Annotated in this window: 601 protein-coding genes, 20 tRNA genes, 3 rRNA genes, 9 pseudogenes and 1 riboswitch; of the genes and pseudogenes, 347 read left to right on the forward strand and 286 right to left on the reverse strand. The window is 63.3% G+C overall.

The annotated features are described in order from the left end of the window. The 3 genes and pseudogenes from BI347_RS24650 to BI347_RS25030 form a co-directional block, all read right to left on the reverse strand. Positions 1-202: hypothetical protein (locus tag BI347_RS24650; RefSeq protein WP_239690922.1), on the reverse strand; the 202-nt coding region annotated here is incomplete at its 3' end. Between the two features lie 68 nt (positions 203-270). Continuing rightward, a pseudogene (locus BI347_RS25025) lies at positions 271-378 on the reverse strand (hypothetical protein); the annotation flags it as partial. Beyond that, a complete protein-coding gene (locus tag BI347_RS25030) occupies positions 336-539 on the reverse strand; it encodes a transaldolase family protein (protein ID WP_158020807.1) in 204 nt (67 codons plus the stop codon). The pseudogene BI347_RS25025 and the gene BI347_RS25030, both read right to left, overlap by 43 nt. A 453-nt stretch (positions 540-992) precedes the next feature. On the opposite strand from BI347_RS25030, the gene BI347_RS24660 reads away from it, so the two are divergent. The 6 genes from BI347_RS24660 to BI347_RS23655 all read left to right on the forward strand — a co-directional run bounded on the left by BI347_RS24660 (position 993) and on the right by BI347_RS23655 (position 18361). Next, positions 993-1667, forward strand: a complete 675-nt coding sequence (locus BI347_RS24660) for a DUF6531 domain-containing protein (RefSeq protein ID WP_071116446.1) — start codon at positions 993-995, stop codon at positions 1665-1667. Then, positions 1564-16209, forward strand: coding sequence for a LysM peptidoglycan-binding domain-containing protein (locus tag BI347_RS24670; RefSeq protein ID WP_275638634.1), 14646 nt, complete (start codon positions 1564-1566; stop codon positions 16207-16209). Before BI347_RS24660 ends, BI347_RS24670 begins: the two co-directional genes overlap by 104 nt. Before the next feature lie 14 nt (positions 16210-16223). Further along, a complete protein-coding gene (locus BI347_RS23640) occupies positions 16224-16526 on the forward strand; it encodes a hypothetical protein (RefSeq protein ID WP_139167242.1) in 303 nt (100 codons plus the stop codon). A 492-nt stretch (positions 16527-17018) separates the two neighbouring features. Continuing rightward, a complete protein-coding gene (locus BI347_RS23645; protein WP_139167243.1) occupies positions 17019-17414 on the forward strand; it encodes an SMI1/KNR4 family protein in 396 nt (131 codons plus the stop codon). A gap of 43 nt (positions 17415-17457) precedes the next feature. Then, on the forward strand, positions 17458-17853 hold the full coding sequence (locus BI347_RS23650; protein ID WP_139167244.1) for a hypothetical protein: 396 nt from the start codon (positions 17458-17460) through the stop codon (positions 17851-17853). Between the two features lie 22 nt (positions 17854-17875). Next, complete coding sequence (locus BI347_RS23655) at positions 17876-18361, forward strand: hypothetical protein (RefSeq protein WP_139167245.1); 486 nt, start codon at positions 17876-17878, stop codon at positions 18359-18361. 28 nt (positions 18362-18389) lie between these two features. Here the strand turns inward: BI347_RS23655 and BI347_RS22985 are convergent, their stop codons facing one another. The 4 genes from BI347_RS22985 to dsbD form a co-directional block, all read right to left on the reverse strand. Further along, on the reverse strand, positions 18390-19037 hold the full coding sequence (locus BI347_RS22985; RefSeq protein WP_239690924.1) for a DUF4291 domain-containing protein: 648 nt from the start codon (positions 19035-19037) through the stop codon (positions 18390-18392). A 110-nt stretch (positions 19038-19147) separates the two neighbouring features. Beyond that, entirely contained in the window at positions 19148-19906 is a 759-nt protein-coding gene (gene dsbG, locus BI347_RS15905) for a thiol:disulfide interchange protein DsbG (RefSeq protein WP_071116448.1), read from the reverse strand. Further along, positions 19903-20733, reverse strand: a complete 831-nt coding sequence (locus tag BI347_RS15910; protein ID WP_071116449.1) for a TlpA disulfide reductase family protein — start codon at positions 20731-20733, stop codon at positions 19903-19905. Before BI347_RS15910 ends, dsbG (BI347_RS15905) begins: the two co-directional genes overlap by 4 nt. Before the next feature lie 2 nt (positions 20734-20735). After that, a complete protein-coding gene (gene dsbD, locus BI347_RS15915) occupies positions 20736-22496 on the reverse strand; it encodes a protein-disulfide reductase DsbD (protein WP_083338986.1) in 1761 nt (586 codons plus the stop codon). 109 nt (positions 22497-22605) lie between these two features. On the opposite strand from dsbD, the gene BI347_RS15920 reads away from it, so the two are divergent. Together BI347_RS15920 and BI347_RS15925 are read left to right on the forward strand one after the other, a co-directional pair. Further along, entirely contained in the window at positions 22606-23271 is a 666-nt protein-coding gene (locus tag BI347_RS15920; protein WP_071116450.1) for a response regulator, read from the forward strand. Further along, a complete protein-coding gene (locus BI347_RS15925; RefSeq protein ID WP_071116451.1) occupies positions 23268-24578 on the forward strand; it encodes a sensor histidine kinase in 1311 nt (436 codons plus the stop codon). Before BI347_RS15920 ends, BI347_RS15925 begins: the two co-directional genes overlap by 4 nt. Before the next feature lie 208 nt (positions 24579-24786). Here the strand turns inward: BI347_RS15925 and BI347_RS15930 are convergent, their stop codons facing one another. Both BI347_RS15930 and BI347_RS15935 read right to left on the reverse strand, forming a co-directional pair. Continuing rightward, positions 24787-25503 (reverse strand): SDR family oxidoreductase, encoded by a 717-nt coding sequence (locus BI347_RS15930; protein WP_071116452.1) that lies wholly within the window; start codon positions 25501-25503, stop codon positions 24787-24789. A 442-nt stretch (positions 25504-25945) separates the two neighbouring features. Next, positions 25946-26413 (reverse strand): glutathione peroxidase, encoded by a 468-nt coding sequence (locus BI347_RS15935; protein ID WP_101686148.1) that lies wholly within the window; start codon positions 26411-26413, stop codon positions 25946-25948. Positions 26414-26708: 295 nt separating this feature from the next. Here BI347_RS15935 and BI347_RS23660 point away from each other — a divergent pair, with 295 nt between their 5' ends. After that, positions 26709-27236 (forward strand): hypothetical protein, encoded by a 528-nt coding sequence (locus BI347_RS23660; protein WP_139167246.1) that lies wholly within the window; start codon positions 26709-26711, stop codon positions 27234-27236. Between the two features lie 227 nt (positions 27237-27463). Next, positions 27464-28243, forward strand: coding sequence for an HAD-IIA family hydrolase (locus BI347_RS15945; RefSeq protein ID WP_071113376.1), 780 nt, complete (start codon positions 27464-27466; stop codon positions 28241-28243). A 77-nt stretch (positions 28244-28320) separates the two neighbouring features. Here the strand turns inward: BI347_RS15945 and BI347_RS15950 are convergent, their stop codons facing one another. The 5 genes from BI347_RS15950 to BI347_RS15970 form a co-directional block, all read right to left on the reverse strand. Further along, the gene (locus BI347_RS15950) at positions 28321-29370 is read right to left on the reverse strand and encodes an HD-GYP domain-containing protein (protein WP_071116455.1); all 1050 of its coding nucleotides are present in this window, start codon (positions 29368-29370) and stop codon (positions 28321-28323) included. A 59-nt stretch (positions 29371-29429) separates the two neighbouring features. Further along, complete coding sequence (locus BI347_RS15955) at positions 29430-32741, reverse strand: response regulator (RefSeq protein ID WP_071116456.1); 3312 nt, start codon at positions 32739-32741, stop codon at positions 29430-29432. Continuing rightward, positions 32742-33242: a hypothetical protein gene (locus BI347_RS15960; RefSeq protein WP_071116457.1), complete on the reverse strand. Its 501-nt coding sequence runs from the start codon at positions 33240-33242 to the stop codon at positions 32742-32744. Between the two features lie 6 nt (positions 33243-33248). Then, the gene (locus BI347_RS15965) at positions 33249-33626 is read right to left on the reverse strand and encodes a hypothetical protein (protein ID WP_139167247.1); all 378 of its coding nucleotides are present in this window, start codon (positions 33624-33626) and stop codon (positions 33249-33251) included. Between the two features lie 235 nt (positions 33627-33861). After that, on the reverse strand, positions 33862-34659 hold the full coding sequence (locus BI347_RS15970; protein ID WP_275638319.1) for a LysR substrate-binding domain-containing protein: 798 nt from the start codon (positions 34657-34659) through the stop codon (positions 33862-33864). Between BI347_RS15970 and BI347_RS23665 the strand changes: the two genes are divergently transcribed. Continuing rightward, entirely contained in the window at positions 34584-35288 is a 705-nt protein-coding gene (locus BI347_RS23665) for a Rossmann-fold NAD(P)-binding domain-containing protein (RefSeq protein ID WP_071116460.1), read from the forward strand. The genes BI347_RS15970 and BI347_RS23665 overlap by 76 nt on opposite strands. A 65-nt stretch (positions 35289-35353) precedes the next feature. Here BI347_RS23665 and BI347_RS15980 read toward each other — a convergent pair whose 3' ends face one another. Then, the gene (locus BI347_RS15980) at positions 35354-35557 is read right to left on the reverse strand and encodes a cold-shock protein (protein WP_071113382.1); all 204 of its coding nucleotides are present in this window, start codon (positions 35555-35557) and stop codon (positions 35354-35356) included. 1027 nt (positions 35558-36584) lie between these two features. Here BI347_RS15980 and BI347_RS15990 point away from each other — a divergent pair. The 10 genes from BI347_RS15990 to BI347_RS16030 all read left to right on the forward strand — a co-directional run bounded on the left by BI347_RS15990 (position 36585) and on the right by BI347_RS16030 (position 60690). Continuing rightward, complete coding sequence (locus BI347_RS15990; protein ID WP_071113384.1) at positions 36585-37016, forward strand: TraR/DksA family transcriptional regulator; 432 nt, start codon at positions 36585-36587, stop codon at positions 37014-37016. A gap of 330 nt (positions 37017-37346) precedes the next feature. Further along, positions 37347-38243, forward strand: coding sequence for a slipin family protein (locus tag BI347_RS15995; RefSeq protein ID WP_071113385.1), 897 nt, complete (start codon positions 37347-37349; stop codon positions 38241-38243). Between the two features lie 91 nt (positions 38244-38334). Further along, on the forward strand, positions 38335-39135 hold the full coding sequence (locus BI347_RS16000; protein ID WP_083338988.1) for a DesA family fatty acid desaturase: 801 nt from the start codon (positions 38335-38337) through the stop codon (positions 39133-39135). Positions 39136-39323: 188 nt separating this feature from the next. Next, complete coding sequence (locus tag BI347_RS16005) at positions 39324-47285, forward strand: SpvB/TcaC N-terminal domain-containing protein (RefSeq protein ID WP_071116462.1); 7962 nt, start codon at positions 39324-39326, stop codon at positions 47283-47285. 85 nt (positions 47286-47370) lie between these two features. Continuing rightward, the gene (locus BI347_RS16010) at positions 47371-57474 is read left to right on the forward strand and encodes a Tc toxin subunit A-related protein (protein WP_071116463.1); all 10104 of its coding nucleotides are present in this window, start codon (positions 47371-47373) and stop codon (positions 57472-57474) included. Between the two features lie 236 nt (positions 57475-57710). Further along, positions 57711-57935 (forward strand): hypothetical protein, encoded by a 225-nt coding sequence (locus BI347_RS16015; protein ID WP_139167019.1) that lies wholly within the window; start codon positions 57711-57713, stop codon positions 57933-57935. 198 nt (positions 57936-58133) lie between these two features. Next, positions 58134-58967 carry a BON domain-containing protein gene (locus BI347_RS16020; RefSeq protein WP_071113390.1) on the forward strand — a complete coding sequence of 278 codons (834 nt, stop codon included), beginning with the start codon at positions 58134-58136 and terminating at the stop codon, positions 58965-58967. Between the two features lie 189 nt (positions 58968-59156). Further along, positions 59157-59303, forward strand: a complete 147-nt coding sequence (locus tag BI347_RS23670; protein WP_139167020.1) for a lmo0937 family membrane protein — start codon at positions 59157-59159, stop codon at positions 59301-59303. Between the two features lie 106 nt (positions 59304-59409). After that, the gene (locus tag BI347_RS16025; RefSeq protein ID WP_071116464.1) at positions 59410-60348 is read left to right on the forward strand and encodes a DnaJ C-terminal domain-containing protein; all 939 of its coding nucleotides are present in this window, start codon (positions 59410-59412) and stop codon (positions 60346-60348) included. A 6-nt stretch (positions 60349-60354) separates the two neighbouring features. Then, positions 60355-60690 (forward strand): chaperone modulator CbpM, encoded by a 336-nt coding sequence (locus BI347_RS16030; protein WP_071113392.1) that lies wholly within the window; start codon positions 60355-60357, stop codon positions 60688-60690. On the opposite strand, the gene BI347_RS16035 is transcribed toward BI347_RS16030, so the two are convergent. The 3 genes from BI347_RS16035 to BI347_RS16045 form a co-directional block, all read right to left on the reverse strand. Beyond that, a complete protein-coding gene (locus BI347_RS16035) occupies positions 60687-61988 on the reverse strand; it encodes an NRAMP family divalent metal transporter (protein ID WP_071113393.1) in 1302 nt (433 codons plus the stop codon). The genes BI347_RS16030 and BI347_RS16035 overlap by 4 nt on opposite strands. Before the next feature lie 186 nt (positions 61989-62174). Then, positions 62175-62345: a CsbD family protein gene (locus BI347_RS16040; protein ID WP_071113394.1), complete on the reverse strand. Its 171-nt coding sequence runs from the start codon at positions 62343-62345 to the stop codon at positions 62175-62177. Positions 62346-62593: 248 nt separating this feature from the next. Next, positions 62594-63355, reverse strand: coding sequence for a Crp/Fnr family transcriptional regulator (locus tag BI347_RS16045; RefSeq protein ID WP_071116465.1), 762 nt, complete (start codon positions 63353-63355; stop codon positions 62594-62596). A gap of 190 nt (positions 63356-63545) precedes the next feature. Here BI347_RS16045 and BI347_RS23675 point away from each other — a divergent pair, with 190 nt between their 5' ends. Beyond that, the gene (locus tag BI347_RS23675) at positions 63546-63692 is read left to right on the forward strand and encodes a lmo0937 family membrane protein (RefSeq protein ID WP_139167248.1); all 147 of its coding nucleotides are present in this window, start codon (positions 63546-63548) and stop codon (positions 63690-63692) included. Between the two features lie 214 nt (positions 63693-63906). On the opposite strand, the gene BI347_RS16050 is transcribed toward BI347_RS23675, so the two are convergent. Continuing rightward, positions 63907-64542, reverse strand: a complete 636-nt coding sequence (locus tag BI347_RS16050; RefSeq protein ID WP_071116466.1) for a sterol desaturase family protein — start codon at positions 64540-64542, stop codon at positions 63907-63909. Positions 64543-64960: 418 nt separating this feature from the next. On the opposite strand from BI347_RS16050, the gene BI347_RS16055 reads away from it, so the two are divergent. Further along, positions 64961-65692, forward strand: a complete 732-nt coding sequence (locus BI347_RS16055; protein ID WP_101686149.1) for a Crp/Fnr family transcriptional regulator — start codon at positions 64961-64963, stop codon at positions 65690-65692. Between the two features lie 80 nt (positions 65693-65772). Here the strand turns inward: BI347_RS16055 and BI347_RS16060 are convergent, their stop codons facing one another. After that, positions 65773-66336, reverse strand: coding sequence for a lipid-binding SYLF domain-containing protein (locus BI347_RS16060; RefSeq protein WP_071113790.1), 564 nt, complete (start codon positions 66334-66336; stop codon positions 65773-65775). A 347-nt stretch (positions 66337-66683) separates the two neighbouring features. Here BI347_RS16060 and BI347_RS16065 point away from each other — a divergent pair, with 347 nt between their 5' ends. From BI347_RS16065 to BI347_RS16075, 3 genes are all read left to right on the forward strand, one after another. After that, complete coding sequence (locus BI347_RS16065) at positions 66684-66899, forward strand: glycine zipper 2TM domain-containing protein (RefSeq protein WP_071113791.1); 216 nt, start codon at positions 66684-66686, stop codon at positions 66897-66899. A gap of 224 nt (positions 66900-67123) precedes the next feature. Further along, positions 67124-68425: a cation:proton antiporter gene (locus tag BI347_RS16070; RefSeq protein WP_071116467.1), complete on the forward strand. Its 1302-nt coding sequence runs from the start codon at positions 67124-67126 to the stop codon at positions 68423-68425. A gap of 219 nt (positions 68426-68644) precedes the next feature. Then, positions 68645-69844 (forward strand): SAM-dependent methyltransferase, encoded by a 1200-nt coding sequence (locus BI347_RS16075; protein ID WP_071113793.1) that lies wholly within the window; start codon positions 68645-68647, stop codon positions 69842-69844. Between the two features lie 58 nt (positions 69845-69902). Here BI347_RS16075 and BI347_RS16080 read toward each other — a convergent pair whose 3' ends face one another. Both BI347_RS16080 and BI347_RS16085 read right to left on the reverse strand, forming a co-directional pair. Next, a complete protein-coding gene (locus tag BI347_RS16080; protein ID WP_083338989.1) occupies positions 69903-70340 on the reverse strand; it encodes a BON domain-containing protein in 438 nt (145 codons plus the stop codon). 215 nt (positions 70341-70555) lie between these two features. Continuing rightward, complete coding sequence (locus tag BI347_RS16085; RefSeq protein ID WP_071113794.1) at positions 70556-71275, reverse strand: Crp/Fnr family transcriptional regulator; 720 nt, start codon at positions 71273-71275, stop codon at positions 70556-70558. A gap of 335 nt (positions 71276-71610) precedes the next feature. Here BI347_RS16085 and BI347_RS16090 point away from each other — a divergent pair, with 335 nt between their 5' ends. Together BI347_RS16090 and BI347_RS16095 are read left to right on the forward strand one after the other, a co-directional pair. Next, complete coding sequence (locus BI347_RS16090) at positions 71611-72264, forward strand: BON domain-containing protein (RefSeq protein WP_071113795.1); 654 nt, start codon at positions 71611-71613, stop codon at positions 72262-72264. A 51-nt stretch (positions 72265-72315) separates the two neighbouring features. Continuing rightward, on the forward strand, positions 72316-72819 hold the full coding sequence (locus tag BI347_RS16095; protein ID WP_071113796.1) for a DUF1269 domain-containing protein: 504 nt from the start codon (positions 72316-72318) through the stop codon (positions 72817-72819). Positions 72820-72968: 149 nt separating this feature from the next. Here BI347_RS16095 and BI347_RS16100 read toward each other — a convergent pair whose 3' ends face one another. The 7 genes from BI347_RS16100 to BI347_RS16135 all read right to left on the reverse strand — a co-directional run bounded on the left by BI347_RS16100 (position 72969) and on the right by BI347_RS16135 (position 79542). Beyond that, positions 72969-73793 (reverse strand): BON domain-containing protein, encoded by an 825-nt coding sequence (locus BI347_RS16100; protein ID WP_071116468.1) that lies wholly within the window; start codon positions 73791-73793, stop codon positions 72969-72971. A 210-nt stretch (positions 73794-74003) separates the two neighbouring features. Next, positions 74004-74243, reverse strand: coding sequence for a hypothetical protein (locus BI347_RS16105; RefSeq protein ID WP_071116469.1), 240 nt, complete (start codon positions 74241-74243; stop codon positions 74004-74006). Between the two features lie 151 nt (positions 74244-74394). Beyond that, positions 74395-74700, reverse strand: a complete 306-nt coding sequence (locus BI347_RS16110) for a hypothetical protein (RefSeq protein ID WP_071116470.1) — start codon at positions 74698-74700, stop codon at positions 74395-74397. 287 nt (positions 74701-74987) lie between these two features. Further along, entirely contained in the window at positions 74988-76517 is a 1530-nt protein-coding gene (locus BI347_RS16115; RefSeq protein WP_071116471.1) for a tyrosinase family protein, read from the reverse strand. Positions 76518-77300: 783 nt separating this feature from the next. After that, positions 77301-78110, reverse strand: coding sequence for a copper chaperone (locus BI347_RS22995; RefSeq protein ID WP_083338990.1), 810 nt, complete (start codon positions 78108-78110; stop codon positions 77301-77303). Positions 78111-78122: 12 nt separating this feature from the next. Then, positions 78123-78599 (reverse strand): DUF7868 domain-containing protein, encoded by a 477-nt coding sequence (locus BI347_RS16130; protein ID WP_071116473.1) that lies wholly within the window; start codon positions 78597-78599, stop codon positions 78123-78125. A gap of 4 nt (positions 78600-78603) precedes the next feature. Then, the gene (locus BI347_RS16135) at positions 78604-79542 is read right to left on the reverse strand and encodes a tyrosinase family protein (protein ID WP_071116474.1); all 939 of its coding nucleotides are present in this window, start codon (positions 79540-79542) and stop codon (positions 78604-78606) included. 143 nt (positions 79543-79685) lie between these two features. Between BI347_RS16135 and BI347_RS23685 the strand changes: the two genes are divergently transcribed. Together BI347_RS23685 and BI347_RS24845 are read left to right on the forward strand one after the other, a co-directional pair. After that, positions 79686-80174 carry a hypothetical protein gene (locus BI347_RS23685; protein ID WP_139167249.1) on the forward strand — a complete coding sequence of 163 codons (489 nt, stop codon included), beginning with the start codon at positions 79686-79688 and terminating at the stop codon, positions 80172-80174. A gap of 433 nt (positions 80175-80607) precedes the next feature. After that, positions 80608-81381 (forward strand): annotated as a pseudogene (locus BI347_RS24845) (IS5 family transposase). A gap of 155 nt (positions 81382-81536) precedes the next feature. Here BI347_RS24845 and groL read toward each other — a convergent pair. The 14 genes from groL to BI347_RS16210 form a co-directional block, all read right to left on the reverse strand. Then, on the reverse strand, positions 81537-83153 hold the full coding sequence (gene groL / locus BI347_RS16150) for a chaperonin GroEL (RefSeq protein ID WP_071116476.1): 1617 nt from the start codon (positions 83151-83153) through the stop codon (positions 81537-81539). A 29-nt stretch (positions 83154-83182) separates the two neighbouring features. Beyond that, entirely contained in the window at positions 83183-83500 is a 318-nt protein-coding gene (locus tag BI347_RS16155) for a co-chaperone GroES (protein ID WP_071113805.1), read from the reverse strand. Between the two features lie 168 nt (positions 83501-83668). After that, positions 83669-84295: a diguanylate cyclase gene (locus tag BI347_RS16160; protein WP_071116477.1), complete on the reverse strand. Its 627-nt coding sequence runs from the start codon at positions 84293-84295 to the stop codon at positions 83669-83671. Between the two features lie 97 nt (positions 84296-84392). After that, entirely contained in the window at positions 84393-84620 is a 228-nt protein-coding gene (locus BI347_RS16165) for a TIGR02450 family Trp-rich protein (protein ID WP_071113807.1), read from the reverse strand. After that, on the reverse strand, positions 84607-85143 hold the full coding sequence (locus BI347_RS16170; RefSeq protein ID WP_071116478.1) for a lipocalin family protein: 537 nt from the start codon (positions 85141-85143) through the stop codon (positions 84607-84609). Before BI347_RS16170 ends, BI347_RS16165 begins: the two co-directional genes overlap by 14 nt. Before the next feature lie 7 nt (positions 85144-85150). Further along, complete coding sequence (locus BI347_RS16175) at positions 85151-86680, reverse strand: cryptochrome/photolyase family protein (RefSeq protein ID WP_193431059.1); 1530 nt, start codon at positions 86678-86680, stop codon at positions 85151-85153. Next, entirely contained in the window at positions 86677-87948 is a 1272-nt protein-coding gene (locus BI347_RS16180; protein WP_071116480.1) for a DASH family cryptochrome, read from the reverse strand. Before BI347_RS16180 ends, BI347_RS16175 begins: the two co-directional genes overlap by 4 nt. Continuing rightward, complete coding sequence (locus BI347_RS24850) at positions 87945-88106, reverse strand: DUF2256 domain-containing protein (RefSeq protein ID WP_071113811.1); 162 nt, start codon at positions 88104-88106, stop codon at positions 87945-87947. Before BI347_RS24850 ends, BI347_RS16180 begins: the two co-directional genes overlap by 4 nt. Continuing rightward, positions 88106-88540, reverse strand: a complete 435-nt coding sequence (locus tag BI347_RS16185; protein ID WP_071113812.1) for a nuclear transport factor 2 family protein — start codon at positions 88538-88540, stop codon at positions 88106-88108. The genes BI347_RS24850 and BI347_RS16185 overlap by 1 nt, the downstream gene beginning before the upstream one ends. After that, a complete protein-coding gene (locus BI347_RS16190) occupies positions 88537-89313 on the reverse strand; it encodes an SDR family NAD(P)-dependent oxidoreductase (protein WP_071113813.1) in 777 nt (258 codons plus the stop codon). Before BI347_RS16190 ends, BI347_RS16185 begins: the two co-directional genes overlap by 4 nt. After that, on the reverse strand, positions 89310-89843 hold the full coding sequence (locus BI347_RS16195; RefSeq protein ID WP_071113814.1) for a DUF3833 domain-containing protein: 534 nt from the start codon (positions 89841-89843) through the stop codon (positions 89310-89312). The genes BI347_RS16190 and BI347_RS16195 overlap by 4 nt, the downstream gene beginning before the upstream one ends. Positions 89844-89845: 2 nt before the next feature. Next, positions 89846-91048 (reverse strand): SAM-dependent methyltransferase, encoded by a 1203-nt coding sequence (locus BI347_RS16200; protein WP_071113815.1) that lies wholly within the window; start codon positions 91046-91048, stop codon positions 89846-89848. Next, the gene (locus BI347_RS16205) at positions 91045-91821 is read right to left on the reverse strand and encodes a DUF1365 domain-containing protein (protein WP_071113816.1); all 777 of its coding nucleotides are present in this window, start codon (positions 91819-91821) and stop codon (positions 91045-91047) included. Before BI347_RS16205 ends, BI347_RS16200 begins: the two co-directional genes overlap by 4 nt. Further along, on the reverse strand, positions 91818-93104 hold the full coding sequence (locus BI347_RS16210) for an NAD(P)/FAD-dependent oxidoreductase (protein WP_071116481.1): 1287 nt from the start codon (positions 93102-93104) through the stop codon (positions 91818-91820). Before BI347_RS16210 ends, BI347_RS16205 begins: the two co-directional genes overlap by 4 nt. 231 nt (positions 93105-93335) lie before the next feature. Here BI347_RS16210 and BI347_RS24690 point away from each other — a divergent pair, with 231 nt between their 5' ends. Then, the gene (locus BI347_RS24690; protein WP_239690955.1) at positions 93336-93569 is read left to right on the forward strand and encodes a TetR family transcriptional regulator; all 234 of its coding nucleotides are present in this window, start codon (positions 93336-93338) and stop codon (positions 93567-93569) included. Between the two features lie 256 nt (positions 93570-93825). On the opposite strand, the gene BI347_RS16215 is transcribed toward BI347_RS24690, so the two are convergent. After that, positions 93826-94728: a LysR family transcriptional regulator gene (locus tag BI347_RS16215; RefSeq protein ID WP_071113818.1), complete on the reverse strand. Its 903-nt coding sequence runs from the start codon at positions 94726-94728 to the stop codon at positions 93826-93828. Positions 94729-94823: 95 nt separating this feature from the next. Between BI347_RS16215 and BI347_RS16220 the strand changes: the two genes are divergently transcribed. The 5 genes and pseudogenes from BI347_RS16220 to BI347_RS16240 form a co-directional block, all read left to right on the forward strand. After that, positions 94824-96323: an NADH-quinone oxidoreductase subunit L gene (locus tag BI347_RS16220; protein ID WP_071116482.1), complete on the forward strand. Its 1500-nt coding sequence runs from the start codon at positions 94824-94826 to the stop codon at positions 96321-96323. Further along, positions 96316-98691: a YbcC family protein gene (locus BI347_RS16225; protein ID WP_071116483.1), complete on the forward strand. Its 2376-nt coding sequence runs from the start codon at positions 96316-96318 to the stop codon at positions 98689-98691. The genes BI347_RS16220 and BI347_RS16225 overlap by 8 nt, the downstream gene beginning before the upstream one ends. Beyond that, positions 98684-99496: a DUF6671 family protein gene (locus BI347_RS16230; RefSeq protein WP_083338991.1), complete on the forward strand. Its 813-nt coding sequence runs from the start codon at positions 98684-98686 to the stop codon at positions 99494-99496. The genes BI347_RS16225 and BI347_RS16230 overlap by 8 nt, the downstream gene beginning before the upstream one ends. Before the next feature lie 13 nt (positions 99497-99509). Continuing rightward, the gene (locus BI347_RS16235; protein ID WP_071116485.1) at positions 99510-100511 is read left to right on the forward strand and encodes an L-threonylcarbamoyladenylate synthase; all 1002 of its coding nucleotides are present in this window, start codon (positions 99510-99512) and stop codon (positions 100509-100511) included. A gap of 43 nt (positions 100512-100554) precedes the next feature. Continuing rightward, positions 100555-101283, forward strand: a pseudogene (locus tag BI347_RS16240) (IS256 family transposase); the annotation flags it as partial. Between the two features lie 126 nt (positions 101284-101409). On the opposite strand, the pseudogene BI347_RS16245 reads toward BI347_RS16240, so the two are convergent. Further along, positions 101410-102372, reverse strand: a pseudogene (locus BI347_RS16245) (IS5 family transposase). A 720-nt stretch (positions 102373-103092) separates the two neighbouring features. Between BI347_RS16245 and BI347_RS24855 the strand changes: the two are divergent. From BI347_RS24855 to BI347_RS16285, 8 genes are all read left to right on the forward strand, one after another. Next, positions 103093-103614, forward strand: a complete 522-nt coding sequence (locus BI347_RS24855) for a sugar O-acetyltransferase (protein WP_071116486.1) — start codon at positions 103093-103095, stop codon at positions 103612-103614. Between the two features lies 1 nt (position 103615). Next, on the forward strand, positions 103616-104854 hold the full coding sequence (locus BI347_RS16255) for an aminotransferase class III-fold pyridoxal phosphate-dependent enzyme (RefSeq protein ID WP_071116487.1): 1239 nt from the start codon (positions 103616-103618) through the stop codon (positions 104852-104854). Next, positions 104832-106598, forward strand: a complete 1767-nt coding sequence (locus BI347_RS16260; RefSeq protein ID WP_083338992.1) for a 1-deoxy-D-xylulose-5-phosphate synthase N-terminal domain-containing protein — start codon at positions 104832-104834, stop codon at positions 106596-106598. The genes BI347_RS16255 and BI347_RS16260 overlap by 23 nt, the downstream gene beginning before the upstream one ends. 96 nt (positions 106599-106694) lie before the next feature. Then, positions 106695-107540, forward strand: a complete 846-nt coding sequence (locus BI347_RS16265; RefSeq protein ID WP_071116489.1) for an SDR family NAD(P)-dependent oxidoreductase — start codon at positions 106695-106697, stop codon at positions 107538-107540. Beyond that, positions 107533-108153, forward strand: a complete 621-nt coding sequence (locus tag BI347_RS16270; RefSeq protein ID WP_239690925.1) for a DUF1349 domain-containing protein — start codon at positions 107533-107535, stop codon at positions 108151-108153. Before BI347_RS16265 ends, BI347_RS16270 begins: the two co-directional genes overlap by 8 nt. Before the next feature lie 4 nt (positions 108154-108157). Beyond that, positions 108158-108943, forward strand: a complete 786-nt coding sequence (locus BI347_RS16275; protein ID WP_071116490.1) for an HAD family hydrolase — start codon at positions 108158-108160, stop codon at positions 108941-108943. Positions 108944-108955: 12 nt separating this feature from the next. Then, positions 108956-109987 carry a methyltransferase gene (locus tag BI347_RS16280; RefSeq protein WP_071116491.1) on the forward strand — a complete coding sequence of 344 codons (1032 nt, stop codon included), beginning with the start codon at positions 108956-108958 and terminating at the stop codon, positions 109985-109987. Positions 109988-110087: 100 nt separating this feature from the next. Continuing rightward, positions 110088-111284 carry an MFS transporter gene (locus BI347_RS16285; protein WP_167359419.1) on the forward strand — a complete coding sequence of 399 codons (1197 nt, stop codon included), beginning with the start codon at positions 110088-110090 and terminating at the stop codon, positions 111282-111284. A 495-nt stretch (positions 111285-111779) separates the two neighbouring features. On the opposite strand, the gene msrB is transcribed toward BI347_RS16285, so the two are convergent. The 4 genes from msrB to BI347_RS16305 form a co-directional block, all read right to left on the reverse strand. Further along, positions 111780-112178, reverse strand: coding sequence for a peptide-methionine (R)-S-oxide reductase MsrB (msrB, locus tag BI347_RS16290; RefSeq protein WP_071114679.1), 399 nt, complete (start codon positions 112176-112178; stop codon positions 111780-111782). 96 nt (positions 112179-112274) lie between these two features. Then, a complete protein-coding gene (locus BI347_RS16295; RefSeq protein ID WP_071114678.1) occupies positions 112275-112919 on the reverse strand; it encodes a histidine phosphatase family protein in 645 nt (214 codons plus the stop codon). A 19-nt stretch (positions 112920-112938) separates the two neighbouring features. Beyond that, on the reverse strand, positions 112939-114288 hold the full coding sequence (locus BI347_RS16300; protein WP_071114677.1) for a deoxyguanosinetriphosphate triphosphohydrolase: 1350 nt from the start codon (positions 114286-114288) through the stop codon (positions 112939-112941). 109 nt (positions 114289-114397) lie between these two features. Then, positions 114398-114625 (reverse strand): glycine zipper 2TM domain-containing protein, encoded by a 228-nt coding sequence (locus tag BI347_RS16305; RefSeq protein WP_071114676.1) that lies wholly within the window; start codon positions 114623-114625, stop codon positions 114398-114400. 309 nt (positions 114626-114934) lie between these two features. On the opposite strand from BI347_RS16305, the gene BI347_RS16310 reads away from it, so the two are divergent. Beyond that, positions 114935-115504 carry a lysophospholipid acyltransferase family protein gene (locus BI347_RS16310; protein ID WP_071114675.1) on the forward strand — a complete coding sequence of 190 codons (570 nt, stop codon included), beginning with the start codon at positions 114935-114937 and terminating at the stop codon, positions 115502-115504. A 66-nt stretch (positions 115505-115570) separates the two neighbouring features. On the opposite strand, the gene BI347_RS16315 is transcribed toward BI347_RS16310, so the two are convergent. Next, positions 115571-116125, reverse strand: a complete 555-nt coding sequence (locus tag BI347_RS16315) for a DUF1415 domain-containing protein (RefSeq protein ID WP_071114674.1) — start codon at positions 116123-116125, stop codon at positions 115571-115573. 99 nt (positions 116126-116224) lie between these two features. Further along, the gene (locus tag BI347_RS16320) at positions 116225-116428 is read right to left on the reverse strand and encodes a cold-shock protein (protein ID WP_043626664.1); all 204 of its coding nucleotides are present in this window, start codon (positions 116426-116428) and stop codon (positions 116225-116227) included. Between the two features lie 298 nt (positions 116429-116726). Here BI347_RS16320 and BI347_RS16325 point away from each other — a divergent pair, with 298 nt between their 5' ends. Beyond that, complete coding sequence (locus BI347_RS16325; protein ID WP_071114673.1) at positions 116727-117839, forward strand: HD domain-containing phosphohydrolase; 1113 nt, start codon at positions 116727-116729, stop codon at positions 117837-117839. 10 nt (positions 117840-117849) lie between these two features. Here the strand turns inward: BI347_RS16325 and BI347_RS16330 are convergent, their stop codons facing one another. After that, positions 117850-118695, reverse strand: coding sequence for a dienelactone hydrolase family protein (locus BI347_RS16330; protein WP_071114672.1), 846 nt, complete (start codon positions 118693-118695; stop codon positions 117850-117852). A gap of 207 nt (positions 118696-118902) precedes the next feature. Between BI347_RS16330 and BI347_RS16335 the strand changes: the two genes are divergently transcribed. After that, positions 118903-119997: an HD-GYP domain-containing protein gene (locus tag BI347_RS16335; protein WP_239690926.1), complete on the forward strand. Its 1095-nt coding sequence runs from the start codon at positions 118903-118905 to the stop codon at positions 119995-119997. A 7-nt stretch (positions 119998-120004) separates the two neighbouring features. On the opposite strand, the gene BI347_RS16340 is transcribed toward BI347_RS16335, so the two are convergent. The 5 genes from BI347_RS16340 to yjgA all read right to left on the reverse strand — a co-directional run bounded on the left by BI347_RS16340 (position 120005) and on the right by yjgA (position 123272). Then, positions 120005-120568: a hypothetical protein gene (locus tag BI347_RS16340; RefSeq protein ID WP_071114670.1), complete on the reverse strand. Its 564-nt coding sequence runs from the start codon at positions 120566-120568 to the stop codon at positions 120005-120007. 26 nt (positions 120569-120594) lie between these two features. Then, positions 120595-121110 carry a PaaI family thioesterase gene (locus tag BI347_RS16345; protein WP_071116492.1) on the reverse strand — a complete coding sequence of 172 codons (516 nt, stop codon included), beginning with the start codon at positions 121108-121110 and terminating at the stop codon, positions 120595-120597. An 82-nt stretch (positions 121111-121192) separates the two neighbouring features. Further along, the gene (locus tag BI347_RS16350) at positions 121193-122143 is read right to left on the reverse strand and encodes a YheT family hydrolase (protein ID WP_071114668.1); all 951 of its coding nucleotides are present in this window, start codon (positions 122141-122143) and stop codon (positions 121193-121195) included. Continuing rightward, a complete protein-coding gene (mog, locus tag BI347_RS16355) occupies positions 122140-122718 on the reverse strand; it encodes a molybdopterin adenylyltransferase (protein WP_071114667.1) in 579 nt (192 codons plus the stop codon). Before mog ends, BI347_RS16350 begins: the two co-directional genes overlap by 4 nt. Further along, positions 122718-123272 (reverse strand): ribosome biogenesis factor YjgA, encoded by a 555-nt coding sequence (yjgA, locus tag BI347_RS16360; protein ID WP_071116493.1) that lies wholly within the window; start codon positions 123270-123272, stop codon positions 122718-122720. The genes mog and yjgA overlap by 1 nt, the downstream gene beginning before the upstream one ends. 83 nt (positions 123273-123355) lie before the next feature. Here yjgA and pmbA point away from each other — a divergent pair, with 83 nt between their 5' ends. From pmbA to BI347_RS16385, 5 genes are all read left to right on the forward strand, one after another. Continuing rightward, the gene (pmbA, locus tag BI347_RS16365) at positions 123356-124699 is read left to right on the forward strand and encodes a metalloprotease PmbA (RefSeq protein WP_071116494.1); all 1344 of its coding nucleotides are present in this window, start codon (positions 123356-123358) and stop codon (positions 124697-124699) included. Next, positions 124696-125343, forward strand: a complete 648-nt coding sequence (alkB, locus tag BI347_RS16370; protein WP_071116495.1) for a DNA oxidative demethylase AlkB — start codon at positions 124696-124698, stop codon at positions 125341-125343. The genes pmbA and alkB overlap by 4 nt, the downstream gene beginning before the upstream one ends. Further along, a complete protein-coding gene (locus BI347_RS16375; protein WP_071114081.1) occupies positions 125343-126242 on the forward strand; it encodes a DNA-3-methyladenine glycosylase family protein in 900 nt (299 codons plus the stop codon). The genes alkB and BI347_RS16375 overlap by 1 nt, the downstream gene beginning before the upstream one ends. A gap of 83 nt (positions 126243-126325) precedes the next feature. Then, positions 126326-127465, forward strand: coding sequence for a patatin-like phospholipase family protein (locus BI347_RS16380; protein ID WP_071114080.1), 1140 nt, complete (start codon positions 126326-126328; stop codon positions 127463-127465). A gap of 101 nt (positions 127466-127566) precedes the next feature. Next, entirely contained in the window at positions 127567-128049 is a 483-nt protein-coding gene (locus BI347_RS16385) for a disulfide bond formation protein B (RefSeq protein ID WP_239690927.1), read from the forward strand. A gap of 72 nt (positions 128050-128121) precedes the next feature. Here BI347_RS16385 and BI347_RS16390 read toward each other — a convergent pair whose 3' ends face one another. From BI347_RS16390 to BI347_RS16455, 14 genes are all read right to left on the reverse strand, one after another. Continuing rightward, the gene (locus BI347_RS16390; RefSeq protein ID WP_071116497.1) at positions 128122-129774 is read right to left on the reverse strand and encodes a CHASE2 domain-containing protein; all 1653 of its coding nucleotides are present in this window, start codon (positions 129772-129774) and stop codon (positions 128122-128124) included. Between the two features lie 75 nt (positions 129775-129849). After that, on the reverse strand, positions 129850-131394 hold the full coding sequence (locus BI347_RS16395) for a FecR family protein (protein ID WP_071116498.1): 1545 nt from the start codon (positions 131392-131394) through the stop codon (positions 129850-129852). A 174-nt stretch (positions 131395-131568) separates the two neighbouring features. Further along, positions 131569-131645, reverse strand: a tRNA-Asp gene (locus tag BI347_RS16400). A gap of 11 nt (positions 131646-131656) precedes the next feature. Then, positions 131657-131732: transfer RNA gene (locus BI347_RS16405), tRNA-Val, on the reverse strand. Between the two features lie 27 nt (positions 131733-131759). After that, a tRNA-Asp gene (locus BI347_RS16410) sits at positions 131760-131836 on the reverse strand. Positions 131837-131847: 11 nt separating this feature from the next. Further along, a tRNA-Val gene (locus tag BI347_RS16415) sits at positions 131848-131923 on the reverse strand. A 27-nt stretch (positions 131924-131950) separates the two neighbouring features. Next, positions 131951-132027, reverse strand: a tRNA-Asp gene (locus BI347_RS16420). A gap of 11 nt (positions 132028-132038) precedes the next feature. Further along, positions 132039-132114 (reverse strand) — tRNA-Val (locus BI347_RS16425). Between the two features lie 27 nt (positions 132115-132141). After that, positions 132142-132218: transfer RNA gene (locus BI347_RS16430), tRNA-Asp, on the reverse strand. Positions 132219-132228: 10 nt separating this feature from the next. Then, positions 132229-132304: transfer RNA gene (locus BI347_RS16435), tRNA-Val, on the reverse strand. Positions 132305-132331: 27 nt separating this feature from the next. After that, positions 132332-132408, reverse strand: a tRNA-Asp gene (locus BI347_RS16440). Between the two features lie 10 nt (positions 132409-132418). Continuing rightward, positions 132419-132494 (reverse strand) — tRNA-Val (locus tag BI347_RS16445). Positions 132495-132521: 27 nt separating this feature from the next. Continuing rightward, positions 132522-132598, reverse strand: a tRNA-Asp gene (locus tag BI347_RS16450). Positions 132599-132608: 10 nt separating this feature from the next. Continuing rightward, positions 132609-132684, reverse strand: a tRNA-Val gene (locus tag BI347_RS16455). 212 nt (positions 132685-132896) lie between these two features. On the opposite strand from BI347_RS16455, the gene BI347_RS16460 reads away from it, so the two are divergent. Both BI347_RS16460 and tilS read left to right on the forward strand, forming a co-directional pair. Then, on the forward strand, positions 132897-133862 hold the full coding sequence (locus BI347_RS16460; RefSeq protein ID WP_071114076.1) for an acetyl-CoA carboxylase carboxyltransferase subunit alpha: 966 nt from the start codon (positions 132897-132899) through the stop codon (positions 133860-133862). After that, a complete protein-coding gene (gene tilS, locus BI347_RS16465; RefSeq protein ID WP_239690928.1) occupies positions 133852-135183 on the forward strand; it encodes a tRNA lysidine(34) synthetase TilS in 1332 nt (443 codons plus the stop codon). Before BI347_RS16460 ends, tilS begins: the two co-directional genes overlap by 11 nt. Before the next feature lie 324 nt (positions 135184-135507). Here the strand turns inward: tilS and BI347_RS16470 are convergent, their stop codons facing one another. The 5 genes from BI347_RS16470 to BI347_RS16490 form a co-directional block, all read right to left on the reverse strand. Further along, positions 135508-138864, reverse strand: a complete 3357-nt coding sequence (locus BI347_RS16470) for a S41 family peptidase (protein WP_083338994.1) — start codon at positions 138862-138864, stop codon at positions 135508-135510. A 213-nt stretch (positions 138865-139077) separates the two neighbouring features. Continuing rightward, complete coding sequence (locus BI347_RS16475; protein ID WP_071116499.1) at positions 139078-141429, reverse strand: TonB-dependent receptor; 2352 nt, start codon at positions 141427-141429, stop codon at positions 139078-139080. A 799-nt stretch (positions 141430-142228) separates the two neighbouring features. Continuing rightward, a complete protein-coding gene (locus BI347_RS16480) occupies positions 142229-142954 on the reverse strand; it encodes a UDP-2,3-diacylglucosamine diphosphatase (RefSeq protein ID WP_071114073.1) in 726 nt (241 codons plus the stop codon). A 69-nt stretch (positions 142955-143023) separates the two neighbouring features. Continuing rightward, positions 143024-143515 carry a peptidylprolyl isomerase gene (locus BI347_RS16485; RefSeq protein ID WP_071114072.1) on the reverse strand — a complete coding sequence of 164 codons (492 nt, stop codon included), beginning with the start codon at positions 143513-143515 and terminating at the stop codon, positions 143024-143026. A gap of 36 nt (positions 143516-143551) precedes the next feature. Next, the gene (locus BI347_RS16490) at positions 143552-144109 is read right to left on the reverse strand and encodes a peptidylprolyl isomerase (protein ID WP_071114071.1); all 558 of its coding nucleotides are present in this window, start codon (positions 144107-144109) and stop codon (positions 143552-143554) included. A 280-nt stretch (positions 144110-144389) separates the two neighbouring features. Here BI347_RS16490 and BI347_RS16495 point away from each other — a divergent pair, with 280 nt between their 5' ends. Further along, positions 144390-145754 (forward strand): OmpP1/FadL family transporter, encoded by a 1365-nt coding sequence (locus tag BI347_RS16495; protein ID WP_071116500.1) that lies wholly within the window; start codon positions 144390-144392, stop codon positions 145752-145754. A gap of 65 nt (positions 145755-145819) precedes the next feature. Here the strand turns inward: BI347_RS16495 and BI347_RS16500 are convergent, their stop codons facing one another. After that, positions 145820-146383, reverse strand: a complete 564-nt coding sequence (locus tag BI347_RS16500; protein WP_071116501.1) for a cysteine dioxygenase — start codon at positions 146381-146383, stop codon at positions 145820-145822. Positions 146384-146552: 169 nt separating this feature from the next. Continuing rightward, positions 146553-147032, reverse strand: a complete 480-nt coding sequence (locus tag BI347_RS16505) for an Lrp/AsnC family transcriptional regulator (RefSeq protein WP_071114067.1) — start codon at positions 147030-147032, stop codon at positions 146553-146555. A 130-nt stretch (positions 147033-147162) separates the two neighbouring features. Here BI347_RS16505 and phhA point away from each other — a divergent pair, with 130 nt between their 5' ends. The 3 genes from phhA to BI347_RS16520 all read left to right on the forward strand — a co-directional run bounded on the left by phhA (position 147163) and on the right by BI347_RS16520 (position 151206). Further along, positions 147163-148056 (forward strand): phenylalanine 4-monooxygenase, encoded by an 894-nt coding sequence (gene phhA / locus BI347_RS16510; RefSeq protein ID WP_071116502.1) that lies wholly within the window; start codon positions 147163-147165, stop codon positions 148054-148056. A gap of 362 nt (positions 148057-148418) precedes the next feature. Next, positions 148419-149945, forward strand: a complete 1527-nt coding sequence (locus tag BI347_RS16515) for a mannose-1-phosphate guanylyltransferase/mannose-6-phosphate isomerase (protein WP_239690929.1) — start codon at positions 148419-148421, stop codon at positions 149943-149945. 85 nt (positions 149946-150030) lie between these two features. Then, positions 150031-151206: a glycosyltransferase gene (locus BI347_RS16520; RefSeq protein ID WP_071116503.1), complete on the forward strand. Its 1176-nt coding sequence runs from the start codon at positions 150031-150033 to the stop codon at positions 151204-151206. A 63-nt stretch (positions 151207-151269) separates the two neighbouring features. Here BI347_RS16520 and pcp read toward each other — a convergent pair whose 3' ends face one another. The 6 genes from pcp to pxpB are packed head-to-tail and all read right to left on the reverse strand — an operon-like array spanning position 151270 to position 155963. Beyond that, positions 151270-151902 (reverse strand): pyroglutamyl-peptidase I, encoded by a 633-nt coding sequence (gene pcp, locus BI347_RS16525; protein WP_071114063.1) that lies wholly within the window; start codon positions 151900-151902, stop codon positions 151270-151272. A 12-nt stretch (positions 151903-151914) separates the two neighbouring features. Continuing rightward, positions 151915-152871 carry a DUF979 domain-containing protein gene (locus BI347_RS16530; protein ID WP_071116504.1) on the reverse strand — a complete coding sequence of 319 codons (957 nt, stop codon included), beginning with the start codon at positions 152869-152871 and terminating at the stop codon, positions 151915-151917. Beyond that, positions 152868-153584, reverse strand: a complete 717-nt coding sequence (locus BI347_RS16535) for a DUF969 domain-containing protein (protein ID WP_071116505.1) — start codon at positions 153582-153584, stop codon at positions 152868-152870. The genes BI347_RS16530 and BI347_RS16535 overlap by 4 nt, the downstream gene beginning before the upstream one ends. A gap of 57 nt (positions 153585-153641) precedes the next feature. After that, complete coding sequence (gene pxpA, locus BI347_RS16540; RefSeq protein WP_071116506.1) at positions 153642-154382, reverse strand: 5-oxoprolinase subunit PxpA; 741 nt, start codon at positions 154380-154382, stop codon at positions 153642-153644. Further along, positions 154372-155298 carry a 5-oxoprolinase subunit C family protein gene (locus BI347_RS16545; RefSeq protein ID WP_071114059.1) on the reverse strand — a complete coding sequence of 309 codons (927 nt, stop codon included), beginning with the start codon at positions 155296-155298 and terminating at the stop codon, positions 154372-154374. Before BI347_RS16545 ends, pxpA begins: the two co-directional genes overlap by 11 nt. Beyond that, positions 155286-155963 (reverse strand): 5-oxoprolinase subunit PxpB, encoded by a 678-nt coding sequence (gene pxpB / locus BI347_RS16550; protein WP_071116507.1) that lies wholly within the window; start codon positions 155961-155963, stop codon positions 155286-155288. Before pxpB ends, BI347_RS16545 begins: the two co-directional genes overlap by 13 nt. Before the next feature lie 171 nt (positions 155964-156134). Between pxpB and BI347_RS16555 the strand changes: the two genes are divergently transcribed. After that, entirely contained in the window at positions 156135-156623 is a 489-nt protein-coding gene (locus tag BI347_RS16555) for a winged helix DNA-binding protein (RefSeq protein ID WP_239690930.1), read from the forward strand. A 19-nt stretch (positions 156624-156642) separates the two neighbouring features. On the opposite strand, the gene BI347_RS16560 is transcribed toward BI347_RS16555, so the two are convergent. Further along, entirely contained in the window at positions 156643-157473 is an 831-nt protein-coding gene (locus BI347_RS16560) for a hypothetical protein (protein WP_071116509.1), read from the reverse strand. 156 nt (positions 157474-157629) lie between these two features. On the opposite strand from BI347_RS16560, the gene BI347_RS16565 reads away from it, so the two are divergent. Continuing rightward, entirely contained in the window at positions 157630-158415 is a 786-nt protein-coding gene (locus BI347_RS16565; protein ID WP_158020808.1) for a substrate-binding periplasmic protein, read from the forward strand. A gap of 19 nt (positions 158416-158434) precedes the next feature. On the opposite strand, the gene BI347_RS16570 is transcribed toward BI347_RS16565, so the two are convergent. Next, positions 158435-159613 (reverse strand): DUF1501 domain-containing protein, encoded by a 1179-nt coding sequence (locus BI347_RS16570; protein WP_071116511.1) that lies wholly within the window; start codon positions 159611-159613, stop codon positions 158435-158437. A gap of 10 nt (positions 159614-159623) precedes the next feature. Further along, a complete protein-coding gene (locus BI347_RS16575; protein WP_071116512.1) occupies positions 159624-161069 on the reverse strand; it encodes a DUF1800 domain-containing protein in 1446 nt (481 codons plus the stop codon). Between the two features lie 123 nt (positions 161070-161192). Further along, positions 161193-161287, forward strand: a riboswitch (TPP riboswitch). A 49-nt stretch (positions 161288-161336) separates the two neighbouring features. Here BI347_RS16575 and BI347_RS16580 point away from each other — a divergent pair. The 4 genes from BI347_RS16580 to BI347_RS16595 are packed head-to-tail and all read left to right on the forward strand — an operon-like array spanning position 161337 to position 165450. Next, entirely contained in the window at positions 161337-162353 is a 1017-nt protein-coding gene (locus BI347_RS16580; RefSeq protein WP_071116513.1) for a thiamine ABC transporter substrate-binding protein, read from the forward strand. A gap of 52 nt (positions 162354-162405) precedes the next feature. Beyond that, positions 162406-162960: a GNAT family N-acetyltransferase gene (locus tag BI347_RS16585; protein WP_083338997.1), complete on the forward strand. Its 555-nt coding sequence runs from the start codon at positions 162406-162408 to the stop codon at positions 162958-162960. Next, entirely contained in the window at positions 162957-164528 is a 1572-nt protein-coding gene (locus BI347_RS16590) for an ABC transporter permease (RefSeq protein ID WP_071116514.1), read from the forward strand. Before BI347_RS16585 ends, BI347_RS16590 begins: the two co-directional genes overlap by 4 nt. Next, positions 164503-165450 carry an ABC transporter ATP-binding protein gene (locus tag BI347_RS16595; RefSeq protein ID WP_071114050.1) on the forward strand — a complete coding sequence of 316 codons (948 nt, stop codon included), beginning with the start codon at positions 164503-164505 and terminating at the stop codon, positions 165448-165450. The genes BI347_RS16590 and BI347_RS16595 overlap by 26 nt, the downstream gene beginning before the upstream one ends. A 75-nt stretch (positions 165451-165525) precedes the next feature. On the opposite strand, the gene BI347_RS16600 is transcribed toward BI347_RS16595, so the two are convergent. Next, entirely contained in the window at positions 165526-166068 is a 543-nt protein-coding gene (locus BI347_RS16600) for a MarR family winged helix-turn-helix transcriptional regulator (RefSeq protein ID WP_071114049.1), read from the reverse strand. 134 nt (positions 166069-166202) lie between these two features. Here BI347_RS16600 and BI347_RS16605 point away from each other — a divergent pair, with 134 nt between their 5' ends. Beyond that, positions 166203-166616, forward strand: coding sequence for a VOC family protein (locus BI347_RS16605; RefSeq protein ID WP_071116515.1), 414 nt, complete (start codon positions 166203-166205; stop codon positions 166614-166616). Positions 166617-166801: 185 nt separating this feature from the next. Here the strand turns inward: BI347_RS16605 and BI347_RS16610 are convergent, their stop codons facing one another. From BI347_RS16610 to BI347_RS16620, 3 genes are all read right to left on the reverse strand, one after another. Then, a complete protein-coding gene (locus BI347_RS16610; protein ID WP_071116516.1) occupies positions 166802-167542 on the reverse strand; it encodes a helix-turn-helix transcriptional regulator in 741 nt (246 codons plus the stop codon). Positions 167543-167549: 7 nt separating this feature from the next. Beyond that, complete coding sequence (locus BI347_RS16615) at positions 167550-168095, reverse strand: kinase inhibitor (protein WP_071114047.1); 546 nt, start codon at positions 168093-168095, stop codon at positions 167550-167552. A gap of 748 nt (positions 168096-168843) precedes the next feature. Next, on the reverse strand, positions 168844-169341 hold the full coding sequence (locus BI347_RS16620) for a GNAT family N-acetyltransferase (RefSeq protein WP_071116517.1): 498 nt from the start codon (positions 169339-169341) through the stop codon (positions 168844-168846). 109 nt (positions 169342-169450) lie between these two features. Here BI347_RS16620 and BI347_RS16625 point away from each other — a divergent pair, with 109 nt between their 5' ends. Continuing rightward, on the forward strand, positions 169451-170386 hold the full coding sequence (locus BI347_RS16625) for a LysR family transcriptional regulator (RefSeq protein WP_071116518.1): 936 nt from the start codon (positions 169451-169453) through the stop codon (positions 170384-170386). A gap of 43 nt (positions 170387-170429) precedes the next feature. Here BI347_RS16625 and BI347_RS16630 read toward each other — a convergent pair whose 3' ends face one another. Beyond that, a complete protein-coding gene (locus BI347_RS16630) occupies positions 170430-171299 on the reverse strand; it encodes a serine hydrolase (protein ID WP_071116519.1) in 870 nt (289 codons plus the stop codon). A gap of 297 nt (positions 171300-171596) precedes the next feature. Between BI347_RS16630 and uvrB the strand changes: the two genes are divergently transcribed. Then, entirely contained in the window at positions 171597-173609 is a 2013-nt protein-coding gene (gene uvrB / locus BI347_RS16635) for an excinuclease ABC subunit UvrB (RefSeq protein ID WP_071114089.1), read from the forward strand. 30 nt (positions 173610-173639) lie between these two features. Here uvrB and BI347_RS16640 read toward each other — a convergent pair whose 3' ends face one another. Then, positions 173640-174632 (reverse strand): bile acid:sodium symporter family protein, encoded by a 993-nt coding sequence (locus tag BI347_RS16640; RefSeq protein WP_095210846.1) that lies wholly within the window; start codon positions 174630-174632, stop codon positions 173640-173642. A gap of 94 nt (positions 174633-174726) precedes the next feature. On the opposite strand from BI347_RS16640, the gene BI347_RS16645 reads away from it, so the two are divergent. Beyond that, positions 174727-175695: a LysR family transcriptional regulator gene (locus tag BI347_RS16645; RefSeq protein ID WP_083338999.1), complete on the forward strand. Its 969-nt coding sequence runs from the start codon at positions 174727-174729 to the stop codon at positions 175693-175695. On the opposite strand, the gene BI347_RS16650 is transcribed toward BI347_RS16645, so the two are convergent. Continuing rightward, positions 175664-176581 carry a SphA family protein gene (locus BI347_RS16650; protein WP_158020809.1) on the reverse strand — a complete coding sequence of 306 codons (918 nt, stop codon included), beginning with the start codon at positions 176579-176581 and terminating at the stop codon, positions 175664-175666. The genes BI347_RS16645 and BI347_RS16650 overlap by 32 nt on opposite strands. A 351-nt stretch (positions 176582-176932) precedes the next feature. Between BI347_RS16650 and BI347_RS16655 the strand changes: the two genes are divergently transcribed. Further along, the gene (locus BI347_RS16655) at positions 176933-177196 is read left to right on the forward strand and encodes a hypothetical protein (RefSeq protein ID WP_071114041.1); all 264 of its coding nucleotides are present in this window, start codon (positions 176933-176935) and stop codon (positions 177194-177196) included. 273 nt (positions 177197-177469) lie between these two features. Here the strand turns inward: BI347_RS16655 and BI347_RS23690 are convergent, their stop codons facing one another. The 6 genes from BI347_RS23690 to BI347_RS23695 all read right to left on the reverse strand — a co-directional run bounded on the left by BI347_RS23690 (position 177470) and on the right by BI347_RS23695 (position 182094). After that, complete coding sequence (locus BI347_RS23690) at positions 177470-177961, reverse strand: CsbD family protein (RefSeq protein ID WP_139167064.1); 492 nt, start codon at positions 177959-177961, stop codon at positions 177470-177472. 350 nt (positions 177962-178311) lie between these two features. Next, complete coding sequence (locus BI347_RS23010) at positions 178312-178773, reverse strand: CsbD family protein (protein ID WP_083339001.1); 462 nt, start codon at positions 178771-178773, stop codon at positions 178312-178314. 127 nt (positions 178774-178900) lie between these two features. After that, positions 178901-179176, reverse strand: coding sequence for a hypothetical protein (locus tag BI347_RS16670; RefSeq protein WP_139167250.1), 276 nt, complete (start codon positions 179174-179176; stop codon positions 178901-178903). A 332-nt stretch (positions 179177-179508) separates the two neighbouring features. Beyond that, entirely contained in the window at positions 179509-179865 is a 357-nt protein-coding gene (locus tag BI347_RS25035) for a transposase (protein ID WP_083339002.1), read from the reverse strand. Positions 179866-180229: 364 nt separating this feature from the next. Then, on the reverse strand, positions 180230-181480 hold the full coding sequence (locus BI347_RS16675; protein WP_083339003.1) for a hypothetical protein: 1251 nt from the start codon (positions 181478-181480) through the stop codon (positions 180230-180232). A 386-nt stretch (positions 181481-181866) separates the two neighbouring features. Further along, complete coding sequence (locus BI347_RS23695) at positions 181867-182094, reverse strand: PAAR domain-containing protein (protein ID WP_139167062.1); 228 nt, start codon at positions 182092-182094, stop codon at positions 181867-181869. A gap of 174 nt (positions 182095-182268) precedes the next feature. Between BI347_RS23695 and BI347_RS16680 the strand changes: the two genes are divergently transcribed. The 25 genes from BI347_RS16680 to BI347_RS16800 all read left to right on the forward strand — a co-directional run bounded on the left by BI347_RS16680 (position 182269) and on the right by BI347_RS16800 (position 202988). Then, complete coding sequence (locus tag BI347_RS16680; RefSeq protein ID WP_071116522.1) at positions 182269-182781, forward strand: low molecular weight protein-tyrosine-phosphatase; 513 nt, start codon at positions 182269-182271, stop codon at positions 182779-182781. A 92-nt stretch (positions 182782-182873) separates the two neighbouring features. Continuing rightward, on the forward strand, positions 182874-183569 hold the full coding sequence (locus BI347_RS16685; protein WP_071114036.1) for a chemotaxis protein CheB: 696 nt from the start codon (positions 182874-182876) through the stop codon (positions 183567-183569). A 17-nt stretch (positions 183570-183586) separates the two neighbouring features. Continuing rightward, a complete protein-coding gene (locus BI347_RS16690; protein ID WP_071114035.1) occupies positions 183587-184963 on the forward strand; it encodes a sigma-54-dependent transcriptional regulator in 1377 nt (458 codons plus the stop codon). A 2-nt stretch (positions 184964-184965) separates the two neighbouring features. Continuing rightward, a complete protein-coding gene (gene fliE, locus BI347_RS16695) occupies positions 184966-185289 on the forward strand; it encodes a flagellar hook-basal body complex protein FliE (protein WP_071114034.1) in 324 nt (107 codons plus the stop codon). Between the two features lie 101 nt (positions 185290-185390). After that, positions 185391-187097 carry a flagellar basal-body MS-ring/collar protein FliF gene (gene fliF / locus BI347_RS16700; protein WP_239690931.1) on the forward strand — a complete coding sequence of 569 codons (1707 nt, stop codon included), beginning with the start codon at positions 185391-185393 and terminating at the stop codon, positions 187095-187097. Next, entirely contained in the window at positions 187090-188088 is a 999-nt protein-coding gene (fliG, locus tag BI347_RS16705) for a flagellar motor switch protein FliG (RefSeq protein WP_071114032.1), read from the forward strand. Before fliF (BI347_RS16700) ends, fliG begins: the two co-directional genes overlap by 8 nt. Beyond that, positions 188069-188920 carry a flagellar assembly protein FliH gene (locus tag BI347_RS16710; RefSeq protein ID WP_071116524.1) on the forward strand — a complete coding sequence of 284 codons (852 nt, stop codon included), beginning with the start codon at positions 188069-188071 and terminating at the stop codon, positions 188918-188920. The genes fliG and BI347_RS16710 overlap by 20 nt, the downstream gene beginning before the upstream one ends. Beyond that, positions 188901-190295, forward strand: coding sequence for a flagellar protein export ATPase FliI (gene fliI, locus BI347_RS16715; protein ID WP_071116525.1), 1395 nt, complete (start codon positions 188901-188903; stop codon positions 190293-190295). The genes BI347_RS16710 and fliI (BI347_RS16715) overlap by 20 nt, the downstream gene beginning before the upstream one ends. Before the next feature lie 11 nt (positions 190296-190306). Next, positions 190307-190756 (forward strand): flagellar export protein FliJ, encoded by a 450-nt coding sequence (fliJ, locus tag BI347_RS16720; RefSeq protein WP_071116526.1) that lies wholly within the window; start codon positions 190307-190309, stop codon positions 190754-190756. Positions 190757-190809: 53 nt separating this feature from the next. Further along, positions 190810-191748 (forward strand): flagellar hook-length control protein FliK, encoded by a 939-nt coding sequence (locus tag BI347_RS16725; protein WP_071114028.1) that lies wholly within the window; start codon positions 190810-190812, stop codon positions 191746-191748. A 170-nt stretch (positions 191749-191918) separates the two neighbouring features. Further along, a complete protein-coding gene (locus BI347_RS16730; RefSeq protein WP_239690932.1) occupies positions 191919-192377 on the forward strand; it encodes a flagellar basal body-associated FliL family protein in 459 nt (152 codons plus the stop codon). 5 nt (positions 192378-192382) lie between these two features. Beyond that, positions 192383-193387 carry a flagellar motor switch protein FliM gene (gene fliM / locus BI347_RS16735; RefSeq protein WP_071114026.1) on the forward strand — a complete coding sequence of 335 codons (1005 nt, stop codon included), beginning with the start codon at positions 192383-192385 and terminating at the stop codon, positions 193385-193387. Beyond that, the gene (gene fliN, locus BI347_RS16740; protein WP_071114025.1) at positions 193384-193827 is read left to right on the forward strand and encodes a flagellar motor switch protein FliN; all 444 of its coding nucleotides are present in this window, start codon (positions 193384-193386) and stop codon (positions 193825-193827) included. The genes fliM and fliN (BI347_RS16740) overlap by 4 nt, the downstream gene beginning before the upstream one ends. Before the next feature lie 5 nt (positions 193828-193832). After that, positions 193833-194291 (forward strand): flagellar biosynthetic protein FliO, encoded by a 459-nt coding sequence (gene fliO, locus BI347_RS16745; RefSeq protein WP_239690933.1) that lies wholly within the window; start codon positions 193833-193835, stop codon positions 194289-194291. Beyond that, positions 194291-195043, forward strand: a complete 753-nt coding sequence (fliP, locus tag BI347_RS16750) for a flagellar type III secretion system pore protein FliP (protein ID WP_071114024.1) — start codon at positions 194291-194293, stop codon at positions 195041-195043. Before fliO ends, fliP (BI347_RS16750) begins: the two co-directional genes overlap by 1 nt. Before the next feature lie 17 nt (positions 195044-195060). Continuing rightward, on the forward strand, positions 195061-195552 hold the full coding sequence (locus tag BI347_RS16755; protein ID WP_239690934.1) for a GNAT family N-acetyltransferase: 492 nt from the start codon (positions 195061-195063) through the stop codon (positions 195550-195552). Further along, a complete protein-coding gene (fliQ, locus tag BI347_RS16760; RefSeq protein ID WP_071114022.1) occupies positions 195549-195818 on the forward strand; it encodes a flagellar biosynthesis protein FliQ in 270 nt (89 codons plus the stop codon). Before BI347_RS16755 ends, fliQ (BI347_RS16760) begins: the two co-directional genes overlap by 4 nt. Next, positions 195818-196594: a flagellar biosynthetic protein FliR gene (gene fliR / locus BI347_RS16765; protein ID WP_071116527.1), complete on the forward strand. Its 777-nt coding sequence runs from the start codon at positions 195818-195820 to the stop codon at positions 196592-196594. The genes fliQ (BI347_RS16760) and fliR (BI347_RS16765) overlap by 1 nt, the downstream gene beginning before the upstream one ends. Before the next feature lie 98 nt (positions 196595-196692). Continuing rightward, complete coding sequence (locus BI347_RS16770) at positions 196693-197418, forward strand: YebC/PmpR family DNA-binding transcriptional regulator (protein ID WP_071114020.1); 726 nt, start codon at positions 196693-196695, stop codon at positions 197416-197418. Between the two features lie 169 nt (positions 197419-197587). Further along, positions 197588-198883, forward strand: coding sequence for a Xaa-Pro aminopeptidase (gene pepP, locus BI347_RS16775; RefSeq protein WP_071114019.1), 1296 nt, complete (start codon positions 197588-197590; stop codon positions 198881-198883). 4 nt (positions 198884-198887) lie between these two features. Further along, entirely contained in the window at positions 198888-200057 is a 1170-nt protein-coding gene (locus BI347_RS16780) for an FAD-dependent oxidoreductase (RefSeq protein WP_071116528.1), read from the forward strand. Between the two features lie 4 nt (positions 200058-200061). Then, the gene (locus BI347_RS16785; protein WP_071116529.1) at positions 200062-201213 is read left to right on the forward strand and encodes a UbiH/UbiF family hydroxylase; all 1152 of its coding nucleotides are present in this window, start codon (positions 200062-200064) and stop codon (positions 201211-201213) included. A gap of 17 nt (positions 201214-201230) precedes the next feature. After that, positions 201231-201965 (forward strand): DsbC family protein, encoded by a 735-nt coding sequence (locus tag BI347_RS16790; RefSeq protein WP_071114016.1) that lies wholly within the window; start codon positions 201231-201233, stop codon positions 201963-201965. Between the two features lie 67 nt (positions 201966-202032). Further along, entirely contained in the window at positions 202033-202626 is a 594-nt protein-coding gene (locus tag BI347_RS16795; RefSeq protein ID WP_139167061.1) for a hypothetical protein, read from the forward strand. A 101-nt stretch (positions 202627-202727) separates the two neighbouring features. Then, positions 202728-202988, forward strand: coding sequence for an acyl-CoA-binding protein (locus tag BI347_RS16800; protein WP_071114014.1), 261 nt, complete (start codon positions 202728-202730; stop codon positions 202986-202988). Between the two features lie 86 nt (positions 202989-203074). Here the strand turns inward: BI347_RS16800 and BI347_RS16805 are convergent, their stop codons facing one another. From BI347_RS16805 to nhaR, 7 genes are all read right to left on the reverse strand, one after another. Next, on the reverse strand, positions 203075-203509 hold the full coding sequence (locus BI347_RS16805) for a type IV pilin protein (RefSeq protein WP_071114013.1): 435 nt from the start codon (positions 203507-203509) through the stop codon (positions 203075-203077). Positions 203510-203532: 23 nt separating this feature from the next. After that, the gene (locus BI347_RS16810) at positions 203533-206814 is read right to left on the reverse strand and encodes a pilus assembly protein (protein WP_071116530.1); all 3282 of its coding nucleotides are present in this window, start codon (positions 206812-206814) and stop codon (positions 203533-203535) included. 2 nt (positions 206815-206816) lie between these two features. Then, a complete protein-coding gene (locus tag BI347_RS16815) occupies positions 206817-207371 on the reverse strand; it encodes a pilus assembly PilX family protein (protein WP_071116531.1) in 555 nt (184 codons plus the stop codon). Then, positions 207368-208051: a PilW family protein gene (locus BI347_RS16820; RefSeq protein ID WP_071116532.1), complete on the reverse strand. Its 684-nt coding sequence runs from the start codon at positions 208049-208051 to the stop codon at positions 207368-207370. The genes BI347_RS16815 and BI347_RS16820 overlap by 4 nt, the downstream gene beginning before the upstream one ends. Continuing rightward, on the reverse strand, positions 208048-208581 hold the full coding sequence (gene pilV, locus BI347_RS16825) for a type IV pilus modification protein PilV (RefSeq protein ID WP_071116533.1): 534 nt from the start codon (positions 208579-208581) through the stop codon (positions 208048-208050). The genes BI347_RS16820 and pilV overlap by 4 nt, the downstream gene beginning before the upstream one ends. After that, a complete protein-coding gene (locus BI347_RS16830) occupies positions 208572-209153 on the reverse strand; it encodes a GspH/FimT family pseudopilin (RefSeq protein WP_071116534.1) in 582 nt (193 codons plus the stop codon). The genes pilV and BI347_RS16830 overlap by 10 nt, the downstream gene beginning before the upstream one ends. A gap of 130 nt (positions 209154-209283) precedes the next feature. Then, on the reverse strand, positions 209284-210165 hold the full coding sequence (gene nhaR, locus BI347_RS16835) for a transcriptional activator NhaR (protein WP_193431060.1): 882 nt from the start codon (positions 210163-210165) through the stop codon (positions 209284-209286). A gap of 132 nt (positions 210166-210297) precedes the next feature. Between nhaR and htpX the strand changes: the two genes are divergently transcribed. From htpX to BI347_RS16865, 6 genes are all read left to right on the forward strand, one after another. Continuing rightward, entirely contained in the window at positions 210298-211179 is an 882-nt protein-coding gene (gene htpX, locus BI347_RS16840; RefSeq protein WP_071114006.1) for a protease HtpX, read from the forward strand. A gap of 56 nt (positions 211180-211235) precedes the next feature. Further along, complete coding sequence (locus tag BI347_RS16845; RefSeq protein ID WP_071114086.1) at positions 211236-212225, forward strand: TerC family protein; 990 nt, start codon at positions 211236-211238, stop codon at positions 212223-212225. A gap of 152 nt (positions 212226-212377) precedes the next feature. Then, entirely contained in the window at positions 212378-213094 is a 717-nt protein-coding gene (locus BI347_RS16850; RefSeq protein ID WP_071114005.1) for a response regulator, read from the forward strand. Continuing rightward, positions 213091-214551 (forward strand): ATP-binding protein, encoded by a 1461-nt coding sequence (locus tag BI347_RS16855; protein WP_071114004.1) that lies wholly within the window; start codon positions 213091-213093, stop codon positions 214549-214551. The genes BI347_RS16850 and BI347_RS16855 overlap by 4 nt, the downstream gene beginning before the upstream one ends. A 362-nt stretch (positions 214552-214913) precedes the next feature. Further along, on the forward strand, positions 214914-216002 hold the full coding sequence (locus BI347_RS16860) for a porin (protein WP_071114003.1): 1089 nt from the start codon (positions 214914-214916) through the stop codon (positions 216000-216002). A 168-nt stretch (positions 216003-216170) separates the two neighbouring features. Beyond that, complete coding sequence (locus tag BI347_RS16865) at positions 216171-216788, forward strand: LbetaH domain-containing protein (RefSeq protein ID WP_071116536.1); 618 nt, start codon at positions 216171-216173, stop codon at positions 216786-216788. Positions 216789-216843: 55 nt separating this feature from the next. On the opposite strand, the gene BI347_RS16870 is transcribed toward BI347_RS16865, so the two are convergent. The 9 genes from BI347_RS16870 to BI347_RS16910 all read right to left on the reverse strand — a co-directional run bounded on the left by BI347_RS16870 (position 216844) and on the right by BI347_RS16910 (position 228609). Beyond that, a complete protein-coding gene (locus BI347_RS16870; RefSeq protein ID WP_071114001.1) occupies positions 216844-218469 on the reverse strand; it encodes a flavin monoamine oxidase family protein in 1626 nt (541 codons plus the stop codon). A 30-nt stretch (positions 218470-218499) separates the two neighbouring features. Further along, the gene (locus BI347_RS16875) at positions 218500-220407 is read right to left on the reverse strand and encodes a thiamine pyrophosphate-binding protein (protein WP_239690936.1); all 1908 of its coding nucleotides are present in this window, start codon (positions 220405-220407) and stop codon (positions 218500-218502) included. Between the two features lie 344 nt (positions 220408-220751). Beyond that, positions 220752-223493 (reverse strand): magnesium-translocating P-type ATPase, encoded by a 2742-nt coding sequence (mgtA, locus tag BI347_RS16880; protein ID WP_071116538.1) that lies wholly within the window; start codon positions 223491-223493, stop codon positions 220752-220754. 212 nt (positions 223494-223705) lie between these two features. After that, entirely contained in the window at positions 223706-224050 is a 345-nt protein-coding gene (locus BI347_RS16885) for a hypothetical protein (RefSeq protein ID WP_071113999.1), read from the reverse strand. A 260-nt stretch (positions 224051-224310) separates the two neighbouring features. Then, entirely contained in the window at positions 224311-224688 is a 378-nt protein-coding gene (locus BI347_RS16890; protein ID WP_071113998.1) for a hypothetical protein, read from the reverse strand. A gap of 849 nt (positions 224689-225537) precedes the next feature. Further along, a complete protein-coding gene (gene lipA / locus BI347_RS16895) occupies positions 225538-226485 on the reverse strand; it encodes a lipoyl synthase (RefSeq protein WP_071116539.1) in 948 nt (315 codons plus the stop codon). Further along, positions 226482-227105, reverse strand: coding sequence for a lipoyl(octanoyl) transferase LipB (gene lipB / locus BI347_RS16900; protein WP_071113996.1), 624 nt, complete (start codon positions 227103-227105; stop codon positions 226482-226484). Before lipB ends, lipA begins: the two co-directional genes overlap by 4 nt. A gap of 13 nt (positions 227106-227118) precedes the next feature. Then, complete coding sequence (locus BI347_RS16905) at positions 227119-227388, reverse strand: YbeD family protein (protein WP_071113995.1); 270 nt, start codon at positions 227386-227388, stop codon at positions 227119-227121. Positions 227389-227463: 75 nt separating this feature from the next. After that, the gene (locus BI347_RS16910; protein ID WP_071116540.1) at positions 227464-228609 is read right to left on the reverse strand and encodes a D-alanyl-D-alanine carboxypeptidase family protein; all 1146 of its coding nucleotides are present in this window, start codon (positions 228607-228609) and stop codon (positions 227464-227466) included. 199 nt (positions 228610-228808) lie between these two features. Here BI347_RS16910 and ilvA point away from each other — a divergent pair, with 199 nt between their 5' ends. From ilvA to BI347_RS16950, 8 genes are all read left to right on the forward strand, one after another. After that, positions 228809-230338 carry a threonine ammonia-lyase, biosynthetic gene (gene ilvA, locus BI347_RS16915; RefSeq protein ID WP_071113993.1) on the forward strand — a complete coding sequence of 510 codons (1530 nt, stop codon included), beginning with the start codon at positions 228809-228811 and terminating at the stop codon, positions 230336-230338. 42 nt (positions 230339-230380) lie between these two features. After that, positions 230381-231028, forward strand: a complete 648-nt coding sequence (locus tag BI347_RS16920) for an HAD family hydrolase (protein WP_071116541.1) — start codon at positions 230381-230383, stop codon at positions 231026-231028. Between the two features lie 438 nt (positions 231029-231466). Then, a 16S ribosomal RNA gene (locus BI347_RS16925) occupies positions 231467-233002 on the forward strand. 90 nt (positions 233003-233092) lie between these two features. Further along, positions 233093-233169, forward strand: a tRNA-Ile gene (locus tag BI347_RS16930). 3 nt (positions 233170-233172) lie between these two features. After that, a tRNA-Ala gene (locus BI347_RS16935) sits at positions 233173-233248 on the forward strand. A 256-nt stretch (positions 233249-233504) separates the two neighbouring features. After that, positions 233505-236400, forward strand: a 23S ribosomal RNA gene (locus tag BI347_RS16940). Positions 236401-236530: 130 nt separating this feature from the next. Next, positions 236531-236645 (forward strand): 5S ribosomal RNA (gene rrf / locus BI347_RS16945). The 16S, 23S and 5S rRNA genes sit together here with 2 tRNA genes alongside, the layout of an rRNA operon. 421 nt (positions 236646-237066) lie before the next feature. After that, entirely contained in the window at positions 237067-239265 is a 2199-nt protein-coding gene (locus tag BI347_RS16950) for an ATP-binding protein (RefSeq protein WP_239690937.1), read from the forward strand. Between the two features lie 42 nt (positions 239266-239307). On the opposite strand, the gene BI347_RS16955 is transcribed toward BI347_RS16950, so the two are convergent. The 4 genes from BI347_RS16955 to BI347_RS16970 all read right to left on the reverse strand — a co-directional run bounded on the left by BI347_RS16955 (position 239308) and on the right by BI347_RS16970 (position 242706). Then, positions 239308-240306: a GlxA family transcriptional regulator gene (locus BI347_RS16955; RefSeq protein ID WP_071113990.1), complete on the reverse strand. Its 999-nt coding sequence runs from the start codon at positions 240304-240306 to the stop codon at positions 239308-239310. Between the two features lie 140 nt (positions 240307-240446). Beyond that, positions 240447-241178: an ABC transporter permease gene (locus BI347_RS16960; RefSeq protein WP_071113989.1), complete on the reverse strand. Its 732-nt coding sequence runs from the start codon at positions 241176-241178 to the stop codon at positions 240447-240449. Beyond that, positions 241175-241864, reverse strand: a complete 690-nt coding sequence (locus BI347_RS16965; RefSeq protein WP_071113988.1) for an ABC transporter permease — start codon at positions 241862-241864, stop codon at positions 241175-241177. The genes BI347_RS16960 and BI347_RS16965 overlap by 4 nt, the downstream gene beginning before the upstream one ends. A gap of 77 nt (positions 241865-241941) precedes the next feature. Further along, positions 241942-242706: an ABC transporter substrate-binding protein gene (locus BI347_RS16970; protein ID WP_071116542.1), complete on the reverse strand. Its 765-nt coding sequence runs from the start codon at positions 242704-242706 to the stop codon at positions 241942-241944. 477 nt (positions 242707-243183) lie between these two features. On the opposite strand from BI347_RS16970, the gene BI347_RS16975 reads away from it, so the two are divergent. Continuing rightward, on the forward strand, positions 243184-247995 hold the full coding sequence (locus BI347_RS16975) for an NAD-glutamate dehydrogenase (RefSeq protein WP_071116543.1): 4812 nt from the start codon (positions 243184-243186) through the stop codon (positions 247993-247995). Positions 247996-248096: 101 nt separating this feature from the next. Here the strand turns inward: BI347_RS16975 and BI347_RS24705 are convergent, their stop codons facing one another. After that, positions 248097-248372: a hypothetical protein gene (locus BI347_RS24705; protein WP_239690938.1), complete on the reverse strand. Its 276-nt coding sequence runs from the start codon at positions 248370-248372 to the stop codon at positions 248097-248099. On the opposite strand from BI347_RS24705, the gene BI347_RS16980 reads away from it, so the two are divergent. Beyond that, the gene (locus tag BI347_RS16980) at positions 248362-249936 is read left to right on the forward strand and encodes a bifunctional metallophosphatase/5'-nucleotidase (protein WP_239690939.1); all 1575 of its coding nucleotides are present in this window, start codon (positions 248362-248364) and stop codon (positions 249934-249936) included. The genes BI347_RS24705 and BI347_RS16980 overlap by 11 nt on opposite strands. Positions 249937-249943: 7 nt before the next feature. Here BI347_RS16980 and BI347_RS16985 read toward each other — a convergent pair whose 3' ends face one another. From BI347_RS16985 to coaBC, 3 genes are all read right to left on the reverse strand, one after another. Next, positions 249944-250960: a GGDEF domain-containing protein gene (locus BI347_RS16985; protein ID WP_071113984.1), complete on the reverse strand. Its 1017-nt coding sequence runs from the start codon at positions 250958-250960 to the stop codon at positions 249944-249946. A gap of 102 nt (positions 250961-251062) precedes the next feature. Further along, positions 251063-251515, reverse strand: coding sequence for a dUTP diphosphatase (dut, locus tag BI347_RS16990; RefSeq protein ID WP_071113983.1), 453 nt, complete (start codon positions 251513-251515; stop codon positions 251063-251065). Between the two features lie 48 nt (positions 251516-251563). Beyond that, positions 251564-252745, reverse strand: a complete 1182-nt coding sequence (gene coaBC, locus BI347_RS16995) for a bifunctional phosphopantothenoylcysteine decarboxylase/phosphopantothenate--cysteine ligase CoaBC (RefSeq protein WP_071116544.1) — start codon at positions 252743-252745, stop codon at positions 251564-251566. A 161-nt stretch (positions 252746-252906) separates the two neighbouring features. Here coaBC and radC point away from each other — a divergent pair, with 161 nt between their 5' ends. The 7 genes from radC to BI347_RS17030 all read left to right on the forward strand — a co-directional run bounded on the left by radC (position 252907) and on the right by BI347_RS17030 (position 257458). Next, entirely contained in the window at positions 252907-253581 is a 675-nt protein-coding gene (radC, locus tag BI347_RS17000) for a RadC family protein (RefSeq protein ID WP_071113981.1), read from the forward strand. Between the two features lie 112 nt (positions 253582-253693). Further along, positions 253694-253945: a hypothetical protein gene (locus BI347_RS17005; protein ID WP_071113980.1), complete on the forward strand. Its 252-nt coding sequence runs from the start codon at positions 253694-253696 to the stop codon at positions 253943-253945. Between the two features lie 150 nt (positions 253946-254095). Beyond that, positions 254096-254470: an oxidoreductase gene (locus tag BI347_RS17010; RefSeq protein WP_071113979.1), complete on the forward strand. Its 375-nt coding sequence runs from the start codon at positions 254096-254098 to the stop codon at positions 254468-254470. Between the two features lie 210 nt (positions 254471-254680). After that, positions 254681-255130 carry a DUF2844 domain-containing protein gene (locus tag BI347_RS17015; protein ID WP_071116545.1) on the forward strand — a complete coding sequence of 150 codons (450 nt, stop codon included), beginning with the start codon at positions 254681-254683 and terminating at the stop codon, positions 255128-255130. 8 nt (positions 255131-255138) lie between these two features. Beyond that, positions 255139-256365, forward strand: coding sequence for a DUF3443 domain-containing protein (locus BI347_RS17020; RefSeq protein ID WP_071113977.1), 1227 nt, complete (start codon positions 255139-255141; stop codon positions 256363-256365). A 208-nt stretch (positions 256366-256573) separates the two neighbouring features. Next, a complete protein-coding gene (locus BI347_RS17025; RefSeq protein ID WP_071116546.1) occupies positions 256574-256861 on the forward strand; it encodes a hypothetical protein in 288 nt (95 codons plus the stop codon). A gap of 42 nt (positions 256862-256903) precedes the next feature. Beyond that, entirely contained in the window at positions 256904-257458 is a 555-nt protein-coding gene (locus tag BI347_RS17030) for a flavin reductase family protein (RefSeq protein ID WP_071116547.1), read from the forward strand. Between the two features lie 61 nt (positions 257459-257519). Here BI347_RS17030 and tyrS read toward each other — a convergent pair whose 3' ends face one another. After that, positions 257520-258794, reverse strand: a complete 1275-nt coding sequence (gene tyrS, locus BI347_RS17035) for a tyrosine--tRNA ligase (protein WP_071116548.1) — start codon at positions 258792-258794, stop codon at positions 257520-257522. A 227-nt stretch (positions 258795-259021) separates the two neighbouring features. Here tyrS and BI347_RS17040 point away from each other — a divergent pair, with 227 nt between their 5' ends. Further along, a complete protein-coding gene (locus BI347_RS17040) occupies positions 259022-259681 on the forward strand; it encodes a cytochrome b/b6 domain-containing protein (RefSeq protein WP_239690940.1) in 660 nt (219 codons plus the stop codon). 61 nt (positions 259682-259742) lie between these two features. Here BI347_RS17040 and BI347_RS17045 read toward each other — a convergent pair whose 3' ends face one another. Continuing rightward, positions 259743-260180: a c-type cytochrome gene (locus BI347_RS17045; RefSeq protein ID WP_193431061.1), complete on the reverse strand. Its 438-nt coding sequence runs from the start codon at positions 260178-260180 to the stop codon at positions 259743-259745. A gap of 112 nt (positions 260181-260292) precedes the next feature. Continuing rightward, on the reverse strand, positions 260293-260721 hold the full coding sequence (locus tag BI347_RS17050) for a c-type cytochrome (protein WP_071116550.1): 429 nt from the start codon (positions 260719-260721) through the stop codon (positions 260293-260295). A gap of 156 nt (positions 260722-260877) precedes the next feature. Between BI347_RS17050 and BI347_RS17055 the strand changes: the two genes are divergently transcribed. From BI347_RS17055 to BI347_RS17080, 6 genes are read left to right on the forward strand one after another with little or no spacing between them, the layout of a single operon-like run. Beyond that, positions 260878-261312, forward strand: coding sequence for a Fur family transcriptional regulator (locus BI347_RS17055; protein WP_083339048.1), 435 nt, complete (start codon positions 260878-260880; stop codon positions 261310-261312). Positions 261313-261326: 14 nt separating this feature from the next. Beyond that, complete coding sequence (locus BI347_RS17060) at positions 261327-262244, forward strand: CobW family GTP-binding protein (RefSeq protein ID WP_071113972.1); 918 nt, start codon at positions 261327-261329, stop codon at positions 262242-262244. Continuing rightward, positions 262241-262438 carry a hypothetical protein gene (locus BI347_RS17065; protein ID WP_071113971.1) on the forward strand — a complete coding sequence of 66 codons (198 nt, stop codon included), beginning with the start codon at positions 262241-262243 and terminating at the stop codon, positions 262436-262438. Before BI347_RS17060 ends, BI347_RS17065 begins: the two co-directional genes overlap by 4 nt. Further along, complete coding sequence (locus BI347_RS17070; RefSeq protein ID WP_071113970.1) at positions 262435-263178, forward strand: metal ABC transporter ATP-binding protein; 744 nt, start codon at positions 262435-262437, stop codon at positions 263176-263178. Before BI347_RS17065 ends, BI347_RS17070 begins: the two co-directional genes overlap by 4 nt. Continuing rightward, the gene (locus tag BI347_RS17075) at positions 263178-264053 is read left to right on the forward strand and encodes a metal ABC transporter permease (protein ID WP_071113969.1); all 876 of its coding nucleotides are present in this window, start codon (positions 263178-263180) and stop codon (positions 264051-264053) included. The genes BI347_RS17070 and BI347_RS17075 overlap by 1 nt, the downstream gene beginning before the upstream one ends. 16 nt (positions 264054-264069) lie before the next feature. Beyond that, on the forward strand, positions 264070-264966 hold the full coding sequence (locus BI347_RS17080) for a metal ABC transporter substrate-binding protein (protein WP_071116551.1): 897 nt from the start codon (positions 264070-264072) through the stop codon (positions 264964-264966). Here the strand turns inward: BI347_RS17080 and BI347_RS17085 are convergent. Continuing rightward, positions 264959-265624, reverse strand: coding sequence for a sulfite exporter TauE/SafE family protein (locus BI347_RS17085; protein ID WP_071113967.1), 666 nt, complete (start codon positions 265622-265624; stop codon positions 264959-264961). The genes BI347_RS17080 and BI347_RS17085 overlap by 8 nt on opposite strands. Before the next feature lie 348 nt (positions 265625-265972). On the opposite strand from BI347_RS17085, the gene BI347_RS17090 reads away from it, so the two are divergent. From BI347_RS17090 to BI347_RS17125, 8 genes are all read left to right on the forward strand, one after another. Then, positions 265973-266758 carry an enoyl-CoA hydratase gene (locus BI347_RS17090; protein ID WP_071116552.1) on the forward strand — a complete coding sequence of 262 codons (786 nt, stop codon included), beginning with the start codon at positions 265973-265975 and terminating at the stop codon, positions 266756-266758. Positions 266759-266929: 171 nt separating this feature from the next. Next, entirely contained in the window at positions 266930-267829 is a 900-nt protein-coding gene (locus BI347_RS17095; RefSeq protein ID WP_071113965.1) for a LysR family transcriptional regulator, read from the forward strand. Between the two features lie 33 nt (positions 267830-267862). Next, positions 267863-268324: a hypothetical protein gene (locus tag BI347_RS17100; protein WP_071113964.1), complete on the forward strand. Its 462-nt coding sequence runs from the start codon at positions 267863-267865 to the stop codon at positions 268322-268324. Positions 268325-268399: 75 nt separating this feature from the next. Then, positions 268400-268717: a hypothetical protein gene (locus tag BI347_RS17105; protein ID WP_071113963.1), complete on the forward strand. Its 318-nt coding sequence runs from the start codon at positions 268400-268402 to the stop codon at positions 268715-268717. A 100-nt stretch (positions 268718-268817) separates the two neighbouring features. Beyond that, on the forward strand, positions 268818-269237 hold the full coding sequence (locus BI347_RS17110) for a GFA family protein (RefSeq protein ID WP_071116553.1): 420 nt from the start codon (positions 268818-268820) through the stop codon (positions 269235-269237). A gap of 29 nt (positions 269238-269266) precedes the next feature. Then, positions 269267-269788 carry a GNAT family N-acetyltransferase gene (locus tag BI347_RS17115; protein ID WP_083339007.1) on the forward strand — a complete coding sequence of 174 codons (522 nt, stop codon included), beginning with the start codon at positions 269267-269269 and terminating at the stop codon, positions 269786-269788. Positions 269789-269813: 25 nt separating this feature from the next. After that, complete coding sequence (locus tag BI347_RS17120) at positions 269814-270449, forward strand: glutathione S-transferase (protein WP_071116554.1); 636 nt, start codon at positions 269814-269816, stop codon at positions 270447-270449. Between the two features lie 158 nt (positions 270450-270607). After that, positions 270608-271255, forward strand: a complete 648-nt coding sequence (locus BI347_RS17125; RefSeq protein ID WP_139167060.1) for a hypothetical protein — start codon at positions 270608-270610, stop codon at positions 271253-271255. 98 nt (positions 271256-271353) lie between these two features. Here BI347_RS17125 and BI347_RS17130 read toward each other — a convergent pair whose 3' ends face one another. The 5 genes from BI347_RS17130 to ptsP all read right to left on the reverse strand — a co-directional run bounded on the left by BI347_RS17130 (position 271354) and on the right by ptsP (position 279788). After that, entirely contained in the window at positions 271354-272583 is a 1230-nt protein-coding gene (locus BI347_RS17130; protein ID WP_071113959.1) for a c-type cytochrome, read from the reverse strand. 17 nt (positions 272584-272600) lie between these two features. Next, positions 272601-274478: an NAD(P)-binding protein gene (locus tag BI347_RS17135; protein WP_071116556.1), complete on the reverse strand. Its 1878-nt coding sequence runs from the start codon at positions 274476-274478 to the stop codon at positions 272601-272603. 153 nt (positions 274479-274631) lie between these two features. Then, positions 274632-276299 carry a PTS fructose transporter subunit IIC gene (locus BI347_RS17140; RefSeq protein WP_071116557.1) on the reverse strand — a complete coding sequence of 556 codons (1668 nt, stop codon included), beginning with the start codon at positions 276297-276299 and terminating at the stop codon, positions 274632-274634. 34 nt (positions 276300-276333) lie between these two features. After that, positions 276334-277290: a 1-phosphofructokinase gene (pfkB, locus tag BI347_RS17145; protein ID WP_071116558.1), complete on the reverse strand. Its 957-nt coding sequence runs from the start codon at positions 277288-277290 to the stop codon at positions 276334-276336. Continuing rightward, positions 277287-279788, reverse strand: coding sequence for a phosphoenolpyruvate--protein phosphotransferase (gene ptsP / locus BI347_RS17150; protein ID WP_071116559.1), 2502 nt, complete (start codon positions 279786-279788; stop codon positions 277287-277289). The genes pfkB and ptsP overlap by 4 nt, the downstream gene beginning before the upstream one ends. A gap of 183 nt (positions 279789-279971) precedes the next feature. Here ptsP and BI347_RS17155 point away from each other — a divergent pair, with 183 nt between their 5' ends. Beyond that, the gene (locus BI347_RS17155) at positions 279972-280964 is read left to right on the forward strand and encodes a LacI family DNA-binding transcriptional regulator (RefSeq protein WP_071116560.1); all 993 of its coding nucleotides are present in this window, start codon (positions 279972-279974) and stop codon (positions 280962-280964) included. Here BI347_RS17155 and BI347_RS17160 read toward each other — a convergent pair. From BI347_RS17160 to aroA, 3 genes are all read right to left on the reverse strand, one after another. Then, positions 280956-281501, reverse strand: a complete 546-nt coding sequence (locus BI347_RS17160) for a cytochrome b (RefSeq protein WP_071112157.1) — start codon at positions 281499-281501, stop codon at positions 280956-280958. The genes BI347_RS17155 and BI347_RS17160 overlap by 9 nt on opposite strands. Before the next feature lie 66 nt (positions 281502-281567). Further along, positions 281568-282023 carry a pyrophosphohydrolase domain-containing protein gene (locus tag BI347_RS17165; protein WP_071112156.1) on the reverse strand — a complete coding sequence of 152 codons (456 nt, stop codon included), beginning with the start codon at positions 282021-282023 and terminating at the stop codon, positions 281568-281570. Positions 282024-282088: 65 nt separating this feature from the next. Continuing rightward, the gene (gene aroA / locus BI347_RS17170; protein ID WP_071116561.1) at positions 282089-283375 is read right to left on the reverse strand and encodes a 3-phosphoshikimate 1-carboxyvinyltransferase; all 1287 of its coding nucleotides are present in this window, start codon (positions 283373-283375) and stop codon (positions 282089-282091) included. Between the two features lie 216 nt (positions 283376-283591). On the opposite strand from aroA, the gene cmk reads away from it, so the two are divergent. The 10 genes from cmk to rfaD all read left to right on the forward strand — a co-directional run bounded on the left by cmk (position 283592) and on the right by rfaD (position 292816). Further along, positions 283592-284260: a (d)CMP kinase gene (gene cmk / locus BI347_RS17175; protein ID WP_071112154.1), complete on the forward strand. Its 669-nt coding sequence runs from the start codon at positions 283592-283594 to the stop codon at positions 284258-284260. 97 nt (positions 284261-284357) lie between these two features. Beyond that, positions 284358-286052, forward strand: coding sequence for a 30S ribosomal protein S1 (rpsA, locus tag BI347_RS17180; RefSeq protein WP_095210789.1), 1695 nt, complete (start codon positions 284358-284360; stop codon positions 286050-286052). Between the two features lie 7 nt (positions 286053-286059). After that, on the forward strand, positions 286060-286374 hold the full coding sequence (locus tag BI347_RS17185) for an integration host factor subunit beta (RefSeq protein ID WP_071112152.1): 315 nt from the start codon (positions 286060-286062) through the stop codon (positions 286372-286374). A gap of 137 nt (positions 286375-286511) precedes the next feature. After that, complete coding sequence (locus BI347_RS17190) at positions 286512-286805, forward strand: LapA family protein (RefSeq protein ID WP_071112151.1); 294 nt, start codon at positions 286512-286514, stop codon at positions 286803-286805. 63 nt (positions 286806-286868) lie between these two features. Then, positions 286869-288026: a lipopolysaccharide assembly protein LapB gene (lapB, locus tag BI347_RS17195; RefSeq protein WP_071112150.1), complete on the forward strand. Its 1158-nt coding sequence runs from the start codon at positions 286869-286871 to the stop codon at positions 288024-288026. 77 nt (positions 288027-288103) lie between these two features. Further along, entirely contained in the window at positions 288104-288847 is a 744-nt protein-coding gene (gene pyrF, locus BI347_RS17200) for an orotidine-5'-phosphate decarboxylase (protein WP_071116562.1), read from the forward strand. Continuing rightward, entirely contained in the window at positions 288844-290163 is a 1320-nt protein-coding gene (locus BI347_RS17205) for a UDP-glucose dehydrogenase family protein (RefSeq protein WP_071116563.1), read from the forward strand. Before pyrF ends, BI347_RS17205 begins: the two co-directional genes overlap by 4 nt. Before the next feature lie 11 nt (positions 290164-290174). Beyond that, a complete protein-coding gene (gene rfaE1, locus BI347_RS17210) occupies positions 290175-291137 on the forward strand; it encodes a D-glycero-beta-D-manno-heptose-7-phosphate kinase (RefSeq protein WP_071112147.1) in 963 nt (320 codons plus the stop codon). 43 nt (positions 291138-291180) lie between these two features. Continuing rightward, positions 291181-291771 carry a DUF924 family protein gene (locus BI347_RS17215; protein WP_071116564.1) on the forward strand — a complete coding sequence of 197 codons (591 nt, stop codon included), beginning with the start codon at positions 291181-291183 and terminating at the stop codon, positions 291769-291771. 49 nt (positions 291772-291820) lie between these two features. Further along, positions 291821-292816, forward strand: coding sequence for an ADP-glyceromanno-heptose 6-epimerase (gene rfaD / locus BI347_RS17220; protein WP_071116565.1), 996 nt, complete (start codon positions 291821-291823; stop codon positions 292814-292816). A 58-nt stretch (positions 292817-292874) separates the two neighbouring features. Here rfaD and BI347_RS17225 read toward each other — a convergent pair whose 3' ends face one another. Continuing rightward, positions 292875-293645 carry an FCD domain-containing protein gene (locus tag BI347_RS17225; RefSeq protein ID WP_071112144.1) on the reverse strand — a complete coding sequence of 257 codons (771 nt, stop codon included), beginning with the start codon at positions 293643-293645 and terminating at the stop codon, positions 292875-292877. Between the two features lie 352 nt (positions 293646-293997). Here BI347_RS17225 and BI347_RS17235 point away from each other — a divergent pair. The 6 genes from BI347_RS17235 (at position 293998) to BI347_RS17260 (ending at position 301339) form a co-directional block, all read left to right on the forward strand. Beyond that, positions 293998-295133 (forward strand): IS3 family transposase gene (locus BI347_RS17235; protein ID WP_204378093.1). Its coding sequence is split into 2 segments (ribosomal slippage): positions 293998-294250 and positions 294250-295133, totalling 1137 coding nucleotides; the frame shifts between segments, so codons are not numbered across the junction. 119 nt (positions 295134-295252) lie between these two features. Then, positions 295253-295996 (forward strand): (Fe-S)-binding protein, encoded by a 744-nt coding sequence (locus BI347_RS17240; RefSeq protein WP_071112143.1) that lies wholly within the window; start codon positions 295253-295255, stop codon positions 295994-295996. Next, positions 295993-296691: a LutC/YkgG family protein gene (locus tag BI347_RS17245; RefSeq protein WP_071112142.1), complete on the forward strand. Its 699-nt coding sequence runs from the start codon at positions 295993-295995 to the stop codon at positions 296689-296691. The genes BI347_RS17240 and BI347_RS17245 overlap by 4 nt, the downstream gene beginning before the upstream one ends. Beyond that, positions 296688-298145: a LutB/LldF family L-lactate oxidation iron-sulfur protein gene (locus BI347_RS17250; protein WP_071116567.1), complete on the forward strand. Its 1458-nt coding sequence runs from the start codon at positions 296688-296690 to the stop codon at positions 298143-298145. Before BI347_RS17245 ends, BI347_RS17250 begins: the two co-directional genes overlap by 4 nt. Further along, the gene (locus BI347_RS17255; protein WP_239690941.1) at positions 298142-300964 is read left to right on the forward strand and encodes an FAD-binding and (Fe-S)-binding domain-containing protein; all 2823 of its coding nucleotides are present in this window, start codon (positions 298142-298144) and stop codon (positions 300962-300964) included. Before BI347_RS17250 ends, BI347_RS17255 begins: the two co-directional genes overlap by 4 nt. A 186-nt stretch (positions 300965-301150) precedes the next feature. Beyond that, positions 301151-301339, forward strand: coding sequence for a hypothetical protein (locus BI347_RS17260; protein WP_139166902.1), 189 nt, complete (start codon positions 301151-301153; stop codon positions 301337-301339). A gap of 68 nt (positions 301340-301407) precedes the next feature. On the opposite strand, the gene BI347_RS17265 is transcribed toward BI347_RS17260, so the two are convergent. Continuing rightward, a protein-coding gene (locus BI347_RS17265) for an IS3 family transposase (protein WP_204378093.1) occupies positions 301408-302543 on the reverse strand; the annotation gives its coding sequence in 2 pieces (ribosomal slippage) (positions 301408-302291 and positions 302291-302543; 1137 coding nt in all). A gap of 352 nt (positions 302544-302895) precedes the next feature. Here BI347_RS17265 and cysM point away from each other — a divergent pair. The 4 genes from cysM to zapE all read left to right on the forward strand — a co-directional run bounded on the left by cysM (position 302896) and on the right by zapE (position 306547). Continuing rightward, a complete protein-coding gene (cysM, locus tag BI347_RS17275; RefSeq protein ID WP_071112138.1) occupies positions 302896-303786 on the forward strand; it encodes a cysteine synthase CysM in 891 nt (296 codons plus the stop codon). An 81-nt stretch (positions 303787-303867) separates the two neighbouring features. Next, positions 303868-304479 carry a glutathione transferase gene (gene yfcF, locus BI347_RS17280; protein ID WP_083339010.1) on the forward strand — a complete coding sequence of 204 codons (612 nt, stop codon included), beginning with the start codon at positions 303868-303870 and terminating at the stop codon, positions 304477-304479. 49 nt (positions 304480-304528) lie between these two features. Next, positions 304529-305293 (forward strand): substrate-binding periplasmic protein, encoded by a 765-nt coding sequence (locus BI347_RS17285; RefSeq protein WP_083339011.1) that lies wholly within the window; start codon positions 304529-304531, stop codon positions 305291-305293. A 90-nt stretch (positions 305294-305383) separates the two neighbouring features. Then, a complete protein-coding gene (gene zapE, locus BI347_RS17290; RefSeq protein ID WP_071112135.1) occupies positions 305384-306547 on the forward strand; it encodes a cell division protein ZapE in 1164 nt (387 codons plus the stop codon). Positions 306548-306551: 4 nt separating this feature from the next. Here the strand turns inward: zapE and BI347_RS17295 are convergent, their stop codons facing one another. Continuing rightward, positions 306552-307301, reverse strand: a complete 750-nt coding sequence (locus BI347_RS17295) for an MgtC/SapB family protein (protein ID WP_083339012.1) — start codon at positions 307299-307301, stop codon at positions 306552-306554. 286 nt (positions 307302-307587) lie between these two features. Between BI347_RS17295 and BI347_RS17300 the strand changes: the two genes are divergently transcribed. The 6 genes from BI347_RS17300 (at position 307588) to BI347_RS17325 (ending at position 313446) form a co-directional block, all read left to right on the forward strand. Continuing rightward, complete coding sequence (locus BI347_RS17300; RefSeq protein ID WP_071116571.1) at positions 307588-308478, forward strand: ribokinase; 891 nt, start codon at positions 307588-307590, stop codon at positions 308476-308478. Continuing rightward, a complete protein-coding gene (gene rbsD, locus BI347_RS17305) occupies positions 308475-308873 on the forward strand; it encodes a D-ribose pyranase (protein ID WP_071112133.1) in 399 nt (132 codons plus the stop codon). Before BI347_RS17300 ends, rbsD begins: the two co-directional genes overlap by 4 nt. A 10-nt stretch (positions 308874-308883) precedes the next feature. Then, positions 308884-310368: a sugar ABC transporter ATP-binding protein gene (locus BI347_RS17310; RefSeq protein WP_071116572.1), complete on the forward strand. Its 1485-nt coding sequence runs from the start codon at positions 308884-308886 to the stop codon at positions 310366-310368. Between the two features lie 35 nt (positions 310369-310403). Beyond that, positions 310404-311345, forward strand: coding sequence for an ABC transporter permease (locus tag BI347_RS17315; RefSeq protein WP_338032398.1), 942 nt, complete (start codon positions 310404-310406; stop codon positions 311343-311345). Positions 311346-311405: 60 nt separating this feature from the next. Continuing rightward, positions 311406-312332, forward strand: coding sequence for a ribose ABC transporter substrate-binding protein RbsB (gene rbsB / locus BI347_RS17320; protein ID WP_071112131.1), 927 nt, complete (start codon positions 311406-311408; stop codon positions 312330-312332). A 97-nt stretch (positions 312333-312429) separates the two neighbouring features. Further along, positions 312430-313446, forward strand: a complete 1017-nt coding sequence (locus BI347_RS17325) for a LacI family DNA-binding transcriptional regulator (protein WP_071112130.1) — start codon at positions 312430-312432, stop codon at positions 313444-313446. A 68-nt stretch (positions 313447-313514) separates the two neighbouring features. Here BI347_RS17325 and BI347_RS17330 read toward each other — a convergent pair whose 3' ends face one another. Beyond that, entirely contained in the window at positions 313515-314798 is a 1284-nt protein-coding gene (locus BI347_RS17330; RefSeq protein ID WP_071116573.1) for a S10 family serine carboxypeptidase-like protein, read from the reverse strand. A gap of 211 nt (positions 314799-315009) precedes the next feature. Between BI347_RS17330 and BI347_RS17335 the strand changes: the two genes are divergently transcribed. The 3 genes from BI347_RS17335 (at position 315010) to BI347_RS17345 (ending at position 318285) form a co-directional block, all read left to right on the forward strand. Next, positions 315010-315876, forward strand: coding sequence for a flagellin N-terminal helical domain-containing protein (locus BI347_RS17335; protein ID WP_071112160.1), 867 nt, complete (start codon positions 315010-315012; stop codon positions 315874-315876). A 190-nt stretch (positions 315877-316066) separates the two neighbouring features. Beyond that, on the forward strand, positions 316067-316555 hold the full coding sequence (locus BI347_RS17340) for a putative pterin-binding protein (RefSeq protein ID WP_139166901.1): 489 nt from the start codon (positions 316067-316069) through the stop codon (positions 316553-316555). Next, entirely contained in the window at positions 316552-318285 is a 1734-nt protein-coding gene (locus BI347_RS17345) for an ATP-binding response regulator (RefSeq protein WP_071112127.1), read from the forward strand. Before BI347_RS17340 ends, BI347_RS17345 begins: the two co-directional genes overlap by 4 nt. A gap of 70 nt (positions 318286-318355) precedes the next feature. Here the strand turns inward: BI347_RS17345 and BI347_RS17350 are convergent, their stop codons facing one another. From BI347_RS17350 to BI347_RS17385, 8 genes are all read right to left on the reverse strand, one after another. Beyond that, positions 318356-319219, reverse strand: coding sequence for a helix-turn-helix domain-containing protein (locus tag BI347_RS17350; protein WP_071112126.1), 864 nt, complete (start codon positions 319217-319219; stop codon positions 318356-318358). Positions 319220-319499: 280 nt separating this feature from the next. Continuing rightward, the gene (locus tag BI347_RS17355; RefSeq protein ID WP_071116574.1) at positions 319500-321590 is read right to left on the reverse strand and encodes a flagellar biosynthesis protein FlhA; all 2091 of its coding nucleotides are present in this window, start codon (positions 321588-321590) and stop codon (positions 319500-319502) included. Next, entirely contained in the window at positions 321587-322726 is a 1140-nt protein-coding gene (gene flhB / locus BI347_RS17360) for a flagellar type III secretion system protein FlhB (protein WP_071116575.1), read from the reverse strand. The genes BI347_RS17355 and flhB overlap by 4 nt, the downstream gene beginning before the upstream one ends. After that, positions 322719-323501 (reverse strand): flagellar biosynthetic protein FliR, encoded by a 783-nt coding sequence (gene fliR, locus BI347_RS17365; protein WP_071112123.1) that lies wholly within the window; start codon positions 323499-323501, stop codon positions 322719-322721. Before fliR (BI347_RS17365) ends, flhB begins: the two co-directional genes overlap by 8 nt. A gap of 3 nt (positions 323502-323504) precedes the next feature. Further along, entirely contained in the window at positions 323505-323777 is a 273-nt protein-coding gene (gene fliQ, locus BI347_RS17370; RefSeq protein WP_011136551.1) for a flagellar biosynthesis protein FliQ, read from the reverse strand. A 25-nt stretch (positions 323778-323802) separates the two neighbouring features. Then, complete coding sequence (gene fliP, locus BI347_RS17375; protein WP_071112122.1) at positions 323803-324549, reverse strand: flagellar type III secretion system pore protein FliP; 747 nt, start codon at positions 324547-324549, stop codon at positions 323803-323805. Further along, on the reverse strand, positions 324549-324890 hold the full coding sequence (gene fliN / locus BI347_RS17380; protein ID WP_071112121.1) for a flagellar motor switch protein FliN: 342 nt from the start codon (positions 324888-324890) through the stop codon (positions 324549-324551). The genes fliP (BI347_RS17375) and fliN (BI347_RS17380) overlap by 1 nt, the downstream gene beginning before the upstream one ends. A 26-nt stretch (positions 324891-324916) precedes the next feature. Continuing rightward, entirely contained in the window at positions 324917-325759 is an 843-nt protein-coding gene (locus BI347_RS17385) for a FliM/FliN family flagellar motor switch protein (protein ID WP_071112120.1), read from the reverse strand. Positions 325760-325997: 238 nt separating this feature from the next. On the opposite strand from BI347_RS17385, the gene fliE (BI347_RS17390) reads away from it, so the two are divergent. The 18 genes from fliE (BI347_RS17390) to flgJ (BI347_RS17475) all read left to right on the forward strand — a co-directional run bounded on the left by fliE (BI347_RS17390) (position 325998) and on the right by flgJ (BI347_RS17475) (position 340051). Beyond that, complete coding sequence (gene fliE / locus BI347_RS17390; RefSeq protein ID WP_071112119.1) at positions 325998-326339, forward strand: flagellar hook-basal body complex protein FliE; 342 nt, start codon at positions 325998-326000, stop codon at positions 326337-326339. Between the two features lie 13 nt (positions 326340-326352). Beyond that, a complete protein-coding gene (gene fliF, locus BI347_RS17395) occupies positions 326353-328032 on the forward strand; it encodes a flagellar basal-body MS-ring/collar protein FliF (RefSeq protein ID WP_239690942.1) in 1680 nt (559 codons plus the stop codon). After that, positions 328016-329065 carry a flagellar motor switch protein FliG gene (locus BI347_RS17400; protein WP_071116576.1) on the forward strand — a complete coding sequence of 350 codons (1050 nt, stop codon included), beginning with the start codon at positions 328016-328018 and terminating at the stop codon, positions 329063-329065. Before fliF (BI347_RS17395) ends, BI347_RS17400 begins: the two co-directional genes overlap by 17 nt. Beyond that, positions 329062-329748, forward strand: coding sequence for a flagellar assembly protein FliH (gene fliH / locus BI347_RS17405; protein ID WP_071112117.1), 687 nt, complete (start codon positions 329062-329064; stop codon positions 329746-329748). Before BI347_RS17400 ends, fliH begins: the two co-directional genes overlap by 4 nt. Before the next feature lie 3 nt (positions 329749-329751). Beyond that, positions 329752-331065: a flagellar protein export ATPase FliI gene (fliI, locus tag BI347_RS17410; protein ID WP_071112116.1), complete on the forward strand. Its 1314-nt coding sequence runs from the start codon at positions 329752-329754 to the stop codon at positions 331063-331065. Further along, positions 331062-331499, forward strand: coding sequence for a flagellar export protein FliJ (fliJ, locus tag BI347_RS17415; RefSeq protein WP_071116577.1), 438 nt, complete (start codon positions 331062-331064; stop codon positions 331497-331499). Before fliI (BI347_RS17410) ends, fliJ (BI347_RS17415) begins: the two co-directional genes overlap by 4 nt. A 79-nt stretch (positions 331500-331578) precedes the next feature. Continuing rightward, a complete protein-coding gene (gene fliD, locus BI347_RS17420; RefSeq protein WP_071112114.1) occupies positions 331579-332928 on the forward strand; it encodes a flagellar filament capping protein FliD in 1350 nt (449 codons plus the stop codon). Between the two features lie 22 nt (positions 332929-332950). Beyond that, positions 332951-333343, forward strand: coding sequence for a flagellar export chaperone FliS (gene fliS, locus BI347_RS17425; RefSeq protein WP_071112113.1), 393 nt, complete (start codon positions 332951-332953; stop codon positions 333341-333343). Further along, positions 333330-333617 carry a hypothetical protein gene (locus BI347_RS17430; RefSeq protein WP_071112112.1) on the forward strand — a complete coding sequence of 96 codons (288 nt, stop codon included), beginning with the start codon at positions 333330-333332 and terminating at the stop codon, positions 333615-333617. Before fliS ends, BI347_RS17430 begins: the two co-directional genes overlap by 14 nt. Beyond that, entirely contained in the window at positions 333614-334609 is a 996-nt protein-coding gene (locus BI347_RS17435; protein WP_083339014.1) for a flagellar hook-length control protein FliK, read from the forward strand. Before BI347_RS17430 ends, BI347_RS17435 begins: the two co-directional genes overlap by 4 nt. Positions 334610-334632: 23 nt before the next feature. Continuing rightward, the gene (locus BI347_RS17440) at positions 334633-335070 is read left to right on the forward strand and encodes a flagellar basal body-associated FliL family protein (RefSeq protein WP_071116578.1); all 438 of its coding nucleotides are present in this window, start codon (positions 334633-334635) and stop codon (positions 335068-335070) included. A gap of 4 nt (positions 335071-335074) precedes the next feature. Continuing rightward, positions 335075-335767, forward strand: coding sequence for an RNA polymerase sigma factor FliA (locus BI347_RS17445; protein WP_071116579.1), 693 nt, complete (start codon positions 335075-335077; stop codon positions 335765-335767). Between the two features lie 16 nt (positions 335768-335783). Continuing rightward, entirely contained in the window at positions 335784-336650 is an 867-nt protein-coding gene (motA, locus tag BI347_RS17450; RefSeq protein ID WP_071112108.1) for a flagellar motor stator protein MotA, read from the forward strand. A gap of 3 nt (positions 336651-336653) precedes the next feature. Further along, positions 336654-337643 carry a flagellar motor protein MotB gene (locus BI347_RS17455; RefSeq protein WP_071116580.1) on the forward strand — a complete coding sequence of 330 codons (990 nt, stop codon included), beginning with the start codon at positions 336654-336656 and terminating at the stop codon, positions 337641-337643. A 225-nt stretch (positions 337644-337868) separates the two neighbouring features. Then, positions 337869-338555, forward strand: a complete 687-nt coding sequence (locus BI347_RS17460; RefSeq protein WP_071112106.1) for a Crp/Fnr family transcriptional regulator — start codon at positions 337869-337871, stop codon at positions 338553-338555. A 122-nt stretch (positions 338556-338677) separates the two neighbouring features. Next, positions 338678-338935, forward strand: a complete 258-nt coding sequence (flgM, locus tag BI347_RS17465) for a flagellar biosynthesis anti-sigma factor FlgM (RefSeq protein WP_071112105.1) — start codon at positions 338678-338680, stop codon at positions 338933-338935. Next, entirely contained in the window at positions 338935-339360 is a 426-nt protein-coding gene (gene flgN, locus BI347_RS17470) for a flagellar export chaperone FlgN (protein ID WP_071116581.1), read from the forward strand. The genes flgM and flgN overlap by 1 nt, the downstream gene beginning before the upstream one ends. Further along, a complete protein-coding gene (gene flgJ, locus BI347_RS17475) occupies positions 339341-340051 on the forward strand; it encodes a flagellar assembly peptidoglycan hydrolase FlgJ (protein WP_071112103.1) in 711 nt (236 codons plus the stop codon). The genes flgN and flgJ (BI347_RS17475) overlap by 20 nt, the downstream gene beginning before the upstream one ends. 112 nt (positions 340052-340163) lie before the next feature. Here the strand turns inward: flgJ (BI347_RS17475) and BI347_RS17480 are convergent. The 3 genes from BI347_RS17480 to BI347_RS17490 all read right to left on the reverse strand — a co-directional run bounded on the left by BI347_RS17480 (position 340164) and on the right by BI347_RS17490 (position 340407). Further along, a tRNA-Ala gene (locus tag BI347_RS17480) sits at positions 340164-340239 on the reverse strand. Positions 340240-340247: 8 nt separating this feature from the next. Beyond that, a tRNA-Glu gene (locus BI347_RS17485) sits at positions 340248-340323 on the reverse strand. A gap of 8 nt (positions 340324-340331) precedes the next feature. Further along, positions 340332-340407 (reverse strand) — tRNA-Ala (locus BI347_RS17490). 301 nt (positions 340408-340708) lie between these two features. Here BI347_RS17490 and BI347_RS17495 point away from each other — a divergent pair. Genes BI347_RS17495 through BI347_RS17505 form a run of 3 tightly spaced genes read left to right on the forward strand, consistent with a single transcriptional unit; the run spans position 340709 to position 342935 of the window. Next, a complete protein-coding gene (locus BI347_RS17495; protein ID WP_071112102.1) occupies positions 340709-341473 on the forward strand; it encodes an amino acid ABC transporter substrate-binding protein in 765 nt (254 codons plus the stop codon). 8 nt (positions 341474-341481) lie between these two features. Beyond that, a complete protein-coding gene (locus BI347_RS17500; RefSeq protein WP_420837179.1) occupies positions 341482-342168 on the forward strand; it encodes an amino acid ABC transporter permease in 687 nt (228 codons plus the stop codon). Further along, positions 342165-342935 (forward strand): amino acid ABC transporter ATP-binding protein, encoded by a 771-nt coding sequence (locus BI347_RS17505; RefSeq protein ID WP_071112100.1) that lies wholly within the window; start codon positions 342165-342167, stop codon positions 342933-342935. The genes BI347_RS17500 and BI347_RS17505 overlap by 4 nt, the downstream gene beginning before the upstream one ends. A 7-nt stretch (positions 342936-342942) precedes the next feature. Here BI347_RS17505 and BI347_RS17510 read toward each other — a convergent pair whose 3' ends face one another. From BI347_RS17510 to BI347_RS17520, 3 genes are all read right to left on the reverse strand, one after another. After that, positions 342943-343884 carry a diguanylate cyclase domain-containing protein gene (locus BI347_RS17510; protein WP_071116582.1) on the reverse strand — a complete coding sequence of 314 codons (942 nt, stop codon included), beginning with the start codon at positions 343882-343884 and terminating at the stop codon, positions 342943-342945. Next, positions 343885-348720 (reverse strand): PAS domain-containing hybrid sensor histidine kinase/response regulator, encoded by a 4836-nt coding sequence (locus BI347_RS17515; RefSeq protein WP_071116583.1) that lies wholly within the window; start codon positions 348718-348720, stop codon positions 343885-343887. Between the two features lie 239 nt (positions 348721-348959). Then, positions 348960-349035 (reverse strand) — tRNA-Ala (locus BI347_RS17520). 207 nt (positions 349036-349242) lie between these two features. Between BI347_RS17520 and hpnC the strand changes: the two genes are divergently transcribed. The 9 genes from hpnC (at position 349243) to rlmF (ending at position 356958) form a co-directional block, all read left to right on the forward strand. Then, positions 349243-350055: a squalene synthase HpnC gene (gene hpnC, locus BI347_RS17525; protein WP_071116584.1), complete on the forward strand. Its 813-nt coding sequence runs from the start codon at positions 349243-349245 to the stop codon at positions 350053-350055. A 70-nt stretch (positions 350056-350125) separates the two neighbouring features. Continuing rightward, on the forward strand, positions 350126-350971 hold the full coding sequence (gene hpnD / locus BI347_RS17530; protein WP_071116585.1) for a presqualene diphosphate synthase HpnD: 846 nt from the start codon (positions 350126-350128) through the stop codon (positions 350969-350971). Beyond that, positions 350968-352239 carry a hydroxysqualene dehydroxylase HpnE gene (gene hpnE, locus BI347_RS17535; protein WP_239690943.1) on the forward strand — a complete coding sequence of 424 codons (1272 nt, stop codon included), beginning with the start codon at positions 350968-350970 and terminating at the stop codon, positions 352237-352239. Before hpnD ends, hpnE begins: the two co-directional genes overlap by 4 nt. Positions 352240-352241: 2 nt before the next feature. Beyond that, positions 352242-352997: an SDR family oxidoreductase gene (locus BI347_RS17540; protein WP_071112094.1), complete on the forward strand. Its 756-nt coding sequence runs from the start codon at positions 352242-352244 to the stop codon at positions 352995-352997. Positions 352998-353013: 16 nt separating this feature from the next. After that, positions 353014-353583, forward strand: coding sequence for a hypothetical protein (locus tag BI347_RS17545; RefSeq protein ID WP_071112093.1), 570 nt, complete (start codon positions 353014-353016; stop codon positions 353581-353583). A 74-nt stretch (positions 353584-353657) separates the two neighbouring features. Next, positions 353658-355019 carry a DNA repair protein RadA gene (radA, locus tag BI347_RS17550; protein ID WP_071116587.1) on the forward strand — a complete coding sequence of 454 codons (1362 nt, stop codon included), beginning with the start codon at positions 353658-353660 and terminating at the stop codon, positions 355017-355019. A gap of 6 nt (positions 355020-355025) precedes the next feature. Further along, the gene (locus BI347_RS17555; RefSeq protein WP_071116588.1) at positions 355026-355586 is read left to right on the forward strand and encodes a sigma-70 family RNA polymerase sigma factor; all 561 of its coding nucleotides are present in this window, start codon (positions 355026-355028) and stop codon (positions 355584-355586) included. Continuing rightward, positions 355583-355762 (forward strand): zf-HC2 domain-containing protein, encoded by a 180-nt coding sequence (locus BI347_RS17560; RefSeq protein WP_071114452.1) that lies wholly within the window; start codon positions 355583-355585, stop codon positions 355760-355762. The genes BI347_RS17555 and BI347_RS17560 overlap by 4 nt, the downstream gene beginning before the upstream one ends. Before the next feature lie 206 nt (positions 355763-355968). Next, positions 355969-356958 (forward strand): 23S rRNA (adenine(1618)-N(6))-methyltransferase RlmF, encoded by a 990-nt coding sequence (rlmF, locus tag BI347_RS17565; RefSeq protein ID WP_071116589.1) that lies wholly within the window; start codon positions 355969-355971, stop codon positions 356956-356958. A 79-nt stretch (positions 356959-357037) separates the two neighbouring features. On the opposite strand, the gene BI347_RS17570 is transcribed toward rlmF, so the two are convergent. Beyond that, a complete protein-coding gene (locus tag BI347_RS17570) occupies positions 357038-357388 on the reverse strand; it encodes a DUF2325 domain-containing protein (protein ID WP_071114450.1) in 351 nt (116 codons plus the stop codon). A gap of 275 nt (positions 357389-357663) precedes the next feature. On the opposite strand from BI347_RS17570, the gene BI347_RS17575 reads away from it, so the two are divergent. Beyond that, positions 357664-358455, forward strand: coding sequence for a transporter substrate-binding domain-containing protein (locus BI347_RS17575; protein WP_071114449.1), 792 nt, complete (start codon positions 357664-357666; stop codon positions 358453-358455). Positions 358456-358461: 6 nt separating this feature from the next. Here the strand turns inward: BI347_RS17575 and BI347_RS17580 are convergent, their stop codons facing one another. Together BI347_RS17580 and BI347_RS17585 are read right to left on the reverse strand one after the other, a co-directional pair. Continuing rightward, complete coding sequence (locus BI347_RS17580; RefSeq protein ID WP_071116590.1) at positions 358462-359421, reverse strand: hypothetical protein; 960 nt, start codon at positions 359419-359421, stop codon at positions 358462-358464. 107 nt (positions 359422-359528) lie between these two features. Beyond that, positions 359529-361148 (reverse strand): ABC1 kinase family protein, encoded by a 1620-nt coding sequence (locus tag BI347_RS17585; RefSeq protein ID WP_239690944.1) that lies wholly within the window; start codon positions 361146-361148, stop codon positions 359529-359531. 123 nt (positions 361149-361271) lie between these two features. Here BI347_RS17585 and BI347_RS17590 point away from each other — a divergent pair, with 123 nt between their 5' ends. Genes BI347_RS17590 through nudB form a run of 7 tightly spaced genes read left to right on the forward strand, consistent with a single transcriptional unit; the run spans position 361272 to position 366656 of the window. Next, positions 361272-362009 carry a C40 family peptidase gene (locus BI347_RS17590; RefSeq protein ID WP_083339015.1) on the forward strand — a complete coding sequence of 246 codons (738 nt, stop codon included), beginning with the start codon at positions 361272-361274 and terminating at the stop codon, positions 362007-362009. A gap of 60 nt (positions 362010-362069) precedes the next feature. Beyond that, complete coding sequence (locus BI347_RS17595; RefSeq protein ID WP_420837180.1) at positions 362070-362291, forward strand: hypothetical protein; 222 nt, start codon at positions 362070-362072, stop codon at positions 362289-362291. 10 nt (positions 362292-362301) lie between these two features. Continuing rightward, positions 362302-363543, forward strand: coding sequence for a lipoprotein-releasing ABC transporter permease subunit (locus BI347_RS17600; protein ID WP_204378094.1), 1242 nt, complete (start codon positions 362302-362304; stop codon positions 363541-363543). Continuing rightward, entirely contained in the window at positions 363536-364228 is a 693-nt protein-coding gene (gene lolD / locus BI347_RS17605; RefSeq protein ID WP_071116591.1) for a lipoprotein-releasing ABC transporter ATP-binding protein LolD, read from the forward strand. The genes BI347_RS17600 and lolD overlap by 8 nt, the downstream gene beginning before the upstream one ends. 52 nt (positions 364229-364280) lie before the next feature. Next, positions 364281-365567, forward strand: coding sequence for a mechanosensitive ion channel family protein (locus BI347_RS17610; protein ID WP_083339016.1), 1287 nt, complete (start codon positions 364281-364283; stop codon positions 365565-365567). A gap of 16 nt (positions 365568-365583) precedes the next feature. Next, complete coding sequence (locus BI347_RS17615; RefSeq protein ID WP_071116592.1) at positions 365584-366204, forward strand: response regulator transcription factor; 621 nt, start codon at positions 365584-365586, stop codon at positions 366202-366204. Next, entirely contained in the window at positions 366204-366656 is a 453-nt protein-coding gene (gene nudB, locus BI347_RS17620; protein WP_071116593.1) for a dihydroneopterin triphosphate diphosphatase, read from the forward strand. Before BI347_RS17615 ends, nudB begins: the two co-directional genes overlap by 1 nt. Positions 366657-366733: 77 nt before the next feature. On the opposite strand, the gene BI347_RS17625 is transcribed toward nudB, so the two are convergent. The 7 genes from BI347_RS17625 to gntR form a co-directional block, all read right to left on the reverse strand. Beyond that, positions 366734-367072 carry a cupredoxin domain-containing protein gene (locus BI347_RS17625; protein ID WP_071116749.1) on the reverse strand — a complete coding sequence of 113 codons (339 nt, stop codon included), beginning with the start codon at positions 367070-367072 and terminating at the stop codon, positions 366734-366736. Between the two features lie 27 nt (positions 367073-367099). After that, on the reverse strand, positions 367100-368074 hold the full coding sequence (locus tag BI347_RS17630; protein WP_071116594.1) for a metallophosphoesterase family protein: 975 nt from the start codon (positions 368072-368074) through the stop codon (positions 367100-367102). 225 nt (positions 368075-368299) lie between these two features. Next, the gene (locus BI347_RS17635) at positions 368300-369307 is read right to left on the reverse strand and encodes an extracellular catalytic domain type 1 short-chain-length polyhydroxyalkanoate depolymerase (RefSeq protein ID WP_071116595.1); all 1008 of its coding nucleotides are present in this window, start codon (positions 369305-369307) and stop codon (positions 368300-368302) included. Positions 369308-369522: 215 nt separating this feature from the next. Beyond that, complete coding sequence (locus BI347_RS17640; RefSeq protein WP_071116596.1) at positions 369523-369966, reverse strand: PRC-barrel domain-containing protein; 444 nt, start codon at positions 369964-369966, stop codon at positions 369523-369525. A gap of 204 nt (positions 369967-370170) precedes the next feature. Beyond that, positions 370171-371478, reverse strand: a complete 1308-nt coding sequence (locus tag BI347_RS17645) for an MFS transporter (RefSeq protein WP_071116597.1) — start codon at positions 371476-371478, stop codon at positions 370171-370173. Between the two features lie 49 nt (positions 371479-371527). Continuing rightward, on the reverse strand, positions 371528-372028 hold the full coding sequence (locus BI347_RS17650; RefSeq protein ID WP_071114422.1) for a gluconokinase: 501 nt from the start codon (positions 372026-372028) through the stop codon (positions 371528-371530). A 186-nt stretch (positions 372029-372214) separates the two neighbouring features. Beyond that, positions 372215-373234, reverse strand: a complete 1020-nt coding sequence (gene gntR, locus BI347_RS17655; protein ID WP_071116598.1) for an HTH-type transcriptional regulator GntR — start codon at positions 373232-373234, stop codon at positions 372215-372217. A gap of 130 nt (positions 373235-373364) precedes the next feature. Between gntR and BI347_RS17660 the strand changes: the two genes are divergently transcribed. Beyond that, complete coding sequence (locus tag BI347_RS17660) at positions 373365-373994, forward strand: FMN-binding negative transcriptional regulator (protein ID WP_071114424.1); 630 nt, start codon at positions 373365-373367, stop codon at positions 373992-373994. Here the strand turns inward: BI347_RS17660 and BI347_RS17665 are convergent. Next, the gene (locus BI347_RS17665) at positions 373991-374815 is read right to left on the reverse strand and encodes a hypothetical protein (protein WP_071114425.1); all 825 of its coding nucleotides are present in this window, start codon (positions 374813-374815) and stop codon (positions 373991-373993) included. The genes BI347_RS17660 and BI347_RS17665 overlap by 4 nt on opposite strands. 285 nt (positions 374816-375100) lie before the next feature. On the opposite strand from BI347_RS17665, the gene BI347_RS17670 reads away from it, so the two are divergent. From BI347_RS17670 to BI347_RS17685, 4 genes are all read left to right on the forward strand, one after another. Next, positions 375101-379291 carry a sensor domain-containing protein gene (locus tag BI347_RS17670; protein ID WP_158020810.1) on the forward strand — a complete coding sequence of 1397 codons (4191 nt, stop codon included), beginning with the start codon at positions 375101-375103 and terminating at the stop codon, positions 379289-379291. 229 nt (positions 379292-379520) lie between these two features. Continuing rightward, complete coding sequence (locus BI347_RS17675) at positions 379521-380390, forward strand: AraC family transcriptional regulator (RefSeq protein WP_071116600.1); 870 nt, start codon at positions 379521-379523, stop codon at positions 380388-380390. Between the two features lie 261 nt (positions 380391-380651). Then, complete coding sequence (locus BI347_RS17680) at positions 380652-381107, forward strand: GNAT family N-acetyltransferase (protein ID WP_071116601.1); 456 nt, start codon at positions 380652-380654, stop codon at positions 381105-381107. A gap of 39 nt (positions 381108-381146) precedes the next feature. Continuing rightward, positions 381147-381668: a GNAT family N-acetyltransferase gene (locus BI347_RS17685; protein ID WP_239690945.1), complete on the forward strand. Its 522-nt coding sequence runs from the start codon at positions 381147-381149 to the stop codon at positions 381666-381668. On the opposite strand, the gene BI347_RS17690 is transcribed toward BI347_RS17685, so the two are convergent. Continuing rightward, positions 381669-382337 (reverse strand): DUF3313 domain-containing protein, encoded by a 669-nt coding sequence (locus BI347_RS17690; RefSeq protein WP_071116602.1) that lies wholly within the window; start codon positions 382335-382337, stop codon positions 381669-381671. 89 nt (positions 382338-382426) lie between these two features. Beyond that, a complete protein-coding gene (locus tag BI347_RS24035) occupies positions 382427-382612 on the reverse strand; it encodes a hypothetical protein (RefSeq protein ID WP_158020811.1) in 186 nt (61 codons plus the stop codon). A gap of 426 nt (positions 382613-383038) precedes the next feature. Here BI347_RS24035 and BI347_RS17695 point away from each other — a divergent pair, with 426 nt between their 5' ends. Then, on the forward strand, positions 383039-383758 hold the full coding sequence (locus BI347_RS17695) for an amino acid ABC transporter substrate-binding protein (protein ID WP_139167079.1): 720 nt from the start codon (positions 383039-383041) through the stop codon (positions 383756-383758). Between the two features lie 72 nt (positions 383759-383830). On the opposite strand, the gene BI347_RS17700 is transcribed toward BI347_RS17695, so the two are convergent. After that, positions 383831-384499, reverse strand: a complete 669-nt coding sequence (locus BI347_RS17700; RefSeq protein ID WP_071114431.1) for a hypothetical protein — start codon at positions 384497-384499, stop codon at positions 383831-383833. Positions 384500-384984: 485 nt separating this feature from the next. Between BI347_RS17700 and BI347_RS17705 the strand changes: the two genes are divergently transcribed. The 4 genes from BI347_RS17705 to BI347_RS17720 all read left to right on the forward strand — a co-directional run bounded on the left by BI347_RS17705 (position 384985) and on the right by BI347_RS17720 (position 388348). Next, entirely contained in the window at positions 384985-385215 is a 231-nt protein-coding gene (locus BI347_RS17705) for a hypothetical protein (RefSeq protein ID WP_071114432.1), read from the forward strand. Between the two features lie 190 nt (positions 385216-385405). Then, entirely contained in the window at positions 385406-386149 is a 744-nt protein-coding gene (locus BI347_RS17710) for a hypothetical protein (RefSeq protein ID WP_071114433.1), read from the forward strand. 4 nt (positions 386150-386153) lie between these two features. Further along, positions 386154-387842: an IucA/IucC family C-terminal-domain containing protein gene (locus BI347_RS17715; protein ID WP_071116603.1), complete on the forward strand. Its 1689-nt coding sequence runs from the start codon at positions 386154-386156 to the stop codon at positions 387840-387842. A 14-nt stretch (positions 387843-387856) separates the two neighbouring features. After that, a complete protein-coding gene (locus tag BI347_RS17720; RefSeq protein ID WP_071114435.1) occupies positions 387857-388348 on the forward strand; it encodes a GNAT family N-acetyltransferase in 492 nt (163 codons plus the stop codon). Positions 388349-388373: 25 nt separating this feature from the next. Here BI347_RS17720 and BI347_RS17725 read toward each other — a convergent pair whose 3' ends face one another. The 4 genes from BI347_RS17725 to BI347_RS17740 form a co-directional block, all read right to left on the reverse strand. Further along, a complete protein-coding gene (locus BI347_RS17725) occupies positions 388374-388982 on the reverse strand; it encodes a 3'-5' exonuclease (protein ID WP_071116604.1) in 609 nt (202 codons plus the stop codon). Next, on the reverse strand, positions 388982-390787 hold the full coding sequence (locus BI347_RS17730) for a putative nucleotidyltransferase substrate binding domain-containing protein (RefSeq protein WP_071116605.1): 1806 nt from the start codon (positions 390785-390787) through the stop codon (positions 388982-388984). Before BI347_RS17730 ends, BI347_RS17725 begins: the two co-directional genes overlap by 1 nt. Before the next feature lie 61 nt (positions 390788-390848). Continuing rightward, entirely contained in the window at positions 390849-391631 is a 783-nt protein-coding gene (locus BI347_RS17735; RefSeq protein WP_071114438.1) for a class II glutamine amidotransferase, read from the reverse strand. 196 nt (positions 391632-391827) lie between these two features. Further along, on the reverse strand, positions 391828-392739 hold the full coding sequence (locus tag BI347_RS17740; protein WP_071114439.1) for a LysR family transcriptional regulator: 912 nt from the start codon (positions 392737-392739) through the stop codon (positions 391828-391830). A 141-nt stretch (positions 392740-392880) separates the two neighbouring features. On the opposite strand from BI347_RS17740, the gene BI347_RS17745 reads away from it, so the two are divergent. Together BI347_RS17745 and BI347_RS17750 are read left to right on the forward strand one after the other, a co-directional pair. After that, a complete protein-coding gene (locus BI347_RS17745; protein ID WP_071114440.1) occupies positions 392881-393741 on the forward strand; it encodes an MBL fold metallo-hydrolase in 861 nt (286 codons plus the stop codon). A 5-nt stretch (positions 393742-393746) separates the two neighbouring features. Continuing rightward, entirely contained in the window at positions 393747-394430 is a 684-nt protein-coding gene (locus BI347_RS17750; RefSeq protein ID WP_071116606.1) for a DsbA family protein, read from the forward strand. Between the two features lie 49 nt (positions 394431-394479). On the opposite strand, the gene BI347_RS17755 is transcribed toward BI347_RS17750, so the two are convergent. Then, entirely contained in the window at positions 394480-395949 is a 1470-nt protein-coding gene (locus BI347_RS17755; RefSeq protein WP_071116607.1) for a S41 family peptidase, read from the reverse strand. Positions 395950-396221: 272 nt separating this feature from the next. Between BI347_RS17755 and BI347_RS17760 the strand changes: the two genes are divergently transcribed. Next, entirely contained in the window at positions 396222-397541 is a 1320-nt protein-coding gene (locus BI347_RS17760) for a chitinase (protein WP_071116608.1), read from the forward strand. Between the two features lie 18 nt (positions 397542-397559). Here the strand turns inward: BI347_RS17760 and BI347_RS17765 are convergent, their stop codons facing one another. From BI347_RS17765 to BI347_RS24860, 9 genes are all read right to left on the reverse strand, one after another. Beyond that, the gene (locus BI347_RS17765; RefSeq protein ID WP_071113283.1) at positions 397560-398288 is read right to left on the reverse strand and encodes a peptidylprolyl isomerase; all 729 of its coding nucleotides are present in this window, start codon (positions 398286-398288) and stop codon (positions 397560-397562) included. A 214-nt stretch (positions 398289-398502) separates the two neighbouring features. Next, positions 398503-399285: a peptidylprolyl isomerase gene (locus tag BI347_RS17770; protein ID WP_071113282.1), complete on the reverse strand. Its 783-nt coding sequence runs from the start codon at positions 399283-399285 to the stop codon at positions 398503-398505. Positions 399286-399317: 32 nt separating this feature from the next. After that, positions 399318-400112 (reverse strand): peptidylprolyl isomerase, encoded by a 795-nt coding sequence (locus tag BI347_RS17775; protein WP_071113281.1) that lies wholly within the window; start codon positions 400110-400112, stop codon positions 399318-399320. 20 nt (positions 400113-400132) lie between these two features. Then, the gene (locus BI347_RS17780) at positions 400133-400399 is read right to left on the reverse strand and encodes a BolA family protein (protein ID WP_071113280.1); all 267 of its coding nucleotides are present in this window, start codon (positions 400397-400399) and stop codon (positions 400133-400135) included. Next, positions 400396-400698, reverse strand: coding sequence for a YciI family protein (locus BI347_RS17785; protein WP_071113279.1), 303 nt, complete (start codon positions 400696-400698; stop codon positions 400396-400398). The genes BI347_RS17780 and BI347_RS17785 overlap by 4 nt, the downstream gene beginning before the upstream one ends. Continuing rightward, positions 400698-401231 carry a septation protein A gene (locus BI347_RS17790; protein WP_071113278.1) on the reverse strand — a complete coding sequence of 178 codons (534 nt, stop codon included), beginning with the start codon at positions 401229-401231 and terminating at the stop codon, positions 400698-400700. Before BI347_RS17790 ends, BI347_RS17785 begins: the two co-directional genes overlap by 1 nt. 61 nt (positions 401232-401292) lie before the next feature. Next, on the reverse strand, positions 401293-402234 hold the full coding sequence (locus BI347_RS17795; protein WP_071113277.1) for an SPFH domain-containing protein: 942 nt from the start codon (positions 402232-402234) through the stop codon (positions 401293-401295). A gap of 7 nt (positions 402235-402241) precedes the next feature. Further along, a complete protein-coding gene (locus tag BI347_RS17800; protein ID WP_071113276.1) occupies positions 402242-402667 on the reverse strand; it encodes an NfeD family protein in 426 nt (141 codons plus the stop codon). Positions 402668-402772: 105 nt separating this feature from the next. Beyond that, positions 402773-402904 carry a hypothetical protein gene (locus BI347_RS24860; RefSeq protein ID WP_275638517.1) on the reverse strand — a complete coding sequence of 44 codons (132 nt, stop codon included), beginning with the start codon at positions 402902-402904 and terminating at the stop codon, positions 402773-402775. Positions 402905-403027: 123 nt separating this feature from the next. Between BI347_RS24860 and BI347_RS17805 the strand changes: the two genes are divergently transcribed. Then, positions 403028-403615: an IMPACT family protein gene (locus BI347_RS17805; protein ID WP_071113275.1), complete on the forward strand. Its 588-nt coding sequence runs from the start codon at positions 403028-403030 to the stop codon at positions 403613-403615. 31 nt (positions 403616-403646) lie between these two features. After that, complete coding sequence (locus BI347_RS17810) at positions 403647-404579, forward strand: exopolyphosphatase (protein ID WP_071113274.1); 933 nt, start codon at positions 403647-403649, stop codon at positions 404577-404579. A gap of 4 nt (positions 404580-404583) precedes the next feature. Here BI347_RS17810 and BI347_RS17815 read toward each other — a convergent pair whose 3' ends face one another. Further along, positions 404584-405243 carry an HAD family hydrolase gene (locus BI347_RS17815; protein WP_071113273.1) on the reverse strand — a complete coding sequence of 220 codons (660 nt, stop codon included), beginning with the start codon at positions 405241-405243 and terminating at the stop codon, positions 404584-404586. Positions 405244-405390: 147 nt separating this feature from the next. Here BI347_RS17815 and BI347_RS17820 point away from each other — a divergent pair, with 147 nt between their 5' ends. After that, on the forward strand, positions 405391-406038 hold the full coding sequence (locus tag BI347_RS17820; RefSeq protein ID WP_071113272.1) for a ParA family protein: 648 nt from the start codon (positions 405391-405393) through the stop codon (positions 406036-406038). Between the two features lie 178 nt (positions 406039-406216). Next, entirely contained in the window at positions 406217-407167 is a 951-nt protein-coding gene (locus BI347_RS17825; RefSeq protein WP_071116609.1) for a GMP reductase, read from the forward strand. Between the two features lie 148 nt (positions 407168-407315). On the opposite strand, the gene BI347_RS17830 is transcribed toward BI347_RS17825, so the two are convergent. From BI347_RS17830 to lptF, 7 genes are all read right to left on the reverse strand, one after another. After that, positions 407316-407804 carry a MaoC family dehydratase gene (locus tag BI347_RS17830; protein ID WP_071113270.1) on the reverse strand — a complete coding sequence of 163 codons (489 nt, stop codon included), beginning with the start codon at positions 407802-407804 and terminating at the stop codon, positions 407316-407318. Between the two features lie 133 nt (positions 407805-407937). Next, a complete protein-coding gene (locus BI347_RS24395; protein WP_204378095.1) occupies positions 407938-408432 on the reverse strand; it encodes an alpha/beta fold hydrolase in 495 nt (164 codons plus the stop codon). Between the two features lie 51 nt (positions 408433-408483). After that, positions 408484-408699: an alpha/beta fold hydrolase gene (locus BI347_RS24400; RefSeq protein ID WP_204378096.1), complete on the reverse strand. Its 216-nt coding sequence runs from the start codon at positions 408697-408699 to the stop codon at positions 408484-408486. Positions 408700-408715: 16 nt separating this feature from the next. Continuing rightward, positions 408716-409282 carry a GNAT family N-acetyltransferase gene (locus tag BI347_RS17840; protein WP_071116610.1) on the reverse strand — a complete coding sequence of 189 codons (567 nt, stop codon included), beginning with the start codon at positions 409280-409282 and terminating at the stop codon, positions 408716-408718. Positions 409283-409347: 65 nt separating this feature from the next. Next, complete coding sequence (locus BI347_RS17845; protein ID WP_071116611.1) at positions 409348-411918, reverse strand: [protein-PII] uridylyltransferase; 2571 nt, start codon at positions 411916-411918, stop codon at positions 409348-409350. A 1-nt stretch (position 411919) separates the two neighbouring features. Beyond that, positions 411920-412996, reverse strand: coding sequence for an LPS export ABC transporter permease LptG (gene lptG / locus BI347_RS17850; RefSeq protein ID WP_071113267.1), 1077 nt, complete (start codon positions 412994-412996; stop codon positions 411920-411922). A 12-nt stretch (positions 412997-413008) separates the two neighbouring features. After that, complete coding sequence (gene lptF / locus BI347_RS17855) at positions 413009-414109, reverse strand: LPS export ABC transporter permease LptF (protein ID WP_071113266.1); 1101 nt, start codon at positions 414107-414109, stop codon at positions 413009-413011. 197 nt (positions 414110-414306) lie between these two features. Here lptF and BI347_RS17860 point away from each other — a divergent pair, with 197 nt between their 5' ends. From BI347_RS17860 to BI347_RS24040, 5 genes are all read left to right on the forward strand, one after another. After that, the gene (locus tag BI347_RS17860; RefSeq protein WP_071113265.1) at positions 414307-415872 is read left to right on the forward strand and encodes a leucyl aminopeptidase; all 1566 of its coding nucleotides are present in this window, start codon (positions 414307-414309) and stop codon (positions 415870-415872) included. Continuing rightward, positions 415859-416287 carry a DNA polymerase III subunit chi gene (locus tag BI347_RS17865; protein ID WP_071116612.1) on the forward strand — a complete coding sequence of 143 codons (429 nt, stop codon included), beginning with the start codon at positions 415859-415861 and terminating at the stop codon, positions 416285-416287. Before BI347_RS17860 ends, BI347_RS17865 begins: the two co-directional genes overlap by 14 nt. Beyond that, entirely contained in the window at positions 416284-418437 is a 2154-nt protein-coding gene (locus tag BI347_RS17870; protein WP_071116613.1) for a hypothetical protein, read from the forward strand. Before BI347_RS17865 ends, BI347_RS17870 begins: the two co-directional genes overlap by 4 nt. After that, positions 418430-418981, forward strand: coding sequence for a cob(I)yrinic acid a,c-diamide adenosyltransferase (locus BI347_RS17875; RefSeq protein ID WP_071113286.1), 552 nt, complete (start codon positions 418430-418432; stop codon positions 418979-418981). The genes BI347_RS17870 and BI347_RS17875 overlap by 8 nt, the downstream gene beginning before the upstream one ends. 125 nt (positions 418982-419106) lie before the next feature. Next, on the forward strand, positions 419107-419262 hold the full coding sequence (locus tag BI347_RS24040) for a hypothetical protein (RefSeq protein WP_158020812.1): 156 nt from the start codon (positions 419107-419109) through the stop codon (positions 419260-419262). A gap of 457 nt (positions 419263-419719) precedes the next feature. Here the strand turns inward: BI347_RS24040 and BI347_RS17880 are convergent, their stop codons facing one another. Then, positions 419720-420274: a hypothetical protein gene (locus tag BI347_RS17880; protein ID WP_139167252.1), complete on the reverse strand. Its 555-nt coding sequence runs from the start codon at positions 420272-420274 to the stop codon at positions 419720-419722. Between the two features lie 153 nt (positions 420275-420427). Here BI347_RS17880 and BI347_RS23020 point away from each other — a divergent pair. Continuing rightward, positions 420428-421230, forward strand: a protein-coding gene (locus BI347_RS23020) for an IS5 family transposase (protein WP_101686151.1) whose coding sequence is annotated in 2 segments (ribosomal slippage) — positions 420428-420755 and positions 420755-421230 — 804 coding nt in all. Because the reading frame shifts where the segments join, the coding sequence is not laid out codon by codon here. A 254-nt stretch (positions 421231-421484) separates the two neighbouring features. Next, positions 421485-421976: a hypothetical protein gene (locus tag BI347_RS23700; protein WP_139167253.1), complete on the forward strand. Its 492-nt coding sequence runs from the start codon at positions 421485-421487 to the stop codon at positions 421974-421976. A 246-nt stretch (positions 421977-422222) separates the two neighbouring features. Here BI347_RS23700 and BI347_RS17885 read toward each other — a convergent pair whose 3' ends face one another. Next, positions 422223-423569, reverse strand: a complete 1347-nt coding sequence (locus BI347_RS17885) for a tyrosine-type recombinase/integrase (protein WP_071116615.1) — start codon at positions 423567-423569, stop codon at positions 422223-422225. Between the two features lie 381 nt (positions 423570-423950). On the opposite strand from BI347_RS17885, the gene BI347_RS17890 reads away from it, so the two are divergent. Continuing rightward, positions 423951-425225, forward strand: coding sequence for a tyrosine-type recombinase/integrase (locus BI347_RS17890; RefSeq protein ID WP_083339024.1), 1275 nt, complete (start codon positions 423951-423953; stop codon positions 425223-425225). A 230-nt stretch (positions 425226-425455) separates the two neighbouring features. Here BI347_RS17890 and BI347_RS24865 read toward each other — a convergent pair whose 3' ends face one another. Further along, the gene (locus tag BI347_RS24865; protein ID WP_083339025.1) at positions 425456-426925 is read right to left on the reverse strand and encodes a transposase; all 1470 of its coding nucleotides are present in this window, start codon (positions 426923-426925) and stop codon (positions 425456-425458) included. Between the two features lie 336 nt (positions 426926-427261). Between BI347_RS24865 and BI347_RS17895 the strand changes: the two genes are divergently transcribed. The 5 genes and pseudogenes from BI347_RS17895 to BI347_RS23320 form a co-directional block, all read left to right on the forward strand. Beyond that, a complete protein-coding gene (locus tag BI347_RS17895; protein ID WP_071116617.1) occupies positions 427262-427465 on the forward strand; it encodes a MerR family transcriptional regulator in 204 nt (67 codons plus the stop codon). After that, the gene (locus BI347_RS17900) at positions 427462-428994 is read left to right on the forward strand and encodes a YfjI family protein (protein ID WP_071116618.1); all 1533 of its coding nucleotides are present in this window, start codon (positions 427462-427464) and stop codon (positions 428992-428994) included. Before BI347_RS17895 ends, BI347_RS17900 begins: the two co-directional genes overlap by 4 nt. A 213-nt stretch (positions 428995-429207) precedes the next feature. Continuing rightward, a complete protein-coding gene (locus BI347_RS24405) occupies positions 429208-429429 on the forward strand; it encodes a hypothetical protein (protein ID WP_204378097.1) in 222 nt (73 codons plus the stop codon). A gap of 699 nt (positions 429430-430128) precedes the next feature. Continuing rightward, positions 430129-430716: a YagK/YfjJ domain-containing protein gene (locus BI347_RS17905; RefSeq protein WP_071116619.1), complete on the forward strand. Its 588-nt coding sequence runs from the start codon at positions 430129-430131 to the stop codon at positions 430714-430716. A gap of 92 nt (positions 430717-430808) precedes the next feature. Beyond that, a pseudogene (locus BI347_RS23320) lies at positions 430809-430901 on the forward strand (IS5/IS1182 family transposase); the annotation flags it as partial. A gap of 82 nt (positions 430902-430983) precedes the next feature. Here the strand turns inward: BI347_RS23320 and BI347_RS17910 are convergent. Then, positions 430984-431613: an OmpA/MotB family protein gene (locus BI347_RS17910; protein WP_071116620.1), complete on the reverse strand. Its 630-nt coding sequence runs from the start codon at positions 431611-431613 to the stop codon at positions 430984-430986. Beyond that, the gene (locus BI347_RS24410; RefSeq protein WP_204378098.1) at positions 431610-432785 is read right to left on the reverse strand and encodes an AAA family ATPase; all 1176 of its coding nucleotides are present in this window, start codon (positions 432783-432785) and stop codon (positions 431610-431612) included. The genes BI347_RS17910 and BI347_RS24410 overlap by 4 nt, the downstream gene beginning before the upstream one ends. A 95-nt stretch (positions 432786-432880) precedes the next feature. Between BI347_RS24410 and BI347_RS17925 the strand changes: the two are divergent. From BI347_RS17925 to BI347_RS17935, 3 genes and pseudogenes are all read left to right on the forward strand, one after another. Continuing rightward, positions 432881-434051 (forward strand): annotated as a pseudogene (locus tag BI347_RS17925) (IS3 family transposase). Positions 434052-434160: 109 nt separating this feature from the next. Next, positions 434161-437625, forward strand: a complete 3465-nt coding sequence (locus BI347_RS17930; RefSeq protein ID WP_139167254.1) for an STY4851/ECs_5259 family protein — start codon at positions 434161-434163, stop codon at positions 437623-437625. Continuing rightward, a complete protein-coding gene (locus BI347_RS17935; protein ID WP_071116623.1) occupies positions 437625-443813 on the forward strand; it encodes a DEAD/DEAH box helicase in 6189 nt (2062 codons plus the stop codon). Before BI347_RS17930 ends, BI347_RS17935 begins: the two co-directional genes overlap by 1 nt. A 511-nt stretch (positions 443814-444324) precedes the next feature. On the opposite strand, the gene BI347_RS17940 is transcribed toward BI347_RS17935, so the two are convergent. The 3 genes from BI347_RS17940 to BI347_RS17950 form a co-directional block, all read right to left on the reverse strand. Beyond that, on the reverse strand, positions 444325-446214 hold the full coding sequence (locus BI347_RS17940) for a DUF2357 domain-containing protein (RefSeq protein ID WP_071116624.1): 1890 nt from the start codon (positions 446212-446214) through the stop codon (positions 444325-444327). 12 nt (positions 446215-446226) lie between these two features. Continuing rightward, the gene (locus tag BI347_RS17945; protein ID WP_071116625.1) at positions 446227-447975 is read right to left on the reverse strand and encodes an McrB family protein; all 1749 of its coding nucleotides are present in this window, start codon (positions 447973-447975) and stop codon (positions 446227-446229) included. Between the two features lie 61 nt (positions 447976-448036). Next, the gene (locus BI347_RS17950; RefSeq protein WP_204378099.1) at positions 448037-449266 is read right to left on the reverse strand and encodes a DNA adenine methylase; all 1230 of its coding nucleotides are present in this window, start codon (positions 449264-449266) and stop codon (positions 448037-448039) included. 891 nt (positions 449267-450157) lie between these two features. Between BI347_RS17950 and BI347_RS17955 the strand changes: the two genes are divergently transcribed. The 3 genes from BI347_RS17955 to BI347_RS17965 all read left to right on the forward strand — a co-directional run bounded on the left by BI347_RS17955 (position 450158) and on the right by BI347_RS17965 (position 452239). Next, entirely contained in the window at positions 450158-451111 is a 954-nt protein-coding gene (locus tag BI347_RS17955) for a DUF932 domain-containing protein (protein ID WP_071116626.1), read from the forward strand. An 82-nt stretch (positions 451112-451193) separates the two neighbouring features. After that, a complete protein-coding gene (locus BI347_RS17960; RefSeq protein WP_204378100.1) occupies positions 451194-451688 on the forward strand; it encodes a DUF3768 domain-containing protein in 495 nt (164 codons plus the stop codon). Then, the gene (locus BI347_RS17965; protein ID WP_071116627.1) at positions 451688-452239 is read left to right on the forward strand and encodes a DUF5983 family protein; all 552 of its coding nucleotides are present in this window, start codon (positions 451688-451690) and stop codon (positions 452237-452239) included. Before BI347_RS17960 ends, BI347_RS17965 begins: the two co-directional genes overlap by 1 nt. Here BI347_RS17965 and BI347_RS17970 read toward each other — a convergent pair. After that, entirely contained in the window at positions 452236-452598 is a 363-nt protein-coding gene (locus BI347_RS17970; protein ID WP_071116628.1) for a helix-turn-helix domain-containing protein, read from the reverse strand. The two genes, BI347_RS17965 and BI347_RS17970, sit on opposite strands and share 4 nt — an antisense overlap. Positions 452599-452764: 166 nt before the next feature. Between BI347_RS17970 and BI347_RS17975 the strand changes: the two genes are divergently transcribed. The 3 genes from BI347_RS17975 (at position 452765) to BI347_RS17985 (ending at position 456666) form a co-directional block, all read left to right on the forward strand. Further along, a complete protein-coding gene (locus BI347_RS17975) occupies positions 452765-454627 on the forward strand; it encodes a hypothetical protein (RefSeq protein ID WP_139167255.1) in 1863 nt (620 codons plus the stop codon). A 78-nt stretch (positions 454628-454705) separates the two neighbouring features. Further along, positions 454706-455689 (forward strand): toxin-antitoxin system YwqK family antitoxin, encoded by a 984-nt coding sequence (locus tag BI347_RS17980; RefSeq protein WP_071116630.1) that lies wholly within the window; start codon positions 454706-454708, stop codon positions 455687-455689. A 95-nt stretch (positions 455690-455784) separates the two neighbouring features. Then, positions 455785-456666, forward strand: a complete 882-nt coding sequence (locus tag BI347_RS17985) for a GTPase family protein (RefSeq protein WP_071116631.1) — start codon at positions 455785-455787, stop codon at positions 456664-456666. A gap of 162 nt (positions 456667-456828) precedes the next feature. Here BI347_RS17985 and BI347_RS17990 read toward each other — a convergent pair. After that, positions 456829-456904, reverse strand: a tRNA-Thr gene (locus tag BI347_RS17990). Between the two features lie 46 nt (positions 456905-456950). After that, the gene (locus tag BI347_RS17995) at positions 456951-457385 is read right to left on the reverse strand and encodes a hypothetical protein (RefSeq protein ID WP_071116632.1); all 435 of its coding nucleotides are present in this window, start codon (positions 457383-457385) and stop codon (positions 456951-456953) included. Between the two features lie 186 nt (positions 457386-457571). Here BI347_RS17995 and BI347_RS18000 point away from each other — a divergent pair, with 186 nt between their 5' ends. Next, entirely contained in the window at positions 457572-459179 is a 1608-nt protein-coding gene (locus BI347_RS18000) for a methyl-accepting chemotaxis protein (RefSeq protein WP_071116633.1), read from the forward strand. Between the two features lie 185 nt (positions 459180-459364). On the opposite strand, the gene BI347_RS18005 is transcribed toward BI347_RS18000, so the two are convergent. The 5 genes from BI347_RS18005 to BI347_RS18025 form a co-directional block, all read right to left on the reverse strand. After that, complete coding sequence (locus BI347_RS18005; protein ID WP_071116634.1) at positions 459365-460612, reverse strand: hypothetical protein; 1248 nt, start codon at positions 460610-460612, stop codon at positions 459365-459367. Between the two features lie 187 nt (positions 460613-460799). Continuing rightward, entirely contained in the window at positions 460800-462056 is a 1257-nt protein-coding gene (locus BI347_RS18010; protein WP_139167256.1) for a hypothetical protein, read from the reverse strand. A gap of 140 nt (positions 462057-462196) precedes the next feature. Further along, positions 462197-462985, reverse strand: a complete 789-nt coding sequence (nudC, locus tag BI347_RS18015) for an NAD(+) diphosphatase (RefSeq protein WP_071113257.1) — start codon at positions 462983-462985, stop codon at positions 462197-462199. Positions 462986-463011: 26 nt separating this feature from the next. Then, the gene (locus tag BI347_RS18020) at positions 463012-464145 is read right to left on the reverse strand and encodes a YbdK family carboxylate-amine ligase (protein ID WP_071113256.1); all 1134 of its coding nucleotides are present in this window, start codon (positions 464143-464145) and stop codon (positions 463012-463014) included. Then, positions 464138-465343 (reverse strand): cation:proton antiporter, encoded by a 1206-nt coding sequence (locus BI347_RS18025; protein ID WP_071113255.1) that lies wholly within the window; start codon positions 465341-465343, stop codon positions 464138-464140. Before BI347_RS18025 ends, BI347_RS18020 begins: the two co-directional genes overlap by 8 nt. A 64-nt stretch (positions 465344-465407) precedes the next feature. Here BI347_RS18025 and BI347_RS18030 point away from each other — a divergent pair, with 64 nt between their 5' ends. Further along, positions 465408-466247 (forward strand): M90 family metallopeptidase, encoded by an 840-nt coding sequence (locus BI347_RS18030; protein WP_083339029.1) that lies wholly within the window; start codon positions 465408-465410, stop codon positions 466245-466247. Here the strand turns inward: BI347_RS18030 and BI347_RS18035 are convergent. The 5 genes from BI347_RS18035 to BI347_RS18055 all read right to left on the reverse strand — a co-directional run bounded on the left by BI347_RS18035 (position 466241) and on the right by BI347_RS18055 (position 471622). Next, positions 466241-467554, reverse strand: a complete 1314-nt coding sequence (locus BI347_RS18035) for an MFS transporter (protein ID WP_071116636.1) — start codon at positions 467552-467554, stop codon at positions 466241-466243. The two genes, BI347_RS18030 and BI347_RS18035, sit on opposite strands and share 7 nt — an antisense overlap. Before the next feature lie 112 nt (positions 467555-467666). Continuing rightward, positions 467667-468515, reverse strand: a complete 849-nt coding sequence (locus tag BI347_RS18040; RefSeq protein ID WP_071113253.1) for a carbohydrate ABC transporter permease — start codon at positions 468513-468515, stop codon at positions 467667-467669. 7 nt (positions 468516-468522) lie between these two features. Then, positions 468523-469389 (reverse strand): carbohydrate ABC transporter permease, encoded by an 867-nt coding sequence (locus BI347_RS18045; RefSeq protein WP_071116637.1) that lies wholly within the window; start codon positions 469387-469389, stop codon positions 468523-468525. A gap of 81 nt (positions 469390-469470) precedes the next feature. Then, positions 469471-470733 carry an ABC transporter substrate-binding protein gene (locus BI347_RS18050; RefSeq protein ID WP_071116638.1) on the reverse strand — a complete coding sequence of 421 codons (1263 nt, stop codon included), beginning with the start codon at positions 470731-470733 and terminating at the stop codon, positions 469471-469473. 22 nt (positions 470734-470755) lie between these two features. Further along, positions 470756-471622, reverse strand: a complete 867-nt coding sequence (locus tag BI347_RS18055) for a glucosamine kinase nucleotide-binding domain-containing protein (protein ID WP_071116639.1) — start codon at positions 471620-471622, stop codon at positions 470756-470758. 158 nt (positions 471623-471780) lie between these two features. On the opposite strand from BI347_RS18055, the gene BI347_RS18060 reads away from it, so the two are divergent. Together BI347_RS18060 and BI347_RS18065 are read left to right on the forward strand one after the other, a co-directional pair. Then, positions 471781-472992: an ROK family protein gene (locus BI347_RS18060; protein WP_083339031.1), complete on the forward strand. Its 1212-nt coding sequence runs from the start codon at positions 471781-471783 to the stop codon at positions 472990-472992. Positions 472993-473040: 48 nt separating this feature from the next. After that, positions 473041-474714, forward strand: a complete 1674-nt coding sequence (locus tag BI347_RS18065; protein ID WP_239690946.1) for a glycoside hydrolase family 9 protein — start codon at positions 473041-473043, stop codon at positions 474712-474714. 147 nt (positions 474715-474861) lie between these two features. On the opposite strand, the gene BI347_RS18070 is transcribed toward BI347_RS18065, so the two are convergent. Continuing rightward, positions 474862-476169 (reverse strand): DEAD/DEAH box helicase, encoded by a 1308-nt coding sequence (locus tag BI347_RS18070; protein WP_071115018.1) that lies wholly within the window; start codon positions 476167-476169, stop codon positions 474862-474864. A 563-nt stretch (positions 476170-476732) separates the two neighbouring features. Here BI347_RS18070 and BI347_RS24715 point away from each other — a divergent pair. Then, entirely contained in the window at positions 476733-478328 is a 1596-nt protein-coding gene (locus BI347_RS24715) for an EAL domain-containing protein (RefSeq protein ID WP_239690947.1), read from the forward strand. Positions 478329-478409: 81 nt separating this feature from the next. Then, the gene (locus tag BI347_RS18080) at positions 478410-479237 is read left to right on the forward strand and encodes a hypothetical protein (RefSeq protein WP_071115020.1); all 828 of its coding nucleotides are present in this window, start codon (positions 478410-478412) and stop codon (positions 479235-479237) included. 3 nt (positions 479238-479240) lie between these two features. Here the strand turns inward: BI347_RS18080 and BI347_RS18085 are convergent, their stop codons facing one another. Continuing rightward, positions 479241-480038, reverse strand: a complete 798-nt coding sequence (locus tag BI347_RS18085) for a response regulator (RefSeq protein WP_071115021.1) — start codon at positions 480036-480038, stop codon at positions 479241-479243. Positions 480039-480300: 262 nt separating this feature from the next. Here BI347_RS18085 and flgB point away from each other — a divergent pair, with 262 nt between their 5' ends. Genes flgB through flgL form a run of 11 tightly spaced genes read left to right on the forward strand, consistent with a single transcriptional unit; the run spans position 480301 to position 490405 of the window. After that, positions 480301-480711 carry a flagellar basal body rod protein FlgB gene (gene flgB / locus BI347_RS18090; protein WP_071115023.1) on the forward strand — a complete coding sequence of 137 codons (411 nt, stop codon included), beginning with the start codon at positions 480301-480303 and terminating at the stop codon, positions 480709-480711. 6 nt (positions 480712-480717) lie between these two features. After that, positions 480718-481128 (forward strand): flagellar basal body rod protein FlgC, encoded by a 411-nt coding sequence (gene flgC, locus BI347_RS18095; RefSeq protein WP_071116641.1) that lies wholly within the window; start codon positions 480718-480720, stop codon positions 481126-481128. A gap of 21 nt (positions 481129-481149) precedes the next feature. After that, positions 481150-481881: a flagellar hook assembly protein FlgD gene (locus BI347_RS18100; protein WP_158020813.1), complete on the forward strand. Its 732-nt coding sequence runs from the start codon at positions 481150-481152 to the stop codon at positions 481879-481881. Between the two features lie 40 nt (positions 481882-481921). After that, positions 481922-483160 carry a flagellar hook protein FlgE gene (gene flgE, locus BI347_RS18105; RefSeq protein WP_071116642.1) on the forward strand — a complete coding sequence of 413 codons (1239 nt, stop codon included), beginning with the start codon at positions 481922-481924 and terminating at the stop codon, positions 483158-483160. Between the two features lie 21 nt (positions 483161-483181). After that, on the forward strand, positions 483182-483925 hold the full coding sequence (locus BI347_RS18110) for a flagellar basal body rod protein FlgF (protein WP_071116643.1): 744 nt from the start codon (positions 483182-483184) through the stop codon (positions 483923-483925). A 31-nt stretch (positions 483926-483956) separates the two neighbouring features. Further along, positions 483957-484739, forward strand: coding sequence for a flagellar basal-body rod protein FlgG (gene flgG / locus BI347_RS18115; RefSeq protein ID WP_071116644.1), 783 nt, complete (start codon positions 483957-483959; stop codon positions 484737-484739). Between the two features lie 46 nt (positions 484740-484785). Next, positions 484786-485466: a flagellar basal body L-ring protein FlgH gene (locus BI347_RS18120; protein ID WP_071112375.1), complete on the forward strand. Its 681-nt coding sequence runs from the start codon at positions 484786-484788 to the stop codon at positions 485464-485466. 26 nt (positions 485467-485492) lie between these two features. After that, positions 485493-486590 (forward strand): flagellar basal body P-ring protein FlgI, encoded by a 1098-nt coding sequence (locus tag BI347_RS18125; protein ID WP_071112376.1) that lies wholly within the window; start codon positions 485493-485495, stop codon positions 486588-486590. Positions 486591-486647: 57 nt separating this feature from the next. Further along, a complete protein-coding gene (flgJ, locus tag BI347_RS18130) occupies positions 486648-487607 on the forward strand; it encodes a flagellar assembly peptidoglycan hydrolase FlgJ (RefSeq protein WP_071112377.1) in 960 nt (319 codons plus the stop codon). A gap of 51 nt (positions 487608-487658) precedes the next feature. After that, on the forward strand, positions 487659-489455 hold the full coding sequence (flgK, locus tag BI347_RS18135) for a flagellar hook-associated protein FlgK (RefSeq protein WP_071116645.1): 1797 nt from the start codon (positions 487659-487661) through the stop codon (positions 489453-489455). 23 nt (positions 489456-489478) lie between these two features. Further along, positions 489479-490405 (forward strand): flagellar hook-associated protein FlgL, encoded by a 927-nt coding sequence (gene flgL, locus BI347_RS18140; RefSeq protein ID WP_071112378.1) that lies wholly within the window; start codon positions 489479-489481, stop codon positions 490403-490405. 57 nt (positions 490406-490462) lie between these two features. Here the strand turns inward: flgL and astE are convergent, their stop codons facing one another. Next, positions 490463-491458 carry a succinylglutamate desuccinylase gene (gene astE / locus BI347_RS18145; RefSeq protein WP_071116646.1) on the reverse strand — a complete coding sequence of 332 codons (996 nt, stop codon included), beginning with the start codon at positions 491456-491458 and terminating at the stop codon, positions 490463-490465. A 465-nt stretch (positions 491459-491923) separates the two neighbouring features. Here astE and speA point away from each other — a divergent pair, with 465 nt between their 5' ends. Continuing rightward, positions 491924-493804: an arginine decarboxylase gene (gene speA / locus BI347_RS18150; protein ID WP_071112380.1), complete on the forward strand. Its 1881-nt coding sequence runs from the start codon at positions 491924-491926 to the stop codon at positions 493802-493804. A gap of 301 nt (positions 493805-494105) precedes the next feature. Further along, complete coding sequence (locus BI347_RS23705) at positions 494106-494528, forward strand: hypothetical protein (RefSeq protein ID WP_139167257.1); 423 nt, start codon at positions 494106-494108, stop codon at positions 494526-494528. A gap of 103 nt (positions 494529-494631) precedes the next feature. Here the strand turns inward: BI347_RS23705 and BI347_RS18155 are convergent, their stop codons facing one another. From BI347_RS18155 to BI347_RS18165, 3 genes are all read right to left on the reverse strand, one after another. Beyond that, the gene (locus BI347_RS18155) at positions 494632-495165 is read right to left on the reverse strand and encodes a GNAT family N-acetyltransferase (protein WP_239690948.1); all 534 of its coding nucleotides are present in this window, start codon (positions 495163-495165) and stop codon (positions 494632-494634) included. A gap of 119 nt (positions 495166-495284) precedes the next feature. Continuing rightward, on the reverse strand, positions 495285-496685 hold the full coding sequence (locus BI347_RS18160; RefSeq protein ID WP_071116647.1) for an L-serine ammonia-lyase: 1401 nt from the start codon (positions 496683-496685) through the stop codon (positions 495285-495287). A 300-nt stretch (positions 496686-496985) separates the two neighbouring features. Next, positions 496986-498023, reverse strand: coding sequence for an LLM class flavin-dependent oxidoreductase (locus BI347_RS18165; protein ID WP_071116648.1), 1038 nt, complete (start codon positions 498021-498023; stop codon positions 496986-496988). Between the two features lie 216 nt (positions 498024-498239). On the opposite strand from BI347_RS18165, the gene BI347_RS18170 reads away from it, so the two are divergent. Further along, positions 498240-498638, forward strand: a complete 399-nt coding sequence (locus BI347_RS18170) for a nuclear transport factor 2 family protein (RefSeq protein ID WP_071112383.1) — start codon at positions 498240-498242, stop codon at positions 498636-498638. A 71-nt stretch (positions 498639-498709) separates the two neighbouring features. On the opposite strand, the gene BI347_RS18175 is transcribed toward BI347_RS18170, so the two are convergent. Next, positions 498710-499375, reverse strand: coding sequence for a 7-cyano-7-deazaguanine/7-aminomethyl-7-deazaguanine transporter (locus BI347_RS18175; protein WP_071116649.1), 666 nt, complete (start codon positions 499373-499375; stop codon positions 498710-498712). 295 nt (positions 499376-499670) lie between these two features. Here BI347_RS18175 and BI347_RS18180 point away from each other — a divergent pair, with 295 nt between their 5' ends. The 5 genes from BI347_RS18180 (at position 499671) to tauD (ending at position 504927) form a co-directional block, all read left to right on the forward strand. Beyond that, the gene (locus BI347_RS18180) at positions 499671-501287 is read left to right on the forward strand and encodes a methyl-accepting chemotaxis protein (protein ID WP_071116650.1); all 1617 of its coding nucleotides are present in this window, start codon (positions 499671-499673) and stop codon (positions 501285-501287) included. 170 nt (positions 501288-501457) lie between these two features. Continuing rightward, on the forward strand, positions 501458-502444 hold the full coding sequence (gene tauA, locus BI347_RS18185; protein WP_071112386.1) for a taurine ABC transporter substrate-binding protein: 987 nt from the start codon (positions 501458-501460) through the stop codon (positions 502442-502444). A gap of 3 nt (positions 502445-502447) precedes the next feature. Next, entirely contained in the window at positions 502448-503233 is a 786-nt protein-coding gene (gene tauB / locus BI347_RS18190; protein WP_071112387.1) for a taurine ABC transporter ATP-binding subunit, read from the forward strand. Further along, positions 503230-504081 (forward strand): taurine ABC transporter permease TauC, encoded by an 852-nt coding sequence (gene tauC, locus BI347_RS18195; RefSeq protein ID WP_083339034.1) that lies wholly within the window; start codon positions 503230-503232, stop codon positions 504079-504081. The genes tauB and tauC overlap by 4 nt, the downstream gene beginning before the upstream one ends. A 12-nt stretch (positions 504082-504093) precedes the next feature. Continuing rightward, the gene (gene tauD / locus BI347_RS18200) at positions 504094-504927 is read left to right on the forward strand and encodes a taurine dioxygenase (RefSeq protein WP_071116651.1); all 834 of its coding nucleotides are present in this window, start codon (positions 504094-504096) and stop codon (positions 504925-504927) included. 66 nt (positions 504928-504993) lie between these two features. Here tauD and dbpA read toward each other — a convergent pair whose 3' ends face one another. Together dbpA and BI347_RS18210 are read right to left on the reverse strand one after the other, a co-directional pair. Beyond that, positions 504994-506376, reverse strand: coding sequence for an ATP-dependent RNA helicase DbpA (gene dbpA, locus BI347_RS18205; protein WP_071116652.1), 1383 nt, complete (start codon positions 506374-506376; stop codon positions 504994-504996). 162 nt (positions 506377-506538) lie between these two features. Further along, complete coding sequence (locus BI347_RS18210) at positions 506539-508167, reverse strand: methyl-accepting chemotaxis protein (protein WP_071116653.1); 1629 nt, start codon at positions 508165-508167, stop codon at positions 506539-506541. Between the two features lie 288 nt (positions 508168-508455). On the opposite strand from BI347_RS18210, the gene BI347_RS18215 reads away from it, so the two are divergent. Together BI347_RS18215 and BI347_RS18220 are read left to right on the forward strand one after the other, a co-directional pair. Beyond that, positions 508456-509721, forward strand: a complete 1266-nt coding sequence (locus tag BI347_RS18215; RefSeq protein WP_071112407.1) for a TIGR03862 family flavoprotein — start codon at positions 508456-508458, stop codon at positions 509719-509721. A 69-nt stretch (positions 509722-509790) separates the two neighbouring features. After that, entirely contained in the window at positions 509791-510135 is a 345-nt protein-coding gene (locus BI347_RS18220) for a YkgJ family cysteine cluster protein (protein WP_239690949.1), read from the forward strand. Positions 510136-510176: 41 nt separating this feature from the next. On the opposite strand, the gene BI347_RS18225 is transcribed toward BI347_RS18220, so the two are convergent. The 6 genes from BI347_RS18225 to BI347_RS18250 all read right to left on the reverse strand — a co-directional run bounded on the left by BI347_RS18225 (position 510177) and on the right by BI347_RS18250 (position 516645). Beyond that, entirely contained in the window at positions 510177-510872 is a 696-nt protein-coding gene (locus BI347_RS18225) for a response regulator (RefSeq protein WP_071116654.1), read from the reverse strand. Positions 510873-510976: 104 nt separating this feature from the next. Next, a complete protein-coding gene (locus BI347_RS18230; RefSeq protein ID WP_071116655.1) occupies positions 510977-511483 on the reverse strand; it encodes a CS1 type fimbrial major subunit in 507 nt (168 codons plus the stop codon). 9 nt (positions 511484-511492) lie between these two features. Beyond that, on the reverse strand, positions 511493-512713 hold the full coding sequence (locus BI347_RS23710) for a hypothetical protein (protein WP_139166923.1): 1221 nt from the start codon (positions 512711-512713) through the stop codon (positions 511493-511495). Positions 512714-512844: 131 nt separating this feature from the next. Further along, positions 512845-515283, reverse strand: coding sequence for a CS1-pili formation C-terminal domain-containing protein (locus BI347_RS18240; protein WP_071116656.1), 2439 nt, complete (start codon positions 515281-515283; stop codon positions 512845-512847). A 71-nt stretch (positions 515284-515354) separates the two neighbouring features. After that, complete coding sequence (locus BI347_RS18245) at positions 515355-515858, reverse strand: CS1 type fimbrial major subunit (protein WP_071116657.1); 504 nt, start codon at positions 515856-515858, stop codon at positions 515355-515357. A gap of 46 nt (positions 515859-515904) precedes the next feature. Continuing rightward, positions 515905-516645 (reverse strand): pilus assembly protein, encoded by a 741-nt coding sequence (locus tag BI347_RS18250; protein ID WP_071112396.1) that lies wholly within the window; start codon positions 516643-516645, stop codon positions 515905-515907. Positions 516646-516894: 249 nt separating this feature from the next. Between BI347_RS18250 and BI347_RS18255 the strand changes: the two genes are divergently transcribed. From BI347_RS18255 to BI347_RS24420, 5 genes and pseudogenes are all read left to right on the forward strand, one after another. Beyond that, positions 516895-519276, forward strand: coding sequence for an ATP-binding protein (locus BI347_RS18255; RefSeq protein ID WP_158020814.1), 2382 nt, complete (start codon positions 516895-516897; stop codon positions 519274-519276). A 154-nt stretch (positions 519277-519430) separates the two neighbouring features. Continuing rightward, positions 519431-520060, forward strand: coding sequence for an ATP-binding cassette domain-containing protein (locus BI347_RS23035; RefSeq protein WP_204378101.1), 630 nt, complete (start codon positions 519431-519433; stop codon positions 520058-520060). Then, positions 520048-520185 carry a hypothetical protein gene (locus BI347_RS24415; protein ID WP_204378102.1) on the forward strand — a complete coding sequence of 46 codons (138 nt, stop codon included), beginning with the start codon at positions 520048-520050 and terminating at the stop codon, positions 520183-520185. Before BI347_RS23035 ends, BI347_RS24415 begins: the two co-directional genes overlap by 13 nt. 10 nt (positions 520186-520195) lie before the next feature. Further along, positions 520196-520285, forward strand: a pseudogene (locus tag BI347_RS25040) (hypothetical protein); the annotation flags it as partial. A gap of 77 nt (positions 520286-520362) precedes the next feature. After that, complete coding sequence (locus BI347_RS24420; protein ID WP_071112399.1) at positions 520363-520743, forward strand: metal ABC transporter permease; 381 nt, start codon at positions 520363-520365, stop codon at positions 520741-520743. 281 nt (positions 520744-521024) lie between these two features. On the opposite strand, the gene BI347_RS18270 is transcribed toward BI347_RS24420, so the two are convergent. The 3 genes from BI347_RS18270 to BI347_RS18285 form a co-directional block, all read right to left on the reverse strand. Further along, the gene (locus BI347_RS18270; protein ID WP_071112400.1) at positions 521025-521228 is read right to left on the reverse strand and encodes a cold-shock protein; all 204 of its coding nucleotides are present in this window, start codon (positions 521226-521228) and stop codon (positions 521025-521027) included. 319 nt (positions 521229-521547) lie between these two features. Next, positions 521548-521985: a GlcG/HbpS family heme-binding protein gene (locus tag BI347_RS18275; RefSeq protein ID WP_239690950.1), complete on the reverse strand. Its 438-nt coding sequence runs from the start codon at positions 521983-521985 to the stop codon at positions 521548-521550. A gap of 430 nt (positions 521986-522415) precedes the next feature. Continuing rightward, positions 522416-523675 carry a DEAD/DEAH box helicase gene (locus BI347_RS18285; protein ID WP_193430966.1) on the reverse strand — a complete coding sequence of 420 codons (1260 nt, stop codon included), beginning with the start codon at positions 523673-523675 and terminating at the stop codon, positions 522416-522418. Positions 523676-523848: 173 nt separating this feature from the next. Between BI347_RS18285 and hflX the strand changes: the two genes are divergently transcribed. Then, the gene (gene hflX / locus BI347_RS18290; protein WP_071116659.1) at positions 523849-525237 is read left to right on the forward strand and encodes a GTPase HflX; all 1389 of its coding nucleotides are present in this window, start codon (positions 523849-523851) and stop codon (positions 525235-525237) included. Positions 525238-525384: 147 nt separating this feature from the next. Here hflX and BI347_RS18295 read toward each other — a convergent pair whose 3' ends face one another. Continuing rightward, positions 525385-525897 carry a DinB family protein gene (locus BI347_RS18295; protein ID WP_071116660.1) on the reverse strand — a complete coding sequence of 171 codons (513 nt, stop codon included), beginning with the start codon at positions 525895-525897 and terminating at the stop codon, positions 525385-525387. Between the two features lie 71 nt (positions 525898-525968). After that, positions 525969-527018 carry an MDR family NADP-dependent oxidoreductase gene (locus tag BI347_RS18300; protein WP_071116661.1) on the reverse strand — a complete coding sequence of 350 codons (1050 nt, stop codon included), beginning with the start codon at positions 527016-527018 and terminating at the stop codon, positions 525969-525971. A 126-nt stretch (positions 527019-527144) separates the two neighbouring features. On the opposite strand from BI347_RS18300, the gene BI347_RS18305 reads away from it, so the two are divergent. Then, the gene (locus BI347_RS18305) at positions 527145-527795 is read left to right on the forward strand and encodes a TetR/AcrR family transcriptional regulator (protein ID WP_083339036.1); all 651 of its coding nucleotides are present in this window, start codon (positions 527145-527147) and stop codon (positions 527793-527795) included. Between the two features lie 454 nt (positions 527796-528249). Here BI347_RS18305 and BI347_RS25045 read toward each other — a convergent pair whose 3' ends face one another. Continuing rightward, positions 528250-528417 (reverse strand): IS3 family transposase, encoded by a 168-nt coding sequence (locus tag BI347_RS25045; protein ID WP_158020815.1) that lies wholly within the window; start codon positions 528415-528417, stop codon positions 528250-528252. A gap of 1011 nt (positions 528418-529428) precedes the next feature. Between BI347_RS25045 and BI347_RS18310 the strand changes: the two genes are divergently transcribed. The 15 genes from BI347_RS18310 (at position 529429) to BI347_RS18380 (ending at position 572452) form a co-directional block, all read left to right on the forward strand. Then, positions 529429-529680 carry an acyl carrier protein gene (locus BI347_RS18310; protein ID WP_071114929.1) on the forward strand — a complete coding sequence of 84 codons (252 nt, stop codon included), beginning with the start codon at positions 529429-529431 and terminating at the stop codon, positions 529678-529680. Further along, positions 529673-530836, forward strand: coding sequence for an acyl-CoA dehydrogenase family protein (locus BI347_RS18315; RefSeq protein WP_071116663.1), 1164 nt, complete (start codon positions 529673-529675; stop codon positions 530834-530836). The genes BI347_RS18310 and BI347_RS18315 overlap by 8 nt, the downstream gene beginning before the upstream one ends. Before the next feature lie 156 nt (positions 530837-530992). Then, positions 530993-532558 (forward strand): amino acid adenylation domain-containing protein, encoded by a 1566-nt coding sequence (locus BI347_RS18320; RefSeq protein ID WP_071114931.1) that lies wholly within the window; start codon positions 530993-530995, stop codon positions 532556-532558. 3 nt (positions 532559-532561) lie between these two features. Further along, the gene (locus tag BI347_RS18325) at positions 532562-537013 is read left to right on the forward strand and encodes an AMP-binding protein (protein WP_071116664.1); all 4452 of its coding nucleotides are present in this window, start codon (positions 532562-532564) and stop codon (positions 537011-537013) included. Then, a complete protein-coding gene (locus tag BI347_RS18330) occupies positions 537010-538248 on the forward strand; it encodes an ACP S-malonyltransferase (protein WP_071116665.1) in 1239 nt (412 codons plus the stop codon). Before BI347_RS18325 ends, BI347_RS18330 begins: the two co-directional genes overlap by 4 nt. A gap of 2 nt (positions 538249-538250) precedes the next feature. Then, positions 538251-541532, forward strand: coding sequence for an AMP-binding protein (locus BI347_RS18335; RefSeq protein WP_071116666.1), 3282 nt, complete (start codon positions 538251-538253; stop codon positions 541530-541532). Then, a complete protein-coding gene (locus BI347_RS18340) occupies positions 541529-547975 on the forward strand; it encodes a type I polyketide synthase (RefSeq protein ID WP_071116667.1) in 6447 nt (2148 codons plus the stop codon). Before BI347_RS18335 ends, BI347_RS18340 begins: the two co-directional genes overlap by 4 nt. Beyond that, the gene (locus BI347_RS18345; RefSeq protein ID WP_071116668.1) at positions 547968-551102 is read left to right on the forward strand and encodes a serine hydrolase; all 3135 of its coding nucleotides are present in this window, start codon (positions 547968-547970) and stop codon (positions 551100-551102) included. Before BI347_RS18340 ends, BI347_RS18345 begins: the two co-directional genes overlap by 8 nt. After that, a complete protein-coding gene (locus BI347_RS18350; protein ID WP_071116669.1) occupies positions 551092-557514 on the forward strand; it encodes a non-ribosomal peptide synthetase in 6423 nt (2140 codons plus the stop codon). Before BI347_RS18345 ends, BI347_RS18350 begins: the two co-directional genes overlap by 11 nt. 23 nt (positions 557515-557537) lie before the next feature. After that, positions 557538-563903: an AMP-binding protein gene (locus BI347_RS18355; protein WP_204378103.1), complete on the forward strand. Its 6366-nt coding sequence runs from the start codon at positions 557538-557540 to the stop codon at positions 563901-563903. Between the two features lie 65 nt (positions 563904-563968). After that, the gene (locus BI347_RS18360; RefSeq protein WP_071116671.1) at positions 563969-568882 is read left to right on the forward strand and encodes a beta-ketoacyl synthase N-terminal-like domain-containing protein; all 4914 of its coding nucleotides are present in this window, start codon (positions 563969-563971) and stop codon (positions 568880-568882) included. Positions 568883-568895: 13 nt separating this feature from the next. Next, on the forward strand, positions 568896-569996 hold the full coding sequence (locus BI347_RS18365; RefSeq protein ID WP_071116672.1) for a cupin-like domain-containing protein: 1101 nt from the start codon (positions 568896-568898) through the stop codon (positions 569994-569996). Continuing rightward, entirely contained in the window at positions 569989-570813 is an 825-nt protein-coding gene (locus BI347_RS18370; RefSeq protein ID WP_083339037.1) for a thioesterase II family protein, read from the forward strand. Before BI347_RS18365 ends, BI347_RS18370 begins: the two co-directional genes overlap by 8 nt. Positions 570814-570874: 61 nt before the next feature. Further along, complete coding sequence (locus BI347_RS18375; RefSeq protein ID WP_204378104.1) at positions 570875-571555, forward strand: GNAT family N-acetyltransferase; 681 nt, start codon at positions 570875-570877, stop codon at positions 571553-571555. Between the two features lie 45 nt (positions 571556-571600). Then, positions 571601-572452: a 3-hydroxyacyl-CoA dehydrogenase family protein gene (locus tag BI347_RS18380; RefSeq protein ID WP_071113400.1), complete on the forward strand. Its 852-nt coding sequence runs from the start codon at positions 571601-571603 to the stop codon at positions 572450-572452. A gap of 574 nt (positions 572453-573026) precedes the next feature. On the opposite strand, the gene BI347_RS18385 is transcribed toward BI347_RS18380, so the two are convergent. Further along, a complete protein-coding gene (locus BI347_RS18385; protein ID WP_083339038.1) occupies positions 573027-573644 on the reverse strand; it encodes a LysE family translocator in 618 nt (205 codons plus the stop codon). 124 nt (positions 573645-573768) lie between these two features. Here BI347_RS18385 and BI347_RS18390 point away from each other — a divergent pair, with 124 nt between their 5' ends. The 5 genes and pseudogenes from BI347_RS18390 to BI347_RS18410 all read left to right on the forward strand — a co-directional run. Then, positions 573769-574257 (forward strand): Lrp/AsnC family transcriptional regulator, encoded by a 489-nt coding sequence (locus tag BI347_RS18390; RefSeq protein WP_071116674.1) that lies wholly within the window; start codon positions 573769-573771, stop codon positions 574255-574257. 267 nt (positions 574258-574524) lie between these two features. After that, a complete protein-coding gene (locus BI347_RS18395; protein WP_071116675.1) occupies positions 574525-576192 on the forward strand; it encodes an ABC-F family ATP-binding cassette domain-containing protein in 1668 nt (555 codons plus the stop codon). Positions 576193-576494: 302 nt separating this feature from the next. Then, positions 576495-576710 carry a sigma factor-like helix-turn-helix DNA-binding protein gene (locus tag BI347_RS18400; RefSeq protein ID WP_071113403.1) on the forward strand — a complete coding sequence of 72 codons (216 nt, stop codon included), beginning with the start codon at positions 576495-576497 and terminating at the stop codon, positions 576708-576710. Between the two features lie 218 nt (positions 576711-576928). Continuing rightward, positions 576929-577789, forward strand: a complete 861-nt coding sequence (locus BI347_RS18405; RefSeq protein ID WP_071113404.1) for a methionyl-tRNA formyltransferase — start codon at positions 576929-576931, stop codon at positions 577787-577789. Positions 577790-577882: 93 nt separating this feature from the next. Then, a pseudogene (locus BI347_RS18410) lies at positions 577883-578176 on the forward strand (type I secretion system permease/ATPase); the annotation flags it as partial. 285 nt (positions 578177-578461) lie between these two features. Here BI347_RS18410 and BI347_RS18415 read toward each other — a convergent pair. From BI347_RS18415 to trxB, 4 genes are all read right to left on the reverse strand, one after another. Continuing rightward, positions 578462-579865 (reverse strand): PhoH family protein, encoded by a 1404-nt coding sequence (locus tag BI347_RS18415; protein WP_071113406.1) that lies wholly within the window; start codon positions 579863-579865, stop codon positions 578462-578464. A 56-nt stretch (positions 579866-579921) separates the two neighbouring features. Continuing rightward, positions 579922-580374: a peroxiredoxin gene (locus BI347_RS18420; RefSeq protein WP_071116677.1), complete on the reverse strand. Its 453-nt coding sequence runs from the start codon at positions 580372-580374 to the stop codon at positions 579922-579924. 77 nt (positions 580375-580451) lie between these two features. Next, on the reverse strand, positions 580452-581087 hold the full coding sequence (locus BI347_RS18425; protein WP_071113408.1) for a Smr/MutS family protein: 636 nt from the start codon (positions 581085-581087) through the stop codon (positions 580452-580454). Between the two features lie 16 nt (positions 581088-581103). Then, positions 581104-582057: a thioredoxin-disulfide reductase gene (gene trxB, locus BI347_RS18430; protein ID WP_071113409.1), complete on the reverse strand. Its 954-nt coding sequence runs from the start codon at positions 582055-582057 to the stop codon at positions 581104-581106. Between the two features lie 125 nt (positions 582058-582182). On the opposite strand from trxB, the gene BI347_RS18435 reads away from it, so the two are divergent. After that, positions 582183-582368 (forward strand): putative motility protein, encoded by a 186-nt coding sequence (locus BI347_RS18435; protein WP_071113410.1) that lies wholly within the window; start codon positions 582183-582185, stop codon positions 582366-582368. Between the two features lie 280 nt (positions 582369-582648). On the opposite strand, the gene BI347_RS18440 is transcribed toward BI347_RS18435, so the two are convergent. Continuing rightward, entirely contained in the window at positions 582649-583017 is a 369-nt protein-coding gene (locus BI347_RS18440) for a LecA/PA-IL family lectin (RefSeq protein WP_071113411.1), read from the reverse strand. 361 nt (positions 583018-583378) lie between these two features. Here BI347_RS18440 and BI347_RS18445 point away from each other — a divergent pair, with 361 nt between their 5' ends. From BI347_RS18445 to BI347_RS18455, 3 genes are read left to right on the forward strand one after another with little or no spacing between them, the layout of a single operon-like run. Beyond that, the gene (locus BI347_RS18445; RefSeq protein WP_071116678.1) at positions 583379-583906 is read left to right on the forward strand and encodes an ester cyclase; all 528 of its coding nucleotides are present in this window, start codon (positions 583379-583381) and stop codon (positions 583904-583906) included. Next, positions 583903-584610, forward strand: a complete 708-nt coding sequence (locus BI347_RS18450; RefSeq protein WP_071113413.1) for an SDR family oxidoreductase — start codon at positions 583903-583905, stop codon at positions 584608-584610. The genes BI347_RS18445 and BI347_RS18450 overlap by 4 nt, the downstream gene beginning before the upstream one ends. Before the next feature lie 12 nt (positions 584611-584622). Then, on the forward strand, positions 584623-585597 hold the full coding sequence (locus BI347_RS18455) for a polysaccharide deacetylase family protein (RefSeq protein ID WP_071116679.1): 975 nt from the start codon (positions 584623-584625) through the stop codon (positions 585595-585597). A gap of 1 nt (position 585598) precedes the next feature. Here the strand turns inward: BI347_RS18455 and ampH are convergent, their stop codons facing one another. From ampH to BI347_RS18475, 4 genes are all read right to left on the reverse strand, one after another. Continuing rightward, positions 585599-586870 carry a D-alanyl-D-alanine-carboxypeptidase/endopeptidase AmpH gene (gene ampH / locus BI347_RS18460; RefSeq protein ID WP_071116680.1) on the reverse strand — a complete coding sequence of 424 codons (1272 nt, stop codon included), beginning with the start codon at positions 586868-586870 and terminating at the stop codon, positions 585599-585601. A 435-nt stretch (positions 586871-587305) separates the two neighbouring features. Beyond that, positions 587306-587608, reverse strand: a complete 303-nt coding sequence (locus BI347_RS18465; RefSeq protein ID WP_139167024.1) for a hypothetical protein — start codon at positions 587606-587608, stop codon at positions 587306-587308. A gap of 57 nt (positions 587609-587665) precedes the next feature. Next, positions 587666-588571, reverse strand: coding sequence for a LysR family transcriptional regulator (locus tag BI347_RS18470; protein ID WP_071113417.1), 906 nt, complete (start codon positions 588569-588571; stop codon positions 587666-587668). Positions 588572-588640: 69 nt separating this feature from the next. Beyond that, positions 588641-590428, reverse strand: coding sequence for an aminopeptidase P family protein (locus BI347_RS18475; protein WP_204378115.1), 1788 nt, complete (start codon positions 590426-590428; stop codon positions 588641-588643). A gap of 273 nt (positions 590429-590701) precedes the next feature. Here BI347_RS18475 and BI347_RS23720 point away from each other — a divergent pair, with 273 nt between their 5' ends. Next, positions 590702-591034, forward strand: a complete 333-nt coding sequence (locus BI347_RS23720; protein WP_139167259.1) for a hypothetical protein — start codon at positions 590702-590704, stop codon at positions 591032-591034. Positions 591035-591196: 162 nt separating this feature from the next. On the opposite strand, the gene BI347_RS18480 is transcribed toward BI347_RS23720, so the two are convergent. Together BI347_RS18480 and BI347_RS18485 are read right to left on the reverse strand one after the other, a co-directional pair. Then, positions 591197-591616, reverse strand: coding sequence for a VOC family protein (locus BI347_RS18480; protein ID WP_071113419.1), 420 nt, complete (start codon positions 591614-591616; stop codon positions 591197-591199). Continuing rightward, positions 591613-592194 carry a flavodoxin family protein gene (locus BI347_RS18485; RefSeq protein WP_071116682.1) on the reverse strand — a complete coding sequence of 194 codons (582 nt, stop codon included), beginning with the start codon at positions 592192-592194 and terminating at the stop codon, positions 591613-591615. The genes BI347_RS18480 and BI347_RS18485 overlap by 4 nt, the downstream gene beginning before the upstream one ends. A 76-nt stretch (positions 592195-592270) precedes the next feature. Between BI347_RS18485 and soxR the strand changes: the two genes are divergently transcribed. The 5 genes from soxR (at position 592271) to rfbC (ending at position 596448) form a co-directional block, all read left to right on the forward strand. After that, the gene (soxR, locus tag BI347_RS18490) at positions 592271-592729 is read left to right on the forward strand and encodes a redox-sensitive transcriptional activator SoxR (protein ID WP_071113420.1); all 459 of its coding nucleotides are present in this window, start codon (positions 592271-592273) and stop codon (positions 592727-592729) included. A 160-nt stretch (positions 592730-592889) separates the two neighbouring features. Next, a complete protein-coding gene (gene rfbB / locus BI347_RS18495) occupies positions 592890-593957 on the forward strand; it encodes a dTDP-glucose 4,6-dehydratase (RefSeq protein WP_071113421.1) in 1068 nt (355 codons plus the stop codon). Beyond that, positions 593954-594868 (forward strand): dTDP-4-dehydrorhamnose reductase, encoded by a 915-nt coding sequence (rfbD, locus tag BI347_RS18500; RefSeq protein ID WP_071116683.1) that lies wholly within the window; start codon positions 593954-593956, stop codon positions 594866-594868. Before rfbB ends, rfbD begins: the two co-directional genes overlap by 4 nt. A 75-nt stretch (positions 594869-594943) precedes the next feature. Then, a complete protein-coding gene (rfbA, locus tag BI347_RS18505; RefSeq protein ID WP_071113423.1) occupies positions 594944-595831 on the forward strand; it encodes a glucose-1-phosphate thymidylyltransferase RfbA in 888 nt (295 codons plus the stop codon). 71 nt (positions 595832-595902) lie between these two features. After that, on the forward strand, positions 595903-596448 hold the full coding sequence (gene rfbC / locus BI347_RS18510) for a dTDP-4-dehydrorhamnose 3,5-epimerase (RefSeq protein WP_071116684.1): 546 nt from the start codon (positions 595903-595905) through the stop codon (positions 596446-596448). 73 nt (positions 596449-596521) lie between these two features. Here the strand turns inward: rfbC and BI347_RS18515 are convergent, their stop codons facing one another. Both BI347_RS18515 and BI347_RS18520 read right to left on the reverse strand, forming a co-directional pair. After that, a complete protein-coding gene (locus tag BI347_RS18515; protein WP_071116685.1) occupies positions 596522-597700 on the reverse strand; it encodes an acetyl-CoA C-acetyltransferase in 1179 nt (392 codons plus the stop codon). Between the two features lie 74 nt (positions 597701-597774). Next, positions 597775-599469 (reverse strand): class I poly(R)-hydroxyalkanoic acid synthase, encoded by a 1695-nt coding sequence (locus BI347_RS18520; RefSeq protein ID WP_101686161.1) that lies wholly within the window; start codon positions 599467-599469, stop codon positions 597775-597777. 340 nt (positions 599470-599809) lie between these two features. Between BI347_RS18520 and BI347_RS18525 the strand changes: the two genes are divergently transcribed. From BI347_RS18525 to BI347_RS18540, 4 genes are all read left to right on the forward strand, one after another. After that, positions 599810-600460, forward strand: coding sequence for a fumarylacetoacetate hydrolase family protein (locus tag BI347_RS18525; protein ID WP_071116687.1), 651 nt, complete (start codon positions 599810-599812; stop codon positions 600458-600460). Then, the gene (locus BI347_RS18530) at positions 600460-600864 is read left to right on the forward strand and encodes an RNA-binding S4 domain-containing protein (RefSeq protein ID WP_071113428.1); all 405 of its coding nucleotides are present in this window, start codon (positions 600460-600462) and stop codon (positions 600862-600864) included. Before BI347_RS18525 ends, BI347_RS18530 begins: the two co-directional genes overlap by 1 nt. 61 nt (positions 600865-600925) lie before the next feature. Next, positions 600926-602074, forward strand: coding sequence for an MFS transporter (locus tag BI347_RS18535; protein ID WP_071116688.1), 1149 nt, complete (start codon positions 600926-600928; stop codon positions 602072-602074). Continuing rightward, positions 602071-602454 (forward strand): nuclear transport factor 2 family protein, encoded by a 384-nt coding sequence (locus BI347_RS18540; protein ID WP_158020816.1) that lies wholly within the window; start codon positions 602071-602073, stop codon positions 602452-602454. Before BI347_RS18535 ends, BI347_RS18540 begins: the two co-directional genes overlap by 4 nt. Here BI347_RS18540 and BI347_RS18545 read toward each other — a convergent pair. Further along, positions 602449-603225 carry a helix-turn-helix transcriptional regulator gene (locus tag BI347_RS18545; RefSeq protein WP_071116690.1) on the reverse strand — a complete coding sequence of 259 codons (777 nt, stop codon included), beginning with the start codon at positions 603223-603225 and terminating at the stop codon, positions 602449-602451. The two genes, BI347_RS18540 and BI347_RS18545, sit on opposite strands and share 6 nt — an antisense overlap. Before the next feature lie 111 nt (positions 603226-603336). Between BI347_RS18545 and leuC the strand changes: the two genes are divergently transcribed. The 6 genes from leuC to leuB all read left to right on the forward strand — a co-directional run bounded on the left by leuC (position 603337) and on the right by leuB (position 607939). Beyond that, a complete protein-coding gene (gene leuC, locus BI347_RS18550; protein WP_071116691.1) occupies positions 603337-604752 on the forward strand; it encodes a 3-isopropylmalate dehydratase large subunit in 1416 nt (471 codons plus the stop codon). 144 nt (positions 604753-604896) lie between these two features. Further along, entirely contained in the window at positions 604897-605082 is a 186-nt protein-coding gene (locus BI347_RS18555; RefSeq protein WP_052878044.1) for a lipoprotein, read from the forward strand. A 32-nt stretch (positions 605083-605114) separates the two neighbouring features. Further along, positions 605115-605753 carry a 3-isopropylmalate dehydratase small subunit gene (gene leuD, locus BI347_RS18560; protein ID WP_071116692.1) on the forward strand — a complete coding sequence of 213 codons (639 nt, stop codon included), beginning with the start codon at positions 605115-605117 and terminating at the stop codon, positions 605751-605753. Positions 605754-605789: 36 nt separating this feature from the next. After that, complete coding sequence (locus BI347_RS18565) at positions 605790-606554, forward strand: class I SAM-dependent methyltransferase (protein ID WP_071116693.1); 765 nt, start codon at positions 605790-605792, stop codon at positions 606552-606554. Beyond that, on the forward strand, positions 606551-606856 hold the full coding sequence (locus BI347_RS18570; RefSeq protein ID WP_139167026.1) for a hypothetical protein: 306 nt from the start codon (positions 606551-606553) through the stop codon (positions 606854-606856). The genes BI347_RS18565 and BI347_RS18570 overlap by 4 nt, the downstream gene beginning before the upstream one ends. A gap of 12 nt (positions 606857-606868) precedes the next feature. Beyond that, complete coding sequence (gene leuB, locus BI347_RS18575) at positions 606869-607939, forward strand: 3-isopropylmalate dehydrogenase (RefSeq protein WP_071116694.1); 1071 nt, start codon at positions 606869-606871, stop codon at positions 607937-607939. A 72-nt stretch (positions 607940-608011) separates the two neighbouring features. Here leuB and BI347_RS18580 read toward each other — a convergent pair whose 3' ends face one another. After that, positions 608012-608740, reverse strand: a complete 729-nt coding sequence (locus tag BI347_RS18580) for an ice-binding family protein (RefSeq protein WP_071116695.1) — start codon at positions 608738-608740, stop codon at positions 608012-608014. A gap of 219 nt (positions 608741-608959) precedes the next feature. Here BI347_RS18580 and BI347_RS18585 point away from each other — a divergent pair, with 219 nt between their 5' ends. From BI347_RS18585 to accD, 10 genes are all read left to right on the forward strand, one after another. After that, on the forward strand, positions 608960-609457 hold the full coding sequence (locus tag BI347_RS18585) for a GNAT family N-acetyltransferase (RefSeq protein ID WP_071116696.1): 498 nt from the start codon (positions 608960-608962) through the stop codon (positions 609455-609457). Between the two features lie 441 nt (positions 609458-609898). Then, positions 609899-611011 carry an aspartate-semialdehyde dehydrogenase gene (gene asd, locus BI347_RS18590; protein ID WP_071116697.1) on the forward strand — a complete coding sequence of 371 codons (1113 nt, stop codon included), beginning with the start codon at positions 609899-609901 and terminating at the stop codon, positions 611009-611011. Positions 611012-611146: 135 nt separating this feature from the next. Beyond that, complete coding sequence (locus BI347_RS18595; RefSeq protein WP_071116698.1) at positions 611147-612157, forward strand: aspartate-semialdehyde dehydrogenase; 1011 nt, start codon at positions 611147-611149, stop codon at positions 612155-612157. A gap of 147 nt (positions 612158-612304) precedes the next feature. Next, on the forward strand, positions 612305-614545 hold the full coding sequence (locus BI347_RS18600; protein WP_071116699.1) for a motility hub landmark protein FimV: 2241 nt from the start codon (positions 612305-612307) through the stop codon (positions 614543-614545). 534 nt (positions 614546-615079) lie between these two features. Beyond that, on the forward strand, positions 615080-617515 hold the full coding sequence (locus tag BI347_RS18605) for a FimV/HubP-related protein (protein ID WP_071116700.1): 2436 nt from the start codon (positions 615080-615082) through the stop codon (positions 617513-617515). Positions 617516-617691: 176 nt separating this feature from the next. Further along, positions 617692-618480, forward strand: a complete 789-nt coding sequence (gene truA, locus BI347_RS18610) for a tRNA pseudouridine(38-40) synthase TruA (protein ID WP_071116701.1) — start codon at positions 617692-617694, stop codon at positions 618478-618480. A gap of 33 nt (positions 618481-618513) precedes the next feature. Continuing rightward, the gene (locus BI347_RS18615; RefSeq protein ID WP_071116702.1) at positions 618514-619134 is read left to right on the forward strand and encodes a phosphoribosylanthranilate isomerase; all 621 of its coding nucleotides are present in this window, start codon (positions 618514-618516) and stop codon (positions 619132-619134) included. Next, positions 619121-620323 carry a tryptophan synthase subunit beta gene (gene trpB, locus BI347_RS18620; protein ID WP_071113446.1) on the forward strand — a complete coding sequence of 401 codons (1203 nt, stop codon included), beginning with the start codon at positions 619121-619123 and terminating at the stop codon, positions 620321-620323. Before BI347_RS18615 ends, trpB begins: the two co-directional genes overlap by 14 nt. A 9-nt stretch (positions 620324-620332) precedes the next feature. After that, positions 620333-621121, forward strand: coding sequence for a tryptophan synthase subunit alpha (trpA, locus tag BI347_RS18625; protein ID WP_071116703.1), 789 nt, complete (start codon positions 620333-620335; stop codon positions 621119-621121). Positions 621122-621197: 76 nt separating this feature from the next. After that, positions 621198-622067, forward strand: a complete 870-nt coding sequence (gene accD / locus BI347_RS18630; RefSeq protein ID WP_071116704.1) for an acetyl-CoA carboxylase, carboxyltransferase subunit beta — start codon at positions 621198-621200, stop codon at positions 622065-622067. Between the two features lie 50 nt (positions 622068-622117). Here the strand turns inward: accD and BI347_RS18635 are convergent, their stop codons facing one another. From BI347_RS18635 to BI347_RS18700, 14 genes are all read right to left on the reverse strand, one after another. After that, on the reverse strand, positions 622118-622831 hold the full coding sequence (locus BI347_RS18635) for a substrate-binding periplasmic protein (protein WP_071116705.1): 714 nt from the start codon (positions 622829-622831) through the stop codon (positions 622118-622120). A 719-nt stretch (positions 622832-623550) separates the two neighbouring features. Beyond that, entirely contained in the window at positions 623551-625569 is a 2019-nt protein-coding gene (locus BI347_RS18640) for a hypothetical protein (RefSeq protein WP_071116706.1), read from the reverse strand. Further along, positions 625570-625902 carry a DUF2304 domain-containing protein gene (locus BI347_RS18645; RefSeq protein WP_071116707.1) on the reverse strand — a complete coding sequence of 111 codons (333 nt, stop codon included), beginning with the start codon at positions 625900-625902 and terminating at the stop codon, positions 625570-625572. Next, positions 625899-626588, reverse strand: a complete 690-nt coding sequence (locus BI347_RS18650; RefSeq protein ID WP_071116708.1) for a glycosyltransferase family 2 protein — start codon at positions 626586-626588, stop codon at positions 625899-625901. The genes BI347_RS18645 and BI347_RS18650 overlap by 4 nt, the downstream gene beginning before the upstream one ends. 3 nt (positions 626589-626591) lie before the next feature. Then, positions 626592-626957 carry an EamA family transporter gene (locus BI347_RS18655; RefSeq protein WP_139167261.1) on the reverse strand — a complete coding sequence of 122 codons (366 nt, stop codon included), beginning with the start codon at positions 626955-626957 and terminating at the stop codon, positions 626592-626594. Positions 626958-627335: 378 nt separating this feature from the next. Continuing rightward, positions 627336-627423 (reverse strand) — tRNA-Ser (locus tag BI347_RS18660). 103 nt (positions 627424-627526) lie between these two features. After that, on the reverse strand, positions 627527-629197 hold the full coding sequence (gene recN / locus BI347_RS18665) for a DNA repair protein RecN (protein WP_071116710.1): 1671 nt from the start codon (positions 629195-629197) through the stop codon (positions 627527-627529). Between the two features lie 19 nt (positions 629198-629216). Continuing rightward, positions 629217-630092 carry an NAD kinase gene (locus BI347_RS18670; protein WP_071116711.1) on the reverse strand — a complete coding sequence of 292 codons (876 nt, stop codon included), beginning with the start codon at positions 630090-630092 and terminating at the stop codon, positions 629217-629219. A 9-nt stretch (positions 630093-630101) separates the two neighbouring features. Next, positions 630102-630770: a response regulator transcription factor gene (locus BI347_RS18675; RefSeq protein ID WP_071116712.1), complete on the reverse strand. Its 669-nt coding sequence runs from the start codon at positions 630768-630770 to the stop codon at positions 630102-630104. After that, on the reverse strand, positions 630770-633058 hold the full coding sequence (locus BI347_RS18680; RefSeq protein ID WP_071116713.1) for an ATP-binding protein: 2289 nt from the start codon (positions 633056-633058) through the stop codon (positions 630770-630772). The genes BI347_RS18675 and BI347_RS18680 overlap by 1 nt, the downstream gene beginning before the upstream one ends. Positions 633059-633145: 87 nt before the next feature. Then, positions 633146-633676, reverse strand: a complete 531-nt coding sequence (msrA, locus tag BI347_RS18685) for a peptide-methionine (S)-S-oxide reductase MsrA (RefSeq protein WP_071116714.1) — start codon at positions 633674-633676, stop codon at positions 633146-633148. A gap of 9 nt (positions 633677-633685) precedes the next feature. Then, positions 633686-634612: a histone deacetylase family protein gene (locus tag BI347_RS18690; RefSeq protein WP_071116715.1), complete on the reverse strand. Its 927-nt coding sequence runs from the start codon at positions 634610-634612 to the stop codon at positions 633686-633688. A 7-nt stretch (positions 634613-634619) separates the two neighbouring features. Further along, on the reverse strand, positions 634620-634835 hold the full coding sequence (locus tag BI347_RS18695) for a DUF1653 domain-containing protein (protein ID WP_071114960.1): 216 nt from the start codon (positions 634833-634835) through the stop codon (positions 634620-634622). Positions 634836-634893: 58 nt separating this feature from the next. Next, a complete protein-coding gene (locus BI347_RS18700; RefSeq protein ID WP_071114959.1) occupies positions 634894-635349 on the reverse strand; it encodes a GNAT family N-acetyltransferase in 456 nt (151 codons plus the stop codon). A 67-nt stretch (positions 635350-635416) separates the two neighbouring features. On the opposite strand from BI347_RS18700, the gene BI347_RS18705 reads away from it, so the two are divergent. After that, entirely contained in the window at positions 635417-636364 is a 948-nt protein-coding gene (locus BI347_RS18705) for a tRNA dihydrouridine synthase (protein ID WP_071116716.1), read from the forward strand. A 203-nt stretch (positions 636365-636567) separates the two neighbouring features. Next, complete coding sequence (locus BI347_RS18710; protein WP_071114957.1) at positions 636568-638100, forward strand: mechanosensitive ion channel family protein; 1533 nt, start codon at positions 636568-636570, stop codon at positions 638098-638100. Between the two features lie 55 nt (positions 638101-638155). On the opposite strand, the gene BI347_RS24225 is transcribed toward BI347_RS18710, so the two are convergent. Continuing rightward, the gene (locus BI347_RS24225; RefSeq protein WP_167359420.1) at positions 638156-638302 is read right to left on the reverse strand and encodes a hypothetical protein; all 147 of its coding nucleotides are present in this window, start codon (positions 638300-638302) and stop codon (positions 638156-638158) included. Between the two features lie 16 nt (positions 638303-638318). Beyond that, positions 638319-638915, reverse strand: a complete 597-nt coding sequence (locus BI347_RS18715; RefSeq protein ID WP_071116717.1) for a LexA family protein — start codon at positions 638913-638915, stop codon at positions 638319-638321. Positions 638916-639172: 257 nt separating this feature from the next. Between BI347_RS18715 and BI347_RS18720 the strand changes: the two genes are divergently transcribed. Genes BI347_RS18720 through BI347_RS18730 form a run of 3 tightly spaced genes read left to right on the forward strand, consistent with a single transcriptional unit; the run spans position 639173 to position 640884 of the window. Beyond that, on the forward strand, positions 639173-639400 hold the full coding sequence (locus tag BI347_RS18720; protein ID WP_071114955.1) for a ParD-like family protein: 228 nt from the start codon (positions 639173-639175) through the stop codon (positions 639398-639400). Then, positions 639397-640188: a type I methionyl aminopeptidase gene (gene map / locus BI347_RS18725; protein WP_071114954.1), complete on the forward strand. Its 792-nt coding sequence runs from the start codon at positions 639397-639399 to the stop codon at positions 640186-640188. The genes BI347_RS18720 and map overlap by 4 nt, the downstream gene beginning before the upstream one ends. Positions 640189-640191: 3 nt before the next feature. Next, positions 640192-640884, forward strand: a complete 693-nt coding sequence (locus BI347_RS18730; RefSeq protein WP_071116718.1) for a helix-turn-helix transcriptional regulator — start codon at positions 640192-640194, stop codon at positions 640882-640884. 71 nt (positions 640885-640955) lie between these two features. On the opposite strand, the gene BI347_RS18735 is transcribed toward BI347_RS18730, so the two are convergent. The 4 genes and pseudogenes from BI347_RS18735 to BI347_RS18745 form a co-directional block, all read right to left on the reverse strand. Next, positions 640956-641528, reverse strand: coding sequence for a type 1 glutamine amidotransferase family protein (locus BI347_RS18735; protein WP_071116719.1), 573 nt, complete (start codon positions 641526-641528; stop codon positions 640956-640958). 142 nt (positions 641529-641670) lie between these two features. Then, positions 641671-641970, reverse strand: coding sequence for a hypothetical protein (locus tag BI347_RS18740; RefSeq protein WP_071116720.1), 300 nt, complete (start codon positions 641968-641970; stop codon positions 641671-641673). Between the two features lie 43 nt (positions 641971-642013). Next, positions 642014-642265 (reverse strand): annotated as a pseudogene (locus tag BI347_RS25050) (TMEM175 family protein); the annotation flags it as partial. An 82-nt stretch (positions 642266-642347) separates the two neighbouring features. Continuing rightward, entirely contained in the window at positions 642348-643262 is a 915-nt protein-coding gene (locus BI347_RS18745; RefSeq protein ID WP_071116721.1) for an alpha/beta hydrolase, read from the reverse strand. A 140-nt stretch (positions 643263-643402) separates the two neighbouring features. Between BI347_RS18745 and BI347_RS18750 the strand changes: the two genes are divergently transcribed. Then, entirely contained in the window at positions 643403-643849 is a 447-nt protein-coding gene (locus tag BI347_RS18750) for a helix-turn-helix domain-containing protein (protein WP_071116722.1), read from the forward strand. On the opposite strand, the gene BI347_RS25055 is transcribed toward BI347_RS18750, so the two are convergent. The 5 genes from BI347_RS25055 to BI347_RS18770 form a co-directional block, all read right to left on the reverse strand. Further along, entirely contained in the window at positions 643767-644129 is a 363-nt protein-coding gene (locus tag BI347_RS25055; RefSeq protein ID WP_204378105.1) for a GrpB family protein, read from the reverse strand. The two genes, BI347_RS18750 and BI347_RS25055, sit on opposite strands and share 83 nt — an antisense overlap. Further along, on the reverse strand, positions 644033-644446 hold the full coding sequence (locus tag BI347_RS23725; RefSeq protein WP_071114948.1) for a GrpB family protein: 414 nt from the start codon (positions 644444-644446) through the stop codon (positions 644033-644035). Before BI347_RS23725 ends, BI347_RS25055 begins: the two co-directional genes overlap by 97 nt. 8 nt (positions 644447-644454) lie before the next feature. Further along, positions 644455-644874 (reverse strand): GNAT family N-acetyltransferase, encoded by a 420-nt coding sequence (locus BI347_RS18760; RefSeq protein ID WP_071114947.1) that lies wholly within the window; start codon positions 644872-644874, stop codon positions 644455-644457. Between the two features lie 252 nt (positions 644875-645126). Then, on the reverse strand, positions 645127-645375 hold the full coding sequence (locus BI347_RS18765; protein WP_139167118.1) for a hypothetical protein: 249 nt from the start codon (positions 645373-645375) through the stop codon (positions 645127-645129). A gap of 441 nt (positions 645376-645816) precedes the next feature. After that, a complete protein-coding gene (locus tag BI347_RS18770; RefSeq protein ID WP_071114945.1) occupies positions 645817-646929 on the reverse strand; it encodes a nickel/cobalt efflux protein RcnA in 1113 nt (370 codons plus the stop codon). A gap of 99 nt (positions 646930-647028) precedes the next feature. Between BI347_RS18770 and BI347_RS18775 the strand changes: the two genes are divergently transcribed. Continuing rightward, the gene (locus BI347_RS18775) at positions 647029-647304 is read left to right on the forward strand and encodes a metal/formaldehyde-sensitive transcriptional repressor (RefSeq protein WP_071114944.1); all 276 of its coding nucleotides are present in this window, start codon (positions 647029-647031) and stop codon (positions 647302-647304) included. 99 nt (positions 647305-647403) lie between these two features. On the opposite strand, the gene BI347_RS18780 is transcribed toward BI347_RS18775, so the two are convergent. Genes BI347_RS18780 through BI347_RS24720 form a run of 3 tightly spaced genes read right to left on the reverse strand, consistent with a single transcriptional unit; the run spans position 647404 to position 649046 of the window. Beyond that, positions 647404-647742 carry a MarR family winged helix-turn-helix transcriptional regulator gene (locus tag BI347_RS18780; RefSeq protein ID WP_071114943.1) on the reverse strand — a complete coding sequence of 113 codons (339 nt, stop codon included), beginning with the start codon at positions 647740-647742 and terminating at the stop codon, positions 647404-647406. A 19-nt stretch (positions 647743-647761) separates the two neighbouring features. Next, a complete protein-coding gene (gene dsbG, locus BI347_RS18785) occupies positions 647762-648490 on the reverse strand; it encodes a thiol:disulfide interchange protein DsbG (RefSeq protein WP_239690960.1) in 729 nt (242 codons plus the stop codon). Then, positions 648399-649046 (reverse strand): SDR family NAD(P)-dependent oxidoreductase, encoded by a 648-nt coding sequence (locus BI347_RS24720; protein WP_101686163.1) that lies wholly within the window; start codon positions 649044-649046, stop codon positions 648399-648401. The genes dsbG (BI347_RS18785) and BI347_RS24720 overlap by 92 nt, the downstream gene beginning before the upstream one ends. 114 nt (positions 649047-649160) lie before the next feature. Here BI347_RS24720 and BI347_RS18795 point away from each other — a divergent pair, with 114 nt between their 5' ends. Next, complete coding sequence (locus BI347_RS18795; protein WP_071114997.1) at positions 649161-649529, forward strand: VOC family protein; 369 nt, start codon at positions 649161-649163, stop codon at positions 649527-649529. Positions 649530-649559: 30 nt separating this feature from the next. Here BI347_RS18795 and BI347_RS18800 read toward each other — a convergent pair whose 3' ends face one another. After that, positions 649560-650117, reverse strand: coding sequence for a thymidine kinase (locus tag BI347_RS18800; RefSeq protein ID WP_071114996.1), 558 nt, complete (start codon positions 650115-650117; stop codon positions 649560-649562). A 309-nt stretch (positions 650118-650426) separates the two neighbouring features. On the opposite strand from BI347_RS18800, the gene BI347_RS18805 reads away from it, so the two are divergent. Then, positions 650427-651455 carry a dienelactone hydrolase family protein gene (locus BI347_RS18805; protein ID WP_071116724.1) on the forward strand — a complete coding sequence of 343 codons (1029 nt, stop codon included), beginning with the start codon at positions 650427-650429 and terminating at the stop codon, positions 651453-651455. Between the two features lie 145 nt (positions 651456-651600). On the opposite strand, the gene BI347_RS18810 is transcribed toward BI347_RS18805, so the two are convergent. From BI347_RS18810 to BI347_RS18820, 3 genes are all read right to left on the reverse strand, one after another. Continuing rightward, on the reverse strand, positions 651601-652290 hold the full coding sequence (locus tag BI347_RS18810) for a nitroreductase family protein (RefSeq protein WP_071116725.1): 690 nt from the start codon (positions 652288-652290) through the stop codon (positions 651601-651603). Positions 652291-652589: 299 nt separating this feature from the next. Then, entirely contained in the window at positions 652590-653438 is an 849-nt protein-coding gene (locus BI347_RS18815) for a 23S rRNA (adenine(2030)-N(6))-methyltransferase RlmJ (RefSeq protein WP_071116726.1), read from the reverse strand. 12 nt (positions 653439-653450) lie between these two features. Beyond that, the gene (locus tag BI347_RS18820; protein ID WP_071116727.1) at positions 653451-654200 is read right to left on the reverse strand and encodes a tRNA pseudouridine(65) synthase TruC; all 750 of its coding nucleotides are present in this window, start codon (positions 654198-654200) and stop codon (positions 653451-653453) included. Between the two features lie 469 nt (positions 654201-654669). Between BI347_RS18820 and BI347_RS18825 the strand changes: the two genes are divergently transcribed. The 6 genes from BI347_RS18825 (at position 654670) to BI347_RS18850 (ending at position 661037) form a co-directional block, all read left to right on the forward strand. Further along, positions 654670-655674, forward strand: a complete 1005-nt coding sequence (locus BI347_RS18825) for a BMP family lipoprotein (RefSeq protein WP_167359421.1) — start codon at positions 654670-654672, stop codon at positions 655672-655674. Positions 655675-655793: 119 nt separating this feature from the next. After that, complete coding sequence (locus tag BI347_RS18830) at positions 655794-657323, forward strand: ABC transporter ATP-binding protein (protein ID WP_071116759.1); 1530 nt, start codon at positions 655794-655796, stop codon at positions 657321-657323. After that, the gene (locus BI347_RS18835) at positions 657320-658414 is read left to right on the forward strand and encodes an ABC transporter permease (protein ID WP_167359422.1); all 1095 of its coding nucleotides are present in this window, start codon (positions 657320-657322) and stop codon (positions 658412-658414) included. Before BI347_RS18830 ends, BI347_RS18835 begins: the two co-directional genes overlap by 4 nt. Then, positions 658414-659379, forward strand: a complete 966-nt coding sequence (locus BI347_RS18840; RefSeq protein ID WP_071116729.1) for an ABC transporter permease — start codon at positions 658414-658416, stop codon at positions 659377-659379. Before BI347_RS18835 ends, BI347_RS18840 begins: the two co-directional genes overlap by 1 nt. Before the next feature lie 129 nt (positions 659380-659508). Continuing rightward, complete coding sequence (locus tag BI347_RS18845; protein WP_071116730.1) at positions 659509-660702, forward strand: molybdopterin molybdotransferase MoeA; 1194 nt, start codon at positions 659509-659511, stop codon at positions 660700-660702. Then, on the forward strand, positions 660699-661037 hold the full coding sequence (locus BI347_RS18850) for a 2Fe-2S iron-sulfur cluster-binding protein (protein ID WP_071114123.1): 339 nt from the start codon (positions 660699-660701) through the stop codon (positions 661035-661037). The genes BI347_RS18845 and BI347_RS18850 overlap by 4 nt, the downstream gene beginning before the upstream one ends. An 83-nt stretch (positions 661038-661120) precedes the next feature. Here BI347_RS18850 and BI347_RS18855 read toward each other — a convergent pair whose 3' ends face one another. Together BI347_RS18855 and BI347_RS18860 are read right to left on the reverse strand one after the other, a co-directional pair. Further along, positions 661121-662212, reverse strand: coding sequence for an AI-2E family transporter (locus BI347_RS18855; protein WP_071114122.1), 1092 nt, complete (start codon positions 662210-662212; stop codon positions 661121-661123). A 64-nt stretch (positions 662213-662276) separates the two neighbouring features. Continuing rightward, positions 662277-664070 (reverse strand): protein-disulfide reductase DsbD, encoded by a 1794-nt coding sequence (locus BI347_RS18860; RefSeq protein ID WP_071116731.1) that lies wholly within the window; start codon positions 664068-664070, stop codon positions 662277-662279. A gap of 211 nt (positions 664071-664281) precedes the next feature. Between BI347_RS18860 and BI347_RS18865 the strand changes: the two genes are divergently transcribed. Further along, a complete protein-coding gene (locus BI347_RS18865; protein ID WP_071116732.1) occupies positions 664282-665109 on the forward strand; it encodes an alpha/beta fold hydrolase in 828 nt (275 codons plus the stop codon). A 367-nt stretch (positions 665110-665476) separates the two neighbouring features. Here the strand turns inward: BI347_RS18865 and BI347_RS18870 are convergent, their stop codons facing one another. From BI347_RS18870 to BI347_RS18885, 4 genes are read right to left on the reverse strand one after another with little or no spacing between them, the layout of a single operon-like run. Then, positions 665477-666619, reverse strand: a complete 1143-nt coding sequence (locus BI347_RS18870; protein ID WP_071116733.1) for an ABC transporter permease — start codon at positions 666617-666619, stop codon at positions 665477-665479. Further along, positions 666616-668115, reverse strand: a complete 1500-nt coding sequence (locus BI347_RS18875) for an efflux transporter outer membrane subunit (protein WP_071116734.1) — start codon at positions 668113-668115, stop codon at positions 666616-666618. Before BI347_RS18875 ends, BI347_RS18870 begins: the two co-directional genes overlap by 4 nt. Further along, positions 668115-669200, reverse strand: a complete 1086-nt coding sequence (locus tag BI347_RS18880) for an HlyD family secretion protein (protein ID WP_071116735.1) — start codon at positions 669198-669200, stop codon at positions 668115-668117. The genes BI347_RS18875 and BI347_RS18880 overlap by 1 nt, the downstream gene beginning before the upstream one ends. Further along, entirely contained in the window at positions 669197-669829 is a 633-nt protein-coding gene (locus BI347_RS18885; protein ID WP_239690951.1) for an ABC transporter ATP-binding protein, read from the reverse strand. Before BI347_RS18885 ends, BI347_RS18880 begins: the two co-directional genes overlap by 4 nt. A 1175-nt stretch (positions 669830-671004) precedes the next feature. Between BI347_RS18885 and pheA the strand changes: the two genes are divergently transcribed. From pheA to BI347_RS18930, 8 genes are all read left to right on the forward strand, one after another. Continuing rightward, entirely contained in the window at positions 671005-672078 is a 1074-nt protein-coding gene (gene pheA, locus BI347_RS18895; protein ID WP_071114114.1) for a prephenate dehydratase, read from the forward strand. Between the two features lie 61 nt (positions 672079-672139). Next, entirely contained in the window at positions 672140-672730 is a 591-nt protein-coding gene (locus BI347_RS18900) for an LOG family protein (RefSeq protein WP_071114113.1), read from the forward strand. An 8-nt stretch (positions 672731-672738) separates the two neighbouring features. Further along, positions 672739-673350 (forward strand): hypothetical protein, encoded by a 612-nt coding sequence (locus BI347_RS18905; RefSeq protein ID WP_071116738.1) that lies wholly within the window; start codon positions 672739-672741, stop codon positions 673348-673350. Further along, positions 673347-674288, forward strand: a complete 942-nt coding sequence (locus BI347_RS18910; RefSeq protein ID WP_071116739.1) for a hypothetical protein — start codon at positions 673347-673349, stop codon at positions 674286-674288. The genes BI347_RS18905 and BI347_RS18910 overlap by 4 nt, the downstream gene beginning before the upstream one ends. A gap of 206 nt (positions 674289-674494) precedes the next feature. Continuing rightward, positions 674495-675766: a nitronate monooxygenase gene (locus BI347_RS18915; RefSeq protein WP_071116740.1), complete on the forward strand. Its 1272-nt coding sequence runs from the start codon at positions 674495-674497 to the stop codon at positions 675764-675766. Between the two features lie 388 nt (positions 675767-676154). Further along, positions 676155-676856: a GTP cyclohydrolase I gene (gene folE / locus BI347_RS18920; protein WP_071114496.1), complete on the forward strand. Its 702-nt coding sequence runs from the start codon at positions 676155-676157 to the stop codon at positions 676854-676856. 13 nt (positions 676857-676869) lie between these two features. Next, positions 676870-677292 carry a BLUF domain-containing protein gene (locus BI347_RS18925; RefSeq protein WP_071114502.1) on the forward strand — a complete coding sequence of 141 codons (423 nt, stop codon included), beginning with the start codon at positions 676870-676872 and terminating at the stop codon, positions 677290-677292. A gap of 69 nt (positions 677293-677361) precedes the next feature. Then, positions 677362-677769 carry an FKBP-type peptidyl-prolyl cis-trans isomerase gene (locus BI347_RS18930; protein WP_071114497.1) on the forward strand — a complete coding sequence of 136 codons (408 nt, stop codon included), beginning with the start codon at positions 677362-677364 and terminating at the stop codon, positions 677767-677769. The last annotated feature ends 8 nt before the right edge of the window (positions 677770-677777 follow it).

Consider the following 677777-nt stretch of genomic DNA (forward strand, 5'->3'; position numbering starts at 1 on the left):
CGCGCGCCGCCAAACCGCCGGCAATCGCGGTGGTGGGATGCATCCCCGGGCGGCGATGGCTTATGCCGTGAACAGGCTGGATTGCGCGGTGAATGCGTTGGAGCGCCACGCCCGTTTCAAATCGCAGCAGACTGTCGTCGATGTCCTGGCTGGACGCGAACAGGCCTTGATAGACGGACGGCGGCAATGTGATGGCGCCCACCCGATCTGCGCGCATCGCAGGAATTGATCGGTGGACTTGATCGCGGCGGCCATGATGGCGGTCCGGTAGCGGTGTTTTTCCAGGATGGCTTGCGATTCTTGCAGCAGGGCGAAGGCGTTGCCGGTCGAGGCCTCTATCCGGTTGACGTAAGGGGCGGCGTAGCTCGCGCCCGCCATAGCCGCCAGCACGATCTGCCGGGTTTCGAAGATGGTCGTCGCAGGGTGGCGACGCCTTCTTTCTCCAATATCGATATCGCCTTGAAGCCGTCGTTTATCGCCGGGATCTTGACCACCATCCTGGGGCTGATGGCCGCCAGCGCGCGTGCCTGCCGCAGCATGCCGGCATCTCGTTGCTGATGACCTGAACCGCCACCTGGCCGTGCTGGATCTCCAGCAGCGTCGCGATGATGTCTTCCACGCAGCTTGCGGCTGCGCCCAGTATCGATGGATTGGTGGTCACGCCGCCAGAATTCCAAGCGCCTGGGCGTCCTTGATGGCGTCGAAATCGATGGTGTCCAGCCAGATTTTCATTTTGCTTATTGTCCTTTTTCTATCGCGGCGGTGTCTGGAAGGGGCTTGATGCTAGCAGCTGGCCGGGCATGCTCGGCCAGCTGCGGAGGCCTATGTGCGAGGCTGCCTTGCTGTTGATCATGTTTTTTTCACGATTTAGCTAAACTTTTTCTGAAATCCCGGGATAAGACTCCGCAGATGAACGGATTCTTGGTGAGGGATAGCATGGTTGCAATAGTAGCAGGCGCGGGCTTGGGGCTTCGGAACGGTTCGCTGGCGGCATGGGCGAACAGGGGCAGCTGGGAGGCGCGCAGTTGGGCCGCGGCGGTGAACGGGTGTTCGTCAACGCCGGCAACGGCAACCTGGTGCTGCAGCACCGCGACGAATTCCTGGCCGCTAACGGCCTGCCGCTCAACCTGCTGCGCACCTACAACAGCCAAGGCCAGAGCGGCGACAGCGGCAACTGGCGCCTGGGCTACAGCCGCCAGATCCGCGGCCTCTCGGGCGCCGCCAACGCCGCCGGCAGCACGGTGCACCGCATCGCCGAAGACGGCAGCGACACCCTGTACGCGTTCGACGCCGGCAGCGGCCGCTACCTGTCGCAACACAGCGCCGGCGTCGACGACAGCCTGGCCTTCGACGGCCAGCGCTGGACCTGGACCGCCGGCGACAGCGGCCAGCAAGAAAGCTACGACGCCAACGGCCGCCTGCTGCAAGCGCGCGACCCGCGACGGCCTGGCCATCGACCTCGGCTACAACGGCGCCGGCCAACTGGTCAGCCTCAACAGCGCCAGCGGCGAGACGCTGTTCATCGACTACGACGCCGCCGGCAACCTCAGCCAGTTGCGCACCGTGTACCAGGACGGCCCGAACCGCCGCACCCTGACCCGCACCCGCTACGGCTACGACAGCGCCAATCGTCTGATCAGCGTCAGCACCGACCTCACGCCCACTGACAACAGCATCGCCGACGGCCAGGCCTACACCACCCGCTATCGCTACGACGGCGCCAGCCAGCGCCTCGCCAGCATCCAGCAGGACGACGGCAGCCGGCTCGATTTCGGCTACGTGCTGGTCGGCAGCGATTACCGCATCCAGACTGTCAGCGACGTGCGCGCCGATGGCGCGACGCTGACTACCCGCTTCGACTACGATGCGGTCAACCATCTCACCACGATCACCGACGCCGCCCGGCAAACCACCCTGCTGAGCTACGACGCGGCTGGCCAATTGCTGAGCCTGAACGCCGGCGGCCTGACACAAAGCTTCAGCTACGATGGCCATGGCCGCGTCAGCGACGTCAGCGATGCGCGCGGCCAGACCACCCATTACGAATACGACGCCAACGGCAACCGCGTCTTGCAGCGCGACGCGCTGGGCCACAGCGTCAGCCGCCGCTACAACGTGCAGAACCAGCTGCTGAGCGAAACGGTCGACAGCGGCCATGGCATGGAAACCAGCCGCTACGTCTACGACGCCGGCGGCCGCCATCTGCGCTTCAGCCTCAGCGCCGAGGGCCGGGTGGTGGAACACCGCTACGACGCCCAGGGCCGCGAAACCAGCCGTCTGGCCTACCAGGGCGGCGTATACGCCAATGCGGCCGACGCCACCGGCGAAGCCGAGCTGCAAGCGTGGGCGGCGCAGCAGGATCCGGCGCGGATCGAACGCCTCGACACCGCTTACGACCTGCGCGGCCTGGTGGCCAGCACCACCCGCTACGCCACGCTGGACGCGCAGGGCAACGGCGTGGCCGACGGCAAGCAAACCGTGGCGCGCTACGTCTACGACCAGGCGGGCAATCTGCTGCAGAAGCTGGACGGCGTCAGCGGCGCGGTGCTTTCCTCCTATCTGTACGATGGCCTCAACCGCGTAGTCAGCACCCGGGACGCGCGCGGCGCGGTCACCACCACCGTCTACGGCGACGCGCAGCGGCAGACCGCGGTCACCCTGGCCAACGGCCTGACCACCATCACCCGCTACGACGCCGCCGGCCTGGCGCTCAGCGTCAGCCAGCAAGACGCCGGCGGCCCGCTGGGCGCCGCCACCACCCAGTACAACGCCGACGGCCAGCCGGTGAAGCTGACCGACGCCAACGGCGCCGTCCGCTACCTGCTGTACGACGGGCTGGGCCGCAAGGTCGGCCAGATCGACGCCGAACTCGGCCTCACTGAATGGCTGTACAACGGCAACGGCCAAATGGTCCGCAGCCAGCGCTACGCCAACCGCGTCGACGCCGCCAAGCTGCAGGGCGACCCGGCCGGCTGGCAAGTGGCCAGCCTGCGGCCGGCGCCGGACGACGGCAACGACCGCTTCGAGTACCAGCTGTACGACAGCCTGGGGCGGCTGGCGCAGACCATCGACGCCGAAGGCGGGGTCGTGCGCAACCAGTACGACGCCGCCGGCCGGCTGACGCGCAGCGTGCGCTACGCCACCCGGCTGAGCGCCGAACGGCTGGCGCGGCTGCCGGCGCTGAGCAGCCAGGGTGAACTCGACCCCAACGACGCCGCCAACCAGCCGGCGGCCGACGCCGCCAACGACCGCGTCAGCCGCCAGCTGTACGACTGCGACGGCCTGCTGGTCGGCAGCGTCGACGGCGAAGGCTACCTGACCGAAATGCGCTACGACGGCGCGGGCCACGCGGTAGACACCATCCGCTACGCCACGCGCGCCGCCGCGGGCGACACGCTGGACGCCATTCGCCCGCAGGCGGACGCCCAAGACCAGCGCGTGCGCCGCCTGTACGACGGCGAAGGCCGCCTGGTCGGCCAGATCGACGCCGAAGGCTACCTGGACGAAACCGTCTACGACGCGGGCGGGCGGGTGGCGCAGACGATACGCTACGCCAACCGCGCGAATGCCGCCGGCGCCACGCTGGCGCAACTGCGGCCGGCCGCCAGCGGCCAGGACCGCGGCCTGCTGTACCAATACGATGACGCCGACCAACTGATCCGCCAGCAAAGCCAGCCCGACGGCCTGGTCACCCTCAATTTCTACGACGAGCAAGGCCATCTGGTCCGCAGCGTGCGCGATGCCGGCAATGGCGACGTGCGCAGCCAGCTCAAGCGCTACGACAGCCAGGGCCGGCTGAGCGGCGAACTGGGCGGCGAAGGCGCGCAAGCGCTGGCGGCGCTGGGCGCCACCCCCAGCCAGGCGCAAGCCGACGCCATCTGGCGCCGCTACGGCACCACTTACCAATACAACGCCGGCGGCCAGCGCATCGCCGCGTTCAGCCCCAACGGCGAAGGCGGCAGCGGCGGCCGAACCCTGTACTACTACGACGGCGAAGGCCGGCTCAGCCACACCCTCAACAGCCTGGGCGAAATCCGCGAAATCCGCTACAACGCCTTCGGCGAAGCGGTGGAAACCCGCAGCTACGCCACCCGGCTGAACCCCGAACAACTGGCGCAACTGAACGGCGGGCCGCGCGGCAGCCTGGGCACCCTGGCCAGCGCGCTGCAACGGGCCGGCTTCGACAGCCTGAGCCAAATCGGCTACAACCGGCTCGGCCAGCGCGTCAGCCAAAGCGACGCCGTCAACGCCAATCGCGACAACTGGGACTACAACGCCTTCGGCGAAGCCATCGGCCAGCGCCAGCGCCTCGACGCCGGCCATCGCGCGCTGCAGCAGAGCCGCTACGACCGGCGCGGCCAGCGAGTCGGCCAGACGGCCGACGCCGAAGGACTGGCGCTGCAGAGCAGCGCCCGCTACGACGCCTTCGGCCGTCTGACCGACAGCGTCGACGCCAACGGCAACGCCAGCCACCGCGACTACGACAAGCTGGGGCGGCAGATCGCCACCCAGGACGCGCGACATGGCGGCCAAAGCGCCGTCTACGACGCCTTCGGCCGCGAACTGAGCCACACCGACGCGCTGGGCCACACCACCACCACCGTCTACGACGACGCTAGCGGCACCGTCACCGTCACCCAGCCGGGCAACCTCCAGACCGTCAGCCAGAAGAATGCCTACGGCGAAACGGTGAAACTGATCGACGCGCTCGGCCACGCCACCACCTACCAATACAACCGCGACGGCCAACTGCAGTCCACCACCACCGCGGCCGGGACGAGCAGCAGCGCTTACGACAGCGCCGGCCAGCTCATCACCGCCACCGACGCGCGCGGCATCAAGACCCGCTACAGCTACGACGCCGCCGGCCGGGTGCTCAGCCGCACGGTGGATCCGGACGGCCTGAAACTGACGACACAAACGTGCTATGACGCCCAAGGCCGCATCCTGCGGCAAACCGACCCCAGCGGCCGGGTGACCGAAACCCGCTACGACGCCGCCGGCCAAGTCAAGCAAGTGGTGGTGGACCCGGACGGGCTGAAGCTGACCACCGCCTACGACTACGACAGCCAGGGGCAACAGCTCCGGGTGACCGAAGCGGCGGGCACCGCGCAAGCCAAGGTCACCGCGTACGAATACGATGGCGCCGGTCGGCGGATCCGCGAAACGGTGGACCCGGACGGGCTGAAGCTGGCGACGCAGTACCAGTACAACGGCAACGGCAACGTGGTGGCCAAGACCGACGCCGCCGGCAACATGACCCGTTATGTGTACGACGGGGGCGACCGGCTGCGCTACACCATCGACCCGCTGGGCCAGGTGACGCGCAACGACTACAACGCCGCCGGCCAGCTGACTGCGAGCACCCGTTACGCGACGGCGGTGCAACTGGCCAATCTGGGCGACAAGCGGCAGTTGAGCGAAGCGGACCTTGCCGGGCGGCTGCAGGCCAGCGCGGCGGACCAGAGCAGCCGCACGGTGTACGACGCCGCCGGCCGTCCGGCCTTCAGCATCGACGCGCTGGGCTACGTCACCGAACGGAAATACGATGCCGCCGGCAACGTCACGGCCACAATGCGCTACGCCAAGGCGCAGTCGGGCGCGGCGGGGCTGGACGACGCCGGCCTGCGCAAGATCTTGCAGACCGACGCCGCCGATCAGACCACGCGCACCGTTTACGACGCCGCCGGCCGTCCGGCCTTCAGCGTCGACGCCGCCAGCTACGTTACCGAGCGCCAATACGATGCGGCCGGCAACGTTACCGCGACCATCCGCTACGCCAAGGCGCAACCGGGCGCGGCGGGGCTGGACGACGCCGGCCTGCGCAAGATCTTGCAGACCGACGCCACCGACCAGGCCACGCGCAGCATTTACGACGCGGCGGGCCGGGCGACCTTCAGCGTCGACGCCGCCGGCTACGTCACCGAGCGCCGATACGACGCCGCCGGCAATGTCACCGACAGCATCCGCTATGCCAAATCGCTGGCCAGCAACCTGGTGAGCGGCGCCAACGCCATCGACCAAAGCTGGCGCACCGACGGCCGCACGGTCAATGCGGCCGATGCCGGGTTCGCCAGCGGCGGCAGCGCCATCTTGCTGGTCAATCGCGACAGCTTGGCCAGCAACGGTTTCGCGGTAAAAGAAAACGAAGAATACACGTTCGCGCTGGATACCATTCGGGGCGGCACCGCCGATGGCCGCACGCCGGCGCCGGTCGGAATCGGCTTCACTTATTCGACGGACGGCGTCAACTGGACGCAATGGAGCCGGGCGGCAGCCAGCGATCCGGCCCAGGCCGGGCTGCAGCACCTGAGCGGCATATTGAAAATCCCGGCCGGGGTGAAGTATGCCCGGGTGTGGCTGCAGATCGACGCGCCGCGCGACCAGACCAATAGCTGGGCGGTGCGCAATATCGAAGCGCGCCGGGTGGGCGACGGCGGCAACGCGCTCAACATGCTGACCGCGTTCAATCCGCTGGACCAGGGGCTGAGCGAGGCGGAACTGCGCGCGCGATTGGTGAGCGGCAGCGCCGATCAGACCACCCACACCGCCTATGACGCCGCCGGCCGGCCGACTTTCAGCGTCGATGCCGCCGGCTACGTCACCGAGCAGCGTTACGATGTGCTCGGCCACGTCACCGACAGCGTGCGCTACGCCAATGCGGTGGGTAGCGCGCTGGGTCTGGGAGAGGCGGAACTGCGAGCCAAGCTAAGGCCGAGCGACAAGGATCAGGCGACGCATGCCGCTTATGATGCCGCCGGCAGGCTGACTTTCAGCGTGGACGCTGTTGGCGCCGTCACCGAACAGCGTTACGACGCGGCGGGCAATGTCACCGACACCCTCCGCTATGCTCGGCCGCTGCAGGCCAACCTGGTGGCCAGTCCCAACGCGCTGGACGCCAGCTGGCAGGCCGAAGGCCGCACCGTCAACGCCAGCGACGCCGGCTTCGGCGTGGCCGGCAACGCCATCCGTCTGACCAACCGCGACAGCAATGCCAGCGCCGCCTTCGCGGTGAAGGCGGGCGAACAGTACCACTTCGCCGTCGACGCCATCCGCGACGAAGGCTCGGAACGGGGGCCGGTGGCGCTGCGCATTGGTCTGTCCTACTCGGCGGACGGCGTCAACTGGACGCAATGGGTGGCGGCGGCCAGCGCCGACCCGGGCAAGGCCGGCTTGCAGGCGTTGGCCGGCGACCTGACCATTCCGGCGGGCATCGGCTACGCCCGGGTCTGGCTGCAGATCGACGCGCCGTACAACCAGACCAACCGCTGGTACGTGCATAACGTGCAGGCAGCTCGAGTAGGCGATGGCTTGAGTCAAGCGGGTCTGGATGACGCCGGCCTGCGTGCGCGATTGCTCACCGCGACCACCGACCAGGTAACCCACAACGACTACGACGCCGCCGGTCGCCTGTTGGCGGTTAGCCACGGCGACGGCGTCAAGACGGCCACCACCGCCCGCTACCAGCTGGACGCCTTCGGCCACCGGGTCAAGGAATGGGACGGCAACAACCATCTCACCACCCGCGCGTTCGACGCGCTGGGCCGCGTCCACAGCGAAACCCACGGCGAGGGCGACGCCACCGTCACCGACTACGACGCCTTCGGCAACGCCGTCAAGATCACCGACCCGCGCGGCAACGCCGGCTATTTCTATTTCGACGCGCTGGGTCGCCGCACCCTGCAACTGGACCCGGAAGGCGACGCCACCGGCACCGACTACGACGCCTTCGGCAACGCCAGCCGCATCACCCGCTACGCCACCCGCGTCGATCCGGCAACCTTGCAGACCGGTACCCCGCCAGCCATCGCCGCCGACGCCAAGCGCGACGCGGTGACGCGGATCGAGCACGACGCGCTGGGCCGGCAGACCCAGATCACCGACGCCGAAGGCGGCGTCGAAACCATGGCCTACGACGCCTTCGGCAACAAGGTGCAGTACACCAACCAGCTGGGCGGTGGCTACGACTACAGCTACGACGCCGCCGGCCATGTGCTGACGGAAACCGCGCCGCCGGACAACGCCGGCCTGCGTAGCGTCAAGCGCTTCGAATACGACGCCTACGGCAACCGCACGCTGCAAGTGGAAGCGGCGGGCCTGCCGGAACAGCGGACCACCCGCTACGAATACGACAGCCAGAACCGGCTGGTGAAGCAGAGCGGCGACGCGGTGAAGATCTTCACGCTGGCCGGCGGCGAAGCCACCGTCAGTCCGACCGAAACCCGGCGCTACGACGCGGCGGGCAACCTGGTGGAGTTCATCGACGCGGGTGGCAATGTCACCCGCACCCGCTACGACAGCCAGAACCGCAAGGTGGCGGAACGCAACGGCGACGGCGTGTTGACGCAGTGGGACTACGACGGCGCCGGCAACATCATCGAGCAACGGGTGTACGCCACCGCGGTGGGCCTGCCTGCCGATGGCGGCGTGCCGCAGCCGGCGGACGGCAACTGCCGCGTCACCAAGTTTGAGTACGACAACAACAACCGGCTCAAGCGCACCATCGTGCCCAATCAGCAGGTGATCGCGCTGCACCGCCAGCCAGGCGACGACAACGGCGCCAAGAGCAACTACGACATCCTGACCAGCGACCTGGTCACCAGCCGCGACTACGACGCCAACGGCAACGTGATCCGCGAGACCGACGCCAACGGCAACCTGGCGCAGGCGCGCGACAAGACTGGCCGCAGCGTGCGCCGCTATTTCGACAAGGCTGGCCGCAAGCTGCTGGAAGTGGACGCCGCCGGCTATGCGGTGGCCTGGGACTATAACAGCGCCGGCAAGCCGATCCGCGAAACCCGCTACGCCGCCGCCATCGGCGTGCCGGCCGACGGCGACACGCTGGACGCGGTCAAAACCAAGCTCAAGACCGACGCCCAGGACCGGATCAGCGAGTTCGACTACGACCTGCTGGGCCGGGTGAAGGAAGAGCGCCGCCTCAACGTCGCCTACTACAACCAGGCCGACTTCAACGGCGCGGCCAAGGACGACGCCATCCAGCAGACGTTGCAGACCGGCGTAGTGCGCACCCAATACCACTACAACGCGCTGGGCCTGGTGGACCGCAAGAGCGACGCCAAGAATGGCGTTACCGACATTGGCTACGACAAGCTGGGCCGCGAGATCCATCGCGAAGAAGCCGCCTTCGCCAATCAAGCCGGCCAGATGGTGCGGCCGACCACCGACACCGCCTACAACGGCCTCGGCCAGGCGACGCAGGTGCGCCGGGCCGGCGTCGATGGCGTGTTCAGCGAAACCCACTACGGAACCGGCGGCCGCGCCGACTGGACGAAGGACGCCGAAGGCAACGTCACCTGGTACGACTACGACGCCGTCGGCAATGTCAGCCGCACCCGTCGCGACCGCAAGGAAGCAGCCGGCGGCCAGGACGTCACGCTCTACGCCTACACCGCCGCCAAGCAGCAGAGCGTCAAGCAGGACGCCGGCAGCGGCTTGATCAGCGAAACCCGCTACAACGCCTGGGGCCAGGTGACCAACAAGCGCACCAGCCTCAACCGCCAGGGCGACTGGCAAGAGTTCAGCGAATACGACGGCGCCGGCCGACTGACCCGCGGCAACGCCGGCGGGGTGACCAAGCTGTACGGCTATGACGCCAACGGCAACGCGACGATGACGGTGGAGTCCGGCGCCGACAGCCAGGACCTGCTGCGCAGCCAGGACTTGCAGACGGTGCTGAACCGGCTGTCCGACACCCAGGGCGCCAACTACCAGCAATACCTGAATGATTACCGGCTGAAGCTGGACGACTACGACGCGCGCAACCAGCACGTGGCGACCTACCAGCCGCGCATCGCCAACGCGACCGACTCGCAATCGGTGCAGGTCAAGGCCTGGGAAGTGGCCAAGCCGCTGACGAGCAATGGCGATGTGGTGACGGTGGGGAAGGTGCCGGTGCGGAAGGGGGGGGCGGCGAATCCGGCATCTTTGGATCGTATTTCGATTGGTAAGGCTGTAGGAGCAGCTTCAGTTTTGGAGGCTTCTTTTTTTGGGGTGCGCGATATTTTTGATGGAATGGGATCGCAAAGAGTTGCCCAGGGAATTCATCTGAAAATCAAACTGCCAGACTCATTCAAGGAACTTGGTGATGGAGGGTATCGGGCTCATGCGGTTGCGCATGAAGATAGTTTGACTATCACTCCGATTGGAGATCACCCAGTTGGGGGCTGGAATTTATTTCGTTATGGCGATGGTGTTGCAAGCTCGGACGGGTCTGATTTGTCGATTTTTATTAACATCGATGATGCAAAGCGCTTGAGGCCTACTGACCCATTGCTTGCACAGTATTTTGATGAGAATGCTCCTATTGATAAAAAGTTTGCATTGGATACGGTGGGGTTTATAGATATACCGAGTTTGTATTTTGTTACGATTGACTTGTATAAAAGAACAGAGTATGGGGATGTTTTTGTTGCTCAGTTGAAAAGCAATACTAGAGTGTATAATGAGACCCCTGCTATGAGGGGGCAGAATTATGGTGGGGTGGATATCACTAGATCAACGTGGAGTGAAGGGAATGTTAGTGCTAAGAAAATTCATTTCCAACGCCAACCTACAGAGGCGAGCCACCTATTATTGTTAACCCGCCCGGTGGGAAGTACGGCTGGCTGGCAAATCGCCAACGTTCCGCCTATGCAGATCAACGGCCAAAACGCCGCCGGCTGGTTCGCCTACGACTGGTCAGGCATGGCGCGCGGCAATTACGAGTACCGCTATCTGGCGCTGGATGCCGCCGGCAACGTAAAGAACAGCGGCCAGGGGCAGATGGCGCTGAATGACGGCGCGCCGACTATCACCCCGACCAAGGATGGCCAGGGCCAGCCGCTGGCCGCCGAGCGGGCCTTTCTCACCGCTGACGGCCTGCTCAACGTCACGGGCTTGGGCGGCAACGCTACGCATGGCCTGGTGCGTTTCCGCTCGCCGCCGGGCAGCGGCGCCTGGACCCAGGCTTACAACGTCAGCGTGGCGGCGCCGGCCGGCATCGCCAACGGTTGGTTCACCATCAATGGCCAAGGCGTGGGGCTGAAGCCCGGCACCCGCTACGAATACGACCTGCAAGGCCTGGACGCCAGCGGCAATGAGACCGGCCGCGTAGTGGGCAGCTTCGTGCCCGGCGAGGCCAGCACTTTGGGCCAGCCGACGCCATGGAGCAGCCAGACGCAGATCGTCCACCTGAGCAACCAGTCGCCGCTGGCGGCCAGCGGCGTGGTGCGCTACCGCCTGGCCGGCAGCCAGGGCGATTACCTCACCAAGGCGCTGACCAAGAGCGGCGACGGCCCGGGCCGCTTCGACTGGGACACCGGCGAGAACGGCGCGCCGGCCGGCAACTACGAATTCGAGTACCAGATCTTCGACGCCGGCGGCGCGTTGATCAACCGCCTGCTCGGCCAAATGGCGCTGGGATCTAACCAAGACGTCAAGCTGGATCGAAACTCCGGCCTGATCCTGCCGCTGGGCGTCCAGTTCGACCCCAAGCAGCCCAGCGCCGCGCGGCTGGACCTGAGCTACCGCGTCAAGGGCGGCAACGGCGATTGGCTGCAGACCCAGATACCGCGCAATGCCGCCGGCACCTTCCTGCTCAACGTCGATAACTGGAAAGAAGGCGACTACGAATACCGCTTCATCCTGCGCGACGCCGCCGGCGCGGTGATCAACGGCGCCGACGGCTCGGCGCTGGAAACCAGCGGCTACATCCACCGCGGCAGCAACAGCAGCCAGGTCAACGGCCAGTCGCTGCAATGGGTGGTGGACAAATCGCTGTACAACGCCACCGTGGTGCGCCGCCAGGCCTACAACGCCTTCGGCGAAGTGGTCAGCGAAACCGACGGCGTCGGCAACGCCACCGTTTCCGACTACAACGCCGCCGGCAAGCTGGTGGCCAAGCGCGAGGCGCGGCTGCGCCTGCGCGACGACGACGGCAATGCGCTGAAGAACGCCGACGGCAGCGACAAGCTGGGCGACGAAGCCGTCACCCGCTACGGCTACGACGCGATGGGCAATCTGGTGTCCACCGTTGACGCCAACCAGCACGAGAACAAGCAGCGCTGGCTGGCCGGCAGCCAGGACGGCCAGGGCAAGGTGCTGCGCGAGCGCCACGCCGATGGCAGCAGCAAGGAGATGGGCTATGACCAGCTGGGCAATCTGCGCACGCAAACCGTCAACGGCCAGCGCCAGCAGGACTACGCCTACGACAAGCTGGGCCGCTTGAAACGGCTGGACCGCGCGCCGGGCGCCAACGGCAAGCGCGGTTACGACGAGTACGACTACGACAGCGCCGGCCAGCGCATCGCCCACCGCACCACCAGCAACGGCAGCGACGTGCTGACCGACACCACCCGCTACGACAGCCTGGGCCGAGTGTTGGACACCGTCAGCGCGGCGACTCGCCATACCAGTTACAGCTATGTTTGGGACGCCCAACTGAAGGGCGCCGGCGGCATTGTGGTGGGTGGTTGGCGCATGACCACCACCAACGCCAACCAGATGACGATGCAGGACGCCACCAGTCTGTTCGGCCTCAAGGCCGAGCACCGCGACCTGGGCGGCCGGGTGACGCAATACCAGTACAACAACGCCGGCCAACTGGCGACGCAGTCGTCCAGCAACGGCCAGAACATCGTCTACACCTACTACGGCAACGGCAATCTGCAGGGCATCGAAGACCGCGCGGCGCACCAGTACACGCTGTACGGCTACGATGACGACGGCCGCAAGACCTATGAAGCCTATGCCAACGGCCCGAACCGCAATAGCCTGACCTTCTACCAGCAATCGACGCTGCGCTACGACGAGCGCGGGCGGGTGATCGAAATCAAAGATCCGCGCTTCCTCAGCCGTTACCAGTACGACGCCGTCGGCAACCGCCAGCGCGTCTACAGCGTGTACCAGGACGGCAAGGACGGCAGCCGCCAGGTGCAGGACAACTGGTACGACTACGACGCGATGAACCGCTTCACGCTGAGCCAGGGCAGCCGCGACGCATCCGGCAATCTGGCGCGCGGCAGCCGCGGCGTCAGTGTCGAGTACGACGGTTTCGGCCAGCGCGCCAAAGTCACCAATGGCAGCGACGGCACCGTGGAAACCTACAGCTACACCGCCGACGGCTATCTGGTCGACACCCAGATCAACGGCAAAACCGCCTTCCACCGCGACAACGACCTGCTGGGCCGCGTCACCGACTCTGCCAGCTACGATTGGAAAAACGGCGACGGCGGCACGAAGGCCAGCCAGACCCACACCGACTACGACGGCGACGGCAAGATCGCGCGCCAGGTGGTGGATGGCGCCACCACGACCTACGACCTGATGAACGATGGCACGGTCAAAACCACCACCCAGGTCAGCAAGGGCACCACCACCACCTACTACGGCTACGAATGGTGGGACGACGCCAAGCAGTCCACCATCACCGCCCAGCCGTACAACAAGGACGCGCCGGGCTGGCAGCCGGGCATCTCGCACTTGACCTATGACGTCAATGGCCATCTGAAGGAGGCCATCGACGAGAAAGGCCAGCGCAGCCTGCGCTACGTCAACGACGCCCAGGGCGTGGTGATCCGGCGCGAGGAAATCGACAAGCAAAGCGTTTACAAGAAGCAGGACTACTACTACGTCGACGGCAAGCAAGTGGGCGCGGTCGGCAACGACGGCCCCAGCCGGGTCGACTTCGCCCAGGCGCTGGCGCAAACCAGCCTGGGCAACAAGAAAGACCAATACCGCTTTGGCGTGGCGGTGAGCAGCGCCGACTTTGACCAGAACTACGAGCCGATCGGCCCCAACTACCCGGGACAGACGCCGGGATCTATCACGGTGCGGGATGGCGACACCCTGCAAGTGATCGCCGCCAATCTGTGGGGCGATCGCGCGCTGTGGTATCTGCTGGCCGACGCCAACGGCCTGCAAGGCACGGAAGCGCTGAAGGCCGGCCAAGTGCTGCGGGTACCGAACAAGGTCACCAACTTCCACAACAACAGCAGTACCTACCGGGTATACAGCCCGGGCGAAGCGATAGGCGATGTGACCCCGACTCTGCCGGAACCGCCTCCGCCCCCGCCACCGCCGGGAGGCGGTGGTTGCGGCGGGATCGGGATGGTTCTGGTTGCCATCGTGGCGGTGGTGGCGGTGGTGATGACGGCAGGGGCTGCGGCCGTGGCTATGGGTGCTATGGCGAGTGGCGCAAGTTTTGGCGCAGCCATGGGCGCTGTTGCTAGCGCGGGGTTTGCCGGTGTGGCTACAGCCGGTGCGGCGGTGATGACTGGGGCGATGGCTGGTGGGCTTGGTTTGGCTGCTGCTGCTATTGGCGGAGCCGTGGGTTCTATCGTCAGCCAAGGTGTAGCGATGGCGATGGGCATGCAGGACAAGTTCTCCTGGGGCCAGGTAGGCTTGTCGGCCTTTGCTACCGCGGCCACGGCTGGATTGGCGGGGGGCGGTGGCGCCCTTTCCGGCAATACCGCCTCGCAAACTGCGATGCGCGCTATGGTGGTGAATACTGCGACCCAAGGCGTAGCAATGGCGACGGGCCTGCAAAAGTCGTTCAGCTGGACCTCGGTGGCGGCTTCCGGTGCGGCGGCATGGGCGACATCTGGGATTGCGCCGGATAACAACAAGGACGTTTTCGCCAATATTGGCTACGGCACCGTGCGCGGCATGGCGGGTGGTACTATCCAGTCAGTGTTGGGAGAGGACCACCGACCCAACTGGAGTAACCTGGCGGCCAATTCGTTTGGCAGTGCGCTGGGAGATCAGGTAGTAGGCAGCTTGCAGGCCGCTGAGCAAGTCAAATTAAGTCAGGCACGAGTTGCGATCAATGCAATTGAGCGTTGGAATATCGATTACCAGAGAGCCACTTTGGAAGGTTTGCAGTCACTGAGCCCAACTTCGAGTTCATCGTCATTGGATGAGTTGGATGGGGATGTTGTCACAGAGCCAAAGAGGGCGAATGGGCATCGATCTATGATGCCCCAAAAAGCTCAGGCGGCACATAGTGTAGCCATGGATAGTGGATTTATTGGTAGCACGGGAACACCATATATAGTACTGCCGCCCGTTATTGTGTCTGCTCCGGATTTCAATCCAGCAAAATCCATGATGTATGGCAATGGGCACGGTTCTTCTGTCTGGGCTACAGATGGGGCTAATGGTGACTCCTTGGTCTACTATGCTGATGGGGTGGCGGTTACGCATCCTGATGGCACGACAAGTTTTGAGGCGCGTGATAATGATAAGCTGTTGATAAATGATAGGGCGATGGGACATGTCCTAAAACGGATATCCTATTTAAATGAGAAGGATGGTTGGGTTGTAGGTAGTATCAAGTCTGCATTAGGGATGCCTCACGATACGATTTCTTGGGCTGAAAGTAATGAGTTGTGGGGTCTACAAAGTTTGTATAGATTTAATCAGATTGAACGATGGGAAGAGCCGGATCGTCAGTTTGCTACGCTAGATGCAGTGAGGAATGGCCCACTAGGTACTTTGGGTTATTTTGTTGGTGGAGATCGAGGTGCACAGCTAGGCAGTATCGGCGATGGCATGACGACGGGGTTGATATTCCGGTCAGGAAATATGCCTAGTGTTCGTAGTGCCCAGGCTGAGGTGGGCTTATATCAAGAGAGTAGTCTGTCGGTACGTAGGAGTGACCCGTATGGGATTCGGCAGGTTCCAAACACGGCGGCTGCAACTTTGGCAAATATCGAGGGAAGATTTGCAGGCTCCTCTCGTGAGGTTGGTTTCATTGTTGATAGTCAAAGTGGTCAGATACTCGGTGTAAGGCGTGCAGGCTTGGCCAATGGAGCCGAAATACGACTAAATGCGGCTAGGGACTATCCGTTAATGGAGGGTAATAAATTTACCCATAATCATCCCTTGGGCGGAAATCTCTCGCCTGGTGATGTGGCAACTGCGCTTGGCTCTGGAGTTACGGAATTTAGGGCTGTCTCCCCTGCAAGGACGGCGTCAATCATGTTCGATAACCCACCACCACATGTATTTGGCGATCCGGTCAATTCCGTGCTTTTCATTGATAGGGAGAAAGCAGCAATCGGTGCGTCCTACAGGGCTGGTATTGCTGACGGTTCTCTGTTGCCACCGGTTGATTTGGCGGCAAAGAAAATTTGGATGAGTGATTATTTCATGGAGCAGCTTTCTTCACGAAACTCATGGATTAACTATTCACTTACTCATCATCCGTAAATGGAGATAAATATATGAGTGCCGAAATAAGAACATTGGCAGGAGTCGTTGCTGAGTTTGTGACTTCCCTTGCGCCTGAGGAGTTGCAGGCATTGAGAAGGCTTGTGCTTAATCATCAGGTAGAAGAAAGTTGGCCATGGTATGCAATTGTGTTGTCTCAATATCTAGAGGGGGATGGTTCGTCTGAGTTAATAAAAGAAATTGACGAGCTTTTTCCGGATGAAAGTGCTTTGAATCTAATTGAATCTGCTTCGAATGACCCAATTTTTGAAGCAAAAGTAATATTGAGAGAAGCGCAGAAGTGGGCTAGTCAATGATCTGTGCTTGGGGCGTCAGGTAACCGAAGTTTGACGTTCCAGACAGCATAGTTGGATGGACACAGCTTTCAAGTCGTAGCCGTGCTTACGTTAGGGATATTGAGGCTCAGACAGGCACTCCTCTAACTAATATGCAACGGAGTCTTCTAGCTGATGATATTCGTGTTAATGAATATAGCCGACTGTCTCCGGCAGAGTCTGCAAGACATAGAACTGAGTTTAATCGTCTGAAAAATGACCTGATTTCTGAGTGGGAATCTAATACGGGTCAAGCTTGGCCAACTTATACGGATCCAGTTTTTTCAAAAAATGGAACGACACTTAGGCGTGTAGGTCAACCATATGACGCACATCATGTGATTGAGAGCAGCTATGGTGGGCCAAATAAATGGTGGAATATTCACCCTGCTCGCTTCCCTGATCAGCATCAAGGGGGTGTGCATCGTGCAGGAAGTCCATTGAGAGATATCTTCGAGCGCTGAGAGAGATAAAATGGGATTTTACGATGACTTACTGAGCCTGAAAGGGACAGGAACTCCATTTGATAAGCTTGATCTGCTTCCGATTGGAAGAGTGCCGGCTCTATCATCAGGCGTTAGCCTTCCTCAGGATTACACTTCATTCTTGGTTGAGATAGGTTTCGGTGAATTAGGGGCTACAGCTTACATGCTTTATGATGGGCTTGTCGCACCAGAAGATATTTATGGGGAGGTGCCTGATGGGTTGGAAGGCATTCTTTTATTTGGTGATGATTTTCAGGGATTCAATGCAGGATTTAAAGTATGTGACTGGAGCGTGGTAGAAGTGGATCCTAGTAACATGACTATTAATGTCGTGGCCAAAAATTTCCAAGATTTTATCAGGAATAAAATAGTTGAGTTAACGTAAGACAAGCCCCGCAGATGCGGGGCTTATTGTTCCAAACAGAGTGATGTTGCCAGGTGAGACGGATTTTGTAGGCCCAACTTTGCAAGGCCGAAAAGTCACGGTTTATCGTGTTGAAGGTTCGCCGGTGGAAAATCATCGGATTAATGTTGCTTACGATGGTACGGTTTCTTTGGTTCCAGATAGCAATAAGGTTATCTGGTTGAACTTTGGCGATGAGGCTCGGGCTGATAGTTATTTCCTTCGAAAATTGGATGCAGGTTTGCCGGATGTGCAGCGCAAATCTTTTGACGCAGATGCTGAATTTTTAGTGCGTGTACGTCAGGATGCCGTTCCTGAAAAATATGCGCGGCAAAATCCAGATAGGCCAATCATTAGTCGAGATCCATATCCGGATCAGTATGGAATTCCGAAGTCTTACTTCGATGATTTGCTGAATTAAATTAACCAGGGGACGGGTAAGAATGGCCCATAAGTTGAAATTAAATCGGATTAATTGCAATAATTCCTTAGAGATATTGCCAGTCAATCCATGGAGCTTTGAGGTTGATCTTGGCGAGCAGCCAGAGGTGTCAATTGAGCGCTTATTAGAAATTGTTAGAGAGGTTTCAATTCGGAATTCTGAGGAGTGGCCCTCTGATGATGATTGGCGCGCAATATTGCCCGTGTGGTTGAAGACGGCCATTCCAGAGTTGTCAAAGGAGGAAACTGACCGGTTGTTGGAGAAAACCCCGAAGGAAAAGTGGGATTCTCTTCCTTGGGAATTTCTGTCTTGGCTTGATGCGCTACGTGATCGAGGATGGGAGTGGTGGGGTTATAAGATGATTGAAAATTCAGCCGCAACGATTGTGTTGCACATTGCTCGAGTGCCTGAACGGATAGATTCTTTTAGAGAACTCCTTCGAGCCTGTGGTATTGAAATATTATCGGAAAGTTATATGGATTTTTGATTTGTAAAGTAGTGTTTGTGGCTATCGGCTATCGGCTATCGTCTTGTGGATAGGGGCGCTCTTTGGGTAGGAGCATCGTTGCATTTTCAAAGTGGTGGTGTGAAATTTCTTGATGGATCTCGTGTGCAAGTGATGTGATATCGGAAATTTTTTGTATCCATTGATGTACGTATAACCCTACTGCGGCCTTGCTTAGACCAATCTGAATTGCTCGATACGGTAAAGGCTGTAGTAATAAATTGCGGTCGGGATCCCACTGGATGCGCACGGGGGCACTGTTCTTCAGGTGCTCCCATTCTTCTTTGTTCATTTTCGGATCTGCATGGCTCATGCAGCTGTGCGCCAAAGCCCATTCAAAACCTTGTCGTGTAATATCGATGGCTAGAATGCGGCTCTGGCCAGTGTCTTTAAATCCCCAGCCAGAGCGATACATCATCCACAAAAACGATGGTTTTATCCACGTCATCCGTTCCATCTTGAATGGCGGCGACACAAATGTTCCATGTGCCAAGGCACTATCGGCAATCTCATTGGAGTATGCCTGATAAACACGGATGGTTTTGTCATCGTAAACGGCGCGAATTTGGTGAAAATCTAGGGATGGTGTTGTAAGTTTTGGTTGGGAGTGCATGTTCAAGGATAATGATGTTGAGGGAAGAATGTTAATATTGATCATCTAGAGCATTTCGACAAGTGCTGGTTACCCACATCTTATGCAGGTTGCCGTGTCATTCCACAATATCCAAGCCGTGAAAGTTTGGCGGCAGGAAAAGGCCTGCCGGCTGCTTACTTCCCTCCCATGATCCGCGCCAGGCTGGCTGCGGGCGGCGCGCCTTGCACTTTCTGCACGGCGCCGCCGGCGTCGCGGTAGAAGGTGGTGGGCGTGGCGAACGCGCCGAAGCGTTCCATCAGCTGGTGGTTGGCGGCCAGTTTGGCGGCGACCGCCTGCGGCGGCTGCGCCATGGGTTTGACGCCGCCGCTGGCGTGTTGCAGCTCGTGGCGGTTCAGCGCCACCGCCGGGTTGGAGTCGGCCAGGATGGCGGCGGCCTTGCCGGGGCTGTCGGGCTTGATGATGCCGACCAGGATATGGCGGATCTGCACCTTGCCGGCCCGCACCCAGGGGCGGGCGTCGTTCCAGAACCTGTTGCAGTACGGGCAGTTGGGGTCGGTGAAAGTGTAGATCACGCGCGGCGCGCGGCTGTCGCCGTCGGCTATCCAGGCGCTGGCTTCCAGCTGCCGCCATAGCGCCGCGCCGAACTGCCGGTCCAGCCCGGCCTGGTTCCACTTCTGTCCGCGCGCGTCGGTCATGGCTCCGACTATCGCCTGCTTGCCGTCGGGCGTCAGGTACAGGGTTTGCGGCTGGCTCAGATACAGCGCGGCGTAGCCTGTCATGCCGCCCGGCGCCTTGAAGCTGTCCAGGATTTCATAGCCCTGCTGTTCCAGCGCCCGGATCGGGGCGGGAAGGGGCTGGGCCGGCGCGGCTAGCGCCGGCAGGCTAAGCGATAGGGCCAGCAGCGTCAGGCTGTGCTTGAGTCTTGCGTTCATCGGGTGTTTTCCTGGTGAGCGGGAGAGGGGCGCAGCGCCTGCAGCTTGCCGGCGAGCGAGGCGGCGGACAGCTCGCCCAGATGGCTGGCCGTCAGCCGGCCCTGCGCGTTGAAAAACAGGGTAGTGGGCAGCGCGGCGGAGCCGTATTCGCGGCCCAATGCGCCGGCGGGGTCCAGCAGCACATGGTCCAGCCGCAAGCCTTCGGCTTGCAGATAGCGGGCTACCGCGTCCTGGCTCTCGCCCTGGTTGACGAAAACGAAGCGGATGCCGTCTTCGCGCCGCTGGGCGTCTTGCAGCACCGGCATTTCGCGGCGGCAGGGCGGGCACCAGCTGGCCCATAGATTGACCACCAGCGGGCGGCCTTGCGCCAGCGCCGGCAGCGTGGCGGCTGCGCCGGACAAGGCGGCCAGCGGCTGCGTAGACAGCCCGGGCGCCTGTTTGCCGGCCAGCCAGGCTTGGCCGGCGCTCCAGCCCAGCATGCCCGCCAGCGCGGCGATGGCCAGCGGACGGCGGATGGCCGGTTGCCGCCAGCCGCGCCACAGCGCCAGCAGCAGCGCGCCGCCGACGCCGGCCCACAGGCTGAAGCCGCCGTCGCGGATGTTCAGCATGCTCCATGGCTGTGGCCGGTATTGTTCGAACCAGATGGCGACGAAGCCCAGCCGGGCCGCCAAGAGGCCCCACAGCAGCATGTCGTTCAGATGATGGGCCACGCCGACGCCCTGGCTGCGGCCGGCTAGCCGGCCGCAGCCGTGGGCGAGCAGCAGTGCCGCGCCCAGCAGCGCGGCGTCGATGGGAATGGGCAAGGGGCCCAGATTGAAGCTCAGCATGGTCATTCCTGTCGTTGCGCCTGCCGCAGGCGGGCGAGAAAGGCGTCGGCGCTCAGCGCGCCGACCACGCGCGCGGCGCGGCGCTCCTGGCCGTCCGGGCCGATGAATAGCAGGGTGGGCGGGCCCAGCACCTGATGCGCGGCCAGCAGTTGGCGGCTGTCGTCGCCGGCGGCGGTGACGTCGGGCCGCAGCAGGCGCATGCCGGCCAGGGCCTGCTGCACCCGCGCGTCGCCGAATACCTGGTGCTCCATCTCCTTGCAGGCCACGCACCAGTCGGCATAGTAATCCACCAGCGTCCACTTGCCTTGGCCGGCGGCGGCGTCTATCTCGCGCTGCAGCGTGGCGGCGCTGCGCACGGTGGCGAAGCCGTCCATGAAGGACGCAGCCTGGCCGGCGGATGCCTTGTTCGCGGCGGCGAAGGCCAGCGGCTGCAGAGGGTTGCTCTGGCCGGCGGCGGCGCCGATCAACATGGCCGCCGCCCACAACGCCAGCAGGCTGGCCATGCCGCGCAGCGTCCATTTGGCCTGGCCGGCGGCACAGCCCTGGCTCATGGCAAGCAGGCCGACGGCGGCGGCCAGCAGCCAGGCTCCCCACAGCGCCAGCGTGGCGGCAGGCGGCAGCACGCGGCCGAGGAACCATGCCGCCAGCGCCAGCAGCATATAGCCGAACGCCGCCTTGACCCGGTTCATCCACAGGCCGGGGCGCGGCAGCAGCCTGGCGCCCAGCGCGCCGACCAGCAGCAGCGGCGCGCCCATGCCCAGGCCCATCGCCAGCAGCGCCAGGCCGCCCTTGAGCACGTCGCCGCTGTCGCTGATGTAAAGCAGGGCGCCGGCCAGCGGCGCGGTCATGCACGGGCCCACCAGCGCCGCCGACAGCACGCCCATCGCCGCCGCGCCGCCCAGCGTGCCGCCTTGCTGGCGCTGGCTGGCGCGGCTCAGCCGGTTGCGCAGGAAGGCCGGCAGCTGCAGCTCGTAAGCGCCGAACATCGCCAGCGCCAGCAGCGCGAACAGCGCCGCGAACAGGCCCAGCGCCCACGGCGTCTGCAGCATGGCCTGCAGGTTAGCTCCCATGGTCGCGGCGGCGGCTCCCAGCGCGGCGTAGCTCAGCGCCATCGGCAGCACGAAAGCCAGCGCCAGCGCGAAGCCGCGCCGGGCGGACGCGCTGCTGCCGATGACCAGGCTGCTGAGTATCGGCAGCATCGGCAGCACGCAGGGGGTGAAGGCCATCAGCAAGCCCAGGCCGAAGAACACCAGCAGCATCCAGGCGGTGCCGGCCTGAGCCAACTGCGCGGCCAGGGTCTGGTCCTCGCCCTGCGCCTGGGTTTGTCCGCCCGGCATCGCCTCCCGCGTCTGCGGTCCGCCGCCTGCCAGCGTCACGACGCGGCTTTGCGGCGGGTAGCACAGGCCGGCTTCGGCGCAGCCCTGCCAGCCTATGCGCAGCTGCCGCGCCTGGCCGGTCTCCACTTGCAGCTCCAGCCGCTGGAAATAGACCTCGGATTCGCCGAAGAATTCGTCGGCAATGGTTTTGCCGGCCGGCATGGCCGGCGCCGGCGCGCTGCCGGCGGGCAAGGCTTCGACCGTGATGTGTTTGCGGTACAGGTAATAGCCGTCGCTGATATCCCAGCGCAGCCGCAGCCGGCCGTCGTCCTGCGGCTCCGCGCTGAGCCGGAACGCCTGTTCCGGCGGCAGAAAACCGGCTTGCGCGCCGGCCGGCGCCGCCCACAGCAGCGCAAGCAGCAGCAGGCTCCAGATTGAGCGCAACATTGGCGTCTCCTTTGGTTTGCGATGCCGTGCAGCCTGGCGGCGCGGGATTAAGCGGGCGTTAACTATGGGATAATCCGCCGCGTGCAGGCTGAGGTCGGGAGGCAAAAACATGCGGATACTGCTGGTGGAAGACAATGAACTGATCGCGCTGGGCATCCTGGCCGGACTGCGCGCGCATGGCTTCGTGGCGGACGGCGTCGGCACCGCGGCGCAGGCCGAGGCGGCGCTGGCCACGCTGGACGCCGACGCGATGATCCTGGACCTGGGCCTGCCCGACGAAGACGGCATGCGGCTGCTGGCCAGGCTGCGCGCCGCCGGCTGCGCGTTGCCCATCCTGGTTCTGACCGCGCGCGACGCGGTGGCCGACCGGGTGGCCGGCCTGCAAGCCGGCGCCGACGATTATCTGCTCAAACCCTTCGACCTGGCCGAGCTGGCGGCGCGGCTGCGCGCGCTGGGGCGCCGCGCCGGCGGCCGCGGCGTGGATGCGATGGAGGATGGCCCGCTGCGGCTGGATCCGGCGCGCGGCGAAGCCTGGCTGCATGGCCGGCCGCTGTCCCTGGCGCGGCGCGAACTGGCGCTGCTGGCGGCGTTGATGCAGGCGCGCGACCGCATTCTCAGCGCCGAGCAGCTGAAAGACCGGCTGTACGACTACAGCGAAGAGATAGAAAGCAACGCGCTCAATGTCCACATCCACCATCTGCGGCGCAAGCTGGGGCCGGACATCGTGGAGACGGTGCGAGGCCTGGGCTACCGCTACGGCAGGGCCGCGCCATGAGCCTGCGCCTGCGTTTGCTGCTGCTGATAGGCGTGTCGCTGAGCTTGCTGTGGGGCGGCGTGGCGGCCTGGATGCTCAGCGACCTCGACCAGCAGCTGCGCCGCACGCTGGACCAGCGGCTGGCGATGTCGGCGCAGATGGTGGCCGGGCTGATGGCGCAGCTGCCGCCTGGGCCGCCGCAGGCGCTGACGTCGCTGCCCGGCATCCACACCGGCATCGCCTGCCAGATCGTATCGGTGCGCGGCGAAATCCTGGCGCGCACGCCGGGCGCGCCGATGGCGGCGCAGGCCTTGCCGGCGCCGGGTTATGCCGACCAACTGATCCATGGCGAACAGTGGCGCAGCTACACGGTGGAGGCCAACGGCCTGCGGGTGACCACGGCGGATCGGCTGACCGAGCGCCGCGCGCTGCTGTCCCAGGTGCGCTGGGCGGCCGCGCTGCCTTTTGCCGCGGCGCTGGCAGGCAGCCTGTTGGCGTTGTGGTTTGGCGTGCGCCAGGGCCTGAGGCCGCTGGAGCGGCTGCGCCAGGCCTTGCTGCGGCGCCGGTCCGACAGCCTGGAGCCGGTGGGCGTGCGCTCGCTGCCGGCCGATCTGCAGCCGCTGGCCGGCAGCCTGGACCAGTTGCTGCAGCGGATGGGGCAGGCGCTGGCGCGCGAGCGGCGGCTCACCAGCGACGCCGCCCACGAGCTGCGCACCCCGCTGACCGCGATCAAGACCCATCTGCAGGTGGCGCGCATCACCCGCGGCGAGGACGCCGCCGCCGCGCTGGCGAACGCGGAGGAGGGGGCGGACCGGCTGCAGAGCACCCTGAGCCAATTGCTGCTGCTGGCCCGGGTGGAGGGGCCGTTCGATTGGGACGACGGCGCGCCGGCATGGTCGGACGAAGTGCTGCGGCTGGCGGCGCGCGACGCCGCGCCGCAAAGGCCGCAACGGATAGAAATAGACGAGCCGGCGAGATTGCCGCTGGCTTTGCCGCAGGCGCTGGCGGTGGCCGCGCTGCGCAATCTGCTGGACAACGCGCTGCGCTACGCGCCGCAAGATACGCCGGTGCGGGCGCAGGCGCTGGCGGACGGCAAGGGGGTGCGCTTTTGCGTCAGCGACCGCGGGCCCGGCCTGTCGCCGGAAGGACTGGAGCGGGCGACGCAGCGTTTCTGGCGCGGCCAGGAAGCCAGCGGCGGCGGCAGCGGGCTGGGGCTGGCGATCGTGGCGGCGATCGCCTCCCGTTTTGGCGGCGAGCTGCGCCTGCGGGACAATCCCGGCGGCGGCCTGCAAGCCAGCCTGACGCTGCCGCGCCGGCCAAAGGTCTAGAGCCGCCTCGCCCGGCTGGGCGGCATGCTGCCCAGGCCGCTTGCCGGCAATGGCGCTGGGCTGGCTGTTGCAGGTGGGCCGGGGACGATTGGCGGACGACTTGGGGCCGCCGCGGGTCCAGGCGATCAGGAGGGCAGTGCCGGCTGGCGCCGTCCACCCCAAAGGGGATGGACGGCAATGGGTCAGGACATCTTGACGGCCGGGCGGCTCAGGAGGGGATGTGGGTTCTGACCAGGCGGAACAGCAGCTTGGGGAAGAAGCGCCGCAGATACACGGCGGTGCGCTCCTTGGCGCGGCTGACGACGACTTCCGGTTCGCGGCGCGCCACCGCGCGCAGAATGACGCGCGCGCATTCCTGCACCGGCATGCCATGGTGCAGCACGCCCTCAAGCTTGCCGTAGCGCCCGCCGTCGCCGGTATAGGCCTTGCTGCCGATTTCGGTGTCTATGTAGCCGGGGCAGACGATGGTGACCGAGATGCCATCCTGGTAGACCTCGGCGCGCAGGCAGTCGAAATAGCCCAGCAGCGCGTGTTTGGACGCCGAATAGCTGGAGCGCAGCGGCGTGCCTATCTTGCCGGCCACGCTGCTCACCACCACCAGTTGGCCCTGCTTGCGCGCCAGCATGGACGGCAGCACCGCGCGGGTGAGCTCCACCGTGCCGAAATAGTTGATCTCCATGATGGCGCGGTCCACTTCGGAAATGGTGTCGCGCGCCAGCGCGCGCTGGCTGACGCCGGCACAATGGATCAGGATGTCGATGGGACCGTGGCGCTCCAGGCATTCGGCCTGCACCTTGTGCAGCTCGTCTTCGCGGCGGGCGCTGAGCAGCAGGTGAGCGCCTTGGGCCGCCAGTTCGCGGGCCAGGCCGGCGCCTATGCCGGACGATGCCCCGGTGATCCAGACTTTTTTGCCAAGAAAGCTCATTGCAGTGACTCCTCCTGATGGTGATGGGGGTCTAGCAGCGTTTGCGCCCTAGGACCGGCGCAGGACGATTGATGCCGGAGTTGCGGAAGGCCTGGCGGATGGGATCGCGCTTGCCGGCGGCGGCAGATGAAATCTAGATTGACGCGGCAGGCATTGGATTTTGCCGGCGGGCATCTTCCTGAGCATTTCACATTTTATGCGTGCGGCAGGGAAGGGCGTGCCTGATGCGGCAATAAGTACAGGATGGCCGGCATTTGTCGGCATCGCCGCTGTGGCGGCTGCGCCGAATTTGCCAACCATGCCATGGCGGGGTGGGCGAAACCGCGGCCTTGCAGGCACAGGAGCATTGGCCGTGAGGCATCGCCATCGCGCCACTGCCGTTTTCGCCCAACCCGGCGGCCCAACCCAAGCGGATGGGATTGGCCGCCGGGCCGGGACGGGGTCAGCTCCGCAAGGCCCGGTCGATGGCGTCCTGCAGCGCGGGAGCGTCCGGCTCGGTGGCCGAATCAAAGCGCGCCACGACCTGGCCTTTGCGGTCGAGCAGGAATTTTTCGAAATTCCACTGCACATCCTGGCCGCCGCCCACCGGGCTGTTGATCAGCGAGGCGTAAAGTTCGGATTGGCTTGCGCCTTTCACATCCTGCTTTTGCAGCATGGGGAAGGTGATGCGGTATTTCAGATCGCAAAACTGGGCGATTTCCTGCGGGGTGCCGGGCTCCTGCGCGCCAAACTGGTTGCAGGGAACGCCGATGACGACCAAGCCCTGGTCGCTTCTCTCGTCGTGAAGGCGCTGCAGCCCGCTGTATTGCCCGGTGAAGCCGCAATGGCTGGCCACATTGACGATCAGGCGTGCCCGGCCCTGGAATTGCTCTTCCGGCACAACGGTGCCGTCAAGAAAAAGTAATGACATATTGCTTTCTGCTGTTTCGAAGTTGAAAAACGCCGGCCAGTATACTCCTGTCATGCCGCGGCGATGCGGCGTCTTGTGCGCGGCATCGATCCTGACCGGGCTATCGCCATGGCTTGCGCTGCTGGGCTGGCGTCCGGCGGTTTCTTTGCAGGGAAGCGACGGCGATCCCGCCCGTGGCGCGCTCGGGATTTTCCGCCGTCTCGCTTGCTGCCGGCTTGTTTATCTTTAACCGGCGAAATTTTGCCTTTTCTTTATGCGAAACCCTGTTTACTGCGGATATGGCGGTTCCTGCTGATTGCCGGCTCGGCCGGCGGAGCAGGCGGCCAAGCCGCCGCTACGAGAAGATAAATCGCGAACCGCGACGGATGTCGTCGATTTCAGGGCGCAATGCCTGTCTGCCGGATTGCCGGGCGCTTGTCCATGCCGCATGACGGGGCAGGCAGGCGCCGATTCGCTTCATCCGCTGGCTGGCTTAATGGGGGTGGGTATGGGCATCGCAACTTTTTTGCAGTTGTTTGCTTTGCATGGCAAGAGCGCAGCGCGCGATTCGGCGGCGCCGTGCTGGAAATTGACCTTGGTTTGCGCGCAGCCGGCGTTGACTTCCTTGCGCAAAAGCGTGCAGCTGGAACTGCGCAGCCGCGGACTCAGTGCTTCGCGCATGGTCAGCATGCCCATCTATAAAAACGACCAGGCCTGCCTGGAACTGGTGTTGAACGGCTCCGCGCAAGGGAAAAAAGCCTGCGGCGAGCTGGCCATGAGCATCAGCCAATTGCCGGGGGTGGAGAAAATCCACTGGGGCCGCGCCACGATAATGTTGCATTAGGCAGTCGGCCGGCGGTTTCGCCCGGCTGCGCCAGGAGGCGGACAGGCCGGAGCCGGCTTGCCGCGAGTCGTCGAGCGGCTGACGGGCGCGCGCCGAGCGGCCGAGGCTCCGCGGGATATCGCAATAATGACGATCTTTGTCCATGCTATGCTGTGGCGTTTGCGGCGGCGTAGCCGCAGCCCGCGGCCGTGCCCGCGCAGTTGGCACTCGTGTTCTGGATACACCGCATGAGCAAGAGCATCATTTCCGATATGGACGGCGTGATCTATCGGGGCAAGCAGTTGATCCCCGGCGCGCGCGAATTCATCAACCGCCTGGTGGAAAACCGCACGCCCTTCCTGTTTCTCACCAATAATGCGGAGCAGACCCCGCTGGATCTGCGGCTGAAACTGGAAGGCTTGGGCATCAGCGGCCTCACCGAAGACAATTTCATTACCAGTGCCATGGCGACGGCGATGTTCCTGAAGAGCCAGACCCGCAAAGAGATGCCTACCGCCTACGTGGTGGGCGGGGCGGGGCTGATCAACGAGCTGTACAAGGTGGGCTTTTCCATATCCGAATCCCATCCCGACTACGTGGTGGTGGCCAAATCGCAAACCTTCAGCTTCGAGCAGATCAAGAAGGCGGTGCGCTTCATCGATCAGGGCGCCAAGTTCATCGGCACCAATCCGGACATGATCGACCCGATAGAGGGCGGCGGCTACGAGCCGGCGGCCGGCACCCTGCTGGCCGCCATCGAGGCCGCCACCGGCAAGAAGCCTTACATCGTCGGCAAGCCCAACTCGCTGATGATGATGCTGGCCACCCGCAAGCTGGGGGTGCATCCGGAAGAGGCGGTGATGATAGGCGACCGCATGGACACCGACATCGTCGGCGGCCTGGAGGCCGGCATGAGCACTGCGCTGGTGTTGTCCGGCGTGTCCACCCGCGCCTCGATGGAGCAATTCCCCTATCAGCCGGACTATGTGTTCGACAGCGTGGCGGATATCGATCCCGAAGCCTTGTAAGCTAAATAGGAGGCCGGGAGGGGCAGTGGCCTGTCGGCTCTCCGCTTCTGCGCCTCTCCCCTCCAGGCAATCGGCCTTTACGGCGCTTTCACATTCAGCGGTTCGCTCTCGGCGTATTTGGCCATGACCTGGAAAATATCGGGCAAGACCTCGAAGAACGCGTTGACTAGCCGGGGGTCGAAATGCTTTCCCGCGTCGGCGCGGATGTGCTCCAGCGCGCGCGCGGTTTCCCAGGCCGGCTTGTAGGGGCGCCTGGTGGTGAGCGCGTCGAAGACGTCGGCGATGGCCACGATGCGCGCCCAGCGCGAGATATCCTCGCCCCGCAGGCGCCTGGGGTAGCCGGAGCCGTCCCACTTTTCGTGATGGGAGTAGGCAATGGTGTGCGCCGCGCGCAGCAGCTCGTTTTGCTGATCTCCTATGATCACCGCGCCGATGTGGGGGTGTTTGCGGATCACCTGCCATTCCCGCTCGTCCAGCGGGCCGGGCTTGAGCAGGATATGGTCGGGAATGCCGATCTTGCCGACATCGTGCATCGGCGCCGCCTGCAGCAGCAGTTCCGCTTCGTCGGTCGACAGCCCGGCGCCCAAGGCGATCAGATGGCTGTAGTGGCTCATGCGCAGCACATGCAGGCCGGTTTCGTTGTCGCGGTATTCTGCCGCCCGTCCCAGACGGCGGATGATTTCCAGCCGGGTTTCGTTCAACTCCCGCGTGCGTTCCTGCACCAGGCTTTCCAGATGCCGCTTCTGATCCTGCAGTGCGAGGTGGGTCTTGACGCGCGCCAGCACCACCGGCGGGCTGACCGGCTTGGCGATGTAGTCGACCGCTCCCAGTTCGAAACCCAGGGTTTCGTCCTGGATTTCATCCTTGGCGGTCACGAAGATCACTGGAATCCTGGCGGTTCGGGGGGCGGCCTTCAGTTGGCGGCAAACGGTGAAGCCGTCCATGTCAGGCATCATCACGTCCAGCAGGATCAGGTCCGGCGGGGCTTGCGCCGCGGCGATGCGCAAGGCTTTCTCGCCATTGCGGGCGACTTTGACCTGATACTCGGCGTCGAGAATGCCCACCAGGATATCTATGTTTTCCCGAATGTCGTCGACGACCAGGATGGCCGCTTTGCTGCTTGTCATTTCAATGCCCAGCCCTGAGTAAATGCTTTGCGCGGCATGGTTCCTGCCATGCCGCCTGCTCAATCCGGCGCCAGCGCCACGCCCACCTCCCGGCAGGCCATCTGCAAGGATTGCAACGCGGCCTCAAACTCGTAGTCCAGCACGGCCTTGTGCAGCGCGCTCCAGGCCTCGGAAGGCGGCGGCGAGCCGATTTTCGGCTGCAGGGCTTCCAGGCAGGCAATGGCCTGGCTGTCGTCGGCGGCCAGCAGGCGCGCCAGCTGTTGCAGCTCCGGCGCCAGCGCTGGCCAATCGGCTTCTGCGCCGGGCGCCGGGTCTTGCGGGGCAGCTTGCAGAAAATGCCTCAAACTGCCAAGCAGGGCTTCCAACAAGGCGAAGGCCCGGTGTTGAGTTTGCGGATCGGGTTGCCGGTTTTGCTTTGCGCTGGTTTCCAGGCCGGCCGCCGCATTCGCCAATGCCTCGTTGCCTATGCTGGCCGACAGGCTTTTCAGCGTGTGGGCCAGGCGCCCGGCCAAGGCGTAGTCTTGCGCCGAGAACGCGGTCTTGAGGTCGTGAGCCGCCGTGGCGTTGCTGTCCAGATACCGGCCAAGCACTTTGAGGTATAGCGAAAGATTCTCGCCGGTGCGCCGCAGTCCCAGTTCGGCGTCCAGGTTCTCTATATCGGGCAACCGCGCGGTTGAAGGCTCGCTTGGCGGCAACCGCATGCCGGCGATGGCGGAGGGGGAGGCCTCCACTCCCGCCAGCCAGCGCAACAACAGGCGGTACAGCTCATCCACATCCACCGGCTTGGCGATGTGATCGTTCATGCCGGCGGCCAGGCAGCGCTCGCGGTCGCCGCTCATGGCGTTGGCGGTCATGGCGATGATGGGGAGCGCGGCGAATGCCGGCTGCGCGCGAATCCGGCGCGTGGCCTCCAGGCCATCCATCACCGGCATTTGCAGGTCCATCAATATCAGCTCCACCGGGGGGCCGGACGCCAACTGTTGCAGCGCCTCCTGGCCATGATTGGCTATCTCCACCATGATGCCCGCCTGGGAGAGGAGAGCGGTGGCCACTTCCTGATTGATCTCGTTGTCCTCGACCAATAACACGCGTCGCCCGGTCAGCCGGCGCAGGTCCGATGGGGCGGCTTTCTCCACGCTCGTCCGCTGCACCCTGGATTTGCCGAACACCTCCAGGATCACGTCGCACAGCGTCGAGGCGTTGACCGGCTTGTGCAGAAAGTGGCGCACGCCTACCGCCTGGGCAAGACGGGTTTCCTCTTCGCGGGCAAAGGCAGACAGCATGATCACCGCCGGCATCGGATTGGCGCGGCGTTGCAGTTGCCGCATGACTTCCAGGCCATTCATGTCCGGCATTTTCCAATCGAGCAGGATCAGGTCGAAGGCCTCGCGCTCCAGCATTGCCAGCGCCTGCGCGCCGGATTCGGCGGCGCGGGCCTGGTAGGTGAAGGTGGACAGGATATGTTGCAGAATTTCCCGCGCGCTGGGGTTGTCGTCCACCACCAGCACGTTGAGTCCGCTCAGGTCCTGCACCAGCTCGCGCAACTCCGCCGCGCGCTGTTCCGGCCAGGAGAAGCGGGCGGTGAAGCTGAAAGCGGCGCCGGCGCCGGGGGAACTGGCAACGCTGATTTCTCCATCCATCAATTCTACCAGCCGCTTGCTGATGGCCAGGCCAAGGCCGGTGCCGCCGTATTGGCGGGTGATGGAGCTGTCGGCCTGGCTGAACGCCTGGAACAGCTTGGCGCATTGCTCTGGGCTCAGGCCTATGCCGCTGTCCCGCACCTCAAACCGCAGCAGGCAGCCTTGCGCCGATTCCGACACCTGTGTGGCCGCGATCACCACGGTGCCGTTACGGGTGAACTTGACGGCGTTGCCGATCAGATTGATCAGCACCTGTCCCAGCCGCAGCGGATCGCCGCGCAAATGCATAGGGATATCGGCGCCGATGTCGAACAGCAGCTCGACGCCGTTCTCTTCCGCCTTGAGTTCGAACAGGTCGGACATCGATTCGATCACCCGATCCAGGTAGAAATCCACCTGTTCGATCTGCAGCTTGCCGGCTTCTATTTTCGAGAAATCGAGGATGTCGTCGATGATGCGCAGCAATGCCTTGGCGGAGTTGTGTATCTTTTCCAGGTAATTGCTTTGCCGCGGCGTCAGTTCGGTCTGCAGCAGCAGTTGGCTCAGGCCTATCACCGCGTTCATCGGGGTGCGGACCTCGTGGCTCATATTGGCGAGGAAGTCCGACTTTGCCTTGCTGGCTTCCTCGGCGGCGGTCTTGGCGGTGCGCAGCGCGGCTTCGGTGTCCTTGAGGTCGGTAATGTCCAGAAAGGACACGACGATTTCCTTGAGCGTTCCATCCGCGGCGCGGACCGCCATGCTGTCGGCCGATCCCCAGCAATGCGAGCCGCGCGCGGTCCGCAAGCGGATTTCGCGGCTTTTTTCGGGGTTGCCGCCGGCAAGGTGCAGGGCCAGCAGTTCTGCTATGGCGGCCTGATCCTGCGCCGCCACCCACTGCTGGATGTCGCTGCCTACCAACTGCTCGGCGCTGCGGCCCAGATAGCCGCACAGCCGGTCATTGACCATCACGATGCGGCCGATGGCGGTGAGGCTGCAAAAACCGACCCCGGAGTTGTGGAATACCGCGCGGAAATAGTGCTCGCGCTCCGCCAGGCTTTCGGCTTGCTGCCGGGTTTGTCGCAGCAGCAGCGCGCTGTGCCGCTCATGCCGCTGGACCTTGGCGTTGAGGGTGATGATGGGTTGCAGCTCGTTGAGCGCGCTCCGCTCGGCTTCGGTCAGCGCCGCCGGCGTTTCCAGCTCCAGGCACGCTATGGTTTCGCCATCGCTGATCATGGGCAGGGTGTAGCGATGCAACTGGCCGTCGTCGGCCTGGCCGGATGCCTCGCAGAGGCTCGCCACCCGCAGCAGCTGCGCGGCGCCGTCATCGCGGAAGTCGAAATGCAACTTGCGCGCGGCCAGCATCTCCGCCACGGTATGCAGCAGGCACAAGCCCATCTCCTCGATGCTCCTGGCCTGCTGCATGGCGAGGTTCAGGGTGATCCGCCGCTGGGAACGGGTCAGGATCGCGGCCAGGGACAAGGTCACCTGGTTGAAGGCGGCGGCGATGTCTTGCAGCTCGTCGCGGGTGGATAGCTCCACCCGGCCGTCCAGCTCGCCGCTGGCGATGCGTCCGGCCATGGCGGAGAAGTCGGAAATGTTGGATATCATCGCGTAGTACGCGCTGCAGAACAGATAGGCTAGCAGCAGCAGGATCAATAGCGCGCCGGCCAGCGTCAGCCACAGCTGCTGGCGGCTATGCCGTATCCGCTGCTCGAGTATGTTTCTCGCCGTAGGCAGGATGATGCTGAACAACTACTGGTAGCCGACATCGATCAGGCGGGTGGTGCGGTCGAAGAAATGTTCCGGCGTGGTGGCGAAGTGGCGGTCCAGCACATCGCGGAGCAAGGCGTCGTGCAATACCCGTATGCCGGCGTTGGTCTGATCGAGGGCGTTTTGCATCTCCGCGGCGATGGCGGGATTGAAACGGGCCGCGGTGGCGATATTGTTCTGCAGGTGGCGGCGGGCTTCCGCCACCACGGCCAAGCGGGCTTGTATTTCTCCTGTCTGTTGCGGAGTCAGGCTGCGCGCAGATAGCGCGCCGGTTCCCATGCCGCGCAACTGGGCAAGCTGTTCCAGCAGATCGGGGTATTTGTTTACCGCCGTTTCCAGCAGATAGTAGCTATCCACCACCGGGTCCAGCGTCATCGCATATTCATCGGCCAAGGTCACGCTGTAGCGCTGCAGCTGGTCGATCAGGCGGCTGTGCCGGTTGAAGTCCTCCGCGGGGGGCAGGCGTCCGCATTGCGGCTTCAAATCGCGCTAGGCGTCCTGCAGCCGCTGCCACGGCGCCGGATTGTCGCCGCTGTTCCGCAATTGCCGGTTGACGGCCGCCAGCGCCATGTCGACCTGGAGTGCGCTCTGCCGCAGGCGTTGCCTCAGCGCGATGCTGCCGCCGTTGCTGCCGGCGCACAGGCCGCGATGCAACTGGATTTGCTGCAGCGCCCGCTGCGCCGAGGCGAACAGCTCGGTTCCGGCGATCTCCCGCTGCTCGATGGTGATCTGGCGGTTCAGGATCGCGTAGATGCCGAACAGCGCCGCAGCCACCGCCAGCGCGGCAACCAGGCCGATCAGGGCAAATTTCTGCGGGTAGCGCAAGCGGTTCATTAGCCTGACGGCAGGCACAAACAGTCTGTTCATGGCGAAAACCCTGTTGCCGAGGTTGTCACGTATCAATTTGGGACGCCGGACCGGCGCGGCTCTTGGCGGGCGGATGGCTGGCGGGATGCCGGAAAGGCGGAACGGTCAGGCCTGCGATAGTTTCATCTTGGATGGGGGGCGGCGCAGATGCAAAGCGCGATGGCCGGATTGGCCTCCTGGGGCTTGCCGGGATGCAAGGTTGTTGAAAAGCCATCCTTTCAGGGGCAGGCTTTTTTCAGTTGCCTGCGGGGGCGATCATGGCGTCGCCGTGCCCGTCAGCACGCGCACTCGCAGCCAGCGCATCAAACGTCGTCTTGCACGAAGGGTTATGGCGCAGGCCCTCATGCATGGCGATCCAGGTATCAAGCTGGAGAGCGAATTGATCCGGCAGAACCCGGATGAGCGGTCTGGCCGCGCGCCTTGCGATGGGCGCCTGACAAATGCCAATGCCGGCGCCGAAACGGATCAGGGCGAGTTGCGCCAGGTCGCTATCGGTTCGGATCGCGAAGCGCTCGCGGTCGAATCCCCGTACGGATTTGGCCGCGCCGCGAATGAATGGGGTGGCGTGATCGAAACCGATCAGCGCATGTTCGGCGAGTTGGCCGGTGCTGTCTGGCGTGCCGCGCTTGTCGAGGTACTCGGGCGTCGCATGCAAACCGAGTTCAATCCGGCCGATATGCCGCGCGATGAGTTGCTCTTGCTCCGGGCGCGCCATGCGCACCGCAATATCGGCTTCGCGCCGCAGCAAGTCTTGCATCCGATTGCTCAGCGCCAGCTCGACCTTTAGTCCCGGGTGCTGATCGCGCAAGGCTGCAATGATCGGCGGCAGCACCTCCACGCCAATGACCTCGCTGGCGGTCACGCGCACGACGCCAGTGATGCCGTCTCCCTGCTTGGCGGCAGTCCGCGCCAGCGTCGCCGCGACGCTTTCCTCTCCTCCGCGTGCAGGCGTAACGCATGTGCGGCATCGGTTGGCATCAGCCCTGTTCGGGTGCGCGTAAACAACACCAGTCCCAGCCCTATCCGCCGACAAAAAAGGGCCGGATACGGGTTGAGCTGGAATGCCGCCTGCGGTCGCTCGCCAAGCAGGGCGGCCGGGCGCTGATTGTGCGGGCGGGGGATTTCTTCGGTCCACAGGTCGGGAACAACTGGTTTGCCCAGGGCTTGATCAAGCCGCGCCAAGCCGTGGACAGGATCCGTTACCCAGGGAGAAAGTCCATAGGCCATCAATGGTCCTACATCCCCGATGTGGCGCGGGGGATGGTTGCGCTGATTGAAACACGGGACGCATCGCAGCCTTTTGAGACCTTTCACATGGCAGGACATTGGGATCGCGATGGTCGGCAGATGGTGCTGGCGATATGCCGCGTTGCGGCGCGGCATGGCGGCGCGGCGCCTGAAGTTTCGGCTTTCCCGTGGTGGTTGCTGAAATTAGCCTCCCCTTTCAACACCACGTTCAAGGAACTGCAGGAGATGCGCTATCTGTGGCGGCAGCCCATCCGGATGGAAAGCGCCAAATTGAGGGCGCGTCTTGGCCATGAGCCGCTGCCCCCTGGGACGAGGCGGTTGAGGCCACCTTGCTCGGACAGCCCTGCTGTGGCGCCTAACGTCTCTTCCTTGCCGCGAGAATGGCAGGCGGCCAGCCCTTATGCCGGCGACTGACGCCGGGCAAAATATCCATGGCGAAAAAAAACCGGCGATCGCCGGTTTTTTTAATCGCTGCCGGTTTACTGGGGCAGGATGTTCGAGGCCTGTTTGCCTTTGGGGCCTGACACCACGTCAAAGCTCACCCGCTGGCCTTCCTTCAGCGACTTGAAGCCGCTGGAGTTGATTGCGGAGAAGTGAGCGAACAAGTCTTCGCCGCCTTCATCCGGAGTGATGAAGCCAAACCCTTTTGCGTCGTTGAACCACTTAACGGTACCGGTTGCCATTGCGTATCCATCCTATCCATGTAACGGGCGAGTGCCCAGCGAGCATCATATTCGGCGTTGGTGCGGAGCTCAAACCTTCTAGGCCCGGAATTCACTGATCGTTAGGACAGCGATTACGTTTTAGCAGCGCGAAGCGTCGCCAGTCATGCCTTTCGGAACGGTCTTTCCCATTTGTGCAAGCGGCTTAAAATCCAGTCAGATCATGGGTTTAAATCAGATGCGGCAGGAAAGTATTCCCGGTGTCGCATTTTGTGGATTAAGCGCAAGCGCCTTGGGCGCATCTGGTGAAAACGGAATCAGATGCTATCCCTATGTGCATATCAATAATATGACAATCCATGTTAAGAGCAATGGTCGAGCGCCGTTATGGTGTTTATACGTAGAAGCTGGCGCCAGATGAAAACCTCCGCTTATGGTTCGCAATTTCCGGGGATTCCAATGCGCTCCGCCGGCCGAAACTTATCGCGGGAGTGCCTTGATGAAAAACTGCAAATCCCGCAAGACCAGATCCATGGCGTTTGCCGTGGCTTGCGACTTGGGATGCGGCCTAATTCTTGCTGTTTGGTCAAAACGGTTATTTGATGGGCGAATGAAAAATGGCCGCTTGCCGACCGTAATCATTCCCGTGCGGCAAAGCGCATGGCGCCGTACTTTAATTTGACATTGTCATATGCGCGCAATCGAACAGACGATTTGATTGGGCGCCTATTAAGTTTGCCCATGATCGGATGGACTCCTGCGGGTAGCCATCTATTCGCGCAGACCTGCAAGGCCTGATCAGAGCAAGGAGCAATTCATGCGCAGATACCATATTGAATGCGTGCGCAACGCGGCCGGGTATTTCGTCGGCTGGTCGGTCCAAACTGGCCAGCCATCGCCGTCATGCCGGATTTATCCCCTTTACGAGATGGCGGAAACCGAGGCGTTGAGGATGGAGACTGAAACCAGTCAGCAAGAGGCTCGCACGGAGAGGCGTTCTAACGCCGCCGACCAGCCGTCCCTTTCCCTATAAGCAGGAGGTGCCGCCATGCGGGACACCACGTTTTTAGGCGCATCCACTGCCGATGCGGAAGCTGCCCGGCTTGACGCCGACCTGTCGCCGCAGCAACTGGCTCTGCTGCATCAGCAACTGCTCCAGGCGCGCGATGCGTTGTTGCGTTCGCGGCAGGAAACGGAAAACCATCTGCGGGAGTTCCTCGGAGATTCGGATGGCAGCGCCAGCGACCGCGTCCAGCACGAGGAAGGGTATTTGCTGAATTTAACCGTGCGTCGCCGGGAAGAATGGCAGCTGCAGCGGCTGAACGAGGCATTGCAACGCATCCGCAACGGCTGTTACGGCAGATGCGAGGAAACCGGCGAGCCTATCGGCATGGAGCGCCTATTGGCCTGCCCCACCGCAACGCTGTCCCGCGCCGCGCAGGAACAGCAGGAAAACCGGCAAAGGCAGCTGGGCGGTTAAATTCCTCCTGGCTGAGGGGCAGCAAGCGCCGATGCCTTGCCCGCGGTCCGCCGCATGAGCAAGCTCTTTGCTTCCATCCATGGCTATCGAGAACGATGAGGCGGTTGGTTGAGCGGCCGATCAGGCCTGCAAGCCGACATCGCTTTGGCTATCTCCTTTGCGGCGGCGGCAGGTCATATCCAAGGCGTCCGGGCCCGGCGGCGGCCGCGAGAACAAGGTCAGCGCGCACATGATGTTGTGTGCGCCAGCGTACAGATGGGTGGCGGCAAAAGCGCCGATGCTGGGAAACAGGGATACCGTCTACCCCGGGCCACAGGAAAGGAACGCGGCATGAACGCCATTACCTTATTCATCGTCACCATCATCATCGCGCTGGGCATACTGGCCAATTTAGCCGGTTATCTGGCGCTGGCCATCGTCTGCTGGTGCCTTGCGGCCATCGTGTACCAAGCCTTGCGCATGGCCAACACCTGGCAAAAATGCGTGGTGCTGCGCGCAGGCAAGCTGCGCGGCGTGCGCGGGCCGGGGCTGTTCCTGATCATCCCGGTGATAGACAGCGTGGTGGCGACCATCGATGAGAGAATCCAGACCACCGCCTTCAATGCCGAGCAGGCGCTGACGCGCGATACCGTGCCGGTGAATGTCGACGCCATCATCTTCTGGCACGTGCATGATGCGCAGAAGGCGGCGTTGGCCATCACCGATTACCGCCAGGCGATAGACCGGGTGGCGCAGACCTCGCTGCGCGAAATGATAGGCTCGTCGATGCTGGGCGTGCTGTTGAGCGATCGCCAGAGCACCGACCAGGCGCTGTGCCAGAAGATAGGCGCCAAAACCGCCGAATGGGGCATCACGGTGCGTTCGGTGGAAATCCGCGATGTCGCCATCCCGGAAGCGCTGCAGGATTCGATGTCGCGCCAGGCGCAGGCCGAGCGGGAAAAGCAGGCCCGCATCATTCTGGGTTCGGCCGAGGCCGAGATCGCCCACAAGTTCGTCGAAGCCGCCAATGTCTATGCCAGGCATCCGGCGGCGCTGCAGCTCCGGGCGATGAACATCATCTATGAAACCACCAAGGAGCGAGGCACCACCATCCTGATTCCCAGCTCCATGGTGGACAGCATGAATCCGCTGGCCGCCGTTGCGGCCAGAAGCCGGTCGGCCAACCGGTCGCAGCCGGCGGCAAAGGCCAACCACGCCCAAGGCGCGGCGGCGCCCACGCAGATATGAGGCGGCGGCGCGCGGCAGGCCGTGATCGGCTGCGTCTGCCGGCGGGCAAGCGTTGCCAGTCGCCGCATGATGCGGCGAAGGAGGAATGTCCATGCTACAAGGCCTGCTGAATCTGCCATGGTGGGGAAACGCGCTGGCGGCGCTTGGATTGACCCACATCACCATCGCCGCCGTCACCATCTTCCTGCACCGGCATCAAGCCCACAGGTCATTGCAGCTGCATCCGCTGGCCAGCCACTTCTTCCGTTTCTGGCTATGGCTGACCACCGGCATGGTGACCCGGGAGTGGACCGCGATCCATCGCAAGCACCATGCGACAACCGATACTGCGGCCGATCCGCACAGTCCGCGCCGCTTTGGCGTCTGGACGGTGCTGTTGGAGGGAGCCGAGCTGTACCGGCGGGAAAGCCGTAACGCCCTCACGCTCGGCAAATATGGCGCAGGCACGCCGGATGACTGGCTGGAGCGCCGCGTGTACGCGCGCCACTCGCAGCTGGGCGTCGGCCTGATGCTGCTGGCCGATCTGCTGCTGTTCGGCCCGATCGGGCTGAGCATATGGGCAGTGCAGATGTTGTGGATTCCGGTGTTTGCCGCCGGGGTGGTGAATGGTGCCGGGCATTATTGGGGCTATCGCCGCTTCGCCACCGATGACTATTCGAGAAACATCGTTCCCTGGGGCGTGCTGATAGGAGGAGAAGAGCTGCACAATAATCACCACGCCTATGCCGCATCGGCCAAATTGTCCATCCAGTGGTGGGAATTTGATATCGGCTGGATGTATATCCGCCTGTTGGAAGGCTGCCGCCTGGCCTCGGTGCGCAAGGCGGCGCCCGCATCGCTGGCAAGCGCCGCCATTCCAGAGGCGATGCGGTCGCACTGGAGGCCGCGATGATTACCGTTAATTGGGCGGTTTCGCTTGGGCCGGCCTCATTTGCGAGAAGAGATAACGATGGTGAATGAATAATGATCGTCCTGCGGCAGGGAATGCGGATTGCGCCGTAAGGATGATTTCGTCATTGAGGGGTGAAACCTGTCCATGAAGCGCGGCATGTCAAGGCATGCCGGCTTGCAGGAGGGTATATGCCGGAATCGTTTCCTGTTGCGCCAGACGCTTCCCCTGGGGAAGACGATGGCTTTTTGGTCCGCGCGCCAGGCTTGGACCTGCCCAAGGGCGGCGGCGCGATGCGCGGCATCGGCGAGACGTTCGCGACCAATCCGGTGAGCGGCACCGGCACGCTGACCTTGCCCCTTCCGATCTCCCCCGGCCGCGGCGGCGTCAGTCCGCAATTGTCGCTATCTTATGATTCCGGCGGCGGCAACGGCCCCTTCGGCATCGGCTGGCAATTGTCCTTGCCGATGATTTCCCGCCGCACCGACAAAGGCCTGCCGCGCTACCTCGACGCGGAGGATTCGGACAGTTTCCTGCTGTCCGGAGCGGAGGACCTGGTGCCGACGCTGCCGCCGCAAGGCGGGCTGGACGAGGCCATCCGCGATGGCTACCGGATCCGGCGCTACCGGCCACGCATCGAGGGCCTGTTCTCGCGGATAGAGCGCTGGACGCGGTTGAGCGACGGCGATGTCCACTGGCGCAGCATCAGCCGCGACAATGTGATGACCTGGTACGGCATCGACGCGCACAGCCGGATCGCCGATCCGGCCGATCCGCGGCGCATCTTCAGCTGGTTGATCTGCCATAGCGTGGATGGCAAGGGCAATGCCATGGTTTACCGCTATGCGGCGGAAAACGCCGACAACGTCGATCCGGCGCAGGCCAATGAGCGTAATCGCGAGCGCGGCGCCAACCGCTATCTCAAGTCGGTCCGCTATGGCAACCGCCAGCCGCTGATGCTGGACCCCGGCGCGCCGGATTTTCGCGCCGCGCGGTTGCCGCTGGACGCGTTTGCCGCCGCCGACTGGATGTTCGAAGTGCTGTTCGACTACGGCGAAGAGCGCTATCAGGAGCAGGGCCAGCCGGACGGCGACTGCCACGCCGCGCTGCAGCCCGGCGCGGACGCCGGCCGGGGGTGGCCGGCGCGGGCCGATCCATTCTCGGTTTACCGCGCAGGCTTTGAAGTGCGCAGCTACCGGCTGTGCCGCCGGGTGTTGATGCTGCATCATTTCGCCGAAGAACTGGCCACGCCCGACTATCTGGCGCGCAGCGCCGACTTCCGTTACCGAGAGACGCCGCGCGGCTCCTTCCTCATCGGCGCGACGCAGTCCGGTTTTGCCATCAGACCCGGCGGCGCCTATCTGAAACGCTCGCTGCCGGAACTGGAGCTGGATTATTCCCGCAGTCCGCTGGACGATGCGCGGCAGGAGGTGTTGCCGGTGCGGGCGGTGGACGCCGCTAGCCTGGACCATCTGCCGGCCGGCGTCGACCCGTCGCGCTATCGCTGGGTGGATCTGGACGGCGAAGGCATCGCCGGAGTGCTGACCGAGCAGGGCGGCGGCTGGTTCTACAAGCCCAATCTGGGCGATGGCCGGCTGGGGGCCGCGCGCCTGGTATCGCCGCGGCCGTCGCTGGCCAGGCTGAACGCCGGACGCCAGCAGTTGCTGGATTTGTACCGCGACGGCAATCTGGAGCTGGTGGAATTCGATGCGCCGCAGCCAGGCTTCTATCCCAGAACTCGCGCAGCGGGCTGGGAGCCGTACCGCACGTTTCCCTCCTTGCCCGACCTGGACTGGCGCGACGCCAACTTGCGCTTCATCGACCTGACCGGCGACGGCCATCCCGACATTCTGATCACCCGCGACGTCGCGTTGAACCTGTGGCACCCGTCGCTGGGGCCGGACGGCTTCGGCGCGGAGTTGCGCGAGCATCCGCCATGGGACGAGGAGCGCGGCCCACGGGTGGTGTTTGCCGACGGCAGCCAGTCGGTGTTCCTGGCCGATATGAGCGGCGACGGGCTGACGGACCTGGTGCGCATCCGCAATGGCGAAGTCTGTTACTGGCCCAATATCGGCTACGGCCGTTTCGGCGCCAAGGTAGAAATGGACCAGGCACCGTGGTTTGACGACAGCGCCGGCTTCGATCAGCGGCGCATCTTGCTGGCCGACACCGAGGGTTACGGCGCCACCGACATCCTGTATCGCGGCCGCGAGGGTGTCAGCGTCTATCTGAACCAGCACGGCAACAGCCTGTCGGCGCCCCGTCTGCTGACGCAGATGCCGCCCTGCGATAGCGCCAGCTCGGTGACGGTGGCGGATTTCCTGGGGAAGGGCACCGCCTGTCTGCTGTGGTCGTCGCCGCTGCCGGCGCACAGCCGCCGCCCCTTGTGGTATTTGGACCTGATGGACGGGGTCAAGCCGCATCTGCTGGTGTCGGTGCGCAACAATCTGGGCGCGGAAACTCGGGTGGAATACACGGCGTCCACGGAATTCTATCTGGCGGACCAAGCCGCCGGCGCGCCATGGCTGACCCGGCTGCCGTTTCCGGTGCAGGTGGTGTCCCGGGTGGAAACCCGCGACCTGATCAGCGGCAACCGCTTTGTCAGTCGCTACAGCTACCATCACGGCTATTACGACGGATTGGAGCGCGAATTCCGCGGCTTCGCCCGTGTGGACCAGTGCGACACCGAGGCCTATGCGGCAGGCGGGGCGGAAGGGCCGCCCGCTAATTTCAATCCCGCCTTCCTGTCGCCGCCGGTGCTGATCCGGACCTGGTACCACACCGGCGCGCAGGATCCTGGCGGGCGGGTGTCGCGCCAGCTGGAGCGCGAGTTCTACCGCGAACCGGGTTTGTCGCCGGCGGAGGAGGCCGCCATCCTGTTGGACGATACCGTGCTGCCGCCCGGCCTGTCGCCGCAGGACATTCGCGAAGCCATCCGCTCGCTGAAGGGCGCCAGGCTGCGGCAGGAGGTCTATGCGCAGGACGGTCTGCCGGAATCGGCGCGGCCGTATTCGGTGGCCGAATCCAACTTCACCATCGTGCCGGTGCAGCCGCGCGGCCCCAACCGCTACGCGGTGTTCTTCACCCATGCGCGCGAGGCGCTGGAGTTCCATTACGAGCGCAAGCTGTTCGCGGTGCGGGGCGGCGAGACAGTCGAGCCGGCCGCGGCCGGCTGCGCCGCCGGCGTCCGCTGGCTGGCCGACCCCCGTGTTTCTCATGCGATGACCTTGCAGGTGGACGGCTACGGCAATATCCGGCAATCGCTGGCGCTGGCCTACGGCCGCCGTTTCCGCGACGGCAGCGCCCATCTGAGCGAAACCGACCGCGCCCGCCAGCGGCAGCTGCAGGCGACCCTGGTCAATGCCGACTACACCCATGCGCTGGACGAGGCTGACGCCTACCGCGCGCCCTTGCCGGCTTCTTCGCTCAGCTATGAGTTGATTCACCTGGCAGAGGCCTGCGCCGCCGGCCCTGTCCGGCCGGAGGTCGCCGGACTGCTGCGCTTCGATACGGTACGCCAGTTGCTGTCCCGGCCTGACAACGGCGCAGTCGAGCTGCCGTACGAGGATGTCTTCGCCGCTGGCGCGGTGCTGCCGGTGCTGTACCGGCGTCTGGTCAACAGCATCCGCACCCTTTACCGCAGCAATGACCTCAGCCGGCTGCTGCCGTGGCGGTGTCTGGAGTCGCTGGCGCTGCCCGGCGAGAGCTACAAGCTGGCGTTCACTGCCGGATTGCTGGCCAGCGTTTATGAGTCCGGCGGCGCGCAGCGCCTGCCGGATCCCGGCCAGGTATTGGCTGGGGCTGGCGCCGACCTCGGCGGCTATGTCGAGCTGGACGGGCCGGGCCGCTGGTGGATGCCGTCAGGCCGCAGCTTCTATCATCCGGAGCCGGCCGCCACGCCGGCCCGGGAACTGGCGGAGGCGCTGGCGCACTTCTTCCTGCCGCGCCGCTTGCGCAACGCTTTCGGCGCCGACGCCTTCATCGACTATCAGTACGATCTGCTGCCGCTGCGCACCCGCGACGCGCTCGGCAACGCCGTCAGCGTCGCATACGATTACCGCGTGCTCAAGCCGCGCCTGATGGTGGACCCCAACGGCAACCGCAGCTTCGCCGCCTTCGATGCGCTGGGCCAGACGGTGGCGACCGCGTTGCGCGGCAAGGAAGGGGAGAGGCTGGGCGATACGCTGGACGGCTTCGGCGCGCGCGACGCCGACCCGCCGCTGGCGCGGCTGCAGGCTTTCGCCGCCACCCCGCGCGCCGAGGCTGTCGCCATGCTCAAGGGGGCCACCACGCGGTTTGTCTACGATTTGCACCGCTACCGCCGCTGCGGCGAGCCGCCTTTCGCCGCCACGCTGGCGCGGGAAACCCATGTCAGCGATCTGCAACCGGGGCTGGCGCTGAAAATCCAGGTGGTGTTCGCCTACTCCGACGGCTTCGGCCGGGAAATCCAGTCCAAGATTCCGGCTGAGGGCGGAGACGCGCCGTTGCGCGAGCCCATGCGTCTGCTGCCGGACGGCGATGCGGTGCCGGCCGCGCTGCTGCTGGACGGCGAAGGCCAGCCCTTGCTCGGGCCGGCGCGTTTGCGCTGGGTGGGCAAGGGCCGCACCGTGTTCAACAACAAGGGCAAGCCGGTCAAGCAGTACCAGTCCTTTTTCAGCAGCACCCATTTGTTCGAGCCGGAGCGGCAGCTGCGCGAGACCGGCTTCGCCTCGATTCTGCTTTACGATCCGCCTGGCCGGCTGGTGGCCACGCTACATCCCGACCACAGCTACGAGAAAGCGGTGTTCGACCCCTGGTCGCTGCAGAAATGGGACGCGAACGACACGGTCACCCGGCTGGATCCGCGCGCCGACCCGGATGTCGGCGGCTACTTCAGGTTGCTGCCGGAAACCGACTATCTGCCCAGCTGGTATGCGCAGCGCAGCGATGGCCGGCTGGGCGAGGACGAGCGCAACGCGGCAAGGCGGGCGGCTGCCCACGCCGACACCCCCGAACTGAGCTATATGGACGCTCTGGGACGCACCGTGCTCGCCATCGCCGACAACGGCGCCATGGGCAAATACCCGACGCGCACCGTGCTGGATATCGAGGGCAACCAGCGCTCGGTGCGCGATGCGCTGGGCCGGACGGTGATCCGCTACGACTACGACATGCTGGGCCACCGCATCCATCAGGCCAGCATGGATGCCGGCGAGCGCTGGATGCTGCACGATGCCGGCGACAAACCCATCCGCGCCTGGGACAGCCGTGGCCATGCCTTCCGCATTGCCTACGATTCGCTGCGGCGTCCCCTGCGGCATTACGTGTCTGGCAGCGGCCCGGCGGCGGATGCGCGCACGCTGGCGGGGGAGGCGTTGTTCGAGCAGACGGAATATGGCGAAGGCCAGCCCGACGCCGCCGCGCGCAATCTGCTCACCCGGGTCTACCGGCAATACGATGCGGCGGGCATCGTCACCAGCGAGCGCTACGATTTCAAGGGAAACGTGCCGGACACCGCGCGCCAGCTGCTGCTGGACGACCAGGCCTTGCCGGATTGGAGCCGCGGCGGCGAAGTCTTCCGCAGCCGCACGGTATTCGATGCCTTCAACCGTCCGGTCCAGATGCTGGCGCCGCATGGCGAACAGGCGGGGGACGTGTTCAATGTCATCCGTCCGGATTACAACGAAGCCAACCTGCTCAGCCGGATCGATACCTGGCTGTCGCTGCCGACGGCGCCGGCCGGCCTGCTGGAGCCGCAGTCGGCCAGCGAGCGTCTGGTCGCCCATATCGAGTACGACGCCCAGGGCCAGCGCACGCGAATCGCGCTGGGCAACGGCGCGGAGACCGATTACGCCTACGACCCCGTCACCCTGCGCTTGCTGCGGCTGAGCACCAGCAAGGGCGGCGCGCGCTTCCAGGACCTGGCCTACGTCTACGATGCGGTGGGCAATATCACCCGCATCAGCGACCGTGCGCAGCAAACGCTGTATTTCGACGGCGGCGCGGCGCAGCCGGGACACGACTATGTCTACGATCCCATCTACCGGCTGATCGCCGCCGACGGGCGGGAGTTTTTCCTGGCCAATCACGGCCCGCAGCCTTCCAGCGCAAGCGACCGGCCGCGGGTCGGCCAGAGCTGGCCGGGGAATCCCCAGGCTGTCCGCGGTTGGAGCGAGGAATACCTGTACGACGCAGTGGGCAATATCCTGCAACTGCTGCATCGCCATGGCAGCCTGGCGGGCAGTCCGGGCGAGCCGCTGTGGGCGCGCGACTACCATTACGCGCAGCGCAGCCAGCTGGAGCCGGAGAAAACCGGCAATCGCCTCAGCCACAGCAGAGTAGGGCAGGACGAGGAACGCTACGGCTACGACATCCATGGCAATGCCGTCCATCTGCCGCAACTGTCGGCGCTGGAGTGGGACTTCAAGGATCAATTGCGTCGTTCGGCGCGGCAGCGGGTGGCGGATGGCGAAGACGGGCGGCAGGCTGAAACCACCTGCTATGTCTACGACGCCGGCGGCGACAGGGTGCGCAAGGTGACCCGGCGCCAGAACGGCAGCCGGCTGAGCGAGCGGATCTATCTGGGCGGCTTCGAAATCTATCGCGAGTACGACGCCGACGGCCAGCGGATATTGCTGCAGCGGGAAACCCTGCACCTGATGGCCGGCAAGCAGCGGCTGGCGCTGGTGGAGGCCAAGACGCTCTCGAGCCGGCCCGATCCGTCTCCGGCGCGGCTGATCCGCTACCAGTTCACCGACCACCTCGGCTCCAGCAGCCTGGAGCTGGACGATCGCGCGCGGATCATCGGCTACGAGGAGTACTACCCCTACGGCAGCACCGCCTATCAGGCGGCCAACCGGCAAATCCGGGCGGCGGCCAAACGCTACCGCTACACCGGGATGGAGCGGGACGAAGAAAGCGGACTCAACTACAACCGCGCCCGCTACTACCTGCCGTGGCTGGGGCGCTGGCTGAGCTGCGACCCGGTGGGTCTGCAGGGCGGCATCAATCTGTACGCCTACGCTGCCGGCAACCCGGTGGCCCACACCGACTCGCGCGGCACCGCCTGCGACCCGACCGTCGCCACCTGCATGGATTTCGAAGGCCAGGAGATCAACTTCACCGCCGGCAATTTCCGCGAGGTGCCGTTTGCGCTGCATGTCGACGAAATCGACGCGGTGCGCGGCAATCTGGCTGGCGGCGTCGCCGGGTCGCCGTCCGACCCCGCCAACAAGCAGATGCTGGATCGCAATACCAACAGCCTGAGCAAGAGCAATTTCATCATGGCCGCGCCGCCGCCCAACCGCCCCAGCGTGTCCATCGCCACCGACCCGGACGAAGCGGCCAACCGCTTTCTCACCGGCCGGCTGTCGGAGATCGATGAAATCAAGGCATTGGCCGACGACGCCACCAGCAACACCGCGCCGGGGGTGCGCACCAACGCCGGCCTGCGCTACCGGATGGCCAGAGACCCGGTTGTCAGGGGATTCGTCGCCTCGTTGGGGATAGATCCGGACAACTTGACGGTGCAGACGCCGTCAGGCGTGGCGCAGCGTCCGACCGGCAGTTCGGTCAACTTCACGCCGCGCGATGCGGATGTCAATCCGCAAACCGGGCAGGTGGTGCCGGGGCCCAATACGGCGGCGGCGATGCTCCGGAGGACTGCCGCCCAGGTGGCGGCGGCCGAGGCGGAGCTTGAGGGCGGCAGCTCTGTGGCGCCGCCGTTGATGACGCCGTCCGCGCCGCCTGCCGGCAGCACGCTGGGGCGGCTTGGCAACGCGGCGGCGGATACCGGGGTAAGGGTGTTGCCCGGCGCCGGCGAGGGGGTGATCGTGACAGAAGCGCTGGGCTATTCGGCCTTGCGCATGGGTTTGACCCGGGTGGGGGCGGCAGCGCTCTCCGGCGTCGAGGCCGGCGCGCCGCCTGCCTTGGCCGGCGCCGTGATCGGCGTTCCCGCCGGCAATGCCTTTGAAGGCGCGGCGCGCGATGCCGGCCTGGGCAGCACCGCCTCGGTCGGAGTGGGAACCGTGGGCGCGGTGGCGTACGGCGCGATGGCCGGGGCAGCGGTGGTGCTGGCGCTGGCCACCGCGCCGGTTTCGGTGCCGGTGCTGGCCGGCGCGGCCATCGTCGGCGGCTTGTCGGCGGGCTTCGCCTACTTGATGTCGCATATGTGACGGGGGATGGCCGCGGCGCGCCCGGCTTTGCCGCCGGGCGCGCCGCCGGATTCATGATTCGCGGCTTGCAAGGAGTCACAACGCCATGTCTGCACTCATCGTCATTCGCCTGACACCCGCCGCGCCCGTTGACGCCGGCACTTTCGCCACGTATCTCGACGGTTTGCAGATCCAGGCATTCGATCTGACCTTCGGCAGCGTTCCACAGGGCGTGTCGGCGGGGCCGGCGGCGCGTTTCATCGCGCCGACTTCCAGCCCGATCGCGCCGCTGCCGGCGCCGCCGGAATATGCGGCGCCGCCGACCTACAACCCGGCCACCGGCATCGTCCAGCATATTGAAGTCGAAATCGGTCCGGTGTACGCCGCAGCCGCGGTCGCCACCGCGGTGATCCCGGTGAGCGCATCCACGGCGCTGGAAAACCTGCGCGTCGTGATGACGCGCGGCGGCATCGGTCTGCCGGTGAGCGAGGCGTTCTACAATGTGCAGATGGATGCCGGCACGCCGACGCCGGACCAGTTTCAGGGTTTGGCCGTCACCAGCTGCTATCTCACGCTGCCAGCGGTTTCCAGCAATGGCATCGCGATCGGCCTGCCTGCCGATGGCTCGCCGCCAGTCTTCGACACCCTGGTCGGCGCCATCGCCGCAGTGCTGGGCATGGATCCCGGCGGAGCCATGCCGGCGTTGGCCAGCCTGACGCCGGAGCAATGCGGCCATATCGCCCATGAAATCGCCTGGAGTGCGCCCGGCCCCTTGCCCGGCCCGCCGGATGTCCTGGAAAACCTGTACACCAATCCCCCCGATTCCGGTCTGCTGACCGATCCTGAAGAACAGAAACTATTGCAATTCCAGGGGGCGCTATCGTCGTATTACGCGCCCAAGGACGCCAACGCCCAGTTGTTGACCACTTTCGTCTACGCGGCGGCGGCGGCGTTCGCCTGCCAGCAGCTGTCGTTGCAGGCCAGCCAGGCGCTGTTCGAGCTGCCGGTGGATGCCGGCGTCAGCAGCGGCGGACCGCTGGGCTCCACCGAAGTGCTGCTGCTCAACCCCGCGGGCGGCGTCTTACCGGTGAGTTTCGGCGTGCCGGCGGCGTATTTCTATGCCTTGTCCGCCAATATGCCGCCGCAGGTCAGCGTTCCGCAGCGCTTTACGATGGCGACCGGCGAGCAGGCGGCGCGGCTGTTGTCGCAACTGGCCCAGGCGGTGAGCGACGGTACTGTCACCGATCACGAGCAAATCAACGGCACCGGGGCGCAGATCAATCCGGCTCAGGCGGCGCGCCGTCTGAACGCGTTGGGCGTGGAGGGCAGCAACTCGCGGCCGCGGTGCCCGGTGGACGCGGATATCGCCACCGTGCTTGACGACTGGCTGGCCTACGGCCTGGACTGGCCGGACGCCGCCGCCCATCCGATCAACGAGTTCTGGATCACGGCCAGCCCTGCCGGCGGCGAGGCCGTCAGCCATCCGGTTGAATATCTGGATTTCGTGTTGGCGGCGTTGACGCAAGGCTATGTGCCGCCAGGGGGTGTGCAGTCATTGACGCAACTGGTGCTGGCGGGGTTGAGAATCACCCCGGCCGGCGGCGCGCTGCCCGCTACCGTGGCGCAGCTGGCCGAGGCGCAAAGCACCGATTGGCGGACTTTCTTCATCTCCAGTCCCGGCTGGCCCGGCAACCAGTGGTTGCCGCCGTTTACCGGCGGAGGCAGCGCCGAAGCCCGGCTGGCGGCCTTCATCATCTATATCCAGCAGTTTTTCTCCGCCGCGCCGCCGGCGCAGCCTACCAGCTACGCCGCGGCCAATCCGGCCGCGCCGCCGCTGCTGGCCGCGCCATACACCGACTGGATAGGCCAGGCGCTGTCTGCCTATCCGTCCGGCCCCATCGTTCTTGGCAACGGTTTTGATCCCGTATTGATGGCGGCGGCGATAGGGCAACTGCTGCGGGATGATGACGATGCCCAGGCCTGGCTGCTGCAGGCCTTGACCGCGCTGGACGCGCTGGCGGCGCTGGTCAAGCCGCTGGGACTCGACCCCGGACTGGGGTTTTCCGTGATGGAGGCCCTGTATGCCCGCGGCCTCACCGCCGCGGCCGACATCCTGCCGCTGTCGCCGGCCGAATTCGAAACCTCGCTGATCGGCAGCGTGGCCTATGACTATGCGGCGGCCATTTTCAGCAATGTCGGCGGCAATGCCAACCCGCCGCCGGGGCCGGGGCCGTTTGCGCCGGTCAATCCCGGCAATCTGGTCAATTGCCTGCCGGCGCCTTGCCGTTCGCCGCTGGGCCGGATCGCATATCTGCACGAACTGCTGCAATTGTCGCCCAGCGCGACTTGCGCCAATCCTCAAGCTGCGCCGGCCAAGGGCCAGACCACCCTGGCCGACGCGCTGGCCGGCCGGCGCGGGCCGTTGGCGCAATTATTGGCCAGTTGCGCCAATCTGGATATCCCCTTGCCCTTGATCGACATCGTCAATGAAAACCTGGAGAGCCTGGTCGCCACCGTTCCGGCCCAGTCGCAGGGCGTGGTGTACAACACCGCCGGCGACCAGCTGGACGACTATCCGCTGTGCGCAACCCAGTGCTGCCCGCCTGCTCACGCCGAGGGCGATCCGGCCTGCCATGACCCGGCCACCCTTTACGCAGCGTTGCCCGCGTACTCCAGTCCGGCGACGCCGGTCGCGGCACCGGCGGCCTATGCCGCGCTGGCGAACGACTTTTCCGCGCCGGACCTGCCGTACTCGCAGCCGTTGGACGTCAACCGCTCCTACCTGCGCCACCTGGGCACCTCGCGCTTTGCCGCCATGCGCCGCTTCTGTCGCGACATCACCGAGTTTGTCCACGACAGCGCGCTGGCACCGCCCGTGTTCCAGGCGCACTTGTGGCGCTACCCGCTGAGCCTGGATCTGGCCCTGGAATATCTGTGCCTGGCGCCGGGCGATCTGCCCGGCGGGCAGGGCGAGGACCGCGGCAGCGATGGCTGGCGATGGTATGGCTTCAGCGCCGCGACCAGCAACAAGGTGCCGTGGACGCGCGCGTTGTCGCAGCCGGGGGCGTTCCTGTCCCGAACCGGCCTGAGTTGGTGCCAGTTGGTGGAGCTGCAGCAATGCGGGGTGGCGCCGTTCAGTTTCAGCGCGAGCAAGGACGGCAAGCTGCCCGAGTGCGAACCCTGCTATCCCAACCAGTACGCGCTGGTTTTCGGCAGCGCCGCCGCCGCCCAGGCCGGGCTGGGCTTGCTGGGCGTGTTCATCCGGTTATGGCGCAAATTGCAGTGCTGCGGCACTACCCGCCTGAGCATGAATGACCTGGCCGACATCTACGCGGTACTGTCGCCGATCGCCAGTTGGGCGGACTTTGTACGCCAGTTGGCCGCCATCCTGCTGTTGCACGAGGCCTTCCACGTCGAGCTGCGCGACCGCGGCGACGACGGAGCCGGCAGCGGCGCCGACCGGCTGCACATCCTGGCGCTGTGGTCGGGACCCGGCGCGCGCAAGTGGGACTGGGCCGTGCGGCAGCTGCTGCATGGCGTGGGTCCGGCGGCGAGGCGCCATCACGCCTGCGGCGAGCGGCCGCCGCAGTTCATCAAGCTGCTGGCGCGCAATCTGGACCCGTTGTCGCGGCTGGCCGGCTTCGATCCCGCCGGCGCCGGCCTGGAGTGGCACGCCCGTCCCGCCGCCACGCTGCGGTTTGCCGAGGTGCTGGGCAAGTTGTACGCCTCGTCGTTCGAGGTCGGCGAGCTGCTGTATCTATTCACTGCCGACAGCCAACTGGATGGCGGCGAAGCTTTTCCGCTGCAGACCGCCAACGAAGCGCTGGATCAGCCGTTTGGCTTGCCGGACGACGAGGCGGAGGCATCGCTATGGCGGCTGCGGCGCGCCTTGCTGGCAGCGGAGGCGGCTGCGGACGCCGCCGCGCATTGGAGCTGGAGCCGCATGAGCGCCAGCTTGCGCGAGGATTTCGCTTATCAGCCGCTGGCCGGGGTCGATCCGTGGCTGGCGCTGGGCCAGCATTTCTTCCCGGATATGCTGGGCGCGGCAGCCGGGCAGCGACAGTTCCGCGCCGCGCTGGCCAGCACCAATCCCCTGATGTGGAACACGCCGCTGGACGGGCCGTTCCAGTACGATGCCGCTACGCACGAGCTGTGGGCGCAGCTGCCGCTGCGCGACGAGGCGGTCATCGCCAAGCTGGCCAGCCTGAGCCCGCTGGCCACGCCTCAGGAGCGGCAGGCGGTGGAGAACGTCTATTTCCTGCCGCGGCTGGCGCTGGCGCCGTTCGCTTTTTTGTTCGACGACTACGCCGCCGCCGAGCGCGCGCTGATTGAAACCGCCGACGAGGCCGAGCGCTGGGTATTCTTCCAGCGCCAGTTCGCCCTGGCGCATGTCCGTTGCCGCTGCATCGCCGAGCATCTGGCGCGCCATGTCGGTTGTGCGGCCGGCATCGAGCATGCTTGCCCCGAGGCGGCGTGGATGGTGATCCGCAATCTGTACGGCGATGAGAACGCTGGCCTGGCGCCCTGGGAGAGCGATGCCGGCGCCGAGCCGCCGGTCGCCTGGAAACCCAGGCCCAACGGTTGCGGCTTTGCCGCGCTGCTGGGCCTGGCCGGCACCGGCCTGCTGGGCGAGTACGCCAGCGGCGGCGACGCGGCGATATGGCGCGAGCTGCGCGGGCCGCTGAGCGCGTTCGACGCGGCGCGCAACCGCCGCAACAGCCCGCAGCCGCTGTTGATTCCGGCGCTGGACGCCACTCTGTCGACGCGTCAGCTGCAGCAGCTGACGCTACGCAACGGTTTTGCGCTGGCGGACGGCAGCGGCAGCCTGTTGGGCGGAGTGCAGGGGTTCACAGTGCGCTGGAGCGGCGTACTGCTGATCGAGGAGGCCGGCGATTACCGCTTCTTGGCCGGCGCGCCCACCGCTGAAGGCGAAGCGCCGGATTTCGAGCGGGCCGAGGCTTGCCGTTGGCGCGTCACCCTGCAGCGCGGCCAGCGCAGCTGGCAGGTGTTGAACCACCAGTGTGAAGACCAGCAGGAGCATGCCCGGTCCGAGCTGGGCCTGCAGCGCGGCGCTTACCAGCTGAGCATAGAATTCATCCAGCCGGCGCCGGAGCTGGACGATTGCGGCTGCGCGGCCGAACCGTTCCACACCGGCTTCCAGCTCAAGTACCGCGGGCCGGACAGCTGCGATTGTTGGGTCGCCTTGCCGCTGTGCCGGCTGTATCAGCAGCAGAAGACCGCGCCGCTCAGCCACGGCATCCGGCTGCCGGAGGACAGCGCGCTGGGCAGATATCTGGACGCGCGTTACAGCAGCTCGCTGCGCGACATCCGCCGCACCTATCAGCGCGCGTTCAAGGCCATGCTGTTCGCCAGCCGCTTTGGGCTGTCGGCCGAGCCTGCCAGCGACGACGGGCAGTCCGAACTGGGTTTCATGCTGGCCAATCCAGCCAATTTCGCCGGTCGGTCCTATTACCTGTCCGCTGGCGGCTATGCCAGCCATGAGGCCGGCTTCGACTTCAACTTTCTGCCCTTGTTGGACAACTACCTGCCGCCGGCGGCCAGTGTGGACGACCGGGTGGCGCCTTCGCCGCAGCGGGTGCAGGCGCTGTTCGACTGGTGGGAGCGGATATTCGACTACGCGCGGATGCGCGACGCCACCCGCGCCGCGCGCGCGCGGCCGGCGTGGCTGCTGTTCCACGATGCGCAGCAGCAGCAGCCGGCGGATCCGGCCTATCTCACCCGCCACATCGGCGTCGATCTGGACTATGCGGAGGCGATGCTGCGGCGTTTCGACCAGAGCGCGGGCGCGGTCTACAGCATAGACAGCGCCGATTTGCAGGACGACCGCTGGGCGGTGCGGGTATGGCATGCCGACGGCTGGATGCGCGAACTGCTGCATGACTTCGCCGCGCAAGACCCCGGCGCGGCGCGGCCCTGCCTATGGGCTTGCAACGATCCGGGCAGCGCGCTGGCCGGCCAGACCGACAGCGGCAATGCCAATCTGGCGGGCTTCGCGCAGCGCGGCGAGTTCGCCAACGGCAAGCCGCAGCGCTATCTGGCGCTGCGCCGGCTCAACGATTGCCTGCGCGAGCGCGCCCGCGCCGCGCTGCTGTCCTATCTGGTCAACAATAACCGCGTGCCGCTGCCATGGAGCGGCTTCGCCACCGCGCCGGACGATCTGTCGGCCTTGCTGCTGCTGGATGTGGACAGCGGCGTCTGCGAAAGCGCCAGCCGTATCGAAGAGGCCATCAGCGCCGCGCAGAACTTCATCCGCCGCGCCCGGCTGGGGCTGGAGGCGGGCTGGCCGGTGAGCGGCGAGTTCGCCCGCTTGTGGGACCGGCAGTTTACCAGCTTCCAGACCTGGCGGCGCTGCAAGGAGCGCAGGATATATCGGGAAAACTGGATGGAATGGTCGGAGCAGGCGAGGGCCGGCGAGGTGGAGGCCTATCGCTTGCTGAGCAGCGAACTGCGCCGCAGCACGCTGTCCGTCGCGGTTCCCGGCGGGCTGGAGTGGTGGCCGGATCAGGCCCCGCCCAGTCATGATGGGCTGACGGTTTTGCAGAGGCGCGAGCCCTCCGGGCTGCACCGGTTTCCGCCGCGCCAAGGACTGGGGCTGCAGGGTTTGCCGGACCGCGATGGCCGGCTTTCCTGGCTTGCGCCTTTGGCTGGCGCCCCGCCCGGCCAGGGCGGCGATACCCGCAACCCCGCTGGCGTGGCCGCGGTGGCGGGCAACGCTGCGCTGGCGGTGGCGGCCAGCCAGGCGGCGGGTCCCGCCTTGCCATTCTGGCTGGAGGCCGCAGTGAAGATGGGCCGGCGTTTCTACCGGATAGCGGCCGGCGGCGAGCCGATGGCCGGCCACGCTTTCGCGCCGCAAGCGGACGCGCCGGCCGACGGCTGCTGCCGGTGCTGCGGCGAGACGCATCCGCCGCTGAGCGACGAATACTATTTCTGGCTGGAGCCGGCGGAGACATTCAACGAGCCCGCGCCGACAGCCGGGGCGGACGTGGAGCCGCACAACTTCCAGTATGGCTTTCAGGATGATCTGTACGCCGCGGCGCAGCAGGAGGCCACCTTGTGGCAAAGCCCGGCGCAGCTGCCGCAGCTCTTGGCCTGGCCGGCGGCGCCGGTGGTGGCGCTGGCCTGGACCCGTTTGCACAACGGCCAGTTCCTGCCGCCGCGGCGCTCCGGGCAAGGCGTGCCGGTGAGCGATGCGGCCGGCGCCGATTTTGTGTTCCTGGGCCGCCATGACGACTCGCTGACCTTCTCGGTCAGCGGCGCGCTGCCGCCGCCTCCCGGCTACAACGATCCCAGCGCCCCCGGCTTCCGCTACGATCTTGCCAGCGACAGCGCGGCGGTTCTGCCGCTGGTCGCCGCGGCCGCATCCAGCGGCATCGCCTATCCGGGCGGGCTGCCGGCGTATCCGTTCTTCTTGTACGCGGACCGTGGCGCGCCGCTGTTTCCCGGCAGCCTGTACGCGCCGGCGCTGGCGGTGGCCTGCGTGCTGCGCGAGCATTGCCGGTTCGAGTCGGCGGTAAAATGGCTGCAGCTGGCTTTCGATCCGTTGCATCGGGATAACACCTGGATGCGTTGCAAGCAGACCGCGGAGCCGCTCGACGAAGCCGACGACAGCGTCCATGTCGGGGCGACGGACAACGGCCAGGGATGCTGCAACAGCGCCGGCATCAACGACACGGTGGCACGCAATCGCTCCATCCTGCTGCAGTTGCTGGATACGCTGCTGCAGTGGGCGGATGCGCTGCTGCGCAAGGCCACGCCTGAGGCCTTCCAGCAGGCGCGGCTGCTGATGGACACCGCCGCCGGCATACTCGGGCCATTGCCGCCGACAGCGGAGAAGGCGGCGTTGGCCGATGGCATGACGGTGGGCGATTTCGCGGCGGATTTCCCGCCGCTCAATCCCAGATTGCTGGCGTTGTACGACAGGGTGGCGGACCGGCGGGCGCGAATCCATCGCTGCGAAAACAGCCGCCGCTTGCGCAATGGCAGGGAGGATCGCGACGTGAGGTACTTTGGCGAGCCCGGCCTCGGCGATGGTTGCTGTCCGGCGCTGACGCCGTGCCCGGAGCCCTGGGGCAACTGCCAGATCTTCAGCCCTTACCGTTTCGAGTTTCTGCTGGGCAAGGCGCAGCAGTTCGCCGCCAAGGCGCGCGAGCTGGGCGGCGCGCTCTTGTCGGCCTACGAAAAGGGCGATGCCGAATATCTGGCCGCGCTGCACGCCCGCTTCGAGAACGAGCTGTCGGAGTTGACGCTGAGCGTGCGGCAAGACCAGTGGCGCGACGCCGACTGGCAGATCGAGGCGCTGCAGAAGACCAAGTCCGCCAGCCAGGCCAATCTGCTGTATTACACCAATCTGCTGAATAATGGCCTGATCCCCGACGAGCTGCAATACCAGGACCTGACCAGCAGCGCGATGGTCACCCGCGCGGCCGGCAACACCATCGAGGCGATAGGGGAGGCGATCAAGCTGATTCCCGACGTGTTCGTCGGCACTTCCGACTACGTGCAGCTGCCGGTGGGCACCAAACTGGCGGGGATGTTCGAGTCCATCGCCCGCATCATCAATGTGGTGGCTGACATCGAAAGCGCCACCGCCGGTCTGGACCTGACCAATGCCGGCTGGGAGCGGCGCGCCGACGAATGGCTGCACCAGACTCAGGTGCTGCCGATAGAAATCCAGCAGATCGAACGCCAGATCCTGGGCGCGCAGCGGCGGCGCGACCAGGCGTTGCGCGAGCTGAATGTCCAGCAGCGGCAGATCGAACAGGGCCGGGAGGCGCTGGACTTCCTGCGCGACAAGTTCAGTTCCGACGCGCTGTACCTCTACCTGCAGAAAGAAACCACCGGCCTGTACTGGCAGGCCTACGAGCTGGCGCTGCAGGCGGCGCATCAGGCGCAGCGCGCTTTTCACCTGGAGCGCGGCGACGACTGGCGCCGTTTCATTCCCACCGAGGGCTGGGACTCGCTGCGGGAAGGGCTGTTGGCGGGAGATCGGCTGGATCTGGCGCTGGCGCGGATGGAGAAGACCTATCGCGACGAGAACCTGCGCGAATACGAGTTGACCAAGCATTTTTCGCTGCGGCTGCATTTCCCGCTGGCCTACCTGCGATTGCGCGCCACCGGCCATTGCGAGATCGAACTGCCCGAATGGATGTTCGACGCCGACTATCCTGGCATGTATATGCGCCGCATCCGCAACATCAGCCTGACTTTGCCCTGCGTCGCCGGACCGTACACCGGTGTGCATTGCCGACTCACTCTGCTGAGCAGCGTCACCCGCGTCGATCCCAGCGCCCGGCCGCCGGCGCACCATTGCTGCGGCGACGTCCACGACGGCTGCGACTACGAGGCCTGCTGCTGCGACGATCCGCGGCTGTTGCGCCAGTATGCAGCGCGCGAGGCGATAGCCACTTCCGGCGGCCAGAACGACAGCGGGTTGTTCGAGCTGAACTTCCGCGACGAACGCTATCTGCCGTTCGAGTTCCACGGCGCGGTCAGCCGTTGGCGGCTGGAGCTGCCGCCGGAGAACAATCTGTTCGACTTCAATACCCTCAGCGACCTGATCCTGCATTTGAACTACACCGCGCGCGAAGGCGGCGAGGCGCTGCATTGCGAGGCGCAACGCTGCGCCAGGCGGCACCTGCCGGGCGACGGCTGGAGCCTGCTGGAAATCCGCCACGAGTTTCCTTCGGCCTGGGCGCGCTTCCAGCAGGATGGATGCGGGAAGGAAGGGAGGGATCTGGACATCGAGCTGCAGCGGCGCCAGTTCCCGTATCTGCCTGGCGGGCCGGACATCGTCATCGGCGAGTTTGCGCTGCTGTTCGAGACCCGCGGCTGCGATCCGCGGGGGGAGTACTGCGTGCAGGCCGCCTGGTTGCGGCCGGCTTGCGACGGCGACGAGACGGCGTGCCGCGACATCCGCTGCTTCGCCAGCGCCGAGTGGCCCTGCCTGTACCACGGTCTGCAGGCGTTGCCGCGGCGCTGCCTGGGCGAGGCTGACGGGCAGCCGTTGCGGCTGCGCTTCCGGGTGCGGGAGACGGTGGTCGCGCGGATGTTCCTGCTGTGCCGCTACCGGGCGCAGCAGCCCGCCGAGCATTGCCGGCAGCCTGATCCGCAGCCATGCGCCGATCCGCATTGCCTGTGCTGCGGCGGCATTGGGAAGGAGGCAGGCCAGCGCGCGGCTGACCGCCACTGAAAGCCGGAGCGTGGCGGTTTGTGCGCCCGTTCTCTTGACGGTTGCTCATCGATCCGGAGCCGTCGATGAAGTCGCGGCTCGCCATGATTCATTGGCCGGGTGACGCGTTGCCGCGAAATCTGTCCAAAGAAACGGTTTGGTTGGATGGCGCACCGACATGTCCCGGCGCTTCCGGCACCGTATTGGCACCGACGTCTTGCAATGTCGCGGGAGGCCGGACTCATCGGAGCATGATCATGGACCAACTCAATCAACAGGATACCGACAGCGACCTTTCCAGAAAGGCCGAACAGGATAAGAAGCCCTTTTCCGGCCAATCCTCCCCGGAGGGCGAAACGACGCCGCATCCTCAGGAGCATCGCTATTTCGACCCGGTGGTGTGCGATCCGGCCGATGAGCCGATAGAGCATGATTTGAAGGCCTACGGGGCCTCCAACGACGATCAGTCGGAAATTGACTGAGTCGGCAGTCTGAGCGGATGTCCGGCCCCGCGACAGGCCGCGCGCCTGGCCGGGACATGGCGGCGCGATGGCCGGAAGCGCCAGATTTCAATGGTACTGCAAGGCGGAGGCTGATCGTTTCGCCGATGCTAAACGATCATGGCCCCGCGCACGACCCGGCTGTCAATCCGGCTGAGTCGCGCCACCGTGGAGAAGCACATGAAACTCTCTTCCAGAAATCTTGTTTTGACCGCCGCCATTCCCTTGGCCCTGATCGCCGGATGCGGCGAGGCGATCGCCAATCCCCGTTCCCAAGAAGTCATCGACGCGCGGCAAGAGGCCCAGATCGCGACGACTTATGCCTTGAATCCCTATCTGCGCTACAACAATCTCAAGGTGACCGTGTCGCAAGGCACCGCCACCTTGTCCGGCAGCGTGGAGGATGATGTCAACCGGGATTTGGCCAAGGAGATCGCGCTTGGCGTCAGCGGTGTGGGCAAGGTGGATAACAATATCGTGATCCAGAGCAATCAGGATCCGCAAACATCGGCCTATGCCGGAGAAGCGATCGACGACAGCACCATCACCGCCTCCATCAAGTCCAAGCTGTTCTGGAGCCAGCGCACGGAACGGCTGCCGATCACGGTCAAGGCCGACCGGGGCCATGTGGTTCTGCGCGGAACGGTTGACAGCCAGGCGTCCAGGAATTTTGCCGGCCGTCTGGCCCTGAGCACGCGCGGCGTGGTGTCGGTGGAGAATCAGCTGCAGATCAATGGCAAGCTGCCGGTAGCCGCCACCTATGGCGCGCAGGAGGGGGTCAAGGCCGAATTGTCCGATAGCTGGATCACGACGAAGGTCAAGTCTACTTTCCTGTATTCCAGTAATGTTTCCGGCTCCAATATCGCGGTCAGCACGCTGCACGGGGTGGTGACCTTGAGAGGCATGGTGGACACCGGCGCGGAGCGGGCGTTGGCCATCGAACTGGCGCAGAACGTGCGCGGAGTGAAAACAGTCAAAGCGGCCAACTTGGCCTTCAGCGCGCCGGCGCAATAGCCTGGCGCGCGTGTTGGTCGCGCATTGTGCGGACATGGGCGGCTGGCCGCCGCCGCGCCGGTCCTGGCGTTGCGCGATGCCGAACGATCCTGATGATGGCGCGCGTTCCTACGCACCGACCCGGCCAGGGCTTCGCGTCCTGGCCGTTGCGATGTCGACCGTTGTCGGGACGTCCGCCGGGAGAATGCCATGTTTGAAACCATCATTGTGTTGCTGCTGGTTCTGTGGGCGTTGGGCTTGTTGACCGCCTTTACGATGGGCGGACTGATCCATATCCTTTTGCTGCTGGCTGTGGTGGCGATACTGGTGCGTTTTATCCAGGGGCGGCCGCTGTAGCCATGGCAAGGCCGCGCGCGACGGGACGGGCCATATTGCATGGAAGCTTGCCGAGGCTGGCCAAGGTGGCCCGATTTGAGCAAGGCCATGCCTGGAGTCTGCCGCCATGAAGTTCCATGACTTTTACGAAACGCTGGGCGTCCCGCGCGATGCCCCGCAGGAAGAGGTCAAGCGAGCCTATCGCAAGCTGGCGCGCAAATTCCATCCCGATGTCAGCAAAGTGCCGGAGGCGGAGGCGCGCTTCAAGGAGCTCGGCGAAGCTTACGCGGTGTTGAAGGACCCGGAGAAGCGGGCGGCCTACGATTTGATGGGCAGCGGGTTGAAGGCCGGACAGGATTTTCAGCCGCCGCCTGGCTGGGATGCCGGCTTTGAATTCAGCGGGGACGGTTTCCGTCCGGAGACCGGCGCCGATCAGGATGATTTTTTCGAGGCCCTGTTTGGCAGGCGCACGCGCGGCGCGGCGCGCAGCCACGCTCATGGCGCCGGGCAGGATCACCACGCCAAGGTGTTGATCGATCTGGAGGACGCTTACCGCGGCTGCGAGCGCAGCGTGGCGTTGCGCATGCCGATGCAGGATGCTCAAGGGCATGTCGTTCTACAGGCGCGCACGCTGATGGTGGCCATTCCCAAGGGCATACGCGCGGGCCAGCATCTGCGTCTGGCGGGACAGGGCGGTCCGGGCGCGGGCGGCGGTCAGCCGGGAGACCTGTATCTGGAGATTGAATTCAGGCCTCATCCGCTATTTCGCGTTGACGGCCGGGATGTATTTCTGGAGCTGCCATTGGCGCCATGGGAGGCGGCTCTGGGCGCTACGGTGGAGGCGCCGACGCCCGATGGCCCGGTCCAGCTCAAGGTTCCGCCGGGCTCGGCGGCGGGCAGGCAGTTGCGGATGAAAGGCCGCGGGATTCCTGGGGCGACGCCTGGCGATTTATACGTGGCGCTGAAAATCTCCTTGCCGCCGGTTGCCAACGAGCGGGACCGCGCAGCCTATCTGGCGATGGCGGATGCCTTCGACTTCAATCCGCGCGGCGCGCAGAAAGGATAAGCCATCATGGATCATGACGGGACGGCACCGATTCAGGGCTTTGTGGTGGAAGAACAACTGGAGCTGACGCTTGTTGAACTATGCCAGGCCTGTCATGCGGACGAGGCGTTCGTAGTCCGCTGGGTATGGGAAGGGGTATTGGAACCGTCGGGAGACACTCCGCAGAACTGGCGCTTTCGCGGCGATGCGCTGCGGCGCGCGCGGATGGCTTGGCGTTTGTCGCGTGACCTGGAGATCGACTCGGCAGGCGTGGCGCTGGCGCTGGATCTGCTCGATGAGCTGGCGGCCCTGCGGGCCCGCCTGGAGCGCGCCGGGGGCGACCATGGTCCGGCGGCGCGCTAGCTGGGCATCAGCATTCGCGCCACTGCGGCGCCCATTACCACGGTTGCGATCCAGGCCAGGATGATCAGATACCTGCCTGCGGTGAAGGCGCCCATCACCGATTTTTTGGAAACCAGCATGATGATCACCACCATCAGCGGCACCGCCACCACGCCGTTGATCACCGCGCTCCAGAACAACGCCCGCATCGGGCTGATCGGCGAGTACTGGATGCCCAAACCCAGCAGCATGCTGACGGCGATAATGCTGTAAAAGCCGCGAGCATCGCGCACTTTGCGCTCCAGTCCTTCCTTCCAGCCCATCACTTCGGACACCGCGTACGCGCCTGAACCAGCCAGGACGGGAACGCCGATCAGGCCTACGCCGAGAATGCCAAGCGCAAACAGCAGGTAGGCGGAATCGCCAGCCAGCGGCCGCAGCGCGCTGGCGGCCTGGCTTGCGGTATCGATATGGGCGATGCCCGCCGTGTGCAGCGTGACGGCTGTCGCCAACATGATGAAGTAGGCGGTGAGGTCGGAGTAGAGCATGCCACTCCAGGTATCCCAGCGGATGCGGCGCAATTCCGGCGCTGCGGACCGTTGGTCGCGGACCAGCGCGATGCTGCCCTTGACGGCGAGCATGTCTTCGACCTCTTCCGACGCCTGCCAGAAAAACAGGTAGGGGCTGATGGTGGTGCCGAACACCGCTACCACCACCGCCGCGGCATTGGCGTCGGGAGTGAACCGTGGCCAGACTGTGCGCAACGCAACCTCTTCCCACGGCACGTGGACGGTGAACAGAACAGCGGTATAGGCCAGCAGCGAGAGGGTAAGCCACTTGAGGAAGAACACGTAGCGGTGATAGGGAATAAACATCTGTTGCAGCAGGATGCCGAATACGAAGCAGGCGGTCATCAGGTGGCGGTTGAGGCCGGTGATCAGTTCGGAGACCTCTCCCATCGCGGCGACGTCGGCGGCGATGTTGAGAATATTGGCGATCAGCAACAGCAATACCACCGTCCGCAGCACCGCAGGTGGGAAGGCATCCTTGATATTGGCCGCGAGCCCCTTGCCGGTGACGCGGCCGATGTCGGCGCACATCGATTGCACGGCGGCCATCAAGGGGAAGGCCAGCGGCATGGTCCAGAGCATGTTGAGGCCGAATTGCGCGCCGGCCTGGGAGTAGGTGGCGATGCCGCTTGGATCGTCGTCCGCTACGCCGGTGATCAGCCCCGGACCGATCCGCGCCAGCGGATGCGCCTTGATCCGGCGCCAGAGCCGCCGCCAGGGTCTTGCCAGCGCCGCTTTCCTGGCTGTCATGGGCATCTCCCGCTCAATTGGCAGCGAGTATCGCAATCTTGGCCGAAAGACCCGGCGCCGCCTATGGACGCCGCGCCTCTCATCAGCAAGTCATTTCATGCGGCATGGCTGGGGGATGGCGGCGACCCTCGCTTCCGGGCTGCTTGCGCTCGTCCAGGAGGGCCGCAAAGGACGGCATGACGCCCTTTATTTCTTGAGGTCTTCTTGCAACTTGCCCACATTGGCCTGGGTCTCGCCAAGGATTTTCTCCTGGCGTCCCCTTTCTTCCAGCTCCTTGTTGCGCACCACCTTCCCGGTAGCTTCCTTGACGGTGCCGGCGACTTCCTTGAGCTTTCCCTTTACCTGATTCTTGTTCATGCTTTTCTCCCGTTGATTGAGTGCGATTGCATACCCGCGCGCCGAGGGCGCGTTCCTGCAATACGCTAGGACAGTAAGCCGTAATCGGGAAAGGGTATGTGCGACAACGCACAGTTACCGGAGAAAAGAGAAAAGGCGCTGACGCATGTGTGCCGCGATCAGCCAAGCTCCAGCCTGCAGCATGATCAAGCCACGGCCAAGGCCAATGGAATCCCATCGGGAGGGCTTGTTCCATGGCGAAGCCGCTTTCAGCGGGATTGGCATCCTGATCGTTTGTTTTTGTTTTTCGCAATATAGGGCAGCAGACGGTCGGTTTCCTTTTTCACCACGGCATAGCATTCGCAGCTCATCTGCTCCAGCCTGGGGCGGTCGAGCACTGTGATATGGCCGCGGTTGTACGCGATCACGCCCAGCTTCTGCAATTTTCCTGCAGCTTCGGTCACGCCTTCCCGGCGAACTCCCAGCATGTTGGCGATCAACTCCTGCGTCATGGTCAGATGGTTGCTGGGCAAGCGGTCCAGCGACAGCAGCAGCCAGCGGCACAATTGCTGGTCAATGGTGTGGTGCCGATTGCAAACCGCCGTTTGGGCCATCTGCGTGATCAGGGCCTGGGTGTAGCGCAGCATCAGTTGCAGCAGCTCGGTGTGTCGATTGACTTCTTCCTTGAAGCGCGTGCCGGACAGGCGATAAGCATGCCCGCAGCTCTGCACGATAGCGCGGCTGGGGGTGCTTTCCCCGCCCATGAACAGCGCCATGCCGACCATGCCCTCGTTGCCCACCACCGCTATTTCCGCCGAGGCGCCGCTTTCCATCACGTACAGCAGGGATACGATGGCATCTGTCGGGAAGTAGACATTGCGCAGGGTGTCGCCCGATTCGTAGATCACCTTGCCAAGCGGCAAGGGCACTTTTTCCATATGCGGGTTCAGCCGGACGAGAGCGTCGCTGGGCAAGGCCGCCAGAATATGGTTCTGCTGCAATGATGCGCGTTCTGGCACGGTGATTTCCATACGGACTCCTTGTGCCGGACTGCATTGGAGCGGCACTGAATATGAGCATCATCTCGGAAGGCTACTGGACATCCAGCCGACTCAGCCGATGGCAGGTTTGTGTCGCCACGCACAGACATGGTTGCGGCTTTGCGTTCAATCTGCCAATGGGCAGAAATGGTTTTGCCAAACCGCAGCTGGAGATAATGTCATGTTTGAAATAATCATCATTTTGCTATTGCTCCTATGGACAGTTGGTATGCTGACCGCTTTCACTATGGGAGGACTTATCCATATCCTTTTGGCGGTGGCGCTGGCCATTTTGCTGGTGCGCTTGATTCAACGCCGCCCAATTTGATTCGGCGGCGGAAAATCAGATTGGCCGGCTTGCGGCAAAGTGATCAAGCTAATCATCAAGGCCAGCGGATAGATCGCCATGGTAACGCGGTAATTCCATGCTGTTTTTCCATAAAGCAGCCAACCAAACCCAAGCAGGGCTGCCGTCGCTAGGCATGCCGGAGTTTTGTCGGTGGTCCGGAGTATTTCCGGCATTACTTGCCGCGCCGGCCTGATCAATGGGGCCGGCGCCTTAATTTCCTGAATCCGTTTGAGCGCAAGCATGGCGGCTCATGGCCGTGAGCTGGAACTGCAGTGCGTGGACGACGCCGATCTTTGCTGAACAATTGATCCCAAAAAGCGGTGGTTACTCCATAGTATCCCGATGGCTCGGCTTGCTGGTGATGCAGCGCATGCCAGAGTTTCCGGCGCCGCCACCAGTTATTTTTCGCATGCCAGTGATGAATTGCATGATGCGTAATCGAATATGCCAGATATCCTGCCATGATTCCGACAGTCAAAGCGCCCGCGCGCCACGCTCCGGCCACTGCCATGGCAGGAAGAAATATCAGCATGACGATCAATGTCAGGCTTATGATGGTTGGCGTGAAGATCAATGCCTGGGGCCGAGTATGGTGCGCCGCATGCCAGCCTTTGAATGGCTGGAAACCATGCAGGACAAAGCGATGCAACAAGTATTCGATCAGGCTCCAGCTAATCAGGCCCATTAAGGGCAGGGCTATCATTTCCAGCCCCGGCACATGCGTCCAGGCGGTGGAAAGCGTCAGCAGCAATAAGGCCAGCAATATGCCATAAATGACATGGTCGGCCATGTAGGCCGCTTTGCCGTGCTCCAGCGCGAAGATTCCCATTCTCTTCCTTTCCAGTCTGGCCCCTAGCTTCATCGCAAGTCTGTATTTCAGTCATTGCGGAACTTTAGCGGTGTTATGTGGAAATTGTCTGTACGGCACCGAACAGAATGAAAATATTTCAACAGCTTGTGGCGAATTTATTGTGCGATGCAAAATATGATTGAATGTATTTCAGCTTGCTCGTTTTTTCAATCATTTTCGTTTTTAAATTTTTGTATTTTTTGGAAAAATCATTTTTTTGAAAGTGATTGGCCGTAGCGTCAGGGATGGGCGGGGCGCGGTACGCACATGGAAATCCAGACCATTTTCGCCCGCGCGGCATCAGGCGGATTTTAATTTTTGTACGCTAGCAAACAGTCGTGATCCGCGATGTTCGGTAATTTGGATATTCCGTATGCGGTGCTAATGGAGCGTCATCTTGCCTATCATCGAGAATCATCTGCTCAGATTGCTGCCCATTGATGACCGGAACCGTCTTTTGTCCCGATGCCAGCAGGTGGAGCTGGTTCCGGCGGAAACCCTTTGTCAGCACGATAGCATCGCGAAGCATGTTTACTTTCCGCAGCGCGGCCTGATTTCTCTGATCGCCCAGGACAGGGACCATCATCAGCTTGAAGTCGGGATGATTGGAGCCGAAGGGGCGTTGGGCGCGCAGCTGGCTTTGAGCGTGCCGATGGAACCCTTGCACGCATTGGTGCAGGCGCCTGGGTCCGCTTGGCGCATCGGCGCGGCGCCTTTTCTGGGCGAACTCTCGCACAGCAAGGCATTGCAGTCGGCATTGCACCATTATCTTTACGTATTGATGACGCAATATGCCACCACTGCGGTATGTCTGCAGTTCCATCTGCTGGATGAGCGTTTGGCGTGCCGGTTGCTGATGCATCAGGATAGGGCACGTTCCGGCAATTTTTATGTCACGCATGAGACGCTCGCGCAAATGCTTGGCGTGCGCCGCGTCAGCATCACAGTGGCTGCCGGAGAACTGCAGCGTAGCGGCTTGATCGAATACCGCCGCGGCTGGCTCACCATACTGGACCGTCCAAGGCTGGAAGCCTGCGCCTGCAGCTGTTATGCCGTCAATAGGCGGATTTACTCCGAGATGCTGGGGGCGGGAGAGGCGCTGCCGATAGGACAGGCCGCCGGACATTGACGATGCCCGGCCATTGGCCGGGCTGCGGGAACAAGGCATGCAAAAGCGGACAGGCGGCAAGGCCTGTCCTTTTGTTCCGCTTAACGCTTGATGCGTGAAATCTTGGTGCCTTCGATGCTGAGGCTGGCCATCAGGCCCTGTTGGTCGAAGATGAAGGCATAGGCATCGCCGCGCAAAGTCGTGGTCGTCAGGTTTTTCGCCTCCCCGGCATCCACCACGACAATGCTGGGGCCGGTGCCGATTTCCCAGCCTTTCGACTGCTTCAGATAGCGCAAAGCCTTGTGATTCATCAGGAAGACCGCATAGCCGAAAGACTCCGCTCCCGCCTGCCATCCCCAGGACCCGGTGACCGAGTTGTAATAGCCATTCGGGCGTCCGCTTTCCAGCAGCACGCCCTCGCCATAAGCGCCGCCGAAGATCAGCCCGGCCTTGATGATTTTGGGAAACACCAGAATGGCGGTTGCCTTTTTCGAGAGATTTTCAGCCAGTGGGCTCTTCTGGTACAGCATTTGCAGGGATTGCGCGGCTCCTTCGTCCAGGTCTTGCGCGGACTCGGCCCGTGCCGGATTACTGGCGAACCCCAGTGCGAGGAGGGTGGCTGCCAGTAACCATGCTTTTTGCCAGCTGCGTAGGGAATGGATCATCGCGGTATACCTTTCAAGTGGATGGGAAACCCATCTTACATGCCATGGCATGAAAGCCTGGAGCCTCCCGTGACGACAAATGGCTGGGTGAATTTCATGGTATAGCTTATCCGGGTACTCCGCGTGGGACGGTTCGCTATCGAACATAACGGGTGGTCTCCGCCGCTTTATCCTTCGCCTATGCTCGCTAGCGAGCAGACTTCGCCGCGCCCGGTCGTCATAGTGGCCATGCTTGTCCGTCCTCCTGCCGCGGTTGTTGAAAGCGGGCGGTTTGACGGGCGTGATGAAGTCGCGTGGCGCGGCAATGGATGCCGTCAGGCCCGCGCTTGCCTGAAGGAGGCTATCTGATGAAAACGTTTCGGGAATATGCGGCAAGCGCCGCCATGGCTGCCATGCTGTGCGGCCTGTGCGGCTGTGCCGGGATGTCGCAGCGCGGGCAGAATACCGCCATCGGCGCCGGCGTGGGCGGCGTAGCCGGCTCGGTGCTCACCGGAGGCAGCGCTCTGGGCACGCTGGGCGGGGCCGCGGTGGGCGGCGTCATCGGGCATGAGATCAAGAAGTGAAGCCATGTTGACGGGCAGCTCGTCTCCAACTGGGCGCTAGCCCGCATTGCAGGCGTCGTCGGCGGATTTCCTGTCCGCCATAGAGCAACCGTTCTTTCAAGCGGGTTCAAGCGTCGCGCGAGCTTGGGCCCTGCCAGTCATGGCCTGGGCAAGTTGCTGCCGCCGGCCGCAGTCCCGGTTCATCAAACCAGGAGCGTGCGACTCCCATCGCATGACCAAGCGCCATGTCGCTTCCTTACGAATCCTTGTTACTGGGCGTATTGCTGATCACGATGGTGCTGGCCGGGACCTTGCTGCCGCGGCTATTGCTCAGCAGTGCCATGATCTATCTCGGGGTGGGTTATGCGCTTGGCCCGGGAGTGCTGGGGGTGGTCGCACCGGATCCCTTTCGGCATGCCGATGCGTTGGAGTGGGTGGCCGAAGTGGCGTTGCTGGTTTCGTTGTTCAGCGTCGGGCTGAAGATGGGGTGCGTGTCCTTGCGGGATCGCCGCTGGGTTTTACCCTTGCGGCTGTCGCTCATCTCCATGACGCTCACGGTTGGGTTCATCGCCGCCGTCGGACATTGGCTATTGGACTTGTCTTTGGGCGCGGCGGTATTGCTGGGTGGAATCCTGGCGCCTACCGATCCGGTGCTGGCCGCCGGGGTGCAGACTGAAAACGGCCCGTTGCCCGACCGGCTGTATTTCAGCCTCTCCGGCGAGGGCGGCTTGAATGACGGCACGGCCTCGCCTTTTGTGATGCTGGGTCTGGGCCTGCTGGGCTGGCGCGAGTTGGGGGCCGGGCAATGGCGCTGGTGGCTGGTGGATGTGCTGTGGTCGATGGGGGGAGGGCTATTGATAGGCGCGGTCTTGGGCAGCCTGATCGGCGGATTCGTCGTCCATTTGCGCACCCGCCATCAGCAGGCGGTGGGTTTGGACGAGTTTCTGTCGCTAGGCCTGGTGGCAATCGCCTACGGGACCGCGCAGCTATGCCTGGCATCGGGTTTTCTGGCGGTGCTGGCCGCCGGCCTGGCATTGCGGCGCGTGCAGGAGCGGCCGCGCGAGGGAACCACGTCGCTCGGGTTGGAGCCTTCGATCGGGCACACTTATGGCGAATTGTCCACGCACTCCCATCATGCGAGCGAGGCAATGTCGCATGCCGTGCTGGGATTCAACGAGCAATTGGAAAAGCTGGCCGAGCTGGCGATTGTTTTGCTGGTCGGCGCCATGCTGCCGTATGCTGCGCCATGGGCAAGCTTGTGGTGCCTGGTTCCAGTGCTGTTTATCCTGTTGCGTCCGCTTTCGGTGTGGCTGGGTTGTTTGGGCGAGCCTATGGATAAGTGCCAGCGGGCGATGATTTCCTGGTTTGGCATTCGCGGCATCGGTTCCGTGTTTTATCTGATGTTCGCGATTGGCCACGGCGTGGCCGGGCAACTGGCGCGGCAATTGCTCACGCTTACGCTGCTGACTGTGGCGGCATCCATTGTGGCGCATGGCATATCGGTCCGGCCATTGATGAGGTGGTATGCCAGGCAGGGACAGCGCTGACCTGCACGGATTGGCATTGAGTCCGGGCGGTTATTTGGATCTTTAGCGCTTCTGTGCGCAGGCGCACATACCGATATGCCCCCGCCGGATTATTTTGCCAAACATCATGCCTCCTGTTTTCCACCGAGCAAGCGGGACGATGGGTTCATGGCCGATACCGACGCGCGGTAGCTGTCTGTTTCCTTGCAGTCTGGCTTTCTTCGGAGAGGAGACCAAACCATGGCTTGGCACAGCGATATCGAACAATGGGCAAACCATATCCGGCAGCGCAATCCCTTCGCGGCAAGACTGGTGTGGGATGGGCGGCAGGTTGACTTCGGCGCTTTCGAGACGCCGTTGGTCACGATGTATGTGCGTGAGGCGTCGGCGCTGCGATATTTGCTTTCTCCCAGCCTGGACGGCCTGGGCGAGGCCTATGTCCGCGGCGTTTTCGATGTCGAAGGCGCGCTGGACGATGTCATCGACTTGGCTTATGCGCTGTCTGGCGGCGGAGAGAACAAGCGCTTCAAGGCGATTGCCGGTTATTTCCGGCACTCCCGCAAGGCGGACAGGCAGGCCATCCAGTATCACTATGATGTGTCGGACGCCTTCTACGCCTTATGGCTGGACCCGGAGATGGTGTATTCCTGCGCTTATTTCGAGACCGGGCTGGAGAGTCTGGAGGAGGCGCAGCTCAAGAAGATCGATCATATCCTGACCAAGCTCAAGCTGGCTCCCGGGCAGTCATTGCTGGATATAGGCTGTGGTTGGGGGGGCTTGGTGATGCGCGCGGCGCAACGGTTTGGCGTACGCTGTCTGGGGATTACCCTTTCCCGGAATCAATATGAGGCGGCCACGCGGAAAGTGCGCGCGGCGGGCCTGCAGGACCGGATCGAGATCAGGCTGCAGGATTATCGGGATGTGAACGAGCAATTCGACCGCATTGCCAGTGTTGGCATGTGTGAACATGTGGGCATCAAAGGCCTGCCGGCCTATTTCAGGCGCATCAACGACATGCTTTACGATGATGGCATGGCGTTGAATCACGGCATTACCATGGTCAACGCCGATAGCCGGGAGGCGCCGTTTGGCGCGGGCAGGTTCATGGAGAAGTATGTGTTTCCCGGCGGAGAGCTGCCGCATGTGGGGGAGGTTTTGCGCACCATGCAGCAGGGCGGGCTCGAAGTGCTGGATGTGGAGAGTCTGCGCCGGCACTACGCAAAAACGTTGGCGGCCTGGTCGCGGAATTTCGAGACAAACAGCGAGGCGATCCGCCTGGAGGTGGGGGAAGAGAAATTCCGGATCTGGCGGGTTTACCTCTCTGGTTGCGCCTATGCGTTCCGGCATGACGTAGTGAGCATTTATCAGGTGCTTTGCCACAAGGCCGGGCGGGATGCCGATAGTCTGGATTGGTCGAGAAGGTATATGTATGCCAAATGATTGATGTCTTGTCTTTTCCCCGACCACGCCCTTGCGGGTAGAGCCGGGGACGTGGATTTTACGGGCCATCCTGCTGGACTTGCTGGATATCCTTGATTTGCATGTAGTTGATGACAACCCGGACTTCCTTGACTGCCAGAGCCAGATCGCTGGCGCGATCTATTTCCGCCTGGGTGCCGACCCGGCCATTCAATATGACTTTGCCGTCATTGGTTTCCACCTGAATCTCGGACGATGTTAATTCCGGGTCATGAAATATGGCGGCCTTGACTTTGCTGGTAATGAACGCATCGCTTACGTAGTTGGCGGCCTCTGTCGAGCTGGCGTCGGCATCGCTGGAAATCGTGATCGGCGCGGAATCATAACTGGCCGCCAGCGAACTGCGCGCCGGGCCTTCCTTTCCATTGGCATAGCCATTGCCGGCAATTGCGCTCAGCGCGATATAGCCAATCAGCCAGGCAATGCTCGTTGTGCATCGGTTGAATGAAATACGCATGATCAACTCCTTTTAATAAGGCAATGCCGCTGCCATTGCAAGGCTGCGCCGAGGCATGGCCTTGAATGGATTGCTTGTGTTGCCTAAAGAGTATCGCGGCTACGCGCGCTGTGATCTGTGCGACAAAACACATATTGCGGACTGTTTCAGTAGAAAATAGCGAAGGATTGGCCCAGCCTGGTTTTGTCGCTGGCCGCTTTTTTTTCAGGCCAGGCTCACTTGGCTGTGCTTGATGGCAGAAGCTGCTCATACTCGGTCTTTATTGCGGAGTAGCATCCACATGCGCGTTCCCCCAGGCTGTTTCTTTTCAGTATGGTGAGATGGCCGCCAAGGTAGCGGATCAAGCCATTGCGTTGCAGGCTCATGACGGCATTGATGACTTCCTGCCGGTTTGCGCCCAGGATGTCGCTGATCAGATCCTCGCTCAGTTCCAGCTCATTTCCCTGCTGGCGATCCAGGCTTGTCAGTATCCAGCGGCATAGCCGCTGTTCAAGCGAGTGGTCGATATTGCATGTCGTGGTTTGCGCCATCTGCGTAATCAGCGCCCGCGTATAACGCAAGAGCAGAAGCATGAACTGGCCGGAATGATTGAGCTCAGCTTTCAGCGCCGAGGAGGTCAGCTTGAAGCCATAGCCTGCGCGTTGCACGACCGCTCTGCCGGGAATGGTTTCGCCGCCCATCGAGAATGAAATCCCGACAATGCCCTCATTGCCGACTACGGCTATCTCCGCGGTGTTGCCATTTTTGATGATGTGAAGCAGGGAAACGATTGCGGTGCAGGGAAAATAGATACAGCTGGACTCTGGGGCCGCTTCGTATAAGGCCTCGCCCGCAGGCATTTCAACCAGATCCAGATGGGGAGCGATGCGATTCCATTCAGCGGAGGGAAGCGCAGCCAAAATACTGTTGCGATGCGATTCGATCAGTGTGGTCATGTTTTCGTTCCAGATGCCTGATAGTTGCTGAAACTATACTTTAGGACAGGGAATCATCGCGGTATGTACGCTAACGCACATTGATTTATTTCAATTGAATTATCTGTATTGATTGATGGGCCTGGATGCGACGGCAATAACATCCGGCAGGGCGTTATGCTGAACGGTAAATATCAGCTGATATATGTAAATTAGCACAACTCATGACTATCGCTATGACACATTTGGGGGCGAATGGTTTCCAGCGTGCTGAGCTTCGTTCGATAGCGCACAGACCATTTTCTGGCCTGACACCACGATATGGCTTCCTACGGCCATTCTGGGAGGAGTACGCCATGAAAACAGATATTCAATTGCAACAGGATGTGATTGCCGAGCTTAGCTGGGACCCTTCGATCAATGCCACGCATGTCGGAGTTTCAGTTAGCGATGGCGTGGTGATGCTGTCGGGACATGTCAGCAGCTATGTCGAAAAATGGAGCGCGGAACGGGCGGCTTTGCGCGTGGCGGGAGTCAAGGCGCTGGCGATTGAAATGGATGTCGAGCTGCCTAATGCCGACAGGCGCGAGGATTCCGATATTTCCCGCTCGGTGGCCAATGTATTGCAGCAAATGACCCAGATGCCTAAAGACGGCGTGCAGGTCATGGTGGAAAATGGCTGGGTTACTTTGTCGGGCGAGGTGGAGTGGGAATATCAGCGGCAGGCGGCTACGCGGATTGTGCGCCATTTGCTGGGCGTTACCGGGGTTAGCGACAATATCGCAATCAAGCCCAAGCTCTTGATGGATGCGGTGAAGGCGGGAGTGGAAAATGCCTTGCGGCGCCGCGCGATAAGCGATATGGACAGCATTTCAGTCTCCATCCACGATGCGGATGTGATCTTGAGCGGGTCCGTGCATAGCTGGTCCGAGCGCGAACTGGCAAACCATGCCGCATGGAGCATGCCTGGCGTGCACCAGGTGATCAATAAGATCAAAGTCCTTATTTGAAACCCGTTCTCCAAACGAGCTTCAAAACAGCCCACTTCCAAAGGAAAAGCCATGGAACATGCCAATCTGGCAGTTTATGTTTATAACACTCATGTCGAAGCGGAGGATGCCATCCGTTTTCTGAGCAAGGCCGGCTTTGACGTGAAAAAGCTGTCGGTAATCGGCAAGGGTTACCATAGCGAGGAGCATCCTGTCGGGTTTTATACCTTGGGCGACAAAATGAAAGCCTGGGGCAGCGTTGGCGCATTCTGGGGTGGCTTGTGGGGCTTGCTGATTGCGCCCGCGGTATTTTTTCTGCCGGGGCTGGGCTTGGTCGCCATGGCTGGCCCGGTGGTTTCGGCGCTGGTCGGCGCGCTGGAGGGCGCGGTTGTCGTGGGTGGATTGTCTGCGCTGGGGGCGGCTTTGACCAAGGTCGGGGTGAGCGCCGAACAGGCAATCAAATATGAAACCGCTCTGAAGGCGGATAAATATGTGCTGGTGGTTCATGGCGGCATGGAAGACGTTGCCAGGGCGCATTCCATTCTGGATGTCTCGTCCGGATGGAAAAGCGCCTGACGTATGCTGGCGCGCTGTCCCTCTGGGCCGGCATGTCCAGGCCGCGGCGGCAAGGGCAGGCGGCTCTGCAGGCTTGAATGCCGCGCCCGGTCTGCCGGACGATCTGGCAGACAGGCTCCATAGCGTTGCAGCGCTTCGTGAGCCCGGTCTTAAAATGTCAATTTTTCAGAATCAACGCTCCTGACGCCGCGGATATCCTTGGCCAGCCCAATGGCGAGCGCCCGCTCCGCCGGCGTGCGCACTTTTCCGCTCAAGGTGACGGCGCCGTCCTGAGTGCTGACTTCGATGTTGTCGTCGAAAATGTCGACGGAGTACAGGAAGGCGGCTTTGACCCGCGAGCTGATCCAGCTGTCGGACAACATGGCGTTGATGCCGCCTTGCGGTTCGGTTTTGTATGCGCCAACAACCGCCGCCCTTCCGTTGGCGAGCAAGCGATTGTCCACCGACACCACGCCGCGGGTGCTGATCGCCAGACCCCCGGCATGACTTCTGGTGGCCGCCGTGTCGACGCTGCCTCTGAGGATCACCCGGCCTTGATTCGTTTCCACGGCAATGGGCAGGCCATCGGTTGTCCGGCTCCAATACAGCTTGGACCTGATCGTGAGGGTGATGGTGGCATCGTCTATTGCCGCTCCGGCATGGGGTGAATGTTTCGCATCGGGTCTGTTCCGGATCACGATGCTGTTTTCCACGATATTGATCCCGTTTACGCCGCGCGCGATATCCAGCGCCAGATCGCGGTTGATATCGTCTTCCGCGCTGCCGGAGATTCTAGCGGCGCCCCGCGATACCGACACCTTGAGCTTGCAGAAGCGCAGATAGGGGCTGGCGGCGTAAGTCGCGGCGATTTGGCTTTCCTGCCGCGCGTCGAGCGCCGCCTGTGAGAGCGGGGCCGCGACGGCGCCTGGGTTTCCTGGCATCAAGGCCAGCAGGATGCCGACGATGGGAAGGCAATGTCTGCAATAGCGTTTCATCGACGTCTACCGGTGGGCAAAGGCGGCGTGTTACGAAGCGCGGTCGCGATGGCGGAGGGCGGCGGAGATGGATAAAGCGACCGCCCATGCAGTCACGGGACGGCCGCTCTGTCGATCTCGCGGTCACTGCGTCAGGCGCTGTTGGCGCCGGTCATGCAACGCTATGTCTGCTTTTGGCGCTCGCCCGGCCAAGCGCAGTTTGGCGCAGGCTCAATACCTTGGCGGCTTGTAGCCGGTGCTGCTTTCATGGGCCGATGTTTCATGCGCTGCCGGCGTCTTGGCGGGATCCTTGGCCGGATCGTAAGCCGGGGTACCCGGCTTGTGCGGCTGCCCTTGATTCGGCGTAGGGGTTTCGCAGCCGGTTTTCGGCGTTTCTACCGCCGGCTTTTGGTCCGGGGTGGCTTGCTTGGGAGCGCCGGGGGCGGCGTTCGATTGGTTGGGCTTGTTCATGGTAAACCTCTGAGGTATCCGGCTCTCCGCGAAGTTGCAGGTAGTCGGTATGCCTACTTTGCCGATTTTGACTATGGGTGTCGGTGCGTTAGCGAGCGGATGCTTGTATCGTTCCCGTTTACCCGCACACCGGCAGGGCGGCGCAATCGGGTCAATCTCCCCAGAGCTCGATACTGTCTATCGAGGGCGCGCTGTTGGGGGCGATGGCATGCGCCGGGACTAGGGTGATGTTGGCGACGCATTCGCCATCGGGGGATATGGCGGGGGCCGGGTGGCCTGGAGTCAATTCAAAACTGACGTCGCGTTGCATGCCGGGTCCGATGCCGTAGAAATTGAACTCGCCAACCATGATTTGGCCAGGCGGTTCGCCGGCTTTCCTGGCCGAGTCCTGCAGGTAGACCCGGTAGGCGCTTTGCGGATCGGCGCCGGCGCGGATGCCGCGCAGATGCAGGGTCATGCGTCTGCTGCCGGAGCTGGCCTTGCAGGCACCGCCACGCCAGGGGAGCGCAATCCTGACAACCGGCGGGCCGATGTCGATAACGCCTCCTACTATTTGGTACTTTCCAAGAAGATGTAGCGTGGATGCGCATCCCAATAGAAACATCATGGCGGGAAGAAGGGGGGCGATGCGCAGCGCTGGACTCATCCTCATCGGCCCCTCCCTGGGCACCGCGCCATGCTGGCGGGCGCGAGTAAAAAGGATCCAGCAGTCAGAGGAGTCCCGGCAAGGCTCCCCTGGCCGTTTCAGGACGCCACCAGCGCGATCTTGTCGATCGACGGCAAGGCGTCGGCATTGCCGGTGCCGGTCGGCACCAGGGTCACCCTGGGAACATCGGTATTGCTTTGCGCCAGCAAGGCGCGGGTTTCCGCGCTGAGCAGGAAGCTGAAAGCCTTCTTGTCGGGATTGTTGCCTTCGCCGCCTGTCGCGTCATCATGCTGGTGCGTGCCGGCCGCGCTGAAGAAGTTGATCTGTCCGACAAAGGCGGGGCCGCGCGTGTCCTGGCTTGGCGCATCGTTGGCATGCACATAGACGTTGTATACGCCATTGACCACGCCATGGGCCGAAAGTCCTTCCAGGCGCAGAAACAGGTTGGCCTGCTTCTTCAGGCTGCGCAGCTTGGCGGAAAACAGCTGGTTGCGTTGCGTCGCTTCGGCGGCGGGCGCGGGATTGGCCAGGTCTACCGTGACGGGCGCGTTGCCCAGCCGGACGGGAGCGGATTTCTCCGTCGCGACGTTTTCCATCTGCAAGGCGAACTGGGGCGACAGCAGAACCGGCATCCGCTTGGGGAACGGCAGGCTACCCGCCGGACGCTGCGCGTAGTGATCGTATGCGGTTTTGGGTACCGCCAGGAAGTCTTTCACCGTGCCAACGACTGCGCCGCCGGTGGGGCCGGCGAAGACGAATTGAGTGTTGAGGAAGGCCGGGTCGGCTGGGTTTTTGCCGCCGGCGAAATTCCAGCTGGCCCAGATGCGGTCGATGTTGCAGTGGTGCAGCCAGAATATCGGATCATTCGCCGCCCAGGGAACCGAGGCCATGCCGACATTATTGCCGACATCCACGTGCAGCGCGCCGTGCGGGTTCATGTCCAGGTTGGCGCAGAAGCCGGCGTCTCCGCCCGAGGTTCCGGAGTACAGGTTCGACTTCATGGCGTTCAGGTTCAGGTCGGCGCCGCCCGGTCCCTGGGTGATGTTCTGTCCGGCGTTGGTCTGGGGCCAACGGCTGGCGCGGTACAGCGAGTTCCATACCGGATCGCCCTGCTTTCTGAAGTCTACCGGCAGTATCTGTTGCACGGGATCGGTGTAATCCCAGTAGGGCAGCGTGAAATTGGGCTTGCTCGACACTTGCCGGATGATCTCCTCGAAGTAGCCGATGAACATCCGATGCCACGGCAGGAAAAAGTCTTCGCGTTGGCCGCTGCTGTGCGCCTGGCAGGTGTCCCACACCTTGGTGGCCAGGACCTTGTTAGGGTCGTTCACCGGGTAGACCCGGGCCAGTTCCTGTTGCTTTGTCTTGTCGGCGCGAACGAAGTGGGTGTACCACTGGAATATCCAGTTCAGCGGGTTGCCCTCTGGGTACTGCGCCGGATCCATCATCTTCTTCACCGCGCTGGCATAAATCGCCAGCATGGCTTGGCCTTCGGCGCTGGCAACGCTGTAGCGGGTATGCAGCTGGCGTCGGGGGATAAGCAGTGGTTTGGCCGATACGGGCAGCGCAAGGCTGCCGAATACAATAGCGCCTCCCAGTAGCAGCTGACGACGATTGAATTCGGACATATTTCCTCCTGGACGGGTATATGGTTTTGTCTGAACAGGTCTTGCAGCGCTCCCGCTTGTAGCCAACCAATGCAATGCTCAAAAAAGTGTTTTGCAGGGCATTTTCAGGATCGGCGATAAATGGCAATGGAGAGACAGACCAAACTTTTATGCGTTGTTGGCGACTCTCTCCCGATGAGCGACCAGATAACTGAAATGGCAACCAGCCAGTCATAGTGGTGGCATCAGTTTTTTGTGGTTTCTAGGATGGATGTTCAATTGTTTATTTGTTTGTCCATCCTTATTTTGATTAGATGTATTGTGGGTGGGTTGCAATCCGGATTATTACCTACTTTTGATGAAATCAGGCAGTAACGGCTTGGTTGGTCCGGATGGCGGTTTGGGGGCGTGGTTTGTTATCGTTGCGCCATATTTCAGCTTCGGTTTAAAAGAATTTGCATGGCGGCTATTTGTAAATCAACCCGCGGGATGCAATGAGATGCGCAGGTTTTGTCTGATGTTGCAATTGACCCTTGTCCCGTTCATATTGTTTTTCCAGTTTTTAGATCAAGGCGCAAGCCAATGCCGCGCGATTTGAATTGTGTCTGGAGTTTTTGAATAGGCGGAATGCAGGAATCCTGGTGGATCCCTTGCTGGGGGCCTCAGGTTGAATGCAAGGCAGGCATGAGCGTCTATATATTAAAAACCCCTAGCTTTTGGCTAGAGATTCTTTCACGCGAGCCTTCTGTTCTTCACCGGGGTGGTCGTGCGTGCCGCATTCGGCCTGGCTGGCGCCCGTCGACGTCATCCTGCCGTCGAGCGTTGTAAAGCCAGCAAGCCAAGCAGTGCAAGAACGGAGGGCCGGGCGGCCAGCCGGCGGTAGCGCTCCGCCCAGGCGATTCCGGTTGCGCCGAGCATGATCGCGGCGCCGTGGCCGGTGAGGGAGGCAAGCAGCATCAGCGCCCAGCAGCTGCGGATGCAGGCGGCGGCGTGCTGCATGCCGTAGAGCAGGCAGTCCCGGTCAGCTTGCCAACCGCTTGGCGCCAATGCGCGCGTCTGGTGGCATTCGGCCAGCGCGCGGGCTTTGCAAGGGGTGAGTTGCCATATCATCGCGGTCATAAAGCCCAGGATCGCAACCGAGCCTGCGGCGGCTTGAGAGGCCGCCGCACCAGATAGGCCCTGCAGGACAATCGCCGCGGCAAGCCAGCAGCCCAGATAGCCGGCCAGAAACCCGCCAATCGCGCGATGGCGGCGGCGCCACAGGCTGAGAAACGCAGCTTGCCGAATGCTGGCGGCAGCCAGCGGCATCATCATCGCCAGCGTCATGCCAATCCATGCCGATATCCGCGCCGGGTCGCCGAGATTCAGCACCGCCTGCCATGGCGCCAAAGGCGCGGCCACCCGGCAAAGCGCGCCCGGCCACGGCGGGGAGCGGGGGGAGAGCCAGACCAGCCACGCCGCTGCGCTGATTGTCAGCGACCACCATTCGGGGTGGCGTTGGAACCAGGGCAGCTCACGCCGCCAAAAGCGCCGATGACGGTCGAGCCGCGGGACGCCGACAAGGCCGCCGCCGATTGCTATGCGCTGTTTCGCCGCCGTTTTCCACGTAGCCATCGCCGCACCCGCTCATTCGTAATACAGGCTCACCCTGCCGATTTTCACTTCCGCCGCGCGAGTCTGCTGGCGTCTGGGCACGAAAGTCACGCGCAGGTCTTTTGGGTTCCATCCGGTTTGATGCTCAAGCTTTGCGATCAGGTCGGTAACTTTGTAGACATAGTGCAAACCAGTGCCGGCATGGCCGCGTCCGGGTTTTGACGCTTTTTCCAGCCCGAACAAAGGCAGAAGCCCGGCGCACAGCTCCTCATGTTGCTGTGGGTCGCTTTCATTGGGCGAGTGCAGATAGACTTCATAGCCAACCGGCATCCCGCTGCCGGTGATTTTTTCAAGGCGCAGATAAGCCTGCCGCGCTTTGCCTGCGGCTTGCGCCTGCAGCGCCGGGCCGGTTGGCGCTTCAATCGACAGGCTGACGGTGGTATTGGAGGCGGACAAGGGAAAAGACTTCCCGGTGGCAGCCACCATTTCCGATTGTTGTGCGATCGACATGGTCTTATCCCCCAGTGGCTAGCGTAGTCTTGTCCGCTGCGGCGGCCGGCGTCTCTCCGGTTCTGTCGTATTGATAATGCCAGGGGCTGGCGATGGTATCGACGACATCCTGCGGAGAATAGGTAACCGGTTGGCCGGCGGCATTGTGGAAAAAGAATTTCACTCCGGTCAGCCAGGATGGATCGGTTGGGTTGCTGTTGCCCTGATGGCGCCAGACCTCCCACAGCCGGTCGATATTGGCGTGGTGCAGCCAGAAGATGGGATCGAGCGCGGCGGTGTCGGGGTCGCCCATCAATCCGCCGATATCGCTGTGGATCACGTCGTGCGGCACCATTTCAAGCTGGCCCTGATCGTTGTCGCCCGAGTGGTTGAAGCCCCTTGACGGCCCGCCAAACCCCGAATCGCCCCCCGGTGTGGAACGCCCGGTGAAAATCTTGTGTTTGAGGCTGTTCAGACTCACCGCCTTGGAGTCGAGGAAGGCGGCGCCGTCGTTGCCCTGATCCCGCTCCACCCGCAACGGATTCTTCTCTGGCACGCCAAACTCGGCGGCGGTGAAGGCGGCGGGAAGTTTTCTGGCGTTGGGATTGGTGGCGTCGCTGTAATCCCAATAGGGCAAGGCCCAATCTTGCGGGCCGCCCAGCTTGGCGACGGTGGCCGCAACGATCTGTTCGAATATCCCGAGGAACATGCGATGCCAGGGCAGGAACAGCCAAGTGGCGTGCTGGCATTGTCCCCATGCTTTTTGCTGATCGGCATTGAAGGATGACGGATCGGCGTTCGTGCCATGCACGGCAGCCTGGTATTCCCAGCTGGTCGTATTGCTGAGGGGGCGCTGCCGCATGGCGTCGACGGCCCGGGCGTACCATAGCAGCGTCGGGTCATCGGCCGCCAGCCGCCATGCATCCTTGCGCACCCGGATCGGGCTGCCAGTGGTGTTTGCCATCGCGGACTCTCCTTTGCGGACTCAAGTTTGTCGACATGCTTGCTGCAGACATGTGAAGCAAGAACGCCGGGTAGCCAAGATAAAACAAACATGATGCGCCTAAGTTGGGTATTAGAGCATGCCGCGGAGATTGCAAAACTATTATGTGGTTTTATCTGCGCCTATTGAGAGTGTTTCTTTTCCACAATTCAGATTCAAGTCGAATCTGGATGCGATGGCAATGGTTTTTCAATCGCGGTTGGTGTATTTTTGCCAGCAGATACTTTAATTTTTGTGTGCGGTGGCGCACAGACAAACGCCATATCGTGAAATTATTTTCCCCATTACCTGATGGTTTGCCATTTGGTGCCACAGGACTAACGGGAGCAATGGCGATGAGCGAGTTTACTCAACATATTCAAGCCGGGACTGCCAGCCAGGTGATGCCCCGCGCGCAGGCTGATCAAGATGGATCTTCCGGACAGGAAATGACCTATCCGGATACTTACGAGCCAGGAAACGATGAGCCAGAGTATCTGCTGGTTCAATATGTCGGCACGAGCTGGTTGGGCGATAGGCTGAAAGCCGACGAGGCTGATCCCGAGTTTGGCGGGCCTCTGGACAATTTGATGGAATTGGATTTTGACGATTGATCTGCATATTGCGGCTTCGCGAGTTTCTATACAGTAAAATTTCAATGTGGAGGTCGCACAGGCTATTCTTGTGCCGTTATTGACTCTTTGCCTAGCGCGGCTTGTCATTTTACGCTGTCAGCCTCAAAGGATAATGCTGCGGAAGTTCGGACAGCCAAGATAAGAGGGGAGGCTGGGTCGGGGATGCTCGCGTTGCTTTAACCCTTATTGGGCGAATTGTCGCAAAACAAACAGCCAGGCAAGCCGCAAGGCCTGCCTGGCTGTTGTTTGCCTACAAGATATGGCTGATCCGGCTCCAGCTTTACAGCATCTTGCTGAAGCGGGGGCTTTGTTGCACAACCCCGTGTTCGTAAGGGCTTGGTCAGCTAGCCGTATGATCAAGCCCGCTTCGAAACAGTAACGAACCACCAACTGGAAAGCCTACAACCAAGCCCTGACCCAGCGTGGCCCTTGTCCATCTGGCTGGACACGAGCATGGCATGGCAGGCAAGACCGCAGGCGAAGCGAGGCCGGGCACAGACCTACAGCGATGCGGCCATTCCATTCTGTTTGACCATCAAGAACCTGTTCGGCCTGGTGTTGCGACAGACCATCGGTTTCATCCAAAGCCTGTTCAAGCTGACGGGCCTGGGCTGAACCGTCCCGGACTTACAGTGCACGGCGTCGGCATCAGCTGACGCTGCAGGTCAAGATTCCCTATCAGAAACGCTTAGGCGCGCTGCATCTGCTGGTCGATAGCACTGGCATCAAAATGCCGGGCAAAGGCGAATGGAAAACTAAAAAGCATGGTGCCGAATACCGCCGGCAATCGCGCAAGGTTCATCTGGGCATCGATGCGGAAACCCTGCCAATCCGGACCATTAAAGGTGACGGACAATCGCCAGGTCGATGCGCCAATGTTGCCTTCGTTGTTGGTGGAGATCCCACCAGATGAGTCGATAGCCTGAGCGGGCAAGGAGGCTCACTGGGCGCGCCGGCTCGAAACGAGATTCTGCGCGCCACCAAGCGACTTGGCCGGTTGGCTGGGCGACCTGGAAACGCTGGAGCGGCTACCATCGCCGCAGCTTGGTGGAGACCAAGATGCACGGCTTCAAACTGTTAGGCGAAAGGGTGATGGCCTGACGCTTCGATGGCCAGGTGACTGCATGCGGCCATCTTGAACCGCTTCAACATGCTGGGCCTTCCGTGCACGGTGGCGGTGGCATAGGCCTGCCGGAGGAAAGGGGAAACTCACTCTGCTCCGGACTTATGCAACAGAGCCCCGGTTACACAAAAATTCGGACACCTTCATTTCTGGACGAAAAAAAGCCCGCGCTTAAGCGCGGGCCAATGATGAAAGAGGACCAGACTGGCGGTGGCGGATTAGAAATCCAGCTCCGCCGGGGCTTTGGCCTTGCTGTCCTGGGCCGCCTCAGCCACGGTGGCGTCGGTGGTCAGGATCAGGCTGGCGATGGAGGCCGCGTTTTGCAGCGCTGTGCGCGTCACCTTGGTCGGGTCGATCACACCCATTTCCACCAGGTCGCCGAACTGGCCGCTGGCAGCGTTGTAGCCGTGGCTGCCTTTGCCCTCCAGCACCTTGTTGACGATGACCGACGGCTCGTCGCCGGCGTTGGCGGCGATGGTGCGCAGCGGCGCCTCCAGCGCGCGCAGCACGATCTGGATGCCGGCGTCCTGATCGGCGTTGTCGCCCTTCAGCTCGCCGATGTGGGAGCGGGCGCGCAGCAGAGCGACGCCGCCGCCGGCGACGATGCCTTCCTCCACCGCGGCGCGGGTGGCGTGCAGCGCGTCGTCCACGCGGTCTTTCTTCTCTTTCATTTCGACTTCGGTGGCCGCGCCGATGCGGATCACCGCCACGCCACCGGATAGCTTGGCCACCCGTTCCTGGAGTTTTTCGCGATCATAGTCGCTAGTAGCCGCATCGATCTGCGCCCGGATGGTCTGTACGCGCGCGTCGATCTTGGCCTTGTCGCCGGCGCCGTCGATGACGGTGGTGTTTTCCTTGCCGATTTCCACGCGCTTGGCGCTGCCTAGTTCGGCCAGGCCGGCTTTTTCCAGAGTGAGGCCGGTTTCCTCGGAAATGACGGTGCCGCCGGTGAGGATGGCGATGTCTTCCAGCATGGCCTTGCGGCGATCACCGAAGCCCGGGGCCTTAACGGCGGCCACCTTCAGGATGCCGCGCATGCTGTTCACCACCAGGGTGGCCAGCGCTTCGCCTTCCACGTCTTCGGCGATGATCATCAGCGGTTTGCCGGCCTTGGCCACTTGCTCCAGCACTGGCAGTAGATCGCGGATATTGCTGATCTTCTTGTCGTAGAGCAGCACCAGCGGGTCTTCCAGCACGGCGGTCTGCTTTTCCGGATCGGTGATGAAGTAGGGCGACAGGTAGCCGCGGTCGAACTGCATGCCCTCGACGACGGCCAGCTCGTTGTCCAGCGACTTGCCGTCCTCGACGGTGATTACGCCTTCCTTGCCCACCTTGTCCATCGCGTCGGCAATGATCTTGCCGATGTCCTCGTCCGAGTTGGCGGACAGCGCGGCCACCTGGGCGGTTTCCTTGCTGTTGGTCACCGGTTTGGACAGCGCTTGCAGCTCTTTGATTACGGCATGGACCGCCTTGTCGATGCCGCGCTTCAGGTCCATCGGATTCATGCCGGAGGCGACGTACTTCATGCCTTCCTGCACGATGGCCTGCGCCAGCACGGTGGCGGTGGTGGTGCCGTCGCCCGCCACGTCGGCGGTCTTGGACGCCACTTCCTTCACCATCTGCGCGCCCATGTTCTCGAACGGGTCTTTCAGTTCGATTTCCTTGGCGACCGACACGCCGTCCTTGGTGATGTGGGGCGCGCCGAAGCTGCGCGCCAGCAGCACGTTGCGGCCTTTCGGGCCCAGGGTGACTTTCACGGCATTAGCCAGCACATTGACGCCGTTGACTATGCGTTCACGGGCGTTGTCGTGGAAGCGGACTTCTTTCGCAGCCATGGTTTAACTCCTGTGATAAATGGGGAAAATCAAGCAGCCTTGCGGCTGGGCTCGGATGCGCCTTCGATCACGCCGAAGATGTCCTCTTCGCGCAGCACCAGGTATTCCTGGTCGTCAAGCTTGACGGTCTGGCCGCCGTATTTGCCGAACAGCACCAAGTCGCCTACCTGTACTTGCATCGGCAGCAAGGTGCCGTCAGGCAAGCGTTTGCCGGGACCGACCGCGATGACTTCGCCTTGCTCGGGCTTTTCCGCGGCGCTATCGGGAATGACGATGCCGGATGCTGTCTGGCGGACCTTTTCGACCCGCTTGACGATAATCCGGTCGTGCAGAGGACGGATTTGCATATCAATCTCCTGTGCGATTCAGATCGTTGGGAACGGTAGGTAAGACCGGCTGGCCGCAGGCGCGAAAATGCCCGCGCTTGCCGGTCACACTCAGCCAGGGAGGCTGACGAATGACGAAATAAGGGCGGGCAAAAAACTTTTCAAGAGGTTTTTTTCAGAAAAATGCGACTAAAAAATGACGCGCTCAACGTAGCCGAAACGGTATTCGGTCCGGGCCGCCTTGCCGCCGCGGCAGGCGCGTGGCGCGAGCGGGCAAGGGGGCTGGCGCAGTCCCGTCTCGCCCAGCGTGTCGTCTTCGGCCAGTTCGCGCCACAGTCCGCCATGCACCGGCCTGAACTGCCAGGAAACATAGCCGCGGTGGGCCGCCAGCCGCATCAGTTCCAGGCCGTCGGGCGCTTCGGCCACTACGCTTTCCTGGCCGTCGATCGCCGGCAAATCGCCAAAAGCCTGGCGGCAGGCCAGCTCCTCGCCGGCGGCGGCGCCCATGGTGTTGCAGCCGCGCCGCTCGTCGCGCAGCAGGCTCCAGGCGCCCAGCTGCCAGGCCGCGTCCAGAATCTCTTCCTCCAGCAGCGACAGCGCGCTCCATCTGCGCGTCAGCTGCAAGACCGACGCCGGCACTTGCCGCAGCGAGGTTTGGCCCGTCGGCGCGCGGCCGGCGGCGGCTTTGCGGAACCCATGCCAATGCAGCATCAACAATAGCGGGGTATCGGGAAAGGGAACGGCGCTGAGGCTGACCGCGAACAGCGGCAGGCGCATATGGCGGATCTGGGTGGACAAGGTATCGAACAACTCCATGGCGACACTCCATGACGATGGATGGGAAGACATGCTTAAACGATAAAAACAATGCCGGCGCGAGGCAAGTGCATACCTTGCAGTTATGACCAGACGTTTATTTCCATCCCTGCAGCCATTGGCTTTTGTCGCGCAGCGACTGCCACGGCACAACTTGCTGACGTCTGGTATATACCGCCTCCAGCGTTACCGTCTCGACCGGGCCATCGGGCGCGGGCCGTCCCAGTTTCACCACCAAGAAGTGCTTCTCCTGGTTTCGCGGGCTGGCGGCGGTCCATTTGCTCAGCAGCAATTTTTCCGGATTGAGCCGCCTAGTTGTCGCCACGGTCCTGCCTCACCCAGATCAGCTTGTCCGCCGGCACGCCCAGCCTGGCAGCCACCGACAACAGGGCGGGCTTGGCGTCGGCGGCGGGCTGTTTGTCGCGCGACAGCAGCCACAGATAGTCCTTGTCCGGTCCCACCACCACCGCCCAGCGGTAGCCGGGGTCCAGCGCTGCCACATGGTAGCCGCCGTAGAACGGGCCGAAGAACGACACTTTCAGCGAGGCGACATCCGCGGGGCCGTTGAACCAGGCCTTGCCGACTGCTTCGCGCCAGCTGGAAGTGGTGGCGTCAAAGCCGCGGTTGACCACGCGGATGCTGCCGTCGGCGTTGCGACTATAGTCGGCGCTCACCGCCTGCAGGCCGCGTTCGAAGCGGTGGTCCAGGCGGGCTATTTCATACCAGCGGCCCTGGTAGCGTTCCAGTTGAAAACCCTGTACCGGAGCGATCTCGGGCGGCGGCGCGGTGTCGCAGCCGGTCAGCGGCAACAAGGCGAGGGCGAAGAGGGCGAGCGGTATTTTCAGCATGGTGGTCTCACAGTGCGTCGAGATTGGCTTGCAGCGCGGCGGCGCGCGCGGTGATGGCGGCGCGTTCGGCTTCCGGCAGCTTGTCCAGCTGGCGGTAGACCAAGGCCAGCCGAGGATTGGCGGCCAGCCGCGCGCGGTGGCGTCGGAAAAAATCCCAGTACAAGGCATTGAACGGGCAGGCGTCGGCGCCGACGCGCTGTTTGGGCCGGTAGCGGCAGCCGGCGCAGTAGTCGCTCATGCGGCCGATATAGGCCGCGCTGCCGGCGTAAGGCTTGCTGCCGAGCAGCCCGCCGTCGGCGAACTGGCTCATGCCCAGGGTGTTCGGCAGCTCCACCCACTCGAAGGCGTCGATGTAGACGCCCAGATACCACTCATGCAGCGCCTGCGGCGACAGGCCGGCGATCAGCCCGAAATTGCCGATCACCATCAGCCGCTGGATGTGGTGGGCGTAGGCGTCCTCCAGCGATTGGCCGATGGCGCGCGCGAGACACTGCATGCCGGTATCGCCGTTCCAGAACCAGCGCGGAAGCGGCAAGCTGTGTTCCAGCGCGTTGCAGTCGCGGTAGCCGGGCATCCTGGCCCAATACACGCCGCGCACGTATTCGCGCCAGCCCAGTACCTGCCGCACAAAGCCTTCCACCGCAGCCAGCGGCGCGCGGCCTGCGCGCCACGCGGCGGCGGCGGCGTCCACCGTCTCGCGCGGATTGAGCATTTTCACATTGAGCGCGAAGGACAGCAGCGAATGAAACAGCCGCCGCGCGCGCAGGCTCATCGCGTCCTGGTAAGCGCCGAAATGCGGCAGCGCGTGTTCGATGAAGGCTTGCAGCTGGGAGAGCGCCTCGGCGCGGTTGAGCGGCCAGCGCAGCGCATCCGCCTGCGGCTGGCCGAAGCTGCCCACTCCGGCGTCGGTGATGGTTTGCCACAGCAGGCTGTGGTCATGCGCCGGCCGCGGGTCCAGCGGTTCGGGCGGATCTCCGCGCCAGCGCTGGCGGTTGTCGGCGTCGAAATTCCAGCGCCCGCCGGCCGGCTCGCCGTTGTCGTCCATCAAGATGCCGTGCTGGCGCCGCAACTGGCGATACAAGGTTTCCTGGCGCCATTGCCGCCGCGGGCCGAAAAACGCCGCCGCCTCGCCGCGCGCGGTATAGAAGTGTTCGTTGTCCGTCATCTGGCAGGGAATGGACAGGCCGGCGGCCCAGTCGGCCAGTTGGCGGTCCAGCCGCCATTCGTCCGGCGCCTGGTATGCCGCCGTCGTCGCGCCGTAATGGCGGATCAGCGCATCCAGATTGCCGGTCAGCGACTGGCGGTTGCTCGGGTCGTCGATGGCTACGTAGCGGACGCGATGGCCTTGCGATTTCAGCTGGGCGGCGAAATCGCGCATCGCGGCGAAGACGGCCAGGATCTTTTGCGCGTGGTGGCGCACGTAATCGGTTTCCTGGCGGATTTCCATCATCACATGCACCACGTTGGGATCGGGCGCGGCGAACCAGCTATGGCAGGGATTGAGCTGGTCGCCCAGGATCAGTCGCAATGTCGTCATGCCGCGCCCCATAGCGCGCGGTAGCGGCCTTGCGGGTCGTGCTCGTCGGCCTGGCGCTGCGGGTTGAAGCGCCGTCCGCCGCGCGGGTCGGTACCGCGACCGGCGATATACAGCCAGTTGCCCTGGTTGCTGTAGACGTCGTAGTCGAGCAGTTGCGCCTCGAACCAGGCCGCGCCGGCGCGCCAATCGCCGCCGCGTTCGTAAATCAGGTAGCTGGCCGCCACCTGGCGCAAACGGTTGGACAGATAGCCGCTGGCCGCCAGTTCGCGCATCGCCGCGTCCACCAGCGGCTGGCCGGTCTCGCCGTCGCGCCAGCGCTGGAATGCTGTGGCGTCGTGCCCGGGCGCCGGCTGGCAGGATAGACCCGACGCGTGAAACAGCCTGGCGCCGTGGCGCAGCAGCAGGAAGCGGAAATAATCGCGCCACAGCAGCTCGAAGCCTATCCAGTAGCTGCCGTCGCTGGCGCCATATTCGGCCTCGAAATCCTTCAGCGCTTGCCAGACGCGGCGCGGCGACAGGGCGCCGCAGGCCAGCCACGGCGCAAGCTTGGTGGAAAAGTCTGCGCCGTACAGCCGGTCGCGCGTCGTTTTGTAGCGGTGCGGCAGGCCGCGCGCCAGGTATTGCGCCAGATGCGCGCGCGCCGCTTCTTCGCCGCCGTGGAACGGCGGCAGATGATAGGGAAAGGACGAACGAGGCTCGATGGCCGGCGGCACGCGCGCCGGTGGGGCATCGTCCGGCCAGCCGTCAGGCGCGGGCGGCAGCGCGTTCGGCGCGTCCAGCGGCGCGGCTGGCGTCAGCGATGCCTGTTCGATTTCGCCGCGGAACGGCGTAAACGCCATAGGCAAGCGATCCAGCGCGAACGGCAGCTGCAGCGGCGCATACAGGCTGGATTGCCAGATGGGGTCCACCTGCAGGCCGGCGCGGCGCAAGGCGGTGACTTCGGCTTCCTCCTCCGGCGCGGCGATGTGCTCGCATACCACTCGGTCGGCATCCAGTTGCCGTGCCAACCGAGGCAATATTTCCGCCGGCGCGCCCGCCAGCTCGCACAGCGCGCTGCCGCGCGCTTTCAGCGCCCGCCGCAGTCCGTCCAGCGCTTGGCCGACAAAGGCCTGGCGGTGGCGGTCGCTGCGCGCGAAACCCCAGCCGCTGTCCTGTGTCGGCGCATGGCAGTACACCGGCAGCAGCCGCTCGCCGCCGCAGGCCGCCAGCAGCGCCGCGTTGTCGTCCAGCCGCAGATCCTGGCGCAACCAGTAGATGACCGTGCTCATGCGCTTTGCCTTTTGCCGCGGCGGCAGCGCTCTGAACAATACTGAGCCGCGTCCCAATTAGCGCGCCACTTCTTGCGCCAGCTCATGGTTCTGCCGCAGGCGGCGCAGGGCTTGGACGGCAGCGCCGCCTTATTGCCCTTGAATGTGTTGGCCGCCATCACGCGGCCTTGAGCTTCTTGCGCAGCCAAGCCACCGGCAGGCCTAACAGCGGAATCTTCTCGAACAGCTCCTCCGCCGCATCCCAGTAGTCCCGGTGCAGCGTGATCTTGCCGTCGGCGTCGAACTGCAGATGGCTGCCTCCGTGGATTCCCAGTTTGCGGCCGGCGTAGATAAAGTCGAAATCCCAGGTGATGAAGGCCTGGTCGCCATCGCGCAGCGCATGGATGACGGTGAAGCGCGGTTGGTCCAATGTTTTGAACATGTGGCGGAATACCGCTTGAATGTTTGCCAGGCCGCGCGCGTCGTTGAACGGATCTTTGAAGCGGGCTGCATCGGTGTAAAAGCGGCCGATGTCCGGCAGCGTGTCCGGCGTCAGCGTCTGGTACCAGTCGAGCAGGGCCTGCCAATCGGCCTGGGAGAGCGTGCGTTTCATGATCGTGCCAACCTCGCGAGCAAAGGCAGCCGCAGCCGGTAGGGCAGCAGCCGCAACAGTTTGAGCCATATGGTGAAGCGGAACGGGAAGTGGATTTCAAACGCGCCGCGCGCGAAGCCGCGCATGATGTCCCGTGCCGCCTGGCGCGGCGTGAGCAGCGCCGGCATGGAGAAGTCGTTCTTGGCGGTGAGCGGCGTGGCGACGAAGCCGGGGTTGATCAGGTAAACCGCCACCCCGCGCGGCTTGAGCTCGGTATAGAGGATTTCCGCCAGATTGATCAGAGCGGCCTTGCCTGGGCCGTACACCGCAGCGCCGGGCAGACCGGCGTAACCGGCCACGCTCGCGATCAGCGCCACCCCGCCGCCCTGCCGTGCCAGCGTCGGCAGAATGACTTCCAGCCCGTAGTAAATGCCGAGCAGGTTGGTGTCGAGCAGGCGGCGGGTTTCCTCTGCGCGCAGGTCCAGGCAGGTTTGCGGCCGGTAGTCTGCCGCGCAGAACACCACCAGGTTGGGCCGCGCGTTTGCCGTTTCCAGCTGCGACCACACGCGCAGCCAGGCGGCCGGGTCGGTTACATCCAGCGTTTCCACCCGCGCGCGGCTGCGGCCGGCGGCCAGCGCGCGCATCGGTTCGGCGCGGCGGGCGGACAGAATCACTTCCGCGCCGGCGTCCAGCAGTTCGGCGGCCAGCGCGGCGCCGATGCCGCTGGACGCGCCGATCACCCACACCCGGAGCGCGCGCCAGTCGGCGATGGCGGGATTAAGCCGCAGCGTCATGGCCTGGGCTCCGGCTTGCGGAAAAACAGCGTCACTTCGCCCAGATGGAAGCCGTACTTGCTCATCGCCGCGCGGTTGAGCATGCTGCGCTCGTCCTGCAGGAACATCCAGTCGTCGAACTGCACCTGATATTCCTTGCCGTCCACCGGCAGCCTCAATGTGTAGCGCCAGCGCAGCGCGTTGCCGGCGGTTTCGCCAGCGGCTTCGCCCACCACGTCGTCGGCCAGGCCGCGCCAGCGGCCCGCGCCAGTCGGCTTGAGCCGCCACACGCGTTGTTGACGGCTGCCGTCGCTGTAATGGAAGCGTTCGGTCAGCACCAGCTCGTCGCCCAGGCGCTCGCCGTCCATGTCCACGGTGAAGCGTTTGACCAGCCGGCCTTGCCGGTCCTGGAACATGCCCCAGGCCTCGGTTTTTCCCAGGAAAAACTGGCCTGGGTCGAACAGCGGCCGGTTGGCGGCGTAATCGCCGACCGCCGGGCCGGCGCAGCCGGCGAGCAGGGCCAAAGCGGCAAGACAGGCGGGGCGGCGCATGATCACAGCCTTTGCAACAGAAACTGCGACACGCCGATGCGGCCGGCGTCGAACCCTGCCTCGCAGTAGCACAGATAAAGCCGCCACAGCCGGATGAAGGCTTCATCGAAGCCCTGGCCGCGGATGGCGTCCAGATTGGCCTCGAAAGCCATGCGCCAGCGGCGCAGCGTTTCGGCGTAATCCGCGCCGAAATCCAGCCGGTTGCGGCAGCTCAGTTGGCTGTGATGCGCCGCGCGCTCAAAACGCTCGCGGCTGGGCAGCATGCCGCCGGGAAAGATGAAGGTCTGAATGAAATCCGCCTCAGCGCGGTAAGTCTCGAAGCGCGACTCCTCTATGGTGATGCTTTGCGCCAGCGCTTTGCCGCCCGGCTTCAGGCAGCGGCGCAGCGTGTCGAAATAGCCGGACCAGTAGCGCTCGCCCACCGCCTCGAACATTTCGATCGACACGATGGCGTCGTATTGGCCGGAAAGATCGCGATAGTCGCGGTGTTCCAGCTTGACCAGCGGCTCGCTGGCCAGGCGGCGGCGCGCGAAGTCCAGCTGGGCATCGGAGATGGTGATGCCGTGCACCGCCACGCCAAGGCGGGCGGCGTGCTCGGCGAAGCCGCCCCAACCGCAGCCGATTTCCAGCACGCGCATGCCGGGGCGCAGCTGCAACTGCTGGCAGATGCGCTGGTATTTGCGGGTTTGCGCATCAGCCAAGGGCAGGGCGTAGTCGCCGTCGAACCAGGCGCTGGAATAAGTCCAGCTGGGGTCCAGCCACAGCCGGTAGAAATCGTTGCCGATATCGTAATGGGCGTGGATGTTGCGGCGGCTGCCGCGTCGGCTGTTGACGCGCAACAGGTGGCGCAGCCGGTGCCATAGGCGGGCGGCCCAGCGGCCCAGCTCGCCCAGTTGCAAAGCGTTTTCGTTGCGCAGCGCCAGCCGCAACAGGACGGCGAGGTCTGGGCAATCCAGCCAGCCGTCGCGGTAGGCCTCGGCAAAGCCGATGTCGCCGCCGGCCAGAATGCGGCCGCATGCGCGCCAGTCGCGCAGCGCCAGCTCGGCGTCGGCCTGGGCATGGGGCGCGCCGAACCACAGCGTCTCGCCATCCGGCGTGACAACTTTGAGGCTGCCGTGGCGCAGCCTGGACAACAAAGCCAGCAGCGCCCGCCCGGCGGCGGGGATATCGGGGCGGGACAGGATGATGGGTTGGCTCGCGCTCATGATTTCAGCTCCAGGCCGCGGCTGAGCTCGGCGGCGGGGGGATGCGGTTTGCGGAAGAAGGGCACGCGTTTGAGCCATAGCTTCAGCGCCTGCCAGTGAATGCGGGCGATGACGCCCAGTGTGAGCAGAGGCTGGCGCAGCAAGGCGGTTGCCGCGGTTTTTGGCGTCAAGGCTTGCAGGCGGCCGGATAGGGCGGTGTGCAGCACAGCGCCCGCGCCATCGTGATAGTCGATGCGCGCCAGCGCCAGATCGCCGCTTTGGTGGAAGCGGAACCGGTAGTGGCCCTCGACGCGGCAGAACGGCGAGACATGCAGCAGTTTGCGGCAGCTCAGCTGGCTGGCGGCGGTGATTTCGCGGCCGTGGGCGGGGCTGAGCAGATAGCTGTGGTGCTCGCCGAAGGTGTTGTTCACCTCCGCCAATACCGCGATCAGTCTGCCGGCCGCATCGTGGCAAAACCAGAAACTGACCGGGTTGAAGGCATAGCCGAACACGCGCGGGAAAGTCTGCAGCCAGACTTCGCCGTCGGCGGGCAGGCCGGCCTCCGCCAGCCGCGCGCGTATCCACGGCAGCAGCGCCGAACCGTCGCGCGGACCGTAGTCGCGCGTGCGCAGCGACAGCGGCCGCCAGCAGTCCACGCCAAACCACAAGCCGCGCATCGTCTCCAGCGCGGACACCTTCAGCCGCAGGCAGAACACTGGATAGACAAAGCGGTTGGCAGCCGGCCGCAGGCGGCGGTGCATCACATGCCCGGTCAGAAGATAAGCCGCGCTCATGATTCCAGCCTCGCCCAGTCTGGCGCCAGCCCAAAAGCCTGCGCCACCCGCAGCGCCGATTTCAGCCCGTCCTCATGAAAGCCGTAGCCGGTCCAGGCCCCGGCAAACCAGCAAGCGCGGCGGCCCTGAATGCTGGGCAAAGCCGTTTGCGCGGCGATGGCGGCGGCGTCGAACAACGGGTGCTCGTAGTGGAAACGGCGCAATACCTTGGCGGGATCGGGCGGGCGCGGCGGGTTCAAGGTCACAGCAACCGGCGTGGCCACCGGCAACGGCTGCAGCTGGTTGAGCAGATAGCTGACGCCCACCGCGCGGCCGTCGTCTTGCTCATCCGACAGGAAGTTCCAGGCTGACCAGGCGGCTTCGCGGCGCGGCAGCAGCGCGGCATCGGTGTGCAGCACCGCCTCATTGGCTTGATACCGCACCGCGGACAATATCTCGCGCTCCATCTCATCCGCGTCGGCAAGCAGGTTCAGCGTTTGCGGCGCATGGGTGGCGAACACCGCGGCGTCGAAGGTTTCTTCGCTGCTGGAGGTGAGCAGACGCACGCGTCCATCGACGCGGCTTGCGCGCAGCACCGGAGTGGACAGCCGGACATCGGCCAGGCCGGCAGCGATTTTATCGACATATTGCCGCGCGCCGCCCGGCACGGTACGCCATTGCGGACGGTCGCGCAGCTGCAGCAGGCCATGGTTCAGGCAGAAGCGCAGAAAAGTTTCGGCCGGGAAGGACAGAATGTCGCTGCAGGGGCTGGACCAGATCGCCGCCGCCATCGGCAGCAGATAATGGTTGCGAAAGCGTGCGCCGTATCCATCCGCATCCAGCAAGCGTCCCAGGCTCTGCGGCGCTTCCATCGCGCGGCGCAGATTGCGTCCCGCCTCGCGGTTGAAGCGCAGAATATCGGACAGCATGCCCCAAAAACCCGGCGACAGCAGATTGCCGCGCTGGGTGAAAACGCTGTCCAGATCGCGGCCAGCCCATTCCAGCCGGCCCTGGCCGATGGAGACGCTGAACGACATCTCGCTGGGATGGCTGGGGATATCCAGCTCGCTGAACAAGGCGATGAGGTTGGGGTAAGTGCGGTCATTGAAAACCAGAAAGCCGGTATCCACCGCAAAGTCGTATCCATCGACCGTGATATCGACAGTGTGGGTATGGCCGCCCAGATAGTCGGCCGACTCAAACAGCGTCACCGAGTGCTTTCTGGAAAGAAAATGCGCCGTAGCAAGGCCGGCGATGCCGCTGCCTATCACAGCGATGCGTTGTGGCGATGAGGCGTTCACCATGTCGTCCTGTCGCGAGGGAGAAAATCCACCGGCTTGGAGGGGGGGGGCCGGGGCTGCTTTGTATTCAGGATAAAACCGATTTGAAAAAAATGCTACTTATCAGTAAAAGGTGTTACTAATTGGTATTCTCGGAAGGCTCAGCTTCAAGGACCAAGCATTCAAGCTGCGCGAACAGCCGTGCTGGACGCCACCACGCGGATGCTGGCGAGCAAGGGCTTTGATCTGATGATCATGGACGACGTGGCGAGCGAAGCGGGGATTTCCAGACCCAGCCTTTACAAGCATTTCAAAATCCAAGGACAAACTGGCGACCGAAGTGATGATCCGCTTGCTGGACGATGCGCAGGACTATCTGGCCAAGCAGGAGCCGGAATGGAGTCCGCCTGCGCGACCTGCCGGCCTGGGCGCTGCGGTGAGGCTTGCCCTTTCTGCCTTCCTCCAGCCCGCAAGTACGCGGCATGCTGACCCGCAGCCTGCAGCCGTGCGATCACGCTGCACAAGACACTGCAGGACATCGTCGAGCAAGCGAAAAAGGAAGGCGAATTGAAAGCCGAGATGCCGACGGACGTGATTCTGTATAGCTACTATTCCCGCGGCTGCGACCGGGCGGTGCAGTGCTTGCGCGTGTACGGCAAATACGAGAATGAAGACATCATCAGGCATATGCTTCAGGTCTGTTTTGACGACATGTCGGCTGGACGTCAAATCGTAAACGTGCAGATCAGGGGGAACTCAGACTTATCGCCTGATCAGCTATCGCCATGCGCAGCAAACCTTGCAGCAGCGGCGGCAGATACTGGCGCTGCACGGTGATGGCGTAGAAGGTCTCCTCGACGCGCGGCACCACGCAGTATTGTTGCAGCAAGCCTTTGCCAAGCTCGTCGCGCACTACGATGGCCGGCAGCAGCGCCACGCAGCCTGCATCGCGCGCCAACAGGCGCAGCATGGCCATATCGTCCACTTCGGCGCGGATGACCGGCTGTAGCGCCAGTTCCTCGCACAGCAGGTCGAAGCGCAAGCGAATCTCGCTCTTGCGGCTGGGCACCAGTAGCGGCAGCGCCGGCAAATCGCGTTCGAATTGGAACGTTTGCCCCTCCGACCGCGGCGGCCCCACCAGCACCACCGGCTGACGCGCCAGCGTGCGGCAGCGCCAGGATTGCTTGTCGTCGCCCAGGGCAGGGCGATTGGACAGCACCACGTCCAGTTCGTGCGCCTTGAGCCGCTGCAGCAGCTCGTCCAGGCTGCCCGACTCCAGCACCAGGCGTACATCGGTTTCTTTCAGCACCGGCTGCAAAAACCACTCCTGGAAATTGCGCGATAGCGTGGCCACGCTGCCTATGCGCAAGGTGCCGCGTCCTTGGCCGGAGGCGGCGGTGGCCAGCAGTTCGTTGCCCAGCGCGAAAATCTCCTCGGCATAGCGCATCACCACCACGCCCAGTTCGGTCAGCTGCAGCTTGCGGCCTTCGCGCAGAAACAATGGCTGGCCCAGTTGCTCCTCCAACTGGCGGATTTGCGCCGATAAGGCTGATTGCGATACATGCAGCCTTTCGGCCGCGCGCGTCAGGTGGCCCTCGCTGGCGACAGCCCAGAAATAATACAGATGGTGATAGTTGAGCCGGTTCATCGTTCTTAAATAAAGAATAAAAACTAATATTTAATCTATTTTACTGAACATGTTCGATCAGGCAAAGTTCAAGCGGGAAAACAACGGAGCCCATCATGCCCCAAACCCTGCTTGCCGTGCTGCCATGCACCATCGCGCTGGCCTGGTTGCTGCCCGCCCTGTGGCCTGGCCGTGTTCTGTCGCGTCACTGGCAGGCAGCCGAAATCGCCGCCCTGACTGGCGGCCTGCTACTGCTTCCTCTGATCTTCATGCCGATGCCTGCGCGGTGGTCCGCCGCCGCGTGGCTGATGCAGGCGCTGATCCAGCTGCTGGGCTGGATGGTCCTGCGCTACTCGCGCCGCTATATGCAAGGCGAGCAGGGTCAGGCTCGCTTTTTGCGCGCTATCGGCTGTCTGCTGATGGCAGTGACGGTGGTGGTGCAAGCCAGCCATCTCTTGCTGATGGCGTTGGCCTGGATCGCTTGCAGCCTGGCCTTGCAGACGCTGCTAACCTTTTACCCCGGCCGACCGGCCGCGCAACTGGCCGCGCGCCGCGAATGGCGCGCCAGCCGTCTGGCCGAACTCTTGCTGCTGGGCGCTCTGCTGCTGTGGGCCTTGGCCGGCGGCAGCCTCAGCCTGCTGCCTGGCGCGCCATCCGCGCTGGCCAATGGCGCGCAGGGCTACGCCATGGCGGCCGGTGTGTTGCTGGCGGCGGCGGTGGCGATCAAGACTGCCCAACTGCCCTTTCACGGCTGGCTGACCCAGGTGATGGAAGCGCCTACGCCGATTTCCGCGTTGCTGCATGCCGGGGTGGTCAATCTGGGCGGCATGGTGCTGATCAAGGCGGCGCTGCTGCTGCAAGCAGCGCCGCCAGCCAACACTCTGCTGATGCTGTGGGGCGGGGCCAGCGCGCTGCTGTGCTGCGTGGTGATGCTCACGCGCATCAGCATCAAGCTGCGTCTGGCCTGGTCCACTTGCGCGCAGATGGGCTTCATGCTGCTGGAAATCGGCATGGGCTGGTATTCACTGGCCTTGCTGCATCTGCTGGCCCACTCGTTCTACAAGGCTCATGCCTTCCTGCTGGCCGGCGAAACGGCGCGCGACAGCGCGGCGCGGCGCATGTTGGGCAGGGAAATGGTCGATAGCGCGCTTTCTCATCTGGCGCGCGGTCTGATCGCAGCCGCGCTGCTGGCTGTCTCGCAATGGCTGTGGCAGCGCTGGATCCCCGCAGCGGCCTTGCCGCCGCTGTTCTGGCTGGCGATGGGCCTGGGCATGGGCGCGCTGCTGCGCGGCTGGGCAGGCTGGCTGGCCGCGCTGGCCTTGAGCCAGTCCTATCTGCTACTGCACGCCTTGGCGGCGCAGATCCTGCCGTTGCATGGCCCTATGCCGCCGGAGTGGGCGCAAGCCTTGCTGGCCGCGATGTTCCTTTTCGTCTTTCTGCTGCAAGGCTGGCTGCTGCGCCATCCGCAAGGCGCGCTGGCGCGCCTGATCTATCCGCATGCCTTCGCCGGCTTCCACCTTGACGAATGGTGGTGCATGCTGGGCCGCCGCCGCCCGCGGCCGGCCGCTCCCCTTGCCCTGAAATGGCTTCAACTGCAGGAGAGCCGCCGTGACTGATCATAAAGCCAGATGGCGGCAAGCCATAGACCACGCCCTGGCCGCTGTCGCACCCGCCTGGCCGCTGGACAGCCTGGTGGCCAGCTCACCCTACTGGGGTCTGCGCGACCAGCCCTTCAGTCATGCCGCCGACACGCTGCGCCAAGTGGCGGATAGCTCGCTGCATCTGCCGCGCAGCGAGTATCTGGATGCCTGGCAGCGCGGCGAAATCAGCGCCGACGCGCTGGAAGCCGCGCTCTTGGAAGCCGGCTGGACCGACGGTGCGCAAGCCTGGCTGGCCACCGAGCCGCGCAATGCCGATCATCCCCCGTCGCCACGCCCGCTGGCCGCCTACCATCGCGAAGCGGCGGGCCCGCTCAGCGCGCAAAGCTGGACCGATGTCGTCATCCAGCAAATCAGCCAGTATTGCGCGGCTTGGTTCGACCGCGACCAAGCCAACTGGCACCTCGACCATGAACGCGGCTTTTACGCGGCCTGGCTGGAGCAGATGCGCCATCCTTACGGTCTGAGCGTCTTGCCCGAGCGGCGGGAGCAGATCCGCCTGCGGGCCGAACAGTTGCCCGGCGACGCGGAGGCCATGTTGGCCGCCGGGCTGGAGCAGCTGCAAGCGGGGCAGGCGTGGCTGACGCCCTGGCTGCAGGCCCTGCTGATGCGCAATAACGGCTGGGCGGCCTGGTGCGCTTATCTTGGCTGGCAAGCCGGGCTGAAAAGCGAAACGGACGGGCACCTGCGCCAGCTGTTGGCTATCCAGCTTGCCTGGGAATGCATGCTCGACGACGGCGCGCGCGGCCCGGACAGCGCCTGGTCGGCCTGGCGGCGCGATTGGGAGCCGCACCGGCATGGCCGAGCCGACGCGCGCGCGCTGATCTGGCAACGTGCGCACGAGCTCTCGCTGCATGGCCCGCTCACCCAGGCGTTGTGCCGAGAACCTGCCGCGGAAGACGTCATGCGTCCCACCCTGCAAGCCGTGTTCTGCATCGACGTGCGTTCCGAACCGCTGCGCCGGGCGCTGGAGGAAACGGTTCCGGACTGCCGCACTTACGGTTTCGCCGGCTTTTTCGGCCTGCCGCTGGCTTACCGCGTACCGGGCAGCGACGCCGCTCAACCGCGTCTGCCGGTGCTGCTGGCGCCGGGCTGGGAGGCGCATACGCCGCTTGAGACCAAGCCCGCGGCGGCATGGCGCGGCTGGCGTGCCTTCCTGCGCTCGCCGCTCTCTGGCTTCGCCTTGGTGGAAAGCGCCGGCCTGGGCAAACTGGCGGCGCTGGCCCGGCGCAGCAAGGCGCGCGGTTATCAGGCAGCCCTGCCGCAGCTAGACCCCTGGCTGACACCGCGCAGCGCCAAACTTGTGCCGCAAGAGGGACTGGGCCTGGAGAAACGGATGGAAATCGTTTCCGGCCTGTTGCCGGCCATGGGTCTTTCCGGTTCGATGGCACCCTGGGTGCTGCTGGTCGGCCATGCCAGCCATGCCAGCAACAATCCTCAGGCGGCGGCGCTGCAATGCGGGGCCTGCGGCGGTCATGGCGGCCACCAGCATGTCCGGCTTCTGGCCAACTGGTTCAATGATCCGGCGCTACGCGAGCGGCTGGCGGCGCTGGGCCGCCCCATTCCCGCCGATACGGTGTTCCTGCCCGCGCTGCATCTGACTCACAGCGACGAAATCCTGTTGCTGGACGCCGAAACGCTGCAAGCGGACGCGCGTGCTCGCTTGCCCGGCCTGCAGGCGGAATTGCAGGCAGCATCGGCGCTGGCCCGTAAGCGCCGCGCGCCACAAGTGGGCCTCGCGCCGGAGGCGAATGACGCCATATTGCTGAAGAAAATGCGGCAAAAGGGAGATGACTGGGCGGAAACGCGGCCCGAATGGGCGCTGGCCGGTAATGCGTTTTTCATCGCCGCGCCACGCTCCAAGACGCGCAGGCTGGACCTGGGTGGCCGCGCCTTCCTGCATGAATACGACTGGCGAGCCGATGCCGACGGCTCCCGGCTGCAGACGATTCTGGCCGCGCCCATGGTGGTGGCGCACTGGATCAATATGCAGTATTTCGCCTCCACGGTAGACCCGCGCCGCTTCGGCAGCGGCAACAAGCTGCTGCACAATGTGGTGGGCGGCCGCATCGGCGTGTTCGAAGGCAATAGCGGCGATTTGCGCATTGGCCTGGCATGGCAGTCGGTGCATGACGGCCAACGCCTGCGTCACGCGCCGCTGCGGCTGGCTGTCTGCATAGACGCGCCGCCGGAGAAACTGGCCGCCGCGCTGGCGGCGCAGCCCATTCCGCGCCAGCTGGCGGAAAACGGCTGGCTGCACCTGTATTGCGTGCACGGCGAAACGCCGCTGCGCTGGCATGCCGAGGGAGGGTGGAAACATGACTGAGCGCCGCGCCGCTTTGCTGACCCGCCATGGCAAGCATGCTGCTATCGCTCCCGCGCTGGCCGGCATCGGCTGGGACTTGACGCTGGTGGACAGCTTCGATACCGACAGCCTGGGTACTTTCACCGGCGAAGTCGCGCGCGCCTGCAGCCATCGAGACGCCGCGCTGACCAAGGCCAAGCTGGCTTGCGAGCTCAGCGGTTTGCGCTACGGCATCGGCAGCGAAGGCAGCTTCGGCGCCGACCCGTGGCTGGGCAGCTGCGGCTGGGCCACCGAACTGTTGCTGTGCTGGGACGCGGAACGCCAATACGCGGTGGAAGCCTGGATGCGCGGACCGGAAACCAATTTCCGCCACTGGACGCTTCACGATCTGGCTACCCTGCCGGACATTATGCTCCAGGCAGGTTTTCCAACGCACGGCCTGATTGTCGGCCGGCCCGGCGAGGCGGCTTTTCACAAGGCGCTGACCGACGAAGCCGCGCTGCGCGCGCATCTGGCGCGGCATCTGGCTGGCGGCCCGCTGCATTTGGAGTGCGATATGCGCGCCCACCGCAACCCAACGCGCATGGCGATGATCGCGCGGGCCTCTGCCGCGCTGGCGGAGCGGCTGGCTAGCGTCTGTCCGGGCTGCGGCGCGTCCGGTTTTGGCGAGATCGCGCCGCTGGCAGGCGCGCCGTGCCAAGACTGCGGCGCGCCCACGCGCCAAGCCTGCGTGCGCCGCTGGCAATGCCCGTGCTGCCAGGCCACGCGTGAACAGCCCTTGCGGGCGGTCGCATCGCCGCAATACTGCGATTACTGCAATCCCTGAACTTTAGAGAACTATGAAGTCACTTAGCCCCACCCCCGAAGGATTGGATCAGGCAGCCGCGCTGTTGCGCGCCGGCGAGCTGGTCGCTGTTCCCACCGAAACCGTTTACGGGCTGGCGGCCGACGCCACCCAGCCCGATGCCGTGGCCGCCATTTTCCGCGCCAAGAACCGGCCGGCGGATCACCCGCTGATCGTGCATTTGCCGGGCCTTGAGCAACTGAACGAATGGGCGGCGCGCGTCCCCGACTGTGCCTGGCCGGTGATCGAACGCTTCTGGCCCGGCCCGCTGACCCTGGTGGTGCCGGCGAGCCCGAAGGTGCCGGCCATCGTCAACGCTGGACAAAACACGGTGGCGCTGCGCTGGTCCAGCCATCCGCTGCTGCAAGCGCTGCTGGACCGGCTGCAACGCCCGGTGGCGGCGCCTTCGGCCAATCCGTTCTGCCGCATTAGTCCCACCACCGCCGACCACGTGCGCGCCCATATGGAGGGCCGCATCGCCGCCGTGGTGGATGGCGGCCCGTGCGCGGTGGGCATCGAGTCCACCATTCTCGATCTCAGCGGCGCGCGGCCGGCCATCCTGCGTCCCGGCGCCATCACCGCCGCCATGCTGGCACCTTACCTCGATCTGGCGGAAGCCGCCGCGCCCGACGCGCCGCGCGTGCCCGGCAATCTGGCTTCGCACTACGCGCCGCGCCAGCCGTGCTACCGGCTGGAGGCCGCGGAGGCGGCGGCGGCGGCGGCGGCGGCGGAGAGCGCGCACGAAGCCGGCTGGCAGCATGCCGCTGTGCTGGCCATCGAACCGCCGGCCGCGCGCTGCGGCTGGTTCAAACGCATGCCGCCTACGCCGGAAGGCTACGCGCAGACGCTGTATTCCGCGCTGCACGAGGCCGACGTCAGCGGATGCCTGACCGTTTGGATCGTGCTGCCGCCCGATGAAGTCGCTTGGCGAGCTGTGCGTGATCGCTTGCAGCGCGCCGCGCAGCCCTTAGATGGGCATGTACTGAATTTTGTGTAAACGGACTATTTGGCAGGAAACTGCCGTCTTGTCTGGAGACACAATGAGCTCGAAGAAACACGACGTATCTGACGCACTTCTGGACAGTTTGCTGGCCGATTACCAGAAGTCCGAAGACCTCATCGGTGAGAGCGGCCCACTGAAGAAACTGACCAAGCGGCCGCCCGATAAAGCGCTGGAGGCAGAGAAGGCCGCGCACCTTGGCCATAGCAGACACGAGCCGGTCCTCAATCCCGCCGGCAACACCCGGAACGGCAAGAGCCGCAAGACCCTAAAGGGCGAGTTCGGATACTTACCCGTCGAGGTGCCACGTGACCGCAAGGGAACCTTTGAGCCTCAACTCATCCTCAAGCACCAGACCAGTTGGACCGTATTCGACGACAAAGACATCACACTTTACGCCCGCGGCATGACTGTTCGGGAAATGCAGGCCCATGTGGAGGAAATGTACGGAACCGGGGTCTCGCCCAGTCTGATCTCCTCCATCACCGATGCTGTCACCGAAGAGGTCAAGGCTTGGCAGGCTCGCCGTCTCGATACGGTCTATCCGATCATCTACCTCGACGGTATCCACGTTAAGGTGCGCGAGGTGGCTGTGCGGGTGAAAGCCGTCTATCTCGCCATCGGCATTACCCTGGCGGGAGAGAAGGAGGTGCAGGGGAGGTGGCAGGCTCAGACGGAGGGAGCCAAGTTCTGGCTTCAGGTCGTGACCGAGCTGCGTAATCGGGGCGTACAGAACATCTTTGACTCGCTTTACCATTCAGTTCGAGGAACGCATTCCACAGGCGTAAGCCAAACTCCGTTACACAAAAATTCGGACAGGCCCAAAACATACCCTTCAGCAGGCTTTGTTGCATAACCCCAGCTAAGAGCGAGCCTCCCTTTTCCCAAGGCGGATTTAGCCCATCGCCGCTACCGCCACGGTCTTCGGGCAGCCAAGGGCGGTAAAGCGGTTCAATAGCGCCGCACGCACTTGCAGTTCCGCCACCTGTCGATCAAAGGTGCGCGCCATCACTCGGCTACCCAGTCGCGTGAAACAGTGCATCTTCGTTTCCGCCAGACTGCGGCGGTGATATCCGCTCCAGCGTTTCCAGATTCGACATCCCAAGCGCTTGCATGCCGCGATCGCTGCATTGCCCACCTCGCTGCCAGTGATTTTCGACTTCCACGGCTTGGCGTTTTTGCGCGGCGGGATCACCGGCATGATTCCTAGGCCAAACAGCGCTGCGCAACAACCCTGAGTGTCATAAGCGCCATCCAGCGTCGCCGTGGCAACGGGCTCATCCGCCAGCTGCATTCACAACTCCGGCAGTATCGATGCGTCTCCCACACCCTTGCCAGTCACCTCGATAGCTCGGATTTCCAATGTTTCGGCGTCAATGCCCAGGTGTGCCTTGCGCCACTGACGACGATATTCGGCACCGTGCTTTTTGCGTTTCCCACTCGCCTTCGCCGAGAAACGGGATGCCGGTGCTATCGATCAGCAGATGCAGCGGACCCTTAGCTGCGGCGATAGCCGATCCGGACCTGCAAGGTGCGCTGGCGACGGCATGCGGTGGAGTGATCCGGCACCAGCCAGTCGAGCCCAGCTAATTGCAGCAGACTTTGCACCATACCCAGAGCCTGCCGCAACGGCAGATTGAACAGGCATTTAATGCTGAGACAGAACTGGATGGCAGCGTCGGTGTATGTGGCTGATCGGCCGTTGTTGCCGGTTGGCAGGGAGGGTCAGCCATTGCATGTCTTTATCGAGCCAGACCAGCAGCGATCCGCGTGCGGTCAGGGCCGCGTCGTACTCATGCCAGTTGGTGGTTGCGTAGCGTTGCTTGGGCTTCTTGCTCTGGGGTGCTGCGGTGTTCATTGACTTAGCATGCCGCAGCTGGCGGCGGGGTTATGCAACAAAGGCTTTGTCATGAGATAAATGCCGGATGTCTATTCTAATGTGGATAGTCTTTTTTATGGTTGGCAGCGTGGCGGATCTTTCATGTGAGGGCTCAGTTTTCCTCAAGTGATGCTGCGATTTATTGATTGAATGAAACAATGTGCCAGTAAGTCATTAGTTCTTGAACGACTGCGATGAGACTAAATGGTCAATGTTTTTGTCTTTTAAAAAGATCGATTTTATGGTGAGGGGGTGTTGCTCGCATTGATTGTTTTTTCACCGATTTTTATGAATTGAATAGGTTTTGATTAGGGATTTTTCTTGATCGTTGATGGAGCTTTCATCTTAAATCAATTGTTTCAAATTTGCTTATTTCTTAATGGTTTTTGTTTAAGGATGTGAGTGGAAATTCAAATAATGGTATGTATTGATTAGTAGTTTTACATCTTTGTCGCGCACCTTTATTCATACGAATGTTTGGAGTAAGTAAGTTTTCACGTTTACCTGTTCTTTTTGTCATCTTTTAAATGTGAAAAGTATCATTGAATCCGATTTCTTTTTGAATATAGGCTCATCGCCATCTCGCATCAGGAGTTGGCGGTTGATTTCTCTGGTTTGAGATGAACTCTGTTTTTTATTTTGCATTTGAAATGTTTCTTGGTCGATTGGCCAAAGTCCTAAGGGGGAAAGGTGGGCGACATGAGGATCTTTAATGCGGCGGAGCCGGAGCTGATTGAGAGAAGGAATGTCGCCAGGGGATTATGCCATGCCATCAATGTCGCGCAGGGCAACCGCGATGAACTGTATCGCGCGTTGTTTGGAGCCGTTGGCGAAGGGTTCGAGTTGTGGGGAGGGGTGTTCTGCGAGTTCGGCTGGAACATCAAAATAGGAAATAAGGTATTCATCAACGTTAATGGCGTGTTTCTGGATGCGTTTGAAATCAGCATTGGGAATCATGTGTTCATCGGTCCCAATGTGGGAATTTATACCTCCAATCATGACAAGCACCCGCAGCGCAGGCGCGAGTATGTCGAGTCCGGCGCGCCAGTGGCGATTGAAGATGATGTTTGGATTGGCGGCGGGGCCATTATTTTACCGGGAGTTAGAATCGGCAAGGGTTCCATTATCGGCGCGGGCGCCGTAGTCGCGCGATCGGTTCCGGCGTACAGCAAGGTTTTGGGCGCGCGCTCTCAGGTTTATCCTCTTAACATAGAAGGTTGACATGTATCTTTATCAGTCTCGATTGAAAGACCAGATCATCCATTCGGTCAAAGATGTTTATGTGCATGCGGAACAGGGTGTGTATACGGATGCCATTTCCGGCATGTTCAATGTTCCATTTGGATATTCGTGCGACGCCATCAAACAACGCATTGCGCAGACGCTGAATGATTTGCCCTTCCATCCCAAAGACCACTTTTATTCCCAAGAGTGGTTTGAAGCGTCGGCCATGCTGCTAGGGCGGGCGAAGATGGACGATGGCGCGTTGCTATACGTGAACAGCGGCTCCGAGGCGATAGAGTCCTCCATCGCCATGGCTCTGGAGTATCACCAGCGCAAGGGCAATCCCGTGAAGCGCAAGGTGATATGCCGCAAGCACTCCTATCATGGCGCCACGCTGGGCGCGCACAGCATAACCGGCCGCAATGATTTCCAGGAACTGAGAAACAGCGGCTATGACACGATACGCATACACCCGCCGTTTGCCGTGACCCACCAAGGCAAGCTGCTGGAACCGCACAGCGTGGCCGACGTGGAGAACATCATTCTGCAAAGCGGCCCGGAGCAGATAGCCTGCATCATTTTCGAACCGGTCAATCATTTGAAGGGCATGCGGCAAAGCGGTGGCGAGTATCTAGCGGGCATCCGGAAGCTGTGCGATCGTTACGATATCGTGATGATCACCGATGAAATCGTCACCGGCGCCTCTCGCACAGGCGATTTCCTCAATACGCATCGTTTCGGCGTGACCCCCGACATCGTGGCGCTGGGCAAAGGCATCAGCGGCGGTTATTACCCCGCGTCGGCCATGGCGACGTCCGCCAAGATCGCTTCGGTCTTCGAGAAGCGAGGGCCCTGGATTCCCTATTCGTACTCCCACACTTATGCCAGCAATCCAGTGTCGATCGCGTCCATTCATGCGTCGCTGCAGGTGTTGGAACAGGTGGAGTCATCCGGCCGGCTGAGCCGCTTGATCGGCAAGACGGCGGCGTTGACTAGCGAGCTGGCATCCAACGAACGCATCACCAGGATCGAGGCCAGCGGACTGTTGATCGGCCTGACGCTGGATGAGCGCCTGGGCGCGGCGGCGGGGAAAAAGCTTGAGCAGCTGTGTTTCGAACGAAAGCTGATCATTCGCGGCGAGGAGAACTGGGCATGCCTGGCTCCCGCTTACGTGATGTCGGAAGACACGCTGACGGAAGCGTTCGAGGTGCTGAATGAATCGATCAATCATCTATAGGCCCGGCATGGAGAGCCTGTCGGCGCAATTGCTTGGCATCGAGGCTTGCCTGAGCGGACGCCGCGCCTTTCTGGACGGCGCAGAGCAGGCCCGGGCGCAGCAGGAAATCGAGACCGGTCTGACGCTGGCTGAGTCGTGCGACAGCATCAATGCGCTGGCTGTCGCCATCGCTGGCCGCTTCGAGCCCTTCTATCGAAACGCGGGTGAGTGCTTGGAACGCATTCACGAAATAGCCGGCTATGGCACGCTGGCGTCCTGCCTGTCGTCGTTGGACATCGCCGAAGCGCTTTTCGACGCCGGGCTTTGCGACGCGTCCGGCGTGGCGTCGGCGAACCTGGTGATAGGCCGGGGCCATATCGCCCCCTTGTTTTACGCTTGCCGGCACCTGAGGCGAGGCATGCCGCTCGCGTTTCTCGCCGCGGTGCACGACAGGGTGCCGTCCGTGGTCAACAAGGCCTATGGTTTCGCCTATGGCATGCGCCATAGTTTGGGCGAGGGCGTGGGCATCGCGCTCGGCAGGGCTCAGACCGACCGCGATCAGCGCGTGGTGTGCGTCGCCGGCGACGGGGAGCTGAACGAGGGTGTGTCCTACGAGGCCATACGGCTGGTTGGCGAACTGGAAACGCGCAACCTGACGCTGATCGTCGACAGCAACGGAAAGGGCATCGACCCTTTGCCGGGCAAGCTCAGGCCAGCCTATCTGGCCGCCTATTTCGACCGGGTGTACGAGGTGGACGGCCACGACGCGGCGGCGATATGCGAGCGCATGCGCGACGCGGAGCGCGAGGGCGTGTCCGCCGCCATCGTCTGCCATACCCGGAAGGGTTCCCACTCGTTCAAGCGCGCGGGCGCGAAGCCTGCCGCCTCGGCTTCTGCCGTGACTCCCAAGGCCAGCAGCTGCAGCCTGACGGGAAATTTAATCGAGGAGATTCGGGACGGCGCGCCAGCGCATATCTTCACGGCGGACCTCGCCGCGCGCTTTGGACTCCAGCCATCCCACGGTTACTGCAATCTTGGCCTTGCCGAGTCCGCTCTGCTGACCGCCGCCATGGGCTGCCCGGAAGACGAGCTCAAATTCGTTTTGACCGACGATAAATATTATCTGAATGCGGTCGATGTCCTGCATTCGGCCTTGATCGGCAGCCGCAACCTGCATGTGGTCGCCGCGCGCAAAAACGGCGTATGGGGCGGTCCTACCTATGTTTCCACCATCTTCGGCTTGCTTGAGGACACGGTGTACGAGCTGACGGACCCCAGGGACTTGGAGGCTTGCATAAGACGGCGCCGGGCATCGGGAAGCAATGGCCTGTATTTATTGCACGATCAGCCTATGGAGCGGGTGCTGGCGATGCGGGAAATGTATCGCAGGCTGTCCGACGAACTGTACGCGCATCAGCTGGAGCATGCCGCGGGCACGGTGGTCCTGTCTTCGGAGTCGATGGCTTACGAGGCCTTCCAGGCGGTGGACGGCAAGCGCTGCGCGCATATTCGGACGCTGTCCACTCGGCCCGACCTGGAGCGCGTGCGCAAGCTGCTGTGCGCCGCGGAGGAGGTCGTGGTGGTGGAGCACAACGGTTCCCGCTTCAATCTGGCGGAGTACGTCGAGGCCACGCTGCTCATCAGGGTCAAGAAAATCTATAGCGACGCCTATGAATGGCCCCGGATAGAGACTTTTCAGGCCGCGGCCGCGCCGCGCAAGCTCGAGGCCTTGCTGGCTGAGCCTTCTTGCGCGCTGGCGGGATAGCCGCCGCGCCGCAACCATCCATTTCCCATTTTCATTGTTTTTCCGAATCCCGAACGGGCTTCGGCAACCCCTGTATTGCCCAAGGAGTGAGAAATCATGACGCAGGAAAACGCAAAACACGACAAGTTGGCAGGCAAGACCATGATCGTGGCCGGCGGCGCCAGAGGCATAGGCGCAGCCATCGCCGAGGCGCTGGCCCGGCAGCAGGTCAAGGTTTGCATCTTCGACACCGACCGCGCGCCGACAGCCACCAATCATTATCAGAGCCGGGACATCAGCGGCTATCAGGCCGCTTGCGAGCTGGCCGAGACGTTGACGGCGCAAGGCTTGTCGGTCAAGGCCATGGCGGTGGACGCCACGGCTGAGGCGCAGGTGGTGGAGGCCGTTGGCAATGTGGCCCACGCGGCGGAAGATTTTTACGGACTGGTGAACGCCATCGGCAGCAGCCATGTGGCCAACGCGGTGGACTCGTCGCTAAGCGAGTTCGAGGCCATTCTGCAGACCAACTTGACCGCGCCCTATCTGACCTCCCGCGAGGCGGGACGCGCGCTGATCCGGCAAGGCAAGGGCGGCGCCATTCTGAACATTAGTTCCATCGCCGCGAAGGCCGCTTTCCCCGGCATTTCCGCTTATTGCGCGGCCAAGGCCGGCCTGCAGGGTTTTTCCGGCTCGCTGGCGCTGGAGCTGGCGCCCCACAACATCCGGGTCAACTGCGTGTGCCCTGGCATCGTCAAGACCAATATGTGGAAGTACCTGGAAAACCAGCTGATGACGCCGGAGGAAAACCTGGCGCAATTGTGGGCGAGGATGGAAGGCTTGATTCCGCTGGGACGCACCCAGACCGCGGAGAACATCGCGCGCTTCTGCGTGGCGATACTCGAAAACGAGGACATCACCGCCCAGTCGCTGTCGGTGGACGGCGGGATGAATTTGCATGGCTGATGACCCGCTAGGGGTCGAGATGGCGCGGCGTCCTGCAACGGCGCCGCGCATCTGCGGCCTATCATTCGAGGCCCGGCGCTGCGCGAGCCTCCAGTACCGCGACGGCGCGCTGTCTTTAGGCAGCGAGCCCGGCAGCGACGGCTTCAACATTCCGGGGCTGCACCAGGCGGACAGGCTGGGGACAGCGCTTGCGCCGATGGCGGGGCCATTCACCCTGGCCGCTGATGTCAGCGTGGCCAGCCAAGGCAAGTTCGACGCCGCCGGATTGTTCATCGAGGCGGCCGGCCACAGGCTGAAATTCGGGGTGGAGGAATACGGCGCGGGCAAGAAGCTGGTATCCGTCCATTCCGCGCCTTACAGCGACGAGGCCAATGGCATCGATGTCGGCGACGCCCCCGTCAGGCTGTTTGTGACGCGTAGCGCGAATGTCTTTTCCTGCTATTCAAGGGCAAGCGATGGAAGGATCGCTTTCCATCGGGCGTTCTACGTGGAGGCTTGCCCGGATGAGGTGAGGATTGGCTTCTGCGTGCAGTCGCCGTTTTCGGAAGGGGCGGAGGGGCGCTTCGCCGACATCTCGATTTCGGACGCGGGCATGGAGCCTATCAGGGAGTGAGAGGATGAAGCACCAAGACAGCTGGCTGATCGTTTCCGATTTCGACGAAACCTTCATGCCGGCGATGCAATCCTGCGAGCCGGACGCCGGCATCGAAAGGCTGCAAAACCGTCTGGCCGAGCTCAAACGCAGCCATCAGCTGCTGTTCGGCTGGGCCACCGGCAACAGCCGGCGCGCGGTGATGGAGAAGATGCGACGCTATCCCGACTTTCCATGGGATTTCGCCTTGACCAGCCTGGGCACGGAGCTGTACTGGCGACGGCCGGACGGCGTGGTAGAGGACGAGGAGTGGCCCATCGGGGCCGGCGCGGCGTTCGAACCGAGGATGGCGATGCTGATCGAGCTGTTCGAGCGGCACGGCCTGGCTTTGCGGGCTCAGCCGGACGCCTTCCAGCAGAAGCGCATTCGCGGCTATTACCTGCCAGCAGACGGCCGGGAGGGCGAGTCGATCGAGCGGATTCACCGCCTTTGCGCGCAAGCGGGGCTGGCGGCGTCCATTACCCATGCCAGCCCGGCGGCGGGCGATCCCGAAGGCGTTTACGATGTGGCGATCTTGCCGCCAGGCTGCGGCAAGAAGCAGGGCGTGGACTTCATCGCCGGGCTGCGCGAGGTGGATCCCCGCCGGGTGATCGTGTTCGGCGACAGCTGCAACGACATCGAAATGCTGCGCGGCTACGAGCACGGCTACCTGGTGGGGAATGCCCTGGATGAAGCCAGACGGGCGTTTGGCCGGGTGGTGGAGGGGGTTTACTGCCATGGCATCGTCGATGGCTTGGAACAACATTTCTGACAAGGGGCCTTCATGGAAATCGAAAGCGCGGCGCGGCTGGCGCGCCACAGCGACAAGCAGATATTCGACATATATTTCGGTTTTCTTCATAGCTATGCCTTGCTGTTCGCCGATGAGGTCCGGCTGTTCGACCTGCTGCGCAGCGAGGCATTGACTCTGGATCAAATCTCGGCGGCGACGTCGCTGCCGTCTCGTTCGGCCCAGGCGCTAGCTTCCCTGTGCTCGGGCCTGGGCCTGCTGGAAAAACGGGGAGAGACGTTTACGCTCTCTTCCCTGGCGGAAGCCTTCCTCACCCGGGAGGCGGAAACGTCCTTTTGCGGGGTGCTGGCCTCGGCAAGAAGCCAGGCGTCGGCTTTCTCCTACGACTTCTTCAAGGCTTCGTTGCTAAAGGGCGAGTCGCAGCTGTTCGGCGGGACGGATCTATTCGACAACAATGCCCAGGATGCGGAGCACTGCGAAGTCTTCACCCGCGCGATGCACAGCAAGAGCAAGGGACCGGCCCAGGCCTGGGTGGAGAAGATCGACCTGTCGAGCCATGCCTGCCTGCTGGACGTGGGCGGCGGCTCCGGGGTGCACGCGCTCAGCGCGCTGGCGCGTTGGCCGCAACTGCAGGCGGTGGTGTTCGACCTGCCCCCGGTGTGCGCGGTCGCCGACACCTTCATTGAGCAATACCAGATGCAGGAGAGGGCGCGGACTTGCGGCGGGAGTATCTGGGAAGCGGCCTATCCGGCCGCCGACGCGCATTTCTACAGCGACATCTTTCATGACTGGCCGCTGGAGAAATGCCTGTTCCTGGCGCGGAAGAGTTTTGCCGCCTTGCCGAGCGGCGGCCGCATCCTGTTGCACGAGATGCTGTTCAACGCCCAAAAGACGGGGCCGGGCAATGTCGCGGCATACAACGCCAACATGCTGCTCTGGACCCAGGGCCAGCAGCTGTCGGCGCCGGAAGCGATGGGTTTGCTGCGGGCCGCGGGCTTCGCCGACATCGCGACACTTTCGACAGGGTATGGGGACTGGAGCCTGGTGACGGGCGTCAAGCCCTAGGGCGACGCGGGGAGGGCGCCGGTCTGGCGGCTCTCCCGGCGCAAGAATGTCTCCGCGGATACGCTCCGCCTTCCGTTGGGCCTTGTTGGGAAGCCGATACATGATTCCAACCCGCTATCGTATTTTGTGCATCTACTCCGCCATGCTGGCGATGACGCAATTCCAGTGGATGCGTTTCGCCCCCATTACCGACCTAGTGGCGTCCAGTTACGGCATTAGCTATCGCCAGGTGGCCGCGTTGTCGCTGGCTGTCACCGCGCTGGCCTTGCCCTTGGCCTTACCCGGCGGCGGCATGGTGGACCGGTTGTCGGTGCGCGCCTGCTTGAGAATGACTGCCGCCGCCATGCTGTCGGCGGCGTTTATCCGCGTGGCGCAGCCGCAGTACGCGTTTTTGCTGGCTGGCCAGCTGCTGTTCGGCTTTGTCCAGCCTTTGACCATGTCTTTGCTGGTCAAACTGATGCTGGTCTGGTTTCCACCCAGCGAGCGCGACAGAGTGTCCGCCTTGTCCAGCATGGTCATTTTTCTGGGAATCGGCGCAGCTTTCGTGCTGGTGCCATTGACGGAGCCGGGGAATGTGGGCGGTTCTTTGTGGCTGGATGTCGTTTTGTTCGGGGCGATAGCCATCCTGACTTTCGCGTATGTGCCGCATGACCATTTGCCTGCCGGCCTGGATGCCGGGCATGAGCCGATTGGCCGCTCCTTGTGGACGGATAGCCTGGCTCTCATCCGCACGCCGTCCTTCATGGCGGTATTGATGATGATTTTTCTGACCAATGGCTATTTTTCCGCCATCACCACCTGGTTGGAGCCGATTTTGGCGCGGCGAGGCGTGGATGCGCAGACATCGGGACTGGTGGTGGTCTTCATGCTGGCTGGCGGAATGGGGGGCGCGGCGCTGATCATGGCCTTGATTCGAGCCGGAGCCACTGCCGGGCGCGTGCTTTCGGCAGCCGCGCTGGCTGCCGGATTTGGCACGTTGTGCCTGTTTTACAGCGGCTGGTTTCCATTGCTGGCGTTTGCCGGGCTGATCATCGGAGCGGCGTTGCTGTCGCCGCTGCCTTTGCTGCTTGGGAGGGTGGCTTGCATCGCTGGGCGGCGGCGCTCCGGCATGGCGACAGCCATTTTCTGGCTGATGGGCAATATTGGCGCGACGCTGATGATAGCGGCTCTGGGCGGCGCGGCGAATGATGGCGACTGGCAAAACGCCGCCGTGTTGCTGTGTCTGCTGTTGCTGGCGCAGATCGCGACTTCCCTGTTGGGGTTTCGGCCGATGCTGGCGGGTCCCGAGCGGGCATGATCGTCCCGCCAGTCTGTCCGGGCGTGTCGGCATGAGAGATGTGTTGTTGAAAAAACACGCCCATCGCCATTTTTTTGGCATTTTCCATCAGGGCTGACGGGCCGGGCGCAGTGGCGAAGGCAATCAGCAATGCGGAATAAATGCCAATGGATTTCGCGGGGCGCGTTTCGACAGCGACATCTTTGTTTGCAAAAGGAGCTGTCGCAGCGCATGCGTTTCCGCGGAATGGTCGCTTGGCAGGGGCATTGTCGGCGCGGGTGTTTACATGAAGGGAAAATCCTTCCGCATTGCGCGGCTGGCTGGGGCGTATTTCTTTTTTTCGATCCGGTTCTCGTCTGGAAAAGATGAAGCCGGCTCAGCGCGGCGCGTTGGTGGACAGCGCGGAGAATAGGGCGACAAATAAGCAAGGGCATAACCAGTAAAGGTTATGCCCTATGTTGGTGCAATTTCAACTATGTGCACAGAGTTTTCAATAACTCTGAAAACCTACAAAACCTACACCTTGCCGCCCTCCTTGAACGTCATGCACACGGAATTGATGCAATAACGCTCGCCGGTTGGCTCCGGTCCGTCGGGAAACACGTGGCCCAGGTGGGCGTCGCAATGGGAGCAGCGCACTTCCACGCGCACCATGCCGTGGCTGGTGTCGGTGATGCGGCGGATGTTGGCGCCGGCGGCTTCGGCGTAGAAGCTGGGCCAGCCGCAGCCGGCGTCGAACTTGGCGTCGCTGTGGAACAGCAGCGTGCCGCAGCAGAGACAGTGGTAGTCGCCGGGCTTGTTGTGGCGGTAGTGTTCGCCGCTGAATGGCCGTTCGGTGCCGGCCTGGCGGGCCACGCGGTATTGTTCTGGCGTGAGCTGTTCGCGCCATTGCTGGTCGGTTTTCTGGATGGTCATGCTGTTTTCCCTTGATGTCTGCCGCCGCTGGCGGCGGTTCCGGCCCGGATGCGGGTCGGGCTGGCGTATGGTTTGGTCGGGCGCGGCGCGGCTTTCTTACTGGATTTCGTCCAGCGCGCCGGATAGGTGCGATTCATCGGCCCAGCGCTGCAGCGTCCATTGTCCATCCCGGTAGTCCAGCCAGTTCAGCGCGGCGTTGGGGATGGGGAAGTCGCGTTTGTCCCGCAGCGGCTTGGCGGTGGCGGCGCGGTACAGGATGTCCAGCACGCCGCCATGGGTGACCGCCAGCACGCTCTGGCCGGGGTGCATGGCGGCGATGCTGGCGAAGCCGTCCAGAATGCGGCGGCTGAAGCGGTTGAGGCTTTCGCCGCCGGCCAGGTCGTAGTCCGGATCGCGCGCCTGCTGGCGCTGGTAGATGTCCGGGATGCGCTCCGCCGCCTCGGCATAGGTGAGGCCCTGCAGCGCGCCCATGTGGCGCTCGCGCAGCTGCGGTGTGTAATGGGGGGAGAGCTGAAGCTTGTTTGCCAGTGGCGCGGCGGTCTGGCGGGTGCGGGTGAGATCGCTGACGTAGAGCGCGTCGAAGCGGTGGCGGCCGGGCCAAAAGGCTTGGGCCAGCTGGGCGGCCTGTTCCAGGCCGGTGTCGTTGAGCGGGATGTCGGTATGGCCTTGCAGCCGGTATTCGCGGTTCCAGTCGGTTTCGCCGTGGCGAACCAGGCAGAAGCGGGTGACGGGCTGAGTCATCTTTGCCTTTCGTTGATGTTTACAGGATGCCGACGCCGGACAGTTCGCGCGCCAGGTTGGCGGCGTAGTTGTCGGTCATCGCGCCGACGAAGTCCAATACCTTCATATAGGCCTGGTAGAGGCTGTCGCCTGTTTGAATATGGCCGTCCAGCAGGCCTATCGCCAGGTGTTCGCGCGGGGTCAGGTCCTTGCCCTGGCGGCTGATGGTGGCGTGCACCGCCGGCACCAGCACGTCCAGGATGGTGGCGATGCAGGGGTAGGAGGCCAGCTCGGTCACCAGCTTGGTGCGGTGGCGGTACACCTTGGTGCTGGCCAGGTCCTTGGCCTGCAACAGCGCCTCCTGCACCGATTTGTCGCACATATTGATCAGGTCTTTGGCCGGGAATTCGCCGTGCAGCAGCGAGCGGTGGTGCAGCATGAATTTTTCTGCCACCTCGGTGACGCAGCGGCCTATCGCCACGCCGCGCAGGGTGCCGCACTTCTGGCGGATGTCGTGGATGCCCCATACCCGCTCGTGCTCGGAGAAGCTGGAGAACAGCGTCTCGAACTCCTTGAAGTCCAGGATGCCAATCTCCACCGCGTCTTCCAGATCCAGTATCGCGTAGCAGATGTCGTCGGCCGCTTCCATCAGGTAGGACAGCGGGTGGCGGCTCCATTGCAGCGGACCGTGTCGGAGCAGGCCCAGTTCGTCCGCCACCCGTTCGAAATAGGGCAGTTCGGTGCGGTAGAGGTTGAACTTGTCGCGTTCGCGGGCCGGCGGCGCGTCGGATGTCCACGGATATTTGATCAGGGTGCCCAGCGCGGCGGCGGTGAGGCGCATGCCGCCTTCTCCGGCGTACATTTCCAGCGAAGCCAGCATGCGCAGGCCGTGGGCGTTGCCTTCGTAGGTTTGCACGTCGCGGATTTCTTCCGCGGACAGGCCGACCAGCCAGTGGGCGTTGCGCTCGGCGCGGAACCAGTCGCGCAAGGCGTCTTCGCCGGTATGGCCAAACGGCGGGTTGCCGATGTCGTGCGCCAGGCAGGCCACCTGCACCACCGCGCCGATGTCGTGCGGGGTGTAGCCGGCCGGCAGCAGGCCGTCGTGCTCCAGCATCACGCCGACGCGGTTGCCCAGGCTGCGGCCGACGCTGGCCACCTCCACGCTATGGGTGAGGCGGTTGTGGGTGTGGTCGTGGCGGGCCAGCGGGTGCACCTGGGTTTTGCGGCCCAGGCGGCGGAAGGCGCTGGAGAACACCACGCGGTCGTGGTCGATATGGAAGTCGGTGCGCAGTCCGGAGCCGCCTTCCAGCGTGGCAGGAGTGCGGGTTTCCTTCACTTCGCCCTGAATGATCTTGAAGCGGCGGGTGGAGAGCAGTTGCTCCCAGTTCATGCTTGGATTCATGGCGTGGCCCAGGTTGGATATTCCCTGCCGATGATATGGGCTAAGGCCGTAAAACAAAAGAGCCAGCGGGGCGCTGGCTCTGTTCGGGGGCTTGGTCTTAATGCCGGCCGGTCTGGTGGCCGATCACGCCGCCGATGGCGGCGCCGCCCAGTGTGCCCACGGTGCCGCCGCCGGTCAGCACCGATCCCAATACTGCGCCGGCCGCCGCGCCGATGGCGGTGTTCTGCTGGCGATGGGACATATTGGCGCAGCCGGAGAGCAGGCTGATGGCGATGAGCGCGGTGGCGGCCAGTTTGGCGCTGGATTTGCTAAGGGTGGTGTTCATGTTGTCCTGCCGTCAAGTGAGTGACATATAGCACTTTGGCAGAGCGTGATCGCTACAGTTCCGGCATCTGTGTTACCGATTGTTATGCGGCGCGGCGCGCGGTTTTCCGGCTTGCGGCTAGGCTTTGGCAAGCCGGCGTGGAAATTTGCCGGCCAAAGGCGGGAATCGGGTCGATACTGCCTTTACCGTCATAGTTTTATTTAGTACAGTTCAGCGTTTTTCCACGTGTTTGGCGCTTGCTCCGACGCTGGGGCTGCGCTTGCCACGCGGGTTCTTGCGCGCTGGGCGGTGCCGCTGCTCAGGGCTGCCATGCATTTCACCATTTTCGATACTCCCATCGTCCGCGACGTGTTCCGCGTGCTGTCCATCCTGTTGCTCAAGCTCAGCGGCTGGAAGCTGAAGGGCGAGTTCCCGCTGCTGGACAAGTACGTGATGATAGGCGCGCCGCATACCAGCAACTGGGACTTCCCCATCACGCTGGGCTTGTGCTTCGCCTCGCGCGCCAAAATCTACTGGATGGGTAAGCACACCTTGTTCAAGGGGCCGATGGGGCCGGTGATGCGCTGGCTGGGCGGCATTCCGGTGACGCGCCATCAGAACAATTCGCTGGTGCAGCAGATGGTGGACGTCTACGGCCGCAGCAGCCGGCTGGTGGTGGCGATCCCGCCCGAGGGCACGCGCCGGGCGGTGAAGGAGTGGAAGACCGGTTTTTATCATATCGCCCACGGCGCCAGGGTGCCGATTGCGTTGGCCTATCTGGACTACAGCCGAAAGGAAGGCGGCTTTGGGCCGATGTTCATGCCCAGCGGCGATGTCGAGCGCGACATGCCGCTCATTCGCGCTTTTTATGCCGACAAGGTGGGGCGTTATCCCGGCTGAAAAACGAATGAGAGTGGCAAAACGGCGCGGTCCCGGGACGGCGCCGTTTTGCATGGCCGGGCGGATTCAGTCGGCCTTGGGATCGAACAATGCCTTCCAGCCGGCCACGCCGAGCTGTTGCACGGTTTCGATATTGCGCTCGTAGATGTCTTCCGCGTTGGGGAAGGCCGCCACCGCGCGGTCCAGGCTTTCCTCGCGGATCAGGTGCAGCGTGGGATAGGGAGAACGGTTGGTGTAGTTCTCGACATCGTTTATGCCGGTGCCCTCAAACTGGAATTTGGGATGGAAGCTGGCCACTTGCAGCACGCCTTCCAGTTGCAGCTCGCCGACGATGGCGTCGGTGATGTCGAAGAAGTCGTTGAAGTCGAGGAAGCGTTGCAGCGTCTTGGGATGCACCAGCAGCGTGGTGTCGATTTCCTCGGGATCGGCCTGGGCCAGCAGCTGCAGCTCCTCGGCCAGCTCCTCGGCCAGTTGCTGGGGATTGGCGGCCTCGCTCACCTTGATGCGCACCTGGTTCTTCACGTACACGGCTTTGGCGAAGGGGCAGAGGTTGAGGCCGATCACGGCTTTCTCCAGCCATTCTCGGGTGGCTGCGATCACGGTTTCATGGTTGGCGGACATGGATGGCTCCGGTGGCGGATGGCGCGGCAGTGGGCCGCAAACGCAAAAAACCCGGATTAAATCCGGGTTTTCATCAGGCTGATGATCTCGCTAGGGAGATTACACCGGCTGGATGTTGGAGGCTTGCTTGCCCTTGGGGCCGTCGACGATGTCGAAGCTTACGCGCTGGTTTTCAGCCAGGGTGCGGAAGCCTTTGGCATTGATCTGGGAGAAGTGAGCGAACACGTCGTCGCCGCCTTCGTCCGGGGTGATGAAGCCAAAACCTTTGGAGTCGTTAAACCACTTAACGGTACCAGTTGCCATTTTGTTAAATCCTCAAAACGAGCAGTTGAATAAAATGCACGAAGATCAAGGGAAATGGCGACTGAGGTACGGCCTATGCCACTACGACAACTACACATCCACAACTTGAGCATCCTGCGGGTGGGATAGTGCCTCTTGTTGCCGCCCATGGCAAGCATTTTCTTCAGGAATCGCCTGTTTTTACGAATATTTAATATGTTGTACGCAGACGTTTACATTTTCTTGGCCGGGCTGCGCCGAGCGTGCGGCGCGGCGTGAGTTGCATATACTGAATAAATCAAGAGCGGGTGGGGGAGCCATGATGGCCAAGCAATCGGTGGTGCCTGAAATTGTCGATCCGATGGGTTTCCAGGACTTCCGCGACGCGGTGTCGGATTATGCGCCGCAGCTGGAGCAACTGGTGTGGAGGATGAGCGATGGCGACGACAATGAAGAACGGATCGCCCAATTGTTCCGCATCCTGCACAGCATCAAGGGTGATGCCAGCCTGTGCCAAGTGTACTTCATCGAACCCTACCTGCATGCGCTGGAAAGCCTGCTCGGCCGGGTGAGGCAGGGCGAGCTGCCTTATCTGGAGGTGATAGGCGACATGCTGATGCTGGTGCTGGACCGGCTGGTGCTGGCGCTGGACGCGGTGGCCCACGGCGAATCGCTGGACGATCTGCATCTGCCCACCATCCTGGCGGTGCTGGAGAAGTTGCCGGTGCTGGGCGTGACGGAAGTGCCGCAGGCCTGCGCCAAGCTGGTGGCCAATATGATGGGTACGGCGGGAGGCGCGTCGGACAGCGGCGAAGTGGCGATGACCGGCAGCCGTTCCGAGCGACGTCTGGCCGATCTGCAGTTTTTCCGCACCCTGGCCTTGCAGCTGGAGCAGCGGCTACCGCCGTTCTCGGGCCGTACCGAGCGCAACCTGGCGCTGGCGCTGGAAGCCAACAACCTGTCCAGCCAGCCCCTGAACATGGAGCAGCTGGCGGCGGCGGTGTACATGCACGATATCGGCATGATGCTGTTGCCGGAGGCGCTGTGGCTGAAAGTGGGCCGCATGAGCGATGAGGAGCGGCAGCAGATGTCGGCCCACCCGGGCTGGGCTGCGGGTTTGCTCGAGCGGATGCCGGGTTGGGAGGACGCCGCCAAGATGGTGCGCCAGCACCACGAGACGCCGGATGGCAAGGGTTATCCCAATGGCCTGTCCGGCGGCGACATCTGCGAGGGTGCCCGCCTGTTGGCCCTGGTGGACGCGTTCGAGTCGGTGATGCTTAAACACGCGCTGCAGGGCCAGCGCCGCTCCATGCTGCGGGCGGTGGCCGAGCTCAATGCCTCGGAGAGGCAGTTCGACCCCGCATGGCTGCAGTTGTTCAATCAGGTGATCCGTGCCCGGCTGGAAGTGCGCCATGCTGTGGGCGGACGCTGATCGGCGCCGCTCAGCGCGCGCCGTGGCGGGCGAACCAGTCCAGCATTTTCTGCCAACCGTCCTGAGCGTCTTTCGGATTGTAGCCGGGGCGGTAGTCGGCGTTGAAGCCGTGGCCGGCATCCGGGTAGATCACGATGTCGCTGTCCTTGCCAGCCAGCTTCAGCGCGGCGCGCATCTTCTCCACCGAGGCAACCGGAATGCTCTGGTCCTGGGCGCCGTACAGGCCCAGCACCGGCACTTTCAGATCCGCCACTATGTCCAAGGGATGGCGCGGCATGTTGTCGGTGACCGGTCCCTCCAGCTTGCCGTACCAGGCTGCGGCGGCCTTCAGCGCCGGGTTGCGCGCGGCGTACAGCCAGCTCTGGCGCCCGCCCCAGCAAAAGCCGGTGACGGCGGCGCGCTGCAGATCGGCGCCGTGCGTGCCGGCCCAGCGCCAGGTGGCGTCCAGGTCGCTCTGCACTTCGCCGTCCGGCACCTTGGCGACGATGTCGCGCAGCAGGGTGTCGGTGTCAGGCGCCTGCGCCGGATTGCCGTGGCGGAAGTACAATTCCGGCGCCACGGCAAGGTAGCCATGCTTGGCGAGCCGGCGACACAAGTCCTTGATGTGCTCGTGCACGCCGAAGATTTCCTGAATCACGATCACCAGCGGCAGCGGGCCGCCGGTCTGCGCCGGCCGGGCGTAATAGCCGGCCATCGTTCCGCTGCCGGTATCGATCGCCGGGACGCCGGTCTGCAGCGACTGGCTGTCGGTCATGATGGTGCTGGCGGCGATGGGCTGCACCGCCAGCGCGAAGCCCAGGGTGCCGGCGCCGGCCAGGAAGCTGCGGCGGGGGAGGGCGTGGTCCTTGTCGCTCATGTGTTGGTTCTCCTGATGGGGGCGCAGCCGGATCGCGATGGGATGCCGCGCGCAAAGCTTGAATAAGGCGCTATTGGCTGCGATAAGCAATATTGAAAGCTCCCGCCGGTATTCCACCGGCGCAACCTTAGCAAGTGGAATATGACGGATTCGTCTCCAAAGGTAAAACTTCCACGCAACTTTTTGCGTGCGGGCCAGCAGACGCCAGTGGACGTGTACGCCAAGAATGGCGTGCTGCTGCTGAAGCGTGGCTATTACGTGCTGACCGAGGAGCAGCGCGACCGCCTTGCCAGGCTGGGCCATGGCGAAAGCGATGAGGTCGAGGCCAGGCTGGAGCGCGAGCGGCTGGAACGCGTTGCAATGCGGGAGAAAGAGGCCGAGCAGCTGCGCAACAGCGCGAATCCCTTGCAGGAGATGGCTTTCCTGCTGCGCCGGGCCGAGGGGGTGCTGCAGCATGGCCTGGCGGTGCGCGATCTGGCCGGCAGCCTGCTGGACATGGCGGAGGGGCTGCTGAACATCAGCCGGCGCCATCCGGACGGCGTCCTGGCCAGTGTGTTCCTGCTGCCTTACCAGGACATAGGCAGCGCGCAGAGCGTGCACGTGGCGGCGATACTGGTGGTCCTGGGCCGGCGCCTGGGCCTGTCCGACGCGGAGCTGCGCCCGATGTTGTGCGCCGCGCTCAGCATGAATCTGGCCATTACCGGCCTGCTCAACCAACTTGCCAGGCAGATGGAGCCGATGAGCGCCGAGCAGCAGGAATTGATGTTCGCCCATCCCGCGCTGGGGTCGGCCATGCTGCGCGAGGCAGGGGTGGTGGATGAGTGTTGGCACCTGCTGGTGCAGCAGCACCACGAGCAGCTGGACGGCGACGGGTATCCACAAGGCTTGGCGGGCCAGGAGATCGAACCGGACGCCATCCTGCTGCAGATGGTGGATCTGGTGTGCGGCTGCGTGCACCAGCCGCAGCCGCAGCTGCCGGCCCTGGTGCTGGGTAGCCTGTTCCGCGGCGAGCTGGGCGTGTTTCCGCCGCAGCATGTGTCGCTGTTGGTGAAGGAGTTGGGCATTTATCCGCCTGGCAGCTTCGTGCTGCTGGCGAGCAATGAAGTGGCCATCGTCACCCACCGCGGCGACAAGGCCAATACTCCCAGGGTGGCGGCGCTGCGCAAGCTGGATGGCCCGCCCTACGCCGACCCGCTGCTGCGCGACAGCCGCCAGCCGGCCTACCAGGTGCTGGAGCCAGTGGCGGCGGCCAGCGCGGCCACCAAGCCGGCGTATCTGTACAAGCTGTGGTACAAGCCCTGAACGATGCCTACTTGCCCGGTTCGGCCAGCGGCCGCGCCGCCACCTGGCTCAGGTCCGGTATCTTCCATACCCGGCGCATGTGGCCGAAGTCGCGTTTGCGCTCGTCGCTCAGCTTGACCTCGGGCAGAAAGGACATTTCCAGCTGCACCTGGCCCAGGTAGACGGTTTCCCCGGCATTCAGATGGAAGGGCGCGTTCAGCTTGAACTGCCTGATTTTCAGATCGGAGCCGAAGACGCCGTCCTCTGCCCAGTGGCCCCAGACGCCGGCCAGCGTGTAATCGCCCGGCGGCAGGGTGAGCAGCACCAGCTTGCCCTCCACCGGCGACATGCCTTCCTCGCCGAACACCGTGTCGGTGATCAGGCTGGCGATGTCCTCCGCGACTACGCGGCCTTGCTGGTCGCGGACGCTCAGGCCGACGCTGGCGCTGTCCGGGTTGAAGGCTTTGCCGGTGAGGGACAGGATGGCGTAGGCCTGGCCCGGCGGCGGCGTCAGCGAGCCGTTCAGCCGAGTAGCCATCGAGGTGCAGCCTGCCAGCAGAACGATGCAGATTCCCAGCAGCAGTCGGCGCATAGGATGGCTCCTTTTTCTAGGGGATGTCAGCGCGCTGGCGCGTCGAAAATCATGCAGGTGGTGGTGGTGTGCGCGTATAGCTTGCCGCTTTCGTCAAGCAGCTTGCCTTCGGCGGTGGCCATGCGGCCGCCGGAATGGATGATGGTGCCGTGGCAGCGCATCCGGCCGCTTGCGAGCGTAACCGCGCGGACGAAATTCACCTTTAATTCCAGCGTAGTGTAGCCCTTGCCCAGCGGTAGCAGCGATTGCACGCTGCAGCCCATCGCCGAATCCAGCAGCGTGCTGATCACGCCCCCATGCACGGTGCCGATGGGGTTGTAGTGCGATTCGTGCGGCAGGAAGGCGAACTCCACCGCGCCGGGCGTGGCGCGCACAAATTCGAAGCCCATCATTTCCATCACCGGCGGCGGCGGTATCCGTTGCTCCTGCATGGCGAGCAGATAGTCCAGGCCGCTGAGGCCTCTGGCGGCGTCGGCGCCAATGTGCGGGTCCTGCCAGCTGAAGGTGCGGCTGCGTTGCGTTTCCGGAGATGATTTGGTCATGATGGCCTCTTGGGGGGGGCAGGCCCAACCTTGCCGCCATCGCCGCCGGATTGTCAATGTCATTGACATGGGTGGCCGGCGGTCATGTTTTCAGATGCGGGCCGATGAAGCCTAGTATCCGCTGCGGCAGCCAGTCTATCCGGCCGGGGAAGGGGCCGGTGGCGAAGCCGACGTGGCCGCCGTCCCGCGGAAAGTCCAGGGTGACGCAGTCGGCCACCTGTTCCGCCGCCGGCAGCGCGCTTTCCGGCAGGAAGGGATCGTTGCGGGCGTTGAGCAGCAGGGTAGGGCGGGTGATCTGGCGTAGCCTGGGCTTGCTGCTGGCCTGCTGCCAGTAGTTGAGCGCGGTGCCGAAGCCGTGCAGCGGCGCGGTGATCAGGTTGTCGAATTCGATGAAGGTGCGGGCGCGGCGCAGCTGGCCGGCATCGAACAGGCCGGGATGGCGCTGCAGCGAGGCCATCGCCTTGGGCTTGAGGGTGTCCATGAACATGCGGGTGTAAAGCAGCTTGCCCAGGCCCTGGTCCAGCCGGCTGCTGGCGGCCACTAAGTCCAGCGGGGCGGAGACGGCGGCGGCGGCGCAGGGCAGCGCGGCGTCGCCTTCTTCGGCCAAGTAGTTGAGCAGCATGCTGCCGCCCAGCGAAACGCCCACCGCGGCCAGCTGGGCAAAGCTTAGCGCCAGCCGTTGCAGTATCCAGCGCACTTCGGCAGCGTCGCCGGCGTGATAGCCGCGCGGCAAGGCATTGTCCACGCCGCCGCAGCCGCGGAAATGCGACACCACGCCGTGCCAGCCGCGCTTGGCCACTGCTTGCATCAGCGCCTTGGCGTAATGGCTGGCGCTGCTGCCTTCCAGGCCGTGGAACAACACCACCAGCGGCGCGCCGGCTTCGCCGTCGACGAAATCCAGCGCGATGCGGCCGCCGTCCGGCGTGTCCCACAGCTCGCGCCGGTAGCGCGGCGGCTCCACCTTCACCGCCAGCGCCGGCCAGATGGTCTGGGCATGGCCGCCGCGCAGCCAGCGTGGGGCGTGATAGCTCATGGCGCCGGCTTGACGGCGGATTTGGGGCGGAAGGCCTTCACCACCGCTTCATGGGTTTCGATCCAGGGCGCGCCGATCAGGTCCAGGCAGTAGGGCACGGCGGCGAAGATGCCGGGCACCTCCACGCTGCCGTCCTGGCGGCGCAGGCCTTCCAGCGTTTCCTGGATCGCCTTGGGCTGGCCGGGCAGGTTGAGGATCAGGCTCTGCTTGCGGATCACCCCTGTCTGGCGCGACAGGATGGCGGTGGGCACGAACTTCAGGCTGATCTGGCGCATTTGTTCGCCGAAGCCGGGCATTTCGCGGTCGGCCACCGCCAGCGTGGCGTCCGGCGTGACGTCGCGCGGCGCCGGGCCGGTGCCGCCGGTGGTGAGCACCAACTGGCAGCCTTCGTCGTCCACCAGCGCCTTGAGCGCGGCTTCGATGCCGGGCTGCTCGTCGGGTATCAGCCGGCAGACGGTTTCAAACGGCGTGGCCAGCGCGCGCGCCAGCCAGTCCTGCAGGGCCGGCAGGCCCTTGTCCTGGTAGACGCCCTGGCTTGCGCGGTCGGAAATGGAAACCAGGCCTATCTTTAGCATCACTCGTCGTCCTTTTCCTCGTCCTTTTGCCAGATGCGCGGCTTGCCCGGCTCGGGGATCTGTTCCTTGATCAGCTGGTACAACTGGCGGTAGGACTTGGGCGGCTTGTTATCCTGCTTTTCCTTGCGCGACTGGCGCACCAGCGAATGCAGCTGCTTGGGGTCGGTCTCGGGAAAGCTTTGCAGGAACAGCGGCTGGTTGGCGTCGTCGGCCATCAGCTTGTCGCGCCAGCGCTCCAGCAGTTTTTGCCAGGAGATGTGTTCGGACGATTCGCCCTTGAGGATCTGCAGGTATTGCTGGATCGGTTCGGGATCGACATTGCGCATCAGCTTGCCGATGTATTGCAGCTGGCGGCGGATGGCGCCATGGGCGGTCAGGCGCTTGTGCTCCAGCAGCGCGGAGAGCAAATCCTCCGGCAGCGCCATTTTCTTCAGCGTATCCTTGGACAGCTCGACCAGTTCGCTACCCAGATCCTGCAGCGCGTCCATATCGCGCTTGCGCTGGGATTTGCTGACAAAGCCGTCATCCTGGCCGTCGTTCTGGTAGTCGCTCATTGTTGCTAGGTCTCACTCGGTTTTCAAGGCTGGTATGATACCGGAAAAGGCTGCGGGCCGTTTCCACCATTCCGAAAGATACTATGGCAGATAAGACATTCAGTTTCAGTTCCGACACGCTGAACGGCATTGCCGCCCGCGTTCTCGAACTGGCGCGCCAGCATGGCGCCAGCGCCGCAGAAGCCGATGTTTCCGAAGGCGTCGGCCAGTCGGTCAGCGTGCGTCTGGCCGAAGTGGAGACCATAGAATACAACCAGGATAAAGGTGTCAGCGTCACCGTTTATCTGGGACAGAAAAAGGGCCACGCCAACACCTCCGACTTTTCCGAACAGGCGCTGGCCGACACCGTGCGCGCGGCGCTGGACATCGCCCGCTACACGGCGAAGGACGATTGCTCCGGCCTGGCCGATCCGCAGCTGCTGGCGGACGATTTGTCCGATCTGGACCTGTTCCATCCATGGCAGCTGCCGGTGGAGCAGGCGATAGAGCTGGCGCGCCGCTGCGAGGACAGCGCCCGCGCGGTGGACGCGCGCATCAGCAACTCAGAAGGCGCCAGCGTGTCGGTGCAGGCCAGCCAGTTCGTCTACGCCAACAGCCATGGCTTCCGCGGCGGTTTTGCCAGCAGCCGCCACAGCCTGTCGGCGGCGGTGGTGGCCGAAGAGGGCGGCGTGATGCAGCGCGACTATTGGTACTCCTCCGCCCGCCACCGCGACGATCTGGCGCCGGTGGAGGAGATCGGCCGCATCGCTGGCGAGCGCGCGGTGCGCCGCCTGGGCGGCCGCCGGGTGAAGACCGGCCAGTATCCGGTGCTGTTCGAGGCGCCGGTGGCGATGTCGCTGATCGGCCACCTGACCGCCGCCATCAGCGGCGGCAGCCTGTACCGCAAATCGTCCTTCCTGCTGGACTCCCTCGGCAAGCCGGTGATGTCGAAGCAGGTGGTGATTGACGAAGACCCGTTCCTGCTGCGCGGCCTGGCCAGCAGTTCGTTCGACAATGAAGGCGTGGCGACGCAGTCGCGCCGATTGGTGGACGAGGGCGTGCTGCAGGGTTATCTGCTCTCCAGCTATTCGGCGCGCAAATTGGGAATGCAGACCACCGGCAACGCCGGCGGCGCCCACAACCTGATCGTCCACTCCACTGGCGAAAGCTTCCAGGAGTTGCTGTCGCAGATGGGTAGCGGCCTGCTGGTGACCGAGCTGCTGGGTCAGGGCGTCAACACCGTTACCGGCGACTATTCGCGCGGCGCAGCCGGCTTCTGGGTGGAGAACGGCGTGATCGCCTACCCGGTGGAGGAAATCACCATTGCCGGCCACCTGGGCGAGATGTTCCAGCGCATCGAGGCGATCGGCACCGACGTGCTGGACCGCGGCGGCCGCCGCATGGGCTCGGTGCTGATCGGCAGCATGATGGTGGCTGGCGAGGAGTGAGCGGCGACCTGTTCGCGCCGGACGACGGCGCTTGGGTGGAGCGGCTGGCACCCGGCACTGTTTTGCTGCATGGCTGGGCCTGTGCGCAGGATGCCGATTTGTGCGCCGCAATTGGCGAAATCATCCGCCTGGCGCCGCTGCGCGGCATGGCGACGCCCGGCGGCCAGAACATGTCGGTGCAGACCAGTAGCTGTGGCGACTGGGGCTGGGTGTCCGACCGCCATGGTTACCGCTATGCCGCAGCGGATCCGCAAAACGGCCAGCCCTGGCCGCGCATGCCGGAGCGGTTCCGGCAATTGGCGCAGGGCGCCGCCGCGGCTGCCGGATTTCCCGGCTTCCTGCCCGATGCCTGCCTGATCAACTGCTACCTGCCCGGCGCCCGCATGGGCCTGCACCAGGACAAGGACGAGCGCGATTTCGCAGCGCCCATCGTGTCGGTGTCATTGGGCCTGCCGGCGGTGTTTTTGCTGGGCGGCCTGCGCCGCGCCGACCGCGCGTTGAAGATTGCGCTGCATCATGGCGACGTGCTGGTATGGGGGGCGGAGGACCGCATGCGTTTCCACGGCGTGCAGCCGGTCAAGCCCGGTATCCACCCGCTGTTGGGCGAACGCCGCGTCAATCTCACTTTCCGCAAGGCGCGCTGATGTCCGTTTCCCGCTGTGACATTCCTCTGCCGGAGAACTTCCGTCCGGAAGATATTCTGGCCTTCCACCGCCGCGACGGCGAGCGGCTGGCCGAACAGGTGGACGATCACGGCCTGAAGAAGGGGCTGCTGTGGCGGGGCTTGCCGTCCTGTCTCGAACTGCGCTTCCAGCCAGGGGCGGCTCGGCTGTCGCTGGCCATCGACGGCGCTGCCGCGGCGGACGACGCCGGGCGGCTGGCCAGCCTGGGCCGGCGCATGCTGGGCCTGGACCAGCCGGTGGAGGCGTTTGAGCGGCAGTATGGCGCGCACCCGCAACTGGGCCGGCTGATCGCCGCGCGGCCGGGCTTGCGGGTGCCGCAGACGGCCTTTCCGTTCGAGGCGCTGGCATGGGCGATCACCGGCCAGCAGATCAGCGTGCAGGCGGCGGTGAGCATACGCCGGCGCATGCTGCAATTATGCGATTGCCGCCATTCCTCCGGCCTGCTGTGCCACCCGGACGCCGCGCGGCTGGCCGGACTGGACGCCGACCAACTGGGACAGGCCGGCTTTTCCCACGCCAAGAGCCGCGCCATCCTGGCCTTGAGCCGGGATGCGGCGGCGGGCGCGCTGCCGCTGGATGCCTGGCTGGATGGCGTGCCGGTTGAGGAGATATCCGAGCGCTTGCTCGCGGTGCCGGGAATCGGGCCGTGGACGGTCAGCTACGCCTTGCTGCGCGGTTATGGCTGGCTGGATGGCTCATTGCATGGCGATGTGGCGGTGCGGCGGGCGATGCAGATGACGCTGGGTCTGCCGGACAAGGTGTCGCAGCCGCAGGCGCAGCGCTGGCTGCAGGACTTTTCGCCGTGGCGGGCGCTGGTGGCCGCGCATTTGTGGGCGTTGCTGCAGGCCGGGGGTTTCTGATTCTGCCGATGTGCGGCTTGCTGCTGCGCTGCGTTTTTGACTATCTCTAATAGAACAAATAAGACGCGCGGAAAGAGGCTGTCATGCACAGGCCGAGCAGAATCGGTTTGGTATTGTCGGGAGGGGGCGCTCGCGCGGCTTACCAGGTGGGTGTCCTGCTGGGCATCTCCAAGCTGCTGCCTGATCCGGCCAAGAATCCCTTCCCCATCATCTGCGGCACTTCGGCCGGCGCCATCAACGCGGTGGCGCTGGCTTCCGGCGCCGCCAACTACCAGCTCGCCGTGGCCACGCTGGCCAAGGTGTGGAAGCAGCTGCACATCCAGGATGTGTACGATGCCAGCGCCGGCTATTTCTTCAAGACCTTCCTGCATTTCGGCATTTCGCTGATGAGCGCCGGCCATGCCTGGCCCAATCCGCAAAGCTTCCTCGACAATGCCCCACTGCGGGAGATGCTGGCCCGCACCATGCAGTTCGGCGGCATCGAGCATTCAATCGACAACGGCTGCCTGCAGGCGCTGGCGCTGACCGCATCCTGTTACACCACCGGCATGTCGGTGACGTTTTTCCAGGGGCTGGAAACGCTGGAGGAGTGGACGCGCTACCAGCGGCTGGGCATACGCGAGAGGATAGGGCTGGACCACCTGATGGCTACCGCCGCCATCCCGTTGATCTTCCCTTCGGTGCGGATAGGCGAGAAGTTTTATTGCGATGGCGCGGTGCGGCAGTTGTCGCCGTTGTCGCCGGCCCTGCATCTGGGGGCGGAGAAGCTGTTCGTGGTGGGGCTGGCCAGCCAGCGGCCGGACATCATCGAGCGGCGCAACAGCGGCGCGTATCCGATGCCGGCGCAGATTTTCGGCCACCTGCTCAACAGCGTGTTCATCGACAGCATGGCGGTGGACATGGAACGGCTGACGCGGGTCAACCACACGGTTTCCCTGTTGCAAAGCAACGAGGCGCTGGCTAGCCAGACCCAGCTGAAACGAGTGGAGATATTCCAGCTCAATCCCAGCAAGTCGCTGGAGGGCATCGTCTACCGCCATACCCACCTGTTTCCACCCATCCTGCGCTTCATCATGAAAGGCACCGGCGCCACCCGCCAGCGTGGCACGGCGCTGGCCACCTACCTGTTGTTCGAGCCGGGCTACTGCCGCGAGCTGATCGCGCTGGGCTACCGCGATACCCTGCAGCAGAAAGAGGCGATCAGCCAGTTTCTGGAACTTTAGCCGCGCGGAACTTTGCGAGGCTGTCAAAATCTCAGCTTTTCCGTTTACACTGCGTTAACGCGGTAGACATACAAGGAAAGGCTGAGGGGATGGGTTTGAATATGACGAACAGGCAGGGCTTTCTGCTGGTGGCGGCGGCCTGCGCCGGCGCGATGGCGTTTGCCCTGTATGCGCAATATCAGTTGGGGGAGGAGCCGTGCCCACTGTGCATCCTGCAGCGCATCGGCGTGATGGCGGCGGGCACGCTGGCCTTGCTGGCGGCTTTGCATAATCCGCGGCGCGCCGGCGCCAAGGTGTGGGGCGGGCTGGTGGTGCTGGCGGCGTTGGCCGGCAGCGGCGTGTCGTTGCGCCAGCTGTGGCTGCAGAGCCTGCCGGCGGACCAGGTGCCGCAATGCGGGCCTGGGCTGGAATTCCTGATGGAGTCCTTCCCCTTGTGGCAGGTATTGTCCAAGGTGCTCAAAGGCAGCGGTGAATGCGCCACGATACAGGGTACCTTCCTGGGCATGAGCATGCCGTTCTGGGTGGCGGTGTTTTTCGTCGGCGTCATCGTCTGGACGCTGCGCCTGGTGTGGCGCCGCCGCTGAGCGCTGCGCGATTGCCGTTTCGATGCCGCCCGTTTGGGCGGCATTTTCCTTATGGGCGCCGCTGAGCGGCCGTCAGGGCGGGGAGGCTTGCGCGGCGGCTTGGTCCGGGCGGGCCAGGCGCACCCGGTTGCGGCCTTCGCCCTTGGCCAGGTACAGCGCTTGGTCGGCGTCTTCAAACAGGCTGCGAGTGGTGTCCTCGGCCGGATGGCGCGCGGTCAGGCCTATGCTGCAGGTGACCGTTCCCTGCGGGCTGGCGGCATGCGGCATGGCGAGGCCTTCCAGATGGCGGCAGAAGCGCTCCGCGGCGGCAAGCGCCTGTTCCGGCTGGCGGCGTTCCAGCAGGATGCCGAACTCCTCGCCGCCCAGCCGCGCCACCGTCTCGTCGTTGCGGCGGAAGCATTTGCGCAGCGCGCGGGCGGTTTGTTGCAGCACTTCGTCGCCGGCGTAATGGCCGTAGTGATCGTTGTAACCCTTGAAGTTGTCCAGGTCGACGATCAGCAGCGCCAGCGGCCAGTTGCGGCGCTGGTGTTCCGCCAGCGCCGCGGCGAAGGTCGCGTCGAAGTGGCGGCGGTTGTGCAAGCCGGTCAGGCTGTCGGTCATCGCCAGCGTATGCAGCCGCGACAGGCTGGCGACGAAGCGCAGGATGCCGGCTAGCAGCAGCAGCAGCGCGGCTACGCTGCCTCCCAGCCAGATCCGCCCCAGATACAGCGCCATGGCGGAACCGCACAGGATGGCCAGCGCCGCCAGCGCGTAGCTGGCCAGCAGGCGGCGCGGCGAACTTTGCCGCGCCAGCCGCCAGTCGGCCAGCAGCAGGATCAACGCGCTCAGCAGGGCTTTCCAGCCAGGATCCAGCGGCGTGACCGGCGGATGCTCCATCAGGCCGTGCAGCATGAAGGCGTTGATCTCCACGCCGGACAGGCCGCGGTTGTTGGCCGACAGCGGCGTCAGGTGGCTGTCGCCCAGCCCGGTGGCGGTGGCGCCGATCAATACGATGCGGTTGGCGAAACTGTCCGCGGGCAGCCGGTTGAGCGCGTCCGAATAGGAAACCGTCTGGTAGGGGCGCGCGCCGTTGCTGAACGGCACCATCACCGCCTGCGCGCGGTACCAGGCAAGGCCGGAGAGCGCAGGCGGCGGCGGAGCCGGAGCCGGAGCCGGCCGAATGCCGCGGGCCAGTTGGCTGACCGCGCCGGCAAAGCTGGGATGGCGCGGGCTGCCCAGGCCGGCCTGCAGATAGGCGCGCCGTATGATTCCGTCTTCGTCCTGCTCGTAGTCGGTATGGCCCAGGCCGGCCATGGCGCTGGCCAGCAGCGGCAGCGGCCGGGTTTCCACCAGCCGGTGGCCCTGCATCTCCGGAAAAACCGGACCGATGACCTTGCCGTTGCGGCGGATGGCGTCGGCCAGGTGCTGGTCGGCTTCGGGCTGGGTCGAGGGTTCGACGATGGCGATGTCCAGTCCAATCGCGCGGGCATGCAGCAGCTTGTCCAGCAACTGGGCATGGTAGGCGCGCGGCCAGGGCCAGCGGCCCAGTTCGGCCAGGCTTTTTTCATCGATGGCGATGACGGTGATGCCGCTGTGGTCGTCATGTTTGAGCTGGCTGCGGATGAGGCCGTCGTACAGCCAGAAGTCCAGCCGGTTCAGCAACTGGCTGCCTATCAGCAGCAAACCCAGAATGGCCAGCAGCAGCGGCGCCAGCCGGGCTAGCCTGGGAAGGGTGGGGGCGTGCATTCATCTTTTCCGGATCGGACCCGTGCTCGGCGCGCGGGCATGGCTGCAGCCGGATGGCCTTGGCAGGCGCCGGCTTCACGGCAGGTCGAGCGATGGGTATTGCTCTTCGGCATGGTAGCCATTGTTGTCGTCAATGTGGATGGTGACGGCAAAACGGCCGCGCGGCAAGTCGCGCAACGGCCAGAGCGGCTGGTCCGAAGTGAGTTGCAGCAGCGGCGCTCCGGCCTGGCCCGCGCGGCGCAATGATAGCGTGTAGCGGGCGTCGGGCAGCGGGTAGCGCCGGGTGGCGAGCGCGTCGGGCCGGATGTCGGGCAGAACCAGCCAGCCCGTCACCACCAGGGTCTGGGCATCGCTGTAGGGGCCGAGCGCGCCGTCGTCGGCGATGGAGGCCGCGCGCCAGTGCCAGGCGCCCTGGGCCGGCAGTTTCAGCGTCAGGCTGGGTTGGGCGACGCGGCCGTCGAACAGCAATTGCTGAAAGCCGGGATCCCGCGCCACCTGCAGCCAGGCCGGATGGCTGGCGTCGGCGCTGCTGCGCAGCGTGAACGATTGGCCGCGTTGTTGCTGCGGCCCGAGGCTGGCGACCAGCAAGGGCGGCAGCGGGTGGGCGCGCAAGGTGAATTCGCGCTGGCTGTCGAAGCCTTGCAGGCCGGCGGCATTGATGGCGCGCGCGGTCAGGCGATACTTGCCGTTTTGCGCAAGCGGCGGGAAGAAAGCGGCGGATGCGCTGTCGCGCTCCAGCAGCAAGGCCTGGCTGCTGGAGCTTTGATTGATGGATAGGTGATAGCCGGTTTCTCCGGCCGCCGCCTGCCAGCGCAGCGGCGGAGGGTTGAATTCCGAGCTTTGCGGCAAGCCGTTCAGCGCCGGGGCGACGGGCAGGGCGACCGGTTGGCCGTTGCCGGATGTGCCGCGGCTGCCGAAGCCGGCGGGCACGTCGACTTCGCCTTGCTGGCCGAGGACATTCACCTTGCCGCGCAGCACTTCGGCGGCGGTGTCTTCGCGGCTTTCGCTGCGCACGCGAAATTCGGTGCCGCGCACGGTGGTGACGGCGGACGGCGTCTGGATGCGGTAGCGGCTGGGCATCAGCAGATTCGGTATCACCGAGCTGCCGGTGCTGCCCTGGTCCAGCTGACTCTGCGACTGAATGGCGCCGGTGCTGGGGTAATAGGCTTGGTTTTCCAGCGTCAGCGTGGTGTTGGCGTTGAGCACCAGGGTGGAGCCGTCCTGGAATTTCAGCCGCAGCATCGCGTCGCTGCCGGTGGAAAAACGGGTGCCGCTGGGATAGTGCTGGCCGCGCACCAGGTTCAGGGTGGCGCCGTTGCGTCCCTGTGCGCCGACCTTGCCGGACATATCGTCCAGCACCGCATCGGCGACATCCTGCTTGACCCAGGCGTAGGGGATGTTGAGCACGCTGCCTGGCGGCAGCTTGTAGGGATTGGCGATGTGGTTCTGCGCCTGCAGCATGGGAACGTAGCTGGGGGAGAGCAGGTGTTGGGATGCCAGCGACCAGAGCGTATCGCCGGCTTGCACCCGGTACTGCCAGATGGCGGTGTCGGCGGTCGTGCTGGCGATGGCGGTGGTACAGGGCAGGCAGAGCGCCAGCAGGATTGCCTTGCTTGTCATGTAATCTCTTGATGTTAAATGTGTAAAGTCAGACAGTATTACCGCCGCGGAGAGGTTTGGCAACCCGACTTTCCATGCCTATGGAATTATTTTCGCGGCAGGGGGGGAGGGCGAAAAGCGGTACTCGTTGGTGGAAACGCAAAAAAGCAGCCCGTAGGCTGCTTTTCTTATTTTTGGCGGAGTGGACGGGACTCGAACCCGCGACCCCCGGCGTGACAGGCCGGTATTCTAACCAACTGAACTACCACTCCAACCGTAAACCTGGTGGGCGTTGACGGAGTCGAACCGCCGACATTCTGCTTGTAAGGCAGACGCTCTACCAACTGAGCTAAACGCCCGAAAACGTGTACATCACTTGTAACTGTTGGCGGAGTGGACGGGACTCGAACCCGCGACCCCCGGCGTGACAGGCCGGTATTCTAACCAACTGAACTACCACTCCAACCGTAAACCTGGTGGGCGTTGACGGAGTCGAACCGCCGACATTCTGCTTGTAAGGCAGACGCTCTACCAACTGAGCTAAACGCCCGAAAACGTGTACATCACTTGTAACTGTTGGCGGAGTGGACGGGACTCGAACCCGCGACCCCCGGCGTGACAGGCCGGTATTCTAACCAACTGAACTACCACTCCAACCGTAAACCTGGTGGGCGTTGACGGAGTCGAACCGCCGACATTCTGCTTGTAAGGCAGACGCTCTACCAACTGAGCTAAACGCCCGAAAACGTGTACATCACTTGTAACTGTTGGCGGAGTGGACGGGACTCGAACCCGCGACCCCCGGCGTGACAGGCCGGTATTCTAACCAACTGAACTACCACTCCAACCGCAAACTGGTGGGCGTTGACGGAGTCGAACCGCCGACATTCTGCTTGTAAGGCAGACGCTCTACCAACTGAGCTAAACGCCCGAAAACGTGTACATCACTTGTAACTGTTGGCGGAGTGGACGGGACTCGAACCCGCGACCCCCGGCGTGACAGGCCGGTATTCTAACCAACTGAACTACCACTCCAACCGCAAACTGGTGGGCGTTGACGGAGTCGAACCGCCGACATTCTGCTTGTAAGGCAGACGCTCTACCAACTGAGCTAAACGCCCGAAAACGTGTACATCACTTGTAACTGTTGGCGGAGTGGACGGGACTCGAACCCGCGACCCCCGGCGTGACAGGCCGGTATTCTAACCAACTGAACTACCACTCCAACCGCAAACTGGTGGGCGTTGACGGAGTCGAACCGCCGACATTCTGCTTGTAAGGCAGACGCTCTACCAACTGAGCTAAACGCCCTGAATTCGTTTCGCCGTGTGTGTTTCGGCGAGGAGGCGAATTAAAGCACAGGGTTTAAGCTCGCGCAAGTGTCTTGGCTGGGTTTTTTTCCAAAACCGGCCCATTTTGAATAATTGCTCCAATTTTCTGCCGTTTTGCCGGTGTAACGGGTGACGGCGACTTTGCGCCTCATGTATCATGCCGCGATTAGGTTTGACCGGATGATGTGAAGAATGAAGCCGACCTTTCTCGATTTTGAGCAGCCGATCGCCGAGCTTGAGAACAAAATAGAAGAACTGCGTTTTGTTCAAGACGACTCGGTGCTGGACATTTCCGAGGAAATCGCTCGCCTGCAGAAGAAGAGCATGGAGCTTACCAAGGCGCTGTACGCCAAGCTGACCCCGTCGCAGATCGCGATGGTGGCCCGCCACCCGCAGCGTCCTTATACCCTGGACTATATCCAGGCCATTTTTACCGATTTTGAAGAACTGCACGGCGATCGCGCCTTTGCTGACGATGCCGCCATCGTGGGCGGACTGGCCCGCTTCAATGGCCAGTCCGTCATGGTGATAGGCCAGCAGAAGGGCCGCGATACCAAGGAAAAAATTCGCCGAAATTTCGGCATGCCGCACCCGGAAGGCTATCGCAAGGCATTGCGCCTGATGAAGCTGGCGGAGAAGTTCGGCATTCCGGTGATGACTTTCGTCGACACCACCGGCGCGTGGCCCGGCATCGGCGCGGAAGAGCGCGGCCAGTCGGAAGCCATTGGCCGAAATCTGTACGAGATGACCCGCCTGCGCGTGCCCATCATCGTTACCGTGATCGGCGAGGGCGGTTCCGGCGGCGCGTTGGCGATCGCTGTCGGCGATCAGGTCAATATGCTGCAATACGCTACATATTCGGTGATTTCGCCGGAGGGATGCGCCTCCATTTTGTGGAAGACTGCCGAGCGCGCGTCCGAGGCGGCCGAGGCGCTGGGCATCACCGCGCCGCGTCTGAAGACGCTGGGCCTGATCGACCGGGTGGTCAACGAACCGGTGGGCGGCGCCCACCGCGAGCACGCGCAGATGATGACCACCATGAAGCGCGTGCTGCAGGAAGAATTGAAGGAAGTTCAGTCCAAGCCGCTGGACGAGCTGCTGAAGCAGCGCTTCGACCGGCTGATGAGCTATGGCCGCTACAAGGAAGATGCAGCCTGATCTGATCGGGCGCCTCATCAAGCATTGGCCGGACGAATTGTCCGGCCAATGTGCGTTTGAGGTGGGCCTTTCCGGCGGTTTGGACTCGGTGGCGCTATTGTCGCTGCTGTGCCGCATCCGCGAACAGCGGCCGCAATTGCGGCTGTCCGCGGTGCATGTCCATCATGGCTTGAGTCCGAACGCCGATGCCTGGGCGGAGCATTGCCGGCGATTGTGCGGGGCCCTGCAAGTGCCGTTGCGCGTCGAGCGCGTGGCGTTGCAGCTGGCCGGCGGCGACAGCCTGGAAGCGGTGGCGCGCGAGGCGCGTTACGCGGTGTACCGGGAGTCGGCCGCCGAAGTGGTGGCGCTGGCCCATCATCTGGACGATCAGGCGGAAACCGTGTTGCTGCAACTGCTGCGGGGCGGCGGGGTGAGGGCGCTGGCGGCGATGCCGGCGTTGCGCCCACTGGCCGATGGCAAGCTGCTGTGGCGGCCCTTGCTGGGCCTGACCCGCCTCCAACTGGAACAGTATGTCCGGCGGCAGGGCCTGAGCTGGGTAGAGGACGAAAGCAATCAGGACACCCGCTACCGCCGCAATCTGCTGCGGCGGGACATCCTGCCGCGGATAGCGCAGGGCATTCCCGATTACCGGCAGCATCTGGCGCGCGCCGCCGCTTTGCAGGCGGATGCGGCCGCCATCTTGCAGGAAGTGGCTTTGGTGGATCTGCAGGCCTGCCGCGTGGCCGCAGGCCTGGACTTTCTGGCGGTGGCTGCTTTGTCGGCCCCGCGCCAGCGGCAGCTGCTGCTGGCATGGCTGCAAGAGTTGGGCTGGGCCGCGCCGGAGCCGGGAGCGCTGCAGGAATTTCTGCGGCAGGCGCAACAGGCCGCGGCTGCCAGTTGTCCGCAGCTGGCGTTGCCCTCCGGCCATGTGTTGCGTTTTGCCGATACCCTGCAGGCCTGGCCTAAAGTCCAGCTCGATCAAGCGTCAGAAGTGTTGCCGGATTGCCGCGGCGGACCCGCTCTCGTGTTGCCGCGATGGGGCGGCGAGCTGAGCTGGGAGTGGCGCGAGCATGGTCTGCCGGATGATTTGCTGGCCGCCGGTTTGCGGCTTGGCTTGCGTCAGGGCGGGGAGAAGTTGTCCGCCAGGACGGGCCGCCGCGAAGTGAAGGACTTGCTGCGCGAGGCCGGCTTGCCTCCTCTGCTGCGCCAGCGCTGGCCCTTGCTGTATGGCGCCGACGGGCAGCTGTTGGCGCTGCCGGGCATCGCGGTTGCTTTCGCCCATTCCGCCGGACCGGGCTGGTGGCCGCAGTGGACGCCGGCCCGGTCCGGCCGCAGCCGTTGAAGCGCTGCGCGCTTATTTTGATTTATTCAAACCAGCCGGCAGAGCTGGATGGCGATTGGCGATTCCATTGAAGATCGGGCCGCCGATGCCTTGCCGCCGCAGGCGCGGGATGCGCTGAGCTTGGCGCGGCGGTCATCGGGCCTGCCATCCGCGCCGCCCAGTCGAGGACGCCGAATATGGCGCCTGCCGGTCTTGTTTCTGCGCCGGGCGTTGTTCCGATGTGCGCTATGGTTTTGGGCCGGCCATGGTTTGCTCTCCGGCGCCATATGTCTGGAGTGGGGGAAGGGCAGCGCGCCAGCCGCGGGCCGGCGCGCCGGGCGGGTGTCAGAAACCCTGGTAATGCGAGCCTTGCGCGCCGCCGTCAGGGGCTTGCGGTTTGCTGGCCGGCTGCGCCGGCAGGCCTTGCTTCAGGTAGCGGATGGCGGCCTCCAGTTGGGCGTCTTGTCCCTGGAAGCTGGCCCAGGGCGGGTTATCCACTTCGATGTCCGGCGTCACGCCGCGGCCCTCCACCACCCAGCGCCGGCTGCCATCGGCATTCACCACGAATTGCGGCGAGCTGGCGGCGCGGGCGATGCCCTTGTCGCGGCTCAAGTTGTTGTCGCTCAGCCACATGCCGGCGCCGGCGGTGCGTTTTCCTATCAGGGTGGCGATGCCCAGGCGCTGCAGCCCCAGGGAGAAGGTTTCGCCGTCGGAATAGGTGTCGCCGTCTATCAAGGCCACCACCTTGCCGCGGAAGGCGTGCGGCGGATTCGGGCTGGCGATGGTTTGATTGCCGTCCTGCCACCACACCCAGACGCGGCGCAGCAGTTTTTCCAATAGCCATTGGTCGATATTGCCGCCGTTGTTGTGGCGCAGATCGAGGATCAGGCCTTCGCGCTCGAATACCGGATAGTATTCGCGCGCCCAGCGCGCGGCGTCCTCCTTGCCCATCGCCTGCAGGTGCAGGTAGCCGATGCGGCCGCCCGACTCCCGCTCCACCCGCAGCTTGCGCTGGTTCTCCCAGCCCAGGTAGCGCAGCTCGCGGTCGCGGCCCAGGTTGACCGGTCGCACGATGACGTCGCGCGGCGTGTTCTCCGCCCGCTGGACCTTGAGCAGCACCTGTTTGCCGACCTGGCCGCGCAGCGCGCTGGCGAGCGCGTATTCGCTCTGCAGCGGCTGGCCGTTGATCTCGCGGATGACGTCGCCGACGCGGATGCCGGCTTCGGGTTGCGCCAGCGGCGAGCGTTCTTCCAGCAGCTCGGGGTCGCCGTTCCAGATGGCGCCCACCCGCAGGCCGCCGGGCGCGCGCCTGAAGTCGGCGGCCAATTGGCCGACATCCACATCGCTGTTGGCGGGGGCGGCGTCGCGGATGCCGACTTGGCTATGCTGGATGCCGACCTGAGCGATCATCTGGGCGATGACGTCGTTCAGTTCCTGCCGGTTGGTCACCTTGTCCAGCAGCGGTTCGAAGCGGCGGCGCGCGGTTTGCCAGTCCACCGCCTGGATGGTGGCGGTATGCACCTTGTCGCGGTGCATGCGCCAGGTGTCGTTGAAGATCTGACGCCATTCGGCGCGCGGGTCCAGCGGCAGCGACCATGCGCGCAGGTTCACCGTGTACTTGTCCAGCTCCTTGGGCGCCTGGGCCGCGGCCGGCACCACCAGCAGGCTGGCTTGCTTGTTGACTTCTTTCACCAGCAGCAGCTGCTTGCGGTCGGTGGACAGGCGGAACTCCTTGATGCCTTCGCTGAAGGTTTCCGGTTTGGGCGGAGTCGGGTTCGGCGCTTCTATGGCCAGGCTCAACAGTTGTTTGAGTTCGGCTTCCGGGGTGTCGCTGCGGGTGAAGTACAGCCGTTTGGCGTCCGCCTGCAGGTTGTCGTAATTGCCTGGCTCCAGCGGCACTTCGTACAGCCGCTGGCTGACTCCGGCATCTATTTTCACCGGCTTGGCGGCATCGGATTTTCCCTTGGCTTCGTCCCGGTCTTTCTCGCCAGCGTCGCCGTCGCCCTTGCCGGCCAGTTCATCCTTGGGCTGGAACGGCCAGCGGCTGGCCGCGTCCAGCATCAGGCCGTAGATTTTGGTCTGCTTGTTGAAATAGGGTCCCGGATCGCGCTGGCCCCAGGGGCTGGAAACCTGGGAGTCCAGATTGCGGTCGCTGAGGAAATACAGCGTCTTGCCGTCCGGCGCAAATACCGCGCTGCGGGCGTGGTAGCGGTCGCTTGACAGCGGCTGCTCGCGTCCTTGCTGGCCGTCGTACAGCCACAGCTGGCTGAATTCGTTGGCGGCATCGGCCCGGTATACCAGGAAGCGGCTGTCCGGCGACCAGCTGAAATCGCCAAGATCGCCTTGCTCCAGCTGGCGGATCAGCTCCTTTTCCCGGCTATCCAGATTTAGCAGCCACAGGCGCCGGCGGCCGTCGGCATAGGCCAGCTTGCGGCCGTCGGGCGAGGGGGTGGGCTGGTATATCGGCGAGTCGCTGCCGCGGGTCAACTGTTGCGCGGCGTCGCCGCCGCGGGCGGCGACGCGCCAGAATTCCTGTTCGCCGTCCTTGTCGCTGGCCAGCAGCAGCGATTTGCCGTCGGCGCTGAAGCTCAGTTCGCGCGCGCGCTGGCTACTGTCGATCAGCACGTCGACGCGGCGGCCTGAGCCCACTGGGAAGATGGAGACGTAGCCGCGCGCCTGCACCGCCACGCGGTCGCCGTTCGGCGACAGCGCCAGCGCCGACAGGTAGTTGACCGGATTGCTGATCATCCTGGCGCGCAACTGGTCGAAATCGAAATTCAACTGGATGGAAAGGGTCTGGTCCAGGCCGGTGCGCGGATCGAGCACGTGAAGCTGGCCGGCGCGGGTGAAGACGATGCGGCTGCCGGCGGCGGTGCGCGCCAGGCTGGCGCCGCGCACTTCAAAATCCTGATAGCGGGTGAGCGGCCGGCTGTCCGCCAGTACGCCGTCGGCGCCCAGCCGGGCCTGCCACAGATTGAGCCGGCCGCCTTTGTCGCTGATGAAATAGGCCTGATCGCCGTCGCACAACGGCTGGCGGCTGGTGCCGGGGTGGTCCGGGAAAGCCGGCTTCGCCTCATGTCCTGGCTGCCAGCTCCACAGTTGCTGGCGTTGGCCGCCGACGTAGCCGATGACATTGTCGGTCGGCTGAGGTTCGCGGGCGAACAGAATGGGCAGGTTTTGATCGCTCAGGCAGGCTTCGGCGGCTTCGGCCAGCGGCAAGGGCGCGCGCTCGCCGCTGTCCGGATGGATCAGGTACAGGCGGGTGTCCGGCTTGCCGCTGTAGCGGCTGCTGGAGACCAGCACCCTGCCGTCGCGGCTCCAGCCTTCCACCCTGATGCCGCGGTCGCCGTCCACAGTCAGCCGCCGGGTGGCGCCGCCCTGGGCCGGCATGACATAGACTTCCGGCGCGCCGTCGTAGCGGCCGACAAAGGCCAGCCAGCGTCCGTCGGCGGAAATGGCCGGATTGGCGGCGTCCGCCGGACTGCTGGTCAGGCGCCGGGCCGCGCCGCCGCTGTACGGCACGCTCCACAAATCGCCCTCGGCGACAAAGACGATGCCGTCGGGGCCGGCGGCGGCCTGGCGGTAATAACCCAGTCCCTGGCTGTCCACCGCCAGCGGACCGGCGGGGAGGGCAGCCATGGCTGGGGCGGCGAAAGCCAGTCCCAGCGCCAGAATGGCGGGGCGCAGGGCAAGGCGTGACATGGAACGACTTGGCAAAGGACTCTCCAAACCATGAGAAACGGTAGACGGCGATGATGCGGGAAAGTCCTGATAATGACAATGGGGTTGAGGTTGTCGGGCGAGGGGAGAGGAATGGGATGGGCCGACGCAAGGCAGCCTGACCGCTAGCCAGGCGGGATGGGGGGGCTTCGCCCCCCCCCATTGCCGCCGGGGCAAGCCCCGGCGGTTGCGCGTTTACAGATCCACCGACAGCGAGACCGCCACGCTGCGCGGCGCGCCCAGGTAGTAGCGGACGCCGCCGCCATCCGTGGAGTTGGCCTTCATGCCGGCTGGAATGCGGTAGCTGGTGTTGAAGATGTTGCCGACGTTCAGCTTCAGCGTCGGGTTCTTGAAGATGGAGGTATTGCCGAAGCGATAGCCGGCATCCAGGTCCACCAGCGTGTATTCCGGCACCGCCTCGTCATTGACCAGGGTGGCGTACTGCTTGCCGGTGTGCTTGACGTCGGAGCGGACATACCAGGCGCCCGGCGAGTACTGCAGCGACAGCGCCGCCATCCATTGCGGAGTCATCGGGAAGTCCTTGCCCTGGGTGGCCAGCACGCTGTCCTTCTGCCAGTTGATGTTGTTCTTCATTTCGCTGTGGTTGGTGGTGAACGAGGCGTAGGCGCTCCAGCCCTTGACCGGAACTGTGCCCAGCTCCAATTCGGCGCCCCAGGTGTGGACGCTGCCGGCGTTGGCGTTGACCGATTTCAGGGTCACCGGGTCATAGGTGTTGGCCTGGCGATTGCTGTAGTCGACATTGAACAGCGAGCCGCTCAGCGTCACGTAGTCCGACTGCAGGCGGTAGCCCAGATCGGTGTTGATCGCGGTTTCCGGCACGATATCGCTCACCAGCTGCACCTGGCCGTTCACCACCTGCACATTGCCGTTGGTGCTGCTGTACACGTAGTTGGGCGGCGCGCGGTAGTTCTTGGTGACGTTGACGAATACCTGCTGCTTGGGCGTCAGGTAGTAGCGCGCGCCGATGCTGGGCAGGGTTTCGTGGTAGGTGCGGGAAATGTTGTAGTCATAGGCGGCGGGACAATTGGCGGTTGCGCCGCAGCCTTCGTTGGCGTGATTGGTGAAGTCGCGCTTGATCGACGGCGTGCGCACGCCGGCGGTGATGCCCAGCTTGTCGTCCAGGAAGTTGAAGGTACCCATCGCGAACAGCTGGGTGGCGGTGCTGATGGTGTCCCAGTCGCGGTATTGGTACAGGCTACCGTCCGGCCGGGTGATGTAGTTGGAGTTCAGCCAGACGCTGCTGGAAGTGCCGTCGTTGTTGACCGGCACGCCGGGGCTGGTCTGGACGTGCTCGGCGCGCTCGTACCACAGGCCGGCCTGCAGCAGGTGGTTGCCCAGGCTTTGCTCCATGGTGACGGTCACGCCGGGGCGGCGGGTGCGGGTGACGGAGCTGGAGGCGATCAGAATCTTGTCCAGCGTGTCGCCGTCGCCGTTCAGGTCTTTGGCGGCGGTGTCGCTATGGGTGGCGCGGTTGAGGAAGCCGCTTTCCGACTGCAGCTGTTGCTGGCTGCCGCCGGTGCCGTAGCCGTACCAGTAATAGGGCTCGATCTTGACCCGGGTGTCCGGCCCCAGCTTGAGCACCGCGTCTACCTTGGCGATCACGTTCTGGAACGGGCTCATCGCCAGCTGGTAGTAGGCCGGGCTGGGGCCGGTCTCGATCTGGGCGGTGCCGTATTTTGGCGGCAGGTGGCCCGGGGTGAAGCGGGACGAATAGTCGTAGTTGTAGCCGTTCTTTTGCAGCTCGGTCAGGGTGGGGCTGTAGATGGCGTTGGCGACCTGGCGGTTGTAAAGGATGGAGGCGTTGATGTAGCTGCCGGAATTGAAGTCGTAGCGGAAGCCGGTGTCGATGTGATCGCGCCTGACTTCGCCCGCCCCCTTCCACTTGTCGGACTCGGTATGAGAATAGCTGATGAAGGCGCGCGCCTTGTCGTCGTCGAACAGGCCGGTGTCGCCGCGCAGATAGGTGCGGTGCAGATGGTTGCCTCCCATGGTCTGGGAGATGCGGAAGCGGCGGGTCTTTTCTGGATCGCAGGTGACGAAGCCGAGGTTGCCGCCGCTGGCGCCGATGTGCGGCGAGTCGGTGTCGCTGGAACCCTGGGTGACGAAGGCCTGACACAGGTTTTCATTGTCGATGAATTCCTGCGGGTAGACGGCGTAGCTGCCGGAGTCGTTGACCGGCACGCCGTTGATGGTGATGCCCAATTGGTCGGAGTTGAAGCCGCGTATCGTCAGCGCGCCGCCGAACAGGCCGGAGGCGTCCTGGCTGGAGGCGTTGACGCCGGGCAGCATATTGATGCCCTGGTAGATGTTGGATGTCGGGCTTTGCTTTTCCAGCGCGGCCTTGCTGACGTCGCTGCGGGCGCGCACGCCTTCCTGCTGTTGCAGCATGCCGACGCCCAGTTTGTCGCCGGCACCGGTGATGGTGACGGTTTCCAGCTGGGTGCTGTCGGCCAGGGCGGCCTGGCTGCCTAGCGCGGCCAGGACTGCGAGCGCCACCGGACGCAGATAATAATTCTGGTGTTTCATTCTATTTTCCTATTGTGAGCCAGAAACGTCGTTTAATGCTTTTGTCGTTCATGGGGCGGCCGCTCTGTCAGCCTTGCGCTCCAGGCGTGGCGGCTTGGTTCGCCTAAGCGAAAATCGGCGGTTTGGCGGCTGGATCGCCAACGCCGGCGGGGCATGCAGGCATGTCGGGCGGTGTGGCGCGGGTCTGTGCGGACAGGGGAGGTGCGGGCGCGCGGCGCACGCCTGCCGATGCGAATCCAGGAAGTTGCGGTTCTGGCTGGATGAACATATTTTGTCTTGAAAATAATTTCGGAAGCCGCAAATCTAGTTGAATGTCATTTCATTTTCAAGAAATGAGCATTGCAAAAATAATAAATAAATATGTCTTTGAATTGAGATTTGCCGTGATTTCAGGTTTGTGTGTGAACGGTTTTCCGCGATTTAACAATTTCATGGAAATGCTGCGATGCAGAAATTTTTATATCCATCAGGCATTTAAATTTTATTCAGTTGGATTTTTCGATGGATTTGAAAAGCGAGGGCCGCTGCGGAAGGCGCCGGGATCGGGAGCCGCAGCCGCTCCGGCAAGGTGTGGCAATGTCGTCTGTTTCTGTATGGACAGTAGTCGAGGCGAAGGCCTGGGGAGGGGGCGGCGGAGGGCCGGATGTTGAATGCAGAGCTTGGCGCGTGTCGGTTGCCGTTGGTCCTGAGGGCCGCGCGCTTGAAGGCCAGCGTCATGCTGGATGGCGCTGGCCAAGCGTGGGAGCTTTGCTGGGGTCTGAGTCTGTAGCCGGGCCGGTGGCTTGTCGGCCAAGCAGGCTCAGCGGCCCAGTTGCAAGGCGCTGACGCCGGCTTCGTCCAACCGCAGGTAGCCGCCATGCTCGCCGTGCCAATCCTGGATCACCCAGCGGCTGGCGCCGCGGTCTTCCGCCAGGTGCCGGTGATGCGCTGGACGGTGAGTGTGGCCGTGGATCAGCGTGGGCCAGTCATGCGCGGCCAGCAGCGTCTGCACCGCGGCTTCGGTGACATCGGAAATGGCGGAGAGGCCGGTTTCCTGCTTGTTCATTTCGCTTTGCGCGCGGGCGTGGCGGGCGATGGCGTGGCGCTCGGCCAACGGGCGGGCCAGCATCGCCTGCTGCCATTGCGGCTGGCGGCTGACGGCGCGGAATTGCTGGTAGGCGGCGTCGTCAGCGCACAGCGCGTCGCCGTGGCTCAGCAGGATGCGCAGACCATGAGCTTCCAGCATGGTCGGATCGGCCAGCAGCTTCGCGCCGCTGCGCCGCTCGAAGCCTTCTCCCATCAGGAAGTCGCGGTTGCCGTGCATCACATAGAGCGGGGTGTGGCGGGCGAACCCGCGCATCGCCGCCAGCGGCGCGTCGAGATAGGCGGAGTCGTCGTCGTCGCCCACCCAGTATTCGAACAGGTCGCCCAGAATGTAGAGCGCGTCTATCCGGCCCTGCCATTCGGCCAGCGTGTCCAGGAACAGCTGGTTGAGCGCGGGGGTGTCGTCGGCGAGGTGCAGGTCGGAGATGAAGTGGATGGCCATGGTTGCGGATCAGTGTGAGGCAATGAAAAGCCGGGGCTTGGCCCCGGCTGGTTTCTGACGCTTGGCGGTTTAGACGATTTCCGCCTTTTCCAGCACCACCGGTTCTACCGGCACGTCCTGATGCATGCCGCTGCGGCCGGTGCGCACGGTCCTGATGCGGTCGACGATGTCCTGGCCGGCCACGACCTGGCCGAACACCGCGTAGCCCCAGCCCTGCGAGCTTTCCGACTTGAAGTCGAGGAAGTCGTTGTCAGACACGTTGATGAAGAACTGCGCCGAGGCGGAGTGCGGGTCCGAGGTGCGGGCCATCGCCACGGTGTAGGTCTTGTTGGACAGGCCGTTGTTGGCTTCGTTCTGGATCGGATCTAGGGTCGGCTTCTGCTTCATATCGGCGTCAAAACCGCCGCCCTGGATCATGAAGCCGTTGATCACGCGGTGGAAGATGGTGCCGTCGTAGTGGCCGCTCTTCACGTATTGCTCGAAGTTGGCGGCGGTTTGCGGAGCCTTCTCGTGGAACAGTTCCAGTGTGATTTCGCCGAAGTTGGTCGTCAATTTGATCATGATGCTTTCCTTTTCGCTGAGGCCGGCTGCGCGGCCTTAGGGTTTGATGGTGACTTTTTGGATGACGATGGGTTCGAACGGAACGTCATCCATGCCGTTCATATTGCCGGTGCGGGTCTTGGAGATGCGGTTCACCACATCCATCCCCTTGCTCACCTTGCCGAACACGGCGTAGCCGGCGCCTTGCGGGCTGGGCGACTTGTAATTGAGCGAGTCGTTGTTGACCAGATTGATGAAGAACTGCGCGGTGGCGGAGTTCGGATCATTGGTGCGGGCCATCGCGATGGTGCCCATATCGTTCTTCAGGCCGTTGCTCGCCTCGTTGACGATGGGCGCGCGCGTCGGTTTCTGGTTCAGCTTGGCGTCGAAGCCGCCGCCTTGGATCATGAAGCCGTCGATCACGCGGTGGAATACCGTGCCGTTATAGTGGCCGGCTTTGGCGTAGGCAACGAAATTCGCCACGGTCTTCGGCGCCTTGGCCGAGTCCAGCGTGATTTCGATATTGCCCTTGTTGGTGACCATTTCGACCACCGGGGCGGCGAAGGCCAGCGCGGGCAGAGCGGCCAGAGCCAGGCTGCAGATCAGTTTCTTCATGATTGAACGGTTGCCGACGTGGAAGTTGGGGCTGTGATTCTAACACAGCCGGAGATGGGGATTGCCAGCCCGCTTGCGCCGGGAGCGGACCGGCGGACGTTAATATAAGTTCAGGAAGATGTGTTTTTCTCTTGCGGCGGCTGGGATTCGAGTTTAGACTCCACGCCCTAAAAAAGATGCAAGCGCTATCTACTTATCATGCTTGCTTCCGCGATAAGCCCGGGCCGGCCCCTTGACGGCCATGCGGCGTAATGAAGAACACGTCAGGAACATAACCATAATGCAATCTGCTGTCTCGCACCGCTCGCCGCGTCTGCTTTCCTTGGTCATCGCCAGTTTGTGCGCCGCATCCCCCGCCGCTCATGCAGCCGGTTTCCAGTTGACTGAACAGAGCGTGGCCGGCATGGGCCGCGCCCACGCCGGCGCCGGCATGGCCGGCGACGACCTGTCGGCGGTGTTCTACAACCCGGCCGGCATGACTCTGCTGCAAGGCAGCCGCGTGCAAGGCGGTTTGACCTACGCCGAAGTCGATGCGCCGTTCAGCGGCAGCAATGCCACCACCAGTGTCAACCCGATCACCAAACAGGTGATGAGTGTGCATACGGCGGATGCCTCGGACAATGGCCGCGCTCCGGGCGTGGCCATCCCCAACGCCTACTTTACCCACCAGATCAGCGACAAGCTGTACGCCGGGGTGGGCTTGACCACGCCGTTCGGCCTGGGCGCGCGTTACAGCGACAGCTGGGGGGGGCGCGACAGCGGCATCTCCAGCTCCATCATGACGTTGGACATCAATCCTTCGCTGGCCTACAAGTTTGACGAGCATTGGAGCTTCGGCGCCGGCGTTTCCGCCCAGTACGCCAAGGCCCATCTGAAAAAGGGCGCTTATCTGCCCGGCGCCACCGGCGAGATCAAGGCCGACAGCTGGGGCTTCGGCTACGATCTGGGCGTGATGTACAGCTATAGCGCCGACACCCGCGTCGGCCTGTCCTACCGTTCCAAGATCGACCACCATGCCAAGGGCGACTACACCAACAATGGTTTTGCCAACAATAGTCCGTTGCTGGCGCAACTGGACGGCACCTACGCCGGTTCGGCGGACGTCAGCACCCCTGAGTCGCTGCTGCTGAGCGGCTACAGCAAGTTGAATAGCAAGTTTGCGGTTGGCGCCACCGCGCGCTGGACGCGCTGGAGCCGTTTCGACCAGTTGGTGATCAAGGGTAGTCCGACTTTCACTTATCCGGCGATCGTGCCCGGACTTGGCGGCCGATCGGTCGATACCACCACCACCATCGACAACCACTGGAAGAACAGCTGGATGTTCTCGGTGGGCGGCGACTACTTCTACAGCGACGCGTTGACGCTGCGCAGCGGCCTGGGTTATGAAACCACTCCGGTGGCCAACGCCCAGCACCGCAATCCGCTGATCCCGGACGCCGACCGCATCTGGCTGAGCCTGGGCGCCGGCTATAAGATCAGCAAGCAGGCTACGGTGGACATCAGCTACGCCTACCTGCGCGCGGTGGGCGACAGGAAGATCGACAACGTCTCCAAGAGCCCGTTCGGCACCCAGAGCCATCTGCAGGGCCAATACGGCTCCATCACCGGCCATCTGCTGGGCATGCAGATGCGATACCGCTTCTGATCGCTTGATGCGAAATGAAAACAGGCACGGCATTGCGCCGTGCCTTTTTTGCGTTCCGCGAGAGCTTATATCTGGTATTCCAGGCAATCGTCGCCATGCCTCAGCCTGTGTTGCTGCGGTTCCAGTCCGAACAACTCCATCCGCCGCAACGGCGGCGAGTACAGGTGCAGGGTGACCAGATCTTCGCCGTCCGGCTGCTGGTTGGCCACCTGGTGGATGTCGAGATGACCGTTGACCACCAGGCTGCCGGCAGCCAGCTCGCGGGTTTCGCGCGAGGCCACCAAGCCGGACGGCGTTTGCTCGAATACGGTTTCGACGGCGACGCCCTGCAATACCCGCACGCCACACAGGCTGCCCCGGTGGTTGTGGATCTGGCTGCGCTGGCCGCTGCGCCAGCACAGCAACAATAGTTCGCAGAAATCGTTGGCGTAAATGCGGTTGCGGCGATACTGGCGGTCGCCGAAGCGCCAGAACGGCGCGAGGTCGGCGCGGGAGAGCCGCAACGCATGATGGAAGAGGCGGATTTCCTCCAGGCCGAGACTGGCGCGGCATTGCTCCAGCAGGCTCAGGCATGACAGCAGGCCGGCGCTCATGTCATCCGGCGACAATGGCGGGCTGGGCGCTTCCATCGGCTTCTCCTTCCGGTCCGGGCGTGAGGTTGGCGCATTGCGGCGATGTCTCGTCTCGACAGCTTGATGGAATATCGCTGGGGACGGCTTGATGTGCTTATCAGCGAATTCAGCTGGCGGCACGGTTGCGGTATAGCCGCTGCGGCGTGGAAAGTGGATGGCAGAAATGTCAGGGCAAGGATGACAGCGGCAGTTTCATCGTCTGTTTGATGGCGTTGAGCACGATGGTGGATTTCACGCTGCGCACCAGCGACAACTGCATCAGCTTGTTCATCACGAAGGTGGACAGCGAGGGCAGGTCCGGCACCACGATACGCAGCAGGTAGTCGGCTTCGCCGGCGGCGGCGTAGCATTCCAGCACTTCCGGCAAAGCGTGGATGGATTGGGCGAAGTCCAGCAGCGCGCTTTCGTTATGCCGCTCCAGGCTGACATTGGCGAAAGCCATCACGGAGAGGCCCACCTGCTCCGGATCCAGCGCCACTTGATAACCCTGGATGATGCCGCTTTGCTCCATGCGCTGGATGCGGCGGCCGATCTGCGAAGCGGACAGGGGTATTTCCTGCGCCAGCTTCTGGTGGGTGGCGCGGGCATCCTGTTGCAGTTGCTGCAGGATCTGCAGGTCGAAGCGGTCTAGCTCTATTTTGCGCATAATTTGCACTATATGACATTTAATGCGGCAAGTATGCAAAATTTATGGAATTTAGGCAAATAATGCGGTCTTCCCGCATGTTCAAGGGGCTAAACTAGAGTAAATAACCCACAGTTCCAGGAGCCCCGCAATGAACGACCGCGCCGACTTTGTCGTGCCCGACATCACCACCCGCAAGAATGTGGGGCTGAGTCACGACGCCAGCGATTACACGCTGCCGCAGCCGCTGGATCGTTACAGCGCGGAAGACCACGACACCTGGGCCACGCTTTACCAGCGCCAGTGCGCGCTGTTGCCGGGCCGCGCCTGCGACGAGTTCCTGCAGGGTCTGGAGCAATTGGGCGTGGACGCCGATAGGGTGCCGAACTTCGACAAGCTCAACCGGCAGCTGATGGCCGCCACCGGCTGGAAGATTGTCGCGGTGCCGGGGCTGATTCCCGACGACGTGTTCTTCGAGCACCTGGCTAACCGCCGCTTCCCCGTCACCTGGTGGCTGCGGGAGCCGCACCAGCTGGATTACCTGCAGGAGCCGGACGTGTTCCACGACCTGTTCGGCCATGTGCCGCTACTGATCAACCCGGTGTTCGCCGACTATCTGGAGGCCTACGGCAAGGGCGGCATGAAGGCCAAGAGCCTGGGCGCGTTGCCGATGCTGGCGCGCCTGTACTGGTACACGGTGGAGTTCGGCCTGATCGATACGCCGCAGGGCACGCGCATCTACGGCGCCGGCATCCTGTCCAGCAAGTCGGAGTCGATCTATTGCCTTGACAGCGCCAGCCCCAACCGGGTGGGTTTCGATCTGTTGCGCATCATGAATACCCGCTACCGGATAGACACCTTCCAGAAAACCTATTTCGTCATCGACAGCTTCAAGCAATTATTCGACGCCACCGCGCCCGACTTCACGCCGCTTTACCAGCAGTTGGCGGACGCGCAGCCGTGGGGCGCCGGCGATATCGCTCCAGACGACAAGGTGGTCAATCGCGGCGACCGGCAAGGTTGGGCCGACAGCGACGACGTCTAGACGGCTTTCCTGCAGATGGCCGGGCCTGCATTGCGCGGGCTTTTTTCATGTTTGCTGGCTGGGCTACAGCCATAGAAACAAGAAATAATTCAGAAACGCGGATACACCATCCCCTTAAACCTGCTAACTCCCGCATGGCAGGAGCCTATGGACGGACTGCGGCCGCTTGATCACTGCATGCACATTCTGTTTGCTGCATGGATGCCGGCCCGTCTGTTCATGTGTTTATGTCTGCATTCGCCATGACGCGCGTAGCTGATTCAGGCGGGATGTTCAGATCAACGGTGATCAAGCGAAGCCTATACACTAGTTATGATAACGGGTCGGGTCTGACCTGGAGCGCATAGAGGAAACTGGCCAGCGTGGTTCGACAGATGCATCGTGCTGCGCGCGATGCTCAACGGGGAACCGGGCGACCTATCGAGATGGCGAACATGCAAACGACAGAGCTGATTCCCTGCATCATATCCGGCGGAGCCGGTACCCGTTTATGGCCGGTTTCGCGTCAGGAGCTTCCCAAGCCTTTCATCCGGATGGCCGACAAGCAGAGCTTGCTGCAAAAGACTTTTCTGCGCGCGGCACGGCTGCCTGGCGTTCGGCGGATGATGGTGATCACCAGCCAGCAAGTGATGTTCCATACCTTGGCGGAGTACGGGGAGGTCAATGAACGGGGCCTGGATCTGGAAATGTTGTTGGAGCCGGTGGGCCGAAATACCGCTCCCGCCATCGCCGCCGCTGTCTTGGATGTGCTGTCGCGTGGCGATGGACGCCGCGTGATGTTGTTGGTGTTGCCAGCTGATCATCTGCTGGAGGACGAGGTGGCTTTTGCCGAGGCGGTGGCCCGCGCCCAAGCGTTGGCTGAGCAAGGCCGTCTTGTCACCTTTGGCTTGAAACCCAGCAGGCCGGAAACAGGTTTCGGCTATATCGAACAGGGAGAGGCCGTTTCCCAGCTGGGTTGCCGGGTGGCGCGCTTCATCGAAAAGCCGGATGCCGCCACCGCCGCCAGCTATCTGGCCGATGGCCGTTTCTTGTGGAATAGCGGCATGTTCTGTTTTGCCGCTGAAACCATGCGCGCTGAACTGGCCAGGCATGCGCCGGATGTGCTTGCCAGCGTCGCCGCGTGCCTGGAGGTCAGTCCGGACCTGGTTGGCGCCGGTCGTCGCCAGCGCGAACTGGATCGGGACAGTTTCAGCCGCTGTGCCGATATTTCCATTGATTATGCCGTGATGGAAAGATCGAGCGAAGTGGCGGTGGTGCCGTGTGAGTTGGGATGGAGCGATATTGGCAGCTGGGACAGCTTAGCCAAAGAATACCCGCAAGACGAAAACGGCAATGCCAGTTGCGGCGAGACGCTGCTTCACGATACCCATAATTCTTTCGTGCAAAGCTGCGGTCGGCTGGTGGCGACGCTGGGAGTGGACAATCTGTTGGTGATCGATACGCCGGACGCGTTGCTGGTAGCCGACCGCACCCGCAGCCAGGAGGTGAGAAACATCGCTGCGGAGTTAAAGCGACGCGGCCACCCGGCCTATTTGTTGCATCGCACCTCGCAACGTCCCTGGGGCCAGTACACGGTGCTGGAGGACAGCCCGCATTACAAGATCAAGCGTATTGTGGTCAGAGCAGGGGCTTCATTGTCGTTGCAATTGCATCACCATCGCAGCGAGCACTGGATCGTGGTCAGTGGCACCGCTCTGGTAATCAACGGCGAGGACGAGAAGCTGGTTCACACTAATCAATCCACCTTCATCCCTGCAGGGAAAAGGCATCGTCTGGCCAATCCGGGCGTGATCGAGCTGGTGATGATAGAAGTGCAGAGCGGCGATTACCTTGGCGAGGACGATATCGTCCGTTTCGACGACCACTATGGCCGAGGTCCGGCCGGATGACGCGCGCGGCGCCGGTGGCAACGGGCGGTCCGTATACTCCTAGCCGTATCCTGGCGCAACCCGCCAGTTTGACGAGGGCATTCTGATGCGCATTGCACTGCTGGCGCCGCTGCCGCCGGAGCAAAACGATATTGCCGATTACGCCGAGGCCTGGAGCCAAGCGATGCGCGTAGGCGGCGTCGATGTGTCGACTCCGCTGCGCGGCCAGACGCTGTCGCCCTATCCATTGCTGCTGGCCCGGCAAATGCAGAAAGTGGATTGGGGAGCGGTGGATTTGGTGCACGCCGAACTGGGCGGCGGCAACGAGTTCCTGGCGCTGGAATGGCTGGCCGAGAACCATCCCGATCTGCCGCTGACCGCCACCGCGCACGATCCCGAGCGGCTGGTGTGGCGACCGATGCGCTTGCCGGGGCCGCTGGCGCTGGCCGAACGCTTGCCGCGCCCTCTGTACCTGATGGCCGCGTTGCTGGCAGATCCTTTGTTGTTGGCGCGCGAGCGCAGCTTGGCTGCCAGATTGTCACGGTTGGTGTCCCTGACTGCTGGCGGGGCGCAGTGTCTGGCGCAAAAGATGCGGCTGCCGTCGGGGCGGGTGCTGCATATTGCGCATGGCAATCAGCCATTGCCGGCGGAGCCGTTGCCGCCAGTCCACCCATTGAAGCTGTTGTATTTCGGTTTTATCTCCCGCGGCAAAGGCATAGAGGATCTATTGCGCGCGCTGGCGATTCTAGGCAGAACGCGGCCCAGGCTGCCTGTGGAGCTGAAGTTGACCCTGGCGGGCGGGGCCGTGCTTGGCCGCGCCGGCAGCGATCTGGAGCGGCTGAAGGAGCATGCCCGGCGGTTGGGCCTGAGCGAGTCGATGCTGGAATGGCGGTTGAATGTGCCGATAGGCCAGGTTCCCAGGCTGGTCCAGTCGCATCACGCGCTGGCGCTGCCTTGCCGCGCATCGCCGAAATCAGCTTGGCTGGGTCGGCGCAGGGGGGGGCACGGCGTGTTGTCCTGGGCCGCCGCCTGTGGGCGCAGCGTGGTCAGCTCGGATGCCTTCGTCCAGGCCGAGGAGGTGTCGCGCGGCTACGGCGCGGTGTATCCGCAGGGGGATTGCCAGGCCTTGGCGCGCGAACTGGGGCGTTTGCTGGATGAGCCGCAGTTGCTGGCCGAACGCGGAGAGCGGGCTGCGGACCTGGGACGGGAGCGTGCCTGGCCGCGCATCGCCGAGCAGTTCCGGCAGGTGTTCGAGCCGTTGCGGCGCAGCAGGGCGGAATGAGCTTCTGGCCAGGCGGGCGATGCCGGAAGCCTGTTGCGGCTCGAACCGCCATCGCCGATGGCGCTAGTGGGTGGCGCCGCCCTCCACGGCCAGATCCTGGCGGTGGGCCAGCGCCAGCTCCACCGCCAGTTTGAGCGCCGCCACGCAGTCGTCCAGGCTCATGCTGGGGGCGCCGGGATGCTGGGCCGCCTGCTCGGGCAGGTAGGGAATATGGATGAAGCCGGCGCGCGGCCCGCGGCGGTGCAGCAGGCCGTACATCACATGGTTGCAGACGAAAGTGCCGGCGGTTTGCGATACCGAGGCCGGGATGCCTCGGGCGCGCAAGCCGGCGACGATGGCCTTGATCGGCAGCGTGGAGAAGTAGGCGGCCGGACCGTCCACGGCGATGGACCTGTCTATCGGTTGCTGGCCGGCGTTGTCGGCGATGCGGGCGTCGTCGATATTGATCGCCACCCGTTCCACGCTGATATCCGCCCGGCCGCCGGCCTGGCCGACGGCGATGACCATGGCCGGCCGCAATTCGGCCAGATGGCCGTCCAGCGCCGCAAGCGCCGCGCCGAATACGCAGGGCAACTGGCGCGCGACGATGCGCGCGCCGCCCAGTTGCACGCCATCCAGCCGGCGGGCGGCCTCCCAGGACGGATTGACGGTTTCGCCGCCAAATGGCTCGAAGCCGGTCAGCAGTACGGTTTTCATCTTGTGTTCTCCTCAGCGGAACATCAGCCAGTTCATCAGCGCGGCGTTGACCGCCAGCAGCAGCAGCGCGGTGGGCACCTGGGCCTTGATCACGGCGTTCTTGTCCGGCAGCTCCAGCAAGGCGACCGGCACGATGTTGAAATTGGCCGCCATCGGCGTCATCAGCGTGCCGCAGTAGCCGGAGAACATGCCTATCGCCGCCATTACCGCCGCGTCGCCATGATGCATTCCCAGCAGGAAGGGAATGCCGATGCCGGCGGTCATCACCGGGAAGGCGGCGAAGGCATTGCCCATGATCATGGTGAGCAGCGCCATCCCCAGCACGTAGGCCAGCACCGCCACCCAGCGGGTGTCCAGCGCTAGATAGCCGGTGGCCATATGCGCCACCGCCTTGCCGGCGCCGGCATCGGCAAACAGCAGGCCCAGCACCGCCAGCATCTGCGGCAGCAGCACGGCCCAGCCCATGCAGTCCAGCAAGCGGCGGGTTTCGCGCATGCCCTGGGCGGGCGTTTCCCGGGTCAGGCGGCAGGCCAGCGCGAAAGAGGCCAGGCAGGAAACGCCCAGTGCCAGCAGGGTGACGTTCTTGGGGTCGAACAGCGGCGCGCCGGCCAGTTTCATATCCTTGACCGCCAGGCTGAGCGCCACGGTCAGCAATGGCACCAGCAGCGAGGGCAGAAACACCTTGCGGCCCAGCTTCTGCAGGCTGTCCTGTAAACGGAGCGCCGGCAAGGCGACATGGTGGCCGCTGCCGAGACGGCCCAGGCCGGCCAGCAGCACGATGGCCAGCACGATGATGCCGGAGAGTTCGGCCGGCAGCCAGTCGCCGGCCAGGAACAGCAGGCCGAACAGTCCCCAGAAGGCGGCGCTGCCGTAGCGGCGCGGGTGGGTGGTGTCGGCCAGCGTGTAGGCGGCCACCAGCAGTAGCGCCGCGCCGGCCAGCCAGTACAGGTAATCGACATGCAGGATCATGCGTGCTGCTCCTTCAGCCTGGGCGCCGCGCCGGAACGGCGCAGCAACTGGTGCTCCAGCCGCATCAGCCGCGCGGCGTGGATGATGAAGGCGAACAACGCGGTGGGAATGCCCCATAGCGCGATGTGCAGCGGCTCGGCGGCGACGCCGTTCTCTTGCAGGAAGGTGTGCATCAGGATCACCGCGCCGAAGGCGACGAAGATGTCTTCGCCGAAGAACAGGCCGACATTGTCGGTGGCGGCGCACATGGCGCGCAGCTGCTGCTGTTGCGCCGGATTGAGCTCGCCGTGCTGTTTTTCCCAGGCGCCTTCGGTCATCGGCGCCAGGATGGGACGCACCATCTGCGGGTGGCCGCCCAGGCCGGTGAGGCCGAGCGCGGCGGACAACTCGCGCACCAGCAGGTAGGCGATCAGCAGACGACTGGCGGTGGCGTTGCGTATGCCCTGTATCCAGTCGCGGGCCTGTTCGCGCAGGCCATGCCTTTCCATCAGTCCGGCCACCGGCAGCACCAGCAGTAGGATCAGGGTGAGATTGCGGGTTTTCATGAAGCCCTGGCCCAGCTTGGCGAGGATGGCCAGCGGCATCATGCCGGCGGCCAGGCCAGTGACGATGCCGGCGGCGCATACCACCAACAGCGGATTGAAGCGCAGCAGGAAGCCTGCGACGACCACCGCTATGCCTAGCAGCGGCCACAGATTGACAGCTTGATCCATGGTGTCTCCTTGGGTTGGGCCGCGTCGCGGTCTTGCCGCCGCCTGGCGCGGCGCTTGCTATTTGCCTGCGCTCACCTTGACGCCTTGCGCGGCGAGGTGCTGGCGCAGGCGGTCGGCGAATTCCGCCGCGCAGGGACCGTCGCCGTGCAGGCAGATGGTGTCGGCGCGCAGCGGCACGCTTTCGCCGTTGACCGCGAGCACCCGCTGCCGTCGCACCAGGTCGTCGACCTGGGCCAGCATCGCCTCGGCGTTGTCCAGCAGGTCGCCTGGCGTGCCGCGCGGCACCAGGCTGCCGTCGGGGCGGTAGCCGCGGTCGGCGAAAGCCTCCTGCCACACGGCCAGCCCCTCGGTGCGGCAGGCGGAGAGGAAGCGGCTACCGGCCAGGCCCACCACCCGCAGGGCGGGGTTGAAGTCGCGGATGGCGCGGGCCAGGACGGCGGCCAGCGCGGGGTCGCGCGCAGCCTGGTTGTACAGCGCGCCGTGTGGTTTGACGTGGCGCATCGCGCCGCCCTCGGCGCGGACGATGGCGTCAAGCGCGCCCAGTTGATACAGGAAGCCGGCGCGGATGGTTTCAGGCGACAACTGCATTTCGCTGCGGCCGAAGTTGTCGCGGTCGGGAAAGCTGGGGTGGGCGCCGATGGCGACGCCGCGTTGCAGCGCCATGCGCACTACCTGCAGCATGGTTTCCGCGCTGCCGGCATGCCAGCCGCAGGCGATGTTGGCCGAGCTGATGTGCTCGAGCAGCGCGGCGTCGTCGCCGCAGTCTTCTCCCAGGTCGGCGTTGAGGTCAATTTGCATGCAGCAGCCTTTCGATGCGGTTCTGATAGCGCAGCAATTGCTGGCGGGCCTGGCGGGCGCTGTCCTGATCCGCCGGGATGAAATGCAGCTCGCTGCCCAGCGCGGCCTGCCCCAGCTGCCACAGGTCCGACTCTACCACCATGCCCAGCCGGGGATAGCCGCCGGTGGCCTGGGCGTCGGCCATCAGCACGATGGGCTGGCCGTCCGGCGGCAACTGGATCAGCCCGGGCAGCACGCCGTGGGACAGCATGCTGCCGCCTTCCCCGGAGGGCAGCGGCGGGCCGGCCAGCCGATAGCCCATGCGGTTGCTGTGCGGCGTCACCCGCCAGCGCGTATGCCAGAAGCGCTCGCGCGCCGGCTTGGGCAGCAAGTGGAACTCCGGTCCGGGGCAGACCCGGATCTGGTTGCCGGGACGGGGCAGCCAGACGCCGATCCTCGGTCCGGGCGGCTGGGGCTCGCCCAGCGGCAGCCGGTCGCCGTCGCGCAGCGCGCGCCCGTCCAGGCCGCCGAAGCCGGCCATCAGGTCGGTGCTGGCCGAGCCCATCGGGCGCGCCGCCACGATGCCGCCGTCCAGCGCCAGGTAGGCGCGCATGCCGAAGCGCGGCGCTTGCAGCTGCAGCACCTGCCCGGCATGAAAGCGGGTGCGCCAGCCTGGCCATACCGGCGCGCCGTCGAGCAGGGCCAGACAGTCGGCTCCGGCCAGCGCCAGCTGGCCGTCGCGCAGCAGGCGAAAGCTGGCCGGCGGCAGCGTGATCTCCAGCGCGGCGGTATTGGCGTGATTGCCCACCAGGCGGTTGGCGATGCCCAGCGCCAGCGTGTCCATGGCGCCGGCGCGGCAGACGCCGAGATGCCGGACGCCGAAGCGTCCCAGATCTTGCACCGTGGTTTGCGGTCCGGCCTTGATCACTTCCAGCATGCGGGCTCCTCGATGGCGACGAAGCGGACGATGTCGCCCGGCTGCAGGCTGCAGGGCGGCTGGCGGTTGGGATCGAACAATACGACGTCGCTGTGGCCTATGATTTGCCAGCCGCCGGGTGAGGCGGCCGGATAGATGCCGGTCTGGCTGCCGCCTATCGCCACCGAGCCGGCCGGTACTTTGGTTCTGGGCGCGGCGCGGCGCGGCGTGGCCAGCCGGGACGCCAGGCCGCCCAGGTAGGCGAAGCCGGGCTGAAAGCCGAGGAAGAAAACCGTGTAGTCGCTTGCGCAATGCATGTCCACCACCTGGCGCGAGCTAAGTCCGCAGTGACGCGCCACTTCGTCCAGATCCGGGCCGTGCCGGCCGCCGTAGCAAACCGGAATTTCCACCCGCCGCTGCGGGATGTCGGCCTGTCCGGCTTGCTGCCACAGCTTGCGCAGCCGGGCCGGCAACGCGGCTGCGAGCGGCGAATCCGCGTGCAGCTCCACGGTGAGGTTGTTCATGCCCGGCACGATTTCGCGTATGCCGTCGCCGCCTTGCAGCTGCTGGGACAGCCACCAGATGCGGCGCTGGCAATCCAGGGTGGCGGGCGGGGGCATTTCCAGCGTCAGCGCCTGGCTGCCCAGCCAGTGTATCGAGGGGGAGGAGGGAAGGGCTGTAGGCATCGGGTTTTGAAGAAATGCGGTTTGGGAATATAGTTATGATTATGGGTTAATTGAATGTAATGATGCAATGTTAATAATTTCTCGTCAATTTATTAGAATAAAGGGATGGGAAGGCCTTGGATTTCGAGAAACCGGAGACGAATGTCAATGACGAATGATTTGCCGAAGATCGTGTCTTCACAGCATCTGGTGTCGGAGCGCAGCCCTGAGTTGTCGGAGTTCGAATTCAGCCTGACAGTGGTGAACAATGCCTTCCACCGCTGGATGGTGCGTTGCATGGCCGCCGCCGGGGAAAAGGACATGACGCCGACCGAGGTGCTGCTGGTGCATCACGTCAATCATCGCGGCCGGCAGAAGAAGCTGGCTGACATTTGCTTCGTGCTGAACATGGAGGATACCCATGTGGTGGCCTATGCCTTGAAGAAGCTGGTGAAGATGGGGTATGTGCACAGCGAGAAGAACGGCAAGGAAGTGCTGTTTTCCACCACCGACAGCGGGCGCGAGCTGTGCGAGCGCTACCGCCAGGTACGCGAGCAATGTCTGATGCCGACGCTGAGCGATGGCGGCATCGCCAACCCGGCCATCGGGGAGGTGGCCCAGCTGATGCGCGCGCTGGCCGGGGTGTACGATCAGGCGGCGCGGGCCGGCGCCTCGTTCTGAAGCTTGGCCGGGCTGAGGTCTACAGCACGGCCCACAGCGCCAGGATGGCCACCAGCACCAGCACCCCGGTCAGGATCTGCGAAGTGCTTTTTTCTTTTTGCAGCGCGCGCTTGATGCTGTCGTGCGCGCCTTCCAGCTGGTCTATCCTCTGCTGCATCGACGCCCTGGTCTCGTCCTGGCTGGCCAGCGTCTTCAGCATGTCTTCGCCGCCGAACTCCTTGATCGCGTCCTTGTTCCAGACGCCCAGCAGCTTGTTCACCTTGTCCTTGAAGTACAGCGCGCTGCGTTGGGCCGGGTCCTGCCATTCGAACTGGAAGCCCTGGGTGGCGAAGAAGGCATGCCGCTGCAGCCGCTCTTCCTCGGAGTTGCTCTGACCCATGGTGACCAGGCCGGGGGTGATCGCGTAGTCGGGATAGATGCCCTTGGCCCAGGCGATGATGTTGGCGAACAGATAGGTTTCCAGATTGCTGCCCACCAGGCCCGGGCTGCAGCTCACCCCGCTCTTGGGGCCGAAGGTGACGGTCTTGCTCGGCCGATCCACTCGTATCCAGGCGACGTTGTACACGGTGTGGAAGCGGTTGTCGTCCCCCTCCAACATCTGCCAGTGCTGGCCGTCGGCGCGGGCGTAGCCGCGGAATTGCAGGCGGAAATAGTCGGATTGCGCGGTCATCGCCCGGCTGCGCTGCAAGATGCCGTAGATGGGGCCGCCTTCCATATTCAGCGTGAGGATGGTTTCGCCCAGAGGCATGGCCAGATTGGCCAGGTTGATCTCGTTTTCCGGCGGCGGCAGCGGAATGTCTTCCGCCTGATGGGTAGGAGGATTGTTTTGCGCGCTGGCGGGAGTGGTCATCTGCGATTGCGTTCTTTAAGCGGACTATATTTTCGGGACGAGCGCGGCCTGGCCGTCAGGCGTCGGCCATTTGATTCTATCCTACATTCTAGAGAACTACCGGCTAAGCCACAAACCGGTTCCGGCAGCCGCGCCGGCATCGCGAGGGGAGGGGCATTGAAAATCCGCCATGAGATCTGGCTATGCGTTTTGTGCGCGCCCGCGATGGCGGCCGGACTGTGTCCGCGGCCGCTGAGCGTGGGTTGGGATCAGTGGCCGCCATTCCACTACCGCACCACCCAGGGTCGGATGGCCGGCTATGCGGTGGAGGTGCTCAACGCCGCGGCGCAAAGACTGGGCTGCACCTTGGAATACCGCCAGACGCCTTGGCCGCGCACGTTGCAGCAATTGCAGACCGGTCAGCTGGATATCGCGATGCAGGCGCTGAAAACCCCCGCGCGCGAACGGTTCGCCTGGTTCGCCTCCGGCTACAGCCCCACCTTCATCCGCTTCTGGGCCCGGGCCGAGCGTGTCGACCGCTGGAAGGTGCGCAGGCTGGAGGATATCGGCAGGTTGGGGCCGTTGACGCTGGGGGTGACGCGCGGCGACAGCTTCGGCCCGCAGCTGGACGCCTGGCTGCGGGCGCCGCCGGCCAATGTCAGGGTGGAGGTGGGCGGGGAACTGGAGGGCAATCTGCGCAAGCTGCAGCTGGGGCGGGTGGATCTGCTGCTGGCGTCAGGCAACGCGGCGCGCGGCATCTTGAGCGGTTTGCCGGCCAAGCCGGCGGTCGCGCCGCTGGCGCTGTCCTGGTATGTCGGCGACGCCTATTTCGTTTTCAGCCGCGGCAGCGTGCCGGAGCCGCTGTTCCGCGCGTTTGACGGCGCGCTGCGGGAAATGAAGCGCGACGGCACCTTGCCGGCCATCTACCGCCGCAACTTCGCCGAGGCCTATCCCGTCGATTGAGGCGGCGCGCTGGGGCGGCTCAGGCCTTGAGTATCGGCAGCGGGCGGAAACGTCCGCCCAGCACATTGCGGCTGTCCTTGCCCCACCAGCTGTCTATCGCGGTGGCGTAGACCTGGCGGAAATCTATCGCGTGCTGCAGATTGCCGTCGCTGACGCCGGCCAGCTGCAGCGTCTGGCCGTATAGCCCGCCATGCACCCGCCCGCCGGCGGCGAAGTGGACGCTGGCGGTGCCGTGGTCGGTGCCGCGGTTACCGTTCTCGCGCGGGCGGCGGCCGAATTCGGCATAGCTGAGAACCAGGGTATCGTCCCAGCGGCCTTGCTGGCTCAGCTCGCTGCGCAACTGGGCCAGGCCGTCGGCCAGTTCGGCCAGCAGCCGCGCCTGCACCGGCTGCTGGTTGCCGTGGGTGTCGAAGCCGGTGAGGGTGATGCGGGCGACGGCGATGTCTACGCCGCGCGACAGGGTGTCGGAGAGCGTGCGCACCGCTTGGCCGAAGCCGCCGTTCGGTTTGGGTCCGGCCATCGGCGATTCGCTGGCGGCAGTGCGCGGCAGCGGGGCCAGGCTGGCCGCGGCCTGGCGGATGTCGCCTTCCACTTTCAGGATGTGCTCCAGCGCCGAGCCGGCGTGGCCGGGCTGCTGGTCGGCCACCAGCTTGGCCTGGCGCGCGAAATCCTGCGGATTGGACAGCACCACCGCGCGCGAGCCGCCGTCCAGCGGCCCCAGCACTTGGCTGGACAGCACCACGCCGTCGGCGGCGAAGTTTTTCGGCGTCGGCTGCTCGCGGAACAGCCGGGTCAGCCAGCCTTCGCTCAGGTATTGCTGGCTGGCGGAGGCGGTATCCCAGATTTCTATCGAGCGGAAGTGCGATAGATTGGGCTCGGGGTAACCGACGCCCTGCAATAGCGCCAGCTGCTGGTCCTGCCACAGCGGCATCAGCGGCGACAGCGCTGGATTCAGGCCGACCTCGCCGTTCAGCTGCAACACCTGCTCGCGGGCGATGGCGATGCCGGGGCGCAGCCGGTAGTAATCGGCGCTGGCGTAGGGCACCACGGTGTTGAGGCCGTCGTTGCCGCCTTTCAACTCCACCAGCACCAGCAGCCGTTGATAGCCGGCAGGCGCCAGCGCCCAACTGAGGTTGGGCAGCACCGACACCATCAGTCCGGCGCCCATGGTCTTGAGAAATTCGCGTCGCTTGAACATGGCGGTTTCCTTACTCAACCTGGTAGGCCGGGTCCAGCAGCAGCTGGGCGATGGCTTTGGCGCCGCTGGTATCCGGCGGCAGGGGATTGGCGGGCGGCAGCGCCAGCAACAGGCGGGCGCTGTCGGTGGCGCTGCGCGCATGATAGATGGCCGCCCATTCGTCGGGCTGCAGCTTCATCGAGTTGAGGCCGTTGGCGGCAAAACGGCGGATGCGTGCCTCGCGGCCGGCCATTTCGCTCATGTCGCCGTCGGCCTGGGCGAAGGCGTCGCGCGCGGGGGCGGCGTCGTGAGCGATGCGGTCGAGGAACTGCTTGCGGGTGAGCAGGGTGGCGCTGTTGATCCAGGCTTCGCCGCCGGGCCAGCCCTTGACGTTGGGCGGAGCGAACAGGTCCTGGCCCAACTGGCGGTTGAGGCCGGCTATCACCCTCCAGTCGGCCGGCATCAGGTCGAAGGTGACCAGGGTGCCGACGGTCAGTTCCACCGGCGATTTCACCAACTGGCCCTGGCTGCGCCAGAACTGCGGCGTCAGCAGCATGGCCCGCAGCAGCGGCTTGATCTGGTAATGGCTGCGGCGGAACTGCTCGGCCAGCCGGCCCACTGTCGCCGGGTCGGGCGTCGGCGACACGAAGTTGCGCCACAGCTTGTTGGTGACGAAGACCGCGGTGGCAGGCTGTTGCAGCAGCAGGTCGATCACGTCGTTGCCGTCGAAATTGCCGCGCTGGCCGAAGATCGTCTTCTCGCCGGTATCGCGCAGCCGCGGTCGCACGATGAACTGGTCATCATGGTCCAGCCCCCAGCCGGTGAAGGCGCGCGCCGCCTCGCGGATGTCCTGTTCGCTGTAATGGCCCTCGCCCAGCGTGAACAGCTCCATCACCTCGCGGGCGAAGTTCTCGTTGGGTTGTTCCTTGCGGTTGTTGGCGGTGTCCAGGTAGCGCATCATCGCCGGGTCGCGCGCCACCGCGTGCAAGAGCTGGCCGAAGTCGCCCAGCGCGTAATGGCGCAGCAGCAGGTTCTGCTGGTACATCATTTGCGGCGACCTCACCTTGTCCAGCGCCGAGACAAAGTGGTTGTGCCAGAACAGGGTCATCTTCTCGGTCAGCGGCGACGGCGTGTTGCGCATCTCGGTCAGCCACCAGCTGCGCAGTTCCACCGCATGTTGGTTGCGCTCCTGCTGCAGCGTCTTTTTCTGCTCTTCGGTGAGGCCGGGCTGGCCGGGACGCTCGAAGGGGTCGTTGGCCCAGCCGGGCGGCGGGGTGACGGCCTGGGTGGCGGTGGCCGCCAGCACCTTGTCCACCGCCGCCTCCCGGCTGAGCGGCGCGTACACGGCGATCTGCGCCGGATTGGCGCCGAAGCCGGTGCGCAGCAGCAGATGGCGGGCGCCGTCTATGCCTATGTCGGCCATGGCCAGTATGGGCAGGCTGCACAGGGAGGCGCCCAGCAGGATGTTTTTGATCATTGTTTTCACCACGGATAGCCAAAAGCGGGTTCGTTTCTCAGCTTAGCCATTTGTTCTAATACCGGTGTTAAGCGGTGGGGCCAGAGTGTTAAGTTGTATGGCCGCATCTGCGCTATACTGTCGCCCTGTCACCGGGGGTGCCCTGCAAACGGGCTGAGAGACACCCTGAGAACCTGATCTGGATCATGCCAGCGGAGGGAGCGTGATGTGCGGGATATCGCCCGCCTTGCCTGCTTGCTCCGTGGTTTCACCGCACGGAGATTGTCCATGAAGTTGTTCCCCAAACTCGCCATCATCGTTTTGAGCCTGGCCTGCCTGTCTGTTCAGGCGGCGGAATTGCGCGTGCTGGCCCACAGTTCGTTCAGCGTAGACAAGCCGCTGTTGGCGGCGTTCGAAAAGCAATACGGTGCCAAGGTGTCCATCATCAAGGCCGGCGACGCCGGCGAGATGGCCAATAAGCTGATCCTGACTAAGTCCAACCCGATCGCCGACGTGGTGTTCGGCCTGGACAACAGCCTGATCGGCAAGGCGCAGCAGGCTGGCGTGCTGGCGCCGCTGCCGGCGGAACTGGCGCGCGGCGGCAAGGTGAGTTTGCCCGGCGCGGTCGCCATCGACTACGGCTACGTCACCCTCAACTACGACAAGGCCTGGTTCGCCAAGCGCAAGCTGGCGCTGCCCAGGTCGTTGGACGATCTGACCCAGCCGGCCTACAGGGACCTGCTGGTGGTGGAGAATCCCGCCACCTCCAGCCCGGGCCTGGCCTTCCTGGCGTCCACCATCCATGCGCTGGGCGAGGACAAGGCCTTCGCCTTGTGGGGCAAGCTGCGCGACAACGGCGTGAAGGTGAGCAAGGGTTGGACCGAGGCTTATTACACCGATTTCTCCAAGAACGGCGGCGGCCGCCCCATCGTGGTGAGCTACGCCACCAGCCCGGCGGCGGAGGTGTTCTACAGCAAGGAGAAGCCTGCCGAAGCGCCTACCGCCAACCTGTTGCTGCCGGGCACGGTGTTCCGTCAGGTGGAGGGCGCGGCGCTGGTCAAGGGCGGCAAGGAACCGCAACTGGCGCAGCAGTTCATCGCTTTCCTGCGTTCCGACGCGGTACAGAAAGACATCCCCACCCGGATGTGGATGTACCCGGCGGCGGACAATATCGCGCTGGATCCGGTATTCAAGCACTCGTTGCTGCCGGTTTCGCACGACACGCCGGATGCCGCCACCCTGGCCGCCAAGCAGCGCGGCTGGATCAGCCGCTGGACGCGGGTGGTGTTGAAGTCGGCTGGCTAGTCCGGCTTGACGGGTCGATAATGCCGGTTTGTCTGAAACTGAGCGAAACGTCATGATGATCGAGGATATTGTCGCCCCTCGTCTGATCCTGCGCCATATGAGCGCAGACTTCCTGCAAGCCTGCCTGCGCGGCGATATCGACGCCGCGGCGGCGGCGCTGGGTTGCCAGCCGGACGCCGGCTGGCTGGCGGAGGGTGAACTGATGGCGATGCGGCTGGACGACATGGCGCAACAGCCGGAGTATGCGCCGTGGTCGGTGCGCGCCATGCTGCGCCGCGACGATCTGGCGATGGTGGGGCATATCAATTTTCACACCCTGCCGGGCCATCCCTATCTGCGGGGCCACGGCGACGTCGAGCTGGGATACGCCGTCTACCCGGCTTTCCGCCGCCTGGGCTATGCGCGCGAGGCGCTGCTGGCGATGGCGGGCTGGGCGGCTGGGCAGGGCGGAGTGCAGCGGCTGGTGCTGTCGATAGCGCCGGACAACCTGCCGTCGCAGCGGCTGGCGGCGCAGCTGGGCTTCGCCAAGGTGGCCCAGGTGCGCGACGACGAGGGTTGCGAAGAGGTGTTGACGGCCGATTGGCCGTTGTCTGGAGCAAGTATTTGAAGCAGTTTGACGCGCGGCGGCTGGCGCTGGCCGGCCTGCCCTTGTTGTTCTTGTCCGCGCTGGCGCTGGCGCCGCTGGCGCGGCTGCTGGCGGAAGGCGGGCTGAGGATCAGTCCCGGCCTGTTTGCCGACGGCTATCTGCGCTGGCGGCTGGGCTGGTCCTTGCTGCAGGCGGCGGTCAGCTGCCTGCTGTGCCTGTTTATCGGCGTGCCCCTGGCCTGGCTGTTGGCGCGCTACCGTTTTCCCGGCCGCGGCTTGCTGCTGCGGCTGTTGATACTGCCTTTCGTGATGCCCACCCTGGTGGCGGCGATGGGGGTGCTGGCGCTGTTCGGCCCGCAGGGCGCGGCCGGCGTCAATCTGCAGGACACGCCGTGGCTGCTGCTGTACGGCAACCTGTTCTTCAATCTGCCGCTGGTGGTGCGCGCCGCCTGCGACGGCTTCTCACAGGTGCCGGCCAGCCGGCTTGCCGCCGCCCGCACGCTGGGGGCGACGCGCTGGCGCGCCTTCTGGCGGGTGGAATGGCCGGCGGCGCTGCCCTGGCTGATGTCCAGCCTGTGCCTGGTCTTCCTCTACTGTTTCTCCGGCTTTGGCCTGGCCCTGATTCTGGGCGGGCAGCGCTACGCCACGCTGGAAGTGGAAATCTACACCCTGGTGGCTTACGAACTGAATCTGGCCGACGCCGGCGCGCTGGCCCTGCTGGTGCTGCTGGTGTGCGGGACCATCGCCGCCGTCTACGCCGCGCTGGCGCGCAGGCTGGCCACCAGCGCCAAAGTGGAGCCCTTGCCCTTGCAGCCGGTGCGAAATTGGCGCGAGAGGCTGGCTCTGCTGGCGGGTTTGGCGGTGTTGCTGTTGTTCGCCGGCCTGCCGCTGCTGGCGGTGCTGTGGCGCGGCCTTGCCGCCGCCGGCAGCTGGCTGGCCTTGTGGGATGAGGATACCCGGCTGGCGCTGTTCAACAGCGCCCGCTTCACCGCGCTGACGGTGCTGGCCGCCGGCGCGCTGGGCCTGTGCCACGCTTTGGCCGCCGGCCGCAGCCTGGCGCTGCGGGCCCTGATTTTCCTGCCTTTCGTCGCCTCGCCGGTGTGCGTGGCTTTCGGCCTCTTGCTGCTGTACCCGCAGTGGAGCGCGGCGTTGGCCCTGCTGTTGGCGGCTTATGCGCTGCTGGCCTACCCCTTCGTGTCCAAGGCCTTGCTCTCGGCGCTGGACGGCCAGCCGCCGCATTGGGCCCAGGCGGCGCGCAGCCTGGGGGCCGGCCCGTGGCGGGTGTTCCGCCGCGTGCAGTGGCCGCTGCTGCAGCCGGCGCTGCGGCGCGGCCTGGCTTTCGCCGCGGCGACGGCGGTGGGAGAGTTCGCGGTGACGCTGTTCCTGTCGCGGCCGGAATGGCTGACGCTGACCACGCTGATCTACCAGCGGCTGGGCCGGCCCGGCGCGGCCAATATGGATGCGGCGATGCAACTGTCCTGCCTGTTGATGCTGCTGGCGCTGCTGGCGTTCTGGATAATCGAGTCGAGCGGCGGCGCGCCGGCTGGACATAAGGAGGGTGGCCATGCTGGCGCTGCAAAATCTGAGTAAGCGTTTCGGCCAGCGCCGGGTGGCGGACGACATCTCGCTAAACGTGGCCGCTGGCGAGACGCTGGCCTTGCTGGGGCCATCCGGCTGCGGCAAGAGCACGCTGCTGAAGATGATCGCCGGTTTGGCGCGGCCGGATAGCGGCGAGCTGCGCTTTGACGGAACCGACCTGGCAGCCTTGCCGCCGGAGCGGCGCGGCTTCGCGCTGATGTTCCAGGATTTCGCGCTGTTTCCGCATCTGGACGCGCTGGGCAATGTGATGTTCGGCCTGATCGAGCAGGGCTGCGCCCGGCGCCAGGCGGCGGTCCAGGCTGGGGCGATGCTGGCCAGGGTGGGCCTGGCCGAGCATGGCGCGCGCAAGGTATGGACGCTGTCCGGCGGCGAGCAGCAGCGGGTGGCGCTGGCGCGTGCGCTGGCGACGCAGCCGCGGCTGTTGCTGCTGGACGAGCCTTTTTCCAGCTTGGACGCGGATCTGCGCAGCCAACTGCAAAGGGAGTTTCGCGCCTTGCTGCGCGAGGCCGGCATGCCGGCCATCATCGTCACCCATGACCGCGACGAAGCCTTCGCGCTGGCGGACCGGGTGGCGGTGCTGAAAGATGGCCGCCTGCTGCAATGCGCGGCGCCGGAAAAATTGCTGGCGCAGCCGGCGGATGCCTGGCTGGCGCGTTTTATCGGTTACGACAACGTGACCGAGCAGGCGGCGATCCCTCCAGCCGCCATTCTGCTGGGAGAGGATCAGCCCGCCGCGACGGTAATCGAGCTGATTCCGCTGGCCGAGGGCGCGAGAGTCAAAGTGGCGGCGGCGCAGGGAGAACTGGTGCTGACCTTGTCCGCCAGGGAGGCGGCGCGCTGGGGCGCAGCGCTGTTCGTAGGCGGCGAAATCGGCGTGGGGGTGGACGAGACCGCGCTGCTGCGTTTTCACTGACTCAGGCGGCGAGTCCGCGTGGCAGACCGGGTGGTGTTGGCTCAGGCTTCCGGATTGCGGGCGGCTCAAGCCATGTTACCGGGCTTGCGTCGCGTTCCACATCTTGGCCAGCAGCGTCAGCAGCTGGCTTTTTTCTTGCGCGTCCAGCGCGTCGGTGAGCGCCGAGCAGCTGCGCCAGAATCCAGGCAGCGCATCTCCCAGCACGGTTCTGGCCTGGTCCGTCAGCTTGAGCTGCAGGCTGCGCCGATCGGTGGGGTGGGGCGTTCGGGCGATCAGTCCGCGTTTTTCCAGCCAGTCCAACAAGCCGGTGGCGGAGGCGCGGGTGATGCCGCAGTAATTGGCGATACTGGATGGAGTCGGCGTGTCATCGCCGAAGCAGCCCTTCTCCTGCAGCAAGAACAGCATGAGCACTTGCAGCTTGTTTTCTGACAAGCCGTGCTCCGCCAGCCTTTCATTGACCAGCTTGAGTGCGTCATCGCCCAGCCATAGCAGCAGCAAACCCGCCGTCGCGCCATCTTCCGCGTTATCCGCAGGCAAGGTTTCCCGCATCAGTAGCAGATGGGGGGCTTGGAGTCCGGCGGATTCTTCACGCCAGGAGGGTGTGTCTGCGGTATTCATGGTCCATCGATCGCTAGGAGAGCTGCACGGATGCTAGCGGAAAAGCGACAAAGCGTCGATCTCTTGAAATAATTAGGTTGACTAATTATATGTCTGACGTACTATTTGAGCTCATTCTGTCAAAAGGAGCTGTCATGACGATTTCGATTCAAGCGCTTCACCATGTCGGTTTCGCCGTCCCGCCCGGTAAAGTGGAAGCGATGCGGGATTTCTATCAACAGGTGTTCGGCCTTGAGACCGATCCGACGCGCTGGGACATTCCCGGCGTGCCCGGCTGCTTTCTCGATCTGCCGGACGCGCGGCAGTTGCACGTGATGGGCAATGCCGGCGAGTCGCGTTACGCCCAGGGGCCGGGCCGGGATCCGGTGGCCAATCATGTCGCCCTCACCGTGGACAGTTTGGCTCATGCCGCCGAGGCGCTGAGCGGCTTGGGGCTAGACTTTTTCAGCCAGCGCAATGTGGCGGCGGATCGCTTGACTCAACTATTCCTGCGCGATCCAGCGGGCAACCTGCTGGAGTTGCGGCAGGCGGAGACGTCCGCTGCTTGATGGGGGCGGCAGCTTCGAAGGCGGGCAGCGACAACAAGGAGGGCCGCGGACGGGAGTGAAGTCATGCGCATGGCTGGCGCGAAGGCATGCTACGTGATGCCGCGCCAGCCGGAAAGCGCGGCAGTGTTTGGCCATGGCTTGGGAGATCGCTACGCGGCCTGGGACTTTGCAGAGAAACGCCAGGGTCAGCGCGTGCGCCTCAGCTCCATCGGCGTCAGGCCGTAGCGTTGGCGGAAACGGGCGCTGAAGCGCGAGGCGGAGGCGTAGCCGCTGCTGGCCGCGATGTCGGCGATGGCGCGCTCGCCGTTCTGCACCTGTTGCAAGGCCAAGCCCATGCGCACGTTTTCCAGAATGCCGCGAAAGCTGCTGTCCTCTTCGGCCAGATGGCGGCGCAGGGTGGATGCGCCTTGATTAAGCCGCCGCGCCGCCATGTCCACGCTCCAACCGGCGGCGGGGTCGAGCAGAAGCAAGTGCCGCACCTGCTCGGTGACGGTGCCGACGGCGGGGCGCAGCAGCGGTTCGACCTGTCCCGCCAAGGCCAGGGCCAGCAGCGCGCCGAAGGCGTGGTGAGTGGACATTTCCGGCGCGTCATCCGCGCGCAGGCTGTTTAGCAGGACGTTCCAGGCGAACTCGGCGCACGGGTCCAGCCGCGGGCACAGTTCGAATCCTGGCCGTTGCTTCAGCAACAGGGGGCCGTGGCGCTGGCGGAAATCTTCCAGCAACTCGGGCGGCAAGCTGACGATGTCGGCGAGATAGCCGTCCGGCCCGGCCGACATTTCCCGCTCGCCCAGCCAGATGCGTTTGAGGCCTAGGCGGACGCGGCATAGCGCCGGCACGAACACGGGAACCCGCTTGATGTTCTGCGGCAGACGGGCGCGGATCTCTCCGGCCTCGATGCGGCTGAGGCGGTGACGCGGAGCGGACATCAAGCGTTCAGCGGCCGTAAGTGGCGGTAAGAGTGGCTTTACCCAGCGCATTGGCATTGAGCATGAAGCCCACCAGCGCGCCGCTGGCATTGGCGTCTACCGGCAGCTTGTCCACCTTCAGCGCCCAGACGGTGAACTGGTAGCGGTGAGGTTTGTCGCCCACCGGCGGGCAGGCGCCACCGAAGCGCGATTCGCCGTAGTCGGTCCGGCCCTGCACCGCGCCGGCGGGGAGCTTGCCGTTTGCGCTACCGGCGCCTTCTGGCAACGCATTCACGCTGACCGGCAGATTGACCACGGTCCAGTGCCACCAGCCGCTGCCGGTGGGCGCGTCCGGGTCGTAGGCCGTGATGGCGAAGCTCTTGGCGCCAACTGGCGCGCCGCTCCAAGACAACTGCGGCGAGATGTTGCTTCCCTCACAGCCGAAGCCCTGATAGACCTGGCGCAGGGTTAGCGGCTTGCCGTCGGCGATGCTGCTGCTGGACAACTTGAAACCATCGGCATGGGCGGCCAGCGGCAGGGCCAGCAGGCTCGCGATCAGCAGGGTATTGCGCATATCGATTCTCCTGTGGAATGAGGCAAGACGGATGATAGGTGGGCGCGTAGGGTGGCGTTGTGCCGTGACGCTCGATTGATGTGCCGAGGCGCTCGCATCCTGCCTGCCGGACTTCTAGCTTAAGCTTAAAGCCTGTTCAACGTCTCTTTCCGCGCAGCGCTGGCTTGAGCCGCAGCCAGATGCGCGGAGGAGAGCACAGGCTTGGGTCAGCCCAAAGCCAAGCCCGACAACAAGGCCGGTTGCTGCCGACGTGCCGTTTTCCGCGTGGCCCATCCGGCAGAAAGCGACCGTTGACGAAAAGGACTTTGAACAGGCTCTTAGGGATGGCGGGTTGATATGATGTGTTGATTTATCCCATACATCAACCACGCTGAAGGTTTTCGCTCTTGAACGGATTCGACGGTATCAATGGCATCTATCGCCGCGCAAGTCTTTGTTTGCGCCCATCGCCGGGTGAGCGGGCGGGCCGGATGCTTGGGCTTGGCGCATCGGGCGATCCGCCGCCACGAGTTGCGGCGCCGCGGCTGGATGGCTCGGGAGGGTCTGTTGCGCTGTGTCCGGTAACCAGCATGCCGGCCCGCCGTCTACGGCAGGCCGGCTATTGCGAGCCGCCATGTGCTTCCGATTATCTGGCCCCGACGCATTGCCACGGGGCCGAGGATGTGGCTTGCGAGACCGCCCAGAGCCTGGCGAATTGCTGGCCCGAGTGGTGGGGCGCCGCCGCAAGCAGCGGCATTAGGCGGAACGGTCAGGCGGTGGCGGCATCCTCGCCGTAAGCGAAATGCCGCAAATCCGCGCCGGCCAGTCGGTAGCGCACCCACTCCGACTGCGGCGCCGCGCCTATCGACTGGTAGAAGTCTATCGCCGGCTGGTTCCAGTCCAGCACGCTCCATTCGAAGCGGCCGCAATTCTGCTCGCAGGCCAGTTGCGCCAGATGGCGCAGCAGCGCCTTGCCGGCGCCGGCGCCGCGGATCTGCGGCGTCACGTACAGATCCTCAAGGTACAGCCCGTTCTTGCCCAGCCAGGTGGAGTAGCTGAAGAAGTAGACGGCGAAGCCGGCCAACTGGCCGTCGACATGGCATAGCAGCGCCTGTGCCTTGGCGTCGGGGCCGAATAGCGTGGCTTCGATGTCGGCGACGCTGGCCTTTACCTCATGTTCGGCGCGTTCGTAGATGGCCAGTTCGGTGATGAAATGGTGGATCGATGCCGCGTCCTGCGGCTGGGCGGGGTGAATCTGGATGTTCATTGCGACTCCTTGGATGGCTGGGCCCTGGCATGATGTTGCAGGGGAAAACATTGAGCGCAATCTTATGTCAGCCAGTAAGATGAATACAGTGCATTGTTTTCAGTAAAAAATGAAAAATATTCATCCTGTACTGCGGCGGCTGGACCTCAACCTGCTGCTGCTGTTTGACGCGCTGTTCCGCCGGCGCTCGGTGCTGGCTGCCGCCGACGAGCTGGTCATCAGCGCCTCGGCCTGCAGCCATGCGCTGGCGCGTCTGCGCCAGGCGCTGGCCGATGACTTGTTCATTCGGGTGGGCGCCGAGATGCGTCCGACGCAAAGAGCGGAAGCCATGGCGCCGGCGGTGGCGGCCGCCCTGGCGCTGTTGTCCGACGGCCTGACGCAGGGAGCGGATTTCGATCCGGTCGACAGCGACCGCGTCTTCGTGTTCGCCGCCACCGACTACACCACTTTCGCGATACTGCCGCAATTCCTGCGCCGGATGCAGCAACTGGCGCCGCGCTTGCGTTTCCGCGTGGTGCAGACCGGGCAGAAGGTGCCGCTGGAGGAGCTGCTGGCGGGCAGCATAGACTTTGCGCTGGGCTATTCGGAAGAGCAGGGGAGCCTGCCGCCGGGCATTGATGATTTCGACTGGTTCAGCGATGACTACGTCGCCATCGCCAGCAAGAACCATCCCACCATCCGCGAGCGGCTGACGCTGCGGCAATACCTGCAGGCGCGGCATGTGGTGGTGACGCCGTGGAACGAGGCGCGCGGCGTGGTGGACCACGTGCTGGACACGCTGGGCCTGGCGCGCGAGGTGGCGGTGCAGGTGCCGTCAGTGTTGGCCGCGCCTTTCATCATTGCCGATACCGATCTGGTCATGACGCTGCCGCAACTGGCGGTGAAAACCCTGGCGGCGGCTGTGCAGGTCAATATTTTCCCCGCGCCTTTCGCCATTCCACCCTATCGGCTCAAGGTGTATTGCCACGCCCGGCACGCTCGCGCCACGGCTCACGATTGGGTGCGGCGGCAGCTGTTGGCCTGCAAGCAGGGGGAGGTGAAATGAAAAAGGGCCGGATATTCCGGCCCTTGGCGTGGGAAGAGCGGTTTCAGCCGGCCAGCCAGCTGCCGGGATGGGCCTCCAGCCAAATCTTGATGTTTCTCGCGTCGTTGACGCGGGCGGAGCTGGCGCCGGCGTCGAGCAGCACGATGACCAGCGGCTGCGAGCCGACCACGGCCTGCAGCACCATGCAGCGGCCGGCTTCCTGGATGTAGCCGGTTTTCTGGACCGCGATGTCCCAGTCGCCCTCGCGCACCAGCGCATTGCTGTTCTTGTACTGCAGCACGCGGTTGCGCACCGATACGATTTGGTGCTTCTCGGTGGTGGTGAATTCGCGGATCAGCGGGTATTTCTGCGCCGCCATCACCATCTTGGCCAGGTCGGAGGCGGTGGAGGTGTTGCGCACGTCCAGGCCGGTGGGGTCGTGGAACACGGTTTCGGTCATGCCCAGGCTGCGCGCCTTGCGGTTCATCCGCTCGACGAAGGCGGCGGTGCCGCCAGGCAGCGTGGTGCGGGCCAGCGTGGCGGCGGCCCGGTTTTCCGACGACATCAGCGCCAACAGCAGCATTTCCTTGCGGCTGAGCGTGGTGCCGACGGCCAGGCGCGAGGTGGTGTGTTTGACGCGGTCTATCTCCGCATTCGACACCGTCACCTGCTCGTCGAGTGGCACGCCGGAATCCAGCAGCACCATCGCCGTCATCAGCTTGCTGATCGACGCGATCGGCATCCTTTGATGGGTGTTCTTTTCGTAGAGGGTTTCGCCGGTGCTGCCGTTGAGCACCAGCACCGAGTGGGAATTGAGCCTGGGGGCGCTGTAGCCGGACATCTCGCTGGCCACCATCACGCCCTTGGGCGAAGCCGCCAGCACCGGCATGGACAACGCCGCCGACACCAGCAAACTTGCGATTTTCTTGATCATGCGTCACTCCATCATGAGCGCTTATTTTGGAGAGGATTGGACGGTATTCCTTCGGCATTTGCGCCTAAATTCTGCCAAGTTGCAGTCATCGTTTGCCACAATGGCCAATGGCGTCCTGCTTGCATTTTAAACAATGTTCCGCTGCTGTGTAGTGCAAAAAAACATTTTCCGACCGCGGTCATTTTCGCCCGATATCCCCGCGGGCGGCGCGGGCTGGAGGCGCGGCGCACACGGGGGATGAGATTGGACGGCGATGAGCGTAAAATCAACGGTTTCGCCACCTCCGTGCACCCGCCCATGCTGCTGACCTTTCCCGATAGCCCGTTTCAGCTGAACCAGCCGTTCGCCCCGGCCGGCGACCAGCCCGCCGCCATCGCCCAACTGGTGGAGGGCCTGTCCGACGGCCTGTCCTACCAGACCCTGCTGGGCGTCACCGGTTCCGGCAAGACCTATACCATGGCCAACGTCATCGCCCAGACCGGCCGGCCGGCGATCATCATGGCGCACAACAAGACGCTGGCGGCGCAGCTGTACAGCGAGATGCGCGAGTTTTTCCCGAACAGCGCGGTCGAGTATTTCGTCTCCTACTACGATTATTACCAGCCGGAGGCCTACGTCCCCAGCCGCGACTTGTTCATCGAGAAAGACTCCAGCATCAACGAGCACATCGAGCAGATGCGGCTGTCGGCCACCAAATCCATCCTGGAGCGGCCGGACTGCATCATCGTGGCGACGGTGTCGGCGATCTATGGCATCGGCGATCCGTCCGACTACCACCAGATGATCCTGCACCTGAAGGAAGGCGAAACCACCCCGCAGCGCGAGATGATCAGCCGCCTCACCACCATGCAGTACAGCCGCAACGACCTGGACTTCAGCCGCGGCACTTTCCGCGTGCGCGGCGACGTGATCGACATCTACCCGGCGGAAAGCAGCGACACCGCGCTGCGTGTCAGCCTGTTCGACGACGAGGTGGAAACGCTGACGCTGTTCGATCCCTTGACCGGGGTCACCAAGCAGCGCGTCGGCCGTTTCACCGTGTTCCCGTCCAGCCACTACGTGACGCCGCGCGACACCGTGCTGCGCGCCTGCGAAGAGATCAAGGAGGAGCTGGCCCGCCGCGTCGAGTGGTATCTGAAGGAAGGCAAGCTGGTGGAGGCGCAGCGCATCGAGCAGCGCACCCGCTTCGATCTGGAAATGCTGTACGAGATGGGTTTCTGCAAGGGCATCGAAAACTATTCGCGCCACTTCTCCGGGCGCGGTCCAGGCGATCCGCCGCCGACGCTGATCGACTACCTGCCTAAAAACGCGCTGATGTTCATAGACGAAAGCCATGTCACGGTGCCGCAGGTGGGGGCGATGTACAAGGGCGACGCCGCGCGCAAGGCCAACCTGGTGGAGTACGGCTTCCGGTTGCCTTCTGCCGCCGACAATCGGCCGCTGAAATTCCATGAGTTCGAGCAACTGATGCCGCAGACCATATTCGTCTCCGCCACGCCGGCGGTGTACGAGAAGGATCACGCCGGCCAGGTGGTGGAGCAGGTGGTGCGCCCCACCGGTCTGGTGGATCCGGAGATCGAAATCCGCCCGGTGGCCACCCAGGTGGACGACCTGTTGTCGGAAATCCGCCTGCGGATGGAGCGCGGCGAGCGGGTGCTGGTCACCACACTGACCAAGCGCATGGCGGAGCAATTGGCCGACTACTACACCGAGCACGGCATCAAGGTGCGCTATCTGCACAGCGATATCGACACGGTGGAGCGGGTGGAGATCCTCCGCGATCTGCGCCTCGGCGTGTTCGACGTGCTGATCGGCATCAACCTGCTGCGCGAAGGCCTGGACATCCCGGAAGTGAGCCTGGTGGCCATCCTGGACGCCGACAAGGAAGGCTTCCTGCGCTCCGAGCGCAGTCTGATCCAGACCATAGGGCGCGCGGCGCGCAACCTGCACGGCCGCGCGCTCTTGTACGCCGACCGCATCACCGATTCGATGCGGCGGGCGATGGACGAGACCGAGCGCCGCCGCCACAAGCAGATCGCCTTCAACACCGAGCACGGCATCGTGCCCAGGGGGGTGGAGAAGAAGATCAAGGACATCATCGACGGCGTCTACAGCGTGGAGGACGAGCGCAAAAAGCTGGTGGACGAAGCCCGCGTGGCGATGATGGACGAAAAGTCGCTGGCCAAGGAGATCAAGCGGCTGGAGAAGGAGATGATGGAGGCCGCGCGCAATCTGGAGTTCGAAAGGGCGGCGCGGGTGCGCGATGAACTGAAGCAACTGAAGGAAAAGGCCTGGCTCAGCGATCTGTAAGCCAGGCTTTCCGCCATCCTCTATCCCCGCTCAGGCCAGCGGGGATTTTTCTTGCATCCGGCTCTGCCGAAGATGCTGGCGGCGGAAGCGCTGCGCCAGCATCGCGCACACCATCAGCTGGATCTGATGGAACAGCATCAGCGGCAGCACGATGGCGCCGATGGCGTGGCCGGCGAACAGCACCTTGGCCATCGGCACGCCGCTGGCCAGGCTCTTCTTGGAGCCGCAAAACAGGATGGTGATCTGGTCTTCGCGGTTGAAGCCCAGCTTGCGCCCGGCCAGCGTGGTGATCGCCAGCAGCAGGCCCAGCAGGATGCCGTTCACCACCAGCAGGCCCAGCAGCGCGCTGACTGGCGTCTGCCGCCACAGGCCGCCGATCACCGCGGCGCTGAAGGCGGTGTACACCACCAACAGGATGGAGCCCTGGTCCACGTACTTCAGCAGGGCCTTGCGCTTGTCCACCCAGAGCCCTATCCAGCGCCGCGCGATCTGGCCGGCGATGAAGGGCAGCAGCAGCTGGTAGACGATGTCCAGCGCCGAGCCCATGCCCTGTGCCGCGCCGCCATGGCTGACCACCAGCCAGCCCACCAGCAGCGGCGTGATGAAGATGCCCAGCAGATTGGACGCGGTGGCGCTGCAGATGGCCGCCGGCACATTGCCTTGCGCCATCGAGGTGAAGGCGATCGACGACTGAACGGTGGACGGCAGCATGCACAGGTAGAGGATACCCAGATACAGCTCGGGCGTGACCAGCGGCGTCAACAGCGGCCGCAGCAGTACGCCCAGCAGCGGAAACAGCGCGAAGGTGCAGGCCAGCACGGTGAGGTGCAGCCGCCAGTGGCCGGCGCCGGCGATCACCGCCTCGCGCGACAGCTTGGCGCCGTGCAGGAAGAACAGCAGCCCTATCGCCAGATTGGTGATCAGGTTGAAGGCCTGCGCGGTTGCGCCGGAGCAGGGCAGCAGGCTGGCTAGCGCGACGGTGGAGAGCAGGGCCAGGGTGAAGGAATCAAGCAGTTTGGGCATGGCGGTCATTCTGTGAAACAGCGATGCGAGTATTGAAGCGCAGCCGGATTCAGAATACAAATGTATTTATCTGATCAATTGATGATTATTTTTTATGAATGTCACGCTACGTCAACTGAAGGTATTCCGCCGGGTGGCGGAACTGGCCAGCTTCAGCCGGGCCGGGGACGAGCTGGGCCTGAGCCAGCCGGCGGTCAGCCGCGCGGTGCGCGAACTGGAGCAGGCGCTGGAGTTGCGGCTGCTGGACCGCACCACCCGCGAAGTGGTGCTGACGGATGCCGGCCAGCGCTTGCTGTCCAAGCTTGCACGCGCGCTGAATGAACTGGACGAAGTGTTGCGGAGCGCGCGCAAGGAAGGTGGACAGGCGATGGGCAGCGTGCATGTCGCCAGCAGCCCCACCGTGTCCGCCAGCTTGATGCCGGCCATCATCGCCGCTTGCCGCCAGCGCTATCCGCAGCTGACGCTGCATCTGCAGGACCAGGTGCAGCGGCTCAACGTGGCGGCGGTGCGCGGCGGCGCGGCCGACTTCGGCCTGGTGGTGGAGCCGGAGCCTTGCGACGATCTGTGGCAGGAAGAGGTGCTGGCTGACGATTTCTGGCTGGTGTGCCGCAGCGACCACCGGCTGGCCGCCGCCGCCGGGGTGGAGTGGCGGCAGCTGGACGGCGAGGCGCTGGTGCTGCTGGACGGCAGCTCCGGCAGCCGGCCGCTGATAGACCAGCTATTGCGGGGATACGGCCTGGATTGCCCGGTGGCGCAGGAGCTGGGGCATTCCCATTCGGTGTTCCGCATGGTGGCGGCCGGCATAGGGGTCAGCATCTGCCCGGGCCTGGCCATGCCCTTGCCGGCCGGCTGCGATCTGCTGGCGAAACCCTTGTCGCCGCGCGCCAGCCGCCGCATCGTGCTGATCCGCCGCCGCAACCGCACTTTGTCGCCGGCGGCGGAGAGCCTGTGGCGGCTGGTGCTGGACATGCGCGAACCCTTGCAGCTGCTGGCGCGCGCGGCCTGCGGCAGCGAAGAGGGCCGGCCGTCTGCTACTGGAAGGGGAAGCTCAGCCGCAGATTGAAGGAATTGCCGCCGACATCGCTGCTGGTGTGGAAGCCGTAGTTGTAGATCGCCATCAGCTTCACTTTGCCAAACTGATAACCAAGCAGCGGGCCGATGCCGTAGTTGCTGGCGCGGCAGCCTCCGGTCTGAGCGCAGGCCGCGGCGCCGCTGCCGGAGTCGTTGCCCAGCTGGTTTTCCTGGTAGCCGCCCAGGCCTATCGTCCATTTGCCTATGGTTTTGGCGGCGGTGTAGTCGATGGCCAGCTGCTGGCCGGACTGGTACTGGGTGTCCGGGTTGCGGAAATTGTAGGCGTAGGTGGCGTCCATGCTCAGGTTCCAGCCGTTGTGCAGCCAGCTCAGCGCCAAACCGGGCTGCAGCGTCCAGAAGCCGTTGGCGGCGCCTAGATAGGTGCCGTTCGGCAGCCGGCCCGGCGATGAACTGCCGGTAGGCAGATAGACCGCCAGGCTGGTCTTGAGGTGGAGGTTGTTAGGCAACGCCCAGGACAGCTGTCCTGGAACCAGAATGGTGTTGAAGGTGCCCCAACGGCCATTGGGTGGCAGGCCGCCGCCGCTGAGCGTGGTGTAGTCGACTGGTTGGGCGATGGCCACGGCGTAGTCGGCGCCGAGCACCTTAAGCCCGGTCGACCACAGCACTTCCGGCAGTTCGATCAGCGCTCTTACCCGCAGGCCGGTCTTGTCGCCGTTGTGGTCGTATTTGTCCACCCAGGTCCAGTAGTTGTTCAGCACGCCATAGACGCCTTCCGGCGGCAGCACGCCTGCGGCCAGTCCTTCGTTGATGCCGCGCAGATGAGGGTCCCACAGTTCCTGCCCATTGGCGCTGGAGTGCGGCAATAGGCAGGCGATGGCGACAGACGCGGCCTGCACGATCATTTTTGATGGTTTCATCCTGAAAGTGTCCCTGTTAGGTTGCGCTTTGTGGTCGGTGGCATGCGAGGCGATTGTATGCAGGCCTGGCGCTAGGCAAGCTGAGTATAGGCCGATCATTCCAAAGAGGTGCTGTCTGCTCGCCAGCCATGATCATGGATTGCGTGTGCCAGGCGGTCTGGAAGGCATGCATGGACTGGATGCCTCCCCGGCATGCGGTGGAGAGCAGATTTGCCGGCGTTGGCGGATCGGAAAATGCCGGCAAAAGGAATATCATGTGCCGGAATGCGAGTGCGCATGAAAAACGTTGCGGCAGGGAGCCCGGCCCCTTGCAGGGGGCGGTTGGATGAGTAAACCATTGGAAGCATTTTGATGAGGGACGCAGGGATGGAGCAGCCATTGAAGGCTTATCAGGTTGGCGGCAACGATATCGTCGCCGCCGGTTCCCGGGAAGAGGCTTTGGCCGTGCTGGAGGAGCTGGCAGGCCAGACGGATCTGACTGTCGGGGATGTCGCTCCGATTGCGGAGGATGAACTCGATGTGCCCGTTGTGGACGAGGAGGGCAACCCCTGTCCCTCCATCCGCCAGATGTTGGCCGAGTTGAGCGAGCCGGCCTATCTTTTTGGCTGGGACTGACTGCGAATGCTGCTCTGATTAACAGCCATGGCTCATGGCTGGATAGGGATGCAGAAGGAGTGTCGGCAATACCAACACAACAGGAAGCGGCTTTCGGCTGACTCCAGCAGCCTTGCATGCAAGGCTGCTGGCTGCAGCGGTGCCCTTTCATCGAGCTGGAACTCTAAAAGCCAGACGCTACTGATGAAGAGTGAGCGTCGTTAGTAAAATAAAGGCCCTCACTAATGCCGAGGGCCTTTTTTGCGATTGCGTCGCTTTATTTGCAGCTGAAAATTATAGGCATTGATCAAGAACGGTTTTGACCTGCTTTTCTGCAGCTTCGTGAGTGATGCCATATCGTCGCTGTACGATGATGGTAAGCTTCAGCAAATCACCTTCTGTTTGCAATAGCTCTGCTTCAGTCAGTTGATTCAAAGCTTGTTTGGCTTTGCTGATATGCTCTTTCCACGCATGCTTGGACTGGTCTGGCGTAGACCCGCAGTGGTCTGCATGAGCTTGGGTTTGACCGGCGCCTTCGGCATGGCCGACCGGCTTGTCTTCGCAGTCGGCGGCCTGATGGGCGGGGGCTTGCTCAAGCGCGCTATGGCAGATTGGCTTGTCTTGGTCGATTGGTGTGGGCGCCGCGGTGCTTTGGCTGCCTGAATGACCGGGGTAGCCTATAGTCTTTTTGGAAGCTTCAGTATTGCTTGCCGACTTGTCGGGGGCGGTCGGATTTTGGTTCGTTGTCTGGCCGGTAGTGCTGGATTTGTTAAGGGTTTCGCTCATGATCATTACTCCTTTAGCCTAGTGCTGCCAAATGGCAAACCGCTAGGTAAACTAGAGGGTAAATGCCAATTCATATCTAGTCAGTCTGTTATCGTACCCTGCGATTGTTAGTTAATATCTTCATGAAAAACTTGTAGGATACTATTTGCCTATTTGCTTGGTGAGTGCTAAATGAAGCGATTCGCCAAGGTAGGTAGTATGATTCTACGCATAGGAGCGATAGGTTGAAGCTTCCCCATGGTTGATGTCGGTGGTATGTTTTTGAGAAATTCCTTTTGCAAAATCGGAGCAAGTTAGATGTGGAGGACAGAGAGGCACGCTTTCAAGCAAGGCTGCGAATGCAATGAGAGTTATGTGTTTTTTTGGTACATTTTTTGTAGTTGGAAAATTAATATGGACTGATCGAGAATGGACCTGACTTGTCTTTCAGCAACTTGATGCGTAATGTCATAGCGCTGTTGCACTAATTCAGTAAGCTTTAGCAGATCGCCCTCGGTTTCCAATAGTTCATTTTCAGTCAATAGGTCCCAGAATTTCTGTGAGTTTCCAATGTATTGCTCCCATGCGGCTTGGATTTGATTGGCTGCGATCATATCGTAGGCGGAAAAGTTGGTTGATGATTCAGCTTGCGACATGGTCTGATCGGCGCTGTCGGCATGAAGGCTGAGTTGATTTTTTGCACCTGAAATGGAGGGCTTTCCGCTTGTCTTGTCAGTGCCCGTTTTTCCTGCGATCTTTTCAGAGTGGCTGGTTGGCCGGGGGAGGGGCAGGCCCATGCTGCTGGACTGAGTATGCGAAATGAAGTTCACCATGGCTATTGCTCCTTAATTCCATGCTGGGGAATAACGACTGTCGGAATGGCTAAAGAGTAAGTCTGGATGTTGAAATGGTCTGTACGCTATCGTGCCCAGCATGTGTTTTCAAAGTAGGCAGGGGAGCCTAGTCGTCAAAATCCAATTCCATGGCATTGTCCATTGGGCTGAAAAATTCGGGATCGGCTTCGTCCACTTGTAGTCTATCCATCCAGTAGCGGCTGCCCTTATGTTCTGTTGGAAAGCCATCTGTTCCATCATCACCAAACTTATAGGTGTCTAGGTAAGGCATCTCATGACCCGCTGCGCCATCATGGCTGGGCGAGTCATCGTAACGGCCTCCTATTTGAGATGTTGGCTGGATGGTGGTTTCTGATTGAATCTGTCCAATGACTTTGCTCATATTCATTACTCCGTGGCGAGTCTGTGCCGCGATATGGCGGCTGCAAGAAATTAAAATGATGATTATCATTACTTTGATTATCTGTGTGCTGCCTAGCGGTGCGTGCGCATGGCGCTAGCGGTTCCGGTTCTTCGGGGCGGTGACATTTTGGGAAACCTAAATGCAAGATCATCAAACTTGCCTCGCTGCCGACCAGCCTGAGTGGCGCGCAAGTCAATCAACTGTTTTGTCGAACGCCGACTGTGGGCGAGCAGAGGCCGGCCAAGCGCATTGCTGCCGGCGATGCAGACCATCTTGGTGGCTTGCTCGCCGAGATGCGGGCGCTGTCCGTATCAGAATGAGTGCATTGGCTGGCTTAGACGGACTGCGCGACGACCGCCGGCGGCGAGCGGGAGTGCTTGCCGCAAATGCGCTGGGCGCCGGCGTGAGTATTTTGCGCGAATGCTTTGGTCGGGCTGTATTGCATAAATCTGTGAAAGGATGAAAGCGCTTGCAACTCTGCTTGGCCATCGAAGCGCCGCGCTATCGCTCTTTTCCCCAGCAATGTGAAACAACGCATCCTGGCTTCCACCGAGCTGCCGCGACTCCAGGCCGAACAGGCATCTCGTGGTCAGGCACAGCAGGATGGCTGCATCGTTAGAGGTCTGCGCCCGTCCACGTTTGGCGCGCGGCGTTGCCCGCCATGCCATGTCGTTGTCCAGTCAGATGGACAAAGAGCCGCGTTGACGTAGGGCCTGGCTACAGGTTTGCCAGTTGGTGGTCCGGCACTGCTTAGGAGCGGCTTGGCCAAGCAGCTAGGCCGCCAAACCGCGGCACAGGCTGATTTGCAAGGCCATGCGGAGGCGTCAAGAGGAAAAGCGACAGACCTGCCTGCCGGAGGAGATTCAATCTGTGCGCGATGCCGGATGTGGTCGCGGCGGGGGCGCCCGTCCGGTTGTTTTTGTCAGGCTACATCGCATAGCGCGGTTTTCTGCGGGTGTCGCCACCCCGATCGAGACTGGAGTGGCGTGGCCGGATTCCTCAATGATGAAAACGAGCGGCAGGCAGGGGTTATTACAGCTGCGCACCCCAGCCCAAGGCCATCTGCACTTCCCCGGCGGCGCATTCGAACGCCTGATCGATGCGCTCGCGATCATCCCCCGCCATCTGCAAGTCGGCCTTCAGTCGTTCGCCGATCCCGGACAAGGTTCCCGCCACGTCCGCGCCGCGGTTATTGAAGCGCTCCAGAAGTTTGTGCAGAGGGTAGTGCTTTCTGGATATCGCCGAGTCCTTGCCGGCCAGATAATTGCGTCCCACTGTTTCCGCCAGGGAGCAACCCTGCCGATCGAACAGGTAGTCGATGTCGTTGAAGCGGTCAGCTTCGAACTCCGCTGCGCCGAACTTGGCGCGGCCGAAGTCGATGGCCTTCAGGAATACGGCGCCGTCCTCCTTGCGTTCGTGCACCAGCAGGTTCTGCATGTGTAAATCGCGGTGGGACAGCTGATTGCAATAAAAGGCCCTGGCCATGTCCACCAGTTGGGTCGCCATGCTTCTGGCCTGGTCCAGCGACAGCGCGGGCAACGCCACATCGAGCTCGCGGCTGGCGATGAGCGCCGGGTCGTACAGCGGTACTTGGGCGTAGGCGAATTTGTCGCTGACGCCCGGCGGCGTGGCGATCTGCTGCTGGGTGGAGATGTAGTGCTGCAGATCCGGGTGGGATTCCGCGTACTCCTGCAGGCGGTTTTCGCGGACAAAGTCCTCGCGGCCGACATCATCGCGGGCCTGCAGCACCCCGGTGCCGGTGTGGAAGCGCTTGTGCACGCCGCCGGCGCCAAAGTCGCTGTCCTTGAGCTGGTTCAGTTGATCCGCGGAGATGTCCCGCCGGTAATCCTCCAGCGATAAAGCTTGCGTTTGCGCGTGCTCCGCGCTGGGCGGCAGGCCCAGGCGCGCCAGAATCATGTCCCGCGCTTCCAGCGACACTTGCTCCGTTTTCACCGCGTGGCCGCTAATGCAATAACTGATTTTGTAGCCGGTCTGATCCGGCGACACCGCGATAGTGAACAGCGTGCGGTTGTTCGTCGTGGCCATCTGGGCCAGCTGGTTGAAAGCGTAAAACGAGTGGGAGGGGCCCCGCCAGGTGTTCGTCAGTTCGAACAGCGTATTCAACGCGTCCTGTTTTTTCTCGGCGCGGAACAAGTCCTTGAACTTGTCCCACAGGCCCATATGAGTAGCGGTTTGCTTGTCGCCGCTCATCATGCGGGCCGCTCGTTCGTTGCTCAGGGAGAACGCTGTTTGGCGGGTATTGACGTGGATGGAGGTAGACATCGTATTTTGGCCTGTGCAGATAACAAAAAAAGCGGAGACAAGTTGCCTTGCCAGGCTGGTATGGAGCGCTGGCTGTTTGCCTGCAGGAGCGGCAGGTTGCCGAAGCCATGGTTGCGCGCGAAGCGACGCCCGGTTCGTTGCCGTTCGATCTGCCTATTCCTGATGTCGAGAGTGTCAGAGCAGGGGAGGCGAGGCTTTCAAAAAGCGATCACCTGATTTGGCGTCAGGTGGTTCGGCGTCATTGGCCGGACGTCTGCGGTCGGCAAGGTGTGGTTAACGACAGATGAGCCGACTGCCTGCTTGTTGGTCCTTCATGAAGATTTACCTTGAGCGCCGCAGCTGGCTTTATGGCCATTCAGAGTCACGTCTTCGCCGCCGACTGCCCACTATGGATCGCCTTCGACAGTCGCGCAGTTTACGTGGCTTTGCTTCGGGTAACTGACGGAGTTGCCAGCCGGCGCGGCGGCCTTGCCAAATATTGCGTTTGTGCTGCTGGCGCTGGTGATGTTTCCGCAGTGGTCGGTCGGGTCGACTAAGCGGATGATTCTTTTAAAATCTGTATTTAATTTTCCTGGACTGGTTTTTGCCTTAGATGTTATTTGCGGGCTAGGCATGGGCGGCGAAGAGGGTTACTAATCAAACTTTATATCTTCTGTTGAGGATGGTTGTAAGGCTGATTTCGTGTCAATATTTAAGCTCTCGATATATATATATGCGCAGATGCGCAAATTTGGGGCCGTGGCCGCGTATTGAATTCGCTGTGTTTTCTTAGTGGTCATTTGTTTTTAATGGAAAAACTATCAATCTTGTTCGTCTGCCACGGCAATATCTGCCGCTCTCCTACTGCCGAGGCCGTCATGCGGCGCCGGGCGACGGAGGCGGGCTTGGCGCAGGCGCTTCGCGTCGACTCCGCCGGCACGCACGGCTATCACGCGGGCGAAGCGCCGGACGCGCGCAGCATCCGGGCTGCGGCCCGGCGCGGCTATGATCTGGCGCCGTTGCGCGCCCGCAAGGTGGACGATGCCGATTTTGCCGCGTTCGACCTGATTCTGGCCGCCGACAACCATAATCTGGCCGGTCTGCGGCAGCGGTGCCCGGTCGCCCTGCAAGGGCAGTTGCGCCTGATGTTGGAGCCGCTGGGCGAAGGATGCGAGGTGCCGGACCCTTATTATGGCGGCAGTCAAGGGTTTGAAACCGTGCTGGATTTGCTGGAGGCGGCCTGCGATGGTTGGCTGGCGCGGCTTGGGCTGGTGCAGCGCCGAGCGGACGACGGGCTGCCGGAGCGGGGCAAGTCCTGCTAAGCTACCTGAATAACCTATCAAGCCCGCGAAAGGCTGGTGATGCAAAAGAGGCTATCGCCGGCGCGGGCGGACCATGTCAGCAAGGTAAATCCATGGCCCTGACTTCGCACGAGAGAGCGAACAAGACCCCGCTGGAAATTGTCCCCAGCCATAGCGCGGATGTCATCCTGCCACGCCAGCCGGGCAAGACGCCGCTGGCCAGTCAGACCGTAATCGTCATCGGCTCCTCCACCGGCGGCACCGAGGCGCTGCGCACGCTGCTGACCGCGTTGCCGGCGGCTATGCCACCCATCCTGGTGGCCCAGCACATGCCGGAAATGTTCACCCATTCTTTTGCCCAGCGGCTGGATTCGCTGTGCCGTTTGCGGGTGAAGGAGGCGGAGGACAATGAAAGGCTGCAAGCCGGGACAGTGTATATCGCCCCCGGCCATTCCCATTTATTGATCAAGAGCGCGCCAACCATAGGCTACAGCACCTCCTTGAACAACGGCCCGGCGGTCAACCGCCACAAGCCTTCGGTGGACGTGCTGTTCCGCTCTGCCGCCAATCTGGTCGGCAAGAACAGCATAGGCGTCATTCTGACCGGCATGGGGCGGGACGGCGCCAGCGGCATGCTGGAGATGAAGCAGGCCGGCAGCTGGAACATCGCCCAGGACGAGGCCAGCTGCGTGGTGTTCGGCATGCCCAAGGAGGCGATAGCCATGGGCGGCGCCCACGAGGTGCTGGCGTTGACCAGCATCGCCCAGCGCCTGGTCGCGCTGGCGCATCAGCGCCAACCTTCCGCATAGACAAAGCATTGGATTCCATGAAGTTTCTACCCATTCTGGTGGTCGAGGACGACGCAGACCTGCGCGAGGCCATCATCGATACCCTGTCCCTGTCCGGTTATCCCACGCTGGAGGCCGGCGACGGCACCCAGGCTTTGCAAAAGCTGAAGCAGGAGCCGGTGGGCCTGATCATTTCCGACGCCCAGATGGCGCCGATGGATGGCTACACGCTGTTCGAGGAGGTGAAGAAGCAGTATCCGGGCATCCCCTTCATCTTGATGACCGCCTATGGCGTGATCGAGCGCGCGATCGAGCTGCTGCGCGCCGGCGCCACCCATTACCTGCTCAAGCCATTCGAGCCGCCCAGTCTGCTGGCGGAAGTGGAAAAGCACCTATTGCGGATGCCGGGGGACGAAACCGGCGAAGTGGTGGCGGAGTCGGCGGCGATGCGTCAGCTGTTCGCATTGGCGGGGCGGGTGGCGCAAAGCGACGCCAGCGTGATGGTCAGCGGCCCCAGCGGCACCGGCAAGGAAGTGCTGGCGCGCTACATCCACCGCTACTCCCGCCGCAAGGATGGGCCCTTTGTGGCGGTGAACTGCGCGGCGATACCGGACAATCTGCTGGAGTCCACGCTGTTCGGCCACGAGCGCGGCGCCTTCACCGGGGCGGCCCAGGCCTTGCCGGGCAAGTTCGAGCAGGCGCAGGGCGGCACCATCCTGCTGGATGAGGTGACGGAGATGCCGTTGACGCTGCAGGCCAAACTGCTGCGGGTGCTGCAGGAGAGGGAGGTGGAGCGCATCGGCAGCACCCGCACCATCAAGCTGGACATCCGGGTGCTGGCGACTTCCAACCGCGATCTGCAAGCTGAAGTGGAGGGCGGAAAATTCCGCGAAGACCTGTATTTCCGCCTGAATGTTTTCCCCTTGCGCATCCCGGCGCTGGCCGACCGGACGGACGATATCCTGCCACTGGCACGATTCCTGCTTAAGAAACATATGGAGGCCGCCGGGCGGGGGTCCCTGGTGTTTTCCAGGGATGCGGAACGTCATTTGACGGCCTATAGTTGGGAGGGTAACATCCGCGAACTGGATAATGTCGTGCAGCGGGCGGTGATTCTTGCCGCCGGGGCGGAAATTCTTGCCGCCGATCTTTTGCTGGGCGATATCGCAGGCGTGGGGCAGTTTACCCGGGCAGTGTCTGATTCAGACAGTTCGGTGTCGGATGAAACCGACATGAAAACCCTTGAAAAACGCCATATTCTGGAAACATTGGCAGTCGTCGGCGGCGTGAAGAAGCTGGCGGCCGAAAAACTGGGCATCAGCGAGCGCACCTTGCGTTACAAATTGCAGCGATACCGTGATGAAGACGCTGCAGGTTCTGGCCTGGATGTTCCGGAAGGAAATGGCACGGAGTAGCCATGTCAGTCAATAATATCGACCAGTTGCTGGGCGAACTGAGAAGCGCGGCGGCCTTGGCCGCCGGCAAGCAGGCCCCTGCGGCACAGGAAACGTCGCAGGTCGATTTTTCCGATGTGCTCAAGTCGACCATAGAGCAGGTGAATTCGGCGCAGCAGACTTCGGAGGAGATGCAGAAGCAGTTCCAGTTGGGTGACAACAAGGAGGTGAATCTGCAGGATGTGATGGTGTCACTGCAGAAAGCCAGCTTGTCGTTCCAGACCATGGTTCAGGCGCGCAACAAACTGGTGAGCGCCTATCAGGAAATCATGAATACCCAAGTCTAGCGCTGACCGGCTTCACGGACGGGCAGCGGTGGACCTAAACCAAAAACCACCGTATGGCTGATCTGGCAGAAGAAAACGCAACTCCGGTTTGGCGGGCTCGATTGAACGAAGCGGGCGATCGTTTCAAGGCCTTCCCGAACAACAAAAAAATCCTCTTTCTAACCGCGATCGCCGCGCTTTTCGCCGTGATCGTCGGTGCCGTCGCGCTCAACCGCACGCCTTCTTATAAAGTCTTGTTCTCCAATTTGGCCGACCGCGACGGCGGCCAAGTGACGGCTGCGCTGCAGCAAATGAACATTCCTTACCAGCTTACTGATGGCGGTGTGATTTCGGTGCCCTCGGACAAGGTGTACGACGTGCGCCTCAAGCTGGCGGCCCAGGGCTTGCCCAAGGCCAGCGGCGTCGGCTTCGAGCTGATGGACAACCAGAAGTTCGGCATCAGCCAGTTCGCCGAGCAGGTCAATTATCAACGCTCCATCGAAGGCGAGCTGGCGCGCACCATCGAGTCGGTATCGTCGGTGCAGAGCGCCCGGGTGCATATCGCCACGCCCAAGCAGAGCGTATTCGTCCGCGACCAGCAGGCACCCACCGCCTCGGTGATGCTGCAGCTGTATCCCGGCCGGCTGCTGGATGGCGGCCAGGTGGCCGGCATCCTGCATCTGGTGTCCAGCTCGGTGCCCAACTTGCCGGTGAAGAACGTTACCATCGTCGATCAGGACGGCAATCTGCTGTCCAAACAGATGGGCCCCGACGAGAATTCCGGGTTGGATCAGCGCCAGCTCGGCTTCGTGCGCCAGATTGAGGATGGCTATGTCAAGCGGATCGAGGACATCCTCGAGCCTATCTTTGGCCACGGCAACGCCCGCGCGCAGGTGACGGCCAATGTCGACTTCTCCGAGACTGAGCAGACTTCCGAGACCTACCGTCCCAACTCCAGTCCCAATCCCTCGGCCACCCGCAGCCAACAGATCAGCGAGAAGCTGGCCAATGGCGCGGCCCAGCCTTCCGGGGTGCCGGGCGCGCTGTCCAACCAACCGCCGTCGGCCGCCTCCGCCCCCATTACATTGCCGCCGGCCGCGGCGCCGGGCACGGCCAACCTGTCCGGCCAGAGCGTCAGTCCGAGCGGCACGCTGCAGCGCGACATCACCACCAATTACGAGGTAGACAAGACCATCCAGCACACCAAGGTGCCGACCGGCGTGGTGAAGCGCTTGTCGGCTGCCGTGGTGGTGAACTATCGCCGCATGCCGGACAAAAGCGGGGAGATGAAGCCGACGCCCCTGACGCCGCAGGAGGTGCAGCAGATCAACAATCTGGTCAAGGAGGCGATGGGCTACAACGCTCCGCGCGGCGACACGCTGAACGTGGTGAACGCGGCCTTCGCCGACAATGCCCAGCCGGTGACGATGCAGGACCGGGTGGTGGATTACGTGTCGGACAACGGCACCAATCTGGTCAAGTATGGCCTGTTGGCCATCGCTGTGCTGTACCTGCTGTTCGGCGTGGTCCGTCCTATCATGCGCGATCTGGTCAAGCCGGCGTCTGCCGCTGGTGGCGGGATGGAGGGCGCGGCCGGTGCCGCGGCCGGCGGCAGGCTGCTGGGCGTGGCCGGGGAAGAGGGCGAAATGGGCGCGGCTGGCGCCGGCGCCAGCGCCGGTTCCGGCTCGGTTCCCGGTTCCTCCGACGATCCGCGCGAAGTGCAGCGGCGCCAATACAGTAGTAATCTGGAAGCGGTGCGCGAATTGGTGAAATCCGATCCGCGCATGGCCGCCCAGATCATCAAGGAATGGATAACCGCCGATGAGTGAAAACGGAGTGCGCAAGAGCGCGGTGCTGCTGTTCAGTCTCGGCCAGAATGAAGCGGTCGAGGTGTTCAAGTATCTGGGGCCCAAGGAGGTGCAGAAGATCTCCCTGGCGATGGCGGCGATCAACAACCTCAGTTATGAGCAGATCGACGATGTGGTGGCGGATTTCCGCAATGAATGCAACGCCCGCGCCAGCATCGGCGCCTCGGACGAATACCTGCGCAACGTGCTGATCGAGGCGCTGGGTCCGGACAAGGCGGCCAACCTGCTGGACAAGATCATGCAGGGCAACGATCACAGCGGCATCGAGAGCCTGAAGTGGATGGACCCGTCGTCCGCCGCCGACCTGATCCGCCACGAGCACCCGCAGATCATCGCCACCATCCTGGTGCATCTGGAGCCGGACCTGTCCAGTTCCATCCTGTCGTTTTTCCCGGAGCGGATGCGCAACGAGGTGCTGATCCGCACCGCCACGCTGGAGGGGGTGCAGCCGCAGGCGCTGCGCGAGCTGAACGACGTGCTGACCCAGCTGTTGTCCGGCTCCGACCGCATCAAGAAGAGCGCGTCCGGCGGCGTGGGCCTGACCGCCGAAATCCTCAATTTCATGGGCGGCAATGTCGAGGCTTCGGCCCTCAGTTTCATCCGCGAATACGATCCGGAATTGGCGCAGCGCATTCAGGACAAGATGTTCGTGTTCGAGAACATCCTCGATATCGACGACCGCTCGATCCAGACCATCCTGCGCGAAGTGCAGTCCGACTCGCTGGTGATTGCGCTCAAGGGCACCAGCACCGATCTGAAGGAAAAGATCTTCCGCAATATGTCGCAGCGCGCGGCGGAAATGCTGCGCGACGATCTGGAGTCCAAGGGGCCGGTCAAGCTGTCCGAAGTGGAGGCCGAGCAGAAGGAAATCCTCAAGGTGGTGCGCAAGCTAGCCGACGACGGCCAGATCGTGCTAGGCAGCAAGGGCGGAGATGAAGGCCTCATCGAGTAACAATCCCATCATTCCCGGCGAAGAGCTGGAAAGCTGGACTAGCTGGAGTCCCGAGTCCCTCGACGGCTTCACCCAGGTGCTGTCGCCGGCGCAGTTGGTGTCGATGAGCCAGTTGCGCCGCCCCGGCGTCAGCCTGGCGGAGAAAGTGGCTCAGGCTGAAGCGGAGGCGGCTCAACCGCTGGCCGAGGTGGTCTCGGCGGATGCGCCGGCGGAAGAGGAGGACATTCCCGGTTTGGGGTATCCGACCGCCGCCGAACTGGAGGCCATCCACCAGGAGGCCTGGCAGACCGGCCACGACGCCGGCTTGGAGGCGGGCCGCGCCGAAGGCTTCGAGCAAGGGTTGCAGGCAGGGCGCGAACAGGGCATGGCCGAGGTGCGGGCCGAGCAATTGCCTAGGCTGGAAGAAGCCTGGCGGGCGCTTGACCACATGGGCGGCGAGTTTGCCGGCGAACTGAAGCGGGTGGAGCGGGAGCTGGCCGGGGACGTGTTGCAGCTGGCCTGGCAGCTGGCGCAAAAACTGCTGCAGCAGCGCTTGCAGCGGGACGACCAGGCGCTGCTGCCATTGTTGCAGTCCGTGTTGGCCGAGTTGCCGTCCACGCTGGGCAATGCCCGTCTGCGGGTCAATCCCGCCGACCTGGCCGCCGCGCGCGAATTCCTGCAGCAGGAAACCCCGGAAACCGCGTGGCAGTGGATGGAAGACCCGAACATGGCCCGTGGCGGCTGCATCATCGATACCGCGTCGGTCCGCCTGGACATGACGCTTCCCACGCGCCTGGCGGCCTTGAGCCGGGCGTTGGGCCTGGAGGCGGGCGATGAGCGGCAGCCTGATTGAGCGCCAGCGCGGCTGGCTGGCGGCCTGCGCCGAGTCGGCGGCATCCGCCTCGCTGTGGCAGCCTTGCGGCAAGTTGGTGCGCGTCACTGGCATGGTCATGGAGGCGGTCGGCATCAAGCTGCCGGTTGGCAGCGCCTGCCAGGTGGCGTTGTCCGGCGATGAGGTGGTGGAGGCGGAAGTGGTGGGTTTTTCCGGCGACAAGGTGTTCCTGATGCCGCTTACCAATGTACATGGCCTGTTGTCCGGCACGCCGGTTTCTCCTCTGTCCACCGCCACCCCTCCCGAGTACGGCTACCATGGCGGCCAGGTGCGCGCCAATGGCGCCATCGGACGGCAGGTGCCGGTGGGGCTAGGTTTGCTGGGGCGGGTGTTGGATTCGCTGGGGCGTCCGCTGGATGGCCTGGGCCCGGTCCATCCCGATGCCTGGTTCCCCTTGTACAGCCAGCCCATCAATCCCCTTGACCGCACTCCGGTGCACGATGTGCTGGACGTAGGCGTGCGCGCGATCAACGGTCTGTTGACGGTGGGTCGCGGCCAGCGCCTGGGCCTGTTCGCCGGCTCCGGCGTCGGCAAGTCGGTCCTGCTCGGCATGATGGCGCGCTTCACCAAGGCCGATGTGGTGGTGGTGGGACTGATAGGCGAACGGGGCCGCGAGGTGAAGGACTTCATCGAGAACATCCTGGGGGAGGAGGGCCGCGCCCGTTCGGTAGTGGTGGCGGCGCCGGCCGACATGCCGCCGCTGATGCGTCTGCATGGCGCGGCCTATGCCACGGCGCTGGCCGAGTACTTCCGCGCCCAGGGCAAGGATGTGCTGTTGCTGATGGACTCGGTCACCCGTTACGCGATGGCGCAGCGCGAGATCGCGCTGGCCATCGGCGAGCCGCCGGTGACCAAGGGCTATCCGCCATCGGTGTTCGCCCGCTTGCCGCAATTGATAGAGCGCGCCGGCAATGGCGAGGAGGGCGGCGGCTCGATTACCGGCTTCTATACCGTGCTGTCCGAGGGCGATGACCAGCAGGATCCGATCGCCGACTCGGCGCGCGCGATTCTCGACGGCCACTTCGTGCTGTCGCGCGATCTGGCCGAATCCGGCCACTACCCAGCCATCGACATCGAGCAATCCATCAGCCGGGTAATGGTGGATGTGGTGCCGCAGCAGCAGATGGACCTGGCGCGCCACTTCAAGCAACTGTACTCCCGCTATCAGCGCAATCGCGATCTGATCAGCGTCGGCGCCTATGTCGCCGGCTCCGACCCGGTGCTGGACGACGCGATGCGCCGCCAGCTGCCGATGGTCAGCTTCCTGACCCAGCCTATGCACGAATCGCACGACTACGCGTCCTGCTGCGCGCAGCTGGCGAGCGTGCTGGCTTGAGGCGCTAAGCCATGTCCGGCAAGTACCAGCTGCTGATTCATCTGGCCGATGAGCGCCAGCAGGCGGCGGTGGAGCGGATGAGCCTGGCGCAGAGCCGGTTGAACGAGTCGCAGGCGCGGCTTGAGCAACTGGACGCCTTCCGCAACGAATACCGCCAGCGTTTGCTGGGGGGCGGCGGCAAGGGCATGTCCATCATCCAGTATCAGGACTTCCAGCGTTTCTTGTCCCGGCTGGACGAGGCGATGCTTCAGCAGCAGCTGGATCTGGATCGCAGCACCCAGCGCTTCGTCATGGAGCGTCAGGCCTGGCAGATGGAGTACAAAAAATTCAAGGCCTATGAAAAGCTGTTGCAGCGCGAGCAGGAGCGCGAGGCGCAAACGGAAGCCCGGCGGCAGCAGAAGCAGACCGATGAATTCGCCACCCGCCAATTCTGGGACCGCACCCACGACGAAGACGCCTGAGTTGGCACGCTACTTGCTTTTATAGCGACGTTACACTCAGTCGAGGCCTCATCATGACCATCACGGTAAACACGCCAGTGACCAATGCCGCATCCGCGGCCTCCCCCGGCGCGGGCGGCGGCGCGACCGGAAGCGCCGGCAGCGGAGCGGGCAGCGATCTGTTCGCCAGCCTGCTGGGCATCCAGATGACTGCGATTGGGTCGATGTTGCCCGGCACGGGAGATGGCGGAGACGCCAAACCCGTCAGCGACAAGCCTGCCGCCAAGGACGATGATGCCGGCGGCGACGCCCAGGCCGCGGCGGCGATGCCTCTGCTGGCCGCCATGCAGGCCAGCCTGCAGCAGCAACCGCAGCCGGTCGATCCGAAGACGCCCAGCCAGGACCTGTTGGCGCAACAGGTGTCCAGCAAGCCCGATCTGAGCGCCATGGTGCAGGCCAAGCCGCTGTTCAACTGGCAAAGCAACCAGCAAAAATTGCCGGACCCCGATCCGAACGCCGTGCAATTCTTGCCGCTGCAGCAGTTGCAACAGCAGCAGCCGGCCAATGCGCAGTCCAGCGCCAATATGCCGGTGCTGACCCTGCCGCAGACGCTGAATGACCCTGCCTGGGGCAAGGCGCTGGGCGAGCAGATGCTGACCATGGTCAACATGAAGGCCGACAAGGCCCAGATCCAGCTGAACCCGCCGCAGATGGGGCCGATCGAGATCACGCTCAAGATGAATGGCACCGACCAGGCTCAGGTATTGTTCACCGCCGCCGTGCCGGCCACGCGCGAGGCGCTGGAAAACAATATGCACCAGCTGCGTTCGATGCTGTCGTCCAGCGGCATCCAGTTGACCGATTCGCAGGTTTCTAGCGGCCAATCCGGCCAGCAACAGCAGGCTTATCAGCAGAAAAAAGGCCGGTCGGAGCCGGTGGTGGGAGAGGTGGACGGCGTGGACGCGCTGAGCGCCATCAAGGCCGCGCGCGGCATACTCAGCATATTTGCCTGACCTGATTTGATATTGACCCTGTTCAGCCGGTCGAGAAAACTGGAAAATATGGCGAGGAAATCGTTTAAGATTTCACTAGGCACTCCATAAAGAACAGGTCATAACTTATGTCGGATGATAAAAAGGCGGAAAAGGCGGAAAAAAAACCAGGCGGAGGCGGCAACAAGCTGATGATGATAGTCATTGTGCTGCTGATTCTGGTTTTGGCCGCGGTGGGCGCTTTGGCTGCCTATATGTTCACCAGCATGAGCAAGGCGCCGGCCGGCGCCCAGGCCGAACAGGTCAAGGAAAAGCCGAAGAAGAAGCATGAAGGTCCGCCTATTTTCGAGAAGATGGATACCTTCGTGGTGAATCTGGCCGGCAACGACGGCAGCCTGCTGCAGGTCGACATGCAGGCCGAGCTGGCCGACGAGGACGCCAAGAAGAAATTCACCGATTACGGCCCCAAGATCCGCAGCGCCGTCATCCTGCTGCTGTCCTCCAAGAGTGCGACCGAGGTCAGCACTGCCGAAGGCAAGGTCAAGCTGAAGGCCCAGGTCAAGCAGATCATCAACGAGTCCATGGATTCGGGTGACGAACCCGTCGTGGATAGCGTACTCTTCACTTCCTTCATCATTCAGAAGCAATAAGCGCCATGGGCGACGATATCCTGTCCCAGGAAGAGGTAGACGCGCTATTACGAGGCGTCTCCGGGGAGGACGAAGATGATGATGGCGGCCAGGATGCCCAGGGTGTCCGAGGCTATGATATTGGTCGGCAGGAGCGCATCGTCCGCGGACGGATGCCGACCCTTGAGATCATCAACGAGCGTTTTGCGCGCAATCTGCGCATCGGCCTGTTCAATTTCCTGCGCCGCAACGCCGAAATTTCGGTGGGGCCGGTGCGGGTGCAGAAGTACAGCGAATTCATCCGCAACCTGGTGGTTCCCACCAACCTCAACCTGGTGCATGTCAAGCCATTGCGCGGCACCGGCCTGCTGATTTTCGATCCCGATCTGGTTTTCCTGATCGTGGATAATTTGTTCGGCAGCGACGGCCGCTATCATGTGCGGGTGGAGGGGCGCGATTTCACGCCCACAGAGCAGCGCATCATTCATCGGCTGCTGGAGGTGGTGTTCACCGAATGCCAGAAGGCCTGGGAGCCGGTGCATCCGATCGAGTTCGTCTATCTGCGCTCGGAGATGAACACCCAGTTCGCCAACATCGCCACCCCTACCGAAGTGGTGGTGGCGATGACCTTCCATATCGAGCTGGGCGCGGGCGGCGGCGATTTCCACATCTGCCTGCCGTATTCGATGGTGGAGCCGATCCGCGACCTGCTGTCCAGCACCATGCAGGCCGACCGCACCGAAGTCGACAACCGCTGGGTCAACCTGATGACCCATCAAGTGCAGGCGGCGGAGGTGGAGCTGGTGGCCAGCCTGGCGCATACCAAGGTGACGCTGGGGCAGATCCTGAATTTGAAGAACGGCGATGTGGTGATGATAGAAATCCCCGAACTGGTGGAGGCCGATGTGTCCGGCATTCCGGTGTTCGAGGCCAGCTATGGTACCGTGCAGGGCCGTTATGCGTTGAAAGTGGAAAAGATACTGGCGGGCGCCAATGAGTTCATGGAGTCGCCGGGGGATAAAGAGCAATGAGCGAAGAAGAACAGCAGGCCGGCGCCGCGGGCGCGGAAGAAGAAGTCTCGATGGACGACTGGGCGGCGGCGATGGCCGAGCAGGAGGTCGCCGACGCGCCGCCTCCGGCCGAGGAGGCCGTGCCGGCGCAGAACCTGTTCCAGGAGATAGGCGCGGGCGTGGCCATCGCCGGCGGGCCGCCCAATCTGGACATGATCCTGGACATCCCGGTACAGCTGACGGTGGAGCTGGGCCGGACCAAGATCGCCATCCGCAACCTGCTGCAGCTGGCCCAGGGGTCGGTGGTGGAGCTGGACGGCATGGCCGGCGAGCCGATGGACGTGCTGGTCAACGGCTGCCTGATCGCCCAGGGCGAAGTAGTGGTGGTCAACGACAAGTTCGGCATCCGCCTGACCGACATCATCACCCCGGCCGAGCGCATCCGCCGTTTGCAGAAATAATGGACATGGCACAAGCATCGAAAGTGCGCCTGGCGCTGCGGGGCGCATTTTGTTTTCTGGCATCGGCGCCGCTGATGGCGGCGCCGGCCGTCGCGCCGGCGGCCGCTCCCTCCCCCTTTGTCAGCCTGGTGCAGGTGATCCTGGGCCTGGCGGTGGTGCTGGGCGCCATCGTCGGCGTCGCCTGGCTGTTCAAGCGGCTGTCCGGCGGCGTGATGGGAGCCGCGGGGCGTCTGCGGGTGGTGGGCGGAACCATGGTCGGGCAGAAGGAGAGGGTGGTCATCGTCGAGCTGGAGGGCGAGTGGCTGGTGCTGGGCGTGACGCCCAGCCAGGTCAACCTGTTGAGCAAGATGCCGCGGCCTGAAGGGGCGGATCAGCCGCCTGCCGAGCCGGCCGACCCATTCGCCCGCTGGCTGAAGGCGGCGCTGGAGAAAGGCCGTCCGCTGCGGGGGCGGCAGGACACGTGATGAAAAAAGCTACCGTTATCGCCCTGTTGTCCAGCGGGGCTTTGCTGTTTCCCTTGCTGGCGGATGCCGCCATCGGCTTGCCGCTGATGACCAGCACGCCGGGCGAGGGCGGCGGGCAGAATTACTCGCTCAGCCTGCAGATGCTGTTGTTCATGACGGCGCTGGGCTTTATTCCGGCGATGCTGCTGATGATGACAGCCTTCACCCGCATCGTGATCGTGCTGTCGCTGCTGCGCCAGGCGCTGGGCACCACTCAGTCGCCGCCCAACCAGGTCATCGTTGGCCTGGCGCTGTTCCTGACGCTATTCGTGATGGGTCCCACTTTCGATCAGGTCTACGCCAAGGCCTGGGTGCCGTTCTCCGACGACAAGATCAGCATGAACCAGGCGCTGGACGAAGCCAGCAAGCCGATGAAGGCCTTCATGCTGCGGCAGACGCGGGAAAAGGACCTGGCCTTCTTCATAGAGATTTCGCAATCGCCGAAGCCGCAGACCAAGGAAGAGGTGTCGATGAAGACGCTGGTGCCGGCCTTCGCCATCAGCGAACTGAAAACCGCTTTCCAGATCGGCTTCATGATCTTCATCCCCTTCATGATCATCGACCTGGTGGTCGCCAGCATATTGATGGCGATGGGCATGATGATGGTGTCCCCAGTCACCATTTCGCTGCCGTTCAAGATGATGCTGTTTGTGCTGGTGGACGGTTGGACGCTGCTGATGGGCTCGCTGGTGCAGAGCTTCTACACGGGGTAGCGATGGACTTGCGACAATTGACCCCAGCCGATTTGCCCGCTTGCTACCATCTGTTCGGCGCCAGCGTGCATGGCCTGGCCGGCGCATGCTATACGGCGGAGCAGTGCCGCGCCTGGGTGCCGCTTGAGCGATGGACCGACGAGCGGGAGCAGAGCTGGGCGCGCCGGCTGGGCGGCTCCTGGGCCTGCAAGGCCGTGGCCGGCGATGGCCGGCTGGCGGGCTTCGCCTGGTTGAGTTTCGATGGCCAATTCGACATGCTGTTCGTCGCCCCCTGGGCCGGGCGGCAGGGCGTGGCCGGCCGCATGCTGGCCGAACTGGAATCGAAGGCCGCGGCACACGGCGTGACGGCCCTCCATGCCTGGGCCAGCCATGCTGCGCGGCCGGTGTTCGAGCGGGCGGGCTACCAGCTGCTGCGCGCGAATCGCATCGATCGCCAGGGCGTGGCGCTGGATAATTGGCTGCTGGCCAAAGGCGGCTGGCGCGAGCCGGAACAGGAGGAAACGACATGACGCCGGAACTCATCATCAGCATCGTGCAGAACGCCTTGTACATCCTGATCATCGTGTCGGCGCCGGTGCTGCTGACATCCTTGCTGGTGGGCCTGCTGGTCAGCATCCTGCAGGCGGCCACCCAGATCAACGAGATGACGCTCACCTTCATCCCCAAGCTATTGTCGATGTTCCTGGTGCTGGTGCTGGCCGGGCCGTGGATGCTCAATACGCTGATCGAATACACCACCCGCCTGTTTCAGAGCATACCCAACGTGATCGGCTGATGCTGACGATAAGCGATGTGCAGATCAACGCGCTGGTGGGGGCTTTCGTCTGGCCCTTCGCCCGCATCATCGGCCTGTTCCTGGCCGAGCCGCTGTTCGCCTACCGCGGCGTGCCGCGCAGCTTCAAAGTCGGTTTTGCGCTGATTCTGACCGTGATGATCGCGCCGCTGCTGCCGCCGTTGCCGACGGTGCCGCTGGTTTCCGCCGCCGGCATCGCCATCCTGTTGCAACAGCTGTTGATCGGCTTGGCGATGGGTTTCGTGATGCGCATCGTGATCAGTGCGGTGGAGCTGACGGGATTCATCATCGGCGCGCAGACCGGCCTGGGTTTCGCGATGTTCTTCGACCCGGTCCACGCGGCCCAGGTGCCGGTGCTGTCGCAGATGCTGTCGCTGTTCACCTTTTTCCTGTTCCTGTCCTTCGATGGCCATCATGTGGTGCTGCAGACGCTGGTGGAAAGCTTCCGCGTGCTGCCGATAGGCATGTCGATGCCGGCGGTCGGGATCAAGGCGCTGGCGCTGTGGGGAACGCACCTGGTGGAGTGGGGCGTGTGGCTGGCGATGCCGGTGATAGGGGCGTTGCTGATCACCAACCTGGCCATCGGGGTGATGACGCGGGCGGCGCCGCAGTTCAACATCTTCTCTTTCGGCTTTCCCCTGACCATCATGGTGGGCTTCGGCGCTTTCTACCTGACGCTGCCGATGATGGTGCCGGCGATCGAGCAGATGTACCGCGCCGGTTTCGAGATGATGCTGAAAATGCTGCAGGCGAAGTAGCGGCGCCGATATTCGTAGACGGCGCCGGCTTTCTGCTAAAATACCGCGATTTTTGGACGATTGGGTTCGTCGGAACCAGATAACAGACAGAGGCAAATATGGCAGGTCACAGTAAATGGGCTAACATCCAGCACCGCAAGGGTCGCCAGGATGCCAAACGTGGCAAGATCTTCACCCGCCTGATCAAGGAAATCACCGTTGCCGCCAAGATGGGCGGCGGCGATGTCAACATGAACCCGCGCTTGCGCCTGGCGGTGGAAAAGGCCAAGGCCGAGTCCATGCCCAAGGACAATATCGAGAACGCGGTCAAACGCGGCACCGGCCAGCTGGAAGGCGTCGATTACGTCGAGTGCCGCTACGAAGGCTACGGCATCGCCGGCGCGGCGGTGATGGTGGATTGCCTGACCGACAACAAGACCCGCACCGTCGCCGACGTGCGCCACGCCTTCTCCAAGTACGGCGGCAATATGGGCACCGACGGTTGCGTGTCCTTCCAGTTCAAGCATTGCGGCTACCTGGTGTTCGCGCCGGGGGTGGACGAAGACGCGCTGATGGAAGCGGCGCTGGAAGCCGGCGCCGACGATGTGGTCGGCAGCGACGACGGTTCCATCGAAGTGATCACCGGGCCGTACGAATTCACCGACATCAAGGCGACGCTGGAGGCCAAGGGCTTCAAGGCCGAAATGGGCGAGGTGACCATGCGCGCCGAGAACGACACCGAGCTCTCCGGCGAAGACGCGGCCCGCATGCAGAAGCTGCTGGACGCGCTGGAGGATCTGGACGACGTGCAGGATGTCTACACTTCCGCGGTGCTGGACGAATAAGCGCGCCATCGCGCAGCCATCCGGCGCAGGCACCCCAAACCCGGCCAAGCCGGGTTTTTTCATGCCGTCGTCCTTGCGCATTGGCGCGGCAGGCTTGGGGGCTTGCCTGCCAGGGTGTAAACTGGCGTTTTTGCCACTGCCGCGCAAGGTCCGCCGGGGAAAGCCGAACATGTATCAGCCGCACGCAGAGCGCCGCAACCGCCTGTTGTCCATCATGGGCGACGGTGTGGCGCTGCTGTCCACCGCGCCGGAAGCGGTGCGCAATGCCGACAGCCACTATCCTTACCGCGCCGACAGCTACTTCCTCTACCTGACCGGTTTCATCGAGCCGGAAGCGGTGCTGCTGCTGGATGGCCGCAGCGGCAAGTCGGTCCTGTTCTGCCGCGCCAAGAATCCCGCTATGGAAATCTGGGACGGCTTCCGCCACGGGCCGGATGGCGCGCGCGAGGCGTTCGGTTTCGACGAGGCTTATCCGCTGGACGAGATGGCCGAGCGGATTCCGGACCTGCTGGCCGACAGCAATCAGCTGTGGTGGCCGTTGGGCCACGACGAGGCCTTCGACCGCCGCGTCAATCGCTGGCTGGACAGCGTGCGCCAGCGTTCCCGCAGCGGCGCGCGCGCGCCTGCGCATTATGGGGACTTGCGCGCCTTGCTGGACGAGATGCGCATGGTCAAGGACGAAGCCGAGATCGCCTTGTTGCGCCGTGCCGGGGACATCTCCGCCGTCGGCCACATCAAGGCGATGCAGGCGGTCCGGCCCGGCATGTTCGAATACGAGGTGGAGGCGGAGATTCTGCGCGCCTTCATCCGCCGCGGCGCGCGCTATCCGGCCTATGAGAGCATCGTCGCCGGCGGCGCCAATGCCTGTACCTTGCATTACGCCGCCAACAACGCTCGCCTCAACGATGGCGAGCTGCTGCTGATAGACGCCGGCTGCGAGCTGGAAGGCTACGCCGGCGACATCACCCGAACCTTCCCGGTGGGCGGCCGCTTCAGCGCGGCGCAGCGCGACGTCTACCAGGTGGTGCTGGCGGCGGAGTTGGCCGGCATCGCCGCGGTGCGTCCCGGCGCGTTGTGGAACGCGCCAGGCGAGGCGGCGCTCAAGGTGCTGGCGCAGGGCATGCTGGACCTGGGCTTGCTGAGTGGCAGCGTGGACGGCGTGATCGAATCCGGCAGCTACCGCCAGTTCTACATGCACGGCATCGGCCACATGATAGGGCTGGACGTGCACGACGTCGGCCAGCGCAAGCTGCACGGCCAGTGGCGCGGCTACCAGCCCGGAATGTGCACCACGGTGGAGCCGGGCCTGTACATCCGCCCGGCGCCCGGCGTGCCGGAGGCCTTCCACAACATCGGCATCCGCATCGAGGACGATGTGCTGGTGACGGCGGATGGCAATGAAGTGTATACCGCAGCAGTGCCTAAACAGATCGACGAGATCGAGGCGCTGATGCGCGGAGATTGAGAATATGCAAGCGAGAACGAGCGAACACGCCGATGTGTTGATCGTCGGCGGCGGCCCGGTTGGCGCGCTGGCGGCGCTGCGGCTGGCGCGGCAGGGCCGCAGTGTGCTGCTGGTGGAGGCGCGCGCGCGCGACGCCGCGGTGCGCGACGCCCGCGCGCTGGCGCTGTCCTGGCACAGCCGCGAGCAACTGGCCGAAGCCGGCGCCTGGCCGGACGCGCTGCCGGTAACGGTGATCGACACGGTGCACGTGTCGCAGCAGGGCAGCTGCGGCCGCACCCGGCTGGACAAGGAGGATCTGCAGCTGCCGCATCTGGGCGTGGTGGTGGACTACCCGGCGCTGGTGGCAAGCCTGGCCGAGGTGCTGGACCGGGCCGGGGTGCAGGTGCTGTGGCAAAGTCGGGTGACATCGGTGAAGAGCCTGAGCGAATACGCCTGCGCCGAAGTGGAGACGCCGGACGGCGCGCGGCTGTTGACCGGCCGGCTGCTGGTGCTGGCCGAAGGCGGCGCGCTGGCGGAAACGCTGCCCGGCGTCCGCCGCCTGGAGCATGATTACCACCAGTGCGCGGTACTGGCCGAGATAGAGACCGAGCTGCCGGCCAAGGGCGTGGCCTATGAGCGCTTCGCCGACAGCGGACCATTCGCATTGCTGCCGCACGGCGAGGGCTACATGCTGGTATGGACGCGCAGCCAGGGCGATGCGGCAAAGCTGGTGGGCGGCGACGAGGCCGGATTGCGCGCTGAATTGCAGCAAGCCTTCGGCGAGCGCCAAGGCCGCATATTGGGCATCGGTCCGCGCGCCAGTTTTCCGCTGGCGCTGCGGCAGCTCAACAAGGTGGCCAGCGGCCGGGTGGTGCTGATAGGCAACGCCGCCCAGACCATGCACCCGGTTGCGGCGCAAGGCCTGAACCTGGGGCTGCGCGACGCCGTGGGCCTCGCACGCGCGCTGGAGGGCGCGGCCGACGCCGGCGATCCGGCGGCGCTGAAGCGTTACGCCGCCGCCCGCAAGCTGGACAGCCACGTGGTGGTGGGCTTCACCCATGGCCTGATCAAGCTGTTTGACGGCCACCATCCCTTGCTGAACACCTTGCGCGGCCTGGGCATGACCGCGCTGGACGTGATACCGCCGCTGCGCCGCGCATTTGCCGGCCATCTGGTGTTCGGCGTGCAAGGATAAACGGATGCGAGACAGTCAATACCACGCAATCATAGTCGGCGGCGGCCTGGTGGGCGCCAGCCTGGCGCTGGCCTTGTCGCGCGCCGGCAAGCGGGTGGCTCTGCTGGAGCCGCGCCCGGCGCAATGTAACGAATTGGAGCAGGGCTGGGACGCGCGCATTTATGCGGTGAGTCCGGCCAACCGCCGTTTCCTGGAAGGCATGGGTGCCTGGCCCGGCATGGAACGGATAGGCATCATCGCCGTGATGGATGTCTGCGGCGACGCCGGCGGACGAATCGAATTTTCCGCGCGCGACGCCGATGCCGACGCGCTGGCCTGGATCGTGGAAAACCGTTGGTTGCAGGCGGCGCTGTGGCGGCAACTGGCCGACAGCGAAGTCGATTGCATCGGCGACTGCCAGGCGCAATCGTTGAGCACCACCGCTTCCGAGGCGCGGCTGGTCTTGGACGATGGCCGGCTGCTGAGCGCCGAGCTGCTGGTGGGCGCCGACGGCGCCAACTCCTGGGTGCGCGGCCAGCTGGGCCTTGCCGCCAGCGTCAAGCCATACGGCCAGAGCGGAGTGGTGGCCAACTTCGCCTGCGAGAAGCCGCATGGCCAGGTGGCGCGGCAATGGTTCACCGGCGACAGTATTCTGGCCTGGCTGCCGATGGCGGGGAACCGAATCTCCATGGTCTGGTCCACATCTGATCCGCAATCTTTGCTGGAGCTGCCGCCCGAAGCGCTGGCCGACAAGGTAGCCGCCGCCGGCGGCCATCAGTTGGGCGCGTTCGCCACCCTGACGGCTGCCGCGGCCTTTCCGCTGCGGCTGGTCCAGCCCGAAGCCGTGGTGGCGGAAAGAGTGGCACTGGTGGGCGATGCCGCCCATACCGTCCATCCGCTGGCCGGCCAGGGGGTCAACCTGGGCTTTCAGGATGCGGCGCAGCTGGCGGCCCTGCTGCAAGCGGCGCCCGACTGCGGCGACTGGATGCTGCTGCGCCGCTACCAGCGCCAACGCCGCGAAGCGGTCACTACGATGCAAATCGGCTGTGACAGCCTGTACCGGCTGTTCCATGCCAAACTGCCCGGCCTGCCATGGCTGCGCAATACCGGCCTGTCCCTGACCAACTGCTGTTCGCCACTGAAGCGGCGGTTCGCCAGGCAGGCGATTGGATACTGATCCTCAAAGGACACTTGATGAAGACAAGATTGAAGTCGCTGGCGCTGGCCAGCGCGATGCTGATGTCGCTGGCCGCCTGCTCTCAGGCCGCCGGCGGCAACCTCGACGACGTGAAGAAGGCCTTCGCGGAACACTTTCCGGGCAAGCAGGTGAAGAGTGTCAGCGCCACGCCGGTCAAGGGCATCTACGAGCTGGTGGTGGACGGCAAGCAGGTGGTGTACACCAACAGCGACGCCAGCTACCTGTTCGTCGGCGACCTGATCGACACCAAGACCAAGGAAAGCCTGACCGAGAAGAGGATGGCCGAACTGTCCAAGGTGGACTTCAATTCGCTGCCGTTCCAGTACGCGTTCAAGGACGTGCGCGGCAAGGGCGAGCGCAAGATGGCGGTCTTCACCGATCCGGATTGCCCGTACTGCAAGAAGCTTGAGCGCGAAAGCCTGAAGGACATCGACAACGTCACCATCTACACCTTCCTCTATCCGCTGACCCAGTTGCACCCGGACGCGATGCGCAAGTCCAAGCAGATCTGGTGTTCCAGCGACAAGCCAGCGGTCTGGACCGCCTTCATGCGCGACGGCAAGCCGCTGACCGGCGCGGATAATTGCGATACCAGCGCGCTGGACAAGATCCAGGCGCTGGGCGAGAAGCTGGGCGTCACAGGCACGCCGGCGCTGGTGTTCGCCAACGGCAGGCTGGTGCCGGGCGCGATCGACGGCAGCGACATCGAAGAGCTGCTGAAAGCCAAGTAAGCGGAAGTCGGGACAGGAGGAACCTGGCCCGATTTTTTTGCCTGGCCGCGCCCAAGGGGATCGCTTGATGAAACTCCGGCCCTGGACCGTGACGGAGCGCTGGCTGTTGGCCTTGTGGCTGTCCTTGCTGCTGCATGGCGCTTTGTGGTGGCTGCCCTTGCGGCCGGGACAGCCGGCTGGCGAAGCGGGCGGCTTGACGGTGCGTCTGTCCATTGCGTCGGAGCCGGCACCCCCGCCCACGGCGGCGGTTGCCGCCGGGATTCCGGGCGGGAGCGCGGCGGCCTCCGCGCCGGTCGACGCTCCGCCGCAGCCGGATGCCGGCGACCGGATGCGCCTGGGGGCGGATATCTATTATCCTGCCCGCGAGCTTGACCGCCTGGCGCAGGAGCGCAGCGCCATCGTGCTGCCGGATGTCGAGCTGGACGGCCATCCGCCGGCGTCGGTGCTGGTGCTGGTGTTCATCAGCGAAACCGGCCGGGTGGATGGCGTGCGTTTCGAGGGCGCGGCGCCTGCCCGGCTGGCCGACGCCATCGGTCCGGTGTTCGGCGCCGCCAGCTACCAGCCGGCCTTGAAGGACGGCGTGCCGGTTAAGAGCTACAAGCGGATACGGATAGAGCCGCAGCCTGAGCCCGCTGCGCTGTCGCCGGCACTGTCGCATTGAGGGCGCTTCGTGATAAATTGGCGGTCGTTCCGGCGCATGCCGGGGGGGCTAACATCATCAGGGGTGGACAACCATCCCGGTTTTCAACAAAGGATACAGTCATGTCTGATCTGCAGACGCTTTTCACCCAAGCTCAGGCCGATGTCAAAACCCTGTCCGAGCGCCCGGACAACCAGACCCTGCTGCAGCTGTACGCGCTGTTCAAGCAGGCGACCGAAGGCGACGCCAGCGGCGAGCGCCCGGGCATGATGGATTTCATCAACCGCGCCAAGTTCGACGCCTGGGAAAAGCTGAAGGGCCAATCCGCCGATGACGCGATGCAAGGCTATGTCGACGTGGTCAAGCGCCTGCTGGCTGACTAAGTCTGCGACAGACGGCTGCCGCGCGGCAGCCGGCTGAATGAAAAAGCGCCCCTTGGGCGCTTTTTCCGTTTCGGGGCGGGCGCGCGCTACCAGCAACCGCTGATGCCGAGTATGCCGCCGCTGGCGCTTAGATTGGTCTGGTTGCCCAGATTGTCCAGCTGGTAGGTCTGGCAGCTGTCCTGCGCCTGCTGGCCCTGGGGCGTGGCGGTGAGGACGAAGGCGGTGGAGCTGGCGCTGGAGATGGCCAGCGCGTAGTAATTGCTGCCGTTGCCCGGCACGTAGACGGTGCCGCTGCCGTAACCCAGCGTGATCAGCTGGCTGGCGTAGGTGTTCTGCAGCGAATAGTAGCTTTCCTCGCGCGTGGCCAGATCCTGCAGCGCGGTCTTGGCCGAGGTGCGGTTGGACTGCAGGATGAAGGTGCGGTAGGACGGCAAGGCGATGGCCACCAGGATGGACAATACCGCCAGCGCGATCACCAGTTCCAGCATGGTGAAGCCGTTTGCTTTGCGACTGCTATGCATCGTGATGTTTTCCTTGGCGCTTGTCAGCGCAGTTCTATCCAGTTCAGCCGGGTGTGCAGGTCGAAGGCGGCCGGGTTGATCTGCGGCGGCGTGGCGATGGGGCCGCCGTTGGTGCTGCTGCCGATGGCGAAAAAGTTGTTTTGGTAGCTGACCACATTGGGGCTGCCCGCCATATTGATGGCAATGCCGTTGATCACGCTGCCGCTGATGCCGCTGAAGTTGCCCTGGTCGTTGGCGTAGAACGACGATGCGGTGGCGCCGCCGGTTTTCATGTTGAGCGACATCGAGAAGCTGGTGGCGGAGGCCACGGTGCAGGACGAGGCATTGTTGTTGGGCGGAATCGAGGTGTTGACGGTGAAGGTGCCCAGTTCGTTGACCGGGTTGTACACCACCTGCTCGCCGCTGGACGGCAAGTTGAGCTTCCAGCCGTAGCTGTTGTTGGTGCCGCAGGCGCTGTTGCCCTGCCAGCAGACGGTGTTGCTGGACAGCGAGCGGTAGCCCTGCACGCTGCTGAGCGTGGAGTTGTAGGAGGCGGTGACGGTCTGGGCGGTCAGATTGCTCGGGCGCAGCGTCTTGCCGCCGGAGGGCGCGGCCTGGCTGTAGTAGGCCGACTGGCCGACCAGGGTGTTCCAGCCGGACAGGTCCCAGTCCCAGACACCGTAAAGGCTTTGGGTGCCGCCGGCGTAGATGTCGGCGGACGAGGTAGTGAAGGGGATTTTCTGGCCGGTGCCGAAGGCCACCAGCACGCGCGGGCTGGCGTTGCCGGTGGGAATGGCCGACACCAGCATCTTGCTGGTGATCGGCTGCAGGCTGCGGGTACAGGTGCCGTTGTTGACCTGGGTGTTGGTGCAGTAGGTGTACTGGCTGGTGAACAGCGGCGCTGCGGCGCCGCTGCCGTATTGGGAAACGCTCCAGTTGCCGGGGGTGTTGCTGGTGAGGTCGAAGCGCCAGACGTTGCCGAACAGGTCGCCGGCATAGACGTAGTCGGCGGTGCCGTCGCCGTCGAGATCCACCGTGGTGGCGTAGTAGATGCCGTTCTTGTTGCCGCCGCCCGATGGGTCGTTGGACTGTCCGCTGCCGGTGTCCAGCTCGTAGAAGCTGGGCGTGCCGCTGCTGCCCGCCAGCATGATGAAGAGCGCCGCATGGCCGTTGCTGCTGTTGTAGCCGTTGCCGAAGACGGCGCCCCATTGGCCGTTGTGGAAGCGGGTGATCACCGGCGTGCCGAAGGTGTAGCCCAGATCGTTGCCGCAAGTGCTCTTGTTGACGCAGCTGAGCGTGGCATTGCTGATTTCCTTGATCACCAGGCTGGCGGCGTTGGTTTCGGCGAAGTTGGCCGGATTGCTGATGTCCAGCATGAACAGCGCTTGGCCGCCGGCTCCCAGTCCGCCTATCAGCCAGGTGTGCCAGGCGTTGTTGTAGAACAGGTCGTCGGCGGCCGGGGTGGCGTCGACGAAGTACTGGTGGGCATAGGTGGGGTTGCTGTACTGCAGGGTGTTGGCTTGCGCGGCGGCGGGCACATAGGCGATGACCTCCTGGCCGTCGTTGGGGGTGGCGGCGGTGGAGTAATTGCCGCTGGAGTCGTTGGCGCCGCTGCGGTAGCCGTGCAGCATGCCGTCGTTGCTGCCGTTGTAGATGATGTCGGCGCGGGTCTGGTTGCCGGATTTGTAATTGCTGTAGGCCTGGGCGCCGCTGGCGTTTTCCGCCGGAGAGCTGCCGGGGTACAACTTGTCGCTCCAGACGTCGGCATAGCTGTTCTGCGGCGCGCCCACCCAGATCGGGCTGCTGTTGACCACGTCGCCCAGCACGCTGTCGCGGTCGCGGAACAGGCCGGTGCCCAGAGTGGTGACTTCATTGCTGCGCGCGCCCCTGAGATAGGACACCCGCGCCGAGCCATTGCCGTCGGCGTTCAGCACGGTTTGCTGGGTCGACGACAGGCTGGCCCATTGGAAGGGAATGCCCTGGCTGCCGTTCCAGCTGAGGATGGCGCGACTGGTCTGCGCGCTCATATTGCTGGCGCCGGTGGCGCTGCAGCTGCCGCCGGTCAGTACGCAGGATGCGTCCCAGGTCGCGGTGGCGGAGACGGTCACCTGGCCGGTGCCGCTGTTGCCCAGCAGCGCGTAGGACGCCACCTCGCCCCACCAGTTGTCGGAGTGGTAGCTGGCGACGTACTGCTGGGTGCCGGTCTTGATCAGGCTGGTCTGCTGGCTGTTGAGGCCGCTGGAGCTGGCCGACTGGGTGGATGGCTGCACCTGGAAGCATGTCAGCTCGTGCACATTGCGGCTGCCGCCAGTGGAGCCGGCGAAGCCGAAGGTGATCTGGCTGGGTAGCGGGCCGCTGACCGCGGTGTTGTTGATGTCGTAGTTGTTGATCACCGGCACGTAGGCGCCGTTGTTGTAGCTGTACCAAAGGCTGAGCAGATTACCGGTGGTGATCTTCAGCTTGTAGCTGATGGGCACCGCCTGGCCGCGGGTGGCGGCCGACTCCGCCGCCATCGGCTGAGTGCTCGGCAACTGGTAGACGCCGCTGCTGGTGCCGGGGATGTTGATGAACTGGTAGTTCATCACGCTGTGTCCACCGTAGCTGCCGTTGCGGCACACGTTTTGCACCGCCGACGCGCTGAAGCTGCCGCCGAACTGGCTGGCCAGCGTGCTGGCCGCCACCGAACCGGCGCCGCGCAGCGAGATGTTCTGTGGCTTGGCTCCGGGGCCAGAGGATGTGTTGTCGTTGGAGTAGCCGCCGTTGGGGAAGTTGCCGTACTCGTCCATGCCCAAGCCAAGATAGCCGCCGATGATGCCGTTGTACGGCGAGTTGACGTTGGAGCAGCTGTAGCCCAGGCTGCCGCCGAACGAGCCGACGGCGCTGGGAATGGCGGTGAGCAGAAAGAAGCTCATGCCGTCGGCGCCGTCGCCCGCCGAGCCGCCGGAGTCGCCGGCATAGGTGTAGCTGGTGAAGGTGGCCTGCAGGCCGCTGTTGGATGGGAACAGGCTGTTGTAGATGATGGCGCCGGACTGGCTGCCGGCGCTGTTGGTCAGCCGCAGCGCGCCGTTGCCTGAAGCGTCGGGCAGGGAGCCGCCGTAGCCGCCGATCTGAGTGTTGCCGCTGGGGTCCTTGCTGCCGCAGGCCGGGATGCTGCCGGCGCCGTTGCCCGCCGTCATGCAGGCGCCGCCGAACACCAGCCAGTTCAGCTGCGCGCTGCCGCCGGTGAAGTTGTCGCCCACCGTCACCGCCTGTCCAATAGCTGGCCAGAGAGCCGCCATCAGCCAGACGGCGAGCGGGGGGGGCGATGCGCGGAAGGGAGTTTTCATGGTCATTTCCCCAGATTGGAGACGCCGGAATACAAGGTGTACGTGCTTTGCAGTACCACTACGGAATAGGCGTTGCCGCCATAACCCAGCGTGGTGAGCTGGTAAATGGCACCATTGCCGGTGGCGTTGAGGCCCAGATACTGGATGTAAAGCTGCGGTGCCTGGTAGAAGGTTTGGCTGCCGCCGGAGACGCCGTTGACCGGCAGGGTCAGGTATGGCGGGGTATAACTGTAGCCGGTGCTCCATGGCAGCGTGGTCGGCGCGGCCAGCGCATTGCTGCAGATCTGCGGCGAATTGATCGCGCCGCTGCAACTGACCACGGTTTGGGTGCCGGCATTGCCCTGCAGCCACCACTCGGCGTATTGCAGCGCCGATTGCGCGGCTTCGAAGGCGCGGCCCTTCTCGCGCATATTGCCGGCCATCCGTCCCTGCAGGCCGACGCTGCGCATCATCGACAGTCCGATGATGGTGATGACGATCAGTATCATCAGCGCGGCTATCAGCGTGAAGCCGGACTGTCCGTTTCTGGCCGTGGCGGGATGGGCGGCGGGGTTCATAGCTGGTTCATCAGTCCTATCAGCCAGGACATGGTCACGCTGGCCGGCTGGCCGGGCTTGGCGGCCAGCGGATTGACCATGGTCAGCGTCACCCTGACCGAGCGCACGGTCGCGCCCGCCGGCAGCCCGGCGGCGTTGTAGTAATGGTTGACCGAACCGTTGCCGCTGCCGTCCACACCGTACAGCACGCTGATGTTGCTCACGCCGTCCACCAGCACTTGCGCGCTGCCGCCGTTGACCGAGCAGGTGAGCTGATTGCCGCTGTTGATGGCGAACAGATTGACATACACCTGGTTGGCGCTGCCGCTGTTGCCGTTGCCGTTGCAATTGAGCACGCCGTCGTTGGGCGCGGTGGCGAAGCGTATGCTCAGCGTGTCCGGCGGGCCGGCGGTGCCGGCTATCGACTGGCCGGCGGCGAAGACGCCTGCCGCCGGCAGCGCGGCGGCGGCGGTCTGCGACTGCGGGCTGGGGTAATAGCCGGCGGACTGGACGATGGAGTTGATGATGGTCATCGCCGTGCGCTGGTTGTCCTGTAGCTGCGCCAGGCCGTTTTCATTGTTTTCCGTCAGTTCGGTGGAGCTGAAGATGATGATCAGCATGCTCAGCAGAAACAGGCCGATGGTGATCGCCACCATCACCTCTATCAGTCCGCTGCCTGCTTGCCGCGCCGGCCGTTTCACGGCTCCACCACCATCTGGTAGTTCTGGCTGACGGTGCCGGACGCGACCGAGGCGGCATTGACCGCGCTCTTCTTTTCCAGCCATGAAACCGTGATGGTGCAGGCGATCGGCGCTGTGGAGGTGCAGGCGATCTGGCCGCTGCCGCCAGGAAGCGCCGCCAGCGTGCCGCTGCCCCACTGGGTGGTGTCGTAGCTGGCGAGGTTGGCGGAGTTGCAACTGGTGCCTGACGCCGAACAGTCCACGGTCTGGCTCAGGCTGGGCGAACCGCTGACGCCGCTGGCGTTGACCGACCAAGTGTTGCTGGCGGCGTTGGAGAGCGCGCCCCAGTAAGCGGTGTTGGCGTGCATCGCGGCGGCCATGCTTTCGGCGGCGATGGAGCCCAGGCTGCGGGTGCGCGCGATCGAGGTGTTGTTGATGGCGGCGGCTTGCATGCCGGCGACGCCGAGCAGGCCTAGCGAAATCACCATCAGCGCCACCAGCACTTCCAGCATGCTGAAGCCGGTTTGGCGGGGTGCGCGGCTCAAGGGCATGAGTATTGTCCGGTGGTGTCGGTCTGCCCGCTGGACAGTATCTGCGGATGGCCGACCGCCGCCAGCACCACGCAGCGGCGGTTGGCGGCGATATTGCCGGGGGTGTTGAAGCTGACCATGCCGACATTGCCGGATGGCACGTAGCCCATGCGGTTGAAGCACAGCGTGGTGTTGCCGGCATTGCTGTAGCTGGCGCTGTCGCCGCTGGTGAAGGCCTTTTGCTGGCGCAGGATGGTGCCGGTGCTGTCGCCGCAGCTGTTGTTGGCCGCCACCAGCGCCAGCCAGCCGGTGGCCCAGTTGGTGTTGTTGCTGACCGAGGTATTGCAGCTGTTGCCGTTGCTGGACGGGCAGAGCAGCACCACCTGGCCGCGCTTGATCGCCTCGTTGCGGATGAACAGGATGTCGCCGTAAAGATTGTTGCTTTCCGACAGGATGGAATTGGTGGCGATGGTGCTCTGATAGGCGGGCACCGCCAGCGCCAGCACGACGGCCAGCAAGGTCATGACGATCAGCAACTCCAGCAGGGTGAAGCCGTTTTGGTGGTCTGTGACGCTTGATCGCTTGCCTGGCATGTCTTCGCCTGCTCGTCTGTATTCGAACCATTATCGGATAAGTGCCAGGCAGATTAAATTGCCAATCGCTCCGCCGGTCCGGCCCGGGCCGCCGTCTGTCGTTTGCCGCGGCTTTCGCGGCGGGGAAGGCTCAGTTCCAGGCCTGCAGGATGGCTTGCAGCGCGGGATGTTGCAGCTTGCGGCGGCTGGCCACCGCGTAGTATTGCTCCCATACGCCATCCAGGCATCCCACCAGCTCCAGCCCCGGCAGATTTTGCGCGATGTCGGGCAGCGCCGGCGAGGGAAACAGGCCCAGCCCCTGGCGGGCGAAGGTTTCCATCAGCGCGCCGTCGTCGAATTCCCCCACCACGTCCGGACGCAGCCGCTGCGCTTCGAACCAGTGCTCCAGCTGGCGGCGCAGCACATTGTCGCGGCTGGGCAGCAGCAGCGGCGCCTGGTCCAGGCTGGCAGGAAAGCCAGCGCCGTATTGTCGGGCCAGCTCGGGGCTGGCGTACAGCAGCACCGGGCAGCGCAGCAACTGCCAGGATTGGAACAGCTGCTGCTCGCTGCTGGCCACCGGCCGGTCGGCCAGGATCAGGTCCAGCCTATGGCGGCCCAGCTCGCCCAGCAACTCGTCGAAATCGCCTTCGCCGCAGCTCAGCCGCAGCTTGCGCCCCATTTGCAGCGCCGGTTGCAGCAGATGGCTGGCGATGCGTTTGGGCAGCACGTCGGAGACCCCCGCCGCCAGCCGGATCACCTGATCCAGCTGCGCGTCCGCCAGCGCTTCGCCCAGCGCCTCTCCCAACATGAAGATATTGTCGGCGTAGCCCAGCGCCACCCGTCCGGCTTCGGTCAACGCCAGTCCGCGGCCTTGCTGGCGGAACAGCGCGCAGCCCAGCTGTTGCTCCAGCTTGGACACTTGGCCGCTGATAGTCTGCATGCTGATGCCCAGTTGCTCGGCCGCCTGGGTGACGCTGCCGGTGCGGGCCACGGTCCAGAAATAGTGCAGATGCTTGTAGTTGAGCTTGTCCATGATTTAATTCGAAAAAATCGTAATAATAATCAGATTTTAATTTATTTTTTCGATGCGTGTGATTGCATACACTGCAGTGTGGCCATTGCTGTGCCGTGGCTGCTCAAATGAATGACTATTGGGAGATGAATAATGAAACGGGTGATCTTGCTGATTGCCACCAACATCGCGGTGATGCTGGTATTGAGCGTGAGCGTGCGCCTTTTGGGCCTGGACCGCTTTATCACCGCCGGCGGGCTGAACCTGGGGATGCTGCTGATGTTTTCCGCGGTGCTGGGCTTTGGCGGCGCCTTCATTTCGCTGGCCCTGTCCAAGACCATGGCCAAGTGGAGCACCGGGGCGCGGGTGATTACCCAGCCCAATGGCCAGACTGAAGCCTGGCTGCTGGCCACCGTGCGCCGGCTGGCCGACCGCGCCGGCCTGGCCATGCCGGAAGTGGCGGTATATGAAGGCGAGCCCAACGCCTTCGCCACCGGTCCCAGCCGCTCCAATTCCCTGGTGGCGGTGTCGACCGGCCTGCTGTCCAGCATGACCGAGGAGGAGGTGGAGGCGGTGCTGGCGCACGAGATTGCCCACATCCGCAACGGCGACATGGTGACGCTGACGCTGATCCAGGGTGTGGTTAACACCTTCGTGTTCTTCCTGGCGCGGGTGGTGGGTTATCTGGTGGACAGCTGGCTCAAGCGCGATGAGGAGAATACTTCGGCCGGCACCGGCATCGGCTATTTCATCACGGTGATCGTTTGCGAGATCGCCTTCGGCATCCTGGCCTCGGTGGTGGTGATGTATTTCTCGCGCCAGCGCGAATTCCGCGCCGACGCCGGCGCCGCCGAGCTGCTCGGTTCCACCCGGCCTATGGCCAACGCCTTGCGCCGCCTGGGCGGCATCGAGGCCGACGGTTTGCCGCAAGGACTGGCCGCTTCCGGCATCGCCGGCGGCCGCGGCTTGCTGGGCCTGTTCGCCACCCACCCCAGCCTGGACGAGCGCATCGCCAGGCTGGAAGGCCGCGGCTGACGCGGGGGCGGCGGCATGGGCCGCCGCCGAAAAACCATTGATGGAGCGATGAATTGATCGAATTTTTGATGTCCCCGGCGCTGGGATACCCGCTGTGGGTCTGGCTGATGTTCCTGCTGGGCGTGCTGGCGCTGCTGGCTTTCGACCTGGGCGTGTTGCAGAAGGATGGCCGCGAGATCGGCGTGAAAGACAGCCTGAGGTTGTCGGCCTTTTATATCGGCATCGGCCTGCTGTTCGGCGGCTGGGTGTGGTGGTATCGCGGCGCGGACGCCGGCGTGCAGTATTTCACCGGCTATTTGCTGGAAAAGTCGCTGTCGCTGGACAATGTGTTCGTGATCTCGCTGATCTTCTCCAGCATGGCGGTGCCGCGCGTCTACCAGCATCGAGTGCTGTTCTGGGGAATTCTGGGCGCCATTGCGATGCGGGCGCTGATGATAGGCGCCGGCGCGGCGCTGGTGGCGCAGTTCCAGTGGGTGCTGCTGCTGTTCGGCGTTTTCTTGCTGGCCGCCGGCCTGAAAATGCTGCTGTCGGCGGATGACGAAGCCAAGCCGCTGTCCGAGCAGCGCTTCTATCAGTGGCTGCGCCGCCACATGCGCCTGACGCCGGCCCTGCACGGCAACGCCTTCCTGCTGCGCGGCGAGACGCATGGCATGGCGCGCGGCTGGTGGGCGACGCCGCTGTTGCTGACGCTGATCCTGGTCGAGTCGGCCGATCTGGTGTTCGCGGTGGACAGCATCCCGGCGATCTTCGCGGTGACGCAGGACCCGTTCCTGGTCTACACCTCCAACATCTTCGCCATTCTCGGCCTGCGCGCGTTGTACTTCGCGCTGTCGGCGATGGTGCACCGCTTCCATTATTTGAAGTACGCGTTGGCGCTGGTGCTGGTGCTGATCGGCGTGAAAGTGGGGCTGGTGTATCTGCATGATGCCGGCCTGGTGGCGTTCAAGATTCCCACCCTGTTGTCCTTGCTGCTGACCGTGCTGCTGCTGAGCGGCGGCATCGCCTACTCCTGGCATAAAACCCGGCGGGTGCCGCCTGGCTCCTGAGCGCGGAAGGAGCGGCGATGGAACCAATCGCCGCCTTTGCGGCTCAAACAGGCGGAGCGTCTCCTGACATGCGTGTCCGGGCAGCGGCGCCCCGCCGTTTTCATCATGGACGGCGCGATTATTTTTCAATCCAAAATTCTAGGAATAGTCCGATGTCCCAAGCGTCCCGATTGCTTATCGTTGATGATGATCCCGATCTGCGCGATCTGCTGAGCGATTATCTGAGCCGCCAGGGCATGGTTGTGGCCGCGGTAGGAGATGGCGACGCGATGAACCGCATTCTGGCCGAGCAGTCCTTCGACATCCTGATCCTGGACCTGATGCTGCCCGGCACCGACGGCCTGACCCTGTGCCGCGATTTGCGTTCGCGCTCCAGCATGCCCATCCTGATGCTCACCGCGCGCGGCGACGAGCTGGACCGCATCATCGGCCTGGAGATGGGCGCCGACGACTACCTGCCCAAGCCGTTCAATCCGCGCGAGCTGCTGGCGCGGGTGCGCAGCATCCTGCGCCGGGTGGAGGAGAGGCGCAGCAGCCACAGCGCGCTGCGCAGCCTGCAGTTCTCCGACTGGCGGCTCGAGCTGGGCGCGCAGCATCTGGTGGACAGCGGCGGCGTGGTGACGCCATTGTCCGGCGGCGAGTTCAAGCTGATGCAGGCGCTGGCGGAAAACCCGCAGCGGGTGATGTCGCGCGACCAGTTGATGGAGGCGATGAACGGCAAGGAAGCCGGTCCGTTCGACCGCACCGTCGACGTGATGATAGGCCGGCTGCGCCGCCGGCTGGGCGATGACGCCCGCGAACCGCTGCTGATCAAGACCATACGCAGCGGCGGCTATATGCTGGCATGCGAGGTAGTCTCGGTGCGATGAGGCATTTGCCGCGCACCCTGTACGGCCAGTTGCTGCTGACCCTGCTGACCAGCGTGCTGCTGGCCAACGTGATCGGCATCGGGCTGGTGCTGACCGACCGCGAGCGGCTGACCCGCACGTTGCGCGCCGAATATGTCGCCCAGCATCTGGCCGACATGATCAACCTGTTGGACGAGACCGCCGCGGCCAATCGGCCCAAGCTGGCCAGCGCATTGTCCTCGCCGTCCGCCCAGGTGTTGCTGGACCATCCCTGGGTGGAGCGCAATAGCGGCTGGCCCGAGGCCAGCAAGCTGTGCCAACTGATCCGCACCGATCTCAATTTCCCCTATCGCATGCAGGTGCTGTCCTTCCGCGAGGATACGCCGGATGCGGTGGAAGACCTGCTGCGGCCGTTCCTGGCGCCGGGTCAGCACGTGTTCACGCCGGGCAAGCAGTTTTGGGTGCAGGCGCTGCCCAGCAAGCTGGGCGAGGGCGAGGCGGAGTTCAAGATTCAGATGGCCACCGTGCAGGTGCGGCTGCGCGACGGCATGGTGGCGACTTTCCGCATCGGCCAGATCGCCTCCGCGGTGGAGACGCCGTGGCGGGTGACCGCCTGGCTGCTGCTGGTGGCGCTGGTGGTGGCGGCGGTGTCGGCCTGGGCGGTGCGCCGGCTGACCAGGCCGCTGGCGGTGTTTTCCCAGGCGGCCACCGGGCTGGCGGCCAATCTGGATCAGCCGCCCTTGCCGGAGACCGGCACTCAGGAAGTGGTGAATTCCACCCGGGCCTTCAACCGGATGCAGAAGGAGCTGCAGCGCTATCTGCAGACTCGCAGCCAGATGCTGGCCGGCGTGTCGCACGATCTGCGCCTGCCCATCACCCGCATCCGGCTGCGGCTGGAGCAACTGGGCGAGTCGCCCGCCCGCCAGGCGATAGAGCGGGATCTGGAGGAGATGGACCAGTTGATCGGCGACACGCTGGCGTATCTGCGGATGGGGCAGCGCAGCGAGAGCTGCGTGCTGCTCAATGTGGACGCGATGCTGGAGGGCGTGATCGAGGATGTCGAGGCTTTGGGGGCGGAGGTCGTCTACCGTTCCGAGCCGGTGAAGCCGCTGTGCGCCAGGCCCCAGGCCTTGCGGCGCTGTATCGCCAACCTGCTGGAAAATGCCCGCCGTTACGGCAGCGGGCCGATAGAAGTGCGGTTGCGCGAGCGGGAAGGGCGGCTGGAGATCCAGGTGCGCGACCACGGTCCGGGCATTGCCGAAAAGGATCTGGACCGGGTGTTCGAGCCTTATGTCAGGCTGGAGGACTCCCGGGCGCGCCATACCGGCGGCAGCGGGCTGGGGCTGGCCATCGCCCGCGCCATCGCCCGCGAGCACCATGGCGACATCCAGTTGTTCAATCATCCGATGGGCGGGCTTTGCGCCGAGATGGGATTCCCGGTGGAGCGGAGCAAGTGCGTGCCGCTTAACACTATTTGACAATCCGTAGTCCATGCACTGTTGACCTTAAGATTGCAAGCAAATACACTCTAATTGTGAGTTTATTGAACCGAGTTTCTTCTGGTTCAACAGATCTCCGGTCAAGTCTATCCTTGTAAGGCCCGCCAATGAGTGGGCCTTTTTTTTCTTATTTTTCTTTTTATTAACTTAACAGCTTTGTAAATTTTCATTAAGCAACAAAAATACATAAATTTGTTGTCGTAAGACATGATTTGTTAGTGTTGTATATATGCACAAAGTGTGTCTTTTTTACTACAAAAAAAAGAGTGTATGCTTGCGTATGTTGGTTTTGGAAATTAGTATTTGATCGCTTTCTAAGACAACCTAACAGGATGTGCCAAATGAAAAAGACTCTGATCGCCCTGGCAGTAGCCACTCTGCCGGCAGCCGCTTTCGCCGATGTAACCATCTACGGCCAAATCAAGGCCGGTGTTGAAAATGTTGATGCCGGCGGCATGAACAAGACCAATATCGATGACCTGGGCTCCCGCATCGGCTTCAAGGGCAGCGAAGATCTGGGCAACGGCCTGAAGGCTATCTGGCAGGTTGAGAGCGGTCTGGACATCGACGGCTCCAACCGCCAAGGCTATGGCAGCTTCGCCAGCCGCGAATCCTTTGTCGGCCTGGATACCGGTTTCGGCAAGGTGCGTCTGGGTAACATCTCCACCTTCAGCGACTCCAACATGAGCGTCGTGAACCCGTGGGAAAGCGCCAGCAACGCGCTGCAACTGAACGCCTTCACCCGCGATGACGAACGCGTGAAGAACGCCATCCGCTTCGACACCGCTAACTACAACGGCTTCCAGGCTGCCTTCCTGTACGGCACCAAGGAAGACAAGACCAGCGCGTTCGCGGACTCCGCAGCTGTTTCCGACAGCTCGCGCGAACTGTACAACCTGGGGCTGTCCTACGAGAACAGCGGCTTCTTCGGCAAGTACCAGTTCATCCACCAAACTCCGGTGAATGTCGCTGGCACGCGCACCCAGTCCAACGACAGCCATCGCCTGGAAGCCGGCTACAACGCCAACAACCTGCTGCTGGCCTTCGGCTACCGCAACGACCGAGGCGATGTCACCGTGACCCCGCTGAGCTTCCTGCAGAGCAAGGTGAATACCCCGGCAACGCTGGATGGCAGCAAGTACAAGTCGCAGGAATACGCGCTGACCGCCGCCTACACCCTGGGCGCCTTCACTCCGAAGGTCACCTACGCGCAAGCCAAAGACTATGACAAGGACGGCGTACGCCAGGACAACACCGGCTACAAGCAGTTCCTGGTGGGCGTTGACTACCAAATGTCCAAGCGCACCGTGGTTGGCCTGCAGTATGGCGAAGTCAAGGCTGATCAAGCCATCTTCAACAACAGCGGCGATACCTCCATCAGCGGCAACAAGCTGCGTGGCGTTGGCCTGAACATGGTTCACTCCTTCTAATACCGGAAACGGTATGCAGAATGGCTGCCTGCCGATGGGCTGACATCGGCTTAGGCAACAAAACCGCCGCTCTCCGCAAGGAGGCGGCGGTTTTGTTTTATATCCGGCCGGCTTGCCCGCCGGCGCGCGATGGCATTAACACAGGGTTTTTCATCAGGAGAGTGGCCGATGTCCGAATTTCAGCGCTTGTTTCAAGCAATGGCTGCGGATCTGCCGTGGCCGGCGGCCGAATGCGAACCATGGCAATGGCTGCAACAGTTGCCGCGGCGTTTATCGCAATGCCTTGACCGCTTGCCTGCCGACGAATGGCGCGTGGAGGGCGAGGCGGCCATCCACCGCAGCGCGCAGCTGGACCCCGGCGTGGTTCTCAAGGGGCCCGCGTGGATAGGACCGAACTGCCGTATTGCCGCTCACGCCTATCTGCGCGGCGGAGTGGTTTTGTGCCGGGGGGCGGCGGTGGGGCCCGGCTGCGAGATCAAGACCTCGATCATCGGACCCGGCAGCCGGCTGGCCCATTTCAACTTCGTCGGCGATTCGGTGCTGGGGCGGGATGTGAATCTGGAGGCCGGCGCCATTCTGGCCAACCACTGGAATGAGCGCGCCGACAAGGCCATCCGGCTGCATTTTGCCGGCCGGACCGTTGAGCCGGGCCTGGAAAAGCTGGGCGCGTTGCTGGGAGACCATGTGCGGGTGGGCGCCAACGCCGTGCTGTCGCCGGGCACGGTGCTGGCCCCGCGCGCGGTGGTGGCGCGATTGGCTCTGGTAGAGCAGGATGGCGCCGGCTGAATGAAAACCGCCCCTGCGCGGTAACCCAGGGGCGGCAAGATGGCGCTGGCGCGGCCTAGTGAGGAAGTGGCGCCACGCCGAACTTGGCCAGCAGATAGCCGGCGGTCTGCAACGCGCCTTCCACCCAGCCCTGGGCGTCGGAGTAAGCTTCGCCGCAGATGAACAGCGGCAAATCGGTCGGCTGCACGATGCGGTGCTTCACCTCCCAGCTTTTCACGCCTATGTTCCAGCTGTTCCAGCCGCCGCCGTAGGGATCATCGCCCCAGTCGCGGTAGGCGGCGTTGCGCACTTTGGGGGTGTAGGACAGGCTGTGCATCAGGGTGAGCTGTCGGGTGACCTCCTCGGTCATCATCCGCGGCGCTTTGTACTGGTGCCAGGTCAACTCGTTGCGTTGCACATTGTCGTCTTCGCCGATGAAGGGGTCCGCCAGCGGCGCCGCATCCAGTCCAGGCGCGCGCGGCTGGCGGCGCCTGGCGCGCAAGCCGTCCCAGAAGCCGGTGTTGTCGCCGTCGTCGTAGCTGGCCAGCAGCATGGCGTGGCCCTGGGTGGCGGCCTCGCCGTTGCTTTGGGGCCAGTAATAGGTCTGGCGCACCGGCAGATCGGTCACCGAACGGCCGGCCTGCACCGGCACGTAGACCGCTTGATCTTTGCCATCCTTGTCCGTGACCGTAATGGTGATGCCAGTGTTGCGCCACCATGGGCTGTTGTAGGTGGTGAACAGCTTGAACAGCGGCCGCGGCGTGACGGTGCCGATCAACGGCTGGATTTCCTGCAGCACCGGGCTGGTGGCCGCCAGGATTTCCAGCGCGCGGCGTGGCATCGCCAGGATCAGCGACTTGGCGGCGATGGTCCGGCCCTGAGACTGAAATTCAAAGCCGCCGGCCTTGCTGACGATATTGGACACATTGGACTCCAGCCGCACTTCGCCGCCCAGCTGCTGGAAAAACTGCGCCAGGGTCAACGGTACCTGCTGGAAGCCGTTGCTGAAACCTTTGTATACCGGGCTGACGCCGAAGTCGGAAAGATACCAGGGGATGGCGTCGGCGGCGTTCCAATTGCACATCGTGGAGTCGTAGCCGCCGACATCCTCGGCGTACTGATAGGCCTCGCCGGTGATGACCCGCAGCAGCACGTTCCAGAAGCCCTGCTTGTACAGCGGCACGCCGCCGAACTCGGCCTGCTGCGCCATTTCGCGCCGTTCTTCCTCGCTGAGGTTGGAATTGGTGATGCCGGGCACGATCTGCTCGATCGCGTTGACGATTACGCTGCCGGCGCTCTGGCCCTGATCGAGAAAGTTCAGCTGGTAGGGTACTTTGTCCGGATTGGCGGTGAAGTCGGCCAGGCGCAAGTAGACGCCGCGCAGATAGGCGATGTTCTGCGGTTCGTCCACCGGGAAGTCGTATAGCTCGATTTGCTGGTCCTTGGGCAGTTCCTGGTTCAGTTCCGCGATCAGGTCGGTGATCAGCGGCTGCACCGCCGGCAGGATGCGCATGCCGCCCAGCTCCGCCACCATGTCGGGGATGTCCGGCGGGCGCACTGACAGCAGCCGGCCGCCGATGTGGTTGCTGGCCTCGAAGACGGCGATCTTGTCATTGGGTTTTTCCTGTTTCAGGCGCCAGGCGCAGTAGACGCCGGATACGCCGCCGCCGATGATGGCGATGTCAAGGTTTTCGTCAGCCATGGTGCATTCCTCTACTGGAGATTGGAAGGGTTAGAAGATCACCGGCACGTTGCCGGGTTGGCCCGGGCCGTTGCTCAGCAGCCCGGTTTCCGGACGGAAGTGGAAGCAGTCCAGCGGCGGCTGCTTCTCGTAGCGGGCGTTGGATGCCTGCAGGTCGGGGGTGGGCTGGTCCAGTCCTACGGTATGCATGTCCAGCACATAGGCCTGGCCGCTCAACACGTGGTCGATGCCGCGCCGCACCGCCGCGCGTACGTCTTCCGGATGGCGAACGATCTCTCCCTCCATGCCGCCGAAGGATTTGGCCAGGGTGACGAAGTCCGGCTTGGGGCGGTGGATGCGCAGGTACTCCGGGTCCTGTGTCTTGGCGGTCCATTCGTAGCCTTCCGCCTCGCCGTACATGCTTTCCACCTGGGTCAAGCCCATTTGCAGCGTGTGGTATTCGTGGTTGTTGGTGATGATGTAGAGCACGCCCAGCTTGCGGTGTTGCGCGGTCCACCAGGTTTGCGGGTAGAACAGCGAGGAGCCGTCTCCGGTGGCGGCCACCACGAAGCGGGTGTCTATGCTCTGGCAGCCGTCCTGTTCCAGCTTGATGCCCAGCGTGGCTGGCATCGACCAGCCCAGCGAGCCGCCGCCGACGCAGTAGTAGCTGATCGGCGCCGCCGCCTGGTCAGTGAACGGCAGCAGGTACTGGAACGGCGCCGGGTCGGATACCGCCTCATGCACATAGACGAACTGCTTTTCCAGCTTGCGCTCGGCTATCTCCTTGCGCAGCGCGTCGGCGATCACCACCGCCCAGATTTCGTTCTGATGCGTCGCTTCGCGCAGATAGACTTCCCAGTCGGCGGCGCGCTTGGCGGCGAACTCCTTCAGCTTCTGGTTGCGCGCGGCGGCGGCGGGAGAGGGCTGATTGCCTATCAGCTGGTTGATCAAGGGCAAGGTGGCCTTCAGGTCGCCGAACAGCGCCGCCTCGCCGTAGTAGTTCTTGCCTATGTCCCAAGTGTTGTTGCTGAGGTAGACCTGGGTGACGTGCGGCGGGATCAGCGGGCCGTCGCTGTACTTGTAGACGGTGATCTGCGCCTGGTTGCTGAAGCCGCACAGGAACGCCACGTCATGGTCCTTGAACACCTGCTGAACGCCGGTCTGGCTGCCGGGTAGTTCGCCTTGCCAGTGGTAGTCGTTGTTGGGGAAGTTGGCCAGGCTGCTGAAGGTTTGTTGCAGCACCGGCGCGCCCAGCAGTTCCGCCATCTGCTGCAGTTCCGGCCAGGCCTGCGCGTAGCCGGCCGCGTCGCCGGCGACGATGATGGGATTCTTCGCCTCGCGCAGCAGTTTGGCGGCCTGTTCTATTGCCTGCCGGTCGGCGGTGAAGTGGGGAGAAATCTGGGTCACGCCCTTGATGCGGTCGTCGTCGCCGATGCGGCGCATGGTGAATTCCCATGGAATGGCGACGAATACCGGCCCATTTGGCGGTGCCATCGCTTCCTTGAAGGCGCGCTGCAGCACCATGGGAAATTCCTGCTCGGTGCGGACTTCGTGCGCCCATTTGGTGTACTGGCGTGCCAGGTCCACCAGATTGGACGCCAGCAACGGCTCCTGGGTGACCAGTTCATTCTGCTGTTGGCAGCACAGGATCACCAGCGGCGCCTGAGAACGCCAGGCGTTGAACAGATTGCCGATGCTGTGGGCGATGCCGGGGGTGACGTGCACCACCAGCACGCCGGGCTTGCCCGTCATCCGCGCCGAACCCATGGCGGCGCCGATGGCGATGTTTTCATGCAGACATTCGATGTACTCCACTCGATTTTCCGGGTAGGAAGTGCCATCGATGATGGGAATCTCGTTGGTGCCCGGCACGCCGAAAATCCGGTGTATGCCCAACTGGCTCAGGATATCGAACACATAGTCCCGGGCCCAGCGCTTCTGCCCGCTTGGCGCATCCATGCTCATGTTTTTCCTCCCACGTGAAAGTGCGAACCGATACGTGAGTGGTAATGCAGCAGGGGGCGGATTGAAACGAACGGAGTCTTGTCGGATAAATGCCAACAACGACGGTTTTAGTGTTGGTGTTTACTTTAGGTTGATGATTTTTAATGAAGTTTTTGATTTCAGGGCAAGTGGGGTAAGTGTGAATACGACCAGGTATTAAGGACAGTATCAACGTTTTTGATCGACTGACATTGTTGATATTGCGGCTTGCTGAACTAAAGGCGGGCTGGCGAAGCGCAAAGAGGCCGGCCTGCCGGCCGGCCCCTGTTTCAGGTGGAAAAGATCAGCGCGTCAGCGGCTTAGAACCACTGGCCGTAGCGCTTGATGTAGATGGTTTTCACGGTCTGCGTCAGCGCCAGGTAGCCGGCCATGGTCAGCAGCAGCCACCAGAAGTAGCTGGTGTCCAGCTGGATAAAACCCAGCGAGGAGGCGAGCGGCGAATATGGCAGGTAGCAGGCGATGGCGATGGCCACGCTGGTGGACAGCAGTATCGGCAAGGACGCAGTGCTTTGCAGGAAGGGGATCTTGCGGGTGCGCAACATGTGCACCACCAGCGTCTGCGACACCAGGCCCTCGATGAACCAGCCGGAGTTCATGATCAACTGGCCGCCGTCGCCGCCGTGCAGATGGTAGGCCGCGCCGGCTCCGAACACCGTCCACAACAGGATGTAGGTGGTGATGTCGAACACCGAGGATGTCGGTCCCAGCCACAGCATGAAGCGCTTGATGTTGCCGGCTTCCCACTTGCGCGGCTTTTTCAGGAAGTCCGGGTCCATCTTGTCCCAGGGCAGGAACATCTGCGACAGGTCGTACACCAGGTTCTGCAGCAGCAGCTGCATCGCCAGCATCGGCTCCCACGGCAGCCAGGCCGAGGCCACCAGCACCGAGAACACATTGCCGAAGTTGGAGCTGGCGGTCATGTTCAGGTACTTGAGGATGTTGCCGAAGGTCTCGCGGCCGGTGATCACGCCTTCTTCCAGCACCATCAGGCTCTTTTCCAAAAGGATGATGTCTGCTGTTTCCTTGGCGATGTCGGCGCCGCTGTCCACCGAGATGCCGACGTCGGCGTCGCGCAGCGCCGGCGCGTCGTTGATGCCGTCGCCCAGAAAGCCGACGGTGTGGCCGTTGGCCTGCAGGGCTTTCACCACCCGCGACTTCTGCAGCGGCGTGAGCTTGGCGAAAATGGTGGTGTGCTTGACCGCGGTGCATAGCGCCACGTCGTCCATCGCCTCGATTTCCTTGCCCACCAGCGGCAGACCGGGGCTGAGGCCGACGTCGCGGCATACCTTAGCGGTGACGATGGGGTTGTCGCCGGTCAGCACCTTCACCGCCACGCCGTATTCCTTCAGCGCGCGGATGGCTGGAGCGGCGGAGTCCTTGGGCGGATCGAAGAAGGTGAGGAAGCCGCGCACCACCAGGCCGGCCTCGTCGGAGGTCTTGTAGCTGCGCTTCTGTTCGGCGGCGGGAATGTCGCGGGTGGCCACTACCAGCACGCGGTAGCCCTCGGCATTGTATTCCTGGCTGCGCCGCAGCAGGTTGGCGCGCTCTGCCTGATCCAGCGGCTTGACGACGTCGCCGTCTTGCACGTGGCTGCAGACGGCCAGCATTTCCTCCACGGCGCCCTTGGATACCATCAGTTGCTGTCCGCCATCTTCCACTATCACCGACAGGCGGCGGCGCTCGAAGTCGAACGGCAGCTCGTCCACCTTGGCGTATTGCTGCAGCTTGACGCGTTCGCCCAGTTCGTTGGCGTGCTCCACCACGGCGATATCCATCAGGTTTTTCATGCCGCTCTGGTGGAAGCTGTTGAGCCAGGCCAGTTGCAGGATGGTTTCGTCCTTCAGGCCATGGATGTTGTAATGGTGCTCCAGGATGATCTTGTCCTGGGTCAGGGTGCCGGTCTTGTCGGTGCACAGCACGTCCATTGCGCCGAAGTTCTGCACCGAGTTCAGCCGCTTCACCACTACCTTGCGCCGCGCCATCGCCACCGCGCCCTTGGCCAAGTTGGCCGAGACTATCATCGGCAGCATTTCCGGCGTCAGTCCCACCGCCACCGCCAGCGCGAAGGTCAGCGCCGACATCCAGTCGCCTTTTGTGACGCCGTTGATCATGAACACGATGGGCACCATCACCAGCATGAAGCGGATCAGCAGCCAGGACACGCTGTTGACGCCCTTGTCGAAGCTGGTTTCGATGCGCTTGCGGCTGACCACGTTGCGCGCCAGCGAGCCGAAGTAGGTATCGGTGCCGGTGGCCACCACCAGCGCGCGGGCGGTGCCGGACACCACGTTGGTGCCCATGAAGCAGGCATTGGGCAGATCCAGCAGATCGCTTGCGCCGTCCGCATCCTGATCGGCGGATTTGGCGGCCACCGCGCCCAGGGTGTCGTATTTCTCCACCGGCAGCGCCTCGCCGGTGAGCACCGCCTGGCTGATGAACAGGTCGCGCGATTCCAGCAGGCGGATGTCGGCCGGGATCATGTCGCCGGCTTGCAGGTGGATGATGTCGCCCACCACCAGCTCGGCCATCGGCACCTCCATGCGCACCGGCGCATTGGGGGCGGAGGGCCGGCGCTGCACGGTGGCGGTATTGCGTACCAGAGACTTGAGTTTTTCCGCCGCCTTGGCCGAACGGAACTCCTGCCAGAAACGCAGCAGGCCGCTGATGGAGATCATTGTGGCCAGAATGATGACCTTGGTCCAGTCCTGGTCTTCGGGCGGCGCCATCGCGATGTCCATCACGTAGCTGATGATGCCCAGTACGATCAGCACCATCACGAAGGGATTCTTGAACGCCTGGAGCAGCTGGATCAGCGGGTGCGGCGGCTTGTCGTGCGCCACTTCGTTGGGGCCGTCCTGCTGCAGGCGGTGCGCGGCTTCCATCGCGGAGAGGCCATCAGGCTGGCTGCGCAGCCGCTTGAAGGTCTCTTCCAGCGGCAATTGCGCCTCGTTGGCCAGGCGGAAGGCGGTTTTGCCTTCATGCTTGCCCGGGGTGGCGATGAAGCCGCGGTTTTTGCTGCGTTGGGTATTGTGTTTGGTCATGGGTATCTCCAGGCGCTGACAACGGGCGTGACCATCCCTGCCGTGAGGCATCAGCGCCGACAATGTGTCGACTCGGAATCGAGAGAACATTGCCGCCCGTTGGGGTGCTCTATGCGAACGCCCCAGCGGATGGCATCTCAATCAGCGGGTTGCGTGTTTATGGCATGCCTTCTCCTGTGGACAATGATGGCGCCGCGGCTGGGCGGCTGAGCTTAGACGCTGGCGGGGCGTTGCAAGCCGCTTGGCGGCAGCGACAGGCAATCCAGCTTGACCCGGGTCAGCGGCATGGTGGCCAGCCGCTGGGCGATGCCTTGCAGGAAGTGCATACAGGCTTCCGAGCCGCAACGGAAGTCGGCGCAGATCAGCCAGGGCGTCAGCGTGTTGCGGCTTTCGCGGGCCGCCGGTTGCGGTTGCTCCTGCCACTGCTGGATGCGCAGGCCGTGCTTTTGCGCCAGGGTGCGGATTTCCCGCCGGGCAGTGCCCAGCGACATCGACGGGCAGATGATGGACAGTTGATAGAGTTGCGGATTGCGAGGGTTGGCGAATGGGTTTTGCATCGTAAGCTCCGGTGGGGTGGCGCGTGTGGTTTCACATGGCGACAGGCAGGCTTTTCCCATGGCGTGCCGGGGCCAGGGAAGGCGTGATGGAGGGCGCCGCGGTGGCACCGTCCAACGCTTACGGGAAGGGGAGGGTCAGTGCGATGCCGGTGGCGAAGGCCTTGCTGTCAGCGGTTCGGGTTCTTCGGGCATGGCTTGGGCCTTATATTGCGCGATGGGCTGCCGGCGGCGCATTGCCGCCGGCATGGACAAAGTTGGGTTCAGGCGGCGATGCGGGGGCGGCTGCTGAACAGGGAGCGATGATGCGACGGCGCGCTATGCAGGCGGCGTCCCCAGTGCACGCGGTGGATCTCCGGCAGCTGGCTCAGGCGCAGCGCCATCTCGTCCAGTTCCTGGCGTCGCATCAGCGGGCAGTTGAGCACCACCGACAGCTTGCACTGGTTTTCATGGCTGTCCGGGCCGATGGTGACTTGCGAGGCGCGCAGACCCAGATCGTGCATTTCCCAGAACAGTCGTTTGCGCAGGGTGGTGATGACGGTTTTATCGCAAACGATATTCAGGCGGAAGTCGGCCGCTTGTGCGGACTTGTTATTGCGGGTAAAGAATTTCAGCAGCTGGAACAGTTTCAGGGCTTGCATATTGAATCCCCCATTTGATTGCAACAGGTAATAGCCATCCCTTTCCGGTTTGAATAACCGTATGCGGGGATGTGGTCCGATATTGAATAGGCGGAGTATGGCGCGGCTGCTGAACCGGCTATTGCCGCCATATTGCGGAATCAGCCGGACACGCAGGTACGCAGCGCATACGTTCGCGGTTCTGGTTCTTCCGGCATGGAATCTCCTTTGGCGTACGCAGCTAGCGCAAACAATTCGGTCGGGTACTGAGTCGGTCTGATGCTTGGGGGTGTGGTTGCAATCCGTCTGCCACAATGACGCGCGGCGCATGCAAAAACACGGCTACTGCACGGCGGCATCAAGATGGAACTGTGTGGATTGCGTTTAGTGCGCAGCCCGGTCCGGGCTGGTGCAGACGCCACATCCTGGCTTTGCAGGATATGGCAGATGGAAGGAGTTCGGTCTGCTTAAATCCTGCAAGGCGATACTGCGATCGAAGATCGACTGGAACCGTCGTTGTCCACGGTTTGCCTTTGCAAAATTAATAACAATCCGACTATAAGCGAAACTGCCTATTAAATCAAACTCTATTGGTTTTCTAGGTGTAAATCGTGGCAAACATGCCATTCTCAGATCGAAACCCAATGGCCGCTGGCAGAATGGGATTGATTATTGAGTTTTCCAGTATCCCATTTCGCATGCGATGGACGAGCGATCTTGCGGGGGCGGGCGGCTGTTTCGTGTCGCCTATGGTTTTAGGGCGCATGACGGTGCCGCGGATTCTGTCTGCCAATTGGCAGGGGGCGCTCTGGATGTAAAAACGGCATCCTCGCTTGGCGGGGATGCCGTTCTGGCCTGTCGTCGTGTTGCTTACACGCCCGCCTCATGCGCCTGTATGTCGGCGTGGTAGCTGGAGCGCACCATGGCGCCTACCGCGGCGTGGACAAAGCCCATTTCATAGGCTTTTCCCTCGAACATCTTGAACACGTCCGGATGCACGTAGCGCAGCACCGGCAGGTGACCGTCGGATGGTTGCAGGTACTGGCCGATGGTCAGCATGTCCACATTGTGCGCGCGCAGGTCGCGCATCACTTCCAGGATCTCCTCGTCGGTCTCGCCCAGGCCCACCATCAGGCCGGACTTGGTGCGGACGTCAGGGTTCTTGGCCTTGTAGTCTTTCAGCAGCTGCAGCGAGTGCGCGTAGTCGGCGCCCGGGCGGGCCTGCTTGTAGAGGCGCGGCACGGTTTCCAGGTTGTGGTTCATCACATCCGGCGCGGTGCCGCTGAGGATGTCGATGGCGATGTCCAGGCGGCCGCGGAAGTCTGGAACCAGGGTTTCGATCTGGGTACCGGGCGAGGCTTCGCGCACCGCGTTGATGCAGTCGGCGAAGTGCTGGGCTCCGCCGTCGCGCAGGTCGTCGCGGTCGACCGAAGTTACCACCACGTACTTCAGGCGCATGGCGGCCACGCTGTCGGCCAGGTGCTTGGGCTCGTTCGCATCCAGCGGGTTGGGGCGGCCGTGGCCGACGTCGCAGAACGGGCAGCGGCGGGTGCAAATGTCGCCCATGATCATGAAGGTGGCGGTGCCCTTGCTGAAGCATTCGCCGATATTGGGGCAGGATGCTTCCTCGCAGACGGTGTGCAGCTTCTGCTCGCGCAGAATCTGCTTGATTTCATGGAAGCGCTGGCTGTTTGGCAGCTTGGCGCGGATCCATTCCGGTTTTCTCAGCTTTTCGTCCAGCGGGACGATCTTGATCGGGATGCGGGCGGTCTTGGCTGCGCCCTTGTGCTTCACCCCGGCCTGGTTATCCGGCTTCATGCTGTCTCCTTGCTTGTGCTCAGGTGGCGTTCCAGGTGCGGCAGCAGCTTGTCGGCGGCTTCGGCGACCGTGAGGTTCACGCCCAGATTCTTCAATTGTGTCACCTTGAGGTTGGCGTAGCCGCAAGGGTTGATCCAGCCAAACGGGGCCAGGTCCATGTCAACATTCAGGCTCAGGCCGTGGTAAGTGGCGCCGTTCTTGATGCGCAGGCCGAGCGAGGCGATCTTGGCGCCATCCACGTACACGCCGGGGGCGTCGACATCGCCATTGGCGGCGATGCCCTGCTCGGCCAGCATGTCTATGATGGCCTGTTCGATGTTGCGCACCAGCTCGCGCACGCCGACATGCATGCGCTTGAAGTCCACCAGCAGGTAGACCACCAGCTGGCCGGGGCCGTGGTAGGTGATCTGGCCGCCGCGGTCGGTCTTCACCACCGGCACGTCGTTCTGCTGCAGCAGGTGTTCCGGCTTGCCGGCCAGGCCCTGGGTGAATACCGGCGGGTGTTCCACCACCCACAGCTCATCCCGGGTGTCGGCGTTGCGCTGGTCGGTGAGTTCCTGCATGGCGCGCCAGGTCGGCTCGTAGTCGACCAAGCCCAAATGTTTGATGATGCGTTGCACCTGAGCTCCCTGGTCAGAGGACCATCTTCACCATAGGGTGGCCGGTCAGCGACAGGTAGATGTTGTCCAGTTGCTGGCGCGAGGTCGCGGTGACGGTGATGGTCAGCGCATAGAAGCGGCCGCCGGAGCTTTCGCGCAGCACCACGTCCACCTCGGCGAGGTCGGGAGCGTGGATGCGCACCACTTCGGTGATGGTGGCGACGAATTCGTCGTGCCGCTCGCCCATGATCTTGAGCGGGAAGCGACAGGGGAACTCCATCAATTCCTGTTTTTCATCAGACATGTCAGATCTACTCTTGCCAATTGCGAAACCGGCGAGCCGCGGCGACGCCTGGGCCCGCCCTTGCTGCGAATGCCTTTATTTCCAGCCCAGCATCAGCTTGAGGCTGTCCCACAAGCGGCTGAAGAAGTTGCCTTCCTCCACCGCCTTCAATGCTACCACCGGACGCTCCAGCAGCGGCTTGCCATCCAGCGACACCGTCAGCTTGCCCACCACCTGGCCGGCCTTGATCGGGGCGATCAGGGGCTGCATGGTGGTGAGGTCGGCTTTCAGCTTGGCCGCCTGGCCTTTGGCCACGGTGGAGTAGACATCGCTGCCGAACCCTACCGGCACCAGTTTGTCGCTGCCTTTATACACGGATACGTCGGACACCCGGGTGTTCGCTGCATAAAGTTTGGGCGTATCGAAAAACTGCAAGCCGTAATTGAGCAGCTTGGAGCTTTCCACCGCGCGCGCCTCCGGGCTGGCGGTGCCGACCACCACGGAAATCACGCGGCGGCCGTCGCGGTGGCTCGACGTTACCATATTGTAACCAGCGCTGTCGGTGTAGCCGGTCTTCATTCCGTCCACATTGGGGTCGCGGTACAACAGCAGGTTGCGGTTGGGCTGCTTGATGTTGTTGTAGGTGAACGACTTCATCGAGTAGATCGGGTAGAACTCCGGGTAGTCGCGGATCAGCGCGGCGGCCAGGATGCCCAGGTCGTGCACCGTGGTGTAGTGGTCGGCGTGCGGCAGGCCGGTGGCGTTCTTGAACTGGGTGTTCTTCATGCCCAGCTTCTGCGCCTGTTGGGTCATCATCTGCGCGAACACGTCTTCGCTGCCGGCGATGGCTTCGGCCAGCGTCACGCAGGCGTCGTTGCCGGACTGCACGATCATGCCCTTGATCAGGTCGTCCACCTTGGCCGGGACTTTCGGATCCAGGAACATCCGCGAGCCTTCGGTCTTCCAGCCTCGCTGCGACACGGTCAGCGTCTGCTCCAGGCTCAGGCGTTTCTCCTTCAGCGCCTTGAAGGTCAGGTAGGCGGTCATCAGCTTGGTCAGCGAGGCCGGCTCGATGCGGGAGTCCGGGTCGCGCGCGGCCAGCACCTGGGCGCTGTTGTAGTCCAGCAGATAGTAGGCCTTGCCGGCGATTTCCGGCGCGGGCGGGGTGAATGCGGTATTGGCAAAACCAAGGGACGGCAGCGCCAGGGCGGCGGCCACCAGGGCAGTGGTGAGTTTTTTCATTTTGGAGAGGACTTGCTAGGGGTCACAAACAGTAGCCGCTGATTATACACGCTGTGGCCACCACCGTTACCGGAAAAACCCGCTGACCGCCTGGATGTTGCAATGCAACGGCCGATGCGCGGCGGGCCTCCCGCTTGCTTGGAGTTCCTGATACTCTGACAGTTCAAATACAAGAAATTACAGGGACGAAGGCATCACTATGAGCGGCAAGCAAGACTATCTGGAACGCATCCTGACGTCACGGGTTTACGATGTGGCGGTGGAGACGCCGCTGGAGCGGGCGCCGAACCTGTCGCGCCGTTACGGCAACAATATCCTGCTCAAGCGCGAAGACCTGCAGCCGGTGTTTTCCTTCAAGCTGCGCGGCGCTTACAACAAGATGGCCAAGCTGAGCGCCGAGCAGCGGGCGAGGGGGGTGATTACCGCCAGCGCCGGCAATCATGCGCAGGGCGTCGCCCTGTCCGCCAGCAAGCTGGGCTGCGAGGCGGTGATCGTGATGCCGGTGACCACGCCGCAGATCAAGATCGACGCGGTGAAGCAGCGCGGCAGCCAGGTGGTGCTGTTCGGCGACTCCTTCAATGAGGCGTACCTGCACGCGGTGCAGCTGGCCGAGCAAAGCGGCAGGACCTATATCCCGCCCTTCGACGATCCGGATGTGATCGCCGGTCAGGGAACGGTGGGGATGGAAATCCTGCGCCAGCACCCGGACGGGCTGGATGCGGTGTTTGTCGCCATCGGCGGCGGCGGCCTGGCGGCCGGGGTGGCCAGCTTCATCAAGCGCCTGAAGCCGGAGATCAAGATCATCGGCGTGCAGCCGGTGGATTCCGACGCCATGCGCCAGTCCATCGAAAAAGGCGAGCGGGTGGAGTTGAAGGACGTGGGCCTGTTCGCCGACGGCGTGGCGGTGAAGCTGGTGGGTGAGGAAACATTCCGCATCTGCCGCGAGCTGCTGGACGAGATCATCCTGGTGGATTCCGATGCCATCTGCGCGGCGATCAAGGACATCTTCGAGGACACACGTTCCATCGTCGAGCCGGCGGGGGCCCTGGCGGTGGCCGGCGCCAAAGCCTATATAGAGCGCGAAGGCTGCCGCGAGCAGACGCTGGTGGCGATCTCCTGCGGCGCCAACATGAATTTCGACCGCCTGCGCCATGTGTCGGAGCGTTCCGAGCTGGGCGAGCGGCGTGAGGCCATCATCGCCGTCACCATTCCGGAGAAGCCGGGCAGCTTCAAGCGCTTCTGTTCGGTGATAGGCGGCCGCAACATCACCGAGTTCAACTACCGCTTCGCCGACCCCAGCGTCGCCCATGTGTTCGTCGGCGTGCAGATCAGCGGCCGCGAAGATGTGGAGCGCTTGTTGCAGGACCTGCGCGCGGCGGAGTTGGACGGCATGGATCTCACTGACAACGAGCTGGCCAAACTGCATATCCGCCATCTGGTGGGCGGCCATGCGCCGCAACTGAAGGACGAGCGGGTGCTGCGCTTCGAGTTTCCGGACCGGCCGGGCGCCTTGATGCGCTTCCTGGAGTCCATGCGCACCGACTGGAACATCAGCTTGTTTCATTACCGCAACCACGGCGCCGATTACGGCCGGGTGCTGGTCGGCATCCAGGTGCCGTCCGGCGACGCCCAGCCCTTCCAGCGGTTCTTGGATGTTCTGGGTTATCCGTGTGTGGAAGAGACCGGCAACCCGGCTTACCGTTTGTTTCTTGGCAAGACCATCCGTTGATGGTGGAATGGCGAACTATATATAACGTTTGAAGTTGAGATCATGATCAAGGCAGTGTTATTCGATCTGGACGGCACGCTGGCGGACACCGCCCGCGACCTGGGGGCTGCGCTCAACCGCCTGCTGGCGGAGGAGGGCTTGCCGCCGCAGCCGTACGAGGCGATCCGTCCACTGGCCAGCCATGGCGCGCGCGGACTGGTGAGGCTGGGCTTCGGCAAGGATATCGGCGCGGACAGGCTGGAGGCGCTCAGGTTGCGTTTTCTCGATCATTACGAAGCCAGCTTCGCCGACGAGACCTGCTTGTTCGAAGGCGTCAATACGCTGATCGATGCTTTGGATGGTCGTGGGCTGGTGTGGGGCATCATCACCAACAAGCCGATGCGCTTCACCGACCGGTTGGTGCCGGCTTTGCCATTTTCCAGCGCGCCGGCAGTGACGGTCAGCGGCGATACCGTGGGTGTGGCCAAGCCTGACCCGAGGCCGATGTTGCACGCCGCGCAGCAGATCGGCATCGCGCCGGAACATTGCATATATGTTGGCGATGCCGAGCGTGACATCATGGCTGGCCGCCGCGTGGGCATGAAGACAGTGCTGGCCAACTGGGGTTACATCTCGGACGAGGATCGCCCGGACGAGTGGGGGGCGGATGCCGATATCGACTACCCCCTGCAACTGCTTGACCATATATAGGCATAGCCCTGGGGGAGAGCCGACGGGCCGGCGGCAACGCCGGCCTGTTTTTCATGGCGCGGGCGGCAAGGTTTTGCACCGGCGCGGGGTTGTTGTGGCCGGGTTGTAAAACACCCCGTCTTCATATCTTCTTTTTCATCAGTTGCTTGCGTGGTCTTGGCGGCTGGTCGGCCCGCCGTTGCTCGCTTTTTTGCGAAAAGGTGTTGACGAGGATAGGGCGCGGCGGTATAGTTCGCCTCCTCAGCTGACGCAGCGAACGAAACAAGCCGAACGAAACAGGTTCCGGCGGTGTTCGAAGCGGCCGGCACTGCTCTTTAACAGAACGAATAACCGATAGGTGTAAGTGCTTGGCGAAAGCCAAAAACTTGCACTGCAAGAGATAAGAAATACTTGTTTTATTTCTTTGAACTTGCGTGCCAGAAAATTTGCTATGAGATTGAACTGAAGAGTTTGATCCTGGCTCAGATTGAACGCTGGCGGCATGCTTTACACATGCAAGTCGAACGGTAACAGGGAGCTTGCTCCGCTGACGAGTGGCGAACGGGTGAGTAACGCATCGGAATGTACCGTGTAATGGGGGATAGCTCGGCGAAAGCCGGATTAATACCGCATACGCCCTGAGGGGGAAAGTGGGGGACCGTAAGGCCTCACGTTATACGAGCAGCCGATGTCTGATTAGCTAGTTGGTGAGGTAAGAGCTCACCAAGGCGACGATCAGTAGCGGGTCTGAGAGGATGATCCGCCACACTGGGACTGAGACACGGCCCAGACTCCTACGGGAGGCAGCAGTGGGGAATTTTGGACAATGGGCGCAAGCCTGATCCAGCCATGCCGCGTGTCTGAAGAAGGCCTTCGGGTTGTAAAGGACTTTTGTTCGGGAGGAAATCCCGCTGGTTAATACCTGGCGGGGATGACAGTACCGGAAGAATAAGCACCGGCTAACTACGTGCCAGCAGCCGCGGTAATACGTAGGGTGCAAGCGTTAATCGGAATTACTGGGCGTAAAGCGTGCGCAGGCGGTTTTGCAAGTCTGATGTGAAAGCCCCGGGCTCAACCTGGGAACGGCATTGGAGACTGCAAGACTAGAGTGCGTCAGAGGGGGGTAGAATTCCGCGTGTAGCAGTGAAATGCGTAGAGATGCGGAGGAATACCGATGGCGAAGGCAGCCCCCTGGGATGACACTGACGCTCATGCACGAAAGCGTGGGGAGCAAACAGGATTAGATACCCTGGTAGTCCACGCCCTAAACGATGTCAATTAGCTGTTGGGGGTTTGAATCCTTGGTAGCGTAGCTAACGCGTGAAATTGACCGCCTGGGGAGTACGGCCGCAAGGTTAAAACTCAAAGGAATTGACGGGGACCCGCACAAGCGGTGGATGATGTGGATTAATTCGATGCAACGCGAAAAACCTTACCTGCTCTTGACATGTACGGAACTTGCCAGAGATGGCTTGGTGCCCGAAAGGGAGCCGTAACACAGGTGCTGCATGGCTGTCGTCAGCTCGTGTCGTGAGATGTTGGGTTAAGTCCCGCAACGAGCGCAACCCTTGTCATTAGTTGCCATCATTAAGTTGGGCACTCTAATGAGACTGCCGGTGACAAACCGGAGGAAGGTGGGGATGACGTCAAGTCCTCATGGCCCTTATGAGCAGGGCTTCACACGTCATACAATGGTCGGTACAGAGGGTCGCTAAGCCGCGAGGTGGTGCCAATCTCATAAAACCGATCGTAGTCCGGATCGCACTCTGCAACTCGAGTGCGTGAAGTCGGAATCGCTAGTAATCGCAGATCAGCATGCTGCGGTGAATACGTTCCCGGGTCTTGTACACACCGCCCGTCACACCATGGGAGTGAGTTTCACCAGAAGTGGGTAGGCTAACCGTAAGGAGGCCGCTTACCACGGTGGGATTCATGACTGGGGTGAAGTCGTAACAAGGTAGCCGTAGGGGAACCTGCGGCTGGATCACCTCCTTTCTAGAGAAGGCGATCGTCAAGTACTTACAGCCTATCGGTTATTCTGTTAAGGGCAGCCAGCTCCTTGTGGGGCTGGCGTAGAAGTTTACTGGGTTTGTAGCTCAGCTGGTTAGAGCACTGTGTTGATAACGCAGGGGTCGTAGGTTCGAGTCCTACCAGACCCACCAGTTGGGGGATTAGCTCAGTTGGGAGAGCACCTGCTTTGCAAGCAGGGGGTCGTCGGTTCGATCCCGTCATCCTCCACCACAACTCAAACACAAGCGAACTCGGAAGAGTTTGGTTCTGTTTGCGTTGTAATTTTAACGCCCGATCTTTAACAAACTGAAGAAGCCGAATATATAAGACGGCGAAATGAAAGCGTAGAGTTAATTCTGTACGCGGACAAATCGTCATCTTGGGTATTTGATTGTATCTAAGGCTGCGTCGCCATATCAAAAGGGGCGGTGCAGTCGTCGCACAAACACGCTCTGTCATGAAGTGACGTAGGTTACTGAAATGATAGGGTCAAGCGACTAAGTGCATCTGGTGGATGCCTTGGCGATCACAGGCGATGAAGGACGTGTAAGCCTGCGAAAAGCGTGGGGGAGCTGGCAATAGAGCTTTGATCCCACGATATCCGAATGGGGAAACCCGGCCCTTAGGGGTCATCCCGTGCTGAATACATAGGCACGAGGAAGCGAACTCAGCGAACTGAAACATCTAAGTAGCTGAAGGAAAAGAAATCAACCGAGATTCCGTAAGTAGTGGCGAGCGAACGCGGAACAGCCTGTATGTGATAGAGATTGCGTTAGTGGAAGGTTCATGGAAAGGACCGCCATAGTGGGTGATAGCCCCGTACACGAAAACGCATTCTTGGTACTAAGCATACGAAAAGTAGGGCGGGACACGCGAAATCCTGTTTGAAGATGGGGGGACCATCCTCCAAGGCTAAATACTCGTGATCGACCGATAGTGAACCAGTACCGTGAGGGAAAGGCGAAAAGAACCCCGGGAGGGGAGTGAAATAGAACCTGAAACCGGATGCATACAAACAGTGGGAGCGGACTTGTTCCGTGACTGCGTACCTTTTGTATAATGGGTCAGCGACTTACATTCAGTGGCAAGCTTAACCGAATAGGGGAGGCGTAGGGAAACCGAGTCCGAATAGGGCGAATCAGTCGCTGGGTGTAGACCCGAAACCGAGTGATCTATCCATGGCCAGGATGAAGGTGCGGTAACACGCACTGGAGGTCCGAACCCACTAGTGTTGCAAAACTAGGGGATGAGCTGTGGATAGGGGTGAAAGGCTAAACAAACTCGGAGATAGCTGGTTCTCCCCGAAAACTATTTAGGTAGTGCCTCATGTATCACTTCCGGGGGTAAAGCACTGTTATGGCTAGGGGGTCATTGCGATTTACCAAACCATGGCAAACTCTGAATACCGGAAAGTGCCAGCATGGGAGACAGACAGTGGGTGCTAACGTCCATTGTCAAGAGGGAAACAACCCAGACCGCCAGCTAAGGTCCCAAATGATCAGTTAAGTGGTAAACGAAGTGGGAAGGCATAGACAGCCAGGATGTTGGCTTAGAAGCAGCCATCATTTAAAGAAAGCGTAATAGCTCACTGGTCGAGTCGTCCTGCGCGGAAGATGTAACGGGGCTCAAACTGATAACCGAAGCTGCGGATGGGCACAGTCAAATGTGTCCGTGGTAGGGGAGCGTTCTGTAGGTCTGTGAAGGTGTGTCGAGAGGCATGCTGGAGATATCAGAAGTGCGAATGCTGACATGAGTAGCGATAAAGCGGGTGAAAAGCCCGCTCGCCGAAAGCCCAAGGTTTCCTACGCAACGTTCATCGGCGTAGGGTGAGTCGGCCCCTAAGGCGAGGCTGAAAAGCGTAGTCGATGGGAAACGGGTTAAAATTCCCGTACTTTTGTGTAGTGCGATGTGGGGACGGAGAAGGTTAGGTCAGCAGACTGTTGGAATAGTCTGTTCAAGCCGGTAGGTGTGAAGAGTAGGCAAATCCGCTCTTCTTTAACACCGAGACGTGATAACGAGGGTCTACGGACCTGAAGTGACTGATACCACGCTTCCAGGAAAAGCCACTAAGCTTCAGCTACACAAGAACCGTACCGCAAACCGACACAGGTGGGCAGGATGAGAATTCTAAGGCGCTTGAGAGAACTCAGGAGAAGGAACTCGGCAAATTGATACCGTAACTTCGGGAGAAGGTATGCCTGTTGTGGTGTAAGACTTCGCGTCTGAAGCTATGACAGGTCGCAGAGAATCGGTGGCTGCGACTGTTTAACAAAAACACAGCACTGTGCCAACACGAAAGTGGACGTATACGGTGTGACGCCTGCCCGGTGCCGGAAGGTTAAGTGATGGGGTGCAAGCTCTTGATCGAAGCCCCGGTAAACGGCGGCCGTAACTATAACGGTCCTAAGGTAGCGAAATTCCTTGTCGGGTAAGTTCCGACCCGCACGAATGGCGTAACGATGGCCACACTGTCTCCTCCTGAGACTCAGCGAAGTTGAAGTGTTTGTGAAGATGCAATCTACCCGCTGCTAGACGGAAAGACCCCGTGAACCTTTACTGTAGCTTTGCATTGGACTTTGAAGTGGTTTGTGTAGGATAGGTGGGAGGCTATGAAGCCTGGACGCTAGTTCAGGTGGAGCCAACCTTGAAATACCACCCTGACCCCTTTGAGGTTCTAACCTTGGTCCGTGATCCGGATTGGGGACAGTGCATGGTAGGCAGTTTGACTGGGGCGGTCTCCTCCCAAAGTGTAACGGAGGAGTTCGAAGGTTACCTAGGTACGGTCGGAAATCGTGCTGATAGTGCAATGGCAAAAGGTAGCTTAACTGCGAGACCGACAAGTCGAGCAGGTGCGAAAGCAGGACATAGTGATCCGGTGGTTCTGTATGGAAGGGCCATCGCTCAACGGATAAAAGGTACTCCGGGGATAACAGGCTGATACCGCCCAAGAGTTCACATCGACGGCGGTGTTTGGCACCTCGATGTCGGCTCATCACATCCTGGGGCTGTAGCCGGTCCCAAGGGTATGGCTGTTCGCCATTTAAAGTGGTACGTGAGCTGGGTTCAAAACGTCGTGAGACAGTTTGGTCCCTATCTGCAGTGGGCGTTGGAAGTTTGACGGGGGCTGCTCCTAGTACGAGAGGACCGGAGTGGACGAACCTCTGGTGTACCGGTTGTCACGCCAGTGGCATCGCCGGGTAGCTAAGTTCGGAAGAGATAACCGCTGAAAGCATCTAAGCGGGAAACTCGCCTGAAGATGAGACTTCCCTGGAGGCTAGACCTCCCTGAAGAGTCGTTCGAGACCAGGACGTTGATAGGTCGGGTGTGGAAGCGCTGTGAGGCGTGAAGCTAACCGATACTAATTGCTCGTGAGGCTTGATCCTATCATTTGAGTGGCTTGGGAAACTGAGTGACGAAGATGGAGTGTGAGTGCGACACAATTGAGTACCCGAAAAAATATTCAGAACGCGTTGAGAGACGAGTTCAGGCTTCTTGAGTTTGTACCAGTTTATGTCTGGTGGCCATAGCGAGGTGGTCCCACGCCTTCCCATCCCGAACAGGACCGTGAAACGCCTTAGCGCCGATGATAGTGTGGCATTCGCCATGTGAAAGTAGGACACCGCCAGACGCCCGATAGCGGAACCCCAGCTCAATGAGCTGGGGTTTTTGCGTTTGGCGCGCCGGATGAATTTGTTGAAACCCCATGGACCGATTCCATGGGGTTTCTGCGTTTGGGGCTGATCGCCCGCCCGCGCCCGTCGTGCCGGCTTCTCCCCAAGACTGTCAGGATTCTCGCCAGTTTGCACTGTTTCTATCTGGATGCGAAAGGGCGGCTTGCAAGCCCTCCCGTTGGCTTTGCCTGAGCGAGTACCGTACTCGAACCGGGTCACCTGGCGGCGCTCGGGCTTGGCGACCATCGGCGAGGCGGCTGCGGGTAGGCTGATGCCGCAATCATTGCTACCGTGGGCGATTTTTGCAAAAATGCGCGGCAGACGTTTTATGCAATGCATATTATTTGAAATGTCAGATAAATTCCTGAGGCGGGAGTCTTGAGTAAATTCAAAGGTGGCGAGTGGCTGCTGTTTGGTGCTATCTGGCTGATTTGCGCCCTTCTGGTGCTGAGCCAGTGGGGCATGGGGGAGTACCGCAGGCTGCAGGATGGTTTTGAGTTGGCTGCGCATCAGGCTTATGCCGGCGTGGCGCGCAGGCTGGACCAGAACGAGTCGGTGCTGTCGGCGATCGATGCCTTGCTGCTGTCGAGGGAGCCTTTCGATGCTCCCGCATTGAGCGCATTTTCACGGGAAATGCTGCCACGCTACCAGCAGTTGTACGCTATAGAGTTCTTCCGCAATGTGACTGCCGAAAATCGCGCGTCCTTCCTGCGCGAGATGGAAACCCGTTTCGGCGAAACCTTCTATATCCGCGATTTCGACGTGATGGGCAAGCGTAGCTGGCAGCCGGCGCCGGTGCGCCAGCAATCGCTGGTGGTGTCGATGATAGAGCCGGATTTGCCTGCGGCCAGCCCGGTGTTCGGCTACGACGTGCTAGGCGATCCCCATTTTGCCCCGGCGCTGCGCAAGGTCCTGCTGAGCGGGCAAAAGGTATCGTCCCGTCCGTTTGATTTGTATGACGGTGGCGGGCGCGCCTACATGCTGATGCAACCGCTGTTTCGCCAATCGGCCGCCGAATCCAGAAGGACGTCCGTTAAGCGGGAGCTGGCCGGAGTGGTCGCGCTGGTGGTGTTTTGCGACAAGCTGTTGCAGCTGCCGGTGGATCAAAGCCTGCCGGGCAGCCTGGATCTGTCCCTGCTGCCGAAGGAGGGCGATGGCAGCGAACCGTTGTACGAGCGCTTGCACCGCTTCGCCGAGCACGATTGGTGGCCGGTGGTGACGCGGCTGGAATTGCGCCTGCCTTTGAACAGCGAAGCTCAGCCCTTCGTGTTGGGTGTGGCGCAGGATGTGCGCCTGAATGATCTGGCCCTGCTGCCGCTCTTGCTGAGAGAGCTGTTCATCACCTTGTTGCTGGCGGCCGGCGGCCTGATCTATAAGCAGCGCATGGCTCTGCGGCGCGAGCGCAGCCAGGCTGACGAAGAGCTGTTTTTGCAGAGCGAGCGGGCATCGGTAACGCTCAGCGCCATTCATGACGGCGTGTTGATCTTGCGGCAGGACCGCTGCATAGAAATGGCGAATCCCATGGCCTTGCAGCTGGTGGAAATGCCGAGCGAGGAAGTGTTGGGGCAACCCTGCCACGAGGTGTTCCGTCTGCTGGGGGAACTGGCGTCGGAGTTTGCCGAGGACCCGATCAGTGAGTGCTTCCGCACCGGCCTGTCGGTGGAATTGCCGGAACGCATGCAGTTGACCACCGCGCGCGGCAAAGTGCATTTTGTCGAGGGCGGGGTGGCACCCTTGTTGTCGCGCGATGGCGTATTGATAGGCGTGGTGTGCGCCTTGCGCGACATGGGGCCGTTGCGCCAGCGCACGGCGGAGGCGCTCGAAGCCAGTGAAACCCGTGTGAAGGAGCATCTGGAAAAGCTGTCTCATGTGGCGCGCCTGCATACCATGGGCGAGATGGCGTCCGGCATCGCGCATGAGCTGAATCAGCCGCTGACCGCGATTTCAAACTATTGCCAGGCGGCGATGCAGTTGCTGGACGGCGTTGAAGACGTGCCTCCGCAAGTGAATTCAGCGCTCAAGCTGGCTGTGGCCCAGGCGGGCAGGGCGGGGGAAATCATCAAGCGGCTGCGGGCATTGGTCAGCAAGCGGGCGATCGAGACTCGGCTGATCGACGTGAACCAGGTGGTGGGCAATTGCATGTTCCTAGTGGAGTACGATCTGCGCGAGCGCGGCATCGAAGTGGTGCAGTTGTTGTCCGGCTATTCGATTCCGGTGATGGCCGACAGCATCCAGCTGGAGCAGGTGGTGCTGAATCTGTTGTCCAATGCGATGGATGCGTTGAAGGACGAGCCGGCGATGAAGCGGCATGTGATCGTGCATACCCGGCGCGAGGGCAAAAAAGGAATACTGGAGGTGCGCGATACCGGCCGCGGCATCACGCCGGATCTACTGGAAGTGCTGTTCCATCCCTTCTTCTCCACCAAGCCTCATGGAATGGGCCTGGGACTGTCGATCTGCCAAACCATCGTCGAGCAGTACGGCGGGTTGATTTCGGCGGAGAACATTCCAGCCAGCGGCGCCTGCTTCCACATCGAGCTGCCGCTGGCACTGCAGGCCGAGCGCCAACTGACTTAGCGGATCCCGGCAAGGCGGTGCGCCTTGCCGATGGCGGGCTGGCTAGACCGGCTGGCGTTGCAGCGCGCTGGTCTGGGTCCGTTGCGCGCGCTCTTCGCGCGGGGTGATGTTGAAGTGGTTGCGGTAGGTGCTGGAGAAGTGCGGGCCGCTGGAAAAGCCGCAGGCCAGGCCGATCTGCACGATGGACTTGCTGGTTTGCTGCAGCAGTTGCCGCGCCCGGCTCAAGCGCAACTCCAGATAGTATTTTGATGGCACCGTGCCCAGGTATTGCTTGAACAGCCTTTCCAATTGGCGTCGGGAGACGCCTACATAATAGGCGATGTCGTCGGTCGACAGCGGTTCCTCGATATTGGCTTCCATCAGGCTGACCGCCTCGGTCAGCTTGGGCTGGCTGCCGCCGATGCGGGTGGCCAGCGGGATGCGCTGTCTTTCGTTGCCGGGGCGTATCCGCTCCATGCTGAACAGTTCGGATAGCTGGGCGATGAATTCGTGGCCTTGCTGTTTGCCAACCAGATCCAGCATGAAGTCGAAAGTGGCGGCGCCGCCTGCGCAGCTCAGGTAGCGGCCTTCGCTTTCGTACAAATTGGACGTGACGATCACATCGGGAAATTCTTCGGTCAGCCGCGAGATTTCGCGCCAGTGTATGGTGGCGCGCTGCCCTGCCAGCAGGCCGGCGCGGGCCAGCCAGTAGCTGCCGCAACCCAGGCCGCCCAGCGTGAGCTTGTCGGTGTTGCAGGCCGAGATGCCCTTGCTCAGCTCTTCGAGCGCAAACTCGTTGCCTATCTCGTCGGCCAGGATCAGCAGGTAGTCCAGCTTGGGGGCGTAGGACAAGGGCAGGTCCACCGCCAGCTTGACGCCGTTGGATAGCTGCACCTGGCTGCCGTCCAGCGACAGCAGCAGGGTTTCGTACAGGCGTTTCTCGGCCAGCAGATTGGCGTGGGCGAGCACCTCGGACGCGGCGGCGAAGTCGGCCATCGAGGCGTGGGGCAGAAGCAGGAAGCCAAAGCGCAGGGCTTTGCCGGTTTGGGGCGGGTGACCCATGGTGTGATTGTCTGTACTCGGGTGGCAAAAAGACCGCCATGCCGGGAGACCTGGCATGGCGGCGTATCTTGCCGTGCATTGTACGATTTATTTCCGTTGGCAGGCAGAAGAATTGCTGCCGGTCGCTATCGTTTACTGCCTTATTGCTTTCTGGGAGCGAGGAAAGCCAGGTAACGCCGCTCGGCCCGCTTCATCAGCCAGACCAAGGCGAAGGTCAGACCCAGGTAGATGACAGCCGCGGTGAGAAAAGGCTCGAACGGCATGTAGCTTTCGCTGTAGATGCGGCGCGCCACGCCGGTGAGGTCGGCCAGCGTCACCAGGCCGGCGATGGCGGTGCTCTGCAGCATCATGATCACCTCGTTGCTGTAGGCCGGCAGCGCGCGGCGCAGCGCGGACGGCAGCACGATGCGGCGCAGCATCAGCCACTGGCTCATGCCCATGGCGCGGGCGGCTTCTATCTCTCCCCAGTGGGTATTGCGTAGCTGGCCTGCGATGATCTCGGTGGTGTAGGCGGCGGTGTTTAGCGTGAAGGCCAGGATGGCGCAGACATAAGCGTTCTGCAGATACTGCCAGGCCCAGCTGTCGCGCACCCAGTCGAATTGCGCCAGGCCGTAGTAGATGATGAACAGCTGCACCAGTAGCGGCGTGCCGCGGAAGACGTAGCCGAACAACCAGACGCCGCCGGACAACAGGCGGTTTTGCGCCACGCGCGCGATGGCGAGAGGGATAGCCAGCGCCAGCCCCAGCAGCAGCGACACGCTCAACAGCTGCAGGGTGAGGATCAGGCCGTCGCTGCTGGCCAGCATCGGGCCGCCGTCATGGGCTCCGAAGAACTCCGGGAGCCGTTCGATAATAAGCTTCGGGTCGATCATAGACCGCTCTCCTTGGTGCCCATCGAATAGCGCCTTTCCATCCAGGCCAGCAGCAGATTGGAGAGGCCGGTGACGATCAGGAACAGCAGGCCGACGATGATGTAGACGTCGAAGGGTTGCTGGGTGGCCGATTTGGCGGCGTCGGCGCGGTACATCACGTCATTGAGGCCGATGACGGAGACCAGTGCGGTGGACTTGACCAGCACCAGCCAGTTGTTGGAGAAGCTGGGCAGCGCGAAGCGCACCATCTGCGGCAGGGTGATGCGGAAGAATACCCGCAGCGGACTCATGCCGTATGCCAGTCCGGCCTCCATCTGCCCCTTGTTCACCGCCATCATCGCGCCGCGGAAGGTTTCGGTCATGTAGGCGCCGAAGATGAAGCCCAGCGTCAGCACGCCGGCGACGAAAGGGTCGATGTCGGGGCTTCGCCAGCCCAGATAGCCGCAGACGTCGTTGAGCAGCATCTGCGCGCCGAAGAACAACAAGAACATCCATACCAGGTCGGGAATGCCGCGCACCACGGTGGAGTAGACCTCGGCCAGCAGCGTCAGCAGCCGCGACTGGGCGGATTTGAACAGCGCGCCTACCAGACCGAGCGCGATGGCAACCGCCAGTGCCGAGCCGGCCAGTTTCAGGGTGAGCACCGCACCTTCGAGGATGCTGGGTAAGTAGCCTTGCAGAAACATGAAGCAATCTCGAAAGAGGGGATTGCAGGCGCAGGCGCGCCAGGATGACAGCGCCTGCCCGAGATGGGGTGCCGGTATCAGCCGCCGTATACGTCGAAGCTGAAGTACTTGTCCTGAACCTTCTTGTAGCCGCCGTCCTTGCGCACTTGGTCTATAGCCTTGTTCAGGCGGTCGGCCAGCGCCTTGTTGCCTTTCTTGACGGCGATGCCGGCGCCCAGGCCGAAGTATTTGACCTCGGAGTAGTTGGGGCCGACAAAGGCGTAGCCCTTGCCCTGCGGCGTCTTGAGGAATTCGCCCTCGCCGACGGCGCCGTCGACGAACACCGCGTCGACGCGGCCGGATTTCAGGTCGAGGAAGGATTCAGGCGACTTGGCGTAGGAGACGACGCTGGCGCCGTTCTTGCCCCAGAAGTCCTTGGCGAACTTTTCCTGGGTGGAGGCGCGCAGCACGCCGATCTTCTTGCCCTTGAAGCTGGCGGCGTCTACCTTGGTGCCTTCCTTGGCTACCAGGCGGCTGGCGATATTGTAGTACTTGTGGGTGAAGTCCACCGCCTTCTGGCGTTCCGGCGTGATCTGCATCGACGAGATGATGGCGTCGAACTTGTTGGCGTTGAGCGCCGGGATCAGGCCATCCCAGTCCTGCGGCACGATCTGGCAGGTGACCTTCATCTCCTTGCACAGCGCATTGGCCATGTCGATGTCGAAGCCCTGCGGCTTGCCGTCGGCGCCTTGCTTGGAGAAGGGCGGGTAGTTGAGGTCGATGCCGAAGCGCAGGGTTTCGGCCTGGGCGGACAGGGAGGCAACCAGGGCAAAGCTGGCGCTTGCGATCAGTGCTTTTTTCATGATGTTGCTTCTGCTTCTCTATTTTCGGCTGGCTGCGCGACGCGCGCGGCTGCCGGCTTGTAAACCCCGCACCGGAGGCAGCGTTATTGTTCCGATCCGGGCCGTCTTGTGTTTATTGGCGGCCAAGGGACGCCACTTTCTGCAACATCAAGTGGCGGAATTGGTCAATCCCCATAAGCAAGTGCGCACATTCTACCTTACTTTGATATGAAAATGGAAATATCATAAAAAACAGCAAGTTACGCATGGTTTGTTGGATTGTCTACAATGTCCTCTGCAATGGTCTTTGTGTAACTGCTCGTCGCTTTGCTGTAAGGTATCGCGTGGATTCCGGGCCGGCTTATGCTTGTGGCGTACCCTGTTTGGAATGGGGTCAATCTGTTTTATGTAAGACTATGTCGCATTAAGGAAATCCCGGGCGGGTAGTGCTATCTACAATGCCCCGACAACCTCCCTGCTCACAACAAGAGAAGCTAAATGTCGCTTACCAACAAGACCGAACTGGCAAGCCTGATCGCAGATATTCAGGCTGTAGCCGAGAGCAAGCTTTCTTCCAAGGAGACCCAAACACTCGCCGCCTTCTTCCCGATCTACTTCGAAGAGACCGAACACGCCGACCTCAGGCAGTTCTCCTCGCTCGATCTGTTCGGCGCAGCCATGGCGCATTACGAGTTTGCCGGCAAGCGCAGCGCCGGCCAGGTCAAGTGCCGCATCTACAATCCCGATTTCGAGCGTGACGGTTGGCAAAGCACCCACACCGTGATCGAAGTGGTCAACGACGACATGCCGTTCCTGATCGATTCGATCACCATGCTGCTGTCGCGCTACAACCTCAATTTGCACCTGTTGGTGCACCCGGTGCTGTCGGTTGGCCGCGACAAGAGCGGGGCGCTGCAGGCAATCAAGCGCACCGAAGATCGCAGCCTGCCGCTGGAATCGCTGATCCATGTCCAGATCGACCGCATCAGCGACGCGGCATTGCTGCAGCAGCTGGAAACCGAACTCAAGCGCGTGATGGCCGACATCCGCCTGGTGGTCAGCGACGAGCCGAAAATGCGCGAAGTGCTGGCCGACATCGGCAAGGACCTGGCCAAGCTCAAGGGCGAGCGCGCCGCGGAAGCCAAGGAAGCCGTGGCCTTCCTGGAGTGGATGGCGGCCCGCAACTTCCTGTTCATGGGCTATTGCGACTACGATCTGGTCCGCCGCGACGGCAAGGACAGCTTGAAGATCGTCAAGCATTCCGGCCTGGGCATCCTGCAGGACCAGGGCGACAAGGAATACTCCGCCAGCTTCGAGCAGCTGCCGCAGGAGTTGCGCGAACTGGCGCATCTGCCGCAGCTGATCATCCTCAACAAGTCGCAGACCCGTTCCATCATCCATCGCCCGGCCTATGTCGACTTCGTCGGCATCAAGCGCTTCAATGACAAGGGCGAAGTGCTGGGCGAGCGCCGCTTCCTGGGCCTCTACACCGCCAGCGCCTACCAGATGTCGCCGAAGGATGTGCCCATCCTGCGCCAGAAGGTAGCCACCGTAGTCAAGAACTGCGATTTTGTCGACGACAGCTACAAGTCCAAGACCCTGGGCTTCGTGCTGGAAAGCTACCCGCGCGACGAGTTGTTTGAAATTCCGGCCGAGGTGCTGGGGCCGATCTCTGAAGGCATCGTCAGCCTGCAGGAGCGCCCGCGCGTGCGCCTGTTCGTGCGCAGCGACCGTTACCACCGCTATGTGAGCAGCCTGGTCTACGTGCCGCGCGACAGCTTCAGCACCGAAGTGCGCCTGAAAATAGAAAAAGTGCTGATGAACGCCTTCAACGGCAGCAGCGCCGAATTCAGCGTGCAGATCGGCGACGGCACCCTGGCCCGCGTGCACTACATCATCCGCACCAACGCGCCCAAACTGCCTGACTTCCACGAAGCCGACATCGAGGCCGAAATCGCCCGCTTGGTGCGCGGCTGGTCGGAAGAGCTGCATCAGCAACTGGTGGAGTCGCACGGCGAAGAGCGCGGCAACGCGCTGTTCAACCGCTACAAGGACGGCTTCCCGGTGGCTTACCGCGAAGAGTTCGCGGTGCGCAACGCGGTGCTGGACGTGCTGCATCTGGAAGGCATCAACGCCGGCGAGCCGCTGGCGATGAAGCTGTACCGCCCCTTCCATCGCGGCGGCGCGGCGTTCAACCTCAAGCTGTTCCGCGAAAGCGAGCCGATGGGCCTGTCCGCCAGCCTGCCCATCCTGGAAAACATGGGCGTCAAGGTGCGCGACGAGCATCCGTATTGCGTCAAGCGCGCCGACGGCACCCAGGTGTGGATCAGCGACTTCGGCCTGGACGTGGGCAGCTTCGGCGAGCAGATGGCCCGGGACCAGGTTCAACAAGACTTCCAGGAACTGCTGTCGCAAGTGTTCGCCAAGCGTTGCGAAAACGACGGCTTCAACCGCCTGGCGTTGGTGGCCGGCCTGGATTGGCGCGAAATCTCGCTGGTGCGCGCGCTGGCCAAGTATCTGCGCCAGGGCGGCCTGACCTTCAGCCAGGCTTACCTCGAGCAGTGCGTGGCCAACTATCCGGCCATCACCCGCAGCCTGGTGGAGCTGTTCTTCGCCCGCCTCGATCCGCAAGCGCATGACGACGAAAAGGCCGAGCTGCTGCTGGCAGCGGTGCGCGGCATGCTGGACGGCGTGGCCAATCTGGACGAGGACCGCATCCTCAATGGCTTCCTGACCGTGATCCTGGCCACCCGCCGCACCAATTTCTGGCAGAAGGGCACCGATGGCGAGTTCAAGTCCTACATCTCGTTCAAGTTGGAAAGCAACCAGATCGCCTTCCTGCCGCAGCCGCGGCCGATGTTCGAGATCTGGGTGTACAGCCCGCGCGTCGAAGGCGTGCACCTGCGCGGCTCCAAGGTGGCCCGCGGCGGCCTGCGCTGGTCCGACCGGATGGAAGACTTCCGCACCGAAGTGCTGGGACTGGTGAAGGCCCAGATGGTAAAGAACTCGGTGATCGTGCCGATGGGCTCCAAGGGCGGCTTCGTCGGCAAGCAGCTGCCGGCGCCGTCCGACCGCGAGGCCTTCCTGGCCGAAGGCATCGCCTGCTACAAGATCTTCATCTCGGCCCTGCTGGACGTGACGGACAACCTGGTGGCAGGCCAGATCATTCCGCCCAAGGACGTGCGCCGCCTGGACCCGGATGATCCGTACCTGGTGGTGGCCGCCGACAAGGGCACCGCGACTTTCTCCGACATCGCCAATGGCATTTCCGAATCCTACGGCTTCTGGCTGGGCGACGCTTTCGCCTCCGGCGGCTCTGCCGGCTACGACCACAAGGGCATGGGCATCACCGCCCGCGGCGCCTGGGAGTCGGTGAAGCGCCACTTCCGCCATCTGGGCATCAACACCCAGGAGCAGGATTTCAGCGTGATCGGCATCGGCGACATGGCCGGCGACGTGTTCGGCAACGGCATGCTGCTGTCCGAGCACATCTGCCTGAAGGCGGCGTTCAACCACCTGCACATCTTCCTCGATCCGACCCCGGACGCGAAGAAGAGCTTCGCCGAGCGCGCGCGCCTGTTCAACCTGCCGCGCTCCAGCTGGACCGACTACAACCGCGAGCTGATTTCCAAGGGCGGCGGCATCTTCGAGCGCTCGGCCAAGTCCATCCCGTTGTCGCCGGAAGTGAAGGCGTGGCTGGAGACCGACAAGGACCACATGGCGCCGAACGAGCTGATCCATGAAATCCTCAAGGCCAAGATCGACCTCTTGTACAACGGCGGCATCGGCACCTACGTCAAGGCGTCGACGCAGAGCCACGCCGACGCCCGCGACCGCGCCTGCGATCCGGTGCGCGTCAACGGCAACCAGCTGCAGGCGCGGGTGGTGGCCGAAGGCGGCAACCTGACCTGCACCCAGCTGGGCCGCGTCGAGTTCGCGCTGGCCGGCGGCCGCATCGCCACCGACGCCATCGACAACTCGGCAGGCGTGGATTGCTCCGACCACGAGGTCAACATCAAGATTCTGCTGGGCGCGGTGATGCAGGCCGGCGACATGACGCTGAAGCAGCGCAACGAGCTCTTGGCCGAGATGACCGACGAAGTGGGCCATCTGGTGCTGCGCAACAACGTGCTGCAGACGCAAATTCTGGCGATCAAGCGCCAGGAGGCGCCGGCGATGCTAACCACCCATGCGCGCATGATCGCCCACATGGAAAAGACCGGCGAGCTGAACCGCGAGATCGAATACCTGCCGTCGGAAACCCAGATCAACGAGCGCCGCCTGGCGCGCCAGGGTCTGACCGTGCCGGAAATCGCGGTGCTGCTGGCCTATAGCAAGATCTCGCTGGACCAGGCCATCCTGGCCACCGACCTGCCGGACGACAGGGACTTCCTGCCGGTGCTGGTCAACTACTTCCCGAAACCGCTGCAACAGCGCTTCGGCAAGCAGATGGAACAGCACCAGCTGCGCCGCGAGATCATCTCCAACCAGCTGGCCAACCAGATCATCAACCGCATGGGCACGACGTTCGTGTTCCGCATGCAGGAAGAGTCGCCGTTCTCCGCGGCCGATATCTCCCGCGCATGGTGGATCGCCAGCCGCGTGTTCAACGCGGAAAGCCTGTGGGGCCAGATCGAGGCGCTGGACAACAAGGTGCCGGCCGACCAGCAGATGCAGCTGATGGTGCTGGTGCGCACGCTGGTGGAGCGCGTCACCCGCTGGGTGCTGCGCAACAAGCGTCCGTTCGGTTCGGTCAACGCGGTGATCGAGCAGTACGCCGCCAAGGTGCAAGGCCTGCTGGCGCAGTTGCCCAAGCTGGTGCCGTCGGCAAGCTACCCGGCGGTGGCCGCGCTGGAGCAGCGCATCGCCCACGCCAATCTGCCGCAGGCGCTGACTCAGGTGCTGGCGCGCCTGGAGTTCGCGGTGCCGCTGATGGACATCATCGAAATCAGCGAAGGCAGCAAGCTGACGCTGGAGCAGATTGCCGCCAACTATTTCCAGCTGGGCAGCGCCTTGCAGCTGGACTGGCTGCGCGACGCCATCACCAGCCTGCCGCGCGACAACCGCTGGCAGTCGCTGGCGCGCTCGGCGCTGCGCGACGACCTGTACCGCGTGCATTGCAACCTGGCTCGCCAGGCGCTGCTGGACGGTGAGGCAACCGAAGCCTTCGCCGTGAAATGGCTCGAAACGCGCCATGCCGCGGTGGAAGTGTGCGGCCAGATGTTCGCCGAGCTGCAGTCGTTCAGCGCGCTGGATCTGGCGATGCTGTCCGCCGGCATGCGCGAGTTGAACAACCATCTGCTGGCATGATCTTGCAGCGGTGATGTCCCGGCTGCGGTGTCGGGATGACAAAACGCCACGAGCTTGCTCGTGGCGTTTTTTATTGCGGCTACTTGTTGCGAAATTGCAAGTTATTGGAATTTAATTTTATTAAAAATCAGTTTTTTGTTTTTAAATGTCATTTTTCTTGTGTATGTTGGCGGATTGCGATGTTTGGCTGTGGCAGCGGCCGGCAGCGGACTGTCAACATAACAATGGAGCAAGTCAATGAAACTGATTCCGCTGAGCCTTTGCTTGAGCGTTACGCTGGCGCTGGCCGCCTGCATGTCCGATTCTTCTTCCGTGGCATCCAATCGCGGCGAAAATAATGACCAACAGGTGCCGAGCGGCGCGCCAGTGGCAGTCAAGCTGATCGCCTTCAATGATTTCCATGGCAATCTGGAGTCTCCCGGTATGCTGACGGTGCCGGACCCTGCCAATCCGGGCAAGACCATCAAGGTGAATGCCGGCGGCGTCGATTATCTGGCGGCCTGGGTGAAGTCGCTGCGCGACAAGTCGCCCAACACCGTGGTGGTGTCCGCCGGTGACCTGATAGGCGCCAGCCCGCTGGTATCCGGCTTATTCCATGACGAGCCGACGATAGAGGCGATGAATCTGCTGGGTCTGGACATCAACGCGGTGGGTAATCACGAATTCGACGACGGCCAAGCTGAATTGCTGCGGATGCAGAACGGCGGCTGCAAACCGGGCTCAGCCACCACTTGCCAGAACGGCGGCAAGTTTGTCGGCGCGAAATTCAAGTTCCTGGCCGCCAATGTGCAAAAGCCGGATGGCGGCACGCTGTTCCCGGCCTACGAAATCAAGAAGTACGGCAATATTCCGGTGGCTTTCATCGGCATGACCTTGAAAGGCACGCCGGAAATCGTCTCTCCCACTGGCCTCCAGGGCCTGAACTTCAAGGATGAAGCCGATACCGTCAATCAGTTGATACCCAAGCTGAAGCAGCAGGGTGTGGCGGCGGTGGTGGTGGTGGTGCACGAGGGCGGTTATCAGTCAGGCAGCTTCAACGATTGCAATGGAGTCTCCGGTCCCATCGTCGACATCGTGGGCAAGCTGGACAAGGCGGTGGGGCTAGTGGTCACCGGCCATACCCATCAGGCCTACAACTGCGTGATAGACGGCCGCCGGGTGACCAGCGCCAAGAATTACGGCCAGTTGTTCACCGAGATAGATTTCAAGCTGGATCCCGCGACCAAAGGCTTTGTGCCGGGATCGATTCAGGCAGCCAACCGGCTGGTAGGCCAGGACATCGCGCCGCGCGCTGAAGTGACCAGCCTGATCAAAATCTATCAGTCTCTGGTGGCTTCCATCGCCAACCGGGTGGTGGGGCAGGCGGCAGGCGCCTTGACTCGCGGGGTTAACGCGGCTGGCGAATCGACGCTGGGCGATGTGATTGCGGATTCCCAGCTGGCGGCTGGCCGGGAGCAGGGCGCGGTGGCTGCCTTCATGAATCCGGGCGGCATCCGCGCCGACATCGCGCCGGCGGCTGGCGGCGGCGTCAGCTACCAGCAGATCTATACCGTCCAGCCTTTCGGCAACACCATGATGACCATGACGCTCACCGGCCAGCAAATCGACCAATTGCTGGAGCAGCAGTGGAGCAATCCGACCCAGCCCAAGATCCTGCAGGTGTCGGCCGGCTTCAGCTATGAGTGGAGCCAATCGGCCCCCGCAGGCAACAAGGTGGATATTTCCAGCATCAAGATCAATGGCGTGGCGATTGATCCGCAGGCGGCCTACCGGGTGCAGGTCAACAACTTCATCGCTGGCGGCGGCGATGGTTTCACTGTATTGACCAAGGGGGGCAACCGGGTGGGTGGCGTGGTGGATGTGAATGCGCTGGAGGACTATTTCCAGACAAGGCCGATGGTGGCGGTGCCGCAGTTGAACCGCATCATCCAGCGGCCCTGAGCGCCGCTCAGAAGAAGTCGATCTGCCCGCTCAACTGCTGAATTTCCAGCGCGCCGTCGGCCACCAGTTTCTCGTAGCCGCAGACCTGGTTGCGGCCATGGCTCTTGGCGTAGTAGAGCGCGCGGTCGGCCTGTTCCACCAGTTGGCCGGGCAGCAGGGCGGGGTGGATACGGGTGTAGCCTATGCTGATGGTGACGTTCTGGACCTGGGGAAAGGCGTGGCGCGCCACCTTGATACGGAAGCGCTCCAGCGCCATTTCCGCCTGCTCGATGTCCGAACCCCGCAGCAGCAGCGCGAACTCCTCGCCACCGTAGCGGAACAGCCCGTCCTCTTCGCCGAAGCTTTGCTGCATCAACTGGGCCAGCAACAGCAGCACCTCGTCGCCCACCATGTGGCCGAAGCGGTCGTTCACGCGCTTGAACATGTCCACGTCCAACAGTGCAAGGATGTAGGGGTTCTGCGGGGTCTGCGGATGTTGCAGCGAGGCGATCAGGCTGTAGAAGCGCTGGTCGAACTTGCGGCGGTTGTGCAGCGCGGTCAGCATGTCGCGGTCGGCTTCGAACAGCAGGCGCAGGAAGTTCTCGTGTATCCGCGCCATCGCTCTGAGCATGGCGTGATTGGCCTGGAATTGTGAAGTATGGATGATCAGCAGCGAGGCGATGCTGCCCATGCAGCGCAGCGGCATGCAGATTCGGCCGGGGGGATGGTGGAGGCTGTCGTCGCCTGCCGGCTGGTCGAGCAGGTCGTGGAGGACGGTGGGCGGCTGCTGCCAGCCATCGTCGGATGTTTCGCTGATGACGGGTTTGCCGGGGCTGGCACTGGCTTCCAGCCGCCGGCGGATGTAGGGCGTGTTGTTGACCCAACGGCAGGCGAACAGCTCTACTCGTTCGACGTGCATGACCTCTATCAGGGTTGAAAGCAGGCTGGACTCCAGCATTTCCTGCTCGCGCTGCGATGTCAGCTCGACTAGGTTGTCGAGAATCAGCTTGCTTTCATTCTGATCGGGAAGCGGTGTCTGCATCATAGGGAGACTCCTGGACGGGCGGCGCTTGGTTTGGCGGCGCCATCGCATTCCCGATTATAGGCAAGCGCCCACCCCTGTGGGGAGGGGCGAATGCCGGTCGGCTCAGCCGCGTCCGGTGCTGCCGAAACCGCCGCTGCCGCGCTCGGATTGTTCGAAATCGTCAACCAGCTTAAAGCCCACCTGCACCACCGGCACGATCACCATCTGGGCGATGCGCTCCATCGGCACCAGGCGGAACGGCTCGCAGCCGCGGTTCCAGATGGAAACGAATACCTGGCCTTGGTAGTCGGAGTCGATCAGGCCGACCAGATTGCCCAGCACGATGCCGTGCTTGTGGCCCAGGCCGGAGCGGGGCAGCAGCATGGCGGCGAGGCCCGGATTGTCCAGGTGGATGGAGAGGCCGGTGGGGATCAGGTGGGTTTCGCCCGGGGCGATGGTCAGGTCCTGATCGATGGCGGCGCGCAGATCCAGGCCGGCCGAGCCGGAAGTGGCGTAGGCCGGCAGGTTTTCGCGCAGGCGCGCGTCCAGGATCTTGACGTCGATAACGGGTTGCATGGTGTGTCCTCAAGTCGTTGGCGGCCAGCAGGCCGCCGGGATGGGTATTCAGCGGCTGGGGAGCAGGCGCGCCAGATGGCGGACGATGGCGCGCGCCACTTCGTCTTTGGGCATTTGCGGCAGAGGGTGCTGGCCGGCATTGTCCAGCAGTACCACCTGGTTGTCGTCGGCGCCCATCGCCTGTTGCGCCAGGTTGGCCACCAGCAGCGGCAGCTTCTTGCGCCGGCGTTTGGCCTCGGCGAACTCCAGCAGGTTCTGGCTCTCGGCGGCGAAGCCGACGCAGAACGGCGCGGCGGGCAGGCCGGCGACGGTGGCCAGGATGTCGGGATTTTCTTCCAGCTCGATGGTCGGGGCGACGGCGCCTTTCTTGATCTTGTGCTCGCTGCGGTTTTTCACCTTGTAGTCGGCCACGGCCGCCACCGAAATGAACACATTGGTGCTGCCCACTTCCGTCAGCACCGCCTGCTGCATGTCGGCGGCGCTGGCGACATCGACGCGGCGGATGTCCTGCGGTGCCGGCATGCCGGTGGGGCCGGACACCAGGGTGACTTCGGCGCCGGCGTCGCGGCAGGCACGCGCCAGCGCGTAGCCCATCTTGCCGGAGCTGATGTTGGTGATGCCGCGCACGGCGTCTATCGCCTCGTAGGTCGGGCCGGCGGTGAGCAGCACCTTTTTGCCGGCCAGCAGTTTGTCGGCAAAGAAGCCGTTCAGCAGCTCGACAATTTCGTGCGGTTCCAGCATGCGGCCGTCACCGGTTTCACCGCAGGCCTGGGAGCCGTTGCCGGGTCCGAACACGGTTACGCCGTCGGCGCGCAGCTGCGCCAGATTGCGCTGGTTGGGCGGGTTCTGCCACATCTGCAGGTTCATCGCCGGGGCGACGATCAGCGGGCAGGTGCGGGCGGCCGCCAGCGTGGAGATCAGGTCGTCGCAGGCGCCGTGCGCCAGCTTGAACAGCAGGTTGGCTGTGGCGGGCGCGATCAGGAACGCGTCGGCCCGGCGCGACAGCTCGATGTGCGCCATCGCGTTGCTGGGGCGCGGGTCCCACAGGTCGGTGTAGACCGTGTTGCCGGACAGCGCCTGGAAGGTGGCGGGCGTCACGAAGCGGGTGGCGGATTCGGTCATCACCACTTCCACCTGATGGCCGGCCTTGATCAGCTGCCGGGTCAGTTCCGCCGATTTATAGGCGGCGATGCCGCCGCTGATGCCGAGAAGAATGCGTTTGGCAGTCATCGTTATGTCTTCGCAAAGCAGCCGTAAACTGGCCATTTTAGCGGATTTGGCCGCGTGGTGGTTCTGGCGTCGGCAGATTGTTGCATGTTAATGTCATTGCTTGTTGCTATCTTGTTGGCCAGTAGACACAAACAATGCTATAGCCAGAGGGAGGATGCGCAATGTCGATTGCCAGTTGGCCCGAGTCGGAGCGCCCGCGCGAGAAGTTGTTGCAGCAGGGAGCCGCTTCCCTCAACGATTCCGAGTTGCTGGCGATCTTCCTGCGCACCGGCATCAAGGGCGTCAATGCGGTGGAGCTGGCGCGGCGCCTGTTGCAGGATTTCGGTTCCTTGTCGCGGCTGCTGACCGCGACGCTACCGGAGTTCAAGTCCAGGCCGGGGCTGGGCGAAGCCAAGTACGCGCAGCTGATGGCTTGCACCGAGCTTGCGCGGCGGGCGCTGTCCGAGTCCATGCAGCTGGGCGACGCGCTGTCCAGTCCGCAGCAGGTGCGGGATTACCTGCGGCTGAGCATAGGCCGGCGCGAAGTTGAAATATTTGTTGTGATATTTTTGACGGCACAAAACCGCTTGATCGAGGTCGAAGAAGTGTTCAAGGGAACGTTGACCGAAACCAGGGTGTATCCGCGCGAGGTGTTGCGCCGCGCCTTGCGGCATAATGCGGCGGCGGTGATCGTGGCTCACAATCATCCTTCCGGGGTGAGCGAGCCATCCGCCGCGGACAGGGCGCTGACCGATACGCTCAAGAGCGCGCTGGCGCTGGTTGACGTCAAATTGCTGGATCATTTCGTGGTGACTGGCGGACACGCGGAATCGTTTGCCGAACGTGGTTGGCTGTAGATGCAGGTTTCGATGCGATGGCGGTTCGACAGTGCCGCTGTCTGATTACGGGGTTTGCGAAACGTAACTGTCCGTTTGACCTTGTTCCCCACCGCATCAAGAGGAGGCCATCATGAACATTCTGCGTTTGCTGAATGAGTCCGACTACATTCAGGTCAACAACCAGTTCGTCAAGCCGGACTTCCATACGGTTTCCGAAGAGTTCTCCGATGACGACGACGTGGTGCTGGAAGCCAATCTGGATGGCCAGGAACTGGTGTTGACCGTGGCCGATCTGACCGATGCCACGCCGCTGGCCGATGGTGGCTTCTGGCTGGAGGGCCTGGGCTACCTGCGTTTCCTGTCGCAGCAGAATCTGCATTGAACGGCGTCATGCCTGCAACGGGATGGCCCGGCTCGCGCCGGGCCATGTCATTTGACGGTCGGGGTTTGACCTACCTCAAGTCGGTTTTGCAATCAATGATCTACAGTGATGGCGCTTATACGCTAGGCATAAATGGACAGGTGGGGATATATGCAAAAATTCAGAATCGGCATGGTTGGCGTGGGAGAGACCGGAACGCCTTTGCTGAAGCAGCTGCTGGATGCGCCATTTGTGGAGATGGTGGGGGTGGCGGATCTGGATCTGCAACTGCCGGGGGTGCTGCTGGCCAAGGAGCGGGGCGTGGCGGTCACTGCCAATTTCATCGAGATCGCAGAACAGGGCGAGCGGGTGGACATCATCATCGACGTCACCGGCTCGCGCAAGGTGAGGGAGGATCTGCGGCGCTACATGCAGTTTTCCGGCAACACCCATACCGTGATCGTGCATGAGCGCGTGGCCTTGCTGATGCTGTCGCTCGGGGCGGGGCAGTGGGTGGATACCCGGCATGACGAGTTAACTTACTGATGTGAAAGGACAACGCGGCGCGGCGGTTTTGGTGTGGCCGGGCGGCTGGAAGAGGGAAAGCGGGAGGCCTTGGCCTCCCGTTTTTTATTAACAAGTTGGAGCGGGTCGCCAAGCTGGCAATCTTGTATGCTGAAGGTGTTAAGTGGTTGAAATCATGCCGTTGTGATGGCGTGGCATCGCAGTCTTGGCTAAACGCAAGAGGAAAACAAAATGATGAAGGCATCTTCGAATGTTTTGTTGTTGTTGCTCGCCGTGCCTGCCCTGGCCTGCGCCGAGCTTGGGCAGAGACTGGACTCCGCGCCGACGGCAACTGGCTCCGGCAGACAGATGGCCGCGCTCAGTCCGACTGGCGGGGCTTTCAGCGTGCAGCAGAGCCAGGATGCGGCCGGGCGGCTGATCAAGCAGTATGCCGCGTCCAACGGCACGGTATTCGCTGTGGCCTGGAGCGGCAGCAGCCAGCCTGATCTGCAGCAATTGCTGGGCAGTTATTTTCCCGCCTACCGTCAGGCCCAGCAAAGCAACCGCAATGGCTTGAATGTGATGCAGGGGCAGGTTGGTAGCTTCATCGTGCGCTCGCACGGCCGCATGGGGGCATTCAAGGGCTTTGCCTACGACAGCGCGCTGATGCCGGTTGGTGTCACGCCGGATCAACTTAAATAGGGGGCGACATGAAAAAGATTCTGTTTGGCTTGTTCGTGTTGATCCTGGCTCTGGCGGGTTGCGGAGGCGGCGGCGGTGGCGGGGATGGCGCTTCGATTTCCAACGGCAACAATGGCAGCAGCACTGCCAATAATGTAACCATGACGGTGGACAATGGTCCCAGCGGTGCTCTGGGGCAGTTGAATATTCCCTATGTGTCGGTGACCTTATGCGCGCCGGGCAGCACCAGCAACTGTCAGACCATAGATCATGTGCTGGTGGATACCGGCTCCAGCGGCCTGCGGGTGCTGTCGTCGGTACTGGGGAGTTCAGTGCGGAATGCTCTGGGCAGCCAGCTGGTAAACGGCAGGCAAGTGGTGGAGTGCGCGCAGTTCGCCGATGGCTATACCTGGGGCGCGGTCAATGTGGCGGATGTGCGGATGGCGGGGGAGGTGGCTAGTTCGGTGCCGATCCAGGTGATTTCGGACCCGGTTTACACCACCGTGCCCTCCGCTTGCGCGAATACCGGCTCCAACGAGGGGAATCTGGCTGGATTGGGGGCCAACGGCATCATAGGCGTCGGTCTCAACAAACAGGATTGCGGCAGTAGTTGCGCCAATACGGTCGTGAGCGGTTTCTATTATCAGTGCCCGACCGCATTGACTTGCCAGCCTGGCACCGTGCCGCTGGCGCAACAGGTGTCCAATCCGGTGGCGAGCTTCGCCGCCGACAATAACGGCGTGCTGTTGCAATTGCCCAGCATACCGATAACAGGCCAGGCGACGGTGCAGGGCAGCCTGACCTTTGGCATCGGTACCCAGTCCAACAACGCGATTGCCTCTTCGGCCAAGGCCTATCGGGTTTCCAGCGATGGCTTCACCATCACCGGCATTTACAAGGGACAGACTTACCCCAGCTTCATCGACAGCGGCTCCAACATTCTGTATTTCACCGACAACAGCATCACCACTTGCCAAGTAGCCGGCAGCACCTGGTATTGCCCGGGTTCGCAGCTTAATTTGAGCGCCACCCTGTCCAGCGGCAGCAGCAGCAGTACGGTCAATTTCAATCTGATCGACGCGCAAGTGCTCAACAACAGCAGTTATGCGGCTTTTCCCAGCATCGGGGCGCCGATGACGGGCAGCCTTTCCGGCGATTTCGACTGGGGCCTGCCATTTTTCTATGGCCGCAGCGTGTATATAGGTTTTGCCGGCAGCAGCAATCCCTTGGGCAGCGGCGCCATGTATATTTTCTGATGCGCTTGATCTTGCAGTGCAGCAATATCTTGTCTATAACGCAACTGTCATCACGATGACATCTCCTCTGTCTTTGTGCTTGAGGATAATGGCAAACTGGCCCGGCGAACCCCGGGCCTTTTTTTGTTATATGGCCGGCACGAAAAGTCAGTTACGAAAATATTTATTCCATGCTAAATTTTTATGTCATTTTGAGCGTGGAATATGTGTGAACGCAGCAAAGAAGATACGCCTGTTGCTGGAACAGAGCGTGGATCGACAACAGACCGAGGTATTGTTGCAACTGGTCGCGAATCTGCAATTGGGCGTGCCTTTCGATCTGCGGCGCCTGTTCCAGATTGAGCCACAGTATTTCGAGCTGGGCATGGCCTTGCTTAGGGACTGGCGCTTCGATCACCACATCGCCGCGCGCAGCAAGCTGTTCGAGGAGATCCTGGCGCGTGACGCGCAGCTGCAGCGCCAGCTGTGCCATTTGGAATTGCCGGCGCTGCATTGATTTGCTGCTGCTAGAAAGGTGGTTTTGCGCAAGGAGACGGCGATGCTGGCGGATGTGGAACTGGCCAAGGCCTACCGGTTGCTGAACCACGGCCCCACCGTGCTGGTGAGCAGCGCGGCGGGCGGGCGGCAAAACGTGATGGCGGCGGCCTGGGCGATGCCGCTGGATTTCGACCCGCCCAAGGTGCTGGTGGTGATCGACAAATCCACCTATAGCCGCGAGCTGATCGAGGTCTCCGGCGAGTTTATCCTCAATATTCCCTGCCGCGCGCAGGCCGGGCAGGTGCTGAGCGCGGGCTCGGACAGCGGGCGTGAGCGGAACAAGTTTTCCGTCAGCGGTTTACAGCCGCAGCCGGCGCAGCGGGTCGGAGCGCCGCGCGTGGCGGATTGCCTGGCCTACCTGGAATGCAAGGTGGTGCCGGAGCCGCACAACCAGCAGCGCTACGACCTGTTCATCGGCGAAGTGGTGGCCGCGCAGGCCGACGACGGGGTGTTCCGCGACGGCCGCTGGCACTTTTCCGACGATGTCCGGCGCAGCCTGCATTACATCGCCGGCGGGGCGTTCTTCGCCACCGGGGAAGCCTTCAGCGTGGTCTAGCCGGCGGTCTGGCGCAAAAAAGCCCGTCAATCGACGGGCTTTTGGGTTTGCCGCGGCAGGCTTACTGCCAGTCCACCAGCGCGTACAGCTTCTTGCCGCGCTTGAGCAGCGTGTACTGGCCGAACAGGCGCTCTTCTGCGCGGATGGCATGATCCAGACTTTCCGCTTTGACGCCGTTGATGCTGACCGCGCCGCTCTGGATGAAGGTGCGCGCCTCGGTCTTGGACTTGGCGAGGCTTGCCGCGGCCAGCGCGTCCACCAGGCCGCTGTGGGCCGCTTCCAGCTTGACGCAGGGCAGGCCGTCTTGTGCCAGTTGGGCAAAGTCCTCCGCCGTGAGGCTGGACAGATCGTTGCTGAACAGGCTGTGGGTGATGCGCTGCGCCGCTTCCAGCGCGGCCTGGCCGTGCACCAGCGCGGTCACCTGTTCCGCCAGGATGCGCTGGCCTTCCGGCTTGCCTTCGCGGTTCTTGTCCGCTTCTTCGATGGCGGCGATTTCCGCTACCGACAGGAAGGAGAAGTAGCGCAGGAACTTGTAGACGTCGGCATCGGCGGTGGCCAGCCAGAACTGGTAGAAGGCATAGGGAGAAGTCTTCTTGGCGTCCAGCCAGATGGTGCCGGATTCGGTCTTGCCGAACTTGGTGCCGTCGGACTTGGTCACCAGCGGCATGGTCAGGCCGAAGACCTGGGTCTGGTTCAGACGGCGGGTAAGGTCGGTGCCGGCGGTGATGTTGCCCCACTGGTCGGAGCCACCGATCTGCAGTTGGCAGCCCAGGCGGCGGTTCAGTTCCGAGAAATCGTAGCCTTGCAGCAGGCTGTAGGAGAACTCGGTGTAGGAGATGCCCTGGTCTTCGCGGGCGATGCGCTGCTGCACCGCTTCTTTCTTGATCATGGCGTTGACCGAGAAGTGCTTGCCGATGTCGCGCAGGAACTCCAGCGCGCCCATGCCGCCAAACCAGTCGTAGTTGTTGGCCATCACCGCGGCGTTGTCGCCTTCGAAGCTGAGGAAGGGCGCCACCTGGGCGCGGATCTTCGCCACCCAGCTTTCGATGATGTCCGGAGTGTTCAGCTTGCGCTCGCTGGCCTTGAAGCTGGGGTCGCCTATCATGCCGGTGGCGCCGCCCACCAGCGCCACCGGGCGGTGGCCCGCCTGCTGGAAGCGCTTGAGCATCAGGATGGGCACCAGGCTGCCGATGTGCAGGCTGTCGGCGGTGGGGTCGAAGCCGCAATAAAGCGTAACCGTTTCCTTGTTCAGAAGGTCTTGCAGCGCAGCCATATCGGTAGTTTGCGCGATCAGGCCACGGGCCTCTAGATCCTGAAGAAGGGCGGTTTGCGTCATTTGACTGGGTCTCCAACACGGTAGAAAACAACGGCCCACTCAGGGCCGTCGCGGAAAACAGGTCCGGCCGCGCCAAGCGCGCAGCCGGAGAAACAACAATCTTAACCGAAAATGAGCGGAAATTGCGCTGGGTTGACCACATTGTTGAGGTGGATTGCGGGTGCGCGGTATGCCTGGCCGCCGCGATGCGGCAAAATAGCGGGATGCCGGATCAGGAAGGGAAGTCGATGATGTCGCAGCAGGTCAAGGTATGGGATATGCCCACCCGATTGTTTCACTGGACGCTGGTGGCGCTGTTCGCCGCCATGTGGTTCTGCGCTGAGCGGGGCGGCGAGTGGCTGCAGTATCACATCTATGGCGGGGTGGCGATGGCGTCGCTGCTGCTGTTCCGTCTGATCTGGGGCGTGGCGGGTAGCCAGACCGCGCGTTTCTCCAGCTTCGTCAGGGGGCCGCGCGCCATCCTGCGCTATCTGAGGGGCGAATTGCCGGAGCACGAGGCGCCCGGCCATAACCCGCTGGGCGGCTGGATGGTGGTGGCGATGTTGTTGGCGCTGGCATTCCAGGTGCTGACCGGCTTGTTTGCCGCAGATGTGGACAGCTATCTGTTCGATGGTCCGCTGGCCAGGCATGTCGACAGTTCGCTGGCCGAGTCGCTGACCAGCGTGCACAAGCTGTTGTTCAACGGCTTGCTGGGTTTGGTGGCGCTGCATGTGGCGGCCATCGTTCTGTATCGGGTGGTGAAGAAGCAGAATCTGTTGCTGCCGATGCTGACCGGCTACAAGCGCATGGCTGGCCGCAAGCCGCAATTGCATTTCGCCCATGGCGCGCTGGCTTTGCTGGCATTGCTGCTGTCGGCGGGGGGCTTGTACTTCGCCTTGCTGCAATAGCGGCAGGGTTTGTTTCGGCAAAAAAACCGGCGTGCGCCGGCTTTTCTGCGTGATCGCAGGCTTACTTTTCCGGTCCGCGGAAGCTGTCGTGACAGGTTTTGCAGTTTTGCGCCACTTGGCCGTAGCCCTTTTTGACCGCTGCCAGGTCGCCGTTCTTAGCGATGGCGGCCAGATCCCCCACCGACTTCAGGAAGGCGTCGCGGTCGGCCTCGAACTTGGCCGGCTGGCTCCAGATTTCCGGTTTGGCGCGGCTGCTGCCGCTGATGCTGCCGGCGGGGAAGTGCTTGAACGGCTCGGCGGCCAGCTGTTTCAGCGTTTCCGCCTGCTGCTGGAACTGCGCCTTGTTGTAGGGCGCGCGGTCGCGCGCCACCATGCCCAGCGGCTCGAAAGTCAGCAGCATCTTCTTGAAGGCTTTGGTGCGGATTTCCGCCGGGGTGTCGGCGTGGGCGGCGGGGACGGCGATCGCTGCCAATAGCAGCGCGGTCAGTATCTTTTTCATGGTCACTCTACTGTGGGTAGGCAAACTGGCGCGCGACGATTTGCGGGCCGGTGGCCATTATATCGGCAGTAAAGCGGCAGAGGGGGGCAATGGGGCCGGACGGCCCCGGAGATCAATCCTTGCGGAAGTCCTTGTGACAGGCCTTGCAGGTCTGCTGGGTGTCGGCAAAAGCCTTCTTGACCGCGGCCAGGTCGCCGGCCTGGGCCACTTGTTTCAGATTGGCGGTGGCGGCTTGGTGGTTGTCGATGGCCTTTTGCCAGTCCGCCGGCTTGCTCCAGATTTCCGGGCGGGCATCGGTCTTGCCGACGCCGCTGCCTGCCGGAAAGTACTGCCACGGTTTTTGCGACAGCGCTTCCAACTGGCTGGCCAGCTTGGCGAACTCGTCCTTGTTGTACGGCGTGTCGCCTTTCACCATTTTTCCCATCGCGCCGATGACCGGCTTGTACTGCTTGAGCGCGTCCTTGCGCTGGCTGATCGGATCGGCGGCAATGGTTTGGCTGGCGATCAGCGTCGCTGCCATGCCGAGCAACATCTTTTTCATGAATATCCCTTTGGAAGTGGTGGAAAATGCCGCTGGTCAGCGTATCACAGCGTCGGGACTGTCAAAACCCGCAATATGTAAAGGGTTGCCGCTTCGTGATGTTATATAGTAACATTTGCAACATCTACTGATCCGGTTTCCTTCCCAATGGCTTCCATGGACCAATCTTCTTATCTTGCCGCCGCCGAGCGGCATTGCGCCGGGCGCGGCAGCAAGCTCACCGCCTTGCGCCGCCAGGTGCTGGAGCTGGTGTTGAAGCGCAGCGGCGTGGTCAAGGCCTACCAGGTGCTGGCCGATTTGCAGCAGGAGCGCGGCGCGGCCGCGCCTCCCACGGTCTACCGCGCGCTCGACTTTCTGGTGGAGCACGGCCTGCTGCACAAGGTGGATGCGCTCAACGGCTTCATCGTCTGCGACCATTTCGATTGCCAGCATGAAAGCCTGATTCTGGTGTGCGAGCAATGCGGCCGCGTCAATGAGGTGGACGCCGCCAGCGGCCTCGCCACCTTGCGCGAAATGGCGCAGGCGGCAGGCTTCGCCCTCAGCCCGCAGAACCTGGTGCTGGCTGGCCGTTGCCAGTCCTGTGCCATTTGAATCGCCAAACAATCATGAACAAGACCAAAGTCAATCTGTTTACCGGCTTTCTGGGCGTGGGCAAGACCACCGCGCTGCGACATCTGATCTCCCATCGTCCCGCGCATGAAAAGTGGGCGGTGATCGTCAACGAATTCGGCGAGGTGGGCATAGACGGCGCCGCGCTGCTGAACGACGAGCTGGCGGTGGCGGAGATCGCCGGCGGCTGCCTGTGCTGCGTGGCCGGTCCGCAAATGACCGCCACCGTCGCGACATTGCTGCGGCGCGAGAAGCCCGACCGCTTGCTGGTCGAAGCCAGCGGCCTGGCCCACGCCGCCGGCGTCATCGACGAGCTGCGCGCCAAGCCGCTGGGCGACGCGCTGGAGGTGGCGGCGGTGCTGACGCTGGTGGACCCGCGTCAGTTCATCCAGCCCGACTACCATCGCCAGCCGCTGTACCGCGACCAGATATCGATCGCCGACGTGCTGGTGGCCAATAAGATAGACACCGCCGACATCCCGACCATGGACGCCTTCCGCCAGCAGGCGGCGGCGCTGTTTCCGCCCAAATCGCTTGTGGGTGAGGTGCGCAACGGCGAATTGGACGTGGCCTGGCTGGACGCCGAGCTGGCGGCCAAGCCGCGCTACCGGCCTGCGGTGCTACCGGACATCGCCAGCGAATGGCAGTCGGCCGGCTGGACCTTCGAGCCGGAACTGAATTTCGACGGCGAGCGTCTGACGCGGCTGTTCGACGATTTGCCTAAGAAGGTGCCGGGTCTCGTGCGCGCCAAGGGCGTGTTCCGCGTGCTGGACAGCTGGGTGTGGCTGAACTGGGCGGCCGGGCAGTGGGGCGCCGCCCAGGTGTCCTGGCGCCGCGACAGCCGCTTCGAGCTGATTGCGCCGCAATTCGACGCTGCCCAGATGGAGCAATGGCTGAAGGAGTGCCTGGAATGAGCGAATCGTCAGGCGGCCATTCGCATGGCCACGCCCCCCACCGCCCGCATAGCCATCAACATCTGACCCCGGCCACGCTGCGCGCGCCGCTCAGCCTGCTGGCGATGTCTGCCGGCCAGCGCCTGGCGCTGGCGTTGCTGCCGCTCGCCGCCCTGTGGCTGCTGGTGTGGTGGGCATTGCAGGAGCTGGCATGAGCATCGTCCTGAACAATCTCACGGTGTCTTACCAGCGCCACCCCGCGGTGCATCACATCAGCGGCCGCTTCGCCGAAGGCGACGCCACCGCCATCTGCGGGCCGAACGGCGCCGGCAAGAGCACGCTGCTGAAGGCGATGATAGGCGCGCTGACGCCGGATTCCGGCAATGTGGACCTGAACGGCTATCGCCGCGCCGACATCGCCTATCTGCCGCAGCAGGCCGAAATCGACCGCAGCATGCCGGTGAGCGTGTTGGAGCTGGTGGGCACCGGCCTGTGGCACAAGAGCGGGCCGTTCGGCAAGGTGGGGCGCGCCGGCGTGGAGCGCTCGCTGGCGGCGCTGGAGCAGGTGGGGCTGGCGGATTTCGCCTTGCGGCCCATCGCCGCGCTGTCCAGCGGCCAGTTTCAGCGTGTGCTGTTCGCCCGCATCCTGGTGCAGGACGCCAGGCTGATCCTGCTGGACGAGCCTTTCAACGCGGTGGACGCCAAGACCACCGAAGACCTGCTGCGGCTGGTGGCGCAGTGGCGCAAGGAGGGCCGCACCGTGATCGCGGTGCTGCACGACGCGCTGCAGGTCAGGACCCATTTCCCGCACACGCTGCTGATGGCGCGCGAGGTGATCGCCTGGGGCGACAGCGCCGCGGTGCTGAGCGAGGACAATCTGCGGCGCGCGGTGGAAACCGCCGCCCATTGGCAGGCGCAAGCGCCGGTCTGCGGCCTGGACGGAGCGAGAGCCTGATGCAACATCTGTACGATCTACTGATTTCGCCCTTCGTCGAATTCGCCTTCATGCGCCGCGCGCTGGCCGGCTGCCTGGCGTTGGCGCTGGGCTCCGGACCGATAGGGCTGTTCCTGGTGATGCGGCGCATGAGCCTGATGGGCGACGCGATGAGCCACGCGGTGCTGCCCGGCGCCGCCGTCGGCTTCATGTTCGCCGGCCTCAGCTTGCCGGCGATGAGCCTGGGCGGCTTTGTCGCCGGCGTGCTGGTGGCGTTGCTGGCCGGCCTGGCCACCCGCTTCACCAGCATCAAGGAGGACGCCAGCTTCGCCGCTTTCTACCTGCTGTCCCTGTCATTGGGGGTGCTGCTGGTGTCGCGCGGCGGCAGCAATGTCGATCTGATGCATATCCTGTTCGGCTCGGTGCTGGCGGTGGACAACGCCGCGCTGTACCTGGTGTCCGGCGTGGCCAGCGTTACTTTGCTGACCCTGGCGCTGATCTACCGGCCGCTGCTGCTGGAAAGCCTGGACCCGGTCTACCTGCGCGCGGTGGGCGCGCGCGGCGCCTGGTGGCATCTGCTGTTCCTGATGCTGGTGGTGCTGAACCTGGTGGCCGGCTTCCAGTCGCTGGGCACGCTGATGGCGGTGGGGCTGATGATGCTGCCGGCGATCACCTCGCGGCTGTGGACCGAACGCATCGAGGCGATGCTGGCGCTGTCCGTCGGCATCGCCTTCGCCAGCGGCCTGGGCGGCCTGCTGCTGTCCTACCACTTCGAGCTGCCGTCCGGTCCGGCCATCATCCTGCTGGCCGGCGTGGTCTACCTGTTGTCTTTGCTGTTTGCGCCGGTGGGCGGGGCTTTGCCGCGCTATATCCGCGCGCGCCATCTTGAATCGTAAGAGTGAGGAAAACCGCATGAAGAAGACTTTAGCCGCCTTGCTGCTGCTGGGCATGCCGGCGCTGGCGCTGGCCAAGCTGCCGGTGGTGGCCAGTTTCAGCATCATCGCCGACATGACCCGCGAAATCGGCGGCGACCGCGTCGAGGTGGTGTCGCTGGTGGGGCCGGACCAGGACGCCCACGTGTTCCAGCCAGCGCCAGCCGACATCAAGAAAGTGTCCGCCGCCAAGGTGCTGGTGTTGAACGGCTTGGGTCTGGAGGGCTGGATGTCGAGGCTGGACAAGGCGGCCAGCTTCCGAGGCGTGACCGTGGTGGCCGCCAAGGGCATCAAGACCCGCCAGGCGCCGGAGGAGGAGCATGCCGCCGACGAGCATGGCCATGATCACGGCGAGCTGGACCCCCACGCCTGGCACGATCCGTCGCGGGTGCAGATCTATATCAAGAATATCAGTGCCGGCCTGATTCAGGCCGACCCGGCCGGCAAGGCCGAATACCAGCGTCGCGCCGCCGACTACGCCGCCAAGGTGCGGGCGCTGGACGACTGGGCGAAGAAGCAGTTCGCCGCGGTGCCGGCAGCCAGGCGCAAGATGCTGACCTCGCACGACGCCTTCGGCTACATGGGCGAGCATTACCAGTTGAAGGTGCTGGCGATACAGGGCGTGAGCACCGAGGCCGAGGCGTCGGCCAAGGGCGTGGCGCAACTGGTGCGCCAGGTGCGCCAGGAAAAGGTCACTGCCGTGTTCATGGAGAATATGAGCGACAAGCGCCTGTTGCAGCAGTTGTCGAATGAAGCCAAGGTGAAGATCGGCGGACAATTGTACGCCGACGCGTTGTCCGGCCCCCAGGGCCCGGCGCCCAGCTATCTGCGATTGGTGCGCTACAACGTCGAAACCATCATGAAATCGTTCAGATAAGCAGCTGGATCAGGCGATACGCGCCCAGTCCCGCCACGCCCAGTCCGGCCGCCAGCCGCACTGGGCGTTGTTGCATCCAGCGCCGCAATCCGTCGGCGAACACCCCCATCAGCAGCAGATTGGGCAGCGTGCCCAGGCCGAAAGCCAGCATCAGCCCTGCGCCATGCCATGCCGAGCCGCTGGCCAGCGCCGAGATCGACGCGCTGTAGACCAGGCCGCAGGGCAGCCAGCCCCATACCGCGCCCACCGCCACCGCGCCGCCGGCGCCGCGTATCGGCAGCATGCGGCCCGCCAGTGGCTGCAAGCGCCGCCATACCGGCTGGCCGAGTTTCTCCAGCGAGCCTATCGCGGCCGACCAGCCGGCCAGGTACAGGCCCATCGCCACCAGCATCAGGTTGGCCAGCGCCAGCAGCGCCAGCTGGTAGGGATGGGCGGCGGCGAGGCCGAGGCCGCTGGCGGCCAGCGCCCCCAGCAGCGCGCCGATCAGCGCATAGCTGGCGATGCGGCCAAGATTGTAGCCGGCCAGGATGCGCCAGCGGGCAGTTCCGGCCGGATGGTGCAGGGTGAGCGCGGCGACGATGCCGCCGCACATGCCCACGCAGTGGCCGCCGCCCAGCAGTCCGGCCAAGAACAAAATCCAGAAATTCGTTTCAATCATGCCGCAAGCTGCCGACGAAAGCTCTATGGTAACAGAGGACCATGACGAAGTTGCATACTGCGGCGCGTGGACTTGCCGTGGGGATGACAGCCGTTTTGTCTGATTCTTTTTGGCATTGTTGAAACAAGCATTCTACAAAAAAGGTTGGATATAATTGTTTTGCCTACTGGCTAAAAGTACAGTTTGCAAAGAGAATGTCCGCCTGGACGCAAGACGCTGCAACGCAATGACGCGGTGGATGGCCCCAGCCCCGGGCCGGAAATGGGAGCGATGCCATGCTGTAGAGGCGGGGTCGATCCGGGCCGGGAGGCTAACGAAGATAGATGGGGATACAGTGAGGAACACAATATGGCTAGGTATCTGACACTTGAACGGCTGGGCAAATCAGCCATCATCACGCTTTCCAACCTGCCGGCGAATCTGCTGACGACGGAAAGCCTGAACGAGCTGACCGCCACGCTGCAGGCGTTGAATGCCGATGATTCCGTCCGCTCGGTGGTGATTACCGGAGCGGGCGACGCTTTCTTCTCCGCCGGAGCGGACCTGAAGCAGTTCGCCGCCGGCGACAAGGCCGCAGCCGATGTGCTGTTGCAAGCCTTCGCCGATGCGCTGCAGGCGATACGCGGCTACCGCGGGGTGACCGTGGCGGCGGTGAACGGCTACGCCTTGGGCGGCGGCCTGGAGTGCGCGCTGGTGTGCGACTACATCATCGCCGAACGCGGCTCCAAGCTGGGCCTGCCGGAGGCCAAGGTGGGCCTGATTCCGGCCGCCGGCGGCACCAAGACCCTGGCCGACAAGGTGGGGGTGTCCTGGGCCAAGCGCATCATTCTGGGCGGCGAGGTGGTGAATGCGGAAAAGGCGTTGAGCATAGGCCTGATTGAGGAAGTGGTGGATCAGGGCTTCGCGAAGATCGTGGCGGTGAGTCTGGCCAACAAGGTCGCCGCGCAGGGGCCGGACGCGGTGGCCGTGGCGCGCAAACTGATCGAAGACAGCCCCAACCTGACTCTGGAACAGCACTTGGCGCGCGAACGCGCCGCCACGCTGGGCCTGGTGGGGAGCGCCGAGCAAGTGGAAGGCGTGGCCGCCTTCATGGCCAAGCGCGCGCCCGGCTGGGTGCAGGAGGACGACGACTGATGCGATGCGCAATGCGCGCGTCGTGAGTCAACCGCCTGCCAGCAACCGAAGTGGCAGGCGGTTTGTTTTTGAGCGGACGGGCAACCCTGTGCTAGCCTAGGCGACATTTGGCATATACTGGCCCGGCGGACAGCCATGCCGGGCCTCTGTGATCGAACTGCAGGGAAGAGCATGGAAATCTACCAGTTGCGGACCTTTGTCACCGTGGCGCAGCAGGGCCACCTGACGCAGGCGGCCGAACTGTTGCATCTGTCGCAACCGGCGGTGACTGCCCAGATCAAGGCGCTGGAAGAGGAGGTCGGCATGCAGTTGTTCGAGCGCAACGCCGGCGGCGTGAGCCTCACCCGGGCCGGGCAGGAGCTGTTGCCGGAAGCGCAGGGCGTGCTGGGGGCGGCGCGCGACATCATCAATCATGCGCGCAAGCTGAAAGGCCAGCTGGCTGGCCAGGCCAGGATAGGCGTCACCCTGATGCCGGACATCCTCAAGCTGGGGCCATGGGTGGCGGCGCTGGTGGCGGCGTACCCGCTGCTGGAGGTGCAACTGAACCACGGGGTGTCGGTGGATGTGCTCAACCTGGTGCGCAAGAAAGAGCTGGACGCCGGCTTCTATCTTGGCCGCAACCCTTATATGAATGTCAGTACCGTGCCGCTGCAGACGTTGTCGTTCCGGGTGGCGCTGCCCGTGTCCTGGGCGGAGCAACTGGAGGGCGGCAAGCTCAAGGAACTGGGCAAGTTGCCATGGGTGGGCATCTCGCAGTTTTCCAGCCTGTCGAAAATCACCGCGGAATTGTGGCGCGAGTTGAACATCTCGCCGAAGAAGGTTGCGGAGAGCGACCATCTGTCGGTGATTCTGGAACTGGTGGCCGCCGGCGTCGGCGTGGCGCTGGTGCGCGAGGAGGATGCGCTGGCCTGGCAGGCCGACGGCCGCGTCTGGCTGGTGCCGGAATTGCGCAAGAGCGCGGATTTGCAGTTTGTCTATCCGGCGGACCGGGCGGGTGATCCGGTGCTGGAGACCCTGTTGCGGGAGCTGTTGGCGGTGTGGAAACTGCCGTGCCCGCAATCTGTTGCCTGAGACGCGGCTTGCGTCTATCGATGAGGAGGCCATATGGCCAGCTGGATCGTCGGAGCGATGGAAACGTATTGCGGTGCGATGGAGAGGGGGCAGCGGCGCTGGCTTGAGGTGCAGGAGGACGTCTGTAGCACCTGGCTGTCGTCGTTGTCGCCCAGCTTTCCCTTGTCCGAATGCGAGATGGAAAAAAGGATAGACGGCGGCCTGCTGGTCGGGGCCGCGCTGTGGCAGGCGCAGGCCGATACCCAGCGCGAGCTGATGCTGGTCGCGGAAAGGCTGATGGCCGACGTGGGGCGCTGCTTGCGGCAGCAGCTGCCGGACAACGATGCCGCGCCGATAGCGGTGATGCGCCAGGCGCTGGAAGTGGGCTACGCCTCGGGCGCAGCGATGTCCCAGGCGTCGCGCCAGGCGGGGCATTTCGCCGCCACCAATTTTTCCGCCACGCCATTGAAGGCGGCGCGGGACGTGCGCCGGGTGCTGCATCAGCGCAAAGGGTGAGGCGTCTGTTGTTTTCACGCGCGCCAGGGCAGGGCGTTCTGACTGATGAAGAAAGTCAACCCTGGGAGAGTGAAGATGAGCGTTCCGTTGATCGCATATTGCGCTTGCGCGCTGCTGGCTTCCACCGCGCAGGCGCGCATCGTTTTCGAGAGTGGCTGGGATTCGCCCGCCAATAGCAATGCGCAGGCCTATACCCAGGCCGGCGCAAGCGCCTATCTGGCCGGCTACAGCAGCGATCTGAAGCAGATGATAGACAAGAGCGCCTGCAAGCTGACCGTGGTCAAAGGCTGCCATCAGCCCAATGACAGGCATTTCACGGTCAAGGGTGCCGGGTCGGGCAAGTCCTGCGTCAATCTGTACGCCGGATCGAACAGCGTGCATATTCCGTGCTGATGCCGGGCTTGCGCGGATGCGACGGCTCGCGCAAGCGGGCCGTTCTCTTTGGCGGGCGGGATGCTCTGCGCAACGGCGTTCCATTACAAGGGATGAATGGATGAGAATCGATGGCGCTTGCCATTGCGGCAATATCTCGTTCGACCTGAACTGGTTGCCGGGGCCGGCTGAGATTCCAGCCCGGCGTTGCGCCTGCAGCTTCTGCCGCAAGCATGGCGGGGTGTGGACCTCTTGCCGCGATGGCAGTTTGCGGGTGAGCGTCCGCGAGCCGGGGCGGGTGTCGTGCTGCCGTTCCGGCGCCGGCACCGCCGAATTCCATGTCTGCGCCGCATGCGGCGTGGCGCCGCTGGTGAGCAGCCGGATTGCTGGCAATGTATACGCGGTGGTCAACGTCAATGCGTTTGAAGCGCTGTCCATTCCGGAGGGCTGCGATGAGCCGGTTTCGTTTGACGGCGAGGGCGAGGCTGATCGCCTGGCCCGCCGCGCCCGCAACTGGATCGGGGACGTCCGTTTCCTTTAATCTTTTCCAACGTTCCAGCGCGAGGCGTAATGCAGATATTTCTTGAGCCGATTGCGGCAGGCGAACTGGTCGATCTCGAACAGGCGTTGACGCCGCGCCGCTTGTCGGGCCGGGCGGTAGATGGGGCGATGCCGCCGCCGCGGGTGGCGACGCGGGCGCTGGAGCGTCTGCGAGCCGGCGATCCCGAGCGCTGGTGTCTGCCGTTTTACATGCGCGACGCCGAGCGGCGCATTGTCGGAGCCTGCGGCTTCAAGGGAAGCCCATGCGCAGGCCGGGTGGAGATAGGCTATTCGGTCGCTCCCGCCTGCCGGGGGCTGGGCGCGGCGGCAATGGCGGTGCGCCTGCTGCTGGAGCGCGCGCGGGACAGCGGCGAAGTGCTGGAGGTCCTGGCGCAGATCAATGCGGACAATCTGGCTTCGACCCGGGTGGCGCAGAAGCTGGGCTTCTTGCGCGGCGGGGTGGTGGTGGATCAGGACGACGAGTCTTTGTTACAGTGGCTGTACCCGGTTCATCGCGTTCCGGGCGATGGAGAGGAGCGGTCCGGCCGCTGATTCCCAACTGTGATAAGGAGCGCTTGTGAAGCTGATTGGCATGCTGGATTCCCCCTATGTCCGTCGCGTCGCGATTTCCCTGCAATTACTGGACATTCCTTTTGAGCACCAGCCCTTATCGGTGTTCAGCACCTTTGACCACTTCCGCGCCGTCAATCCGGTGGTGAAGGCTCCGACCTTGATTTGCGACGACGGCTCGGCGCTGATGGACTCCACACTGATCCTGCAGTATGCCGAATCGATTGCAGGGGCGCGCAGCCTGCTGCCGTCCGAGCCGCGCCAGCTGCTGCGCGGCCTGCGGCTTACGGGGCTGGCCCTGGCCGCCTGCGAGAAGAGCGTGCAGATTGTCTATGAACGCAAGCTGCGGCCGGAGCAGATGCTGTACCAGCCCTGGCTGGAGCGGATAAGCGGCCAGTTGCTGGCCGCTTATGACGAGCTGGAGCGGGAGTTCGCTCCGGGTTTGCCGGAGATTCGCAGCGAATCGATGGATCAAGCGTTGTTGACCGCCGCGGTAGCCTGGAATTTCAGCCGGCAGATGATTGCCGACATCGTGCCCATCGGGCCTTATCCCGCACTGAGCGCCTTGTCTGCCCAAGCGGAGGCGCTGGCGGAATTCAGGGCCGCGCCGTATGGCGATGCGACGTATCGGTCCAGCCGCTGATGTTTTGCGCCAGGGGAGCGATTTTCTGGCGCGCTTTCATTCAAAACATGCTTTTGGCAATGTTTGCGCGCTGATATTATCCATTCTTTGTTTCCGGCGGCCGTTGCGGATGAGCCGGCGGCCGCCGGTAGACCGCACAGCGATGGAGCGCGCATTTGATGAAAAAACTCTTGTTATTGGCCGCGTCCTGCGGCTTTGCCGCGGCGGGGCAGGCAGCCGTGGTGCCCGTGGTCAATCTGGAAGGCGCCAGCGTGATCGCCAACGGCAATACCGTCAGCCTGTATCGGGTGCCTAGCCAGGATGCGGCAGGCAAAATCCATTATTCCGACATCACCCTGACCCTGCCAGTGGACAAGAATGGCGCGATAGGCAAGCCGGCCCAGACCATCAAGCCGTCGGCCAGCCCGCAGGGGTTGCAGTTCGTCGCCGGCAGCTATGTGGGCAGCAGCGGCGCGGTGTGCGCGTTCACCACCTCCGCCTTGGCGGATGGCCGCCAGCAGGGCGCGCTCAGCTGCCGGCCTTCGGTGGGCGGCTTCGCCACCGGGCTGGCGGTGAACTGGGCGAGCGGGCCGCTGGCGGGCCATCCTTACGAGGTCGATCTCGCCAAGGCCGGCATCGACAAGATCGCCGGCCGCGGCGTCTATTCCTGGGGCGTGATCAACGACCGCAGCGGCGCCTGGTACAACTGCTTCAATACCGGCGACATCGTCAGCGCGGTGCAATCGGGGCGGCAGATCTCCCTCAGCGTCTACGGCCGCGGCAATACCGTCCAGTGCGGCGATGTGTTCACGCTGAACGCGCCCTGATCGCTGACGGGCCCGTCCCGTCAGCCCGCCTGGGGAGGCAAGGACAAACGCCGCCGCATCATATTAAAGATGCGGCGGCGTTCTTGCGTCCCTGGCGCTTATTGCGCCTGGCTGGTCTTGGCGATGGCGCCGCGCACTTCGGCCACCTGGTCCGCGTCGACCGGACTGGCGGCGTTGCCCCAGCTCTGGCGCATATAGCTCAGCACGTCGGCGACTTCCTGGTTGGACAGCTGCTGCGCGTAGCCGGGCATGCTGTATTCCCACGGCAGATGGCTGGTGCGGGTGTTGACGCCGCCCTCCAGCACCACGCGGATCAGCGAGGTGGCGTCGCGGGCCATCACCGCCGAGCTGCCGGCCAGCGCCGGTACCACGTTGTCGTGGCCCTGGCCGTTGGCCTGGTGGCAGGTGGCGCAGTTTTCAAAGAACAGCGCGGAGCCGGTGCGCACCGGCTTCACATCGGCGGCGCCGGCGCCCGGCAGGCTCTTGAGGTAGACCGCCATCGCCGTCAGATCGTCGTGGCTGACGTGCTGGGTGCTGTAATGCACCACTTCGGCCATCGGGCCGAAGGCGGCGGTGTAGCGGTTGCGGCCTTTCTGCAGGTATTCCACCAGTTCTTCCGCCGACCAGCCCCCCAGGCCTTCGCGCGCGTCGCCGGTGAGGTTGCCGGCGTACCAGCCGGCCAGCTGCGAGCCGGTGAGGTAGCCCGGCTTCTTGTCGGTGAGCGCCGTTTCCTGGAAGGCCGCGCCGCGCGGGGTGTGACAGGTGCCGCAGTGAGCCATGCCCTGCACCAAGTAGGCGCCGCGGTTCCATTGCGCGCTCTGGCCGGCGGTCGGCTGGTAGGCGCTGTCGTCATGGAAGAACCAGCGCCACAACGCCAGCGGCCAGCGCATCGACAGCGGCCACGGGATGTCGCTGTCGCGGTTGTCCTGCGCCACCGGCGCCACGCCGCGCATGAAGTAGGCGTAGAGGTCGCGCATGTCGGCGTCGTTGATGCGGGCGAAGGAGGTATAGGGCATGGCCGGATACAGCGAATGGCCGTCCTTGGCCACGCCCTGGCGCAGCGCGCGGGCGAAGTCCTCGTAGCTGTAGTCGCCGATGCCGGTTTCCTTGTCCGGCGTGATGTTGGTGGAGTAGATCTTGCCGACTGGGGTGTCCATGGCCAGGCCGCCGGCATTGGGTTTGCCGCCTGGCGCGCTGTGGCAGGCGATGCAGTCGGATACGCGCGCGAGGTAGGCGCCGCGGCGCACGCTGTCGGTGTCGGCGGTGGCCAACGTCGTCTGCGCGGCGGCCAGCAGGGCGAAAAGGCCCAAGGTATTCATCAGTTTCATCACGGTATTCCTGTGGTTCAGCTCAGCTCGTTGACGGCGCGCCATGCCTGGTCGATGGCGGCGTGGGTGTACGGGTTCCAGTCGGAGTCGGAGTTGGCGATCACCACATTGCCTGCCGGGCGGCGGGCGGTGGCGATGATGCGCTTGGACTCTTCTTCGTCGTCGTACATCGAGTTGAGGAAGTAGGAGTAGCCGTGCGACCAGCGGTTGACGGTGATGGCGGCGATGTCGCGCTGATGATCGAAGCCGGCGGGGCCGAGGATGCGCTGCAGCTGCTCGCGCACCATGGTCTCCATCTCGGCGAACGGCATGGCCAGCAGCTTGGCGCGGCCCATCCGCCATTGGGTGCGCGGGTCCAGGCCGGAACCGGCGATGGTGGGCACGTACACCATGTGCAGGCACATCGGTTCGGACGGTTTGCGCGGATGCTGGTAGCCGCCTATATCCACCGGATAGTCCAGCTTGATGCGGCTGTAGGGCATGGACGGGCAGTACAGCTCGTGCACGCCCAGCTTCATGAAGCTGTCCCAGTTTTTCAGCACCACCTTGGTGTAGACCAGTGGGGCCTTGACGTTTTGCGCCAGCGCTTGCTTTTGGTCGTCGGCCAGGCTGGGCATGATGTGCGGGATCATCATGTTGTAGCAGGCCATCACGGTGTGGCGCGCCTGCACGCGGCGCAGCTTGCCGGACGAGTCCAGGTAGCCGATGTCCACCGCGCCCTTGCCGTTCTCCACCCGCACCACGGTGCTGCTCAGCCGCAGCCGCACCGGGCGGCCGGCCACGTCCAGCTGGCTGTAGTCGAAGCGGGCCAGCACGATGTCGTTCATGTCCTTGCCCGGCGCGACTTGCGGGATCAGCTTGCGCACCAGGAGGCGGGCGATGGAGGCGTTGCCGTCCGGGAAGTGGTAGATGTACGGGTCGCGCAGTTCGGCTTCCGCCTCGGCGCTGATCTTGCCCAGGCCGGCCACGCCGTGGAAGCCTGGCAGGTCCAGGTTGCGCGCGTCCAGAGCCGGCAGGCCGTCTATGCCCACCGCCTGGAAGTCGTTGCTGCGCGACTGGAAGAAGCGCACCGCGGTGGCGCTGAGGCCGACGTGGCGGGTGAGGTAGGTGCTGTAGCTGATCTTGGCCAGGTAGGCCTCGCGCTTGTTTTTGGGCATGTCACCCAGGTAGTCGCGGCGGCTGGTGTGCAGGTCGATCAGCGCGTCGCGGTCCTTTTTCGACATCGGGAAATCGTTGATGAAGTCGCGGATCGGACGCGCGTTCAGGCGCTTGGGATCGATATCGTCCGCCACCTGCAGGTAAGGGTCGCCGCCTACCACCTTGTCGGCGCCGAAGTCTTCGCGGTTGAAGAACACGCCGCGCGACAGCTTGAGGTCGGGATAGAAATTGCGGTGGAAGTGGCTGGCCAGGCCATCGATGTCGACGGTCAGCTCCTTCATCAGCGCCAGCGCTTCCTTGCTGAACACATGCTTGGGCGATTGCAGCGATTCGGTGCCGCCGTAGCCCAGCACCAGGCGGTTGCCCACCTTGAACTCGTTGCGCTTGGCGTGGCCGCCGAAGTCGTCGTGGTTGTCCAGGATCAGCACCTTGGCTTGCGGGTGCTTCTTGCGGTAGTAGTAGGCGGCGGACAGGCCGCTGATGCCGCCTCCGACCACCACCAGGTCGTAATGCTCTTCCACCTTGGCGCCGGACAGGTTGTAGGCGTGGTGGGCGCGTCCCAGCTTGTGGGCATTTTCGAACGAGCCATCGTGATTGCCGCGCAATCCGGTGAGCGAAGGCGGGTAGTAGCTGGCGCTGATCTGACGGGGTGCGGCACGGAGAATTTCCAGCGGGGTGAGCCCGGCAGCCACAGTCAGCGCGAAACCGTTGAGGAAGTCGCGGCGGGTAATGGACATGGCTTTTCCTGATTGTTGTTTGTCATGAAGCAGCGGCATCTGTGTGCCGTCTGTGACGCCATTATAACAAATTAATTATTAATGTTTTCTAATGTAAACAGGCATGCGCAGAGTGCTTATCGCATGCCTGTTCATGGCGGATGGACTGCGGGGTCAGTTGGCGGCGGGGATTTTCTTCTTCAGCAGGCCAAGCAGCAGCGCGGTGGCGATGGTGCCGGCCAGCAGCGCCGCGAGGTAGCTGCCCAGGTGTTGCACCGCGTTGGGAATGGGCAGCACGAACACGCCGCCGTGCGGCACTTTCAGCGCTACACCCATGCCCATCGAGATGGCGCCGGCGAGCGCCGAGCCGGCCATCAGCGCCGGGATCACCGGCAGCGGATCGCGCGCGGCGAAGGGGATTGCCCCCTCGCTGATGAAGGCCAGGCCCAGCACACCGGCGGCCTTGCCGGCCTCGTATTCGTCCGGGGTGAAGCGGTCGCGGAACAGTCGGGTGGCCAGGGCCAGCCCTAGCGGCGGCGTCATGCCGGCCGCCATCACCGCCGCCATCGGCGTGTATACCTGGCTGGCGATCAGGCCGGTGGCGAAGGCGTAGGCCGCCTTGTTGACCGGGCCGCCCATGTCGAAGGCCATCATCGCGCCCAGCAGGGCGCCCAGAGCCAGCGCGCTGCTGCCCTGCATGCCTTGCAGCGCCTGGGTGAGGGCCGCCAGCAGCGCAGCCACCGGCGCGCCCACCACGTAGATCATCAGCAGGCCGGTCAGCAAGGAACCCAGCACCGGCAGGATCAGCACCGGCTTGAGGCCGTCCAGATGCTGGCCCAGGCGGATATGCCGGTTCAGCCAGCGCGTGCCGTAGCCGGCGATGAAGCCGGCGGCGATGCCGCCGAGAAAGCCGGCCCCCAGGCTGGCGGCCAGCATGCCGCCCACCATGCCGGGGGCGATGCCGGGGCGGTCGGCGACGGAGTAGGAAATGTAGCCGGCCAGTATCGGCACCATCAGCGCGAACGCCGATTTGGCGCCGATCTGGAACAGCGACCAGGCCAGCGTGCCCTTGTGGGCGTCGTCGAAGGCATAGATGCCGCCCAGCGCGAAGGCCAGCGCGATCAGGATGCCGCCGGCGGTGACGAAGGGCAGCATGAAGGATACGCCGGTCATCAGGTGCTTGTAGGGGCCGTCCTGCGTTTTTTGAGCCGGTTCGGCCCGCGCGTCCGCCGCGCCGGCCGGCTGGCAAGGCGAGGCTTCGGCGATGGCGCGGCGCAGCAGCGCCTGGCCGTCGCCTATCGCCGCCTTGGTGCCGCTCTGGAACAGCCGCTTGCCGCGGAAGCGCTCCAGCGCCACCTGGGTGTCGGCGGCGATCACCACCAGGTCGGCGTCGCGGATCTCGCCCGGGCTGAGTGCGTCCTGCGCGCCGACCGAGCCCTGGGTTTCCACGCGGATGGCGTGGCCCAGCGCCTTGGCCGCCTGCAGCAGTCCTTCCGCCGCCATGAAGGTGTGGGCGATGCCGGTGGGACAGCCGGTGATGGCGACGATGCGCAGCGGGCGCTCGGCGGCGGCCGCCGGCTGCAGCTGGGCTGCCGGGTCGGCCAGCACCGCGTCCAGCGTGGCGCGGCGGCCGGGGCGTTGTCCGAGGCGGGCGTCGTCGGCCTCGCCCACCAGCAGGATGTGCCCGGCGGCGGCCAGTTGGCCGGCGCTGAGCGCCGGCTGGCCGTCTATTTCTATGTCTATCTGCAGGCCCTGCTGCCTGGCGGCCTGGCGCAGCGCCTCGGCGGCCAGCAGCGCCTGGGTGCTGCGCTCGCCGGCGCGGATGATGGCGACGATGCTCATGAATATCCCCTGTCTGGAAAGGTAGGCGCCGGTTTCAGGCCGCGGCCAGGGTTTGCAGGCGGACTTCGCCCGCCAGCCGGCGTATCAGTTGCGGCTCCGGCAGATGCGGGCCGACGCATTGCAGCTTGGCGGCGGCGAAGGCCACCGCCAGCCTGAGGCTGTCGTCGCCGCTCAAGCGTTGTTGGCGGGCGGCCATCAGCCCCGCCACCAGCGCGTCGCCGGCGCCGACGGTGCTCAGCGGCCGTTGCGGCGGCAGGCTGGCCAGCCGCGCGCCGTCGCTGTCCGCCAGCAATGCGCCTTGCTCGCCCAGCGACACCACCACGCGGGCAATGCCTTGCCGCTGCAGGTCCTGGGCGCAATGCGCGATCTCCGTCAGCGTGGCCAGCGGACGGCCCGCCCATTGCTCAAGCTCCTCGCGGTTGGGCTTGACGCAGTCCGGCAGCGCCGCCGGCGGATTGGCCAGCGCGGCGGCCAGCGCCGGGCCGCTGCTGTCCAGCAATACCCAGGCGCCCTGCCGTTTCAGCTGGCTGCACAGGCGGGCCAGGCTGTCCGGCGGCAGGCCGGGCGGCAGGCTGCCGGCCAGCGCCACGCAGTCGCTAGCGCCGAGGCCGGCCAGGCTGGCGGCCAGCGCCCGCAGGTCGGTTTCCGCGGCCTGCAGGCCGGGTAGGTTGATGTCGGTGGTGAGGCCGGATTTGAGATCGGCCAGCTTGATGTTGACCCGGTTGTCGCCGGGCAGCCGCAGCATGCGGTCGGGAAGGCGCTTGGCGGCGAACAGCTGCTCGAAGGGGCGGCTGTTGGCTTGTCCCAGCAGGCCGTGGACGGTGGCGGGGTGGCCCCAGTCGGCCAGGCAGCTGGCCACGTTGACGCCCTTGCCGCCGGCGTTGAGCTGGGCGGCGCGCGCCAGGTTGACGCCGCCCGCGCGCAACTCGTCCAGCGTGACGGTCTGGTCCAGCGCCGGATTCAGCGTCACGGTGTGGAGGGCGGCGTTCATGCGAGCACCTCCAGCAACTGGCGCACTTCCTCGGCGCTGTCGCAGGCCAGCGCCTGTTCGGCCAGGCCCTGCAGCCGCGCGTAGTCGTGGCGACGCAGCATGGCCTTCACCGCGGCGATGTCGCGCGGGCTCATCGACAGCTCGTCCACTCCCAGGCCGGCTAGGATGGCGGCGCCCAGCGGGTCGCCGGCGATGCCGCCGCATACTCCGACCCAGCGCCGGTGCTCCGCCGCGCCGCGCACGGTGTGGCGGATCAGCCGCAGCACCGCCGGGTGCAGGCTGTCGGCTTCGGCGGCCAGTTCCGGGTGCTGGCGGTCTATAGCCAGCGCGTATTGGGTGAGGTCGTTGGTGCCGATGGAGAAAAAGTCGACATAGGGCGCTAGCTGGTCGGCCAGCAGCGCCGCCGCCGGCACTTCCACCATGATGCCTATCGGCACCGTCGGGGCGTCCAGCTCCTTGCGTATGCCTTCGCACCAGCCCTTGAGCCGGGTGATCTCCTTCAGCGAACTGATCATCGGGAACATGATGGACAGCGGCTTGCCGCTGTTGGCGGCGCGGTACAGCGCGCGCAGCTGCGGCTCCAGCAGTTCGCGGCGGCGCAGCAAGAGCCGGGCGCCGCGCATGCCCAGGAAGGGATTGTCCTCGCGCGGCAGCTTGAGATAGGGCACCTGCTTGTCGCCGCCGATGTCCAGCGCGCGCACGATCAGCGGCCGGCCCTGCAGCGCCTGCTGCATCGCCAGATAAGTCCGATGCTGCTCGTCCTCGTCCGGCGCGGTTTCGCGCTCCAGGAACAGGAATTCGGTGCGCATCAGGCCCACGCCTTCGGCGCCGCCCTCCAGCGCGCCGGCCACCTGTTCCGGCCGGTTGAGGTTGGCGGCGATCTCGATGCGGCGGCCGTCGGCGGTCTGGCCGGGCTCCTGGCGCTCGTTTTGCTGCCGCAGCCGCTCTTCGTTCTGCCGCTGCTGCCAGCCGCGGGCGGAGGCGAGGTCCTGCTCGCTTGGGTCCAGGTACAACCGGCCGCTGTCGCCGTCCAGAATGGCCGGGCTGCCGTCGGCCACGTCGAGCAGCGCGTTACCCGCAGCCACCAGCGCCGGCAGGCCCAGCGTGCGAGCCAGGATGGCGGTGTGCGAGGTGGGGCCGCCGTGGGCGGTGGCCAGGCCCTTGATGCGGGCGGGGTCCAGGCTGGCGGTGTCGGACGGCGCCAGGTCGGCGGCCAGCAGGATGGTGTCGGCGCCGAATTCTGCCGGCGCGCGGCTTTGCAATGAGGGGTCCAGCTGGAACAGCACGCGCCGGCCGGCGTCGCGCAGGTCGGCGGCGCGCGCCGCCAAGAGCGGGTTGCCCAGCGCGGAGAGCTTTTCCGCCAGACGCTCCACCGCCTGGTGCCACGACCATTCCACGCCGTGGCCGGCCACCATCAGCTGGCAGCTGAGGGTGATCAGGTCGGTGTCGTTCAATAGCTCGGCCTGGGCGCGGAAGATGTCGGCTTCGGCGGCGCCCAGCGCGGCCTGGGTGGCGTCTGCCAGCTGCGACAATTGGCGGCGGGTGGCGGCCAGCGCCTCGTGCAGGCGGTCGCCGCCTTCGGTCAGGCTGACGGGACGGTCGGCCACATTCAGCTGCGCCGCCGCCAGGATGCGCACGGTGCCGATGGCGAGGCCCGGGCTGGCGCTGATGCCCGGCAGCGACACCGCCCGGCCCGATGGTTGCCAGAGCGCGCGCTTGCGCTGGCCGGCCGCGCGTTGCGCCGCGATGGCGGCGGCGGTCTGCTCGGCCAGGCTGGCTTCGCGCATCGCCTGCAGCAGTTGCCTCAGCCCTTCGGCAGCCTGCGGGCCGCGCGCCGACACCGTGAGCAGCGCGCCCTGGCGCAGGGCCAGCTGCAGCAGGGAGATCAGGTTCTTGGCGTCGGCGGCCAGGTTGCCGTGGCGCACCTGCAATTGCGCCGGACTGCGGCGCGCCGCCTCCACCCACAGGGCGGCGGGACGGGCGTGCAGACCGTTGGGGTAATCCAGCCGCCATTCCTCGCAGAGGTCCAGGTCGTGCGCTTCGGCGTCCGGCGGCAGCGCTTCGGCTGGCTGGGCCAGCGCGGCGATCAGCTCGCCGGGATCGGCGGTGGAGAGCAGCGGCAGCAGCCGGGCTTCGTCCTGCAGCAGCCGGGTCAGCTGGCGCAGCATCACCAGGTGGTCGTCGGAACGGGCGGCGATGGCGCACAAGAGATGGGTGCGCTGGCCCGGGTTCCATTCCAGTCCATCCGGTATTTGCAGGATGGCGATGCCGGTGCGCAGCACTTGCGCCCGGTCTTCCGCCATGCCGTGCGGAATGGCGATGCCGTTGCCCAGATAGGTGTTGGCCACCGCCTCGCGCCGCAGCAGGCTGGCTATGTAGTCCGGCGCGATGCAGCCGGCGGCGGCAAGCAGCGCGCCGGCCTCGCGGATGGCGGCCTCCTTGTCGGCGGGCCGGCAGCCCAGGCGTATCAGTTGGGGAGTGAGCAGGGCGTCGGACACGGCGTACCTCGTCGGTGAGATCGTATGCTGGCGATTGAAAACGATTACATTTTCTCTGTCAATCCATCGCGGGCAATAAAGTATTGATATTGCATCGCAGCGAAGGGCTGGCCACTATTTTGCGCTTGCTCCTGTGATTGACTGAATGCAACATGGCGCAAATAAACTGAAAACGATTTCAACATGACAACCAGCATCAAGGATGTCGCGCGACTGGCAGGCGTATCGGTGGCCACGGTTTCCCGCGTTTTGGGCAACGGTCCGGTCAGCCCGGAGCTGCGGGCCAGGGTGGAGGCGGCCATCGCCGGCAGCGGCTATCGGCCCAATCTGTCGGCGCGCCGGCTGCGTTCGCAGTCCAGCCGTACCGTGGGATTGATCGTGTCCGATATCTGCAACCCGTTTTTCACCGCGGTGAGCCGGGAGGTGGAGGACGTCGCCTATCGCGAGGGCATGCGGGTGATCCTGTGCAATACCGACGAAAATCCGGACAAGGAGGCGATATATCTTAGGCTGATGCAGGAGGAGCGGGTGAGCGGGGTGATCTTCGCCGCCACGCGCGAAACCGCGGCGCGGCTGGACGTGTCGGCGCTGGGTTTTCCCGTGGTGATGATAGACCGCGCCGGTCCCGCCAGCGCCTGCGACGCGGTGCTGCTGGACAATGCCGCCGCCGCCGCCCAACTGGTGGAGCATCTGCTGGCGCAGGGCTATCGGAGCATCGGGGGCTTGTTCGGCAATACCAGCAGCACCGGCGCCGAGCGCCACGCCGGCTTTGTCGCGGCGCTGAGCCAGGCCGGCTTGCCGGTGGAGGCGCGCTTTGTCGCGCCCAGCGCGGCGGCGGCGGAGCGGGAGGTGGCCAACTGGCTGCGGCAGCCGGATGCGCCGCGCGCCTTGATCGCCAGCAATGGGCTGCTGCTGCTGGGCGCGGTGAAGGCGGTGCGGGGCGCCGGCGTGGTGGTGCCGGAGCAACTGGCGCTGGCCGGTTTCGACAACGACAGCTGGACCGAGTTGACCGAACCCGGTATGACGGTGGTGGAGCAGCCGGTGGCGGAGATCGGCCAGGCGGCGATGGGCATGCTGCTGGAACGCTTGCGGCAGCCGGAGCGGCCGGTGCGCAAGGTGGTGCTGGCCGGCCGACTGGTGCCGCGTGGCTCCAGCCGGCGCGCCGGTTCAGCGTAAGGGGCCGATCAGCCGCGTCAGGGTGTCGTCTTTCAGCAAGCGGTGATGCCAGACTGCGGCTGCGGCATGCAGGATGCTCAGCCACAACAGCACATTGCCCAGCAGCTCGTGGACATCCTTCAGTTGCTTGCCCAGCGCGGGGGCGGGGGACAGCAGCGCGGGCAGGGTCAGGCCGAAGAAAGACACTTCGCGGCCATTGGCTTGGATGAAGGCGATGCCGAGGATGGGTAGCGCCAGCATCAGCCCGTATAGCGCCCAGTGGCCGGCATGGGCCAGCAGCGCGGCGGCGCGGCCCGGGCGCGGAGTGATGGCCGGCGGCGGATTGCCCAGCCGCCAGCCCAAGCGCGGCAGCGCAAGCAGCAGCACAATCAAGCCGGCCTGGATGTGGGCGTAGCTCAGGCCGCCGCGCACGGCGCTGCCCTTGGGAAAGTTGCCTTTGATTTCGATGAAGACTAGCGCGGCTATCACCGCCAGCGCGCACAGCCAGTGCAGCGCGCGGGCGATTCGTCCGTAGCTTTGCGAGGAATTGCGCAGCATTTCGGCTCCCGGTCGTGAGTTTGCGAATGTTCAAGCTTAGCCGGGATAATTTAAGGGCGTCTTAATTCAAGGCAAAGCTTGTGACGTATTGTTGGCTTCCGCCGGCGGCAGAGCCCGCCGTATCACGCCGACCTTATCCGCCGGCCGCCATCCTTCCGGCTTCAACACCTTGCCGTCGGCGCGGCGCAGCACCTTGCCGTCGACGCATTTGCGCAGGTTGGCGTCGTGTATCGCCTGGCACATCGCCTCCAGCGGCAGGCCTTGCGACAGCAGCAGTCCGCAAACCACATTGAGCACGTCCACCGCTTCGGCGGTCAGTTCGGCTCGGTTGTGCAATTGCTGTTCCGGGCTTTGCTCCGGCAGGGTCTGGTAGTCGGCCAGCGCCTGGCGGAGTTCGGCCCACTCCTCGTCCAGCATGGTTTGCCACATGGCGAGCTGCTCGGAGCGGAATTCCGGCGCGTCGGGGGAGGGGATGTCGAAGCGCCGCATGAAATCGCGGCGCATCTGGAATAGATCGCTCATCGAAAGGCTCCACTTTATGTATATATATTGTGTAGCCTATCGATTGGGCGGGAAAGATATTGTGATTATTGCCGCAGCGAGGCCAGCGCCTGGAAGTAGTCGGGGAAGGTCTTTGCCACGCACTTGGGGTCGTTGATGGTCAGCGGCGCGCCCAGCAGCGAAACCAGCGAGAAGCACATCGCCATGCGGTGGTCGTCGTAGGTGTCGATTTCGGCGTTGGGCGTCAGCGCGGCCGGCGGGGTGACGCGGATGTAGTCGGCGCCTTCCTCCACGATGGCGCCCACCTTGCGCAGCTCGGTCGCCATCGCCGACAGGCGGTCGGTCTCCTTCACCCGCCAGCTGGCGATGTTGCGCAGCGTGGTGGTGCCTTCGGCGCCCAGCGCCAGCACCGCCAGCGTCATCGCCGCGTCCGGGATGTGGTTGCAGTCCAGGTCCAGCGCCTTGAGCTTTCCCTGCATGCTGGATTCTATCCAGTTGGCGCCGCGGCGGATGGACACCCCCATCAGCTCCAGCGCCTCGGCGAAGCGCACGTCGCCCTGGATGCTGGCCTCGCCCACGCCCTCCACCCGCACCGGGCCGCCTGCCAGCGCGCCGGCCGCCAGGAAGTACGAGGCGCTGGAGGCGTCGCCCTCGACGAAGACCTCGCCCGGCGAGATATAGTGCTGGCCGCCGGGAATGACGAAGCGCTGCCAACCCTGGCGCTCCACCTGGATGCCGAACTGCGCCATCAGGTTGAGGGTGATTTCGATATAGGGCTTGGAGATCAGTTCGCCCACCACTTCGATTTCGGTCTGGCCACCGGTGAGCGGCAGCGCCATCAGCAAGGCGGTGAGGAACTGGCTGGAGACGTTGCCCTTCACCTGTATGGGGCGGGCGCAATGCACGTCGGCCGGCGCGATGGCCAGCGGCGGGAAGCCGGGCTGGCCCAGGTATTCGATGTGGGCGCCGGCGGCGCTGAGTGCGTCGACGAGGTCGCCGATCGGGCGTTCGTGCATCCGCGGCACGCCGGATAGCTGGTAGTTGCCGCCCATCACCGCCAGCGCCGCGGTGAGCGGGCGGAAGGCGGTGCCGGCATTGCCGAGGAACAGCTCGGCGCTCTTCACCGGGAAGCTGCCGTCCGCGCCGTGCACGCGGAAGTCGCGGCTGTCGCCCCGCTGCTCTATCTTCACACCCAGCAGTTTCAGCGCGCCCAGCATGTGGCGGATGTCGTCCGAGTCCAGCAGATCCCGCACCAGCGTGCTGCCGCCTGACAGCGCGGCTAGCAGCAGGGTGCGGTTGGAAATGCTTTTGGAGCCGGGGAGCTTGATGGTGCCGCCAAGGCGGGAGTGGGGGGGCAGATGCAGTTGTTCCATATTGACTGGGCGTGCTTTATCTCGGGTGCGTATAGCGGGTTGGACGGAGCAGAGCGGACACTGTACCCGCCGCAGCGGCCTGCTTGCAATCGTCGGCGGGCCGCATTCCGTCAACAGCCTGCGGTCTGCTTGCGCTACAATCCCCGGTTTGACCGGCTTTTCCCGGCTGTGGCCGGAGGGCCGGTGGCATCAGATTTGCAACAGGATCAGACTTTCATGACAGTTCCGGTGATTACCATCGACGGCCCCTCCGCTTCGGGCAAGGGGACGGTGGCGGCCCTGGTGGCTTCGCGCCTTGATTTCCATTACCTGGATTCCGGCTCCCTGTACCGGCTGCTGGCCCTGCATGGGCGCCGCCATAGCATCGCCTGGGATGACGAGTCGAAGCTGGCGGAGGCCGCCGCCAATCTGCCGGTGGAGTTTTCCGATGGCGCGGTGTGGCTGGAAGGCAACGATGCCAGCCTGGATATCCGCGCCGAAGAGATCGGCATCGGCGCGTCCAAGGTGGGCGCGCTGCCTGCGGTCCGCGCCGCGCTATTGCAGCGCCAGCGCGATTTTCGCCTGGCGCCGGGGCTGGTGACCGATGGCCGCGACATGGGTTCGGTGGTGTTTACGGACGCCGCTTTGAAGATATTCCTGACCGCCAGCGCCGAAGAGCGCGCGCGGCGCCGCTATAAGCAGTTGATCGGCAAGGGGGAATCTGCTAACCTCCCCACAATTATGCAGGACATTATCGATCGGGACGCGCGGGATGCCGCCCGGCCGGTAGCGCCGCTGCGACAGGAGCCGGACGCCTTTTTGCTCGATACCACGGAGCTGACCATTGACCAGGCGGTCGACAAGGTCCTCGGATGGTTTGGGGAAAGACAGGTTTCCGGCCATTGATTTTTTTACGGCCGTTTCTTTTGCTGCATTGCGGCGGCGGTCGCGTGTTCAACCCTAACCCCGCACGCCGCAAGGTGTGCAACCGAGAGTACGCTTGATGACTACCCTCTCCATGGAAAACTTCGCCCAGCTGTTTGAAGAAAGCCTTACCCTGCACGATATGCGCGTGGGCGAAGTGATCACTGCCGAAGTTGTGGCGGTTGATTCCAACTTTGTAACCGTGAACGCAGGCCTCAAGTCCGAGTCCCTGATTCCGGCTGAAGAATTCAAGAACGACCAGGGCGTCGTTGAAGTTGCAATCGGCGACTTCGTGACCGTGGCAATCGACGCGCTGGAAAACGGCTTCGGCGAAACCAAGCTGTCCCGCGAAAAAGCCAAGCGCATGGCTGCCTGGGTTGAGCTGGAAGAAGCTCTGGAAGCCGGCACCATCCTGTCCGGCCTGATCAGCGGCAAGGTCAAGGGCGGCCTGACCGTCATGGTCAACGGCATCCGCGCCTTCCTGCCGGGCTCCCTGGTTGACGTGCGTCCGGTGAAAGACACCACCCCGTACGAAAACAAGCAGATCGAGTTCAAGGTTATCAAGCTGGATCGCAAGCGCAACAACGTCGTGGTTTCCCGTCGCTCGGTACTGGAAGAAACCCTGGGCGAAGAGCGCAAGGCACTGCTGGAAACCCTGAAAGAGGGCGCTGTCATCAAGGGTATCGTCAAGAACATCACCGACTACGGTGCGTTCGTCGACCTGGGCGGCATCGATGGCCTGCTGCACATCACCGACCTGGCATGGCGCCGCGTGAAGCACCCGTCCGAAGTTCTGGCGGTTGGCGATGAAGTCGAAGCCAAGGTGCTGAAGTTCGACCAAGAGAAGAACCGAGTATCGCTGGGTCTGAAGCAACTGGGCGAAGATCCTTGGGTGGGCCTGTCCCGCCGCTACCCGTCCGGCACCCGCCTGTTCGGCAAGGTGACCAACCTGACCGACTACGGCGCGTTCGTTGAAATCGAACAAGGCATCGAAGGCCTGGTGCACGTGTCCGAAATGGACTGGACCAACAAGAACGTACACCCGTCCAAGGTGGTTCAGGTTGGCGACGAAGTGGAAGTGATGATCCTGGAAATCGACGAAGACCGTCGTCGTATCTCCCTGGGCATGAAGCAATGCCTGGCCAACCCGTGGAACGAGTTTGCCGACAACTTCCACAAGGGCGACAAGCTGAAGGGCGCGATCAAGTCCATCACCGACTTCGGCGTGTTCGTTGGCCTGCCGGGCGGCATCGACGGCCTGGTTCACCTGTCCGACCTGTCTTGGAACGAAGCTGGCGAAGAGGCCGTGCGCAAGTTCAAGAAGGGTGACGAGGTTGAAGCAGTCGTTCTGTCCATCGACGTGGAAAAAGAGCGCATCTCCCTGGGCATCAAGCAGCTCGAAGGCGATCCGTTCAACAACTTCGTTGCCATGAACGACAAGGGCGCGCTGGTCAAGGGCACTGTCAAGTCCGTTGACGCCAAGGGTGCCGTTATCGCTCTGGATATCGACGTTGAAGGCTACCTGCGCGCCTCCGAGCTGTCCCGCGACCGCGTGGAAGACGCTCGCTCCATCCTGAAGGATGGCGAAGAAGTGGAAGCCGTGATCGTTGCCGTTGACCGCAAGTCGCGCAATATCAGCCTGTCGATCAAGGCCAAGGACGCTCAGGAAGAGAATGCCGCAATGAAGAACCTGTCGACCGTTGACAGCGCTTCCGCCGGCACCACCAACCTGGGTGCCCTGCTGAAGGCAAAACTGTCCGGTTCCAACGAGTAATTGCGTCATGACCAAATCTGAGCTGATCGCGCGGCTGTCCGAGAGACTCGCCGAGCGCAATTCTCAGTTGGTCTACAAAGATGCTGAGTTGGCCGTCAAAACCATTCTGGACGCGATGGCCAACAACCTGTCTCAGGGAAGCCGGATCGAGATCCGCGGCTTCGGTAGCTTCGACCTGAACTACCGTCCGCCGCGTGTCGGCCGCAACCCGAAGTCAGGCACCAGTGTCTCGGTTCCTGAGAAATACGTGCCTCATTTCAAGGCTGGCAAGGAGCTGCGCGAGCGCGTGGATCTGTCCCTGTTGGAGCAGACCCAGGCCTGATAGCAGTTGTTTGACGCCTGTCGTGCCGAAAGCGCCGCATTATGCGGCGCTTTTTTCGTATTCAATGGCCGCCGCGGCTTGGGTTGTGGCTGGCTATCGTTTAAAATTGCACTCCGGCAAACCCATCGAGCGAACCCATGCGATATTTGTTGCGTATCGTCGAACTGGCCCTGCTGCTGCTGCTGGTCGCCGTGACCGTGCAGAACAGCCATGCAGTCGAATTCAAATTATTCTTCGGCCAGTCCTGGTCGGCGCCGCTGATCGTCTTCTTGCTGCTGTTTTTCGTGGCTGGCGCGGTGGTCGGCCTGCTGGCGACCTTCAGCTTCTACCTGAGGACCCGCCGCGAGCTGTCGCAGTTGAAAAAAGAGCTGCGCAACCGTCCGCCCGCCAGCAAGGTTGTCAGCGATCCCAGCGACGCCATCGCCGATTGATGGCCGTCTAGCCTGCCGGCCGCCCTTGGCGGCCCGGATTCTATTGTCCCGAAAGGATTGCTGTTGGAACTCGATTTGTGGTGGCTGCTGTTGTTTCCAGCCTTCTTTGGTCTGGGCTGGTTCGCGGCCCGGGTGGACATGCGTACCGTGCTCAAGCAGGCCAAGTCGGTGCCGATCTCGTATTTTCGTGGCCTCGACGCGCTGGTAGACGACAAGACCGACGTCGCGGCGCAGGCTTTGGCCGAGGTGGCGCGCCAGCAGGGCGCGGCGCTGGAATTGCAGCATGTGCTGGGCAAGCTGTACCGCAAGCGCGGCGAGAACGACCGCGCCATCCGCCTGCATCAGCAGATGCTGGATTCGTCCGATCTGCCGGGCGAGCAGCGCGATTTGGTGCGCAACGAACTGGCGCAGGATTTTCGCAAGGCGGGCTTGGTGGACCGGGCCGAGGAGATTCTGCTGAAGCTGCTGTCGGGCAATATGGCGCTGGCGGCGCGGCGGCAGCTGCTGGACATCTACCAGCAGGACCGCGACTGGGTAAAAGCGATCGAAACCGCCAGGGAGCTGCGCAGCGACGCCCATTCCTTCCAGCATGAAGTGGCGCAGTTTTACTGCGAACTGGCGCAGGGCGAGCTGTACAAGTCCAATTACAGCCAAGCGCGCCAGTACGTGGCCGAGGCCATCGCCGCCAACCGCAAATGCGTGCGCGCCAGCCTGATCCTGGGCGACATCGAGTTCGCCGAGGGCGATGTCGAAGCGGCGATGGCGGCTTGGCAGGGCATAGAGAAGCAGAACTTCGAATACCTGTCGATGGCCGCCGAGCGGCTGTTCGACGCCTATGAAAAGCAGGGCAAGCCGTCGGAGGGGATTGCCCTGCTGCGCGGCTATCAGCGCACCTTCCCGCAACTGGAGCTTACCGATCTGCTGTACCAGAAGATCGCCACCTACGACGGCGAGGCCCGCGCGCTGGAGGGCGTGCGCGAGGCGGTGCATGCGCGCCCCAGCTTGTCCGGCGTGTACCGGATGATAGAGGCGCAGATGGACGAGTTGTCGCCGGAGGGGCGGATGGATGCCGAAGTGGCGCGCGCGCTGATCCTCAAGCATTCGCAGCGTTTGAGCGTGCATCGCTGCAAATGCTGCAACTTCCGTTCCCGCGCCTTCTTCTGGCATTGTCCGGCCTGCGGCGAATGGGAGAGCTTCACCGCCAACCGTTCGGAAGCCTGACGCGGTTGTGAATTTTGCGCCGCCGGCGGGGCCGGCGGCGCTTCATGCATACTTATAAATAGAATGATGGAGCATCCATGAATCCTCTGATTGCAGCAGCCGAGGCCCGATCCCCCTCGCCGGTGGTGGTGGCGCTTGACTTCGCCGACGCCGCCGGCGCGCTGGCCTTCGCCAGCCGGCTGGACCCGGCCGAGTGCCGGCTCAAGGTGGGCAAGGAGCTGTTCACCTCCAGCGGGCGCGACCTGGTGGAAGCGCTGGCCGCGCGCGGCTTTCAGGTTTTTCTCGATATGAAATTCCATGACATCCCCAATACCGTTGCCCACGCCTGCAAGGCTGCGGCCGAAGCCGGGGTGTGGATGGTGAATGTGCACGCCAGCGGCGGCCGCCGCATGATGGAGGCCGCGCGTGAAGCATTGGCCGGTTACAGCCAGCGTCCGTTGTTGATCGCGGTGACGGTGCTGACCAGCATGGAGGCCGCAGACTTGGCTGAAGTGGGCATCGCGGCTTCGCCCGAGCAGCATGTGCTGCGCCTGGCCACGCTGACCCGCGATTGCGGCCTGGACGGCGTGGTGTGCTCGGCGCAGGAGGCCGCCATGCTCAAGCAGACGCTGGGCAAGGACTTCAAGCTGGTGACGCCGGGCATCCGGCTGGCCGACAGCGCCGGCGACGACCAGCGCCGGGTGATGACGCCGACCGCCGCGCTGGCCGCCGGTTCCGATTTCCTGGTGATAGGCCGGCCGATCACCCGCGCCGCGGATCCGCTGGCGACGCTGCGCGCTATCAATCGCGACATCGCAATTTCTCAGGCTAAGCAATCATGAAAGTAACAGTGATTGGTTCGGGCTATGTCGGCCTGGTGACCGGCACCTGCCTGGCTGAAACCGGCTACCACGTTTGCTGCCTGGACGTGGATCCGCGCAAGATCGAAATCCTGCAACAGGGCGGCATCCCCATTTTCGAGCCGGGCCTGGAAGACATGGTGCGCCGCAATGTAGCGGCCGGCCGCCTGAGTTTCACCACCGATGTGGCCGCCTCGGTCGCCTTCGGCGACATTCAGTTCATCGCGGTGGGCACCCCGCCGGATGAGGACGGCTCCGCCGATCTGCAATACGTGCTGGCCGCCGCGCGCAATATCGCCCGCCATATGACCGGCTACCGCGTGGTGGTGGACAAATCCACCGTGCCGGTGGGCACCGCCGACAAGGTGCGGGCGGCGATGGCGGAGGAGTTGGCCGCCCGCGGCGCGGACATCGAATACAGCGTGGTGTCCAATCCCGAATTCCTGAAGGAAGGCGCGGCGATCGACGACTTCATGCGCCCGGACCGGGTAGTGATAGGCGTCGACGACGAGCGCGCCGCCGAGATCATGCGCCGCCTGTACAAGCCGTTCCAGCGCAACCACGAACGGGTGCTGCTGATGGACGTGCGCTCGGCCGAACTGACCAAATATGCCGCCAACGCCATGCTGGCCACCCGGATTTCCTTCATGAACGAGCTGGCCAATCTGGCCGAGACCATGGGCGCGGATATCGAACAGGTACGGCTGGGCATGGGGTCCGACCCGCGCATCGGCTACCATTTCCTCTATCCCGGCGTCGGCTACGGCGGCTCCTGCTTCCCCAAGGACGTCAAGGCGCTGGTGCAGACCGGCAAGGAGCACGGCCACACGTTGCGCGTGCTGAGCGCGGTGGAAGAGGCCAACGACATTCAGAAGCTGCGGCTGGTGGACAAGGTGGTGAGCCGTTTCGGCAGCGATCTGTCCGGTCGCTGCTTCGCATTGTGGGGGCTGGCGTTCAAGCCCAATACCGACGACATGCGCGAGGCTCCCAGCCGGGTGATCGTGGACGAACTGAGCCGCCGCGGCGCCGAAGTGGTGGCTTTCGATCCGGTGGCCACTCATGAGGCCAGTCGCGTGATGGGAGGCAATGCCCGCCTGCGCTTCGCCGACGACATGATGAAGGCGTTGGAAGGCGCCGACGCGCTGCTGATCGTCACGGAATGGAAAATGTTCCGCGCGCCCGACTTTGACGCGATCAAGCGGAGCCTGAAGCGGCCATTGATCTTCGACGGCCGCAATATGTACGACCCGGCATGGCTGCGCGAACAGGGCTTCGATTACCTGGCCATTGGCCGATAAGGGACAGAGCTATGGGTTTGATGCAGGAACTGAAGCTGGACGCCGCCAAGCTGGCGGAGAGCCTGGCGGCGGCCCGGGTGTTGGTGGTGGGGGATGTGATGCTGGACCGTTACTGGTTCGGCGACGTGTCCCGCATTTCTCCGGAGGCGCCGGTGCCGGTGGCCAGGATCGGCCGCAGCGAAGAGCGCGCCGGCGGGGCCGCCAATGTGGCGCGCAACATCGCTGGCCTGGGCGGCAAGGCCACCATCCTGTCGGTGGTGGGCGACGACGAGGCGGCCGATGTGCTGGAGCAACTGCTGCTGGACGATGGCATCGCCACCTCGTTCAAGCGCGACGCGAATATCGCCACCACCGTCAAGCTGCGGGTGGTGGCGCGGCAGCAGCAATTGATCCGGCTGGATTTCGAGGACGCTCCCAGTCACGAGATTCTGGCGGACAAGCTGCAGGAATTTTCCGCCATCGTCGCCCGTCATGATGTGGTGATCCTGTCCGACTACGGCAAGGGCGGCCTGACCCATGTAGCGGAAATGATCCGGCTGGCGTGCGAGGCGGGCAAGCCGGTGCTGATCGACCCCAAGGGCGACGACTACAGCAAGTACGCCGGCGCCACGCTGCTGACCCCGAACCGCAGCGAGTTCCGTCAGGTGGCGGGCTCCTGGTCCAGCGAGGAGGCGTTGGTGCGCAAGGCCGAGGCCCTGCGCGAAGAATTGAGCCTGGAGGCCTTGCTGGTTACCCGCAGCGAAGAGGGCATGACGCTGTTCCGCGCCGATGGCGCGCTGCATCAGCCTACTTTCGCGCGCGAGGTGTACGACGTGTCGGGCGCCGGCGATACCGTGATCGGCACCTTGGGCCTGGCGTTGGCCGCCGGCCAGAGCATGCCGGTGGCGATGAGCCTGGCCAATGCCGCCGCCGGCGTGGTGGTGGGCAAGCTGGGCACCGCGGTCTGCTCGCAGCAGGAGTTGTTCGCGCTTTGACATCCCCGGCATCCGGCCGGACCCGTTCGTGAGGACAGTGCAGATGGCGCAGTTGACCCCGGCGCAAGTGGAAGCCGTGCTGACGTTCTGGTTCGGCGGCGCCGACGATTCCAGCCTGGCCGCGGCGCGCGAGTCGTGGTTCCGCCGCGACGACGCCTTCGACGCCGACATCCGCCAGCGCTTCCTGCCGCTGTGGCGGCGGCTTGCCGACGGCGCATTGCAAATGGGCGCGGGAGACGCCCGAGCGGCGTTGGCCTGGCTGATCGTCGCCGACCAGTTTCCGCGCAATCTGTTCCGCGGCGACCCGCGGGCGTTCTCCACCGACGCCCAGGCCAGGGCGGGCGCGCGGCAGGCGCTGGAGCAAGGTCTGGACCAGGCTTTGCCGGCGGTGGCGCGGCTATTCGTCTATCTGCCGTTCGAGCACAGCGAAGACCTTGCCGACCAGCAGCGTTCGCTGCAGCTGTTCCTGGCGCTGGATGACGCGGCGCCGGGCAGCAATTATCTGGATTATGCGCGGCGCCATCATCGGGTCATCGCCGAGTTTGGCCGTTTTCCGCACCGCAATGCCGTATTGGGCAGGGGGAGCAGCGCCGCCGAGCTGGCTTACCTCGCCACGCCGGGAGCGGGGTTCTGAATTTGACACTTGCCGGGCATCGAGCCCTGGCTGACACAAGGACAAGCACATGACTATCGTTGTTACCGGCGCGGCCGGCTTCATTGGCTCCAATCTGGTCAAGGGGTTGAACCAGCGCGGCATCACCGACATCATCGCGGTGGACAATCTGAGCAACGCCGACAAGTTCCACAATCTGGTGGACTGCGAGATTTCGCACTATCTGGACAAGCACGAATTCCTGCACTTGCTGCTGGACGGCGAGTACGAGGGCGAACTGGCCGCCATCCTGCACCAGGGCGCCTGCTCGGATACCATGAATCACGACGGCAAGTACATGATGGACAACAACTATCAGTACACGCTGGCCTTGTTCGACTACTGTCAGCACGAGGAAATCCAGTTCTTGTACGCCTCCAGTGCGGCCACCTACGGCAAGGGCACGGTGTTCAAGGAGGAGCGCCAGCACGAGGGGCCGTTGAATGTCTACGGCTATTCCAAGTTCCAGTTCGACCAGGTGCTGCGCCAGCGCATCAAGGAAGGCCTGGCCTCGCAGGCGGTGGGTTTCCGCTACTTCAACGTCTACGGTCCGCGGGAGCAGCACAAGGGGCGGATGGCGTCGGTGGCCTTCCACCATTTCAACCAGTACCGCGAGCACGGCAAGGTCAAGCTGTTCGGCGGCTGGGACGGCTGGGGCGACGGTATGCAGAGCCGCGACTTCGTGTCGGTGGAGGACGTGGTCAAGGTCAATCTGCACTTCCTCGACAATCCGGGCAAGAGCGGCATCTACAATCTGGGCAGCGGCCGTTCGCAGCCCTTCAACGACGTGGCTGAAGCCACCGTCAACGCCTGCCGCCGCCATGAGGGCAAGCCGGCGCTGACGCTGGACGAGATGGTGCAGCAGGGCATCGTCGAGTACATCGCCTTCCCGGACGCGCTCAAGGGCAAGTATCAGAGCTTCACCCAGGCCGACATCGCCAAGCTGCGCGAGGCCGGCTACGCCGCGCCGATGCTGTCGGTGAGCGAGGGCGTGGACCGCTATGTGGATTGGCTGATCCGCCGCTAAGCCGCGGAGCGGGGCGCAACAGGCCGCGTTGTCTTCGGATGGCGCGGCCTTATTGTTTTCAGCGTTCTGGGCTGCCCTGCGCCAGCCGCATCCGCGCGCGCTCGTCGCGCTCGGTCTGCTGCTGTTGGCTCTGTAGCGTGCCGGCGACAAAGTCCAGATGGCGCTCCGCCGCCAGTTGCGCCTCGGACGGCTTGCGTTCGCGTATCGCTCGCCAGATGGCCAGGTGCTGGTCGCGCAAGGCTTCCGCCACCTCGCCCACCGCGAAGAGATTGGCGATATTGTCCTTCACATGGCGGTGCAGCATCGAGAGCAGGCTGCCGGACAGGTGGGCGAACAGCACATTGTGCGAAGCTTCCGCCACTGCCTGGTGAAACTCGACGTCGGCCCGGGCCTGTTCGGTCAGATCGCCGCCGCTGTAGGCCTGCTGCAACTTGTCCACGCAACGCTGCAGCCGCTCAAGGTCCGCCGGGGTGGCACGGCTGGCGGCGCAGCGCGCCACCGTGCCCTCCAGCACGCGGCGGAACTCCAGCAGATCGCCGCGCAGTTCCTCATGTTGGTGCAGCAGCTTTTCCCACGGGTCGGACCAAGCGGTTTCCAGCCTGTCCGTCACCCAGGTGCCGCCGCCCTGGCGGCTGGACAGCAGGCCGCGCGACGCCAGTTGCTGGATCGCTTCGCGCAGCGACGGCCGCGACACGCCGAACTCCTCGGCCAGTTGCCGCTCCGGCGGCAGCCGGTCGCCGGGCTTGAGCACGCCGTCGAGAATGCGTTTTTCCAATTGCCGGACGATGACGTCGGACAGCTTGGGCAGGGTGACTTTAGGGTAGTTCATGCTTGTCGGGGCGCGCTCGGGCGGAGTATTGGTCTGACCAGATGCGGGCAGCTTATCACAAGGGTTGGCAGGGGTGGCATGCCGGGGTGGACAGCCGGTAGGCGTGTCGCGCCTTGCGGGGGAGGCGCCGGCGCGACGGGCGTTCCCCTTATTATTCGCCGCTGTCGAAAATGACTTTTGCATGCCGGGCATGAGGCCATGCATCCGCGCGGGCGGGTGATCCAACAAGATTTTTCTCTGGAGGTCGGCATGGATGAGCCTGATCTGACGCGTCTATGCGGCAGCGTCGCATTGGACTGCCCCGGCTCCTGTAGGCATTCCTGCCTTATGATTTGAGCATAGGAGGATGTCCATGAGCACACCGCGTTTCACCCCAGAATTCAAAGAGGAAGCCGTCAAACAAGTCACCGAGCGTGGCTACTCCGTAGCCGAAGTTTCTGCTCGGCTTGGGGGTTCCAGCCACAGCCTGTACAAATGGGTGAAAGCAGTCAGTCCGGATAACTCGGAGAAACAGGCTGCCGAGCTGATCGAGGCCAAGAGCGAAATCCTTCGCCTGAAGGCGCAACTGCGGCGCACAGAAGAAGAGCGAGATATTCTAAAAAAAGCCGCGCGGTACTTTGCCAGGGAGTCCGAGTGAAGTACCGCTTCATGAACGAGCATCGTCATGCCTGGCCACTGACGACCATGTGTCGTTTGTTGCAAGTTGCCCGCGCCGGCTTCTATCAATGGCTACATCGCCCCGAGTCCGACCACGCCAAGGAAGATGCTAGATTACTGGCTCTGATTCGTGACTCGTGGCGGGCCAGTGGTGGGGTATATGGATCTCGCCGCGTTCTGGGTGACCTGCGCGAAATCGGCGAGCAGTGTGGCAAGCATCGTGTCGCCAGAATCATGCGGCAACACAGAATCAAGGCTCAGCGCGGCTATAAAGCCCCACGGCCCATTGCAGGGCGCCCCTCTTTGTTGGCCCCCAACCATCTGAACCGTGAATTCACGACATCACAGCCTGACCAAGCTTGGGTAACGGACATTACCTACATCCGCACCTGGCAGGGCTGGCTTTATCTAGCGGTGGTGATCGACTTGTTCTCACGCAAGGTGGTGGGCTGGTCGATGAAACCGACATTGAACCGCGAATTGGCGCTGGACGCCCTGCTGATGGCGCTGTGGCGGCGCAAGCCGACTGGTCGCGTGCTGGTTCATTCGGACCAAGGGTCGCAATATGGCAGTGATGACTGGCACCGTTTCTGCGTCTCCCACGACCTTGAACCCAGCATGAGCCGACGTGGCAATTGCTGGGATAACGCCGTAGCTGAGTCCTTCTTCAGCAGTCTGAAGAAGGAGCGTATCCGCAAACGGATTTACAAAACCCGCGACTTGGCCAAGTCAGATGTATTCGATTACATCGAAGTTTTTTACAATCGAACCCGCCGCCATAGTTACCTGGGCGGCATCAGCCCCGAGGCTTTTGAAAGGGCTTCGGCGTGAGGCAGAAATTTGTCTACGGTACCCGGGACAGTCCACATTGTCATATTGACGAAGCCGGGCAATCGCTCTACAGTGATTTGGATAAAGATAATTGGTCATACCAATTTACAAAGGACGCCATGAGCCAGCCGGCCGATGTCTACCTGTTCGGCACCTGCCTGCTCGACCTGTTTCTGCCGGAGGCTGGCCTGGACGCCATCGTCCTGCTGGAGCGGTTGGGCATGCGCGTGCATTTTCCCCAGCAGCAAAGCTGTTGCGGCCAGCCGGCCTATACCAGCGGCCATCCTGGCGAGGCGCTGGCGGTGGCGCGCGCGCAGCTGGCGTGCTTCCCGGAAGACTGGCCCATCGTGGTGCCGTCCGGTTCCTGCGGCGGCATGATCAAGCACCACTGGCCGCGCCTGTTTTCAGGCCAGCCGGACGAGGCGCAGGCCTGTGCGATAGCGGGGCGGGTGGTGGAGCTCACCGATTTCCTGCTTAACCGCCTGAACTGGCGGCCCCAGGACTTGGGCGAGCCGGTGAAGGTGGCGGTGCACACTTCCTGTTCGGCGCGGCGCGAGATGAATGTGCATCTGTCCAGTTGGGGATTGCTGGACCGGCTGGCCAATGTCGAACGGGTGGCGCATGACCATGAGTCGGAATGCTGTGGCTTCGGCGGCACTTTTTCCATCAAGCACCCGGACATCGCCGGTGCGATGGTGGAGGACAAGGCGCGGGCGCTGGTGGGCAGCGACGCGGTGGAGTTCGTCACCGCCGACGGCGGCTGCCTGCTCAACATCAACGGCAAGCTGGCGCAATGCGGCAGCGTCTTTCAGGGCCGGCATCTGGCCAGCTTCCTTTTGGAGCGTACCGGGGGCAAGCCATGAGCGCGCGCGGCTGCATCCTTGCCAAGCTGCGGGCCGCGCCCAGCCAGCCGCTGCCGCGGCCCGACCTCGCCGCCCATTTTCAGCGTTTTCGCAATCAACAGGATGAACTGGCCGCGCTGCGCCACTGGGCCGCGATGATGCGTGCGGTGAAGACGGAAATCCTGTGGGCGCGGGCCGATGATTGGCCGCGGCAGCTGGCGTCCTGGCTGGCGGCGCATCCGCAGGCTTCGTTGCTGTTATCCGACACGCCGCACGGCCGGGCGGCCGCCGCCGCGTTGCACGGCATGGCCGCTGCGCCGGCGCTGCGCTGGTTCGAGCAGGCGGTGGATGGCTGGAAAGCGGAGCTGTTCGACATCGCGGCGGCTTTCACCGGCGTTCGTTGCGGCATCGCCGCCACCGGCACCTTGGTGCTGTGGCCGGACGAGCGGGAGCCGCGCACCATGAGCCTGGTGCCGCCGCTGCACATCGCCTTGTTCGACACCTCCACGCTATATCCCGACTTCTACTCCGCGCTGAGCAGCCAGCGCTGGCAGGATGGCATGCCCACCAACGCCTTGCTGATCTCCGGCCCGTCCAAGACGGCCGACATCCAGCAAACGCTGGCCTACGGCGCGCACGGCCCGCGCGAGCTGCTGGTGCTGGCGCTGCTGCCGGCGCATGTGGCCCCGGCCGACCTGGCAGGAGGACAGCCATGAGCGAGCATCCGATCACCGTCCATTCGTCGCGCCAATTCAAGGACAACGCCAGAAGCGCGTTGGCCGACGACAAGCTGCGCACCAGCCTGCGCGGCGCGATGGACTTCCTGATGGCCAAGCGGCTGGACGCTTTTCCCGACCCTGCCGAGCTGGATGCCCTGCGTCGGCTGGGCGAGGCCATCCGCCAGCGTTGCCTGTCGAGGCTGCCCGATTTGCTGGAGCAGTTGGAGGAAAAACTCATCGCCAACGGCGTGGCGGTGCATTGGGCGGCGACCGCCGACGAGGCCGCGCGGATCATCCACGCGCTGGTGGCGGCGCGGCAGGGCAGGCTGATGGTGAAGGGCAAGTCCATGGTCAGCGAGGAGATAGAACTGAACCATTATCTGGCCGGGCGGGGGGTGGAGGCGGTGGAAAGCGATATGGGCGAGTATATCGTGCAGCTGGCCGGCGAAAAGCCCACCCACATCATCATGCCGGCCATCCACAAGACCAAGGCCGATATCGCCAAGCTATTCCATCAGCGATTGCCGGACACGCCATATACCGAGGATGTGGACGCGCTGATCCAGATCGGCCGCCGCGTGCTGCGGCAGAAGTATCTGGATGCCGACGTCGGCCTGTCCGGCGTCAATTTCGCGGTGGCGGAAACCGGCACGCTGTGCCTGGTGGAAAACGAGGGCAACGGCCGCATGTGCACCACGGTGCCTGACCTGCACATCGCGCTCACCGGCATCGAGAAAGTGGTTGAGAAGCTGGAGGACGTGGTGCCGCTGTACAGCCTGCTGACCCGTTCCGCCATTGGCCAGCCGATCACCACCTATTTCAATATGATCAGCGGCCCGCGCAAGGCGGACGAGAAGGACGGCCCGCGCGAGGTGCACTTGGTGTTGCTGGACAATGGCCGCAGCCAGGCCTATGCCGACGAGCAGCTGCGCAAGACGCTGCAGTGCATACGCTGCGGCGCCTGCATGAACCACTGTCCGGTCTATACCCGCATCGGCGGCCATGCCTACGGCACCACCTATCCGGGGCCGATAGGCGAGATCATCTCGCCGCACCTGATGGGACTGGAAGACACCCGCGACCTGCCGACCGCCTCAAGTCTGTGCGGCGCCTGCGGCGAGGTGTGTCCGGTGCGGATACCGATCCCGGAAATGCTGATGCGGCTGCGCGAGGAAAGCCAGCGTCCGGCGGACCAGCGCGTCGTCCATCCGCTGCGCGGCCAGGGCGCGGCGCACAGCGTGGCGGAGAGCCTGGCCTGGAAGGGCTGGCGGCTGCTGCACGCTTCGCCCAATCTGTACCGGATGTTCGGCTGGGCGGCGACGCGGCTGCGCAGGCTCACGCCGCCAAACCAATTGGGTTGGACCCAGAATCATGTTCCGCTGACGCCAGCGGCCAAAACCCTGCACGAACGGGTGCGCGAGCGCGAAGCCGCCCGCCGGGAGCTGTCATGAGCATGAGTCCCGCCCACCGCGCTTTTCACCAGGACCTGCTGGCCCATCTGCCGGCGGCGCGCATCCATACCGATCCGCTGTCCACGCTGGCCTACGGCACCGATGCCAGCTTTTACCGGCTGCGGCCGCAGATCGTGGCGAAAGTGGAAAACGAGGCCGAAGTCGGCCACATCCTGCGGCTGGCGCGCGAGCACCGGGTGGCGGTCACCTTCCGCGCCGCCGGCACCAGCCTGTCCGGCCAGGCGGTGTCGGACTCGGTGCTGGCGCTGCTGGGCGACGGTTTCAACCGCGGCCAGGTGCTGGACGGCGGCGCGCGCATCCGGCTGTCGCCCGGCATGATAGGGGCCCACGCCAACGCGATGCTGGCGCCGTACGGCCGCAAGATAGGTCCCGATCCGGCGTCGATCAACACCGCCAAGATAGGCGGCATCGCCGCCAACAACTCCAGCGGCATGTGCTGCGGCACCCGCGACAACAGCTACCACACCATGCTCGCCATCCGCGCGCTGCTGCTGGATGGCGCGGTGCTGGACACTGCCGATGCGGCCAGCGTGGCGGCGTTCCGCGCCTCCCATGCCGGCCTGCTGGACGGATTGGCCCAATTGTCGCGCGAGCTGGCCGACGATGAGGCGCTGGCGGAGCGGGTGCGCCGCAAGTACCGGCTGAAGAACACCACCGGCTACGGCATCAACGCCTTGCTGGATTTTGCCGATCCGGTGGAGATGCTCAGCCACTTGCTGATCGGGTCGGAAGGCACGCTGGGCTTCATCAGCGAGATCACCTTCCGCACCATAGTCGAGCATCCGCACAAGGCTTCCGCGCTGGTGTTGTTCGACGATCTGGCGCGCTGCTGCCGCGCGGTGTCGGCGCTGAGCGCGGCGCGGCAGCGCTGCGGCGTGTCGGCGGTGGAGCTGATAGACAGCCGCAGCATACGCGCGGTGCAGAACAACAGCGGTTTGCCGGACTTTCTCTATCATACGGTGGGGCCGGGCAGCAGCTGCCTGCTGATCGAGCTGCGCGCCGGCGGCGCGGCCGAGCTGGCCGGGCATCGCGCAGCGATAGATCAGCTGCTCGCCGATTATGCGCCGCAGGCGTCCAGCGGCTTCAGCGGCGACGCGCGCCAGTGCGAAAGCTACTGGGCGCTGCGCAAGGGCCTGTTTCCGGCGGTGGGGGCGGCGCGGCCGGTGGGCACTACGGTGGTGATCGAGGATGTGGCGTTTCCGATTGAGCATCTGGCCGACGGCGTGGCGCGGCTGACCGGGCTGTTCGACAAGCATGGCTACGACGAGGCGCTGCTGTTCGGCCACGCGCTGGACGGCAATCTGCACTTTGTGTTCGCGCCCGGCTTCGACAGCCCGGCCGAAGTGGCGCGCTACGAGGCCTTGATGCAGGACGTCAGCGACCTGGTTGCCGGCGAGTACGACGGCTCGCTGAAGGCCGAGCACGGCACCGGCCGCAATGTGGCGCCGTTTGTGCGCCAGGAGTGGGGCGACGCCGCCTGGAACATCATGCGCCGCATCAAGGCCTTGTTCGACCCGGAGGGCCTGCTCAATCCCGGGGTGATCATCACCGACAACGCCAGGCTGCATCTGGAAAACCTCAAGCCGATGCCGGCGGCGGACCCGCTGGTGGACCGCTGCACCGAATGCGGCTTCTGCGAGCCGGCCTGTCCTTCGCACGGCTTTACCCTTAGTCCGCGCCAGCGCATCGTCGCCTGGCGGCGCATCCGGCAATTGCAGCGCGAAGGCGGCGCGGCGGATGAACTGGCGGCGCTGCGGGCAGACTACCGCTACCGCGCGATCGACACTTGCGCGGCCACCGGCATGTGCGCCGCCCGCTGTCCGGTGGGCATCAATGCCGGCGCGCTGATGAAGCGGCTGCAAGGCGCGTCGTCCCGGCCCGGAGCGGCGATGTTCGCCGCCCGCCGCATGGGCCTGATGACGGCGGCGGCGCGCGGCGGCCTGCGCCTGGCGCACTGGTTCGGCCCCGAGCGCCTGCACGCCGTCAGCCAACGGCTGCGCAGCAGGCGCAAGATCATTCCCTTGATTCCGGCCAGCTTGCCGCGCGCCGCCGCGCCGTTGCCGCAACTGACCGGCGGGGGCGAGCCGGTGGTGCTGTTTGTCAGCTGCGTCAACCGCGTGCTGGCGGAGGGCGCCGGCGGGCGCTCCGTGGCGGGGCACGCGGTCAGCCTGTTGCGCCGCGCCGGCTTCCATCCCGTTTATCCACCCGGCCACAATGGCCTATGCTGCGGCCAGCCATTCGCCTCGGCCAATGCTGCGGCGGCGCAGGGCGATGCCGAGCGCGCGTTGAACCGGGCGCTGCTGCTGGCCAGCCGGGATGGCTTGCATCCGGTGTATCTGGACAACGGCCCGTGCGCGGCGAGGATGAAACAGGCTCAGGCGGACGGCTTGCTGGATGCCAGGCTCAACTTGTTCGACGCCGCCAGCTTTCTGGTTGAACGGGTGCTTCCCAGGCTGCGGTTCCATCGCCGGCGCGATCAACTGGCGCTGCATATTCCGTGCAGCGCTTCCAGCATGGGAGTGGCCGGCGCGCTCACGCAGTTGGCCGAGCGCTGTTGCGAGCGGTTGACGGTGCCCGATATCGCTTGTTGCGGCTTTGCCGGCGACAAGGGCTTCACCGTGCCGGAGCTGAACGCCCATAGCTTGCGGCGGCTGAAGCCGGTTTTGCCCGAAGCTTGCCGGCACGGCGTGTCGATGAGCCGAACTTGCCAGATCGGCCTGACCGAACACGCGGGCTTTGAGTACCAGAGCATCGAGGCTTTGCTGGATTTTTGCAGCGCGCCGCCTGGAGGGGCCTGAGCAAAGCCGCGATGATTTTTAGGCGGCGATTCTCTTTTGTCGGGTGGCCGGTTGCCGATCTTCCGATGGCGGATCGACGCTATCTGCGCATGCGTGGGGTGGCGCACATACGTCGCGAATCGGTCTTTGTACTCTTTGTCCACGTGGCGACTAGCCATGTTAGCCGGCCGAACATACGGAGCCATGATGATGGACAACACCCCAGTACGGAATCAAGCCACGCCTTCCCGCAACGAGATACTGCCGTCCGATGAGGCAATGGAAACTGAAGATGAGCTTCAAAAGCTGATCAGCCTGGTGCAGCAGCGTTATCATCTTGCGCGTGAAAAGGCGGAGGAAAGAGTCCGCGCCTTTTTGGACACCTACACCCAGTGAACCCCATGGCGCCAAACTATCGGCGCCGTCTCCTGGACTGTCCCGGGTACCGTAGACAAATTTCTGCCTCACGCCGAAGCCCTTTCAAAAGCCTCGGGGCTGATGCCGCCCAGGTAACTATGGCGGCGGGTTCGATTGTAAAAAACTTCGATGTAATCGAATACATCTGACTTGGCCAAGTCGCGGGTTTTGTAAATCCGTTTGCGGATACGCTCCTTCTTCAGACTGCTGAAGAAGGACTCAGCTACGGCGTTATCCCAGCAATTGCCACGTCGGCTCATGCTGGGTTCAAGGTCGTGGGAGACGCAGAAACGGTGCCAGTCATCACTGCCATATTGCGACCCTTGGTCCGAATGAACCAGCACGCGACCAGTCGGCTTGCGCCGCCACAGCGCCATCAGCAGGGCGTCCAGCGCCAATTCGCGGTTCAATGTCGGTTTCATCGACCAGCCCACCACCTTGCGTGAGAACAAGTCGATCACCACCGCTAGATAAAGCCAGCCCTGCCAGGTGCGGATGTAGGTAATGTCCGTTACCCAAGCTTGGTCAGGCTGTGATGTCGTGAATTCACGGTTCAGATGGTTGGGGGCCAACAAAGAGGGGCGCCCTGCAATGGGCCGTGGGGCTTTATAGCCGCGCTGAGCCTTGATTCTGTGTTGCCGCATGATTCTGGCGACACGATGCTTGCCACACTGCTCGCCGATTTCGCGCAGGTCACCCAGAACGCGGCGAGATCCATATACCCCACCACTGGCCCGCCACGAGTCACGAATCAGAGCCAGTAATCTAGCATCTTCCTTGGCGTGGTCGGACTCGGGGCGATGTAGCCATTGATAGAAGCCGGCGCGGGCAACTTGCAACAAACGACACATGGTCGTCAGTGGCCAGGCATGACGATGCTCGTTCATGAAGCGGTACTTCACTCGGACTCCCTGGCAAAGTACCGCGCGGCTTTTTTTAGAATATCTCGCTCTTCTTCTGTGCGCCGCAGTTGCGCCTTCAGGCGAAGGATTTCGCTCTTGGCCTCGATCAGCTCGGCAGCCTGTTTCTCCGAGTTATCCGGACTGACTGCTTTCACCCATTTGTACAGGCTGTGGCTGGAACCCCCAAGCCGAGCAGAAACTTCGGCTACGGAGTAGCCACGCTCGGTGACTTGTTTGACGGCTTCCTCTTTGAATTCTGGGGTGAAACGCGGTGTGCTCATGGACATCCTCCTATGCTCAAATCATAAGGCAGGAATGCCTACAGGAGCCGGGGCAGTCCATCCCCATTCCGCGCTTGATTGAGCCTGATCGTTCACTGGCCGGTTGTGTGGCCATGCGTTTTCGGCGGCATAGCAGTGTTTCAATCTTCCCCGTGAGTTTCCCCCGCATCGCCCCAGTCGGTTCCCGATCGCCGCACCTCCCTGCCGCAGGCCGTTTGCAAAAGTTGCTAGGTTCATTCCGCCGACGGCGCGCAGGATGGTCCTGTTACCGACGGTTATTAGATTAGAAATAACGATTTCGTCTCTACTGATAGCCAATAGATATAATGGGGCCAGTTCTGGGAGAACCTCTGTGTACAAGCATCTGGAAGATTTCGTCGGCGGCACGCCGCTGGTCAAGCTCAAGCGCCTGCCGGGCGACAATGGCAATGTGATTCTGCTGAAGCTGGAAGGCAACAATCCCGCCGGTTCGGTCAAGGACCGGCCGGCGCTGTCGATGATACGGCGCGCCGAACAACGCGGCGACATCCGGCCCGGCGATACGCTGATCGAGCCCACCAGCGGCAACACCGGCATCGCGCTGGCGATGGCCGCGGCGATGATGGGCTACCGGATGATCCTGATCATGCCGGAAAACTCCAGCGCCGAGCGGGTGCAGGCGATGCGCGCCTACGGCGCGGAGGTACTTCTCACGCCGGCCGCCGGTTCGATGCCAGCGGCGATAGACCTGGCGCGCAGCATGGAGGCGGCGGGCGAAGGCCGCATTCTGGACCAGTTCTCCAATCCAGACAACCCGCTGGCGCACTACGAAACCACCGGGCCGGAAATCTGGGCCGACACTCAGGGCCGGATCACCCATTTCGTCTCCAGCATGGGCACTACCGGCACCATCATGGGCAGCAGCCGCTTCCTGAAGGAGAGGAATCCGGATATCCGCATCATAGGCGTGCATCCGGAGCCGGGCAGCCAGATCGCCGGCATCCGCAAATGGGAAGATCCATACGTGCCCAGCATCTGCGATTTCTCACGGGTGGACGAAATTCAATATGTCGGCCAGCAGGAGGCGGAGGACACCGCGCGGCTGTTGGCGCGGCGCGAAGGCATCCTGGCCGGGCCATCGTCCGGCGGCGCGCTGGCGGTGGCTTTGCGCCTGGATGCCCAACTGAAGGACGCGGTGATCGTGTCGGTGGTGTGCGACCGCGGTGACCGCTACCTATCTACCGGATTGTTCGACGCCGTTTGACAAACTATTGAGGGTCGCGGGCTTGGCTGAGGCCAAGTCTGCGATTAGCATGTCATGCTTCGGTTCAGACGAGACAATGACATGCTGCAACTCCACGTCGATCAAGATTTTCTCAGCCCCTACGCGATGGCGGCTTTTGTGGCGCTGACCGAGAAGGGGCTGCCCTTTGACGTATGCGTCCGCGACCTGGGCGGCGGCGAGCAGTTCGAGCCCGCCTATCGCCGGCAATCGCTGACTTCCCGCGTTCCCATGCTGCGGCACGGCGATTTCTGCCTCAGCGAGTCCTCCGCCATCATCGAATACCTTGAAGAAGCCTACCCGGACACGGTCCGGGTGTTGCCGTGCGATTTGCGGCAGCGCGCCCGCGCCCGCCAGTTGCAGGCCTGGCTGCGCAGCGACCTCCTGTTTTTGCGCGACGAGCGCAGCACCGAGGTTGTGTACGGTTTGCAGCCGGCCTTGCCGCTGGGCGACGCGGCGCGCGCGGCGGCGCACAAGCTGATTGCCCTGGCCGAGGAAGTGGCGCCTGCCGACGGCGGCGACCTGTTCGGCGCCTGGAGCGTCGTCGACGCCGAGTTGGCATTGCTGTTGAAGCGGCTGACGGCGGCGGAGCTGCCGCCGCGGCTGGCCGTCTATGCCGAGCGGCAGTGGCAGCGGCCGTCGCTGGCGGCCTGGAGGGCGCGCCAGCCGGGATAATTGTTCTCTGTCAGTCCTATACTGATTGAAAACAGGCCGGGGAGGGAAGATGCGAACAGCGTGGTTGGGTTGCTTGCTGGCCTGCGCCTGTCTGCGGGCCGAGGCAGCGCCGCGCGAACTGTCTTTCGTCACCCAGCTGTTCCCGCCCTTCATTTCCCAGAGCGCGGCCGGCAAGCCGGACGGCGCGCTGGTGGTCATCCTGCAAGAAGCCTGCCGCCGGCTGTCCTGGCGCTGCGATGTGCAGATCATGGTCTGGAAGCGGGCATTGCTCACCATCAACCAGGGCGGGGCCGACGGCCTGGTGCTGGTGCAGGACGCCCCGGAGCGGCGCGCGGTGATGGAGCTGTCGCGGCCGGTGCTGTCCAGCAGCTACGGCCTGTATGTGCAGGGCGGCGCGGCCTTGCGCTATCGGCGGCCGGCCGATTTGACCGGCCGCAATATGGCGGTGTACGGCCCGTCTCTGTCGCAGGACAATTGCGAGCGGCTGGTCAAGGGCGTGCCCGGCGTCAGCGTCGCGGTGGAGCTGGACCCGGAAACCGTGCTGCGCAAGCTGGCGGCCGGCCGCTACGGCAAAGAGGCGGTGGCCTTCTCCAACGACGATGTGGCGCGCTACTGGATGCGCCGCGACGGCCTGTCCAATATCCGCCAGCTGGCCGAGGTGCGCCCGCTCACCTATTTGTACGGCTTCACCCGCAGTCGGGTGCGGCCGGGCATGCTGGCCGAATTCAACCGCGCGCTGGACGACATGTGCCGCGACGGCAGCCTGCAGCGGCTGGCCGCGCCGTCCGGCATCCGGCTGGCGCCTTGCCGCTGAGTGGGGCAAGAATGGGGCAAAGCGGTTATCATGCAGGGATTCCCGGCCGCCGCGGCGGCGTCAACCAGTCGCGCAGAATCAAGCATAACCATGTCGCAACACACATTTTCCCCGGACGAGAACGTCCACTGCAGCCCGAAGGACTGGTACCGGATGGCCAGCGAAAAGCCTGGCTTCATCCATGACGAAGCCCAGGCGGCGGCCATAGAGCGGCTGGACAGCCTGTGGCACCAACTGGTGGACTTCAAGTCCAAGCGCAATCGCTTCCTGGGCCGCAGCCTGAGGAGCCCCGAAGTGCCGCGTGGCCTGTATTTCTGGGGCGGTGTGGGGCGTGGCAAGAGCTTCCTGATGGATGCGTTCTACGCCTGCGTGCCTTACCGCCGCAAACGCCGCATCCATTTCCATAACTTCATGGCCGAGACCCATCGCGAGCTGCGCAAGCTGGCAGGCAGTCCGGACCCGCTGCTGGCCTACGCCGACCAGATCGCCAAGGCCACCCGGCTGCTGTGTTTCGATGAATTCCACGTGTCGGACATCGCCGACGCGATGATGCTGGGCCGGCTGTTGTCGGCGCTGCTGGAGCGCGGGGTGGTGGTGGTGACCACCTCCAACTACGCGCCGGACGATCTCTATCCCAACGGTCTGCAGCGGCAGAACTTCCTGCCGACGATAGAGCTGATCAAGCGCGAACTGGATGTGCTCAATGTCGACGGCGGCAACGACTACCGGCTGCGCGAGCTGACGCGCGAACCGCTGTTCATGGTGCCGGACGATGCGGCGAACGGGGAAAAAATGATGCAGCTGTTCCGGCGCGTCAGCACCGGCCCCCAGTTGAAGCAGGGTGAGATCACGGTGCTGGGGCGCAGCATTCCGGTGAAAAGGATGTCGCCGGGGGTGATCTGGTTCGATTTTGCCGCACTGTGCGACGGCCCGCGCGCGCAGACCGACTATCTGGAAATCGCCAGCGGCTACCACACGGTGTTCCTGTCCGGCATCCCCAGATTGACCGCAAAGCAGGCTTCGGTGGCGCGCCGCTTCACCTGGCTGGTGGACGTGTTCTACGACAACCGCGTCAAGCTGATCGCCTCGGCGGCCGCCGCGCCGGAAGAGATCTACACCGAAGGCCTGCAGGCGGGGGAGTTTTTCCGCACCGCCAGCCGGTTGACCGAGATGCAGTCGAAAAGCTATCTGGAGCTGCCGCACCAGTCGATGGCGCAAAGCCACGATCAGCCGCCGCCGGGCGTGGCGGTGTAAGGCATCAGTTGCGCGCCGGCTGGATGTCCAGTTCCTGGATGTGGTCGGCGGCCATGATGTCGCGCGCCAGATCCACTACGCTGATGAAGGTGCGGCGGTTCTGCGCCGAGATCATGAAGTTCCACACGGTGCCGGCCTGATCTGCCCTGATGCTGATGCTCTCGTCGTGCAGCAGCAGGCCGGACCGCGCCAGCCGCTGCTCCAGCGTCTCCACCGTCCAGTTGTGGTCGGGCATCAGCCTGATGGTGATGAACAGGCTGAGCCGGCGCGGCAGGATGTGCTCAATCCGGTTCACCACCACCACGAACGCCATGCACAGCAAGGTCAGCGCGATGGCGGCGGCGTAAAAGCCCACGCCCAGCAGAATGCCTATTACCGAAGACATCCATACCGAGGCGGCCGAAGTCAGGCCGCTGATGCTCAGCCCTTCCTTCATTATCATGCCGGCGCCCAGAAAGCCTATGCCGGTGAGCACCCCTTGCGCCACCCGCGTCATGTCGCCATGCACCGTGTCCGGATTATGCCCGCCGTACCAGAAACCGGAATAGCCGATGATGCTGATTGCCGCGGTCGAGGCCATGCATACCAAGCCATAGGTGCGCATGCCGGCGGCGCGGCCGTTGTACCAGCGCTCATAACCCAGCAGGCTGCCTAGGCACAGGCCGCCCAGCAGGTTGCCCATTATCAGCAGGTTGACCTGCCATTTCGCCGCGCTCCAGTAAAGATCGATCAACTGCTGCCAACTCATGTCCATGGTGTCTCCGTGTATGCTATCCGACTTTGCTGCTTAGCTCGCCATCATCCCATATTTGCCGGCGGCTTACTCAGCGCCGCGGCGCGGCGCCTGCGATGGGCGGCGCGGACTGAATGGATTGGTGCAGATATTTTCATGTGGAACTATGTAGTTCATTCACTACATTTTTGGCGGAAACCTCTTCCTTGCCGGGCCGGAACTCTGTTATAACTTAGTGCTGATTACGTTTTAGCTAGAATTTTTCCGCTTTCGCGCCGTGATGTAGCGAAGGTACAGGGAGGGTTGCATGACTCGGGTGCTGGTCATCGGCAGTATCAATATGGACCTGGTGGTTTCCGCCGGGAAGTTGCCCAGGCTTGGGGAAACGCTGATGGGAGAGGGCTTCGCCACCTATCCCGGCGGCAAGGGCGCCAACCAGGCGGTGGCCGCCGCCAGGCTGGGCGCGCAAGTCGCGCTGCTGGGTTGCGTCGGCAACGACGCTTTCGGCGCGGAATTGCGTCAGCACCTGCAGCGTGAGGGCGTGGACACCGCTTGCCTGCACTCGGTGGAGGCCGCCACCGGCATCGCCGTCATTACCGTGGCCGGCGGCGACAACGCCATCCTGGTGGTGCCCGGCGCCAACCACCTGTTGCAGCCCGCCCATCTGGACGCCGCCGAGCAGGCGTTCATCGATGCCGATGTGATCCTGACCCAGCTGGAAATTCCGCTGGAAACCGTGCAGCACGCCGCGATGCTGGCGGCGCGCCACGACAAGCCGCTGCTGCTGAACCCGGCGCCGGCCATCCCGTTGCCGGAAGCGCTGCTGGCGCAGATCGCGCTGCTGACGCCGAATGAACATGAATTCCTCACCATGCTGGCGCAACCCGACGCCGACTGGCGGGCTTTGCTGGTGGAGCAGCCGGGCAAGCTGGTGATGACCCACGGCCGCCATGGCGCCTATTACGCGATGATGCGCGGCAAGCTGCTGCACCAGCCCGGTTTCGCGGTGGAGGCGGTCGACAGCACCGGCGCCGGCGACACCTTCAACGGCGCGCTGGCCACGTTCCTGCCGTTGGGCCTGCCGCTGGCGGTGCGCCGCGCCGCTGCCGCCGGCGCCTTGTCGGTCACCCGCCACGGCGCGCAAGGCGGCATGCCCACGCTGGCCGAGCTGGACGCTTTCCTGGAGCGGCAGCCATGAAAAAGCACGGCCATCTGAACCGCGACGTCGCCCGCATCCTGGCCGGCATGGGCCATACCGACAGCCTGGTGATAGCCGATTGCGGCCTGCCCATTCCGCCCGGCGTCGAGTGCATCGATCTGGCGCTGCAATTGGGCCAGCCGGGTTTCGCCGCCGTGCTGGACAGCATCCTGGCGGATTTCCAGTGCGAGCGCGCGGTGTTCGCCATCGAGTGCCGCCAGCATAATCCGGCGGTGCTGGCGCAGGCGGAAGCCATCGCGCAGCAAGGCGTGGCGCTGGACTTCGTCAGTCATGAGGAGTTCAAGCAGCGTTGCCTGGCGGCGCGGGCGGTGATCCGCACCGGAGAGTGCACGCCCTATGCCAATGTGATCCTGCACTCCGGCGTGATCTTCTGAGGTGGCGGCGATGCAAGTGACCATGCGCGGCATCTGCAAGGCCTTCGGCCCGGTCAAGGTGCTGGAAAATGTGGAATTCAATCTGGCGGGCGGCGAAATCCACGCGTTGATGGGGGAGAACGGCGCCGGCAAGTCCACGTTGATGAAAATCCTCAGCGGCGTGCACTTGGCCGACGCAGGCGAGATCCTGCTGGACGGCAAGCCGCTGGCGTTGCCCGACACCGCGGCGGCCGAGGCCGCCGGCATCGCCATCATCCACCAGGAGCTGAACCTGATCCCGCAATTGTCGGTGATGGAAAACCTGTTCCTGGGGCGCGAGCCGTCGCGCTTCGGCATGATCGACTTCGCCGCGATGCGCCGCGAGGTGCGGGCGCGGCTGGAGGCGCTGGACGCAGGCGGGATCAGTCCGGACGCCGAGGCCGGCAGCCTGTCCATCGGCCAGCAGCAGATGGTGGAGATCGCCAAGGCGCTGGCGCTCGATGCCCGGGTGCTGATCATGGACGAGCCCACCGCGGCGTTGACCGAGCGCGAGATCGACACCCTGTTCGGCCTGATGCGCCAGCTGAAGCGGCAGGGTGTGGCCATCGTCTACGTCTCGCACCGGATGGAGGAGATTTTCCGCATCTGCGACCGGATCAGCGTGCTGCGCGACGGCTGTTTCGTCGGCGAGCGCGCCATCGCCGCCACCGATTTCGACGAAGTGGTGCGGATGATGGTGGGGCGCGAGATCGGCGACCGCTACCCGAAGCGCGAAGCCGTTCCCGGCGAGGTGAGGCTGAAGGTGGAAAATCTGGCCGACGAGGACATGATCTCGGGCATCAGCTTCGATGCGCGCGCCGGCGAGGTGCTGGGCATCGCCGGGCTGATGGGCTCGGGCCGCAGCGACATCCTCAAGACGCTGTTCGGCGCCAAGCGCCGCTGCGAAGGCAGCGTCAGCCTGGATGGCCAGCCGCTGGCGGCTGGCTCGCCGGCGGAGGCCATCGCCGCCGGCTTGGCTTTCGTGCCGGAAGACCGCAAGAGCAAGGGTCTGGTGCTGGGGATGTCGCTGCGCGAGAACGCCACTCTGGTGCACCTCTCGCAATATGCCCGGCTGGGCGTGGTGGACGCCGCCGCCGAGCGCCGGGCGGTGGATGGCCTGATCGCGCAGCTGCGCATTCGCGCCCGCGACGCGGAACTGGACGTGAAAGCCCTATCCGGCGGCAACCAGCAGAAAGTGGTGTTTGCTAAATGGCTGGCGCGGCCGCCCAAGGTGCTGCTGCTGGACGAGCCCACTCGCGGCGTGGATGTCGGCGGCAAGGCCGAGATCTACCACATCGTCAACCAGCTGGCGGCGGCCGGCGTAGCCATCGTGATGGTGTCGTCGGAGCTGCCGGAAGTGCTGGCGCTGAGCAACCGCATCCTGGTATTGCGCGAAGGCCGCCAGGCCGGCATTTTCGATGCCGCCGGCTGCACGCAGGAAACCCTGATGGCGGCGGCCACCGGCGCCGCCGGCTGATCGTCCGGCAGAACAAGAAGCAAAGATACGGAACCATGATGACTCCCAACCAGAAAGCCACCCTGCAACGCCTGGGCCCCTTCATCGCCCTGGTCGCGGTCGCCGTCGGCCTGTCCGTGATGAGCCCGGACTTCCTCACCGTCAACAACCTGCTCAACGTGATGCGCCAGGTTTCGATCAACGCGCTGATCGCCTTCGGCATGACGCTGGTGATCCTGCTGGGCGGCATCGACCTGTCGGTCGGCTCCATCCTGGCATTGTCCTCGGTCACCGCCGCCAGTCTGATGCAGGCCGGAGTCGATCCCATGCTGTCCACGCTGCTGGGCATCCTGGCCGGCGCGGCGATGGGCCTGTTCAACGGCCTGATCATCAGCAAGGGCAAGGTGGCGCCGTTCATCGCCACGCTGGCCACCATGACCATATTGCGCGGCCTGGCGCTGGTATTCTCCAACGGCAGTCCGATCACCGGCTTCCAGAGCGATGCCTTCGCCATGCTGGGCGGCGGCTATGTCGCCGGCCTGGTGCCGGTGCCGGTGGTATGGATGCTGATCATGTTCGCCGTGTTCTGGTTTGCGCTGAAGAAGACGGTGTTCGGCCGCCATCTGTACGCCACCGGCGGCAACGAGGACGCGGCGCGGTTGTCCGGCGTGAAGGTGGACCGCATCAAGCTGTGGGTGTACACCGCCTCCGGCGCGATGTCGGCGATGGCCGGCGTGGTGCTGACCTCGCGCCTCAACTCCGCGCAGCCCACTGCCGGCACCGGCTACGAGCTGGACGCCATCGCCGCGGTGGTGCTGGGCGGCACCAGCCTGACCGGCGGCCGCGGCTGGATCTTCGGCACGCTGATCGGCGCGCTGTTGATAGGCGTGCTCAACAACGGCCTTAACCTGCTGGGGGTATCGTCGTTCTACCAGCAAGTGATCAAGGGCGCGGTGATCCTGCTGGCGGTGCTGCTTGACCGCAGCAACAAGAAATAAGTCCGGCGGCTTTGGCCGCCATCCGCAGTGCAATCTGTCTATTTCTCAGGGAGTCTTGGCATGAAACGCATTCTCACCCCGCTGCTGGCCAGCGCGCTGGCCCTCGGCATCGCCGCTTGCTCCAAGCAGGGGCCGGGCAGCAGCGAGGCCGGCGCGCCGGCCGCCGACGGCAAGGCCAGCATCGGTCTGGCGGTATCCACGCTCAACAACCCGTTCTTCGTCGAATTGCGCGACGGCGCCGCCGCCGAGGCCAAGAAGGAGGGCGTCAACCTGATCACGGTGGACGCCCAGGACGATCCGGCCAAGCAGCAGGCCAGCGTGGAAGACCTGATCCAGAAAAAGGTGAGCGTGATCCTGATCAATCCCACCGACTCCGCCGCCGCCGCCAATGTGGTGAAGGAGGCGACGTCTAAGGGCATCAAGGTGGTATCGCTGGACCGCAGCGTCAACGGCGCCGAAGTCAGCGCCCACATCGCCTCGGACAATATCGCCGGCGGCATGATGGCCGGCCAGTACCTGCTGGGCAAGCTGGGCGGCAAGGGCCGGGTGGTCGAGCTGGAGGGCATCGCCGGCTCCTCCGCCGCCCGCGAGCGCGGCGAGGGCTTCCATCAGGTGGTGGACAAGAAGGAAGGCGTCAAGCTGCTAGCCAAGCAACCGGCGGATTTCGACCGTGCCAAGGGCTTGGCGGTGATGGAGAACATCATCCAGGGCAACAAGGATATCCAGGGCGTGTTCGCCCATAACGACGAGATGGCGTTGGGCGCGCTCAAGGCGATTCAGGCTGCGGGCCTGAAGAATGTGGTGGTGGTGGGCTTCGACGCCACGCCTGACGCGGTGGCCGCGGTGAAGGCTGGCGCGATGTCCGCCACGGTGCAGCAGCAGCCGGCGCTGATCGGCCAGTACGGCGTGCAGACCGCCAAGCGGCTGATGGACGGCCAGAAGGTCGACCGGTTCATCCCGGTGCCGCTGAATCTGGTCAAACAGTAAGCCGCGACAGGGCAGGCGGGACCGGCCGGATGGCTCGGGCCCCGTTTTGCCGGATTGCGTTTATCATGCTTTTTCTTTCGCCTCCGCACGCCATGCCATGAGCAGCTTCAAACGCCTCACCATAGACGACATCGCCCAATTGGCCGGCGTGTCGCGCACCACCGCCAGCATGGTGCTCAACGGCCACGCCGGGCGCTACCGCATTTCGCAGGCAACGGTGGACAAGGTGGAGCAGGTGGCGCGCGAGCAGCATTTCAATCCCTCGCAACAGGCGCGCAGCCTGCGCAGCCGGCGCAGCAGCAGCGTTGGTCTGGTGATTCCTGACCTGACCAACTCCACCCACGCCGCATTGGCGCAGGCGCTGGAGAACGGCTGCCGCGCGCGCGGCTATCAGCTGCTGATGGTGACCAGCGACGAGGATCCGGAACGCGAAAGCGCCGGCATCGGCCAATTGGCGGCTCGCCAGGTGGACGGCATGATCGTGGTGCCGTGCAGCGGCGAGGCGCAGCGTTATCAGCCGTGGACCAGCCGGCTGCCGCTGGTGTTCGCCGACCGCCATATTCCCGGCAGCGGCATTCCGTCCGCAGTCACCGACGCGGCCGACAGCGTGGCCAGGCTGCTGGCGCCGTTATTGGCGCAGGGCGTGAGCGAACTGGCGTATTTTGGCGGCCAGCCCGGCCTGTCGGCCAGCCGCGAGCGCCTGTCCGGCTATCATCAGGCGTTGCGGGGGCAGGGCATTCAACCGCCGCCGGACTGGGTGGCGGAGCGGGATTTCCAGCGCGAGTCCGGCTACCGGCTGATGCGCGATTGGCATCAGCGTCATGGCCGCTATCCGCAGGCCTTGTTCACCGCCTCCATCACCCTGCTGGAGGGCGTGTTGTCCTTCATCCGCGAGCGGCACCGGATGCGGCAGGCGCCGCAATACCTGCTGACTTTCGACGATCATCCGCTGCTCGATTGCCTGCCGTTGCCGATAGACGCCATCCGCCAGGATAGCCAGGCGCTGGCCGAGGCCAGCTTGGGGCAAGTGCTGGCCCTGCTGCACGGCGAGCCTTTGGCTGAAGCTGATATCCGCATTCCGGCCAGCCTCAATCTGCGCCGCATTCCGGCCTAGAGCGATTGTTCCGCGGCGGAGGTCGTGATGGCGGGGCGGCGCGATTCCTGCCGCCCGCGCCGCCGGAATCAGCTGGCGGGCTCGCCGGCGGCCCCAGGGTTTTCCGCGCCGTTCTGCAGGAAATCGCGCAGCATGGCCAGCACGATGGCGGGTTGATCCCGCGCCGCCCGCAGGCCGGCGTTCTGGATGATCACCTGCGATAGCTGCTGGTGCTGCCGGATCAGGCCGGCGGCCAGGCCGTACGGCCGCCAGGACTGGCGCTTCTGCTGGCGGAAGTTCGAGGCCTTCGACCACAGCAGGTTGTTGAGCCAGACGTCCATGCCCAGGTAGTTGCCCTCCATGCAGTACTCGCCGTGATAGAGCAATACCTTGAGCTGGTCCAGCAGGCGCGGGAACAGGTGGGCGGAATCGTCCAGCCAGGAAGCGTCCAGCAACTGCTGCGGCATCGTCTGCAACTCGTTGCGCGAGCGCGGGTCGATATGCAGCGCTTGCTGCACTGCGGGCTTGGCCAGGTATTCGCCGAGGCGCTGCCGATGGTTGCCGGGCGGTTGGCGGATATCGTGCTTGTCGCGGCCGGAGCATTGCTGGATGTAGTTTTCAATCGCAGTGGCGATCCGGCTGGCTTGCGCGCGCCGCAGCGGTATCGGCGAGGCCTGGGCCAGGGAAAAATCCTGCAGCATCTCCAGCGCGCGGTGCTTCTCCTCCAGATTGATCAGCCGGTGCTGGTAGGCGTATTCGATATAGCTGGGCAACTGGATCTGCGGCGAAATCTGGCCATTGCCCAGCCCCAGCCCCTTCAGCCGCACTTCCGGCTGGCCATAGCCGTTGCCGTCCAGTATCGAGCTGGCCAGGCGGGCGATGGTGTGGCCGGCCGATCCGCAGCCGAACAGATAGAAGTCCTGCTGGCGGTAGCAGGGCCAGCGCAGCAGAAACTCCTGCAGCGCGTGGTACAGCTGCTGGGCCGCCTCGTCGTAATTGTCCGGCAGGTAGCGCGGATGGGTGGAAAACGACAGGCCATTGCCGAGCGGCTGGTCGATGATCAGGTAATTGACATGGTGGTGCCAGCTGAAGGGATTGCTGTATACCCGGCCATTGGCGTCCAGCAGGTAGGGACCGTGCTCGTCGAACAGGTTGAACAGCGCGTTCTCGACCGGGTGGCTGTTGACCCATAGCAGCAGCGGGGCTTGTTCCGGATTGATGCTGGCTTCGCTGAACCAGAAATACAGCCAGCCGCCAGCGGCGTCGCCGACCGAGAGATAGCCGGCCAGTTGGGTGGTGTTGATGGCGCCGTAGTTGGGCAGATGGGTGAGTGTCGCGCTCTCAAACAGAAAGGGATTCACTTGAGCGTTCATGATTGATGCCCTCCCTGTCCGGTGAGTGATGATACTGGATCATCTTGTCTGTATGCATTGTAGTTGCCATTGCGCATGGCTGGCATTTCGTTCTGGAAAAGTGCCGTGATTATTCACAAGTTGTTGCAGTTAAGTTGTTCGACCCGATGGCCGCCTTGTGTGGGTAACGGCAGCTGATGCCGGTTTCGACCAACCTAGACGGAGCATGACCATGCTGAGCCTGTACACCAATATCGCCGCACTGAACACCAAGTCCAACATGAACTCCACCCAGAACGCGCTGTCGACCTCGATGACGCGCCTGGGCACCGGCCTGCGTATCAACTCCGCCATGGACGATGCGGCCGGCCTGCAGATCGCCACCCGTCTGGACGCGCAAAGCCGCGGCATGACCGTAGCGATGAAGAACGCCCAAAACGGCATTTCCATGATGCAGACCGCCGAAGGCGCGCTGAGCGAAGTGACCAACATCCTGCAACGGATGAAGGACCTGGCCACCGAAGGCGCCAGCAGCACCTCCACCGCCAACGACAAGACCGCGATGCAGTCCGAATTCGACGCGCTGGGCAAGGAGTTGGGCAACATCATGGGCAACACCACTTTCGGCGGCGAAAAGCTGCTGAAGGGCGGCAAGATGGCCGCCGCCGTGAGCTTCCAAATTGGCGCCAGCTCCTCCGAGACCATGGCTGTCGACCTGTCCACCCAGATGACCGCGCTGGACACCGGCCTGACCGCCGCTTCGGGCACCTACAAGGACCCGACCAAGGCCGGCACTGAAATCACCGGTCTGACCGCCGGCACGCCCGCCGCCATCATCGATACCCTGAACACCGCTATGGACAGCGTTGGCAGCGTGCGTTCCGCCCTGGGCGCCAACTCCAACCGTCTGGACCACGTGATCAACAACCTGTCCAACGTCAACAACAACACCCTGGCCGCCAAGGGCCGCATCATGGACACCGACTACGCCAACGAAAGCTCCAGCATGACCGCCAAGCAAATGCTGATGCAAGCCAGCACTTCGATGCTGAAGCAAAGCGGCAGCATGAACAGCCTGGCCATGTCCCTGCTGCAGTAATCGTGGATGGCGGCGGCGCAGGCCGCCGCAACGCAAGCCAGTGGGTATTCCACTGGCTTTTTTGCATTTGGCGGTGGCCAAAATGCGCCGGCTTGCCGGCGCAGGGATTTATTTGTCCATGCAAGGCTGGTTGTCTGCCCCGATGGATGAATATAATTGGCCATTTTTACGCGTGACGATGGGGATGGCTATGCGAAAGGCCTTGTGGGTGTTGATAGGCCTGTTCTTGAGCGCTTGCGCTTTGGCCAATGCGGATCCGGTGGTGCTGACGGTGTCCGGAAAAATCGGACGATTCACCGATGCCAAACGCGGCGTCTATCAGTTCCGCGACAGCGATCTGGCCCGCATGCGGCAGGTCAGTTTCACCACGACGACCAGCTGGACGCCCTCGGTGACCTTCAGCGGTCCGCTGGTGCGCGATATCCTGGCCAGGGTGGATGCCAAGGGCGCCACGGTGCGGGTGCTGGCGATCAATTATTACCGCTACGATATTTCCGTAGCCGAACTGGTGCGCGGCAAGGTGGTGCTGGCGCGGCGCATCGACAACAAGCCCTTTGATGTCGCGCATTACGGACCGCTATGGCTGATGTATCCGTTGTCCGACATGTCCGATGCCGATAAGGGGCCGCCGCTGGACGCCAAGCTGGTGTGGCAGGTGGAAGCCATGGAGGTGATGTGAGGCGCTCCCGGATCGGCAAATACATCCAGGCGCCGTGGTGGCTGGTGCTGTCGTTGCTGTTGTTGCTGCTGGCCGCTTGCTGGAACTTCTACCGGATGGACCGCGCCAGCGAGGCGCTGATAGGCAACGGCAAGAGCGAGCAGCAGTACTGGACCGTGGCCCAGCTGCATGTCGAGCTGGAGAGGACGCGCGCCGAGTTGATAGGCTATGCCGCCGACGAAAAGCAGTTTCCGGACTTGCAGCAGCAATTGCAGGTGCTGCAAAGCCGCTATCAGGTGTTCGAGGCGCCCAACAGCGTGCTGGTGCACCGCTTGCTCAGCCAGGTGGGCGGCTTCGACGCGCTGGTCGGCGCGCTCGGCCCGCTGTTGCGCGACAAGGCCTGGCAAGACCTTACGCCGGCGCAGGCGCGCAAGATGGTGGTGCGCATTGATGCGCTGCGGCCGGTGCTGGCCAATTTCGCGGTGCAGACCCGGGAGGCCGAGGTGTCGGCCCGGGTGGCGCGCAGCAGCGCGCTGGCCAGCCAGCGCTCGCAGATGCTGATATTGCAGCTGGTGTTGTGCGGCGGCATCTGCGGCGTGTTGCTGATGCTGATGCGCTATCGCGAGGTCAAGGATCTGGCCGAGGCGCGCCAATCGCTGCTCGAGCAGGAGCGGGTCGCGCATCAGGCCACCGTGGCGCTGGAACTCGACCGCACCACCTTCCTCGGCACGCTGGGGCATGAAATCCGCTCGCCGCTGCAATCGATGCAGATGTGCATCGAGCTGGTGGAGCCGGCGGTGCTGCCGCAGGGCCCGGCGCAGCTGGCGCTCAAGCGGCTGAAGGCCGGGATGGCGCAATTGGCGACCCAGGTGCACGACATCATGGATGTCTCGGCAATCAAGAACATGCAGCTGCGGCTCAATCCGGGCCGGATGAGGCCGGCGCATGTGCTGCGCACCGTGATCGATGTGATGCAGCCGCTGGCCGACTCCAAGGGGTTGAAACTGCGTTACGAGAGCCAAGCCTTGCCGGAGATGGTGTTGATGGACGAAATCCGTCTGCGCCAGATTGTCGGCAATCTGGTGTCCAACGCCATCCGCTATACCGATCAGGGCGAGGTCTTGGTGAGGGCGCGCGGCCAGATGTGCCAGGACCATCTCGAATTGTGGCTGCAGGTCAGCGACAGCGGCATCGGCATCGCCGAAGAGGACCGGCAGCGCGTATTCCAGCCGTTCAGCCAGGGGCGCAACCGCCGTCCCGGCAGCAGCGGCCTTGGCCTGTCCATCGTCAAGGAGCTGGTGCGCTTGTTTGGCGGTTGCATCGAATTGGATAGCACGGTGGGCGTCGGCACCGCTTTCACCGTGCGCCTTCCGATGCGCGAGGTGCTGGAGGCGACGGCCAGCCGCAGCTTGCTGCTGGTGGACGACGACGAGGTGATACGCGCGTCGCTGGGGGCGCTGCTGGCGCAGGAGGGCTTCCAGATCGCCTGCGCTTCCACCCTGACCCAGGCGGCCGATTGCCTGGCCAGACAACGTTTCGATATCCTGCTGCTCGACATGCAGTTGGGCGAGGAAAGCGGCTATCGTCTGGCGGAGCTGGCGCGCAAGCAGCCGCAGCGGCCGTTGATGCTGGCGATGAGCGCCAATCCCGACGAGTTCGCCGATGTGCGCGCCGCCTGGTTCGCCGCCCGGCTGGCCAAGCCTTTCGACGGCGACGCGCTGAGGGCCGCGCTGGGTGAACTACCTTTGTAGAAAGGCACCGCGCGCATAAGAAAACAGGCTCCTTCGGGAGCCTGTTTGCGTTGCCGCCGGCGCCGTCAGATTATGCGTGTTCCAGTCCGTTGGTGACCATGTTCTTGATCTGCAAGGCCAGAATGGAGCCCGGCGTCGGCTTGCCGATGTAGTAGACGCCGCGCATCTGCAGCGCCTTGGACAGTTCGCTTTCATGCTCCAGCGCGTAGCCGGTCAGCACCACGATGGGCACGTTGGGCGTTTGGCGGCGGATGGTTTCTATCACGTCCATGCAGTTGATCGGTTCGCCCAGCACCCAGTCCAGCACGAAGGCGTCGAAGTTCTCCTGCGGCAGCGCCTCAAGCAGGTCCTGCGGATGGTGGTAGGGCAGCGCGAACAGGCCTTGCTGCACCAGGATCGCCGACAGCAGGTCGGCGTCCTGGTCGTCCAGCACCGCCACCAGCAGGCGCTTGGTGTTGGCGCGCTTGGGCGGGCGGATGGTCAGGTAGGTCACTTCGTAGCCATCCTCGCAATCGAACTGGGTGCCGGGGAAAACGTGCCAGCAATCGTGCAGGCGCTTGGCCAGCAGCAGCGGCGAGCAGGAGTCGTCGGCCAGCGGCTCGCCCAGCTGGATCCAGCAATGGGCTTCGCCGCTGTGGTTGTTCAGGTGCAAGATGGCCGGGATCAGCTCATTGTCGACCGGGCTCTGGCCATCCTGCTGCGAATGATCGACCAGCAGGTTGGAGGTGGGGACGTTGAAGTATTGCGCCAGCCTTTCCACCTGGGACAGTTGCCATGGGCTGCTGCCATTGAGCTTGCGGTAAGCCTGGGAGGTGCTCAGACCGAGAATTTGTTCCACCAGGCCGGCTTGCTGCGCCTCGGGCCAGCGGAATTGCTCCAGCTGGTTGCGGATGTTGTCGCAGATGATCTGGTTGGCGGTTTTCGGGTTTGCCATAAGCTTTATGCCGTCACATGATATTCATATATGGGATGCTAGCACTCATGCGTCCGACATGGTTGGGTAAAATGTCAGATTTTGCAGATTTTCTTAATTTGCGAAACATGCATTTGCATTTTCACAACATGCGAAAAAGTACATGCATATATTTTGCACCCAGTGAAAATACTTGACGCGTATTGTCGGTACGGCAGGCGGTGGACGGGGATGTGTTGCCGGTTGGCACACGGGAGTATGGCGCCAGACCGAACGGCCTGGCGCGCGGCATGCGACTGCGTCAGCCTAGGGTGCCAGTCAGGCTGACCTGGCGGTTTTCCGGCACCTCGTTGTAGGACAGCACGTGCAGGCCGGGGGCGAACAGCCGGCCGTAGCGCGCCAACAGCGGGCGGATCTGCGGCATCACCAGCAGCACCGGCGCCTGGCCCTGCTGCTTCATCTGGTCGCGGATCACTGGCATATTGGCCTGTAGCTGCTGCAGCACATTGGGATCGATCGGGAAGCTGTCCAGCTGCGGCTTGCCGGTTTGCTGCGCCTGGCTCAGCGCGGAGAGCAGCAGGTTTTCCAGATCGGCCGACAGGTTGAAGGCGCGGATCTCATCGCGCGGGCCGGCGATGCCCTGAATGATCTGGCGCTTGAGCGCGCAGCGCACTTCGGCGGCCAGCATGATCGGGTCCTTGGTGGTTTCGCTGGCTTCCAACAGCGCGCTGGCTACCGGCACGATGTCCTTCAGCGAGACATGATCCTGCAGCAACTGGCGGTACACCTTCAATTGCTGCACCGGCGGCAGCGCCGCGGCCAGCGCCGCGCCCAGCTTGGGCGACAGCGCGGTCAGCCGTTCGCCCAGCGCCACCACGTCGTCGTGGCGGAACAACTCGGACAGATGCTCGCGCATCACCTTGTTCAGATGGGTGGCCATCACGCTGGCGCAGTCCACCACCTGGTAGCCCAGGCCCAGCGCCTTGCTCTTGTCCGCCTGAACTATCCATGTCACCGGCATGTTGAAGGCCGGGTCTATGCCGGGGATGCCGTCAATCTCGCCGTAGACTTCCGGGGAGGGAATGGCCATCAGCCGGTCGGAATAGACTTCGGCCTCGGCCATCGTGTTGCCGGACAGCTGTATCGCGTATTGCGATGGCTTCAGCCGCAGGTCGTCGCGCAGGTTCACAGTCGGCAGCAACAGGCCCATCTGCTCGGACAGGCTCTGGCGCACGCCCTTGACGCGCTTGACCAGCGGCGCGCCCTGGTTCTGGTCCAGCAGCGCCACCAGCCGGTAGCCCAGGGAAATGCCCAGGGTGTCGGCATAGGGCAGGGTGCTCCATTCCAGCTCGATTTCCGCTTCGCCCTGGATGGCGGACTTGACTGCTGCCTGGTTCAGGGTATTTGCCGCCACCGGACGGCGGGCGTGCATGCGCCAGGCCACGTAGGCCAGCAGCGCCGCGAAGCCCAGGAAGGTGGGCCAGGGCATGCCGGGGATGATGGCCAGCACCAGCATCATGCCGGCCGCGCTCATCAGCACCGTCGGCGAGGCCAGCATCTGGCTGCCCACCTGCTGCTGCATGTCGCCGTCGTCGCTGATGCGGGTGACGATGATGGCGGCGGCGGAGGAGAGCAGCAGCGCTGGAATCTGCGCCACCAGGCCATCGCCTATGGTCATCAGCGCGTACTGGCGGAAGGCGTCGCCGGCCGACAGGCCGTGCATCAGCGCGCCGATGGCCACGCCGCCGAACAGGTTGATGATCAGGATCAGGATGCCGGCGATGGCGTCGCCGCGGACGAACTTGGACGCGCCGTCCATCGCGCCGTAGAAGTCGGCCTCGGTGGCGATGTCGCGGCGGCGCTGCTGCGCCTGCTCCTGGTTGATCAGGCCGGCGTTGAGGTCGGCGTCTATCGCCATCTGCTTGCCCGGCAGCGCGTCCAGCGTGAAGCGGGCCGACACTTCGGAAATGCGCTCGGCGCCCTTGGTCACCACCATGAAGTTGATGATCATCAGGATGACGAACACCACCATGCCGACCACGAAGTTGCCGCCTATCACCACATTGCCGAAGGCCTCGATCACCCGCCCGGCGGCATGGGTGCCCTCATGGCCGTGCAGCAACACCACCCGGGTGGACGCGACGTTCAGCGACAGCCGCATCAGCGTGGTGGCGAGGATGATGGTGGGGAACACCGAAAAGTCCAGCGGCCGCCGCGCCGACACGCTGACCAGGATCACGATGATGGCCAGCACGATGTTGAAGGTGAACAGCATGTCCAGCGCCAGCGGCGGCAGGGGCAGCATCACCATCGCCAGGATGGCCAGGAGGAACAGCGGGGCGGCAAGCTTGTGGCGGCCGATGTCGGCCAGGAGTCGGGTCAGCGAGTTCATGATGCGGGCTTGGGATCGGACAGTTCCTGCGGCACCGCCAGCTCCGGCAATATCGGCCGGTTGCGGCGGCTACCCGTCTGGAAAGCCTTGAGTTGCAAGACATAGGTCAGCACCTGCGCCACCGCGCGGTACAGCGGCGCGGGGATCTGCTGGTTGACCTGTGTGGTGTGGTAAACCGCGCGCGCCAGCGGCGGCAGCGGCAGCACGGCGATTTCCATTTCTTCCGCCAGCTGGCGGATGTAGAGCGCCATTTCATCCACGCCCTTGGCGATGATGAACGGCGCCTCGGCGCGGTCTTCGTCGTATTTCAGCGCCACCGCGTAGTGGCTGGGGTTGACGATGATGACGTCGGCGCCGGGCAGCGCCTTGCGCACGCCGCGCTGCGCCAGTTGCTGCTGCAGCTGGCGGATGCGCTGGCGCACCTCGGGCCGGCCTTCGGTGTTCTTGTATTCCTCCTTGATTTCCTGCTTGCTCATCTTCTGCTGCTTCATGAACAGGTAGACCTGCAGCGGCAGGTCGGCCAGCGCGAACAGCAGGAACACCGCGGCAAGCTGCAGCAGGCAGGACAGCAGCAGGTCGGCCGCGCCGGAGAGCGTGGGCAGCAGCGGCATGCCGTGCAGGGCGAAGAAGTCCTGCAGCGCGGCGGAGGCGATACGGTACAGCAACCAGCCCAAGAGCAGCGCCTTGGCGATGGATTTGGCGATTTCGCTGGCGTGTTTGGGTGAGGCCAGCCGCGACAGGTGGGCCAGCGGATTCATCCGCTCGAACTTGGGGCTGAGCTGGTTCAGCACGAATACCCAGCCGCCGGGGAAGAAGCTGATCAACAGCATCGTGGTGGGTATCAGCGCCAGCGGCGCCAGCATTTTCAGCAATAACAGCAAGGTGCCGCCAAACAGCTTGGACCAGCCGTTCTCCAGCGCGCCCTGGCTGGCGAGCGGAGCGAAAGCCAGCGCGAACAACTCGCGAAAATCGTTCAGCCAATCCGGCGCCAGCCAGAACATCAGCTTCAGCGCCAGGATCAGGCCCAGCGCGGCGGCCAGGTCCTTGGAGCGCGGCACCTGGCCCTGCTCGCGCGCCTTGCGCAGCCGCTGCGGGGTGGCTTTTTCGGTTTTGTCGCCGCGCTGCGCCTCAGCCATGGCCCATCTCCAGCAGGCGGTCCAGCAGGCGCAGCGTCTGCTCGCTCAGGCTCAGGTATTGCGGCGGCAGCACCTGCATCAGCAGGGTCAGCGTGGAGAGGCCGAACAGCGTCACCACTGGAAAGCCCAGGGAAAACAGGTTCAGCGCCGGCGCCACCCGGTTGATCATGCCGAAGCCGGCCTGCACCAGGAAGGTGGCGAATACCACCGGCAACGCCAGCGCCACCGCGGCGGCCATCACCCAGCTGACGCTGCCCGCCAGCACTGGCAGCGCCGCCTGCGGAATGCCGCCGCCCAGCGGCCAGGCGCGGAAGCTGGCGTACACCACCTGCACCAGCACCAGATGGCCGTCCATGGCGAAGAACAGCATCGCCGCCAGCAGGTAGAGCAGGTTGGACACCACGTCCGAGCTGTTGCCGTTGCCGGGATCGTTCATCACCGCCATCGACAGGCCCATCTGCGACGACAGCATGAAGCCCAGCAGCGACAGGATGGACAGGGTCAGTTGGAAGGCGAAGCCGAACAGCAGGCCTATCACCGCCTGCTCCAGGCTGGCGGCGACGCCGTGCAGCGAGAAGGGGTCGATGGGCGAGTGGGCGGGCATGCCGGGGATGCAGGCCACTGCCAGCAGCAGCGCCAGGCCGATGCGGGCGCGCATCGGCACCATGGCGTCGCCGATGAAGGGCGCGACGCTGAAGGCGGCGATCAGCCGGCAGAACGGCCACCAGATGGCCGGCAGCAGCTCTAGCAGCTGGGCGAACAGGCCCTGGCTCATGGCCTAGCCCACCTGGCTGGCGGCGCGCTGGAACATGGCGACGCAGAAGTCCATCAAGTAGCCGGTGATCCAGTGGCCGGCCAGCGCGATGGTGAGCAGCACGATCAGCAGACGGGGCAGGAAGGACAGCGTTTGCTCGTTGATCTGGGTGGCGGCCTGGATCAGGCTGACCACCACGCCGACGATCAGGCTGGGCAGCACCAGCAGCACCACCAGCGTCACCACCACGCGCAGGCTGTCGTTGACGATGTCGACGGCTATGTCCGGGGTCAGCATGGCTTTGGGCTTTCGCTACGCATTGTCAGTAGGCCTGTATCGAGGTCACCAGCGTGTTGACGGTCAGCGACCAGCCATCCACCAGCACGAACAGCAAGAGCTTCAAGGGCAGCGAGATCACCAGCGGCGACAGCATCATCATGCCCATCGCCATCAGCACGCTGGACACCACCAGGTCTATCACCAGGAAGGGGATGAACAGCATGCAGCCGATCTGGAACGCGGTTTTCAGTTCGGACAGCACGAAAGCCGCCAGCTTGACGGTGAAGGCGTGGTCTTCCGGACGGGCGACGTCGCCCTCGCCCGACAGCTTGGCCACCTGGGCCAGCGCGGTCTTGCTGGTTTGCGCCAACATGAAGCGGCTGACCGGCTTGGCGGCGATCTCCAGTGCCTGCGGCATGGTGATCTTGTCCGCGTCGAACGGCACCATCGCCTCGTTCCACACCTGCAGGCCCACCGGGCGCATCACCAGCAGCGTCAGGATCAGCGCCACGCCGGTGATCAGGCGGTTGGGCAGGCCCTGCTGCAGGCCCAGCGCCTGGCGCAGCAAGGACAGCACGATGACGAAGCGGGTGAAGCTGGTCATCATCAGCGCCAGCACCGGCAGCAGGCCCAGCGCCGTCATCAGGATCAGGATCTGGGTCTTGACGGTGAAGTCCACCGCCGCGCCGCCGGAGGTGGCGGTCAGCAGTTTCAGCGAGTCGGCCCAGGCGGCGGGGCTGGCCAGCGCCAGGCCTAGCAGCAGGGGCAGGTAAGGCCGGTACCGTTTCATCAGGCCAGGTTGTCCAGTTCCAGGTCGTTCAGCTCCACCACCCTCAGGCCGTAGTTGTCGCCCGACACCACCACCTCGGCGCGGCCGATCACGGTGCCGTTCACCTTGATGTCCAGCGGCTCGCCGGCGATCTTGTCCAGCTCTATCACCGAGCCCGCGCCGATCTGGCACAGGTCGGCCAGGCTGACGTCTGCGCTGCCGACTTCCAGCGTCAGCTTCACCGGGATCTTGCGCAGAAAGGGCGTCATGTCGCGCGGCGCGCGGGCGGCTTCGGCCGGGGCGGCCTCCGGCTCCAGGCTGTCCAGGATGCCGTCCAGGTCGAAATCTTGTTTCAGGTCCATGCGTAGTGTTTCCAGTGCGATGGGAGTCATTCGGTATCGGCAAAGCCGCTCAGGCACAGCTTGCCCTGGCGTTCCACCACTTGGGCGCTGAACAGCGCCGCGCCCTGCACGCAGACTTCCGCCCGCGGCGGCAGCGTCACCGGCAGCACGGCGCCGGGCTTCAGGTCGAGGATGGCGCCCAGCGGCAGCTCCTGCTGCAGCAGACGGGCATCCAGCCGCATCGTCAGCTTGTCGCGGAAGCCGCCGCGGTCGTGGCCGGTGCCCAGCCGCGGGCGTTGTCCGGACAGATGCTGCAACAGCGCCTCGAAAGCAGAAGCGCCCAGGCGCAGGCGCAGCGTGCCGCGCAACGCGTCGCCGTCGGCGAGATCGATCTCCAGCTGCCAGGCGGCTTGTCCTGCAAAGGGCAGGGGGCGCGGCTTGTCGCCGGAGGAGGCCGGGGTCTGGTCCAGTTGCCGGATGGCGGCGGCCAGCCGCGGCAGCAGCCGCTCGGCCAGGTTGCGGGCCAGGCGGCGTTCGGTTTCGGTTTCAGCCGGCAGTTCTTCGCTGATGGGCGCGCCGCTGGCACCGAAGCGGTAATCGAGGATGCCCAACAGCAGGCTGCGGTCGACGTGGCTGCCCAGCTGCCAGTCGCCCAGCGCGTGCCATTGCCAACGCCGCTCGTCGCCGGCCGGCAGCGCCTGGCGCAGATCGGCGATGCGGAACGCGGCGTGGTAGCGGCGGTTCAGTTCCCGCTCCAGGAAGTCGCCCAGCTCTTGCTGCAGCGCGCGCTCGAATAGCGGCAACAGATGTATCGGGCGTCCCAGGGTTCGCAGATCCAAGGCCTGCAGGCGGACGCCGTCCTGCGGCGCAACGATTTTGGCTTTGGGCATGGCGGTATTCGTTCGTGGTCGGGGACAGTCGGACAGTCCCCGGCAATTGCTGGGACTGTGCATCTTACTGGCTGTCCGCCGGTGGTAAAGGGGGAAAATTCACGGTTGCGATTGTGAAAAATACCGACTGAGTAATAAAGCGTTGAGTTTAAAATCCGCCAGCTTGCATGTAAGCATTGCTGGCGGATGCCTGCAGCAGGCGCGCCGCGTTTTGATACCTGTTGATTAAGGATGAGTGATGGCCGCCAATCTGGGCTTGATGATCCATGCCGACCGCAACCAGTTGCTGGGAGAGATGGCTACCCTGGGGCAGGGAGCCATGGCGGCTCCGCGCCCCGCGCACGACGATGCGCCGCCTGCGCAAAGCTTCAGCCAGGCCCTGGTGTCGGCGGTGCGCGACGTGGACCAGCAGAACCGCCTGGCCTCGGACAAGATGACCGAGGTGGACAGCGGCCAGAGCGATGACTTGGTGGGAGCGATGCTGATGAGCCAGGAGGCCAGCCTGTCCTTTTCGATGCTGATGCAGGTGCGCAACAAGGTGGTCGGCGCCGTCGACGACTTGATCAAGATGCAGCTGTAAGTCGGGAGACGACGTGGTCAAGCAATTGCGTAGCGGCTTTGCCGCCGTACAAGAAAAAATGGCCGGCCGCCGCCTGCTGCCGGCCAACGCCTGGCGCTATCTGCTGCCGATGGTGATCCTGGCCATCGCGCTCAGCGTGCTGCTGACGCTGTGGCTGTGGCGCGACGACGCCAGTTACAAACCGGTGTTCGGCGCGCAGGAGAAGGTGAACGGCGCCGACATGATGGCGGTGCTGGACGCCGAAAAGATTCCCTACCGCATTCATCCGCAAACCGGCCAGGTGCTGGTGCCGGACAGCGAACTGGGCCGGGTGCGCATGCAACTGGCGGCCAAGGGCGTGGTGGCGCAGCTGCCGGCCGGCCTGGAGCTGTTGGACAAGAACGATCCGCTGGGCGTCAGCCAGTTTGTGCAGGACGTGCGTTTCCGCCGCGGCCTGGAGGGCGAGCTGGTGCAGAGCATCCTGGCGCTGGATCCGGTGCGCGCCGCCCGCGTGCATCTGTCGCTGCCGCGCAGCACTTCCTTCATCACCGCCGGCACCGACAAGGGCTCGGCCTCGGTGGTGGTCACCCTCAAGCCCGGCCAGCAGCTGTCCGGCGAGCAGATCGCCGCGGTGGTCAAGCTGGTGGCCGGCAGCGTCTCCACGCTGGACCCGTCGCAGGTGACGCTGGTGGACCAGAGCGGCAATCTGTTGTCCGCCCATGTCGATCTGTCCGACGGCGGCATGTTGGGCTCTGACAACGAGGCGGCGCGCCGCTTCCGCGAACAGGCGCTGCAGAACGTGCGCGATCTTCTGGTCCCGGCGCTGGGCGCGGGCAACTTCAAGGTGAGCGTCACCGCCGACGTCGACAACGACCGCGTCGAGGAAACCCGCGAGAAATACGGCGAGGCGCCCAAGGTCACCAACGAGGCCTCGCGCGAGGAAACCAGCACCGAGCGCATGGCGCTGGGCGTGCCCGGCTCGCTGAGCAACCGTCCGGTCAGCACCGACTCCTCCGGCCCGGCCAATGAGAAGTCCGGCAACAGCAAAAACGCCGTCACCCGCCAGTACGCCTACGACCGCAACATCATGAACATCAAGAAGGCGCGCGGCACGCTGCGCCGCCTCAGCGTGGCGGTGGTGCTGAACCAGGCTGCCGCGCCCGGCAAGAAGGGCTGGCAGTCGGCCGAGCTGGCCAATATCGACAAGCTGCTGCGCAATGGCCTGGGCATCAGCGCCGAACGCGGCGATGTGCTGGCTGTGTCCACGCTGAGCTTCGCCGCCCCGGTGGCGGAAGAGGCGATCTGGGAGCAGCCGGAAACCTGGTTCGAGGGCGCGCGCTGGGCGGCCTACGCCGTTGCGCTGCTGCTGGCCTATCTGCTGCTGGCCCGTCCGCTGCTGAAGCTGGCGCGGCAGTTGGCTGAACACAAGCTGCGCGACTACACCCCCGACGCGCTGGCGCTGACGCCTGAGGACCCGCTGCTGGACAGCCGTCCGCTGCGCGAAGTGTCCGGCCAGCGCCAGGCCGCGCTGGCGGCCGCCGCCGCGCCGGGCAACAACCCGGTGGTGCCGTTGTTGGAAAATTACGATCTGCCGCCCGCCGGTTCGCCGGTGGACGTGCTGGTGGACCACCTGAAGGTGCTGGCGGCCAAGGAGCCGGAGCGGGTGGCCGAAGTGGTCAAACAATGGGTGCAGAACAATGGACGCAAGCAATAACTTTGCGCCGGACGCGGCGCCTTACCTCCCGCCGGCGGCCAGTGGCCAGATGAGCGCCATCGAACAGGCGGCGGTGCTGCTGCTGTGCATGGGCGAGGAGCCGGCGGCGGCGGTGCTGCGCTGCCTCAGCCGCGAGGAGCTGCTGCAGGTGACCCAGGCGATGAGCGGCATGAGCGGCATCAAGGTGGATGCGGTGAAGACTACCATGCAGAAGTTCTTCGACGAATACCGCGAGCAGAGCGGCGTGCACGGCGCCAGCCGCAGCTTCCTCAAGCGCTCGCTGGAGCTGGCGCTGGGCAACGACATCGCCGGCAGCGTGCTGGACACCATCTACGGCGACGCCATCCGTCCCAAGATGGCGCGGCTGCAATGGGTGTCGCCGCAGTGGCTGGCCGAGCGCATCGCCGCCGAGCACGTGCGGATGCAAGCGGTGTTCCTGGCCTTCCTGCCGCCGGCCTTGGCCGGCCAGGTGGTGGACGCCCTGCCGGCCGCCAGCCGCGACAGCGTGCTGGTCAATGTGGCCCGCCTCACCGATGTGGACCGCGAACTGCTGCAGGAGCTGGAAGAGCTGGTCAACCGCTGCCTGGAAAGCCTGCACACCCAGAGCACCGCGGTGGAAGGCATGCAGCAGACCGCCGACATCATCAACCGCCTGCCGGGCGACCGCAGCCAGATGATGGAGCTGCTGCGCGCGCACGATCCGGACATCGTCGACGAAATCGAGGTGCGGATGTACGACTTCTTCATCCTGTCGCGCCAGACCGAGGAAGTGCTCACCCGCATCTGCGAGGACGTTGCGCTGGAGCAGTGGGCCATTGCGCTCAAGGGCGCCGAGCCGGCGGTGCGCGACGCCATCATCCAGACCATGCCGCGCCGCCAGGCGCAGAATTTCGAAGCGACGATGCGCCGCTCCGGCCCGGTGCCGAAAAGTCGGGTGGAGGAGGCGCGGCGCGAGATCATGGCCCAGGTGCGCCAGTTGGCCGACGGCGGCGAGATCGATCTGCAGCTGTTCCCCGAGGAAGTGGTCGAGTGAAGCACTGGCGCCCCTTCCGTTTTCCGCCGTTGATAGACGGCGCGCCGCTGGAGCCGACGGCCGCCGCCGAGGTGCAGGCCTCCGCCGCCGACGGTTTCCGCCAGGGCATGGACGCCGGCTACCGCGAAGGTTTTGACAGCGGCGAAGCCGCCGGCCGCGACGCCGGTTATCAGGCCGGCCTGCAGCAGGGCCGGCAGGAGGGCGGCGCGGCGGCGCGCGACGAGGCGTTGGCGCGCTTCGCCAGCATCGCCGCGCCGCTGGACGCGGCCATCGGACAACTGCAACGGCTGTGCCGCGACTACCAGGCCGCGCAGCGCGACGAAGTGGTGGAACTGGTGGCCAAGGTGGCGCGCCAGGTGATCCGCTGCGAATTGGCATTGAAGCCGGTGCAGATCCTGGACCTGGTGGAGGAGACGCTGGCCGCGCTGCCGGCTTCCGCCCACAGCCAGGGCGAGGTGGAGGTGCTGCTCAACCCGGAAGAGTGCCAGCGCATCCGCGAATTGGCGCCGGAGCGGTCCGCCAAGTGGCGGCTGCTGGCCGATTCCGGCCTGGCGCCGGGCGAATGCCGGGTGCGCGGGGCCGAATTCGAAGCCGACGCCGGCTGCCAGCAGCGGCTGGAGCATTGCGTGGACAGCCTGCGCGAACAACTGCGGGCCGACCCGGCCGCGCAGGCGGAAGCCTAAGCGATGCTGCGCCGGGCGCTCAGCCAGCTGTCCGTGCCGGACGCCCCTGTCGCCACCATCAGCGGCAGGTTGGTGGGCGTGAGCGGCCTGTTGCTGGAGAGCGTCGGCTGTCCGCTGGAAACCGGCCAGCGTTGCCTGATCGAAACCGCCGCCGGCGGTTGGCTGCCGGCGCAGGTGGTGGGCTTCAAGCGCGAAGTCTCCTTCCTGATGCCGTTCAAGAAGCCGGTGGGCCTCGCCACCGGCGCCCGGGTGCTGCCGGCGCCGGAAAGCAGCGGCTTGACGATAGGCGACGGCTGGCTGGGCCGCATCGTCAACGGGCTGGGCGAGCCCTTGGACGACAAGGGCCGGCTGGGCGGCGACATGCCGCTGGCCGCCCATCCGCCGCAGATCAATCCCTTGCGGAAAAAGCCGGTGGACACGCCGCTGGACGTGGGCGTGCGCGCCATCAACGGCATGCTGACCATAGGCCGCGGCCAGCGCGTCGGCCTGTTCGCCGGCTCCGGTGTCGGCAAGAGCGTTTTGCTCGGCATGATCACCCGCCACACCGAAGCCGAGGTGGTGGTGGTGGGGCTGATTGGCGAGCGCGGCCGCGAGGTGCGCGAGTTCGTCGAACACTCGCTGGGCGCCGAAGGGCTGGCCAAGGCGGTGCTGGTGGTGGCGCCGGCCGATGAGTCGCCGCTGATGCGGCTGAAGGCCACCGAGCTGTGCCACACCATCGCCGCCCACTTCCGCGATCAGGGCCGCAACGTGCTGCTGCTGGTGGATTCGCTGACCCGCTACGCTATGGCGCAGCGCGAAATGGCGCTGGCGCTGGGCGAGCCGCCGGCCACCCGCGGCTATCCGCCGTCGGTGTTCGGCCTGCTGCCCGGCCTGGCGGAAAGCGCTGGCAACGGTGAGGGCGGCGAGGGCAGCATGAGCGCCATCTACACCGTGCTGGCCGAAGGCGACGACCAGCAGGACCCGGTGGCGGACACCGCCCGCGCCATCCTCGACGGCCACATCGTGCTCAGCCGCGAGCTGGCCGAGCGCGGCCATTATCCGGCGATAGACATTTCCCGTTCGGTCAGCCGCTGCATGAGCCAACTGATCGACCCCGAACACGCCGCCGCCGCCCGCGATCTGCGCGGCGCGTGGAGCCGCTACCAAGAGGTGCGCGGTCTGCTGCCGCTGGGCGCTTACGTGCCCGGCGCCGACCCGGCCACCGACCGCGCGCTGCGCCTGCAGCCGCGCATCGAGGCCATGCTGTGCCAGGGCGCGGCTGAGGCGGCCGGCTTTGACGAAACCCGCAGTCAACTGCAGGAGCTGTCGCGCGCGTGAACCAGCCCATCGTCCAATTGAACCTGCTGCTGCAACTGCGCGAGCGCGACCGCCAGCAGCTGGAAACCGAGCTGGCCGGCAAGCGCCGGCTGCAGGAGCGCTACCGCCGCAATATCGAGAGGCTGGAGCAATTGAGCGCCGCCAGCGGCGCCAGCGCCGCGTCGGGGCATCCGGCGCTGGCGCTCAACTGCGCCGGCTACAAGGGCCATCTGGCGGGTTTGCGCCAGTCGCAGCGGCAAGACCTGCAGCTGGCCGAGGCGGACGCCGCGGTCAGCCAGCGCCACTTGCTGGCCGCGCGCCAGCGTCAGGAGCAGGTGGCGCTGCTGCGCGACCAGACCCTGTCGGCGTGGCGTCGGGAACAGGCGCGCGCCGAGCAGAAGCGCACCGACGAGGCCGCTGGCCAGGCCTGGCTGCGGAGCGCCGGCGAGTGGTGAATATTCACGATGTTTCAGCGATGGCCGCGCGCGGTCGCCATTGAATGGTGAATACCGTTAGCCGACGAAAGGAATAGCGATGGCGATAGACTTCAACGCGATGCCGCCCAGTACCTGGGCGGACAATCTGGCCAAAACCAGCCTGGGCAATATGCAGACCCAGCTTGACAACCAGACCAAGGCGGCCAAGGCGCGCAGCGACGCGCTGAACCAGCTGCAAAAGGCGCTGCAGGATTACAAGACCAGCCTGAGCACGCTGACCGGCAAGAAGAGCCTGGTGGCGATGAACGCCACCGCCAGTCCGGACGGCGCGGCCACCGTCAGCGCCAAGGGCAATGCCCAGCCCGGCAACTACAGCTTGTTCGTCGAGCAACTGGCGAGCGCCCAGCAATTGGCGATGGGCGACCTGTCCGGCGCCACCGCGCAGGCCGGCGACAAGTTCACCGTCAAGCTGGCGGGCGGCGACACTTTCGACGTGTCGATGGCCGGCGCCGACCGCGACGGCGACGGCAAGCTGTCGCCCAGCGAGCTGGCGCTGGCGATCAACCGCTCCAGCGGCAACGCCGGCAAGGTCAACGCGATGGTGCTGAACAACAACGGCGTCAGCCAGTTGGTGCTGTCCTCCGGCAAGACCGGCCAGAGCGGCGCCATTTCGCTGGACCTGTCCCAGGTGAGCGACGCTGGCCTGAAGAACGGCCTGTCCTCGTCCAAGCAGCTGACCCAGGCGCAGGATGCCGTGGTGTGGCTGGGTGGCAAGACCAGCGGCGTGCGCATGCAGCAAGCCTCCAACACTTTCGACAATATCGACGGCGTCAGCTTCACCGTGAACAAGGCGATGAAGGACGGCGACGCGCCTCTGCAACTGGCGGTGAGCCGCAGCGACAACGACACTACTGCCAACGTGCAGTCCTTCGTCGATAGCTACAACAAGATCTACAAGGCCATCGGCGACTTGTCCCAGCCGGGCATCAACGGTGCCACCGCCGGTCCCTTCGCCGACGATTCCAGCATCCGCAGCCTGAAAAGCCAGCTCAACTCCATCCTGCGCCAGTCCTTCGACGGCATCACGCTGGGACAACTAGGCATCAGCGCCAGCCGCGACGGCAGCCTGGCGCTGGACAGCAAGAAGCTGGGCGACACGCTGAAGAACACCCCGGACGCATTGGACCGCTACTTCAACGGCACCAGCCAGAACGGCGCGCTCAAGCAAAGCGGCGACTATCTCGACAAGTGGCTGAACTACAGCAGCGGCCTGCTCAAGCAGCGCAAGGACAGCGCCGACCGCACCCAGCAGGATCTGAACCGCCGCCAGGACGCGCTGCAGCAGCAGTATCAGCAGACCTACCAGCGCTACCTGGCCCAATTCACCCAGTTGCAGAACATGCAGACCCAGATGAACCAGACGCTGGGCATGCTGGGTTTCAACTGAGCAAGAAAGCAGGATTGAGATCGTGGATTACGAAGCCTATCGCAGCTACCACGCGGTGAACCTGGAAGCCCAGACCCATTCCGCCAGCCAGGTGGATCTGGTGCTGGTGCTGTTCGACGGCCTGCTGGAGGAGATCGCCCGCGCGCGCGGCCACATGCAGCACCAGCGCTTCGAACAGAAGGGCGAGAGCATCAGCAAGTGCATCAACATCCTCAACGGCCTGTCCAGCGCGCTGGATTTCGACAACGGCGGCGAGGTGGTGGTGAATCTGGCGCGGCTGTACGACTACTGCGCGCACCGGCTGTACCAGGCCAGCGTGGAGCTGGACGTGGCGGCGCTGGACGAGGCGGAGGCGCTGCTGGCGAAGCTCAGGGGCGGCTGGATAGGCGTGCGGGACCAGCATGTCCCGGCTTGAGGTCGACGCCTGGCTGCAGGCGATCGCCGCCGCCGCCGGGCAGGGCGACTGGCAGCGGCTGGCGCAGCTGGACCAGGCATTGCGCCAGCGGCTGGCCGAGCCGGGCCTTGCCTTGGACGACGGCCAGCGCCAGGCGCTGGCCGAAGCCTACCGCGCGGCGCTTGGCCGCAGCCAGGCTGAGCTGGACGGCTTGCGGCACAGACTTTCCTCGATGGGCCAACAGCGCGAAGGCCAGATGGCCTACGCGCAATTCAGTGAATGGGAACAAGCATGAGCAGAGTGGCCCCGCCGCAAACCAGCAACGCCCTGCCGGGGATGGCCGACGATGCCATCGGCCAGGCCTTGGATATCGACGATCCGAGCCAGCCGGCCAGAGTACCGGCGCAGGATTTCGCCAGCGCGCTGCAGGCTTTGCAGCCACCGGTGTCCGTTCCGCCGGCTTCCGAGGCCGCTCCGCCGCAACTGCATGCCGCGCAATTGATCGCGCCGCCGCCGTTGGCTGCACAGGATGACGGCATCAAACCCGACGAAGGGAAAAAGGACGAGGCCCGGTTGGCGCAAGCCGACCTGGCGGTCCTCAGCCCGGCCCTGCAGCCGCCGCTGATCTGGCAGTCGCTGCCCTTGACGCCGCGCCAGGCGCTGCCGGTGGAGGCGCTGCAGCCGCAGGCCGACCCGGCCCCGCGCGCAGCCGCGGCATCTTTGTCGCCGGCGGACGCCAAACCATTGGCCGCGCTGGCGGCGGATCTGCCGACGCCGCGCGCGGATGCGCAGCAGGCTGGCCTGCTGGCGGCCTTGCCCTTGCCGGCCATTCATCAGGCCGATGGCGGCAAGCCCGCAGAAGCCTTCAGCCTGCAATTGCCGGCGGCCCAGTCCGACAGCTGGAGCGGCAAACTGCAGGCGGCGCTGGGCGAACGGCTGCAACTGCTGTCCAGCCAGAACCAGGAGCGCGCCACCATCCGCCTGGACCCGCCGGCGCTGGGCACGCTGGAGATCGCCATCCGCCACCAGGCCGGCGCGTTGACGGTGGAACTGACGGCTTCGCACAGCGAGGTGGTGAAGCAGCTGCAGACCATAGGCGATAGCCTGCGCCAGGATCTGGGCGGCCGCCAGTACACCCAGGTGGCGGTGGAGGTGAAGGAAGGCATGCCGTCCGGCCACGGCCAGGGCGGCAAGCAGAACCGCGAGCAACAGCAGCAGAATCCGGGCCGCGCCTTGCGCGAACAGGGCTGGCAGACGGCGGAAGCCTTCCAGCTGGATCAGGGCTGAAGGCCGGACAAGGAAACGAATAGATGAATAGCAAGAGCCTGATCGCGGCAGTCGTGGTGGCGGCGCTGGTGGGCGGCGCGGGGGCAGGCGGCTGGTGGTATTACCAGCAGCCCGGCCATGCCGCGCCGGCCAAGCCCAAGCCGGTGGATTACCGTTTTGTCAGCCTGGACAAGATCATCGTGATGCTGAAAAGCGATGCCGGCGGCGATGCCAGCTATATGGCGGTGGATCTGGTGTTCCGCAGCGGCCCGGACGGCGAAGCCAAGGTCAAGGAGCAGCTGCCTTTGCTGAAAAGCGTGGCGGTGCGGGCCTTGTCGCAGCTGTCGCGCGAGCGCGCCAACGCGCTGGGCATAGACGACTACCAGCGCCTGCTGGACAAGTCCTACCGCGCCGCTTTTGCGCGCGAAGGCTGCGAGCAGCCGTTCAGCGAAGTGATGGTCAGCAAGCTGATCATCGAATAAGCCGATGTACGCCGAAAGCTATTCCGCTCCGCAGGCCGCCGACGAAGGCCGGTTGCTGGCGCAGTACGCCCCGCTGGTGAAGCGGGCGGCGCGCCAGCTGTCCAGCCAGGCCGGCGGCGTGTTCGACCGCGAAGACATGGAGCAGATCGGCCTGATGGCGCTGCTGGACTGCCTGCGCCGCTACGGCGGCGAGCCGGACGAGCGCTTCGCCGGCTTCGCCATGCTGCGTATTCGCGGCGCCATTCTCGACGAATTGCGGCGGCTGGACTGGCGGCCGCGCTCGGTGCGGCAGGAGGCGCACCGGGTGCGCGACGGCCTGCGCGAGCTGCGCCGCAAGCTCAGGCGCGAGCCCAGCGAAGCGGAGGCGATGACGCTGCTGGGGCTGGACGCCGACGCTTACCGCGAGGCGTTGCTGGCGGAAAACGCCGAGGCGATGTCCAGCTTCGACGAGCTGGTGGCCGCCGGGATGGAACTGGCGGCGGAAGGCTCGCCGGAGGCGCGGCTGGAACGCCAGAGCGAGCTGGCGCGCGCGCTGACCGCGCTGAGCGAGCGCGAGCGGCAGGTGATTCAGCTGTATTACGAGTTTGAACTGAGTCTCAAGGAGATCGCCGCAGTGCTGGAGCTTACCGAGGCCCGCATCTGCCAGATCAACAAGAGCGCCCTGAAAAAGATGCAGGCCTGCCTGATGGCGGCCTGAAGCAAGGAAACACCTCATGCAGCAACTGTTTGGCATCCTGATCGTGCTGGTTTGTGTATTCGGCGGCTTCATGCTGCATGGCGGCGTGATGTCGGTGATCTGGCAGCCGGTGGAGCTGTTGATCATCTGCGGCGCCGCGTTGGGCGCCATCGTGCTGGGCAATCCGCCGCATGTGCTTAAGGAGATGGGCGGCCAGCTCAAGCGCGTGGTGATGCGCAAGAAGCAAGGGGCGGAGTTCCAGCGCCAGCAGTTGCTGTTGATGTACGAGCTGCTGATCACCGCCAGCCGCGGCCTGAAGGCCTTGGACCAGCACGTAGAGGCGCCGCGGCAGAGCCCGCTGTTCAACCGCTATCCGCTGGTGCTGGAAAGTCCCAAGTTGCTGGCCTTCATCGTCGACAATTTTCGCCTGATGGCGATGGGCAAGATCAACGCCCATGAGCTGGAGGGCGTACTGGACCAGGAGCTGGACGCCATCCACGAACAGCTGAACCAGCCGTCAAAATCCTTGCACAAGATCGCCGAGGCGATGCCGGGCTTCGGCATCCTGGCGGCGGTGCTGGGCATCGTGATGGCGATGAACACCGTCAGCCAGGGCGCCAGCGCCGGCGAGATCGCCAATAGCGTGGCCGCCGCCATGGTGGGCACCTTCATCGGCATCTTTTTCTGCTACGGCGTGCTTGACCCGATCTCGAATGTGATGAGCCAGCTGGTGAAGGAAGAGCTGTCCAATTTCGAATCGGTGAAGGTGGTGCTGACCACCCATGCCTCCGGCAAGCCGCCGTTATTGGCCATCGACGCCGGTCGTCGCCTGGTGCAGCTCAACACCAAGCCCAGCTTCTCGCAGTTGGAGTCGTGGATCACCATGCTGGAAGGGCAGGGCTGAGCCGTGGCCGGGTTGAAGGGCAAAAACGAGCACGACGGCGCGGTGATCAAGCGCGTGGCGCGCCGGCACGAGGAAGAAGGGCACGGCGGCGCATGGAAGGTGGCGTTCGCCGACTTCGTGCTGGCGTTGATGTGCCTGTTTCTGGTGTTGTGGGTGCTGGCCGCGCGCGATCAGGAAAACCTGCGCCAGCTGCTGACCACCTCTGGCGGCAGCCCGCTGATGCAGGGCAACGGCAAGCAGATAGACCACATGGGCAATCCGCCCGGCAGCCTGATTCCGCGCGATCCGATTCCCGGCTCGGCCGGCAGCCAGGTGGCCAGCAAGTCGGCGCTGCGCGACAGCGACAAGCGCGCCACCCAGGAAGCGCCGGAAATGCCGCGCCGCAGTTACGACAGCGAAGCCGATCTGCGCAAGCTGGCCGCCCAGCTGTCCAAGATGAGCGAGCAGGCGGGGCTGTCCAGCAATCTGCAGACCATTATCACGCCCTACGGCCTGCGCGTGACCTTGCACGATACCGATCAGCAGGGCATGTTCGAGCGCGGCAGCGCCATCGTCGAGCCGCGATTCCGTCAATTGCTGCAAGAGATGGGCGCCATGCTGGGCGATATCGACAATCAGATACTGCTGGTCGGCCATACTGACTCGGCGCAATACCACAGCGCCGGCGGTTTCGCCGCCCTGTCCAACTGGTCTTTGTCCAGCAACCGAGCGATGGCGGCGCGCATGCATATGCTGCAGGGTGGCTTGTCGGCCGGCTCGGTGCTGCAGGTGGTGGGCATGGCGGAACGGGCACCGCTGGATAAGAACCATCCGCTGGCCGCGGTGAATCGCCGCATCGAGCTTTTGATCCTTACTTCGGGTCAGGCGCAGGCGGTCGTCGCCATGTTCGGCTCGGCGGCCGAGGACAAGACCAGCCTGACCGGTGTTGCGTCCGCGCTACCAAATGAGAAGGACTTGCATAAACTCAGAGAAAATACCATCGGTATCAAGTGAATTTTTGTTAAGATTGTTCGTACACAAAAGCCTTTGCGTTGCAAGGCTTTTTTTTGTGCGATTTTCACACAAATTTTAATCAAATTATTTACAATTCACCCGGCGTTGATAACAATGTGCGCTGTATGAGCCAGATCTCATATCGCGAACAATAAATAATGACTTAGGCATTGCAGTGCCCGTTTGTGGTTCGGGGTGCCGGATAGTCGGGGACGTGTTACCGAGATGAATCAAGAACAAGTTACGCAGTTGTTGCGGCAGACGCCGCTGTTTGGGCATTTGACGGATGAAGACCTGGATGCGGCGTTGGAGGCTTCCGCTACGGTCCGCCTGGCAAGGGGCGAGGCCTTGTATATGGAGGGGGGCGCTTCGGATGCGGTTTACCTGTTGTTGGCGGGCTGCATGCAGGTATTTGTGGCCGATGGCTGCGGCAAGAAGTATGTGCTGCAGATGGCCATGCCCGGGGGCATGCTGGGCATGGAGTCCTTTGTGGATGGCGGCGAGCGCAGCAATAGCGCGGTGGCGGACGAAGAAAGCGTGTTGCTGATGTTCTCGCGTGAAATGCTCGGCCGCTTGTTCGATAGCGAAGACGGCCTGCCGGGCTGCGACAAGGTGCGCAGCAGCATCATGTGCTACCTGGTTTCGCTGGTGCGCCACATGACTACGCTGGCGCGCAATCTGGCCTTGCTGGATGTCTACGGCCGGGTGCGCATCCTGATCAATCAGATGCTGATTGAGCAGGACGGGGTGCTGATCCTGCGCAAGCAGCTGACCCAACAGGAAATCGCCGATCAGATCGGCTCCTCGCGCGAGATGGTGGCGCGCATCCTGAAGGAGCTGATCTACGGCCACTATATCCGCATGGAAAACCGCCGCATCGTGGTGCTGAAGATGCTGCCGGAAAACTTCTGACGCCGCGGCCGGCCGCGCGGTTTCGATCGACTGCGCGGCCGTTTTGCTTACGGATTTAAGTTTGGCGCCCGGGTGTCGCCTTGTATGGGTATCACCCCCATTCCACCGCAGTAGGCAGACTGATGCAGATATCTTCTCTTTCCTCCAGGCGCGCCGATAACGCGCCAGCCGCCAAGGCCGACGTCGAGGTTGCGGCCGAGCCGCCGGCGCGGGCTGCCGGCGCGGCGTCTTCAGCGCCGCTGGCCGCTACCTTGCAGGCGATGCCGGAAATCGACCAGGCCAAGGTCGACGCGGTGCGCGCCGCGTTGGCGCGCGGCGAAGTGCGCTTTGATCCGCAGCGCCTGGCGGGCCTGATCGAGCAGTACCACGGCGGACGCTGATGGATAGGCAGCAGGACTTGCGCCGTTTGTTCGCCACGGTGGCGAACGATCTGGCCGACTATCCGCGTCTGCAGGATTTGCTGGAGCGGCAGTTCGCCGCCGCGTTGGCGCATGATGCTCAGGCCCTGGCCGTGTGCGCCGACGAGATCGCCGCGTTGTGCCTGCGGCTGGAGCGGAGCCGCCGCGCGCGTTTGAGCATGGTGGAGCGGCTGTTGCCGCAAGGGGCCGAGTTGTCAATGGACGCGGTGCTGGGCAGGCTGCCGGAAAAGGCGCAGGCACAGGGCGAGGGGCTGTGGTTGCGTTTGCGCGGCCTGATAGGCGATTGCCGCGAGCGCAATCTGCGCAATGGCCAGCTGTTGCAGCAGCGCCGGCAGCTGTTGCGGCGGGTGTTGGAGGGGGAGCCTGATGTTTACGCAGCGCAGTGAGGCTTGGGGGGTGGGGGCCTTGCCCGCGTCCGCCGACGCGGTGGCTTTGCCGCTCGATCTGCCGGCGCCGGGCGCCGGTTTCGCCGAACAGTTAGCCGCCGTGCGCGGCGAAGTGGAGCGCTTCATCGCGAATGGTGATGCGGGGTCGTCGGCAACGCTTTCGCCGGAGGCTTGGCGAGTGCGGCAGCAGGTGGGTGCCGGTCAGCTCGCGATGCCGGCGGTGTCGCGGGACCAGCAGGCCTTTGTCGCCGAATTGGCGCCGTATGCCCGCGAGGCCGCCGAGCGCTTGGGTGTGACGCCTGATATCCTGCTGGCCCACGCGGCGCTGGAGTCGGGCTGGGGGCGCAAGCCCCTGCGCCGCGCGGATGGCGGCGACAGCCACAATCTGTTCGGCATCAAGGCCGATGCGCGCTGGCGCGGCGAAGTGACTCCAGCCTTGACTACGGAATATCTGGACGGGAGGAGACAGTCGCGGCTGGAGCCGTTCCGCGCCTATTCCGATTACCGGGCCGCTTTTGCCGATTACGCCGATTTGCTGGTGTCCAATCCGCGTTACCGCGCGGCATTGGGCGCCGGTGCGGATGTCGCGGCATTCGCCAATGGCTTGGCGCGCGGAGGCTATGCGACCGATCCGGACTACGCGGGCAAGCTGGTGGGCTTGGTCGGGCAGTTGCGCAAGGCTGGCCGGTAAGTCGGGCAATGGGGTTTGAAAATGGACGCCGACGGCGTCCATTTTTCTATTTGCTTATTTTTTAAATATAAAAAAGAAAAAAGCCGAAATCCAAAGATTTCGGCTTTTTTATTGGTGGAGATAAGCGGGATCGAACCGCTGACCTCTTGCATGCCATGCAAGCGCTCTCCCAGCTGAGCTATACCCCCGGTAATGCTGGCGTCCCCACGGGGATTCGAACCCCGGTCGCCGCCGTGAAAGGGCAGTGTCCTAGGCCTCTAGACGATAGGGACTAAATTGTTGGTGGAGATAAGCGGGATCGAACCGCTGACCTCTTGCATGCCATGCAAGCGCTCTCCCAGCTGAGCTATACCCCCACGTATCCATCGATTTGCTTTCGCTGCGACCGTTTGGTCTCGACAGGAAGCGAACTATACCTGCGCCTTTTTCTCTGTGCAAGCGTTTCTGGGAAATATTTCTAAAATTTCCTAAATTGACCCATTTTGCTTAGTCGGCTGTGGTGTTTGCGCGCCGAGCACAGTTGCTTGGGGTAGTTATATACCAAAAATCGAATAAATAATTAAAATATTATTACTTCAAGTTCTAATTTGTCGCTGTTAAGGTGACGCAATGCTTGGCCGGGGTGGCTGGAGCGACCGAAATGCGATGGGGAACGATATGAAAAAATTGAATGCAGTCCTGGCGCTGGGCCTGAGCGTGCTGACTGTGGCCGCGCAGGCCGGCGGCTTGGACGATATCCGCAAGGCCGGGGTGCTGAAGATAGGCACCGAAGGCACATATGCGCCGTTTACCTATCACAATGCCTCCGGCGAGCTGACGGGCTTCGATGTGGAGCTTGGCCAAGCCATCGCCAAGCGTCTGGGAGTCAAGGCGCAATTCGTGGAAGGCAAGTGGGACGGCCTGATCGCCGGTCTGGATGTGAAGCGCTACGACGTGGTGATCAACGAGGTGGCCATCACCGACGCGCGCAGGCAGAAGTACGATTTTTCCGAACCCTATATCGTCTCCAAGGCGGTGCTGATCGTGCGCGACGACAATCGCGAGATCAAACGTTTCGAGGACCTGAAGGGCCGCAAGTCGGCCAATACCCTGACCAGCAATTTCGGCAAGCTGGCGCAGCGCTATGGCGCCGAAGTCGTGCCCACCCAGGGCTTCAACGAGTCGGTCGCGCTGCTGGAGTCGGGCCGGGTGGAAACCACCATCAACGATAGCCTGTCCTTCCTCGACTTCAAGAAGAAACAGCCGGCGTCGCGGCTGAAGGTGGCGGCCACCGAGGCTAACGGCGATGCTTCCGGCGTGTTGTTGCGCAAGGGCAATCCGGAGTTGAAGGCGGCCATCGACAAGGCGCTGGCCTCGATCAAGGCCGACGGCAGCTATCTGAAGCTCTCGCACAAGTATTTCGGCGCCGACGTGTCGCGCTGAGCTGAGGAATGGCCATGCCTCCGTGGTTGCAATTGATGGCGGACTCGCTGCCATCCCTGCTGTACGCTGGTTTTGTCTTCACCGTGCCGCTTACGCTGCTGTCTTTCGCTTTCGGCCTGGCCCTAGGCCTGGCGGCGGCCTTGATCCGCCTGTTCGGGCCGCGTCCGCTGGTGCTGCTGGTGCGCGGCTATTCCTGGCTGGTGCGCGGTACGCCGCTCCTGGTGCAGTTGTTCGTGATCTTCTACGGCTTGCCGCGGGTGGGGATCGTGTTCGACCCCTTTCCCGCGGCTCTGCTCGGTTTCACTTTGAGCGTGGGAGCGTATACCTCGGAAGTGATACGGGCAGCGATCTCCTCGGTGCCCAAGGCGCAATGGGAGGCGGCGTATTCGCTGGGGATGAGCTGGCAGCAAGCGATGCGCCGCACGATCCTGCCGCAGGCGGGCCGGGTGGCGGTGCCGCCCCTGGCGAATTCCTTCATCTCGCTAGTGAAGGACACGTCGCTGGCGGCGGTGCTGACGGTGCCGGAAATGTTCCAGGCGGCGCAGCGTATCGCGGCGACCACCTACGAGCCGCTGCTGCTGTACCTGGAAACCGCCTTGATCTATTTGTTGTTGAGCACGGTGCTCACCTGGCTGCAGGAGCGGCTGGAAAAACGTTTTGACCGGCATGTGACGGCAGTGGGAACGGCGGCATGATCAGACTCGACAATATCGTTAAATCGTTTGCCGGCCAGACGGTGTTGGACGGCGTCAGCCTGGAACTGGCCGAGGGCGGCGTCACCGCCCTGATCGGCCCGTCCGGCAGCGGCAAGAGCACGTTGCTGCGCTGCGCCAATCTGCTGGAGGTGCCGGATGCCGGCGAATTGAGGCTGGCTGGGGAGGCCTTGCGCTTCGAGGCGGGCAGGAAGCTGCCGCGCGACGCCATTCTGCGTGTGCGACGCATCACCGGCATGGTGTTTCAGAGCTTCCAGCTGTTTCCCCACCAGACGGCGCTGCAGAATGTGATGGAAGGCTTGATCGCCGTGCAGCGCTGGCCGCATGAGCGCGCGCAGCGGCGGGCGCTGGAGCTGCTGGACAAGGTGGGGATGGCGCACAAGGCGCAGGCTTGGCCGGCGACCTTGTCCGGCGGCCAGCAGCAGCGGGTGGCGATCGCCCGCGCGCTGGCGCCGTCGCCGCAGTTGCTGCTGTGCGACGAGCCGACTTCGGCGCTGGATCCGGAGCTGGCGGCGGAGGTGGTGGCGGTGCTGCGCCAACTGGCCGCCGAAGGCGTCACCATGCTGATGGCCACCCATGACCTGAGGCTGGCGGCCAGCGTGGCGCGCGACGTGGTGTTTCTCGAGCGGGGGCGCATCGTCGAGGCCGGCGGCGCGGCGCAAATCTTCCGCCAGCCGCGCGAAGCGCGAACGGCGGAGTACGTGGCTACGCTGACCGCCGGCGCGCGCGAGGCCGCGCTGGGGGGCTGAGCCGCGGCTACTCCAGCTCGGCCGCGCAGATTCTGGCCCGGCCGCCGCGCTTGGCTTCGTACAGCTGGCGGTCGGCATTTTCCACCAGCGCCTGCGGCGAGTCGCTGGGGCGGGCCATGGCGGTGGCTATGCCTATGCTGACGGTGACGACGCTGTCAGCCTCCGAGGCGGTATGGGGGATGGCGAGGCCGCGAATGGCGCTCAGGATATTCTGCGCCAGGTAGGCGGCGCCGTTGGCGTCGGTGTCGGGAAACACGCAGGCGAACTCCTCGCCGCCGTAGCGGGCCGCCAAGTCTATCGTCCGGCGGATCGACTGCCTGATCGCCTGGGCCACCTGGCGCAGGCAGTCGTCGCCGACCTGGTGGCCGTAGTGGTCGTTGAAGCGCTTGAAATAGTCGACGTCCAGCATCAGCAGCGAGATCGGCTGCTGGTTGCGGGCGCATTGCAGCCAGTCTACCTGCAGGTCCTGGTCGAATTTGCGCCGGTTGGCGATGCCGGTCAGGCCGTCGATCAGGGCGATGGTGCTGAGCAGATCGGTCTGGCGTTTCAGTTCCAGGTGGGTGCGCACCCTGGCGCGCAGTATGGTCTGGTTGACGGGTTTGGTGATGTAGTCGACGGCGCCCAGCTCGAAGCCGCGAACCTCGTCGGCCTCTTCGCGCTGCGCCGATACGAAGATGATGGGGATGGCGCGGGTGCGGGCGTCCGCCTTCAGCCGCCGGCACACTTCGAAGCCATCCATGCCGGGCATGACCAGGTCGAGCAGCACCAGGTCGGGCATCACCGCCTGGCATTGGGCGATGGCCTGTTCGCCGTCCTGCGCCATGAATACCCCGTAGTCGTGCTTGAAGATCTCGCGCACCAGCAGGATGTTGACGCTCTGATCGTCGACGACCAGGATCTTGGGCCGTTCTGACAGCTTGTCGTGGTGATCAGCAGGGGGCTGATTCATTTACGGCTCGCTTTCCATCAAGGTCTTGATGATCTGTGCGGCGGGCGCGAATTGCAGCCGCCTGACCTGCTCCACCAGATCATGCAATTGCGGCTTGACCTTGTCTTCCGATAGCGAGAGTAAAGCGGCGGCATGATCGATCGCATCCAGATTGCCGCTTTCCAGCAGCGGCAGCATTGCCCGCAGCTGGGCGCGCCACTCGGCCGGCGACAGCGGCGGGGAGGGCGCCGCGCTGGCCGGTGGTGGCATGCGCGCGCTCAGTTTGTCGACGCTTTCGGTCACCAGCTGGTGCAGGGTGTTGGCGGCATTGAGCCAGAGTCCGGCGTCGAAAGGCTGCGTGGCCGACGACTGGGCATACTGCTCCAGCCGCGAAGCGTAGCGGGCCAGCGTCGTGGCTCCCACCGTGGCTGCTATGCCTCTGAGCGCGTGCAGCGGCGCCGCCATCCGGGAGGCGGCGCCGCTTTCCGCATTGCGTTTCAGGATGGAGGTCAGGCGGTTGGCTTCCGGTTGAAAATTGGCCAGCGCGCTCTGCAGCACCTCCATCCGCTGGCCGAGGCGCGATAGCACCTGTTCTTCGGGTTCGATGTCTTGTCCTGCGGCGTCCTCCGGCGGCGCGATCGCCGGGGGGGGCGCGGCTTCGGGGGTTCCCGCCAGCGCCAATAGCCGCGGCACCACTTCGTTCATGTCGATCGGCTTGCCGATGTGGTCGTTCATTCCCGCCTCCAAGCAGGCGTCGCGATCGGCGACGGTGGCGTTGGCGGTCATGGCCAGGATAGGGGTGGCGTTGCCGAACCGGCTGGCCCGGATTCGCCGGGTGGCCTCCAGGCCGTCGATATCCGGCATCTGCATGTCCATGATGATCACGTCGAAGTCGGCGTCGGGGCGGGTGGCGATATTCACGCCCTCCAGCCCGCCTTCCGCCAGCACGATTTCGGCGCCTTCGGCGCGGCACAGTTCGGCCGCTATCTGTCGGTTGAGGGCATTGTCCTCCACCAGCAGCAATTTCATGCCGGCCAGTTTTCGCGCGGGTTTGACCGGCCCGGCCGGTGGGCGCGGATTTTGATGGTGAATCGCGCGATGGACCGCGTCTATCAGTTGCTGCGGGGTGAGCGGTTTGGTGAGAAAGTCCGAGAACGGAGTGTCTTGCAGGTCGGCGATTTCGGATAGCACCTCGCGGCCGAAGGCGGTGACCATGATCACTGCCGGCGGTTTGCCGCCGCGGGTGGCGTCGCGTATCGCCGCCGCGGCGCTGACGCCGTCCATGTCGGGCATCCGCCAGTCCATCAGCACCGCGTCGTAAGGGGCGCCGCGCGCCATGGCGTCCTGCGCCGCCTGGATGGCCTGGACACCGCTGCCGGCATAATCCGCGCTCCAGCCCGCCGCGGCGATGGTTTGAGTCAGGATTTCTCCTGTCAGCGGATTGTCGTCCACAGCCAGGACATGCAGTTTTTCCTGGCCGGGCGCGGCGGACACCGGCGCCTGGTCGGCGATGTCCAGCGTGATGTCGAACCAGAAGCGGCTGCCGTGGCCGGGTTCGCTGCTGGCGCGCAGATGCCCGCCCATCATGCGCACCAGGCGCTGGCAGATCACCAGGCCCAGGCCGGTGCCGCCGAAGCGCCGTGCGGTGCAGGCCTCCGCCTGGGTGAAGCCGTCGAAGATGCGCTCCAACTGTTCCGGGCTGATGCCGATGCCGGTGTCGGTGACCGCGAAATGCAGGGTGGCCTTGGCATCGTCCCGCGCCGGGGACGAGACGCTGACGATCACCTGGCCCTGCTCGGTGAACTTCATCGCATTGCCTGCCAGGTTGATCAATATCTGCTGCAGCCGCAGCCGGTCGCCGACCACGGCGGTCGGCAGGCTGGGGTCGATCTCGAAAATCGCCTCCACGTCCTTTTCGCCGTGGTTGCCCGATAGGATCACGCCCAGGTCGCGCAGCAGCTCGTCCAGCGGGAACGGGTGCAGGTCCAGCTGCAGTTTGCCGGCCTCGATCTTGGAGAAGTCCAGAATGTCGTTGAGTATGCCCAGCAGCGATTTCGCCGCAGTCTGAATCTTGTCGACGTAGTCCTGCTGGCGGTAGTCCAGCTGGGTGTGCAGCAGCAGCTGCAGCAGACCCAGCACGGCGTTCATCGGCGTGCGGATTTCGTGGCTCATATTGGCCAGGAACTGGCTCTTGGCCATGCTGGCCTGCTCCGCCTGCTGCCTGGCCTGCACCATTTGGGTTTCGAAGCGGCGGCGCTCGGTGATGTCGGTGGCGATGCCGACATAGCCGCCGATCGCGCCATTGCCGTCATGTATGGCGGTGACCACCAGCGAGACGGCGATATGGCCGCCGTCCTTGCGAACATAGGTCCATTCGCGGGTTTCCGAGCCCAGCGTTTCGGGCTCGTGGACGAATGACCGGAAGCCGGTGATCGGCATGCCGTATTGCCGGCTCAGCTGCTGGCTGCGCTGTTCCATCTCCTCTGCCAGATGGAAAATGGCCGGCGTGTGCAGGCCGACCACTTCCTGCTGGTCATAGCCCAGCATCCGTTCGGCGCCGGTGTTGAACACGGTGATCAGGCCGTGGGCGTCGGTGGCGATGATGGAGACTTCGGATGCGGCGCGCAGCACATTCGACAGCAGCAGGCTCAGCCGGTTGATTTCCTCGTCTACCAGCTTGCGGCGGGTGGTGTCGATGCGCAGGGCGACGATGCGCTCGATGGCGCCGTCATGGTCCGGCAGCGGGGCGATCACGGTGTCGGACCAACGCAGGCTGCCGTCTTTGGCCTGGTTGCAGATTTCTCCATGCCATGCCTGGCCCTGGCGCAGGGTTTCCCACATCGTTTGCCAAAAGGCGCGGTCGTGGATGCCGGATTGCAGGATGCGGTGATCCTGGCCGGTCAACTCCTCCCTGGAATAGCCGCATGCCGCGCAGAACGCCTCGTTGGCGTCGACGATGCGGCCGTCGGCGTCGGTGGCCGAGTACAGCAACTGCTCGTTGATGCTGCTCAGCAGCACCTGGTTCTCGCGCAGGGCGGCGGCAAGCCGGGTGCGGCTGTCCACCAGTTCGGAGACATCATGGACCACGGTGTAGAAGCCGCACACCGCGCCGTCGACCATGTCCGGCAGGTAATGGACCAGCGTGTGGCGGAACTGGCCGTCCGGGTTGGGGATGGTGCGCTCGAACTGCTGGGCTTCGCCGCGCAGTGTCGCTTCCAGATGGGGGAGGCTGACTTCGAAGGCTTCCGCGGAAAGCAGGTCTTGCATCCTGGTGCCGGGCAGGGTTCCCGGCGGCTTGCCGAACCAGACGTGGTAGGCGTGATTGGCGACGCGGTTGATCAGCTCGCGGTCCCAGTAGCCTATCATCGAGGGCACGGCGTCCAGTATGGTGCGCAGATCGTGTTGAGCCTTCTCCAGTGCCTGCGTGCGTTCCGCCATCGAGTTCAATGCCAGCAACTGGCCTTCCATCACTTTCTGGTGGGTAATGTCGCGCACTGTCTTGGATACCCCTATCACCTTGCTGGCGTCGTCGTATATCGGCGATACCGATACCGACACGTCGACCAGCCTGCCGTCCTTGCGCTGCCAGACGGTTTGCAAGTGGGAAATTCGCTCCCCCTTGCTGACGCGGGCCAGGATTTCCGTTTCCTCAGTCTGCCTGTCCTGCGGAACGATCAATTGCGGCAGCGGGCGGCCGATGGCTTCGCCGGCGCTATAGCCGAATATCTCCTGCGCGCCCTTGTTCCAGCTGACGACTTCCCCGTTCAGGGTTTTGCCGATGATGGCGTCGGTCGAGCTGTCGACGATGGCGGCCAGATCTTCCTGAGCGCTGATCAGCCGGTGCTGCGAGCGGGCGTTGGCGCGCCAGGCGTGGGCCAGGGCGGCGCTGATCAGGCTCAGCAGCGCGCCTGCCAGGCTGATCATGCCGACCGATGGAAGGTTTAGCTCGGCCTCGAAGGGCGGATAGGCGGAAAAGCCGATCTGCCACGTCCGGCCGAACAGCGGATGGCGCAGCGTTTCGCGAGCCACGACTTGCGCGTTGGGCAAGGGTTTGCCGGATGTGAAGAAGGCGATGGGGTGCGCGGGGTCGGTCACGTCGCTCAGTGCGATTTGGCTTTTGTCGCGGTCGAGGTTCAGGCTGCCCAGCGCCTCCGAGATGATCAGCGACGCGTAGCTCCAGCCGAAGCCTTCCGTCAGGCGGGCGCTTTCCTTGTCTGGCGTGTTGTGGCTGCGGTAGGTCGGCAGCAGCATCAGAAAGCCTTGCTGCGGTTGTTGTGCCCCCTGCTGCAGGAGGATGGGTTCGGTCAACTGGATGTCGCCGGTGCGCAGTGCGGTCATGGCGGTACGGCGGCGTTCGGGGTCGGAGGCGATGTCCAGGCCTATGGCCCGGCTGTTGCGATTTTCCGGCTCGATGAACTGGACGATGGCGTGCTCGCCGCGAAAGGGCTGGAGCTGACGCAGCGCGAAGCCGGGATCGCCGGTTTGGCGCGCGGCGGCGATGAAGGCGGGCAGTTCGGCATCGGCTACGCGGCGGATGAAGCCGAAGCCGCGGGCGCCTGGGAATTCGCGGGCGATGTCGCGGCTGAGGCTGTAGCGGTGGAACAGCTCGCGGCTGATACCGTGTTCGCCGGCGGTGATCACGGCGCCGCGGGCGCCGCGCAGGCCGTATTGGTAGAGTTCGATGCGTTGAGCGATCGACGACAGCGCGTGCCTGGCGCTCTGGGATGTCGCGTTCCGCAGGGTTTCCGCGTTGCGGACGGATAGCTGCCAGGCGGTCAGGACGGTGAGCAGCAGCCCGATTGCCAGTGTGCCGATGGCCCAGGCAGCGGGGGAAGAAAGCTTGATCTTGCGCATCATGGCTCGCTTCGACGGATGGTGTGTTGGGCTACCGGATGGTGTGGCCGGCAGAGTGGCGGCGGCTGATGGCCATTCAGCCTCTTGATCATAGTCATGATTTGCCGGCGAGGAGCCGGTCTTGAGGCCTGGGCTATGGGGGAGATTGGGTGCTGAAATGAAAAAAGCCCGCGGATGCGGGCTTTGTTTCCCGGTTTGCTGCCATTACTGCATATGGAGCATCCGGATCCGTGAAGCGGTCTTGGTGGAGGTAAGCGGGATCGAACCGCTGACCTCTTGCATGCCATGCAAGCGCTCTCCCAACTGAGCTATACCCCCGCGTGACGCTGCGTTCACAGTGCTGCGCAGTATATTGATATTGATTTATCTTGTAAATACTTGTGTCGATAAAAAGCGGAAATTTTTTCCCCGGCGGCGATTGGCATGCTTCAGGACATCCGCTCATGGCATTGTCAGCCGACAGGACGATGTGGCGGGGCGGGGGCTCGGTTATAATCGGCGGCCTGAAGATGCAGGAAGATGCCGATGTCGGTTGGTCATTACGAGAACTTCCCGGTAGGCTCGCTGCTGCTGCCGCGCCGGATGCGGCGCGCGGTGCATGCGATCTACCATTTTGCCCGCTACGCCGACGACGTGGCCGACGAGGGCGATGCCGACGCCGCCGCCCGGCTGGCCGAACTGGACAGGCTGGCGGCGGACCTGGCGCGAATCGAGGCGGGCGAGGTGCCGCAGATTGAGCTGATGCGGCCGCTGGCGGCGGCCATCGCCGCGCATGGGCTGCCGTTTCAGCCGTTTCACGATCTGCTGTCGGCTTTCCGCCAGGATGTGGTCAAGACCCGCTATCAGACTTTTGCCGAGTTGGTGGACTATTGCCGCCGCTCGGCCAATCCGGTGGGGCGGCTGATGCTGGCGCTGTACGGCGTTGACGATGTCCGCTGCCTGGCGCAGTCGGACGGCATCTGCACCGCTCTGCAATTGATCAACTTCTGGCAGGATGTGGCGGTGGATTGGCAAAAAGGCCGCGTCTACCTGCCGCAGGAGGATCTGGCCCGTTTCCGGCTGGACGAGGCGCAGATCGCGGCGGGCCATTGCGATGGCGCCTGGCGGAGCATGATGCTGTACCAGGTGGAGCGCGCCCGCAAGATGCTGCAGGCCGGCGCGCCGCTGGGCCGCATCCTGCAAGGCCGGTTGGGGCTGGAGCTTCGGCTGATCATTTTGGGCGGCGAGCGCATCCTGAAGAAGCTGCACGCCTCGGGCGGCGATGTGTTCAAACAGCGGCCGCAGCTCAACAGCGGCGACTGGATATATATGATGTGGCGGGCTTGCCGGGCCAGATGAGCAGGGCAAGCCCGCGATGGGAATCTTGCCGGCGCGCGCAGGCGCTCCGGCTGCAGCATAGGAGAGGCGCGTGACGCCCGATCAGTATTGCGAGGACAAGGCCGCGGCCAGTGGTTCCAGTTTTTATTACAGCTTCCGCTTCCTGCCGATGGAGCGGCGGCGCGCCATCACCGCCCTGTACGCTTTCTGCCGCGAGGTGGACGACGCGGTGGACGAGTGCCACGACCTGAGCGTGGCCCAGGCCAAGCTGGCCTGGTGGCGCGGCCAGGTGGGGAGGGCTTACCGCGGGGAGGCCGATCATCCGGTGATGCGCGCGCTGCTGCCCCATCTGGCCGCCTTCCAGCTGCCGCAGCAGCAGTTGGAGGAAATCATCGACGGCATGGAGATGGACCTTTCCATGGTGCGCTACCAGCGCTTCCAGGATTTGCAGCTGTATTGCCACCGGGTGGCCGGGGTGGTGGGTCAGTTGGCGGCGCGCATCTTCGGCTACCGCGACGAGCGCACGCTGGAGTATGCGCATGAACTGGGGGTGGCTTTCCAGCTGACCAACATCATCCGCGACGTGGGCGAGGACGCCCGCCGCGACCGCATCTACCTGCCGATGGAGGAGCTGCAGCGTTTCAACTGCCCGGCGATGGACATCCTGCATTACGAGGAAAGCGACGCGTTCAAACAGTTGATGGCTTTCCAGATAGAGCGCGCCGAGGAGCATTACCGCAAGGCGTGGCAACTGTTGCCGGCGGTGGACCGCAAATCGCAGCGGCCGGGCCTGTTGATGGCGGCGATCTACCGCGCCACGCTGCGGGAAATCCAGCAGGACGGCGCGGCCAAGGTGCTCAACCAGCGCTTGTCGCTGGGAACCGGCCGCAAGCTGTGGCTGGCATGGAAAACCTGGACCTTCGGCTACCGGCCGTGAAACCCCGGGTGGCGGTGGTGGGTGCCGGTTGGGCCGGCCTGGCTGCGGCGGTGGAATTGGCCGGCAAGGCCGATCTCACCGTGCTGGAGGCCGGCCGGGAGCCCGGCGGGCGCGCCCGCTGCGGCGGCAGGAATGGCGACAGGTTTGACAATGGTCAGCACATTCTGTTGGGCGCTTATGCAGAATGCTTGCGCCTGATGCGCCGCGTGGGCGCGCCGCCGGAGACGCTGCTGCTGCGCCGGCCGCTGCAATGGTGGCGCGAGGGCGGGGTGAGGATGCAATGCCCGCGCTGGCCGGCACCGCTGCATCTGGCGGCGGGCTTGCTGACCGCGCGCGGACTGAGCTGGCAGGCCAAATGGCAATTGGCGCGGGCGTTGCGCAATCTGCAAGCGGCATCCTATCGCTTGTCCGGGGATTGCTCCGTGGCCGATTGGCTTGGCGGCCAGGGGCAGCAGGCCGAGGTGGTGCGCGAGTTCTGGCGGCCGTTGGTGCTGTCGGCGCTGAATACGCCGCCGGAGCTGGCGTCGATGCAGGTGCTGGCGACGGTGCTGCGCGACAGCCTGGGCGCCAGCCGCGAGGCCAGCGACCTGCTGTTGCCGGCCAGCGATCTGTCGGCGCTGTTTCCCGACCCGGCCTGGCGCTGGCTGGCGGCGCAAGGCGCCGACCTGCGCGTCGGCCGACGGGTGAGCCAACTGGCGCGGGAGCCGGACAGCGTGCTGGTGGACGGCGAGGAATACGATGCCGTGGTGCTGGCGGCGGCGCCTTACCATGCGGCCATCTTGCTGGACGGTCCATGTTTGAGTGCGCAGTTGCAGGGCTACCAGTACTGGCCGATTGTCACCGTCTACCTGCGTTTCACCGTTGCGCCGCAGCTGCCTGCGCCGATGATGGGCGTGAGGGGCGGCATGGTCGACTGGCTGTTCGACCGCGAGGCCCTGGCCGGAGAGTCCGGCCTGGTGGCGGCGGTGATCAGCGCGCCGCAGTCGTTGCCGTCGAGCGACGCGCTGGTGCGCGGCGCGCTGGATGATCTGCGCCGGCTGGCGCCGCATCTGCCGGCGCCGCTGGCGAGCAAGGTGATCGTGGAGAAGCGCGCAACTTTCGCCAGTGTCGTCGGCCTGAAGCGGCCAGCGGTGCGCGACGCCGGGGGCAGGGTTTACCTGGCCGGAGACTGGGTGTGTCCCGATTATCCGGCCACGCTGGAAGGGGCGGTGCGCAGCGGGGTGGCCGCGGCGGCCGCGGTGATGCAGGATTTAAGGATGGAACCATAACGATGAAAACAGAATTCGCCAAAGACGCCCTGGCCGGGCGCGTGATCCTGGTTACCGGGGCTTCCCAGGGCATAGGCCGCGAGGCGGCGTTGGCGTTTGCCCGCCACGGCGCCGCCGTGGTGTTGCTCTCGCGCAGCGTCAAGGGGCTGGAGAAGGTCTACGATGAAGTGGTGGCCGCCGGCGCGCCGGAGCCGGCGGCGGTGCCGCTGGACCTGCTGAACGCCGGCGAGAACGAATTCAACAATCTGGCGCTGACCATCAAGCGCGAATTTGGCCGGCTGGACGGCATCCTGCACTGCGCCTCGCATTTCTACGCCTTGTCGCCGCTGTCGAATCAGACCATAGAAGAATGGATGAACCAGTACCGCATCAATACCGTGGCTCCTTTTGCGCTGACCCGCGCCTGCCTGCCGCTGTTGAAGGACGCGCCGGACGCATCGGTGTTGTTTGTCGGCGAGAGCCACGGCCTGCATCCGGCGGCCTACTGGGGCGGTTTCGGCGCCTCCAACGCCGGTTTGCCGTATCTGACGGCGGTGGCGGCCAGCGAGTGGGACATGCATCCCAATCTGCGCGTCAACCTGCTGACGCCGGGACCGGTGAATTCGCCGCAGCGCAACCGCACCCATCCGGGCGAGGCCAAGAGCGAGCGTGGCGACCTGGCCGATCTGATGCCGCACCTGCTGTACTGGCTGGGCGGCGACAGCCGCGGCCGCAGCGGCGAGGTGCTGGAGCTGGACCTGCGCAAGCCGCAACCATGAACAGGGCGGGAACGAGATGAGAACACTGGTTTTGCTGACGACGCTGCTGGCCCTGGCCGGCTGCAACTGGGTGGGCACGGTTTCCGGATTGACCAAGGATTCCGACAAAGCGGTGGGCGCGGCCTGCCGTCAGACCGGTCGTTCGCTGGAGGAGTGCTATCTGCGCAATCCCGAGGCCGACAAGGCGTCCATCTATGCGGGCTGGCGCGAGATGAACGAATACATGGCCAAGAACAAGCTGGAAACCATGGCGCCGCCGCCCGAGAAGCCGAGCGGTTCCAGCGCGGCGATGTCGGGCGGGGCGGGCAATGGCGGCGACCGCTCCGCCAGCGCCTCGATGGGCAAAAGCGACGACAATCAAACCAAGCCGCTTACCAGCGAGGAGGCCGACCGCGCGGCCAAGAACGATCCGCAGGTGGAAGCCGTGCTGGCGGCGATACGCAACGGCGGCCCGAGCACCGCCAGCGGCGCAGGCGGTTCTGCCCGCCGCCCGCAGGGCGGAAGCAAGAGCGAGCCGGACCAGAAGCGGCTGCTCAACATCATCAAGGACTTGAACAAGTCCGATCCCGGCCGCGCGCCGAGTTGAATCCGGTTGGGCAGCCCGTTCCTCTCCTGCTATCCTTCCCGCCTTGATCCATTTCTCCTCGCCCTGATTCTTCGATGGCCAAAACCAAAACCGTATTCAGCTGCACCGAGTGTGGCGGACAGACGCCCAAATGGCAGGGCCAATGTCCGCATTGCAATGCCTGGAATACCCTGACCGAGGCGGTGTCCGCGCCGGCCGCGGCCAGCCCGCGCTTTCAATCCTGGGCGGCCAATGTCACCAAGGTGCAGAAGCTGTCTGAGGTGCAGACCGAGGAAACCCCGCGCGACCCGTCCGGCATCGACGAGCTGGACCGAGTGCTGGGCGGTGGCATCGTGCGCGGCGCGGTGGTGCTGATCGGCGGCGATCCCGGCATTGGCAAGTCCACGCTGCTGCTGCAGGCCTTGTCTGTCATCGGTCAGCGCCGCAAGGTGCTGTACGTGTCGGGCGAGGAATCGGCGCAGCAGATCGCGCTGCGAGCCTCGCGGCTGGCGTTGGATACCGGCAGCGTCAACCTGCTGGCGGAAATCTGCATAGAAAACATCCTGGCCACGCTCAAGACCGATCTGCCGGAAGTGGTGGTGATCGACTCCATTCAGACGCTGTATACCGAGCAGGTGACTTCGGCGCCGGGTTCGGTGTCGCAGGTGCGCGAATGCGCGGCGCAGCTGACGCGAATGGCCAAGCAGAGCGGCATCACCGTGCTGCTGGTTGGCCACGTCACCAAGGATGGTTCGCTGGCCGGCCCGCGCGTGCTGGAGCACATGGTGGACACCGTGCTGTATTTCGAGGGTGATTCGCACTCCAGCTACCGGATGATACGCGCGATCAAGAACCGCTTCGGCGCAGTCAACGAGCTGGGCGTGTTCGCGATGACCGACCGCGGCCTGAAGGGCGTGTCCAATCCGTCCGCCATCTTCCTGTCGTCCTACCGCGACGATGTGGCCGGTTCCTGCGTGCTGGTGACGCAGGAGGGCACTCGGCCCTTGCTGGTGGAGATCCAGGCGCTGGTGGACGACTGCCACGGCGGCCAGCCCAAGCGGCTGGCGGTGGGCCTGGAGCAAAACCGGCTTTCCATGCTGCTGGCGGTGCTGCATCGCCATGGCGGCGTCGCCTGCTTCGACCAGGACGTGTTCCTCAACGCGGTGGGCGGGGTGAAGATCATAGAGCCGGCGGCCGACCTCGCCATCATCCTGGCGATGGTGTCGTCGTTGCGCGACAAGCCCTTGCCGGAAAAACTGGTGGTATTCGGCGAAGTGGGGCTGGCCGGCGAAGTGCGGCCGGTGACGCGCGGCCAGGAGCGGCTGAAGGAAGCCGCCAAGCTGGGCTTTACCCGCGCCATCGTGCCCAGCGCCAACAAGCCGCGCCAGGAGATAGAAGGCCTGAAGGTACTGGCGGTGGACCGCCTGGACCAGGCGGTGGAATTCTGCAGGGAGTAGACCGGGATGATAGACGCCCAACTGATAGAACAGGAGCGGCCCTACCTGCTGCGTTACGCGCTGGCGCAGCTGCGCGAGCGCGACGCGGCCGAGGAGGCGGTGCAGGAAACGCTGCTGGCGGCGCTGGAGTCGCAGGATAATTTTTCCGGCAAATCCACGCTGCGCACCTGGCTGACCTCCATTCTGCGTTTCAAGTTGATAGACGGCATGCGTCGCAAGGGGCGCGAAAAGCTGTTCGAATCGCTGGAGGACGAGGCGGACGATGGCGATTTCGACGGCCTGTTCAGCCAGGACGGCCATTGGCGCGAGCCGCTGAAGGCCTGGAGCGGGCCGGAGTCGCAGTTGATCTCCCAGCAGTTCTGGCAGGTGTTCGAGCAGTGTTCGAAGGTGATGCCCAAGCGCACCGCGATGGTATTCGTGATGCGCGAGGTGATGGGGATGGAAATCGCCGACATCTGTAACAATCTGGAGATCACCGCGACCAACTGTTCGGTGCTGCTGTACCGCGCGCGGATGAGCCTGCGCGAATGTTTTTCCATACGCTGGAGCCGGGAGGGCGAGCTATGAAGTTGAGTTGCCGCGCGGCCAGCCGGCTGATTTCCGCCGGCTTGGATCGGCCATTGAGCACCGCGGAGCATCTGAAACTGCGGATGCACCTGTTGCTGTGCGGCAACTGCCGTCAGTTTTCGCAGCAGTTGGCTCTGTTGCAGCAGGCGGCGCGCCGGGCGGGGCTGGGCGAGTGAGCGGATGCGCTTGAATGGCAAAAACCGGCGGCGGCCGGTTTTTTTATTGCCCGCCATTTGCATCGGTTTGCGGTCTGGCAAACGGCGCGGCGCAGCCCGGCTGCCCCGCTGTGTGCGCGCCGCCATCGGCTAACTTGGGTATAGTGTCGCCTTTTATCGGGCCGCATCGCGTCGGCCCGGCCCGCATCATCGCTCCAGGAGTTCCCATGTCCGCCAAGCCGCCTGTCACGTCTGCCGCCCAATTGCACCCGCGCAACCGCCATCAGGGGCGCTACGACTTTGCCGCGCTGATTGCGGCCAGCCCTGGGTTGGCGAACTATGTCGGCAAGAACGCCTTTGGCGACGAGTCGGTCAACTTTGCCAATCCGGCGGCGGTAAAAGCCTTGAACCGTGCGCTGCTCAAACTGTTCTACAACATCAACGACTGGGACATTCCGGCCGGCTACCTGTGTCCGCCGATTCCGGGCCGCGCCGATTACATCCACGCCTTGGCCGATCTGTTGGCGCTGGGGCACAAGACCGGCATTCCGCATGGAGCCGGCATCCGCGCGCTGGACGTCGGCGTCGGGGCCAACGCGGTCTATCCTTTGATCGGCCATGCCGAGTATGGCTGGGATTTTGTCGGCACCGAAGTCAGCGATGAGGCCATGCAGAATGCGCAGGCGATATTGGCGGCCAATCCTGACATGGCGGCGCATATCGAGTTGCGGCGGCAGATTTCGTCCAAAGCGATTTTCCGCCATGTGCTGGACGCCGACGAGTGCTTCGACTTGACGCTGTGCAATCCGCCGTTCCATGCCTCGCAGGCCGAGGCTGACGCCGCAGCGCGCCGCAAGTGGCAAAACTTGGGGAAAGATAGCGGCAAGCGTTCGCCAAAGCTCAATTTCGGCGGCCAGAACCGCGAATTGTGGTGCGCGGGCGGCGAGGAGGCTTTTGTCTGCCAGATGGTGGAGGAGAGCGTGGCGTTGGCCGGCCGGGTGTACTGGTTCACCAGTCTGGTGTCCAAGTCCGCCAGCCTGACGGCGATCAACCGCGCGTTGAAGCAGGCCAGCGTGACGTACAGCAGGACCACCCCGATGGCGCAAGGCCAGAAGCAGAGCCGTTTGGTGGCGTGGACCTTCATGGACCGGCAGCAGCAGAACGACTGGCGCCAGCGCCGCTGGCTGCCGCCGTCGGTGATGCTGGCGGGCGGCTGAGATAAAAAAGAGCCGGCGTTGGCCGGCTCGTCAAATCTACAAAAGGTAGAGCTTAGAGAAAAGCTTTGCCGTCGGCCGGCTAGCGCTTGCGTTTGCCGGCCTTTTCGCTGGCGCGCTGCGGGCAGCCGGCGCATGGGTTCTCACACATGCCGGCGCCGGTGAGAGACTGCTTGAGCGAGCAGACCGAACGGCGACAGGCGATGAAGCGGATTTTTTCCTCTGCCGCCAGTTCGCGGAAGTGGCGCATCACGTTGTGGCCAAGAAAATCGGTGAACAGGATCAACAGTTCTGTGCCGGCGGGCAGGCGGTCCACCTTGCGCTGGTGCGAACTGTTGCGGCCGCTCAGATGGCGGTGAATGGTGATGCCGTAGTTCTGCAGCACGTCGGGGATGTTGCCCAGAGTGTCGGCTCCGACCAGCATGGCGTTCATCGATCTGCTCCTTGTGTGGGATTTTGTAAATGATAATCGTTATCATTTAATTGGTCAATTACGTTTTTCACCGTTCATACGCGCGCCGCATGCGGGCCAGGCGCGCGGCCGGTTTTTCCCCGCGCTTGGCGGCAAAAGCTTGCCCAGCAAGGCTTGGCGGTTTGTTGCCGTGTTCGGGGAAGCCATCCCGGCGGAGATGGCCTATCTTGAAGGCATTGCGGAACCATCCTTAAGGCCAGCGAGGCCGACGGACGATGCGTGGCGGGAGGTGATCGATGAAACCAGGGTGGTGCTTGCGAGTCCTGCTGATGTTGCTGTGCCTGCTATCGTCCGCCGCGCCGGCCGGCGCGGAAGACGCGTTGGCGCGCATTCAGCGCAAGGGAGAGCTGGAGATCGGCCTGGAGGGGACTTTTCCGCCTTACAGCCTGATGGCGGCCGGGCAACTGCAGGGGTTTGAAGTGGATTTTGGCCGGGCGCTGGCCGCGCAGGTCGGGGTGGCGGCGCGGTTTCAGACCATAAGCTGGATCCATATGCTGGATAGTCTGACTGCCGGGCGGGTGGATGTGGTGATCAATCAGGTGGTGGCCACCACCGAGCGCAGCCGCAAGTTCGACTTTTCCATACCCTATACCTATTCCGGCTTGCAGATGGTGGTGCGCAAGGCCGATCTGACCCGCTTCCGCGGCGCCGCCGATCTGGCCGGCGCCCATGTCGGCGTCGGCGCCGGCACCAATTACGAGCAGTGGTTGCGCGCCAATGCGCCGCAGGCCCACATCCATCTGTACCACGACGACCTGGTCAAGTATGACGGCCTGCGCCGCGGCGAGGTGGACGCCATCGTGATCAACCGGCTGGCGGCGTTCAATCTGATGCTGACCACGCATGGCGAGCTGGTGGCGTCGGGCCGCATGTTGGCGCGGGAGGATGCCTGCGTGACTATGCGCAAGGGCAGCCCCGAGCTGTTGTCGGCGGTCAACCGTGCCATCGGCAGCCTGCGGCGCGACGGCACGCTGATGGCGCTGTCGCGCAAATGGTTCAAGGCCGACATCACCAGCCCGCCGGACTGACGGCGTTCAACTGTATACGTCCACCTGGCTGATCATGCCGGCCTGGCCGTCGTCTTGCAGAAACACCCCGGAGCGCTCCATCTGCGCCTGCGGGGTGGCGCTGGCGTCGCTGCTGCGTATGGTCAGCGGCGTGCTGACGCTGGGCAGCAGGATGGCGCCGATATGGGCCTGCTGCAGCGTTTCCAGCTGCTCCTTGCCGTCAACGCGGCCGGTCCAGATTTTCAGCTGCGCATACGCCGGGTCGGATTCGTCGATTACCCCATCGTGGTTGCTGTCCAGCTTGGCCAGATCGGCGAAGCCGTCGCCGGATTGCGGGCCGAACAGCTCGCTGCCGTTGTCGATCTGGCCGTTGCCGTTCTTGTCCAGCACCAGCCAGCCGCCGTCGCTGGAGAAGGGCAGGTTGATCATCTGGCCGTTGTTTTGCAGGTCGAAGCTGACAGTGGCGCCGCTGAAGCTGCCGGCGTCTCCGCCCAGGCTGACCATCAGCGGGTCGGTGGGGTGGCCGCCGCTTTGGCTGCTGGAGTCGCTGTGGTACTGGTAGTGGCTCTGCATGCTGACGTTCAGCGAGAACTGGAACTGCCTGCCGTCCTGGGTGGTGATTTGGCCGCTGGCGGCGAAACCCAACTGCTGCGTCTGCTGGTAATCCATGCTCTGCTGTGTGTCCACCTGCGGCGGCGATGTCTCCGGAACGATCGCGCTGCCGGGCTGCTGGCCGTCCCACAGCCGGATATGGATGCCGAAGGCTTTTTCCAGCACGGCCTTGAGCAGGCTGTACAGCGCGTCGTCATCCATGCCCATCCCCGATGAAAGCAGGCTTTGCAGGCCCTCGCTGCTGAGCTGGACGTTGTCGTCGGGCACGGTTTGGATGAGTGGCGGCTGTCGAACGCTGATGCTCTGCTTGAGGTCCAGCGACTGGGTCTGGCTGAAGCTGCTGCTCAGCTTTTCGGTGACGGAGGCGATTCTCATGGCGCAAGTCCGGTGAGTCCATAGACTTCGCTATCGGTTGTCTGCGCGGCAACTTGATATCGGTGAGATTGCGTATCGCCAAACCGTCTTAAAGGGCGTTGCGGCGGTTATAAGTCCTTGCCCGAGCGCCAGATCGACCAGACCAGCCACACGCTGTTGAACAGCGCCAGCATGAAGCCGACGAAACCGAAGAGGGGCAGGCCGAACAGCTTGGGGCCGGCGTTGACCGTCATCACGATGGACGAGCCTATGATCAGGCAACCGGTGACGATGCCCATGGTCAGCCGGTTGCTGCTGCGGTCCAGCTGCTTGCCAAAGTTGTCCAGACGCTGCAGGTCCAGGTTGACGCGGAACTTGCCGTGGCGCATGTCGCGGCCGATGCGCACCAGGTCGCGCGGCAGGCCGGTGATCATCTCCAGTCCCTCCGACAGCGACTGGCGGCCGCGCTTGAGCAGCGCCGCCGGATGGTAGCGGGCGACGATCAGCTCCTTGACGAAGGGCGTGATGTGCGCCACCAGCTGGAAATCGGGATTGAGCTGGCGGCCCAGGCCTTCCAGCGTGATCAGCGCCTTGAACAACATCGCCATGTCCGGCGGCAGCACGATGCCGTGGTTGCGGATCAGCGTCATGATGTCGGCGATCAGCTGGCTGATGTTCAGCCCCTTCAGCGGCACGTGTTCGTACTGGAACATGAACTCGCTGACTTCGTCGGCGAACTTCTGCATGTCCACCGGGGTGTTGCCGGTCCACTCGATCAGCACGTCGATGATGCCGTGCTCGTTGTGCTCGGCCACCGCCGACAGGAGGTCGACGATCTCGTCGCGCCGCACATGGCTGATGCGGCCCACCATGCCGAAGTCGATGAAGGCGATGCGGTGATCGGCCAGGAAGAATACATTCCCCGGGTGGGGGTCGGCGTGGAAGAAGCCGTTGACCAGTATCATCTTCAATACCGCGTCGGCGCCGCGCTGCGCCAGCAGCACCGGGTCCAGCCCGCTGGATTCCAGCTGGGAGAGCTCGCTGGCGGCGACGCCGTCTATGAAGTCCTGCACATTGACCGCGGCGTTGGTGTAGGTCCAGTGCACGCCGGGCACCACCACGTGCGGATCGTCGGCGAAGTCCTTGGCGAAGCGCTCCATATTGCGCGCTTCTATCGCCAGGTCGAGCTCACGCCTGAGCGAACGCGAGAACTGGGCGACGATGCCGGACGGCTGGTAGCGGCGCAGTTCGGGGAATTCCAGCTCCAGCAGGTGGGCCAGGTGCGCCAGGATGCGCAGGTCCGCCTCCACTTTGTCCATGATGCCGGGGCGGCGCAGCTTGACCGCCACCTCGCGGCCGTCCTGCAGTCGCGCGCGGTGCACCTGGGCGATGGAGGCCGAGCCTATCGGCCGCATGTCGAATTCGGCGAACAAGGCGTCCGGCTCGGCGCCCAGCGCGTCGCGGATCAGCTTCTTCACCGCGGCGGCGGGCACCTGCGGCACCTGGTTCTGCAGTTTTTCGAATTCGTCTATCCAGTCCGGCGGGAACACGTCCACCCGGGTGGACAGGATCTGCCCCAGTTTGATGAAGGTGGGGCCCAGTTCCTCGAAGGCCTGCCGCACCCGCACCGCGGTGGGCTGGCCGGATTCGCCGTCCGGCAGTCCCAGGTTCAGCCACTCGCCGGCCTTTTCCACCGCGCGCGGCAATTTCAGCCGCTGCGCGAACTCTCCCAGGCCATGACGGATCAAAATTCCGCTGATTTCTCTTAGTCGCGGTAAGTCCCGCATTGCAATCAAGGTTTCCCGAATCATGTGCTTTCCGCTGTCCCGCCTGGCTTTACACTACCGGTCCCGTCCGATAGAGTGCGGCCTATGAAATTGCAACTCCGCTTATCAGCTTTGGCGCTGGCGGGCTTCATGGTTTTCGCCCAGGCCGCGCCAGACAAGGCTACACCGGACAAGGCCCCCGCCGAGGGGAAGGCCGCCACAGAAAGCGCGGCGCCGGACAAACCGGACGATCCCATATCCAAATACGCCGCGCCCCAAGAGGATGCGGTGGGCGATCTGCTTTTGCAAGCGATGAGCCTGTTGGGCGTCGCCTACCGCTTTGGCGGCAATACCCCTGACGATGGCCTGGACTGCAGCGGTTTCATCCGCTATGTGTTCCAGAAGTCGCTGCGGGTGAACCTGCCGCGCACCGCCGCCGAAATGGCCAAGGTGGGCAAGTCGGTGGGGCGCGCCGACTTGGTGCCGGGCGACCTGGTATTCTTCAATACCCGTGGTTTCAGCTATTCCCATGTCGGCATCTATATGGGCAACAACAAGTTCATCCACGCGCCGCGAACCGGCAAGAACATCGAGGTGTCCAACCTGTCGCAGGGCTACTGGAGCGCGCGTTTCAATGGCGCGCGCAGGGTCAATCGTAGCACTGCCGGGCAGGCGGCGGATACTTCGGATGACATCAGCGTAAAGAGCGCGGCAAAGAAGTCCGCACCCGCGGCCGAGGCGAAATGCCGCAAGGGCCACAAGAAGTGCAAGGCGGAAGCCGCCCGCGGCAAGACCGGCGGCAAGGCGGCGAAAGGCGGCAAGAAGAAAAAGGGCAGGCACTGAGCGGCCTGGCCGATAGCGATGCCCGCATTGGCGGGCATCGTGTTTTCAGGAACTGGATCGATGGCATTGAATATGGAAATACCGGTGTGGCGCGACCCCGACGGCAATGTGGTGGCCTGCGTCGAGAAATTGAAGGTGATGCGCGAAAACCTGGAGGAGATCGCCCAGATGGCACAGGACGCCTTCGAGGACGCGGTGCTGATGGGCTGCGACGAAAAGCAGGTGCGCGACTTCATGGTGGCGATGATGCAGAACCTGGACAACCCTTACCGTCCCGAATGAGAGAACCGTCTTGATGCCATTTGAAGCCTTTATCGGGCTGCGTTACCTGCGCGCCAAGCGCCGCAATGGATTCATTTCCTTTATTTCCTTGATTTCCATCGTCGGCATCGCTCTGGGCGTGGCGGCGCTGATCATCGTGCTGTCGGTGATGAACGGTTTCCAGAAGGAAATCCGCGGCCGCATCCTCAGCGTGGCTTCCCATCTGGAAGTGAGCAGCTACGACGGCCGCCTGGCCAACTGGCAGGGCGCGCGCGACATGCTCTCGCGCCAGCCGCACGTGCTGGCGGCCGCGCCCTTCGTCAACAGCCAGGGCTTGTTCGTCGCCTACGGCAATGTGCGCGGCGGTCTGGTGCGCGGCATCGAGCCGGCGCTGGAGGACAAGGTGGTGGACGTGGGCCGCCACATGGTGGCCGGCAGGCTGGAAGCGCTGAAACCGGGCAGCTTCGGCATGGCGCTGGGGGTGGAACTGGCGCGCCAACTGGGCGTCGGCGTCGGCGACAAGGTGACGCTGATGACGCCGCAGGGCAACATCACCCCGGCCGGCATGATTCCGCGTTCCAAGCAGTTCACCGTGACCGGCCTGTTCAAGGTGGACATGTTCGAGTTTGACTCCTCGCTGGCGATGATCAATCTGCGCGACGCGCAGCTGCTCGGACGGATGGGCGACAGCGTCAGCGGCGTCCGGTTGAAGCTGGACGATCCGATGCTGGCGCCGCAGCTGAAGGCCGACTTGCGGCCGCAGCTGCCGCAGTTGATGGTTACCGACTGGACCGACACCAATGCCAATTACTTCCGCGCGGTGCAGATAGAAAAGCGGATGATGACCATCATCCTGACGCTGATCGTGGCGGTGGCGGCGTTCAATCTGGTGTCCACGCTGGTGATGGTGGTGACCGACAAGCAGGCCGACATCGCCATCCTGCGTACGCTGGGCGCATCGCCGGGCAGCATCATGAAGATCTTCATGATCCAGGGCGCGGTGGCCGGCGTGCTGGGCACGCTGGCCGGAGCCGTCGGCGGGGTGGTGATCGCGCTGAATCTGGACGTGATCGTGCCGGTGATCGAAAGCATCATCGGCAGCAAGATCTTGTCCAGCGAGGTGTACATGATCGACTACCTGCCGTCCGACGTGCAGTGGGGCGATGTTTCCACCATCACCATCATTTCCCTGTTGCTGGCGCTGTTCGCCACGCTGTACCCCAGCTGGCGCGCGGCGCGCACCCAACCGGCGGAGGCGCTGCGCTATGAATAAGGTATTGAGCTGCCGCCAGCTGGGCAAACGCTATGAAGAGGGCAAGCTGGCGCTGGACGTGCTCAGCGACGTCAGTCTGGACGTGGACCGCGGCGAGCACCTGGCCATCGTCGGCGCCTCCGGTTCCGGCAAGAGCACCTTGCTGCATCTGTTGGGCGGGTTGGACAGCCCCAGCCACGGCACGGTGGAGGTGTTGGGCAAGGACCTCTCCAAGCTGACCGAACAGGAGCGCGGCAAGCTGCGCAACGAGTCGCTGGGCTTCGTCTACCAGTTCCATCACCTGCTGCCGGAATTCTCGGCGCTGGAAAACGTGATGATGCCGTTGCTGATCCGCCGGATGAACCGCGGCGAGGCGGCCAAGCGCGCCGAGGCGATGCTGGAGCGGGTGGGGCTGGGCAAGCGGCTAGAGCACAAGCCGGGCGAGCTGTCCGGCGGCGAGCGCCAGCGCGCGGCGATCGCGCGGGCGCTGGTCACCGAACCGGCCTGCCTGCTGGCCGACGAGCCCACCGGCAACCTGGACGCCCAAACCGCGCGCCAGGTATTCGAACTGATGCTGGAACTGAACCAGACGCTGGGCACTAGCCTGATCATCGTCACCCACGACCTGGACCTTGCCGGGCGCACCCAGCGGGTGCTGCGCTTGAACGAAGGCCGGCTGGTTGGGTCTGAAACGGCTTGCGCCTGAAAACCGCCCCGGCAACGGGGCGGTTTGCCGTTAAACACGAAGGAGTCGGACATTGCTGTTCATCCGCAAGGAAATGAATTTTTTCGCGCTGCTTGACGCGCTGCAAACCGAAAACGGCCTGATCGAGCTGGGCCTGGGCGCCGTCTGCGTGGTGGCCGCCTACGCCATCGCGCGCCGCTTGTTCATCCATTGGTTCGCCCATCACCCCGAGCGCTACGACCGCTTCCTGCCCTATACCGGCTTTCGCCTGGTGCTGCCGGTGTCGGCGCAGTTGCTGGTGGTGTTGGTGAGCCTGGCCTGGAGCCGCTTCGAGCATGCGCCGATGCTGGTGCTGCACATCATCAGCGCGCTGCTGTTCTGGCTGGCGGTGATCCGGCTATGCACCGCGGTGGTGCGCCAGGCGCTGCCCAAGGGCAAGTTCGAGCGCAATACCGAGCACTTCCTGGCCTCGGCGTTCTGGCTGGGCTTCGTCAGCTGGACCATAGGCTTCGACGTGGCGGTGATGGATTGGCTGGAGTCGATCTCCTTCCACATCGGCAAGACCAGGCTGGACCTGCTCACCATCATCAACGGCTTGCTGTGGGTGACGGTGATCGTGGTGGTGGCGCTGTGGGCGAGCCGCCTGCTCGAGGCGCGCATCATGAAGCTCAAGCACCTCGATCCCAATCTGCGCATCGTGTTCGCCAAGCTCACCCGCACCGGCCTGGTGGTGGCGTCGGTGCTGGTGGCGCTGCCGGTGATGGGCATAGACCTCACCGTGCTGTCGGTGTTCGGCGGCGCGGTGGGCATCGGCCTGGGTCTGGGTTTGCAGAAGATCGCCAGCAATTTCGTCTCCGGCTTCATCATTCTGCTCGACCACTCGATCCGCATCGGCGACCGGCTGATGGTGGACAACCGCGTCGGCTACGTCACCAAGATGACCTCGCGCTACGTGGTGCTGAAGGGCGCCGACGGTACCGAAGCGCTGATTCCCAACGACGCGCTAATGTCGAATACGGTGATCAACCAGTCCTATTCCGACAAGAACATGTGGACCAGCCTGCCAGTGCAGGTGGCCTACGGCACCGATCTGGACCTGGTGCTGTCGCTGCTCAAGCAGGCGGCCGACCAGCCGCGGGTATTGAAGAATCCAGGCCCCAACGCCTTCGTCACGCTGTTTGCCGACAGCGGCATCAATCTGGAGCTGGGCTTCTGGGTGGCGGATCCGGAAAATGGCTTCATGGGCCTGAAGTCGGACATCAATCTGGCGATCTGGCGGCTGTTCAAGCAGCACAATATCGAAATCCCCTTCCCGCAGCGGGAAGTGCGCATCGTCGGCGACAAGCCGGCGCAGGTTTGAGGCGGAAGAGGACATCATGAGCGCGAAACGGCTGGCTATCATAGACGACGACGAGGCGGTGCGGCAGTCGCTGGTGTGGCTGCTGGACGGCCAGGGCTACCAGGCCACCGGCTTCGACAGCGGCGAGGCCTTCCTCGCCGCTGCGGATGGCGCCGGCTTCAACGGCATCGTGCTGGATCTGCGGCTATCGGGCATCAGCGGCATCGTGCTGCTGGAAAAGCTGGCCGGCTGGCCGTATTGCCCGCCGGTGATCATGCTCACCGCCCACGGCGACGTGCCGCACGCGGTGGCGGCGCTGAAGCTGGGCGCGCTGGATTTCATCGAAAAGCCTTTCGACGACGTGCACTTGCTGGAGCGCGCGGCGGCGGCGGTGGCGCTGGACGAGCAGAACCGCCAGTTGCATGGCCATCAGCGCAAGGTGTCGGCGGCGTTGTCCTTGCTGACCGAGCGCGAGCGCGAGGTGATGCAGTTGATCCTGGCCGGCAAGCTGAACAAGCAGATCGCCGAAGAGTTGAGCATCAGCATGAAAACGGTGGAGGTGCATCGGTCGCGGGTATTCGAAAAAATGGGGGTGAAATCGGCGGTGGAGTTGGCCGGCATGCTGGCTTCCCCCGGCGCGCAGGGAGGCAAGCTCTGATGGGCAGCAAGCAGCCGGTGTCGGTACTGGTGGTGATACACAGCAAGGACGGGCAGGCGTTGCTGCTGGAGCGGGCGGACAAGCCCGGTTACTGGCAGTCGGTGACTGGCAGCCGCGAGGGCGACGAGGCGCTGATCGATACGGCGCGGCGCGAGGTGGCCGAAGAGACCGGCCTGGACGCGTCCGGTAGCCAACTCAGCGACTGGGACATGACCAACCGCTACGAAATCTACCCGCACTGGCGCCACCGCTACCCGGAAGGCGTCACCCACAACGACGAACACGTGTTCGGCTTGCTGCTGGACGCGCCCTGCGAGGTGACGCTGGCGCCGCGCGAGCACCTGGGCTACCGGTGGCTGCCGTGGGAGCAGGCGGCTGCGCTGGTATTCTCGCCGTCCAACGCCGAGGCGCTGCGCCTGCTGCCGCACAGGCTGGGGCTGCCGACCGGCTGAGCCGGCCGCGCAAGATCCAGCCGGTATCCAGGCCCGCCATCCGGCGGGCTTTGTCATGCATGGCGCGACAGTCCGGGCTACGGCTTGCGCACATGCACGGTACCGGTCATATAGGGGTGGACCACGCAGTAATAGTTGAAATCGCCGGCGTTGGCGAAGGTGTATTCATACTTGTCGTCGGTGTCCAGCGCCTTGGAGGCGAAGGTCTTGTCGCGGCCGCTGACCGTGTGCGGCGTGTCGTCGCGGTTGATCCAGACGACGCGAGTGCCGGGCGCGACGGAGATTTCCTTGGGATTGAAGGCGAACTTGGCGATGTCTATGGTGATGGTGGCCGGGGCCGCCCAGGCGGCCGCTTCGGCGAACATCAGCAGCATGGCGGCGAGTCGGGGCGCGGCGGCGATGCGGGCGGGTTTCATCCTGGCGTACTCCATTGAAGATGGCAATCAGCGCAGCAGCGGCTTGTCTATCATCGCCAGCCGGTGTTCTCCCGGCACCACCGTGATCTGGCGGGTGCCCAGCAGCTTGCCGAGCTCGCCGGCCGGCACTTTCACCGGTCCAGGTTCGCCCACGCCGGCCTGGCCGGGAGTGGGCAGGGGGTAGGCCAGCGAGCGGGCGGTGTGCAGCGCGATATTGCCTTCCACTTTCTGCAGCACTTGGTGGATGTGGCCGTTCAGCACGGTGACCGAACCGAAGGGCCGCAGCAGGGCCAGCGCCTGGGCCGCGTCGGCGGTGCCCCAGCCCCAGGGCTCGTAGACGGTCCACATCGGGATATGGGCCATGACGATGATGGGCGTGGAGTGCGATACGCCGGCTAGATCGCTCTTCAGCCAGGCCAGTTGTTCTTCGCCCAGCGCCGCCAGCCGGCCCATATTGAAATTGAGCACATTGTTGAGGGCGATGAAGTGCACGCCGCCCTGGTCGAAGCTGTACCAGGCGCGGTTCTTGCCGTCATGGTCGAAGAATTTCAGATAGCCGCCGACGCCGTCGTCTATCGCATCGTGCTCGCCGGGGATGGTGTGCACCCGGTCCACTCGGATTTCCTTGAAAATGTCGCGCGCCAGGCCGAACTCTTCCGGTTTCGACAGGTGGCTGACATCGCCGGTGTGCAGCACGAAGGCGGGAGCCTGCGGCAGCGCGTGGATGTCCGCTATCGCCTGCCTCAGGCTGCCCACCACGTCCGGATTGGCCTCCTTGTGGAAGCCCAGATGGGTATCGCTGATCTGCACGAAGGTCAAGGCATTGCCGTCCATGGCGGCGGGCGCCGCATTGCCGGCTCCCAGCGCATGGGGAATGCCGCCGGATACCGTCCAGACGATGGCTGCGCCGGACCAGCTGGCCAGACAGGACAGCGTCCGCCTGCGGCCGGGATCGGGTTGCTCGTCTGCCGCCGCTTGCCGGCTGGTGTCGTCCTGATTCATGGCGGGGTCTCCAAGTGGTTGAAACGACTGCGGGTTTTGACGCGGGTGCGACTCTGTCCAGCCTAGATGGCGCATTTGGCCATCACAAGCGCTTTTTACGCGCGGCGGTTGGCAAGCAGGGGGCTCCGGCGGTAAAGGCAGAACAATGACGCGCGGCATGGTGGTTGGAGGTGCGGCGGACAGGCAGGCGGCGAGTTTGAAAGGCGGTTGGCGTGGGTCCTACGATTAGCTGGATATTGCCTGAGTGCGAAACTGCCTGGCTGCGAATGTCCATGCCATGCTGGATGCGTTTGGTCCCCGCGGGTCGCTGAATGGCAGATTTTTCGCGCCTCCGCTCCAGGCGTGGCCCAGCGGGCCCACTTCAATCAAGGTGGCGACCGTGTCTCGCCCGCGGGTATAGTCGGTTATGGTCATCGGGTAGCGCTGGCCGCGCTGCACGCTGCGCCCTTCGCCGGCGTGAGCCCCGGCCGCCTGGGCACAGACCCGCGCCGCGGCCAAGCCGTTTCCGGCCGCGACGGTCTGGTCCCTGCCGCCTTGTATCACCAGCAGCGGCGGCCATGAGGTGGCCGGCGATGCGGGCGGCGGCGGGTCGGCATGCCGCCCTCGCATGGCTCCCAGCGCCGATAAAGTGGAATGCGCCATTCCCGGCGCGACGCCGGAATGCATCACGATCGCCCTGAAGCGTTGCGGATAGCAGGTGACGAGCAGCGCCGCCATGCTGGCGCCGGCCGACAGCCCCGTCAGCGCAATGCGCGCCTGGTCCACCGGATACAGCAGGCAAACCTGATCGACCGCCTGCATGATCAGGCGGGCTTCGCCGTAAGCGCGGCCGGAGGTGGTGTCATACCAGTTCCAACAGCCTTGGGGATTGGCCAGGCGGTCTTGCTCCGGGTAGAGCACCAGAAAGCGCTTGTGCGCCGCGATGCGGTGCATGCCGGTGCTCAAGGCAAAGCTTCTTGCCGTCTGGCCGCAGCCGTGCAGCATCACCATCAGCGGCAGCCGCTCGCCGGACTTCAGTTCGGGAGGGAGGTAGAGCCTGAAGCGGCGCGCTCCGGCCGCGGCGACGGCCACCCCCTGTGTCCAGTCGCCGGCGCCAGCCGGCATGCGGCGCTCCACCCCGGCAAGGGTCTTCTTCAGCGCGCGGCTGGCGGTTTGCATGCCGCTGCGGCTTGCCCAGCGCAGGTTGCGGGCGAAAATCCGGGTCCAGCGCGCGGCGTAGTTTCGTTTTGTCATGCTTGGCGCTCCGTAGGCGGCATCATCGACAGGCGGTAAGGCGCCGGGTATGCGCGATTTGGGGCGCAAATGCACGAATGCATGGAAAGCAAGGTTGTGTAGCTCAACCAGCAGGAATGAAAAACGTGAACGCCGATGCGGCCGTTCCCGGGAGCGAGTCAGCTGGTTCGGCCGCGCTTGTGCCGATATGGCGGGAGCGCAGCCAAACGGGCCGGTCAATGGCGAGATTCGTCGCCGTAAGGCTCGGTTCCATAATAACTATGGATTTCCCTGGCCCAGGCCTGGTCCGACATATTGGGCCACTTGTGCTTGTCGAAGCCGGGGGCTTCCTTCAGGCGGTCCTTGTCCACGTCGAGTATGAAGCGCTTGTTCGCGGTATCCAGTTTCAACGCATGCCATGGCACGGCGAACAGCTTTTCTCCCATGCCGAGAAAACCGCCGAAAGCCAGCACCGCATAACAGATGCGGCCGTTGTCCACGTCCAGCATGATTTCCTTGATGTCCCCCAGATCTTCGCCATCCTTGTTGCTGACCGCGTTGCCGGAAAGGGTGTCGGCTCCCATCAGATAAGGGCCGGGGCCTTGGTGGACGTGATGCAGATGGCCCTCGCCGTTTCTGGTCCCGTACATGCCGTAGGTGTCGCGTTCTTCATAGTTCATGGTGCTCTCCTGTTCATGCGTTTCAGCCGCCGAGCAGCGGGCTGTATTCCGGTTTCCCGCCCGGTGCTGCAAGAATGGCGCAATGGCCGTGCGCAGTCTGTGCCGCAACGCACGGAGCGGCGCTTCTGCTGTCTGGCCGGTTTGCGCGGCAGGACATTGCCGGGAAGAAAAAAGCCCCGGCGGATGCCGGGGCCGAAGGAGGGCCTAGCGTGGGGCGTCGCCAGGCTCGGGGATCTGCTCGATGGGACCGAGCAGGAACACGAAGGACAGGATCCCTATCGCCAGCATGCAGCCGGCCACCAGGAAGGCGTTGGTGAACGAGTGGGTGGCGCCGACGATGAAACCGGTGACGATGGGAGCCACCGCGCCCATCATGTTGTTGGCGAAGTTCATGATGCCGCCGACGGTGCCGGTGCCGCCGCGCGGCGCGATCAGCGACGGCAGCGACCAGCCCACCGGGGCGGCGGCGGCCAGGCCGCTGAGCGCGATGGAAATCCAGACGATGGCGATGTAGGGGTCGCTGGTGGTGGTGGCGCCGAACACCGCCATACCCAGCGTCATGCCGCACAGCAGCACGCCCTTGCGTACCCGTGTTTCGTCGCAGCCCTTGGCTATCAGGCGGTCGATCAGCCAGCCGCCCACCAGCAGGTCGGCCACGGTGGCGAACATCCACGGTATCGCCGAGAACCAGGCGGACTTGAGGATGCTCATGTGCATGCTCTGCACCAGGTAGCCGGGCAGCCAGGTGAGGAACAGGTAGAACACGTAGCCGTAGGCGGCGAAGCCGATGGACAGGCCCCACACCTTGCGCTGGCGCAGCAGGTAGCCCAGCATCGCCAGCGAGCCTTGCTGGCTGACGCCTTCCGCCGCCGCGCCGCCTTGCACGATGTATTGCCGCTCTTCCGTAGACAGTTTCGTATCGGCGCTGGGGTCGCGGTAGATCAGGTAGAAGGCGACGAAGTAGAGCAGGCTGAGCGCGGCGGACAAGCCGAAGCCCCAGCGCCAACCCAGATGCACCACCGCCAGCGCCACCAGCGGCACGCCTATCACATTGGAAAACTTGGCGGCGGCGTCGAAGATGGCGGTGGCCATCGCCCGTTCGCGGCGGGGAAACCAGTAGCCGGTGGCCTTGGAGCTCACCGGAAAGCCGGGCGCCTCGGCGACGCCCAGCAGCACGCGGGCGGCGAAGATGCCGGCAAATCCGCCGGCGCAGGCGGTGAGCGTGGCCGCCACACCCCACAGCAGGGCCCCCAGCCGGCCGATGCGGGTGGTGCCGAAGCGGTCCAGGATCACGCCGGTGGGAATCTGCAGCAGCGCGTAGCTCCAGAAGAAGGCGCTGAACAGCAGGCCCAGCTCGCCGTTGCTCAGGCCGAACTCCTGCTGCAGTTGCGGCGCGGCCACCGACAGGCTGATGCGGTCGAAATAGTTGACCAAGACGCCTATGCCCAGCAGCCAGCCTATGCGCCAGCGCCGGGTCGGCACTTTGTAATGGTGTCGGGACGGGGCGTGCATTGTTGTTCTCCTCTTTCTCTCTGCTCTTGGAATGCTGTGCGGCGTCCGGTTAGGCGAGCGCCTGCAGAATCTGTTGCAGCAAGGCCGCCGGCGGCTGGCTGATGTCGCAGTGGATAGCGCGCTCGTCCGGGCCTGGCGTTTCCAGGTCGTGGAACTGGCTGTCCAGCAGGCTGGTCGGCATGAAGTGGGCGCTGCGCTCCTGCATCCGTTGCGCAATCAAGGCCTTGTCGCCGTGCAGGTGGACGAACAGCAGTCCGGGGGCGGCGCCGCGCAGGATGTCGCGGTAGCGTTTCTTGAGAGCGGAACAGGCAAGCACCATTCTTTCCTTGCCGGCGCGGCCCTGACGCAAACGCTCGGCCAGACTGGCCAGCCAGTCGGCGCGGTTGCTGTCGTCCAGCGGAATGCCGGCGCTCATTCGCGCGATATTGCCTTGGGGGTGGAAGCTGTCGCCTTCGATGAAGCTGGCATGCAGCGCTTCGGCCAGCATCCGGCCCACGCTGCTTTTGCCGCAGCCGGCCACGCCCATCACCACGATATTGTCATATTTCATGTTAGCGCTAACATTGCGGGTTGAAATGATAGCCGGCGCGTGCCGGCTGGACTGTTTGCGGATGTTAGCGCTAACAAAACGGTAACAACAAGCAGCTGGATCAAGTTTTACATTGGGAGGCGGCAAAATGTAGTTGCCGCGCAACGCGGCGGCGTGCCGGTCGGAAAGCCGCGTCTGGCCAGGTTTTCAGCTGCTGCGGCGCAGCATCAGCTTGAAGCCCAGGTCGGTCTGCGCCGCTTCGGGCGCTTCGCCGGCGATCAGCCGCAGCAGCTGGCGCGCGGCATGGCTGCCGATGGCGCGGCGCGGGGTGGCCACGGTGGTGAGGGAAGGGGTGCACCAGGCGGCAGGCTGCAGATCGTTGAAGCCGGCTATCGCCAAGCGCTCCGGCACCGCGATGCCCAGTTGCTGGCAGCGCGCCAGCGCGCCTATCGCCAGGTCGTCGTTGCAGCAGAACAGCGCGTCGCAATCGGGGCGCGCAGTCAGTGCCGCTTCCAGCATGGCGGCGCCCATGCGCATGCTGGAGGGCGATGGGTCCAGCCATTCCAGGCCGGCGTCGCGGCAGCCGGCTTCCTCAAGCGCGGCGCGGTAGCCATCCAACCGCTTCAGCACCCGCTCGTCCAGCTGGGCGCCGAGAAAACCGATGCGGCGCTTGCCGCTTTCCAGCAAGTGGCGGGTGATGGCGGCGCCGGCGTTCTCCTGGGAAAAGCCGACGCAGCAGCGGCCGTCGTCGGCCAGGTCCATCATGTACACCGCCGGCAGCGCGCGCCGGCGCAGGATGTCCTCGAACGGCGCCGCGTGGGTCAGGCCGGTGAGCAGCACGCCATCCGGCTGGTGCTGCAGGTAGGCGCGCAGCAACTGCAATTCCTGTTCGGAATCGTAGTGGCTGTTGCCGATCAGCATCTGGTAGCCGGCGGCGTCCAGTACGCTTTCTATGCCGGCCAACGTGTCCAGGAAAACGGTGTTGTCGAGCGAGGGAATCAGCACCAGCACGGTGCGCGAGCGCGCCGAGGCCAGGGTGCGCGCCGAGCGGCTGGGCACATAGGCCAGCGCGTCCACCGCCTGCATCACTTTCTCGCGCAGCTGCGGCGAGACCTGCTGCGGCTGGTTCAGCACCCGCGACACGGTGATGGCGCTGACGCCGGCCGCGCGGGCGACATCGTGCATGGTGACGCCGCTGCCGGAGCGGATGCGCGGTTTTCTCGACATGTCTTTCCTGTGGGCGGTGATGGATGCCAGGCGGCGCCGGGCGCGGCTATTGTAGCGCAGGCGCGGGCGCGCGGGCCTTGTACGGCGATGACGATTGCTTGTAAGGTCACTCTTTTGCCGGAGAGCCGCCATGTACCTGCCCAAGCATTTCGCCGTCGACGATCAGGATGCCCTGCTGCAATTGATGCGGGAGCGGCCGTTGGCCACGCTGGTGCTCAACGGTCCGGATGGCCCGGATGCCAACCACATCCCGCTGCATGCGCGCCAAACCGATGGCCAGTTGCGGCTGTGCGGCCATGTGGCGCGCGCCAATCCGCTGTGGCGGCGCTTGGATGGCCAGACTATGGCGCTGGCGATCTTCCATGGCGACGACGCCTATGTGACGCCATCCTGGTATCCGGCCAAGGCCGAGCACGGCAAGGTGGTGCCGACCTGGAACTATGCGGTGGTTCACGCCCATGGCCGTTTGCGCGCGGTGGAGGATCCGGCATGGCTGCGCGGTCTGCTGGAGAGCCTCACCCGCGAGCATGAGGCCGAGTTTGAGCCGCCCTGGCGGATGGCGGATGCGCCGGCGTATTATCTGGACCGGATGATGCAGGCGATAGTCGGCATTGAGCTGACGGTGGCGCGGCTGGAAGGCAAGTTCAAGCTTAGCCAGAACCAGGATGAAGCCAGCCGCGGAGGCGTGCGGCGGGGCTTGAGCGCCAGCGCGGATCCACGGGCGCAGTGGCTGGCGGCGCGCATGGCGGAGCGGACTTAACGGCGGTATTTCTCCAGCAGTTCGGCCACTGCGGGATGGCCGTGGCAGTCGCCGCGCTGCAGCTGCTGCAGGAAGTTGTCGAGGAAGCCGGGCAGCAGCGAGGTGCTGGAGGCGGTGGCGCCTATGCCGGCGCGGTCCCACTCTATCACCACGCCTTGCAGGTAGGCGGTGAGCCGGTTGCTGTCGTCCTGAAAGGAGTGGTACAGGCTGACGGCCGGCGCGCCGCACAGGCGGTAGCGTTCCAGCAGGCCGGGCTTGTCCAGCTTGCTGCGGCTGAGGATGTCGCGGCTGTCGAACTCGACGAACAAGGGGTGTATCACCTGGCTGCGGCGGTTGTCGCTGCGGTAGGCGCGCGAGACGAGGCCGATGATATCGTTCAGCAGATTGGCCGGCTTGGGTCCTCTGACCGGGTAGCCCAGCAACAGGGTGAAGGCGCTGGCCAAAGGGTCGGGGGTTCCGCCAAAGCCCATTTCGAAGCAATGCTCCAGCGGATGCCGCGCCATGAGCGGGGCAGGCAGGTGGATGGCGGCGATGTCCATGTGCTGCGGGCTGGCGCAGGCCAGGCCTTGCAGCGGCAGCCGCAATTCGCCTGAACAGGCCAGCACCTGTTGGCCATGAGCGACGCACGCCTCGGCCAGCACGGCTTCGGCGGTGACGATGAACCTTTCGCCCCGGTAGCTCAGCAGCAGGCCGCTGCCAAAGCAGGGGCCTGCCTTGGCGCTGTGTTTCTGCGGGTGGAGAGCCACCACCATCGGACTGAGTTGTTGGTAGATCTGCTCAAGACACTGCAGGGGATCATCCAGATCGAACAGAAACTCCATCCCCATACCCTCGCATGGACAACGGTTTACCGCCCAATCATAGTTCATACTCAGACCAATATCGGGCGCATTTTCCGCCTGATGAATGCTGCAGCGCAATGCCCAATGCCATGGCTGGGAATGCTATACCGTTATTGGGTGTATCCGAACGCGGTCGATACCCCTGATGGCTGCATTGCCGTCAGGCGCGGAAATCGATGGCCGGCGCCTTTGCCGGACAAACCGCGATTTGCCGTTCGACGCACGGATGGATTGCCTGGCCGCCAGGCTCTGGGGAAATGGGATATGCCGATAAACCCGCGGATGAAATTCATCCTGCTTGTGGTAACGGGCTACGTGCTCTTGGCGCTGGCCTGGACCTTTTTTTCCGATCGGTTGCTGCTTGGCGGGATGGTTTTCCATGCGGTTCCGCCGACTCTCGCCAAGGGAGTCTTCTTCGCGCTGGCCTCGGCCGTGCTGTTGTTGCTGGCCTTGTGCGCGGTGCCGGCTGCGGCGGTTCCGGAGCAGCTCACCTGGCTGGGCTCGCTGTCCCGCGGCATGCGGCCTGGGCGGTGGTCTGGCTGGCCGGGGTATGCGTTGGTGCTGCTGTTCACGATCTGCGCGCTGGCGCTGCGCCAGCTCCTGCTGGGCGCCGACGGGCATCCGGTGCTGATCCTGCTGGTGCTGCCCATCATCCTCAGCGCCGGCATCGGCGGCTTTGGGCCGGGAGTGCTGGCCACCGCGCTGGCGGCGCTGGCGGCGGACTTCACGGCCGATCCCTATCTGCACGATCCCCAGGCATTATGGCCCGATAGGCTGCAACTGGTTTTTCTGGTGGCGGACGGGTTGGCGATCAGCCTGGTCAGCGCCGGGCTGCACTATTTGCTGGCGCGGGTGGAGCTCAACCGCCGGCTGCTGGACGCGGTGGTGTCCAGCACCTCCGACGCCATCTTCGTCAAGGATCTGCAAGGGCGTTATCTGCTGATCAACCGCGCCGGCCTGGCCTTTGTCGGCAAGAGCGGCGCCGAGGTGCTGGGCCGGGACGACCGCGAAGTCTTCGACGAGGCGACGGCGCGCGTAGTAATGGCCAAGGACCGGGCCATCATGCAGGGCGGACGGGTGTCGACCCATGATGAATTCCTGACGCTGCAGAACGGAGAACAGCTGGTGTTCCTTGTGACCAAGGGGCCGGTCTACAACCCCGATGGCCGTTTGAGCGGCCTGTTCGGCATTGCCCGCGACATCACCAAATACAAGGCGTCGGAGGAGGCCCTGCGCGAGAGCGAGGCGGCGCTGCGCCAGGCGCAGCAACTTGCCGGGATAGGCAACTGGTCGTGGGATCTGCAGACGGACGCGCATGTGTGGAGCATGGAGATCTACCGCTTGTTCGGACTGGACAGCCGGGCGCCGCCTCCGGGCTTTCCGGCGATGCAGCGCTATTTCAGCCCGGCGAGCTGGGCCCAGTTGTCGGAGGCGGTGGAGCGTTGCCGGCTGGTGGGGCTAGGCTACGAGTGCGATCTGGAATTGCATCGGCCGGACGGGACCACTCTGTGGGTGACCGCGCGCGGCGAGGTCAGGCACGGGATGGAAGGCAAAATCATCGGCCTGTTCGGCACCTTGCAGGACATCACCGAGCGCAAGCAGCTGTTATTGCAGATAAGGGCCAGCGAGGCGCGCCTGCAGCTGGTGGCGGAGGCGACCAGCGACGGCTTCTGGGACTGGGACCTGCGCACCGGGAAAGTCTACCGCTCGCCCCGCTATTTCGAGGTGACCGGCACCCGCCCCGAGGACGACAACGGCGATTTCCGGCATTTCCGTCAACTGGTGCATACCGCCGATCTGCCTTTTGTGCTGCAGGCGATAGAGGCGCACCGCCGTGGCAAGACCCCGCGCATCGAGCTGGAGTTCCGCCTGGCGAACCAGAAAGACGGCGTGCGCTGGCTGCAGGTGCGGGGGCGGGCGGTGGAATGGGACGAGCGCGGCGCGGCGGTGCGGCTGGTGGGAAATTTGTCCGACATCACCGAGCGCAAGCGCATCGACGATGACCTGAGGCTGGTGTTGAACGAGGCGGGGGATGCGATCTGGGTGACCGACGCCGACGGCTACTACATCTTCGCCAATCCGGCGGCCTGCCGCCTGACCGGGCATGCGGTCGAGGAACTCAAGGGCATGCAGATCCGCGACCTGATGGCGCTCGAATGCCAGGGGGCGTTGCCGGAGCACCTGGCCAAGCTCGACAGCGGGCTGTTCCAGCGCTCGGAATGGATGCTGCGCCTGAAGCAGGGCGGCAGCATCTGGGCGGAGCTGACCACCGGGCGGCTGAAGGATGGCCGCTACATGGCGTTCGGCCGCGATCTGACGGAGCAGCGCCGCGCCGAACAGGCGCTGCGCAGCCGCGAGCAGCAGCTGGCGCGGGTGATAGACGGCTCCGACCAGGGATATTGGGACTGGAATCTGAAAAGCGGCAGCTTCCAGGTAAGCCCGCGCTGGGAAAGCATGCTGGGCTACGGCCCAGGCGAGATGCGCATCACCGCCGAAAACTGGTACGACCATGTCCATCCGGAGGACGTCGAGCAGGCCCGGGCGTCGATCCAGCGCAATCTGCGCGGCGAGTCGGCCAGCCATGAGGTGGAGATCCGCTGCCGCACCCGCGGCGGAGACTGGCGCTGGATCCTGTCGCGCGGCCGGGTGGTGGAGCGCAGCGATGAGGGAGAGGCGCTGATGATGTCCGGCACCCATACCGACATCACCGAGCGCAAGGTGTTCGAACAGACGCAGAAAGAAGCGGCGGCGGTGTTCGACAGCAGCTATGAAGGCATCCTGATGGTGAATCGCGATGGCGTGATCACCAAGGTCAACAACGCCTTTACCCGCATCACCGGCTACAGCGCGGCGGAGGCGGTAGGCCAGAAGCCCAGCATGCTGTCTTCCGGAGAGCAGTCGGGAGAGTTCTACGAGGAGCTGTGGCGGTCGGTGCTGGGGCATGACTTCTGGCGCGGCGAACTATGGAATCGGCGCAAGAACGGCGAACTGTACGCCGAACTGCTGTCCGTGTCGGTGGTGCGCGACGCCCAGGGCGAGGTGCTGCACTACATCGGCATCTTCTCCGACATCACCAAGCTCAAGGCGCACGAGGACGAACTGGACCGGGTGGCGCATTTCGATCCGTTGACCGGCATTCCCAACCGCCGGCTGCTGTCCGACCGCCTGAACCAGGCCATCATCCGCTCCAACCGCAGCGGCAAGTCGTGCGCGGTGTGCTTCCTGGATCTGGACGGCTTCAAGGCGGTCAACGACCGGCACGGCCACGCGGCGGGGGACCAGCTGCTGGTGGCTGTGAGCAGCCACTTGAAGTCGATATTGCGCGGCGACGACACCCTGGCGCGGCTGGGCGGCGACGAGTTCGTGGTGCTGCTTTCCGATGTCGGCACGCTGGAGGAGTGCATGCTGGTGCTGGACCGGATACTGAGCGCGGTGGCGGAGCCGGTGCGGCTGGATGAGGCTGAGGTCCATGTCACCGCCAGCGTCGGCGTCAGCCTGTATCCGCAGGACAATGTCGACGCGGATACCTTGCTGCGTCATGCCGACCAGGCGATGTATCTGGCCAAGGATGGCGGCAAGAACCGCTATCAATTGTTCGACCCGGAAAACGATCGCAAGGCGCAGGCGCACCGCCAGTGGCTGGATCTGCTGCGGGATGGCCTGAACCAGAAAGAGTTCGTGCTGCATTATCAGCCCAAGGTGGATCTGTTCGATGGCGAGATCATCGGAATGGAGGCGCTGATCCGTTGGAACCATCCGCAGCGCGGCCTGCTGGCGCCGGCCGATTTTCTGTCGCATCTGCATGGCAACGAACTTGAGCAGGCATTCGACCAGTGGGCGTTGGAGGCCGCGCTGGCCCAGGCGGCGGAATGGGCGCGGCAGGGCCAAGATATCAAGGTCAGCGCCAACATCAGCGCGAATTACCTGTTGCGGCCGGACTTTTGCCGGCAACTGGAGACCATGCTCGGCGAGTATCCCGATGTGCCTGCCGGCTATCTGGAATTGGAGGTGCTGGAAAGCGCCGCCATCACCGATATCGAGCAAGCGATACGCGTGCTGCGGCGTTGTCGCGAGTTGGGCGTGCGCTTCGCGCTGGATGACTTCGGCACCGGCTATGCCTCGCTGACTTATCTGCGCCGCCTGCCGGTGGATACGCTGAAGGTGGACCGGAGCTTTGTCAGCGACATGCAGAGCAACGCGGAGGACCGCAGCATCGTCGAGGGCGTGATCCAGCTGGCCTCGGTGCTCAACCGCATGGTGATTGCCGAAGGCGTGGACACGCCGGAACATGGCGCATTGTTGCGCCGGCTGGGTTGCCGTTATGTCCAAGGTCTGGGCATCGCGGCCCCGATGCCGGCGGAAGCCGTGCCGGCATGGTGCAGGCAATGGCGGGAGGAGGACGGCGGGCAATTGCTGCGCAAGGTGGCGGCCGAATCGGCTCCGGGCGGCAACTGATCCGGGCGCGTCTCCGCTCCTCCCCGTCATGCGGCAGGCCTGCTTTGCCGGAAGACATCGCGGACGGATGCGCCGGCCCATGGCGCGCAGCCGCCATTCCGTTTGGTTCAAATGCCGCTTGGAGCGGCAGCGGATTCGCCTGGGCGCGCGGCGACGGCGCGCATTTTAGCAAGATCCGTCAGGAGGCCTAGCTGATTCTCAGGCAAAGTGTCCGGCATGGGAGGATGCAATGCATGAAGACAAAGCCGGCGCATACGCCGGGCGCTTCAATCGGGTATTCGATTATATCGAACGCCATCTGGATGACCCGCTCACGCTGGAACAACTGAGTGAAATAGCAAACTTCTCGCCCTATCACTTTCACCGGCAGTTTGCGGCGCGCTGCGGCGTACCGGTAGGGCGTTACATCCAGTGGATGCGGCTCAAGCGGGCATCGTACCGGCTGGCTTTCAATCCGCTGGAGAAAGTCATCGATATCGCGCTGGATGCGGGGTTTCAGAATCCGGAGTCATTCAGCCGCGCTTTCAAACAGGCGCTGGGCCAGACGCCCAGCCAGTTTCGTCGGCAGCCGGACTGGCTGGATTGGCGCCAACGCATTCCTGAACGGAAATACGAAAGAATACAAACCATGGACGTAAAAATCGTTGATTTTGCCGGGACTCGGGTCGCCATCCTGACCCATCAGGGCCGGCCTGAGCTGGTCAATGTCAGCGCTGCCCGTTTTATCGAGTGGCGCAAGGACACCGGGCAGTCGCCGATTGCCAGCAGCCGGACTTATGGCATCGCACCGCATGATCCCGCCACGACGAGCGCCGAGGATTTCCGTTTTGGCATTTGCGGCACGGTTGACGCCGCTATTTGCGAAGACAATCGATTCGGCGTGGTGAATGGAAGCATCCCGGGCGGACGATGCGCCGTGCTGCGCCATCATGGCTCGCATGACTCCTTGTCGGAGAGCGCGCGCGGCCTGTATCGCGATTGGCTGCCGGCCAGCGGAGAGGAGTTGCGCGATTTTCCTCTGTATTTCCACTATCTCAATTTTGTGCATGAAGTCGCCGAGCATGAACTGCTGACCGATATTTACTTGCCGCTGAAATAGCGGGGCGCGTCGTCCGCCGCCGCAAGCTTTTGCCGCGGATGGCGGCGCTGCGAATCGCTGCCGATATTGTTCCCGGCGCCGAGGGGAATTGGCGTCGCGGGATCAGGCATTGTAAATTCAATGCCTGATCGAACTGAGCAACGTTCCGACTTGTGTTCCGCAGACTGCCGCGCAATCGAGGGCCGCAGGCCTGTTTTATCTTGGCCCCGGCGGCGCAGGGCAGATTCTGTGCGGGTGGTGGGTGGGGGAAGGTGGCAGTGCATGACGCATGAACCTGTGGCGATACGGCAGGCCCGGGCTGACGATGCGGCGGCGCTCGACAGGCTTTGCCGCCAGTTGGTGGACGACCCTGCCATCCGGGTGCTGCCGGAGCGGTTGCAGGCGCTGGCCGATGGCGAACGCGCGCAGGTGCTGGTGTGCGAGTGCGGGGGACAACTGGCGGCAAGCGCCTGGCTTGGTTTTTGCGAGGGTGTGATGTATGGCGGCCAACCCTTCGCCGTGCTGGAAAACATCGTGGTGGACCGGGGCTGGCGCGGCCGAGGATTAGGCCAGGCTTTGCTGGATGAGGCGCAGCGACGCTGCTTGGCGCGGCAATGCTTCAAGATCATGCTGCGCAGTTCGGCGCAGCGGTTGGAGGCGCATCGCTTTTTCCTGCGGGCGGGTTTTCGCGGCGACGCCAAGCGCGGCTTCGTCAAGTACCGGCGGGATATGGCGTGATGTAACGCTTTCTCAAGCGTCAAGAAACAGGAAGAAATAATGTCGGTGATCGGTATGGCAGGACAGGAGACAGGCGCGGCGGCGAATTTCGCGGCGTTGGGGACATCTGGAGTGAGAATTGCGCTGGAGCGACCGGACCAGCCGGAAGTGATGGCTCTGATCGATGAACTGGATGCTTACCAGAAGCCGCTGTACCCGGCGGAAAGCCACCATGGCGTGGATATGGCGGCGCTGCTGCAGCCGGATATGGCGTTTGCCGTCGCCCGCGATGGCGAAGGGCGGGCGCTGGGCTGCGGCGCGGTGTGGTGCACGCCGGCATTCGGCGAACTCAAGCGGATGTTCGTGCGGCCGCAGTGCCGCGGCCTCGGCGTGGCGCGCGCCTTGCTGGGTTTGCTGGAGGCGCAGGCCCGGGCGCGCGGCTGCGCGGCGATGGCCTTGGAAACCGGCATCCACCAGCATGAGGCCATTGCTTTGTACCAGCGCGCCGGCTACCGCTTCTGTCCGCCGTTTGGCGCTTATCTGGCAGACCCATACAGCGTATTCATGCAAAAGCCGCTCTGATCAGGAGGGTTTGCCCAGGTGGGCGGCCAATTGGCGGGCGCTCTGTCTGCACCAGTCGTCCAGCAGCGGCTTGATCAGCTCCAGCGTCAGCGGCTGTTCCCTGTCCTTGCTTTTGTCGCTTTGGCGCAGGTTGACGGTGCCGGCCAGCAGGCCGGCGTCCTGCGAGTCTTCCAGTTGCGCCATGCTGGCTATCTTCAGCAGATAGGGCTCCTTGCCGGCGGCCAGCCGCGCCAGATTGAACACGGCCTTGACCGGCAGCAGGTCGATCGGGTCCATGCCAGGGCGGTCCTGGTTCAGCCCGGTGATGGCCACGCGCAGCCGGGCGACGCCCGGCGCCGGCTGTAGCGCAATCTCCACGCCGGCTGCCGCCAGTTCCGCTTGCAACCGCTGGTGGAAGTAGCCGGCGATGGCGTTCTCGTCGCCAGCTTGCAGCAGCCGCCAGCCGCCGTCGCTGTCTTGGCGCAGGAACAGCAAGGGTTCCAGCAGCACGGCATGGTAGGTTTTCAGGTCTACGCCCGGTTTCAGGTAGACGCGCTGGCTGGCTTGCAGCTTGCCTTGCTGAAAGGCGTCCAGCGGCAGGGTGAACAGATTGTCCGTGGCGGCATTGTCGGCCTGGGCCGGCAGGCTCAGCGCCAGCGCGGCGCATAACGTCAGTGCGGAGGTTTTCATTGTCGATTCCTTGTCGGCCTGGATTCCATGGAGTGACCGGCTGCCGACGGGATGGTTCGCCGGAGGGGCTTGTCTTGCGGCCGGCGCGGTTATTGGCGCAGGTAGGCGAACAGCGCCAGCAGGATGATGCAGAGTATCACCGCCAGGTTCAGCGCGATTTCCTCCTGCATCGGGCCGAAATGCAGTTCGTCGCGGGTGCTCAACCGCGAACCGATGAGCTTGTGCAGCCAATATTGCAAAAGATTTTGCGGACTGGGACTGTCGGGATCTTGCATGATGGTTGGCCTGTATAAACAAAAATATATATACCGCCATTCTACTCTTCTGGTTTATGCCTTCAACATTTTCGTTTCCATGCTGACTTGCATTCGCAAACGAATATCAGCATGGCTGGGCCGCTGGCGATGTCCGGCACCGGCCGCCTGTACCAAATGATGGTTTGCCAGCGACGGCGTCGGGCTTTGCCAAGCCGATCCGGCGCGGGTGATGGTCGTGCGGCCGCCGGAGCGGGACTGGCCTACACTGTACTGGAAAGTCCTTTTTCTGCCGGCGGGGATGCGCTGCGACAGCGTGCTGCCTCGTGGCGTCCTGCTTGAGGTGGCTTTGGGCCGGCGTGACGGGCTTGGCCGGTTCCGCGAGTCGCGGCGGCGTGTCATTTGGCGTGAATCCGGGCAGGGATGCCCGGTGGAGGAACAAGGAGAATGCGAGCGATCACAGGGCTGTGCTGCTTGCTGGCCGGCCAGGGGCTGGCGGCTCCCGTGGCGCATTACCAGTCCTATACCCTGGCGATAGAGCCTTGGGGGGTGCTGGATACCGATAGGGGAGTGGGACCGGATTTTATCCGCTTCCTGGCCGCGCAGGCCGGATTTGAGGTGACGGCGGGGGCAAGGCCCTATCTGCGCGTTATAGACGGCATGCGCAGCGGCGACAATGCCATCAATCTGGGCATTCCCACCGCGGAGCGCAACCGTTACGGCATCGCCATCTGCACCATAGGCTCGGTCAAGGTTTCGCTGGTGTATTTGCAGTCGGCCGGGCGCCGGCACGATGCCGCCGCCAGTTTCGCCGGGATGACTATCGGAGAATTGCGCGGCAGCCGGACGTTGGAGGAGTTCGACCGCGCGATACCGCATGGCAAGGTGCTGCTCAGCGACATGAGCCAGGGATTGCGGATGCTGGGGGCCGGCAGGCTGGACGCCACCGTCTGCGTGCGGCCCGGCTGCGGCAATCTGCTGAAGGATGCGGGTGTAGATCCGACATTGCTGGGCGAATGGCTGTTTACCGAGCAGCCGCTGGAAATCTATGTGTCGCGCGCCAGTTCCTTGTCGCAGGATGCGGCCGCCATGTTGCGGCTGCGCTTGGCGTGCGACTCCTCCGCCGGCCGACGTGAAATCAGGAGGCTGCTGGCGCCTTACTACTGAGCGGCGATGCAAGGAGCGGCCTCTGCGAGCAGAGGCCGCCGTGCATTCGCAGGCGCTTTTCCAGAGGCCGCTTCAGACCGACAACGACATCAACAGGCTGCTGATGTCGTTGTTGCCGGCATTGGCCTGATACAGGCTTAGCGCGGCCTGGGTCTGTTGGGCGCCGGTCGTGCTGCTGCCGGCGGTGCCGGAGGTGGTGCCGCTGGTTTGCGAATTGCCGCCCAGCGCGCTCAGCAGGTCGTTCTGTCCGCCATTTTGCCCGCCGTTCTCGCCGCCGCCATGATGGTGGTGATGGTGGCCGCCCCCGCTTGCCTGCTGGGTGCCGCCGGCTTGCTGCAGGCCTTGCTGCAGCTGCTGGAAGGCTTGCTGCGCCTGACTGATGTTGCCGCTTTGCAGATCCTGGCCCAGGCTGTTGAGCAACGAGGAGACCGAGTTGCCGCTGCTGGCCTGGCTGCCGTTGACCGCTGCGAAGGGGTCGGTGGAGGTGGAGCCGCTGGTGGCGGCGCTGGCGCTGATGGCGCTATTGAGCGCGGCGGTGAAGTCCTGGTTGCCGCTGCTGGAGTTGTTGGATGAGGAGCCCAGCTGTTGCAGATTGGCCAGCGCCTGCTGCGCGCCGGCGAGGTCGCCTTGCTGCACGGCGCTGGTCAGGCTGCTGAAATCCTGCCGGCGTTGCTGATGCAGCGACTGCATCTGCTGCCAGTAGGTATTGGAGTTGCTGCTGTTGGTGCTGCTGATAGACATGTTGCTTCTCCTTGAGAAGATGATTCCGGGCAGAGCTTCACGGATCCGCTCGTGTCCTGTTGCTGTTTGCCGGGTGCGCCGCCTTCCTTCGCCCGACTGGCGGCAAATATTGCCGCCTTGCCGTTCCATTCTTGCCAGCGGGGTCGATCTTGCCCCTTGTTTCCGGCTTTTCCCATTAGGAACAATGGTTTGGCGTACATGGGCATTAGCAAGGGCTGTGCCAGGATGGAGGAGGCGGGAACGGGGAAATGTTTACAAATATGTATCCGGCGCGGTGAGAGGCGGATTGATGGTTTTGATTTGGAATATTTTTAAAAAGACCACTTTCGCCACTGCTGCACCGCAATATCCGTTCTGCCCCGGCTGTGCTCTTGAGTTCCCCGGGGCAGGTGCTAGCGTGAGAATGCAGGCATATGCCAAACAAGCGGCAATGCAATTCGAGCCTGCCATCTGTTTTTCCCGTCATACCCTTCCAGGAGCTTCTCATGGAAAAGAGCAACCCCGGGCATTTGGAAGTGCCCTCGCAAGTCTCCCAGTCTCTGCAAAAGCTTGTCGACGATGGCCGTACCGTCAAGGTGCTGGGGCGCGTCAAGGACGGCAAGCTGGAGATCGATTCCGAAACGCTGGCGGCGCTGAACAAGGCGCATCCTCAGGCCCACCTGTCTTTTGTGGCGGTCAACGCGCCATTCAAGACCAAGGAGCCGTCCCTGAATTAAGCCGGGCCTGATGGCATGGCCCATTCTCAGCGGACTCGGTCCGTTGGTGCCGCGAGCATGCACAGTGGGGTATGAGCCGACCGGACCTTGGCTGATGCCCCGCGCTCGTTTTGCCATGCCGCCGCCCGTTCATTCATGACTACCGCGCTGTGCCGATGGCCAGGCAGAGCCATCGACCGAAGGGGGTCACATGCATGATGTCGCCTCATCCACTCTCGCCGCCTTGCGCGAGCAACAGGTCAAGGTCTTGCCGCATTACGACGCGTTCCTGCGCAAAGCGTGCCAGGCGGCGCCGCCGTTGTTCGGCGACGAGGAGTACGCAGACAGCTACCGCCAGGCGGCTCAGGATCCGCAATGGCTAGCGGTGTCGCTGATCACCAATGCCGAAAGGGAGGGCGACGGCGCCAGCCGGTTGTGGAATCTGGCCGCCAGCACGCCCGATCCGGAGATTTCCGAGCAGATCCGTCAGCACGCGGTCGACGAGTCTCGGCACGCCCGGGCCTATATCTCCATGCTGGGCATGGTTTTCCCGACGGCGGTCAGCCGCGAGCTGATGGCAGAATTGCTCACCCTGTCGCCCGGGTACGGCGCGCATAGGCAGCCGCAGGCCACGCCGGGTTCGGCCTTCGCCCATCCGATCACTGCGGACGACCTGATCCAGATGAATATCGCCGAGATACGCACCCGCATTCATCACCTGCTGCAAAGACCCATGCTGACGAGTTTCTGCGCGCCGCAGACCGAGGAGGCGCTGCTGCGCGTCCTGGACAGCCTGCTGTACGACGAAACCCGCCACATCGCCTATACCGCCTGCCTGATCGAGCGCTTCGCCGTTGAAACCGACCCGGCCGAACTGGAGGCGCTGATGCTGGAGCGGATGCGGGATTTCGACCAGATCACGCGCCAGGAACTTGCGCTGCGGGTGTTCGAGTAGCCCGATGGCCGCCATTTCGCCCGGCCAGGGGCCGACCCTGGCCGAAGTCCGCCGCTGGTGCCTGGCGCATGGCTTGGCGCGGCGCGAGCTGCGGGCGTTTTGCCGCGAAGCCTACCTGATCTGCCTGTCGCGGTTGCTGCAGTGCCTTTGGCTGGAGCGCCTGTGCGCTGAGGCGGTTTTGGAGGCCACGTTCTCGGGTGAGTGGCAGCTGCGCTTGGGGCGGCAACCGAAACTGGTCGCGCGGCTGGGGCAGTCGCATCCCGGCAGGCATTTCGAGATTCAGGAGCTGCCCTGGCTGGACGATAGCGGGCCGGACAGGGCGGTGCCGTCGGGCGGCGCCTTGCTGCGCGCGCTGCGCGGCATTCTTGCCGCGGATTTGCCGGAGGGGGAACTGGACGCGCTGGCGGCGGATTTCCGCAACAGTTTTGCCAATCTGGTGCTTAATCTGGCGCTGGGCAGCAGGCTGGACGCCGCAAGCGCCGCCATCGAGCCGGCCTGCCATGGCCATCTGTATTACCCGTTTCCGGCCTTGAGAGTGGGGCTGGCGTTGCCAGATATCGTCGAGGCGTCCAATCTGACGGCCAGGCCGTTGCCGTTGCCGCTGTTTGACGCCGGCGGTTGCCGTTTTCATGCCATCGATTACGCCGATCCCGCCAGTTGCGCCGCGGACTGGGCGGGCCAGCGGCAGCCGCAGGGCGGCGGCTTGTTGCTGCCGGTGCATCCCTGGCAGCTCAAGCTGTCGCCGGTGCTGCGGGAGATGCTGGAGCAGGGCGCGATTTCGCGCAGCCAGACCATGCTGGAGATGGTTCCCCTTGCTTCTCAGCGCAGCTGCCGCGTGCTGGCCAGCGGCTATGACGTCAAACTGCCGATCAATGTCACCCTCACCGGCGAACACCGCCTGCTGTACCGGCTCAACAGCCAGAACGCGCCTTTCGTCTCGGCGCTGATACGCGAGGCCCACCGCGAAAGCGGGGTGCCGGGCCTGGATTTCCAATGGGACGCGGCCTCGATTTGCTGGGACGATCCGCTGGTCTGCAGCCACTTGAGCGCCATCATCCGCCAGCCATGCCGTTCCGGTTCCGGCGAGACGGTGGTTCCCGCGCTGAACCTGTGGGCGGCGGCCGGTTCGGCCAGCGGAGGACTCCGGCTGGATGGCGGCGGCCAGGCGCTGGAAACGTTCTGGCGTTATTGCTTGGCGGTGATGGCGGGGCCCTTGCTGCTGTGCGCCGATTGGGGGCTGGCTTTCGAGCCGCATATGCAGAACGTTTACCTTGTGCTGCGCGATGGCGTGCCGGTGCGGGCCATCCTGCGCGATCTGGACAATACCATCATGCTGCGGGAGCGGATCGAGCCGCTGTGCCGTCGGCACGGGATTCCGCTGATGGCGGACACCTGGGCTCATATGCCGTCTCCGGAGGTCGGCCGTCTGCGTTTGGTCCATGCGATGTTCTACGGCCATTTGGAATTGGTGGCGCATGCGTTGGCGCGCGATGCCGGTCTGGCTCCGGAGGTGTTGGAGGGTTGCATGCAGGATGCCTGGTCGACGATCATCGCCCAGGCGGCGTCGGCGCAGGGGCGCCGCAATCTGCGGGCGATGCGTTCGCAGGCGAGGACGGTCAAGGACTGCCTTGGCATGCGCTTGCGGCGTGCCGTGACGATGAGCTTTCAACGGGCGGAGCCGTCGGGCGGCTGACAGGGAGGCGTGTCATGGACAAGATTGTTCGCGCGAGCATCCGGCCGATGCGGGAAGAAGACAGCGCCATCGTGCTGGCGATGATGACGGCGCTGGCGGCATTCGAAAGGAAAAGCGGTTTCCGGATCGGCGCGGCCGAGCTGCGGCGATGGCAGATGGGCGAGTTGCCGCCGTTCGGCGTGCTGGTGGCGGAGGAGGGCGGCGCGCTGCTTGGCTACGCGGCGTACTATACCGTGCCGTTCAAGGATGACTTGCGTCCCGCGTTGATGTTGAAAGGTCTGTATGTCGAACCGGCGCAGCGCGGTCGGGGAGTCGGACGATTGCTGCTGCGCGCGATTGCGCGCCTGGCCAGGGAGAAACAGTGCGGCCGCCTGCAGTGGTTCGTGCTGAAGGACAATGATCGGGCCAAGGCGTTTTACCGCGGTTGCGGAGCGGCGGCGGACCCCGACTGGGAGCGCTGGGGCTTGGCCCCGGATGCGCTGGACCGCCTGGCCGACTCAAGCTGAAGCCTGGTCTCCAGCGGAGCCGGCTTCAGCCGAAACCGCGCTGGCGCAGCGCCAGATAGAGCATGGCGGCGCCTAGCGCATCGCCCAGCGCGTCGTGGCGCGGCGGCGCCGGAATGGCCAAATCCCGGTACAGGCAGGCGAGGCGCAGGTCGATGTAGGCGCCCGGCTGTTGCTTGAATTTGTAGTCGTAGTAGCGCGAGGAGATTTCTATCCGCCGCTGCGGCAGGCCGGCGCCCAATAGCGGCTTGACGTATTTGTCGAGCACGGCGACGTCATATTTCAGGTAGTAGCCTATCAGCGGCCGGCCTCCGATGAAGTCCAGCAGCCGGCGCACGGCTTCTTCGGGAGCCAGTCCCAGGCCGACATCGCGCCGGCGCAGGCCATGGACGGCGATATTGTCGCTGGAAGGCTCGCTCCGAGGCCGCACCAGCAGGTATAGCGCTTCGCTGTGCAGGATGCGGTTGCCGCGCAGCTTCACCGCGCCGATGGACAATAGCTCGGCCCGGGAGACATCCAGGCTGGTGGTTTCGCAGTCCAGGCTGACCAGCTCGTGCGGATGCTCGTCGAACAGGCCGGCATAGCCGGGTTCGCGCAGCCGGCCGCGCCGCCATCGCCGGTACAGGCGGCGCAGCATCAGAAGCTTCCCAGCCGGTAATGATGCTGCAGCTGCGCCTTGAAGCGCTTCACCACCGCCAGCGCGTCTTTCAGCAGGTCCCGTTCCAGCGTGCCCAGTTTGGCCGGTTCTATCAGATTGTCCGGCTCGCGCCCGGCGGCCAACTGGCGCAGGCCGTGGTCCAACCGGAGTTGCAGCAGGAAGGCCAGCGCCTCCTGGATGTCGTCGGCCAGCGCCGGCTCCAGGCGGCCAGCCTGCGCCAGCTTGCGCGCCCGTTGCTGGCTGGAGGCGTCTGCCACGCCGTACTCCAGCGCTAGCGAGCGCAGGCCGTGCACCAGCGGGAAGATGCCGCCTTTCTTCAGGTCCAGCAGCTCGCGGCCTTGATGTTCGAGGGTGCGCAGCCGGGAGAATGGCCCCAGCGGGGTGTCGAATTGCGCTATGGCGCGGGCGAAGCGGGAAAAGAAGCCGGCGTCATCCTGCAGCCGCTGCCGCAGGCAAGTCCGGCAGTCGTCCAGCAGGCGGGCGTCGCCGCAGACTGCTTCGGCGTCGCTGAAAATGGCCAGTTGCATCATGCCTTCGCCGCTGGGGCGGTGTATCCAGTCGTGGATGCGGCGCTTCATGTCCCCGCAGGACAAGCGCCAGTGCGGATTGTTGATCATCACCCCGCCCGGGCAGGGCGGGTAGCCGAAGCTGGCCAGCGCGGCGGAGAAGGCGTCGCAGCTGGCGGCCAGATCGTCTGGCGCATAGCCGTCGCGCAGCAGCAGCGCGTTGTCCTGGTCGGTTTTCAGCGTTTGTTCGCCGCGCCCCTCCGATCCCATGGCCAGCAGGCAGCTGTTTTCCTGCAGCGCCGGCGGCGCGACCATCTGCCAGGCGCGGGCGAACAGCCGGGCGTTGAGCGCCTGCACCAGGCGGCCCAGCTGCAGCGGACGGATGCCGTGGCCGGAGAGGATCTCCACCAGCCGGGTGATCTGCCGCGCGGCGTCGGCCAGCTGTTCCAGGCTTTGCGCGCGCTCCAGCTTCTGCGCGATAAGGTGGGAGTGGTTGGAGAAGTATGACAGCACGTCCACCTGCGCCAGGATGCCGACGGCTTGGCCCTGTTCGGTGACCACCAGCCGCCGCAGGTTGCGCTGGGTCATCAGCAGCAGCGCGTTGAACAGGAAGTCGTCGATATCCATGGTCAGCAGCTGGTATTGGCAGTGGCGGCCCACCGGTTCAGCGCTGTCCACGCCGTCCAGGATGATGTCGCGAAAATCGGTGGTGGTGAAGATGCCCAGCCGCTGGCCGTCCCGCACCAGCACCGACTTGCTGCGTTGCTGTTTCATCGCTTGCGCCGTTTCGCGGATGCTGGCGCCTGCGTCGACGAATACCGGCGTCCGGCAGCCGGCGTCGCGCACGGTGGCGGTGAGCAGGGTTTGCAGCTCGCGGCCGCCGGCGCGTTGCGCCAGAAGCCCTAGTTTTTTGGCCACGCTGGCGTAGAAATAGGCGCCGAATTGCCGGTTGTTTTCCGTCAGTGCCAGCAGCGCGTCGCGCGGCAGGGAGAACAGCAGCGCTTCTTCTTCCACTACGAAGCGGTGCTGGGTCTGGCCGGCCGTCATGGCGCGGGCGTCGAAGCTGTCCTGAGCGCGGTAGCGGCAGACCGCTTCGTCGCCGGCCAGTTCGCACACCACGCCCTTGATCACCACGTAGAGCGCTTCTATCGGCTGGCCGGGGCCGAACACCTGCGCGCCGTCGGGGTAGTAGACGATGTCGGCGCGCGTCTCCAGCGTCTCTTGTTCTGCGGAGGAGAGACTGTCGAACGGCGGGTGGCTGAAGTCGAAGCGGCTCATGGCATTTCCGTGCGAAGGTGTCCCGCCTTCAGCATAAGGCCAATCGCCGCCGCGCGGCGTGTCAGGCGTGGGGCTTGCGGGTGAGCAGCGGCGCGCCGTCGCGGAACAGGATCAGCTCGCCGGAGGACAGCGCCTGCCAGTGTTCGTTGTCGGTCAGCGGCTGGGTGGCCACCATCGCCACCTGGTCGCGCGGGGTGGTGACGGTGGCGAAGTCCACGCTGACGTCGTCGTCCACCAGGTGGGCGGTGTTGAACGGCGAGCAGCGGATGATGTAGTGCAGATGGGTGGAGCAGTGGGCGAACAGCGCCTCGCCGTTGCTCAGCATGAAGTTGAACACGCCGTTGCCGCTGATCTCGTCGGACAGCCGCGCCACCTCGTCGAACAGCTCGACCAGTTCCGGCGGCTCGGACCATTTGCTGCGCAGCCGCTCCAGCAGGTGGCAGAAGGCGAGTTCCGAATCGGTGCTGCCGACTGGCCGGTAGTATTGGCCGGTCTCCGGCTGGAAGGTTTCCAGATTGCCGTTATGGGCGAAGATCCAGTACTGGCCCCACATCTCGCGCATGAAGGGGTGGGTGTTGGCCAGGTTGACCGCGCCCTGGGTGGCCTTGCGGATGTGGGCGATGACGTTTTCCGACTTGATCGGGTAGCGGCGCACCAGATCGGCCACCGGCGATTCCACCGAGGGTTTGTCGTCCAGGAAGATGCGGCAGCCCTTGTTCTCGAAAAAGGCGATGCCCCAGCCATCGGCATGGTGATCGGTGAGGCCGCCGCGGCGGTGGAAGCCTTCAAAGGAAAACAGGATGTCGGTAGGGATATTGCAATTCATGCCCAAGAGCTGGCACATCGGCTTGATTCCACGTCTTTTCAGTTTGCATCGGGCTGGCCGGTTTGCCAGCGTATCCATTCAGCCTGAGCTTAGGCGATCTCGCGCCGGCGGGCAATTGCGACTGTCCGTATTTTGTCGCTCCTGATATGAAAAAAATTCACAAGCTGATGCCTATCGCTGCGGAAGGCCGCGATGGGGGGGCCGGACATCGGCATTAGGGCTGGCGGTCCCATGGCGGCAGCGGGCCGTCGAAGCGCTCAACCAGGAAGTCCAGCAGGCCGCGCAGCGCCAGCGGCAGCAGCCGGCGGGAAGGGTAGAGCGCGTGGATGCCCAGCACGGCGGGTTGCCAGTCCGGCAGCAGCGCCACCAGTTCGCCGCGTTGGACATAGGGCGCGGCCAGGTAGCTGGGTTGCAGACTGACGCCGGCCCCGGCGATGGCGGCGCTGAGCAGCGCGCTGGCCTCGTTGGCGCTGATGCGGCCGCTCACCCGCACTCGCAAGGGCGCTTCTTCTCCTTGCTGGAAACGCCATTCGCTGCGGCCGAAGTTGCTGTAGCTGAGGCAGCGGTGCCGCTCCAGTTCCAGCGGGTGGTCCGGGACGCCATGGCGCGCCAGGTAGCCGGGCGACGCCACCACCAGCGAGCGGCAGTCGCACAGCCTCCGTCCCACCAAGCCGGGGTCCGGTTCATTGGTGATGCGGATGGCGAGGTCTATCCTTTCCTCTATCAGGTTGACGGTGCGGTCGCCCAATTGCAGGTCCACCCGCAATTGCGGGTGGCGTTCGGAAAACTCGGTGATGGCGCCGGCCAGCACCGCCTGGCCGAAGGAGGTGCTGGCTGTCACCCGCAGCAGGCCGCGTACTTGGCCGTCGCGCTGGCTGGCGTCGGCGCGCACCTCGGATGCCAGTTCCAGCATCTGCTGGCAACGGGCCAGGCAGGCCAGGCCGGCGTCGGTGAGGGTGACCTTGCGGGTGGAGCGTTGCAGCAGGCGCACGCCCAGCCACTGTTCCAACTCGTCGACGTAGCGGGTGACCATCGGGCGCGACATGTCCAGCTTGTCGCCGGCGGCGGTGAAGCTTCCCAGCTGCGCCACTTCGGCGAAGACCTGCATCGCGGTGAGCCTGTCCATATATATGTACGTTTTTTGAAACAATAATGTGCAGTTTAACTCATTTATTGGTGCAATTACTGCGCTTATAGTGTGCACATCTTCACTGAATCGCAGTTCAACCAGCCGGCGGGTGCCGGCACCAGACTTAGGAGTTACACCATGATTCGTCAAACCCTGATCGCCGCCGCCCTGTCCGTAGCCGGTTTCGCCCACGCCGGCGAACTCAAGCTGTCGGTCTACAACGCCGACGCCAACAGCTTCAACGTCAGCTCGGTGCTGGTCGCCGGCGACAAGGACGCGATCCTGATCGACACCGGCTTCACCCGCGCCGACGCCTACCGCATCGCCGCCCGCGTGCTGGACAGCGGCAAGAATCTGAAAACCATCTATGTCAGCCAGGCCGATCCGGACTACTATTTTGGCGCTTCGGTGCTCAAGCAGGTCTTCCCCAAGGCCGAGTTGGTGGCCGCGCCAGAAACCCTGGCCCATATCAAGGGCAATGTGAAGGGCAAAGTCGCGTTCTGGGGGCCCAAGATGGGCGCCAACGCGCCGCAGGCCAATCCTCTGCTGCCGACCGCGCTGAAGGGAAGCACGCTGGACCTGGAGGGCAAGAAGCTGGAAATCAAGGATAGCCAGGGCGTGCTGGGCCACCGCAGCTATATGTGGATTCCGTCCATCCATGCCATCGTCGGCAATGTCGGCATCTACTCCGGCATGCATGTCTGGACCGCCGACACCCAGTCCGAAACCGAGCGCAAGGCCTGGTTCAAGCAATTGGACGACATGGAGGCGCTGAAGCCGGAAGTGGTGGTGCCTGGCCATATGATCGCCGGCGACAAGATGGACGTATCCACCATCCGCTACACCCGCGACTACCTGAAAACCTTCGAACAGAAGAACGCCGCCACCCGCAACAGCGGCGAACTGGTCGAGGCGATGAAGCAGGCCTACCCGAACGCGGCCGAAGTTTCCACGCTGGAACTGGGCGCCAAGGTGCGCAAGGGTGAAATGAAGTGGTGAGCCCGATGAAGCTGCATTACTTCTACGACCCGCTGTGCGGCTGGTGCTATGGCGCCTCCCCCTTGCTGCAGGCTGTAGCCGCGCTGCCCGGCGTCAGCGTGGAAATGCACGCCGGCGGCATGATAGGCAGCGATGAAGGCCGCACCATCACCCCGGAATGGCGCAGCTATGTGATGCCGCACGACCAGCGCATCGCGGCGATGAGCGGCCAGCCGTTCGGCTCGGCCTACTATGATGGCTTGCTCAACGATGTCGGCGCGCCGCTGGCTTCCGATCCGCCGATCGCGGCCATCCTGGCGGCCTGCAAGCTGGGCGTGGAGCCATTGGCGATGCTGTCCCGCATCCAGCGCGCGCATTATCAGCAGGGTCTGCGCATTGCCGAATTCGATGTATTGAGCCGCCTGGCGGCGGAGCTGGGCGCCGAGGCTGGGCCGTTTGCCGAAGCTTGGCAGCCGGCGCAACGGGAAGCCGAGCAACATATCGCCCAGACCCGCCAGCAAATGGGCCGGCTGGGTTTGCGCGGCTTTCCCTCGGCGGTGTTGGAGCAGGATGGCCAGCTGGAGCGGCTGGAGTTGTCCAACTGGCTGGGCAAGGCCCAGGAACTGGCGGCCGAATTGGCGGGCCGCTTGCCGCCGGCGCAAGCCGCCGGCGACGATGCGCTGTTCTGTACGCCGGACAGTTGCCGCTGAAGCGTCCAAGCAGGCAAAGCCGCTGCCTTTGGCAGCGGCTTTTTTTATGTCATGGCTGTGCCAGTATGTCGGCGGCGATGGCCTGCAGGGTCCGTTGCGCCAAGGCGCGCCGGCTTTCGCCCTCTCGCGCCTGCAATGGCAAATCCGGGAGGATACCGGCAACTTCGTCGCCGCCATCCGCGCGCTGCCGCACGCAGTCGGGAATGCGGAATCTGAGCTTGGAGTGCGGCAGAAGCAGCGGGTCCGACGGGGTCATGAAGCCGCAGCCGTCGCCTCCGGTGCGGACGCCGACGATTTTCGCCACCTGGTTGTCGCGGCTGACGGCGACGAACATCTCGGCGGCGGAATAGGTTTTCTGGTTCGTCACGATATAGACCCGGCCCAGCCAGGAGCCTTTGAGTTTTTCTGTCTGGGCGGGCCAGAACAGCGTTTCCGCCACCGCCTGCGAATAGCTGCCCGGCTCCAGATGATCGACCGCGCCGGAGGCGTAGCCCGCCGCTATCAGCCGGCTATAGCTTGCCCTGGGGGCCCAGCGGCGTTGCTCGCGCCATACCCAGCCCATGTCTTCGCTCGGTTGGCTGTCTAGCTCGGCGCGCTTTTGTCTGAAATCTTGCAGCAGCCCTTGCAGCCTGGCCTTGTCTGTCGCGTTTGCCGAGTCGGGAAGGTCGCGGGTCAGATCTGAAATCCACTGATCCAGATAGGCTTTCCCGGCCTTGTTCCTGACCATCCAGAGCGGCGCCGAGCGGACCGTCTTGTCGGTCAGCAGCCTGGCCATGGCGTCGCCGCTGTCATTGCCGCCGGAGTTGTCGCCCACGTCGAGGATCAGGGTGTCGGCTCCCGCGGCTCTCAGCCGGCCCAGCCGCTGGCCGAGCGTGGTGAACCATGACTGATCGGTGAGGTTGAACAACTTCTCCGAGTCGAACTTGCCGGCCTGCCTCACCGCCGATTGCCACACTCGCTGGCACTCCAGCGGATAGCCCTTGGGGCTGAAGGTGGGGATGCGCAACACCGCGGCCTTGCCCGCTTGGCCAAGGTCCGCCAAGCCGCTGCGCATGGCTTCCGACAAGCCGTCCGAGGTCAGATGAAAGCCGGGCAGGGTTTCAAATGGCAGGGAAAACGCGATTTTGCTGTCTTGCTCGTAGCCCAGGGCCGCGCAGCCATCCAGCTTGTCATCCTGCAGCGGCGCGCGCAGCTTGGGTTCGTTGCTGCTGCCGGTTTCCGGAGAGTTTGGAGTCGAGGTCAACAGCGAGAAATGGCCATCGTGAAAGCCTTGCTGGAATCCGACGATGGCCTGGCGGGCTGCGTTGTCATCATGCGCCTGTTGCAGCGCGGTTTGCGTCTGCCGGTCCAACGCGGGTAGATCGATTCCGCTTTGAGGCGAAGCCATCCAGGCCAGATGGGAGTAGTGCTGCTGCAGTGTCTGTTTCAGCAGGTGATAGTCTTGTTGCCAGGCCGCGCGGTCAAAAGCAGGGGCGGAGTTTGCCGAGGCGCATCCCTGTTGAATCGGCAAGACAAGCATCAGACAGATGCGGAGGGGCGTGCATGCGCGACGGCTCATGAAAAGGCGTCCTGGAGTCAATTGGCGGCGGAGGCGGATTTGCGATGGGTTTTGATGCGGCCATCGCAAATTGTATCCGTATCTTTAATGATGTCAAACGAGTTTATTTAATTGTTAATTTGCTGAATAGAATATTTATTTTGAATTTATCTCTTGCAAGTTTGTTTGTATTGCATAGTCTGAAATACCAGTTAAATACCAATTGTGGTTGACTGAGCACAGGGAGACGGCAAATGCATAATGGCGTAAGCAGGACCTTGAGTGGCGTAGCGCTGGCTATCGCGCTGGCCTACGGCAACTTGGCGATGGCGGCGTGCCCCAATTGGGCGGAAGGCACCAGCTACAAGGTGGGCGACGTGGTCAGCTACGGCAACGCCAATTACACCGCGCTGGTGGCGCACACCGCCTATGTCGGCGCCAACTGGAACCCGGCCAGCACGCCGACATTGTGGGCGGCGGGCGGCAGCTGCTCCGGCGGCGATCCTACGCCGCCAACTCCTCCCACTCCTCCGGTGCCGCCGGCGCCCCCCGGCAATACCGTGCCTTTCGCCAAGCATGCGCTGATAGGCTATTGGCACAACTTCGCCAATCCCAGCGGCAACACCTATCCGCTGGCGCAGGTGAGCGACGATTGGGATGTGATCGTGGTGGCCTTCGCCGACGACGCCGGCAACGGCAATGTCAGCTTCACGCTGGACCCCAGCGCGGGCAGCGCCGCCCAATTCATTCAGGACATCCGCGCCAAGCAGGCCAAGGGCAAGAAGGTGGTGCTGTCGCTGGGCGGGCAGAACTGTTCGGTGACGTTGAACAATGCTTCCCAGGTGCAGAACTTCGTCAACAGCCTGGCGGCCATCATCGCCCAGTACGGCTTCGACGGCATCGATCTGGATTTGGAGAGCGGCAGCGGCATCGTGGTGGGCGCGCCGGTGATCAATAACCTGATTGCCGGCGTCAAGCAGCTAAAAGCGAAGGTGGGATCCAACTTCTACCTGTCCATGGCGCCGGAGCATCCGTATGTGCAGGGCGGGTTCGTCGCTTACGGCGGCAACTGGGGCGCCTATCTGCCCATCATCGACGGCTTGCGCGACGATTTGAGCGTGATCCATGTCCAGTACTACAACAACGGCGGCCTGTACACGCCGTATTCCAACGGCGCGCTGGCCGAAGGATCGGAAGACATGCTGGTGGCGGGCAGCAAGATGCTGATCGAGGGCTTTCCGCTGGGCAACGGCGCGTCCGGCAGCTTCAAGGGCCTGCGGCCGGACCAGGTGGCCTTCGGCGTGCCGTCCGGCCGCAGCTCCGCCAACTCCGGCTTTGTCACCGCCGACACCGTGGCCAGATCGCTCACCTGCCTGACCAGCCTGCAAAGCTGCGGCGCCATTCTGCCGGCTCAGGCTTATCCCAGCTTCCGCGGCGTGATGAGCTGGTCGATCAACTGGGACAGCCACGACGGCTATGTCTTCTCCAAGCCTGTGGCCGGCAGCCTGCATCAACTGCCGGCGACGCAGGCGAAAATGAAAAAAGCCGTCCGCACCGTGCGGACGGCCTGGTGAGGCTGAAGCGGTAGGCGCTTATTGAGCGCTCATCGAATAGCCGCTGATGTCGGCGGCGCCGACCAGGCTGTTCAGGTATTCGTGCATGGCTTGGTTGGAGGCCAGATCGGTCAGGTACTGCTGCAGGCGGTCCTTGATCTCGTCAAAGCCGATCTTGCTGCCTTCGGCGCGCTCGTTGACCTGGATGATGTGGTAGCCGAAACTGGTTTCCACCAGGTCGGGCGTGATTTCGCCGGCTGCGGTGCTGAACACCGCCTGTTCGAATTCCGGCACCATCTGGCCGCGGCCGAATTGGCCCAGGCTGCCGCCTTGCTGGCCGGACGGGCAGGTGGAGTGTTCGCGGGCCAGGTCGGCGAAGCGGGACGGGGCGGCCTGCACTTCGGCCAGGATGCCTTCGGCCTTGGCCTTGATCAGGCCAGCTTCCAGGCCTTCGCCCTTGGGCAGCAGGATGTGGCTGGCCACGGCGCTGTCGCCGCTGACGAAGCGATCCGGGTATTGCTCGTAGAATTCGCGGCAGCTGGCTTCGTCAACGGCCGGGACTTGCAGTTTCTGATCCAGCAAGGCCTGGATGGCTTGCTGTTCGTCGTCAATGGCGATGCCTTCGGCTTTGGCCTGTTGTACCAGCAAGGTGTGCAGGATCAGTTGCTGAATGGCGGTGTCGCGTGGGCTGGGGGTATCGCTGTAATGCTCCAGTTGCGAAGCGATCATTTCTTCGTTGATTTCAACGCCGTTGACGGTAATGGTCATGAATGTTTCCTGTGTGGGAAAGGCCGTCTGCGGGCCATTCGGGTAGCGGCATGCCCCGGAACGGCATGCCGACGATAATGGAGGATGCAGGCTGCCAAGGAGCGGCAGCGGCGCCGGTGCAATGCCGGCGAAGGTAAGCGCAGAGGGCTGGGCTGTCAAGCCTGGGCAGGGAAAAGGGGACGGCGAGGCGTCCCCTTGTTTTTGCCGGGTGCGATTACTGCTGGATCTGGGCCTTGGCCTTCAGATCTGCGACGTATTTCTCGACGCGGGCGCCCATCACGCGCTGGGTCAGCTGCGGCCGGATTTCGTCCAGCGCCGGTACGTTGCGCTGGGTGCGCATGTCGTCCAGCTTGATCACGTGCCAGCCGTATTCGGTCTTCACCGGTTTGGCGGTGACTTCACCCTTGGCCAGCTTGCTCATTGCTTCGGAGAACGGCGCTACGAAAGTGCCGGCTTCCTGCCAGCCCAGATCGCCGCCATTGGCCTTGCTGCCCGGATCCTGCGATTTTTCCTTGGCCAGCTTGTCGAAGGCCTTGCCCTTCTTCAGCGCTTCGATCACGGACTTGGCTTCGGCTTCGGTCTTCACCAGAATGTGGCGGGCGTGGTATTGCTTGGTTTCCGGAACCGAGGCGACCAACTTGTCGTATTCGGCCTTCAGCTCGGTGTCGCTGATCGGATTGGCCTTCTCGAAGTCCTTGATCAGACGGTTGGCCAGCGCCATCGCCTGCATATTGGCCAGTTCGGCGGAGAAGTCCGGGGTCTTGTCCAGGCCCTTTTTCAGGGCCTCCTGGCGCAGTACCTCGGCGGTGACCAGCTGGTCTTTGATCTGGTCGCGGGCCTGCGGAGTCACGTTCTGGCCTTGGGCTTCCATCATCTTGGCGACGGCGTCGATGCGGGCATCGGTGATTTGCTGGCCATTGATGGTGGGGCCGGCCACGGCGATGGCGCTGCCGGCGAAGGCGGCGACGAGGGCGGTTGTCAGCAGGAGTTTACGCATTTTCTTTTATTCCTGGGTCGGGGGTAGGTGGATTACTGAATCTTGCTCTTGGCGCGCAAGTCTTCAACCGTCTTGGCGATCGTCTCTTCCTGCAGCTGGCGGCCGATCTGCGGCTGGATCTGCTCCAGCGGCGGCAGTTGGGCGCTGCGGATGTCGGTAACCTTGAACACATGCCAGCCCAGTTGCGACTGGTACGGCTTGCTGCTGATCTGGTTCTTGCCGATCTGCTTCAGCGCTTCGGCCAGCTTTGGGTCCATGCGCGACAGATTACCCCAGTTCATGTCGCCGCCGCTTTGCTTGGCGTTGGGGTCGATGGACTTGGATTTGGCCAGGTCGTCGAACTTGGCGCCTTTCTTCAACGCGGCGATCACTTTCTGGGCATCGGCTTCGCTGGCCAGCGTGATCTGGTAGGCGTGAACCTCCACCTCCTTGGCTTCTGCCTGTTTGGCCACCAGCTGGTTGTAGCGTTCCTTGATCTGGGCGTCGCTGATGTTCGCCTTCTGGACGATGTCGCCGAACAGCGCGTCGCGCAGCAGTTCCGCGCGCACTTCGTTCAGGCGCTGGGTGAAGGCGGGCTGCTTGTCCAGGCCGCGGCGGGCGGCTTCCTGCAGGATGACTTCGCGGTTGATCAGCGAGCTCTTCAGCTGTTCGCGCAGTTCGGGGGAGTCCTGCACCTTGCCGCCATTGCTTTGCACCACATTGGCTACGGCGGCGTCCAGTTCGGTCTTGTCGATGGCGGTGCCATTGACCACGGCGATGGATTCGGCTGCCGCCGGCAGGCTGATGGTTGCAGCCAACAGCAGTGCCGCGATACGGGAATGCTTCATGCTTAGCCCTTTGTAGAAATTCAGAGTTCTTCTGGAGTCAGGGCGCGGATGGCCAGCGCATGCACGCGGCCGGTCATCAGTTCGCCCAGAGTTTGGTAAACCAGCCGGTGGCGCTGCACCCGGCTGAGATTGGCAAAGCTCGCGCTGACGATCGTCAGCGTGTAGTGACCGCCACCGTCTCTGGCGCCGGCATGGCCGGCGTGCAGGGCGCTGTCGTCCTGAATGTCTAGGTGTTCCGGGGCCAGTCGCTGCAGCGCGGCTTCCAGCAGTTGTACCGTCGTGCTCATGAGGGGAATACCTGGACGAAAGGCTTGACCTCCACGGCGGCATAGACGCCGTTCGCCTGATACGGATCGGCGGCGGCCCAGGCCTTGGCTTCCTCCAGCGAGGAGAAGTCGGCGACGACCAGACTGCCGGTATAGCCCGCCGGTCCTGGATCCTGGCTGTCGATGGCGGGCAGGGGACCCGACAACTTCATCCGTCCCTGATCCTGCAGCAACTGCAGCCGGGCGCGGTGTTCGGCGCGGCCGGACAGGCGCAGGGCCAGACTGTTCGGATTGTCCTGAGCGATGATCATGTACAGCATTATTTTTTTTCCTCGATGTACTTGGCCAGGAACAGGCTTTGGGCGATGACGAACAGCAGCATCAGCCCCATGCCGCCGAACAGCTTGAAGTTCACCCAGACGTCTTCGCTGAAGTGGTAAGCGACAAACAAGTTCAGGCCGCCCATCAGGGCGAAGAAGCCGCACCAAGCCCAGGTGAGCTTGCGCCATACCGGGTCGGGCATGCTGATCTGCTGGCCCATCATCATGCGCAGGCCGTTCTTGCCGGCCAGGTCGCTGACCAGCAGGCCGCCGCCCATCACCCAGTACAGCACGGTGGGCTTCCACATGATGAAGTGCTTGTCGTGCAGCAGCAGGGTGGCGCCGCCCAGCACCACGATCAGGCCCAAGCTGACCCATTGCATGGCGTCAACCTTGCGGTGCTTGATCCAGGCCCAGGCCACCATGACGATGGTGGCGACGATGGCGACTCCGGTGGCGACGTACATGTCGCGCGTCAGCCAATAAGCGCCGAAGAACAGCAGGACGGGAAGGAGATCGGTAAAAAATTTCATGCGGGTGATTATGGGGGCAGCCCGGCGCAGATTCAAGCTGCGCCGGGGCCTGGAGGCAAGATTAACGGTTAGTTTGTTTGACTACGCTTAAGGCGCTGGCGACCAGTCCGCCGACGTCGGCGACGTTGCTCGGCATGATGATGGTATTGTTTTCCTTGGCCAATTTGCCGAATGCGGCGATGTATTGCTCGGCCACTTTGAGGTTGACCGCCTCCAGTCCGCCGTCATTTCGGATCGCGCCGCCGATGCGGTTGAGCGCGTCGGCTGTTGCATCGGCCACTAGTCGCAGCGCTTCGGCCTCGCCTTTGGCCTTGTTGATGGCGGCCTGCTTGTCGCCTTCGGAGTTGTTGATGGTGGCCTGCATCTCGCCCTGCGACTTCTGGATGGCTGCTTCGCGCGCGCCGGTGGCCAGGTTGATCTGCTCCATCTTCACGCCTTCCGACTGGGCGATGCGCGCGCGCTTTTCCCGTTCGGCGGTGATCTGCGCCTGCATCGCGTGCAGGATGTCCTGCGGCGGCACCAGGTCCTTGATCTCGTAACGCAGCACTTTCACGCCCCAGTTGATCGCCGCTTCGTCAAGCGATGCGACTACCGTGCGGTTGATGTCGTCGCGCTCTTCGAAGGTCTTGTCCAGTTCCAGCTTGCCTATCACCGAACGCAGCGTGGTCTGCGACAGCTGGGTGATGGCGACGATGAAGTTGCTGGTGCCGTACGACGCCAGCTTGGCGTCGGTCACCTGGAAATACAGGATGCCGTCCACTTTCAGCTGGGTATTGTCGCGGGTGATGCATATCTGGCTGGGCACATCCAGCGGGATTTCCTTCAGGCTGTGCTTGTAGGCCACGCGGTCGATGAAGGGCAGAATGATGTTGAGGCCCGGCGACAGCGTGGCGTGGTAGCGGCCCAGCCGCTCGACGATGAAGGCATTTTGCTGCGGCACCACCGCCAGCGATTTGAAAATGAAGACGACAACGGCCAGAAACAATATCAGGGCGATTTCCATGGTAGTTTTATTCCGGTTGTTTTGAGGAGATTTTCAGCAAGTTGCCGTCGCGGCCGCAGATGTAGCCGGCATCGCCGGCGTTCAGGTTTTCGTCCTGCAGTTGCGCGTCCCATTCGGCGCCGCGGTAGAAGATGCGGGCGTGGCCGGGCGAGGTGAGGGTGCGGATCTGTACTTGCTGGCCCCAGTCGGGGTCGTCGCCGGGGGGCGGTGGAACGATCTTGCGCCGCTTGCGCTGCCGGATCAGCAGCACGCCGGCGCCCCCGCACACGCTGGCTATCAGCCATTGGGCGGTCTCAGGCATGCCGAGCCAGGCGGCGATGCCGCCGCAACTCATTGCCAGCGCGACCATCAACAGATAGAAGGTACCGGACATGAACTCGAGTATCAGCGCGACCAGCGCGCAACCGAACCAGAAAGTAATGGCTTGCGACATGGAATCCCCATTGGTTGGCCATGACAGGCATTGTCCGGTCATTCCGGGAAAATGACAACGGACATGCCGCCCCTCTCGGTCTGGCCGCACGGGGATGGCCAAACCTCAGACATGGTCGCGGTCGGGCAGGTGATGCGACAGGTGGATGCGGTCTTCGCTTTCCAGCCACATTTTCTTGACGTACAGCCACAGCCCGGCCACGGCTACTATCGCGCACAACAGCAGCAGGGTTTTCATGACGCCGCTCCTTGCAAGCCTGTTCCTGTTTCCAGTCTAGACCGTGGATGGGCGGCCGGCTTTTCCCGATTGCCCGCAGCAGGTTTACAATGCCCGCCCGTTTGAGACCATGGAGTGACGCGAATGTTCCAGTTGCAGGCCCGCGCCAGCGCCGAAATCGAAATCCGCAAGAGCCGCTTCATCGGCGTGCTGCTGCCGGCGGCAAGCCGCGCCGAGGCGGAAAGCGCGCTGGCGGACATCCGCCGCCGCTGGCCGGATGCGCGCCACTATTGCGCGGTCTTGCTGTGCGAGGGCGACTCCATGCTGGACGACGACGGCGAACCATCCGGCACCGCCGCCAAACCGATGTATAACGTATTGCAGCACAAGGAAATCACCAATGTGCTTGCCGTGGTGGTGCGCTATTTCGGCGGCATCAAGCTGGGTGCGGGCGGGCTGGTCAGGGCCTACACTCAAGCTGTCAACGCCGCGCTGGCCGAAGCCCGCCTGATTCCGGTGGTGCGGATGCGCCGCATGCGGCTGGCGGTGGATTTCGCCGCCGAATCCAGGCTCCGCCATCTATGCCAGGACTTGGGTTTCCCGGTGGTGGCGCTGGAGTATGCGGAGCAGGCGGTGCTGACCATCGAGCTGCCCGAGGCTGCCCGCGACGCGGGGATGGCGCAGCTGACAGACAGGATGTCCGGTGCGGTCAGGCTGCTGCCGGATGGCTGAAGGGCAATGCGGGAGAAACGGGAGAATGGGAATGACGCAGAAGCAATATCGTCTGGTGACGCGCAGCGATTTCGATGGCCTGGTCTGCGCGGTGCTGCTCAACGAGCTCAAGCTGATCAACGAGGTGAAGTTCGCCCACCCCAAGGATATGCAGGACGGCAAGGTGGACATCAGCGCCGACGACATCACCACCAATCTGCCGTATGTCGCCAAGGCTCATCTGGTGTTCGACCACCACCTGTCCGAGACACTGCGCAACGCCACCGATCTCGACAACTACGTGATCGATCCCAAGGCGCCGTCGGCGGCGCGGGTGGTTTACAACCACTATGGCGGCAAGAAGGCTTTTCCCGGCATCAGCGACGAGATGATGGCCGCGGTGGACAAGGCCGACTCCGCCCAATTCAGCGCAGAGGAAATCCTCAATCCCAAGGGCTGGGTGCTGCTCAACTATCTGATGGACGCCCGCACCGGCCTGGGCCGCTTCCGCGAATTCCGGGTGGGCAATTTCCAGCTGATGATGGATCTGATCGGCTACTGCCGCAATCACAGCATCGAACAGATTCTGGCGCTGCCGGACGTGATGGAGCGGGTGGCGCTGTATCGCGAGCACGAGGCGCAGGCCAAGGAGCAGATATTGCGCTGCTCAAGAATGCACGGCAATGTGGTGGTGCTGAACCTGCTGCACGAGGAGATCATCCACCCCACCAACCGCTTCATGATCTACGCGCTGTTTCCTGACTGCAATATTTCCATCCACGTGATGTGGGGCTTGAACAAGCAGAACACGGTGTTCGCCGTCGGCAAGTCCATCCTCGATCGCAGCGCGCGCACCAATATCGGCGCGCTGATGCTGCAGTACGGCGGCGGCGGGCATGACGCGGCCGGCACCTGCCAGGTGCCGTCGGACCGGGCCGAGGACGTGCTGGACGAGCTGCTCGCCCGCATCCGCGGCCTGGGCTGACCGGCTACAGGCTGCGGATCAGCTGCAGCGCCTGATGCAGGTCGCGGCATACCGCCAGCGCGCTGGCGCGGTCCTCGGCGCTGGGCGTGAGCAGGTCCGGCACCAAGATCACCCTGGCGCCGGCGGCGACCCCGGCCTGCAGGCCGAAGCTGGAGTCTTCCAGCACCAGGCAGCGCCCAGGATCCACCCTCAGCCGGGCTGACACTTCCAGATAGACGTCCGGCGCCGGCTTAGTGTGTTCCACCTCGTCGCCGGCGACGGTGATCTGGAAAAAATCGTCCAGTCCGCTGCGCGCCAGCTTCAGATCGGCTATCTGGCGCCGGGTCGAGGTGGCCACCGCGCGCGGAATGCCCTGTTCGCGCACCCAGCCCAGCAATTCCAGAATGCCGGTTTTCAGCGGGATATCCTCGTGCTGCAGCATATGCGAGTAATGGCGGTGCGATCCCTGCTGCAATAGATCGGCCTGCCGCGCATCGCCCAGGTATTCGGCGACAAAGCGCACGCAGCGCGGCATCGACATCCCCACCATCGCCATCAGCATGTCGTCCTCGATCGCGATTCCCAGTTCGGCGCCGGCGCGGCGCCAGGTCTCGTTGGAAATGCGCTCGGTATCCAGCATCAGGCCGTCCATGTCGAACAGCAGCGCGTCGAAACTGCGTGGCATCGTGTTTCCCTTGCTCGGATTGATCCTTTTGCGTCGATTGTGCGGCCAAGCCGGCCGGCTTGTCGAGGCGGGCCGGCTGTCATTTGGCAGCGGCGGCGGTCATCGCTCTGGTATAGTGGCAAGGTTCAGCAGACAGCGGAGGAAGATGTGCAGTCGGTACTGATAGCCAATCCCAAGGGGGGCAGCGGCAAATCCACGCTGGCAACCAATCTGGCCGCCTATTTCGCCTCCCGCGGCAAGAAGGTGATGTTGGGAGACGTCGATCGCCAGCAGACCTCCCTGCACTGGCTGGCGCAGCGCGCCGCCGGCCTGCCGGGCATCGCCGGCTGGGAAGTGGCGCCTAACGAGCCCAAGCGTCCGCCCAAGGGCACCGAGGTGGTGGTGCTGGACAGCCCGGCCAGTCTGCACGGCAAGAAGCTGACTTCGCTGTTGTCGCAGGTAGGGCATGTGATTGTTCCCATCCAGCCTTCGCCGTTCGACATGTGGGCCAGCGAGGCCTTTTTCGAACAGATGCTTGAGGAGAAGGCCATCCGCAAGCAGAAGGCCTTTATGGCGGTGGTGGGGATGCGGGTGGACCCGCGTACCCGTTCGGCGCGCGAGCTGGAGCATTTTCTGGCGCGCCACGACGTGCCGGTGCTGAGCTGGCTGCGCGACACCCAGCTTTACGTGCAGGCCGCGTCGGCCGGGATGTCGCTGTTTGATTTGCCGGCCTCGCGCACCGCGCGTGAGCGCGAAGCCTGGTTGCCGATTCTGCGCTGGCTGGGCGAGGATCCGCAGGCCTGGTGCGATAAATAGCAAATATTTTTACTTCGAAACACTTGACGCCAAGGATCAAGCGGCGTAATTTCACTTCGTAACTGCGTGCGAGCCGAGACAGGCGTCGCAGGGGAAAGTGCAAATGGGAGCCTATAGGGCTCCCGTCTTTGTTTGGGGCCCCTGTTTTTTCATCCATACCTGTTTTGGGAGCACACGCATGATCAAGACCGAACTCAACTACGGCGACGTATACCTGGTGCCGAAGAAAACCGTTGTCGACAGCCGCAAGGAATGCGACACCGGCGTGCAATTCGGCCCGCGCCGTTTCGCCATGCCTATCTATCCGTCAAATATGAAGTCGGTGGTGTCGGCCGAAACCTGCGAGTTCTTCGCCCGCCAGGGCTGGTTCTATACCATGCACCGCTTCAACGTCGACGCGGTGGCCTTCACCGCCGACATGCAGGGCAAGGGCCTGTTCGCCTCCATCAGCGTGGGCGTCAACGACGACACCTATCAGCAACTGGACGCCCTCAAGGCCGCAGGCCTATCGCCCGGATACATGACGCTGGATGTCGCCAACGCCTGGTGCGTGAAGGCGGAGCGCATGATCAAGCACATCAAGCGCCACTTCCCGGAAACTTTCCTGATCGGAGGCAACGTCGCCACCGCGGATGCCGCGCGCGACCTGGAAAGCTGGGGCTGCGACGCGATCAAGGCCGGCATAGCCGGCGGCCGCGTCTGTATCACCAAGAACAAAACCGGCTTCCACCGTCCGATGATCTCCACCGTGAAAGACTGTGTCGGCGCGGTGAAGATTCCGGTGATCGCCGACGGCGGCATCGTCGAGCACGGCGACATGGCCAAGGCCATGGTGTGCGGCGCCGCCATGATCATGGCCGGCTCGCTGTTCGCCGGTTATGACGAGTCGGCCGGAGAGATCGTGGAGATCAACGGCAAGCACTACAAGGAATACTTCGGCAGCGCCTCGCAGTTCAACAAGGGCGCCTACGTCAACGTGGAAGGCAAGAAGATCCTGGTGGAGTACAAGGGCAGCATTCCCAAGCTGCTGCGCGAGCTGCAGGAGGACCTGCAGTCGTCGATCAGCTACGCCGGCGGCCGCACTCTGGCCGCGCTGCGTGACGTGGAGATGATCCAGGTCAACCGCTAAGCCCGCGCGGGCCGCGGCGGTTGTCGGGCTTGCCGTCCGCTATCGCCGGGGCGGAAGTTATCCGGATGGCGGCGAGTGACCGTCGGCAAGATTAGGCCGCCGCCAAGCCGCTGGATTTGGAGGGACTTAGGCCGCACCGAACGCCTGTTTACTGGGTATCGGCCGGCGGTGCTTCCACCTCGGGCAGATCCTGATTGTCGCGGCACTGCAGCCACAGCGCGCACTCCAGTTGCATCGCAGTTTCGCCGCGTTGATTGCGGGTGAGCCAGCGCGCTTTCACCACGCCGAAGCCGGGTTGGCTGGCGGAGCGGCGCTTCTCCAGGATTTCCACTTCCACTTGCAGGGTGTCGCCGGGGCGCGAAGGCTGAGGCCAGCGCATCTTGTCTATCTGCATGCCTATCAGGCCGTTGGCGGCCTGGCCAAGCTCCGACCCTCCCACCAGCCGCATGCTCAGGCTGCTGGTATGCCAGCCGCTGGCGGCCAATCCGTTGAAGAAGGTGTCTTTCGCCGCTTCCGAGTCGGTATGGAACGGTTGCGGGTCGAATTGACGGGCGAAGGCGATGATCTCTTCCTTCTCCAGGGTGTGGGTCGGGCTGAAAAAGCGTTGGCCGGACTGCAAGTCTTCAAAGTAGATCATGTCTGAACTTACGTTAACGTAATGCCAAGAGTTGCAGCATAGCGCCAGCGCCCGGCTTGGTCAAAACGGGATGGTCCGTGCCGGTGGCCGGAGCGGTTTGCTATGCGCATCCCTATGCGCCTCCCTATGCGCCTCAGGCCAGGGCGCCGGCGATGGCCGCCGCCAGTCCGGCGGGATTGTCCCAGAGCAGCGAGTGGCCGGCATTGGCGACGATGCGAGTGGCGATGCCATGTCGCGGCAGCCATTCGGTGTCCGGGTCGGGGAGCGAGTTTTCGCCGAAGATAATGCAGCGCGGCATGGTCAGCGCCAGCAATTGTTCGCGCCAGCTAATCGAGCTGCCCTGGATCAAGCCTTTGGCCGCTCTATGCACAGCCAATGGCGATGCGACCGCCATGCTGCCGGCCCAGTTGGGGCTGTCCACGCCAAAAGCTTGAATCGTTTCCCGATGGCCGCGGGCGATATAGTCGGCCTCGCTCCAGGCGGCCAGCGCGCGGCTGTAAGTGCCGCCGCCATTGTCCAGATTCGGTTCGGCCAATACTAGATGACGGATGCGGTCCGATAGCAAGGTGGCCAGCTCGATAGCGACGCTGCCGCCCATGCTATGGGCGAACAGCTCGAAGCCGCGCAAGTCCAGCGCCTCCAGCCATTGCGCCAGCGCTTGCGCCTGGGCGCGCGGGGTTTAGCTGAAATCTTCCGGCTTGTCACTGAAACCGTGGCCCAGCAGATCGACAAGCAAAGCGCGGCGGCCTGCCAGCCCGGTTTCGGCTAGCAGGCGTGGGTAGTCGAAGGAGGACGCGCAACCTATGCCGTGCAGCATGACTAGCGGCGCGCCCTGGCCGGGGATGTCGTGATAGCGCAGATAGGCGGCGGGTTGGGCGAGCGGGTGCGATTTCATCGTCAAATTTCAGGATTCAGTTGGTTCGTGCGTATAGGGCGGTGTCGCGCAGGCTGTTGTCCGGTGCGATGCGCTCGTTGCGCAGGATGCCTTCCAGCCGGAAGCCGGCGCGCTCGGCGACGCGGCGGCTGGCCAGGTTTTGCTCATCGGCCAGGCAGGCGATGCGCCGCAGCCCTAGCTGGTGTTGGGAGAAATCGCAGAGGGTCTGCACGGCTTCGCCTATCAGGCCCTGGCCCTGCCATTCGCGGTGGCACCAGTAGCCGATTTCCGCCCGCTTGTGCTTCCAGTCGAGATCGTGCAGGCCGCAGGCGCCGGCGAAGTGGCCGCCTTCCTTCAGAAACAGCAGCATGGGCAGCCCCTTGCGCGCCAGGAAGTCGATCCGGCTTTGGCGGCAGAAGGTTTCCGAGGCTTCAAGCGAAGGTTCGAACATGGCCCAGGGCAAAGAGGCCGGCCAGGCGCGCAACTGCTCCAGCGTGGCTACCACGCCGGCATGGACGACTGCGCCATCGCCGGGCAGCGGGCTGCGGATGATGAGTCGTCGGCTTTCGATTTGATCGGGGATGTCCAGCAGGATGTCGCTCATTGTCATGTCTTTTGCATTGTGCAATGCAATAATACCGACTGACACGAAATATTCAAACTGGATTTTTACAGCCGCAAAGCGGCGATCAGCGCGGTTTCCAGCGCCAGCACGGTCTTGTCGTCCTTCAGTGCCGGGCCGGAAATCAGGAAGGAGTCCTCGGCGCGGCTGCCCAGGGTCATGATCTTGGCCGACTGCACGTCGAGCCGGTAATCGGCCAGCACCTTGGCGATGCGGGCCAGCAGGCCCGGGCGGTCGCCGGCGACGATGGACAGCACGAAGGCGCTGTCGCGGTCGTCCGGCCGCACCGATACCTGCGGCGTGATGGGGAAGTGCTTGAGATGGCGGCTGATGCGGCCCTGCGGCGGCAATTGCAGCGGCTTGTCTTCCGCCAGGCTGGCGGCCAGTTCGAACTCGATGAAGTTGATCATGTCGCGGTAGTCGCCGTCGTGGTGCTCCGGGACGAAGACATGGAAGGTGTCCAGCGCGTAGCCGTGGCGGGTGGTGTAGACCTTGGCATCGGCGATGCTGTAGTTGGTGCGGCCGAAAAAGGCGCAGGCGCGGGCGAACAGCTCCGGCTTGTCCGGCGAATAGATCAGCACCTGGATGCCTTCGTGGTCGTCGGCCAGCCGCGCCCGCACCATCGGTTGCGCCGGGGTCAGCTGGCGGTTGAGCACGCGGGCGTGCCAGGCGATCTCCTTGGCCTCGTGGCGCAGGAAGTACACCGTGTCCAGTTGCGCCCACAAGCCGGCTTCGGCGCCGTCGGGTATCGCGTGCAGGCGCAGCTGGGCGCGTGCCTGGCTCTTGCGCGCCTCCAGCTCGGAGTTGATGTCGGTTTCGCCGCCGCGCGACAGCGCCCTGAGCGTGGCGTGATACAGGTCTTCCAGCAGCTTGGCTTTCCAGGCGTTCCAGATCTTGGGGCTGGTGCCGCGGATGTCGGCCACCGTCAGCAGGTAGAGCGCGGCCAGCCGGCGCGGGGTTTGCACCCGTTCGGCGAAGCGCTGCACCGTTTCCGGATCGTAGATGTCCTGCTTCTGAGCGGTGCTGGACATTGTGAGGTGCTGGCCCACCAGCCAGCTCACCAGCTGGCTGTTTTCTTCCGACAGCCCGTGCTGGCGGCAGAAGGCCTCGGCGTCGGCCATGCCCAGTTGCGAGTGGTCGCCGCCGCGGCCCTTGGCGATGTCGTGGAACAGGCCGGCCAGATACAGCACTTCCGGCTGCTCGAAATCGCCTATCAGCCGCGACAGGAACGGGTATTCGTGGTTGTAGGCGCTGATGGCGAATCGTCGCAGGTTGCGCACCACCATCAGGATGTGTTCGTCCACGGTGTAGACGTGGAACAGGTCGTGCTGCATCTGGCCGACGATCTGGCCGAAGTTGGGCAGGTATTGTCCCAGGATGCCGTACAGGTTCATGCGCCGCAGCGTGCGGGTGAGGCCCGCCGGTTCGCGGAAGATCTGCATGAAGGTCTGGCGGTTGCGGGCGTCCTGGCGGAAGCGTTCGTTGATCTGGCTGCGGGCGTGCCATAGCGCCCTGAGCATGCGCGGCGCGAAACCGGACAGCTCCGGGTGCCGTTGCAGCGTGAGGAAGGCTTCCAGCACCGCCTGCGGATGCTTGTCGAACACATTGGCCTCGCGTATGCCCAGCATCCCGTTGACCGAATGGAAATAGCCGCTGATGTGCTGGGTGACGCGCGGCACTTGGCTGTAGATGCGGCCGCGCAGATTGGGCAGCAGGATGCCATTGAGCTGGTTCACCGTCTTGGCGGCGCGGAAGTACAGTTGCATCAGCTGTTCGCTGGCGCGCTTGGCCGGGGTGTCGTGTAGGCCCCAGGCCTGGGCCACCTGCTGCTGCAAGTCGAAAATCAGCCGGTCTTCGCGGCGTTTGGCCAACAGGTGCAGGTCGATGCGCAGCTTCTGCAACTGGTCTTCGCTGTGCTTGATCAGCCGGGCTTCGGCCAGGGTGAGGATGCCGCGCCGCACTAGCGCGTCCCAGTTGTCGCCCAGGCCGGTCGCCTTGCTGATCCACAGGATGGTGTGCAGGTCGCGCAGCCCGCCCGGGCTTTCCTTGAGGTTTGGCTCCAGGTTGTTGCTGACGCCGAAGTGGCGGGTGTGGCGCTGCTGCTGTTCCAGCGTCTTGCCTTCGAAGAAGGCCAGCGGGTCGCGTTGGGCCTCCAGCTTTTGCATCAGTAACTGCCAGGGTTGGACCGGGCCGGCCAGCAGGCGGTTTTCCAGCAGATTGGTTTCGATGGTGATGTCGCCGCGCGCCTCGTTCAGGCATTCGTTCGCGGTGCGCACGCTGTGGCCGATTTCCAGGCCGATGTCCCACATCAGGCCGATGAAGTGGCTGACTTTGTCGGCAACTTCGCCGGGGGTGGGGTCGGGCAGCAGGATCAGGATGTCGATGTCGGAGCCGGGAAACAGCTGGCCGCGGCCGTAGCCGCCCACCGCCACCAGGCTGGCGGCTTCATCCAGCCCCTGCTCGCGCCACAACTCGGCCAGCACCTCGTCTACCGCCTGGCTGTAATGCCGCAGGTAGGCCTGCGGATCGCGGCTGGAGCGATAGCGATCTGCCAGTTGCTGGCGCTTGTTGGCCAGCGTCTGCCGCCAGTGCGGAAGAGCCGTGGCCGCAAGCGTCATGTCAGCGCCTTTCCTGTCGGGCGATGATGGCGATGCCGGCCAGCAGGAAGCTCAGCGTGGGCAGGGTGGCCGACAGGATGGCGTTCCAGTCGTACAGCAGGCCCAGGTGGCCGAACAGTCGGTTGATGAAGTGGAAGCTGACGCCCAGGCAGATGCCGGCGAACAGCTTGATGCCCAGCTGGCCGTGGCGGCGCTGCTGCGGGGTGAAGGCCAGCGCCACCAGCGCCATCGAAATGCAGGCCAGCGGGTAGAACAGCTTGCTCCACAGCGCGATTTCATAACGCTGCGTCTGTTGCTTGTTTTTCTTCAGGTGCTCGATGTAGGTCAGCAGGTTGAGCGCCGACATCTGCTCCGGCACCACCAGCAGCACCGATAGGATTTCCGGTTCGACGATGGACTTCCATTTCAGCAGCGGATAGGTGCTACTGGAGGTGTGGTCGCGGGACAGCTCGGTTTCCTTGACGTTTTCCAGCTGCCAGCTGCGCTCGTTCTTGAGGAAGGTGCCTTTTTCGGCCAGCCGGGTGCGCACCAGCTTGAAGTCCTGGTCGTAGGTGTAGATGCGCACGCCTAGCAGGGTGTTGTCCGGCAGCATCTCGTGCACGTTGATGAAGTTTTGATTGTCTTTCACCCAGATGCCGGAGCGGAATTCCTGAGCCACCATAGAGTGGGTGGCCGACAGCTTCATGCGTTCCGCCTCCTGCATCGCCCAGGGCGCGGCGAATTCGCCCATCAGGATGGTGAGCACGGCGAAGCCCAGGCCGAATTTGAGCAGGGTGGCGGCAATCTGCTTCAGGGTGACGCCGGAGGTGCGGATCACCGTGTATTCGCTGGAGCTGGCCAGCTGGGTCATCGCCACCATGCCGCCTATCAATACCGCCAGCGGCATCAGCTCATAGGCGTGGCCCGGCACCAGCAGCGCCACGTAGCCGGCCATCACTCTGACGGTGTAGGTGCCGGTGCCCAGATTGGGCACTTCGCCCAGCAGGTCGAAAAAACCGTACAGGCCCAGCAGGGCCAGCAGGGTGAACAGGGTGGACTGGGTCAGCGTGCTGACGATGTAGCGGTGGATGAGTTTCATCGGAAAGGTCTGTCAGTTTTTACCGAGCATCTGGCCCAGCGACTGGCCAAACGGAACTTGTGGCCGGTCGCGGTGCTTGAGCAGCAACACCGCCAGCAACAGCATCAGCAAATGGACCACCGCCACCGCCCATATGCCGGTTTTGCCTTGCGTGATCCAGTTGCGAGCGACAGTCAGCCCGTTTTGATAAATGAAGAACGCCAACAGCGCAAACAGCAGGTTGTAGGTATGGCCGCTGCGCGGGTTGTAGTAGGACAGCGGCAGCGCCAGCAGCGCCAGGATGATGCAACTGATCGGCATCGACAGCCGCCACGCCAGCTCGGCCTGGTATTCCGGATTGCTGTTGCCCAGCAACTGGCGGCTGGGAATGGACTGGCGGTTGCTGGCCGGCCCGGTGATCGCCTGGCCTTCGCCTATGCTGGCGGTATAGCGTTTGAATTCGCTGACCTGGTAATCGGCTTTGCCGGGGTCGCCGACATAGCGCTGGCCGTCTTCCAGCACCAATACCCGTTCGCCGTCCGGCTTGGTGGAAATATAGCCATGCTTGGCGAAAACGGTGCTGACTTTGCCGTCGGTCATGTCCTGCATGAAAATATTGGTGGCGGCGCTGTGCAGGCCGGAATAATTTTCAATGAAGTAAACCTTGGTGGAGGAGGCGGATTCCTTGAACACGCCAGGCGAGATGGCGGAGATCTCTTCCCGACGTTTGATGATTTCCGCGTAATCCTGGCTGCGCTGGTCGGCCCAGGGCCCGACGAACAGCGTGACGCCGGCGATCAGCACCGCCAGCGGCAGGGTAAAGCGCATGATTGGCCAGATCCAGTCGCGCAGCGACAGGCCGGAAGACAGCCATACTACCATTTCATGATCGCGCCAGCTGCGGGTGAGCACCACCAGTACGCTGACGAAGACGGTAAGAATCATCAGCACCGGGAAAAAGCCCAGCGTCCAGAAGCCGATCAGCGCGGTGACCGCCTCGTTGGCGATCTGGCCTTCCGCTGCGCGGCCCAGCAGGTTGATTGCCTGAGTGGAGACGATGATGGCCAGCAACACGACGAATACACCTAGCGCGGTGAAAGTCAATTCGCGTGTCAGGCTTTTTTGAAAAACCATTTATTCAGTGCCTTTTTGACTTTTTATGAAAAGCATTGTGATAATTCGATGAGACAATTCTGAAGCGCCATTTCCGGCAAATTTGGACCATTACAACAATCCTGCGTTCACCGGCGGCTTGAACGCCCGTCTTCCCCGAGCTTAGACGGCCGTCATTAAGGTGGAGCAACTGACACTCGTTCTACAGCGGAGTACTTATGGAATTTAACATAAAAAGCGGCAGCCCGGAGAAGCAGCGCGTGGCCTGCGTGATCGTAGGCGTGTACGAATCGCGCAAGCTGACCTTTGCCGCCGACCTGCTTGATCGCATCTCCAACGGCTTCATCAGCGATGTGATCCGCCATGGCGATATGGAGGGCAAACTGGGCAGCACGCTGGTGCTGCATTCGGTCCCGCATACGCTGTGCGACCGCGTGATGCTGGTGGGATTGGGCAAGGAGCGCGATTTCCGCGCCAAGGAATACCGCGAGGCGGTGCGCAGCTCGATCAAGGCGCTGACCCAGACTTCCGCCGGCGAGGCCGTCAGCTACCTGTCCGAATTGACTGTCAAGAAACATGATGTCGAGTGGATGATAGAACAGGCCGCCGTAGTGACTCTGGATGTGCTGTACCGCTTTGACCGCTTCAAGAGCAAGTCGGACGAACCGGTGCGCGAGCCGCGCAAGCTGACGCTGGCGGTGCCGCGCCGCAGCGACCTCGCGGATGGCGAAAAGGGCCTGCAGCGCGGCCTGGCCATCGGCAACGGCATGAGGCTGGCCAAGGATTTGGGCAATCTGCCGCCGAACGTCTGCACGCCGACCTATCTGGGCGAGGAAGCGCTCCGGGTGGCGCAGGCCTTCGGCTCCGCGGCTGAAGTGCTGGGGCCGAAGGAAATCGCCGAGCTGGGCATGCATTCCTTCCTGTCGGTGGCCAAGGGCAGCGTGGAAGAGGCCCGCCTGATCGTGCTGAAGCACCAGGGCGCCAAGGACAAGAACGACAAGCCAATCGTGTTGGTGGGCAAGGGTATCACCTTCGACTCCGGCGGCATCTCGCTGAAGCCGGGCGAGGGCATGGACGAGATGAAGTACGACATGTGCGGCGCCGCCACCGTGCTGGGCGCCTTCCGCGCCGCGGTGGAAATGAACCTGCCGCTTAATATCATCGCCATCGTGCCGGCCTGCGAGAACATGCCCAACGGCAACGCGGTGAAGCCGGGCGACATCGTCACCTCGATGTCCGGCCAGACCATCGAAGTGCTGAATACCGACGCCGAAGGCCGCCTGATCCTGTGCGACGCGCTGACTTACGCCGAGCGCTTCAGTCCGTCCACCGTGATCGACGTCGCCACTCTGACCGGCGCTTGCGTGATCGCGCTGGGCCATATCGCCACCGGCCTCTACAGCAACCAGGACAGCTTGGCGCGTGAGCTCTTGGCCGCCGGCGAGGAGGTGGCCGACCGCGCCTGGCATATGCCGCTGTGGGACGAATACCAGGAACTGTTGAAGAGCCCGTTTGCCGACATGGCCAATATCGGCGGTCGGCCGGGCGGCAGCATCACCGCCGCATGCTTCCTGTCGCGCTTCGCCAAGGCCTACGACTGGGCGCACCTGGATATCGCCGGCACCGCCTGGAAGGGTGGCAAGGACAAGGGCGCCACCGCGCGTCCGGTGCCTCTGCTGGTGCAGTTTCTGCAGGATCGCGCCGATATCGCGCTGGGCAATGTGGTGCGCCGAGGCCGGCCGCGTCGCGAGACGCCTGAAGTGGTAGAAGATGACCAGGATTGATTTTTACACCAACGTCGCCGATCCGCAGGCTTTTGCCTGCAGATTGGCGGATACGGTGCAGCGCAAGCGGGAACGGTTGCTGATCTGGCTGGATAGCGAACGCAGCGTCGAAGTGTTCAGCAACCGCTTGTGGAGCCACGGCGATACCCGTTTCGTGCCGCATTGCCGGCTGGAGGCCGCGGAGGCGGGGGTGACGCCAGTCTGGCTGACCGCCCGCCTGCCGGACGATCTGGCGCACCCGGTGCTGCTGAATCTGGGGCCGGAGCTGCCCTATGCAATTGAACGGTTTGAGCGCATTCTTGAGATCGTGGGACGGGATCCGGCCTCGCTGGCAACCGCCCGCGAGCGTTTCCGTGCCTACCGTGAGCATGGCTGCGCGATCGAACATCACGACATGAGTCAAACGCCATCATGACTGAGTCGCCGAAAGCCAACGACGATGACTGGATGGGTCTGAATCTACCGATTCTGACCGATGTGGTGGAAGAGCCCGCCGTGCCTGTTCTGGCGGAAGAAGAGCCGGCCGCGGCGGTGGAAATTCCCGAGTTCGACTTTTCTTCCGAACTGGATGTGCTGGCCGCCGAGCTGGATGACGAGGCTGAACTGGAGATACCGGAACTGACGCTGGCCGATCTGCTGGACGGCGAGCAGGAGGCCGGTCCCGCATCGACTGCGGAGCTCGACTTCATCAGCGCCTTGCCTTCGCTGGAATTGGCGGATGCCGATCTGTTGGCGGAGCCGGCCGGCGGGCTGGATTTTGTGCTGCAGCCGCGCGAACCGGTCCAGCCCGAGCCGGAGTCCGATCAGGATGGGTTGGCGGCGCTGATGGCCATGGCGCAAGCGTCTGCTGATGAAGAGGCGGTCGCAGGCTCTGTCGCGGCGGAGGTTAAGCAGCCGGTGGTCGAGCCTGTCGACGCGCCGGCGTTGCCGGCTGTCGCCCAGGCGGAATCGTCGGATCTGAGCTGGGAAGACGTGGTGGTGGCGGCCTCGCAGGCGCCGGAATCCGCCCTTGCCGAGCCCATGGCTCTGGATCAGGTTGCGCTGTCGACCGATGAGCGTTTGCCGGAGCGGACCAATGTTCCAGTTGCTCCGCCCCCTCCGGTTTTTACCTCCATCTCTATCGATAGCCTGCCCAGCGGTGTGCTGGGCGGCGGCGTCGGCCGCGAACCCGAGCCGGCTGACAGCGGGCTGGGGTGGCTGTCCACGCTGCCCAAACCGGAAGCGCCATCGTTGGAGCAGGGGCAATGGAAGGCCGAGGCCGATCTGCCGCTTGAGCCCGGCGTTCCGGTTTTGGATGATGCGTTGCCAGTGCCTGAGGTTGCCGGGGTCGAGCCTGCGATTGAGTCGCAACTAGCGGCCCGGCCGGAGATCGCGGACGTTCCGCTTGTGGATGACGAGCTGCCGGTGCTGGAGGTTGTTGAGCCTGAGCTTGCGCCGGAGTTGGCGGAGTTTGACCGCAAAATGGCGGGAGATGCCGTCGGGTCCGAATCCGAGATTGAACCGAAATTGGCCGCCGAGGCCGCCCATCCCGAGGCTGTGGATATTCCGGTTGTGGATGACGAGCTGCCGGTGCTGGAGGTTGTCGAGCCTGAGCTTGCGCCGGAGTCGGCGGAGTTTGACGGTCAGATGGCGGGAGATGCCGTCGGGTTCGAATCCGAGATTGAGCCGAAATTGGCCGCTGAGGCCGCCCATCCCGAGTCTGTGGACATTCCGGTTGTGGATGACGAGCTGCCGGTGCTGGAGATTGTCGAGCCTGAGCTTGCGCCGGAGTTGGCAGAGTTTGACCGCCAAATGGCGGAAGATGCCGCCGCATTGTCCGAGCTCGAGCCCGCGATTGAGCCGCAACAGGCTGTTCAGACCATTGAGCTGGAGTTGGCGGGCATCCCGGTTATGGATGCGGAGCTGCCGGTATCGGACGCCGCCGAACTTCAGTCTGTATCGGAATCGGAGGATTTTGCCAGCCTGACGACAGAAAATGCGGTTGTCGAGCTTGAGGATCAAACGGTTCCGCAAGCCGTGGCTGTGCCGCCTGAGGCAGAGGAAACGCTTGAGCAGCCAATGGCGCCGGCATTATCCGCGCCGGTGCCGCCTGAGCATGTTCCGAGTGTTTTGGACGGCCACGCCGGGGAAGAGGATCTACCGGCCTTGTCAGGCTTGTTGGGCAATAAGGCGGCGTCCATGCATGGGGCCTTTGAGCCGCTTGCCGCGATAGAGCAGCCGCTGCAATCTGCCGCTTCCATGGATGCCGGCCCGGTTTCGGTGGTGAAGATCGCTTCGATGGCGGCGGCCGGCAGCGTAGGCCGTATCCAGGGCGCGGCTTCCCCATTCGACGAGCAGGCGTTGTTCAACTCCCTGTACGAGCAGATGCTGCCGCGGATGAAAGTGGAGCTGTCGCTATGGTTGCAGGAGGCGGTGGAGGTTCAGGCCAAGCAGATGTTGTCCGGGATGATGCATCAGTTGAAGGAAGACTACGAAATGTTGTTTGGCGACGCGCTGAAGGAAAGCCTGCGTCAGGCTTTGGACGATGTTGGTTCGTCCAGGAAGGATGAGGATGGGCATGGCTGACAGATTGTCGAATATCGTCACCCGCACCGGAGACGATGGCAGCACCGGATTGGGCGATGGCAGCCGCGTGGCCAAGAATAGCGCCCGCATCCAGGCTTTGGGCGATGTGGACGAGTTGAACTCGGTGATGGGCGTGTTGTTGGCGGAAGCGCTTCCAGAACCGTTGGCGCAGTGGCTGCTGGAGGTTCAGCATGATCTGTTCGATCTGGGATCGGAGCTGGCCGTACCCGGCTACCAGGCCATTTCCGACTCCCATGTCCAGGCGCTGGAAAGCCTGGTGGCTTTTATGAACGAAGAGTTAGGACCGTTGCGCGAATTCATTCTGCCTGGCGGTTTGCGTAGCGCCGCGCTGGCGCATCAGGCGCGCTCGGTTTGCCGGCGCGCGGAGCGGGCGGTGGTGACGCTGGCGGGGGAGGAGGGTATCTCTGACGCCTTGCGCCGCTACCTCAATCGCCTGTCGGACTTCCTGTTTGTGCTGGCGCGCTATCTGAATCGTCAGGGCGGAGTGCCGGACGTGCTGTGGCAGGCAGGGCGCAAGAAGTAAGCCGTACGCGTTTGGCGGGGATTTTCGAAAGGGAGGGGCAGTTATCGCCTCTCCCTTTTGATTGAGGTTGACTGCGAATTTCGGATACCAAGCGTAGTCAGATAAACTGATATGCGGAGGTGTCCATGTACAAAATCCCGAAGCAAAGCTATATCACAGAGTTCAAGCAAGAGACGATCCGGTTGATTGAGACCAAAGGCAGGTCTCCCGCCCACGTCGATCGAGATCTCGGCATTGCCGAGCAGATTCAGCAACTGGCGCAAGGCCAGCAAGGCCGGTAAATTAGCGGCCGGAAATGGTAAAGCCATCATGCCGGAGCGGATGGAGCGCTCCAGCCGGAGAGCCGAGAATGCCAGGCTCAAAGTGGAGCTAGAAATCCTGGAAAAAGCCACGGACTACTTCGCCGCCGCTTAGCTGGGGCGGCAGGCTGCTGATAGTTGCCCAGTAGCAGGGCAACCAGCTCATCCGGAATGGCATGTTTCTTGGTAGACATGTGGATTCCAGACTAAGCGACAGTTTCCTGCCAAATGCCTGTTTATACAAAACTCTGTACAGGCTTGCTGATTTGTGTGGCAAAGTCTTTCTAATGGTCATGGCAACGGTGGTAGTCATAACCGTTGTCTACATGCAGTTTGTAAGGCTTTTGCCTAGCACGCCCTGGCATGGCAGGAATCGCAGCGATCAAAGCTTCGAAGATCATAAAGTCCTGTTGATTGGGACCGGTGTGGCAGTACCAAGTCACCAGAAGAGGCCGCCCGACAACTTACCGCCCGGGACTGACATCAATAACTCGAAGGTGTTGCCTTCTGTATGGCCGGTATTGGCCTTATAAAACAAACTAGGAACCATGACTTGGCTCTGCGGCGTGTCCACTTGGGGTAAAACCTTTTTCAGGCGCTCTATGTCCAGTTGATCGCCCTGGAACAGCAGAGCATCGGCTCCTACCTTGTCCAGCAGCCCCGCAACCCATGTCGGCGAACCTGGCTCATCGGTTCTCGCTTCCGGTATTGCCGGAATGACTCGATTCGCGGCAAACGACCCGTTGACCAACGGCTGGAGCAAATCCGCTAGGTAGGCAACATCGCGATGATTGGGGCGATACGCAAACACCTCTTGTGCCAGCGCCTGAAAATCTAAAGGAACAAATGGCCGAAACCAATTATCCTTTTCAGTCATCATTTGCTCTTCCTCAGACCGGAAAATGCCTGATACATCATCAATATCCTCACTTTTCGGTTCTAGAGTGTCATCATTAATGAGCACGCGAATACGCCGTCCAGTGCATCCGTACATGGTCAATTCTCCCAAAAGGCCACATATCGCCACATTGCGAGCGTAGCTAGCCAAGCATTCGATGCTTGCTCAATGGTAGTCTGTGCGGAACCACACTTAGACCCGCTAACAAAACCTCTTGATGCCGGATACGTATGCCCGCATCTAGTGAAGATGAAACGGAAAGTCGTCAGTCAGAAGCTCTGGAAGTCATTGCAGCCGCTACTCCCTCCGCCACCTCGCTCCCGCCGGGGTGGGCGGCCACGGTTGGATGATTTTGCTGCCCTCAACGGCATCTTGTTTGTTCTCACTACCGGCATTCCTTGGGAGGACCTCCCACAGGAACTCGGTTTTGGCAGCGGGATGACCTGCTGGAGAAGGCTGCGGGATTGGCAAGCGCTAGGCATTTGGGATCGCCTACATCTAGCCCTGCTGACACAACTGCGCCAACACCATCAAATTGATTGGAGCCGGGCCAGCATTGATGGGGCTAGCGTTGCCAGCCCCCGGGGGGCCAAGAGACCGGTCCCAACCCCACCGACCGAGGGAAATGCGGCAGCAAACGGCACATCATCGTAGATCGCCGAGGTCTACCACTGGCGCTGAGCATGACCGGCGCCAATCGGCACGACTCCATGGTCTTCGAAACTTTGGTCGATGCGACTCCTGCCGTTCCTGGCTTGCCAGGACGGCCCAGACAAAAGTCTTACAAGCTGCATGCTGACAAAGGCTATGACTACCGCCGTTGCCGTGCACACCTGAGCCGACGCGGAATCTTGGTGCGAATTGCTCGGCGCGGGGTGGAAAGCAGCGAGAGACTAGGTCGCCACCGCTGGGTGGTAGAACGTACCCATTCTTGGCTAGCTGGCTTCGGGAAATTGCGCATCCGCTTCGAGCGGCGGCTGGATACGCATTACGCCTTGCTCAAGCTGGCTTTCTCATTGATCTGTCTGCGATTTATCGACAGGTTTTGTTAGCGGGTCTAAGTAGGGGGTGTCACTTGAGCATTGGTACGCATGCGGGCAGGTATCGACCCGAAGCTGTCGTGATCAATTTGGATCAGGAAGCGACGGCGGTGATCTATATGGCAATTGTAAAATTGGGGTTGTTATATGGGCGAGACTATGACGAACTTGTTGAAGATATGGTTTTTGGGTGTGACAATAGACGTCTGCAATATTAATTGATATACGAGCCGCGTGCCTGTATAAAAAACTGTTGAGGGTTGTACATGCTAAAGCTAATCTCAGTCATTCTGGTAATATTAGGTTGCTTCTCAAGCGCTCAAGCTAGTGATAAGACCATGTCTAGTGCTGATTCAGGCATAAATTCCTTTTTTATTCGAGGGGATGAGGCTGTATATGAAAAAGTAGAAAGAAGATTTATAGATGCCGCTAAAAACTCTCAAGATGATGAGCTCATTAAGCTAATATCACCCTTAACAAAAAGAGACAGTTCTGAAATTGAATTGAAGAGTTTTGCTGCATCAATGAAGGAATATTTTTCCGACTATGCATCAGATCTAAAATGTAAATCCATTGTTCCAAACAAAGACGAGTATGGAAATGTTGGCTTCTTCTTTTATAATGCTTTCAAGAGAAAGAACGGCAGTGGTAGGGCATATGTTATGGCGCTGATTAAGGAGAAAGACGAGGTCTATGTAGCGACTGTTTTTCGGAAATTTGATGAAAGGTATCATGAACGCTGCAGAGAAAAACTCTAACTCGTTGCTGTAGTGAACGTGTCGCCAAAAAGCACCGTACCCTGTCTTAAGTTTTTTCTTTAATATCAGTAATCTAAATTGCTGCGGCCATTCATCTTTTCGCTTTTTGGCACCTCGAAAACCCCGGTTTTCGTCAAAAATTACTGCGTAAGCCATTGGTTTTGTTATGTGGAATTTTTGAAGGTTAAGGGTTTTCGAGGTGCCCTTTATTGAGTCCGAGAACGGCTGGAACTGGCCGAGAACAGTCTACCGCCAGGTCGCTGCGCTATCGTTCCTGAGCTTGGCAAATTCTGATGGCTCAATATAGGTGTGTGGGTTTTGGGCATCCAGGAAGTCTGCCCACCATTGCATCATCAATCGACGCTCGGACAGATATTCGGCTTTGTGAATGTAGGCGGCGCGCACGCTGTTGCGCTCGACGTGGCTCATCTGGCGCTCAATCGCACGCTCAATCGCATCCTTGGACCACAGGCCGGATTCATTCAGTGCTGAGCAAGCCATGGTGCGGAAGCCGTGGCCACAGACATCGGCCTGCGTGTCGTAGCCAAGATTGCGCAGGGATTTGTTTATCGTGTTCTCACTCATGGGCTTGGTGACATCGCTATTGCCGGCAAAGATCAGCTCAAAGCGGCCTGTCAGCGGGTGGATCTCTTGCAGTACGGCCAGCGCCTGGCGGGACAAGGGAACAACATGCGCGGTCTTCATCTTGGTGCCGCGATTGGAGTAGCGCACGCCCTCGATGGCTTCGCGCGTGGGGGGGATAGTCCAGATGCCGCGCTCGAAGTCGATTTCCCCCCACCTGGCCATGCGCAGCTCGCTGGAGCGCAGGAAGGTCAGCAGAGTAAGCCGCAGGGCTGCGCGGGTCAGTAGGCGGCCATGGTAGTTGTTTATGCGGTCTACCAGCTCTGGAAGCTGGTTCAGGGGTAGGGCCGCGCGGTGCTGCTTCTCCGGTACGATCAGCGCGCCCTGCAGGTCAAGCGCCAGGTTGGTGCTGATGCGGCCGGTCTGCACGGCGTAGCGCATCACGGCGACGAGGTGCTGCTGCAGCCGGCCGGCGACGTCCAGAGAGCCGCGCGCTTCGACTTTGCGCAGGACCACTAGCAGGTGGTGGGTCTTGAGGGCATCAACCGGCTCGCTGCCGATGTGGGGGAACACATCCATCTCGAAGCGGCGGAGTATCCGGGTGGCGTGATCTGGAACCCATTTCGCCAGGTTCTTGTGGTGCCACTCTCTTGCCACGGCCTCTAGGCTGTTTTTCGTCGAGACATGCGCCAGCCTCTTGGCCTCGGCCCTCTCTTTGCTTGGGTCCTTGCCATCGTCTTGCAATCGCTTGGCCGCATCTCTGGCTTCCCGCGCCTCTTTCAGCCCCATTTGGATGGTTGACGGCAGTGGCGCGCCTTTTTCGTCGTACTGGGTAGGGCCGCAGTAGACGCCTATGGCGAGCAGCTTTTCCTTGCCGGCCAGGTAGTCGCGCCAGCGCCAGTATTTTGCGCCGTTAGGGTGGACCCAAAGGAACAGCCCGCCGCCATCGGCTTTCTTGGTAAGTTTTTCGGCGGGTTGGATGTGCTTCACAGTCTGGGCGGTCAGGGCCATCGGGGTATCTCAAAAATCGAACTGGATGATGCCCCGAAATATCCCCTGCTTTTGCGCTGGAATCCATGAGACGGCCTTGGACGGTCCTGGAAATGAAAAAGCCCGCAGAGCTAATGTCTGCGGGCTTTTTCGGTATTCCCTGGAACTCCTGGGAATGAATCTTGGTGCCGGCGGCAGGAATCGAACTCGCGACCCCCTGATTACAAGTCTTTGGTTTTTGAGGGTTCTTCTGATTGACTAAGATTGATCGACGGCTCAAAATCATTGCCTGTAAAGGATTTAAGCCATTCGACTAAGAGTGCGGAGTGGTTTGAGATGGATCGTGATAGATCCTTTCTGCGTACATAGTGCGTACAAATTTTCCGTTCATACAGGTGCGCCATGTCTAGGAACAAGTTCACCATCAAGTTTATCGAAGAGGCGGTTGCGCCGGCAGGCAAGGCACAAGTTTTCTTTTGGGACAGCGAGGCGCCTGGGTTGGGGTTGCGGGTCAGTAGCTCGGGAAGTAAGGCCTTCATCTTTCAAAGTAGAATCCACGGTGAGGTCTTGCGCATCACCATCGGAGACATCAAGACTTGGCGTCTTGATGGACCGACTGGTAGTCAAGAAAACAATGCCCGTAAGGAAGCGCGGCGTTTACAAACGCTGTGCGATGCGGGAGTTGATCCTAGGCAGGAGAAGCTTGAGAAAAAGGCCATCGCGCAAGCTAAGAAGCAGGCCAAGCAAAGGGAGAAGATCACCGTCGCAGAAGTTTGGCCCTGTTATGTCGAGGCCAATGCGGGGAGATGGAGCGCCAAGCATTTACTGTCGCACCAAGAGCTTGCCACGGCAGGTGGCGAAAAAAAGAAGCGTGGCAAGGGCGAAAGAGTGGCGGGGCCGCTGGCGAGCTTGATGACGCAACGTTTGGTAGATGTTACCTCCGAGTTGTTGTCGGAGTGGGCGAAACAAGAAAGCGCGAAACGGCCAACGGCCACAGCACTGTCGTTCCGAATATTCCGAGCCTTCCTCAACTGGTGCGATGAACAGCCAAAATGGGCAGGTCTTGTTCCTGGTAATGCCCATCGCGCCAAACAGGTGCGCATGCAGATCCCAAAGCCAAAAGCTAAGCAAGATTGCCTGCAAAAGGAACAGCTAGCCTCTTGGTTTGCCGCGGTTAAACAGATCGACAACATTGTCATTTCTGCTTATCTGCAAGCGTTGCTGCTTACCGGGGCTAGGCGGGAGGAGTTGGCGGAGCTTAAGTGGACAGATGTTGACTTTAAGTGGAATAGTCTCGTTCTGCGGGACAAAGTGGAAGGCGAGCGCATCATACCGCTGACAGAATACGTTTCCAGCCTAATGCAAAATCTTCCAAGAAGAAACGAATGGGTGTTCAGCAGCGATAGAAGCAGCAGTGGCCGTATTACCGAACCCCGCATTGCCCACAAGGCGGCATTGAAAGATGCCGGCTTGCCGGATCTTAGCCTGCATGGTCTACGCCGTTCCTTTGGGACTTTGGCGGAGTGGGTGGAGTGTCCCACCGGCGTGGTGGCTCAAATCATGGGGCATAAGCCTAGCGCTACAGCAGAAAAGCATTATCGGCGACGGTCTCTTGATTTGTTGCGCCACCACCATGTTCGGATTGAAGGCTGGATACTGGAGCAAGTCCAACGGTGAGGCTGCTGTGGGAATGTAAACGGATGCCTCGAAAATTCCCCATTTCCGTCAAATAAAGTAGGATACGATATTGATTTTGTGAAGCAAGAATTTTTTAGGATTCAGGTTTCGAGAGGCTCACAAAAGGCACATGGCTTGATGGTGGGGGAGCAGCTTTGAACATACAGTCCAGTCAGCCTTGTTGATACCATTGCTTGGGCTGTATGTTTGTCTAGTTTTTGCTTTTATCTTCAAAAATAACCACGTTTTATTTTCTTTCTAATTTCATCGTAATATTTACTTATTGTTACTTCATCGATGGCAGATATTCTAGAAAGGCATTCTAATTCTCCTTTGATGCTTGAAATTGCTTTTTGGACAGATCCGAGCTTATTTTTTTCATCCCAGCACATTAATCCTATTAGGGCAGGTTTGATTTGGTTTTTCTTTAAAAGCGGACCTATTCTGATTGTGTTATTTCTAAATCTTTTACGATTATTTTTAAGGAGTGCATCAATTTCACTGAGATTTCCTGTGCTTAAATTATCAATCAATTTATTCGAGAAATCATGTTCTTCAAAGTAATTAATTATTTTCTTCAATAAATCTGTATTTATAATACCGTCGTTGAGAAGGGAGGTTAGTTCGGTAAGTCGATTTTTAGGATCCATTGGGCCTAGTTTTTGGCAAATTAAGTCCCATTTTGTTGGTATCGCTGGTAGTACTTTAAAATTAACAATTGAAGTAGCTTCCACTTGAAATCCATCTTCATCAGGCACCACGGCTGAGGAAATACCCCCAAAATCTCCTAACCATTCATTCTTTCTTCTCTGAGCTGAGTTTGTTACGTGGGTCCACCACGCATACACTTTTGGAATGTCTGTTTTCACGGCTACAAGATTTATAGGGTATTCTTGTAGCAGTTGACAGGATTGGATAAGTTCTCTCAATTCATTGGAGAATTTATCTAGCAACATGCGGAGAAGAGGTCCAAGCTTTTCTTTTTTTTCTAAATGTTCAATCGGTCCGCAGTGGCGCTCTACTGCATACTTGAGTCCGCATCTAGATTGGACTGCATAAAATATGGTTTCAGCAATTTGATAATCTAGTGCAGTGAATTCTATTGTATCAGGTTGCTTTTCAATTTCTTCTTTTATAGAGTACAGTCTTTTGATAGGGATTGGGTTTAATTCAAGTTCGTGACGTAGTTTAATTTCAAATGTTAAAAAGCTAGTAAGTTGCTCCATTACAGTTGAATCAATTTTTTTTACCATTGTGCTGATAATTTCGCTGCTATGCTTAATGGTATTTTTGGGCAAGTGCTGCGCTAGCGTGTTGTCTAGCAACACTTCAGCATTAACGTCTTTAATTTTATTCTCGAAGATCATGATTGTTGTTCGATCTGGAATGTCGATCATCTGCTCCAGATTACAAAAGCGTCTGAAACTTATCCGATCGAGTAATTCGCCTTCAATCTGTTCATCTGATAGGTTATACAGTCGTTTAACAATAAGAATCCGCACCATCATTTCGGTTGGGTATGGGGGGCGAGCCCTCTGGGAACTGAAATTTGGGGATAGCAGCTGTTCGACCTTCATCGACAAGTCGGCGAGGTCGATGCGCATTTCAATCTCGGAAAGCGGACCAGCCAAGGGGGCAATTTTCTGCTTAGGCTGGTCAGTCGTGAATTGGTCATTCGTGAAGGTGTTGCGATGCTTCATCAAATAAAGCCTTATTAGGGTCCTATTAAGGAAATTGTAATTCTATCCATAACGCGGTTTTGAGGTGGGATAGTGGCACATTCAACCCCCTGCATTATTTATTTTGCATAAATCACAAATGCTAGGAAAAGTCAATGCCATTTTGATGGGGCGGTGTAAATGGGGGTGCCAAGTATGTGCTCGTCGCCTCATGATTCGCCACGGGTCTGCAAAACCTATCAGTTCACCGCAGGCCTATGGCAATCCACATGCTATGTTGCGATTGCTCTCGTCAACCCTTAGCAGCACAACCGTGGGCACTCATGGTCACCGTACTGCTCGGACAGGAGCTTCTGAATGACTCTTAATACGCTTCCCATCCCTCGCACATTGAGCACGGGGGAGTTTGCACAAGCTATCGGCTTGCAGCCGCAAACTATTCGTAAGACTTACTCCAAAAACGGGCATGCTCTGGGCATTCGCCCCAAGAAGCTTCCCAACGGCAAGCTCCGCTGGTTGGAAGAGGATATTGTACGCCTGCTGAAGGGAGATGCTGTATGAATATTCAATCAAGGCAAGCAACGTCGCCCTATCGCTCGTTTCCGGACAAGATCTTCCAGGCGGCATGGGCCGTACATCAAAAGACCCAAGCTCCGCTGTCGATGGCGCTCACGTTGGCTCTTGGTGTTACATCCGAAGCGGTGCAAGCCCTGGCCAGCGTGCAGATCCCTGAAGGTCCACACTGTCTGCTCTCTAACTGGGTGTTGATCATTGCGGACAGTGGCGAAGGTAAGTCTCCCGTCATGAACATGCTGCGCAAACCCATCACGATCTTTGAAGAGCAGCAATATCAGGCATACCAAACTGCTATGGAGCAGTACCGGGTGGCGCAGCAGACATGGAAACTGGCGAAGGACGAATACGAGAAGGCCTATCGCAAAGCTGTAAGGGAGCAAGTTTGCATGGAACGCTATGAAAATCAGCTGAGCGAGCATATGAAACGGGAGCCTAGGCGCCCCAGGCAGCTCAAACTGACCTACCCCGATGCGACGCCCGAGGCCTTCTTGCGCGGCTTGTCCGAGAACTGGCCCCATGCCAGTCTGGTCAGCGATGAGGCCTCTGTCTTTCTGAATGGCCACATGGCGAACGGTTTGGCGGAGCTGAATCAGCGCTGGGATCCTCAGCCGCTCTCGATTAGCCGTGCTTCATGGGACAAGCCGCTTTATGTCCAGGATCCTAGGGTGATGTTGCTCTGGGCAATCCAGCCCGGCCCACTGGCCAAATATTTGGCTCGTCGTGGCAATGAAGCGCGTGAGCTTGGCACCACAGCCCGCTTCTTGGTGTGCCAGCCGGACAGCCAGCAAGGTCAGCGCAATGTGTTTCCTAGGGAAATTAACATGGAGGGCCTGACAGTATTCCATCACCGGATCACTGAACTGTTAAAGGCCAGTATGACAGCGGATGGGGAGCCTAACACAGAAAAGCAGACGCTTACGTTCAGCCCGGAAGCGGCAATCCGCTACCACCGATTTCGCCAAGAGGTAGAAGAGGAGCTCGGTGAAGGTGGCTCCCTGGAAAGGGTCAAGGACTATGGGGCAAAGCTGGCCCGCCATGCTGCCAGGATTGCTGGGGTGTTCGAATTTTTCGAGACGGGTAGTCACGTTATCCACCTGGAAACACTGGAGCGTGCCATCGAAGTGATGATCTGGTTCGCCAAAGAGTACATCCGTGTGTTTGTTCCGCCGCCGGAACCGCCGCAAGAGGAACAGGATGCGGATACCTTGCTGCCTTGGCTTGAGAAATTCGCCAAGAGAAAAAACAACCGCTACCTGGTACAGAACGAGGTACTGAGAATGGTAACCCCCGCGTACCTGCGCAATATCCTGCGATTGCAACGTGCTTTGCATGTGTTGGAGCTTCGTCAAAAGCTCAGCGTGAATGAATATCAATTTAGAATGATGGTGATTGATCTGGAGCCACACCTCTGGGAAAGCCGCTATTTCCTTAATCGGGCGCTTGACGAGTACCGGAACTCTCGGCGGAAAAATAAGATACCGTTCCACCAACTCACCTTCCGTCAAAACCCTTAAACCCAGCGATCTTTGCGACCGGGTAGCAATGATCGCTGGATCCTCTGACCTCATCTTCTCGCACCACCCAGCCAGCCGCCCCAAGCGGCTGGTCTTTTTTTGGGTGCGCCCGGCAGGGCGCGTTGCACTCACACGCAACTGGAATGGCTGTGGTGGTCACTGGTGCAAGTCCTCTACCGGCCCTGCCAGGGGACAGTTAGCCGGACGGCAAGGGTGACGACCCTCCTGGAAGGCAAACTGCGACTGAAGGTGAATGCCGAGAAAAGCGCGGTGGCGCGGCCCTGGGAGCGCACGTTTCTGGGGGTATGGCTTTACGTGGCACAAGTCGATGCGGGGGCGTGTCACCTGAACGAAGCCTACTCGAAGCGCTGGTTTGATCGATTGGGCCTGGTTTCACTGCTAGACAGCCAGCGGCGCTTTCAGCGTGTTCGATGAACCGCCGTATACGGAACCGTACGTACGGTGGTGTGGGAGGGCGGCGGGCGCGAACCCGACTCCTACCTGATCTTCACATCTAGGCTGTCGCCTTCTGCACGGAACCACCGCGACCTCCCTCACCCAAAACAGCGGGCATAAAAGCCACATTCCATTTGGAGGTAGATTTGAGGAGCGGCGTTGATCTGCGAATTAATTTTTTTTTAGTTCTGATAAAGTATTGACGCCCCAGCTGCCCGGCGATTTAATTTCTCCAACACGCACATAAAAAAGGAGATTTACGCATCACTAACACATCACTACAACCCTAAAAAAGGAGAGTTTCAACAATCACCGACCTGAAATAACTCTGTATATCTATGAAAGGACAAATAAAGGAAAAATCCAAAGCTGTGCCGATGATAATTTATTCATGAACACCAGATTTCAAGCGCTATCGCGTCCGTTAAATTCTGGTATATGTTTATTATTAGATTTCAATTATTTATTATTTATCAAACTCATTCGCTAAATTAATCAATAGGCTTTGTTGGTTTGCTTGTATTTGCTCACTCATCCTTTGCCAACTATTCATTGCTTTACTAGGAGATCCACACTCTAGCCCATCACCCATATACCTATTACGAAGGAGTGAAAACCACGTACAGATAATTTTTACAATCACCTATAACTGCTATAGAGATAGCGAATGGGGAAGGCATGCACACGACTGCTTCGACAGATTACACAAGCGCCTTACGACTTATCCAGTGCCTAGAGCAGGCAGGCTACAAGCGTTTGATGGTTATTCGGGTAGACTTCATGATGAGGTCAGATTATCAGCACAGCACCTCTATCTTGAATATTCAGTCCTACAGGAAGCATCTTTGGAATAACCGACGTGGCAAACCTGCTATCTTTCGGCATTGTTTAGGCTATGTATGGGGAATGGAGTACACCGCAGAGGCGGGTTATCACTATCACTGCTTGTTCTTATTTGATGGTGATTACGTACAGGCTGATACGTACTACGGTGATCAGATCGGTGAGTATTGGAAGTTTATTACCGGCGGCAAAGGGAGCTATCACAATTGCAACAGTGAGAAGGATAAATACCAACACTTGGGCATTGGCAGGATACGTTTAAACAACGCAGAAGAACTCGGCAATCTTTGTCGTTATGTTATTCCATACCTTGCCAAAGACGACCGCCAAGTACAATCTGCCATTCAACTTGATGTGGCCGCAATGGGATTGATGCGGATTAAGGTCCGTACATTTGGCTGTAGCAACAACTTGAAATTGTGATGGGTTACATGGGTGGAACAGATTGTTCTTGACCTGTATGAAATGGTTCGAGTAAATGGTGCTCTTTACTGTCAGTGGGCACTGTTGCACTGATCTGGAAGCGATGGAGCGGCTACCATCGCCGCAGCCGGGTGGAAGTCAAAATGGGTTGCTTCAAACGGTTGGGTGAAAGGGTGACGGCCCGGTGCTTGATGGTCAGTGGCACCACGATGCCGCTTCCGGAAGGGGGCGTCCACTTCATTAACAGCGCCCCCATGAACACATGAGTCATTCCGCCTCAGGGATCACCAAGCGAATCTCCACGCGACGCTGGCGGGCGTCTTCGGGAGGAATACCAGCGAGTGGTTGGGAATCGCCGAAACCGGCCACGACAATACGCTTGGCATCAGTTTTCTGAAGATCGGATGTTAGTAGTTTTCTGGCTTCGCGGGCACGAGCGGCCGAGAGTGTGTAGTTATCGTCATAGACTGTGCAATACGTGGAGAAATCTGTCACTGGTCGCGTGACAGGGCGGCTGTCAGTATGCCCCTCTACATACACTTGACCCTCGGGAATGTCATGCAGGAAGCTGGTTAACTTCCGTCTGATATTTTCCAGTGCGGGTTGCGAGGCAGTGGTAATACAAGCACTGCCCCGATTGAAAATACCGTCACGCAGAGTAATTTTCTTAGCAGCAGTATCCAGCGTCACCATGTCCTTGCCCGAGGATTGAGAGAGAGAGGTCGACAGTTCGCCCAGCAACTGACTCAGCTTTTGTTGGCGTGGGTCTTTAACCTGAGCCAATCGCGCCATTTCCTGCTTCTGGACAACAGCGATCACCAGCAACAACATCACCACCGCCATCACGCCGGCCATCAGGTCAGAAATGGCGATCCATTCGCTGGGCTTGTCTTTCATGTGGTTGCCTCATTAGCTGCGCTCTGTCGCATCAAACCTTGTAGAAGGATTTCGATGCTACTGATCTTCTGAACGACTTCTTGACGTATGTCGCTATCCTCTCGATTGGAGATGCTTTCCAAAATAGGTACCTGGTTTTCCAGGCGTTTGCCAATACTGTCGAGATTCTTGCCAATACCGACCATCCGTTGCCCCACCTCTGCAACCGAACTCATGCCGCTGGTAATGTCCTTGCCAAGCTGCTCCGTCATCTGAGTCGTGGTTTCAATATTCTCGTTTAACGTTTGGGTGGAATTGGTGAACTCGATAGACGCTTTCTTTTGTAGATCCAGCGCTGTACCGATTGATGCTTCCACCTTGTTCATGGTGTCTTTAACATCCTCAGACAATTCACTCAAGGCGCTGGAAATTTCTTTCGTGGCGCTATTCAGCTTCTCGCTGCCTTCCTTCATAGTGGCGGACGAACGCTCACTCATTGTCTCGATAGCACTTCCGAGATCCTTTCGTACCTTGTCGAGTACTTCCTTGAATTCACTGCCGAATTCATCAACCACATTTTCCAGACCCTTTGCTGCCAAGGATACTTGGTTGGAGCCCTCCACCATTTCCTTTGCTGCATCGGCCATTTGCTGAACGATCTGCTGGGTGCCTTGTGTAAAGCCGGTAAGGGCGTTGCTGGAAATCAGACTCGTTTCCTGGATCTGCGTCAGTGAGGCATTGATTTCACCCTGCATCCGTGTGATTGTGTGATTAATCACACCTGCTAGTTTTTGCTGGCGCTGGCCAGCATCAACGAGTGCGGTCTCAACACCTTCAATGATGTGTACTGATGCTTGGGTAATGCACTCGAATAATTCTTGTTGTTTTCGTTTTTCCTCAGCTAAGCACGCGCCGAGCAGCGTGTCGGCTTCGTCGAAAAACAATAGCGCACCTTCTGTAGCTGCGGCGGTGAAGGCTCCGCTGATGTTTTTGGCCGTTTCGCCGACAAATTTGCTTTCGAGCTCGGCTATGCCGAGGTGGATGTAAGGCAGTCCGAGTGTTCCGGCCAGAGCTTCAGCGGCCAGCGTTTTGCCGGTACCGGGTGGTCCGTAGAAATTGAGGATCATGTTACGGCCCATCGGGTCGACGCTACCAAACCCCCAATCGGAATAGATGGTCTTGTGATGGCGCATCGCGCCAATAGCCTCATCGAACATACGCCGAGTGAGGTTGGGCGCAGATTTCGGATACCAAGCGTAGCCAGGTAAACTGGCATACGGAGGTACCGATGTACAAGATTCCACGGCAGAGTTACACCGCCGAATTCAAACAAGAAGCCGTCCGGCAAGTTGAGTCCGAGGGCAAGCCTCAGGTCCAGGTTGCCCGTGAACTGGGCATTGCCGAGCAGACGCTCGCCAACTGGCGCAAAGCCCACAAGGCCGGCAAGTTGACCGGCGGCACGGGCAAGCCGATCACGTCCGAACAGATGGAGCTCTCTCGTCTGCGTGCCGAAAACGCTCGCCTCAGAATGGAGCTCGAAATCCTGGAAAAAGCGACGGCGTACTTCGCGAAGAAGTCGCAGTGAAGTACGCCTGGATCGACAGGATGCGCGACGCCTACCCCTTGCAATCGCTGTGCCGCTTGCTGTCTGTCAGCACCAGTGGCTTTGCCAACTGGAAAGGCTGCGGCGGCCCGGCGCTGTGACTGTCCAATGCCCAGCTTCTGGCGCTCATCCGCAGCATTCACGCCGAGTTTAACAGCGCTTACGGCTCACCCAGGATTTACCAGGAGCTGAAATCGCGCGGTTTCCCGGTTAGCAAGGCTCGCATCCGCCGGCTGATGACGCGGCACGGCATCCGCGCCAGATACAAGCGGCGTTATAAGGCGACGACCAACAGCAAACATGCATTGCCAGTGGCTCCCAACCTGCTGAATCGGCAATTTGACGTGGCGGCGCCGGATCAAGTCTGGACAACCGACATCACCTACATCCCGACCCGCGAGGGCTGGCTGTATCTGGCCGTCGTGATGGACCTGTACAGCCGTGTGATTGTCGGCTGGGCGATGGATGGCCGGATGACGCGGAAACTGGTGATGGACGCGCTGCGGGTGGCGCGCTTTCGGCGCAACCCCGCCCCTGGGCTTCTGCATCATTCGGATCGCGGCAGCCAGTATGCAGCCACGATTACCAGGCGCTGCTGACCGAATACGGCATGCGGGCGTCGATGAGTCGCAAAGGCAATTGCTGGGACAACGCGCCGATGGAAAGCTTCTTCAATAGTTTGAAAAATGAACGCGTCTTCCACAAAGACTACGCCACGCGGGCGGAAGCCAAGCAAGATCTCTTTGAATACATCGAAGTGTTTTACAATCGAAAACGCCGCCATTCTTCCCTGGGTTACCGCACCCCGGAGCAACAGTACGCAGCTTGGTTCGAGGAAGCAGGAAAGGCAGCATAGGCGCTACGCGGGGATCCGGAAATCGCGCCCAAGCTCAAGCTTAAATTCAGCGGGAAAGTGGGTCCTCTTTCATGAGTCCTGCAGCACAGGGAGGCGCAATGCGTTTGGCATGTATAAGGATAGGGCAGGATCTATGATCCCAGACAAAAGACAACAGTCGGTTTTCAGGCAATGGCTGCAGGAATTTTTTGCCAAACGCGAACTCGATGGGGCGGATGGATGCGCGCTGTTTCGCTATCGTATGTCGGATGAGGAGTTTGGCGGGCTGCAAACCCAACTAAAGCATGCGGTGCTTTTGCAGGGAGTGGCCGATTTGGGCCGTCACCATGGATTTGTCGAGGCGTGGTTGTTGTATGCGTCGGAATGGTGGAAACGCTGCTATGACGGCGGCGCGTGGTCGTGGGGTCGGATTTTCGATTCAATCGGACTGGAAGAGCCAGCGCATGCCACGATACGCGAGTGGGTCACTAACGGTATGCGCTACTGGTGTTTGCCTCAGCAGCAGTTGCAAGGCCGAAAATACATCGGGCAGGTGGTGCTCAATGGCGGCGTACCGCTGCGCCTGATCGAAGGCGCGGATGGCCGGATTGCCGGCGTTCTGAAAATGGTGCTGCGCCGTGTGGTTCCGGTGGCGCCGGCCATGCCAATCGCACAGATCCGGGAAGAGTTCGCATCGTTTGCCGGACAACTGCCGCAAACCTTTCAACAGACCATGCTGCTGGATTTACTGACTGAACTGGTGGTGGGCATCAGTGCACTGTCACAACAGTATTTCCGTGGACCGGTGGAGGACCCGGTCTCGTTGCTGGACCAGAAAGCGCCAGACTGGCGTGGGTGCCTCCCGCTGGAGCTGGACAGCGAGTCGGCGCGCAGTCTACTGACCGGCTTGTTACGTGAGGCCAGCCAGACCGAGCGGCAGGCGCGTCATCCTTTTGTGTTGCGACGGGGCCTGCTCAGGAGCAGTGAAGATACGACCCGCGTGACCGTTCGAATGGAAATGGCCAGCCGTTTTCCACTCACCCATCTGACCACATTGTTGGATGTGTCCGAGAATGAGGTTCCTTCGTCGTTTGATTTGTCTGCCACCGTCGGACTGCAATCGCGTCTGGTGGGCCGTGCCGTGATCCGGGCCGGGGAGGTTCGCGTGGAAGTGCTGGAACGTACCTTATCTGCCACCTGGTTTGACGCCTCGATTCAGTTGTCCATCAGTCGATACGGCGAAACGCTGTACGTTCTAGATCTACCAGGAGGCACACCACCCGAAGCGGGCCTGCCCTGCCTATTTGAAGATGCCGAACCCTTTGCCCGCTTGCTGCGGGTAGGCAGCGCCCGTCTGCGCGCCGAGGGCGTCCTGGCGCTGGTTCCCAGCCAAGCCTGGGTGATGTGCGATGAGGAACAGACTGAGCAGCCACTGACCAGCCCACGTGAAGGGTCTAAGTTGTACCGCCTGGGCACGGGAATCTGGTCGATCAGTCATGCGGGGGAATGTTTCCGTATCCAGTGTGGAGCTGTTACGGAGCAGGAAGACCTGCTGTATTGGCATGGCCGGCGTCTGTATTTACCATCTCATCCCGCCGATGTGTTTCTGGGCATACCATGCCTCAGCCGCGTAAGTGAGGATGGCTCACGCACTACGGTGTCCACCAACGAATTGTATTGGGCTACAGGTAATGCCCGCCGTTGTCTGGCCACCAGCGGCACACCCTATGGCGCGGGCAAGCTGGTCTGGCAGCAGGGCAAACACGTTCAGACCCGACTGTCAGCGGTCTGCTTGCCGGAAAAAGCATCCATTCAGTATGAAGCGGGCCTGACGTCACGTGATGGAGTGATCCACTTGGTGAATTGGCCTGCCATTTCCATTTCAGGGCTGAGTGATGAGGTAGATGTCTCCGCGTGTCGCGAAGGTGAGAGCTGGAGACTGGGGGTGCGGGCGAGAAAGGAAACGCCGCCCACCGCGTTGCCTTTGCGTCTGCATTGGCCTGATGGTGGGGAGCAGCAGATATCCTTGCCGTTCCCTGCAAAGGGTGTGGTACTGACAAAAGAGGACAATGGTCAGGTCTTGTCCTCTGGCCAGAGCCTGACGGCCGACGCGCTGACCGGCTTGTGCGCCCGTATGCTGAGTCCGGAAGACGGTGCTAAATGGACGGTCAAACTGACGTTACGCTGCCGTTTTGCCGTTGATCACCAGGATGTGCGGTCGCTGGTCTACCGCGCCTCCGAACAAGGTGGCTATTGTTCAGTCAGGTTGTTTGAGCTGGCACCTATCATTCGCCAGATGCTAGGTGGTGTCGAGCAACTGGATGCCAGAGTCGAGATTACCTTCGAATCCGGGGGGGAGTCTTATCCCGGCCTGCAGGTCACGCGTTATGGGTTCGACGTAGAAAAGGATGCGGGGCAAGGTGTCTTGCGTCTTAGTGCCGCCGGTCATTTACCTTCTGCAGAAGTGCTTGCATCCACACAGGTACGCGCGGTGCCCTTGCTCAAACCGACGGAATGGATCGACCTCGCGCCCCAGTTTTCTGAAGGGGTGGCGAATGGCTCTTGGTCTTTCGATCCTCAACGCCGTGAACCCGGCACGTGGTTGATTTACCCGACACCGGAGTCTGCCTGTCAGTTTCGACCACTGGCATGGTTTATCGGGGAGCGCTTTGCGGGATCTGCGGTTGTGCAGTCTGATCTGGGCCGGGCTTTGTCTCTTGATGGCCGCCAGCAACGCATGGGTCAGTTGCATCAAGTGTTCGACCTGATGGCGAATGATCCCGCCCATCCGGACTGGATACTGCTAGCGGACATGCTGGAGACACTAGGTCATTTGCCCATTTCGACGCTGGACATCTGGGTCGCGCTGGGCCGGCACCCACGCGCCATCACCATGGCCTTGCTGCATCTTGAAGGCTTTGCTGAGCGGTTTCTGGGCCGTTTCTCTGAAGAGCTACCCTTTCAATGGGAGCTGACCTTACCGGCAGACTGGGTGGCCAGCTTGAGCTGCCTGAAAGCACATTGGCAGCGAGAAGGTGACCGCAGTGTCCGGAGGTTTATCCGTGATGCGAAAGATAAGCTGGACCAATTGACTCGGCATTATCCCGCCTTGTGTTTTACCGTTAATCTGGCGCGCACACAGGTGGAGGTACTGACCGCGGAAGAAAAAATGGGTGAGCTGGTTTGGGCTGCTAATGTACTGCAAAACACGCCGGATAGAATGTGGCAAATATGGCATCAGCAATTGTTTGATGGAGAAAACGCTGCAAGCCAAAAATTGCTGCGGCGCAGCGTAGAAACCGGTGTGCAGTGGCCCACAACGCAGGCTGAGGCGATTACGCGTTTTGTCAGATCGGACATCGGCACCCGGCTGCTGACACCCGTCAAGCATCTGCAAGCGGATTTCAAACTTTTGACCATGGCCTATCCCCTGATGTTGGCCTTTCAGCTTGTTGAAGCTGGAGCGATAGGGAGGCTTGTCCAGCCCTGGACACTGACGGCCTTGCGTGAATATCGAGAATTTGACCACGACTGGTTCGACACAGCCTATCAGGCGGGTCTGACCTTCGCCCTCATTGAGAGACAAAAAACATAATGACTTCACCTTATCGACCTTATATCCAGCCTCTTATCAAGGACCTGCTTACCCGCAGCCAGCGCGCGGCCTTGGGCCTGTTGGGGGTTTCCAGTAAACCGCTGCGCATCTTCTTGACTAAAGAGCTGAGTCAGGCAGCGGGTGAGGCAGGCAGCCTGCTGGCCGACCCGGTATTCGAGCCTACCTTTGGTTGGACGCCAAGTGACCAGACCATGAGCAGTCTGTCAGGTGGCCTGTTGCATCCGCGTCTGGTGGACGTGATGGCCAATCCCCCCAAAAAACTGTTCGACGATTACGAATTTCCTTGCAGCCGGCAGCCTTTTTCTCATCAGCTCGAAGCTTGGCAAACCCTGGCGATAGAGCCACCCCGCTCCCTGGTGGTGACTAGTGGTACCGGTTCGGGCAAGACCGAATGTTTTCTGGTGCCCATTCTTGATCGCTTAACCCGACAAGCCGGGAACGAGGGCAGGTTGAGCGGTGTCCGGGCTTTGTTCATTTACCCGTTGAATGCCTTGATTGCCAGCCAGAAAAACCGCTTGGATGCCTGGACCGATGGGCTGAATGGTGATGTGCGCTATTGCCTATATACCGGTAATTTGCCGGAAGAGGCCCCTGCCGGTGATCGTGAATATGCGGGTCAGGTGTTGGACCGCAGAACCTTGCGCAACGATGTGCCGCCCATGTTGGTGACCAATGCCACGATGCTTGAGTACATGCTGGTTCGTAAGGAGGATGCTCCCATCCTAGACGCTTCGCAAGGCAAGCTGGAATGGATCGTACTGGACGAAGCACACACTCACATTGGTTCGCAAGCGGCTGAGATGGCGCTGTTGCTGCGCAGGGTAATGCTGGCATTCGGGGTAAAGCCCGAAAATGTCCGTTTCGTTGCCACGTCGGCGACGTTTGGCTCGGATGATGAGACTACCAATCAGCTCAAGTCTTTCCTGGCCAAGATGGCGGGGGTGCGGACCGACCAGATTCATGTCGTGCACGGGCGTCGTCAGGTGCCGGAACTGATTGATGAGGTGCGTCCCGCTAATGAGGCTGAGTCTCTGGCGGCGCTAGAGCAGATCGAGCCAGATAGCGAAACCAGTGAGGTGCGTTATCGTCAACTCGCTACGCACCCGGTTGCGCGAGACTTACGTGCGCATTTTGTGAATGAAAAGCTCGGTACCCTCAAATCCCTGCAGTCCAGATTTTCAAGCCAAGCGTCGGGTGAGCTTCTCGCCTGGTTGGACATTTTGTCAGGCACGCGCAATGCTGGTAGCCAAGCTTTCCTGCCCTTGCGAATCCACTTATTCCACAAAGTGATCAGTGGCTTGTATGCCTGCGTAGATGCTAATTGCTCTTGCACGGCGGGTACCGCACTGGCAGGCGAGGATTGGGAATTCGGCATGGTCTATGTCGAGGAGAGAAACCGCTGTGCCTGCGGTGCTCCGGTTCTGCCCCTGGTTCGTTGTAATGAATGCAATGCCTTGCACCTGTCCGGCATGGCTCATCGCGGCATTTTGCAAGCCATTCCTCGGGAGGATGAGGACGAGTTCGAGTTGGATCGGGATGTGCAGGAAGAAACAGATGGCGATAAAGCACCGCAGCCGTCGTCCGCTCCCGTGCAGTCGGTGTTGTTGGTGGCAAAACCTTACCACGACAGTGAAGTGCAATGGCTGGAGCGTGTTAGCGCCCGGCTGCTCTCCCGCCAGGAAGATGGGGCTTTGGCTGTTCGGCTCATCCGCGAGCTTGACCACCAGTATTGCCCGAGCTGTCTGCACGAATCTAACGAGGCCAGCCTGTTTCGGCGTTTGGCCGTAGGCACACCTTTCACCTTGGGCACTGTCATTTCAACATTGCTCGAATATTGTCCGGAAGATCCCTCCGAGCCGGCTACCAAGCCTTTCCGCGGCCGCAAACTGATTTCGTTTACCGATAGCCGTCAGGGTACGGCGCGCACAGCGGCCAAGCTGCAGCAGGATTCCGAGCGTAACCGCGTGCGGGCGCTGGTTTATCATCATCTTCTAGCTGCGGCGGGAAGTGGGCGGTTGTCGGATGAAGACGAGCAAGATCTTGCGGAATTACAGCAAGAGCGGGCATTGGGTGATTTGTCTGCACGCGATGAAAGAACCTTGAACCGGTTGTTGGCCGATAAGGCGGCATTGCAACAGGCCAAGCTGCCTTGGCGTGAACTGCAGTCCAAGCTGGCCGGAGAGCCCGACATCAAGTATGGGTTGTTGGACTATTATGCCAATCTGATTCCCGGCATCTTTGAGCGGGAGATCGACGCCAACAAGCTGGCATCGATGTTACTGTTCCGAGAGTTTGCACGCCGCCCCAAACGCGAAAACAGCCTGGAAACCATGGGGCTGGCACAGGTGTATTATCCATCACTTGAAAAGGTCAGCGCATTGCCCGATGACTGGCCCAAGGATCTTGCAAGCTGGCGCCACTATCTGAAAGTGCTGCTCGATTTCTATGTTCGAGAAGGTACGTGTATTCAGATACCTTCTGAATTCCTGAATGTCATTGGGAACCGGTTCTCCCCCAGGTGGCTGCGCCCACCCAGCTGGAAGGAAATGGCGGATAGCCGCACCCGGATTTGGGCACAGGTCAATCCAAAAGGTAGCCAATCCCGTCCCGTCAAATTGTTGATGCGGGCTTTCAATTGGAGTGTTGACGGGCAACGCGACCGCATGGATGGAATCTTGCGTGCTGCGTGGGATGAATTGGTGCGTGTAGGGTTGCTACGAGTGGGTGACGGTGGCTATCAGCTTGGGCTGGAAGAAGCCTCCCTTCGCGTCATCAATAAGGCGGGGATTTGTCCGATTACCCGTCGTTTGCTCGATACCGTATTTGAAGAACTGACGCCTTATACCAACCCAAAAAACCCGGATGCGGCCTGCAAAGTCGAATGGGTGGACATGCCGCGCTATCCCTACCCCTTTGGTAAAGGGGCGGAAGATCTGAAGCGGATTGCTCAGGCTAGAGTATGGCAAGCCTCGGAAATGGGGGTTTTGGCGCTTAGAGATGAAGGCCTGTGGAGTGACCTGTCTGACCGCATAATGGAGGGAGGTGCCTACTTCCGCGCTGTCGAACACTCGGCCCAGCAGGATCGTAAGAGGTTGGAACGGTATGAAGATCAGTTCAAGGCCGGCAAGCTCAATCTGATGAGTTGCTCGACCACCATGGAAATGGGTGTGGATATTGGCGGTATCAGCGTTGTCGCTATGAATAATGTTCCGCCCCATCCGGCAAATTACTTGCAGCGCGCCGGCCGTGCAGGTCGTCGCAGCGAGTCACGCGCAGTGGCGCTGACCGTCTGCAAGAACACGCCGCACGACCAGAGTGTATTTGACCAGCCCGACTGGCCATTTACCGCCCGGATTGCGGTGCCGGATGTTTCGCTGCAAAGCCCGGAACTGGTGATGCGGCATGTGTATTCCTGGTTGCTGTCGTATTGGTTGAAAAATATTGTCAAAAATGACGAAATTCGTAGGATGACTTGCGGGCCGTTCTTCATTCAAGAGGGGGAATGGAGTGTGGCCAGGCGTTTTGTGGCTTGGTGCGAGCATCCGGAGGCAAATCTGGATGCGGACTTGAGACAAAGCTTACGAAGGCTGATTGTAGATACCCCGCTGGCGGGTCAACAGGGCGAGTCGCTTGTTCGTCACACCGGCAAGCGGATGGCGACGCTGACAGACGAGTGGTGCTCGCAACACCAGAGTGTGTGCCAGCAGCGTGCGGTGTTTGCGGGTGAAAAAGCATCCAGCAAGGCACTGATTGCATTGGAACTGCAAATCGAGCGTATTGAAGGTGAATACCTGTTGTCCGAACTGGCCAACCGTCGCTTTCTACCGGGCTATGGTTTCCCGACCGATGTGGTCAGTCTGGACAATCGTAACCGGGGCCACTTGTCGAAAGGCAAGGGGGATGAGCGTGAAGACAACCGGGGCCGACGCCTGCAATTGCCGTCGCGAGACCGTGCCACGGCATTGCGCGAGTATGCGCCGGGGGCAGAGATCGTACTGGATGGTCTGGTGTATCGCTCAGCGGGGGTCACACTTAACTGGCATATCCCGATCAACGAAGAAGAGGTAAAAAAGGAAGCCCAGCTACTCAAGTTTGCCTGGCGTTGCCACAATTGCGGTGCCAGCGGCAGCGAAATCGGCCATTTGCCAGAAATTTGCCCCGAGGCCGATTGCGGACAACCCCTGCACAAGGATCAGATTCACCACTATCTGGTGCCCAGCGGTTTTGCCGTGGATTTCTTTGCCACACCCCATAACGACTTTGGCAGCCCGATTTATGTCTCTGTCAAGCAGCCGTGGCTGTCGGTTCGTGGGGGATGGCTGTCGCTCACCAATCCCGAGGCTGGACGATTCCGCGCCAGCAATCAGGCACATCTCTATCACTATAGTGCAGGTACGAATGGGCGTGGCTATGCGCTCTGCCTGGAGTGTGGTCGTGCCGAACCCATGCTGTCCCGCTCCGACCCAGAAACCGAGTTGCGCCTGCCTGAAATCTTTCGGAAGCCCCACAAGCGGTTGCGTGGAGATCGTGAAGAAAAAACCGGAAGCCGTGACTGCCTGGGTAGCAATAGTAGCTGGAAAATCAAGCAAGACATCGTACTGGGTCATGACAGTATCACTGATGCCTTGGAGGTGGTGCTGCGCACGCCAGAAGGCACGTTGATCAACGACGAAACCCTTGCTTTTACCTTGGCAGTTGCCATGCGTGCTGCGATTGCCAAGCTACTTGGCGTGATGGAAGACGAGTTGGGCTGCACCACTCGTGTGCTGTGGCTGGAAGGGCAGGAGGCGCGAGTAATTCAGGTATTTGATGCGCGAACCGGTGGATATTCGGTCTTGGCTGCTCCAAGGTTGCAGCAGCGGACTTTCTGGGATGATGTCCGCAAACAGCTTGAGTGCCATGCCGACTGCACATCCTCATGCCCCCATTGCCTGTTGAGCTTCGATACCCGTTTTGCGGCAGACCACCTGGATCGCCATCAAGCTTTGGCCTTTCTGACGCCCCAATGGCTGGATCAATATGAATTGGCCGCTGAGCACAAGGTTTTTGGTGCAAGCACATTGCCAGAAAGTGCCACCCTGTTGGATGCTGTAGAGCGTACGCTTCTGCAGAAAGATGCGGATACGGTGCGACTGTACTGGCATGGTCACGCCAGTGTGTGGGATTTACCCAGTGCCCACGCCTTGCTGACTGCGTTGATGGGATGGAAAGTACGTGGCTTGGACATTGAGTTATGCGCCGAACAAGGAGCCTTGACTGCATTGGGCGAGGAAAATCGCTACAAACTGGCTTCTCTCCTGGATCTTGGTGCCAGCTATTGTGAATTGCCGCTAGAACAGATGCTGACGGAACACGCTGCATGGCCACTCTTGGCATCTGTTCATCGGTCAACAGGTTGGCGAGCGTGGGCGACCCCAGTTATGGAAATTGGCTTGCCTGATGAACAATGGGGGCGTGGTATTGATGGTGCCATGCTGCTGTATGGTGAACCTGGATTGCCGTCATTGCCAGCCCCTGTGTCCGTTGGTGACGTACGCCCACGTACGGGTGACCTGGAGCTGGATCTCCGGGAGGAGCTTGACGGATCCATCGAAGCCTTCGGCCACGCATTCTGGCAGTTGCTGTGCGAAAAATCGCCGGCACTTGCACAGTTGCTGGAGCAGGATGAAGTGAAGTCGATCTCTTATTTCGACCGATACTTGAAGAGTCCACTACCAGTAAGCTTGCTCTTATCTGTGCTTTATGAACTGACGCGGTATTCAGCGGCTTCGGGTGGCGGTCATAAGTGCATTGTGCAGAGCCAGCCATTCCAGAATGCTCGCTCGTCAAGCTATGCGATTTGGCATGATTGGGCGGATTGCCAAGAGCGTGATGCACGTCTAAAAGACGCGCTGAATTATCTAGGTTATGAGGGGGAGGTGCGGTCTGTTCCCTGCATGGCGCATGGGCGGTTGCTAGAAATGACTTTTACCTCTGGCAGACGTGTTCGTATTCGACTGGATCAAGGCTTATCCTATTGGTTAGCCGTTCGGGATCGTGATAGTCGAGGACGTTCATTCCCGTTTAACGAGGCGGCTGGGCGGCAGGTTGATCTGCTGGTCAACCCGGTTGGCAAGGTAGAAGCACCCACTGTCATTTCCACTCAGCTGTTTTTACGCATCAGCTAAACGTATTCCCCCAACCCTCGCCACTAATCGGGCGAGGGTTGGGGGAGTGGGGCTTCCTTGCCCATTTATGACGGTCACCTGCATGTCAGCGATGCTGCTATCCTTAGCGTGAGCGCTCCCTGTATTATTTTCATCATGCGTTCTCCGGTGTAAGCGTCGGCCGAACTACATTGAGCGGCGCTAGCGCTCTTGAGAGCATCATGTCCATTAACTTCCTTGATGGACACATGGACACATGGACACTTTGCGTCTTCCGGCGGGAGGGTGTGCATAATTTTGTGTAAACGGCCTTCTGGCAGGAGACTGTCATCTTGTCCGGAGACACCATGAGCCCCATAGGGGCTTATGACAAAATGCTAATTTTGCGACAGTGGCAGATCGGCCTGACCTGCCGTTCGCGCAACACAACTCCGGCGGCTAGTATGGAACCGTTATAGGTCATGTTTACTTGAGAAAAGTTTGCTGGGTTTGATCCAATAACTCGAGTTCATGCGGGCTGTCCGCCAGTCCCTCATATGGGGTTTCCACGGGATCTAAATCCCGTTTCCTCCTGATAATCAAGGCCACTCAGCACCTTGATCGCCTCGGAAATGAATCCGGATAGATTGGACTGCTGCTCTACACGCCATTCTCCATCTCCCGGATGAAGCGGGAAGGCGCCAATACTTGGCAGGCTGTTCGATTCCCAATATTTCTTGTCGGCATGCCTGACAAAGATTTTTACCTCGGCATCTATCGATGGGTAGAGCACGTAACTTCCCCTGGTACCAAGCAGTGCGTCACGGTATGTATGCATTTTTTCGATATCGTCGCTTTTCACCCTGTCCGTGCGGCCGGAGGCGGCGAAAGCTTTGCGATCAACCCTGTACTTCGCGTCGAAATGCAGCCAGCTCTTCCCGTGCTCCGAAGTGATTGCAACGCTGATGTCGGGGTAATAAGACAGTGAGTACGATCCATCCCAAGCCCCGCTTCCGGCGGCGCTGCCATTGAATTCCTTGTTGTAGAACAGCTCGACTTCAATGGGTCCGTAATCGGCGGCAACGGACCAAGAAACTATTGGCTTCTTTCCCGTGCGGATGCCGGAGTTCCAATCGCCCACAAAAAAGACCCGCTCAATGCACTCATCCTCGGGCTTCCCGCAGGCGGCGTTGATGCTCCTGATCAGTTGAATGCAGCACCATATCTGGTAGAGGTACCAGACCGGCTTCAGCTCCCCGCCAAGGTCCTCGGAGGTCATCAGTGTCCGCGCTAACGTAGCCTCCAAGCCAAACTTCGAAGTCGCCTCGGAGAAATCCCGGTAGCCGGCCCGCTGCTGCATGATCATCGAATAGGGGATTACCTTGCTGTTGGACACGTTTCTCCACAAGCTCACGGACAGCGCACTAAAGATGTAGTCCCGTGCCTGCGCAAGGTCTTTTCGCAGCGCGCCAGTTCCCCCGCCGAGCTTGCTGGCAATTTCGTCGATCCGGCTAGCGAGGCCGACCAAGAATGACTTTACGTACTGGTTTTCAGGGATATCGTAGTTTATCTTCGGTTCGATAATCGGCACCCTGATGGGCGTGTAGCCGAGGAACCTGTTGGCGAGCGCCCCCCCCCGCACCCATTCCAGGGAGAGCGGATTAGAGGCCAACTCAACCAGGTCGACCTGGTTCGCAAAGGCGATGTTCTCCACCCTCTTGGACTGCCTATTTCTGTAGGCGGGTCTCTTGATAATTTGGTCTACGGCGTAACTGAAGCGTCCGTCCCGCAGGAGTCGGCGAAGGTGGAAAACGAACATGATTGCCACATCGTCGCTCCCCCCGTCAGCTGACAGTCCGATTTCGGTTGGGGCGTCGAGCTGGAATATCACCGTTGAGCATAATGCAGAAAGTTCCGACAAGATGCCAAAGAGGTTGGCATCGTCCGTTAGCTTTTCCGTCAGAACCGAGGCGTAGAGCTTGAAGTCTCCCGCTTCGTCATGAAGGGAGAAATCTGCCGAACCGGCATAGTTCTTGAAGTTAATCCTCCCCGTGATCCGGATCGTACTGTCGGAAAGGGGGGACCAAGCGGAAGGAGCATTAACAGATACATAGTCCGCAAGCCTATTGTTCCGGAATGGGTACGCCCCCTGATACTGCTTCAGCTCCCTCTTGAATTCGCTCAACGTCTTTCTCAGGACGAGCGAGAAATCGTAGTCAGTATTTTCCACGAGCTGCACTGAATGCAGAACCTCGCGACTCGTGTCGGACTCATCAGCATAAATAATCTTCGCCAGGGCAGCCTCGTCGGCATCCGGTATCGTTCCGAACACGCCGGTTTCAAGCTCTATCTCGTCGCCGTCATCTTGCAGACGCAACGCGTTGGGCGACAGGATCAGCTCCGCGCCGGACGTCCTTATGACGATCTTTGCTAGACGTCTCACGTGGCCGCCTTACTAACTGAAGAAGCTGACGGCGCCGAGAGGACCCAGGCCATTCCTCATTGACTCCAGCTTGTGAACAGTCTTGGCAAGCGTCTTCATGTCCTCCATCGACAATAGCTCCTCGAGCACCTTTCCCAGTTGTGAACGGTTGCCATTAAACTTTGGCAGGATTTTCTGCATCAGCACCCTGTCCCTCACTTCAGACGGGAGAGCGAAGTCAGCGGGAGAGCCCGCAAAGGCCGCGATTTTTGCGGTTACCGCCATGTAGCGCTTGATTTCCTTGGTTACGCGAGGGCCAAACCGGAACGAGCCAGAGCGTTCGAAGACTGCATCGAGGAACTCGTTAAATTCGGCATCCTCTGGCGCGGCGCTGATGTCCGCGCTGATCAACAGCCCCGCTACATCACTCGCCGGCAGCTCAAGCTTGTCTTCGTCTGGAATCATGAAGCTCGCACCATGGAGTGACGGTGCTCCGCAGGTTATTTCAATGACGAAGGCGCGGTCGAGGACCTTTGGCGAGAAGCTGTGCGTGGTCTCGTCGATGTTAACTGTGCCAACGATGAAGACATTGCGGGAGAGATAAAGCCCCCCTTTTTTGATTGCTGCCTGCGCCATGTTTGCCTGCTCCGCGTCCAGCATTCCACTGCGCAGCATAAGTTGGAGAGTCTCACAGTCGATTATAGGTTCAGGAGTATCCGACGTCGAAGTCTCCATGATCGAAAGGAACCGCGAAAAGTACATCTCGACATACGAGAGGTTCATCTCATCGAGGATTATGAAGAACGGAATCGAACTGTAATCGTCGTAATTGGCTTTTAATAGAACTTCGATAACCTGAGTCCACGCGTAGTATTCGCCATCCGTCCCGAACGGGTTCTTGTAACCCAGGAGATGCCTCCCGTCCGTCCATCCCGCCTCAACCGGGATGAATGCATGGTTCGCACGTCGGTCCACGGCCGAGGGGGAGAGTGCGGATGCTAGCTGCCGAATCAACGTCGTCTTCCCTGTCCCGGACGCCCCGCAGAGGATGACGAATGGCTTGGACGCCAAGGCTGCCACAAGCTTGGCACTAACGGCTACTGCAGTGTCTGGGACCTCCATGGCCGGTGGCACCGAGACCTCGACGTTCAGGCCCTCGAGCCACGATTCGAATTGCTCGGGGGTCAGCGCGAGAGCATCGTGGAATCGGTAATGGAAACACTGCTCGTAGAACGTGCGGTGGAAGTCGTCATGTGGCGCGGGTTCTCGCCACCCGGTCTGTTGAAGCTTCCTATAAATAACTTTTTTCGCCAGCGGACCAATATGCATATTGGAAAATACAGTCGCCAGCGAATAATCGACGTAGGGTGCCCCTGGCTTGTATGTACAGATGCCGAAAGACTGCATGGCATACGCTATGTTCGTGTACGTTTTTTCATTGCTGAACGAATTTCGGCGGAGCACGCCCCGCATCTCGCCAGTCTTGGACTGAGCGAACGTTTTTATGAGTGCGTTGTGGCTGTACAAGATTGCGATAAAGGTCAACGCGCGGACTTGGTTTTCCCCGAACGGCCTGATATCGTCCCAGACGTCGGGGAGCTCGCGCGTTTTCTGGTCTCCCGACAGGATATTGACGACTTGAGCCTCGTCGAGGTTTACGCCTTCATACACGCCCCTGATGTTCTGCAAAATCTCGTTCCGGGGGTGCGCGATGATTAAGTCCGCAATCTTTTGGAAACCATTTTTTGTCAGAGATACCTTGAGTTCACCCAAACCAGACATCGTCGCATCCTTCTTAAATGCACAACCACGTTTCCCCCACGCTGAACTCGCGTGGGTTCAGTTACCGCTTCTTAGCTATTATCAGTGACTCTTGCACCTGGCGAGAATGATCCCCCCTCCGTCCCATGGTCTTATGGTCGTGGTCGATGTTCTCGAACCAGACCATATAGCGGCTACCAAATATTGTTGCAGCCAAATCGATGAGATCATCTATATCAATCATGCCGGTATTGGAATAGCTAAGGAGAAGATCGCTATTCGAATCCTTCACTCCTTCGAACATGCTTGTGAACGCGCCCTGAACCTGGGACTTTATGCAGAACGGAGACTGATGACGATCAATTCGATACCGCCCCTTCACAAGCTGACCTCCCTTGAATTGGAGTGCAGGATAGTCGTACTTAACAATCGTTTCCATCGCGTGATAGAAGCGGCTATAGTGGACGAAAGCGTATGGCGGGTCTGCATAAATGACGGAGCGAGGCAGCGAGGTGAGACAGTCTATGTAGTCCGACGAGACGAGCTCGTGCCCTAGGTCAACGACGTTCGAGAGATTCCAACTCAGCAGAGGTGAGAATTTCTTGCTAAATATCGCGGGGACGGAGGTTCGTCTGTATTTATTGATATCCGACATTGACGCAGCATCTTTTGCGTCCCTGAATTGAGCGTAGTGCCCGGTTCCCTGGCTAGTGTAGGCCATCGCGTGCATAAGGCAGGTGAGGCCAAAATTGAAATCCGCATCTGCGATCTTCCCGGCGCTCAACAACGCATCTAGAACCTCTCTTATCGCGTCAATCCAGATACACTGCTCAGCACTCCACCATGTCCCAGCGTAAAATCTGGTAAACAAGTGGTGCGTCGTGTCGAATTCCCTATATATCAGTTCTCGATTGCGCTTCTCAATTTCATTAAAGGACTCCAGCGAGGTCTCCGCTGGATAATGCATATCCGACGAAAGTGTCGAAATTTTTTCAAGGGCGATGCTGCTCGCAAGCTCTACGATATCGAATTGCCCAATTTTCTCAGCCCGCTTTAGGTAAGTGCTAGCGACTACAGCCGAGTACTGCTGAATATCGTTCGATATGATCCTATTGATGTGTCCAAAGCCGCCAGAAATTGCGGCAGCCCCGGCAAACAAATCTACTATCGGCTTGTCGTTATGATCTACAGTCGCAAATCCGTCACCGATGAAGCTAAGTATGGAGGCCTTTGAGCCCATATACTTGACAACCTGCGGGTAGGAGCGCGGCGCGAACGTAGGCGTTCGAGGACTACCTTGGGGGCGAGACATCTCAGATTCCATATCGGCACTTGTAGCGACTACAATGTCCATCATTTCCTTACTTAGGCGTACTTTCGTTCGCTGCGATTGTACAGTGCTGAGGACCGTTTTGTGAGCAAATCGCGGTTGTCGATGTGTCGCAGCATAGTTGATCGCGCGTCCACGTAATCGCATTACCACGTAGATCAATCCGTGGCAAGTCGCGATCACTGTTTTTGGGGTGGCGGCGCTGTTCAGCGTAGAGCTGTCGTTGAACATCATCTCATAGCGGAACAGTGAAATTCTGCTCTGGGGCCACCAGCAGCCGTACGCTCAGGCATGACCGGCTGTTTTGGCCCAGTAGCCGCCGGCCAGATGATGCGGTTTTTCGTCTGCAGTGCTGACGACTCTGAGGAAAAGCGGCGGCATCGCCACGCGTCAGGGTTTGGCTTTAGCCGCCGGGAGGCGGCTGTCCCAACGGCGGGCCGAGTATTGCAGCACCATGCTGGATAGCACGGCGCGCACGGTTTGTTTCTCTTGCTCGCCGAAGTCGTTGATGGCTTCGACCTGCGAAGCACGTCAGATGTCATCACGGGCTAGTCCCAGTAATCGATCTACGGCCTCCAACAGATCCCGACTCGGCTCGCCAAACGAGCATTCGTAGTGGGTGAGATGACGAAATGGTGTGGGTTCCGTTTTGCGCCAAGGCCATCGAGGTTGCAGCGAATGCCAGATTTTTTCAAATATCGTTTTCATCCTGCGTTCCTTTCGTGATGATGGAAGGTGGCCAAGCGTAAGAATCCAGATTTTTTCAGCCACATATCATTTTCCTGGAAACGCACGAAGACCCGCCTTAGCGGTTCTTCCGCATATCGACTCGCCCCGGCCACGCGCCGGGGTTTCTATTTCAGGGAGAGTGAAATGGCGCATTTGGTGGAAACCATGGCCTATGTCGGCGCCACGCCGTGGCATGGCTTGGGCAATCGTCTGTCGGAGGGGCTGCCGCTGGAGGTGTGGCAGCGCGAGGCGGGGATGGGTTGGCGCATTCAGGAAGCGCCGGTGCAGTTCCAAGCCGCTGAAGATGTTAGCGCTATCCGATCTCATGCCGATGCCAAGGTGCTGTATCGCTCGGATACGCTGGCGCCGCTGTCGGTGGTATCCAGCCGTTATCAGGTCGTGCAGCCGCAGGAGGTGCTGAGCTTCTACAACGATCTGGTTTTGGCAGGCGGCTTTGAGCTGGAAACCGCTGGTGTGCTCAAAGGCGGCCGCAAGTTGTGGGCGTTGGCGCGTACTGGACAGGGCATGCAGGTCAAAGGCCAGGATCAGGTCAATGCCTACTTGCTGCTGGCCACCAGCTGCGACGGCACGCTGTGCACCACCGCCCAGTTCACTTCGGTGCGAGTGGTCTGCAACAACACGCTGCAGTTCGTCATGGGCAGGGATGGCGGCGCCGTCAAAGTGCCGCATTCCACCCGTTTTGATCCCAAGTTGGTGAAGGCATCGCTGGGCATTGGCTTGTCGGCCTGGGATCGCTTCATGGCCGAGATCAAGCAATTGGCCAACCGTCCGATCTCGCCCGATGAAGCCAAACAGTATTTCAGCGATGTGCTGCGCGAGCCGGCAGCAGCATCGCCGCATGACCCGGTCTCCCGTGCCATGCAGCAGGTGACTGCCCTCTATGCCGGCGAAGGCCGCGGCGCACTGCTTCCCGGCAGCCGCGGCACGGCCTGGGGTCTGCTGAACGCCGTGACCGAATACGTGGATCATCGCCGCCGCTCGCGCAGCCAGGATCACCGCCTGGATTCGGCTTGGTTTGGCCAGGGCGCCCAGTTGAAGGAAAGCGCCTTGAAACACGCGCTCGCGCTCTTGCACTAACCGTTCTCGCTCGTCCCTTGATTCCCCTGTTCTGGCTTGGTCAGACAGGGGATTTTTTTATGCCTTTTCTGGAGAGTGTCACATGCCACACCCTATTGAAACGCTGGATGGCCAGCGCTGCCCGGCCCAGGAGCCGGCCGGCATTCGCCTATGGCTGTCTTCGCTGATGCAGGCCCAGCATCTGGCATCCGCGGATGCCATCTTGCTGCAGGTGAACCGACTGCCGCAAACCGGCGCCTGGCTGCTGAATCAGCTGCGTACTGCCGAACTCAATGATCAACTGCGTGCCGGATTGCCGTTCTCCACGCCCGGCCTGGGTCAAGTGTGCTGCACGCCAGGTTTTAATGCCCTAGCCGATCCCGACCGCTTCTTCACTGCAGTTCGAGATTTCAGCGTGTTCCAGATCGGTAACGATCCCTATCTGGAACACGACTTCGGCCAAGTAGAGATCGATGGCGACACGGTGTTCTGGAAGATTGACTACTACGCGCTGGATGGCGAGCAGGGTAGCGCAGCCCCCTGGGATGCCACGCAGACGCGCCGGGTGCTGACCCTCATGCTGGCGGAGGAATACTGATGCCGACATCCAAACAACAGGCTGAACCACGCTGGACCATGACCCTCCCTGTGCTCTCCACTTCACACATTCGCAAGCAAACCAAGGCCTGGTTGCAGATCAATGTCGGCGGCTGGGTCGAGCTAGCGTACGCCGAGTACAGCCATGGCTTCTTCATCGCCTTGGGGGAGGCCGATACCGATCCCGCCCAGCAGTTTCCAGATCATCCCGACCTGCAAGGTATTGCCAGCTGGGTTAAGGCGAATTATCCGGCGGCAACTTGGGTGCGACTGGATGCCGATGGCGACGTGGTCGACAGCTTGCCAAGTTACGACTGGGAAGAGGGAAACCTGGAGAGCAATGACCCCGGCTGCAGTCCTGAGCCCCCGGCCATTCTGGTCGTCATGTCAGGTGGGGAAGTCGAAGGCGTGTATGCCTCGCGGGCAGATTGCGAAGGGAAGATCGTGGATTTGGACGATGCCGATGATGACGCCGAGTATTTCCCGATGCGCGGCTTCAAGGATCGCCAAGCGTTTGCCGCCTATCGCGACCAGCTCACGCGCGTCGCTTAGCGTGGGGTGACTGGCGTCAGCCGCGCGCTCAGCCGTTCCACCATCTCCACCACCAGCGCCCGATCCTCTTGGCTGAGCGGGCTCAACAGCTGTTCCAGATACGCGGCCTGATCGCTGGGATTGGGGCTGGTTTCCGCCAGCAGGTCGTTGACGCCGCATTGCAGCGCCTGCGCCAGCCCTAGCAGCCGGGGCAGTGTAGGCGTGATGCGGCCGCGCTCCAACCGCGAAACCGCTTCCAGACCAATGCCCAATTGCTCGGCCAGGCCGTCTTGCGTGAGGCCGCGCGCCTTGCGGTAACGGGCGACGGTTTTCGCCACCCTTAGGTTCAACTGTTCCACATCCCGATCTGCATTTGACATCACGTCCTCCCGTTCAACCTGGATGGTCGTGAATCAACTCATTGACATGAAGTGCTCTTCAGGATGGAATTCAACTTTTAAAGTTGAAAATTGAAATGGCAGGATGAATGCAACGCATCAAGACAATGTCCTGCCTGGATGGTAACGATTGAAAAGGAGTTCATAAATGAAACGAAACCTTCAGCGCCGGGTTGGCGCTGGCCTCTTGTTAGCGCTGACATCGGCCCTGAGCGCATGTGGTGGCGGCGGAGATGCCTCGACCAGCGCCAGCTCGCCATCCTCTCCCCCGGCACAGGCGCAGACGCAAACCTCCGGCAAGGCGATAGATGGTTATCTGGTGGGCGCCAAGGTATGCGTGGCAGCTGCCAATGGCGCGAGCTGCGACAGCGGTTACCCCACGGTGACGACCGATAGCCAGGGCAACTATGTGTTTCCCATGGCGATTCCGACAGGCAAGATCATCTTGGTCGCCATCGATTCCGATACCCAGGATCTCAGTCGTCCCGGCTATACCTTTCCCAGCAAGGTGATGTTGGCAGCGGTCAGCAACGGCACGGCCTCGACCAATGTCACCCCGTTTACCACCTTGGTGGTGCGACAGATGCGTTATGGCATGTCGTATGATCAAGCCGTCACCGCCGCCAAGGCGGTGACGGGCGGCATGGATCCCAGTGTCGATTATGTCGCGGCGGGCAACCCATCTGCCCTTAAAACCGCGCAATCCATCGTCAACGCCCAGATAACTATCGGCGATGACGAAAGTGGTGCGCGGGCTGCCTGGGCGTCCAAGTCCGCTTCCGAGGCGGCGTTGATCGCCGCTCAGGATCAGCAGGCCGCAATCGCAAGACAGAACCCAGCTGTCGTTTCGGCGATGGATTTGCTGGTGGACGGCGTCACCAGCATCGGCAACGCCGCCAATGTGTCTTCCGGGGAGGTGAACGCCGGCAGTATGAGCAACTTCGGCAATTTCTTCGTGGGGACCAAATATCTGGCTGGCAGCTTGCTGGTGAATAGCAATGCCACTTGGGTAACGCAGGATGCGGCGAACGATGTCGGCAACCCCAATCGCTTTGGGTCGAACTCCCTGGCCAACAACTGCGGGTGCCTGGCGTATTCCTTGCAGCTGCCAGACGGCAGCTGGACGGAAATGCAGGAGAGCGCCAATTACTTCACGCCGGGGCCGCTTCTGAGTCTGGTGCACAAGTTCTATGGCGCCAGCGTGGAGGGCGACCATGCCGTGGCGCAGGATCGTAGCACCGGCATCCGCTATACCTACCGCTATCAACCTATCGCCGTCAGCGATCCGGCGTTTGCGCAGGCCTTGGGGGGTTACTTGTCGCCCGGCAATGTCAGCGCGTTGGCAGGCAAGGTGCCCGCAGTGGTGCCCACCTATCTGCAGACCGAGACGCGGGATCACGATGTCGTGTTCACCCAGCTGATCCATTACCCTGGTCGTGCCGACGGCATCCTTACGCCGCTGAAACTGTCGATCGACGGGCAGACCCACACTTACCTGGATGCCAACTATCTGGGGGAGCCATCCACGAGCTACTCCAGCGTCACCAGCGCCATCGGCATGCCCATCCCCGTGGTGGATTCACGTATTACGCCGGCGCCATCCGACCTCTACCCATTTGGCCAGTACAGCTACCACCCGGCGCTATTGGATGCGATGACGGGCTTTCACTACGACCCAACCAAAGATCGCAATTTGTATCTGCAGCCCAGCGGTGTCGTCACCATGCTGGATGGCGATTTCGCGCCCGTGGGCACCCGCGTGCTGATGAATTGGTCTGTGGCGCCTAACAATCCCAATGTGATCGTGGTGCATGTCAGCCCGGTCGATCGCGCCAAGTGGAGCAACCCCGCTTCATATGTCCCGCCTGACGGCGAGCTGGCCATCGTCTTGCAAAACGGCCATCTGAAGCAGGGCGTGTATCTTGCGGCCAGCACGCCGATCAACACCATCGTCGTGCGCAAGGCGGATTTTGGCGCCTGGTGGCAACAGCTGCTGCCACTGCTGCATTAAGCGTGTCTTGCGCTTCATTCAGACCGGCCAGCGGGATGTTTCCCCTGGCCCGATACCCTTTCCCCCGGGAGAAACAATATGAAATCTGCAGTCTGTGCGTGGCTATGTTGTGGCGCGCTCCTGGCCGCCATCAGTGGCTGCGCCCCACGCGTGCTGGAATACCGCAATGCGGAAATCGTCAACGGCAAGCTCTACGCCAGCGGCGCGAACGAGCCCTTCAACGGCAAAGTGACGAATGTGCCGGAAGACAAGATCATGCCCTCGATAATCCTTCCTTCGAAAGATGGGCTCTATCCGGTTCTGCAAGCGGCTGAAAATGTTCTAAAAATCGGAGCGGCTTACCTTGGCTTGGGTCTCATGTGCGATATCACGGTTCATGACGGCCTGCCGGATGGTGAGGCTAGCTGCCAACGTTCAGGAACCAGCAAAACAGTAGTGAAAGCTCATTTTAGCGGAGGAGTCTTAGAGGGAGACTTCGTAGCGCTAGATGATAGCGATAACCCGATGTTTACCGTGTCCTTTAATCGTGGGCAGGCCGATGGAAAACTGGAGATCTTCAGCCCCCATACCCACAAGCTGCGCTATCACGTCAACTTTGAGCACGGCACGCCTGTCGGTTCAGAGGAAGCCTTCAATGAGAACAGTGGCGTATTGGTGGGCCGAGCCGAATATGAGAATGGGAAGCTCCAGGGCGAGGTGGTCCGCTATGCAGACGATGGTAAACGTGTGATTTATCGGGCCCACTATGTCGAAGGGACTCCGGAAGGCGTAGAGGAGTCTTTCGATCCCAATACCGGGCAAGTTACTTCGTATGCCATTTGGGAGCATGGAGTGCAGACTACAACGCTCTCCGGTGACGAAGCCATACAAGCGCACAACGGCAAATCGCTGAGCGAAATTACTCATCCTTCGACCTCAACCATTTCGTCCGCTGATGTTGATGCCTGCCAACAGGCCTGGATGACCGCCTTTCGAAAAGAGCAAGGCGATACCGCCATCGTTACGCAAGACCAGATGACGGAATGGGAAGAACAATGCCGACAAGGTAAACGCCCCGCCTAACCCATCTCTCGTACTGCCAACCCAATGACCGCATAACGCCCATCCCTGGTTTCCCGGGGATGGGCGTTTGGCTTGATGACCTTTGGAGAACGTACATGACCCAACCTAAAACCCCCCAAGAAATCGCCCAGCTGCTGCAGGAGCTGTTTCAGACTCATGCCGGCGCCTTGCCTGCCAATCAACTCCAGGCGCTGCGCGAACGCATTGATGAGCTGGTGTATTACTCGGCCACGGTCGGCCTGATGGGCAAGAGCGGCGCTGGCAAGTCCAGTCTGTGCAACGCCTTGTTCGGTGAAGAGGTGGCCGAAGTCGATGATGTGGCGCCGTGCACGGTCTGGCCCACCGAATTCACCCTGGCGCATCAGAACGGCAAAGGCATCTCGCTGATCGATATGCCTGGTGTGGGAGAGTGCCAGGGCAAGGAGGCGGAATATGCCGAGCGTTACCGCGACATGCTGCCGGAGCTGGATCTAATCCTGTGGGTGATCAAGGCCGACGATCGGGCTTTGAGCATCGACGAGCAATGCTACAAACAGCTGATTCGGCCGCATTTGGTCGAGTTCGACATCCCGCTGCTGTTCGTGGTGAATCAGATCGACAAGATCGAGCCCTGCCGGGAGTGGAATGGCGCCAGCCAGTCTCCAGGGCCGCAGCAGCTCAACAACATCAGCCGCAAGCAAGTCGAGCTGTGCCGGCTGTTTGAAGTTCCGCTCAGCCAGATCCTGGTCATCTCGGCAGTGGAGGGCTACGGCCTGCAGCTACTGCTGGAGCAAATCATTCATCGTCTGCCCAAGGAAAAAAAGTGGAGCGTCACCCGTGAAGCCCGCGCGGAATACGTGACGCCCAGCATACAGCGGGAGTCTGTGACGGGGCTGTGGGAGGCGGTGAAGGATGCTGCCAAGGCGCTGCTGCGCGAAGGCTGGGCGACGATCTCCCGCAGGGTGGAGGGCTGGCTCGACAAACTATTTAATTGGTAATGGGAGAGGAGGGGGCTTTGTGTGCTAAGGCATATTTATGCAACAAGGCGCCAAGGATTCTAACGTCGGAGAGAGGTGTTTGCGCTGCGTACAAAGTGCGTACATGAGTGCAGACATTACAAATCAAAACGGGCCTTGTATCGCTACAAGGCCCGTAGAATATGGTGCCGGCGGCAGGAATCGAACTCGCGACCCCCTGATTACAAGTCAGGTGCTCTACCAACTGAGCTACACCGGCGAAGAGATGGGAATTATGCCCGGCTTCTCTTTATCTGACAAGAGTATCAATGCGTTTTTTTGTGCTTGGCGTGATGCTTCTTAGCTAGCTTTTTGTTTTTATGGTGTTTGTTCCTATGCGCCTTGGTCGGTTTGTGGGCTTTCTTGGCAGGGGAATGCGCGCTATGCGGTTTCTTCGTATGTTTCTTGCCGGCGTGGCGGTGCTTGGCGGCATGGGCATGGGCTTTGCCGGGCTTGGCCTTGCCATGGCTGGCTTTGGATTTTTGATGGTGCGGGCGGGCAGGCTTGGCGTGTCCCGATTTGCTGCGCGCAGGCTGAGCTTTGGCGGGTTTGCTTGCGTGCGGTTGGTGTAGAGGCTTGGCGGTGGGTACCGGCTGGAAGTCGCCGGGCAGGGGCTGGTCTTCCGGTTCGGCGTGGCTCAGCGGGCTGGACAGGGCCAGTCCGATTGCGATCAGCGGGCTGATGAGTTTAATGAGTTTCATATTGGCTTGAAATGGTGGTGGGATAAAACGACCAGGGTCGCACTCCATATTTGCCTATATTAGCATGAGTGCGGCACAGGGCCAGCGACCTGCCTGGCCCGGGCGTTTTCGGGGAGTTTTCCCGGATGCGGTTTCGCCGAGCGTTGAGGCCGCCGCGACCGCGGCGCTGGATGAGGAGCGGCAGGAATGAAGCTTTCCACCCGTCTGGGCATTCTGGTGTTGAACGCGGGGCTGGGCTTGGCGTTGATGGCCGGCGCGGCCTTGTACAGCCTGCACGTTTCCCTGATGGAAAATCATCGCAGCCAGATTCGAACGCTGCTGACGCTGGCCGGCAAGCAGGTTGCCCATTTCCAGGATCAGGAGCAAGGCGGCAGGCTGACTCGCGCCGAGGCGCAGCGGCGCGCAATCGAGGCGATGAGCGGCTTGCGCGACAAGAACGTTTATGTGTTTGCCCGCGATGGCAACAATCTGGTGCTGGTGCATCCGGACAAGCGCAAGCTGGGCAAAGCCGACCCTGGAGAAACCCTGCCGGACGGCCGTACCCTGGTGCAGGCTTATCATGATGTGCTGCGGGATGCGGATTTCGGTTTCGTGCAGATACGCACCCGCCGGCCAAACGGCAGCGTGCCGCTACCCAAGCTCAATGCGGTGATGCGTGTTCCCGGCTGGGATTGGACGATTGGGACCGGCGTGTTTCTCGACGATATCGACCAGGCGTTCGACAGCCTGGCGTTGAATTTGCTGTTGATCGGTTTCGCTATCCTGGCGGTGGCGACGGCGTTGGCCTGGCTGGTGGCGCGCTCCATCTACCGGGTGATAGGAGGCGAGCCCGATCAGGCCTCGCGCACGGCGCTGGGGATTGCGGCGGGAGACCTGACCCTGGATATCCATAATTGCGATCGGAACAGCCTGATGGGGGCGATTGCCGCCATGCAGGGCAGTTTGCGCGACATGATAGAGCGCTTGCAGGACGGCGCAATGAATCTGGCGCAATCGGTCAACGGATTGAGCGGCCAGATGCGGCGGATCAACGATGCGGCGCTGCAATCGACGCGGGCAACCAGCGCCACCAGCATGGAGATCGAGTCGATGTCGGCTTGTTCCAGCCAGGTGACGGTCTGCGCGGAGGAGACGGAGAACAATTCGCTACGCTCCTGCAAGCTGGCCGGAGAGGGGGAGGCGCTGGTCAACCAGGCGGCGGAAGAGATGCAGCGGGTCTCAGGACGGATAGAGGGCGCCTCCAATCTGATAGGCAGCCTGGCGCAGCGCTCGCGCGAGATCGACGGCCTGGCGATGGAAATCAAGGAAATCGCCGACCAGACTAATCTGCTGGCCTTGAACGCGGAGATTGAGGCGGCGCGGGCGGGGGAAACCGGCCGGGGCTTCGCGGTGGTTGCGGACGAGGTGCGCAAGCTGGCCGAGCGCACCACTGAGGCCACGCAGCGGATTGCCGGGATGGTTGAGAGGATACAGGTGGACACCGATTCGGTGGTCGGCAGCATGAGCGAGGTGAGGCCGTTGGTATTGCAGGGTGTAGATAGGGCGCGGGAGGCGGCGGTGGCGCTGCGCGAGATCAACCAGGGAGCGGCGCTGGCGCTGGACAAGATACGCGACATGTCCAGAGTGGTGGTGGAGCAGCGGCAGGTGGGACGCAGCGTGGCGGAGAATGTCGAGTCGATTGCGCGGATGGTCGGAGAGTCGCAGGCCTCGGCGTGTGCCGCGAATGGCGACGTGGACGCGCTGGCCGATCTGGCCCGGCAGTTCAAGGATTCGGTTTCCAGTTTCCGCTTGTAGCGCCGACGCTTTGCTGGATGGTGATCCGCCGCCGGCGGCCCCGTTGCCCGATGGGTTTCCTGCGCCGGCGCCTGGAGCCTGCACATCTTGCGGGATCTGGACCGATAGCCAGGGCGTATCCGCTTTCGGCGTAAAAAAACCGCACAGTTACGGCTGTGCGGTTTGCTTTGGGCATGTCGGCGGCGTCAGCGCTGTCCTGGCTTATTGGCGCTGGCGGCGGCGCGCACCGACTTGACTTCCAGAAAGCGGGAGTAGGCGTCGATGCGGCTGGTGGCGCTGCCGTCCTGGATGCCGGCGTCGCTCATGATGGTGTAGTAGGCGGCGGCCTGGAACGGGGCTGTCAGCATGTAGCCGCTGCGCAGGTAGTTGGTGTCCTTGCTATTGCCGGCTCCGGTGGTGCCGTTGAGGCGGCCGGCGTAGTGGCGGTCGCCCAGGCGCATCACGTCGAGGACGGTGTTGGCGATGGGAACCAGTTGCGCGGCCTGCAGGCCATAGCGGCCGCTATGATACAGGCGGTACAGGCCGGCGGTATCCAGGCTGCCATGGCTGTTGTCTTCGCCGGAGGTGTCGGGCATGGTGTAGCCCCAGTCGTAGGCCGGGCGGCCGGCCTTGTCGGTGTAGCGGGTCAGGCCGGACTGCAAGAACCAGTCGAGGTTGGCCTGGACGATCTGGTCGTAGCGCTTGACGCGGGCGGGGTCGTCCTTCAGCAGTTCATGGGCCTGGGCCAGGTTGAGGAAGCCGTAGTCGAACATCATCTGCTGGTTCCATGGCACCGGCAGGCCGCCCTTGTAGGGCGCGTTGGCGGCGAAGTACATGCGGTTGCCGTCGCTCAGCTTGACCAGAGATTTGAGGATGTGCTGGTCAACCGTCTTGTCGGCTTCGCTCAGATAAGTCTTGGCGCGCAGCAGATAGGTGGCGCCGAAGCGGAACGGGTCGCCGCCGGCCACTTTCTGGTTGTAGACGGCGGTGGTTTTGAGGATCTGGCGCGCGCAGTTGCCCAGGTGTCCCACCGGGTCGCCCTGTTCGCCGCCGGTCTGGATCGGGCTGACGTCGGGCTGGTTCGGCCATACCGGATCGACGCGGCCGGTCCAAATCACGCGCTGGCCGGCGGGGGCGGGCAGGATGTCGTTGCGTTCGGACAGCAGCGCATCGCAGAAGGACACCATCTTGTCCAACAGCGCCTGGCGCGGAGCGATATCGTAAACCAGCGCCATGGCCTTCAGGTTTTCGCCGCTGTGGCCTTGCGCCCACTCGTTGCCGACATTGGAGGCGCCGGCTTGCAGACCTTGCGCGAAGTCGACGAAGGACTGGATTTCATTTTGGGTGACCGGGCCGTCCAGGCTGTCCACGGTCATGGCGGCGGCCTGCGCGCTTGCGCAAGCGACGGCCAGGCCAATCGCCAAGGCCGATTGCAGCAGGGTTTTCTGTTTCATTGTCGAGTCTCTCATCCGGAAACATGGTTGGCAGGGTGTCGCGAGAATCTGATTGTAATATTTAGCCCCGGTTTCCCATTCTATTTGACCCTGTCGGGGGCGGGGAAAATGTCGCCTGCGCCGCGGCGCAAAAAAAACGCGCAACCCAGGCTGCGCGGTTTCTTAATTCGACTCGTGGTTGAGTGGGTCAGCGTTGCTTTTTCTTCTTGGCGCTGGCGGCTTCAGCGCGTTGCGATTTTACCAGCAGGAAGTTCGAATAGGCCTCTGGCGCGTTGGTGCTTGCGCCGTCCTGGATACCGGCGTCGCTCATCATGGCGTAGTAGGCATCTGGGCGCGACAGCGCGGTGACCAGGAAGCCGTTGCGCAGGTAGTTGGTTTCGCCGCCGTGCTTGCTGTCGTTGTCGCTGGTGCCGTCCACGCGGCCGGAGTAGTCGCGGTTGCCCAGGCGCATCACGTCGAACACGGTGTCGCCAAAGGGCTCTATCTGCTTGGCGGCTAGGCCGTAGCGGCCGCTCAGGTACAGGCGGTAGAAGCCGGGGACGTCCAGGCTGCCGTGGTTGCTGTCTTCGCCGGTGATGGCGGGCATGGCGTAGGCCCAGTTGTACGCCGGGCGGCCGGCCTTGTCGGTGTAGCGGGTCAGGCCGGACTGCAAGAACCAGTCGAGGTTGGCTTGCACGATCTGGTCGTAGCGCTTGACGCGGGCGGGGTCGTCCTTCAGCAGTTCATGGGCCTGGGCCAGATTGAGAAAGCCGTAGTCGAACATCATCTGCTGGTTCCACGGCACCGGCTTGCCGCCCTGGTAAGGCGAATTGACGGCGAAGTACATGTGGTTGCCGTCGCTCAGGTTGAGCAACGATTTGAGGATGTGCTGATCAACCGTCTTGTCGGCTTCGCTCAGATAGGTCTTGGCGCGTTGCAGATAGGTGGCGCCGAAGTGGAAAGGGTCGCCGCCGGCCACTTTCTGGTTGTAGACGGCGGTGGTTTTGAGGATCTGGCGGGCGCAACTGCCCAGGTGGCCCACCGGGTCGCCCTGTTCGCCGCCGGTCTGGATCGGGCTGATGTCGGGCTTGTTGGGCCATACCGGGTCCACGCGGCCGGTCCAGATCACGCGGCGGCCGGCAGGGGCCGGCAGGATGTCGTTGCGCTGCGACAGCAGGGTATCGCAGAAGGACACCATCTTGTCCAACAGTGCCTGGCGCGGGGCGATGTCGTAAACCAGCGCCAGCGCCTTCATGTCCACGCCGCTGTTGCCTTGCGCCCATTCCTCGCCTGCGCCGGAAACAGCGGGCTGCAGACCTTGGGCGAAGTCTACGAAGGACTGGATTTCATTCTGGGTGACCGGGCCGTCCATGCTATCCACGGTCATGGCAGCGGCTTGCGCGGTGGCGCATGCCGCGCCCAGGCATAGAGTCAGGGTGAGTTCGCGGGCGTGTTTCAGTTTCATCTTGCGTTCCGTTCTGGCAAACATCGGAGGATTCCCGCGCGTTTTGGCGGGGTGCATGCTACAGAACGGAGCAATAGTCGGTCTGGTTTACCGAATTGTTGTTTTAACTAAAATTTAATAATAACTGGCCTTATTCACAATTATCTGTTTCGGATTAGCTCGCGGCCATGCGCAATCAGGTGGCTGGCGATGGAGATGGCTGTTGGCAGAGCGGGCAGGGCATCGATGTCGAACCAGCCGGCGTCTTCGATTTCGCCTTCCTGCGGACGGATGTCGCCGTCATCGTATTCGGCAATGAAGGCCAGCATCAGCGAGTGGGGGAAGGGCCAGGATTGCGAGAAGGCGTAGCGCAGGTTCTTCACCCGCACGCCTACTTCCTCCCAGGTTTCGCGGTGCACGCATTCCTCCAGCGTCTCGCCGGGTTCGACGAAACCGGCCAGCGCGCTGTACACGCCAGGCGAAAAGTGCGGGCTGCGCGCCAGCAGCAGTTCGCGGCCGCGGTGGACCAGCACCATCATGGCCGGCGAGATGCGCGGATAGTAGATCTGGCCGCAACTGGGGCAGTGCTTGCCCAATTGGTCGCTATTGGTTTGCAAAGGCGTGGCGCAGTGGCCGCAGAAGCGGTGGCTGCTGAAAAACTGCCGCAGCTGGGCGGCGCGCGCCACCGCCTGGACCTGAGTGGCGGGCAGGGCCAGCAGCGCGGGGCGCAGCGCCAGCCATTCGCCGCCGGTCGGCGGCGCGCCCACCAGATCCGCCATGAACAGATTGTGTTGCTCATGAATGCCGAGGAAGCGTTGACCGGTCAGCGCGCAACCGGCCGGCGCGGATTCCGGTAGAGTCTTGTGCCGCAGCCACAGCCGGGAACCATCGAAAATGCACCAGCGCTCGGGCAGTTCCGGCGCCGGATGTTGCGGGAGTTCGAAAGACATGATGCGAAAGTCATGATGGGAAGCGCTCAGTTTACGCCCACTCCGGCTCCAGCGTACATCCAGTGTTCGCTTTGCCGCCGCACCACCTCGCTGAGCGAACCGCTCTGGTCGTGGACCTGGCGCAGCCATTGGCTGTCGCTATGGCGTTTGAGCGCGCGCTGGCGCAACTGGGCCAGTTGCGCCTGGCAGTTGAGCGTCTCGGCGTGTTCTTCCAGTTCGCGCAGCGTGTCCAGCAGGTCTTCCTGCAGGCCCTGCTGGCGGTTGGACCGGGCGTCCACCAGCACGCCATCGAAGCCGAAGCGGCAGGCCTGGAAGCGGTTGTAGCTGTAGGTGAGATAAGGCTCGGCGCTGATATCGCGCCAGTCTTCGGCAAAGCAGCGCCGCGCCAGCATCTGGGCGTAGGCGGCCAGCAGCACCGGGGTGTCTATGGCCAGCGGGGTATCGCAGATGCGGATCTCCACTGTGCCGTATTCCGGCTTGGGGCGGATGTCCCAATAGAAGTCCTTCATGCTGGCGACGATGCCCAGCGAGGCCATGCGCTGGAAGTATTCGTTGAAGCCGTCCCAGCTATCCACCACCGGCATGCAGCCGGACAGCGGGAAGGCGTTGACGCTGGTCAGCCGCGAAGTCTGGAACGAGGTGTCCACACCCTGATAGAACGGCGACGACGCCGACAGCGCGATGAAGTGGGGAATGTAGCGCGCCAGATAGTGGGTGAGCCGCACCGCGGCGTCGCCGTCCGGGCAGCCGATGTGGATGTGCTGGCCGTAGACGGTGAACTGCTTGGCCAGATAGCCGTACAGTTCGGACACCAGCTGGTAGCGCTCCTTGGGGTAGATGCGCTGGTCGTCCCAGTGCTGGAACGGATGGGCGCCGCCGCCGGCCAGGCCCAGGTTGAGCTTGTGGGCGCTGTCCACCAGTAGCTTGCGGATGGCCAGCAGCTCTTCCAGCATCTGGTTGACGTCATGGTGGATGGCGGTGCCTATCTCTATCATGCCCTGGGTGATTTCCGGCTTGATGTCGAAGCCGTGCGGCTTGCGGTTGATCTGCAGCAACAGGTCGTCGGAGCCGCGCGTCAGGTTGTAGTCGCGGCGGTTGAGTATCATCAGCTCCAGCTCCACACCCAGAGTAAGCGGCTGGCTTTGGTTGAATTCAAGCATGGCTGGCTCCTGCGGTTTCCCCGGCCAGGCGCAGGGCCAGTCGGGTGAGGATGGGGGCGACGATTTCATTGATCAGCAAGGCGGCCATCAGCGCCGCGCTGAACGTGGTTGCGGCCGTGCCCAACGACACCATGCCCAGGCCCAGCAGCAGCGCCGAACCGCCGGTGAGCGGGCTGAGCGCCAGGCCCAGCCAGGCGCCCTGTTGCCGCGACAGGCCATTGCCGCGCGCCGCCAGCCACCAGACCAGCATGCCGATGCCGCTGCGCAGCAAGAGACAAAGCAAGGCCAGTTGCCAGTGGGAGGCCAGCGCCTGCGGCGCCAGTTGCGCGCCGGCGGCGACGAAGAAGGCGACGGTAAAAACATGGCTCAACGACAAGATGCCGGGCTCGCTGACGGTATAGCCGTGGCGCAGGCTGCGGGTGCTCATGCCGGCCACCAGCAGCGCCAGCAGGGCCAGCAGCTGCAGCATGTCGGCCAGGCCGACGATCAGCGCGATCAGGCCGAACAGCATGACCCGCTGCGCGTCGCGCTGGCGGCCGCCCAGCCAGCGGTTGAGTTGGGTGGTGACCAGTCCGGCCGCCAGGCCCAGCGCGATCGAGCCCAGAATCAGCCAGCCCGGCATCAGGATGCCGTCCTCCACGCTGTGGTTGGCGGACAGATGGCTGTAGGACAGCGCCAGCGCGAAGCCTATCATCGCCAGCAGGCTGGACAGCGCGGTGGCGGCGAGCAGGCGCTCGCTCACCTGGCCGTCGGCGCGCGATTCGCGCACGATCTCCAGCACTACGATGGGTGAGGTGGCCATGCCCAGCGCGGCCAGCATCAGGCTGGCGGCGGCGCCGAAGCCGCTGCCGCTCAGCAGCGCATATAGCCCGCCGAACACCAGCAGGCAGTAGAGCAGGGTGGTGGCGAGCAGGGTTTTCTCCACTCTCAGCCAGCGCAGGTCGACGCGGCGGCCGGCCTCGAACAGCGCGATGCCCAACGCCAGCTGCACGAATAGCGAGGCCTCGTTCAGCAGCTGCTGGTCCAGCAGATTGAGGCTATGCGGGCCGATGACCAGGCCGGTGAGGATGTAGCCGGTGATGGCTGGCAGGCGGGCGACGCGGACGGCGATCTGGCCGCCTATCACGCCCAGGGCCAGCAAGATGCCGAACGCCGCCAGCGGGTTCAGCATCAGATCGTGCCAGATGGGGACGGTCATGATTTTCTCCTGTGGTGCAGGGCGGGGAGGCCATTGAATTGCGCCGCCGCGCCCAAAGGTATCTATGACTGACGCGATTCAAGGCCAAGAGTTCATGCTGCTAGACTGGATGCGCCGCCTGGGCGGCAAGCGGGTGCCGCCCGGGTTGCTGGAAAAACTGCGGAACGAAGCGGCGGCGATGCCTTTGCTGATCGGCTTGTCGGCTGAGGAAAACGGCCGCCTGCTACAGTTGGCCGGCGAGTTGCTGCTGGCCAAGACCATCACCGCGCTGGAAGACATGGCAGTGGACGACGCGATGCGTTGCCGGGTGGCGCTGCAGCTGGCCCTGCCCGGCATGAATTTGGGCATGAGCGCCTATGGCAACTGGCGCGAGGTGGTGCTGTATCCGGCCCCCTTCGTGGTGCGCAACCGCTGGCAGGACGGCATGGGGCTGACCCACGAGGCCGAGCAGGTGCTGATAGGCCAGGCGCATTATCAGGGGCCGCTGGTGCTGTCGTGGCCGGATGTCAACGAGTCGCCGCTGCTGGACGGCTGGAACGTGGCGCTGCATGAGATCGCCCACCAGTTCGACATGCTGGACGGTCCGGCCAACGGCGCGCCGCCCTTGCACAAGGGCATGGACCGCGCCTTGTGGAGCCGCGCCTGGAACCAGGCCTACCGCCAGTTCTGCCGGGCGGTGGACGCCGGAGTGGACGGCTGGCTGGACCCATATGCCAGCGAGAATCCGGCGGAGTTCTTCGCGGTACTGAGCGAAGCTTTTTTCGAGATACCCCATCTGGTGCGGCGCGATTACCCGGCTTTGTACCGGCAACTGAGCCTGTTCTACAAGCAGGACCCGGCCGCGCGTCTGCCCGAGGTGGCGGAGACGGACCTGTTGCCGCCGCCTCCGCCGCCCGATCACTGAGCTAGCGCCTCCCGCTTGGCGCTTTTCTCCTGCGCCAGCAGATAGCAGCCCACCAGCAGGCCGATCAGGCATTGCAGCAGCAGATAATAGGCCGGCGCCATCGCATCGTATTTCAGCCAGATGGACAGGATCACCGGCGTCAGGCCGCCGGCGAAGGCGTAGGCGACGTTATAGGAAAACGACAGTCCGGAGAAGCGCACCGCCGCCGGAAAGGCGCGCACCATCACCAGCGGCACCGCGCCGACGATGCCCACGCAGAAGCCCTGCAGCGCGTATAGCGGGTAGAGCTGGCTGCTGTCCTTGGCCAGGACGGTATAAAAGGCATAGCTGCTGGCGCCCAGCAGCGCGCTGCCGCCGATGAAGGTGAGGCCGCTGCCGATGCGGTCGGAGAGCAGGCCGGCCACCAGGCAGCCCAGGGTCAGCGCCACGATGGCCAGGCTGTTGGCGCGCAGCGCGTCCACCGGCAGGATGTTGAACTGTTTCTGCAGATAGGCGGGCGCCATCAGGATGGCCACCACGATGGCGATGGCAAGAAACCAGGTGGCGAACATCGACAACGCCACGCCGGTCTTGTGCTTCTTCAGCACCGTTTTCAGCGGCAGCTCTTCGGACAGCGCCTTGCGCGCCTTCAACTCGGCGAACACCGGCGTTTCATGCAGCCACTGGCGCAGCTGCATCGCCACCAGCCCGAACACGCCGCCGATCAGGAAAGGCAGCCGCCAGGCCCAGTCGGCGATCTGCTGCGGGGTGAAGGCCAGGTTGATGGCGGTGGCGATCAGCGAACCCAGCAGGATGCCGGCGGTGAGGCCGGAGGTAATCACGCTGCAGGCGAAGCCGGTGTGGCGGCTGGGCGAATGCTCGGCCACGAACACCCAGGCGCCCGGCACTTCGCCGCCTATCGCCGCGCCCTGCAGAATGCGCAGCGCCAGCAGCAAGAGCGGCGCCAGAATGCCGATGTCGTGATAGGTGGGCAGCATGCCCATCGCCAGGGTGGGCAGGGCCATCAGCAGGATGCTGAGGGTGAACACCCGCTTGCGGCCCAATAGGTCGCCGAAATGCGCCATCACGATGCCGCCCAGCGGCCGCGCCAGGTAGCCGGCGGCGAAAATGCCGAAGGTTTGCAGCTGGCTCAGCCAGTCGGGCATGGCGGGAGGAAAGAACAGCTTGCCGAGTACCACGGCGAAAAACACGAAAATGATGAAATCGTAGAACTCGAGCGCGCCGCCCAGCGCGGCCAGCCCCAGGGTTTTGTAGTCCTGGCGCCCTAGCGGGCGAGCTGAGGGAAGGGTAAGGGTGCGGTTGTCCATCGGTGGCTTTCCTCTATGTCTAGTTATGCGCAGACCGTATGGTTTTTGAATATCGGCTGCTGCAGCCAGAGTAAATGAGCCACTGCTGTCTGACAATACAACTGATTCGCCCTCACTTCACCGCGCCGTCCATGCCGCGCATGAAGAAGCGCTGGCAGCAGACGAAAACCAGCAGCACCGGCAGGATGGTGATCACCGCGCCGGCCGCCACCATGCGGGTGGAGGTGGCGAAGGCGCCTTTCAGGTACAGCACGCCCACCGACAGCGGGTATAGCTCGGGCGTCTTCAAGACCACGCTGGGCCAGACATAGACATTCCACGACCACACCAGGGTGAAGATGCCCAGCGTGGCGAGGTGGGGCAGGGAAAGCGGCAGGCAGACGCGGCAGAACACCTGCCAGTCGCTGGCGCCGTCCATCCGCGCCGCGTCGACGATCTCGTCCGGAATCTCCTCGAAGGCGTGCTTCATCAAGAAGATGCCGAAGGCGCCGGCCAGCGAAGGCAGCACCACGCCCAGGCGGGTATCGTCCAGCCCCAGTCGCGAGATGGTGACGTAGTTGCTGATGAAGTTGATCTCGCTGGGCAAGAGCAGGGTGGCGATGATGGCGTAGAACACCAGTCGCCGGCCGCGGAATCTCAGCTTGGCCAGCGGAAACGCCGCCAGGGCGGATACCGCCAGCGTGCCGATGGTGGTCAGCCCTGAGATCCACAGCGAATTCCAGAAGAATCGCGCCAGCGGAATGCTGTCCCACACCGCGATGAAGTGCCGCCAGCCGGCGTCGCGCGGCCACAAGGGCGGCGGGAAGTCGAACACCTGCTCGCCGTTGCCGAAGGCGATGCCCAGCGTCCAGATGAAGGGGTAGCAGCAGGCGATGGACAGCGCCAGCAGCAACAGGTAGTCGGGCAGATGGCGCAGCGCGCGGCGGCGGACGGCGGGGCGGAGCAGGGCGGCGGCGGTCATGGTGTCCTCAGCGGTGGTCGGCGCGGATCAGGCGGAAGTTCAGCCAGGCCAGCAGCAGGCAGACACCGGTGAGCGCCAGGCCGGCGGCGGCACCGCGGCCGAAGTCCAGCTGGTTGAAGCCCTGGTGGAAGGCGTAATACAGCACGGTGTAGGTGGAGTTCAGCGGCCCGCCGCGCGTCATCACCAGCACTTCTTCAAAAGCCTTCAGCGCGTCCAGCGTGGAAATCAGGCTGCAGAACAGGATGGTGGGCTTGAGCATCGGCAGGGTAATGCGCCAGAAGCGCTGCCAGCCATTGGCTCCGTCCAGCCGCGCCGCTTCCTGCATCTCGGCCGGTATCGATTGCAGGCCGGCCAGGTACAGCACCATGTAGTAACCCAGGCCGCGCCAGTAAGTGACCAACATCACCGAATACAGCGCCAGGCTGTCGTCGCTGAGAAAGCCGATGTCGCGCTCCACCGCCAGCAGCTTCAGGTAATGTAGCGCGCTGTTGAGCACGCCGTAGTCGGCGTACATCCAGTTCCACATGATGCCCACCACCGATACGGTGGTGATTACCGGCAGGTAGAAGGCGGCGCGGAACAGCCTGATGCCTGGCAAGCTGCGGTTCACCAGCACAGCCAGCGCGATGCCGGACAGCTGGATGGCCGGCACCACCAGCAGGTATTTCAGCGAGTTGGCCAGCGCCTGCCAGAACACCACGTCGTCCAGCAGATAGCGGAAATTGTCCATGCCCACCCATTGGGGCGGCGAGACCAGGTCATAACGGGTGAAAGCGATGAAACTGCCGAACAGCAGCGGCCAGAAGGTGAACACTCCCATCAGCAGCAGGGCGGGGACCAGGAACAGCCAGGCGTTGCGTTCCGACGATTTCATGATGCTTTCCGTATGCGCTGAAAAGCGCCCCTTTCCGGCGTGCCGGCAGGGGCGAGGACGGGGTGGCGTCGGCTTCCGTTGTTACTTCAACTGCCGGTTCCAGAATGCGACGGCGTCGTCCAGCGCTTTCTGCGGGTCTTTCCTACCGGTGACGGCGGCTTCCACATTGTCCACCAGGCTCTTTTTCAGATCGGCGACATTGGGCACGCCGGTCAGCACCAAGGTGCGGATATTGCGCGCCACCTTGGCGCCTTCTATGCGCGAGCTTTCGATGGCGCCGCCGCCCGTCGATGTCTTGACGAAATAGCTGTCGGCTAGCGCCGCGTGGGTGGAGGGGAAGGTGGCGCCGGTCACCTTGGCGAAAGCCAGCTGCTGGCTGTCGCTGGTGAGGAAGCGGGCGAACTTCACCGCCTCCAGCTGAGTCCGTGCCGGCAGGCCCTTGGATATCGCCCAACTGAATAGATAGCCGCCCTGCACGATGCGGGTGGGCCCCAGCGGCGCCGGCTGCACCACGGTGGCGGCGTAGATGCGGTGGGCGTCCTCCTGGGTTTTTTGCGCGGCGGTGGGCGCGGTTTCCATCATCGCCAGCCGGCCGCTGTTGTAGAGCTTGATGCTGTCCTGGTAGTTGTCGTCGGCGAACAGGCTGTCGCGCGCCAGCGCGCCCGCCTGGTAGGCGTCGGCGAACTTGCGGATCAGCGCGACGTGGCGCGGGCTGTTGAACACCGCCTTGCCGTTTTGCAACAGCGGCAGGCCCTGACCCAGCATGATGCCGTCGATCTGGCCCAGTTGCGGCAGCAGGCCGGCCACACCGGTCTTGGCCTTGATGGTTTTCGCCAACGCCAGCTCCTGGTCCAGGCTGGTGACGGGCTTGCTGGCGTCCAGGCCGGCCTTCCTGAACAGTTCGCCATTGAGCACCAGCACGTTGACGTTGTTGTACCAGGGCAGGCCGTACAGCTTGCCGCCGAAGCTCAGGTCGGACAGGGCGTTGGGCAAATAGGCGGCCTTGTCCGCGCCCAGCGCGCTGTCCAGCGGAATCAGCGTGCCCTTCTGCGCGTACTTGAATAGCCGCGGCACGTCGTGGTTGACCAGCGCCGGCGGCTTGCCGGCGGCGATGGCGGCGTTGAGCTTGGTCTCGAAGTTCTCGTTGAACACGTCCACCCATTGTACTTCCACCTCCGGGTGTTGCGCCTCGTAGCTCTTCTTGACCGTGGCGAAGTAGCCGTCGAAGCGCGGCTTGAGCGAGTCGGTCCAGAATTCCAGCTTGATCCTGTCGGCATGGGCCTGGCCGGCAAGGCCGCAGGCCAGCAGGGCAAGGCTGGCCAGCGCCAGTCGGTTCGGTTTCATCGTTGCCTTCTCCTTATGGTTCTCAACGTTGCAGCAACAGCAGCGCGCCGCGGGTGGCGTCGCCCTGCGCCGGCACCAGTTGGCGGCGGAAGCCGGGCGGCAGCCAGTCGTGCAGCGCCTGTCCCAGGCCGCCGCACAGCGCCGCAGGCAGTTCTCCCTGCGGGTCCAGCGCGCGGGCGATGGCCCAGGCGTCCTCGCCTGCCTGGCGGAGCAGCGCGTCGGCTTGCGGATCGGTGGGCGCCGCGGCCAACACCAGCGGCGCCAGTTGGGCGAATTGCGCCGGGGTGGCGCGGCCGTTCCAGCCCATCATGCTTTGCCAACTGCCGCCGACGAATTCCAGCACCGCGCGCGTCAGCGGGCTGTGGGCGTTGCGGCCGTCCAGCGCCATCTGGGTCAGCTGGGCGGCTCTTTGTCCCAGCCAGGCGCCGCTGGCCTCATCGCCGCTAGGGTAGCCCCAGCCGCCGACTTCTCGATGGCTGCCGTCCGGGTACAGCGCCTCGCCTATGCTGCCGGTGCCCAGCGCCACCACCACGCCGGGCTTGCCGCCGTGCGCGCCCAGCAGGGTGGTGAAGCCGTCAGTGGCCAGCTTCAGCGTGGCGAAGCCGGGAGACAGCGACTTGAATTGTTGGGCCCACTGGCTGTTGTGAACGCCGGACAGGCCGATTCCCAGCCCGCAGTCGCCGTATGGCGGCAGGGGGGAATCCAATTGAGCAAACGCTTGCCCGAGCGTGTTCAGGATGGTTTGCCAGGCTTTTTCTATGCCCAGCGACAGCGCCGAGCCGGGGCCTTCCGCCTGGGCGAGCGGCTTGCCGTCCGCCGCGGCGACGAGAACCCGGGTGCCGGTGCCGCCGCCATCGACGCCAATCAAGAATCGAACGGGAGTGAGCATGGTGGTGTGGCTTGCAAGCCGCCTCGCAAATAAATAATGACATTTGGATTGCTTGCAGTAAAGCATTCGTTATTTATTTCGTCAAGTTGATTTATTTAATAAGGCTTTTAATGACAAACGCTTGTCTGGCGGCGTGGGCCGCGCCATACTCCCGCCTCATGAAACTGCCCGTCGCCAAGCCGGATCCGCTGATGGTGTCCGGAACCAATCTCGAGCATGCGCGTTCGCATAACCGCCGGGCCGTGCTGGAAACCATACGCCTCAACCGGCGGCTTACCCGGGCCGACATCTCCAGGATGACGGCGTTGACGCCGCAGACGGTGTCCAATATCGCCGCCGAGCTTCTGGATGCCGGCATGCTGCTGGCGGGGGAGCCCCTGCGCGAAGGCGCACGCGGCCAGCCGGCCATCCCTCTCAGCATCAATCCGGATGGGGCCTATTCGATAGGCGTGCAGCTGGACCAGCAGGCGCTGATCGCGGTGGTGGTGGATTTGTCCGGCCAGGTGCGTTCCAGGGTGGAGCTGGCTGTGCAGCGCCCGACGCCCGAACTGGCTTTGCCCTTGATCGCAGCCGCGGTGGAGCGGCTGCGGCTCGAGTCGGCGCTCAATTGGAACCGGTTGCTGGGCATGGGGCTGGTGATGCCGGGTCCGTTCGGCGTCGAGGGCATGACCTCGGTGGGGCCGACCACGCTGCCGGGCTGGGAAGGGATGGATGGCGAGGCGCTGAGCAGGGCGTTGGGTCTGCCGGTGCTGCTGGAGAAGGATGCCACTGCCGCGGCGATAGGCGAGCGGCTGTACGGCATGGCCAGCCAGCTGCAGAACTTCGTCTATCTGTTCATCGGCGCCGGCCTGGGCGCCGGCCTGTTTCTGGATGGAAGGCTGTACGCCGGCGGCCGCCACAACGCCGGCGAGATCGGCCACATGATCGTGGCGCCCGGAGGGCGCCTGTGCGAATGCGGCAATCGGGGCTGCCTGGAGCGATATGTGTCGCTGCAGGCGCTGTACGAGGCGTTGGATTTGGCGGGCAGCGAGCGGGCCACGCCAGAGCATCTGGCGCGGTTGGCTGTCCAGCCGGAGGGCGAGGCCTGGCTGGACAGCGCGGCCGCGCCGTTGCGACAGGCGGTGAACATCCTCGAGTGCCTGCTGGACATCGAGGCGGTGGTGATCGGCGGCCTGTTGCCGCCCGCCTGGATGGCGGAGCTGGTGCGGCGCTTGCACCCTTTGCCGGTCTCCACCCGGCACCGCGACGGCGAGCGCCTGCGTTTGGGCAGCGCCGGCCGCGATGTGGTGGCGCTCGGCGCCGCCGCCTTGACGATTTTCGACGAGTTCAATCCGCAGTACGAGGTGTTGCTGAAAAACGGCCGGGGCTGAGCGGAATCGACCGCGGCCGACCATTCTTGATATCCGGCAGAGGAGGGCATGATGACGCTGCAGTTCCTGTTCAATCATCTGGGGTTCGAGGCCGCCGCCGCCAAGCAGGTGTTGCTGCAAGGGCCGGCCGAGGCTGTGGTGGACGGCGTGGCGGTGCTGGACGCCGAGCGGCGGCTGGTGTTGCGCAGCCCCTTGCATGCCGCCGGCAGGGTGGATGGCTGGCGCGACTGGCACTACTGGCGGGCGGACATCGGCGCCTTGCGCGCGCCGGGCCGCTACCAGCTATGGCTGGAGGGCAGTACGCCGCCGCTGGTGTCCGCGCCGTTCGAAGTGGCGGACAGCCTGTTCGGCGCGCCGCTATTGTCCGATTTGCTGCATTATTTCAAGTCGCAGCGCTGCAGCGGCCTGTACGACCAGGCCGACCGCCTGGCGCGGGTGGAGGGGACGGACGAGCGGCGCGATGTCCGCGGCGGCTGGTTCGACGCCTCCGGCGATTGTTCGAAATACCTCAGCCACCTGTCCTACGCCAACCATCTCAATCCGCAGCAGACCCCGCTGCTGGTGTGGAGTCTTGCCCGCGCCCGCCAGGCCATGCCGGCGCAGTCCAAGTGGTTTGACGAGCGGATGGTGGACGAGGCGCTGCATGGCGCGGCCTTCCTGTTGCGCATGCAGCATGAGTCGGGCTTTTTCTATCAGACGCTGTTTGACGGCTGGAGCAAGGACGAAACCCGGCGCAGCCTGTGCGCCTATTCCACCCAGCAGGGACTGCGCTCGCCGGCGTCGCAGGCCGGCTGGCGCCAGGGGGGCGGCATGGCGGTGGCGGCGCTGGCCGCGGCATCCCGCCTGCCGCGCGATGGCGAGTTCGCGCGCGAGGCCTGCCTCGGCGCCGCCCGCCTCGGCTTCGTCCATTTGCAGGAACATGGCTTGTCTTATCTGGCCGATGGACGGGAAAACCTGATCGACGATTACTGCGCCTTGCTGGCGGCTTGCGAGCTGCATGCCGCCACCGGCGATGGCGATTACGCCGACGCCGCCGCCGAGCGGGTGGCCTGCATGCTGGCGCGCCAGCATGAGGACGGTTGGTTTTGGCTGGACGACGACCGGCATTACAGCTACTGCCACGCTTCCGACGCCGGTTTGCCGTACTTGGCGCTGGCGCGTTATCTGGAGGTGTTGCCGGATGGATTGTATGCGGAGGAGGCGGAGCGGGGCTGGCGCCGCGCCATGCTGGACGAACTGGCGCGCACCGCCCAGGAGGGAAATCCCTTCGGCTATCCGCGGCAATGGGTGCAGCGTCCGGGCTTGGCGTCCGCGGCGCGCTTCTTCATGCCGCAGGACAATGCCAGTGGCTACTGGTGGCAAGGCGAGAACGCCAGGCTGGCGTCGCTGGCCGCCGCCTCCTGGACGGGCGGTCGCCGCTGGCCGGAGCTGGCGCCGCGCCTGGACGGTTATGCGCAGGCGGCGATGGATTGGATCATGGGGAAAAACCCTTTCGATGTCTGCATGCTGCAAGGCCATGGCCGCAACAATCCGCATTATGAACCTGGCTACTACAACGCCTGCGGCGGGGTATGCAACGGCGTCACCGCCGCGCCGGGCGAGCAGGGCGGCATCGCCTTTCGGCTGCCGGGGCAGACCGATATCAGCCAGTCCTGGCGTTGGAGCGAGCAATGGCTGCCGCACGGCGCATGGCTGTTGTTGGCGTTGGCGAGCCGGGGGTGATGCCGGATGGCGCCATTTATGGCAATGAAACGCCCAATGGTTCGTTCATGGGCGTGGCGGAGTGGCTCGGCGCCGTCAGGCAAGTAAAGGGATTCAGAACGAAAAAAACGGCGGGATAGCCCGCCGTTTTTCGTTGCCAGATGCGATTTACTGCGCGTTGCTGCGCGGACTGCGATTGCCCTGGTAACCGCCCTCGCGGCGATTGCCCTGGTAGCCGCCTTCGCGGCGCTGGCCTTGGTAGCCGCCGCTGCCGCGACGATCGCCGTAGCCGCCCGGCTTGCCGCTGTTGCGACGCGGGCCACCCTTGGACGGACGGCGGGTCGGTTCCATGCCTTCGATCACGCCTTCGGTGATGGAGCGCTTCAGGTATTGCTCGATGCGGCGCACCTTGTGCGACTCTTTCGACTCCGCCAGGGTGATGGCGGTGCCGTCGCGGCCGGCGCGGCCGGTGCGGCCGATGCGGTGCACGTAGTCTTCAGCCTGCTTCGGCAGGTCGAAGTTCACCACGTGGGTGATGGTCGGCACGTCGATGCCGCGAGCTGCGACGTCGGTGGCTACCAGCACTTTGATGCGACCGCGACGCAGGTCGTTCAGGGTGCGGTTACGCCAGCTTTGCGGCATGTCGCCATGCAGGCAGGCGGCGGAGTAGCCCTGATCCGACAGTTTGTCGGCCAGCTCTTCGGTGTAGGCCTTGGTTGCCGAGAAGATCACGCACTGGTCAAAGCCCGATTCTTTCAGGATGTGATCCAGCAGGCGATGCTTGTGGTTCAGGTCGTCGGCGTACAGCAGGTGTTCTTCGATGGTGCCGCCGGAAGTTTCGGTGCGGGCGATCTCGATGCGTTGCGGATCGCGGGTCATCTTTTCAGCCATGCGGCCGACGATGCCGTCCAGCGTGGCGGAGAACAGCACGGTCTGGCGAGTTTCCGGAGTAGCCTTGACGATGGCTTCGATGTCGTCGATGAAGCCCATGTCCAGCATGCGGTCGGCTTCGTCCAGCACCAGCATTTCCAGGCGGGAGAAGTCGATGCGGCCGGAGCGCATGTGGTCCATCAGGCGGCCCGGGGTCGCCACCACCAGATCGATCGGGCGGCTCAGCGCGCGGATCTGGTAGCCGAAGGAGGAGCCGCCCACCAGGCAGGCGGTTTTCATCCAACGCAGGTCCTTGCCGTATTCCAGCGCGTTCTTCTCAACTTGCTGCGCCAGTTCGCGGGTCGGGGTCAGCACCAGAACGCGCGGGCCTTGGCCCTTGCCGGTAGAGCGTTCCGACAGTTTGGTCAGCGCCGGCAGCAGGAAGGCTGCGGTCTTGCCGCTACCCGTTTGGGCGGAAACCAGCAGGTCGCGGCCAGCGATGGCGGCGGGCACGGCTTCGGCTTGAACGGAGGTCGGGGAGGTGTAGCCGGCAGCTTCCAGAGCGCGCAGGATGGTCGGGGCGATGCCCAGATCGGAAAAGTTCATGTATGTCCTTTCAGGCCGGATGATGCCGGCGTCACTTATAGCCAGATTTCGTGGCGGTTATACGGCGCCTTTGGGCCGTAAATCATCGGCACTAACCTGGCAAGCGGCGAACAGCGGTCCAGTCGGAAAACGACATTATTGCTTGGACGAAGCCTGGAATGGGTCAGGGACGATGAAAAAACACTCGGGCAAGAGGCGTGAGGTTTGGGTTTGCCCGGTGAAAATGCAAGAGGCCGGACTATACGGTAAATTTTGCCGGTTTGCAACAGTTTTATTCAATCTGTCCGGGTAAGTATTTGATTGTTTTATGGCTTGCCGCGGAGGGGTTTCAAAAAAAAGTTTTTACTGTCCAGGGTGGGTGGGCGTGGGTCCGGGGTGGCGCGCCGTGCGGACGCTTTATCGGGCGCCCGCCCGCTCCGGCGCTGGCGATCCGGATGCCGGCCGCTACACTGGACGTATATCTACCAGGGGTCGCCGGATGGTTTTAGGGCAATGATGAGCCGTCTTGTGTCGATGGCCAATGCCATGTCGCGACATGCGCTGCGATGGCGGAGCGGGCATTCATGATAAAAAAATTCGGCCGGTGGCTGTCCGGGCGGGCTGTCCGGCTGCGGCCCGGCGCGGTGTACGGTCTGGCGATGGCGGGCAGCGCCTTGCTGGCGATGGGCGCGCTGCTGTTGCAGCAGTGGTGGGCCGCGGATGCGGAGCTGGCGGCGCGCGCGCAGTGGTTGGCGCGCCAGCTGGTTATTCAATTGGCGCCGGCCTATGCGGTGCTGCCGCGGGTGGCTTCGGTGGCGGCGGACGCGCCTGGCTGCCTGCTGGCGCGCGCCGAATTGGCATCCATCGTTCAGAAGACGCCGCATGTCCGCTACGCGGTGCGGCGTTTGCCGGACGGTTTGTGGTGCGGGTCGGATCTGGCGCGCAAAGATGCGCCGCTCGGCGAGCCGCGGTTGCAGTGGATTCCGGCCGGGGAGCGCGGGCCGGCGCTGTTGCTGCGCGGCGAGGCGGGCAATGCCGCGCTGGAAGTGGATGCCGGCTGGCTGCAGGCGCTGTTGTCGCAGGCGCGCCAGGGCGGGGTGGAGTTGCAGGTGCGGGTGGGCCGCGAGCAGTTTTCCGCCGATGGCGCGCTTTCGCCGGCGAGGGAGTGGGCGGATCGCGCGGACGCGCCGGTGCAAAGCCTTGCTGGCGGGATGGCGGTGGTGGCGCGTGGCGATGCCTGGGACCTGGTCTGGCGCAATGGCGAGGAACATCTGGGAGTGCTGCTGCTGGCTTTGCTGGTGGGTGCGGTGCTGGCATCGCGGCTGCTGCGCGGCGCCGGCGTGCGAAATGCCAGCGATTGGGAAATTCTCGAGGGCATCCGGTTGCAGGAGTTCTTCGCCCATTACCAGCCAGTCGTCACGGCGGCCGGCGGCGAATGCGTCGGGGTGGAGGTCTTGGCGCGCTGGCGTCATCCGGTGCAGGGCAATGTCCGCTCCGATCTGTTCATCCAGACCTCGATCGACGCCGGCCTGATCGTGCCCCTGACTCGCTATCTGCTCCGGCGGGTGACGGGCGAGTTGCGCCAGGTGGTGCTGCCGCCGGGCTTCATGGTGGGGGTGAACGTCGCCAGCGAGCATCTGGCCATGCCGGGGCTGGTGGACGACTGCCGCGAGATGCTGGAGATGCTGAAGGAAAAGCAGGCGGTGCTGGTGTTGGAGGTGTCGGAGCAAACGCCGCTGCGGGAGGGCTCCGGGGCGCTGGAGGTGATCCGCAGCCTGCGCCGGCTGGGGGTCAAGCTGACGCTGGACGACTTTGGCTCCGGCTATGCCGACAAGGCCTATCTGCAGCGCTGGGGCTTTGACTATTTGAAGGTGGAAAAAGGTTTTGTCTCGGCGCTGGGGCTGGATTGCCTGCGCGGCAATGTGCTGGATGGCCGGCTGATGTCGTCGGGTCTGATCGGCGTGCAGGTGATTGTCAAGGGCGTGGAGACGCAGGGGCAGCAGAGCTACCTCAACATGAAGGGCTTCGAGCTGCTGCAGGGCTTCTATTTTGGCAAGCCGATGACGCTCAATCATTTCCGGCAATGGCTGTACTCTGGAATCATCGACGACCGGCAGCATTTTCTGCGCCGTTCCCCGGCGGCGGGGCGGGCGGCGGGCAAGGATGGCGGCGTTTCGTGAGGGTGTCGGCGCGCCGGTTTGGGGTGCGGGGCTGCGTTTGTTACAATGCGGCCCTTTTTTCGTTTGTAAGGAAGCAGTGGAATGGAGTACGCCGTGCAGCGCTATGCGGTCACCCGGCCTTGGGCCAAGCGGGTGGGTCAGCTTTATGTCCAAGCCGCGCAGGTGGCCGAGGCCAGGGCGCAGATGAAGGACGTGATCCGGCGGGAGTTGGAGCGCGCGGCGCAGGTATTCGAGATTCCGCAGGCGGCCATCGGCTGCGAGTTGGCGTTGGCCGAGGCCTGGGGGCATTTTTTCCGCCACGGACGGGTGGTGTCGCATCTGGACGGCGGCTTGGCGCAGGCTCTGGCGCACACCCGGCAACCGGGCAATCTGCCCGATACCCTGGCGTTGCCCGCTGAGGCGTTTTTTCTGCATGTGCCGGGCGAAGGCGGGGCTTTCATCGCGCATCAGCCGGAGCGGCGCGCGCTGCTGCTGACCATGGTGCGGATGGGTTTTGCGCCGGACGGCGTCAACTGGCTGCAAGCGGCCGACCAGGTGGAGGTGGCGAGGGTGGAGTACCCTGGCGAGCTGGTGCCGCAGTTGGCGGCGGTGGGCGCTGCCTGGCAGGGCTTGCTGGCGGCGGTGCTCAACGGCCTGGCGATGATGACTCAGCCGCGGCTGGCGCGGGTCAAGGGCTGGGAGGCCGGCGCGCCGGCGGACTGGGTGGCGGCCGCGGGTCATCCCTCCTGCGCCAAGACGCGGCAGAGGGCGCGCAGCCAGCTGCTGAAGGCCGGCTTCGGCGAGATCACCTTTTGCCGGGTGGAGGATCTCGAGGCGGCTGCCGCCTATCAGAATCAGGGTTACTGGCGCCGTCAGTCGTTCGGCGAGGACAAGGCCCATTCCCGCCTGGTGTGGGTGGCGCCGCGCTGAGCGCTAGTATTCGTTGAGCAGCTGGCGGATCAGCTGGCGCAGCTTTTCCATCTCGAACGGCTTGTTGCAACTGGCGGCGATGCCGGCGTCCTCGAGTTCGGCCGGGCCGATGTGCTCGCTGTCGCTGGTGATCATCAGGATCGGGGTGCGTTCCTGTAGTCCGCTGCCGCGGATGTGCCGCGCCAGCTCCAGGCCGTTCATTTCCGGCATGTGGTAATCGGTGATGATCAGCTGGAACGCCTCCTGCTCGATCAACTGCAGCGCGCGCTCTCCGCCGCTGGTTTCGCAGAAGTGCTCGAAGCCCAGCTTTTCCAGCACCTGGCGGATGTGGTGGCGGGAAGTGCTGCTGTCGTCGACGATCAGCACGTTCATCAGCGCCATGTCGGCATCCACTTCCGCGCCCAGGCTGTCGCAGTTGAGGAAGGTGATCACCGACTGCATCGCGGTCTGCAGCTCCTGCTCGCTGAAGGGTTTGGGCAGGATGGCGAGGCTGCCGGCCTGGCGGATGGCTTCCAGCCGGTCCGGATTGGTTTCGCTGGAAACCAGGATGAAGGGCATGTCGTAGAGGTCGTCGCTGTCTCGCAGCGTCTGCACCAGCTGGCTGCCGGTCATGTCGGGCAGGTGGTAGGCGCTGATCACCAGATTCGGCCTGCGCTCGCGCGCCTGCTGGATCAGCTCTTCTCCGCCCAGGTGGATTTCAATCTGGGTGGCGCCCAGCGTCTCCAGCGCCTTGGTGATGATTTGCGCCTGGACCGGCGAAGGTTCGGCAAGTGAAATCAGTAGTTGCTCTAGAGCCAGCATAACCCTGCTCCTGCATTCCGCTTGATTGCATTATTGACGGTTTTGGCACGATTTTGCTGGCTGGGCAAGCAAAATCCTCAAGATCGCTGATCTGGCGCGGCGGGAATGTGTCGCGGCGGCAAGTTTTGCCGCCGCGTTATGCGGCAGGCGGACGATTTTTTGCCGCCGGGCGGGCCGTGTCTTTGGAAAACAATGGTTTGGCGGCGCGGCGCAGGGCTGGCACGCTTCGTGCTTTACTATGAGCCAGCAAGGGAGGTTGTTCATGCTAGACAAGATTGCCCACTATTTCGATTTCCAGCAGCGCGCGCTGAATCTGCAGGCGTATCGCGCCGAGGTGATAGGCAGCAATATCGCCAATGCGGAAACGCCGTATTACAAAGCTGTGGATTTTGATTTCAAGGCGGCCTTGCAGGCGCAGCAGGACAAACAGGGAAAACTGGCGATGGTTGTCACCGATCCGCGCCATCTGGCGAGCGATGCCGGTGGAGCGGCTGCCAATGTGCCCATGCAGTATCGCAGCGCGGTGCAGCCCAGCCTGGATGGCAACACGGTGGATATGGATGTGGAGCGCGGCGCTTTCGCCGACAACGCTTTGCAGTACCAGACCACGCTGACCTTCCTGGGCAAGCGCATCAGCAGTCTGAATTCGGCCATTCAAGGTTCTGGGAGTTAAGGTTAGATGTCTCTGTCGAATCTGTTCAGCATCTCCGGCTCGGCGCTGTCGGCGCAATCGATGCGGCTCAACGTGGTGGCCAGCAATCTGGCCAACGCGGAAAGCGCCACCAGTTCCACCGGCCAGCCGTACAAGGGCCGGCATGTGGTGTTCACCGCGGTGCCGGTTGATACGGCGCAGCCGCAGGTGGCCGGGGTGCGGGTGACTTCGGTGGTGGAAGACCAGACGCCGCCAAGGCTGAAATACGAACCGGGCAATCCGCTGGCGGACGAGCGTGGCTATGTGACCATGCCCAACGTCAACGTGGTGGAGGAGATGGCGGACATGATCGCCGCCTCTCGCGCCTACCAGAACAACGTTGAAATGATGAACACCGCCAAGAGTCTGCTGCAGAAAACCCTGCAGCTGGGTCAGTAACTAATTGCAAGGACGATGGCCATGACTTCCGCTACCAGCGCCGCCAACACGTTTAACTACAACTCGCTGAACAACCAGTTGGCGCCGGGCAGCAGCTCCATCCAGGCGGCCAACGGTTCGTCCGGCGGCAATACCACCTCCGCCACCAGCGCCCAGAGCCTGCAGAACAATTTTCTGACGCTGCTGACCGCGCAGTTGAACGCGCAGGACCCGCTCAATCCGATGGACAACAGCCAGTTGACCAGCCAGATGGCGCAGATCAGCCAGGTGTCGGGCTTGCAAACGCTGAACCAGACCATGCAGCAGCTGGTGACGGCGCAGAACTCCACCCAGTCGCTGATGGCCTCCAGCATGATAGGCAAGAACGTGATGGTGGCGGGCAATACCATCGCATCGCCGGCGGCGGGGCAGACCACCCAGGCCGGCGTGGTGCTGAGCGGCCCGGCGGCGGCGGTGACCATCAATGTGCTGGACAGCAATGGCAACAAGGTGGATTCCGTGACGCTGTCGAATCCCAGCGCGGGCTTGAACACCTTTGCCTGGGACGGCACCGACGGCAACAAGAATCCCTTGCCTGCCGGCAAGTACACCTTCCAGGCCCAGGTGGCCCAGGCTAGCGCCGGCGGAACCACTACCGCCACCGGCTACAGCAATCAGCAGGTGACTGCGGTGTCCTGGGCTCAGGGCACCCCGATGCTGGTGCTGGCCGGCAATACGCAGGTTCCGTTGTCCAGCGTTGCGCAGATGTCCTGAAGCACTCTGCCGAGAACAAGCTTAGTCAAGGAGTAGGAAAATGGGCTTTCAGCAAGGCTTGAGTGGTCTGAACGCAGCGTCTACGCAGCTGGACACCATAGGCAACAACGTCGCCAACGCCAATACCGTGGGCTTCAAGAGTTCGCGCACCGAGTTCGCCGATTTGTACGGCAACAGCCTGTACGGCATCACCAGCACCACGCCCGGCATCGGCACCCAGGTGTCCGCGGTGACGCAGAACATGGGCAGCGGCAATCTGGAAACCACCGGCCGCAGCCTGGACCTGGCGATCAACAACGCCGGCTTCTTTGTCATGGGGCTGCCCAACGGCACCCAGGCTTATAGCCGCAATGGCCAGTTCCAGGTCAACAACCAGGGTTATATCGTCAGCACCGCCGGCAATTACCTGCAGGGCTGGACCGCCAATTCGCAGGGAACGGTCGCGCTGGGGCCGGTGGGCAATCTGCAGCTGACCAATACCTCGATCCCGCCGACGGCCACCACCAAGATGAATATGTCGGTGCTGCTGAACTCGTCCTCCACGCCACCGGCCACCACGCCGATCAACAATCCGGCGCAGCCCACGTCCTACAACTGGACCAATAACCAAACGGTATACGATAGTCTGGGCAATTCGCACCAGATGACGCTCTATTACTCGATCAACACGCCTACCGCCGGCGTCGGCAACACTTGGACGGTGAATGCCTATGTCGACGGCACTGCGGCCGCAGCGCCGAATACCTTCACGCTGAGCTTCGACACCAGCGGCAATCTGACGACCGCTACCCCGTTCAACGTGACTTTCACGCCGAGCCCGGGCAATGGCGCGGCGGTGCCGCAAACGGTGGCGGTCAACTTCGCCAATTCGACCCAGATCGCGCAAAACTTCTCCACCCTGCCGGTGACGCAGAACGGTTCCGCGCCGGGCACGCTGCAGTCGATCAACATCTCGTCCAACGGTTTGATCCAGGCCAGCTTCTCCAACAGCCAGACCAAGACCATAGGCCAGGTAGCGCTTGCCAACTTCGTCAATTCGCAAGGCCTGCAGGATGTCGGCGGCAATCTGTTTACCCAGACCGGCAACTCCGGCCCGGCAACCATCAACCAGCCGGGTACCGGCAATACCGGCACGTTGTCGTCCGGTCAGGTGGAGGACTCCAACGTCAACCTGACCAACGAGCTGGTGAATATGATCACCGCGCAGCGTTACTACCAGGCCAATGCGCAGACGATCAAGACCGAAGACACCCTGATTCAGACCCTGTTGAACATTTAAGCGCTGAATAGAGACTGACGCATGGATAGAGTGCTGTTCCTGGCCATGACCGGCGCCAAGCATGAAATGTGGCAGCAGGCCACCACCGCCAACAATCTGGCCAACGTCAACACCAATGGCTTCAAGGCCGATTTGGCGGCGTTCCGCGCCTTGCCGGTGATAGGCGACGGCGCGCCGACGCGCACCTACGTGGTGGACAACACCATAGGTTTCGACGCCAGCCAGGGCAGCTTGCAGCATACCGGAAACCCCACCGATTTCGCATTGGCCACCCCCGGCTTCTTCGCGGTGCAGGGCGCGGACGGCCAGGAGGCCTACACTCGGGACGGCGGCTACGCGCTGGATGCCAACGGCCTGATGCGCACCCGCACCGGCCTTGCCATCATGGGCGACGGCGGTCCGATCACCGTGCCGGCCGGTTCGCAGGTGCAGCTGGGTTCGGATGGCTCGGTGATGGCCATTCCGCTGTCCGGCGCCAACCGCACGCCGCAGCTGGTGGGGCAGATCAAGATGATCAATCCCGGTCCCAAGGACATGTACAAGGGCGAAGATCGCCTGTACCACGTCAACGGCGGCGGCACGGCTCCCGCCAGCGCCGATGTCAAATTGGCGCCGGAGACGCTGGAATCGTCCAACGTCAATTCAGTGGATGCGCTGGTGCAGATGATCTCGCACGGCCGCCAGTACGAACTCAATATCAAGATGATGCAGACCGCCCAGCAGGATGACCAGCAGGCGGCGCAACTGTTGTCGGTCAGCAGCTGACCGCCGCAATAGAACAAGAAGGTAACTCGCCATGATGCGCGCACTGTATATCGCCAAGACCGGCATGGATGCCAGCCAGTTCCAGCTGGACGTGGTTTCCAACAACCTGGCCAACGTCAACACCATAGGCTTCAAGGGCAGCCGCGGCGTATTTGAAGATTTGTATTATCAGACGCTGCGCCAGCCGGGCGGGCAATTGGCCAACGGCAACACCAACCCCACCGGCCTGCAGATCGGCACCGGCGCGGCCGCGGTGGCTTCGTCGCGCATTTTCAGCCAGGGTCCGACGCAGCAGACCGGGCAGCCGCTGGATCTGGAGATCAACGGCGATGGTTTCTTCCGCCTGCTGCAGGCGGATGGCACCACCGCCTATACCCGCAACGGCCAGTTTCAGCGCAACGCCAATGGCGACGTCGTCAACCCCGACGGCTTGCCTTTCAACCCCAACATCAACATTCCGGCCACCGCTCAGCAGATTACCGTCTCGGCCGCCGGGGTGGTGCAATACACTTTGGCCGGCGCCACCGCGCCGCAGACTGCCGGCACGATAGAGCTGACTACCTTCATCAATCCGCAAGGCTTGCAAAGCCTGGGCAGCAACCTGTATCTGCAGACGGCAGCCTCCGGCGATCCGCAGGACGGCAATCCGCAGACCGACAGCCGCGGCTCCATCCAGTCGGGCTTTCTGGAGTCGTCCAACGTCAATGTGACGGAGGAGCTGGTCAATATGATCACCGCTCAGCGCTCGTTTGAGATGAACTCGCGCGCGGTGACTACCGCCGACCAGATGCTGCAGAAACTGAGCAATATGTAATCAGCGTTGGCGGCAGCCTGCCGCCATGGCGATGGGAGCGACGGCAATGAAAACCAATCTGGCGATTCTGGCCATCCTGACGGCGCTGACCGGCTGCGCGGTGCAGGAGCCGCCGCTGGTGACGCTGCCAACCACGGCGCGGCCGCAGCCGCGGCCGGTGGGTATCCCCAGCAATGGCGCGATCTTCCAGGCGGCCAGCTACCGGCCGCTGTTTCAGGACGGCATGCCGGTGCAGGTGGGCGACACCTTGCAGGTGATGATCCAGGAGAACTCGTCGACATCGGCGTCGGAACAGACCACCGATACCCGGACTTCTGCGCTGACCTCCAACATCACCGCCGGCGTCAAGATTCCTTTCCTGCCCAGCGGCCTGGCGGGCGGCCTGGGCGGCACCAACTTCAACAGTTCCGGTTCGTCCAACAATACCGGCAAGGGCAACAACCAGGTGGCTACCAGCTTTGTCAGTTCCATCACCGTTACGGTGATAAACGTGCTGGCCAACGGCAATCTGGAAGTCAGCGGCGAGAAGCAGGTGCGCATCAACAGCGACACCGAATCCATCCGCCTGTCCGGCGTGGTGAATCCGCGCGATGTCACGCCGGACCGCACGGTGTCTTCTCTGAAGATCGCCGATGCCCGGGTGGAGCAGCAGACCAAGGGCAACAACCGCCTCTACAATGAGCCGGGTTGGTTGTCGAAGATTTTCATGTCGTTTTTGCCGATCTGATCGGCGGGCGGCATAGAGGTGGAATGATGAAAAAGTGGATTTTGCTGCTTGGCCTGCTGCTGGCGTCCTTGCCGGCGCTGTCGGCGCAGCGCTTGAAGGATATCGCCAATATCGGCGGCGTGCGTCCCAACCAGCTGATAGGTTACGGCCTGGTGGTCGGTCTGGATGGCAGCGGCGACAAGGTCACCTCTTCGCCGTTCACCGGCCAGGCGATGATCAATATGCTCAATCAGCTTGGCGTGCAGGTGCCTCCCGGCACCAAGATCGATCCGAAGAATGTCGCCGCGGTGTCGCTGACCGCCACTTTGCCGGCTTTCGCCAAGCGGGGGCAGGCGATAGATGTGACGGCGTCGTCGATAGGCGACGCCAAGAGCCTGCGTGGCGGCACCTTGCTGCTGTCGCCGCTGAAAGGCGCCGACGGCCAGATCTACGCGATGGCGCAGGGCAATGTGGTGGTGGGCGGCGCGGGCGCGTCGGCCGGCGGCAGCTCCACCCAGATCAATCAGTTGAGCGTCGGACGCATTCCGTCGGGGGCTACTGTGGAGCGGGAGGTGCAGACCGCGCTGGGTGACGGCGAGTTCATCCATCTGGAGTTGCAGGAGGCGGACTTCACCACCGCCAATCGCGCGGTGCAGGCGATCAACAAGATCTTCGGCGCCGATACCGCCAGGGCGGTCGACGGACGCTTGATCGAAGTGAGGGCGCCGTTCGATAGCAACCAGCGGGTGCAGTTCCTGTCGCGGATGGAAAATATTGCCGTCGACCCGGCAGATGTTTCCCCCCTGGTCATCATCAACGCCCGCACCGGCTCCATCGTGATGAACCAGGCGGTCACGCTGTCCTCCTGCGCGGTGTCGCATGGCAACCTGTCGGTCACCGTCACCAATACGCCGCAGGTCAGCCAGCCCAATCCGCTGTCCGGCGGCAAGACCACCGTCACCAATCAGGCGGATATCGTGATCAACAGCACTGGCGGCAAGGTGGTGGGGCTGAAGGGCGGCGCCAATCTGTCGCAGGTGGTCAACGCGCTCAACGCGCTGGGCGCGACGCCGCAGGATCTGATTTCCATCCTGCAGGCGATGAAGTCGGCGGGCTCGTTGAAGGCTGACTTGCAGATCATCTGATTCTCTGGGTTCGGAAGTTGGCATGATTATTGCTGTTCAATTGGCAAGGAGTGATACATGACTGCCAAATTCCAACCCACCATGCCGCAGGATGCGCTCAGCCGCCAGCTGGCCATCGACCCGAGCCATATGCGCAGCCTGAAAGCCAAGGCCAATAGCGACCCCAAGGCCGCTGCGCGCGAAACGGCATCGCAGTTCGAGGCTTTGCTGATGAACACCATGCTGAAGACCATGCGTGAAACCAAGTTCGACGACTCGGAAGAGTCGAACGGCATGGATACCTATCGCAGCATGGCGGACCAGCAGCTGGTGCAGGCGATGAGCGCCAACGGCGGCTTGGGTTTGGGCGACATGATCTACCGGCAGATCGCCAAGCAGTCCGGCTTCAGTCCGGATGAGGCGAAAATGCATGCCCTGAGCAGTTCCGGCCCGTCTCTGGCGGCGCAGCCGGTTGGGCAGCGCATGTTGCAGGCCTACCGCAACGCGCAAGTCGCGCCGGGAGCCGCCGCCGCGGCAACCGAGCCTCAGGCGGCCACCCTGCCGATGGGAACCGGGCGGGCCTTTGCCAGCAGCTTGTTGCCGCATGCCCGCGCCGCCGCGCAGCAGCTGGGCGTGGCGCCGGAGTGCGTGGTGGCGCATGCAGCGTTGGAGAGCGGCTGGGGCAAGCGGGCGATTCGCAATTCCGACGGCTCGGACAGCCACAACCTGTTCGGCATCAAGGCCGGATCGGACTGGCAGGGCAAGACCGCCACGGTGATGACCACCGAGTACAGCGGCGGCGTGGCGCAGAAAAGAATGGAAACCTTCCGCTCCTACGATTCCTATGCCGATGCGTTTTCGGATTACGCCAAGGTGCTCAAGGGGTCGTCGCGCTACAAGAACGTGCTGAACCAGGGGCAGAACATGTATGGCTTCGCCCAGGGTCTGCAGGCTGGTGGCTACGCCACCGATCCGCGCTATGCGCGCAAATTGGTTGATGTCGCCGCCAGCCTAGCGCAGCAAGTGGCCAAGGCTTGATCAAGTTCCGGCTGAGTCTGCCGATAGAGATAGAGAATGTAGAGGGAAATCATGGCAATCGTCGGAGCTGATATTTTCGGTATAGGCCTGAGCGGCTTGAATGCTGCGCAGAACGCGTTGTCGGTGACCAGCAATAATATCTCCAACGCGTCCACTCCCGGCTATAACGCCGAATACATCACGCAGGCAGGCCGCCAGCCGCAAAATGCCGGCTTCGGCTTCCTGGGGCAGGGCGTCGACGTGACCAATGTGTTGCGCACCTACAGCCAGTTTTTGTCGAACCAGGTGCAAAGCGCCCAGAACAACAGCAGCTACTACAGCACCCAACTGCAGCAGTTGAACCAGATCAACAACACCATCGCCAACTCCACGCAGAGTCCGAGCCCGTCGATCCAGTCGTTCTTCGGCGCGATGCAGACCTTGTCGCAGCAGCCGTCATCGCTGCCCAGCCGCCAGAACGTGTTGAGCATGGCGCAGGCTATGTCTAGCTCGATCACTTCGCTTAATACGCAACTGGTGCAGCTCCAGCAAGGCGTGAATGGCCAGATTGGCACCACGGTGCAAGGCATCAATGCCTTGGCCCAGCAAATCGCCAAACTAAACCAGCAAATCGGCGCCGCCACCGGCGGCAATCCCCAGGCGCCGCAACCGAACACCTTGCTGGATCAGCGCGATCAGGCCATGCTGCAGCTCAATCAGATGGTAGGCGCGACCGCCTCGGTGCAGAGCGACGGCAGCTATACCGTGTCCATTGGCAGCGGCCAGACGCTGGTGACCGGCGGCACGGTGAATCAACTGGCGACGCAGGCCAATCCGGCCGACCCCACCAATCTGCAGGTGGGTTTCACTAATGCGAACAATACCCTGACCATTCTGCCGGACTCTATTCTCAATAGCGGCCAGTTGGGCGGTTTGCTGAATTTCCGCGACGGCGCGCTGCTGCAGACCCAGACGCAGTTGGGGACGATGGCGATCAACTTCGCCGCGGCGATGAACTATCAGAATTCGCTGGGAATGGACTACAACGGCCAGCCTGGCGGGCCCATCTTCAAAGATCTGTCCCCCTATGCCAGCCAACCGCAGTATGCCGCCGGGCAGTTCCAGACGATAATGGGTGATCCCAAACTGCTGGCCACGGCCTCCAATCTGGTGCCCGCCGGCACGTCCGGCGGCACCAGCGGCGTGACGATGAGCGCGGTGTGGTCCAGCTTGCCGGGCACCTACGCCGGAAGCATCAATAGTTCGCCGCCGGTTTTTCCGGCCACCACCAGCCACCCGTCCAGTGGGCTCACCAATATGACCATCACCGCATCGGCCGCGCCGGTGTCGATGACGGCTACCATTGCCGGGACCAACGGCGGCGGGCCGTATAATGTGGTGCCCGTCACTGGCCAGCCCAATGCCTACAAGTTGCAGACCACGGCCACTCCGCCGGTGGACGTGGGGATCGGCTTCCAACTGTCCGGCTCGCCAGATCCGGGGCAGACATTCTCGGTCGGGCCCGCAGTGGCGGGATCCGCAAGTCTGAAAGCATCGGGTGACAACAGCAATCTGTTGCAATTGACCGCACAACAGAACATCGCGCTGGTCAACGGGCAGTCGTACCAGACTTATTACGCCTCCACGGTGGCCTCGGTGGGCAACCAGACTTACTCCGTGGGTTTGCAAAACACTGCGGCGCAGAACACGCTGCAGCAGGCGACCACGACCAATTCGAATCTGACTGGCGTGAACCTGGATCAGGAGGCGGCCAACCTGATCAAATACCAGCAGTCCTATCAGGCTTGCAGCAAGGTGATACAGATTGCCCAGAGCACGTTCACCAGCATCATCAACATAATGTCCTGAATATCATCTCGAGGAGAGCGGAGATGCGCATCAGTTCATCTACCCTGTATCAGTCCGGTGTGAACAATATGTCGAATCTGCAGGCTCAGCTGGTGCAGCTGAATATGCAGATCGACAATCAGAAGCGGGTGGTGACGCCGGCGGACGACCCCGTGGCGGCGGCGCGCATTCAGTTGCTCAACACTTCCAGCGGTCAGAACGACCAGTACAAGACCAACACCCAGTCGGTGCAGTCCTGGTTGTCCTTGTCCGATACCACGCTGAACAGCGCCGTGAATCTGATGAACGCGATGAAGAGCCAGGCGATTCATGCCGGCGACGGCTCGTTGTCGACCACTCAGTTGCAGGCGATTCAGCAGACGGTGAAGGAGGGCATTTCCGAACTGACCGGCTATGCCAACGCCACCGATGGCAATGGCAGCTATCTGTTCAGCGGCAATCAGGTGAGTACTGCGCCGTTTTCTGTCAATCTAGGCTCGGCGACGCCGGTGACCTACAACGGCGACAATGGCCAGCGCAGCGTGCAGATCAGCGCGTCGCGGGTCATGACCATCTCGGACCCGGGCAATGCGGTTTTCGGCACCCCGGGCGGCAGCGGCACCGGCGCGTTTGATTCGTTGATCAATCTGTACAACCTGCTGGGGCAAAATCCCAAGCCCGCCAACTATACGGCCCAACTGAGCAGTATCACCAACCAGATTACGGATGCCTCCCAGCAGATGACCACCAGCCTGGCGTCGATCGGCGCGCGCGAACAGGAAAACGCCAATCTGCAGAGCATGAGCACCAGTCTCAATCTGCAGTACAACACCAGTATCGGCGATTTGCAGAATCTGGATATGGCGCAGGCGATTTCCAACTTCACCATGACCCAGACTTCGCTGCAGTACACCCAGAAGACTTACGCCCAGGTGTCGCAGCTATCCCTGTTCAATTACATATCGGGCTGACTGGGAGACGGGGGGGCGCCAAAAGGGCCGCGGACGCGGCCCTTTTGTTTTTCCCGCTCAGTCCAGGCGGGCGGGTTCCACCACGATGCCGGCGCGCAGCCCGGGCTTGACCGAGGGATTGGGGAACAGGATGCGTTCTTCGCCGCCGGCGGCAAGGTAGCGGGTGTCGCCGTCCTCGGCGATCAGCATGCCGTCCGGCAGCAGTGTGAAGTTTTCGACGCTGTCCGCCAGATGCAGCACGAAGGCCTCGCTGTGCTTGACCAGATCGTACTTGGCGCGGAACAGCGGCATGGCATCCGGCTGATAGCCGAGGGCCGGCGCTTCCGGCGCGGACAACAGTCGGCGCAGCGCCTGGTCTATGCCGGCAAAGCGCGTCAGGTCGTTCTGGCCGAACGGCCGCGCTTTGCCCAGCTCCAGCGTGAAGGCGTCGGCCTGGCAGCGCTGGCTGGTGAAGTAGCTGAAAGTGTTGGCTGGCTGGCTGTGCAGCAGCGTCGCCTCTATGCCGCACTGCTGCAGCCAGGCTAGCTGCTGCCGGTTGTGGGGACGCTGGTGAAGATAGGGGTAGATGGCGAACTTCTCAAACACCGAACCCCGGATGGCGGTGTGCAGGTCGTAGTGCAAGCGACGCGCGCGCGTCTGGGAGAAGAAGCCGCTGGCCAGGGCTTCCAGTTCTGCGGCGCGGCGGGCTTCGGCCAGTTCGGCGTATTTGCCGTGGGCGCCGTTGAACAGCCGGTTCATATCGTAGTCGCGGTAGCGTACACCATCACGCATGGCTGCAAGATTGGCGAACATCACCAGCAGGCGGCAGTTCAGGGGCAGTTTGCCATCGGCGATGTCGGCCAGGATGGCGTCAACCACTTCAATGGGGGCCGTTTCGTTGCCGTGAACGCCGCAAGACAGCAACACGGAGTCGGCCTCCGGCCTGGCGGTGCCGATTTCCACGCAGCCGGCGGCAAGCCAGCGCGAGGCAAGGCCGGAGGGCGGGCTCCAGCTGTCGTTTGCATCATTGACGGAGTGGAGGGCGTGTTGCAGGAAACGGCTGGCTTGGGTCATGGCGGCGCTGGCGGCAGTGGCGGATGGCTGATTGTAATCTTTTGCTCAGCGGGGCGTCATGTCCGGGCCGCGCGCGGCTCCCTTTCCGATGTTGCATATATGATGAAGCGCGGCGGTTTTTGTTGAAAATCTTGCACAGCGGGAAGGGCGTAGGCAGGTGCCGGATGTCATGCGCGGCGGGATGTCAGGCATGCAATTCATTGTTTTGTTTGCCTGGAATTTTCATCATGCAAATCATGGCTGCGGCAGGGCTTCGTGAATTAAATTGGACGTGTTGGAACGGGTGCATTTTTTTACTTGTCAATCAGCGAGATGTTGTTACAATCCGCGCTCGTTTGCGCTTTGCAACATCTACAATTCACTCTGTTTCGCTCCGACATCCCAGGCCCACATAAAAGCTGTAGAGCCCGAAAGCCGTGCACTAAGGAGCGGGGTTATCCATCATAAGTTCTGAGAGGAAAACTCATGGCTTGGTCTGTGGCTGATAGCCGGAGCCTGTACGGCATCCGGCATTGGGGGGCTGGTTATTTCGACGTCGGGGACAATGGCAATATCGTCGTGCGCCCCAATGTCCGCCAGCAAAAGGAAATCGATCTGCACCGCCTGGTGCACGAGCTGGGCGCCAAGGGGCTGGATCTGCCGCTCTTGGTACGCTTCCCCGACATTCTGCAAGACCGCGTCAGCCGACTGTGCGGCGCATTCAACAAGGCCATCGCCGAGCAAGGCTATGGCAACCGCTATACCGCCATCTACCCGATCAAGGTCAACCAGCAAGAAGCGGTGGTCAAGAGCATCATCGCCACGCCGGAAGTCTCCATCGGTCTGGAGGCTGGTTCCAAGCCGGAACTGATGGCGGTGCTGGCGCTGGCGCCCAAGGGCTGCACCATCGTTTGCAACGGCTACAAGGACCGCGAATTCATCCGCCTCGCGCTGATAGGCGAGCGCCTGGGCCACCAGGTGTTCATCGTCATCGAGAAGGAGTCCGAAGTCGAGCTGGTGATCGAAGAGTCGAAGAAGCTCGGTGTGCGTCCCAATCTGGGCCTGCGCGTGCGCCTGTCGTCCCTGGCTTCCAGCAAGTGGTCGGACACCGGCGGAGAGAAAGGCAAGTTCGGCCTGTCCGCCGGCCAACTGATCTCGGCGGTGGACAAGCTGACCGCCGCCGGCATGGCCGACTGCGTGCGCCTGATGCATTTCCACATGGGTTCGCAGATTGCCAATATCGCCGACTACCGTTTGGGCTTCCGCGAGGCGATCCGTTATTTCGCGGAGCTGCGCGCGCTGGGCCTGCCGGTTGACCACGTAGACGTGGGCGGCGGCCTGGGTGTGGACTATGACGGCACCCACTCGCGCAACGACAGTTCGATCAACTACGACATGGACGAGTACGCCCATGTGATCGTCTCCATGTTGTCCGAGTTCTGCGCCGAGAATGGCATTCCGCATCCGCGCATCCTGTCCGAATCCGGCCGCGCGATGACCGCGCACCACGCGGTGCTGCTGATGAACGTCACCGATGTCGAGCGCCTGCCGGACAGCGTCGGCAAGATCGACGATGTCGATTCGTTGTCGCTGCCGCTGCGCAAGCTGCTGGAGCTGGCCAGCCTCAACGACGAGGAGCTGGTCACCGAAATCTACTACCGCGCCAGCCATTGCGTGTCGGAAGTGAGCGATATGTACGCCGAAGGCCGGCTGTCGCTGAAGGAAAAGGCGCTGGCCGAAGAAGTGCACGCCACCTTGTGCCGCCGCCTGCACACCCAGCTGCAAGCCAGTCAGCGTTCGCAGCGCCAGGTGTACGACGAGCTGACCGACCGTCTGGCCGACAAGTACTTCTGCAACTTCTCGGTGTTCCAGAGCCTGCCGGACACCTGGGCCATCGACCAGGTGCTGCCCATCATGCCGGTGCACCGTCTGGCCGAACAGCCGACGCGCCGCGCGGTGCTGCAGGATCTGACCTGCGACTCGGACGGCAAGCTCAAGCACTACGTCGACCAGCAGAGCATCGAGAACAGCATGTCGGTGCACGAGGTGAGGCAGGGCGACGAGTACCTGATCGCGGTGTTCCTGGTCGGCGCCTACCAGGAAATCCTGGGCGACATGCACAATCTGTTCGGCGACACCGACTCGGTCAACGTCTATGTCCGCCAGGGGGGCGAGCTGGAGTTCTCAGGGGTGGAGGAGCACGACACCATCGAAGACATGCTGCGCTACGTGCACCTGTCGCCGGAAGATCTGCTCAACCGCTATGAGGCCAAGACCCGCGAATGCGATCTGAGTCCAGAGGAGCGCAGCCAGTTCTTCGCCGAATTCTGCCGCGGGCTGAAGCAGTCGTCGTATCTGTCGGTATAGGTTTTACATCCGTTTGCAGATCAAAACCGGGCCTTGCGCCCGGTTTTTTGCATTTAATTCATTAAAAATCAAATGGATAGTGTCGGTTCTACCCGGTCGGTTGCGAGACTGCGTTGCGCGCGGCGTTCAGGCAAGATTCTATCGGTTAGCTTCCCCCGTTTGGAGCGGGCTCAACGTTTGCGGTGTGTGGCCAGCGCTGGACGGGGCGTGCTAATCAGGGAGTCGTCATGAAAAAAACAGCATTCAAGCAACAGATCGTGCCGCTGGCGGTATCGCTGGCCATGGCGTTAGGCCTGGCTGCTTGCGGCGGCGTGTCTTCCGGTTCGTCATCATCGTTATTACGCCGCCGGCGCTTAGCGCTGAGGTGCCGCCGTTATCAACCTGCCTGTTCACCGCCTATGACAGCAGCGCTTCGGTGTTGGGCAGCTGCTCCGTGGTAAATCCTACGCCGGTGGTGCTGGCCGGCGCAGGAACCCGTACGCAATGGAATATGCTGGCCACCAGTGTGGTCGGCAGTTTCCTGGCACCGGGAGGCAGTCTTGCGGCTTCGCAAAACAGCGTGCCGATCAGCTGGAGTGTCAATCCTCTGGCTTTTCCCATCGATGTTGTCGAGGTGTACACGTCTGCGATGAGCGTAAATATCTTTAGCTTAGTGGGGGGGCGTCCGCGCCGCGCCCAGCTGCAGTCCACTCCCGGTGCTGGGCGCATCCGGCAATGCCCGTGAAGTGCACTTGCGCGGCACTCAGCCCGATGGTTTGACCCTGTTTGATGTGATGCCTGCCGAAACTGAACGACCTGACGGCGATAAGCGCTGCCTTTGGGAGCGCTTATTCTTTCTCCGCACTGGTTTTGGCGGGGATGTAGTACAGGCTGGGGCCGTTGATGCCGGGCAGCTCCAGCGTGCGGTCGTACTGCAGGCCCAGTTTTTCCAGCACGCGGATCGAGCCAAGATTGTGCGGCGAGGTGATGCCCACCACGTAGTCTATGCTCAAGCGGGCGCTGGCATGTTCCAGGCAGGCCGCGCCGGCCTCGCAGGCGTAGCCCTGTCCCCAGTGACGCTGCAGAAAGGCATAGCCTATGTCCGGATGCGGCAGGCTGTCGCGCTTGACCAGGCCGCAGATGCCGACCGGGGAGGAGTCGTCCTGCAGTTCCACCAGCAGCAGGCCGTGGCCATGCTGGCGGTAGCTGGCCTGCGGGCCTTTCTCGATGTAGTTGCGGGCGCCAGCCAGGTCGTGGACGTCTTTGTCGCCGATATTGGCGATAAAGGCGGGCTCGTTCAGCAACTCGAGAATGAAGGCGTCGTCGTGTTCTTGCAGCGGCCGCAGACGCAGACGGGCAGTTTCGATTTCAAGTAATGGCACGGATAGGGCTCTGATGGCTTGGGATACTGCTACCAGTGTGCCAGTTGGACGGCAAGCATGCCAGCAAGAAAACAGGCGGTCGTGACAATTCACGGCCGCCTGTTTCTAATGGCGCGGGATCAGCATTCGACGATGTTGACCGGCACCTCGATCACGTTGATCGCCAGGCCGCCGCGCGCGGTTTCCTTGTACTTGGTGCTCATGTCCATGCCGGTGTCGCGCATGGTCTTGATCACGCGGTCCAGCGACACGAAATGCTGGCCGTCGCCGCGCAGCGCCATGCGCGAGGCGTTGATCGCCTTGACCGACGCCATCGCGTTGCGCTCGATGCACGGCACTTGCACCAGGCCTCCCACCGGGTCGCAGGTCAGGCCCAGATTGTGCTCCATCCCTATCTCCGCTGCGTTTTCCACCTGTTCCGGCGTGCCGCCGGTCACTTCGCACAGCGCGCCCGCAGCCATCGAGCAGGCTGATCCCACCTCGCCCTGACAGCCGACCTCCGCGCCGGAGATGGAGGCGTTGAGCTTGAACAGGATGCCGATGGCGCCGGCGGTCAGCAGGAAGCGCACGATGCCGTCGTCGTTGGCGCCGGGGATGAAGCGGGCGTAGTAGTGCATCACCGCCGGGATGATGCCGGCCGCGCCGTTGGTGGGCGCGGTCACCACGCGGCCGCCGGCGGCGTTCTCTTCATTCACCGCCAGTGCGTACAGATTGACCCAGTCCATTACGGTCAGCGGGTCGCGCATCGCGGCTTCCGGCGAGGCCAGCAACTTACGGTGCATGTCGGCGGCGCGGCGCTTCACCTTCATGCCGCCGGGCAGAATGCCTTCGCGCTCGCAGCCGCGCTTGACGCAGGCCTGCATCACGTTCCAGATGTTCAGCAGGCCGGCGCGCACTTCTTCTTCGGTGCGCCAGGACAATTCGTTCTCCAGCATGATCTGGCTGATGCTCTTGCCGTGGCGCTGGCACAGCGCCAGGAGCTCGGCGCCGCTCTTGAACGGGTGTTTGAGTTCGGTGACGCCCGGCGGCGTGAAGCCGGCGTCGATCGCCGCTTCGTCCACCACGAAGCCGCCGCCCACCGAGTAGTAGGCGCGCTTGGACAGGCTCTGGCCCGCCGCGTCGAAGGCTTCGAAGATCATGCCGTTGGGGTGGTAGGGCAGGGTTTTCTTCTTGTGCAGCACCAGGTGCTCGGCCTCGACGAAGTCGATTTCGCGTTTGCCCAGCAGTTTCAGTTTGCGCTGTGCGCGGATGGCGGCCAGCATGCCGTCCACGGCATCGGTATCGACCAGATCCGGCAGCTCGCCCTGCAGGCCCAAGAGCACCGCCACATCGGTGCCGTGGCCTTTGCCGGTGGCGCCCAGCGAGCCGAACATCTCGGACTGGACACGGGAGGTGGCCTCAAGCAGGCCGTCCTTTTCCAGGCGGGCGATGAATTGACGGGCGGCGCGCATCGGTCCCACGGTATGGGAGCTGGAGGGGCCGATGCCGATCTTGAACAGGTCGAAAACACTGATTGCCATGGTAATGCTTCTCTAAGGGAAAGTCCCGGATCGGGTCCGGGTTGTTGTCGGGCACCGCGAGGTGTCGCTTATCTCTGATCTTTATTGTAACGGCCGCCGGGCGAGGGTGTGCAAGGCGCTTGAGCGCCAGCGGCATCGCCGTCAATGGCGGCCTCAGTTTGGATCGGCTGCCGGATGCTAGGGTAACGCAGAGCCGGCGGCTATGCCACCCTGTGATGCATGGGGTTTTATTTGGAATATCAATGGCCTGCATGCTGTTTGAATGGTTGGCGCGGTCCCGTTTGCGCATATGGCGGGAGCCTAGCCGGTTGCCGCTTCCATCCGCGTCGTCCGCAACTCAGGCAGAAGTCCCGCGACGATCTCGCAAGAGCGCATGCGCTCCGTGAAGTCGTGGCAGTCGGTGGACAGCATGATTTCGTTGACGCCGGTCTCATCCAGCAGTTTCTGCAGCCCGGCTTTCACCGTTTCCGCTCCGCCGAAGACGGCGGCGCCCAGCCAGTCGTGGCGCACCGAGAACTCCTCGCGCGGGTTCCACAGGCCGTCCATGCTGTCCACCGGCGGCGGCAGCGGTTGGCGGTCGCCGCGGATCAGGTTGAGGAATTTCTGATAGAGGGTGGTGGCCAGGCGCAGGGCCTTTTCGTCGCTGTCCGCCGCCAGCACCGGGATGCAGGCCATCGCGTAGGGTTCGCTCAGGCAGGCGGAGGGCTGGAACAGGCGGCGGTACATTGCCAGCGCCTCGTGCAGTTGGGCCGGGGCGAAGTGGGCGGCAAACGCGAAGGGCAGGCCCTGCTGCGCCGCCAACTGCGCGCCGAACAAGCTGGAGCCCAGGATCCATACCGGCACATTGGTGCCGCCGCCGGGGATGGCGCGCACTTGTTGGCCGGCGTGCTCCGGCCCCAGATAGCCGCGCAGTTCCGCCACCTGCTGCGGGAAGTCGTCGCCGCCGCCCAGGCGGTCGCGGCGCAGCGCGCGCGCGGTGAGCGGGTCGGTGCCGGGGGCGCGGCCCAGGCCCAGGTCTATGCGGCCTGGGAACATCGTGGCCAGGGTGCCGAACTGTTCCGCCACTACCAGCGGGGCGTGGTTGGGCAGCATGATGCCGCCGGAGCCCACCCGTATGCTGCGGGTGTGGGCAGCGATCTGGCCCAGCAGCACTGCGGTGGCGGAGCTGGCCACGCCGGCCATATTGTGGTGCTCGGCCACCCAGAAGCGGGTGTAGCCCAGTTGTTCGACATGTTGCGCCAGTTGCACGCTGTTTTGCAGCGCTTGGGCCGCGCTGCCGCCGGCGACGATGGGAGCCAGCTCCAGCATGGAGAGGCGGGGGGCTGAGGAGGAGGTCATGGGTTTTCGAGCCTGTCTGGAGACCGCGCGCGTCAAGGCGCGCGCAATGCGGCTAGTATACGGCTGATGCGGCGCGCCGGCAGAGATGGCATTGAATATGGATATGCCGATTCAGGCGCCCGCCGCGGGAGAGGGCATGCCGGGGCGGGCAGGGCTTGAATTGGCCGGTCTTTGGCTATATTTGACAACAATTCTTGTTTTCCCGAAGGAAGCCTCATGACCCCACGCAGCAATCTGGACATCGTCCGCGCCACTTACGAAGGCGATTCCGAGGACAACGGCCGCAATCTGCTGGCGGCGCTGGCGCCGGACGCGGAGTGGACCGAGGCGGCCGGTTTCCCCTATGCCGGCACCTATGTCGGGGCACAGAGCATAGTCGAGAACGTGTTCAAGCGTTTGGGCGGCGAATGGGATGGCTACCGCGCCGCGGTGGACAGCTATTACGACGCCGGCGACAACATCATCGCCCAGGGCTTCTACCACGGCACCTACCGCGCCACCGGCAAGAGTTTCAGCGCGTCATTCGCCCATGTCTACACCTTGAAGGACGGCAAGATCGTCAAGTTCGTGCAGATCGTCGACAGCGCCAAGGTGCTGGAGGCGATGCGACCGTAAGCCACCCGCTCCCCGGCATGGAAAACGGCCAGTCCTGCAGGGCTGGCCGTTTTCGCATCCGCATCGGGCAATCAGGCGGGCTGCGCTTGCTCGGCCGCGCCGTTTCGCAGCAGGCGCTTGAGTATCATCTTCAGCGCCACGCCGTATATCGGCAGGAAGAAGGCCAGGCAGATCAGGATCTTGAAGCTGTAGTCCACCAGCGCGATTTCCACCCAGTTGGCGGCCATGAAGGGGTCGCTGCTCTTGTAGAAGGCGATGAAGAAGAACGACAGGGTGTCGCTGACATTGCCCAGCAGCATGGCCGACGCCGGGGCCACCCACCAGGCATTGAGCTGGCGCAGGCGGTTGAACACCTGCACGTCCAGGATCTGGCCCAGCGCGTAGGCGGCGAAGCTGGCCACCGCGATGCGGGCGACGAACAGGTTGAAGTGCTGCAGCGCCTGCGCGCCTTGCCAGCTGCCCTGATAGAACAGCGTGGATACCAGATAGGAGATGGCCAGCGCCGGCACCATCGCCGCCAAGATGATGCGGCGGGCCAGCGGCGCGCCGAAGATGCGCACGGTCAGGTCGGTGGCCAGGAAGATGAACGGAAAGGTGAACGCGCCCCAGGTGGTGCGGAAGCCGAAGACAGTGATGGGCAATTGCACCAGGTAATTGCTGGACGCGATGATGGCGATATGGAACAGCGACAGCCAAAGCAGCGCGGCCAGGCGCTGGTGGCGGGTAAAGGAAAACATCGATTTCTAGCCTTTTTGCTGAATGGGGTGAGGGAACCCAGATCATGTCCTCCCGCGGCCTGATTTTGGCCGGCGGGCCCGAAAGCGCCGAATTCTACTGTCTTTGCGGCGGCGGGAAAAGGTTTGCATTGGAAAATCAGCGGGGTATGGGAGCGGGCGAATCCTGGCCTGGCAAAATACTTTTGCATTTTATGCAAGCGAGTTTGTTGTTTGTCGGGAGATGGGGTCTATAAATATCCTAAGTAAATTCTCGTACCCCACATTGGGGATATGGGCTGGAAGAGTGAGGGCTGACATGACGATTACCAAGAGATTGCTGTTGACTACCGTATTGGCTCTAATCGCCATGCTGCTGCTCGGTTTTCAGGGCGTCTGGCAACTAAAGCAAGCGAATGAGCGTTTTGACTATATGAAGGTCAATACCTTTCCTAGTATTCATACTCTGGATGATGCCAAGGAGGCGCTGGCCGAGGTGAGGCTGACGCTGGCTCGCAGCGTGGCCTTGTCCGATCCGGCCGCGAAGTCCGCTCAGATGGCATCGCTGGTGGATATCGACAAGCGCTTCGACGCGGCCTTGAACAAGTATGAAAAAGACCTGATTTCCAACGACGATGACCGCAAGCTTTTGCAGGTGGACCGCGACGACATGAAGCTGTACCGGCAGCAGCGCGAAAAATATTTGCAGCTGGCGCAGGCCAACGATGTGGCCGGCGCGGACAAGCTGATGACCGGCGACATGGCGGCGGAAGCCAAGGCCTTGAATCAGGCTCTGATCGACCATATCGAGTTCAACTACACATTGGCGGAAGGCTTGAGCAAGGATAACGACACGGCCTACCAGGGCGCAATCTGGCAGTCCACCGCGCTCATCGCGGCGGCTATCCTAGTTTGCGGCCTGTTGAGCGCCCAGCTCTATTTCAATATCCGCAGCAGCCTGGCGCAGATATTGGGCACCATGCAGTCGGTGCGCACCTCGCTGGACTTCCGGCTGCGGGCGCCGGTGCAGAGGATGGACGAGATCGGCAAGATGGCCACCGCCTTCAACGAGTTGATGGGCCGCTTGCAGCAGAGCTTTCAGGAAATACGCCATAGCGTCAGCACCATGGAAAGCGCCATTGTCCATATGGCGGATTCGTCGGGCCATATCGCCCATAGCTCGGTGCAGCAGAGCGAGTCGGCGTCGGCGATGGCGGCGGCGGTGGAGCAGGTGACGGTGAGCATCAACCATGTGGCCGACCGCGCGCGCGAGGCCAATCTGCAGGCGCGCGAGGCCGGCGAGATAGCCGACCGCGGCAGCCGGGTGGTGATGGGCACGGTGGACGGCATCAGCGCGGTGGCGGAGTCTATCCACGGCGCCGCCGAGCGCATAGGCCGGCTGCGGGAAGACAGCGACACCATCGCCACGGTGCTGGGGGTGATCAAGGACATTGCCGACCAGACTAATTTACTGGCGCTGAACGCGGCGATCGAGGCGGCGCGGGCCGGCGAGATGGGCCGCGGCTTCGCGGTGGTGGCGGACGAGGTGCGCAAGCTGGCCGAGCGCACCGCCAGCTCCACCACCGAGATATCCGGCGTGATAGACAAGATGCAGCAGGGCACGCAGGCGGCGGTGAACGGCATGCAGCAGGTGGTGGAGCGGGTGAACATGGAGGCGGAGAAGGCGCGCGGCGCCAGCGAGGCCATCCAGCAGATCAAGACCAACTCCGCGCAGGGCGTGCAGCTGGTGGCGGAGATATCTGACAGCATCGTCGAGCAGGGCAGCGCCAGCAACACCATCGCGCAGAAAGTGGAGCAGATCGCCCAGATGGCCGAGGCCAACTCCAAGGCCTCGTCCGACTCGGCCAGTTCCGCGCAGCAGTTGAAGGAGCAGGCCGGCCACATCCAGAAGACGGTGGCGCAATACCAGGTGTGAGACACAAGAGGGTCGGGGAAGACCGGACAGGGCCGCATGGCCCTGTTTTCATTTTGGCGTCCGGTTTTTCTGCAAGAACCTGATAAGCAAACCAGGATTAATTGCTTAGCTTCATCGATGGTGCTTGTTAGATTGGTTTGGCGTTTGCAACCTTACCAGTGGATACCATCATGGCAAAACCGCGCTTGCTTTCCCGTCTGTTTCTTTCCGCCGCCCTGCTGCTGGCCGGCGCGGCGTCGGCCGCTGATATCGTCACCATCGGCTACCAGACCGGCATCGACCCGACCAAGATTCCGCAGGCCGACGGCGCCTATGAAAAAGCCACCGGTAGCCGGATTCATTGGCGCAAGTTTGAAAGCGGGGCGGAACTGATCGCCGCGCTGGCCTCAGGCGACGTGGCCATCGGCAATATCGGTTCCAGCCCGCTGGCCGCCGCCGCCAGCCGCGGCTTGGCTATCCAGACCTTTCTGGTGGCGGACGAGATCGGCAGCGCCGAGGCGCTGGTGGCGCGCTCAGGCAGCGGGATCGCCAAGCCGCAGGATCTGGTGGGCAAGAAGGTGGCGGTGCCCTTCGTCTCCACCACCCATTACAGTCTGCTGGCCGCGCTCAAGCACTGGAATATCGACGCCGCCAAGGTGAACGTGCTCAATCTGCGTCCAGGCGAGATCACCGCCGCCTGGCAACGCGGCGACATCGACGCCGCCTATGTTTGGGACCCGGCGCTGGGCAAGCTGAAGGCCGGCGGCAAGGTGTTGGCCACTTCGCGCCAGGTGGCTGAGTGGGGCGCGCCGACTTACGATATCTGGGTGGTGCGCCAGGACTTCGCCGCCAAGCATCCGGAATTCGTCTCTCGCTTCGCCAAGGTGTCGCTGGACGCCATCGGCCAGTACCTGGCCAATCCCCAGGCCTTCATCGCCAATGCCGACAATATCGCCAAGATTGGCCGGCTGACCGGCGCGGCGGTGCCGGACGTGGTGGCCGGCCTGCGCGGCAACCGCTTCCTGAGCCGCGACGAGCAGGCCGCGCTGCTGCAGTCGCCGTTTGTGCAGGCGGTGGGCAAGACCGCGGCCTTCCTCAAGGCGCAGGGCAAGGTGGATGCGCTGCAGGCCGATTATGGTCCGTACGTGACCAACCGTTTCGTCAAGACCGCGAGGTAAGCGATGAGCCTGTCGGTCCACAGGGTGTCGGTGCGCTATCCGGGCCAGGCGCAGCCGGCGCTGTCCGAGGTGACGCTGGATATCGGCCCGGACGATCTGACGGTGGCGCTGGGGCCGTCCGGCTGCGGTAAGACCACCTTACTCAATCTGTTCGCCGGCTTCGTCCAGCCCAGCGGCGGCGCGGTCAGCTTCGACGGCAAGCCCGTCCGCCGGCCCGGCGCCGACCGCGCGGTGGTGTTCCAGCACGATGCGCTGCTGCCCTGGTTGAACGTGCGCGACAACGTGGCTTTCGGCCTGCGTCTGCAGGGCGCGGCCAAGCCGGACAGGCGGGCGCGCGCCGACGAGGTGCTGCGGCAGGTGGACCTGGCCGAAGCGGGTGATCGCCAGGTTTGGCAATTGTCCGGCGGCCAGAAGCAGCGGGTGGGCATTGCCCGGGCGCTGGCCAGCCCATCGCGGGCGCTGCTGCTGGACGAGCCTTTCGGCGCGCTGGACGCCTTCACCCGCGAGCAGATGCAGGAGCTGCTGCTCAAGGTATGGCGGCAGTCCGGCCGCCGCATCTTCCTGATTACCCACGATATCGAAGAGGCATTGTTCCTTGCTACCGAGTTGGTGCTGATGTCGCCGGGCCCCGGCCGCATCGTCGAGCGGCTGCGGCTGCCGTTCAGCCGGCGTTACCGCGACGGCGAGCCGGCCAGGTCCATCAAGTCCGATCCGGTTTTCATCGAATTGCGCGAGCAGTTGCTGGCGGCTTTGTTCGCGCAGCGCCTGCCAGAGGGGAGCGCGGCATGAATGGCATTGAAACCGCGGCCGAGCGGGAACTGTTGACCATGGCGTCCCGGCCCGATGCCAGGCCGGCCGCACGCGGCGGATTGCCGGCACGGGCCTGGCTCAGCGCGGGCAGCTTCCTGCTGCTGCTGGGCGGCTGGTGGCTGCTGGCGCACAGTGGCTGGATCGCGCCCTTGTTCCTGCCCGCGCCGGAGGCGGTGCTGCTCAAGCTGCGGCTGGTGGCTGGACAGGGCTTCATGGATGCCACCTTGTGGCAGCATCTGGCGGCCAGCCTGCAGCGAATCGTGCTGGCCTTGCTGGCGGCGGCGGCGCTGGGAATACCGTTGGGCGCGCTGATGGGCATCAGCCCTCTGGCACGCGGCTTGCTTGATCCTGTCATAGAAGCCTACCGGCCGGTGCCGCCGCTGGCCTACTTGCCGCTGATCGTGATCTGGTTCGGCATCGGTGAACTGTCCAAGGTGCTGCTGATCTTCCTGGCCATCCTGGCCCCGGTGGTGATCGCCACCTGCCACGGCGTGGCCCAGGTCAGCCGCAACCGGCTGCGCGCCGCCCAAAGCCTGGGAGCCGGGCGCGGCCAGTTGCTGCGGCTGGTGGTGCTGCCGGAAGCCTTGCCGGAGATCCTCACCGGCATCCGCATCGGCCTGGGCGCCGGCTGGTCCACCCTGGTGGCGGCGGAGCTGGTGGCGGCTACCCGCGGGCTGGGCTTCATGGTGCAGTCGGCCGCGCAGTTCCTGGTTACCGACGTGGTGGTGCTGGGCATCCTGGTGATCGCCGTCGTCGCCTTCGCGTTGGAATTGGGTCTGCGCGCCATCCAGCGCCGTCTGGCGCCTTGGCATGGCCATAACAATTAAAAGGAGTGAGAAATGAGTTTGCAGTTGACCCGCCTCAGCCCGGCGCTGGGCGCCATCGTGGAGGGCGTGGACCTGGCCCGGCCTCTGAGCGACAGTCTGCACCGCGAGATCCGCGACGCCTTGCTGCGGCACCAGGTATTGTTTTTCCGCGGCCAGGACATCACGCCGTTGCAGCAGCGCAATTTCGCCGTCCGTTTCGGCGATCTGCACACCCATCCTATATATCCGCAGCATCCGGACGCGCGCCAGATCATGGTGCTGGACACCGAGGCGGTGGATTTGCAAGACAACGCCATCTGGCATACCGACGTCACTTTCATCGAAACCCCGCCGCTGGGCGCGGTGCTGGCGGCGCGGCAGTTGCCGGAGTTCGGCGGCGACACCCTTTGGGCCAGCGGCACCGCCGCCTGGGAGGCCTTGTCGGAGCGGATGCGGGCGTTACTGGACGGGCTGACCGCCACGCATGACTTCACCCGCTCCTTCCCGCTCAAGCGCTACGGCCAAAGCCCGGCCGACCGCCAGCGCTGGGAGGAGGCGCGGCGGCAGCACCCGCCGCTCAGCCACCCGGTGGCGCGCATCCACCCGGAAAGCGGCCGCAAGGCGCTGTTCGTCAACGAGGGCTTCACCAGCGAGATCAACGAGTTGCCGGAGGCCGAGAGCCGGGCGCTGCTGCAATTCCTGTTCGCTCACCAGGCGCGGCCTGAGTTCAGCGTGCGCTGGCGCTGGCAGGAGGGCGACGTGGCCTTCTGGGACAACCGCTGCACCACCCACTACGCGGTGGACGACTATCGCCCGGCGAGGCGGGTGATGCATCGGGCGACGATACTGGGGGATAAGCCGTTCTGAGATGCGGCGACGCAAAAAAGGCCATCCGGGAGCGGGTGGCCTTTTTGACGCCGGGGAGGGCTGGGATCAGCCGATCAAACGCATCTTGAACTGCTTGCCCTTGATCTTGCCTTGCGACAGCTTGGCCATCGCCGCCTCGGCGATGCTGCGCTCCAGCGCGACGAAGCTGGCGAATTCGAAGATATTGATCTTGCCGATCTGGCTGCCGGTGAAACCGGCTTCGCCGGTGAGGGCGCCCAAGAGATCGCCCGGGCGCAGTTTCTCGCGCTTGCCGCCGGCGATTTCCAGCGTCACCATCGGCGGCAGCAGCGGGCCGCCCGGGGCCGGGGTCAGCTCTTCCACGTCGGCCCAGGTCAGGTCGGCCTGCTGGTAGTTTTCGATCTGCACCAGGCGCTTGGCCTCGCTGTCGGTGGCCAGCGTCAGCGCCAGGCCGTGCTGTTCGCCGCGGCCGGTGCGGCCGATGCGGTGGATGTGGATTTCCGGATCGTGGGTGACGTCGACGTTGATCACCACGTCCAGTTCCTTGATGTCCAGGCCGCGCGCCGCCACGTCGGTGGCCACCAGCACGGTGGCGCTCTTGTTGGCGAAGCGCAGCAGGATCTGGTCGCGCTCGCGCTGCTCCAGATCGCCGTGCAGGGTCAGCGCGTTGAAGCCCTGATCCTGCAGCTCGCGCACCAGTTCCTTGCAACGCTCGCGGGTGTTGCAGAAGGCCAGCGCCGAAGTGGGGCGCAGGTGCTTGAGGATACGGCTGACCGTCTCCAGCCGGGTTTCCGGCTGGACCTTGTAGAACCACTGCTCAATGTGGTCGGCCTTGTGCAGCGATTCCACCTTCACTTCCACTGGGTTTTTCAGGAATTGCGCGCTGGCCTTGCGGATGTCTTCCGGATAGGTGGCGGAGAACAGCATGGTCTGGCGGGTTTTCGGGCAGGCGCGGACGATGCCGACGATTTCCTCGATGAAGCCCATGTCTATCATGCGGTCGGCCTCGTCCAGCACCAGCGTCTTCACGCCGGTGAGGTTCAGCGTTTCGCGGAACAGGTGGTCCTGCAGCCGGCCCGGCGTGCCCACCACGATGTGGGCACCGTGTTCCAGCGAGCCTATCTGCGGGCCCATCGGCGAGCCGCCGGTCAGCGTCACTACCTTGATGTTGTCGATGGCGCGCGCCAGGCGGCGGATTTCCTGCGCCACCTGGTCGGCCAGTTCGCGCGTCGGGCACATCACCAGCGCCTGCACGCCGAACCAGCGCGGATTGAGGCTGGCCAGCAGGCCAAGTCCAAACGCAGCCGTCTTGCCGCTGCCGGTCTTGGCCTGAGCAATCAGGTCGCGGCCTTCCAGAATGGCGGGCAGGCTGGCGGCCTGGATGGCGGTCATCTGGTGGTAGCCCAGGCTGTCCAGGTTGGACAACAAGGGGGCGGGCAGGGGCAGGGTGGAAAAAGCAGCTGGTTTCACAATGACTTGGCGCGGTTGGCTAAAGGCTGGGCAGTGTAACAGCAGTGAGGCTCGCGGCCAAATGCCCGGCGCATTTTGTGTGAAAAAAGCCCGGCGGAGCCGGGCGCTGGGGACTTCCTATCTAGTTTTATCAGATGCCGCCGTTTTTGCCGGCCTATCCTCTCACACCCTGAAGCGGGAGACCGAATCGATCAGCCGCTTGGCCAGCGTTTCCAGCTCTTCGGCCGCACCCACCGTCTGCTGGATGTCGGCGTCGTTGGTGCGCGCCATGCCGGCGATGGCGTCGATGTTCTCGTTCACCATCTGGCTGGTGCGGCGCTGCTGTTCGGTGACCTCGACGATCTGTTTCAGCCCGCCGCGCACGGCGGCGACAGACTGGTTGGCGGCGGCCAGCACGCTGGCCACGCTGTCGGCGGACTGGCGGCTGGCGTCCAGCGATTGCAGGCTGGCGGCCACCGCCTGGCGCACCGCGTGGGTCTTGCCGTTCAGCGAGCTGGTGACGGTGTCGATTTCGCTGGCGGATTTGGCCGATTTCTCCGCCAGCTTGCGCACCTCGTCCGCCACCACGGCGAAGCCGCGGCCCTGCTCGCCGGCGCGCGCCGCCTCGATGGCGGCGTTGAGCGCCAGCAGATTGGTCTGCTCGGCAATTTCGCGCACCTCGCGGGTCATGCTGGTGATGATGGCGGTGGAGTTGGCGAGGTCGCTTTCGGCCTGCGCCATCAATTGCACCGCGTCCTGCACTTGTCCCACTTCCTGCTGCAGTTGCTGCAGGCTCAGCCGGCCCTGTTCCGATCTCTGCAGGCTTTCCTCGGCGCCATCGCTGACATGCTCCGCCTTGCCGGCGATCTCGCCGATGTGCGAGGCCAGTTGCTCCACCGCCTCCGCGGCGGCTTGTGACTGGCTGTTCTGCCGGTGCGAGCTGGCCGCCAACTGGTTGGCGCCGCTAGACAGCCGGCGCGATGACTGCGCCACCGCGTTGGCGGAGTCGCTCACTTGGCGCACCAGGTCGGCCACGGTGCCGAGCATGCGGTTGAAGTGGCTGGCGGTGATGCCGATTTCGTCCTTATGCGCGGCTGGCAGGCGGCGGGTGAGGTCGCCTTCTCCCTTGGCCAGTTCCGACAGCCCGGCCGACATTTCCTGCAACGGCCGGGTGACGAAGCGGCGGATGAACAGATACACCACCGCCAGCATGGGCAAGGAGGCGAACAGCGCGAACAGGATGCTTTGGGTGCGGAAGCTGTCCACCGCGGCATAGGGTTTTTCCAATGATATGCGCATGCTGACCACGCCCAGCGGGGTCTTGTCCGCCACCTGGTGACAGGACAGGCAGTTCTTGCCCAGGTAGTTGCCGGAGGCGATGGCGGGGTAGACCACGCGCAGGTGCTCGCCCAACTGCGGCGTGGATTCGATCTGAATGTGCGGCTTGCCGTCCCGCAGCGCGGCGCGCTCCACGTCATCGCCGGGCTTGGCCTTGTCGCCGGCGTTGCCGGGACCGAACTGCTTGCTGACGGCGTCGCCGCGTATCACTCGCAGGTCGCGCACGGCGGACAGTTCGCGGATCTGGTCGAGAAACACGTCGCGCTGGCCGACGGTGCCGGTGATCATCATGCCGGTCAGGCCGGCCAGCGTCATTTCGTTCATGCTGTGGGCCAGATCCTTGGCCTGCTCCACGGCTATCTGGCGGCTGGCCTGGGTTTCCCAGGCGATCAGTCCGCCCCATGCCACGATCAGGCAGCTCCAGATGGCGCCTGTCAGCCGCAGCCAGATCGGCCAGTCGGAAAATTTTCTCATGGTCTTGCTCGGGGCGGCGCGCCGCCCCTCTCCTTTGTCTATTGTTGCCGCCGCCGCAATGCGGACGGGGCTATGCCGTAGGAATTCTAGTGGGGCGGCCGAATCGGGCATCTGGCTTGGATCAAACAATGCGCGGATAAGTCTTGCCAACATCCGGGAATATCGCGCCGGCGGGACAGAACGCTTGGGTTTGGCGGGAATTTCTGCAACAATCGCGCCCTCGCGGCCGGTTGCGGCGGCGAGGTCTATTGTGAAAACGAAACAGATTCAGCGGCTTGGGGAATGGACATGAGCGAAAAGGCAGGGCGCGGCGTCGCCATTATCGGCGGCGGGCCGGCGGGACTGATGGCGGCCGAGGCCTTGGCCGGGCGCGGCATCCAGGTGGATGTGTACGACGCCATGCCTTCCCTGGGCCGCAAGTTCCTGTTGGCCGGCATCGGCGGCCTCAACCTCACCCATTCCGAACCCTATCCGGCATTTGTCGGCCGTTATGGCGGGCGCCAGGCCGAGATGGAGCGCTTGCTGGCCGGATTCGACGCCGACGCCTTGCGCGGCTGGGCGCACGGCCTGGGGGTGGAAACCTTCGTCGGCAGCTCCGGCCGGGTGTTTCCGCGCGAGATGAAGGCCGCGCCGCTATTGCGCGCCTGGTTGTCGCGGCTGCGCGAGGCCGGCGTGCGTTTCCATGTCCGCCACCGTTGGCAAGGCTGGCTGGCGGACGGCAGTTTGAGCTTCGCGACGCCGGACGGCGAACTGGCGGTCAAGGCCGACGCGCTGCTATTGGCGCTGGGCGGCGGCAGCTGGAAGAAGCTGGGCTCGGACGGCCGCTGGCTGCCGTGGCTGGCGGAAAAGGGCGTGGCCACCGCGCCGTTGCTGCCGTCCAATTGCGGTTTCGATGTGGACTGGAGTGCGCATTTCGCGGAGAAGTTCGCCGGCGAGCCGGTGAAGGCGGTAGGCCTGTCCTTCAGCGACGATGAAGGCCGGGTGTTCCAGCGCGTGGGCGAGTGCGTGGTGACCGAGAGCGGCATCGAAGGCAGTCTGATCTACGCCTGCTCGGCGCTGCTGCGCGACGAAATCGGCCGCAATGGCCGCGCCACCTGTCATCTGGACCTGATCCCGGCTTGGGACGAGGCCAGGGTCTTGGCGGAGGTGACCCATCCGCGCGGTTCGCGCTCCTTGTCCAGCCATCTGCAAAGCCGGCTGAATCTCAAGGGCGTGCGCGCAGGCCTGTTGCGCGAATGCCTGGACAAGGACGGCTTCCAGCACCTGCCGACGCTGGCGGCGGCGATCAAGCGCCTGCCGTTGACGCTGACGGCGGCGCGGCCAATGGACGAGGCGATCAGCACCGCCGGCGGGGTGAGCTTTGCCGCGCTGGACGGCAATCAGATGCTGACCGCGCTGCCAGGCGTGTTCTGCGCCGGCGAAATGCTGGACTGGGAAGCGCCCACCGGCGGTTATCTGCTGACGGCCTGTTTCGCCAGCGGCCGGGCGGCCGGACTGGGCGCCGCGCAGTGGCTGGAGAGCCTGGGCCAGACCGTGTCCGGGGCATCAAAATAGTTTTACTTGAGGCGTGTTCGCCGCTCTGACAGAATACCCGGATCGCATTTTTGCCCTTGGCGATGGGGCGTGATCCAACTGTTTTTCTTGCTTGCCATGAGTGAAAAAAGCAATTCCTGTCAGTCTTGCGGCGCCTGCTGCGCCCATTTCCGCGTCTCCTTCTATTGGGCCGAAGCCGATGACGGCGGCGGCCTGGTTCCCAGCCATCTCACCGAAAAAGTCAACGACTGGACCCGCTGCATGCGCGGTACCTGGTCGCATGCGCCGCGCTGCGCCGCCTTGCGGGGCGAGCTGGGGCGGGAGGTGTCGTGCGGCATTTACCCGCTGCGCCCCGGCGCCTGCCGGCAGGTGGAGGAGGGGTCGGAGCAATGCCGGAAGGCGCGGGCCGCCCATGGCCTGCCGGAGCCGGCGTAGCCAGGCTGCGCCGGTTGCCAAGTGCTTGGCAAGAGCCGATGCTAGGGCTGGTTCAGCTCATCTCGCAGGATATACAGCTCGTGGTCGGCCTTCAGCCCCAGCTTTCTCATCGCAGTCTGTTTTTGCCCGCTGATGGTCTTGATGCTGCGGGCGAACTTCTCGGCAATCTGGCTGACCGTCATGCCCTCCATGAAGCAGCGGATCACCTCCTGCTCCTTCGGCGACAGCTCCGACAGGCGGATCATGGCGCCGATCGCGGCGGACGCGTGCCGGCTGCCTGGGGCCGGCACGCTCTCGGCCTGCATGGCGCTGGCCAGCTCCGTCGCCATGGCCGGATTGAGGTAGACCTGCCCCTGGGCCAGCGTCCGGATGGCCGTCACCAACTCGTCCAGATCCTGCTGCTTGCCGACAAAGCCGCGTGCCCCGCCGCGCAGAGCCAGCGCCACGGTGGCGGTGTTGTAGTGCGCTGACATGATGAGAACGGCGGTTTGCGGAAAACGGGTGGTCAGCGCGCGGATCAGGTTGAGCCCATCGATGTCTTCCGGCTGCAAGGAGTAGTCCAGCACAATGACATCCGTTGTTTGTTTCCGTAGCGCCGACAGCAGCGATTTGCTGCTGGCATGCGCGCCGACAATGGCGAAGTCGGGCTCTTGCGACAGCCGATAACTCAAGCCTTGCAGCACAACCGCATGATCGTCCAGCAGCATCAGGCGCAGGGGGGGCTTCAGGACGGTCATTGGAGATCACGACGCTGCATGGAGGGGCTGTTTCTTTATATGTCTGTTGCCGGGCCACGGCAATGCGGCTCCCGCAGCTGCATCCATCGATGGCCATTGCCGGCCTACAGCGCGCTTTCAAACAGTAGATTGATCACGCCGTGATAGACGCCTGGCTGATAGCCGCCGGCGGGATGGCTGGGAATGATTTCCAGACTGACCCGCCGGTTTGAAGCCGCCTCGGCGGCGTTCAGCACCAGGCAGTCGGCCGAGGCGCCGCCATCATGGCGAAACACTTCGCAGCGTCGCTGACCGCTGTCCAGCTTAATGTGCAGCGGGATCTTTTGTTCGCCGTCGGCCAAGACCGTCTCGCCGTCAACCTTGACGGTAATCGAACCCATGGTGCTTCTCATTTCCAGCCATTGCTGCAATGGCTGCAAGCGGCGACCGGCCCTATCCCACTGCAGCAGCTGGGCCGCGCCGGTCCAGCCGCCGACAGCCGTGACATAGAACACTTCATTTGGCACTTGCACTTCCACGCTGACCCTGTGTTCAACCGGTTCGGCGTGAGCGCTTCCCGCCAGCGCGGCCAATAGCGCGCAGAACGGCAGCATCGTCCGCTTCATCATCATCCGGCGCTCCTACAGGCTGGCGTCGAAAACGACGGTGACATCGCCGCGATAGCGCGCGCCGGGTTGCCGGACAATGGCGGCCATGTCCGAGCGTTGCATTTCGAAATGCAATTGCGCCGCGCTGGTCGAGACCTGGCCCGAGGGTTGGAATTCTCTGCGAGACATGCCGAGCGGATACCGGCTTGCCGGCGCTCCTCCCTGGCTCGAATGCACGCCAGGCATGCTGACCGCAACCTGTATCGGCACCTCGCCGCCACCATTGTCCCGGCGCAATGCGCAGCCACCGCCGCTGTAGTATTGGCAAAACAAATGCATGCTGAACCGGGCCGAGCTGGACAGGCTGAATCCCAGATCCCGGCTGAGTTTGGCGGGCACGCTGCCTTGTTGTAACCAACTTTGCCAGCCGCCTGCCGGCTCCAGCGCTGCGCGCTCCGAACCGGCAGGAAATCTGACCTGAAACTCGTTCTTTACCGTGGCCGCTATCTTGATGGTCAAGGAGCGGTTGCCGCCATAATCAGCATGGCCGAGATCCACTTGCTGTCCATCGCCAACGGTATAAGTCACTTCGCCATAATAAGTGCCATTGTCGAGTCCGGTTGGGTTCAGCGCAATCAGTTCATATTTGAAGTGTGACGAAGAAATATTGATATAATGGTTGTTTGTGGCAACTCTTTTGTAACAAACACTTTTTTGTCCCTGCGGATGGCTCCATTCAAATTGATAGTTTGCCGTGGTGTTGTACCCTTGCACTTGTTGACAGCTGCCAATCATATTGCCAAAATTTAATTCTTCATACAAAGAACCGCCATAGTGATTCTTCTGGTAGTTTTCTGAAAACGCAGTGATTCTGAATTTGACGACTGCCTCGTTTGGACCGGAATAAAGTTTTATCTCTTTATACGTTGTATCGATTGCCTGATAGATATGGTGTTTAGGGTCTGAGCTGCTCCGGTTGATCTGCTTTTTTATGGTTCCCAGATTGGCCTCTACGCCATAATAAGAGGTGCTGCAGCCGCTGCCCGGCCGTGAACAGCCTCCCGGAGGCAATGGAACTTTGTTGCCGAATTGGTTCTGGCCCGGCTTGAACAAGGATGCATTCAGTTCTGCATATACCGTGGCTTCCGCCGCCGCCGCCGGCTGGCTAAGCGGGAGACAGAGCAGGATGGCTAGCCATAAGCGGCGCAAATAAGCCGCAGCGCGAGGCGGGTCGGGTCTCAGCTTCATTATCATCTCGGTTTATCCTTTCAGATTGCCGTCTGGCCGTGTTGGGCCAAAGGCATATTGTTGCGCGGGCAAATGCCCGCGCTCCATCAGACCATTCTCAAACTTGCTCACCTTCGCAGGGGCCGCTGGGGCGAGGCTCAGCGGCAACGCAACTCGCCAGCCAGCAATGTGTCGCTCTCCCGGCGCGGCTGTCCGGGATCAAGCCGGAACTGGCAAGCCGTGGCCGCCTGGTGGCGGATTTCCAGCGTCGGCGCGCTCTCGCTCATCTCGATGCTGAAGAAGCCGTCGGCCTCGCTGAGAGTGCGGCCGGCGTGATTGATCACCTGGGCGCCGCGCAGCGGCTGGCCTGCAGCGTTGAGCAAGCGACCCAGTACGGTGACTGTCTTCAGCACCCGAACCTGCAGGTAGGCCACGCCGCCCTTGTTCAGGTGATAGTTGTGGCTGGCGGGCTGGATCGCCACCGCTGGCGCGCTGCTTCCGGCAAAGTCGAACTGCACGCTGCCGGCCTTGTACGCGGTGACCGGAATGAAGTTGCGTCCAGGATGCAGCCGCACGCTCCCTCCCTGGCTGTCGTCGGCCCGCAGCGCCACCGCGGGCAGGTCGGATTCGACATCGACGATCAGCCCGGTATCGGAGCCAAAGGCGGCCGCATCGCCGCTGGCCGCGACGCCGCCGCCGCCGATGGCCACGGTGTTTTCTAGATTGAGGCCGCCGCTGAGCCGGCCGTTCAGCGAGGAACGCTGCAGATAGGCGTCGCCGCGCAGCAAGGGGTGTTGGAACTGGGCGTTGCCGCTCAGGCCCAGGCCATAGCCGTCGGCGCTGGCCGTGGCGGCGACTCCGCTCAACCAGCTGTTGTCCAGGCTTTGCTGCACCGAAACGCTGGCGTAATGGTCGCGCCCGCCCTGGCTGCCGCTGCGGCTGCCCACGCTGGCGTTGTAGCTGCGGTTTTCCCGGCCCAGGCTCATGTTCAGCGACAATTCCACGCCCCGATTGCGTGGGCTGCCGGCGGTAGCGCGGTCGAAGGCGGATACGCGCCAGGTGGCTTCGTTGCCAAACAGCTTGTGCCGGCGATCCAGGCCAAGGTCCAGGCTTAGGCCGCCATTGGCGCTGTGCGACAGCCGGGCGGTCAGGCTGCTGTTGTCGCTCAGGCGGTGGCTGATGGCGAGCGCGCTGCGACTGGCCATCAGCCAGAACGCGCCGCTGCCGTCACTGCCGCCTGTGCTCAGTTGGCTGCGGCTGTGGCTGAGCACGACGCTGCCCTGGCTATAGCTCCACATCGACTGGACATCGAAGCCGCTGCCATAGCCGGTGGTGTGGAACAGGTTGGCGTACAGCTTGACGCTGTCGCCGAGGTCCCAATCCAGCGCGGCGCCGAACTGGCGCTGTCCGCCGATTTGCTGCGCCGACAGGCCCAGCACCGCCCGCGGGTGCAGCAGGTAGTTGAGGCTGCCGCCGATGGCCAGGCTGCCGTCGGCGGATTGAGCATCGTCGCCAAACAGGCCGCGCTGCTGGCCGGCAAACGCGCTGTAGCGCCAGCGTTGCTCCGGATTGCTCCATTGGCTGGGCTTGTAGATCAGTTCTTCGCTGCGCGACACCTGGACGCCGTCCTCCAGCAAACGCACCTCTACCGGATAAATGCCGGCAGGCAGGTTGAGGGTGTTCAGCAACTGCAGCCCCGGGGATACCAGCTGGCTATTGATCAACACGCCGTTGCGGTAGATTTCCACCGTGGCTTCGCGGTTGGCGGAGACGTACACCGGATACAGGCTGGGGTGCATGCTGTCCGCCAGCAAAGCGTCCGAGCTGCCCGCCATTACCCCGATCGTGGCATCGGCGCGCTTGCCCTGGGTGCCGAGTTGGCGCAGCAGCCCCTGACCGTCGGGGTTGAACAGGCCCACGCGGATGAAATGGCCGTCCAGTTCGCGCTGGGCATACAGTTGCGACAGGCTTTGGCGCAGTTGGCCATCGCCGCCGCGTTCCAGTTGCAGACTGCCCAATGCGCTCCAGTAGCCCAAGCTGCCTTGCAGATCCATCGCGTAGCGGCCGGACAGATTTTGCCCGCCGCCGCCGGCGAGATTGAGGTGGTTGCCGAGAATCAGCCCCTGGCTGCCGCCAGGCGGCAGCGCGTGATAACGCGCGGCAGCCTGTTGCCGACTGGCGGCGTTGGTTAGCAGCGACAGTTGCGAGTTTTCCAGGCTGTAATGGATGGCCAGCAGTCCGAGCGGACAGTTGCTCTGGCAGTCGCCCAGCGCAAGGGGGCGGCTGAGCGCCTCGGCCCACTTTTGCCGCTCGGCGGCGGGCTGCTGGCTGTCGCCGGCATCGGTGAAGCTCAGCAGTTGCACGGTGCCCTCGCGTGTGAGCAGCACCATCGCGTCGCCCAGCGCTTGCCCGTCTTTTTCCACGCGGGCGGCCAGCGGCACCTCGAAGAAATGGTCGCGGAATTCGGCCGGCAGGCTGGCCGCCTGCGCCAGCAACGGCAATTGGCCGTTGATGGCCGGCGCCGGGGCGCCGGCCAGGCAATAGGCGCAACGGAATAAGGCGGCCAAGGCCGCGACACGACGGGCAAGGGAGAACATGGGACTGACCAGAAAAAGAAAGAGGGGCGTATCCACGCCCCTGTTGAGTGGCAGAGCGAGCTACATGGCGATCAGTTGCCCTGGGTGGGCGCAACGCTCTCGAACATCAGGTTGACGCTGCCGGAGTAGCGGCCAGGCTTGAAGCCTGCTTCCGGTTTGGGCGCGGAGATGTTCAGGTTGAGGCGGCTGATGTCTTTGGCCTGGGTGGCCGTCAGGATCTGCGCTTTCTTGGCGACGCCGACTTTCATCGGCTGGTCATTGATTTCGACGACCATGGGAATCTTGTCGCTGCCGCTGCCATACAGTTCGGCCGGGGCTTCCAGATAGCCCTGGATCGCGCCTATCGTGCTTTTCATGTCCAGCATGTTGTTGACTGGTTTCAGGACTTCGCGGCGGGGGTCCCAGGACAGGGTTTGGTCCTTCAAATGCCAGTCCGCCAGCGGCTGCACGTAAAAACTGTCGGTCGGGATGTTGGCCGTGACGCTGATCTGCAGCGGCTGCTGCTCCGCCATGGCGGCGTAGGACAGCATGGCTGCCGAGAGCGCGGCGCCGATCAGAAGTTTCTGGGTGGACATGATGGGTCTCCTTATCGTCAGAGTGAAAAATTGCAGCGGGGTTGAGTCATTGGCCGAAGGCGACTGCCTGCCGGCTGCTGCCCTCGATCAGTTCGAACTTGTAGCCATGACCGTCGACCTTGATGAAGCTCTTGCTGCTGTGGGGCAGCACGTGGTGCTTGGTCGGGGTATCGCAGGTTTTGCCGGCTGCGGCGCAGTCGTAGAACGCATCCAGGATGACGGTGCTGTTGCCGTTGTTGCGCACGGTGTAGCTGTTGGCGCCGTCCTGCAATTGCGTGTCGTAATGCGGCGTTTTCGGCCTGACGATGACGATGGCGCCATAACCGGTCAGCACGTTGACGCCGGCGCTGAGCGAGTCCTGGTATTGCCTGGCGGCGGCGTCGCCGATGTCGAACGCGTTTTGCTTGTCTGGCAGCACCGGGGAGAAACGCACCCGGAAATAGCGCTCCTGATCGCGCGGTCCCAGATACAGCAGGCGGCTGGCCTGCATGCCGCCTGCAGGCACGATCAGCCGCGCCGGACTCGCGATCAGGCCGTTGATCTGGCCCAGGCTCAATTGTTCTGTGCCGACCGGCAATTCATTGGGCTGGCCATCCTGGCCATACACGATCTCCGCAACCGCCACTTTCACGAAAGCGGTGCTGTCGCCGCTATTGCGCACCCGCTTGAGCAGGGTGCCGGCGTCCGCGTCCAGGTACTCGTACATGGCGCCGATATTGATGGCCGGCGCTGCGTGGACCGGCGCGGCCAGGCTGATCAGCAAACAGGCTGACAAGATAGGTTTCATCGCAACTCTCCAGGATTGGGAGCTCCGCCGCGGCAATGAAAAAACAATGCGCTCCCGGACAGGGCTCGTTCCGAAGGTTGGCATTATTGAGGAAGGTGTTGCCGGCCTCCATGAGACTATTCTCAAAAGAAACAGGGTGTTACCAGGCATGCCCATCTCTGGCATGCTCGCGGCTTGCCGACGTCAGCCGCTGTCTTTTCCGGCAGCGATGGCATAAAACAGTGGATGCTTGCAAGGTGGATGATTGAGATGTGGAGAACAGTATTGATGGCGGCGGCGGTATGGGGACCGCTGGCATCCGCGGCGCCCGCTGGAGTGGCGTTCAGTCCGGAAGAGCGGCAATGGATGCGCCAGCATCCGGTGGTGCCGTACACCGTCGATCCCTATTGGCCGATCGAATATGTTGAGGATGGCAAGCACCAGGGCCTGACCCGAGACTATCTGGAAGCCATTTCGAGGATCAGCGGCTTGAAGTTCAAGATGGTGGCCGCCCGCAACTGGAGGGATGCGTTGCCGCAGATGAAGGAGGACCGGGTCTTTCTGGCCACCATGGTCTCGTCGCGTCTCATCTCGGAAGGGCGCCGGCAAGCGATACTGCTGACCGTGCCTTATCTGGCCAGAACCACCGTCATCGTCACGACGCCGGACAAGCCCATGGTGTTTGATCCCGCGGTATTGGCCGGCAAGACCGTGGCGGTAAAAGGCGGCGGCGGTTATGAAAACTACCTGCGCGAGCACTTCCCCGGCATACGCCTGATATTGACCAGCGATCCCGAAGACGAGCTTGAGGCGGTGGCGAGCGGCAAAGCCTATGCGGCGGTGGGCAGCGATGTGGTGCTGGAGCCCATCATGGAGCGCAAATACATGGAGACCTTGAGCCTGGCCGGCACCATCCCTGAAATGTATGCGGTCATCAGCATGGGCGTGTCCAAGCGCCATCCGGAACTGCGCGCCATCATCGATAAGTCGCTGGCGCAACTCACTGCCGAAGACACCGGCAAAATGTACGACTACTGGGTCGAGAACTTGAGGTTGGGCGCGCCGTCCTGGCGGGCGATTGTCCGCTATTACTCGAATACCCTGATCGGTTTGAGCACGCTGTTGTTGTTGTTGGGGTATTGGGTGCTCCGGGCGCGCAGATCGCAGCGGGCTGCCGAGGCCAGCGAGGCGGCGAAGTCGATGTTCCTGGCGGTGATGAGCCATGAGATCCGCACGCCGATGAATGCGGTGCTGGCGGCCATCGAGCTGTTGCAGCGCACGCCGCAGACGCCGCGCCAGCGGGAGCTTTCCAGCCTGGCCAACTCCTCGGCCACCAATCTGCTGGAGCTGCTGGACGATGTGCTGGACGTGTCCAGAATGGGGGCCCGCGGCGTGCAGCTGGAGCTGGCGCCGGTGGACCTGGCCTTGCTGGCGCAGGGAGTGGCGGATAGCAACCGGCTGAAGGCGGAAAGCAAGGGGCTTGGCTGGTCTTTGACCCTTGCGGGGCTGGACCAGGCGGCGGTGATGCTGGATCCGCTACGGATGCGGCAAATCTTGTCCAATCTGTTGTCCAATGCCGTCAAGTTCACCGAGCGGGGCGAGGTGGCTTTGCTGTTGCATCTGGATCAAGTAGAAGGAGGGCGCGGCAAGCTGCTGATTACCGTCAGGGACAGCGGCATCGGCATCGACAAGCCGCAGCAAGCGCGGCTGTTCACCGCCTTTACCCAGGTGGACAGCTCAACCACCCGCCGCTACGGCGGAAGCGGGCTGGGCTTGAGCATCTGCAAGCAGTTGGTCGAGCTGATGGGCGGCAGCATCCTGCTTGACAGCGAATTGGGCGTGGGCACCACCATCAGCGTGACGCTGCCGGTGCAGTTGGCCGACAAGGAGACGCCGCCGCTTGCGCCCGAGGCCGCGCCGGCTGGCGCTCCGGCGGCCACTTCCGGCAAAGGACGGGTGCTGTTGGTCGAAGACCAGCCGATGAACCAGGCGGTGATCGGGCAGCAGCTGCAGGAGCTGGGTTATCTGGCAACCGTGGTCGACAACGGCCCGGCGGCCTTGCTGCTGCTGGACGAGGGCATGCATTTCGACGTGATCCTGCTGGATTGCTACATGCCGGGCATGGACGGCTACGAGACGGCGCAAAGGATTCGCCAATGGGAAGCCGCGGGCGGCTTAAGCCACATCCCCGTCATCGCCATTTCCGCGGCAACGGATCCGGCTCATCAGAATCAGTGTTTGGCAAGCGGGATGGACGGCATCCTGACCAAGCCCTTGCGCATTCGCGAACTGGCCGACGTGCTGGACATGTGGACGGACTCCGATGCTGACGAGGAGGCGTTGGAGATGCCGCCGCCGGCCGCCGCCGCACAATGGGGACAGCTGTTTTATGAGTCGAGCCACGCGGACCTGGCGAACTTGAAGCAGGCGCTTGAGCAAGAAAACTGGATCCAGGCGCGACACCGCGCGCACCGCTTGCGCGGCGCCGCGCTGACTGCCGGAGTCGCGGGGCTGGCCGAGCTGGCCGAGCGGCTGGAGCAGTCTTTGCAGGCAAACGGCACGCTGCCGGCTGTCGATGGAGCGCGCTGGCTGGACGACTATGCGCGCGGGCTTGACGAGTGGCGGGCCGCACAATGGCCAGACTCCGTGTGAGCGCCCGGCGGTACAGGGTTGCCGTTTGCCATGCGTTGCTCGGCCACTGCGTGCCCTTGAGCAGCAACAGCGCAAACGGCGGCGCGCGGCCGAACCAGGACTGGATGACCGGCCAGTTGGACGCGCTGAGCCTGGCCTTGGCGCGCGCCAAGCCGTGAGCGCGCTGTCACTGCAGCGGGCGACCGTCTCCCTCCACGGCAGGACGGTCTTGTCGGACGTCAGCCTGGAGATAAGCCAGGGCCTGTTCGTCGGCGTGCTGGGTCCCAACGGCATCGGCAAGACCACGCTGATGCGCGCCGTTCTGGGCCTGATTCCGCCTGCCGGCGGCGGTATCCGGGTGCAAGGCCAGCCCGCTGGCCGCGGCAATCCGGCCATAGGCTACATCCCGCAGCTGCGCAGCAACGTCGGTAGTATGCGGTTGCGCGGCTGGGATTTTGTCGCCAGCGCCTGCAACGGCCACCGCTGTGGCCAGCCTACCCTGGACAAGGCCGCCCGGCGCGAGGTGGCGTGGGCGCTGGAAACCGTGGATGCCTTCGAACTGGCGCGGCGGCCGCTGCCGGAAACCTCCGGCGGCGAGCGCCAGCGGTTGCTGCTGGACGCGCCCCTGATCAGCCTGGACCCGCGCCATCAGCATGGCGTGGTGGAGTTGGTGCGGCGCATCCAGCAGGATTTCGGCATCACCGTGCTGTTCAGCGCCCACGAGCTCAACTCCCTGCTGGGCGCCATAGACCAGGTGTTGTACCTGGGCCGCGGGCAGGCGCGCTGGGCACCGTGGACGAGGTGATCACCCGGCCGGTGCTGTCGCGGCTGTACGGTTCCGCCATAAACGTGGTACGGATGAAGAACCGTATCTTCGTGATGGCTGGGGAGATCGAAGTGGACCAGAAAGAGCACTGTCACGATGTTTGAATACGATTTCATGCTGAACGCCTTCATCGCCGGCGGCATCGTGGCGCTGCTGGCCTGCGTGGCGGGCTTCTTTTTGGTGATGCGCGGCCAGACCTTCGCCGGGCACGCGCTGATTGGGCTGTCGCCGATCTGGGGGCTGCCCCTGGTCACCGTGCTGGGCAGCGTCACCATGGCGCGATGGGGGAAAAGCTGCAAGGCAGCGACATCGCCATCGGCACCGTTCTGTCGCTGGCGCTGGGCCTGGGCATGCTGTTCCTGCACTTCTTCACCGCCTACGCCACCCAGGCCACAGCCCTGCTGTTCGGCAATGTGCTGGGGGTGGATACCGCCACGCTGTGGGCGCTGGCCGGCCTAGGCGCGGCCTGCCTGCTGCTCACCCCGGCCGCTGGTGTTCGTCTGCATCCGGAGCTGGCCGAGGCCAAGGGCGTGTCGCTGCGCACGGTTTCGATGCTGTTTCTCGCCATCGTGGCGCTGGCCATCGCGGAATGCATCCAGATCGTCGGCGTGCTGCTGGTCTTCACCCTGATGGTGGGCCGGCCGCCGCCGCGCAGAAACTGACGCCGTGGCTGGGATGCGGCGTGGCGCTCGCCGCCGTTCTGGCGCTTGGTGAAACCTGGTCCGGCATCGCGCTGGCCTATTGCGCCGGCTGGCCCACCAGCTTCTGGATCACCGCGCTGAGCGCGGCGCCTATCTGGCGGCAACCATGGCGAGCCGACTATCCCGGCAATTGGACAGGGCCGAAGTCAAGGGCCGGGTTCGGTGATCACGGCGCGAGGGTTCCCTTGCTGAAAAACAAAAACCGGCAATCGCCGGTTTTTTTCATGCGGATCGCTGCGCGCTTATTGCGGCAGGATGTTCGAGGCTTGCTTGCCTTTGGGGCCGGAGATCACATCGAAGCTCACTCGCTGGCCTTCCTTCAACGACTTGAAGCCGCCGGAGTTGATCGCGGAAAAGTGTGCGAACAGATCGTCGCCGCCTTCGTCCGGAGTGATGAAGCCAAAACCTTTTGCATCGTTGAACCACTTAACGGTACCAGTTGCCATTGCTTATCTATTCCTATCCATGTAGTGGGCGGATGCCCTATATGACATCATATTCAGCGTTGGCGCGAAGTTCAAATCCTATAGCGCCGGCATCGACTGATCGTTAGGTCAGTAACTACGTTTTAGCAGCCAAATTTTCCCTCCCCGTCTGGCCTGCCTCCTTGGTGCAGGGGAGGTCTGCCTGCTCCGTCGGACCGATAAGTCCGCCGATGCGGTAGCGCCGACTGGCTGGACATCGGCGGCATGGCCAGCCGCGCGTAGAGCCTCTGGCCATGCCGCGTCCGGGGCGAAACGTTGTGACGCGGCCGAGCAATTTGCGTCAGCGCGCCAAAGCGAAGCCGGCGGCGGACAAGGCGGTTTCGCAGACCTGCTGATCTTGCAGGGCATTTCCGCCCGAAACGCCGATCCCGCCGACCACCGCGCCGTCAAGCAGGATGGGATAGCCGCCGCCTACCGCCACCAGTCGCGGCCGATGCGCCAGTTGGGCCACTTGGCTGTTGTCGAGTATCTGGTTCCAGACATGGGTGCCCACGCCGAACGAGGCGGCGGTCCAGGCCTTGTCGATGGCCACTTCTGTGGTGAGGAAAGGCGCGCGGTCCGCGCGCTCGAATGCTTTCAGGTGGCCGGCCGCGTCGCTGACGGCAATGGCCACCTCTATGCCCAGGTTGGCGGCGGCCTCCCGCGCGGCTTCGCTCAGCAACAGGGCCGCCTCGCGAGTGATGGATGCGGCGGCGTGGGTCTTGAGGGTCATATTCATGTAAATCTTTCCGTGTCTGAGGAGGGATGAGGCGATGGCAGCGGCTGCATGCCGGATCGCATTGGTGTGGATTGGCGACAGAACGGAGTCTAGGACGGCAGGCCAGGCTTGGTAAGCCAGGCTGGGGCGTAATAGTTTCAAACGGAAATTGAAAATGACCGCCGCCAGAAATGGGTTGGGAATGTTTGCCTGGAAACCGGGATGGGATGGATGGGCATTGGGTTCCAGGCGCCCGGCTCTGCTCGAGCGTGGCCAGAGTCGGCTGGATCCTGCGGCGGCCTCTTGATTGCGGTGGCTGCCAAGGAGACGACGCAGTCGGTGGTGGGGTTGCCAGTCGCAGCCGGAGGGGCCATGGCGCAGTCAGGTTTCCAGGCGGCCGCTGGATGCGGGTTGCCCGGATGACGGAGTTGGCTGAGCGCGGCCGCCCTGGCTAGCCCTGGCTGTCGTCCGCCTGCTGCCTGGCGGCGGCTTCGCGCAGCTTGTCTTTCTTGCTCTTGCGTTTGCCTTTGACGCCGCCGTTGCCGACCTGCTCCACGGCTGCGGGGGCGGTGATGGCCGGTTCGAAACCGGCAATCCGTTCGCGCGGCAAGCGCAGCCGCTGGCGCTTTTCTATCAATCGGAAATGGGCGGCGCAGTCGGCGCTGACGAAGCTGATCGCCTCGCCGCTGGCGCCGGCCCGGCCGGTGCGGCCGATGCGGTGAGTGTAGTCCACCGGCGAGCGCGGCAGGTCGTAGTTTACCACCACCGGCAGGCGGGCGATGTCTATGCCGCGGGCGGCCACGTCGGTAGCCACCAGGACTTGCAACTGTCCGGTCTTGAGATCGGCCAGCACCTGGCCGCGCTGTCCCTGGCCGCAATCGCCATGCAGCGCCGCGGCGCGGATGCCGGCGCGCTGCAGCTTGCCTGCCACCCGGTCGGCCGCCTGCCGGCTGGCGACGAACACCAGCACCCGGTCCCAATCATGGGTCTGCAGCAGATGGCGCAGCAGCATGGTGCGCTGGGAGGCGTCCACCTCGATGGCGCGCTGGCGGATATCCGGCGCGGTGGCTGCGGTCTGCTCAATGTCTATGCGCAGCGGCTGGCGCAATAACTGCTCCGCCAGCGCGCGCACGGCGGGCGGAAAGGTGGCGGAGAACATCAGGTTTTGCCGATAAGGTGGCAGCAAGGACAGCAGGCTGCCCAGTTCTTCGGCGAAGCCCAGATCAAGCAGCCGGTCAGCCTCGTCCAGCACCAGCGCGTTGACGGAGGAGAGCTTCAGCGCATTGTGCGCGACCAGATCCAGCAAGCGGCCGGGCGTGGCCACCACAATGTCGGCGCCGCCGCGCAGAGCCATCATCTGCGGCTTGATGGAGACGCCGCCGAAGACCACGGCCACCTTCGCGCGCCGCGGCAGGCCCTGGGCCAGATCGCGCAGGATGGCGCCGACCTGCGCCGCCAGCTCGCGGGTGGGCAGCAGGATCAGCGCCTGGGGCTGGCGCGGCGATGTCTGGCGGTTTACCAGCCATTGCTGCAGCAGCGGCAGGCAAAAGGCTGCGGTTTTTCCGGATCCTGTCTGCGCGGTGGCCAGCACATCGCTGCCTCGCAGGATGGCGGGAATGGCCGCGCTCTGGATGGCGGTGGGGGCAATGTAGCCCTGGCTTGAGGCGGCCTGGGCCAGGTCGGGCTGCAGGCCCAGAGAGGTGAATGGCATGAATGGGGATAGAGTAAAGAGTGAGGGCTTTGAGGCCGGAGGCGGCAGGAGTATCGGCCGCGCCAGCCGCGCGGTCAAGGAGTACATGGCGGTTCAGCCGTTCAACTTGCCAGCGGGAAGCGCCATTTGCGAGTAATATCCTGGTTCGTCACTAAAATAAAGCAAATCTGCACATGCAAACAGAAGTCAAAGAGAAGCCCCGCTACGCCCTTGTCGCCTCGGTCCAGCTGCCGGATGTCAGCGATGTCGAGTTCGAGGCCTCGCTCACCGAGTTGAGCGAACTGGCCAAGACTTTGGGTTTCCAGGTGGTGCAGACCTTTGTCCAGAAGCGCAACAGCTTCGACCGCACCGCCTATCTGGGCGTGGGCAAGCTGGAAGAAATCAACATGTTCGTCAACCGCGGCATCCGCAATGACGAACTGGAAGACATTCCGCAGGTGCTGGACTCCGGCGCGGTAGAAATCGACGTGTTGCTGGTGGACCATGAAATCTCGCCGTCGCAGGCGCGCAATCTGGAACTGGCTGTCGGTTGCGAAGTGATGGACCGCACCATGGTCATCCTGGAGATTTTCCATCGCAACGCCCGCTCGCGCGCGGCGCGGGCCCAGGTGGAAATCGCCCGTCTCGGCTATATGGCGCCGCGCCTGCGCGAAGCCGCCAAGCTGGCCGGTCCGCAGGGCCGTCAGCGCAGCGGCATGGGCGGTCGAGGCGCGGGCGAATCGCATACCGAACTGGACCGCCGCAAGGTGCGCGACCGCATCGCCGAGCTGCAACGCGAAATCGTCGCGATGGAACTGGAGCGCAAGACCCAGCGCGCGCGCCGCCTGGAGCGCCAAGGCCAGGGCCTGGCCGGGGTGTCGCTGGTGGGCTACACCAATGCCGGCAAGTCGACGCTGATGCGGGCGCTGACCGGCAGCGAAGTCCTGGTGGCCAACAAGCTGTTCGCCACGTTGGACACCACGGTGCGCGCCATCTACCCGGAAAGCGTGCCGCGCGTGCTGGTCAGCGATACCGTGGGCTTCATCAAGAATCTGCCTCACGGCCTGGTGGCTTCGTTCAAGTCCACGCTGGAAGAAGCGCTGGATGCGTCGCTGCTGCTGCATGTGATCGACGCCAGCGACCCCGGCTTCGAGCGCCAGCTGGAAGTGACCGACGAGGTGCTGCGCGAAATCGGCGCCGATGAGGTGCCGCGCATCCGCGTGTTCAACAAGATTGACCATGTCGGCGACGAGGCCGCGCAGCTTGCCTGGACCGCCGAACTGCAGCAACGCTACCCGGGCTGCGTGGTGATGAGCGCGCGCCGTCCCGAGGAAGTGTCCAGCCTGCGCGCCGCCATCGTATCCTTCTTCCAGCAGGACCTGGTGGAAGACGAACTGCTGCTGCCGTGGTCGGCGCAGCAGCTGCGTGGTGAAATCTACAGCCACTGCCAGGTGCTGGAAGAGCGCGCCGAGGAAGAGGGCAGCTGGTTCCGCGTGCGCGGCGAGGCGGAAAAACTGCGCCGCCTGCGCGAGCAGCTCAACCCCGGTTCGCAGGGGCGGGAAAAGGAATACTGGGAAGTCTGAAGCCCGGCCGCACGCCGCGCAACGTAATGGTAAAAAGCCTGAGCCGGATCGCTCGGGTTTTTTTATGGCCGGGCGGGAGCCCGGATCTGGATTGCGCCGCGCGCCGGTCTGGGAGTCGCCGATTATCCTGGCCGGGAGCGGCGCCAGTCAGCGCATCCGTTCGCGGCGCGCGGGCTCCGTTTCGTGAAGGTAGCCGGTGAAGGTGTCGCGCGGCGACGAGCGGGTGAGTTGCGTCATGATTCGGCCGATTTCGCCGCGATGGTATCCGCCGTGGGCGATGATATGGCCAAGCATCTCCTCGCGAGACATCCGCCCCGGCATTCCGTCGCTAAAGGGAAACTCGATCATCGCCGCGAGCTCCGCCTCGTCTAGGCGCGCAATATAGCCGATATACCATTGATCGGTTTTCTTGACGGCCTTGAACAGGCTGTCCGGTTTCGGCGCTTCGTCGGGATCGGTCGCGGCATAGGCGTGCGGCGTCAGTTGCAGATTCGCGGCGAAAATTCGGTCGACGATATGGGCGTGATTGAGGATGCGGATCGCCGTGCGGAACTCGGCGTGTGCGGACCGTTCGCCAAGCGCGGTCAAGCCGGCAGTCAGCCCTTCATCGGCCCAGGCTTTGTAGCGGAATAGGGAGAGCAAAAGCGTTTGCGCACTCATTGTGGTTTCTCCGATCGTGTTTTGAATATCGCGTAGAGCCTTGCGGCGATGCGGATCCACCGCGTCATGCTTTATCGGTTGTGCGGTCCCAGCTCGACTAGAACCACGCCTGTTAGCCGCCCCACGCATGCCTCGTGCAGCGCGCGCGGCGCGTTTTCGAGGCCGGAAAACTTCGAGCAGGCCAGATGCATTCCGCTGCCGCGTTGCCATTCGGCGAGCCGTGCTAACCATTCCTTGATGAAGCCCGGGTCTTCGACGCACGCGCTGTAACCGCGCACGGTCACGCCTTTGATGATCAGAGCAAAAGAATCGAGCATGACCGGGGCTCTCATCCCGGCTTCATCCGCATCGAATTCGGCGGTCAACGCGCCGAGCAGGACAAAGCGCGCGCCCTCGCGCGCGATAGCCGCCGCCGCGCGCAATTGTTCGCCGCCGACCATGTCGACGAAGACATCGATGCCTTCCGGCGCCGCTTGGGCCAACTGTTGCGCGATCGGTCCGGAATCGCGAACCACGGCCGCGTCGTAACCCTGCTCGGCCTGCATCCAGGCCGCCTTGTCGCGTGATCCCGTGCTGCCGACGACGTGTCCTGCGCGGAGCCGGCGGGCGATTTGCCCGGCCATCGAACCGATGGCGCCGGCGCGGCTGGAAATGAAGACCGTGTCGCCGGGCTGGACCTGAACGCCGCCCGTCAACGCCGCGTAAGCTGTCGCACCGTGGCCAAGATAGGCGGCCGGATCAATGCGTTCATCGGGCAGCGGCGCGCATCCGCTGATCGTTACCGTCGCATACTCGCGCCAGCCAAGCGCATGGGAAACCAGATCACCCAGTTGGAATCCGCTTTCTGGCGGCGCCCAGACGACTTCGCCGATGGCGCCGTCGGCCAGCGTGTCGCCGATATTGAGTGCGGGAAACGGGATGCCTTTGATGTTTTCCGCGCCTTCGCGAATCATGGTGCGGGTGGAGACCGAGACGCGGAACCAGCGATTGCGCACCACGATCTCGTGCGGGCCGGGTTGGCGCACGGCTGCTTCCGCGATGGTGAAGTGCTCCGGCCGCGGCATGCTTTTCGGGCGGGCGGCGAGCCTGACTTCGCGCGATGTCTGGGGTAAGGTTGTCATGGCGATGTCCTTGAGTTGAAACGGAAAACGCGCTTTTTTTGCCGTTCGATTTAATGCGAGCGTATATTCGTATTTTCATCTGGAGTTTCGCTTTTGGATACTCGCGTTCCCCCGCAGGCCGGGACCATGCGCAAATCGCCGCGGCAGCGGCGTTCGCGCGCGATGGTGGACGCCATCATCGAAGCGGCGACTCGCGTTTTGGGCAGCCGTGGCTGGGCGGATTTCACCACCAACGAAGTGGCGGCGGTCGCCGGAGTCAGCGTCGGCTCGCTCTATCAGTATTTCCCGAACAAGCTCGCGCTGGCCGAAGCCATCCGGCAGCGCCACCTCGACGCTGTGCTCGCCGCCTTGTCGGTGTCGGGCGATTGGGAGGCGTCGGCGACGCTCGATCAACGGGTGGCGCGCCTGATTGACGGCGTTGTCGCGGCGCACTCGGTCGATCACGCCTTGCACAAGGTGTTATTGGACGAAGTCCCGTTGGCGGCGCGCTCGAACCTCGCTGCATTTGAACAGGAATATCAGCGCCGTTATCGCGCTGTCGTCGCCGCCGGTTCGGGCAAGCACGATAGCGTGCGCGACGAGGTGGCGGGGCGCGTGCTTGCGGCTGCCGTCGAGGGCGTGGTCCATGCCGCCGCGCGGCGCGGTGAGCTTGGATCGCTGGGGCTAAGGGAGGAGCTTGCTTGCCTGGTTCGGGCCTATTTGCGCGAGCGATCGGGAGCCAGTTCTGGCGGTGATGCGCAGCTGGTGTCGCCGCAGGGAGCGGAAAGCAAGCGCTAGTCTGCGCTGGCCGAGGTTTTCGTACGCCTTGGCAAGCTTGGCGCATCATCTCGAGCCGGGCTTCGCTCAGTATCCTGGCCGCAGCATCGGAATTTCCCCGGCACAGATCCGGCTGCAGGGCGAGTTTGCCTGAGCTCGCCCGGCGTGCAAGCGCCGGGCCAAAACAGCACGCCAAAACTGCGGGCGGCCCTGGTCGGATTTGGCGTGGTTCTGTTGCCGCAGCAAATGGCCTATCCGATACAGCCGCAGGCTGTCTGGTGCCCGTGTTGGAGGGCTGGCGCCCGACCTTTCCGGGCCCAACTCTACTACCCCAATCGCCGACAAGCCTCGTAAGCGTTTTCTCTGTTGGTAGACGCGCTGCGTTATCGCGTGGAGAGTCAGAGCCAATGAAAAAGATTGAATCGCTCAAGCTTCCCTAGACTCTTTGGCGCCGGTGAAAATACTAGTTCTCAATTTATACCGGGGCCAGCCCGCCTGCGTAATTGCGCCGAGGTTTCAGGTTGTAGAACCACTCGATGCAATCGAAGATATTCCGATGAGCCTTTTTCCGGCTTTGATAGATTTTGTCCTTGATATGCTCTCGCTTGGGCATCCGGAAGATATTTTCTATACCGTATGTCATGGCCGTTGCCACATATGGCTCATGCCTTTGTGGGCGCGGGGCGGCGATATTGGTGAGCCAGACTTGATTCGGCGCATCCGCCGTAAACAGGCGCTATAGATGACTGGGCGCCACCACCGAGGGGCGGCTTGGGGCGTCGATGGCAGTCGGTCAGCGCAAGCCTTTCTGGCTTATCAACTGCGCTACGCGGCGTTTACCGCACACCTCTCTCTGCGCCTTCAAATCATCATGCGCTTGCGATCTCCATAGCCCCCGCCGCTGTCCAGTCAGGTTTGCCTGATATGGCCAAGTAATTGTTTCCTGCCCCAGCATCGAGTGCGGCGCAATCTTCCCGGCGCAAGAGTCACGGGGATGCATGGACAGGGCTCGACACCGCGCCGAGTGGGGAGTTGCGGTTCGTGAGCATGGGGGAAGGCATGTCTTATCCAGACCCCTTGGCAAAATATGTAGCAGCCTTTTGGAGGGACGTTGCGCTCCTTGGTCACTGGCTTCAGTTCAGCTTTGAGTCGGCAGATTTCAGCTTGCTAAGCTACCGTCGCGCTAGGGGGACTCGCTTGGGGACATGGCGCATCCAACCGTTGGATGCACGCGGTAGGTGGGTGCGCCGAGGCGAGCCGCCACCGTTGGCGGCGGGGCAGCCGCGCGCCGTGATCTGCTTGACGGTTTCAGTTTGGAGTTCTTCGGCAGGTTGCGGCTTGTTCATAACACCTCCTGACAAGGTCTTGAGTAAGGCTCTCGGGGTGTCTGGGGAGGAGGGCGCGATTCATGCGGATGGCCTGCGATAAAGCATGAGTGCGTGAAAGTTTCACACCAAATGAGTGAATTTTTACTGTGCAAATTGCCAATTAAATATATTGTCAATGTCATGATCGGTACTGTATGCTTTTGCCTGAAGTATTATGCTTTTGGCATTAAATTTGGTATTGGCGCAAATCGACTTGGCGACCCAGGACGGTTCTGCAAGGAGTGAACCAGTGGAGTGTAAGCTCGCAAAGGGAATGGTAAATAGTGATGGACGTATCTGCGCGTAAAAATCTAGTGTCTGAATACCTGTGCAAACTTGCTGGGCAGCAGGATTTGGATGAGTCGATCAATATTTTTGAAACAGGCTTGGTTAATTCCCTGGCTGTTATTCAGCTTATCTCCTTTCTCGAGAAGAATTTCAAGATCAAGGTGGAAATCGACGATCTTGATACCGCCAATTTTTCCAGTATTCAGGCGATTTGCAGTTTCCTGGACAAAAAGGCGGCGGTAAATGCTTGATCGTTTTTTATCGCCTGAGCAAAGCGCATGGCTGCGGCAGTTCGAGAGCTTTTCAGCCGCTGAAGTCGCTCCCTATGCCGATGAATGGGACCTGAAGGAAGCCACTCCGGCAATGGTGGTACGCAAGCTGGGCGTCAATGGCTGGTTAGGTGGCCTGGCGAAAAAGGAAAACGGCGGCCTGGGGTTCGATCCCACTACTTTTGGCTTGCTTAATATGGCGATCGGCGCCGGGAGTGGTTCCCTCACCGGTTTGCTAAATGTCCACTCCATGGTGTTGAAAACCATCGAATCTTGGGGGTCGCTAGAGCAGAGGCAACGTTTCCTGACTCCGCTGGTTAAAGGGGAAATCATCGGCGCCTTCGCGCAGACCGAGGTTTCCGCCGGAGGCGACTCCAAGAATCTGTCGACTCGATTTGAAGAACACGGGAATGATTTGATTGTTCAGGGGCAAAAGACCTGGATTACTTTTGCCCAGATCGCGGATCTGTTTCTGGTGTTCGGCAAGTATCAGGGCCTGGATACCGCGGTTCTCGTGCCTAAGGACACGCCAGGGCTGACCGTAACCGCCAAAAGAAACATGCTCGGTTTCAAGAGCGCTTATTTGGCGGTGCTGGATTTTGACGGTTGCCGGATTCCCAAAGCCAATATCGTCGGCAAGCCAGGGTTCGGACAAAGCCTCATTTCCACCGGCGCTTTGGATTACGGCCGCATCAGCGTGGCCTGGGCGGCGGTCGGGATTCAGCAAGCGGCATTGGCGGCGTCGGCGCGCAGGGCCAACTCCCGTTCCACCTTCGGCTCGCTGCTCGCGGACCAGGGCATCATTCGCGGCTATCTGGCCGAAATGTCCGGCAGTCTGCTTGCTTCCCAACTCATTTGCCTATCCGCGGCCAAGGCCAAGGAGGCAAGGGAGGAGGACGCGCTCGAGCAGATTCTTCAAGCCAAGCTTTTCGCGTCGCGGGAGGCCGGCGCCGCAGCGGATAAAGCCGTGCAGATTCATGGCGGCCATGGCTGCGATGAGGGCAATGGCGTCAGCCGGCTATATCGGGACGCGAAAATACTGCAGGTTGTCGAGGGCAGCAATGAGCTTCAAAAAATGCTGATCGGCAAGGAGGTATGCAACCGGTACAGCCACGGCGCGCCTCAGGCTGTTTTGTAAGCGGCTTCGCGCAATTCACGTCTAAGCAATCCATCCACGTCAAGCCGCTCCTCCAAGCCTCTAGCTTCAAGCGCTTGTGCGGCTTGCTATTGCCCGGTGTCTGCCGGCAATGCGGTTTGACAGAGATAAAAGCGGCAATCCGAGGACTTCGGCGTCATGGAAACCAGTCGACTGATTACTGATTTTTTCGAAAGCACGGCGAGAGACAACCCGAGCCCGGCGATACGCTGGGGCAAAGGCAACGCTTTATCCTGGGGCGAGTTATACGCAAGGGCGAGGCGGCTGGCTCGTTATCTGGCGGATGAAAGCGGCCTGAGCCGGGGCGATTGCGTCGCCATCGGCCTCGAACGCAGCCCGGAGTTCCTGGTGGCTGCCTATGCGGTGCTGCTTGCCGGAGGAGTTTATTTTCCGGTGGATGCGAAAACGCCGCTGGCCCGGATGGCCTCGATGTTTGCAACCGCGCAATGCCGCATCGCTTTTTGCAGCGGAGCGCAGGCGGAGCATTTCATCCGGGCGGCCCCTGACCTGGCATTGATCCGCGGCGAACAGCTGGAGCAAATATTCAGCGCCCCTGCGGCTGAGCGCGCCTTCGACAACGCCGCTAGGCTGCGGGCCTCGGACGCAGCCTATCTGATCTTCACCTCCGGCAGCACCGGCGCGCCCAAGGGTGTGCTGGTCAATCACGGTGCTTTCATCAACCGCTTGCAGTGGCACCAGAGCCACAGCGGCATGACGGCGGCGGACATCATCCTGCAAAGGACCGCTCTGACCTTCGACGTGTCTTTGTGGGAGCTTTTTCTGCCGGCCCTGAACGGCGCCAGCCATTACCTGTTGCAAACCGGTCTGGAGTCGTTCCCCAGGGGCATCGTGGCGGCGCTGCAGAGCGAAAAGATAACCGTGGTGCATTTCGTTCCCAGCCTGTTGAAGCCGGTGTTGCAGGAACTGCAGCACAGTGCGCTGTCTCTGGTGGCGCTGCGCAAGGTGTATGTGAGCGGAGAGTCATTGCCGGCCAGCCTGGTGGAGCAATTCCAGGAGGCATTCGGCTCGCGCTGCCTGCTGACCAATTTATACGGCCCTACTGAAGCGGCCATCGACGTCAGTTTTTACGATTGCGCGGAGCCGGCGCCCAGCGTCATCCCCATCGGCGAGACGCTTGCCGGGTGCCGGTTGTACATCGTAGATCCCGATACCCGGGAGCTGAAGGCCGATTCGGAAATCGGAGAGATCGCCATAGGCGGGATCTGTCTGGCCGACGGTTACTTCAACCGGCAAGACCTGACGGACAAGGCATTTGTCTTGCACCCGAAACTGGAGGAGCGCATATACCTGACCGGCGATCTGGGCTGGCGCGAGGATGGAAAGCGCTTCTTCTGTCGGGGCCGCAAGGACACCCAGGTGAAGTTGCGCGGCCTGCGCATAGAGCTGGGAGAGATAGAGCACCATCTGCTCAACCATGGCGCCATCACCGAGGCGGTAGCTTGCGTGGTCGAGGATGAGGATGCGCAGCAATGGCTGGTCGCGGCGATCGTCGCCGGGGAAGAAGCGCTCAATCCGCAGGATCTGCGCAATTTTCTCGCCGCGCAGACGCCGGCCTATATGTTGCCGGCCCGCTATTGGCAAACCGGCAAGCTTCCCAGAACCAGCTCCGGGAAGCTGGACAGGAAGGCTATTGCCGCGACCATGCGCAAGTTGTTCTTTACCGATATCGAGGCGTTGGCGTAGCTCATGGATAAGCAGACTTTTCAGTTGTCCCGGTCGCAGCAGGCCGTTTTCGCGATGGAGGCGTTCCACCTATCGGGACGCCGTTTTTATTTGGGCGGCGTCGCCCGGCTGAACGGAGCGGTTTCCCTTGAGCGGCTGGCGCGGGCGGGGGAGTCGGTGCGGGATTCGCAGGATGTCTTCCGCATAGGCTTCATCGCCGATACGCCCGGAACCGAATGGCGCGGCGTTCGCCTCAACCAGGCCCGGAGCGGTGTGGAGAAGGTCGATTTCAGCCGGCATCCGGATCCGGAGCAGGCATTCGCCGGCTGGGCGGAGCGCCAGCTGCTGGTGGACGAGGAGCTGTCGCAAACCCCGATACGCATATTCGCAGTGCGTTTCCGCGAGGAGCAGTCGGGGTGGTTCGTGAAGGCGCATCATGCCGCGGCGGATGGAGCAGGTTTGGCGCTGCTGATGGAGCATCTGGCTAACGCGCTCGAAGGGAGCCGCGACGCGGCGGCGCAGACGGCGTCTCCGCGATTTTCCATCATCGCCGAGGGCGAGCGGGAGTACGAACGCTCCCGCCGCCGGCAGCGGGATGAGGAGTACTGGCGCAGCGCATTCGGAGAGGCTGGTTCGCCGCAAATCGCCTGCCGCTCGCCCATCGGCGACTATCGCGGGGCGGAGGCGCTGTCCAGGCGCGTGCGGGTTGAAATGGACGATGCGCACAATGAGCGGCTGCGCAGATTCAAAAGTGCGGGCGGTTCGGTTTTCCGGCTGATTTTCGCCGCTGTCGCGCATGCGCAAATGGCGGTGGAGGATGGCGACGGCGTCTTGCTGCAGGCGCCGATGCTGAATCGCTGGAGCGAGGAGGAGAAGCGATCCGTCGCGATGGCGGTGGCCCCGGTGCTGGTCCCGGTGTCCCGGACGGCGGGCGAGACCGTGGCGGATAGCTATCGGGCGCTCAAGAGGCAGCTGCAAAAGGCGGTGGCCCACTCGCGCTACGCTCCGGGCGCCCGCTGGGGGGATTTCGCTTCGGCGGACTGGAAGCGGATCGTTCCGGCTTTCGGCGTTTCCTATCAGACCGGCGTGTTCCAGGCCACCGTGTCCGGCGCCGAGGTGGAGATCGACCATTTGCAGGCGGTGGAGGCCTTGTTCGCCACCGTCCACATTCACGATCGCTTCGATGGCGGCTGTTTCAAGCTCGAGGCGGATTTCCGCAAGCTGTGGCCGGCCGATCAGTGCCGCGCATTTCTGCAGACGGTGATGGATTACGCGATGGACGCGGCCGCCGATATCCTGGGGGATGTCCCCGGCGCAACCGATGATGGGGTCGCCGGCTCCGCCGCGCCCATCGGCGTCCATTTGCTCGACGCATTCGAGCGTCATGCCCATCGTTGCCTGTTCAAAACCGGGCGTGAGGGCGGCGAGCTGACATATGGCCAGGGCCTGCAATGGATTTTCGGCTTTGCCGCGCAGTTGCGCGATATGCGGGATCGGAGCGGCGAAGACCGCCCGGTGCTGATCCTGGGAAGGCGCGCCCCGGAGACGACTCTCGCTTACCTGGCCTGCCTGATTGAAAATGTGACGGTGGTTCCGGTTTGCCCCGATACGCCGCGGGCGCGCTTGTTGACGATCGCCCGCAATTCCGGCGCGGCGCTGTGCCTTCATGCCGGCGTCGACCAGGCGCTGGCCGAGGCGTTCGATCTGCCGTTGTTGCGGGTTGCGCCTGCACAGCACAGGCATCCGGCTGCGCCGCGGCCGGTCGTTCAGGCCCACGGCAGGCCGGCTTATATCCTGTACACCTCCGGCTCGACCGGCGAGCCCAAGGGCGTGGCGATCTCTCCGGCGGCGTTGGCCAACTATGCGCTGGCGGCCACGGCGGACTATGCCGCAGAGAGGCCGTTCAGCGCGCCCTTGTTCACTTCCTTTGGCTTCGATCTGACCCAGACCAGCATTTTGGTCCCGGTATTGTCGGGCGGCTTCATCCAGACCTGGGAGCAGGACATACGCGATCAGCCGGAGCTGCTGCGGACGCTGCTCGCCGATGAGGCGCTGACGGGCGTCAAATGCACGCCATCGCATTTGGCGTTGCTGGCGGAGCACAGTCCGCCAAGGCTGAATCCCCTGACTTTTGTCGTCGGCGGGGAAAACTTGTCCGCGGCCCTGGTGAACCAGGCCCTGGCTTGTTTCCCGCCGAGCAGCCGGGTGATCAACGAGTATGGTCCGACCGAGGCGACGGTAGGGTGTTGCGTTCATTCGGTGAATCGCGCCGAGGCGGCCGTCATGGCCGCGGGCGCGATCATGCCTATCGGCGCGGCCCTGGGGACGGCGCAGATGTCGATAAGAGACGCCTGGGGCCAAAGCGTGCCGCAGGGTTTCAAGGGCGAGATATGGATCGGCGGGCCGGTACTGGCTGACGGGTATGTCGACAACCCAGTTCAGACTGAAGCCAAGTTCGTGTCCGGGCGCGATGGCCAGCGCCGCTGGTACCGCACCGGCGATCTGGGCATGCAGGATGGGCAGGGCGTATTGCATTGCCTTGGGCGCATCGACGATGAGTTCAAAGTGCGCGGCCACCGGATCCATCCGGCGGAAATCGAGCAGGCGGTGGAGGGCGCGCTGGCGCGCGTGGGCGGGCAGAAGCATGGCGGGAAGCTCAAAGCGCTTAAGCTTGCCGTGGCGGGGCAGGAAACCGTGGCGCTGTGCAGCAGCGAGGCGCTGCCCAGCGAGAATCCCGATTTCCAGGCATGCCTGAAGGAAAGGCTTCCCGACGCCTGGCTGCCTGGCCTGTATTGCGACGTGAGCCCCTGGCCGGTCAACGCCAACGGCAAGGTGGACGCGGCGGCGCTCATCGCCGCCGCCGAGGCCAAGCTGGCGGCGGACTCCGCTCGGCCCCGCGCGGGCGGCGAGCGGGCTTCGCGAGCCTATGCGCTTCCCGCTTGGCTGACGCCGGCGTTTTTGCAGGCGATCTGGCCGCAGGAGGCGGATCTGAACGCCTCGTTCCTGGAATTGGGTGGCGACTCGATCAAGGCGATCCGGCTGGCGGCGCTGCTGGCCAAAGAGGGCGTCCGCATCGGCGCCGCGGAGCTGCTGACCGCCAATGCGCTAGGCGCCGTGTTGGAAAAAGCCTGCGCCATCGGGCCGCGGAACGCGGCAGGAGATGCAGCCGCGCCGTCAGAGATCGACGCGGACTGGATCAGGCATTTGCCCAGCGTTCGCTGGTTCCGTGAGCAGGGTTTCAAGCACGGCGATCGACTGCAGCAGGGCATCGTCCTGCAGCTGTCGCCGTCCATTCTTCCCGAGCGCGTCATCGCGGCTGTCGAGGCGGTGAAAGCCAGGCACAAGATCTTCTCGCTGCGGGCGAATCGGGACGCCAGCGCGTTCCGCTTCGCCGCGCAGGAGCCGCAACGGCCTTGCGCGCATGCGCAGGCCCAGGGCGGCAGCCTTGAGGACCGGCTGCTGCGGCTGCAAGAGGAAGTCTGTCTGGAGAGCCGGCCCAGCGTTCATGCAGTGGTCTTCGACCCGGTTTCGGGCCGGAGCCACCTGATCTGGGTTTGCCATCACCTGATTTGCGATGTGCACTCCTGGATTTATCTGCTGGACGAACTGGACCAGGAATTGGGAGAAGTCCAGTCGTCCGCGGGAGCGCCGGCCGAGTGCGGAGCGTTCCTGTGGGGGAAATGGCTGCGCGATCAGGGCGCCGACCCCGCCCCGGAGCGGGCCTGCGGCGCGGAGCCGCGGCCTGCGGGCGCCGTCGCGATCGCGGCGCTGTCGCTATCCGGCGCGGATATCCGCGGGATGGAGCAGCGTTTCAAGGCGGAACGCACCCAGTTGATCGCGGCGGCCTTGCTGGACCTGGCTCAGGAGCAGGGTGCGCTGCCGGCGCCGCCTGCCGTGTTATTCGAAAACCATGGCCGCGCATTCTCCGAGGCGGAGATGCCTGCCGCCTGGAGCCCGGCGTTGGCGAACGCCGTCGGTTGGTTTACCGGCTTCAATCACCTGGATATTGGCCGACCAGAAACGCGCGGCCATGGTTTCTTGCGCGAGTTGAAGGCGCGTCTGCATGAGCGCCGTCCGGATTGGCGCGGTCAGCTAGGTCTGCAGGGCGGGGGGGCGCGGCCGGCGCTGTGCGTCAACGACATCGGCTTTGGCCTGGGCGGCCAGGGGGCGTGGCGCCATTTCCATCTGCTCAACTCGCTGTCCGGCGGTTTCCGGCATCCCGATGAGGCCAGCGTGGCCGATTTTGACCTGCTGGTGCGCGACTGCCGCGACTCCGGCTCGGTTTTTGTCGAGTTGCGGCTGGGCCTGTCCGGCGTCGACGGCGGCGATGCCCGTCGCTATCTGGATCAGTTGGACGCGCGGCTATTGTCCTGGCGCGATGCGCATCCGCAGCCGGCGCTGATCCCATCGGACTTTCCACTGTGCCGGCTCGACCAGGCCGAGCTCGATCTCATCATCCATGGAGCCGTAGTATGAGAACCGCTATCGACTCAGCGAAAACCGTATTTCTGTTCCCCGGGGTCGGTGCCCAGCAAGCGGGGATGTTTGCCGGCTTCCGGATTTACCCCGAGTACCGGGATTGCCTGGCAGAAGTCTCCGAGTTGTCGGGAGTGGACCTGGACGCGGTCATCCATGGCGACCGCGGCGACGAGCTGAAGCAGGTGCGTACCGCCCAACTGGCGCTGACTGCGACCACCGTCGCCGTCGCCGCGATATTGCGCAAGCATTGCGGGCTGGTTCCCGACTTTGTGATGGGGCACAGCCTGGGACAATATCCGGCCTTGTGCGCCGCTGGTTATCTGGATTTGGCCACGCTGACCAGAGTGGTGAGCCTGCGTTCGGAAGCGGCGGAGGCTTGCGCCCGCAATTTTGACCATGGAGAAATGTGCTGGGTGCTGCATGTTCCGGCTGAGGTGGTGGAGCAGGAGGTCGAGAAGGCTAGGCGCGACGATGGCCTGGCGATTTACCTCTCCGCCGTCGATGCGCACGACCAGGCTACGGTGTCCGGCGAAATGGCCGAGATCCGCCGCTTCGCGCCTCGTATCGAAGCCCTGGGCGGCCTGCTCTATCCCCTGAAGATCGGCGGGCCGTTCCACTCGCCGCTGATGGAGCCGGCGCGGACGCAACTGGAAGCGGGGCTGGACTTCCTGCCCGCGGCGGACCAGCCGCCGCGCTTGATATCCCAATTGATCTGCAACGTCAGCGCCGCCGAAGCGCCGGCGATGGACCTGAAGTCTTCTATTCTGCGACACCTGACGTCGCCGGTGCAGTGGCTGTCGAGCTTGCAGTACGCGGCGCAGAGCGGCGTCACCCGCTATCTGGAAATTTCGCCGAAATCGGTGCTGAGCTATCTGGTCCAACGCGCCGGCTTGCCGATGCTGCCCTTGTGCGAGCCCAATGAAATCTTCGCCTTCAGCCAGGCATTGAGCGCGCCGGAGCGGCGACAGGAGCGGTTTTTTCAGCGCTGCTGCCTTCACCTGTACAGCGAGAAGCTGCCCGCCATCGAGGATGAGGCGGCGCTGCTGCAGTTGCGCCGGATCCGGGAGGAGGTCAGGCAAAGAACGCAGGGCGCGGCTCCAGGACTGGAGGACAGCGACTTCCTGTTTCAGCGCACTCGACAGTGGCTGGCCATCATCGAGGATAAAGGAAACGCTTCCTTGTCCATGGAGCAACTGAGGCTGGAAAGCCTGTACGAGGCGGTGGGGCGTTGAGCATGGCAAGGTCAAACCATATTGAAGACGTGCTGCAGGCGACGCCGCAGGCCAACGGCCTGCTGTTCCACGCGCTGAAGGACGGCAACAGCGCGTATCACATCGGCGTGGCTTTCCGCGTGAAAGCGGAGGCCGGCGAGGAAGAGATTCGCGACGTCTGGCGCCGTATCCAGCTGTCGCAGCCTGCGTTGAGGTCGGTTTTCGCCTGGCGGGGCATCCGTTTTCCCCATCAGGTCATTTACGCCATGCCGCGCATTTCTCTCGAATACGTCCGCGTCGCGCAGCCTGGGCTGGAGCCGTCGCTAAACCGGCTAGGCTTGGACTGGCTGGCGCAATCGAAAGCGACGCCGTTTGAGTTGGATGCGGAAGTGTTCCGGATCGCCTGCTTCCACGACGTGGAAGCGGGAGTGCTGAACATCGCTTTTTCCTTCCACCATATCCTGATGGACGGTTGGAGCAGTTCGTTGCTGATTTCCCTTTGGCTGCAGGGCTTGCGCGGACAGAGCATCGCTCCGCTGGAGGCCCGGCTGTATTCGCAGCAACTCTGGAAAGGGTTGAGCCCGCATGAGCTGCAAGCCAGCCGCGAATATTGGGACGCCGTGTTCCAGGGGCTGCCCGACGCGGATGCCGCCGCGGCCACCAAGCTGCTGGCCGAGCCCTTGTTCCGCCGCGATGGCCAGCCGCGCTTGGGCAGGATGCCGGCAACGGCGCGGAGCCTGTGGCGCGCCGGACGCAAAGAAGAGATAGAGGCGCTTTGCCGTCGCGCCGGCGTCACGCCGGCAAGCTTTTTTTACCTGTGCTGGGCGCTGACCTTGGCCAAGCTCACCTTCCAGAAAAGCGTCGCTTTCGGTTGCGCGTTTTCCGGACGAGAGGCGGCGTTGGCGCACAACGCCGACCGCCAGCCGCTGGGACTGTTCACCAATACCGTGCCGCTGATCCTGACGCTGGACGGCAAATGGAATGCAGAGGCGGCGCTGCGCGCCGTTTTCCAGACCCTGCAGCAGACACAGAGGCATGAGAAGACGCCGCCTTTGATGGTCAGGGAGGCGGCGGGACTGCGCGGCGAGCTGTACGACTCGCTGGTGGTTTTCGACAACTATCCCATCGACGCCAGTTTGCAGGACGCCGGATGCGGCGCGCATCTGGCCGAGCTGCATAGCGAGGAGACCACCCATTTCGGCCTGACGCTGACGGTTTCCGGCACCGACCAATGGAAGGTCGAGCTGAGCGCGGGCGAAAGCTACGAGGGCGATCCCGACGCGGTGGACGCGGTGTTTTACGCGTTCGAGTCTTTGGCGGCGGACCTGGCCGCCGCCCCGGCCGGCGCGCCGATCGGCGATCTGGCGTTAAGCCTGGGCCCGGATGACGCGATGGCCAGCTCCCTGGCGTGGGGGGAGCGAAATGCGCAAACGCCTGACATCAATGCGCTGTTGCAGCGCATCCAGCAGCGGTTAGGCGACTTCCCGGAGGAGGCCGGCCTGATACAAGGGCGCAGACGCATCGACAACCGCGAGCTTGGGCAGGGCATCCGCGCTCTGCAGGAGCAATTGCGGGGCGCGGGCTTTGTTCCCGGCGACAGAGTGGCCGTCCATCTGGACAAGGGGCTGTTGTCGACGCAGGCGATACTGGCGGTCCTGTTCAGCGGCGGCAGCTACTTCTACGTCAACCCGAAAGACCCGCCGCAACGCAAGCAAACGCTGCTGACCCTGGCGGGGTGCGGCATCGTGCTGTGCGGCGCGTCGCTGATCGCCGAACTGGGCGCCGACGTCGGCGGCCGCTTGTTGCTGGATGTCGAAACCGCTGCCGGACCGTCGGCTTTGGCCGGCGCGCCCGACCTGTGGCTCAAGCGGCACCCGGATGACGAGTTCTACTTCATCTTCACCTCGGGCACGACCGGCACCCCCAAGGGCATTTCCATCCGCAACGACTCGGTGGCGAACCTGCTGGACTGGTTTGTCAGGGAGACCGCCCTTGGCGCCGCTGACAGGGTGCTGGGGCTGACCGACCTGAATTTCGACCCCAGCGTGGAGGATCTGTTCGGCAGCCTCATCGCCGGCGCCGCCTTGATTTATCCCTCCCCGGACATCCTGCTGGATCGGCAGGCATTCATCGGTCTGTTGCGGGAAGAGGCGATCACCCTGATCAATTTCATTCCCGGTGCCATCGCGCAGCTGGTCCAGGATGCACCCTTGCTGCCCGCCATGCGCTTGTGGATATTCGGCGGCGAGGCGCTGCCGGTGCGGCTGCGCGACGAGTTGCTGCGGAAGGGCTACGCCGTCAGCAACCACTACGGCCCCAGCGAAACCACGGTCGACTGCCTCAGCGCCAGGCAGTCGCTCGCACGGGACGTTTCCATCGGCTGGCCGATTCAAAACGCCGTCGCCTATTGCGCGGACATTTTCGGTCAGCCGCTGTCCGCCGGGGTGCGCGGCGAATTGCGGGTTGGCGGCCGGCCGGTGGCGCGCGGCTATGCCGCCAATCCGGCCGAGTCCCGCAGAAGCTTCGTCGAATACGGCGGGCAGGCGTTCTACCGGACCGGCGACGCCGTGACGTTTTCCCCGGATGCCGGTTTCCAGTATCTCGGCCGGATCGACGATCAGGTGAAGGTGAACGGCGTGCGCATCGAGCCGCGGGAGCTGGAGCGGGTGGTGGAGGCGATGGCGGAGGTCAAGGCCTGCTGCCTGTTGCCGGTTTTGACGCGGGGAGGAAAACGGCAATGGCGTCTGTTTGTCGATGGCACCGCGGAGCCGGAACATTTGCAGTCCCGTGTGCGCGAGCACATCCGCCGGAATCTGCCGGAGTCGTGGGTGCCCGCGCAGATTGTGGCGATGGACGGCTTCGCGCGCACCCTTACCGGCAAGATCGACCGCAGGCGGCTGCTGGAGCGTGCCGAGCAACAGGAGCTGCAGGCGCCCAGCCCGGCGGCCGCGACCGACCCGGTGGAGGAGAAGGTGCAGGAGGTCTGGCACGCGGTCCTGGAAAGCCGGGCGGCTACTGACGTCAATTTCTTCGACGCCGGCGGCGACTCCATCAAGATCATTGCGCTGCAATCCCGGATGCAGCAGGCGTTCGACAGGGATGTCGGCGTCGCGGTCCTGTTCGAACATCCAACCATCGCCTCTTTCGCCGGCTGGATCAAGCGCGGCGATGCGTCCGCCGGACATCCGGCCCCCTCCGTTTCCGGCATGCAGCCATTCGAAGAACACAAGCTGTCATCGGCCCAGTCAGGCAAAAACCGGCTGGCGGACAGGCGTCGTAAAGCAAAAGGAAGTTCCGCATCATGAAACGCGAATATACCGGCAATGAAGTCGCCATCATCGGCATGTCTTGCAGATTTCCCCAAAGCCCGGATTGGCGGGTCTTCTGGCGCAACCTGTTGGAGGGGCGCGAGCTGGTAACGTTTTTCTCACGGGAGGAGTTGCTGGCTGCCGGCGAGCCGCCAGAGATCGTAGGCCTGCCCAATTACGTCCCCGCAAAAGCCTCGCTGGAAGACGCCGAGTGCTTCGATCACGGTTTTTTCGGCTATTCGCAGCGGGAAGCGCAAAAAATGGACCCGCAACTGCGGGTGCTGCATGAAGTCAGCTACAACGCCTTCCTGGACGCTGGGCTGACGCCCGGAGCGGTTACGCTGAACGCGGGCGTGTTCATCGGTTCCACCCTGAACCTGGAGCGGCTGGGACAGTTCGCCGGCGCCAGTCAGGACATCGCGGAAATGTTCGATGTCGGCAACTACAACGATCCGGCCTCGTTTGCGACGCAAATCGCCTACCGCATGAAGTTGAGCGGTCCGGCGCTGCATGTGCAGACCGCCTGCTCGACCTCGCTGTCCGCCGTGCATCTCGCTTGCAAGTCCTTGCTGGCCGGCGAGTGCGGCATGGCGCTGGCCGGGGGGGCGTGCATCACCGATCCGGTGGCGGGAGGCTACCTGCACCAGGACGGCATGATCCTGTCCCCGGACGGCCACTGCAAAACCTTCTCCGATGAAGGGCAGGGCACCGTGAACGGCAACGGCGTGGCGGTGGTGCTGTTGAAGCTGCTGGAGGACGCGCTGGCGGATGGCGACCCCATCCATGCGGTCATCGTCGAGTCCGGCATGAACAACGACGGCGACAGAAAGGTGAGCTTCGAGGCGCCCAGCGTGCAGGGGCAAGCCGAGGTCATCGCGCAGGTGTACCAGCTGGCGGACATTCCGTTCTCCAGCCTGGGCATGTTGGAAGCCCACGGCACCGCCACGGCGCTGGGCGATCCGATCGAGATCCAGGCGCTGAACCGGGTCGCGGCGGAATTGTTGCCGCCGGAGGAACTGGGTCGATTCCGCTGCGCCGTGGGCAGCGTGAAATCCAATATGGGGCACCTGGACGCCGCCGCCGGCATCGCCGGACTCATCAAGGCTGCCCTGAGCGTGCGCTTCGGCAAAATCCCCCCTTCCTTGCATTTTGGCCGGCCCAATCCGCATCTGGATCTGGATAGAACGCCTTTCTGGGTGCCGGCGCAGGCCGAGGCGTGGCCGGCGCTGCAGCCTATCCGGCGCGCCGGCGTCAGCTCGTTCGGCATTGGCGGCACCAATGTCCATGTCTTGCTGGAGCAGCCGCCGCAATCGCTCGCCAGCGACCCTGCGCCATTTGGCGGCGAGCGCGCGGGCGCGGCGCAGATACTGCCGCTGTCGGCCAAATCGCCCGCTGCGCTGGCGCGTTTGATCGAGTCCTACTCCGCTTACCTCGATGTCGATCAGGATGGCGCGGCGGACCTCGTCTCCATCGCCAGGCAGATGCAGGACAACCGGGCCGAGTATCCCAGCCGCGCGGCCTTCGTCGCCGCCGATGGCGACAGCTGGAAGCGGCAGTTGGACGACTGGGCGCTGATGGATGGCGCGCATGCGCCCGTGGCCGGACAGGTGTGGTTGTTTCCGGGACAGGGCGCGCAATCTCCGCAGATGGGCTTGCGCCTGGCGGAGCAATATCCGGCGTTCGGCGCCCTCTATCTGGGCTTGCTGGACAAGGCCGCGGCCTTGCTATCCATCGACCGGGAAGTCCTGATCGAATGCGTGAGGCAGCCCGATCAGTTATCGACCCTTTATCTGCAACCCATTCTGTATGCGGCGCAGGCTGCGCTGGGCGTCTGGCTGCGCCGTATCGGCTGCCAACCGGTTGCCTTGTGCGGCTTCAGTCTGGGCGAGTTCGCGGCGGCGGCCGCTGCCGGCGTGTTCAGCCCGGATGAGGGCATGGAGCTGGTGGTCGCGCGCGCGCGGCTGATGGATGCCATGCCCAGGGGGGCGGTCTTCGCCGCTAGTTGCAAGAAGGGCTTCGATGGCGGGTTTCCGGCTACATTATTATGGCGAGTGGCGGAACTCAGTCCGGGCACCTGGACGCTGGCTGCGGCTGAAGAGCGGGCGGCGGATGCGGAGAGCTGGCTGACCGAGCGCGGCTTCGCCTTCAAGCGAGTGGCGGTGTCGCACGCCTTCCATACGCCGCTGATCGAACCGGCCGCGCGCGCCTTTGGCGAGCTGCTGCAAGCCTATGCGCTGCAACCGGCGCAATGCCCGATCTACTCCACTTCCTTGGGCCGCAAGATAGCCGCGGACGAAATGTGCGATCCGTTGTACTGGGTGACCCAGATGTTGGCTCCAGTGCAATTGGGCGGCGCCTTGCGGCAGGCGGAGGCCGCCCATCCCGAGTCCTTGTATGTGCAAATCGGCGCCGGTTCGGACTTGCTGCAACACGCGCGCAAATGGCTGGGCCTGAGCGCGGACCGGCTGGCTCAGACTTTGGGCGCAGGCGGCTCGGAGCAAGAGGCGGATGCCGCGCGGCAGTTCATTGCCAAGGCCTGGACCCATGGCGGACAGATTGAATGGGCGCGGCTGCGCGAGGCCGCAACGGCGCAGCGCGAGGTTTTGCGGACGCATTTGCCAGGCCATGCATTCGAACGCCGCGTTTGCCCGCCGCTGGCGGGTGCCGCCGCGCAAGCCCTCGGTTCCGAGACGGTGTCCTCGTTGTTTTTCGGCGACCGATACTACGGGATGGAATGGGAGCGGGCGAGCGCGCCGGCGGTAGGGTCCGGCGCGCCGGATGCCGCTCCGGCCGCCTGGATCATTTGTCCGCGGGTCACGGAAAGGGAGCGCGGCCTGGCAGCGGCCCTGGGATGGGGTGAGTGCTCGTTTATCGAATGCGGCGACTGGACCGGCGATTTCGCCAGTATCCACGCCGAACTGCAAGACTGGCTGTCGCGGCAAGGACTGCGGGCTTCCGCCTCCATGGATGTCGTCGTCACCGGATTGCTGGATGAGCTGGACGCGCGCCAAGCGCAGTTCTGGGCGTTCTGGCTGCCCATGGCGCTGGCGCGTTGGAGCGCGGCGCAATCTCCGGCGCCGAAGCTGCGGCTGCTGTTCCCCGCCAGGCAGATGGCGGCCTGGAGCGGCGCGGAAAAACTGGATGCGGAGAAGAGCCAGCTGCTGGGGCCGTTGCTGATCGCTCCGGAAGAGTACCCCGGCATCGCCGCCCTCTGCGTGGACATGGACAGCGCGGCGGCGGAGGATATCGCTGGCGGCCTGAAACCTTGGATCGAGGGCGGCTGGCAGGGCGGCCAGTTCTATTGCTTCCGCCGCGGCGGCTTCTGGCGCCGCGGCGTCACCTCGCGGGTGCAAAAGCAGCCGTTGAGCCGCACGCTGCCTGACATCGGCCGCAATAGCTGGGTGCTGGTCACCGGCGCCAATGGCGGCATGGGCGCGGCTATCGCCGAATACCTGGCGCGGGTCTACCACTGCAATCTGTTGCTGCTGACGCGAAAATCCTTGCCGAAACGCCGGGACTGGGCGGCGGAGGCGGCAAAGCAAGGCCCTGATGCGGCGTTCCTGCAATGGGTGTCGGGACTGGAGGCCAAGGGCAGCCGGGTGGTTTTGCTGCAAGCCGATCTGGGCGACGAGGCGTCGCTCGCCAAGGCGTTCGAACCGGTATTCCAGCTGGCTGCGCGCGGCGTGGGGCTGGATTACGTATTCCATACCGCCGGCCGCGGCGAGGGCGCGATGATGCAGATGCGCTCCGAGGCGGAATCCGCCGCCACGCTGGCGCCCAAGGTGGCGGGAAGCCGTTTTCTCTGCGCCAGCCTGGAAAAGCTGGGGAATCCGGCGCTGCTGCTGTTTTCCAGCCTGGGCAATCTGCTGCCGAAGGAGAAAGTGGGCCAGGTCGCCTATGTCGCCGCCAACGCCTGCCTGGAGGCGTATGCCGAACAGGTGCGTGGCCAGGGCGGCAAGGCTCTGGCCATCGCCTGGGACGACTGGGCGGAGTCCGGCATGGCGACGCGCTCCGCCCAGCAGCTGGACCGGGCGCTCCGGCCGCCGGTTCAGGCCGTGCCATCTGGCGCGGTCGTCTGGCGCAGCCGCCTGGACGCAAGGCGGGACTGGTGGCTGGACGAGCATCGCATCGATGCGTCCACTGCGGTGATGCCCGCCATGGGCATGGTGGCTCTGGTCCACCGGGCCTTGGCGGAGTCGCGCGCGGACGGCGGGGCCTTCTCCTTGCAGGGAGTCGCCATCGAGCGGCCGCTGGTGGTGGCCGATGGCGCGGAGGCCGATATCGCGGTGGTGTTTGCCGATGGCTTCGGCGCCTTTGAAGTTTTTTCCGGCACCGGCGAGTTTTCCCGCGAAACCTGGCTCAAGCATGCCGGCGGCAAGGTGGCTGCGCGCGGCGACGCGGAGCTTGCCGCGGCCAGCCTCCCGGCGTTGTCCGGCGACGAGCTGTTCCGTGCTGGCGACGGCGGCGGCGTCAGCCCGAAAGGTGCGCTGGATTTCGGCCCGCGCTGGCGCAACGTGGTTGCCGTCGACCGGGTGGCGGCCGGCGCAGTGGTGAGTCGGCTGCAGCTTCCCGAGGCGTATCGCGGCGAGGCGTCGGCCTGCGGCCTGCATATCGCCCTGCTGGACACCGCGACGCTGATCGCCTCGCCCGAAGATGAGGGCGCGCAGTTCGCGCCGGTTTCCCTCGGCGGGTTCAGCCAGTTCGCGCCCATGCGCGACAGCGTGCTCAGCCATGTGCGGATTGGCGATCTGGGCGCCAACAAGCTGTTGCAGGTGAGAATTTACTCGGAAGATGGCGCGCTGCTGGTGGCGATTGACGACCTGCTGCTGGTGGATGCTTCCGCCGCGCTGCGGGGCGGCGACGCCAAGCGCCATGGCGTCATGCGCCTGAGCGGCGGCGAGGAGGGCGGCGGCAACTTCGCCTTCGCCACGCGGCTGGAGCCGCGCAAGGAACCCGGTCCGCAGGAGGTGGAAATCCAGGTGAAGGCGGCCGGTCTCAACTTCAAGGACGTGCTGATCGCGCTCGGCGTCTTGCCGGCTCCCGCTGATCCCAGCATGACCTTCGGCCAGGAGGCCGCGGGCGTGGTTACCCGGGTTGGTCGGGAAATCAAAGACGTTCGCGTCGGCGACAGGGTGATGTGCGCGGGGCACAGCTGCCTGGCGGAGCATGTCGTCATGCCTAGGCGCGTGGTGGCGCCTATCCCGCGCATGCTGGGGTTCCAGCAGGCCGCCGGGGTGCCGGTTGCCTTCACCACCGCCTGGATCGCCTTGCGCCACGCCGCCAACCTGAGGCGCGGCGAACGCATCCTGATCCACTCCGCAGCCGGCGGCGTCGGCATGGCGGCGCTGCAGATCGCCCTGCATCTGGGCGCGGAAGTCTGGGTGACCGCGGGCAGCGAAGAGAAGCGCCGCCTGCTGATGGACATGGGAGCCAAGGGCGCGGCGAATTCCCGAACGCGGGAGTTCGGCGATGTTTTCCGCCAGCAGCTGGGCTGCCGGCCCTTCGACGTGATTCTCAACGCGCTGGCGGGGGAGTTGCTGGAAGAAAGCCTGTCCCTGCTGGCGCCGCAGGGGCGTTTTCTGGAGCTGGGGCTGCGCGACATCCTGCAGAACTGGCAATTGGGCTTGTCGATTTTCGCGGAAGGCGGCAGCTTCCACGCGGTGCAGGCGGGGGCCGAGCATCCGGCCTACCGCGAGGCATGGGCGGAAGTGGCGGCGCTGCTGGAGCAGGAAGCGCTCAAGCCGCTGCCGACCAAGGCCTACTCCGCCAGGGATATTGCCGACGCATTCCAGTTCATGGCCCAGGGAAAGCACATAGGGAAGATCGTCATCGCGATGGAGGCGCGCGGCGTGGAGCGCAGCTTCGCCGCCAAGTTGCGGGAAGAGGGGCTGAGCAATGCCGAAGGTACGCAAATCGCCATGGCGATGGCGGCGCTGGTCCGTCAAAGCCGGGTGTCCTATCTCGCGGTGTCCAAGCTTCCCATCGGCGCGGTGCTGGAAAAGCAAGCGAGCACGCAGCAGATGCTGTTCGGCCCGGGCGCAAGGTCCGGCGGACCGGAAGCGGCGGCCGGCGGCCTCGAAGACTCGCTCAAGGGCGTGGACGCTGAAGCGCTGTTGCCGGCGATGCGCGCCATGCTGGAAGGTTTTCTGGGCGAGGATGAATTGGATGTGGACGCCAGCTTCTTCGCATTGGGCGCCACCTCTCTGGATCTGATCCAGTTCGCCAAAAGGCTGGAGCAAAGGCTGGAGCGCGAGGTTCCGGTGGCCTTGTTGTTCAAGGCGGCTTCGCTGCGCGAGCTGAGCAAGGAGTTGGCGCCATCCGCCGCGGAGGAGGCGCAAACACCGCAGTCTCCTGGCGCGGGAGACAAGCGGCGCGCCTTGCTGGCCCAGCGCAAATTGCGGAGCGCGGGCGCCAGGCAGGAGGGCGAGATCAATGACTAAGGCCGGTTTTTTCCGCATGGGCGTTTTTCTGCTCAGCCTTTGCCTCGTGTTGACGGGACGCGCTTTCGCCGACGCCGCCAATCCCGGGCCTGGCGCCGATATGCGGCAGCTGGCCGGCGAGTTGAGCCAGCGCTGGGACGCTGGCCAGGTGCCCACCGGGGGGCTGAGCGTGGTGGTGGGCGGCCAGGCGCGAACGCTGCGCCTGGGCAAGGGCGAAGCCGGCGTCTTCGAGCTGGCGTCCTGCTCCAAGGCCTTTACCGGCTTGCTGATCGCGCTGCTGGAGCAGGAGGGCGCGCTGAGCCGGGACGACGCCCTCACCAAGTGGGTGCCGGAGTTGGCGCGGCATCCGAAGATGGGTTACTCGGCCGTTCGTCTCAAGAACCTGCTGTTCCATACCAGCGGACTGTCGGAGGATACGCTCGATCTTCTGCGTCCCAACAGCGGCCCCAATGCCCTGGAACAACTGCCGGCGCTGTTGAAGGATGTTCCGCTGGCCTATCCGGTCGGCAGCAAAGAGGAATACGCCACGCTGAATTACAGCCTGCTGGGTTTGGTGGCGGAGCGGGCGACGGGGAAGTCCTTCGCGGCATTGATGAGGGAGAGGATTTTTCTGCCGCTGGGCATGAGCCACACCTTTGTCGAGGGCGATCCGGCCGCGCCAGCCGCCGCGGCGCGCATCCCGGGCTACAAGGTCGGCTTCACCGCCGCCCAACCTTTCCGAGCTCCCCGCTATCTGCAAAACGCACCGGCGGGTTATGTGCTCAGCACGCCGGAGGACATGGCCGCCTGGTTGCGCTTCCTGCTACAGCGCGAGGCCCGGCCGACCGGCGACGAGCGCCAGGCCGCGCTGTATGCGGCATTGCGGCAGGCGAAGCGCCCGTACGGAGGAGATGGCGATGCGGGCTATGCCTATGGCTGGGATGTTGAGGCTGGCAAGACCACCAGCTGGAGCCACCCGGGGCAGAACCCCAACGCCGGAGCCTATGTCGCGTTCGACCCGGAAACCGGCGTCGGCGTCGCCCTGCTGGGCAACAGCAACAGTCCGCAGGTGATGCAACTGGGGCGGGCCATCTTCGAGCGCTTGCGCGCAGCGGATGCCCAGGCGTTGCCGTCAAGCTTTGCCGCCGACGTCGGCGATTGGATTTCCACCGCGGCGGCGGCGTTGTTCTGGCTAGGCGGGGCGCTGCTGTGGCCGGCGCTGGCGCGCTGGGGGAAAGGAGCAAGCGGCGCTGCCGCCGACATTTCCGCCAATCGGCTGGAAACCGCGATCATCCGGGAAAGCTTCGTGCAGTCCGCCGAGAACCCCGGCTGGCGCGCCTTCCTGGGGCGGCTGATCGTGCAGAACGCGGCGCTGGTTTCCGCGCTGGCGATTGCGCCTCCGCTGTTGGTGGGCCTGGGGTGGGCCAATCTGCTGATATGGGGACCCGCCAGCCTGCCGGTGGCCGCCGCGGGGCTGCTCTTCTTCGCCAACGCGGTCAGCCTGTTCTTCTTCCTGGCGGCGCGGCGCAGCGAGGCCTTCTCCAGCAAGACATTTTCAAGCCTGATGATCGCCAAGGTCGTCGGCCTGACGGTGATTTCCGGTTTGCTCAACTCCGCACTGGTCCTGTGCATCATCCAGGCCATCGGCAGCCCGTCCTCGCATCTGCTGTACAGCGCCGTGTTGCTGTTCAACTGCGTCTATTTCTATATCTCGTCCCGCAAGGCCGCCGAGCAGCAGATCATGCGTTTCGGCCACTCTTTCGTGCAGGGCTGGAGGATGGAGATCATCCGCAAACTGCTGGCGTCGGATTACAAGAGCATAGAGCGGCTGTCGCCGGGAAAGATACAGACCGTGGTGGGGGAGGACTCTCAGGAGCTGGCGAAGAGCGTGCTGGCATTTGTTCCCTTCTTCGCCAATCTGCTGACCATCGTGTTCCTGTTCGCCTATCTGATGGCGTTCAAATCCGCACTGGCCACCTCGGTGCTGCTGGCATGCGTGCTGCCCATGGTCGGGCTGTACTACTACGTTTCCGAGCGCGCCAACCGCATCATGCCGCAGGCCCTGAGCACCCGCAGCGAATTCATGGATACGGTGGAAGACCTGCAGAAAGGCTACAAAGGCTTGCGCCGCGCAACGGTGAAACGCAATTTCCACCGCCATGCGCAAGCGGTTTCCGACCGCTTCAAAGCCCTGAGAATCCAGTATGACCGCGGCTTTCTGGGCGCCTTTTTCATCGGCGAGTCATTGCTCACGGTGTTGCTGGTAGCGGTGGCGCTGGTGTTTCCGTTGCTGATTCCGCGCTTCGACGCGGACGCGTCGAAGGAATACCTGATCATCCTGCTGTACCTGATCGGTCCGTTGAACGCGGTGATGTCGGCCATGCCGGAACTGATCCGGTTGCAAAGCCTGATGCGCAACATGGTGGCGTTCTGCCAGTCGATTCATTCCGATGCGCCTGCACAGGCCGCACCGCGGATTGCCAGCGTGAAAACGCTGGAGCTGGACGCGGTGAGCTTCCACTACCCGGCTTCCGGCATCGAGGGCGAGCGCTTCGGCGTGGGGCCGGTTTCGTTGAGGGCGGAAAGCGGGAAAGCCTACTTCCTGACCGGCGGCAACGGCTCCGGCAAGAGCACGCTGGCGATGATTCTGGCCGGCCTGTACGCGCCGGCGCAGGGCGCGCTGAAAGTGAATGGCGCGGAAGTTCCGCATTGTCAGCTGTTGGAGCTGACGCGTGCCATCTTCAGCGACAACTGGCTGTTCAAGCGAGTCTACGACCCCGAACTGCTGCAGGCGCGAGAGGAGATCAACCGCAACATCGCGCTGCTGGGACTCGCCGACAAGGCCGCGCTGCAGAGCGACGGGGCCTTCGACAACATCAAGCTGTCGACCGGCCAACGCAAGCGCTTGTCGCTGGCCATGCTGCTGGCGGACCCGAGCCCGCTGGTGGTGCTGGACGAATGGGCGGCGGATCAGGACCCCCGCGCCAAGGCCCGGTTTTACCAGGAATGGCTTCCCATGCTGAAAGCCCAGGGCCGCATCGTTTTTGTCGTGACCCATGACGATGAGTATTTTGCCGAAGCGGATGCGCTGATCACCATGAAAAACGGTCGATTGATAGAGCTGAAAGAAGATAGCTATGCTTGCTGAGTCCTTGCTGGAAAAGTGTTCGGATCGCATCAAACCAAGCGCGACGCCGGAGGGGTGCGTCCATGAACTGTTCGAGCGGCAGGCTGCGCTCACGCCGGACGCTGTCGCCGTGCGCTTCGAGGAGCAATCGCTGTCGTATGCGGAGCTGAACCGCAGGGCGAATCGGCTGGCGCGCCATGTCCGCCTCCATTACGGCGCTGAGGCCGCCGTGGTGGGCATCTGCCTGGAGCGGGGCATGGACGCCATCGTCGCCGTCATTGGCGTCCTGAAGGCGGGCGCGGCTTACGCAGCGGTCGACCTTGCCTATCCCGCCCAGCGCCAGGCCTATATCCTGCGCGACTCCAACGTGTCGGTGGTGATCTCCAGCACGGAGATCATCCGCTCGCTGCCCGCAGACTGCGCCTTCATCGATATGGACCGCTGCGACTTCTCCCGCGGCGACGCGGCGGAAAACCCGGCGGCGTCCTGCGGGCCGCAGGATCTCGCCTATCTTATCTACACCTCGGGCTCGACCGGAACGCCCAAGGGCGTGCGCATGCCCCATCGGGCGTTGGTGAACCTGCTGGCCTGGCAGATGCGCGATCAGGGCGACTACGCCGGCAGAAGGACGCTGCAGTTCTCCCCGCTGAGCTTCGACGTCTCCTTCCAGGAAATCTTCTCCACGCTGGCCAGCGGCGGCGAACTGGTGCTGATTCCCAACCGCCTGCGGCTGGACCCGCTGGCGCTGCTTTCCTTCATCGAGGAGCGGAAGGTGGAGCGCATCTTCCTGCCTTATGTGGCCTTGAACAGCCTGGCTACGGCCGCGGTGGAGCAGGACCGCTACCCGAGAAGTCTGCTGGATGTGGTGACGGCGGGCGAGCAACTGGTCGTCACCGCCGCCATCAGGCGGTTTTTCAACGTCTTGCCCCAGTGCCGTCTGCACAATCATTACGGTCCTTCGGAAAGCCATGTGGTGACGGCCTACACCCTGCCGGGACGGGCGGACGAGTGGCCAACGCTGCCTCCGGTCGGCGTTCCCATCGACAATGTGGAAATCCATCTGCTGGACGAAGAAAACCGAGCGCGGTCCGACGGCGAGCCGGGCGAGCTTTGCATCGCCGGCGTGCAACTGGCTTATGGTTACCATCGGCGGCCGGAGGAAAGCGCTGCCGGCTTCGTCGACATCGACGTGGACGGCACGGGGATCCGGCGCCTGTATCGGACCGGCGACCTGGCGCGGCGGCGGCCGGACGGCTTGCTGGAAGTGCTTGGCCGCATGGATTTTCAGGTCAAGATACGCGGACACCGGGTGGAGCTGGGCGAGGTGGAGGCGCTGCTGATGCGGCATCCCGCCGTCCGCGACGCCGTCGTGGTGGCCCAGGGGGACGGCACGGAAGACAAATTCCTGGCGGCTTTCGTCATCGTTTCCGAGCAAGCTCAGCAGCGCCAGACCCCGGACGGCGTGCAGGAAAGCATACATTGCTTCATGCGGGAGGCGGCGCCGGAATACCTGCGGCCCGCCGCGGTGGCCATCGTCAGCCGCTTCCCCTTGTCGGCCAGCGGCAAGATCGACCGCAAGGCTTTTCCCGTCGCGGCCCGGCAGGCCTTGACGGGGCGGGATTTCACCCCGGCGCGGACGCCGCTGGAGCAGGTTTTGGCCGAGGCATGGAGCGAGCTGCTGGGCATCCGCGAAATCGGCAGGAACGCGCACTTTTTCAAACTGGGCGGCCACTCGCTGCTGGTCGTAAAAATGATGCTGGCGTTGCGGCGGCGCGGATTCATGGTGGATGCGCATACCTTGTACCAGCACCCGGTCCTGTCCGAACTGGCGACGCAGTTGCGGGCGTTCGATCCCTTGGCCGGCGGCCCCGCCACTGCGCGGCTGGACGCCGGGGAGGAGGCGCCTTGCTGGGCGGGGCTCGGCAAGGCGGAGCAGGATGTCGCGGCCGCCGCGGTGCTGGGCGGTCTGGCCAATATCCAGGATGTTTGTCCGCTGGGGCCGTTGCAGCAGGGCATGTTCTATCACGCGCTCGCCAATCCGGCGGGAGATCCCCATGTGCTTTGGCAGGTCGTCCGCTTTGACAGCGAGGACCTGCTGCGGGCCTACCTGGATGCGTTGCGCCGCACCATCGCCCGCCATGACGCGTTTCGCGTCGCAGTGCTGCATGAGGGGCTGCCGCAGCCGCTCCAGGTGGTATGGCGGGAAGCGGAGCTGCCAGTCGAGGAGCTGCGCGGCGACGGCGAGGATGCCCTTGCAGCGCTGAGGCGGCGCTGCGAGCCGGCGATGCAGTGCTTCGATATCTCCCGGGCCCCATTGCAGCGCGCTTTCTATTGCCGCGACGCGCAGCGAGGCCAGTGGGTGCTGCTGCACCAGCTACACCATCTGGCGGTGGATCACGCGACGGTGGAGAAAATGCAGTGGGAAATCGAGGCGCAATTGCTTGGCAAACCGCTGGCGCCGGTTTCCGCCATGCCCTTCTCGCAGGCGCGGGCTGGCCTGTACGGCGTTGCCGGCGCGGCTGAGCACAAGGCGTTCTTCGATGCGATGCTGAATGGCTATGAGCCTGGCCCGGCCCCTTTCGGCGCGCAGGCCCATCTGGCGGGAGACGCTATCGTGGAGGAAGCCTGGCGGCCGTTGCGGAAGCCGCTGCGCGGACAGATACGGCAGCAGGCCAAGGCGCACGGAGTCAGCGTCGCCGCCATTTTCCACCTGGCATGGGCCAAGGTGGTCGCCAGCCTGAGCGGGCGCGACGACGTGGTGTTCGGCACGGTTCTATTGGGACGGATGTTCGCGGGCGGGGACGCCGACAGCGCGATGGGACAGTTCATCAATACCTTGCCGCTGCGTTTGCGGCTGGACAATCTGCCGGTGCTGGAGTGCCTGTGGGGCGTCCAGGACGCGCTGACGCATTTGCTCAAGCACGAGCAGGCCCCGTTGGCGCTGGCGCAGAAGTCGGCGCGCATGCCCGGAAACGCGCCGTTGTTCACCACCTTGCTCAACTACCGGCACAGCGAGGTGCGCAATGTGCCGTCTGCGGACCCTTTCCGCGCCGTCAATCCGTCGGCAGTGGACGGAGTGGCCTATTCCGGGATCATGGAACGCACCACGTATCCGGTGTCGGTGAACGTCGATGACTTCGCCGATGACTTTGTCATCAATGCCCAGGTTGAGCGGGGGCTGGACCCAGAGCGGGTCTGCGACTGCTTCGAGACGGCGCTGCGGGAAATCGCCGCCGCTCTGGAGAATGCGCCGGAGAAAAGAATCGGCCGCATCAGCGTCTTGCCCGAGCAGGAAAAAGACCTGTTGCGGCAATGGAACCGGACCGAAGCCGATTTCCCCGCGCAGGCATGCCTGCATGCCTTGATCGAGGCGCAGGCGCGCCGGACGCCAGATGCCGTCGCCGTCGAGTTTGCCGGCAGCGTCTTGAGTTATGCGCAACTGAACCGGCGCGCCAATCAGTTGGCCCGCCACCTGAGAGAGGATCTGGGCGTCGTGCCGGATGCGCTGGTGGGCGTGTGCGTGCAACGCAGCCTGGAAATGGTGGTGGCCTTGCTGGCGGTGCTGAAGGCTGGCGGAGCTTATGTGCCGCTGGATCCCCATTACCCCGGCGAGCGGTTGGCCTATATGTTGGACGACGCGGCTCCCGGGGCGGTGCTGTGCCACGGCGGGATTCCGGACGAGGCGCGCGCGCGACTGGCGGATTACGCGGCCGGCACCGGCGCCGCGCTGATTGATCTGATCGAGGATGCGGCCGGCTGGTCCGGACGGGACGATGCCGATCTGTCCCCGGAGGACGTAGGCTTGAGTCCGGCCAACCTGGCTTACGTGATCTACACCTCCGGCTCGACGGGGCGTCCGAAGGGCGTGATGAACGAGCATCGCGGCGTTGTAAACCGTCTGGCGTGGATGCAAAAGGCGTACCGCCTGAATGGCGGCGACGTGGTGCTGCAGAAAACGCCTTTCAGCTTCGATGTGTCCGTCTGGGAGTTTTTCTGGCCCTTGATGCAAGGCTCCCGCTTGCTGGTGGCGAAGCCCGAGGGCCATAAGGATCCGGCCTATTTGAGCGAGCTGATCCAGGCGCGCGGCGTCACTACTCTGCATTTCGTGCCGTCCATGCTGTCCGCTTTTCTGGAGCAGGCTGAGCCGGCAGCCTGCGGCAGCCTGCGGCGCGTGTTCTGCAGCGGCGAGGCGCTGCCCGCGCACAGCGTGCGCCGTTTCCGCGAGCGCTTCGCCGATGTGGAGCTGCACAATCTTTACGGTCCGACCGAGGCGGCGATCGATGTCACTGCCTGGGATTGCCGCCAGTACGCGGCCGGCGATGCGATTCCCATCGGACGGCCCATCGACAACATCCGGATCCACATTCTCGACGCGCACGGCGAGCCATGCCCTGTCGGGGTGGCGGGAGAGTTGCACATCGCCGGGGTGGGCGTGGCGCGCGGCTATCTGAATCAGGCCGAGCTGACCGCGGAGAAATTCGTCAGGGATGCTTTCCATCCTGGGCCGGGGCGTTTCATGTACCGCACCGGCGATCTGGCGCGACATCTGCCTGGCGGCGACATCGAGTACTTGGGGCGCAACGACTTTCAGGTCAAATTACGCGGCTTCCGCATCGAGTTGGGCGAGGTCGAGTCGGCCCTGCTATCCCACTCCAGCGTGAAGGAGTGCGTGGCGCTGGTGCGCGAGGATGTGCCGGGCGACGCCCGCCTGGTGGCCTACGCCACGCGGGCTCCGGGTTGCGCCGATGATGCTCCGGAGGCCCTGAACCAGGCGTTGCGGCGTCATCTGCAAACCCGCCTGCCTGCTTTCATGACCCCGTCCAACATCCTGTGGCTGGATGCCTTTCCGTTGACCGGCAACGGCAAGCTGGATCGCAAGGCGCTGCCTTCTCCAGTCGGCGCGCCGCCAGCGCAGGCGGCGGCGCAGCCGCCCAGGGAGGGGACGGAAGCCCGGCTGGCCCAGCTATGGGGCGAATTGCTCAATGCCGGGGCGATCGGCCGGCAAACCCACTTTTTTGAAGCCGGCGGCCATTCCTTGCTGGCGGTGGCATTGATGGCGCGGATACGTCAGGCATTCAACCTATCCTTGTCGCTGAGCGCGATCGTCGCGCATCTGGACTTGGCGTCCCAGGCGGAGTTGATCGATGCCGAGCTGGCGCGGGACGGCGCGGCGCGGACGCAGCCGGCGCCGGCGGAAGCGGCGGTTGCCGGCGCGCGGATTCGGGCGCTGCCGGCGCAAAAGGCCATCTACAAGGCGGTCAAGCTCAACCCGATGGATGTGAGCAACAACAGCTTCGTCGCTCTGGCATTCGACGCCGAACCTGACCTGAAGCATCTGCGCGGCCTGTTGCAGACGGTGTTTTCCAGACATGAGGGGCTTGGCGCGAAGTTCGTTCTGGAAGACGGCGAGCTGTTCCTGCTGCCAGGCGCGCGCTTTCTGTTCCGGCTTGAGAAGCGCCAGAGCCTGGGTTCGCTGGAGGAGGATCTGCGCGACTTCATCCGACCGTTCTCGTTGGAGGACGGCATGAATGTGCGAGGCCGCTGGCTGGCGGATGCGCGGCAGCCGGTGTTGCTGCTGGATTTTTCCCACGCCTGCATCGATGGCTCGGGCCTGATGCGGATTCTGGAAGAGCTGGCCGCCGATGGCGGCCAAGCGCCCGCGGGCGCGAGCTTGGCGGGGTATTCCGAGCTTTTCCACAGCGCCGGCTTTGCCGCCTTGCGGCAAGCGCACGCCGATTTTTGGAGCGAACAGCTGCGCGGCTGGTCGCCCGTGCCGCCGGCGGATCAGGTCCAGCCGCAAAACCGTTGCTGCCAGTTGACGCTGGACGCCGCGCGCAAGGCGCGGATCGATGCGCTGGCCGCGCGGCTGAAGATCAGCGTCCCCGAGTTTTTCATGGCGGTTTTCCTCGGCTTCAAGGCGAGGTTGGATAAACAGCGGGATCAGCTGGTTTCCATGATTTTCCATGGCAGGGACAGGCTGGAGCAACAGGCGGTGATTGCGCCGCTGATGACGGTTTTGCCGGTGCGGTTCGCCTTGCCGGACTTGGCGGCGGGAGACGAGACGCTGCGCGGCGTTAGCGCGGCGGTGCGCGCGGCTTGCCGCCATTACCTGTTCGACGCCGAAGCCCTGGCCGTCCGGCAGCCGGAGTTGTCCAGGCAGGCGCTGTTTCCCGCCGCCTTCTTCGGCTACTTCAAGAAAGAAGGCTATGCGGGGCGGATCGCCGGCATGCCTTGCCGGCAGCTGGATATGCCCAATATCGCCGGCGGGCAGGCGCATTGGAGCTTGAGCTGCGAGATCGCCGAACACGACGCTGGTTTCGATGTGCGCCTGGAGGGGCTGTCGCAGCGGACCGAAGATGCCGTTGAGGATTGGGAAGCGCTGTTCAACTCGATAGTACAAAGCGCGCTGGATGACGGCCGCCAGGAAAACTGAAGCAGGAAGCCGTGGAAATGCTCATGAATGATCCCATTGCGATGAATGCCAGGAAACAGGCGTTCAAAGATTATGTTTTGCAACAATCGGCCGCGGAATACCGTGGGTGCCCATTTTTCACTACGGCGCAACCCGCGGCGGAGGCGGGCGCGGCGACGACGCAGACGGTTGTCCTGGAGGATGGCCTCAACGCGCGGATTTTCGCCATGGCGTCGGCGTCGGCGCTGCATCGGCAATCCCTGTTTTCCGCCTGCATCAAACAGCTTGCCTTCCTGCATTGCCGGGAGGCCGAGGGCGTGCTGAGCTGGTCGATGGACGCGGATCCAGCGGGCGCGCATCTGCTGCCCGCGCCATGGCGCGTGACGGACGCGGAGCTGGCCCAGCCAGTCAAGCGCTTGTTCGGCGTGGAACTGGCTCAATGGAAGCAGGCCGCGGCGCTGGCCGAGGGCCTGCCGCCCCAGGCGGAGCCGGCCGAGCCGGCGCCGCAGGTGCTGGCGGGATATTCGGAGACCAGGGCGCCGTTCGAGGGTGCCGACGCGTCGGCTTGCGCGCTGGGCATCTGGATCCAGGCCAGCGCGGCCAGTACCCGCCTGCATATGCGCTTTGATCGTAGCCGCGTGGATGCGGAGCTGGTTGCGCTGCTGATGGACCGGCTGATGCTGCTGCTGAACGCCATGGTTTTCGAGCCCGGCGCCGAGCTGGGATCCATGCCGTGGATTCCGCAGCCGGAGCAGGAGCGCATCGCCGAGCTGTCCGCCCCGGCGCCGGCGGGCCCGCTGGCCTATCGGAACGTGGCGCAAGCCATCGCGGCGGCCTTGCGCGACAGAGCGGAAACCCCGTTTCTGGAATGCGGCAGCCAAACCGTCAATTTTTCCCAGCTCGAGCGCTACACCGACGCGCTGTTGAGCGATCCGCTCTGGCCGCGGTGGGAGGAGCTGGGCGATTGCGTGCTGATCGTCGGACCCAAGGGCGTGGAAACCACTCTGGCGGCGATGGCCTGCATGCGCATAGGCAAGCCGTTCTGCCTGCAAGGCCATGGCGTTCCGGAGGCTCAACTAGCCGATACCATCGCTACGCATGGCACCAAAACGCTGCTGTTGCAGGACGGTTGCGGCGGCATGGCGGCATTCTTCCGCGCCCAGGGCTGCCAGGTGCTCATGCTGCCGCCCTATGCGGCGGCGCAGCCGGCGGCCGCGCCCGCTGCCGTTCTGGCGGAGTGGCGGCGTCGGGGGGAGGCGGTCGGCCCTGACGACGCCTTGTGTGTCGTACTCACCTCCGGCAGCGAAGGCAAGCCGAAAGGCGGTATCAATACGCACAGGGCGCTGCTCAATCTAAGTCAGGAAAAACACGCCTTGCATCGCATGGCGCGGCCGCGGACAGCCTCCATGGCGAATCATGCTTTCGACTATTTTGTGCTGGAGTGCGTGGAGGCGCTGACGCAGGACGCGGTGATCGTCATGGCGCCGGAGGAGGCCCGAATCGATGCGGGAAAGTACGTGGAATTCCTTCGGGAGAGCCGCATCGACATCGCATTCGCCACGACGGTGCTGGCGGAAGACATCATGGAACTGGGCGATATCCCCGGCCTGCGGCAATTGTATTTCGGCGGCGAAAGCCTGCGCAGCTATCGCAAGAACAACTATGAGCTGTTCAATGTGTATGGTCCCAGCGAAGCCGGCGTTTTCGCCTCCTGCCTGTCAATCGAGCGCCAGGGCCGCAAGATCACCGTCGGCAAGCCGGTCGGAGGTTGCGAGTGCGTGGTGGTGTTTCCCGACACCCTGGAACTTTGCCCGATAGGCGTGCCGGGAGAGCTCCTGATCGGCGGAGCCGGCGTGGGCATCGGTTACCTGAACCGCCCGGATCTCACCGCAAAGGCGTTTCTCGAGTTGGATACCCGCGGGTTGCGCGGCAGGTATTACCGCAGCGGCGATCTCTGCTGCTGGGATGCCGACGGCGAGATCGAAGTGCTGGGTCGGCGCGACCGGCAACTGAAGGTGAACGGTTTCCGGGTCGAGCTGGACGCCATAGAGAAGGGCGTGCTGGGCTTGCCGGGCGTGGCCGAGGCCGCCGTGATAGGCCTGGCGGACAAGCGCGGGCACGCCCGCCTGGGGGCCTTCGTCGTGGCTGCCGACCATCGGCTGGCCGAATGCGACATAAGGGAAGCCTTATTAAGCAGGATGCCGTCCTATATGGTTCCCAGCCAGATCATCCTGCTGGCGGAATTGCCGCTGACGCGCAACGGCAAACTGGACCGGCAGCAGCTGAAGCAGGTCCTTGGCGATGCCGCGCGCGGCGACGCCGTACGGCCCAACGGCGCCACCCAGGAGTGGCTGGCGGCTTGCTGGGCGCGCCATCTGGAGCTGGAACCCGGCGCGCTGTCCGTGGACAAAAGCTTTTTCGCGCTGGGCGGCCACTCTTTGCGGGCGGCAAGGGTGCTGGCGGAGTTGCAGCAGCGGTTCGGCCAAGTGGTGTCCCTGCTGGAGTTTTTCCAGCATGAAACCATTGAAAGCTTGGCGAAGCTGGTTGATGCCCGGCTCGCCGGCGACCGCGTCATGAGCGCGGATGCCTTCTCCGCTCTTCTGGACACGGCATCAGGCGCGGATGCCTGGGAGCGGGGGCCGTTGTCCGCGCAGGAAGCCCGCCTCTATGCGCAATACCGGCTTTACCCGGACTCGATGGCTTATGTGCTGGCTCTGGACATTCCGCTTGCCAGCGAGGCATCCGCCGGGGCGGTGAGACAAGCCTTGCAGGCGCTGCTGGCGCGGCACGACATTCTGCGCACCCGTTACCGCATCGATGCCGAAGGAGCGCCTTGCGCCGACATCCTGGCCTCGCTTCCGGTCGACAAGGTGCTGCTGGACGAAGGCAAAGACTGGGCGCAGGCGAGCGCGCAGGCTTTCGCGCTGGACGAGGGACCTCTGCTGAGAGGTTGCCTGCAGGGCATCGGCACGGCGCAGGCCCGCCTGCGCCTGCAGATCCACCATATTCTGGTGGACAAGCCGGCGATGGAGATTCTCCAGCGCGAATTTGAGCAGCTGTTGCGCGAGGAAGCGCCGCCGCCTGTCGCGCTGAGCTACCGCGGCTATGCGGCGGCGCTGGCGAATGCCCGTCGACAGCCGCTCTGGGGGCAGGCGCAACGGTTCTGGCGAGACTACCTTGAGGGACTGGCGTTCGATCCTTTCGGCCATGGCGCGGCGCAGGCCGGCGGCCGGACGAACCATGCCTCCTGGAGTCTGTCGGCGCGGGAGTTGGCCGAGGTGCATCGCTTGTGCGCGGCATTGAACGTGACGCCAGCGGTGTTCTTCCTGGCGCTGTGGGGCCTGGCCGTGGCGCGCGAGACTGGCGGCGACGCGTTTTCCATCTCGGTGGCGAACGCCTTTCGCCCGCGGCAGGCGCTGGCGACCGTGGGCATGTTCGTCTCGCTGGTTCCGTGCGCATTCCGCTTCGGCCCGCGCGCCGGGACTTTCGATGAATACGTCAGGACCCTGGCGGACGAGCAGTGGCGGGTGGTCGATCAGCTGTTTTTCCCGGTTGAGGAGGTCTTCCCCTTGCTGAGCCGCGATCCGAGAATGTTCGGCAGCAATCCCTTGCTGAATGTCGCTTACACCTACATCGACGCAGCGGACGGGCATGGCGCGGCGGACGAGGGCGAGGCCGGCGCCGAGGCACACGGGCCGCTCAACCTGACAGTCGCCGAGGCCGCGCAAGGCTGCCGGCTGACGCTGGAGTATCAGCAGGACGTATTCACCGGAGAGCGGATAGACGCCATCGCCTCGAGCTACCGGGACATGCTTGGCCAGGCACTGGGCTGCGCTCCATCCATGTTGTCTGTGGATGATTTGCTCGTGCCCGCCGCAATGGCCGACAAGGCGTTTCGTCCGGCGCGACGCCGCGCGGCCTATGCCCAGATCGATGCCATGCTGCTGCAGGGCTTCGCCGCTTTGGCCGACCGCCCCGCGGTGATAGACGAAGACGGCGAGGTTTCCTGGAGCGGCTTCGCCGCGCTGACCGCCGCCTACGCCCAGCGCATGAACCACGGCGAAATCCGGCGCGCGCTGATCCTGGGGCGTCCCGGGCGGCAGATGCAGGCCTTTCTGGCGGCTTGCTTCCTGACGCGCACCACCTATCTGGCGCTGGAGCGCGGCACGCCGCAAGCGCGCATAGACGAGGTGATCCGCCATGCGGCGCCGGAACTGGTGATCGATGCCGACAACGACGCCCCCGCGCCCATCGCCATCGATTGGGACGCTTTCCGGAGCGCGAAGTCCCGCGATGGGAACCCCATTGCGTGGATATTGTACAGCTCCGGCACCACCGGCCGTCCCAAGGGCATTTGCGTCGATGCGCGGACAGCGGCCCAGTATCTGGACTCCTTGGTCGACACGCTGAGGTTGCGGCAGGGCATGCGGGTGGTCCAGCAATTCTCCCCCAGCTTCGACGGTTATCTCGAAGAGGTGCTGCTGGCTTGGGCGCTGCAGGGAACCAGCGTGGTGGCCGACCGCTACAGTCTGCTGGACGAGCGCAAGGCGCGGGCATTTTTGGCCAGTCGTCGTCCCGATGTGATTTCCGCCGCCCCGGCCCTGCTATCGGCCTGGAACCGCATCGAGGATCTGCAGCCGCTGCCAGCGGTATGCATCAGCGGAGGGGATTTTCTGGCGCCCGGCGATATCAGCCGCCTGCTCGGGCGCATGCAGATTTGGAACAGCTACGGCCCCACGGAAACCTGTATCGCCGCCTCGATGGTGAACTGCGCGGAGGCGGCGCCGGGACCGACGCTGTCCATCGGCGCGCCGTTCGCGCACGTCGCCTTCGCGGTACTGGACGAGCAAGGAGGGCGGCTGCGCCCTGGCCAATGGGGAGAGCTGGCGATCTATGGGGATTTCGAACACCACGGTTATCTGGATGATCCGGCGCTGAGCGCGGGCAAGTTCGGGCGCGACGAACAGGGGAGCTTCTTCCGCACCGGCGATTCCGCCATGGCTGACCAGAATGGCCTGTTCTACCTCAAGGGGCGCATGGACGACAGCTGCAAGGTGCGCGGCAACTTCATTGGGCTGGGCGAATTGGAAAGCAAGGCCGGGCAGTATCCAGGCGTGGCCGCGGCCGGGGCCGCGGTGGCTTTCGCCGGCACGCCGGAAGCCTGCCTAGTGCTGGCGGTGGAGGGCGCGCCGGACAACCTGTCGGGCCTGCAACAACATCTGGCGCGCCATTACACCCGCTCTCATCTGCCGTCGGCGATCTTTCCGCTGGCGCGCTTGCCGCGCACCGACATCGGCAAGCTGGACCGGGCGAAAATCGTGGCGCTGTTCCATGAGTGGCGCGAAGGTGTCGCGCCGGCGCTGGATGCGCGGGACTTGGCGCTGGACGAAGGTCTGCATCAGCTGATCGCCTGCTGGCGCGCATGTCTGGCTTATCAGGGCGCGCTGGCGCCGGATTCCGATTTCTTCCTGGTGTCCGGGTCCTCGCTGAGCGCCGTGCGGCTGGCCAGTCAGTTGGAGGCGCGGTTCGGCATTGACTTCAGTCCCGCGGACGTGTTCCGAAACGCCACCGTGGCCGCGCAATGGGCGCTGATTGAAGCGCGGCGGAACGCCGGCGGCGCCGAGGGCGCATGGCTGCAGGAGCGTTTCCTCAACGCGGATGAGCCGGGCCTGCCCAAGTTGTTGCTGCTGCCGCCGGCTCTGGGCGGCTTGCTTGAGTTGCAGACTCTGGCCGACACGCTGGCGGGGAGGGTAAGCGTCGCGGCGCTGGCGCTGGACCCCGGTTCGGCCGCCGATCCGCAGTTGCCGGAGTTCGAGGAGGCGCTGCTGGCCGCGCTGCGACAGCATGCGGCGGCGCATCCTTCGCGCCCGGTGTGGCTGGGCGGCTATTCATTGGGGGCGGAGATGCTGGCGGCGCTGCTGGAGCGGCATCCCGGCGCCGCGCAAGGCGTAGACAAGCTGCTGTTCCTCGACCCCAACCTGCAAACCGCCGTGTTCGACGGTCCCGAGCTGTATGCCGAGTTCCTGGACTTCTTCCGCGACCTTAATCGTCAGGCCGGGGACGGTGCCGAGATGGCGGACCTCGACGAGGCAGCCTTGCGCGCGGCATTCCCGGCGCTGCATCGGGAGTGGCGCCATTACTGGTTGCAGCACCGTTTCCTGATGGACAAGCCCTTCTGCGCGCGGGCGCTGGCGTTGCCGCTGGACCGCCTGTCCGCCGCGCTGTTCTTTTCCGACGACGCCAAGGTGGAGGGGGTGGCGGCGCTGGAGCGAGCGCTGCAAGGCCGCGCCGTTGTCCAGCGCGTGCGCGGCGGCCATTTCGACTTCATCGGACAGCTCGGCGTCGACGACCTCCTCGCGGGGGACGGAGCGGCGCGGGAAGCCTCAGCGAAGCTGTCCGAGACGGCCTGAAGCCTGGGACGCGACAGTTTTTATCCGCGATTGCATTGCCAGAAAGCCTAACTAGGTAAGAAATTATGAGCGTAGAAATAAGAGAAGATCTGGATATCGCCGTCATCGGCTTGTCGGGCCGATTTCCGGGGGCGGAAAACTGCAATGAGTTTTGGCGCAACCTGTTGATGGGCGTGGACGGCATTTCCCGTTTTACCGAAGAAGAACTGCTGAAGGCGGGTCATGACGCCGCCAAGATACGCAACAAGGATTTCGTGCCGGTGAACGGCGTGTTGTCCGGCGCGCAATGTTTCGACGCGGAATTCTTCGGCTACAGCCAGGCGGAGGCCGCGCTGATGGACCCGCAAACCCGGCTGATGCTGGAGTGCGTCTGGCATGCGTTGGAGAACGCGGGCGTCGACCCGGACAGGCGCGGACGCAATATCGGCTTGTTTCTGGGCGCGCGCAGCACGGTGCAATGGACCATGCAGGCGATGCTGTCCGAGCAGGTGGAGAATGTCGGCGGGTTTCTCGCGTCGCAGTTGTCCAACAAGGACGCGATGAGCACGCTGATCTCCTGGAAACTGGGCCTGGAAGGCCCCAGCTTCACGCTGCAGACCGCCTGCTCCACCAGTCTGGTGAGCATACATCAGGCGGTGCAGAGCCTGCTCAGCGGCGAATGCGACTTCGCCGTCGCCGGCGGCGTCAGCCTGCTGCTGCCGCAGCAAAACGGCCATACCTACCAGAGCGGCATGCTGTTCTCCAAGGATGGCAAGACCCGCGCCTTCGACGCCGAGGCCAGCGGCAGCGTGTTCGGCAGCGGCCTGGGGGCGGTGGTGCTGCGGCGGGCAGGGGACGCCATCGCCGACAAGGATCCGATCTGGGCCATTCTCAAAGGCTCCGCCATCAACAACGACGGCGCCCGCAAGGTGGGTTACACCGCGCCCAGCGTCAAGGGACAGGCCCAGGCGATCCGCACCGCCTGGGAAGTGGCCGAGGTCGAGGCTGGGGATCTGGACTTCATCGAGTGCCATGGCACGGCGACCGCCTTGGGCGACAGCATCGAGTTCATGGCACTGCAGGAGGTGTTCGCCTCCGCCGGCGGAGCGCTGAACCGGTGCGCGCTGGGGGCGGTGAAAGGCAATATCGGCCACCTGGATTCCGCCGCGGGCGTCGCCGGTTTCATCAAGATGGTGCTGGCGCTCAGGCACGGCGTGATTCCGCCGACCCTGCATTTCCAGCGCCCCAATCCGCAGCTGGAGTTCGACCGTTCCCCCTTCTACATCAATGCCGGCGCGCAGCCCTGGCCATCGGTGGCCGGCCGCTTGCGGACCGGCGGCGTCAGCAGCTTCGGCATCGGCGGCACCAATGCGCATATGGTGCTGCAACAATACGAGCCTGTCCGGCCAAGCGCGCAGGCGAGCGGCGGCGCGGCCGAAGTCTGCCTGCTGCCATTTTCCGCCAAGAGCAAAGCGGCGTTGCGGCGGCAACTGGAGGCGGTGTCGCAGTGGCTGGTATCGCAATCCGGCCTGGATTTGCGCGCTTTGTCCCACACCTTGGGCAAACGCCGCAGCTTTCCCTGCCGGGCGATGCTGGCAGCGGATTCCAGGTTTGCGCTGATGCGGGAAATCGAGCGCTATCTGACCCTGGACGACGATGCCGACGCGATGGCGCTGCTTCGTCCGGCACTGGAGGGCGCGTCGAAGGCCGGGCTGGAGGAGACGCTGGAAGCGGTTGCCGGCTGGGTGTCGGGAAAGGCCAGAGAGGCGGCGCCCTGGCTGCTGGGCGATTTTGACGGCCTGCCCTTGTTGGATGTCCCCGGTTACGCCTTTGCGCGGGAAGATCATGGCGCGGGGCATATCGGCGACAAGGCCTGGGCGCAGATCGCCGGCGTCATCGCCGCGCCGGAGGGCCGGAGCCAGTCTAAGAACGCGGCGGGGCTGCTGGCGCCGTTCTGGAAGCCTGTGCGGATTCCGGCCGCGCGGGGGGATACCCGCGCGGTGCTGCTGGCCGACGCGTCGCTGGATGCCCTTGTCGGGGAAACGGCGAGCCTGCTGGAGACCGTCAGCCTGAACATGTTTTGTCCGGCGCAGCTTCGCGGCGCGCTGGCGAAAGTGTCCGCAGATGCGCGCAAGGAGCAGTCGCTGGTGTTGTCGCTGGCGCTGCCCGCGGACGGGTTCGCATTCGACCCGGATTCGCTCCAGGCGCTGGCCGAATTGGGCAAGGCCCTGGTGGAAGCGGATTTTTCGGGCTTTGCCTCCGCGCATGTCTATCTGGTGGCGCCGGCTGGCCCGCAGGGTGCCGCCGAGTCGGTATTGACCGCTGCCGCGCTGAAGGCGCTGGCCTTGGTTGCGCCGCAGGAAATTCCCGGCATCAACTGCGCGTTCCTGGGCATCCGGTATCCCAATCCGGCGATGTTGGCCGGGGTGTTGCGGACGCCGATGCAGGGTCCTCTCAAATTGAACGAGGAGGGGCTGTTTGTCGAGGATTTCCGCTGCCCGGAGGCGGAGGAGAACGAGGTGCTGGACGAGGCGCGCTTTGTCGGCAAGACCTTTGTGATAAGCGGCGCCGGCGGCAGGATGGCGAAGGAGATGGCGAGGACCATCGCCCGGCGCTTCCAGGGCAAGTTGGCGCTGATCAGCCGGCAGGCGGCAGATTCTCCGGCGATGCAAGGCTTGAGCCAGGAGTTGACGGCGGCCGGCGCCTCCGCGGTGGAGGTGTTCCCGTACGCGCTGGAGTCTGAGACCGGCGCCTTGGCGCTGTTCGAATCCATCCGCCTGCGCCTGGGCGATATCTGCGCGGTTGTTCACGCCGCCGGTGTGACCGACGGCGACTCCTTCGCCGCGCTGGCGCAGCTCGATGCGAGCCGCTATCTGGCGCAACTGGGGCCTAAAGCCCGGGCGGCGCAGGTGTTGGCGCGGGTGTTTGAAACCGTGCCGGTCGAATACTGCTTCGCGACGTCCTCGATGTCGGCGTTTTTCGGCGGCATCGCCCATGCGCCATACGCGGTTGCCAACTTGTTTCTGGATGGCTGGGGACAGCTGCAGAACCGGCGGCCGGGAGGGACCCGCTGGGTGGTGGTGAACTGGGAGACCATCCATTTCGACGAGGGGCGCCAGGGCGGTGCGCAGGCATGGGGAGCCAATGAAGTGGCGCTGTCCGGCGCAGAGTTTCCCGCGCTGTTCGAACGCAGCCTGCGCGAGTATGACCGCGAGAACCAGAAGATTTTCTCCGCCGGACAGTTCATGGACCGGCTGTATGCCTGGGGCGGGAGGCGCGCAGCCAACGGCGGCCGCGCGCAGCTGGTGGCCGGGGGCGCAAGGCTGAAGCCGAGGCCGGAAAACCTGGGTTCGGCTTACCTGGCGCCAGGCAATGCGATGCAGCAGGACATCGCCGTCATCTGGAGCGGGATTCTCGGGGTGGACGGCGTGGGCGTGGACGACCGCTTCATGGAGCTGGGCGGCGACAGCCTCAAGACCATCGTGATGGCGGAGAAAGTGTACAAAAAGCTTGGCAAGCGAATCGCCATACAGGACTTTTTCGCGCAGCCCACCATACGCGAGATCGAGCGCCAGTGTCTGCTGGTGCCGGACGCCGCCGATGCCGCGCTGCCGGAAATCGACCCCGCCGCGCCGATCGCAGCCAGCGCGGACCAGGAGCTGCTGTATATACACCAGACCACTTTCCATGACGCCAGCTACAACATGCCGGTGGCGTTCCAATGCCCGGGTTCGTACAGCGCGACGGCCATTGCCGCCGCCATTGAGCAGATCGCCGACAGGCATCCGGTGCTGAAATGCCTGTTCGAGCGGCGGGGTTCGGATCTGTTGATGCTGCCCCAGCTCGATGTCAGGGTGGTCCTGCAGACATTCGAAGCCGCGCCGACGCGGGAGGAGGATCTTGCGCGGTTGGAGGCGTTCGCCGGGCGGCCGTTTGATCTGCATGCGGCGCTTCCCATGCGCGCCATGATGGTGAAGGGCGAGGACGCCGGACGGCCGCACCAAGTGTTGATCGTGGTCCACCACATCGTATGCGACGCCGTGTCGTTGGGCATACTGGCCGATGATTTCCAGCGCCTGCTCGCAGGGCGATCCCTGCCGGCGCCGGAATACAGTTTCGCTGCCTACCGGCGCCAGCGGCAAGCGAGCGAGAACGCCGATCAGGCGCGGAAGGACAAGGCCTATTGGCTAGCCAACCTGTTGCCATTGCCGGCGCCTTTGGCGCTGCCTACGGTGGAGGGTCGCGCCGACGCCGCCAGCCATCAGGGTGTGACCCTGGTCCAGCGCCTTTCCCCGCAGACCAGCCAGGCGGTCAAACGCCTGTGTGGCGAACTGGGCGTGTCCACCTTCAGTTTTTTCCTGGGCGCCTTCGGCGTGCTGATCGGCAAGATCGCACGCGCCGAGTCCTTCCTGCTGGGCGTGCCGGTGACCGGGCGCGCGCAGGCCCAGGAGCTGGCCATGGTGGGGTATCTCGTCAATATGCGGACGCTGAAGATAGAGCCGGAGGCGGATTTTCCCATGGCTGACTATCTGCTGGACCTGAATTCCCAATGGCTGGAAAGCGCGCCGCACCAAAGCTATCCGATGAGCGCGCTGCTGGACGATCTGAGCGGCGAGCCTTACTGCCAGGATCGCAAGGGCCGGCATCCGTTGTTCGACGTGGTATTCGGCTATTTGCCCTTCAGCCTGAACGGCGCCGACGAGGCGGAGCGGGAAAGCGATTTCTCCCGGCTGGAACTGGCGGCCAATACCGCCAAGTTCGATCTGGTGATGGAAGTGTCCGAAACCGCAGAGGCTTTCGACTGCACGATCCAGTATCGCCAGCGCTTGTTCGCCGAGGCGACCATCGCGGCGGTGTTCGACTACTACTTTGCCTTGATAGACGAGGTGCTTGCCGATCCGGAAGCGGAAGTGCGCGACCTGCTGCAGGGCCTCGGTGTCCAGCTGGACCCGCGCGCGCAGGCGGCGGAGCAGGATGTGGATCTGGAATTTGATTTCTAGGGAAGGGCGGGAAATGGGTTTTTTCGGTAAGACATGGAATGCGCTGGGCGACGTCGGGCTGTGGGCATTCGAGGAGGCGAGCATCTATCGCCGCAAACGAGGCGCGCAGCCCGCGCATGGCGACGCGCTGGCGCGGCTGGCGGCGGCCGAGTACCGCAATGTGGTGCGGGTGGCGGATATTTCCGTCGCCGAGTTCCGCGAACGCTATCTGATGCGGAACGAGCCGGTAATCATCAGCGACGGACTACGGGACTGGCCGGCGCGGGAAATCTGGAGCTTCGACTACTTTTGCCGCGAGTTCGGCGATATGTCCGTGCAACTGCAGGATGCCGGATTCAGGCCCGGCGCCAGGGCGGAGCTGCGCGCCTATCTGCGCGAAATCGCTGCGCTGCCCGCTGTGGAGCTGGGGCAAATAGGCGCGGAGCTGGACTACTTGCGCTACACCTATGATTCGTTCTTCAAGCACTTGCTGTTCACCTGGGGATTCGGCCATCTGGTGAACACCCGCTCTTTCAGCTTTCTGGCGTTTCAACGCCTCCGGGAGCACTGGCGCAGGCCTTATTTCCTGCCCGCAGGCGGCTACCGGATTCCTTGGGTGCAGGCGGGAGAGCTGCACCCCAACCAGCGAATGTGTCAGGACTGGGGCCTTTATTTTTCCGCCCCGGGTGCTTGCACCCGCCTGCATGTGGACGGCATGCGCAGCAATGCGGTGTTGTGCCAGGTGGCGGGCAGGAAGGCGGGCTGGATTTTTTCCGCCTCGCTGGAGGATGCCGCCAGAAGCGCCGCCGATGGCCAAGCCACTTCCGCGCCGTCAGCCGCCGGGCCGGAGCCGCGAGGCCAGGCGGACCGGATCTGGCGGTTTGATCTGGCGCCGGGCGAAATCATGCTGATTCCCAAGGGGTTGACGCACGAGGTGCACACCTTGTCGCCCAGCATTTCCCTGACTTACAACTTTGTCACCAATCCGGAATACCGGGATTATTTCCAGTTCAAGGCCGAGCGCGGGCCCGGCTGGATCGCCGGTGCGCCTATCGCCGCAGTGCCGGAATTCGCGCGCATCTACCGGGGCGGCCCGTTGCGCGTCGAAACCAGCGGAGGGCTGCATCTTGTCTGATTCCGTTCTAACCGCGGCGAAACGCCGACCGGACGCCGCGGTTCAACTGCTGTTCCTGCATCATGCGGGCGGTTCCAGCTACCCCTATCTGCAACTGGCGCAAAAACTGTCCGGATCGATCGAAGTGTTCTGCCTAGAGTTGGCGGGCAGGGGAGGGCGTTTCGTGGAGCCTTTCCAAGCGGATGTCGAACAAACGCTGGCGGATATTCTCGCCGCGATCCAGCGGCAGGAATTGGGCCGGAAGAAGCCGCTGCTGCTGTTCGGCCACAGCCTGGGAGGGGAGCTTGCCTATCAACTGGCGCACCGGCTGCGGCGCGCATCGCCGCGGATGAGGCTGGGCCTGATTCTTTCCGCGCGCGGCTTTGTCGATCCGGATGTCCCGGGCGAGGGGCCCGGCGAAAACTTGTCCGATGCGGAAATCGTGCGCCTGCTGGAGCAGTACGAGGGCACGCCGCCTGAGGTGTTGGCCGACCCCGAGATGAAAAAATATGTGATAGGGGTCATGCGCAATGACTTGTCGCTGCTGGCGAGGCTGAGCCGGTTGCCCAAGCCGGCGCTGGATGTCCGCGCGCATCTGGCGGGAGGCGACTGCGACAGCCGGGTTCCCGTCTGTCGTCTGTCGGGATGGCGCCGGGCGTTTAGCGCGCCGGTGGGGCAGGAGATTTTCACTGGCGGGCATTTTTACCTGTTCGCCAGCGAGCAAGTGATTCCATGGATTGAAGAACGAGCCAGGGAGCTGGCGGAGCGGACCTCCGCGCCTCCTTCCCTGGATAATTTGGCCGAGCGCTTTTCCCCCGCGTTCGCTGGCTCCAACTAAGTCGAGTAAAAGCATGTCCTTATTTTCACCGATGATTACGGATTTCTGGCAGGCGACCTTTTTGAGCGGCGAAGTCCTGTGCCGCAACGGCAAGTTCACGCTCGCCGTCAACCCCGGGCTGAGCGAAGACCGCAGGCTGATGGTTCTGGAGACCGCAGACGGCAGCGTCATGGCGGTCATGACTCCGGCGCTGGCCGATAGGCTGGGGCTGCATCGGCAGTCAGGCCTGTCCGAGCCGCTGCTGCGCGGGACGTTGCGGGAGGCGGGCATCGTCCTGCACGGCGCCGATTACATTTTCTATTTTTCCGAGGCCGCCAAGCGCGCCCTGGGGCAGGAAACGCCGGCGGGCGTGGTGCGCCGGCTGACGGCTCAGGACGAGGCGGCGTTTGCCGGATTTCAGTCCTCCGCCTCGGAGCAGGACCTGGACGACGCCTATGTGGAATTGGACCACTGGGCGGTGTTCGGCTCTCTCGAACAGGGCCGGCTGGTCTGCGCCGCCAGCATGTATCCCTGGCAAAACGCCCGCGTCGCGGACCTTGGCGTGTTGACGCTGCCGCCGTTCCGCGCCCAAGGCCATGCCCGCAAGGTGGTGCGCGCCATCAGCCGGCACGCCTGCGAGCAGGGCTATGAACCGCAATACCGCTGCCAGCTGGATAACCAAGCTTCCGCCGCGCTGGCCGAGGCGGCTGGACTGAGCTTGTTCGGCAAGTGGGAAGTGATTTCCCCCGATGCCGGCGAGTGAATGATTGCGGAACGATTTTCTCAATACAGCAAGGAAGAAATATCTATGTCAAAGCTTAAAGTCGCAGTGGTTGGCGGTGGCAATATCGGTTCCAGCCTGGCTTTCGATTGCGCATTGCGGGGCCAGGATGTGGTGGTGATCGAAAAGGACGAGCAGTCTTGCGAGCAGAGCCGGGCGCGGGTGACGGAAACCGCCGGCTACGCGCCCTTGTTCAGCCCGCTGGCCAAGGGCCGGAAGCCGGAAGACATTCTGGGAAATATCGCCTGGGCCACCGAATTGCAGGCAGTGTCAGATTGCGATTTCGTGGTGGAGAACATCCCGGAGAATATCGAGCTGAAACAGGCGCTGTACGCGGGCATGGCCGGATTCATCGCTCCCCATGCGGTGCTGGCGGCCAATACCTCCTGCATTCCCATCACCAAGCTGGGTTCGTTTCACAAAAGACCGGAGCAGGTCATCGGCGTGCACTTCATGAACCCGGTTTACATGAAGCATACCGTCGAGGTGATTGTGGGCCTCAACACCACCGAGCAAACCCGGGACCGCTGTCTGGAAATGCTGGCGCTGCTGGGCAAGAAGGCAGTGGTGGTTAAGGACGGCCCCGGCTTTGTTTCCAACCGAATCTCCCATCTGTTCATGAATGAAGCGGCGTTCTCCATCCAGGACGGCATCGCCCTGCCGGCGGATGTGGACACCATATTCAAGGAATGTTTCGGCCACAAGATGGGGCCGCTGGAAACCGCGGACCTGATCGGCGTCGATACGGTGGTGAACTCGCTGGACGTGCTTTATCAGGTATTCCAGGATTCGAAATACCGGGTCTGCCCGCTGATGAGGAGCATGGTTGACGCCGGCCATCTGGGCCGTAAGTCCGGCAAGGGTTTTTACACCTACTGAGTGGTTTCCGTCGCAGTAAAGGATGCATGCGCCGGCCAGATGGCTGGCGCATGCATACTCGGTTTCAGACCTTCAAGGCGCTGCCAAAATGGGACTTGGGCGTGGCGCGGTGGTGGAGCTATTGGGCGCAACGCCATAAGAGCGGCCTGAATATTATGCTGCCGCTACCCCGTTCAAGCTATTGCCTCTCAATCTGCCCCAGCTTGTGATCCATGGTTCCGATGCCGTTTCGATTGAAATGTCTAAAGCATATTCAGCGGCGGCCATTGCAACTGGCGACTCGGTCACATTTACCGAACTGCCCGATTCGGATCACATGGCATTTCTCGATCCCGCCAGTACTGCCCATCGCACAGTTTGCGCATGGCTATCCGCTGTTTTGGCAAGCGATTCACTACAGCTGTAGGGACGCGCCGCCAGTGAGAAAGCCGCCTTGCCTGGCGAGGCTTTTCTTGTTTTTGCGCCCGCGCTGAAAAATCGATGTGGCGCGCAGAGGCATACTGCTCTCGCCTATTTAGCCGTCGCGCCGGCAAGCTGCCGAGGCCAGGTGCCATCAAGTGGCTTCCTATGCCGATTAGCCAAAGACCAGGCGTCCGGCCATCGCCACGAACACGCCGCCGAGCAAACCCTTCTGCAGCTTTACCATCGGGCGGCGCCCCTTCAGGCGGCGGGCGAGGCCGCCGGCGGCGAATGCGTAAGCGGTGTCGAAGCATAAGCCGACCGCGACCAAGATGGCGGCGAGCAGCGCGAACTGCGGCGGCACAGCGCCGTACGTCGGCGACACGAACTGAGGCAGGAGCAGGGCGCAGAACATCAATGCCTTGGGATTGAGCAAATTGGTCAGGAAGCCGCGGGCGATCGCCGCGCGGCCAGACTCGGTCGCTTGCGGCGAGTCTTCTGGCGCAGGCTTGGCGCGGATCACCTTCCACGCCAGCCACAACAGATAGCCCGCGCCGATCCAGCGCACAGTGTCGAACAGCAAGGGATGGGCGGACATCAAGGCGGCCAGGCCCAAGCCCGACATCATCACATGCAGGAATCGAGCGGCGGCGATGCCGAGCGCGGTCAACAGGCCGGTACCGACGCCGCGGCTCGCCGATGTGGCCATCACCAAGGCCATGTCGGGCCCCGGCAATATGTAGACGGCGACCAGGGCGGCAAGATACAGCGACAGCGCAGACAAGGGCAGCATGGCGGGCTCCGGCATAGGGGGCGATGCGCTTAGTGTGCTCCCGGCAGGGTGAAATTGCTTTGCTTTCTCTTGCGCTATTGGGCTAGATTTGGAAAGACTCTTTCCTTATTTTTGGCTTGTGCAAATGAATCTTCCAAAATTTGAGCTGGACAATGTGGACCGTGCCCTGATGGCCTTGCTGCAGCAGGATGGGAGGTTGTCCAATGCGAAGTTGGCCGAGCATGTGGCGCTGAGCGAGACGCCGTGCTGGCGCCGGCTGAAACGGCTGGAGGCCGACGGCTATATTGAGGGGTATCAGGCGGTGCTGAACCGCAAGAAGCTCGGCTACGGGGTTCTCGCCTTCGTGCAAGTCGGCTTCGGCAGCCATACCGGCGATGCGCCGCGGCGCTTCGAGGAGCAGGTGCAAGCGATCCCGGAGGTGCTGTCCTGCCACAACCTGACCGGCGAGTGCGACTACCTGCTGCAGGTGGTCGCCGAGGATCTGGAGGCGTTTGGCGTCTTCGTGCGCGATGTGCTGCGCGAACTGCCCGGTGTGTCGTCGATCCGTTCCAGCCTGTCGCTACGCGAAGTGAAGATGTCCGGCCAGCTGCCAGTGGGAGCGGGTGGTCGCTGACGGTTGTCCTGGATGCCGACGTTGGAGACGAGATTGGCGCCCATTGATGACCTGGATAGTCCAGAGTGAGCTGGGTGGCATCATCCCGCCGCCCGGGCTGTGGCGGAACCGCTTCCCCTCTGGCAGCTTACATCTGAGTATAATCCCCCGCTTGGCCTGGACTTTTGTCTGAAGGCGCTGTTTATTCATGGCATTCCGTCGGGACGCAAGTGGTCGCCGGGCTGTTATTTTCTCGCTCCCTAAAATCTTGTAGCACGGCTATTCCCAATGATCATTCTGAAAAACGTGGCTTTGCGTCGCGGCACCAAAGTCTTGCTGGACGGCGCGACAGTCACCATCAATCCCAGCGAAAAAGTCGGCCTGGTAGGGCGCAACGGCGCGGGCAAATCCTCGCTGTTTGCGGTGCTGAACGGCAGCCTGCACGAAGACGGCGGCGACTTCTCCATTCCCAGCCAGTGGCGGATGGCGCAGGTGGCGCAGGACATGCCGGAGACGTCGCAGACCGCCACCGAGTTTGTGGTGGAAGGCGATACCACCTTGCTGGCGGCGCGGCGCGAAGTGGCCGAAGCCGAGGCCGGCGAAGACTACATGCGGATGGCGCATGCCTATACCGCGCTGAATGACGCCGGCGAGCACGACGCTCCCGCCCGGGCGCAGGCGCTGATTCTGGGCCTTGGCTTCAGCGTGGCCGAGCTGCAGCAGCCGGTGAACAGCTTCTCCGGCGGCTGGCGCATGCGCTTGCAGCTGGCGCGTGCGCTGATGTGTCCGTCTGATCTCTTGCTGCTGGACGAACCGACCAACCACCTCGACTTGGACGCGCTGGTTTGGCTGGAGGCCTGGCTCAAGCAGTACGCCGGCACCATGGTGGTGATCAGCCATGACCGCGAATTCCTGGACGCGGTGACCAATGTCACCCTGCACATCGACCACGGCAAGCTGGTGCGTTACGGCGGCAACTACAGCAAGTTCGAAGACATGCGCGCCGAGCAGATGATTCTGCAGCAGGCAGCGCAGGCCAAGCAGCAGGAAAAGATGGCGCACCTGCAAAAGTTCATCGACCGTTTCAAGGCCAAGGCCAGCAAGGCCAAGCAGGCGCAAAGCCGCGTCAAGGCGCTGGAGCGGATGGAGAAGATCGCGCCGGTGCTGGCCGATGCCGAATTCCAGTTCGAGTTCAAGGAACCGGGCAGCCTGCCCAACCCGATGCTGACCATGTCGCAGGCCTCGTTCGGCTATCCGGCGCCGGAAGATGCGGCAGCAGGCACGCCGCCTACCGTGATTGTAAAAGGCGTGAACCGCTCGGTGCTGGCCGGCCAGCGTATCGGCATTCTCGGCGCCAACGGCCAGGGCAAGTCCACGCTGGTCAAAACGGTGGCCGAAGCGCTGGTGGCCACCGGCGGCGAGATCATCCGCGGCAAAGGCTTGAATATCGGCTACTTCTCGCAACAGGAGCTGGACGTGTTGCGGCCGGAAGATGACCCGCTGCAGCACATGCTTCGATTGGCGCGCGAAACTCCGGCGCAGTTGCGCCCGCCGGCCAACGACTGCCGCGAGCAGGGCCTGCGCAACTTCCTGGGCACCTTCAATTTCAGCGGAGACATGGTCAAGCAGGCGGTGGGAAGCATGAGCGGCGGCGAGAAGGCGCGACTGGTGCTGTGCATGATTGTCTGGCTGCGTCCCAATCTGCTGCTGCTGGACGAGCCGACCAACCATCTGGACCTGGCCACGCGCGAGGCGCTGAGTGTGGCGCTGAACGAGTTTGAAGGCTCGGTGATGCTGGTCAGCCACGACCGGGCCCTGCTGCGCGCAGTGTGCGACGAATTCTGGATGGTGTCGCGCGGCGGGGTCAGCGACTTTGACGGCGATCTGGACGACTACCAGGTCTACCTGCTGGAAGAGGCCAAGCGCCGGCGCGAACAGGCTGCCGGCAAGCGCTAAGCGGCAGCGCCGGCACGCCCCGGGCAACCGGGGCTTGCGTCCTGAAAGTCATAAAGGGCGGTGCTGCCCGCGTAATCGCGGTGCCACTGCCTGTTTGGGTTTTGTCTCGTTGGCGCGTCAAAACGGATAAAGACCATCGCCGGCCCGGTGCGGGTGAGCAACGGCCGTCTTCCCTCCGCCGCTCCTGAGGCTGGTGTGCGTGCATTTTTTTTGCAAGCATCTATGCTGAGTTTACAACCGCATGTTTTGCATCACACAGCGCCCGGCATGGCTGAAAGCGCGACCGCATGGGGGAGACATGGATGAAGCTTGACGATTTCAACTTGGTGGCCGACCTGATCGGCATGAAGAAGCGCCCGCGTGAGGCGGTATGGCTGATGGAAGTGGAGGGCATGACCGGCTACTGCGCGGCGCAGCAGATGGACATCAGCGAATCCACGGTCTCGCGGGCCCATGCGCGCTTTCGCCGCGCCATCAAACAGGTCAATACTTTGGCGGGGCATCTGCCCCTGCGTTGAATAGACGTTCATTGCAGCGATTGGCCCGGAGTGGTTCATCCTCTCCGGGCTTTTTGTCGAGCCGAAAAAAGCGGGAGATTGGTGGGGAAGGATGGCTTGTGTTGGCGTCCACGCGCTTCTGTTAATTTGCGTGTCATCGCGCCTGGCGCAGGCGAGGCTGCTGGTATAAACAAGCCTGAGGAGCGGGACTGGCCCCGCTGCGACTATGAGTGGATGCTATGCGTTTTGCCATTACCCTTTCCGACCGTTTCAAGCCTGTGCTGGACGTTTTCCTGCAGGCAGGCTGGCAGCCGGTGAAGCTGTTCTGCACGCCGGTGGATCATCGGATGCACCATCACAAGGCTTCTCTCGCCTTTGCCGAGCAGAGAAAGCTGCCGTTGCAGCTGTCGCCGATGCAGCCGCGCGATCTGCAGGATCTGGCCGAGCAGGGCTGCGAGGCCTTGCTGGTGGCCAGCTATAACTGGCGCATCCCGGACTGGACGCCATATCTTAAGCACGCGGTCAATTTCCATCCTTCGCCGTTGCCGATCGGTCGCGGCCCGTATCCGCAAGTGCGCGCCATTCTGGAGGGCCATCGCGAATGGGCCTGCACCTGCCACAAGGTGGGGGTGGATTTCGATACCGGCGACATGTTGGCCCAGGAGCGTTTTCCGCTGTCGGAAACGGAAAGCCATCAAACCTTGGACATCAAACTACAGCTGGCGCTGCACCGCTTGAGCCGGGCGGTGGCGAACAACTTCGAGCCGTTGTGGCGGGAGGCGGCGCCGCAAGGCGAGGGCGGCAGCTATTGGCCATTGTGGACCGATCAGGACCGAACGCTAGACTTCAACCGGCCGCTGGCCGATCTGTTGCGCCAGTTGCGTGCTTTCGGCGATTTTGAATGCGCGGCCACCATCAACAAGATCACCATCTTCATCCACCGCGCCGAAGGCTGGGTGGAGAGCCACGGCTTCGCGCCGGGTAGCTTGATCTATTCCCAGGCCGAACAACTGCTGGTGGCCACCTGCGACGGCATGCTGCTGATCAGCGAGTGGAGCCTGTACGGGCCGGACGCGATTGTCGGCAGGCAGCGGCGGTGACTCGATTTGCGGATGCTCCGTCCAGTGAGCGTTTCATCATTGCCCGCCGCGACGGCGATAAAGTCCTGATCCACGATCTGAAACCGGGCGGGCTATGATGGCCGGCTGCTGATGCTTGCCTCGCGCGCCTCCGCCAGCGGAGCGCTGGCCAAATTCGACTGCCCCTGGTTTATTCCCGCCGTCGTCAAATACCGCAAGTTGCAGTTGGAAGTGCTGGGCGTGTTCTTCGTGCTGCAACTGTTCGCGCGGGTGACGCCGTTGTTCTTCCTGAAGGTGATGGACAAGGTGCTGGTCAACCGCGTCTTCAACACGCTGGATGTGATCGCCGCCGACCTGCTGCTGTTGTCGCTGTTCAATATCGCGTTGTCGGTCTTGCGCGCCCATATTCACGGCGGGTTCGATTGGGAGCGCGCCCGCGGTGCCATGGTGAACAATGTGGTGTTCGCTGATTACCAGGCTGCGCTGCAGCCGGCGGTGACCTTCCGCTGGAAATAAGCAGGCCATGGGTATTGCGATCTGATCAGACAGCCTTGTCGGTGCAAGCCGGCCGGGCTGTTTTACATTGCCGCCATGCCGTGTAGGGGCAGGCGCTACCCGCGCTGCTCAGTCCCGACAGCCGGAATGAATAACGGCGCCACCCGCGGGGATGGCGCCGTTGTCGTTTGATGGGGGTTACAGCACTTCGCCGGCGTGATCGGCCAGCCGCGAGCGTTCGCCGCGTTGCAGCGTGATGTGGGCGGAATGCTGCCAGCCCTTGAAGCGGTCAACGACGTAGGTCAGGCCCGAGCTGCCCTCGGTCAGGTAGGGGGTGTCGATCTGGCTGACGTTGCCCAGGCATACCACCTTGGTGCCGGGGCCGGCGCGGGTGATCAGCGTCTTCATCTGCTTGGGCGTGAGGTTTTGCGCCTCGTCTATGATCAGGTATTTGTTGAGGAAGGTGCGGCCGCGCATGAAGTTGAGGCTCTTCACCTTGATGCGGCTGCGGATCAGGTCGCGGGTGGCGGCGCGACCCCAGTCGCCGCCGTCGTCGTCGCTCTTGTTGAGCACGTCCAGATTGTCCTCCAGCGCCCCCATCCACGGCGCCATCTTTTCTTCTTCCGTGCCCGGCAAAAAGCCGATGTCCTCGCCCACCGGCACGGTGACGCGGGTCATGATGATTTCCGAGTACAGTTTCTGTTCCAGCGTCATCGCCAGTCCGGCGGCCAGCGTCAGCAGCGTCTTGCCGGTGCCGGCCTGGCCCAGCAGGGTGATGAAGTCCACGTTCGGGTCCATCAGCATGTTGAGCGCGAAGTTTTGCTCGCGGTTGCGGGCGGTGATGCCCCAGACGTTGTTCTTGCTGTGGCTGAAGTCCTTCAGCGTCTCCAGCACCGCGCTCTTGCCTTCCAGCTTGAGCACCCGCGCCTGGAACGGTTTCTCTCCTTCCTGCCACAGGTGCTGGTTGACATACAAATTGGCCACGTCCGGGCCGGTGAGCTGATAGTAGCTGCGGCCGTGCTCCTGCCAGGACTTAATGTCCTTGCTGTTGCGCTCCCAGAAGCCCTGATCGATCTCGCGGGTGCCGGTATAAAGCAGGTCGGTGTCTTCCAGCACCTTGTCGTTGAAGTAGTCCTCCGCCTCCAAGGCCAGCGCGCGGGCCTTGATGCGCATATTGATGTCTTTGGACACCAGGATGACGGCGCGCTTCGGATAGTGGTCCTTCAGCGCCATCACGATGCCGAGTATCTGGTTGTCGGCCTTGCCGACCGGCAGCGACGGGGGGAGGGAGCCGTTGATGGCCTGAGTCTGCAATATCAGCTTGCCGCTGGCGGCGTCGCGGCTGGCGTTCTTCAGCGGGATGCCGTCGGCGATGTTCAGTTCCTGGCCGCTGATGATGTCGTCGAGAAAACGGCTGGCCTGGCGTGCGTTGCGCGCCACTTCGGACATACCCTTCTTGTGGGTGTCCAGTTCTTCCAGGGTGATGATGGGGATGAACACATCGTGCTCTTCGAAGCGGTACAGACAGGTGGGGTCGTGCAACAGTACATTGGTGTCCAGAACAAACAGCTTGCACGTGGTGGTCTTTTTGCGGCCGGCCATGATGTGGTCCCCTTGTTCATGTTGTTGCCCGGCCGGCTGGCCGGGCGGGGTGCTGCCTACAGCGTCTTGACGAACCCCAGCACCTCTGAGGCATGTCCGGGCACTTTCACGCCACGCCATTCGCGCGCCACATTGCCCTGGGCGTCTATTACGAAGGTGCTGCGCTCGATGCCTCTTACCTGTTTGCCGTACATGTTTTTCATCTTGATGACGCCAAACATATTGCAGACAGTTTCTTCCGAATCCGACAACAGTTCAAACGGCAAAGCCAGCTTTTCCTTGAAGTTGTGGTGGGATTTCAGGCTGTCGCGCGAGATGCCGACAATCTCCGCGCCGGCGGCGGAGAATTCGGCGTGAAGGTGGCGGAAATCCATGCTCTCGTTGGTGCAGCCGGGGGTGTTGTCTTTGGGGTAGAAGTAGATCACCAGCGGTTTGCGGCTGGCGGAAAGCTGAAACTCGGCGCCGGCGGTGCCGGGCAGGGTGAAGTCTGGGCAGGTTGTGCCTGTCATGCATAACTCCTGGTAGTGTGCAGGGGTCCGCCATGCTTTGAGCTTAGCGGATTCCGGTTGGGATTGTCACGTCATCCTTAATCGTCGCCATGGTTGTCCGCATGGCTGGGGCGGCGCAGCAGCACCAGCAGCGATCCGCTGCCGCCCATGCCGCTCTCCGCCTCGCAAAAGGCCAGCACGTCCGGATGATGTTGCAGCCAGCTGCGCACCATCTTTTTCAGCACAGGTTCGCCTTGCGAGCCAAAGCCCTTGCCGTGTATCACCCGCACGCACTGGCCGCGCGATCGGGCGCGGTGGATGAACAGCGCCAGCGCGTCCTGCGCCTGATAACGGTCCAGGCCGTGCAAGTCCAGCTGGGCGGCTTGCGGCCAGTAGCCCTGGCGCAGCCGCTTGAGCGTGGCCGCGGGCATGCCGGGGCGGGCGAACTGCTGCAACTGGGCGACGGGTTCGAACCAGCCGACCTGATGCTGCAGCAACTCCTGGCAGGCCGCCGTGCTCAATGCCGGTCCCTGGCTGGGCTTGCGCGGCCGCGGACTGGGTTTGGCGGACTTGGGGTGGTGGCGGCCGTCGGGCTTCAGCGGTTTGACGTCGCGGAACAACTGCTTGAAATCCGGTTCTTCGGGCGCGGCGGGCCGCGCCTTGGCCGCCGGAGGAGGGGCGGCCTGGCGCAGCGTCTGGCGAAGTCCCTTCAGGGAATCCTTGAAGGTCTTCATGATGCGAGGTCGGGGCTTACTTCAGGTTGTCGAGGTAACGCTCGGCGTCCAGGGCCGCCTGGCAACCGGAAGCGGCGCTGGTCACGGCCTGGCGGTAGATGTGGTCCTGCACGTCGCCGGCGGCGAATACACCGTCGATGCTGGTGAGGGTGGCGTTGCCTTCGCGGCCGCCCTTGGTGATCAGGTAGCCGGTGCCATCCATTTCCAGCTGGCCCTTGAAGATGTCGGTGTTGGGCTTGTGGCCGATGGCGATGAACACGCCGGTCAGCGCCAGGTCTTCGCTGCCGCCGCTTTGCAGTTTGACGCGGACGCCGGTCACGCCGGAGTCGTCGCCCAGCACTTCATCCAGCGTGGCGTTCAGCTTCAGGCTGATCTTGCCTTCGGCGACGCGGCTCATCAGTTTGTCGACCAGGATTTTCTCGGCGCGGAAAGTGTCGCGGCGGTGGATCACGGTGACGTGCCTGGCGATATTGGCCAGGTACAGCGCTTCTTCGACCGCGGTATTGCCGCCGCCCACCACCGCCACGTCCTGATTGCGGTAGAAGAAGCCGTCGCAGGTGGCGCAGGCCGATACGCCCTTGCCGGAGAAGGCTTCTTCGGAAGGCAGACCCAGGTATTGGGCCGAGGCGCCGGTGGCGATGATCAACGCGTCGCAGGTGTACTCGCCGGCGTCGCCCACCAGGCGGATCGGCTTCTCGCGCAGATGGGTGGTGTGGATGTGGTCGAACAGGATTTCAGTGCCGAAGCGCTCGGCGTGTTGCTGGAAGCGCTGCATCAGTTCCGGACCCTGCACGCCTTCGGCATCGGCGGGCCAGTTGTCCACGTCGGTGGTGGTCATCAGCTGGCCGCCTTGGGCCATGCCGGTGATCAGCACCGGCTTCAGGTTGGCGCGCGCGGCGTAGACGGCGGCGGTGTAGCCGGCCGGGCCGGAGCCAAGAATCAGCAGGGGGTGATGACGGGTTGCGGTCATGATGTGTGTTTCCTGTCGTCAAAAGGGTGGGAGTTGGCACATATTCTAGCAGTTTTGCTATGCTGCGAGGCCAGCTTGGGGCTAAACTGCAGATCAGAAATGCATACTATCCAGGAGGTGGGGTTATGGACGCATTAAGTCAAGTAAGCGCGAATGTCAGCACCAATGCGCAGGCGCTGGTGCTGAAAAAGGCGATGCAGGCGCAATCGCAGGCGGCGGCGACGCTGATCCAGGGCGCCGAGCAGTCGTCGGAGCAGATCCAGGCGTCCAACCCGGCGCATCTGGGTAGCAATGTGGACGTCCGGGCATAAGCCTGAGCGCACCCCGCGCAATGCGGGGCGGATAAAGAGGGCGGCCTTCGGGTCGCCTTTTTTGTCGGCGCTAGCCGGCTATGCAAGCGGTTTGCCTGGAGGCGAGGCCGCCGTCATTTTACGGTGGGCCGGGTCGCCGATGCCTGGAGTGGCGAATATCCTCAGGCCCAGCTTTGACTCCGTGGATGGATGTGGGCTGGCGGTCGGTTTGGATTGCTTGCCGTTGGATGCGAAAAGCCCCCGCGAACGGGGGCTATTCTGTTTTTCGGACCTGACCGGATTAGATCGCGTCTTTGCCGATGCTTACGGTAAACGAGCCGGAGTTGTTGCCGTAGGTGTTCGGAACATCGTTATAAAACAAGGTGATCAGCCCTTGCGCGCTGGCCGGCGCGGTCCAGCGGAACAAGCCGGTGTTCACCGGGATGAAGCCGCTGGCGCCAATTTTCATCACCAGCGCGCCGCAGTAGGCGTCGCCGCATATCAGGCCTTGATTCGGGTGGGTCTTGTCGCCTTGCGGTCCCCAGTTGGGTTGCGGGCCATAGCCGGCCCATCCCGAGGCGACGATCGTGATGACATCGCCGGGATTGTAGGTGATGGTTGTGGGTTGCCCATTGGGATTGTTTGCGGCGACGGTGCCAGTCCAAGCCATGATTTACCTCCGAGAAAGGTGAAGTCTGATGAGGCTTGCATGTCAATGCCGAGGAGTCCAGTTCCATGGTTGGATGGCTCCCCAGGAAGTCCAATGATCATGCCGCTTGAATTGAAGCTCAATGGGGATGCCGCCGCCACTGCCCATTTTGATGGGGTCGGACATGATGCATGCGCGGTTTTGGGATAGGGGCACTGTTTTGCGGATGCGCCGCCTGTCCACGCCCGTCAAATTCTTTCTTTCAAATTCAGCAATAAAATCCTCCAATTCTAACCCCAATTATCAAATTTCTAGGCTGGGTCAATAATCGCCTCCCAAGTGCCCGGCAGGTAGCCGGCGCTGTCTGATACGAGGAGTCGCTATGAACCGTTTGCCCTATCTTTTGACCACTAGCCTGCTGGCGCTGCTGGCTGGCAATGTTGCCGCCGCGGAGGCCTTGCCGCAACCGGCGCGGGTGTTTGCCGATCGCAATGGTGGCGACGCCGCCGCGGCGAAGCTGGCCGCGTTGCGCTATGCGGCATTCTGGAATACCGGTGATCCGCATTACGCCGAGCTGGCGCTGGACCCGGATTTCATCGACCGCACTTTGCCGGCGGGCCGCCCGCAGGGCACCGCCGGTCCGTTGCAGGCTTCGCGCGCCTTCCATGCAGCGGTGCCGGATTTGACGGTGGAGGTTGCCGATATGATGCAGGCCGGTGACCGGGTGTCCTTGCGCCTGCATTTCACCGGACACTTCACCGGCAAGTTCGGCGAGGTCCAAGGAGGGGGCCAGGTAGTGGATTTCCAGGCCTTTGACCTGTACCGGGTGAAGAATGGCCGCATCGCGGAAAACTGGCACCTGGAAGACAATCTGACTCTGCTCAAGCAACTGGGAGTGGTGAAGCCATGAGCCTGGATGCGGATTTTTTGCGGCAACGCAATGTGGCGGTGCTGGGCGGCGGTTCCGGCATTGGCCGTGCGGTGGCGGAAGAGGCCGCGGCGGCGGGCGCCCTGGTGTTTGTGCTGGGGCGTTCGCTTGCGGTTTCCGGCCCCTGGCAGGCGCTGCGCGCCGATGTCACGGATATCGCCAGCCTCAGTGCGGCGTTTGCCGAAATCGGCCGCATCGACCACTTGGTGCTGACCGCCGGCGCGCGGGTGGGCTCGCCCAGGCTGGAGGAGGCCACGCGGGCCGACTTCGAGCAGACCTTCGGCGTGAAGCTGTTCGGCAATTTGTTGGCGGTGCAGCAGGCGCGGCCTTATCTGGCGGCGGACGCGTCGGTGACTTTCACTTCCGGCCTGCTGTCGCGCAAGTATGGCGCGGGCGGTCTGCTCAAAAGCACGGTCAACGCCGCGCTGGAGGCGGCGGCGAAGAATCTGGCCAAGGAACTGGCGCCGCGCCGCGTCAATGTGGTGAGCCCGGGCGTGGTGGATACCGAGTTGTGGGGGCCGGCCGGCGCGGAAAAGCGCCAGGCGGCGATGGCGCGCATCGCGGCTGACCTGCCGTTGGGCCGGGTGGGGCGGCCGCAGGATCTGGCGCAAGCCTATCTGTTTGCGATGGGCAACGCCTTTCTCACCGGCGCGGTGCTGGATGTGGACGGCGGTGGATTGCTGTAGGGAGATCCCGCGATGAGCGATACATTTTCAATCAACCGCCGCGGGTTCCTGGCGGGCGCCTCGGCCGGCAGCGCCAGTCTGTTGCTGGCGCACGGCGACGCGCTGGCAGCGAGGGGAGGGAGCAAGGCCATGATGCAACTTCAAGGTGGCAAAACGGGTTTTTGGCCGGGCGACACCCGGCTGGTGATTTCCGTTTCCATGCAGTTCGAAGCCGGCGCGCAGCCGGAGCGCGGCGCAAGCGGGCCGTTTCCGCCGCTGGACCCGAAATACGCCGACCTGCCGATGCAAAGCTGGTACGACTACGGCGTGAAGGAGGGCATCCCGCGCCTGCTGGATTTATGGGACCGCGCCGGAGTGAAGGTGACTTCGCACATGGTGGGGCAGGCGGTGGACCGCAATCCGCAGCTGGCCAGGGAGATTGTCGAGCGTGGCCATGAGGCCGCCGGCCATGGCCAAACCTGGGAGCCGCAGTATTCGATGACGCCGGAGCAGGAGCGCGCAGCCTACCGCGCCAGCATCGCCAGCATAGAACGCGCCACCGGCACCCGGCCGACAGGCTTCAACGCCTTCTGGCTGCGCGGCACGCCCAACACGCTGGGTATCCTGCAGGAGCTGGGCTTCGTCTATCACATCGACAACGTCAGCCGCGACGAGCCGTTCACGGTTCAGGTGAGCGGCATGCCCTTCGTGGTGGTGCCTTACACGCTGCGCAACAACGACATCGTCCGCTACGATTCGCCGGCGCTGAGCAACGACGCGTATCTGTCGGACCTGAAGGCCGAATTCGATCTGCTGTACCAAGAAGCCGGCCAGCGCCGCCGCATGATGTCCATCAGCACCCACGACCGCATTTCCGGCAGTCCGGCGCGGGTGAAGGTACTGGAGGATTTCATCCGCTACGCGCAGGGCCGCGCCGGCGTGCGCTTCATGCGCAAGGACGAGATCGCCCGCTTCGCGCTGCAGGCGCCGAACGTGCCGGCGTCCTGAGCTAGCTCGGTTTCTTCTTGCGCGGCTTATGGCCGGCCGCCGCTTTGCGCGCGGCCGGTTTCGCGTGGACGGCCGGCTTGCGGGCGACCGCCTGCTTGCGAGCCACGGCTGGTTTGCGCACGGCAAGCGGTTTGTGGATCGCCACCGGCTGGTAGCCGCTCAACTCGGCCACCAGTTTGTTTACGCCGCCGCTCATATTCTGGTAGTGGGTGCCGCCGCTGCGGGTGAGCGCGACCCATACCGCCACATCATGCTTGGGCGCGATGGCTACGTAGCCGATGAAGCCGCCGCCGCCGGCGGTCTTCTGGATGATTTCCGGCGCATCCGGCTTTTCCTGCATTCTGATCCAGCCCAGGCCGAGTTCATCAGCTTGGCCGGCGACGTCCATGCCTCTGAGGCTGCGCAGCTGGTCACGCTTGAAGTACATGTGGAACATCTGGTCGCGCAGTTGCTTGCGCGCCGGACTCTGCGGGTAGACCAGGTCCTGCAGCCAGCGCTGCATGTCGCGCGGTGTGGAGTAGATGCCGCCGCTGCCGCTGGCCGCCACGGTGTTGACGCAGGGGCTGGCGCCGAAGCCTTCCAGCAGGCGCGCGCACTGCGCCGGAGTGGGCGTGAAGGTGGTGTCCTTCATGCCCAGCGGCGCGGTGACTTTGTCGCGCAGCAGGGCGGCGTATGGCCGTCCGGTGGCGACGGACAGCGCGTCGGCCAGAAAATCAAACGCCAAGTTGGAATATTGCGCCTTCTGGCCGGCGATGAAGCGGGCCTTGCTGGAGGCCAGCCAGTTCCAGCGTTGCTGCTGATCGGGCCAGACGAACACCGGGGTGTCCTGCGGTTTGATCCCCGGCATTTCGCGCGGGAAGCCGCTGGTATGGGTGGCCAGGTTCAGCAGGGTGATAGGCTGGCCGGTCATCGGCAACGCCAGGCCTTGCGGCGCGTATTTCTGCAGCGGGTCGTCCAGTTTGACGCGGTTTTCCAGCGCCAGCGACGACAGCACTTCGCCGGTCATGGTCTTGCTGATGCTGGCAATGCGCAACAGCGAATCGGCATCCGGTTGCTGGCGGTTGCCGGGGCGGGTCTGGCCATAGAAGCGTTGCAGGGTTTCCTTCTTGTTGACCACCACCATCACCATGCCTACGGCCCGGCTGTTTCTGAAGATCTGACTGGCGTAGCGGTCTACTTGCTGCTCTGCGGTTTGCGGCTCCGCCAGCATCGCGGCAGGGCTGAAGGCTGGGGCGGCGGCAAGGCCCAGCCCCAGCAAAAACACGTTTTTCACTCTTGTTCTGTCCTGGCTGTATTGAGAAGCAGTCTGGTTGGAATCGTCGGTTGGCATGCATTCTATTCAGTCTGCACCCGCTTCGTACACTGTTTAATCCGCGCCAGGTTATCTGGTTGACAGGCCAGGCGCGTTGCGACGCTTCGGCGGGAGGCTCTAGAGCCTTACGGCCGGGCTAGTATGGCGTACGGCCGGGCGGATGAGTTTGCCTAGGGACAGCTGCCCGGCGCGCTCAACATCCCGCTGGAGGCGCTGAGTCGGCGTCTGGCGGAACTGACGGCCGGACTGGAAATCATCGCCTATTGCCGCGGGCCGTTTTGCGCGCTTTCCGTCCAGGCGGTGGCGGCCTGGCCGCGCGGCGGCTGGCGGAGGGGTTTCCCGACTGGAAGGCGGCTGGCTTGTTGGTGGAAATGTCGTGAAGCCTGGTCGCGGCGCTCAGGACAGGGAGGCGCCGCATCGCGAGCAATGGCGCGGCCTGGAGACGCCGCGGCTGTATTGCGTGGCGCCGCAGGCGTCGCAGAAACGGGTGTTGCGCAGGTTGAGGAAGGTGATCAGCATCAGAAACGGGAGGAGGAAGGCGAATTCGCCCGCTTGCTCGCCCCGATTCCAAGCGAACAGGCAGAGCAGCAATGGCGTGGAGACCATCAGGACCCGAGTGACTTTTCTTTTCAATTTCGCGTCGCGGCATAGCGCGGAGAACGCGAGGCCTCCGATGGCCATGGCGATCCAGACAGTCATGAAAGCGGCAGCAGATTGCTTGTGGCGAGAAGCGATGGCGTCATGTAAATGGCTTTGTCATTTTCGCGGCGTCCCGGCAAATGTTTCCAACAGATGGTCTATCAGCCTGCGTATCCGCGCCGGTTGCAGCCGGTGGCCGGGATAGAGCAGGTGCAGCGGCGCCGGTTCGGTGAAGTAGTCGTCCAGCACCGTCGCCAGCCGGCCGGCTTGCAGGTCCTGCGCGATGTCCAGCTGCGACTTGTAGGCGAAGCCGTGGCCCTGCAGCGCCCAGCGGCGTATCACTTCTCCGTCGTTGCTCTGGCGGGTTCGCTCCAGCCGCAATGTCCTGGTTTCGCCGCGCTCGCGGTAGCGCCACTCGTTCATCGGACCATGGCCGGTGGTGAGGGTGAGTGTGGGCAGGCTGGCCAGGTCTTGCGGATGCGCCGGCGCGCCCAGCTTCTGCAGCAGCGGCGGCGCGGCGCAGACCACGCGGCGGCTGGCGGCCAATTGGCGCGCCACCAGGCTGCTGTCGGCCGGCCTACCGTAGCGTATCGCCAGGTCTATGTCCTCGCCTATCAGGTCGGCGGGGGTGTCGTTGAGCGATAGCGAAAAGTATACGCCTGGGTGTTCCGCGCCAAAACGGTCCAGGCAATCCAGCAGCAGGTTGCGGCCGAGGTCGGACGGCGCGGACAGCCGGATGACGCCGCTCAGCGCCTGTTGTTCCTGTTGCAGCCGGCGCTCGCCTTCCTCCAGCAGTTCCAGCGCCTGTCGGCAGTAGGCGCGGTAGGTTTCTCCGGCTTCGGTCAGCTTGAGCTGGCGGGTGGTGCGCTGGAACAGGCGGACGCTCAGCGCCGCCTCCATCCGTTGGATGCAGGCGCTGGCGGCGGCGGGAGACAGGCCATGCTTGCGGCCTGCGGCGGAAAAACTGCCCAATTGAACGGCGTCCAGAAACAGGCGCAGATCGTTGAGTCGGTCAAACGGCATGGGTGGGCTTTCTGGAAAACAAAGCAGGCCATGCCCACGGGCATGGCCTGCGCGCGGCGGGGCCGCAGTTTACAGCGTTTCGGTATTGGCCAGCAGCCAGTCGCGGGCGACGCCGTCCAGCAGCGGCAGCAGCCGGGCGCGCACCTCGGCATGGTAGCCGTTGAGCCAGTCAATCTCCGGCCGGGTCAGCAGCGCGAGGTCGATGCAGCGGCGGTCTATCGGGCACAGCGTCAGCGTCTCGAACTTGAGGAAGTCGCCGAACTGGTTGTTGTCCGACGCCACGTTCAGCACCAGGTTCTCTATTCGCACGCCCCATTGGCCAGCGCGGTACACGCCTGGCTCTATCGACGTGATCATGCCTTCCTGCATCGCCATGTGCGCTTCCGGCATGGCGCGCGAAATGCTTTGCGGGCCTTCGTGCACATTGAGGAAGTAGCCGACGCCGTGGCCGGTGCCGTGGCCGAAGTCGATGTCGTGCTGCCACAAGGGCGCGCGCGCCAGCGCGTCCAGCATAGGCGACAGCGTGCCGCGCGGGAAATGGGCCATGGACAGCGCCATGGTGCCTTTCAGCACCAGGGTGAAGTCGCGCTTTTGCGCGGCCGACGGTGTGCCCACCGCCAGCACGCGGGTGATGTCGGTGGTGCCGCCCAGGTACTGGCCGCCGGAGTCTATCAGCAGCAGGCCGTCGCCCTTGATTTCCGAGTGCGATTCCGGCGTGGCGTGGTAGTGCGGCAGCGCGCCGTTGGCGTTGAAGCCGGCGATGGTGGCGAAACTGGGGGAGACGAAGCCGGGGCGGCGCGCGCGCGCGGCGGTGATCTGTTCGTCTATGGTCAGCTCGGTGATGCGGCTCTGGTTGACGTTGGCCTCGAACCAGGCGAAGAACTCGGCCAGCGCCGCGCCGTCCTGCTCCATCGCCTGGCGCACGTGGGCGGCCTCGGCGGCGGTTTTCTGCGACTTCATCAGCGTACTGGGATTGATGGCCTCGATCACCTTGACGCCGTCGGCCACCGCCTGGCGCAGGCCCAGCGTCACGCGGCGCGGGTCCAGCAGCAGGCTGCTGCCGGCCGGCAACGCGTGCAGCGCGGACTTGGCCGAGGCGTAGTCGGCCAGTTGCACGCCGTCCGCGGCCAGTGTGGCGGCCAGCGCGGCGTCCACTTTACCCGGCGCGACGAACAGCGTGGCGCGGTCTTGCTCCAGCAGCGCATGGCTGATGAAGACCGGATTGTAGTTGACGTCCGCGCCGCGCAGATTGAATAGCCAGGCGATGTCGTCCAGCGTGGAAATGAAGTGGCGCTCGGCGCCGGCCTGGCGGATGGCCTCGCGCACCCGGGAGAGCTTGTCTGCGCGGCTCTGCGGCGCGAAGGCGGCATCATGCTGGTATACGGCGGCATCGGGCAGCGGCGCGCGCTTAGGGTCGACGGCGTCCATCAAGTCGATGTCGGTGCGCAGCAGGATGCCGCGCGGCTCAAGCGCCGCTTGCAGCGCCTTGGCCGCGGCTAGGCCCAGCACGTCGCCGTCCACCGCCAGCGTCTGGCCGGTTTGCAGGGTGTCGGCCAGCCACTGCAGATGCAGGCTGCTGGCGGCGGTGTCTATTTTCATCAACGCGATGCCGGTACCGGCCAGCTCCTGTTCCGCCTGCACCCAGTAGCGGCTGTCGGCCCAGACGCCGGCGAAGTCGGCGCTGACGATCAGCGTGCCCATCGACCCAGTGAAGCCGGACAGCCAGCGGCGCGCCTGCCAGCGTTTGGGCAGGTATTCCGAAAGGTGCGGGTCGGACGACGGCACCAGACAAGCGTCGACGCCGGCTTTTTCCATGGCGGCGCGCAAGGAGGCGATGCGTTGCGGGATGGTGTCCAGTTGCGGGATTGCGAGGGTGTTCATGCCGGCTCCGGAGGAAATATTGCATGCATTCTGTTGGCAATGGAACGACCGCGCAAGAGGATGAGAATGGCTCATGGCTGCCATGCCTCGTCCGCTTGCGCGGCCGTGTCGGGTCTTGCGTCGGATCAGCGCTGTTTCAGGCGGCGCAGTCCGGGGCGGCCGGCCAGATTGCACAGGTGGGCGAAGTGGGACAGAAAATGTTTCATGCGGGTGGACTCCTGAGCTTGGCGCATTGCCGGGTTTGAATGGATGGTTTTTATCGACCTGCTTGCCAATGATAAAGGCATTTTATTTGTTTGCAATATTTTGCCGGATGTTCCTATTGGCATGGCGGTTGATTTCCGTCAACGGCCATGTCGTGTAAATGCCGGCATATGGGCCGCTTATCCATCGGCAATCGGACTATACTGTGGCTTGTATCGGGCTTTACCGATGCTCACCAAGGAGCGGATCATGAGTAAATCAAGACACAGCACCAAGGAAGCCAAGAAACAACCGTTGTTGTCGCCCAAGGAAAAGCGCGCGGCCAAGCATCAGAAGAAGCAGGCGCCGGAAGGCGCACCCATCATCGTTCCCCATTAGATGCACCCGGCGCGTCTGACCTGCGTGGACGCCATGTTTGAGATGTGGCGCTAGCGCGCGGTGACAGTCGATACCCTTTGACGGCTCCCTGGAGAGCCGAATCGTCCGGCCGGCGGCCGGCAAGCGAAACAAACCTCCTGACCAGCGCGGCAGGAGGTTTTTTCATTGCGGGCTGTTTGGTGTCTGATGCAGGCGCTGCGCAAGCGCGCTGTAGTCATTGCAGGTGATTTCGTAACGATTGTCATCCGGGTCGGAAAAGTAGACGGACCACGATGCCGAGTGGTCGGCCAACTCCGGCAAATGGCCTTGTACCCGATGCAGATGGTTGCGCCAGGCGAGGAAGGCGTCCGCGCTCGCCTCCAGCGCCACCGAGGCCTGGGGGGCGGCATGGTTGCGTTCGAACAGCGCCACTTTCACAGTGCGTTCGCGGTTGGCCAGGGTAAGCGGGCCGCCGTCGGCATCCCAGAGCGCCAGTTCCGGGATGCGCTCAAAACCGAGCACCCGGGCATACCAGGCTTCGGCCGCGTCGCGGTTGCGCACGTACACATGGATGTGATCTATCCGCATGATTCTGGGAGTCATGGCCGGTTTTCCTCTTGAGCGCAGTGGCGCAGGCGGTCGGCGATGCGGGCGACGCGCCTGCCCAGATGGCGGGCGGTGGCCAGATCGGCGGGGTGGGCTTTGCCGTTCGGGTTGTGCGCGCACAGGCCCAGTTGGCAGCCAAGCCGGTTGAGGTCGTCGATATGCTTGCCGCCGGGGATGTTCAGGCCGCACCACAGCATGCTGTGCTGGGAGGCTAGAGTGGCGAAGTAGGCCAGGGTGCCCTGCTGGTCGCCGTTCAGGTTGCCGCCTATGGTGAATCCCGCGGCAACCTTGTCCGTCCAGGCTTGGCCTTGCCAGCCATCGCTGCTGGCGTCGGCAAACGCTTTGAACTGCGCCGCCGGTCCGCCCATATAGGTGGGGCTGCCAAAAATGATGGCGTCGGCGGAGGACAGCCGATCCGCGTGTTCCTGCAACGAGTAGCGGCCATGGGCCAGATGTTCTGGCTGGATGCGCAGCAGCTCGACGCTGCCGCACTCCGCCGCGCCTTCCTGAATCGCGCATGCCAGTTCGTGAGTGCTGTTGCCGGCGGAGAAATAAACAATCAGGATGCGTGTCATTATTTTTACCTGCATGGAATGTTATGATGCGGCGTTATCATAAAAGTTAAAGTTAACTTTAAGTCAAGGGGCGGAAATGTCTGTGGATTGGATAGGCATAGGCGCATTGGCCAGGCGCTCCGGCGTGACGGCCAGCGCCTTGCGGTTTTACGAGGTCAGGGGCTTGATTCACAGCGTAGGCGAGGCGGGACAACCCAGGCGGTTTCGCAAGGATGCCTTGCGGCGAGTGTCTTTCATCCGTATTGCGCAGACGCTGGGATTGAGCCTGAATGAGATCGGCGAGGCCTTGGCCGGCCTGCCGCAGCAGCGAACCCCCACTGCCGGGGATTGGGCGCGGATATCCTCAGCCTGGCGGCCGATGCTGCAGGCCCGGATCGATACCTTGTGCCAATTGCGCGATCAATTGGACAGTTGCATTGGTTGCGGTTGTCTGTCCTTGCAAAACTGCAAGTTGAACAATCCGGGTGACGGCGCGGCGCGCTTCGGCGATGGCCCGCGGTTTTTGCTGGGGAATGGGCCGGAAGATATGGCGTGAGCGCGAATTCCGCGTGAACGGGCATCCTGGCGGCGTCAGGAACTGGCATACTTGGATGAGATTGCCGCGCAGATTGGTCTGAGCCGCGGATTCACATGTAATGATGCGAACCGGAGACGCCTGCCGGTCGGAAAATTGACATCAAAAACGGAATGCCATAATGACAATTATTGTGACGGGCGGCGCAGGTTTCATCGGCGCCAACTTTGTTCTCGACTGGCTGGCTGGCAGCGATGAGCAGGTTGTCAATCTGGATGCGCTAACCTATGCGGGCAATCTCGACACGCTGGCATCGCTTAAAAATGACCGGCGGCATGCCTTTGTGCATGGCGATATCGGCGATCGCGCGCTAGTTGGGCGTTTATTGTCGGAATACCAGCCGCGCGCGGTGATCAATTTTGCCGCGGAAAGCCATGTCGACCGCTCGATTCATGGCCCGGGCGATTTCATCCAGACCAATGTCGTCGGCACTTTCAATCTGCTGGAGAGCGTGCGCGCCTACTGGAGCGGGCTACCGGACGCGGCAAAGGGGACATTCCGCTTCCTGCATGTTTCCACCGATGAAGTGTACGGTACGCTGGCGGAACAGGATCCGCCGTTTGCGGAAAGCAAGCGCTACGAGCCAAACAGTCCTTACTCCGCCAGCAAGGCGGCCAGCGACCATCTGGTGCGCGCCTGGCACCATACCTATGGCCTGCCGGTGCTGACCACCAATTGCAGCAACAACTACGGTCCGTATCATTTTCCGGAGAAGCTGATACCGCTGGTGATCCTGAATGCCTTGGCTGGCAAGAGCCTTCCCATTTACGGCGATGGTTTGCAAGTTCGTGACTGGCTCTATGTGAAAGACCATTGCAGCGCGATTCGCCGGGTGCTTGAGGCCGGCCGGCCGGGCGAGACCTACAATGTCGGCGGCTGGAATGAAAAGCCGAATATGGAAGTGGTGCGCGCCATCTGCGCCATTCTCGACGAATTGCAGCCCAAGACCGACGGCGGCGCCTACTCCGACCAGATCAGCTGCGTTCAGGACAGGCCGGGCCACGACCGCCGCTACGCCATCGATGCGCGCAAGCTGGAGCGGGAACTGGGCTGGAAGCCGGCCGAGACGTTTGAAACCGGCATCCGCAAGACCGTGCAGTGGTATCTGGACAACCAGGATTGGGTGAACCATGTCACCAGCGGCGCGTACCGTGAATGGGTGAGCAAACAATACGAGGCGGAAGCATGATGCGCATGCTGCTGACGGGGGCGGATGGCCAGCTAGGCTTCGAATTGAGGCGCGCATTGGCGCCTTTGGGGGAACTGACCGCCTGCGGCCGCGCGCAGATGGATCTGGCCGATGAGGCCGCCATCCTGGCTGCGCTGGATGCGGCGAGTCCCGAGGTCATCGTCAATCCGGCTGCCTACACCGCGGTGGACAAGGCGGAAACCGACCGGGACGCGGCTTACGCCGTCAATGCCGTCGCGCCGGGCGTGTTGGCGCGCTGGGCTGCGGCCAACGGCGCGCTGCTGATTCATTACTCGACCGATTACGTGTTTTCCGGCGATAAGGCGGGTCCGTACGGCGAAGAGGATGCCGTCGATCCGCAGTCGGTCTACGGCGCCAGCAAGTGCGCGGGGGAACGGGCGGTGCGCTCCGGGTGTCCCCATCACCTGATCCTGCGCACCTCTTGGGTATTTGGCGTGCATGGCGGCAATTTCCTGAAAACCATGCTGCGTCTGGCGCAGGAGCGCGATGCGCTGAATGTGGTGGGCGACCAGGTCGGCGCGCCTACGAGCGCGGCCTTGATCGCGGATGTGACGGCGCAGCTGATTCGACATCATCATGCGCGGCCCGATAATTTCGAGTTCGGCACCTATCACTTGACGGCGCAGGGGGAGGCCAGTTGGCACAGCTATGCGCAGCGCGTCATTCGCCGGGCCGGCGAGCGCGGATTCCCGTTGAGTTTGACGGCAGAGGCGGTCAAGGCGATAGGCAGCGATCAATATCCCTTGCCGGCCAAGCGGCCTGCCAACTCCAGGCTGGATTGCAATAAAGTGATGCGCGCTTTCTCCCTGTCATTGCCAGGATGGGAGGAGGGGGTGGATAGCGTCGTGGATCAGCTCTATGCGTTATCGCAAGCCAAGGGCACTGTCTGAGTCGGTGTCGAATTTGCAATGGGCGCCGGATGACGGCCGCAAAACCTATCTCGGCATCACAGGATATCATTCAAAATGACCCAAGCACGTAAAGGCATCATTCTGGCCGGTGGTTCCGGCACCCGTCTGTATCCGGCCACCTTGGCGGTCAGCAAGCAATTGCTGCCCATCTATGACAAGCCGATGATTTATTATCCGCTGTCCACCCTCATGCTGGCCGGCATCCGCGACATCCTGATCATCTCCACCCCGCAGGACACGCCGCGTTTCGAATTATTGCTGGGCGACGGCAGCCAGTGGGGCCTCAGTCTACAGTATGCGGTGCAGCCCAGCCCGGATGGCCTGGCGCAGGCTTTCATCATTGGCGAGGCGTTTCTGGCCGGCGCGCCGTCGGCGCTGGTGCTGGGCGACAATATCTTCTACGGCCATGATTTCGCCAGGCTGTTGACTGACGCCAGCAACCGAACGAAGGGCGCGTCGGTATTCGCCTATCATGTGCAGGACCCGGAGCGTTACGGCGTGGTCGAATTCGACGCCGATGGCTTGGCGCGTTCGATCGAGGAAAAACCGGCGATGCCCAAGTCCAATTATGCGGTTACCGGTTTGTACTTTTACGATGCTCAGGTAGTGGATATCGCCAAATCGATCAAGCCGTCGGCGCGCGGCGAGCTGGAGATTACCGATGTCAATAATGCCTATCTTCGGCAGGGGACCTTGACTGTGCAGACCATGGGGCGTGGCTATGCCTGGCTGGATACCGGCACGCATGAATCTTTGCTGGACGCCAGCCAGTACATCGCCACGATAGAAAGCCGCCAGGGTCTAAAGGTGGCTTGCCTGGAGGAGATCGCTTACCGGTCCGGCTGGATAGATGCGGAACAGATGGTGCGGTTGGCGGCGCCGTTGCGGAAGAACGGCTATGGCCAGTATCTGTTGGCGATGGTCGGGGAAAAAAACTGTTGAACTTCATGGCGGGATGACGGTTTGCGGAATGCGAGGCAATCGTCGTCGGCCATTTGCCAGGCTTGGAGCCCATGAAAGTAATCGATACCAGCATTCCGGATGTCAAGATCATCGAGCCGATGGTGTTTGGCGATGAAAGAGGTTTTTTTTATGAGAGCTTCAATCTGAAGAGGTTTGAAGAGGGAGTCGGCCGTTTGGTGGACTTTGTCCAGGATAATCACAGCAAGTCCAGCAAAGGCGTGCTCCGGGGGCTGCATTACCAGCTGCCGCCTTACGCCCAAGGCAAGCTGGTGCGGGTGGTGGCGGGCGAGGTCTACGATGTGGCGGTCGACGTCAGGAGGTCTTCCCCCACCTTCGGCCATTGGGTCGGAGTGTTGCTGACGGCGGAGAACAAACGCCAGTTCTGGATTCCGGAAGGCTTCGCTCACGGCTTCCTCACCCTCAGCGACGAGGCGGAGTTCTTGTACAAGGCTACCAATTACTACATGCCGGAATACGATAGAGGCATTCTGTGGTCGGACGAGGCGCTGGGAATCGTCTGGCCCGAGGCCGGGGAGCTGACGTTGTCCGGCAAGGACAAGGCGCAGCCCCTGCTGGCATCGGCTGAGCTGTTTTAGCGCTAAGCCGGCGTTTGCGATGAAAAAAACGCCTGGCGTGCCAGGCGGTTTTCATTTGCGCAAATGACGCGCGTTACGGACGCTCCACCGCCAGAGCCACGCCCATGCCGCCGCCTATGCACAGGGTGGCCAGGCCTTTCTTGGCGCCGCGGCGCTGCATTTCGTGCAGCAGGGTTACCAGCACACGGCAGCCGGAAGCGCCGATCGGGTGGCCCAGGGCGATGGCGCCACCGTTGACGTTGACCTTGTCCTGGCTCCAACCCAATTCCTTGGCCACGCCGAGCGCCTGGGCGGCGAAGGCTTCGTTGGCCTCGACCAGGTCAAGCTGGTCGATGGTCCAGCCGGCCTTGGCCAGCGCCTTGCGGGTGGCGGAAACCGGGCCTATGCCCATGATTTCCGGTTCGCAGCCGGTGAGGGCGTAGCCCTTGATGATCGCCAGCGGCTTCAGTCCCAGCTGGTCGGCCTTTTGGGTGGACATCAGTAGTACCGCCGCCGCGCCGTCGTTGATGCCGGAGGCGTTGCCGGCGGTGACGGTGCCGTCCTTCTTGAAGGCGGCGCGCAGTTTGGCCAGGCTTTCGGCGCTGGCGTCGTGCTTGATGAATTCGTCCTGCTCAAACGCCAGCGGATCGCCCTTGCGTTGCGGCACCAGCACCGGAACGATCTCGTCCTTGAACTTGCCGGCCTTCTGCGCGGCCGCGGCGCGCTGCTGCGAGGCCAGCGCCAACGCGTCCTGTTCTTCGCGGCCGATGCCGTATTTGGCGGCCACGTTCTCCGCGGTGATGCCCATGTGATAGGCGTTGTAGGCGTCGGTCAGGCCGTCGTGGATCATGCTGTCCACCAGTTGGGCGTTGCCCATGCGAAAGCCGTCGCGCGAACCCGGCAGGATGTGTGGCGACAGCGACATGCTCTCCTGGCCGCCGGCGATGACGATCTCGGCGTCGCCGGCCAGGATGGCCTGAGCCGCCAAGTGCACGGCGCGCAGGCCGGAGCCGCACACCACGTTGAGGGTGGTGGCCGGGGTGGTGACCGGCAGGCCTGCCTTGATCAGCGCTTGGCGCGCCGGGTTTTGGCCGCTGCCGGCGGTGAGCACTTGGCCCAGGATGACTTCGCTGACTTGTTCCGGCTTGACGCCGGTTTTTTTCAGCAGCGCCTTGATCACGGTGGCGCCCAGCTCCGGCGCGGAAATCTTGGCCAGCGAGCCGCCAAAGCTGCCGACCGCGGTGCGTTGCGCTGCTACGATTGCTACTTCCATGTCCTTCTCCTTTGCTTGCGGCCCGCAACGGCGGCGGGCCATCTGTCCTGTACGGGATCGATAATCGGGGTTGGCTATTGCAGGCTGGCCGCCACGCTGGGCATCGCCTTGGCCAGCACATAGCTGCCAGGGGCGGCCTGCAGCGGCGGCAGTTCCTTGTTGCCCAGCGTCTTGGGCGCGGCGATCTGCTTGCCGGATTGCGGCGCGAGCCAGGCGTCCCAGTCTTTCCACCAGCTGCCAGGGTGGCTTTGCGCGCCTTCCAGCCATTCGTCGGAGCTGATGGGCAGCTGCTCATTGGTCCAGTAGTTGCGCTTGTCCTTGGTGACCGGGTTGATGGAGCCGGCGATGTGGCCGGACGCGCCCAGCACGAAACGGCGCGACGGCGCGCCGCTCAGGTATTTCAGGCCGGAATAGGCCGAACTCCACAGCACGATGTGGTCTTCGCGCGCGGCGAACATATACAGCGGAATCGTGATCTTGGAGATGTCGATAGGCACGCCGCACAGCGTGATGGCGCCCGGCTTCACCAGCGAGTTGTTGAGGTAGAACTGGCGCAGCATGAAGGTGTGCATCGGCAGCGGCAGGTCGACCGCGTCGTTGTTCCAGTACAGGAGGTCGAACGGGGTGGGGGTTTTGCCCAGCAGGTAGTTGTTGACCACGTAGTTCCATACCAGGTCGTTGGCGCGCAGGCTGGCGAAGGTGCGGCCGATTTCCTTGCCGCTGATGATGCCGCCGGCCGCCAGCTTGGCCTCGCGGCCGGCCACCACCGCCTCGTCGATATAGAACGAGATCTCGCCCGGTTCGGCGTGGTCTATCAGCGAGGTCATGAAGGTGGCGGAGTCGATGTAGTCCAGGCCCTTGGCCTGCATCACGCACAGCGCGGTGGAGAGGATGACGCCGCCCACGCAGAAGCCCAGCGCGTTCATCGCCGGCTGCTTGGTGATTTTCCGCACCGCCTCCGCCGCGGCGATCACGCCTTGTTCGATATAGGTTTCCCAGGTGAAATGCTTCATCTCCGACACCGCCGAGCGCCAGCTCACCAAGAACACCCGATAGCCCTGGGCGACGAAGTGGCGCACCATGGAATTGTCCGCTTGCAGGTCCATCAGATAGAACTTGTTGATGCAGGGCGGGATGAACAGCAGCGGCTTCTCGTAGACTTTTTCGGTGGTGGGCGTGTACTGGATCAGCTCGATCAGTTCGTTGCGGAACACTACCTGGCCGGGAGTGATCACCAGGTTCTCGCCGATCTCGAACTTGCTCTCGTCGGACATCGAGATATGGCCCTTCTGGATGTCCTCCATCATGTTCTTCATGCCTTCCACCAGGCTTTCGCCCTTGGTTTCGATGGCGCGTTTGACCACGTCGGGGTTGGTCAGCATGAAGTTGCTGGGGGCCATCGCGTCCAGATACTGGCGGGTGGCGAAAGCCAGCTTGTCCTTGGCGTTTTCATCGATCTGGGTTTGGTCCACCAGTTCGGTCATCCATTTGGACGTCAGCAGATAGCTTTGCTTGAGGAAGCTATAGAACGGATGTTCGTTCCATTCCGGAGAAGTGAAGCGGCGGTCATTGGCCGGCGCGGCTGTCGTCGCCTCGGTGGTCTTGCCGAGAAACTGCGACCAAAGATTCAGTTGTTGCTGGTACAGGGCCGACTGCAGGCTGAACAACTGGTTGGTCTGGTTCATCAGTTGAGACCAGGTGTCGGAAAGCGCATGGGTGGCGTTGTCGGGGCAGGCGCCCAGCGACAGGGAATTGACAAACTGCTGCATCCATTGCTGGTTGGCTTCGGAAAGGTTGATGAAGAAGTCTTCCAGCGAGGCGGTATTATTCTGGGACAAGATGAATCTCCTGATACGTACTGATATAGCGTTATCGAAGCCTGTCTGAATCGGTCTGTTTGGAATGCAGGGTCAAGCAGATCTATCTGCAAACTGTAACAGGGTTGCATGACATTTTCACGCCCTGCCGCTGCCGAAAAGGCCTGCGGGACGGTAAATGCGGCCATTTGTTGTTGCGATACGCAAAAATAATGCCGGCATGCCTCGCACCGGATTATGGCTTTCGCATCGCTTGTGGGATAATTGACCGGATTAGCTATGAGGAATTGCAATGGCGAGTGTAAAACTGGCTTTACATACCATCCGCGTTGAAAACATTTTCTGCATCGGCCGCAATTACGCCGCCCACGCCGCTGAATTGGGCAACCCGGTGGAAAACGAGCCCATGGTGTTTCTCAAGCCGACCTCGGCCTTGCTTGACGAGTCCTCTCCCATTCGGTTGCCGGACTATTCCGCCGACGTGCATCACGAGTGCGAACTGGTGGCGCTGATAGGCAAGGGCGGCAGCGATATTCCGCTGGACATGGCGCTGAGCCATGTCGCCGGTTACGGCATAGGCCTGGACCTGACCGCTCGCGACGTGCAGAGCGTGGACAAGAGCAAGGGCCACCCATGGACCAAGGCCAAGGGCTTCCGCGGCGCGGCCTGCCTGTCGGCGCTGGTGCCGGCGGAGCGGGTGGCCGATCCGCAGCGGCTGCAGTTTGAGTTGAGGGTGAACGGCCAGCTGCGCCAGGCGGGCGACGCCGGCATGATGCTGTTCACGGTGGCGCAGCAGATCAGCTATCTGTCGCGCGTATACGGCCTCTCCGACGGCGACCTGATCTACACCGGCACGCCGGAAGGCGTGGCGCAGATCCGTTGCGGCGACGCGCTGGACCTCAGCCTGCACGGCCAGGTGTCGGCGCACTGGAAGGTGGCGTGATGGCCGGGCCGGACGAGCAGGACGACGGCAAGGTCCGCCTGGACAAATGGCTGTGGGCGGCGCGCTTCTTCAAGACGCGCCAGCTGGCGCACGAGGCGCTGGAGCTGGGTCGGGTGCTGGTGAACGGCGATCGGGTGAAGGCGTCAAGGGCGGCTAAGGAGGGCGACGCGCTGCTGTTGCGCATCAACCAGCTGGAATACCGTATCGAGGTGCTGCAGCTTGCCACCCAGCGCCGCCCGGCCAAGGAAGCGCAGTTGTTGTACCGCGAGAGCGAGGAATCCATCGCCGCGCGCGAGGAAAAGATCCTGTTGCTGAAGGCCGAGCACGCCAGTTTTCCGCATGGCGAAGGCCGTCCCACCAAGAAGGCGCGCCGCGAGATATCCCGCTTCAAGTCGTCTTTCTGACGGCACACCTTGCACCAGCCCGGCCTGGCGCCGGGCGCCAGAGATAGAAAGACCACGTTAGATGCAGTCGCTGTTGCCGTTCGCCGGGTTTTATTTTTCCTATTTCGCTTACCAGGGCATGTTCAGCCCGTTCTGGGGCCTGTACCTGGAGTCGCTGTCCTTCAGCGCTTGGCAGATCTCCATCCTGATGGCGCTGTCCACGCTGGCCCGCATCATCGCCCCTGGTTTCTGGGGCTGGCTGGCCGACAAGAGCGGGCGGCGCCGCAACATCATCGTCACCACTTCCATCCTGTCCGCCTCCAGCTTCTGCCTGGTCGGGCTACACCACGGTTTCTGGTGGGTGTTCGTCAGCATGGCGGTGTCGCATTTCTTCTGGGTGGCGGCGCTGCCGCTGGTGGAGGCCAGCACCTCCTACCTGACCCGGGCCGCGCCGGGGCGCTATAGCCGGGTGAGGGTGTGGGGATCGATAGGCTTCGTCTGCCTGGCGATGAGCGGCGGCTATCTGCTGGACTGGCTGGGCATCGCCAAGCTGCCGTGGATCGCTTCCGCCCTGCTGGGCGGGGTGGCGCTGGCGGCCTGCAAGGTGCCGGAGGTGACGCCGCGGGAAAAATCCAAGCCGGCCGGGCCGATCTGGCAAACGCTGCACAAGCCGGCGGTGATGGCGCTGTTCGCCTGCTGTTTCCTGCAGGCTTTCGCCCACGGGCCGTATTACACCTTCTATTCGCTGGGGCTGAAGCAGTTTGGCTACGACAAGGCGGCGGTGGGCGTGCTGTGGGCGCTGGGGGTGGTGTTCGAAGTGGGCATCTTCATGCTGATGCCGCGCATCATGCGCCGCTTCGGCCTGGAGACGCTGATGCTGGCGTCGTTGCTGGCGGCGGTGCTGCGCTTCGGCTTGATCGCCACCAGCCTGGCGGTGCCGGCAATGGCGGCGTTCGCCCAGGCCTTGCATGCGCTGACCTACGCGCTGCACCACGCCTCGGCGGTCGGATTGATCAACCGCATGTTCGCCGAGCAGCACCACGGTCGGGCGCAGGGGCTGTACATCATCGCCTCCTTCGGCGTGGGCGGCAGCGGCGGCGGCCTGATCGGCGGCCTGGTATGGCCGCATGGCGGCGTGCTGCCCACCTTCGCCATGTCCGCCTGCGCGGCGCTGATCGGAGTATTCGTCTGCCTGCGCTGGCTGAAGCCCGGATATCAGGAGCAGAAATGATGACAGCCGCCACGCCGCAACAGGCGCTGGATCAATACCAAAAAGCTTTGGCCTCGCATGACTGGCGCCAGGTGGCGCCATGGCTGCATGAAGACGCCTGTTTCGTGTTTTCCGACGGCACTTTCAAGGGCAAGGAGGCGGTGTGCCAGGCGATCCGGCAAACCTTCGCTTGGATACGCAGCGAGGAATACCGGATCGACCAGCTGCATTGGGTTCATGCGGACGATGCTTTCGCCTGCTGCGTCTACGATTTCCACTGGCAAGGCCTGGCGGAAGGCAAAACGGCCAGCGGCAGCGGTCGGGGCAGCTGCGCGCTGATCCGCGATGAGAACGGCTGGCTGCTGCTGCAGGAGCATTTGGGACCGCCGGCCCGGTCATAACAGCATCACCAGCTTGTATTCCGCCGCCTGCGCCGGCCGCAGCGTGATCTGCTGGCGCAGCAGCCGGCCCTGGGCGGGATGATTGAAGGCGCGCTCGCCGCCTTCCCGCTCCAGCACATCCTGTTGCTGCCAAAAGCGCTCGAATTCCACGCTTTCCCGGCGCAGCCTGGCCAGCATGGCCGCCGTTTCAGCATCATCCAGTTGCTGTCCCAGGTCTGCGCGCAATTCCGCCACGATGCGCCGCGCGCGCTCCGGCCAGTTGTCGATGAATTCGCGCGCCTGCGGCATCAGGAAGATGAAGTCCAGCAGGCTGCGGCTGGCGTCCGGCCGTCCCAGCCACTCGCAAAACAGTTCCGCCGCCGGCGGATTCCACGCCACCGCCCGCCAATGGCGGTCCAGCACGTAGGCCGCGATGGCGATGTGCGGCAACGTTTTCTCCAGCAGCTCGCGCGCCTGCGGGTGGGCATCGGCGCGCTTGTCCTGAGGGTTCTTCAGGCCTGCCAGATCAAACAGATAGTCCGTTTCCGCCGCCGACAGCTGCAGCGCCGCCGCCAGCCGGGTGAGGGTGTGGGCCGATACCGATTCGGTGCGGCCCTGCTCCAGCCAGGTGAGCCAGGTGGGGCTGATGCCGGCCAGTTGCGCCACCTCTTCGCGGCGCAGGCCTTTGGCGCGGCGGCGCGCGCCCACCGGCAGGCCGGCCTGTTGCGGGCTGAGGCGTTCGCGGTGGGCGCGCAGGAATTCGCCCAGCGGCGAGGCGGAGGTACGTGGCATGAAATCATCCTGTTGGTTTTTATACCAGTATAACTGCTTATCTTGTAACAGGATCAAAGCTGGCAGAAGATGCAGTCAACGGCGCAGCGGCGCCACTCACGGGCACACGCCATGACTGCACAAACCCTGTACGACAAACTGTGGAACAGCCACCTGGTGCGCGAGGAGGCCGACGGCACCGCGCTTCTCTACATCGACCGCCACCTGGTGCACGAAGTCACCAGTCCGCAGGCCTTCGAAGGCCTGAAGCTGGCCGGCCGCAAGCTGTGGCGCATCGACTCGGTGGTGTCCACCGCCGACCACAACACCCCCACCGATCATTGGGACCAAGGCATCCAGGACCCGATCTCGCGCCAGCAGGTGGAAACGCTGGACGCCAATATCAAGGAATTCGGCGCGTTGGCCTACTTCCCGTTCAAGGACCACGGCCAAGGCATCGTCCACGTGATGGGGCCGGAGCAGGGCGCCACCCTGCCGGGCATGACCGTGGTGTGCGGCGACAGCCACACCTCCACCCACGGCGCTTTCGGCGCGCTGGCGCACGGCATCGGCACTTCCGAAGTGGAGCACGTGATGGCGACGCAGTGCCTGGTGGCCAAGAAGTCCAAAAACATGCTGGTGCGCGTCGATGGCAAGCTGGGCGCCGGCGTCACCGCCAAGGACGTGGCGTTGGCCATCATAGGCAAAATCGGCACCGCCGGCGGCACCGGCTACGCGATCGAGTTTGGCGGCGCGGCCATCCAGAGCCTGAGCATGGAAGGGCGGATGACGCTGTGCAATATGGCGATCGAAGCCGGCGCCCGCTCCGGGCTGGTGGCGGTGGACCAGAAAACCATAGATTACGTGCAGGGCAGGCCGTTTGCGCCCAAGGCGGGGCAATGGCAGCAGGCGGTGGCTTATTGGAACACCCTGCATTCCGACGCCGGCGCGCATTTCGACGCGGTGGTCGCGCTCGACGGCGCAGCCATCCAGCCGCAGGTCACCTGGGGCACTTCGCCGGAAATGGTGGTGGACGTGGGCGGCAAGGTGCCGAATCCGGCGCGCGAGAGCGACCCGGTGAAGAAGTCCGGCATCGAGCGCGCGCTGGCCTATATGGGCCTGCAGGCCGACACGCCGATAGACCATATTCCGGTGGACGTGGTGTTCATCGGCTCCTGTACCAACAGCCGCATCGAAGACCTGCGCGAGGCCGCCGCGGTGGCGAAAGGCCGGCAGAAGGCCGCCAGCGTCAAGCAGGTGCTGGTGGTGCCGGGCTCGGGGCTGGTGAAGGCGCAGGCCGAGGCCGAAGGGTTGGACAAGGTGTTCACCGCCGCCGGTTTCGAATGGCGCGAGCCGGGCTGTTCGATGTGCCTGGCGATGAACGCCGACCGCCTGCTGCCGGGCGAGCGCTGCGCTTCCACCTCCAACCGCAATTTCGAAGGCCGCCAGGGCCAGGGTGGCCGCACGCATCTGGTGAGTCCGGCGATGGCGGCGGCGGCGGCGGTGGCCGGCCATTTTGTAGACGTGCGCCAGTGGTCCGTTCAGTAAGCAGCGGTTTGCTCCGGCGCGCCGGGAGCAAACGTCGGGACGCGGTGTCGAAGAGCGGGGAAGACCGGCAGGGCCGGCTTAGGTAGAATCTTCCGTTTTCTTTGTCCGACAGCCCGGCTGTTGATTTGAATGGAGCATCGCATCATGAAAAAAGAGATTGTCTGGATTGGCCTGGCCTTGCTGCTGGCGGCGTGCAACACCGTGCAGGGCATCAAGACCGACGCCAAGGAAGGCGGCCAGGCTGTGGGCCATGGCCTGCAGAAGGCCGGCCAGGCAATCGGCAACGCGGTGGAAAAAGGCGGCGAAGCGATCAAGCGCACCGCCGAGTAAGTCCCCGCTGCCGTACCTAACGGAGCGCAATAATGAAAGCATTCACCACTTTGAAAGGCCTGGCCTGTCCGCTGGACCGCGCCAACGTCGATACCGACGCCATCATTCCCAAGCAGTTCTTGAAGTCCATCAAGCGGTCCGGGTTCGGCCCCAACCTGTTCGACGAGTGGCGCTATCTGGACCATGGCGAGCCGGGCATGGACAACAGCAAGCGTCCGCTCAATCCGGACTTCGTGCTGAACCAGCCGCGCTACCAGGGCGCGCAGGTGCTGCTGGCGCGCGAGAACTTCGGCTGCGGCTCCAGCCGCGAACACGCGCCGTGGGCGCTGGACGACCAGGGCTTCAGGGTGGTGATCGCGCCCAGCTTCGCCGACATCTTCTTCAACAACTGCTACAAGAACGGCCTGCTGCCCATCGTGCTGGCGGCGGAGGCGGTGGACCTGCTGTTCCGAGAATGCGAGGCCGCTGTCGGCTACCAGCTGACGGTGGACCTGGTGGCGCAAACGGTCACCACGCCGGCAGGCCAAACCTTCTCTTTCGACATCACCGAACACCGCAAGCATTGCCTGCTGGGCGGCCTGGACGAAATCGGCCTCACCCTGCGGCACGCCGACGAGATCAAGGCGTTTGAAGCCCGGCGCCGCCAGCAACAGCCCTGGCTGTTCGCCTGAGCGGATCGTCCGTCAACCAGCCGGGAGGAGATCGCGATGCGCGAAGCCGGACATGCAGAACGGGTGCAGCAGCAATTTGGCGAACAGGCGGCGGCCTATCTTTCCAGCGTCGTCCACGCCCAGGGCGAAGAGTTCGCCCAGTTGCGGGATGCGGTGGCGGCGCAGGCTGGGGCCAAGGTATTGGACCTGGGTTGCGGCGCGGGGCACGTCAGCTTTCAGGTGGCCGAGCGGGCCGGGCAGGTAGTGGCTTATGACCTGTCGGCGTTGATGTTGCAGGTCGTGGCGGATGAGGCGGCGCGGCGCGGGCTGCTCAATGTGGATACCCGCCAGGGCGCGGCGGAACGGCTGCCGTTCGCCGACGCCGAGTTCGACTTTGTCTTCAGCCGCTATTCCGCCCACCACTGGAGCGACGTGCCCTTGGCGCTGCGTGAGGTGCGGCGGGTGCTGAAGCCCGGCGGCCGTGCCGCCTTCATCGATATTGCCTCGCCCGGGGCGCCGCTGCTGGACACCCATCTGCAAGCGGTGGAGGTGCTGCGGGATACCAGCCACGTGCGTAATTATTCTCATGCCGAATGGCACGCCATGCTGGCCGCCGCCAGCCTGCACGCCGAGCGCAGCCAACGCCTCAGGCTGCGGCTGGAATTTTCTTCCTGGGTGGAGCGGATGCGCACGCCGCAGCTCATGCAGCAGGCGATACGCGTTTTGCAACAGAGCATGGGGCGCGAGGTGCGGGATTATTTCGACATCGGCGACGACGGCAGTTTCAGTTCCGACGTGCTGGTGTTGTGGGCCACGGCGTGAACGCGGCCAGGCGGGAAGGGCGGCGCGGCTGGCTGGCCTGGCTGTGCCGCCATCCCTGGCTGGCCTTTGTGTTGCTGGGCCTGAGCTTTTTGGTGTTCGGCGCCGCCACCGTCAACCTGGCCCTGCTGCTGCAACTCAATCTGAGACTGTGGCTGGACGTGGGGTGGCAGGCCGCGATGGACGGCGCCTTGCGCCAGTTGCTGGAATTGCTGATATCGGGCTACGCCGCGATGGCGGCCTACATCGTATTCAAATGTTGCGAGCGGGTGCTGGTGGAACGGCTGACCCGGCGCGACGATTAAAACCGAAAAGGGATGAACATGAAGATCGCCATTCTGCCGGGTGACGGCATCGGACCGGAAATCATCGCCCAGGCCGAGCGCGTGCTGGACGTGCTGCGCCGCGACGGCCTCAAGCTGGAAACCGAACACGCGCCGCTGGGCGGCGCCGCTTACGACCAGTACGGCGCGCCGTACCCGGAAGCCACACAAACGCTGGTGCGCGAAGCCGACGCCGTGCTTTTGGGCGCGGTGGGCGGTCCGCAATACGACAAGCTGGAGCGCCCGTTGCGGCCGGAGCGCGGCCTCTTGGCCATCCGCAAGGACCTGGGCCTGTTCGCCAACTTGCGCCCGGCCATTCTGTACCCAGAGCTGGCCAACGCCTCCACGCTAAAACCGGAAGTGGTGGCCGGGCTGGACATCATGATCGTGCGTGAGCTGACTGGCGACATCTACTTCGGCCAACCGCGCGGCATCGCGGTCAACGAACTGGGCGAGCGCGAGGCCTACAACACCATGCGCTACAGCGAAAGCGAAGTGCGCCGCATCGCCCATGTCGCCTTCGGCATCGCGATGAAACGGAATAAAAAGCTGTGTTCGGTGGACAAGGCCAATGTGCTGGAAACCACCGAATTCTGGAAAGAGATCATGATAGACGTGGCGGGCGAGTACCCGCAGGTTGAGCTCAGCCACATGTACGTGGACAACGCCGCCATGCAGCTGGTGCGCAATCCCAAGCAGTTCGACGTGATGGTGACCGGCAATATCTTCGGCGACATCCTGTCCGACGAGGCCTCAATGCTCACCGGCTCCATCGGCATGCTGCCCTCGGCCTCGCTGGACCAGAACAACAAGGGCCTGTACGAGCCCAGCCACGGTTCGGCGCCGGATATAGCCGGCCAGAACCTGGCCAATCCGCTGGCCACCATCCTGTCCGCCGCGATGATGCTGCGCTACAGCTTTGGCCAGGAAGCCGCCGCGCAGCGCGTGGAGGGCGCGGTGAAGAAGGTGCTGGCGCAAGGCTACCGCACCGGCGATATCTTCGAGGCGGGCTGCGAGAGGGTGAGCTGCTCCGGCATGGGCGACGCGGTGGTGGCGGCCTTGTAAGCTGCGCGATGCGGATGCCGCGCCTGGTTCAGGGCTGGCGCGGCATTGTCGGTTTCGTTTGTCCCGGAGCCTCTACAAGGGCGCACTGCAACCAAAAATGCTGGTGCCCGTGACGGTATTGGCGACCCGGGCCAAGGCCCGGCCGGTTAGCGTTCCGCCGGTTAGCGTGATGGATCCTACGCCGCTGTTGCCGGCGAGGATGCTGCCCTTGACGCTCGAGGTGGTCAGCGTAGCGGCGGAGCCGACCGCCCAGTACACCTTGCATGGTTGTCCACGACCGGTCATGACCACCGAGAAGTTGGTGCCGGTAAGCGCGGCGCCGACTTTGAAAATCCAGACGCCGCTTGCGGGGCCGTTGAGCGTCAGGATGGTGTCTGTGAAGGTGACCGCGGCAGGGAAGCAATAGACGCCCGGGGCCAGGGGGCCGAGCACCGGCAGATTGCCGGTAAACGCCGGGGTCGAGATGGTCTCAGTGCATGGGCGGGACTCAAGCGCCGAGTAGGCTCTAAGCAAGTCTTCCTGCGCTTGATCTGCGGCCGCATTGGTCGCAGGGGGGCTTTCGCCGCCAATCGTGCAGCCGGTATTGGTGAAACCTCCGGGATAGACGCCAATGTTTCCGGCCAGCACTGAGCCTGCGGTGCAGGTGACGTTGGTGCCGCCCAGGACGGCGAATTTCGCCGCAGCTCCCAGCGTCACTTGAGCATTGGCAGGGCTGGCGACGGCGAATAGCGCCGCGATCCCAAGCAAGCATGAAAGCAGGAGCCTCTTGCTTGCAATGGCTAAATTTTCCGTGTTGCTCATGTGTTGCTCCTTTCCTCTTCGGCAGATAGGCATCAATGCACGGCCGGCGTTTCGGCAGGTGCGGGGCTATTCAGAATTATTCGCTGCGCGTTGTCGATGTTCTGTGCGCTGTCGTACAAGCGGCGCATCATTGCGCGTGGCTTCGCATTGAATTCCTCAAGAAGGGGGTGGTTGGAAACAGATCATGAACAGGCGCGGTTGCGCTCCTGGAGGACTTCCATGTATGTAATTCGTCTCGCCACCCTGGCCGATCTTGATGGCATTGCTTTGATGCTGCAGGAGAATTCGTCTTCTCGCGGCGGCGCGCTGACCGGGGAGTTTTCGACCGACAAGGTCGAGGCCATGTTGCGTGGAGGCCTTTGCAATGTGCTGGCATTGCGTGAAGGCAAGGTGGCGGGGGCGCTGTTCAGCAGCGAGGCCAGCCGTCTTGCAGACTCTTTGGTGGTGCGGGCCATGCGGCAGGCTTGGCCTGGCAGTCCCGACGCCTATGTTTATGGGCCGGTCTGCGTGGCGCAAGCGGAGCGAGGCATGGGTTTGTCCGGCAAGCTCTATGCGCGTTTGCAGCAAGAATTGCCGGGACGAGAGGCGATTCTTTTCATACGCAAGGACAATGCCGCGTCGTTAAACGCGCATTTCAAGCTGGGAATGCGCGAGGTTGCGGCTTACACGCTGGATGGTTTGGATTACGTGGTTTTGAGCGGGGCGCCGCAGCCTTAGCGGATGCTGCGGCCATAGCTGGAACGCGCGCAGCAGAGGAGGAAGGCGCTGGCGCATGACTACCGCGCCGGCGATATTTTCGCGGCGGGTGGCGAGAATAGAGTCCGGGCAATGGAATTTCTGAAGCACGGCATCAAAATTATGGCCAACCTGGCGTTGGCGGTGTTGGCAGGCACTATCGCGCCAATGGTTAAAATATAATTGACGGTAAGTTGGTTCCTGCCGAGTGGAAGGTTTTCGTTGTTTATGCCCTGCTGTTCTATGTTGTGTTCATCGCGCCTTAATCTATTGTTTTGCATACCCTCACAATAAAAACGATTTACCCCATTGCCTGCCGCCGTGGCGCGCTGCACAATGGGCTAACAAAAATTCAATCGCTGCCGGGGCGCAGATCCTGGCGCGGCAGCAATTTGGACTTAGGACAGACTCGGGAGAATTTCAGTGAGAGTAGGCTTTGTAGGTTGGCGAGGCATGGTGGGTTCCGTGCTGATGCAGCGCATGCGCGAGGAGAACGACTTTGCGGTGATCGCCGAGCCGGTGTTCTTCACCACCTCCAATGTCGGCGGCAAGGCGCCGGACATCGGCCGCGACGTGCCGGCATTGAAGGACGCGGGCGATATCGACGAGCTGAAGACGATGGATGTGGTCGTCACCTGTCAGGGCGGCGACTACACCACCGAAGTCTACGGCAAGCTGCGTGAAGCTGGCTGGAAGGGCTACTGGATAGATGCGGCCTCTTCGCTCCGTATGGAGCCGAACGCCATCATTATCCTGGATCCGGTCAACAAGAACGTGATCGAGCAGGGCCTGGCCAGCGGCGTGAAGGACTACATCGGCGGCAACTGCACCGTTTCGCTGATGCTGATGGCGCTGGGCGGGTTGTTCCAGAACGATCTGGTGGACTGGGCCACGTCCATGACTTACCAGGCCGCTTCCGGCGCCGGCGCCAAGAACATGCGCGAGCTCTTGTCCGGCATGGGCGCCATCCACAGTCAGGTGGGCGATCTGCTGGCCGATCCGGCTTCCGCCATCCTGGACATAGACCGCAAGGTGTCCGACTTCCTGCGTTCCGATGCTTTCCCGGACCAGAACTTCGGCGTGCCGCTGGCCGGCAGCCTGATTCCGTGGATAGACAAGGACCTCGGCAATGGCCAATCCAAGGAGGAGTGGAAGGGCGGCGTGGAGACCAACAAGATATTGGGCCGCGGCGCCAATCCGGTGTCGGTGGACGGCCTGTGCGTGCGGGTGGGCGCGATGCGCTGCCACAGCCAGGCGCTGACCATCAAGCTGAAGAAGGACGTGCCGCTGAACGAGATCGAAGCCATGTTGGCCGCCGCCAATCCTTGGGCCAAGGTGGTGCCGAACACACGCGAGGCCTCGATGCGCGACCTGACCCCGGCCGCGGTGACCGGCACATTGGCCACTCCAGTAGGTCGCCTGCGCAAGATGGCGATGGGCGGCGAGTATCTGTCCGCCTTCACCGTGGGCGATCAGTTGCTGTGGGGTGCGGCCGAACCGCTGCGCCGCATGCTGCGTATCCTGATTGAGCGCTGACAGGTAGAATAGGCGTCAGCCTGAGGCCGGCATTTGCCGGCCGTCACAGAACACAAGGGCACTTAGGTGCCCTTTTTGCGTGGATTTGCCGGCCGGCTTTCACTCGGTTGGCGCAGTAAGAATAGGAAACCAATCATGTCGACATCCCTTCAACTTGCCGTAGTGGGCGCCACCAGCCTGGTGGGCCAGGCCATTCTGGAACTGCTGGCCGAGCGTAATTTCCCGGCCGCCCGCGTGTTCGCGGTGGACAGCGCCGACCAGGACGGCAGCACTGCATCCTTTGGCAATCTGGAGCTGGACGTGCATATGGTGGACGAGTTCAACTTCGAGAATGTCGGCATGGCCATCTTCGCCGCCGGCAGCGCCATCGCCCGCGAATACGCGCCGCAGGCGCGCGATGCCGGCGCGGCGGTGGTCGACTTCAGCTCCGCCTTCCGCAACGATGCCGGCGTGCCGCTGGTGGTGCCGGCCATCAATCCCGCCGCGCTGGCGGACCTGGGCCACGCGCCGCTGGTGGCGGTGCCTAATTGCACCACCACCCCGCTGGCGCTGGCGCTGGCGGCCCTGCTGCCGTTGGAGATCAAGCGCGTCAGCGTGGCCACCTACCAGGCGGTGTCAGGCAGCGGCCAGGCAGCGATGGAGGAAATGGCCGACCAGACCACCGCGCTGTTCTCCCATCGCGACGCAGAGGTGAAAGCCTACGACAAACGCATCGCTTTCAACGTGCTGCCGCAGATCGGCGTGGTGGACGAAAACGGCGACTCGGAAGAAGAGCGTTCGGTGCGCGACGAAACCGCGCGTTTGCTGCAACTGGCGCCGGAATCGCTGGAAATCACTTGCGTGCGCGTGCCGGTGTTCTTTGGCCATTCCTGGGCGGTTCAAGTCGAACTGCATAAGGAGTTTGATCTCGAGCAAGTGAAGAAGCGCCTGCAGGCCGCAGGATTGAAGGTAGTGGGGCAGGATCAGCACGGCGGCTATGTGACGCCGATGGAAGCCACCGGCAACGAGGTGGTCTGGGTGAGCCGCTTGCGCGTGCACGGCAAGGTGGCAAGCCTGTGGCTGTCGGCGGACAACGTGAAGGCCGGCGCGGCGATCCATTGCGTGCGCATCGCGGAAATCCTGGCGGGGCAGAGCGCGCTGATGTAAGCGGCGTCTGCGGCCCGCTTGGCCAGGGATCGTTATGAAGTCTAGCTAAACGCCACGGCAGGGCCTAAGATCGTAGCAGTTGCCCATTAGCCCGCAAGCGGGTCTATAGCCTATAAAATCAAATGAGACCGTGCCGGAAGGTAGACAGTGAGAAATCAGGGAAAACTCAAGCTTTGCGTCCTGTTGATTGGCCTGGCGTGCTCTGTCGGAGCCTGGGCGGGATTGGGGAGGATTCATCTCCGCTCCAATCTTGGCGAGTTGCTGAAGGCTGATATCGAAATGACCGGCGTGCAGTCCGGGGAGCTGGATGCCGTCCGGGTGGGGCTGGCCAGCATCGATACCTTCCAGGCGCTGAATGTCGATTACGCCTCCTCGCTGTCCCAACTGCGCTTCGCGCTGAGTCCCGATCCGCGCGGCGCGCTGATCCGCGTCAGTTCCACCCAGCCGATCACCGATCCCTACCTGCGTTTTGTCGTGGAGGCCAGAGCGCCGTCCGGACGCTCGGTGCGCGAGTACACGGTGCTGCTGGACCCGGCCAATTACAATGCCGGCGGCCAAAATATCGTGCAGGACGTGCCAAGCTATGCCGACAGCGACCAGGCTGGCCGCTATCAGGCGGCTCCGCCGGCCAGGGTGCGGCCCGTCGAACCGAGCGTGTTGAAAGTGAGGCAGGGCGCCACCCTGCGTTCGCTGGCGCAGCGGGTGCGGCCGAAGGGCGCATCGCTGCGTCAAACCATGGCGGCGCTGGTGCAGGCCAATCCCGATGCGTTCGATGAAGGTGATGTCACGCATCCCAAGGCCGGCGCCATCCTGAAAGTGCCGTCGCCGCGCAAGATCAAGGCGTTGAAAGCTGTCCAGGTAGCCAGCATTCTGGGCGACGCCGCTCCGGCTTCGGCCGCGTCCGCTGGCAGCCAAGCGGCTTCGCCGGCGGGTAAGAGCGGGGGCGACGTGCTCAAGCTGGTGCCGGGAGACAGTGTAGACAACGCGCGGCTGAACGATTTGCAGCAGCAGATCAATGCCCGCGAAAAGGCTTTGCAGGACGCTTCGGCGCGGATTGCCGCGCTGGAACAGGAACTAAAGGCGATGAGAGGCGGCCAGCCGATGCCGGCGGCGCCGGCCATGGCTTCGGCCCCGCTGGCCGCGGCCAGCGCTCCGATGGCCAGCGCGCCCAAGCCGATGGTCAAGCCGGCGGAACCGCCGCACCCGGTCAAGAAGCCGGTTCTCGCCCATGCGGCGCCGATGCCTCCGGCCAAACCATCGTTGCTGGACAGGTTGATGGCCAACTTGCCGTTGCTAGGCGGCGGTGTCGCCGGCGTGGGCTTGCTGGCGCTGCTGGGGGTGATGATTGCCAGGCGCCGCGGGGCGGCGAGCGGCATGTCGGCCGCCAGCGCCACGCTGGCGCGCTCCACCGTTACCGGGCCTGGCCCCAGCACCGTGGGCGGCAGCCATTCCTTCATGAGCAACTTTACGCAGGCGGCTGGCGCCATCGATGCGGCCGAAGTGGACCCGGTGGCCGAGGCCGAAGTGTATATCGCCTATGGGCGCGACCAGCAGGCCGAGGAAATCCTGAGGGATGCATTGCAGAAGGACCCATCCCGGCACGAGGTCAGGATGAAGCTGATGGAGGTGTATGCCGCGCGTCCCGATACCGCCAGTTTCGAGCGTTTGGCCCGGGAGATGAACGCCGCTTTCGACGGCAAGGGCGCGCTGTGGGCCAAGACCATCACCCTGGGCCGCGCCATCGATCCGGACAATCCACTGTACCAGATGGCTCCGGAGGCCGAGCAGGAGTTGGCCGCAGCGGCGGGCGGCGGCGTCATCGACCTGGATCAGGAGTTGTTCGGCGAGCAGGCCCCGGTGGCCGAGGTCGCCGTCGCCGCGCCGGAAGCGCTGGAGGAGGCGGATCCGTTGGCAGCCTTGTTCGACACGCCGGCGGGCCAGCCTGTTGCTGAGCCGGAAGGCCAGGGCAGCGCGCTGGATTTCGACTTGGAAGCCATGCTGCCGACCGAGCCTGGGCCGGCGCAGGCCGAGGAAAAGACGCCGGAGGCCGACGCCGGCATGCTCGACTTCGACTTCAATCTGGACGCGGCAGCGGCGGAGGAGACCAAGCCGGCCGCGGAAGCCGCCGGCGGGCTGGAGTCGCTTTACGAGGACATGCTGGCTGAAACTCCGGCCGAGGCGACAGCTTCGGCGGCAGAGCCCGCGGTTGAGGCCGAGGGCATGTCTGTGATGGACGACCCGTTGTCCACCAAGCTTGATCTTGCCAAGGTGTATCTTGATATGGGCGACCGCGAAGGCGCGCGCGAGGTGTTGCAGGATTTGCTGAGCGAGGCGCAGGGCCCATTGAAGGATGAGGCCAAAGCGCTGCTGGACAGGATCAGCGCCTGATTTTCGCCGCGGATTGATTCAATGGCCGGGTGTCTGTTTTCAGAAACGACACCCGGCCATTTTTTATCCGGGAGGTTCCCATTGCCGCATGTCTCTGGCGTGGATGGATTGTTCGGCGCCGGGGCGATGGTTTCGCGAGCGCGCCGCTTATTGCCGCCGTATTTTGATTGGCGCGGATGTCGCGGATGGCGCAATGAGATCGCTGGCAATGGCGGCTAGGCGGGCCGCAATTTCTCGTTGAGCGTAAATCCATCTATCGCTAAAGGGAATTAAGTGGCGGATGATTTGCTATGCACAATTTCCGGCCTATTTTATAAAAGACGGCCATTGAAATTGTGCGGTCGCCGGCTTGTCAGCAAATAGTGGCTTGAGGTTTAATCGCAGGGGTTTATCAGGATTGTCAGTCGTCTTGGGGTTTGTTGATTTCAGTGCGGGGTCATGGCGGATTTCGGCGAGGGCAGCGTATCTGTCTGGCCTGGATAAAACATGCAAGCAAATAGGTTGGGGAAGTACATGAAGGCTGCAAACTTTCGCATGGCAAGCTTGGCTCTGTTGATCGCGGGGCTGGGCGGAGTCTCGGCGGCCCAGGCGGGGTTGGGGCCTATCCATGTGCTGTCCGCCGACGGCGAGGCGTTTTCAGCCGAAATTCCGGTGGTAAATGAAGACATCGAGGATTTCGCCCAGGCCGACCTGGCCGACCGCAACCATTATCCCTTGTTGTCCGCTTACAGCGGTTCGGCCGCTGTATTGCAATTCAATCTAGTGCGCGGCGGCGATGGCCATATCCAGAAAGTCCTGGTCAAGGGGCCGGCCAGTTTCAGCGAGCCGCTGCTGCGTTTCGCGGTGGAGGTGCGCTGGCCGGACGGGCGGCTGGTGCGCGAGTTCGAGGTCGATTACAAACGGGATGGCCCGCGCCGCAAAGAGCCGGCGCCGGTCGGCGGCGACGACGGCAAGCGCCATGTCGCGTCATCGGACCAGGGGTCGCGGCTGGATGGCGCGGGCCTGGGCGAACTCAAGGTCAGCTCCCGGCTGGGCGAACCGTTGCAGGCTGAGCTGAATCTATTGGGGGCCGTGTTCGATAAGACCGACCAGGTGCAGGTGGCCATTTTCGCCGATGCCTCCCAAGGAGGGGCGGTGCCGGAGCAATTGCAGCAAGTGGCGTCCATCATGCATAAGCTTGACCGTGCCGCCGACGGCAGGCATGTGTTGCAGCTGGCCTCCACTCTGCCCATCACCGTTCCGCGCCTGGCTTTCCGGGTGGAGGTGAGGGCGGCGGGCATCAAGGTCCAGAAGGATTATGCGCTGATGCTGGAGAGCGCGCCCCCGTCCCAGGCCAAGACCGACGCGGCCGCGCATCCCGCGGGACAGCCGCCGGCGGCGAAGCAGGAGGCGGTCCGGACATATATGGTCCGCAAGGGCGACAGCCTGTCGGCGATAGCCGCGCGCGTGCGCGGCCACGAGTCCGGCGAGAATGTTGCGGGCAGATTGTTGAAGGACAATCCGGATGCCTTCATCGACGGCGACGCCAACCGGCTGCTGGCTGGGGCCGCCTTGCATTATCCGGAGCAGTGGAAGCTGCGCAGCGAGCCTGCGCGCCACCATGCCATGGAAAAGGCCGCTGCGGCAGACGATGCCTCCAAGCTCGCAGCCAAGCCCGGTGCCATGGCCAAGTTGCTGGCCGATGTGCGGCCTGCGGCGTCGGCCAAGGCCGAAGCCGCGAAACCGGCTCCTACCCCTGCGGCAAGCAAGCCGCAGGCATCCTCGCCGACGGCGCTGGTCGCCGAGCGCCGCATGCACGACATGCTGGTGATGCAGGACAAGGCGCTGAAACAGACCGAAGCGCGCGCCAAGGCGCTGGAAGAGCAGATTCGCAATGTCCAGCAGCACAAGAAAAAAACTCCCGAGCCGCAGTCCGCGCCGACGGCGCCGGCAAGCAAGCCGGTTCCTGTGACGCCGCCAAAACCGGCGGCGCCCGCGATGGCGGCCTCTGCGGCCAAGGATCGCATCGCCGCTCCGGTCGCCAAGCTCGACGAGCTGGATACGTATCCGATAGAGGTCAAGGCGGTAGTCTCCTCCGCGCCGCGTCCGGCGGCCCCGGCGATGGCCGCGCAGAACAAGCCGGTGCCCAAAGCCGCCGAATCCAGCATGATGGACGACGCGCTGTCGGCGCTGGGCGACCGGGATATCCAGTTGCGCTTGGGCGGAGCCGCCGCCGCGCTCGCGCTGGTGGCCTTGTTGCTGATGCGCAGAAAGCGCAGCCGGCAGGATGGCGGCGCGGCGCCGATGTCCGATGACGCCGCGCGCCAGAAGGCGGCCTCGATGCTGACCCTGGGCCCGCTGACTTCGCTGATGAGTTCGCTGAAAAAGGGTGACGGCATCGATCTGGGGTCGGTGGACGTGATGGCGGAGGCCGAGGTCTATCTCGCCTATGGCCGCGACGATCAGGCTCTGCTGATCCTGCGGGAAGGCATGGTCAAGGAGCCTATGCGGCAGGACTTGCGCTACAAGCTGCTGGAAGTGCTGGCAGCGCAGCCCAACAAGGAGGAGTTCGTCAAGGAAGCCTCTGTCACCCATGGCATGTTCAGCAAGGACAGCACTTTCTGGATGAGAGTGTGCGAACTGGGCCGCGCCGCGGTGCCGGGCAATCCGTTGTTCGAGACGGCCGCTACGCCGCAGACGGTGGTGATGCCCGCAGTCGGCTCGATGCAGCCGGTTGCCGCGGCTCGGGTGCCGGATCCTGATCCGGAGGCGGACCCTAGAGTGAGCCTGCGGGTGGAGCTGGGGACGCCTCCGCCAGTCGTTCCGGAAACCCGGACAGTTCTGGAGGCCCCGCCTCCATTGGCCGAGCAGTCTGCGCCGCAGGCTGAGGAGGTCGACCGCGAGAAGCTTGAACTGGCCAAGCTCTATATGGAAATGGGCGACAAGGAAACCGCCGAAATCCTGATGCGGGAGGCGCAGCAAGGACGGTAGGCAGGGCAACCGGCGCAGGCCGGCAAGCAAATGGCACCGGGCAGGCAGACGGTGCCATTTGCTTTTGTGCGGGTCTGGACGTGGCGCAAACCGGGCCGGATAGGGTAGAGTGGCAGTTTTGTCGCTCCGGACGCTGGATGGCGTCTTGGATGTAGGGTACGAATGAAAGAGTGGGCATGAGAATCGCGCTCGGCATTGAGTATGACGGTCGGGCGTTTGCCGGCTGGCAAACCCAGCCGCATGGCAATACGGTGCAGGACAGGCTGAATCAGGCGCTGTGCCGGATCGCAGGCAATCGAAGCATTGCCACCTTGGCGGCTGGCCGAACCGACGCCGGTGTGCACGCGGCGATGCAAGTGGTGCATTTCGATACCGATGCCGTACGCCCGCTCAATGCCTGGGTGCGCGGCGTCAATGCGCTGTTGCCGCCGGAGATCGCCGTGGTGTGGGCGCGGGAAGTGGATGAGTCTTTCCACGCCAGGTTTTCCGCCTTTTCCCGCAGTTACAGCTATTTCTTGCTGACCAGCCCGGTCCGGCCCTGCCTGCTGGCCGGCAAGATAGGCTGGTTTCACCAGGCGCTCGATGTGGCCGCGATGCGCGCGGCGGCGGACAGGCTGCTGGGGCGGCATGATTTCTCCAGCTTCCGCGCTTCGGAGTGTCAGGCCAAGTCGCCGGTCAAGGACTTGCAGTTGCTGGCGATCCACGACAACGGCGGTCTGCTGCGCTTCGACCTGAAGGCCGATGCCTTCCTGCACCATATGGTGCGCAACATCGTCGGCGCCTTGGTGTACGTCGGCAAGGGCGCGCTGGCTCCCGACGACATGTCGGCGCTGCTGTCCGCTTGCGACCGTACCAGCGCGCCGCCCACCTTCATGCCTGACGGCTTGTACTTGACCGGGGTCGGCTATCCAGAACAGTTCTCCCTGCCGTCGCAATCGGTGGGGGAGCGGCTGGTCTTGTGGTAATACTTGATTGTCATAATCAGGGCGTAATGAGCGATGATCAGAATCAAGATATGCGGCATTACCCGACCTGAGGACGGCGTGTCGGCGGCTAGCCTGGGCGCCGACGCCATCGGCCTGGTGTTTTACGGACCGAGTCCGCGCAATGTCAGTCTGGAGCAGGCGCGGGCGGTGATCGCGGCGCTGCCGCCCTTTGTCAGCGTGGTGGCCTTGTTCGTCAACCCCGCGCGGGAATGGGTGGAGCAGGTGCTGGATGCCTGCGCCATCGACATATTGCAGTTTCACGGCGAGGAAGAGGCGGAATTCTGCCGTTCTTTCCACCGGCCTTACCTGAAGGCGGTGCGGGTCAAGCCTGGAGTGGATCTGCAGGAGTGGGCGCGGCGCTACTCAGATGCGCGTGGCTTGTTGACCGACGCTTTCGTCGAGGGCGCGCACGGCGGCACCGGCACCACTTTCGACTGGGCCTTGCTGCCCGACAAACTGTCTTTGCCGCTGGTGCTTTCCGGCGGCCTGGACGACGGCAATATTGCAGAAGCCGTACGCCGGGTGCAACCGGCGGCGGTGGATGTCTCCAGCGGTGTGGAGGCGTCCAAGGGAATCAAAGATGTCGCCAGAATGGCGGCGTTCATATCAGGAGCAAGACATGGATCGGTATGATTTTCCGGATGCACAGGGCCATTTCGGCCCTTATGGTGGCGTCTATGTCGCGGAAACCTTAATGGTGGCGCTGGACGAATTGAAGGCGGAGTACGCCCGAGTCAAGGCCGATCCGTCGTTCTGGCAAGAGTTCCACCATGAGCTGAAGCATTACGTCGGCCGTCCCAGCCCGATCTATCACGCCAAGCGCTGGTCCGAACAACTGGGCGGCGCGCAAATCTACTTGAAGCGCGAAGACCTCAACCATACCGGCGCGCACAAGATCAACAACGCCATCGGCCAGGCCCTGCTGGCCAAGCGTATGGGCAAGAAACGCGTGATCGCCGAAACCGGCGCCGGCCAGCATGGCGTGGCCACCGCCACCGTGGCGGCGCGCTATGGCATGGAGTGCGTGGTGTACATGGGCGCGGAGGACGTCAAGCGCCAGTCGCCCAACGTGTTCCGGATGAAGCTTTTGGGCGCCACCGTGGTGCCGGTGGAGTCCGGCTCCAAGACGCTGAAGGACGCGCTCAACGAAGCGATGCGCGACTGGGTGACCAACGTCGATTCCACCTTCTACATTCTGGGCACCGCCGCCGGCCCGCATCCTTATCCGATGCTGGTGCGCGACTTCGTGTCGGTGATAGGCGAGGAGTCCAAGATTCAGATGCCGGAAATCATCGGTCGCCAGCCGGACCTGGTGGTGGCTTGCGTCGGTGGCGGCTCCAACGCCATCGGCATGTTCTACCCCTATATCGGGGTCGACGGCGTGCGCATGGTGGGGGTGGAGGCGGGCGGCCACGGCATCGCCAGCGGCAAGCATGCCGCTCCCATCTCCGGCGGCGCGCCGGTGGGCGTGTTGCATGGCTCCAAGAGCTATCTGATGCAAGACGACGACGGCCAGATCATCGAAACCCACTCGGTGTCGGCCGGCCTGGACTACCCGGGCGTAGGTCCCGAGCATTGCCATCTGAAGGATATCGGCCGCGCCGAGTATGTGGCGATCAACGACGACGAGGCATTGAGGGCATTCCACGACTGTTGCCACCTGGAAGGCATCATTCCGGCGTTGGAATCCAGCCACGCGCTGGCTTGGGCCGCCAAGACCGCGCCGACCATGGGCAAGGATAAGGTGATCCTGGTCAACCTGTCCGGCCGCGGCGACAAGGATATCAATACCGTGGCCGGCTTGTCCGGCATCACGCTGTAAGGGGGCTGTATGTCACGTATTGCCAAGTGTTTCGCCGATCTGGCCGGCAGCAAGGCCCTGATCCCGTTCATCACCGCCGGCGATCCGACCCCGGGACTGACCGTGTCGCTGATGCATGGCCTGGTCGACGGCGGCGCCGACATCATCGAACTGGGCGTGCCGTTTTCCGATCCGATGGCCGACGGCCCGGTGATCCAGCGCGCCTCGGAGCGCGCGCTCAAGCACAAGGTGGGTCTGCGCCATGTGTTGGAGATGGTGGCCGAGTTCCGCCGCAGCAATGTGGAGACCCCGGTGGTGCTGATGGGCTACCTCAATCCCCTGTGCGCGATGGGCTATACCGAATTTGCCGGTAAAGCCAAGGCGGCGGGCGTGGATGGCGTGCTCACGGTGGACTGTCCGCCAGAAGAGGCCGCGGAATTGCAGGCGGCGCTGGATGCCGCAGGCCTGGACACGGTATTCCTGATCGCCCCCACCACACCGCCTTCGCGTGTGGCGGAAATCGCCAAACTGGCGCGCGGATACGTTTATTATGTGTCTCTGAAGGGGGTGACCGGCGCCGGACATCTGGACATTGATGACGTAGCGCGTAAAATTGCTGCCCTCAGACAACAACTGCCGTTGCCGATAGGGGTGGGTTTTGGGATTCGCGACGCCGCGACCGCCAAAGCCATCTCGACCGCCGCCGACGCGGTGGTGGTGGGCAGCCGGCTGGTACAGGAAATCGAGGCGGCGACACCCGAAACTGCCAGAGAGCAGTTAACTCATCTGGTGGCCGAATTGAAGGCCGCCATCCGCTAGAACATCGACGGGGGCGGCGCCCCCGTTGCAATGTGGCCGGGATGTGTCCCGGACACTCAAGATTCAAGGAGTCAGCATGAGCTGGTTGAACAAGCTCCTGCCGCCGAAGATCAAGCGCGAAAACCGCGCTGACAAGCCTTCGGCGGTACCGGAGGGGCTTTGGAGCAAGTGCCCGGAATGTGAAGCAGTTTTGTATTACACCGACCTGGAGAGCAATCTGCAGGTCTGCCCCAAGTGCAGCCATCATCATCCGTTGACGGCGCGTCAACGCCTGAACCTGCTGCTGGACGACGAAGGCCGGCGCGAGATAGGCGAGGAAGTCCGTCCGGTAGATATCCTGAAGTTCAAGGACAGCAAGAAGTACCCGGACCGCCTGGTCGCCGCCAAGAGCGATACCGGTGAGGACGACGCGCTGGTGGTGATGCAGGGCAGCATCCATTCGCTGCCGGCAGTGGTGGCTTCGTTTGAATTCAAGTTCATCGGCGGCTCCATGGGCTCGGTGGTGGGCGAGCGCTTCGTGCGCGGCGTGCAGGCGGCGGTTGAAGCCAAGGCGCCGTTCATCTGCGTGGCGGCCTCCGGCGGCGCGCGGATGCAGGAGGGTTTGAACTCGCTGATGCAGATGGCCAAGACCAGCGCCGCGCTGCAGCTGCTGTCCGAGAATAAGCTGCCTTTCATCTCGCTGCTGACCGACCCGACCATGGGCGGCGTCTCCGCCTCGTTCGCCTTTCTGGGCGACGTGGTGCTGGCCGAGCCGAAGGCCCGCATCGGCTTCGCCGGCGCCCGCGTGATCGAGCAGACCGTGCGCGAAACGCTGCCGGAAGGCTTCCAGCGCGCGGAATTCCTGCTGAACAAGGGCGCGGTGGACATGGTGGTGGACAGGCGCGAGCTCAAGCGCAAGATATCGAGCCTGATTACCTTGCTGATGAGGGAGCCGGCACCGGTATAAGTCGCGCTCGCCGAGGCCATGACGCAATGCCGCCCATTGGGGCGGCATTTTTATTTGGCGCGGCAGCTTTCGACCGCGTTGTTGAACTGCGGCAGGAACTGCGGCCCCTCCCTGGCCAGGAAGGCCTTGCCGAAATATACCCCCAGCGGCAGGCTTTCCAGCAGCTCGCTGCGCAATTCGGCTTGCAGGCCCATGCTGGCGATCAGCGAGTCCACCGCGTAGGCGTTGCCCAGAATGGCGTCGACGTGATGGTTCAGCAGCATTCGCAACAGTTGCTCGCTGCTGGTCGGCATGGCGGTCAGCCGGTAGCCGTGGCTTTTGAGCCAGCCGTCCATGTTCGAGCCGCTGAAGGCGCCGATGCGCGCCTGCTGCTTGAATCCCGGATCGGCCGGCGATAGCGGCGCGTCCTTCAGCAGATACCAGCGGCGCTGATAGGAAAGCAACGAGGCAGACAGCACCGCGTAGCCGTCGCGCTCGGTGGATGGGGTGGCGGCAAAGAAGCCATCGGCCTGGCCGTGCTGGACCTGCCACTGCGCGCGCGGCCAGGGCAGGAATTCCAGCGCGTAGCTCCGCTGCATCCTTTTCAGCGCGCAGTCGACGACCTGCACGGCCAGCCCGTCGGGAATGCCATTGGTTCTGACGAAGGACAGCGGCGGCTGCAGGTGGGTGCTCAGGCGGATGGATTCGGATGCCGCCGCCGCGCAGGCTGGCGCGGTCGGTAGCGAGAGGGCAAGCAGTAGCAGGAATCTATGCAGCTGCGGCATTGGGTTTCCATCGGGTATTGCGCCGCAAGCGGCGAGGGGGCTGTCTTTATGCAGATTAAGGAGCGGAAGATGGAAAGTACAAGGCTTTTCTGCGCGCATTGTTCTTGATGGTCAGGCGGGGGGCAGGGCGGCGCGAACATTGCCGCATTTTTCAGACTTGCAGCCGTGAGTTTCGCGCCGTCCGCCATCGCAGGTTTTTCCCGGGAGTCGCGGCTTGCCTTCTTGGTTGGTGAAGTTGCCTAAAAAATAATCGGTTGGGTTTTGTTCTTTTATTTCATTGCTTTGCTGGATCTATCCACAGTTTGCCACCAGGCTTATTCCGGGGTGGCGTGGGAAAGTTCTGTTATTGCTCAATTTTTGGTCTATTTGCGCAAGTTGTTCAATGTAAAGATAAAACGCCGGCTATCCCAAGCTTGTCCACAGCTTTGTTCTATATCGATGTGGATTGTGTTTGAAAGTGAAAAATATTGCGAGCTTTGAATGGTCTGCAGGTTTGTCGGGCCGAAATTCAGCAGTCGGAAGGAGCGAGGTGCCTTTGGCCCGGTGTTGCAGGCATTGCAGTCTGCGGCAGGTAACGCCAGACGGTTCGCGTGAAAGCAAGGGGCTGTGTCGTCTGGGTTTTCTGCCTGTTCGCAAACTTGCCCCAGTCTTTGCGAGTCGGGCCGCGCGTTCAGGTGGATTTGTTCGATCGATCCGGTTTCGAGCAGTCGGCATGATGGCTAATCGCGGCATCCATGCGAGGCTTGAGTCGCCCGAATGCTGGGGTGGAGTGGTCTGGCAAACAACAGCACGCTTAGCAATTGCATCAACAATACGCCGGGGTAGGCATAGCGATAAGCGGGGAAAGGGATGACGACAGCCAGAATCGCGATGGACAGCAAAGGCAGCAGGAATGCCAGCGCCGCGCCGGTATCGCGGTGGTTGACGAGATACAGTCCCACGATGAATATGCCCAAGATGAATGGCAGAGCGGGTTTCCAGAATAGCCAGAAGTGGTTTTCCTGCTCCGACCAGAGCTGATAGTTCTGGATTTTCAATCGCAAGGCTGGCCATTTTGTTCGGCTTTCACCTGCCAAGTCGATGAAACGCTTATCCACTCCGTCGTAGCCGAGGGTGGCTGTGGTCTGGAACGGTTTCTGATCTACCCCGGTATGCCAAAGCATTTCCGTTATGCATGCTTGCCGTTTCAGTGCAAAGTCCGGGTGTTCATAGGCGAGACGCAAAACAGTCATTGCCATGGTGGTTTGATGCTGGTGCAGATGTTTCAAGTATTCAGTCTGCGTAAACTCCATGTTGCTGAATATTGTCCCTATGATGTCATCTGTCATGTGGCAGGAGAATTTCTTCCACTTGTCTTTTGGCATAAGGGTAAAGAACGGTTCCGCTTGCTTTTCCGGTACATTTACCTCGCTTGCAATGGCGGCATTGAATAAGTGAAAGATGTACCAATTGGCGAACATGCCTAGTGGCAGGGTGTAGGTTGGCGCGTGGTGTTGCGTGTCTTGGTGCTCACTGATTTCTTGCACCGCTAGAGAAGTGAGAATCTTGGGAGTGATTAAGGCGACGGCGATGGCAATCGAACCTATCGCGATTGCCCATCGGTTTTTTTGACGCCAGAAAAGCAGGGCCAGTGTCGTAACGAGCACCAGCATGACGACGGGCATGGCGTTGGTCCGCATCAGACCTGAAAACACGGCGCTGAAGGCCAGCGCGCCCAACATGCCTGGCGAGGCCTTGGGTCGCCGGAATATGGCGAGCAGGGCCCAGGTGAAAAAAAGTGCGCCTATCAGGCTTAGCGGATCCTTGCCTAATCCAGTGAAAAATGCAAAGTACTGGGGTGTGGCGGCAAGGATGATGGCGGCCCCCATAGCTATGATGAAGGGGACTCCGCGATGGCGGAGTTGGTGAAGCACCATGCCTGTGCCTAGGGCAGCCGCGGCGCTTTGCAAAACCAGCATGGGCAATGGGGAGCTGCTAACAAGCGTGAACAGCCGCATGAGGTAGGTTGCGGGAAATCCCAGCGCGGGTAGCAGTTCTCCACGGTTTGCAGCCTGAGTCCATTGTAGCGAGCCGTCATAGCTGGCATTGCCGGGAATATAGGCGAGCAATGTCAGGCTTGTCGTGAGTAGAAATGGTAGCGCGAGATAAATGATCTCCATGCGTTTGGGAGCGCGCGTTTGTTGGCTGTAGTGATGGTTCATGCGCCAGGCGATGGCAGTTAATAGTGCGAGAACTGCTAAGGCTATTGCAACTTGGGTGCCTGTGGAATACAGGGTGACATCGCCGCTCGACGGAACAGGAGAGGTCGGACCGCCGAGGGTCAGCATGGTGACTGTTTCGGTGCTGGATTTGAGGTCGATCTTTTGCAGATAGCCCGCAGCGCCGCTGAGCGTGACGCTGCCCGCAGCTGGGAAATGCAGCAGGCCGAAGGCCAGCGGTATGCTGTGTGCCCGGATCTCAACTGGTTCGACTGCGCCTTCCGCAGCGAGTACTGTGGAATCTTGCCTGTGGGTGATGCTCCAGCCGGATGCCGGGATGGTCAGATCGCCGCTTCTGAAGTTACTGCCGTAGAAAACAAGGTGAATGTGGCCGATTTGTCCGGGTGTGGGCTCCACGCGCAGGCGATATTCAGGTTGCTTATTTCCCAGGTCAAAGGAAAGAAAGAGCGCAGCGGCAGTGAGAAAAATCGCCAGCCAATGACTTATGGGAAGATGTAAGCGGATGGCCTTGAGCTTCATCTATTTTGATTCTTTCTCGGCTGGGCGGGCATCTCGCAATGCGATGTGTCTGGAAAGATTGGTCAGCGCAAGGTGCATAGCATTGAGATGGCGCGCAAGCAATACCAAGGCATTGATGATGGCAATCAGCAGCAGCATCAAGAAGAAGTCGAGGCCGCGGCCGATTCCAAAAAGGTGGGCGATCGTCGATGTGATATCAGGGTTCCATGCAAAATAAATCCCAGCACAATAGGATAGGCAAAGCAGGATTCGAAGCGCATTGGGCTTGATAAAGGCAAAGCTGTAAACGGCCATGAAAACGAATGCCGTGGTCAGCAGGATGCTGAATATCATTTGGAAACCTTTCCCATTAGTAGTTCCAGCAGAATGCGGATGGCGTTCGAGCCTTTTTGCCCCTTTTGAATGGAGTATTCCGTATAAACGATCGTGACGGGATGTTCGATATAGCGGACGCGGTTGGCGGCGATGTAGTCCAAAATTTCCGATGCGTGCGCCATGCGGTTCTGCTTGAATTCGAATCCGTGGCAGAAATGTCGTGTCAGTACGCGAAAGCCGTTGTGAACGTCGGTCAGCCGGATTCCCGATGTAATGCGGGTGTACAGCAATGCGGCGCTCAGCAAAAGCTTGCGCGATTTGGGAGTGTTGCTCGTCTTGTTAAGGAAGCGGCTGCCCAGCGCGATGTCTGCACCGCTTGCTTTAAGGGCGGCGAGCATCGGGGCGATTTCGCTGGCGTTGTGCTGGCCGTCGGCGTCGAAGGTGACGATGTATTCCGCGCCTTGTCGCATTGCATAGGTGATGCCTGTCTGCAGTGCAGCGCCTTGTCCCAGGTTCATTGGGTGCGACAACACGTGGGCCCCCGCCGCTTGGGCCTGCTGGGCGGTAGTATCGCGCGAGCAGTCGTCGCAGACCACGACATTGCTGAAATGGGCGCGTACGCCAGCAACGGTTTTCGCGATTGTGGCACTCTCGTTGAAGGCGGCGATGACGACCCAGATATGGTCTTTTTTATTGAGAGGCATGCTTTAATCAGTTCCTAGTATGATGACGCCCAGCATGATGATCGCCAGCCCGGTCAGAAAGCGCGGCGTCACGGTTTCGCCAAAGAAAAACCAACTGCCCAGTGTGGCGACCGCCATGCTTATGATGGTGAAGGGGTAAGCGCGGGAAAGCGGTATGAAAGTCAGTAGCCATATCCAAAAGACCAGCAGAAGGCAGTAGCTGGTCGCGCCGGCAATGAAAGGCCAGTCCAGCGCCAAGTGCAGCAGGCGCATGAGGGGGGTCTTCTGTTCATGGGCAACTTGCCGTTGTGCGGAATATTTGAGCAGCAGTTGCCCTCCTCCCATTCCAACTGAAAAAAGAACGACTGGGAAGATGTGGTTCGCTTTCATGTGTAGCTCCGTTTATGGGGGGGAGGCGCTCGGAGCCAAAAGAGGCGGCAGGCGCGTCGGCGCGATGGGCCCGACTCGATTGTTGAGGAGAGGCTGCCGAATAGTGGGTGGCTGGACGGATTCTTTGCCTGGTAGCCGCTGTTTGGCTTGGTGAATTCGAATATTTCGGATCTACGTGAAGCAGGATGCGGTCGGGGCGACCATCCAAGGCGGGTGAGGGGGGGTATGGGCTTTGCGCATTTGATTAAGGGACTTCACGCGGCTTTGTCGGACTTGCTTGAGCTAGGTATTGGTTTTGTGCGTATGATGCTGAACGCTAGGTTTTGAGCAGGCCGGCGGGGGGCTTAAGGCCGGTTTTGAACCGTGCTGTATTTTTATTGGCGGAAGCGGTGAGATTCGAACTCACGGATGGCTTCCCATCGCTGGTTTTCAAGACCAGTGCCTTAAACCACTCGGCCACGCTTCCTAGGTTCAGCTTGTCGTTAACTTCAAAATCGCCGCATTAAATTGCCCTGATACGCTTCCAAATTAACTAACGACCGCATTCTATCCGCAAATGCCCACTTTGGCTAGAGGTGCGCGGCGTTCGAGGCCAGCATTTCCGCCGCGTGCTCGCGGGTGGTTTGCGTCAGTTCGGCGCCGCCCAGCATGCGGGCGATCTCCAGCACGCGCTGCTCGGCATCTAGCGGTGCGATGCGGCTGAGCACCTGGCCTTTCTGCGCGCGCTTGCTGACCTGCCAGTGCTGTTTGCCGCAAGATGCCACCTGCGGCAGGTGGGTGATGCACAGCACCTGGTAGCGCTGGCCCAGGTCGCGCAGCATATGGCCGATCACCTCCGCCACGCGGCCGCCTATGCCCACGTCCACTTCGTCGAAGATCAGCGTGGGTACGCTGGCCACCTGGCTGATCACCACCTGCATCGCCAGGCTGATGCGCGACAGTTCGCCGCCGGAGGCCACCTTGGCCAGAGGGCGCAGGCTGGTGCCGGCGTTGGCCGCCACCAGGTATTCGATGGATTCCATGCCGTGGGCGCCGGGTTCGGCCAGCGCGGAGAGCTCAATGGCGAAGCGGGAGCCACCCATCGCCAGCCGCTGCATTTCCTTGGCGATGCGCTCGGACAGCTCGCGGGCGGCCTGGCGGCGCTTGCCGGACAGCGATTCTGCCTGCGCGCGGTAGCGGGCCAAACAGGCGGCTTCGGCCACGGTAAGGGCTTCGATGTCCACGCTGGCTTCCAGTGCCGATAGCTGCTGCTGCCAGTCCGCCAGCTTGTCGGACAGATCCGCCGGCTGGATGCGGTACTTGCGCGCGGTGCTCATCAGGAGCTCCAGCCGGCGCTCCATTTCCGCCAGTTGGCCCGGGTCCTGGTCGATGTCGCTGGCGTAGTCGCGCAGGCTGTAAACCACTTCGCGCAGCTCGGCGTCCACCGAATCCAGCAGCGACAGGGTGTCGGACAGCCGCGGGTCCAGGCTGGACAGCTTGGACAGCCGGCTTTGCACCTGGGCCAGCAGCGTCAGGCAGCTGTTGTCCTGTTCGGACAGCGTGTCTACCGCCAGCTGCGCGCTCTGCACCAGTTCGGCGGAGTTGGCCAGCCGTGTATGGCTCTGGCTCAGCGCGTTCCATTCGTCAGGCTGCAGGTTCAGATCGGACAGCTCGCCTATCTGCCAGGTCAGGCGCTCGCGCTCCACTTCGGATTCGCGCGACAGCCGTTCGGCGTCGTTGCGCGCCTGGCGGGCGGCTTGCCATTCCTGCCAAGCCTTGTGCACGTCGCGCGCCAGCGCGGTGGAGCCTGCGTAGGCGTCCAGCAGCTGGCGCTGGGTTTCCGCCTTCATCAGCGACTGGTGCGCGTGCTGGCCGTGGATGTCGACCAGGAATTCGCCCAGCTGCTTGAGCTGGGTCAGGGTGGCGGCCTGGCCGTTGACGAAGCTTTTGGAGCGGCCGCTGCGGTCTATCAGCCGGCGCAGCAGCAGTACGCCCTCGTCGCCGGACAATTCGTTCTGTTCCAGCCAGGCGTCGATTTCCGGCCTTTGCTCGGTGGAGAATTCCGCGGTGATTTCCGCGCGGTCGGCGCCTTCGCGCACTTGGGCGCCTTCGGCCCTATCGCCCAGCAGCAGGCTCAGCGCGTCCAGCAGGATGGATTTGCCCGCGCCGGTTTCTCCGGTCAGCACGGTGAAGCCGGCGGCGAAGTCCAGCGCGATGCTGTCGACGATGACGAAGTCTTTTACGGTCAGCGAGAGGAGCATGGTGTTTGGTCTGTGCGGGTTACATCAGGCGCTCGCCCCAGTGCAACTTGTGGCGCAGCATGTCGTAGTAGTTGTAGCCTTCCGGGTGCAGTATGCGCAGCGGATTGCGGTAGCGGCGGATCAGCACCCGGTCCATTTCCATCAGGTCGCAGTGCAACTGGCCGTCGAAGTACACCCGCGCGTCCAGTCCGCGGGTGAGCATGAATTCCACCTCGCAGGAGTCGTTGACGGCAATCGGTCGATTGGACAGCGACTGCGGGCAGATCGGCACCAGCGCGATGGCCTGCAGCGTGGGGTGCAGGATGGGGCCGCCGGCGGCCAGCGAGTAGGCGGTGGAGCCGGTGGGGGTGGCGACGATCAGGCCGTCGGAGCGCTGGCTGTAGACGAACTGGTTGTCGATGAAGATTTCGAATTCGATCATCGAGCCGACGGCGCCTCGGCTGAAGGCCAGATCGTTGAAGGCCAGCGCGCTGGCTACTTCGGCGTCCTCGCGAATGACGGAGGCTTGCAGCAGGATGCGGTCTTCCGGCACGAACTGGCCGTGCAAGATGGCGTCGATCGACGTCAGCATCTCGTGCAGCGGGATGTCGGTCATGAAGCCCAGCCGGCCCTGGTTGACGCCGACCAGCGGCACGCGGTACGGCGCCAAGAGACGGGCGATGGAGAGCATGGTGCCGTCGCCGCCCAGCACGATGGCCAGGTCGGCCAGCTTGCCCATGTCGTTGCGGTCTATCAGCGCATGCTCGCCGGCCTCGTCCTGGCCGAGGCTTTCCTTGTCTATCAGCACGGTGGCGCCGCTGGCGGCCAGGTGGTCGGCCAGCTGCAGCAGCGAGGCGGTGATGCCGGGCTTGCCGTGCCTGGCCACCAGGCAGATGTGTTTGAACAGTCTTTCCATTCGTCGATTCTACTGGTTTGGCGGGGCTTCGTTGAAAAAACTGTCTTCGCTGCGCTTCTTGCCGGTGGCTTCCAGCGCTTTCAGGTAGAAACGCACCAGGTCGGCCAGCGAATCCACCCCCAGTTTGCTGAACAGATTGGCGCGATGCACTTCGATGGTGCGCGGCGACAGGTCCAGTTCGCGGGCGATCTCCTTGCTGGACAGGCCGTCGGCCACCAGTTCCAGCACTTCGCGCTCGCGGCCGCTGATGCGGGAGAGCTGGCCCATCACCTCCTGGGTTTCCTCTTCCTTCTGGTGCTGCTGGATGCTCAGCCGGATGCCCTTGCGCAGGCTGTCTATCAGCCTGGCCTGGTCTATAGGCTTGGTGAGGAAATCTATCGCGCCGGTCTGGAAGGCGCGGCGGCATTGCTCGATGTCGCCATGGCCGGTGATGAAGACGATGGGGATGGCGATGCCGCGCTCCATCAACTGCTCCTGCAGCGCCAGGCCGGTGATCTGCGGCATGCGGATGTCTAGCACCAGGCAGCAGATCTGGTTGCCCAGATAACCATCCAGAAACTCCATGGCATTGGGGAAGGTGATGGTTTTCATGCCCTGGGCGGTAATGAGCATGGCCAGTGAATCGAGTACCGCCGGGTCGTCATCGACAATGAAGACTGTGGGGGTGGTATTTTGCATCAGGCTTCTACTCCGGATGGTGCCGCCACGCTGCGGGTGCTGCATGGCAGGTCGATGATGAATTCCGCTCCCGAGCCGGGCTTGTTGCCGGCGATCAGTTTGCCGCCGAAGGCTTCTATCGCGGTTTGGCAGATCGCCAGCCCCAGGCCCATGCCGTTGGGCTTGGTGCTGAAGAACGGGTCGAAAATCCGGTCCAGCTTGTCGGGGGCGATGCCGCAGCCATTGTCGCTGATGATGAGCTGCACCCGCTCGCCCTGCCGGCGGGTGGTGAGGCTCAGCCGCCCCCAGGGGCGGGTGTGCTCCATGGCTTCCACCGCGTTGCGCGCCAGGTTCAGCACCACTTGCTCCAGCTGGATAGTGTCAGCGTATACCAACGGCAACTCGTTTGAGAAGTTTTGCTCGATGTGGATGTCGTGATCCTGCAGTTCGTAGTCCAGCAGCGATAGCGCGTTGTGCACAGCCTGATTCAACTGTACCGGAACCAATTGCTGGTTCTTGCGGGTGACGAATTCGCGCAGTCGGTGGATGATGCGGCCGGCGCGGTCGGCCTGGCTGACCGAGGAGGTGAGCGCGCGGCGCAGCATGGCCATGTCGATTTCATCGTCGTCCAGCAGGCTGAGACCTGCCTGGCAGTAGCTCATGATGGCCGATAGCGGCTGGTTGATCTCGTGGGCGATGCCGGATGCCATTTCGCCCATGGTGTTGATGCGCGCCACGCGCGCCAGCTCCATCTCGTGCTGGCGCAGGCGGGTTTCGCTGGCCTCCAACGCCGCCAGCATGCGGCGGCGTATCGGCGCGGTGTCGCGGAAAGTGAGCACCGTGCCTATCAGTTGGCCGCTGCGGCCCAATAGCGGCGCCACCGCGCCTTCCACCAGCAGCTTTTCGCCATTGTGGCGTTTCAGATAGCAGTTTTGCGCCAGATAGACCACTTGTTGGCTGGAGATGGCCTGCTCCACCGGATCCTGCACCGGGTTGCGCGAGAATTCGTAATGCAGCGGCGCGATCTGCTGCAGCCGCCTTTGCAGCGCCTGGGCGGCGGGCAGGCCGAGCAACGTCTCCGCCGCCGGGTTCAGATATTGAATGATCTGTCGGGTGTCTATGCTGATCACGGCGTCGCCGATGCCGCGCAGGGCGACGCTGGCGTATTCGCGCTCGCGGAAAATATCGTCCTGTATCTGCTCGCGAGCCTGGCGGTTGTATTCGAGTAGCGCCAGGATCACCCATAGCAGGTAAGCGGGCAGCAGGGCGAACAGCGCGCTCAGCAGGATTTCGCCGGCGGAGGCGCGTTCGAACTGCAGTTGGCGGCTGAGGATCAAATCATAGGGCAGCGCGGCACTGGACAGGCTGACGCGCTGGCTGAGGCGGGGGAGCGCTGCGGCGAGCCAGTTGTCGGCCTGGCCATCGGTCTGGCGCAGCAGCGGCATGATGGCGCTATCGGCGCCGCTGTCATGCCGCTGCAATTGCAGCGTGTAGCGGCCCTCCAGCGGTGGCGGCAGCGCCAGCAGGGGTTTCAGGTACAGCACCTGCATGATCACGCCGTCGGCCTGTTCGACGCGTATCATCGGCACCGGTGACGGCGGCGTGTTGCGATAGACGGTCTGGAACAGCGCCAGCCCCGGTTCGCCGCCGCGCAGCTGCAGTGTGGGCGAGGAGGCCTGGCTGTGGCCGAGCGCGCGGTTGACCGACGAGGACAGCACGCTGTCGTCCAGCAGGTCCAATCCCATTTCGTGCCAGTCGCTTGAGCCCAGGCCAGGCTCCGCCATGCTCAGCGGCAGGTAGCGCGGCCGTTGCGGTGCCTTGCGCCAGGCGGCGGCGTCGCGCCAGTCGTTGCGCTGGTTGTGCAGGTAGTCGCGAATGAAATAGGGCTGGCCCAGTCGTTGCGCTTGCTGCCGTTCGAAACCGGCCCGCGCGGCCTGATCGACCAACGGTTGATAGCCGATGAAGTAGAGTTGCGGCTGGCTTTGCGCCGCGGACAGCGCCAGCGAATGGATGCGCGCCTGCCGGCCGGGATGCGCGTTGCTGATGATGTCTGCCACCTGGTCTTGCAGCAGCTCGCTGCTGCGCAGGCGGTGAGTGATGTTCTGCCGCAGGAATTCCATGGTCTGGTGGAACTCCTGGCGCTGCAACTGGATGTCCAGCAACAGGGTGTGGACCAGCAACAGGCCGAAGCCCAGCAGCCAGCACAGCGCGCTCAGCCATTTGCTGCGGGTGGACGTTTTGTGCAGCAATCGCAGATGGGTCTTGAGCGCGCTGAGGGTGGAGGGGCGGGGCACTTCGACGTCTGACATGCTTCTGGCTTTGATAGGTGCGAGTATGATGGAGTACTTGCCGCAGGGCAGGCGCCATTATACCGGCGGCGTCGGGCTTTGCGCCCTCTAGTTTCGCAATAGGGCGGCGAATTTCCGCCGGATCTTCGCCAGTTTGGGCGAGATCACCAACTGGCAGTAGTTCTGCTGCTGGTTCTGCGCGTAGTAATTCTGGTGGTAGCTTTCCGCCGGATAAAAGCGCGCGGCCGGTTCGACGCGGGTGACGATGGGGGCGTCGAATACCTGGTCTTGCTCCAGCTCGCGCATGATCGCGGCGGCGGCGGCGCGTTGCCCATCGTCCAGATAGAAGATGACCGACGCGTACTGGCTGCCGACGTCATGTCCCTGGCGGTTGGGCGTGGTGGGGTCGTGCACCGCGAAAAACACCTGCAGCAGCGTGGCGTAGTCTATCAGAGAGGGATCGAAGCTGATTTCCACCACCTCCACATGGCCGCTGTCGCCGGAGCAGACCTGCCGGTAGTCGGGATCAGCCGTCCGGCCGCCGCAATAGCCGGATGTCACGCGCTCCACCCCTTTGAGCTGGGAGTAGGCTGCGTCCAGGCACCAGAAGCAGCCGCCGCCTAAAATTGCCTTTTTCATGACTTCTCCTTAGCGCTGCGACGGGGCGGCCGGGCTGGGCTCGCTCCCGCCAAAGATCCGGCATGCCAGTCTGACGGTTTCCGTCTGGATTGTCACGGTATCCTCAATCGGCACCGCGTAACCGCCGGCCATGGTAAGCACCAGCGCGGCATCGTAGCGCCGGCAGGCCTCCATCACCATCCGGTCGCGTCTGGCCAGCCCTTCCCGGCTCAGTGCCAACCGGCCAAGCCGGTCGCCGCGGTAGGGGTCGGCGCCGGCCAAGTAAAACACCAGATCGGGCGCGGACTCGGCAAACAGCCGCGGCAGCGCATCGGCGAGGATGGATAGATAGCGGGCATCGCCGGTGCCGTCCGGCAGGTCGATGTCCAGGCTGCTGGCGCTGCGGCGGAACGGGAAATTGCGCGCGCCATGCATGGAGAAGGTGTAGACGCGCGGCTCGTCAGCGGTGATGGCGGCGGTGCCATTGCCCTGGTGCACGTCCAGATCTATCACCAGCACGCGGCGGGCGCGACCCTCGCTCAGCATCAGCAGGGCGGCGACGGCGACGTCGTTGAACACGCAGAAGCCGCTGCCGTGTTGGCGGCCGGCATGATGCGTGCCGCCTGCCAGGTTGACGCCGCAGCCGTCCAGCAGCGCGCTGCGGCTGGCGGCGACGGTGGCGCCGACCGAGCGGCAGCTGCGTTCGGCCAGCTGCGGAGACCATGGCAGGCCGATTTCGCGTTGCAGCCGAGCGTCCAGCGTGCCTTGCATCACTGCATCGATGTAGGCCGGATCGTGGGCCTGGGCCAGTTCGTTGGCGCTGGCGGCCGGCGCCGGCTCCATCCGCTCCGCGGCGAAGAGGGCTACACTATCGGCCAGCAGGCGGTATTTTTCCGCCGGGAAGCGGTGGCCGTCGGGCAAGGGCAGCGGGAACTGGTCGGTGCGGTAGATGCGCATCGCGGGCTCACCGAGCCGGCATCAGGCGGAAGCGCGGCACTTGTCGTCCCTCATGCGCAACCATCTCGTCGAACATGCTTGCAGGCCTGGTCCACAGGCTGTAGTCGCCGTAAAGCGCGCGGTAGACCACCATGGGCTCCAGCGTCTCCGAATGCTTGGCGATGCCCAGCACCTGGTAGAGCCGGCGGTCGCGGAAGTGCTGGTAGATTCCCTGTTCTGGCATGTGGGTTCCTGGGCTTGGCGGCAAGGGCTGGCGAGCATGCCGCAGGCCGCGATGATCGTCAAGAATGCCGGCTGTTCCAGTAATACACCCGGAAATCCTCGTCCAGCTTGAAGCCTTGGCTCTGGTACAGCTTTTGCGCGTCCAGATTGTCGTGGGCGGTCTGCAACATGATCTCGCCGCCGCCCATGTCGCGGGCGTATTGCTGGCAGCGCTGCGCCAGCATCTGGCCGAAGCCCTGGCCTCTGGCGTCGGGCGCGACGAACAGGTCGTGCAGCACCCAGCAAGGCTGCAGCGATAATGAGGAAAAACCGGTGTACATCATGGCAAAGCCCTGTGGGCGATTGTCCGTGCTGACGACGAAGGCCACGGCCTGGCGCCGGCGCAGCCTTTCGCTCAGAAAATCGAGGCATTGCTCCGGGGGCTGGCTGACCTTGTAGAAGGCCAAGTAGGAGGTGAACAGCGGCAACCAGCTGCCGACGGATTCCGGCGTGGCGATGTTGAGGGTGGTGGTCATCGACAATCTCCGTCATGTTCTTGTGGCGGCTGCGTTACAATAACGCCCTTTTTCAGTAGGTTAGACAATGAAGCTGGTGCTTGCCCCGATGGAGGGTCTGGTTGACGATGTGATGCGCGATGTGCTGACCCGCATCGGGGGCATAGACATGTGCGTTACCGAGTTCGTGCGGGTCACCTCGGCGCTGCTGCCTACACGCACTTTCCTGCGCCTGGCACCGGAGCTGGAGCGTGCGGGCAATACCCGCGCCGGCGTGCCGGTGCGGGTGCAGCTGCTGGGTTCGGATGCGGCCTGCCTGGCGGAAAACGGCGCCAAGGCCGCCAGCTTGGGCGCGCCGGGCGTGGACCTGAATTTCGGCTGCCCCGCGCCCTCTGTCAACCGCCATCGCGGCGGCGCTGTCCTGCTGAACGAGCCGGAGTTGTTGCACGAGATTGTTTCCGCCATGCGGCGAGCGGTGCCTGCCGGCATCCCGGTGACCGCCAAGATGCGGCTGGGCTACGAGGACAAGAGCCGGGCGCTGGAGTGCGCGCAGGCGATAGAAAGCGCCGGCGCCGCCGAGTTGACGGTGCATGGCCGCACCAAGGTGGAGGGCTACCGGCCGCCGGCGCATTGGGACTGGATCGCGCGCATTCGCGAGGCCATCGCCATTCCGGTCATCGCCAACGGCGAGGTATGGACGCTGGACGATTACCGGGCGATTCGGCAGGAAAGCGGTTGCGATACCGTGATGATAGGCCGCGGGCTGGTGGCGTGTCCGGACCTGGCGGCGCGAATCGTGGCGGGCGACGGCGCGGGTCCGATGGAGTGGGCCATCATGATGCCCTGGGTGGCGGATTTCTTCCGCCAATGCTGGGAGAAGTCGGGTGAAAACCGCTACCCGGTGGCCAGGCTGAAACAGTGGCTGGGTTTGCTCAAGCGCACCTGGCCGGAGGCGGGGCAATTGTTCGAGGCCATACGCCGCGAGCAAGAGCCTGAAAGCATTCACGATATCCTGATGGCAAGGCTGGGTAAGTAGATATACTCATACCGCAAAGCGGGAACTATTGTTAACATCAAATGGCGTCTTGTTTTGGTATAAACAAGACGCTGTAATTTCTGCCGGCCAGCTCGGCTGCGGATCTTACACTTCCCCGATACCTTGCACCCCTCCCTCGCGGGAGGGATTTTTTTTATCTGCCGCCCGGGCTGTCTATAAAACAAAAAACTGGCGGAGATAGCATGGAACCCCTTCCCGCGGTCGGTTGGCTGGAACGGCTGATCCCAGCTGTCTGGTATGGCTCGCTGACGGTTTTTGTTGCCGTCACCGCCGCCTTCGCCCTGATGCTGTATCTGCTGCGGCCGGACAGCCGCAAACGGGTGCTGCGCACGCTGCTGATCACGCTGGCGGCCCTGCTGGTGGTCAACTTCAGCAGCCAGATCGCTCCGGGGCAAATGGTGCGCCAGGGGGCCGTGGTGGTGATGGGCCTGGCGCTGATCCGCTTGTGGGCGATGCTGCTGTTCCGACTGTTCATGCCCGTCCTGCGCCTGCATCCTCCCCGCATTCTGGAAGACATCCTGGTCACCGTCGGCTATGTCGGCTGGGGCTTGGTGTTGTTGCGGCTGGCGGGTCTGGATCTGAGCCACATCGTCACCACCTCCGCCGTGATTACCGCCGTGCTGGCTTTTTCCATGCAGGACACGCTGGGCAATATCCTGGCCGGCCTGTCGTTGCAATTCGATAACTCGGTGGAAATAGGCGACTGGGTCAAGGTGGGGGATCTGGTGGGACGGGTGGTGGAAATCAACTGGCGCGCCACCACAGTGGAAACCCGCAATTGGGAAACCTTGGTCATTCCCAACAGCGTGCTGATGAAGAACCACTTCGCCATATTGGGCAAGCGGCATGGCTGTCCCCAGCAATGGCGGCGCTGGGTGTGGTTCAACATCAACTGGGACACGCTGCCCACCCAGATCATCACCGTGGTGGAAAAGTCGCTGCGCGAGGCGCAGTTGCCCGGGGTGGCGCTGTCGCCTGAGCCCAATTGCATACTGATGGGTTTTGAAAACGGCTACAGCCGCTACGCGGTGCGCTACTGGCTGACCAATCTGGCGGCGGACGACCTGACCGACTCCATCGTCCGCACCCATATTGATGCGGCGCTGCGCCGCCACAACCTGCGCATGGCCTCGCCTTTTTACAATGTGCTGACCATCAAGGAAAACGAGAAGTACATGGAGGCGCGGATGAAGAAGCACCTGGAGGAGCGGGTGCTGGCGCTGCGCAAGGTGGAGCTGCTGTCCAGCCTGAACGACGAGGAAATGGTGGTGCTGGCCGATCAACTGAAGTTCACGCCCTTCGTCACCGGCGACATCATCATGCATCAAGGTTCGGTGGCGCATTGGCTGTACATCATGTTGTCAGGCGAAGTGGAGGTGTGGGTGAGCATGCCGGACGGCAGCCGCAAGCTGGTGGATGTGCTGAAGGCGGGCAGTTTTTTCGGCGAGATGGGGTTGATGACCGGCGAGTCCCGCTCCGGGACGGTCATCGCCCGCTCCAATGTCGAGTGCCTGCGGCTGGACAAGGAGGCGTTTCAGACCATTCTGGTATCGCGCAAGGAGTTGGCGGAAACCATCTCGTCCATCCTGGCCGAGCGTCTGGAGGAGCGACGCAATCGGATGCCGGAGGAGTTGTTGGCCGGCGATGGCGAAGCCCCGCGCCGCGGCGAGCTGGTGGAGCGCATCCGTAATTTCTTCGGCCTTAGCAAGCATTGACTGGTGTCTTGTATGCGCCCGCCGACACGCGGTTCGGCAACTGCGTGACACCAGGTCAGACAAACTGCACCGGCATGAAAAAATTGCGTCCCGGCCGGCTCACCAGCACTTGCGGCTGGCCCTCTATCATGGCGCGGTAAGGCCTTGGCAGCCGTTTCCAGTCGTTGAATTTCATCTTGATGCAATCGCTTGGCTTGCCCATCTGACTCTCCTCCAGACTAATCCACCTTGTGGATGACATTGGTCACCACGCCCCAGATCAAGAACGAAGCGTCCTCCGGCACGGGGATGGGTTGGTAGGCCGGGTTCTCCGGCAGCAGCCGCAGGCCGTTGGCGCTTTTTTCCAGCCTTTTCACAGTCAGTTCGCCATTGAGCGCGGCCACCACCACCTTGCCGTTGCGCGGCTCGCGGCTGCGTTCCACCAACAGCAGGTCGCCGTCATGGATGCCTGCGCCCTGCATCGAGTCACCTTTCACCGTCACCATGAAGGTATCGCCGGGGCGGCTGACCAGGTGGGCGTTGAGGTCGATGTCCGCTTCCTTCAGGTCATCGGTCGGCACCGGCGAGCCGGCTGGCACGCTGCCGGCGAACAAGGGCAGCGACAGCTCGCTCAACTGCTTGCCCAAGGTGCGGAAATTGCCGGCTTCTTGGCTGTTGGCGGTACGCCAGCTGCGGTAGTCGTCCAGCCACTGCCGCAGGATGGGTTTGAGCGGTTCCGGCACGCGCAGGGGGGCGGTCTTGTCGCCGCCGAAGGCGGACTTTCGCCCGGCGCCGTCGCGTTTGCCGCCGCGTTGCTTGTCTTTGTCTTGTTTCATATTTTGATTTTGTACATTATCAAAATGAAAAGCAAGCATGATGGCGATTTTTCCATCCGACGCTGTTCAGTGCCGCTGGCCGAGCAGGAAAACCAAGGCTTGCGGGTGTTGGCTGTCCGCCACAGCGGCCAGTGCGATGCCTGATTCCCTCCCCCCGGGTTGCGGCATGGCTGGAGGAGCCAGTCGAGACGCGGCACGGCTTGTGCGCGGCGGAAATTTGTTATACGTTTCGTTTATTGAACGTATATGGAACGGATATGGGCATAGTCAAGATTTCCGAGCAGATGCATGACAATCTGCGTACTGCCAGCGAGGCGCTGAGCCGTTCGATCAACTCCCAGGCCGAACACTGGCTGCGCATAGGCATGCTTGCCGAGCTGCACCCGGACCTGCGCTACAGTGAAATCTGCCAATTGCTGCTGCGCTCCAGCCAGGAGGGGCATCCGCTCGATCTGCAACATAAGGCGACGGAGACGGCGCGATGAGCGGGGTGAAGATCAAGTCGCCTGCCGACGTGGCCAAAGCGCGCGAGGCGGGCAAGCTGGTGGCGGAGCTGCTGGCGATGATAGGCGAGCATGTGCGGCCGGGCGTCAGCACCGAGGAACTGGATGCTATCTGCCGCGAGCACATCGTCAAGGCGCAGCGCGCCATTCCGGCCAATATCGGCTACTACGGCTATCCCAAGACCATCTGCGCCTCGGTCAATCAGGTGGTGTGCCATGGCATTCCGTCGGAAAAGCAGATATTGCAGGACGGCGACATCGTCAATATCGACGTGGCGGTGATCAAGGACGGCTGGCACGGTGACAGCAGCCGCATGTACTTTGTCGGCGCGCCCAGGCCCGAGGCGAAGAGGCTGGTGGAAACCTGCCATCAGGCGATGTGGGCCGGCATTCGCGAAGTACGCCCCGGCGCCACGCTGGGCGATGTCGGCCACGCGATCCAGACCGTCACCCAGCAGGCCGGGTTCAGCGTGGTGCGCGAGTACTGCGGCCACGGCATAGGCAAGGTTTACCACGAGGAGCCGGAGGTGCTGCATTACGGCCGGCGCGGCGCCGGCCTCAGGCTCAAGCCCGGCATGGTGTTCACCATCGAGCCGATGATCAACGCCGGCAAGGCGCCCACCCGCCAGCTAGGCGACGGTTGGACAGTGGTGACGCAGGACGGCTCCTGGTCGGCGCAGTGGGAACATATGGTAGCCGTGACCAACAATGGCTTCGAAGTGCTGACGTCGTGGCCGGACGGCGAGAGCGGCTATCCGGCGCTTGGCTGAGCCATGTCGCGCTCCGAACGTCTGTTGGATTTGCTGCAGCTGCTGCGCCGCCATCGTTATCCCGTGACCGCCGCCGCGCTGGCGGCGCAACTGGGCATCAGCGTGCGCACCGTGTACCGCGACATCGCCAGCCTGCAGTTGCAAGGGGCCGACATCGCCGGCGAGCCGGGGCTGGGCTACCAGCTGCGTCCCGGTTTTCTGTTGCCGCCCTTGATGTTTGCCGAGGAAGAGCTGGAGGCATTGGTGCTGGGCATGCGCTGGGTGGCAAAGCGGGCCGACGCCAGGCTGGCGGATGCCGCCGGCAATGCGCTGGCCAAGGTGGCGGCGGTGCTGCCTGCCGATCTGCGCTTGCAGCTGGAGGATGCGGCTTTGCTGGTGGGGCCGGCGTACGCATCGCCCACCGGCGTGGACATGGCGAGGTTGCGCGACGCCATTCGACAACAGAGCAAGCTGATTCTGCTCTACCGGGATGCCAAGGGGGAGGAGAGCGAGAGGGTGGTGTGGCCGTTCGCGCTGGGCTTCTTCGAAAGGGCGCAGGTGTTGGCGGCCTGGTGCGAGTTGCGGCGGGATTTCCGCCATTTCCGCTGCGATCAGATGCAACAGTGCGAAAGCCTCGATGAGCGCTACCCGCGCCGCCGCCAGGCATTGCTGAGGGAATGGCGGAAGCAGCAGGGCATCGCTGAGGACGCAGTTTGACGCCCACGGCGCCGCCGGGGCGTCGCCGATAAGGCCAGGCAAGCGCCTGCGGCGATGCGAACCGGCGGGTTTTAAGCGGGCCAGAGGTGTTCGGCAGCGTGTTGCGCCAGGTAGGCGTCCAGATCCGCGCCGCCGATATTCAGCGCGGCGAGAATTCCCGCCATGAAACTGACTGGAGCGGTGCCTGGGGCGGTGACGACACCCTGATCGGCAACCGCGTAGGGAACATCCTGATAGCAAGCGGCTCCGGCGTAGTTCGGCACCGACAGGTTTTCTGCCGAGTTGGACGTATGGCTGACGGTATCCAGCACGCCCGCTTGCGCCAGCACGCGGGTGCCGTCGCAAATGCCGGCAACCACGATGTTTCTGGCGTGGGCGGCGGCAACCAGGGCTGTGATGTCAGGGGCTTGGTCGGTTTGCCAGATGGTGCCGCCGCAAACGATCAGCAGGTCAAGCTCATCCAGCCGGATCGACTCTATCGCCAGATGCGGGGTGACCATCATGCCGCCCGAGGATGTCACCGGCGCGCCGCCGGGGGCGGCGAAGTGTATGTCGAAGCCGTAATAGCCACGATCGGCGGAGTTGATCAGGGCGGTTTCCCAGTCGGAAAAATTCTCGGTGATGATGGTGATGGCGCGTGTCATGAGGATTGCCCTTAATTAAGCTTTGAGTGGATGCCCGAGGCGTTGCCGCGTTTATCGGGCATCCAAACGTAAGCCATGCCTGAGTCAATTTCTGTCAGCAGCCTTGGCTTTCGGAGGAACCGAACCGGCTGTCGCCCGGCTTTTACTCCTTGCGCTCGGAAACGGCGTTCCATAGTGCCAGCGTCAGATGGATGGCGAGGCTGAGCCAGGCATTGAGCAGCGCCAATCGGGTGGCCAGCGCATAGCACAGCAGTTCCAGCCGGTAGCGCCGGTTGGTGGTGCGCATGCCGCGCGGATGCGGATTGGGCGCCAGCAGCTCAGGCTGGCGGTAGCCCGGGCGCCAGAACAGGTTGTAGGTAAAGGAGTTGAACACCTGCGTGGCGCCGTAGAACATCGTCGCCACCGTCCACATTTCCGGCTTGGCCAGGTATTCCGCCAGCACCGCGGTGGGATAAGGCAGGAAGCTTTACGCCCAGCAGCAACAGATTGGCCAGCAGCTGCCGGTTCACCCGGCGAATATATTTGAACAGCGCGTGGTGGTTGGCCCACATGATGCCTATGGTCACGAAACTGATGGCGAAGCCGGTGTAGCTGGGTCTGTGCTGCGCCAGGGCCTGCCACAATTCTCCTTCGCGCAGGATTTTGTCCGCGGCGGGCACCTTGATTTCCAGTATCGGCAGCGTGATGGCGATGGCGAACACGCCATCGCTGAAGGCTTCCAGCCGGGTGGTGCTAATTGTTCATGGTGGTCTCGGCCGAGGCGAAAAATGGAGGCGCATGGACTGCGCCTCCATCCATTCTAGGAAGTACCGGTCTTGCTTACAGGTGGGTGTGGAAGAATGCGTCCAGCTTGGCCACCGACGGCGCCACGTATTGCTCGCGGTCGTACAGGTCGATGTGGCTGGCTCCCTCCAGCAGGAGCAGCTCCTTGGGCTGCTGCGCCCTGTCGTAAGCCAGTTGGCTGAAGTAGCGGGTATCCGCCCGGCTGCCGGCGATCAGCAGCAGCGGGTGCGGCGCGATCCTCTCCACATGGTCGAACGAGGAATAGGCGGTGATGCGGTCTATGCTGCGGAACAAGTAACGGTTGGGCGAGTTGGGATGCTGGGCGCGGGCGGTGCGGTAATAGTCGGCTCCTTCCGCATACAGGCTGGGGGTGCTTGCGCTCACGTCGGCGGGCGTGTGCGGCAAGATGGGGTCGTAGCGCGGCGCGCCGCCCTGGGCCTCTAGGGTGCGCTCGCGGCCCACTTGTTCCAGCAGTTGCTTAAGCGCTTCAGTGCTGCCGCCGCCGCCCAGTCCTTCGCGGAAAAACAGGCCGATGTCGACGGCGCTGATGGCCGCAACCGCCCGGATGCGGCGTTCGGTCTGAGCGGCCTTGACTACATAGCCGCCAGAGGCGCAAATGCCCAGCGCGCCGATGCGTTGCGGATCGACCTGTTCATGGGTGGATAGGTAGCTTACCGCGCTGCTGATGTCTTCCAGTCGCGCCGCCGGGTCTTCCAGCAGGCGCGATTCGCCTTCGCTCTCGCCTTGGTGGCTGGCACCGAAGGCTAGCGCGATGAAGCCGCGCTCGGACAGTTTTTGCGCGTACAGGCCGGCGGTCTGCTCCTTGACGCCGCCAAACTGGTGGCTGACGGCGATGGCGGCGCGCTTCTCGCCAGGCTGGATGTCGACGGGCAGGTAAGGATGGTCGGCCATTTTCAGGCCGTTGTTGTTGAACCGGATGCTGGTTTTCATGGATGCTCTCTTGGTGAAGGCGGCGGGCGGCTGCCCTATGTCCGACAAGGTAGGGCAGGCGCCCCGGGGCGGATAGGGAGAGCGGTTCCTGGGAAAGTTATTCCCTGTTTGCGGAACGGGAGTTATGAAATGATGCGGCGATGAGCACAAACAACGAATTGGGCGAATTCCTGCGCGCGCGCCGCGCGCAACTGCGGCCGGCCGATGTGGGCGTGCCGGAACTTGGCTACCCGCGCCGGGTGCCGGGGCTGCGCCGCGAGGAAGTGGCGCAATTGGCCGGCGTCAGCATCGACTATTACACCCGCCTGGAGCAGGGGAGGCTGTCGCCGTCCCGCTCCGCGCTGGCGGCCATCGCCCGCAGCTTGCGGCTGAATGAAGACCAGGAAAATTATCTGTTGAGCCTGGCGTGTCACGGCGGCATCCGCCGCTACCGCTACGCCACGCAAAAGGCCGGCGAGCAGACGCTGCGCTTGCTGCGGCAATTGCGCGACACGCCGGCCATCGTCATTGGCCGCCACATGGACGTGCTGGCCTGGAATGCGCCCGCCGAGGCCTTGTACCTGGACTTTGCCGCCATTCCTCCCTAACAGCGCAATCTGATCCGCTTGTCCTTTCTCGATCCGGCGGTGCATGGCCTGTATCTGGATTGGGAAAGCAACGGTCTGACTCAGCCCGATTGCCAGCCGGTTCGCGCCGCCCATGGTCCACCGCCGGGTCCTTGATGTCGGGATAGCGGTCCGGATCGGCCAAGTGGGCAGCCCGCCGCCGCTTCAACTCGCCGTAGGCTGCGGACGTGGCGGGATGGGCGCGCAGATAGTCGCGGAACGGCAATGCATAGCGCTGGTTGGCGCTGCCGGCCCGGCGCACATGGATGTGGGCGCGGCGCTGGCCGACGAGCTCGCGGAAGAACAATTTTCGCTAATCGTCATCCGCGCCGGCGCATGATCCTGTTTGACCGGCCTATGAACGAATCCGCCTGCCGCCAGGCTTGCGATCACCGCGTCGTCCAGATCCGCCACCGCGACCTGGACGTCGATCACGCCCTTGGCCGCCAAACCCGGCACCGCGGTGTAGCCGATGTGGTCGATCCGCAGCGCCAGCGCCCCCGGCGTGGCCTGCAGTTGCCCGGCGGTCCGTTGGAACTCCTCCGGCCAGCGCGGCTGGTGTTCGATGATTTCCAGCATAGGCGCGCTCAGCGCAGGCGTTCCGAGAAATGATGGCAGACGATGTCCATGTTCTGGTTCAGATAGAAACGGTGCGCGCGGTGGCGTTGCACGCCGGAGTCCAGGTGGAGCTCGGCGCAGCCTTCTTCTTTGGCCAGCTGGCGCAGCCAGGCCATCATGGCGGCGTCGTGGCCGTGCGAGCGCGCGGCCTCGTCGGTGGCCAGGTCGTCCACGTACAGGCTTTTTCCCATCGCCAGGTTGAGGCCGATGCGAAAGCCGGCTACGCAGGCCACCCTGCCATCCTGTTGCAGATAGGCCAGCCGATAGCCTTCCGCCATCTTCGCGCGCACGGTTTCGACAAAGCGCTCTGCCCGCAGGGGCAGGCGCAATTGCCGCATCACGGCGAAGCAGCCGGCGATCTCGTGGTCTTCAAGCGCTTGATTGATCATGTTTTTCTCCTCTTGTTCTTATGCGATATGGCTGTGCCCCCAGGCAAGCAGGCTGGAGCTGGCTGCCAAACGTAATACTCCAGTTCCGCTGGAGATCTCACGTTGCAACTGGTGTGTTTGTATGCCTGTGGCAGCGTCAGGTAGTCGTGCCAGTCCGGGATATCGTCCAGCCGAAAGGGGCGGAGGATGGCCGCGGGGTGATCTGGCCTGCGCATTGCGGTGAACAGCATGATGTTGCCCTTGATTCCCGCATTACGGGTCAGCGCGGATCTGGCGCGGCTTCGACGCCGAGATATTGCCTGCCGCTGGCTGTGATGCGGCGAGCAGATCGACGGCATAGAAGAATTCGCTGGAACCATCCTTGTTGAGGTTATCGAGCGCGCCGATTTTTTGCCAGCCTAATTGCTGGAACATCCTTTGGCTGGCGATACACCAATCCTCGGTGGAGGAAATCAGCTTCCTGCCCTCCGCGCGCTGCTGGATCGCGGCCACTAGTTTCAAGGCCCCGCCCCGCCGGCGGAAGGCCTTGTCCGTGCAAAGATAAGTCAGCAGCGGTTGGCCTGGCAGGCCTTGGGGTTGATGGCTGGCATAGTCGGTGTGACCATCCCATTACAGACCATCGGCCACTTCGTGTCGCCGACAGCCGCCCATTTCGTCAAGGGCCTGGAGGGCGGGCAGGTCTTGAATCGATGCTTTGCGTATCAGCATGGGTAGTTGTCGCTTGGCGCGGATGCATGGAGCGTGGCGCTGCCGGGAGGCGAGACGGGAGGGCGCATGATTTTGTTTGTATGAGAAATATTTTTATGCCATGTGATTTTACTTGTTTTGCATTTTGGCGCAAGCGGCAGAACGGGAGCTGTAGGACCGTGAATGGATCAGAAGACGGCGCCGCTCCAGTTGCTGTGGTCTGGAGCGGGCATCGTGACGCAGGAGAATGCCTGATCAGGGCAGCGCTGCCCAGCCGTGGTAGCCGACATACAGGCCGACCAGCACGATCAGGCCGCTGGAAAAGTAGGGAGCTTTGCGGGTGAGGTCGCCAAAGCCGCTCCAGTGGCTGGAGACATGCTTCACGCTGACGGCGGCTAACACACCGGAGGCCACCATGGTTAGGGCCAGGCCTATGCTGAAACACAGCGCCAGTGCCGCGCCCAGCGCCACTTTCTTCAACTGCAGGCAGAGTAGTAGAACGGTGATGGAAGCGGGGCAGGGAATCAGGCCGCCGGTCAGGCCGAACATCACGATCTGGCCGGTGCTGACTTCGCGATTGGCGAAGCGGCGGCGAATGTCGTTGGCGTGCGCCAGTTCATGCGGGTCCTGGTATCCGGCCGCGGAAGCGTCTAGGCCGGCGACATCCGCCGTCGCGTGGTGATGGCGCTCGATGAATTCCACATCGTAGTCATGGCTGTGGCGATCGTGGCCCAGGCTCAGGCGAGCCATGAACTGGTGCGGTTCGGGGATGTCCTGCTCCGACTCGATAAAGCCGTCGCGCTGGATAAAGGAGAAGCGCTGGCGGTTGCCGTCCGGCCGCTCGGTCTCCATTTTTACCTGCGCCACCGGCCAAGCGTGGCCGTGGCTGTCCTCTCGGTACAGGCGGAAGCGCGGCGGCGCGCCTTGTTCGAATATTTCCAGCCTAATCTTGCCGTGACCGGTATCTATGATCCGGCTTTCGTCGGGCTGGTTGCCGTGATGTTCATGATTGTGCACGCGCTCGGCGAGCAGATTGCGCCTAGTCCGCCATATCATCCAGGTCGCCACGGCGATGATCAATGCCGCCGAGGCCAGTTGGAAGTAGGGCTCGGCGGTTTCCATGCTCCAGTTGCGGCCGAAATACAGGCCGGTCATTGCTACTGCCCAGACTACGGCAGTGTGGGATAGGGTGGCTGACAAGCCGAGCAGAATGGCTTGGCCTATGGTGCCGCGCACCGCCACGATGAAGGCGGCCATCATGGTTTTGGAATGGCCGGGCTCCAGGCCGTGCAAGGCGCCCAGCAGGATGGCGCTGGGGATGAACAGCCAGGCATTGCCTTGTTGCAGCAGGGTGGAAAAGTTGGTCATGCGGTGTTCTTTCGGCGTGGCGATGCGGTCGCATTATACTGCCCCCCAGTATAAGCATGCTACCCTTCGGTATCGTTTTTCGTATTCGAGTAGAAACGCATGGCGCATACCATCCGAGACAAAACCAAATTGCTGGCGCGGGTTCGGCGCATTCAGGGCCAGGCCGCCGCGCTGGAAAAGCGGTTGGACGAGGGAGGCGAGGACTGCGGCGCGGTGCTGCAGCAGATCGCGGCAATCCGCGGCGCGGTGAACGGGTTGATGGCGGCAGTGATAGAAGGCCATCTGACCGAGCATCTGGTGAATGAGCCCGAGCCAGCGCAAAGACAGCAGGACCTGGATGCGGTTCTGCAGGTGCTCAAGTCATATCTGAAATAGCCGGTCGGCAAGGACGTGACCCTGGCGATGGCTGGGCGTTTATTCACATAAAGACGACCTGCGCTTGCGCTTGGCCAGAGGGATTCTGGCGCGGGCGGCTCATGGCGTGTCGCATAGATTGGCGTAGACGCGTTGCAGGAAGCTGACGAAAGCTGCTTCCTCATCGGCGCTGAAGCCAGCCATCGCCTTAGCGTTGCCTTCCGCCATTGCCGGCAGCGCCTGCGACAGGCTCTCCAGCGCGGTATTCGTCGCTTCCGCCCGTTGCGCACGCTGGTTGGCGGGGTCTTGCTTGCGCCGGATCAACTGGCCGCGCTCCAGCCTAGCCAGCGTTTGTGCCATCGAGGGCTGCTCCATCTGCAGCAGGCGAGCCAGTTCCGTCTGGGTGGAGGCTTCGCCGTTTTTCAGCGCCGCCAGCACGGCAAGCTGGCCATGGCCCATCGATGCGCTGCCGCCTGGTTTATTTACCGTCCATGATCCTGGCCAGGCTGGCGGCTGGCGGCGCGCCCTGCGCTTTCTGCAGCGCCCCGCCTACGTCGCTGTAGAAGATGGCGGGGGTGGCGAACGCGCCGAAGCGCTCCATCAACTGATGGTTGGCGGCCAGCTTGTCCGCCACCGTTTGGGGAGGCTTGGCCAGCGGCTTGACGCCGCCGCCGGCGTGTTGCAGCTCGTGGCGGTTCAGCGCCGCCGCCGGGTCGGCGTCCGCGAGGAGGGCGGCGGCTTTGCCGAGGCTGTCCGGTTGAATGATTCCGATCAGGATATGGCGGATCTGCACTTTGCCGGCCTTCACCCAAGGGCGGGCGTCGCTCCAGAACTTGTTGCAGTAAGGGCAGTTGGGATCGGTGAAGACATAGATCACGCGCGGCGCCTTTCCATCGCCATCGGCTATCCAGGCGCTGTTCTCCAGCTGTTTCCACACCGCTGCGCCAAACTGCCGGTCCAGGCCGGCCTGGTTCCATTTTTGTCCGCGCTCGTCGGTCATGGCGCCGACTATGGCCTGCTTGCCATCTGGCGTCAGATAGATGGTTTGCGGTCGGCTCAGATAGAGCGCGGCGTAGCCGGTCAGGCCGCCGGGGGCCTGGAAACTGTCCAGAATCTCATAACCTTGCTGTTCCAGCGCCTTGATCGGCGCGGGCAGGGGCTGCGCCTGAGCCGCTAGCGCCGACAGGCTGAAGGGCAGGGCCAGCATAAGCAGGCAGCGTTTGATTCGTGCGTTCATTGCTTGTTTTCCTGATTAGCGGGAAAGATGCGTCGCGCCTGCAGCTCAGGCTCAGGAAGTAGACCTCGGAATCGCCGAAGAATTCGTCCGGCATGCGGTCGGCGTTGGTGCTGCCGATATTGATGATGCGGCCACCGTCGTTCATGTGGCGCGCCGCTTCCTGGCTGGCGATGAACACGCTGCGCACGTTTACCGCCAGGGTATGATCCAGGTCCGCCAGCGGCGGCTCCTCGATGGCTCCCCATGCCAGCGCGCCGGCGTTGTTGACCAGAATGTCCAGTTTGCCGAAGCGGTCCGCCGCCTGGCGCACGGCGCGGCGCAGCGCGTCGGCGTCGGCGCTGTCCGCCTGGATGGAGGTGGCCTTGCCGCCCGCGGCGACGATTTCCCCTGCCATCGCTGCGGCCTTGGCCGCGGTGGAGACGTAGGTGAGGGCAACCGCTGCGCCTTCGCGCGCCAGCCGTTTGGAGATGGCGGCGCCGGGCAGCGGCTTCCGCGCGGTGTGAACCATCGGGCGCGGCTGCCGCATTTTGCCTTCCTGCCCGTCGGGCCGGTGTCGATGCTGACGAAAACTGACAGTGTCGGCGGCTAGGATGAAGGCATGGCAGGGCGTGGTGCCCGCCATCTTTCATGGAGAATCGTCATGCTCCATCCCAACTTTGTCATTCTGTATGTGGACAATCCGGCGCGCAGCGCGGAGTTCTATTCGCGGTTACTGGATTTGCAGCCGTTGGAATCCTCCCCTGCATTCGCCATGTTCGGCATGGGCGGAGGCTTGCGGCTGGGACTGTGGTCGCGCGATGCGGTGGAGCCGGCGGCCATGGCGCCGGGAGGAGCAGGCGAGCTGGTATTCGCTTTGCCGGATTCGGCCACGCTGGACGAGTGCCACCGCCGCTGGCAGGCGCTTGGCCTGCCGCTGCTGCAGCCGCCGGTGGAGATGGATTTTGGCCGGACCTTCGTGGCGCAGGACCCGGATGGGCACAGGTTGCGGGCCTATGTGCCGTTGCAATAAGGACAAACTGGCCTAAGCCTGCCTGGAACCTCAGCGTTCGTTGTAGAAGCAGTTGCCGCAGACGGCGCGGTAGCGCGCTTCGCCGCCTATCTCCACCTGCGGGCCTTCCTTCACTCGGCGGCCCTTTGCGTCTATGCGGATGTGCATGGTGGCCTTGCGGCCGCACTGGCAGATGGTCTTGATCTCTTCCACATCTTCCGCCAGCGACAGCAGCCAGGCCGAGCCCGGGAAGGGGTGGCCCTGGAAGTCGGTGCGCAGGCCGAAGCAGATCACCGGCACATTGCGGGTGTGGGCCAATTCGTGCAGCTGGCGCACCTGTTCCGGGCTCATGAACTGGGCTTCGTCCACCAGGATGCAGTCGATGCCGCTGAAGTCGATGGCGAGGAAGTTCAGCTCGGCGTTGAAGGTATGCGCTTCGCGCTGGATGTTGAGGCGCGAGGTGATCTGGCCCACGCCGTAACGGTCGTCCATGGCGCTGGTGTACAGCGCCACCTGCTTGCCCATCGTTTCGTAGTTGTTGGCGATTTGCAGCAGCTGGGTGCTCTTGCCGCTGTTCATCGCGGCGTATCGAAAAAACAGTTTGGCCATGCTGAATGTGCGGAGTAGCGGGTGCCGGGCGGGCAGGATACCACGGAGCGCTCCGCTTGTGCGGCCTGGGGCTCCGTTTCTTGATTTGACGATTGCGGGAGTCCTGCGCGCCGTTTAAGCGCTGAGTTCGCGCCTGCTGGGCGCCATTCGTCAATGGCGACGGAAAGTTGCAATATGGTTCCGCGATGCTGAGCGGGATTGCAATGGATGGTTTGTCGTGGGGCTCGCGTCGCGTGGCGAGAGGATTGAGGAAGTGCGGAATGGGTTCTCGCGCGCGGAATTTCGAAACCAGGGGGGGGGGTGAAATCCATGTTGTCGATTATGCGTCAAGGTTTTGTCGTGGGACTGATCGCTTGTTTCCTCGTCGGCAGCGATGCTTGCGCCTCGGGCATCAATGCCGCTTTCGCTCCGGTTGCGAACTTGATGGATGGACGCGTTGGGGCGCTGGCGTTCGAGTCTGTCACGCCGCGGCAGATTATGGCTTACGTTAGGCGCCAACCGATGGGTAGGGCGGTGGTGACAGGTATGCTGTCGCTGCCGGATCAGGCGAAAGGCCCGTTTCCTGCCGTCGTGATTCTGCATGGAAGCAGCGGCGTCAATCCGGGCGAGTGGATGTGGGCTCAACGGATGAACGCGCTGGGTTTTGCCAGCTTTGTCGTCGACAGTTTCTCCGGGCGGCAGATCGTGCAAACCGAGAGCGACCAGACGCAGTTATCGATGGCGGCCGATATCGCCGACGCGTTTTCCGCCTTGCGGCTGTTGGCGACGCATCCCGCTATCGACTCAAAGCGAATCGCCGTGATGGGTTTCTCGCGCGGGGGAATTGCCGCTCTCTATTCCTCGCTTGAGCCATTCCGAAAAGCGGTCATTCAAGACGGTCTTCGCTTTGCTGCGCATATTGCGTTCTATCCCAGTTGCGGCATTCACTATGTTTCGAACCGTCTGGATGGTTCGCCGGTCTTGCTGCTGCTTGGCGGCAAGGACGATTACACTCCGGCGGCATCTTGCATGGCCTATGCCGACGAATTGAAAGCGAAGGGCGCCCAGCTGGCGGTGAAAGTGTTTCCCGGCGCCTATCATGGCTTTGATCGGTTTGCATCCCCGCATCTTGTTGCGCAAGCGACCAGCGCGAGGTTGTGCCATGGCTGGTATGACCTTGATTCCGGCCGTTTCGCCATGGTCAATGACAGTCGAGTCTTGTTCGGCAGTGCTGCGCAGTTGGAGGCGCGGCACTGCCTGAGCAAGGGCGTCACCATAGGCGGAGATCCGGATGGGCGGGAACAGTCTCCGGCGCTTGTCGCCAGCTTTCTGCAATCGGTGTTTGCCGGGGGGCGATAGGCGGGTTTCGGATTTAGAATTGGGTTGTCACGCGCATCCGCAGCCTTGCCGGAGATGGCGGTGGATGAATTGCGAGCGTCGGGGTGCTTGCAGTTCATCCATTTGTTCATCTAGTTTGTGCCACTCGGCGCTTGTGAACACCTTCTCAGAGGAAGCTGGCGATATCGGCCAGCGTTTTTTTGCCGATATTTGGCACCATGCAGTTTTCTGCCGGGTAGCCCACAACCAACAGGATGTAGGGCTTTTCATGTTGCGGACGGTCGAGCAGCTGGTTGAGGAAGTTCATCGGGCTGGGGGTGTGGGTGAGGGTGGCCAGGCCGGAGTGGTGCAACGCCGAGATCAGGAAGCCGGTGGCGATGGAGACCGACTCCGGCACGTAGTAGTTTTTGATCTCGCTGCCGTCGTCCAGCACGGTTTTCTTCTGGCCGAAGATGGCGATCAGGTATGGCGCGATTTCCAGGAAGGCTTTGTCCGCGTCGGTGCCCAGCGGCGCGAGCGCGTCTTTCCACTCCCGCGGCGCGCGGTGTTGGTAGAACTCGCGTTCTTCCGCTTCTGCCCCGGCGCGGATCTGTTTTTTCAGCGACGGGTCGGCCACCACCACGAAATACCAGGGCTGGTGGTTGGCGCCGGACGGCGCGGCGCCGGCGGTGAGCAGGCAGTTTTCTATGACCTGGCGCGGAACCGGCTGGGCGGAGAACTCGCGTATGGTCTTGCGTCGCTTGATATCGGCGTAGAAGGCCTGCGAGCGGGCCAGCATTTCCGCTTCCGGATAGCGGATGAAGCTGGTCAGCGGGATGAACTGCGGCTGGCCCTGGTTGAAAGGCAATTTGCTCATAGACGGCTCCTGGCTGAGTAGCGGGGGAGGGGCGGCGCGGGCGCGACGATTGGCCTTTCTGGGCGTTCGATGTTGTCCAGGCGGGACTTTTGAAGCGTTCAAGCCCGAAGGTAGGTTCAGCATGACACCCTGCCCGGCTTTTATGCAATATGAATTATTCATTGCGCAAGACGTTTGTCATGTAGTTTTGTTTCAATTAAAGATACTTTATGTGGAGTTATGTGATTGACGGCGGGCCGGCGCAAAAAAAGCGCGCCAACGGCGCGCTTTTCAATTGAGTGTGTATATCCGAATAAGGCTTACAGGTCGCCGCCGCTTTCCAGGATGAAGCTGGCCTTGTCGTCCTGCGCCAGATGCCTGGCCAGATAGGGCAGCGTTTCCTTCAGCGTCTGCGGCAGCGTCCACGGCGCGTTCAGGATGAACATGCCGCTGCCGTGCATGCCGAAACCATCGGCCGACGGCCCTTGCACATGCAGTTCGGCGCGCAGCCAGCTTTTGGCCGGCAGCTTTTTCAGCGCCGGGATCATCTCTTTCATTTCCGCGCGCTGCAGGCACGGGTACCACACCGCGTAGACGCCGGTGGCGAAGCGTTTCAGGCTTTCCTTCAGCGCGGTGACCACGTGCTGGTAGTCGCGCTTGTCTTCGTACGGCGGGTCTATCAGCACCAGCGCGCGGCGCGGCGGTGGCGGCAGGATGGCCTTGATGCCCTCGAAGCCGTTGGCTTGTTGGATCTGCACCCGGCGGCCGGCATCGGCGAAGTTCTCCTGCAGCAGCTTGGCGTCGCTGGGGTGCAGTTCGAACAGGCGCAGCTTGTCGCTTTGCGGCATTACGCCGGCGGCGCACCACGGCGAGCCGGGGTAGAACTTCAGCTGGCCGTCGGCGTTCATCCGCCTCACCACTTCCACGTAGTTGGCCGCCGCTTCGGGCAGGTCGTCGCGCTGCCACAGCCGCGCGATGCCGGATTCAAACTCGGCGTTCTTGGTGGCGTAGCCCTCGACCAGCGAGTAGGCGCCTGCGCCGGCGTGGGTGTCGATATACCAGTAGGGCTTGTCCTTCTGCCCCAGGTAGTTGAGCAGTTCGATCTGGATCAGGTGCTTGAGCACGTCGGCGTGGTTGCCGGCGTGGAATGCGTGTCTATAGCTGAGCATTCTGTTGTTCTTTCAATGAGATAGGGTGATGCCGGCCGCCAGGGCGGCCTCGTGCCAGCCCAGCCGGTACAGCAGCGCGCTGAAGTCTTCCGCCAACGGGCTTTGCAGCAGCAAAGGCCGGCCGTCGGCCGGGCGCGCCAGCCGCATTTCCACGCAGGCCAGCAGCATGCGCGGGCAAGCCAGATGTTCGGCGAACATGCGGTTGTGGCGGCCCTTGCCGTGGGTGGAGTCGCCGATGATGGGGTGGGCGATGTGCTTCAGGTGGCGGCGCAGCTGATGGCGGCGGCCGGTCAGCGGAGCCAGCTCCACCAGGCTGTAGCGGCTGGTCGGGTAGCGCTCCACCACTATCGGCAGTTCAATGCGCGCGAGCGTGCGATAGTCGGTCTGCGCCGGCTGTGGCGCGGTTTCCACCCGCTCGCCGATCCATTCCAGATCGTCCGGGCGGCGGCTGAGCGGATGGTCGATATGGCCGGCGTCGTCGGTGTGGCCGCGCACCACCGCCAGGTAGCGTTTGGCCACCTGTTGGCGTTCGAACTGCCAGCTCATTTCGCGGCCAGTGTCCTTGTCCAGCGCGAACAGCAGCACGCCCGAGGTGCCTTTGTCCAGCCGGTGCACCGGATAGACGCGCCGGCCGATCTGGTCGCGCAGCAACTGGATGGCGAAGCGGGTCTCGTTGCGGTCCAGTACGGTGCGGTGCACCAGCAGGCCGGCGGGTTTTTGGATGGCGATCAACTGATCGTCCCGATAGAGTATTTGCAGCATGGAAATGACAGATGTGGCCAGGCGGCGATTGTAGGGCTTGCACGGTGCTTTGGGTATAGCCGCTTTGCTTTGTGTTGGATCAATTCCATGCAGTACAATCATGGATTGCGCAAAATGCCAAAAGCATAATGCGCGCCTGGGCTGGCTTGCAGCATGGCGGGGTCGCTTGCGGGGGCGGAATGTTTGCGACACGGTATTTCAAAGTCGAGAGGAAATTGTTTACAGTCCCGTGAACGGTCATTACAATTCGCCGCGCTCAGAAAGAACGACAAAGTGGTGTCTGCAGCCGGTTTTTGCATTGCGCAGGAAGCGGTTCAGGCCGCTTCGGCACAGCTGAGGCTGTAGTCCGGCAGTTACATGCCGTCTGCAATTTCAGCTGTCACCATTTCAAGTCCAGCACTGCGGCACATAGCGCGTCCGCATGGGGAGCCATGTGCGCGTTGACCAACTAACTCCAAGAGTTATAGAGATGACCATCCAATTGAAACGAATCAGCTTTGCAGTTGCTGCCGCGGTTCTGTCGGCAGCGGCTTGCGCCAAGGACTTCACCCCCGCCGTGATTTACGATCAGGCCGGCAAGTTTGACAAGAGCTTCAGTGAAGCCGCCTACAACGGCGCCGAGCGTTTCAAGAAGGACTTCAAGATCAACTACCGCGACGGCCAGATTTCGTCCGACGCGCAAAAAGAGCAGCTGCTGCGCAAGATGGCCGGCAGCGGCGCCGACGTTGTCGTCGCCGTAGGCTTCAACTTCTCGCAAGCGGTGGAAACCGTGGCCAAGGAATTCCCCAAGGTCAAATTCACGCTGATCGACGCCGTGGCCAAGGGGCCGAACGTGCAGAGCATCGTGTTCAAGGAGCAGGAAGGCAGCTTCCTGACCGGCATCGCCGCCGCGATGAAGTCCAAGACCGGCAAGGTCGGCTACATCGGCGGCATGGACATCCCGATGATCCGCGCCTTCGGTTGCGGTTACGCCCAGGGCGTGAAGTACGCCAACAAGAACGCCGTGGTGCTGCAGAACATGACCGGCACCACCCCGCAAGCCTTTAACGACCCGGCGCGCGGCACCGAGCTGGCCAAGAGCCAGTTTGACCGCGGCGCCGACGTGATCTTCGTCGCCGCCGGCGGCACCGGCATGGGCGTGCTGCAAGCCGCCAAGAATGCCGGCAAGTTCTCCATCGGCGTGGACAGCAACCAGAACTATTTGTACCCGGGTTCGGTGCTGACCTCGATGGTGAAAAAAGTGGACGTGGCCGTCTACAGCACCTTCAAGGATGCCAAGGACGGCTCCTGGAAGTCCGGCGTGAAAGTGCTGGGCCTGAAGGAGCAGGGCGTGGACTGGGCGCTGGACAAATACAACCGTCCGCTGATCACGCCGGAAATGGAGAAGAAGATCGCCGCCGCCAAGGCAGAGATCATCAGCGGCAAGATCAAGGTTGTCGATTACCGCGCCAACAACAGCTGCCCGGTACAATAATAAAGGCAGTGACATCCCCGGCCGGTGGCGGGGGACGCAGCCGCGATGAGTTTCTCGTCGCGGCTGTTTCTTCATGCCGGCCTGGGTGGATTCGAATGAAGATCGGGAACATACAAAGCATGACCGAGTTTGCCATTGAGCTGACGGGCATCAACAAGAGTTTTGGTGCCGTGCAGGCCAACCGCGACGTGACGATGAGCGTGCCGAAGGGAAGCATCCACGGCATCATCGGCGAGAACGGCGCCGGCAAGTCCACGTTGATGAGCATCCTGTACGGCTATTACCAGGCCGACAGCGGCGCCATCCGCGTGAGCGGCCAGGACGCGCGCATCCGCAACAGCCAGGAAGCCATCCATCTGGGAATCGGCATGGTGCATCAGCACTTCATGCTGGTGGATACCTTCACCGTACTGGAGAACATCGTGCTGGGCGCCGAAGGCGGCCGGCTGCTCAAGCGGGGGCTGGACCAGGCCCGCGAGCATCTGAAGGAACTGAACCGCAATTACTCGCTGGAAGTCGACCCGGACGCGCTGGTCAGCGATCTGGGCGTGGGCCTGCAGCAGCGGGTGGAAATCCTCAAGGCGCTGTACCGCGGCGCCGACGTGCTGATCCTGGACGAGCCGACCGCGGTGCTGACGCCGCAGGAGGCCGATCATCTGTTCCACATCCTGCGTTCGCTTAAGGAGCAGGGCAAGACGGTGATCCTGATCACCCACAAGCTGCGCGAAGTGATGGACATCACCGACAATGTCAGCGTGATGCGCGCCGGCACCGTGGTGGCCAATGTCGCCACATGCGACGTGGACAAGGAAAAGCTAGCCGACCTGATGGTGGGCCGCAAGGTGACGCTGAAGGTCGATAAGGCCGAGCGCGCGCCGGGCGCTGTGGTGCTGGACGTCAAGAACCTGTGCCTGACCGATGAGCGCCAGGTCAAGCTGCTGGACGGCCTGAACTTCCAGGTGAGGGCCGGCGAAATCGTCGGCGTGGCCGGCGTGTCCGGCAACGGCCAGTCCGAGCTGTTGGAAGTACTGGCCGGCATGTTGTCGCCCAGCGCGGGCGCTGTGATCTACAAGGGCGAGGATTTGCTGAAGCTGCCGTGCAGGCGCGCGCCGCGCGCCGCGGTGTACCGCCGCAAGGGCATCAGCCATATCCCGGAGGACCGTTCGCGCGAGGGGCTGGTGAAGGGCTTCTCCACTTTCGAGAACGCCATTCTGGGCTACCACGACGACAAGTCGCTGAGCTGCGGCCCGCTGTATTCGCGCAAGAAGCTGGTGGAGCGGACCCGCGACTTCATCCGCCAGTTCGATATCCGTCCGGGCAACCCGCTGCTGCGGGTGGGCCTGCTATCGGGCGGCAATCAGCAGAAGGTGGTGCTGGCGCGTGAAATCCACGCCAATCCGGACCTGCTCTTGATCGGCCAGCCGACGCGCGGCGTCGATATCGGCGCCATCGAATTCATCCACAAGCGGCTGATCGAGCTGCGCGACGAGGGCAAGGCCATCTTGCTGGTATCGGTGGAACTGGAGGAAATCCTGGCGCTGGCCGACCGCATCCTGGTCATGGCCGGCGGCCAGATCACCGGCGAAGTGGCGGCCAAGGATGCCGACACCATTTCGCTGGGCTTGTTGATGGGGGGGCACAAACATTGAAATTCGGACAACCATCCACCTTGCCGCGTTGGGCGCAGCTGACCGTATTGCCGGCGCTAAACCTGCTGGCCGCCTTGCTGGTGACGGGCTTCGTCACCTGGATGATTGGCGAGAATCCGTGGGAATGCCTGCAACTGCTGATCCATGGAGCCTTTGGCTATGGCGAGGGCACCGGCTATACGCTGTTCTACACCACCAGCTACATCTTCGCCGGTCTGGCTGTGGCCACCGCCTTCCATGCCGGCCTGTTCAATATCGGCGGCGAAGGCCAGGCCTACTTGGCCGGCCTGGGCGTGACGCTGGTGATGCTGGGCTTCGACCACACCCTGCCGTCTTACGTGCTGATTCCGCTGGCGATGCTGGCGGCGATGGGCTTCGGCGCGGCCTGGGCCTATGTGCCGGCCTATCTGCAGGCCAAGCGCGGCAGCCACATCGTGGTGACCACCATCATGTTCAACTTCATCGCGTACTCGCTGATGTTGTATCTGATCAGTCACCAACTGATCGAGGCCGGCTCGCAGAACCCGACCACCCGCCAGTTCGCCGAGACCGGCTGGATTCCGCAGCTGCACACGCTGTTCACCTCGCTGCCCAATTCGCCGCTCAACCTGACCTTCGTGCTGGCGCTGTTGGCGTCCGCGCTTTTCTACCTGATCGTCTGGCATAGCCGCTGGGGCTTCGAGCTGCGCACCGTTGGCACCAACGAGCATGCCGCCGGCTACGCCGGGATGAGCGTCAGCCGCGTCATCATCATCGCCATGTGCGTGTCCGGCGCGCTGTCCGGCCTGTCGTCGGTGAATGACCTCTTGGGCTCCTCGCACCGCATGAACGTGCTGTTCACCAACGGCGTGGGCTTTGTCGGCATCGCCGTGGCGCTGATGGGGCGCAACCATCCGGTGGGCATCATCCTGTCGGCGCTGCTGTTCGGCGCGCTGACCCAAGGCGGCTCCGACCTGTCATTTGAAAAGCCGATGATCACCCGCGAGATGATCCTGTTCATCCAGGGTCTGATCATCCTGTTCTGCGGCGCGCTGGAAAACCTGTTCGAGCCGTTCATCGCCGGCCTGTTCAAGCGCAAGGACAAAAAATAATGGAAATGTTCTTCAGTCTTCTCGACTCCACCGTCCGCGTGGCGACGCCGTTGGTGCTGGCGGCGCTGGCCGGCATGTTCTCCGAGCGCTCCGGCGTGGTGGACATCAGCCTGGAAGGCAAGATGCTGGTGGCGGCTTTCGCCTCCGCCGCCGCCGCCTACATCACCCACAACCCGTGGCTGGGCCTGCTGGCCGGCATCATGGCGGCGGTGTCGATGGCGATGGTGCATGCTTTCGTCTCCGTCACCTACAACGGCAACCAGCTGATTTCGGGCATGGCGATCAATACCGTCGCCTCCGGCATCACGCCGGTGCTGGGCCTGGCCTGGTTCCAGCAGGGCGGCAATTCGCCGCAGCTGCCGGACGACGGACGTTTCCACGAGATCGTGCTGCCGTTCGCCGACGCGCTGCGCGACGTGCCGGTGCTGGGCCTGGTGTACAGCAAGCTGATTTCCGGCCACAGCATTCTGGTGTATCTCACCGTGTTGATCGTGATTCCGCTGGCGACCTGGGTGCTGTACAAGACCCGCTTCGGCCTGCGCTTGCGCGCGGTGGGCGAAAATCCGCACGCGGCCGACACCGCCGGCATCTCGGTGGCCAGGGTGCGCTACACCGCCTTGTTCTGGGGCGGCGTGCTGTGCGGCATGGCCGGCACCTATCTGTCGGTGTATCAGACCGGCAGCTTCATCAAGGAGATGACCGCCGGCAAGGGCTTCTTGGCGCTGGCGGCGCTGATCTTCGGTAAATGGCGCCCGCTGCCGGCGGTGATGGGCTGCCTGCTGTTCGCCTTCGCCGACGCGGTGCAAATTCGCCTGGAAGGCGTGGAGCTGCCGGTGGTCGGCCAGATTCCGTCGCAGGCGATCGCGGTGATTCCTTACGTGCTGACCGTGCTGCTGCTGGCCGGCTTTGTTGGCCGGGCGCTGGCGCCCAAGGCCATCGGCGTGCCTTTCGTCAAGTCGCGCTAAGCCTCTCGGCGCTGTCCGCGCAAGCCCGCCGGCTTCCAGTCGGCGGGCTTTTCACATGGCGGCGCGTGCTATGATGGACGCTTGCATCCGATGGCGCGGCCATCATCGTTACCGGACTGGATACCTCCCATGTTGAGCTACCAACAGGCGCGGGACTGGCTGCTTGAGCGCGCCAGGCCGCAAAGCGCGCAGCAACCCCTTCCCTTGTTGCAAACCCATGGCCGCATCCTGGCCGAACCGGTATGGGCGGGGCTGGACGTACCGCCGCACGACAATAGCTCGATGGATGGCTACGCCTTGCGTTGCAATGACCTTGCTCCGGGCATGCCGGTTTCGCAGCGGGTGGCGGCCGGCAGCATGCCGCAGCCGTTGCAGCCTGGCAGCGCGGCGCGAATCTTCACTGGCGCGCCGATTCCGCCGGGAGCGGACGCGGTAATCATGCAGGAGCAGGCGCAGTTGAACGCCGACGGCAAGGTGGCGTTCAGCATCGTTCCGCGAGCCGGGCAGAATATCCGCCTGCGCGGCGAAGACATCGCCAAGGGCCAGGAAATCTTGCCTGCCGGCCGTTGCCTCTGCGCCGCCGACCTCGGTTTGGCCGCCTCCATCGGTCTTGCCAATCTACCGGTGCTGCAGCTTTTGAGGGTGGCGGTGTTCTTCACCGGCGACGAGCTGGCGGAGCCCGGCCTGCCGCTGGCTGCCGGCCAGATCTATAACTCCAACCGCTACTGGCTGCTGCCGGCATTGCATAGCCTGGGTTGCGAGGTGATAGATCTGGGTACGGTTGGCGACGATCTGGAGGCCACCCGGCAGTTGCTGCGCGACGCGGCGGCGGTGGCGGATGTGATCGTCACCTGCGGCGGGGTGTCGGTGGGCGAGGAAGACCACGTCAAGGCGGCGGTGGAGGCTGAGGGGGAGCTCGCCTTGTGGCAGGTGGCGATCAAGCCTGGCAAGCCGCTGGCCTATGGCCGGATCGGCGGCACGGATTTCATCGGCCTGCCTGGCAATCCGGTGTCCGGCTTCGTCACGCTGCAAACCCTGGTCCGGCCTTTCCTGCGCAAGCGGATGGGCCTGTCGGAGGCGGAGGCCGTGATTCAGCAGGTCGCGGCGGCTTTTGCCTGGCTCAAGCCCGACATGCGGCGCAGCGAGTTTCTGCGCGTGCGCAAGGTGATGGGGAGGCAGGGCTGGCAGTTGGAGCTGTATCCGCAGCAAAGCTCTGGCGCGCTGACTTCCTGCGCGTGGGCCGATGGCCTGGCCTGGCTGGAGCCGGGGCAGGCGGTGACCCCGGGCGACAGCCTGCGCTACTGGGCGCTGGGGCCGGCATGACGCGGATCCGCTTTGTCAGCGAAGGTGGCCAACTGCTGAATGAGTCGGACGCGCAGCCGGGCGACAATCTGCTGGATATCGCCCGGCTGGCCGACGTGCCGCTGCACTGGCGTTGTGGCCAGGGCACTTGCGGCACCTGCAAGGTGCGGATTGTCGCCGGCATGGATATGCCGCAACGGCCGGGCCGCAAGGAGCGCAACGTACTGTTGCGCGCCGGGGTCATCAGCCAGGAACTGGCGGGCCAAGGCGAGTGGCGGGAAGCGCAGCCCTGGCGGCTGGCCTGCCATCTGCTGGTGGAGGAGAGGGACTGGGTGGTCAGCTGTCCGGATTTCTGATTGGCGGCTGAGTATTTCGGGTTTGAGCTTGCCGGGCGCCACGGCCTAATCGGTTGCGGGTTGCCGGATAGCTCGTTGCCGGCTCAACCCTGCTCGCCCTCGCAGGCCATTTCTTCGTTGTCTTCGCGCTCCAGCCAGTGCCGCAGCATGGTCAGGCCCACCGCCAGCAGCGTGGGGCCGATGAACAGGCCTATCACCCCCCAGGCGATCAGGCCGCCGATCACGCCCAGGAAAATCACCGACAGCGGCATCTGCGCGCCCTGGCTGATCAGCAGCGGCTTGAGCACGTTGTCTATGGTGTTGATCAGCAGGAAGCCCCATATCAGCAGGAAAATCCCCATGCCGGTGTGGCCGGTGTAGAACACCCAGCCGGCGGCCGGCAGCCAGACGATCAGCGTCGGCATTTGCGCCACTGCGATGATGAAGCACAGGAAGCCCAGCACCAGCGCGCCCGGCACGCCGGCGATCAGCAAGCCAGCCACGCACAGGATGGTCTGCGCCAGCGCGGTGCCCACCACGCCGGTGGTGACGCTGCGTATGGTGCGGGCGATCACTTCCGGCAGGTCGCTGGCGGTTTCGCCGCCCAGCTTGACCACGATGCGCTCCACCAGCTCCCACAGCTTGTCGCCGTTGATCAGCAGCAGGCCGGCCACCACGATGGCCAGCACGATCTCCAGCAGGCTGAGGCTGAGGTTGGCGCCGCCGGACAGCAGCCACAGCGCCGTTTCGTTGATGGCGGGGCGGATCTTCTCGAAGAAGCCCGGCAGGTCGGCCTGTATGCCTTGCCACATCTTCTGCAGGCTTTCTCCCACCACCGGCAGGTTGCTCAGCCAGGCGGGAGCGTCCGGCAGGCGGAAGCTGGTCAGGTCGTGCGCCAAATTGGCAAGGTGGGGCAGGGTGTCGGCCAGCGTCAGCGCCATCAGGCCGATGGGAATGGCCAGCGCGGCGGACAGCGCCAGCACGATAAGCAGGGCGGCCAGTTTGCGGCGCCCCTTCAGCCGCAGGCACAGCCGGCTGTACAGCGGCCAGGCCGAGATGGCGATGATGGATGCCCAGGTCAGCGCGCCCAGAAAAGGTTGCAGCACCTTGATGCAGGAAATCACCAGCAAGGCCAGGATGGCGATGCGGAACACGCTGAGGATGCTGATGTTGGGGAAACCATTGGCGACGGGCATGGGAGCTTCCGTTAGGGGTCGGCAGAACGAACGGCCGGCGCCAGGGCGCCGGCCGGATATCGCGCTAGTTTGCCACTTTGCCCAGCTCCCGGGCAAATGCCTCCGCCGGCGTGTAGCCCACCACGCGGTTGCTTTCGCGCGATTGCGGGTCGAACAATATGATGCCTGGCGGGCCGAACAGGCCGAAACGCTTGAGCAGCGCCTGGTGCTCGGCGCTGTTGGCGGTCACGTCGGCGCGCAGCAGCGTGAAGCGCTGCAGTTGGGCCGCCACCTGCGGCTGCGGAAACACTTCGGCTTCCATTTCCTTGCAGGCGATGCACCAGTCGGCGTAGAAATCCAGCAGCAGCGGCTTGCCGCCGGCCTTGGCTTCGGCCAGCTTGGCGTCCAGCTCGGCGATCGAGCTGACCGGCTGGAAATTCTGCTGGGCGTGGCCTTCGGCGTTGCTGGACGCGATCAGCCGCAAGGGATAGCGCGGATTGTCGGCGCCGGACAGCAGGCCAAGTAGCTGCGCGCCGCCCAGCAGGAACAACAGCAGGCCCAGAGCCTTGCCCAGCCGGGCGCTGGTCTTGGAGCCGGCCGACAGGCTGTCGAAGGCGCCGATGAACACTGCGGTGCCGATCAGCAGCGCGGCCCACAGCAGCATCACCAGCGCGGCAGGCAGGAAGGGCGTCGCCAGCCAGATGGCCAGGGCCAGCATCAGCACCCCGAAGGCCGCCTTCACCGCCTTCATCCAATTGCCGGCGCGCGGCAGCACCTGGCCGCCGAAAGTGCCGATGGCGATCAGCGGCAGGCCCAGACCCAGCGCCATCGCGTACAGCGCCGCGCCGCCAAGCACCGCGTCGCCGGTGCTGCCGATATAGCCCAGCGCCAGCGCCAGCGGCGGCGCCACGCATGGACCGACCAGCAGCGCCGACAGCGCGCCCATCAGGAACACGGTGACGGCCTTGCCGCCCGACAGGCGGTTGGAGGTGTCGTTCAGCCGCGATTGCAGGCCGCTGGGCAGCTGGATGGTGAACAGGTCGAACATCGACAGCGCGAACACCACCATCAGCGCGCTGGCGCTCAGCACCACCGCCGGCTGCTGCAGCCAGATGGTGAGCAGTGAGCCGGTGAGGCCGGCCACCACGCCGACGGCGGTGTAGGTGAGCGCCAGGCCTTGCACGTACAGCAGGGACAGCAGGAAGCCGCGGCGGCGGGTAATGGTTGCGCCCTGGCCGGCAATCAGCGATGAAACGATGGGCAGCAGCGGGTACATGCAGGCGGTGAACGCCATGCCTAGTCCCGCCAGCAGAAAGGTGCCCAGTGTGGTCAGCCAACCCTGGGCTGCCAATTCGCTGTTACCGGCCGACGATTTTCCCGCGGTATCGGCGTCTCCGGTCCAGGCGCTCAGCTTGCCCGCCACGCCGCCGTTGCCGCCCACCTGCAGCTTGTGGGTGTAGGGCGGGTAGCAGACGCCGGCCTCGGCGCAGCCTTGCAGCCGCACGTTGAGCTGGAAATTGTCCGGCGCGCCGGCTGCCAGCGGGATGGTGATGACCTGCTTGCCGTGGTAGATCACCTGCTTGCCGAAGTAGGGATCGCTCTTCTCCTGGCCGACCGGCAGCGCCGGCTTGCCGGTCAGTTCGGCCGGGGTGCTGCTGACGCTGATGCGGTCGCGGTACAGGTAGTAGCCGGAGGCGACGTCCAGGGTCAGCTCCAGTTGTTTGTCGTTGCGGACGACTTTGGCGGCGAACGCCTGCTCAGGCGGCAGCAGGTCGTCTTGGTTGACCGCATGCGCCGGCAGCGCGAAGCTCAGACAGGCGAGCAGCGCCGCCAGCCACTGCCAGGCCGATCGGTAGGTGGAATGTAGGTATGCTTGCACTTGCAGACTCTTCTGGGGTTGGCGATGAGGGTGTGACGACGCAAACGGAAGACGGTTCCGTTTTTATGCGGCGTGATGCAATATGCATCAAATCATGCGATCCGGCAAACTCGAAAGGCCTGTCGGACTCTGCGGCTAGTATATCCGGGCCGGACCGACGCAGACAGCTGCCGGCTTGTGAAAAATAAGAATGAAGTTATCAGAGGGGTTTATGCGGGAAACCATTCATTTCGCCCACGCCAACAGCTTCCCGGCGTCGGTGTATCGCAAGCTGCTGGACAAGCTGGCCGAGCGCCACCAAGTCGGCTATCTGGACACCATAGGCCACGATCCGGACTACCGGATCACCGATTGTTGGCCGCATCTGGTGGACGAGAGCATACGCTACATCGAGCGGCACTACGCCGGGCCGGTGGTGGGGGTGGGACATTCGCTGGGCGGCTTCCTGATGTTCTACGCCGCGTTGAAGCGGCCGGATCTGTTCCGCGCCATCATCATCATGGATTCGCCGTTGATGGGACCATCCCGCTCTTTCGGCATCTGGCTGGCCAAGCGCCTGGGCTTCATCCAGCGGGTCACGCCGGGCGGCAATACCCTGAAGCGGCGCGACAACTGGGCATCGGTGGAGATGGCGCGCGACTATTTCGCCCGCAAGCCGATGTTCGCCCGCTTTGATCCGGAGTGCCTGGCCGATTATGCCGAACTGGGCACGCAGGACGACGGCTGCGGCGGCCGCCGGCTGAAATTCCGTCCCCAGGTGGAGCACGATATCTACGCCACCTTGCCGCACGATTTTCCGCGCCACCGCGGCCGCCTCACGGTGCCGGCGGCCTTCCTGGCCGGCTCGGGGTCGGACGTGCTGAGCGAGGCCGACCTGCGCTTCATGCGGCGACACTTTCCGATGCGGGTGGAAACGCAGCAGGGTAGCCACCTGTTTCCGCTGGAGCATCCGCTGGAAACGGCCGAGCATATCCTGCACCTACTGGAGCAGTTGACGCAGATATCCATAGCAAGAGCCGCTGCAGAGAAATCCAGCTGAGAAGCGTTGGGGGAGGCGCAACCCATGCAGGGTATTGCGCGCCGGTTTGCTGGTGGGGGCGGCTTGGCGAAGAGGGGTGCGCTTTCATTGCCTATTTTGCAGCCATGTGTTTTCCAGGCTCAAGGGGCATGCGCGACTTGATTGCCGGCGGCTAGATTCGCTCTCAGACCTTGGGCGAGCTACTGTTGCTTGTGCCTGCCCAGTGAAAGCGCTGAACAGTTCAACTTCCCACAGGATTGCAAGGGGTTGAACTGGCGCTTGACGATGCGGAGGAGGGGTGTCGGTGTGCCACGCAGCGGCGCAAACCGAATTCCGCAGCATGCGGCCCGTTCGTTTGTCCAAGAGTCCGTGCAAGGGCATCGGTCGGCTAGCCGCGGAAGATATCGAAGGGTTCTATCTTGAGCACCCGGCGGATGGCGAAATAGCTGGAAATGGCGGCGATCACCACCACCATCCCAAATGCCAGCGCAAGGTTCCAGAAGGTGATGATGGCGGCGTAGTTGGGCAGTTGCGAGCGGGCGATGGTGATCAGCAGCGTGATCAGGCCTATGCCCAGGCCGAAGCCGGTGATCGCGGTGAAGGTGGCCATGAACAGTATCATTACCACCAGTTCGCGTCCCTTGGCGCCGATGGCCTTGAGTGCGCCGAATTTCTCCAGATTCTCCAGGATGAAGCTGTAAAAAGTCTGGCCTGAGATCGACAGCCCGACGATGAAGCTGATCACCGTCATCAGCAGGATATTGGTGCCGATGCCGGTCTGGTAGGTGTAAAAATCGGCGATGTGCTCCTTGAAGGCATCCTTGGTCAGCGCCAGGTAGCCCAGCTTCTTCACCTGGTCCTGGATGCCGGCGACGGCGGCGTCGCTCTTGGGTTGCAGCAGCACATAGGACATGGTGAAGCGGGTGGACGGTATGTACTGGATGGCGCGGAAATAGGTGGTGTACAGCGTCGGCACGCCGTTCAATCCGTTCGACGCCACCTTGGCGATGCCGACGATTACGCCGCGGAAATCGTTCAATTCGAATTCGGTGCCGATCTTGGGGTTTTCCAGCTTGGGGAATTCGGCGTCGTCCACCACCAGGAACGAGTTTTCGGCATAGATATCGGCTATCTTGCCTTGCTCGACCTCGGGGCGGCCAAACAGGCTGGTATCGTCCAGCCCTATCACCGTCACCGATTGATAGTCGCCGCTGGCCAGCCTGACCTGCGCCCCGCCGATGTAGATCGGCACCGCGTAGCTGACGCCGTCCATGCTGCGCACCGCATCCAGCAGGTAGTCCGGCATGGGGATGGGGCTGGTGGCGGTGTTGACCGCCGGGTCCATGACCCACATGCTGGCGCCGATATTGGTCACCGTGGAATAGGCCCGGTTGAGGATGCCGGCGAACATCGCGGTCATCTGCATCATCAGGAACACTGCGAAGGTGATGCCGATCAGCAGCGCGGTGAATTTGGCCCGGTCGTTGACCAGCAGCTTGAAGCCGATGCGCAGAATGCCGCCGTATTTCATGGCGCCGCTCCTTCGCCTGCGCCAGCTGCCGCGCTCCACCATCCGCCGCCCAGCGCCGCCAGCAGCGCCACCGTGTCCTGCTGGCGCTGCGCCACGGCCTGCAGATAGGCGATATCCGCGCCATGCAGCTGGATGTCGGCGCTCAACACGTCGAGGTAGGCCACCAACCCGGCGCGATAATTGGCCTGCAGCAGTTGCAGCGCGCCGGCGGCCGCATTCCTGGCGTCGCGCTGGGCCTGCAAGGCCTGCGCGTCGTGTTGCAGCGCATTCAGCGCATCGGCCACCTGGCCGAAAGCTTGCAGCACCGTCTGCCGGTAATTCGCCTCTTGCTGCCGATAGGCGTCGATGGCGGCCTGGCGTCCGTACCACAGGCTACCGCCGTGGAACAGCGGCATCGCCAAGGCCGGGCCTACGCCCCAGAAGCGGTTGCCGGCAGCCAGGAAATTTCCCGGCTTGGAGCCGGCCGAACCATAGGTCGCACTCAGGCTGAGGCTGGGGAACATGGCGGCGGTGGCCACCCCGATATCGGCGCTGGCGGCGTGCAGCCTGGCCTCGGCCTGCAGGATGTCCGGCCGTTGCCGCACCAGTTCGGAAGGCAGGCTCAGCGGCAGCGTCGCCGGTAGCGCCAGGCTGTCCAGCGCGATGTCGGGCAGCGCGGCCTGCTCCGGCAGGCTACCCATCAGCAGCGCCAGCAGGTGTTCCGCCTGGCTGATTTTCTGCCGCAGGGCCGCCAGCTGCGCCTGGTTGCCGGCGATCAGGGCTTGCTGGCTCAGGATGGCGGCATAGGGGGTGGTGCCGGCATCCACCTGCGCCTCGACGCTGCGCAACTGTTCGGTCTCCAGCGCGATCAGCTGTTCGGTGGCGCGCAGTTGCGCCGCGTAGGCCGCGCGGGCGATGCAGGCGTCGACGACATTGGCCGACAGCGTCAGGTAGGCGGCCCTGCCAGCGTTGCGCTGCAGGTCGACTTGCGCCGCCAGCCCCTCGACGGCGCGCCGCTCGCCGCCGAACCAGTCCAGCGGGTAGCTGATGACGCCGCTGGCCGTCACCACGTTGAAAACCGTTGCCTCGTTTGTCGAGCCCTGCTGTTGCGGCGCGCTGCGCATCCGCGTCGCGCTGAGGCCGGCGTCCAGGCTGGGAAAGAAGATGCCGTAACCGGCGCGCAGATTGTCCTGGCTTTGCCGCAGGCTGGCTTCGGCGCTTTGCAAGGTGGGATTGCGCGCCAGCGCCTGTTCGACCACGCCGTTCATCGGCGCGGAGCCGAACAGCCGCCACCAGTCGGCGGGCAGCGCGGCGCCTGGCGCGAACTGCTGCGCCTGGCCATCGGCGGCGATGGTGGCGGCAAGCGGCTCCTGGGTGTAGCGGTCGGCTTGCGGCGGGGCGGGGCGGACAAAATCCGGCCCCAGCATGCAGCCGTCCAGCAACGCGGCCGCCAGCAGCGCGGCGATGGCGCGGGCGCATCGTCGCGGCCGGCCGCAGGTTCTGCGGGCGGCGGACATCATTTGCTTCCGATGAAGACATCCACCAGCTGGCCGGGGTAGGCCATGGCGGGCGTCGTCATCTTGAAGCGGAAAATCACCGGCAGCACCCTGAGATCCACCCGTTCCTGCCGCTGGTTGGACAGCTCTATCTTGGGGGAGACGTAAGGCTGGATGCGGACGAACTGCAGCGCCACCTTGACGTTGGAGCCGCGCAGGGACATCTGCGCCTGCATGTGGTCCGGCGGCGGCAGGCGCGACACCAGTATTTCATCGACGTAGCAGCGTACCGCCAGCGTGCTCTGCGACGCGCTCATCACCACCAGCGGATCGAAGCCCTGGGTATAGGCGTTGTAGGATCCCTGCGATGAAACATAGCTGCCGGGAGTCGAGTTGACTGCCAGCACCACGCCTGCCACCTGGGCCTTGACGGTGTACTTCAACAGCACGCTGCGGGCGGAGCGGTAGGCCTGCAGCAGCGCCTGGTATTGCTTGCGTTGGTTGGCGATGTCGTAGCTCCAGGCTCCGGCGCGGGTCAGCTCGTATTGCTTGCGCGCCACGTCCAGCGCCACGGCGGCCTGGCGCATGGTGTCGCCGGCGGTGTCCAGCGCGTCTTTGCTGATGGACTTGCTGTCGATGCGGAAGCTGGCCTGGCGCTTGTCGTACTGGTCGCGGGCGATTTTCAGGTTGGACATGGCGAGGTCCACCTGAGATTTGGCGATGGCCAGCGTTTCGCGGCGCGGCTGCGCCTGCAGTTCGTTCAGCAGCGCCAGCGCCGCTTCGGCCTGCAGCCGCAATTGTTCGGTGCTGGCTTGCTGGGTGGCGTCGTCTATTTGCAGCAAGGGGGCGCCCACCGCAACCGGCTGGCCTTCGCGCACCAGCACCTTCACTACCGGGCCGGACACTTCCGGGTAGATATTGATGTTGGAGCCGCTGCCCTGGTCGCCCTCTATGATGCCGTTGGCGTAGATGGCTGCGGCGTAGGGATTGGCGACCGGCGCGAACGCCGGCGGCTGGGCCTTGCGTTCGATGCCGAAGATATAGGCGGCCACCAGTCCGGCCAACACGCCCAGGATGGCCAGCGCGAAGACGATGCGGTTTCTCATTGCGCTCCCTTATCCAGGCCGGTGATGCGGCCGTCTTCCATGTGGACGATGCGGTCGGCGTATTCATTGATGCGGATGTCGTGCGTCACGATCAGGATGCAGCGGCTGGCGCTGAGCACCTTTTCCTTGACGAAGGCGATCACCATCTTGCCGGTGTCGCCGTCCAGCGAGGCGGTGGGTTCGTCGAGAATCAGGATTTCCGGGCTGCCGACAATCGCGCGGGCGATGGCCACCCTTTGCTGCTCGCCGCCGGAAAGCTTCACCGGCAGCGTCTTGCCGAAGCCTTTCAGGCCGACGATCTCCAGGCACTGGTTGGCCGCCGCCAGCGAGGTGTCCCAGTCCTGCTGTTTCAGGATCAGCGGAATCGCCACGTTTTCGGCCGAGGTCAGGCGCGGAAACAGGTGGTAGTCCTGGAATACGAAGCCGATGGTGTTGAGGCGGAAGTCGGCCAGCTGATCGTTGTCCAGCGCCCAGATGTCGCAGCCTTTGACGGTCACGGTGCCGGCGTCGGGGCGCAGGATGCCGGAAATCATGCTGAGAAAGGTGGTTTTGCCGCTGCCGGATGGTCCGACGATGAATACCATTTCGCCGAAATGCGCCACGAAATCGGTGTTGTCGACCGCCGTCATGCGGGTGGCGCCTTCGCCGAATGACTTGGTCAGATTTGTGGCGGATATGGCCATTGTCGGATAGGGGTTTGCGGCTGGCGGCACTGGGCCGGGAGCAGAGGAGGATATGGCCGGAATCGTTAATCGCGCGGCTGGTTTGTTCCAATGCCACCAGCCCATGTTTTCGCAAATGGTCACGGTTCCGGTCTGGTCGCCGAGGGTGGGCATGAAGCGTTCACGCCGCCGCTGGACTTGGTTGTGCATGATTGTGTTCCCACCGGGGTAGACCAAGTTCGATCCTGACCGGCAGGCATGTGCCCGTCTGTACGCTGGTGCTCATAAAGCGCCTGGGCGGAGCCAAGGGCGGGGCAGCGAACAGAGCGGCCGCCTTCTGCTGCGCAAAATGCAATCAGGCGCGTTTGATCCGTCGCCTGCTAGGATGGCGCGGCGCCAGCCGTACGTGGTGTCGGCGATCAAGGCGCGCCGCGGGCATCTGGACTACTTCCACGGCCTGAGCAAAAACGGGTCGCCGCAATGGGGCGCGCATTGGGAGCCCGGTGGGAGCAAAGCCGGCATGGGGGGAGTCAATGGGGTCGCCGCGCCCTTGCCCCTCTACCAGCGCCAATACGCCAGGACCCGTTATCCCAGGACAGAGCAGCAGCAACAAGCGATCCGGCGGCAGAACGAACATCCTCCGCCTCGCGTAGCGGCTCCGCCGCAGCGCGCATAGTCTCACCAGCCTCCAGACCTGCAGGCGGCGGATTCGCAGCATCCGGCCGCTCCCCACCTGTACGAAATCCGCCAACAGTCATTATTGGCCCTTCCGGAGCCTCGAGCTGCATCCTGAAGAGACGAGGTCGCAGGAGCAACATAGGCTGTCGATGGCAACTGATCGGAGCAAGTGGCGTTACGGTTGCCTCCAAGCGGCATCGGTCATTGAGCCATCCTCTTCCACCGTGTCGTAGCCGCATGCCTGGCAGTGCCCTTGGCGTTGAGTCAGGGACGGTTACCATTCCTCCTCGCTTGCACGGTCTGTCGCGCCATTGCTAGATTGCCGACTGCCGGGATGGTAGAAATGACCGGCACGGAGCGGCCGGAGGGCGGTCTTTTGCGCCTGGAGCTTGCTAGCGATGGTCATCTCGCGGAAACTTGGTTTATCGTAAAGGCCAGTTCGTTACCGTGAAAGACTGAAACTCGTGTCGGAACCACTACTCAAGCAACACCGCGACGCCATCGACGCCATCGATGTCGAAATCCTTACATTGCTGAACCAGCGCGCCGGCCACGCCCGCGAGATCGGCGAGATCAAGGGCGGCGGCATCATCTACCGTCCGGAGCGCGAAGCCCAGGTGCTGCGCCGACTCAAGGACCTCAATCCGGGCCCGTTGCCCGGCGAGTCCATCGCCAGGCTGTTCCGCGAGGTGATGTCCGAGTGCCTGGCGTTGGAGAAGCCGCTGTCCATCGCCTATCTGGGCCCGGAAGGCACGTTCAGCCAACTGGCCACGGTCAAGCATTTCGGCCATGCCGCCCGTACCGTGGCCTGTTCGTCGATAGACGAAGCCTTCCGGCTGGTGGAGTCGCGCGCGCTTGATTATGTGGTGGCGCCGGTGGAAAACTCCACCGAGGGCGCGGTGGGGCGCACGCTGGACCTGATGGTCAGCTCGCCCTTGAAGATTTGTGGCGAGGTGGTGCTGCGCATCCACCATCATCTGTTGCGCAAGGCGGAAGGCTTTGACGGCATCCGCCGCGTCTACGCCCACGCCCAAGCGCTGGCGCAGTGCCACGAATGGTTGAACAAGAACCTGCCGTCGGATGTCGAACGGGTGTCGGTGGCCAGCAATGCCGAGGCGGCGCGGCTGGCGGCGGAGGACGAGTCGGCGGCGGCCATCGCCGGCCAGGCCGCGGCGGAGCGCTATTCGCTGGCGAAGCTGGCGGAAAATGTGGAGGACGAGCCCAACAACACCACCCGTTTCCTGGTGCTGGGTTTGCAGGATGTGGGGGCTACCGGGCAAGACAAGACTTCCATCGTGGTGTCGGCGCCCAACCGCCCGGGCGCGGTGCATCAGCTGCTGGAGCCGGTGGCGGCCAATGGCGTGTCGATGAGCAAGTTCGAGTCGCGGCCCTCGCGCGCCGGCCTGTGGGACTACGTTTTCTTCATCGATCTGGAAGGCCACCGGCAGGATGCAAACGTGCAGCAGGCGCTGAAGGGCCTGGGCGAGCGCACGTCCTTCGTCAAGGTGCTGGGCTCTTACCCGGCGGCGGTGCTGTGATGTTTTGGGACTTCCGCCAGAGCCGGAACTGTCCGGCCCTTGTTTTTTGGGAATGCACGAGATGAGCAAAATAAAAGCGATTTGTCTGTTTTGTGGCTCTAACAAGGGGGCGAAGCCGGAGTACGAGGCGGCTGCGCGCGATTTTGGCCGCACGCTGGCTGAACAAGGCGTCACCCTGGTCTATGGTGCCGGCAAGGTTGGTTTGATGGGTGTGGCCGCCGATGCGGCGCTGGCCGCCGGTGGCCGCGTGGTGGGTGTGATCCCTGAGTTTCTCAAGGCCAAGGAGGTGGCTCATCTGGGCTTGAGCGAGCTGCATGTCACCGAGACCATGCACCAGCGCAAGGCGCTGATGGCCGAGCTGTCGGATGGCTTCATCGCCCTGCCGGGCGGCTTCGGCACCTTTGACGAGTTATTTGAAATCCTGACCTGGGCCCAGTTGTCGGTGCACGACAAGCCGGTGGGCGTCCTGGATGCCGCCGGCTTTTTCCAGCCGCTGCGGGCGCTGGCGCAACACGCGGTGGCGGAGGGTTTCGTGCCGCCGGGCAATATGGACCTGTTCCGCATCGACGCCAGCCTACAGTCCATTTTGGACTGGATGCGGGCCTATCAGCCGCAGCCGGTGGCCAAGTGGCTGGAATTGGCGAAAACCTGAGCGTCGCCATGCAAGCTGCTCCCATTGGCCGGCCGACAGTCTGGCAACGCCTGCTCCGGTCTGCTTCCTGGCCGCTGGTGCTGCTGCTGGCAGCCATCATCGTATTTGAAGAGTATGCCTGGGACGAACTTGCGGCGGTGCTGGAGCGCTTGGCCAAGTGGCCGCCGCTGGCCGCGCTGGAGCGCTGGGTGGCCTCCCGCTCGCCGCGCGTCGCCCTGGCCTTGTTCCTGTTGCCGGCGCTGGCCTTGCTGCCGGTGAAGCTGAGCGCGCTGTTTCTGATCGAGCAGGGACATGCCTTGCTGGGCGTGGGAGTCATCCTGTTGGCCAAACTGGGCGGAACGGCCCTGGTGGCCCGGCTGTTCACGCTGACGCGCCCGGCGTTGATGCAGGTGGATTGGTTCGTTCGCCTGCATGCGCGATTCAACGCCTGCCGCGCCTGGGTGTTCGAGCGTTTGCGCAGCTCTTTGCCGTGGCGCTGGGCTCGACACGCGGTGTGGCGCATGCGGCAGTGGCGGCGGCAGCCTTCAGCCTTTTCGCGCCTGGCCCGCCGGCTGGCCAGTCGGTGGTCGCGCGCGCGGCGCTCCCCGCAGAGCGGTGAATCGAAAGGAGGGGTGGAATGATCATAGTGATGAGCGGCAGGGCGGCGGAGGCGGATATCCAGGCGGTGGTGGAGCGGATTGCCGCAGCGGGTTTAAGCGCCCATGTTTCGCGCGGGTCGGAGCGTACGGTGATAGGCGCGGTCGGCGAAGAGCGTGGCCTGGAACCGGCCATGTTCGAGGCGCTGGCCGGCGTGGAGCGGGCGTTGCGGGTGGTAGGCGAATACCGCATCGTTTCTCGCGAGTCGCAGCCGGAGGACAGCGTGGTCCGCATCGGCGGCTGCGAGTTTGGCGGTCGGGCGCCGGCCTGGCTGGCCGGTTGCGGGCCGGCTCGCGACGCGGCGGAGTTGGAGGCGGTGGCCCGCTGCGTGCAAGAGGCTGGCGGCGGCCTGATGTTTTGCGGCGGCACTCGCCGCCATGTCAGCCCCTATCATTACCAGGTTCTCGGCGTCCCCGAGCTGGAAGCCTTGCGGGATATCACCAGCCGCTTTGGCCTGGCGGCGGCGGCGGAGTTGTCGGATGCGCGCCTGTTGGAAGTCCATCTGGAACTGCAAATGGATGGGCTGCTGATCACGCCGGACAGCTTGCGGAATGTCGAACTGCTGCGCGAGACGGGCCGCACCAACAAACCTGTCATCTTGCAGCGGGATAATCGGACATCGCTGTCCGGCTGGCTGTTGGCGGCCGAATGCGTCGCAGCGGGCGGCAATCATCAAATTGTGCTTTGCGAGTGCGGGCGAGAGGGCGATAGTCCTGGCCTGGACGTTGGCGAGTTGGCCTGGCTAAGGCGGGAAACCCATCTGCCGGTGATCGCGGCGCCGGTGGCCGCCGCCGGACCGGCTTTGTCGCTAGCGCTGTCTCGGGCGGCGCTGGCGGCAGGCGCAAGCGGCCTGTTGCTGCAAACGGACAGGCAGGGGCGAGTGGCTTCGGACAGCCTGGCCAGTCTTCTGTCGCGGCTTTGAGCCGCCCTTGTCCGCGGAGCCTTGAGTGATGGCATCCCTGGTTGAACGGGGGGTGGTTGCGGGGAGGCGGGAGTTGCGGATTGCCGCCGGCGTGGCGGGATAGGGCTGGCGGGTCGCGCTTGCCATGAGCAAAAACTCTAAAATTGTGGATTTCCCACATGTCACGGGCGATAATGCCGCCCAGCACTATGGAGAGACCCGTCACAATGAAGTGTGTTGATGATTTTCGTCTACGGCTGGGCGCGCAGGAACTGGTGCCTGTCATGATAGGCGGCATGGGCGTCGATATTTCCACCGCGGCATTGGCTCTGGAAGCCGCCAGGCTGGGTGGTATCGGCCATATTTCCGATGCGATGGTGCCCACCGTGGCCGACCGTCGTTTCAATACCAAATACGTCAAGAACAAGCTGGCCCAGTACAAGTTCAATGTCGAGAATCCTGACAAGGCACTGGTGCAGTTCGATCTTGGCCTGCTGGAAGAGGCTACCCGCCTGCATGTGGGCAATGCCATGCAGCAGAAGCAGGGCAGTGGCCTGGTGTTCATCAATTGCATGGAAAAGCTGACGATGAACGCCCCCAAGGAAACGCTGCGCGTGCGGATGCGCGCAGCGCTGGATGCCGGAATCGATGGCATTACGCTGGCCGCTGGCCTGCATTTGGGCTCCTTCTCGCTTATTGAAGACCATCCCCGTTTCCGCGACGCCAAGCTGGGCATCATCGTGTCCTCGTTGCGCGCGCTGCAGCTGTTCTTGAAAAAGAACAGCCGCTATGATCGTCTGCCGGATTATGTCGTGGTGGAAGGTCCGTTGGCCGGCGGCCACCTGGGTTTCGGCATGGATTGGGCCGAATACGATCTGGCAACCATCTTCGGCGAGATCCGCGACTGGCTGAAGGCCGAGCAGCTGGACATTCCTCTGATTCCCGCCGGCGGCATCTTTACCGGCAGCGACGCGACTGCTTTTCTCGAGGCCGGCGCCGGCGCCGTCCAGGTCGCCACCCGCTTTACGGTCAGCCGAGAATGCGGCCTGCCGGAAAAGGTGCAGCAGGAGTATTTCAAGTCCAGCGAGGAGGACATTGAGGTCAATCAGCTGTCTCCCACCGGCTATCCGATGCGGATGATAAAGAGTTGTCCGGCAATCGGCGACAGCATCCGGCCTAATTGCGAGGCCTATGGCTATCTGCTGGATTCCAAAGGCAGTTGTTCCTATATCGATGCCTATTACAAGGCTCAACAGGCGGCAGCCCCTGGGTCGAAGCGGGTGCCGGTATGGGAAAAGACCTGCCTGTGCACGCATATGCGGAATTTTGACTGCTGGACCTGTGGCCATTACGCCTATCGATTGAAAGACACCTCGCACAAGCGCGATGACGGCAGCTATCAGTTGCTGAGCGCCGAGCACGTTTTCCATGACTATCAGTACAGCAAGGACAACAAGATCGCGCTGCCGACGCGCGAGGTGTATTTGCTGGTTGGCTGAGTGAGAGTTTTTTGCTGATGCTGCGGCATCCATTCCTACCGGGATGGGTGCCGTTTTTCTTGGCACCGCGCTTGCGGTTGACGGTGCCATCGTCTGGGATCGCCGACGATTATTCATTTGCATGGCATTGCGCATCATGCCGGCTCATGGCAGTCTTGCAGGCTGTCACGCATGTCCGGTGTGCCGCGTTTCTTTGACAGGCGGTTTTGACCCGCGCTGGCGATTCTGGCCGGCATTGTTGTTTGCAAGATGGTTTGGCCTGATCTACCATCGGCGCAGCATGCCTGCTTGCCGACCACTGTTTGCAGTTGGCGCGGCGATGCCCGCATTGCGTAGTTGCGGTATATTCCGGAATGATTTCCATTTTCTTGCGAACAAGTAATAAACAATGAGCAAAATCGATAAGCAGGATCAGCAGGAAGCGGTTTCCCAAAAGATTCGCTATCGCCTGCAGCAGGCAGGGGCGCGTTTCCATGCCAACGACAATATCGCCGCTTTTATCGAGGACGGCGAGCTGGATGCCTTGCAGGACGAGGTGCAGGCCAAATTGAAGGGGGTGCTGGAAAGCTTGGTGATCGATACCGAGAATGACCACAACACGCAGGACACCGCCAAGAGGGTCGCCAAGATGTTCTTGCGCGAGGTGTTCCGCGGCCGCTATGTGGCGATGCCGTCGAGTACCGAGTTTCCCAATGTCGAGCGCCTCAACGAACTGATGATCGTCGGCCCGATCACTGTGCGCAGCGCGTGTTCGCATCATCTGTGCCCGATCATCGGCCGCGTATGGGTGGGAGTAATGCCCAACGAGAATTCCAATCTGATCGGTCTGTCCAAGTACGTGAGACTGATCGACTGGGTGATGACCCGGCCGCAAATCCAGGAGGAGGCGGTGTCGCAGATTGCGGACCTGCTGATGAGCAAACTGCAGCCGGACGGTTTGGCCATTGTGATGGAGGCCGATCATTTCTGCATGCACTGGCGCGGGGTGAAGGATGGCAACAGCAAGATGACCAATAGCGTGATGCGCGGATCCTTCCTGACCGATCCCAATCTGCGCCGCGAATTCCTGTCCTTGATGCACAAACCTTGAAAGGAGCATGGCCATGCTGGTTCGCCTGATCTACTGCAGCCGGGCGCAACAACCGATAGACCAGGCTCTGATGGATGAAATCCTGGGGGCCTCGCGCAAATACAATCCCGCGCAGGGCATCACCGGGCTGCTGTGTTACAGCAAGGACATCTTCATGCAGGTTCTGGAGGGCAGCAGGGCGCATGTCAACCGCCTTTATTTGAAGCTGGCGCGCGACGACCGCCATCACTCGCTGACCCTGCTGTCCTTTCACGAGATAGAGCAGCGCAAGTTCGCCAACTGGAGCATGGCCGAAGTGGCGCTGGACAAGCTCAACGCTTCATTGATCCTGCGCCATTCGCCGTTGCCGATGCTGGAGCCGTTCACTATGCCGGGCGCCAGCGCGGAGCGCCTGCTGGAAGATCTGGCCGAGTCCGGCAGCATTCAGTATCGCTAGCCGCATGGCTTGTCGTGGCGGGCGAGTCCATCGTCCGTCGGTTTTGTCCTGAACAAGAGAGTATTATCCATGTCCTTTATCCGTATCGTTTCCATGGCGGTCTTGCTGGCCTTGGGCGCGGCTGCAAATGCGGCTCCCGCCACCCAGACCCTGCCCTCAGGCGTCAAGATCGAAATCCTCAAGGCCGGCAAGGGTGCGATGCCCAAGACCACCGATACCGTCAAGGTCAACTATCGCGGCACCTTCAAGGACGGCAAGGAGTTCGACAGCTCGTACAAGAACGGCGGGCCGATCAGTTTTCCGTTGAACCGGGTGATTCCGTGCTGGACCCAGGGCGTGAGCGCGCTGGCGGTGGGCAGCAAGGCCAAGCTGTATTGCCCGGCGGCTACCGCTTATGGCAGCCGCGGCGTGCCAGGCACCATCCCGCCCGACACCCCGTTGTATTTCGAAGTGGAGCTGCTGGAAATCCAGAAGTAATCGCCGCG

The sequence above is a fragment of the Chromobacterium sphagni genome, from assembly GCF_001855575.1.
Classification (GTDB): domain Bacteria; phylum Pseudomonadota; class Gammaproteobacteria; order Burkholderiales; family Chromobacteriaceae; genus Chromobacterium; species Chromobacterium sphagni.

What these genes read in the sequence shown, in the direction of transcription:
- BI347_RS16320 (WP_043626664.1), bottom strand. Translation starts at nt 116,428, where the DNA reads ATGGCAACTGGTACCGTTAAGTGGTTTAACGACTCCAAAGGTTTTGGC.
- BI347_RS18050 (WP_071116638.1), bottom strand. Translation starts at nt 470,733, where the DNA reads ATGAAACCGAACCGACTGGCGCTGGCCAGCCTTGCCCTGCTGGCCTGC.
- BI347_RS17865 (WP_071116612.1), top strand. Translation starts at nt 415,859, where the DNA reads ATGACCAGGATTGATTTTTACACCAACGTCGCCGATCCGCAGGCTTTT.
- gntR (WP_071116598.1), bottom strand. Translation starts at nt 373,234, where the DNA reads ATGTCGAGAAAACCGCGCATCCGCTCCGGCAGCGGCGTCACCATGCAC.
- BI347_RS17890 (WP_083339024.1), top strand. Translation starts at nt 423,951, where the DNA reads ATGTCTAGGAACAAGTTCACCATCAAGTTTATCGAAGAGGCGGTTGCG.
- BI347_RS18760 (WP_071114947.1), bottom strand. Translation starts at nt 644,874, where the DNA reads ATGATCAATCAAGCGCTTGAAGACCACGAGATCGCCGGCTGCTTCGCC.
- dsbD (WP_083338986.1), bottom strand. Translation starts at nt 22,496, where the DNA reads ATGTTGCGCTCAATCTGGAGCCTGCTGCTGCTTGCGCTGCTGTGGGCG.
- BI347_RS16065 (WP_071113791.1), top strand. Translation starts at nt 66,684, where the DNA reads ATGAAAACGTTTCGGGAATATGCGGCAAGCGCCGCCATGGCTGCCATG.
- BI347_RS16620 (WP_071116517.1), bottom strand. Translation starts at nt 169,341, where the DNA reads ATGAACATCCAGATTCACCCCGCCCAGCCGCAGGACGCGGCATCGATC.
- BI347_RS18035 (WP_071116636.1), bottom strand. Translation starts at nt 467,554, where the DNA reads ATGGACAACCGCACCCTTACCCTTCCCTCAGCTCGCCCGCTAGGGCGC.
- BI347_RS17245 (WP_071112142.1), top strand. Translation starts at nt 295,993, where the DNA reads ATGAGCGCGCGCGGCTGCATCCTTGCCAAGCTGCGGGCCGCGCCCAGC.
- BI347_RS17545 (WP_071112093.1), top strand. Translation starts at nt 353,014, where the DNA reads ATGAGAACACTGGTTTTGCTGACGACGCTGCTGGCCCTGGCCGGCTGC.
- phhA (WP_071116502.1), top strand. Translation starts at nt 147,163, where the DNA reads ATGAACGACCGCGCCGACTTTGTCGTGCCCGACATCACCACCCGCAAG.
- BI347_RS18480 (WP_071113419.1), bottom strand. Translation starts at nt 591,616, where the DNA reads ATGACTCCCAGAATCATGCGGATAGATCACATCCATGTGTACGTGCGC.
- pxpA (WP_071116506.1), bottom strand. Translation starts at nt 154,382, where the DNA reads ATGCAAATTGACCTCAACGCCGACCTGGGAGAAGACTGCGGCGACGAC.
- BI347_RS17705 (WP_071114432.1), top strand. Translation starts at nt 384,985, where the DNA reads ATGGAAAAGAGCAACCCCGGGCATTTGGAAGTGCCCTCGCAAGTCTCC.
- BI347_RS16495 (WP_071116500.1), top strand. Translation starts at nt 144,390, where the DNA reads ATGCAATCTGCTGTCTCGCACCGCTCGCCGCGTCTGCTTTCCTTGGTC.
- trpA (WP_071116703.1), top strand. Translation starts at nt 620,333, where the DNA reads ATGTCACGTATTGCCAAGTGTTTCGCCGATCTGGCCGGCAGCAAGGCC.
- BI347_RS18540 (WP_158020816.1), top strand. Translation starts at nt 602,071, where the DNA reads ATGATGACAGCCGCCACGCCGCAACAGGCGCTGGATCAATACCAAAAA.
- leuB (WP_071116694.1), top strand. Translation starts at nt 606,869, where the DNA reads ATGAACATGAAGATCGCCATTCTGCCGGGTGACGGCATCGGACCGGAA.
- BI347_RS16965 (WP_071113988.1), bottom strand. Translation starts at nt 241,864, where the DNA reads ATGTTTCTGCAAGGCTACTTACCCAGCATCCTCGAAGGTGCGGTGCTC.
- BI347_RS16815 (WP_071116531.1), bottom strand. Translation starts at nt 207,371, where the DNA reads ATGAACCCCGCCGCCCATCCCGCCACGGCCAGAAACGGACAGTCCGGC.
- BI347_RS16085 (WP_071113794.1), bottom strand. Translation starts at nt 71,275, where the DNA reads ATGACCACACTGATCGAATCGCATCGCAACAGTATTTTGGCTGCGCTT.
- BI347_RS18125 (WP_071112376.1), top strand. Translation starts at nt 485,493, where the DNA reads ATGAAAAAGTGGATTTTGCTGCTTGGCCTGCTGCTGGCGTCCTTGCCG.
- fliE (WP_071114034.1), top strand. Translation starts at nt 184,966, where the DNA reads ATGTCAGTCAATAATATCGACCAGTTGCTGGGCGAACTGAGAAGCGCG.
- BI347_RS17640 (WP_071116596.1), bottom strand. Translation starts at nt 369,966, where the DNA reads ATGAACTATGAAGAACGCGACACCTACGGCATGTACGGGACCAGAAAC.
- BI347_RS18300 (WP_071116661.1), bottom strand. Translation starts at nt 527,018, where the DNA reads ATGACAACCTTACCCCAGACATCGCGCGAAGTCAGGCTCGCCGCCCGC.
- BI347_RS18450 (WP_071113413.1), top strand. Translation starts at nt 583,903, where the DNA reads ATGAGCCTGGATGCGGATTTTTTGCGGCAACGCAATGTGGCGGTGCTG.
- BI347_RS16310 (WP_071114675.1), top strand. Translation starts at nt 114,935, where the DNA reads ATGCATTTCACCATTTTCGATACTCCCATCGTCCGCGACGTGTTCCGC.
- BI347_RS18845 (WP_071116730.1), top strand. Translation starts at nt 659,509, where the DNA reads ATGTTGAGCTACCAACAGGCGCGGGACTGGCTGCTTGAGCGCGCCAGG.
- BI347_RS17840 (WP_071116610.1), bottom strand. Translation starts at nt 409,282, where the DNA reads ATGAGCGACATCCTGCTGGACATCCCCGATCAAATCGAAAGCCGACGA.
- BI347_RS18485 (WP_071116682.1), bottom strand. Translation starts at nt 592,194, where the DNA reads ATGACACGCATCCTGATTGTTTATTTCTCCGCCGGCAACAGCACTCAC.
- BI347_RS18425 (WP_071113408.1), bottom strand. Translation starts at nt 581,087, where the DNA reads ATGAAGACCTTCAAGGATTCCCTGAAGGGACTTCGCCAGACGCTGCGC.
- BI347_RS23710 (WP_139166923.1), bottom strand. Translation starts at nt 512,713, where the DNA reads ATGATAATGAAGCTGAGACCCGACCCGCCTCGCGCTGCGGCTTATTTG.
- pxpB (WP_071116507.1), bottom strand. Translation starts at nt 155,963, where the DNA reads ATGCCTACAGCCCTTCCCTCCTCCCCCTCGATACACTGGCTGGGCAGC.
- BI347_RS16265 (WP_071116489.1), top strand. Translation starts at nt 106,695, where the DNA reads ATGACGCAGGAAAACGCAAAACACGACAAGTTGGCAGGCAAGACCATG.
- BI347_RS16315 (WP_071114674.1), bottom strand. Translation starts at nt 116,125, where the DNA reads ATGTCCGCCAACCATGAAACCGTGATCGCAGCCACCCGAGAATGGCTG.
- astE (WP_071116646.1), bottom strand. Translation starts at nt 491,458, where the DNA reads ATGACCCAAGCCAGCCGTTTCCTGCAACACGCCCTCCACTCCGTCAAT.
- BI347_RS18870 (WP_071116733.1), bottom strand. Translation starts at nt 666,619, where the DNA reads ATGAAATACGGCGGCATTCTGCGCATCGGCTTCAAGCTGCTGGTCAAC.
- BI347_RS16060 (WP_071113790.1), bottom strand. Translation starts at nt 66,336, where the DNA reads ATGATCCATTCCCTACGCAGCTGGCAAAAAGCATGGTTACTGGCAGCC.
- BI347_RS16025 (WP_071116464.1), top strand. Translation starts at nt 59,410, where the DNA reads ATGAAGTTCCATGACTTTTACGAAACGCTGGGCGTCCCGCGCGATGCC.
- BI347_RS17960 (WP_204378100.1), top strand. Translation starts at nt 451,194, where the DNA reads ATGCCACACCCTATTGAAACGCTGGATGGCCAGCGCTGCCCGGCCCAG.
- rlmF (WP_071116589.1), top strand. Translation starts at nt 355,969, where the DNA reads ATGTCCGCCAAGCCGCCTGTCACGTCTGCCGCCCAATTGCACCCGCGC.
- BI347_RS18580 (WP_071116695.1), bottom strand. Translation starts at nt 608,740, where the DNA reads ATGAGCAACACGGAAAATTTAGCCATTGCAAGCAAGAGGCTCCTGCTT.
- BI347_RS17765 (WP_071113283.1), bottom strand. Translation starts at nt 398,288, where the DNA reads ATGACCATTACCGTCAACGGCGTTGAAATCAACGAAGAAATGATCGCT.
- BI347_RS16185 (WP_071113812.1), bottom strand. Translation starts at nt 88,540, where the DNA reads ATGAAACGCACGCTCTCCCAGGCCGATTGGCAGGCCCTGCTCGACTGG.
- pilV (WP_071116533.1), bottom strand. Translation starts at nt 208,581, where the DNA reads ATGCCCTTGAGCCGCGCACCCCGCCAAACCGGCTTCAGCATGCTGGAA.
- rfbA (WP_071113423.1), top strand. Translation starts at nt 594,944, where the DNA reads ATGACCCAAGCACGTAAAGGCATCATTCTGGCCGGTGGTTCCGGCACC.
- BI347_RS16325 (WP_071114673.1), top strand. Translation starts at nt 116,727, where the DNA reads ATGATGGCCAAGCAATCGGTGGTGCCTGAAATTGTCGATCCGATGGGT.
- BI347_RS18465 (WP_139167024.1), bottom strand. Translation starts at nt 587,608, where the DNA reads ATGACTGTCTGGATCGCCATGGCCATCGGAGGCCTCGCGTTCTCCGCG.
- ilvA (WP_071113993.1), top strand. Translation starts at nt 228,809, where the DNA reads ATGAGCGGCAAGCAAGACTATCTGGAACGCATCCTGACGTCACGGGTT.
- BI347_RS16275 (WP_071116490.1), top strand. Translation starts at nt 108,158, where the DNA reads ATGAAGCACCAAGACAGCTGGCTGATCGTTTCCGATTTCGACGAAACC.
- BI347_RS23685 (WP_139167249.1), top strand. Translation starts at nt 79,686, where the DNA reads ATGTGGTTTTATCTGCGCCTATTGAGAGTGTTTCTTTTCCACAATTCA.
- BI347_RS23690 (WP_139167064.1), bottom strand. Translation starts at nt 177,961, where the DNA reads ATGAGCGAAACCCTTAACAAATCCAGCACTACCGGCCAGACAACGAAC.
- BI347_RS18100 (WP_158020813.1), top strand. Translation starts at nt 481,150, where the DNA reads ATGACTTCCGCTACCAGCGCCGCCAACACGTTTAACTACAACTCGCTG.
- BI347_RS18415 (WP_071113406.1), bottom strand. Translation starts at nt 579,865, where the DNA reads ATGGCCGGCCGCAAAAAGACCACCACGTGCAAGCTGTTTGTTCTGGAC.
- BI347_RS18885 (WP_239690951.1), bottom strand. Translation starts at nt 669,829, where the DNA reads ATGACGGCGGTCGACAACACCGATTTCGTGGCGCATTTCGGCGAAATG.
- BI347_RS18435 (WP_071113410.1), top strand. Translation starts at nt 582,183, where the DNA reads ATGGACGCATTAAGTCAAGTAAGCGCGAATGTCAGCACCAATGCGCAG.
- BI347_RS18445 (WP_071116678.1), top strand. Translation starts at nt 583,379, where the DNA reads ATGAACCGTTTGCCCTATCTTTTGACCACTAGCCTGCTGGCGCTGCTG.
- BI347_RS18735 (WP_071116719.1), bottom strand. Translation starts at nt 641,528, where the DNA reads ATGACACGCGCCATCACCATCATCACCGAGAATTTTTCCGACTGGGAA.
- BI347_RS16030 (WP_071113392.1), top strand. Translation starts at nt 60,355, where the DNA reads ATGGATCATGACGGGACGGCACCGATTCAGGGCTTTGTGGTGGAAGAA.
- lipA (WP_071116539.1), bottom strand. Translation starts at nt 226,485, where the DNA reads ATGAAGCCGGATAACCAGGCCGGGGTGAAGCACAAGGGCGCAGCCAAG.
- hflX (WP_071116659.1), top strand. Translation starts at nt 523,849, where the DNA reads ATGCAAACAGAAGTCAAAGAGAAGCCCCGCTACGCCCTTGTCGCCTCG.
- BI347_RS17950 (WP_204378099.1), bottom strand. Translation starts at nt 449,266, where the DNA reads ATGTCTCGCCCCCAAGGTAGTCCTCGAACGCCTACGTTCGCGCCGCGC.
- BI347_RS18875 (WP_071116734.1), bottom strand. Translation starts at nt 668,115, where the DNA reads ATGTCCGCCGCCCGCAGAACCTGCGGCCGGCCGCGACGATGCGCCCGC.
- BI347_RS17710 (WP_071114433.1), top strand. Translation starts at nt 385,406, where the DNA reads ATGCATGATGTCGCCTCATCCACTCTCGCCGCCTTGCGCGAGCAACAG.
- BI347_RS16625 (WP_071116518.1), top strand. Translation starts at nt 169,451, where the DNA reads ATGAAAAATATTCATCCTGTACTGCGGCGGCTGGACCTCAACCTGCTG.
- BI347_RS16285 (WP_167359419.1), top strand. Translation starts at nt 110,088, where the DNA reads ATGATTCCAACCCGCTATCGTATTTTGTGCATCTACTCCGCCATGCTG.
- BI347_RS16645 (WP_083338999.1), top strand. Translation starts at nt 174,727, where the DNA reads ATGAATGTCACGCTACGTCAACTGAAGGTATTCCGCCGGGTGGCGGAA.
- BI347_RS17785 (WP_071113279.1), bottom strand. Translation starts at nt 400,698, where the DNA reads ATGCTGTACATGATCATCGCTCAGGACAATCCGAACAGTCTGGCCCTG.
- fliR (WP_071116527.1), top strand. Translation starts at nt 195,818, where the DNA reads ATGCTGACGATAAGCGATGTGCAGATCAACGCGCTGGTGGGGGCTTTC.
- flgE (WP_071116642.1), top strand. Translation starts at nt 481,922, where the DNA reads ATGGGCTTTCAGCAAGGCTTGAGTGGTCTGAACGCAGCGTCTACGCAG.
- BI347_RS15930 (WP_071116452.1), bottom strand. Translation starts at nt 25,503, where the DNA reads ATGAGCTTTCTTGGCAAAAAAGTCTGGATCACCGGGGCATCGTCCGGC.
- BI347_RS18120 (WP_071112375.1), top strand. Translation starts at nt 484,786, where the DNA reads ATGAAAACCAATCTGGCGATTCTGGCCATCCTGACGGCGCTGACCGGC.
- BI347_RS17970 (WP_071116628.1), bottom strand. Translation starts at nt 452,598, where the DNA reads ATGTCAAATGCAGATCGGGATGTGGAACAGTTGAACCTAAGGGTGGCG.
- BI347_RS18515 (WP_071116685.1), bottom strand. Translation starts at nt 597,700, where the DNA reads ATGGAAGTAGCAATCGTAGCAGCGCAACGCACCGCGGTCGGCAGCTTT.
- BI347_RS18040 (WP_071113253.1), bottom strand. Translation starts at nt 468,515, where the DNA reads ATGACCGCCGCCGCCCTGCTCCGCCCCGCCGTCCGCCGCCGCGCGCTG.
- BI347_RS18795 (WP_071114997.1), top strand. Translation starts at nt 649,161, where the DNA reads ATGCTCCATCCCAACTTTGTCATTCTGTATGTGGACAATCCGGCGCGC.
- BI347_RS16850 (WP_071114005.1), top strand. Translation starts at nt 212,378, where the DNA reads ATGTCCCAAGCGTCCCGATTGCTTATCGTTGATGATGATCCCGATCTG.
- BI347_RS25030 (WP_158020807.1), bottom strand. Translation starts at nt 539, where the DNA reads ATGCTGCGGCAGGCACGCGCGCTGGCGGCCATCAGCCCCAGGATGGTG.
- trpB (WP_071113446.1), top strand. Translation starts at nt 619,121, where the DNA reads ATGGATCGGTATGATTTTCCGGATGCACAGGGCCATTTCGGCCCTTAT.
- BI347_RS15990 (WP_071113384.1), top strand. Translation starts at nt 36,585, where the DNA reads ATGCGGGACACCACGTTTTTAGGCGCATCCACTGCCGATGCGGAAGCT.
- BI347_RS17020 (WP_071113977.1), top strand. Translation starts at nt 255,139, where the DNA reads ATGAAAAAGATTCTGTTTGGCTTGTTCGTGTTGATCCTGGCTCTGGCG.
- BI347_RS17240 (WP_071112143.1), top strand. Translation starts at nt 295,253, where the DNA reads ATGAGCCAGCCGGCCGATGTCTACCTGTTCGGCACCTGCCTGCTCGAC.
- flgJ (WP_071112377.1), top strand. Translation starts at nt 486,648, where the DNA reads ATGACTGCCAAATTCCAACCCACCATGCCGCAGGATGCGCTCAGCCGC.
- BI347_RS17105 (WP_071113963.1), top strand. Translation starts at nt 268,400, where the DNA reads ATGAGCGTTCCGTTGATCGCATATTGCGCTTGCGCGCTGCTGGCTTCC.
- BI347_RS16580 (WP_071116513.1), top strand. Translation starts at nt 161,337, where the DNA reads ATGAAGTTGTTCCCCAAACTCGCCATCATCGTTTTGAGCCTGGCCTGC.
- BI347_RS18310 (WP_071114929.1), top strand. Translation starts at nt 529,429, where the DNA reads ATGGACGTATCTGCGCGTAAAAATCTAGTGTCTGAATACCTGTGCAAA.
- BI347_RS18640 (WP_071116706.1), bottom strand. Translation starts at nt 625,569, where the DNA reads ATGAAGCTCAAGGCCATCCGCTTACATCTTCCCATAAGTCATTGGCTG.
- rfbC (WP_071116684.1), top strand. Translation starts at nt 595,903, where the DNA reads ATGAAAGTAATCGATACCAGCATTCCGGATGTCAAGATCATCGAGCCG.
- fliN (WP_071112121.1), bottom strand. Translation starts at nt 324,890, where the DNA reads ATGGACCTGAAACAAGATTTCGACCTGGACGGCATCCTGGACAGCCTG.
- BI347_RS18805 (WP_071116724.1), top strand. Translation starts at nt 650,427, where the DNA reads ATGTTGTCGATTATGCGTCAAGGTTTTGTCGTGGGACTGATCGCTTGT.
- pmbA (WP_071116494.1), top strand. Translation starts at nt 123,356, where the DNA reads ATGGCAGATAAGACATTCAGTTTCAGTTCCGACACGCTGAACGGCATT.
- BI347_RS24855 (WP_071116486.1), top strand. Translation starts at nt 103,093, where the DNA reads ATGAGGATCTTTAATGCGGCGGAGCCGGAGCTGATTGAGAGAAGGAAT.
- tauA (WP_071112386.1), top strand. Translation starts at nt 501,458, where the DNA reads ATGGCAAAACCGCGCTTGCTTTCCCGTCTGTTTCTTTCCGCCGCCCTG.
- BI347_RS16130 (WP_071116473.1), bottom strand. Translation starts at nt 78,599, where the DNA reads ATGTCGATCGCACAACAATCGGAAATGGTGGCTGCCACCGGGAAGTCT.
- BI347_RS18780 (WP_071114943.1), bottom strand. Translation starts at nt 647,742, where the DNA reads ATGGGCCATGGCCAGCTTGCCGTGCTGGCGGCGCTGAAAAACGGCGAA.
- BI347_RS17560 (WP_071114452.1), top strand. Translation starts at nt 355,583, where the DNA reads ATGAAGTTGAGTTGCCGCGCGGCCAGCCGGCTGATTTCCGCCGGCTTG.
- BI347_RS16535 (WP_071116505.1), bottom strand. Translation starts at nt 153,584, where the DNA reads ATGGATCAAGCTGTCAATCTGTGGCCGCTGCTAGGCATAGCGGTGGTC.
- BI347_RS16870 (WP_071114001.1), bottom strand. Translation starts at nt 218,469, where the DNA reads ATGGCTGACGAAAACCTTGACATCGCCATCATCGGCGGCGGCGTATCC.
- BI347_RS17630 (WP_071116594.1), bottom strand. Translation starts at nt 368,074, where the DNA reads ATGAATCAGGACGACACCAGCCGGCAAGCGGCGGCAGACGAGCAACCC.
- folE (WP_071114496.1), top strand. Translation starts at nt 676,155, where the DNA reads ATGAGCAAAATCGATAAGCAGGATCAGCAGGAAGCGGTTTCCCAAAAG.
- BI347_RS17830 (WP_071113270.1), bottom strand. Translation starts at nt 407,804, where the DNA reads ATGATCTACTTTGAAGACTTGCAGTCCGGCCAACGCTTTTTCAGCCCG.
- BI347_RS16485 (WP_071114072.1), bottom strand. Translation starts at nt 143,515, where the DNA reads ATGATCAAATTGACGACCAACTTCGGCGAAATCACACTGGAACTGTTC.
- BI347_RS17860 (WP_071113265.1), top strand. Translation starts at nt 414,307, where the DNA reads ATGGAATTTAACATAAAAAGCGGCAGCCCGGAGAAGCAGCGCGTGGCC.
- BI347_RS17165 (WP_071112156.1), bottom strand. Translation starts at nt 282,023, where the DNA reads ATGAGCGATCTATTCCAGATGCGCCGCGATTTCATGCGGCGCTTCGAC.
- BI347_RS17575 (WP_071114449.1), top strand. Translation starts at nt 357,664, where the DNA reads ATGAAACCAGGGTGGTGCTTGCGAGTCCTGCTGATGTTGCTGTGCCTG.
- tilS (WP_239690928.1), top strand. Translation starts at nt 133,852, where the DNA reads ATGCAGCCTGATCTGATCGGGCGCCTCATCAAGCATTGGCCGGACGAA.
- BI347_RS16960 (WP_071113989.1), bottom strand. Translation starts at nt 241,178, where the DNA reads ATGATCGACCCGAAGCTTATTATCGAACGGCTCCCGGAGTTCTTCGGA.
- BI347_RS17110 (WP_071116553.1), top strand. Translation starts at nt 268,818, where the DNA reads ATGAGAATCGATGGCGCTTGCCATTGCGGCAATATCTCGTTCGACCTG.
- BI347_RS18815 (WP_071116726.1), bottom strand. Translation starts at nt 653,438, where the DNA reads ATGCTCAGCTATAGACACGCATTCCACGCCGGCAACCACGCCGACGTG.
- BI347_RS18770 (WP_071114945.1), bottom strand. Translation starts at nt 646,929, where the DNA reads ATGACCAACTTTTCCACCCTGCTGCAACAAGGCAATGCCTGGCTGTTC.
- BI347_RS16975 (WP_071116543.1), top strand. Translation starts at nt 243,184, where the DNA reads ATGTCGCTTACCAACAAGACCGAACTGGCAAGCCTGATCGCAGATATT.
- BI347_RS18535 (WP_071116688.1), top strand. Translation starts at nt 600,926, where the DNA reads ATGCAGTCGCTGTTGCCGTTCGCCGGGTTTTATTTTTCCTATTTCGCT.
- BI347_RS18275 (WP_239690950.1), bottom strand. Translation starts at nt 521,985, where the DNA reads ATGAATATGACCCTCAAGACCCACGCCGCCGCATCCATCACTCGCGAG.
- BI347_RS17720 (WP_071114435.1), top strand. Translation starts at nt 387,857, where the DNA reads ATGGACAAGATTGTTCGCGCGAGCATCCGGCCGATGCGGGAAGAAGAC.
- BI347_RS18930 (WP_071114497.1), top strand. Translation starts at nt 677,362, where the DNA reads ATGTCCTTTATCCGTATCGTTTCCATGGCGGTCTTGCTGGCCTTGGGC.
- fliE (WP_071112119.1), top strand. Translation starts at nt 325,998, where the DNA reads ATGGCCGCCAATCTGGGCTTGATGATCCATGCCGACCGCAACCAGTTG.
- BI347_RS17255 (WP_239690941.1), top strand. Translation starts at nt 298,142, where the DNA reads ATGAGCATGAGTCCCGCCCACCGCGCTTTTCACCAGGACCTGCTGGCC.
- BI347_RS18215 (WP_071112407.1), top strand. Translation starts at nt 508,456, where the DNA reads ATGAGCGAAAAGGCAGGGCGCGGCGTCGCCATTATCGGCGGCGGGCCG.
- BI347_RS18525 (WP_071116687.1), top strand. Translation starts at nt 599,810, where the DNA reads ATGGCGAGTGTAAAACTGGCTTTACATACCATCCGCGTTGAAAACATT.
- BI347_RS16135 (WP_071116474.1), bottom strand. Translation starts at nt 79,542, where the DNA reads ATGGCAAACACCACTGGCAGCCCGATCCGGGTGCGCAAGGATGCATGG.
- BI347_RS16630 (WP_071116519.1), bottom strand. Translation starts at nt 171,299, where the DNA reads ATGATCAAGAAAATCGCAAGTTTGCTGGTGTCGGCGGCGTTGTCCATG.
- BI347_RS23725 (WP_071114948.1), bottom strand. Translation starts at nt 644,446, where the DNA reads ATGCTGGAAATCATCGAACACCAGCCGCGCTGGCCGGAGGAGTTCCAA.
- BI347_RS17670 (WP_158020810.1), top strand. Translation starts at nt 375,101, where the DNA reads ATGCCGATAAACCCGCGGATGAAATTCATCCTGCTTGTGGTAACGGGC.
- BI347_RS18020 (WP_071113256.1), bottom strand. Translation starts at nt 464,145, where the DNA reads ATGCTTGAATTCAACCAAAGCCAGCCGCTTACTCTGGGTGTGGAGCTG.
- htpX (WP_071114006.1), top strand. Translation starts at nt 210,298, where the DNA reads ATGAAACGGGTGATCTTGCTGATTGCCACCAACATCGCGGTGATGCTG.
- BI347_RS17775 (WP_071113281.1), bottom strand. Translation starts at nt 400,112, where the DNA reads ATGAAGCATTCCCGTATCGCGGCACTGCTGTTGGCTGCAACCATCAGC.
- BI347_RS18390 (WP_071116674.1), top strand. Translation starts at nt 573,769, where the DNA reads ATGAATCTTCCAAAATTTGAGCTGGACAATGTGGACCGTGCCCTGATG.
- fliP (WP_071112122.1), bottom strand. Translation starts at nt 324,549, where the DNA reads ATGAAACGGTACCGGCCTTACCTGCCCCTGCTGCTAGGCCTGGCGCTG.
- BI347_RS16340 (WP_071114670.1), bottom strand. Translation starts at nt 120,568, where the DNA reads ATGCGCCGACTGCTGCTGGGAATCTGCATCGTTCTGCTGGCAGGCTGC.
- BI347_RS18365 (WP_071116672.1), top strand. Translation starts at nt 568,896, where the DNA reads ATGGGTTTTTTCGGTAAGACATGGAATGCGCTGGGCGACGTCGGGCTG.
- fliI (WP_071116525.1), top strand. Translation starts at nt 188,901, where the DNA reads ATGAGCGGCAGCCTGATTGAGCGCCAGCGCGGCTGGCTGGCGGCCTGC.
- BI347_RS22995 (WP_083338990.1), bottom strand. Translation starts at nt 78,110, where the DNA reads ATGGCTACGTGGAAAACGGCGGCGAAACAGCGCATAGCAATCGGCGGC.
- BI347_RS17750 (WP_071116606.1), top strand. Translation starts at nt 393,747, where the DNA reads ATGAAGCTGCATTACTTCTACGACCCGCTGTGCGGCTGGTGCTATGGC.
- BI347_RS17745 (WP_071114440.1), top strand. Translation starts at nt 392,881, where the DNA reads ATGATTCGTCAAACCCTGATCGCCGCCGCCCTGTCCGTAGCCGGTTTC.
- BI347_RS18380 (WP_071113400.1), top strand. Translation starts at nt 571,601, where the DNA reads ATGTCAAAGCTTAAAGTCGCAGTGGTTGGCGGTGGCAATATCGGTTCC.
- BI347_RS18210 (WP_071116653.1), bottom strand. Translation starts at nt 508,167, where the DNA reads ATGAGAAAATTTTCCGACTGGCCGATCTGGCTGCGGCTGACAGGCGCC.
- msrA (WP_071116714.1), bottom strand. Translation starts at nt 633,676, where the DNA reads ATGAAAAAGGCAATTTTAGGCGGCGGCTGCTTCTGGTGCCTGGACGCA.
- BI347_RS17930 (WP_139167254.1), top strand. Translation starts at nt 434,161, where the DNA reads ATGTATAAGGATAGGGCAGGATCTATGATCCCAGACAAAAGACAACAG.
- BI347_RS17080 (WP_071116551.1), top strand. Translation starts at nt 264,070, where the DNA reads ATGAAGAAGACTTTAGCCGCCTTGCTGCTGCTGGGCATGCCGGCGCTG.
- BI347_RS17685 (WP_239690945.1), top strand. Translation starts at nt 381,147, where the DNA reads ATGTCGGTGATCGGTATGGCAGGACAGGAGACAGGCGCGGCGGCGAAT.
- BI347_RS18800 (WP_071114996.1), bottom strand. Translation starts at nt 650,117, where the DNA reads ATGGCCAAACTGTTTTTTCGATACGCCGCGATGAACAGCGGCAAGAGC.
- BI347_RS17435 (WP_083339014.1), top strand. Translation starts at nt 333,614, where the DNA reads ATGAGCAGAGTGGCCCCGCCGCAAACCAGCAACGCCCTGCCGGGGATG.
- BI347_RS17825 (WP_071116609.1), top strand. Translation starts at nt 406,217, where the DNA reads ATGATCAAGACCGAACTCAACTACGGCGACGTATACCTGGTGCCGAAG.
- BI347_RS17800 (WP_071113276.1), bottom strand. Translation starts at nt 402,667, where the DNA reads ATGTCGCAAGCCATTACTTTCTGGTTCGGTTGCGCGCTGGTCGCGCTG.
- BI347_RS16520 (WP_071116503.1), top strand. Translation starts at nt 150,031, where the DNA reads ATGCGCATTGCACTGCTGGCGCCGCTGCCGCCGGAGCAAAACGATATT.
- BI347_RS17330 (WP_071116573.1), bottom strand. Translation starts at nt 314,798, where the DNA reads ATGAACGCTCAAGTGAATCCCTTTCTGTTTGAGAGCGCGACACTCACC.
- BI347_RS17045 (WP_193431061.1), bottom strand. Translation starts at nt 260,180, where the DNA reads ATGAAAAAGATACTGACCGCGCTGCTATTGGCAGCGATCGCCGTCCCC.
- BI347_RS18005 (WP_071116634.1), bottom strand. Translation starts at nt 460,612, where the DNA reads ATGAAACAGAAAACCCTGCTGCAATCGGCCTTGGCGATTGGCCTGGCC.
- BI347_RS18160 (WP_071116647.1), bottom strand. Translation starts at nt 496,685, where the DNA reads ATGGCAATCAGTGTTTTCGACCTGTTCAAGATCGGCATCGGCCCCTCC.
- BI347_RS17185 (WP_071112152.1), top strand. Translation starts at nt 286,060, where the DNA reads ATGACCAAATCTGAGCTGATCGCGCGGCTGTCCGAGAGACTCGCCGAG.
- BI347_RS18010 (WP_139167256.1), bottom strand. Translation starts at nt 462,056, where the DNA reads ATGAAACTGAAACACGCCCGCGAACTCACCCTGACTCTATGCCTGGGC.
- yjgA (WP_071116493.1), bottom strand. Translation starts at nt 123,272, where the DNA reads ATGAGCGACTACCAGAACGACGGCCAGGATGACGGCTTTGTCAGCAAA.
- recN (WP_071116710.1), bottom strand. Translation starts at nt 629,197, where the DNA reads ATGCTCCTCTCGCTGACCGTAAAAGACTTCGTCATCGTCGACAGCATC.
- dsbG (WP_239690960.1), bottom strand. Translation starts at nt 648,490, where the DNA reads ATGCTGGCCCTGCCCTTCAGCCTGTCGGCGCTAGCGGCTCAGGCGCAG.
- BI347_RS15925 (WP_071116451.1), top strand. Translation starts at nt 23,268, where the DNA reads ATGAGCCTGCGCCTGCGTTTGCTGCTGCTGATAGGCGTGTCGCTGAGC.
- BI347_RS18360 (WP_071116671.1), top strand. Translation starts at nt 563,969, where the DNA reads ATGAGCGTAGAAATAAGAGAAGATCTGGATATCGCCGTCATCGGCTTG.
- BI347_RS16500 (WP_071116501.1), bottom strand. Translation starts at nt 146,383, where the DNA reads ATGGAAGCGCCCAGCCCGCCATTGTCGCCGGATGACATGAGCGCCGGC.
- BI347_RS16050 (WP_071116466.1), bottom strand. Translation starts at nt 64,542, where the DNA reads ATGGGAATCTTCGCGCTGGAGCACGGCAAAGCGGCCTACATGGCCGAC.
- msrB (WP_071114679.1), bottom strand. Translation starts at nt 112,178, where the DNA reads ATGACCATCCAGAAAACCGACCAGCAATGGCGCGAACAGCTCACGCCA.
- BI347_RS18110 (WP_071116643.1), top strand. Translation starts at nt 483,182, where the DNA reads ATGGATAGAGTGCTGTTCCTGGCCATGACCGGCGCCAAGCATGAAATG.
- BI347_RS16470 (WP_083338994.1), bottom strand. Translation starts at nt 138,864, where the DNA reads ATGTCACGCCTTGCCCTGCGCCCCGCCATTCTGGCGCTGGGACTGGCT.
- BI347_RS17725 (WP_071116604.1), bottom strand. Translation starts at nt 388,982, where the DNA reads ATGCTGCGCCGCCTGTACCGGCGATGGCGGCGCGGCCGGCTGCGCGAA.
- BI347_RS16105 (WP_071116469.1), bottom strand. Translation starts at nt 74,243, where the DNA reads ATGAACAAGCCCAACCAATCGAACGCCGCCCCCGGCGCTCCCAAGCAA.
- BI347_RS17260 (WP_139166902.1), top strand. Translation starts at nt 301,151, where the DNA reads ATGATGGACAACACCCCAGTACGGAATCAAGCCACGCCTTCCCGCAAC.
- BI347_RS17300 (WP_071116571.1), top strand. Translation starts at nt 307,588, where the DNA reads ATGACTCGGGTGCTGGTCATCGGCAGTATCAATATGGACCTGGTGGTT.
- BI347_RS17155 (WP_071116560.1), top strand. Translation starts at nt 279,972, where the DNA reads ATGACAACCAGCATCAAGGATGTCGCGCGACTGGCAGGCGTATCGGTG.
- BI347_RS18615 (WP_071116702.1), top strand. Translation starts at nt 618,514, where the DNA reads ATGATCAGAATCAAGATATGCGGCATTACCCGACCTGAGGACGGCGTG.
- BI347_RS17780 (WP_071113280.1), bottom strand. Translation starts at nt 400,399, where the DNA reads ATGAGCACGACGGTACAACTGCTGGAAGCCGCGCTGCAGCGACTGGCC.
- BI347_RS16070 (WP_071116467.1), top strand. Translation starts at nt 67,124, where the DNA reads ATGTCGCTTCCTTACGAATCCTTGTTACTGGGCGTATTGCTGATCACG.
- BI347_RS16015 (WP_139167019.1), top strand. Translation starts at nt 57,711, where the DNA reads ATGGACCAACTCAATCAACAGGATACCGACAGCGACCTTTCCAGAAAG.
- BI347_RS16205 (WP_071113816.1), bottom strand. Translation starts at nt 91,821, where the DNA reads ATGAGCGCGGCTTATCTTCTGACCGGGCATGTGATGCACCGCCGCCTG.
- BI347_RS17505 (WP_071112100.1), top strand. Translation starts at nt 342,165, where the DNA reads ATGATCAGACTCGACAATATCGTTAAATCGTTTGCCGGCCAGACGGTG.
- BI347_RS23655 (WP_139167245.1), top strand. Translation starts at nt 17,876, where the DNA reads ATGGCCCATAAGTTGAAATTAAATCGGATTAATTGCAATAATTCCTTA.
- nudC (WP_071113257.1), bottom strand. Translation starts at nt 462,985, where the DNA reads ATGTCTTTCGAACTCCCGCAACATCCGGCGCCGGAACTGCCCGAGCGC.
- BI347_RS24720 (WP_101686163.1), bottom strand. Translation starts at nt 649,046, where the DNA reads ATGCGGCAGCCGCGCCCGATGGTTCACACCGCGCGGAAGCCGCTGCCC.
- rpsA (WP_095210789.1), top strand. Translation starts at nt 284,358, where the DNA reads ATGACTACCCTCTCCATGGAAAACTTCGCCCAGCTGTTTGAAGAAAGC.
- cmk (WP_071112154.1), top strand. Translation starts at nt 283,592, where the DNA reads ATGACAGTTCCGGTGATTACCATCGACGGCCCCTCCGCTTCGGGCAAG.
- BI347_RS16530 (WP_071116504.1), bottom strand. Translation starts at nt 152,871, where the DNA reads ATGATCCTGCATGTCGATTACCTGTACTGGCTGGCCGGCGCGGCGCTA.
- BI347_RS23695 (WP_139167062.1), bottom strand. Translation starts at nt 182,094, where the DNA reads ATGCCTAGCCCGCAAATAACATCTAAGGCAAAAACCAGTCCAGGAAAA.
- BI347_RS16010 (WP_071116463.1), top strand. Translation starts at nt 47,371, where the DNA reads ATGTCTGCACTCATCGTCATTCGCCTGACACCCGCCGCGCCCGTTGAC.
- BI347_RS15950 (WP_071116455.1), bottom strand. Translation starts at nt 29,370, where the DNA reads ATGACAAGCAGCAAAGCGGCCATCCTGGTCGTCGACGACATTCGGGAA.
- groL (WP_071116476.1), bottom strand. Translation starts at nt 83,153, where the DNA reads ATGGCTGCGAAAGAAGTCCGCTTCCACGACAACGCCCGTGAACGCATA.
- BI347_RS16375 (WP_071114081.1), top strand. Translation starts at nt 125,343, where the DNA reads ATGTCCGTTTCCCGCTGTGACATTCCTCTGCCGGAGAACTTCCGTCCG.
- BI347_RS16255 (WP_071116487.1), top strand. Translation starts at nt 103,616, where the DNA reads ATGTATCTTTATCAGTCTCGATTGAAAGACCAGATCATCCATTCGGTC.
- trxB (WP_071113409.1), bottom strand. Translation starts at nt 582,057, where the DNA reads ATGACCGCAACCCGTCATCACCCCCTGCTGATTCTTGGCTCCGGCCCG.
- BI347_RS16855 (WP_071114004.1), top strand. Translation starts at nt 213,091, where the DNA reads ATGAGGCATTTGCCGCGCACCCTGTACGGCCAGTTGCTGCTGACCCTG.
- BI347_RS18315 (WP_071116663.1), top strand. Translation starts at nt 529,673, where the DNA reads ATGCTTGATCGTTTTTTATCGCCTGAGCAAAGCGCATGGCTGCGGCAG.
- BI347_RS17125 (WP_139167060.1), top strand. Translation starts at nt 270,608, where the DNA reads ATGAAAAAACTCTTGTTATTGGCCGCGTCCTGCGGCTTTGCCGCGGCG.
- BI347_RS16780 (WP_071116528.1), top strand. Translation starts at nt 198,888, where the DNA reads ATGCAAGCGAGAACGAGCGAACACGCCGATGTGTTGATCGTCGGCGGC.
- BI347_RS17085 (WP_071113967.1), bottom strand. Translation starts at nt 265,624, where the DNA reads ATGATTGAAACGAATTTCTGGATTTTGTTCTTGGCCGGACTGCTGGGC.
- BI347_RS17225 (WP_071112144.1), bottom strand. Translation starts at nt 293,645, where the DNA reads ATGAACTACCCTAAAGTCACCCTGCCCAAGCTGTCCGACGTCATCGTC.
- BI347_RS16390 (WP_071116497.1), bottom strand. Translation starts at nt 129,774, where the DNA reads ATGCACGCCCCCACCCTTCCCAGGCTAGCCCGGCTGGCGCCGCTGCTG.
- BI347_RS18255 (WP_158020814.1), top strand. Translation starts at nt 516,895, where the DNA reads ATGTGGAGAACAGTATTGATGGCGGCGGCGGTATGGGGACCGCTGGCA.
- BI347_RS16380 (WP_071114080.1), top strand. Translation starts at nt 126,326, where the DNA reads ATGCACAGGCCGAGCAGAATCGGTTTGGTATTGTCGGGAGGGGGCGCT.
- BI347_RS16190 (WP_071113813.1), bottom strand. Translation starts at nt 89,313, where the DNA reads ATGACGCTGCGGCTTAATCCCGCCATCGCCGACTGGCGCGCGCTCCGG.
- rfaE1 (WP_071112147.1), top strand. Translation starts at nt 290,175, where the DNA reads ATGGGTTTGATGCAGGAACTGAAGCTGGACGCCGCCAAGCTGGCGGAG.
- BI347_RS17430 (WP_071112112.1), top strand. Translation starts at nt 333,330, where the DNA reads ATGTCCCGGCTTGAGGTCGACGCCTGGCTGCAGGCGATCGCCGCCGCC.
- BI347_RS17460 (WP_071112106.1), top strand. Translation starts at nt 337,869, where the DNA reads ATGAATCAAGAACAAGTTACGCAGTTGTTGCGGCAGACGCCGCTGTTT.
- BI347_RS22985 (WP_239690924.1), bottom strand. Translation starts at nt 19,037, where the DNA reads ATGATCAATATTAACATTCTTCCCTCAACATCATTATCCTTGAACATG.
- BI347_RS16860 (WP_071114003.1), top strand. Translation starts at nt 214,914, where the DNA reads ATGAAAAAGACTCTGATCGCCCTGGCAGTAGCCACTCTGCCGGCAGCC.
- accD (WP_071116704.1), top strand. Translation starts at nt 621,198, where the DNA reads ATGAGCTGGTTGAACAAGCTCCTGCCGCCGAAGATCAAGCGCGAAAAC.
- BI347_RS18650 (WP_071116708.1), bottom strand. Translation starts at nt 626,588, where the DNA reads ATGCCTCTCAATAAAAAAGACCATATCTGGGTCGTCATCGCCGCCTTC.
- BI347_RS16560 (WP_071116509.1), bottom strand. Translation starts at nt 157,473, where the DNA reads ATGACCACTCCCGCCAGCGCGCAAAACAATCCTCCTACCCATCAGGCG.
- BI347_RS18180 (WP_071116650.1), top strand. Translation starts at nt 499,671, where the DNA reads ATGACGATTACCAAGAGATTGCTGTTGACTACCGTATTGGCTCTAATC.
- BI347_RS18655 (WP_139167261.1), bottom strand. Translation starts at nt 626,957, where the DNA reads ATGAAAGCGAACCACATCTTCCCAGTCGTTCTTTTTTCAGTTGGAATG.
- BI347_RS17040 (WP_239690940.1), top strand. Translation starts at nt 259,022, where the DNA reads ATGATGTCGCAGCAGGTCAAGGTATGGGATATGCCCACCCGATTGTTT.
- BI347_RS17690 (WP_071116602.1), bottom strand. Translation starts at nt 382,337, where the DNA reads ATGAAAACCTCCGCACTGACGTTATGCGCCGCGCTGGCGCTGAGCCTG.
- BI347_RS25045 (WP_158020815.1), bottom strand. Translation starts at nt 528,417, where the DNA reads ATGACATACGGTATAGAAAATATCTTCCGGATGCCCAAGCGAGAGCAT.
- BI347_RS18850 (WP_071114123.1), top strand. Translation starts at nt 660,699, where the DNA reads ATGACGCGGATCCGCTTTGTCAGCGAAGGTGGCCAACTGCTGAATGAG.
- BI347_RS18925 (WP_071114502.1), top strand. Translation starts at nt 676,870, where the DNA reads ATGCTGGTTCGCCTGATCTACTGCAGCCGGGCGCAACAACCGATAGAC.
- BI347_RS17590 (WP_083339015.1), top strand. Translation starts at nt 361,272, where the DNA reads ATGAAATTGCAACTCCGCTTATCAGCTTTGGCGCTGGCGGGCTTCATG.
- BI347_RS17515 (WP_071116583.1), bottom strand. Translation starts at nt 348,720, where the DNA reads ATGATGCGCAAGATCAAGCTTTCTTCCCCCGCTGCCTGGGCCATCGGC.
- fliO (WP_239690933.1), top strand. Translation starts at nt 193,833, where the DNA reads ATGGCACAAGCATCGAAAGTGCGCCTGGCGCTGCGGGGCGCATTTTGT.
- BI347_RS18565 (WP_071116693.1), top strand. Translation starts at nt 605,790, where the DNA reads ATGCGCGAAGCCGGACATGCAGAACGGGTGCAGCAGCAATTTGGCGAA.
- BI347_RS16545 (WP_071114059.1), bottom strand. Translation starts at nt 155,298, where the DNA reads ATGCTGGAAGTGATCAAGGCCGGACCGCAAACCACGGTGCAAGATCTG.
- BI347_RS18330 (WP_071116665.1), top strand. Translation starts at nt 537,010, where the DNA reads ATGAGAACCGCTATCGACTCAGCGAAAACCGTATTTCTGTTCCCCGGG.
- BI347_RS18455 (WP_071116679.1), top strand. Translation starts at nt 584,623, where the DNA reads ATGAGCGATACATTTTCAATCAACCGCCGCGGGTTCCTGGCGGGCGCC.
- BI347_RS18825 (WP_167359421.1), top strand. Translation starts at nt 654,670, where the DNA reads ATGACCATCCAATTGAAACGAATCAGCTTTGCAGTTGCTGCCGCGGTT.
- BI347_RS16035 (WP_071113393.1), bottom strand. Translation starts at nt 61,988, where the DNA reads ATGACAGCCAGGAAAGCGGCGCTGGCAAGACCCTGGCGGCGGCTCTGG.
- BI347_RS18840 (WP_071116729.1), top strand. Translation starts at nt 658,414, where the DNA reads ATGGAAATGTTCTTCAGTCTTCTCGACTCCACCGTCCGCGTGGCGACG.
- BI347_RS17615 (WP_071116592.1), top strand. Translation starts at nt 365,584, where the DNA reads ATGAGCGCGAAACGGCTGGCTATCATAGACGACGACGAGGCGGTGCGG.
- BI347_RS16295 (WP_071114678.1), bottom strand. Translation starts at nt 112,919, where the DNA reads ATGACTCAGCCCGTCACCCGCTTCTGCCTGGTTCGCCACGGCGAAACC.
- tauC (WP_083339034.1), top strand. Translation starts at nt 503,230, where the DNA reads ATGAATGGCATTGAAACCGCGGCCGAGCGGGAACTGTTGACCATGGCG.
- BI347_RS17650 (WP_071114422.1), bottom strand. Translation starts at nt 372,028, where the DNA reads ATGAAATATGACAATATCGTGGTGATGGGCGTGGCCGGCTGCGGCAAA.
- BI347_RS18730 (WP_071116718.1), top strand. Translation starts at nt 640,192, where the DNA reads ATGTCGCGCTCCGAACGTCTGTTGGATTTGCTGCAGCTGCTGCGCCGC.
- BI347_RS18045 (WP_071116637.1), bottom strand. Translation starts at nt 469,389, where the DNA reads ATGAAATCGTCGGAACGCAACGCCTGGCTGTTCCTGGTCCCCGCCCTG.
- BI347_RS16865 (WP_071116536.1), top strand. Translation starts at nt 216,171, where the DNA reads ATGTCCGAATTTCAGCGCTTGTTTCAAGCAATGGCTGCGGATCTGCCG.
- BI347_RS18385 (WP_083339038.1), bottom strand. Translation starts at nt 573,644, where the DNA reads ATGCTGCCCTTGTCTGCGCTGTCGCTGTATCTTGCCGCCCTGGTCGCC.
- BI347_RS18750 (WP_071116722.1), top strand. Translation starts at nt 643,403, where the DNA reads ATGAGCACAAACAACGAATTGGGCGAATTCCTGCGCGCGCGCCGCGCG.
- BI347_RS16305 (WP_071114676.1), bottom strand. Translation starts at nt 114,625, where the DNA reads ATGAACACCACCCTTAGCAAATCCAGCGCCAAACTGGCCGCCACCGCG.
- BI347_RS23675 (WP_139167248.1), top strand. Translation starts at nt 63,546, where the DNA reads ATGTTTGAAATAATCATCATTTTGCTATTGCTCCTATGGACAGTTGGT.
- BI347_RS24690 (WP_239690955.1), top strand. Translation starts at nt 93,336, where the DNA reads ATGGACGACGTGGCGAGCGAAGCGGGGATTTCCAGACCCAGCCTTTAC.
- leuD (WP_071116692.1), top strand. Translation starts at nt 605,115, where the DNA reads ATGAAAGCATTCACCACTTTGAAAGGCCTGGCCTGTCCGCTGGACCGC.
- BI347_RS17770 (WP_071113282.1), bottom strand. Translation starts at nt 399,285, where the DNA reads ATGCGTAAACTCCTGCTGACAACCGCCCTCGTCGCCGCCTTCGCCGGC.
- BI347_RS18670 (WP_071116711.1), bottom strand. Translation starts at nt 630,092, where the DNA reads ATGGAAAGACTGTTCAAACACATCTGCCTGGTGGCCAGGCACGGCAAG.
- BI347_RS16920 (WP_071116541.1), top strand. Translation starts at nt 230,381, where the DNA reads ATGATCAAGGCAGTGTTATTCGATCTGGACGGCACGCTGGCGGACACC.
- pyrF (WP_071116562.1), top strand. Translation starts at nt 288,104, where the DNA reads ATGAATCCTCTGATTGCAGCAGCCGAGGCCCGATCCCCCTCGCCGGTG.
- uvrB (WP_071114089.1), top strand. Translation starts at nt 171,597, where the DNA reads ATGCTGCTGACCTTTCCCGATAGCCCGTTTCAGCTGAACCAGCCGTTC.
- BI347_RS16180 (WP_071116480.1), bottom strand. Translation starts at nt 87,948, where the DNA reads ATGAGCACGGTCATCTACTGGTTGCGCCAGGATCTGCGGCTGGACGAC.
- BI347_RS18710 (WP_071114957.1), top strand. Translation starts at nt 636,568, where the DNA reads ATGGAACCCCTTCCCGCGGTCGGTTGGCTGGAACGGCTGATCCCAGCT.
- motA (WP_071112108.1), top strand. Translation starts at nt 335,784, where the DNA reads ATGCAGCAACTGTTTGGCATCCTGATCGTGCTGGTTTGTGTATTCGGC.
- BI347_RS24850 (WP_071113811.1), bottom strand. Translation starts at nt 88,106, where the DNA reads ATGGCGGCCAACACATTCAAGGGCAATAAGGCGGCGCTGCCGTCCAAG.
- BI347_RS17510 (WP_071116582.1), bottom strand. Translation starts at nt 343,884, where the DNA reads ATGAATCAGCCCCCTGCTGATCACCACGACAAGCTGTCAGAACGGCCC.
- BI347_RS23700 (WP_139167253.1), top strand. Translation starts at nt 421,485, where the DNA reads ATGCTAAAGCTAATCTCAGTCATTCTGGTAATATTAGGTTGCTTCTCA.
- BI347_RS17755 (WP_071116607.1), bottom strand. Translation starts at nt 395,949, where the DNA reads ATGCTTGTCTTGCCGATTCAACAGGGATGCGCCTCGGCAAACTCCGCC.
- BI347_RS18170 (WP_071112383.1), top strand. Translation starts at nt 498,240, where the DNA reads ATGACCCCACGCAGCAATCTGGACATCGTCCGCGCCACTTACGAAGGC.
- BI347_RS16200 (WP_071113815.1), bottom strand. Translation starts at nt 91,048, where the DNA reads ATGAGCGCGAGCCAACCCATCATCCTGTCCCGCCCCGATATCCCCGCC.
- BI347_RS16155 (WP_071113805.1), bottom strand. Translation starts at nt 83,500, where the DNA reads ATGCAAATCCGTCCTCTGCACGACCGGATTATCGTCAAGCGGGTCGAA.
- BI347_RS16795 (WP_139167061.1), top strand. Translation starts at nt 202,033, where the DNA reads ATGAAACTCCGGCCCTGGACCGTGACGGAGCGCTGGCTGTTGGCCTTG.
- BI347_RS16000 (WP_083338988.1), top strand. Translation starts at nt 38,335, where the DNA reads ATGCTACAAGGCCTGCTGAATCTGCCATGGTGGGGAAACGCGCTGGCG.
- fliN (WP_071114025.1), top strand. Translation starts at nt 193,384, where the DNA reads ATGAGCGAAGAAGAACAGCAGGCCGGCGCCGCGGGCGCGGAAGAAGAA.
- BI347_RS16730 (WP_239690932.1), top strand. Translation starts at nt 191,919, where the DNA reads ATGATGATAGTCATTGTGCTGCTGATTCTGGTTTTGGCCGCGGTGGGC.
- BI347_RS17995 (WP_071116632.1), bottom strand. Translation starts at nt 457,385, where the DNA reads ATGAAACTCATTAAACTCATCAGCCCGCTGATCGCAATCGGACTGGCC.
- flgJ (WP_071112103.1), top strand. Translation starts at nt 339,341, where the DNA reads ATGTTTACGCAGCGCAGTGAGGCTTGGGGGGTGGGGGCCTTGCCCGCG.
- BI347_RS15995 (WP_071113385.1), top strand. Translation starts at nt 37,347, where the DNA reads ATGAACGCCATTACCTTATTCATCGTCACCATCATCATCGCGCTGGGC.
- BI347_RS17355 (WP_071116574.1), bottom strand. Translation starts at nt 321,590, where the DNA reads ATGAACTCGCTGACCCGACTCCTGGCCGACATCGGCCGCCACAAGCTT.
- BI347_RS16095 (WP_071113796.1), top strand. Translation starts at nt 72,316, where the DNA reads ATGGAACATGCCAATCTGGCAGTTTATGTTTATAACACTCATGTCGAA.
- BI347_RS18335 (WP_071116666.1), top strand. Translation starts at nt 538,251, where the DNA reads ATGGCAAGGTCAAACCATATTGAAGACGTGCTGCAGGCGACGCCGCAG.
- BI347_RS17625 (WP_071116749.1), bottom strand. Translation starts at nt 367,072, where the DNA reads ATGAAACCCGCCCGCATCGCCGCCGCGCCCCGACTCGCCGCCATGCTG.
- BI347_RS18085 (WP_071115021.1), bottom strand. Translation starts at nt 480,038, where the DNA reads ATGCTGGCTCTAGAGCAACTACTGATTTCACTTGCCGAACCTTCGCCG.
- BI347_RS17400 (WP_071116576.1), top strand. Translation starts at nt 328,016, where the DNA reads ATGGACGCAAGCAATAACTTTGCGCCGGACGCGGCGCCTTACCTCCCG.
- flgG (WP_071116644.1), top strand. Translation starts at nt 483,957, where the DNA reads ATGATGCGCGCACTGTATATCGCCAAGACCGGCATGGATGCCAGCCAG.
- fliG (WP_071114032.1), top strand. Translation starts at nt 187,090, where the DNA reads ATGAGTGAAAACGGAGTGCGCAAGAGCGCGGTGCTGCTGTTCAGTCTC.
- BI347_RS18645 (WP_071116707.1), bottom strand. Translation starts at nt 625,902, where the DNA reads ATGATATTCAGCATCCTGCTGACCACGGCATTCGTTTTCATGGCCGTT.
- rfbB (WP_071113421.1), top strand. Translation starts at nt 592,890, where the DNA reads ATGACAATTATTGTGACGGGCGGCGCAGGTTTCATCGGCGCCAACTTT.
- BI347_RS17680 (WP_071116601.1), top strand. Translation starts at nt 380,652, where the DNA reads ATGACGCATGAACCTGTGGCGATACGGCAGGCCCGGGCTGACGATGCG.
- zapE (WP_071112135.1), top strand. Translation starts at nt 305,384, where the DNA reads ATGTCGCAACACACATTTTCCCCGGACGAGAACGTCCACTGCAGCCCG.
- BI347_RS18400 (WP_071113403.1), top strand. Translation starts at nt 576,495, where the DNA reads ATGAAGCTTGACGATTTCAACTTGGTGGCCGACCTGATCGGCATGAAG.
- BI347_RS18340 (WP_071116667.1), top strand. Translation starts at nt 541,529, where the DNA reads ATGAAACGCGAATATACCGGCAATGAAGTCGCCATCATCGGCATGTCT.
- rfaD (WP_071116565.1), top strand. Translation starts at nt 291,821, where the DNA reads ATGACTATCGTTGTTACCGGCGCGGCCGGCTTCATTGGCTCCAATCTG.
- BI347_RS17740 (WP_071114439.1), bottom strand. Translation starts at nt 392,739, where the DNA reads ATGGACAGGCTCACCGCGATGCAGGTCTTCGCCGAAGTGGCGCAGCTG.
- BI347_RS16475 (WP_071116499.1), bottom strand. Translation starts at nt 141,429, where the DNA reads ATGAAACACCAGAATTATTATCTGCGTCCGGTGGCGCTCGCAGTCCTG.
- BI347_RS17205 (WP_071116563.1), top strand. Translation starts at nt 288,844, where the DNA reads ATGAAAGTAACAGTGATTGGTTCGGGCTATGTCGGCCTGGTGACCGGC.
- BI347_RS18820 (WP_071116727.1), bottom strand. Translation starts at nt 654,200, where the DNA reads ATGCTGCAAATACTCTATCGGGACGATCAGTTGATCGCCATCCAAAAA.
- BI347_RS16020 (WP_071113390.1), top strand. Translation starts at nt 58,134, where the DNA reads ATGAAACTCTCTTCCAGAAATCTTGTTTTGACCGCCGCCATTCCCTTG.
- BI347_RS17715 (WP_071116603.1), top strand. Translation starts at nt 386,154, where the DNA reads ATGGCCGCCATTTCGCCCGGCCAGGGGCCGACCCTGGCCGAAGTCCGC.
- BI347_RS17555 (WP_071116588.1), top strand. Translation starts at nt 355,026, where the DNA reads ATGATAGACGCCCAACTGATAGAACAGGAGCGGCCCTACCTGCTGCGT.
- BI347_RS17130 (WP_071113959.1), bottom strand. Translation starts at nt 272,583, where the DNA reads ATGAAACTGATGAATACCTTGGGCCTTTTCGCCCTGCTGGCCGCCGCG.
- BI347_RS24410 (WP_204378098.1), bottom strand. Translation starts at nt 432,785, where the DNA reads ATGCGCCATCACAAGACCATCTATTCCGATTGGGGGTTTGGTAGCGTC.
- BI347_RS18250 (WP_071112396.1), bottom strand. Translation starts at nt 516,645, where the DNA reads ATGAAACCTATCTTGTCAGCCTGTTTGCTGATCAGCCTGGCCGCGCCG.
- BI347_RS18680 (WP_071116713.1), bottom strand. Translation starts at nt 633,058, where the DNA reads ATGTCAGACGTCGAAGTGCCCCGCCCCTCCACCCTCAGCGCGCTCAAG.
- BI347_RS16690 (WP_071114035.1), top strand. Translation starts at nt 183,587, where the DNA reads ATGAAGTTTCTACCCATTCTGGTGGTCGAGGACGACGCAGACCTGCGC.
- BI347_RS17070 (WP_071113970.1), top strand. Translation starts at nt 262,435, where the DNA reads ATGAGCATCGTCCTGAACAATCTCACGGTGTCTTACCAGCGCCACCCC.
- BI347_RS18720 (WP_071114955.1), top strand. Translation starts at nt 639,173, where the DNA reads ATGGGCATAGTCAAGATTTCCGAGCAGATGCATGACAATCTGCGTACT.
- BI347_RS17675 (WP_071116600.1), top strand. Translation starts at nt 379,521, where the DNA reads ATGCATGAAGACAAAGCCGGCGCATACGCCGGGCGCTTCAATCGGGTA.
- radA (WP_071116587.1), top strand. Translation starts at nt 353,658, where the DNA reads ATGGCCAAAACCAAAACCGTATTCAGCTGCACCGAGTGTGGCGGACAG.
- fliM (WP_071114026.1), top strand. Translation starts at nt 192,383, where the DNA reads ATGGGCGACGATATCCTGTCCCAGGAAGAGGTAGACGCGCTATTACGA.
- BI347_RS18080 (WP_071115020.1), top strand. Translation starts at nt 478,410, where the DNA reads ATGGAGTACGCCGTGCAGCGCTATGCGGTCACCCGGCCTTGGGCCAAG.
- BI347_RS17055 (WP_083339048.1), top strand. Translation starts at nt 260,878, where the DNA reads ATGGACCAATCTTCTTATCTTGCCGCCGCCGAGCGGCATTGCGCCGGG.
- BI347_RS16605 (WP_071116515.1), top strand. Translation starts at nt 166,203, where the DNA reads ATGACGATTTCGATTCAAGCGCTTCACCATGTCGGTTTCGCCGTCCCG.
- BI347_RS16875 (WP_239690936.1), bottom strand. Translation starts at nt 220,407, where the DNA reads ATGGATGCGCCAAGCGGGCAGAAGCGCTGGGCCCGGGACTATGTGTTC.
- BI347_RS24865 (WP_083339025.1), bottom strand. Translation starts at nt 426,925, where the DNA reads ATGAAGCATCGCAACACCTTCACGAATGACCAATTCACGACTGACCAG.
- BI347_RS17980 (WP_071116630.1), top strand. Translation starts at nt 454,706, where the DNA reads ATGAAATCTGCAGTCTGTGCGTGGCTATGTTGTGGCGCGCTCCTGGCC.
- BI347_RS16115 (WP_071116471.1), bottom strand. Translation starts at nt 76,517, where the DNA reads ATGTCCGAATTCAATCGTCGTCAGCTGCTACTGGGAGGCGCTATTGTA.
- BI347_RS18520 (WP_101686161.1), bottom strand. Translation starts at nt 599,469, where the DNA reads ATGCAGCAGTTTGTCAATTCCCTGTCGCTGGGCGCCTGCCCCGACAAC.
- BI347_RS16160 (WP_071116477.1), bottom strand. Translation starts at nt 84,295, where the DNA reads ATGGAGTTGTTCGATACCTTGTCCACCCAGATCCGCCATATGCGCCTG.
- BI347_RS16805 (WP_071114013.1), bottom strand. Translation starts at nt 203,509, where the DNA reads ATGCATAGCAGTCGCAAAGCAAACGGCTTCACCATGCTGGAACTGGTG.
- BI347_RS16575 (WP_071116512.1), bottom strand. Translation starts at nt 161,069, where the DNA reads ATGATCAAAAACATCCTGCTGGGCGCCTCCCTGTGCAGCCTGCCCATA.
- BI347_RS17570 (WP_071114450.1), bottom strand. Translation starts at nt 357,388, where the DNA reads ATGAACGCCATGCTGGTCGGAGCCGACACTCTGGGCAACATCCCCGAC.
- BI347_RS17965 (WP_071116627.1), top strand. Translation starts at nt 451,688, where the DNA reads ATGCCGACATCCAAACAACAGGCTGAACCACGCTGGACCATGACCCTC.
- BI347_RS24225 (WP_167359420.1), bottom strand. Translation starts at nt 638,302, where the DNA reads ATGGGCAAGCCAAGCGATTGCATCAAGATGAAATTCAACGACTGGAAA.
- BI347_RS16985 (WP_071113984.1), bottom strand. Translation starts at nt 250,960, where the DNA reads ATGATGCAGACACCGCTTCCCGATCAGAATGAAAGCAAGCTGATTCTC.
- BI347_RS18030 (WP_083339029.1), top strand. Translation starts at nt 465,408, where the DNA reads ATGACTGACGCGATTCAAGGCCAAGAGTTCATGCTGCTAGACTGGATG.
- BI347_RS16595 (WP_071114050.1), top strand. Translation starts at nt 164,503, where the DNA reads ATGCTGGCGCTGCAAAATCTGAGTAAGCGTTTCGGCCAGCGCCGGGTG.
- BI347_RS16640 (WP_095210846.1), bottom strand. Translation starts at nt 174,632, where the DNA reads ATGCCCAAACTGCTTGATTCCTTCACCCTGGCCCTGCTCTCCACCGTC.
- BI347_RS16570 (WP_071116511.1), bottom strand. Translation starts at nt 159,613, where the DNA reads ATGTTCAAGCGACGCGAATTTCTCAAGACCATGGGCGCCGGACTGATG.
- BI347_RS17335 (WP_071112160.1), top strand. Translation starts at nt 315,010, where the DNA reads ATGCTGAGCCTGTACACCAATATCGCCGCACTGAACACCAAGTCCAAC.
- BI347_RS17495 (WP_071112102.1), top strand. Translation starts at nt 340,709, where the DNA reads ATGAAAAAATTGAATGCAGTCCTGGCGCTGGGCCTGAGCGTGCTGACT.
- BI347_RS17660 (WP_071114424.1), top strand. Translation starts at nt 373,365, where the DNA reads ATGTACCTGCCCAAGCATTTCGCCGTCGACGATCAGGATGCCCTGCTG.
- BI347_RS17810 (WP_071113274.1), top strand. Translation starts at nt 403,647, where the DNA reads ATGACGCAGAAGCAATATCGTCTGGTGACGCGCAGCGATTTCGATGGC.
- BI347_RS17935 (WP_071116623.1), top strand. Translation starts at nt 437,625, where the DNA reads ATGACTTCACCTTATCGACCTTATATCCAGCCTCTTATCAAGGACCTG.
- BI347_RS16725 (WP_071114028.1), top strand. Translation starts at nt 190,810, where the DNA reads ATGACCATCACGGTAAACACGCCAGTGACCAATGCCGCATCCGCGGCC.
- fliJ (WP_071116526.1), top strand. Translation starts at nt 190,307, where the DNA reads ATGTCCGGCAAGTACCAGCTGCTGATTCATCTGGCCGATGAGCGCCAG.
- BI347_RS18705 (WP_071116716.1), top strand. Translation starts at nt 635,417, where the DNA reads ATGAAGCTGGTGCTTGCCCCGATGGAGGGTCTGGTTGACGATGTGATG.
- BI347_RS16650 (WP_158020809.1), bottom strand. Translation starts at nt 176,581, where the DNA reads ATGAAACCATCAAAAATGATCGTGCAGGCCGCGTCTGTCGCCATCGCC.
- BI347_RS17895 (WP_071116617.1), top strand. Translation starts at nt 427,262, where the DNA reads ATGACTCTTAATACGCTTCCCATCCCTCGCACATTGAGCACGGGGGAG.
- mog (WP_071114667.1), bottom strand. Translation starts at nt 122,718, where the DNA reads ATGCTAAAGATAGGCCTGGTTTCCATTTCCGACCGCGCAAGCCAGGGC.
- tauB (WP_071112387.1), top strand. Translation starts at nt 502,448, where the DNA reads ATGAGCCTGTCGGTCCACAGGGTGTCGGTGCGCTATCCGGGCCAGGCG.
- BI347_RS18695 (WP_071114960.1), bottom strand. Translation starts at nt 634,835, where the DNA reads ATGCCAGAACAGGGAATCTACCAGCACTTCCGCGACCGCCGGCTCTAC.
- BI347_RS16905 (WP_071113995.1), bottom strand. Translation starts at nt 227,388, where the DNA reads ATGTCTGATGAAAAACAGGAATTGATGGAGTTCCCCTGTCGCTTCCCG.
- BI347_RS17900 (WP_071116618.1), top strand. Translation starts at nt 427,462, where the DNA reads ATGAATATTCAATCAAGGCAAGCAACGTCGCCCTATCGCTCGTTTCCG.
- BI347_RS15965 (WP_139167247.1), bottom strand. Translation starts at nt 33,626, where the DNA reads ATGAACAGACTGTTTGTGCCTGCCGTCAGGCTAATGAACCGCTTGCGC.
- BI347_RS16615 (WP_071114047.1), bottom strand. Translation starts at nt 168,095, where the DNA reads ATGCGCAATACCCTGCTGATCGCGAGCCTGCTGGCCCTGCCGCTGGCC.
- BI347_RS17885 (WP_071116615.1), bottom strand. Translation starts at nt 423,569, where the DNA reads ATGGCCCTGACCGCCCAGACTGTGAAGCACATCCAACCCGCCGAAAAA.
- nhaR (WP_193431060.1), bottom strand. Translation starts at nt 210,165, where the DNA reads ATGGACAAGCTCAACTACAAGCATCTGCACTATTTCTGGACCGTGGCC.
- BI347_RS18395 (WP_071116675.1), top strand. Translation starts at nt 574,525, where the DNA reads ATGATCATTCTGAAAAACGTGGCTTTGCGTCGCGGCACCAAAGTCTTG.
- BI347_RS17135 (WP_071116556.1), bottom strand. Translation starts at nt 274,478, where the DNA reads ATGTCCATTACCCGCCGCGACTTCCTCAACGGTTTCGCGCTGACTGTG.
- BI347_RS16090 (WP_071113795.1), top strand. Translation starts at nt 71,611, where the DNA reads ATGAAAACAGATATTCAATTGCAACAGGATGTGATTGCCGAGCTTAGC.
- BI347_RS16890 (WP_071113998.1), bottom strand. Translation starts at nt 224,688, where the DNA reads ATGCAAGCCCTGAAACTGTTCCAGCTGCTGAAATTCTTTACCCGCAAT.
- BI347_RS17975 (WP_139167255.1), top strand. Translation starts at nt 452,765, where the DNA reads ATGAAACGAAACCTTCAGCGCCGGGTTGGCGCTGGCCTCTTGTTAGCG.
- BI347_RS18635 (WP_071116705.1), bottom strand. Translation starts at nt 622,831, where the DNA reads ATGCCGCAGCTGCATAGATTCCTGCTACTGCTTGCCCTCTCGCTACCG.
- BI347_RS18060 (WP_083339031.1), top strand. Translation starts at nt 471,781, where the DNA reads ATGAAACTGCCCGTCGCCAAGCCGGATCCGCTGATGGTGTCCGGAACC.
- tauD (WP_071116651.1), top strand. Translation starts at nt 504,094, where the DNA reads ATGAGTTTGCAGTTGACCCGCCTCAGCCCGGCGCTGGGCGCCATCGTG.
- BI347_RS17340 (WP_139166901.1), top strand. Translation starts at nt 316,067, where the DNA reads ATGCGAAAGGCCTTGTGGGTGTTGATAGGCCTGTTCTTGAGCGCTTGC.
- lptF (WP_071113266.1), bottom strand. Translation starts at nt 414,109, where the DNA reads ATGGTTTTTCAAAAAAGCCTGACACGCGAATTGACTTTCACCGCGCTA.
- yfcF (WP_083339010.1), top strand. Translation starts at nt 303,868, where the DNA reads ATGCTGCAACTCCACGTCGATCAAGATTTTCTCAGCCCCTACGCGATG.
- pfkB (WP_071116558.1), bottom strand. Translation starts at nt 277,290, where the DNA reads ATGAACGCCGCCCTCCACACCGTGACGCTGAATCCGGCGCTGGACCAG.
- BI347_RS16685 (WP_071114036.1), top strand. Translation starts at nt 182,874, where the DNA reads ATGGCCCTGACTTCGCACGAGAGAGCGAACAAGACCCCGCTGGAAATT.
- BI347_RS17445 (WP_071116579.1), top strand. Translation starts at nt 335,075, where the DNA reads ATGTACGCCGAAAGCTATTCCGCTCCGCAGGCCGCCGACGAAGGCCGG.
- BI347_RS17500 (WP_420837179.1), top strand. Translation starts at nt 341,482, where the DNA reads ATGGCCATGCCTCCGTGGTTGCAATTGATGGCGGACTCGCTGCCATCC.
- BI347_RS17215 (WP_071116564.1), top strand. Translation starts at nt 291,181, where the DNA reads ATGGCGCAGTTGACCCCGGCGCAAGTGGAAGCCGTGCTGACGTTCTGG.
- BI347_RS17350 (WP_071112126.1), bottom strand. Translation starts at nt 319,219, where the DNA reads ATGGCAAACCCGAAAACCGCCAACCAGATCATCTGCGACAACATCCGC.
- BI347_RS16300 (WP_071114677.1), bottom strand. Translation starts at nt 114,288, where the DNA reads ATGAACTGGGAGCAACTGCTCTCCACCCGCCGCTTCAAGATCATTCAG.
- BI347_RS18420 (WP_071116677.1), bottom strand. Translation starts at nt 580,374, where the DNA reads ATGACAGGCACAACCTGCCCAGACTTCACCCTGCCCGGCACCGCCGGC.
- BI347_RS17645 (WP_071116597.1), bottom strand. Translation starts at nt 371,478, where the DNA reads ATGCACGCCCCGTCCCGACACCATTACAAAGTGCCGACCCGGCGCTGG.
- BI347_RS16770 (WP_071114020.1), top strand. Translation starts at nt 196,693, where the DNA reads ATGGCAGGTCACAGTAAATGGGCTAACATCCAGCACCGCAAGGGTCGC.
- BI347_RS18855 (WP_071114122.1), bottom strand. Translation starts at nt 662,212, where the DNA reads ATGCCCGTCGCCAATGGTTTCCCCAACATCAGCATCCTCAGCGTGTTC.
- BI347_RS18305 (WP_083339036.1), top strand. Translation starts at nt 527,145, where the DNA reads ATGCGCAAATCGCCGCGGCAGCGGCGTTCGCGCGCGATGGTGGACGCC.
- map (WP_071114954.1), top strand. Translation starts at nt 639,397, where the DNA reads ATGAGCGGGGTGAAGATCAAGTCGCCTGCCGACGTGGCCAAAGCGCGC.
- BI347_RS18775 (WP_071114944.1), top strand. Translation starts at nt 647,029, where the DNA reads ATGGCGCATACCATCCGAGACAAAACCAAATTGCTGGCGCGGGTTCGG.
- BI347_RS16080 (WP_083338989.1), bottom strand. Translation starts at nt 70,340, where the DNA reads ATGCGTATTTCATTCAACCGATGCACAACGAGCATTGCCTGGCTGATT.
- BI347_RS16270 (WP_239690925.1), top strand. Translation starts at nt 107,533, where the DNA reads ATGGCTGATGACCCGCTAGGGGTCGAGATGGCGCGGCGTCCTGCAACG.
- BI347_RS17805 (WP_071113275.1), top strand. Translation starts at nt 403,028, where the DNA reads ATGTTCCAGTTGCAGGCCCGCGCCAGCGCCGAAATCGAAATCCGCAAG.
- BI347_RS17005 (WP_071113980.1), top strand. Translation starts at nt 253,694, where the DNA reads ATGAACATTCTGCGTTTGCTGAATGAGTCCGACTACATTCAGGTCAAC.
- BI347_RS18440 (WP_071113411.1), bottom strand. Translation starts at nt 583,017, where the DNA reads ATGGCTTGGACTGGCACCGTCGCCGCAAACAATCCCAATGGGCAACCC.
- coaBC (WP_071116544.1), bottom strand. Translation starts at nt 252,745, where the DNA reads ATGACTGCCAAACGCATTCTTCTCGGCATCAGCGGCGGCATCGCCGCC.
- BI347_RS18715 (WP_071116717.1), bottom strand. Translation starts at nt 638,915, where the DNA reads ATGAAACAAGACAAAGACAAGCAACGCGGCGGCAAACGCGACGGCGCC.
- BI347_RS17845 (WP_071116611.1), bottom strand. Translation starts at nt 411,918, where the DNA reads ATGACGCTTGCGGCCACGGCTCTTCCGCACTGGCGGCAGACGCTGGCC.
- BI347_RS17060 (WP_071113972.1), top strand. Translation starts at nt 261,327, where the DNA reads ATGAACAAGACCAAAGTCAATCTGTTTACCGGCTTTCTGGGCGTGGGC.
- BI347_RS18530 (WP_071113428.1), top strand. Translation starts at nt 600,460, where the DNA reads ATGGCCGGGCCGGACGAGCAGGACGACGGCAAGGTCCGCCTGGACAAA.
- soxR (WP_071113420.1), top strand. Translation starts at nt 592,271, where the DNA reads ATGTCTGTGGATTGGATAGGCATAGGCGCATTGGCCAGGCGCTCCGGC.
- BI347_RS17160 (WP_071112157.1), bottom strand. Translation starts at nt 281,501, where the DNA reads ATGCTGCGCAATTCCTCGCAAAGCTACGGACGAATCGCCCGCGCGCTG.
- BI347_RS18605 (WP_071116700.1), top strand. Translation starts at nt 615,080, where the DNA reads ATGGCAAGCTTGGCTCTGTTGATCGCGGGGCTGGGCGGAGTCTCGGCG.
- truA (WP_071116701.1), top strand. Translation starts at nt 617,692, where the DNA reads ATGAGAATCGCGCTCGGCATTGAGTATGACGGTCGGGCGTTTGCCGGC.
- BI347_RS17090 (WP_071116552.1), top strand. Translation starts at nt 265,973, where the DNA reads ATGGCTAGGTATCTGACACTTGAACGGCTGGGCAAATCAGCCATCATC.
- fliQ (WP_071114022.1), top strand. Translation starts at nt 195,549, where the DNA reads ATGACGCCGGAACTCATCATCAGCATCGTGCAGAACGCCTTGTACATC.
- flgN (WP_071116581.1), top strand. Translation starts at nt 338,935, where the DNA reads ATGGATAGGCAGCAGGACTTGCGCCGTTTGTTCGCCACGGTGGCGAAC.
- BI347_RS23720 (WP_139167259.1), top strand. Translation starts at nt 590,702, where the DNA reads ATGGTTTTTATCGACCTGCTTGCCAATGATAAAGGCATTTTATTTGTT.
- pcp (WP_071114063.1), bottom strand. Translation starts at nt 151,902, where the DNA reads ATGAAAACCGTACTGCTGACCGGCTTCGAGCCATTTGGCGGCGAAACC.
- BI347_RS16330 (WP_071114672.1), bottom strand. Translation starts at nt 118,695, where the DNA reads ATGAGCGACAAGGACCACGCCCTCCCCCGCCGCAGCTTCCTGGCCGGC.
- BI347_RS15980 (WP_071113382.1), bottom strand. Translation starts at nt 35,557, where the DNA reads ATGGCAACCGGTACCGTTAAGTGGTTCAACGACGCAAAAGGGTTTGGC.
- BI347_RS23650 (WP_139167244.1), top strand. Translation starts at nt 17,458, where the DNA reads ATGTTGCCAGGTGAGACGGATTTTGTAGGCCCAACTTTGCAAGGCCGA.
- BI347_RS18295 (WP_071116660.1), bottom strand. Translation starts at nt 525,897, where the DNA reads ATGAGTGCGCAAACGCTTTTGCTCTCCCTATTCCGCTACAAAGCCTGG.
- BI347_RS16260 (WP_083338992.1), top strand. Translation starts at nt 104,832, where the DNA reads ATGAATCGATCAATCATCTATAGGCCCGGCATGGAGAGCCTGTCGGCG.
- BI347_RS16110 (WP_071116470.1), bottom strand. Translation starts at nt 74,700, where the DNA reads ATGACCCTGCATCTGCGCGGCATCCGCGCCGGCGCCGATCCGCAAAGC.
- BI347_RS18320 (WP_071114931.1), top strand. Translation starts at nt 530,993, where the DNA reads ATGGAAACCAGTCGACTGATTACTGATTTTTTCGAAAGCACGGCGAGA.
- BI347_RS23665 (WP_071116460.1), top strand. Translation starts at nt 34,584, where the DNA reads ATGTGCGGCATCGGTTGGCATCAGCCCTGTTCGGGTGCGCGTAAACAA.
- BI347_RS17295 (WP_083339012.1), bottom strand. Translation starts at nt 307,301, where the DNA reads ATGGACATGAGTTGGCAGCAGTTGATCGATCTTTACTGGAGCGCGGCG.
- BI347_RS17580 (WP_071116590.1), bottom strand. Translation starts at nt 359,421, where the DNA reads ATGAGAATCGCCTCCGTCACCGAAAAGCTGAGCAGCAGCTTCAGCCAG.
- BI347_RS17875 (WP_071113286.1), top strand. Translation starts at nt 418,430, where the DNA reads ATGGCTGACAGATTGTCGAATATCGTCACCCGCACCGGAGACGATGGC.
- BI347_RS23670 (WP_139167020.1), top strand. Translation starts at nt 59,157, where the DNA reads ATGTTTGAAACCATCATTGTGTTGCTGCTGGTTCTGTGGGCGTTGGGC.
- BI347_RS17665 (WP_071114425.1), bottom strand. Translation starts at nt 374,815, where the DNA reads ATGGAGTTTCTGTTCGATCTGGATGATCCCCTGCAGTGTCTTGAGCAG.
- BI347_RS17815 (WP_071113273.1), bottom strand. Translation starts at nt 405,243, where the DNA reads ATGCCACGCAGTTTCGACGCGCTGCTGTTCGACATGGACGGCCTGATG.
- BI347_RS24035 (WP_158020811.1), bottom strand. Translation starts at nt 382,612, where the DNA reads ATGCAAGATCCCGACAGTCCCAGTCCGCAAAATCTTTTGCAATATTGG.
- BI347_RS17075 (WP_071113969.1), top strand. Translation starts at nt 263,178, where the DNA reads ATGCAACATCTGTACGATCTACTGATTTCGCCCTTCGTCGAATTCGCC.
- BI347_RS18675 (WP_071116712.1), bottom strand. Translation starts at nt 630,770, where the DNA reads ATGCAAAATACCACCCCCACAGTCTTCATTGTCGATGACGACCCGGCG.
- BI347_RS16215 (WP_071113818.1), bottom strand. Translation starts at nt 94,728, where the DNA reads ATGAACCGGCTCAACTATCACCATCTGTATTATTTCTGGGCTGTCGCC.
- fliR (WP_071112123.1), bottom strand. Translation starts at nt 323,501, where the DNA reads ATGAGCCAGGGCCTGTTCGCCCAGCTGCTAGAGCTGCTGCCGGCCATC.
- BI347_RS17730 (WP_071116605.1), bottom strand. Translation starts at nt 390,787, where the DNA reads ATGAGCCGCTTCGACTTCAGCCACCCGCCGTTCGACAGTCTCTCCTCC.
- BI347_RS24860 (WP_275638517.1), bottom strand. Translation starts at nt 402,904, where the DNA reads ATGAAAACCCTGCTGCTGTTGTGCGCGATAGTAGCCGTGGCCGGGCTG.
- BI347_RS18585 (WP_071116696.1), top strand. Translation starts at nt 608,960, where the DNA reads ATGTATGTAATTCGTCTCGCCACCCTGGCCGATCTTGATGGCATTGCT.
- BI347_RS17910 (WP_071116620.1), bottom strand. Translation starts at nt 431,613, where the DNA reads ATGAAAGACAAGCCCAGCGAATGGATCGCCATTTCTGACCTGATGGCC.
- flgB (WP_071115023.1), top strand. Translation starts at nt 480,301, where the DNA reads ATGCTAGACAAGATTGCCCACTATTTCGATTTCCAGCAGCGCGCGCTG.
- BI347_RS17735 (WP_071114438.1), bottom strand. Translation starts at nt 391,631, where the DNA reads ATGTGCCAGCTCTTGGGCATGAATTGCAATATCCCTACCGACATCCTG.
- BI347_RS16220 (WP_071116482.1), top strand. Translation starts at nt 94,824, where the DNA reads ATGCCCCAAACCCTGCTTGCCGTGCTGCCATGCACCATCGCGCTGGCC.
- BI347_RS16385 (WP_239690927.1), top strand. Translation starts at nt 127,567, where the DNA reads ATGACGAACAGGCAGGGCTTTCTGCTGGTGGCGGCGGCCTGCGCCGGC.
- BI347_RS16345 (WP_071116492.1), bottom strand. Translation starts at nt 121,110, where the DNA reads ATGACCAAATCATCTCCGGAAACGCAACGCAGCCGCACCTTCAGCTGG.
- nudB (WP_071116593.1), top strand. Translation starts at nt 366,204, where the DNA reads ATGGGCAGCAAGCAGCCGGTGTCGGTACTGGTGGTGATACACAGCAAG.
- BI347_RS16350 (WP_071114668.1), bottom strand. Translation starts at nt 122,143, where the DNA reads ATGAGCTATCACGCCCCACGCTGGCTGCGCGGCGGCCATGCCCAGACC.
- rfbD (WP_071116683.1), top strand. Translation starts at nt 593,954, where the DNA reads ATGATGCGCATGCTGCTGACGGGGGCGGATGGCCAGCTAGGCTTCGAA.
- BI347_RS16005 (WP_071116462.1), top strand. Translation starts at nt 39,324, where the DNA reads ATGCCGGAATCGTTTCCTGTTGCGCCAGACGCTTCCCCTGGGGAAGAC.
- BI347_RS18240 (WP_071116656.1), bottom strand. Translation starts at nt 515,283, where the DNA reads ATGTTCTCCCTTGCCCGTCGTGTCGCGGCCTTGGCCGCCTTATTCCGT.
- BI347_RS16490 (WP_071114071.1), bottom strand. Translation starts at nt 144,109, where the DNA reads ATGAAGAAACTGATCTGCAGCCTGGCTCTGGCCGCTCTGCCCGCGCTG.
- leuC (WP_071116691.1), top strand. Translation starts at nt 603,337, where the DNA reads ATGACTGCACAAACCCTGTACGACAAACTGTGGAACAGCCACCTGGTG.
- BI347_RS17945 (WP_071116625.1), bottom strand. Translation starts at nt 447,975, where the DNA reads ATGTCTGGTTTGGGTGAACTCAAGGTATCTCTGACAAAAAATGGTTTC.
- BI347_RS23645 (WP_139167243.1), top strand. Translation starts at nt 17,019, where the DNA reads ATGGGATTTTACGATGACTTACTGAGCCTGAAAGGGACAGGAACTCCA.
- BI347_RS17695 (WP_139167079.1), top strand. Translation starts at nt 383,039, where the DNA reads ATGCGAGCGATCACAGGGCTGTGCTGCTTGCTGGCCGGCCAGGGGCTG.
- BI347_RS17870 (WP_071116613.1), top strand. Translation starts at nt 416,284, where the DNA reads ATGACTGAGTCGCCGAAAGCCAACGACGATGACTGGATGGGTCTGAAT.
- dut (WP_071113983.1), bottom strand. Translation starts at nt 251,515, where the DNA reads ATGCAACCCGTTATCGACGTCAAGATCCTGGACGCGCGCCTGCGCGAA.
- BI347_RS18230 (WP_071116655.1), bottom strand. Translation starts at nt 511,483, where the DNA reads ATGATGATGAAGCGGACGATGCTGCCGTTCTGCGCGCTATTGGCCGCG.
- BI347_RS15935 (WP_101686148.1), bottom strand. Translation starts at nt 26,413, where the DNA reads ATGTCATTACTTTTTCTTGACGGCACCGTTGTGCCGGAAGAGCAATTC.
- BI347_RS18900 (WP_071114113.1), top strand. Translation starts at nt 672,140, where the DNA reads ATGAGCAAAATAAAAGCGATTTGTCTGTTTTGTGGCTCTAACAAGGGG.
- BI347_RS18000 (WP_071116633.1), top strand. Translation starts at nt 457,572, where the DNA reads ATGAAGCTTTCCACCCGTCTGGGCATTCTGGTGTTGAACGCGGGGCTG.
- BI347_RS17905 (WP_071116619.1), top strand. Translation starts at nt 430,129, where the DNA reads ATGCACACGACTGCTTCGACAGATTACACAAGCGCCTTACGACTTATC.
- BI347_RS17140 (WP_071116557.1), bottom strand. Translation starts at nt 276,299, where the DNA reads ATGAGCATCGTCGCCATCATCCGCGCCGGCGAGCGCAGCACCCAGGCG.
- BI347_RS18830 (WP_071116759.1), top strand. Translation starts at nt 655,794, where the DNA reads ATGACCGAGTTTGCCATTGAGCTGACGGGCATCAACAAGAGTTTTGGT.
- BI347_RS24400 (WP_204378096.1), bottom strand. Translation starts at nt 408,699, where the DNA reads ATGAAATCGCACCCGCTCGCCCAACCCGCCGCCTATCTGCGCTATCAC.
- pepP (WP_071114019.1), top strand. Translation starts at nt 197,588, where the DNA reads ATGTATCAGCCGCACGCAGAGCGCCGCAACCGCCTGTTGTCCATCATG.
- BI347_RS18270 (WP_071112400.1), bottom strand. Translation starts at nt 521,228, where the DNA reads ATGGCAACTGGTACCGTTAAGTGGTTCAACGATGCAAAAGGTTTTGGC.
- BI347_RS17095 (WP_071113965.1), top strand. Translation starts at nt 266,930, where the DNA reads ATGGAAATCTACCAGTTGCGGACCTTTGTCACCGTGGCGCAGCAGGGC.
- BI347_RS23010 (WP_083339001.1), bottom strand. Translation starts at nt 178,773, where the DNA reads ATGGTGAACTTCATTTCGCATACTCAGTCCAGCAGCATGGGCCTGCCC.
- BI347_RS18865 (WP_071116732.1), top strand. Translation starts at nt 664,282, where the DNA reads ATGCGGGAAACCATTCATTTCGCCCACGCCAACAGCTTCCCGGCGTCG.
- BI347_RS17050 (WP_071116550.1), bottom strand. Translation starts at nt 260,721, where the DNA reads ATGAAAAAGATGTTGCTCGGCATGGCAGCGACGCTGATCGCCAGCCAA.
- dsbG (WP_071116448.1), bottom strand. Translation starts at nt 19,906, where the DNA reads ATGAACGCAAGACTCAAGCACAGCCTGACGCTGCTGGCCCTATCGCTT.
- lptG (WP_071113267.1), bottom strand. Translation starts at nt 412,996, where the DNA reads ATGAAACTCATCCACCGCTACATCGTCAGCACGCTGACCCAGTCCACC.
- BI347_RS18545 (WP_071116690.1), bottom strand. Translation starts at nt 603,225, where the DNA reads ATGCCACGTACCTCCGCCTCGCCGCTGGGCGAATTCCTGCGCGCCCAC.
- BI347_RS18325 (WP_071116664.1), top strand. Translation starts at nt 532,562, where the DNA reads ATGGATAAGCAGACTTTTCAGTTGTCCCGGTCGCAGCAGGCCGTTTTC.
- BI347_RS15920 (WP_071116450.1), top strand. Translation starts at nt 22,606, where the DNA reads ATGCGGATACTGCTGGTGGAAGACAATGAACTGATCGCGCTGGGCATC.
- BI347_RS16075 (WP_071113793.1), top strand. Translation starts at nt 68,645, where the DNA reads ATGGCTTGGCACAGCGATATCGAACAATGGGCAAACCATATCCGGCAG.
- BI347_RS16175 (WP_193431059.1), bottom strand. Translation starts at nt 86,680, where the DNA reads ATGACGACATTGCGACTGATCCTGGGCGACCAGCTCAATCCCTGCCAT.
- BI347_RS16955 (WP_071113990.1), bottom strand. Translation starts at nt 240,306, where the DNA reads ATGGGTCACCCGCCCCAAACCGGCAAAGCCCTGCGCTTTGGCTTCCTG.
- BI347_RS18700 (WP_071114959.1), bottom strand. Translation starts at nt 635,349, where the DNA reads ATGACCACCACCCTCAACATCGCCACGCCGGAATCCGTCGGCAGCTGG.
- BI347_RS23640 (WP_139167242.1), top strand. Translation starts at nt 16,224, where the DNA reads ATGAGTGCCGAAATAAGAACATTGGCAGGAGTCGTTGCTGAGTTTGTG.
- BI347_RS18025 (WP_071113255.1), bottom strand. Translation starts at nt 465,343, where the DNA reads ATGACCGTCCCCATCTGGCACGATCTGATGCTGAACCCGCTGGCGGCG.
- BI347_RS16280 (WP_071116491.1), top strand. Translation starts at nt 108,956, where the DNA reads ATGGAAATCGAAAGCGCGGCGCGGCTGGCGCGCCACAGCGACAAGCAG.
- BI347_RS17540 (WP_071112094.1), top strand. Translation starts at nt 352,242, where the DNA reads ATGAAAACAGAATTCGCCAAAGACGCCCTGGCCGGGCGCGTGATCCTG.
- BI347_RS16040 (WP_071113394.1), bottom strand. Translation starts at nt 62,345, where the DNA reads ATGAACAAGAATCAGGTAAAGGGAAAGCTCAAGGAAGTCGCCGGCACC.
- BI347_RS18355 (WP_204378103.1), top strand. Translation starts at nt 557,538, where the DNA reads ATGAATGATCCCATTGCGATGAATGCCAGGAAACAGGCGTTCAAAGAT.
- BI347_RS17100 (WP_071113964.1), top strand. Translation starts at nt 267,863, where the DNA reads ATGGCCAGCTGGATCGTCGGAGCGATGGAAACGTATTGCGGTGCGATG.
- BI347_RS17385 (WP_071112120.1), bottom strand. Translation starts at nt 325,759, where the DNA reads ATGCCCAAAGCCAAAATCGTTGCGCCGCAGGACGGCGTCCGCCTGCAG.
- BI347_RS17790 (WP_071113278.1), bottom strand. Translation starts at nt 401,231, where the DNA reads ATGAAATTTTTTACCGATCTCCTTCCCGTCCTGCTGTTCTTCGGCGCT.
- BI347_RS18070 (WP_071115018.1), bottom strand. Translation starts at nt 476,169, where the DNA reads ATGAACTTTTCCGATCTGGGCATCGCCCCGACCATCCTGCGCGCTCTG.
- BI347_RS16600 (WP_071114049.1), bottom strand. Translation starts at nt 166,068, where the DNA reads ATGAATACCGCAGACACACCCTCCTGGCGTGAAGAATCCGCCGGACTC.
- BI347_RS16170 (WP_071116478.1), bottom strand. Translation starts at nt 85,143, where the DNA reads ATGCTGAAAATACCGCTCGCCCTCTTCGCCCTCGCCTTGTTGCCGCTG.
- lolD (WP_071116591.1), top strand. Translation starts at nt 363,536, where the DNA reads ATGAATAAGGTATTGAGCTGCCGCCAGCTGGGCAAACGCTATGAAGAG.
- BI347_RS16680 (WP_071116522.1), top strand. Translation starts at nt 182,269, where the DNA reads ATGGAAAAACTATCAATCTTGTTCGTCTGCCACGGCAATATCTGCCGC.
- BI347_RS15945 (WP_071113376.1), top strand. Translation starts at nt 27,464, where the DNA reads ATGAGCAAGAGCATCATTTCCGATATGGACGGCGTGATCTATCGGGGC.
- BI347_RS18405 (WP_071113404.1), top strand. Translation starts at nt 576,929, where the DNA reads ATGCGTTTTGCCATTACCCTTTCCGACCGTTTCAAGCCTGTGCTGGAC.
- fliD (WP_071112114.1), top strand. Translation starts at nt 331,579, where the DNA reads ATGGCGATAGACTTCAACGCGATGCCGCCCAGTACCTGGGCGGACAAT.
- BI347_RS18245 (WP_071116657.1), bottom strand. Translation starts at nt 515,858, where the DNA reads ATGTCCACCCAGAAACTTCTGATCGGCGCCGCGCTCTCGGCAGCCATG.
- BI347_RS18555 (WP_052878044.1), top strand. Translation starts at nt 604,897, where the DNA reads ATGAAAAAAGAGATTGTCTGGATTGGCCTGGCCTTGCTGCTGGCGGCG.
- BI347_RS16810 (WP_071116530.1), bottom strand. Translation starts at nt 206,814, where the DNA reads ATGAAAACTCCCTTCCGCGCATCGCCCCCCCCGCTCGCCGTCTGGCTG.
- rbsD (WP_071112133.1), top strand. Translation starts at nt 308,475, where the DNA reads ATGAAAAAGCACGGCCATCTGAACCGCGACGTCGCCCGCATCCTGGCC.
- BI347_RS16585 (WP_083338997.1), top strand. Translation starts at nt 162,406, where the DNA reads ATGATGATCGAGGATATTGTCGCCCCTCGTCTGATCCTGCGCCATATG.
- BI347_RS16910 (WP_071116540.1), bottom strand. Translation starts at nt 228,609, where the DNA reads ATGAAAAAACTCACCACTGCCCTGGTGGCCGCCGCCCTGGCGCTGCCG.
- BI347_RS17985 (WP_071116631.1), top strand. Translation starts at nt 455,785, where the DNA reads ATGACCCAACCTAAAACCCCCCAAGAAATCGCCCAGCTGCTGCAGGAG.
- BI347_RS16195 (WP_071113814.1), bottom strand. Translation starts at nt 89,843, where the DNA reads ATGCGCCGCCCCGCCTGTCTTGCCGCTTTGGCCCTGCTCGCCGGCTGC.
- BI347_RS16970 (WP_071116542.1), bottom strand. Translation starts at nt 242,706, where the DNA reads ATGAAAAAAGCACTGATCGCAAGCGCCAGCTTTGCCCTGGTTGCCTCC.
- BI347_RS16505 (WP_071114067.1), bottom strand. Translation starts at nt 147,032, where the DNA reads ATGCGCAAAATAGAGCTAGACCGCTTCGACCTGCAGATCCTGCAGCAA.
- BI347_RS17440 (WP_071116578.1), top strand. Translation starts at nt 334,633, where the DNA reads ATGAATAGCAAGAGCCTGATCGCGGCAGTCGTGGTGGCGGCGCTGGTG.
- BI347_RS16830 (WP_071116534.1), bottom strand. Translation starts at nt 209,153, where the DNA reads ATGCCAGGCAAGCGATCAAGCGTCACAGACCACCAAAACGGCTTCACC.
- BI347_RS17010 (WP_071113979.1), top strand. Translation starts at nt 254,096, where the DNA reads ATGCAAAAATTCAGAATCGGCATGGTTGGCGTGGGAGAGACCGGAACG.
- flgM (WP_071112105.1), top strand. Translation starts at nt 338,678, where the DNA reads ATGCAGATATCTTCTCTTTCCTCCAGGCGCGCCGATAACGCGCCAGCC.
- BI347_RS18595 (WP_071116698.1), top strand. Translation starts at nt 611,147, where the DNA reads ATGTCGACATCCCTTCAACTTGCCGTAGTGGGCGCCACCAGCCTGGTG.
- BI347_RS18745 (WP_071116721.1), bottom strand. Translation starts at nt 643,262, where the DNA reads ATGAAAACCAGCATCCGGTTCAACAACAACGGCCTGAAAATGGCCGAC.
- BI347_RS17315 (WP_338032398.1), top strand. Translation starts at nt 310,404, where the DNA reads ATGATGACTCCCAACCAGAAAGCCACCCTGCAACGCCTGGGCCCCTTC.
- BI347_RS16045 (WP_071116465.1), bottom strand. Translation starts at nt 63,355, where the DNA reads ATGGAAATCACCGTGCCAGAACGCGCATCATTGCAGCAGAACCATATT.
- BI347_RS17115 (WP_083339007.1), top strand. Translation starts at nt 269,267, where the DNA reads ATGCAGATATTTCTTGAGCCGATTGCGGCAGGCGAACTGGTCGATCTC.
- BI347_RS18285 (WP_193430966.1), bottom strand. Translation starts at nt 523,675, where the DNA reads ATGCCATTCACCTCTCTGGGCCTGCAGCCCGACCTGGCCCAGGCCGCC.
- BI347_RS16210 (WP_071116481.1), bottom strand. Translation starts at nt 93,104, where the DNA reads ATGGTGAACGCCTCATCGCCACAACGCATCGCTGTGATAGGCAGCGGC.
- BI347_RS16480 (WP_071114073.1), bottom strand. Translation starts at nt 142,954, where the DNA reads ATGGCCATCCACTTCATCTCCGACCTGCACCTCGCCGACGACACCCCC.
- BI347_RS16670 (WP_139167250.1), bottom strand. Translation starts at nt 179,176, where the DNA reads ATGAGCAAAGTCATTGGACAGATTCAATCAGAAACCACCATCCAGCCA.
- radC (WP_071113981.1), top strand. Translation starts at nt 252,907, where the DNA reads ATGTCGATTGCCAGTTGGCCCGAGTCGGAGCGCCCGCGCGAGAAGTTG.
- flgC (WP_071116641.1), top strand. Translation starts at nt 480,718, where the DNA reads ATGTCTCTGTCGAATCTGTTCAGCATCTCCGGCTCGGCGCTGTCGGCG.
- BI347_RS17880 (WP_139167252.1), bottom strand. Translation starts at nt 420,274, where the DNA reads ATGTACGGATGCACTGGACGGCGTATTCGCGTGCTCATTAATGATGAC.
- tyrS (WP_071116548.1), bottom strand. Translation starts at nt 258,794, where the DNA reads ATGACGCAAACCGCCCTTCTTCAGGATCTAGAGGCCCGTGGCCTGATC.
- BI347_RS15910 (WP_071116449.1), bottom strand. Translation starts at nt 20,733, where the DNA reads ATGCTGAGCTTCAATCTGGGCCCCTTGCCCATTCCCATCGACGCCGCG.
- BI347_RS16230 (WP_083338991.1), top strand. Translation starts at nt 98,684, where the DNA reads ATGACTGAGCGCCGCGCCGCTTTGCTGACCCGCCATGGCAAGCATGCT.
- fliI (WP_071112116.1), top strand. Translation starts at nt 329,752, where the DNA reads ATGCTGCGCCGGGCGCTCAGCCAGCTGTCCGTGCCGGACGCCCCTGTC.
- BI347_RS24420 (WP_071112399.1), top strand. Translation starts at nt 520,363, where the DNA reads ATGGGGGAAAAGCTGCAAGGCAGCGACATCGCCATCGGCACCGTTCTG.
- aroA (WP_071116561.1), bottom strand. Translation starts at nt 283,375, where the DNA reads ATGGAACAACTGCATCTGCCCCCCCACTCCCGCCTTGGCGGCACCATC.
- BI347_RS16460 (WP_071114076.1), top strand. Translation starts at nt 132,897, where the DNA reads ATGAAGCCGACCTTTCTCGATTTTGAGCAGCCGATCGCCGAGCTTGAG.
- BI347_RS17635 (WP_071116595.1), bottom strand. Translation starts at nt 369,307, where the DNA reads ATGACAAAACGAAACTACGCCGCGCGCTGGACCCGGATTTTCGCCCGC.
- BI347_RS17030 (WP_071116547.1), top strand. Translation starts at nt 256,904, where the DNA reads ATGCTGGCGGATGTGGAACTGGCCAAGGCCTACCGGTTGCTGAACCAC.
- BI347_RS18880 (WP_071116735.1), bottom strand. Translation starts at nt 669,200, where the DNA reads ATGAGAAACCGCATCGTCTTCGCGCTGGCCATCCTGGGCGTGTTGGCC.
- fliQ (WP_011136551.1), bottom strand. Translation starts at nt 323,777, where the DNA reads ATGCTGACCCCGGACATAGCCGTCGACATCGTCAACGACAGCCTGCGC.
- BI347_RS18350 (WP_071116669.1), top strand. Translation starts at nt 551,092, where the DNA reads ATGCTTGCTGAGTCCTTGCTGGAAAAGTGTTCGGATCGCATCAAACCA.
- BI347_RS17795 (WP_071113277.1), bottom strand. Translation starts at nt 402,234, where the DNA reads ATGGAAATCGCCCTGATATTGTTTCTGGCCGTTGTCGTCTTCATTTTC.
- BI347_RS17250 (WP_071116567.1), top strand. Translation starts at nt 296,688, where the DNA reads ATGAGCGAGCATCCGATCACCGTCCATTCGTCGCGCCAATTCAAGGAC.
- flgL (WP_071112378.1), top strand. Translation starts at nt 489,479, where the DNA reads ATGCGCATCAGTTCATCTACCCTGTATCAGTCCGGTGTGAACAATATG.
- BI347_RS24715 (WP_239690947.1), top strand. Translation starts at nt 476,733, where the DNA reads ATGATAAAAAAATTCGGCCGGTGGCTGTCCGGGCGGGCTGTCCGGCTG.
- BI347_RS17015 (WP_071116545.1), top strand. Translation starts at nt 254,681, where the DNA reads ATGATGAAGGCATCTTCGAATGTTTTGTTGTTGTTGCTCGCCGTGCCT.
- BI347_RS17595 (WP_420837180.1), top strand. Translation starts at nt 362,070, where the DNA reads ATGGCATTGAATATGGAAATACCGGTGTGGCGCGACCCCGACGGCAAT.
- BI347_RS16655 (WP_071114041.1), top strand. Translation starts at nt 176,933, where the DNA reads ATGAGGGACGCAGGGATGGAGCAGCCATTGAAGGCTTATCAGGTTGGC.
- BI347_RS18915 (WP_071116740.1), top strand. Translation starts at nt 674,495, where the DNA reads ATGAAGTGTGTTGATGATTTTCGTCTACGGCTGGGCGCGCAGGAACTG.
- BI347_RS18055 (WP_071116639.1), bottom strand. Translation starts at nt 471,622, where the DNA reads ATGCTCACTCCCGTTCGATTCTTGATTGGCGTCGATGGCGGCGGCACC.
- BI347_RS17285 (WP_083339011.1), top strand. Translation starts at nt 304,529, where the DNA reads ATGCGAACAGCGTGGTTGGGTTGCTTGCTGGCCTGCGCCTGTCTGCGG.
- BI347_RS16610 (WP_071116516.1), bottom strand. Translation starts at nt 167,542, where the DNA reads ATGTCCGCTCCGCGTCACCGCCTCAGCCGCATCGAGGCCGGAGAGATC.
- BI347_RS18165 (WP_071116648.1), bottom strand. Translation starts at nt 498,023, where the DNA reads ATGACCTCCTCCTCAGCCCCCCGCCTCTCCATGCTGGAGCTGGCTCCC.
- speA (WP_071112380.1), top strand. Translation starts at nt 491,924, where the DNA reads ATGGCTTGGTCTGTGGCTGATAGCCGGAGCCTGTACGGCATCCGGCAT.
- BI347_RS16785 (WP_071116529.1), top strand. Translation starts at nt 200,062, where the DNA reads ATGCGAGACAGTCAATACCACGCAATCATAGTCGGCGGCGGCCTGGTG.
- BI347_RS18225 (WP_071116654.1), bottom strand. Translation starts at nt 510,872, where the DNA reads ATGACCGTCCTGAAGCCCCCCCTGCGCCTGATGCTGCTGGACGATCAT.
- BI347_RS16710 (WP_071116524.1), top strand. Translation starts at nt 188,069, where the DNA reads ATGAAGGCCTCATCGAGTAACAATCCCATCATTCCCGGCGAAGAGCTG.
- BI347_RS18345 (WP_071116668.1), top strand. Translation starts at nt 547,968, where the DNA reads ATGACTAAGGCCGGTTTTTTCCGCATGGGCGTTTTTCTGCTCAGCCTT.
- BI347_RS17760 (WP_071116608.1), top strand. Translation starts at nt 396,222, where the DNA reads ATGCATAATGGCGTAAGCAGGACCTTGAGTGGCGTAGCGCTGGCTATC.
- BI347_RS17190 (WP_071112151.1), top strand. Translation starts at nt 286,512, where the DNA reads ATGCGATATTTGTTGCGTATCGTCGAACTGGCCCTGCTGCTGCTGCTG.
- BI347_RS18905 (WP_071116738.1), top strand. Translation starts at nt 672,739, where the DNA reads ATGCAAGCTGCTCCCATTGGCCGGCCGACAGTCTGGCAACGCCTGCTC.
- BI347_RS18470 (WP_071113417.1), bottom strand. Translation starts at nt 588,571, where the DNA reads ATGCCGTTTGACCGACTCAACGATCTGCGCCTGTTTCTGGACGCCGTT.
- BI347_RS24040 (WP_158020812.1), top strand. Translation starts at nt 419,107, where the DNA reads ATGTACAAAATCCCGAAGCAAAGCTATATCACAGAGTTCAAGCAAGAG.
- BI347_RS16235 (WP_071116485.1), top strand. Translation starts at nt 99,510, where the DNA reads ATGAAGTCACTTAGCCCCACCCCCGAAGGATTGGATCAGGCAGCCGCG.
- BI347_RS16790 (WP_071114016.1), top strand. Translation starts at nt 201,231, where the DNA reads ATGAAGACAAGATTGAAGTCGCTGGCGCTGGCCAGCGCGATGCTGATG.
- BI347_RS16800 (WP_071114014.1), top strand. Translation starts at nt 202,728, where the DNA reads ATGTCTGATCTGCAGACGCTTTTCACCCAAGCTCAGGCCGATGTCAAA.
- flgK (WP_071116645.1), top strand. Translation starts at nt 487,659, where the DNA reads ATGGCAATCGTCGGAGCTGATATTTTCGGTATAGGCCTGAGCGGCTTG.
- BI347_RS18175 (WP_071116649.1), bottom strand. Translation starts at nt 499,375, where the DNA reads ATGTTTTCCTTTACCCGCCACCAGCGCCTGGCCGCGCTGCTTTGGCTG.
- BI347_RS18065 (WP_239690946.1), top strand. Translation starts at nt 473,041, where the DNA reads ATGATGACGCTGCAGTTCCTGTTCAATCATCTGGGGTTCGAGGCCGCC.
- BI347_RS24660 (WP_071116446.1), top strand. Translation starts at nt 993, where the DNA reads ATGGGCGAACAGGGGCAGCTGGGAGGCGCGCAGTTGGGCCGCGGCGGT.
- hpnC (WP_071116584.1), top strand. Translation starts at nt 349,243, where the DNA reads ATGTCGGTTGGTCATTACGAGAACTTCCCGGTAGGCTCGCTGCTGCTG.
- BI347_RS16395 (WP_071116498.1), bottom strand. Translation starts at nt 131,394, where the DNA reads ATGACAAGCAAGGCAATCCTGCTGGCGCTCTGCCTGCCCTGTACCACC.
- rbsB (WP_071112131.1), top strand. Translation starts at nt 311,406, where the DNA reads ATGAAACGCATTCTCACCCCGCTGCTGGCCAGCGCGCTGGCCCTCGGC.
- BI347_RS16885 (WP_071113999.1), bottom strand. Translation starts at nt 224,050, where the DNA reads ATGCAAAACCCATTCGCCAACCCTCGCAATCCGCAACTCTATCAACTG.
- BI347_RS18690 (WP_071116715.1), bottom strand. Translation starts at nt 634,612, where the DNA reads ATGCGCATCTACCGCACCGACCAGTTCCCGCTGCCCTTGCCCGACGGC.
- BI347_RS18910 (WP_071116739.1), top strand. Translation starts at nt 673,347, where the DNA reads ATGATCATAGTGATGAGCGGCAGGGCGGCGGAGGCGGATATCCAGGCG.
- BI347_RS17310 (WP_071116572.1), top strand. Translation starts at nt 308,884, where the DNA reads ATGCAAGTGACCATGCGCGGCATCTGCAAGGCCTTCGGCCCGGTCAAG.
- BI347_RS18810 (WP_071116725.1), bottom strand. Translation starts at nt 652,290, where the DNA reads ATGAGCAAATTGCCTTTCAACCAGGGCCAGCCGCAGTTCATCCCGCTG.
- BI347_RS17065 (WP_071113971.1), top strand. Translation starts at nt 262,241, where the DNA reads ATGAGCGAATCGTCAGGCGGCCATTCGCATGGCCACGCCCCCCACCGC.
- fliP (WP_071114024.1), top strand. Translation starts at nt 194,291, where the DNA reads ATGAAAAAAGCTACCGTTATCGCCCTGTTGTCCAGCGGGGCTTTGCTG.
- BI347_RS25035 (WP_083339002.1), bottom strand. Translation starts at nt 179,865, where the DNA reads ATGGCATGGCGGGCAACGCCGCGCGCCAAACGTGGACGGGCGCAGACC.
- flhB (WP_071116575.1), bottom strand. Translation starts at nt 322,726, where the DNA reads ATGGCTGAGGCGCAGCGCGGCGACAAAACCGAAAAAGCCACCCCGCAG.
- BI347_RS16675 (WP_083339003.1), bottom strand. Translation starts at nt 181,480, where the DNA reads ATGTCTACCTCCATCCACGTCAATACCCGCCAAACAGCGTTCTCCCTG.
- mgtA (WP_071116538.1), bottom strand. Translation starts at nt 223,493, where the DNA reads ATGACCAAACACAATACCCAACGCAGCAAAAACCGCGGCTTCATCGCC.
- BI347_RS17700 (WP_071114431.1), bottom strand. Translation starts at nt 384,499, where the DNA reads ATGTCTATCAGCAGCACCAACAGCAGCAACTCCAATACCTACTGGCAG.
- BI347_RS17325 (WP_071112130.1), top strand. Translation starts at nt 312,430, where the DNA reads ATGAGCAGCTTCAAACGCCTCACCATAGACGACATCGCCCAATTGGCC.
- BI347_RS17955 (WP_071116626.1), top strand. Translation starts at nt 450,158, where the DNA reads ATGGCGCATTTGGTGGAAACCATGGCCTATGTCGGCGCCACGCCGTGG.
- BI347_RS16100 (WP_071116468.1), bottom strand. Translation starts at nt 73,793, where the DNA reads ATGAAACGCTATTGCAGACATTGCCTTCCCATCGTCGGCATCCTGCTG.